Origin of the sequence: Bdellovibrio sp. KM01 (genome assembly GCF_013752535.1) — a bacterium.
Classification (GTDB): domain Bacteria; phylum Bdellovibrionota; class Bdellovibrionia; order Bdellovibrionales; family Bdellovibrionaceae; genus Bdellovibrio.
Genome location: NZ_CP058348.1, coordinates 340,215 through 1,259,296 on the forward strand (window position 1 = coordinate 340,215; position 919,082 = coordinate 1,259,296).

Annotated in this window: 871 protein-coding genes, 8 tRNA genes and 2 riboswitches (2 of these 881 cut by a window edge); of the genes, 539 read left to right on the forward strand and 340 right to left on the reverse strand. The window is 45.6% G+C overall.

Annotation, left to right across the window (positions count from 1 at the left end):
* Both speA and leuS read right to left on the reverse strand, forming a co-directional pair.
* Positions 1-1,710 carry the 5' portion of a biosynthetic arginine decarboxylase gene (gene speA / locus HW988_RS01810; RefSeq protein WP_181605974.1) on the reverse strand. It extends 195 nt beyond the left edge of the window, so 1,710 of the gene's 1,905 nt are visible here — the first part of the coding sequence; the start codon lies at positions 1,708-1,710; its stop codon lies beyond the left edge, outside the window.
* A gap of 73 nt (positions 1,711-1,783) precedes the next feature.
* Positions 1,784-4,189: a leucine--tRNA ligase gene (leuS, locus tag HW988_RS01815; protein WP_181605975.1), complete on the reverse strand. Its 2,406-nt coding sequence runs from the start codon at positions 4,187-4,189 to the stop codon at positions 1,784-1,786.
* A 474-nt stretch (positions 4,190-4,663) separates the two neighbouring features.
* Here leuS and HW988_RS01820 point away from each other — a divergent pair, with 474 nt between their 5' ends.
* The 3 genes from HW988_RS01820 to HW988_RS01830 all read left to right on the forward strand — a co-directional run bounded on the left by HW988_RS01820 (position 4,664) and on the right by HW988_RS01830 (position 6,834).
* Positions 4,664-4,972, forward strand: a complete 309-nt coding sequence (locus HW988_RS01820; protein WP_255490155.1) for a response regulator transcription factor — start codon at positions 4,664-4,666, stop codon at positions 4,970-4,972.
* A 143-nt stretch (positions 4,973-5,115) separates the two neighbouring features.
* Positions 5,116-6,117: a cation diffusion facilitator family transporter gene (locus HW988_RS01825; protein WP_181605976.1), complete on the forward strand. Its 1,002-nt coding sequence runs from the start codon at positions 5,116-5,118 to the stop codon at positions 6,115-6,117.
* Between the two features lie 6 nt (positions 6,118-6,123).
* Positions 6,124-6,834 (forward strand): tRNA (guanosine(46)-N(7))-methyltransferase TrmB, encoded by a 711-nt coding sequence (locus HW988_RS01830; protein WP_181605977.1) that lies wholly within the window; start codon positions 6,124-6,126, stop codon positions 6,832-6,834.
* Here the strand turns inward: HW988_RS01830 and HW988_RS01835 are convergent.
* Positions 6,825-7,112 (reverse strand): 2Fe-2S iron-sulfur cluster-binding protein, encoded by a 288-nt coding sequence (locus HW988_RS01835; RefSeq protein WP_181605978.1) that lies wholly within the window; start codon positions 7,110-7,112, stop codon positions 6,825-6,827. The genes HW988_RS01830 and HW988_RS01835 overlap by 10 nt on opposite strands.
* 96 nt (positions 7,113-7,208) lie before the next feature.
* On the opposite strand from HW988_RS01835, the gene trxB reads away from it, so the two are divergent.
* The 3 genes from trxB (at position 7,209) to HW988_RS01850 (ending at position 10,264) form a co-directional block, all read left to right on the forward strand.
* On the forward strand, positions 7,209-8,153 hold the full coding sequence (gene trxB, locus HW988_RS01840) for a thioredoxin-disulfide reductase (RefSeq protein ID WP_181605979.1): 945 nt from the start codon (positions 7,209-7,211) through the stop codon (positions 8,151-8,153).
* A 154-nt stretch (positions 8,154-8,307) separates the two neighbouring features.
* Positions 8,308-8,805: a response regulator transcription factor gene (locus HW988_RS01845; RefSeq protein ID WP_088616303.1), complete on the forward strand. Its 498-nt coding sequence runs from the start codon at positions 8,308-8,310 to the stop codon at positions 8,803-8,805.
* Positions 8,806-8,980: 175 nt separating this feature from the next.
* Positions 8,981-10,264, forward strand: coding sequence for a hypothetical protein (locus tag HW988_RS01850; protein WP_181605980.1), 1,284 nt, complete (start codon positions 8,981-8,983; stop codon positions 10,262-10,264).
* A gap of 50 nt (positions 10,265-10,314) precedes the next feature.
* On the opposite strand, the gene HW988_RS01855 is transcribed toward HW988_RS01850, so the two are convergent.
* Positions 10,315-13,380 (reverse strand): efflux RND transporter permease subunit, encoded by a 3,066-nt coding sequence (locus HW988_RS01855; RefSeq protein ID WP_181605981.1) that lies wholly within the window; start codon positions 13,378-13,380, stop codon positions 10,315-10,317.
* 308 nt (positions 13,381-13,688) lie between these two features.
* Here HW988_RS01855 and HW988_RS01860 point away from each other — a divergent pair, with 308 nt between their 5' ends.
* Complete coding sequence (locus HW988_RS01860) at positions 13,689-14,285, forward strand: hypothetical protein (RefSeq protein WP_181605982.1); 597 nt, start codon at positions 13,689-13,691, stop codon at positions 14,283-14,285.
* On the opposite strand, the gene HW988_RS01865 is transcribed toward HW988_RS01860, so the two are convergent.
* The 4 genes from HW988_RS01865 to HW988_RS01880 all read right to left on the reverse strand — a co-directional run bounded on the left by HW988_RS01865 (position 14,282) and on the right by HW988_RS01880 (position 17,664).
* Positions 14,282-15,370, reverse strand: a complete 1,089-nt coding sequence (locus HW988_RS01865) for a hypothetical protein (protein ID WP_181605983.1) — start codon at positions 15,368-15,370, stop codon at positions 14,282-14,284. The genes HW988_RS01860 and HW988_RS01865 overlap by 4 nt on opposite strands.
* A gap of 83 nt (positions 15,371-15,453) precedes the next feature.
* On the reverse strand, positions 15,454-16,314 hold the full coding sequence (locus HW988_RS01870; protein ID WP_181605984.1) for a PilZ domain-containing protein: 861 nt from the start codon (positions 16,312-16,314) through the stop codon (positions 15,454-15,456).
* Positions 16,315-16,439: 125 nt separating this feature from the next.
* A complete protein-coding gene (locus HW988_RS01875; protein ID WP_181605985.1) occupies positions 16,440-17,093 on the reverse strand; it encodes an HAD family hydrolase in 654 nt (217 codons plus the stop codon).
* Positions 17,094-17,118: 25 nt separating this feature from the next.
* Positions 17,119-17,664, reverse strand: a complete 546-nt coding sequence (locus tag HW988_RS01880; protein ID WP_220128786.1) for an OmpA family protein — start codon at positions 17,662-17,664, stop codon at positions 17,119-17,121.
* Positions 17,665-17,777: 113 nt separating this feature from the next.
* Here HW988_RS01880 and HW988_RS01885 point away from each other — a divergent pair, with 113 nt between their 5' ends.
* Positions 17,778-18,437, forward strand: coding sequence for an O-methyltransferase (locus HW988_RS01885; RefSeq protein WP_181605987.1), 660 nt, complete (start codon positions 17,778-17,780; stop codon positions 18,435-18,437).
* A 22-nt stretch (positions 18,438-18,459) separates the two neighbouring features.
* On the forward strand, positions 18,460-19,194 hold the full coding sequence (locus tag HW988_RS01890) for an ABC transporter substrate-binding protein (RefSeq protein WP_181605988.1): 735 nt from the start codon (positions 18,460-18,462) through the stop codon (positions 19,192-19,194).
* A 2-nt stretch (positions 19,195-19,196) separates the two neighbouring features.
* On the opposite strand, the gene HW988_RS01895 is transcribed toward HW988_RS01890, so the two are convergent.
* Genes HW988_RS01895 through HW988_RS01910 form a run of 4 tightly spaced genes read right to left on the reverse strand, consistent with a single transcriptional unit; the run spans position 19,197 to position 25,131 of the window.
* Positions 19,197-19,991 carry a hypothetical protein gene (locus HW988_RS01895; protein WP_181605989.1) on the reverse strand — a complete coding sequence of 265 codons (795 nt, stop codon included), beginning with the start codon at positions 19,989-19,991 and terminating at the stop codon, positions 19,197-19,199.
* A 21-nt stretch (positions 19,992-20,012) separates the two neighbouring features.
* A complete protein-coding gene (locus HW988_RS01900; RefSeq protein WP_181605990.1) occupies positions 20,013-23,201 on the reverse strand; it encodes a DNA polymerase III subunit alpha in 3,189 nt (1,062 codons plus the stop codon).
* A 3-nt stretch (positions 23,202-23,204) separates the two neighbouring features.
* The gene (locus HW988_RS01905; RefSeq protein WP_181605991.1) at positions 23,205-24,527 is read right to left on the reverse strand and encodes a hypothetical protein; all 1,323 of its coding nucleotides are present in this window, start codon (positions 24,525-24,527) and stop codon (positions 23,205-23,207) included.
* Positions 24,475-25,131 carry a recA protein gene (locus HW988_RS01910; protein ID WP_181605992.1) on the reverse strand — a complete coding sequence of 219 codons (657 nt, stop codon included), beginning with the start codon at positions 25,129-25,131 and terminating at the stop codon, positions 24,475-24,477. The genes HW988_RS01905 and HW988_RS01910 overlap by 53 nt, the downstream gene beginning before the upstream one ends.
* 255 nt (positions 25,132-25,386) lie before the next feature.
* Between HW988_RS01910 and HW988_RS01915 the strand changes: the two genes are divergently transcribed.
* Positions 25,387-26,526 (forward strand): hypothetical protein, encoded by a 1,140-nt coding sequence (locus tag HW988_RS01915; RefSeq protein ID WP_181605993.1) that lies wholly within the window; start codon positions 25,387-25,389, stop codon positions 26,524-26,526.
* On the opposite strand, the gene HW988_RS01920 is transcribed toward HW988_RS01915, so the two are convergent.
* From HW988_RS01920 to HW988_RS01965, 10 genes are all read right to left on the reverse strand, one after another.
* On the reverse strand, positions 26,527-27,852 hold the full coding sequence (locus tag HW988_RS01920; protein WP_181605994.1) for a hypothetical protein: 1,326 nt from the start codon (positions 27,850-27,852) through the stop codon (positions 26,527-26,529).
* Positions 27,852-29,828: a hypothetical protein gene (locus tag HW988_RS01925; RefSeq protein ID WP_181605995.1), complete on the reverse strand. Its 1,977-nt coding sequence runs from the start codon at positions 29,826-29,828 to the stop codon at positions 27,852-27,854. Before HW988_RS01925 ends, HW988_RS01920 begins: the two co-directional genes overlap by 1 nt.
* 198 nt (positions 29,829-30,026) lie before the next feature.
* The gene (locus tag HW988_RS01930; RefSeq protein ID WP_181605996.1) at positions 30,027-30,467 is read right to left on the reverse strand and encodes a hypothetical protein; all 441 of its coding nucleotides are present in this window, start codon (positions 30,465-30,467) and stop codon (positions 30,027-30,029) included.
* Positions 30,468-30,518: 51 nt separating this feature from the next.
* Complete coding sequence (locus HW988_RS01935; protein ID WP_181605997.1) at positions 30,519-31,499, reverse strand: hypothetical protein; 981 nt, start codon at positions 31,497-31,499, stop codon at positions 30,519-30,521.
* Positions 31,500-31,552: 53 nt separating this feature from the next.
* Entirely contained in the window at positions 31,553-32,332 is a 780-nt protein-coding gene (locus HW988_RS01940; protein ID WP_181605998.1) for an alpha/beta hydrolase, read from the reverse strand.
* A gap of 106 nt (positions 32,333-32,438) precedes the next feature.
* On the reverse strand, positions 32,439-35,276 hold the full coding sequence (locus tag HW988_RS01945) for a pyruvate dehydrogenase (protein WP_255490156.1): 2,838 nt from the start codon (positions 35,274-35,276) through the stop codon (positions 32,439-32,441).
* Between the two features lie 347 nt (positions 35,277-35,623).
* Positions 35,624-36,253, reverse strand: a complete 630-nt coding sequence (locus HW988_RS01950; protein WP_181605999.1) for a hypothetical protein — start codon at positions 36,251-36,253, stop codon at positions 35,624-35,626.
* Positions 36,254-36,271: 18 nt separating this feature from the next.
* On the reverse strand, positions 36,272-37,279 hold the full coding sequence (locus HW988_RS01955; protein ID WP_181606000.1) for a hypothetical protein: 1,008 nt from the start codon (positions 37,277-37,279) through the stop codon (positions 36,272-36,274).
* Positions 37,280-37,379: 100 nt separating this feature from the next.
* The gene (locus tag HW988_RS01960; RefSeq protein WP_181606001.1) at positions 37,380-38,276 is read right to left on the reverse strand and encodes a hypothetical protein; all 897 of its coding nucleotides are present in this window, start codon (positions 38,274-38,276) and stop codon (positions 37,380-37,382) included.
* 159 nt (positions 38,277-38,435) lie between these two features.
* The gene (locus HW988_RS01965) at positions 38,436-38,903 is read right to left on the reverse strand and encodes a hypothetical protein (RefSeq protein ID WP_181606002.1); all 468 of its coding nucleotides are present in this window, start codon (positions 38,901-38,903) and stop codon (positions 38,436-38,438) included.
* A gap of 169 nt (positions 38,904-39,072) precedes the next feature.
* Here HW988_RS01965 and HW988_RS01970 point away from each other — a divergent pair, with 169 nt between their 5' ends.
* A complete protein-coding gene (locus tag HW988_RS01970) occupies positions 39,073-39,594 on the forward strand; it encodes a hypothetical protein (RefSeq protein ID WP_181606003.1) in 522 nt (173 codons plus the stop codon).
* A gap of 53 nt (positions 39,595-39,647) precedes the next feature.
* Positions 39,648-40,496 (forward strand): TIGR02147 family protein, encoded by an 849-nt coding sequence (locus tag HW988_RS01975; protein WP_220128787.1) that lies wholly within the window; start codon positions 39,648-39,650, stop codon positions 40,494-40,496.
* Between the two features lie 34 nt (positions 40,497-40,530).
* Here the strand turns inward: HW988_RS01975 and HW988_RS01980 are convergent, their stop codons facing one another.
* Positions 40,531-41,526 (reverse strand): TonB family protein, encoded by a 996-nt coding sequence (locus HW988_RS01980; protein ID WP_181606005.1) that lies wholly within the window; start codon positions 41,524-41,526, stop codon positions 40,531-40,533.
* A gap of 132 nt (positions 41,527-41,658) precedes the next feature.
* Here HW988_RS01980 and HW988_RS01985 point away from each other — a divergent pair, with 132 nt between their 5' ends.
* From HW988_RS01985 to HW988_RS01995, 3 genes are all read left to right on the forward strand, one after another.
* Positions 41,659-42,384, forward strand: a complete 726-nt coding sequence (locus tag HW988_RS01985) for a Stp1/IreP family PP2C-type Ser/Thr phosphatase (RefSeq protein WP_142698765.1) — start codon at positions 41,659-41,661, stop codon at positions 42,382-42,384.
* A gap of 23 nt (positions 42,385-42,407) precedes the next feature.
* On the forward strand, positions 42,408-43,412 hold the full coding sequence (locus tag HW988_RS01990; RefSeq protein ID WP_181606006.1) for a M23 family metallopeptidase: 1,005 nt from the start codon (positions 42,408-42,410) through the stop codon (positions 43,410-43,412).
* Positions 43,413-43,646: 234 nt separating this feature from the next.
* Positions 43,647-44,240 carry a hypothetical protein gene (locus HW988_RS01995; RefSeq protein ID WP_181606007.1) on the forward strand — a complete coding sequence of 198 codons (594 nt, stop codon included), beginning with the start codon at positions 43,647-43,649 and terminating at the stop codon, positions 44,238-44,240.
* A 13-nt stretch (positions 44,241-44,253) separates the two neighbouring features.
* On the opposite strand, the gene HW988_RS02000 is transcribed toward HW988_RS01995, so the two are convergent.
* The gene (locus tag HW988_RS02000) at positions 44,254-46,539 is read right to left on the reverse strand and encodes a hypothetical protein (RefSeq protein ID WP_181606008.1); all 2,286 of its coding nucleotides are present in this window, start codon (positions 46,537-46,539) and stop codon (positions 44,254-44,256) included.
* 399 nt (positions 46,540-46,938) lie between these two features.
* On the opposite strand from HW988_RS02000, the gene HW988_RS02005 reads away from it, so the two are divergent.
* The 4 genes from HW988_RS02005 (at position 46,939) to HW988_RS02020 (ending at position 50,026) form a co-directional block, all read left to right on the forward strand.
* Positions 46,939-47,433, forward strand: a complete 495-nt coding sequence (locus tag HW988_RS02005; RefSeq protein ID WP_255490157.1) for a hypothetical protein — start codon at positions 46,939-46,941, stop codon at positions 47,431-47,433.
* 18 nt (positions 47,434-47,451) lie between these two features.
* On the forward strand, positions 47,452-48,633 hold the full coding sequence (locus HW988_RS02010) for an acetyl-CoA C-acetyltransferase (protein ID WP_181606010.1): 1,182 nt from the start codon (positions 47,452-47,454) through the stop codon (positions 48,631-48,633).
* 76 nt (positions 48,634-48,709) lie between these two features.
* Entirely contained in the window at positions 48,710-49,471 is a 762-nt protein-coding gene (locus tag HW988_RS02015; protein WP_255490158.1) for an SDR family oxidoreductase, read from the forward strand.
* A gap of 12 nt (positions 49,472-49,483) precedes the next feature.
* Complete coding sequence (locus tag HW988_RS02020) at positions 49,484-50,026, forward strand: acyl-CoA thioesterase (protein ID WP_181606012.1); 543 nt, start codon at positions 49,484-49,486, stop codon at positions 50,024-50,026.
* 14 nt (positions 50,027-50,040) lie between these two features.
* Here HW988_RS02020 and HW988_RS02025 read toward each other — a convergent pair whose 3' ends face one another.
* Both HW988_RS02025 and HW988_RS02030 read right to left on the reverse strand, forming a co-directional pair.
* Positions 50,041-50,622: a methyltransferase domain-containing protein gene (locus HW988_RS02025; RefSeq protein WP_181606013.1), complete on the reverse strand. Its 582-nt coding sequence runs from the start codon at positions 50,620-50,622 to the stop codon at positions 50,041-50,043.
* A 10-nt stretch (positions 50,623-50,632) separates the two neighbouring features.
* On the reverse strand, positions 50,633-51,949 hold the full coding sequence (locus HW988_RS02030; protein ID WP_181606014.1) for an HD domain-containing protein: 1,317 nt from the start codon (positions 51,947-51,949) through the stop codon (positions 50,633-50,635).
* Between the two features lie 189 nt (positions 51,950-52,138).
* On the opposite strand from HW988_RS02030, the gene HW988_RS02035 reads away from it, so the two are divergent.
* The 5 genes from HW988_RS02035 to HW988_RS02055 all read left to right on the forward strand — a co-directional run bounded on the left by HW988_RS02035 (position 52,139) and on the right by HW988_RS02055 (position 57,249).
* Complete coding sequence (locus HW988_RS02035; RefSeq protein ID WP_181606015.1) at positions 52,139-52,786, forward strand: transposase; 648 nt, start codon at positions 52,139-52,141, stop codon at positions 52,784-52,786.
* Positions 52,787-52,992: 206 nt separating this feature from the next.
* Complete coding sequence (locus HW988_RS02040) at positions 52,993-53,841, forward strand: flagellin (protein ID WP_088616335.1); 849 nt, start codon at positions 52,993-52,995, stop codon at positions 53,839-53,841.
* Positions 53,842-54,400: 559 nt separating this feature from the next.
* Complete coding sequence (locus HW988_RS02045) at positions 54,401-55,234, forward strand: flagellin (RefSeq protein WP_142698774.1); 834 nt, start codon at positions 54,401-54,403, stop codon at positions 55,232-55,234.
* Between the two features lie 126 nt (positions 55,235-55,360).
* Positions 55,361-56,536, forward strand: a complete 1,176-nt coding sequence (locus HW988_RS02050; RefSeq protein WP_255490159.1) for a hypothetical protein — start codon at positions 55,361-55,363, stop codon at positions 56,534-56,536.
* 155 nt (positions 56,537-56,691) lie between these two features.
* Entirely contained in the window at positions 56,692-57,249 is a 558-nt protein-coding gene (locus HW988_RS02055) for a hypothetical protein (protein WP_181606016.1), read from the forward strand.
* A gap of 51 nt (positions 57,250-57,300) precedes the next feature.
* Here the strand turns inward: HW988_RS02055 and HW988_RS02060 are convergent, their stop codons facing one another.
* The 4 genes from HW988_RS02060 to HW988_RS02075 all read right to left on the reverse strand — a co-directional run bounded on the left by HW988_RS02060 (position 57,301) and on the right by HW988_RS02075 (position 63,405).
* Positions 57,301-58,071 (reverse strand): LysR family transcriptional regulator, encoded by a 771-nt coding sequence (locus HW988_RS02060; RefSeq protein ID WP_181606017.1) that lies wholly within the window; start codon positions 58,069-58,071, stop codon positions 57,301-57,303.
* A gap of 8 nt (positions 58,072-58,079) precedes the next feature.
* A complete protein-coding gene (locus HW988_RS02065) occupies positions 58,080-59,678 on the reverse strand; it encodes an AarF/ABC1/UbiB kinase family protein (protein WP_255490160.1) in 1,599 nt (532 codons plus the stop codon).
* The gene (gene rnr / locus HW988_RS02070; protein WP_181606018.1) at positions 59,626-62,244 is read right to left on the reverse strand and encodes a ribonuclease R; all 2,619 of its coding nucleotides are present in this window, start codon (positions 62,242-62,244) and stop codon (positions 59,626-59,628) included. The genes HW988_RS02065 and rnr overlap by 53 nt, the downstream gene beginning before the upstream one ends.
* 87 nt (positions 62,245-62,331) lie before the next feature.
* Entirely contained in the window at positions 62,332-63,405 is a 1,074-nt protein-coding gene (locus HW988_RS02075) for an outer membrane beta-barrel protein (RefSeq protein ID WP_255490161.1), read from the reverse strand.
* A gap of 518 nt (positions 63,406-63,923) precedes the next feature.
* On the opposite strand from HW988_RS02075, the gene HW988_RS02080 reads away from it, so the two are divergent.
* Positions 63,924-65,018, forward strand: a complete 1,095-nt coding sequence (locus HW988_RS02080) for a hypothetical protein (RefSeq protein ID WP_142698778.1) — start codon at positions 63,924-63,926, stop codon at positions 65,016-65,018.
* Between the two features lie 77 nt (positions 65,019-65,095).
* Here the strand turns inward: HW988_RS02080 and HW988_RS02085 are convergent, their stop codons facing one another.
* From HW988_RS02085 to HW988_RS02115, 7 genes are all read right to left on the reverse strand, one after another.
* Positions 65,096-65,530: a hypothetical protein gene (locus HW988_RS02085; protein WP_181606019.1), complete on the reverse strand. Its 435-nt coding sequence runs from the start codon at positions 65,528-65,530 to the stop codon at positions 65,096-65,098.
* A gap of 156 nt (positions 65,531-65,686) precedes the next feature.
* The gene (locus tag HW988_RS02090) at positions 65,687-67,201 is read right to left on the reverse strand and encodes a methyl-accepting chemotaxis protein (protein ID WP_181606020.1); all 1,515 of its coding nucleotides are present in this window, start codon (positions 67,199-67,201) and stop codon (positions 65,687-65,689) included.
* A gap of 224 nt (positions 67,202-67,425) precedes the next feature.
* Complete coding sequence (locus HW988_RS02095) at positions 67,426-68,499, reverse strand: hypothetical protein (RefSeq protein ID WP_181606021.1); 1,074 nt, start codon at positions 68,497-68,499, stop codon at positions 67,426-67,428.
* Positions 68,500-68,513: 14 nt separating this feature from the next.
* Positions 68,514-69,389 carry an ABC transporter permease gene (locus HW988_RS02100; protein ID WP_181606022.1) on the reverse strand — a complete coding sequence of 292 codons (876 nt, stop codon included), beginning with the start codon at positions 69,387-69,389 and terminating at the stop codon, positions 68,514-68,516.
* The gene (locus HW988_RS02105; RefSeq protein WP_181606023.1) at positions 69,389-70,420 is read right to left on the reverse strand and encodes an ABC transporter permease; all 1,032 of its coding nucleotides are present in this window, start codon (positions 70,418-70,420) and stop codon (positions 69,389-69,391) included. The genes HW988_RS02100 and HW988_RS02105 overlap by 1 nt, the downstream gene beginning before the upstream one ends.
* A complete protein-coding gene (locus tag HW988_RS02110; protein ID WP_181606024.1) occupies positions 70,417-71,892 on the reverse strand; it encodes an ABC transporter ATP-binding protein in 1,476 nt (491 codons plus the stop codon). The genes HW988_RS02105 and HW988_RS02110 overlap by 4 nt, the downstream gene beginning before the upstream one ends.
* Before the next feature lie 5 nt (positions 71,893-71,897).
* On the reverse strand, positions 71,898-72,875 hold the full coding sequence (locus HW988_RS02115) for a BMP family protein (RefSeq protein WP_181606025.1): 978 nt from the start codon (positions 72,873-72,875) through the stop codon (positions 71,898-71,900).
* Positions 72,876-73,136: 261 nt separating this feature from the next.
* Between HW988_RS02115 and HW988_RS02120 the strand changes: the two genes are divergently transcribed.
* From HW988_RS02120 to HW988_RS02135, 4 genes are all read left to right on the forward strand, one after another.
* The gene (locus HW988_RS02120) at positions 73,137-73,853 is read left to right on the forward strand and encodes a Crp/Fnr family transcriptional regulator (protein WP_142698785.1); all 717 of its coding nucleotides are present in this window, start codon (positions 73,137-73,139) and stop codon (positions 73,851-73,853) included.
* Between the two features lie 93 nt (positions 73,854-73,946).
* Positions 73,947-74,657, forward strand: a complete 711-nt coding sequence (gene tsaA / locus HW988_RS02125) for a tRNA (N6-threonylcarbamoyladenosine(37)-N6)-methyltransferase TrmO (RefSeq protein ID WP_181606026.1) — start codon at positions 73,947-73,949, stop codon at positions 74,655-74,657.
* A 61-nt stretch (positions 74,658-74,718) separates the two neighbouring features.
* Positions 74,719-75,705: an isopenicillin N synthase family oxygenase gene (locus HW988_RS02130; protein WP_181606027.1), complete on the forward strand. Its 987-nt coding sequence runs from the start codon at positions 74,719-74,721 to the stop codon at positions 75,703-75,705.
* A 41-nt stretch (positions 75,706-75,746) separates the two neighbouring features.
* Positions 75,747-76,472 carry a hypothetical protein gene (locus HW988_RS02135; RefSeq protein ID WP_181606028.1) on the forward strand — a complete coding sequence of 242 codons (726 nt, stop codon included), beginning with the start codon at positions 75,747-75,749 and terminating at the stop codon, positions 76,470-76,472.
* 177 nt (positions 76,473-76,649) lie between these two features.
* Here HW988_RS02135 and HW988_RS02140 read toward each other — a convergent pair whose 3' ends face one another.
* From HW988_RS02140 to HW988_RS02155, 4 genes are all read right to left on the reverse strand, one after another.
* Positions 76,650-79,331, reverse strand: coding sequence for a valine--tRNA ligase (locus HW988_RS02140; protein ID WP_181606029.1), 2,682 nt, complete (start codon positions 79,329-79,331; stop codon positions 76,650-76,652).
* Positions 79,332-79,552: 221 nt separating this feature from the next.
* Complete coding sequence (locus tag HW988_RS02145; protein WP_181606030.1) at positions 79,553-80,656, reverse strand: porin; 1,104 nt, start codon at positions 80,654-80,656, stop codon at positions 79,553-79,555.
* 258 nt (positions 80,657-80,914) lie between these two features.
* Positions 80,915-81,241 (reverse strand): rhodanese-like domain-containing protein, encoded by a 327-nt coding sequence (locus HW988_RS02150; RefSeq protein WP_181606031.1) that lies wholly within the window; start codon positions 81,239-81,241, stop codon positions 80,915-80,917.
* A 4-nt stretch (positions 81,242-81,245) separates the two neighbouring features.
* A complete protein-coding gene (locus HW988_RS02155) occupies positions 81,246-82,463 on the reverse strand; it encodes an MFS transporter (RefSeq protein ID WP_181606032.1) in 1,218 nt (405 codons plus the stop codon).
* A 29-nt stretch (positions 82,464-82,492) separates the two neighbouring features.
* Here HW988_RS02155 and HW988_RS02160 point away from each other — a divergent pair, with 29 nt between their 5' ends.
* The gene (locus HW988_RS02160) at positions 82,493-83,641 is read left to right on the forward strand and encodes a hypothetical protein (RefSeq protein WP_255490162.1); all 1,149 of its coding nucleotides are present in this window, start codon (positions 82,493-82,495) and stop codon (positions 83,639-83,641) included.
* On the opposite strand, the gene HW988_RS02165 is transcribed toward HW988_RS02160, so the two are convergent.
* The 4 genes from HW988_RS02165 to HW988_RS02180 all read right to left on the reverse strand — a co-directional run bounded on the left by HW988_RS02165 (position 83,621) and on the right by HW988_RS02180 (position 86,094).
* Positions 83,621-83,908: a DUF167 family protein gene (locus tag HW988_RS02165; protein WP_181606034.1), complete on the reverse strand. Its 288-nt coding sequence runs from the start codon at positions 83,906-83,908 to the stop codon at positions 83,621-83,623. The genes HW988_RS02160 and HW988_RS02165 overlap by 21 nt on opposite strands.
* A 9-nt stretch (positions 83,909-83,917) precedes the next feature.
* Positions 83,918-84,475, reverse strand: a complete 558-nt coding sequence (locus HW988_RS02170) for a DivIVA domain-containing protein (protein WP_255490163.1) — start codon at positions 84,473-84,475, stop codon at positions 83,918-83,920.
* Between the two features lie 61 nt (positions 84,476-84,536).
* Positions 84,537-85,364 carry a pyrroline-5-carboxylate reductase gene (locus HW988_RS02175; protein ID WP_181606035.1) on the reverse strand — a complete coding sequence of 276 codons (828 nt, stop codon included), beginning with the start codon at positions 85,362-85,364 and terminating at the stop codon, positions 84,537-84,539.
* Positions 85,365-85,443: 79 nt separating this feature from the next.
* Entirely contained in the window at positions 85,444-86,094 is a 651-nt protein-coding gene (locus HW988_RS02180) for a YggS family pyridoxal phosphate-dependent enzyme (protein WP_181606036.1), read from the reverse strand.
* Between the two features lie 268 nt (positions 86,095-86,362).
* Here HW988_RS02180 and HW988_RS02185 point away from each other — a divergent pair, with 268 nt between their 5' ends.
* Positions 86,363-86,758 carry a transposase gene (locus tag HW988_RS02185; RefSeq protein WP_255490164.1) on the forward strand — a complete coding sequence of 132 codons (396 nt, stop codon included), beginning with the start codon at positions 86,363-86,365 and terminating at the stop codon, positions 86,756-86,758.
* Positions 86,759-86,796: 38 nt separating this feature from the next.
* Positions 86,797-87,483: a hypothetical protein gene (locus HW988_RS02190; protein ID WP_181606038.1), complete on the forward strand. Its 687-nt coding sequence runs from the start codon at positions 86,797-86,799 to the stop codon at positions 87,481-87,483.
* Here the strand turns inward: HW988_RS02190 and HW988_RS02195 are convergent.
* On the reverse strand, positions 87,480-88,055 hold the full coding sequence (locus tag HW988_RS02195; RefSeq protein WP_181606039.1) for a nucleoside triphosphate pyrophosphatase: 576 nt from the start codon (positions 88,053-88,055) through the stop codon (positions 87,480-87,482). The genes HW988_RS02190 and HW988_RS02195 overlap by 4 nt on opposite strands.
* 29 nt (positions 88,056-88,084) lie before the next feature.
* Between HW988_RS02195 and HW988_RS02200 the strand changes: the two genes are divergently transcribed.
* The 6 genes from HW988_RS02200 to HW988_RS02225 are packed head-to-tail and all read left to right on the forward strand — an operon-like array spanning position 88,085 to position 94,757.
* Positions 88,085-88,993, forward strand: a complete 909-nt coding sequence (locus HW988_RS02200) for a type II secretion system F family protein (RefSeq protein WP_246845808.1) — start codon at positions 88,085-88,087, stop codon at positions 88,991-88,993.
* Positions 88,993-89,343, forward strand: a complete 351-nt coding sequence (locus HW988_RS02205; protein ID WP_255490165.1) for a DUF192 domain-containing protein — start codon at positions 88,993-88,995, stop codon at positions 89,341-89,343. Before HW988_RS02200 ends, HW988_RS02205 begins: the two co-directional genes overlap by 1 nt.
* On the forward strand, positions 89,330-90,955 hold the full coding sequence (locus HW988_RS02210) for an FHA domain-containing protein (RefSeq protein ID WP_181606040.1): 1,626 nt from the start codon (positions 89,330-89,332) through the stop codon (positions 90,953-90,955). The genes HW988_RS02205 and HW988_RS02210 overlap by 14 nt, the downstream gene beginning before the upstream one ends.
* A complete protein-coding gene (locus HW988_RS02215) occupies positions 90,955-92,058 on the forward strand; it encodes an FHA domain-containing protein (protein ID WP_181606041.1) in 1,104 nt (367 codons plus the stop codon). Before HW988_RS02210 ends, HW988_RS02215 begins: the two co-directional genes overlap by 1 nt.
* Position 92,059: 1 nt before the next feature.
* Entirely contained in the window at positions 92,060-94,078 is a 2,019-nt protein-coding gene (locus HW988_RS02220) for an FHA domain-containing protein (protein ID WP_181606042.1), read from the forward strand.
* A gap of 1 nt (position 94,079) precedes the next feature.
* The gene (locus HW988_RS02225) at positions 94,080-94,757 is read left to right on the forward strand and encodes a protein phosphatase 2C domain-containing protein (RefSeq protein ID WP_181606043.1); all 678 of its coding nucleotides are present in this window, start codon (positions 94,080-94,082) and stop codon (positions 94,755-94,757) included.
* Here HW988_RS02225 and HW988_RS02230 read toward each other — a convergent pair whose 3' ends face one another.
* A complete protein-coding gene (locus HW988_RS02230; RefSeq protein ID WP_181607537.1) occupies positions 94,758-96,581 on the reverse strand; it encodes a sulfatase-like hydrolase/transferase in 1,824 nt (607 codons plus the stop codon).
* Between the two features lie 77 nt (positions 96,582-96,658).
* Between HW988_RS02230 and HW988_RS02235 the strand changes: the two genes are divergently transcribed.
* The 16 genes from HW988_RS02235 to HW988_RS02310 all read left to right on the forward strand — a co-directional run bounded on the left by HW988_RS02235 (position 96,659) and on the right by HW988_RS02310 (position 110,406).
* Entirely contained in the window at positions 96,659-97,288 is a 630-nt protein-coding gene (locus HW988_RS02235) for a MotA/TolQ/ExbB proton channel family protein (RefSeq protein WP_181606044.1), read from the forward strand.
* 3 nt (positions 97,289-97,291) lie between these two features.
* Positions 97,292-97,696, forward strand: a complete 405-nt coding sequence (locus HW988_RS02240) for a biopolymer transporter ExbD (RefSeq protein WP_181606045.1) — start codon at positions 97,292-97,294, stop codon at positions 97,694-97,696.
* Between the two features lie 280 nt (positions 97,697-97,976).
* The gene (locus HW988_RS02245; RefSeq protein ID WP_181606046.1) at positions 97,977-98,483 is read left to right on the forward strand and encodes a hypothetical protein; all 507 of its coding nucleotides are present in this window, start codon (positions 97,977-97,979) and stop codon (positions 98,481-98,483) included.
* A 64-nt stretch (positions 98,484-98,547) separates the two neighbouring features.
* Complete coding sequence (locus HW988_RS02250) at positions 98,548-100,671, forward strand: sorbosone dehydrogenase family protein (RefSeq protein WP_181606047.1); 2,124 nt, start codon at positions 98,548-98,550, stop codon at positions 100,669-100,671.
* 38 nt (positions 100,672-100,709) lie between these two features.
* On the forward strand, positions 100,710-101,930 hold the full coding sequence (locus tag HW988_RS02255) for an MFS transporter (protein ID WP_181606048.1): 1,221 nt from the start codon (positions 100,710-100,712) through the stop codon (positions 101,928-101,930).
* A gap of 133 nt (positions 101,931-102,063) precedes the next feature.
* On the forward strand, positions 102,064-102,720 hold the full coding sequence (locus HW988_RS02260; RefSeq protein WP_181606049.1) for a diacylglycerol/polyprenol kinase family protein: 657 nt from the start codon (positions 102,064-102,066) through the stop codon (positions 102,718-102,720).
* A gap of 18 nt (positions 102,721-102,738) precedes the next feature.
* Positions 102,739-103,602, forward strand: a complete 864-nt coding sequence (gene pssA / locus HW988_RS02265) for a CDP-diacylglycerol--serine O-phosphatidyltransferase (protein ID WP_181606050.1) — start codon at positions 102,739-102,741, stop codon at positions 103,600-103,602.
* Positions 103,586-104,593, forward strand: coding sequence for an aspartate-semialdehyde dehydrogenase (locus HW988_RS02270; RefSeq protein ID WP_181606051.1), 1,008 nt, complete (start codon positions 103,586-103,588; stop codon positions 104,591-104,593). The genes pssA and HW988_RS02270 overlap by 17 nt, the downstream gene beginning before the upstream one ends.
* A 97-nt stretch (positions 104,594-104,690) precedes the next feature.
* Complete coding sequence (locus tag HW988_RS02275; RefSeq protein ID WP_181606052.1) at positions 104,691-106,007, forward strand: CFI-box-CTERM domain-containing protein; 1,317 nt, start codon at positions 104,691-104,693, stop codon at positions 106,005-106,007.
* Positions 106,004-107,158 (forward strand): hypothetical protein, encoded by a 1,155-nt coding sequence (locus HW988_RS02280; protein ID WP_181606053.1) that lies wholly within the window; start codon positions 106,004-106,006, stop codon positions 107,156-107,158. The genes HW988_RS02275 and HW988_RS02280 overlap by 4 nt, the downstream gene beginning before the upstream one ends.
* A 395-nt stretch (positions 107,159-107,553) precedes the next feature.
* A complete protein-coding gene (locus HW988_RS19240; RefSeq protein ID WP_181607539.1) occupies positions 107,554-107,691 on the forward strand; it encodes a type II toxin-antitoxin system RelE/ParE family toxin in 138 nt (45 codons plus the stop codon).
* A gap of 15 nt (positions 107,692-107,706) precedes the next feature.
* Positions 107,707-107,967, forward strand: a complete 261-nt coding sequence (locus HW988_RS02290) for a HigA family addiction module antitoxin (RefSeq protein WP_181607540.1) — start codon at positions 107,707-107,709, stop codon at positions 107,965-107,967.
* Positions 107,968-108,049: 82 nt separating this feature from the next.
* A complete protein-coding gene (gene truA / locus HW988_RS02295; RefSeq protein ID WP_181606054.1) occupies positions 108,050-108,841 on the forward strand; it encodes a tRNA pseudouridine(38-40) synthase TruA in 792 nt (263 codons plus the stop codon).
* Positions 108,842-108,956: 115 nt separating this feature from the next.
* Positions 108,957-109,397, forward strand: a complete 441-nt coding sequence (gene rplM, locus HW988_RS02300; protein WP_142698818.1) for a 50S ribosomal protein L13 — start codon at positions 108,957-108,959, stop codon at positions 109,395-109,397.
* 16 nt (positions 109,398-109,413) lie between these two features.
* On the forward strand, positions 109,414-109,812 hold the full coding sequence (gene rpsI, locus HW988_RS02305) for a 30S ribosomal protein S9 (protein WP_142698819.1): 399 nt from the start codon (positions 109,414-109,416) through the stop codon (positions 109,810-109,812).
* A 135-nt stretch (positions 109,813-109,947) separates the two neighbouring features.
* Positions 109,948-110,406: a hypothetical protein gene (locus HW988_RS02310; protein ID WP_181606055.1), complete on the forward strand. Its 459-nt coding sequence runs from the start codon at positions 109,948-109,950 to the stop codon at positions 110,404-110,406.
* Between the two features lie 32 nt (positions 110,407-110,438).
* Here the strand turns inward: HW988_RS02310 and HW988_RS02315 are convergent, their stop codons facing one another.
* Both HW988_RS02315 and HW988_RS02320 read right to left on the reverse strand, forming a co-directional pair.
* Entirely contained in the window at positions 110,439-112,472 is a 2,034-nt protein-coding gene (locus HW988_RS02315) for a prolyl oligopeptidase family protein (RefSeq protein WP_255490166.1), read from the reverse strand.
* A 154-nt stretch (positions 112,473-112,626) separates the two neighbouring features.
* On the reverse strand, positions 112,627-114,066 hold the full coding sequence (locus HW988_RS02320) for a methyl-accepting chemotaxis protein (protein ID WP_255490167.1): 1,440 nt from the start codon (positions 114,064-114,066) through the stop codon (positions 112,627-112,629).
* 274 nt (positions 114,067-114,340) lie between these two features.
* On the opposite strand from HW988_RS02320, the gene HW988_RS02325 reads away from it, so the two are divergent.
* Together HW988_RS02325 and HW988_RS02330 are read left to right on the forward strand one after the other, a co-directional pair.
* Positions 114,341-114,592, forward strand: coding sequence for a hypothetical protein (locus tag HW988_RS02325; protein WP_181606057.1), 252 nt, complete (start codon positions 114,341-114,343; stop codon positions 114,590-114,592).
* A gap of 20 nt (positions 114,593-114,612) precedes the next feature.
* Positions 114,613-115,959, forward strand: coding sequence for a DUF3373 family protein (locus HW988_RS02330; RefSeq protein ID WP_181606058.1), 1,347 nt, complete (start codon positions 114,613-114,615; stop codon positions 115,957-115,959).
* Positions 115,960-116,088: 129 nt separating this feature from the next.
* Here HW988_RS02330 and HW988_RS02335 read toward each other — a convergent pair whose 3' ends face one another.
* The gene (locus tag HW988_RS02335; RefSeq protein ID WP_181606059.1) at positions 116,089-116,484 is read right to left on the reverse strand and encodes a hypothetical protein; all 396 of its coding nucleotides are present in this window, start codon (positions 116,482-116,484) and stop codon (positions 116,089-116,091) included.
* A 196-nt stretch (positions 116,485-116,680) separates the two neighbouring features.
* On the opposite strand from HW988_RS02335, the gene HW988_RS02340 reads away from it, so the two are divergent.
* Positions 116,681-117,214 carry a hypothetical protein gene (locus HW988_RS02340; RefSeq protein ID WP_181606060.1) on the forward strand — a complete coding sequence of 178 codons (534 nt, stop codon included), beginning with the start codon at positions 116,681-116,683 and terminating at the stop codon, positions 117,212-117,214.
* A gap of 102 nt (positions 117,215-117,316) precedes the next feature.
* Here the strand turns inward: HW988_RS02340 and alaS are convergent, their stop codons facing one another.
* From alaS to HW988_RS02355, 3 genes are read right to left on the reverse strand one after another with little or no spacing between them, the layout of a single operon-like run.
* On the reverse strand, positions 117,317-120,040 hold the full coding sequence (gene alaS / locus HW988_RS02345; RefSeq protein ID WP_181606061.1) for an alanine--tRNA ligase: 2,724 nt from the start codon (positions 120,038-120,040) through the stop codon (positions 117,317-117,319).
* On the reverse strand, positions 120,027-120,512 hold the full coding sequence (locus tag HW988_RS02350; protein WP_255490168.1) for a regulatory protein RecX: 486 nt from the start codon (positions 120,510-120,512) through the stop codon (positions 120,027-120,029). The genes alaS and HW988_RS02350 overlap by 14 nt, the downstream gene beginning before the upstream one ends.
* Before the next feature lie 37 nt (positions 120,513-120,549).
* Entirely contained in the window at positions 120,550-121,701 is a 1,152-nt protein-coding gene (locus tag HW988_RS02355) for a metallophosphoesterase (RefSeq protein WP_181606062.1), read from the reverse strand.
* 109 nt (positions 121,702-121,810) lie between these two features.
* Here HW988_RS02355 and HW988_RS02360 point away from each other — a divergent pair, with 109 nt between their 5' ends.
* From HW988_RS02360 to HW988_RS02385, 6 genes are all read left to right on the forward strand, one after another.
* On the forward strand, positions 121,811-123,520 hold the full coding sequence (locus tag HW988_RS02360; protein WP_181606063.1) for an AMP-binding protein: 1,710 nt from the start codon (positions 121,811-121,813) through the stop codon (positions 123,518-123,520).
* Between the two features lie 144 nt (positions 123,521-123,664).
* Positions 123,665-123,967, forward strand: a complete 303-nt coding sequence (locus tag HW988_RS02365) for a KH domain-containing protein (RefSeq protein WP_142698827.1) — start codon at positions 123,665-123,667, stop codon at positions 123,965-123,967.
* A gap of 340 nt (positions 123,968-124,307) precedes the next feature.
* Complete coding sequence (locus HW988_RS02370; RefSeq protein WP_181606064.1) at positions 124,308-124,787, forward strand: phosphatidylglycerophosphatase A; 480 nt, start codon at positions 124,308-124,310, stop codon at positions 124,785-124,787.
* Positions 124,788-125,276 carry a CinA family protein gene (locus HW988_RS02375; RefSeq protein WP_181606065.1) on the forward strand — a complete coding sequence of 163 codons (489 nt, stop codon included), beginning with the start codon at positions 124,788-124,790 and terminating at the stop codon, positions 125,274-125,276.
* 127 nt (positions 125,277-125,403) lie between these two features.
* A complete protein-coding gene (gene recA, locus HW988_RS02380) occupies positions 125,404-126,549 on the forward strand; it encodes a recombinase RecA (RefSeq protein WP_181606066.1) in 1,146 nt (381 codons plus the stop codon).
* Positions 126,550-126,672: 123 nt separating this feature from the next.
* On the forward strand, positions 126,673-127,416 hold the full coding sequence (locus HW988_RS02385) for an ABC transporter substrate-binding protein (protein WP_181606067.1): 744 nt from the start codon (positions 126,673-126,675) through the stop codon (positions 127,414-127,416).
* A 362-nt stretch (positions 127,417-127,778) separates the two neighbouring features.
* On the opposite strand, the gene HW988_RS02390 is transcribed toward HW988_RS02385, so the two are convergent.
* A complete protein-coding gene (locus HW988_RS02390; RefSeq protein ID WP_181606068.1) occupies positions 127,779-128,321 on the reverse strand; it encodes a hypothetical protein in 543 nt (180 codons plus the stop codon).
* Positions 128,322-128,476: 155 nt separating this feature from the next.
* On the opposite strand from HW988_RS02390, the gene HW988_RS02395 reads away from it, so the two are divergent.
* Complete coding sequence (locus HW988_RS02395; RefSeq protein ID WP_181606069.1) at positions 128,477-128,713, forward strand: hypothetical protein; 237 nt, start codon at positions 128,477-128,479, stop codon at positions 128,711-128,713.
* 53 nt (positions 128,714-128,766) lie between these two features.
* On the opposite strand, the gene HW988_RS02400 is transcribed toward HW988_RS02395, so the two are convergent.
* Entirely contained in the window at positions 128,767-129,447 is a 681-nt protein-coding gene (locus tag HW988_RS02400; protein WP_181606070.1) for a hypothetical protein, read from the reverse strand.
* Positions 129,448-129,777: 330 nt separating this feature from the next.
* Here HW988_RS02400 and HW988_RS02405 point away from each other — a divergent pair, with 330 nt between their 5' ends.
* Entirely contained in the window at positions 129,778-130,176 is a 399-nt protein-coding gene (locus tag HW988_RS02405; RefSeq protein WP_181606071.1) for a DUF2388 domain-containing protein, read from the forward strand.
* A 3-nt stretch (positions 130,177-130,179) separates the two neighbouring features.
* Here the strand turns inward: HW988_RS02405 and HW988_RS02410 are convergent, their stop codons facing one another.
* The 3 genes from HW988_RS02410 to HW988_RS02420 form a co-directional block, all read right to left on the reverse strand.
* Positions 130,180-130,590, reverse strand: coding sequence for a hypothetical protein (locus tag HW988_RS02410; RefSeq protein WP_181606072.1), 411 nt, complete (start codon positions 130,588-130,590; stop codon positions 130,180-130,182).
* Between the two features lie 159 nt (positions 130,591-130,749).
* On the reverse strand, positions 130,750-131,049 hold the full coding sequence (locus HW988_RS02415; RefSeq protein ID WP_181606073.1) for a hypothetical protein: 300 nt from the start codon (positions 131,047-131,049) through the stop codon (positions 130,750-130,752).
* Positions 131,050-131,229: 180 nt separating this feature from the next.
* Positions 131,230-131,715: a glutathione peroxidase gene (locus HW988_RS02420; protein ID WP_181606074.1), complete on the reverse strand. Its 486-nt coding sequence runs from the start codon at positions 131,713-131,715 to the stop codon at positions 131,230-131,232.
* 151 nt (positions 131,716-131,866) lie between these two features.
* On the opposite strand from HW988_RS02420, the gene HW988_RS02425 reads away from it, so the two are divergent.
* Both HW988_RS02425 and HW988_RS02430 read left to right on the forward strand, forming a co-directional pair.
* Positions 131,867-133,252 carry a hypothetical protein gene (locus HW988_RS02425; protein ID WP_255490169.1) on the forward strand — a complete coding sequence of 462 codons (1,386 nt, stop codon included), beginning with the start codon at positions 131,867-131,869 and terminating at the stop codon, positions 133,250-133,252.
* 377 nt (positions 133,253-133,629) lie between these two features.
* Positions 133,630-133,965 carry a hypothetical protein gene (locus HW988_RS02430; protein WP_181606075.1) on the forward strand — a complete coding sequence of 112 codons (336 nt, stop codon included), beginning with the start codon at positions 133,630-133,632 and terminating at the stop codon, positions 133,963-133,965.
* A 60-nt stretch (positions 133,966-134,025) separates the two neighbouring features.
* On the opposite strand, the gene HW988_RS02435 is transcribed toward HW988_RS02430, so the two are convergent.
* Positions 134,026-135,213 (reverse strand): aspartate kinase, encoded by a 1,188-nt coding sequence (locus HW988_RS02435; protein ID WP_181606076.1) that lies wholly within the window; start codon positions 135,211-135,213, stop codon positions 134,026-134,028.
* 24 nt (positions 135,214-135,237) lie between these two features.
* Positions 135,238-136,203, reverse strand: coding sequence for a lytic transglycosylase domain-containing protein (locus HW988_RS02440; RefSeq protein WP_181606077.1), 966 nt, complete (start codon positions 136,201-136,203; stop codon positions 135,238-135,240).
* 221 nt (positions 136,204-136,424) lie between these two features.
* Between HW988_RS02440 and flgF the strand changes: the two genes are divergently transcribed.
* The 13 genes from flgF to HW988_RS02505 all read left to right on the forward strand — a co-directional run bounded on the left by flgF (position 136,425) and on the right by HW988_RS02505 (position 148,237).
* On the forward strand, positions 136,425-137,246 hold the full coding sequence (gene flgF, locus HW988_RS02445) for a flagellar basal-body rod protein FlgF (RefSeq protein ID WP_142698841.1): 822 nt from the start codon (positions 136,425-136,427) through the stop codon (positions 137,244-137,246).
* 48 nt (positions 137,247-137,294) lie between these two features.
* A complete protein-coding gene (flgG, locus tag HW988_RS02450; RefSeq protein ID WP_181606078.1) occupies positions 137,295-138,077 on the forward strand; it encodes a flagellar basal-body rod protein FlgG in 783 nt (260 codons plus the stop codon).
* A 5-nt stretch (positions 138,078-138,082) separates the two neighbouring features.
* Positions 138,083-139,012 carry a flagellar basal body P-ring formation chaperone FlgA gene (flgA, locus tag HW988_RS02455; protein WP_181606079.1) on the forward strand — a complete coding sequence of 310 codons (930 nt, stop codon included), beginning with the start codon at positions 138,083-138,085 and terminating at the stop codon, positions 139,010-139,012.
* Complete coding sequence (locus HW988_RS02460) at positions 139,009-139,788, forward strand: flagellar basal body L-ring protein FlgH (protein ID WP_255490170.1); 780 nt, start codon at positions 139,009-139,011, stop codon at positions 139,786-139,788. Before flgA ends, HW988_RS02460 begins: the two co-directional genes overlap by 4 nt.
* Positions 139,781-140,791, forward strand: coding sequence for a flagellar basal body P-ring protein FlgI (locus HW988_RS02465; protein ID WP_142698845.1), 1,011 nt, complete (start codon positions 139,781-139,783; stop codon positions 140,789-140,791). Before HW988_RS02460 ends, HW988_RS02465 begins: the two co-directional genes overlap by 8 nt.
* A 376-nt stretch (positions 140,792-141,167) precedes the next feature.
* Positions 141,168-142,316, forward strand: coding sequence for a rod-binding protein (locus HW988_RS19090; protein WP_255490171.1), 1,149 nt, complete (start codon positions 141,168-141,170; stop codon positions 142,314-142,316).
* Between the two features lie 101 nt (positions 142,317-142,417).
* On the forward strand, positions 142,418-142,747 hold the full coding sequence (flgM, locus tag HW988_RS02475) for a flagellar biosynthesis anti-sigma factor FlgM (protein WP_142698846.1): 330 nt from the start codon (positions 142,418-142,420) through the stop codon (positions 142,745-142,747).
* A 121-nt stretch (positions 142,748-142,868) separates the two neighbouring features.
* Positions 142,869-143,393 carry a flagellar protein FlgN gene (locus HW988_RS02480; protein ID WP_255490172.1) on the forward strand — a complete coding sequence of 175 codons (525 nt, stop codon included), beginning with the start codon at positions 142,869-142,871 and terminating at the stop codon, positions 143,391-143,393.
* Between the two features lie 101 nt (positions 143,394-143,494).
* Positions 143,495-144,901, forward strand: coding sequence for a flagellar hook-associated protein FlgK (flgK, locus tag HW988_RS02485; RefSeq protein ID WP_181606081.1), 1,407 nt, complete (start codon positions 143,495-143,497; stop codon positions 144,899-144,901).
* Between the two features lie 48 nt (positions 144,902-144,949).
* The gene (gene flgL / locus HW988_RS02490; RefSeq protein ID WP_181606082.1) at positions 144,950-146,032 is read left to right on the forward strand and encodes a flagellar hook-associated protein FlgL; all 1,083 of its coding nucleotides are present in this window, start codon (positions 144,950-144,952) and stop codon (positions 146,030-146,032) included.
* A gap of 60 nt (positions 146,033-146,092) precedes the next feature.
* Positions 146,093-146,320, forward strand: coding sequence for a carbon storage regulator CsrA (csrA, locus tag HW988_RS02495; RefSeq protein ID WP_142698850.1), 228 nt, complete (start codon positions 146,093-146,095; stop codon positions 146,318-146,320).
* A gap of 293 nt (positions 146,321-146,613) precedes the next feature.
* The gene (fliW, locus tag HW988_RS02500) at positions 146,614-147,141 is read left to right on the forward strand and encodes a flagellar assembly protein FliW (RefSeq protein ID WP_181606083.1); all 528 of its coding nucleotides are present in this window, start codon (positions 146,614-146,616) and stop codon (positions 147,139-147,141) included.
* 127 nt (positions 147,142-147,268) lie between these two features.
* The gene (locus HW988_RS02505; protein ID WP_181606084.1) at positions 147,269-148,237 is read left to right on the forward strand and encodes a hypothetical protein; all 969 of its coding nucleotides are present in this window, start codon (positions 147,269-147,271) and stop codon (positions 148,235-148,237) included.
* A gap of 98 nt (positions 148,238-148,335) precedes the next feature.
* Here the strand turns inward: HW988_RS02505 and HW988_RS02510 are convergent, their stop codons facing one another.
* Both HW988_RS02510 and HW988_RS02515 read right to left on the reverse strand, forming a co-directional pair.
* Entirely contained in the window at positions 148,336-149,469 is a 1,134-nt protein-coding gene (locus HW988_RS02510) for a hypothetical protein (protein WP_181606085.1), read from the reverse strand.
* Between the two features lie 12 nt (positions 149,470-149,481).
* The gene (locus HW988_RS02515; RefSeq protein ID WP_255490173.1) at positions 149,482-150,705 is read right to left on the reverse strand and encodes a DNA recombination protein RmuC; all 1,224 of its coding nucleotides are present in this window, start codon (positions 150,703-150,705) and stop codon (positions 149,482-149,484) included.
* A gap of 83 nt (positions 150,706-150,788) precedes the next feature.
* Between HW988_RS02515 and menA the strand changes: the two genes are divergently transcribed.
* From menA to HW988_RS02535, 4 genes are read left to right on the forward strand one after another with little or no spacing between them, the layout of a single operon-like run.
* On the forward strand, positions 150,789-151,667 hold the full coding sequence (menA, locus tag HW988_RS02520; protein ID WP_181606087.1) for a 1,4-dihydroxy-2-naphthoate octaprenyltransferase: 879 nt from the start codon (positions 150,789-150,791) through the stop codon (positions 151,665-151,667).
* Positions 151,664-152,650 carry a hypothetical protein gene (locus HW988_RS02525; RefSeq protein WP_181606088.1) on the forward strand — a complete coding sequence of 329 codons (987 nt, stop codon included), beginning with the start codon at positions 151,664-151,666 and terminating at the stop codon, positions 152,648-152,650. The genes menA and HW988_RS02525 overlap by 4 nt, the downstream gene beginning before the upstream one ends.
* The gene (locus HW988_RS02530; protein WP_181606089.1) at positions 152,632-153,792 is read left to right on the forward strand and encodes an AMP-binding protein; all 1,161 of its coding nucleotides are present in this window, start codon (positions 152,632-152,634) and stop codon (positions 153,790-153,792) included. Before HW988_RS02525 ends, HW988_RS02530 begins: the two co-directional genes overlap by 19 nt.
* A gap of 9 nt (positions 153,793-153,801) precedes the next feature.
* Complete coding sequence (locus HW988_RS02535) at positions 153,802-154,107, forward strand: (2Fe-2S) ferredoxin domain-containing protein (RefSeq protein ID WP_255490174.1); 306 nt, start codon at positions 153,802-153,804, stop codon at positions 154,105-154,107.
* Here HW988_RS02535 and HW988_RS02540 read toward each other — a convergent pair.
* The 3 genes from HW988_RS02540 to HW988_RS02550 all read right to left on the reverse strand — a co-directional run bounded on the left by HW988_RS02540 (position 154,104) and on the right by HW988_RS02550 (position 157,009).
* Positions 154,104-156,032 carry a hypothetical protein gene (locus HW988_RS02540; protein WP_181606090.1) on the reverse strand — a complete coding sequence of 643 codons (1,929 nt, stop codon included), beginning with the start codon at positions 156,030-156,032 and terminating at the stop codon, positions 154,104-154,106. The genes HW988_RS02535 and HW988_RS02540 overlap by 4 nt on opposite strands.
* 105 nt (positions 156,033-156,137) lie before the next feature.
* Positions 156,138-156,593, reverse strand: coding sequence for a YkgJ family cysteine cluster protein (locus HW988_RS02545; RefSeq protein WP_142698859.1), 456 nt, complete (start codon positions 156,591-156,593; stop codon positions 156,138-156,140).
* Complete coding sequence (locus tag HW988_RS02550; protein ID WP_181606091.1) at positions 156,593-157,009, reverse strand: acyl-CoA thioesterase; 417 nt, start codon at positions 157,007-157,009, stop codon at positions 156,593-156,595. The genes HW988_RS02545 and HW988_RS02550 overlap by 1 nt, the downstream gene beginning before the upstream one ends.
* A gap of 211 nt (positions 157,010-157,220) precedes the next feature.
* Between HW988_RS02550 and HW988_RS02555 the strand changes: the two genes are divergently transcribed.
* The 4 genes from HW988_RS02555 to HW988_RS02570 are packed head-to-tail and all read left to right on the forward strand — an operon-like array spanning position 157,221 to position 161,125.
* Complete coding sequence (locus HW988_RS02555) at positions 157,221-158,180, forward strand: polyprenyl synthetase family protein (RefSeq protein ID WP_181606092.1); 960 nt, start codon at positions 157,221-157,223, stop codon at positions 158,178-158,180.
* Positions 158,177-159,247, forward strand: coding sequence for a prenyltransferase (locus HW988_RS02560; RefSeq protein ID WP_181606093.1), 1,071 nt, complete (start codon positions 158,177-158,179; stop codon positions 159,245-159,247). Before HW988_RS02555 ends, HW988_RS02560 begins: the two co-directional genes overlap by 4 nt.
* Entirely contained in the window at positions 159,220-159,975 is a 756-nt protein-coding gene (locus HW988_RS02565) for a class I SAM-dependent methyltransferase (RefSeq protein ID WP_181606094.1), read from the forward strand. The genes HW988_RS02560 and HW988_RS02565 overlap by 28 nt, the downstream gene beginning before the upstream one ends.
* Complete coding sequence (locus tag HW988_RS02570; RefSeq protein ID WP_255490175.1) at positions 159,953-161,125, forward strand: hypothetical protein; 1,173 nt, start codon at positions 159,953-159,955, stop codon at positions 161,123-161,125. Before HW988_RS02565 ends, HW988_RS02570 begins: the two co-directional genes overlap by 23 nt.
* Here HW988_RS02570 and HW988_RS02575 read toward each other — a convergent pair.
* The gene (locus tag HW988_RS02575; RefSeq protein ID WP_181606095.1) at positions 161,118-161,447 is read right to left on the reverse strand and encodes a hypothetical protein; all 330 of its coding nucleotides are present in this window, start codon (positions 161,445-161,447) and stop codon (positions 161,118-161,120) included. The genes HW988_RS02570 and HW988_RS02575 overlap by 8 nt on opposite strands.
* A 258-nt stretch (positions 161,448-161,705) precedes the next feature.
* On the opposite strand from HW988_RS02575, the gene HW988_RS02580 reads away from it, so the two are divergent.
* The 6 genes from HW988_RS02580 (at position 161,706) to HW988_RS02605 (ending at position 168,481) form a co-directional block, all read left to right on the forward strand.
* Complete coding sequence (locus tag HW988_RS02580) at positions 161,706-161,981, forward strand: DUF2388 domain-containing protein (RefSeq protein ID WP_142698865.1); 276 nt, start codon at positions 161,706-161,708, stop codon at positions 161,979-161,981.
* 189 nt (positions 161,982-162,170) lie between these two features.
* Positions 162,171-164,126 carry a DUF4105 domain-containing protein gene (locus tag HW988_RS02585; RefSeq protein WP_181606096.1) on the forward strand — a complete coding sequence of 652 codons (1,956 nt, stop codon included), beginning with the start codon at positions 162,171-162,173 and terminating at the stop codon, positions 164,124-164,126.
* Positions 164,127-164,140: 14 nt separating this feature from the next.
* Positions 164,141-164,533 carry a hypothetical protein gene (locus HW988_RS02590; protein WP_142698867.1) on the forward strand — a complete coding sequence of 131 codons (393 nt, stop codon included), beginning with the start codon at positions 164,141-164,143 and terminating at the stop codon, positions 164,531-164,533.
* 87 nt (positions 164,534-164,620) lie between these two features.
* Positions 164,621-165,514, forward strand: a complete 894-nt coding sequence (locus tag HW988_RS02595) for a PP2C family protein-serine/threonine phosphatase (RefSeq protein ID WP_181606097.1) — start codon at positions 164,621-164,623, stop codon at positions 165,512-165,514.
* A gap of 51 nt (positions 165,515-165,565) precedes the next feature.
* Positions 165,566-166,705 (forward strand): citrate synthase, encoded by a 1,140-nt coding sequence (locus HW988_RS02600; protein WP_181606098.1) that lies wholly within the window; start codon positions 165,566-165,568, stop codon positions 166,703-166,705.
* Positions 166,706-166,900: 195 nt separating this feature from the next.
* Entirely contained in the window at positions 166,901-168,481 is a 1,581-nt protein-coding gene (locus tag HW988_RS02605; RefSeq protein WP_181606099.1) for a L,D-transpeptidase family protein, read from the forward strand.
* Positions 168,482-168,502: 21 nt separating this feature from the next.
* Here the strand turns inward: HW988_RS02605 and HW988_RS02610 are convergent, their stop codons facing one another.
* Complete coding sequence (locus tag HW988_RS02610; protein WP_181606100.1) at positions 168,503-169,396, reverse strand: universal stress protein; 894 nt, start codon at positions 169,394-169,396, stop codon at positions 168,503-168,505.
* A 103-nt stretch (positions 169,397-169,499) separates the two neighbouring features.
* Between HW988_RS02610 and HW988_RS02615 the strand changes: the two genes are divergently transcribed.
* The gene (locus tag HW988_RS02615; protein ID WP_142698872.1) at positions 169,500-169,892 is read left to right on the forward strand and encodes an HIT family protein; all 393 of its coding nucleotides are present in this window, start codon (positions 169,500-169,502) and stop codon (positions 169,890-169,892) included.
* A gap of 2 nt (positions 169,893-169,894) precedes the next feature.
* On the forward strand, positions 169,895-170,128 hold the full coding sequence (locus tag HW988_RS02620; RefSeq protein ID WP_181606101.1) for a DUF1653 domain-containing protein: 234 nt from the start codon (positions 169,895-169,897) through the stop codon (positions 170,126-170,128).
* A gap of 92 nt (positions 170,129-170,220) precedes the next feature.
* Here HW988_RS02620 and HW988_RS02625 read toward each other — a convergent pair whose 3' ends face one another.
* Positions 170,221-170,559, reverse strand: a complete 339-nt coding sequence (locus HW988_RS02625) for a hypothetical protein (RefSeq protein ID WP_181606102.1) — start codon at positions 170,557-170,559, stop codon at positions 170,221-170,223.
* Positions 170,560-170,707: 148 nt separating this feature from the next.
* Here HW988_RS02625 and HW988_RS02630 point away from each other — a divergent pair, with 148 nt between their 5' ends.
* From HW988_RS02630 to HW988_RS02660, 7 genes are all read left to right on the forward strand, one after another.
* Entirely contained in the window at positions 170,708-172,126 is a 1,419-nt protein-coding gene (locus HW988_RS02630) for a hypothetical protein (protein WP_255490176.1), read from the forward strand.
* A gap of 52 nt (positions 172,127-172,178) precedes the next feature.
* On the forward strand, positions 172,179-173,267 hold the full coding sequence (locus HW988_RS02635) for an imelysin family protein (RefSeq protein ID WP_181606103.1): 1,089 nt from the start codon (positions 172,179-172,181) through the stop codon (positions 173,265-173,267).
* A 4-nt stretch (positions 173,268-173,271) separates the two neighbouring features.
* Positions 173,272-174,783, forward strand: a complete 1,512-nt coding sequence (locus tag HW988_RS02640; protein WP_181606104.1) for a di-heme oxidoredictase family protein — start codon at positions 173,272-173,274, stop codon at positions 174,781-174,783.
* Positions 174,784-175,087: 304 nt separating this feature from the next.
* Positions 175,088-176,818, forward strand: coding sequence for a chemotaxis protein CheA (locus tag HW988_RS02645; protein ID WP_181606105.1), 1,731 nt, complete (start codon positions 175,088-175,090; stop codon positions 176,816-176,818).
* Positions 176,815-177,579, forward strand: coding sequence for a chemotaxis protein CheW (locus HW988_RS02650; RefSeq protein WP_181606106.1), 765 nt, complete (start codon positions 176,815-176,817; stop codon positions 177,577-177,579). The genes HW988_RS02645 and HW988_RS02650 overlap by 4 nt, the downstream gene beginning before the upstream one ends.
* Positions 177,579-179,132 (forward strand): chemotaxis protein CheB, encoded by a 1,554-nt coding sequence (locus HW988_RS02655; RefSeq protein ID WP_181606107.1) that lies wholly within the window; start codon positions 177,579-177,581, stop codon positions 179,130-179,132. The genes HW988_RS02650 and HW988_RS02655 overlap by 1 nt, the downstream gene beginning before the upstream one ends.
* 56 nt (positions 179,133-179,188) lie before the next feature.
* Positions 179,189-180,571: an aldehyde dehydrogenase family protein gene (locus HW988_RS02660; protein WP_181606108.1), complete on the forward strand. Its 1,383-nt coding sequence runs from the start codon at positions 179,189-179,191 to the stop codon at positions 180,569-180,571.
* A 625-nt stretch (positions 180,572-181,196) separates the two neighbouring features.
* On the opposite strand, the gene HW988_RS02665 is transcribed toward HW988_RS02660, so the two are convergent.
* The 4 genes from HW988_RS02665 to HW988_RS02680 form a co-directional block, all read right to left on the reverse strand.
* Entirely contained in the window at positions 181,197-182,285 is a 1,089-nt protein-coding gene (locus HW988_RS02665; RefSeq protein WP_181606109.1) for a D-alanine--D-alanine ligase family protein, read from the reverse strand.
* 58 nt (positions 182,286-182,343) lie between these two features.
* On the reverse strand, positions 182,344-182,997 hold the full coding sequence (gene elbB, locus HW988_RS02670) for an isoprenoid biosynthesis glyoxalase ElbB (protein ID WP_181606110.1): 654 nt from the start codon (positions 182,995-182,997) through the stop codon (positions 182,344-182,346).
* Between the two features lie 62 nt (positions 182,998-183,059).
* On the reverse strand, positions 183,060-184,010 hold the full coding sequence (locus HW988_RS02675) for a hypothetical protein (RefSeq protein WP_181606111.1): 951 nt from the start codon (positions 184,008-184,010) through the stop codon (positions 183,060-183,062).
* The gene (locus HW988_RS02680) at positions 184,007-185,098 is read right to left on the reverse strand and encodes a GNAT family N-acetyltransferase (protein WP_181606112.1); all 1,092 of its coding nucleotides are present in this window, start codon (positions 185,096-185,098) and stop codon (positions 184,007-184,009) included. The genes HW988_RS02675 and HW988_RS02680 overlap by 4 nt, the downstream gene beginning before the upstream one ends.
* A gap of 158 nt (positions 185,099-185,256) precedes the next feature.
* On the opposite strand from HW988_RS02680, the gene HW988_RS02685 reads away from it, so the two are divergent.
* The 6 genes from HW988_RS02685 to HW988_RS02710 are packed head-to-tail and all read left to right on the forward strand — an operon-like array spanning position 185,257 to position 189,732.
* Positions 185,257-185,493, forward strand: a complete 237-nt coding sequence (locus HW988_RS02685) for a ferredoxin (RefSeq protein WP_142698886.1) — start codon at positions 185,257-185,259, stop codon at positions 185,491-185,493.
* On the forward strand, positions 185,471-186,121 hold the full coding sequence (gene nth, locus HW988_RS02690; RefSeq protein WP_181607556.1) for an endonuclease III: 651 nt from the start codon (positions 185,471-185,473) through the stop codon (positions 186,119-186,121). The genes HW988_RS02685 and nth overlap by 23 nt, the downstream gene beginning before the upstream one ends.
* Positions 186,122-186,134: 13 nt before the next feature.
* Complete coding sequence (locus HW988_RS02695; RefSeq protein WP_142698887.1) at positions 186,135-186,617, forward strand: DoxX family membrane protein; 483 nt, start codon at positions 186,135-186,137, stop codon at positions 186,615-186,617.
* Positions 186,618-186,621: 4 nt separating this feature from the next.
* Positions 186,622-187,662 carry a thiamine ABC transporter substrate-binding protein gene (locus tag HW988_RS02700; RefSeq protein ID WP_181606113.1) on the forward strand — a complete coding sequence of 347 codons (1,041 nt, stop codon included), beginning with the start codon at positions 186,622-186,624 and terminating at the stop codon, positions 187,660-187,662.
* Positions 187,659-189,119 carry an ABC transporter permease subunit gene (locus HW988_RS02705; protein WP_181606114.1) on the forward strand — a complete coding sequence of 487 codons (1,461 nt, stop codon included), beginning with the start codon at positions 187,659-187,661 and terminating at the stop codon, positions 189,117-189,119. The genes HW988_RS02700 and HW988_RS02705 overlap by 4 nt, the downstream gene beginning before the upstream one ends.
* Positions 189,091-189,732: an ATP-binding cassette domain-containing protein gene (locus HW988_RS02710; RefSeq protein ID WP_181606115.1), complete on the forward strand. Its 642-nt coding sequence runs from the start codon at positions 189,091-189,093 to the stop codon at positions 189,730-189,732. The genes HW988_RS02705 and HW988_RS02710 overlap by 29 nt, the downstream gene beginning before the upstream one ends.
* Here the strand turns inward: HW988_RS02710 and HW988_RS02715 are convergent, their stop codons facing one another.
* Positions 189,733-192,396 carry an ATP-binding protein gene (locus HW988_RS02715; RefSeq protein ID WP_255490307.1) on the reverse strand — a complete coding sequence of 888 codons (2,664 nt, stop codon included), beginning with the start codon at positions 192,394-192,396 and terminating at the stop codon, positions 189,733-189,735.
* 279 nt (positions 192,397-192,675) lie between these two features.
* On the opposite strand from HW988_RS02715, the gene HW988_RS02720 reads away from it, so the two are divergent.
* Complete coding sequence (locus HW988_RS02720) at positions 192,676-193,443, forward strand: 3D domain-containing protein (RefSeq protein ID WP_181607559.1); 768 nt, start codon at positions 192,676-192,678, stop codon at positions 193,441-193,443.
* A 477-nt stretch (positions 193,444-193,920) separates the two neighbouring features.
* On the forward strand, positions 193,921-194,748 hold the full coding sequence (locus HW988_RS02725; protein WP_181606116.1) for a flagellin: 828 nt from the start codon (positions 193,921-193,923) through the stop codon (positions 194,746-194,748).
* A gap of 408 nt (positions 194,749-195,156) precedes the next feature.
* Here HW988_RS02725 and HW988_RS02730 read toward each other — a convergent pair whose 3' ends face one another.
* Positions 195,157-195,729: a transposase gene (locus tag HW988_RS02730; protein WP_181606117.1), complete on the reverse strand. Its 573-nt coding sequence runs from the start codon at positions 195,727-195,729 to the stop codon at positions 195,157-195,159.
* Positions 195,730-196,526: 797 nt separating this feature from the next.
* On the opposite strand from HW988_RS02730, the gene HW988_RS02735 reads away from it, so the two are divergent.
* The 15 genes from HW988_RS02735 to HW988_RS02805 all read left to right on the forward strand — a co-directional run bounded on the left by HW988_RS02735 (position 196,527) and on the right by HW988_RS02805 (position 210,526).
* On the forward strand, positions 196,527-197,360 hold the full coding sequence (locus HW988_RS02735) for a flagellin (RefSeq protein ID WP_181606118.1): 834 nt from the start codon (positions 196,527-196,529) through the stop codon (positions 197,358-197,360).
* Between the two features lie 164 nt (positions 197,361-197,524).
* The gene (locus HW988_RS02740) at positions 197,525-197,899 is read left to right on the forward strand and encodes a hypothetical protein (protein ID WP_181606119.1); all 375 of its coding nucleotides are present in this window, start codon (positions 197,525-197,527) and stop codon (positions 197,897-197,899) included.
* A 209-nt stretch (positions 197,900-198,108) separates the two neighbouring features.
* The gene (fliD, locus tag HW988_RS02745; protein ID WP_181606120.1) at positions 198,109-199,479 is read left to right on the forward strand and encodes a flagellar filament capping protein FliD; all 1,371 of its coding nucleotides are present in this window, start codon (positions 198,109-198,111) and stop codon (positions 199,477-199,479) included.
* A 53-nt stretch (positions 199,480-199,532) separates the two neighbouring features.
* Complete coding sequence (gene fliS, locus HW988_RS02750; protein WP_142698901.1) at positions 199,533-199,937, forward strand: flagellar export chaperone FliS; 405 nt, start codon at positions 199,533-199,535, stop codon at positions 199,935-199,937.
* A 16-nt stretch (positions 199,938-199,953) separates the two neighbouring features.
* A complete protein-coding gene (locus HW988_RS02755) occupies positions 199,954-200,379 on the forward strand; it encodes a hypothetical protein (protein ID WP_181606121.1) in 426 nt (141 codons plus the stop codon).
* Between the two features lie 144 nt (positions 200,380-200,523).
* Positions 200,524-201,579, forward strand: a complete 1,056-nt coding sequence (locus tag HW988_RS02760; protein WP_255490178.1) for a tetratricopeptide repeat protein — start codon at positions 200,524-200,526, stop codon at positions 201,577-201,579.
* A 1-nt stretch (position 201,580) separates the two neighbouring features.
* A complete protein-coding gene (locus tag HW988_RS02765) occupies positions 201,581-202,192 on the forward strand; it encodes a hypothetical protein (protein WP_181606122.1) in 612 nt (203 codons plus the stop codon).
* A 1-nt stretch (position 202,193) separates the two neighbouring features.
* Positions 202,194-203,768 carry a glycosyltransferase family 9 protein gene (locus HW988_RS02770; RefSeq protein WP_181606123.1) on the forward strand — a complete coding sequence of 525 codons (1,575 nt, stop codon included), beginning with the start codon at positions 202,194-202,196 and terminating at the stop codon, positions 203,766-203,768.
* Between the two features lie 56 nt (positions 203,769-203,824).
* Entirely contained in the window at positions 203,825-205,285 is a 1,461-nt protein-coding gene (locus tag HW988_RS02775) for a glycosyltransferase family 9 protein (RefSeq protein WP_181606124.1), read from the forward strand.
* Entirely contained in the window at positions 205,272-205,955 is a 684-nt protein-coding gene (locus HW988_RS02780) for a hypothetical protein (protein WP_181606125.1), read from the forward strand. The genes HW988_RS02775 and HW988_RS02780 overlap by 14 nt, the downstream gene beginning before the upstream one ends.
* Positions 205,876-207,876 carry a hybrid sensor histidine kinase/response regulator gene (locus tag HW988_RS02785; protein ID WP_181606126.1) on the forward strand — a complete coding sequence of 667 codons (2,001 nt, stop codon included), beginning with the start codon at positions 205,876-205,878 and terminating at the stop codon, positions 207,874-207,876. Before HW988_RS02780 ends, HW988_RS02785 begins: the two co-directional genes overlap by 80 nt.
* Before the next feature lie 11 nt (positions 207,877-207,887).
* Positions 207,888-208,241, forward strand: a complete 354-nt coding sequence (locus HW988_RS02790; protein ID WP_181606127.1) for a response regulator — start codon at positions 207,888-207,890, stop codon at positions 208,239-208,241.
* Positions 208,238-208,837 carry a 16S rRNA (guanine(966)-N(2))-methyltransferase RsmD gene (gene rsmD / locus HW988_RS02795; protein ID WP_181606128.1) on the forward strand — a complete coding sequence of 200 codons (600 nt, stop codon included), beginning with the start codon at positions 208,238-208,240 and terminating at the stop codon, positions 208,835-208,837. Before HW988_RS02790 ends, rsmD begins: the two co-directional genes overlap by 4 nt.
* Positions 208,830-209,312 (forward strand): pantetheine-phosphate adenylyltransferase, encoded by a 483-nt coding sequence (gene coaD, locus HW988_RS02800; RefSeq protein WP_181606129.1) that lies wholly within the window; start codon positions 208,830-208,832, stop codon positions 209,310-209,312. The genes rsmD and coaD overlap by 8 nt, the downstream gene beginning before the upstream one ends.
* Positions 209,313-209,323: 11 nt before the next feature.
* A complete protein-coding gene (locus HW988_RS02805) occupies positions 209,324-210,526 on the forward strand; it encodes a pyridoxal phosphate-dependent aminotransferase (protein ID WP_181606130.1) in 1,203 nt (400 codons plus the stop codon).
* A 48-nt stretch (positions 210,527-210,574) separates the two neighbouring features.
* Here HW988_RS02805 and HW988_RS02810 read toward each other — a convergent pair whose 3' ends face one another.
* Both HW988_RS02810 and HW988_RS02815 read right to left on the reverse strand, forming a co-directional pair.
* Positions 210,575-210,979, reverse strand: coding sequence for a hypothetical protein (locus HW988_RS02810; RefSeq protein WP_181606131.1), 405 nt, complete (start codon positions 210,977-210,979; stop codon positions 210,575-210,577).
* A gap of 204 nt (positions 210,980-211,183) precedes the next feature.
* On the reverse strand, positions 211,184-212,158 hold the full coding sequence (locus tag HW988_RS02815; protein WP_181606132.1) for a hypothetical protein: 975 nt from the start codon (positions 212,156-212,158) through the stop codon (positions 211,184-211,186).
* Between the two features lie 184 nt (positions 212,159-212,342).
* Here HW988_RS02815 and HW988_RS02820 point away from each other — a divergent pair, with 184 nt between their 5' ends.
* Positions 212,343-212,714 (forward strand): hypothetical protein, encoded by a 372-nt coding sequence (locus HW988_RS02820; protein ID WP_181606133.1) that lies wholly within the window; start codon positions 212,343-212,345, stop codon positions 212,712-212,714.
* Between the two features lie 54 nt (positions 212,715-212,768).
* Here the strand turns inward: HW988_RS02820 and HW988_RS02825 are convergent, their stop codons facing one another.
* Complete coding sequence (locus tag HW988_RS02825) at positions 212,769-214,103, reverse strand: hypothetical protein (RefSeq protein ID WP_181606134.1); 1,335 nt, start codon at positions 214,101-214,103, stop codon at positions 212,769-212,771.
* Positions 214,104-214,269: 166 nt separating this feature from the next.
* Between HW988_RS02825 and HW988_RS02830 the strand changes: the two genes are divergently transcribed.
* From HW988_RS02830 to HW988_RS02850, 5 genes are all read left to right on the forward strand, one after another.
* The gene (locus HW988_RS02830) at positions 214,270-215,199 is read left to right on the forward strand and encodes a DUF2802 domain-containing protein (RefSeq protein WP_255490180.1); all 930 of its coding nucleotides are present in this window, start codon (positions 214,270-214,272) and stop codon (positions 215,197-215,199) included.
* A gap of 3 nt (positions 215,200-215,202) precedes the next feature.
* Entirely contained in the window at positions 215,203-215,445 is a 243-nt protein-coding gene (locus tag HW988_RS02835; RefSeq protein ID WP_181606135.1) for a hypothetical protein, read from the forward strand.
* Positions 215,446-215,533: 88 nt separating this feature from the next.
* Positions 215,534-216,352, forward strand: coding sequence for a serine protease (locus tag HW988_RS02840; protein ID WP_181606136.1), 819 nt, complete (start codon positions 215,534-215,536; stop codon positions 216,350-216,352).
* 130 nt (positions 216,353-216,482) lie between these two features.
* Positions 216,483-217,262 carry a serine protease gene (locus HW988_RS02845; protein ID WP_142698924.1) on the forward strand — a complete coding sequence of 260 codons (780 nt, stop codon included), beginning with the start codon at positions 216,483-216,485 and terminating at the stop codon, positions 217,260-217,262.
* A gap of 122 nt (positions 217,263-217,384) precedes the next feature.
* On the forward strand, positions 217,385-218,632 hold the full coding sequence (locus HW988_RS02850; protein ID WP_181606137.1) for an FAD-binding oxidoreductase: 1,248 nt from the start codon (positions 217,385-217,387) through the stop codon (positions 218,630-218,632).
* 38 nt (positions 218,633-218,670) lie between these two features.
* Here the strand turns inward: HW988_RS02850 and HW988_RS02855 are convergent, their stop codons facing one another.
* Entirely contained in the window at positions 218,671-219,471 is an 801-nt protein-coding gene (locus tag HW988_RS02855) for a DUF4476 domain-containing protein (protein WP_181606138.1), read from the reverse strand.
* 102 nt (positions 219,472-219,573) lie between these two features.
* Positions 219,574-219,858 (reverse strand): hypothetical protein, encoded by a 285-nt coding sequence (locus HW988_RS02860; protein ID WP_181606139.1) that lies wholly within the window; start codon positions 219,856-219,858, stop codon positions 219,574-219,576.
* A gap of 168 nt (positions 219,859-220,026) precedes the next feature.
* Here HW988_RS02860 and folD point away from each other — a divergent pair, with 168 nt between their 5' ends.
* From folD to HW988_RS02885, 5 genes are all read left to right on the forward strand, one after another.
* The gene (folD, locus tag HW988_RS02865) at positions 220,027-220,875 is read left to right on the forward strand and encodes a bifunctional methylenetetrahydrofolate dehydrogenase/methenyltetrahydrofolate cyclohydrolase FolD (protein ID WP_181606140.1); all 849 of its coding nucleotides are present in this window, start codon (positions 220,027-220,029) and stop codon (positions 220,873-220,875) included.
* Between the two features lie 26 nt (positions 220,876-220,901).
* Positions 220,902-221,942, forward strand: coding sequence for an aromatic ring-hydroxylating dioxygenase subunit alpha (locus HW988_RS02870; protein WP_181606141.1), 1,041 nt, complete (start codon positions 220,902-220,904; stop codon positions 221,940-221,942).
* Positions 221,943-221,944: 2 nt separating this feature from the next.
* Positions 221,945-223,054: an esterase-like activity of phytase family protein gene (locus HW988_RS02875; RefSeq protein ID WP_181606142.1), complete on the forward strand. Its 1,110-nt coding sequence runs from the start codon at positions 221,945-221,947 to the stop codon at positions 223,052-223,054.
* A 3-nt stretch (positions 223,055-223,057) separates the two neighbouring features.
* The gene (locus HW988_RS02880; RefSeq protein ID WP_255490181.1) at positions 223,058-224,365 is read left to right on the forward strand and encodes a class I SAM-dependent rRNA methyltransferase; all 1,308 of its coding nucleotides are present in this window, start codon (positions 223,058-223,060) and stop codon (positions 224,363-224,365) included.
* A gap of 119 nt (positions 224,366-224,484) precedes the next feature.
* The gene (locus HW988_RS02885; RefSeq protein ID WP_181606143.1) at positions 224,485-225,612 is read left to right on the forward strand and encodes a hypothetical protein; all 1,128 of its coding nucleotides are present in this window, start codon (positions 224,485-224,487) and stop codon (positions 225,610-225,612) included.
* Here HW988_RS02885 and HW988_RS02890 read toward each other — a convergent pair.
* Positions 225,605-228,118: an ATP-binding protein gene (locus HW988_RS02890; protein WP_181606144.1), complete on the reverse strand. Its 2,514-nt coding sequence runs from the start codon at positions 228,116-228,118 to the stop codon at positions 225,605-225,607. The two genes, HW988_RS02885 and HW988_RS02890, sit on opposite strands and share 8 nt — an antisense overlap.
* 122 nt (positions 228,119-228,240) lie before the next feature.
* Here HW988_RS02890 and HW988_RS02895 point away from each other — a divergent pair, with 122 nt between their 5' ends.
* Positions 228,241-228,648 (forward strand): Hpt domain-containing protein, encoded by a 408-nt coding sequence (locus HW988_RS02895; protein ID WP_181606145.1) that lies wholly within the window; start codon positions 228,241-228,243, stop codon positions 228,646-228,648.
* Here the strand turns inward: HW988_RS02895 and HW988_RS02900 are convergent.
* Positions 228,626-229,333: a response regulator transcription factor gene (locus HW988_RS02900; RefSeq protein ID WP_181606146.1), complete on the reverse strand. Its 708-nt coding sequence runs from the start codon at positions 229,331-229,333 to the stop codon at positions 228,626-228,628. The two genes, HW988_RS02895 and HW988_RS02900, sit on opposite strands and share 23 nt — an antisense overlap.
* A gap of 99 nt (positions 229,334-229,432) precedes the next feature.
* Here HW988_RS02900 and HW988_RS02905 point away from each other — a divergent pair, with 99 nt between their 5' ends.
* The 4 genes from HW988_RS02905 to HW988_RS02920 are packed head-to-tail and all read left to right on the forward strand — an operon-like array spanning position 229,433 to position 231,577.
* Positions 229,433-229,891, forward strand: a complete 459-nt coding sequence (locus HW988_RS02905; protein WP_181606147.1) for a hypothetical protein — start codon at positions 229,433-229,435, stop codon at positions 229,889-229,891.
* Positions 229,892-229,926: 35 nt separating this feature from the next.
* Positions 229,927-230,244, forward strand: coding sequence for a hypothetical protein (locus tag HW988_RS02910; protein WP_181606148.1), 318 nt, complete (start codon positions 229,927-229,929; stop codon positions 230,242-230,244).
* Positions 230,245-230,282: 38 nt separating this feature from the next.
* Positions 230,283-230,690 (forward strand): response regulator, encoded by a 408-nt coding sequence (locus tag HW988_RS02915; RefSeq protein ID WP_181606149.1) that lies wholly within the window; start codon positions 230,283-230,285, stop codon positions 230,688-230,690.
* An 8-nt stretch (positions 230,691-230,698) separates the two neighbouring features.
* A complete protein-coding gene (locus tag HW988_RS02920; RefSeq protein WP_181606150.1) occupies positions 230,699-231,577 on the forward strand; it encodes an SDR family oxidoreductase in 879 nt (292 codons plus the stop codon).
* Between the two features lie 59 nt (positions 231,578-231,636).
* Here the strand turns inward: HW988_RS02920 and HW988_RS02925 are convergent, their stop codons facing one another.
* The gene (locus tag HW988_RS02925; RefSeq protein ID WP_255490182.1) at positions 231,637-232,668 is read right to left on the reverse strand and encodes a hypothetical protein; all 1,032 of its coding nucleotides are present in this window, start codon (positions 232,666-232,668) and stop codon (positions 231,637-231,639) included.
* Between the two features lie 93 nt (positions 232,669-232,761).
* Here HW988_RS02925 and HW988_RS02930 point away from each other — a divergent pair, with 93 nt between their 5' ends.
* From HW988_RS02930 to HW988_RS02965, 8 genes are all read left to right on the forward strand, one after another.
* Positions 232,762-233,322 (forward strand): SLBB domain-containing protein, encoded by a 561-nt coding sequence (locus HW988_RS02930; RefSeq protein WP_181606151.1) that lies wholly within the window; start codon positions 232,762-232,764, stop codon positions 233,320-233,322.
* A 2-nt stretch (positions 233,323-233,324) separates the two neighbouring features.
* Complete coding sequence (locus tag HW988_RS02935) at positions 233,325-234,665, forward strand: O-antigen ligase (RefSeq protein ID WP_181606152.1); 1,341 nt, start codon at positions 233,325-233,327, stop codon at positions 234,663-234,665.
* A 100-nt stretch (positions 234,666-234,765) separates the two neighbouring features.
* On the forward strand, positions 234,766-235,905 hold the full coding sequence (locus tag HW988_RS02940; RefSeq protein ID WP_181606153.1) for a polysaccharide deacetylase family protein: 1,140 nt from the start codon (positions 234,766-234,768) through the stop codon (positions 235,903-235,905).
* Between the two features lie 94 nt (positions 235,906-235,999).
* Complete coding sequence (locus HW988_RS02945; RefSeq protein ID WP_181606154.1) at positions 236,000-237,358, forward strand: hypothetical protein; 1,359 nt, start codon at positions 236,000-236,002, stop codon at positions 237,356-237,358.
* Positions 237,355-238,488: a polysaccharide deacetylase family protein gene (locus tag HW988_RS02950; protein WP_181606155.1), complete on the forward strand. Its 1,134-nt coding sequence runs from the start codon at positions 237,355-237,357 to the stop codon at positions 238,486-238,488. Before HW988_RS02945 ends, HW988_RS02950 begins: the two co-directional genes overlap by 4 nt.
* A gap of 81 nt (positions 238,489-238,569) precedes the next feature.
* Complete coding sequence (locus HW988_RS02955; RefSeq protein ID WP_142702084.1) at positions 238,570-238,899, forward strand: YkgJ family cysteine cluster protein; 330 nt, start codon at positions 238,570-238,572, stop codon at positions 238,897-238,899.
* Between the two features lie 482 nt (positions 238,900-239,381).
* Entirely contained in the window at positions 239,382-240,437 is a 1,056-nt protein-coding gene (locus HW988_RS02960) for a hypothetical protein (protein WP_181606156.1), read from the forward strand.
* Between the two features lie 40 nt (positions 240,438-240,477).
* On the forward strand, positions 240,478-241,212 hold the full coding sequence (locus tag HW988_RS02965; RefSeq protein ID WP_181606157.1) for a hypothetical protein: 735 nt from the start codon (positions 240,478-240,480) through the stop codon (positions 241,210-241,212).
* Here the strand turns inward: HW988_RS02965 and rfaE2 are convergent.
* The 11 genes from rfaE2 to HW988_RS03020 all read right to left on the reverse strand — a co-directional run bounded on the left by rfaE2 (position 241,209) and on the right by HW988_RS03020 (position 256,120).
* On the reverse strand, positions 241,209-241,679 hold the full coding sequence (rfaE2, locus tag HW988_RS02970) for a D-glycero-beta-D-manno-heptose 1-phosphate adenylyltransferase (protein WP_181606158.1): 471 nt from the start codon (positions 241,677-241,679) through the stop codon (positions 241,209-241,211). The genes HW988_RS02965 and rfaE2 overlap by 4 nt on opposite strands.
* A gap of 7 nt (positions 241,680-241,686) precedes the next feature.
* Positions 241,687-242,496 carry a metalloendopeptidase gene (locus HW988_RS02975; RefSeq protein ID WP_181606159.1) on the reverse strand — a complete coding sequence of 270 codons (810 nt, stop codon included), beginning with the start codon at positions 242,494-242,496 and terminating at the stop codon, positions 241,687-241,689.
* 9 nt (positions 242,497-242,505) lie between these two features.
* Positions 242,506-243,267: a 16S rRNA (uracil(1498)-N(3))-methyltransferase gene (locus HW988_RS02980; protein ID WP_181606160.1), complete on the reverse strand. Its 762-nt coding sequence runs from the start codon at positions 243,265-243,267 to the stop codon at positions 242,506-242,508.
* An 11-nt stretch (positions 243,268-243,278) separates the two neighbouring features.
* Positions 243,279-244,223 (reverse strand): 50S ribosomal protein L11 methyltransferase, encoded by a 945-nt coding sequence (locus tag HW988_RS02985; protein WP_255490183.1) that lies wholly within the window; start codon positions 244,221-244,223, stop codon positions 243,279-243,281.
* Positions 244,180-244,863, reverse strand: coding sequence for a hypothetical protein (locus tag HW988_RS02990; RefSeq protein WP_246845828.1), 684 nt, complete (start codon positions 244,861-244,863; stop codon positions 244,180-244,182). Before HW988_RS02990 ends, HW988_RS02985 begins: the two co-directional genes overlap by 44 nt.
* A gap of 72 nt (positions 244,864-244,935) precedes the next feature.
* Positions 244,936-245,205 carry a hypothetical protein gene (locus HW988_RS02995; protein WP_168196536.1) on the reverse strand — a complete coding sequence of 90 codons (270 nt, stop codon included), beginning with the start codon at positions 245,203-245,205 and terminating at the stop codon, positions 244,936-244,938.
* A 114-nt stretch (positions 245,206-245,319) separates the two neighbouring features.
* Complete coding sequence (locus HW988_RS03000; RefSeq protein ID WP_142698949.1) at positions 245,320-249,336, reverse strand: tail fiber domain-containing protein; 4,017 nt, start codon at positions 249,334-249,336, stop codon at positions 245,320-245,322.
* A 21-nt stretch (positions 249,337-249,357) separates the two neighbouring features.
* Positions 249,358-253,191 carry a tail fiber domain-containing protein gene (locus HW988_RS03005; RefSeq protein WP_181606161.1) on the reverse strand — a complete coding sequence of 1,278 codons (3,834 nt, stop codon included), beginning with the start codon at positions 253,189-253,191 and terminating at the stop codon, positions 249,358-249,360.
* An 87-nt stretch (positions 253,192-253,278) separates the two neighbouring features.
* Entirely contained in the window at positions 253,279-254,175 is an 897-nt protein-coding gene (locus HW988_RS03010; RefSeq protein ID WP_181606162.1) for a DMT family transporter, read from the reverse strand.
* 2 nt (positions 254,176-254,177) lie between these two features.
* Positions 254,178-255,116, reverse strand: a complete 939-nt coding sequence (locus tag HW988_RS03015) for a pseudouridine synthase (protein WP_142698952.1) — start codon at positions 255,114-255,116, stop codon at positions 254,178-254,180.
* Positions 255,071-256,120 carry a hypothetical protein gene (locus HW988_RS03020; RefSeq protein WP_142698953.1) on the reverse strand — a complete coding sequence of 350 codons (1,050 nt, stop codon included), beginning with the start codon at positions 256,118-256,120 and terminating at the stop codon, positions 255,071-255,073. Before HW988_RS03020 ends, HW988_RS03015 begins: the two co-directional genes overlap by 46 nt.
* Before the next feature lie 91 nt (positions 256,121-256,211).
* Between HW988_RS03020 and HW988_RS03025 the strand changes: the two genes are divergently transcribed.
* The 5 genes from HW988_RS03025 to HW988_RS03045 all read left to right on the forward strand — a co-directional run bounded on the left by HW988_RS03025 (position 256,212) and on the right by HW988_RS03045 (position 263,119).
* A complete protein-coding gene (locus tag HW988_RS03025; protein WP_142698954.1) occupies positions 256,212-256,715 on the forward strand; it encodes a hypothetical protein in 504 nt (167 codons plus the stop codon).
* Between the two features lies 1 nt (position 256,716).
* Complete coding sequence (locus HW988_RS03030) at positions 256,717-257,298, forward strand: hypothetical protein (protein WP_181606163.1); 582 nt, start codon at positions 256,717-256,719, stop codon at positions 257,296-257,298.
* Positions 257,299-257,502: 204 nt separating this feature from the next.
* Positions 257,503-260,832: a Calx-beta domain-containing protein gene (locus tag HW988_RS03035; RefSeq protein ID WP_255490185.1), complete on the forward strand. Its 3,330-nt coding sequence runs from the start codon at positions 257,503-257,505 to the stop codon at positions 260,830-260,832.
* Positions 260,833-260,894: 62 nt separating this feature from the next.
* Positions 260,895-261,674: an ABC transporter substrate-binding protein gene (locus HW988_RS03040; protein WP_181606164.1), complete on the forward strand. Its 780-nt coding sequence runs from the start codon at positions 260,895-260,897 to the stop codon at positions 261,672-261,674.
* Positions 261,675-261,772: 98 nt separating this feature from the next.
* Complete coding sequence (locus HW988_RS03045) at positions 261,773-263,119, forward strand: alkaline phosphatase D family protein (protein WP_181606165.1); 1,347 nt, start codon at positions 261,773-261,775, stop codon at positions 263,117-263,119.
* Positions 263,120-263,188: 69 nt separating this feature from the next.
* On the opposite strand, the gene HW988_RS03050 is transcribed toward HW988_RS03045, so the two are convergent.
* Positions 263,189-264,997, reverse strand: coding sequence for a protein-disulfide reductase DsbD (locus tag HW988_RS03050; RefSeq protein WP_181606166.1), 1,809 nt, complete (start codon positions 264,995-264,997; stop codon positions 263,189-263,191).
* 103 nt (positions 264,998-265,100) lie between these two features.
* Here HW988_RS03050 and motA point away from each other — a divergent pair, with 103 nt between their 5' ends.
* Together motA and HW988_RS03060 are read left to right on the forward strand one after the other, a co-directional pair.
* Entirely contained in the window at positions 265,101-265,967 is an 867-nt protein-coding gene (gene motA, locus HW988_RS03055) for a flagellar motor stator protein MotA (protein WP_142698960.1), read from the forward strand.
* 53 nt (positions 265,968-266,020) lie between these two features.
* Positions 266,021-266,980: a flagellar motor protein MotB gene (locus HW988_RS03060; RefSeq protein WP_181606167.1), complete on the forward strand. Its 960-nt coding sequence runs from the start codon at positions 266,021-266,023 to the stop codon at positions 266,978-266,980.
* Here the strand turns inward: HW988_RS03060 and HW988_RS03065 are convergent.
* Positions 266,952-267,632, reverse strand: a complete 681-nt coding sequence (locus HW988_RS03065) for a TorF family putative porin (protein WP_181606168.1) — start codon at positions 267,630-267,632, stop codon at positions 266,952-266,954. The genes HW988_RS03060 and HW988_RS03065 overlap by 29 nt on opposite strands.
* Positions 267,633-267,729: 97 nt before the next feature.
* On the opposite strand from HW988_RS03065, the gene HW988_RS03070 reads away from it, so the two are divergent.
* Both HW988_RS03070 and lon read left to right on the forward strand, forming a co-directional pair.
* The gene (locus HW988_RS03070) at positions 267,730-268,557 is read left to right on the forward strand and encodes an exonuclease domain-containing protein (protein WP_181606169.1); all 828 of its coding nucleotides are present in this window, start codon (positions 267,730-267,732) and stop codon (positions 268,555-268,557) included.
* Between the two features lie 78 nt (positions 268,558-268,635).
* The gene (gene lon / locus HW988_RS03075) at positions 268,636-271,011 is read left to right on the forward strand and encodes an endopeptidase La (protein WP_181606170.1); all 2,376 of its coding nucleotides are present in this window, start codon (positions 268,636-268,638) and stop codon (positions 271,009-271,011) included.
* Positions 271,012-271,118: 107 nt separating this feature from the next.
* On the opposite strand, the gene HW988_RS03080 is transcribed toward lon, so the two are convergent.
* Positions 271,119-272,075, reverse strand: coding sequence for a signal peptidase II (locus tag HW988_RS03080; protein ID WP_181606171.1), 957 nt, complete (start codon positions 272,073-272,075; stop codon positions 271,119-271,121).
* Positions 272,076-272,266: 191 nt separating this feature from the next.
* Between HW988_RS03080 and dacB the strand changes: the two genes are divergently transcribed.
* Positions 272,267-273,694, forward strand: coding sequence for a D-alanyl-D-alanine carboxypeptidase/D-alanyl-D-alanine-endopeptidase (gene dacB, locus HW988_RS03085; protein WP_181606172.1), 1,428 nt, complete (start codon positions 272,267-272,269; stop codon positions 273,692-273,694).
* Positions 273,691-274,902: a lytic transglycosylase domain-containing protein gene (locus HW988_RS03090; RefSeq protein ID WP_181606173.1), complete on the forward strand. Its 1,212-nt coding sequence runs from the start codon at positions 273,691-273,693 to the stop codon at positions 274,900-274,902. The genes dacB and HW988_RS03090 overlap by 4 nt, the downstream gene beginning before the upstream one ends.
* Positions 274,903-274,962: 60 nt before the next feature.
* Here the strand turns inward: HW988_RS03090 and HW988_RS03095 are convergent, their stop codons facing one another.
* Both HW988_RS03095 and HW988_RS03100 read right to left on the reverse strand, forming a co-directional pair.
* Complete coding sequence (locus tag HW988_RS03095) at positions 274,963-275,607, reverse strand: TetR/AcrR family transcriptional regulator (protein ID WP_181606174.1); 645 nt, start codon at positions 275,605-275,607, stop codon at positions 274,963-274,965.
* 450 nt (positions 275,608-276,057) lie between these two features.
* Positions 276,058-276,528, reverse strand: a complete 471-nt coding sequence (locus HW988_RS03100; protein WP_181606175.1) for a hypothetical protein — start codon at positions 276,526-276,528, stop codon at positions 276,058-276,060.
* A gap of 253 nt (positions 276,529-276,781) precedes the next feature.
* Here HW988_RS03100 and HW988_RS03105 point away from each other — a divergent pair, with 253 nt between their 5' ends.
* Positions 276,782-277,408 (forward strand): tyrosine-protein phosphatase, encoded by a 627-nt coding sequence (locus tag HW988_RS03105; RefSeq protein WP_181606176.1) that lies wholly within the window; start codon positions 276,782-276,784, stop codon positions 277,406-277,408.
* Positions 277,409-277,428: 20 nt separating this feature from the next.
* On the opposite strand, the gene murB is transcribed toward HW988_RS03105, so the two are convergent.
* The 4 genes from murB to HW988_RS03125 form a co-directional block, all read right to left on the reverse strand.
* Positions 277,429-278,442, reverse strand: coding sequence for a UDP-N-acetylmuramate dehydrogenase (murB, locus tag HW988_RS03110; protein WP_181606177.1), 1,014 nt, complete (start codon positions 278,440-278,442; stop codon positions 277,429-277,431).
* Between the two features lie 14 nt (positions 278,443-278,456).
* The gene (locus tag HW988_RS03115; RefSeq protein ID WP_142698972.1) at positions 278,457-278,759 is read right to left on the reverse strand and encodes a PilZ domain-containing protein; all 303 of its coding nucleotides are present in this window, start codon (positions 278,757-278,759) and stop codon (positions 278,457-278,459) included.
* A 107-nt stretch (positions 278,760-278,866) separates the two neighbouring features.
* Entirely contained in the window at positions 278,867-279,382 is a 516-nt protein-coding gene (locus HW988_RS03120; protein ID WP_181606178.1) for a dihydrofolate reductase, read from the reverse strand.
* A complete protein-coding gene (locus HW988_RS03125) occupies positions 279,379-280,173 on the reverse strand; it encodes a thymidylate synthase (RefSeq protein WP_181606179.1) in 795 nt (264 codons plus the stop codon). The genes HW988_RS03120 and HW988_RS03125 overlap by 4 nt, the downstream gene beginning before the upstream one ends.
* 286 nt (positions 280,174-280,459) lie before the next feature.
* Between HW988_RS03125 and HW988_RS03130 the strand changes: the two genes are divergently transcribed.
* The 5 genes from HW988_RS03130 to HW988_RS03150 all read left to right on the forward strand — a co-directional run bounded on the left by HW988_RS03130 (position 280,460) and on the right by HW988_RS03150 (position 284,133).
* Positions 280,460-281,170 carry a hypothetical protein gene (locus HW988_RS03130; protein WP_181606180.1) on the forward strand — a complete coding sequence of 237 codons (711 nt, stop codon included), beginning with the start codon at positions 280,460-280,462 and terminating at the stop codon, positions 281,168-281,170.
* 354 nt (positions 281,171-281,524) lie between these two features.
* Positions 281,525-282,076: a TMEM165/GDT1 family protein gene (locus HW988_RS03135; RefSeq protein ID WP_181606181.1), complete on the forward strand. Its 552-nt coding sequence runs from the start codon at positions 281,525-281,527 to the stop codon at positions 282,074-282,076.
* A 249-nt stretch (positions 282,077-282,325) separates the two neighbouring features.
* Complete coding sequence (locus HW988_RS03140; RefSeq protein ID WP_181606182.1) at positions 282,326-282,658, forward strand: RNA-binding protein; 333 nt, start codon at positions 282,326-282,328, stop codon at positions 282,656-282,658.
* Between the two features lie 68 nt (positions 282,659-282,726).
* Positions 282,727-282,948, forward strand: coding sequence for a translation initiation factor IF-1 (gene infA / locus HW988_RS03145; RefSeq protein ID WP_181606183.1), 222 nt, complete (start codon positions 282,727-282,729; stop codon positions 282,946-282,948).
* 375 nt (positions 282,949-283,323) lie between these two features.
* Positions 283,324-284,133: an outer membrane beta-barrel protein gene (locus HW988_RS03150; RefSeq protein ID WP_181606184.1), complete on the forward strand. Its 810-nt coding sequence runs from the start codon at positions 283,324-283,326 to the stop codon at positions 284,131-284,133.
* Between the two features lie 142 nt (positions 284,134-284,275).
* Here the strand turns inward: HW988_RS03150 and hpt are convergent, their stop codons facing one another.
* The 3 genes from hpt to HW988_RS03165 are packed head-to-tail and all read right to left on the reverse strand — an operon-like array spanning position 284,276 to position 286,600.
* Positions 284,276-284,806 (reverse strand): hypoxanthine phosphoribosyltransferase, encoded by a 531-nt coding sequence (gene hpt / locus HW988_RS03155; RefSeq protein WP_142698980.1) that lies wholly within the window; start codon positions 284,804-284,806, stop codon positions 284,276-284,278.
* 9 nt (positions 284,807-284,815) lie between these two features.
* Entirely contained in the window at positions 284,816-285,607 is a 792-nt protein-coding gene (locus tag HW988_RS03160; RefSeq protein ID WP_181606185.1) for a uracil phosphoribosyltransferase, read from the reverse strand.
* 45 nt (positions 285,608-285,652) lie between these two features.
* Positions 285,653-286,600, reverse strand: a complete 948-nt coding sequence (locus HW988_RS03165) for a hypothetical protein (RefSeq protein ID WP_255490186.1) — start codon at positions 286,598-286,600, stop codon at positions 285,653-285,655.
* Between the two features lie 182 nt (positions 286,601-286,782).
* On the opposite strand from HW988_RS03165, the gene rsmH reads away from it, so the two are divergent.
* The 4 genes from rsmH to HW988_RS03185 all read left to right on the forward strand — a co-directional run bounded on the left by rsmH (position 286,783) and on the right by HW988_RS03185 (position 290,795).
* Positions 286,783-287,769, forward strand: a complete 987-nt coding sequence (rsmH, locus tag HW988_RS03170) for a 16S rRNA (cytosine(1402)-N(4))-methyltransferase RsmH (RefSeq protein WP_181606187.1) — start codon at positions 286,783-286,785, stop codon at positions 287,767-287,769.
* On the forward strand, positions 287,750-288,085 hold the full coding sequence (locus tag HW988_RS03175) for a histidine kinase (protein ID WP_246845831.1): 336 nt from the start codon (positions 287,750-287,752) through the stop codon (positions 288,083-288,085). The genes rsmH and HW988_RS03175 overlap by 20 nt, the downstream gene beginning before the upstream one ends.
* Complete coding sequence (locus HW988_RS03180) at positions 288,086-290,131, forward strand: penicillin-binding transpeptidase domain-containing protein (protein WP_181606188.1); 2,046 nt, start codon at positions 288,086-288,088, stop codon at positions 290,129-290,131.
* 160 nt (positions 290,132-290,291) lie between these two features.
* Complete coding sequence (locus HW988_RS03185; protein WP_181606189.1) at positions 290,292-290,795, forward strand: hypothetical protein; 504 nt, start codon at positions 290,292-290,294, stop codon at positions 290,793-290,795.
* 54 nt (positions 290,796-290,849) lie between these two features.
* Here HW988_RS03185 and HW988_RS03190 read toward each other — a convergent pair whose 3' ends face one another.
* The gene (locus HW988_RS03190; protein WP_181606190.1) at positions 290,850-291,278 is read right to left on the reverse strand and encodes a barstar family protein; all 429 of its coding nucleotides are present in this window, start codon (positions 291,276-291,278) and stop codon (positions 290,850-290,852) included.
* An 80-nt stretch (positions 291,279-291,358) separates the two neighbouring features.
* Entirely contained in the window at positions 291,359-292,063 is a 705-nt protein-coding gene (locus tag HW988_RS03195) for an alpha/beta hydrolase (RefSeq protein ID WP_255490187.1), read from the reverse strand.
* Between HW988_RS03195 and HW988_RS03200 the strand changes: the two genes are divergently transcribed.
* The 11 genes from HW988_RS03200 to murC all read left to right on the forward strand — a co-directional run bounded on the left by HW988_RS03200 (position 292,062) and on the right by murC (position 304,385).
* Positions 292,062-293,558 (forward strand): UDP-N-acetylmuramoyl-L-alanyl-D-glutamate--2,6-diaminopimelate ligase, encoded by a 1,497-nt coding sequence (locus HW988_RS03200; RefSeq protein ID WP_181606192.1) that lies wholly within the window; start codon positions 292,062-292,064, stop codon positions 293,556-293,558. The genes HW988_RS03195 and HW988_RS03200 overlap by 2 nt on opposite strands.
* Complete coding sequence (murF, locus tag HW988_RS03205; RefSeq protein ID WP_181606193.1) at positions 293,558-294,979, forward strand: UDP-N-acetylmuramoyl-tripeptide--D-alanyl-D-alanine ligase; 1,422 nt, start codon at positions 293,558-293,560, stop codon at positions 294,977-294,979. The genes HW988_RS03200 and murF overlap by 1 nt, the downstream gene beginning before the upstream one ends.
* Positions 294,980-295,050: 71 nt before the next feature.
* Positions 295,051-296,067: a hypothetical protein gene (locus HW988_RS03210; RefSeq protein ID WP_142698992.1), complete on the forward strand. Its 1,017-nt coding sequence runs from the start codon at positions 295,051-295,053 to the stop codon at positions 296,065-296,067.
* 5 nt (positions 296,068-296,072) lie between these two features.
* Entirely contained in the window at positions 296,073-296,555 is a 483-nt protein-coding gene (locus HW988_RS03215) for an SRPBCC domain-containing protein (protein ID WP_181606194.1), read from the forward strand.
* 392 nt (positions 296,556-296,947) lie between these two features.
* A complete protein-coding gene (locus HW988_RS03220; RefSeq protein ID WP_181606195.1) occupies positions 296,948-297,505 on the forward strand; it encodes a hypothetical protein in 558 nt (185 codons plus the stop codon).
* A gap of 240 nt (positions 297,506-297,745) precedes the next feature.
* The gene (gene mraY, locus HW988_RS03225) at positions 297,746-298,822 is read left to right on the forward strand and encodes a phospho-N-acetylmuramoyl-pentapeptide-transferase (RefSeq protein ID WP_181606196.1); all 1,077 of its coding nucleotides are present in this window, start codon (positions 297,746-297,748) and stop codon (positions 298,820-298,822) included.
* A 4-nt stretch (positions 298,823-298,826) separates the two neighbouring features.
* Complete coding sequence (gene murD, locus HW988_RS03230) at positions 298,827-300,215, forward strand: UDP-N-acetylmuramoyl-L-alanine--D-glutamate ligase (RefSeq protein ID WP_142698996.1); 1,389 nt, start codon at positions 298,827-298,829, stop codon at positions 300,213-300,215.
* Between the two features lie 80 nt (positions 300,216-300,295).
* On the forward strand, positions 300,296-300,682 hold the full coding sequence (locus HW988_RS03235; RefSeq protein WP_181606197.1) for a hypothetical protein: 387 nt from the start codon (positions 300,296-300,298) through the stop codon (positions 300,680-300,682).
* Between the two features lie 121 nt (positions 300,683-300,803).
* Positions 300,804-301,955, forward strand: coding sequence for a putative lipid II flippase FtsW (gene ftsW, locus HW988_RS03240; protein WP_181606198.1), 1,152 nt, complete (start codon positions 300,804-300,806; stop codon positions 301,953-301,955).
* Entirely contained in the window at positions 301,948-303,021 is a 1,074-nt protein-coding gene (murG, locus tag HW988_RS03245; RefSeq protein ID WP_181606199.1) for an undecaprenyldiphospho-muramoylpentapeptide beta-N-acetylglucosaminyltransferase, read from the forward strand. The genes ftsW and murG overlap by 8 nt, the downstream gene beginning before the upstream one ends.
* Positions 303,018-304,385 (forward strand): UDP-N-acetylmuramate--L-alanine ligase, encoded by a 1,368-nt coding sequence (gene murC, locus HW988_RS03250; RefSeq protein WP_181606200.1) that lies wholly within the window; start codon positions 303,018-303,020, stop codon positions 304,383-304,385. Before murG ends, murC begins: the two co-directional genes overlap by 4 nt.
* Before the next feature lie 42 nt (positions 304,386-304,427).
* Here murC and HW988_RS03255 read toward each other — a convergent pair whose 3' ends face one another.
* The gene (locus HW988_RS03255) at positions 304,428-304,973 is read right to left on the reverse strand and encodes a hypothetical protein (protein WP_181606201.1); all 546 of its coding nucleotides are present in this window, start codon (positions 304,971-304,973) and stop codon (positions 304,428-304,430) included.
* A gap of 428 nt (positions 304,974-305,401) precedes the next feature.
* Between HW988_RS03255 and HW988_RS03260 the strand changes: the two genes are divergently transcribed.
* Positions 305,402-306,046, forward strand: coding sequence for a hypothetical protein (locus HW988_RS03260; protein ID WP_181606202.1), 645 nt, complete (start codon positions 305,402-305,404; stop codon positions 306,044-306,046).
* Between the two features lie 74 nt (positions 306,047-306,120).
* Here HW988_RS03260 and HW988_RS03265 read toward each other — a convergent pair whose 3' ends face one another.
* On the reverse strand, positions 306,121-306,633 hold the full coding sequence (locus tag HW988_RS03265) for a hypothetical protein (RefSeq protein ID WP_181606203.1): 513 nt from the start codon (positions 306,631-306,633) through the stop codon (positions 306,121-306,123).
* Between the two features lie 224 nt (positions 306,634-306,857).
* On the opposite strand from HW988_RS03265, the gene HW988_RS03270 reads away from it, so the two are divergent.
* Entirely contained in the window at positions 306,858-308,006 is a 1,149-nt protein-coding gene (locus HW988_RS03270; protein WP_181606204.1) for a BamA/TamA family outer membrane protein, read from the forward strand.
* Here the strand turns inward: HW988_RS03270 and HW988_RS03275 are convergent, their stop codons facing one another.
* A complete protein-coding gene (locus HW988_RS03275; protein WP_181606205.1) occupies positions 308,007-309,524 on the reverse strand; it encodes a methyl-accepting chemotaxis protein in 1,518 nt (505 codons plus the stop codon).
* 255 nt (positions 309,525-309,779) lie between these two features.
* On the opposite strand from HW988_RS03275, the gene HW988_RS03280 reads away from it, so the two are divergent.
* The 13 genes from HW988_RS03280 (at position 309,780) to HW988_RS03340 (ending at position 322,540) form a co-directional block, all read left to right on the forward strand.
* Entirely contained in the window at positions 309,780-310,526 is a 747-nt protein-coding gene (locus HW988_RS03280; protein ID WP_181606206.1) for a cell division protein FtsQ/DivIB, read from the forward strand.
* 124 nt (positions 310,527-310,650) lie between these two features.
* Positions 310,651-311,910, forward strand: coding sequence for a cell division protein FtsA (gene ftsA, locus HW988_RS03285; RefSeq protein WP_181606207.1), 1,260 nt, complete (start codon positions 310,651-310,653; stop codon positions 311,908-311,910).
* A gap of 66 nt (positions 311,911-311,976) precedes the next feature.
* Positions 311,977-313,686 (forward strand): cell division protein FtsZ, encoded by a 1,710-nt coding sequence (gene ftsZ / locus HW988_RS03290; protein ID WP_181606208.1) that lies wholly within the window; start codon positions 311,977-311,979, stop codon positions 313,684-313,686.
* Complete coding sequence (locus tag HW988_RS03295; protein ID WP_181606209.1) at positions 313,686-314,432, forward strand: UDP-2,3-diacylglucosamine diphosphatase; 747 nt, start codon at positions 313,686-313,688, stop codon at positions 314,430-314,432. Before ftsZ ends, HW988_RS03295 begins: the two co-directional genes overlap by 1 nt.
* Before the next feature lie 62 nt (positions 314,433-314,494).
* Positions 314,495-315,055, forward strand: a complete 561-nt coding sequence (locus tag HW988_RS03300) for a hypothetical protein (RefSeq protein WP_181606210.1) — start codon at positions 314,495-314,497, stop codon at positions 315,053-315,055.
* Positions 315,056-315,057: 2 nt separating this feature from the next.
* Complete coding sequence (locus HW988_RS03305; protein WP_181606211.1) at positions 315,058-316,335, forward strand: metallophosphoesterase; 1,278 nt, start codon at positions 315,058-315,060, stop codon at positions 316,333-316,335.
* Positions 316,336-316,422: 87 nt separating this feature from the next.
* The gene (locus HW988_RS03310) at positions 316,423-316,971 is read left to right on the forward strand and encodes an NUDIX hydrolase (protein WP_181606212.1); all 549 of its coding nucleotides are present in this window, start codon (positions 316,423-316,425) and stop codon (positions 316,969-316,971) included.
* A 16-nt stretch (positions 316,972-316,987) separates the two neighbouring features.
* Complete coding sequence (gene acnA, locus HW988_RS03315; RefSeq protein ID WP_181606213.1) at positions 316,988-319,666, forward strand: aconitate hydratase AcnA; 2,679 nt, start codon at positions 316,988-316,990, stop codon at positions 319,664-319,666.
* 119 nt (positions 319,667-319,785) lie between these two features.
* Positions 319,786-320,259, forward strand: coding sequence for a hypothetical protein (locus tag HW988_RS03320; protein ID WP_181606214.1), 474 nt, complete (start codon positions 319,786-319,788; stop codon positions 320,257-320,259).
* A 55-nt stretch (positions 320,260-320,314) separates the two neighbouring features.
* Positions 320,315-320,563 carry a hypothetical protein gene (locus HW988_RS03325; RefSeq protein ID WP_181606215.1) on the forward strand — a complete coding sequence of 83 codons (249 nt, stop codon included), beginning with the start codon at positions 320,315-320,317 and terminating at the stop codon, positions 320,561-320,563.
* A 280-nt stretch (positions 320,564-320,843) separates the two neighbouring features.
* The gene (locus tag HW988_RS03330) at positions 320,844-321,143 is read left to right on the forward strand and encodes a hypothetical protein (protein WP_181606216.1); all 300 of its coding nucleotides are present in this window, start codon (positions 320,844-320,846) and stop codon (positions 321,141-321,143) included.
* 99 nt (positions 321,144-321,242) lie between these two features.
* Positions 321,243-321,617 carry a cupin domain-containing protein gene (locus tag HW988_RS03335; RefSeq protein WP_181606217.1) on the forward strand — a complete coding sequence of 125 codons (375 nt, stop codon included), beginning with the start codon at positions 321,243-321,245 and terminating at the stop codon, positions 321,615-321,617.
* 398 nt (positions 321,618-322,015) lie between these two features.
* Positions 322,016-322,540: a D-alanyl-D-alanine carboxypeptidase family protein gene (locus HW988_RS03340; RefSeq protein ID WP_181606218.1), complete on the forward strand. Its 525-nt coding sequence runs from the start codon at positions 322,016-322,018 to the stop codon at positions 322,538-322,540.
* Between the two features lie 55 nt (positions 322,541-322,595).
* Here the strand turns inward: HW988_RS03340 and HW988_RS03345 are convergent, their stop codons facing one another.
* From HW988_RS03345 to HW988_RS03385, 9 genes are all read right to left on the reverse strand, one after another.
* Positions 322,596-323,036, reverse strand: a complete 441-nt coding sequence (locus HW988_RS03345; protein ID WP_181606219.1) for a hypothetical protein — start codon at positions 323,034-323,036, stop codon at positions 322,596-322,598.
* On the reverse strand, positions 323,036-324,034 hold the full coding sequence (locus HW988_RS03350) for a hypothetical protein (RefSeq protein ID WP_181606220.1): 999 nt from the start codon (positions 324,032-324,034) through the stop codon (positions 323,036-323,038). Before HW988_RS03350 ends, HW988_RS03345 begins: the two co-directional genes overlap by 1 nt.
* 75 nt (positions 324,035-324,109) lie before the next feature.
* A complete protein-coding gene (locus HW988_RS03355) occupies positions 324,110-326,152 on the reverse strand; it encodes a S9 family peptidase (RefSeq protein ID WP_255490188.1) in 2,043 nt (680 codons plus the stop codon).
* Positions 326,153-326,204: 52 nt separating this feature from the next.
* Positions 326,205-327,719, reverse strand: a complete 1,515-nt coding sequence (locus HW988_RS03360; RefSeq protein ID WP_181606222.1) for a hypothetical protein — start codon at positions 327,717-327,719, stop codon at positions 326,205-326,207.
* A 104-nt stretch (positions 327,720-327,823) separates the two neighbouring features.
* Positions 327,824-328,762: an NmrA family NAD(P)-binding protein gene (locus HW988_RS03365; RefSeq protein WP_181606223.1), complete on the reverse strand. Its 939-nt coding sequence runs from the start codon at positions 328,760-328,762 to the stop codon at positions 327,824-327,826.
* 145 nt (positions 328,763-328,907) lie between these two features.
* The gene (recN, locus tag HW988_RS03370; protein WP_142699024.1) at positions 328,908-330,602 is read right to left on the reverse strand and encodes a DNA repair protein RecN; all 1,695 of its coding nucleotides are present in this window, start codon (positions 330,600-330,602) and stop codon (positions 328,908-328,910) included.
* A gap of 2 nt (positions 330,603-330,604) precedes the next feature.
* Complete coding sequence (locus HW988_RS03375; RefSeq protein WP_181606224.1) at positions 330,605-331,507, reverse strand: NAD(+)/NADH kinase; 903 nt, start codon at positions 331,505-331,507, stop codon at positions 330,605-330,607.
* Entirely contained in the window at positions 331,507-333,540 is a 2,034-nt protein-coding gene (locus tag HW988_RS03380; RefSeq protein ID WP_181606225.1) for a M3 family metallopeptidase, read from the reverse strand. Before HW988_RS03380 ends, HW988_RS03375 begins: the two co-directional genes overlap by 1 nt.
* Before the next feature lie 264 nt (positions 333,541-333,804).
* A complete protein-coding gene (locus HW988_RS03385; RefSeq protein WP_181606226.1) occupies positions 333,805-334,509 on the reverse strand; it encodes a hypothetical protein in 705 nt (234 codons plus the stop codon).
* Positions 334,510-334,732: 223 nt separating this feature from the next.
* Between HW988_RS03385 and HW988_RS03390 the strand changes: the two genes are divergently transcribed.
* The 4 genes from HW988_RS03390 to HW988_RS03405 all read left to right on the forward strand — a co-directional run bounded on the left by HW988_RS03390 (position 334,733) and on the right by HW988_RS03405 (position 338,936).
* Positions 334,733-335,236, forward strand: coding sequence for a hypothetical protein (locus HW988_RS03390; protein ID WP_181607567.1), 504 nt, complete (start codon positions 334,733-334,735; stop codon positions 335,234-335,236).
* A gap of 7 nt (positions 335,237-335,243) precedes the next feature.
* Positions 335,244-335,987: a hypothetical protein gene (locus tag HW988_RS03395; RefSeq protein ID WP_181606227.1), complete on the forward strand. Its 744-nt coding sequence runs from the start codon at positions 335,244-335,246 to the stop codon at positions 335,985-335,987.
* A gap of 92 nt (positions 335,988-336,079) precedes the next feature.
* Positions 336,080-337,288, forward strand: a complete 1,209-nt coding sequence (locus HW988_RS03400) for a hypothetical protein (RefSeq protein ID WP_181606228.1) — start codon at positions 336,080-336,082, stop codon at positions 337,286-337,288.
* A 277-nt stretch (positions 337,289-337,565) separates the two neighbouring features.
* On the forward strand, positions 337,566-338,936 hold the full coding sequence (locus HW988_RS03405; protein ID WP_181606229.1) for an acyl-CoA dehydrogenase family protein: 1,371 nt from the start codon (positions 337,566-337,568) through the stop codon (positions 338,934-338,936).
* Positions 338,937-338,980: 44 nt separating this feature from the next.
* Here the strand turns inward: HW988_RS03405 and HW988_RS03410 are convergent, their stop codons facing one another.
* Together HW988_RS03410 and HW988_RS03415 are read right to left on the reverse strand one after the other, a co-directional pair.
* On the reverse strand, positions 338,981-340,765 hold the full coding sequence (locus tag HW988_RS03410; protein ID WP_181606230.1) for a long-chain fatty acid--CoA ligase: 1,785 nt from the start codon (positions 340,763-340,765) through the stop codon (positions 338,981-338,983).
* A 41-nt stretch (positions 340,766-340,806) separates the two neighbouring features.
* Positions 340,807-342,717, reverse strand: coding sequence for a serine/threonine-protein kinase (locus HW988_RS03415; RefSeq protein WP_181606231.1), 1,911 nt, complete (start codon positions 342,715-342,717; stop codon positions 340,807-340,809).
* Between the two features lie 65 nt (positions 342,718-342,782).
* Between HW988_RS03415 and coaE the strand changes: the two genes are divergently transcribed.
* Entirely contained in the window at positions 342,783-343,376 is a 594-nt protein-coding gene (gene coaE, locus HW988_RS03420; protein WP_181606232.1) for a dephospho-CoA kinase, read from the forward strand.
* Positions 343,377-343,441: 65 nt separating this feature from the next.
* Here coaE and HW988_RS03425 read toward each other — a convergent pair whose 3' ends face one another.
* Positions 343,442-344,101 (reverse strand): hypothetical protein, encoded by a 660-nt coding sequence (locus HW988_RS03425; RefSeq protein WP_181606233.1) that lies wholly within the window; start codon positions 344,099-344,101, stop codon positions 343,442-343,444.
* Between the two features lie 84 nt (positions 344,102-344,185).
* Positions 344,186-344,602, reverse strand: coding sequence for a hypothetical protein (locus tag HW988_RS03430; RefSeq protein ID WP_220128790.1), 417 nt, complete (start codon positions 344,600-344,602; stop codon positions 344,186-344,188).
* Positions 344,603-344,802: 200 nt separating this feature from the next.
* On the opposite strand from HW988_RS03430, the gene HW988_RS03435 reads away from it, so the two are divergent.
* Positions 344,803-345,999 carry a conjugal transfer protein TraF gene (locus HW988_RS03435; protein WP_181606235.1) on the forward strand — a complete coding sequence of 399 codons (1,197 nt, stop codon included), beginning with the start codon at positions 344,803-344,805 and terminating at the stop codon, positions 345,997-345,999.
* A gap of 29 nt (positions 346,000-346,028) precedes the next feature.
* Here the strand turns inward: HW988_RS03435 and HW988_RS03440 are convergent, their stop codons facing one another.
* Positions 346,029-346,793, reverse strand: a complete 765-nt coding sequence (locus tag HW988_RS03440; RefSeq protein WP_181606236.1) for a hypothetical protein — start codon at positions 346,791-346,793, stop codon at positions 346,029-346,031.
* Positions 346,794-346,983: 190 nt separating this feature from the next.
* Between HW988_RS03440 and HW988_RS03445 the strand changes: the two genes are divergently transcribed.
* The 7 genes from HW988_RS03445 (at position 346,984) to HW988_RS03475 (ending at position 357,629) form a co-directional block, all read left to right on the forward strand.
* Entirely contained in the window at positions 346,984-348,078 is a 1,095-nt protein-coding gene (locus HW988_RS03445) for a hypothetical protein (RefSeq protein ID WP_255490189.1), read from the forward strand.
* An 8-nt stretch (positions 348,079-348,086) separates the two neighbouring features.
* Entirely contained in the window at positions 348,087-349,100 is a 1,014-nt protein-coding gene (locus HW988_RS03450) for a hypothetical protein (protein ID WP_181606237.1), read from the forward strand.
* Positions 349,101-350,222 carry a hypothetical protein gene (locus HW988_RS03455; protein WP_181606238.1) on the forward strand — a complete coding sequence of 374 codons (1,122 nt, stop codon included), beginning with the start codon at positions 349,101-349,103 and terminating at the stop codon, positions 350,220-350,222.
* Positions 350,223-350,228: 6 nt separating this feature from the next.
* Positions 350,229-352,958 carry a PD-(D/E)XK nuclease family protein gene (locus HW988_RS03460; RefSeq protein ID WP_181606239.1) on the forward strand — a complete coding sequence of 910 codons (2,730 nt, stop codon included), beginning with the start codon at positions 350,229-350,231 and terminating at the stop codon, positions 352,956-352,958.
* Complete coding sequence (locus HW988_RS03465) at positions 352,934-356,032, forward strand: exodeoxyribonuclease V subunit beta (protein ID WP_181606240.1); 3,099 nt, start codon at positions 352,934-352,936, stop codon at positions 356,030-356,032. The genes HW988_RS03460 and HW988_RS03465 overlap by 25 nt, the downstream gene beginning before the upstream one ends.
* 70 nt (positions 356,033-356,102) lie before the next feature.
* The gene (gene rnhA / locus HW988_RS03470; protein ID WP_181606241.1) at positions 356,103-356,852 is read left to right on the forward strand and encodes a ribonuclease HI; all 750 of its coding nucleotides are present in this window, start codon (positions 356,103-356,105) and stop codon (positions 356,850-356,852) included.
* Positions 356,853-356,855: 3 nt separating this feature from the next.
* Positions 356,856-357,629: an SDR family oxidoreductase gene (locus HW988_RS03475; RefSeq protein WP_181606242.1), complete on the forward strand. Its 774-nt coding sequence runs from the start codon at positions 356,856-356,858 to the stop codon at positions 357,627-357,629.
* A gap of 29 nt (positions 357,630-357,658) precedes the next feature.
* Here HW988_RS03475 and HW988_RS03480 read toward each other — a convergent pair whose 3' ends face one another.
* The 3 genes from HW988_RS03480 to nadB all read right to left on the reverse strand — a co-directional run bounded on the left by HW988_RS03480 (position 357,659) and on the right by nadB (position 360,782).
* Positions 357,659-358,246, reverse strand: coding sequence for a hypothetical protein (locus tag HW988_RS03480; RefSeq protein WP_181606243.1), 588 nt, complete (start codon positions 358,244-358,246; stop codon positions 357,659-357,661).
* Positions 358,246-359,097, reverse strand: a complete 852-nt coding sequence (locus HW988_RS03485; protein ID WP_181606244.1) for an alpha/beta hydrolase — start codon at positions 359,095-359,097, stop codon at positions 358,246-358,248. Before HW988_RS03485 ends, HW988_RS03480 begins: the two co-directional genes overlap by 1 nt.
* Before the next feature lie 71 nt (positions 359,098-359,168).
* Complete coding sequence (gene nadB, locus HW988_RS03490) at positions 359,169-360,782, reverse strand: L-aspartate oxidase (RefSeq protein WP_181606245.1); 1,614 nt, start codon at positions 360,780-360,782, stop codon at positions 359,169-359,171.
* Positions 360,783-360,930: 148 nt separating this feature from the next.
* On the opposite strand from nadB, the gene HW988_RS03495 reads away from it, so the two are divergent.
* From HW988_RS03495 to HW988_RS03545, 11 genes are all read left to right on the forward strand, one after another.
* On the forward strand, positions 360,931-363,087 hold the full coding sequence (locus tag HW988_RS03495; RefSeq protein WP_181606246.1) for a sensor histidine kinase: 2,157 nt from the start codon (positions 360,931-360,933) through the stop codon (positions 363,085-363,087).
* A 72-nt stretch (positions 363,088-363,159) separates the two neighbouring features.
* A complete protein-coding gene (locus HW988_RS03500) occupies positions 363,160-364,575 on the forward strand; it encodes a GGDEF domain-containing protein (RefSeq protein WP_255490190.1) in 1,416 nt (471 codons plus the stop codon).
* 14 nt (positions 364,576-364,589) lie between these two features.
* Positions 364,590-365,765, forward strand: a complete 1,176-nt coding sequence (gene alr, locus HW988_RS03505) for an alanine racemase (protein WP_181606248.1) — start codon at positions 364,590-364,592, stop codon at positions 365,763-365,765.
* Complete coding sequence (locus HW988_RS03510) at positions 365,762-366,598, forward strand: ABC transporter permease (RefSeq protein ID WP_181606249.1); 837 nt, start codon at positions 365,762-365,764, stop codon at positions 366,596-366,598. The genes alr and HW988_RS03510 overlap by 4 nt, the downstream gene beginning before the upstream one ends.
* Complete coding sequence (locus tag HW988_RS03515) at positions 366,598-367,365, forward strand: ABC transporter ATP-binding protein (protein ID WP_181606250.1); 768 nt, start codon at positions 366,598-366,600, stop codon at positions 367,363-367,365. The genes HW988_RS03510 and HW988_RS03515 overlap by 1 nt, the downstream gene beginning before the upstream one ends.
* Positions 367,362-368,729 (forward strand): MlaD family protein, encoded by a 1,368-nt coding sequence (locus HW988_RS03520; protein ID WP_181606251.1) that lies wholly within the window; start codon positions 367,362-367,364, stop codon positions 368,727-368,729. The genes HW988_RS03515 and HW988_RS03520 overlap by 4 nt, the downstream gene beginning before the upstream one ends.
* Positions 368,730-368,732: 3 nt before the next feature.
* Positions 368,733-370,481: a lipopolysaccharide assembly protein LapB gene (locus tag HW988_RS03525; RefSeq protein WP_181606252.1), complete on the forward strand. Its 1,749-nt coding sequence runs from the start codon at positions 368,733-368,735 to the stop codon at positions 370,479-370,481.
* Positions 370,481-371,197: a hypothetical protein gene (locus tag HW988_RS03530; protein WP_181606253.1), complete on the forward strand. Its 717-nt coding sequence runs from the start codon at positions 370,481-370,483 to the stop codon at positions 371,195-371,197. The genes HW988_RS03525 and HW988_RS03530 overlap by 1 nt, the downstream gene beginning before the upstream one ends.
* Positions 371,197-372,159: a 3'-5' exoribonuclease YhaM family protein gene (locus HW988_RS03535; RefSeq protein ID WP_181606254.1), complete on the forward strand. Its 963-nt coding sequence runs from the start codon at positions 371,197-371,199 to the stop codon at positions 372,157-372,159. The genes HW988_RS03530 and HW988_RS03535 overlap by 1 nt, the downstream gene beginning before the upstream one ends.
* Positions 372,159-372,674 (forward strand): serine O-acetyltransferase, encoded by a 516-nt coding sequence (gene cysE / locus HW988_RS03540; RefSeq protein ID WP_181606255.1) that lies wholly within the window; start codon positions 372,159-372,161, stop codon positions 372,672-372,674. Before HW988_RS03535 ends, cysE begins: the two co-directional genes overlap by 1 nt.
* Positions 372,675-372,718: 44 nt before the next feature.
* On the forward strand, positions 372,719-373,162 hold the full coding sequence (locus tag HW988_RS03545; protein WP_181606256.1) for a DUF962 domain-containing protein: 444 nt from the start codon (positions 372,719-372,721) through the stop codon (positions 373,160-373,162).
* An 854-nt stretch (positions 373,163-374,016) separates the two neighbouring features.
* Here HW988_RS03545 and HW988_RS03550 read toward each other — a convergent pair.
* Entirely contained in the window at positions 374,017-374,370 is a 354-nt protein-coding gene (locus HW988_RS03550) for a hypothetical protein (protein ID WP_181606257.1), read from the reverse strand.
* A gap of 248 nt (positions 374,371-374,618) precedes the next feature.
* On the opposite strand from HW988_RS03550, the gene rpsD (HW988_RS03555) reads away from it, so the two are divergent.
* Complete coding sequence (gene rpsD / locus HW988_RS03555; RefSeq protein ID WP_181606258.1) at positions 374,619-375,245, forward strand: 30S ribosomal protein S4; 627 nt, start codon at positions 374,619-374,621, stop codon at positions 375,243-375,245.
* 14 nt (positions 375,246-375,259) lie between these two features.
* The gene (locus tag HW988_RS03560) at positions 375,260-375,487 is read left to right on the forward strand and encodes a hypothetical protein (RefSeq protein ID WP_181606259.1); all 228 of its coding nucleotides are present in this window, start codon (positions 375,260-375,262) and stop codon (positions 375,485-375,487) included.
* A 48-nt stretch (positions 375,488-375,535) separates the two neighbouring features.
* Here the strand turns inward: HW988_RS03560 and HW988_RS03565 are convergent, their stop codons facing one another.
* The 4 genes from HW988_RS03565 to HW988_RS03580 all read right to left on the reverse strand — a co-directional run bounded on the left by HW988_RS03565 (position 375,536) and on the right by HW988_RS03580 (position 380,364).
* The gene (locus tag HW988_RS03565; protein ID WP_181606260.1) at positions 375,536-376,312 is read right to left on the reverse strand and encodes a hypothetical protein; all 777 of its coding nucleotides are present in this window, start codon (positions 376,310-376,312) and stop codon (positions 375,536-375,538) included.
* A 124-nt stretch (positions 376,313-376,436) separates the two neighbouring features.
* Positions 376,437-378,983: an ATP-dependent helicase HrpB gene (hrpB, locus tag HW988_RS03570; protein ID WP_181606261.1), complete on the reverse strand. Its 2,547-nt coding sequence runs from the start codon at positions 378,981-378,983 to the stop codon at positions 376,437-376,439.
* On the reverse strand, positions 378,980-379,636 hold the full coding sequence (locus HW988_RS03575) for an SAM-dependent methyltransferase (protein ID WP_181606262.1): 657 nt from the start codon (positions 379,634-379,636) through the stop codon (positions 378,980-378,982). The genes hrpB and HW988_RS03575 overlap by 4 nt, the downstream gene beginning before the upstream one ends.
* Positions 379,636-380,364: an HAD family hydrolase gene (locus tag HW988_RS03580; RefSeq protein ID WP_181606263.1), complete on the reverse strand. Its 729-nt coding sequence runs from the start codon at positions 380,362-380,364 to the stop codon at positions 379,636-379,638. The genes HW988_RS03575 and HW988_RS03580 overlap by 1 nt, the downstream gene beginning before the upstream one ends.
* 88 nt (positions 380,365-380,452) lie before the next feature.
* On the opposite strand from HW988_RS03580, the gene HW988_RS03585 reads away from it, so the two are divergent.
* The 4 genes from HW988_RS03585 to HW988_RS03600 are packed head-to-tail and all read left to right on the forward strand — an operon-like array spanning position 380,453 to position 383,529.
* The gene (locus HW988_RS03585; protein WP_181606264.1) at positions 380,453-381,346 is read left to right on the forward strand and encodes a phosphate/phosphite/phosphonate ABC transporter substrate-binding protein; all 894 of its coding nucleotides are present in this window, start codon (positions 380,453-380,455) and stop codon (positions 381,344-381,346) included.
* On the forward strand, positions 381,347-382,126 hold the full coding sequence (phnC, locus tag HW988_RS03590; protein WP_181606265.1) for a phosphonate ABC transporter ATP-binding protein: 780 nt from the start codon (positions 381,347-381,349) through the stop codon (positions 382,124-382,126).
* Entirely contained in the window at positions 382,104-383,111 is a 1,008-nt protein-coding gene (gene phnE, locus HW988_RS03595; RefSeq protein ID WP_181606266.1) for a phosphonate ABC transporter, permease protein PhnE, read from the forward strand. The genes phnC and phnE overlap by 23 nt, the downstream gene beginning before the upstream one ends.
* A 13-nt stretch (positions 383,112-383,124) precedes the next feature.
* Complete coding sequence (locus HW988_RS03600) at positions 383,125-383,529, forward strand: thioesterase family protein (RefSeq protein WP_181606267.1); 405 nt, start codon at positions 383,125-383,127, stop codon at positions 383,527-383,529.
* Here HW988_RS03600 and HW988_RS03605 read toward each other — a convergent pair.
* Positions 383,447-384,418, reverse strand: coding sequence for a carboxylesterase (locus HW988_RS03605; protein ID WP_220128791.1), 972 nt, complete (start codon positions 384,416-384,418; stop codon positions 383,447-383,449). The genes HW988_RS03600 and HW988_RS03605 overlap by 83 nt on opposite strands.
* A 323-nt stretch (positions 384,419-384,741) precedes the next feature.
* Here HW988_RS03605 and HW988_RS03610 point away from each other — a divergent pair, with 323 nt between their 5' ends.
* Positions 384,742-385,542 (forward strand): GYF domain-containing protein, encoded by an 801-nt coding sequence (locus HW988_RS03610; RefSeq protein WP_181606269.1) that lies wholly within the window; start codon positions 384,742-384,744, stop codon positions 385,540-385,542.
* A gap of 39 nt (positions 385,543-385,581) precedes the next feature.
* Here HW988_RS03610 and HW988_RS03615 read toward each other — a convergent pair whose 3' ends face one another.
* Complete coding sequence (locus HW988_RS03615; RefSeq protein ID WP_255490191.1) at positions 385,582-387,408, reverse strand: ABC transporter ATP-binding protein; 1,827 nt, start codon at positions 387,406-387,408, stop codon at positions 385,582-385,584.
* The gene (locus HW988_RS03620) at positions 387,401-389,155 is read right to left on the reverse strand and encodes an ABC transporter ATP-binding protein (protein ID WP_370468145.1); all 1,755 of its coding nucleotides are present in this window, start codon (positions 389,153-389,155) and stop codon (positions 387,401-387,403) included. The genes HW988_RS03615 and HW988_RS03620 overlap by 8 nt, the downstream gene beginning before the upstream one ends.
* An 88-nt stretch (positions 389,156-389,243) precedes the next feature.
* On the opposite strand from HW988_RS03620, the gene HW988_RS03625 reads away from it, so the two are divergent.
* Together HW988_RS03625 and HW988_RS03630 are read left to right on the forward strand one after the other, a co-directional pair.
* Complete coding sequence (locus HW988_RS03625) at positions 389,244-389,978, forward strand: helix-turn-helix transcriptional regulator (protein ID WP_181606271.1); 735 nt, start codon at positions 389,244-389,246, stop codon at positions 389,976-389,978.
* Positions 389,979-390,068: 90 nt separating this feature from the next.
* On the forward strand, positions 390,069-390,875 hold the full coding sequence (locus HW988_RS03630; RefSeq protein WP_255490192.1) for a murein L,D-transpeptidase catalytic domain family protein: 807 nt from the start codon (positions 390,069-390,071) through the stop codon (positions 390,873-390,875).
* Here the strand turns inward: HW988_RS03630 and HW988_RS03635 are convergent.
* A complete protein-coding gene (locus HW988_RS03635) occupies positions 390,858-391,529 on the reverse strand; it encodes a TetR/AcrR family transcriptional regulator (RefSeq protein WP_181606272.1) in 672 nt (223 codons plus the stop codon). The two genes, HW988_RS03630 and HW988_RS03635, sit on opposite strands and share 18 nt — an antisense overlap.
* 177 nt (positions 391,530-391,706) lie before the next feature.
* Here HW988_RS03635 and HW988_RS03640 point away from each other — a divergent pair, with 177 nt between their 5' ends.
* The 5 genes from HW988_RS03640 (at position 391,707) to HW988_RS03660 (ending at position 398,769) form a co-directional block, all read left to right on the forward strand.
* Complete coding sequence (locus HW988_RS03640) at positions 391,707-393,161, forward strand: TolC family protein (RefSeq protein ID WP_181606273.1); 1,455 nt, start codon at positions 391,707-391,709, stop codon at positions 393,159-393,161.
* A 2-nt stretch (positions 393,162-393,163) separates the two neighbouring features.
* On the forward strand, positions 393,164-396,391 hold the full coding sequence (locus HW988_RS03645; RefSeq protein WP_181606274.1) for an efflux RND transporter permease subunit: 3,228 nt from the start codon (positions 393,164-393,166) through the stop codon (positions 396,389-396,391).
* On the forward strand, positions 396,366-397,649 hold the full coding sequence (locus tag HW988_RS03650; RefSeq protein ID WP_181606275.1) for an NAD(P)/FAD-dependent oxidoreductase: 1,284 nt from the start codon (positions 396,366-396,368) through the stop codon (positions 397,647-397,649). Before HW988_RS03645 ends, HW988_RS03650 begins: the two co-directional genes overlap by 26 nt.
* Positions 397,650-397,721: 72 nt before the next feature.
* On the forward strand, positions 397,722-398,246 hold the full coding sequence (locus tag HW988_RS03655) for a MarR family winged helix-turn-helix transcriptional regulator (RefSeq protein ID WP_142699075.1): 525 nt from the start codon (positions 397,722-397,724) through the stop codon (positions 398,244-398,246).
* 124 nt (positions 398,247-398,370) lie between these two features.
* Entirely contained in the window at positions 398,371-398,769 is a 399-nt protein-coding gene (locus tag HW988_RS03660; protein ID WP_181606276.1) for a four-helix bundle copper-binding protein, read from the forward strand.
* On the opposite strand, the gene HW988_RS03665 is transcribed toward HW988_RS03660, so the two are convergent.
* The 4 genes from HW988_RS03665 to HW988_RS03680 form a co-directional block, all read right to left on the reverse strand.
* On the reverse strand, positions 398,764-399,531 hold the full coding sequence (locus HW988_RS03665) for a DNA-binding domain-containing protein (RefSeq protein WP_181606277.1): 768 nt from the start codon (positions 399,529-399,531) through the stop codon (positions 398,764-398,766). The two genes, HW988_RS03660 and HW988_RS03665, sit on opposite strands and share 6 nt — an antisense overlap.
* Positions 399,500-400,354 carry a DUF692 domain-containing protein gene (locus HW988_RS03670; protein ID WP_181606278.1) on the reverse strand — a complete coding sequence of 285 codons (855 nt, stop codon included), beginning with the start codon at positions 400,352-400,354 and terminating at the stop codon, positions 399,500-399,502. The genes HW988_RS03665 and HW988_RS03670 overlap by 32 nt, the downstream gene beginning before the upstream one ends.
* The gene (locus HW988_RS03675; protein ID WP_181606279.1) at positions 400,351-400,950 is read right to left on the reverse strand and encodes a YceI family protein; all 600 of its coding nucleotides are present in this window, start codon (positions 400,948-400,950) and stop codon (positions 400,351-400,353) included. The genes HW988_RS03670 and HW988_RS03675 overlap by 4 nt, the downstream gene beginning before the upstream one ends.
* A 443-nt stretch (positions 400,951-401,393) precedes the next feature.
* Entirely contained in the window at positions 401,394-402,815 is a 1,422-nt protein-coding gene (locus HW988_RS03680) for a S8 family peptidase (RefSeq protein WP_181606280.1), read from the reverse strand.
* 248 nt (positions 402,816-403,063) lie between these two features.
* Between HW988_RS03680 and HW988_RS03685 the strand changes: the two genes are divergently transcribed.
* From HW988_RS03685 to HW988_RS03715, 7 genes are all read left to right on the forward strand, one after another.
* Positions 403,064-403,612 carry an NADH-quinone oxidoreductase subunit B gene (locus HW988_RS03685; RefSeq protein WP_142699081.1) on the forward strand — a complete coding sequence of 183 codons (549 nt, stop codon included), beginning with the start codon at positions 403,064-403,066 and terminating at the stop codon, positions 403,610-403,612.
* Positions 403,599-405,281, forward strand: a complete 1,683-nt coding sequence (gene nuoD / locus HW988_RS03690) for an NADH dehydrogenase (quinone) subunit D (RefSeq protein ID WP_181606281.1) — start codon at positions 403,599-403,601, stop codon at positions 405,279-405,281. Before HW988_RS03685 ends, nuoD begins: the two co-directional genes overlap by 14 nt.
* Before the next feature lie 16 nt (positions 405,282-405,297).
* The gene (locus HW988_RS03695) at positions 405,298-405,771 is read left to right on the forward strand and encodes an NAD(P)H-dependent oxidoreductase subunit E (RefSeq protein WP_181606282.1); all 474 of its coding nucleotides are present in this window, start codon (positions 405,298-405,300) and stop codon (positions 405,769-405,771) included.
* On the forward strand, positions 405,771-407,063 hold the full coding sequence (gene nuoF / locus HW988_RS03700; RefSeq protein ID WP_181606283.1) for an NADH-quinone oxidoreductase subunit NuoF: 1,293 nt from the start codon (positions 405,771-405,773) through the stop codon (positions 407,061-407,063). Before HW988_RS03695 ends, nuoF begins: the two co-directional genes overlap by 1 nt.
* A complete protein-coding gene (locus HW988_RS03705) occupies positions 407,044-408,609 on the forward strand; it encodes a 2Fe-2S iron-sulfur cluster-binding protein (RefSeq protein WP_181606284.1) in 1,566 nt (521 codons plus the stop codon). Before nuoF ends, HW988_RS03705 begins: the two co-directional genes overlap by 20 nt.
* A complete protein-coding gene (locus HW988_RS03710; protein ID WP_142699086.1) occupies positions 408,606-409,130 on the forward strand; it encodes an NADH-quinone oxidoreductase subunit I in 525 nt (174 codons plus the stop codon). Before HW988_RS03705 ends, HW988_RS03710 begins: the two co-directional genes overlap by 4 nt.
* Positions 409,131-409,452: 322 nt before the next feature.
* Positions 409,453-409,839, forward strand: coding sequence for a hypothetical protein (locus HW988_RS03715; RefSeq protein ID WP_181606285.1), 387 nt, complete (start codon positions 409,453-409,455; stop codon positions 409,837-409,839).
* A gap of 22 nt (positions 409,840-409,861) precedes the next feature.
* Here HW988_RS03715 and thpR read toward each other — a convergent pair whose 3' ends face one another.
* On the reverse strand, positions 409,862-410,470 hold the full coding sequence (gene thpR / locus HW988_RS03720; protein WP_181606286.1) for an RNA 2',3'-cyclic phosphodiesterase: 609 nt from the start codon (positions 410,468-410,470) through the stop codon (positions 409,862-409,864).
* An 83-nt stretch (positions 410,471-410,553) separates the two neighbouring features.
* On the opposite strand from thpR, the gene HW988_RS03725 reads away from it, so the two are divergent.
* The gene (locus HW988_RS03725; protein WP_181606287.1) at positions 410,554-410,859 is read left to right on the forward strand and encodes a putative quinol monooxygenase; all 306 of its coding nucleotides are present in this window, start codon (positions 410,554-410,556) and stop codon (positions 410,857-410,859) included.
* Here HW988_RS03725 and HW988_RS03730 read toward each other — a convergent pair.
* Positions 410,856-411,839, reverse strand: a complete 984-nt coding sequence (locus HW988_RS03730) for a TerC family protein (RefSeq protein ID WP_181607574.1) — start codon at positions 411,837-411,839, stop codon at positions 410,856-410,858. The genes HW988_RS03725 and HW988_RS03730 overlap by 4 nt on opposite strands.
* A 104-nt stretch (positions 411,840-411,943) precedes the next feature.
* Between HW988_RS03730 and HW988_RS03735 the strand changes: the two genes are divergently transcribed.
* Positions 411,944-412,849 carry a LysR family transcriptional regulator gene (locus HW988_RS03735; RefSeq protein WP_181606288.1) on the forward strand — a complete coding sequence of 302 codons (906 nt, stop codon included), beginning with the start codon at positions 411,944-411,946 and terminating at the stop codon, positions 412,847-412,849.
* Here the strand turns inward: HW988_RS03735 and HW988_RS03740 are convergent, their stop codons facing one another.
* The 4 genes from HW988_RS03740 to HW988_RS03755 all read right to left on the reverse strand — a co-directional run bounded on the left by HW988_RS03740 (position 412,850) and on the right by HW988_RS03755 (position 417,682).
* A complete protein-coding gene (locus tag HW988_RS03740) occupies positions 412,850-413,311 on the reverse strand; it encodes a hypothetical protein (protein ID WP_181606289.1) in 462 nt (153 codons plus the stop codon).
* Complete coding sequence (locus HW988_RS03745) at positions 413,299-414,747, reverse strand: hypothetical protein (RefSeq protein ID WP_181606290.1); 1,449 nt, start codon at positions 414,745-414,747, stop codon at positions 413,299-413,301. Before HW988_RS03745 ends, HW988_RS03740 begins: the two co-directional genes overlap by 13 nt.
* A gap of 177 nt (positions 414,748-414,924) precedes the next feature.
* Positions 414,925-416,391, reverse strand: coding sequence for a class I SAM-dependent methyltransferase (locus tag HW988_RS03750; RefSeq protein WP_181606291.1), 1,467 nt, complete (start codon positions 416,389-416,391; stop codon positions 414,925-414,927).
* A 184-nt stretch (positions 416,392-416,575) separates the two neighbouring features.
* Entirely contained in the window at positions 416,576-417,682 is a 1,107-nt protein-coding gene (locus HW988_RS03755) for a fatty acid desaturase (RefSeq protein ID WP_181606292.1), read from the reverse strand.
* A gap of 241 nt (positions 417,683-417,923) precedes the next feature.
* Between HW988_RS03755 and HW988_RS03760 the strand changes: the two genes are divergently transcribed.
* Together HW988_RS03760 and recO are read left to right on the forward strand one after the other, a co-directional pair.
* The gene (locus HW988_RS03760; protein ID WP_181606293.1) at positions 417,924-418,913 is read left to right on the forward strand and encodes a hypothetical protein; all 990 of its coding nucleotides are present in this window, start codon (positions 417,924-417,926) and stop codon (positions 418,911-418,913) included.
* A 9-nt stretch (positions 418,914-418,922) separates the two neighbouring features.
* A complete protein-coding gene (recO, locus tag HW988_RS03765) occupies positions 418,923-419,522 on the forward strand; it encodes a DNA repair protein RecO (RefSeq protein WP_181606294.1) in 600 nt (199 codons plus the stop codon).
* Between the two features lie 4 nt (positions 419,523-419,526).
* On the opposite strand, the gene HW988_RS03770 is transcribed toward recO, so the two are convergent.
* Positions 419,527-420,417, reverse strand: coding sequence for a tyrosine-type recombinase/integrase (locus tag HW988_RS03770; RefSeq protein WP_181606295.1), 891 nt, complete (start codon positions 420,415-420,417; stop codon positions 419,527-419,529).
* Between the two features lie 186 nt (positions 420,418-420,603).
* On the opposite strand from HW988_RS03770, the gene HW988_RS03775 reads away from it, so the two are divergent.
* Both HW988_RS03775 and HW988_RS03780 read left to right on the forward strand, forming a co-directional pair.
* The gene (locus tag HW988_RS03775; RefSeq protein ID WP_142699100.1) at positions 420,604-421,659 is read left to right on the forward strand and encodes a sigma-54-dependent Fis family transcriptional regulator; all 1,056 of its coding nucleotides are present in this window, start codon (positions 420,604-420,606) and stop codon (positions 421,657-421,659) included.
* A 278-nt stretch (positions 421,660-421,937) separates the two neighbouring features.
* Entirely contained in the window at positions 421,938-422,573 is a 636-nt protein-coding gene (locus tag HW988_RS03780) for a hypothetical protein (protein ID WP_181606296.1), read from the forward strand.
* On the opposite strand, the gene HW988_RS03785 is transcribed toward HW988_RS03780, so the two are convergent.
* The 3 genes from HW988_RS03785 to HW988_RS03795 all read right to left on the reverse strand — a co-directional run bounded on the left by HW988_RS03785 (position 422,574) and on the right by HW988_RS03795 (position 425,521).
* Positions 422,574-423,722, reverse strand: coding sequence for an aminotransferase class V-fold PLP-dependent enzyme (locus tag HW988_RS03785; protein WP_181606297.1), 1,149 nt, complete (start codon positions 423,720-423,722; stop codon positions 422,574-422,576).
* Between the two features lie 67 nt (positions 423,723-423,789).
* Positions 423,790-424,359 carry a hypothetical protein gene (locus HW988_RS03790; protein WP_181606298.1) on the reverse strand — a complete coding sequence of 190 codons (570 nt, stop codon included), beginning with the start codon at positions 424,357-424,359 and terminating at the stop codon, positions 423,790-423,792.
* 328 nt (positions 424,360-424,687) lie between these two features.
* Positions 424,688-425,521, reverse strand: coding sequence for a flagellin (locus tag HW988_RS03795; protein ID WP_181606299.1), 834 nt, complete (start codon positions 425,519-425,521; stop codon positions 424,688-424,690).
* 577 nt (positions 425,522-426,098) lie between these two features.
* Here HW988_RS03795 and HW988_RS03800 point away from each other — a divergent pair.
* Positions 426,099-428,771, forward strand: a complete 2,673-nt coding sequence (locus HW988_RS03800; RefSeq protein ID WP_181606300.1) for an HAD-IC family P-type ATPase — start codon at positions 426,099-426,101, stop codon at positions 428,769-428,771.
* Here the strand turns inward: HW988_RS03800 and HW988_RS19100 are convergent.
* On the reverse strand, positions 428,768-428,932 hold the full coding sequence (locus tag HW988_RS19100) for a hypothetical protein (protein WP_255490193.1): 165 nt from the start codon (positions 428,930-428,932) through the stop codon (positions 428,768-428,770). The two genes, HW988_RS03800 and HW988_RS19100, sit on opposite strands and share 4 nt — an antisense overlap.
* 158 nt (positions 428,933-429,090) lie before the next feature.
* Here HW988_RS19100 and clpB point away from each other — a divergent pair, with 158 nt between their 5' ends.
* Positions 429,091-431,673, forward strand: a complete 2,583-nt coding sequence (gene clpB, locus HW988_RS03810; protein ID WP_255490194.1) for an ATP-dependent chaperone ClpB — start codon at positions 429,091-429,093, stop codon at positions 431,671-431,673.
* 415 nt (positions 431,674-432,088) lie between these two features.
* On the opposite strand, the gene HW988_RS03820 is transcribed toward clpB, so the two are convergent.
* Genes HW988_RS03820 through HW988_RS03830 form a run of 3 tightly spaced genes read right to left on the reverse strand, consistent with a single transcriptional unit; the run spans position 432,089 to position 433,809 of the window.
* Complete coding sequence (locus tag HW988_RS03820; protein WP_181606302.1) at positions 432,089-432,262, reverse strand: DUF1328 domain-containing protein; 174 nt, start codon at positions 432,260-432,262, stop codon at positions 432,089-432,091.
* 56 nt (positions 432,263-432,318) lie between these two features.
* Positions 432,319-433,290, reverse strand: a complete 972-nt coding sequence (locus HW988_RS03825) for a sigma-54-dependent Fis family transcriptional regulator (RefSeq protein ID WP_181606303.1) — start codon at positions 433,288-433,290, stop codon at positions 432,319-432,321.
* Positions 433,291-433,302: 12 nt separating this feature from the next.
* Complete coding sequence (locus tag HW988_RS03830; RefSeq protein ID WP_181606304.1) at positions 433,303-433,809, reverse strand: hypothetical protein; 507 nt, start codon at positions 433,807-433,809, stop codon at positions 433,303-433,305.
* Positions 433,810-433,951: 142 nt separating this feature from the next.
* Here HW988_RS03830 and HW988_RS03835 point away from each other — a divergent pair, with 142 nt between their 5' ends.
* From HW988_RS03835 to HW988_RS04105, 55 genes are all read left to right on the forward strand, one after another.
* Positions 433,952-434,551, forward strand: a complete 600-nt coding sequence (locus HW988_RS03835) for a riboflavin synthase (protein WP_181606305.1) — start codon at positions 433,952-433,954, stop codon at positions 434,549-434,551.
* A 4-nt stretch (positions 434,552-434,555) separates the two neighbouring features.
* On the forward strand, positions 434,556-435,686 hold the full coding sequence (gene ribB / locus HW988_RS03840; protein WP_181606306.1) for a 3,4-dihydroxy-2-butanone-4-phosphate synthase: 1,131 nt from the start codon (positions 434,556-434,558) through the stop codon (positions 435,684-435,686).
* Positions 435,686-436,255, forward strand: coding sequence for a 6,7-dimethyl-8-ribityllumazine synthase (gene ribH / locus HW988_RS03845; RefSeq protein WP_181606307.1), 570 nt, complete (start codon positions 435,686-435,688; stop codon positions 436,253-436,255). Before ribB ends, ribH begins: the two co-directional genes overlap by 1 nt.
* Before the next feature lie 32 nt (positions 436,256-436,287).
* Complete coding sequence (locus HW988_RS03850) at positions 436,288-438,483, forward strand: ATP-binding protein (RefSeq protein WP_181606308.1); 2,196 nt, start codon at positions 436,288-436,290, stop codon at positions 438,481-438,483.
* Between the two features lie 14 nt (positions 438,484-438,497).
* On the forward strand, positions 438,498-439,874 hold the full coding sequence (locus tag HW988_RS03855; RefSeq protein ID WP_142699114.1) for a sigma-54 dependent transcriptional regulator: 1,377 nt from the start codon (positions 438,498-438,500) through the stop codon (positions 439,872-439,874).
* Between the two features lie 10 nt (positions 439,875-439,884).
* Positions 439,885-441,384 (forward strand): proline--tRNA ligase, encoded by a 1,500-nt coding sequence (gene proS, locus HW988_RS03860; RefSeq protein WP_181606309.1) that lies wholly within the window; start codon positions 439,885-439,887, stop codon positions 441,382-441,384.
* 397 nt (positions 441,385-441,781) lie between these two features.
* Entirely contained in the window at positions 441,782-442,546 is a 765-nt protein-coding gene (locus HW988_RS03865) for a L,D-transpeptidase (protein WP_220128793.1), read from the forward strand.
* 44 nt (positions 442,547-442,590) lie between these two features.
* Entirely contained in the window at positions 442,591-443,298 is a 708-nt protein-coding gene (pyrF, locus tag HW988_RS03870) for an orotidine-5'-phosphate decarboxylase (RefSeq protein WP_181606310.1), read from the forward strand.
* 1 nt (position 443,299) lies between these two features.
* Positions 443,300-444,211 carry an RNA methyltransferase gene (locus HW988_RS03875; RefSeq protein WP_181606311.1) on the forward strand — a complete coding sequence of 304 codons (912 nt, stop codon included), beginning with the start codon at positions 443,300-443,302 and terminating at the stop codon, positions 444,209-444,211.
* Between the two features lie 57 nt (positions 444,212-444,268).
* Positions 444,269-444,344 (forward strand) — tRNA-Thr (locus HW988_RS03880).
* Between the two features lie 30 nt (positions 444,345-444,374).
* Positions 444,375-444,460, forward strand: a tRNA-Tyr gene (locus HW988_RS03885).
* A 45-nt stretch (positions 444,461-444,505) separates the two neighbouring features.
* Positions 444,506-444,582 (forward strand) — tRNA-Gly (locus tag HW988_RS03890).
* A 10-nt stretch (positions 444,583-444,592) separates the two neighbouring features.
* Positions 444,593-444,667, forward strand: a tRNA-Thr gene (locus tag HW988_RS03895).
* A gap of 74 nt (positions 444,668-444,741) precedes the next feature.
* Positions 444,742-445,932 carry an elongation factor Tu gene (tuf, locus tag HW988_RS03900; RefSeq protein WP_142699119.1) on the forward strand — a complete coding sequence of 397 codons (1,191 nt, stop codon included), beginning with the start codon at positions 444,742-444,744 and terminating at the stop codon, positions 445,930-445,932.
* A gap of 262 nt (positions 445,933-446,194) precedes the next feature.
* Positions 446,195-446,270, forward strand: a tRNA-Trp gene (locus HW988_RS03905).
* Between the two features lie 36 nt (positions 446,271-446,306).
* Positions 446,307-446,684 carry a preprotein translocase subunit SecE gene (gene secE, locus HW988_RS03910; RefSeq protein ID WP_142699120.1) on the forward strand — a complete coding sequence of 126 codons (378 nt, stop codon included), beginning with the start codon at positions 446,307-446,309 and terminating at the stop codon, positions 446,682-446,684.
* Between the two features lie 10 nt (positions 446,685-446,694).
* Positions 446,695-447,228, forward strand: a complete 534-nt coding sequence (nusG, locus tag HW988_RS03915) for a transcription termination/antitermination protein NusG (RefSeq protein WP_142699121.1) — start codon at positions 446,695-446,697, stop codon at positions 447,226-447,228.
* Positions 447,229-447,289: 61 nt separating this feature from the next.
* Entirely contained in the window at positions 447,290-447,712 is a 423-nt protein-coding gene (gene rplK, locus HW988_RS03920; RefSeq protein ID WP_088615317.1) for a 50S ribosomal protein L11, read from the forward strand.
* A gap of 9 nt (positions 447,713-447,721) precedes the next feature.
* Positions 447,722-448,429, forward strand: a complete 708-nt coding sequence (gene rplA / locus HW988_RS03925; protein WP_142699122.1) for a 50S ribosomal protein L1 — start codon at positions 447,722-447,724, stop codon at positions 448,427-448,429.
* A 195-nt stretch (positions 448,430-448,624) separates the two neighbouring features.
* Complete coding sequence (gene rplJ / locus HW988_RS03930) at positions 448,625-449,155, forward strand: 50S ribosomal protein L10 (RefSeq protein ID WP_255490195.1); 531 nt, start codon at positions 448,625-448,627, stop codon at positions 449,153-449,155.
* Positions 449,156-449,237: 82 nt separating this feature from the next.
* Complete coding sequence (gene rplL, locus HW988_RS03935) at positions 449,238-449,603, forward strand: 50S ribosomal protein L7/L12 (RefSeq protein ID WP_181606313.1); 366 nt, start codon at positions 449,238-449,240, stop codon at positions 449,601-449,603.
* 729 nt (positions 449,604-450,332) lie between these two features.
* Complete coding sequence (rpoB, locus tag HW988_RS03940) at positions 450,333-454,532, forward strand: DNA-directed RNA polymerase subunit beta (RefSeq protein WP_181606314.1); 4,200 nt, start codon at positions 450,333-450,335, stop codon at positions 454,530-454,532.
* Positions 454,533-454,559: 27 nt separating this feature from the next.
* Positions 454,560-458,693, forward strand: coding sequence for a DNA-directed RNA polymerase subunit beta' (gene rpoC, locus HW988_RS03945; protein WP_142699125.1), 4,134 nt, complete (start codon positions 454,560-454,562; stop codon positions 458,691-458,693).
* Between the two features lie 217 nt (positions 458,694-458,910).
* Positions 458,911-459,285: a 30S ribosomal protein S12 gene (rpsL, locus tag HW988_RS03950; RefSeq protein WP_041876514.1), complete on the forward strand. Its 375-nt coding sequence runs from the start codon at positions 458,911-458,913 to the stop codon at positions 459,283-459,285.
* A 14-nt stretch (positions 459,286-459,299) separates the two neighbouring features.
* Complete coding sequence (gene rpsG / locus HW988_RS03955; RefSeq protein ID WP_142699126.1) at positions 459,300-459,773, forward strand: 30S ribosomal protein S7; 474 nt, start codon at positions 459,300-459,302, stop codon at positions 459,771-459,773.
* Between the two features lie 9 nt (positions 459,774-459,782).
* A complete protein-coding gene (gene fusA, locus HW988_RS03960; RefSeq protein WP_181606315.1) occupies positions 459,783-461,888 on the forward strand; it encodes an elongation factor G in 2,106 nt (701 codons plus the stop codon).
* A 211-nt stretch (positions 461,889-462,099) separates the two neighbouring features.
* Complete coding sequence (rpsJ, locus tag HW988_RS03965; RefSeq protein WP_025308875.1) at positions 462,100-462,417, forward strand: 30S ribosomal protein S10; 318 nt, start codon at positions 462,100-462,102, stop codon at positions 462,415-462,417.
* A gap of 9 nt (positions 462,418-462,426) precedes the next feature.
* Positions 462,427-463,095 (forward strand): 50S ribosomal protein L3, encoded by a 669-nt coding sequence (rplC, locus tag HW988_RS03970; RefSeq protein ID WP_181606316.1) that lies wholly within the window; start codon positions 462,427-462,429, stop codon positions 463,093-463,095.
* A 1-nt stretch (position 463,096) separates the two neighbouring features.
* Positions 463,097-463,726: a 50S ribosomal protein L4 gene (rplD, locus tag HW988_RS03975; protein ID WP_181606317.1), complete on the forward strand. Its 630-nt coding sequence runs from the start codon at positions 463,097-463,099 to the stop codon at positions 463,724-463,726.
* A gap of 1 nt (position 463,727) precedes the next feature.
* Complete coding sequence (gene rplW / locus HW988_RS03980) at positions 463,728-464,006, forward strand: 50S ribosomal protein L23 (protein ID WP_181606318.1); 279 nt, start codon at positions 463,728-463,730, stop codon at positions 464,004-464,006.
* 2 nt (positions 464,007-464,008) lie between these two features.
* A complete protein-coding gene (rplB, locus tag HW988_RS03985) occupies positions 464,009-464,827 on the forward strand; it encodes a 50S ribosomal protein L2 (protein ID WP_181606319.1) in 819 nt (272 codons plus the stop codon).
* 9 nt (positions 464,828-464,836) lie between these two features.
* On the forward strand, positions 464,837-465,127 hold the full coding sequence (rpsS, locus tag HW988_RS03990; protein WP_142699132.1) for a 30S ribosomal protein S19: 291 nt from the start codon (positions 464,837-464,839) through the stop codon (positions 465,125-465,127).
* Positions 465,128-465,139: 12 nt separating this feature from the next.
* Positions 465,140-465,472, forward strand: a complete 333-nt coding sequence (gene rplV, locus HW988_RS03995; protein ID WP_142699133.1) for a 50S ribosomal protein L22 — start codon at positions 465,140-465,142, stop codon at positions 465,470-465,472.
* 2 nt (positions 465,473-465,474) lie between these two features.
* Positions 465,475-466,140: a 30S ribosomal protein S3 gene (gene rpsC / locus HW988_RS04000; protein WP_142699134.1), complete on the forward strand. Its 666-nt coding sequence runs from the start codon at positions 465,475-465,477 to the stop codon at positions 466,138-466,140.
* Positions 466,127-466,534: a 50S ribosomal protein L16 gene (gene rplP / locus HW988_RS04005; RefSeq protein WP_088615302.1), complete on the forward strand. Its 408-nt coding sequence runs from the start codon at positions 466,127-466,129 to the stop codon at positions 466,532-466,534. Before rpsC ends, rplP begins: the two co-directional genes overlap by 14 nt.
* Before the next feature lie 2 nt (positions 466,535-466,536).
* Entirely contained in the window at positions 466,537-466,728 is a 192-nt protein-coding gene (gene rpmC / locus HW988_RS04010; protein ID WP_088615301.1) for a 50S ribosomal protein L29, read from the forward strand.
* 3 nt (positions 466,729-466,731) lie between these two features.
* Entirely contained in the window at positions 466,732-467,004 is a 273-nt protein-coding gene (gene rpsQ / locus HW988_RS04015) for a 30S ribosomal protein S17 (protein WP_088615300.1), read from the forward strand.
* A gap of 10 nt (positions 467,005-467,014) precedes the next feature.
* The gene (rplN, locus tag HW988_RS04020; protein WP_088615299.1) at positions 467,015-467,383 is read left to right on the forward strand and encodes a 50S ribosomal protein L14; all 369 of its coding nucleotides are present in this window, start codon (positions 467,015-467,017) and stop codon (positions 467,381-467,383) included.
* Between the two features lie 10 nt (positions 467,384-467,393).
* Positions 467,394-467,933 (forward strand): 50S ribosomal protein L5, encoded by a 540-nt coding sequence (gene rplE / locus HW988_RS04025; RefSeq protein ID WP_142699135.1) that lies wholly within the window; start codon positions 467,394-467,396, stop codon positions 467,931-467,933.
* Between the two features lie 8 nt (positions 467,934-467,941).
* Positions 467,942-468,247, forward strand: a complete 306-nt coding sequence (gene rpsN / locus HW988_RS04030; RefSeq protein WP_142699136.1) for a 30S ribosomal protein S14 — start codon at positions 467,942-467,944, stop codon at positions 468,245-468,247.
* 10 nt (positions 468,248-468,257) lie between these two features.
* On the forward strand, positions 468,258-468,647 hold the full coding sequence (rpsH, locus tag HW988_RS04035; protein WP_142699137.1) for a 30S ribosomal protein S8: 390 nt from the start codon (positions 468,258-468,260) through the stop codon (positions 468,645-468,647).
* 7 nt (positions 468,648-468,654) lie between these two features.
* Positions 468,655-469,197 (forward strand): 50S ribosomal protein L6, encoded by a 543-nt coding sequence (gene rplF / locus HW988_RS04040; protein WP_181606320.1) that lies wholly within the window; start codon positions 468,655-468,657, stop codon positions 469,195-469,197.
* A 9-nt stretch (positions 469,198-469,206) separates the two neighbouring features.
* A complete protein-coding gene (rplR, locus tag HW988_RS04045; RefSeq protein ID WP_142699139.1) occupies positions 469,207-469,572 on the forward strand; it encodes a 50S ribosomal protein L18 in 366 nt (121 codons plus the stop codon).
* Positions 469,573-469,581: 9 nt separating this feature from the next.
* Positions 469,582-470,043 (forward strand): 30S ribosomal protein S5, encoded by a 462-nt coding sequence (rpsE, locus tag HW988_RS04050; protein WP_142699140.1) that lies wholly within the window; start codon positions 469,582-469,584, stop codon positions 470,041-470,043.
* A 12-nt stretch (positions 470,044-470,055) separates the two neighbouring features.
* Positions 470,056-470,241 carry a 50S ribosomal protein L30 gene (gene rpmD, locus HW988_RS04055; RefSeq protein WP_142699141.1) on the forward strand — a complete coding sequence of 62 codons (186 nt, stop codon included), beginning with the start codon at positions 470,056-470,058 and terminating at the stop codon, positions 470,239-470,241.
* A 3-nt stretch (positions 470,242-470,244) separates the two neighbouring features.
* A complete protein-coding gene (rplO, locus tag HW988_RS04060; protein ID WP_088615291.1) occupies positions 470,245-470,682 on the forward strand; it encodes a 50S ribosomal protein L15 in 438 nt (145 codons plus the stop codon).
* Entirely contained in the window at positions 470,682-472,010 is a 1,329-nt protein-coding gene (gene secY, locus HW988_RS04065) for a preprotein translocase subunit SecY (protein WP_142699142.1), read from the forward strand. The genes rplO and secY overlap by 1 nt, the downstream gene beginning before the upstream one ends.
* Positions 472,010-472,645 (forward strand): adenylate kinase, encoded by a 636-nt coding sequence (locus HW988_RS04070; RefSeq protein ID WP_142699143.1) that lies wholly within the window; start codon positions 472,010-472,012, stop codon positions 472,643-472,645. The genes secY and HW988_RS04070 overlap by 1 nt, the downstream gene beginning before the upstream one ends.
* 131 nt (positions 472,646-472,776) lie before the next feature.
* Positions 472,777-472,890 (forward strand): 50S ribosomal protein L36, encoded by a 114-nt coding sequence (rpmJ, locus tag HW988_RS04075; protein ID WP_011165332.1) that lies wholly within the window; start codon positions 472,777-472,779, stop codon positions 472,888-472,890.
* Positions 472,891-472,892: 2 nt separating this feature from the next.
* Positions 472,893-473,267: a 30S ribosomal protein S13 gene (gene rpsM / locus HW988_RS04080; protein WP_142699144.1), complete on the forward strand. Its 375-nt coding sequence runs from the start codon at positions 472,893-472,895 to the stop codon at positions 473,265-473,267.
* 16 nt (positions 473,268-473,283) lie between these two features.
* A complete protein-coding gene (gene rpsK, locus HW988_RS04085) occupies positions 473,284-473,682 on the forward strand; it encodes a 30S ribosomal protein S11 (protein ID WP_142699145.1) in 399 nt (132 codons plus the stop codon).
* Positions 473,683-473,693: 11 nt separating this feature from the next.
* Positions 473,694-474,320, forward strand: a complete 627-nt coding sequence (gene rpsD, locus HW988_RS04090) for a 30S ribosomal protein S4 (protein WP_181606321.1) — start codon at positions 473,694-473,696, stop codon at positions 474,318-474,320.
* A 20-nt stretch (positions 474,321-474,340) separates the two neighbouring features.
* Entirely contained in the window at positions 474,341-475,372 is a 1,032-nt protein-coding gene (locus tag HW988_RS04095; protein ID WP_142699147.1) for a DNA-directed RNA polymerase subunit alpha, read from the forward strand.
* A 138-nt stretch (positions 475,373-475,510) separates the two neighbouring features.
* Entirely contained in the window at positions 475,511-476,038 is a 528-nt protein-coding gene (gene rplQ, locus HW988_RS04100) for a 50S ribosomal protein L17 (RefSeq protein WP_181606322.1), read from the forward strand.
* 82 nt (positions 476,039-476,120) lie between these two features.
* Positions 476,121-476,687, forward strand: coding sequence for a TlpA disulfide reductase family protein (locus tag HW988_RS04105; protein WP_181606323.1), 567 nt, complete (start codon positions 476,121-476,123; stop codon positions 476,685-476,687).
* A gap of 101 nt (positions 476,688-476,788) precedes the next feature.
* On the opposite strand, the gene HW988_RS04110 is transcribed toward HW988_RS04105, so the two are convergent.
* Positions 476,789-477,850, reverse strand: coding sequence for a hypothetical protein (locus HW988_RS04110; protein ID WP_255490196.1), 1,062 nt, complete (start codon positions 477,848-477,850; stop codon positions 476,789-476,791).
* Positions 477,851-478,176: 326 nt separating this feature from the next.
* On the opposite strand from HW988_RS04110, the gene HW988_RS04115 reads away from it, so the two are divergent.
* A complete protein-coding gene (locus tag HW988_RS04115) occupies positions 478,177-480,300 on the forward strand; it encodes a hybrid sensor histidine kinase/response regulator (RefSeq protein WP_181606324.1) in 2,124 nt (707 codons plus the stop codon).
* Positions 480,301-480,310: 10 nt separating this feature from the next.
* Here the strand turns inward: HW988_RS04115 and HW988_RS04120 are convergent, their stop codons facing one another.
* Positions 480,311-482,281 carry a TIGR03545 family protein gene (locus HW988_RS04120; RefSeq protein ID WP_181606325.1) on the reverse strand — a complete coding sequence of 657 codons (1,971 nt, stop codon included), beginning with the start codon at positions 482,279-482,281 and terminating at the stop codon, positions 480,311-480,313.
* A gap of 11 nt (positions 482,282-482,292) precedes the next feature.
* Entirely contained in the window at positions 482,293-482,820 is a 528-nt protein-coding gene (locus tag HW988_RS04125) for a TIGR03546 family protein (protein WP_181606326.1), read from the reverse strand.
* A 117-nt stretch (positions 482,821-482,937) separates the two neighbouring features.
* On the opposite strand from HW988_RS04125, the gene HW988_RS04130 reads away from it, so the two are divergent.
* Positions 482,938-483,921 carry an HAD-IIIA family hydrolase gene (locus HW988_RS04130; protein ID WP_181606327.1) on the forward strand — a complete coding sequence of 328 codons (984 nt, stop codon included), beginning with the start codon at positions 482,938-482,940 and terminating at the stop codon, positions 483,919-483,921.
* Here HW988_RS04130 and HW988_RS04135 read toward each other — a convergent pair.
* Entirely contained in the window at positions 483,876-484,871 is a 996-nt protein-coding gene (locus HW988_RS04135; protein WP_181606328.1) for a lysylphosphatidylglycerol synthase transmembrane domain-containing protein, read from the reverse strand. The genes HW988_RS04130 and HW988_RS04135 overlap by 46 nt on opposite strands.
* 138 nt (positions 484,872-485,009) lie before the next feature.
* On the opposite strand from HW988_RS04135, the gene HW988_RS04140 reads away from it, so the two are divergent.
* The 5 genes from HW988_RS04140 to HW988_RS04160 all read left to right on the forward strand — a co-directional run bounded on the left by HW988_RS04140 (position 485,010) and on the right by HW988_RS04160 (position 491,805).
* Positions 485,010-486,386, forward strand: coding sequence for a mannose-1-phosphate guanylyltransferase/mannose-6-phosphate isomerase (locus tag HW988_RS04140; protein ID WP_181606329.1), 1,377 nt, complete (start codon positions 485,010-485,012; stop codon positions 486,384-486,386).
* Between the two features lie 50 nt (positions 486,387-486,436).
* Complete coding sequence (locus HW988_RS04145; RefSeq protein ID WP_181606330.1) at positions 486,437-486,691, forward strand: hypothetical protein; 255 nt, start codon at positions 486,437-486,439, stop codon at positions 486,689-486,691.
* 154 nt (positions 486,692-486,845) lie between these two features.
* The gene (locus HW988_RS04150; RefSeq protein ID WP_181606331.1) at positions 486,846-487,433 is read left to right on the forward strand and encodes a hypothetical protein; all 588 of its coding nucleotides are present in this window, start codon (positions 486,846-486,848) and stop codon (positions 487,431-487,433) included.
* Positions 487,411-488,352: an HTTM domain-containing protein gene (locus HW988_RS04155; protein ID WP_255490197.1), complete on the forward strand. Its 942-nt coding sequence runs from the start codon at positions 487,411-487,413 to the stop codon at positions 488,350-488,352. The genes HW988_RS04150 and HW988_RS04155 overlap by 23 nt, the downstream gene beginning before the upstream one ends.
* A 300-nt stretch (positions 488,353-488,652) precedes the next feature.
* A complete protein-coding gene (locus HW988_RS04160; protein ID WP_181606332.1) occupies positions 488,653-491,805 on the forward strand; it encodes a hypothetical protein in 3,153 nt (1,050 codons plus the stop codon).
* Positions 491,806-491,869: 64 nt separating this feature from the next.
* Here HW988_RS04160 and HW988_RS04165 read toward each other — a convergent pair whose 3' ends face one another.
* Positions 491,870-493,420 (reverse strand): acyl-CoA dehydrogenase family protein, encoded by a 1,551-nt coding sequence (locus HW988_RS04165; RefSeq protein ID WP_181606333.1) that lies wholly within the window; start codon positions 493,418-493,420, stop codon positions 491,870-491,872.
* A 129-nt stretch (positions 493,421-493,549) separates the two neighbouring features.
* On the opposite strand from HW988_RS04165, the gene HW988_RS04170 reads away from it, so the two are divergent.
* Together HW988_RS04170 and HW988_RS04175 are read left to right on the forward strand one after the other, a co-directional pair.
* Positions 493,550-494,437 carry a trypsin-like serine protease gene (locus HW988_RS04170; RefSeq protein ID WP_181606334.1) on the forward strand — a complete coding sequence of 296 codons (888 nt, stop codon included), beginning with the start codon at positions 493,550-493,552 and terminating at the stop codon, positions 494,435-494,437.
* Between the two features lie 163 nt (positions 494,438-494,600).
* The gene (locus HW988_RS04175; protein WP_181606335.1) at positions 494,601-494,903 is read left to right on the forward strand and encodes a hypothetical protein; all 303 of its coding nucleotides are present in this window, start codon (positions 494,601-494,603) and stop codon (positions 494,901-494,903) included.
* Between the two features lie 8 nt (positions 494,904-494,911).
* Here HW988_RS04175 and HW988_RS04180 read toward each other — a convergent pair whose 3' ends face one another.
* Positions 494,912-495,994, reverse strand: coding sequence for an outer membrane beta-barrel protein (locus HW988_RS04180; protein WP_181606336.1), 1,083 nt, complete (start codon positions 495,992-495,994; stop codon positions 494,912-494,914).
* Positions 495,995-496,145: 151 nt separating this feature from the next.
* Between HW988_RS04180 and HW988_RS04185 the strand changes: the two genes are divergently transcribed.
* Complete coding sequence (locus HW988_RS04185; protein WP_181606337.1) at positions 496,146-497,807, forward strand: methyl-accepting chemotaxis protein; 1,662 nt, start codon at positions 496,146-496,148, stop codon at positions 497,805-497,807.
* Positions 497,808-497,918: 111 nt separating this feature from the next.
* Entirely contained in the window at positions 497,919-498,887 is a 969-nt protein-coding gene (locus tag HW988_RS04190; protein WP_181606338.1) for an HD-GYP domain-containing protein, read from the forward strand.
* A 38-nt stretch (positions 498,888-498,925) separates the two neighbouring features.
* Here the strand turns inward: HW988_RS04190 and HW988_RS04195 are convergent, their stop codons facing one another.
* Entirely contained in the window at positions 498,926-499,498 is a 573-nt protein-coding gene (locus tag HW988_RS04195; RefSeq protein WP_181606339.1) for a hypothetical protein, read from the reverse strand.
* Positions 499,499-499,629: 131 nt separating this feature from the next.
* Here HW988_RS04195 and HW988_RS04200 point away from each other — a divergent pair, with 131 nt between their 5' ends.
* Both HW988_RS04200 and HW988_RS04205 read left to right on the forward strand, forming a co-directional pair.
* The gene (locus HW988_RS04200) at positions 499,630-500,307 is read left to right on the forward strand and encodes a murein L,D-transpeptidase catalytic domain-containing protein (protein ID WP_181606340.1); all 678 of its coding nucleotides are present in this window, start codon (positions 499,630-499,632) and stop codon (positions 500,305-500,307) included.
* 80 nt (positions 500,308-500,387) lie between these two features.
* Complete coding sequence (locus HW988_RS04205; RefSeq protein WP_181606341.1) at positions 500,388-502,067, forward strand: alpha-glucosidase; 1,680 nt, start codon at positions 500,388-500,390, stop codon at positions 502,065-502,067.
* On the opposite strand, the gene HW988_RS04210 is transcribed toward HW988_RS04205, so the two are convergent.
* The gene (locus HW988_RS04210) at positions 502,064-502,759 is read right to left on the reverse strand and encodes an alpha/beta fold hydrolase (protein ID WP_181606342.1); all 696 of its coding nucleotides are present in this window, start codon (positions 502,757-502,759) and stop codon (positions 502,064-502,066) included. The genes HW988_RS04205 and HW988_RS04210 overlap by 4 nt on opposite strands.
* A 128-nt stretch (positions 502,760-502,887) precedes the next feature.
* On the opposite strand from HW988_RS04210, the gene HW988_RS04215 reads away from it, so the two are divergent.
* Genes HW988_RS04215 through HW988_RS04230 form a run of 4 tightly spaced genes read left to right on the forward strand, consistent with a single transcriptional unit; the run spans position 502,888 to position 506,942 of the window.
* Positions 502,888-503,193: a GNAT family N-acetyltransferase gene (locus HW988_RS04215; protein WP_181606343.1), complete on the forward strand. Its 306-nt coding sequence runs from the start codon at positions 502,888-502,890 to the stop codon at positions 503,191-503,193.
* A 29-nt stretch (positions 503,194-503,222) separates the two neighbouring features.
* Positions 503,223-504,137: a MoxR family ATPase gene (locus HW988_RS04220; protein WP_181606344.1), complete on the forward strand. Its 915-nt coding sequence runs from the start codon at positions 503,223-503,225 to the stop codon at positions 504,135-504,137.
* Positions 504,073-505,014 (forward strand): DUF58 domain-containing protein, encoded by a 942-nt coding sequence (locus HW988_RS04225; RefSeq protein ID WP_181606345.1) that lies wholly within the window; start codon positions 504,073-504,075, stop codon positions 505,012-505,014. The genes HW988_RS04220 and HW988_RS04225 overlap by 65 nt, the downstream gene beginning before the upstream one ends.
* The gene (locus tag HW988_RS04230) at positions 505,011-506,942 is read left to right on the forward strand and encodes a DUF3488 and transglutaminase-like domain-containing protein (RefSeq protein WP_181606346.1); all 1,932 of its coding nucleotides are present in this window, start codon (positions 505,011-505,013) and stop codon (positions 506,940-506,942) included. The genes HW988_RS04225 and HW988_RS04230 overlap by 4 nt, the downstream gene beginning before the upstream one ends.
* Here HW988_RS04230 and HW988_RS04235 read toward each other — a convergent pair whose 3' ends face one another.
* Entirely contained in the window at positions 506,943-507,761 is an 819-nt protein-coding gene (locus HW988_RS04235) for a trypsin-like serine protease (RefSeq protein ID WP_181606347.1), read from the reverse strand.
* 455 nt (positions 507,762-508,216) lie between these two features.
* On the opposite strand from HW988_RS04235, the gene HW988_RS04240 reads away from it, so the two are divergent.
* A complete protein-coding gene (locus HW988_RS04240) occupies positions 508,217-509,062 on the forward strand; it encodes a Ku protein (RefSeq protein ID WP_181606348.1) in 846 nt (281 codons plus the stop codon).
* 15 nt (positions 509,063-509,077) lie between these two features.
* Here HW988_RS04240 and HW988_RS04245 read toward each other — a convergent pair whose 3' ends face one another.
* The 3 genes from HW988_RS04245 to HW988_RS04255 are packed head-to-tail and all read right to left on the reverse strand — an operon-like array spanning position 509,078 to position 512,265.
* Positions 509,078-509,674 carry a ribonuclease HII gene (locus HW988_RS04245; protein WP_181606349.1) on the reverse strand — a complete coding sequence of 199 codons (597 nt, stop codon included), beginning with the start codon at positions 509,672-509,674 and terminating at the stop codon, positions 509,078-509,080.
* Positions 509,671-512,076, reverse strand: coding sequence for a DNA ligase D (ligD, locus tag HW988_RS04250; protein ID WP_181606350.1), 2,406 nt, complete (start codon positions 512,074-512,076; stop codon positions 509,671-509,673). The genes HW988_RS04245 and ligD overlap by 4 nt, the downstream gene beginning before the upstream one ends.
* Positions 512,077-512,091: 15 nt before the next feature.
* A complete protein-coding gene (locus HW988_RS04255) occupies positions 512,092-512,265 on the reverse strand; it encodes a hypothetical protein (RefSeq protein ID WP_181606351.1) in 174 nt (57 codons plus the stop codon).
* 118 nt (positions 512,266-512,383) lie between these two features.
* Between HW988_RS04255 and HW988_RS04260 the strand changes: the two genes are divergently transcribed.
* Positions 512,384-514,267, forward strand: coding sequence for an acetyl-CoA hydrolase/transferase C-terminal domain-containing protein (locus HW988_RS04260; protein WP_255490198.1), 1,884 nt, complete (start codon positions 512,384-512,386; stop codon positions 514,265-514,267).
* Here the strand turns inward: HW988_RS04260 and HW988_RS04265 are convergent.
* The 7 genes from HW988_RS04265 to HW988_RS04295 form a co-directional block, all read right to left on the reverse strand.
* Positions 514,233-514,568, reverse strand: coding sequence for a hypothetical protein (locus HW988_RS04265; protein ID WP_181606352.1), 336 nt, complete (start codon positions 514,566-514,568; stop codon positions 514,233-514,235). The two genes, HW988_RS04260 and HW988_RS04265, sit on opposite strands and share 35 nt — an antisense overlap.
* 55 nt (positions 514,569-514,623) lie before the next feature.
* Positions 514,624-514,917: a YqjD family protein gene (locus HW988_RS04270; RefSeq protein WP_181606353.1), complete on the reverse strand. Its 294-nt coding sequence runs from the start codon at positions 514,915-514,917 to the stop codon at positions 514,624-514,626.
* A gap of 131 nt (positions 514,918-515,048) precedes the next feature.
* Positions 515,049-515,876 (reverse strand): MlaD family protein, encoded by an 828-nt coding sequence (locus HW988_RS04275; protein ID WP_181606354.1) that lies wholly within the window; start codon positions 515,874-515,876, stop codon positions 515,049-515,051.
* The gene (locus tag HW988_RS04280; protein ID WP_181606355.1) at positions 515,860-516,369 is read right to left on the reverse strand and encodes a paraquat-inducible protein A; all 510 of its coding nucleotides are present in this window, start codon (positions 516,367-516,369) and stop codon (positions 515,860-515,862) included. The genes HW988_RS04275 and HW988_RS04280 overlap by 17 nt, the downstream gene beginning before the upstream one ends.
* Before the next feature lie 112 nt (positions 516,370-516,481).
* On the reverse strand, positions 516,482-517,528 hold the full coding sequence (locus HW988_RS04285; RefSeq protein WP_181606356.1) for an SDR family oxidoreductase: 1,047 nt from the start codon (positions 517,526-517,528) through the stop codon (positions 516,482-516,484).
* A 137-nt stretch (positions 517,529-517,665) separates the two neighbouring features.
* Positions 517,666-518,628, reverse strand: a complete 963-nt coding sequence (locus HW988_RS04290; RefSeq protein WP_181606357.1) for a hypothetical protein — start codon at positions 518,626-518,628, stop codon at positions 517,666-517,668.
* A 331-nt stretch (positions 518,629-518,959) separates the two neighbouring features.
* Positions 518,960-519,340 carry a hypothetical protein gene (locus HW988_RS04295; RefSeq protein ID WP_181606358.1) on the reverse strand — a complete coding sequence of 127 codons (381 nt, stop codon included), beginning with the start codon at positions 519,338-519,340 and terminating at the stop codon, positions 518,960-518,962.
* A gap of 153 nt (positions 519,341-519,493) precedes the next feature.
* Here HW988_RS04295 and HW988_RS04300 point away from each other — a divergent pair, with 153 nt between their 5' ends.
* Positions 519,494-520,243 carry a TIGR02147 family protein gene (locus HW988_RS04300; protein ID WP_181606359.1) on the forward strand — a complete coding sequence of 250 codons (750 nt, stop codon included), beginning with the start codon at positions 519,494-519,496 and terminating at the stop codon, positions 520,241-520,243.
* Here HW988_RS04300 and HW988_RS04305 read toward each other — a convergent pair.
* Positions 520,240-520,698 carry a hypothetical protein gene (locus tag HW988_RS04305; protein WP_181606360.1) on the reverse strand — a complete coding sequence of 153 codons (459 nt, stop codon included), beginning with the start codon at positions 520,696-520,698 and terminating at the stop codon, positions 520,240-520,242. The genes HW988_RS04300 and HW988_RS04305 overlap by 4 nt on opposite strands.
* A gap of 199 nt (positions 520,699-520,897) precedes the next feature.
* On the opposite strand from HW988_RS04305, the gene HW988_RS04310 reads away from it, so the two are divergent.
* Complete coding sequence (locus tag HW988_RS04310; RefSeq protein WP_181606361.1) at positions 520,898-521,572, forward strand: hypothetical protein; 675 nt, start codon at positions 520,898-520,900, stop codon at positions 521,570-521,572.
* A gap of 54 nt (positions 521,573-521,626) precedes the next feature.
* On the opposite strand, the gene HW988_RS04315 is transcribed toward HW988_RS04310, so the two are convergent.
* Both HW988_RS04315 and HW988_RS04320 read right to left on the reverse strand, forming a co-directional pair.
* Positions 521,627-522,280, reverse strand: coding sequence for a thermonuclease family protein (locus tag HW988_RS04315; RefSeq protein ID WP_181606362.1), 654 nt, complete (start codon positions 522,278-522,280; stop codon positions 521,627-521,629).
* An 89-nt stretch (positions 522,281-522,369) separates the two neighbouring features.
* Positions 522,370-523,914 carry a hypothetical protein gene (locus HW988_RS04320; protein WP_181606363.1) on the reverse strand — a complete coding sequence of 515 codons (1,545 nt, stop codon included), beginning with the start codon at positions 523,912-523,914 and terminating at the stop codon, positions 522,370-522,372.
* Between the two features lie 197 nt (positions 523,915-524,111).
* Here HW988_RS04320 and HW988_RS04325 point away from each other — a divergent pair, with 197 nt between their 5' ends.
* Positions 524,112-524,597, forward strand: coding sequence for a hypothetical protein (locus tag HW988_RS04325; protein ID WP_181606364.1), 486 nt, complete (start codon positions 524,112-524,114; stop codon positions 524,595-524,597).
* Position 524,598: 1 nt separating this feature from the next.
* Here HW988_RS04325 and HW988_RS04330 read toward each other — a convergent pair whose 3' ends face one another.
* Positions 524,599-524,985 (reverse strand): septal ring lytic transglycosylase RlpA family protein, encoded by a 387-nt coding sequence (locus HW988_RS04330; protein ID WP_181606365.1) that lies wholly within the window; start codon positions 524,983-524,985, stop codon positions 524,599-524,601.
* A gap of 249 nt (positions 524,986-525,234) precedes the next feature.
* Between HW988_RS04330 and HW988_RS04335 the strand changes: the two genes are divergently transcribed.
* From HW988_RS04335 to HW988_RS04345, 3 genes are all read left to right on the forward strand, one after another.
* On the forward strand, positions 525,235-526,353 hold the full coding sequence (locus HW988_RS04335; RefSeq protein WP_142699191.1) for a DegT/DnrJ/EryC1/StrS aminotransferase family protein: 1,119 nt from the start codon (positions 525,235-525,237) through the stop codon (positions 526,351-526,353).
* Positions 526,354-526,515: 162 nt separating this feature from the next.
* A complete protein-coding gene (locus HW988_RS04340; RefSeq protein ID WP_181606366.1) occupies positions 526,516-526,935 on the forward strand; it encodes a hypothetical protein in 420 nt (139 codons plus the stop codon).
* 122 nt (positions 526,936-527,057) lie between these two features.
* Positions 527,058-527,900 carry a serine protease gene (locus tag HW988_RS04345; protein ID WP_181606367.1) on the forward strand — a complete coding sequence of 281 codons (843 nt, stop codon included), beginning with the start codon at positions 527,058-527,060 and terminating at the stop codon, positions 527,898-527,900.
* Here HW988_RS04345 and HW988_RS04350 read toward each other — a convergent pair.
* The gene (locus HW988_RS04350; RefSeq protein ID WP_181606368.1) at positions 527,897-528,100 is read right to left on the reverse strand and encodes a hypothetical protein; all 204 of its coding nucleotides are present in this window, start codon (positions 528,098-528,100) and stop codon (positions 527,897-527,899) included. The genes HW988_RS04345 and HW988_RS04350 overlap by 4 nt on opposite strands.
* A gap of 197 nt (positions 528,101-528,297) precedes the next feature.
* Here HW988_RS04350 and HW988_RS04355 point away from each other — a divergent pair, with 197 nt between their 5' ends.
* The gene (locus tag HW988_RS04355; RefSeq protein ID WP_181606369.1) at positions 528,298-529,410 is read left to right on the forward strand and encodes a glycosyltransferase family 4 protein; all 1,113 of its coding nucleotides are present in this window, start codon (positions 528,298-528,300) and stop codon (positions 529,408-529,410) included.
* Between the two features lie 45 nt (positions 529,411-529,455).
* Here HW988_RS04355 and HW988_RS04360 read toward each other — a convergent pair whose 3' ends face one another.
* Positions 529,456-531,261: a M3 family oligoendopeptidase gene (locus HW988_RS04360; protein WP_181606370.1), complete on the reverse strand. Its 1,806-nt coding sequence runs from the start codon at positions 531,259-531,261 to the stop codon at positions 529,456-529,458.
* Entirely contained in the window at positions 531,261-532,355 is a 1,095-nt protein-coding gene (locus HW988_RS04365; RefSeq protein WP_181606371.1) for a DUF2252 family protein, read from the reverse strand. The genes HW988_RS04360 and HW988_RS04365 overlap by 1 nt, the downstream gene beginning before the upstream one ends.
* A gap of 143 nt (positions 532,356-532,498) precedes the next feature.
* Here HW988_RS04365 and HW988_RS04370 point away from each other — a divergent pair, with 143 nt between their 5' ends.
* Complete coding sequence (locus HW988_RS04370) at positions 532,499-533,875, forward strand: hypothetical protein (protein WP_181606372.1); 1,377 nt, start codon at positions 532,499-532,501, stop codon at positions 533,873-533,875.
* A 31-nt stretch (positions 533,876-533,906) separates the two neighbouring features.
* On the opposite strand, the gene HW988_RS04375 is transcribed toward HW988_RS04370, so the two are convergent.
* The 3 genes from HW988_RS04375 to HW988_RS04385 form a co-directional block, all read right to left on the reverse strand.
* Positions 533,907-534,977, reverse strand: a complete 1,071-nt coding sequence (locus HW988_RS04375; RefSeq protein ID WP_181606373.1) for an alkene reductase — start codon at positions 534,975-534,977, stop codon at positions 533,907-533,909.
* 112 nt (positions 534,978-535,089) lie between these two features.
* Positions 535,090-535,476: a hypothetical protein gene (locus tag HW988_RS04380; RefSeq protein ID WP_181606374.1), complete on the reverse strand. Its 387-nt coding sequence runs from the start codon at positions 535,474-535,476 to the stop codon at positions 535,090-535,092.
* 75 nt (positions 535,477-535,551) lie between these two features.
* Positions 535,552-535,628 (reverse strand) — tRNA-Arg (locus tag HW988_RS04385).
* Positions 535,629-535,866: 238 nt separating this feature from the next.
* Between HW988_RS04385 and HW988_RS04390 the strand changes: the two genes are divergently transcribed.
* The gene (locus HW988_RS04390; RefSeq protein WP_181606375.1) at positions 535,867-537,228 is read left to right on the forward strand and encodes an alkaline phosphatase D family protein; all 1,362 of its coding nucleotides are present in this window, start codon (positions 535,867-535,869) and stop codon (positions 537,226-537,228) included.
* A gap of 3 nt (positions 537,229-537,231) precedes the next feature.
* Here the strand turns inward: HW988_RS04390 and HW988_RS04395 are convergent, their stop codons facing one another.
* From HW988_RS04395 to HW988_RS04420, 6 genes are all read right to left on the reverse strand, one after another.
* Complete coding sequence (locus HW988_RS04395; RefSeq protein ID WP_255490199.1) at positions 537,232-538,053, reverse strand: YihY/virulence factor BrkB family protein; 822 nt, start codon at positions 538,051-538,053, stop codon at positions 537,232-537,234.
* 99 nt (positions 538,054-538,152) lie between these two features.
* Positions 538,153-538,899: a hypothetical protein gene (locus HW988_RS04400; RefSeq protein ID WP_181606376.1), complete on the reverse strand. Its 747-nt coding sequence runs from the start codon at positions 538,897-538,899 to the stop codon at positions 538,153-538,155.
* Between the two features lie 140 nt (positions 538,900-539,039).
* On the reverse strand, positions 539,040-539,951 hold the full coding sequence (locus HW988_RS04405) for an MBL fold metallo-hydrolase (RefSeq protein ID WP_181606377.1): 912 nt from the start codon (positions 539,949-539,951) through the stop codon (positions 539,040-539,042).
* Entirely contained in the window at positions 539,932-540,714 is a 783-nt protein-coding gene (locus HW988_RS04410) for a lysophospholipid acyltransferase family protein (RefSeq protein ID WP_181606378.1), read from the reverse strand. The genes HW988_RS04405 and HW988_RS04410 overlap by 20 nt, the downstream gene beginning before the upstream one ends.
* Positions 540,711-541,646, reverse strand: a complete 936-nt coding sequence (locus tag HW988_RS04415) for a phosphatidate cytidylyltransferase (RefSeq protein WP_181606379.1) — start codon at positions 541,644-541,646, stop codon at positions 540,711-540,713. The genes HW988_RS04410 and HW988_RS04415 overlap by 4 nt, the downstream gene beginning before the upstream one ends.
* A 5-nt stretch (positions 541,647-541,651) precedes the next feature.
* Complete coding sequence (locus tag HW988_RS04420; protein WP_181606380.1) at positions 541,652-543,001, reverse strand: sigma-54 dependent transcriptional regulator; 1,350 nt, start codon at positions 542,999-543,001, stop codon at positions 541,652-541,654.
* A gap of 107 nt (positions 543,002-543,108) precedes the next feature.
* Between HW988_RS04420 and serA the strand changes: the two genes are divergently transcribed.
* The 5 genes from serA (at position 543,109) to HW988_RS04445 (ending at position 549,548) form a co-directional block, all read left to right on the forward strand.
* Entirely contained in the window at positions 543,109-544,314 is a 1,206-nt protein-coding gene (gene serA, locus HW988_RS04425) for a phosphoglycerate dehydrogenase (RefSeq protein ID WP_181606381.1), read from the forward strand.
* A gap of 95 nt (positions 544,315-544,409) precedes the next feature.
* The gene (locus HW988_RS04430) at positions 544,410-544,676 is read left to right on the forward strand and encodes a hypothetical protein (protein ID WP_181606382.1); all 267 of its coding nucleotides are present in this window, start codon (positions 544,410-544,412) and stop codon (positions 544,674-544,676) included.
* A 216-nt stretch (positions 544,677-544,892) separates the two neighbouring features.
* Positions 544,893-547,016, forward strand: coding sequence for a hypothetical protein (locus tag HW988_RS04435; protein ID WP_181606383.1), 2,124 nt, complete (start codon positions 544,893-544,895; stop codon positions 547,014-547,016).
* 60 nt (positions 547,017-547,076) lie between these two features.
* Complete coding sequence (locus HW988_RS04440) at positions 547,077-547,709, forward strand: hypothetical protein (protein ID WP_181606384.1); 633 nt, start codon at positions 547,077-547,079, stop codon at positions 547,707-547,709.
* Between the two features lie 93 nt (positions 547,710-547,802).
* Positions 547,803-549,548: a substrate-binding domain-containing protein gene (locus HW988_RS04445; protein WP_181606385.1), complete on the forward strand. Its 1,746-nt coding sequence runs from the start codon at positions 547,803-547,805 to the stop codon at positions 549,546-549,548.
* Here HW988_RS04445 and HW988_RS04450 read toward each other — a convergent pair.
* The 4 genes from HW988_RS04450 to HW988_RS04465 are packed head-to-tail and all read right to left on the reverse strand — an operon-like array spanning position 549,545 to position 551,744.
* A complete protein-coding gene (locus HW988_RS04450; RefSeq protein ID WP_181606386.1) occupies positions 549,545-550,927 on the reverse strand; it encodes an FAD-binding oxidoreductase in 1,383 nt (460 codons plus the stop codon). The genes HW988_RS04445 and HW988_RS04450 overlap by 4 nt on opposite strands.
* A 9-nt stretch (positions 550,928-550,936) precedes the next feature.
* A complete protein-coding gene (locus tag HW988_RS04455) occupies positions 550,937-551,146 on the reverse strand; it encodes a DUF2892 domain-containing protein (RefSeq protein ID WP_142699214.1) in 210 nt (69 codons plus the stop codon).
* A 39-nt stretch (positions 551,147-551,185) separates the two neighbouring features.
* A complete protein-coding gene (gene grxD / locus HW988_RS04460) occupies positions 551,186-551,491 on the reverse strand; it encodes a Grx4 family monothiol glutaredoxin (protein WP_142699215.1) in 306 nt (101 codons plus the stop codon).
* A gap of 25 nt (positions 551,492-551,516) precedes the next feature.
* Complete coding sequence (locus HW988_RS04465; RefSeq protein WP_142699216.1) at positions 551,517-551,744, reverse strand: BolA/IbaG family iron-sulfur metabolism protein; 228 nt, start codon at positions 551,742-551,744, stop codon at positions 551,517-551,519.
* Between the two features lie 250 nt (positions 551,745-551,994).
* On the opposite strand from HW988_RS04465, the gene HW988_RS04470 reads away from it, so the two are divergent.
* Positions 551,995-553,911 carry an LTA synthase family protein gene (locus tag HW988_RS04470; RefSeq protein ID WP_181606387.1) on the forward strand — a complete coding sequence of 639 codons (1,917 nt, stop codon included), beginning with the start codon at positions 551,995-551,997 and terminating at the stop codon, positions 553,909-553,911.
* Here HW988_RS04470 and HW988_RS04475 read toward each other — a convergent pair whose 3' ends face one another.
* The 3 genes from HW988_RS04475 to HW988_RS04485 form a co-directional block, all read right to left on the reverse strand.
* On the reverse strand, positions 553,912-554,592 hold the full coding sequence (locus HW988_RS04475) for a PilZ domain-containing protein (RefSeq protein ID WP_220128794.1): 681 nt from the start codon (positions 554,590-554,592) through the stop codon (positions 553,912-553,914).
* 2 nt (positions 554,593-554,594) lie between these two features.
* A complete protein-coding gene (locus HW988_RS04480) occupies positions 554,595-555,746 on the reverse strand; it encodes a cyclic nucleotide-binding domain-containing protein (protein ID WP_142699219.1) in 1,152 nt (383 codons plus the stop codon).
* A 90-nt stretch (positions 555,747-555,836) separates the two neighbouring features.
* Entirely contained in the window at positions 555,837-556,328 is a 492-nt protein-coding gene (locus tag HW988_RS04485; protein ID WP_181606389.1) for a hypothetical protein, read from the reverse strand.
* Positions 556,329-556,455: 127 nt separating this feature from the next.
* Between HW988_RS04485 and HW988_RS04490 the strand changes: the two genes are divergently transcribed.
* Positions 556,456-556,815, forward strand: a complete 360-nt coding sequence (locus HW988_RS04490) for an HNH endonuclease (RefSeq protein WP_181606390.1) — start codon at positions 556,456-556,458, stop codon at positions 556,813-556,815.
* Positions 556,816-556,817: 2 nt separating this feature from the next.
* Here the strand turns inward: HW988_RS04490 and HW988_RS04495 are convergent, their stop codons facing one another.
* Both HW988_RS04495 and HW988_RS04500 read right to left on the reverse strand, forming a co-directional pair.
* A complete protein-coding gene (locus HW988_RS04495; RefSeq protein WP_181606391.1) occupies positions 556,818-557,471 on the reverse strand; it encodes a hypothetical protein in 654 nt (217 codons plus the stop codon).
* Between the two features lie 7 nt (positions 557,472-557,478).
* Positions 557,479-558,216: a hypothetical protein gene (locus tag HW988_RS04500; protein WP_181606392.1), complete on the reverse strand. Its 738-nt coding sequence runs from the start codon at positions 558,214-558,216 to the stop codon at positions 557,479-557,481.
* A 158-nt stretch (positions 558,217-558,374) separates the two neighbouring features.
* On the opposite strand from HW988_RS04500, the gene HW988_RS04505 reads away from it, so the two are divergent.
* Genes HW988_RS04505 through HW988_RS04525 form a run of 5 tightly spaced genes read left to right on the forward strand, consistent with a single transcriptional unit; the run spans position 558,375 to position 562,904 of the window.
* On the forward strand, positions 558,375-560,156 hold the full coding sequence (locus HW988_RS04505) for a DNA topoisomerase VI subunit B (RefSeq protein WP_181606393.1): 1,782 nt from the start codon (positions 558,375-558,377) through the stop codon (positions 560,154-560,156).
* A complete protein-coding gene (locus HW988_RS04510) occupies positions 560,156-561,319 on the forward strand; it encodes a DNA topoisomerase VI (RefSeq protein WP_181606394.1) in 1,164 nt (387 codons plus the stop codon). Before HW988_RS04505 ends, HW988_RS04510 begins: the two co-directional genes overlap by 1 nt.
* Before the next feature lie 45 nt (positions 561,320-561,364).
* Positions 561,365-561,904, forward strand: coding sequence for an NADAR family protein (locus tag HW988_RS04515; RefSeq protein ID WP_181606395.1), 540 nt, complete (start codon positions 561,365-561,367; stop codon positions 561,902-561,904).
* Positions 561,905-561,964: 60 nt separating this feature from the next.
* On the forward strand, positions 561,965-562,405 hold the full coding sequence (locus tag HW988_RS04520) for a carboxypeptidase regulatory-like domain-containing protein (RefSeq protein ID WP_181606396.1): 441 nt from the start codon (positions 561,965-561,967) through the stop codon (positions 562,403-562,405).
* A 55-nt stretch (positions 562,406-562,460) separates the two neighbouring features.
* Entirely contained in the window at positions 562,461-562,904 is a 444-nt protein-coding gene (locus HW988_RS04525; protein ID WP_181606397.1) for a hypothetical protein, read from the forward strand.
* An 8-nt stretch (positions 562,905-562,912) separates the two neighbouring features.
* Here HW988_RS04525 and HW988_RS04530 read toward each other — a convergent pair whose 3' ends face one another.
* Positions 562,913-564,493: a glycosyltransferase family 39 protein gene (locus tag HW988_RS04530; RefSeq protein ID WP_255490200.1), complete on the reverse strand. Its 1,581-nt coding sequence runs from the start codon at positions 564,491-564,493 to the stop codon at positions 562,913-562,915.
* 120 nt (positions 564,494-564,613) lie between these two features.
* Between HW988_RS04530 and HW988_RS04535 the strand changes: the two genes are divergently transcribed.
* From HW988_RS04535 to HW988_RS04545, 3 genes are read left to right on the forward strand one after another with little or no spacing between them, the layout of a single operon-like run.
* The gene (locus tag HW988_RS04535) at positions 564,614-565,693 is read left to right on the forward strand and encodes an MBL fold metallo-hydrolase (RefSeq protein ID WP_181606398.1); all 1,080 of its coding nucleotides are present in this window, start codon (positions 564,614-564,616) and stop codon (positions 565,691-565,693) included.
* A complete protein-coding gene (gene aspA, locus HW988_RS04540; RefSeq protein WP_181606399.1) occupies positions 565,674-567,092 on the forward strand; it encodes an aspartate ammonia-lyase in 1,419 nt (472 codons plus the stop codon). Before HW988_RS04535 ends, aspA begins: the two co-directional genes overlap by 20 nt.
* Positions 567,092-567,262, forward strand: coding sequence for a hypothetical protein (locus HW988_RS04545; RefSeq protein WP_181606400.1), 171 nt, complete (start codon positions 567,092-567,094; stop codon positions 567,260-567,262). Before aspA ends, HW988_RS04545 begins: the two co-directional genes overlap by 1 nt.
* Positions 567,263-567,324: 62 nt before the next feature.
* Here the strand turns inward: HW988_RS04545 and HW988_RS04550 are convergent, their stop codons facing one another.
* Positions 567,325-567,876 (reverse strand): transposase, encoded by a 552-nt coding sequence (locus tag HW988_RS04550; RefSeq protein ID WP_181606401.1) that lies wholly within the window; start codon positions 567,874-567,876, stop codon positions 567,325-567,327.
* Between the two features lie 302 nt (positions 567,877-568,178).
* Here HW988_RS04550 and HW988_RS04555 point away from each other — a divergent pair, with 302 nt between their 5' ends.
* Positions 568,179-569,357 (forward strand): hypothetical protein, encoded by a 1,179-nt coding sequence (locus HW988_RS04555; protein WP_181606402.1) that lies wholly within the window; start codon positions 568,179-568,181, stop codon positions 569,355-569,357.
* A 78-nt stretch (positions 569,358-569,435) separates the two neighbouring features.
* Here HW988_RS04555 and HW988_RS04560 read toward each other — a convergent pair whose 3' ends face one another.
* Entirely contained in the window at positions 569,436-569,921 is a 486-nt protein-coding gene (locus HW988_RS04560; RefSeq protein WP_181606403.1) for a hypothetical protein, read from the reverse strand.
* On the reverse strand, positions 569,918-570,988 hold the full coding sequence (locus HW988_RS04565; RefSeq protein WP_181606404.1) for an NADH:flavin oxidoreductase/NADH oxidase: 1,071 nt from the start codon (positions 570,986-570,988) through the stop codon (positions 569,918-569,920). The genes HW988_RS04560 and HW988_RS04565 overlap by 4 nt, the downstream gene beginning before the upstream one ends.
* Positions 570,989-571,144: 156 nt before the next feature.
* Here HW988_RS04565 and HW988_RS04570 point away from each other — a divergent pair, with 156 nt between their 5' ends.
* The 11 genes from HW988_RS04570 (at position 571,145) to HW988_RS04620 (ending at position 583,053) form a co-directional block, all read left to right on the forward strand.
* Positions 571,145-571,417 carry a hypothetical protein gene (locus tag HW988_RS04570; RefSeq protein ID WP_142699237.1) on the forward strand — a complete coding sequence of 91 codons (273 nt, stop codon included), beginning with the start codon at positions 571,145-571,147 and terminating at the stop codon, positions 571,415-571,417.
* A 58-nt stretch (positions 571,418-571,475) separates the two neighbouring features.
* Positions 571,476-572,222: a monofunctional biosynthetic peptidoglycan transglycosylase gene (mtgA, locus tag HW988_RS04575; protein ID WP_220128795.1), complete on the forward strand. Its 747-nt coding sequence runs from the start codon at positions 571,476-571,478 to the stop codon at positions 572,220-572,222.
* A 301-nt stretch (positions 572,223-572,523) separates the two neighbouring features.
* Positions 572,524-573,063 carry a protease gene (locus HW988_RS04580; RefSeq protein ID WP_181606405.1) on the forward strand — a complete coding sequence of 180 codons (540 nt, stop codon included), beginning with the start codon at positions 572,524-572,526 and terminating at the stop codon, positions 573,061-573,063.
* A gap of 8 nt (positions 573,064-573,071) precedes the next feature.
* Positions 573,072-575,828, forward strand: coding sequence for a hypothetical protein (locus tag HW988_RS04585; RefSeq protein ID WP_181606406.1), 2,757 nt, complete (start codon positions 573,072-573,074; stop codon positions 575,826-575,828).
* Positions 575,828-576,421, forward strand: coding sequence for a hypothetical protein (locus HW988_RS04590; protein WP_181606407.1), 594 nt, complete (start codon positions 575,828-575,830; stop codon positions 576,419-576,421). The genes HW988_RS04585 and HW988_RS04590 overlap by 1 nt, the downstream gene beginning before the upstream one ends.
* A 50-nt stretch (positions 576,422-576,471) precedes the next feature.
* The gene (locus HW988_RS04595; protein WP_181606408.1) at positions 576,472-577,590 is read left to right on the forward strand and encodes a hypothetical protein; all 1,119 of its coding nucleotides are present in this window, start codon (positions 576,472-576,474) and stop codon (positions 577,588-577,590) included.
* A gap of 29 nt (positions 577,591-577,619) precedes the next feature.
* Positions 577,620-579,215: a hypothetical protein gene (locus tag HW988_RS04600; protein ID WP_181606409.1), complete on the forward strand. Its 1,596-nt coding sequence runs from the start codon at positions 577,620-577,622 to the stop codon at positions 579,213-579,215.
* Positions 579,216-579,218: 3 nt separating this feature from the next.
* Positions 579,219-580,100 carry a hypothetical protein gene (locus HW988_RS04605; protein WP_181606410.1) on the forward strand — a complete coding sequence of 294 codons (882 nt, stop codon included), beginning with the start codon at positions 579,219-579,221 and terminating at the stop codon, positions 580,098-580,100.
* A gap of 708 nt (positions 580,101-580,808) precedes the next feature.
* A complete protein-coding gene (locus HW988_RS04610; RefSeq protein ID WP_181606411.1) occupies positions 580,809-581,765 on the forward strand; it encodes a TIGR02147 family protein in 957 nt (318 codons plus the stop codon).
* Positions 581,766-581,792: 27 nt separating this feature from the next.
* Entirely contained in the window at positions 581,793-582,389 is a 597-nt protein-coding gene (locus HW988_RS04615; RefSeq protein ID WP_181606412.1) for a hypothetical protein, read from the forward strand.
* A gap of 70 nt (positions 582,390-582,459) precedes the next feature.
* Complete coding sequence (locus tag HW988_RS04620) at positions 582,460-583,053, forward strand: tetratricopeptide repeat protein (RefSeq protein ID WP_181606413.1); 594 nt, start codon at positions 582,460-582,462, stop codon at positions 583,051-583,053.
* A gap of 80 nt (positions 583,054-583,133) precedes the next feature.
* Here the strand turns inward: HW988_RS04620 and HW988_RS04625 are convergent, their stop codons facing one another.
* The 3 genes from HW988_RS04625 to HW988_RS04635 form a co-directional block, all read right to left on the reverse strand.
* Positions 583,134-583,901, reverse strand: a complete 768-nt coding sequence (locus HW988_RS04625) for a hypothetical protein (RefSeq protein ID WP_142699245.1) — start codon at positions 583,899-583,901, stop codon at positions 583,134-583,136.
* A gap of 194 nt (positions 583,902-584,095) precedes the next feature.
* Positions 584,096-584,509, reverse strand: coding sequence for a hypothetical protein (locus HW988_RS04630; RefSeq protein WP_181606414.1), 414 nt, complete (start codon positions 584,507-584,509; stop codon positions 584,096-584,098).
* Positions 584,510-584,593: 84 nt separating this feature from the next.
* Positions 584,594-584,860 (reverse strand): hypothetical protein, encoded by a 267-nt coding sequence (locus tag HW988_RS04635; RefSeq protein ID WP_181606415.1) that lies wholly within the window; start codon positions 584,858-584,860, stop codon positions 584,594-584,596.
* A gap of 186 nt (positions 584,861-585,046) precedes the next feature.
* On the opposite strand from HW988_RS04635, the gene HW988_RS04640 reads away from it, so the two are divergent.
* Positions 585,047-587,542 (forward strand): PAS domain-containing hybrid sensor histidine kinase/response regulator, encoded by a 2,496-nt coding sequence (locus HW988_RS04640; RefSeq protein ID WP_181606416.1) that lies wholly within the window; start codon positions 585,047-585,049, stop codon positions 587,540-587,542.
* Positions 587,543-587,553: 11 nt separating this feature from the next.
* Positions 587,554-588,246, forward strand: a complete 693-nt coding sequence (locus HW988_RS04645; protein WP_181606417.1) for a response regulator — start codon at positions 587,554-587,556, stop codon at positions 588,244-588,246.
* Positions 588,247-588,342: 96 nt separating this feature from the next.
* Here the strand turns inward: HW988_RS04645 and HW988_RS19105 are convergent, their stop codons facing one another.
* Positions 588,343-589,782 carry a murein L,D-transpeptidase catalytic domain family protein gene (locus tag HW988_RS19105; RefSeq protein ID WP_255490201.1) on the reverse strand — a complete coding sequence of 480 codons (1,440 nt, stop codon included), beginning with the start codon at positions 589,780-589,782 and terminating at the stop codon, positions 588,343-588,345.
* A 211-nt stretch (positions 589,783-589,993) separates the two neighbouring features.
* On the opposite strand from HW988_RS19105, the gene HW988_RS04655 reads away from it, so the two are divergent.
* The 8 genes from HW988_RS04655 to HW988_RS04690 all read left to right on the forward strand — a co-directional run bounded on the left by HW988_RS04655 (position 589,994) and on the right by HW988_RS04690 (position 597,313).
* Positions 589,994-590,845: a DUF6279 family lipoprotein gene (locus HW988_RS04655; protein WP_181606418.1), complete on the forward strand. Its 852-nt coding sequence runs from the start codon at positions 589,994-589,996 to the stop codon at positions 590,843-590,845.
* 77 nt (positions 590,846-590,922) lie between these two features.
* Positions 590,923-591,468, forward strand: a complete 546-nt coding sequence (locus tag HW988_RS04660) for a hypothetical protein (RefSeq protein ID WP_142699251.1) — start codon at positions 590,923-590,925, stop codon at positions 591,466-591,468.
* 178 nt (positions 591,469-591,646) lie between these two features.
* Positions 591,647-591,985 (forward strand): RNA-binding protein, encoded by a 339-nt coding sequence (locus HW988_RS04665; RefSeq protein WP_142699252.1) that lies wholly within the window; start codon positions 591,647-591,649, stop codon positions 591,983-591,985.
* 147 nt (positions 591,986-592,132) lie between these two features.
* Positions 592,133-592,360 carry a hypothetical protein gene (locus HW988_RS04670; protein ID WP_181606419.1) on the forward strand — a complete coding sequence of 76 codons (228 nt, stop codon included), beginning with the start codon at positions 592,133-592,135 and terminating at the stop codon, positions 592,358-592,360.
* Positions 592,361-592,407: 47 nt separating this feature from the next.
* Positions 592,408-593,646, forward strand: coding sequence for an MFS transporter (locus tag HW988_RS04675; RefSeq protein WP_181606420.1), 1,239 nt, complete (start codon positions 592,408-592,410; stop codon positions 593,644-593,646).
* 135 nt (positions 593,647-593,781) lie between these two features.
* Entirely contained in the window at positions 593,782-595,095 is a 1,314-nt protein-coding gene (locus HW988_RS04680) for a cytochrome ubiquinol oxidase subunit I (RefSeq protein WP_181606421.1), read from the forward strand.
* Entirely contained in the window at positions 595,088-596,128 is a 1,041-nt protein-coding gene (locus HW988_RS04685) for a cytochrome d ubiquinol oxidase subunit II (RefSeq protein WP_181606422.1), read from the forward strand. Before HW988_RS04680 ends, HW988_RS04685 begins: the two co-directional genes overlap by 8 nt.
* Positions 596,129-596,218: 90 nt before the next feature.
* The gene (locus HW988_RS04690; protein WP_181607588.1) at positions 596,219-597,313 is read left to right on the forward strand and encodes a 2-methylaconitate cis-trans isomerase PrpF family protein; all 1,095 of its coding nucleotides are present in this window, start codon (positions 596,219-596,221) and stop codon (positions 597,311-597,313) included.
* Here HW988_RS04690 and HW988_RS04695 read toward each other — a convergent pair.
* Positions 597,306-598,064 carry an alpha/beta fold hydrolase gene (locus tag HW988_RS04695; protein ID WP_181606423.1) on the reverse strand — a complete coding sequence of 253 codons (759 nt, stop codon included), beginning with the start codon at positions 598,062-598,064 and terminating at the stop codon, positions 597,306-597,308. The two genes, HW988_RS04690 and HW988_RS04695, sit on opposite strands and share 8 nt — an antisense overlap.
* A gap of 334 nt (positions 598,065-598,398) precedes the next feature.
* On the opposite strand from HW988_RS04695, the gene HW988_RS04700 reads away from it, so the two are divergent.
* The 11 genes from HW988_RS04700 (at position 598,399) to HW988_RS04750 (ending at position 611,267) form a co-directional block, all read left to right on the forward strand.
* Positions 598,399-599,850, forward strand: coding sequence for a lytic transglycosylase domain-containing protein (locus HW988_RS04700; RefSeq protein ID WP_181606424.1), 1,452 nt, complete (start codon positions 598,399-598,401; stop codon positions 599,848-599,850).
* Positions 599,851-600,246: 396 nt separating this feature from the next.
* Positions 600,247-601,959, forward strand: coding sequence for a methyl-accepting chemotaxis protein (locus HW988_RS04705; RefSeq protein WP_181606425.1), 1,713 nt, complete (start codon positions 600,247-600,249; stop codon positions 601,957-601,959).
* Between the two features lie 3 nt (positions 601,960-601,962).
* Positions 601,963-602,793, forward strand: a complete 831-nt coding sequence (locus HW988_RS04710; protein ID WP_181606426.1) for a protein-glutamate O-methyltransferase CheR — start codon at positions 601,963-601,965, stop codon at positions 602,791-602,793.
* Positions 602,793-604,295, forward strand: coding sequence for a chemotaxis protein CheW (locus HW988_RS04715; RefSeq protein WP_255490310.1), 1,503 nt, complete (start codon positions 602,793-602,795; stop codon positions 604,293-604,295). Before HW988_RS04710 ends, HW988_RS04715 begins: the two co-directional genes overlap by 1 nt.
* A gap of 131 nt (positions 604,296-604,426) precedes the next feature.
* On the forward strand, positions 604,427-605,350 hold the full coding sequence (locus HW988_RS04720; protein ID WP_181606427.1) for an HlyD family secretion protein: 924 nt from the start codon (positions 604,427-604,429) through the stop codon (positions 605,348-605,350).
* Entirely contained in the window at positions 605,350-606,924 is a 1,575-nt protein-coding gene (locus HW988_RS04725; RefSeq protein WP_181606428.1) for a DHA2 family efflux MFS transporter permease subunit, read from the forward strand. Before HW988_RS04720 ends, HW988_RS04725 begins: the two co-directional genes overlap by 1 nt.
* A gap of 81 nt (positions 606,925-607,005) precedes the next feature.
* Positions 607,006-607,578, forward strand: a complete 573-nt coding sequence (locus HW988_RS04730) for an NTP transferase domain-containing protein (protein WP_181606429.1) — start codon at positions 607,006-607,008, stop codon at positions 607,576-607,578.
* Positions 607,571-608,236 (forward strand): XdhC family protein, encoded by a 666-nt coding sequence (locus HW988_RS04735; RefSeq protein ID WP_181606430.1) that lies wholly within the window; start codon positions 607,571-607,573, stop codon positions 608,234-608,236. Before HW988_RS04730 ends, HW988_RS04735 begins: the two co-directional genes overlap by 8 nt.
* A gap of 122 nt (positions 608,237-608,358) precedes the next feature.
* Positions 608,359-609,093, forward strand: coding sequence for a TIGR02147 family protein (locus tag HW988_RS04740; RefSeq protein WP_181606431.1), 735 nt, complete (start codon positions 608,359-608,361; stop codon positions 609,091-609,093).
* A complete protein-coding gene (locus HW988_RS04745; RefSeq protein ID WP_181606432.1) occupies positions 609,090-610,355 on the forward strand; it encodes an ankyrin repeat domain-containing protein in 1,266 nt (421 codons plus the stop codon). The genes HW988_RS04740 and HW988_RS04745 overlap by 4 nt, the downstream gene beginning before the upstream one ends.
* A gap of 135 nt (positions 610,356-610,490) precedes the next feature.
* Positions 610,491-611,267, forward strand: coding sequence for a TIGR02147 family protein (locus tag HW988_RS04750; protein ID WP_220128796.1), 777 nt, complete (start codon positions 610,491-610,493; stop codon positions 611,265-611,267).
* Positions 611,268-611,304: 37 nt separating this feature from the next.
* Here HW988_RS04750 and HW988_RS04755 read toward each other — a convergent pair whose 3' ends face one another.
* The gene (locus tag HW988_RS04755) at positions 611,305-612,360 is read right to left on the reverse strand and encodes a hypothetical protein (RefSeq protein WP_181606434.1); all 1,056 of its coding nucleotides are present in this window, start codon (positions 612,358-612,360) and stop codon (positions 611,305-611,307) included.
* Between the two features lie 240 nt (positions 612,361-612,600).
* On the opposite strand from HW988_RS04755, the gene HW988_RS04760 reads away from it, so the two are divergent.
* Positions 612,601-613,203 carry a hypothetical protein gene (locus HW988_RS04760; protein WP_181606435.1) on the forward strand — a complete coding sequence of 201 codons (603 nt, stop codon included), beginning with the start codon at positions 612,601-612,603 and terminating at the stop codon, positions 613,201-613,203.
* A 75-nt stretch (positions 613,204-613,278) separates the two neighbouring features.
* Here the strand turns inward: HW988_RS04760 and HW988_RS04765 are convergent, their stop codons facing one another.
* Positions 613,279-614,295, reverse strand: a complete 1,017-nt coding sequence (locus HW988_RS04765) for a BON domain-containing protein (RefSeq protein ID WP_255490202.1) — start codon at positions 614,293-614,295, stop codon at positions 613,279-613,281.
* A 110-nt stretch (positions 614,296-614,405) separates the two neighbouring features.
* Positions 614,406-615,488 (reverse strand): hypothetical protein, encoded by a 1,083-nt coding sequence (locus HW988_RS04770; RefSeq protein ID WP_181606436.1) that lies wholly within the window; start codon positions 615,486-615,488, stop codon positions 614,406-614,408.
* 126 nt (positions 615,489-615,614) lie between these two features.
* Here HW988_RS04770 and HW988_RS04775 point away from each other — a divergent pair, with 126 nt between their 5' ends.
* Positions 615,615-616,946, forward strand: a complete 1,332-nt coding sequence (locus HW988_RS04775) for an amidohydrolase family protein (protein ID WP_181606437.1) — start codon at positions 615,615-615,617, stop codon at positions 616,944-616,946.
* Here HW988_RS04775 and gltS read toward each other — a convergent pair.
* The gene (gene gltS / locus HW988_RS04780; RefSeq protein WP_181606438.1) at positions 616,930-618,111 is read right to left on the reverse strand and encodes a sodium/glutamate symporter; all 1,182 of its coding nucleotides are present in this window, start codon (positions 618,109-618,111) and stop codon (positions 616,930-616,932) included. The genes HW988_RS04775 and gltS overlap by 17 nt on opposite strands.
* A gap of 90 nt (positions 618,112-618,201) precedes the next feature.
* Here gltS and HW988_RS04785 point away from each other — a divergent pair, with 90 nt between their 5' ends.
* From HW988_RS04785 to HW988_RS04800, 4 genes are all read left to right on the forward strand, one after another.
* Complete coding sequence (locus tag HW988_RS04785) at positions 618,202-618,558, forward strand: hypothetical protein (protein ID WP_181606439.1); 357 nt, start codon at positions 618,202-618,204, stop codon at positions 618,556-618,558.
* A gap of 93 nt (positions 618,559-618,651) precedes the next feature.
* Entirely contained in the window at positions 618,652-619,938 is a 1,287-nt protein-coding gene (locus HW988_RS04790) for a TolC family protein (RefSeq protein WP_181606440.1), read from the forward strand.
* Positions 619,938-620,381, forward strand: a complete 444-nt coding sequence (locus tag HW988_RS04795; RefSeq protein WP_181606441.1) for a hypothetical protein — start codon at positions 619,938-619,940, stop codon at positions 620,379-620,381. Before HW988_RS04790 ends, HW988_RS04795 begins: the two co-directional genes overlap by 1 nt.
* Positions 620,382-620,389: 8 nt before the next feature.
* Positions 620,390-623,536 carry an efflux RND transporter permease subunit gene (locus tag HW988_RS04800; RefSeq protein ID WP_181606442.1) on the forward strand — a complete coding sequence of 1,049 codons (3,147 nt, stop codon included), beginning with the start codon at positions 620,390-620,392 and terminating at the stop codon, positions 623,534-623,536.
* A 71-nt stretch (positions 623,537-623,607) separates the two neighbouring features.
* Here the strand turns inward: HW988_RS04800 and HW988_RS04805 are convergent, their stop codons facing one another.
* A complete protein-coding gene (locus HW988_RS04805; RefSeq protein WP_181606443.1) occupies positions 623,608-626,730 on the reverse strand; it encodes an efflux RND transporter permease subunit in 3,123 nt (1,040 codons plus the stop codon).
* Between the two features lie 126 nt (positions 626,731-626,856).
* A complete protein-coding gene (locus HW988_RS04810; protein WP_255490203.1) occupies positions 626,857-628,008 on the reverse strand; it encodes a hypothetical protein in 1,152 nt (383 codons plus the stop codon).
* A 170-nt stretch (positions 628,009-628,178) separates the two neighbouring features.
* Between HW988_RS04810 and HW988_RS04815 the strand changes: the two genes are divergently transcribed.
* Both HW988_RS04815 and HW988_RS04820 read left to right on the forward strand, forming a co-directional pair.
* Positions 628,179-628,973 (forward strand): hypothetical protein, encoded by a 795-nt coding sequence (locus tag HW988_RS04815; protein ID WP_181606444.1) that lies wholly within the window; start codon positions 628,179-628,181, stop codon positions 628,971-628,973.
* A gap of 3 nt (positions 628,974-628,976) precedes the next feature.
* Entirely contained in the window at positions 628,977-629,870 is an 894-nt protein-coding gene (locus HW988_RS04820; RefSeq protein WP_181606445.1) for a hypothetical protein, read from the forward strand.
* A gap of 190 nt (positions 629,871-630,060) precedes the next feature.
* Here the strand turns inward: HW988_RS04820 and HW988_RS04825 are convergent, their stop codons facing one another.
* The 6 genes from HW988_RS04825 to HW988_RS04850 form a co-directional block, all read right to left on the reverse strand.
* A complete protein-coding gene (locus HW988_RS04825; RefSeq protein WP_181606446.1) occupies positions 630,061-631,629 on the reverse strand; it encodes a response regulator in 1,569 nt (522 codons plus the stop codon).
* 125 nt (positions 631,630-631,754) lie between these two features.
* A complete protein-coding gene (locus HW988_RS04830) occupies positions 631,755-632,591 on the reverse strand; it encodes a protein-glutamate O-methyltransferase CheR (protein WP_181606447.1) in 837 nt (278 codons plus the stop codon).
* Positions 632,592-635,906, reverse strand: coding sequence for a response regulator (locus HW988_RS04835; protein ID WP_181606448.1), 3,315 nt, complete (start codon positions 635,904-635,906; stop codon positions 632,592-632,594). It abuts the gene before it with no gap.
* A gap of 261 nt (positions 635,907-636,167) precedes the next feature.
* Positions 636,168-636,596, reverse strand: coding sequence for a choice-of-anchor D domain-containing protein (locus HW988_RS04840; protein WP_181606449.1), 429 nt, complete (start codon positions 636,594-636,596; stop codon positions 636,168-636,170).
* Between the two features lie 227 nt (positions 636,597-636,823).
* Positions 636,824-637,342 carry a hypothetical protein gene (locus HW988_RS04845; protein WP_181606450.1) on the reverse strand — a complete coding sequence of 173 codons (519 nt, stop codon included), beginning with the start codon at positions 637,340-637,342 and terminating at the stop codon, positions 636,824-636,826.
* Positions 637,343-637,489: 147 nt separating this feature from the next.
* Positions 637,490-638,095, reverse strand: a complete 606-nt coding sequence (locus tag HW988_RS04850) for a hypothetical protein (protein ID WP_181606451.1) — start codon at positions 638,093-638,095, stop codon at positions 637,490-637,492.
* Positions 638,096-638,195: 100 nt separating this feature from the next.
* Here HW988_RS04850 and HW988_RS04855 point away from each other — a divergent pair, with 100 nt between their 5' ends.
* Positions 638,196-638,720, forward strand: coding sequence for a cysteine hydrolase family protein (locus tag HW988_RS04855; RefSeq protein ID WP_181606452.1), 525 nt, complete (start codon positions 638,196-638,198; stop codon positions 638,718-638,720).
* A gap of 8 nt (positions 638,721-638,728) precedes the next feature.
* Here the strand turns inward: HW988_RS04855 and HW988_RS04860 are convergent, their stop codons facing one another.
* The 3 genes from HW988_RS04860 to HW988_RS04870 all read right to left on the reverse strand — a co-directional run bounded on the left by HW988_RS04860 (position 638,729) and on the right by HW988_RS04870 (position 647,106).
* Positions 638,729-639,430 carry an RluA family pseudouridine synthase gene (locus tag HW988_RS04860; RefSeq protein WP_181606453.1) on the reverse strand — a complete coding sequence of 234 codons (702 nt, stop codon included), beginning with the start codon at positions 639,428-639,430 and terminating at the stop codon, positions 638,729-638,731.
* 89 nt (positions 639,431-639,519) lie between these two features.
* A complete protein-coding gene (locus HW988_RS04865) occupies positions 639,520-642,354 on the reverse strand; it encodes a hypothetical protein (RefSeq protein ID WP_181606454.1) in 2,835 nt (944 codons plus the stop codon).
* Positions 642,355-642,453: 99 nt separating this feature from the next.
* Positions 642,454-647,106 (reverse strand): hypothetical protein, encoded by a 4,653-nt coding sequence (locus HW988_RS04870; protein WP_220128797.1) that lies wholly within the window; start codon positions 647,104-647,106, stop codon positions 642,454-642,456.
* Positions 647,107-647,503: 397 nt separating this feature from the next.
* On the opposite strand from HW988_RS04870, the gene HW988_RS04875 reads away from it, so the two are divergent.
* Together HW988_RS04875 and HW988_RS04880 are read left to right on the forward strand one after the other, a co-directional pair.
* A complete protein-coding gene (locus tag HW988_RS04875; protein WP_168196553.1) occupies positions 647,504-647,668 on the forward strand; it encodes a hypothetical protein in 165 nt (54 codons plus the stop codon).
* Between the two features lie 73 nt (positions 647,669-647,741).
* Positions 647,742-647,939 (forward strand): hypothetical protein, encoded by a 198-nt coding sequence (locus tag HW988_RS04880; protein ID WP_181606456.1) that lies wholly within the window; start codon positions 647,742-647,744, stop codon positions 647,937-647,939.
* On the opposite strand, the gene HW988_RS04885 is transcribed toward HW988_RS04880, so the two are convergent.
* A complete protein-coding gene (locus HW988_RS04885) occupies positions 647,936-648,730 on the reverse strand; it encodes a siderophore-interacting protein (protein ID WP_181606457.1) in 795 nt (264 codons plus the stop codon). The genes HW988_RS04880 and HW988_RS04885 overlap by 4 nt on opposite strands.
* Before the next feature lie 493 nt (positions 648,731-649,223).
* On the opposite strand from HW988_RS04885, the gene HW988_RS04890 reads away from it, so the two are divergent.
* Positions 649,224-649,565, forward strand: coding sequence for a hypothetical protein (locus HW988_RS04890; protein WP_181606458.1), 342 nt, complete (start codon positions 649,224-649,226; stop codon positions 649,563-649,565).
* On the opposite strand, the gene HW988_RS04895 is transcribed toward HW988_RS04890, so the two are convergent.
* Positions 649,566-650,999: a methyl-accepting chemotaxis protein gene (locus HW988_RS04895; protein ID WP_181606459.1), complete on the reverse strand. Its 1,434-nt coding sequence runs from the start codon at positions 650,997-650,999 to the stop codon at positions 649,566-649,568.
* A 192-nt stretch (positions 651,000-651,191) separates the two neighbouring features.
* On the opposite strand from HW988_RS04895, the gene HW988_RS04900 reads away from it, so the two are divergent.
* The 3 genes from HW988_RS04900 to HW988_RS04910 all read left to right on the forward strand — a co-directional run bounded on the left by HW988_RS04900 (position 651,192) and on the right by HW988_RS04910 (position 653,723).
* Positions 651,192-652,637 (forward strand): DNA-3-methyladenine glycosylase 2 family protein, encoded by a 1,446-nt coding sequence (locus HW988_RS04900; protein ID WP_181606460.1) that lies wholly within the window; start codon positions 651,192-651,194, stop codon positions 652,635-652,637.
* Positions 652,634-653,113 carry a methylated-DNA--[protein]-cysteine S-methyltransferase gene (locus tag HW988_RS19190; protein ID WP_181606461.1) on the forward strand — a complete coding sequence of 160 codons (480 nt, stop codon included), beginning with the start codon at positions 652,634-652,636 and terminating at the stop codon, positions 653,111-653,113. The genes HW988_RS04900 and HW988_RS19190 overlap by 4 nt, the downstream gene beginning before the upstream one ends.
* Before the next feature lie 127 nt (positions 653,114-653,240).
* Positions 653,241-653,723 (forward strand): hypothetical protein, encoded by a 483-nt coding sequence (locus HW988_RS04910; protein WP_181606462.1) that lies wholly within the window; start codon positions 653,241-653,243, stop codon positions 653,721-653,723.
* On the opposite strand, the gene HW988_RS04915 is transcribed toward HW988_RS04910, so the two are convergent.
* The 3 genes from HW988_RS04915 to HW988_RS04925 all read right to left on the reverse strand — a co-directional run bounded on the left by HW988_RS04915 (position 653,720) and on the right by HW988_RS04925 (position 656,339).
* Entirely contained in the window at positions 653,720-654,988 is a 1,269-nt protein-coding gene (locus HW988_RS04915; protein WP_181606463.1) for a hypothetical protein, read from the reverse strand. The genes HW988_RS04910 and HW988_RS04915 overlap by 4 nt on opposite strands.
* A gap of 101 nt (positions 654,989-655,089) precedes the next feature.
* A complete protein-coding gene (locus tag HW988_RS04920; protein ID WP_255490204.1) occupies positions 655,090-655,968 on the reverse strand; it encodes a TIGR02285 family protein in 879 nt (292 codons plus the stop codon).
* A 17-nt stretch (positions 655,969-655,985) separates the two neighbouring features.
* Positions 655,986-656,339, reverse strand: a complete 354-nt coding sequence (locus HW988_RS04925) for a metallophosphoesterase (RefSeq protein WP_220128798.1) — start codon at positions 656,337-656,339, stop codon at positions 655,986-655,988.
* Between the two features lie 357 nt (positions 656,340-656,696).
* Here HW988_RS04925 and HW988_RS04935 point away from each other — a divergent pair, with 357 nt between their 5' ends.
* The 3 genes from HW988_RS04935 (at position 656,697) to HW988_RS04945 (ending at position 659,733) form a co-directional block, all read left to right on the forward strand.
* Positions 656,697-657,080, forward strand: a complete 384-nt coding sequence (locus HW988_RS04935) for a hypothetical protein (protein WP_181606466.1) — start codon at positions 656,697-656,699, stop codon at positions 657,078-657,080.
* A gap of 110 nt (positions 657,081-657,190) precedes the next feature.
* On the forward strand, positions 657,191-658,438 hold the full coding sequence (locus HW988_RS04940) for an alpha/beta fold hydrolase (RefSeq protein WP_181606467.1): 1,248 nt from the start codon (positions 657,191-657,193) through the stop codon (positions 658,436-658,438).
* Positions 658,439-658,644: 206 nt separating this feature from the next.
* A complete protein-coding gene (locus tag HW988_RS04945) occupies positions 658,645-659,733 on the forward strand; it encodes a VWA domain-containing protein (RefSeq protein ID WP_220128799.1) in 1,089 nt (362 codons plus the stop codon).
* Positions 659,734-659,811: 78 nt separating this feature from the next.
* On the opposite strand, the gene HW988_RS04950 is transcribed toward HW988_RS04945, so the two are convergent.
* Positions 659,812-660,282, reverse strand: a complete 471-nt coding sequence (locus HW988_RS04950) for a DUF3011 domain-containing protein (protein ID WP_181606469.1) — start codon at positions 660,280-660,282, stop codon at positions 659,812-659,814.
* Between the two features lie 144 nt (positions 660,283-660,426).
* Between HW988_RS04950 and HW988_RS04955 the strand changes: the two genes are divergently transcribed.
* Positions 660,427-660,939, forward strand: coding sequence for a hypothetical protein (locus HW988_RS04955; RefSeq protein ID WP_181606470.1), 513 nt, complete (start codon positions 660,427-660,429; stop codon positions 660,937-660,939).
* On the opposite strand, the gene HW988_RS04960 is transcribed toward HW988_RS04955, so the two are convergent.
* The gene (locus HW988_RS04960) at positions 660,929-661,825 is read right to left on the reverse strand and encodes a LysR family transcriptional regulator (RefSeq protein ID WP_181606471.1); all 897 of its coding nucleotides are present in this window, start codon (positions 661,823-661,825) and stop codon (positions 660,929-660,931) included. The two genes, HW988_RS04955 and HW988_RS04960, sit on opposite strands and share 11 nt — an antisense overlap.
* Positions 661,826-661,930: 105 nt before the next feature.
* On the opposite strand from HW988_RS04960, the gene HW988_RS04965 reads away from it, so the two are divergent.
* The 3 genes from HW988_RS04965 to HW988_RS04975 all read left to right on the forward strand — a co-directional run bounded on the left by HW988_RS04965 (position 661,931) and on the right by HW988_RS04975 (position 664,959).
* Positions 661,931-662,980 carry an NAD(P)-dependent alcohol dehydrogenase gene (locus tag HW988_RS04965; protein WP_181606472.1) on the forward strand — a complete coding sequence of 350 codons (1,050 nt, stop codon included), beginning with the start codon at positions 661,931-661,933 and terminating at the stop codon, positions 662,978-662,980.
* A gap of 16 nt (positions 662,981-662,996) precedes the next feature.
* On the forward strand, positions 662,997-663,977 hold the full coding sequence (locus tag HW988_RS04970; RefSeq protein WP_181606473.1) for an aldo/keto reductase: 981 nt from the start codon (positions 662,997-662,999) through the stop codon (positions 663,975-663,977).
* 226 nt (positions 663,978-664,203) lie between these two features.
* Positions 664,204-664,959, forward strand: coding sequence for a hypothetical protein (locus HW988_RS04975; protein ID WP_181606474.1), 756 nt, complete (start codon positions 664,204-664,206; stop codon positions 664,957-664,959).
* Here the strand turns inward: HW988_RS04975 and HW988_RS04980 are convergent.
* Complete coding sequence (locus HW988_RS04980; RefSeq protein WP_181606475.1) at positions 664,956-665,405, reverse strand: YaiI/YqxD family protein; 450 nt, start codon at positions 665,403-665,405, stop codon at positions 664,956-664,958. The two genes, HW988_RS04975 and HW988_RS04980, sit on opposite strands and share 4 nt — an antisense overlap.
* Before the next feature lie 29 nt (positions 665,406-665,434).
* Here HW988_RS04980 and HW988_RS04985 point away from each other — a divergent pair, with 29 nt between their 5' ends.
* Positions 665,435-666,649, forward strand: a complete 1,215-nt coding sequence (locus HW988_RS04985; RefSeq protein WP_181606476.1) for a cation:proton antiporter — start codon at positions 665,435-665,437, stop codon at positions 666,647-666,649.
* A 1-nt stretch (position 666,650) separates the two neighbouring features.
* Here the strand turns inward: HW988_RS04985 and HW988_RS04990 are convergent, their stop codons facing one another.
* The 3 genes from HW988_RS04990 to HW988_RS05000 form a co-directional block, all read right to left on the reverse strand.
* Positions 666,651-667,775 (reverse strand): enolase C-terminal domain-like protein, encoded by a 1,125-nt coding sequence (locus HW988_RS04990; protein WP_181606477.1) that lies wholly within the window; start codon positions 667,773-667,775, stop codon positions 666,651-666,653.
* Complete coding sequence (locus tag HW988_RS04995) at positions 667,768-670,329, reverse strand: GH3 auxin-responsive promoter family protein (RefSeq protein WP_181606478.1); 2,562 nt, start codon at positions 670,327-670,329, stop codon at positions 667,768-667,770. Before HW988_RS04995 ends, HW988_RS04990 begins: the two co-directional genes overlap by 8 nt.
* Before the next feature lie 126 nt (positions 670,330-670,455).
* Positions 670,456-670,683 (reverse strand): hypothetical protein, encoded by a 228-nt coding sequence (locus HW988_RS05000; RefSeq protein WP_181606479.1) that lies wholly within the window; start codon positions 670,681-670,683, stop codon positions 670,456-670,458.
* Between HW988_RS05000 and HW988_RS05005 the strand changes: the two genes are divergently transcribed.
* Positions 670,674-671,222, forward strand: a complete 549-nt coding sequence (locus tag HW988_RS05005) for a hypothetical protein (RefSeq protein ID WP_255490205.1) — start codon at positions 670,674-670,676, stop codon at positions 671,220-671,222. The two genes, HW988_RS05000 and HW988_RS05005, sit on opposite strands and share 10 nt — an antisense overlap.
* 477 nt (positions 671,223-671,699) lie before the next feature.
* Positions 671,700-675,014, forward strand: a complete 3,315-nt coding sequence (locus HW988_RS05010; protein ID WP_220128800.1) for a hemagglutinin — start codon at positions 671,700-671,702, stop codon at positions 675,012-675,014.
* A 2-nt stretch (positions 675,015-675,016) separates the two neighbouring features.
* Here HW988_RS05010 and HW988_RS05015 read toward each other — a convergent pair whose 3' ends face one another.
* From HW988_RS05015 to HW988_RS05030, 4 genes are all read right to left on the reverse strand, one after another.
* Entirely contained in the window at positions 675,017-675,610 is a 594-nt protein-coding gene (locus HW988_RS05015) for a DUF1989 domain-containing protein (RefSeq protein WP_181607597.1), read from the reverse strand.
* Positions 675,607-676,281 carry a guanitoxin biosynthesis heme-dependent pre-guanitoxin N-hydroxylase GntA gene (gene gntA / locus HW988_RS05020; protein WP_181606482.1) on the reverse strand — a complete coding sequence of 225 codons (675 nt, stop codon included), beginning with the start codon at positions 676,279-676,281 and terminating at the stop codon, positions 675,607-675,609. Before gntA ends, HW988_RS05015 begins: the two co-directional genes overlap by 4 nt.
* A 62-nt stretch (positions 676,282-676,343) precedes the next feature.
* Positions 676,344-677,258: an ACP S-malonyltransferase gene (locus HW988_RS05025; protein ID WP_181606483.1), complete on the reverse strand. Its 915-nt coding sequence runs from the start codon at positions 677,256-677,258 to the stop codon at positions 676,344-676,346.
* The gene (locus tag HW988_RS05030; RefSeq protein ID WP_181606484.1) at positions 677,258-678,607 is read right to left on the reverse strand and encodes a ferritin-like domain-containing protein; all 1,350 of its coding nucleotides are present in this window, start codon (positions 678,605-678,607) and stop codon (positions 677,258-677,260) included. Before HW988_RS05030 ends, HW988_RS05025 begins: the two co-directional genes overlap by 1 nt.
* Positions 678,608-678,832: 225 nt before the next feature.
* On the opposite strand from HW988_RS05030, the gene HW988_RS05035 reads away from it, so the two are divergent.
* Positions 678,833-679,582, forward strand: coding sequence for a ParA family protein (locus tag HW988_RS05035; protein ID WP_181606485.1), 750 nt, complete (start codon positions 678,833-678,835; stop codon positions 679,580-679,582).
* Positions 679,573-680,076, forward strand: coding sequence for a hypothetical protein (locus tag HW988_RS05040; RefSeq protein ID WP_181606486.1), 504 nt, complete (start codon positions 679,573-679,575; stop codon positions 680,074-680,076). Before HW988_RS05035 ends, HW988_RS05040 begins: the two co-directional genes overlap by 10 nt.
* Before the next feature lie 2 nt (positions 680,077-680,078).
* On the opposite strand, the gene HW988_RS05045 is transcribed toward HW988_RS05040, so the two are convergent.
* Positions 680,079-680,843 (reverse strand): hypothetical protein, encoded by a 765-nt coding sequence (locus HW988_RS05045; protein WP_220128801.1) that lies wholly within the window; start codon positions 680,841-680,843, stop codon positions 680,079-680,081.
* A gap of 54 nt (positions 680,844-680,897) precedes the next feature.
* On the opposite strand from HW988_RS05045, the gene HW988_RS05050 reads away from it, so the two are divergent.
* Together HW988_RS05050 and HW988_RS05055 are read left to right on the forward strand one after the other, a co-directional pair.
* Positions 680,898-681,749 (forward strand): universal stress protein, encoded by an 852-nt coding sequence (locus tag HW988_RS05050; RefSeq protein WP_181606488.1) that lies wholly within the window; start codon positions 680,898-680,900, stop codon positions 681,747-681,749.
* A 184-nt stretch (positions 681,750-681,933) separates the two neighbouring features.
* The gene (locus HW988_RS05055) at positions 681,934-682,887 is read left to right on the forward strand and encodes a hypothetical protein (RefSeq protein WP_255490206.1); all 954 of its coding nucleotides are present in this window, start codon (positions 681,934-681,936) and stop codon (positions 682,885-682,887) included.
* An 87-nt stretch (positions 682,888-682,974) separates the two neighbouring features.
* Here HW988_RS05055 and HW988_RS19245 read toward each other — a convergent pair whose 3' ends face one another.
* Positions 682,975-683,379 (reverse strand): potassium channel family protein, encoded by a 405-nt coding sequence (locus HW988_RS19245; RefSeq protein WP_181606489.1) that lies wholly within the window; start codon positions 683,377-683,379, stop codon positions 682,975-682,977.
* Between the two features lie 226 nt (positions 683,380-683,605).
* On the opposite strand from HW988_RS19245, the gene HW988_RS05065 reads away from it, so the two are divergent.
* Genes HW988_RS05065 through HW988_RS05080 form a run of 4 tightly spaced genes read left to right on the forward strand, consistent with a single transcriptional unit; the run spans position 683,606 to position 688,283 of the window.
* Positions 683,606-683,968 carry a rhodanese-like domain-containing protein gene (locus HW988_RS05065; protein WP_181606490.1) on the forward strand — a complete coding sequence of 121 codons (363 nt, stop codon included), beginning with the start codon at positions 683,606-683,608 and terminating at the stop codon, positions 683,966-683,968.
* Complete coding sequence (locus HW988_RS05070; RefSeq protein ID WP_181606491.1) at positions 683,919-684,533, forward strand: hypothetical protein; 615 nt, start codon at positions 683,919-683,921, stop codon at positions 684,531-684,533. Before HW988_RS05065 ends, HW988_RS05070 begins: the two co-directional genes overlap by 50 nt.
* Before the next feature lie 13 nt (positions 684,534-684,546).
* Entirely contained in the window at positions 684,547-685,812 is a 1,266-nt protein-coding gene (locus HW988_RS05075) for a GAF domain-containing sensor histidine kinase (RefSeq protein WP_181606492.1), read from the forward strand.
* Positions 685,809-688,283, forward strand: a complete 2,475-nt coding sequence (locus HW988_RS05080) for a cation-transporting P-type ATPase (RefSeq protein WP_181606493.1) — start codon at positions 685,809-685,811, stop codon at positions 688,281-688,283. The genes HW988_RS05075 and HW988_RS05080 overlap by 4 nt, the downstream gene beginning before the upstream one ends.
* On the opposite strand, the gene HW988_RS05085 is transcribed toward HW988_RS05080, so the two are convergent.
* The 5 genes from HW988_RS05085 to HW988_RS05105 all read right to left on the reverse strand — a co-directional run bounded on the left by HW988_RS05085 (position 688,271) and on the right by HW988_RS05105 (position 694,558).
* Positions 688,271-689,224 carry a sigma-54-dependent Fis family transcriptional regulator gene (locus HW988_RS05085; RefSeq protein WP_181606494.1) on the reverse strand — a complete coding sequence of 318 codons (954 nt, stop codon included), beginning with the start codon at positions 689,222-689,224 and terminating at the stop codon, positions 688,271-688,273. The two genes, HW988_RS05080 and HW988_RS05085, sit on opposite strands and share 13 nt — an antisense overlap.
* A 185-nt stretch (positions 689,225-689,409) precedes the next feature.
* A complete protein-coding gene (locus HW988_RS05090; protein WP_181606495.1) occupies positions 689,410-689,865 on the reverse strand; it encodes an Hsp20/alpha crystallin family protein in 456 nt (151 codons plus the stop codon).
* A 133-nt stretch (positions 689,866-689,998) separates the two neighbouring features.
* Positions 689,999-692,581: an erythromycin esterase family protein gene (locus HW988_RS05095; RefSeq protein ID WP_181606496.1), complete on the reverse strand. Its 2,583-nt coding sequence runs from the start codon at positions 692,579-692,581 to the stop codon at positions 689,999-690,001.
* 9 nt (positions 692,582-692,590) lie between these two features.
* Positions 692,591-693,064, reverse strand: coding sequence for a hypothetical protein (locus tag HW988_RS05100; protein WP_181606497.1), 474 nt, complete (start codon positions 693,062-693,064; stop codon positions 692,591-692,593).
* A gap of 75 nt (positions 693,065-693,139) precedes the next feature.
* The gene (locus HW988_RS05105) at positions 693,140-694,558 is read right to left on the reverse strand and encodes an MBL fold metallo-hydrolase RNA specificity domain-containing protein (protein WP_181607600.1); all 1,419 of its coding nucleotides are present in this window, start codon (positions 694,556-694,558) and stop codon (positions 693,140-693,142) included.
* A gap of 162 nt (positions 694,559-694,720) precedes the next feature.
* On the opposite strand from HW988_RS05105, the gene HW988_RS05110 reads away from it, so the two are divergent.
* The gene (locus HW988_RS05110; RefSeq protein ID WP_181606498.1) at positions 694,721-695,368 is read left to right on the forward strand and encodes an AAA family ATPase; all 648 of its coding nucleotides are present in this window, start codon (positions 694,721-694,723) and stop codon (positions 695,366-695,368) included.
* Between the two features lie 97 nt (positions 695,369-695,465).
* Here the strand turns inward: HW988_RS05110 and HW988_RS05115 are convergent, their stop codons facing one another.
* Complete coding sequence (locus tag HW988_RS05115; protein ID WP_181606499.1) at positions 695,466-695,786, reverse strand: pyridoxamine 5'-phosphate oxidase family protein; 321 nt, start codon at positions 695,784-695,786, stop codon at positions 695,466-695,468.
* A 189-nt stretch (positions 695,787-695,975) separates the two neighbouring features.
* Here HW988_RS05115 and HW988_RS05120 point away from each other — a divergent pair, with 189 nt between their 5' ends.
* The gene (locus HW988_RS05120) at positions 695,976-696,116 is read left to right on the forward strand and encodes a hypothetical protein (protein WP_168196560.1); all 141 of its coding nucleotides are present in this window, start codon (positions 695,976-695,978) and stop codon (positions 696,114-696,116) included.
* 21 nt (positions 696,117-696,137) lie between these two features.
* Here HW988_RS05120 and HW988_RS05125 read toward each other — a convergent pair whose 3' ends face one another.
* Positions 696,138-697,376 (reverse strand): NRAMP family divalent metal transporter, encoded by a 1,239-nt coding sequence (locus tag HW988_RS05125; protein WP_181606500.1) that lies wholly within the window; start codon positions 697,374-697,376, stop codon positions 696,138-696,140.
* Positions 697,377-697,494: 118 nt separating this feature from the next.
* On the opposite strand from HW988_RS05125, the gene HW988_RS05130 reads away from it, so the two are divergent.
* From HW988_RS05130 to HW988_RS05140, 3 genes are all read left to right on the forward strand, one after another.
* Entirely contained in the window at positions 697,495-698,430 is a 936-nt protein-coding gene (locus HW988_RS05130) for a 1-phosphofructokinase family hexose kinase (RefSeq protein ID WP_181606501.1), read from the forward strand.
* 152 nt (positions 698,431-698,582) lie between these two features.
* Complete coding sequence (locus tag HW988_RS05135; RefSeq protein ID WP_181606502.1) at positions 698,583-699,101, forward strand: lipocalin family protein; 519 nt, start codon at positions 698,583-698,585, stop codon at positions 699,099-699,101.
* A gap of 57 nt (positions 699,102-699,158) precedes the next feature.
* The gene (locus HW988_RS05140; protein WP_181606503.1) at positions 699,159-699,629 is read left to right on the forward strand and encodes a lipocalin family protein; all 471 of its coding nucleotides are present in this window, start codon (positions 699,159-699,161) and stop codon (positions 699,627-699,629) included.
* Positions 699,630-699,633: 4 nt separating this feature from the next.
* Here HW988_RS05140 and HW988_RS05145 read toward each other — a convergent pair whose 3' ends face one another.
* Complete coding sequence (locus HW988_RS05145) at positions 699,634-700,551, reverse strand: MerR family transcriptional regulator (protein WP_181606504.1); 918 nt, start codon at positions 700,549-700,551, stop codon at positions 699,634-699,636.
* A 92-nt stretch (positions 700,552-700,643) separates the two neighbouring features.
* Here HW988_RS05145 and HW988_RS05150 point away from each other — a divergent pair, with 92 nt between their 5' ends.
* From HW988_RS05150 to HW988_RS05185, 8 genes are all read left to right on the forward strand, one after another.
* A complete protein-coding gene (locus HW988_RS05150; RefSeq protein WP_181606505.1) occupies positions 700,644-701,900 on the forward strand; it encodes an NAD(P)/FAD-dependent oxidoreductase in 1,257 nt (418 codons plus the stop codon).
* Positions 701,897-702,643 (forward strand): DUF1365 domain-containing protein, encoded by a 747-nt coding sequence (locus HW988_RS05155; protein WP_181606506.1) that lies wholly within the window; start codon positions 701,897-701,899, stop codon positions 702,641-702,643. The genes HW988_RS05150 and HW988_RS05155 overlap by 4 nt, the downstream gene beginning before the upstream one ends.
* Positions 702,640-703,812: a cyclopropane-fatty-acyl-phospholipid synthase family protein gene (locus HW988_RS05160; protein ID WP_181606507.1), complete on the forward strand. Its 1,173-nt coding sequence runs from the start codon at positions 702,640-702,642 to the stop codon at positions 703,810-703,812. Before HW988_RS05155 ends, HW988_RS05160 begins: the two co-directional genes overlap by 4 nt.
* An 11-nt stretch (positions 703,813-703,823) precedes the next feature.
* Positions 703,824-704,879 carry a cyclopropane-fatty-acyl-phospholipid synthase family protein gene (locus HW988_RS05165; RefSeq protein ID WP_220128803.1) on the forward strand — a complete coding sequence of 352 codons (1,056 nt, stop codon included), beginning with the start codon at positions 703,824-703,826 and terminating at the stop codon, positions 704,877-704,879.
* 8 nt (positions 704,880-704,887) lie between these two features.
* Positions 704,888-705,682, forward strand: a complete 795-nt coding sequence (locus HW988_RS05170) for a DUF1295 domain-containing protein (RefSeq protein WP_181606508.1) — start codon at positions 704,888-704,890, stop codon at positions 705,680-705,682.
* Between the two features lie 2 nt (positions 705,683-705,684).
* The gene (locus HW988_RS05175; protein WP_181606509.1) at positions 705,685-706,152 is read left to right on the forward strand and encodes a DUF2062 domain-containing protein; all 468 of its coding nucleotides are present in this window, start codon (positions 705,685-705,687) and stop codon (positions 706,150-706,152) included.
* A 2-nt stretch (positions 706,153-706,154) separates the two neighbouring features.
* Positions 706,155-706,892, forward strand: coding sequence for a hypothetical protein (locus HW988_RS05180; protein ID WP_181606510.1), 738 nt, complete (start codon positions 706,155-706,157; stop codon positions 706,890-706,892).
* 106 nt (positions 706,893-706,998) lie between these two features.
* Positions 706,999-707,649, forward strand: coding sequence for a restriction endonuclease (locus HW988_RS05185; protein WP_181606511.1), 651 nt, complete (start codon positions 706,999-707,001; stop codon positions 707,647-707,649).
* Positions 707,650-707,704: 55 nt separating this feature from the next.
* On the opposite strand, the gene HW988_RS05190 is transcribed toward HW988_RS05185, so the two are convergent.
* Positions 707,705-708,154 (reverse strand): hypothetical protein, encoded by a 450-nt coding sequence (locus HW988_RS05190; protein WP_181606512.1) that lies wholly within the window; start codon positions 708,152-708,154, stop codon positions 707,705-707,707.
* A gap of 328 nt (positions 708,155-708,482) precedes the next feature.
* Between HW988_RS05190 and HW988_RS05195 the strand changes: the two genes are divergently transcribed.
* The gene (locus HW988_RS05195) at positions 708,483-708,974 is read left to right on the forward strand and encodes a hypothetical protein (RefSeq protein WP_220128804.1); all 492 of its coding nucleotides are present in this window, start codon (positions 708,483-708,485) and stop codon (positions 708,972-708,974) included.
* Positions 708,975-709,271: 297 nt separating this feature from the next.
* Here HW988_RS05195 and HW988_RS05200 read toward each other — a convergent pair whose 3' ends face one another.
* From HW988_RS05200 to HW988_RS05215, 4 genes are all read right to left on the reverse strand, one after another.
* Complete coding sequence (locus tag HW988_RS05200) at positions 709,272-710,876, reverse strand: response regulator (RefSeq protein ID WP_181606514.1); 1,605 nt, start codon at positions 710,874-710,876, stop codon at positions 709,272-709,274.
* Positions 710,877-712,352, reverse strand: coding sequence for an ATPase domain-containing protein (locus HW988_RS05205; protein ID WP_181606515.1), 1,476 nt, complete (start codon positions 712,350-712,352; stop codon positions 710,877-710,879).
* Between the two features lie 290 nt (positions 712,353-712,642).
* Positions 712,643-713,161 (reverse strand): nuclear transport factor 2 family protein, encoded by a 519-nt coding sequence (locus HW988_RS05210; protein ID WP_181606516.1) that lies wholly within the window; start codon positions 713,159-713,161, stop codon positions 712,643-712,645.
* Between the two features lie 32 nt (positions 713,162-713,193).
* The gene (locus HW988_RS05215; protein WP_181606517.1) at positions 713,194-713,949 is read right to left on the reverse strand and encodes an SDR family oxidoreductase; all 756 of its coding nucleotides are present in this window, start codon (positions 713,947-713,949) and stop codon (positions 713,194-713,196) included.
* A gap of 132 nt (positions 713,950-714,081) precedes the next feature.
* Here HW988_RS05215 and HW988_RS05220 point away from each other — a divergent pair, with 132 nt between their 5' ends.
* Positions 714,082-714,981 (forward strand): LysR family transcriptional regulator, encoded by a 900-nt coding sequence (locus HW988_RS05220; protein ID WP_181606518.1) that lies wholly within the window; start codon positions 714,082-714,084, stop codon positions 714,979-714,981.
* Between the two features lie 104 nt (positions 714,982-715,085).
* A complete protein-coding gene (locus tag HW988_RS05225; protein ID WP_181606519.1) occupies positions 715,086-715,406 on the forward strand; it encodes a hypothetical protein in 321 nt (106 codons plus the stop codon).
* 26 nt (positions 715,407-715,432) lie between these two features.
* On the opposite strand, the gene HW988_RS05230 is transcribed toward HW988_RS05225, so the two are convergent.
* Positions 715,433-716,152: a sterol desaturase family protein gene (locus HW988_RS05230; protein WP_181606520.1), complete on the reverse strand. Its 720-nt coding sequence runs from the start codon at positions 716,150-716,152 to the stop codon at positions 715,433-715,435.
* Positions 716,153-716,283: 131 nt separating this feature from the next.
* Here HW988_RS05230 and HW988_RS05235 point away from each other — a divergent pair, with 131 nt between their 5' ends.
* The 6 genes from HW988_RS05235 to HW988_RS05260 all read left to right on the forward strand — a co-directional run bounded on the left by HW988_RS05235 (position 716,284) and on the right by HW988_RS05260 (position 723,055).
* The gene (locus tag HW988_RS05235) at positions 716,284-716,868 is read left to right on the forward strand and encodes a TetR/AcrR family transcriptional regulator (RefSeq protein ID WP_181606521.1); all 585 of its coding nucleotides are present in this window, start codon (positions 716,284-716,286) and stop codon (positions 716,866-716,868) included.
* Entirely contained in the window at positions 716,861-717,865 is a 1,005-nt protein-coding gene (locus HW988_RS05240) for a M28 family peptidase (protein ID WP_181606522.1), read from the forward strand. The genes HW988_RS05235 and HW988_RS05240 overlap by 8 nt, the downstream gene beginning before the upstream one ends.
* Positions 717,865-718,503, forward strand: a complete 639-nt coding sequence (locus tag HW988_RS05245) for a YiiX/YebB-like N1pC/P60 family cysteine hydrolase (protein ID WP_181606523.1) — start codon at positions 717,865-717,867, stop codon at positions 718,501-718,503. The genes HW988_RS05240 and HW988_RS05245 overlap by 1 nt, the downstream gene beginning before the upstream one ends.
* A gap of 145 nt (positions 718,504-718,648) precedes the next feature.
* The gene (locus HW988_RS05250; RefSeq protein ID WP_220128805.1) at positions 718,649-719,179 is read left to right on the forward strand and encodes a hypothetical protein; all 531 of its coding nucleotides are present in this window, start codon (positions 718,649-718,651) and stop codon (positions 719,177-719,179) included.
* A gap of 91 nt (positions 719,180-719,270) precedes the next feature.
* Positions 719,271-721,130, forward strand: coding sequence for an ATP-dependent endonuclease (locus tag HW988_RS05255; protein ID WP_181606525.1), 1,860 nt, complete (start codon positions 719,271-719,273; stop codon positions 721,128-721,130).
* A gap of 5 nt (positions 721,131-721,135) precedes the next feature.
* On the forward strand, positions 721,136-723,055 hold the full coding sequence (locus tag HW988_RS05260; protein ID WP_220128806.1) for a UvrD-helicase domain-containing protein: 1,920 nt from the start codon (positions 721,136-721,138) through the stop codon (positions 723,053-723,055).
* Between the two features lie 445 nt (positions 723,056-723,500).
* On the opposite strand, the gene HW988_RS05265 is transcribed toward HW988_RS05260, so the two are convergent.
* The 3 genes from HW988_RS05265 to spoVG form a co-directional block, all read right to left on the reverse strand.
* Positions 723,501-724,076, reverse strand: coding sequence for a mobilome CxxCx(11)CxxC protein (locus HW988_RS05265; protein ID WP_181606527.1), 576 nt, complete (start codon positions 724,074-724,076; stop codon positions 723,501-723,503).
* A gap of 285 nt (positions 724,077-724,361) precedes the next feature.
* Positions 724,362-724,437 (reverse strand) — tRNA-Gln (locus HW988_RS05270).
* A 228-nt stretch (positions 724,438-724,665) separates the two neighbouring features.
* Positions 724,666-724,992, reverse strand: a complete 327-nt coding sequence (gene spoVG / locus HW988_RS05275; protein ID WP_142699440.1) for a septation regulator SpoVG — start codon at positions 724,990-724,992, stop codon at positions 724,666-724,668.
* A 356-nt stretch (positions 724,993-725,348) separates the two neighbouring features.
* Between spoVG and HW988_RS05280 the strand changes: the two genes are divergently transcribed.
* Complete coding sequence (locus tag HW988_RS05280) at positions 725,349-725,762, forward strand: hypothetical protein (protein ID WP_181606528.1); 414 nt, start codon at positions 725,349-725,351, stop codon at positions 725,760-725,762.
* Between the two features lie 85 nt (positions 725,763-725,847).
* Here HW988_RS05280 and HW988_RS05285 read toward each other — a convergent pair whose 3' ends face one another.
* Positions 725,848-727,344: a methyl-accepting chemotaxis protein gene (locus HW988_RS05285; RefSeq protein WP_255490207.1), complete on the reverse strand. Its 1,497-nt coding sequence runs from the start codon at positions 727,342-727,344 to the stop codon at positions 725,848-725,850.
* Positions 727,345-727,468: 124 nt separating this feature from the next.
* Between HW988_RS05285 and HW988_RS19120 the strand changes: the two genes are divergently transcribed.
* Together HW988_RS19120 and HW988_RS05295 are read left to right on the forward strand one after the other, a co-directional pair.
* Positions 727,469-727,714, forward strand: coding sequence for a helix-turn-helix domain-containing protein (locus HW988_RS19120; RefSeq protein WP_181606529.1), 246 nt, complete (start codon positions 727,469-727,471; stop codon positions 727,712-727,714).
* A gap of 29 nt (positions 727,715-727,743) precedes the next feature.
* The gene (locus HW988_RS05295) at positions 727,744-728,592 is read left to right on the forward strand and encodes a DUF4010 domain-containing protein (RefSeq protein ID WP_181606530.1); all 849 of its coding nucleotides are present in this window, start codon (positions 727,744-727,746) and stop codon (positions 728,590-728,592) included.
* 94 nt (positions 728,593-728,686) lie between these two features.
* On the opposite strand, the gene HW988_RS05300 is transcribed toward HW988_RS05295, so the two are convergent.
* The 3 genes from HW988_RS05300 to HW988_RS05310 form a co-directional block, all read right to left on the reverse strand.
* Positions 728,687-730,126 (reverse strand): trypsin-like peptidase domain-containing protein, encoded by a 1,440-nt coding sequence (locus HW988_RS05300; RefSeq protein ID WP_181606531.1) that lies wholly within the window; start codon positions 730,124-730,126, stop codon positions 728,687-728,689.
* Positions 730,127-730,232: 106 nt separating this feature from the next.
* A complete protein-coding gene (locus HW988_RS05305) occupies positions 730,233-730,481 on the reverse strand; it encodes a DUF1844 domain-containing protein (protein WP_181606532.1) in 249 nt (82 codons plus the stop codon).
* Positions 730,482-730,527: 46 nt separating this feature from the next.
* Entirely contained in the window at positions 730,528-731,340 is an 813-nt protein-coding gene (locus tag HW988_RS05310; protein WP_142699446.1) for a M48 family metalloprotease, read from the reverse strand.
* A 216-nt stretch (positions 731,341-731,556) separates the two neighbouring features.
* Between HW988_RS05310 and HW988_RS05315 the strand changes: the two genes are divergently transcribed.
* From HW988_RS05315 to HW988_RS05345, 7 genes are read left to right on the forward strand one after another with little or no spacing between them, the layout of a single operon-like run.
* Positions 731,557-732,549 (forward strand): MoxR family ATPase, encoded by a 993-nt coding sequence (locus HW988_RS05315; protein WP_142699447.1) that lies wholly within the window; start codon positions 731,557-731,559, stop codon positions 732,547-732,549.
* The gene (locus tag HW988_RS05320; RefSeq protein WP_181606533.1) at positions 732,549-733,418 is read left to right on the forward strand and encodes a DUF58 domain-containing protein; all 870 of its coding nucleotides are present in this window, start codon (positions 732,549-732,551) and stop codon (positions 733,416-733,418) included. The genes HW988_RS05315 and HW988_RS05320 overlap by 1 nt, the downstream gene beginning before the upstream one ends.
* Positions 733,418-734,320 carry a hypothetical protein gene (locus HW988_RS05325; protein ID WP_181606534.1) on the forward strand — a complete coding sequence of 301 codons (903 nt, stop codon included), beginning with the start codon at positions 733,418-733,420 and terminating at the stop codon, positions 734,318-734,320. The genes HW988_RS05320 and HW988_RS05325 overlap by 1 nt, the downstream gene beginning before the upstream one ends.
* Positions 734,317-735,327, forward strand: coding sequence for a VWA domain-containing protein (locus HW988_RS05330; RefSeq protein WP_181606535.1), 1,011 nt, complete (start codon positions 734,317-734,319; stop codon positions 735,325-735,327). The genes HW988_RS05325 and HW988_RS05330 overlap by 4 nt, the downstream gene beginning before the upstream one ends.
* Complete coding sequence (locus tag HW988_RS05335) at positions 735,327-736,391, forward strand: VWA domain-containing protein (protein ID WP_181606536.1); 1,065 nt, start codon at positions 735,327-735,329, stop codon at positions 736,389-736,391. Before HW988_RS05330 ends, HW988_RS05335 begins: the two co-directional genes overlap by 1 nt.
* Positions 736,388-737,152, forward strand: coding sequence for a tetratricopeptide repeat protein (locus HW988_RS05340; RefSeq protein WP_181606537.1), 765 nt, complete (start codon positions 736,388-736,390; stop codon positions 737,150-737,152). The genes HW988_RS05335 and HW988_RS05340 overlap by 4 nt, the downstream gene beginning before the upstream one ends.
* Positions 737,136-739,133 carry a BatD family protein gene (locus tag HW988_RS05345; protein ID WP_181606538.1) on the forward strand — a complete coding sequence of 666 codons (1,998 nt, stop codon included), beginning with the start codon at positions 737,136-737,138 and terminating at the stop codon, positions 739,131-739,133. The genes HW988_RS05340 and HW988_RS05345 overlap by 17 nt, the downstream gene beginning before the upstream one ends.
* Before the next feature lie 33 nt (positions 739,134-739,166).
* Here the strand turns inward: HW988_RS05345 and HW988_RS05350 are convergent, their stop codons facing one another.
* Both HW988_RS05350 and HW988_RS05355 read right to left on the reverse strand, forming a co-directional pair.
* Positions 739,167-745,364 carry a hypothetical protein gene (locus HW988_RS05350; RefSeq protein ID WP_181606539.1) on the reverse strand — a complete coding sequence of 2,066 codons (6,198 nt, stop codon included), beginning with the start codon at positions 745,362-745,364 and terminating at the stop codon, positions 739,167-739,169.
* Positions 745,365-745,493: 129 nt separating this feature from the next.
* Positions 745,494-746,027, reverse strand: a complete 534-nt coding sequence (locus HW988_RS05355; RefSeq protein ID WP_181606540.1) for a hypothetical protein — start codon at positions 746,025-746,027, stop codon at positions 745,494-745,496.
* 206 nt (positions 746,028-746,233) lie between these two features.
* Between HW988_RS05355 and HW988_RS05360 the strand changes: the two genes are divergently transcribed.
* Positions 746,234-746,557 (forward strand): hypothetical protein, encoded by a 324-nt coding sequence (locus tag HW988_RS05360; RefSeq protein WP_181606541.1) that lies wholly within the window; start codon positions 746,234-746,236, stop codon positions 746,555-746,557.
* Positions 746,558-746,696: 139 nt separating this feature from the next.
* Positions 746,697-747,260: a hypothetical protein gene (locus tag HW988_RS05365; protein WP_181606542.1), complete on the forward strand. Its 564-nt coding sequence runs from the start codon at positions 746,697-746,699 to the stop codon at positions 747,258-747,260.
* Here HW988_RS05365 and HW988_RS05370 read toward each other — a convergent pair.
* The 3 genes from HW988_RS05370 to cobB all read right to left on the reverse strand — a co-directional run bounded on the left by HW988_RS05370 (position 747,257) and on the right by cobB (position 748,628).
* Positions 747,257-747,565, reverse strand: a complete 309-nt coding sequence (locus tag HW988_RS05370) for a helix-turn-helix transcriptional regulator (protein ID WP_181606543.1) — start codon at positions 747,563-747,565, stop codon at positions 747,257-747,259. The two genes, HW988_RS05365 and HW988_RS05370, sit on opposite strands and share 4 nt — an antisense overlap.
* Complete coding sequence (locus HW988_RS05375) at positions 747,555-747,764, reverse strand: type II toxin-antitoxin system mRNA interferase toxin, RelE/StbE family (protein ID WP_255490311.1); 210 nt, start codon at positions 747,762-747,764, stop codon at positions 747,555-747,557. Before HW988_RS05375 ends, HW988_RS05370 begins: the two co-directional genes overlap by 11 nt.
* 153 nt (positions 747,765-747,917) lie before the next feature.
* Entirely contained in the window at positions 747,918-748,628 is a 711-nt protein-coding gene (gene cobB, locus HW988_RS05380; protein WP_181606544.1) for a Sir2 family NAD+-dependent deacetylase, read from the reverse strand.
* Between the two features lie 89 nt (positions 748,629-748,717).
* On the opposite strand from cobB, the gene HW988_RS05385 reads away from it, so the two are divergent.
* Complete coding sequence (locus HW988_RS05385) at positions 748,718-750,979, forward strand: aconitate hydratase (protein WP_181606545.1); 2,262 nt, start codon at positions 748,718-748,720, stop codon at positions 750,977-750,979.
* Between the two features lie 187 nt (positions 750,980-751,166).
* Here HW988_RS05385 and HW988_RS05390 read toward each other — a convergent pair whose 3' ends face one another.
* Together HW988_RS05390 and HW988_RS05395 are read right to left on the reverse strand one after the other, a co-directional pair.
* Positions 751,167-752,603: an adenylate/guanylate cyclase domain-containing protein gene (locus tag HW988_RS05390; RefSeq protein WP_255490209.1), complete on the reverse strand. Its 1,437-nt coding sequence runs from the start codon at positions 752,601-752,603 to the stop codon at positions 751,167-751,169.
* Between the two features lie 8 nt (positions 752,604-752,611).
* Positions 752,612-754,075, reverse strand: a complete 1,464-nt coding sequence (locus HW988_RS05395) for a class I SAM-dependent methyltransferase (protein ID WP_181606546.1) — start codon at positions 754,073-754,075, stop codon at positions 752,612-752,614.
* Positions 754,076-754,346: 271 nt separating this feature from the next.
* Between HW988_RS05395 and HW988_RS05400 the strand changes: the two genes are divergently transcribed.
* The 8 genes from HW988_RS05400 to HW988_RS05435 all read left to right on the forward strand — a co-directional run bounded on the left by HW988_RS05400 (position 754,347) and on the right by HW988_RS05435 (position 760,888).
* A complete protein-coding gene (locus tag HW988_RS05400; protein WP_181606547.1) occupies positions 754,347-755,534 on the forward strand; it encodes a hypothetical protein in 1,188 nt (395 codons plus the stop codon).
* 11 nt (positions 755,535-755,545) lie between these two features.
* Entirely contained in the window at positions 755,546-755,926 is a 381-nt protein-coding gene (locus HW988_RS05405) for a YbaN family protein (RefSeq protein WP_220128808.1), read from the forward strand.
* A gap of 8 nt (positions 755,927-755,934) precedes the next feature.
* Positions 755,935-756,240: a hypothetical protein gene (locus HW988_RS05410; RefSeq protein ID WP_255490210.1), complete on the forward strand. Its 306-nt coding sequence runs from the start codon at positions 755,935-755,937 to the stop codon at positions 756,238-756,240.
* 62 nt (positions 756,241-756,302) lie between these two features.
* Positions 756,303-757,373, forward strand: a complete 1,071-nt coding sequence (locus HW988_RS05415; RefSeq protein ID WP_181606548.1) for a substrate-binding domain-containing protein — start codon at positions 756,303-756,305, stop codon at positions 757,371-757,373.
* Positions 757,374-757,459: 86 nt separating this feature from the next.
* The gene (locus HW988_RS05420; RefSeq protein WP_181606549.1) at positions 757,460-758,497 is read left to right on the forward strand and encodes a CapA family protein; all 1,038 of its coding nucleotides are present in this window, start codon (positions 757,460-757,462) and stop codon (positions 758,495-758,497) included.
* A gap of 89 nt (positions 758,498-758,586) precedes the next feature.
* Positions 758,587-759,318 carry a hypothetical protein gene (locus HW988_RS05425; RefSeq protein WP_181606550.1) on the forward strand — a complete coding sequence of 244 codons (732 nt, stop codon included), beginning with the start codon at positions 758,587-758,589 and terminating at the stop codon, positions 759,316-759,318.
* Complete coding sequence (locus HW988_RS05430) at positions 759,309-760,322, forward strand: hypothetical protein (RefSeq protein ID WP_181606551.1); 1,014 nt, start codon at positions 759,309-759,311, stop codon at positions 760,320-760,322. Before HW988_RS05425 ends, HW988_RS05430 begins: the two co-directional genes overlap by 10 nt.
* On the forward strand, positions 760,319-760,888 hold the full coding sequence (locus tag HW988_RS05435; protein ID WP_181606552.1) for a hypothetical protein: 570 nt from the start codon (positions 760,319-760,321) through the stop codon (positions 760,886-760,888). The genes HW988_RS05430 and HW988_RS05435 overlap by 4 nt, the downstream gene beginning before the upstream one ends.
* On the opposite strand, the gene HW988_RS05440 is transcribed toward HW988_RS05435, so the two are convergent.
* A complete protein-coding gene (locus HW988_RS05440; RefSeq protein ID WP_181606553.1) occupies positions 760,885-761,829 on the reverse strand; it encodes a lipid A deacylase LpxR family protein in 945 nt (314 codons plus the stop codon). The two genes, HW988_RS05435 and HW988_RS05440, sit on opposite strands and share 4 nt — an antisense overlap.
* Before the next feature lie 182 nt (positions 761,830-762,011).
* Between HW988_RS05440 and HW988_RS05445 the strand changes: the two genes are divergently transcribed.
* Both HW988_RS05445 and HW988_RS05450 read left to right on the forward strand, forming a co-directional pair.
* The gene (locus tag HW988_RS05445) at positions 762,012-762,500 is read left to right on the forward strand and encodes a hypothetical protein (protein WP_142699469.1); all 489 of its coding nucleotides are present in this window, start codon (positions 762,012-762,014) and stop codon (positions 762,498-762,500) included.
* A 244-nt stretch (positions 762,501-762,744) separates the two neighbouring features.
* Positions 762,745-764,916 carry a zinc-dependent metalloprotease gene (locus HW988_RS05450; protein WP_181606554.1) on the forward strand — a complete coding sequence of 724 codons (2,172 nt, stop codon included), beginning with the start codon at positions 762,745-762,747 and terminating at the stop codon, positions 764,914-764,916.
* A 48-nt stretch (positions 764,917-764,964) separates the two neighbouring features.
* On the opposite strand, the gene HW988_RS05455 is transcribed toward HW988_RS05450, so the two are convergent.
* On the reverse strand, positions 764,965-766,638 hold the full coding sequence (locus HW988_RS05455; protein ID WP_181606555.1) for a peptide ABC transporter substrate-binding protein: 1,674 nt from the start codon (positions 766,636-766,638) through the stop codon (positions 764,965-764,967).
* Between the two features lie 482 nt (positions 766,639-767,120).
* Entirely contained in the window at positions 767,121-767,777 is a 657-nt protein-coding gene (locus HW988_RS05460) for an OmpA family protein (protein WP_181606556.1), read from the reverse strand.
* 143 nt (positions 767,778-767,920) lie between these two features.
* Here HW988_RS05460 and HW988_RS05465 point away from each other — a divergent pair, with 143 nt between their 5' ends.
* On the forward strand, positions 767,921-768,634 hold the full coding sequence (locus HW988_RS05465; protein WP_181606557.1) for an SIMPL domain-containing protein: 714 nt from the start codon (positions 767,921-767,923) through the stop codon (positions 768,632-768,634).
* On the opposite strand, the gene HW988_RS05470 is transcribed toward HW988_RS05465, so the two are convergent.
* Positions 768,631-769,032 carry a hypothetical protein gene (locus tag HW988_RS05470; protein ID WP_181606558.1) on the reverse strand — a complete coding sequence of 134 codons (402 nt, stop codon included), beginning with the start codon at positions 769,030-769,032 and terminating at the stop codon, positions 768,631-768,633. The genes HW988_RS05465 and HW988_RS05470 overlap by 4 nt on opposite strands.
* Positions 769,022-770,335: a C1 family peptidase gene (locus HW988_RS05475; protein WP_181606559.1), complete on the reverse strand. Its 1,314-nt coding sequence runs from the start codon at positions 770,333-770,335 to the stop codon at positions 769,022-769,024. Before HW988_RS05475 ends, HW988_RS05470 begins: the two co-directional genes overlap by 11 nt.
* 161 nt (positions 770,336-770,496) lie before the next feature.
* Here HW988_RS05475 and HW988_RS05480 point away from each other — a divergent pair, with 161 nt between their 5' ends.
* Entirely contained in the window at positions 770,497-771,252 is a 756-nt protein-coding gene (locus HW988_RS05480) for a TerC family protein (protein WP_181606560.1), read from the forward strand.
* A 56-nt stretch (positions 771,253-771,308) separates the two neighbouring features.
* Here HW988_RS05480 and HW988_RS05485 read toward each other — a convergent pair whose 3' ends face one another.
* Positions 771,309-771,668 carry a hypothetical protein gene (locus HW988_RS05485; protein ID WP_181606561.1) on the reverse strand — a complete coding sequence of 120 codons (360 nt, stop codon included), beginning with the start codon at positions 771,666-771,668 and terminating at the stop codon, positions 771,309-771,311.
* Positions 771,669-771,696: 28 nt separating this feature from the next.
* Positions 771,697-772,032, reverse strand: a complete 336-nt coding sequence (locus HW988_RS05490) for a TIGR02147 family protein (RefSeq protein ID WP_181606562.1) — start codon at positions 772,030-772,032, stop codon at positions 771,697-771,699.
* A 232-nt stretch (positions 772,033-772,264) separates the two neighbouring features.
* Between HW988_RS05490 and HW988_RS05495 the strand changes: the two genes are divergently transcribed.
* Both HW988_RS05495 and HW988_RS05500 read left to right on the forward strand, forming a co-directional pair.
* On the forward strand, positions 772,265-772,891 hold the full coding sequence (locus tag HW988_RS05495; RefSeq protein WP_181606563.1) for a TetR/AcrR family transcriptional regulator: 627 nt from the start codon (positions 772,265-772,267) through the stop codon (positions 772,889-772,891).
* A 45-nt stretch (positions 772,892-772,936) separates the two neighbouring features.
* Entirely contained in the window at positions 772,937-774,259 is a 1,323-nt protein-coding gene (locus HW988_RS05500) for a hypothetical protein (protein ID WP_181606564.1), read from the forward strand.
* On the opposite strand, the gene HW988_RS05505 is transcribed toward HW988_RS05500, so the two are convergent.
* A complete protein-coding gene (locus HW988_RS05505; RefSeq protein ID WP_181606565.1) occupies positions 774,256-774,897 on the reverse strand; it encodes a Crp/Fnr family transcriptional regulator in 642 nt (213 codons plus the stop codon). The two genes, HW988_RS05500 and HW988_RS05505, sit on opposite strands and share 4 nt — an antisense overlap.
* A gap of 148 nt (positions 774,898-775,045) precedes the next feature.
* On the opposite strand from HW988_RS05505, the gene HW988_RS05510 reads away from it, so the two are divergent.
* On the forward strand, positions 775,046-776,605 hold the full coding sequence (locus HW988_RS05510) for a methyl-accepting chemotaxis protein (RefSeq protein ID WP_181606566.1): 1,560 nt from the start codon (positions 775,046-775,048) through the stop codon (positions 776,603-776,605).
* Between the two features lie 32 nt (positions 776,606-776,637).
* On the opposite strand, the gene HW988_RS05515 is transcribed toward HW988_RS05510, so the two are convergent.
* From HW988_RS05515 to HW988_RS05535, 5 genes are read right to left on the reverse strand one after another with little or no spacing between them, the layout of a single operon-like run.
* Complete coding sequence (locus HW988_RS05515) at positions 776,638-777,180, reverse strand: GyrI-like domain-containing protein (RefSeq protein ID WP_142699482.1); 543 nt, start codon at positions 777,178-777,180, stop codon at positions 776,638-776,640.
* Positions 777,181-777,184: 4 nt separating this feature from the next.
* The gene (locus HW988_RS05520) at positions 777,185-777,733 is read right to left on the reverse strand and encodes a thioredoxin family protein (protein ID WP_181606567.1); all 549 of its coding nucleotides are present in this window, start codon (positions 777,731-777,733) and stop codon (positions 777,185-777,187) included.
* A gap of 35 nt (positions 777,734-777,768) precedes the next feature.
* The gene (locus HW988_RS05525) at positions 777,769-778,524 is read right to left on the reverse strand and encodes a biotin synthetase (protein WP_181606568.1); all 756 of its coding nucleotides are present in this window, start codon (positions 778,522-778,524) and stop codon (positions 777,769-777,771) included.
* Entirely contained in the window at positions 778,524-779,348 is an 825-nt protein-coding gene (gene nadC / locus HW988_RS05530) for a carboxylating nicotinate-nucleotide diphosphorylase (protein WP_181606569.1), read from the reverse strand. The genes HW988_RS05525 and nadC overlap by 1 nt, the downstream gene beginning before the upstream one ends.
* A 51-nt stretch (positions 779,349-779,399) precedes the next feature.
* Entirely contained in the window at positions 779,400-780,521 is a 1,122-nt protein-coding gene (locus HW988_RS05535; RefSeq protein WP_255490218.1) for a PleD family two-component system response regulator, read from the reverse strand.
* Between the two features lie 48 nt (positions 780,522-780,569).
* On the opposite strand from HW988_RS05535, the gene lptG reads away from it, so the two are divergent.
* The 5 genes from lptG (at position 780,570) to HW988_RS05560 (ending at position 786,358) form a co-directional block, all read left to right on the forward strand.
* On the forward strand, positions 780,570-781,649 hold the full coding sequence (gene lptG / locus HW988_RS05540) for an LPS export ABC transporter permease LptG (protein ID WP_181606571.1): 1,080 nt from the start codon (positions 780,570-780,572) through the stop codon (positions 781,647-781,649).
* Positions 781,650-781,676: 27 nt separating this feature from the next.
* Positions 781,677-782,291 carry a peptide deformylase gene (gene def / locus HW988_RS05545; protein WP_181606572.1) on the forward strand — a complete coding sequence of 205 codons (615 nt, stop codon included), beginning with the start codon at positions 781,677-781,679 and terminating at the stop codon, positions 782,289-782,291.
* Positions 782,284-783,228 (forward strand): methionyl-tRNA formyltransferase, encoded by a 945-nt coding sequence (gene fmt, locus HW988_RS05550; protein WP_181606573.1) that lies wholly within the window; start codon positions 782,284-782,286, stop codon positions 783,226-783,228. Before def ends, fmt begins: the two co-directional genes overlap by 8 nt.
* A gap of 1 nt (position 783,229) precedes the next feature.
* Positions 783,230-783,856: a ribulose-phosphate 3-epimerase gene (rpe, locus tag HW988_RS05555; RefSeq protein ID WP_181607612.1), complete on the forward strand. Its 627-nt coding sequence runs from the start codon at positions 783,230-783,232 to the stop codon at positions 783,854-783,856.
* 264 nt (positions 783,857-784,120) lie between these two features.
* Positions 784,121-786,358: a hypothetical protein gene (locus tag HW988_RS05560; protein ID WP_181606574.1), complete on the forward strand. Its 2,238-nt coding sequence runs from the start codon at positions 784,121-784,123 to the stop codon at positions 786,356-786,358.
* An 18-nt stretch (positions 786,359-786,376) separates the two neighbouring features.
* Here the strand turns inward: HW988_RS05560 and HW988_RS05565 are convergent, their stop codons facing one another.
* A complete protein-coding gene (locus HW988_RS05565) occupies positions 786,377-786,886 on the reverse strand; it encodes an NUDIX domain-containing protein (protein WP_181606575.1) in 510 nt (169 codons plus the stop codon).
* 85 nt (positions 786,887-786,971) lie between these two features.
* On the opposite strand from HW988_RS05565, the gene HW988_RS05570 reads away from it, so the two are divergent.
* The 5 genes from HW988_RS05570 to HW988_RS05590 all read left to right on the forward strand — a co-directional run bounded on the left by HW988_RS05570 (position 786,972) and on the right by HW988_RS05590 (position 793,218).
* The gene (locus HW988_RS05570; protein ID WP_181606576.1) at positions 786,972-787,520 is read left to right on the forward strand and encodes an outer membrane beta-barrel protein; all 549 of its coding nucleotides are present in this window, start codon (positions 786,972-786,974) and stop codon (positions 787,518-787,520) included.
* Positions 787,521-787,640: 120 nt separating this feature from the next.
* Entirely contained in the window at positions 787,641-789,182 is a 1,542-nt protein-coding gene (gene hutH, locus HW988_RS05575) for a histidine ammonia-lyase (protein WP_181606577.1), read from the forward strand.
* A gap of 224 nt (positions 789,183-789,406) precedes the next feature.
* On the forward strand, positions 789,407-790,480 hold the full coding sequence (locus HW988_RS05580) for a hypothetical protein (protein WP_181606578.1): 1,074 nt from the start codon (positions 789,407-789,409) through the stop codon (positions 790,478-790,480).
* A gap of 133 nt (positions 790,481-790,613) precedes the next feature.
* The gene (locus tag HW988_RS05585; protein WP_181606579.1) at positions 790,614-790,997 is read left to right on the forward strand and encodes a hypothetical protein; all 384 of its coding nucleotides are present in this window, start codon (positions 790,614-790,616) and stop codon (positions 790,995-790,997) included.
* A 388-nt stretch (positions 790,998-791,385) separates the two neighbouring features.
* Positions 791,386-793,218 carry an amylovoran biosynthesis protein AmsF gene (locus HW988_RS05590; protein WP_181606580.1) on the forward strand — a complete coding sequence of 611 codons (1,833 nt, stop codon included), beginning with the start codon at positions 791,386-791,388 and terminating at the stop codon, positions 793,216-793,218.
* Positions 793,219-793,245: 27 nt separating this feature from the next.
* On the opposite strand, the gene HW988_RS05595 is transcribed toward HW988_RS05590, so the two are convergent.
* The gene (locus HW988_RS05595; protein WP_181606581.1) at positions 793,246-793,860 is read right to left on the reverse strand and encodes a tRNA-uridine aminocarboxypropyltransferase; all 615 of its coding nucleotides are present in this window, start codon (positions 793,858-793,860) and stop codon (positions 793,246-793,248) included.
* Between the two features lie 135 nt (positions 793,861-793,995).
* Between HW988_RS05595 and hutU the strand changes: the two genes are divergently transcribed.
* The 4 genes from hutU (at position 793,996) to HW988_RS05615 (ending at position 798,569) form a co-directional block, all read left to right on the forward strand.
* On the forward strand, positions 793,996-795,642 hold the full coding sequence (hutU, locus tag HW988_RS05600; RefSeq protein WP_181606582.1) for a urocanate hydratase: 1,647 nt from the start codon (positions 793,996-793,998) through the stop codon (positions 795,640-795,642).
* Between the two features lie 286 nt (positions 795,643-795,928).
* A complete protein-coding gene (locus HW988_RS05605; protein WP_181606583.1) occupies positions 795,929-796,921 on the forward strand; it encodes an ABC transporter substrate-binding protein in 993 nt (330 codons plus the stop codon).
* Between the two features lie 8 nt (positions 796,922-796,929).
* Positions 796,930-797,757, forward strand: a complete 828-nt coding sequence (locus HW988_RS05610) for an ABC transporter permease (RefSeq protein ID WP_181606584.1) — start codon at positions 796,930-796,932, stop codon at positions 797,755-797,757.
* Positions 797,757-798,569 carry an ABC transporter ATP-binding protein gene (locus tag HW988_RS05615; RefSeq protein WP_181606585.1) on the forward strand — a complete coding sequence of 271 codons (813 nt, stop codon included), beginning with the start codon at positions 797,757-797,759 and terminating at the stop codon, positions 798,567-798,569. Before HW988_RS05610 ends, HW988_RS05615 begins: the two co-directional genes overlap by 1 nt.
* Here the strand turns inward: HW988_RS05615 and HW988_RS05620 are convergent.
* From HW988_RS05620 to HW988_RS05660, 9 genes are all read right to left on the reverse strand, one after another.
* Positions 798,566-799,135, reverse strand: coding sequence for a hypothetical protein (locus HW988_RS05620; protein WP_181606586.1), 570 nt, complete (start codon positions 799,133-799,135; stop codon positions 798,566-798,568). The two genes, HW988_RS05615 and HW988_RS05620, sit on opposite strands and share 4 nt — an antisense overlap.
* A gap of 9 nt (positions 799,136-799,144) precedes the next feature.
* Positions 799,145-800,386 (reverse strand): hypothetical protein, encoded by a 1,242-nt coding sequence (locus tag HW988_RS05625; protein ID WP_181606587.1) that lies wholly within the window; start codon positions 800,384-800,386, stop codon positions 799,145-799,147.
* Positions 800,383-800,766, reverse strand: coding sequence for a hypothetical protein (locus tag HW988_RS05630; RefSeq protein WP_181606588.1), 384 nt, complete (start codon positions 800,764-800,766; stop codon positions 800,383-800,385). Before HW988_RS05630 ends, HW988_RS05625 begins: the two co-directional genes overlap by 4 nt.
* A gap of 1 nt (position 800,767) precedes the next feature.
* On the reverse strand, positions 800,768-801,751 hold the full coding sequence (locus HW988_RS05635) for a hypothetical protein (protein WP_181606589.1): 984 nt from the start codon (positions 801,749-801,751) through the stop codon (positions 800,768-800,770).
* 12 nt (positions 801,752-801,763) lie between these two features.
* Positions 801,764-803,194: a hypothetical protein gene (locus HW988_RS05640; protein ID WP_181606590.1), complete on the reverse strand. Its 1,431-nt coding sequence runs from the start codon at positions 803,192-803,194 to the stop codon at positions 801,764-801,766.
* Between the two features lie 28 nt (positions 803,195-803,222).
* The gene (locus HW988_RS05645) at positions 803,223-803,753 is read right to left on the reverse strand and encodes a hypothetical protein (protein ID WP_181606591.1); all 531 of its coding nucleotides are present in this window, start codon (positions 803,751-803,753) and stop codon (positions 803,223-803,225) included.
* 210 nt (positions 803,754-803,963) lie between these two features.
* Positions 803,964-804,893, reverse strand: a complete 930-nt coding sequence (locus HW988_RS05650) for a hypothetical protein (RefSeq protein ID WP_220128810.1) — start codon at positions 804,891-804,893, stop codon at positions 803,964-803,966.
* A 136-nt stretch (positions 804,894-805,029) separates the two neighbouring features.
* Positions 805,030-805,728, reverse strand: coding sequence for a hypothetical protein (locus HW988_RS05655; RefSeq protein WP_181606593.1), 699 nt, complete (start codon positions 805,726-805,728; stop codon positions 805,030-805,032).
* 7 nt (positions 805,729-805,735) lie between these two features.
* Complete coding sequence (locus HW988_RS05660) at positions 805,736-807,043, reverse strand: hypothetical protein (protein ID WP_181606594.1); 1,308 nt, start codon at positions 807,041-807,043, stop codon at positions 805,736-805,738.
* A gap of 201 nt (positions 807,044-807,244) precedes the next feature.
* On the opposite strand from HW988_RS05660, the gene HW988_RS05665 reads away from it, so the two are divergent.
* The 3 genes from HW988_RS05665 to HW988_RS05675 all read left to right on the forward strand — a co-directional run bounded on the left by HW988_RS05665 (position 807,245) and on the right by HW988_RS05675 (position 809,172).
* Entirely contained in the window at positions 807,245-807,673 is a 429-nt protein-coding gene (locus HW988_RS05665; RefSeq protein ID WP_255490219.1) for a hypothetical protein, read from the forward strand.
* A gap of 74 nt (positions 807,674-807,747) precedes the next feature.
* A complete protein-coding gene (locus HW988_RS05670) occupies positions 807,748-808,194 on the forward strand; it encodes a hypothetical protein (RefSeq protein ID WP_181606595.1) in 447 nt (148 codons plus the stop codon).
* A gap of 135 nt (positions 808,195-808,329) precedes the next feature.
* Entirely contained in the window at positions 808,330-809,172 is an 843-nt protein-coding gene (locus HW988_RS05675) for a hypothetical protein (protein WP_181606596.1), read from the forward strand.
* A gap of 43 nt (positions 809,173-809,215) precedes the next feature.
* On the opposite strand, the gene HW988_RS05680 is transcribed toward HW988_RS05675, so the two are convergent.
* From HW988_RS05680 to lpdA, 6 genes are all read right to left on the reverse strand, one after another.
* The gene (locus HW988_RS05680) at positions 809,216-809,488 is read right to left on the reverse strand and encodes a hypothetical protein (protein ID WP_181606597.1); all 273 of its coding nucleotides are present in this window, start codon (positions 809,486-809,488) and stop codon (positions 809,216-809,218) included.
* Positions 809,489-809,593: 105 nt separating this feature from the next.
* Positions 809,594-810,106, reverse strand: coding sequence for a hypothetical protein (locus HW988_RS05685; RefSeq protein WP_181606598.1), 513 nt, complete (start codon positions 810,104-810,106; stop codon positions 809,594-809,596).
* 42 nt (positions 810,107-810,148) lie between these two features.
* Positions 810,149-810,595 (reverse strand): hypothetical protein, encoded by a 447-nt coding sequence (locus HW988_RS05690; RefSeq protein WP_181606599.1) that lies wholly within the window; start codon positions 810,593-810,595, stop codon positions 810,149-810,151.
* 30 nt (positions 810,596-810,625) lie between these two features.
* The gene (locus HW988_RS05695; protein WP_181606600.1) at positions 810,626-810,913 is read right to left on the reverse strand and encodes a helix-turn-helix domain-containing protein; all 288 of its coding nucleotides are present in this window, start codon (positions 810,911-810,913) and stop codon (positions 810,626-810,628) included.
* A 154-nt stretch (positions 810,914-811,067) separates the two neighbouring features.
* Positions 811,068-811,919 carry a radical SAM/SPASM domain-containing protein gene (locus tag HW988_RS05700; RefSeq protein ID WP_181606601.1) on the reverse strand — a complete coding sequence of 284 codons (852 nt, stop codon included), beginning with the start codon at positions 811,917-811,919 and terminating at the stop codon, positions 811,068-811,070.
* Between the two features lie 93 nt (positions 811,920-812,012).
* The gene (gene lpdA, locus HW988_RS05705) at positions 812,013-813,422 is read right to left on the reverse strand and encodes a dihydrolipoyl dehydrogenase (RefSeq protein ID WP_181606602.1); all 1,410 of its coding nucleotides are present in this window, start codon (positions 813,420-813,422) and stop codon (positions 812,013-812,015) included.
* Positions 813,423-813,737: 315 nt separating this feature from the next.
* Here lpdA and HW988_RS05710 point away from each other — a divergent pair, with 315 nt between their 5' ends.
* The 4 genes from HW988_RS05710 (at position 813,738) to HW988_RS05725 (ending at position 817,323) form a co-directional block, all read left to right on the forward strand.
* Complete coding sequence (locus tag HW988_RS05710) at positions 813,738-814,046, forward strand: PadR family transcriptional regulator (RefSeq protein ID WP_142699520.1); 309 nt, start codon at positions 813,738-813,740, stop codon at positions 814,044-814,046.
* Positions 814,047-814,607, forward strand: a complete 561-nt coding sequence (locus HW988_RS05715; protein WP_181606603.1) for a DUF1700 domain-containing protein — start codon at positions 814,047-814,049, stop codon at positions 814,605-814,607. It begins immediately after the preceding gene.
* A gap of 1 nt (position 814,608) precedes the next feature.
* Complete coding sequence (locus HW988_RS05720) at positions 814,609-815,454, forward strand: hypothetical protein (RefSeq protein WP_181606604.1); 846 nt, start codon at positions 814,609-814,611, stop codon at positions 815,452-815,454.
* A gap of 123 nt (positions 815,455-815,577) precedes the next feature.
* A complete protein-coding gene (locus HW988_RS05725) occupies positions 815,578-817,323 on the forward strand; it encodes a phosphatidylserine/phosphatidylglycerophosphate/cardiolipin synthase family protein (protein WP_181606605.1) in 1,746 nt (581 codons plus the stop codon).
* Positions 817,324-817,397: 74 nt separating this feature from the next.
* On the opposite strand, the gene HW988_RS05730 is transcribed toward HW988_RS05725, so the two are convergent.
* Together HW988_RS05730 and HW988_RS05735 are read right to left on the reverse strand one after the other, a co-directional pair.
* Positions 817,398-818,186 carry an SDR family NAD(P)-dependent oxidoreductase gene (locus HW988_RS05730; RefSeq protein WP_181606606.1) on the reverse strand — a complete coding sequence of 263 codons (789 nt, stop codon included), beginning with the start codon at positions 818,184-818,186 and terminating at the stop codon, positions 817,398-817,400.
* 7 nt (positions 818,187-818,193) lie between these two features.
* Complete coding sequence (locus HW988_RS05735) at positions 818,194-818,604, reverse strand: DoxX family membrane protein (protein ID WP_181606607.1); 411 nt, start codon at positions 818,602-818,604, stop codon at positions 818,194-818,196.
* Between the two features lie 107 nt (positions 818,605-818,711).
* On the opposite strand from HW988_RS05735, the gene HW988_RS05740 reads away from it, so the two are divergent.
* Positions 818,712-819,608 carry a LysR family transcriptional regulator gene (locus HW988_RS05740; RefSeq protein WP_181606608.1) on the forward strand — a complete coding sequence of 299 codons (897 nt, stop codon included), beginning with the start codon at positions 818,712-818,714 and terminating at the stop codon, positions 819,606-819,608.
* A gap of 1 nt (position 819,609) precedes the next feature.
* On the opposite strand, the gene HW988_RS05745 is transcribed toward HW988_RS05740, so the two are convergent.
* The 3 genes from HW988_RS05745 to HW988_RS05755 form a co-directional block, all read right to left on the reverse strand.
* Positions 819,610-820,413: a hypothetical protein gene (locus tag HW988_RS05745; protein WP_181606609.1), complete on the reverse strand. Its 804-nt coding sequence runs from the start codon at positions 820,411-820,413 to the stop codon at positions 819,610-819,612.
* A gap of 338 nt (positions 820,414-820,751) precedes the next feature.
* Positions 820,752-822,056, reverse strand: a complete 1,305-nt coding sequence (gene odhB, locus HW988_RS05750; protein ID WP_181606610.1) for a 2-oxoglutarate dehydrogenase complex dihydrolipoyllysine-residue succinyltransferase — start codon at positions 822,054-822,056, stop codon at positions 820,752-820,754.
* A 12-nt stretch (positions 822,057-822,068) separates the two neighbouring features.
* A complete protein-coding gene (locus HW988_RS05755; protein WP_181607615.1) occupies positions 822,069-824,771 on the reverse strand; it encodes a 2-oxoglutarate dehydrogenase E1 component in 2,703 nt (900 codons plus the stop codon).
* Positions 824,772-824,922: 151 nt separating this feature from the next.
* Here HW988_RS05755 and gpmA point away from each other — a divergent pair, with 151 nt between their 5' ends.
* From gpmA to HW988_RS05795, 8 genes are all read left to right on the forward strand, one after another.
* Entirely contained in the window at positions 824,923-825,669 is a 747-nt protein-coding gene (gpmA, locus tag HW988_RS05760; RefSeq protein ID WP_142699529.1) for a 2,3-diphosphoglycerate-dependent phosphoglycerate mutase, read from the forward strand.
* Between the two features lie 197 nt (positions 825,670-825,866).
* Positions 825,867-826,301, forward strand: coding sequence for an Hsp20/alpha crystallin family protein (locus HW988_RS05765; protein ID WP_255490220.1), 435 nt, complete (start codon positions 825,867-825,869; stop codon positions 826,299-826,301).
* A gap of 416 nt (positions 826,302-826,717) precedes the next feature.
* On the forward strand, positions 826,718-827,551 hold the full coding sequence (locus tag HW988_RS05770; RefSeq protein ID WP_181606611.1) for a DUF4382 domain-containing protein: 834 nt from the start codon (positions 826,718-826,720) through the stop codon (positions 827,549-827,551).
* 68 nt (positions 827,552-827,619) lie between these two features.
* Positions 827,620-828,516, forward strand: a complete 897-nt coding sequence (locus HW988_RS05775; protein ID WP_181606612.1) for a DUF6635 family protein — start codon at positions 827,620-827,622, stop codon at positions 828,514-828,516.
* A 117-nt stretch (positions 828,517-828,633) separates the two neighbouring features.
* Entirely contained in the window at positions 828,634-829,167 is a 534-nt protein-coding gene (locus HW988_RS19195; protein ID WP_181607617.1) for a sugar O-acetyltransferase, read from the forward strand.
* Positions 829,168-829,236: 69 nt separating this feature from the next.
* Positions 829,237-830,475 (forward strand): imidazolonepropionase, encoded by a 1,239-nt coding sequence (hutI, locus tag HW988_RS05785; protein WP_181606613.1) that lies wholly within the window; start codon positions 829,237-829,239, stop codon positions 830,473-830,475.
* A 106-nt stretch (positions 830,476-830,581) separates the two neighbouring features.
* Entirely contained in the window at positions 830,582-831,010 is a 429-nt protein-coding gene (locus HW988_RS05790; RefSeq protein ID WP_181606614.1) for a hypothetical protein, read from the forward strand.
* Positions 831,011-831,023: 13 nt separating this feature from the next.
* Positions 831,024-831,209 (forward strand): hypothetical protein, encoded by a 186-nt coding sequence (locus HW988_RS05795; RefSeq protein ID WP_142699534.1) that lies wholly within the window; start codon positions 831,024-831,026, stop codon positions 831,207-831,209.
* An 11-nt stretch (positions 831,210-831,220) separates the two neighbouring features.
* Here HW988_RS05795 and HW988_RS05800 read toward each other — a convergent pair whose 3' ends face one another.
* Positions 831,221-831,991, reverse strand: a complete 771-nt coding sequence (locus HW988_RS05800; protein ID WP_181606615.1) for a lysophospholipid acyltransferase family protein — start codon at positions 831,989-831,991, stop codon at positions 831,221-831,223.
* Between the two features lie 51 nt (positions 831,992-832,042).
* On the opposite strand from HW988_RS05800, the gene glpK reads away from it, so the two are divergent.
* From glpK to HW988_RS05815, 3 genes are read left to right on the forward strand one after another with little or no spacing between them, the layout of a single operon-like run.
* Positions 832,043-833,527: a glycerol kinase GlpK gene (glpK, locus tag HW988_RS05805; protein ID WP_255490221.1), complete on the forward strand. Its 1,485-nt coding sequence runs from the start codon at positions 832,043-832,045 to the stop codon at positions 833,525-833,527.
* A gap of 1 nt (position 833,528) precedes the next feature.
* Complete coding sequence (locus HW988_RS05810) at positions 833,529-834,215, forward strand: flagellar brake protein (RefSeq protein WP_142699536.1); 687 nt, start codon at positions 833,529-833,531, stop codon at positions 834,213-834,215.
* A gap of 48 nt (positions 834,216-834,263) precedes the next feature.
* Positions 834,264-835,514 (forward strand): Nramp family divalent metal transporter, encoded by a 1,251-nt coding sequence (locus HW988_RS05815; RefSeq protein WP_181606616.1) that lies wholly within the window; start codon positions 834,264-834,266, stop codon positions 835,512-835,514.
* A 34-nt stretch (positions 835,515-835,548) separates the two neighbouring features.
* On the opposite strand, the gene HW988_RS05820 is transcribed toward HW988_RS05815, so the two are convergent.
* Both HW988_RS05820 and radA read right to left on the reverse strand, forming a co-directional pair.
* Positions 835,549-835,923 carry a Crp/Fnr family transcriptional regulator gene (locus tag HW988_RS05820; protein WP_181606617.1) on the reverse strand — a complete coding sequence of 125 codons (375 nt, stop codon included), beginning with the start codon at positions 835,921-835,923 and terminating at the stop codon, positions 835,549-835,551.
* Between the two features lie 203 nt (positions 835,924-836,126).
* Positions 836,127-837,527 carry a DNA repair protein RadA gene (gene radA, locus HW988_RS05825; protein ID WP_142699540.1) on the reverse strand — a complete coding sequence of 467 codons (1,401 nt, stop codon included), beginning with the start codon at positions 837,525-837,527 and terminating at the stop codon, positions 836,127-836,129.
* Positions 837,528-837,702: 175 nt separating this feature from the next.
* Between radA and HW988_RS05830 the strand changes: the two genes are divergently transcribed.
* From HW988_RS05830 to HW988_RS05845, 4 genes are all read left to right on the forward strand, one after another.
* A complete protein-coding gene (locus HW988_RS05830) occupies positions 837,703-840,102 on the forward strand; it encodes a transglycosylase SLT domain-containing protein (protein ID WP_181606618.1) in 2,400 nt (799 codons plus the stop codon).
* Positions 840,092-841,027: an ABC transporter permease gene (locus HW988_RS05835; RefSeq protein WP_255490223.1), complete on the forward strand. Its 936-nt coding sequence runs from the start codon at positions 840,092-840,094 to the stop codon at positions 841,025-841,027. Before HW988_RS05830 ends, HW988_RS05835 begins: the two co-directional genes overlap by 11 nt.
* Positions 841,027-841,839 carry an ABC transporter permease gene (locus HW988_RS05840; protein ID WP_181606619.1) on the forward strand — a complete coding sequence of 271 codons (813 nt, stop codon included), beginning with the start codon at positions 841,027-841,029 and terminating at the stop codon, positions 841,837-841,839. The genes HW988_RS05835 and HW988_RS05840 overlap by 1 nt, the downstream gene beginning before the upstream one ends.
* Before the next feature lie 134 nt (positions 841,840-841,973).
* Complete coding sequence (locus tag HW988_RS05845; protein ID WP_181606620.1) at positions 841,974-842,798, forward strand: hypothetical protein; 825 nt, start codon at positions 841,974-841,976, stop codon at positions 842,796-842,798.
* A gap of 113 nt (positions 842,799-842,911) precedes the next feature.
* Here HW988_RS05845 and HW988_RS05850 read toward each other — a convergent pair whose 3' ends face one another.
* From HW988_RS05850 to HW988_RS05870, 5 genes are all read right to left on the reverse strand, one after another.
* Positions 842,912-843,760, reverse strand: coding sequence for an outer membrane protein OmpK (locus HW988_RS05850; RefSeq protein ID WP_181606621.1), 849 nt, complete (start codon positions 843,758-843,760; stop codon positions 842,912-842,914).
* Between the two features lie 171 nt (positions 843,761-843,931).
* Entirely contained in the window at positions 843,932-845,032 is a 1,101-nt protein-coding gene (gene ychF / locus HW988_RS05855; protein WP_142699544.1) for a redox-regulated ATPase YchF, read from the reverse strand.
* Positions 845,033-845,076: 44 nt separating this feature from the next.
* Positions 845,077-845,646: an aminoacyl-tRNA hydrolase gene (gene pth, locus HW988_RS05860; RefSeq protein ID WP_181606622.1), complete on the reverse strand. Its 570-nt coding sequence runs from the start codon at positions 845,644-845,646 to the stop codon at positions 845,077-845,079.
* 78 nt (positions 845,647-845,724) lie between these two features.
* Positions 845,725-846,387 carry a 50S ribosomal protein L25 gene (locus HW988_RS05865; RefSeq protein ID WP_181606623.1) on the reverse strand — a complete coding sequence of 221 codons (663 nt, stop codon included), beginning with the start codon at positions 846,385-846,387 and terminating at the stop codon, positions 845,725-845,727.
* Between the two features lie 66 nt (positions 846,388-846,453).
* On the reverse strand, positions 846,454-847,401 hold the full coding sequence (locus HW988_RS05870; protein ID WP_142699547.1) for a ribose-phosphate pyrophosphokinase: 948 nt from the start codon (positions 847,399-847,401) through the stop codon (positions 846,454-846,456).
* A 343-nt stretch (positions 847,402-847,744) separates the two neighbouring features.
* Between HW988_RS05870 and HW988_RS05875 the strand changes: the two genes are divergently transcribed.
* Positions 847,745-849,043 carry an SUMF1/EgtB/PvdO family nonheme iron enzyme gene (locus tag HW988_RS05875; protein ID WP_181606624.1) on the forward strand — a complete coding sequence of 433 codons (1,299 nt, stop codon included), beginning with the start codon at positions 847,745-847,747 and terminating at the stop codon, positions 849,041-849,043.
* A gap of 109 nt (positions 849,044-849,152) precedes the next feature.
* Here the strand turns inward: HW988_RS05875 and rdgB are convergent, their stop codons facing one another.
* From rdgB to HW988_RS05890, 3 genes are all read right to left on the reverse strand, one after another.
* Positions 849,153-849,755, reverse strand: coding sequence for an RdgB/HAM1 family non-canonical purine NTP pyrophosphatase (gene rdgB / locus HW988_RS05880; protein ID WP_181606625.1), 603 nt, complete (start codon positions 849,753-849,755; stop codon positions 849,153-849,155).
* Positions 849,756-849,771: 16 nt separating this feature from the next.
* Positions 849,772-850,503 carry a ribonuclease PH gene (gene rph / locus HW988_RS05885; RefSeq protein ID WP_181606626.1) on the reverse strand — a complete coding sequence of 244 codons (732 nt, stop codon included), beginning with the start codon at positions 850,501-850,503 and terminating at the stop codon, positions 849,772-849,774.
* Between the two features lie 159 nt (positions 850,504-850,662).
* Positions 850,663-851,454, reverse strand: a complete 792-nt coding sequence (locus HW988_RS05890) for an N-acetylmuramoyl-L-alanine amidase (protein WP_181606627.1) — start codon at positions 851,452-851,454, stop codon at positions 850,663-850,665.
* 310 nt (positions 851,455-851,764) lie between these two features.
* Between HW988_RS05890 and HW988_RS05895 the strand changes: the two genes are divergently transcribed.
* On the forward strand, positions 851,765-853,003 hold the full coding sequence (locus HW988_RS05895) for a hypothetical protein (protein ID WP_181606628.1): 1,239 nt from the start codon (positions 851,765-851,767) through the stop codon (positions 853,001-853,003).
* Between the two features lie 131 nt (positions 853,004-853,134).
* Here HW988_RS05895 and HW988_RS05900 read toward each other — a convergent pair whose 3' ends face one another.
* Positions 853,135-854,382 carry a serine protease gene (locus tag HW988_RS05900; RefSeq protein ID WP_181606629.1) on the reverse strand — a complete coding sequence of 416 codons (1,248 nt, stop codon included), beginning with the start codon at positions 854,380-854,382 and terminating at the stop codon, positions 853,135-853,137.
* A 217-nt stretch (positions 854,383-854,599) separates the two neighbouring features.
* On the opposite strand from HW988_RS05900, the gene HW988_RS05905 reads away from it, so the two are divergent.
* Entirely contained in the window at positions 854,600-855,274 is a 675-nt protein-coding gene (locus HW988_RS05905) for an ATP-dependent Clp protease proteolytic subunit (protein ID WP_304504538.1), read from the forward strand.
* 31 nt (positions 855,275-855,305) lie between these two features.
* On the opposite strand, the gene HW988_RS05910 is transcribed toward HW988_RS05905, so the two are convergent.
* Both HW988_RS05910 and HW988_RS05915 read right to left on the reverse strand, forming a co-directional pair.
* The gene (locus tag HW988_RS05910; protein WP_181606631.1) at positions 855,306-856,469 is read right to left on the reverse strand and encodes a mechanosensitive ion channel family protein; all 1,164 of its coding nucleotides are present in this window, start codon (positions 856,467-856,469) and stop codon (positions 855,306-855,308) included.
* 13 nt (positions 856,470-856,482) lie between these two features.
* Positions 856,483-857,274 (reverse strand): undecaprenyl-diphosphate phosphatase, encoded by a 792-nt coding sequence (locus HW988_RS05915; RefSeq protein ID WP_181606632.1) that lies wholly within the window; start codon positions 857,272-857,274, stop codon positions 856,483-856,485.
* 167 nt (positions 857,275-857,441) lie between these two features.
* On the opposite strand from HW988_RS05915, the gene HW988_RS05920 reads away from it, so the two are divergent.
* From HW988_RS05920 to chrA, 5 genes are all read left to right on the forward strand, one after another.
* Complete coding sequence (locus HW988_RS05920; protein WP_181606633.1) at positions 857,442-858,977, forward strand: S8 family serine peptidase; 1,536 nt, start codon at positions 857,442-857,444, stop codon at positions 858,975-858,977.
* Between the two features lie 105 nt (positions 858,978-859,082).
* Positions 859,083-859,862, forward strand: a complete 780-nt coding sequence (locus tag HW988_RS05925) for a PilZ domain-containing protein (RefSeq protein WP_142699557.1) — start codon at positions 859,083-859,085, stop codon at positions 859,860-859,862.
* A 12-nt stretch (positions 859,863-859,874) separates the two neighbouring features.
* Complete coding sequence (locus HW988_RS05930; RefSeq protein ID WP_181606634.1) at positions 859,875-860,687, forward strand: enoyl-CoA hydratase-related protein; 813 nt, start codon at positions 859,875-859,877, stop codon at positions 860,685-860,687.
* Positions 860,688-860,694: 7 nt separating this feature from the next.
* Complete coding sequence (locus tag HW988_RS05935) at positions 860,695-861,444, forward strand: tRNA-uridine aminocarboxypropyltransferase (protein WP_181606635.1); 750 nt, start codon at positions 860,695-860,697, stop codon at positions 861,442-861,444.
* The gene (gene chrA, locus HW988_RS05940) at positions 861,441-862,628 is read left to right on the forward strand and encodes a chromate efflux transporter (protein WP_181606636.1); all 1,188 of its coding nucleotides are present in this window, start codon (positions 861,441-861,443) and stop codon (positions 862,626-862,628) included. The genes HW988_RS05935 and chrA overlap by 4 nt, the downstream gene beginning before the upstream one ends.
* Here chrA and HW988_RS05945 read toward each other — a convergent pair.
* On the reverse strand, positions 862,622-863,254 hold the full coding sequence (locus tag HW988_RS05945; protein ID WP_255490224.1) for an inner membrane-spanning protein YciB: 633 nt from the start codon (positions 863,252-863,254) through the stop codon (positions 862,622-862,624). The two genes, chrA and HW988_RS05945, sit on opposite strands and share 7 nt — an antisense overlap.
* The gene (locus HW988_RS05950) at positions 863,254-864,594 is read right to left on the reverse strand and encodes a dihydroorotase (protein ID WP_181606637.1); all 1,341 of its coding nucleotides are present in this window, start codon (positions 864,592-864,594) and stop codon (positions 863,254-863,256) included. The genes HW988_RS05945 and HW988_RS05950 overlap by 1 nt, the downstream gene beginning before the upstream one ends.
* An 87-nt stretch (positions 864,595-864,681) precedes the next feature.
* Here HW988_RS05950 and HW988_RS05955 point away from each other — a divergent pair, with 87 nt between their 5' ends.
* The 3 genes from HW988_RS05955 (at position 864,682) to HW988_RS05965 (ending at position 867,221) form a co-directional block, all read left to right on the forward strand.
* Positions 864,682-865,686 (forward strand): hypothetical protein, encoded by a 1,005-nt coding sequence (locus HW988_RS05955; protein ID WP_181606638.1) that lies wholly within the window; start codon positions 864,682-864,684, stop codon positions 865,684-865,686.
* A gap of 6 nt (positions 865,687-865,692) precedes the next feature.
* Positions 865,693-866,418 (forward strand): HEAT repeat domain-containing protein, encoded by a 726-nt coding sequence (locus tag HW988_RS05960; protein ID WP_181606639.1) that lies wholly within the window; start codon positions 865,693-865,695, stop codon positions 866,416-866,418.
* A gap of 170 nt (positions 866,419-866,588) precedes the next feature.
* Positions 866,589-867,221: a general secretion pathway protein GspD gene (locus HW988_RS05965; RefSeq protein WP_181606640.1), complete on the forward strand. Its 633-nt coding sequence runs from the start codon at positions 866,589-866,591 to the stop codon at positions 867,219-867,221.
* Positions 867,222-867,256: 35 nt separating this feature from the next.
* Here the strand turns inward: HW988_RS05965 and HW988_RS05970 are convergent, their stop codons facing one another.
* Positions 867,257-867,679, reverse strand: a complete 423-nt coding sequence (locus HW988_RS05970) for a DoxX family protein (RefSeq protein WP_181606641.1) — start codon at positions 867,677-867,679, stop codon at positions 867,257-867,259.
* A 186-nt stretch (positions 867,680-867,865) separates the two neighbouring features.
* Positions 867,866-867,963, forward strand: a riboswitch (purine riboswitch).
* Positions 867,964-867,990: 27 nt separating this feature from the next.
* Between HW988_RS05970 and HW988_RS05975 the strand changes: the two genes are divergently transcribed.
* Together HW988_RS05975 and rsgA are read left to right on the forward strand one after the other, a co-directional pair.
* Positions 867,991-868,971 (forward strand): DMT family transporter, encoded by a 981-nt coding sequence (locus HW988_RS05975; protein WP_181606642.1) that lies wholly within the window; start codon positions 867,991-867,993, stop codon positions 868,969-868,971.
* A 202-nt stretch (positions 868,972-869,173) separates the two neighbouring features.
* The gene (gene rsgA / locus HW988_RS05980; protein ID WP_181606643.1) at positions 869,174-870,274 is read left to right on the forward strand and encodes a ribosome small subunit-dependent GTPase A; all 1,101 of its coding nucleotides are present in this window, start codon (positions 869,174-869,176) and stop codon (positions 870,272-870,274) included.
* 49 nt (positions 870,275-870,323) lie between these two features.
* On the opposite strand, the gene HW988_RS05985 is transcribed toward rsgA, so the two are convergent.
* Both HW988_RS05985 and HW988_RS05990 read right to left on the reverse strand, forming a co-directional pair.
* Positions 870,324-870,806, reverse strand: coding sequence for a hypothetical protein (locus HW988_RS05985; RefSeq protein ID WP_181606644.1), 483 nt, complete (start codon positions 870,804-870,806; stop codon positions 870,324-870,326).
* Positions 870,807-870,985: 179 nt separating this feature from the next.
* The gene (locus HW988_RS05990; protein WP_181606645.1) at positions 870,986-871,846 is read right to left on the reverse strand and encodes a M23 family metallopeptidase; all 861 of its coding nucleotides are present in this window, start codon (positions 871,844-871,846) and stop codon (positions 870,986-870,988) included.
* A gap of 124 nt (positions 871,847-871,970) precedes the next feature.
* Here HW988_RS05990 and HW988_RS05995 point away from each other — a divergent pair, with 124 nt between their 5' ends.
* On the forward strand, positions 871,971-873,482 hold the full coding sequence (locus HW988_RS05995; RefSeq protein ID WP_181606646.1) for a C1 family peptidase: 1,512 nt from the start codon (positions 871,971-871,973) through the stop codon (positions 873,480-873,482).
* 93 nt (positions 873,483-873,575) lie between these two features.
* Here HW988_RS05995 and HW988_RS06000 read toward each other — a convergent pair whose 3' ends face one another.
* From HW988_RS06000 to HW988_RS06020, 5 genes are all read right to left on the reverse strand, one after another.
* The gene (locus tag HW988_RS06000; protein ID WP_181606647.1) at positions 873,576-874,097 is read right to left on the reverse strand and encodes a GNAT family N-acetyltransferase; all 522 of its coding nucleotides are present in this window, start codon (positions 874,095-874,097) and stop codon (positions 873,576-873,578) included.
* 67 nt (positions 874,098-874,164) lie between these two features.
* The gene (locus HW988_RS06005) at positions 874,165-875,049 is read right to left on the reverse strand and encodes a hypothetical protein (RefSeq protein ID WP_181606648.1); all 885 of its coding nucleotides are present in this window, start codon (positions 875,047-875,049) and stop codon (positions 874,165-874,167) included.
* Between the two features lie 192 nt (positions 875,050-875,241).
* Positions 875,242-875,607: a DUF1428 domain-containing protein gene (locus HW988_RS06010; RefSeq protein WP_181606649.1), complete on the reverse strand. Its 366-nt coding sequence runs from the start codon at positions 875,605-875,607 to the stop codon at positions 875,242-875,244.
* Positions 875,608-875,824: 217 nt separating this feature from the next.
* Entirely contained in the window at positions 875,825-876,112 is a 288-nt protein-coding gene (locus HW988_RS06015; protein ID WP_181606650.1) for a hypothetical protein, read from the reverse strand.
* Between the two features lie 122 nt (positions 876,113-876,234).
* Positions 876,235-876,311, reverse strand: a tRNA-Met gene (locus HW988_RS06020).
* A gap of 188 nt (positions 876,312-876,499) precedes the next feature.
* On the opposite strand from HW988_RS06020, the gene HW988_RS06025 reads away from it, so the two are divergent.
* From HW988_RS06025 to HW988_RS06060, 8 genes are all read left to right on the forward strand, one after another.
* Positions 876,500-877,945, forward strand: coding sequence for a hypothetical protein (locus tag HW988_RS06025; RefSeq protein ID WP_181606651.1), 1,446 nt, complete (start codon positions 876,500-876,502; stop codon positions 877,943-877,945).
* Positions 877,917-878,432, forward strand: a complete 516-nt coding sequence (locus tag HW988_RS06030) for a hypothetical protein (protein WP_181606652.1) — start codon at positions 877,917-877,919, stop codon at positions 878,430-878,432. Before HW988_RS06025 ends, HW988_RS06030 begins: the two co-directional genes overlap by 29 nt.
* A gap of 112 nt (positions 878,433-878,544) precedes the next feature.
* A complete protein-coding gene (locus tag HW988_RS06035; protein WP_181606653.1) occupies positions 878,545-880,773 on the forward strand; it encodes a hypothetical protein in 2,229 nt (742 codons plus the stop codon).
* Positions 880,774-880,806: 33 nt separating this feature from the next.
* Complete coding sequence (locus HW988_RS06040) at positions 880,807-881,478, forward strand: hypothetical protein (protein ID WP_181606654.1); 672 nt, start codon at positions 880,807-880,809, stop codon at positions 881,476-881,478.
* 225 nt (positions 881,479-881,703) lie between these two features.
* Entirely contained in the window at positions 881,704-883,632 is a 1,929-nt protein-coding gene (locus HW988_RS06045; protein ID WP_181606655.1) for a hypothetical protein, read from the forward strand.
* 66 nt (positions 883,633-883,698) lie between these two features.
* Positions 883,699-884,190 carry a hypothetical protein gene (locus tag HW988_RS06050; protein WP_181606656.1) on the forward strand — a complete coding sequence of 164 codons (492 nt, stop codon included), beginning with the start codon at positions 883,699-883,701 and terminating at the stop codon, positions 884,188-884,190.
* A gap of 190 nt (positions 884,191-884,380) precedes the next feature.
* Positions 884,381-886,327 (forward strand): hypothetical protein, encoded by a 1,947-nt coding sequence (locus tag HW988_RS06055; RefSeq protein WP_181606657.1) that lies wholly within the window; start codon positions 884,381-884,383, stop codon positions 886,325-886,327.
* 94 nt (positions 886,328-886,421) lie between these two features.
* On the forward strand, positions 886,422-887,636 hold the full coding sequence (locus HW988_RS06060) for an MFS transporter (RefSeq protein ID WP_181606658.1): 1,215 nt from the start codon (positions 886,422-886,424) through the stop codon (positions 887,634-887,636).
* Between the two features lie 11 nt (positions 887,637-887,647).
* On the opposite strand, the gene HW988_RS06065 is transcribed toward HW988_RS06060, so the two are convergent.
* Positions 887,648-888,205, reverse strand: coding sequence for a dihydrofolate reductase family protein (locus HW988_RS06065; protein ID WP_181606659.1), 558 nt, complete (start codon positions 888,203-888,205; stop codon positions 887,648-887,650).
* A gap of 199 nt (positions 888,206-888,404) precedes the next feature.
* Here HW988_RS06065 and HW988_RS06070 point away from each other — a divergent pair, with 199 nt between their 5' ends.
* Positions 888,405-890,402, forward strand: a complete 1,998-nt coding sequence (locus HW988_RS06070) for a pitrilysin family protein (RefSeq protein WP_181606660.1) — start codon at positions 888,405-888,407, stop codon at positions 890,400-890,402.
* A 54-nt stretch (positions 890,403-890,456) separates the two neighbouring features.
* Here HW988_RS06070 and HW988_RS06075 read toward each other — a convergent pair whose 3' ends face one another.
* Both HW988_RS06075 and HW988_RS06080 read right to left on the reverse strand, forming a co-directional pair.
* Positions 890,457-891,326 carry an endonuclease I family protein gene (locus HW988_RS06075; RefSeq protein ID WP_181606661.1) on the reverse strand — a complete coding sequence of 290 codons (870 nt, stop codon included), beginning with the start codon at positions 891,324-891,326 and terminating at the stop codon, positions 890,457-890,459.
* A riboswitch (purine riboswitch) is annotated at positions 891,317-891,414 on the reverse strand. It overlaps the preceding gene by 10 nt.
* A gap of 152 nt (positions 891,415-891,566) precedes the next feature.
* The gene (locus HW988_RS06080; protein ID WP_181606662.1) at positions 891,567-892,346 is read right to left on the reverse strand and encodes a hypothetical protein; all 780 of its coding nucleotides are present in this window, start codon (positions 892,344-892,346) and stop codon (positions 891,567-891,569) included.
* Positions 892,347-892,694: 348 nt separating this feature from the next.
* On the opposite strand from HW988_RS06080, the gene HW988_RS06085 reads away from it, so the two are divergent.
* The 4 genes from HW988_RS06085 to HW988_RS06100 all read left to right on the forward strand — a co-directional run bounded on the left by HW988_RS06085 (position 892,695) and on the right by HW988_RS06100 (position 896,635).
* On the forward strand, positions 892,695-893,309 hold the full coding sequence (locus HW988_RS06085) for a DUF938 domain-containing protein (protein ID WP_181606663.1): 615 nt from the start codon (positions 892,695-892,697) through the stop codon (positions 893,307-893,309).
* Between the two features lie 123 nt (positions 893,310-893,432).
* Positions 893,433-894,407: a YjgN family protein gene (locus HW988_RS06090; protein WP_181606664.1), complete on the forward strand. Its 975-nt coding sequence runs from the start codon at positions 893,433-893,435 to the stop codon at positions 894,405-894,407.
* Positions 894,408-894,410: 3 nt separating this feature from the next.
* The gene (locus HW988_RS06095) at positions 894,411-895,472 is read left to right on the forward strand and encodes a M48 family metallopeptidase (RefSeq protein ID WP_181606665.1); all 1,062 of its coding nucleotides are present in this window, start codon (positions 894,411-894,413) and stop codon (positions 895,470-895,472) included.
* 17 nt (positions 895,473-895,489) lie between these two features.
* Positions 895,490-896,635, forward strand: a complete 1,146-nt coding sequence (locus HW988_RS06100; protein WP_181606666.1) for a winged helix-turn-helix domain-containing protein — start codon at positions 895,490-895,492, stop codon at positions 896,633-896,635.
* Positions 896,636-896,637: 2 nt separating this feature from the next.
* Here the strand turns inward: HW988_RS06100 and HW988_RS06105 are convergent, their stop codons facing one another.
* Positions 896,638-898,032 carry a hypothetical protein gene (locus HW988_RS06105; protein WP_181606667.1) on the reverse strand — a complete coding sequence of 465 codons (1,395 nt, stop codon included), beginning with the start codon at positions 898,030-898,032 and terminating at the stop codon, positions 896,638-896,640.
* The gene (locus HW988_RS06110) at positions 898,029-898,760 is read right to left on the reverse strand and encodes a hypothetical protein (protein WP_181606668.1); all 732 of its coding nucleotides are present in this window, start codon (positions 898,758-898,760) and stop codon (positions 898,029-898,031) included. Before HW988_RS06110 ends, HW988_RS06105 begins: the two co-directional genes overlap by 4 nt.
* A 313-nt stretch (positions 898,761-899,073) precedes the next feature.
* Between HW988_RS06110 and HW988_RS06115 the strand changes: the two genes are divergently transcribed.
* A complete protein-coding gene (locus tag HW988_RS06115; protein ID WP_181606669.1) occupies positions 899,074-900,468 on the forward strand; it encodes an outer membrane beta-barrel protein in 1,395 nt (464 codons plus the stop codon).
* A gap of 62 nt (positions 900,469-900,530) precedes the next feature.
* On the opposite strand, the gene HW988_RS06120 is transcribed toward HW988_RS06115, so the two are convergent.
* Entirely contained in the window at positions 900,531-902,339 is a 1,809-nt protein-coding gene (locus HW988_RS06120) for a hypothetical protein (protein WP_181606670.1), read from the reverse strand.
* A 63-nt stretch (positions 902,340-902,402) separates the two neighbouring features.
* Between HW988_RS06120 and HW988_RS06125 the strand changes: the two genes are divergently transcribed.
* On the forward strand, positions 902,403-903,110 hold the full coding sequence (locus HW988_RS06125; protein ID WP_181606671.1) for a hypothetical protein: 708 nt from the start codon (positions 902,403-902,405) through the stop codon (positions 903,108-903,110).
* A gap of 338 nt (positions 903,111-903,448) precedes the next feature.
* Positions 903,449-904,120: a glutathione S-transferase family protein gene (locus HW988_RS06130; RefSeq protein ID WP_181606672.1), complete on the forward strand. Its 672-nt coding sequence runs from the start codon at positions 903,449-903,451 to the stop codon at positions 904,118-904,120.
* Between the two features lie 65 nt (positions 904,121-904,185).
* On the opposite strand, the gene HW988_RS06135 is transcribed toward HW988_RS06130, so the two are convergent.
* The 3 genes from HW988_RS06135 to HW988_RS06145 all read right to left on the reverse strand — a co-directional run bounded on the left by HW988_RS06135 (position 904,186) and on the right by HW988_RS06145 (position 906,946).
* Positions 904,186-905,109 carry a LamG domain-containing protein gene (locus tag HW988_RS06135; RefSeq protein WP_181606673.1) on the reverse strand — a complete coding sequence of 308 codons (924 nt, stop codon included), beginning with the start codon at positions 905,107-905,109 and terminating at the stop codon, positions 904,186-904,188.
* On the reverse strand, positions 905,109-906,665 hold the full coding sequence (locus tag HW988_RS06140) for a hypothetical protein (protein ID WP_181606674.1): 1,557 nt from the start codon (positions 906,663-906,665) through the stop codon (positions 905,109-905,111). Before HW988_RS06140 ends, HW988_RS06135 begins: the two co-directional genes overlap by 1 nt.
* A gap of 86 nt (positions 906,666-906,751) precedes the next feature.
* Positions 906,752-906,946, reverse strand: a complete 195-nt coding sequence (locus tag HW988_RS06145) for a hypothetical protein (RefSeq protein WP_181606675.1) — start codon at positions 906,944-906,946, stop codon at positions 906,752-906,754.
* Between the two features lie 133 nt (positions 906,947-907,079).
* Here HW988_RS06145 and HW988_RS06150 point away from each other — a divergent pair, with 133 nt between their 5' ends.
* Positions 907,080-907,679 (forward strand): hypothetical protein, encoded by a 600-nt coding sequence (locus tag HW988_RS06150; protein WP_181606676.1) that lies wholly within the window; start codon positions 907,080-907,082, stop codon positions 907,677-907,679.
* Here HW988_RS06150 and HW988_RS06155 read toward each other — a convergent pair.
* A complete protein-coding gene (locus HW988_RS06155) occupies positions 907,676-908,503 on the reverse strand; it encodes a helix-turn-helix domain-containing protein (RefSeq protein WP_181606677.1) in 828 nt (275 codons plus the stop codon). The two genes, HW988_RS06150 and HW988_RS06155, sit on opposite strands and share 4 nt — an antisense overlap.
* Before the next feature lie 412 nt (positions 908,504-908,915).
* On the opposite strand from HW988_RS06155, the gene HW988_RS06160 reads away from it, so the two are divergent.
* The gene (locus HW988_RS06160) at positions 908,916-909,758 is read left to right on the forward strand and encodes a phospholipase A (RefSeq protein WP_181606678.1); all 843 of its coding nucleotides are present in this window, start codon (positions 908,916-908,918) and stop codon (positions 909,756-909,758) included.
* Between the two features lie 16 nt (positions 909,759-909,774).
* Here the strand turns inward: HW988_RS06160 and HW988_RS06165 are convergent, their stop codons facing one another.
* On the reverse strand, positions 909,775-911,271 hold the full coding sequence (locus HW988_RS06165; protein ID WP_181606679.1) for a DUF1552 domain-containing protein: 1,497 nt from the start codon (positions 911,269-911,271) through the stop codon (positions 909,775-909,777).
* Positions 911,272-911,280: 9 nt separating this feature from the next.
* A complete protein-coding gene (locus tag HW988_RS06170) occupies positions 911,281-913,479 on the reverse strand; it encodes a DUF1588 domain-containing protein (protein ID WP_181606680.1) in 2,199 nt (732 codons plus the stop codon).
* 517 nt (positions 913,480-913,996) lie between these two features.
* Between HW988_RS06170 and HW988_RS06175 the strand changes: the two genes are divergently transcribed.
* Together HW988_RS06175 and HW988_RS06180 are read left to right on the forward strand one after the other, a co-directional pair.
* The gene (locus HW988_RS06175) at positions 913,997-914,788 is read left to right on the forward strand and encodes a TIGR02147 family protein (RefSeq protein ID WP_255490226.1); all 792 of its coding nucleotides are present in this window, start codon (positions 913,997-913,999) and stop codon (positions 914,786-914,788) included.
* Positions 914,785-915,858 (forward strand): hypothetical protein, encoded by a 1,074-nt coding sequence (locus HW988_RS06180; RefSeq protein ID WP_181606682.1) that lies wholly within the window; start codon positions 914,785-914,787, stop codon positions 915,856-915,858. The genes HW988_RS06175 and HW988_RS06180 overlap by 4 nt, the downstream gene beginning before the upstream one ends.
* Before the next feature lie 3 nt (positions 915,859-915,861).
* Here HW988_RS06180 and HW988_RS06185 read toward each other — a convergent pair whose 3' ends face one another.
* Positions 915,862-916,899: an LLM class flavin-dependent oxidoreductase gene (locus HW988_RS06185; RefSeq protein ID WP_181606683.1), complete on the reverse strand. Its 1,038-nt coding sequence runs from the start codon at positions 916,897-916,899 to the stop codon at positions 915,862-915,864.
* A gap of 126 nt (positions 916,900-917,025) precedes the next feature.
* Here HW988_RS06185 and HW988_RS06190 point away from each other — a divergent pair, with 126 nt between their 5' ends.
* Both HW988_RS06190 and HW988_RS06195 read left to right on the forward strand, forming a co-directional pair.
* A complete protein-coding gene (locus HW988_RS06190) occupies positions 917,026-917,625 on the forward strand; it encodes a DNA-3-methyladenine glycosylase I (RefSeq protein WP_220128811.1) in 600 nt (199 codons plus the stop codon).
* Positions 917,626-917,627: 2 nt separating this feature from the next.
* Positions 917,628-917,987, forward strand: a complete 360-nt coding sequence (locus HW988_RS06195; protein WP_181606685.1) for a nucleotide pyrophosphohydrolase — start codon at positions 917,628-917,630, stop codon at positions 917,985-917,987.
* 2 nt (positions 917,988-917,989) lie between these two features.
* Here the strand turns inward: HW988_RS06195 and HW988_RS06200 are convergent, their stop codons facing one another.
* Positions 917,990-918,640: a YkgJ family cysteine cluster protein gene (locus tag HW988_RS06200; RefSeq protein WP_181606686.1), complete on the reverse strand. Its 651-nt coding sequence runs from the start codon at positions 918,638-918,640 to the stop codon at positions 917,990-917,992.
* A gap of 34 nt (positions 918,641-918,674) precedes the next feature.
* On the opposite strand from HW988_RS06200, the gene HW988_RS06205 reads away from it, so the two are divergent.
* On the forward strand, positions 918,675-919,061 hold the full coding sequence (locus tag HW988_RS06205; protein ID WP_255490227.1) for a hypothetical protein: 387 nt from the start codon (positions 918,675-918,677) through the stop codon (positions 919,059-919,061).
* On the forward strand, positions 919,058-919,082 hold the start of the coding sequence (locus HW988_RS06210) for a hypothetical protein (protein WP_181606687.1). It continues 365 nt past the right edge of the window; only the first 25 of its 390 coding nucleotides appear in the window; the start codon lies at positions 919,058-919,060; its stop codon lies beyond the right edge, outside the window. The genes HW988_RS06205 and HW988_RS06210 overlap by 4 nt, the downstream gene beginning before the upstream one ends.

Sequence of the window (919,082 nt, forward strand, 5' to 3'; positions counted from 1 at the left end):
GTGATCAATTGTATAACCAACGCCATTCAAAGAGATATGAACTGCATCTGTATCGCCAAATAGATTGTGTAAGTCGCCCAAGATCTCTTGGTAAGCTCCCGTCAAGAACACGCCCAAGTAGTATTGTTCGCCATCAGTATACTTGTGCAAACGGATGGTTTCTTTCGCTTCGCCAGAATCTGTATCGATGAATTTTTCGATCACACCGTCAGAGTCGCAAGTTAAATCCGCCAAAGTCGCTTCACGCGTAGGCTCTTCGCCCAGGCGGTGAATCGGCAATACCGGGAACAACTGACCAACCGCCCAAGAATCTGGAAGAGATTGGAACAAAGAGAAGTTCGAGTAGTAAGTGTCACACAACTCTTTAGAAAGAGCGGCGATGATGTCTTCAGTGTCTGGAACTGTCTTCGCCAATTTCACCATCTTAGTAGCGATAGTGAAGTACATGGATTCACACCATGCACGTTGTTCTAAGGAAAGAACGCCGTAAGTGAAAAGCTGCAAAGTTTCATTCTTGGATTGCTCAAGGTCATTGAAGCACTCATTGATGTTATCTTTGTTCACTTTTTCATAGATGTACTGCATGTCTTGCATGATCGAAGGATCAGACTTAGTCGCCGGACGAGGTGGTTCGTTACGGTGAAGGTCATTCATACCCAATACATTGAAAACAAGCACGGAGTGATGGGCCACCAGGAAGCGACCTGACTCAGTTACGATATTTGGATGAGGAATGTTTTTTTCATCACAAAGAGTTTGAACAGTTGAAACGATGTCGTTCGCGTATTCTTGCTCAGAGTAGTTTACAGAGCTGTCAGAGTGACCGGAACCGTCATAGTCGATACCAAGACCGCCGCCGACATCCAGATACTTAAGGCCCGCGCCCATTTTATGAAGCTCTACGTAGAAGCGAATGCCTTCTTTAAGAGAAGACTTGATAGATTGGATCGCCGGAACTTGGGAGCCGATGTGATAGTGCATCAGTTCCAAGCAATCAAGCATGCCTTCAGCTTTAAGGTACTCTACGCCATCAACGATTTCAGATGCCGTCAAACCGAATTTAGAGCGAGCACCAGAAGAATCAACCCATTTACCCGCACCTTGAGTGTTCAATTTTGCGCGGAAACCGATTTTTGGACGAGTGTTGAATTTCTTCGCCACGTCCACGATCATTTTCAATTCTTCTTTACGATCCACAACGATGATTGTGTTGCGACCTAGCTTTTGCGAAAGGATTGCTGTCTCAATGTACTCAGCATCTTTAAATCCGTTACAGATGATCAACGCATTTTCAGTGTTCATCAAAGCAAGAACCACAAGAAGTTCTGGCTTAGAACCGCACTCCAGACCCATGTTGAAGTCTTTGCCGTATTTTACAATTTCTTGAACCAAGTGACGTTGTTGATTCACTTTGATCGGGTAGACGCCGTTATAGTTACCTTTGTAACCATGGTCGGCGAATGCTTTTTTAAAGCAACCGTTCAAAAGCTCAACGCGAGATTTGATGATGTCAGGGAATCTGATCATGATTGGAACGCGGATACCACGGTCCAAAAGATCTTGAGTCAATTCGTGAAGGTCAACAGAGGGGCCGTTGGCACCCATTGGAGTAATCGAAACAGTACCCGTTGAATTAATTCTGAAATAACCGTTGCCCCAGTTGTTGATACCGTAAAGCGCCGCGCTTTTTTCAGGACTCCAATTTGACATCGTAGTTGCCCTCACTTGCTTGTAAGCACTCCGGCTTGGCCGGAGTAGTTACGCCAGGGCCAACTAATAGGCCCTATGCTTTGATTATAAGATTCAAAATCTTTCCAGCTTTGTAAATCACCTTATCAGGTTCTTTGCCAGAAAGTGCAGAATTAACACCGGGCACGGCTTTCGCCGCAGTCAGTGCTTCCTCTTCAGAAGCAGCAACTCCAATTTCGATCGTGCCGCGCATTTTTCCATTCACCTGCACGCCGATTGTCACAGTGTCATCAGCGCAAAGGTTACTATCATAATTCGGCCATGGAGCCAAAGAGCAAAGTCCCCGACCGCCCATTTTTTCCCACAATTCTTCAGCCAAATGCGGAGCAAAAGGCGCCAAGATTTGCGCGAGTGGTTTTAGAGCCAGTTCAGAGCGGCACTCAGCCTTGTAAAGGTCATTTACCAGGATCATCATCGCCGCAATCGCTGTGTTAAAGCTCATCGACTCGATGTCGTCAGTGACTTTTTTTATCGTTTTATGAAGTAATTTCTCAATAGCCGGTGGCAAAGCGTCCTTCGTGGCAACGTACTTGCCGTCGTCAGAAACAACCAGACGGCCTACGCGATCCAAGAAGCGCTTCACACCGTCGATTCCAGTTGGAGACCACGGTTTATCGGCGTTCAAAGGACCCATGAAGCTGATAAACATACGGATCGAGTCAGCCCCGTGAGTTTTTGCGATCTCCTCCGGAGAAATCACGTTTCCACGAGATTTTGACATCTTTTGGCCATCTGGGCCCAAGATCATCCCCTGGTGCGCCAGTTTTTGGAATGGTTCGTCGTGAGTCACAAGACCGCAATCGAAAAGAACCTTCATCCAGAAACGTGAATACAACAAGTGACCCACCGTGTGCTCCGGTCCGCCCACGTAAAGATCCACTGGCATCCAGTACTTTTCAGCCTTTGGATCAAATGGAGCTGCGTCATTGTTAGGATCGATGTAACGAAGGAAATACCAAGAAGAACCAGCGGCGCCTGGCATCGTGTCTGTCTCGCGACGACCGGCCTCGCCATTTTTCCCTTGGTAATTCACCCACTCGTGAATTTTCGCAAGAGGGGCTTCCCCAGTTTCAGATGGCTCATAGTCTGCCACTTCCGGCAACATCACAGGAAGTTCGTTGTAGGGAACTCCCATTTGTTTGCCACCAGCAAGGTTGACGATCGGGAACGGCTCGCCCCAATAACGTTGGCGAGAAAACAACCAGTCACGAAGTTTGTATTGAACTTCGCGAGTACCCAGTTTTCTGTCTTCCAGGTGTGCGATCATTTTGCTGATCGCTTCGTTTTTTGAAAGGCCATTTAGGAAATCAGAATTTACCAATTTTCCGTCGCCTTCGAATGGCAAAGTCTCGCCGCCTTCAAGTACGCGTTTAACTGGTAGATTGAATTTCGTCGCAAACTCGTGATCGCGAGCATCGTGCCCCGGAACCGCCATGATGGCACCTGTTCCATAGTCAGTCAGAACGTAATCAGCAATCCAGATCTCAATTTTTTCACCGCTAATTGGATTGATCGCATGTGCGCCTGTGAATACACCTGTTTTTTCAGTCGTCGCTTTACGCTCAACTTCAGATTTGCGAGAAGTCGCAAGCACATAGTCCTCAACCGCAGAGTGTTGAGGTTGAGTCGTGATTCTTTTAACCAACGGATGTTCCGGAGCCATCACCATGAAAGTCACGCCAAACAAGGTGTCAGGGCGGGTCGTGAAGACTTCAAAAGACAAGTCCGCTTCGTCTTTAACTTTGAAAGTAACGCGTGCGCCTTCGGATTTACCAATCCAATTGCGTTGGCCTTCCTTGGTGCGCTCTGGCCAATCCAATTTATCCAGGTCGTTCAAAAGACGTTCAGCATAATCTGTGATTTTAAGCATCCACTGTTTCATCGGAACACGAATAACCGGGTGACCACCGCGCTCTGACTTACCATCGATAACTTCGTCGTTTGCCAAAACTGTTTTAAGTTCTGGGCACCAGTTCACAGGAACTTCTTTTTGGTAAGCAAGTCCACGCTCGAACAGTTTCAAGAAAATGAATTGAGTCCACTTGTAATATTTAGGCTCGGCCGTGGAAATCTCGCGACTCCAGTCAAAGCTGAATCCGAATGATTGAAGAGTTTTACGGAAGCTCTCGATCGCTTTTTCAGTCGTGATCGCAGGATGAATTCCCGTTTGAATAGCATATTGCTCCGCTGGCAAACCAAATGCATCGTAACCCATCGGATGAAGAACGTTGAAGCCCTTCGCACGTTTGTAGCGAGAAACGATATCACCCGGTGTATAAGAAGCCATGTGCCCAATATGCAAACCCGATCCAGAAGGATAAGGAAACATATCCAACGCATAGTACTTTGGCTTAGAAGAAGTCGCCTCAGCCTTAAAAGCCTCAGCATCCGCCCACTTTTTCTGCCACTTCTTCTCAATCTCACTAAAATTCAAACTCATAAAAACACTCCAAAGAAGTCAATTTAGATCAACCATAACTATCGAAGAACCCTCAACAATTCAACGAGAAACCCGCAATGACCGATACCCCCAGGACTGCACCAATCCTCGAATAAACCTCAGGCATCTTCAACTGCATTTCTCTTAGGTATTTTTAGCCCGAACTGAATCCTATTGAGTCTAATAACTAGTAAATTCGCACCCTCCCCAAATTTCTTGTGGAGCCTGGCGGGTGGGATGGGGGAGCTAGTTGCAAGTTCCGCAGCGAGCCAAAAGTCAGAGTTCAAGAGCCCTTGATTAAATCGAGGGAGGACCTGTCCGAAGCAAATAACTCCCCCATCCCACCCGACAGGCGACCCCACGAAAGCCTAGGGAAAAGGGGGCAAATTTAACCCAGTACATAAGACTGAATTTTGGACTCAACTCGAGCCAGAACTAAACCGAAGAGAACGTCAAAGTTATACTGGTGTGTAGATGAGTGGTTTTGAAACTGGTAGCAATAAACATCCTAAAAGTCGCCGTATCCTTGTGATTGACGACGATCCAGACAGTTTAGAAATACTGTTGGAGCCTCTCCGTTGGGAGGGTTACGATGCGCGTGGTGTGACGACGGAAGGTGAAGCTCACAAGCTGATCGAGTCGTGGATTCCTCACGTCGTTATCTTGGATTGGATGGCACAATCGATGGCGGGCTTGCGTGTGTTACGCGCAATCCGTGAACGTTTGTCACATGTTTCCTGCGTTTTCGTATCTGAAAACTCTCGTCAGTTACTACAAACCTGATGAAGCCAAAGTGGTGGAAATCCTTCCGCCATCCCTTGCTCGTAAAAAGTCAGCCAGCTAGCTTGGCACCCTGTCAGCAGAGCTGATTCATAAGTAATTATTAATTCATTGACTGTTGAGGTGGGATTTATGAAAACCCTCTTATGGTCACTACTTCATCCTTTCAATCAGACAAGGTCCGCAATAAAGCCGCATTGATTTCTGCGATCGCAAGTTTTTTGATTTTTGTGATGAAGGTTGTCGCGTACCGTTTGACGGGATCGGCAGCGGTTCTTTCCGACGCCTTGGAAAGTATTGTGAATGTGGTGGCGTCTTTGGTTGCCCTTTATGTGATCTGGTTTTCTGCGCAGCCAGCCGACCGTGAACATCCTTACGGACACGGCAAAGCTGAATACTTCTCGGCGGCGTTCGAGGGTGGTCTGATATTTTCCGCCGCTATTTTGATTATCTATGAATCGGTTAAGGCGTTGCTTTTTCCTCACCCTCCGCAAAAGTTGGAAATTGGTATCGCTATTGTTTCCGGAGCAGCATTTTTAAATCTTTTATTGGGTTTGTATTTGAAGCGTGTCGGCAGAACTCATCATTCAGAAGCTTTGCAGGCAAGTGGCGCCCACGTTATTTCTGATGTTGTTACCACGGTTGGGGTTATCCTCGGTTTGGGGTTGGTATTGCTCACAGATATTCAGTGGCTTGACCCTGTGATTGCCATTTTAATCGGTTTGCAACTGGCTTACTCGGGATACAATATTGTTCGTGAATCCATGGGTGGTTTGTTGGATGAAATCAGTGAAACATCACTGACGGATTTGTGTGATGCTTTAGAAAAAAACCGTCGTCCTGGCATCATCAATATTCATCAGCTGCGTATCATGCGCAACGGCCGCTTTCACCACGTGGATGCCCATTTGGTGGTGCCGGAATACTGGGATGTTGCCAAAGTTCATAGTGAGTCTCAGGATTTTGAAAAAGCCGTCGTCGCGGATTATATCTTTGACGGGGAACTGGCTTTCCATTTGGACCCTTGTAAAAAATCCTACTGTTCTGAGTGTGATATGCCTGATTGCCCAATTCGTTTGCAGCCGTTCCAGGCACGTCGTCCTTTCACAGTGAAAAGCTTGACCGAAGGGCCCCCAGAGTCTAACTAGTGGGGCATGACAGACGCTCCTATTTCCACTAAACGCAGAATCAATGTAACCACGGATCTTCCTCACCAAACTGACTATACGTTGGCTTTGAACGGTGAGTATTCTCACATCGCATTTGATGAAACGCGCGTTCTTGCGAATAAAGGTAAATGGCGTTCTGACGTTTTCAAAACCGATGCGTCTGTTCCAATGGATTTGGAAGTTGGTACTGGCAACGGAACTCACTTCGCTCACTATGCTCAAAAAAATCCAAATCGTATGGTTGTGGGTTTGGAGCTAAAATATAAACCGTTGATCCAAACAATTCGCCGCGCTGATAAAGCGGGCTGCAGAAACGCTGCTGTGGCTCGTTTCCACGCATTCAATCTGACGGATATTTTTGTTCCTGGTGAAATTGATAATGTGTTCATTCATTTCCCGGATCCATGGACTTCCCCTAAGAAGCCTAAAAATCGTTTTGTACAAAAATTGAATTTGGATATCTTGTTCGATTTGCAAAAACCAGGATCGATCATTGAATTCAAAACAGATTCCTTGGTTTATTTTGACTGGGCGATGGATGAAATCCGTCAGAGCAAATACAATGTCTTGTATGAGACTCGTGACCTGCACAACTCTCCGATTAAGGCAGAAAACTTCGAAACGGCTTTTGAAAAAATCTTTTTACGCGAAGGCATCTTAATCAACTTCGTGCGTTTACAAAAGCCTCACCAATAAGACGCATCGACAGTGATGTCGCCCATGACCTGAGCCTGGCAGCTGATACGGCTGTCAGAGGCGACTTTTTTGGTTTCTCTCAGGAATTTTTCTGTCTCATTCTCGACCGTTAGATTCTCTGCACCCGAAACAATCTGAATACGACATTTTGCGCAAACGCCGTCTCCGGAACAGCTGGAAGCCACGGGGAGCCCGCCATTTAGCAGGGCTTCCATGAGGTTCGCTCCCGTTTCCACCGTCAGGGGAGTTCTATTTTTCTTAAAAGAAATCACAGGCATGTCTCATTGTAGCTGACGCACTCCAAAACAAGCAAAGAAGTAATGAAATGGGTCCTAATTGTGTTAGGCTTTAGGCGTCTATTCTAAGAGGTATTTATGTCTGAAGATCAAAAAGTAGAAAACGTCATCATTATTGGTTCAGGACCTGCGGGTCTAACTTCTGCGGTTTACACGGGTCGTGCAAACTTGGAACCTTTGATGATCGAAGGTGAAGAAGCTGGTGGTCAATTGATGATCACTACTGAAGTTGAAAATTACCCGGGCTTTGAGCACGGTGTAACAGGTCCAGACCTGATCGCCGTGATGAGAAAACAAGCAGAGCGTTTCGGCACTCGCTTTATCACTCGCAATGTAACGAAAGTTGATTTTTCTCAACGTCCATTCAAAGTTTGGATTGGCGAGAAACTTCACTTGGCTAAATCGATCATCATTTCTACAGGTGCAAGCGCTAAGTACTTGGGTTTGCCTTCTGAAAAAACTTATATGAACCGTGGTGTGTCTGCTTGTGCGACTTGCGACGGCGCTTTCTTCCGCAATCAAGAAATTATCGTTGTTGGCGGCGGTGACACAGCAATGGAAGAAGCTCAGTTCCTGACTCGCTTTGCTTCGAAAGTTTACGTGGTTCACAGACGTGACCATTTCCGAGCTTCGAAAATCATGGCTGACAGAACTATGAAGAATCCAAAAATCCAAGTGATCTGGGATTCTGAAGTGACTGAAGTTTTGGGTGACGGTAAATCTATGACAGGTGCCAAAGTTCACAATATCAAAACGGGTGAAACCCAAACTATGAACGTGACTGGTTTGTTCATCGCAATTGGACACAAACCAACGACGGATTTGTTCAAAGGTATCTTGGATATGAATGAAACAGGTTATTTGGTTACTCAACCGAACTCGACCTATACGAATATTCCTGGTGTCTTTGCTGCCGGAGACGTGCAAGATTCAGTATATCGCCAAGCGATCACAGCTGCGGGCACTGGATGTATGGCGGCGATCGACGCTGAACGCTGGTTAGAGTCGGAGTCTCATCACTGAAGTTGGTGAAAATGGCCCATCCGACTGCGTTGTCGGGCTGGGTCCTCTCTCCGACGTGCTTGGAGCACACCTGCGCTGTGGGTCCAACCCTCCGCCTTGCGACTGAACCATTTTGACCAACTTTTATTGCGCGGAGCTTTTTTAAAGGGAATTTATGAAAGACAAAAGAATTAATACCAAGGATTTGGTTAACAAGATTGAGAAGATCACGAAGGCTCGTATTGCGAGTCAGGATGTGGTTGATTTGGATCAATTCCGTGAGGCTAAGAAAAAGCTCGATCCAAAAGTTATCTTGGTTATTGAAGATGACGAAACTATGCGTTCTGCAATGAAAAGAATCCTTGAGAGCGAAGGTTATGTGACGAAGCTTGCAGCTGATGCCACAGAACTTTCTACGGTTTTGGATGATCACCCAGTTGATTTGATTCTTTTGGACGTGGGTCTTCCTTGGGTGAATGGCTTCGAGCTGGCTCAGCTGCTTAAAGAAAACAAAGACCTCAAGAAAATTCCTTTGGTGTTTGTTTCCGGAAAAGCTTCCGAAGAAGACATGAAGCAAGCTTTCGAAATCGGCGCAGACGATTACATTAAGAAACCGTTCGACGTTGATAAGCTTAAGAAGACTGTTGAAACGCTTCTTAAAATGAATCCGTAAACTACAATTCGAATAAAAGTTAGAAAAAGGCCTGCGGAATTCGCGGGCCTTTTTTCTTTGTAAACATGACGTAAACGCGGGCGAATTACACTCGGGAATCGTGGTCCAGATTTGATTCTGGCTCGCTACCGTTTGAATGCTGAACAACATAACCTAATGACTACAAGGAGACATTATGAAGTTAGTGTTCGGTAGTTTATTAGTGGCTGCTATGACGGCAGTTGGTTGTGCTCACACTGAAGTCACAACAATGGAAAACGTTCCCTCTAACAAGCCTGGTATCATTTATCTTAAAGCCGGCGATCGTGCGCCAGCAGGTGCGCCTCAATTGGTTTGGGGTCGTGGCACTGTTAATATCTCTGTGACGGGTGCAAGCCCATCTGGAAGCGCTACAAGTGAAGCAAAAGTAAACCAAGAGATGATCTGGACAGAAACAGAATACTTTACTGATTACCGTGCTGAGTATCAGGAAGTTGTTGTTCCAGGCACTTGTTCTGACTTTCAGTGTACTCAATCTGCAGGTAAGAGTGAATTGTGGGATGCATTCTATTCTGCGAGTGGCGACAGAAAAGCAGCAGCTTTGGATGCAGCTATCTCTGGTATCGGCGAAGTTTCTGCAAAGAATCTAGTGGCTAAAGGTTACTTCAAATCCAAACCAAGATCATGGGCAGAGTTTTCTCGCGAGATCAACATGGCGGCTGATCGCAATGTGATCAAGCGCAGTATTGCGACAATGGTTCTTGAAAACAATCGTTATGAAAATATCACGAAGCTTGGTTATGCAGGAAACACATGTCAGGAAGTAAAAAGATCCTGTGATCTGGTTATCTCTAAACTGGTTCAAGTTCCTTTCCAAAATTCCCGTGACATCCAAAAACGCAGAATTGTTGAGACAAGAACTTTCAATGTCACAGTAAATGTGACAGGCGCTTTGTTGATGCAATCTGAAAAAGATGTGATCACAGTTAAAGTTGATGAAATGGGTAAAGTTGTTGCCGTTGATGGTGAAGGATACAACACCTACGCGATGACGAATTCATCTGCAAACGGTCAGAATGTGGTAGTTGATGTTAAGGCAGTGAATCGTATCTTGCGTCCTTTGCCGAACAACCTGATCCGCCAGGAGTCGTTCGTTCTTGTGGGTGATAAGCCGACGTTCGTTTTAGATGTTGATCCTCAGTTTATCCCGGGAGGTGACGATCCAAATGCGCAACTGGTAATTGATTACACTGTGCAAGTTTGTGAATACGGCTGGACTGGAACTTGTGGCTTTTCATCTTGGAAGAATTTGAAAATGGCGAGCGCCGTAATTACGGGAGCGCGCACGACTCTTCAGATCGAAGTACCTCGTAAAAACAAGTCACAACTTTTGTATCGTGTAACTCGCAAAAACAGTATTTTCTTTGATAGCAAAGGATTGAGCGAAAGAGAATCTGACGAAGTAAAAGCTCCTAAATAAACCTTCCGAAAAGCAAAAAAAAGCCCGGTGATGAGCCGGGCTTTTTCTTTTTAAAGTTGTACTTCTTTGGTGCGTTCAAGAGGGGTCAGCATCAGGTACAGTGCTGGGACCACGAACAAAGTTAACAATGTAGATACGATCGTGCCGCCGATGATCGCAAGACCCATTGGCAGACGAGTCTCCGAACCTATACCTGTTCCGATAATCAACGGAGCCGCAGCTGCAATCGTTGCAACAGATGTCATTAGGATCGGTCTTAAACGCACAGGGCAGGCTTCCAGGATCGCCGAGGCAATGCTTTCTTTGTTGTGCCTGCGAACTTGATTGGTGAATTCCACCAGCAAAATCGAATTCTTTTTCGCAATACCCATTAGCACAATCAACCCGATAAAGCTGAACAGATTCAGGGACACATCAAAGGACCATAGCGCCATCAAAGCTCCGCTTACGCTGAAGGGAAGGGCCACAAGCACTGCGATCGGGTGGATGAATGAGTTGAACTGTACCGCCAGAATCAGATAGGCCACCAAGATACCGATCGCCAAGGCGGAGTAAAGACTTTGGAAGGATTGTGCGAATCCAGCAGAGGCTCCTTCAAGGGCATATGAATATCCTGGGGGAAGGATTTCCTTAGCGATGGTGGCGGTGCGGGCCAGGACCGCCGCCTGAGATTGGCCGGGAGCCAAATTTCCAAATACCGAAATCGCCCTTTGGCGATTCACGCGGCTGATGCTTTGAATAGCACCTTCTTCCTTGATATTTACCAGTTGGGACATTGGAATCAAATTGCCGAAGTTATTTCTGACATACAGTCGTTTGAAATCACTTGGTTTCTGAATTTGGTTTTCGTTAATTTTGAAACGTACATCGTAACGTCGTCCGTCAGCAGTGTAACGACCCTGACGAAGTCCCCCGATGCCTGCTTGTAAAAGCTGGCCCACAGTTTCAATAGAAACTCCGCGATCAGCCATGGCTTTACGATTTGGTGTCAGAATCAGTTCTGGAATCCCCGAGCGGAAATCAGAATCCAAATCCACAGCAAGATTTTCTTTCTCCAAGCGTTCCATTAATTCGATAGATTTATCCTGAAGGACTTTAAGATCAGCACCCCTTAAGTTGATGGCTAAGGGATTCTGACGGCCCGATGAAAGATTTCGAGCGGAAACATCACGCATGGAAATGCGCATGCCTTTGACGGATTTAAATTCTTTGCGCAGTTCATTCATAACCTGCACGTGATTCACTTTGCGGTCTGCTCGCCGAATAAGTGTTACGGGGATAAATGCCTGATTAACGTTGCTGGAACCACCGCCGCCACCAATCGAAGTGACAAAGCCCTGAACATTCGGATTTTTTCGCAAGATATCTTCCAGCAGTTTCGTCATATCGCTGGTTGTCTGTAAGGACGTGCCGGGAGCAGCTTGGGCGTTGATAACGATAAAGTTTTGGTCTTGGGCGGGCACGAACTCCTGACGAACTTTTGTAATCAGGAACATCGATATGGCAAAGAAAATGAAGGAAACAATGACGACTGTGTATTTCCAGTTCAGCGTGACTTTTAAAACCCTTTGATAAGCGTGAGAGAAGTTTTCAAAAACCACATCCAAATAGTGTTCAAGCTTAGAAACTTTCGGTTCGCTGCTTAGGAAGGCAGCAGCACGCATCGGAGTGATCGTGACGGCCTCCAAAAGCGACAGTAATACCGCGGCACTCATAGTGATACCAAATTGGAAAAAGAACTTTCCGATAATTCCATCCATGAACACAACAGGAAGGAAAACCGCCACGACGGCGAGAGTTGCAGCGATAGCGGCAGGTAGAACTTCTTTCGCCCCATCTGAAGCGGCTTTCGCTGAGCCCTTACCCATGCGGTAGTGGCGAATGATGTTTTCCAAAAGCATGATCGCATCGTCGACGACGATCGAAATTGAAAGCGTCAACGCGAGCAGGGTAAAAAGATTTAAGGTGAAGCCCGAGAAATATAGAATCGTAAAGGTTCCGACAATGGAGGTGGGAATAGAAAATAAGATATTGATCGCGGCTGGTATGCTTCCCAGGAATAAAAAGCAAATGACGATGGTGATCAGGGCTGCGACCCAAAGTTTTTCCAAGGTCAAATGCACAGTCGCTTCGGTCGAGCGAGTGTAGTCAACATTTACGCGATAGCTATAACCCTTTGGAAAGCTGTCTTTGATTTCCGCCAGTTTCTTTAAGACGGCGTCCGCCACTTGAACTTCATTGGTGCCCCGTTGCTTGCGGACCTGCATGGCTACTGCTTGGTGTCCTTCAAAGCGGGCAAGACGACGAACATCAGAAAGACCATCTTCCACCCGGGCGACGTCGCGGATAAAGATAGAGCGATCTTGGATGCGTTGACCGCCGCGATTAAGGATTTGAATATCACCAACTTCTTTCACGTTGCTGGCTTCACCCAGCCAGCGGACACGCAATTCGCGGTCTTTCTCGGTGAATTGACCGGCGGCACTTTCCAAGTGCTGACTTGCCAGAGCGGCAACGACGTCATTCACTGTCAAATAGTTCGCTTCAAGCTTGGTGACATCCAGCCAGATGCGCAGATTCCTTTCGCTGAAGCCGCCGATGCTGACTTCGCCGATACCGGGAAGGAAGCGCAATTGATCCAACAGGTAATTGTTGGTCCAGTTCAGCATTTCTTTTAAAGAAGCATCCCCGTAAACAGAGACAATCATGATTGGATCTTCTTCAGGATTTTGTTTTCTGACGACCGCAGGGTCCACACCTTGTGGCAAACGCAATTGGCTTAGGGCTGTTTGTACTTCTTGCAGGACCACATCGACATTGCGATTGATATCAAATTCTAAAGTTACGGTTCCAGCTCCCTGCCGAGCAGAAGAACGCATTTCTTTGATACCTTCGATTGCTAAAAGGCGTTCTTCGATCGGATCGACTAATTCAGCTTCGACAACTTCGGGTGCGGCACCTTCGTAAGTGACAGAGACGCTGACGATGGGAAAGTCTACGTCAGGCAGTTGGCTGATCCCCATGCGGTTTCCGCAGATGGCACCAAAAACAATCAGTGCAAACATGATGACCCAGGCAAAAACGGGACGGCGAATGGAAAGATCAATCAACCCCATGGAATCCTCCGTAAGGTCCTAGCTTCCCTAGGGATTCCCTATAGATCAATCACTTTTACCTTAAAAAAACTTAGGCAATCAAATTGCAACCATCATTCTTCAGAGGAGAATAGGGACCTGAAATGCAATTAAAGGAATTTTGGCTTTCAATTAGAATAGCACTAATTGTCGCTGTCGTTTTGTTAGACAGCGGGCACGCCTTTTCTCAATCCTCATCTTGGTCTTCACAAATGGAAACTGCTCTGCTTCAGGATCAGGGTTTTCAGTCGTGGAAATGGCTGGAGTCGGACTGTGACGACTGTCAAATTATGTTGGTACCAAACTCTGATGAGGTGCAAACTATCCAAGTGCGCCGTTTCATTCAGGCCCTTGCTGTGAATAAGATTGAACTTCAGAAAATGTATAAAGTGAGCGGTGACGAGTACACCTTACTGGCCCAGATGTCTGTGGGTATTTTAGGACGCGAAACTCGCTTTGGAGAAAGTGCGCGGTACAAAGTAAAAGAAACGATGCCTTGGGCCGTGAGCTTAGCGAAAGTTATGCGCTCGGTGACGACAGGTAAAGGGGTTGACCCAAACAGTCGCGGTCTGACGCAGATTAAGTTCTTACCAGCAGCGGTCGTCGAGAAATTTGGAATCACTTCTGAAAACTTGTATATCCCAGAGAATGCTGCGATTGCGACGATGGGTTATTTGATTGAAGCCCTAAAGCAAATGAAAACCAGAATTAAAACATACCATCTAGATCATATTACTCCAGATAAGTATGCTGACTATTTGCCTTATATCTATTTTGGAAGATCAAAAGCTTTAATCGATAAAACAGCTATTCCTGAGCAGAATAGCTATGTGCAAGCTCTAAAAAAATACATGTCGATGATCGATGTCTTTGAAAGACAGCCTTAGTTAGCGACAGTCATTCCCGTGATACATTTCGTGTAAAGACTTGTTCCTGCAAATGGAACTGTACCGTCACGGGTCAGTGTTTTTGAAGTTGCGTCGAAAGTGAAACGTTCAATCCCATTCGCCAAAGTTGTCGATCCATTGGCCACAAAAACTCCGCCACTATTTGAGTCGTAAGTCATCGCAGAGATACCGCGTAGAACGGATGCATTTTCATAGGCCTTCGTTGCGCCAGTAATCGCACCCGTCGTTTCATTCACATCATAAGCATAAATATAGTCTTGAGCGGCCGTACTACTGGAGTAAGAGACCAGCAAGTATCCCGTATTGGCGGTCGTCGTCGAGGGAATATAAACCATCGCTGTTGGGTATGTTGTCGTTGCGGGTGCGGCAACTGCGGTTGTGCAATCTGCGGCGGCCGACCAACCGTTCACATTATTAACGAAGACCACGCGATTGTTGGGTGTCGCGGCGGCATGGGCAAAGATATATTTTGAATTAGAAACGGCCACAACTGCTGTGATCAAGGAATTGTTAGTCGTGCCACAAGAACCACCTGTGGGTGCATTGATAAATGGATTGGCACCGACAGTGACACGTCCTTTGCTGGAACTGATTTTTTCTACGGCAACACTTTTTGAAATCAGCAGACCACCATCTGGTGTCCGAAACATATTGCGAACGATGTGCGCAGCTGTATTCGTCAGAGTCGTACTGTCACTAAAGTAAGTGGAGAATTGGCTGCTCCCTTTCTTTTTAACCAAATCAATCCTGCGAGCATTGCTGGTGGAGTTTTCAACCAAGACTAACAGGTTTGAATCATCTGAGTTTAGAACCGCTTGCGGTCTATCTGTGGAATTCACAGTGTTGTAGTCCATGACGATTTCATCAACCACACCCGTGGATAAATTCAATTTGCTAACAGTGCGTGAAGGTGTTTCTGCTGTAAGACCATTTCCCACATAACAGGTGCCCGAGGTGATATATAAATGAGTTCCTGAGCTTGCCGAGTCTTCAACCTTCGGTTCGCAGGCACTCAGACCAACAGACAGAATCACCATTGAGGAAATAGGAAATAGATTCTTCATGAAATCTCCTTAAACGCGCTTCACTTTGAGATCGGCGAGTTGTTAAGAAATCTTTAATTAAGAATCTTAAATATATTGGATTTTTAACCAGCGGCTTTTTTATTCGCAGCTTGTGCTTTAAGGTAGGACCTAAGTAGGGTGTCGAGTTTTGAAGTCATACCCTCATCTTGTTCGATGAACATTAGTCGCCGAGGATCGGTCATGTCACCAACGATTTTTGCTCTGAAAAGCAGACGACCGCGAGCTGTGTCCTTTTCATAAGGATTCACGATGATCAAATCAAACGGAACATTTAGGAACTCGCGAGGAATTTCTTTTTCCAGCTGCGTACCGCTGATCGAGATGTCTCGAGAGAATGTACGGAAGGATTTGGTTTTTGAAACCAGGATGATTTCAATTTTGAATTCATGACGAGTGTCTTTGCGGCGATCTGAATCTTCGTTGCGAGAATCAGTTTCTTCGTAAACTTTCACTTTCTCAGGAATACCGACTTTATTGATTTTAGAAATATCCAGATCATCACCATTAAAGTCATGGTGATAGTAACCATAGTCGACGGGATTGGAGTTCTTCATGGGCTTACCATCTCGGACTTTAGTAAATAGTCCCGACATTGTAATCATCGTTCCCGAATTGGTTTTTTCTGTTTCCTCTGCGGCAATGACCTGAGTGCTATCTTCACTGGAAGTGTAGTGCTTTTCGGTTTGCTCGCTTTGGTTTGCAGGTTGAGGTGGTTTGGTCATGACGAAATAGCTCTGACCTGACTTCAGGAAATCCTTTACGCAAGTCCAATCGGGCCATCCTGGTGTCCAGATGAAGTATTTAAGATGGTCGTTCTTTTTCAACGACAGCAAAAATACCTGTGCCTGAACCACAGACATTGGCTTGGATTGTTCCTTCTTTTCGGCTTCATAGAAAAGCCAAATTTTCCCCTGAGTCTTCATTACTAAAGTTATCGGTTATTGGGGAACACACTTAAGTAACCTGGACTCACTTTAGTGAACTCAGTGCTCACTCCAAATCCACGAATTTTCTTCGTCTCAGAGTGAGATTCTCAGTCGCACAAATATCAGAAAATTTGTTTCAAAATGTAGGATAAATCCGAATAATTTTTCAGAAATGCTTTTGGTTCGTACTTCATAAGTATGTCGGGAGGGGTGTAGCCAAACTCGATGGCCAGAGACGTTACGCCCGCACGCTGAGCGGAAACCATATCTGGTATACCATCGCCGATCATCACAGTGTTGTGCGGGTGATGGCCTGCAAGTTTCATCATTGTATTCAATGGCAGTGGACTTGGTTTTCTTTCGGTCAAAGTATCTGCTCCAAAGACATTCACCCACGGAAAACGATGCAAACCCAGATGCTGGATGATCAACTTTGCCGGGATTTCGTTTTTGTTGGTGATAATTGCGATCGGGCCTGCATAGCTACCCAGAAAGTTTTCCACTTCGGGATAGATCTGTGTTTTATTCAGCATTTCCTCTTCGTATATTTGCAAAAATTCGGCTTCGAGGTTGATGATCTGTGCCGGCGACAAATTGTCGTTAACGAAAAGATCTGCGAGGAGCTTTTTAAGGCCTTCCCCGATATGCGCGATGATTTCTTTATCACTTAGCGTCTGTTTGCCATGATTTTTCAAAGTGCGGTTGACTGCGACTATGATATCGGGAGCGGAGTCAATCAATGTGCCATCAAGATCAAAAACTAAAAGAGGATTCATGCACCTTATTTAGCCTGTATTTCAGTTATCGCACAATCTCAAAGTCAACGCGGCGGTCAGCGGCGGCTTTGATTTTAGTTCCCGGAATGATTGTATTACTTGCTCCCACGCCGATCGCTTCCACTTTGTTTGCTGGAACACCCTTGGAGATTAGATATCTTCGTACATTTTCGGCTCTTCTTTGCGACAGAAGCATGTTACGAGAATCATCCCCGGTCGCATCGGTAACACCAGTCAGTCGTATGACGTTAAAAGAATTAAGGGACCCGTTAATTTCCGTCGCAATGTGATCTAAGGCATTCTTACTCGCGGGTGTGAGTTCGGCGCTGGCATAGTCAAAACGAATATTTTTTGAAAGAGTTTCATATCGGACACTTTGCCTGAGGTCGTTGCCTGCGTTGCTTAATGCAGATTCGGGTGCTTTTTGTGGACTCGCTTTCACGGGGCGAAGGAGATATTCATCATCACGTTTTGATTTGGAGGAGCAGGAGGCCGTTGCTCCGGCTAAGGCTATGCTTATCAGAAACTGAATCGCCAATTGGGCTCTTTGTTGAGTGACGCCAGAAATCATATGATCCTCCGTGATCAAGTGAGTGCTGCCTGTTTTCAGGCTAAGCTGCAGGATAAGTCGGAGCAAATTAACTTCCTGTTAACTTCTGGATGAAGTCGTGAGAACATTCATCCATGCGTGAATCAGTGCTTTCCAACAAAGAAGAATATCTGGGTGCTCTTTTTAATAAAGAGAATGAGACGAAAAAACTTTCCCGCCAGGCAGCTGAAGAGCTAGGTCTAGCAAGAATTAGCATTTCTCCGGCGGAAGCACAGTTGGCTCACGTCCTGGTGAAAATGCATGGTTGCCGCAAGTTCATAGAGATTGGAACATTGACGGGACTGTCTGCCCAGTATTTTCATGAAGCTTTGCCGGAGGGCGGGGAGTTATGGACTTTAGAGAAAGACCCTGAGCATGCACGTCGTTCGGCGGAAGTGTTTTCTAAAATCGATCAATCGAACAAGAAAATTCATCTGGTGGTCGGTGATGCCCGCGAAGAGTTAGTTAAATTAGAATCGCAAGGTCCATTTGATGGAGTGTTTATCGATGGAAACAAAGCCGCTTATCTGGATTACCTGTTGTGGGCAGAAAAAAACTTACGCAAAGGTGGCTTGGTGCTGGCCGACAATATATTTTTAAGTGGTGCTGTTTGGGGAGAAGCCACAATTCAGAAATTCTCAGAGAAACAGATTCGTATTATGCGTGAATTCAATGAACGTTTGGCGAATCCAGATCTTTACGAGGCGGCTATTGCTCCCACATTTGAAGGATTGTTTGTTGCAATAAAAAAGTAGAACCTTATCTGAAGGAGTGATTTTGAAGTTCTGGCTGGGAATTTTAATTTTTTTATTTTCCTTCGGAGCTTTGGCAAAGATCATCGTCAGCTCGGATCCCTATCCTCCGTTAATTTATCTTAAAAAGGGTGTGCCTGCGGGCACCGTTACAGACATTTTACCGCTTATTTTGGATAAGCCCGCTTCCGAGCTGACCTATCGCTTTTCTCCCTGGAAAAGAGTTTTATTAGATGCTGAAAAGGGTTCGGTCGATATCGTCGGGCCTTTGTTGATTACTGCTGAAAGATCCAGATTCCTGGTATTCACGGAGCCGTTGATTCGCGCGAACATTTCTTTGTGGGTTCGTCGTGATAATCCCAAAGTCAAAGAGCTTATCAAGCGTAATCAACCGATTAAAGACTTCCGAGAGTTGGGCGATCTCACCTTTGGACAAATTCTGGGATATGCGTTCGGTGAAGACTTTGGCGCATTTTTTAATAGACCCGAGGTGCGCAAGGTTGAAGTGGTAGATATGGGCCAGGGCGTGCGGATGCTGACTTCCAAACGCATTGATGTCTTTTTGGCTTACAGTCCCGTGATCGAGTACTATATTGGCGAGCTCAAGCTTAATAAAGGCGATTTTTATGTGCTGGGTGAAGCAAATCGCGAAGTGATGTATGTGATGGGGGTTTCAAAAAAATCTTCTCTGGTTAAGGAGCTTCCGAAAATTAATCAGCGAATTATAGATCTTAAGATTTTGCAGAACTTCGGAAAATAATCCTAACCTTTATAGGCTTCGATTTTCATTTCAATGGAATAGTCTTTAGAGGCTTCTTTGAGGGGAGCGAGCATCCAGTTCCACTCACGCAGTTTTTTGTAACCCGCAAAGTTCACATCATAATGGCCGGTGTACATTAGCTCACCCTGTTTGTCGCGATAGATTACTTCTCGGTCGGAATAAATCAGCTTTGTTCCCGTGCAACCCTTAAGGTTTTTCAAGTGAGTTTCTGCGAACTGCGTGCAGATAGAGTCTTTCTCCGAAAGCTCCAGATTGCGTTTGATTTTCTTTTCGACGGCATCAAGAGGAAGCAAAGCTAATTGCGACATTAGATTTGCGGATACAATCAAATCAGCTTCAAAGTGAAAGATCTTTTCCCCCGCTAATTTTTTGGCCAGGGATTCAAGGTCATCGAGGGTGTTCAGGGATTGAAGCTGATCCAAGGCTTGGGTCAGGTCCATCGTGATAAGTTTTAGACGGGAATATCTTTTTGCCTGCAAGTGATGCTTAAGTGGATGAATGACATCAACCAAAGTCACTTGTTCGAAAGTGTCCATCAAAAGATGCAAGGGAATTTCGTGCAGGTGAGCACTTCCCAAAACCACGACGCTTTTTCTTTGCGGCAGTGATTGCGCGGTTTCCAGGAAAACTTCCTGGCAATTCTTCAGGTGAGGAATCCAGTTCTTTTTCTGACGATGATAACGGTGGCGAAGCGAGATGGACGAGTAAAGAAATCCATACTTGCGGGCCAAGGGGGTCGTCGGTGTTAAAAGAAATTCGAAAGATTCCAAAAGCATGGAATAAACCTACCTGAATTATTATCCTAAAGGAAGAATATTAATGGCGCGGACGTTCGTGATGCTTCCGACTTTTTCTACTTGTCCTTGGACTTCTAAAAGGGAGCGGCTATAAATCACCTCCCGGTCTTTTTGATAAACATCGGGGTGAATAACAATATTCATAAATCCGAATTCATCTTCCAAAGTGATAAAACACATTCCCTTTGCGGTCGGAGGACGTTGTGTGACGGAAACAAGGCCTGCCACGCGAACTTTCTTTTTATGGCTGATTCTTTCCAGATCCGAAGACGTGGCATAAGGAACATAGCGCTGAGCAATCAAAGCCGCATTCTTGGTTTTCAAATAAGAACGCAGAACTGACAGTGGATGCGAGTCGACTGAGAATCCTTTGGTGTCATACTCGCGGCGCATGCGATCCCAATTGGATTCAAACGGCAGGTTTTCCGAAGAAGATTCTTCCTCGTCGAAAGAACCTTGAGTCATAATTTCTTTTGGTTGTCCCCAAAGAAAACTATTTTGATCAAGGCTAAGCCCTTCAATCAACCAGATAAGTTCTCGCGCATTGGTTTGAAAGCATTCCATCGCCCCCGTTGCAGCAAGAGTAATTAAAACACTGCGCGGAAGCTGTGTGCGTTGAATGAAGTCTTTGATGTCTTGATAAGGACCATGCAGTTTGCGCTGGTCTTCAATTCTGCGCATCAGTTCTTCGGGAAGACCGTAAATCGAGCGCAAGCCCACTCGCATGGTGTGGGTGTTGTTTTCATTTTCTTCTTCTAAAGTATAATCATAGTCAGAATTTTGAATACATAACGGCGCGACTTTAACACCATTTCTTTGGGCTTCAGAAATAATCGTGCGGGGAGCATAAAATCCCATAGGCTGACTGTTTAAAAGCCCACAGGCAAAGACATCCGGGTGGCGGCATTTTAAATAGCAGCTGGCATATGTCAGAACGGCAAAGCTTGCCGCATGACTTTCGGGGAAACCATAATTCGCAAAGCCTTCGATCGTCGCATAAATTTGCTCGGCATATTCCTGGGAGATACCGTGATTTTTAAAGCCGGTCATGATGCGATCACGAATGGCGTCCATGGTGCTGCGTTTTCTCCAGGCCGAGGACATGATCCTGCGCAGCTCATCGGCTTCACCGGGGCTAAAGTTCGCAGCGACGATCACGATTTTCATCACTTGCTCTTGAAAGATCGGAACTCCATGAGTGCGTTTTAAAATCGGTTCTAAATCTTTGTGAGCATAGGTGACGGGTTCCAGTCCCTGTCTGCGACGTAAATAAGGATGAACCATGCCCCCTTGCAAAGGACCGGGACGTACCAATGCCACCTCAACAACCAAGTCGTAAAAATTTCGGGGCAGCATGCGGGGGAGTGTCTGCATCTGCGCGCGGGATTCAATTTGGAAAACCCCCACAGTGTCTGCTTTACAGATCATTTCATAAGTAGGTTTGTCATCTTGGGGAAGAGTCGCCAGATTAAAGCTGATGCCTTTGTGTTTTTTTAAAAGATCAAAACACTTTCTTAAACAAGTCAGCATGCCAAGACTTAGAACGTCGATCTTCATCAGTTTTAAAACGGCGACATCATCTTTGTTCCACTGAATAACATAGCGTCCGTTCATGGTGGCTTTTTCGACCGGTACCATTTCCGTGATGGGATCCTGAGTGATCAGAAAACCACCTGTATGAATACCCAAGTGGCGGGGGAAACCGTGCACCTGTCCTGCCATTTTCAAAAACAGCATCCAAACTTCAGGGCTTTCAACACCAAAGCGTTTGTGAATCGTGGGATCCTCAACCAACCTGCGCATGCCATCGCGGCCCATGAATTTCACCATGGCATTGATGTTTTCTAAAGAAATACCAAAAACTTTGGCGGTTTCACGAATCGCCATGCGCGAACGATAACGAACCACAGTGCAGACCATGGCAGCATGACGCTCGTTGTACTTTTCATAAATATACTGAATCACTTCTTCGCGGCGGCTGTGCTCAAAGTCGATATCGATATCTGGGGGTTCCCGACGCTCGCGGGAAATAAAACGTTCAAACAAAACATCGATGTCCTTGGGATTTACCGAGGTCAGCCCAATACAAAAGCAGACAATGGAGTTCGCGGCAGAGCCCCGGCCTTGATATAAAATCCCCTTACGATCGGCAAACTCACATATTTCACGTAATGTAAGAAAATAGTCTTCGTACTCCAACTCTTTGATCATTTCGAGTTCATGTTCGATGGTATCCAGAATTTTTTTCGTCGGTCCTTCGGGGAATCTCCACTTCAAACCTTCTTCAACTAAGAAGCGTAAATATTCTGTCGGAGTCTTACCTTGTGGCAAATTTGAACGAGGATAACGATAGCGAATCTCGTCCAATGTGAAAGTCACACGTGCGGCGATTTCCACAGTTTTTTCCACAAGATCGACTCGATCGGCCCATCTGGAGCAGATTTGCGGGAGTGAACTGAGTGAACGTTCAGCATTTTGAATCAATTTATCGCGCGCTTCTTCCAAAGTGGTGTGATGAAGAGTGCAAGTCAGGACATCAAATAAAGGTTTGCGATCCCGTGTATGCATGAACGGACGTTGCGTGACGAAAAGCTGAGCGCCACATTTTTGTTCAAGTTGTATTGCTTGTTTGTAAAATTCCTGGGATTCCCACGTGAGATCTCGCCATACGGGAATATATAGTCGATCGCCAAAAATCTTTTCTAAACTGTCATAGCGTTTCTCATCAATTGGAGGCAAAGCTAAGCACAAAAGATCCTGGTTGTACTTTTCGATCTGATCCAGACGTAAAGATGAAAATCCTTTGGCGGCCTGTCTTTTACCTAAAGTTAAAAGTTCGCACAGATGGGTGTAGCCATTTTTATTCATGGGAATCAGCGTGACCGTGCTTTCATCGGTCAACGTCAGTTCAGAACCCACCAAGTAATGAAAGCCCTCTTTGGCTTTGGAAGATTCCGTAAAAACCGAAGGCGTGTTGGCAGTTAAAAATCCGCGCGCAACACCGTAAAGACCGTTCAGGTCACACATCGCGATGCCATCATAATTATTATGGATGGCAGCTTCGACCATTTCTTCGGGGGAGGAAGCCCCGCGCAGAAAGGAAAAGTTACTGCGCCCCAAAAGTTCCACGAATCCTTTGGCCGTGGTAGCGATCGCCTGTGTTTTACGAATATCAAGGGACTTATTCATTTTTTAATCAAAGTATCCATGGAGGTAGTATTGTGAACTGACCTTATCTTGGAAAATCCAAATCAACTGTCCCTGTTGTGATAAAGCGAAAAAATAATCGCGGTGCTTTAGTTCTTGCGAAGACAGTTGCCACCACGAAGACTCAATTCTTTCGCTGGGCATGGAGGAAACAAAGCGCAGCCTTTGCACTTCCCCTGCGCTCAGAGCCTGGGGGTGCTCGAGCAGCAGGGAAGGGCGCGGACTTTCTTTTAAACCCTTGGCATAAACATTTTTAACCTGCAGGGCATTGTCCTGTCTTTCCACCAAGTCTTCGGACTTAAAATCTTCCGGCCACTCGGTGACCAGTTGAAAACTTTTTTCGGGAAAGTGACTGGCTTCGACCTGCAAAAATCCCATTTCACAATTCGACTGCTTGGCAAAACTGATCAGACGGCGCCAGCGGTCTTCGGAGTTGTCGCGAGGCTCGAAAAAATCCAGTTGTTGAATTTTTTCAGGCACATCGTAAACCGTCACTTCAAATTCGCGGATGGGATTGGTTAATTCCGTCTTCTCCATCTTTTTATAAAGAAGATCTTCGAAAAGTTCCTGATCACGACTGGCGCTGATCGGCTCAATCGGTAAAAGATAGCGTTTATCCGAGTATTCACAGTGCAGGATCACTTCCATTTTGTGCGCATAACGGGAGAGGCCATGGAGCCGCGCAAACAAAGTATCCAGAACTGGTTTTACCCGATTGAACAATAAAGGTACCGAACCTAAGGGATCATCCAGGTAGCCATACCCCACAAGAGGATCGCGAGGCACAAGAGGAGAAATGACCTGAGAGTCTTGAGAGTGCAAACGATTCCAAAGTAAAACACCGAAATCTCCCCACCGCTCGCGCAGTGAAACCAGACGGAAATTATAAACTTCTTCCAGAGTGCACACGCCCAGAGTGCGTGCGAATGAAATCACATGTTCAATCAGGCGCTTTTGAGACCAAGGGTGTAAACCCTCAATGTCTTTTAGCGCATCAAGGCCGAGACCTGAAAACTCACGATGTTCAGCAGCACGAGGAGCCACAGTGAAAGGCTTCCATTTCGCAAGCATCTGCGCGACAGGAGCGGTGTCTGCAATTGCGGCACTCGCATCAGCACTGAATTTACGACCAATCTCGACGGCTTTTTGTAGAACTCCATGTTCTCCTCCCAGGAGATGTGATGTGGAATCAATCTCGACGAAAATATAATGTGGAAAACGAAACTGAACGCGCGGGCTTAAAACAAGAAAGGCCTCAGCTGAGGAGCTTTCTTGCTGTGTTTTTAAATTGATGCACAAAGTTCGCATAAACCATACTCCCTGCGACAGTAAACGGTGTTGGACGGTGAAGAGCTCGTTGAATCGTGATGAAGTCTCTTTGGAACTGAATAATCAGACTGAAGAGCGGATTCACAAACTTACTCACCTTGTGACAGACAAAAATCAAAGCCACCTTATGAAAGCGACAAAGTTTTTTGAGTTTTTGCAGTTGGTGATTCTTGAAAAACATTTCTTTCAACTCACAACCAATCACTTCAAACAAAGAGCTCGTCACCAGCTCTTGTAAAACCCAGAAAAGTTGTTCCGCTTCTTTGGGTTCTTTCACGACCAACAATTTTTTTAAGTTGATCTTTCTGCTGGTCAGGTGCGCGGGCAGCAATTGCGTTCCGCCATTCACCCAGGCGACCCACTTGTTATCTTCGTGGGCTTTTTGGGTCATGCTCACCCACAAAGAGGTTGCGCCTGTCCCCGGGCTTCCTTGAAAGAGGCTTAAGTCTCCCTTAGGAATTCCCTTCCATAAAAGGAAGTCATCTAAGGTACTCACTCCCGTGGGAACCCCGGGAGGTGGTTGCAGTTGATCTGCGGAAACAAACTGAATGTCAGACAAAGCGGGAAGGGCGACGGCACTCATTGAAAGCCTCCATTTACATATTAGTTACTATGTAAATAATATGTAAGTCAAAGGTGTAAATCACGAACTAGACCAGGTACGGACACACTTTCTCCATGCGGCCCCGTGTCGGGCCGATGGAGAAAGTGTGTCCGTACCTTTTCTCGTAATTTCAATGCCTTGCGTGAAGTGGTGTTGCTCGAAAGTTTGGTTTTCACTTACATGTTAAATGTGAATTTCATTGAAATATGGCAAGCCAAATAAGATGTTTCGGGCATGAAACATTTTGCGTTCGTTTTGCTGACTCTTTCGTTCTCTTTGATCACTCATGCTGCCTGGGATCTGAATGACGTTTCTTACGTGATGCCGTTGCAAACTCAAGAAGACGGACATGTGAACACTCTTCCGATGAAGGGTTTGATTCCAGAAAAAATATTCGAGCGCATTTCTCCAATCGCCATGGATATGGATCCGCAAACCAATGCGCGCGCGATGCGTGTGGTAGCGATGCGTATTGATCCTTGTTTTCCGTACCCAACTCAGATCAGCTGCCAAAAACAACTTCGTCTGGTGTGGCAACCACTTTTGCAGTGGGAAGAAGACGGCTCTATCGACGCTGTCGATGCGGCTCTTCACTCGTTCTATCCACTGACTGATTCTGAATTCGATTCGTTGTTGCAAGAGCTGCAAACTTGGAAAGCCAGAACGGGAGTGGAAACTCGCGGTCTTCCCTTGGGACCTCACCCGGCTTGGAAATCAGGTCGTGGAGTGGCGGCTTTGAAAGATTTGAATCGCATCATTCTTAAATATGCGGGTGAAAGAAATCTTTCCCGTGTGACGGCGATGTTCCTGCGCGGAGGCGGAGCGATGTGGCTGTTTGGTGCGTTTGAATTTAAAAATGGTGAGCTGGTTACCATGACAATTCCGCGTTTGGGTAAAAACACCGCTCAGTCATTCGTAAACGTGGTGACTTCAGGAGACGTTTTCTCGGGTGGAGGTATCGCCGGTGCACGTGCTGCTGGGGATGATACGTTAAGCAACCTGGTCGCGGAATCGCAACGAGTTCGTACGGGTAATGAAGATGTGATTCGTAAAGAACTATCTGCCGCTTACAAAATTGAAAATCCAAAATCGTATAATCCAGAAAATATGGACTGCGTAAGCTGTCATGTGGCTCAAACGGCGCGCCTGTGGGTGGACCGCAAACGTAAAGACATGGCGACTCAGGATATTGCCACACAATTTGGTTATTTAAATCCCGCCTATAACTTGGCGAATGTGAGTGATGAACCTTGGCACACGCAACAATTGCGAGCTCTTGGATACCATAATAAAAAAGTATCAATCGCCCAACGCGCGATTAACGAATCCGCTGAAGTGGCAGACGCTATCAATCGTTATTTAAATTCCAAGTAATTATTGAAAGACCTTAGAGCAGGTGGGAGCAGTAGGATTTTGCGTAATATAGCGAAGTCCTTCGAGCACGCGGTCGTTGCGTGACATCTTCATGCCTAAAGCAGAAAAGTATTTTGCAAGTTCTGTATCGGGAGTTGTTGCTGCTTGAATGTATTGGCTGACCGACGTCATTTCAGATTGATTTAAAAATTTTTGATAGCCAGTACTAAATCCGACTTTTGCTTTTTCGATAATTTTCAAAGTTGCCGGAGAAAGCCTTTCCGTCTCTGGCATATAATAATCATCGACAGTATTGAAATAAGGTTTTCCCTTAGTGACTGCAAAGCTCATTGCATTTTTTCCTGCGACCCACACGGGAAGAGTCGCTTGCTCATAGAAGAAATTAAAAACTGCTTGTGGCACCGAACCCACAAAGACGAAATACACATTTCCTGGCTTCAGGGAGGTTTTCGAAAACTCTTGAGGAGTTAACAGGTGCATTTGTTTTTGATGTTTTAGTTCCGTTGCATTGCTGGATTCAAATCCGGACTTCTTGCCAAATACCTTGCTCATTACATCCATATCTTGAGGGTTGAACGGAGAAACAACCGGAATTACGATGGCTTTGGATTTATCCATTTTTGCGGCGGCACTTTTTACGGACTTGCCATAAAAATACATTCTTTGTGGAGCAAAGGTCTGAGTGCCGACGCCATAAACTGGAAAGCTAAAATTAATTTGCGCGGACTCAGCGAATCTTTGAACAAAATGCTTCAAATCTGCCGAGAGGTCATTCATCGCTGGAACAGACTTCAAAAATTCCTCTGTTGAATTCGAGGGTAAGTTTGCAAGCGGCATGTCTTTTAATGCTTTAAGTACAGTTAGTTTATCTGAATAAAGACCCACATCGCCCCAACCCAAAGGTTGCATGCGCAGATAATTTTCAGACCGAGAAATATTTTTGAATTTATCGCCGAAACCATCGTCTGCACCAGATACCGCTAGTTGAACTTTTGCGACCTGATTATCAGCAACAGAGTCAGCGTAAGTACCGATATCGATATAATGAACTTCACCCGCAATGCCTTGAGGAAAGCCTGGATAGATTTTTTGAATCTTGCCCGCAACCGCAGGCTGATAGATGACTTCGAATTCGCCGCTGAAACCTAGATCACGAAGTCTACGCATTACGGAAATGCCCGCCGACTGATGACCAAATCCAGGAGCGCTATCAACATAGACGCGAATCAATTTTTGCCGATGCAAAAACTCTTCAGGGCTAGCGGCAAAAACCACCAACCCAAACAGAAGAATCGCATTAAAAAGAACGGCGCGAATTACATTCACTAATTAAATACCTTTGAACAGCTTATAGGTTTGTTCGGATTTGCTCTGCTGAACAAATCTTGCATTCTGGATAAACCGCTTTGGAAGCTTTTTTGGCCTTCTTTAGCGTAAGTTTTACGGTCTTCCGGGAGATTAATTCCAGTTTTCTGATAAACGATGCTGCGAGCATTTTTGTAATACTCATCAGGAGTCATTCTGATGGAACTTCCCAGGAAGGGACCATTTTTCTGAGTAACCATTAGCTGAACACCTTTTTCCATATAAAGTACTTCATCGGGAAAAATCAGCATGGATGCCAGTACTTCCAACTCGCCATTGAATCCAGAAATAGTATTCACCAATGTTCGGCGTTTATCGATGCGAAGAGTGACAATACCACCGGATGCATTGGTATCCCTTAACGCCATCATTTTTTTATCAGTGCTTTCCGGAATTGTATCACCCTCGATGATGACTTTTCCTGTGCCAAACTGATGTGCCACCTGTACATCATAGCTGAGTGAAATAAATGGAGAACCAGCTGGATTGCCGGCATGGTTGCTCATCATTTTGCTTAGTGTGTGAGGTTGAATCAGAGGAGAAATGGGTTTACCGCTGGTATTCACACCATTGGTACCAAAAGTCTCAAAAGTTTTTTGCAGGCCTTTGAGTTTATAAAGATGCGAACCTGAGCCCGCCGTCAGACGTTTTGAGAAAAGACCCCCGCCGATGATTTTACCTTTGGAATCACGCACTTCTTGCAATTTTTCGTCTTCATCCATTCCGCGAAATAAAATCTGGGCCCCTTCATAGTTGGGATGGCGAATGGCATCAACGTAATCACGCCAGAAAGTTTTTTCGGTAGGTTCCATGATAGCCCAAGGAAAAATCTTTTCCATGGCATCGGCAACACCCGCGCGGTCATTTGCTTTGACCATCTCGCTTAATGATTTTGTTTGAACGACTTCTTCGCGTTGAGCTGCGGTCGCCTCAAGTTCTTTGTTTTGCTTTCTGACTTCCAGTTTAGCTGCAGAGTTAAGTGACTCCATTTGTCTTTTTTCACGCAAGTCAATTTGGTCCTGAACACTTGCTAATGCTTCAGCATAGGATTGCTTGGTATCGACAAAAACACCTTTAAGCTTTGCGTACTCTGCAAGAGCGGCCATTTTCTGATCATCTGTCAAATTTTTCAATGGAGTGAAAGAGTTTGTATTCATACGAACTACTTGAGTAAGTCCCATCGCACGCTCTGCCATCGCTCTTTTTGAAATGATGCTGCCGGCGTCTGCATTGGCTTTTAATTCAAGAAGTTCCATAGTTGAAGTGATGCCGTAGGATGAGTTTCCACCAGAGCTGATTGTCATTCCCAGTGTGTGTGTGAGTGATTGAAAGGTAGTAAGTAAGGCTTCGTAATTGTGATGATGAAGTGTCTTTCCATGAGCAATTGTTGTTTTCGTTCCAATAATGGAAGTAACATCAAAAATTTGATTTAAGCTAACGAGTGATTCAAGCAATACAAAGGGATTTGTTTTTGCGGATTCGTGCACAGTCACGATCGCTGTCGCTTGACCTTTGGAATTGTCTGTCATCGAGACGAAAGCCACCTCGCCTGCGGGCATATTTCTGCTGTACTTTACGTCTAATGTGTATTTAGGTTTACCGGATTCCTCTCCGGGAAGCATCATGTGTGCAAGACTCATGACACTGCTGTTGCCTACGTGAATAAGTACATCCAATGCACTTTGTGGATTGGCTAATACCTTGTATTCAACCTTTTTGTATTCATCATAAATTTTATTCTGTGCATCCATCATTTCTTTCGCTTGTTGGGCGGCGATGGCTTTGTAATTGGCATCATTCAAATAATTGTAGGAGCTATGATGGGAGTTCATATCCATGTCTGATTGATGATGTTGAGCAAAAACCGCCTGCGATAGCAGGGAGCTTGTGATTGCTGCCAATGTGATTTTTGCCAGGAATGAACTGCGAAGTCTCATAGATACACCTCTTCAGGGTTCTATAAAGCAAGACATGTTCCGCCTGATTTCACATATATGTCATTTGGAATGAAAAATATTAGACAAAGGACAATTTGGGCTCGACGTCTCATTGTGAGACGCAAAGAAACAGGTATATCCAAAAAAGGTACGGCCTTATCTCGGGAGATAAGGCCGTACCTTTTTTCTATTAAAAAATTAGGAAGGATGATGACCCGGTGGTGTAAGCTCCTCGTTATAAAGAGGATCAACGTAACGAATACCATGACCACCGTTTAAAACCATCAATTCAGCCACGGTGTATTTTTCTTCTTCGTTTTTAGTCGCAACGGAAAGAAGGAGGTGGCCTTGTTTCAATTCCTGGTCGGCTTCTTCAACCAGATCCCACTCTCCTGTGCCCAGGAACTTCTGCACCCAGCGTCCCCAGGCTTCTTTCAGAGTGTGTCGAGATCCATCGGCATCAACGGCATCCACACCGTAATCGCCTTCGTAGACATGAATATCGCCTTCCAACCAGCCTTCGCGAATGATTGCTTGGGCGGCATTCCTGGCCTGCTCCTGACTTGCGAAAAATCCCAGTGTTCTGTGCGTGGGATATTTCAAGTAATCCGGGTGGGGCAGTTGTTCGATCTCGACCATTTTGAACCTCCTTATTCAAAATTTAAAAACCATTAAAATTTAAACTAAAATCTATTCAAACATTCCATCCATCGTGATGTTGTCTGCATTTCTTTGAGTCATGCGCAGTTGTTTGTAGAACGATTTTTGGCATTGGCCACGAACCAAAGCATCCATTCCACCGATCATCGCCGTGTAAACTTCTTCGACCGTCAATACGTTCGTTGAAGTGATGACACCCGATTTTGGTGCAGTTGAACGAAGCTTGCTCATAAAGTGATCGCGAGAATCACAAGACATCATACCAATTACATCCGCCTGGCGGCTTGGGTTGCTTAAAGACTGAAGCATCTTGTTGAATCCCGGGCGGTACTTTTTATAGTAACCCGCATAGTTCACTTTGTTCGTTCCCGCGATAAATTTCGGTGGAGCAAAATCAGGTCCGCCCCCATTTCTGGAATGACCGAAATAGAAAGCTGCATCCGCATCCTGCAAAGCGCGATCATAATAATTTTGCATGTAAGCAGTACGTTGCTCTTGAGATGAAGAGTTCACGTTGTTGTCCAGGTACTCAGTCGCTGAAGCAAACTGAATTTCAACACGGGCGCGAACCGGTCGACCTTGGACAGTTACATTTTTAACGAACACGTACGGATTACCGGAAGTTTCTTGTCTAAAGCGACACAGTTGAAAGTTTCCGCGACAGCTGCCAGTGATTAAATCTACCAAAGCATAGTAAGCCCCGATGTCGATAGAAGGACTGTAACCATAGTTACGAGAACCACTGCGCACAACACTTCCCGTTGTCCAATCAAGGTAGCCCATGGCCACGCGAATATCGATCAAGCCATCGTTCAAAATGCGGCCATAACGTTGCTCACACTTCGCGCGTTGATCGGCAGGCAGATTTGAAATTCTATCGTTCGCAAGATTTGCGAGATTCTTTGCGTAGCCTTCACCATAAGCTTCGAACGAGTTTTGGTAGACGTATCCACGACGTGCTTCGGCCGTGAAAGGCAAGATTAACAAACAAATAATAATTACGTGCTTCATTGAGCGTCCCCTCTGCAAATAAAGTCTAAGAGGGGACTATCACAAAGCGCCAATTAAATGGATTTAATAATCGGTGTGGCCACGCGCTTCAGAAATGCGTCGACACTGGGCGCATACTCACCGCGAAAATCACGCAGTCCAGTAAGATGCTCAGCCTCTGGTAAATTGAGTTTGGACCAATTCAATTTGTGATGCGGCTCGAAAATTTCGTCTATGTGCGCTGGAGGAATCAATTTATCCTTCCATCCGCGAATTGACAGGATGGGAAAGTTCTCAGGAAATTTTTCGAGTTGTTCGTGAGTATCTTTGTGAAAATGCAAAGACCAAAACACTCCCAGTGCTGCCGTCGCAGGAAGTTTCAATCCGCCGAATGGAAATGGAAATCTGTAGTTTCGCAAGAGTTTCCACACCGAAGGAAGAAAGCGTGCAGTTGGACCGCTGTCGCAAATTAAGGCAACAGTATCAACGCAATGACGTTTCGCCATCGCTTCGATGGCCGAAGCTGAGGGATTCGAGAAAGCGTAAACTATTTTGTTACCGGGAATTGCATTTAGCAGTTTTTCAATTTGTGCGGCATAGACGTGCTTTACACCCATCGCACCATCTGCAGTTATCGGCAGACGTTTAAAAAGATCCTTGGCGGTGCCGTTCAGTTGGAATGCAAATGCATCAAAGCCAAATTCATTCACCATCTTGATATGACGGATCAGCTCGCGCTTGGAGCCTTCGTAAAAATGCACGAAGAATATCAATTCATTGTAGCGTTTGTTTTTAGAGAGAAAAAACTCTCCTTCAAACGGAAATTCTGATTTCGCGAGTTCTGTATAATCCATGGCTGCTCCAACCACGTTAGAGTGCCAGCGGCAGGCGTCATTGTGAAGATAAAAAAAGGGCTCCCTTGGGAGGAGCCCTTTTCAGAGTTTTTGATCTATTCAGTTCTTAGTGTTTGTGAACTGGATTTTTCGAAGGCCAAAGATCTGTCCAGTGAGCTGTACGACCTTCCGCTTGGTGGGTCGCACCCAACGCGCTTTCAGAAACGATTACTTTTTCAAGAGCCGTTTCTGCTAACACCTTACCGCATGCTTCCACCACAGCGTCAGCGTCGATGTGGTGATAAGCATAGATCTCTGAAGGGCGACCGCACTTAGAGTGCTTGATCACGCCCAATGCTTCCTGGCGAACACCGATCAATGATCCGATGTTATCAAGCATACCAATCTCACCATCCGCGACCGATACGACTGGAACACGTTTACCAGCGACAGTGATCAAATCACCAGTGGATACGTCTTCAGACTTTCTCAAGTAAAGGTTGGAGTTGATGCCCAGACCGTTTTTCAAGTAATCGTAATCGTTTTCGTGACCCAAAATACCGCAAAGTAGATCTTGTGAAGTCACCGCGATCACGTTTGCGTAGATACCGCGAGCAAGCAAGGCCTCAGAAGCTTTGATACCTTCAGTAACCATTGTGCCTAGTGCAAAGATATTCACAACGTTGTCACCTGGCTCGTAGCCAGCGTAACCACGGTAGTCGATCAAGTAATAAGCGCCTTGCAACACTTCTTCACGAAGAGTTTGCAAAATAGAAGCGTCATCCATAGCGGCCACTTCTTCTTCATTGATTCCACCCGCAACTGGGAACTCCGCACGAGACAATTGACCTTCCAGGCCTTGTTTGAAGCGAGCTTGAGTTTTCAGGTATTTCAAAAGATCTTTTTGCTCCACACCACGAGTTACCAGACGAAGCAAAGTACCTGTACGGCCGGCATTGTCGTTCATAACGTGACGTTTGATTGTGTCGCACATGATCCAATCAAGTTCGATACAAGAGAACGGCTCCCACGTGATTTGGTTCGGAATCTGGATGTCAGACTTCCAACCGTGCTGCGCACCTTCCGGAGAAAGAGAAACACCTGATGGAGTACCCACACAAATAAATGAGCTCTTCCAGTAGAGGTTGTAGAAGTATTGGTCCAAGGCACGTTTGATAAAGAAGTCGTAGACAGTCATCAAGGGGATGATAGGTACACCTACGATGTCGCGCATTTTACCGAATGCACCCACGCAAGACATAACGTTACCTTCGGCGATTTCGAAACGCAGGAAGCGGTCAGATTCTTCTTCGCCAGGAACCAAGTCAGGAAGTTTGTGGTCTTTAACGCCCAAGTCAGTTTCGTGGTCGACAACAACTGGAGCACCGAAAATTTTACCGTCCATCGCAGGATTCAAGTTCGTTGAAGTACCAACATCTGGAGCCATAGAGATGAACAACTCGCCCGGAAGTTTGAATGGTTTTTCATGGTCCGTTAGAGGTTTTTGTTTATCAGTCAATTTTGATTCATCAAGCGGAGTATTCGCAATACGAGTCAACTTTGCAGTCAACTGACCAAGCATCCACTGTGTATGAGGGTAGCTTGTCATTTTCGTATTGATGTCCAAAGCCTGAGGGATTTCGCCGAACTCAGTCAGCTTTTTCAAGAAGTACTCTTGGTTCTTAGCTTTCAAAGCGTATTGCGCTTTCATCTCGCCAAAGATTTTTTCAGAGCGAGCCGCCAAGAACTTTCCAGCTGCAGAGTTTGGATCAAGGCGTTGGTATAAAGTATCACCAGTGATGCCCTGAGCAGCTTTAAGTGCATTCACTTCGTCTTCTTGTGGAAGAGAGCTGTGATTGCCTGGTTGAGCTGCAGCTTTCAAGCCCCAGCCTTTAAGAGTATGCGCGATGATGATTGTTGGACGACGTGTAGAAAGCTTTGATTGCTCCATTGCTTGCGCAAGTTGAATCATATCGTGACCACCGAAATCGCGAAGACCTTCGTAAAGCTCTTCGTCAGTTACAGAGTCCAAGAATTTCTTCATGTCTGGGTGTTCTTTAGCGATGCCTTTTTTCAAAGCTTTCATGTCTTGAACAAGAAGCAATGATTGAAGTTCATAGTCTTCCAATTTCTTTTCTAGGAAGTTTTTGAAAGTTTCACCGTCTTTTTTAGCAAACAAAGCCAAACGTTTAGAACCGTGACGTACTTGGATAACTTCCCAGCCATTCGCAGCCATTGTGCGCTCGACACGGTCAGCATCTGTCCCGTTCATGATTTCTTTGTTCGTGATACGGTGACCATCAAGTGATTGACGGTTGTAATCCAGGATCCAAGTCAAAGATCCGATTTCGCGCTCAGCAAAGTCAGGAACTGCTTCATACATGGAACCTTCACGGAATTCAGAGTCACCGCAAACAGCCCAGAAGTGTGCATCTGGAACTTCATAACCATGTTCGCGAGCGTAACGGTATGCAAGTGCCATGTAACCAGCTTCAACAGGTGGAATACCTACTGTACCAGAGGGGAAGAAGTTGTGGTGATCTGGATCGTATGCAGAGTGGTAAGATTGGAATACGAATTCAGAACCATCAGTGAACTTACGAAGACCATTCATTGCCTGGTCTGCTTGTTCTTGTGTTAGTTTCGTAAGATCGTTTTTAAGCAAAAGATCCAAAAGGTAGTTGTAAGAGTGATCCACTGGAGACGCATGCGGTTTATTCGCGATGTGGTCGAAACCAGTTTTAGCCATCAAGTGCAAAGCACCCATGATATGCAGAGAGCTTGCGCAGGCTGCCGGGTGACCACCGATTTTTGGGTCGCCTTTTTCTTTGTCGGAACGATGATTGGCTTGCCAGATCATTTGAGTTGAAAGGTAAAGAGCACGGCGTGCGATAACGTCCAAAACTTCAGGGGTAGCACCCTTCAAAGTTTCTGGCTTCGCATTCTTGTTCTTAGAGTCAGCCACGATGGTTCTCCTTGAGTAATAACTCGGTAATTTAACGGAGCGAAACTAGCATTCTCGAGAGGGGGAGACAAGGTTTAAGGCCTTGAAAAAGGGGTCTTTTTCCATCGAGTGACGCAGTAAGAAATAGGCTCCGTCAGCCCCGAGTTTACACCCTGAAAACTGGTGGATCACGCGTCGGTCTCACAATGGTTCCGGTTTGGACCAAATACGAGGCTTTCATTCGAGTTTTCTGGATGTTTGGAGGGGTAGTTAAGGTCCCTTAGTGTAAATAGGGACCTTTTTCAGAGAGAAATGCGGTTTTTTAGTCACAGGGCTCGTGGAACCCCGGGCTATAAAGGGGGAAGCCACTAGAAACTTGCACCCACATAGAAACGAACGAACTGGAAGTAAGAGCTTTTTAGGTAAGTGTTTTGAGCATCATCCATGCTTTGTTGGGCATAAGTCGTATTGTCGTAGATTTGCTCGGACGTGATGTTCGTGGAAATCGGTTGAGAAAAAGAAATCCAATCTGCTCCCAAGGTGAAGTTTTTGATCTGCCACTGATTGCCTAAACCAAATGAAGCCGCGATGGAAGTTCCTTTGAACTTTTCGTCTTGAGGAATTTCATAGTTCGAGTAGTCAATTGAACGGCCGACGGCTCCCATTTTCATATAGAACGAGTTGCCCAGGAATTTTTTGTACATCACTGCGATACTTTGCGATTTAATTTTCACATCGCCATCTAGGTTGTGCCAGAATCCAGTTTCTTCTGCACCGTAGGCTTCCACCAAAAGCAAAGAATCGGGATTGAAATAAACACCAGCGATAACGCCTGATTCACTTCCCACTTTGCTGGTCATGCCGACAAGTTGACCTGCGATCATCCAGTTTTTTCCGACACGGTCTGTTTTAAAAACATCTGAAGTGCTCGTACCTTCGGCTGCGAATACTGAAGATGAACCAAGGATCATTGCGAAAGCTAATAAGATTTTTTTCATAATTACCTCAAGAAATTATCATAGGTTTATATTATTAAGGTTGGCAGCAGAAATGCGTTCTTCGGACCAATTAATTGTATTCAGGATGATTTCACGAACCTTTACCCAGTCGCTTAAATCTGCGGGAACAATCAAGCCGCGCAGATCGAAACTCATGAACTCATAGGATTTATATTCTGTGGTAAAGATCACGCGGATGGCGCCAGTTGAGGGGTCATACTTCGAGGAGTAAGGGATCGCTCCATGCATGATTCGAGCTTTGATCTTCGCAAGCATTTCCTGGGATTCCGCCGAGAAACGCTTCAGGTTCTGGACCTTATCTTTAACCACAACGTCGCGGTATTTCTTGATTGAATCAAGGGCCGAACTGGTTAGTCCTTGAGTGATAAGATCCAGATCGCGTTGTGCTACGATTCCCGGGTCAGTCAGTAAGTGGTAGTCGTTAAGATGTGTTTCAATTTCATCAACACGGAAATAGTTTCCGTAATTTACCGATCTGCGGCCTTCGGAGTTCATCAGCTCGATACGGCCCAGACTCATTTTGCCCAGACGAACTTTTTCGTGCTCCACCGAGTGAAGCTGTTCGTGCTGAAGGGTGGAGGTGATTCCCATCAAATTTAATCTGAACACATGGGGACCCACGAAGATTGTTTCGTTTTCGTAGTGGCCAAAGTACTTATAGTTATAAAGATACAGTGGATCCAGAATCACGGGGACTGAGGTTTCAGTCAGTGACTTTGAAATCGCATCACCTTGTCCGGACCCACGCAACTGGTAACGAGTGTAGGTGACGGATTGGCCTTTAACTATTAAGGAAGTGGGAAGCTTTTTAAATGTGATGTCCGCAACCTTGAAATAGCTCTCGTTTAAAGCCTCGATTTTTCTTAGCTGTTGAATAAGGTCTTTGCGCGCAGCTGGGCCTTTTCTTTTCAGTGTTTTTACGACAACATCGGTTTCCTCACTCAAGCGATCCAAAGCTGAATAGCTGGAGGCGCACAGAAACCTGCCGCAATTTTGGCTCGCCATTGCCGAGTTCTTTGACAATAGGATCGCGCTAATAAGGATTAAAGCCTTAAAGACCCAATTCATGATTTTTAGTGGAGCAAGGGGGATGCCAGAAGATGTCTCATAATGAGTCAATTTGCTCGCGCATCTCTTTGATCTCGGTATCCGTGGCTTTGCGTTGGTTCATTGATTCAAACAGGGCAAGGGTTTCCTCGAACATGGTTTGTTTCGGGTCTTGACTCGTCAGTTGATCGATTTGCCCGCCGACTTTGTCTAATGCCTGCATCGCCGCTGCAAAGGCTTCGTCACGTTTGCGGATTGTTTCAGGATCGTTCTCGCGCTCTTTTATTTTATGATTGATTTGATCTTCGATCTCTTTCTGAAGATCGGGGAACGTATTGTATAAAACCGCAATCATCACAACCATAGCGGCTTTCCCGTAGATGCGTGATACATCGTTGTAGATATCGACAGCGTGGTCCTGCCGCATGGACTTGCCATCCAGGGATTTATTGATTTTGGGAAGGTTCAAGGGAAGCCCCAAAATTCCTGATGAAGCGATTTTCTTGAGGTTGATGCGTGCCTTTTGTAAAGTGGTTGGATTTGTGAAGCCAAGCTCTTTAAGAATGCCAGCAAGGCCATCGTTCAACAGTCTTTGTTCTGCAGTTCTTTCTGCCCAACTCGAGATGGTCTCAATGCGACTGAGCTCGATAGATTTACCCAGTCCAATCCAAGGTGACTGACTTAGTAAGTAAAGTTGAGTTACGAATTGCCTGCGCAGAAATGGATCTTGGAGATCCGCGATTTTGGATCTGGATAATAGGCTGTTCAATTCGCGTAAGCGCATGACTTTCAAATTTAATAGGCGAGCCGTCCATCTTTCGCTGGAAGCGGGAAGTGTTTTATCAATAATGGCAAGTTTTGTTTCGAGTCGTTTCAAATCTTTGTTTGTAAGATTTAAATCCTTAGATGGTGTCGTTCTGACATGCCAGTAAAGTTCAGCGTCAAACTTGTTCACGACTCTTGGAGTAAGAAGAGTGCGGATAAATTCACTGGGTTTCGAAATCTCGGAGGTAAAGACGGAAGAGCACAATTCAGGACGCGCCAAGGACTGTAGACTGAATCCAAGTATCAAAATTGAAATTAGAATCTGTCTGACAGTCCTCATTGCAACCACCTATCTAACAGTTAAAGTCGCTTCAGCGGCTTCAATTCTTGCATTCAGGTCAGAAATTTTAGCTTCCAGTTCTACGACTTGGTCGTTCGTCAAAGCGACGCCAATTTGGGCTAGGCCAGCAGTCAAACCCGAAGCCGCAGCGATAAGACCATAAAGGAAAAAGTTTTTGTTGGTCTCAGTTTTATAATTAATAACAGTCATTACGCTTGCCACGCCAGCCGTGGCGATTGAAATATTGCGAGTCCATTTAGAAGCCTGATATCCGAATCTGCTTTGTTCCTTATCAAGCTCTGTGCGCATGTCAGCCAATTGAATTTTTAGGTTGTTCAATTGCTCGCGTACTTTTGCATTTTCAAGACGCTTTTGAGTAATAGCTTGTTGAATAGTCATGTTTTGAGCGGTTGCGAATTGGGGAGCTGCAGCTGCTAACATAACTACTGACATTGCGATTCTAATAGCCTTTTTCATATTTCTTCCTTTGTTTGGGTTGTGTTTCGAAAGTGGTTATAGCAAGCGCTGTGCCCGCTTTTGTGCTCACGTTGAGCTCAAAAGTGAATTTCAAAACCATTTTTGTTCAAAGTTCTTGAAAGGAATTCGAAAAGCACCTAAAGCTCACTGAGTGAATTTGGGAGGATGCGTGGGAAAAAACTTTTACTTAAAGTTAACAAGTCTGATTTTATTTGTGTGCACAGCTGTAGCCGGTAATGGCGATATTGGTTCTGTCGGCGATGCAGCTCCCTCCAACGTGACATCGACCAGTCAATTAATTAGACAGTACAGTCCGCAAAGTGATGCTCTGACGATTCAAGATCTTTGTTTGATGTTTGATTCTCCAAAAATCGTTTGGGGAAAATCAAGATTGAGATGTGTACAACGTGCAAATGGAATTTTGGAGATTCGCGGCTATACCGAGCGTGGCACATTGTCAGTGTTCGCGAATCCCAACGATATGACGGTGTATGAGGCTTTTGGTGCAGACGATATCCAGCAGTACTGCAACAACCTAGATCAAGGATTTCGAATTCATTTGGAATGGGTCTATACGGAGTCAAAGCGTGTTGGCGGAGTTCCTGTGCAGCAAGGCTATTTTAAAGTAGATGCTTACCTTACGAGCAAAGATCAGACTTTGCGCGTAGGGTATTACGACTATTTACAATAAGGTCCTGAGCTCACAAATGAGCACAGAATTGTCATTGATCAAGTGAGGTGGGCTTGCTGAAAATAATCAAAATGAAAGACACCCTGGTTAAGCCGAATATCTTTGATCACATTGATATAGGTACCTATCTGCAAGCTCACTATCAGTTTCGTAAGAAGAACACGAAAGGTTTTTCTTACGAATCTTGGGCCAATGATCTTGATATTAAAAGTAGGTCCTTGCTGCGAATGATGGTCACGGGTAAACGCTCGGTCACCAGAAATTTTGCGCAAATCATTGAAAAGTCTCTCGAGTTAAATTCCCAAGAAAGAAAGTACTATTTCCTGCTGGTCGAATATTGTCGCGCGGAAAGTGAAGAGCAAAGAAATTCGCTGTGGAAAAAAATGGTGGTCCTTATGGACAGTCATTTGCCAGCGGAACATATTTCTCATGCGGGATTCATTTCGTCTCATCTCTTGCCCAAGATTCAGACCCTTTTGACCTTTGAAGATCTGTTGAAGACCTCAGAGAATATCGCGGAAGTACTGGGAGCTCCGGTGCAACAGGTTGAAAACTGTCTGTTGCAGTTGCAGGAGCTTTCGTTGGTGAGCCGCTCGGAAAGTAATCCGTTGGAATGGGTCACGGATATCAAGCGATTTAAGGTCCCAGATTCAATTCAGCATGAATCGTTAAAGAATTACTATATTAAAGCGTTTCAGGATTCGATTGATGCCATACAATTGCCGCCTGAAACTCGCAAATTCAGAAGCTTGTTGATTCCGTTAAATAAAAAGGAATATGCAGAGGTTTTGGAGAAGTTAGAAGACGCCTTCCGAGAGATTTTGCATCAGTATAAATCGGAAACTTTGGAAGGTCGCAGAGTTTACCAGTTGAACACAAGTCTGTTTCCGCTCAGTAAATAAGGTTAAGAGAGCCAAGCCATGTGGCTCTCAGTCATTAGGATTCAAGAACGAAGTCCCAGCGGATCTTCACAGTGCCATCACCTTCGATGATGCCTTTCGGAGGATTCGGGAATGGTGCAGCCGCGCGGAAGGCCTCAATGGCAGCATCATCCAAATCGCGAACGCCGGAATCACTCATCACCTGGACATTTACCAGAGTGCCTCTGTCATTCAGTACGATCATAAGTTTTGTCACACGGTCTTGGCCAGTCGATGCCGGAGCTCGACCTTCTTTAAACATTTTCGAAAGTTTTTCGCGCACGCGGCCTTCCCAGTGTTGGGCCAATTGGCGGCGGATGCGGTTATAGTACGAGTAGTACTTAAACTCACGCGTGTTCAACATCGTCTCAAGACCCTGATCGACATCTTTCAAATAGTCATTGGAGCGGCTGGTGTCAGCGCCCTCTTTCGCGATGTCTTCGTTATTACCCCGACCAAGGCCCTGGCCTTGTTCCGTGTCTTGATCTTTTTTACGATCAGCTACTTTTTGGCGTTCTAAGGCCTCTGATGCATCAAAAGATTTAAACAAATCGCGGACGATTTTTTCTTTCTGCTCAGGTGTAGCTTTCGCTTCAGCCTTGGCAGTGGATTTAATTTTACCATCACCTTTTGGTCCAGTTTTTTGAGGCGCGGCTTTCTTGATATTCTGGAATTCGCCGTGCTCTTTTGCTACTGACTGCTTGGTAACGGTTTGGTTTTTCGCACTCAAAAAGCGTGAATCTACTGGCTCGGCCTCGTTAAGGGAGTTTTCGCTTTGCTCTACAATTTGATTTTTAGGAACCGTCGGTACTGGAACTTTCTTAATCTGACCAGCTTCCTGTGCCTCTACCAGCTTTTGCATTTCCTCGGGCGTAAGCAAATCAATGCTGACGCTTTCCTGTTTAGGAAACTTTTGCTGAAGAGCCTCTACCAAATAAAATGCGCCGAACACCAAAATGTGGACTGCGATGGAGAGCAACACATACTTTTTGAAAGACGGTGACTTCTTCATAGAACCTCGCCTCTCCTATCGGTATTATGACACCTGATAATGAGGAACAGGTGAGCCAGTATTTAATTATTCGACAGAGGTCTAGGGCCGGACTTTGACGTATGAAAGGCTTTAGGGGAGAATGTAACTTCTATGAAATTTGACTGCTGGTATTTAACAGATAAAGGCCTCAGACGTGAATCAAATCAAGACTCATGCCTCGTCAACAAGGAGCTTGGACTCTTTGTTGTCGCCGATGGAATGGGTGGACACTCTGGCGGCGAAGTCGCTTCCAGCATGGCTGTGGAGACGGTTGAAGAAATCATGCTTCAACCGGGATCAGCAAATCGCTCACCCCGCGAGATGATTCAGCATTCGTACGAAGAAGCTTCGCGTAGAATTTTTGATAAAGCGGCCAACGAAAGACCCGAGCTTTCCGGAATGGGAACGACGATGGTGATGGCTTATTTGCGTGGCAATCACCTGTACGTAGGAAATGTGGGGGATTCGCGCTGCTACATGTATAAAAAACCGCAGCTTTGGCAGATCACTGAAGACCATTCTTTGATCAACGAGCAATTGCGCGCTGGTGTGATGAGTGAAGAACAAGTTCGTCAGTTCGTAGGTCGAAATGTGATCACCCGCAGCGTGGGATACGAGAGAGAAACGTATCCCGATATTGTCGAAAGAGAAATTGCTCCCGGTGAAATGTTTTTGATGTGTTCCGATGGCCTTTCTGGTTTGGTTGAAGATCAAAAAATTTGCGACATCATCAATAAAAATAAACCTGACAAAGTAGTTAAAGCCTGTGTAGAACAAGCACTGGCAAATGGTGGTGACGACAATGTCACCGTTATGTTGATTCATTTTTACGAGTAAGCGGTTAGTGGATAGGGGAATTTTTGGATAAAAAGAAAGTCACGCTATTTATAGTGAGTAACCAAACGGGCAAAACCCGTAAATTGGTGCTCTCTGCAGCCTGGCTGAAAGCCGTGTCCTTTATTTCCGCGGTCGTAATCATTATCTTTGCAGCGGGTATGGTCGATTATTTTGGTTTGCTTTTGCAAGCCATGGAAAATAAACGACTGAAAGCCGAAAATGCTCAACTCTCAAAGCAATTCCAAGTGGTTGAAAGTAAAGTCAGCGCCTTGGAAAACTCTTTGGAGCGTGTAAAAACATTCACGACAAAATTGAAATTGATCACCAACGTCGATGCGGAAGACCGTATTACGAAGCTGACGATGGGACCAAAGCCGGCTCCAAATCAGCCGGTCGAGGAATACGAACCAATGGAATCCCGTGATGACGGCGAGGGATTGGCTCAGCAGGACGCGACGTTTGCTAATAAAAAACCTTTGAACGATCAGGCGGGTGAACTTGCGAACGAAACGGCAGACAAAGATTACGCATCTTTGGTTATCCGTATCGAAAAGGCAGTTAAAGAAACTCAGCTGAAAGAACAATCTGTCATCGACTTGTGGGAAAGTTTATCAGAGCGCCAAAGCTTGCTGAACGCTACTCCGAACATGAAGCCTGCCAAAGGTTGGATCACGTCTCGTTTTGGTTACAGAACTTCGCCGTTTACGGGAAAAACAACTTTGCATGCGGGTCTTGATATCGCCGCAGCGCCGGGTTCACCAATTTATGCACCAGCAGATGGTGTCGTCATCTTTGCAAGTTATGATGAAGGCTACGGTAAGTTAGTAAGTATCGACCACGGTTTCGGTGTAACAACTCGTTTCGGTCACATGTCACAGATCTATGTTCAAGTCGGTCAGCGTGTGAGCAAATGGGACGTTGTCGGCGCTGTAGGTAATACGGGTCGATCAACAGGACCTCACTGTCACTACGAGGTTCGCATCAACGGAACGCCAGTCGATCCAATCAATTACATCCTCGACGAATAAGTCGGGGCGGTTCGTGAAAAGCGGCCAATCGACTGCGTTGTCGGGTGCGGTCCTCGCTCCGACGTGCCTGGGGCACGCCTGCGCTGTGGTTCGCTCCCTCCGCCTTGCGCTTGACCACTTTTGACGAACCTTTGGTTTTGTTTTTTTTGGCTGGCCCTGTGGGCGCCGCTGCTTTGTTGTAAGGCACATGGATTTTATCTTTTTAGGCTCCTACAATTTTGATGTGGGGGTTTTATGATTCTCCGAATTTGCTCATCTTTGATATTGTTTTCTTCAGTATCTTTGGCGGCTTTGCCTCCGCAGTTTGCGGATTGCATGAGTACTGAAGTCAGCTCGGCTTCGGTTTATGATGTGAAAGAGATTGCGAAGGTCGCAAAGGTTAATTACTGCCAGAATCAGATGGGATTAACGAACAAGATTGATACGATTGATCTGCTTAAAACGGGCAATGCAAATATTGGGATTTCGGTCGCTAAGACAACTTACACACGTGAAGATCTAGCCGAGATTTCAAAGTCTGGTACTTACGTTTTGTATGTCGATAGCAATCGCATCGCGAAAGAATATTTAAATACTCTCGCTGGGCAGGGAGTGCAGATGGTGGTGATGAGTGCTACCGCAGGGTTAAGCCAAGCGGATTTGTTGGCTTTAGCCCGAGTCCGTCCCTTTGTTTACAACGTAAATTCAGCGGTCATTAAAGAAGACGTGATAGCTTTGGTTCAGGCGGGCGTGACTGTGGTTTTTCGCTCGAATACGTCGGGATTAAGCCGCGAACAGATCGTTGAGATCGCTAAGGTGAACCCGTCTCTGGTGACGCTTTCACCTTAGCATTAAATTTAGATTATAATGAAGTGCTGCAGTTCAAACGAGTCATGCGATCATTTAACAACATTGCCTGCTTATAGTAAGACTGCAATTGCTGTTGAGTGGTGCTGATTGTGGAAATAGTACCACTAAGCAACAAGTCCCCTGCGCAGTATTTAATGATTTTTTTATCCATAGAGTTATCAAGAACACCAGAAATCATATCACACATAACCTGCACAGTTCCCAAGTGATCCCAAGCTGCCGTGTACTGCACGTAAGTTTGTTTAAGCGTCTTACAAATAAGGGCGCGCTTTTCTTCGTTGATGTGCTTATTCTGCGGGATTAAGTTCGAAAGAGCTGCCGCTTGTGCTTTGTCCTCTTTAAACTGCTGGCCAATAACCAGCATTTGCGGGTCATTGATCTGTGATATGTGTTTACGAATGTCTGCCGCTGATTGCGTGATATTCATAGCAATAGTTTGCAGGTCTTTAATGCCTCTGTTGTAGGAAGCCATTGATTGGTCGTAGATACCAACTGTGTATTTCAACCATGACCATACTGGTGCGACACCGCTGCCCCCTCCGAACAATCCCACTTTAATGGAATCAGCACCCTGGATGATGTTCGAACGATTTACGATGGAGTTATCTTTCGCAAGTTCTTCCATTGCGTATTTCACGCGGTCAAATGTCTTGCCTTCGTCGCGAGCGCGCTCAGCATCGCTTTTTTTGCCGCCGTTGTTCGCCAGGTTTGAGCCGGCAGGTCCGTCAACGATGATATTTTCAATTTCCGTCAAAGTTTTCTTGATGCTTGTAATCCATTCTTTTGTATTGGACGCGCAGTTGCGAACTTCGTTTGGATTTCTTGTATTTGCTTTTGCGATTTCGCTTTCGTAGTATTTAATCGTGTTGATACGGCCTTCAACATTCACGCGCTTAATTTTTTTCGTTTGATCCAAATTAAGTGCATCTTTTAAATTCGCGAAAATAGACGCTGGAAAGTCGAAATCTGCTGATTTCATACGAGCTAAATCTTCCAAAGCTGAACGGCCAAAGAAACAAACGCTCATGTCACCGCCATCAGCTTCACCATTGTAAGCCGCTTCAAGATCCTTAAAATCTTTGATGTCTTTGATGTATTGAGCTTTCACTTGGTCAAATTTCGTGTTTGAAACAAGGTTTGTGAACGTTGAAAGCTTTTTGTTATTCAAGCTTGCTTTGTAAAGCGGAAATTCGGCTCTTAATGAATTTCTGAATTCATTAAAACGGTTTTCAGCAGTCAGCTGAAGATACGTTACCTTTTTAGAGATTTTGATGTACTGACATGTGTTTTGGAAAACAGCCATGCGTTGATCCTGCAAGGACATATCAATCGTTTTATTTTCCATGACCTTTGTAAGCGCTGTAATACCTTTTGTCGCGACCGCACCACCCAGAACGAATGGAAGAGCCGGTGCCAGGGCTGCATTCATAGAAACCGCGAACAATGCCATTGGAGCTAAACCATCCAACAGTTCGTTGAATGCCAAAAGTGCTTTACCACTCTTCATAGAGTCGGAACCACATTTACTATTTAGGAATGAGTTATCACCCAGAATATCACCGATAGTCGTGGTCGCATTCATGGTATTTGTCATCGCATCAGAAAGTTCATTGTAGTTTACTTCTGTGCCTGGGCTGGCATTCATAATCTTTTGCAAAACCTGAACGTTTTGCATCACGCTTTGGCTGTTTTTCTGCAATTGATCAGCAGATGTATTTCCAGAACAAGCGGACTTCGTCGTGATCTCGCGATTCATATCAGTAATTGCTTGCATCAAAGCCGCTTGCGAGCTGTTTTCAAATAAATTACATGCAAACTCATCTGCAACTTTCACAGCTTTCATCGTCGGGCGACTGCCGTTGTTGTTGACGGAAGAGTTATTGTTTGAACCATTCTGATTGGTATTTTGGTTCGGTCTGTTATTGCTATTATTATTGTTGTTGTTGTTTTGATTTTGGTTGTTTCCGCCAGTTTGTGGGCGAGGCAGTGGTCCAAGGCGGTTGCCACCTTGATTCTTATTTCCGTTAGATTGCTGGTTGCCACCGGCTTGTTGGTTTCCTTTGTTGCTACCATTATTAGGTAGTTGCGGGCCAACTTGTGAACCATCACTATTATTAGTTGATCCCGTCGCCGGAGTTTCAGCGATATCGAACAGATCGATAGGGAAATTACTTGGAGCGTTCTCCGCTGCAAATACTTTTGTAGGCATTTGCGGCGCCAAGAATCCAATTGAAAGAATGGCTGCAAGGGCACATCTTTTAACGTTCACTTTATTCATAGAGAACAACTCCATCTTCTGTCTAACAAATCAACGACTAACAATTTCTGCTGGTCAAATTCCGCTACTTTCCACCAAGTCTTCTGCTCTAAGCATTTGAAAAGACTTAGTTCCGATAGCGATTCTGAACGGCAAATTCATCAGCCGTAACAACAGTTGCAAAAGGTGTCCCAGGTTGAAACAGACCGGTTTCTTGGTGTCATTATGACGACAGCTGCAGCGATTAAAGGCACCTTTTGCACCTGGAATAGAGGAGCGCTTGGTTATTTGCTTTTGATCTCAAATATAAGGGGAGTTTAGGATCTAAGATTGGAACGCAATTTGTATAGGAATAGAGTCATGGGATACATTTGGTCCTTCCTATTTTTTGTTTCATCATTTTTATGCGCCGGAAAGTGCATGGCTGGTGTTGAGCTTTCAACGACCAAAAAACTGGTAATCCCAGTTGATAATGTGACTCCCAAGATTACTGCTCAAGACGTCAATAAAGTTATTCCTACCGATAATTTGGGTGCAGAAACAACTTCCACAATGATGGGCAGAATTGCGGATAGATCATTTAATCTATGGTTCAATTCTGACGTCGTTCAAGAAAGTATCCTGGGTCGAGTTGTTCAAGAGACTCAAGAAACATTAAAAACAGATGTTGTTGTTCCAGCAGCTTCCAAAACCGGAACCTCCCATAAATTTTCATTTAGAGTCGAGGCATTCCAGGCTCTCGCAAAGATGGAATATAAAGGTTGGTTGAATGCGGCCGTGAATTACAACGCGCGTGCAGCAGAAACAGACGTCCAAGTTAAAGAGCGTGTCTTCTCTGACAAAGATCTTATCGTCAGTCACAAGGGAACAAGCCGCGACAGTCTAGCTATGATAGGCCTTGCTTGGCAGTGGTAATGAGCATACGCTTATGCCATGGAAAAAATCGTATTTATCTCCGGAAAAAGAACTCCATTTGGCGCCTTCGGCGGATCTCTTAAAGATGTTTCAGGTACAGACCTGGGCGTAGCAGCAGCTAAAGCCACACTTGAAGCCGCAAAAGTATCTCCTGAAAAAATTGATCACGTGGTATTTGGCAATGTTGTCCAATCGGGCGCAGACGCCGCATATCTTCCTCGTCACATCGGTTTGAAATCAGGAGTTCCAATTAATGTTGGAGCACTGGGTGTGAATCGTCTGTGCGGCAGCGGTTTTCAATCTTGGGTAAATGCGGTTCAAATGATTCAAACGGGTGAAGCCACGGCAGTTCTTGCGGGTGGTGTTGAACAGATGTCGCAAATTCCTTACGTTGCCAGAAAAGTTCGTTTCGATGGAATGCGCATGGGGAACTTCGAACTTGAAGATATGATGACCTCTGCATTGACGGATGCCTACGCGGGAACACCGATGGCGATCACTGCAGAAAATCTGGCAGTGAAGTATTCTATCACTCGCGAAATGGTAGATAAATATTCAATACAATCTCAAACTCGCTACAAAGCCGCTTTTGATAAAGGTTACTTTGCAGAGGAGATCGCTCCGGTCACAGTGGAAACTCGCAAAGGTTCTGTTGTTATTGAAAAAGACGAACATCCAAAACCAGATTCTACATTGGAAAAAATCGCTGCGATGAAACCGATCTTTAAAAAAGACGGTGTCGTTACGGCAGCGGGTGCCTCCGGTATTGTCGACGGTGCTGCTTGTTCATTGTTGATGGGTGAAAGCAAAGCGAAAGAGTTGGGCTTGAAACCTTTGGCGCGTATTGTAAGTTATGCTTCCGTCGGTTGTGAGCCAAGCATTATGGGTATTGGTCCTGCAGGTGCGGCTCGCATGGCTTTGCAAAGAGCTGGCTTAACGTTAGAGCAAATGGATTTGGTTGAAGTGAATGAAGCTTTCGCAGCTCAGTACTTGGCTGTAGAAAAAGAATTGAAACTAGATCCGGCTAAAACAAATGTAAATGGTGGTGCAATCGCAGTAGGACATCCATTGGGTGCTTCCGGAACTCGCATCATGAATCACCTGGTTTATGAACTTCACCGCAGAAATGCAAAATATGCGTTGGGTTCTGCATGCATCGGTGGCGGCCAAGGTATCGCCATCATCATCGAAAAAATCTAAAAGGTACGCCGTACCTTTTGGGGGTGCGGCGTGTAAACTGTAGCAATTTTCTCTTAGGATCATCATGGACAATGGATTGAATTTACACCAAAGAGTGGCCTTGATCGCAGGGCCGATGACAACGACTGTTTCTAGCATTGTGATGACCCTGACCAGAATGGGTGCCGATTGTGTGATCTTAGATCCAGATAAAACGGTGGCTTCGCCTTTTATCAATCAAATCAACGACGCTCGCGAGATCAGTGATAAATACGGTCGCGCAATGGCGATTCAGACGGAATTGAAAACACCGGAGCAAATCAAAGATGCTGTTGGCAAAGCCGCGACTACCTTCGGTGGTTTGGATATTTATATTGATGCCAACATGATGCAAAAACCGTCGCCGATTCGTATGGACGGTGGCATTGATTTGGTGGACGAAATGTTAGATCGTCATTTGAAGCTGCCGTTGATGCTGACTCAAGCGGTGATTGGATATCTGAAAAGCCGCAAAAAAGGCCGTATCATTTATCTTTTGAATGATTCTCCAGTCGCAAAAATCAAAGAAGATGTGATGGGGCATGGTGTGCGCTCGGGGCTGATTGATTTCGCAGGAGCTTTGGCGAAACAAACTTCTGAATTCAACGTCACAGTGAATACTCTGACAGTGGCTTTAACGGAAGAATACATCTTGGCTCATGATCCAGAATCTAAATCCATCAAAGAAGCGATGGAAAAAATGAAGCTGATCGATCCGTCATTGAAAATCACAGAAGCAGATAAGATCTCTCAAACTGTGGCATTCTTGGTAAGTCCAATGGGTGCGACAATGAACGGTCAAAAGTTCTCCTTGTCGTAATAGGGCCTTGCGATGAATCTGATATTCCGTCTGATTTATACTCTCTTGTTCTCGCGCTTTCGTTCAAAAGTTGGCGCGTTGGACGAATGCTTAACTCCCTACCGTTGCTGGCCGACGGACTTGGATGTTCTTCGTCATATCAATAATGGTGTGTATTTCTCTCTGCAGGATTTGGCTCGTGTGGACTTTATGATCCGAATGGGAGCCATGCCTAAGATGAACGCGAACGGTTGGTACCCCGTTGTCGTGGCAGAACGCATGCGTTTTAAAAAATCTATCAAGCCTTTTCAAAAGTTCCACATCAGCACACGATTGGCTTATTGGGACGATAAGTACACTTATATCGAGCACAAGTTTATCGTTAAAGGGGAGCCGGTAGCCTTTGGTATGATCCGCGCACGGTTCTTAAAAAAATCAGGTGGGCTTGTGGCTACGGAAGAGTTAATCAACTTAGTGGGAGTGACGTCGGAGCGACCTGCTCTATCGGATCATTTAAAAGCCTGGATCGATGCCGAAGACCGTCATATCGAAGCGGTTGTTCCACCGAAAAAATAATAGCTAAAGATTTTTTAGCGTATCGCGATGACGTGATAGACGTGCCAGAACTTATCGGGGCCTGTGGCGGTTTTCCCCATTTCTTTGTCTTCGGCAAATTTGATTGTGGGAAATGATTTTAGCATTTCGCGAATTTGCTCTTTCGTATGTCCCGTGCACATACCATTTTTTACCCAGTCGTCTTCAGGGCCAAAAAAGTTTGTTGCGAACACACACTTTTCACCGAAAGATGAATCAATCACTTTCCAAAACTGAGGGAATGCGTCGGCCTTGCAGAACGGAAGACTAAGAGCTGAATATACCAGTGATGCTTTTGGCAGATTTATTAGATTTTCGAATTCTGATTCAACAATATCGAGCTTAGAGTTTTGCTCCGGGGAGAGTTGGGCCTTAAGCATCTGGATGCCTTGGGATTCTTTCTCAACAGCAGTCACAGACCAACCTTCATTTAGAAGGTGAAGTGTATCAATGCCCGGTCCTGATCCCAATTCAATGGCTGTCTTGGGCATGTCTTCTGAAACTTCCCTAAGAGCGTTTAAAAGCAATTTTCTGACCGGGCGATTCTTGATCTTTTCAAAATATTCGCTCCACGACATCGTAAGCTCGTTAGATTTTAATTGTGCGAAGGATTTTATCTGCGCGTTCGAACTCTTCAGGGGCGACGTACAGACGATCGATGATGCGCGTGCCTTCGTAGCGGCGGAAGATCTCCGTCGATTGATTGATTGGGGTCGGGTGGCTCCAAGGATCTAATTGGTCGACGACGAAAATTTGTGAAGCGCGCTCTTCCGGAGAAGCGGAGTGATACTTTGACAAGCGTGCGTGCGATGAAGCCCAGATCACTTCCAAGCCTTCTTTTTCCAAAGCTTTCTTCACCATTTCGGGACGATCAGACTCGGTCGTATTATGCTGCTCTAGCAAAACCTTGAAGGGACGACGTTGGGCAATTCTTTGTGCCCATGGGTTGCTCACCGAACGCAAATGCTCGTGTAAGCGATAGTCATTGTACAACGTGTATTCGTCGATATTACCGGGTAATTGGAATGTGCAGTCCGGAGACGTTAAATAGCGATTCAACATCTCTTCGTAGATAATTGATTTATGATGCCCGTAAACCATCAAATGCATGTGGTGACGAGAGATCAAGAAATCGTCGAAGGAGTACAAAGCTCGGCGATTCAAAGCTAGATATAATTTATCTTCCACACGGTGGAAGGTCATGTTTTGAATCAACCAGTGAGAGTCAATTTTACCGTAGTTTGTTCCACAGAAGTAAGAGTCACGCTCTAAGTAATCCATGCGATCCGCATCGATTTCACTTGAAACCAACTGCGAAAGAATCGGGCGGAAGTCCACGCCATTATCGATAAAGAAATCATCCGGGCAGTGCAAAGCCTTATCAATCAAGCAGGCGATATAAATCGGTGCGATATCAGAGAAGTTTTTTTCAATCGTCGTAGAGATATTGGAATCAGTGACATACTTGATTGTGTAGTCCTCATGATTCGCACGGCGATTTTTATACATCACCGTATGTGCGGCATCTCCGTACTTAAGCTCTTCATCATAAAGTTTGATTTTAAGCTCAGATAATTGTGGCATCACCGTTTCAGTCGTATGCGATAGAGGACCGTGACCCACATCGTGAAGCAACGCTGCCAAGCGAACAGTTTGGCGCAAGCGAGTTTTCACAGAAGGCTTTGAAAATGGATAGATGCGGAAGATAGAATCAAAAACTCTTCCCACCATATGCGCAACACCGACGGAGTGTAAGTACCGATTGTGTGTAGCACCAGGGAAACTCATCTCGGAGAAACCCAGTTGTTTGATCGCGCGAAGACGTTGGTATTCAGCGGTGTCTAAGATAGCTACTTCAGGCTCTGCATAATAGATCGAACCGTGAATGGGATCTCTGATTTCCACTAAAAACCTCCGCGATTCCCGAAGGTACGCCGTACCTTTTGGGGGTGCATTGCGCCATGGGCGGCGCATTTCAGCTATATATATGTAGGTTGGAGCGGTTGGTGTCAATTAAAGCGAAACGGCGATTTACGGACCGGCGACAAGGTTACTAGCGATAGTTGATAGTCCATAAGCAAGGCCCAGATATTGATGGCATGGCTCATTATGCCTAGAAAAAAATTCCAACCGAACTCTGAGTTTCCTTATCACGTACGGGCGCGTACAACGAATAAAGATTGGTTCGAGCTGCCATTGGACGTGGTTTGGTCCATCTTTGCAGACTACCTCCACTTTCTCTGGAGAGCGTATGATGTCCGAATACATTCATTTGTTTTAATGAATAACCACTTTCATATGATTGTTTCTACTCCGGATGCAAATTTGGATGAGGCAATGAATTATTTGATGAGAGAGGTGAGTAAAAGAATCGGTGAGAGAGTGGGACGCATAAATCAAATTTTCGGCGGCCCTTACAAGTGGTCGCTTATCAAGGATGATATCTATCTACACCATGCCTATAAATATATTTATAGAAACCCTGTCGATGCGGGAATGATTTCTAGAGTGGAAGAGTATCCATTTTCCACTTTAAGGGGGCTTTTGGGTTTAGATTACCTCCATATCCCCACTTATGATCCTTTAGATATAGGACGGGAGCTGAACTCCCAGCTTAATTGGTTGAACCAGGCCTATGCGCCGGACGAGCGTGAGACAATTAAGAAGGCTCTTTCAAAAAAAGAGTTCAGATTTACCCGCGACGATAAAACAAGAAAAATGCCAATAATTACAATTACTTAAGTAACTAATATTGACGCGACGAACCCCCAAAAGGTACGGCGTACCTCCGGGCTTTGGGCTAGTTTTGCACTTTTTTGAGACGTATCACTTTAGGAATTTTGAGACACACCGATCAGTAAGGGGAGAGATGAACTACCCAACGGCACCAGTAAGGTGCCTCGAGTTTCAAGGATCGAAACTCGGTAAATCTTCAAGGAGGAGGAATTATGGGTTTACGTATTAACACGAATACAGCTTCGTTGAATGCACAGAGAGTTCTGTGGGGCACGAAGATTGGTCTTGATAAGAGCATGGAAAAGCTTGCTTCAGGATTCCGTATCAACCGCGCTGGTGACGATGCAGCCGGCCTCGCGATTTCTGAGAACTTAAAAGCTCAGGTGCGCGGTCTAAAACAAGCATCACGAAATGCTCAAGACGGTATCTCCCTAGTCCAAGTGGCTGAGGGTTCGATGAATGAGATCTCTGGGATCTTGATTCGTTTAAGAGAATTGTCTGTACAAGCAGCTTCTGACACGGTCGGACCGACTGAACGTCAGTTCCTGAATGTGGAGTATGATCAATTGGTATCTGAGATCGATCGTATCGCAGAAGGTACAGAGTTCAACGGAACTCAACTTTTGGCGGGTGTCGGTTCTATCTTGGACTTCCAAGTAGGTACTAGAAATAATCCTGAAATCGACCGTATCTCTTTCGATGCTTCTAAAGCTGACGCAAACTCTGCGGCACTTGGTGTAAACTTGACGTCTGTAGCTGATAAAGCTTCTGCGCAAAATGCACTAGCAGCAATCGATACAGCAATCGTAAGCGTTTCCGCGATGAGAGCTGACTTCGGTGCGATCCAAAATCGTCTTCAATCAACTGTTTCGAATATCCAAGTTTCAGTTGAGAATATGTCAGCCGCTAACTCTCGTATCAGAGATGTGGATGTAGCTGAAGAGACATCTGAAATGACTAGAAATAATATCTTGTTGCAAGCAGGTACTAGCGTACTAGCACAAGCGAACCAACAAGCTAACGTAGCACTTGGACTCTTGAACAAATCTTTCCAAGGTTAATAGTCTGATGAACTTATCCTAACAAGGATGCTAGGGTAAGTTCCGACTCTGACCACGAAAGACCGGTTCCCGATCTTATCTTCAATGATCAAGATCACCCTCAAGAGAACTCTCATCTATGATGTAGAGTTCCGAGTGTAACAAGCCCGAAGCTCACTTTACGAGCTGACAATTGATCTCTGTTTCCTGCGACGTGCCCCCTACAGAAATGTGGGGGACCACATTTCCGAAAATGGAAAAGTCGACAATCGAAAATCGATTGGGACGGGGAGTTTCGATTTATACTTTCAACGAAGTCTTCGTTGAATTGCGACGTTCTTGTCGCTGATCTTTTCTGTGTGCCATGCACACTCGACATTGTTCTAAAAATTTCCCTTAGATAAAAATTAAAAAATTTGAATGAAACTGGACTCGAGTGACTTCATTTTTTTTCCGATGAGAATAGCGTCAGCTTTTCGCAAGCAGACAGATTATTAATTTAACAGACGCACGGATCGCGTCTTATGCCAATGGATGGCAACACTTCACGGAGGAAGAAACATGATACACGGAGGATAGAGTGGGATTAAGAATTGGTACAAACGTGTCAGCGTTGAATGCACAAAAAAACCTGTACATGACACGAATCAACGCAGATAGATCAATGGCAAGATTGGCTTCTGGACAAAGAATCAATCAGGCTGCAGACGATGCTGCGGGACTTGCGATCAGTGAGAATTTGAAGGGTCAAATTCGTGGTATGCGCCAAGCTAATAGAAATGCCAACGATGGTATCTCTTTGGTTCAGGTTGCAGAGGGTAGCTTGAATGAAGTTTCCAATATGCTTATCCGCTTGAGAGAGTTGGGTGTGCAGGCTTCATCTGACACTATTGGTAACACAGAAAGAAAGTTCCTGGATGTCGAGTATCAACAATTGAAGTCTGAGATTCAGCGTGTAACTGAATCTACGAAATTCAACGGATACGAGCTTCTGAACGGAACGGGCGGAATGATTGATATTCAAGTTGGTGTTAACAATGATCCATTCCAGGATCGTATTAGCTTCAACGCCGGTGCAGCGAATTCATCGCTGGACTCCTTGGGATTGACTGCGGAATCAGTTGGTACCAAAGAAGGCGCTCAAACGAGCTTGAGCTTAATCGATGGCGCTTTGACTTCGGTAAATGCGATTCGTGCGAACTTCGGTGCGCTACAAAATCGTCTGGTTTCAACATCCAATAACTTGTTGATCGCAGATGAAAACTTGTCAGCAGCGAACTCTCGAATCAGAGATACTGACGTGGCAGCAGAGACTTCTGAGATGACAAGAAATAACATCTTGTTGCAAGCAGGTGTGTCTGTATTGGGTCAGGCGAATCAGTCCCAACAATTGGCACTGAAGCTCTTGGGCTAATCGCTGTAAATAACGAAAGTTTCTATTAAACCCCCGGTGGTAAAAGCCTCCCGGGGGTTTGTTTTTTGTTTCAATTGATTTTCAAGACGCCAATTTTCGCAAAAAGTCAGAATAAACGGTTGCTTCATGGCTGCAAATTTGGAATTTAGAGCCATGAACAAAATCGCCGTAATTTTACTTAGCTGCCTGACTTCTTTTTCAGCATTTGGTTTCTGGGATTTGAACGACGTTTCTTACCTGATGCCTCTTCCCCGCAAAGTTGGCCAAGACCAACTTTTAAGCCTGAAATCAAACGGTGCGGGTGGGCCGATTCTGCCAGTTCGTTTTATGGATACGATTCCGCCACTTTCTCCGGTAATGACTCAAGATCAGACCAATGAAGCTTTGCGTGTGGTGGCAATGCGTATTGATCCTTGTTTCCCACTTCCCACTCCACAAAATTGTCAGCGCCAATTGCGTTTGGTGTGGCAACCTTTGGAAGATGGTCGTTTTAAATCTCAAACTGTCGATGCGGCTCTTCACTCTTTTTATGTTTTGACAGATGAAGAGTTCATTTCTTTGTTGAATGACCTGCAAAATTGGAAATTTAAGTACCAGATGAATACGACAGGATTGCCTTTGCAGGTTCATCCGGTATGGGCTCACGTTCAGGAAAATCACTCATCAATTGCGGATTTCAATAACATCGTTTTAAAGTATGCTGGATTGAAAAATCTTTCCCGCGTGACGGCGATGGTTCTGCGTGGTGCAGGTGACATGTGGGCGTTCGGTGGTTTTGACGTCAAGGGCGGTAAGCTTCAGATGTTCAAAATTCATCGCACAGATCGCGCGGCACAGGCCTTTATCAATCGCGCCGTGCCGGCAGACCACTTTGATCAGGGCATGATTTCTCCAGCGCCTGCGGGCGACGATACGATCAATAAGATCGTGGTAAATTCAGCGAATCTGCAAACAGGGAATGAAGACTTGATCCGTAAAGAAGTCTTTGCTGCCTATCGCATTGAAAATCCAAAAACCTTCCACGCAGAAAACATGGATTGTGTGAGTTGCCACGTGGCTCAGACGGCGCGCGAATGGGCTTTCAGAAAACGTGCTGACATCAATTATACAGATCTGTTTCAAGCGACAGCCTATCAAAATGCAAAATATAATATGCAGAACGTCACTCCAATTCTGGGTCATACACAGAACATTCGTGCGTTTGGATACTTCATCGAAAACGTAGCTATCAGCCAACGTGTGATTAATGAGTCTGCTGAAGTGGCAGATATCATAAATCAATTTGTCTCTTCCCAACGATAATTATCAGTCCAGTTTTAAGCTACATTGAAAGGCGACAGAAGTGTCGCCTTTTTCATGTCTTTCATCCACCGACTTGCGTCCCTCTCCTAGATAGTTCCGAATAAGAGCTACACAAAAAGTATATTTCCAATCAAGGAAGATAAAAGGAGAGATTCATGAAGAAGCTGCTCGTTGTATTAGCTGTAGGTTTAGCAGGAATGGTCGCGAAAGCGGAAACTGCAGATATGTCTATGATGACCGATGACGTATCGATGCAAGGTGGTCACACTTGGGTGTGTGGTATGCACTTTAAAGGTGTTTCGAAAGGTTTCAAAATCATCGCAGGTAAATTCAAAACAACTGCGTATGGTACTTTGAAATGTACTAGTTTCAACGGGACAAAATGGAGCCGTCCTGTGAAAATCACAATGGGCGCTCATTGTATTGGGCCTCAAGTGGGTCTTGGCTGGTTGAAATTCCACGGTATCGGTGGGGAGCTAAGTTTGTTCAACACCGATCCAGACGTAATCTTGGGCAAATACTTGGCAGTTAATGGTGACGCTGCTGTGATCATCGGTGCCGGTTCTTTCAGAGCAGTTAAAGTGGGTTGGCCACAACTTGCGATGAACATGTCTGTTAAATTGGATGCTGGTTTCGGTGCAACAGTTGGTCTTGACCACCTGTACATCTCTGAAAACGGTGGCGAAGTTATTGAACCACCAACTCCACACTAATCTTAGTAAGAGTAAAAATGAAAAGAGGATCTGTTTTGCAGATCCTCTTTTTTATTCGCTGATGGCTTCCGTGATATTTTCCCAAAGTACGGGATTTAAAAGCTCAGAACCAATCATCAGCACTGGTTCCGCGTCTTTCGCTTTACCGCGCTTAGCTTCTGTTGGTAGGTGGCCCGTTCCGCCGGTCTCGTTTAACCACGAACGACGTACTGACAAGGAATTCGAAACAAAGATATGTGGAAAGCGTTCCAATTCTTTTTTATTAGCGCGACCGTACTCAAAAGTACTCAAGACGGCATAGTTCTTGTTGCTTTCGATCAACTCCAGCTTTTGAAAGCCCAACTCCGTCAGGTATTTAAATTTTTGGCGCCCTGGAGATTTTGATGTGAAGATCAAATCCAAATTTCCCGAAAGAAAGTTGGCTTCAAGCTCATTCAAATCAAAAATATCCAGAGTAATCTTACTGACGCCGACTTCTTTAAAGCATTGACGGCAGGTGTTCATCGCAAAATCGGAAAGACCTTCCAACGTTCCAATGTGAAGTTCGCCTACCATTTGGTTATTGCTGATACCCTGAAGTTCCGTTTCCAGCCTGCGAATGGATTTTTCAAAAATTTCGGAAAGCTGAAAAGCGACTGCCGTCCAACCTGATTTTCTTTTCGCCGAGCGATCCAAAAGAACGATTTTAAGTTCGTCTTCGATTTTGGCAATAATTCTGGAAAGTTGTGGTTGGCTCAATCCCACATGAAGTGCGGCAGCGGAAAGATTCTTAAAGTTCACAGCTTTCGCTAAAATACTCATTTCATAATATAACTGCTGCATGTGAGTTCCTATGACTTCTTAATATAGTTAATGAAAGCAATAAATCCGATCCCCATCGCCAGGCCAAATCCAATAAAGCTCATGGTTGGAATGCCTGCGATATGGTTTTCTGTCGGATGAACGGAAATATAGGCGGAGCTTAAAATCAAAGAGCTGATAATCACGCCTAAGAATAAAAGATTAAAGGAAACCTCGATGGATTTCTTTAAGTCAGTGAGTTCCGCAACTTTTAAGCGGAAGGAGTGATCCGGACTATTAATTTTTCTAAAATAGAAATTCAACTGCCGCGGCAATGCGTTCAGGAAGCTGCGGGATTCGCGCGCAATTTGCGACATCTCATCCATCACTCTGGCTGGACCCAGTTGAGTTTTTGCCAGATCTCCAGCGAAAGCCAACGAGTACTGCAGGAAATCGAAATCTTTGTGAAGTTTTCGGCCAATACCTTCAATTGAAATAATAGATTTAAAGAACATCATAAGTTCCGTAGGAACTTTGATGTGATGTCTTGCTGCAATTCCTGATGATCTTAAAAGCAGTTTACCCAAATTAACGTTTTTAAGTGTCAATCCATAGTAAGGAGCGATTAGTTCGCGCAATTCCTTGGCGAATAGATCCACGTTCACCTGATCCGAGAAAGGAGCCAGGTCCACGTACTCAAACGCCAGGCGTTCGTAATCTTCAGTAGAAAGCGCCAAAAGCATATTGGCGATGGTCGCTTGAGTTCGTTTATTTAAACGACCCACGACACCGAAGTCGATCAGACCAATGTGATTGTCTGGCAGGATAAAGAAATTCCCGGCATGCAAATCACCATGGAAAAGCCCGTCTTCAAATACCATTTGCAGATAGGCTCCCAAAGCACGCTTGATCACCTCGTGGGAGTCGATACCTTCACGCATTGTGGGCTCTGCACTTAAGGGAACCCCAGGAAGAGCTTCCATAATTAGAACGCGCTCAGTGGAAAGATCTAAATGAACCCGTGGAATTTTAATCGTGGCATCGTCTTTAAAGTTTTCTTTGAAGCGGCGGATGTTATTTGCTTCCACGATAAAGTCCGTCTCAAGTTCCAGAGTTTTGAAATACTCTTGCACAATCGCTTGAGGATTAAAGGGACGACTTTCAGGAACGTAGGTTTCCAAAAGATCTGAAAGCAAATACAGTACATTCAAATCGTCATTAATCGTTTGAATAATGCCAGGGCGCTGAACTTTGATAACCACTTCTTCGCCAGTGGATAGGCGAGCTTTATGAACTTGAGCGATGCTGGCTGAACCCAGTGGTTCAGGGGCGATACTTGAAAAAGTCTTGTAAAGCATTTCACCGAATTCGTCTTTTAAGACACCCTCAATAACTGAAAAGGGCAACGGCTGGACACGGTCATGGAGTTTTTCGAATTCGTTGATATATGCTTCAGGAACCAAATCGGGACGAGTCGCTAAAAGTTGTCCCAGCTTTACGAAAGTGGGACCTAATTCTTCGAAGCTCATACGCATACGCTCTGGCATTGAATAGGTTTCAATGTCAGAGGATGCGTTCAGACGATCGATGATGAATCTACCGAGTTTTACCTTTTCCGCGACCTTGTGAAACCCGTGCTTTGCGAACACCCCGACTATCGTTCGAAGTCTGGCCGCGTTTTTTAGAGTCTTTCCGATTTGGCTTCCGGTCTTTAAGGCTGTCACTATTCTTCTCCGAGTTTTCGTCATTATCACGAAGTTTGCTTTGCTCGGCAAATAGCAATTTCTTACTTAACTTCGGTTTGTCCTGAGAATCTTCTCTGTTGGCTTTGCGTAACTCTGCCGGGCCCAGGATCATGCGGAGCAGACTCTCATCCGGTCCTTTTTTCTCTTGGCCCTCGTTAGCAGGACGGAATTGGAAAGCTTTCTGTTGCTTTTCTTCGCGTCCACCTTGCTCTTCACGTTTATCACCAAAGAAGCGTGATTTTTGATTTGGATTTCTATTTTCGGTCTGAGTCTTTTTAGGACCGCCACGTTCTTGATCGCGACGATTTTTTTGATCCTTATGACCTTTGCGATCTTCACGAACGCTGAAAGATTTTTCGTCCTTAGGTCCACGACGATCCGTCTGACGACGGTCATCACCACGACGGCGGTCTTCTCCGCCCCATTCGTTGTTTTGTTTTTCCTTCTTACGCAGACGATTTAGATACTTTTCTGCAGATTTAGCGGCAGGTGATTTACCTTCACCAGTTTCGTCGTCAAATTCTTCGGCCATTTCATCTTTAATTTCCATGCCGGCTTTAACAAAGTTAATTTGACCCAATTCAGGATCAGCTGCGGAAACTTGGATGCGGATGTTATCACCGATATTATAAGACATTCCTGAACGCTTCGCGATCAGGCGCAGGTTTTCTTCGTCGAACTCCCACTTGTCGTTGCCAAGATCATCGAGACGGACCAGTCCATCGATATCGTATTCACGTAGTAAGACAAAAATACCAAACTTGGCCACGGAACTGATCATGCCATCGAACTCTTGGCCCAGGAATTTTTCCATAAAACGGGCTTTTTTTATCGATTGAACCTGACGTTCTGCTTTTGTGGATCTTTGCTCGGCCGCTGATAAAATCGTTCCCGCTGACGCTAAATCATCTTCGCTCATCAAACGGTATTGATTGCTTTTCACCACTTGAGTTTTAAGCAGGCGATGGATGATCAAGTCAGGGTAACGACGGATCGGGGAGGTAAAGTGAGCATAGAATTCAAAGCCCAAACCAAAGTGGCCCACATTGTTCGGGCTGTATTTGGCTTGGCTCATCGATCTTAGTGTCAGAATATTTAGAATTTGGGCTTCGGGACGGTTTTCAAACTCTTCCAAAGCTTTCGTCAGACGTTTTTGCAATTTACCCTGACCCAGCTTCGTTTTACCACCGAAAGTTGCCATGTACTTTTCAAGAGTGCGAATGGCCATTTCATTTGGTGGTTCATGGATACGATAAAGAGCCGGAACGTTTTTCCCGTGAAGGAATTTTGCTACGCCAACGTTTGCAGCCAGCATCATCTCTTCAATCAGGCGATGGGCGAATAGACGTTCAGAACGTTGAATATCAATGGGTACACCCGCACCATCGATAACCAATTCGGTTTCAGGGATTTCAAGATCCAAAGAGCCTTCTTTAAATCTTTTCGCCATCAGAATCTTGGCAAGGTCGGCCAGGCGCAGAATATTGTCTTTTACATGGTTGAATTTTTCATCGCCATTGCCATCAATAACTTCTTGCGCTTGACCATAGGTCACGCGGGCTTTGCTTTCCATAACCGCTTCATAGAAATCGGATTTGGTCATTTCGCCGTTAAAATCGAATTGCATTTCCGCGACCATGCAAAGGCGGGGAACGTGCGGGTTCAATGAGCAAAGCCCGTTACTTAGGACTTCTGGAAGCATCGGTACCACAAAGTTCGGGAAGTAAACGGAAGTACCGCGCTCGTAAGCATCACGGTCAATGGCAGAGCCCGTTTGCACATAGTGACTGACATCGGCGATGGCTACGTAAAGAAGGAAGCCTTCGCTGTTCATTTCCACATAAACAGCGTCGTCGAAATCTTTTGCTGTTGCGCCGTCAATAGTAATCAAGTCAAGTCCGCGCAAATCTGTGCGGCCTTTATAATCTTTTTCTTCGGGAACTTCTTTAAAGCGTTTTGCTTCCTCTAAAGTATCTGCGGAAAATTCCTGAGGAATGTTAGAGGACAATATTACGCGTTTAATATCAGTTAAAGGATCTAAAGCGTCTCCAATGACAGAGGTCACTTTGCCGGTAAAGGACTTGCCGCTTTCAGGGTAAGTCAGAACTTCGGCTGCAACCAATTCCTTATCTTTTGCCTGCATGGAGTCTTCGATTTTGATCTTCAGATCCTGACCCCAGCCTTTGCCCTCATCGCGTAAGATTCCAATTTTATCGTTTAAGCGATAAAAGCGACCGACAAAAGTTTTTGTTCCTCTTTGAACGACACGAATGATTTCGCCACGGAAACGATCACTGTTTTTTTCAGGATAAACTTCGACGGTGACCTTATCGTTGGTCATCACGCCTTCCATAGAGTTGCGGGGAATATAAACGTCAGGGTGTTCCTTATCTTCTGGGATAAAGAAGCCGAAGCCATCTGGATGTCTTTTGATTGTGCCTGTAAGGATGGACTTTTTATGAGTGCTCAAGGTTGCTTCCTTTACTAAGAATTATGGTAGCACACTTGATGGGGATGTCGAAAAAAAAGGGACCCCGAGGGCCCCTTTTTGCGGGAATTAGAATTTTGCTAAAACACCCAGTGTTAACAGTTGGGCATTTTCGGTTGAATTGCCGTCGGTATCGGTGAAACATTTTTCATCGGCATGATCAGTACGGTATTCTACGTAAACGTTCAAGTTTGGATTCAACTCGATTTTGTCGTTCAAAGTCAGGGAATTAACTTTGTCAGCGTTTCCATATACAAGAGTATCAAATTCTCTTAAGTGCATCGCTCCACGCACCATTTCATAACGGGCCGAGAAGGAGTTATTCCAAAGTTTATAGTTTACAACAACGCCCAAGTCGTCAGACCAACCCGCAACATCATTGTCGGGCTTATAGGTTTTAGAGTCGTACATTGCTGCTATCATCCAAGAATCATTGATGCGGTAAGAAGCCCAAATGTTGCTGGAAGTGTTTTCAGCAGTGCCCGTTGTTGGAGAAAGGGCTGAGTCTTTACCGAAAAAGTATCCAGCAAACCATTGCAAGTTACCGAAAGCACCATTTGCAGAAAGCTCAGTAGTTTTTGTCGGTGTATAGTCGTCGCCGTATATATTGTATTTGGACTGGTTATAAGTGGAAACGGTCGCCGTCAACAGGTCACTCATCACGTATCTTGCACGCAAACCTTCGCCATATCCTGGTGTAATCCCCTGGAATGCAATGGAGTATCCGTAAAACAAGTTTTCAGATCTCAAAACAGATTCATAACCCATCGTCGTCAAGAACCGACCCGCGCCTATATATAGATTCGGAAGAGGTTTATAATACACCTCGACCTGGTCCACCATTCCAAGATTATTCGTGGACTTAACTTCTGAAGGCGTTGTCGCCGTCACATAAGTTGTTGGGGTGTAAACCAATCGAGCCAAAACATAAAACTGTTCTGTTTCTTTTTTTGCCAAGATTTGGCTGGTGTTAATTCTGTAAGTTTCATATGGAGCGGAGCCGGAAAATGGAACAGAAGTGGTGTCTGGTAAAAAGTTGTAATCGAATGCGATCTCACCATTCACTGTGATTCCACCAATATCAGCGGCATTCGCAAAGGAAGCAGCAAGAGTCATGAATGCCAGTATCTTGAAAATTCGCACCGGGTTCTCCTTTTTATGTTTTTTTTATTGGATTCGTTCACATCCGGTTTGTCATTTCTCTGCTGAGAGATAAGACCTAGGTCCAGTCAAATAACATATTCATGATGTGTTACTAGACCATCATCGAGGTTCTTAAGACTAGATTGGGATTTTGCGTCAATCAAAGTTGTTTTGGCCCTAAGTAAACATCAATTTCTATGTGGAAATCTTGAACATTGTTGAACGTGTGACTGAATCTTTCAGAACTATTTGTCTGCATAGAAATCGCTGCCAATGCGGATTTGCGTGGAGTGAGTTCGAAACTATTCTGAGGTCATTTTTTGAGAAACATAAAAATTTTGTTAATCGAAACTTTTTGATTTCGGCGAAGTAATTACTCCATTTTTTGTAGGATTCACGTGTTTCCCGGCATTTTTGTTGTTGATCTTGCCGAAGGTCCTATTTAGCATTTTTTTATAAACAAAGCTTTTAAACGATTTGAAAGTTCAAATTTGCAACGAAATTGAAAGGATGCATTTATGAAAAAACTTTTAGTATTAGCAGCGACTTTTGCAGCTAGCTCGGCTTTCGCAGGTGTTAAATTGGAAGTACGTTCTGACTACGTTAACACGGCAGACTACTCTGCAGCTAACGGAGCAAACGTAGCTGGTTCTTCTTTGTTCACTCCGAATGTAGCTCGTCTTTACTTGAACGGTAACGTTGGTGAAGCAGTTGTTGAATCTGCTTGGAACTTGCGTTCTTTCGAAGCGTTCGTAGATTCTACTGGCGACCTTCATAAAAACATGACTGTTGATAAATTCGTTGACCACCTTTGGGCTGGTAAAGGAATGGGCGCATGGATGTTCAAAGCTGGTAAGCTTGAAGTGAACACTGGTGGTTTCGAGCGTCAAAAAACTCTACACGGTGACACTTACCTTACTTCTATGGCGAACAGCGGCGTTGGTGCTAACTCAACTGCAACTTCTTCTGACGTAGCTCTTATCGCTAACCCAGAAAACTCTTCTGGTATCTCTGCTGGTTACACAATCACTGAGAACCATAAGTTGGAAGCTCAAGTAACTAACCAAACTAACACAACTACTGTTGATGGCGGCGTTCGTTCTACTGATAAACGTCACAACATGGGCTTGAACTACCTTGGTTCTTTCATCGACAAAATGTTGGTTCTTAACTTGAACTACACTTCTGGCGCTGGCGATGTAGTTGGTACTGGTCATGAGCAAAGCTTCACAGCTGCATCTCTTCGTGTAGCTCCAATGGCTGATTTGACTATCGACCTTGAGTACTTCGGTAACGTAGACAAAGCTACTACGACTGCAACTACTATCGAAAGAAAAACGAACTCAACTATCGTTGAAGCTCGTTACAACATCAACGGTTGGATCCCAGTTCTTAAGTACGAAATGTCTGAAAACAAATCAGACACTGCTTCTGAGCAATTCAAACGCGATGCTTTCGCAGTTGCTCTTGAGTACGTACCTAAAGCTGACGAAGCTTTCCGTTACCACGTAGCTTACACGTCTATCAAAGACAAAGATTTCTCAACTGCTGGTGATTCTACTAAAAACGTGATCACTGTTGGTTTCAAATACACTGGCGACATGGCTAAGTAATTTGATTCTCACAAGCTGAGATAAAAAAAGCCCAGGGCAACCTGGGCTTTTTTGCGTTTAGAATATGGAAAAACCGATTACTTGGATTTTGGCAAAGACTTGATGCTGGCATCCAAGATACTGGAAACATCTTTTGCATGCTTCATGTCAAACTTATTTTGAAGCGAAGTGTAGTCTGCTTCTGCAGCAAACAACGCCTGGCCACGGCTTACAGTTTGGTTGCCAACTTTTACTTCATCCAAGAATTTGGATTTTTCAGCCAGAACCATAATTTTTTCTCTGATTTCGCCAAGCTTTTCAGCTTTTGCCATTTCGGCTTCAGCAGTTTGTATTTTGCTGATTTGGTTCTCAATCATCGCATCGTTCGTAAGCATTTCATCGGAACTCATGATGGAATCTTCCTCAGAAGCTTCGGTTTTAGTACGTTGATTTTCGTCATAAGCTGATGCCATCGCTTTAACTGAACCCAGCACCATGATGATCGCCATCGCAAGCATTACTCTCTTTTTCATAGATCTCTCCCTTTAGTTAAAAGAATCCACCTTTATCTGTGCGAGGGCTGTGCCTGGGTCTTAAGGAATAGGGGAGATTTGAAGGCGAAAAAGTTAAACAGGAGCCGTTAAATGGCTCCTGTACTAAGCAGTACTGTCTCATAGTGAGATTAAGAATTACCCTGCTTTTTCAAACATTTCGGTGCGTTTCAAGGGAGCGGTTTTTCGCGAAAGTTGAGGCACAGATATTTCGTTTTGTTCGGTATGGCTTTGGCCACGAATCGCGTGGGCGAGTTCCTGAATGACACTACCTAAACTTTCCGCTTGAGCGGCTAGCTCTTCTGATGAGGCAGCGGCCTCTTCGGACGATGCCGCATTGATTTGAGTTGTTTGATCCAATTGATTTAGGGCTTTGCTGATTTGCTCAATACCATTTGATTGTTCCATACTTGCTGAAGAAATTTCCTGGTTTAGCGCAGATACCTTTGTCACAGAGTTCAAAATTTCGGCTAAGACCGCCGCACTTTTTTGTGCTTGTCCACTGCCCGTATCGATTCGTGTGACGCTGGAGCGGATTAATTCGCCAATGTCTTTGGCCGCTGCGGAACTTCGTTGCGAAAGCGCACGTACAGCCTCTGCAACGACCGCAAAGCCTTTGCCTTGCTCTCCCGCTCGGGCGGCTTCAACCGCCGCATTAAGGGCCAACAGGTTCGTTTGAAAGGCAATATCATCGATGACCGCGATGATGTCGTTAATCTTTTTAGAATCAGCAGCGATATCCGTCATCGATTGAGAAAGTGCGTTCATCTCGACTTCGCCACGTTTTGCTATTTCGCTGGTATCGCTGGATAGTTTTGCTGCCGCAGCTGCATTTTCGGAATTAATTTTAACCATCGATGATAGTTCTTCGATGGTGGCAACAGATTCCTCTAAAGAGGCGGCCTGTTCCGTAGTTGCTTCGGACAGTTCTGTCGCCGCTGTAGCAATTTGATCGGACGCAGAAGAAACCTCTCGGGAAGAAAGAGTGAGGTTGCTAATCACGCCATTGACCGACTTACTCAGTTTATATAAGACGATCCCCGCAATACCGCCGCCAATGATCATTGAAAGGGCGGTCGCCAAAAGCATCATAAGGCGAGCTTCATTGTACTGCTCAGACATATGAATAACTTCTTCCTGCATCTTTTTTTCATTGCGGTCTACTGTTGAATCAATAATAGCTTCTCCATTCAGACGAAGCTCCCTATTGGTGACCGTGCTGATCTTGGATGCCTGGTCCTTATTGCCGGCTTGCACATGCTTGCGCAGTTCGTGAGAGTTTTCCCACCAGGTACCATAGACGGCTTTGAATTTTGTAAGTTCTTCTTTTCCTACTTCAGTTGAAATCGCAATCAGATCGTCGATTTTTTTTAAAAGTTCGTCGTGACGTTTATTCATTCTCTCTTCAATAATTGTCACGTCATTTTTGTCGTCCACGAGAATATAATTTTTTTCATTGATCAACTGAATATAAAACAACCCGCGGATATCTTTGATTAAAGAGACGCGGGCACTTTTTTCGTGAACCAATTTGTGAATTGCGTCGTTCATGCTTCCCAATCTGGATAATCCGATCCCAGTGATAGAAAGTGAACCTGCAAGTAAGATTCCCATGACGAAAATCATTTTAAAATTAAGACTTCTGTTTTTCATTCTAAATTTCTCCATTGGAGTTCTCATCGGAAATGTTCAATTTAGAATAAATTAAATTTAGATTACAAAGTTCGGATATGACCTCTCAGGCAATCAAGTTTTCTTGATGTCAGAGAAAATCAACATTTGTTAAAGCTGTTCGTCGTGAAGATACTGCTAAGTTATCCACGCCCGTTGGAGAGAATGTGAAAAAAAAGGCCGCTTTTGGAGCGGCCTAAATCTATTTATTTTTTGTCAGTCTTAGAGTCTGGTGTGGCTGAGTAGTAGTCAGGCATTACGAAATCCACAGTGAATGGATATTTATAAGACTTGTAAGCACCAATCTTAGGGCTTCCAGCTTTCACATAAGCCTCATCCCAAAGAGCAGCGAGTAACAATGCTCCGCGAGCCATATCATTCACGATCACTGGTTTCATTTTTTTGAAAGCAACAGCTGCCGGTTTTCTTTCAGCTTTCGTTTTGATTTCCATGCCGTGTTCTTTCTTTAGTTCCGACGGCTTAGTAACTGGATCCATCTTAAGAATCTTTGGAATTTCTGTATTGGAGATCACAGAAAGAGACTTCATTTTTTCGATCACGGTCGCAGGCTTCAAGAACGGCGCATTTTTAATCGTGCGCGCTTGTTTTAATACTAACCAGTCAAGGTCGCCATCAAACTCTCCGACTACAGCGTCTTCGAAGTAGGCGTGGATGCCACCGTGACCTGCTGCCCAACCATCATAGTCAGCAGTCGTGTGGAATGGCTGAGAGATGTCGCCAACGAAGTGACCCATCAAACCCATGTCCACAGCCATTTGATAAGCCAGCTTGTTGAATGGCAGGTTTTCGTCCTGTTCTTCTTTAAAATTTGTTGGAGCTTTCGCCGCCGCGAATTCAGGTTTCAAAGCAGCGATGCGATTAACGAATTGATCCGCTCTCCACCAAGCAGAACCAAATTCAGTGGGAATGTCTTTGATGGTCGTTCCATCGTTTTTGAATTTGTTTTCTTTGCCCGTGAAGTCCGTCATGATTTTTTTATAATCAGTCGAGATGTCGGAAACTTTAAGACCGATAACTTCGATATCGATAAAGTGAGCAGGGTTACCGTGTTTAGCAGCGTCGCCACCCAGGCTTTTCCAATAGAAGTCCGGGATGTTACACAAATGGCCCATCATTTGAGGTTTGTTGCGCAAGTATTCTTTCAAACCTTCTTCTTTAACCAGGAAAACAGCAGCACGGCAGATTGCATCGTGACCACGGCCTCCCCAAGCAAAAGCTGAAGAAGATACCAACAGCAGGGGCAAAATAATTTTAAACATGATGAACTCCTTCTTTACAATTCGCGGCCTAAGGCTTTAGGAGGACGGCTGGCGCCGATGAATCCCGCCAAGGCAATGATCGTAACGATGTATGGTAAAATTTGAATAAATTGAACGGGGATAGTCACGCCGCCGATTTGCACACCCTGCAAGCGGATTTGAACCGCATCTGCAAAGGCAAACAACAAGCAGGCAAAGAATGCTGGCAACGGTTTCCATTTACCAAAAATCAAAGCAGCCAACGCCATAAAGCCGCGACCACCAGACATCATCGGAGAATAAGAAGAAGCCAGGAACAAGGAAAGACTTGCTCCACCCCAAGCTGCAAAAGCACCACTTAAAGAAACCGCAGCCCAGCGGACTTTGCGAACGCTGATGCCCGCAGCTAGCAAAGCCTCTGGATTTTCACCTGCAAACAACAGCCACAAACCCGAGCGGGATTTTTTAAGCCAGAAAGTCAGCAAGGCCACCAACACGAATGCGAAAATCAATGGTTCATAAGCAAAGCGGAATTCTGCTGGCAATGGAGGAGTGGAGCCTGTGGAGTTAAACAGAATCTTTGTAGCAAAAGGAATCACTCCCATCACCAAAAGATTAAATGCCATGCCGGTTACGATTTGATCGGCACCCAATTCAATAACAAACAATGCGTAAAGTGCCCCAATGATCAGACCTGCAACTAAAGCGGCACCCCAGCCAAGCCACGCCGACGAAGAATAAACTGCGACTACAGATCCCGCGAAAGCGCCCACCAGCATAAAGCTTTCAAGGGCCACATTCACGACACCCGAGCGTTCGCTCATCATACCGCCCATGGAGGCGAAAATTAACGGAGTCGCCAAACGCAAAGTCGCAAGAGCCAAAGCGAAGATTACGAAAAAGAATTCCATCAGTCTTTCTTCCTTTTGCGACGAACGCGATATTCCCAGTAAGCACTCGCAGCCACACCAAGAATGATAAACGCCTGAATGATACGAGAGAAGTCACGAGTGATAGTTGAGGTTTCCAAATCTAAATCCGAAGCACCTTTGTGAAGAGCGCCCATCAAGAAACCAGCAGCGATAATTCCCAAAGGATTGTTTGCCGCCAGTAATGCCACGGCGATACCGATGAAACCATAGTCGGGAGAGAAGCCCACGCGGTATTGACCCGCACTGCCGATGACTTCAGACAAAGCCACGCACCCCGCGCAAGCGCCAGCCAAAGCCATCGCAATAATTTGAATACGTTTGGCAGAAATACCAGAACGTTGAGCCGCTTCGGGATTCGAACCCACCGCCCGCAACTCGAAGCCCCATGTGGTTTTCCAAAGGAATATCCACATCAAAACCGCAAGAATAATCGCAAACACCAAGGAAGCATTCACAGGAGTGTCAGGGAAGAAGCGAGCAATCAAATCATAGTCTTTAAACATATAGTTCGCAGACACCATCGCCGTTTCAGGATTTTGTGAATTCGGATTTGGAATAACTTTAAGAGCAAACCAGCTGGCAAGGCCAGCTGCGATAAAGTTCATCATGATCGTGATGATAACTTCATGGCTTCCACGCAAAGCCTTCAACAAACCTACAATCCAACCCCAGAAAGCTCCGACAGCCAAGGCCCCCAAGAAAGCGACAAGGGGAGCCAAGGGGAAAGGAACATTCGGAAAGAACACACCAATGGCAGCGGCTGTGACGGCGGCCATCGTCAGCTGACCTTCAGCCCCGATATTAAACATGCCTGCATGAAAACCAATCGCCACGGATAAACCGCAAAAGATCATCGGAGTTGCGTAAGATAGAGTCATGCCTAGGTCATAAGTTGAACCAAAGGCGCTCCTTAAAAGAATCATAAAAATATTCAGCGGATTTTCACCCGCCAAGAATGTCAGTGAAAGGGCCGCGACCAAACCAATGGCGAAACCTAGCAAGCGTCTCAATGGCCACCTCCCATCGCCGCACCAATTTTGATCTCATCAAATTCCTGACGAGTGAATTCAGCGACAAAGTGACCTTTATAAAGAACTAAAATACGATCAGACAAAGCCATCAATTCATCCAACTCGGAAGAAATCAGTAAAACACCCGCACCCGCATCACGGGCAGCACGAATTTCATTGTGAATAAATTCAATCGCGCCAATATCCACGCCGCGAGTCGGTTGGGCAGCTATAACAGCTTGTGGTTGTTGTAACAAAGCCCTGGCCACAACCAGCTTTTGCTGGTTACCGCCCGAGAAACTTGCAAACGTCAGGTTTTCGTTGCGAGGGCGAACATCATATTGTTCCATTGCTTTGCGCGTGGCCTGGATGACGTCATTCATTTTCAGGAAAATACCGCGCGCAAACTTTGCTGAGCGATGTTGACCCAAAAGATAGTTTTCATAAGCCGGGCGAGTTGGCAAAACCCCAAAACGTAAACGGTCTTCGGGAAAGGACCCCACTTGCCCGTGAGTTACGATTTTCCCGGATAAGTGCTTTTTGGAGAAAGTGTGCTTGTCCAGCAAGGCACGAATCAAAATATCCTGGCCGTTGCCTTCCACTCCCGCGATACCCACGACTTCGCGTGTGTGCACAGTCAAATTCAGGTTTTCAATGGAATGATTTCCCAAAGTCGCAGAAAGATTCTGAATCTCAATCACAGGTTTTGGATCGATCGTCGTATTGCGCTCGTGAGGGTTTTGCAGGCGTCGACCGACCATCATCTCCGCGAGCTCGGGAATGGATGTTTCAGAAGTTTTACGGCAGCCAATAACCTTACCTGCACGAAACACAGTTACTTCATCGGTCAAGGCCATCACTTCTTTCAGCTTATGAGTGATGATAAGGATTGTTTTACCTTCGGCTTTTAACTGACGAAGATTTTTAAAGAAGTCTTGAACTTCTTGCGGAGTTAAAACCGCTGTCGGTTCATCCAAAATCAAGATTTCAGAATTTTGTGAAAGGATTTTTAGAATCTCGACACGTTGTTGAGCGCCGACAGAAAGATCTTCGACTTTTGCATGTAAATCCACTTCGAACCCATAGCGTTTCGCCACTTCGTTCAAATGTTTGATTTGTTCTGCACGGGGAAGAAGAGAAAACGGACCACCATCTTGCTGAAGAAGGATATTGTCCAAAGCCGTCAGTGGTTCAGCTAACATAAAGTGCTGGTGCACCATTCCGATTTTGGCTTTCATGGCATCGATCGAGGAAGTGAATTCTTGAGTGGTGCCATGAACCAGGAACTCTCCGCCAGATGGCGTGTAAAGTCCGAAAAGGATTTTCATGGCGGTGGATTTGCCGGCGCCGTTTTCGCCTACGATCCCGTGGATCGTGCCTGCTGTGACTTTGAAAGAGATATCTTCATTGGCGACGCAATCACCGAAAATTTTCGAGATACGTCGGAATTCAACAGCAGGGACTTGGTTCATCGTGCTTACTTCTTCTTATAGTAATCCGGAACTTGAATCTGGCCTGCGATGATTTTCTTTTTAATCTCGTCGACCTTTTTCTTCATTTCCGGGGTGATCAACTTTTCGTTATATTTATCCAGCGTGTAGTCCACACCGTTATTTTTCAATCCAAAGCGAGCAACCTCAGCTTTGAATTTACCATCTTTCGTTTCTTTGATGGTTTCGTATACAGCTACATCAACTGCCTTCAGCATGGAAGTTAGGATTGTGCCAGGTTTCATCCAGTTTTGATTCGAATCAACACCGATAGCGAATTTCTTTTTCTCCTCAGCAGCGTCAAACACACCAGAGTTCGAAGCACCAGCCGCAACGAAAATAACGTCCACACCTTTGCCGTACTGAGCAAGGGCCAATTCTTTGGATTTGGCTGGATTGTTCCAAGCCTCACCCGTGACGCCCACATAGTTTTCAGAAATCTTGATTTTTGGATCAACGTATTTTGCGCCAGCATCGTAACCCATTGCGAATCTGCGGATCAAAGGGATGTCCATGCCACCCACGAAACCAACGGAGTGAGTTTTGGAAGCCATCGCTGCTAAAGCACCAACCAGAAAAGAACCTTCGTGCTCTTCAAACATCAAAGAGCGAACGTTCGCTGCGGTCACTTCACCATCAACGATAGCGAACTTTACTTTTGGAAATTGAGCTGCAACTTTTTTAACGGCATCAGTTTGTGCAAAGCCAACACCGATAACCAAGTCATAGTTTTTACGAGCAAAATTACGATGCAAATTTTCAATCGCATTCGTGTCAGTTGCTTCAACGTATTTCAATTCGATTTGTAGGTCTTTTTCTGCTTTTGTCGCGCCAGCGTAGGCTGCAGAGTTGAAAGATTTGTCGTCCTTACCACCTTTATCAAGGACAAGACCGACTTTAATATTTGCGAAAGTTGTGGTGCTGATTGACAGAAGAAACAGTGTAACGAAAAACTTTTTTGTCATTTGATGATTCCTTCACACGCGCTAAATTTCTGCGTCTGCGCATTTAATAAGCGTTTGATTTCACAAATTTTTTAAGATTTTTTGTCGGGGTGAAATTACGAGGCTCTACTTTATGAGTCAAGGCAAATCATTTCAATCGCCTAATGGTCAACTCTTACAAGTCGGTTATGTCTTAATTTCAATTAGGCACTTGTTTTATACCAGATTAGGATGGCCTAAACGTTAACCAACAACTCAGATAACGCACGGAGGACTAAGAGCATGGAATCGCAAACGATACTCAACGGCGGAGTTAACTCCCTAGGTTTTATGGGCCAACAAAACATCAACATCCAAACAACTTCGAATGTGCCATACGAAGTTATTCACCTTAAAGAAGAAGAGATGATCTTCAAGGAAGGCGATACTCCAAAAGGATTGTATTATGTGCAATCAGGATGTGTGAAAGTTGTCGTAAATCGTTCTCACGCAAGAGGCCGTACGACGACAAATGAATATGTCACAAAGCTTGTATCTCCAGGGGAATACTTTGGCTACAAGGCATTGGTAAAAGGTGCCACAGCACAATGTCACGCTAAAGCAGTCAAATCGACTGTCTTGTGGTTGTACCCTCGCGAGTTGATCCAAGTTGCTATGGCACAGGCTTCACCGATGGTTAAATTACTTTTGAATCAGTCAGTAAATGATTTGGAAGCATTCGAAAACACAAGCCAATTGCATTATTTGGCTTCTGTTCAAGAGCGTATTGCTTACCAGTTGGTGATTTTGGCAGACCGCTTCGGTACGCAAACTCCAAATGGAATCTCTTTGAATCTAAAACTAACTCGTAATGAGTTCGCTCAGCTGGCAAGCACGATCAATGAATCGCTGTCTCGTCATCTGACTGAGTTCAAAAACGAAGGTTTGATCGACTTAAATGGGAAAGAAATCATCATCAAAAATCGTGACGGTTTGATGAGACGTTCCGGTAACTTCTAGAATCTCTCCCGAAAATTGAAATCCACTAAAGGCCGATCCAAAAGATCGGCTTTTTTCTTGACGCGTCGAACCCCCAAAAGGTACGCCGTACCTATGGAACCAATTGGATTTATTGAGAGTTGCTTTAAGGATAAATTTGGCACCCCGCGCCAGCCTGGGTTGGTGAAAAGCGCGTGGGCTAAATTGAAAATCCGCGCTGATCTTCAGCCTGAAGAAGCACTTCAGGGGCTGGAAGGCTTCAGTCACGTGTGGTTGGTGTGGGTCTTCCATCAAAACAAAGTCGCTCGTTATCACGCCAAGGTTCATCCTCCACGCATGGGGGGAAAGAGTATCGGATTGTTTGCGACTCGCACCCCTCATCGTCCCAATCCCATCGGTTTGTCATTAGTGGAGCTGATAAAAGTTGAAAAAGATGGCATCATCGTTTCCGGCGCCGATTTGGTGGATGGAACGCCGATTCTGGATATCAAACCTTATCTTCCTGAAATTGAATCTATCCCGAATGCCAAGACAGGGTGGACTTCCGAAGTTGTCAAAGATCCTATCCAGGTGGAGTTCACTGAACACGCGTCAAAAATTCTCGCTCAATGGCAGCAACGAAATCCTGACAAAAAACTGCAAGAAGTGATTGAGGATACATTGAAGTTGGATCCGCGCCCTGTCGTTTATCGTGGTTACGAGGGTGCTGGCGAAGCTCCCTATCGAAATAAACATGCTGTTCGACTGTTTGATGGTGATGTGCACTTTGAATTTGAGAGTGCAACTCTGGTCAGAGTTCTCGATATTCTTTTTACGCATAATTAGTTGCAGTTGCCTTTAGAATAAGCAACTTGGTATTGTCCATTCATCAAAAAAGGGGATAACCATGAGAACGATCGAAACTAGCTCTCACGCAGAGAACAGCACTCTTCGCAAAGTTCCAACTTTAAGCCTGGCAAGTTACACTAAAGGCTCTGGATCTGAAAAAGCCCGCTTCATCGATCAACTTTTCACTGGCCTTAAAGAATACGGTTTCATCATCCTGAAAGATCACGACGTTAAAGCTGCGGACCTTCACAAAGCATATGACCTTCTTGAGAAATTCTATGCTCTTCCCGAAGACGTAAAAAAATCCTATATCTCTCCTACTGCTGGTTTCCAACGTGGTTACACTCCATTCGGTAAGGAACACGCGAAAGACTCTCCAGTAATGGATTTGAAAGAGTTCTGGCACGTGGGCCGCGAACTTGTGGTCGCGAGTGAGTTGAAATCTATCTATCCAGACAACATCTGGCCAACGGATGTTATCCCTGAATTTAAAGATCATTTCTTGAAATTATTTTCGGCTCTTGAAGAAGCGGGCGACGTGATGCTTGAAGCTTTGACGATGCCATTGGAAGTCGACAAAGATTTCTTTGCGCGCATGACGAAAGATGGAAATTCAATTCTTCGTTTGTTGCATTATCCACCAATTCCAGAGGGTGTGGATCCTCGTTGTGTGCGAGCGGCCGCTCACGAAGATATTAATTTTATCACGATTCTTCCAGCAGCAACCGCTTCAGGTCTTCAATTGCAAGACCGCGATGGCACGTGGTTGGATATCGAATCTGAACCAGATACGTTGATCGTTGACGTGGGTGATATGTTGGCTCGTCTGACAAATGATGTTTTGCCTTCGACTACTCACCGTGTGATCAATCCTCAAGATGGAACGAACTCGCACCGCTATTCAATGCCGTTCTTTATGCATCCACATCCAACTGCAATGTTAAGCTGTTTGCCATCCTGCAAAGGAACTGGGGCAAAGTACGCGGATATCACAGGACAGGATTTCTTGATGCAACGTTTGCGTGAAATCGGTCTTATCAAATAGAGCACATTGACCGGGACCTTATATAAATCGATAGTTAGGGAATGATGAATTCAAAGCAAAAAATCATTATTCCCGTCGTTGTGGTCCTGGCATTGGCTGCCGTCAGTCTTTTTATTCTAAAGCAAAGAGCAGGGTACGTCGGGCATTTTCCTGAAGATATGCCTGATTTAAACTATACTGCCGAAGACAAATCCACATCTGGAAGTTCAGGCTTTCTACCGACTCAAATGGAAAATCCTGAATTGTTTCAAGCTTGGGCCAAGAATGCTCCAGTCATGGCAGAGTGTCTGGATGTTGAGGTCACAGCTCCCACAGCTCAGGAAGATCTTTCTTTAAATGCTTTAAGCAGAATCGTTCGTAACTCTTTTGGTGAAGTCTTGGGCGTGCAGAATAAATGGACGGTGGTGGATTATAAAACCAAATACGGCGAGATCCGCCGCGTGTATGTGGAATACTCAACTGATCGCACTGAATCTTTGGCGCGCAAAGTTCAGCACTTCACAATTCTGACCAGCGGAAAAGTTCGCGACATTCGCTTGGATAAAGAGCTAACCGACAACCCAACTGACGAAGAAATTCAAAAACTTTCCGAGGACGGCACCGTGCTTGCGACAGCAATGTCCAGTCGAATCAATTTCGCAAATGGTGATGAAATCAACTTCGTAGAGAAAAACGGCAAAGTTCATTCCTTCATCGCCAGCCATTTAGGAAAATACTTCCGCTGCAACGACACCGACTCCGAAAAAATGTCCTGCTCTTGCAACTGACCTCCAATGTGGCTACTTTCCTGAAAAGGTGCACTCTTACGAAAGGTAAGTAGCTGGCGAAATAACGCCATATCAATAAAAAAGGCTTCCAGTTACGGAAGCCTTTTTTTGTGGTGAAAGTTGTCGCTTTCATTTCCGCTGCGGTTTCGCACTGCATACGTAAATAGGACCTGGCACCTATTGGAAACGAGTTAGGGCGTCTTTCAAGGATTCCAATTGAACCTTTGATTGAGCCAGTAACGCGCGGTCTGCGGCGATCACGTCTTCGTCGGCGTTTGCGACGAATTTTTCATTCGACAATTTGCCAGTAAGGATCTGGATGTCTTTGTTGAATTTTTCAATCGCTTTGTTGATACGTTTGATCTCTTCATCGAAATCAACCAAACCTTCAAGCGGAATGATCACTTTAACATTGGCATCTTTAACTGCTACTGGAGCCACCGCACATTTCATCAGATTGCCTTCAGCACCGATTTCCATTTTTTCCAGGCGGCCCATAGTCATCAAAGCTGTGCGATTGTTTTCCAGGATTTGCTTCACTTGATCGTTGGCAACGCCCAGGCGTACGTTCAATTTGATTGCCGGGCTGATGCGGTTTTCCCCACGGATGTTACGCATTGCTGTGATCACTTCTTTCACGATATCGATTTCAAAAGCAGATTCATTGGAAGCCAACGCCAAGAACTCTTTATCGTTACTAGTTGTTGGGTATTGATCCACAATACAAGCTTCGCCTCTGATCGGAAGTTTTTGATAAATTTCCTCAGAGATAAATGGAGTGAATGGGTGAATCAGGCGCATGATACGGTTCAGAACCTGAGCGATCACCAATTGAGTGGCCGCTTTTTCTTCTGCGTTGTTGCCGTTCATGATTGGTTTCGTGAATTCGATATACCAGTCACAGAATTGATTCCAGATGAACTGATACAAAGCGATGGATGCATCAGAGAATCTCTCTTGATCCATGGCTTCTTCAACTTCTTTTGTCACTTCAGCAAGCTTTGTGATGATCCATTTATCGAAAACGCTGATGTGCGCTTTGTTAGGCAAAGCCTTCACGCCTTCGGCTGGAGCTTTGAAGTCAGAAAGATTTGAAAGTGCGAAACGAGCCGCATTCCAGATCTTATTCATAAAGTTGCGGTAGCCTTCCAAACGTTGCTCGCTGAACTTGAAGTCTTTACCCGAGAATAAATGAGCAGAGAAAGTAAAGCGCAGGGCATCTGCACCATGCTTATCAATCATCTCTACCGGATCGATCGAGTTCCCCAAAGACTTGGACATCTTGCGGCCCTGAGAGTCGCGAACCAAGCCGTGGATGTAAACTGTTCTAAACGGAACATCACGTTTAAATTCCAGACCCATCATGATCATACGTGCAACCCAGAAGAAAATAATATCGTGACCAGTTACCAGGTAACTGGTTGGGTAGAACGTTTTCAATGTTTCAGTCTCATTCGGCCAACCCATTGTAGAGAAAGGCCAAAGTGCAGACGAGAACCAAGTATCCAAAACGTCGTCGTCCTGGTGAAGATCGTGCTTACCGCACTTTTCACAAGCTGTGACGTCAGTTTCAGAAACTGTTTGATGGTTACAAGAGTTGCAATACCAAACTGGAATACGGTGCCCCCACCACAATTGGCGAGAGATACACCAGTCTTCGATATTGTTTAACCAGTGAAGGTAAACTTTTGTCCAAGACTCGGGTTCAAAGCGGATGGTGCCGCTTTCAACCACGCGTTTAGCAGGAGTCGCCAGCTGTTCCATCTTAACGAACCACTGTTCAGACAAGAACGGCTCAACGACTGCGCCGGAGCGAGAGCAGTGACCTACAGAGTGAACATGTGGTTCTTCTTTAACGAGCAAGTTTTGCTCTTTAAGGTCTTCCACAACTTTCTTACGAGCATCTGCCACTTTCATGCCGGCGTACGGACCCGCGTTTTCATTCATCTCTGCTTTTTTAGTCAAAAGGTTGATGAATTCAAGGTGGTGAGTTTTACCGATTTTATAGTCGTTGAAATCGTGAGCTGGAGTGATTTTAACAACGCCAGAACCAAACGCTTTATCAACATAAGTGTCAGCGATGATTTTGATCTTTCTATTGATCAACGGAACGATCACAGTTTTGCCGACCAATGCTTTATAACGTTCGTCTTCTGGATGAACGCACAAAGCCGTATCGCCCAGCATTGTTTCTGGACGAGTTGTCGCAACTGTTAGGAAGCCAGAGCCGTCTTCCAGAGGATAGTTGATGTGGTAAAGAGCGCCCTTAACTTGTTTGTGTTCAACTTCCAAGTCAGAGATCGCAGTTTCAAGTGGGCCTGACCAGTTCACCAGGCGTTGACCACGATAGATCAAACCCTTTTGGTGAAGAGTTACGAATACCTTGCGAACGGCTTTAGAAACGCCTTCATCCAACGTAAAGACAGCACGATCCCAATCGCAAGAATCACCCAAACGACGCATTTGAGAATAAATGCGATTACCATATTGATGTTTCCAGTCCCAAACCTTTTCAACGAAAGCTTCGCGGCCTAGCTCGTGGCGAGATTTGCCACCTTCTTTTTTTAGTTCACGCTCCACTACGGATTGAGTTGCGATGCCGGCGTGGTCAGTCCCGGGCAACCACATTGTGTTGTAACCGCTCATGCGTTTCCAACGGATAAGGATATCTTGGATCGTATGATCCAAAGCATGGCCCATGTGCAAGAAGCCGGTGACGTTTGGTGGAGGCAAGATGATGGAGAACGGTGGTTTCGTAGATTTGTCCTGTGCTTTAAAAAAGCCGGAATTTTCCCACCATTGATAAGTTCTATTTTCTACATCTGCGGGATTGTAGCGATCTGATAATTGTTCTGACATTGAGGCACCCCAATAGGTCTGCACTCCGACTTGGTCGGAGTAAGATTTTTAACCGTTTGAGTCTATCAGATTCAGGAACTTAAGGATAGATCCAGCTCGGAAAACGTACTCGCAAAAGGTGCCTGGCGGTTTTTGGTAGCAGCGGCGCGTCGAAGTTGGGGAAAAAAGAAGGGAGGCTTTGGGGCCTCCCTTGATAAAAGTCGGTTATGCGACTCTTTTGACTATTTCAAGAAGTCAGCGTTCATACGAGCGCCGATTGTGATTTGGTCAACTTTAGCATCAGCTAAATTCGTTGCTGGAGCAGTTCTGTCAGAGAACTTCTGAGTCGTGTTGCTGTATGCAACGTGGTAGCGGAAGTTCGTATCAGCCATCGGTTTGAATTCAAGAACCGCGCCGTAACCCATGAATTCATTTGTACCATTGTTCGCTGCCGTGCCGTTTGTTTCAACTTTTTCTGAAGAAGAAATTAGCTCTAGGCGTGGAGTCCATTGTTCCCAACCAGTGTAAGCAAGTTTACCGATTGCAGACCAAATAGAATCTTTCGCGCCAGTAGAATCTCTCTTGAAGTCAGAAGCTGTGTAATCAACTTCCAAGTTCCAAGCTGCTCCCATTGTCCAGTTGAAGCCAGCTGAATACAAGTTGTACATGTCTTTAGTTGGTGTGCCTGTACCGTAGTGGTAAGAAGCCATTACTTTAAAGTTTTTATCCATGAAAGCACCTTTATAGATAAGGCCTTCCATCATTGCATTTGAAGTTGCAGCTGGAGGAGGTGCAGTTGGTGTTGTTGAACCATCTGGAGTTTTGAAAGCTACCAAAGAAAGAGATTGGTCTGGAGTCATGTTCCAAGCCAATTTAGCACCCAACACGTATAGTAGGCTGGATGTATTCAACCAAAGACCTTGCAAGTTCCCGTTTGGACCAGTCTTTGTGTAGGCTTGAGAAGTAAGGTACAAGTCTGCGCCAGAAGTTTGAGACTCTAGAGTACCGTACTCAGAACCCAATTTACCGATTTGCAAAGACATGTCGCCCATTTTATGGGTCAAGTAAGCGAACTCAAGTGCTGTCTGAGAGTTGTCACCCGAACCCGATGTTTGTGTCGCATTCTTGTTGTATGCAGCACGTAGGCGCATAGAAAGTTCTTCGTTAACTTTTCCTTGGTAATCCAAGCGAATAGTTTTGAAGTAAAATTTGTTTGAATCCTGAAGAGCAGAGTCCGTGTACGTCGACGTATCATAGTCTGCGCGTGCATCAAAATTCAAAGTACCTGCTTTTGCAGCTGATACAGCTGTTGTCGTTGCCAAAGCGGCGATGAAAAACTTTTTCATTAAATGTCCTTCTATAAAAAGTTTTGGTTAAGTTGTTCGTTATGTCCGTTAACGATGTCATTATGCTATAGTCAATTCTTTGGGCCAACAACGGAATATCCATTTATGTCGCTTGTCGGTGCTTTGCGTGTAAATGACTTGTCGTGCTTGGGAAATGACAGAGAGAAGTAAAGATGTTGCTTCTAAGACACTAACAAAAAACTAACCAAGTTCTGATGAAAAAGAAAACGGGGATTTTGAAATCCCCGTTTATGCTTGTTAGTTTTCTTTTTGTAATCCGGTAAGGCCGTCTTTCACTGTGTAGACATTGTTGAAACCTTTTGCCTCCAGGGCTTGTACCAGCGGGGAGTAGGTGTTTCCGTTCTGATCGATGATCACGATCGGATAGTGAGCAGGAAGTTTTTTACTTTCCACCTGGCTGACGATTTCGTCCGTTGATCCCACGATTTGGCAATTGTCGATATGAAGGGCTTCAACCTGTCCATATAAAGACTTTAGATCCACGCCTAGATTAACCAAAATCATGGGGATGCGGCCCTTGATCAGATTGTTGAATTGGAAGTGTCCAAGTTGAGAAATATCCATGTTTTTAACCTACACGCGCATGATCAGGGATCAGTTTGAAATTAATGATGACGATAGCTAAAGCTGCAAAGGCCAAGGTTCCAGAAACCCAGAATGGCGCTGTCATCGCAACACTTCCGTAAAGGGCTCCACCAATAGCGGGTCCCAAGATGCGCCCCAAGGAGGCCATGCTTTGAGTAACGCCCATCGCAGCGCCTTGCTCTTTGGGATCGGTCAGCAAGCTGATGCTGCCAAGAACAGAAGGATTTGATAAGCCATTGCCCAATGAAAGCAAAGTCATCGCAATCGCCATTCCGAAAAGTGTATCAGAGATAGCAATTGTCGTAAGTCCGACGGCAAAGCAAACCAAGCCCACGCGCAAAACTTGGCGTTCGCCAAACTTAGGCAGCATACGGCGCACTAAAAAACCTTGCGTGAAAATAATAATCAAACCGATGTAAGCAAAACCAAAGCTGACTTGTTTGATTGTCCATTGGAACTTGTCACCCATGAACAGAATCAACGTCGCTTCCATTCCCGACATCGCCAGAGAGGAAAGTAAGAAAACTGACATCAAGGCACCCACTGTTTTTATGTTCAAATAGTGCCACATAACAGAGAAGCGTTTTTTCTTAGCTGCTGATTCGCTTTTCTCTGATAAAGATTCTTTCAGGAATTTGATGCCGAAAAGGAAGTTTGCAAAACATAAAGCAGCAACCCAGCAAAATGAAAAAGAAGTATCAAAGTGCGGAGCCTCGTTGATGTGGTGACCCCAGACTGCAAGCAGACCACCCAGTGCCGGGCCCACAACGAAACCCAGGCCGAAAGCGGCGCCAATCAAAGCCATGCCTTTGGAGCGTTCGTGTTTGGGAGTGATATCGGAAATGTAAGCTGAAGCTGTGGAAAGACTTGCGCCAAAGAATCCAGCCAGTAAGCGCGCAACAAACAACCACTCAAGGCTGCGGGCCCAAGCAAACAAGATATAAGAAAGTCCCTCGCCCAAAAGGCAGAACAATAAAATCGGGCGGCGACCCATACGATCACTGAGGCGGCCCCAAAACGGAGAAAACAGAAACTGCATCAAAGAATATACTGAGAGAAGCAAGCCAGTTTGCAGAGCCGTGGCTCCAAAGTTTTTGCTAAGGAGTGGGATGATTGGAATGACTACACCAAAGCCCACAAGATAAAGGAAAACAGTAAAAAATATGATAGCGAGCTGTGATTTGTTTGATGTCGTGGTCATGGGGTTGTTATTATTAGGAACTTATGAAAATGGCAAATAATCTTCAGTGTTTGAGCGCGTTCCTGTTGAGTTTATTGGTGGCAAGTTCCACCGCGATGGCCTTTGATAATTACAAAGAGTTTCGCAGGGATCGCTGGGATTTCGAATTGGGCACGAATTTCTTTTATTCGGAAGCCAATTACGAAAACTTTGGGGATGGATCAAGCAACCTAACCAGTGGAAACCATTACCAACTTTTGGATATCGATTTTGGCACCCGCTATATGCCTGCTAAAAATTGGTCCGTTTTCGCCTCTGGAACTTTGAGTTCGGCGGAAAGTAAGAACTCCGTCGCAACGCGCACCAACACAAGCTTTACGGATTTCATTGGGGGGCTAGATTTCATCGCCTATGACGGTTGGTTACAGCTGGTACCTGAGTTTGGCTTGTTGATTCCCTTTCAAGAGGTCAATGGAACTGGCGATGATGCTTTAAATTCCGAAGGTGTCTTTGAATTTTGGGGGCGCTTAACGGCGCAAAAAGATTTCGGTACGATTCGTATGTATGGCTGGTTGGGATATGACTATCGCGGTGATGGCAGATCTTCGTTGCTTCCTTGGGGTGGTGGTTTGCAGTTAAAAGCAAATGCGTTTCGCTTTGGTGGAGAGTTGATCGGCAGTCAATCTTTATCCAACGACAAAGACACGAACACAAAATACATTCGCAATGCGTATCTGCAAAATGTGAATGCGGGATCTTATAGGTTTTATTCTGTGAATCCGTCTTTGATCGACACTCTTTTTTATGCCACTTGGGTGATTGATTCTAAGTGGAGTTTGCAAGCAAATGGTGGCGCAACCGTGGCAGGTGAAAATACAGCTGCAGGTTATCACATCGGTGGTTTTATTCGTTATAGCTTTGATATGACGGAAGGTTATGCTGAAGAAACTTATACTCCGACGTACAATCCGACGCCAAGTTCTGCGCCTATGGGGCGTTCAGGTATGTATGATCGTTCCGATACTCAGATCAGCACTCCGAATACTCGCAAATTCAAAGAAGCGACCGATGATGGTGTCGATCAAAAGCAGTTCAAGCCTCGTCCGACAAAAAAGAAGAAAAAGAAATCTGACGTGAATCTGCAGCAGCAGCTGGATAAAACCGAATTTGAAGTGGAACTAAAGCGCGGCGGTCACTAAGGCTTTTGCATCGCTTAAGGAAATACCTTCGACATCGACAGTTTTCTGTCTGCCGGTGTCGCCTTTAATCAACGTGACATTACGCTTTGGAACTTTAAAAAATTTAGCAAGATATTCGATCAGTTCGGTATTCGCTTCGCCATCAACGGGTGGGGCGGAGATCTTAATTTTTAGCATGCCGTTGTGGGGACCCACGATTTGATTCTTGGAAGACTTGGGCTGAATAAAAAGGTGGAGCCGAACTCCACCTTTGATTTCTTCAATCACGGACTTTAATTACTCTGCGGATAGCGGAGAAATATTTGTCGATCGTGTATTGCCTGTCGCAGTGCCTGTGCTATTTGGGTTATTTACAAAGTTTTGATTTTGCAAATGCATTTGTGGCATATACTTTTCGCCTTGTTCAAGCAAAGAAAGGTGAGCTTGTGCTAATGCTTTCAAATTCGCTTCAAACTGCATGCGAGCACGTTTAAGTTCATTCACTTCTTGATACATGCGTTTCAAAGAATCGCGGGAATCCCGAGTGATGATCTCTGCTTTTTGGTTGGCATCGGCAGTGATCAGCTTAGCTTCGCGTTCCGCATCCTGGCGAAGGCGGTCTGCCATCTGAGTTGCAGTAGCGATTGTTTCTTTCAAAACTTGATCGCGCTCTTTATACTCCATCAAGGACAGTTCTTTTTCGCGAAGAGCTTCTTTAAGAGAGTTTCTATCTTGAATTAAAGCTTCCATTTGTGCGGCGACCTGTTGGAGGAAATCCATAACCTCATCAGTGTCGAGACCCATCATTCTTTTACCAAATGATTTGTGAGCTATATCAATGGGTGTGATTTTCATGTCTGTTCCTCCTTGAACACTATGAAATAAGGATAAAAGTCTATTCAGGCACCCGGCAAGGTTATTTGATTTCCCGGGCCATTTCTTTGTTTCTCATCGCGGCCTTTTCGAAGCTGATTCTAAGGGCGCGCTCGATTTCAAGCTCTCTCATGGACTGAAGTCCAGCTGCCGTGACGCCTTTTTTGGATGTAACGCGGGCTTGGAGGTCTTCGACGTTTTCGCGAGCTTGGGCGGCCAGCAAAGAGGCTCCTACAAATGTCTCAATGGTCATGACGCGGGCTTCTTCAATCGAAAATCCGTGTTCTTCGATCCAATCCTGCCAATACATCATCATTTCAAAGACAAATCCCGTTCCGCTGGAGCAAGAAATCATCAAAGCTTCGAATTGATCTTCATCTGTTACTTTGATCACTCGGCCCAGGGGTTCGAACAGATCTTCAACGGTGCTTTCTAAAGCGTCGTCATCGTCTTCATTTAATAGATAACCAATAACTCCGCGACCGATCACGGATGGAGTGTTCGGCATCACGCGGGCTATGCGAGCTCCGTTGAGGAAGCGCTCAAGCATTTGCATACGCACACCGGCGGCTACGCTGATAACAATTTTGTTTTCATCAAAGGCTCTTCCAACTGGTTCTAAAGCAGTTAAAAGATCCTGAGGCTTTACTGCCAAGATGATGATGTCACAAATATCGATCAGGTCTTCATTGTTCGGAAGAGAATTGATTTTATACTGTTCAACCAGTTTAACCAATTTTCCTTCTGATCTGTTGGTAGCGTAAATGTGATTAGCAGGAATACCGCCTTCGATAAGGCCTTTGATCATGGCTTGTGCCATGTTACCTGCACCCAGAAATCCGATTTTTTGAGCTTTGAGCAGTGGGTTCATAGATTCATCCTACCTTCAGCTTGGGAATTCGCCAAACGAAATCATCCACTATGTCAGACTCCGATGAATCTAATTTCGGTTAATTTCTTGCTCCAAATAGAATTGTGCCTAAGCGAACCAATGTGGCGCCCTCTTGGATGGCAACCCTAAAATCATTGCTGGTTCCCATGGATAGCGTTTTAAGCGGATGTCGCGTTAAATCCGTATTTTTAGCAAGCGACTGTTGAAGTTCACGCAGTTCCTGGAAGTAACGACGAACCTCTTCGCCAGTTTCCGTCAGGGGAGGCATGGTCATTAAACCGTCAATAGTTAAATGGGGGAGGCTTGCGACCTCTTGCCATTTTGCGATCAAGGAGTTTTTATCAAACCCACCCTTGCTTTCTTCGTGGGCAAGGTTCACCTGAAGCAATATCTTTTGACTGACCTTTTTACTGTCGCATTGGCGACTGAGGGTTTGTGCAAGTTCCAAAGAATCCACGGAATGAATGAGGGCAAATTGACCCACCACGAACTTTGCTTTGTTTTTTTGAAGGTGGCCGATCAGATGCCATTCGATATCGCTTAAATCTTTCAGTTGCTCTTGCTTCTCTAAGGCTTCTTGAACGTAGTTTTCGCCAAACTTGCGCTGACCTTGTTGGTAAAGATCGCGGATCTTTTCAATCGGTTGAAGTTTGGAAACGGCAAGAATTTTGTCAGCACCGATTTCGGCGCGAATTTCCTGAAAGCTCATGGGGCAAACCTAGCAATCTTTTTACTCTCCTGCCATCTTTGCTGCGTTGCGATCGCATTAATTCCTGGAAATTTCATTAAAAAATACCATCGCTACTTTTTTCTTGACGAAGGTTGGGGGTGCTCCTATAACATGGTTCATGTACCGCTCCTCCCGTCGAATAGCGATATACAAATCTCAGGACCCTCGGCTGCGAAAACAGTTCGGGGGTGCGCTTTTAAAAAACAGCAATGCCAAAAAAGCGCGACCTATCAGCACCAAACATGCAATGCATGTGGTGTTGTTCTCCCATCAAGCCAAGGGCACTTGGTCATTCCGAAACCATAAAAACTGGAAACGCATTTCCGAGATTCTGACGTTGCAGGCGCGACGCTACGGCGTGCAGTTGCGCGAAGTTGTGAATGGCGGGGATCATCTTCAGCTGGTTTTAAAGTTAAAAAACCGCGAACTTTTTAGTTCTTTTATTAGGGCCATCAGTGGAATCATTGCAATGGTGGTAACGGGTGCGGCAAAAACTCGCGCTTTAAAAGATAAGTTCTGGGATTTTCGACCGTGGAGCCGAGTTGTTGCTCTAATTCCTAAATATTCGGTGCGAGCGGATCAAGCTGTGCAGAAATACTTGGTCGAGGCCAAGATTTTCAATTTTAAAGAGGCGCCAGCTTGACGTAAACTAATGACGATTGATTCATCTGGGAGGACACAATGAAGAAGATCGTTTTGGCATTCGCGCTTTTGGCGTCAATCACCGCCGGAGCTCAAGAAAAATCTGCAGACGAAATCGCTGCGATGAAAGAGGACGACAGCAAATCCGCACCAAGCAGTGGACCGGGATCGCACTCTGGTCACTTCGTATTGGGAGCTTATCTTAATACTTTGAGTGACATGAAATTCAAGGACGCAAAATCAACGACAGGGTCAACAACGACTGCTGCGGAGTACGATTTGAAATCCTCTGCAAGTTTGGGTATCGATGCTCACTTTCTTTTCTGGGGCGAGCAGGCGTGGGGCTTTTCCGTTGGTGGATTTTTCGATCTGGGCCGTAAAGTTAAAAGCGAAAGCGTTGCGATTTTCGGAACAACCAAGGATGAATATCTTGGAATCATCGGTTTCGAAGGAAATGCGATTTACCGCTTTAAGCAGCTCTATATTCCATTCGGTATAAACACATCTTTTCCGGTAATTGGTTTGGAAGACAGCGAGATCACAGATCTGCAGCCGGGTGTGGGTGTCCAAGCGGGTGTCGGTTACATGATTTCTGAAAGCAACGCCTTGGAGGCGAAAGTGCGCACGACAGCTTTTGGTTATACGCAAACAGTTAACAACATAAAACTTGAAACAGGTCGCGGCACAGGTGTCGGCCTGGTTCTGGGTTGGAAATACGTATTCTAAATTTTCGCGAGCATTGATTTAACAAGTTCCACTGGAAGGCCCACGACGTTGTCGAATGGGCCTTCGTATTTTTCGACGAATTTCCCACCCAAGCCCTGAATTCCATAGGCACCGGCTTTATCCATCGGTTCTCCGGATTCAATATAGGTCCAGATTTCTTGGTCCGTCAGATTCTTGAAAAAAACTTTTGTCGTTTCAATTTGAGACAGCTCTTTCCCTGTCGCAGAGTCAATGATGCAGACTCCGGTCTGTACATCGTGAGTCTTTCCGGACAAACGTCTTAACATTTGAAAGGCGTCATCCTTGTCAGCGGGCTTTCCTTGCAGTTGGCCCTCGAAAATCACCTCAGTGTCGGCGGAAATGAGAGTAAACTCCTGTAATTTACTGGACTTTAGGTGAGTGAATGCCGCTCTGGCTTTACGTCTGGCGATATCTAAAATCTGCTCCGTTGCATTCAGGTTTTTGTCAGGAATTTCCGATACTTTTACTGATGCTACGTCGAATGAAAAACCTGCTTGTTGAAGCAATTGTTTACGGCGTGGAGACTCTGAAGCCAGGATCAATGTTTTCATGAGTCTGAATAGAACACGAAGAGGCCAAAATGGGAAGTGCAGAGTTAATGCTGATTTTGGGTCTGCTCCTAGCAGGAGTAGCGGTCTTCCTATTCGTAAACTCGATCTTTGCCAGCAACAACGATAAGCAACAATTGTCCTGGGCTAACAATGACGAGCCAGTTAAATCCAAAAATCCAATTATCAATTTCTCGCGTCCATTAGTGCATCAATTCACTTTGCAACATGCGCTTAGAATTCGCAGTGAATCTTACCGCAAAAAAGTGCGCAAGTTCATTATGACTTCGGGTCTGTCTCAGGAATTGAACGAGGATGAATTCATCGGCTTACAGCTCCTATGGGGCGTGATGTTCCCGATATTTTTGTTGATCATGAATTTTTCCCTGCAATTGGAACTGCCACTTGCAGGTTGTATTGGGGTGGGCTTGATAGGTTTCTATCTGCCGCAAATTCACGCCAAAGGTGAGAAAAAGAAACGTGAGCTTTCGGTTCGTGGTGATCTGCCATTCTTTATCGATCTGTTGGCTTTGTCAGTGGAAGCGGGTTTGGACTTTTTCTCGGCAATCCAAAAGATCGTGGATAAGGCGCAAGGAACTAAAAGTGTCCTGGCTGATGAGTTCAATATTGTTTTGAAAGATATAAAAATCGGCTCTTCCAAGTCGCAAGCCCTTAAAGAAATGGGCGAGCGCTTGGATATGAACGAGATTACCAGCTTCGTGGCTGTCCTGATTGATGCCGAGGCGACGGGGGCAAGCATTTCCCAGGTTTTGAAAGATCAATCAGTGCAAATGCGTTTGGAGCGTTTCGTGCGTGCTGAAAAAGCCGGTGCGCAAGCGTCTCAGGCAATTTTGATTCCGTTGATGTTATTTATTTTGCCAGCCGTGTTCATTATGGTTTTTGGACCGGTTGCGATTTCATTTATGTATGGACCTAAATAATGATGAAGAAGCTTGAGAACTCGACAACTAAAACCACTTTGATCCCGAATCTCGAGGTTGCAGATGATATCCGCACTCGTGGAGTGGGTCTTTTGGGTCGTAGTTCACTGGCAGAAGATCATGCTTTGTGGATCTTAAGATGTAATAGCATCCATACGTTTTTCATGAAGTTCGCAATTGATTGTGTATTTGTAGATAAGAATTTGAAAGTGAAAGCTGTCTATAAAGATGTGAAACCCTGGAGGCTCTTGCTTCCAGTATGGGGTGCCAGATCTGTATTTGAGATGGCTTCAGGTGTAAGCAGCAAGTTGAACATCAGAGTGGGAGATCAGCTGAATGTGGGCGCTTAGAATCTTGTCCGGCCCTCAAGCCGGCGGCATTTTAGAGCTAAAAATGGGGAGAAACCTAGTCGGTCGCTCTCCGCATTGTGATATTAAAATCACAAGCCCTGGCGTGTCCAAAGAACACAGCGAGATCGTTGTTTACAGTGATAAGATTGTCGTAACTGATTTGAAATCCAGCAACGGAACTTATTTAAACGGTGTGCGCATGCAGACTGGCTTGATGCGTTTAGGTGATAAGCTGGGCATTCACGATGTCTTGGTTGATATCATTCCAGCTCCCGAAAAAAGAGCGCAAGCTCCAGTGATGCAGCAGCCAGGTTACGGTATTCCGCAGGGAATGCCAGTGCCACAAGGAATGCCGCAACCGATGGGCATGCCTCAGCCAATGGGGGCGGGTCCTGCGGGTCCCGCTCCAGAAGCAGCGCCGGCTTACAGTCCCGGTGGTTTGAAAGCAGTTTGGGAAAGATTCCTGGAATATTTAGACCGCGTGGCTTTGCCGGGCGTTTATAAAATTCCGACTTATCTGGAATTCCGCATGGTTCTTTTGGGCTTTGTGGTGCTCTTTATTTTTGTCACGACATTGCTGGCGATGATTCCAATGGTGCAAATCACTCGAGCAAGTATCATCACTGAAAGTAAACGTCGTGCCGCTTCGATTGCCAGAACTTTGGCGACGATCAATCAATCTGCTCTTTTGCAAAATAGTTATTCTTCTTTGACAACAAATCAGGCGGAAGCAGAGGACGGTGTTAAGCAGGTTCTCATTGTGCAGCAGTCAGATGGTATGATCCTGGCTCCAGCCACTCGTGCAGGGACGACTCCTGATTTGCCATTCGTGCATCAGGCCCGTCGTGAAATGCGCCCGGAATCTGTCGAAGTAGACTCGAGCACGATTGGTGCAAGTTTCCCAATCGGTTTATTTGATCCAAATACCGGAGAACAATCGGTGAAGGCTCATGCGATTGTCCTTTATGATATTGGCAGCATGGCTTTTGATGATGGTCGCGCGATCAGTTTATTCATGCAGACGCTGGTGATTGCAACATTGGTGGGGTTAATCTTGTACTTCTTTATGTACAAACTGGTTGAGTATCCACTGGTGACATTGAATCAACAGCTCGATACCGCCATGAGAGAGAAAACAGATAATACCAGCGTGGACTTCATGTTCCCGCCACTTCAGGCATTGATTGGGAATATCAATAGTCTGCTGACACGTTATATTCACGGTGAGGGTGCCGGGGCTGAAGGTGGAATGGGTAGCTTCGTCAATAAAGATGGCGAAGCTGAAAATTTGGTTCAATTGATTGGTTTCCCATCTATTGCGATTTCTAAAGACGGTCGTATTATGGCGGGAAGCTCTTCCTTTGGACAAGTGGCCCGTACTGAAGTTGCGCAACTGATCGGACAGCAGTACCAAGCGATTCCGGATGTGGCTCTTCAGCAGAATATCGACAGTCTTATGCAAAAGACCCGCGACAATGCCCGCGTGATTCATACGGATCAGTTGGAGTTCAACGGTCACCCATGTATTTTAAGTTGTCAGGGAATGTCTTCACAGCCAAATGATATCGATTACTTTGTAATCACGATCTCTCCGGCAGAGGGAGGATCCTAATGGGAGCAGCCTCTAAGGTGAAAGACGCTTTGAAGTTTGATATTGAAGTGGTGAAAGGTCCGCACACGGGTCTTCGTCTTTCATTTGCAAGCGGCGCCGCCACTATGGGGCGTGGTCCAGAAAATGATATCGTTTTGGCGAATGATCCACGTATCAGTCGTCAGCACGCTGAAATCCGTCAGCGTGGAAATGAATTCCTGATCGTCAATTTAAGTCAGAAAAACTTTGTCATGCTCAATGGCGAAAGTATTCAGTCCGAGATTTTACATAAAGGCTCGGTGATTCAAATTGGTGATTCTGAAATTCGCTTCACTCCAGAAGCTGTTGCCATAGAACCCGTGATGCCGGTTATGCCAGCAGCTCCGCCAGTGCCAACTCCGTCAGCGTCGGTATTAAAACCAGTTGCGCCGACAGGTTTGCCTCAAATGCCAGCGGCAGGAATGCCAAGTATGCCTCCAGGTGCGGTAAGACCGCAAATGCCGATGGGCCACCCACAAGGAGTGGGCTATCAGCAACAAGCGCCTCGTCCAGCACCACGTCCGGCAAGCAGTGGTGGTCTGCTTTCAAATCCGAAGACGCGTTTTTATGCGATCATCGTGGTTTTAGGATTGATCGGTTGGTATCTGATGACGCCAGCTAAAAAAGGCAAAGACCAAAATGCCTTCCGTACGTCTGCGATCAGTATGCAGGACGTGGCCGAGGCGGAAAAGCGCACACAGGAATTGATGAATATTAAAAAGGAAAAGTACGACTCCGTTCAATACAAGCGAGCGCAGGAAAACTTTATCCGTGGATTCCGTGATTTCCAACAGGGCCAATACGCACGTGCGCGTGAGGCGTTCCAAGTGGTATTAAATCTGGATCCAGAAAATGAACTGGCAAAACGTTATTACCATCTTTCGAAAATCAAATTCGATGAGTTGGTAAAATTCAATTTGATCCAGGGCAGTCGTTATCGTGAAAAGAAAAACTGGCGCATGTGTCAGTCGAACTATTCTAATGTGATTACAATGTTGCAGAACCGCAGAGATGATCCAAGTTATAAAGAAGCGAAGCAATTTTACGAGGAATGTACTTTAAATCTGGAAGGAGGACGACTCTAATATGGCACATCTTATAGTTCGTCTTCGTGGAAAGACAGTATATAACATGCCTCTGGAAGAGGGGCGTTCGTATGTGGCAGGCCGTAAAGAGGACTGTGACATCGTTCTGCAACCTGAAAAAGGCATTTCCCGTGAGCACTTTAAAATAGTCTCTGACAATGGCCAGTGGACATTGCAAGTGATCTCTCGTTACGGCGAAGTGATGGTGAATGGCGAACCGACTCAGCAAGTGGCTTTGGACCACGGTTTTACTTTTACTATTGCGCCTTATGAATTTGATTTCCTGATGTCATCCGCAACTGCGCAACCTACGCCATCAATGGATGCTCCATCGCATCCCGAAGGCAGTTACTTGCCTGCAGTTCAAAGTGGCACGTCTGGTGGCGAGGAAAAAACTATTGTGGGTGCGGCTCCGACAGCGGCCTATATTAAAATTGTTGATTCTAACAGTGATGCTAAAGAACTGATCCGTTTGGATGAGGGGGATTCCTGGATTGCAGGACGAGATCCGTCTTGTCATATCCAGATTCGTGACCAACGCGTCAGCCGTCGCCAATTTGAACTTCGTCGCAATGGCAATCAATACCAAATTATTGATTTGGGCAGTGTGAATGGAACGTTGGTTAACGGTAACCCGATTTCATCCACAGATTTGACAAATATCCGTAGTGGCGATGCCATCACGGTTTTGGATAACTATTTATTCTTTGAATTGCACGATGCTCACTTCCAAAGTCGTTTGGACATGGTAAAGGTGGCTCCGCCAAATCCATTGGTGCAAATGTCGCACAATCCGGTGCCGGCAGAGTACGATCAGCAAGGCTACGGTATTGCGCCTTATCAGCAACAAGGTGGCGTGCCGATGCAGTATCAGGGCTACGGTCAAATGCCAGGTCCTGTGGCGCCAGCTCCAGAAGTAAAACCTAAATTCGATTTCCAAAAGCACCGTCCAAAATTAATGATCGGTGCGGTGGCGTTGTTGGTTGTCGTTTACCTGGTTAAGGGTGGCGACAAAGATACTGCACCCGTTGGTGCGCCGGGCACCGTGGCGGCTCCGGGGTCTCCGCAGGAAGTATTTAATAAATTGAAGCCTGAACAACAGTCATTGATCCGTCAGCGCTATAAAGATGCCAAAAATCTTTATATGCAAGGTAAGTATCAATTGGCTCAGGATGAAATCGTTAAGATTCATGAATTGGTTCCTGATTATGAAGACACCAAAGAGATTCAACGCCTGGCTAAGGAGGCGATCTATTTGGAGCAGGAAAAAATTCGTATTCAGCAAATCGAAGCTGCCAAAGCCGAGGCTGAGCAAAAAATCCTGGCTCAAACGGCCATCTGTCAGAAAAAGATCAATCCAAATATCACCATGGATGAGATGGAGAATTGCTTAACATCCGTTTTGCAATTCAATCCGGATCACCCGAAAATTTTGGAATTGAAATCTCAAGTGGAAGCTTTGACCACCGCTCGTGACGTTAAAAAAGCAGCCAATGCTGAATATGCGGCAAGAGTGGCGCGTCTAAAAGCAATCTATGACAAGGCACAAGCTCTCCATAAAGTAGGTAAAAAACCTTTGGACATCATTGATGCCTACACCAAAGTGACTAGCTCAAGTCTACCAGATCCAAATGGTTATAAAGGAATGGCCGGACGAAGTATTGCTTCGGTTCGTAACCAAATGAACCAAAAGATCAAAGGCAGTCTGGAAAAAGCTGATAAGTTCTACCAGAATGGAAATCTTAAAGATGCCATCGGTGCTTTAAGAGAAGCGAAAGCTATTGATCCAGAAAATCCAGAGGTACCACCAAGAATCGAAAAGATGGTGTTGGAACTTCGTAAGCAGATGATGGCTTTGTATCAAGAAGGTATTCTTGAAGAAAGCTTTGGTAACGTCGATGGTGGCGAATCCAAAGCTGGTGCCAAAGAGAAATGGAAGAAAATCCTGGAGCTCGATATTTCTGACGGCGAGTATTATAAGAAAGCCTATATCAAGCTTAAGAAATACGGAGCTATGTAAAATGAAACTTCAGGAACGCTCTTATAGCAGCAAGATCATGCGCCCTAAGCCTCAGATCCATGTGGAAGAGGACGGGTCATTGATCGTTGTTGTGACGGCTTGGGGGCAACCTGAGCACGGGGAGCGAGCATTAACTGAAGTTGTGAAATACGTCAGTGCCGCCAAGGCAGACGTCGAAGTGACTTCGCCATTTGAATTCCTAACTTGTATAAGTGATGAAGCGAACTATGTGCGCACAGCTTTGATGATCGCCAATGATGCCCTTTATAGAGGTGAAAATCGTAAAGAATACGCCTCTGGAGTGGAAGTCCTGGCATTGTTTAGACGAGGCACGCAAGTTGCCTGGGCCCAAGTGGGAGCTCCCAGCATTTTTGTACAAAGACAGAATCAACGGGTGCAGCCTTTAAGCGTCGCAAGTGATTTGGCATCGGAACTTCGCGATGGTCACAGCCTGCCGCCACTTCCAGCTCAGCTTTTAGGATTGGATCCAACGGTCAATATCCAGACGGGACACACTCACGTGAATGAGGGTGATAAGTTGATCTTGCTTGCCGGAACCTCTGTGGCGACTGCGTTGTGGGGTCTTCAATCCTATGAAACTGATTTGAATCTTATTACTCAGTCGATGGTTCAAGAAGAACCCGAATTGCCATTCTGGCTGGGGTTGATTGCTGTTTAACTATTCTTCCTGATCAATTGTTGCCAGGGATTTATAAACCTGGGTGCGGATTTTTGCATATTCCGGCAGGTGTAATGCCAGTTCTGCGCGCGATGGTGCATAGCTACTTTCGCGAGCTGTATCCCAGATCATTCCTAAAGCTATATTGCTGCGCTGGATCTCTTGATCAAGCATATAGTTTTTAAAAGAGCGTTCAAATTTTTTGCGCTGAGTTTCTTTGGAAAGCCCGCGAATATCTGAACGAAGCCAATCCACCAACTCAATAAAAAGATTGTCATTGCACTCTTTCAAGTGAGAGCTGTCGATTTCTTTGATGGATAAAAGCTCTATGCAAGAATCCGTATTTTTCAGATTCTTGGCATTTAGATTCTTATCGGCGATGTATTGCCATAACGGCACATTGTTTTTCTTACCCAAAGTACGCAAAGTTTCCCAATCTTTTTGGTTCAATGCGACCTGGGCTGTCCAATTAAGAATATTCAGGCTGTGATAGTTGCTATTGCTGCTGAGGCGTTTTAAATCGCGAAGCAACAAGGGCTCTTGATCTGCGCGAGTCCAACGATCATAAGGAATGCTTAGTCTTGCCATCCACTCTTCATTTGGAGGCGTGAATGAAGGGAATTGATTTTTCTTAAGCAATGCTTGGATGCGATTTGTGGTAGGCAACAAACTTTGTTGCAAAAGAGGCAAGGGATTTAATTCCATGCGATCCACCAAAGTGTTGAATAGCTTGGGATTCGCGTCGTTGATGTACAAGACATGGTGAGAAATCGCAGCCGTACGTAAAGGGCCCGCATTTCTCCACAAAGACCAACCAGATTCCAAAATAAAAGGCCGATCCTCTGCCCAGTCCGCCACAGGGGATTTCAAAACACCCGCCAAAGAGTGAGCCGGGAAATCACTGTTGTCGTTTTCCACGACGCTTTCCCCAAGAATTTCAAAAAGCGTTTTACCCAGGTCTGCGAGATTTACGTTTTGATCGACTTTCCAGTAAATCGGCTGTTCTGTTTTCTTTTTTTGAGCAGGCTTGATGAAAAGCGCCACTTGGGTGTTTTCAGAGTGTAAATTCAAAGTCGAAAGATCGCGGTGGTCGCCGTTTTCATGACCACTTAAGCCGACCAAAATCACCGTCGTGTTATCCCAGCGACGAGCTGTTTTCATCTGCGTAAATAACTCATGAAGGCTTTCGTCGAACTCATCGATTTGCGATTCGAAACTTAAATTTCGAGTCTCGCCCAGTTCTGTTGTGGTGATGGTATTGGTGAATTGCAAATCGGGTGCGTAAAGTACACTGAAGAACGGACCGTTGCCTACATCATGGCGAAGCCACTGCATGAAGCTGCTTGCGTTCTTTTTAAAGGGTCGAAATAGATTCGAAAATCCTGGAACCAGGGAGTCATCAAATAATTCGAAACCCTGATTTAATCCTGAGCGACGAAAGATCGGTGGCCCACCTGTGAAGAAGCTGGTGCGATATTCCTGATGAACGGCAATTTCTGATGCGAGTTCAAACTCGGGGGCCAAACCCGGTGCGCCATTGTGTCGCACATTATGTTCGTAAGGATAGAGACCCGTCAGAATAGAACTCAACGCGGGTGCGCTCAAAGTAGAAGTCGTAAATGCATGGGTAAAGCGAACTGACTCGTTGCAAAGCAATTGAAAACCAGACTTAGTACCGGAGATGGTGTCAGGAGAACAAGAGATATCCGACACTGCAAGATTGTCTGCAGCGATAATAAGAATTGAACTCTTGTCACTTGATTGGCAACCAATCTGGACCAGGCTCAATACGCATAGTGCGAAGGCTAAAATGATTCTCTGCATATCTTGACCACGTGTCATGGATCTAGAGATAATGGATCAATAATTTTTGCTAGTCAAAGTTTTGAAAGGACAGCTCGATGCTTGCAGAGAAAATTTTTGGTGTTGCTCATTTGGCCGATCAGGTTGTGTTGTGGTTATTGCTTGTTCTCAGCATTTTAAGTATCGGGATGATTCTTGAGAGATTTTTTGCTTTAAGAAAAGTTTCTAATGAATCACAACGTGTTAGAGCGAAAATCAAGCTAGCACTACAAAGCAACAGTGTTGAAGACATTGAAGATCTTGCGAAAGATCCAGACTCTTTGGAAGGTCGCGCAGCTGGTCAAGCGATGAAATACTTACGTGCGTCTGGTAGCAAAGGTTTGGAAGAAATTTTTAACACGATTGCTCTTTCCGAACGCCCTGACTTGGAAAGATATTTGAACTTTCTGGCAACATTGGGATCGAATGCACCGTATATCGGATTGTTCGGTACAGTTTTGGGTATCATGAAAGCCTTCAATGACTTAGCGACTGCTGCCGAAGCGGGTCAACAAACAGTGATGGCCGGGATTTCGATGGCCCTGGTCGCAACAGCAGCCGGTCTTTTCGTGGCGATTCCAGCAGTTATTGCTTACAACTACTACAGCAAACAAGTGCGCGGTATCTTCAACTCTTTGGAGAGTGTGAAAGAGTTGTGCCTTGCTTACGCTAAGAAAAAAGGTATCTAAACCATGGCAATGAAGAGTGGTGAAAACAACGAAGCCATATCGGACATTAACGTTGTCCCATTGGTCGATATCATCCTGGTGGTTCTGATCATCTTCATGGTGACAGCTCCTATGTTCATCAAGCCTTCGATTAATGTTAATTTGCCAAAAGCCGCTAGCGGTGATCAAACCGCGCCAAGCAAATTGAATATCTCGCTAACAGCGGATGGTCGTATTAATCTGAACGGAACATTCGTGAATGAAGAAGCTGTCCGCGCGAAAGCGACCGAGGAAGTGACTAAAAATACGGAAGTTCAGGCGATTATTTCCGCCGATAAAGATGTTCCACATGGCAAGGTCGTCGGGTTACTCGACATCGTGAAATCAGCCGGAGTCAAAAAATTCGCGATCAGCATCGATAAAAAATAAGTCTCAAAATGAAGGCCTTCTGCAAAGAAGGCCTTTTTCTTTCCCGCCACGGCTGTCGCTTTGCGGGACTTATTTTACTTTTCCAAAAAATTATTGTTAACCCTTGGTGGAGTTTTTCAGAGGAGATTTGCAGAAAATCTGCTTCGTTTTTAAACTTCGAGAACTCAAAAGCAAATTATCCCCCAGCCGCCCTTCAAGGCCCGACCATAGAGTGGGCTCTCGAGGGGAATCTCAAATTGATACGGCTAAAGTCCTGCTCGGGAACGCCGATCAAAGAATCATGTTCAAAAGAGCTGCATCAGAAATTCAATTTATCGCAATCACGTTCATCCTTGTTGTACTTTTGGGTGCACGTACGTTTGCAAGTTTGACTGAAGCAGATAGCGCTATGCCAGAAGAAACATCGATGGCCTCTGTCGTTAATTCAAATGCCCGTACTCCTGCATCTTTGCCACCGACGGCGGTTGCTCCCAAAAAAATCGAATCATCTTTGCACCAATCTGCTGATGTAGATTTGAATTGTGCTAAAAAAAACGGCCAGCTTGAGGTTCATGCGGGGTATGTTCAGTTCAAAGGCAAAAGCTGCACCAGCGGTGTGCGCATGGGTGAAATCCAAATCGTGAATAAAAGCAACGGTTACACAGCATCTGTGTTTGACCGGGGTTCTGACAAATATCAAACGGACCTCATCCAGCTTCAACCAGGCGAAAACGAAATCTCCATTCGTTATGAACGCTCTGGACGTCAAGTTGAAGAAATCATCCGTGTGAGCTCTACCAAAATTTAAAACTCATTTATTTTTTCTGTTTTCTTTCGCACAATAAAAGAACCACATCTAAAGAGGATCTTTTATGCGCGTTTTGTTGTTGGCATTCGTTATTTGTCTGGTTCAATGCACCTCTGTAAAAAACAAAGACGCTGATTCCGCACAAAGATCTGCAGCTTCTGCAAAAATGATTTTAGATAAAAGCGGTTACTTGTATGATCCGACCGATCGTTCCTGTGATGGTTATCCTCGTCTGATGGTGGAAACTATGCCGGGTACTTGTCTGGGAATGGTTTTGCCACGTGATCGTGCTATGGATCCGGCGACGAACAAAGGTTTTGTCAAACCGCGCACTATTTTGCAACTTCCAGGCACAGAACAGTTCTTGGTGGTCGACATGGGCGGCTGGGCTCCAAAAAATGGGCGTCTGTTTTTGTTAAAACCGGGTGCGGGTGGCAACTATGGACTGACTTTGATCAAAGCCGGTTTGGATAATCCCCATGGCTTAAGAATGGGACCGGATGGTTTCATTTACATCGGCGAGAAAAATCAGATTTCCAAATTCCATTTCGTGAATGGCAAGATCGCTGACTGGAGACTTGTCTTCGGTAACGTGCCTCGTAAAGAGGGCTATATGCATCCTCTTTCCCAATTCGCTTTTGATCCCAGAAATGGCGACATGTACATCAACTCCGGATCGCCGAGTGATCACTGCATCGTGCAGGGAACTGGTGAATACAAATACTGCTCAGAAGATCAAGCCCAAGGGAATGGTGCGATATATCGCATTCCCGCACATCTGCTGCAGAAACTTCCTCCTGAGGGAGTCGAGATATTTGAATATGCAGCAGCGGGTTTAAGAAACTCCATGGCAATGGTGGTATCCAATGCGGGATTCCTGGTGCAAGGTGAAAACAGCCGCGACTTTCCAGAACTTGAAGAACCGTATGAAGAAATGAATGTGATTGATTTGGAGAAGGGCAGAGTCGCGCATTACGGTTGGCCTTACTGCTATGATTTCCATGCGACTTCCCCGGAATGGGAATTTCCTGAAAATAAAAAACTTCCGATTCACAAACAATTCAGAAAGCCGGTTAACTGTGCGCAAGCCAGTGCCCAAGGGCCGGGCGAGTATCAACCTCCGTATATCTTAATGCCTCCGCATGTGGCGCCATTGCATATGGATTATTATCGCGGGAATATGTTCCGTGATTCTTTGGGTGGAAAGTTATTAGTGACGTGGCACGGTTATCAACCAAGTGGCCAGCGCCTGGTGGCCTATAATGTTGATGAAAAAGGTTTGCCAGTATTGGACGCCTCAACAGCGAAAGCTTCGTATCAGTTTAATCAACCGGGCGGTTGCCCGATTCCGAAACCATTCCAACCACGCGGGGGAATGGATCGTCATGCTTCCTATACAGAAGTAATTTCCAAATGGAATGAAGTGAAAGGCCAACGCCCCAAAGGTGCACCAGTTGCATTCACCGAAGCAAGTGATGGTTCTATCTGGATTGTGGAAGATCGTGAGAATCGCACGATCGTTCGTTTGGCTCGCACTCAGACGGCGAATTTCCGTGAAGCTTGTGATCGCTCTGTCATTACGTTTGATCCGCAAGTGCAAATGCTAGCCTGGAGATCCGCGGTTAAAGAAGATCCAAAATTGCTTGAAGGATATAAGGGCATTCAAAGTCAGCTGATTCAAAACTATTGCACGGGTTGCCACGGCAATCTGGAGGCCGATGATATTGCCAAAGATCGTTTCAGCAATCTTGATTTCCTGGTGAAGAATGGCTGGATCGCACCGCAGGATTTGGAACGCAGTAAAGCTTATGGTGCCATTGCACACCTAGAGGGATATACACCCATGCCTCCTGCTGATAAGCCGCAATTTTTCGGAACCGCAGAGGGGGACAAGTTAAACAAACTGGTTTCTCAATGGGTGAATGCTTTACCAAAAGACATTGATTCCAGTTATGCCAAATACACAGCAAAAGATAAGCGGAACATTCGTCTTCAGCCGTCGACTTCAGCAAAAGCTTGCGGTCAGTTAAATCCTGGAGATATCGTGTTCATCGATCCAAGATCCAGCCGAGGAATTTCACAAGATGGCTACAAATGGAGTCGAGTGTATTTGGTTCCGGCGCACAGCCGCCTGTTCAAGGACGCATGTCCTGCTCCTGAAGATGGCGTTTATTATATCGCGCAATAGCGCCTGCCCCTATTTAGCTCAGTAAGAAAGTATTTTCGATGATCAAGGCCCTAAAGCAACCGCAGTTACAACGTCTTTGGTTAGGGCAGGCATTTTCATCCATCGGTGACGAAATTTATCGTGTGGGTTTAACTTGGTTCGCCGTGAATCTGATGGGCTCCAATACGGGATACCTGGCTGCGGGGCAAACGGCATCGTTGATGTTGTTAAGTTTTATCGGCGGTAAATGGGCCGATCGTTGGAATCCTCAGCAGACGATGTATCGCGTGGATTTAGTCCGCATGGTCATTGTGCTGATTCCAGTGATGGTTTCATTTTTCACGGCTGTCCCACTTTCGCTTTTGATCGTGATGGCATTGATTCTTTCAGCACTCAGTGCATTTTTTGATCCGGCCACTCAAGCCACGATTCCTCTTCTCGCAAAAGACCTTGAGACTTTGCAGTCCACGAATGGTTTGATGGGCACGACGATTCGTGGTGCACGCATGGTGGGGCCTGCGGTTGTGGGATTGCTGGCAGCTGTCGTACCGATGATTCATTTCTTTACGATCGATGCGCTAACATTTTTTATTTCGGCTCTTTCCGTACGCTCGCTGAAAAAATACTTACCTGAACACGTACCTTCCCCCAAAGCGCGCACGGGCTTTGCGGAAGCAGTCATGAGTGGTTTTCGTTTAATTCAAGGTCAGTCGGGGATGTTGTATGTTTTTATTTCACGTGCGTTGACCGCCGGTGCATGGAATTTATCAATCATCGTGGGATTTGCTTTGTTGGTGCATCAGGTGTCGGGCGGTGATGCTCGCATGTTTGGTTTGGTGATGGCATCTTATGGCGTCGGCAATCTTACAGGTGCCTTGTATTTTGGAAATCGGTCCCGTGCGGGGCATCGTTTGTTGTTTTTAATGTATGGCGGTTACGTTCTGTGGGGATTGGGAATTGCTGCGGTTGGTTTTGCTCCAACAGTGGCCTGGATTGCCGTCGCCTCCATTTTCACTGGATTCATGGGGCCTTTAAATGATCTTGCTTTCATCGATTTGATGCAAAGAAAGTTTGCTGTCTCTGATCTCACCAAAGTGTTTCGACTGCGCATGGCTTTGGAGTCATTGGGTACATTGATTTTTACTTTGGCGTCTCCGTGGTTGATCCAAATGACTTCCATTCGCGCGGTGATGGTCGGGTGCGGACTTCTTTGGATAATCTGCGGGGGAGTGGGGTTGTTACTAAAACCTCTTCCTGCTTCGTCATCCACAAGTTCCTAAATCCTGAATTTTGACAAAGAAAAGTGCCTCTGTGATTTGCATAAGTTGAGGTAAATCATAAGGTTGATGCAAGCGGCTAGAGTAGTATCATTTAAATTGATCTTGCTCCGTTGAGCCTTTAAGTTGAGCTCGAATGATTACAGAAGGATTCTTTAACTTGGTCGATCTTAAGAAGCGCTCGGACATTCATTATGCTCGAAAAATTTGGCATATGACGGCAGTCTTTGCCATGTTCTTGGCGTACGTCTATCTTCCTAAGGAAGTATCGGGCACGTTGTTGGTTGTCGCTTGGCTTTTGTTCGTTCCCTTTGATTTTTTGCGCCACCGCTACGCAGTCTTAAATGACTTCGCAGTTCACGCCTTCAAACCCATCATGCGCCAAAGCGAAGTTAAAAAGCTCGCTGGAACAACGTTTTTGTTGTCAGGTGTTCTGATTGTTTACGCTATTTTTCCGCGTCCAATCGTTGCTTTAACATTGTTGTTCTTGGCTTTCGCGGATCCTATCGCCAGCTATTTCGGAATTCTATACGGTAAAGACAAAATTTTCGGTCATAAATCCATCCAAGGTTTCATGGCTGCATTCTTTGTTTGTGCCGCACTGACTTTGTCTTTCTTGTTATATCACAACTATCTAACGGATCGCGTGATCGTGGTAAGCTTGCTTGCCGGTCTTGTGGGCGCATTTGCAGAGTTGATTCCAATCGGAAAATTGGATGACAACCTGACGTTGCCGTTGATGAGTGCCGTTGGACTGTCTATCCTCTTTTATTTCTTTGGATTTTTCGCTTAAGTCGGCTAAAACCGATACATGGCAAACGATCATACAGCAAATTCGCATTTAGATACTGAAGAAGCACGCGCTCAGCGCTTGCACATGTACATTTATATCCTTCCAAATTTGATGACCACTGGAAATCTGTTCTCAGGTTTCTTTGCAGTTATTCAATCCATCAAAGGCAACTTTGAATGGGCAGCATACGCAATCGTCGTCGCAGCTGTGTTCGACCAATTAGATGGTCGTTTAGCACGTTTGACTCGCTCAACAAGTAAGTTCGGAGCGGAATATGATTCACTTTGTGATCTAGTCAGCTTCGGCATGGCACCAGGTGTGTTGTTGTTCTTGTGGGCATTGCAACCATTCGGTCGTTTAGGCTGGGTTGCATGTTTCCTTTTCGTGGCTTGTGGAGCTTTGCGCTTGGCTCGTTTTAACGTGCAAGCAAACGTGGTCGAGAAAAACTACTTCCAAGGTCTCCCAATTCCGATGGCTGCAGGTATCGTGGCTTCTTCTGTTTTGGCGATCAAAGACTTGGGCTTAGAACCATCTGGCAACTACGGTTTGTTGGTGATGGCGATTTTGCTGGCGTTGGTGATGGTTTCAAACTTCCGTTTCCGCAGCTTTAAAGATCTGGATTTGAAAGAGCGTCTGCCATTCCGCTATTTGATTTTGGGAGTCGGCGTTCTTGTTATCGTCGCACTTCGCCCTGAAGTGATGTTGTTTGTGCTGTTCATGGGTTACGCAGCTCTTGGTGCCGTTTTCGGTGTCTTCAGATTGGGTAAAAACATCCGTAAGATCAGACCATCAGTTTATGCACCGGCCGCGGTTCATGAAAGTGACTTAGTCGAAGAGCTTGAGGAAGAGGAAGAGATCAAGAAAGATGAAAAGAAAACTTAAAGTAGGCGTTGTTGGCGCGACCGGAATGGTCGGCCAGACGTTCATGACACTTCTTGCAGAGCGTGAGTTCCCGATTGCGGAACTTCGTCCTTTTGCTTCTGAAAACTCCCTGGGTAAAAAAATCGAATTGCAAGGTCAGCAGTGGCCTTGTCAGGTTTTAAAAGAAGGCTGTTTCGAGGGTCTTGATCTTGTTTTCTTTTCTTCTGGCGATGATATCTCTGCCGAGTGGGCACCGAAAGCTGTTAAAGCAGGTGCCTTTGCTGTAGATAACTCTGCTGCTTTCCGTATGGATCCAAACACTGTATTGATCGTTCCTGAAGTGAACGGTCATCTGTTGAACAAGGATTCAAAACCTCAAGTGATCGCAAATCCTAACTGCTCCACTATCCAATTGGTGGTTGCATTGAAACCTTTGTCAGAAAAATTCGGCTTGGATGAAGTGCGTGTCAGTACCTATCAAGCAGTAAGTGGCGCTGGCCAAGGTGGCTATGATGAGTTGATGGAGCAAACCTCCAAAGCAACTCAAGAAAAGCATGAACCAAAAACTTTCCCTCATACAATCTTGTTCAATTGCATCCCGCAAATTGGCTCCTTCAATGATGACGGTTTCTGCAGTGAAGAAGTCAAAATCATGAAAGAGACACGCAAGATTTTGGGACTGCCACAATTGAAAGTATCTGCTTTCACAGTTCGTATCCCCGCATTGAATGCCCACAGTGAATCAGTTTGGGTGACATTGAAAAAAGATACGACACGCGAAGCGATTACGGAGGCTTTGGCATCTCATGACGGCATCGTGGTTCAAGACGACCCGAAAAGAAGTGTTTACCCACTAGCCAGAGAAGTATCGGGTAAAGACCCTGTGTATGTTGGCCGTATCCACCGTGATCCTGAAGATTCCAAACTGTGGATGATGTGGGTGGTGTCTGACAATATCCGTAAGGGTGCCGCTTTAAACGGTATCCAAATAGCAGAACAATTGTTCTTCTAGTTCGCTCCGCTAAATCTAACGTATCCGATTGAACCGACGAAGGTCTGGATGGGCTGGTTACTTTGACTAACGGCTCGTCCAGTGGTTCGATAGAGATATGCGTCTGTTGAAGCTTTCCGCTTTATTTGCAACATCCTTGTTTGTGTCGTCGATGGCGATGGCGGCGTCGTTTACGTCAGTCACTATCGGTGGAGCTTCCTACTATGATTTGACGACAACCCCGTCCAAGCCTGTGATCTATGGTGGGTTTGCGGGGTCTTGTACTGGGGATGGAAATTCAACTTGCAACAGTTGTACGGGGTCTGGCTTGGCTCCTTGTAATCAAAACGCGGCTTATCCGAATTTGATTCTGACTCTGACCTTAACGGCGGATGTATCTCTTCCGACGAATGGAACGGTGACGGTAAAAATCGATGATAATTCTGTCAGTTTGAACACGGCTCCCTATATTTCCGGCAGTACGTTGACGGTAAAAATGTTGTGGTCGCAGATTTGTTTGAAATCTGCAAATGGCGTTCAAGACTGCTCTAATAATGTGGATTCGGATTTAGTGGTTACGATTACCGGCTCGGGAACCACGACGACGACGGTTTCAGCAACGATGCACATTATCACTTCTGCCGCGTCGACCGCAACTTATACGGATTGTCCTGTGGGTACAACGGGAGCAGCGAATACAGGTTTTTGCAATTTCACGGCGTTTCCGGGTGATTCGAAAATGTATACCGATCCTATCGTCTCTGAGGGGTATCCAACCAGTACGACAGGAATTGATTTCAGAGATTTGGTATTCTTTTACGAAGAACAAATTCCGGCGGATGGAAATGACCCGGCGACGACAGTGGGAAGAATTACGAATGCGTCCCCAACTTCCGTTATGCCAGTCTCGTCCACAACGTTTCCACCTGATGTCGATGATCGTTTAACGGGTCTAACAAATGGAAAAACTTATTGTGCTGTCATGGCGAATCGGGATCTTGCGGGAAATATTTATTACTTTACCCCAGTAGCCACGGTGGATCCCACGACTTTGTGTGCAACACCTGAACCAGTTGTGGGATTGCTTGATGATAAACATTGCTTCATCGCGACAGCGGCTTTTGGCAGTGACATGGCCCCTGAGGTTCAAAGTTTCCGCGAATTCAGAAATAAATATTTGATTCCATATTCCTGGGGTCAACAGTTCGTTAAGACGTACTATAAATACAGTCCAAAATACGCCGCAATGATTTCACAAAGTGAAACGGCTAAAATCGCCGTGCGCGGTATTTTGTGGCCGTTGTTATTCTTTGCTCGCTTAAGTGTCGCTTTGGGATTCTGGTTCGCGCTTGCAATCACAGTTTTCGGTTGCTTGACGATTTGGGGCTTGTACCGTCGCTTGATCTTGGGACAAAACGTACGAGGTGAACTATGAAATCGCTATGGTTGGTCTTAGTTGCCTTACTTGCTGTTTCGATTTTTCATACAGCAAACGCCCAAACAAAAGAGTCGGCCCCCAAAGAGCCACCTTTCGTTGAAGAAAGCGAATTCGATGCTCCACCAGCGGCTTCTGCAGATCCTTTGCAATCGGAAACCGACGATGCATTAAGCATTGAAAACGAAATCCTGCAAAGTGGTGGCGAGCCCCTTGCCACTCCTCCACCAGCTTCCAATACCGTTGATTTGAATAAAGATGTTCCTGAAGCGGGTTCCTCACTTCCAGATGATTTGATTTTGGAAGACGAAGCTCCAGCGATCGCAGCACCAAATAATGAAATTCCATCCAGTGAAGCGCCGATCGAAGAGCCCGTGAAGGTAAAGCCTGCCCCGGTCGTTTACAGTAATGAAGTGGTCCGTAAATCTCCGTCGGGCGGGGTTGAATACATTCATCATCCTCAAGCCGCAGTCGGTTTGATTCGCATCGAAAAGGACGGTACTTACATTTATAAAACGAAAGACAAAGGCGAAGTTAAATCGACGGGCTCTTTCCGTTTCGGGGCCATGGATGCTCCGATCATCAAAGCAGCGGACGGAGTTACAACGTTTGAAACCATGTATTCTGGTCCTTCAGTTCCTGTTTTGACTTTTGAATACGAATGGCAACCTTTGAAAATATCCCAGAACTTGAAAGTCCAAGCTGGTTTCAATCTGATGATGGCAAACGGTAATGGTCGCTTCGCTGAATCGAATCCGAACGGTGGAACGCCTCAAGCCGGGGACAAAGCTCGTGAGGAATATACTTTCGTAGCCATTCCGTTGAATCTGGGGCTTGCGTATCGTTTCCAATATATGGACCGCCAGGTCTTCGCACCTTACATCGCTGGCGGTGGATCTTACATTCCCGTAGTCGAGTATCGTGATGACGGTAAGAATACTAACATGGTTGGCACTCCTGCAGGTTTTGGCGGCGGTGGATTGCTTATCAATGTCGGAGCGATGGACCGCGAAACTGCATTTACTCTGAGATCTGAGTATGGTGTGACGAATTTGTGGGTCACATTAGACTATCGATATTTAAAATCTGTTAGTGAAGATGTCGATTTCTCTTCAAACGTGATCACCGCCGGCGTCTCCGTAGATTATTAAATCTTGGAGAAAATTCATGAGCAGGCTAAGCCACGTTGATCTTAATGTTTCTGATTACGCTAAAAGTATTCGTTTTTATGATTTGATTTTGCTGCCACTGGGGTGGAAGCGGGTTTCTTGTCGTACTGATTGTACGACTTACTCTGATGGAAATATGAAGATCTGCCTCGGTGAGACTGAGTCTAAATATAAGTCGGCCGGTTTCCATCGTAAAAAGACGGGGCTCCCGAGCATTAGACTAATACATTCGAAGATAACTTCGATCCTTACGCAAAATAAGTTCTAAGTTATATCCAATCTACGGTGGCACTTCGTTCGAAATTTGTCCTAACGGCCGTTTGTTGAACAGCGTGGATTAAAGTGCGGACGGCCGCACCTCCGCAGCGGAAGTAGAAATTGCATTGTTGTCATGGTTAGAGAATTTGCTCGTTAAGGGTTACTACAGCATTCGAATAAATGATCAGTGGCGGATTACATTTAAGTGGCAGCAAGACACTGCTTTGGAAGTTAGTATTGTCGACTATCACAAATAAGGAACGAGATGAAAAATAGAGTTTAAAAATCCATTTCATCCGGGTGAAGTTTTGTTGGAAGAGTTCCTGATTCCCATGGGAATTTCTCAGGCAGCCTTTGCGGATAAGCTTGGTTGGACGAAGGCGAAACTAAACGAGCTTATTAAGGGCAAGCGGGGAATCACAGCTGAGACGGCCTTGGATTTGGCCGATCAGCTCGGGACGAGTGCGAAGGTGTGGATGAATTGGCAATCCAGTTTTGATTTGGATAAGGCTCGCAAAGATCGCGCGGGATAATCCCTGAAAAAACTGCCCCGCACAGCGCCTCGAGTGAAGCAAAAGGTGCCTGGCACCTTTTTATGTGTTAAATCCTCGGCCGATGGAAAAGACCAAAGTTAAATTCACAGTCTCTTACGACGGCACAGGTTACTGTGGCTGGCAAAAACAGAAGCCCGAAGATCAGGTTTCTGTAGCGCAGGTGATTGAGAAAGCTTTGTCGCGCATCTTTAATGAACCGATTCATCTGTTCGCTTCGGGTCGCACAGATGCCGGGGTTCATGCCCTGAATCAGGTCTGCCACTTCACGACGACTCGAAAACTGGATCCTGCTAAGAAATGGGATCTGTGTTGGGCTCTTAATTCCCAGTTACCGCCGGGAATCGTGGTGAAAAAGGCTTGGATCGCTCCCGATGATTTTCACGCCACTCTTTCCGCAACTCATAAGACATATAGATATCTGATGCTAAATACCCCTCGCCCGAGCGCTCATATGAATCGCCATGCGGGGTGGGAGCGTCTGCCTATCAATATCGAGCATTTACAGGCTAGTTCTAAATTTCTTTTGGGAAATCAAGACTTTAAGAGCTTTCAATCGGTCGGAACTCCGGTCAAAGATACTATCCGCGAGATCTATCAGGCGGATTGGGAATGGCGTAAACCGGGGCTTTTGCAGTTCACGGTCACCGGCAGTGGCTTCTTGAAGCAGATGGTTCGCAACATCGTGGGTACCTCTTTGCTTTTAGAAAAGCAGGGGCTAAGTGCTGAGAATATGAAGGGAATTATCGATGCTAAGGATCGTGCTAAGGCCGGTCCTCCAGCTCCCGCTCAGGGCCTGTACCTCATGCGAGTTTATTATCCCAAGGACCTTGACAATAGGTGCCTAGAACTTTAAAACATCCCTTCCCGCAAACATAGTGTAAGAGCCCGTTGTTAAACTCAAACATCATATTTGCCGAATGGCCGGACGGTAAACCCGGGTATTCAAAAAGAAAACTGGAGACTCTCAAATGAAAACTTTCAATGCAAAAGCAGAAGAAGTTGAAAGAAAATGGTGGATCGTTGATGCCGCTGACCAAAAAGTTGGTCGTGTTGCAACTCGTATCGCTACTATTCTTCGTGGTAAAAACAAAGCTATCTACACTCCGAACGTAGACACTGGTGACTTCGTTATCGTGATCAACACGGACAAGATGGAACTTTCTGGAACTAAATGGGATGACAAAACGTACTACCGTCACAGCCGTTTCTTTGGTTCAATGAAAGAAATGACAGCAGCTCAAGCGAAAGTGAAAGATTCAACTTTCATCATTCACGAAGCTGTTCGCGGTATGCTTCCAACAAACAAGCTATCTCGTCATGTCATCATGAAAATGAAAACTTACACTGGCGCAGAGCACCCTCATGCAGCTCAAAAACCAGAACTTCTAACACTTCCAACTAAGAAGTAATTGGAGAGGATAGAATATGGCAGCAGCAGAAAAATTCTTTTATGCAACTGGAAGAAGAAAAACGTCATCAGCACGTGTTTTCTTGAAGCCTGGTAAAGGCACTATCACTATCAACGGTAAAAAATCTGAAGACTACCTTAGCCGTATGCAATCTCGCATGGTTATCGTACAGCCTTTGGATCTTTTGAACCAAATCGGTAAGTTCGACGCAAACATCACTGTAGCAGGTGGTGGTGAGTCTGGACAAGCTGGTGCGATCCGCTTGGGTATCACTCGTGCATTGATCGCTTTCAACCCAGAGTTCAAAGGAACTCTTAAGAAAGCTGGATTCATCACTCGTGACCCTCGTATGGTTGAGCGTAAAAAATACGGTAAAGCCGGCGCTCGTCGTAGATTCCAATACTCTAAACGTTAAAATTTGGAGTGTCCGAATCTGGACCAGAATCAAAAAGGGAGCCTTTGGCTCCCTTTTTTTATTTGTTTAATGATGACCCTGTAATTGGGGTGCTCTTTAAATTAATGGTAATTTCATTCTCGCAGCTGAGGACTTATGAAGTTATCAAAATATCTTTTCGCACTCATCGCCATTTCGATTTTCCACTCCATCGCTCAAGCCTCCCCCGTGAATGACACAGGAACAGGTATTGTTGCGCGAGCAGGAGACTGTGGAACTTTGAATGTTCAAGATGCTTACTTCACCTGGTTCGGTTTTCATGGATCTTTAGGGAAGGCCTTGATCATTAAGGCGCAAATTCGCAATGATGCTTTTGAAAAGATCGTGCGTATAACTCACAGTCGCGGCTCGGTTGAGGTGGCTGAAAATTCACCCTCAGCACGCCGTCTACGTATCGAGTATCAAGGTCAAATTGGGAATATGGATCAAGTTGAGTTGACCGATCGAACGATCGGTATGGAGCTGTCAGGACTTTATATAATGTCTGTGACGATGGCTGGAGTGACTTCGGAATGTGTCTTTCAAGTGGATCGTAAGATAGCAGAGCTCAGATAAAAAAAGGCGGAAGAATCCGCCTTTTTTGTTTTCTATTTTAGTTTTTCCCACAAGTAAGTGGTTTTCAAAGACTCCCACAAAATGCTTTGTTCGATGTTTGCATTTCCTGCGTGACCGCCTTCGGTATTTTCATAGTAATAAACTGGATGCTTTTGTTCTTTCATGCGGGCTACGAATTTACGAGCATGCCCTGGGTGAACACGATCGTCTTTTGTACTCGTCATTACGAAGACCTCTGGATACTTCGCTGTCGGACTTAATTTCTGATAGGGGGAGTATTTCAAAATCGCTTTGCGCATTTCTGGATCGTCGGGATTACCGTACTCATCCATCCAACTCGCTCCCGCCAGCAACTTGTGATAGCGAAGCATATCCAGTAACGGAACGCCGATCACGGCCGCTTTATAAAGATCAGGACGAAGAGTCACAGTCGCACCAACTAACAAACCACCATTAGATCCACCGGAAATTGCCAGATGTTCTGGCGACGTAAATCCACGCGCAATCAAATCTTCGGAAATAGCGACATTGTCTTCGTAAACTTTATAGCGGTTTTCTTTTAAGACAGCTTGATGCCATTTCGGACCGAACTCTCCGCCACCACGCAAGTTAGTCAGAACGTATACGCCCCCTTTTTCTGCCCACACTTTTCCGAAAGCACCTAGATAAGAAGGAGTCATTGATTGCTGAAACCCTCCGTACCCATACTGCAAAGTGGGATGGCTTCCATCCAGCTTCAGATTTTTTTTGTGAACCACAAAGTAAGGAATCTTAGTTCCATCTTTACTGGTGGCTTCAAAGCGAGATGTCGTCAGAGACGAAGAATCAAAACGCTTCGCTGCTTGTTTTAGCAAAGTGAACTTATTCTTCGGATCAGAAGCATTCGCCATATAGTACGAAGTTGGTGTTAAGAAATCCGTGTAGGTCGCCAGATAAATGTCGGAGTCGTCGTCACCGTCATAGCAGGAAGCCATACCATTGCTGCCCAGTGCGATGGGTTCTGATTTCCAAGTATTTGGAGGAGTGAATGTGACCTTTTCCATCTGCGTAAGAACGTTGTTGGAAACCACCATGATCATATGGTTTTTGATATTGCATCCTCCCTCGATGAATCGCTTGTCCGTCGGTGCGAAAACGACTTGCGCCTGGCTTATCGCTTTTTCACCCAAATCCAGATTACCCAGAGGAATCGCAAGCAACGTACCTGCTTTCATATCCTTATAGTCAGAGCGAAGTTCGATCAAAAGATTGCCTTTGAACAAGCTCCAGCTTTCAGCATCATCTGGTTTTGGAACCAGCACGGCTTTTCCAGATTTGTCGTGGTACCACAATTTAGTGGAGTAAAAGCCTTTGCGAATCTGATGGAAGTAAAATGGTTTGCCTTCGTCATACAAAGTGTAAGCATAAGCGGACATGTCAGTCGTGTTTGCTTCTGCCAGAGTCTCAGCAGATGTCAGGGGAGTTCCGCGTTTCCAAGTTTTCACGATGCGTGGATAACCTGAAGTCGTCATCGATCCTGGGCCCCAGTCAGTCCCGACAAACAGGGTGTCTTGATCTTTCCAGGAAGCATTTGTTTTTGATTCAGGAATAAAGAATCCGTCTTTCACAAATGATTTAGTCTTTAGATCGAATTCACGAACGACCACAGCATCTTTCCCGCCGCGGGAAAGGTGAAGCAAGACGCGATCATAACCCGGGCGACGGAAGCTTGCGCCTTTCCATACCCAGTTTTCATTTTCAGCTTTAGAAACTGCGTCCAGATCTAAAATTACATCCCATTTTGGATTTGCAGTTTGATAACTGGCTACGGATGTTTTTCTCCAAACACCGCGCAAGTTTTTTTCGTCCTGCCAGAAATTGTAAAGCTCACCATTGGTCAACGTGACGGCAGGAACACGGTCTTTGGCAAAAAAGATTTTGCGATAATCCGCTTCGATATTTTTAAAATCGGGGTTGGATTTGAAGTGCTTGATTGTCACATCATTTTCGGCTTTTGCGAAGTCAAGGGCCTTGGTGCCTTCAACTTCCTCTAACCAAAGATACGGATCTTGTTCTGATTGTGACATGGATTTTAACTCCTTTTGAAAAGAGGAGCTTTTGCAGCCAGCAAGCAGAAGGGTCGCCAGCAAGAGTTTCGATACCGGGAATGATTTCATATGAGCTCCGATGTTGACCTAGAAATTAAAGATCAAACCGGAGCGACTGACAAGGATTACAGGATTATGCTGCGGATTTTTCGTCTTCCCAGCTGGCTTTTTTGCGGCCTTGGAGCATTAGGTTGAGTTCATCAGTTGCTGCACTTAGAGATTCCGCTTCCCCGAGCAATATACTTGAGGATTGGGAGAGATCTTCAGCAACAGCCGCGTTTGTCTGAGTTGTTTTGTCGATTTCGCTCATTGCTTGGCTTAATTGTTTGATGCCGAGAGCTTGCTGTTGGCAGGCTTCGGAGATCTCGCCATTCAGTGCAGACACTTTTTCGATTGAGCTGATAATTTTTGTCAGGGCAGCACCAGAATTATCTGCTACTTTTGTTCCGCGTTCGGCTTGGCCGACGCTTTCTTTGATAAGACCGCTGATCTCTTTTGCAGAGTTTGCTGATCTTTGTGCTAAAGTTCTTACGGCGTCAGCAACGACCGCAAAACCTTTACCCTGTTCGCCAGCGCGCGCGGCTTCCACGGCGGCATTTAATGCCAATAAATTTGTTTGGAAAGCGATATCATCGATAACGGAAATGATCTCTTCGATTTTTTTGGAACCTGAATAGATTTCTTTCATATAAGTGATCAGGCGTTCAATTTCCTGGCCACCTTCCGTCGCAGCTTTCGTGCTTTGAGTGGAAAGTTCCGCAGCTGTCGCAGCACCTTCGGCATTTCGTTGGATCATGCTGGACATTTCTTCCAGTGAAGCCACAGTTTCTTCAATAGAGGCGGCTTGTGTCGTGGAAGATTGTGACAGTTTAACGTTGGATTCAGAAATGCTTTGTGATTTGGAAGTTGTTTCGACCACAGAGTGGTGAACACGTTCCACAACTGATTTAAGTGCGGTGACCAGACGTTTTTGGAACAAGAATCCCAGACCCACAACAGAAATAACCAGAGTGCAAATCATGCTCAGCAACAGTTTCTTTTTGTTCATGCTGTCTTTTTCTGCGTCAGCAAGAAGAGTGGCTGTGAGTTTGTCTGTTTCGGTCGCCGCTTTATCCAACTTATCGAAAATTTTCTCGGCAATTGGATTTAGGTTATTCAGAATTTTATTGGCAGAATTTGGCAAGTCGTTTTTCGCCAAAGAGCCCTGGATATCCTTCCAGGATGCTTCATATTTTGACAGATCTTCATCGATCGATTTGCAATTTTCTCCACATTTTTCACGAAGTGATTTCAATTCTTTGATAAAACCACCCACAAGTTCCACGCGGATATCCCGCGAGTCTTTATCAGTATCGGCTGCGAGTGGCAAGATGTTGGAGTGCACCAGGGCCATTGATTTAATGAGCTTGTTTTGTATAGACAAAGAGGAGATTCCGAATTCACTCGCTTTTCCTAAAGCATTCAAAGCCTGTTGGCTGGTATAGAAAAAAGCGCATCCTACTATAAGGACAAAAGATGCTGACGCGAAAACGTACAATAACAAAGATTTACCGATGCCAATTTTCTTGAACACTTCAGACTCCTTAGAGGCGTTTACTCATATATAAATCGGAGTCATAACTAAAATACTTGACCGAATATTTACCACATTTGCTATCTCCACCCCCCTCCTTTCATCACTTTCGTCCAGTAAACTTGATGATTTTATGGAAGAAGGTCCAGAGTGATTCATACCAAAGTCCTGCTTTTCTCCTTGACCTTCGTCAAACTCTGTCAAGTTCCGTTGACCGCATTGTGAGAGAGTTTCAGGCTGAACTTGTTGATTAGAACACCTAATTGGAGGATGTATGTCGAAATGGGTCGTGTCGACTCTCGCACTAGTATCATTCCTTTCTGGCCACCACGCGATGGCAGAAGGAAAAGTAGAACAAGTTCAAAACGCAGTAAAAAAAGCCTGCAGTAAAGACCTGGCAAATGATGAAGCTCTCAGACAAGTTAAGAATCTGTTCTTGTCCTGTGTTCCAGGTGACAAAGTGGACGTGGATGGTTGCAAAGTTCCGTGTCTGAAAGAAAACTCTGGCGCCGTTGTCGGTCAATAATCATCTCAAGGAAAAACATCATGAAAAACAATTTCAAAAAAATTTCGGCAGCATTCATTGCGGGTATGTTGATGGTTCCAACAGCTCAAGCGGCGACTCTTGAAGAGCGCGTAGCAGAGTTGGAAGCAAATCAATCCCTTAACATTTTCAGTTTCAGCGGTACTTTCAATACTCGTTTTGATGACATTCTTTCTGCAAAACAAACTCAGCCTGCAACTGTGTTGGGGCAGCCTGCTACATTTGACACTAAAGATTTGACGTATCTTCGTATGAAGTTCCAGTTCAATATCGACGCTAACGTTTCTAAGAACGTGAAATTCTATTCTCGTTTGACGACAAGTAAGCACTTCAATACTTTCTATCAACAATCTTATGCAGCTCCTGCGGTGGGTGCTGATCTGGGATCTTCAAATGACTACTCAAGCACTAATGTGGTTCTTGAGAAAGCCTATGTTGATATGACAATGCCAGATACAGGTTTGACATTCTTTATCGGCCGTCTTCCAACAGTAGATGGTCAGCCACAAAACTATAAAGACGGCCGTGCTCGCATGGGTACTTACCCGATGTTGTCTTACGATTCCGTCCTGGATGGTATGGGTCTTTCTTATAAATTGGATCAGTACATGCCTCAGGGACACCAATTGGCCTTGCGTGCATTGTACACTCCATTTGCTCAGTATTATGCAGGTACGTCAGGTGGATATTACACTCAACCTTCTAAACAAGCAGGTGGTAGCCTTCCAACATCTCAAGCTGGTTACGGTTTAATGGTTGATTACGGTTTGAATGATATGAGCTGGGCTGACAACATGGGCTTGGTTCTTTTGAACTTCCAGACTGCTGATTTGTATTATCCGGCGCCATCGTCTGCCGGTTCGTCGAGCAGTTTGACTCTAGCGGTTGGTGGTACAACTCTAGCTTGGGAATTGAATGGCATTGCAAAAACGGGTTGGGATCTTTCAGCTTCTTACCTTGCAAGCTCATTGAAATCTAACGGCAGATACATTTCTTCAACTCCAGGAACTGGTTTCGGTACAAGCAAAGATGAAGACACTTCAACGGGTGGAGTGATGTTGCTATCGACTCGTTATAGACTGGGTTCATGGATTATTGGTGGTGAGTGGGTGAATGGTTCTGAAAACTCATTCTACTATGCAACTGCGGCTGAAGATTTGACTCAGTTCTATAGTACGCATGGTAACGGTTACCATTTGTATTTCACTAAAAAGTTCGGTCAAAACATTGCGGCTCGTGTTGGTTATATGTTGCAAGACTACGATTACACACCGACAAGCGTTGGTGCGGTGGTTGAGTCTGATCGCAAAATCGAGACAGCATACGCAAATCTTCGTCTAGATTTCTAATCAAATCAGTTTCAATTTCCTGATTTGATGAAGGCTCCGGCTCAGGCTGGGGCCTTTTTATTTGTTGAAAACAGAAATAAAAAAAGGGAGCGCAGTGGCTCCCTTTTTCATTCTTAATTTCTTTACTAATTACTTAGTGCAAGAAACTGGATAGATGTTGCCGTTAGCAGCCATGAAACCAGAGAATGAAGCACCTTTGTTGTCAGAAGAAACGCCGAAGAAACCAGTGTTTCTGATAACGCCGTCTTCAGTTTGAGCAGACTTTTCAGTCAATGCCAACATTTGTAGGTAACCTTGTTTCAGTTGGTTAGCTACAGTGCCTTTATCCAATTGAGCAAAGAAAGTTGAAGAACCCGTTTTTTCCGAAACTTCCATAGTCAGGAAATCAACAGAAGTGTCGTCGCCCAAAGTTACGTTGATAGTTGCTGCTTTACCTTTAGAAGGTGCAGAGCATTTCAAAACAGTTGAGTCAGCGAAAGCAGTAGAACCAGCAAGTATAAGAGCTGCTGCGATAAGTTTTTTCATGGGATGTCTCCTTAGTTGTTAATTCGAATTTGTTGACCTGATCGAGGCTATTTCACGGCCCTTGGTCTAGCAATGCAAATGCATTGCGCAATATATGCGATTTGGAGTGCCCTATTGTGAGAACACAAGGAATTTCGCCGTACCAAGGTCAAGTTTCTTACAACGCTTACCGATGAGTCATGAACGGGGGATTGTGATGAATAGAGGCTGGTTGGTTATTCTTGCCGGGTGTCTCATATTGGGATTTCAAAACTGCAGTCAGACGAATCTTTCTGCGTCTGATTTTCCCAGCACCAGTTCGCACATCGTAACTCCGTCCGTTGGTAGCGGTTCTGATGCCGACGAATCACAAAAAATTTCTGCACTAGAAATTCCCGTTAGCGGCGGAGTGCTTTCTATCGATGCTTCGACAGGACGAATTTCACTCGTTGGTCAAAATCAACAAGTGCTCGAAGAATCCTGTCTGCCAGCCGCGGAAATCGCAGAGTTACAAAGTTATTTAAAATCCAGCAACATCTGCGGAAAATCCGTTGATGCTTCTTTGCAGTGCGCACAAGTTTACTCGCCAGGTTACGCAAGCTTGATCATCGGTGATCAAAAAATGAATTTAGGTGAGAGCTATGATTCCTGCGGCAGAGGCTTCAAAGACATCTGTGGCGATCAAGCGCAGTCTTTCCGTGGTCTCGTGGCCTACATCCAAAAAAACTTCCACGGCCTACTCTGCGAATAGGTACGGACACACTTTCTCCATATCTAAAAATAAAAAGGCCGGTGTAAATTACACCGGCCTTTTTATTTTTCTGAAACAAGATGGAGAAAGTGTGTCCGTACCTTATAGGCCTAGGGTGCTGCGTACTTTTGTGAATGCATCACCGATTTTAGAGCGGTCAGGAGCTGCACCTTGAGCAAAGTCAGGGCGGCCGCCACCTTTACCACCCATGATCGCAGCCACTTCTTTTAGAACATCGCCGGCCTTCAAATCGCCAGTCAGGTCTTTAGAAACGGAAACGATGATGGGGTTGGAGCCATCACCTTGGCCGACAACCACGACAATTCCAGATTGGATTTTGTTTTTAAGATCGTCAGTTACTTTTGCCAAAACTTCACGGTCATCCATCGGTACATCTGCCAAAACCAGTTTTGCAGAAACGCCAGATTTAGATTTGAATGCCATTGCCTTACCCGCAAGTTCATCCACGTTCACTTGGCCACCTTGAAGTTTCTTGATTTCTTTCTCAAGAGTTTTCACTTGTTCTTTGATCGACTCCACACGATTCGCCAAAGTCGCTTTTTCGCCAGTCACTTCCAGGTGCTTTAAGTAGTGAGCAGATTTTTGCAAACCAGCTGCTGCCAAAGCCTCATCCAAGTGGGCGATCGAGCTCATCGCGTATTTAACCGCAGAATCACCCGTGATTGCTTCCACGCGACGTACACCCGAGCTTACGCCAGATTCAGAAACGATTTTGAACAAGCGGATGTTCGCTGTATTTTTAACGTGAGTACCGCCGCAAAGCTCGCAAGAAAAATCACCCATTGTCAGTACGCGAACGTCGTTAGCGTACTTTTCGCCGAACAAAGCCATAGCGCCTTTTTCGATCGCTTGTTTGTGGGGCATCAATTCAGTTTTTACTTCAAGACCGCGAGCGATTTGTTCGTTCACCATGTCTTCGATCTTGCGGATTTCCTCGGTGCTTACGGGTTTATTGTGAGTGAAGTCGAAGCGAGTTTTATCAGCATCTACCAAAGAACCGGCTTGAGTAACATGAACGCCCAAAACTTTACGAAGAGCTGCATGCAACAAGTGAGTCGCTGAGTGATTACTTGCTGTGTTTCTTCTTTCGACGGGATCAACACCGCTGAGAACTTTTGCGCCAGTTTTAAAGGAGCCGTGTTCAACTTCAACGTGGTGAAGAATGATGTCGTCGATTTTCGTCGTGTTCGCTACGCGAGCGCGGTTGGTGTCTTGCATGATGTAACCAACGTCACCAGCTTGACCGCCGCCTTCACCATAGAACGCAGTTGCATCCAGGATGATAAGACCCGTGTCGCCCGTTTTAAGTTCGTTTACAACCGCTTGGCCATTAGAAAGAGCCATCACAGTGCCGTCACCGATGGTGCCATCGTAACCCAAAAACTTCACGGACTTGCCGGATTGAAGATAGTCTTTGGCAAATTTGATCATGTGAGCTTCGTCAGCCCCCATGGATTTGCCTTTCCACGAAGCTTTGGATTTCGCACGATTTGCTTCCATTTCTTTTTCGAAAGCATCTTCGTTTACTTCAATACCGTTTTCATTCGCGATCACGCGAGTCAAATCGGCAGGGAAACCGTAAGTGTCGTACATGCGGAAGACAACTTCGCCAGAAAGTTCTTTAACTCCTGCTGCTTTTGCTTTTGCAAGCTCGGCTGTCAGGATTTCAGTTCCTTTATCTAAAGTTGCCAAGAAGCGGTCTTCTTCGTCACGGATCGTGTTTAGGATGTGATCACGACGAGAGGAAAGTTCCGGATAAACTTTGCCCATATTTTCGATCAAGGCTTCCGCCATACCTGGCAAGAATGATTTGTCGGCAGAAAGTTTACGTCCGTAACGGATTGCACGTCTCATGATACGGCGAAGAACGTAACCACGGCCTTCGTTTGATGGCAAAGCACCGTCCGCGATCAAGAATGAAGTCGAGCGGCAGTGGTCAGCCAATACGCGAAGAGCAGAAGTTGTTTCTGCCGCCTTTGCATCAGTCGTCAATACTTTTTTGTCAGTGATGTATTTTACGCCACCGATTTTGCAAGCCAGTTCAATCATAGGCAGGAACAAATCTGTATCGTAGTTATTGAATTTACCCTGCATCGCTGCCGTCACACGCTCAAGACCTGCGCCAGTATCCACAGATGGTTTTGGAAGCGGAGTCAAAGTCCCTGGAGGATTTTCGAAGTACTGCATGAATACCAGGTTCCAAATTTCAACGAAACGGTCTTCACCAGCTTCGATACCTTTGAACGGATCAGAAATTTTACCTGCTTCAGGACCGTGATCGTAGAAGATCTCTGTACAAGGACCGCAAGGACCTGTGTCGCCCATTTTCCAGAAATTGTCTTTGTCGAAGCGGAAGATGCGATCGCGAGGGATGCCTTCTTGAGTGTGCCAGATGTCGGCCGCTTCATCGTCAGAGATATGAACCGTGACATAAAGCTTTTCTTTTGGAATAGCCAAAGTCTTAGTCAGGAATTCCCAAGCAAAATGAATCGCGTCTTTCTTGAAGTAATCGCCAAAAGAGAAGTTACCCAACATTTCAAAGAAAGTGTGGTGACGTGCTGTGAAGCCTACGTTTTCCAAGTCATTGTGTTTCCCGCCGGCGCGCACACATTTTTGCGAAGTCACGGCACGGGAGTAGTCGCGCTTTTCAAGACCCAAGAAAGTATTTTTAAATTGATTCATACCCGCATTTGCAAAAAGCAACGTCGGATCGTTTTCTGGAATCAAAGAAGAAGAAGCGACAGCTTTGTGTCCATTCTTTTCGAAGTATTGAATAAAAGCATTTCTGATCTCAGAGCTTTTCATAAATAACCTTTCTAACGGTCTCGGAATCAAATCCTCGAGAAGTCAGCAAGCGTCCCACGCGGGCTTTTTCCTCTCGAGAAAACTTATAATCTTCATTAAACTTGTTCGTTATAATCGCCATTGCCTTATCCAGCTCCAGCGCAGAATCGGACTCCACAGTGGGCAGGCCTTTTTCTTTCAGGTAGTTGTTGATGTAACAGATACCCTTGTTGCGGCGGTGAAGCGTGTCTGCCAGGCGAGCAGCATAGTCAGAAGGATCCCCCAACCAATTTTTTTCATTGGCGAAAGAGATGGCTTCCTCGATGGCTTCATCGCTGCCATCCTCGTCTGCGAATTTTCCACGCAACTTAGTTCTAAGCTCTTGCTCAGAATGATCACGTGCCGCCAACAAATCCATCACTTTGCGTTTAGCAGCAGCGATTCTGTCTTGTTGGCTTTCCGATTCATTTTGTGGGTCTTTTTCGTCAGACATAGGCAGTTAGAAATCTATCTGTTCCTGCCTGCGCATGTCATGCTTTTTTCAGAGTAATTTCGGTCAGTTCGCAGAACGTTCCTAGACGTAGACTGGGTCCCCAGTAACCTGTTCCTTGATTGACATACAGCCGCATGTTTTTGAGGCTGTAAAGGCCTTTAGGATAGCGTTGAAAGAATACGATCAGGAAGTTCCAAGGGAAAAATTGTCCACCATGAGTGTGGCCGGAAAGCTGTAAATCAAAGCCTTTGTCACAAGCCTTGTCCGCGATGGCGGGTTGATGGGCCAAAAAGATCTTAAACGCCTCTGGTTTTTGCTGGCTTACTAGTTTGTCCAGATCTGCGGGCTCTTTTCCGAACTGACGAGCAGCGGGATCTGCCACCCCGGAAACTTGCAAAGTCGCGCCGTTAACTTGAAGAGTTTCGGTATTGTTAACCAAAACGTGATAACCGATTGAACGAAAAGCCGCGAGAGCCGTGTCGATATTCCAATAGTACTCATGATTTCCGGCGACATAAAAAGTGCCAAGTTTGGATTGGACCGATTTCAGAATCTCAAACTCAGGAAGATGGCGGATCGCATGATCGTCCAGGATATCTCCCGTAAAGACCACCATGTCGGCTTTTAAGTTATTCGCTTTATCCACAAGCTTTTGAACAAACTGAACGGGCAAACCCGCTGCCAGATGTAAATCCGTGATGTGCAGGATGCGCAGACCATTCAAGCCATCTGGCATATTGGCAAAGGGAATCTCAACTTTGATAACTTTAACTCCCAGGCGAACTACCAAGGTTCCCAAAAGCAAAAGGACCAAGGGAATGACTAAAAGCAACCCGGTTGCTTCGGTGCCGTAAAGTTTGGTGCCGACGAATTCTGGATTTGTGTAGTTCAAAATGAATCCGGCAATGTCTCGCAGGATAATGAAGGTTAACAAAAAGCTGATATAGGCCATCGAAAAGTGGGCCGCGCTGAAATAAGCATCATGCCATGGTTTTGATTCGCCTCTTGCATCGCTGCGGGACCAAAAGAACAGCGGCATCGATATCACGATGGCAAACAACGCTCCCAGAAAAGCAATGATAAATAAAGTTTGGGCTCCAGATAAGTCGGCATATCTCACCATTTGGTGAGCGACGTACATGAATACCGCGAAAAATAGACCAACGATAATTGCGCGAAATGCAGCCATGATTATTTATAGCACGTGAGTCTGTGTTTGCACAGAAAGTTGCAAAAACACAAATCCTCGAAGAGCTGCGTCAGTGATAATCTTAAACAGGCATTGTAGGAGGTGTTCGGTGGCATTAAATAACGAATTCAAACAAGCTCGTGACTTCTTGATTTTACATCGTGCGGATTATGATTATGCCACTCGGGAATTCAAATGGCCGGAGTTAACGAACTTTAACTGGGCCCTGGATTATTTTGATCCCATGGCCGAGGGTAATAACAACCTTGCTCTATGGATCACGGGGGAAGACGGTCATGAAGAAAAATACAGTTTTGCCGATATCTCAGCGCGCTCTTCGCAAGTTGCGAACTATCTGCGACGACTGGGATTAAAAAGAGGCGACCACGTTTTGCTTTATATGGGAAATGAAACGGCCCTGTGGGAATTGATGCTCGCTTGTATGAAATTGGGAGCGGTCATGATTCCGACCAGTCCCTTGGTGGCTTTGGATGAATTGCAAGACCGTTTGGTTCGTGGTGATGTCAAACTGATAGCCACCACCCTGGCGGAATCAGTGAAATTCGATGTGCAATCGCCAACCGCAATCAAGTTAACCATCGATGGTAAAGCCCAAGGCTGGGAAGACTATTCTGAGGCCACCCGGGAAAGTGCGAACTTTCAGGCGGAGGGTGAAACCAAAGCCACAGATCCACTTTTGCTTTATTTTACGTCGGGTACAACTGCCAAGCCCAAGCTTGTTGAACACACTCATCAAAGCTATCCCGTCGGCCATTTGTCGACCATGTTTTGGATCGGACTAAGACCGGGAGATATTCACTTGAACGTCAGCTCGCCAGGGTGGGCAAAACATGCGTGGAGTAGTTTTTTTGCCCCATGGAATGCCGAGGCCACGGTTTTTATTCACAAACAGCAAAGATTCGATGTGCAGGTGATGTTGGAAACTTTGGAGAAAAAAGGAGTTACTTCTGTTTGTGCTCCGCCGACTGTTTGGCGGATGTTGGCTGTCGAAGACCTGGGTCGATATAAAATCCGTCTGCGTGAAGCTGTCAGTGCCGGCGAGCCTTTGGATGCAGAAATCATTCGCAAATTTCAAGAGGCGTGGGACCTGACCATCCGTGATGGTTATGGACAAACAGAAACCACCGCTCTCATCGGAAATTCACCGGGCCAGAAAGTTCATCCGGGCACTATGGGAAAACCACTGCCGGGTTATCGAATTACTTTGTTAGATCGTGATAACAACCCGGGGCCTGAAGGTGAAATCTGCATCGATCTTACCAATCATCCGCTGGGCGTGATGAACGGATATCGGGAAAGCGATGTCGCACAAACTCCTAACGCCAGTTATTATCGCACCGGTGACATGGCCGTTCGTGATGAACATGGTTGTTACACGTTTGTGGGGCGCGGAGATGATATTTTTAAATGCTCCGACTATCGAGTCAGTCCTTTTGAAGTTGAAAGTGTTTTGCTTGAACATCCCGCTGTGCGCGAAGTTGCGGTCATCCCAAGTCCTCATCCCTTGAGACAAAATGTCCCGAAAGCTATTATTTTTTTAGCTAAAGGTATGGAGCCAACGCGGGAGCTGGCATTGCAGATTTTGAATCACTCACGATCGCGTTTGACCCCATTTAAGCGTATTCGTCGTATAGAATTCTCGGATTTGCCAAAGACCACGTCAGGCAAAATTCGCCGTTTAGAACTGCGTGTTCGTGAACAAAAACGCGTAGCTGCGAATGAGAAATCGCAATACGAGTTTTGGGAGGAAGATTTCAAAGCAGTTCTGCCCGACACTTGGTCTCAGGATCTGCCTTAGGTACTGTGTCCTAAACGACGCTCGCATTTGAAAATTATTGGACGTTGTTCCAGCGCGGGTTCTTGCAATTCTGGTTAAATTTATATCACTGACGGCGAGTGGAGATCGCTGTTGGTATTTAAAAACAACTGGAGAGAGGGCCTTATGTCGGAACAAGAGAAAGTCGACGCAAGAGAAACTGGTAAAAGAATTTTGTGTTCTATCTTGAATGAAATGTTGGATCACGCAGAGCAAGTTGCTGTGAACTATTCTGTCGGAGATCGTACGACAATTTACAAAGTAAATTGTCATCCACAAAGCCTGGGGCAATTGATCGGTGCCAAAGGGAAAAACATTGGTGGTATTCGTGCCGTGATTTCTGCCATGATGGCGCGCAAAGGGATTCGTGCAATTATCGAAATTCCTTACGTGGCTCATAGTAACAACCGCATGGAATTCAGTGAATAGTTTCTTGACCTGTTAAATCTTCAACTGCGTGATGTATTTTAGAGCGTTGTGAGTTTGCCTGGAGCTGTTGAAGATATCGATGAGGAGCTTTGCAAGATTGGCGAAGCCCTCTCAAAGTGCAAGTCTTCCGTGGCACTTTGTAAGAGAGAGAGCCTCGCTTCAAAATAATATCAAAAGCGGACATTCAGATTCTGATAAATGCTTCGCAAAGTCGAATCGCTAATTTTAATACCATCCATAAAACTAACTCGCTATGTCATATCTACTCCGCTGAAGGCAGGGGTGCTCGGCTCACTGCATTTTAATTGCCTCCACATGGGGGTCGGCGTACCTCCTTGGTATGAGAAAATTCCTTCTAAAGTTGGCTACATTTTTTGGTGTTGGGTTAAGTCCCAAAGCGCCGGGAACTGTTGCGACTGTTGCTACCATTCCATTGGTTTTGCTTCTTAATTGGGCAGGTCCATTCATTTATATGGGTGCGACAATGGCTATTACGATCTTGGGAATTCTTGCTGCGCAAGCTTATGAAGACGACAAGGGCGGCCACGATCACAGCGAAATTGTGATCGACGAAGTTGCTGGTTTTCTGATTGCGATGATCTGGCTGCCGATGACATGGCAGGCCATTTTAATTGGTTTTGGGCTGTTCAGATTGCTGGACATTACCAAGCCTTTATTCATAGGATATTTAGATAAGAAGATCCAAGGAGGTCTTGGTGTGATGATTGATGACGTTGCCGCTGGTATTGTTGTCAGTCTGATCATGCAGTTTCTTTACAGCCACACCAATTGGTTGGGCTCGCAAGTTTTGGTCGGTTAAATGACTGAGATTCGCGCTAAGAGACTACAAGATTTCATTCGATCCCTTCGCGACCAAAAACTCACAGTGGGTTTTGCGGAAAGTTGTACTGGAGGTGCACTTTCGGCTTTTTTGACAGAGCAAGCAGGTATATCCGACATCTTTTTAGGCTCTGTGGTTTCTTACTCTAACGAGGCGAAGGTGGATCTTCTGGGGGTCCGTCGAGACACTCTCATGCAAGAGGGTGCGGTGAGCGAAAGCGTCGCTCGTCAAATGGCGCACGGAGTGCGTCGACAGCTGAAAACTGATTGGTCTGTGGCAGTTACAGGTATTGCTGGTCCGAGTGGTGGAACACCCGGAAAGCCAGTAGGCACTGTCTGCTTCGCCATTGCTGGACCGAACTTTGAAGATTCGCGAAAAGAATTCTTTTCGGGAAATCGCAAAGACATCCAGCAAGCGGCAGTGGACTATTCCGTGAATTGGCTGTGTGAAGTTCTCGACAGGAAATAGAAACAGGTAGCCCCCAGATGGAAGATGGAAAATCGAAAATCGAAAATCGAGGACCTTGGACCGTCAGCTGCTAAAAATAACAATAAGATTTGTGGTGAGTACCACATAAATAGAGAGGGATACGCAGATGGCAAACACAACTGTGGCAGATGCAAAAGCACAAAACGAAAAAAACAAAGCCTTGGAATTGGCAGTTTCATCTATTGAAAAGCAATTCGGTAAAGGTTCAATCATGCGTTTGGGCGCTAACGATTCTTTGGTTAAAGACGTTGAGGCGATCAGCACGGGCGCATTGAGCTTGGATTTGGCTCTTGGTATCGGCGGTCTTCCTAAAGGTCGTATCGTAGAAATCTACGGACCTGAATCTTCTGGTAAAACAACTCTTTGCTTGTCTGTTATCGCTCAAGCTCAGAAAAAAGGTGGCGTTGTTGCATTCGTGGATGCTGAGCATGCATTGGATATCAACTACGCTCGTAAATTGGGTGTGAACACTGAAGACATGTTGATCTCTCAACCAGACACTGGTGAGCAAGCTCTTGAGATCGTGGAAACTTTGGTTCGCTCTGGCGCGATCGACGTATTGGTTGTCGACTCCGTAGCAGCGTTGGTTCCTCGTGCAGAGATCGAAGGCGACATGGGGGATTCTCACGTAGGTCTTCAAGCTCGCTTGATGTCTCAAGCTCTTCGTAAATTGACTGCCGCTGTAAACCGTTCCAACACACTAGTTATCTTCATCAACCAACTTCGTATGAAAATCGGTGTGATGTTCGGTAACCCAGAAACAACTACTGGTGGTAACGCGTTGAAATTCTATTCTTCTGTTCGTTTGGATGTACGCCGTGTGGGCGCGATCAAAGACGGTGAAGACGTAACTGGTAACCGTACTGCAGTTAAAGTTGTGAAAAACAAAATGGCTCCTCCGTTCACTAAAGTTGAATTCGACTTGATGTACGGTGAAGGTATTTCTGAAGAAGGCGATTTGCTGGATCTAGCAGTGACTGCAAATATGGTTGAAAAATCTGGCGCATGGTTCTCCATCAATGGCGAGCGTATGGGTCAAGGCCGTGATGCTGCGAAAACATTCTTGAAGCAACATCCAGAGTACATGACACAATTGCGTACTAAGATCTTGGCAGCTAACGGTATCGGCAAACTTTTGGTTGATGCTGAAATGGCTAAAGACGGTGAAGACCATGAAGGTACTGAGCCAACTGAAATGCCAACAGAAGACGCAGCTCCGAAAAAAGAAAAAGTTAAAAAAGGTAAGCACTAGTCGCTGACCGCGTTTAGCTGAAACATCCTTGGAAACACCAAACCCGCTTCTAACCCAAGCGGGTTTTTTATTTGTAGCAGAGATTACATTACGACTCGGTGGGGAACGGCGTAGTTTAATTAAATGAAGCATTGGTTACTGGCAATTCTACTTATCATTCTGGGTATTTCTTTTGCTGAAGCCAGCACGGCCGCTCCTCGTAAAATAGTTTTGGTCGGTGCTTATGGTTTCGCGCCTTACTATGACCTGGAAAAGGGTCGGGGAATCATAACGGATGTTTTAGAACAGTTAAATTCTATGCAGCCTGATTTTCAATTCAAGGTGGTGGAAATTCCCAGTCGTCGTCGCTATCAAAGTTTTGTCGAACGCAAAGTGGACATGATTTTTTTTGAGGACCCTCGTTGGGATTGGAAGGACATTGCTCACTATGCTTTGCCAGTGGGTGTTCAAGATGCTGAGGTCTATATCGCTCTTAAGAAAAAGGCGAAGGATCAAAGCTACTTTAGTTCTTTAAAGAATAAACGAATTGCCGTTATTCTGGGGTACCACTATGGTTATGCAAAATTCAATGCTGATGAAGCCTATCTGCAATCCAATTTTAAAATCTCCCTGGTCAGTCATAACTTAGCCTCTGTGCGATTGGTTTTGCATGAGCGAGTGGAAGTGGCTGTTGTACCGCTGCCCTTTATCCGTCGCTACTTGCGTGAAAATCCCGATAAAAATGCCGAAGTATTAGTTTCAGAAAAAGTCGATCAACATTATGATTTGCGATTAATTGTGAATCCCAAAGCGGCCATTGCCCGCGACCGTTTAGAAAATCTGATGTCTAAACTGGTGAAAGAACCCGCTTACCAAGCACTCTTCTAAAATTTCCCGTGACTAAAACAGTGAACACTTATCAAGCAATGAAACATAAAAGTTGGAATTGTCGTTTTTTTGTTAGTTTTGGTTTTCAAAATCTAAAAAACTGCTGACCATCGAACAAATGAATGCTGGAGTATTATAGATACGTGATCACAAGAAGTGATTACATAAACTGACATAAAGGGATTTTATGTTGAAGACGTCACTGACGACGAAAAATGCATCTGCATATGCGGGTGATGGTGATAACCGTCCTGTACCGTGGCCGTGGTAATAAAAAACCCGCTCTTTCGAAGCGGGTTTTTTATTTTTGGGCTATGCCATTTTTTAGAACAAGAAATGGCTGCTCGAAATGCCTATTCCACTTAGCGAGTGAATGTTCCGTAGATGTAAACTGGGTCCTGCACATAGTGGCAGTCTTCATACGGTGGGCGGTGATTGTCGCCAGGGTACCAGCGGCATTCGCGGCGTTGGCGCATTTCACGAAGGATTTGCATCTGTAACTTAACGTTACCGTTCTTCTCTTTGAAATCGACATAGGCTTTGCGACCTTGAACCATCAAAGCACAACGACCACGGTCAAAATCAAATTCTACGGCGTCGACTTGCGGGTTCGATTTTTTGCCCGTGATATACACTGTTCTTAAATTCCCGAAAGAAGATTGGCAGTTGTTATTCAAGATATCAGTGCCCATTTCGTTGCGGTACTTCAGGATGGGCTTGTTACCTTCAAAGCTCAATATCAACTCGCCATATACGCCGTTGAATTGGCCAGAGTAAACACCTTCATACTTTTTGGCTTTTGAAAGATAAGCGTTTGGAACGCGGCCATCTTTGATTTCGACAGTTTTGCAGCCAACAGCCGCAAACAACATAAGACCTGCTATCAGAGCTTTAATAAAGTTCATAGATCCCCCTCAATAAGGTGAATAAATCATAGGCATTGCCAGAGAGCAAAAAGAAAACGAATATTGCCGTGCTCAAATACACGAGGGGTCTAGTTGCTTGCTTGAGGGGGCCAAGCGAAAATTGGGTGTCCATAAACACTGTAAAAGGAGACCCTATGAAAATGGCAATGGTAGCGCTGCTCCTGGTTGGCGGCACAGCAATGGCACAGATGCCCGATACCTCTAAAATGATGGATCAAGCCAAGGGCAAGGCCACAGACATCATGGCGGCTTGCAAAGAGGATAAGATCAAGTTCTGTGATAAGGTCACAGAGATGAACGCGATCAAAGAGTGCCTGAAGAAAAATAAAGACGGCCTGAGTGCCGGCTGCAAATCTACTCTGGGCTTATAATAAAAAAAACCCGCTCGATGGAGCGGGTTTTTAATTTCAGAGTTTTAAAGCTCTTACTTGTTGTAAGCGATTTTCTGTCTGCCCACCAAGCCACTTGATTTCTTAGGCAACGATGCACGCGTCACCTTAGACATCCCAGCTTGGTAGGGGCTTAAATTTGAAATCTGTCTTTTTTGAACTGGTTTAGATTTAGCAACTTTGAAACTCATTGATTCAAGAACCAAGGGCTTCGCTGTTGGAACTTGCACAACAGTGTCGACTTGCGGCTGTTGACGGGCCATTGCCATGGCTTTCACAGGAGCCGCTTTTACCGGAGCTTTAGTCATCGCTACAGAAGCTGGAGCACGGTTAGCTTTCATAACAGGTGCTTTCGCAACTGCCACAGGTTTTACTGCTTTAACGCTGGATTTAGCTGCAATTGCTTTTGGTTGAGCCACTTGCTTAGCAACCATAGGTTTGGGCATAGAAGCTGGCATACGTTTCTGAGTTGGATCTACATAAGTTTTAGTTAGCAATGCCTGATTATTCGTTGGGGAGTTGGCTGCCTTAGGCGCTTCATAAACTACACGGCGAGCTGGATAGATAGACCAAGTTTTCACAACGCGTTTTTGTTTTTTATAACCTGGTTCAGCTTTCAAAGTAACTTTGAGGTCTTCAGAAGATGATGTGTTCCCCTGCGCGATCGCGCACAGCGGGAAGAATGCTAGAAGTGTCAAAACGATGCGATGTCTCATTTGCGGAACCTCTACTTTTGAATCTATAAACCAATATGCAAGGGAAATGCCGTCTATAAACTAATCAGGTGTCAATGAAGCAGTATAGTTGGCGAAGGAATCGACACTGTCTAAAATAAGTTAGGCAGTCAAAATGAGTCGATCATATTGAGTCGACTTCACTGGTGTCGTTCGGTTCACGCCGCTCTGTTTCACATAAAAAATCGGAGACAAAATGTCTCTGAAATTTTCTGACATTTCTCTGAAAACGTATCTGTTGCAGAAGATACATTTGAGAGGTTGGCAGGCTCCTTGTATATAGGAACCGCACAGTATACACGGGGGTTAAAAATGAAAAGCGTATTGGTATCACTTGTAGTTATTGCATTCAGCGCATCAGCGTTTGCAGGTCGTGGTCATCACGGGGGCGGTTACGGTCCTGGTCCGGGACATGGTCACGGTGGTGGATATCATCATGGCGGTCGTGACGACAGCAACGAAGTGGCTTCGATTCTAAGTGCATACACTGGAGTTTTGATGCTGACATCTGCGACTGCATGCGGATCCGGTGATGGTTGTGCTTACAAGCAAGTGATTATGGATTCTAAGGACGACGCAGCTCTATACATTGCTACAGAAGGTGATGAGAAGGGTGTGAAATTCGTTCGTGCAGTGGAGCTTCTTCGCAAGATGGATCCAAAAACTCAAAGTTCAGACTTTGAATTGGCTGAAGACATCATCAACTGGTAGTTGTTAAGAAGCTATTTTCTTTTCAACATGTGACATGACTGCCTGGGTTCTTAAGTACTCGTTGTATCGAGGGTTGCCCAGGTGGTCTTCATAAACTTCCGTCCATGATTTCATCGGTGTATAAACCACCGTCGCGTAAAGCTCTTTGCTTCCAAAAGAAAACAAATGATCTTTTCCTGTTGAATCGACTCCGCAGAAAGTATCGTAGTCCGGAAACTTCGCAATGAAGTCCTGGGTGTGATCGTGATTCACGCCTTTAAGCATATCATCCACAACATATTCAAATGCTGAAATTTTAGTGAAGTGATAAATCGTAAATGTTCGCGGAGTGAAATCCTCGAATTGAATTTCCGATCTAACTTTTCCATAAAGTTCAAAGGCATCTTTGGCTTGAATGATTTTTCCTGTTTTCATGAATGACTTATCGGCCAGCTGGACCGGGGTCTAGAGAAAAATCTGAAAGATTTGAATAGTGTCTAATTTTTGGTCGAAGGACGCCTCAGATTTTGGGCATAAAAAAACCCGCTCGGGGGTGAGCGGGTTTAATAACTACAAAAACGAAACTACTAAATACTAGTGAGCAAGTTGTGCGCAAGTAGAGTAGTTGTAACCTTGAGCAACACACTCATTGATAGCTGCGTTTGAACCACCAGAAGCGCGTGGGCAAAGGCTAGCTGCGCGAGAGTAGTCGTAACCAGTTTTAGCCATGATAGCGCCTACGTTGCAAGTAGCTGTAGTGCTTTTAGTACAAAGAGCTTTAGCTTGATCCAAGAAATAACCTTGTTGAAGGTAGCTAGTGATACATGCGTTTGTAGAAGTTGCGAAAGCTGGAGCTGCTGCGAAAACTGAAAGAGCGATAACTAGTGATTTCATGTTAAATCCTTTTTTAAATTTGTTTTTCAAACGTTAATTTCGATGGACATGATTTCGTTTATTATCGCGAAAGAGTCAATACGGTGAAGGCACAAAGCCTTCACCGTGCGTGTGAAAGGGTCTTCACAAAGCTTGTGAAAACCTTATGAGAACAGGTGGTCAAAATGACGATTTTCCCTCTTAAGAAAGGGCTTTTTGGATGTCTTCGACCATGTCTTTGGGCTCGTCATTGGGAGCATATCGCTTTAAAACTTTTCCATTTTTACCAATCAAAAACTTGGTGAAGTTCCATTTGATAAGTTCGGTGCCCAGGAGGCCCGGCGCAGATTCTTTCATCCATTTGTATAATGGATCGGCTTTGCTGCCATTTACATCGACCTTGGCCATTACTGGAAATTGCACACCGTAATTCAGTGAACAGAACTGCTGAATCTCTTCGTTGTTGCCCGGTTCTTGCGCTCCGAATTGGTTGCAGGGGAAGCCCAATATAGTAAAGCCTTGGTCTTTGAATTTTTCGTAGAGCTCTTCCAAGCCTTTGTATTGGGGAGTGAATCCGCATTTGCTTGCTACGTTCACTACCAGGACCACTTGGCCTTGGTACTTTTCAAGTGGAATATCGCGACCTGCGGAGTCTTTAACAGTGAATGACTGAAGTGATTGTTCCATGGAGTTCTCCTAATTCTGTAATCTAGCCTAGTCCTAATCTCTATATTTGAATACAGATTTAGCGCTGTATCAAATTGAGATTTTCAGTCTGGGGACGACTGGGTATTTCATCAAGTTAAACCCTTGTGATGCCGATATGTTACCTATGGGAATGAATATCTTTTTTCGCACATTTCTGCTTTGCCTTTTTGCCTTTTCGTATTCGATCGTCGCAAAAGCGCAAAACTATACAGACAGTAGTTGCAATAACGCCTGTGGCAGTGGTTACAAGTGTGCTGTCGTCAGCAACAGTGGGAATACAAGAATTTTTAATTGTATAAAAAGCGGCACTACTTCGCGCACTTCAGGTGTGACGACGGGAGCAACTGTGTGTTCCATGCAGTTTCAAAAACTGATGGCGCAATGCTCGAATGAAATCGCATCTACGGATGGCAATTGTGATCAAAAAAATAATCAGGGTATGAACAGCGCTTCATCGATGGCGAGTCAAATGGCTTTGGCCTATGGTGCGAAAGCGGCTTCCAGCATTTCAGAGTCCTGCACTAGCATGGCGGCATTATCCGCGACGATCAATGCGGCAGTAGCAGCGTATCGTCTGACTTGTTCCAGTGCGATTAAAGACTGTAATTCGACGTGCTCTTCGGCTCAAAGATATTTAGCCACTACGGCTGCTTGTCAAACGGACCCTAATTTGACTGCGATGAAAGCCCAAGCGTCCGATTCAGTTTATCAATGTGCATCTTACACCGCAAAAATTGGTGAAGCCCAACAGGCTATGACGAACATCGCGCAAACTGCTGCGAATGCTTCTCAGTGTGCTTCGTTGACTTCGGCGGATGGTTCTTCCGATTTGGCTTCATTGTGTGCGGCAAATCCAAGTCTTGCGGGGTGTGAAAACGTCGTGATGGATTGTAACAACCCAACGATGGCTTCTAATAAGGTTTGTATCTGTTCTAAAAACCCAAGCGACCCTTCCTGCTTGGGCACTTCAAATGTTGTCGGTGATTCAGGTGGTGGATTGGCGACGATTGATAATTCATCCCGTACAGGTAGCTCCGCTAGCGCGAGTGATTTCACTGGCGATCTTCCAAATATTGGTATCGAACAAGCTGAGCTTAGCTCTAGCGGTAGCGATGCGGGTATTGATGGTAAGCAAGGTGGCGGCGTTTCTTTCGGGGGTTCCAGCGGTGCCAGTGGCTCCGGTGGTAAACAGGGTGGTGAAGGCACTGATCCTGCGAAAAGCACAGCTGTAAACGGGGGATTCCGTGGCGGTGGTGGCGGCGGAGGAATGTTTGGTGGTGGAGGCGGCTCTGATGGCGAAGGCCAAGGGGGCTTCTTTAATTCTGCTGCGAATGCTTTAGCAGCTAAAGGCGGACCTGATCTTCGTCAGTTCTTACCGGGTGGGGGGAAGTACAATCCCAATGCTCGTGGGGTTGCTGGAGCTACGGGGCCTGATGGAATTACGGGTCCTCACACGGACATTTGGAAGAAAGTTCAGAACCGTTATCAAGTGATGAGTCCTTCGTTACTTCCTTAATTTTTTAACTCTTTAAAATCTTCGATCGCGGGACCTGAATCGGCCCCGCTGTTCGCTGCCTGCAGCGCCGTCGACACGCCATCGTGGCTCACCGTCGCCCGCCTTTGGCGGGTGCGCGCATCCATGCGCCGACGGAGGTCGACTTTGTGCAGGCATCGACCATCGGGGCCGCTTCAGGCCCCTCGGTCTTCTATTTTTCGTGTTAAATAATTAAGGAAGTAACGAAGTCTTCGTGTGGGCCGAGATTTTTCTTTTGCTGAAGTGTTAACTTTATGTGTGGTGTTTTTTGGTGAAAATAATATCTGGGGGGTTTTGGGATCGGGGTTGGGTGGAGTAGGTTCTTTTTCGCGATATTATTTTTTAAACAGGAGATTTACGTGAAAAAGACTATTCTTGGTTTTGCTTTGGTTTCGGCTTTTGGTGTGAACGCTTTGGCTGGTGTTGTTGTTTGTGAGGGTGATAAGCATACTGTTGTTGCTGATTCAGATGCACAAACTGTATTGTTGGCGCCTGAGATGACGGTGGCTGTTGCTGGTTTGGTTGGTAATGGGCCAGAGGAGAATACTTTTGTTGCTACGGATTCATTGCCTGAATCTAATAAGATCGGTTCATTCTTTGTTTTTATGGGTGCTCGTAATGGTCAGATGAAGGCTAACTTGTTCATCGGGCAGAATGGTGAGCCTGAAGCTTTGACTTGTACTGGTAGCTTTTAATTTTGATGCTAAATTTTGAAATAAAAAAAAAGCCAGGTGTTGAACCTGGCTTTTCTATTTTTAGATCAGAGCGTGTAGGGATTCGATGGCTTGTTTTCTTGAAGTGGAATCTACTACTACGGTGACGCTCATGGCGCTCATTATTAGTTTGTGGGCTTGGAGTTGTGCGCTGTCCATTTTTTCTAGGACTTTTTGGGGGATTTCTGGGGAGGTGGCGCCTGTGCACGTTAGAGTTACTGTTGAGAAATCGGTTGGGTTGAGGGTGAAGCTTTTTTGAGCTTGTAGTTCGCGCTTTACTGCACCCATGGTTTCTTGGGGGCCTGTTAGCAGGATTTCTGCGTGGTCTTTGTTAATTTCACAGTGCAGAAGTTGCGGGAAGGCGATTTGTTTTTCTTCGAACAGAGCTTGCAACTGCTTTAGGGCTTTTGCTGTGTTTTTTTCCTGGGATTTGATTTCCAGAACTGTTTCGTGGGAGTTCAGTGACAAAGCTTTGCAGGACTCGAACATATTCAATCCTTTTTTTACGAGGGTGCCGTCAGAAGTTTTGTTGGATGCGGGGCCGATGTACAGTGTGACTTCGCGGACTTTCGCTAACTCCACTGAACGATAATGCAGAACTTTGGCGCCCCAGAAAGTCATTTCCATTAATTGATCGTAGTTCAGCTCTTGCAAGGGCTTTGCTGATTTAACGATATTTGGATCTGCGGTAAATACTGCGGGTACGTCTTTTAGGATTTCGCAGCGTTCAGCATTGAAGGCTGCTGCCATCGCAACGGCGGAAGTGTCGGAACCCCCGCGACCTAATGTTGTGATTTCTTTTGTGGTTGGAGAAACACCTTGGAATCCGGCCAGGATCACTACCTTTTCAGATTTAAGGGCTTCTTCCACGCGGAAGGCTTTGACGTCTTTGATGAATGCGTTAACGTGAGAGTCGTCAGTGAAGATTCCCGCTTGGCTTCCCGTGAAGCTGATCGCGGGACAACCCAAATCATTCAGTGCCATGGATACCAGCGACATACTGATGCGCTCGCCCACACTCATTAACATATCCATTTCGCGACGTTGTGGATGAGTGGAAACTTGGGCTGCCAAATCAATCAAAGAATTTGTGGTTTTACCCATCGCACTGACGACGACGATTAATGAATTGTCGTTAGCTTGGTTCGCCACGCGTGCGGAAACGGCTTTGATCTTTTCGGGATCAGCAAGTGTAGCTCCGCCGTATTTTTGCACGATCAGGGGTTTCATGAAATGGACCTCAATCAAAACGTACTAATTGCGATTTGCAAAACTTGACGCCATCAACGCTGCACCCTTTGGTACGCGGATCGCGTGTTTTCCAACCTGACGAGGAATGTACCCCAGGTACAGCTCGGCATTCAAATCTTTTAGTGATTTTCTTGTGACCCCTAAATGATCAGCAAGTGAATTCAGCTCGGTGCCGCCAGGAACATAAACTGTTTCGTACTCAAGCGGATCCATTTTTTCCAGGTCGCGAAAGCCATAAAGGTTCGGAGCTTTCGATATAAGCATCGCTGCAAGAATTTTCGGAACGTACTCTTGGGTTTCTACAGGAAGTGCGGAGAGTTTGATGAGTGTCCAGTAATCTTTGGTGCCATATTTTTTAATCTGACGACGAAGACCGTTTTCACCCATGTTATAGCTTGCTGCAACCAAGTACCAAGAGCCGAACTCTTCATAGAGGTCTTTCAAATATTTAATCGCGGCCGTTGTGCTTTTATGCAAATCACGGCGTTCATCAAGCCACCAATTTTTATTCAAACCGTAACGCACACCTGTCGGTTCAATGAATTGCCAAGGGCCTACAGCTGCTGCCGAGCTGACAGCATTCGGGGCAAAGCCACTTTCAATCATCACCATATAAGCAAGATCCGTTGGCAGGTTCGCTTTTCTTAATTCCGATTGAATGAAGGGCATATACTTGTACGAGCGCTGCAACCACTCTCTGAACCACTTGTTGCCTTTAACTTGATAATAAGAAACCCACTTGCTGACTTTGTTATTGTAAGTCACCGGCAAGTCGAAGATCAGATTGTCGGATTGAACATGGGTCGAACGTGCGGTCAGGGCTTTCAGTTTTTCTTTTAAAGTAAGAGCACTTTGTGGAGCCACGGGGCTTGGTGGAAGCATCGGTATTGCTGCCTTAGGATTGGCTTCTGCAAAGGCAGAAGCAGACATCTGAAATGTAAGCAAACCAGCGAGCAACGTTCTTTTCATAAGCCTTATTATGAAGTCGATTCTTTGACACTGTCGACAAAGAATTGCCGCCAACGAGACACCATGACGAAGGTCCTTGCTTCGGTCAAATCGCAGAAAACTTGAGTCCATAAATTTTCATCACGACAGAAGTCTAGTCGTGGAGTTCTTTTCCTAGACTAAGATCGGTCCTGTCAAATGCTGGCATACACCTTGCTGCTCAACAGGAAGAGGGAGATCTGATGAGTGTAAAAGGCGTCTATACTGCACTGAGCGGAGCGATGGCACAAAGTACGAAACTGGATACGATCGCCAATAATCTGGCGAACGTGAACACGCCTGCGTTTAAACGCGACCAGCAACTCTTTCAAGAGTATCTGACGGCCAACGAAAAACCTCCTGAAGTTATTCAAATCCCTCGTGATGTCGCTTCGATAGAAAGCTTCTATAACATGCAGGGTGGCGACAAAAGCTATGTCGACACTAAAGGGACATTCACGGATTTCTCTCAAGGTGGATTAAAACCCACGGGCAATACTTTAGACGTGGCGATTGATGGCAAAGGTTTCTTTGAAGTGGCAACTCCGGGTGGCGTGAAACTAACACGCGCCGGGAATTTTACATTGGATGGCAACGGTCAATTGGTAACTAAAGATGGTCATCCAGTTCTTAGAGCGGATGCTGCTGGTGGAGCAGATCCTGCTTCCCGCGTTTTCCGATTAGAGGCTGGCGGTGGTCCTATCACTATTGCAGATAATGGCGATGTGGTTCAGGGCACCAATAATTTGGGCAAACTTTCTTTGGTGAACGTGGCTAATCCCGATTCTTTGCAAAAGATGGGGAGTTCATTGTACGGATTTAAACCCAATATGAATGCGGAAGTGACTAATATTGCGAACCCAAGTGTTCGTCAGGGTTTTATTGAAACTTCCAACGTCAATGTCGTGCAAGAAATGACGGACATGATTCAAACCAACCGTGTTTTTGAAAGCACGCAAAAAGCCATCCACGCCTATGACCAAATGGCTGAGAAGATGGTTAACGTCGTTGGTAGCGTTAAGTAATAGATCTAAAAGTTTTTAGTTAGTGAAAAATTCCAGGAGGGAATTTAAATGCTTAAGAGTTTGAATACAGCGGCTACGGGCATGGCGGCACAACAGACAAATATGGATGTTATTGCCAATAATATTGCCAACTCCTCGACGTCAGGTTTCAAAAAGTCACGCGCTGAGTTCGAAGATCTGATGTATCAAACTCAAAAAGAGCCAGGAGCGGTGACCGGCATGAATTCGGTTTCTCCAAACGGTGTGCAAACAGGTTTGGGCGTTCGCACAGCAGCGATTCAAAAAGATTTTGAAAATGGTAATGCGCAAGTCACAAAAAATCCTTTCGACATTCAAGTTGAAGGTGCAGGATTTTTCCGCGTGATGACTGGCGATGGCGAAGTGGCTTATACGCGCGATGGTTCATTTAAAAAAGATCCAACAGGTCGTTTGATTGATAAAAATGGCAATACTTTGCAGCCTGAGATCACGATTCCCATGAACGTTTCCGGCGTCGAGATCACTCCAACCGGGGAAGTTCGTACTATTCAAGGTAACGAAGCTCCACAAGTCGTGGGCAATATCGATTTAACAACGTTCGTGAACCCGGCTGGGTTGAAAGCCATGGGTAAAAATCTGTTCACGCAAACTCCAGCCAGCGGTCAACCGGTGACTTCACGTCCTGGTTTGAACGGCACAGGCTATTTGGCACAAGGTCAGTTGGAATCCAGCAACGTGAATATCGTTGATGAGATGGTGAACATGATCACGGCTCAACGTGCTTACGAAACAAACTCTAAAGTGATTCAAGCTTCTGATCAGATGCTTCAATCCATCAACAATTTGAGATAATATTGATGAAAGTACTTTTGGCTCTGACTTTACTAATGAGTACTCAAGCCTTTGCAAGGCCTGAGATTTCCATTCCGGCAACGGTGGAGATTTCCCAACGTCCCTTGTTGCGTTTGGGCGATGTCGCTGTTGTTAAGGGTGCCAATGAGTCTTTGGTTGCGCAAATCGAGTCGATCGTTATTCGTGAAGATGCCCGTGAACTTTTGATCTCTCAAAAGCTGGAAGCTAAGGAAGTTTTGACCATTCTAAAAAATGAAATGGAAAACAACGAGGACTTCCGCAATTCCAAACCTGCGTTTCGTATTCCCAGTGTGGTGAAAGTGGAGTTTGCAAAATCTCCGGTTTCCCGCCAGGAAGTAGAGCGCAAAATTACTAATTACCTAACGGCGCGCTGTGCAGATTGTGAATACAAGATTACAATTCAATCCACGCCAAATCCGGCCAATCGTGCCTGGGACCTGGATATGTCGCAGCTAAGCACGAAAGGTGGTTTCCTGTTGCCGGTACGCGACGGAGACTCACGTCAAATTAAATGGATTTCGGGCACTATTCGCGTTTCGAAATTAACCCCGGTGACGACAAAACTGATCTCACAAGGGGAGCGTGTTAATTCCCAGGATCTTCAAATGCAAATGGTCGATGTGACCTTTGCGAAAGACAGTGGTCTGCGTATTGAAGATGCCAATGGGCAATTGGCCGCTCGCGCACTTCCCGTCGGAACTCCAGTATGGGCTTCCGATCTCAAACGTGAACCGGCAGCTAAGAGGGGACAGATTGTTAAAGCCATCATCGGCGATGACACGTTCGAAGTCTCTGTCAACGTCCAAGCAGAGGACACGGGCTACATCGGTGATTTGATTAAGGTTAAAAATCTGGAAACACAAAAAGTTCTTTCAGCGATTATCGCTGAAAAAGGCGTGGTGAAGTTACAATGATGAATTTTGGTAAAACCCCATTCGTTAAGTTTGCTGCCGTTATGGCAATTTTCACGGCGATGATCCTGGCAACAGGTTGCGCAACAGTGAATGATTTCGTCACGTCTCTTAAGGGCAAAGAAGAAAATCCTCCGTTGGAAAAAATCGATCAGGCGCCACGCTATTCGGATGCCGCGAACATGAAAGTACCAACGGATCGTCAGTATAAACGCATGACGAAAAACCGCATGGAAGAAGAATCCGAATTGCAGGCCAATGCAGGTTCCACTTGGGTGATGGAAGGACAAGGTTCTTACCTATTTGCTCAAAATAAAATGCGCCGTGAAGGTGACATGTTGAATGTGAAGCTGGATGGTTCAGCTCAAAAGCAGGTTGAAACCAAAGTCAGCGTTATCAAAAAACTGTTGAAGCAATTGGAAGAACAGGAAAAAGGTGCGCAAGCTCCGTTAAACAACGGCTTAGCTGCGACTGCAGAAGGTGGTCGTTCGCCAGCGGCTGCGGCTCCGGCTGCACCTGCGAAAGAAGAAGCTAAAGATGACAAAGAAGGATTGGCGGATGTGCAAAACATCCCATCTAAAATTGTCGAAAAGTTGGCAGATGGAAATTACCGTGTGAAAGGTCAACAACCTTTCATGATTGGCAAGCGTGAATACAAAGTGATTTTGACGGGTATGCTACGTCCCGAAGATTTCAATGACGAGGGCATCACTTCTCAAAAACTACTCGACCCTCAGTATGATGTTGTCAGCATCAGAAGGAACGCCACACATGAATAAGCTATTTAAAATTATCACTCTGGGGTTGGTGTTGTTGGCAGCTTCTGCGGAAGTGGCCCAGGCCGCGCGTTTGAAAGACATCGCGACAATTCGTGGTGTGCGTGAAAATCAATTGATCGGTTACGGTATCGTTGTGGGCCTTAAAGGCACGGGCGACGGTAAAAATGAGTTCATGAGCAAATCCATGGTGCGCATGTTTGATAAGCTGGGCGTGAAACTTGAGGGTCAAGATTTCTCAAGTAAAAACGTGGCAGCAGTTATCATCACAGCATCCATGCCGGCATTTGGTAAAGCGGGAAATCCAATCGATATCACAGTGAGTGCGATTGGTGACGCATCATCATTGGCCGGTGGTACTTTGCTGCAATCGCCTTTGCGCGCAGGGAATGACGAAGTCTATGCGGTCGCACAAGGTTCCATCATCATTGGTGGTGATCCAAAAGATGCTCATCTAACTTCCGGAAGAATCCCTAATGGTGCGACGATTGAAAGAGACATGACAGCGGACTTTGCGACTCGCAAAATGTATCGTCTGACATTGATCAATCCGGATTTCACGACAGCGGCTCGTTCTGTGTTGACCATCAACAAAGAGCTTGGCGGCCACTATGCCTCTGCTAAAGATGGCGGTACGATTGATATTATCACGCCATTTGCCTATGAAAATCGTGGTGTCGAGTTGCTGGCAACGATCGAATCTATCGACATCAATCCTGATATGAAAGCGCGTGTTGTTGTGAATGAAAAAACCGGCACGATCGTGATCGGTGATAAGGTGAAGATTTCAAAAGTTGCGATCTCTCATGGTTCACTCTCAGTGAAAGTGGGCGATGGCAAAAAAGGAACTGTTGAAGAAAAGGTCGCAGTTCTTGAACCGGGTGTCAGTGTCGGTGACCTTGTGCAGGCTCTTAACAAAATGGGAGTCACGCCAAAGGACCTGATAACTATACTTCAGTCCATCAAGGCAGCTGGAGCTTTGCACGGGGAACTCGAAGTATTATGAAATTTTTGTTTCATAATGACGCACCTTTTAATAAACTGAATTTATATGTCTTAGACACATGGAAGTGTTTAGGACGCGGGGAGGGTGAGGAAGAGATCGCGAACCATGGATGGTCAAGAGTACAAGTTTTCTCGCAGGAAACAGAAGCAAAAGATCAGCAAGGTCACGGAGTGACCAAATTGAGCGGACGCTACACTCTAAAGAGTCAAGCACAGGATGTGCATGATTCTCCGAATCTCACTCCCCATTTTTTTTCTTCATTTCGATTTGAAATTTCTAACGACGACGGATTGTCGAAGGGCTCCCAGCGGAGCTTTTCTCTTCGGACAGTCCTCGCTCTTGATGAGTCTAATTAATTTCTATGAATAGTGGTTCGATGTTTTCTTTTCTTTCTTCTATTCCCACAGGGCTGCGGAACTTGATAAAAGCTCCGCTGGGAGCCCTTCGTCAATCCTCTTCGGTAACTTCATCGAATGATGAAACTAAATTGGGGAGTGGGAATGGAGATCATGCACGCCTTTTGAGATCCAATGGTGATCTAGAGGTCCCTGTGGCGTCGGGGAATTATCTTCTTCCGTTTGTTCCGGTTAAGTATGTGGCTTCTGTTTCTTTGGTTGTGTTTGGCTTGCTTGCTTTGCAAGCTCGCGCGGAGATGATGGAGATTCCTTTGCGGCAGAATCCTGCTGTGCAGGCGCAGGTTGAGGCTCGTGAGAAGGCGGAGGCTGATGCTAAGGCGGCGGCTGCTTCGCAGGCTGCGGCGGCTAAGAGTGGGGTTGCTTTGGATCCTGCGGCGGCTTCTGTTGATCGGTCTAAGTTTAAGGCTATGCCTTCTCGGTTTATGGGTAGGCCGGTGCAAAAGTCGGCTGATGAGAAATTGAAAGATGTTTCTAAGATGTATGAGAAACATTTTTTGGGTGAGATGATGAAGGCTATGCGATCCACTGTTCATGAGAGTGGATTTATTCAGGTGAATCAGGCTGAAAAGATTTTTCGTGAGCAGCTTGATGGTGAATATGTTGATAAGTGGAGTGAGAAGGGTGGCATTGGGCTTTCTTCGATGATCTATGATCAATTGGTGCAACGTTATGGTGCGCAGTTGGGGATTGCCAAGAAAGAATTGAAACCGATGGGGCCGATTGCTTTGAATGAGAAAAGTAATTTTACGGCTCATCAATTTCGTCATCCCGGGCGTGCCAAAGATTCTATGTCGTATCGCATTTCTCGAACGGCTCCTCCGGTTGCGGGGGCAAAAGCTGTTGAAGCATCTGAAAATCAGGTGAAAGCCCCTTGGGGTGGGACTTTGCGGGCTGTGCGTAACTTGGTGGATAAGCAAACAATGGTGGAAATTGAGCACGACAATGGTCTAAAAAGTCAGGTCGTGTTTTTGGGCGAAGTGTCTCAAATTGAGACAGGTAAAAAGGTCCAAGCTGGCGAGACCCTTGGCATTTTGAGCTCAGAGGCAAAAAGCCTCTATTGGACGGTGGAACCAGACCATCCGACAGGACAAGAAACTGTCTCAGAATGATTTGGTAGAAATGTCTCGTTATGGTACTATGTTAAGAATAGAAAGAGTGTTTTGTAACACTCACGGACTCTGAAATTCAGAGTTAGAAAGAGGAGCTGTCGATGAAAATTACACACAACAAAGTAGGTCAAAATCTGAACCTTACTGATGCTGGTAAATCCGACAAAGCTGCGGGCGTAGCAGGTAAAGCTGCAAGCAAAATTGCCGACGTAAAAGCGGATGCAATTGCGCAAGCTCAAGATGAATCTTCAAAAGTTCAATTGTCTCCTCGCGCACAAGAAGCGAAACGCATCAAGGAATTGGCAATGTCAGCTCCGGATGTTGATGAAGCGAAAGTTGCGAAGTTCCGCGATATGATCGACAAAGGAACTTACAAAGTTGATGCGAAATCAATCGCAGACAAAATGGTTGATGAACATCTAGAGTTTTAATTTTCACTGTGGCATCGGTAAACACTGATGTCACAACAGCGACGGACGCTGGCTAATCTCTCCGAATAAATTGCGCACGATGCGCGTGAATAGACAAACCTACTTCACAAGGACGATGAAGATGGATGTAGCAGTAGCAGAAAGAGCGTTTCAGAAGCTCGAAGCCAACCTTGAAGAACTCACCAAAATTTACCGCACACTTCTTGATCTTGTTCGCAAAGAAAAAGAAATTCTGATCCGTGCGGATCGTGAAGCCTTGGATGAAAACAACTCCATCAAAGAAGAATTACTCTATAAACTAAGAGCTCAAGATTCTTTGCGTTCCCGTTATGCTATGGATCTTGCAGGCGTAGTGGGCGGTGACGTGGAAAATCCACGTTTGTTGGAATTGGCTCAGAAGATGGCTTTCAATCCCGCAGCAGCCGATCGCTTGCGCACTCAGCATGCGGCTTTGGATATGCTGATCAAACGCATTACTGAAATTAATAAATCCAATGAAGAGCACGCGCAAACGGCGCTACAAACTTTGAACGGTGCCTTGGATAATATTAAAGAAACTTTGTCTGGTAAGAAAACTTACGAGAAAAAGGGCGGCTACAAGTCAGGCCCTCAAGTTTCCGGTAACTTCGTCAGCAAGGAAGCCTAGGCTAGTTCCTAAACCTATACTGTTGAAGTACACTAGGTATTAGTAATAAGTAAACGAACCAACCCCACGGATTACCAGGATGGTGATCTCTAGGAGACAGAATGTCGAAGATTTCGGCAATGATGGACACCGGCAAACGCTCGCTGATGAATTCTCAGACAGCGTTGCAAACGGTCGGTCATAACATCGCCAATAAATCCACGGAAGGTTTCTCTCGTCAAAGAGTGGAACTTCTTTCGAACGTTCCTATTGGTGAGGGTGGTTTGCAAATCGGTATGGGTGCCCGTGCCGGTGTCGTAACGCGCGTTAATAATCCTTGGTTAGAAAAACAAATTCAAAAAGAAGGCATGACCATGGGATTCGAAGATTCCCGTGCGGATGGTCTTTCTCGTGTTGAACAAATCTATAACGAACAAAACAATAAGGGTCTGAACCAATACGTGACAGACTTTTTCAATGGTTTCCGTGAACTTTCCAACAATCCCGAGTCTTTGGCTTCCCGTACAATGGTGCGTGAGACAGCTGTGGGGATGGTAAAAGATTTCGGTCGCGTGACTTCTCAGTTGCGTGGTGTTCAGGAAGACCTTGATGCCCAAATCAAAACAACTATCGGCGAAGTGAATGAGATCACCAAAGAGATCGCCTCTCTGAATGAAAAAATTCAAACAGTTGAGGTGTCAAAAGTTCCGGCGAATGACGAACGTGACCGTCGTGATCTTTTGCTAAAAAAACTGGGTGATAAGATCGATATCACTTGGGCTGAAGGCAAAGACGGCATGGTCTCCGTAACTGCGGGTCGTACAGCGATCCTGGTTTCCGGAACCGGTGCGTCTGAATTGAAAGCTCGTCAAACGGATACTCGTGACCGTATGGAAATCTTCTATCAAGGCACAGGAACTCCAGCGAATGTGACTGAGCAGATTTCCGGTGGTCGCATTGGTGGTGCTTTGGATGTTCGTGACCATGTGATCGAAGATCTATTGGGTCATATCGACAACTTGGCTTACACTTTGGCGACAGAAGTAAATAAAGCCCACATCGAAGGTTTCGACCGTAATGGCAAGACAGGCGTTTTATTCTTTGAACAACCGGAATCTGTGAAAGGTGCCGCTGCGAATATTTCGATGAATAAAACTATATTCAATGACGTTTCCAGAATCGCAGCCGGCTCCCGTGCGGATGCCCCTGGTGACAATACAGTCGCCAATGTGATCTCGTCTTTGCAATATAAGCAAGTGATGGATGGCGGAACGGCAACAATGGACGACTATTACAACACGCAGGTGGGTCAGGTCGGTGCCATGGTTCAGCGTGCGGTAAAGTCTCAGGAGTCACAAAAAAACGTCATCAATCAATTGACGAATATCAGGGAATCTATCAGCGGTGTATCTTTGGATGAAGAGACAACGAAAATGATCGAGTTCCAAAAAACTTACGATGCTTCTGCACGTTTGATCAAAACTGCAGACGAGATGTTCGACACTGTTCTTAACTTGAAACGTCTATAAGCGGCCCTAGCCGAGCAGAGCTGTAGCTGAAGCAGCGAAGGATATGAAATGAGAATCGCGGATAAAATGGCTTTCAATCAGGTGAATCAGAACGTGGGCAAAAATCGCTCCGATATGTCTGATTTGCAGAATCAAGCCGCGACTCAAAAACGTATCAATAAGCCTTCGGATGATCCATTGTCTGCAGCGCGTGTCCTGGCGGCTCGTACTGAAGAGCATGGGAATTCTCAGTTCATTAAAAATATTAACAACGCAAAATCTTTCCTGGAGTTTTCGGATCAGTCCCTGGGTGAGTTGTCTGATGCCTTGGTGCGTGCGAAAGAACTTGCGATCTCCCAATCTAATGATGCCAGCGGTAACGCTGAGACACGTATGGTGACGGCTTCGGAGATTGGACAAATCTATAATCAAGCTGTGCAGATCGGTAACCGCAAATTGGGTGAGCGATATGTATTTGCCGGTTACAAAACTCAATCGGCTCCCTTTGATCACGCTGGAAACTATTTCGGTGACGATGGGGATATGAAGATCCAAACCAACAAAGACTCTTTCGTTGCCATGAATATTTCAGGCAATAAAGTGTTCACAGGGCGTGGTTTGGACGGGGATGGCGTGGTTCGTCCTCGCTACGAGACTCCAACGACCGTTCAAGAAGTTCAGGAGTTCAAACAGGAAGAAATCGACCGTCTTCAAAAAAATGAAGACGTGGAGCGCAATTTCCTAATGACTCGCGGTCCCGCAGGTGAGTTTGAAGGTAACGGCAAGCACAAGCAGGACCCGGTTACTGGTGCCCGAGGGGTGAACATTTTCTCGGTTCTTAAGGGCTTGGAAACCAGTCTGAAAGCGAATGACAAGGTCGGTGTCCAGGAGACGATGGATCTTTTGGATCAAGCGATTTCCCAAGTAGTTTTAGCTCGTTCCGAGGTTGGGTCCAGAGTTATGTCCGTAAATAACACCATGGATTCTCTCCAAAAAGCGATCGTGGACAACAAAACGACGGCTTCCCAATTGGAAGACGCTGATGCGTTCCAAGTTATCTCTGACATCAATAAGACGGACAGCACCCTTAAGGCGACTCTCGAAACGTCGGGTAAGCTAATTCAACCAAGCCTTCTTGACTTCCTAAGATAAAAATAATACCTACAGTTCCGCTAAATTTTACCGATAACGACTGCAGCAAAAGGAGTTGTCATGCTGGTTCTCACACGGAAGTTGGGTGAAAGCATCGCTATCGATGATCATATCAAGATCAGAGTAGTACAAATCAAAGGGAAACAGGTTCGTCTAGGAATCGAAGCCCCTAAAGACACTAAGATTCACCGCGAAGAAGTGTATGTCGCCATTCAAGAACAGAATGTGCAATCTGCTGATGTCTCCGCAGACAAATCTCGTTCAGTCGCTAAGCTTTTAAAGCCCTAAGGGGCTTCTAAGTGGGATGTGCCGCTAAGCAGGCACTTTCCGCGTTGGTCGTCGTCAGCGTACAGGAGTACGCTTTCCTCCTTCCGCCTTGAAATTGCCTACTTATCGACCCATCTGTTTTGCGCTTCTGGCTTCCGCTTCGCGGGGTCGCCCCCTTCGGGGATGCGTCATATTAATTAAATTTTATTGAGTCTCCCTGGATTTAGGTCCAGATTTATAAGGGTACTTACCCGAAGTTTATCCTGGCGTGTCTAAGATATGGGTAAGTCCGCTTTGTCCAGAGGGGGAATTGAATGATCATTTCAACATCGAGATTCGGCCAAGTTGAGCTGAAACAAGAAGATGTTCTGACTTTTCCGGAAGGTCTATTGGGCTTTGCGGATCTAAGAAAGTTCGTTCTTCTCGATGATCCAAGTGATGAGATCTTCGCTTGGTTGCAAAGCTGCGAAGCTGCGCAAATCGCATTTCCTGTTCTAGAGCCTGAATTGTTCGCTCCAGCTTACAAAGCCAACCTGACAAAAGGTGATATGGAGTCGATCAAGCTGACTGCAACAGACAAAGCACGCTTCTTCTCTATCGTGACTATCCCTGATGATCCAACACAAATGACTGCAAACTTGAAAGCTCCCGTAGTGATTAACGTTGCCGAAAAAATTGCTCGTCAGTGTGTTTTGCAAGATAACAATTTGGCGATCCGTGAACCTATCTTCACGAAGCTTCAGCAACGTGTTGTGCAAAATCCAGCTGTGGCGATCAAAAATCAATCCACGGGTATCGATGTAGCGACAAAGCTTCACATAGTAAGAGACGCAGAACTGTAGAAGTTAATACAACGAATGATATGGAACAGGCTTCGATTAAAACCGAAGCCTTTTTTATTACCCGCGAAAAGCCTTTTCTCCTCGAAGAACCATGTTATCCTTGTGTGACCTTTGGAGGCTCGATCTGATGAAGTTATGGGGATTCCTGACACTGCTTACAAGCAGTTTCATTCTAACAGCGACACTGCCAACGATGGCGGCGCCGGTGCCTCATATCTCCCTGTTTTGGGAAGTTCAGAATTGGGAATCTGTTTTCGGAGTGGTTACAGCGGCGACGGCGAATGATAAATTCGAAAAAGGCAGCCGCGAACTTTTTAAATCTCAAAAAATTGATCTGACTCAGCCCTTTGCCAAAATCGAATTCGACGGCAACAAGGTTCGCATGCAAGGTTTGAATGAGCCATTGATCATGGGTGCGACAGCTGCCGAGTTCTCCTATCAAAATGTGGCGTTCACTTACAAACCTAAAAAGAGCGTGAAGTCTAACTTCGAAGAAATGCGCAAAGTTTGGAAAGTGTTTCCGGAATTGAATTTTCCAACAAGTCTTTCGAACCGCAGTCTCGCAAGTTCTGAAGCTCCCGTGTATGCAACGCTCTTTACTATCGTCGGCGCAGCGGCAACATTGGGTGACACTGGTATTCCTGTGGGTGGTTACTTTGGTTTTAAATGGTACAAGAACTCAGCCGAACCAATTTTGCTGGAGTGTAGCCCCGGTAAAAGCGCTCAGGTGAAGGGCAAAGATCGTTTAGTGGTCGAGGCCTTGCCTGATGGTCAGCAAGTGTTTTACAGCGAATCTGGAGGCCAAAAGGGCATCCAGGGAGAGCTTGAAAAGATCACTCTGCGCGGGAAAGAAAGTTTCGCAATCACAAATGGCAATGAAGCTGTGAATGATTTGCGAATCGCCGATGCAGTTGAGTTGAATAAAAAATTAATGGCGATGAAAACTTTGTGTGCGAGTCCGGAAGAGGTCGAACACTTCAACAGCTCTTCCCGCCGAATCCAAGAAGCTATCAACGCAGGAAAAGTAAAACTTGCGTCTGAACACCGCGCTTCGAATTCAGTAAAAGACCCCGACGCCGTCTCCGGCATCCGCTAAAAAGGTGCCAGGTCCTGTTTCATGTTGCATGCAGTTACCGTTGCGGTAACCGTACGCGTTGTATTTTCGAGCGCATGTACAACGATCGAGTATTTTTATTAGTAGAAAACTTGCGAGGAGAACATCAATCCGATGACATCGATAGCGGACTGATTGTTAGCGCTTGGAAGGACTTTATAATAATAAGATCCAATAACGATTTCGTTGGCCCGTTGTTTGATGATTAATCCTGCACTGTAAAGCTGTGCTTCACTGTTTGCGAGTTTGGAGTAAGCGAGACCCGCAACTGGTTGCCATTTGTTTGCGGTGGGCATTTTCCAACCCAAACTGTAGACGAAATTTTCATCGGTCTTTTTATTGTCGCCGTTATAGTCTTTCGCATTACTGCCGCCGCTATATGAGACGTCGACATAGAGTTCTTGAGCTGAAATCTTAAACTTTTGCCCCAGTACCGCTCCCACGGATGAAGTTCTGGAAGGGGTGTATGATCTTGATTCCTCTTGGGGAGTTGTGGGAGTTGAAGAGTTTGTTGAGGAGGAGTAGTAAGCGCCTTCCGACAAAAGAGGTGAGCTTTGGAAGCTTATATTTATTCCTAGGTTGTAAAAATCTGTCGGTTTCCAGAGTGCTGCGGCGATTGCCAAGGGTTGGATTTCCTTTTGAAATGTCTGAGAGTACTGTGTTGCTAAGCTGGTAGGACCCGTCACCTGTGAGTACGTATATGTTTCTTGAGTGGTGTAGATGCCGCCTAAAGTAAATCCCCAAGCAAGTGTATCATCCCAAGGGCGTCCATAAGCGAAACCGCCCATCAGAATGTTACTCTTGAGTGCAAGGCGCAGCGCCAGATTGTAACCTGTGAGTGGTAACGAATGGCTTTGAGAAACATTAAAGGCCACGGGATTTGCGATAAATATCGAAGCGTGTCCTTTCGCCAAGGGAGACGTTGTGCTGGCCAAGGTCGGACGAATGATCACCGTGGAGCTGTTTCCCATGTTCGGGATTTCAAAACTTTGCTGTTCTAGGGCGTTACCGCTGAGGGTGATGCTGACGTTGTTGTCGTCCAGAAATCCCAAGCCCGCAGGATTATAAATTGCATTTCCTGGGGAGGCTGAAAGTGCAGCACCCGTGTTCGCCATCAAGGCTTCAGTATGACCCACCGGGAAAGTCATCTCTGAAAAACTGAGTTGAGAATAAAATAAAATTGAGCAGAAGATGGCGAATAAGCGGAAACTCATTCGCCAATTAGACTACGTGGTTTCCAACTGTGGCAAAGACTTTTCAGTTTTTGCACCCAAGCGTTTTAAATCTTCGACTTGGTCGATCAGATTGCCGCGACCGTCGGAAAGCTTTTTAGTGACTTCCTCATGGGCTTTTTGAGCAGCACCAAGTTTTTCCCCCAGGTTTTGGATGTCTTTCAAAAGATTTGCGAACTTTTCGTAAAGCAAGCCACCGCGCTTAGCGATTTCCAAGGCATTCTTTTCCTGACGGTCTTGTTTCCACAAAGCCGTTACTGTTCTTAGGGTTGCAAGCAGTGTTGTGGGACTGACGATTGCGATATTGCGCTCCCAAGCATATTGGAAGATGTCTGGTTTTAATTTAAATGCCAAGGCGAACGCTGGTTCCAATGGCATGAACAAAATCACGAAGTCTGGAGAAATTAATTTATCAGCCGCGTGATATTTTTTCTCGGACAAGCCATCGATGTGTTTTTTCAAGGAATCGATGTGGAATTTACCGAACCGTTCTTGTTCTTCCAAAGTTTCTGCTGACGAGTATTGTTCGTAGGCTACCAAAGTCATTTTAGAATCCACGATCAAGTGTTTGTTGTCGGGAAGGTTTACGATCACATCCGGACGAAGCATCTGACCGTCTTCACCACGCAGATCCATATCCACACCTTGAACGATATATTCTTCACCTTTGCGCAGGCCCGAACGTTCCAAAATGTTTTCCAAAATCAACTCGCCCCAGTTGCCCTGGGTTTTCGTTTCGCCTTTAAGGGCCTTCGTCAGATTCTGAGTTTCTGTGGACATGACTTTGTTCAGTTCCATCAACTTGGTCAGCTCACCACGCAAAACACCGCGCTCGGAACGTTCCGTGGAGTAAGACTCTTCGACTTTTTTTTCAAAGTCTTTGATACGTTCTTTAAGCGGTTCCAAAACAGAGGAAATATTTTTGTGGTTTTGATCTGTGAACTTTGCGGACTTTTCTTCAAAAATCTTTTGAGCCATGTTCTCAAACTGAGTATTCATGCGGATTGCGAGTTCTTCTTGCTGTTTGCGAGCTTCACTCATGAGAGATTTGGTTTCACTGAGGTTCTGCGTCAGAAGTTCGTTCTTCATTTGCAAAGACTGAACGTCGGCCAGGAGCTGGGACTTTTCAGCCATCGCCTGTGCTTTAGATTTGAAATAAACGACTACTCCGGCAATCAATGCGCCCGCAAAAAAAGCGATCAGGGTTACAAAGTTCACGCGGTTCCTCCTGTTGGGTTCACGAATCAGATTTGCCATTAGAAGTGCTTTTGGTCACACGAAAAACGGTGTATGATGCGCCCATGAGTCAAATTAAGAGTGTTCTTTTAGCTTTCCGCCCAAAAACTCTGACTGCAGCCCTGGTTCCGTGCCTGGCTGCCACAGCTCTGGTTAAAGCCATCGGTCTTTCCTGGGATGGGCATGTTTTATTTTTCGCCCTGGCTGCGTCTTTCCTTATCCAAATCGGCACAAATTTAGTGAACGATGCGGTGGATTTCAAAAAAGGTGCTGACACTGAAAAGCGTATTGGTCCACAGCGTATAACTCAGGCCGGAATTCTTTCCGCCAACCAAGTAATGGCTTTGGGTTCGTTATGTTTTGCTTTGGCGATCGCCTGCGGGATTCCGTTGGTAATGAAAGGTGGCATGGTTATCGTGGCGATTGGGATCGCTTCGGTGTTGATGGGCTATTCTTACACGGCGGGACCGTTCCCTTTGGCTTACTTGGGATTAGGTGATCTGTTTGTGATTTTGTTCTTTGGTTTGTTGGCAGTCATGGGCATGGTGTTTTTAAATACGGGTGACTGGATGATGGAGGCCTTTATTTTGGGGCTGCAAATCGGTTTTCATGCAACGACCTTGATTGCCATCAATAATCTTCGTGACCATACGGGCGACCGCCTGGTGAACAAGAAAACCTTGGCCGTTCGTTTCGGAGTTAAGTTTTCTCGCTATGAAATCGCAGCCATGGCGTTCTTGCCATTTGTATTGAATTTGTACTGGTGGTTTGAGGGTTATAAGATCGCAGCCATCGTCCCGATGTTTGCTTTGCCTTTGGCGGTCAAGTTAACAAAAAATGTTTTCAATACTGAGCCGGGACCTGTTTATAATAAGTTTCTGGGCCAGGCAGCAGGTCTGCATTTGGTCTTTGGACTTTTAATCACCCTAGGATTTGCATTTTGATCAAACTTAGCTACTACGAATATGTTCTGACGCCATTTACTACTTTGAACGCGGTCAGCGCGGGTCTTCCTCGCCGCGGAGCCTTGATCAAAGTGGAATGGCCTCAGGGATTCGTAGGCTATGGTGATTTGCACCCTTGGCCAGAACTTGGCGACACTCCTTTGGATGAACAGTTGGCAGCTTTGAAAAAAGGCCGTATCTCGGCGCAAATGGAGCAAACCATCTGGCTTGCTCGCAAAGATGCGAACCTTCGTAAAAAAGGTAAAACCATTCTGACAGCTGGGGAGAAAGTTCGTAACAACTTCCTGGTTTCCAATTCCGCAGAAATCGTTCCGGGTTTCCTGGACGAGTTGAAAAGACAATCGTACTCGACAATCAAATTGAAAGTCGGCCGTGACCTGGCTGCCGAAGCGACAGCGATCACTCGCATGGCGGCGGCGGGTTTTAAAATCCGTCTGGATTTTAACGGCACGGGCAGCTGGCAGATTTTTGAAAAATTCTTTTCCGGTCTGACGGCGCAGGAAAAAGTTTGGATCGAATACGTGGAAGATCCATTCCCTTATGACACCGACACTTGGGCTGATGCTAAAAAACTGGTGAAGGTCGCGTGCGATGCTCCTTATGAAAAAGTCGATTGGGAAAATTCCGCGAAAGTTCCCTTTGATATACTAGTAATCAAGCCAGCCAAGATGGATGTCGATAAAGCGATCGAGCGTTGCAAGAAGTTTAATTTGAAGGCGACAGTCACAAGTTACATGGATCACCCCGTGGGCTCAATGGGAGCATTGGCTGTGGCGATGGAGTGTAAAGAACTTTATCCCAACATTATGCTCGATGCAGGCTGCCTGACTTATCGCTCTTACCAAATGGATCAATTTGCAGCGAACATCAATACGACGGGACCTTTTCTATCCAACGTTAAAGGAACTGGCATTGGGTTTGATCTTTTGCTTAGAGATTTGCCGTGGCAGAAACTCAACTAAGCCTGGAGCTTTACTCTGACGATAATCTGATTTTACTGAATCCTCGTTGGCCCCAGAGTGATTATAATGATTTAAAAAAAATAGCAGAAACCGCGCAAGCAGAGCGTGGCCTAAAAGGCCACGTGTGGATTGCAACCTCTGGTTCCACCGCAGAATCTGCAAGTGCTACGAAGCTGGTGGCTCTTTCAAAAAAAGCCCTGATGGCATCTGCGAAATCCGTAAATCTGCATTTGCGCGCCACCAATCAAGATGTGTGGACTCAGGTTCTTCCACATTTTCATGTGGGGGGCTTTGGTATTGAAGTGCGAGCTCTGCTATCTGGTGCTCGCGTGGTGCCGGCATTGAAAGACGGACGATGGGACGTAGATTTCTTTTACGATGTTTTAGTGAAAGAAAAGTGCACACTGTCTGCCTTAGTGCCGACTCAAGTTTTTGATTTGGTGGAAAAGGGATATAAATCTCCGGCTTCGTTGCGAGCGATCGTCGTGGGCGGGGGAGCCTTGGAGGTTTCATTGTATGAAAAGGCGCGCGCCTTGGGGTGGCCGCTTTTACCAAGTTACGGAATGACCGAGACAGCTTCACAGATTGCAACAGCGTCTTTGGAATCGCTTAAGGAATCTGTCTATCCTGAAATTGAATTGTTATCCCATGCTCAAGCTAAAACCAATTCCGCAGGATTTTTAGAAGTCACTGCGGAATCCTTATTCACTTGTTATGCGCAAAATACTTCAGATGGTATCAAGCACTGGGATCCTAAAAATGGAATCTGGTTCACGACGGAAGATCGCGGTGAGGTTCAAGGAAATGCCCTCAAAATTTCCGGTCGCAGTAAGGATTATATCAAGATTGGTGGAGAGGGGACGAATGTCGCAAGACTTCGTGCTTTGTTAGAACAATCTGCCTTGGACTTTAATCCCCAATGGCCTATGCAAGTGACACTATTAGATATGCCGTCAGATCGTTTAGGTTCAGAAATTCACATGGTTAGCACATTGCCAGCGGAAGCAAACCTGAAGATTGCTGAATCGTATAGTGCAAAAGTTTTGCCGTTTGAAAAAATAAGACAGACCCATGTGGTGGCGGGAATTCCCCGTAGCGATCTGGGTAAGATTCTGTGGCAGCAGTTAAAGAAATTATTGTAGGAGTAAGCCATGATTCGCAAAGAAGAAAATCCCTGGAGCGATGCCCTTGTTATGATTTGCACGAAGTGTGGCAAGTCGATCTCTGGTATGAAAGAAGCGAATGTCGCAGATAATTTAAAAATGTTTTATAAGAAAAGCCTGAAGGACAGCGGCGACGGTAAAAAGATCCGTGTCGTGACTTCAAGCTGTTTGGATATTTGCATCGATGAATTTCAAGCGATCACAGTCGCAACGAAAGACAAGACGGAAAGCTTTATCATGCATCCTGAAAAAGACCGCGATGCTTTCTTAGAGCTTCTAAAAGAGAAGCTCTAAGGGCCTGTCACAGAGAAGTTTCCGTACATAATTGGCAAAGTTAACAAGCCTGTTCCATTGAATATCAATGACAGGCTTGAGCCAGAGTATGAGCTGGAAAGTTTGATATAGAATTTATACTGATTTGAGTTGTATGGAGCAATCGGAGCATACACATTCTCCGCAACAGCAGTCGATGAGCAACTTGGATCCGTATATAAAGTCACATCACCGGCAGCGGCACCCGAGCTATTCGAGAAGGCCAAATTAATTGGGTTTAAGGCCGGAATAATTCCCGCATAGTCATTTAAAGTCAGCATCACATAATTGCAGCTGCCTTTAACCAGTGTATAGCTTGTCGCTGTTTCAAATCCAAACCCCGTTGCAACGACACTGACGCTGACGTCACGAGAGACCGTGTTCATGCCCGTCGTAGTCATAGTGATGACGCTTGTGGAGTTTTGTCCTGCCGATGATTTCACGTAAACCTTCGACATCACGGCACCCTGAGTAACTACAAGACTTGAAAGTGCGTTCGTACAGTTTGAGTCGGAGTAAAATTCCAGACCTGCTACAGTAGAGCCCGAAGAGAAATTGAAAGTATAGTCTTTATCCGCGGGAACGGGTGTCCAATTTCCATTTGCGGTTACAACCGTATAAGGACTGCAATAGCTGCGACTGACAGTCGTGGGACCCCAGAAATCCACATTCGCAATTGTTGTTTTGCTAGATAGATCCACGCGCACCGGGAATGACGGGTTGTCATAGTTGGCATCGCTGACCGTGTAGTTCACTTCCACTTTGGTGAAATTCGTCGTCGAAGTGGTGTTGCCCGGTTCATATCTCACGTAAATTTTTGATTGGCTTACGTATGACGCGAAAAACACAGAGCTTGTTTTTGAACTCGAGTTACAATCATCAGCGGTATAGAAAAGCAATTTCGCATCGGACGGAGCCAGCGCCAGACTGATGGAATCAGTCATACTTCCTGATGTCTTGTTGTAATCCAAGCGCTGCAGCGTGATCGGATAGCAAACATTTTTATACAATGTGCCCGGAGCATCCGTCATCGAAATGAAACGATGAGACGACGCAGGATCGCGCAACGTTACAGGAGTCGCGGCCGTCGAAGCTGTTAGTCCGCCCGAAAGCGAAGTCACAGTAAAACCAAGAACCGTATCTATCGGAGTCGTCGGCATTTTGACGTAAATCTGCAACTGACTTTTATTCGCGGCGATCGTGAATGATGTTTGCGGGCTGTAACTTGAAGAGCAATCCGCGATTGATTTATAAGTCGAAATGCTTGTTCCTGCCGGAGGATTTACAGAGAAAGTGGCTGCTGTTCCCGTTGAAGTTTCATTTCCGTTGGCGTCAGTTACAAACACTGTGAACATTTCACACTGTCCAGCGCCACCAAAGTCTTTTGGGAAAATTTTGCGCAAAGCAAGTTTCGCAGCCGAGCCGACATTTTCTCCCGAACCTTTTTTAGGATCAGGTATTGTTAGGGTGCGAGTATCACCAAAGAAAGTGGAACCTTTAATATAAATGTTATCCACCGAAGAAGAATCACTATTCACCGTGATTCCCCAGATGCTGAGCAAATCTGCGGCTGTCACATAGATATCAAACTTACCATCCGAGCAATCGTTGTCATTGGTCACGCTGCCCAAAGTGGTATTAGAAGTGTCTGGAGACGTTGGAGCTGAGTGATAATTGATGTCATCGAAACTGATAACCACGGGGCCCACGCGAGGATCGCAAGTACCTGTGATCTCAACGTAGTTCTGCGTATCCATGTCTTGATCAAAGGGACTGGAGCTAGTCAAAACGGGTGCCGCCAGTTTTCTACCCAAAGTAGAAACTGAAACCGCCGGGTCTTCACAGCCCGCTAAAAAGGTCGTCGCAGCGATCAATAATAACAGTGGTTTGCAGGTTACGTTCACCATGCCTTACTCTTCGACGTCCAAACCTTTTGTCTTAAGACTTAGATTGAGAAACTTTCAGATTGTAAGGAAGTTGCAAGAACCGCGTTTCGAAATGAGACGGGGAAATTATTTTCCCCAGCCTTTTTCACTTTCGATTTGTTCGCGCAGTTGGCGCTCGATGCTTTCAGCGGGAACGACTTTTCCACGTCCCACACCGGGACAGAATGCTTTGACATCCTTTGCCCACGATTTTGCATTCATCACTTCAGGCCAGAACGGCCAAGTACGGCATTGAGTCGGGCGAGCTTCGTAAACGCCGCAGCCTTTGCCTTTAAGGAACATGCAGTCCGTATTTTTTGGATCTTCTTTCAAGTGCCAGATGCCGCCGGTTTTTTCGCAGTAGCGACGAGTGAAGGCCGAAGTGCTGATTTTCAAGTGCTTGGCAAAACGTTGGCGGTCCTCAAGGTTCAAATACACAAATCCGTACTCGCCATGGGAAGTACAGCATTTGCCTGAGCCAGTGCATTCGAAACGAACGCCTTCACGCCACCATTCTTTTCCTGTGAACTTGAACTCTTCCACTAATTTTTCTCCAGGTAAGGTTCCAAACGGGATTTCATCAATGCGGGAATTGCAGCTTTCTGTTTGGTTTTCAGATCCAAAACAGAATGAACCATCGTGACCACCGCGTGAGTTTTATCGCCTTGAGTGAAGACGTACTTCATTTTGAAAGAAGTTTCACCAAAACTTACGACCATCACCGAAATATCGTAGGTCTCGCCCGGAAAAAATGGAGCCATATAGTTGGCTTCAGAGTGGCGAAGTGGAATCGCATAGTTTTGATCCTGGAAATACTCTTTCCATGTATACCCGGCATCCACGATGAATTGTTCGAAAGCGTCGTGGGCAAACCCGTAAATATTCCCAAAAAACATGATTTTCGCGGGGTCTGCTTCCCTGAAAGTCAGGGTCTTTTTCGATCGGAAGACTTTATTCATAATGACTGGAACTTTAAGGCCCCTCTGCCCTTGACAGCAAGCAAGAATATCAGCATTTTGGGGCCCGCAGGCTGTTGAAAAAGGCTCATCCGACTGCGTTGTCGGGCCTTATCTTTCACTCCGACGTGCTTAAAAGTACGCCTCCGTTTCAGATAAGACCCTCCGCCTTGCGTCTGAACCTTTTTGAACAGCCTGCTAATAGGAGTCTTAATTGTCGCGCAATGTCATTGATCTGAAAGTCTATGATTCCAGGGATTTCCCTGCCTACTTACCAAAGCTGAATAAGCTTTATGATGACCTCTTTTCTGGAGGCAAAGGATTCCGCGCGAAATTGATCCGCATGATGTCTTCCAGTCTTTCCTTGGATGGAAAGTCTGAACATCTTTTGGCGCAAACGATCGAGTTCATCCACAATGCTTCGTTATTGCATGATGATTTGATCGACCGCTCTCATCTTCGTCGCGGTAAAACGACGGCGTGGCTTAAGTACACTCCCGAGTACGCAGTTCTTGCGGGTGACTATTTGCTTGCACGCGTGATGGTGAACCTTTCTGGTCACGGCAATATCAAACTTGTTCAATACACGGCTGAAATTATCTCGGACCTTTTGGAAGGGGAGTGGTTGCAGGACTCTGTGATTGGGGACTACTTTGTGACACTTGAGCAGTTGGACCGTATTCATAATTTGAAAACGGCATCCTTGTTCAAATGGTGTATCCGTGCTCCTTTCATCGCGCAAGAGCGCTATGATGCTGAACTTCATCAAATTCTGGAAGAGATGGGGACGTTGCTAGGTCAATTGTTCCAACGCTCTGATGATTTGCTTGATTACGACATCCGTAATGACGAAGGCAAAGCGATCTTGGGTGATTTGAAATCTGGCTACTTGAATTCTTTTGGCGCATACGTGACCGCAGGTCGCACTCGTCAGGAGATCGATCAAATCGTAAAATCGAAAAACTTAGATCAGTACTACGCAAGCATCGGTGGCAAAGAAGCTTTTGATAAAAAAGTGGAAGCCTTCGATGAAATTAACAAGGGTTTGATCGCAATGTACGACCATCACTTGGAGCGCTTGAAAAAGCACTTGAAACCGGGTGAGGAAAAGCTGATCAATCAACTTCGTCCTTTGACAGAGATTCTTTACTGGAGAAGGAAGCCTTCTTCGTGAGTGAGTTCGTTACCTTAAGCAAAAGCTCGCCTGAATTTGAATCCTACTTGCTTGGTACTTTTGCCAAAGACAAGCGTGCTTTGCCTGTGCAGACGTTGAATGTGAATTCCGCGTCTGAAACTGTGACGTTTAAAATTGTGCCGATGAGCGCTTTGGATTTTCCTCCGCGTATCGTGCGCATCATGAAAACTGTGAAGATCAGAAGCTTCCTGTTTATCTTGGTTCCGCTGTTTTTGATTCTGACAAAAAATATCGTTGATCAAACTTTGCGAGATCCTATCTCGACTTTGATTTCCACTTTTGGTGTGATTTGCGCGTTTATTTCCGTGAACCTTCGCAATGACTATACCGATCACGTTCGCGGTGTGGATCGTGTCCTTGAGCGCAGTGGCAGCCGTGCGATTCAAAACGGCTGGACGACGGCAGCTCATATCAAATCATTATCGACGGTCTTTTTGTGGATCTCGTTGATTTGTTCTTTGCCGGTGATGTTTGCCTACAACCAAGTGGCCATCGTTATCGTCGTGGCAGCTTTGATTGGTTTGTGGGCGCAATTTCAAAAACGCATTTCCTTTAAATATCAAATTGGTGGCGAGTTCGCGCTGTTCCTGATGTTCGGTCCCCTGTTGACTGTGGGCTATCAGTTGGCGATGGGGGCTCCCTTTGATAAAGAGTCCTTGTGGATCGGTGTCGTTTGGGGCTGGGCTGTTTTATTTGTGGTCCACCTTCGTAATTTTATAAATATTCTTCCCAGCAGCCAGGCCGGTTTTAGAAATACTGTGAACTGGTTGGGTTTTGATCGTTCACGTCGGCTGATTGCGATCTGGTGGGCGATTTTTTTAATCATCAATCTTTTCTATCACACAGTGTATGCCGGAAAGTATTGGGGAGTTTACGTCAGTGTGGCGCTGGTGTTCTTGTCTTGTACTTTCATTTCCAAGCTTAAAAGCCTTTCCAGCCCCGTGGGTGGTGATTTACGCCAGGTTTTCAAATACGGATTCACTTTGTTCTTATTCACCATTGGACTGTGGGTGTTTGAATGTCTTTGGTATCTTCTGGCGAGCTAAAACAAATATGTGTCATCGCCGATGATGCTGGAATGTCCAGGGGACAACAGTGGGCTCAATTTTTAAATTGCCCCTTGAATCCTGCTTCTCTGGATTCTTACTATTTCCGATTCAATGTTGAAGGCGAGCGCATTTACGTGCGCGATCAAGATAAGCGTCTGCTGGAAATCGACTTCGATAAAAATCATCTGGATTACGAGCGCAAAGGTCATCGGGGAAAACAGGAATTGATCGCCAAAGCTTTGGGTGCGGCCAAGGGTTGCAAGAAAGTTTTGGATCTTTCTGTGGGCATGGGAATCGACAGTGTCTTTTTGACTCAGCTGGGTTTTCAAGTCACAGGTGTGGAGCGCTCTCCGGTTTTGTATGCGCTTTTAAGTGAAGCCTTCGCGAAAACTCAAAAAGAGTATCTAAAATCCTATAAATTGCACTTTGCAAACAGCTTGGATTTCCTGCGCGAGCAAAACGGAAAAATCGAAATCGATTCTATCTATTTTGATCCCATGTATCCGCACAAGAAAAAGTCGTCGTTGCCTAAACAAGAGATGGTCGTATTCCGGGATCTGGTCGGTCACGATGATGATGCGGCGGAAGTTTTAAAAGAAGCTTTGAAATGGCCAGTGAAACGCGTGGTGGTTAAAAGACCGATCCACGCTGAAGAACTGTTGCCCGGTGTGATTCACTCTTTTGAAGGAAAGGTGGTTCGTTATGATTCTTATGTGGTTGGGTAGTTTTGTCCTGATGATGTTTGGTCTGACGAAATCCCAAAAAAGCGCGGCGCAAATGTTCCGCTCTTTTCAAAAGTCGTTTTTAGACAAGAACATCGATCAACCGCGAATGATCAAAATGTTTCAGTACTGCCTGGATGTAGTACTGTTGGAAGTATCTCCGCAAAAATCTTTATATGCCGGAATGGGCATGTACAATCTGCGCATCGCAAGCCTTCGTCCCAGTGCTTTGGTGATGTGTCTTTCCACGCTGGGTGCGTGGTGGGTCGCTTTATTGGGAATGTTATTCCTAAGTTTCAATGGCTCGTTCCTGCTGGGGCTTTGTGCCTTGGGACTTGTCTCGGTCATTATGACGCCAAAAATCCGTACGGTTCTAGAGTGGATTTTAGGCACAGGTATTTTTTTGATTGGTGGGGAGTTGGTGCTTAAAAACTCCAACGTTTTGATCATGGCCTTAGGTCAAAGTGATTTGGCATTTTTCCTGGCTGATGGAAGAATCGTATCCGTCGCTTCTATTTTGCTTGCGTCGGCATTGATCAGTCTGATTGTGCGTGTGGAATTTTGGTCCCTGGCTTTGGGGTTATCGCTTTTATTTGTAAATGTGATTTCCCTGAATGGTGCGATTGCCTTGCTTGCGGGTGAACGTGTGGGCCGTATGATTTTATTCTGGTGGCATACGCGCTCTTTAAATCAGGATTGCCGCCGCGTGGGTTTGCAGTTCTCGTTAGTTTCAATTGCAGGGGCTATTTTGGGGATGCTTTTGGCCGGGGAAGTCCGGGTCACCCTCAATATGGGATACACGTCCGAAATGAGTGCGTATCAGGATAAGAGCCTGCAGTACGTGATTCTGTTTTTGATCATTCTAAGTGTGCAGTTCTTGGCTCAAATGGTATGGGGCCACTTCGGTAGCACCAAGCAAGTGGACGAGATGCAGGATCCAAAATACATTTCTCAAGTTTGGTTGTCAGAGGATTTTGCATCCCCTGGGGTTTACCAATGGGCGAAATCTAAAATTCATAAACGCTTAAGCGAAGTGCGCTATCACTTGCAGGGGCTTAGCACTTTGCAAGAGGGCCAAGTCCCGGGTCCGATTCAAGCTCGTTTAAAAGAAGAGGAGCGGCAGCTCTCTCAGCTGGATGTGATGCTTAGTTAGGGAATTCTTCTTTAATGACTTTTCCTGTATCCAAATCAATCGAATTGCTAAAGCCTTCCCAGTCGAGGGCTTTGGCTTGTGATCCAAACTTAAAAATGGCGGTATAGAAGCGGGGTTTGCGGCCCTCAATCTGCCAGCGAATGCTCATGTCCTTATTCAGAAAGAGGACATTGTCATATAGCTTTCGTGTCGGAATCTTATCATTGAAGATATTCAATAAAACCAGAATTCCGTCCTCGAACTCCAGGGCGTTTTCTATCGTGTGAATCAGGAAAAGATTTTGTCCGGAGTACTGAATCTGGTGATTTTCAATTCTTAGCATGTTCCTTCGTTTCTTTCATTTTAGCCCGCGCAGGTCTCAGTAATGCAAAACCATTTCCCGGCTGAAATAGTGTTTAAGGGGCTCTCTGTCCGACAGATGTTCTAGTGCCGGACAAGGACTCATTATCTTTTTGTTTCCAAAATTGGGTTCGTGTCTACTTTTTGTTCATCTGAAATGAGGTTTAATCGGTTCTTTGCGTGGTCCGTGGGTTGCACTCAGGAATTCAGATTCAAAAACTAAAGATCTAAAGGAGCACCCATGAAAAGTGTTTTGTTTGTTTTAGTATCCGCAATGTCGATGAACGCGATGGCGTTGGAAATCTCAACATCCATCAAAATCACGCAGGCGAATCAGGAAAAAACTGCTTATGAGCAAATGCTTTTGGATGCGCAACCGGATGCTGCGATTTATATCGCATCAGGTGGTAAAGAGTTGAGACCTCAATTGGCTCGCACGTTCGAAGTTATCCGTTCGAAGAACGGCAACAAAGGTTCTAATATGGAACTTGCAGAATCCATCGCGAACGCAAAATAGTTCGAAAACCCTTACGTATGTTGCTTAAAAGGCCACCCTCCGGTGGCCTTTTATTTTGAGCTGAACGAACTAATTTGCCTGCCCAAAAGCGGCACCCTGTTCAAATCTCCAGCAATCTAAAGACGTTAAAAGCGATTGGTTTTATTTGGCAGGCCTTCTCTGTGGCAGGATCTTTGTAAGTAATCGAATATGCTTAAAATATCATTGTTCAGACAGCTGATCGCCTTATCCTTGCCGCTGGTAACCAGCGTGGTGGCGCATGGCTTTGAATATCGCCTCGTGACTTCGCTTCCTGCGAATCAGCGCACGGCAGTTCAAGATCTTTTGAAACAAGCTGAACAAAAACTTCCTGAAACATTAAAGGCGGCTTTAAGCACCGTCGATGTGCGCTTCAATCAGCTTCCTTCTTTCAGTGCTCTTTCCCCGAATATCGGTGTCGCAAGCTTTCAACGTCGTGATCTGACGATCAATACTTTGATGTTGGCTGAAATTGTTAAAGGACCTCAAGGTTCAACGCGCACGACTCGCACTCATGGCAACATGTACAATGAAGTTCTAGCGACGGTTCTGCATGAAACGACTCACTTGTATGATTTTGCCAATGTTCACAGTGATTCAGAAAATGAAATGATCAGACACTGTGATACCAAGTTTGCAAAATCCAAAGAGGAACGCATTCAGAATGGTCCTCGTCCGTATGCCTGCAAATACTATGAGAACATGACGACTTCTTTTTCTTCTAATCCATACTATTTGCAAGTCGCGGGTTGGACAGGTCAAAGCGAGAACGTCATGAATCAACGTTCTCCGGATATCTATGAGCTTAAAGACAAGCGCGAGCATTTCGCTGTGAACATGGAATACTTCCTGATGGATCCACAGTTTAAATGTCGTCGTCCATCAATATATAAAGTCCTGTCGGCGCAGTTCCAGCACGTGCCTTTTCAAAATGTGACGTGTGAAACCCAATTGGGCTACGTGATTCCGAATAGTGGTGCGATGTACAGCCAGATTTTGCAGATCAATCCAGATCGCATTTATCAAGTTCATTATCTGTTTGCAGAAAAGGGTAGCGATATTTCTTCAGGTTGGGGTCACTCGATGATTCGCTTGGTGATGTGCGCTCCAGAGCGTAAAACGGTGGGCCCTGATTGCCTTCGTGACGTTGAATATTCCGTGGTTTTAAGTTTCCGTGCGTGGGTTGAAGCGATTCAGCTCAGCATGTGGGCGGGACTGGTTGGGGACTATTCTTCTCGTCTGTTCATTTTGCCATTAAGTCAGGTTGTCGATGAATATCCGAAAGGTCAGTTCCGTTCTTTGCGCAGTATTCCTTTAAAGCTGACGCGTGAACAAATCCGTGACCTGGTTGTGCGCTCTGTTGAAACGCACTGGGGCTACGAGGGCAGATATAAATTTGTCACTGCAAACTGCGCGACGGAAACTTTGGATCTGTTGCAGTCCGTATTGCAATCACCGGCCATGATGAATGTGGATATTAAAACTCCCGCAGGATTGTATTCTGTTTTGCAAAAATTGAATCTTGCGGATGATTCTGTATTCAGAGATCCGAAAAGTGCCAAAGAATTGGGTTACTATTTTGAATCCTATGAAGAGCGCTATAACAATACGTTCAAATTGGTGAAAGACGCGGGTTTCACTCCGCTGAAAGACTTTAAAGAGTGGATCAACGCGGATGCGGCTTATCGCCAGAAAGTCATTCGTGCCATTCCGAAATCTCACCCCGAGTATAAGAAAATGATTGCTTCGCTGTTTGTCTTGGAGTTTGCGGCCCAAAGACAGATTCAAACTTATATTTTGCAGGATTTAACCGGCTTGATGGCTGAAGGCAAGTCGAGCGCAGAGGCTGATAAAGCTCAGCAGACCGCAAAAAACTATATGAAGATTTCTGAGTTGTTCGCAAAACCGTCATCGTTTTTGCCGAAGGGCAGAGGTTACGGTTTGCCGCTTCCAGGGGAAATGGCAGCGGCGAAAGAGCTGGTGGCTGTGAAAGCCAAGGAAGCAATTAAGATTTCTGAAGAAACAAAAAAAATGGCTGATCAACTGACCGACACAGTTCTGATGAGGCAGGTAGAGACCAGCAACGAAAATGTTAAATTATTACAGCAACTGCTTCGCACGAAGTAGTGAAAGGTGAACCTATGAAAAAGGCAATTGTTACCGCTATCATTATGCTTACAGGTGCTTCTGCGATGGCCCAGTATTATCCAGGTCCTGCGCCAGGTGGTTACTATCCTCCTCCTGGTGGCGGCGGTTATCACCACCAGCAACCAGATCCGAATGATCAAGCTTCGGCGATGAGTGCCGCGACAGGTGCCATGTTTCTTTCTTTGGCTACGATGTGTGGTGCTGGTCCAGGTTGCTATTACAAAAACTTAGTGGCCGCAACTCAAGAGGAAGCCGTTCTTTTTAAGGTGGATGGTTCCGTAGGTCCGTACTTGGCGAGAACTTTAGAAGTATCTAAAACTCGTGAAGGTCTTAAGGATCTTTCTTTGGAGCAGCAGATCGAGAACATCATCCAGTTCAAGCCTTAGTTCGTTTCTTCTAGTCGACCCGACTTAGGGCCGAGTCAGGAATCACTGCCTGACTCGGCTGTAAAACAAATCTAAAATAAGAGCGTTATGACGAATGATCCAAACGCTCTTAAAGAACGCATTTCTGATTTAGAACATGAACTGGCTGTGAAAGAAGCAGAGGTTCATCGTTACCGTTTGGAACTGGGTAAAGCCAATCAAGCTCTGGAAAAAATGATTCATCAAATGAATCAGGAGTTGAAACTTGCTCAGGCTTTGCAGAAAAAACTTTCCCCTACAGAATTGCCCAATGTTCAAGGTTTTGAGTTTTCCACCAAGTTTTTGCCTGGTACTCGTTCGGGCGGGGACTACTTTGATATTTTCGAACATGAAGATAAATTGAAGTTTGGAATTCTGATTTCCAGTGCGACTGGATACTCCCTGTCGTCGATGCTTCTTTCCGTTATCATTAAAATTTCATCTCAGATGGAAGCACGCCGCGGCCTTGAAGCTCACAAAGTTGTGGGTATATTGGCAAATGACGTTGTACCAAATATAACGAACGACGATCGCGCGAATATCTTTTATGGAATCGTTGATCGACGCAGTTATGAATTTCAGTATTGTTCAGTTGGCGACATCGATGGTTTTCACCAGATCTATGGCAAGGATGCTCTGTCGGAACTTATGGCGACGGGGCCCAGCTTAGGTAAGGATTTTAACACGGAGCCTCAAAGTCGCACCATTCAACTGAACCCCCGTGATAGACTGATTTTGGCGACCGAAGGCCTCAAAAACTCTCAGAACTCTTTGGGAGTTGGCTGGGGTGGGCATAATTTGATGGACGCCATATCAAAAGCGCCTCGTCAGGGTGTGCACGAGCTGCGTAACGAGATTCTTTATGCGAATCAAAAATATTCCGGCAAAGAGGATCCCGTCAGAGATCAGACTCTGATCGTCACTGAGGTGAAGGATCGAGTGATCAAGCTTGCCAAGAACTAGCTGTTTTTATATGACTTATTTTATTCTACTTCCACTGGAAAGGAACCCCACATGGCTGAAGTAAATATCTACGAAGGCGCTTTAGATAAAGGTCTTGAAGGCGTAGTTGCATGTACAACGAAAGTATCTTTCATCGTTGGCGATAATCTTAATTTCCGCGGTTACACAATCGACGATTTGGCTGCGAACTCTACATTCGAGGAAGTTACTTACCTTCTTTGGAATGACAAACTTCCAAACGCTTCCGAGTTGGAAAAGTTCTCTAAAGAACTTCACGGCGAAATGGCATTGTCTCCAGACTTCATCAAAGTTTTGAAAGGCATTCCAACTGACGTTCACCCGATGGGTTGGTTGCGCACGGCTGTATCTTTGATGGCTCACTATGATAAAGATGCTAACGATATGTCTGCTGAGGCAAACCTTCGCAAGTCTGTTCGTTTGACTGCTAAAATGGGAACTCTTCTTTGCGCATTCGATGCAATCCGCAAAGGCAAAGAGCCTGTGGCTCCAAAAACAGACAAGTCCATGGCTTGGAACATGATGTACATGCTTGCTGGTGGTAAAGAGCCAAACGCTGAACACGTAAAAGTAATGGACACTTGTTTGATTCTTCACGCTGACCATGAATTGAACTGTTCTGCATTCGCAACTCGTGTAACAGCTTCTTCTTTGTCTGATCTGCACTCTGCAATCGTTTCTGCAATTGGTGCATTGAAAGGCCCGTTGCACGGTGGTGCAAATGAACAAGTTATCCTTATGCTTCAAAAAATCGGCACAATGGATAAAGCTCAGCAATTCGTAAAAGACGCTCTTCAAGCGAAAGAAAAAGTGATGGGTATCGGTCACCGCGTTTACAAAAACGGCGACCCTCGTGCTCGCATCCTTCGCACTATGTCTGAAAAATTGACTAAAGCGGCTGGCATGGAAACTATGTATCAAATGTCGACTTTGATCGACGATACTATGTTCAATGAAAAAGGTTTGATGCCGAACGTGGATTTCTATTCTGCAACTGTGTACTTCTCAATGGGCATCCCAACTGATTTGTTCACTCCGATCTTCGCAGCTTCTCGTATTTCTGGCTGGTGCGCTCACGCGTTCGAGCAATACGCGAACAACCGTATCTACCGCCCTCGTGGTAAATGGGCTGGTAAAGAAGGTTTGACTTGGAAACCGGTAAGCCAACGATAGTTTGCCTCAATCCGACTCTGGTCTGATTGGAAAATATTTTGGTCTATAAAGGGGGTCGCAAGACTCCCTTTTTCTTTTTGCATCTTCACAAAACCCTCCATTTAGAATCTGAAATTTTCTAGGCTACAGCCTTGATGGCTCTAACATATTCGCTGGCTCAGGATGAGTATGGAATAGAGACGGCAAGGAGAAGCTATGAATATTTTCTGGAAAAGAATTCTCGTTCTCTTGGTGGCTTTTGGCTTTTATTCTGCTGATAAAAGTTATGCGCAGTTTGAAGCCCAGAACCCTTTCCTGGAAATGGAACGGCAGTTTACTCCTGGGGACTACACGCGCCTTTTTTCGAATATGAGTGTCGACGATATGCGAGCGACAATGTTGAAATCCTGGGTGCACGGTGTGAATCCCGTTTATTATTGGCGCCCTGATATGGAAAAAGCTTTTCAAGAGGGCGGAGCGACCTCTCCCGGATTGAAAGCGAAAGCCGACGAGAACTATCTAAAACTCTTGCAGGATATTTCCATCGGAAGTGCCAATCCCGTTATGATGGGCACAGATGTTAAGTTCGTGCAGAAAAAATTCCTGTCTCCAAAATATCTACAAATGCTGATCAGCTCCAGCGGCTCGCGCCCGGATCTGTTGGTGGATAATCTGGCGCCGCAAAATCCTCCTTATAATGCGCTTAAGGCCGCGATTGCAAAAGTCTATCCAGCTTGTGGCGATGGCACTTGGACACCTTTGAAACCATTTAAAAAACCTTTAAAGCTTGGGATGAAAAACCCTGGTGTGATTGATTTGAAAAAACGGTTAAGTCTTCTGGGCTATCCGATCGTGAATTTCGACGAAACGTTTGATCGGGAAGCACAACTCGCTGTGAATGATATCCAGTGGAATCTTCATTGGAAGCCTGATGGTATTCTTTCTCCGGGTGGTCGCACATGGAATTTTTTAAGTGTTTCTTGTAAGGACCGCACACGCCAGATTCAAGCAGACATGGAGAAAATGCGCTGGTTCCCGCAAACATTCCCAGAGAGATATATTTTTGTAAATACCGCGATGACCTACTTTGGGATGATCGACAAAACTCAACCTGAACGATTTACGATAGCGTTTAAAACCATCAATGGTCGTCCTGAAAGGAAAACACCGACAATGGCGGACAGCCTGGTGCGCGTGATTTTAAATCCTTTCTGGATTGTGCCGCCGACGATTTTCATTCAAGACAAAGTCGAAGATATCAAGAAACTGAATTATTGGGAGATCAATGCTTACTTTGACTCTCACAACTATGAAGTATGGAACAAAGAGTTCACGCGCCGCCTGGATCCTGCAAGTATTAACTGGTGGGCCTACGATAGCACACAAGACGCCGATATTTATATTCGCCAAAAACCCCACTTGGGTAATGCCCTGGGTATTGTGAAGTTCGAACTGACGAATTCTTTTGCGATATATCTGCACGACACAAACCAACGGGAACTTTTCGTGGAAGCGAACCGCCAACTCAGTTCCGGATGTGTGCGCTTGGAAAAACCATTGGATCTGGCAGAGTATCTATTGCGTGGAACGCCCTGGGATCGCCAAGCGATTGAAAATACGATCGCAAAACCCGGTCAGGTTATGACGAAGGATACTAAAATACCTTTGAAAGAGCCGGTCGCGGTATATATCGGCTTTATCACTTCGCAAATGTTCTCTGATAAGGTGATTCGTTTTACGACGGATTCCTATAATCAAAATGCGAAAGTTCTATCTTTGATGAGGGCTCCTTTTTAGGGGGCCCTCGGGGAAAATTCTTTATTTATTATGGGAACGAATGACGATCGTGGGCACGGTGCTGCTCATGATTGTTTCGCGAGCGGTGCTGCCTAAGAAAGCTTTAACGAAAGAACTTCGTCCATGGGTTCCCATCACCAAATACTGATAATTTCCTGACGCTGATTCGGTGGCAATCGCTGCCTGGGACGTCGGCTGAATAGAGTCCATCTTAAAGGAGCATTTCACGCCATCGGCTTTAAAGCCTTTTACTTTTTTAAGGAGTGCTTCTTTAGACTTTGCATTCAAAGTATCGATCGTCGATTGATCCATGAATGCCGTTCCTGAGGCTGCCGCATATTGATCAGCAATTCTTAATGATTCAAGTGCCGAATAGATGAACACGACTTCAAGGCCCAAAGCCTTAGCCAGTTTTTTTGCATAGGCTTCCGCACGACGGCTGTTACGAGTCAGATCTGTGGCGAGAAGAATTTTACCTTTTCCTGCCGGCACCTTGGTAACTTTTGGTCCAATAACCATGACCGGGACCACGGCATTGCGAACGACTTCTTCAGCGACACTGCCTAAGAAAAATCTTTCCAAACCTTTTTTGCCTTGGGTGCCCATGACGACTAATCCTGGTTGTGGGGCGCTGTTTTCCAGACGAAAAATTTCATCTACTGGATTTCCGAAAGCTTCAATAACTTGGATCTTCTTGCTGCTTTGGCGGATTTTTTCCAAAGTGGTTTGAATGCGTTCGCGTTCATTATTTTTCATGGTGATATCGATAGGATTTTGAACGTACAACAGTCTGACGGGGGCATTTAGTTTCTCGGCCAGATTCAGGCCGTACTGGCGAATCATTTCGGATCGAGCTTTTGCACCTGGAGATACATCGAAAACATCATCGGCAATTAACATATACTTAGACGCCATATACACCTCGCAGAATTAATTCTACTCCTTGTCACAAGCGAATGTCATTGCCTGACTTCAAATCGTAATTCTATACTTAGGGGCCAATATAAGAGGTGCATGAATGGCTTCCGTTTTTACTAAAATCATCAGTGGTGAGTTTCCTTGTTACAAAATTTATGAGGACGACAAAGTCCTGTCATTTTTAGCCTTGGATCAGGTCAATTTGGGACACACATTGGTAATCTGCAAAGAAGAAATCAATCATTGGACAGAAGTCCCTGCTGATACATATGCGCATCTACATAAAGTTTCGCAAAAAATCGGTAAAGCGATTTTGAAAGCGTCGGGTTCACCCCGGGTTGGACAAATGGTGGCGGGTTTTGAAGTGCCTCACTATCACTTGCACTTGATTCCGGCGTGGTCGATTCCGGATTTAGATTTTAAAAAGGCCACGCGTCGTTCCGATGATGAAATGAAAAAGATCCAGCAAGAGATCATTAAGAATTTGGCGTAATCATGGAATCGGAACAATTGCCTATCAGTGGCGCGATCTACAAACATTACAAAGGAAAGCTCTATCAGGTGATCGGGGTGGGCAAACATTCTGAGACCATGGAAGACGTAGTTCTTTACCAATGCCTTTATGAAAATTCATTGGGCCGCCTATGGACTCGCCCCTTAGCAATGTGGTCTGAAATGGTTGACGTGGACGGCAGAAAAGTCCCCCGCTTCGAATTCCAATTTAGATAAGCAAAAGGTACGGACACACTTTCTCCAAAACAAAAAACCCGCGGTTACGACGCGGGTTTTTTGTTTTTTTGGACAAAGTGTGTCCGTACCTTTTATTCTGGGATTTGGCAGCTTACTTCTAGCAGGACGTCTCTTCTCCAGATGGTGTTCACAACTGAATCGCCAGCTTTTACTAAAGTTGCGTCGGCGTAGTAGCGGCCTTCACCTGGGATATCAAAAATTTCTAGAGATACACGGCTGCCGTCGTTGTTGCGGATGCGGAAGCTGAAACCATCGATGTCACCAATTTTACCGTAGCCGTTCAGAGCAGGCTTGATGACCGTCTCCAATTGCTTGTCGTTGTTTTCAGTAACTGTGCAGGCTACTTTCAGATCCGCCGCGTGGGCGACAGTGCCTGTAAGAATCAATGCAGCCAAAGCTAGTGATTTCATGCGTTCCTCCTAGAACATCCTGACTCCATCTCCGTTGGAGCCTGTCTTTATTACACAGGGCTATCTTTTATTCTCAACTCATTCTCAGTTAGCGTTCAGCTCAATGGTTCTTAGGGCACCCAAATTGACGTTTGTGAAGGCCGAATATATGACTGCCGCCATCGGAGAACTAAAATTGATTATGCGTGTTATAGCCCTTTCCCTTCTTCTATCTTTGCAGGCCTTTGCCCAAGAGAAAACTGTTAATGAAGTGACTCCAGCCGTTCAGGTCGTTGCTCCAGCTCCTTCGCCTAGCGTATCTCCTTCACCCACTCCTGGTGGTACACCGGAACCAACAACCAACATGGAAGCGGAAAAATCTGCCCCTGTGTCGACCGTGATGGTGACGAAAGCTGAAGATCTTAAGGCATTCCCAAAATTCAGTTTTAAATCATACGGGTACTTTACGTTCTCTCAGGCAGAGACGTTTAAAGCCGTGAATGACCTGACAAAATACAACCGTCGTAAAATGGACCTGGCAGAAATTGCCTTCGAAGGTAATTACGAATTAACACCTACAAGCAAAATCGAATTCGAAGTTGAAATCGAACACGGTGGTGTTGGAACGGCGATGGAATTTGACCCGTTTGAAGAGTTCGGTGAGTTTGAAACCGAAGTTGAAAAGGGGGGGGAGGTTGCGCTCCCAGAGTTCGTTTATAAAAAATCTTTCCCTACTACGGATAGTGTTTTGAAAGTCGGGAAGTTCCCGTTGTTTATCTCAATTGGAACAATCCTTGAGAAACCTAGCCGTTTTTATGCTATCCAAGCTTCCGATGTGGAAGCCGCTATGATTCCTTACCACTGGAACGAGTTGGGTGTTCAGGCTGAACAGAAAATCTGGAAGTTCACTGGACGTTTGGGTCTGGTAAGCGGTTTGAATTCTGAGTTCTTCCGTTCTTACTCTTGGGTGGGCGGTGGTTACCAACGTCAATTCGAAAACGTGAACGCAGATGACTTGGCAACTGTGGCTTCTCTTGAATTCGGAAGTGTTGCGAAAGGCTCGGGCGTTGGTCTTGCTTACTACAATGGCAACTCTCAAAACAACCGCTACAAAAAAGACAAACTGACTGTCAGCGCCGAAGTTGAAATCTGGTCATTGCTTGTGAATTACCGTATCTGGAAGTTCCAGCTTACTGGCGAATCTTTGCGCGGTACTTTGGAAAACTCTGACAAAGTAGCTTTGGCGAACTCCACATTGGGTGGCTTGGCTAAACCGAAATCATTCGCGCCATTGGGACACAAAGCGGTTTTGGACAGCGTACAACTTGCCTACGATATTTTCGACGACAATACATTGGTTCCTTACGTTCGTTGGGAGCACGTGAACACGTTTGATGAAGTCCAAGGATCCATCACTAAATACCCTCGTTACGATTGGACTCGTTCATCGGCGGGTCTTATGTGGGCTTGGGATCAAGGTGCTTTCATGAAGTTCCAATACGCTGAAGACCGCACAGAGTTGATTGGTATGCCGGAAACGAAATGGTTCGGTCTGGCGTTTGGTTTTGATATCGCAAAATTTAATTAGTTTTTTTAATAAATCTCAGTCTTTGAAAATCAAAGTCTGAACAGGAGAATAAATGAAAGCTCTTAAGTTAATGACAGCAGCCCTAGCGCTAGTAATTGGCGGTCAGGCTTCAGCTGCATCGAACCAGGAAATCATCACTCACGTGTCTTACAACGTGATCACAGCAACCTATGTTGAGCTTGCACAAGCGACTGTTTCTTTGAAACAGGCTGTCGACATTTTCGTTCAAAACCCGAACGAAGCAACATTGGCTCAAGCGCAAAACGCATGGCGCGGAGCTCGTATGCCGTGGGAAGCTTCTGAAGCTTTCTTGTTCGGACCTGTGGATTCTTTGGGTATCGATCCAATGCTTGATACTTGGCCTTTGAACAGATTGGATCTGGATGCAGTTTTGGCTTCTGGCAGAACAATCACTCCTGAGATGATTCGTTCTTTGGGTACGAACCTTCAAGGTTTCCACACGATCGAATATCTATTGTTTGGTGACGGAGTTCACTCCAACACAAAACCTATTTCTGCTTTTACAGCAAAACAATTCGAATACCTTTCTTCGACGGCACAAGTTGAAATGGAGCATGCGGCAGCTTTGGCATACGCATGGACGAACCGTTGGAATCCAGAAGATGCGTCTTCTCCAGGCTATTCTGCAATTCTTGCGCAGCCAGGTTGGAACAATCAATTCTACACATCTGAAGCGGCTGTGTTGGAAGAGCTTGTAAAAGGCATGATGGCGATTGCTGATGAAGTGGCAAATGGTAAAATCGCGGATCCACTGGGTGGCGATATCAACTCTGCAAATATGGCATTGGTTGAATCACCATTCTCTTGGAACTCTTTGAACGATTTTACGTTCAATATCCGTTCTATCTACTCAGTTTACACGGGTACATACAGAACGTCTCAAGGTCCGGGAGTAAAAGCATTGGTTGAGCGTCACGATCCGCAATTGGCTCAACAGATTGAACAACACATCTTGGGTTGCATGCAATTGATCCAAGCGATTCGCCCTGCAGGTGGTGGTGATTTCGGTCAGGCGATCTTTACTCCAGATGGTCGTCAACGCGCTCAGCAGGCGATCCAAGCATTGAACCAACTTCACGCGGTTTTGGAACAACAAGTTCTTCCTTTGGTGGATAAATAGTCATATGAAAAAATCGACTCTACTTTTAGCGATTCAATTGTTTTTTAGCGGAGCTGCGATGGCGGCTCCAGCCATCGATATGGACTACGTTAATGCAGTTATGTCGGGCGGTGACACGACAGTGATTTTCAAAAGAGAGTCGATTCAGGCATTCCGCAATCCTGCGGCAAATTTGTCTGAAGAAGAAGTTCGCCGCCACATGGCCGGTGATGCTCTTTTTGAGAGAAATTTTTCCGATGATCCAGGTCGTTTTGACCATGGTTTGGGGCCTGTTTACAACAACACGAATTGCAACGCCTGCCACGCTAAAGATGGGCGCGGTGCTTTGCCAGTTTTGCCGATCGGTCAGGAAAAAGTTTTGCTTCGTCAAAACGAAGCGGTTTTCTTGCGTATCAGTATCGAAGATGGCCTCAAGAAAGTTAAATCTGCTGCAAACCACTGGGGTGCACCAGTTCCCGTTCCAGGTTTCTCGGATCAATTGTTCCACTTGGGTTCATATGGTTTGCGTGAAGATCTTGAGGGCGCGGGGCAAGCTCAAGTATGGATGAGTTTTGAAAAATCATCTTTCACTTATCCAGATGGCAGCACGGTCGAGCTTCGTAAACCCATCTTCACGGTGACGTCTCCTTATGATCAATATTTTGATTCTGTGACTGGCCAAATGCGCAGCCGTCTTTTTGAGAAAGACGTAAAAATGGGACCTCGCATGGGCACTCCGATGATCGGCTTGGGTTTGCTTGAGGCGATCAAGGAATCTGACATCCGTGCGTTAGCCGCGCGCGATCTTTCTGCTGAAGGTGTTCATGGTCAAGTGAACATGGTTTTTGATATTCAAAAATCTATGGCAGGTGATGCGTACCCAGTTTCTATGGGTCGCTTTGGTTTAAAAAACAATACGCCGACAGTTTTCCACCAATCCTTGGGCGCTTTGCGCGGTGATATCGGTGTTACGAACTATGCTTTTCCAGATGAAAGTATCGCGGGCACAGCATTGTACGATAAATTTATGGCGTCTCGTCCACCTCTTCCAGAGCCTCAGGCTGCTAAAGAAGTTGCAGATGACCTGGTATTCTATTCTCGCACATTGGCTGTTCCTTCACGTCGTAACGTTGAAAATCCTGTGGTTATCCGTGGCGCTAATTTGTTTCACCAAACCAGCTGCACAAGCTGTCATCACCCAAGTTTCGTAACAGGTCCTCACGAGATTTCTGCTTTTGCTAATCAAAAAATCTATCCATTCACAGATATGCTTTTGCATGACATGGGACCTGGATTGGCTGACGGCAGACAAGATTTCGATGCGACGGGGAATCAGTGGAAAACACGCCCTCTTTGGGGGATGGGACAAACTCAAACGATCAATCCACGTGCGGGATTCTTGCACGATGGCCGCGCGCGTACTTTGGAAGAGGCGATTTTGTGGCATGGCGGAGAGGCGGAGTACTCTAAAACTAAGTTCACTCAGCTTCCGAAAGATGATCGTATCGCTTTGATTCAATTTATCCGCTCTTTATAAAACAGGACTTCCAAACAGTGGAAAGTCATCCTCCGACTCAGGTACTATAGTGGAAAGCCTCTATTGGGGCTGGGAAGGGGGTGGTCTTATGGTTAAAACATGTGACATAACCAAGGCGGGGGTGGCGGCTTCTTAGCCGACTCGACCTTCGCCAGGGATTCGAAAGAATTCTGCACATTTAAAGGCGGCTCAAAAGGCCGCCTTTCCTATTTCTGGACGGCGCACCTTCGGTGCGAAATTTCTGGTCCTCGCATTTTGGTTCTAAGCCTCTCTTAAATATACGATATTCCGATAAATTCACAGCATGAGTGACGATCAAAACGGCGTGAATGATATACCAGATTTTTCTGGGCTGATAGACTTTGAGCAAATCGAAGAGGTTGCGCGCGTCTTTTTTGAAGAGTCGAAAGAAATTTTGGACGGCTTAGATTCGCTTATCATGCGTCTGGAAGAATCTCCAAACGACGTTGAACACATCAATGTTCTATTCCGCAAAGTTCATACAATCAAAGGCAGCGTGGGTTCTGTTCCAGGTGGACAGTTATTGGCCTCTTTATCGCATGAGTTCGAAGCTTTGCTAAATCGAATCAAGCGTGAATCCCAAACTGTCACGAAAGAGTGCATTGATCTATTCCTGCTTAGCTCGCGCTTGATGAAGCAATTGGCGGAAGCCCTTCGCGAAAAACGCGATATGTATCCAGAAGAGCTTAGCGAGGTGATTGAAACAATCACTCGGTATAATGGTTTTGAGTTTTCGGGTGTGGCGCCAAGAAAAACCAAAAGAGCCGCTGTTAAACCGAACATCGCTTCGGGTGATGAAGACGGTGTGTGGATGTCCAGCAAGCAGCTTAATGAAATGTTGCGCTTAAGTGGCGAGCTTTTGGTTTTAAAGAACTTTTTCTCGATGATGAATCAAACGGTGAATTTCCGCTCGCAACCCGAGTTGTTCGAGCGCCGTCAAAGCGACTTTTCACAAAATCTGACAAAGATCACGGATCAATTCCAGTCTCATTTGCAGGTTATCCGTAAAGAAAAGGCCGAGGATTCATTCCAAAGCATTCCAGTTCTGGTCAGGCAGACAGCCACGGAACTTAATAAAACAGTTCAGTTGCAGATGGTGGGCTTGGATTTCCTGATTGATAAATCTCTGGCCAAAGATATTTCTGAATCTTTGGTACATCTGGTGCGAAACTCTATCGATCACGGGATCGAAGACCAATTTGAGCGTGCCGTTGCCGGTAAAGATTCCATTGGCCAATTAACGATCGAAATGAGTGAAAAAAATGGCGCCGTCTATGTCGTAATGAAAGACGACGGTAAAGGCCTTGATCGCGAAAGAATTTTACAAAGAGCGATCACCAACGAACTGGTGAAACCTGAAGACGTGGCCACCATTTCGGATGAAGAGATTTATAAATGTATTTTCGAGCCGGGATTTTCCACCAAAGAGAAAATCACTACGGTATCGGGTCGTGGTGTCGGGATGGACGTTGTTTCCACCTTGGTGGAAAAGTACGGTGGTCACATTTCAATTTCCACGCAAATGGGTGCTGGCACAACATTTACCCTGGTCTATCCCGCGATCTCTCATATTTTGGTAGAGACGGCGATGGTGGCAAGCTGGAATAACTTCCAGGTGGCAGTGCCATTGACTTCGGTAGCTCATATTACTTCTTGCAGCAGCCTTCAATTAAATTACGTAGAACACTTCCGTTATTGTCAGTTCCATAACCAGACGGTTCCGTTGATGACTTATCAAGAAATCCGTCAGGGGCGAATGCTGTTGCCGGAATCTGATTTCGTAAATCACACCGCGATCTTTATCAGAATCAAAGATTCAATTATCGCTTTGCTGGTGGATCGCGTGGAAGCTCAAACAGATCTGGTTGTTAAAGGATTTGGTGCAATCATCAAGGCCCAAAAAGGCTTTAAAGGATTCTCCATCCTGGCTGACGAAAAAATCACTTACATCGTTGATCCCGAGCAAATCCTGGCTATGCTTAGCCAATCCGTAACTTTGGAGGCAGCAGCATGAGCGACTTCTTTGGTGACGATTTTACGGTCGAGCTGAAAAAGTATTTCCTGGATGCCACTTTGAAAGAAGTGGAATCTTTCATCGATTTGATTGATGAAAGTACATTGCAGAAAGTGACGATCGAGATTCGTGAGAAGGCAGAATCTTGGGTGGTGGATGCCAAATCCAACGAATTTACTTCATTAGAAGCTTGGTTAACTGATTTCAATGTAAAAACAGATTCTTTGGATTCTGCCGAGCAGATGATTAAGGCGTTGAGCCTTTTGCAAAAGTATCTCACTGCTTTGTTGGTTGATGGTAAGGACAGCACCGAACTTGCTTTGCAGTTTCCCTTGGTCGCTCAAAGCAGTCGCGAAGCTCTTTTCCTTCATTGTAAAACTGGGAGCCAGCAATTTGTGGTTCCTATTAATAATGTGATTGAAATCACTTCGTCGCTTCCTTTGTTTCCGTTGCCGGACCTACGTGAAGGTTTGGCCGGAGTGATCCCATTTAGGGGCGAAGCAGTTCCGGTGATTGACTTAAAATCATACGGATTTCATTCTGTAAACACGAATAAATTCTATTACGTCATCTGTGAGCATGTCGGTACACGTTTTTCATTACAAGTTACAGAGACTGATGAACTTTTAAGTCTTAAAGACAAAGATATGCAAAACTTAAGTGATTATCCCACGATGCTTACGGCACCTTTCATCAAGCAGTTTTTCGTTAAAGAGGAGCACAGTGTGATGGTACTCGATATTGAAAAATTGGTGGCTTAATGAATTCACATTATTTGTTTCCTGGTAAACACGCGGCTTTTAAAGAAGAAACTGTTATTTCTACTCTTTTGGGGTCTTGTGTTGCAGTCGCGATCTATGATCCGACAACACGTATCGGCGGCTTAAATCACTATCTATTACCTGATGCCCAGCCTAATGAGCGTGCGAACTCCCGTTATGGTAATCATGCCATCCAAATGTTGGTCGAAGACTGCGTCAAGCTGGGTGCTAATCGCTCGCAATTGAAGGCGAAGGTCTATGGTGGTGGAAATGTTATCAGTGTGTCTTCTTTGGGAGATGCCATCGGTAAACGTAACATTGAACTTGCCGAGAGCATGTTGCGTGAAATGGGCATTCCCATAACTGATCGCAATGTGGGTGGCGAATCTGCGCGCACTATTAAATTCAATACGGCTACTGCGGATGTTTTGCACAATCAAACTAAAGAAGGCGGGGCCGACAGCCCTGTCGACGTGTCTGGTTTTAAACCTTTGGCCGTGGCTAAGGGCGTGAAAGTATTGGTGGTGGATGATTCGGCCACAGTGCGCACTTTGTTCTCTAAAATCTTCACCAGCAGTGGTTTGGAAGTTGTGGGCGCAGCAGCTGATGCTTATCAGGCCCGCGATTTGATCGTTAATAAGAAACCTGACGTGATGACTTTGGATATCGAGATGCCAAAGATGTCTGGGGTTATGTTCCTGGAAAAAATCATGAAGCATCACCCGATTCCGGTGGTGATGGTTTCTTCTCTGGCGAACACCGGGGAGGCAGCACTTAAATCTTTGGATTTGGGTGCAGTGGAGTTTGTTCATAAGCCTTCTCAGTTTGATCCGCAAGTTTTAAAGGAACTCGCTGAAACGTTGGTTATGAAAGTGCGTGCAGCAGCTTCTGTGAATGTGATTAAGAAGTTAAAAGAAACGCCGGCTCCAGAAGCGCGTGTTTCTGTTCCTACGACAGCTGTTCGTCGTGCAGCTGAGCTTAAAGTTGTTGTGGTCGGCGGTAATGCTGGCAGCGCTGATGCTTTGGAGCAGTTTATTGCAAATCTTGCAGCGGATACTCCACCAGTGGTGGTGTCTTGCAGTACGGTTGCGAATTTCGTGACGGCATATATTTCTAAAGTAAAAGCGAAATCCAAAGTCACGCCGGTTGTGGGTAAGGATGGGGATTTCCTAAGAATGGGTCATGTGTACTTTATTCCGTCAGAACATCACGGAAAGATTGTTACGGGTCCCCAAGGTCCTGTCTTGAAACTTGAAAAAGGCGCACCTGTGGCGTCTCAGTTGCCTTCCAGTAACGTCCTATTCCAGTCTGCCGCGAACTCCTTTGGAAAAGGTGTCTTTGCGGTTCTATTGGGTGGGTTTGGTACTGATGGCGTTAGCGGCCTGACCGAAGTGCAAAAACTTGGTGGTGCAAGCGTCGTACAGCATCCGGAAGAAGCTCAGTTCCCTTACGGCCCGCAAAAAGCGATTGAGCTTGGCGTGGCAGATGAGGTATTAAAAGCTGAAGCTTTGGCTGCGTACTTGATGCAATACCGTAACCAAAACCTTTATTAACCGCACTAAAAGTATTTTCACTGCGGCTGATAGCTTATCGAAGTTGGGAGGTCGCGGTGGAGATTTTGAATTTTGTTGCGGGTGAGTTTAAGGCTTCCGGAAATTCGAAGACTTTCGATAAATACTCTCCATTTGATGGTTCGTCCTTGGCTTCGGTTTCTGATTCCGATGCGATGGATGTGATTCTTTCTTTGCAGAGTTCTAAAAAAGCTTTGGCGGCTTTTGAAACTTCCACTCCTGAATTCCGTGCAGAGCTTTTGAATAAGCTGGCGGCATATTTTGAACAGAACGCTGCCGTGATTGCTTATCAGGAAGCCCTTCATCAGGGACTTTCGCAAAAATTCGTTTTAAAAAATAGTGTTCAGGTTTCAATTTCGATCCTTCGCGAAACGGCGAGTGATTTGGTGAAACCTTTGCCTGCCGGTAAAGTCGTTAAAGCTTCAGGGTTGATTGGAATCATTACGCCATGGAGTTTATCTTTGCGTCTGGTGACCGAGCGCTTGGCGCCAGCATTGGCGGCGGGTAATGCTGTTATCATTAAAATATCTGAACAGTCACCCATCACTGCAAAAATTTTGGGTGAAGCGTTTAAAGCTATCGAACTTCCGGTCGGTTTGGTGCAAGTTTTAAATGGTGGAGCAGACGTTGCACAAATTATCGCTGGTCATCCTGGGATTCGTGCCATCACTGCTGCGGGCAAATCTTCGACGATGGAAGCGATCGCCAAGGCAGCTCTTCCACAGATGAAAAAGCTGCAGCTGAGTGGCGGTGCTAAAAACGCAGCGATTGTGCTGAGTGATTTTGACTTTAAGAATCGCATGGCCGAGATCATGACGCCGTTCCTGTTGGGACAAGGTCAGATGTGTTGGAATATGACTCGTTTGTTTGTTCTGGATTCTTTTGCCAAGGAATTCAATGAAGAGCTTAAAAATTTTTTGGCAGATTTGAAGCCTTTGACGTCCCCAGAAGGGGATTCCATCTGGACGCCATTGATTTCTAAAGATCGCGCCGAGATTTTGAATCAAAAAACTGACTTTGGCATTTCTGAGCACGGAAAAGTTTTTGCGCGACCTTCAGCGGATGAATCTGGGAATTTCGTTAAGCCCACATTTATGGCAGATCTTCCGAATTGTTCCGTCATGCAACAGGATGAATTATTTGCGCCTTTGTTCCTGGAAACTTCCGTTAAATACCAACATGAAGCAGTCAAGTGGGCGAACACGGCCTATCTGGGTCATTCTGCCATCGTATGGGGACCTGAAGAGAAGTTTGCCAAGGTCGCTGAAAAGTTGGATGTGGGCCTGGTGTCTTTGAATAAGTGGTTGGTGAGTGAGCCCGCCACGGTGTTCGGTGTTAAGCAATCAAGCTTTGGAATCACTGATATGTCTTGGGCGGGATCGTTTTATTCGGACGTAAAAAAGTTGACGATGGCGCCATAACGTCAATTTTGTGACGAAATGGCCCGTCGATTAATTGACGCGATTTAGTTCAAAATGTGCGTTCTTGCACGAGTTTTGACATCACAATGAGAGCAAAATGCTTCCTCAGTAATTTCGGAAACGTTGCGATCAGACACGTGTCTGAGTTCGAGTACGGTGCCGCAAAGTATGCAATTGTTTTGGGAAATTATAAACTCGCGGTGTTTAGGACTATCAGTTTTCTCGAAATAATTGATCTTCGTTTCTTCCATTTTTTATCTCATCCTTGAGCTTTGGTCCTGCATCCATGCAGGAAGCAATAGTGTGCCGCTGCAAGAAGCGTTCACAGGCTTGGGTCGAGTCTCCGCGCTTGGGGGCCGCTTCGGCTAGGGCTGCAACTCCGCGACACACCATCCGTGGTTCACCGTCGCCGGCTGCGCCGGTTCGCGCATCGTGCGCCGACGGAGGTCGCTGCGTTTCAGCCCTAGCCGAAGCGGCCCCCAAGCGCGGAGACTCTCCTTGTTGTTTTCTTTTTTATCGACAACTATTTCTTTTGAGAATTTGGGGAGAAGAATTTTGGAAATGAAAATGGCGCGAGGTCTTCGCGCCATTTTTATTTTTTTAGAGATTGAGAAGGGGGTGGGGATTATAGGTAGCTTGTTTTTAGTTTTGATTCTGATTCGTAGCGCTCGAAAGCCAACGTGATCAGTTTCGTTACTAGGTCTTTGTATGCCAGGCCTGTTGCTTCCCACATTTTTGGGTACATGGAGATTTTTGTGAAGCCTGGGATTGTGTTGATTTCGTTTATGTAGAGTTCACCCGTTGGTTTTAGGAAGAAATCCACACGGGTTAAACCGTCGCAGCCCATGGCTTGATAGGTTTTTTTGGCCATGTCTTGTAGGCGTTGTAGGGTTTCGCCTTGGATTTTTGCTGGAATTTCCAATAAGGCGCCGTTGTCGTCGATGTATTTAGCTTCGTAGGAATAGAATTCGTGTTGGGGGATGACTTCGCCTGGTAGGGAGGCTTCTGGGGCGTGGTTGTGGCCCATGACCGAGCATTCTACTTCGCGGCCTTGGATGAATTCTTCTGCCAGGACTTTAAAATCGAATTGGAAGGCGTCTTGTAGTTTTACTTTGAAGTCTTCTGCTGTTTTGATTTTGTGGACGCCTACGGATGAGCCGGCGTTTGCGGGTTTGATAAAGAATGGAGTGCCCAGGTTCTTTACGATTTCGTCGTAGTTATTGTTTTTGTATGGCGTTAGCAACATGTAGCGTGCGTTTGGAATTTTTGCGTCGGCCAAGATGTGTTTCATGACCGCTTTGTCCATGCCGGCTGCTGAAGACCAAACCCCGCAACCTACGAACGGGATGTTGACCATTTTAAAGATGCCTTGAATCGTTCCGTCTTCGCCCATTGTTCCGTGCATGATGGGGAAGGCGCAGTCTACGGAAGTTTTTGTGCCATTTTTCAATGAATAGAGAACCGGTTTACCCAGGTCGCAGATCATGGCTACAGGTTCGGCATTTGGTGGCAAGGCTTTGTCGTCGATTTTTGTTACTTGAGAAAAGACCGCCATGTCGGGGAAACGGTACCAAGTTCCATCAGAGCTGATACCAATCAAGATCGGACTGAATTTTTCTTTGTCCAAAGCGTCTGCTACGTTTTTAGCGGAGCGAAGGGAAACTTCGTGCTCTGCTGATTTACCACCGAAAATAAGTGCGATTGTCTTTTTCATTTTAAGTCCGTCCGTGAGTTAAAACATTCTAGAAAGGGAGCGAAGTCGGAGAGTGGGATTACGCCCACTCCACCAATTCATGTGCTAAACCGAAGATGCCTGCGAAGACTTCGTTTGGTTTTGCGTCACCGTACATATATGCAGGCGTTGTGACCACTTTTGTTTCGCGATCAGAGATATAGTCGTCCACCGGGCATTCTTCGTGTTGCGCGCCGGTTTTTTGAATCTCTGCGGCTGTGGCGGCATCGTCACCGATTGTCAGCGTGACTTTTTTCTTGCCCAAAACTTTCGCCAATAGCACCGGGGCGATACAACATGCGCCGATTGGTTTGCTGGCTTCAAAGAATTCCAGGATCACGCGTTTCACGTCTGGATTCACTTCGCAAGCGGCGCCTTTTTCAGCCCAGTTGCAAAGATTTTTTGCGGCACCGAAGCCGCCCGGAAATGCCAAACCATCAAAATCTTTTGCGTGAAGCTCGGCCAAGGATTTAACTTTGCTGCGAGCGATGCGCGCAGATTCGGTCAGAACATTGCGTTTGCCACCTGTTGGAGATTTTGAAATGTGATCGACTTCGACAAGATCGATGTCGGGAGCAAAACAAGTGATTTCAGCACCGGCTTGGTTCAAGGCGATGAACAAGCTGACTGTTTCAGTGATTTCTGAACCATCCAAATAACCGCTACCTGAAAGAACGACTGCGATTTTTTTCATAAAAAAACCTCCGGGAGATTTCACTCTACCGGAGGTCGTAAGTGTTGGCAATGAAGTGGTGACTAGTTCTGGCTGGTGTTACGTTGAAAATTCTTAAGACGGTTGCACACCGTGACTAAAACTTTTGTGGTTGAATTCGGAATCTGTACAAGACCTCGGGAACAATAATCCAAGACACGTGGCAGGAAGGGCAGATCCGGAGTCATAGAAATAGTGTAAGTCACCTTTTGCTTTTCTGTTGTCGTTCCAGTTTTCAAAAGAATCGACCAATCGAATGTCACTTTTTTAACGTTCAGCTGACAGTTTGGAAGTCCACCACAGTTTGATTGCTGTTTGATAAGGTCTGGAGCGGGACGAACTTCTGTTGTTTTAGTAAGATTCGCGCACTTGATTTCGCAAGAATCCACTTTCAACGTTTCCTTGCAATACTTTTGCAAGTCATCGGTCATGATACAGGAGTTTGCGAGCATCAAAACTCTTTCAAAACCCAAAGTCATTTCGTAATCGTCACCCAAGGTTTTTACATCACTCTTTTTCGCTAAAACGGATTTCGCTATTGCCAAAGCCGCGCTGTCAGTGGATTTCGATTTCTTTTTTGAGGCTGCTTGCACAGGGTTTGAATCTGTTGCGTTACTTTTCATAACGGAGCGGTGATCTTCACGTGTTGACTGTGAGGAATTCTCGCCCGAGATCACAGCCGTTTGATATAAAAACGTATAATCATATTGATCTGTGGTTTCCGTAATATTGGATATCGTGATGCCCTCTTGCAAAACCAGGCGAGGATCCATGGTATCGATTTGTTGTTCAGTTTCTTGAAATAAGAAATCACCTTTTAGCATTGTCAGGGGGCTGACGGAACCCCAGCCATCAACCAAAGAGCTGCTGACTTCCTGAGCCGTGGCGGGAACAGCTTTGTCTTCAAGATCTGGAGTTTTCATGCAGGACAACGAGCCTGCGACCACTGCCACAGTTAAGACTTTAGGCAGCAGTCTTTGCAAATTTTTATTCATATTGAATCCCAACCCCAAACCCACAGATTTAAAGGCATGATTTTTTCAAATTTAGCGACAGTTTCTTCTTTAAAGATGCCGATCGCGCGATAATCAACCGGGCCGAACAACAAGCGAACCATGTCGGTTTCATGTGTGATCGTATATAAATCCTGACCGATACCAAAAACAAAGTGATCGCCCTGTTTTTCCAAAACGAAATCAGCAACACCCTCAGCACGGAAAGCGCGTTTGATTTTCGCTGACAGTTGTTCAAAGTTTACGATTTTGATCATCCCTAAGAAGCCGCTGTTCTTGGTGACATTGTGTGTTTCTAGTTCGCGAATCAGATTTTGGGAATGCTTAGGGCAGATGATTGTAAACGGCGTTCCTTTTTTCGCACGGATAAAGCTTAACAAAGAAAGCAGTTTGCTGGTTGAGCCACCCCATTCATGGATGTATCCACCCAAATCGATCCCTTTGCCTTCAATTGCATAAGCAGCCAGCTGACCATTCGGTTCCCAAGCTGTATAGATTTGAGTTTGCGGGATGCTTAAGAATTTACGAGTTTCTTCGATCGAACGAACCGAGTTCACAGAGTGTTGTGAATACAGGCGGTAAATCGCATCCGGAGCGATCTTAGAGTCAGTTGAATACGTCAAATTACTGATTGGCATATTGAAATTGTCTTCAATAACGAAGCTGATCTCGCTTCCCGCCAATTCAAAGCCCATGCGGCGATAGAAATCGAAAAGATCGGTCCAAAGAATCGCGATATCACAGGATTGTTCCTGCGCAGATCTTAGGCAATCTTTGATAACCGTTGTGCTAAGACCCTGGCCACGATGCTGATCATCCGTTACCACCGACCCGATAGCTGCGACTTTATAGATCACATGGGGAGACTTAATAATAAGAGGTTTCAATACGGCGTGAGAAAGGACTCGTTCCTCATCCGCAATAATGCGCATATTGTGCAAGTTGTTAGGAGTAAACGCCGTTGGATACTCGGCAGCAATAGACCAAGGAGCTTCAGAACGTAGTTTTTTATTCAAAAAATCCAAAACCTGGGGAAGCTCGGTTTCCCTTGGTGAGCGTGGTCCTTCCATGAACCCTCCTTTTGACAATCTCCTTTAGAATACCGGGATTTGGGGCTGGACCCCAGTGATTCGACAAATAAGGGCCTGAAAATGCGACACAAGTCCGGAAGGTCAGTTTGACAGAAGGGGGTAAAGCCTTATATTTAAGGGCGTATTAGGGAGAAGTCATGGCTGATAAGGGTTCAAAATGGTCGGAAAATAAACCGGGTAAAGTATTCGTGGATCAATCTTGTATTGCCTGCGACGCCTGCGTTTTGACGGCTCCAAAGAACTTCTCCATGCACGAAGAAGACGGTCACGCCTTCGTCTCCAAGCAACCAGAAAGCCCCGAAGAAGCTGAATTGGTAAAAGAAGCCATCGAAGGCTGCCCAGTTGAAGCAATTGGCAACGACGGTGACGAGTAAAAAGAAAGCTCCTCTCGAGCAGACTATATCCCTTTTAAAGCGCTATTATCCTGACGCTCATTGCGCTCTAAACCATCGCAATCCTTTTGAATTACTAGTCGCCACGGTTTTATCCGCACAATGCACGGATGAACGCGTGAACATGGTGACCCCAGCACTTTTCGAGAAATATCCCACGCCACTGGCCATGTCGAAAGCTCCTTTGGGGAGTTTAGAAAGCCTGGTTCGTTCCACGGGATTTTTTAAAAACAAAGCCAAGAATTTGAAGTCTGCTGCCACTGATTTGGTGAAAAAATATGACGGCGAAATCCCCCAGGATCTTGAGGCTTTGGTCGGGCTTGCGGGGGTAGGCCGAAAAACCGCGAATGTGGTTTTGGGTAACGCATTTGATATCCCCAGTGGCATCGTGGTTGATACGCATGTCACACGCTTGTCGAATCGCCTGGGTTGGGTAAAAACCGAAAACGCTGTGCAGATCGAAAAGATTTTGTGCAAAGTGGTGCCAGAAGACGATTGGATTTTGTTATCGCATTTATTGATTTCACATGGTCGAGCTATCTGTAAGGCGAGAAAACCTGATTGCGCTCACTGCTTCCTTGAGACGACTTGCCCGAAGCGCGGAGTCTAGGCACAATGATCACATGTTTGTTTCATTCTTTGAGAGCGTTAAATACGTAGGACATCTTTTGCCCATTTCTTTTTTAAGAATATTTCTGGGCTATTACTATTTAGAGCAAGCATTGCAAAAGTATCGCGGCGATTTTTTAACTCGTCCACGCATTGCCGATCAAATTGCAGAGTGGTTGCCAACCAGCCATGCACCGAATTGGTTTAAAATTTTTGCGAGTGCGCAGATGATCCCTAATTGGCAAACAGTGGCCTTCATCATCGTGGGCTTGGAGTTTGCAATCGCGATTTCCTATATCATCGGTTATGTTGTTCGTCCTATCGCTTTGATCGGGATGCTTTTGTGCGTGACGATGCTTTTCATCTCGGGACCGGGACACGAAGACTTTTACAAAACTTTCCTGGCGATTCACCTGATCCTGGCGTGGGTGGGGGCAGGCCGTTGTCTGGGATTGGATTACTATTACTTCAAACGCCGCCGCGGTATCTGGTGGTAATTTCATGAAAAATTTTATCGTTTTTATTGCAGTGGTATTTTTAGGTTTGTTCCTGGCTCTTTTGAACCGCACGGAAACAAATACTTCCGCGGGGTCGATGCCGACGTTGCGTGTTTTTGGTTATTCTTCCTTTACGGGAAAATTTGGCCCGGGTCCGTCTTTGAAGACGGAGTTTGAAAAGTCCTGTAACTGCAAACTGGAATTTATCGAGGGCAGTGACTCTGGAATTTTACTTCAACGTTTGAAAATTGAAGGTGAAAGTTTGGGAGCTGACTTGGTGATCGGCCTTGATCAGTTCGATATTTCCAAAGCAACAGCGGAACACCAATGGCGAAAAATGAATTTGGGTGATTTGAACGTCTATGACGTGGTGAAACCCGCTTTAGCGAATAAATTCTTTGTCCCTTATGACTGGGGCGCTTTGACCTTTGTGATGCGCACAGGGGAGCTTAAGAAAACTCCAGCAAAAATTGATGATCTTTTGGACCCTGAACTGACCAAGAAAATTTCTTTGGAAGATCCTCGCACCAGCTCGCCAGGAATGCAGTTCCTGTATTGGTTGGTGAAATCAAAAGGCGAGGAAGAGGCTTTTCAATTTTTGCAAAAGTTGATGCCACAGGTTCACAGCTTTTCTCCGACCTGGTCCGCAGCGTATGGGCTTTTCACTAATAAGCAGACGAAACTTGCTTACTCTTATGTGACATCGCCGCTTTATCATGAAATCGAAGAGAAAAAGAAAGACTATCAAGCCATCGTCTTCGCTGAGCCCTTGCCTGTGCAGTTTGAATTCATGGGTATTCCTGAATTTTGCCGTCACTGCGAGCTTGCTGAAAAATTTGTGAATTTGATGCTTTCTCCGGCTGGCCAAAAAATCATTATGGAAAAGAACTATATGATGCCCGTGATGAAGGGCGTTCGCGATGGAACTCCTTTCGCGACGGTACCTGAATATAAATCCGTCCCTGGATTTGAAATCCTGCCGACGGCCGAAGTGGACCGCCTGTTAAAACGTTGGACTGAAGTTCGCCGAGGCAATCTCAATTGAGTTTGCGTAAACTTCTTCGCCTAGCTCTGGTTGTATTTCTGCTGTTTCCGTTTCTGTTTCTGCTAACGCAGTTCAGACCTCAGGAACTGCCGGATATGGCCGAGCTGTGGTGGGCTTTTAAAAATACTTTCATTCAAGCTTTGCTTTCTTCGGTATGCTCACTGTTTTTGGGAATCTGGGCTTCGTTTGGGATTTTGAATTTTCCGCCAGGCAAAAGCCGCCTGCGCCTGGTTTTGGAAGTGGCGTGCCTGGTTCCAAACTTTTTACCACCACTCTTTATTCTGCTTTCGGTTTTAAATATCGTGGACCCATTTCCGATGGGAGTTCTGGGAATAGCCTTGGTTCACACAGTGATGAACTTTGGCTTGGTTGCAGTTTTATTCACCAGCATTGTTGAAAGCAAAGTCGGTGGGGTGGCCGAGCTTTCCTATGTTGAGGGCGCGGGCCGTTGGCAGTTTATTTCCAAGGGACTGCTGCCGATGCTTAAGAAAGATCTTTGGCTTTTGGGTTTGTTTATCTTTGTCGTTTGCTTTGGCAGTTTTTCCGTTCCGTTAATTGTCGGTGGTGGCAAGGGCACGACGATTGAAGTTTTGATCTATGAAAAGATCCGCCTGTCCAGTGATTGGGGTGGCGCGGTTTTCCTGGCTGCTTTGCAGTCGTTGTTTATTTTTGGGCTCTCTTTGATCGTGGGTCGCGGCAAAGGCAGCACAGCCACGCGCTATGCAAATTTAAGTTTGCTTCGCACTCGGACTGGGATCGCAATCATTGTTGCCATTTCTTTGATGTATTTAACAGGCTATGTTCAGGGCCTTATCGCGGGCTTTGGAATGATGTCGACGCTGTATGAATACCAGTCAGCATTGGCCTGGAGTTTTGTGGGAAGTATTCTGATTGGGATGACTGTCGGAATTTTCTGTTATGCCGGTTTGATGCTAATCGCCTTTTGCTGGCCAAAACCCTGGTTCGACAAATTTTTGAATGGATATGTGGCGCCTAGCACGTCGTTGGCTTGTTTTTGCCTGCTGATTTTAAGTCCCAATGAAGGTATCTTTCCGTTTATTAAAATACCTGTCGCGCTGGTACTTCTTAGTTTGAACGGCTTGTTTCGCATGGGCTGGGACAGTGAGCTGCGCTCCTTGGATTCTCAATTGAATGTGGCGTATGCGATGGGGGCGTCCCCGGTGCTAATTTTTAAAGAGGTCATGTTTCCGCAGATTTCTGCCAAGGCAGGAGTGCTTGCGGGCATTGGTGCTGTATGGGCTTGTGGAGATTTTGCGGTTTCACGTATTCTGGCGCATCGTGATTTAAGTATTGCGATGATGACGGAAACTTTGATGTCGAGTTATCGCCTGAATCAGGCAACGGTTTTAAGTCTTTTGATTATCGTTGCCGGAATAATTTGTTTTGCTTTGTGTGTGGGGGGAAGTCGTGTCCTTCGTCGAAAATTTACGCCGTGATTATGGTGACTTCAAAATTGATATTCCTCGTTGGGAGATCCTGGATCAGGGAGTGACCGTATTGTCAGGTCCTTCCGGCTCTGGAAAAACCACCGCTTTTAGAATGCTTTTGGGATTGGAAGATTGCCCAGGAATGAAGTGGACCTTTGATGGTCAGGATTTGGCGAAACTGAAAACTCCAGATCGCCGATTGGGCGTTGTGTTTCAAACCTTGGATTTGTTTCCCCATATGACAGCCCGGGAGAATATCTTGTTTGCGGCCCGTGCGCGCGGAATTCCCGAAGAAAAAGTCAGAACTCGATTAAAAGACCTGACTCAAAGTTTGAAAATGGAGTCTTTTCTGGATCGTTCTGCTTCGATTATTTCCGGCGGCGAAAAACAGCGTGTCGCCATCGCCAGAGCATTGATGGGTGAGCCACGTCTGCTTCTATTGGATGAGCCATTTTCAGCCTTGGACCAGGAACTTCGTGAAGACAGTCGTCGCCTAGTTAAAGCGGTGATAGAGGCTGAAAAAATTCCGACCCTTTTGGTCACTCATGATCCAAAAGATATCGAAGTCCTTGCGAATAAGGTGTTCTATATCCGCAACGGATCGATTATTTCTGAAAGCTAATTAGATGGTGTAGCGCTGAACCATTTCAAGCAGTGCTGTTTTCTTAACGGGCTTGGTTAGGTGTTCTGTGCATCCAGCATCCAGAGATTTCTGAATATCTTCAGCCATGGCATTCGCACTCACTGCGATGATTGGGACCGGTTTGTGGTGATTGGTCTTTTCCCATTCGCGAATCTTGCGAGTAGCAACATAGCCATCCATCACCGGCATTTGAATGTCCATCAGGATAATATCAAAGTTTCCATGCGTGGCTTTTTCAACGGCGACGGCACCGTTTTCTGCCTGCACGATATCAAATGGGAATTTCTTTAAATACGTCAATAACAAGAAGCGGTTGTCTTCGGTGTCGTCGACAATCAGGATGCGACCGTTACGGCTGATATTCTGCGCGATTTGCGGAATTCCTTTTGATTCTTCAAATGGACGAGGTGCTTCCACCACGGAATCTGTCGGGATATAAGGAACTGTAAAGGCGAAAGTGCTTCCCTGGTTCTCGCGGCTTTCAAACCAGATTTTACCACCCATGAGCTCCACTAAGTTTTTCGAAATCGTCAGTCCTAAGCCGCTGCCCCCGAATTTACGAGTGATTGAGCTGTCGGCCTGAACGAAGTTTTGGAACAAAAGATGCTGCTTGTCCTTAGGGATACCTGTACCGGTATCGCGAATTTGGAATAGAACATTCTTTTTAGTCTCGTCTTCAAACTCTGCTGTGACAGCGATCTCTCCAGATTGAGTGAATTTGATCGCATTCCCGATCAAATTAAACAGGATCTGACGTAAACGTGTTGGATCCCCGATGATGTGCGATCGTTCGCCATCCAGATTCACGGTAAGATGGAAATCCAGATTTTTCTCGGCTGCTTTTTGTTTCAAGATGTCGCAAATATTTTTCGTCGTTGCAATCAAATCGAAGGCGATTTTCTCGATACGAACTTCGCGGGCTTCGATTTTTGAGATATCCAAAATATCATTGATCAAGGAAAGAAGATTTTCACCGGCGTTCGCGCAAACTTGAACCAATTGCGCCTGCTCCGGTTTTAAATCCGATTCTGAAAGAATATCTGTGATACCGATAATCGCATTCAGCGGGGTGCGGATTTCATGGGACATACGCGCCAAGAATTCCGACTTGGCCTGAGATGCTTTGACCGCTTGCTCACGGGCTTGAATCAGGGCTTGCTCGCTTTGGATACGATCTGTGATATCTGTTCCGACGAACACGAAAGTCAGATCTTTCGAAGTTCTGTTCGGCAAAGCCGCCCAGTTCATCAGAATAGGAATACGGTGTCCATCAACGTTCGTGATCTCGGCCTGGATACTGTGGCGGGTTTGTAAAAGCCAGGTGTAGTTTTTAAATTCTGGCTGGGCATGAATTAGATTTTTTAAATCCACCTGAGAAACTTGATTAGGGGAAAGTCCCAAAAGTTTCAAAGCATACTCATTGGCCTGAGAAATCATGTAAGACGACTGGCGCCAGTCATCATGGTGGATGACTTTTACGATGAAAAGGAAGGCTTTGATGGATTGAATAACGCTATCCAGGAATTCCTTGGATACGGTCGTGGTCTCGAGACGATCCGCCAACTGATTGTACTTGGTAACCAGCATCCCGATTTCATCACGGGACTGGTAATTGATTTTTTGAGTCAGGTTACTCGTACCAAGTTTTTCCAGGCGATCTGTCAAAAGCTGAATCGGTTCGACCACTTTTCCGGTCGCTGCGAACGTCGCAAAGAAGAACAGGATAAAGATCAGGACGGCAGCCGCACTCGATGCAATTGCGATACGGTCTAAAACCGCAAAGGCTTCGCTCTCGTCAATTTTGGTTTGAATGTACCAAAGCTCACCATTCGGAAGATAGATCTTACCGATAGAACGAATGACTTTTTGATTACGATAGTCCGTTCCCAGTTCCCGCACCTCGCTGAGGTTTTCAATTTTCTTGATGTCCTCGTCACCGCGGTTGCTGGCAGGCGTGTTTGTTGGTGGTTGTGGACCTTCGACATCTTCTGTACGGAAGCGACCGGTATTACGCAAGCTCCAGTCTTCGCCGTAAATCAGCGTTTCACCAGTTTGACCCATACCATGTGTCGCCCAGGCAAAGTTATCACTGGTAATACGATCGATTTCAGAGATGGAAATCTTGATAACCACGGCTCCCAGAAATTTTCCGCTGCGGATAATAGGCGAGGCGACATAGCCCGTCGTGAATTTGACACTGACCGGATCTTTTTCGAAATCCAGAAACAGCGTGGAGCCTTCTTGTGCTTTTTGGGCCCAGTTGAATAGATCTTTGAGTTTTGCTGTGCCCGGTGTTTCATCGAATACGGAAATACCATCATCGAAGTCTTTACGAGTGGTGTACAGAACTCGACCTTCGGGATCGATCAAAGCCATGTCGTAAATATTGAAATCCAAAACGTAGTTGTCCAATAAGCGGCGGAATTCTGGAAAAGATTCTGCGCTGGAAGATTGCAAAAGGTTATCGGTCAGCTCGTGGGACGAAATCAGGTTGATCGCCATCTGCAAATCGCGGAAGTAATTTTCAATGGCTGTGGTTTTTGCGATACGGATTTGTGTCAGACGTTCATAGGTGCTGTCGACGATTGTTGACTCCACGATTTTCAAACCGATCAAAGCAACGACAAAGGTGGCCAAAAACACCGACACGAGATTAAAAAGGAAAATTCTTAAACGTAAAGTCACCTTAGTATCAGTGATACAGAGTGAATCCAGATCAATCAACGAGTAGTTATTTGTCCCTCTGAAAACAGGTCGTTTTTCTATGGTTGTTAGATTTTTGTAACGGGGATGACGCACGCCAATTTTGCCACTGCAGACAAAACGTTCTCAGATAGTAATTTGTCTTTTGTCTACGGAAGTGAAATTTTGAGCAAGTATGGTTATTACTAAATAATCATTGGGCGAGGAGGCACCGTGAAAATGAAAACCGCAGGCAAATTACTAAGCACTATGGTGTTTATTCTTCACTTCTCAGCGTGTGCCCAAACGAAGGTCATGGAAGGTGATGCGGAATTGTTGTCGCCGACGATTTATTTTAAGCCCACGGTGCATTTTGATGCCGCCAAATGCACTCAAGAGCAGCTTAAAGATATGCTAACACCCGATGGAAAAATTTTGACCACGATTTGCTCCAAGGATTTTGACCGATGTTTGATAGAGGGTTCTTGCTTTGTTGATAAAGCGGGCTCCGTGAGATCGTTTAACTATCACTCACGGGTAAAAGACATCCCTCGATTTGTGGAAGTGGACCTGCGCAAATGTCCATTCGGTTACGGAGTGAACTCCACTTGTTTAGATCCCTATTATACTATCGCTGCGGACCTTTCGATTTACAAAGTTGGAGATGTGGTTTTTGTACCACGCCTAGTAGGTGCGCCGATGCCTGATGGCAGTACTCATGATGGCTACGTCGTGATTCGTGATCGTGGCGCACGGATCTTGGGACAGGGAAGATTTGATTTCTTTACCGGTTTTTATAATCATGCGGACAAAGACAACATCATTGCTCGTTTAGGCTTTGGTGATCCCTATGCGCGCTTTGATTATCGACTGGCGACTCCTGAAGAAGCAGCGGCCACTCGAGAACGTCGGGGGTACCCTGGTTTAAAAAACGTCGTCGTCATTCGGGCTCTCGAGACAATCTCTACTCTCTCCCGCACAAAGACCTCAGATTCTGAACATGAATAACTAAAACTTCTTTGGCTTTGTGTAACATAAGCATTTGAGTTTTATAGACATTTACCTACCTAGGTCCAGGTGTTCCTAGACCTTTGTCGAAAAAAAATTCTTAACCAATTGCCAATAAAATCAGGCACTTTCGGTGGTCCCTAAAAAATTCCTAGACCTAGGTCTAAAGTTTCCTAGACCTTCGTCGATAAGTTATTCGTAACACGTTAGGGCTTCCGCGGACCTCTCCTCAAAAAAGATCTCCCGGACAAAGTCTCCTGCAAACATGGTCAGTCACCCATGCTGCGGGAGACCTGCTCCAACTTAAAAATATTTGTATTTAAAAATTTAAAGTTTTTTGAACGAAACAAACAATCGATCATAGTACGTTGTCGGGTTCAAAGGTGTTCTGCAGGTAAGTGGTGCGACCACAGTGCAATCTTTATCCCTCAAAAAAACAGCGTCTTATGATCCAAACATATCCCGAGGAGGAATGTAATGGGCTTAAGAATTGCGACAAATACAGCGTCTATCGCTGCTCAGCGTGTATTGTCCACGCAACAAAAAAGAACTGAGCACTCTGCTCAAGCTCTTGCTTCAGGTTCCCGTATCGTAAATGCTGCTGACGACGCCGCAGGTTTGGCGATCTCAGAAAACTTCAAAGGACAATTAAAAGGTATTGCTGCCGCGAGAAATAACGCGAACAACGCGATTTCCTTTGCGCAAGTAGGTGAGGGTGGTCTGAATGAGATCTCCAATATCCTGATTCGTTTGCGTGAGCTAGGAGTTCAATCCGCTTCCGATACTATCGGTGAAACAGAGCGTGGATTCCTAAATAAAGAGACCCAACAACTTCTCCAAGAGGCCGATCGTATTGCCAAGACCACAGTGTTTGGTAATCGTAAACTTCTCGATGGATCTGGCGGTGAGCTGGAGTTCCAAGTCGGCGCCAATGCCGGAGATGATAATATGATTAAAGTAACCTTCGATGCCGATGCTTCTGCAAGTAATCTTGGTATCGACGGAATCGATATGGACTCGAAAAGTGGAGCCCGCTCTTCATTAGAAGATATCGATAAAGCTCTGGTGAAAGTCAGTGAGATGCGCGCCGGCTTCGGTGCGACCCAATCACGACTGGAATCCACAGTAAGTAACTTAGATATTTCCTACGAGAATTTGTCTGCTGCGAACTCTCGTATCCGTGACACAGATATCGCAAAAGAAACGTCAGAAATGGCCTCTGCCAACATTCTGCAAAACACAGCGGTATCGGTTCTGGCTCAAGCCAATCAGCTACCAAACGTAGCTATGAAACTAGTTGGCTAATAGAAAGTAGAACCTCGTTTATATAAAATAAAGTTCCTTCAAGTTGCGAGGGGGACTCCGGGATAAATCTCCCTCTGGAGTAGTCGCCCACAAAAACTACTTCATTTCAGCCCACCCACGGGGCCCTCTAGAGGGTCTCGTGGGATTTTGCGTTTTGGGGTTCGGGCCGGTCATTGCCCTGCACGGCGGGCGAATGAAAAAGGCTCGATTGCTGCGTTGTCGGCGTCGAACTTGCTCTCCGGCGTACTTGGAGTACGCCTACGTGGCAGCTCGTCACCTCCGCCTTGCACTCGAACCTTTTTGATTCGCCTTTGCTAGATTCGAACTTCTTTTGGCTTGCGCCTTCGTCGCTCGCTTCCTTCCTTCCTTCCTTCCTTCCTTCCTTCCTTCCTTCCTTCCTTCCTTCAATCAGTTGTTCCAGAGTTCTATTAGTTGTTCTTGGGTTAGGCCTCTTAGGCGGGTTTTTGAGTAGGGGCGGCCGTTGGCTTCGCATTCGTTTAGTTGGATGTAGTTTCGTACTATTTGATAGGGTTTGAAGCCCTTTACGATCCGGGTGAATGGACGATATTTCCAGATCTTTTCTCTTCTGTCTTTTTTACCTTCGTTCGTGGTTTCGGGGGTATCGGTCATGTTCTGAGCGAATTGTCCTGGCAGCACCCGGAGGAAGCTTTGGAGTTTGGAGCGGCGGCTTCCACGGATTAATAGATGAACATGGTCGTTTTGAATCGAAAACTGCTCGATCTTAATAAAGAACTTCAGGGAATATCTTTTAATTAGAGCTGTCATCAGTTTGAAAGCATATCGATTGCGGAGGCCGCCACGGACTGTCGATTTGTTGATCTTTAGTACTAAATGAATCGGATCCTTTGTGGATAGGGGGCGCGATCCTCTTCCTTTTGATGTCTTTCGTAAGGTGCCCCCGTGACAGTAGCGATGTTGCCAAGGAACTGTGAGTGATAGAAAAGATGGTTGTTTCATCATGACCGATACCCCCAGGGATGAAAGGGTAGGATGCAATTCTTGGGAGAGGATCAAATGCACTGTCTTTTATAGAAATCATTGCGTGGTCCGAGTGACGGAAAGTTCCACGAACAGCATATTATGACGACATTATTGCTTTCAGATCTAAATTCTCGTTCATTCTGACAAAGTTTCGTCATGACCGGTACCCTCCCTCAGTAGCCCTCGAATCATTTGCACGACACCTCAATATATTCGTTCAAAGTCAGGCGGCGACTTCGTGCATTCGCGCTAAGCTCCTCCATGAGTTCCTGTATTCCCAATAATTTTGTAGTTCAATCGAGAAACGTTTCCTCTTCATTCACAGAATAATGTCTTTTCATTCTGCAGTTCTTACGTCTTGAAGTTGCTTCACTCGAGAATCGCTCCATGTGAAGTACTTCACTTCTTCTTATCTAAATGTCTTGGGATCACTTTGCTTTCCAAAGGTCTGTTAGACGTTTGTGGCGTCGGGGATTTTCCTGGACCTTGGTATTGAAAAAAACGCGAGGAAGGGCTGGTTTTCAATACGAAGGTCTAGTTGAAGCTAGATGATGGTCTAGTTTTACAGGACGCGACTAAAGCCTTTCCAGACCTCGCCGAAAGGTATGTCAGAAGCAACGACGATACCGAAGTCGAAAGTACTTGAGAGCTTCGAAGGGTGTGACTGCCTGACGAAAACTCGATTGCAGGGTACCGAGACCAACGTAGAGTCCCGACGTGTTAAACCGGTCAGCCTAAGTAGGTATAAGGCGGCCAAATATTTATGGGGGTCCCAAATGGGAATGAGAATTTCAACTAATATCGCAGCGGTAAATGCACAAAGAACTCTACAAGGTTCTCAACGTGTTATCGGTAAATCCATGGAGCAATTGTCTTCTGGATCGCGCATCAACAAAGCTGCAGATGATGCTGCCGGCTTGGCAATCTCTGAAGGTATGAAGTCGCAAATCAGATCTTACAGCCAAGCACAACGAAATGCGAATGATGGTATCTCAATGGTGCAAACTGCTGAGGGTGGTTTGTCTGAAGTTTCCAACATCTTAACTCGTATGCGTGAGTTGGGAGTACAAGCTTCTTCTGATACTATCGGTGATACAGAGCGTGGCTTCCTTGATAAAGAGGTTCAACAATTGAAAGCTGAGTCTCAACGTATCACTCAATCTACTAAATTTGGTACTACTAAACTACTTGATGGTTCTGGCGACAAGTATGACTTCCAAGTAGGTATCGGTAATGATGACTTTGCGGACCGTATCTCCTTCAACGCAGGTGAGACAGACGCAACAACAGCTTCTCTAGGTATTGACGGTTTCGATTTCAGCTCTAAAGCGGGTGCTCAAGAAGCTCTTGAGAAAATCGACAGCGCTCAAACTAAAGTGAACGGTTATCGCGCAAATCTTGGTGCCCTTCAAAATCGTCTGACATCAACTGTCGACAACTTGGGTGTGCAACATGAGAACATTTCTGCCGCGAACTCTCGTATCCGTGATACAGACATCGCAGCAGCTTCAGCTGACCAAGCAAAAAACCAAGTGTTGCTACAAGCTAACACGAGTGTTCTTGCTCAGGCGAACCAAATGCCGGGCGCAGCATTGAAACTAATTGGCTAATTAATAAAAGTTTGACCTGGGAGAGCGCCTCCGTGCTCTTCCGGTACCAACCTACCCAGGGAAAGTTTTATGATAGTTTTCCCTGGGGTACTTAGAGAGGGGACTTGGGAATAGCCTAAAGTCCAGCTGTTTAAGTTTAGTCAAAAAATGCCGATAAGATCCTCATGAATATCAAAGGATTGATTCCCACCATACAGCCAAGCGATGTGAAGTCGATAGACCGAACGGGCCGGGCGATTCAATCCGACAGTGCCCACGATCGAGACGCCAACGGGCAAGAATCCTATCAACAGCAACAACAAGAACAGAAACCGCCGATGTCAGAGGAGCAACTTGAAGCTTCGATGGAACATCTGCGTAAACTTCCTGCTTTCAAGGAGCACCGATGGACGGTGGAACTTGAAGATATTGGCGGGGAGAATTTCGTTATGGTCAGAGACAATCTTGGTACTTTGATTCGTCGTATTCCCGAAGCAGAATTGTGGACTTTACCAAGTGATGATTCTCCTCGTGGCCAACTCCTAAAACGTTCCGCTTAACTGGACATCAAAGCCGGCGGCTTTGCGATCTCTTCATAATTTTAAATCCGAATAGCATTTGATTCCCAGCTTCTGGTCCAGCTCCAGAGGGGGATGTCAAAATTTATCCTGCTTATATTGCAGCAGACACTTAAATCCGCAGCCACTGGGCCTTTCGACGGACATTTAATTGACTCACGTTCACTGTATGAATTTGAGACGATTGTTTCATGGCAGGAATACGAATTACAGGCATGGCCTCTGGGCTACCACCAAATATCGTCGAGCAGCTGATGGAAGCTGAGCGTATTCCTGTGAAGCAGATGGAAACTAAGAAGACCGAGAAGGATGAAAAGCTTAAGCTTGTAAAAGATCTCGAGAGCAAGGTTTTGGATATTAATAAAAACCTTTCCGATCTGACGAATGTGCGCGGTTTTGCGGATAAGAAATTTACTTCAAGTGATACGTCCGTTGTGGACGGTCAACTTGATCCGAATAACGCGGTACCAGGTGAGTACTCGGTTGAAGTAGTTTCGCTTGCGGAAAAGCCGGCAGCTATTTCCAACGGCTTTCCTGATAAAAATGAAACGCAAATTGGTACGGGATATATAAAGTTTGAAACGCCCGAAGGCACTAAGGAAGTTTACATCACAGGGAAGAATTCGACTCTGGAGGGTGCCGCGAATCAGATTAATAACGCTGACGTGGGTTTGAAAGCTCAGGTTCTTGAGGATCGTAAAGATAAAGAGAACCCGTTTAAACTTTTGGTTTCAGGGATGGCGACTGGTGATGACCACCAGGTGACATTCCCAAAAATCTATCTCTTGGATGGCGATCAGGACATGTACTTTGATCAGTCCCGCGCTTCTAAGAATGCGAAAGTGAAAGTTGACGGCTTTGAAATCGAGCTTCCGGAGAATAAAGCCAAAGATTTGATTCCAGGCGTGGTGCTGGATTTGAAATCTGCAGCTCCAGGTAAAACGATTCACATGACGGTGAAGGAAAACCTGGAAGCCATTGGTGGCAAAGTAAAAGGTTTCGTTGATGCCTATAATGCGGCTTTGGGTTTTATCCAAAAGCAGCATCAGCTCCAGGGCGGTGAAAAAGGCGGAAATCCTAAGCTGGGGCCTCTGGGTGGTGATGGACTATTAAGGACGATTGAAAGTTCGTTGCGTAGTGCGATTTTGAATCCGGTGCAAGGGGTGGAATCACCTATTCGTCAGATCAATGAGATGGGCATCACGTTTAATCGAAACGGGATGCTGGAGTTGAACCAGGATAAGTTCAACAAAGTACTGAATTCAAATCCGGTGGGCGTTGCTGCATTTTTCCGCGGCGACGGCTTTAAAACGGGTTTTGCCAATGTGATTAAGCAGACCGTTCAAAGTTTAACGAACGGTGAGTACGGTGGCTTGGCCAACCGTAAAAGAGGACTCGAGTCGCAGATCAAACAAATTGATCAGCGTATCGATAACAAAGAACGACAGTTAGAGAAAAAGGAAGATGGGCTTCGTCAGAAGTTTGCCAACCTGGAAACTAAGATGTCGGAAATGCAGGCTCAGCAGGCGAAGTTCGCAGCGATGGCCCGCCAGGGTGGATAGTTAGTTTAATAAGCTAAGTGAACGTTGAACGGTCAGGAACCAAAGAGGAAACGATGAACAAGAACGCGTATCAGAAATACAAACAGACTTCAGTGCAAAGTGCCAGCAAGGAAAAGATCCTTTTGATGCTTTATGAGGGTGCTATCAAGTTTACCAAACTTGCCGTCAAAGCTATTGAAGAGAAAAAGATCGCGGATCGTGGGCAGAATATCGGCAGAGCCTTCGATATCATCATGGAATTAAACAATACTCTTGATCATAAAGTCGGCGGCGACGTGGCAAACCAGCTGGAACAACTTTATATGTTCATGATGGAACAATATACCAAAGCGAACATCAGCGGAGACGCAGCACCACTTCATGCGAATTTGAAGTTGCTAAATACTTTGTATGATGGCTGGGTGCAAGCCGTAGAAAAACTCAAAAAAGAATCAGACGACGGAAAGAAAGCGGGTTAATACCATGGAGGGTAACGTGACCAGAATCATCAGCCTGTTGAACGAAAAAAATCATTACCTCGAAAAGTTCTATTCATTGAACGAGGTGGAACTTGCGAACTTCGCGCAAGGTTTGTTCGACAATTTGCAGAGCTTTTATCAGACGCGTGAGAAAATTCTGGATGTTCTTAAGTATGTAGACTCGCAAATCGACAGAGCTCAGAACGAAATGAGCGCTGATACTGTTATGGTGCAGAGCGATCGCCAGCAGATCAAAGAAGCTTTAACGATTAAGGACGAATACGTCTCTCGCATTATCGAGCAAGATATCCAAGTGTTGGCTTGCATCGAGATGGCAAAAAATTCCATCATCCGCGAGTTGCAGGATGTTCGTCGCAACCGTAAAGCAATTGGTGGCTATAAATCCAAGATCTTCACCCAGCGTTTGGACGAAGAAGCCTAGACTAGGCAATTTTTTCCCGACAAAAAGCTGACGGCAAGGACGGTCTGGGAGTCAAACTCCTGAGCTGAACTTGCCTCAACTTGAAATAATCGCATCTTTAGACTTGGCATCTGTGTTGCTCTTCTGTTTCTTCGGAGGAGATCCATGCAGATGTTGGAAAATCAGTTCGTTCAAAAGTCCAGTGAAAATACCGAAGTGAATACTTCAGTTGAGAACTTTCAGGAAAGCTCTGGAAGAGTCTATTTCGATTCTGTGCAAGCACTCGCTGACTTTGAATCAGAAACCACAAATAACAAAACACAAATGAATACCGACCCCCGTGTTTCCAAGTATCTGCAAAATGCAGATGTGCTTAGCAAACATGGTGAGTACAACCTTGCCCTGAATCTGTTGCGCCAAGCATGTAACATCGATTCAAAAAATTCTGCGACACTGAGTATGTTGTCTCGTTGTCTTGAAAAAATCGGAAAGCATGATGAAGCCCTGGTCGCATTGAATGCCTGGAATAAGGTGGACTATGGCTTTGAAAGCCTGGCTTGGTTGGCTCACGCTCTGTATAGAATGGGCCGTGATGAACAAGCTTTGGAAAAATACTTTGAAGCATTGTCAGTGTTGACTGAGGAAGATGATCAGCTTTTCGAAGTATATAAAAACATGGGTAATATCTATGTTCGTCAGGGCGACTTCGACGGCGCCGAGGAATACTACAACAAAGCTTATACTATTAATACAACATCCGATGTGTTGTTGGTGAATTTCGGAACATTGGAAGTGCAACGCGGGGACTTTGATAAATCTTTGTACTGCTTCCGCAAAGCTGTTGAAATCAATCCTCAGAATGACAAAGCGTGGGTAGGCTTAGCGATGGTTCATCACCAATTCGGTGACTCAGAACTGGCTTGGGCAAATATCGACGCCGCTCTGGATATCAATAAGAAAAATCGTACAGCGGTTCACTTGGCTGCCAACTGGGGTCTGCGCGATCGCCAATTGCAAAAGGCCATCGAAGCTTTGGAAGAATATTTGGCTCAAGTAGAGCAAGATGAAGATATGTCTTTGGTTTTAATTAATTTGTTCTGCACGGCAAGCCAAATGGATCAAGCATTGCTCGAGATCGAACGTGTTCTTTTGTGGAACCCCGATCACCGCGAAGTTAGAGATCTTAAAAAGAAAATCACACCCTCAGTAAAGGCAGCATAAAATGTCTATGATCACTTTCTCAGAAAACCATGAGTCGTCCCTTATTTCTTTCGAGGCGGGTACGCCGCTTGCGAATATCACTCAACCTCGTGAGGAAGCTTTGAAGTGGGCTTACTCTTTGGGGCCTATTCCTTCTTCTCATGTTGTGGTGATCGGTTTGGGTTCAGGCTTTCATATTGAAGCCTTGGCGGACTTGGATCAGGACGTGCAAATCACAGTGGTTGATTCCCGTGCCTCATTGATTCCAGTTTTCAGATCTCAATTTCCTGAATTAGCAGAGCGCGTGCAAATCGTGATCGCTGATAATGTTCAGGAATTGATGAAAAATGATATTTATGCAGACGTGGTTGCGACACGCGCTTACGTGGTTTCTTTCAGAGAATCTTGGGGCGAGCAGATGGATCTGTTCTCCGAGTTCTTTGGTCACTTGACGGGGCGTACGGTTGAAGCCGTGAAATACCACCTTCAAGATCTGCAAATGAACATGAAGTCTTTGTACTTCCAAAACACAACTCTTCTTTCGATCAAGGATATCTTGCCGGTAGTTGAGGGGTCCCAGGTAGCAGAAGAAAAAAAGCAAATCTTCCGTATGCTGGGAGAATTGGTAAAATAGAATGAAGATACTGGTCGTCTCGCTTTTACGTCTGGGAGATATTATTCAGCAGCAACCTCTTTTAAAGGCGTTGCGTGAAAAGAATCCTCAGGCGCAAATCCATTTGTTAATCAATCGTCAGTTCTCTCACGTAGAGGGATTGCTGACTGGTTTAGTTGATAAGTATCACTTTTTTGATCGAGACTTGTTACAACGTGGCCTGGGCGAGGCGTCTTTCAATATCTTGTGGTCTCATCACCAGTTGGATCAATTGGTGCAGACTTTAAATGCCGAAAACTATCAGCAGGTTTTAAACTTCACGCATAATAAGCTCAGTGCTTATTTGTTGGGGGCCTTGCAAGTACCGATGAAAAAAGGCCTTCACCATTCTGAAGGTAAATTCCAAGGATTGGAAAATCCTTGGCTTCGCTATTTCAATGATCGTTTTTCGGGAGTGCAGCCGTCCTTGTTCCATTATGTGGAGCTTTTAGGAAAGTCCTTTGACTTGCCTGTGCAAAAAACCGCGGCCATGCCAGCAGCAAAATCCAAACAGGTTCTGTTTCAATGTCTGACAAGTGATACGAAAAAGAACTGGGGATTGAACAACTTCAAGAAGCTTAAAGAGACCATCGAATCTTCCCTGGTAGACTATAAAGTGAAGGTTCTTTGCGCTCCCTTTGAAAAAGAATCTCTTAAGGCATATTTTGCAGACTCTGATTTGATCGCTTGCGATTTGATGGGAGCCCGGGAAGTGCTTAAGCAGTCTTGCCTTTTGGTGACTGGTGATACCAGCATCAAGCATTTGGCATCCCAATGGGGCGTGCCAACCGTTGAGATCGTTTTGGGAAGCAGTGACTGGACAAAAACCGCTGCTTATTCTGTGGCGACAGAAATATTGAGTGCGCAGGTACCGTGTGCACCATGTTCGCATTCTCAGGCTTGTTCGCAAAAATCCCAAACTTGTGCGGAACAGATCACTGTGGATCAGGTTTTTGCGGCAGTTTGGGATAAACTAAGCAAAAAGACTTCGGTATCTACGGTTTCGATTCGCGATATTGAAAAAATATCGTGGTCCCTGCAGCTTGATGGCGGCTCACAGTCTCAAGTTTTGAGCTATGCCAGAACTGCTTTGCAATTCTCTGAAACATTCTCCAAAGCAAATTTGAGCCAGGTATTGGTGGAGGCGCGCCGGTTGCAAACTCAATACGACACTTGGTTGCAGGCTTTGGAATCGTCTTTCCCATCCCGTAAGGAAATTGCGGCAAAGACTGTATTGAAAAGCCAGGATATCGGCGAATTTATCCTGACGGCTCAAGATATTGTTAAATCAAAAAAAGATGTGGCTGGGTATTTCCAGTCGGTCGTCGAAAATCTGATGACTCGCTTTTCCAGCACGTTGCAATTTCATGAGAAAATGCAGACAGCTCTTGCGGAAGTTCGCGAACTTCTGCAGTCGCGAGGTCAGTTCATTCACTCTTTAGAAATAGTTCTCAAGGAAGGGGCCTATTATGCAGCAGGAATTGGACAATTATCTATCGATGGCTTTGAAGAGGCTGGAAGAAGCTTACAAAGAGATCGTGAAGACGCAGCCATATAACCAAGAAGCTGAAACAATTAAACTCGTTGCAGAACTAGCGAAGGAACAGATTAAAGATGAAAATTCTCATTCAGCAACTCGCTAGATTAGGTGATATCTATATGTCTTGGCCGGCGGTTCGCGCGGTTCGCCGCATGTATCCTGATGCCGAGATTCATTTTTTGACTCGTCCACGTTTTGAAGGTGCAGTTGAGGGCTTGACGGCTATCGATAAGCATCTGACTTTGCCAAGCGGGCATATTCTGATGCCGCTGGTAAATGAAAATGTAAACTTGGAAGAATCTCTGAATCGCATGGAAGAGTTTGTCGAACAAGTTCGTGCGGAAAACTATGATCAGATTATCAATCTGACGTTTTCACCATTTTCGAGCTATTTGACTCATGCTTTAACGATGCCACACACGACGGTGCTGGGCTATACGCGCTTCAGGGACGGTTTTTTCTGTGCGGCAGATGAGGTCAGTGCATATTTCTATGCGCAAGTGGGAATCAATAAACCGAATCGCGTGCACATCGCTGATATCTTTGCGTCGATGATCGGTACAGAATACACCGAGCAAGACTGGGAAGCGCCTGAAATGCCAGAATTGAATTTTGATTTGCCTCAGCTGTATTTAACGGTGCACGTGGGTGCGAGTGAGAAACACAAAGCCCTGACTCCGGATGCTTGGGGCCGAGCTATTGACTACTTCAATCGTCGTTATCAGGGGATGCCTATCGTTTTGATCGGTGCTCCAAATGAAGTTGAAATCGCGAATGAAATTATTGCGGCCGCTCCAAATGCAGCGATCACCAACTTGGTTGGCAAAACGCGCATGAATGAACTGTTCACAGTTCTTAAGCGCTCTGAATTGCTGATCGGGTGCGACAGTGCTCCGATTCACATGGCTTCTCTAACGGATACTCCGACATTGAATATCAGTATCGGAAATGTGAATTTCTGGGAAACAGGTCCTAAAGCGACTTTGGGTTTAATTTACCGAGTTGAGGAAGGTCAGGATGTCGCTCCAGAGCGCATCGGTGAAATCATCGCTCAGCTGTTGGAAGGAAATGCAGATCCAGAACTGATCATGCGCACGGGCGGCCTTGCAAGTTATACCAAGGTTGAGTCGGCTGAAAAAGAGTTTGCCTGGAATTTAGTTCAAGCCCTGTATTTGGGCGGTCAATTCCCTGTGGCGGAACGTATTGAAATCATTGAAGGTGCCATGAAATTGGATGAAATCAATGACTTCATGATGAGCCAGTTTGCTTTGATTCATGAAAAAGGTGTGGAAGCCGTCGCTCCCTTTATTGACGGCGGCGAAGATGTTATTAAGTCAATTAGCCGGATCGTACCGGAGTTGCGTCCTATGATTGACTGGTATCATGCGGAGAAAATCCGTGTGGCACCAGGCACGCAAGAGGAGATCGTAGCAGCAACTTTGAGTGTTCATGAGCGTTTTAAACGCCATCTTCGTGTTTATGTTCCTCGTGATGAAAAAGTCACGACAGTGGAGGCCAAAGATGGAACGCTATAAAGTATCCGGCGAAGATCTTCGCAATTTTTATCAAGGTGACACGAATCTTTCCAAAGTTTTTGCCGACATCGAAAACGATCTTCGTGATACGAACGCTGTCGTTTGCAGATTTATCGTAAATGGCATGGAAATTAAGGAATCCGACGAAGCACGCTTTGGTTCGGTTTCCCTAAATGATGTGGAAACACTTGAGTACATGACGGAAAACAGCAATGACCTGGTGCTGGATGTTTTGCGGGCATGGATTGATTCTCTGCCAGAGCTTATGGGAAAAACTGAAAACTTATCCAAGCGTATGCGCGCTCAAGGTTTGAGTGGTTTACTAAAACCAATTCATGATCTGGTATCAAATTGTGAATATTTGATCGATAGCGTGATGTCTTTGAAAGTTTTGGTGGGCGACCGTTACCTTGTGGCAAGTCCAGTTAATTGGGCTATCGCAGAAGAGCAAAGTAAAAAGACCGTTACCGAAGCACTTGGTGCAATGGAAAATAAGGATTTTGTTCTTTTAGCGGATGTCCTGGAGTATGATTTAAACAATGTTCTGCAAATGTGGAAAGAACACTTGCAGTACTTGGAGAAGGCGCTCAATGGGGACATCAACGGATCAAACTTCAAATCCGAACAAGATAGATCCAATCCTGTGGGTTGGAAACGTATCGCCAATTAGGCTGCCGCAATTCTTTCCGTTTCAAAAACGGGAAGTCGAGATCGTCTTACGGGCTTCTTTTCAGGAAGCCCGTTCGCTTTTACAAAATCAAAAATTTTCCTCGATCTTAGTCCAGGACGAAGGTGGTTCCGAGGCTTTTGATCTTTTGGTTCAAGCTCGTCATCTGCAACCGATGGCACCGCGCTTTTATATTTCCAATGAATTGAATGAAGAAAAGGTTCGTCAGGGAATCAATCAAGCCCAAGTCTATCGCTTTATCCGCTGGCCGCTGGCTGAAAGAGAAATCTGGCAGCAGCTTGAAGACGCCCTGGAAAAACACTCCACTTATCTTTCGCGATCTCTTTTGTTAAGAGAATCCTCATCACAGAATAAAGAGCTTGAAGCCTTGACGCATTCCTTGGAAGGCTTGGTTGATGAACGCACTCAATTTATCGAGATGTCCCATAAAGAGGAAACCGATAAACTGAACCGGGAACGAAATCTGGTGCGGCTCATTAAAGATCTGGCGAATCAAAACTCCTTTGAAGATGTTTTGGGAATCATTCGTAAGGAGCTGCGTAAGTTTCATAAGATCGGGGACCCTATTCTGGTGTATCGCACCGACAATGCAAAGACTCACTTTATCAGTTTTCAATTGGGCACGATGACTCAGTCAGAGTCCTCCACTCATTTTGAGTTCCCCAAAAATGCACAAGTGCCGTCAGCAGATTTGATTCGTCACCTGGCCAATCATTTTGGTCGTCCCTTTGCAAAAACCTATGTCGTTCCGTTGGAGCTGCGTTTGACGAACCATCTGATGGGTGGAAACGGTGAAGCGATCCTTTGTGTTGAAAACTCCCTGAATGATAAAGAAATGCCGCCTTTTGTAGAATTTATGACCGATCGCATGCGCCCCTTAGGGATGACGTTGGATCGTGTTCTTTTGGACAGTCAGCTTTCAGCGTTTTCGTATCGCTGGGAAAAAACTTTCGACGGCATGAGAGATCCCATCGCTATCATGGACATGGATCACAGTGTGATTCGCGCCAATAAGAAATTCTCGGATAGATTTCCAGACAAGCGCCAGGCGATTGAAGGTTCTCCGGCATCTCAGGCTTTGGCAGATGGGCAGCCGCACGTAGGACAAATTCAAGTGGACAATCGTATTTACCAGGTTCACAGCTATCCCGTTGTTTTGGATAACGGTGGTAAGGCCACAAATGTTGTAAATCAATACGTAGATATCACTCAGTCCCGCGAGCTATATTTGCGCATGTTACAGAACGAGAAAATGGGTGCCATCGGGATGCTGGCCGGGAATATTGCTCATGAGTTGAATAATCCCCTGACAGGTCTGCGTTCATTGACGCAAGTTTTGTTGCAGGAAGCAGACCAGAAAACCAATCTCTATTCAGATTTGGTTGAAATCGAAAAGGCTGCTGCTCGTTCGCAACGTATTATTAAAAACCTACTGGATTTTTCAAAAGGCGAAGATCAACCCGCAGAGGATATTTCTATCGACGAAATAGTCGAAAGAACTCTCCCGATGTTGAAATCCGCTCTGCGCACCCATCGCTTGGAAGTGACACTGCAAACTGTGGATAAAACTGTGCACGTTGAGCCACACTTGATTCAACAAGTGGTGTTCAATCTGGTTAATAATGCGTGTCAGGCGATGAAGGATCCCGGCCGTCTTAAAATCAACTCCTGTCATTCGGGAAATCAGGTGGTTTTGGAAATTGAGGACACGGGGCCAGGGGTGGCAGAGGATATTCAAAAGCGTATTTTTGAGCCCTTCTTCACGACAAAAAAAGAAGGACATGGAACCGGTCTTGGGTTAAGTATGTCTAAGTCGGTCATCGAGAAATTTGGGGGCAGCATCACGTTAAATTCGGTGCAACCTAACGGGGCCCGATTCGTGATTACATTGCCGTGTAAGTAAGGATTTTGTTTGTGAAGGTACTGATTGTTGATGATGAAGCTTTGGTCCGCCGTTCTTTGTCCCGCGCTTTCCGTGCGAAAGGACATGATGTCGTTGAAGCTGAAAACGGAAACGAGGGCCTTGAGCAGTGGAAGAAGTCCACTCCGGATCTGGTATTTCTGGATGTTTTGATGCCAGGCTTGACCGGCCCAGAAGTTTTAAAGGAAATCGGCTCAGACCGTTCCGGTAAGGTGATATTAATGTCGGCTTTTGCTGGAGAACATAACATGGAAACAGCTTTGCAAATGGGAGCTGAGATGTTTGTTCCAAAACCTTTCGAAGATATTTTTGCTGTTGTAAAAATGGCCGAGGATTTGTTGTCATGAGAATTATTGCGGGAAGATATCGTGGTCACCAGTTGGTGGCATTCTCGGCGGATCATATCCGTCCCACCACCGATCGCGTGAAAGAAACTCTGTTCAATAAACTGCAGTTTCAGCTTGAGGGCGCGAACGTGGCCGATTTGTTTTGCGGCACAGGAAATTTGGGCATTGAAGCTTTATCCCGAGATGCACGCTTTTGCACTTTTGTGGAAAAGAACCCCAAGTCCCTGGCGATCACGCGCCAGAATTTTGAAAAACTGAAAGTTCCAGCCAGCAGTTACAAAGTTATCAACATGGACGTGTTGGCGTTTTTCAAATCGTATACGGGTGAACCTTTTGATATCATTTTTGCAGATCCTCCATTCACTGAAAAGATGGCTCATTTCGTAGTGGAGGCTGCAAGCAGCAGTGCCGCCTTTGGCAATCACACTATTATGGCCATTGAATCCCAACGTAAAGAGCGTATGGAAGATCGTTACGGTTCTCTGGTAAGATATAGCAAGAAAGAGTTCGGCGACAAAATTCTAAGCATGTTCTGCCATGAAAGTGCGATGGAACAAGAACAAGTCCCACAGCAAGAGGAATCCGACAATGAGTAGAATTGCAGTCTATCCCGGAAGCTTTGATCCCATCACCATGGGACACGTGGATATTATCAATCGTCTGGCTCCGCTGTATTCTGAAGTGGTGATTTTGGTTGCACAGTCGGCTCAGAAGCAAGCAATGTTCACGGCCGATGAACGGAAGTCTTTGATTGAACAATCTTTGGCGAATTTAAAAAATGTCCGAGTCGATTTTTTCGAAGGCCTGACTGTGGATTATATGAAAAAACACAAAGCGCAAATTATTATTCGTGGTTTGCGTGCCATTGTGGATTTTGAATATGAACTGACCATGGCGCAGATTAATAAAAAAATCGCTCCCGAGATCGAGACCCTTTTGATGTTCGCGAGCCCCGAATGCTATTACATATCTTCCAGAGGTGTGAAAGAGCTGGCAGTGAATGGTGGCGATCTGACGGGATTTGTTCCTGACGTAGTTAAAGAGGCGATCACAAAAAAACTTAAAAAGTAGGACGTTGTTGTATGTTGCAACTTTCAAAGCGCTCCCAAAACCTGAAGACCTCTCCCACGTTGTTCCTGGTGGCCAAAGCCAAGGAGCTAGCGGCACAGGGGCACGATGTGATTTCCCTGACAGTAGGCGAGCCGGATTGGCCAACTTTTGAAGTTCCCAGCAAAGCGGGCATCGAGGCGATTGAAAAAAACATAACCAAGTACACCGCTGCCAATGGCACCATCGAATTGCGCCAGACAATCGCAAAAAAATATAAATTTGAGATTGATCAAGCCTACTCCACCAAAGAAATCACGGTGGCTTCAGGTGCAAAGTTTATTATTTTTGCCGCTCTTCAGATGCTGTGCTCTCCTGGCGATGAGGTGATCATCGGCGCCCCTTACTGGGTCAGTTACCCGATGATGGTGGAGCTCGCAGATGGCGTTCCCCGCATTATCGAGTGCGGCGAGCAAGAAAATTACAAAATCACTCCAGCTCAATTGGAAAACGCGATCAATGCGAAAACCAAAGCTTTGCTGTTTTGCTCTCCAAGCAATCCCACAAGTTTGCTATATACCGCAGATGAATTGAAAGCCTTGGCGGAAGTTCTTAGAAAACATCCCCAGGTCGCAATCATTTCGGATGATATGTATAACCGCTTGGTTTTCGATGGCGGCAAAGTGGCGCCCCATATTCTGCAAGTGGCTCCGGATCTGAAAGATCGCACGTTAGCGGTGAATGGGGGCTCTAAGGCCTATTCCATGACCGGGTGGAGAATCGGGTGGGCCGCAGGTCCCGAGAAGCTGATCACAGCCATGGCGGACTATCAAAGTCAGGCAACGGGTTCCCCATCAAGTATCTCTCAGCACGCGGCCATGAAGGCCATTGAACACTGTGAGGCCGATATTGAAAAAGTGGTCACGAAGCTGACGGCACGTAAAAATGCGGGGCTGGCAGAGTTGCGTTCTGTTCCTGGATTCAAAGTTTCAGAACCCGATGGTGCTTTCTATTTCTGGGTGGATATCAAATCTGTTTTGGGCAAAACCTATGAAGGTCAGCTGATCCGTACATCAAAAGATTTCTGCGATATTTTGCTGGATAAATTCTTTGTCGCGACAGTCCCAGGAGTGGAATGCGGCATGGATGGCTATATGCGATTAAGCTTTGCCGTTTCCGAAGAGACGATGAAGCGCGCTGTGATTCGTATGAAAGAATTTGTTTCTAAGTTGGTTTAAATTAGGGGACTACCGTGTCTGATCTACGGGGCTCATTCCAGGTTTTGGTTACAATGATTCAAGTTTCTTGCGCCGTAGGCCAAATGAATTTCGGTAGACTCTTGTTTCCAGGAAAATCAGGCCGGCAATGATCGCAACCTCTCCAAAGAAGTAGGCTTTCCCCAAGGTCGACAACTCAGAAGACAGTAACGCAATCGATAGCACGAGCACGCAGTAAAGAAAGTTGGCAAAAACAATCGTAAGCAACATGGAGGGCTTAGGGTTTTTCACCAACGAAAAACATGTCAGAGAATAAACAGCAAAGACAAACCCTATGAGACCTAGAAGGCGAAGGGTCATAGCAGAAAGTCCTATCCACTCGAAAAACTGTGGAAGAATGAGCCCGGTGCTCGTGGAGCTGAAAACGGCCCCTATTCCATCAAGCAAGAAAATATTTTTCTGATTCAATTTCATGGCTCGATCGTATCTTTGCAAAGAGCGGCTGTCCAAAGCCAAATGAATTAAGCTACGTCATGTTTAAAAAAGCGCAGGCTTCTTTAGCAAAGGTAGAAAGTCTTTGCGTGAAATAGGAAATCCTGCATTAGCTCGTTACATGACGATATGCGGAACCGCTGCGGTTCCGCATAGCAGCGATGGTGATAGTGCTGCCTATTTCGATTAATCGATCCAAACCAATTTTTTAGCCATGTTCTTCATGGTGTTTTCATGAACCAGATAAGAACCCTGGTCTTTCAAACAAATGATTCCTTTGCGGTAGTCGCAAGAAGTGCCCCAAGAGTTGCGAACCATATAGTAGCAAGCGTTGCCGATTTTCTTACGTCCCACGATCGTCGATGCGTGACCCGCACCAAAGATTCCGCCCACATCTGTGATTTCAGCAGCGTCGTATTCCAAAGAAATCAGTTTGCGACGATTCAGCAACCAATCGATTTGATCATTGATGGATTCAAACGGATGAGTTTTCTTGCCCCAACTTTTGTAATCCAAATCATTGCGAAGAGCGATGGATTTAGAACGGCAAGAGCTGTCCAGGAAGTAAAAAACCACGTCTTCAAGGCTGACATTGCGATTATTCAAAAGATATTTTTTGATTGTTGCTGGAGGAGTCGCTGGGAAGAAACCCTCCACCAATTGTTCAAAGGATTTTTGGCAAAGATCGTTGCAAGTGCCTTTGCGCACGTCTTTCATACGGTTCATCAAATAGGCCATGCCGTTATGAACCGTCGTTCTGGAAGTGATGTGAACTTCTTTGGTGCCTTGAGAGGGAATGTCGCTTTCTCTGCAAACGTGTCCCAATTCATTCATTTTTTTAACGGCGATGCTGACCATGCCGCCTTCAGGAGTTGTGGTTTTGTTCACAACGCCACGACCGATTTTTCCAAGCAAAGTCACCTGGCTGGAATAGTACGCTGATAAATGAAGAGCAGAAATCGGAGTGCCCACAGCCTGGCTCACGATATCAGCGGCTGTGTAACCGTAGCACCAACCGATATCACCTTGATCAGAAGGAGTCGTCATGAAGGTCTTAACATCCGCAGGAAGGCTTTCGCGAACATCAACGGTTGAACAATCATCAGCTGCATGAACCTGTAGTGCACAGATCGCAATTACTAAGAAGCCCCAAATTCTCATGTAAATATTCCCCTGCTTTAAAGTTCGTGACGTATCCCAAAGGATTAGAGCTTTGTCTATGGCGGAATCGGTTAAACTGAGAATTAATCTAAACTTAATGTACCGTGAAATTTCTACATTGCTGGCTGTTCACTTGATGATAAAACCCAACGACGCTAACTTCGGATTTTTAAAGGAGAATTCGATGAAAACGTTGGCACTTGGTTTAGTTCTTTTGGCTTCAACAGCAGCATCCGCAGCGACAAAGTGTGTCGCAGTAACGGAGCGCATGAACCTTAAAATCGTTCAAAAAGACGACTCTGTCGGCGTTCTTTATTCAATGAATCCTCGTGATCTAAGTAAGTACGGCAAGCAGTTTCCAGGTCTGACGATCTCTTTTCAAGAGGGTGAAGCTTACGACATCAAAGGTACAACAGTTGATGGCTTGGTTAACAACAAAGATGTTCTGACCAAACTTGTGGTGAATGCAATCTACAGCACAGCTTTCTTTGGCGGTGAAGAAGACATGGCTTATGTTGAGGCCGGAGATCTTATCAAAGCACTTAAATGCGAATAAAATAAAAAAACCCCGCTGATGAGGCGGGGTTTTTAGTTTTAAGCTTTAAATATCTTAGAACAAGTTCTTGAAGAAGTTTTTCACTTTATCAAAGAAACTCATCTCGGCTTTCGGAGTATCGATAGAGCTTGGCGCGCGAGTCGCATCACACTTATACGAGATGTCGATTTTGCTGCCAGCTGGAACTGGCGTATCAAACACGATGCTCATACCCACCACACGGTAGCTCAATGACGCCATCGCCGGAGTGATCTTAACAACCGGCGTACCTACTGGAGTACATTCCAAATTCACAGAACCCAAGGAATCAACGATTTTATCCACGAACAAGTTCATGTTCGTTCCGAAATCAGCTTCACAGATGCTACCGATACCACCACCTGTCAGACCTGAAAGGGCAGCGTATTGAACACCATAGTGGCTCTTAGAACCTGCAGCGTCTTGAGATTTCATACAAGCTGCATCGCCTGGTTTAACGATGATTGAGTTCACCGTGAAACGTTTTTTAGCACCGAACGTCGACTTTACGTAATCTACAAACACCTGTGGTTTGTCTTCGTTTTCCAGCGCGAAGTATTCGTCTTTATAGTATTGCTGAGAAGCATCGCCACCGATACTGCGTTCGTCTTCGTCAGAAATAATGATATAAGCAATCGCAGCGTCTGCACGGTAGCAACCGCTTACGCCAGAGTAGTGATAGTCACCATTGTAAACGTGGTGGTAAGCGGCTTTGATCGCGCGCTCGTCATTCGAGTTAACATATCCCGCGCCCACATAGTTAATGGTTTGCGCAAAGATCGTTGCAAGGTTCGCTGTGCCACGTTTAAGAACCAAGCCCAGGCTGGTATTTGGAGAAGCGCTGTTAGTTTGCCAGTAAACCGAAGCACCCCAAGCTGTTGTGCTAGCACCTGTTGGAAGAGCACGAGTCACTGTCACACACATTTGCCAATCAAGATTTTTAGTCGATTGCAATGTCGATACAAAGCTTGAAAGTTTTGCTGCCAGTTTTTGATTGTCTGCAAGCATGGAGTTGGAATCATCCAGCACCAATACGATGTCCAATTTATTATTCGAAGCTTCTACCGTACTACTGTAAGTCACGTCACGAGTTGGTGTCGGCGTCGTGGTTGGAGTTGTCGTTGGCGACGTCGTAGGACTTGTCGTTGGAGACGTCGTCGGGGAAGTCGTAGGACTTGTAGTCGGACTTGTCGTTGGTGACGTTGTCGGAGAAGTTGTAGGCGACGTCGTTGGTGTCGTCGTCGGAGTTGGCGACTCTCCAGGTGTGCTAGAAGTTTTCACAGAAGGTGATTCGAATTGCACCGGGCTGCAAGCCGCAAGGCCCAACATCACTATTGGCAACAAGGCCTTTTTATGTAGAGACAAAAACATACTTCCATTTCCCCTTTGGCCCAGAATAGCATAGGAAGCGACTTCGTCTCAAAATTTACCAAGTCCAGTCTGGGTTTGAGACAATCCAGACCTTCGTCTCATTGTGGGAACCGTCCAGGGAATACTAGAATCAATAGATGTTGCCGGGATCGCTTTATCAGGAGGCATGGTGAGCTTTTGGTTTTTAACTCAATTGTTGGTGAACGTTATTCTTTTGGCTGGCGTAGTTGGCGTATGGGTACGAATGAATCGCCCGGCTAAAGATGACCCCCGCTTGAGCAAAGGCTTACAACTTCTTCAAAGCAAAATCGCCGTATTGGAAGATCTGTCGGATCGTACGGAGACTCAAGTAAATCAGCTAACGGCTTTGCTGGAGCAAAAAGTAAAAGACATTCAATCCAAAATTCAAGCCTCTGAAAAACAGATCGCGAAAATCGATCAAAGCATGCAAAAAAGTATGGAAGTGGCAAAGATCTTCCAAGACCGTATCCCGCATGAAGAAATTGTGGAACGCCAGAACACTATTAAATATGTCAAAGCTGCTCGTTTGGCGCATCAAGGTTTGAGTGCTGACGAGATCGCTTCGCAAGTGGATCTTTCCCGCGGCGAAATTGAATTCATTGCAAAAGTAAATAAAGACCAACTGATGTTCTGTGAAGATAGCTTGCCGGAGTGGGCGAACGAAGAAGCTGACGAAACGGCTGCATCTTCTTCTCAGGATTTCAGTGATGTCGACAACATGAGTTTCTTGCAGCCATTACAAAGAGCGGGTTCTGATATCAGCACGGCGTTTGAGGTTCCAAAAACTGAAAACGATGCGATGAAAAAACTGGGCGAGGCTTTCAAAGCGGCCTGCCAAGAAGTGGAAGAAGAAGAAGCGGCTGCGGAAAAAGCGCCCAGCATTTTTGATGTCACACATAATATTGCGCAAAATTTCTTGGGTGAAAAACCGATGGCTGCAACCCCAACTGCGGTTGTTACCGAGAAAAAGCCAGCGGCTGCGACCAAGCCAGCTGCGACCAAACAAGCAGCGACCGGTCCTAATATCCGTCCTGTTGAATTTCGCCGCATCGATCTTGTGAAAGATCTGGAATAATCAGTGGCCAATTCCGCGTTCTTGAAATCCCTGACCAAAGGGCAGATCCTTCACTCGATTGTTGAGGAAAAACAATCGGGCGCAGACGTCCTTTGTAATTTTAATGGGAATCTTTTAAGAATTGCCAATCGTTCCGGCCAACCGATGGAAAAAGGCCAAGTCGTACGCGTACAAGTTAAGTGCGCCGATCCTCTTGAATTTCAAATTTTTGATCCCAACACAATAAAGTTTGAACGTGTAATTTGAAATCCAAGACCCTGACTTATTTGCGAGTTTCAGGGCTCAGCGGAAGACTGTAATTACCGTTCAATATCACCACAGCTAGGGGAAAGATATGCGAGCGTTCCAGGGTCTTCTATTTTCCGTTCTATTGGTAGCAAGCCAAGCGGCTTTGTCGGCAGCACCTTCTCAACCAAGAATAAACCATGACATCGTGGGTGGCGTGCAAGCGGAGCGCGGTGAATTCCCGTGGATTGTTTCTTTGCAGGATAAAGAAGGTTGGGCGTACTGCGGTGGCAGTCTTATTGATAAAAAATGGGTGCTGACAGCGGCTCACTGTGTGAAAAAGGTTCCAGACTTAGTGATCGTGGGACTTTATCAGATGACCAACGAAACTGGTGCCGAAGTTCATGCTCCAGGTCGCATCATCGTTCATCCGGGGAAAAAGTATTTCTCGAACGATTATGATTTCGCGCTGATCGAGCTGAAAGAACCGTCGAATATCACTCCGGTTGAAATGAACTCCCAGGAAATCCAGATACCGACAGATCCTAAAGCACCTAAAATCATGTCGACGGTTGCAGGTTGGGGCACTTTAAGATCAAACGGTGAAACGCCTGACTTTTTGAACAAGGTGGACGTGCCGTTATCGCCCGCCGAACCGTGCAACAAAGTTTACTCACCCTTTGGATATGATGTAACGGATCGCATGCTGTGTGCGGGTCTGGAGGCTGGCGGGAAAGATTCTTGTCAGGGCGATAGCGGTGGCCCGTTGGTGGTTAAATCAGAAGAGAAAGTTTTATTGGCAGGAATCGTAAGCTGGGGCATGGGTTGTGGCGAACCGAATTACCCCGGTGTCTATGCGAAAGTAAACTCTGTGACCGAATGGATTAAGCAAACTATGGCAGGAGAGGAGCCTGCTCCTAAACCTTAGTCCAGTTGCGCTGGACCTAAAGACAGAAAATACCCAAATTGGAACTAGCCTTTGAGCCCCCTGGAAAAACAATGAACAATGTCTAAGCACATTTATTTTTGAAGGATTCAAAAAGAGAGAGGACACGGACATGAAAGTTTTGAACTACCTATTAGTAGCAGGTCTAGTATTTACAGGTGCAGTTTCCACGGCAGCGCAAAAAGTTGGCGCGAAAATCGTTGGCGGCGAGGAAGCAGCTGCAGGCGAATTCCCATATATCGTTTCTCTTCAGGGTTCATACGGTGGCCATTTTTGTGGTGGTTCTTTGATCAAGCCTAACTGGGTTTTGACAGCTGCTCACTGTGTGAAAGGTTCTACAATCAAAGCGATCAAAATCGGTCTTTTGAGCCAAAAAGACACGACAAACGTTGAAACATTCAAACCAGTTAAAATCGTTGCGAACCCTGGTTACCCAGGTCCTGGCACTGATTGGGACTTCGCTTTGATCCAATTGGAAGGCAACTCTGCTTACACTCCAGTTGACTTGAACACTGCTGAAATCGCGATCCCAGAAGACGGTACTCAAGTTATGTCTACAACTGCTGGTTGGGGCGCAACTAAAGAAGGTAGCTACGGTCTTCCAGACAAATTGCAAAAAGTGGACGTGCCATTGGTTACTCAAGCTGAGTGCAACAAAGCATACGCTGGTAAAATCACGGATCGTATGATCTGCGCTGGTTATACTTCTGGTGGTAAAGATTCTTGCCAAGGTGACTCTGGTGGTCCATTGGTTTCTAAAGCTGACGACGGTCACACATACCTTATTGGCGTAGTAAGCTGGGGTAAAGGTTGTGCACGCGCGGGTTACCCAGGCGTTTATTCCAAAGTCAATGCAGCAATTGAGTGGATTAACACGACAATCGCTGAATAAATCTGAGCTTTAAACTCAATTTAAACGAAGCCCGTGGTAAAAAAGCCACGGGTTTTTTTATGCCAAATAGCGCCGTTTCGCGGGACTTGCTTTTTCCCTAAAAAAGGCACATTTCTTATCCTATGCAAAACAAAGAATTCGATATTTTAATAGTCGGTGCCGGCATTATCGGTACTTCCGTGGGTGCTGAACTTTCTCGTCGTGGTCACAAAGTTTGTGTGATTGATAAAGGAACTGTAGGTCGCGGTTGCTCTTACGGAAATGCAGGTTGGATGACTCCTTGCTTTTCAATGCCATTGCCAATGCCTGGTATGTTTCTAAAATCTATGAAGTGGCTGGCAAATCCTAACAGCCCATTGCATATCAAACCGTCCCTATCTTTGGATTTGGCTGCATGGTTATTCCATTTCATGAAAGCGATGAACGAAACTCAAGCGCGTCGCGCGGTTGAAGGCCTGGTGGTTCTTTCGCAAAAATCCTTGGTTGAATACAAAAAACTGGGCGACAAATATCCAAAAACTCGTTTCGAACAAAAAGGTCTTTTGATGGTTTCACGCACTAAAGAAGGTGTGGCAGCAGCTGTTGAAGAACTTGAATACGTTAAAGGCGTTGGCGTTACCGGTAAACAAATGACCGGTGAAGAATTGATGGCTTTCGAACCTGCATTCCGTCCACCAATGTTGGGTGGTGTGTACTTTGATCAGGAAGCTATGGCAGAGCCGTTCCAAGTGGTTCAGGCAATGGCTGAAGAGATTCGTAAAAACGGTGGTGAAATCATCGAAAACTGCGAATTGATCGATCTTGAAATCTCTGGTGGCAAAGTTACCAAAGCGCTTACTTCTCAAGGTGAATTCAAATTCAAAGAAATCGTTGTGGCGACGGGTAGCTGGTCAAAAGATTTGGCGAAACTTTTGCGTTTAAGAATTCCTATCTTGGGCGGTAAAGGTTACGCGATGATCGTGCCTAAACTTGAAAAACAACCTAAGTATCCAATCATGTTCATCGAAAACAAAATTGCGATCACTCCGCGTGAAAACAGTTTGCGTATCGCAGGGACTTTGGAACTTGTGGATCAGGATTTCTCTGTGACTGAACGTCGTGTGAACAACATCAAACGTGGTGCAGCTGAGTTGTTGTATCTTCCAGAGCAATTGGAAGTTCAAGAATTGTGGGCGGGGCTTCGTCCATGTACACCAGACGGTGTGCCTTTGATCGGTTACCACGATAAGATCCCTAACTTAATGTTGGCCGTAGGCCATCAGATGTTGGGCCTTCAATCAGGCGCGGGTACGGGCTTGCTGGTTGCCGATTTGATCGAAAAGAAAACTCCATTCGTCGATCTGGAAATCTTCGCTCCAAACCGCTTCTAAAAAAGCAAAAGCCCGGTCTCCCGGGCTTTTTTTTATTCTTAATTTGGTAGTCCCACAATCGTGCGAGCTTTCGGGCGATCGTAATAACTGAAGACATCATCAATCATGGCACTTAAGTTTTCACGATCAGTGACTGCGAAATGCAGTTTGCGTAAAGCGGTGTACTTAGCTTCCGTTCTCATGAAGTCCTTCACCACTCCACCCAATTGTTGGCAAGTCATCGAAGGTTTTTTACCTGTTTGTACGTAAGAGTTTAAGAAGTCTTCGATCAATGGGAATTTGTCACTGTCAAAGCTGGCTTTATCAATCGCTGTCAGGAAATCAGAAAGTGACATGGGTTGAAAGCGTTTCGATATTAATGTGCCAACATTGTAAACTTCAATCTCTGCACCTTTTGGCAAGTAAACTTGCATGCGCACATAGCAGCCACCATCAAGCGAAGTAATTGCGCCATCTTTGATTCTGATATTGCAAGCATATGAACCATAACTGTTTAAGTTCAAAGTGTTTCCCGAATTGCGATGATCGATGCGACCAAAAGACCCGCCATTTTTAGAAACTGTGAAAAGGCGAAGATAGCCTTCTCCTTCTGGAATATCTGCGGAGTAGGCAACTTCAACATCAGCGATGAAACCAAAAATGTTCATCTTAATTGCTTCAAGGTTTTGCGTGTTCAAAGAAACATCTTCAACGCGGGGATTGAATTCTGAAGGAATGGAAGTCCATTTAAGTCTGTTCTTAGGAGCGAAGCCGTTACCGTGCTCATCGGTCGCGCCACCACAGCTAACAACGACTGAAGCCAAAATCAGAGCGATAGAAATTTTCAAAAGTTGAAACATGTAACCTCCGCAAAATCCAAGGATGGCATGGGAGTAACCTGCGATTCAAATAAAAAAGGCTGATCCATGATCAGCCTTTTCGATGCAATCTGTGGGAACAGATTATTTCTTTTTGCCTTTTGCTTCGATTTTTTTAGCAGCGGCTTTTTCTTCTTTGGCAGCAGCGGCAGCTTCTTTTTTCGCGCCAGCCTTTTTTGCCTTACGCTGTTGGATGATACGATCCAAGATGTCGTAAGATTCTTTTTGAAGATCGTTTTCGAAAACGAAACGGTAGAAACCTTCGATCTCAGGGCTTTGACGGAACTTCTTTAGTGATGTGGGCAAGCTTTCAGACTGTACGAAATCAATGGAGCTACCGTCTTTTGAGAGCTTAACTTTATCTGCCATCTTTAAATCCCCTAGTGTTTTTAAGAACTTGTACATTAAATCAAAGCTTCGAATCAAGCATTAAATGCCCCGCAGCGGTCTGTTTTATTTCCGTTTAGATTAACTAAACCATTGAATTTCTTTGATAAATGCAGGAAATTGGGGGCTCATTACCGGGGAGGGTTTTCAGTGCTCATTTTAGATGGCAAAGAAGTATCAAATCACGTTCGCACCTCCCTGATTCCCCGTATTGCAGCCTTTAAAAACAAAACTGGCCGCGCCCCCCATTTAGCGGTGGTCATTTGTGGGGAAGACCCAGCCAGCCAGGTATACGTCAGAAACAAGAAAGCGGCTTGCGAGAAAGTCGGAATGACTTCGACGATTCACGCTTTGCGCGAAGACATCACTCAACCCGAGCTGACAGAGATGATCGAAACGCTGAATGCCGATGAAGGCGTAGACGGCATTTTGGTGCAATTTCCTTTGCCAAAACATTTAAGTACTCATGAAGTTTTGCAGACGGTTTCGCCTTTGAAAGACGCAGACGGTTTGACGTACAAATCTCTGGGTTATTTCTTTGCAGGACAACCTCTTGTCAGTCCGTGTACTCCTAAGGGAGTGATGACCATCCTTAAGCATTATAACATCAATGTTGAAGGCATGAATGCAGTGGTGGTTGGTCGCAGCAATATCGTTGGGAAGCCAATGGCGATGCTTTTGACTGAGGCGAACGCGACGGTGACGTTGTGTCACTCAAAAACCAAAAATCTGGCACAGTTTACGAAAAATGCAGACTTGGTGGTGGTGGCTGCCGGTAAAGCCCAGCTTCTGGGTAAAGATGATTTCAAGAAAGACGCTATCGTGGTGGATGTCGGTATGCACGGCTCCGGCCAGGGTGGAAAATTGTGTGGTGACGTCAGATTTTCAGAGCTGGAAGGGTGGGCAAAGGCTGCAACCCCGGTTCCTGGCGGAGTTGGACCCATGACTATTACAACGCTCCTTGAAAACACTTGTCTCTTGGCTGAAAAAAGAGTCTGACTAGTTCCTATATTTCGAGGTTCACAATGTTCACAGGATTTTTGAAAAACGTATGGTACGTGGGTTTGCCTAGTTCCGAACTCGCAATCAATAAAGCAACTGCGCGCAAAATTTTAAATGAGCCGGTGGTGTTTTATCGTGATTCAAAAGGCAAAGTGTCTGCAATGCGCGACATCTGCCCTCATCGTGGGATTCCGTTAAGCTATGGACGTGTGGTTAATGATACGCTTGAGTGTCCTTACCATGGCTGGAAATTCGACGGCACGGGTATGTGCACTGAGATTCCTTCTTTGTGCCCGGATCAGGATTTGAATCCTAACAAAATCAAAGTGCGCAGCTATCCCGTACATGAAGCCCAGGGTTTGATCTGGATTTTCATGGGCGATAAAGATTTTGATTTGTCCAAAGTTCCGCAACCACCTGTCATGCAGGGATTTCCTGAAGGTAAGAAACCAAATCTGACTTACGTGGTGAATTTCCCATGTCACGTCGATCACGCAGTGATTGGCTTGATGGACCCAGCTCACGGGCCTTATGTTCACAAAAGCTGGTTCTGGCGTTCTGAAAAATCCATGCTCGAAAAGAAAAAACTTTTTGGGCCCGTGGACTTTGGCTTTCAGATGATTCGTCATAAACCATCTTCAAATTCCAAGGCCTATAAATTATTGGGTGGAGTGCCAACGACGGAAATTACTTTCACTTTGCCATGTGTTCGTGTGGAACATATTCAGGTCGGGGAGCGTAAGTTCTATTCTTATACGGCATTGACTCCGGTGGATGAAAAGAACACGCGTGTCACTCAATTGGCAGTCTGGGATATTCCCTGGTTGTCTTTGTTCAAACCCGCAGTCGATAAATTCGGCAAAGTCTTCCTGGGACAGGACATGGATGCTGTTACCAAGCAACAAGAGGGGTTGAAATACGACCCAAGTCTCATGCTCATCAAGGACGCTGACACACAGGCAAAGTGGTATTACTCTTTAAAGACCGAATATCACAACGCCTTGGAAGAAAAGCGTCCTTTCGTGAATCCGGTCAAACAAACGGAACTTCGCTGGAGAAGCTAAGAATGCATAAAATTTTTTGGAGTTTGGTTCTGGCAACGGGTCTTACTTGTCAGGCCCAAGCCCTGAGTTTGAAATACGTGGGCGAGACCTCCATCGTCACCGGAGCCAAATTTGATGAAACCACTATTGGTGGTCTTTCGGGAATTACTTATGCTGAAGGGGTTTTAAGTGCCGTCAGTGATGACAAAGGTCGTTGGGGTGAACCCCGTTTTTATCAGTTCGATCTTAAGATCGACGGCAAAGCTGTCACCCTTATTCCTAAATCAGTAAAGTTCGTAAATGGTTTGAAAAAAGAGGGCTCTCGCAAAGCCTTTTTGGACTTGGAAGGTTTGGTTGCCATGCCTGACGGGGATTTCCTGATTTCCTCTGAAGGTAATAACGATTTAAAACCTCGATCTATGCCTCGTGTGTTCCGAGTTGCTGCCGATGGCAAATGGAAATACGACATCACTATTCCGGATAAATATCTTCCAGAGCGCACGGGTCAGCAATCCAAGGGCATTCAAAACAATGGCGCCTTTGAGGGGCTAGCAGTCACTCGCGATGGCAAGTTCGTTTTTACTTCATTGGAAGCCCCGCTGACTCAAGATATCGATATGGAAACCGAGGCAAATGGTCCCATCATTCGTATTTTGAAGTTTGAGGATCGCGGAGCTCAACGTGGCTATTTTACGCCGGCAGCAGAGTTCGCCTACAAAATCGATGCTTTCCATGACAATCAAATCGGTCGCGAGATTTTCCGAGGCGTCTCCGAGATTCTGGCCTTATCAGAATCCAAAATAATCGTCCTGGAGCGCGGAGCGCGCATATACGGCAAGGGCTGGAAATCCACGGTGGGCTTGTATGTGGCAGACGTAAGCAAGGCCACGGATACGCTGGCTATGGTAAAGCTTGCAGACCACAAATACACACTTGCTGAAAAAGTGAAGCTGGTGGATTTTGAAACCGATTTGACGAAAGAACGTGGCAAAAAAGACGTACAAAACTTTGAAGCCCTGGCATTCGGACCGAATTTGCCAGATGGACGTCGTACGTTGCTGGTGATGTCGGATAATAATTTTTCCAAGAACGAAGTGACTGAGCTTCTGGTTTTTGCAATTGAAGGTGAATAAGAAATGACGATGACAGTTTGGAGACTTCGTACTGGTGCTGATAAACGCATTCGCAGTGGGCATCCCTGGGTGTTCTCTAATGAATTATCAGTCAGCCCTAAAGGTTTACCTCCGGGCACACCTGTGGAGCTTCAAGATGCCAAAGGTCAGTTCCTGGCGCGCGGCTACGGTAATCCTCATTCTTTGATTGCGTTTCGTGCTTTGACTTTCAATTCGCAGGATAAAGAACCGACTGGTTTCAACTTCCTCCACGATAAAGTTTTAAATTCCTGGAAAGTGCGTAAGGCAGCGGGATTCCGTGGCAGCTTCCGGTTGGCTTTCGGTGAATCAGATTACATTCCCGGTTTGGTTTTGGATTACTATGTGATCGAACAGGGCGGGAAACGTGCCCAAGTATTCGTCGCCCAATTGGTGACGGCGGGCATGGATCAGGCTTTGCAAAATACTGAAGCGTTCTTCCATGGCCTAACTGAAAAAGCCAAGGAGCAAGGTCTTTCTGAATTCGATTGGTCACAAACGGCCGTGGTCATTCGTAACGACGTGAGCGTGCGTAAGCTGGAAGGCTTGACGGGTAACGAAGCGAAAGTGATCAAGGATCTTCCTGATTTCAAATTGGACCATGTCGAAATTCTTTTAAATGCGGCAGCAGATGCTGGCGTTATCAAAATGAGTTGTGATCTTCGTGAAGGTCAAAAAACAGGTTTCTTCCTGGATCAAACGCACAATATTTATTTGGCGATTAATTTATTTAAAAACTGGGCAAAACAGCAAAACACCAAATCCATCCGCATTTTGGATTTGTGCTGTTATGTAGGTCACTGGTCGACACAAATCACTCGCGCTTTAAAAGCCGAAGGATTTGATGTGGAAGTTTCTTTGGTGGACGTTTCTAAAACAGCTTTGGCTTTTGCTAAAGAAAATGCCGAACGTGAAGGGGCGAAAGTCATCGTTCACGAAATGGATGTTTTGGAAGGTCTGACAAATCTGCCGACTCAACAATACGATATCGTGATCGCGGACCCACCTGCATTTATTAAAGCGAAAAAAGATATCCATGTTGGTAAAGCGGCTTACATCAAAATGAACACGCATGCTTTCCGTCTGGCCAAAAAGAACGGTTTTGTGGCGTCTTGTTCTTGTTCTGGTTTACTGGAAGAAGAAGAATTCCGCGATGCTATTCGTAAAGCTTCTTTAAGAAACTACTCGGAAGTGCGCAGTGTTTTGCGTGGTGGCCATGCGGCAGACCATCCAACTTTGATGCAATTTCCTGAGGGTTTCTATCTAAAAATGTACGTTCATTACATCGTATAATCGTTCTTAAAAGCTTCGCTGGACCAAGGGCTGCTTGTGCCCTTGTTGTTTGTCTCGCGAAGCTCAATTTCCCCAATATTTCCTAAGGCTTGTACCTTGAATCCCCGATAAGTTCAGGGATGAAACAGTCGATTCGTAATCATATTATTTTTAGCATGTTGTTTGGTGTTACAGTGGTGGGGCATGCCCAATCGGTCACACCATTGCCTGCGACCCAAGTAATTCCGACGACGGCGGCATCGCCGGTTGTAACTGCGACATCGGCAACGACGACGACAACAACAACGACATCCACGCAAACAGTGTTTGATGCGTTTTATGCGCAAATGGCGGCAGAGCAAGAGGCTTTGGCTAAGCAAGCTGCTGCTGAAGAAGAGGCAAAGTCCAATGCCACAAAGTTGGCGGCAGGCATGCAGCTGGCTTTTAAGTATTGTCCGTTTCTTCAAGAATCCAATGCGCAAAAAGCCCGTAAGGGAATTTCGGATATCAATAAGAAGATCGCCGAGCAAGCAGACGATCCAAATTCCAAAGATCCTTCCATCAGCAAAAACGGCAAGCAAGAGGTTGCACAAGATAAACAGGGTGCTGATTTCAATAAGACCTGCGACATTTTTATTAAAGATGATGGCAATCCTGGTTCCGTCGGTACCGTCATACTTGCTGATATCCGAGAGAACAAATCTTCCTTTGCGGGAAATACTCCTAAAGACATCGGTAAGCTTTGCCCGAATTATACTAAAATGAATGAAGAGCAAAAAAACCTATTCTGGGTTTGGACATTAATGTCGATGGCATCGGTTGAATCATCTTGTGATCCGGGTGCGGAAAATAAAGATGCTCCTCATGGGACTGCCTATGGCTTGTTCCAATTGGGAAAAGATCAATGCAATGGCGCTGATCTTAAAGACAAAGTGGAAAATTCAAAATGCGCAGTTCGAATGCTAGCTTCTGAATTAGCCGATCGCAAAACACTGATTGCGAAAACAGCTACCGGAAAAAATGGCAACACCAATTGGGCGGCGATCTGCGAAGGCAATGCCAAAGAATGCGGAAGAAACGGCGACTCTGTTCAAAAAACCAAAGCCAAGATCAGTCAATATTCTAAGTGTGGTGGCAGTGTGAGCTCTAACGATGATAAGCCAGCTGATGCGGAAGCAAAACCCAAAAAGGGCAAGCGCACTCCATCAGGCAAGTCACAGAAACCTCAAAAGCCTCAGAAAAAAGCCATAGAGCCTCAGGTTACTTAATGGTCTGAGTGATCGCATCCATCAAAGTTTTTTTGCGAATAGGCTTCGTCAGGAAGCTCGTATTAGGAATTTGTTGCGCACGTCTCATGGTTTCTTCCAAAGCATCGGCGGTGACCAATAGAATCGGACGTTGCGGAAGTCCCTGATCTTTTTCAAAGGCCCGCATTTTTTCAGCAGCTTCAAAACCATCCATCAATGGCATGCGCACATCTAAAACGACAACGTCGCTTGGGTTTGCGATATAAGCTTCCAGAGCTTCTTTGCCGTTTTGCGTGTATTTGATATTCCAAGGCTTGCCATCAAAATATGCCATGTAAAGTTCTTGATTTCCAACGTCGTCATCAGCCACCAATAAGTTTAAACCATCTGGAATACTTTTGCGTGCGGCTTCCACTTTGGGTTTGCTGAGATCGCGGGTTTCAGTGCGGCGGGTGTTCTTGCCATAAAATCCAGTCGTCAGGAAAATATCCGTTAAAGATAACGGCGAAGAATCCAAAACAGGATCTGTTAGCCCAGGATATTTAACCAGGATCTCGTCTTTTTTGCCCAATAAGATAACGCGTCCGTGCTGGTGTAGTAATTCCATATCGCTTGCAGCGATATTTCCGGCAGTCGCATCCAGCAGGATCCATTTATTCATCGGCAAAGACGATGGTTTCGAATTACGAATCTCGCTAATATAATCCAGCTTGGAATAAATGATCGCCGGATGCATGGCGAGGGGTTCAGCTGCCAGTTGCATAATACGATCTTCGGAAATCAAAACAAATTCTTTGACCTGATCATCAGGGGAGCGGAACGTTTCCACCCAGTTAGTACCATCCAAAACTTCCATATCCAAATCCACGCGGAACAAAGTTCCTTTTTTAGGTGCGGATTCAACATGCAATCGGCCATTTAATTTGTTAACCAACTCTTTCACGATGGCTAGGCCCAGGCCCACTCCGCCCTCCGAGAAGGCGTAAGAGTTTTCAACTTGAAAGAAGGCATCAAAAACTTTGTGAATCTTATCGTCTTGAATACCCACTCCAGTATCCTCGACCTCAAACCGCAGGGTCATCGCATGGCCTGGCAGCTGCTGAAGTTTACTCACGCGCAGAATGATGTGGCCTTCGTTCGTGTATTTGCAGGCATTGCGCAAAAGATTTAATAGAATCTGGCGAAGGCGGCTTGGATCGAAATTCACCGAGGACGGTAAATCAAATGCAAACTGAGAATAAAGTTGCAGATTCTTTTTCGCACAATCTCTACCGGAAATTTTCGCAATATCCGTCAGGAAGTTAATCAGATGCATGCGCTTCGGTTGAACTTGCAATTCGTTCGTGTCAGCTTTGGCTAGATCTAGTAAATCCTCGATCATAGACAGCAGATGATTACCAGAGGAGCGCATGCTGACAAGATAGTCGTGAATCTTTTTGTCGGTATCTTTTTCCTCACAGAGATCCACCATCCCCAGAATCAAATTCAAAGGTGTACGGATTTCGTGTGAGATATTTCCCAGGAAGCGGCTTTTGGCAACCAGGGCTTCTTGCAATTCTTGGTGGGCGCGTTCCAGGTCGTGTGTCTTTTCGATAACCAGGCGACCCACGCGACGGTTTTGCTGAACCAAGACCCAGAACAAATAGGAAATGATCAAAGTGATCAAGATACTCATGATCCCCGTGATGGTTGAGGCATTCAGACCCTGAGATTTTTGAAAGTTAAAATGGAAATGAACTTTCAACGTTGTTTGTTGGGGCTCTCCCAAGCGCAATGTTTGCAACAGGCTGTCGTCACGGCCAATTTGACGGGATATGTTACCTGCCCGTATTGACTTGGAATTGTTATCCGATGTGATGATCCAGGAATTCTGATTTTTAATGTCTTCAATTTCCAGGGATTCGCTGGTGCGCAGATCGATCTTTTCAAATAATGAAACCAGCGGAGCCGTAAAGATGAAATAAATGTTTTCACGGCTTCTGGATTGCAGAACATAAGTAATCAGAGGAACACCGTTTCGTTCGTGCAAAACGGCCCGGCTGTATTCTTTGTTTTTGATGATTTCTTCAATGCCCTTAATGACCGCAGGGGAGGTCATAGTCTTGCTCTTAATCTCAGGCACTCCCGAGTTCGGGGTGTTAATGCGTGAAATCAGCTTTAGCTTAGGCGGGGAGGCGTTGCGTTTGCCCGAAATCTGATAAATCGAAAAGCGCTGAAACACAGTATATCGCAATGATTGGCCCAGAAAGGCCATGTCACGGTAATAGTCAGCAGGACGGCTGCCAATATACTCTTCATAGGACTGAATTCTTAGAATACTATTTGATAAGAGGAGATCTAAAGATTGAATGATCTCGCGAGAGCGTTTGATGGACTCGGCACGCTGATCGGCTTGTTCCCGATCTAACATGCGTTTATGGATATAGAACGAAAGAGAGAGGCCGGAAATCAGCGCCAGAACGGGGATCCACAGAAAGAATTTTCTGGCTTTTTTTAGAATGATTTTAAGGCCACCGTTACGTTTCATCAAACCCACTCTCACAAACCGGAATGTGAACAATGTTAATTGGATTTGAAGGTTTCTTCAAACCAATTTAAATTCAGCATATAATCCTCTTGGTAGATTATTACAAATGAAGGAGCAGCAAGGTGGAAATAGATAGTGACTTGGTGGGAGTCAGCAAGCAGCTTAGAACGCTGTCCGGTTTTGATTCACATGCATTTAATCATTTATTAGAGGATACAACGGCCAATACTGTGTTGCGCATTTTGGCGCGGTTTTGCGTGTCGTTGAACGAATGTATTCCGGCTTTGGAGCGCGGTAGCATTTCTGGTGAGTCTGAAGTGGTTTGGAAGGCTGCGCATAAACTAGCCGGGTCCGCAGAAATGCTTGGTTTTAAGGAATTTGGTAAAAGATCCAAAGATCTTAGCTGGCTGCTAAAGCAGTCGGAACATATCGGGGAAAATTCTGAAGATGTAATTCTTTATGTGGCTCAGGCGCGTCAGTTAGCTGTGCACCTGGAGGCGGTATTTCCTAATCAGAAGCGCTATCTTTAATAGTCGCTTTGTAACCCGCGCTCAATACGGTTTCCACTTTGACTGAGCTATCGCTGATTTTCTTGCGCAAGTGGCTGACGTGAGCGTCTACGGTTCTTTCGGTGACGTATTTACCGACACCCCAAACCTGATCGATCAACTGTTCACGGCTGAACACTTGCCCTGGTCGACTGCAAAGGATCTTTAAAATTTTAAATTCAAATGGTGTGAGCTCAACTTGTGCCGAGCCTTTTTGATTGCGAATTTCCACGCACATACGATTTGAATCAATAAACAAATCACCCAACTGAACTTGCTGTGTATTTTGCTGATAAGATTTTACAGCGCGTAAACGTGCATCCACGCGAGCACGCAGTTCACTTGAATTTGGTGGTTTGGAAATATAGTCATCCGCACCAATACCAAATGCCGCAACTTTACTGATGATGTCATCGTCAGTGCTCAAAATGATAATAGGAACAGGTTTTGCTTTAAAGGAATCTTTAAGATCCGGAAGTATCTTCATCCCATTTCCGTCTGGAAGTGAGATATCAAGCAGTACCATATCGAAACTATCGCGACCTGTTTGCACGATATTAAATGCCTCAGCAATTGATTCGGCTTGGGTAAGACTGTGATCTTTCAGTACCGAAGTCAGATAGATAAAGAACTCAGAGCTGTCTTCGACGCAGAGAATTTTTGCCATACAAAATGAATTTAAGCAGTGTTTTGCGAAATCATCAAATCATTTTAGCACGAAACCCAAGTGCAGCACCGATGATTAACAAAGTTGTAGGAGGTAGCCATGGATACATCACTGGCGCTCGAGAATCAGATTACCAGCGCGGTTCTTTCTAATATGATGTTAGATACTGAGCCGTATCGTTTTTTAATAGTTGAAGATGACATGGGCCAATGGCCTCTGTGGGAAACTATAATTCGATCTTCTTTTCCAAATGCCCATATTGATTGGGAGACCTCAGAAGCTGGTGCTGAAGCACTCTTGAGGCATTCCTTTCATACAGAGAAACCTTACGATTTAGTTATCTCAGACGTATTTCTTGACGGCGAGGACACGGGTATTGATTTATGGTCTAGATACGGTGAAGTGTCTGATCACTTCGTCTTCGTCAGCAGTATGAGTCTTTCGAACTTTGATGCATTGGTGCATTCCGCACGCAATACAACAGACAATCTGCCATTTTATCTGCAGAAACCACTGCAGGTGCATAAATGTAAGGAAGTAATTCAAGCGCTTTTATAAGAAAGATAAAACGATTAACCACAGGAGAAAACAGCATGAATAATGTAGAACTAAGAACAGAAAATATCGCCCTTCCCGAAAGAGAACAATTGCTTATCTCATGTGGCCGCGTTTTAGAAAGACTTGCTGCCAATGCACCGTCTGACAGTCGATTGAAAATGGCTGTTGATCATGACGGGGACGACTTCGTTGTCGATGTCGAATTGATATCTGGAGAGATGCAGTTCTCCGTCGTCGCAGACGCAAAAAGTCCTTTTATGGCTCTTGAAAAAGCCAATAAAGAAGTATCTGACCGAATCAAGAAATGGTCCGCAACTCGCTTAGTAGAGACGATGCCAGCATCGTCTCAGTAAGCACCTGTCGCGAACCAGATCATGAACAAGGAAGCGTCATGAAAAATAGAATTTTGGTTGTTGAAGATGATTTAGCCCTTAAGCCGATTTGGGAGCATATTTTGCGCCGGCAGTTCACAGACTATCACCTGGATTGGGCCGTGAGCTGCGAAGAGGCGCAAAAACTTGTCAGCGCCTCGATCGTTCATGAATCACCGTATTCTCTTATTGTGACGGACTTATTCCTTTCAGGAGCGGGCACAGGCTTAGACCTGGTCCGCTTCCTGGCACGAGCTGTAAAATCCAGTCCTATCATTTTGGTATCTATTGTCGACGAAATCGCTTTGCGCACAAAGTACGGAGAGCTTTTGCATAATATGCAGGTTCTTACCAAGCCCATCAGTGTTCCGCAGTGCGATCGGGCTTTAGAGAAAATCTTTGGAGTTGATATTGCTCCCTCAAGATAGGAGGCAAAATGCAAACCCTATCCGTCTTCCGTAAAGTTATATTAATCACTGGCTGCAGCTCTGGCTTGGGTAAAGCAATTGCAGAAAAGATGATTCGTTCAGATCGCTATCGTGTGGTGGTCACCGCGCGAGCGCCTTCTTTTGAAAAGCTGGCATCGATCTTTCCTGAAAATGACAACACAATGCTTCTGCCCTTGGATGTAACGCAAGACGGGGAAATTTCTGCCGTAGTGAATGAGATCTGCCGCCGCTGGGAGCGAATTGATGTTTTGATCAATAATGCCGGTGTCTGCTTTCGCTCCGTAGTCGAGCATATGGATGTTAGTGCCGAAGACTTGCAGATGCGCACCAATTTTTTTGGACCGGTGAATTTAATGAAATCTGTTTTGCCCATTATGCGTGAACAGCGCAAAGGGCACATCGTCAATGTCTCCTCTGTCAGTGGAATGGTGTCGATGCCCACCATGGCGTCATATAGTGCATCCAAACATGCACTGGAAGGCGTAAGTGAGGCTTTGTGGTATGAATGCAGGCCGTATGGAATCCATGTCAGCATCGTGCAGCCGGGCTTTATTAATTCGGCTTCATTCAAGAATGTCATTTTATCACCCAAGGCTCGTTTAAGTTACGAACTGCGCGGTCCGCATTCTGAATACTATGATTCGATGGCTCCCTTTATTGAAAAATTAATGGGGTATTCGTTCAGTCGTCCCGAAGCTGTGGCGAACCGAATTATCAGGCTGATCGAAAAGAGCAATCCGCCTTTGCGGACCAAGGTGACCTTAGACGCGATTATCTTTGGAGTTTTAAGAAGGATGATTCCCGGGTCCTGGTTTCATAAGTTGATGTTTTATTTCCTGCCGGAATCGAAGCGCTGGGGGAAATAAAAAATGGGCTCAGAAGGAGGGAACCTCTGAGCCCACGGAGGAAACTGGTATTTTAAATCCTAAGCTTGAACAGTCGGAGCTGCGACCGGTTGTGGTTGAGCTATCTGTTGTCCCTGTTGAGCGGCGTGAATCTGCTGAAGCTGCTGCTGGTTCACCACGTTTTGTGCATGTTGCGCTTGCTGGTGATAGTAGTTCAGTTTCGCTACGTACTCTTTCAAAGACATGTTTTCTTGTTTCAAGATCACAGATTGGCTGAGTGCCTGTTGCAGGTGACTGAAATAGTCTTGTGCTTCCAGGGATTTTTTATCCAAAGCCATTTTCATTTCAACGATCTTAGTCTCTGCCACCGAAGTCAGATTTTTCAAGACTTCGTTTTGCTGATGTGCCGAAGCTTCAACCTCGCTGAAAGAAGTGCTGATTTTTTCAATCTCTTCATTCAATGATTTGATGGTGTTGTCGCGCTCTTCAATCGTGGCCATTAAATCTGCGTTGGCTTGTTCAAGATCTGCTTGGTCTTGTTTGAATTTTTGGATCTCGGCCTGCATTTTTTCGTACTGTTGTTCCCACAAGTCTTGCTCGCGGGCCCAAGCGCTTTTTGCTTTGGCGAATTCCATTGCGGTTTCGTCTTTCAAAGCACGAGTCAGATCCAGATCGCGTTGAAGAATTTTATTTCTTTCAAACATCGACTGAGAGTATTTTTTCTCTTCGCTTTGAATTTGGAGGGCGCGTGCTTTCAAACCTTGAATTTCAAGTTGCAGCTGCAAACTCAATTCTAACGATTTTGCAAGGTCCGAGGACATCTTAGCATTCGTTGCGCGTTCTGCGCTGAGTTGATCAGCCAACAATTTTGTTTGAGCATCCAACGTTTCAGATCCGTAAGAAACGCTCTCGAGAGATTTAATTTTCTCGCGCAATTCCTCTTGCGAACCTTTCAAGTCAGAATTGAATTTCTTCATCTGCTCTTGCATTTGCTCGTACTTTGGCTGAGTTGGATGATTTTCATCCGTGTCAGCCGTCGTGCTAAGCTCATTCAATTTATTACAAATTTCATCGAATAGTTTTTCATGCTCGGGAACGGAAGGATTTGTCATAGACTTTATTCTGGTCTATGGACCGAAGTCCGTCATTGAAAATTATTGACAAGACTTATGGCTCTCGATTTAGGTCCAGTGTGGAGGTTGTAGATGTTTGTTTCTAAGTGTTCCCGATATGTCATTGCTCTGGTTTTCACTCTAAATTCCGTTGCATTTGCGCAATCACCGGATTCGTTGGGCAACGATATCAAACAACCTCAGCAAGCATCTGAATATATTTTCCGCTCTTCACCTAAAGAGTCGTTGATTAGTGTGCAGCTTTTGGGGGCCGTCACTAGACCAGGAATTTACTATGTTCCTCCATCCACTGATTTATTGAAGCTGATCACTTTGGCAGGCGGCGCTGGTAGCACTGGAGATATGTCTGAAATTACGGTGAGAAAACTCGAACCAAAATCTTGGGCGGAAATTAAATCTAAAGCCGTCAGTGAGTATCAAGGTGCTTACGAAGTCGATGCTGAAAAGGTAATCAAATATGGGGGAGCGAAACAGTTAAAGCTTGCTCAGGATGATTTCATTTATGTTCCTTCCAAGTCATATATGGTGAGCAGTGATGCGACTCGCACGATCACAGTGGTTTCCCTGGTTTTGGGGATCGCTTTGACGGCGCTGTTGATTGACAAAAATTCAGGGCACAACGGAGCTCACTAAACATGATTCACGTAAAGGACGCGCGTATTTTATTTTTGATAAAATGCCTGGTGGCCTTGACGTTTCTTTGCAAAGTTTCGTTAGGCGGAATCTTACCTATCCCACGGGAAGTTCCGTATTTGATTTTTCAGCAGGGGATGCATCCTTATATCAATGTCCTTTTGACGTTTTTGTTCGGAGGACCGTTGGTTCTTTTATGGCTGCGAGTTCGCGCTCGCCAGCACCTCAGTGGCTTCTATAAGTTATTTGTTTTCTTTTTAATGATTGTTTTGGCGGTGCAGACTTTACTGCAAGTTTATTACGTCAATCCCGATGAATCAGCGATCATGCAGATCGGTGCGATGCTGGTGTCGCTTTTCATGGTGGGCATCTATGGCTTGATCATCCCGAGTTTATGGAATGTTCAGGATTTTCTAAGGTTTGTGCAGCGCTGGACGGGGGCTTTAGTTTTACTCTCACTGGTGGTTTTGGTTCTGCATCCGGGTTCTACATTTAAAGGTGGCCGCTTTATTGGCGTCTTTAAACACATCCCTCACATGGTGACCTGTGCGACCACCGCTTTCGTATTTTCATTAGGTACTTTCCTCCTTGAGTACAAACTGAAACATAAGATTTGGAATTCGCTGATTTTATTTGTGAGTTTCATCGCGATCATTTTAACGGGAACGCGTTCCTCGGCGGCGGCGGCGATGTTTGCGTTTTTGCTGACTTTGATTCTGCATGAAACCAGGACGACAAAGGGGCGCATGTTTAAATTCGGTGTGGTTTCATTTCTCACAACCTTTACGCTGTTCTTTGGTATGCAAAGTTACGAGCTCGCCCATGACATCGCAACGGGGCATTCTTCGTTGGGTGGTCGACAAGCACAGGATGGAATTGCCTCGCGCCTGGAAGAAGTTGAGCGTGGCAGCGAGATCTTTAAACAAGAACCGTGGTTAGGCCATGGTTTGATGTCTAAGTTTGCTTCCGGAAATGATGTTGATGTTTCTAATTACAATTCATTTAAAGATCCGCACAACATTTTTGTCTCGGCAGGTGTTGTGGGAGGATGGCCCTTGTTGGTACTTGCCGCGATAGCCCTGGGTTTCATGACAATCGGCTCATTGAAAGCTTTGAAAACATTTAGTATCGCAAAACGGCAAGTCTCAATTTATCTGCTTGCTCATATACCGATTTTAGTGATCTATCATATTCACTTATCTATTGGGGGTATGGCGGATCGTCTTTACTGGATGGTCTTTGGCTTCGTTGCTGCGGCCGTTTTTGAAGAGGTGCGAATTCGCTCTGCAAGTTCTACAAAGGAAACCATAAGTGCCCAACTGGGGCTACTGTCTAAGTCTTAGACGCCCATTCCGCGTGATTCCGCCTTGACTTGCACCTGAGGTCGGTACAAAAACTGCTCCACTCTCGAGCGATGAAGTCCCTTTCTAAAAAGGATGCGAAATGAAATCAGGAATCGTATTAGTTTTGACTGCGGGTATGCTGTCTTTGACTGCTTGTAATAGCGGTTTTGATGTTGCTAAACAGGATCTACAATTGTCTTTGAATGATAACCAGGCTGCAGTTTCAATGGCAGCATGGGAAGGTTCTGAAAATCATCCCGATCGTGTTTTTGAAAAATGGCAATCTGAAATCAAAGCTAAATCACTAAAGGCGGAAGAAGTCTGTCAGGCTTTGCTTGAGGCCGATGGCCAAACTCTTTCACTGATGGCACCGGAAATTGAGCGCGCGGAAAATGCGGAAATGCTTAAAGGCTGTAAAGCTGATCTTTTGGCAAAAGTTCAAAAGTTTTATGAAGATGATCGCGATAATTTGACTATGAACCTGGAAAATTTCTTTGGTGATCAGACGACACCCAGAGACTATCGCCCCGTAACTCCTCGAAAATTCCCAGACAATGTTCAAATTCGTGATATGTCGAATGGTTACTACGCTGTGAATGCAGATGTGGCTCCGGGCGAGGTTATTTTGACGTTTGACGACGGTCCATCTGAAAAATACACGCAGATTATTTTGAAAACTTTGAAGCAAATGAACGCTAAAGCTATTTTCTTCCACTTGGGTAAGAACGTGAATGCAAATCCAAGCATCGTGAAAATGGTTGCAGCCGATGGCCACTCCATTGGCGGTCACTCGATGACTCACAGATGTCTTGCGAACAAAACGATCTGCGCAAAAAACAATGGTGGTAAAGCGTTATCGTTTAAGCAGGCCACAGAGGAGATCGCAGGCAGCATGAATGCGATTAAAAACACTCTGGGTTGGGTGGACCCATTCTTTAGATTTCCATATGGTGAATACGATAAATCTTTGACGGCTTATTTGAACAACAGAGGAATCGGTAACTTCTATTGGAGAATCGATTCCAATGACTGGAAGTCACAGACTCCATCGAATTTGATTAAAAATACGATGAACCAAGTGAAAGCTGCAGGCAAAGGCATTATCCTTTTCCACGATATTCATCAAAGAACGGCAGAAGCACTTCCAGAAATTTTGAATCAGCTTTACAACGGCGGTTACAAGATTGTTCTTTTGAAGCCTAAGAAAGCAATGACAGTCCCAGTCAATCCTGCACCGTAAGGAAATTTCAGGATCTTAATCCTCATTACATAATAGACACAGGCCATCCTTGTGAAAGGGTGGCAAAACTATTAGGTCGGGGGATTTTGGGGTTATGAACGATCCACATTTAGAGCCAGAACTCAGCGTTGGCGAAATCTTGAAATTATATTTGTCACACTGGCGGATGTTCGCGGTTTTCACTGCGGTTTTATTCACGGTCAGTGTGATCATTTACGCTGTTAAAATTCCCTATGTAGCGACTACGTCGATTATCTTTAATGACTCGCAAAATTCTGCAGTCCAGGCGTTTTCCACGCAGTTCTTTGGTTTGAACAAATCTCTGCAGGAATCTAAAAAAGGCAGCAGTCTGCTTTCTAAACACATCGAATATTTGAAAACCCGAGAATTTTTTGAAGCTGTTCTGGCGAAAATTCCTGAGCGTGGTGAATCGGGACAAATATCTCTGGAAGAGCGCAAGGGTTTTGAAACCTTCCGCGACAAATATTTAAAAGATATTGATAAATCTCCTGAGAACAAAATCGCGGTTTTGCAAAAGCTGGATCGTTGGACCAAAGCGCAATTGGATTCAGACTTTGAAATCAAAATCGTTGCTGCCACTCCAGATCGCGCGATGTCGTTGTTCCTGGTGAACACAGTTGTGCAAACAGCCGACGGACTTTTAAGAAAGCGTGAGCTGGATGAAATCGGTCGTGTCGAAGCATTCATGGCCGAGCAGAAAAAAGATGCCGATGAAAAATTAGTGACGATTGGTAAGGAACTCGCGGAATTGCAGAATCGCGATAAGAGCATGCTGCCTTTGGGCTCCAAAGACAAAATCGGGGATTATGTCAGTGAGCTTTTGGTTCGCTCGAACGAGTTGAAACTTAAAATCAGTCAGAATTCAAAAATGATCTCTTACTTAAATAAGGACCGCACAGCGGGTGCCGATAATTCCATGTATGGAGTGGGCGGGCAGATCGAGAATTTGAAAAATCAAAACGATATCTTGAAAGATCAGCTTTCTCAGGTTCAAGCTTCTATTGAAAACTTAAAAGCGGAATCACGAGAACTTCCATTCCAGGCCCAAATGGCCGAGGATCTGAAAAAGAAATCGGAACTTGAGTTCAATCGCTATAAAGAAGTCAGCTCTGCTTTGGCGAAATTAGAGTCATTGAAACTTTCCATCGGACGTCGTTTTGATATCCTTGAATCGGCTCGTTGGGAAACGACAGTTCCACAAATCGGTCTGATGGCACTGGCTTTACTGAGTGTGCTGATCAGTCAATTTGTTGGTTCGTTGATTATTTACTTCAGATACCTTTGGAACCCAAATGTGATCACGGCGGAGGCGACTCGCAATTTAGTGGTATGGGATGGCCATTCCCTGGATCCGCGAGTGATCATTGAAAATTCAAAAATTAAATTGAATCTTAAACAGCCCGACAAGGACGAGACGGTGAATGTGATATGAGTTCAGTGAAAAAATCTTTAACTTATGTGGCAGCCACTTTGCTTTTATCCTCCTGTGGAAATGGCGTTGGTCAACAGATTCAAAATACAATTCAGGTAAATAAAAACGCCACTTCGTTGGCGGAATGGTCGGCATCACCTTCTAATCCTGAAAACTTGTTTGTTCAGTGGCGTCAAGAACCGAAAAATCTGGATGAGCAGGAAAAGCTAAGTTCACAAATTTGCAGTAAGCTAAAAGACCTTGATGGTTTGTCGCTAACGATCTTTGAGAATGAAATTCGCAACGAATCCAACAAGCAGTTGGTAATGCCCTGTCGTAAAGATTTACTGGCTCAGCTAGAAAGACATTATGCCGCCGAACGCGCGACTTTGAAAATCCGCGTGAACGCCTTGAGCCAACAGCCTTCTGGAAATACCTTTCAATTTCCAGACAACGTTCAATATCGTGATGTTTCCAAAGGATATTATGCGAGAGCGGGGGATGTGGGTCCCAAAGAGATCGTAATCACGTTTGACGATGGCCCGAGTGCGATTTACACGCCTTCGGTTTTAAGGTCATTGAAAGAGGTCAACGCCAAGGCGCACTTCTTCCAACTAGGAAAAAGCATCCGTCAGAACTTCGATGTCACAAAAGCCGTAGCGACTGATGGTCACGCTGTTGGCACTCACTCCATGACTCATTCCTGCCTGGCAAATACGCCAACCTGCGAACGCTTGATGTACAAGGCCTTGTCCTTTACCGAAGCCGTCGCTGAGATCAAGGGTGGGCACCAGGCCGCATTCGATACGTTGGGCTTCGTCGAGCCGTTCTTCCGCTTCCCTTACGGAGAGGTCGACCCAGATCTACGTAACTTTCTAAATCAGAACTCTGTAGCAGAATTCAACTGGAACATCGACAGCGAAGACTGGAAAGCCCAAACCAACGAAGAACTTCTGAGACATACTCTAGAAACCATCGATAAAAAAGGTAAAGGCATTCTCCTCATGCACGACATCCATAGAAGAACTGCAGAGGTCCTGCCACAGTTGCTTGCCGAGCTTTACAATCGAGGCTTCAGTGTAGTACTACTCCAACCCGCGGACGCAACGGCACGCTATAACAGCAAGCTGGTGAAAAAACCCGTCCCCTAGAAGTTGTTTTGGTTTTTGGGTTGGTAAGAGTTGAAAACTGATAAAGACAGGCCGTCTACTTGGCTTAAATATCGTGATGGGATGTGCAATGGATGCCATGGGCATTGTTGCACGATGCCCGTTGAAATCAAACTTTCAGACCTCATTCGCCTTGGTGTAACCGACGAAGACGAAGCCGCGGCGGGCGTAAAAAAACTCTCCAAGCGCCTCATCAAAGAAAAAATAATAATCTCCTACAGAAGCGGCACCGAATTCTTCATGCTAAGCTCCCGCCCCAACGGGGACTGCCTCTACCTACACCCAATAACCCGCCTCTGCACAGTCTACGAAAAACGCCCAGACACCTGCCGAGAATTCCCCAAAATAGGCCCCCGCCCAGGCTACTGCCCCGTAGGCCCAAAATCCAAATAACCAACCCCCGGAATTCACATTGAATCCCAATTCTCCAACTGGAAAAAGAGAAGCAAAGACCCAATAGGGTCGCCTGCATTCATTCAGAAATCGACAATTTCAGAACGAGACAACTAAATACGAGCTGACAAAACTCCAAACTTTTTCCTCTGAAACATCTAGTTCATAGATGGGGGCTACGGGCACGACTGGGGCCTGCCCTCACGCCGTCGACCTCCGTCGGCGCACGATGCGCGAACCCGCCAAAGGCGGGCGACGGTGAGCCCGGATGGCGTGTCGACAGAGTGAGGGCGGGACACAGGCGAGACCGTAGCCCCCAGCTATGCCCCGAGGGCCCCGTTCAGAGGGAAAACGTAAAAAGTTTAGACAGCGGGAAGCCTAAGGCCGGCACCGTCTCAAATTGACCAACTTTTAAACGAATATAGGGGTACCCCAAGTGGCATAAGGCCTGCTCTTAGAACAGTAAGACAGGAGGGCTTTTTATGAGCCTTAAAGACAATAAACTAGAAATTGCAATCATAGCGGTAGCGATCGTTTTGATCGGTGGCGTAGGCAATCTGTTTAAAGCTCCTGTTCAAAGAGCTCTCCAGACTTCTGAATTAAGCTTCGAGATGATTCGTCCAAAATCAATCTTGGCAGCCCTCTTCGATTTGGGGGGCCGCGAGGTTTCTCGCAGCTATGTGAATCCATTTGGTAACAAGAAACCGACTGAAGCAGCTAAAACGACTCCAAACACGGAAGACAAAACTAAATCCGCCGCTGCAACAACTAAAACCGCTCAAAAAAAAGCTGAAGATAAAAAAGACCAAGATAAGAAACCAGAAGTTTCAGTTCGTGTTGTCGATGGCAACCCCACATTCAAAGCGGGTGCAGATGATATATCGACAGGTAACGGCGCTGGTGGATCTGTAGCAACTGGTGCTGGTGCTGCAGCAAATGATGGTAAAAAAGCCGGAACAGATAAAGACTCGATGACGGCGGCTCAATGGCGTAATCTGGTATTGGGTCAACCGACTAAAGAAAACGTGAATAAAATGGTTGTGGCTTACATGGATAAAGAACTTAACGATGCTGAATTCTACGGTATCGTGAAAGAGCTTTTGCAAAACAGCAACTCGGAAACTCAAGCTTTGGGTTTGTCAGCAGCGAGTTCATTCTATAGCTCAACAGCATTTAACACGGTGGCATCTGGTTACAAATCATATTCGACTGAAAACCAAACGAAGGCGATGGCTTACTTGTTGGGTTTCGCAAATGCAGGTCGCCTAAGCGCTTTGGCTTCTTCATTGAGAAGCTCAGACGAAGAAGTGGTTTCTTTGGCAGCAGAAGTTGTGGTTAAGGGCTATAATTCAGCAAAAGAAGGAACAGTTTCCAGCCAAGGGAACCGTTCACGCGGCGATGCGTTTGAAAATTCACTGAAAAACTACACTCAATTCGTGACGATCTTTAAAGAACTTCAAAGCAGCACTAATTCAGAGATCGCTTCTTTGGCGGGAACTGCTTTGAGTCAAATTCAATCCGGTGTTGCAACTCTATAAGAGCTGGACAGCCTAAGGCATTTGCGATGACAATAGTTCCATGAAACTGGGTCATCGCTTTTTAATTTTCTTATTCACACTTATCTGTGCGCAGGCTCATGCGATGACCGATCTTCCGCGCAATCTTTCCACGTCAGATCAAATCCGTATGTTAGAAATTTTAGGCTATGGTTCAGCTGCCAAAATTCTGGGCGATCCGTATCCATTGGGCGGGTATTCTGGGGTGGAAATCGGTCTTGCGACTCAATTTATTCCCGTGGGCGATTTGGCCAGCATGGGTTCGGGGACAGTAGACAAAGGGGAGCTATCCTATTCCACTTTGAGTTTGGGAAAAGGTCTTTTCTATAACATTGATACCTTCGTATATTTCTCTCCCTCTATTCAGAATGAAGAAATGCAAAACTTCGGCGGCCAATTCCGGTGGGGATTTTATGAAGCGCCATTTTTTCCTATTTCTTTTTCAGCACTTTTATATGCGGGTGGAGCCAATATTCAAAATCTGGTGAATATCTCAACAATTGGGTGGGATTTGGTCGGGACTGTGAACATGGAAAACGTCGCTTTGTATTTCGGCTGGGGACGGATTCGTGCGCAAGGCACCTTCATTGGCGGTTCCGGTGGTATCACCGCTTCGGGGGATACCGAGTCTCAGAATATCTCTGAAGATCACACGTTCTTTGGCGTAAATGTGGAAATATCCAAAGCCTTTATTGCTTTAGAGGTCGATCGTTATACAGATTCAGTTTACAGCGGAAAATTAGGCTACAGATTCTAATTCTGTTGGGCTTTTTCGATCAATTTCGTCGTGGATTTGCCGTCGATGAATTGCAAAGACATCACCTGACCACCGTAACCCGCAACGAATGTTCCACCCACGATTTGGTCGATTTTCCAGTCGCCACCTTTAACCAAGATGTCGGGTTTAACTTTTTTGATCAAATTTTCTGGAGTGTCTTCAGTAAAGATCACAGAAAACCCGACGCAACCCAGAGCTGCCAGGATTTCCGCACGATCGTTTTCAATTTGTACAGGACGAGTCGGGCCTTTCAGGCGTTTTACGCTGGCGTCGGAATTCACTCCCACAACCAATACGTCACCCAACGAGCGAGCTTCCTGCAGGTAGCGAACATGTCCTACATGCAGAAGATCGAAGCAGCCATTTGTGAATACGATTTTTTTACCTTCGGAACGAAGCGGAGCCAAGGCTTCAGCGATATCATCGAACTTGCGAACTTGGCCCATGGGGAACCTATACTTTCTTAAGCAGACGAGCGCCAGTGATTTGACCGGCATAGTCTTTATTCATCAGAGCGGACAAAATCGGGAATACAATGAAACCCGTAGCGATCACCAAAGCGCTGCGAGCAGCAACTTTAAGGCAGAACATACCAGATACAAGATCAGCTGGCGTACCTACACGTTGATCGAAAGCCCATTCGCCCGGAGTTGCACCCATAAAGATGCGATTCAAAGAAAGATAAACGAAAGACACACAAGCAAAGATGGATACGATCGCCAGGTAAACGAAGTAGTTCTCATCCGGTTGAGTCAAGTTTGCCACAAGATCAATTCTTGCGATAGACACCAACAGAATCAGGCACAGAAGGCTGGCTGCCATAACAAGCATTCCATCCAATAGACCTGCAGAGAAACTGAAAACCGTCGATTTGTATTCTTCTTTAGTTTGCGCAGTGATCTTGGTTTTTGATTTCTCATCAAATTCCAAACGGCGATTTTTTTGAAGAGTTTTAAGAATCTCATCAACCGCTGCTGTCGAGCTTGCAGGATTTGCTTCGCCGCCCACTTCTGTCAGGTAACCTGGAGCAGAAGGAACAGGTGAAGTCGCCGGGCTGGACTTTTTGCGAGGAAGTGGTGGACGAAGTGGATCAACCGAATTTTCTTCGATCAATTCCAAACCCTGGTTTTTCAAAAGAGCAGGTGACGGAGAAGCCGAAAAAGAATCAGCTTCCGTTTCAAATTTAGCGGTCGCAGCTTTCTTTTTGTGGAAACCTAGACCATCCGTCAGGGGCTTAAATTCAAACTCTTCGAAAGGATCCATTCCTTCTCCTTAAACCATCAGATCAAAGTCATACTTTAGGACTGATACCAGAGCCATGCAAGCCGTTTCGACTCGCAAAACCTGGGGTCCCAAGGTGACTGGATGAAGGCCTAGGTCCTGGAATTTTTGAACTTCGGAGTGGGAAAAGCCGCCTTCGCTGCCCACGATAATCCAAATGTTCGTGATGCCGGCAGGGTGAGACGCTTTTACTTTGCTGACGTATTCTTTAATGCTTAGCGTTGATGGGCCTTCATATGCAAATAGACCCACGGAAGAGTCATTTTGGTTAATGAGGCCCGCAAGCTTATCAAAGTTCACGGCGGCTGGAACTTTCATCAGATCGCCACGACCGGATTGTTGGGTTGCTGACTTCACGATTTTATCCCAGCGCTCTGTTTTATTATCAGAGATTTTTTCGCCGGAGCGGACAAAGCTGAATTCAGAGAAAAAAGGCTGGATGCTTTTTACACCCATTTCCACAGCTTTTTCCATCACCGCATCCATCACAGGGAAGCGAGAAATCGAAAGAGCCAAATGGACATGGGGAGTTTTCAAAGGCGGGATGTCCCGTTCTTCGATCACTTGAGCGGTCGCGGATTTTTTGGAAACTTGAGTGACCTCGACAAAGTATGCTTTGCTGTCTTCAGTTAGAACTTCGAATTTGGAACCCACGGCCTGACGGCAAACATCGAAGATGTGATGAAACACATCTCCAGAGAAATTAACTTGATCACCGAACAGATCTTTTTTTTCGATCCAATAGCGTCTCATCGAAGGCAACCTTATGCGTTTTCTGTAGAATTAGCCCAGTAACCAACCCATTCGTCTTTTTCAAGACGACGAACAACCTCAAGGTTTGTTCCTTCAAAGAATTTTTCAAAGAAGTGGTTGTCACGCTCTTCCAAAATACCCGTCAGCAAAATGTGACCGCCAGGTTTTAGAACGCGCAAAAGATCTTTTTTGATATTGATCAAGACGCCGTCGATGATGTTTGCGACAACAACATCGTAAGGTCCGCGGATTTCATCCAATTGTGTTTCCGGGATATCGATTTGTGGCAGCTTATTCAATTTCACATTGTCACGAGCTACGCGACGAGCTTCGGGATCGATTTCGATACCTGTTACCAAGCCCATGCCGCTCATTTGTGCAAGCATCGCCAGGATCGCAGTACCCGTGCCGACATCAAGCAATGCCCAGTCAGCCAGATTCGCTTTGTGTTTTTCTGCCAATTTGTTGATGAAGAAAGCCATCATCTGGGTTGTCGCGTGAGTACCAGTACCGAACGCCATTCCTGGATCGATATAGATCGCATGTTTACATTCAGGTGGGGGAGTCAACCAAGACGGCACAACCCAGAAATCACCGATCAAGCGGAAAGGTACGAATCCTTTTTTCCACTCTTCTAACCAGTCTTTGTTTTCTTCTTCAAAGATTTGCCATTTGATCATGGCGCTGAATTCAGTCAGGCCTTTGAAGAAATCTTGATCAGGATTCTGTGGGAAGAATACGTCCAACTCGTGAGTCGGAACGTTTACCAGGGTCGGATCGTAAGTAAGATCGGGTTGGGTGAAGACCAAAGCTTCGGTGACGCCCGAGGCGCCACAACTGAAACTGTGTGTAGTAATAACGTCTTCAAGATCTGCAGGAACCTGGCTTAGGCGAACACGGAAATATTTATTGTCACTCATGCCCTGAGTTGTTACCAGAATCCGCCACTTTTTCAAGCTTTTCCCCTGTATTAACCGGAGCTTGAGCAAGGGCCTTTTCTGGTGCAGTCAATGCCATAGGAGCCTGTAATTCCTTCGCAGCTGGAGCTGCTGGGGCAGTCGCTAGGCCGACAGGCGCGGCAGCAGGAGCGGTTACCGCTACGGCCACCGTCGTCATTGTAGCTGATTGAACGGGAGGGACTTCAGCTACTTTTTTTCTTTTAGGTTTCGAATTGTCAATAAAGGAACCACGGGTTTCAATACGATCCCCGGTCATAATTCCCACTTGCTCAAGCATCGGAAGGTCATCTCTGGAAAGCAAAGTGAATTCACGAGCCACAGCAACTTTGTCGTAAATAGCGATGATTTTTAGCTGGCCCACAGGCACCAGGATTTCGCCAACAGCATTTGCCCCTGAGGCATCGCGCACATTGATTTTGCGAACAGCGGTGACGACCATGTTTTTCTTAAGGCCCGAGCTTGCATCGGCGGCTATGTAAAAATCTTTGTAAGGCTCTTCATCATTGGCCAAGGTGATATTGCGACGAACATCAACGATTGTCAGTGAAGCACTGGCTGCGCGAGCAGGTGCTGTGTGAAGCAGGCTAGAGAGTAGTAAAGCTAGCAACATAATTGAACCCTTCCATGGTTTCTTCATGGCTTATCGGGCGTCTTATTTTGAAACTTAAATGAGCTTGCGAGAGCTGGACTAACTGCCAGCAAAGCGAAGCTATTGAGAAACGATGGCACCTTGAATGGACGAGTATACTTTGTATTTACCCGTATCAGTTGTCTGCTCGATTTCAGAAAGATAGTTACCCACGGAGCTTTGCACTTTATAACCGGAAGCCGTTGAACCGTCCTGAGTAGAACCAGAGACCAGACCCGTAGCTTTAGATGGGGCCTTTGCCGAAATGACAGCATTCAAGTCTTCAAGAGAAGCTTCCAATGAACAACCAGAAGCCATCACCATCACGGCAAGCAACACCAGCTTTTTCATTTCAAACCTCCTTAAAAAACGAACTGTCTTAAATACTTATCGGAGTTTTCCAGCGGATCATTAAGCAATCTCATTCTGAGACAAATCAAGTCTAACTAATGATGTTTCCTAGAGTTATTTCGCGGCTGCTTTTTCCAAAGCATTCAAGCGCTGTTCGAGCGCGCGCAGTCGAGACTCTTGGGATTGCTCGTTGTTTTTCAATCGAGAATTCTCTTCTTTCAAAGATGCGATTTCGCGATTCTGTTTTTCTAATTCAGAGTGAATTCCTTGTGAATCCGCAGCCCATTTTGCATGAAGCTCTTTTACGGCCTCAATGAGGGGGCCTATTAACATCGAGTATGCCACCGATTTAATTCCAGTGTTGTGATCTTCGCTGACGGCCTCTGGGAAAATCTTTTCGACTTCTTGGGCGATGACTCCCAACTCCCGACGGTCGCTCAAGTTAATTTCCGGATGAACACTGTGATTCCATTGATAGCTGACGCCACGCAAGTTTTCGATTTTCTCTAGGGCATCGGGTATAGTGTAGACCTCTTTTTTTAGGCGGCTATCAGATAAGTTGTTATAGGCTGAAGTGCCGGCCACTGAGCCATTGACGTGTAAAGTGTAAGAGGGAAGAACCACGCCAATACCGATTCGTCCATTGTCGTTCATGTACATCACATCACGATAAAGAGAACCTTGAGTAGCATCATGAACGCGGAACCAATAGCCACCTCCATAGGTTTTCCCGGCGGTGTTGTCGGCAACTATCGTATCATTCAATTCTTGACCTAATCGCAGATGTGAAAAATTCGATCCGCTATTTACTATAATGTTGCCGCGAACTTCCAGTACTTCATTCGGAGTGGTAGTGCCGATACCCACGAAGCCTTCAGAAGTGATGCGCATTCTTTCTGCTTCAGTTTGACTTAACTTTGGAACTGTTACGAAGGTTAAGTGTCCTCCACCAGCGGTGTTTGTGAAGTTTTCGGCAGCATAAGCGCGAATACCAGCTGAATTGGCGTTGGTGTAGGCCCCTGTTTGGTCGGTGCCATTGAAATTAATTTGGCCGAGTGGATTGTTGATCAGTGTTTGCGATGAAGCCACGCCCATCGCTCCGTTTGAAGTACTCATGGTAATTCCGGCGCCCAGTCCAGTGGTGCCATCCGTACGATGCAATTTGATGCTAGAGTTCGCCCAAACATTTCCTGAGATAGTTAACGGATACGTTGGACTGGAAGTTCCGATCCCAACGTAACCGTTAAAGTAATTCTTGGCGGCCGCATCCATTTGGTAAATACCATATCTGTTCGTGACTGTCGCGCCGGTGCCACGACTGCCTAAGTAGATATCGTACATGTCGGTGATCGTACCTGTCGCTGTGTACGGATTAACTAACAGCCCAATTGCGGTATTGGTTACGGGAGTGTTTGCTGGTATGGCGTTTTCGTGTCCGTATGTAATGGTGATGCCTCTCATAGAGTTCACCGTTCCGTTGTCGGTACTGCCTGTATAACGATTGCGGGCGGCATTGACCCACAAAGCATCAGAGCTTGAATTGACTGTTACACCCGCTGGCACATTGAATGAAAGGCCTGCGGATACTGCTTGAGAAGCCAGCGTAGAGTTTGCTGCAGGTGTAACCCGCATCCAGCTGCCGAAAGAACCAAAAGTGCCTGAAGTGGCAGTGTTGTTATAAAGTGAATTGCTATAAGTATTGGTTTCAATTGAATTGAAATCAGTGGGGAAAGTTGATTTATCTCCGAACAATGCGCCACCGAAAACAGTGAGTGGAGATGTTGGCGAAGTTGTGCCTATGCCAACTTTACCGGGTTCAGTTATATGAAAATTTGGTGTGTACCCTTTGTGACCCAGGCTTAAACGGCGTTGAGTAGAATCAGATGAGTTATAATTGTATTCGATGATACCAGCTTGATAATTTGAATAAGCTTTTCCAACGATGATGTTTGTTTTGCTATAGGTATCTCCGATATTTGGAGAGGTCGCCGCAAAAGTGGTCAGTCCTGAAATTGAGGCGTTGGTATTTTCTAACAAGACCAGTGGTGCTGCACCATTTGGGAGCAAATTGCTTACGTGCAGAATTGAAGTGGGAGAACTCGTACCCAAGCCCACGTTACTAGATGAAGTATAAAGCGGCGAATTTGCCAGTGTTGAGGCCGCATTATAATAAGGAAGGTAGCCGGCTGTTCCAGGTCCCGAAATAGTTCCGCTGGGTAAATCCGTCGAAGCGAGAGCGCGGAAAGTAGGCGCTGCTGTACCGGAAGTCGGACCGGCAAAGATCAATCCTGCGGCTTGATTTGAAAAGTTTGCTCCGCTGACTAAGATATCCGCGCAGACAAAGGTATCGGTCAAGGTTTGCCATACCAGCGTTTGTGAGTTCGTACAGTTATTTGGAATTTGCGTTAAACCCGCGACCGATTTCAAATCCGTAAAGTTAAAATAGGATGCTGACCAGTTTGTAGTATTCCAACGAAGCACCTGAGCATTTCCAGACCCTGATGAAATGGAAATTGCGGGAGTTGTTCCACCCGTTGCCACCGACAGGGGAGCCGTCGCCGTCACATTTGTCACAGTACCCGCATTGGGTGTGATCCATTTAAGGCCCGCTGTTTGTGAGCTATCCGAAGAAAGAACTTGTCCATCAGTTCCCGCTGGCAACCGAACATTGTTCGAGCTATCACGAGTTAGCAAATCACCTTTTGAGCTGAGAGGGCTTAAAGCGTTGAATCCCGCAGTTGCTGAAGACTGCCCGGTGCCACCTTTGGCGATGGGTACCACTGCTGAAAGTCCTGCAGGATTTAGATTTGTCAGTGCAGAACCATCAACTGCTGGCAGTTTTGAAGTCCCATCTAACTGCACAATTTGACCGGGGCCTGTTCCAACATCTGCACTTATTGTGACGGTGCCAGAGCTGCCACCACCCGTAAGACCCGTTCCTGCGGAGACGCCTGATAAAGTACCACCGCCTCCACCAGAGGCGCCCAATAGATCCCATGTCGTACCGTTATCGCGATAGATTTCTTTGGTATCAGTCGAGATATATAAATTGCCAGCAGTACCCGCTGATTTGGAAGCATTCAATCCGGATTTTATTCCGGGAGTGCCACCTTGATTGCGAACTGCATCCGTAATCCCGTAACCACTTAATGTGTTTGGTACACCAGTCGTGATTTTTGAATAATCCAACGAGGGAATATCTGCGGGAGAAAGAGTGGCGACACCGCTTGTAACTCGGCCCTGAATATCAGTCGTTACTTTATAGTAAGTTCCGGCAGTTCCCACATTGTCCAAGGTAAGCACCGGAGTCGTAGTTCCATTTGAAACAGTGATTTGACCTGCAGTTCCGGTGACAGATGTAACTGTGCCACTTCCGCCAGCAGAGATTGTTGCGGGAGCCCATTTACTGCCGTCGAACTTTAGCACTTGTCCAGTTGTCGGTGCCGTCGTGTCGATCGCGACGCCTTTAATTTTGTCTACCGACGTTGCTGTAGAGGATCCATTCACATCACCAACTAATGTCAGAGAGGAAATGCTGGTGCATGCGAGCACCGAACCATTCCAAGAAAGAAAGCTATTGGCACCACAAGTAGGAATGCTGGCTTTCAAAATGAAATCACTGACAGATTTACCATTCAAAGATTGGGCTGTATCGGCACCGGAAGCATATGCCGCATAAGGAACGGAACGGATTTCCGTATCAGGGGTGATTAACTGCCAACCGGTACCATCATGAAACTGCACTCGAAGCAGCCGCGAATGATTTATTGAGGGTGTATATGAACTCGCTACGTTATTGCTCGCATCTCCACAATCCAAATCTTGGGAGTTATCAAAAATGCTTAAAAGAGTTTTCGTCGGGGAGGCTGGGAATAGTTTGCTGCCAGTTCCAATCGGAACATCAAAGATACCATTGGAGTTTGTCATATTCACGCCGGATTTTTGTTCGCGATAGATAACGCAATTTCCGGAGGGATTGGTGATTTCAAAAAGAAAGCTGACGTTGGCCGCTTCAAATGCGGTGCCATCAGGTCGAACGATTCGTCCTTGATACGAAAGCGAATTCGGCACAGCCATGGCCAAGTCCGCAAGCAATAGTAATGACAGAAGATACGTTCCATGTTTCATCATCTTTTAATCTCATCGGCAGAATTAATGGCACATCGTATGATCCGGATCATGTTTGCAGATCCAGTTTTTTATGTCTTGGTGCTCTTTTTGTAGCTTCTTGTTTTCTTCTTTTAAGATCTGATTTTCACTCTCGATAGAGGCGATTTTTCTGTCTTGTTCAGAGATCTTTTCATGAATGATTTGTGAGTCATCAAACCATCTGTGATAAAGATCTTTAACTGCATTCACGACGGCCCAGTGAATCGGATCGACGTTCAATTCCAAATACCCATCAGAACGTTTTGTCACAGCATCGGGAATTACTTTTTGAACTTCTTGTGCGATGAAACCAGTTTTCTGATAATCAGAAGGTAGTTTCAAAGGATTGTCTTTTTTGTAAGAATAGCGAACCGTATGAAGTTGCAAAACTTCGTTCAGACCGTATTCGTAGTCTCCGTGGATATCTTTAAGTCGAGCATCGGAGGCATTTGTCCAAGCTGTCCCTGTCGACAGGCCTGCCGTGCCGATGACATGCAATTTATAGGATGGCGTGACCGTTCCGATCCCAACATTTCCATCGTTTTGAATCGTCATTTTCGTAGAAGTGGGGCTGCCGACAGAAAAATACAGAATACCTGCTGACCCTGTCCCGGCGTTGATACGAGCTTTCTCTGAGTTATCACTATTAAACCAGACTATATCTCCGGAATCATAGACGCTGGCTGTAGATGCTTTCATCGCGATGTTGGCTCCGGCATTTGCAATAATAGAACCATTAACGTCCAAAGTTGAAGTCGGGGTCGTTGTACCTATGCCCACATAGCCATTAGCAGCGATGCGCATTCTTTCCGCTATGGAGGCACCACTATTAGTTAAAAAACGCATGTTAGTGGGTGTATCACCCGAAGCCCAATTGTCTTCGGCCACAGCCTGAATGCTAGCGCCCGAACCCACAGTTGTGGAAGTAGACCAACCACGGAAGTTATAGCTGCCTAACAAATCATTTACCAGAAGAGGAGTGGGCGACGCTTCGGTGCCACGCCCGCGGGTTAATATAATTCCGGGCGTGTACGTGGCATGGTAAGTATGAATGTTCAGGTCGTCATAGGTATCAGCACTTTTGTTGTCAGCCACGATATTCAAAGCCGACACTGGAGTCGAAGTATTGATGCCGACAAAACCTGTACCCTTTACAGTTAATAGTGGATTCGCACGTCTGGCAGTGCCGACGTTATAAGCTCCCGACGAAGCTTGGAAAACTGTACCTGTAGTTGTATCAGTCGCAACGACCAACCCTTGCTCTCCCGCCGAGGCAAATGATCCCGCCCATCCAGTCGCATCAGGTTGGTACCAATTTAGAGAGTTGTAAGTCATTCCAACGGCAAGGTCGCCATAATTGGTCGGAGTTGTACTTAAGCGGCCGGTAACTGAAGTTTGTCCGATAGCGATTTGATTCGTCGAAGTCACACGCAGGGCGGGCGTCGTCGCACCATTTGCCGCGAGATCAATCGGTGATGTCGTATTTGTAGCTAACAGCAGTCCATTCGATGCAGTCGAATTTGCTGCGACGATAAATCTGTCTTGATAAGCAGCTACGGAATAATCACCAGGATAGGCAGCGAGCATACCGCTGACATCATTTCCCACTACCTGAAATCTTGCGCCGGCGCTGGTGTTGCCTGAAGCGATCAAGTTTTCAATGCGACCTTCAGTGATCGAGTTTTGATTTTTCTGAATATGGAAATTGTAAGTGGGAGTGATCCCAATACCAAATAGTCCTGCCGGTGTTATGGTTGCTGCAGAACTGCCACCAGCTTTCAGTGAAAAATTGTTCGCATCATTCGTACCTATAGTGGCCCCGGTGCCGAAGCTGTTACCGCCATTCAAGAAAACACCCGTTGCTCCCGTTGCCGGAAGATCTGATGAAGCCAATGAGCGGAATGTCGGTGCGGCACTTCCCGAAGTTGGACCAGCAAAAACCAAATTTGCAGATTGCGATCCAAAATTAGTTCCCGTCACGGCAATGGTTACGCAAGCGAAAGTGTCAGAACCTGACTGCCATACTAAGGTTTGCGTCGAAGTACAGTTGTTCGGAATCTGTTGCGTTCCTGCTGCTGATTTTAAATCAGCAAAATTAAAGTAAGAGGCAGCCCACGCACTCGTGTTCCAACGCAGAACTTGCGCGGAGCCGGTTCCTGCAGAAATGGAGATCGCAGGAGTCGTTGTTCCGGTTGAAACAGCGAGTGGTGAGCTTGCAGTGACACTTGTTACGGTGCCCGCATTTGGAGTGATCCATTTAAGTCCGCTGGCCTGGGCGCTGTCTGCAGAAAGAACTTGCCCATCAGTTCCCACCGCCAAGCGGATATTATTTGTACTGTCACGAGTATGAATGTCGCCTTTAGCAGTCAGCGGGCTTAGGGCATTGAAGCTTGCCAATGCCGTCGTTTGACCGGTGCCACCTTTAGTAAGGGGAACCACAGCTGAAAGCGCCGAAGGATTTAAGTTCGTTAAAGCCGATCCATCCACTGCCGGAAGTTTCGACGATGTATCTAATTGTACAATCTGACTGGCGCCCGTGCCCACATTCACATTCAAAGTCACAGCACCTGTGGTGCCGCCACCGGTAAGACCCGTTCCTGCCGTCACACCTGTAATCGTTCCGCCAGTTCCTGTTGCGGAACCAATTAAATCCCAGGTCGTGCCATTATCGCGATAGATCTCTTTGGTATCTGTGGAGATATAGATGTTACCCGCAGTTCCGGCAGCACCTTTAGTGGCGTTCGTTCCAGATTTAAAACCCAGTGTGCCACCATTGTTTTTCACAGCATCTGTAATTCCATAACCCAACAATGTTGTCGGAAGACTAGCCAGTTTGGAAAATGGAATTGTCCCAGAAATCTGGGAAGCCGTGATCGAAATGTCATAGCAATCAAATTTGTTAGCCGGGGAAACAAACACCAACGATTGTCCCGCGGTACAACTTGTCGGAAACATCGTCGCATTGATTTTATTTGCAAGCTGTGTGGAAAGACCCGAGATATCAGAAATCGCCAGTGTCGCTGGAACCCAGGAGCTTGTGCCATCATATCTTAAGACTTGGGCAAGCGTCGGTGCCGTTGCATCAACGGCAGTGCCTTGAATTTTAATGGCGTTTCCAAAACGAGTGTCGTTACCGGCAGCCACAGTTCCTGCCGTCGTTCCAACATTGATGCCAATTGTTGGAATTGCAGGCGAACCACCTTTGGTAAGAGGCGACGAAACATTCACGTCACTAACAGTTCCGGTACCACCAGAATCGTTCTGGCAGGCAAAGTTAGTTCCATCGAAAGTCAGATACTGACCGACGGCACAAGTGGCGATGGAGGATTTTAAAACAAAATCTCCGGCAACATTACTACCCAGGCGACCTGCAGAATAAGAGAAAGTAGAAAATGGGACCGAACGAATCGTGCTATATGGTGTAATTGCATTCCAGCCAACTCCATCATGAAATTGTACTTTCAAAAGTCGAACTTCAGTTTCAGACGGCGTATAGTTGCCTCCACCTTCACAAGGCAGCGAAACTGAATTTTTAAACGCATCGCGAATATCAGCAGTAGGACCCGTTGGGAAAAGGCGAGTACCAGAGCCAATTGGCACGTCAAACATGCCGCCCGAGCCTTGCATATCGACGTTGTCTTTTTGCTCACGGTACAACACACAGTTGCCAGCAGCATTGGTGAAGGCGAAAGCGAAGCTGACATTATTATACTCGAGTGCCGTACCGTCAGGTTTGACGATTCGCCCCTGATAGACAAAAGAGTCAGGGGATGCCTGGGCGACGGACGCACCAATGGCTGCGATGAGTATGAGAAACAAAGACGACCAAAATCTCATGTGAGCCTATTCGGATTACTTACGGAATCCCGATAGGCTTTGAGACACTAAAACGAGTGATTATATCAATATGTTAACAATTATGGACTAGGCTGAAACACTATCAAAAGATTTTAATCGCGTATTAACAACGAGTGCGAATGCAATTATAAGTGCACCTGCAATCTGCAACCCCGTGAGTGATTCTTTAAATACCAATACTCCAAGAAGAGCCGCCGTGATGGGTTCTATCATCATCAGCAATGCAACTTCAGAACTTTTTAACTTTTGTAAAGCAGCCAGCTCCATGGTCAAAGGTATGATCGTACTTATGATCGCTATACCAAAAATGCAAGACGCCTGGGTCGCTGAAAGGTGTGGGATGTTTTCAAAGTGCGGATGATGGAAAAGTGCCAAGGCCAAAGCACCAAAAGTAATAACATAAAGACTGGAAGTGATCGGTCGTACATTTTTTTGCACTCGACCTGAAACGATAACATAAATCGCGTAACTGATTCCCGAAAGCAAACCTGCCAGGACCGCCCAAGCGTTACGAACTTCGATATGCCCCCACAACAGCATCACCAGTCCTGTTGAAGCGCAGACCAGGCAAAAAGCTTCATTGCGCGAGATCTTGTCGTGAGTAAAAAAGTGCGAGAACACATTCACCCAGAATGGATATGTATAAAGCAGCAGCGCTGCGAGCGTAATGCTAAGTCCATCAATGGCCGTGAAATAAAGAGTCGAGAACAGGCCGTAACCAAAAATCCCCAACAAAGCGGCGATGACTACTTGTTTTTTAGAAAGGCGAATCCATTGAGGACGGAAGAGAAGCAGAAAGATCCAGATAAGCATCGCTGCCAAAGTGAATCTGTAAGTCAGGAATTCTCCAACCAAGAGGCCGGAGTTAAAAGCGATTTTACCAAAGATCCCTAAAAAACCAAAACCCACGCTGCCAATGGAAATCTCAATAGTTCCGCGGACTCGTGGGCTTAGTTTTTTCATAACTATTTTCTTTTCGGACCTTTAGGAGCGATTAACTTACCGCCCGCGTATTTTTTCTTACCAGCACTCATTTTTTTCTCTCTAGCTTTTTCTTTTTCAGCAGCTGATTTTTTAGAGTCAGCAGCAGCTTTTTGAGCAGGAGCGCGGCCTTTGTAAGAATTCTTTTTAACTTTTAAGTCTTCTGGATCATCCGCCAAGAATACACGGTTTGCAGCGACGTCATTGATAAACATCAACTCGCCGGCTTTCATCGCACCCATACGCAAGCGACCAATCGCCACACGTTGAAGTCTCATAACGTCGAAACCGATTTTAGCGAACATCTGACGGATCTGACGGTTTTTACCCTCTGTGATCACGATTTTGTACCATTCGTACTTTTCAGATTTGTTATCGCCCGATTTTTTGATCTTTTCGATGTGGCGAGCAGAAACTTTACCACCAACGATGGATACGCCATCTTTCAATTTTTGCAGGTGGCGAGGTTCTGGTTTGCCATCCAATTTAACCAAGTACGTTTTCGTAACTTCTTCTTTTGGATGGGCAACTTTGTTGGCGTAATCACCATCATTCGTCAAAAGGATCATACCTTCAGAGTCCCAGTCCAGACGACCCACAGGGAATACACGTGAAGGAACATCGCCAAGGTATTCAGCGATCGTTGGGCGACCTTCTGGATCGTCCATCGTCGTCAAAACGCCCGCTGGCTTATTGAAGATCAAATAAAGTTTTTGAGAAAGTGGTTTGCGAAGAACTTTGCCTTCAACCAGGATTTTATCGTGCTGAGGGTCTACTTTCACGCCAAGCTCGTATACGCGCTTGCCATTAACAGTGACCATGCCTTCTTCGATCATTTTGTCGGCGTGGCGGCGGGAAGCCAAACCACTGTCGGCAATTAGTTTATTAAGTCTAACTCTTTGAGAGGTGCTATCTTCAGACATTCTTCATCGGCCTCAGGTAATTGTTGAGTGATCAATATATCACTGCTGAGCGCGGATGAGGAGTTATTCTTGCGATTGGCCTCCATTAGGGCGTGACGGAGGTCTCGAGCCAACAAAGTGAGTAATTTATCCCCTAAAAACACGTTTTCCAGGGCTGTATCGGCTTTCCCGAGGACGATGGAAGACCATTTTGTGGCTTCTGCATCACCTTGTTGAACCAAATTACATGTTCTTTCCAGCTGGCTGATTAGATCCTGATAGTAGGGGTCTGTTCTGCGATCAATGAAGAATTGTTCCAAACGTTTGATAGGGAAAAGGATGCGGGTTTGATCCTGCAAAGCCTCGTTCTTAACATCTAAAAGCTTTTGGAAAACATATCCACGCATCAAAACGCCGGAAACTTTGTCTTTAATCACACGGAATTGGGCCGTGATGTAAGGAGCCACCTCGATTTTGTGATCGTGATGAGAGCTCAATTCCAATTCAGGGTTGTAGTAAAGAACCAGGTCTTTGCGTAAAGGTTCCAAGGCGCCATTGCGGATCGTGAATTTACGATCGAAAGTACGAACCTCTAAAGATTTGTCGGCGCGAAGGACGATAGCCACCACTCGTTTGTTTTGATCTGGGAGGATGCGGAACTTGTCGCCTTCCTCGCATTGCGACTTAACATATGAACTCACCGCGTCAATTAGGTCGGAGAAGTGTTCAATCTCAATGATCTGCATGTTTTGTGGGAAACGGATCGGGGAAAGGTCGAATTTTTGCTGATAAAAGCTGTTGAAGTTCTCGAGCAAAAACTGAACTTCGTGGCCTAATTGCTGCTTATTGGAGGCCCAGTGTGGATAATCCATGCAGTAATTGAAGAACATTTCGATCAACTCAGGCGTCAACGAGTCATCCGCATGAGGAAACCCTCTAAGGAAATTATAGAATGACAGGCGCGTGGGCGTATTTTGAGGATTTAGATCTGAAACGAACTTCAGCAACTGACCGACTTTTAACATGGCCCTAACGTATGAACATTTGAATTTTCTGTCCAGAAAAAATATGATGTTTCTAAGAGCGTCACATCAGTACCCAAGGGAGGGTCGGAGCATGCACAAAGAATTAAATCCTGAACTATTCGGTGAAAAGAAGATCAGCAAGAGCTCCGGCCTGGAAACTGCGTCCTCCATGGGTTCCACAAGTTCCAATTATCTGAATACCGACCGCCAGATTTTCGAGCTTAAGGCTCAAAACCAAGCCTTGGCCGATCAAATGAACAAGATTGTGGGAACGGTGAATGAGCTGATCAAAAGCTCCAATATCAAGTTCGATCGCAACCAGCAGCTTTTGACTCGTCTGGAGCAAAGCCACAATGGTTTAGCAACTGAGGCTGGTCAGAAAATCACTCAACTTTCTCAACGCGTGAACGAGCGCAAAAGCCTGGATTTGAAAGTTCAGGAAATGGTGGATCGCCACAACAACATCATCAAAAGTTTTGAAGTGCGTATGAACCACCTGCAAAAACTTTTGGCTGAAAAAGAAGCGCAAATGATTTCCTGCCAAACGGCTTTGAACGAAGCGAAGATGGAAATCTCGCGCTTGAAACGCCTGTAACATGGAACAAGGACTCAATCGCCACATTCCATGGTGGACTTGGGTTGTTGCAATTCTCATTCAAACTGTGGCTCGGTTCACCGGGCCATTTGTTTTTATTCAGCCTGGATTTTATCTCGTTTATCTTCCCTATCTTATTGGTTCGGTTCTGATTCTGTGGTGGGGACCACGAGTGATTCTTGCGGTGGCTATCGCGAGCCTTTTGGGTTCTCTTGCTGGTACACATCTTTCTCCCCTGGGAATTTTCTTTTTCGCCGCAAGTGAGGGCCTAAAAGTTTGCTTGGGTTGGCTGTTTTGGAAGTACTTAAAAATATATAAGATGAATTTGAAACATGCCGGAAAGCTTTTTTATTTTTGGATAATGGCTTTTGTAATTCCAAATTTTATTGGCAGTTACATTTTGATGGCTGTACTCACCTTGGATGGAATTTTCTTTCAAGAGGACTTTTTGCGAGATTACTTACAGATGGCTATGGCAGATACCTTTATGTCTTTGGTAGTCAGTTTGCCGATTTTCATTTTTCTAAGTCACAAGATGACCCAAAATGGTTGGACCCAGTGGCGCAAGTCACCTTTTGAATAAAAATTGTTACTTTAACCAGACCATATCCCGCTGTAAAAGTTCGAACAAACTTTGGAGTGCAACTCGAGCCTTGCCTCTTTTTTTCGTATCAAACCAAAACAAGTATAGTTGAAAAGTTCAAATATCCACTTTTCACATCTGTAGTCATGCGTTTCCTAAGCCGATTAATATTCTAGAAGGTTTCACGTCTTTTTGGAGTACAGAGTGTTTAGATCGTTTTTGGTCACTCTTATGTTAATTTCTATTTTCACCACTGGTTGCGGGCAGTTGGATGCACGTATCTTGGGTGGTTCCCTAGATCTTGGTCTTCCATCTGTTGCCGCATATCCGAAGATTCTTTTAGTAGATGCTGATGTCACAAGTGCTAGTGGAGTCGGCGTGTTTTCATTACCTCGATTTACCACGGCCCAAGTGGTTCCAATCTCGGTTCACTTCAGTGGTCCTGTGGATGTCACCGGAACTCCTACTTTGGAATTAGAAACAGGAACGGTAAAGCGCAAAGCCAATTATGCTTCTGGATCAGGTACCAGCACTTTAGTGTTTGAGTATGCGGTTGTCGCCGGGGACTCAACGGCCACTTTGGACTATACAGGAGTGGGAGCGCTTGATTTAAATGGTGGTACAATCGAGCCAGCAAATGGCGCAACAGGTACAGCTGCTGAGGTGGCAAATCTTTTGATATTGCCTGCTCCAGGCGCCGATAATTCTTTGGCGGATACGACACCGATATTGGTCAAAACTATTCCTGAAGTGAAGGAGCTAAAGACTCCCGATACGGATGTCTATTTGGATGGTACCGGTTTAGAGGTGGTTGTAAAATACGACCAGCCTGTAACAGTCACAGGTTCGCCAACAATTACAGTTAGAGTTGGATCCAATAACCGCGTGGCAAACTACATCGCCCAGGTATCGGCTTCAGAACTTTTATTCCGTTATGAAATTATTTTGGGAGACGACGACACGGATGGTGTCGAGATGCCGGCTGCCATTACTATGACGGGCGCAACAATCGTGAATCCCGCGAATGAAGCGGCCGTCACCAGTCTGCCGACAAAAAATACGACGGGTGTCTTAACTTACACCTCCGCTTTAACCGCAGAATTTTTAAGTAGCTCGCAAGTCGTAACGGAATCTGCAGGCGATATTTATATTCCTGTTCAGTTGAGTGCTCCGGCGCCGATTCCATTTAAAGTTTCCATTCAAGCATCAGGAGAGGCGACGAGTACTGATTTCGAGTTGGTAACACCTGAATTGCAGTTCGCCATTGGCGAACAATCAAAAACCATTCACGTGAAGATCTTGAATGACACGATTGCAGAGCCGGAAAAACGCTTGCGTCTGGTATTGACGAAGAACTCGTTAGGTTCCGGTGGCGTGCGCTCGTTCTATGAAATTCATATCAAGGACGACGATGGGGCGGCAGTTCCTAAAGTCGTGGACTTCCAAGCCGGTTACAATGTTTGGTGTGCTTTGTTTGATGATAAGAATTTAAAATGCTGGGGTAAAAATGATCGTGGTCAGTTAGGTGATGGCACGACGAATGACACCTTTGCTCCACCCGCTACTCCGACATTCACGAATGTGGAAAGTTTTAGTTTGGCTGGAGGTTACGCCGTTTGCGCGATCAATACCGCGAAAGAAATGTGGTGTTGGGGTTATGATAATGATGGATTTATCAATGGCTCCAGCGGAGCTTATATTCTGACCCCGAAAAAAGTAGTTGCTTCCGGTGCTGTAAAAGTCAAAGTCACTGCGACTGCAATCTTTTATATCAGCGATATTGGGGAGCTTTGGGCCTGGGGGCGAGATTTTTCAGGATCCTTTGCGACAGGTGTTACAAATGTAACTAAAACCTATGCCGAACGTGTGAAAATCGCGACGGACATTTCAGACATCTTTATCAGAACCACGGGAAGTTTGATTATCTGTGCGACAAAGACAAACAAGGATTTTTATTGTTGGGGTCAGTTGAATGCCGTAGGAAAACCAATGGGCAACGTGACTCAGCAACTAACATTCCCGGCAACACCTGTGGAAACCGGTGTTATCGGAGCGTCAGTGAGTTATTTTTCGGGGCGCGCATGCGTATTGAAGGATAATGCAGGTACTACTGAAACATACTGCTGGGGTGACAATTACTATGGTCAGTTGGATCAAGCGAATATGTCGACCTTATTGAGTTCTTCAACTCTGGTTTCTAGCCTTTATAAAGATATCTCGGTTCATGATGACTACACTTGTGGATTAAAAACATCCGATAGCAGTGTTTGGTGCTGGGGTAATAAAAATAGTTTGCCTGCGACAGAAGGTGCGGGCCATGGGCGTGGCATAGCGATGTATATCCCGGGTGGTGTCGCAAAACTTTTGCCGATGGATTATCAATCAAGTGCAGCTTGTGCATTGATGACTGCAGGAGATGTGCAGTGCTGGGGTGTAGCGACGGAATCTCAGTCGCAAGTTACGCCTCTATTTGTTCAAGACGGGGTAGCACAAGTTTCCTTGGCTTTGAATTCACTGGATCAACATGCTTGTTTGGTGACGAAGGCGGGGGCCACGCAGTGTTGGGGTAAAAATATTAAAGGACAGATTGGGGATCGCACGAACATCAGTCGTGTTGTTCCGACCGAAGCTCTTTCCCGAAACCAGGCGACAGTCGTTGCTGATCGTCACGCCACATGTTCTCTTTCAACTTACGGAGAGGTGCGCTGTTGGGGGTCGGATTTGTATGGCGCCATTGGTATGAGTAGCGGCGCAAATTTTAACTCTCCTAAAGTACTTTTTGCCAAGGATGTTACGAAAATAAGCTTGGATGAAAGTAATGGCTGTGCGGTTAAAGCCAATGGATCGTTATGGTGTTGGGGGCTGAATAGTTATAAACAGATATATCCAGGTGGAAGCAGTCAGGCCGTGCCCGTGCAAGTTAAATCCAGTGGAGTTCGTGATGTTGTCACGCAGTCAGGTACGACTTGTTATATTTCCACATCGGATGAACTTTTCTGTTGGGGTTTGAATCAAATGGGAAGTCTTGGATTGGGTGATACGACAAATCGTCTGACTATTCCGACGACCCCGATTATGACAAACATTAGCGCCGTTGATATCGGTCAAGATGGTGGTTCTGCATCTCGTGTCTGCGCGATTAACAAAGACAAAGACATGTTCTGCTGGGGTAATACAGGTGCCAATATGGGCACCAGCTCGTTAACTCCGCCAGTGACACCGACGATGACTGATATTGAAAAAGTCAGTATCGGAAGCGTTCATATGTGTGTGATCCAAGGAGCCGCAAGACAACTATTCTGTTGGGGATCCAACGTGAACGGGCGCCTGGGCGATGGAACTCTGACAGATCGTTCTTTTGCAAATAAGATCAGTCCCATTGCCTCAGATGTGCAAGACGTCTCTGCTGGCGCTTTAAATACTTGTGCTATCGCAAACGACAAACTGTATTGCTGGGGAAATCGCACAGATCGCATGTTGGGGGTTGCGAATTCGGTCATTTTGCCACGGACAGTTTACGGTCTCGCGAATTAATCTGATGATTACCGACAAGGTCCATTGTTAAGTCCATCTTTGGTGCTTAACATTTCCAAACGATGAAAACATTGGTTTGGACATTTCTCCTCAGCTCAACTGTGGTGATCTTTGCATTCTTATCTGTTGTCTATGCTTCGGATGAAGCGATCACTTTGCAACTGCGATATCACCCACGTCCTCCCTTTTTGAAATTGGAGGGCGGCAATTTAACCGGTTTTTGTGGTGCTCCTGCGGTGCGTGCGCTCGAGCGTGCTGGCATTTCCTATTCATTGGTGGAAACCCCTCCGTTTCGTCAATTGGCGCTCATTCAGTCATCAGAAGGGTACGACTGTGCTGTTGGCTGGTTAAAAATTCCGGAACGGGAAAAAATTTATAAGTATTCAGATCCTGTTTGTGATGACGGAACTTGGTTTGTGGTCGGTCACAAAGGCAGTTTTGATAAATCGATAGATAAGATTGATGACCTTTTAAAGAACCGTCGTCTGAAGCTAATCAACCGTCGACATTATTCTTTCGGTCCGCAGGTCGACACTTTGGCAAAACGTTATAATACAAATATCACTTATATCGAAAATGCTGAAATCACTCCGCAGATGTTTGAGATGATTCGTGCCGGAAGAGTGGATTACACCTTTATTTCAGGTTTAGAGCTTGATTATATATTGAAGAGATTTAAATGGGCCGCGAGTGATTTTATCGTCTTTCAGCCTGTTGACGTTGCTCATTCGAGTCCTCGTCACTTCATTTGTAGTAAAAAAGTTCCCGATGAAGTGATTCGAAGAATTAACGAGGCCATTCAAAAAACGACGGCCCACGCGGCAAAAACGGAATCCAAATAGGTTCCTGACATATTCATGACGAATGAAATCTTGTCTTTAAGTCAGACCCCTGTTGAAATTTAAGTACAAAAAGATCTGTCATATGTCATGGAGGCTATATGGGGTTTCTTCGTCGCGACTTTTTAAAGTTGGGGCTGACGCAAGCTATTGTTTCTGCAGTGGGTGTACCCGCGTTTGCAGCTACGGAACAGGATGGACGTAGTGCTGATGGTTTGCCGTTTCAAACGGCGCAAAGACTTTCGCCGTCGATTTTGCAGGGCGCGACGGATGCGACTCGCACGCAATTTTCGATTCTTCATCTGAGCAAACAGAAGTTTAATACAATCGTTCGTAATTCTGCTGGACAAATCTGGCAACCCGAGAAAATTGAAATCCTTCAGCAACCATTCAGTGAATTTCAGATCACTAAAGTTTATTTCGCCGGATTGAATCTGGGCGAGGTGTTTTTCCTGGATCTTTTGGGGGCGAAAGACGAAGTTATCGAGCGCCGTGAGTTCGGTATGCTGGATTTAAGTAAGTCGACTTTGCGTTATGCGCTTTGCTCTTGCATGGATGAAGGTCGCCACGAACCTAAAATCTGGCAAAATCTTGTTGGCCAAAATCCCGACGTGATTTTCTTTATCGGGGATTCCACATATTGCGATAAAGGCGAGTGTGAATTTCCAGACGGGGACACGCGCCGTTTGTGGACTCGTTATGTGCAAGCCCGCAGAACTTTGGAAATCTACTATTCGAAACGTTTGGTTCCGATTTTTGCCACATGGGACGACCATGATTTCGGATCTGACGACGTGAACACGACAAACTGGCATCATGTGGCGGAATCTCAAGCGAACTTCCGCGCCTTCTTTGCTCAGGCGGATAATTATACCGAAGGTTATTTCCATGGACCTGGTATCAGTTCCGTTTTGCGAGCAGGGCAGCATCAATTCTTGCTGATGGACGATCGTAGTTGGCGTTTGGAAAAAACATCCAGCGCACGTTACGCTCACTGGGGTCAGGAACAGGAAGAATGGGCCCTAGAGATGATCGCGGGCTTTGAGGGCACAACATGGATCATGAATGGCAGCCAGATTTTCCCAGAGATGGTTTATAAAGAATCAATGTCCAAGCATAAGGGACAATTCAATGGCTTCATGGGTGCTTTAAAGCGAATTCCCCGCAAAGTGATCTTTGCCTCCGGGGACGTGCATTTCAGCGAGATCTCTAAAATTGAATCGGCGATGCTGGGCTACCAGACTTATGAAGTTACTTCGAGTGCGGTTCACAGCAAATGCTTCCCAGGTTTAGACAAAATTTCCAAGCATCCGCGCCGAATGATGTCGACGACGATGCCAAATTATATCTTGGTGGATTCCATTCATCAGGCAGGTAAATTCACGGCAAATGTGTACAGCTGCTCTGCTCGTAACGTGGTGAACTTCTCCTGCCAACTTAGCGTATAGGACTGTTTTAGGAATAAAAAAGGCGCAAGCAGGATCTGCTTTGCGCCTTTTGTCTTTTAAAGCTCGCTTTTATTTGCTGGCTTTTTCCATTCTTTGCAGGAACTTTTCTGCATTTTCAAACTGGGTCAATGTCAGACCATCGATCCACACACCTTTGGCGTTATAGAAAATCACCGTCGGTAAGCCCTGGATATTGTATTTCTTTTTTAGAACCTTCAGTGCAGGGGATTCTTTCGTGGCGTCGTATTTTAACAGCACGAAATTACTGCCCATAGCGCGAACCCGTGGGTCAGTGAATGTGTTTTCCGCAAGTTCGTGACAAGCAGCACACCATTCAGCCCAGAAATCGATGATTACAGGGCGGCCTTCCTTCACGGCTTGCGCTAAAGCTTCATCCGTATACGGTTGCCAATTCAAAGTTTGAATTTGGTTGATGGAATTATCAGCCATCACACGACCACGAATATAAGGGCGCAAATCAAAAACAGACAATGCAATATAACCGATACCCACGATCAAAACGGCCTGCATGATACCTTTTTGAATGTGTTTACGGGGGCCGCTGCCTCCACCCTTCGTCGGCAAGAACGCTCCGTAAACGCTGGCCAGGATCACTAAGCCTAAACCCAGGGATCCATCAAACCAGCGCAGTGGAAGTAATAGTTCCAAGTAATAATAGAATGCCGAAAGCATCAACGTCCCAAGAATAAATTTGAACCAAACCATCCACGGACCTGAGCGGGGAAGCTTTTTAACCAACTGATTGGAAAGACCCAAAGCGATAAAGATCAAACCTAAACCCAGTGCATAGACAAACAGAAATAAGAAGCCAAAGAGCATGTTTTTAGTCGAGGCAACGTACGTCAGAATCGCAACCAAGACAGGTCCCACACAAGGACTTGCCACGATACCTGCAAATAAACCCGTCAGATAAATTCCCAAAATACTCTGCTTGTGCTTTTTTGCACCCAAACCGTTTCTTAAGAAAGCTGGAACTTGCAAGTCATACAAGCCGTACATCGATAGTGCCATCGCCAGGAAAATCACACAAACTACGGAAAGTACGTAAGGGTTTCCTAAAGAGGCCCCGAACACGTTGCCGCTCGTGGCGGCAGCCAGTCCCAGCAGGGAGTATGTCGTTGCAATACCCAACACATATACGCAGGAAGTAAAAAAGTTTTGTAAGCGTGAGCGCTGTTCGGCGTGGTTGCCCAAAACCGCCAAAGTAATTGGGATCATCGGAAAGATACACGGAGTAAAGCTTGTGAAAATTCCCGCAAAGAAAACAAAGATCAATCCCGCCACCATACTTGAACCCAAGTATTTGGCAAAATTGTTGCTATCGAAAAATCCGTTAGCCTTTTCTTGCACCGTCGGCATATTTTGGATCTGAGCTGCACCCTCAACCATGGGTGTGATGATTGGGACTTCTAAAGTTTTGGTCGTCGGGAACAGACAGAACTGATCGGAGCACGCTTGATAAGTCAGTTCCAGTTTCATCTTTTCATATTTTTTTAAGAAGCGAGTCGGTGCTTCAATATGAGCGGTCAGAGTTCCTTCACCCACCAAACCGGTGCGTTCGCGTTTTGAGAATTTGTCATACCACTTCGTTACGGGCTCCAATTTAAACGGCGCCACTTTGAATCCATCTGGTTCATAGATAACGACTTTGAATTGATCCTCGTAAGCGTGGAAATTCTCAGGAAGTTTTAATTTGAAAGTGAGGGAACCTCCCTGACCGGGACTCCACTCATAGGGAAGGACCTGGGTCTCGACCAAAAGAGGGTCGGTCTCAGAGGCAGTTGTCTGCGCCCAGGACGTAAGGCCCGGAAGCAGGAAAGAAACGATAAGGAAAAGGTTCTGCATTGTTGCTTTCATATATTTGTCTTAGTCCCTCTCCCGACTATGGGCAAGATTATTTGCCGATGACTCAATTCTAACATGTATCAAACCGATAGAGAAACTGAAGAGGTCATATTCTATGGGTTTTGTAGGTATATTGATAGTTTTCGCGACAGTTTTCGGGGGCTATATTGCCGGTCACGGTAAGATGGGCGTCATCATCGAAGCTGCGGGTCTTGAGATGGTTATCATCGGGGGAGCTGCCTTCGGTGCATACGTTATTGCCAACCCAATGAAGATCGTAAAGATGGGGATTAAACTTTCCATCAAAGCGATGACTTCGAAGGGTCCACAAAAGTCAGACTATGTTGAACTTTTGCAAATGCTTTTCCAACTTTTCCAAGTCTTCAGAAAAGAAGGTCCTCAAGGTATCGAGAAACATATCGAGGAACCGGAAAAGTCTGACATCTTTAAAGCTTACCCAAGCTTTATGCACAATCATCATGCCGTAGATTTTCTTTGCGACACGATGAAGGTGACTTTGTCTTCTGAACTTTCTCCTTATGACGTAGATGATCTTTTGGATGCCGATATCAAAGGTATCCATGCCGAAGAACATCTAGCACAACATGCCGTCGCCGCCGTAGCCGGTGGTTTCCCGGGTCTGGGGATCGTTGCCGCCGTACTTGGTATCGTTAAGACCATGGGTGTCTTGACCGCAGGTACTGAGGTGATCGGTGAGTACGTTGCCCATGCCCTCGTGGGAACGATGTTAGGGGTTTTCTGTGCTTACGGTTTGATCGAGCCGACTGCAACTAAAATGGCAGCGGATATCGAAGCAGAAGGTCGTTACCTGGGTTGTATTAAAGCTGCGTTGGTAGCTTTGCAACGTGGTGCTCCTCCGATCGTGTGTGTGGAGTACGCTCGTCGTTCGATCATGCCGGAAGAAAGACCGACATTTAACGAAGTCGACAAAGCTACAAAAGAAATCAAGAAAGCTGCGTAATGCTAACAGATCGGGAGCCAGGATTACGGCTCTCTCTGGATTAAGGAAGAACAATGGCAGAGAAGAAACAGACAATCGTCATCAAAAAGATCATCGTCCAAGGCGGTGGTGGACACGGGGGCTCCTGGAAGGTTGCCCTTGCTGACTTTATGACGGCCTTGATGGCCTTCTTCCTGGTTATGTGGATCGTGGGTCAATCTGATCAAACTAAAAAAGCGGTTTCAGATTATTTCTCCACACCTTCAGTTATTGAATACAATTTCCAAAACTTCGGGGTTGAGCTGACTCTTGAAAAACTTTTCCTGGATCTTTTGAATGAGCCGTTAAAGGCGTTCCAAAGTTTCATGGAACCAATGGATAAAACTCCAAATCTATTGGATATGGGTTCTGCAAAAGTAGTGGCTGCGTATATGGCTGACCAGATGAATGATGTCGCTAAAAACGTAGTGGTCACTCCCGAGGGTTTTGATTTCGATATTCCTGATTACATGTTGTTTGAACGTGGATCTTCTCAGCCGAATGCTAATTTTGTCCAAGTAATGGATAAAATCAAAGGTGTAACGGCGGGATTGAAAGATGCCGAGATCAAACTTACATCAGGATTGTTTGTGCAATCGGTTCCAGATGGTGCTTTGATGACGGCGAATCGCGTGGCTTCTCAGCGTCTGGATATTGTTCGTAATAAAATTGCGGCTTCCTTGGAAAGCAGTACTGTGAATGTAAACGGTGCCATCAGCGTGAAAGAAAAACGCGGTGAAGTGGATCCTAAGAAGCTGGTGGGTTTTATCAAAGTTAAGATCGCCCAAAAAGAACTGACATCAGACGGTCGTAAGCAACGTAAGTTGGAATCGATGTTTGGTTCCAAGAACGTAGACATGTCGGTATATGATAATTTTGTTCAGCAGGTGTCCACTCGTCGCAAAGAAGAAGCGCAACAGAAAAAGCCTCTTCGCGAGCAAGTGAACGATGAATTAAACGAAGCGGCTAAAAGCCCGTCTTCGCTGACAGAATAAAGTAAATTTCTCCGGTGCCATCCAGGTCACCGGCTGCAGAGGTGCCGGTCACGGCACCTTCAAAGAATATCGCTTTCCACTGAAATCCCAAAGCCGTTCGAAGATCAAAATAGCTGCTGATGGAATCCACATCAGGTGTATTGTATCCGGCTTCGTTATCCCATTTCCAATCTGTGAATACGGTTGTGACTTTGCCGAACCCAATTCTCATCGAACGTTGTTTTGTTCCTTCCCAGTTACTTAAGTTGTCTAAAGTAACGCGGTAAGTTCCAAAGTTTAAATGAAGTCCCAAAATGTTCCCGTTGCGAGCACCTTCTTTATAGTAAGTGCTATAGGAATACATAATCACCGCATTCGATTCCTGGCTGAAATCGATTTTGATATCCGCATTGGCTCGAAGGTTGAAATGATCATCGCTGTTTTTAAAGTTCGTGTTCGAACCCCAAAGTCCCATGCGGAATTGAGGTCCAAAGTTAAACCAGAAAGAACCTTGCAAGGCGGGCGAGCCGTCTGATTGGTTCAATCCGTATTCAACGTATTGAGACAGCAGTGACACGTCACCGGTCATTTTAAAGGTTGGAGTGTTTTCCGCAGCTAAAGCCGCTGAATTCAGACCCAAGAGTATAATGATAAAACTGATGTATCTTCGCATAGATAGTGGGTTTCATTGTGAACGAAGAAAGTACAAAATAAAAGAAAAGCCGTCGTGGAGCTGGACCAAAAGCCTAGGAACGGGGTATGAAAGCCCCATGAATTTAGAACTTCCTTTAGATGAGTACACGTATATTGCTTTCGACACGGAAACCAGCGGAGCCTACCCAGTTGGCTACGACATCGTCGAGTTCGGAGCAGTGAAGTACTTTAAAGGGCAGGAAGTGGATCGTCTGCAGTTTCTTTTGAAACCCCGCGAACTGATGAGCGACTATATCATCGGGATCCACGGCATCACGAATATGATGGTGGCTGATGCGCCTGTCATGGAAGATAAAATTCATCAAATCCACGAGTTTTTTAAGGGCTCTGTGGTCATGGCTCACCATGCTCCCTTTGATCTGGGATTTCTTTCTATTGATTTTGAAAAAGCCGGATTGTCGTTACCGACAGAACCCGCTCTTTGCACCAGCCTTCTTTCGCGTAAATGGATTCATGGTGTTGAAAATCACAAACTGCAAACATTGATCAAGCATTTGAACATTGATGGTGGTCAGGCACATCGGGCCTATGATGATGCGAAAGCTTGTCTTTATGTCGGCTTGGAATGTTTCAAGAAAATGGGTGATGGTGCCACTCTTGAGCAAGCTATCAAAAGTCAGGGTAAAAAATTATGGTGGAAAGATTATGCTATGCACACCGTAAATGACACCAACCTAAAGACGATGATTGAATCCATTCACACCAAAAAAGATTTGGACCTCGTATATGATGGCGGCTCAGCTAAGGGCGAAACGCGCCGTGTGAGCCCCATTGGAATCGTACGTAATCCAGATGGCGACTATCTTATGGCCCTTTGTCAGAGAGAAAATACCAATAAACGATATTATCTGTCTCGCATCAAAGATGTGGGCATTGTTTATTAACCCTCACCTTGACGCTTTCTAAATCGGATACATGATTAACTTATGACCCTGCACTCACAGCAGGGGAAAGGTGAGACCATGTCATTCGTATCTGGCTACCTTCCAGTTATTCCGCTAAGAAATGCCGTTCTGTTTCCCGGTGTCAGCATGCCTTTGCGGGTTGGAAGAGACCGCAGTATCCAAGCTTTGCAAAAAGCCTTAACCAACCAAAAGTGGATCGTTTTACTGACTCAGAAAAATCCTGACGGCACTGTGGAAAAGCCCGAGGATATGCATACTGTCGGTACTCTATGTAAAATTGAATCCCATAAAAAAGAAGACGATGGAAGCTTTACTATTTTCGTCAATGCTCATCAGCGCATTCGTGCGCGTGAAATGAGATTTGAAAACGGAATCTATGAGACTTTGACGGAAGGAATTGAAGATATTCTGGTTGCTGATCAGAAGACCGAGGAAGCCTTGCTTGAAAGCCTCAAACAGATCGCTTACGACACCGTTGATTTGCTGGGCAAACACATGCGCCGGGTAAAAGAATGGATCGCAGAGATCGAAGAGTTATCACTCCTGACCAATGTTTGTGCAGCTCATGCAGACTTCACCCTTGGTGAAAAGCAGGGGATTCTGGAAACTTCAGATGTCCGTGAACGCGCATTGAAAATTCTGGATCTGATGAAGGAACAAAAAGAACGTCTGAAAATTCAGATCGATATCCGTCAGAAACTAAGTGAAAACATCAATCAAAGCCAGAAAGAAAGCATATTGCGCGAGCAAATGCGGGTCATTCGCGAACAATTGGGCGATGAAGACAACAATGATGTCGCCGATAACTTCCGTAAAAAAATTCTTGCGGCGGGAATGCCCGACGAGGCGTTGGCGTTGGCGAATTCTCAGTTGAAGCGATTGGAAAATATAAACTCGGCATCGCCCGAATATCAAATCATCCGTACGCATCTGGATTTGATGACAGATTTGCCGTGGAGTAAATCTTCGCCGGATCAAGAAATTGATCTGGAGAAAGCCGAAAAGATTTTGAACGAGGATCACTTCGGCATGGATAAAATTAAAAAAAGAATCCTGCAGCATTTGGCGGTGATGAAGTTGCGTAAATCGCATCAGGGTTCGATTCTGTTATTCGTAGGACCTCCGGGAGTAGGTAAAACTTCACTCGGTAAAAGTATTGCGCGCGCGCTGAATAAAAAATATGTGCGTGTTGCCTTAGGGGGTGTTCGTGATGATGCGGAAATCCGCGGTCACCGTCGCACCTATATCGGCGCAATGCCGGGTCGAATTATTTCTGGAATTAAGAAAGCCGGTGAAAACGATCCTGTATTTGTACTGGATGAGATCGATAAATTATCGCGCAGCTTTAATGGCGACCCTGCAAGTGCCCTTTTGGAGACTTTGGACCCTGAGCAGAATAATACTTTCCAAGATCACTACCTGGATACGGCTTACGATCTTTCAAAGGTGCTATTTATCGCCACGGCTAATGCGCTCGATACAATTCCGGGTCCTCTGTTGGATCGTATGGAAGTGATTGAACTTACGGGCTATACAATTGATGAAAAGAAAAATATCGCGAAACGCCACTTATGGCCGAAGCAGCTCAAAGAGCACGGTATTGAGGAGTCTCAGTTGGAGATCACTGAAGGTGCTTTGACGAAAATGATTACCGATTACACTCGTGAAGCGGGTGTGCGTGAACTGCAACGTAAAATCGCGACGATTTGTAAATTTATGAGCTTGAAGATCTTAAAATCCGAAGGTGCAAAACTGATTGTTGATATCAATGATCTGGATGACATCTTTGGTGCGGAAAGATTCTCGGCGGATCTAACGGAAACAGCGTTGCCTCCAGGTGTAGTAACGGGGCTTGCATGGACTCCGGTGGGCGGTGATATCCTGTTCATAGAAACGGAAGAAATGCCGGGCACAGGCCAGTTGTTGCTTACCGGGCAACTGGGTGAGGTGATGCAGGAATCCGCTAAGATCGCGATGAGTTTATTGAAGGCGCGGTTGCCTTTAATGGATCCGTCGGTGGATTTCACAAAAAAAGAAGTTCATGTCCATGTTCCTGCAGGCGCCATCCCTAAAGATGGTCCCTCTGCTGGGGTGACGATGTTGACGTCGATTGCTTCAAAAATGTTGAAAAAACCGGTGAATCCAAAATTGGCGATGACAGGTGAAATCTCCCTTCGCGGAAGTGTTTTACCCGTCGGCGGAATCAAAGAAAAAATCATTGCTGCTCATCGGGCGGGGGTGACTGAAGTAATCTTGTGTAAGAAAAACGAAAAAGACTTACGCGAGGTTCCTCAAGAGATCAAATCAACGATGCAATTCCACTTCGTCGATAACGTAAATGATCTTTTGAAGATCGCTTTGGAAATCGATTTCCCGGCCTACAAAATGAGTGCGAACAACACAACGCCTCTATTTCCCAGAGCCCTTAACTAAAAGGTACGAACTAAAAGGTACGGACACACTTTCTCCAAACCCAAAAGCCACAGATTAATCTCTGTGGCTTTTGGGTTTGGAGAAAGTGTGTCCGTACCTATTGTCGCCTATTGTCTTGGTTTGTCGTCGGGATTGATGCCGTCATTGAATTCTACGACATTCACGGTGCGCTCGGCTTTGATGACGTTCAGGCGCTTGGTGATTTCTTCTGCCAGGGCTTCCAGTTCTTTGAATTCGTCACCTTTACGAACTTTCAGCAAAGGTATGTTTTCACCTCTCATAATACCATACAGGTACCTTTCAAAGGCATAGATCGGTCCTGCGATACGGTGAGAAAGAACTTTACCGACGGCGAAAGTGATGGCACAGAACGCCACACAGATGATAATGAACGTGATCACATAAGGAACCAGGAACTTATTCAATAGGAACTGGTTATTCCCCACTAGCTCCTGAATCGTCACACGCAGATAAGTGTAAGAGAACACCAGGCTGATCAGCGTAAGGCTTAAACCCACCGCCATCATCAGGATGCAATATTTTAACTGGAACGAAAGATTCACCCAGAACTTTTTGCGCGAATTGTTTTCCGGCCACAGCAATTCACCTTCACGAATGATCGCAAACACGATCAGGGCATAACCGACCCATTGCAAAGCATCTGCAATATTGAATGCCGGACTGGAAAGAGTGGGTGTGCCTACAACGATAAAGTCGACAACATATCCCCACACGATACGATCCGCGACGTTCCCTAAAATCCCGCCGATCAAGATCGAAAGACCACAACGCAGAGTCAGGGACTTAATTGGTAACATGTACTGGATAAGAGCATAGGTACACAAAAGAAACGCGCCACCCGTCGAAAGGGAAACGATACGCAAAACTGAAGGCAAATCTGAAAACAGGCCTAGCATTGCGCCGTGATTGTGGTGCAATACAAAATGTAGTGGGCCATGGGATTTCACAGAGGTGATATCCGTTGCCCACAATTTAGTTACGCGGTCGACCAACCAGGTCGCAACAAGTGGAAGTATAACAATGAGCCATTCGCGCTTTTTCATTCACCACAGTCTAACAAGAGAGACTGAATTTGTTGCGAACTGATTTGCCGATCGCTACTATCGTCTAGGAAGCTTGATCGTGAATTTTTCCGGCGTTGCTCGTCGTCGGCGTACAGGGAGTACGCCTTCCTCCTCGCGCCTTGGCAAAATCCACGCTTAAGCTTCCTGAAATAGTTCACGGAGGAATTAGGATGCGACATTTGATTTTTGCTGCGGCTGTTTTGTTTAATTTTTCGGCACATGCGTCTTTGGATGCTAAGGGTGCTGCTGAAGAGATGCAAAGTTTGGCCAAGAAGCACAAGGTCCAGCTGTCGGATTTGGGCATTTATGCGTCTGTTGGTGAGGGTGAGAATTTAAAGGTTCTGCTCGACAACAATGGTTCCAAAATGATGATTCCGGCGTCGATCACGAAAGTGGCGACGGCTTCTGCGGTTTTGGCGAATTTCCCTCCGGGCCACAAATTTAAAACTCAGATTTGGACAACTGGTGATGTGGATAAAAAAGGCATCCTTAAAGGCAATGTCTATTTGAAAGGTGGCGGAGATCCTTCTTTCGTTTCCGAGAACATGTGGTTCTTGGTGAATGCGTTTCTGCGTAATGATATTAAACGAGTTGAGGGTGACATCATCGTTGATGATTCGCTTTTTGATAAAATGCGCTACGATATCAGCCGCCAAAAAGAACGTGTTGATCGCGCCTATGATGCTCCGGTGGGGGCTATGTCTTTCAATTGGAATTCTGTAAATATTTTCGTTCGTCCCGGAGATAAATCTGGCGACGACGCGCGCGTTTATATCGATCCAGAAAATGAATACATCCGCTTGGTCACGAAAGCGAAAACGACTTCCGGTTCTGATAACAAATTGCTCGCCGATCGCAAGGAAGATCCCAAATTTGATGGCGATCTTTTGCACGTGGGTGGCAGCATCGGTAAGAATAATAAAGAAATCACGGTGTTTAAGAACATAACCCAGCCAGACCTTTGGTCAGGTTATAATTTGAAGTCTTTCTTGGCTCAAAGAAACGTCACGGTCACAGGTGCAGTGAAATCTGGCGCCACTCCGACAACGGCGACGCTTGCTGCAGAATCCGAAAGCAAAGCAATTGAAGGCATCGTTGCAGATATGAATAAATTTTCGAATAACTATGTGGCCGAGATGTTGACGAAAAACATGGGCACAATGAAAAAAGACAAAGGTGTGACGTTAGCTGACGGCATGGTGGCCATTCAAGAACACATGCAAGCTTTGCAAATCCCTAAGGATCAATACCACTTAGAGAGTCCGTCGGGGCTGACGCGTGAAAATAGAATGTCGTCTTTTGCGATGTGGAAAGTGCTTCAGCATTTGCGCAACGACTTCCGCGTGCAACCTGAGTTTCTTCAAAGTCTTCCCATTGCTGGAATAGATGGAACCCTCAAAAAAAGAATGAAGGGAACAAATGCGGAGCGCTGGGTACGTGCTAAAACGGGATACATAAATAATGTTGTTTCTCTTGCGGGTTACGCAGGTTTAGAGGACGGAACAGTTATTACGTTCTCCTTTATATACAATGGCGCAACGGATGAAGCGATGGTTCGACAATATTTTGATAATCTTCTGAAAAGTTTGATAAAATGATTAAGAAGAGAACACCAGAGGGGATCATTCTCGTGAAGAACTTTGTCGTTTCATTATTAGCCACTGCTTTAATGGCACCTGCTGCTTACGCGCAGGATGTGGGCGACATCATTCCAAACATGGTTCCCCAAGTTTTGCCAGAGAGTCGCAATTGGCGCCCACCGGTTTATAAGAATCAGGATAATACCCTCGGTTACAGTTCCAAAGCTTTCGCCACTCCGAAAGGAATGGAAAAACAGGTGCAGTTCTGGGTCGACGTTTATTCTAAATATACTTCCGAGCAGGGAATTCTGCATGATTCCGAAAATGTCGAAAAAATCTATCAAATTGTTGATTTGAAAGGTTTGAAAACAGATCGCGAAAGACAAAAGAAAATCGACATCGTTAAAAAAGAAATCAGCGAGAAATTGAACCTTAATAAAGAACAACGCAGTAATCTGCGCTTTCAGTTAGGTCAAAAAGATCGCATGCAAACGGCGATTTTCTATTCTGGTCGTTATATTGAGGACATGGAAAAGATCTTCCGCGAAAACAAACTGCCAGTGGAACTGGTGCGCCTGGTCTTTGTTGAAAGCTCTTTCAACATCAATGCAAGATCCAAAGTCGGTGCAAGTGGAATGTGGCAAATCATGCCTTACACCGCTCGCCCGTACCGAATGATTTCTTCGTCAGTGGACAAAAGAAATCATCCGATGGAAGCCACTAAGTTCGCGGCAAGACTTTTACGTTCAAATTACAACATGCTGGAGTCCTGGCCGCTTGCTGTGACTGGTTACAATCACGGTCCAACGGGTGTGGCTAAGATGACTAAGAAGTACAAATCCCGGGATTTATCTTACTTGGTGGATAACGTTTCCTCCCGTCAAAGCTTTGGTTTCGCTTCTCGAAATTTCTATGCCTGCTTCCTGGCGGCTTTAGAGGTTGAAAGAAATGCGAATACGTATTTCGGTGGAGTGTTGTGGTCAAAGCAATTGGAATCGCAAGACTTGAAACTTCCCAAAGCCATCAAATATAAAGACTTAGTGAAGTGGTTTGATGGTGATCATCAGAAAGCTCAAGTATTCAATCCGCATTTAACTTATCAAGTAATCAAAAAGGGGATGGCGATTCCGACGAAGACAGTCGTCGCTCTTCCGAAAGATAAATACAATATTGCTTTGATTTCTCTTGCCCACAAGGGTCGTACGATTGCTTCCGATAAAAACTAAAATGTCTTTTTAATGAAGAAAATAAAAAAACCCGGTATCGCTACCGGGTTTTTTATTTTCTTAGCCTTGGTTTTCGACGGGAAGATCCAAGTATTTCATGAACAACTTTGTCATTTCACTCAGGATGGACGGGTCGTTGATGTAATTTGGATTATCGATCGCCATTGTGTTTGCCAAACCGATGAAGGCATTCACGATGATGTAGGAGATTTTCTCCATGTCTTTTCCAGGAACTTGCGGAAGATTGTATTTGATAGTTTCTTGGAAGAAGCGGATCGATTCAGAAATATAAGCAGCATCTGCTACGTAATATTGAATCGTTGTTAGCTTCGCACGCAATTCGTATTGGCGGCGGTATGTTTCAAACGCTAGCTCCAACATGGCACGAACTCTTTGTTCAGGTGGCAGAGGGAAAATAGAGCGCATTTTTTCGCTCAAGATTCTTTTATCTTCTTCCATCAAGTTTTTAACTACTGCTTGAACGACAGACTCTTTGTTGCCAAAGAATTGGTACAAGGAACCGATACTGACACCGGCTTCTTTCGCAATTTTGTCAGTTGTAATTGAGTAGAATCCTTCAGAAACCAACAAGCGAGAACATGCGTCCAGAATAGTTGATACTGTCTGACGGGAACGTTCTTGAGTGGGCGCCTTCACTATGATCTTAGTTTTCTTCGCTTTTTCTTTTTCCATAGACTGAATCATTTGAATGATTCTCCCTTTCCTTGTGGACGAGAGTCCTCTGAGGACAGAATAGGTCGAGCTGGACGCGGGAGGCAAGTCTGGTTTTTTACAAACCTGTAATGAATGGGTAATGTTCGGGACTTTGGTCTAGTTTCCTGGAACCCGCTAAGCCGGGAGGGGTAGACTTTTGCAAACGCGACACGGCGTCGTGCCTCGCCATCGCCGGCTTCGCCGGTTCGCGCTTCCAGCGCCGATGGAGGTCGCTTTTTGCAAAAGTCTACCCCTCCCGGCTTAGCTGGTAGCCAGTGTCTTTACCTAGTTTCGAACATTTCTCTTATTTGGAGTAGACCAGTTCTGGCTTGTTCGCCTTTGGCGAACTCGCTGGGTTTTCTGGCTGGAGCCTCCCTTCGGGGGCTCGCCGCTTTTTGGGGGAGCGTAGCTCCCTTTGGGGAAAGCCTGCTTTGCGGCTTTCTATTGTAATTCGTTTTCGCAGTATTGTAGGCCGCGGTCGGTGTTGGCTGGGTAGCTCATGGATTTGGCTAAGCTTATGCATTGTTTTTTGCTGATGGTTTTATTGAATTCACGGATGCAGTGCCATTTGGTTTCGTCGCCGCTGTCGGCGTATTCCATGTTTTTGGCTATTTGGGCGCACTCTTTTAGACTGATTTTTTGGAGGTCATAAAGGCAAACCATGCGGGCGTCTTCAGCATTGTTGGAATATTCCATAGATTTTGCCAGTGTTAGGCATTGGCCTACGGATAGATGATTTTTCTTTTTCTTTAGGCATTTTAGGCGGTAGTCGTCTCTTTGATCCATGGCTAAGCCTGAACCCTTTGAGGGTTCGCATGACGTGCTTGAGCCCACGGCGGCGCCGGCATCAATTGCGTAGATAGACATGACTGTTAGGACTGAGAAAACTATTTTCAACCAACGTGAATCCATGGCGAGGTCCTTTTGCAAATTAAAAGCCTCGTTAAACTAGCTTATATTTCAGATGAGCTGCAAACCCTTGTCTAAGAATGTGACAAGCAACATTCAGCGCCACCCAAAAGGTGCCTGCCGGTTTTTGGTAGCTCATGTGCGTCTAGAAAAAAGCGGCAGGCACCTTTTTGGGGGATTAAAGGTGGGTCACTTTTTCTAAATTGGGGGAAACTTCTGGTTAATGCGGTGCAGGTGTTGGTAAGTCCAACGCCTTATGAAAAATGCATTTATCTTCTTGTTCTCTTTGATGGTTTTCGCGCCGGCTTTTGCCTCTGATATTCTGGGTCCTAATTTCCATGAGGTGGATAAAGGGAACCTATATCGTTCGGCTCAGCTGGATCCTTTGGAATTCAAACACTACATTAAAAAGTACAAGATCCAATCCATCATCAATTTGCGGGGGGCAGAGCCTCTTTCATTGTGGTGGCAGCAAGAACTGGCAGTCAGCAAAGAGTTCGGGGTTATTCACTATGATATCCCGATGACAGCCGAAGAAATTCCTCACCGTAAGAATCTTTTGAAGCTTTTGGATTTGTTGAACATGGCTCCTCGTCCGATCTTGATTCATTGCCAAGGAGGCGCAGATCGTTCGGGTGAGGCGAGTGCGCTTTATCAGATGATTTATCAAGGTAAGAGCAAGGAAGAAGCTTTGAAGCAGCTTACTTTCAAATACCACCACGTTGAAAAGTTCAAACCCGCAAAGCGCTATTTCATTGAGAAAGTATGGCAGGGCGAGGAGTGGGCATTTGCTAATTACGACCCATGCAATGCCAAGTACAAGTACTACAATAAAAAGAACGTCTACTGCCGCGATTATTCTGCTGACGATTTAGAGTGGTAATCTTTTAAAAGGAACCTGAACTACCAACGGATAGGTTCAGGTTCTAGTTCGACGCCGAAGCGGGCTTTTACGTCCGCGCAGACTTGAGTGGCTGTGGTCCAAACATCATCGGCATTCGCTCCACCGTGATTGACCAATACCAGTGCCTGCTTTTCAAACATGCCAACCGGGCCAATTTGTTTGCCCTTCCAGCCAGCTTGATCAATCAACCAACCTGCGGCTAATTTCACCTTGCCCTCAGCATAGGGGAAGCTTACCAGTGTCGGATATTTCTGTATCAATTGATCACGAACGGCTACGGGAACGATGGGATTTTTAAAAAAGCTTCCTGCGTTTCCGATGACTTCTGGATCAGGAAGTTTGCTGGATCTGATTTCACATACAACTTTAGAAATGTTGCGAGGATTTGCTTCCAAGCCCTGGCGTTCTAATTCTTTGCGAACATCGCCGTATTCCAAATTTAACTTGTTTTGTTTTGGCAGACGGAATGTCACTTCCCAAATTAAATATTTCCCAGCGCCCTCTTGTTTAAAGAAACTGTCGCGGTAAGAAAAACGGCACTCTGAATTGCTGAATGATTTAAGCTCGCCCGTTGCCAGTTCCACGCAAGTGACTTCGAAAATGGAGTCTTTTACTTCCACTCCGTAAGCGCCGATGTTTTGAATTGGGGAGGCGCCCACGGTGCCCGGAATTAAAGACAGATTTTCCAAGCCCCAAAAACCCATGTCCAGGGTCCAACGAACAAAGTCATTCCAGATTTCTCCGGCTTGAGCTTTTACGAACCAGGCGCTTTCGTCTTCGTGAACTAATTCACGGCCCTTGTTGGCCAAGCGAATGGTCAGACCACCGACTTTGGCTGGCAGAACTAAATTCGATCCGCCACCCAGAATGCGCCAGGTGATTTTTTTTAAAGGTTCGTCTTTCAGGAGTGCGTGGACATCGATAATAGAATGCAACTCTGTATAGAGCTCCGCCGTGGATTTTAAACCCAGGGTGTTTAACGTACTGAGATCATGTTGTGCGTGAAGTTGCATTGACGGAAACTATATTAAAAAACGCCAGCCTTGGCCATCATTCTTTCAAGGATGTCGTCTTTGTGAATGAAACATATGCCAAGTCCCAAACCTTTGCTCCACACAACTTCTGCAGCCACATTATAAACGCGTTTTAATGATTCTAACTCTACAGTAAGGTTTAGCAGATCGCCTTTTTGCGGCACATAATCGCCAGTTTTCACTTCAAGATAAGCTCCCGTAGCGGACAGGTTTCGCATTTGCGCACCGGATTTACCGATGTGGCCGTAAACCTCAAGCTTGGCTTGTTCTTTCGTTTGAAAGCGTTTGGAGCTCATTCATCCACCTCAAGAAGTCTAGAGTGCATACTACTATTCTCGGATGCTTTGAAGATTTCTCTAAGGGAAAAAGCTTGCAATCTCATTATGAGATTACAAACTGGTCCCTACTTTTTCAGGTACGTAAGAAACGAAAAAGGAATAGGCAATTCCACGTCTCGACGTTCAGTGAGATTGAAAAGATTTTGGTCAATTTCTGGATAATAGGTGTCACCTGGAAACTCGCGGTGGATCAGGGTTAGGTAGACTTTATCTGTGAGATTTTTCGCAAATGCCTGTTTGTAGATTTCACCACCACCGATGATGAAAACCTCATCGCCCCATTGTGCGGTCAGAGGGCGCGCATGAGCGACGGCCTCTTCCAGGCTTGATACAAAAACCACCGGACTTTTGTCGGTGGACTGAAATGACTGTTTGGATGGATCGCGAGTCACCACAATGTGGTAGCGGTTCGGTAAGGCTTTGCCATTGAAGGAGTCAAAGGTCTTGCGGCCCATGATCATGATGTGACCCTTCGTAGTGTCCCTGAAAAACTTCATATCCTCTGGCAGATCCCATGGGAGTCCACCTTGAGTTCCAATCACGCGATTTTCTGAGCAAGCTACGATATGGGTTAAAATCATACTGCCACCGGAGCTTTGATCGCAGGGTGCGGATCGTAACCCACGATTTCGATATCTTCGTATTTGAAATCGAAAAGGTTTTTCACATCAGGATTTAATTTCAATTGTGGCAAAGGTCTTTCTTCGCGGGACAGTTGCAATTGAACTTGTTCTAAATGGTTGGAATAAATATGTGCATCACCAAGCGTGTGAACAAAGTCGCCCACTTGCAAATTGCAAACCTGTGCGATCATATGCACCAGCAAAGCATAGCTTGCGATATTGAATGGCACTCCCAGGAAAATGTCAGCACTTCGTTGGTAAAGCTGGCAGGAAAGTTTTCCGTTCGCCACGTAAAATTGGAAGAACGCATGACATGGAGGCAATGCCATTTTTTCAACATCGCCAGGATTAAATGCGATCACCAACAGGCGGCGAGAGTCAGGATTCTTTTTGATTTGCTCAACCACGTTCGTGATTTGATCGATCGTACGACCGTCAGCAGTTTCCCAAGATCTCCATTGCTTGCCATACACCGGGCCCAAGTTGCCGTTTTCATCAGCCCACTCGTCCCAGATCGTCACTTTGTTGTCTTTCAAATACTGGATATTTGTTTCACCTTTTAGGAACCACAAAAGCTCATGAAAGATCGAACGCGTATGAAGCTTTTTTGTCGTCAAAAGAGGAAAGCCTTTTTGCAAATCAAAGCGCATTTGATAACCGAATGTGGAAATCGTACCCGTACCGGTGCGGTCTTCTTTCTTAGTTCCGTTGTCTAAAACGAATTTCATAAGATCGTGATATTGTTGCATAAGAACCTCTGTGACGTGCGCGAAAAGCGCGGTGATGTCTCTAGTGTATTGTGTGGGTTCGAGTTGTCTAGCGGAGCACATCGCAGCAAGTGAGATTCTTGGGTGATGACTAGAGGCATAACATGAGGGGGATGACCTTTTGTTTCATGGAGCGAAACCACTGGAACAGCCGCAGAGGGGCCATTGCCTATGTTTTTTACAGGTGGACAGTTCCCAGCGCGAAGGATTTGCAGTTCAGCGGGGGCACAGGAGTTGTAAGGGAAAGCGCAGGTGAAGGAGAATCCCGATGTCTCGCTATCATGAACCCCTGGTATATACGATAACGATTGCCTTTGTGGCAGGCATTATCTGGATTGCTGAAAAGACCAAAGGCCCTGCGGTGGGTCCCGTCGCAGTTGCTGCGAAAGTGGAAGCTATTCACTTCTCTCAATCTAAAACTTCATCTCTTTTAAAACCACAGGCGACTAAAAAAGGAGTTGTGGGATTTGATCCCGCATTGGTTCTTTTGGATCAAGAAGTTGCAGGTCTTTTAAAAGGTCGTCGTGACTGGAAGCAACGCGAGCCCATTGTGCGTGCACAACTGGAAAACCTTTCGATGACGGAACTAACGACTTTGGCGGCGAAAGCTGTCGATACTTCCGCAAACATGAGCGAGCGCCAAATGAGTGTTTACCTTTTAAGTCTTGCGGGGCTTCGTGCTCACAATGCTTTATTTGATATCGTTAAGACGCCATATTCCGCTCCTAAGACAGTGGCAAAATTGAAATTCTCTCAAGATGAAATGTCTTTACGAGTAAGGGCTCTTCAAGCTTTGGATCAATTGGCATTTCTAAATCCGGCACAGCTTCAAAAAACCATGAAGATCGTGATGAAATCGCCGGCAAGTCCTCAACTTAAAAACTACGCGCAAATCAGCTTGAACGGAATTACTCATGGTCAACCTGGAAAACTCTCACACTGGCTGAACCAAACAGTCGCATCTGCTGGAGATCAATAATGAAAGTGAAAATTGCTTATACTCTTTTTGTTTTGATGTGTTTAGGAATGGGATATTTTCACGGAAAATCCTCTGCCATTGTTGACAACCAATTGAGAGACCAAGTACAACATACGGTATCTGTTAGGGAGTAGTTGGTTTGTTTTAGTTATAAACTAAGGCAAAGGCTTAAGCCGACATACTGAGATCTGATCCTGAATTAAGGCAGACTCCGGTTTAAGCGCAAAGATCATCCGATCTAAGTTAACGAGACTGACACGAGTGCTACTGCATTCCGAAATTTATCGGAGCAGCAACACCGTGTGGTCTCGTTTTTTCGTTTAACGAGCCACCGGTTTAAAACTGGAGGGCTTCGTGGAAGCAATCATCAATTCATTCTTGTTAGTGGCCGCAACCGAGATGGGTGACAAAACCCAGTTGCTCGCATTAGTCCTGGCTATGCGCTTTAAAAAGCCCTGGACGATCATGGCGGGGATTTTGGTGGCGACGATAGCCAACCACCTGTTCGCAGCGTGGGCAGGGGAGGCGATCGCTTCTTTTGTTTCTCCTGAAATTTTAAAATTGATTCTTGCGATAACATTCTTTGGTTTTGCAATCTGGATTCTAATTCCTGACAAGGACGACAGCGACGAAAATAAAATGCGCGCGAATCCTTTTCTGACAACATTGATTCTATTTTTTGTGGCCGAGGTCGGCGACAAAACGCAATTGTCGACGGTGGCTCTGGCCGCAAAATATCAAAACATCTGGTTGGTCACTTTCGGGACAACTTTGGGGATGTTGTTCTCTGACGGTTTGGCGGTGTTTTTCGGAGAGAAATTACTTCGTAAAATATCGATGAAATGGGTGCACATCGTGTCTGCATTAATCTACGTCGCATTTGGTATCGGTATTCTTATCAGTTAACTATGTCTGAGTTTTAATCTCCTTGTTTACAACGCCTAAGGGCTAGGAAATAAGGAGATTATTACATCTCACATCGGTGGTGTTCGATTTGGCCAAATAGATGGATCGATTCTGTTTATTACAGAGTCGGCTATATCTAGTTCGTTCTATGTGTGGTCTACTGAATTCACTATTTCGTCGTTCTCTTAGTTCATTAGATTCCCTTTTGTCCTTTTTGTGAATGGCCCCTAGCTTTATAAGGAGGCAAAAATGGGAAAAAAAATATACGTAGGCAATCTTAGCTTTAATGTGGACTCTGACCAATTGACGAGCACATTCTCTGAGTTCGGCACTGTTGAGTCTGCTAACATCATTACCGACCGTGATACTGGTCGCAGCAAAGGCTTCGCCTTTGTTGAAATGTCTTCTGATTCAGAAGCAACTGCTGCAATCGATAAATTGAATGGTATGGATCTTGGCGGTCGCGCTATGAACATTTCTGAAGCGAAACCTCAAGCTCCGCGCACTGGCGGCGGCGGCGGTGGTGGATTCCGTGGTAACTCTCGCGGTGGTTTCGGCTCTGGCTCTCGTCGTTCTTACTAATCGTTAGTAGTTGTTGTTGTGACGGACTTGCTGTTGAGGTGGGTCCGTTTTTTTTTATTGGAGTAATAATGGCAAAAGATGATTTGTTGATGATTGAAGGTAAGGTTTCCGATCTAAAGGGTGGTGGTGTCTATTTCATCACTTTGGAAAATGGTATCGATGTCAAAGCCAAACTGTGTGGCAAAATGAAGAGATTCAATATTAAGGTTGTTGTGGGTGACCGAGTGACGGTCAGTGTTTCTCCTTACGATCCGACGCATGGTTTGATCACTCACAGATTTAGAGTTTAAGTGAGTGAAGTAAAAAAACATTGCCGAAATATGAACCACGGCAAATCAAATCCTCCCGTCAGTTATTGTCCTAATTGTGGTGAAAAGTTTAAATCTGGTATGGTTCGCTCCTGCGATCGCAGTAAGCATCTTGAGCGTCGCAAGCAGGGTGGTCTTTTTTGTTGTGATTGTGGCAAGGACTTTAAGACTCTATAGAGTGTTTTGCCCTTTGACAGTTTCGACCAAGAAACGGCACCCCTATTCAAGGTCCCGAATGATGTGTGTCTCAATTCGGGAATTCAAAGTTAAGAACAAATAAGTTCAACTCCCAAGCGATTTGCTTTGCTTCCCTGGTGGTACTCCCTTTGCATTTTAATATGGCATTGAGGAGATTTTATGAATAAGGTTTCTTATTATTTCGCAGCACTTATTTTGGGTTTCACGATGTCGGCTCAGGCGCAATCTGGAGCTCGCACGAAATTCACTCCTTCTTACGCACAGGACGAAGTCCAAGCTGCAAATGAAATGTCGTCCGAAACGACAATGTCTCAACGTATGGAGGTTTTAGCGCCACGTACGATTCCAAATCCTTGGGTTACTCTTGAACCAACAGTTGGTTATATCAGTTCCACATTTAATGGTATCGAAGGTATCGGTGGCGCTTCTGTTGATTTTGCGGAGCGTATGCAAACGGGTGTTGGAGTTTTAATTGGTCGCGGTATGTGGCAATTTGAAACGGGTTTGTTGTATTCCACTCGTGGTGGAAAATTGACAAACCTGACGGAAACAACTTCTTACGGTACTAGAACAGCAAACTGGGATGTTAAAGTTAACTATTTCGATATTCCGTTAGTAGCGCGTTTGTCTTTAATGCATTCTTCCAGATCCCACTTCTTTTTCCGCGGCGGACTTGTTGTTGGTATTTTGGATAAGGCCTGGGCAAGTGGTGAGCAGACTTCGGTGTCCGCCTATGGAGTTTCAAGCCAATCTCTTTATCAGGACGGCGATGACTTTTTTAACTCTACAGATATTCGTGGCGTTTTGGGTGCGGGTTACGACTGGAAGTTTTCTCGTCGTGTAGGTTTGGTGGCCCAAGCTGAAGTTCAACAAAGCGTATCGAAAGTAAATACAGATAATTTTTTGTCTGGCAAAGACGTCTACAACATGGGCGCCGGCGTAAGCCTGGGATTAACTTTCAAACTCTAAGGTACGGACACACTTTCTCCATCCTTTGCCCTGAAAATAAAAAAACCACAGCTTTTTAGGCTGTGGTTTTTTTGTTTTCCACTCATTGAATGGAGAAAGTGTGTCCGTACCTTCGGCGTCGGCGCGTACCTTCGGCGCGACCTTATTGGAAGTTTTGAACTTGCGCGATGTAGGGAAGATTGCGGTAGTAACCTTGGTAGTCCAAACCATAACCAACAACGAAGTCGTTCGGGATCTTGAAACCAACGTGGTCAACGTCACATTTAACTTTCAAAGCGTCTGGTTTTTCAAGCAATGCGATAGTCGTCAAAGATTTAGGTTTGCGAGACATGATAGAGTTTTTCAAGTAGTTCATTGTAAGACCCGTATCAACGATGTCTTCCACCAGGATCACGTGTTGGTTTTCGATGGGGCTGGCCAAATCCAAAGTCACTTTCACTTCGCCAGAAGAAGAAGTGCCACCGTGGTAAGAAGCCACACCAAAGAATTCGCAAGTGATGTCAGCATTGATAGATCTGATCAGGTCAGAGTAGAACATGAACGAACCCTTCAAGACGCAGATCGCGATGACCTTTTCGTTTTTGAATTGTTTCGTCAAGATTTCGCCCAGCTCTTTAACTTTGAGTTGGATTTTTTCTTCAGAGATATAAGGCTTCAAAGTTAAATTCGTCATGGGGAACTCCTAAACAAATGAATTATTCATGATCTCGCCGAAACCACCGCCGCCAGGAACGATGTATTGATGATCGTTCAGGCCGCGCTCCTGATCCCAGAATTGGCCCGGTTTTGCATCTAAAACTGCCTGAGGGGATAGGCCACGGTCAAGTCTTAAGGCATAGATTACGACCTCTGGATGAGATCCTAACAAATTCTTCAAGTACTCAGGGGTTATGATCAGGTTTAAGGCGATAAATTTTTTAGCCGGGCCTTCAATGTGCTGCTTATAGTGATTAATGGCATGGATCATCGTATTGCCCGTGGCGCCCATTGGATCTGGCAGAATCACGCAGGCATCCTTCACGTCGCCACCGATCTTCATGCCGCCAAATTCAGCTCCCGTCACGGTGTGTTTGCTGTCTGTCATGCGGGCTGAAAAGATGTGGTCTTGGCGAACATTTTTAGCCGGTAGGGCGAAATGCAGAAAGTTATAACAGATATGGCTTGGGTAAGTTCCTGCGCGGGCCAGGTTCACACTGACAGCCTTTTGGGGTTGAGCAATTCGGTGTCCGTGCAACAGCTTATCGGGATGAGCTTCTGTCATACGTGTGGGCTGAGTGAATGCTTCGCGATCAAATTCGTTATTTACCGTGATTGAAATCAAATGAGTGTAAAGGACTTCCACGATGCGATTGATTTCAGGTTGAAAGCAATCCGGGGAGCAGGCTTTAGCCAACAAGCCACTTAAAAACGGGCTGTCGATCAAGTGAACGCGGGGACCGTAATGGTGTTCTAATTCTTGTTGAAATTGAGCCATGATGCCTTTCACGCGAACTCGGGTGAGAGGTCTTCAGGTCGAGGACTATTTGTTGTCGTATTCGACGAAGATCACGAATTCGCTTTCGCCTGCTCTGAATTGAGGAGAACGCAGAATTTTGTATACATCAATGGCAGCCAACTCGTCATCATTTTCAAGATTTGACTGAGGAGGCATGACGCCAGCCATGAAAAAGCCAGTTTCCGGGCTGATCTCAAATATAGCGGGGAAGGACTTTCTTTGAATTTCGAAGCCACCGGTTGGACCGGCTTCTTTCCAGGTTCTTTGGATTTCTAAATTACCACGCAAGCTTGCGCCATCTGTGTCCGCAATTTCAATGAATGTCGTGTGACCGAACTCAACCGAAGGGTTGGTGCGATCTTTTAGACCATATGACCATTGCAAAGTTTTGCTGGTGTCTAAATTGCGTTCTTCTTTGTGCAGGATTTTAATCCCTGGAGTTTGCAGTCGTTTATTAAGACCAGGGATGATTCCGGCAGAGTAGTCTGCAAAGTTCATGAATTGGCCGGTGCCGCGACTCGCATCCATCAAGCGACCCAAAGCCGGGCGCGCAACTTCCGCGTAAATAACCGTCAAGTGAGGTCCCGAACCTTTGGTTGCGACAGCACGATTTTCTTTTTCTACAGCTCTTGCCGCAGTCAAGGCCTTGCTAACCTCATCGTTCGCATCAGTGCTTGAAGCAGTAGTTGTAACAGTAGTTGCACCATTTGCTGATGTTTCCGTAACACTGCTTGCGACCATCGCCACTTGTGGTTCTGGAGCTGCCGGTGGTGGAGGAGGAAGGTTCTTAGAAGAATTCACCTGAACCATAGGGCGCGCTTTGCTGGCAACGTTCATCGTGTTGGATTGATTGTTTTGATAAAGGTAAAAACCACCAACGCCAACAAGTGCTGCTAGTAAAGCGACGTGAACAACAGGATTTTTAATGAATGTTTGATACCAAGGTGCTGCTTGTGGTTTAAAGCTTTCCATATCGACGCCACATTGAGCGCAATATTTATCTTGAGGTTGTTGAAAGCCACAGCGAGGACACGTTACCAGCATCGAAAATTTTTTCCTTTTGTTAATTAGAAAAAGCCTTATAAATAGGCTAATTCAAAGCTTCTTGACGGTCCACCGAATTGTTCATACCTTGAAATTCTAGGAAGATAACGATGAAAAAATATAAGCCCGGCACCGGTGAAAAAATCGAACGTACAGAGGAAATCATCCCGCCAAAGGTCGAGCTTCCTGTCGAGTTTTCCCCTGAACATTACCCGGTAATGTTGCAAGAAGTGCTTGCGGCTTTCTATCCGTACAGAGGGAAAAAAGACGTTTCTTATTTTGATGGAACTTTCGGTCGCGGCGGTCACTACATGGCCGTGAAATATACCGTTCCCGCGATGAAGGCCACAGTCATGGACCAAGATCTAGCTGCCGTGAAATACGGAAATGAACGATTCAAGACTGAAGTCGAGAACGGTGCACTTCGCATAATCCATGGAAATTTCTCGCAATTTTCAGATCACAATCTGAAAAACTTTGATATGATGCTCTTAGATCTAGGTGTGAGCTCACCGCAGTTAGACCAGGCCGAACGAGGCTTTAGTTTTTACCACGATGGTCCACTAGATATGCGAATGAATCAGCAGCAAGGTTTGACGGCTGAGGTGCTTGTGAATACGGCAACAGAGGAAGATCTCATTCGAATCTTTAAAGAGTACGGCGAAGTTTATCGCCCCTCTCGCGTTGTCCGTGCGATCGTGAATGATCGCAAAACAAAAGCATTTCAAACAACCGCACAACTTGCAGGTTTGATCGAACGTGTGGATGGTTGGCAGGTAAAAGGCCATCATCCAGCGACGAAGTACTTTATGGCTTTGCGTTTAGCAGTGAATTCAGAGCTGGAAGTTGTCGGCGAAACGATTCCTCAAATGATCCAGGCATTGAAGCCCGGTGGTCGTTTGGCGGTGATCACGTTCCATTCGTTAGAAGATAGAATTGTTAAAAACATCTTCCGTGATTCTGAAGAATTCGGCAGATCTGTTTATAAAAAAGTAGTCGTTCCATCTCAGGAAGAGCTGGATTTGAACTCTCGATCGCGTTCGGCGAAGTTGAGAGTTTTCGAGAGGAGTGCTCAGGATGAGCAAGGAAAACTTTAGACAACTGAAACCATTTTTTAGCATCCTTTTAGTCATCTTTACTTTGTTTTCTATCGTCTTCCTGCAAATGGAAGAACGTCGCATGGGCTATGTGGTTTTGAAGCTCACTCGCCAGCACAAAAAAGTTTTGGAAGAAAAGCGCACCAAAGAAATTTCTTTGGCGAAGATCACGCGTCCACAACTGTTGGATCACGTGGCTCAGCAAAAATTCACGCTTAAAAAAGTTCAGGCGAATCAAATCATCCATTTGACGGATGTGGCAGATATTCCTGTAGCCAAAGCGATTGATAAGAAAATTGCGAAAAAGGATCTGTAGTTGAAATCACGTATTGTTTTTATCTTTATCGGTATTATCGGTTTGTGGTCGTTGCTGATGATGAGAGCGGCGTACTTGCAGTTCTTGCCGAATGATCGTTTGAATTCCCTGCAAAATCGTCAGTTCCAAACCAAAGTAACCTTGCAAGCCCGCCGTGGTGCGATCGTGGATCGCAATGGCCGTGATCTTGCGATGTCAGCAACAGCTTACTCTTTGTATGCCGATCCTAAAATTATCGATAACCGTAAAGCGGCTGCGAAAAAGCTTTCTAAAGTTTTGGGTCAGTCTTATGAATCCGTTTACGCGAAAATCAAAGATGGCAACAAACGCTTCGTCTGGATTCAACGCATGCTTGAACAAGACAAAGCCGATGAAATCAAAAAGTTTGATATCCGTGGTCTTTCTTTCGTTGAAGAATGGCGCCGTGTTTATCCAAACGAAACTTTGCTAGCACAAACTTTGGGCTTCCTGGGCATTGAAGGTCAGGGGCTTGAAGGTTTGGAACTGGGTTACGATCAGTCTCTTCGTGGCAATCAAAAGAAAGTCATGGTTAAAAGAGACGCTCGTGGCCGTCCGTTGATTAATGACGGTTTGATGTTCATCGAAAACCCAGACGGTAACGAACTTCGTCTGACTGTGGATTCTGAACTGCAGTACGCTTTGGAATCTGAATTGGCGAATGCGGTGCAAACTTTCGATGCAGATCACGCGGTCGGTGTGGTTCTGGATGCGAAAACCTCTGCCGTGGTTGCTTTAGCATCTGCTCCAACTTTCGATTTGAATAAAGCGCAAAAGGCTTCTGCAGATTTCCGTCGTAATAAAACAGTGACGGATGCTTTCGAGCCTGGTTCCACTTTGAAAACCCTGGTGATTGCATCAGCACTTCGCGAAGGAGCTTTGCAACCAAATACAAAGTTCTTCTGTGAAAATGGTGCTTTCCGGGTTGGCGACAAAGTGATCAAGGAAGCGGAAGCTCACGAGAAGTTCGGCGATATCACAGCGGCTGAGATCTTAGCGGTGTCTTCAAATATCGGAACAACTAAGATCGCTTTCAAATTGGGTCAGGATAAACTTCGTCAGGGTCTTTTGGATTTCGGTTTGGGGCAAAAATTGGGAGTAGACCTTCCAGGTGAGGCCCGCGGTATCGTCCAAAGTCTTCCATGGAAACCTATTTCTTTAAGTAATATCTCTTTCGGTCACGGTATTGCGACGACACCGATTCAAATGGCAAATGCGTATGCCGCCATTGCAAACGGTGGGGTTCTAAATACTCCATATATCGTTCAATCCGTTCGCGATTCTGAAACGGGCGAATTGACGGAAACGAAAGTAAAACCCATCCGTCGAGTTCTAACTCCCGAGCAAGCAGCGCAAATGCGTGCGATGCTTCTGGGTGTCACGACTTTAAAAATCGGTTCCGGTGCCAATGCCCGAGTTGATGGTTTCCTGGTTGCGGGTAAAACAGGAACGGCGCAAAAAGTAAATCCGAACGGACGTGGTTATCTTAAAGGTGCTTACGTTTCTAGTTTCGCAGGTTTCATCCCGGCGAACGATCCCAAATTTGTGATTTATGTGGCAGTTGATTCTCCTCGTAAGTCTTATTACGGAGCGAAAGTGGCAGCTCCGGTGTTCTCAAGAATTGCCTCCTATGCTGTTCGTAAAGAAGGGATCGCGCCACTTCCAGGAACTTTGGCAGAAACAAACAGCAAGAATTTGAATTCCATCAAAACAGCGATGGGTCAAAAAGCGGCTTTGGAAAAATTGGCGCGTGAAATTGCTACTGAATCTAAAGAGCCGGCAAAACCAGAGGCGAAAGCAGAACCTGCAATCGTGACGGCACAGGAGCTGGATAAAGCTGCGGAAGTAAAAACCGGAGAAACGGTTCCGAACTTGATGAAGTTAACGACTCGCGAAGTTCTTCGCCAAGTAAGTGGACAGAATCTGAAAGTCAAATTTGTCGGATCGGGAAGTTTGGTAAGCGAAATGATTCCAGCAGCTGGATCGACCTTGCCGGAAGATAAAAATATCACTGTCATACTTAAATAGTAAAAGGCACCCACGAGGTGCCTTTTTTATTTCAAAAACTGAATCCAAAACCTCCGACCTTGGTCAAAAAATCTAAATTTTATTTTGTTTGGAAAAATCCCGTGAGTAAGAATATCCCTTTGGGGCGTGCTTTCAGGGCTTACTTTTTTTGGAGAGATCGGTGCAAAGTAAGATCGTTTTTTCGAACGAAAAAGAATACAACGGACTTTTGAAGCTAATGTATGTCGCGGGCTTCGCGATGCTGATTCCATTGTTCACGTGGTGGCAAAACAACGTAAATCCCAATTTCGATTTGTGGCTGCTGGCGATCCTTGCCGGAATCTGCGTTTTGCTATTCAGTATTCGCAGAGCCAAAATAATGAATGTCGTTCTTTTGGAAAATTGCATCGAATTGGAATATCCCCTGCGCGATCACGTACAAGCTATTCCGTACTCTGAACTTCTTTGCGCCGAGTACGTCGAATCCAGTTTCAGTTTAAGCTTAGTATTAAAAGACAGTCGCACGATTTCACTGCCGGCAAAAATTGAAAAAGTCGAAGGCCACTTTCCACCGTACCAGGAAATGATCGAAGCCCGGGGTGAAGCCGGCGACCGCTACCGCTTAAAACACGAAATCGACAGCCGCATTAAGGGTAAAGACTCGATAGCTCCGTTGAAGTTTTAGAATAAAAAAAGGCACCCATTGGGTGCCTTTTTAGTTTCGACTGAAATTTTAAAACTACATCCAGTACATAAATGTATTTACTGGGTTTTCTTTTTGAGCGTCGTTCAAGGTGTCGACGATCGCCTGGACTTTTACTTCACCTAGGTTTTCAATCAAATCTTTTGCGCCGATGATCGTGATGTCCCAGTTTTTAGAGATCACAGATGGATCTGTCAAAACGTCATAAAGTGCATCAAGGTTTGCACCGTATGTTTTTGGAAGTCTTAAACCGTCAGCGATGACAGCGTGGAGTTGCTTCAAGGACTTAATGTCGCGACCTTGGATTAAAACCGCAATCTTATAGTTTGATTCAAACACAGTGGCCCCAAGAAGACCTTCGCGTTCAACTGTTTTATCAACAGGAACATTGTAAATACCTGCGTTTGCCTGAGTCGCGACCAGATTCAAAAGAAGAGCGGAAGCTAGAACCATCAACTTTTTCATGGGTACCCCTTTAATAAAGTTGCGGGACTATAACACAAGAACCAGGCGTTACCGCATGTCAGGATTCTGTACAGTAAGAACTATAAGGAATTGATGTATTGGCCAATACCTTGAAGGACTTGGCCTGGAATCTCGTGGCCACCCCGGAAACCAAGCAAGGAGCCCTTCATGCCGTTTTGAGTAAGCAGGGTCTCAAGTTTTTGTGCCTGCTTAAAGCCCAAAACCTGATCCATTTGACCATGGCTTTGGAAGAACTTCTGGCCAGAGCGATTTGCGACCAGTGGTTTCCACTCATCTTGGGCAACCAAAGTGCCCGACATGATAACCAGGCCACGGGGAGTTTCAGAAGCGCGCAGGTACAAATCAGTCGCTAGCATCGCTCCCTGGCTGAAGCCGCCCAAAATGATTTGATTCCAAGGGACGCGGAGTTGGCGGATCATCTCCATGGCCATGTCGCGGGCTTTCTCGAAACCTTTCGGTATTTCACCGCTGAAATCTCGGGGGACACCAGTTTCCTGAGCGCGTTGAATTTCCATCATATCAATCGGCCACCAAGCGCGACCTGTCCATGCGGGGCCAATAGGTACTTCCAGAATTCCATTCGGAAAAAGCCAATTGTACGTTTGTTTCGTTGGAATCATCTGTCCTAAAGAGAACAAGTCATTGGCATCTGCGCCATAACCATGGAAGAAGATGATCCAGGGTGCGTTATCGTCTTGATTAATTTCTTGGCAATGTATTTTTCCGAGTTGTCTCATAGCTTGAGCATAATATACTGATCCCATGAAACTACAGCATCTTTTTTCAACAATTCCAGGAATCGCCGGCCATGTTTTGCCAGACATCGAAGTCTCTGGGATTTTCAATGATGCGCGTAAGGTGATTGCTGACGGACTTTTCGTTGCCATTCGTGGTGTCAAAGTCGACGGCCACAGTTTCATTCCTGACGCTATCAACAACGGTGCTTCTGTTTTGGTGGTCGAAGATCCCAATCAAGTTCCCAATAACTTTAAAGGTTTCGTTTTGCGCGTGGAAAACACTCGCGAAGCCCTTGATGTTTTAGCCAGCCACTATCACGGTGACCCTGCAGAGGAAATGTTCTGCGTGGGTGTGACGGGTACGAACGGTAAAACTTCAGTGACCTATATGGTTGAGGCGATTTTTAATCACTCGCAAAACCCAACCGGTGTTATCGGAACTGTGAACCATCACTTGCTGGATAAAGTTTGGCCGTCAGATATGACAACGCCAGATCCAATCAATCTGCAAAAACGTCTGCGTGAATTCAAAGACGCTGGTGCCAAGGCTGTGGCCATGGAAGTTTCCTCGCATGCGTTGGATCAGCACCGCGTGGACAGTGTCCCGTTCAATACAGTGATCTTTACGAATCTGACCCGTGATCATTTGGATTATCACGAAACGATGGAAAAATATTTCGAGTCAAAACAGCGTCTGTTCACAGACCTGTTGTGGAAGACTGAAAAGCTGCCATGTTTTGCGATCATCAATATCGATGATAAATACGGCCGTCGCATGCACGTGGCAGACCCTGCAGTTCTTTGGACATACGGTGCTGATAAGTCCGCGGACCTTAGTTTCAAAATCAAAACTATGGATTTTGCATTGACGGTGTTTGATTTAAAAACTCCCGTGGGAGTTACTGAGGTGGAGTTACCAATGTCAGGTACTCACAATGTGATGAATGCTGTGGCAGCGATTGGTGCCGGTCTATCGGCAGGAATCCCATTGGATGTTTGTAAAGCCGCGATTGCGAGCTTTACAGGGGTCCCCGGAAGATTGCAGGCGGTACCAAATAATAAAAACCTTTCTGTCTTTGTGGACTATGCCCACTCGCCAGACGCTTTGGAAAACGTTCTGACGGCATTGACGAAGGTGCGTGAAAGTCTCAAGTCCAATGCCAAGATCTGGACGATCTTTGGTTGTGGTGGAGACCGCGATAAAGGCAAGCGTCCCTTGATGGCGGAGATGGCTTTGAAGTTCTCTGATGCCGTGGTGGTCACTTCCGACAATCCACGCACCGAGGAGCCGCAATCTATTATCGAAGATATTTTAAAGGGCGTGAATGCCCAGGATAAGAACCGTGTGATCGTTTTGGCGGACCGCAAGGAAGCCATTCATGCGACGATCCGCAGAGCCCAAGAGGGCGATGTGATTTTGATCGCAGGTAAAGGTCACGAAGACTATCAGATTATTGGAAGCACGAAGTTTCCATTCAGTGATGTGCAGGTCGCCGAACAGGCGCTGCAGGGGAGAGTGTAATGAGAGCCATGGATGTGCAAACCGTCATCAAAGCTACTAATGCGCAAGTGATCAGCCAGCACAGTGACGCGTTCACAGGAATAGGTACCGATACCCGCGCAGATCTTAAGGGGCAAATGTTTATCGCTCTTAAAGGGGAAGCGTTTGATGCCCACGAGTTCCTGGATAAAGCTGTTACCCAAGGTGCCACTGTCCTGTTGGTTCATGAAGTTAACGAGCAAGTGAATGATTTGAAAAATAAAGTCACTGTTTTAAAAGTTCCTGACACTTTGAAGGCCCTGCAACAGCTGGGTAACTGGGCTCGTCATCAATCTCAAGGCACTATCGTTGCCATCACGGGCTCCAATGGTAAAACCACGACCAAAGAATTTACGGCCGCGTTGATTGGCACAGCCAAAAATGTTCACTACAACAAAGGCAGCTTTAACAATCACTGGGGAGTGCCATTCACTCTGCTGCAATTGGATCCTAAAAAAGAAGTGGCTGTGATTGAAATGGGTATGAATCACGCCGGTGAAATCACCGAACTCGTTCAAATCGCAGAACCTGATGTTGTGGTTTGTACAATGGTGGGACGCGCGCACATGGAATTCTTTGGCACGATCGAAAAAGTCGCTGAAGCTAAAGAGGAAATCTATAACGCTGCTAAGAAAAATGCGATCCGGATCTACAATTTGGACAATGAACAAACACATAATATGTTTGTCCGTGGCCACGACAAATTCCCGCAGGATAAAGTCATCACTTTCTCTAGCGAAGATCCCCATGCTGACGTGCATTTGATGATTGCTTCCATGAACATGAGCCAATTGGTTCTAAAAGGCAGCATCAAAGGTGTTCAAGGGACTGCGACTGTGCAGGTCTTTGGCGCACAAAATTTGACGAATTTGATGGCGGCAGCAGCCCTGGGGCTTTCTGTAGGTATGACTCCGGAGCAGATCTGGATGGGGCTGCCAGCTTGTAAGACAAACTGGGGTCGTAACCAGCTGGTTCACCTTAAATCCGGTGCTCAAATGATCTTTGATGCCTATAATGCCAACCCCGATAGTATGAAAGCTTTACTGGAAAATGTGCAATTGTTAACAGTAAGCGGACGGAAAGTTGGGGTCTTTGGGCAGATGAGAGAAATGGGTTCGGCCTCCGCACAATTGCATGAGGAATTGGGCGAGCGCGTGGGCAAAGCCGGCTTTGAAAAAGTTTACTTCGTTGGCGAAGATTTCGACGCGTTTACTAAGGGTCTGCAAAAGGCTCAATTTTCTAAGGAAAGTCTGATCCAAAAAGATTTTACAGAAAACGCTGGCAAAGATTTAGCCACTTTCCTTCACAGTGGCGACATTGCCGTCGTAAAGGCCTCTCGTGGCACGAAGCTTGAGCGCTTCGTTTACCCGTGCGAGCCCCTGGATTTTTCAGAAAAATCGTAGTGTTGACTAAAATTCAGGCTGGAGTAATCCGGCCTGATGTCCTATAACAGTCCTCATTATTAGGAGGACTAATGAAACAAAATCTTTCTCTACTTATCGCAGCTCTTACTTTCTCTGCGATGCAAGCCGGAGCTCAATCAAGTTCTGCAAAGATTGGTGCCGCATCTTCAACAAACACTTCGACATCAAAAATCGAAGACCTTAAAAAGCCGACTGAAAAGCTTAAAGACGTTGACGATGAAATTACAGACGCTCGTTTGCGTGCAACATTGGGTTCTAAATCCAAATGGTCGTTTAAATCTTCTCTAGGTTATTCCGGTGGTTCGGTGCGTGAGCCTCTTTCTTCGGTGCGCCCGGCTTATCGTACTTCCTCTACTGATGAAGTTATGGCTTATCTTTCTGGTGATATCGGTATCAACCTTCGCGCCACAGATCGTGATAACGTCTCCTTCTCTACAGGTATGACTATTAACGATCCTTTGCATGGTGACATCACAAAGCCAGCCACTGATGAAACTGCAATGGGTGGTGGTGAAGTAATGCCTCGCTACGAATTCTCGACTCCGTCAATTTCTTGGAGCCGTGGTTATAAAGCTATGGGGACACAGATGGTTTCTAGCGTCACCTATGGTCACTATACGGACTCTGTTTCTGGAAGAAAAAATCTTTTGGGTGGCGTTAGCTTCAGTCAAACGATCCTTGCGAATTTCGGTACTTCCAAATGGAATGGCGGCGTGAGCATTAGCGGTGGTAAGACTCTTTATAAGGGTGACCTTGAAGACGCTAAATACAAGAAAGCGCAAGACAAAGGCACTTTCATGCGTACCGATCTTAATGCGGGATTGTTTCCGTTCCTTCAATACTCGTTCAATGACACGTACTCATTCAGAACGGTTTTTGGATACTTCCAGTTCTATAAATACGAGCTTAATGATCGTTGGGTTCAAATCGAGCCTTACCAATCAGTTGGTTTCGGTATCTCTGTAACTCGTGACATCTACTTGTACCCGAACATTCAGTTCACTCCGAAAGACATCCGCGACGACAGAACGAACGTGGCTCTTTCTACGAACATCAACTTGTTCTAATAAATATGTCTGGATCGAAATTCATTCCTCCTCGCAAAAGCGGGGAGGAGTCTGACTCTCAGGAAATCAATATCACTATTACGGTGAAGGCCACGGCAGCAGAAATCTGGCGCGCGCTGACTGATACTGACGATCTGGAAAATTGGTGGGGTGACGATGTCACCCTTGAGCCAAAAGTCGGCGGAAAATTCCGCGAAGCCTGGGAAGACGACGAGGGCAATGAGCAACTCGCTTCCGGCAAAGTCCTTTCTCTTGTTCCCAACAAATCCATTACATTTACGTGGCGTGAAAAAACCTGGGATGCGAAAGCCTCCACAGAATGCTGTTATGTGATCGAAGATAAAGGTAAGACCCGCACCCTGACCGTTACTCATAAGGGCTGGGAAGTGTTTCCCGATAAGTTAAGTGCGAAACTTCAAAAAGACTTTCAACTGGGTTGGAAGTATCACATGCAGGAATTAAAAGCTTATCTTGATGATGAGGGCTAAAAGGTACGGCCTTACTTTCTCCAATTAGATTTACAATGTTTTCGCCGTTGGTGAAGTTCGCAGTTGTCGAAGCACTGGCCGTTTCATTTAAAACACCTCGTGCGAACTGTCTCGCATTGTGATGTTTCTTCGACCCGTTTGCTGGTGGAATTTTCCTCTCACATTTTATTCAGGGGCATTTTCATAGAAGTGTCTCGCTCAGAGTCGCATTTTACGAGCCGCTAACAAGTTCCCTTGAAAAGCGTGTTAGGGAATCCTCACACACTTTGACCAAAACTTTTGCATCGTCAGTTTTCAAACACCCGCTGATCCTTTTAATTCCATCTGATCCGTGAAAAGCCCTGCGCATGCGTTTTGCTCTACTCCTTTGTGAAAACAATTTTGGAGGAACCATGAAATCTGCATCGATGTTAGTTTTGTTGGCGACAGCACCTTTATTTATGACGGCTTGTTCGCAATTAGGAACTGAAGTTCAGTTCGGCAGCTTTAGAAGTGCAGAGGCTATTATTCCCGTTGTAGATGGTGAAGAGCCCCAAGGAACTACTGATAGTGGTGCTCCAGATACCGGTTCTCCTGAAATAATAGATGAAGTCCCACTGAATCCTGGCGAAGTGATTGATGATGACGGCAGTATCGTTGACGGCGACGGTGAGGTGGTTGTTCCAGCTTGTGATGCGAAAACTCAAGCTGAAGCCAACTTGATTCTGAAACAAGAAGGCAGCACGAACATCGCAGGCGTTTCGCAAACAGGCGCTAACAACTCAGCTTTGATTTATCAAAAAGGCGACAGCAACACAGCGTGCGTGGTGCAAGTTGGTGATAATAATAAAGCAGATGTACAGCAAACAGGATCTTCAAACAGTGCTTCAGTGTCGCAAACAGGTAACGGCAGCTCGGCAACTATCATTCAATCAGGCGGCAGCAACTCAGCAGTGGTAGTTCAACACTAAGAATTCGATTTCCCCACAGACCCACACAGTAAGTCCGTACCCCATAAAGGTACGGACTTACCTTTTGAGCTTACAGACTTTCCATGTTGAATGATTCCGGCAAAATCCCGTTAAATTGCAAAATATCCAGCGATATCATATAGTTATAAATTTCCCATTGCATTTCAAAGTGCCGATGTGCTAAACCCTTAAAGTTCCAAGCAAAAATCAATTTCCAAGGATATAGGGGAATCGCACATCATGCTTTACCAGTGGCTCTATTCAATGTCGGAATACTTCTCTCCATTGAATGTCTTTCGTTACATCACGGTTCGTACATTCATCGCGTTTTTTACATCTTTCCTACTGTGCTGGATGTGGGGCCCTTATTTCATTAAACGCCTGCAGCTAAAGCATTTTGGTCAATCGATTCGTGATGACGGCCCTCAGTCTCATAAAAAGAAGGCCGGCACTCCGACCATGGGTGGCGGATTGATTCTTCTTTCCACTTTGATCCCATGTTTGTTGTGGGTGGATATGACAAACCCCTTGGTTTGGTCGGTTCTGCTTATCACTTGGGGCTTCGGTATGATCGGTTACATGGATGACTGGTTGAAAGTAAGCAAAAAGAACTCCAAAGGTCTTTCTGGAAAAATCCGTTTACTGGGTGAGTTTTTGATCGCTGGCTTGGTTGTAGCTTATCTGGTTCACTTCCATGATTTGGGCACAACAGTTTACATTCCCTTCGTAAAATCATTCGGTTTCGATCTGGGCTACGCTTACATCGTGTTTGCGGCTTTGGTAGTCGTGGGAACTGCGAATGCAGTAAATCTGACAGATGGTTTGGACGGCTTGGCGATTGTGCCAGTGATGATCTCGGCAGCGACATTGGGTTTGTTTGCCTATGTAACAGGTCACTACTCTATCGCGAATTACCTGCAAATCCCTCACGTGGTCGGAGCAGGTGAGTTAACTCCGGTAGCGGCGACGATTGTTGCTGCGGGAATGGGTTTCTTGTGGTTTAACGCGTATCCCGCACAGGTCTTCATGGGCGACGTGGGTTCTTTGTCCTTGGGCGGCTTCTTGGGTTCGATGGCCGTTATCACTCAAAATGAGTTGTTGATGGTAATCCTGGGCGGTGTCTTCGTGGTGGAAGCATTGTCGGTAATCACTCAAGTGATTTCTTTCAAACTGACGGGTAAACGTATTTTCAAAATGGCGCCGATTCATCACCACTTTGAATTGGGCGGTTTGACCGAAACGAAGATCATTGTTCGTTTCTGGATTATTTCGATTTTATTGGCTGTTTTAAGTCTAGCGACTCTCAAATTGAGGTAGAAGAATGTATAAAGAGTTTAGTGAATTAAAAGACAAAAGAATCCTGGTGGTCGGTCTTGGTAAAACGGGTGTGTCTTTGGCGCATTTCCTAACCAAGCACGGCGCTCAGGTGACGGTAACGGATCACAAATCCAAACCGGAACTTTCTGTGCAACTTGAGCAATTGGGCGATCTTCCAATCAAGTATGAATTGGGTGGTCACAGTCCAAAAACTTTCATCGCTCAAGATTTGGTTATCCTGTCTCCAGGCGTGCCTTCTACTTTGAAAATCTTCGATTACGCAAGATCACAAGGTATCAAGATCACAGGTGAGTTCGAGTTCTCTGCTGGTTTCATCAAAGAACCAATCATCGGCATTACTGGTACGAACGGTAAAACAACCGTAGCGCGTATCACTGAAGCGATCTTGACTCAATCAGGTGTTAAAACTTGGGTGGGTGGCGCGAATGAAAAGCCGTTGGTGGATTACCTTCGCCTTGATGACAAAGCTCAGGTGGTGATCGCAGAAGTTTCCAGCTTCATGCTTGAACACTGTGACACTTTCAATCCAGGTAACGTCGTATTTACGAACTTGGCTGAAAATCACTTGGATCGTTATCGCTCTATGGAAGAGTACGTAAACGCGAAACGCCGTGTTTTCAAAAACACAAATCAAGCGACCACAAGCATCTTGAATGCAGACGACAACGCCGTTGTTGAATTGGCGCGTGATCCAGCGGTTCAACGTGGACGTATTTTCTACTTCTCTCGTAAACCAGCTTTGGAACCACAAATCATGAATATCGGTGGTGCAGTGAATATCGGCGACGAAATTCGCGTGCGCACAGGTCCTGAGATTGAAACTTTCAATATCAAAAACATGAAAATGCGCGGTAAGCACTCAATCGAAAACGTGATGGCAGCTATCCTGGCATCTCGTGAACACGGTGCTACTCGTGAAGCGGTTCAAAAAGTGATCGAGACATTCAACGGTCTTCCTCACCGTATTGAGTACGTTCGTAAAGTGGGCGGCGTCTTGTTCTACAACGATTCTAAAGCGACTAACGTTCACGCAGTTCTTCGCGCTTTGGACACTTTCGATGAAAACGTGATTTTGATCGCGGGTGGTAAAGACACGAATTTGAACTATGAACCTCTTCGTACGTCGGTAAAACGCAAAGTGAAGACTCTGATTTTGGTCGGGGAAGCGAAAGAACGTATTAATCGCGACCTTGGTGACTTCTCTGAGACCTTCCTGATCGGTACGTTTGAGGAGGCGGTTTTGATCGCTTACCAAAAGTCCAGAATCGGGGACATTGTTCTGCTTTCTCCAGGCTGCTCAAGTTTTGACATGTTTGACAGTTTTGAAGAGCGTGGTGAATACTTTAAAGAGATCGTGAGAAAATTTCACTGAGTTGTTTGTCTACAGAATGACAAAACACAAAGGCTCTCATTGGATGAGGGCCTTTTCTTTGATAAAGCTAGGAGGGCTTTGTGATTCGTCTTCTCGTTGTTTCTTTGTCTTCACTCTTCTTGTTGTCTGCCTGCGCATCTGGGACATTTAAGGCACGCCAGGAACAACGTGATAAATTGGCTGCGAACACAGGTATGTACTGTAATTTCGTTAGCGGCGAAGTCTTTCCTGACGTTGAGGTTGAACTCAGCATGGAAATGGCAAAACGCTGTGATTCCTCACGCGCCTTCTCTATCACTAACTACAAAACAGCTTCGAACGAAAACGGCATTGTGTACTGCTGCTCTATGTCGGGCCGCGCACAAACGATCGTGAACAAGCGTTCTTCAACGACGACAACTAGCACTGACGTGAAAACAGAGAAGAAAAATGACTCTGGTGCAGAAGTGATCGAAGCACCGATGTAATTGCCGATGGGCCCTGCTTTGACAGGGTCCAGTCTTGGCACCAATCCTAGACGTACAAATGGACTTCTGATTAAAATAAAGGCGGGAAGTGAGTCTTCCTTTGCGCCTTTGGGAGTCCATCATGTTTAGATATTTATCAAGCAGCTTGTTTCTGGCAATCATCACACTTTTAGGCATTGGCCTGGTGCAAGTTTACTCTTCCAGTTTTATCTTCGCGATCGAATCTTATGGAGACGGTCTTTTCTTTTTCAAACGCCAATTACTTTTTGCACTTATCGCGGCCTGCGTTTTAGTCGGCACGGTTCATATCCCTTTCAGAATTATTGAAAAGCACGGATGGATGTTGTGGTTCGCCGCTGCCATCGGAGTCCTTGCGACATTCGTTCCTGGTTTGGGTGTGCGTGTGGGCGGAGCCATTCGTTGGATTCAATTGCCATTCGGTATCCGCTTTGAACCAGCAGAGCTTTTAAAAATCGCTTTTTCAGTTTGGTTCGCAAGTCTGCTGTGTCGCCGCGATAATATTTTGGGCCATGTGAAGTGGTGGTGGTTGGCGCTGGCTTTGATCGTTCCTTTGTTCCTTTTGCTTCGTCAGCCTGACTTCGGAAGCTTTGCGATTATCCTGATGGTTGCGGTGAGTTTGCTTTTTGCTTTTGGTTTGCAGTGGAAATACATCGTGGCATCCATGGCCGTGATGTTGCCGGCATTTTACTTTCTGGTGATGTTGGTTCCTTACCGTCGTGCCCGTGTGTTGGCGTTCTTGGATCCTTGGTCTGATCCTGCACAAAAGGGCTTTCAAGTGATTCAAAGTATGTTGAGCTTCCATTCGGGTGGTTTGACGGGTGCCGGTTTGGGGCAAGGTCAAGGGAAGTTGTTCTTCTTGCCGGAAGCTCACACCGACTTCACTTTGGCAGTACTGGGCGAGGAAATGGGCTTTGTTGGTTTCGTTGCCATCATGGCTCTTTATGGTTTTGTGGTTTTCCGCGGAATTCAAATTGCGATCAAAGCTGAAGAGCCTTTCAAAAGAGCATTGGCTTTGGGGCTTTCAATGACTTTTGGTTTAAGTGTTTTCATCAACGCCGGTGTGGTGATGGGACTTTTGCCAACGAAAGGTTTGACGCTGCCTTTCTTAAGCTACGGTGGCAGTTCCCTTGTCGCTTTGTGTTTTATGTTCGGATTGATTTTGAACATTGAAAATTCCTTCGAAGAGGATAAATTCTCTAAACGTTTCGGCACATCTCGTTGGAACGCATCGAAAGTGAAAGCACATGACTAAAAGAACTGTTGTGATCGCTGGGGGTGGCACAGGTGGCCACATCTATCCCGGGATCGCTATTGCGCGCGCTATTCAGAAGTTGGATCCTTCCGTGGATGTTCACTTCGTTGGAACTGCGCGCGGTATGGAATCAAAAATTATTCCCCGTGAAGGTTTTCCTTTGCACTTGATCGAATCTGGTCAGTTGAATGTGAAAAGTCCCATTAAAAAGTTGAAGACGGTTCTGCGCATGCCTTTAGGCTTGTGGCAGTCTTTCCGTTTGTTGATGCAGCTAAAGCCTCTCTATGTGATCGGCGTGGGCGGTTATGCTTCAGGGCCTTTCGTGCTTGCGGCGAGTATCGTCGGCTTTAATACAGCGGTGTGGGAGCCCAACGTGATGCCAGGAATGGCGAATCGTTTCTTGTCTCGCTTTGTTGATAAATGTTTCGTGGTGTTTGAAGAGTCCCGAAAATTTTTGAAAAACAAAGAGGTGATTCAGGCGGGAATGCCGGTTCGAGAAGAAATCGAAAAAGCCATTCATACCGCACACAAAGATGAGAAGTTTCATCTTTTGGCATTCGGCGGCAGCCAGGGGTCTCGAGTTATCAATACCTGCTTAAGTGACGCGATCATTGGCGGGGGAGATTGGACGAAGGATTTATCTGTCGTTCATCAATTGGGTAGTGCGGATTTCCCTTTGGTTTCTGTCAAATATCAAAATTCTGGCGCCAATGTGGATTATCATGAGTATATCTTCGATATGCCAAAATATTATCAGTGGGCAGATATTATTGTTAGCCGTGGTGGGGCCAGTTCCATTGCGGAGGCGGCAGCATTTGGTATAATTCCTATTATTGTGCCATTACCAGGAGCTGCGGATGATCATCAGCAAAAAAATGCAGAGAGCCTTGTCGCCCGAAATGCGGGTCGCATGATTTTGCAGAAAGATTTAACGCCTGAAAGATTGATTTCAGAAGTACAATCTCTTCGCCAAGATAAAGCTTTGCGCGAGCAAATGGTTAGGAATATAAAAGATCTTTATGTTCCCCAGGCAGCAACAACCATCGCAAAGGAAATCTTGCAATGAAATTACAACACGCCAAATTCCACTTCGTAGGTGTCGGCGGCATCGGTATGTGTGGGCTCGCGGAACTTTTGCACAACATGGGAGCGAAGGTTTCAGGTTCTGACATTGCAGATAATGCGAATACAGAACGTCTGCGCGAAATGGGTGTGAAAGTTTATAAAGGCCATGCAGCTTCCAACATCGGTAATGCTGACGTTGTGGTTTACTCTTCCGCTATTCAATACGGCAATCCAGAAATTTATGAAGCTCGTGCTCGTCAGATCCCTTTGATCCCACGTGCAGAAGCCTTGGCAGAGATCATGCGTTTGAAACGCGGTATCGCTGTCGCGGGCACACACGGGAAAACAACGACGACTTCGATGACGTCGGCGATCTTCCTTGAAGGCAATATGAAACCAACAATCGTGGTGGGTGGTCGTTTTGAAATGATCAAATCCACCGCCCTTCTGGGTGAAGGTGAATGGTTGGTGGCAGAGGCCGATGAATCAGACGGCAGCTTTAACAAGCTGACGCCTGAAATCGCCATTATCACGAATATCGATTCTGATCATTTGGATCACTATAAAACTTTCGAGAACCTGCAAAAGAATTTCTATGACTTCGCCCTGAAAGTTCCGTTCTATGGAAAAATTATCGCCTGCGGTGATGATCCCATCGTTCGTCAAATTTTCGAAAACTTCCCTAAACGTATTTTGTTCTATGGCTTTGATGAAAAGAACGATTTGGTTTTGGTGGGCGAGCAAGGAAACTATTCTTTGTATCGCAGCGATCGTCTGCTGGGCACTCGCCACTTGGTGGGTAAGTTTAAACTCAATGTTCCAGGTCGTCACAATGCTTTGAATGCAGTGGCAGCGATCTGTGCAGGCTTGGCAGCGGGTATTCCATTTGAAACGTGCGCAGCGGGTCTGCAACGTTTTGATGGAGTTGATCGTCGCTTCCACTTCAAAGGCGAAAAAAGCGGCATTAAAGTTTACGATGACTATGGCCACCATCCGACAGAGGTGCGTGCCGTTCTTCAGGCTTTCCGTGAAAAGTATCCGAACAACCGCTTGGTGGTGTACTTCCAGCCGCATCGTTTCTCTCGGACTCAGCACTGCTGGCACGATTTTACGACTGCGTTTATGGAAGCCGATCAGATTCTGCTAACCGATATTTATCCTGCTGGTGAAGCTCCAATTCCAGGTATCAGCTCTGAAAAGCTTGCCCAGGAAATGAAGCACGAACACGCGCAGTATTTCTTGCGTGATGAAAAGTCGTCACAAAAAATCGTATCGATGTTAAAAGATGGGGACGTCTTTATTACCCTGGGAGCTGGCGATGGCTGGAAACTGGGATTGGATGTTCTGGATAAAATCCAAAACTAAAAAAAAGCCGGGGATGATCCCGGCTTTTTTTATTTTTCAGAACTATTTTCTTAGTTCTTTTACTTGTTCCTGAAGTTCATTGATACGTTTGAACAAATCAACAACTTGGTCCAACGCTTTGTCGGTTCTGCCGCTGCGAAGGCTTTCATAGATATTGGATGTTCTGGTTTCAAGACCTTGCAGAGCTTGAAGAGAAACGGTCTCCTGGATTTTTACCACAACAGTTTCTTTACATGCTGGAGCTGGTTTTGGAAGTCTTGGAGCATTGCCAGCAGCCATTTTCAAGCATGTCACACGGTCATATTCGTCAGCTTTGTTACTGCAATAGTTCAGTACTGCGTCTGAATAATCAGAACCAGCACCCGCTTTGTAGCAATCAGCCACATAAGAACCAAAGCTCAATTGGCTACAGATTTTTGTTACGCCCAGGGAGATGGATTCACCATCAATCGCTTTGTTGCACTCTACGCTTGCAGTAGAGTTGGAAAGACTGTCGCAAACACGTTTTGCATTGGCATCTTTGTAAGCCGCTTGCGCGAAAGATGCAGTCACCAAAGACATCGTTAACATTAAGATCATTTTTTTCATCGTTTTCTCCTGATAAGTTGTTAGTCAAACTTGCCAAATTGCGATCACTTTAAAGCCTCGATGGCCATGGAATTTCGAGGCTGCTAAATTAACCGCAATCTAGTTTATTCAAAGAGCTTGCGTTGCCAGAGATGTGCCAGAGGAGTTTCCATTGCAGAAACTGAATGTGCACGTGCAACAAGAAGATAATGATCGCTCTCTAACTGAGACGAAATTGATGCATGTTTCATCGTCACCAAGGCATGATGTTCCCCCGTATATTGGCGATGAAATTGTTTTTTACTCGAGAGAATTTAGAAAGCATCTCTTTCAGATCGAAATGAGACACGAGAATTAACCTCCGGAAATATTAGGATGTTGAACTTTTCATCATGAAGGCCTTTTAAACAGTTCTTTGCAAATACATTTCAGATGGAGCATGGATTTACATGAGTATGGGACTTGCATTTGAAAACTTCTATAAATCACTGGGAGTTAGAATGAATTTGCGCTTGAGACAGATCTTTATAATGGTTGGTGTTCCGACGCTTTTATTGGGATATCAAAACTGTGCAAAAGTGGCTTTAAGTTCTGTGCAAGATGGGGCCTTGCAGGCCCAAGCACAGCCGCTGAATTCTCCGTCCGATCCAGCAAGTAGTGCAGATCCAGAAATGGAAGTTATAGACGGTGATGATCCGGTGGATATTACTGATGTAGAGATCGCGAATGCTGTGAAAGCCTGCGAAAGCAAAGAAGCCTTTTCAGCTCCGGCCACGAACCTGGTCGTGAAGTACAATCATGAAGTCATTCGATTGGATGCCTATTCAGTCAGATCTCTTTCGGGAAATCATGGCGATATTATTCTGCGTGCTGCTGATCAAAGTGGAACTATTGAATCGGTTAGTAATACCAATCATTCGACGATTATATTATGCGGATTTAAAACGATCGACACGATTAAGGCCATTCAGGATCGCGTGATCGTGGTCGGAGGAGAGATCGGAAGTCTTCGCGCTGTTCACAGCCGTATAGCGCTGGTGAAAGCCTCTGCGAAAGCGGTCAAAGAAACGAAATCGATTATTAACAAATACTAAAAGTCTGTTCCCCCAGGTCAGGCTTAGAACTAAAAAAAAGAGGATGATTTTATCATCCTCTTTTACTTTTCAATTTAGTTCTTCATCTTTTTCTTAAGATCTTCGATGCGGTTGTAAAGATCTTCAAGTTGCTCCAGGGCTTTGGCTTTATTGTCGGCATTGACACTGTCATAGATATTTTCAGTTCTTTCCTGAAGTCCTTCCAGGGATTGGGTTGTTACAACCTGAACGCAAGCAGGGATGGGTTTGGGAAGTTTGCGGGCATTGCCAGCCGCTGTTTTCAAGCAAGTGATGCGATCGTATTCTTCGGCTTTGGCAGAGCAGTAATTTAAAACTGCATCGGTATAGTCATTCCCGGCGCCCACTTTAAAGCATTCGGCGACATAAGTTCCGAAACTCAACTGGCTGCAAAGTTTAACGACTCCCAATGAGATCGCTTCGCCTTCGATATTTCTGTTGCATTCAACGCTGGCGATGTTGCTGGAAAGATCGTCACAAATGCGTTTGGCATTGGAGTCTTTGTAGGCGGCGTGTGAAAAAGATGCGAAGACAAGTGAGATTGCGAAGATCAAAATGGCTTTCGTCATGATTCATTTCCTCTGCTTTGAAAGACATGCCTATATTGAAGTTACTTGAAAATGTCTAGCGACAGTTTTGCAATGGAAAAATAGCCATCCAGTGTGGCGCGATGGTAATGTACGTTATGTCAACGTTTACTAAAATTGCGACAGCAACCTTGCATGAATCTTAACTGTTAAGAAGCATCGTCAGAATGCGTTTGTGCAAATTGAATTCAATCTAAACTGCGGTAATGAAAAACCTGTTTATAGCACTTGGTATTTTCATGGGATTGAATATTGCTAATGCCATGGAATCGACTTCGTCGTTATTTTTTGATCCTGGAGACCATTACCTTGATGCCAGTGAGTGGCTGTTGAAACATCGCGGCTTCTTACCAGTCCCCATTATCATCACGGAACCTGCAGTGGGGACCGGGGGCGGCGTGGCGCTGCTATTCATGAGCGACAGTGAAGGGGCCCGCGAGGCTCGCGCTTCAGAAACTCATAAACGATTTATTCCTCCTACGGTGACGGGTGTCTTAGCCGCAGGAACTGATAATGGAACAAGAGTTGGTGGAGCATTCTATGTCACCAACTGGAATCATGATCGTTGGCGGTACCTGGGATTTGTGATGGCGGCCTCCGCCAATTTGGATTTCTATGGTCTGGGGGGCTTCAACAATGCCGATGATATTCATATTCAATACAACTTAAAGGGCGGTGGAATTTACAACGATCTTCGGGCGCGCATCGACGACAGTAATTTCTTTGTCGGCGGACGCTATATTTATACAGATATCAGCGTCGATTTTAAAACCGGTGCATTGCCGCCAGTTCTGCAAGGCGAAGGCATCGAAAATCGCAATGGCGGAATTTCGCTCTTAGTAAGCTATGACAGCCGCAACAATACCATGTCGCCGCAACAGGGACTTTTGGCAGAGTATCGGTATTATATTTTCAGTGAAAACTTAGGCGGGGATTTGGATTATCATGTCCAAGCGTTGGATCTGCAGGGTTTTATCCGAGCCAGCGATCAGTGGGGATTCGCAGGAAGATGGATTTCAAGATGGATCGACGGAGACGCACCCTTTTATGCGAAACCATTTATCAACCTGCGCGGAATTCCAAAGCTGCGATATCAAGGCGACGTCGCTTCATCTATGGAGGGAGAGATAAGATATAATCCTCATCCCCGTTGGGAATTGTCTGTGTTTGGTGGGGCGGGAAGGGCCACTGATTCCGTTAGTAACATGGAGAGTGCTGACACCGCCTCAGCCTATGGTGCAGGATTCCGCTATATGATGGCGCGACTTTTAGGATTTCAAATGGGCGCAGACATAGCCCGCGGCCCAGAAGAAACAGTGTTCTATATCCAAGCCGGCGGTGCCTGGGGTTTTTAACTACCCAGCCATCAATTTCGTTAAATCATCGACAACGTTTTTCATGACTTCGGCTTGAGTGTTGAGCTCTTGTGAGGCATTCGAACATTCTTGCGCCGAACTGCTGTTGGAAAGCGTGATCTTTTCCATGTCGGTCAAGGCTTGGTTGATCTGAGCGATGCCCAACTCTTGCTCGGCACTCGCAGTTGAGATCTCAACGTTCAAGCTAGACAGCTTTTCAATCGAGCTTACGATTTCTTTCAAAGAAGATTCGCTGGCGCGAACGACCGCATGGCCGTGCTCAACTTTTTTGGCACTTTCGTTGATCAAAGTTGAAATCTCTTTTGCGGATGTGGCACTTCTTTGCGCAAGACTGCGAACCGCATCTGCGACTACTGCGAAACCTTTGCCGTGTTCGCCGGCGCGAGCGGCCTCAACGGAAGCATTCAGTGCGAGTAGGTTTGTTTGGAAGGCGATGTCGTCGATCACGGTGATAATCTCTTCGATCTTTTTCGAACTGGCTGAGATGTCTTCCATGGATGAAGTCAGCTTACGTACTTCTTGCTCGCCGGTGTGAGCTTTTTGAGAAGCTTGGAAAGCTAGATTCTTGGCTTCGCTGGCGTGTTCGCTATTGCGCTTCACCATGCTGGAGATCTCTTCTGTGGATGCAGATGTTTCCTCGATCGAAGCAGCTGCTTTCACCGATGACTGTGTTACTGTTTGGCTGGAAGCCAGAATCTCGTTGCTGGAAGTGGAGACCTGCGCGCCAGCTTCATTGAGTTTTGAAATAGACTCAACCAGGCGGCTTAAAGGTTTTCGAATCAATAGATATGACACAACTAAGATCAATGCCGAAATTAATGATGTCCACCACAAGATAGAGATCGATGCGTTGTTAGCGGCAGCGGCGACCTGGTCTGTTGATGACTTCACGGCAAAGATGCCATGAAGTTTCCCGTCTTTCCAGTCTTCCATCGGGAAACCCAGAATGTCCTTGCCATTGCCCCAAGGAGACGTTGACGGATGACCGTGACAAAGTAGGCAGCCTTGTTGTTCGGACAAGCGCACGGGGCGATAGACTGTGATCGCGCCATCTTTGTTTTCTACGTATTCTTTCAGCTCGCTATTGGATTCAAAGCGTTTCAGGATTTCTATTTCGGAAGCAGTCGGCGTGTTTTCTTTGCGACGTGGATTTTCTGCGAACACGCGGAAAGTATAGAAATCTTTGTCAGCGTTTTCGAATCCAACTTTGATGGAAGCAAAGATTGGCACTTTGTGTAGAATGCGTTGTTGCACTTCTTCTGGAAGTTTTCCATCTGGATGAGTTACGACTGCATGTTTGATGTCTTCGTCTAGTCCGCCTTGGGTGGCGACATAGCCGCGGATGGCTTCCAGGCGTGATAGAATCGCGCGGGATTTTTCCACGAGCTGATCTTGGCCTTGGTTGTGAATTTTAGAAGATGAAATAGCTACGGCTGCGAGTGAGCAAACCAAGCTAGATGCGGCGATATTGATAATGATCTTTGATCCGAATTTCATGTTTGTAATATCGGCGATGGAGTCATTCACTATATGGAGAGAAGTTCGCTTAATTATTAACAAAATTTAAAAGCAAAACCTTGGTCGAGTTTGTGAGGCTTTCTCTCCCCTTCGGTTGGATTTTGAAGTTTTTCGGGGCGAATTTGAGGACCTCTTCTTTGGTCGTGTTTATATTTGTGGGTCCTTAGAGTGGTAACAAGGTCGAGTGAAAGTTGTTAATCTGATTTCAGAAAGCCATTCGTTTGGAGAGTTCTCGTGAAGAAGTTGGTACTGAAATTATTTTTGGGATTCATTGTTATACCAGCGGCTTTGGTGGGAACGTTCTACTATTTGAATGAGCATGGCTTTTTCAATATTGAAAAAGTGGAAGTCGTTTTGGAGAATCCTCCGCAAGGGCAAGAGCAGTTTTTAAAACCTAATGTTGATGCGTTGGAAGAGTTGCTTGCGAAATACAAAGGCGAATCTCTTTGGAATATCAAGTTAAAAACCGTCTCCACTGAATTGAAAAAACAAGAGTGGATTGAAAACACACAAATTTCCCGTTCTTGGCCAGCAACGCTTTCTTTGCGCGTTCGTCCTTATGAAGTGAAGCTCCTGTATATGGCAAAAGGTGGTAAGCTTGTGCCGATCATCAAGAACGGTGAGTTCTTGGATGCCATCGAAGCCAAACAAGCTCCCGATGTTGCGATTTTGGATGGCGATGCTTTCGCCAAGAAAAAGGAACTTCGAAAAAAAGCAGTTGATGTGATCGAGCAAATTCCTGCTCAAGGATCGTTCAGCAGAAGAACAATTTCTGAAGTTCGTTATGATAATAAAGAAGGTTTTTGGATGACCTTGATCAAATCCGGCACGCAAGTGAAAATCGGTGAAGAGCAAGTGGCACTAAAGGCAGCGCGCGTTTCTCGCGTCGTAGATTACCTCGAAACCAAGCAGTTTGACGCTCGCGTCATAGACGCGGATCTGTCGAAGAAAGTCCTTGTCAGGTTGCGTAAGGATCCCTAAGCTTAAGTCTGGAAGACCATCTAAAGTCGAGCTCAGGTTCGGCTCAAATCGAATAAAATGATTTTATTCGTCGGTCTCTCAAACAAAGACGCCCAAATAGGGTGTCATATACGAGGACTTAGGGATGAGTACATCAAAACCGAAAGCTCCGGTATTGGCTGGTTTGGATATTGGTTCGACCAAAGTATGTTTCGTTATCGGAACCGTCAATCCCGAAGGGAAAATCGAAGTCGCGGGAGTAGGCACTGCTCCTAATACAGGCATCCGCCAGGGTGTTGTCGTTAATATTGAGGCGACAACTGATTCAATTAAAAAAGCTAAAGAAGAAGCAGAGTTGATGTCTGGTTACAGCGTCGGCGAAGTTTGGGTTGGCGTTTCCGGCACTCATATCTCTTCATTTGATTCCAAAGGTATGGTCGCAATCAAAAATCGTGAAGTAACACCTTCAGAAATTGATCGCGTGATCGAAGCGGCGAAAGCCGTAGCTGTTCCAACAGACCGTACTGTTTTGCACATCCTTCCAAGAGAATTTAAAGTCGACGGCCAAGACGGCATCACTGATCCAGTGGGCATGTCAGGTATCCGTTTGGAAGCGAATGTTCACATCGTAACAGGCAGCCAATCCGCAATTCAAAACACTGTTAAATGTGTTGAGAAAGCAGGATTGAAAATCGCTGGTTTGGTTTTGAGTCAACTGGCTTCTGCAACAGCGGTTATTTCTAATGACGAAAAAAATCTGGGCGTAGTTGTTGTCGATATGGGCGGCGGTACTTGTAATAACTTGTACTTCGTTAACGGCAGCGTAGCGCACTCTTCTATCATTCCAGTGGGTGGTTCACACTTCACTCATGACGTCGCTGTAGGACTTAGAACTCCTCAGTTCGCGGCGGAAGTTTTGAAGAAAAAATACGGCTGCGCTATGGCATCCATGGTGAACGACAACGAAACGATTGAAGTAGAAGGCGTTGGAGGTCGTAAATCTCGCGTGATCCCTCGTAAGGATCTTGCGGATGTGATCGAAGCCCGTGCAGAAGAAACATTGAATCTGATCGCTAACGATATTCGTATGAGCGGTGTGATGCCAATGTTGGGGTCCGGTATCGTTCTGACTGGCGGTGCCAGTCAGTTGGATGGCCTGATTGAAATGGGTGAGTTTATTTTTGATATTCCGGTTCGCAGAGGGGCACCTTTGGAAATCGGAGGTCTGACTGATGTTGTGAAGTCTGGTGAATTCTCGGCAGCAGTTGGATTGTTACAGTATGGTTTGTCACAACGTAAAGATTTGTTGATGAGCCAGCATACGCAGGAACTTGAGATCAATATCGGAGAGTCGATCAACGGCTTGACGAAGCGTCTTAAGGAAATGTTTGAAAAAGTATTTTAGTTTTTAAATTTACTCGGTGGAGGCTGGAGGCCTCTGGATCTTTTAAGCATCGTCGGGAGGGACAACATGTTTGAATTAGAAGAAAATATCAATATCGGTGCGAATATCAAAGTTGTAGGTGTCGGCGGTGGCGGTAGCAACGCTGTTTCTACAATGATCGCGTCTGAAATGGGCGGCGTTGAATTCATCGTGGCAAACACAGATATCCAAGCTTTGAACTCACACAAAGCATCTAACAAAATTCAATTGGGTATCGATTTGACAAAAGGTTTGGGCGCTGGCGCAAATCCAGATGTTGGTCGTCGTGCTGCGATCGAATCTTACAATGAAATCGTAGAAAAATTGGAAGGTTCTGACATGGTATTCGTAACTGCTGGTATGGGTGGTGGTACGGGTACGGGTGGTGCTCCTATCGTAGCGAAAATCGCTCGCGAATTGGGTGCTCTAACTATCGGTGTTGTGACTAAGCCATTCTTGTTCGAAGGTAAAAAACGCGGTAAGCACGCAGACTCTGGTCTTCAGGAACTAAAAGACAATGTTGATACATTGATCGTTATCCCGAACCAAAAACTTTTGACTATCGCAGCTGAAAAAACTCCTCTTTTGGATACTTTCAAAAAAGCTGACGAAGTGCTTTTGCAAGCGGTTAAAGGTATCTCTGATTTGATCAACATCCGTGGTTTGATCAACTTGGACTTCGCCGATATCCGCACCGTTATGTCTTCTAAAGGTATCGCGATCATGGGTACTGGTTCTGCTAAAGGTGAAAACCGCGCAGTAGAAGCCGCAACTGCAGCGATCTCTTCTCCACTTCTTGAAAATGTTAAAATTGATGGCGCAACTGGCATCATCGTTAACATCACTGGTGGTTCTGAACTTTCATTGTACGAAGTGAACGAAGCGACGACTTTGATCACTGAAGCAGCTCATGAAGACGCAGAAATCATCTTCGGTGCAGTTATCGATGAAACAATGGGTGAAGAAGTACGTGTGACTGTGATCGCAACTGGTTTCGATTCTCACGAAGTGAAACTTGTGAACGACATGGCTCAAGTAAACCAAATGCAAAACTTCTTGAACCAACAAACGGCACAATTTGGTATGAACAACATGGGCATGGGTATGCAAATGCCACAAATGCCTAACATGCCGCAAATGCCTCAGTTCCAGATGCCACAAATGCCTAACATGAATCAAATGCCTGTTATGCCGACAATGCCAACTATGCCGGTGATGCCTCAACAAGCTACACCAGTTGAACTTCCGCCTATCGCGGCAGTGCAGTCCCAAGTGATGAACTACACTTACCAGCAGCAAGTGGAAGTTCCGGTCACTCCGGGGTTACCCCAGCAACCGGTAACTGAAACTGTAACAGTTCCACCGGTAGCTCAAGTAACTCCGCAAGTTGCACAACAAGCAGCGCAGTCAGTGGCAGCACAAGTGCCTCCACAAGCTCAGCCGCAAGTTATGCAGCAAGCTCCGGTTCAGGCACAACCTGCTCCAGAGATGGCAACACCAATTCAACCACAAGTTGAAGGTGTTTCTCCTCGTGATTTGTTGTTGGCTAAGGCTCGCGCTTTCAAAGAAAGCCAAGACCTTAAAAACCGTCATGCAAATCCAGAACAGTTGTCTATGAACGTAGACCATGAACAACAATCATTGGAAGAAGCTCGTCGCATGGCACGTGAAGTGTTGAGCTCTCCATTCTCTTCTCAAAACCTGGAAGTACCTGCATTTATCCGCAAGAAACAAGGTTTTGATTTGAAACAAGACTAGTGGAAGCCTGGTTTATATCCGACATTCACTTGAAATCCGCAGAAGAGCGCAACGGGCAAATCCTGTTGCGCTTTTTGCGTTCTTTGCGACAGGGTGATCCTGCGAAAGTTCATCTTTTCATGTTGGGGGATATTTTCGATCTTTGGATCGGTGGCTCTGAGTTCTTTGGGCGCAAGTTCCAACCTTTGATGGATGCGCTGAAAGAATTGAGAGAGGCTGGTGCACGCATCACCTATATTGAAGGTAATCACGATGTTCACGTCGAAGGATACTTTCAGAAAAAATTGGGCGTCGAAGTTTTTGTCGAAGCTCAATACTACGAAATTGATGGTCTAAATGTGCGAGTTGAGCACGGAGATCTAATCAATCTAAATGACATCAAATACTTGAAATATCGCGCCATCATTCGCAATCCGTGGGTTAAGCCATTGAAAGACGTTTTCCCTGGACGTTTCTGGGATTACATCGGCAACCGTGCGAGTAAAAGAAGCCGTGAACGCAGTGGTCATTATCGCCACCGTAATGAAGAGCAACTGGTGACGATGATCCGTAATCATACTCACCGTGCTTACGACGAGGGACCTTTTGATGTCATTATCTCGGGCCATATGCATGTGTTTGATGACTCTATGGTCGAGACTCATGGCCGAAATGTCCGCTCTGTGAATTTAGGTTCGTGGTTCGAAGAACACATCAAAGTGTTCCGTATTAAAGATGGCATTTGCGACTGGGTCACGATTTCCTAGGTCCCGTGATTGACCCGAGTTCGGTTCGCTTTTAAAGTTTCCTTCTGATGGAGGAAAATCCTATGCGCTACCTAATGATCGCAGTTCTATCTTTGTCTTTCGCGGCTTGTTCTACCAATCGTAATAAAGCTGAAAAAATCGATACGAAACTTGAAAACCCTGCTCCCGTGGGCAGCGGAAATATCGGTATTAAAGATGGCGATATGGTTTATCAACGTAAAGTCGCAATGAATGAACAACTGCGCACTTTGGAAAATGAAGTTTACGATCTTGAAGCTCGCGTATTTGGCGGCTCTCGTTACCTGGACAACCGTGGCTTATATGGTGTGCTTCGTGATTGCCGCTTGCAGTTGGGTGATACAGATAACGCTGGTGACGGAAAAATGCGTTGGACAGAAACTCGCACTTATGTGACCTCTGAAGAAGACTTTTCTAAAATCGGTGTAGAAAATAAAAAAGACATCGTGGGTGTGACCGAAGAAGGATTGCGTGATCGTATCGATCGTTTTAAGGGCTACAAAGAAGTTTTGCTAAAACGTCAGGACGAATACGAAACAAAAGTAAAAATGTGTGAGCTTGAGTTGAAACAACAAAAAGCGAAAAGCAAAGTTGAAGGGACTTAAGAATGCGCTTGAGTAAATCTTCTGCTTTAGTCTTGTTGGTATTTCTTGCGGCTTGTGCACATAAGCCCTCTGACAAAGCGGAAAACCTGACCTACGTGGGCTTAGCTGATTCCAAAAATTCATTTGTAAGAACGGTTGCGCCGAAAGACGGTAAATGTCCAACGGTGCAGTTTGCAAAAGCTCCTGGCGAAGTTGACGTCTTGCCTATGCAGGAGGCGAAATTCGACTCAACAACCGTGTGTGAAGCGAATCTTCCTGAAGGAACAAAAACAGTTATCGTGGGTGAACGTCAGATTTCAATTCCTGAATCGCCAAAACGTATCATCATCTTTGGTGATACAGGTTGTCGACTGAAAGGAAACTATTTCCAGGATTGCAACAACCCGAACGAATGGCCCTTTGCTCGTATCGTGAAAGCGATCGACAAAGAAAATGCAGATCTGATCGTTCACGTGGGTGACTATCACTACCGTGAAACCTGCAATGATCCTGTAAAGTGTGCTCCCTTCAAGGATACTTTGGGTTACGGATATCGCGCATGGGAGGCTGATTTCATCGCTCCAGCGACATCTTTGTTGCAAGCAAAACCTTTTGTCTTTATTCGCGGAAATCACGAAGATTGTCAGCGTGCTCACGAAGGTTTCAGTAAACTGTTAACTCCGCTGGGTGAAAATTCCTGTCCTCAATTCCAAGAAACTCGTTACACAAGTTTCGGGAATATGTTGATGGTGAATTTTGATAACGCCACTTTGTCAGATCAGAAATTGGATCCGAAAAGTCCTGAGATGGCAGTATGGCGTGCGCACTATCGTAAGATGGTGAACACGATCAATTCTCGTCCTGAAACTGAAGTGTGGTTGATGGTGCATCGTCCGATCTGGGGCTTGGCTCCGAATTGGAATGGACCTGCAGCTGTTTTACCGGTGAATTTGAACATGCAAACTCTGACAAAAGAAATGCCTTTACCTAAAAAGGTGAAATTTGTTTTTGCGGGTCACATTCATAACACGCAGATTTCAACAGGAAATCATCCTGTTCATGTTGTCATGGGAGAGGGCGGAACAGCTCTTGATTATTACGATGCTGCGACTCGCAGGCTTATTCCTGCGGGCTTCACGGTGCTTCCTTCCAATCATGGATACATGGTTTTGGACAAAGATGCGCAAGGGAAATGGATCGGCACGGTCAAGGGATACGAAGGACAAACGAATTTCGTTTGTTCGCTAGAGGATCCTAAAATGCCGTGTGATGCTCCAGTAAAGAGCGAAGTGAAAAAATAGTTTCCAGCAAAGGCCTCCACCACGGAGGCCTTTTTATTTTCGATAAAGCCCGTGACTGACTAAAGTCGGGCGTGAGATCCTTAAGCCATGAAGCATCTCGAAGAAAAAACTCTCTCATCGAAACGTATATTCCAGGGCCGATTTTTAAAAGTTGAGCAGGACCAAGTGCAGGCTCCCGATGGGAAGATTTATCATCGCGAGTACATTATTCATCCCGGCGCGGCCATGATGATTCCAATGTTGCCGAATGGGAACGTGATTATGGTTCATCAATATCGCCATGCTGTGAAGCAGGTGATGTTGGAGTTCCCTGCGGGCAAACGCGATAAGGGCGAGGACAGTTTAGTCACTGCCAAGCGCGAACTTATCGAAGAAACTGGATATTCTGCAAACGAGTGGAAATTTTTAACACCGATTCATCCAGTCATTGGGTATTCTAACGAGCAGATCGATCTGTATTTGGCAAAGGACCTTAGCAAGACTGAGCAACGTCTGGATCATGGTGAATTTTTGGAAGTGGTGGAAGTTGCTCCCAAGGATCTGATGTTGCTTATTCAGCAGGGTAAATTAACCGATGTGAAAACCCAGATAGGCGCCTTTTGGCTTGATAAAATTCTGCGCGAGGAGTGGAATTGAGAGGGAGGATCCCCTCATGTTGGTACAGTCAAAAGACAGCTTCAAAACTAAAGACAAACTTAAAGTCGGTGCGAAAGAATACACGATCTTCAATCTGAAAAAGATTTCGCACCCGAATCTAAAACGCCTGCCGAACTCGCTGCGAGTTCTTTTGGAAAATCTTCTGCGTCACGAAGACGGTGTGCATGTCACGAAAGAAGATATCGATTCACTTCTTAGCCTTAACAAAGAATCTTTGTCGCGAGAAATTTCATTTTTCCCGGCGCGTGTATTAATGCAAGACTTCACTGGTGTTCCTGCCGTGGTGGACTTGGCAGCGATGCGTGATGCGATGAAATCTTTGGGTGGTGATCCGACGAAAATCAATCCCCTGGTTCCAGTGGATCTGGTGATTGACCACTCAGTGATGGTCGATTCCTTTGGGACGCCTTCGAGCTTTCAAGAAAACGTGAACATGGAATTTCAGCGCAATCACGAACGCTATGTGTTCTTGAAGTGGGGTCAGCGTGCTTTCCAAAACTTCCGTGTGGTTCCTCCAGGGACAGGTATTTGCCATCAGGTGAATCTGGAATACTTGGGTAAGACGATCTGGAATGCAAAAGGCCAACATGGCGAATACGCTTTCCCCGATACGCTGGTGGGAACTGATTCCCATACGACGATGGTAAATGGTTTGGCAGCTCTGGGTTGGGGTGTTGGTGGTATCGAGGCCGAAGCCGTGATGCTGGGGCAGCCTTTAAGTATGTTGATTCCTGAAGTGATTGGTTTCCGTTTGGAAGGAAAACTAAAAGAGGGCACGACCGCAACGGACCTGGTTCTAACGGTCACTCAAATGCTTCGTAAAAAAGGCGTTGTCGGTAAGTTTGTTGAATTCTATGGCCCAGGCTTGGAAGGTCTGTCATTGGCAGACCGTGCGACGATCGCGAATATGGCGCCCGAATATGGTGCGACTTGTGGTTTCTTCCCCATCGACGAAGAGACGATGAAGTACTTGCGAATTTCGGGTCGTGACGATGAAACGATCGCTTTGGTGGAAGCTTATGCCAAAGAAACAGGAATGTGGCGTACAAGTGACGACGAGCATTTCTTCTTCCACGATACTTTGAAGTTAAATATGTCCGAAGTGGTGCCTTCGTTGGCGGGGCCTAAGCGTCCTCAAGATCGCGTGTTGCTGGATAAAGCGGCCAGTGATTTCAGTGCACAGCTGACTTCCGGTTTCAGTGTCGCAGCTGATAAATCCTCGAAAGACAAATTCGCGGCCGACGTTGAAGGCCAGAATTATAAATTAGGTCACGGGGACGTGGTTATTGCTGCAATCACCAGCTGTACGAATACTTCCAATCCATCTGTTATGATGGGGGCGGGCCTGGTTGCGAAGAAAGCTGCCGAAAAAGGCTTGAAAGTTAAACCTTGGGTGAAAACTTCTTTGGCTCCAGGTTCCCAAGTCGTGACTGACTATCTTGAGAATTCTGGATTGCAAAAGTATCTGGATCATTTGGGCTTTAACCTTGTTGGCTATGGTTGCACGACTTGTATCGGTAACTCAGGTCCACTTCCAGAACACATCGCGCATGCGGTGGAAAAAGGTAATCTGGTTGTGGCTTCGGTGCTTTCAGGGAATCGTAATTTCGAGGGTCGTATCAATCCTCATGTGAAAGCAAACTATCTGGCATCTCCGATGCTGGTCGTGGCGTATGCTTTGGCGGGAACGATGCAATTGGATGTTATGAAAGATCCAATTGGTGAAGACACTCAAGGGAAGCCGGTGTTCTTGAAAGATATCTGGCCAACCAATAAAGAAGTCTACGATATCGTCAATCAAACGGTTGAAACGAAAATGTTTAAAAACCGTTACGGCAATGTGTTCGCGGGAACTGAAGACTGGCAAAAAATCCAGACAGTGCCATCGCAAACATATGCGTGGGATGAAAGTACTTATATCAAAAACCCTCCGTACTTTGCCGGCATGAAGAAAACGCCAGAGAAATTATCTGACGTTAAGGGCGCAAGAGTTCTGGCGATCCTTGGGGATTCCATCACAACAGATCATATCTCTCCAGCAGGAAGCTTTAAAAAAGATTCTCCGGCCGGAAAGTATCTGATCAGCAAAGGTGTGCAACCGGTGGATTTCAATTCCTATGGTTCGCGTCGTGGAAATGATGAAGTGATGGTGCGCGGAACATTTGCCAACATCCGCATCAAAAATGAAATGCTTCAGGGTGTGGAAGGCGGAATGACCAAATACGTTCCGTCAGGCGAGCAGATGTCGATCTTTGATGCTGCCGTAAAATATCAAGCTGACAAAACTCCATTGGTGGTTGTGGCTGGTAAAGAGTACGGAACAGGATCTTCGCGTGACTGGGCAGCCAAAGGAACGACGCTTTTGGGTATTCGCGTGGTGATTGCTGAAAGTTTCGAACGTATCCACAGATCCAACTTGGTGGGCATGGGTGTCTTGCCTTTACAATTCCATCCGGGAATGGATCGAAAAACATTGCAACTGGATGGCTCTGAAGTTTTGGATATTGTGGGTATTGAAACCATGAAACCTCAACAGGATATTACGGTGCGAATCACTCGCTCAAACGGTAAAACTGAAGAGGTGAAAGTGAAGTCCCGTGTCGATACAGCTGTGGAATTGGAATACTTGAAAAACGGCGGTATCTTGCACTACGTTCTTAGAAAGCTAATGTAGTTTTCGGTTTTTTGTACAAGTTCTGGACAGGCATTTATATTTTTTAAATTCCTGTCCAGTTTTTATTTTGTGAGCCCTGGGGTTATCAGAGACAATAAAGTTGTAAACGGAGTTACAGCTTGAAAGCATTTTTGATCTTCATAAATACATTCGTTCTATCTCAAACAGCTCTAGCTAAAATGCCTTTGAATGAACTGGACAGCCTTAAGCAAATTGTTATCGCTGCTCGAGTGGCTATAAACGATTCTGGCAATCCCGCGATAAAAAAATGCAACATAAAAACTGAAGGCTTGGAAGAGAAGCTGCAGCACGCGAAAGACAACGCGAAAAAAAGCTGGAGCAAACAAACCGTCGGAAAATCTGATATCGCCTTGTTAAGTAAAGCGATTCACAACTGTTCGAATCGAGTAACCTGCGAAGTGTATGATAGCTTTATCACATCTGTTAAGGTTGCTCCGGAAATCGAGAAACAGGTGGAGCCACTTAAAATAGTTTTAGATAAGAATCTAATGGATCTAAAACCAGAAGCTTACAAAGCTGCATTAAAAACTGTTAAGAATCCATGCGCTCTTTTGAAAGCGATCAGTAAATAGTTCTCATAAACTATTTGGTGTTTTAGAAGAATCGATTCCGCGGTATACTTAAGAAATGTATATCGTACCACCTCCTCATCCACTTCTTCCTGCCAGTGCCAAACAAAACCGTCGCAAGCGACTTTTGGTTCGTATTTTTTCTTTGCTATCATTTATTTTTTTGGGACTTTTTGTTTATCAGTCCGCGACTGATTCAAGTCTTATCTCTGCAATCTATGTGGCGGGATTTATTCTTTCCCTGGTGCTCGCAGATATTTTTCGTCTGCCATCTGTTTCTCCCAATCAAAGTGAAAATGGAATCTAGGGAATGGGATGTAAGTCCTGCGTAAACAGTTTGATGTTTTAAAGTATACTAAATTTGATATATCCTCAGAATATGCCAGCACGTAACCGACCGGGGAGTTTTGAGATTTGGATCATGTCGTCAGCTTTTTTTGCGAGCTGTTATTGCGGATTCATGTTCTTTTGGAGTGTGATTGATGCCTTTGATTCGACCGCGACTATGTACGGGATTGGAGTCATGATTTCCTCTTATATCGGAGTTAAAGTTGCTGGTCCGAAACGTCCTAGAGTAGACTGATTCCATGCAAACAGAACGTCAGATTTTAGTGCGTGAGCTTATTTGGACATTTGTTCTTGTTATTTTTAATCCCTTTAATTTGATTGCCTTATACAGTCACTACACCGGAAAAAGATTCTTAGGCGTGGAGCACGCCCAAAGCGGCGATGTGATGAAAGCCTACGTTCTGCCGACACTGATTTACGCCATCGTCTGGTTGATCCTGAAAAAATGGAAGCGCTGGAGCTACTGGAATCTGTACTTCTTTTCTTTCTTGGGTGCGATAGCGATCTATTTCGTTCTGTTCACCTATTTCCTGAAATAGGCCCTGATGGCTGCACCTCTTTCTCATCGGCAGTGGGCGGGCGGGAGAGGCCTCTGTCCGATATTGACCCGGTAGTGGTATCGGTCATAGGCTTTCGTTATGAAGCTTCAGAGAAGATCCCAGCAACAACACCAGCAATTGAAATCTCAAAAAACCGGCGAAGACTATTCTTTATCGAACGTGATTTCGGATGCTTTGCACTCGGATGACATCTTTCTGTCCCACGAAATCATCCGTCCCAATTCGCGCTCCTCGGCGCCACATTATCATACCGACACCAACGAAATTATTTATGTTCTTAACGGCACCTTGAAAGCGGTCGAAGGGAATGAAGAGATCTTGGTAGAACAGGGCGATTCCATCATGTTCGAGCGCCAATCAGGCCTTCACCACTTCTTAAGAAACGATTCGACATGGGAAGCACATGTTCTAGTCATTCGCAGGAAAATGACAGCTTCCGACGTCGTATTTTAGCCGCACACTAACATATGAACGTGATCCGTCTGCACTGAAAACTGTTCCACCTTCACATAGAATTTTACTGAATATCGTTTTAATAGAAGATTCATCAGTGAAAAACTCCGCGAACTGCGCAGTCCACCTTTCACAGCGGTTTTATTGACCTTGAAAACCAAATGCATGGGATCTTTGTGTGAAATCGGTCTGGCCCCGCGGCCCCCGGAAGAACGACGAAGAATTCCGCCGTGAATTGACCCATACCCCTTTTCCAATAGAAGAGTGCAAAAGGGGGACTTGGTTAGGCGGAAGTAAAACTGAAACAGATTCTTTAGCAGTCAGGAAAGCGAATCGAGTTCCTGTATTGATTAGGACTAGGACTAGGACGGAACGGAAAATAGCAGTATGCTTTTTAGATGGATCAGATTTTAAAAGTAATTCACGATGCGCTTGGAATTAATGAAACGCATCTGCTCACAAATAAGCTTCGTATGCATTTGCAACCGCCATTGGAAAAGCTCCAAGTTGTCGATGTTGATTGTGGGGGAAGGCCCTTTATTCTAATTCATTCGGCAGCCAAGGCTTGGCTTGAGATGAAAAATGCAGCGGCGCTTGAAGGCATCGAGCTTTTGCCATTCTCTGGATTTCGTTCTTATGTTTATCAAAAAAATTTAATTGAGCAGCGTTTAAAAGAGGGCAGAGAACTGGAAAACATTCTGACCCACGTGGCAATTCCAGGATTCAGTGAGCATCATTCCGGCAGAGCGATTGATATTCACGAGCCAGGCAAACCTTCGCTGGAAGAAGCGTTTGAACTAAGTGAATCCTTTAAATGGCTTCAGAAAAATGCTTCTAGATTCAATTTTCGAATGAGCTATCCTAAAGATAATCCTCACGGAATCATCTATGAACCCTGGCATTGGTTTTATACAGGTTCTTAAGCAAGAGCCGCAGCGTCAGTAGACGGCAAAAATCAACGAACGCAGAGGTGTCGAGCTATTGTAGCGTCGCCAGAGCATTCGCAAGTTGGGTCATGCGGGCGGCTGTTTGGTTTTTTAGACCAATGCAGGTGCCCTGGACATAGCGATTTCCTTGATACAGCTGAATATTCGCGCGGGGGCAGGTTTGCACGTTTGAGCCCTTTAAAGAGGCGATCTCGCGAGTCTGTGTGCTGAGGAATGAAAAATTCATATCAGTCATGGTGCCGATGGTGGGTGAACCACCTTTGGTCACCGCATAGAATTTTCCGCGTTGATCTTGCCATACCGTAAAATGAGATTTCTGCTGACCAAAGACAACCACCACTCGGAAGCCGTTAAAGGACGCCGCTTTTTTGGGTGAAGCTTTCGGGGGCGCAGTTCTGCGCTGAACAGCCTTTTGGGGAGCAGACCAAGCCAATGCCGGAATCAAAACCAAAAGAGAGATAAGGTATTTCATTATTTAATCCCTTCTAGGCTTTTTGACGGAGTGGACGGAGAGCTGCTAGGGGAACCTGCTTTCGGAGCGCCAATCGCCTTCGCCATAGCATCGGGACTGTGAGCATCGCAATACAGATATTTCGACATGTCATAGCAACCAAGTTTTTTTCTTAAAGAAGGATTCGCAGTTACGATACCATCGATGCGCAATTTAAACTCCGGTTCTTCCGTAAAGCCGTCATCAGGTCGGCCGAAAGAACATTCGTCACGATAAGCGTTCGCAATACCCTGGCGCCATTGTGATCTCGAAAGATCCGCATACTTTTGGGAAATGTAATCTGTCACAACTTCGCTCGTCATCCAGTCAGTGAATGAACGGGTGATTTGGTCGCCGGTGCAGAATCCTGATTCTTTAAAGGGAATGCTGTTGTTACGCTGAGCTCCCGCTGATTTATCAGATCGAAGGCAGGAGATGATCCCTTTGATTGGATAGTCTTTTTCACTTTGCTCCTGCGATTGAACTTTTTCCTTAGGGCGCTGGAGGATGCTGTTAATTCCACAAGGATTGATCATTTCGGAAAGTTCAGAAGCGATCATCTTTGAGACAACGAATTCAGACATTCCGGGAGTTGCCTTGCAAAGATAGAAAGTGTTGTCTGAGTGGGTATAAAAAGAATTCGGCCACAGGGACTCGTCCAAACTTGCACCCAGCTGTTCGCACTCTGTTGAGAACTTCATGCCAGAGAATTTTGCTAGCAAAGCCGTGCGTGCTTTTTCATCCAAAGGCAAAGAAGCGATTTTTTTAACGAAAGCTTTTTGGACGGCAGGGAAAGTGTCGGATTTTAGTTTGTCAGCAAATTCTGTTTTGCTGGCTTTCGCACTGCCGACAGAAGTTCCATCCGCGGCACCGATACTTGAACAAGTATAAGCAGCAAATTCAGAACAGGTCGTGTCTTTTTGAGCGTAGGCCTGAAGGCCAACAAGAAGGAGACTTAGAGTTAAAAACGTCTTATTCATAACTTTAAGTCTAAAATTTTTGGGAAATTTCGTCTATCGAAGCGGCCTGGAATTGGTGAATTCCAGACCAGGAAATTACTTCCTGTCGTCCATCTGTAAAATGAACGCAAATTCGATGGAAGTGTCTTTTAAAGCGTCAAAACGGCCAGATGCTCCACCATGTCCTGCTTCCATATCAGTTTTAAGCAGGATCACGGAGTCACTTTTGTTATGGTCGCGTAGTTTTGACACCCATTTTGCTGGTTCCCAATACTGGACCTGGGAATCATGCAAACCTGTGGTGACCAAAACATTCGGATACTTTTGATCCTTTACATTGTCATACGGAGAGTAGGTGCGGATGTAATCATACGCCTCTTGCTCATTGGGGTTTCCCCACTCGTCGTATTCACCCGTCGTCAATGGAATGGATTCATCGAGCATTGTTGTGATCACATCGACAAAGGGAACTTGTGCTACAACGCCGTTGTAAAGATCAGGGCGCAGATTCATCACTGTTCCCATTAATAAGCCGCCAGCACTGCCACCCATCGCATAAACGTGGCCTTTTTTAGCGTACTGCTGTTTTAAAAGTCCTTCCGTCACGTCGATGAAATCATAGAACGTGTTCATTTTCTTTTTTGTGCGACCGTTATCATACCATTCGCGACCCATCTCAGAGCCACCACGAATGTGGGCTTTTGCAAACACGAATCCACGATCCACTAAGCTAAAGAATGAAGAACTAAACCACGGATCCATGTTCGCGCCATAAGAGCCATAACCGTAAACAAGCATGGGAGCTGTGGCATCGGCACGGAAATCTTTTTTCATCAGCAAGGAAACGGGAACTTTCACTCCATCGCGAGCCGTGATGAAGACACGTTCTGTACGGTACTTATTAGGATCAAAATTTGGGACCTCGCGAGTTTTACGCAAAATCTGTTCATGGGATTTCAAATTGAAATCGTAAACACTTGGAGGCAAGCGCATGGATTCGTATTCATAGCGAAGCCATTCCGTATCGAATTCACGGTTGTCGCCGACACCCGCCATAAAGCTTTGATCCGAGAACGGAATGACAAAAGGATTATTGCCATGGATATCGCGAATTTCAATTTCAGTCAGACCATTGCGACGAATATCCAAAACCAGGTGATTCTTAAACACCGTGATGTCAGAAATATAAGTGTCCTGGCGGTGAGCGATCAATTCTTTCCACTCTGCCACGGCTGTGTGACCAGGTTTTGCGGTCATCACGCGATAGTTTTTAGCGTCCTTATTCGTCGTTATATAAAACTGCTGACCATCATCATTTACGGCATATTCAAGCTCGCGGTGACGGGGAGCAAAGACTTTAAACGCGTCTTGTGGCTTGTTCGCAGGCAGGTAATGCACTTCACTGGTAAGTGTTGCCTGTGAAGTGATGTAGATGTATTTGCGGCTTAGTGATTTCAAAACGTAGCAGCTGAATGTTTCGTCTTTCTCGTGATAGACGAGTTCTTTTTTCTGCGTTTTCAAATTATAGCGATAGATTTTTTCAGAGCGCAAAGTTTCAGGATTTTGTTGGGCAAAGAAAACCGTTTCGTTGTCATCAGCCCACACCAGATTGCCGGTGGCTTTTTCGATCACATTCGGAAGTTTTTTGCCCGTTTTCAAATCGACAAAGTGAATATCATAGAACCGGCGACCAACAGTGTCTTCACCATACGCCATCATCATATCGTTCGGACTGATGCGTGGGCCGGTAGTATCGTAGTAGGTATGACCTTTTGAAAGCTCAGGCTCGTTCAACAGAATTTCTTCTGTACCGCCAGCGATTTTAGTGCGCACGAACAAAGGGTACTGTGCACCTTTTTCAAAGCGGGTGGAGTACATGTAAGGTCCCATTTTCGCAGGGTAGCTGGAGTCGTCCTCTTTGATACGACTTTTCATCTCTTGAAAGATCCGCTCTTGCAGTTCTTTGACAGGAGCCATGACTTTTTCAGTGTAGGCATTTTCTTGTTTCAGATAATCAATAACCTGGGGATTTTCGCGATCACGCAACCAGAAATAATTATCGGTGCGACGATCTCCGAATTTCTCCATGATGTGGGGATTTTTTGCGGCTTTAGGGAAGTCTTGCGGATATTTGTGCATACAGGAAACTCCAAACAATACCAATAGAGGACAAAGATACTTCTTCATCCTATTATGGTAAGTTTTGAAGAATCCCTGAATCAAGTCGTCCTGCGTTTTGACGAACAGTTTGGCAGACACGAGTGAAGAACTCTGTCACTTGTTCGTAGCGACGATTTTTATAGAAGTATTGGCGGTCGCTAGATAGCACTTCAGCCACCATAGGACCGGAAGTAAAGAACATTTGCGCAGCACTCGCCCAAGCTGAACATGAACCACGATTCACAGCCTCGCGGAAGTCGGAGCTAAAGCTTTTACTAACGTCCGCTGCAAACTTAGTGCGAACACGGCGGCTGAAGTCAGACTCCGTATCACCTTTAAAGGCGATGGCATTTAATTGGGCTTCACTTAATAAAGCGCCCACCAGCTTTTTGCCTTTGCCGTATTTTTCCAATTGCAGACGTTGCAGAGCGCGGCTTGTGCAATTCTGAGCGCTGCCCAGTTCATTGATCATGACTTTAACCAAAGCAGACTGACAAATGCTTTGGGCTTTCCCGACGAAAGAGCTATCCAAATTGTCAGCATTTCTTTTTGCTTTTTCCACGGCAGCAGCGAAAGCTTTATTGTTAGCTTCTTTTTTAACTTCAGTTTGAGATTTGGAAGTCACGCAGGCTTGCGGATTCAAATACTCTTTACCGTCAAAAACGCGGGCTTTTAGGAATTCGTATTTCCCGGATTGGTTTTGCTTTAGTTTTGCTCCACCGAAGCGGTAAGCAACAACGCTTTCAGCAAAGTCTTCGTGGGGATTGGTTTTGCCGTACAATGAAACAGCTTTGCTGGGATCAACCAGGCGGGCTGTGCGACCGCTGACTTGCCAGCCCGCAGTTTTAAACCACTCTGCTGAGTCATCCACGTCATCTTTGCGGGCGACCACGTGACCAAGTTCATGCAAAAGACTTTGTTGGCGCTCGGCCTGAGTCAGATCATTCCACATGTCGTAAATTTCCATCGTGGAATTTGCGACACTTTCACCCACGGGCAATTTCATGCGATTGCCGCGCTTAACGTGAACAAGTTTGCGATTGTAATCCAAAGGATAAAGTTCGTTCGGATAGTCGGAGAGGGCCGTCAAAATATCTTCCAGCTCATCTGCGCGCCACAATGAAGCATTGGAAGTGCGCAGGTGAGAACCGTTAAATCCAAAACGTTTTAGCATGTACAGAATTTGAATTCCCACGCGAGCGCCATAGATGGCTTGAACTGAACAAAGGACTTTATTGCACGGAGATTTCAAAACCAGCGGTTTAGCACCAGCCATGCTGATATCGTAAAAATGAAGATCGCGGAAAAGTTGTAAAAGTTCCGGGTCTTCGTCTTTAAAGCTCACGCCATAAATTGTTTCAGATTTTTTGGTAAGGCTTGAGGGTTGCAAAGTCTGCAACATTTCGGCGTCGGAGGGAGCTCTGTGATTCTTGCAAGGAGCCTCGGCAACTTGTTCTGGAGAAACAGACCACCAATCCTGAGGTTCGCGGGCGAAGCTCAAAGATGCAAAAATCAAAATGACGATCAAACAGGGCAACGCCTTCATCCAGTTCCTTGTCCAAAACTTATATTGGAGTAAGGTTCTGAATGAAAGGAAACTGAAAGGCAAGACAGAAATCCCCGTTTCAAGCCAAGAAACGGGGATTTTTGTTAAGGATGCGCCTCAAATGAGCTGGAGCTGGAGCGACGCGAATTTTGGGCCGTTAACGCCTGGTTATAGGCGTCTAAAAAGGTCGTTCGGGCAAACTTTTCGATCGAGGTTACGGTAGAATTTTCTTTATCCCGGGCATAGCTCGCTGCCAACAGGCCATTGCTGGCAGCATGATCTAGCTCCAGGAGGGCGTCAGCCATGCTTTCTGACATGCCGGCGCCGATCATATAGTTCTTTAATTCGACGTCAGGGACTTCAGCATACTCCAAAGTAGGCTTGCTGATGGTTTGTCCCAGAACACGGGCGATTTCGCGGTACGTAAGTGTGCGTTCACCCAAAAGATATTCCACGTTATGGGAACGGAAGGTTGGATTAGTGAGTAAAAACACCGCGCGGGCCGCGATGTCTTTTGTCGCTACCATATCCATCGGAGCGTCTTCTGGAATGATTCCAAATATTTTATCCATTGCGATGATTGTCGGAATTTCCATGATTAAATTTTCCATGTAAAAGGCGGGGCGCAGATGGACGATATTAAGTCCTGCAATATCGTTTAAACGTGCCTCTTGATCGTGTAATCCCAGAACCGGGCCCGTGCCGCTTTCCAAATCGGCGCCAGCACTACTCAGGTTCACGACGTGTTTGATGCCAACTTCTTCGATGGCTTCAGCGATCACTTCGCCGATTTTGTTGGCATAAAAACGGTGCTCGGGGGTTTTTGCATTTGGGGGAATCATCACGAAGGCGGCAGAGCATCCCTTCAAGGCGTGTATCATGGTGTCGACACTGTTAGCGTCACCTTCGACAATATCTGCCCCATAGAATTTTTCGGAATCAGGAATATGGCGAGCCAGAACACGAACATCATGTCCTTGTGACAGTAATTCCGTGGCAATTTTAGAACCCACATGCCCAGTAGCACCCATTACGAGAATCATCGCAGCCCCCTTTTTTAGAATACTTAAATTCTAAGAGTGTCTTGCAAGAATGGGGAGCTTTAGGGGGTGTGTATATTTACACAGGTACGGACACACTTTCTCCATGCGACAGGATGTCAGCATGGAGAAAGTGTGTCCGTACCTTTTACTTAGCCTCGACCAAAAGTTGTTCGGCGTGGGCCAGAGAAGTTTTAGAGATCTTTTCGCCGCTGATCAGACGAGCAATTTCTTGCACGCGATCTTTTTGTTTCAACTCAGAAACTAGCATGGCCACTGAATCTTTCTGCGGAGATTTTTGGATAAAGAAGTGTGCATCGCCAAACGCCGCGACCTGTGGCAAGTGAGTGACACAGATAACTTGCTGGCCTTTAGCGATAGTTTTAAGTTTGCGACCCACTTTTTCAGCCGTTTCGCCCGACACACCTGTGTCGACTTCGTCGAACAGATAAGTGCGCGGTTGGTTGCTGGAACCCACAACTCGCTTCAAAGAAAGCAAGATACGGGAAAGCTCACCACCCGAGGCAAATTTTGCCAAAGGACGTTTCACATCTTTTGAAGATGTTTGGCTTAGGAATTCCACATCGCTTAGCCCCGTTGCACTGAGGTCTGTCAGTTTTTCGATTTGAACGTGGAAAGTGACACCTTTCATATTCAAATCCAAAAGTTCAGCATTCACACTGTCAGCCAAAAGGTCAGAGCCCTTCAGACGACGTTTGTGAAGGTCCTGTCCCAAAGTATCAAGTTCTTTGAATAAAACAGCGGCTTCTTTGCGAAGGGATTCAATTTTCACATCCGAGTTTTGCAAGTTAGAGATTTCGATTTCCATCTCCATCAAAGCTTTCAGGATATCGTTAACAGATGATCCGTATTTCTTTTGGAGCTTGCGTAGATCGCTGAGGCGGCCCTCGACCTCTTCCAAACGTTGAGGGTCGGCATCGATCTTGTTCGCGTAATTACGAAGCTCGTAAACGCTTTCATCGATCAATGCTTGGGCTTGCTCCAAGAGTTCCAGTTTCGCTGCGATTTGCGGGTCCACTCCGGAAACTTCCAAGCCTTTCTTCATCACAGCTTTCAAACGACTGATCGCCGAATCGTCGTCCGTGTAAAGAACAGATTCCGCCTGATCCACGAAGGAACCAATACGGCTGGAGTTTTTAAGTTTTTTAACTTCTGTCTCAAGTTCGATGTCTTCACCTGGTGAAAGATCCAAATTTGCGATCTCATCACGCTGGTAAATCAAGAAATCCAGACGTTGCGCTTTTTGTTTGGCATCGCTTTCCAGTTTTTTGATCTCTTCAAAAATGCTGTGGTAGCGATTGTACTTTTCAGTGAAAAGCAGACGCTTATCCCAAGTGCCAGCATACTGATCCAGTAAATCCAGATGGTAAGCCTTGGACATCAAGTTGCGGTTCTCGTGCTGACCTGTCATTTCGATCAGGGGAGCAGAATGTCCCGCAAGTTCCACTAGGGGAGCCACGATGTCACGCAAGCTGTTCAGGGTGCTAAGGCTGCCATTCAGATACACCTTTGATTTATCACCCGTGCTTAGCACGCGGCGAACGATCAGGATGTCTTCGTCGGCATCGATGCCCATTTCTTTTAAGTTATTTAAAATATCATGGCGTTTGCTGATATCAAATGAACCCTCGATCGTCGCTTGAGTGGAGCCCGTGCGAATAGTGTCGCTGGAGCCCTTGCCACCCATCAACAAAGACAAGCTTTTCAAAAGAACAGATTTACCCGCGCCCGTTTCACCGGAAAGGATATTCAATCCATCTTTGAATACGATATGCAGATTTTCGATGATCGCAAAATTTGAAACTTTAAGCTCAAGAAGCATAACTAAGTCCGGTCTCCAAATTTAAGTTTTTCACGAAGCAAGTGGAAGTAATTGTGATCAGGATGTCTGACCATCCAGTGATCGTATTGCGAGCGAGTCAGGATCACTTCGTCATCAGCCGTGATCTCGGTCATCTTTTGTCCATCGACGATGAAATGCGCTTTTTGCGTTTTTCCATCAAGTTTAAAGGACAATTGATTTTTATCCGGCACGATCAAAGGACGAGATGTCAAACTGTGCGGAGCCACCGGTGTCACGACCAAGACTTGCGCCTCGGGATGCAGAATCGGTCCACCCGCTGCCAAGTTGTAAGCCGTAGAACCTGAAGGGGAGGAGACGATGAAACCATCGGCTTTCACTTCACTCACCAGGTGTTTGTCAGAATAAATTGCGGTGTTGATCAATTGGCTTAATGAGCCTCTTTCAATCACCATGTCGTTCAGCGCGTGGAATTCAGCGCGGGATTTTCCTTTACGCAGGATTTTCGCGTAAATCATCGAGCGTGGACGAAGTTCCATCTCACCCATCAAAGTATCTTCGATAACTTCAATGGCCGAGTCTGCGTTGTGTGCCGTTAAGAAACCCAGGGAGCCCATGTTGAAGCCCAAGATAGGAACATCACGGCCCTCAAGGGTGCGCACGGCGCGAAGGTAAGTTCCATCGCCACCCAAAACGATAACCAGCGACAAGGAATCCAGTTGTTTCTTAGTTGATGCAAGTTTGGTCCCCGCCACCAGTTTTTGACCTGGAGCTGTGAAGACCTGGTGGCCTTGCTTCTTTAGAAACTCGGCCACGCGTTTTGCAAGAGCCACTGCGCGTGCAGTTTCCAGGCGATAAACCAAAGCGATATTGCTTTTGCCTGGAATAACCAACTGACTGTTCGATCTCATCGCTGTTTTCTTCATTAAATCAATCCATCACGTCTTAGCAATGCATTTGGATCTGGCTCGCGACCACGGAACTTTTTGTAAAGTTCCATTGGATGCTCAGTTCCACCTTTGCTCAAAATAAACTCTTTAAACTTACGAGCGACTTCAGGCGAGAACAAACCTTCTTCTTTGAAGTATTCAAATGCATCCGCATCCAAAACTTCTGCCCATTTGTAAGAGTAGTATCCTGCAGAGTAACCACCTGCAAAGATGTGGCTGAAGCTGCAAGAGTTATTAGTGCCAGGGACTTTAGGGAACAAACGAGTTTCGGCCGTCGCCTGTTCTTCGAATGCGTCCACGTCTTTGATCAATGACGGATCCGCTGTATGCCAAGCCATATCCATCATGCCGAATTGCAATTGGCGGCAAGAAGCGTAACCCGCCTGGAATTTTTGCGAAGCTTTAAGCTTGTTGATCAATTCTAAAGGCATAGGTTCGTTGGTCTCATAGTGACGGGCAAACAAATCCAAACCTTCTTTTTCACCAGCCCAGTTTTCCATGATCTGTGAAGGAAGCTCCACGAAATCCCAGTAAACATTCGGACCGCTCAAAGATTGGTAAGTCACATCAGAAAGCATTCCGTGCAAAGCATGACCGAACTCATGGAACAAAGTGCGAACTTCGTCGTAAGTCAGCAATGAAGGTTTTGTCGGAGTTGGTTTCGTGAAGTTGCACACGATAGAAACGTGTGGACGAACCAATTTACCACCCATCAGACCTTGACCACGGAACTGAGTCATCCACGCGCCACCTTTTTTAGTCTCGCGCGGGAAGAAGTCCGTGTAGAACAAGCCCATGTAGGTATTTTTATCATCATAGATTTCGTAAACTTTTACTTCTGGATGATAAACCGGGATGTCTTTGTTTTCTTTGAAAGACAAACCGTAAAGTTGTTTCGCGTGAGCGAAAACACCTTCAACCACGTTTTCAAGTTTGAAGTAAGGACGTAGGTCTTCTTCGTTGAAAGCGTATTTTTCTTCTTTCAACTTTTCAGAGTAGTAACCAAAGTCCCAAGGTTTCAATTCAGGGATTGCATCCAATTGGCCTGCGAATGCCGCGACCTCGGAAACGTCACGCTGACCAGCAGCTTTAGACGCATCCAAAAGTTTGTGTAAGAAAGTGCCAACAGTTTTTGGATCTTTCGCCATACGCTCTGCCAACACGAATTCTGCGTGAGTTTTGAAGCCCAGCAGGTTTGCGCGTTTTGCACGAAGAGTAACGATCTTTTTAACGATCTCTTGGTTGTCGAATTCACCACCGAAGGCACGTGAAGCATACGCTTTCGACATTTTTTCACGTAAATCACGGTTGTTCGCATAAGTCATGAATGGAAGGTAAGAAGGAATTTGCAAGTTGAACAACCAGCCTTTTTTTCCTTTTGCCTCTGCCGCCGCCGCAGCTCCCTCAAGGATGCCTTCAGGAATACCGGCAACATCTTTGTGGTTTTCCAAAACCATTTCAAATGCGTTTGTCGCTTTCAAAACGTTCTCGGAATATTTTGGACCCAGGACAGACATCTCTTGGTCGATCTGACGAAGAGTTTCTTTGTCTTTATCAGACAACAAGGCACCGTTACGAGCGAAGGATAAATACGTTTTTTCAAGCAAGCGGTTTTGCTCACCAGTAAGTTTCATGTTGGCACGGTTGTCATAGACTGCTTTTACTTTTTTGAAGATCACTTCATCCAAAGCGATATCAGAACTCAATGCTGTTAATTTCGGATAGATCTCTTTTGCCAAAGCCTGGAAAGCTTCGTCAGAGTGAGCAGATTCCAAGTTGCCGTAAATGCCAGCGATGCGATCAGCCAATTCAGAAGCTGTTTCCAAAGCCACGATCGTGTTTTCGAAATCAGGTGTTGCTGAATTGTTTTTGATTTTTTCAATATTTGCTTTTGTGGATTTCACAGCCTCATCCAAAGCTGGCAGGTAATGCTCAACTTTGATTTGGTCAAAAGGCACAGCCTGATCTTTGGCAGTGAAGGGCGCTAAAAGAGGATTGTTCGAACTCATAATTACTCCAGTTTAAGAGCTAATAAAACGAATCTGGTTATCCCTTGAGAATAGCGCAAAATAAAGCAAAAAAGCCCGTGTTAACGTCTGTGTTTTTTAATTAAAATTTGGTGCTTTGGGATGATACTTAAGGACGCAAATGCCGCGCCCCAATAAGAAAGGGCTCTTAGAGGTAGTTCCGCTAAGAGCCCATGAATGTTGCGGCATATAAACCGGTTAGAACCGGTGAGGAGCGCCGCACTCCTCTTATTTACTTAATCAAGATTAGTAACCGTAACCGCCGCCTACGCCGAAACCGATACCAATACCAACTCCGAAGCCAACACCGACACCGCCGCCACCGTAAGGGTAGCCGTATGGGTAACCGGAATAACCGTAACCTGTGTTGTATCCGTAACCATAACCAGGATTGTAACCGTTAGCGTAACCATTCACACAGATGCCCAAGTTAGATGTGCCGATAGATTGGCAAGTCGCACCTGAACCGCAAGAGTTCGCTTGATCGATCAAGCAGCTAGTTGCTACTCGGCCTGTGCAGTTCGCGCCGTTGCCGTTACGAGCTCCTGAAACTTGTTGGAAGTTGTAACCAGATTGAGGAGCGCCATAGTTTACTGTGTTGTATGTAAATGAGTAAATCACATTCCAGTTGAAGCCCGTTTGAATACGGTAACAACCCATACCCATCACAGAGTTATATGCCGGAGCAAAACCCAGTGGGCATCCACAAACACCATATGATTGGAAGTAAGTTTGATAGTTGTAGTTCGTACCACCGTAGGGGAACGAATAAGGCATCCAACCGTTATAAGATGTGTAAACACCGTTATTGCACAAAGTGCTGGAAGTGATACAGCGAGCATCGCCCTGAACTGGAGTGGTCGCAACGGTACCGCCGCCGCCTCCACCGCCGCCAGAATCGCCGCAGGCTACTACCAATAAAGTCATCAATGTAACGAAGAGCCTTTTCATAGGTACTCCTTAAAAATTAAAAGCATCAACATCGCCTTGTATTTCAAGAGGTGTGCCCTGGGTGTCTCATCTTGAAACCCTCTTAAAATCGATCTGACTGGCAGAAATTGCAGGGGAGATGCCGCTTTTGGGCACCTTGCGCCGCAAAAGAGTAGGCAGAGGCGGTTTTGAATGGCAGCATTAAAGAGTCATTAATATCGAAAGGAGTCGATAAGTGAAATACATGGGATGTTTACTGTCTCTTCTGTTAGCCCTTCCTGCGGGCGCTGCAATTCCAGCAAAAAAATCAAATCCAACAGGCCCCAAAATTCTTTCGGGAAAAGGCGAGCTTTATGGTGGCTTATCAGGGACGGCTTTTACTTTATTAGACGTAAGAAGAACGGCTGATAAAGGAAAAAAAGTAGAGCGCCTGGTGTTCGACGTGGGTGATGCAAACGGTGGAAAAATGAAGGGCTGGCCTGGTTACTTCCATGCAGAGCTTAAAGACAAACCACAACGCCTGGTTTTGTCATTCTCGCAAATGCCGGTGTCTTTGGTGAACACGATCGCTCTGAATCACCGTATGAAAGATTCCTATGCAATCAAAGCGACGGCGATGAGTTTGGATCCAGTCGACAGTTCCTTGAACCTGACGATGGATTTGAAACAAAATACGAAAGTGCGCGTTTACCAGGTCGCGGGGAAAAAATCGACATCGAAAGTTGTCGTCGATCTGCTGGCGGAGTAATTTCGTCATGAAGCTGGTTTCGTTTCTCGCAATTCTGTTTTTCATTTCTGCTGCTGAAGCCCGTGTCTTTGATATCAACAGAGACACGGTGGCGCCTTATTTCAGTTTAACAGGTGGTCCCTCAGCGATCGGAAAATCGGGATATGAAAACGAAGCCACGGGAGTGGATGTTTCTGGAGATTCCAAATACACTTACGGTGGTGAGTTTGGTTTTTTGGTTTCAACCAAACCCATGAATCTCGCATTTGGAATTGAATTTTTAAAACCCAGTGTCGTGGATAATATTTCCGGTACGAACAGTGGTGGTACGCAACTTTACACCGCAACCAGCGAAGTTTTGGGATATGCTCCTAAAGTGACTTTGGAATTTAATCTTCACGGCGACAATGTATCTCGTTCATTCGTTTCGGTGGGGTTGGGATATGCCACTGTCACTTTAAAAAATTCCTATACGCTGACGGCGGCGGGAACTTCTGCTTATCCTGGAGTGGATACAACTATTGAGTCCAAAGGAAACGCAACCGAGCTTTCTGCGGGATTGGGATATGAAGGAATTCTATCTGATACTGTGACCTACGCTTTTCAATTCGGATATCGTCAGTTGAAAGTCGATAATTTAAAATACTCTAAAGACTCCAATACCTTTAACGGCGCGGTTTCCAGCGGCGGCTCCGTGCAAAATGGCGCATCGAATCGTGTGTTAGATCTGTCGGGTGGCTTTCTATCTCTGGGCTTCCGCTTCTACATGTAGTCTAGATTGCAAAGGTATAAGGTCGTTCATCTTTGGCATCGCCAAAACCCCATGCTATAGCAAAACTCCTTTTTAGAAATGGAGCCACAGCTATGTTTAAGAAATGGATGTTCTCTTTATTGTCTTTGGGGCTTGTTTTCACTGCGCAGTCTGCTTCTGCTTATTTGGTGGCGACAGAGCCCGCTCGTTTAAACCCCAACGTTGCCACGGATATTTTCATCGCCGGTTTCGGTGGTGATCAGGGCAATCAATTTACTCACTCAGCTGTACTGGGAGCAAAAATCTCCCGTGATCGTTTTCCGCAAAGACAGCGCGTGATTATCGCAGCCGTCAACGACGGTGCGGGATACGAAGGCAGCCTGCTTGAAAAAGGTGGATTAAGTCTTCGTCGCGCCGACAAAGACGGTCTGACCGGGGAGCGCTTGGTCGCCACTCTGAACAGCTTAGGCGTTCGTGCAAGCTCCATGCAGTTCTATGGTCATGCGAACACTTACAATGGTTTCCGTTTGCAAACGAAATATAAACGCTTGGATCATGACGATGAGTCCTTCGCAGCTTTGGGGCGCTTTATCAGAACTGACGGTTTTGCGGTGATTCACTCATGCAACTCGGCTTGGTTCTTGGCGCCGACAGCGGCACGCCTGTGGAATCGTCCGGTGTTTGGTTCCTTCGCAGGTTCTAACTTCCAAAATTTGAAAAGTGACGGGCACTGGTACTATAACGATCCAGGATTTTATCCAGGCAACATGTCGTGGAAGGATAGCACGTCTCAATTAACTAAAAATACGATTAGCTGTGCGGATGGTCGTTGTGTACGCTTGAAACCAGTGAATGTGACCTATCATGATTCATTCGGTAACTTCAGCCGTGGTCTGGGCTTCTATAAGGTGTTCGCGCCGGACTCTTCGATGATTCCAAGAGCGATGGTTCACTTGACGATGCTTTATCCAACCAGCACTCCGGCAACACCCACTTCTTCTCGTGAAGAGTTCGTCAAAGCTTTGGCTGATTGGATGTGTCCCTCTGATAAATCCTTGGCGAAATACAACGCATGTAAAGCTGCGATCGCAAGTGAGGAATTCCGTTCTAAACCTTACATGAGCTTCTTTGAGGGAACTTCCATTGCTTGCGGCAACTCTAGCTGCAACACCAAAGTGAAATGCAAAGCCTTCAAGGTTGTGTTCTCAGTTCCGTGCAAAACATACGATGTGGCAGAGGGACGCTCGACAGTGTTCAGTGATCAATTGAAACAAGCCTTCACCGGTTGGGATCAATTGCAAAGCGGAGAAATCAAATTCTAGGGCTGTCGAGATGTCAGCGGATGCGGTGACACACGCAGCAACCGCTCCGGCAGTGGAAATTGCATTGCTGAAATGAACTAACGCATTCGGTTACCGATGCGGAGGTAAAAAAAAGGCGCAGTAAGAATTGCGCCTTTTCTTACCTCCGCATTTCATTCTTTGCTGATTTACATAGGAGTCCATTATATGGACTCCGCAATTTGAATTTGGTCTCGGTCACCGAACCTTGCTTGCGTAACAATTTTAATTCTATCAGCATATTCTCACAGGAGAACTTATGTCTGATTTATGGGACGATTTTACCAGCAAGTTAAAAAATGCTTACGAGGAAGCAGAAAAGAAAAGAAAAGCAGATTTTGCCACTATTAAAAATCTTCCGGGCGTTCTGGCTTATCTTAAAGATCTTGAAGGCGAAGAATTACTCCTCCTTTTAGATCAGGCTCGTAAAATCAAAAAAAGAAAGAATCCAAAGTTTCCGGAAATCAATGGAGACTTTTATAAAACGTTTGATCTCTTGAACAATGAAGAGAAAGCAATCATTGGAAATGTCAGAAACTTCATGCAGTCCGAAATTGCACCCATTGTCGATGAGTATTGGATGAAGGGTGAGTTTCCTCATCACATCATCGAAACATTTAAAGCCTTAAATATTTGCGGTCTTACTTATGACAAATCTATCGGCGGTCAGGAAAGATCCTTTCTGCTTGAGGGTATGATAGGACAAGAAATTGCACGAGTCGATGTATCAACGTGCACGTTCTTTGGTGTTCACAGCGGACTTGCGATGAATTCCATTTATATGTGTGGTTCAGAAGAGCAGAAAAAACAATTCCTGCCCTCGATGATCAAAATGGATAAGATTGGAGCCTTCGCACTGACAGAGCCCGAGGTGGGTTCTGCAGCTTCCATGGGGCTTAAAACAACCTGCAAGCGAAGTGGAGATCACTGGACTATTCGAGGCGAGAAAAAATGGATCGGCAATGCCACCTTTGCTGACTATATTATCGTTTGGGCCAAAGACGTCGATGATAATCAGGTCAAGGGATTCATTGTCGATAGAACAACCGCAGGTCTGGAAACAGAAAAAATCGAAGATAAGATGGCTTTAAGAATCGTGCAAAATGCGATTATTCGCTTGAAAGATATCAAAGTTCCCGAAGATCGCCGTTTGCAGAATGCGAATACATTCAAAGATACTGCGAAAGTTTTAAAAGCTACCCGCGCGGGAGTGGCTTGGCAAGCTGTGGGATGTGCACGGGGCGCTTATGAATCCACTTTGAAATACACTATGGACAGACGCCAGTTTGGCCGTCCTATCTCGGGTTTCCAAATGACTCAGGACCTGCTCGCGCAAATGCTTTCTCAGTTAACCGCAATGCAAACCATGGTGGCGCGTTTAAGCCAGTTGCAAGATGAAAATCAACTCTTGGATGAACAAGCGTCCCTTGCAAAAGTCTTTTGCACAGTGGGCTGTCGTACAATCACAAGCATGTCGCGTGAACTGATGGGTGCAAATGGTATATTGATCTCAAACAAAGTGGCGCGGTTTCTGGGGGATGCTGAGGCGTTGTACTCTTACGAGGGAACGAAGCAAATTAACAGTCTGGTTGTCGGCAGAGCCATCACTGGGCAAAGCGCTTTTACGTAAAGCGGAGATGAAAATAAAAAACCCAGATCGCTCCGGGTTTTTTGTTAGGCATACATTTTTTCGATTTCGGCTGTGAACTTTTGATCCAGCTTTTTGCGTTTCAGTTTCAACGAAGGAGTGAGCTCTCCGTTTTCCACTGAGAGCTCATTATGCATGATAATGTGCTTTTTAATGCTCTCATAGCTTGCCAGCTGCGCGTTTGTTTCTGCGACGGCATTGCGGATCAATTCTTCAACGAATGGACTCGTTACCAAGTCATTCCAGTCATTGAATTTGATGCCTTTTTCCTGCGCAAGCATTTTTACCGCTGCCTGATCTGGGAAGATTAAAGCCACGATGTACTTTTTCTGATCGCCATGGATTAATGCATGAGAAATGTAAGGGGAGAGTACCAACAAAGTCTCCAAACGTTGTGGGGCCACGTATTTGCCACCCGCCGTTTTGATAAGATCTTTCTTGCGATCTGTGATGCGCAAGTCACCACTCTTAGTGATTTCACCGATATCGCCTGTGTGGAACCAACCATCCGTGAAGGCTTCTTTCGTCGCTTCAGGATTTTGATAGTATTCCTTCATCACTTTTGCAGATTTCACCAGAATTTCGCCATCGGCGGCGACTTTCAATTCGACGTCACCAATCGGGCGGCCCACGCTGCCAAAGCGATAGTTAAACGGAGTATTCACAGTGATTGCCGCCGTGGTTTCTGTTAGGCCATAGCCTTCCAAAATCAAAATACCGGCAGAGTGAAAGAACATCGCAATCTCTTTAGAAATCGGAGCGCCACCGCTGATCGCAAAACGCAGGCGACCACCAAAGGCTTCAGTGATTTTTCCAAGAACCAATTTTTTCGCCAGTTCATATTTAGCCAGCAAGCTAAGTGGCAGGATTTCACCAGAAAGTTTGTATTCGCCGACTTCGCGACCCACTTCCACAGCCCAATTGAAAAGTTTTAGTTTCAAAGGCTGAGTTTGGATTTGTGCCAAGATCGCACTGTGAATTTTTTCAAAGATACGAGGAACAGAAACCAGAATCGTCGGACGAATATCTGCAAGATTGTTACGGACTTTCTCCAGGGATTCTGCATAAGCCATCGTGAAACCAATGTACAAGTGGCCCCAGTGCTCAATACGACCCAGGATGTGAGCGTAAGGAAGGAATGTCAAAGATGTGTCACCAGGAACGGCGCCAGCGAACGGGAAGGCTTCACTGACTTCATTGAATGCTTGCAGGTGAGTTAGAACCACACCTTTAGGCAATCCTGTTGTGCCTGAAGTATAAAGAATCGTCGCCATGTCATCAGGTTTCAAAGTCGAGCAAAGATCTTTATAGCAAGTTGGATTTTTCGCCAGGTAGTCCTGACCGAATTTCATCAATTGAGTCCACGAGATATTTGAACTCTCTGACGTAGCCGTATCCATCAACAGGATTTTTTCCACATGCGGGCATTTCGCACGGATCGATTCAAACGTTTTCAAAGGACCACGGCTTTCGCAAATGAGGAAGCGGGCTTTGGAGTTATTCAAAATATACTCAACATCTTCAGCGATGTTGTTTTGATAGATAGGAACAGTGATCGCCTTGATACCAAAGATTGCGTAATCGCTGACAGACCACTCGTAACGAGTGTTGGCCATGATCGCGACGCGGTCTCCAGCCTTAATACCTAAAGAGAGCAGGGCTGCACCCAGTGTTTCGATGTCTTGGTAATATTCTTTCCAGGTTTTTTCGATCCACTTGTTGCCGGCTTTAAATTTCACGGCCGCTTGTTGTGGATCGCGTGACGTCATTGTCAAAATAGAATGACCCAAGGTCAGAGAATTCGTCTTCATGATGAAATGCTCCTAAGTTGCTTTATCTCTGGTTGAGAACTTTATTTCAGGTAAAGCTCAACCGTCTGCTTTTGATTGTTCGGAATAGTTACAGTTTTTTCAGCAGAAAGACCTGTGACTTTGTTATAAGCCTGGATCTTAACGCCGACTTCCGCTTGAATTGTGTAACCTTCGCTTGAAGGGCGAATAGCTACTGGAACTCCCGCAATTCTTAGTTCTGAGTTAGCTCCACCATTCACGATGTTGATGAAAACTGACGCCACTCTTGGAAGAACTTGTAAAGTCCCAGTAAAGGAATACGCCTCGTAAGTCGGAGTTACCGTCGTTACTAAATCTGTATAGCCCTCTTTTACCAAGCGCAGACTGAAAGGTGTATTACCTTTTTTACGCATGCTGTGCGGAGTGAATTCACCCGTGTCTTCGCCGTCGATCACAATGCGCGCCTTGGGCGGATTACTGTAGATCGAAACAGTGTAGTCTGGAATCGTAGACGCAGGTTCAGACACATGAACGCCATTCGTCGTTGGTGGCATAACTGGAGGAGTTGGTGGAGTCTGAATAGGGCGCATGCCCGATTGCTCTGACACTGGATTTTTAGTCGAGAAATTCTGCAAACCAAAATAACCGATGACCAGAAGAGCAATACCAATCGCACCACGCAAAGCCCACGCAGTTACGTTCGTAGATTTACGATACGGAATATTTGAATTCGTACCGGCGCGACCTGCAGCCGTTGCAGAGCTTGGTCCACGATTCAAAGTGCCCGTGTGAGTTGTTGTTTTAGTGTGACCACTGTGAGTGTTGGGCTTTGGCGGAGTTTTAAGTTCGCTTAAAGAAACACGGATGTCAGTGGACGTATCGATATCCAGATTGCCGTCCTCGTCCTTTGCCGCTCCTGTTGGGGGAGTCGGAACATTCTGAGGTGGGATGCGTGTATCCGTTTGCGTAACCACTGTTTTGTCTTCAGTAGGTTGCGCTTGGATTTTAGCAAATTCAACTTGCTTACGACGTTGTTCAAGGAACGCAGCCGAGAAAGCATTTTTCATGAAAACAGAGAAATCCTGAGGAGAAAACTCAGGATACTGTGTGTTTAGGAATCTGTTCAAATCACGGTGCAAAGATGCAGCTGTTTGATAACGAAGGCTGCGGTCCTTGGCCAAAGCTTTATTAACAATTCTTTCCAATTCCGGAGGAACGGAAGGATTGATTTTGCGGATGCTTGGGATTTGACACTCGCGGATTTTACGCAAGATTGCTGCTTCACTGTTCGAAGTGAACAAGCGGTCATTCGCCAATAGCTCCCACAAGACGATACCCATCGAGAAAATATCTGTGCGCGGGTCGATATTTTGACCGTCCGCTTGCTCAGGGCTCATGTAGCCGTATTTTCCTTTAAGAGTACCTGCTTTAGTTGCTTCAAGTTGGGTTTCAGCTTTAGCGATACCGAAGTCGATGATTTTAACTTCGCCTTCAAAGCTGACCATGATGTTTTGTGGACTCATATCGCGGTGAACGATATTCAAAGGGCGACCCGTTGTACCGTCAATGCAACGGTGAGCGTGGTCAAGACCTGCAGCCACTTCTTTCATCATGTAGACGATCTGTTCGATCGTGAATGATGTCGTTGTTTTCTTAAGTTCATTTAGAATTTGGCGAAGGTTGCGACCTTCAACGAATTCCATTACGAGGAAGAATTGGTTTCTCTCGACACCGAAGTCATAAATTGAGACAACGTTACCATGGTTCAGGTTGACGGCGATTTTCGCCTCTTCCTTAAACATCTCAATGAATTCTTGGTGATCAGAGTACTGGGGGAGGATTCGTTTGATAGCAACAAACTTATTCACTCCTACAGCGCCTGTAGACTTAGAAAGGTACACCTCGGCCATACCGCCGGCGGCAACTCTCTCTAACAGAATGTATTTACCGAATTGTTCTACAGCTTGAGACATGAAATCATGTTCCCCTTTGCATGGAGTATCGGTAAAATAAATAGTCAGCTAAAGGAGTTTTGGCTATGAAATGGATAGGACTGACCGGAGGTATAGGTTGTGGCAAGAGCACAGTCAGTCGCATGCTCCGAGATCGCGGTTATAACGTAATAGACGCCGATGAGGTTGCTCGCGAAGTAGTTCGCGGCGGCACTTCTGGACTTAAGGCTATAGTCCAGGAATTTGGTGACGTGCTGTTGCCGGACGGTGACCTGGACCGCAGAAAGCTGGGACAGATCGTTTTTGGAAATCCCGATCGCTTGCAAGCTTTGGAAGCCATCACTCATCCCTTGATCCGCAAAGAAATCGCTCGCCGTCGCCAGACTTTGGAAGACATGAATACGCCGCTTGCACTTTACGACATCCCACTTTTATTTGAAACTCATGCGCAGGCAAATTTCGATAAAATCGTGGTGGTATCATGCACCCGCAATCAGCAGAAGGAACGTTTGCTGCGCCGAAATCAACTTTCTGAATCAGAGATCGACATGCGCATCGCCTCGCAAATTCCGATTGCGAGCAAAGAGACAGAGGCAGATTTCGTTTTGCAGAACAATCGCGACGAGCAACACCTGCTGAAAGAAGTGGAACGCTTGGATCAGTGGCTAAAATCACTTTAGGTACGCCGTACCTTTTGGGGGTGCTGCGCATAAAAAAAGGGAGATCGAAGTCTCCCTTTTTTTATTTATTTCAGAATCACGTTGATATCTGTCGTTGATCCCAGTTTGGTTTTATAAGAAGTTCCTGGGCAACCACCACGGCCACTTTTGCTGCCCCAGGCAAGTTGGTCTTCGCTTGTGGCACGTTGAACTTTCCAAGTGCGGTCTTCAAGTTGTTTGATTTTGTAAGTCACAACCTTGTTCAGCTCCACGTTGTTTTTGCGAACAATAGGAACGCAGCGATTTGGATTTCTTGGATCAGGGAAGTTGCCACCGTTGCCAGGAGCTCCCGGCTCTGGAGGAAAACCGCCACCGAATTGGTATTCAGTCATTGTGCCTTTAATAAGGCGTGATGATTTTTCTGTGACCTGGAAAGTGCCATCAGTAAGGACCTGGCCTTTCACTTTACCTTTTTCATCAACCAGCTTGTCGCCTTTGATGATGTAAGTGCCAAAGAAGTCATTCGTCGCCAAACAATCGATCACCGCGAAGTCCATCGTCAAAGATGTCGCTGAACGTTTTAGGTTCATCGCCATTTTGCAGTTCTCGTATTTACGAACAGTTTTTTTACCATTGAATTGATCGTAGGAAGCCGTCAGTGTGCCTAAGCCGCGAAGCTCGCCCAAACCTGAAGCCATAGCGGAAAAGCCGACCATCATAGAGAGCGCAAAAACGATGTGTTTCATATCAAATCCTTTGCTGTAAATGCAGCTCAGGATCTATCAACGGACAGGGCGGGAGGCAACAAATCCTGCCTATGAAGCAAGCAGTCAGAAGTTAAAATTATAGCCTAGTAACGCATAAAGGTCGGGGCCGACGACCGCGATACCTGCGCCAAATTCAAAAAAGAACGGATCGCCAAAACCAACTCCTCCACGAAGGCGGAAACGTTTGATTTCAACCAGGTTTGCAAGCTCTGCATCGGGATCCAAATAAGTCCCCAAAGCTACACGTGCATAAGGATTAAAGCGGTCATTTTCGATATGCCAGCGGCGGGCACCAAAGACGCCGATGATATTATCTTTTTCTAACGATATATGAAGATCCCAAACCGCGCGTTCGTGTTCAATATTTGCAAAGCGCAAACCAAAATTGGGTCCTTGGGGCCATTCATCGCTCTCTAAAAAGTTACCACCAGCAAATCCCGCCAGAATTCCCAGCTTCCAAGTTGGAGCCGGTGTACGCAAAGGGGCTGCCTTACTTGAAAGGTAAGCATCATCTTCACCAGAAAGTGGGGCTGAGTCTAACGTGGTAGTAGCCGTTGGGGCCGCGTGGCTCACATTACATAACAAGACTAAGGTCAAAAAAAGGATAGGGATATAAACCTTCATAAGCAAAAGTATAATTTACGTCTACAATCTTTGTAAAAGTAAATTGGAGACAAAATATGTTTAAAAGAGGATCTGTTCTCCTCTCGGCCACACTCTGCACATTTCTTTTCATGAACTCAGCTCGTGCGGATGAAAGTATCAGCACCACTATTCACCATCAGTACCAATCACCACGTGCTTTGGGGATGGGGGACGCCTTCGTTGCGGTTGCTGACGATTATACAGCTATATTCTATAACCCTGCAGGACTGGCTCGTCGTGAAAATGGACAAGTGAACTTATCAATGAGCTTCGCGGGAACTCCGGGCGCCAAAGACTTTTATGATGAATACAAGGCGATCGAAGATAATGCTGCTTTGAGTGATTCGGCTAAACAACAAGCTTACATCGATTTGATTACAGCCCATTTCGGAGACGTGTATTCAATTCGTACAACACCAATGGAAGGTGTTTGGGTTCGACCTAAATGGGGTGTTGCGCTGATTCCAATGGATCTTACAGTTGAATTGCAAATGCATCGTAGTGTACCTGCTGCCATTGATACCAAAGTGTATGCAGATACAACATTAGCACTTTCTTATGGTGATGATTTTAACTGGTTTTCCAATGGTCGTTTTTCAATGGGTGTTACGGCTAAATTCATTAATCGTGGGTTTTTAAGTAAAAAACTTCAGGCGATTGATCTAGCAAATAGTGATCAAATCGTTAGAAAAGAAGACCTGGCTGAAGGCTACACGATTGATGGTGATATCGGCATGTTATGGACTCCCGAAATTCCAGGTACTGGATTCTGGAGTTGGATGCAGCTGGTTCGTCCAACATTTGGAGCTGTCGTAAGAAACGTTGCAGAGACCGGATTCAACAATTCTTTGAAATTGGTGAACAAGGACCAAACAACCGAAAACCTGCATCCTGAAAAGAACTACCGCGTTTATGATTTGGGGACTCGTTGGGAGTATCCGCGCGCTTGGATCTTCGGTGGTCGCGGCGTTTTAGATATTCGCGATTTGGGTCATCCTGACTTTAACTGGCGTCGGGGAGTACATGCCGGCCTTGAATTCGACTGGTTCGTTTATAACTGGTGGAAGGGGCATTACCGCGTGGGCATGAGCCAGGGATACTGGACGGCGGGTCTTTCAGCAGAGCTTGGGATCTTTAACTTGGATGTCGTGAGCTACGCAGACGATGTCGGATCAAGAAACACGGCTGTCGAAAGCCGTGTGTACGCGACAAGATTGAATCTTGATTTCTAAACTAAAAACTCCTCTTTCGAGGAGTTTTTTTATTGTTGCCATTGTGCCAGTAGCTGCGTTCCCAGATCTTTAATCTGTGCAGAAGTCAATCCCGCCAGATCCGCTGGTGTTAGGTTCGCACTTGCAAGTGCATCGTCAATCGGTCCGCACAGATCCTTATTTGCGCTTGCCGTGGCACACGATACCGCGTAAACCGCTTGTACTGATTCCACGACAGATGTCACAGTTTCGATAGCAGTATCATATGTTGCTTGGCCGGGAGAACCCGACTGCAATGCACTTTCCATATCAGCTAATAATTGATCCATTTGCGCTTGGTCGCACGTAATCGTTCCGCCTGTATTTGAGCAGGAAGGAAAGTCATTCACAGCGGAAGCCAGGGCTGTAGCGCTTTTTGCCATCGCACCCAATAGAGCCAAACCTGTTGAACCAGATTGAGCACATTGGTCCGCCGTCCAGTTTGCCAGAGAAGTTGAGCCATCAAAATTTAAGATGGAAAGCATCGTCGCCGCACCACCATTGTTCTGAATCGCAGTGATTGCCTCAGCCATGTTTTGGGATGAAGTAACACCAGATTTTAGGAAACCAGCTGAACAACGAATCGAATATGCATTTGTGGAAGTGAGTGAGCTGATGCCTCCTAGGCATGAATCGACGCTTGAGGCATCGGCTTTGTCGAGGCAGTATTGTGCTTCCATAATTTTATCTTTATCAGATTGAGCACCCTCACAACCTGTAAGTGTGGCAACAAGACCAAGACCAGCAACGAGCGCTGTAAACTTTGAATGAACCATTGCAAAAACTCCTCGGACGTAGACCTGATTATTTGCTTTATAAATACTTATCGGACTTTCAGCGGGGGGGCTTAACACTGGACTTTGCTCCGTATTTAAGTGAGACGTCTCAATGTGAGGCTGAACCCGACCGATAAGAACTTTGACGAAAAATATTAATTTTTCGCGAGTTTAACGAGTGGATGGAACTATGAAACGGATTTTGTGGATCGCCCTCATTCAAATATTCTTGATGATCGCCTTCGCCTTTGATGTGAATGCGGCAGAACGCCGTAGTTTCTATTCAGGAACTCGCTGCCAAGCGATGGGTGGTGCGTGTCTGGCAGTGGTGAATGACGAAACAGCCTTGATTGTGAATCCGGCAGCCCTTGGAAAACTGCGTGATACTTATGGAACTATTTTCGATCCCGAGTTGGAACTAAATTCAAATGCGATGGCCATGTATTCTGATAGCGCTTATTCAAATCCCTTTAGTCTTTCTGACGTAAAAGACGCCTTGAATGCAAACCGCGACAAATACTATCACGCCAAGGGACAGGTTTTTCCGTCTTTAGTGATGAGAAACTTCGGTATCGGGCTTTATAACAACTATCTCTTGGATGCGCAAATGAGTACGGATGGTAGCACCATCGATACTTACTATCGCAGTGACTTGGCCCTGGTGCTGGGTTTTAACTTCCGCTTTTTCGATGGTCGCGTGAAGTTGGGTTTTAATACAAAACTGATCGATCGTATCGAAGTTGATAACAGAACACTGAGTTCTGCAGGCTCGATGACTTATTCAGATATTGCAAATTCCGGAGTGGGTTTATCGACCGATGTGGGGCTGATGTTGTCCGCTCCGTGGAAGTATATTCCTACAGTGACAGCGGTTTTACACGATGTGGGTGGTACGAGTTTCAATCAAACAGATTCATTCCGCCAGTCGACGTCAGCCACTTCTGAACGTCCCAAATTGGTAGAGCAGGATCTAGACATTGCAGCGGCGTTATTTCCGATACACACAAATTACTTACGTTCATCATGGACGGTTGAGTACCGTGGCTTATTAACATCAGGTCAGGAAGACGATAAGTCCAAATTGATCCATGCCGGGTTCGAATTAAACTTCGGCGATGTGTTCTTTGCCCGTGCAGGTTATAATCAAAGGTATTGGACCGCAGGCTTTGAAGTCGCATCAGAACGTTGGCAATGGCAGTTCACCAGCTACGGCGAAGAAATCGGCACAGCAAGTTCACCTAAAGAAGACCGCAGATATAACACGAAGTTCTCATTCAGGTTCTAAGGAAGGGCATGAGTATTTTTACGCGCATCTTTATTCTAATAACTACGTTAGCGATCACAAGTTCTTGTGGTACGCCGAACGTATTATCTGAAGTTTCCAATAAGGAAACTGATGAAGCGTATTTGATCGATGCTAAAAGCGACCTTGATGATATGGAGTGGGATTCCACCATCAGTATCGTAACCGGAAAAATGTCTTCCGGTTATCAATCTCGTCGCGATGTAAAAATGATTCTGGCCTCCGCATATGCTGGAAAATGCGGATTGCTGTTCTTTGACCTTATTCAAGGTATGACCAATAACGCCGCGACAGAAATGTTTAAATATTTTATGGGAATCTGGGGCGGGAAAACTGTTGATCCAGATTCTTGCGAGTTGGCGATCGGAGTGTTGCAGGGGATCGGTACTGCCGCGGAAAGAACGACGAATGAAAATCTATTCTTGGCATTGTTGGGCGTAGCCCGCATCGGAACCAATCTTTCAGCGCAATTGGATTCCGGCGATCACAATGGGGCAATGGATGCCGATGCGACAGTCTGCCATGAAGATGGCACTGGCACTTTGACTCAATGGAAAGATGCTCCGGATCCGATTCCAGGGGCAAATTATTATCGCGCGACTTTTGGATTGCCACCTGCCGGAAAAACTAAATATATGAGCACCGCAAATATTAAACGCGTGGCTTCGGGCCTAGGGTTGATTCTGGAAAACATGGCCTCTTTGACGGATGCCTTGGGTGGCGGTACGACGATCGGTGCGCTTGGTGATTTAAGTGATGCCTGTGATGATGCGATGTCAGCAATCACGGGGGTTGCTACAAGTTGTGCGACCATGACCACTCCGGCAGCGGTCAGTTCTGAGATGGTGTACGCGATGCGATTCATGATGGATTCGGCAGAGTTTGGTTTTGGAACTTGCAGTATTGCGAATTCAGTTACGTTTATCAGCAACTTTGCGACATTCACTCCACCAGTTCCGGCTGATCTGTGCTGTCCTACGACTTCGATCCCAGGAGCACCTTAGATGTTGCGCTCCTTAATTTTGATTTTCACCTTTATGATTTCAACTGTCTCCTTCGCGCAGTCATTGACGGAATTTGCCCGCAATGCTCGATCTCTGGGGATGGGGGGAGTTTACGTTCCTTTCGTGAATGGAGCCGACGCTGTGTTTTACAACCCAGCAGCGCTGGGTAAGGTGCAGGGTCTTGATATCAAGGCCGCCGAGATTGGTGTGAGCCTGAACTCTTTGTCCCAAGAAGACATCGAGTCACTGCAAAACTTCGATCCAAATGATTCCAGCACCTACAACTCTTTATTCGGTAAGCGAGTCTGGGTTCAGGCGACGGGGAAATCAGCGATTGCGGTTGGAAATTTTGCGATTGGATATTTGAACGATATCGAAACTTCGTTAGAACTTCACAATCCGTCATACCCGCAATTTGAAACTTATTTCAGACAGGACGTTGGATATTATCTGGGTTACGCGATCAATATCGCGCCTGGAACTTATCTGGGAACCTCTGTGAAAAGAGTTGATCGTTGGGGCGGAGTAAAACAAGAATTAAGTATGACCGATGTTTCTAACGCCAGCGGATTTGATGACATCGGAGCCTTCTTCGATGACAAGGGGCAGGCGTACGGTATCGATATGGCTTTGGCGACGACGATTGACTTGCCATTGCTAAAACCAACACTAGCGTTGGTGTGGCAAGATATGGGTAACACCGCGTTTAGAAAAACCGCGGGAAGTGAAGCTCCCCCTCACATTACACAAAATTTGATTTTGGGTGGCGGCGTCACTCTGGATTTACCTGGTTTGGATATTTCTGCCGGTGGTGAAGTGCGCCATTTGCTGGAGCCAGACATTGAAGCTGGTAAAAAGCTCCACCTTGGAGCTGAGATTTCTTTACCTGTTTTTGATCTGCGCGCAGGTTACAGTCAGGGCTATTTAAGCTATGGCGTAGGTATAAATTTATTTATTCTTCACATTGATGCTGTAAGTTACACCGAGGAACTGGGGGCCTATCCGGGCCAAGCAGCAGATAATCGTTATATGATCAGCGTTGGCATCGATTTAGGCTTTGATGCAGACTTTAAATTCACAGATAATCAGGGTAAAAGACGGAAACTAAAACAACGCCGGTAAACCTTGATGCTACAAATTGTCCCAATCGAAAATCGCTCGCAGATCAACGAGCTATTTGCCAAATACAATCCACGAGAACAGTCTTGGCTGGTTTCGGATTTGCGCACCAAATTCGAATTGCAGCAAAAGATCTTAGCTCGTGACGGCCAATATGTGGACGAATCGGTTCTGCGTGCCAGCGATTTGTGGAAGTTATTGTTAAAACGTCTGGAACCCCGTTTGCGTTTGGTGAGTAATCCCTTCGCGCGTTCCATTTTGCGCACAGTCTTGGATGAAAACGCCGAAGCCTTGGGAGTGAATTCTTCCGCAGAAGACACGGTCTTTTCTTATATTGATCAATTAGCTGCGATCATTTTCCATCCCGAGGGAACGCAAAAACTCAACGATTGGTTCGAGGAACATCCCGAAGCCAAAAATCGTTGGGGAGCTTGGTATCTGCGTGCCCGTTTCTGCGCGATTCAGCTTTTAGAAAAATACAACATCATCACGGCGGGCTGGATCACGTCTTACCTTCAAAACTTCAATGACCTTGAAAGAGTTTGGGATATTCCATTGATCGTGGATTTAAGCGGCGAGATCTCCCGCGTCGAGGCGGAAATTTTAAGAACTCTGTCGCGTACGATCGACGTTGTCGTGCTGGAGCCATCGCCCACGTGGCGTGAAGAATTTAAATACCTGTTGCGACCCTATGAAGATTTACGTGGGCAAAGTTCGTCCATTAAAAAGCTTCAGCCTGCAGCTCCCGTAACTAAGATCAAAGAAGTTCTGCGCTTTTCTGGGATGCTTGCAGAAATTAAAAACTCTGTCGGTCAGGTTCGTAAATGGTTAGAGGCGGGGATACCTGCTGACAACATTGCAGTGATTGCTCCCGATATCGAGCAATACTGGCCTGTCTTGCAAGCCTTCCTAAAAGAGGAAGGCATCCCTGTTCAAAAAGATATTACACACAAAATCCAAAGTTTGCCTTCGGCTACACGTTGGTTGGCAACTTTGCGTGCAAAGAGTGGGCGCCTGTCTTCATCAGATTTGGAAATCTCGTTTTTCGAAAAACATGAATCTCAAGCGCTTCGTTATGAAGACTTTAAAGCATTGTTTAAAAGCCTTTACGTGAATGAAGATCTGGCCCGCAATGAATTGATACATAAAATTTATTTCGAGCAGATTGATTTAAGCGGCCCCGTGGTACGCGATGAATTTGTTGGGAAGGCCTTAAGCTTTTGGAGTTCCTCTGATACGGACGTCGTGCAAATCGTGTTGCGCGAACTTTTGCAGAATGCGACGGCCAATACCAAATTGATCTGGAAAGAATGGCTAAGCTATCTTGAAAGTATCGTCGCCGCCAAAGAATACAACCTGGAAAAAGGCGAGAGTTCCGGCGTTCTGGTCACTAAGCTTATGTCTGCGTACAGCGAAAAAGCTCGTTATCGAATTTTCGTAGGACTGACGGATGAGTCTTTAAAGTCTCGCAATAAAACCCAGCTGTCGGGCTCTGATTATTTTGATCTTGCCAAAGACATCGGTTTTTATCTGGATAATCCGGATCAAAGCGATCTGGCTTTTGAGTTAAAACTTTTAGCGGAAGCGGATTCGGTTCACGACATCTATTGTTTCGGTGGCACAGATCTTTCCGGTACACTTTGTTCGCCATCTACTTTCTGGATGAGCTTAAATGAAGGCCACGCCCACGAAACATTGACAGTGCCGCTGGAAACTCGTTGGGATGAAATTCAGTATTCAAAGCAGGGTGCGAACAGAACTTGGGTCGATAATCGTAAAGCCGAAATCGAGCACAAAATTCAATTGGATCTTGGAAAAGCAGATTTGCCTTTGGTGGAACTTAAGAAGCTCCCAAGCATTTCTGCCTCTGCGATTGAAAGTTATTTGGAGTGTCCGTTTATTTTCGCGGCCCAAAGATACTTTAAACTCAAAGACCTGCCCGAGGTGGATCTGGATGTGGATCACCGTACTCGCGGGCAGTTAGCCCATGCCTTGTTTGAAAAACTCACTCAAGAGCCGATGCGTTTTGATTGGCAATCTGCTGAGATCGAAGAAATTCTGGAATCAGTTCGTAAAGACAAAAACATGTTGTTCGCGGATGAGCGCCTGTGGCTGCCTTTGCGTAAAAAGCATGTGCAGTTGGCCCAAAGATTCCTGGATTTCGAAAAAACCTGGCGCCAGGAATACAACCGGACAAAAACTCTGGCGCGTGAAAAGCGTTTTGAATTTTACCTGGATCCAAAAAGTGAAACCCTTAGTAAGGAGGCCAGCGATGGCGCTTTCCGAATCTCGGGTTCTATAGACCGTGTGGATACTGATCAAGACGGCCACTTGGTGCTGTTGGATTATAAAAGCTCCGCTGGCGGTATCTCAGCCCACGGTTCATGGCTTAAAAACCATGAACTGCAACTTTTGTTTTACATGTGGGTGATTGAAAAATCCCTGATGGAAGAAATGAAGGGCGAAGTCATTGGCTTGTTTTATTATATTTTCCGTACCTTTGATCGCAAAGGTTTCCGCGTTAACGATAAAGCGGGCCGTTTGTATCCCGCAACTCGCACCAAAGATAAAAATGCCACTTTGGAAGCGAAAGAACTTTATTTAACAGAGTTTTCAAAAATTTTGATGGCAACCTTGGAACGTATCCGTCTGGGCGAGATTCGTCCCGCACCGGTAGATACGCAAATTTGTACCTCGTGTGAATGGAGAAGACAGTGTCGAGCACCGCACCTCAATTAAAAAACACGATTCTTCGCGCAGGTGCCGGAGCAGGTAAGACCACTCGTTTGACCGAGTTGTTTCTGGATTATGCCGCTTACTTTAAAACTGTGCATGGCAAGTTGCCACGTATCGTGGTGACGACGTTCACTCGAAAAGCGACTCAAGAATTAAAAGAACGTCTATCCGCAGAAGCTTTAAAGCGTAAAAGCGATGAGCTTTTCCACTATGCAAATTCGCGTTCACAAGTTCAAATTTCCACGATCCACGGAGTTTTAAGTCTGTTTTTATCCCGCTATGGCTCTGCCATCGGATTGACTCCGGATTATAAAATCATGAGCGACAGTGAAATTCGTCGTGGCGCGCGAAAAATCATGCGTAAGCATATCCTGGAAAATCCAAACCTTCAGGAGCTTTTGGAAGAGTACGAATTCAGCGTGATTGAAAGTGCCTTGTTGCAATATTTCTCGGAAAGAATTGTTTTCCCGCAATCGCGTTTTATTTCCGCTGAAGAACAGGAAATTGAAACTCGCAAAGTCATCAAAGACATCGGTGGTCGTTTAAAACGCGTCTGTCTGGAGATCGATCAGGAAACTGATAACGAGAAATGGAAGGAATACTGCGCAAATCTATGGTCCTTTAATTGGGATGCACAGGATTTGGGACAGTTCTTTGGAATGCTGCAGGGGATGTGGGATGGGATTACCAAACCCCAGTACCGCAAGGCGTCTCCGCCATTCAGTGGCAGTTTGAACGACGAGCTTGAAGAACTGCGTGATCGTATCGATAAATTGTTGGAAGCTTCACGCTATCGTCCAGATTACTGGATGAAGCATCAAAAGAACTGCGAGCAGTTTGAAACCCTGGCACAACTTTTCTGTCAGGATTTGATGCAACAAAAATTGGAAAGCGGTTTGCTTTCCATGTCTGATTTGGAAACCTTAAGTTATAAGATCATCAAAGAATCTCCTGAATCTGCAGAAAACTTTTCGCAAGAGTGGGATTTCTGGATGGTCGACGAGTATCAAGACACCAGCCCGATTCAAGTGGAAATCTTGCGCGGCCTGATTGGCAGCAAACTTCATTTCGTCGTGGGTGACCCTCAACAAAGTATTTACTTGTTCCGTGGTGCCCGCTCTGAAGTTTTCCAAGAAAAGGTGAATGAAATTTCCCTGCAAGAGGGCGATGTTCAAGAAAAGCTGGTAAACTATCGTTCCACGCCGGAAGTATTGGAGTTTTTCAATCACTACTTCACGCGATTGGATCGTAAGCAATTTGCTTCCATGACTCCGCATCCTGAAAAAGAGAAAAAGGGACCTGCCGATCCCGTGGTTCAAGTCCTTGTAACTGAAACCACTGCCGAAGACGAAGTTTCTAAGGAATACTTGGGAACGGTGTCGCGTATTCAAGAACTATTGAATGAGGGAGTGTCGCCAGAGCAGATCTGTGTTCTGTCCAGAACGCACAAAGTTTTGTCTGATATTGCCAAGGTCGCACAAGATTACGGTGTGCCTTTGCAACTTCACAGCGGCAGCGGTTTTTATGAACGCCGTGAAGTCTTGGATGCATTATCGATTCTGAAATTCTTAGTGAATCCCCATGACAACGCCAATTTCGTGGCGTTGTTGCGCTCGCCCTGGCTTGCCATGACGGACACGGAAATTATGGATCTTTGCCATAGCTTTAAACACTCCTTCTGGAGAGAAGCTCTTAAAACTCTTGAGAGCAGATCTGCACAGCATCCGATTTCGATTTTAAAAACGTTGCTGGAAACCAGTGAAGAAAAAGGCCTGTCATTCACTCTGAAAAGTGCTTTGATTGATTTAGGTTTGTTTGATTATTCCGCGCGTATTGATTCCACGGGCCGTCGCGAGGCGAATTTGTGGAAAGTGGTTTCTTTGCTTAGCGAAGAAGAACGTCGTCCTGGATTTAACTTCCTAGATTTCCTGGATAGCAGCCTGGATTCTTTGTCGACAGATGAAGGGGGCGAAGATTCAGATGCAACACCGGTGATTGAACCAAAGCGTGTGAACTTCATGACCGTGCATGCCTCGAAAGGTTTGCAATTTGAACACGTGATTTTGCCTGGAATGGGTAAAGATCCGCGCGCAAGCTTTGCTCCAGTAATTTCTTTCCATGAAAAAACAGGTCAATGGACATTGAAAGTTCGTGATGAAGAAACGCAGATGCTGGCCGGCAGTATTCTGGCCGATCAAATCATGGAAGAGCTTCGTCGTCGTGAAGGTGACGAGTTCCATCGCGTGCTTTATGTGGCCTTAACGCGTGCAAAATCCGGTGTGACTTTGCAATGGGACGAGAAAAAGATCGGGAAAAAATCCTGGGCGGCATTGTGTCCTTTGAATATCGAAGAAGGATTCCACGAAGAAGCTGACTTCTCCTATGTTGTGCGCCGTGAAAATCCACATCCTGTAAAAATGGCGGATCAAGAGCTTGAACACAAAGAGTTGCGTGCTCCTTGGTCGGTAAACCATAAAGAAGAAAAGCGTAAGTATATTTCCGTAACGGAATTAGTTGCGCCTGAAGCGGTCTCTGGATCCGAGTACGTTCAGACTGTGGCTCAATTAGCGCCCGGACTGGCACGTGCTCAGCAGGGAACGATGGCTCATCGCCTGTTTGAATCCTTGAAGTTCACATCTTATGAAGAACTTTTAAAGATCTCTGATGAAGATTTGAAAGCACCATTGACGTTTCTGGCGGAAACGGAACAACTGCCACTTTTGAAAATCATTGAAAATGGTTTTGTGGAGTGGGGTTTTGCGTTGATGGAGCAAAATGCTTTAATGCAGGGGCAGATCGACTTGTGGGGCATCGTTGATGACACGGTTTGGTTGGTGGATTACAAAACAGGCTCGCAACGTTATTCAGAAACTGCGTTTAAACAATTGGAAGCCTATGCTTGGGCTTTATATCGCATGAAGTATCTGGATCGCGTGAGGACTGTGAAATTGGCGGTGGTTTATCCGATGGACGAAATCGTTAAGATCAAGGAAATTCCGCAGCTGACAGAGCTGAACACGCGTATGAAGTCACAGATTGCCGATTATATTAAGCAGCCTGATAATAAGCGGCCTTAAGGGCCGCGCGACGATATGAAGCGGCCGTCCAGCAGTTGACTCTGCGAAGGCTCGTGGTCACGATCAGGGTGTGAAAAACAATCGCGGTTATATTCAAATTTTTTCTGATGGTGCTTGTTCTGGAAATCCCGGTCCTGGTGGCTGGGCGTCGGTCGTTTTGTTACCCGATGACACCGTCACGGAATTAGGCGCAGGTGATCGCGCAACGACGAACAATCGTATGGAAATGAAGGCCACAATCGAGGCCTTAAAGTTCGTCGCGGAAGTTCCAGGTCCCGTGCATTTCTACACTGACTCAACATATGTTATTCGCGGAATTACCCAATGGGTTTTCGGTTGGAAAAAACGCGGTTGGAAAACGGCCGAAGGTGGCGAAGTTTCCAATCGTGATTTGTGGGAAGAGTTAAGCCAAGTCGTGCAAGCCCGTGGGCCCAGCAATAAAGTCGATTGGCGCTACAGCCGTGGTCACGTCGGTATTCCGGGAAATGAGCGCTGCGATCAGATTGCCGTCGCCTTTTCTAAAAACGATTACATCGATTTGTATTCCGGAAGTCTTAAAAATTACCCTATCAATATTTTGGAAGTCCCTGCGGATCATTCTTTGCCCGAGATGAAATCTCCGACCGAGAAAAAAGCAGCTTTCAGTTATTTAAGCAGTATCGGTGGACTGGTGTATCGTCATCGTGATTGGCCATCTTGCCAAAAACGTGTGAGTGGAAAGTCCGGTGCAAAATTTAAAAAATCCACTTCGGCACAGGATGAATTAGAAATTCTAAAATCCTGGGGTCTTCCGGTCAGCACACCTATTAAAGAAGGATAGTCTATGGAAATTACAGGACGACATATTCTGATCACAGGAGCAAACCGAGGTATCGGTCGTGCTTTCGCAAAAATGTGTGCGGAAGATAAAGCCAACGTTCACTTGGTGATTCGTAAAGAAGATGCCGAGCTGGTGGAAGAGCTGAATGCTGCTGGAGCCAAGTCCGTCACAGTTTGGATTGCGAATCTCTCCGACCGCGCTGCCGTTTCGGAGTTAATTAAGAAACTTCAAGATGTGCAGATCGATATTTTATTCAATAATGCCGGTCAATTGACAGGTGGGTTGTTGGAAACTCAATCCATGGATGAAATCTATGAGATGTTGCAAGTGAATGTGAACAGCTTGATTCAACTGACTCACGGCTTGTTGCCTGGAATGCTTGCTCGCAAACGCGGTAAGATCATCAACAACTCAAGCGTTGCGGCTTACATGTATTTCCCTTCAAACTCCACGTATGCGGCTTCCAAGTCAGCTGTCGTGGCCTTTACTCAATGCTTGCATGCGGAGTTAAAGGACACGGGTGTTTCGACTTTGCTTTTGATCACGCCGGGAATTAAGACTCGCATGTTTGATAAGGTTGTGGATGTTTTCAGTAAAAACATGGAAGTTCCGAGTGAAACCATTTCGCCCGCTCAATACGTTAAGATGATCCGTGAAGCGATCTTGCATGATATCGATGTCTTGGAGCCATCGGGCTTAACAGGCTGGGCGCTGAAGGCCGCTAAGTTTGCAAAGCCGCTGTTTGATTTTGAAGTGGGTCGTCGCTTCCGCCGCTAATAAAAAAGGGGACTTATGGTCCCCTGTGATTATTTCGTTTTATTGAAGAGGAGAGTCCCCGATCCGATCGGGCCGGTGACGGTCACCTTCATCTCTTTGCCTTCGATGTTTTTAATAGGAACCGGGAAGATCAAATTGTAAGCAGTAAAGAAACGATTGTGAGTCGGGTAAAGGCTTACCAGCTCCGCCAACGCCGCCTTGTTGCGAGTAACTTTGCCTTCATAACGTTTGCCGTCGACATCCAGGAATGTTCTCCACAAAGTCGTGTCTTTCTGAAGATCGTCATTCTTTCTTTCCGGAGTATAGAAGCTTAAAAAGAACTCAGTTTCAGTGCTAAGTTTGGTTTCGCGTTTCGCTTTTTCAGCTGCGAACTTGGAGTCTTCCCAAAGGTAAAAACGCGTCAATTGATCCAGCTGAGCTTCCGTCACTTCGGAGTTCAGCAAAGTCGCCTGCATTTCCAAAACATTGTAAAGTCCGGAGTACTTTGTCGTGCGGTCCGAGAATTTCTCTACCGTTTCAAAGTACTGATTCTCGGTGCGCAGGGCGCGACCCGTTTGGGTCACTTCATAAGAAGCGCAACCTGCGATTAACAATGTTAAAACCAAAATATATTTCATTAACGAGACTCCAAAATACTATCCAGAAATCTTTTAATATCAGCAAAAGCTGTTTCGCGCATCACATCGTTGATGATCTCATGCTTAGCATTAGGGTACACCTTGATTTCTTTGCGCTTGCTGCCCAGGCGGTCGTAAAACTTCAAAGCTTCTGGTGTGCTGCAAACAGGATCCTTTTCAGGAAGCAAAAACAAAGCAGGCTTTTTGATTTCATTGGCACGAGGTCTGACGTACTCCCAATTTTCCAACATACCGACAAAAACTCCAGGAGACATTTTTGTGTGGCGAAGGGGATCGTTTTCGTACTCGCGAATGACGTCAGGGTCACTGGTTAGTGATTTGTTGGATAATTCATTCCCCAAAGTCAGTTTCGGTAAAATCTTATTCAGCAAAAAGGCTGCTGAAGATTTCACCAAAGGAACTTCCATCGATAATCCCAAAAGGGGAGCACTGATCACCAAAGCGTCGTGTCTGATGTCGGGATTTTGCAAAAGAGTTTTTAACTCCACCAAAGAACCCATCGAGTGACTGTACAGTACAACCGGGCCTTTTTTTACTTTTTCGATGGCAAGAACTTTGTCCAAAAAGATTTTATGATCTTTGCAGTAATCATCGAAATGGACGCCGTATCCACGACGACCTTCCGAGCGGCCATGCCCTCGAAGATCCCAGGCATAGAATGACCATTGGTCGTCTTTGAAAGCTTCAAAGAGGCGATGATAACACTCGGAGTGTTCGCCATGTCCATGCGTCAGAATTATCGTGCCCTTCGAGTTGGGATTGTCCCAAACTTGAAAGAACAGATTAGTGTTGTCGAAACCTTTAAAAAAGCCTTCTTCTCTTTTGAGCATATAAATTTAGATTGCCGCTTGCCCCGAATGAAAACAAGGTTTCTTTTCAGCTTCGAGGCCCGGTTTTAGGTCTAGATCAAACCTCTCACCACAATAGTGTCGTGTGGAGGGTCTTGTTGCTCTGGGAAATCGATATTGTAGTGAATGCCACGGCTTTCCTCGCGGCGAAGGGCGCACTCCACTGACAGATTGGCAACAATCGCAATGTTACGAAGTTCCAGGATGTCAGAGTGAATTTTCATATTGGAATAATAACCTTTAAGCTCCGAAAGAATATTTTCCAGACGGTGTTGGGCGCGTTCCAAGCGTTTGTTGGAGCGGACAATCCCCATATAATTCCACATCAGGCGACGGATCTCTTCCCACATGTGAGTGATGACGATCATTTCATCGTCATTGGATTCTTCAGGATGGGTCCAGGCTTTGGGTGAAGTTGGGAAAAATTTAACGGAATCACCCTGTGCTTTAAGTTCTTCAGAACAGTTGTGAGCTGTCGTCAAACATTCAAGAAGTGAATTCGAGGCCAAACGATTTGCGCCATGCAACCCTGTGCAAGCTGTTTCACCAATCGCCCACAAACCTGGGATATCCGTGCGACCATTTTCATCCGTCAATACACCACCGCAAAGATAATGGGCGGCAGGAACAACGGGAATGGGTTGCTTCGTCATATCGATTCCCAGCTCCATGCATTTTGCATAGATCGTGGGGAATCGTTGTTTCAAAAATTCAGCATCCAACTTTGTCATATCCAGATAAACGCATTCGGCACCCGTGCGTTTCATTTCTTTATCGATGGAACGAGCCACCACGTCACGCGGAGCAAGCGAAGCTAGCTTGTGATATTTGTGCATGAAGGGTTCACCCTTCGCATCGATCAGAACTCCGCCTTCACCACGCAAAGCTTCCGATATCAAAAAGTTGCGAGAGCTTGGGTGAAACAGACACGTCGGGTGGAATTGCATGAATTCCAAATTCGCGATTCGCGCGCCCACACGGTAAGCCATGGCGATACCGTCACCGGTCGCGCCACTCCAATTGGAAGTGTAAAGGTAGACTTTTCCGGCGCCGCCGGTTGCAAGGGCTGTGTTTTTTGCTACAAAAGTGTGCACTTCCCCTGTGTTTTTATCCAACGCATAGGCGCCGATGCAAGTTACCGGAGTCATGTCCGTTGGATCGACTTCTTTGTTCACGATCAAATCAATGGCGTTAAAGCGCTCCAGCAGAGTGATGTTTTCGTGTTCGCGAACTCGCGCCAAAAGTGTGCGGTGGATTTCCAAACCCGTTTGGTCTTCGAAGTGCAAAATGCGGCGAAAGCTGTGTCCGCCCTCTCGCGTCAAATCGATTTGATCCGTTTCTTCTCCGCCTTTTTTGCGAAGATCGAAATGAACACCCCAGTTTATTAAATCCTCAATACGATCAGGGGCTTGATGGACATAGTTATAGACGACGGTTTCCTTGCAAAGACCCGCTCCTGCGACCAAAGTGTCCTGGATGTGGGCCTCAAAACTGTCTTCTTCCGACATCACGGCGGCGATTCCACCTTGAGCCATCGAGGAGTTGGTATCGGTCATTTTTTCTTTAGCAAGCACGATAACTTTACCATGCGAAGCCATTTTCAGAGCTAAGGCAAGGCCGGCGGAACCAGAACCAATAATCAAAACGTCACTGCGATGGGTACTCATAATGCTGCCTTTCTAGTTCCTTTTAGTGCCTTTGGCAAAGGAGTCTTGCTTGATTCTTGCCAATTAATAAATCTACAATGAAATCAAAGACTCACATGTGAAATAGCTACGCGGTGAGTTTAGGTTGTGACAGGAAGGAACAGCTCTGATGAAAGTGAAACTCCTAGCAGTGTTGATCGCGGTGGCGGCGCTATTTATTGGCGCAGTCTTGTGGCGAACAGATAGCTTCGTTTACGGCGATCGCATGAATTGGGTTGAGGCACAGACACGCACACAGATTAGTTCTATCTCCCGTTCTTTGGGGGGCGAACTGAAGTCCTTGCAAAGACTGACAGCGACTTTCAATGCAGATAACTTTCAAAAAAACAGAATCAACTGGTCAACGATTGCGCCTTACTATGCCGTAGCTTCAGTCGCGGTAAATGGTTCAGATATCGAGCCGCAAGTTTTACTGACCAAAGACAATTCTAAAGCAGCGAACTGGAACAATGCTTTCGTCAAAGCGGCCTTGGGAAAAATTGATAACCGCACCAACGATCTAAAATTCTTTGTCAAACCTTTCCAGGACACGAACCGTGGACGTTACGTGGCGGTGGTGTTGATCGAAGGAAATCGTGGTTACGCACTTTTCAGTTCGGGTGAAATTTTCCAGTCGCAAATTGATTCTGAACGTGGAAGTTTAAGTTCTTTTTCTATCGTCACAACCAATGGTCTGACAGTGGGGCATACGATTCCTGAATATCTGGGAACGGTGATGCGTGACGATCCCATGTTCCGCGAGATTGCAAAAAGTGGCGCCACTCACGGTGGCGGTGTCGTGGATGTAAATGCAAAGCAAAAACTTTACGGCATGTTCGAACAAGTTCCGCAAAGTAACCTTTGGGTTCTAAGTTCTGCACCGATGACTGAAGCCTTGAAAGGTCGTACCGGTCTGTGGTGGCAGTTTGCGCTGATGGGCTTGGGCTTGGTGTTGGTGGGGATTGCCGCTGTATTGTGGGTGGTGGCGCCTGCAGAAAATAAAATTGAAAAATTAGAAACGGATTTGATTGCCGCTCAAAAGAAAGCCGCGGCTGCACCTCCGGTTGAAAAAACAGTGATCGCTGATCCCGAGACGGCGCAAAATGAAAAAGTGCAAACTTCCATGCGCGTGGCTTCCGCTTTGGCGCATGAAATGCGTGGGCCGCTAAGTTCAATCCTGGGTTACTCGCAAATGATTTTGGCAAAGCATCCAGAGGGCGAGATCGTCGATAACACCGATTCGATCTTGCGCGAAACTCGTGCTGCCCGCGAAATCATCAATAAACTTTTGGGATACGCTGGCGAAGAGATCAAAGAAAAAAATTCCATGAAAGTGGAAGGTCCTTTGGCCCGTGCCTTGAAAAACCTGGAAGGGGAGTTGCAGAACAATGGCGTGAAATTGGTTCGCAATATCCAGGAAACTGCAGCAGTGGATCTGCATGCAGATGCTTTGACCAAGGCATTTGAAAACATTCTGACAAATTCCATCGAGGCGATGGAGCGCATGCCGAAAAAAGAAATCAAGATTGAACTTTTCGAAGATGCTTCGGGAATTAATCTTTCCTTCGAAGATTCTGGCGAGGGAATCGATTCTGCAAATCTATCCAAGATATTCGATCCGTTCTTTACTACGCGCTCTTTCAAAAATCACATGGGATTGGGATTGGGATTGTCTGCGGCCTTTGGTGTTTTGAAAGAACACAATGCAGAAGTCAAAGTTACTTCCCAACGTGGCTTTGGTGCCAAGGTGATGATCACGTTTAAAAAGCAGCAATCAGTCAGCGTGATGAAAGCGCCGGCGACGAAGGCTGATGAAGTGACGCCGCTCCCGGTGGCTCCTGTCGCGCCCGTGGTTGAGAAAATCCAAATTCAAGGCGAAGTGCTGCAATTGAAAGAAGAGTCTCCTCACCGCGAAGAAGCGGAGACTGAATTCCTGGAGGCTAAAATGCAATCTTCTGTGGGTGCTCATTCTCCATTGGATGTGAATCTCGATAAGCTTTTTGAAATGCCTGATGAGCCATCAGTGGTCGCTGGTTCCACGGAACAGACCGATGAAACGGAAGCGGTAAAACCTTCGGAAGAAAATGCTTCTAAGCCACAAGCGCCGGATTTGGATTTTGTCGACAACTCTTCTGAAGAACGCACGGTTATCGCATCGTCTGCTCCGGTTGACGATGAGTTTACTCCGGTAAGCCTGGTGAACGCACCAAGCACGCCAGCGCCGACAAAAAAATCTAAAGCAGATGGTTATCAGGTCGAAATTCGCAGACCTGGAAAGAGGACGTAATTGGAAATACGCGATCATAGTTCTCAATTTACCGTTTATGTATTCACATCAGATGTGGATCAGGGCGCGGCTATGAAGGTTCATCTTTCACAGGCCGGCTATGATGCGTACTTCATTCATGATCCAGAACAGCTTGAGCAACGTTTAAACGATACGCCTCCGCATCTTTTGGTTTTCTCGACGGCGACGTTGGCGGGAGCACTGAGTGACTTTGTGGTTCACGTACAAAAGATCAACGACGAGATCCGCTTTATCGCTATTTCTTCTTTAAGCCAGTTTGAAATTTTGAAGCAGTATGAAAGCTTCGGCTTCATGGATGTGATTTCAGACGAGGCAGCGGCAATTGAATCCCGCGTATTGTGGGCCGTGGATCGCGCCTGCGAAAAATTGTACCTGTCATTCCAAAATGAACAACTTTTTGAAGACTTGGAATCGACCAAGAAACAAATGGAAGATGTTCATGCGGCAGCCCTAAAAACCATGCAGCACCAAGAAGAGGAAGCCGCACGTCCTGCTTTCCCGATGCGAATTGCTGAGTATCGTTCTGCGCAAAGCAAAGAAGACATGATCCAAAGATTTTTGAACGGGATATCTGGTTCCCGTTGCTTGTTCTTTAAATTTCTTCCGTCGGTTCGCAGTTTCGTCGCTACTCACGCAAATGGCATTGATGCCGCACAAATTCAGGGTGTGGGCTCACAATTGACGACAGATGAAATGAAGGACCTGGGTTCATTGCTGGCGATGGGATTGTTGCCTGCAAAATTCTCGGCGATGCTGGTTGAAGCCTTTCATTTGAATCCTCCGAAAGCGATTCCTCTTTACGGGAATAGCCAGCTTGAAGGGCTTTTCGTTTATTCTGGTGGCATGGACAGCAAGGCTGTGGCCCAGTTGACGGATGAATACACACTTTTTAATCTTTGCTATTCCAACTTTGTTTTGGAAAAGAAAGTCGACGCGCTAGAAGTCCAAGATTTCGTCACAGAGCTTTATAATCGCAATCACTACGTTAAGATCATGGAAGAAGAAGTAGCCCGTGCGCGTCGTTTGAAGCAGCCATTGGCTATTGTAAAGATCTCCATGGATGATTTTTATGAGATTGAATCATCTTTGGGTGAAGCGGTGAGAGATGAGTTGCTTAAATCTCTCGCAACGGTCATAGCCAAATCCAGCCGTACGAACGATACGAATTATAGAACTGCAGCGAATGAGTTGACCATGGTGTTGCCTCACTGTTCTAAAAAAGGTGCAGCATTAAGAGCGGAGCGTGTTCGTCGTGTTGTAGAGGGCAGTTCGTTCCTGGACAAAGGAATGAAAATCTCTATCAGCCTGGGTGTCAGTGAATATCCTTCCTTGTGCGACTCTGCCAAGACATTGGATGAAACTGCAGCGAAAGCTCTGGCGCATATTGCAGATAAGGGCGGAAACAAAATCTGTTTGTATAAAGCCCCTGAAAGTCACAAGCCTGAATTCGAAGTTCCGGCTGAATAGGATTAGTGTTTTTAATGGAAATGTTTCGAAAAACTTTTGCGGAAATTAATTTAGATAACCTGACACACAACATTCGTGTCTTGCAGAAAGCGTTTCCGCAAAGATTTCTTTGTCCCATGGTAAAGGCCAATGCCTATGGCCATGGTGACGTAAAGTTAGCCCTGCATCTGGAAAAGCTCGGAATTCAAAATCTGGGAGTGTGTCTGATCGAAGAGGGTCTTTTGCTTCGTCAGTCCGGAGTGAAAACAAATATTCTCGTGTTCCGCGGGTTCGATAAAAAAGGTGCCAAAGCCCTTCTGGATAACAACATGACTCCGGTTGTGAGTACATGGGATCAGATCGAGGCCTTGGAGCAAGTGGCTGATAAAAAAGTCAGTGTTCATGTGAAATTTGATACGGGCATGAATCGCCTGGGATTCCGCACAGAAGAAGCTGAAAAAGTTTTTGCGCGTCTTAATGGTCATGCGAAAATTGAAGTGAAGGCATTGTGCACGCATCTTTACATTGGCGAAAATGCTGACGAGCGGGATCAAACCAGTGCTCATCAATTGCAGAAGCTTAACAAGGTTTCTGAAATCTTTAAATCCATGAACGTGTTTTGCCATGCTTTGAACAGTTCGGGAATTTTGAATCTGATGCAGCTGATGAAAGACGGAGTGATTGATTCCAAGCATCCGCTGTTGATGCAAAACTGGGGGATTCGCCCAGGTTTGATGATCTATGGGTACAGTTCATTGGGGCGCCCGGATGTGGGGGACTTAAAGCCGGTCATGACTTTAAAGTCGGTGGTGAATAACTTCCGTCAGGTCAAGAAAGGCGAAACTGTTTCTTATGGTGCAAGATGGACGGCGACACGTGATTCGGTGATCGCGGTGATCTCGATTGGTTATGGAGATGGTTACCATCGCCTGCTGACGAATCAGACGTATGTTTTGTTTAACGGACAAAAAGCTCCGATCACGGGCACTGTTTGCATGGACTATTTGATGGTTGATGTAACAGATATCGTGCAGGGTAAAGATCTAAATACTTTGATGGATCAGGAAGTGATTTTGTTTGGCTTTGATCTGCAAGGTCATTTGTTGTCGGCCGATGAAGTTGCTAAAAAGGCCCATACCATTTCTTACGAAATGCTGACCAGCGTGGGCGAGCGTGTGCCTCGCGTTTATGTCGGTAAGGAGATCGGATGAGTTCACAAACTCTGGTGCAAAAAACTGCCTTTGCGATTTCCTGGGTCGGTGCCTCGGTGATCGAATTTTTCCGCGGCTTCATCGAGGCCACGGGCAAGATGATGATCTTTTTCAACGAAAGCGTGCGTTTGATTTTCGCCAAGCCTTCGCGTTTTCCAGAAATCATCAAACACATGGAGTTCATCGGAAATCAGTCCATTTGGATCATCTGTTTGACTGGTGGATTCACGGGGCTGGCGTTGTCGTTTCAAATTTACTTGGGCTTTAAAATGTTTAATGCCGTGAACATGGTGGGCCCGGTTGTGGCTCTGGGGATCACTCGTGAGTTGGGTCCGGTGTTGACGGGATTAATTGTTGCTGCTCGTGCGGGTGGAGCCATGGCGGCGCGCCTGGGTACCATGCGTGTAAATGAACAGATTGATGCGCTTGAAGTGATGGGTGTGAATACCAAGCAGTACCTGATCTCTCCACGAATGGTGGCAGCTTTCATTTGTATGCCTCTTTTGACAGCGGTTTTCGATTTCGTGGCGATGATGGGCAGCTGGTTTTTATGTGTACGCCTGGTGCAACTGGATGAGGCGATCTTCTGGCAAAAAATCCGCGACATGATCGAAGTTAAGCATATCAATGAAGGTCTTTTCAAAGGCGCTGTCTTTGGAATCTTCTTTGCCTTGATTTGTACCTACCGTGGATTCAACACCACCGGCGGGGCCAAAGGTGTTGGTGAAGCCACGAATCAGGGTGTGGTTCAAAGCATGGTTATGATCATTATTCTGGATTATTTCCTGACGAATTTAATTCGCGTGTATTACAGTCTGTCGGGGATTTCTTAATGTTTAAACAACAGTCGGCAGTTCAAATTCGTGATCTGAAAAAAACTTTTGATGGGATTGACTTCATTCTTAAGGGAATTGATTTGGAAATTCCCCGCGGAAGTTTGACGGCGATCATCGGTTTCTCGGGTACGGGAAAATCAGTGATGTTAAAACATTTGCTGGGCTTATATAAACCGACTTCGGGAAGCATCGAAGTTTTGGGGCAGGATCTGAGTCAAATGAATGAAGACGAGCTGACAAAGTTTCGCCAAAAGTTCGGCGTTCTTTTTCAGTCCGCAGCACTGTTTGATGATATGTCAGTTTTGGAAAACGTGTGTTTTCCATTATTTGAGCATCGCCGAGATCTTAAGGAGTCCCAAGTCCTTCGTATAGCCGAAGACAAACTTCACCAGGTCGGCCTGGACCCTAAGCACTTCAAAAAACTTCCAAGTCAGATTTCGGGTGGTATGCAGAAAAGAACGGGTCTGGCACGAGCTCTCGCCCTAGATCCAGAAATCCTGATCTATGATGAGCCGACCACGGGTTTAGATCCCATTCTGACTGAAATGGTAGATAATTTAATTCTGGAGACTCATAAGAGCAGAAATGGGCAACTGACCTCGATCATGGTTTCGCACGATTTGTCCGCCGCGTTTAGGATTGCCGATCATATCGCGATGTTAGATAGTGGCAAGGTTTTGCTATTCGGGACTCCAGAGGACTTCTTCAACACCGATATTGAATTGGTTAAGAAGTTCGTGAATAAAGGGATGAAACACCAATGAATTGGCTTCGCGCTGCAGAGTTTAAAGTAGGTCTATTAGTGATCGTAGTTGGATCATTGATTGCCGTTATGTCCATGCAGGTGAGCGAAGATCCTTCCTACCTCGGCCGTTCCAAAAAAGCCTGGTTCTTAATACCAAATGCTGGTGGCTTGGTTAAAAATTCAGCAATCCGTTCTGCTGGGATTCCTGTCGGCGTGATCAAGGACATTCGCCTGCAAGATGGTCAGGCGCGCGTGGATATCACGGTGAAGTCTGACGTGCCGATGACGACGTCTGCGGCCATCGAGATCAAAGCTCAAGGTATCCTGGGTGATGCTCATATCGAAGTTTATCCTGGTTCTCCGACAGATCCTCCACTGCCTGACAACGCACAAATTCTTACGGTGAAAGCCGGTGGATCTTTGGAAAACCTGATGGCGCAAGTGGGGGAAGTCACGGCTTCTTTGAAAGTTGTCGCAAAAAACCTGGAAGAGGCGACATCGCAAGACGGCACTCGTAATCACGTTTTGGGTCGCATCATCAAGAATGTTGAAACGATCACGAAAGACCTGGCTCAAGTTACTACTGAAAACAAAGACAAAATTGGCGACATCGTGGATGAAGTTCACGACATCACATCAAGTCTTCGTGAAGTGATGAATGACAACAGTGATACAGGTATTAAGAAAACTTGGGCTCGCTTGTCTCAAACGATGAAAAATCTGGATGAGATCACGGGTAAAATCAACCGTGGTGAAGGTACTATCGGTAAACTTATCAGCGACGAAGCGACGGCTGAAAAAGTAGATAGCGCGATTGATGGTTTGAGCGACATGGTCGGATCTGCCAGCAAAATTGAAACTGCGTTCGATTTCAAAACGGATTACCTGGGCGAAGTTGGAAACTGGAAAACGACAGTCGGTGTGAAAATTCAGCCGGGCTTGGATCGTTACTACTACCTGGCGATCATCGACGATCCGGTGGGTGTGGTTGAAACAACTCGTTACCAATACTCTGGTACACCTCCACAAGGTTCGGCCGAGTACTCGGAAAAGAAAACTTACGAAAACAAACTGAAATTCACTTTGCTATTCGCCAAAAATTTCTGGGACGTCACTCTTAAAGGGGGCGTGATCGAAAATGGCGGTGGTTTCGGTGTGGATTACTACTTCTTCCGTCGCAAAATGCGCGCGACAGTTGAGGCCTTCGATTTCACACGCACGAACCTTCGCGGTTCTTTGAGTTATTTCTTCTATCGTGGTCTTTATATCAACGCCGGCTGGAATGATGCTTTCAACAAGAACGATGCAAGCTCCAGCTTCATCGGAGGCGGTCTGTATCTGACCAACGACGATTTAAAGCTCCTCTTAACGAAGGGGCTTTAATATATGGCGGTTGAGGTTTCAAATACAGATAAAGTATGGCTGATTAAATCCTCAACCAGGATCCTGGGGCCATTCTCTGTTGATGAAGTCGCAACGCTGCTGAAATCCCGTCAAGTATCGATCATCGATGAAATTCGTCTGCCTTCAGGTCGTTGGAGTTATATCCGCGAGAATCAACGGTTCATGGATATCGTGCGCAGCATTCGTGAAGAGCAGGATAATGCCCCTGAAAACACGATGACTCAGTCCATTCCGCACAACACGACGTTCACTAAAACTGAACCGACAGTTGATCCGGATGAACAAACACTGACTCCGGTTCCAAATCATTCTCCACAAATGAAAGATGTTTCATTTGCTTCTGAACGAGCCGTGAATAAATCCGCGATACCTGCATCAGGTGTCAGTTATGGAACTTCCAACGATGCTCGAGTTCAGAATAAAATCCGCCAGCAGAGCAACGTTCTTCGCTGGGCCGTGATGGGTGTGGCCGCGATTGCGGTTCTGGCAATCTATGTGACTTTGGGTCATCGCGATTCCACTCACAATGTAAATTACGATGAACTGATTTCCCGTGCGATTCGCTATAAGAGCGTGGGTCTTTACGATAAATCTTTGCAAGCCTATAAAGCCGCAAGCTCTATTAAAGAACCGGATTTAGATACCCAGATTCAAATGGCTCCGGTTCTTATTTCTGAAGACCGTCAAACTTTGCAGGGCCGTCGTATTTTGGAAAAAGCCATCGTCCAGGAAAACCGTCAGCGTTCAGAGCTGGTGGATGCTTATCTGGGAATTGCTGTTTCTTATATGATGGATGGTGATTTGAAAGAGGCCGAAAACACGTTACAAAAAGCCATCGGTCACGAGCCCTTTAATATTTCGGCTCGGTTGAACTTGGCCATCGTGGAAATGAAAAAAGGGAACTACAAAGAAGCCATGCACAAGTTTGAGCATGTACTTTCCAAAGATCCCACGAACGTGATGGCGTTATATGGTCGCTCCATGGCGGCCATGGAAGTCGCAAAAACTTCATCTGATTTAAGCTTCTTAAAACCATTGGTAAGTGATCTGCAAACTGTACTTAAGAAAACAAACTTGCTTCGTCAGGAGTTGAGTCTGTTCTTGATCTACTCTTACAACTTGCTGGGTGACGTGGATGCCATGAACCAGGCGATTGTGAAGTTCTTAAATGAAACTCCGGGGGTTTCTAATTTGTACACTCACTCTTTAAGCGTCGATTGGCGTTTTACTCAGTGGGACTACCTGGAAAAGTATTGCTCTGAAGTTTACAACAAAAGCGTACCTTCGGCAGAACTTAAAGCAGTTCGTGCGTTGTGTTTGATGGAAGTGAATCGCGATACGGATGCCGATAAACTTTTGCGTGAAGCGGTCTCCGAAGGACCTAAAGATCCTTATGTTCTTGCTGCTCAGGCCGCTTATTTGAAAAAAACGGGTCGTGCACCTGAGGCTTTGGCTGTTTTAAAAATGCCTGAAGTGATGAGCTTGCCAGTTCGTGATCGTCTTGTGGGTGATATCTGTATGTCCACTCATGACGTGAACTGTGCTCAAGCGGCCTTCACGAAAATGTACGAAAGAAATAACACCAGTGCGGCGGCTTTATACGGCTTGGCCTGGGTCGTGATTAAACGTAAAGACCGGAACTCTGCTTACAATTACGTGCGGGCCGGGTTGCAATCTGAACCAACGTTCATACCTCTGTTAGAGATGAGGGATCAACTGGAGGCTGATTAATGAATCAGCCTTTTGTGCTTTTCATACTTAGTGCTTTGGTAATCGTCAGTGGTTGCACGAAGACTCCGGGCTATCACCGCGAAGAATATAAAACGATTAAATTTGAAGACGTTCCGCCAGATTTGAAAATTCCCACTAAAGCTTGGGACATGCTTTCTTTTAAAGCTGTCGAAAGTGCGCACGGGGAACATGCGGCAGCAGGTGGTGAAGGTGGCCATGGTGGCGGCGAAGGCGAAGGAAAAAAAGAATCCGGAAGCAAAGAGATCGTATTTGCCGATGTTTCAGTTTTCTTAGTGGATAAAAATCCTGGAATTCTTAAAGACGAAGCTTTGAAGTTTGAATTGCCTCGCGGCGGTGGTGAAATTGATTTGTCTCAGTATTTAAACAACCGCCAAGGCTCTTTTTATGTGGGCTTTGAATTTCCCTCGTTCACCGAAGCTAAGCAAAGCAAGGTTTTATTCGTCAGCCATGCTCGTAAGCGCAAATTAGGTGATTCAGTTTATGGTGCCGGTTGTAATCAAATTTTGGATATTACGACAAAGTTTAATCTGGCGATGCAAGGTGAGGGCCTTAAGGTCAACACCACTCGCGAAAGACATATCAGCGTTCTCGGTGGAACTTTCTTGTTCTCTGCTGAAAAAGGCGACACGATCTATGTGGCACAGGTTTCCTTTGTGGATCCTGAGCATGCAAATCTTTTCTGCGAGGCACCCTGATGGAAAAAAAGACAGTTCAAAGTCTACAAGACAAAGACGCAGTTGATTCTTTATTCCTGGTTAAGGAAAAAAACGTCGGCGTTGGTAAAAACGGTCGTGCTTTTATGGGCCTACAATTGGGCGATGCCACAGGGACTATCGATGCGCGCCTTTGGGATCGTGTTGAAGAGTTATCCCGTTTGTTTGAAACAGGGGATGTTCTTAAAGTTAAGGGGCAGGTTCAATTATTCCAAAATCGTAAACAGCTGGTTATCCATAAGCTTGAGCGCGTTGAAAATTCCGAAGTGAACTTTGAAGACTTTATTCCAAAGTCTTCGAAAAATTCTGAAGACATGATGGCCGAGCTGATTCAGCTTGTACGCAGTATGCGCAACGATCACTTAAGACAATTGGTTTTGGACACCTTAGAAGATCCTGAGATCCGTCCTCGCGTTTTGCGTGCGCCCGCAGCTAAATCCATCCACCATGCCTGGGTGGGCGGCTTGCTGGAGCACATCCTTTCGATTTGTAAGATCATGGACTTTATGGGTTCCCACTATCCGTTCTTGAATCGTGATTTGCTTCTTTTCGGAGCAATCTTTCACGATATCGGAAAAATTTGGGAGCTTTCCTACGATAATGGCGTTTCCTATACCGATCGCGGACGTCTATTAGGACACATGCAAATTGCTTGTGAACTTATAGATAAAAAAGCGGCTCGCATCTTGGGCTTTAGCGAAGAGCTCCGCGATATTTGTAAACATATAATCTTGAGTCATCATGGTAAACTGGAGTACGGTTCTCCCAAGCGTCCAAAATTTATGGAAGCGATGTTGATTGCGATGGTTGATGATCTTGATAGCAAGGTCGCAACATTGAAAACAATCGTGGATGGAGAACGCGGTTCAGGCGAGAAATGGTCTCGTTATAATGAACTGTTTGACCGTTACTTCCTCCTTGATGATTTGAATGAGAAATATTGATGTTTGGTTTGTGGAAGCGTTTTAAGACGCTGTTAAATACGTACAAAGCTTATGATCCTGCAGCGAAATCTCTTTGGGAGATTGCTTTGCTGTATCCAGGTCCCAAAGCGTTGATCATGCATCGTATCGCGCACATCTTTTATCAGGCTCATTTGTATTTTATTGCTCGCTTGGTGGCGGAAGTTTCTCGTTGGTTGACGGGCATTGAAATTCATCCCGGAGCAACCTTGGGTCATCGTTTGGTTATCGATCACGGCTTTGGCGTGGTGATTGGTGAAACCGCGATTGTCGGTGACGATTGCATTATCTTTCACGGAGTGACATTAGGCGGAATCAAATTTGATCCGGTAAAACGCCATCCCACTGTAGGTAACAGAGTGATGATCGGAACCGGTGCGAAAGTTTTAGGCCCGATCACCATCGGTGACGGCGCCTTGATCGGTGCCAACGCCGTCGTCGTAAAAGACGTCCCCGCCGGCGCAACAATGATCGGCCCCATCTCCCAGCAAAAATAGGTGCCAGGTCCTGTTTACGGGCGCACCGCATTCAAGGAGTGCAAATGAGAACGTTAGAATCTTGGTTTGCGGAATACAGTGAAGGTCATCAAAATCCACAAAACAGAATCATCCATAAAATCTGCGTGCCCGTGATCTTCTTTACCGTTGTGGGTTTGCTGCTGCAGATTCCGGTGCAAATGGGTCCGATCCGCCTGGGTGAGTTGTTGATTGCTTGTGCTTTGGGTTGGTATGCCACTCTGGGAGCAAAACCTTTTGTAATTATGCTTGGCCAATTGGCGATCAGTTATGTGCTTTTGTATTTCCTGGGACACTTTCTTCAGCCGTTGTGGTTGTTGTTGGTGATCCTTTTTGTGATTGCTTGGATTGGTCAGTTCTATGGGCATAAGCTCGAGGGAAAAAGACCGTCTTTCTTTAAGGATCTTCAATTCCTATTTATCGGGCCTCTCTGGGTTCTAAAAGACATTTTCTTTAGGACTCAGCAGTAACCCGGCTTAATTTTACGCACGCAGTCACGCCCCTATTGCGTCCCTCTCACATCTATTCGCATTACGGTTTCATGACGGGAAACTAATTTTAAAACTGTCGCTTGACGCTATGCGACTCTGAGATAATGGGGGAGTACCTAAACCACAAGGACCAATTCGGTCTGAGTGATTGAAACTAGCACGAAAGGAGTTCGGCTATGAAACAGGTAGAACTAGAAACGGCTCCTACGACCAATACACAACTTGAAAGTACAAGTACTGCTACTCCGGTCCGTAAGAAAAACCGTCGCCGCCGCCTTGCCGCTTGGTAGGGTAGCATCCGGGGCCCTCCTATCTTGGAGGGCTTCCACTCAACTTTCCTCTTTCCTTTTAAAATTTAGAGTTCGGTGCAGCTGTCGGGCAGATTCTAAATCCCTGTCCTGTACGCTTTTCTTGGGCACGCCATCCATGGCTCACCGTCGCCCGCCTTTGGCGGGTTCGCGCATCCTGCGCCGACGGAGGCCCGGCGAAAAGCGTACATGCCAGTGCTTTAGAATCTACCCGCCAGCTGACGCTATTCTTGTTTCAAAAGGAAAGAGGAAAGTTGATCGCTCGCTCTCAAAATTCAACTCAGGCTCGATCACTGTCGTGATCGTCGCGTAAGTGGTGCGAGGTATTTTGAGAGAAGGGGAAAATGCCCGAATAAGACCTGTATCCCGCGTCACCATTGGGTCTCCACAGAGAAACGACGCTAGTTTTCCGAAGGCGGGCGACGGTGAGCCCGGATGGCGTGTCGACGAAGCTGCAGGCAGGACCGACACTGCAGGCAAGTCAGACAGGGTTCATGGAGCAACTGCCGTCTTTAATCCGAGAGTTTATTTCACGCAGTTTGCGTCGTTGAAGATTCTGTATTCGCCTTTGTTTTCGGCGACTGACCATTTGCCTTCTTTTTTTACTAGGACTCTTTGTGTGCCGTTGATGGGCGACATGGGGATCCAGCCTTCTGTTAGGGAGGTGTCCATTGCGTAGAGTTCTTTTTTGCTGCCATCCTTATGGTCTTCGATCAGCTCTAGGAGGCCTTCTTGTTTGATTGCCGTGTTTTCTTGGATGGTTATGGTTTTTAGGTCGGGTTGGGAGATGTCTTTGCAGTAAAGAAGCGTCTTTGTCTTTGCCTGGGTTATGGCAGGGAGAGTGAGAATTGAAATCAGTGTCAGGTTGATGCGCTTCATGTGGTGTGGAATAGCAAACAGAGTTCGAATTGTTGAGTGAAAATCGTGACATATGGAAATAAGAACAGGGTTTGGGGAGCTAAATTAATTTGAAAATCGTCCTCAAGGGGTTGTCAGCTTGTTTTCATTCTCAAGATGCTATCACCTTGCTTTCAGTCGACTTTCAGTTGTGGGTTTAAAAAAGGAATAGCTGTTCAAGACGCGGGCAAGCCTTTATCACGGTAGTTCGCTTATAAAGGACTTATGATATGAAAAGAAAAGGTAAAACACCTCGTTTTAAAAAACAAAGACGTCTACTAACTGAGCTTCCAGGCTTGGGCAAAGCTGGTGCTTTGGAAAGAAGACCGTATCCTCCAGGTCAACACGGTCAACGCCGTCGTAAATACTCTGAATTTGGTCTTCAACTTGAAGAAAAACAAAAAATCCGCATTCACTACGGAATCCGTGAAGAACAATTCCGTCGTATCATCGGCATGGCTCAAAAATCATCCAACACAAACTGGGTTGAATCTTTGGTAAACCTTCTTGAAAAGCGTTTGGATAACGTTGTATTCCGTCTTGGATTCGCAACTTCTATCCCAGCAGCAAAACAATTGGTTTCTCACGGTAAAGTTTTGTTGAACGGTAAAAAAGTAAACATTCCATCGCAAATCATCAAAGTTGGCGACATTGTTTCTTTGAAACCTGAAGCCTACGAAAACCAAGTTTACTTGGCGGCGAAACAAGCTCCTCGCCTTCCACTTCCTTCTTTCATGACTAAAGAGGAAAAAGGTGGCGCAGAATCTGGTCGCTTGATCGATGAACCAAACATTGAAGCAGTACCTTTCTCATTCGACCCAGGTCTTGTGATCAGTTACTACTCTTTGCGTGGGTAATTAAAGAGGGCGCAATGAAAAACGCTAAATTCCTCGAAGCTGAGGAAATTTCTCTTGATGAAGTTAACGGCGAATTCGTCACGGTCAAATTGGCAGGCGAAAAGTTCGTGATCGACGTGGATACTTTGTACGACATGTCTTTCCGATTTGCTGAAATGCTTGCAAAAATCGAAAGTCGCGAAGAAGAAGCGGCTAACGAGGGCGAGCTGGCTTGTGCCGAGTGCTGCGGTAACCTTCACTAATCCAATTAAAGAGAATCACTAAAAAGGGAGCTTTCGAGCTCCCTTTTTTTATTGCTGAATCTCTGATGTTTTTTGGGAGTCGTCATCAAAGACGCCCAGGAAGTAAAGCAAAGAACCCGTGATCGCCGTCAAGCCAGTACCGATCACGCCATATTTAGTGATCACGTCTTTTCTAATTCTGTTACTGGATTCGCGAACGCGAGTCATGGTGTTCGGAAGATCAAACTTCCCGATATAGTAAACTTCAAAGGGAACTGGATTCCCTGCTCCGTCACGAATGCCTTCTTTAAAGATCGCTTGGATCATTTCGTAAGGGGAGTAGAACTTGGACCGGTTCGCTCCAACATAAATATCCGCGGCTTTTTCCATCGCTTCGCAGGCGGTTTTTCCGCAGCTCAAGCCATGAGTGCCGTCAAATTTTTGCAGGCGGGATTTATCGACGTCTGATTTTTTAATTTTGATGATGATCCCAGTTTCAAGTTCGGCCATGTGATCATAGACCGTTGTTTTCTTACCTAAAATATTTCCGTCCAGGCGAACACTGCCACTGACTAAATAGGCGTGACCAAAGGGAGCGATTCCTAAAAGCAAGTCGTCGGTTTTTCCTAAGACTTCTTTTACGGTGAACTCTCTTTTAGGGTGGTGCACGCGGCGGTATTCCACGTTCAGTCCGGCACTGACCTCGGCGTACTTTATTTCAAATTCGGGAACTTCATTAAAGACATTTTCGCATGTGCTGATGGCATGGGCTTGAGAGCTGAGAATGGAAATCAGGCCCGAAAGGGTCAGGGTCCATGAAATGATGTTCTTTCTCAGTAAGCCCACAATAGCTCCGTTTTGCGGGACTGCTGTCCACGCGTTAGACAGCAAAACCGCCTCAAATCGAAGGGTTTGCCGTCTAAAAACTCAAGAATTTCTATGGTTTTATAAGAGCAATCCGTAAGCCAATTTAGAAGCGGCGGCGGCCCTTGGCTTCCGGAGTTCCATCGGCGGGGTCTTCGGGCCATTGGTGTTTTGGGTACTTTATTCGAAGCTCTTTGCGAACCTCGGAATAGCCGTTCTTCCAGAAGCTTTCCAGGTTCGAGGTCACCTGAACCGGGCGGAAATTAGGTCCCAATAAATGAAAGGTCAAAGGCACTTTGCCCGAAAGAACTTTGGGAGTTTCCATCATGCCGAAAACTTCCTGGATGCGAACTTCCAGATAAGGAGCTTTGTCGGATGGATAGGTTACTTTGATATGACTGCCACTGGGGACAGTGATTCTTGCTGGCAATTCTTTATTGAAAGTTCGAATGAAATCCGTCGGAAAAACGTTTTCAAAAAAGAACACCAGGTCCTTTTCAAAAACGCTCTGCAGTTTCTTTTCACCCATGCTGGCTTGAGAGAAGGCTTGAAGCTTTAAATTTTCTAGTTCTTCATCGCTGAATGAAAAATCGGTGTCCAGAGTACCGTTTTCAATGTGGCGGCGCCAGAATTCCAGGCGTTCCCACCACTCAGAAAGCTTTTCATTATTTTTTAAAACCAAGGACCACTTTTCTGCCAGGACCTGTGGCAACTTGGCTTCCACTTCTTCGGGAGACGCGGGCAGCAGTGACGGCTCTTCGAGCGGCAGACCGAACAAAGATCTATATTCGCGAATAAAAAACTGACCTTTTTCTTCAATAAATGTCAGATCACGAATCTTTTGAATCTCGTCTTTAAAGTGCGAAAGGATGAAATCTTTCGTAAAGCCACAAGCTAGACTGACAATGGTTTCGGCATCACTGCTTCCCTCGACACCACTTAAGGCGACAAAGAAATCAGAGGTCTTAACCAAGGAGTCTTGCTGCAGTTTTACGCCGCGGCCCCCAACCATCAAAGCTCGCTCGGATTGACCACGACGACGGCACAGGCGATCCGGAAACGCGCGAAGTAAAAGAGTGCGCATTTCTAAATCTTGCGATTCGGCCTGGATATTTTTAACCCCGCCCAATTTTTTGGCCAGTGCCAGAATCTGATTTGCAGATTGAGAGACAGTCTGCAAAGCCAGGAAGCCCGTTTCGCGGGGAGCTTTGCCGGATTTTTTAAATTGCTGCAAAAGATCCAATCGTACCGTGAGATCGCATTCCGTTTTATCACCTAAAAAAGAACTGACGGATTCACGACGTAAGAAATCACGCTCTTGCAGAATTGCTGCAAGTTCGGAGCCTAACTCCAAAGAATTTCTGTCGCCAGCCACCAACATCAATTTTGCCAAGCGGACTGGCAACGGGAAGTGCAAGATCTTACGGCCCAGTTCAGTGATTTTATTTGTGCTATCTATGGCGCCAGCCAGCTTCAAATACTGGGTCGCTTTATCAATGGCAACGTTTGCCGGTTTTTCAAACCACGAAAATTTGTGGAAATCACTAACACCTTGGGCGGCAAGGAACAGAAGGCTTTCGGTCAAATCGATACGCTGAATTTCTGCGATCTCGCTTTTTGAAAACGAATGCTCATCCTGCTTATTCCACATTTTATAGGCAAAGCCGGGGAATTGACGGGCGGCACGACCCGCACGTTGAATCGCGCTGGACAGACTGATGCGACCCAATTCCAGTCGGGAAAATCCTGTGCGATAATCCTGCTTCATGTTTTTCGCAAGACCCGAATCGATAACGGTGTTCACACCATCCAGCGTGACAGAGGATTCCGCAATGTTCGTGGAAAGAATAATTCTTTGACGCGTACCTTTTTGTAAGGCCCGTCTTTGATCTTCCAAATTCAAAGACCCGTGCAGGGGAACAATATCGATCCCTTTGCCATTTGCCCAATCTTCCAGGCTATTTTTGGCGCGTTCGATCTCTCCCACGCCAGGCAGGAATACCAAAATGTCTTTCGCAGTTTTTCCTGCAGCTTCACGCACAAGTTGCGCGAGATTTTCAAAGAATGACGGAAAGGTTTGAACGATCTGGGAATTTTTTTGATAAATAACTTCCAGCTCAAACAATTTACCCGGGACGCTGACGATGGGAGCATTCCCCAAGTAGTTTGAGATCTTTTCCGCTTCAAGAGTTGCTGACATCACCAAAAGTTTGATATCTCGCCCAAGCTCCTGAAGTTCGCGGATAAGGCCCAGTGCCAAGTCGACATGTAAAGAGCGTTCATGGAATTCATCCAGGATAACCAGGTCGATGTCAGACAACTCGGAATCATCCAGCATCTGGCGAGCCAACAAAGCCTCGGTCATAAAAATAAGACGGGTTTTCGCAGATGTTTTATTGGCAAAGCGCACTTGGTAGCCGACTTCTTCACCAAGGGTCCAACCATTTTCTTCGGCGATACGATGAGCGGCAGCGATCGCAGCCATTCTTCGGGGTTCCAGAACGATGATTTTATTTTTTACCACATCCAACAGGGCCGGCGGCAAGCGAGTGGTTTTACCCGCGCCGGGTGCTGCTGTCAGAACCAGATTCTGACCTTGCAGCATCTGTTCTTTGATGGTGGGTGTGAAATCATCGACTGGAAGATGAATCATGCAGGATAAAGAAGCAGCATGAACTCTGCTTTTTCAAAAGGAACTTTCTTGGCGATTTGATCAATCGTGCCTTCCAGATTCAGCTCGTCTTCTTGAGAAAGGTTTAAAGACAAAAGCATGCGACGATTTGGAAAGTGATCTTTCATATCGCCCAACATTTTTTTCAGGCGATAAGGTGTATCCATCAAAATGATGGCGCGCTTTTCTTTGGTAAGGTCCCGTAAAGCCTTCGCACGGGCTTCGGTTTCAGCCGGAACAAATCCACGGAATAGAAATTCATCAATACGCTGACCACTTAAGGAAAGCAGTCCCATCAAGGCGGAAGCACCCAAAACAGACTTTACCTGAATATTTTTTTGACGGCACAAGCGAACCAAATCAGCACCTGGATCGCAGAACCCAGGAGTTCCGCAATCAGTTACCAATGCCACCATTTTCTTTTCACACAAAGGAACCAATGCGGCTTTATCTTCCGCAGTGGAATGCTCATCCAGGATTTCATAGGATTTTCCAGAGATTCCATGAACGCGCAATAATTTAGAGGCTTCTTTCGTGCTTTCACAGATCACGACTTCGCAATCTTTCAGAATTTGCAAAGCACGTAACGAAATCTCGCTGGTATCACCGATTGGAGTTGCCACAAGGTACAACATTAAGAGTTCCTTTGATTCAGGACAAAATTCATAATTCGTGGAAGGTCAGGAGGTGGTTCTGCCTTGCCCGAGTGGGTGCTGTCAAAAAAAATACTCTCGACAGCAGGGCACTTCGCCCCCATAAGGTTTAAAATCACAGGTTCATTGTCAAAAAAGTAAACTTTGTCATATCCCTGACGATCCTTGGCCAGAAACCAGTCCGTTTTGTATTCTGCATCGTCCATGGATTTGTCAGGTTTTACGAAAAGCACGGCTTTATCGTTTAACGGCAAATTCCATTGCTGTAATTGGCGTGTCGTACCAGGCTCCATGCGATGCACGTCACGACCCGTTAGATAAGCGACTTCAGCACCCGCCCTCAGCACTTCATGAACGTATTCCAAGGCCCCCTCGTTGGGAGTGTCGTATTTCAAATATTCGTTCGAGAAAAAATGCTTACGCCAGTACAAGGCCACGGCTTCTTGAAATTCAGGATGGTGACCATCTAGACCTGCTCGTTGCAAAGCATTGGTAAAGCCCCAATCCGTGTGGGCTGTTTTGATTTTTGAAAAGCAGGGGACTTGTTCGGGAAAGCGTTTGATATTCTCCGGGTCCAAAGCAAAATCCATAAGGATTTTTTCGATACGGGGACTGACATTAAAGAGTGTCGAATCCAAGTCGAAAACCACGAGGCATTTTTTTCCCTCGGAAACCAAGGTGTGAATATTGACAAGGATTTGATCGATCATGGGGCCATCGTAGCGTTTAGGGTCCAGTTAAGGCAAAGACTTTGTTAACAGGGGCTCCGTCCTTTTATAGAATGTTCGTGGGGGTTTCATGAAGCTTCTTTTGAACTGCGCTTTGCTTTTGTGCGTCTTCAGTATTTCCAGCTGCAATTTTAAGAAAGCCGCATTGGGTACTGCAGAGAATCCAATTAAATTTCATCTGGTGCCCTCCGTGGATGCCAAAGTTCTTGCGGATAACTCCAAGCTATTGAAAGAGTATCTGGAAAAGTCGACACCGTATAAGTTTCAGATCACAATTCCCCAATCCTTTGTGGCGGTCGTGGAATCATTTGGTACGAACAGAGCTGATGTCGCAGCAATCAATACCTATGGTTATTATATGGCGAATAAGTCTTACGGTGTGCAAGCGCGCTTAACGGTGATTCGCTATGGATTGGGAACTTATCAGTCACAGTTTCTGGCCCGCAGTTCTAGCGGCATCAAATCATTGAAAGACTTTAACGGCAAAAAGATGGCTTTTGTGGATCCAGCGTCCATGTCGGGATACTTACTTCCTTTAAAAACCATGAAGGATAAAAAAATTGAGCCCAAGGAAACTGTCTTTGCTATGAATCACGATGCCGTGGTGTCGATGATTTATCAGGGGCAGGTGGACGGGGGGGCGACCTACTACAGTCCACCGCAGAATGGTCAGATCGAAGATGCCCGTCGTCTGGTGAAGCTGCAATATCCTGATGTCGAGCAAAAGGTAAAAATCATCGAGCTATCGGAACCTATTCCCAATGATCCCATTGTCTTTCGTAAAGACATGCCTGAGGAAATGAAAGAAAAAATCTGCGAGGTCCTTTTGGAGTGGGTGGCGACTCCTGAAGGAAAAAAATCTTTGGATCTGATGTTGGGGGCGACTAACTTGAAAAGATCAACGGATGCCGATTATGAAAGCGTTCGCGAAATGTTAAAACAAATGCTTCCGGCAGGAAAATAAATGAGCACGCCATTTTTGTCCGTGAAAAACCTAAACAAGACTTTTCCCAACGGTGTGCAAGCTTTGCGCGATGTGAGCTTTGATGTGCAAAAGGGCGAGTTCTTGGTTGTGATCGGGCTCAGTGGTTCTGGAAAGTCCACCCTGATGCGTTGTCTGAACCGCCTGCAAACTCCCAGCAGTGGAGAAATTATTTTTGAAGGCTTGGATATCGGTAGACTTCAGCGTCCCGATCAAGTGCGCTCCCTTCGTCGTAAGATGGGAATGATTTTTCAGCACTTCAATCTGATTCCCCGCCAAAGCGTGATCAAAAATGTTTTGATGGGCACCTTGGGAATTAAAAAAACTTTGCCAAGTCTTTGCGGCATGTTTTCGGTTCAGGAAAAGAACGAAGCTTTAAGGAATTTGAAACTCGTAGGAATCTCTGAAAAGGCCCATTTGCGAGCCGATCAACTATCGGGAGGTCAAAAGCAACGGGTGGCGATTGCACGAGCGCTGATGCAAAATCCCACACTGTTGTTGGCAGATGAGCCAGTGGCTTCGTTGGATCCCGCCACTTGTCATGTGGTGATGGACTATCTGAAAAAGATCAATCAAGAACTCGGCATCACTGTTGTCGCGAATCTGCATTTCCTGTCTTTGGTGCGAAAGTATGCGACCCGAGTCGTGGCTCTGAAAGAGGGACAGATTGTTTTCACGGGAAAGCCTGAAGAGATCACTCAGGAATGGTTTCAAAAAATTTACGGAGAAGGGACTCAGGATGTTGCGCCGGATATTTTTTGACGCCTTGAGTGTCGCATTCTTATTAAGTTGTTCGGCTGTTGCATTGTTTGTGACCAGCGAAGAGCAGCTGTTGGATTTAACCAGGGACGTATTATTTGTCGCTGTCTTTATGTTAATTGGGGTCGTCGTCGCATGGGGCTTGCGACATCTGAAAGTGCGCACCTTGGGGGGAGCTCTATTTGATCTGCATCCTGCAACTGAGCCCGTTCCGTGGTATCGCGCTTTCTGGGGCTGGCAGTTTGTCACCTTGTTGGTGGTTTCTTTTGTCGTGGCCTTACTTAAGACTGATTTTTCCTTTATTGAACTGCTCGATCAAAATGGTTTTGCGGGAGCCGTTCGTCTGTTTAAAGGCCTTTTTGATCCGAATTGGGAAGTCCTGCCTCGAGCAGTTTTAAATATTATCGAGACGATCTTCATGGCCTTTCTTGCGACCAGTATTGCTATTCCATTTGCATTCGCCTTAAGTTTTTTCTGTGCCAAAAATATTATGCGTGGCCCGGTGGCCTATCCCGTTTATCTGGCGTTGCGAACGTGTTTGAACGTGACTCGTTCTATTGAGGCATTGATCTGGGCTATTATTTTCTCGGTGTGGGTGGGGATTGGGCCTTTTGCGGGGATGCTCGCACTCATGATTCATTCTGTGGCCTCCTTAGCAAAACAGTATTCTGAAATGGTAGAGGCAGTTGAGGATGGTCCGATTGAAGCCATCGAATCAACGGGAGCCAACAAGTTGCAAACCATCTGGTATGCGATTGTCCCTCAAGTGGTTCTGCCATATATTTCATTTACGGTCTATCGCTGGGACATCAACGTAAGAATGGCAACGGTGATTGGCTTGGTTGGCGGGGGTGGTATTGGGACCATGCTGATTCAATATCAGGGGCAGGCCATGTGGCGTGAAGTGGGATGTATCATCGTTGTGATCGCCGTTGTTGTGTGGGCTTTGGATCTTGCCTCAGCGCATATCCGCGAAGCCTTGAAATAGAAAGAGGAGCACCATGAGTGAATTTGGAAATTATAAAATTTTGATTCGTGAAACCCATATCGATTCTTATGGTCACGTGAATAACGCTACTTATTTATCGTTGTACGAAGAAGCACGTTGGGAAGCCATCACCCCCCGAGGCTTTGGCTTTAGCGACATTCATCGCCTGCAGCAAGGGCCAGTAATTTTGGAAGTGAGTATTAAATTTCTAAAAGAAATCAAGCTTCGGGAAAGTATCACTATTGTTTCGAGCATCATGGACTACGAGGGTAAAATCGGTCACATGAAACAACAAATGATCAAACACGATGGCACTGTTGCCAGTGAAGCTGTGTTTACCTTTGGATTATTTGATCTGAAAGCTCGTAAAATGATTCTTCCCACTCCGGAGTGGAAGAAAGCCTGTGGTCTTGAATAAGATTCTTTCCTTCCAGATGATCGATCATGGCATTTTTCATTTCGTACCATCTTCTTTGTCCAACAGAGGCTGCATCAATCAATAAATGATGAAAGATCGATTGCCAACTAAAGGGACGTTTGTGAACAACAAACGTCTTCCACTTATCTAAGCGATAATTTGCAATAAAAGACCTGATTCCAGAAGGGCTGACTAATTCATCTAATGGATCGATAAATAAAAGTGTTGGTACGTTGATCGCTTGGCGGTTGGGATGTCGATTCGCGAAGTTTGCCAGTTCAAATGTCGCGCGGTAGGCCGAGACCGGTGTCCCCGTGGAGTTTGCAAAATAGTTTTCTCGATTGAATAGATTGGGAATGATGGTAAACGGATTCATAGTGCTTAAAATTCGCATAATAAATGCGGTTCTGCGAATCGCTACGGCGGGAGCAAACAGAACCATCTTGTCGAAGTGAACTTGCTTGTACTTACTCGATAGAGTGACCCCGATAACCCCACCTAAAGAATATCCGACATAGTATATGGGCATCCCATATCTGTCGGCTCGTTCATTGGCTTGGCAATACGCGCGAAGTGCATCACGCTCCCACATCTCTGCGGTGACATGCTTAAAAATATTCAAATTATTGTTGTGTCCCGAGAGCGACAGTCGCAGCACGTCGATCCTGTTTTCGCGCAATACATTTTCAATCGACATCATTCGCGCAGGATTGTTATTCAGTCCGTGTACCACCAAGGCAACGCCTCTGGCCGGCTGATATGGAGACATCCGCCATAGGGTTCGCGAGTCGCTTCCTTTCATCAATGTGGGACAGGAGCCAGCGAATGAATCGAAAGAAAATAGAAGTATAAGTAAAGAAGAGAGGCCGAGAAAAAACGCGTTTCTCATTTCAACATCCCCCACGAATGCCCGAACAGGTCGGTTGTAACTTTATTTCTTTTATCCTAGGGAATCGTTTTTGAGAGTAAACGAACGAGTGTATGTATTTACCGCGGTCGAGGGGGCTAAGACACAGGACTGGCCTTAAGGGCCGGTCTGGGTGTTTCATTCGGAGAACATGAATCTCTGTTTAGACTTAATTGCATCTCAGTGGAAATCGCTTAAAAGTTTGACGAAAAATCGTGGAACATTTTAGCTTAAAATGTCTAATATCCGACAGTTAAGTCGACTGGATTTTGCTCCGATAGTTATTCCCAAGGAGCACTGAACAAATGGGAAAACAATATTATCTTTCAAATAATGGGACTCATATTGGACCTTACACTTTTGAAGCTGTCCTACAAAAAGTTGAATCCCATGAACACCAATGGACAGATTATGTCTATGATGAAGCAATCGGTGACTGGGTTATGTTGATGGAACATCCTGAGTTTTCAGCGAAGGTCACATCAAAACCTGCAGCTCGTCCAGAGGCTGCTCCCGGAAAAAAAGAAGAAGTTGCAGAAACAATGAAAGACAAAGAGTGGTTCATCCTTAAAGAAGGAAATAACTACGGCCCTTTCTCGCCTGTGGAAGTTGTGCAAATGCTTCAGGAAAAAACTCTTTTTGAATACGATTATATTTGGCATGCACGCATGGCAAATTGGAGTCGTGTAGCTGAAGTTGAAGAATTCGCACCAGACAAAATCCGCGCGATGAAGCAATCTTCTGATACCGGTTTGGCAGAGATCTTCTTCCGCCGTCGTCATGCACGCGCCGCTTATGGTGCAAGCCTGATTGTTCATAATAACAAAACAGTTTTCCGTGGTCAGGCGCTTGAGATCAGTGCTGGTGGTGCGGGTGTCTTGATTGACAATCCGAATTTGCAACCGGGTCAATCCTTGTTCCTTCACTTTCAACCAGGTGATGGCGTGCCGCCATTTAATGCTGTTTGCCAGATCGTTAGCAAGCAGTTCATCAAAGAGATGGCACCAAGAGGAACAGACGCTGTGAGATACGGTGTGAAGTTCACGACAGTGAGCCAATCGGTTCGTGAAAGCATTAAAAACTTCACGACACCAAAAGCGGCTTAGATTTTACCGTAAAAATAGTTTTAAAGAGTGGCAGAAGGTCTAAGACTTTTCTGCCACTTCCATTTTAGGGGCCTCGGAATCTTCGATCAAAGGTGACTTGGCTCCCGCCGAAGCAAATTGATAGTACATACCTTGAGCCGCCATCAATTCCTGATGAGAGCCCACTTCCATGACTTCGCCTTGGTTCAAGACAACGATTCGATCACATTGTTCAATCGTCGACAGACGGTGAGCAATGATAATGCTGGTACGACCTTTGGTTATCTCGCGAGTCGCTTCCTGGATGATGTGTTCGCTTTCAGAATCGATATTCGCTGTCGCCTCATCCAAAATCAAAATGTCGGGATTGAAAGCCAAGATGCGCGCAAAAGCGATGAGCTGGCGTTCGCCGACAGAAAGATTGGCGCCACGTTCATCCACCGGGCTGTTTAAATCGCGTCCTGTGCGAGTCAATAGACCCATATAGCCGGTTTTCTCGCAGGCTTTTTGGATTTGCTCGTCTGACACCTTTGGATCGCCCAGGCCGATATTACCGCGAATCGTTCCCCGGAAAATAAAGTTATCCTGTTGCACGACGCCCACATGATGGCGAATTTCTTCGCGCGCGATTCTTTCAATTGGCAAGCTATCGATAAAAATCGATTTTTCGGGGGCATCATAGAAACGCTGAAGCAGGGAAATAAACGTGGATTTGCCACTCCCGGTGCGACCCACCAAAGCAATGGATTCGCCAGGTTGGAAGTGCAGGTTCACGTTCTTAAGTACCAACGGCAGGTTTTCTTCATAGCGGAAATTCAAATTGCGAATTTCAATGTCACCACGAACCAGGTCTGTTTTCTGCAAAGAATCCAATTCGTATTCTTTGTGCTCATCCATCAGCGTGAAGATACGTTCTGCGCTGGTTAGTGAGTTTTGGAATTGTTGATACTTCTCCAGGATTTCGCGCAAAGGTGGGATGAAGTCTTGAATGTTCATCAAGAACGCCACCAAGGAACCAATCGCGATGGAATTTTCCGCACTCATCAAGCCGCCGAAATAAAGGGCCGATGTGATCGTTACTGCATTGAACAGATTCATAATCGGCTGCATCATCGCATAGGCATAGATCGAACGCATATTCGTATCGCGATAATCTGTGGAAAGATTCGAGAAGCGATCACGGTTGCGACGGATGCGGTTGTATAATTGTACAACTTTGATCCCATTTAAGTTCTCTGCCAAGAAAGCGTTAATCACCGACAGTTTCTTTTTCTGTTCGTGCAAGATAGCGCGGATTTTATTGCTTAAGTAAAACGAAGCCCCAATAAAGACCGGAGCCAAGAACAAGGAAATTAAAGTCAGCTTCCAGGAAATCAGTGCCAACGCCACAACGACTGAACAAATCACTACGAACTGAGTAAAGACCGTGATCACGCCTTCCGTGAAAAGCTCACCTAAGGAGGCGACATCATTCGTAAGACGAGTGACGATGCGTCCCGTGGGAGTTTTATTAAAGAATTGCAGAGGCAATCTTTGTACGTGGTTCATTAAGTCTTCGCGCAAATGAAACAGCATGCGATTACCAAACAATTGGAAAAGCATATTGTTAGAAAAGGAAAAACACGTGCGCAGGATTTCAAGTCCCAAATAGGCAAAAGCCACCTGAGTGAAAAGCTCATAGTTCTTGCCCTTCACACCATGATCGATCGCATATCCGATCAAAGCTGGCACCAGACGGGCCACCAAAGCTCCGCCAAAGACTGCAAAGATCGCAGCGAATAACAAAACCTTTTCACGACGGGCATAGGGCCACAGTCTTTTAAACAGAACCGGATAAGTGACTTTGGTTTTAACCAAGTCTTCATTCATGAAGTTATCATTATTCATGATTCACCTCCTGACCTTGAATGCTGACGGTTTTTTGGAATGTCGGGCTGACCTTTAGAACTTCTTGGTAAGTTCCCAGAGCTTCCACTTCGCCATCTCGAAGGATCAACAGACGGTCGACGGTTTTAAGCGAAGACAGGCGGTGAGCTACGATGATTCGGCTCATTGAACCTTTGTCTTTGCCCAGTTCATTTTCGATCGCTTTTTCGGTGCGGGTATCCACGGCACTTAACGAGTCATCCAAAATCAAAACCGGGGTTTTCATAATCAAGCCTCGGGCGATGGTCAGACGCTGTTTTTGGCCACCGGATAAATTTACACCACGCTCGCCCAACTGGGATTCAAACTGATGGGGGAGTGACTGAATCTCGCGAGTTAAATCCACGGTTTCGGTCATGCGCAGGATATCCTGGTCTGATGCGCGCTCGGATAAACCGAAGCTTACGTTTTCAGAAATGCTTTCGCTGAACAGGAAGGCCTCCTGAGGAACCAACAAAAAGGTTTTGCGCAAAGACTCCTGTGTGATGTCTTCAATCGCGTGACCGTTCACGAAAATTTCACCCTCAGTTAATGGGTAAAGACGCGTCAGCAGGTGCAACAAAGTTGTTTTACCTGCCCCTACCGGACCCATGATGCCCAGGCTTTCGCCGGCTTTAAGGGTGAAGGATACATTTTTCAAAGCATATACAGTGCTGCTTTGATGTTTGTAGGAAACATTTCTGAATTCCAATTTCTCAAAACGTGTGATTTCAATTTTTCCGTTATCAGGGATGTCAGTATCCGTTTTCAAAACATCTTTGATACGGTCAAAAGAGGCATAGCCTTTTTGCATCATCGAAAAGCCCATACCCAGTGCCGTCATCGGCCAGACCATTTTTTGAATATAGCGATGAAAGGCAAAGAACGTCCCGATTGTGACTGTCCCGGCATACAGGTCGTCTTTCGCGACAAAGAGCAGGATGACGCTTCCCGAGGTCACACCGAACTCCATCACCGGAACGAACAGGGAGTCCACTTTGGCCACTTTGTTGCAGGCTTTTTCAAAAGCAGCACTGACGCCGTTAAATAATTGAGTGCGGTTGTGTTCCTGGGAAAAACTTTTGATCACACGGATGCCGCCGACAGTTTCCTGGGCAACACCAGTAAGTTCGGAGAAGCGATCTTGTTGAATTTTGTAATTCGTGTGAATCAGTTTCATCACTTTCCAGATCATCAAGGGAACCAGTGGTAGGAAGATCAAAACCTTCCAAGTCCAAGACCAGTTCATCATCACCATGATTGGGAATACGATCGCGATGATAATCACACCGTCTGCCAGAATCAAAAGGCCCGGTCCGATCGCCTGACGGAAAGACTGCACGTCATTCGTCAAAAGACTCATCAATTCGCCCACCTGATTTTTATGGAAAAAATTGGGACCTAATGAAGTCAGGTGATTGAAAATACGACGGCGAATATCTTCTGCCGCATAAGTGTGGAACTTACCAAAGAACGCACGCCATCCCAATCGAGTGGCTGCCAGGCTTGCCATGACCAAAGCAAAGATCATACATGTCTTGGTGATTTCACTCATCGGTGCGCGGGCTTCAATGCTGTCGATGATTTGTTTCATCACTAAGGGATAAATCCCGTCCAGTGCATTCGTGAAAAGCAAAAACAGCATCCCTAAGCTAAAAGCGCGGGGATTGTTTTTTATGTAAAATAAAAGAGGGCGTTTAAAAAGAAGAGCGTTTTCTGAGGGCTGCATCGTGGACAACTCTAATGAATATAGGGAAATCCGACAAGGGAATTGCGTCAGGTACTAATATACAGTACTCTGCTGAGTGGAGGCTGGTATGTCGCAAATAGATCAGTTTTTGGCGTCGTTGAAACGCGCTTTGAAAGCAAAGAACGTACTCTACAGGGATTTGGCTAAAGCGTTAGACCTTAGCGAATCCAGCGTGAAACGCATTCTTTCCAGTAAAAGCCTGAGCTTAGAACGTTTGGAAGAAATCTGTCGTGTGGCGGATCTTAGTTTTTCAGAAGTGGTGAAGTCCGCCAATCTTGAAGATGGAACACAGATTTATCTTCTGACGGACGAGCAAGAGCGCGCCCTGGCGGAAAACACGCGTTTACTGCATTACTATATGTTGCTTCATGACGAGCGCACTCCGCAAAAGATCGAAAAAGAATACCAAATTCCCAAAGCAGAAGCCCAAAAATATCTTTTCCAGCTGGATCGCTTGAATTTGATCGAACTTCATCCGCGCGACAAAGTAAAATTCAAACGTCATGGATTTTTGCGTTTCCGCAGAGATGGGCCCATCGGTAAAGCCCTTTTTGAACAAATGAAGGCGACTTATTTGATGTACGATTTCAAGCCCGAGGATTTCGTGCGCTTTACGTTAATCAAAATCAGTCCGTCGACTTTGGCGAAGTACAAAGGGAAAATGGAAAAGCTGGCGATGGAGATGCAGGAAGATTCGCGCTTCGATGCTGAGCACAACACCGCCACTGTGGATGCTGGTGTGTTGATGGCTTACCGACCTTGGACATATTCCTACATGGGCGCAATCAAGAAAAAAGAATAGATCTCCGGAAAATTTGTTTTATCTCAGGAGCGGTGGTGTGTCGCAGTTCCCTAGTTGCAGTGCCACCACTCCTTTGCGAATCTTGATGTCATGAGAATCACGCTTTTGTCATGCCTAAGCGGCATCGCTATCCTGTTGTCTTCAGTTTTATCCTTGGCGGTGAACGCGCCGAACTCTATGTTCAATCGCAAAACAACGACGGGGCAAAATCTTTATCAAGCGGTTTTATCTCAAGGAGTCGCGGAAGAACCCGTGAATCTTTTGTTTCGCATGTTCGATTATAATGCGGGTCGAATTGCGAATACGAAAACCGCCGTGATCGTGGATTACACTTTGATCTCCATTGAAAAGCGCCTGTATTTCCTGCATCTGGATACCGGTGTGGTGGAAAGATTCTATGTGTCTCATGGAATTAATTCCGGCATTTTAGAAACGCGCAGCTTTTCAAATCTTATGGATTCCTGGAAAAGCTCCATCGGATTTTACTATGCAAAAGGCACTTATAACAGCGCCAAGAATGGCCCCTCCTTAAAGCTTGAGGGGATTGATCGCTCCAATGACAATGCCAAGGATCGCTTGATCGTTTTGCACGGAGCAAAGTATGTCAGCGATGATTTTATTCAACGCAATGGTCGTTTGGGTTGGAGCCAGGGCTGTTTTGCCGTCGCACTCGAAGCTTTGCCGGTGCTGTTAAACTCATTGCAAAATGGAAGTTTGCTTTTGTCCTATCATAAGGACCTTTGGAAATATGCGCGCCAGTATCCTACTGAGCAAGAGGTGATGGGTAATGAGGTGGTGCCACCTGGAGTGAACGCTAGAATCACTCCGGAAGAGCAGGTGGATCCTATTCCTCCGACTGACAGCTCGGAATATCTGGAATTACTTACCGGTACTTAGAGACTCTGCCAAACCTGTGATAAAGATTTTCAATTTTGCTTGGATGCTTTCCACATCTGTGCCAAGCAAGATGCGATCAAAAAACATAGAGCCATGAAAATATGTATCAAAAATTTCCATCGCTTGTCGAAGATCGACGTCTTTTTTAACTTTACCTTCAGTGCGAAGTACTTCGAGGCGCTCAATAACTTGGTTAATATAAAGACTGATGGGAGCGATTTCGCGAATGCGTTTCAAAAACTTCGCATCCACAAGACATTGGCCCAGCACGATTTTAAAAAACTCCTCGTCCTTTTTGCAATGATGTTCGAACATAGAGTCCACCAATGAAGTTAACTCTTCGTGCACTGTTGCTTGCGCTGGGTACATAAGCGCATCTTGCTGAACTTTATCTTTGATATGTGTTTCACACACCGCAAGCAATAGCCCCATTTTGCCGTCGAAATAGCGGCCTATAAGTGATTCGTTGACCTTGGCTTTGTCGGCGATCATGCGGGTAGTAGCGCCATTAAAGCCGTGTTTTGCAAAGATATCCTCAGCGGCCTGAAGCAGGCGTTCTTCGGATGCGGATCTATCTCTTTTTTTAGTCTTAGATCGAGAAGCGGTCTCTTTTTGATCCGTATTTTTCGATAAAGGTTGAGAGGTGTCTCCCATATTGAACTCCTGGGTTATCTTTTTTAAAGCACATAAGCACTTGAAAGTACTTATTAATAGTAAATGTATCATAAAATAAGAATGTCCACAAGTAAGTAATTGCTTGAGTACTTCGTAAAAATGCCGTAAAAGTATGTAAGTAAGTGATTACTTATTAGTGAATCAGGAGATGGACCCATGATGAACCAGGGTGGAGCTAAAAACGACAGATGTTTTGTACTGCGAGCTGCTATGGCTTTTCTATTAATAGGAATAGCTGCAACGAAAGCTCAGGGTGTCACGTTGACTCAATATCTCGAGCAAGTGCAGACCGACAGTAACAGTTATAAAGGAACTACTACGCAGGCAGAAGGTAACAACCTTGAGGCCCGCGAAGCAGATTTGATCTTCACCCCGAAACTTTTTGCCGAATTTAATACGGGTCATGATGGTAAGCCAAGTCAGCCGAAAATGTATGATCGTGTGAATACCGAGACATACACTTTGGGAGTTCAGCAACAATTCGATTTCGGTTTGCAAAGTAAGCTGTACTATACGATGCAAAAGACAACTTTCGACAACGCTGGATCTGCATTCACAATGTCTAAATATTGGGATGCAACTCCTAAGATCGAATTGACGATGCCTGTGTGGGGCGGTGGCTTCGGTAGCACGGCTCGCGCGAACGAAGATTTGCTTCGTCAAAGTAACTATGCGGAGCAATATCAAGCTTCCTACCAGTCAACAGCTTATTTGGCGCAAGCTGAAGCTGCTTACTGGAAACTTTCTGCATGGTCTGACGTTGTTAAAATTCAAGAAGCCGCATCTAAATCAGCGAACGATATCATGAGCTACGTAAGTCGCAAACGCAGTATGAACCTAGGGGAGCAAGCCGACGTGGTTCAAGCTCGTGCCTTGGTTGAAGCTCGTGCTTTGGAATTGCAAGTGGCGCGCAATGAACAACGTGAGGCTCTTCGTACCTTCAATAAATTTTTAAATAGACCAGCGACAGCTCCGGTGGACAGTCTTGAAACAGTTCCTTATGCAGAGCTGGAAAAAATCACTGTACCGACAACTCGCCCTGGTGAACGTTATGATGTGAAAGCGACTCAGGCCCAATTGCGAACAGCGAAAGCGAATGCAGTTGTGGTGAAAGAGCGCAACCGTCCAACTTTGGATATTTATACGACTTACGCATTAAATGGCCGTGATGATGACTATAACCAAGCGATGAAAAATGCCGGTTATACTGACACGGATACTGGTTACATCGGTATGCGCTTTAACATGCCTTTGAATATCGGCGCAGCTGGCGATACTAAATCCGGTGCCGATAAAAATGTCAGAGCAGCAGAGTACAACCGTGAGTACGCGCTGTATGCGCAAGAACAAGACTGGATCAATTTAACTCAAAATATTACTGATGCGCGCGACAACTTGGTTTTGTTGGGTAAAATTGAACAGGCACAGAAAACTAAATTGGACGTGGAAAGAACACGTCTTCGTCAGGGTCGTACAACAACGTACCAAGTATTGTTGTTCGAACAAGATTACTCAGCTTCCGCTTTGAACCGCGTGAAGTCTGCAGCGAACATCCTGGCACTTCAAACGCAAATCAAACTTTACCAAGCCTCTCCTGAGGAAGGGAAATAGTCATGAGCTTACCTAAGATTTCCATCAGCAGACCGATTTTTATTACCTGCGTAACCATTGCGATCGTTGTTGTCGGTTGGGCCGGATACAAATCCATGCCGGTCGACTTATTTCCCGACGTTTCCGTTCCGGTTGTAACTGTACAGACAACTTATAAAGGTGCAGGTCCTTCCGAAATTGAAACACTGGTATCTCGCCCTATCGAAGACGAAGTCAGTACAATTTCCGGTATCAAACGTATGACTTCCAAAAATATGGAAGGTGTTTCGCAAGTTATCGTCGAGTTCGTTTCTTCAGTGGACTCGAAATATGCGGAACAACAAGTACGTGATAAAGTAAATATCGCTAAACCGAAACTTCCAGATGAAGTTGATGACCCAGTTATCAAAAAATTCGACCCGTCAGATACTCCTATCCTGATGGTCGCGTTGTCTTCTAAAGGAACAATTGGGGACGCGGCTCTTTACGATATCGCCGATCAAATGATCAAACCTCGCTTAGAACAAGTGAACAACGTGGGTGCGATCGATATCCTGGGTGGTCGTAAAAGAGAAATTCATGTCCTTTTAGATCGTAACAAACTTAAAAACCGCGAGATCTCCGTTACGCAAGTAGCCGGTCAAGTGGGCGCCATGGGGCAGAACATTCCATCGGGTAAAGTCAACCAAGGTGGTAAAGAGCTGGTATTCCGTGGTTTGGGAGAGTTCAGAAATACGGCCGATGTTGCAGATACTCTGGTAAATCTTTACGGAAATGAAGTTCCAACACGTGTTTCTGACTTGGGTGTTGTTAAAGACACATTAGAAGACGAAGCTTCCCGCGCCTACGTAAACGGCGAAAAGGCGATTTTCTTGCAAGTCTATCGTCAATCCGGTTCCAACACTGTGAAAGTGGCCGATGACGTTATTAAGCAAATGGAAAAAATTCGTCCGGAGCTTGAAAAAATGGAAGGCGCGCCACAAATCAAACTTGTGACGAATGCTTCTCAAAAAATTAAAGACAATCTTTATGACGTGAACGAGACGATCATCATCGCGATTCTTTTGACAGTTATCACGGTGTTCTTCTTCTTGGGTAGTTTGCGCACGACGTTGATCACGGCGGTTTCATTACCAGTATCCTTGATCGGTGCCTTCATGTTGATGAAGCTTGCGGGTTTCTCTTTGAATATCGTATCGATGTTGGCCTTGACCCTTGCCGTCGGTCTTCTGGTCGACGACGCGATTGTTGTCGTGGAGAATATCTATCGTCGTATGCAATTGGGTGAAAATTCCCTGGTAGCTGCGGAAAAAGGTACGACAGAGATTCAAATGGCCGTTATGGCGATCTCTCTGGTTGTTATCGCCGTATTCGTTCCCGTGGGTACGATGTCCGGTACAATCGGTCAGTTCTTAAAGCAGTTCGGTTTCACAATCGTGTTCTCAATGATCATTTCTTGGTTCGTTGCGATGACGATCATTCCGATGCTGACTGCCTACTTTGCGGGTGAGGGGCACGGTGGCCACGGAGGTTCACACGAGGACTTTAAACCGACAAGTATCTATGACAAAACTTTGGGCCGCCTGGTGCGTGGTTTCGACCGATTCCAATCGATGCTTGAAAGATATTACGAAAAACTTCTGCGTGTAACTTTGCGCCATCCAATTATGACGATTGTGGCGACATTGATGATCTTCTTCTTGTCGATCTATACGGTGACGAAAGTTCCGGGAACATTTATTCCGGATGACGACTCGGGCGAGATCACAGTTACCCTTGAGATGACTCCAGGTACAAGCTTGGATGGTATGCAGGAGGTCGCTGACAAAGTTGACAAGATCCTTCATGCAGACCCAGCTGTGGATTACACGACGATGATCGTTGGTAACATCTATGGTGAGTCGAATAAAGCCAGCTTCTATGTAAGAATGAAAGACATTAAAGGCAGAATGAAAACGGAAGCTTTCCGTGATCATTTGCGCCAACAGTTCGCTGATTTTGCTTTCGCGAATCCAGTTGTGAAAAAATACGACTCTACAGGTGGTATGGCGCAACAACCATTCGTGATGAACATTATCTCTCCAGATCCTAAAGATCTTGAGTCGTCAGCTTCAAAATTAATCGATACGTTGAAAAAAGATCCGCGCTTTAAAGACGTGGACTCGAACTTCCGTCCAGGTAAACCAGAGATGCAAGTTGAGTTGAAACCAGGCGCTGCAAAAGCCTACGGTATCAATACGTCGACAATGGGTGCAGAGCTTCGTGCACAGGTTGAAGGTATGACTCCGGCCAAGTTCCGTGAAAAAGGACGCGAGTACGAAGTGCGCGTGCGTTTGGTTGAAAACCAACGTGACTTGAAGCAAACGTTCAACGATGTCTATGTTCCAAACGTGAATCGTAAATTGGTTCGTTTGAAAGACGTGGCTAACGGCGATCTTTCATCGGGTCCCGCTTCGATCGATCGTATGGACCGTGGACGCTACATCCAAATCACTGCCGGCTTGGCTCAAGGTGTGGGTGTAAGTACAGTGATCGCTGACGTTGCAAAATGGACTTCTGAGGGTGAAAATAAATTCCCAGCAAGTGTTCGTTATAACTTCGGTGGTGATGCCGAGAACCAACAAGAACTTGCGGGTTCAACAGTCATGGCTCTCGGGTTCGCGGTGATGTTCATCTACTTGATCCTGGCCTCACTTTACGAATCTTTCATTACTCCGATCACGATCATGGTGGCCTTGCCACTGGCGTTGTGTGGAGCTTTCTTGGGTCTGTATCTTGCGGATCAGATGCTTTCAATGTTCGCGATCTTCGGCTTCTTTATGTTGATCGGGGTGGCGGGTAAGAATGGTATCTTGTTGGTGGATACAACGAACCAATTAATGGCCGAAGGTAAAACACGTGCCGATGCCTTGGTGCAAGCGGGTAAAACGCGTCTTCGTCCCATCTTGATGACTTCATTCGCCTTGATCGCTGGTACATTGCCAGTGGCAATCGGCATGAATGCGGCATCTAAAACTCGTACATCTATGGGGGTGGCGATTATCGGTGGTATGATTTCATCGACAATTCTAACCCTGATTGTGGTGCCTGCCGTATTCACGTATGTCGATCGTTTCAGAGTTTGGGCTAATAAGCTTGGCAGTAAAATGACTTCTGCTACCAAAGAAGAAACGTCTCACGAGGAAGCCACGGCTGGCGCACCACGCGAAAGTGGAGTCAGTGACTATGCCGTTACAGCACCCGAAAAGTAGAGAGAAAAAGTTAGTCGTTATTATCGGTGGAGGTTTCGCGGGATTAAATGCCGCGAAATCTCTGGCCAACAAAGACCAAGTCCACGTTGTTTTAATTGACCAGCGCAATCATCATCTGTTCCAGCCGCTTTTGTATCAAGTTGCAACGGCCGGATTAAATCCTTCTGATATCGCCGTTCCCATTCGCGCTCAATTTTCGAAAGTTGAAAATGTAGAAATTCACATGGGTCGCGTCGACAGTGTGAACCTGGAAAAAAAGTTTATCGTCACCGACGGTGTTGAACTTTCTTATGACTATCTTATTGTCGCAGCCGGTGCTCAGCACAGCTATTTTGGAAATCCCGAATGGGAAGAGCATGCCCCGGGTTTAAAAACTGTCGAGCAAGCCACGGAAATTCGTCGTCGCATTCTTTCTGCGTTTGAGGCTGCGGAAAACGAAATGGATCCAGAAAAACAAAAGGCCCTGCTGAATTTTGTAGTGGTTGGGGCGGGGCCTACGGGTGTCGAGCTTGCAGGTGCCATTGCTGACATCGCTCGTACAGTGTTGGTAAAAGATTTCAATCATATTAATCCTGCGAATGCTCGCGTGCTGCTGGTGGAAGCCGGGCCCAAAATTTTAGCGGCCTTTCACGAAAAACTCTCGGAACACGCGCTGCAGGATTTGAAAGAAATCGGTGTGGAAGTCCGTGTCTCCTCTCGCGTCGAAAAGATAGATGAAAATGGAGTGATAATTGCCGGGGAGTTTATACCCTCTCGTTCCGTGTTTTGGGCGGCAGGTGTGCAGGCTTCTCGAATGAAATTCACTCCAGATGTGGCTAAGGATCGCGCGGGTAGAGTTATTGTTCAAGATGACTTCTCAATTGAGAATTTCAGAGACACTTTTGTTATTGGTGACATGGCCCATTTCGAAATCGAAAAAAATAAATCTTTGCCCGGATTAGCTCCTGCGGCAATGCAAGCTGGTAAATTTGTAAGCAATGTGGTACTACAAAGTATCAATGGGAAAGCGCGAAGCTCCTTTAAGTATCTTGATAAAGGCCAGATGGCTACTATCGGAAAACGAAAAGCGATTGCTCAGTATAACTCACTGAGAATGACTGGAGTCATCGCTTGGCTAGCTTGGTTATTCGTTCACGTTTTATACCTGATCGGATTCAAGAACAGAATCTCTGTCATGGCAGAGTGGACGTGGAGTTACATCTTCTCCAAACGCGGAGCACGTCTAATTACTTCAAGAGATTGGAAGCTGAAGAATTAAAAATTTAACAAATACTGAACAGAATCTTAATTGTAACAATAATAGAAGCAAATAACTACCCAGGAGACAAAAATGGCGAAATTATTTATTCAGGACTTGCCGACGGAACAAGAGTTAAAAGCTTCTTGCGGAGATCTGCACACGGAAGAGGTGGATGCAGGAATTCTTCACTCGAACCTTCTTTTCATGAAGGTGGCAAATGAGTTGGACAATCACCTTGAAGGTGTTCTTTCCAAATACAGTCTTTCCAGCGGACGATTCACACTTCTTTACATGCTAAGAAACGCACCAGAGGGATTAAGCCCTTCTGCGCTCGCTTCTAAGGCAGGTGTTACGCAAGCAACGATATCGGGCTTGTTGAACAATATGGAGAAGAATGAATTGATCGTGCGTGAAACACATGTAAAGGATGGTCGTTCTTTTGTGATCAAATTGACACCAAAAGGCGACAGCACTTTGAAAGAGATTTTCCCACAGTGGTATCCACGGTTGAAAGAGTTTTGGGCGCAACAGTTCTCCCAAGAACAATTAGTTGCTTTCAAAGCGACGCTCGAAGAAATGATCAAAAAAACCGAAGTCCTCGGGACTGAAGGTTAGTCCTAGCTAACAAGGCCCTGATAGGAAACACGGGGCCTTGTTGCAATCTAACAAAATCCCAATAGCCTGACGCTTTTCCCATAGAATAAAGGTGAGACTTTTAATCTTGATCGGGAGGTTTGTTATGGCGTCGATTCCAATGCAAGACAGCGACATGTCGAAATGTATTAAAGCCTGCATGAATTGTACAAAGGCTTGTATGGAAGCTCTTCACTATCTGCTGCAGCAAGGTGTGTCTGGCAAGCAAATGGCGATGTTGCAAATGTGCGCAGAGGCCTGTCAGCTATCTTCAAAAATGATGTTGTCGGATTTAGAGTTTCATCACCAAGCATGTGAACTTTCTTTTGAGCTTTCCACAGCGTGTGCGGCGATCTGCGCCTCCTATGATGACGAAATCATGGCTCGATGTGCGGAAACTTGCCGTCACTGTTCCGAAACTTGCCGAGGTATGGCGGGAATGACGGTGCAAATGAAAGGAACCGCGAAAGATCTTCGCAGCTCGCTTCCTTCGACTCGTTTATAGTTCCTCAATGTCGTCGATAATGCCTGCTCTCATCAATGTGCTGAATAATTTGTTGTTGTCGGCAGGCGAGATGACTTCTGAAAAGCCCGAAAGCGCTTCTGAAATATTTTTGCCTTCTTGCAAGTCCAAAATAACTTCAGCGTGAGTGGGGTCTATAGATTCCACCAAAAGCTGTCCTTCTCTCTTGTAAATCAAAGCACTCTCTGGCTGATTCCAATTGATCTCTTCATAAGTGTAACGTGGCTCTTTGCGGTGATTCCACAATTCAGTGATCGAATACATGCTTTGAAAAACTCGCATCGCAGCGATAAAACTGATCCGAAAGTTATTCGAATGCTCAAAGCGTTTGATGTCCTCTTGAGGCACAGGATTTGGAGTGGCAGCGTTTTGGACTTCCTTAAGAAGCCATTCGAATTGAGCCAAGTCGTGCAAAAATGGAATGCCGCGAGTCTTGGTGGTCAGTGACAAGTATTCACTGAAGTTGGCGCCGTACTCGGACAGTCGATAAGGAACTGTCGGTTGAGAGTCGATGTAACGGGCTGTGATATCATGAAACAAATCGGGGCCTAAAACCCACGCCACAGTTTCATAGGTTTTCGCCAGCGCACCCGCAAGTTTAGAATAGTATATGTCGTGATATATTTCGAAACCTAGATCCAGGGGGAGATTCCCCGCTGGTCGTAATTGAGCCAGGGAAGGGTCATCCACTTCTCCGTTCAGAACATTTTTTTTAAACAGATGCTGTGCTTCGCTCAAGCTCATTGTTGTTCTCCAGTATAAAAGAAGCTTTGATAACTTCCATTTCCAGTTCGCTGAATTCGGGAATATTGCGATGTCTTTCGATTGCGATCGGTAAATGACGAATATGTGGTGTCAGGTACTTAAATAAATCCCAGATGGGGCGGGTGATTTCAGAGGCCTTTCTGTCCAGCCAATAGGATTCAGTTTCTGTGGGGCCAGACAGGTGAACTTGCACGACTTTATTCAGCGGAAGATTTTGCAGATATTTGTGGGGATTAAATCCATGATTTTGGGAGTTCACGAAAAGAGCGCCCAAATCCAAAACCAAACCACAACCGGTTCTTTTTGCAACTTCGCCTAAAAATTCAGCTTCGCTTTTTTCGTTGTTCTTGAAATCAACATAGGTCGCGATGTTTTCCAAAGCGATCGACGTCTTAAGCTGGCTTTGTACGGAATCGATATTATTGCAAACAACCTGCAGACTTTCCTGATCGAGTGGAAGGGGGAACAGTCCATGCAGGTTTTCGCGACTTCCTCCGGTCCAAGCCAAATGATCTGAAACCAAAAAGGGTTCCACGCGTTCGATCAGGTCTCGAAGTTCCCGTAAGTAACTTGAGTCCACGCCTTCCGGGTTGCCGATATTTAAATGCGAACCATGAAGGGCAATGGGATAGTCGTGGCGCAAGTTTTCCAGGACTTCCATCGAACGACCCAGGGGATTCATGTAATCCTCGCTGGCGGCTTCAAACCACGCGACGTCGGTCAGCGGGTGCTGTTCTAAATATGAAAAGTGGGAAGGGTGTAAGCCCATCCCCACTTTAAAGTTTGGAGTTTGATATCTCATTTTGTTTTACCCGGGAGAATCGCTTCGCCTTCAATTTCCACTTCGATGTTATCACCAACGACAACTCCGCCAGTTTCCAAAGCTTTATTCCAGATCAACCCGAAATCTTTACGGTTCAGTTTTGTTTCGATTTCAAAACCTATCCGACGAACTCCCATCGGGTCTGTGACGGCGCCTTTGTATTCAACTTCCAAGGTCGCATCTTTCGTTATTCCATGGATCGTAAGTTTGCCTTGAACCTCTTTCGGTTTGGCAGAGTCATAGATCACTTTGGTGCCTTTAAAATCAATCGTTGGGAATTTCGCTACATCCAGAAAGTCGGGGCTCTTTAAATGCTTATCGCGATCGGCTTGATTGGTGTTGATGGAATCAGCCTGAATTTTTACGGAAACTGTGTCGAGTTTTTGAGATTTTTCGTCGAACTCGAAACTGCCTTCGAATTTTTCAAAGCGTCCCTTTACTTTCGAGATCACCATGTGGGGGACTTTGAAAGTGATGCTGGTGTGGGCTGGGTCGATTTGGAATTTGGCTGCTTGAGCAGAAGTTGCGAAAAATGCAGTTAGTAACAGGGAAGTGGCTATTCTCTGTGGACGCATGAGGTACCTCGCTTTTCTTTTGGTTTTTTTTGCTGGTATTGATGGTTTTTCGGGGAGGGGGTATAGGCAAATTACGGTTCTGAAAACGCTTCCTGGAATGCTGAATTACACAGTCATTGCTTCACCAATCCCGGCAGCCGTGAATCAGTCTGTCGTGCACCCGCAGCTTCGTCGGCACGCCATCCGTGGCTCACCGTCGCCGCCTTTGGCGGTTCGCGCATCCTGCGCCGACGGAGGCCGACTGCGTGCGAGTACCCGCCAGCCTGCTTCACGGCTGCCGGGATTGGTGACGATGACTTTAATTCACAATCCGTCGCTCGAGAATTTTTCGGAGTGAGAGAATAAAAAAGGAAGGCATTGAGCCTTCCTTTTTTAGTTGGGAGATTTGGAATAAAAAAAGGGAGCCTTGGTGAGCTCCCTTTTTTTTGCTGGGTCTTTTGAAATTAGAATTTCAGAAGGGCGCCTACATCTAGTTTGCCATTCGATGTTACTTTTCCGTTCAAAGCTGGGATTGGTTTTGCTGAGCCTAGTACTGCAGCTTTTACGTCCTGCCATGATTTTTCTGGGTGAGCTGACCAGTAAAGAGCAGCGGCACCTGCAACGTGTGGAGTGGCCATTGAAGTTCCGTCCCATGTTGCTTTGAAGCCGTATTTGTCGATCACGATGTCAGAGTAGTTGTTGAATACTGTTGTTGAGAAAACAACTACGCCTGGTGCGCCGATATCTACTGAGCGGTTACCCCAGTTTGAGAATGAACCCAATTGGTCTTTTGCGTCGATGGCCGCCACAGAGATGATGATGTCGTGTGGGTAGCTTGATGGGTAAGCAGGGGCCGCGTCGTTGTCATTATCGTAGCCTACGCCTTTGTGGCCGTTACCTGCGGCTGCGATGAAAAGAACGCCTTTGTCTTGGGCGAATTGAACTGCATCACGCAAAGCTTTGTTTTCTGCGCCTGCATTTGGGTCTTCGCCTTCAGAGCCCCAAGAGTTGCTCATGATTTTTGCGCCGTTGTTAACTGCATAGTTGATCGCTTTGATGGCGTCAGCAGTTGTACCTTGACCTTTTTCAGAGATGAAACGCAAAGACATGATTTTTACATTTGGTGCAACGCCTGCGATACCTTTGCTGTTGTTGTTGCGAGCGGCAACATTACCAGCGCAGTGAGTACCGTGACCTGGGTTACCACCTTTGAAAAGGATGTCCAGAGGTTCCATTGACAGGTCGTATGGTTTATTGTCGTTAGAAACAAAGTCCCAACCGATTGTGTCGTCGATATAGCCGTTGCCATCATCGTCGATACCGTTGTTGGCGATCTCTTTTGGATTTCTCCAAAGGTTCGGCAAAAGATCTTCGTGAGTATAGTCCACACCCGTGTCGATCACGGCTACAACCATATCAGGTGAACCTTGAGTGACTTTCCAAGCTTCAACGACGCCGATATTGTTCATGCCCCATTGTTTATCGAACATTGGGTCCGCGCCCGGAGTTGATTGCGGAGCGTTAGGAATTTCTGGGTTGTCTTTGATCGCCAGAACTTGTGGTTCTGGATTGCGACGCAACATTTTTGCCAAAGCAGCTCTGCGCAATGGATCTTGAATGCGGTAGTCTTCCATCAAATGGATTGGGTAGTTCGGTTGAACGTACTCCACCGCTGGATTTTTCACCAAAGTGTTTAAACTCATGGATTTTGGAGCTTGAACACGAACTAGACTTTCCGTGATTTTCTCTGTTTTTGCCCCTTGGATTTCTACATCTTCGTAGCCAGGTGCTAGTTTAATAAGCAAATCTTGCGTTTTATGCTGAGCTTGAGCGCCCAAAGCGAAAGCAAGAACGGCAGCAGATGCGAACACAGCCATCTTAGTCATGAAAACTCCTTTCAAAACAATCCTTGTTATGTGGTTACACAGTTCGATTTCTAAACTGATGTTTGAGTCGAAATTTAAGTCTGTGTTCAATCGAGAGGAGAATCAATTTCATTTGCGACGACCATGGGTTTTGCTAAGGTGCGTTGAAGTTGCGTGCAGAGAGGTTTACGATGAGTATCTAGTTGTCAGGACTACGGTTTTTCGTTAGTTACTTAATGATAGCTAATTGAAATTGCAGAGGTGTATTTATGCACAAAGATGAAGTGCAAGGTTCCGCGCTCGGGACTCAAGCAGCAGACGATCAGTCGCGCGATGTTGCGTTCACGACAAAGCTTGATCATATCGTTGCTTGGGGACGCAAAAACTCATTGTGGCCAATGCCGTACGGTACTGCTTGTTGCGGTATTGAATTCATGTCGGTGATGGGACCGAAATATGACCTAGCTCGTTTCGGAGCTGAGGTTGCACGTTTCTCTCCTCGTCAAGCAGACTTACTTGTGGTTGCAGGTACGATCACTGAAAAGATGGCGCCAGTCATCGTTCGTATCTACCAACAAATGCTTGAGCCAAAATACGTAATCTCCATGGGCGCATGTGCAAGCTCTGGTGGTTTCTATCGTGCGTACCACGTTCTTCAAGGCGTTGATAAAGTCATCCCTGTCGACGTGTACATCCCAGGTTGCCCTCCAACACCAGAAGCGGTGATGGACGGTATTATGGCTTTGCAAAAAATGATCGCAGATCACACTCCACGCCCGTGGAAAGACAACTGGAAGAGCCCATATGAGCAAGCTTGATACACTAAAACAAAACCTAGCGGGCCGCTTTAACACAGCGAACTTCAAATTCATCAGCGCTGTTGGCGATGATGTTATCGAAGCTCCAAAAGAAGACGTGCCAAAACTTTTGATGTACTTGAGAGAATCAGGTTCATTCGATTTCTTGATGGACGTTTGCGGAGTGGACTACCCAACTCGCGAAAAACGTTTCGACGTTGTCTACAACTTGTTCTCTTCCAAAGACAACTCTCGTTTGCGTATTAAAGCGCAAGTGGGCGAGGGCGAGTCTATCGGTACAGCAATTCCAGCTTACCGTGGGGCTGACTGGTTCGAGCGCGAAGCGTACGACATGTTCGGTATCAAATTCGAAGGTCACCAAAACCTGCGCAGAATTTTGACTCACCACCAATTCGTGGGCCATCCGCTTCGTAAAGACTACGATGCTGATCACCAACAACAATGTACGGCTTCTTTGCCAATTCATTTCAACAACGAACCGGGTTCTCCTGGTGACGTATTGAATGATAAATATGTTCCTTTGAATATCGGTCCTGCCCATACAGCAATGCACGGAACACTTCGTGTGATGGCTGAGATGGACGGGGAGACGATCGTTCGCTGTAACAACGAAATCGGTTACCTTCACCGTTGCTTCGAAAAAATGGCCGAGACTCACCCGTACAATCAGGTGATTCCATACACGGACCGTTTGAACTACTGCTCGGCTCCAATGAACAATATTGGTTACTGTAAAGCGGTTGAGCGTTTGTTGGGCGTTGAAATCCCACCAAAAGCACAGGCAATGCGTATCATCCTTGCAGAGCTTTCCCGTGTTATCGACCATACGATTGCAATCGGAACTGGCGCGATGGACTTGGGTGCTTTGACTTCATTCTTTTATATGTTCGGTTTGCGTGAACAAGTTTATACATTGTTCGAAAAACTGTGCGGTGCTCGTCTTACGGTTTCTATGACTCGCGTAGGTGGTATGGCTCAGGACGCTCCGGAAGGTTGGTTCGACGAAGTTTTGGCTCTTTGTAAAGAGCTTCGCCGTGGAACTGATGAAATGGCGGGAATGGTTGTCGACAATAAAATCTTCATCCAACGTACTCGCAATGTTTGCGCAGTTTCTGCAGCAGACGCGATTCAATGGGGTTACACAGGTCCTTTGCTTCGTGCTTCTGGCGTGAATCTGGATTTGCGTAAAGCCACTCCATATTATGGATATGACCAATTGGATTTTGATATTCCAGTGGGCACAACGGGCGATATTTACGACCGTTACTTGGTTCGTTTCGAAGAAATGCGCCAATCTATCCGTATCATCGAGCAAGTTTGTAAAAACGTACCAGCGGGTGATTACACGATCCGCGATAAAGGTATCGTTCTTCCAGAGAAAAAAGACGTTTACGGAAACATCGAAGGCTTGATGAACCACTTTATGTTGGTGATCAAAGGTCTTCGTCCGCCGGTTGGCGAAGTTTACGATGCAACTGAAGCTGCTAACGGTGAGTTGGGCTTCTACCTTGTATCTGACGGCTCTGCGAATCCGTACCGTTTGAAAGTTCGTCCACCATGTTTCGCTATTTACCAGTCTTTCCCGACTGTGGTTAAAGGCGCGATGTTGGCGGATGCGATTGCGACAGTCGCTTCGATGAATCTTATCGCCGGCGAACTAGATCGCTAATTTAGAGGGAATAACGATGTTTAAACTTTCTGAACAAGGCTTGGCTAACGTAAAAAAAGAACTTGCTCGCTATGAAGCGAAAGAGTCTGCGATTATTCCAAGTCTTTATATTGCACAAAAAGAAAATAATGGCTTCATCACGCCAGATATTATCCGTCACTTGTCTCAAGTGATGGAAATTCCTGAAGCGCGTATCAATGAAGTATTCAAATTCTATACAATGTTCAACCAGGAACCTGTTGGTAAATACCACGTTCAAGTTTGCACGAATATTTCTTGTGCTCTTGAGGGTGGTCGTGAAATGGCCAGCCACATCTGCAAAGAGTTGGGTGTTAAGCTTAACGAAGTGACAGCGGATGGCCGCTTTACAGTATCCAAAGTTGAGTGCTTGGGTTCATGCGGAACAGCTCCAATGATGCAAGTGAATGACACATATCATGAAAAGCTAACTCCTGAATCAGCGATGAACTTGTTGAGAGGTATGAGATAATGGCTGAAACTAAAGTTCTTACGGAATTCTATCATTTGCCAGAGTATCAAACTCTTGCAGGTTACAAAGCTAAAGGCGGTTACGAAACTTTGCCGAAAGCTTTGAAAATGCAACCGCAAGCAATCATCGACGAAGTGAAGGCTTCTGGTCTTCGCGGTCGTGGTGGTGCGGGTTTCCCGACAGGTATGAAATGGGGCTTCTTGCCGAAAAATGGCGAACCTCGTTACCTACTTTGCAACGCCGATGAAGGTGAACCAGGTACATTTAAAGACCGTATGATGATGGAGCGTGCTCCTCATCAATTGATCGAAGGCATGATTATCTCTGCTTTCGCGGTTGGTTCACACAAAGGTTACATCTACGTTCGTGGTGAATACGTATTCCCAATCGAATGTCTGAATAAAGCGATCAAAGAAGCATACGATGCGGGTCTTCTTGGTAAAAACATCCTGGGTTCTGGTTTCGACTTTGACCTGGATGTGTACCGTGGTGCCGGCGCGTATATCTGTGGTGAAGAAACAGGTATGATTTCTTCTTTGGAAGGTTTGAAAGGCCAACCAAAATTGAAACCTCCATTCCCAGCAGTTCAAGGTTATTTGCGCAAACCAACTATCGTGAACAACGTAGAAACTTTGGCAGCAGTAACTTACATCGTAAAAGATGGCGCTCAAACTTACCGCAAACACGGAACTGAGAAATCTGCAGGAACTAAATTGTTCTCTGTATCTGGTAACGTGGCTAAGCCTGGTAACTATGAAGTTCCATTGGGTTACCCTTTGTTGGATCTAATCAACAAAGAGTGCGGTGGTATGAAACCAGGTCGTAAATTGAAAGCCATTATCCCAGGCGGTTCTTCTGCCCCGGTTTTGACAGCTGAAGAGTGCGCGAAAGCAAATCTTGATTACGAATCACTTGCAGGTCTGGGCACAATGCTTGGTTCTGGTGCGGTGATCGTGATGGATGACTCTCAATGTATGGTGGATATGTTGGGTGTTTTGACTCACTTCTACGCTCATGAATCATGTGGTCAATGTACTCCATGCCGTGAAGGTACGGGTTGGTTGAACAAGATTCTTCACTCGATTTTGGAAGGCCGTGGCCGTCTTCAAGATATCGATTTGTTGGTGAAAGTTGCTGACAACATGAAAGGTAAAACAATCTGCGCTCTTTCAGACGCTGCTGCTTTACCGGTTCTTAGCTTTGTAACTAAATTTAGAGATGAATTTGAATTCTACGTTCGTGAAGGACGTTCGAAAGTAAAAGGAACGACATATGCCGAAATGCACCATTAATGGCAAAGAAGTCGAAGTAAAAGAAGGCTCGTCGATCATCGAAGCCATGCAAGTATCGGGCGATCGCATCGCTCACTATTGCTGGCATCCAGGATTGAGCGTAGCGGGTGTTTGTCGTCTGTGTGTTGTGGAGATCGAAGGAAATCCACGCGTTCAGATCGCATGTAACACCATGGTTACTGAAGGAATGAAGATCAATAACACGTCTGAAAAAGTTAAAGACACTGTTAAGTGGGGTCTAGACTTCCACTTGATCAACCATCCTTTGGATTGCCCGATCTGTGACCAAGCTGGTGAGTGCGGTTTGCAAGATCAATACATGGAGTACGGTAAGTACGATCCAGAAATGGCCGAGGCGAAAGTTAAGAAACACAAAGTTGTGGATTTGGGTCCTACAGTGGTTCTGGATTCTGAACGTTGTATCTTGTGCTCTCGTTGCGTTCGTTTCACTGAAGAAGTTTCTAAAACCAACGAGTTGGGTCTGTTCAACCGTGGTGACCGTACTGAAATCGGCACTCACGATGGCATGCCTTTGGATAACAAATACTCTTTGAACACAGTCGACATCTGCCCAGTGGGTGCGTTGACTTCCAAAGACTTCCGTTTCCGTCAGCGCGTTTGGTATCTAAAAGATGGCGACAGCGTTTGTAACGGTTGCTCTACTGGTTGTAACATCAAAGTATACTACAACAAGGAAGGCCTTTTCCGTATCAAGCCAGTTTACAATGAACAAGTAAATGGTCACTGGATGTGCGACAGCGGTCGTAACGCCTATAAATTCGTGAACCGCGATGCTCGCCTTCTTAAAGGTGTGGCTCGTGGCGTGGAAATGGCTCCAGGTGCGGCAGCTAAGAATGCTAACGAAGTTTTGAAAAACACGGCGGGCGATGCTATCGCTTTGGTTTTGACAGCTCAGTACACTCTTGAAGAGTACGAGGCGATCATCAAAACGTTCGTTGAAGAATTCAAAACTAAAAAAGTATTCTTCTGGATCAACAACAAAGAAACTTTCGATAGCTTTGACGGTTTGTTGTCTCGCGGAGACAAAAATCCAAACACGAAAGGCTTGCTGAAAGTGATGGAAAAACACGGCATCACTGCGACTTGGAATGATTTGTCTGCAGGTCTTGCTAACGGTTCTATCAAAACTGTTGTGGTAGCGGGTCCAGAGAACCAAGTAGTATTCCCTGAATATAACGAAAGATTGAAAGAGCTTTCTAAAGCTCAAAACTTGATCTGGATGCAATCAGGTAAGAATGAAGCTTTGTCTGCTTTGACGGGTAATGTTTGGATCATTCCAATGAAAACATTCGTTGAAAAAGACGGTACATTCATCAACTACTCGGGTCTTGAACAAAAGATCAAAAAAGTAACAACTGTTGTTTCTGAAGCTCTGACTTTGACAGAGGCGGCTTTGTTGTTGGCAGGTAAAAATTTGGCAATGCCGATGACGGCGCCATTCATGCCGACAAATCAACGTCCTGACCAAGTTGAGTTGGAACACCGTAAGAAGAATGAGTTTGTATTCAGAAGAGGTAGCCTATGAGCGTAATGCAAAACAACTCGGAAAAGTCCAAGTGGTACTTGCCGGGCGTATTAGGTGGCTTGTCCGTAACTATGAAACACATGGTTACGAATCTTTTGAACCGCAAAAAGATGATGACCTTGAACTACCCAGAGGAGAAGTACGATTACTCTCCACGTTTCAAAGGTAATCACGTTTTGACAGTTAAAAAAGACGGATCTCTTCGTTGCACAGCTTGTATGTTGTGCGCGACGAACTGTCCTGCTGAATGTATCAAAATCGTTGCAGCAGAACATAACGATCCAGCTGTTGAAAAATTCCCGATCGCTTATGAAATTGATATCCTTCGTTGCGTATTCTGCGGTTTCTGTGAAGAAGCTTGCCCAGTAGACGCGATCCGTTTGGGGCCTGAATGGCAAACTCCAGCGGTGAATGGTGGTCAGTTCATTTACGACATCAACCACTTGGCATACCGTCCGAATCTTAAGGGTGGTATTCAAACGCATGTGGACGACGAAGAACGCCACAAGCAAGGTATCTAAACGACGGTCGATGAAAAGCAGCCGGCTGACTTCGTTGTCGGGCTGCTCCCATCGCTGCGACGTACCTGCAGTACGCCTCCGCGCTGGAATCAACCCTCCGCCTTGCATCCGACTACTTTTGATCAACCTTGGTTTTCGGTTTTGCAGATGGGAAATAAAATAGATTTTTGAAAGGACCTGGGAGTACCCGGTCCTTTTTTTATCCGGAGGGACAATCCGGATCAACGCATGCGGTTACCGAAGCGGAGACAACCTCCTCCGAAACCTCCATTTTCGATTTTCTATTTTCGTTTCAAGCGGTACGCTTGAAATAGGGGGTTCTATGAAAAACATTTTTGTTGGTCTCTTGCTAAGTCTTCTTCCTTTAGCTTCGTTGGCCCAGGCGAACGCCGAATTTGAAATGATCGAACCTGCGGGCGATCAATACTATAACTATAATTTCGGTTCGACTTTCGTGAACTCTCGCAAGTATGTCGACTTCACTGTGACTTCAGTGGGCGATGAGCCTTTGCAGCTGCAAAAGCTATTGATCGCAGGTGGTTTTGTTTTTGATGCGCAAACAAACTGTCCAGACTCTTTGCCTGTGGGGCAGAAGTGCACAGTTCGCACGTTCTTCTGGCCTCGCGAAAAGAAATTATATTCGGGCCGTTTGTATATGGTGTTTGCACATGGTCGTTCCATCGTAAATCTTGGCGGCCGCGGAATCTAGTCTACGGGCTTCATTCGCGAAACTACTCTTCCGCAGTGACCAAGTTTTCGTCTTGGTCTTTTCCGTTTAAGGTCGCACGAAAGATCGGCTTGTAAACGGGAAAAGCTCCAGCCAATTTTGATTCATATAAAACGATTTCGCTGACATGGATTTTGCCAAAGCTTTTGCGCTTGAACGGTGAAATCATATCTTTCACGCTTTTTGGATTGCGTAGGCGCGCGATCGTCAGGTGGGGAGTGAAATCGCGCTTATCAATAAAGGTCAGCAGATTTCTGTCTTTCAAAATTTCATCCAGGCGATCTTTGAACTCACCCAGTGCTTTTTTATTCTGAACACCCAGCCACAATGTTCGCGCATCGTGTTCCGAGGAAAATGCACTGATGTCGTCGATTTTTAAATCGAAGGGTTTTGTTAGTTCACAAGCATCCTGCAGAGCTTGGCTTAAGGCCGGGATGCTGTCTTCAGGTGTTTCCCCCAGGAAGCTGACGGTCACGTGAAAGTTTTCAGGTGGGACCCATTTGATCACCAGCTCTTTTTGATCCGCATTGATTCTCAATTTTTTGTAAGTCGGCAAGAAAGTTGTCGAAAGAGGATCCGTCGCGTTCAAGGCAAAGAACAGGCGTTTATTCATGTTTTCATTTTAGCAGATATTTCGGGTTCACCAAGGCGTATTATTCAAACTCCTGATAAACTAACAAAACGGGGAGATAAGCCATGATTGTGATGACTTCCAAGATACAAGTGAAAGCTGAACGAGAAAGAGAGTTCGTTGGCCTGGCTGCGATCGTAGTCAATCCTGCGCGAGCTGACAAGGGCTGTATGAGCTATGAGTTCTTTGAAGATCCGCTCGAGCCCGGTGTATTTTTGATCATTGAAACCTGGAAAAGCTGGGAGGATCTAAATGCCCACCTGGAAAAAGACTATACCAAGGAGTTCTTTGCCAAGCTTCCCAAGTTCGCCGTCATTCCACCCACCATCACGACCTATGAATCGCGTGGTGGGCAGCCGATGACTCTTTAAGAGGGGTTTGTATCGTTCTTCTTTTTTGCAGGGAACATAAGTGAAAGCACCATAGATCCTCCGATAAAGAACGCGATAAGACCTAGGGAAATTCCGATCGGGAAGTGGCCGTTAAACATTTTGTTCAACCAAGTCATTTTCAAGCCCACGAAAATTAAAGTCAGTGCCAGACCATACTTTAACAAGTGGAACTTATCAACCACACCCGCTAACAGGAAGTAAAGTGAACGCAGACCCAGGATTGCAAAAATATTCGAAGTGAAAACGATCAATGGTTCTTTGGTGACCGCAAAAATCGCTGGCACGCTATCCACAGCAAAGATCACGTCTGTGAACTCCATAAAAACCAAAGCTACGAACAATGGTGTGGCGAAGCGCACACCATTTTCTTTTACGAAGAAATGGTCTCCATGCATTTTATCAGTCACACGGATATGCTTACGCATAAACTTAATCAACCAGTTGTGGGAGGGATCGATGGAATGTTCGCTTTGGAACATCATCTTGAAACCAGTGATGATTAAGAACACACCAAAGATCAGAACCACAGCTTGGTACTGCATCAATACGGAGCCTAAAGCGATAAAAATCGCGCGGAAGATCAAAGCGCCAATGATACCAAAGAATAAAACCCGATGTTGATATTGAGCGGGGATTGCAAAGAAACCAAAAACCACGACAAAGACAAAGATATTATCCACCGAGAGTGATTTTTCGATCACATACCCGGTTAGAAACTCGAGTCCCACCTGATTGGCGATAGCTTGGTCGCCGAATTTGTATAAAGTGTAGCCGTAAAGTATCCCATTAAAGATCATCGCAAGCGAGATCCAGGCAATCGACCACAGAGTCGCCTCTTTAAAGCCCACAGTATGGGATTTTTTATGAAAGACCCCTAAATCCAGGGCCAGCATTCCAATGACAAACCCCAAAAATGCGAGGTAAAACCACCAATAGTCCGCAAAGGGGAATAATAACATTTGATCCAAAAAGCCTCCAATAAATGTTACGCTACAACACTTTCATTATTCTGAAAAATCGATAAACTATAATAAGTTATTCGCTTTAAACGAAGAGGTCCCAAATGGCGGTCAAAACCACTCAGAACTTTCAATGGCTTAACTATCATCACCTGCATTATTTCTTCACGATTGCGCAGGAGGGAAGTATCGCCAAGGCCGCAGAGAAACTTAACATCGGGCAGCCCACTCTTAGTACTCAATTGAAACAGTTGGAAGAGTCTTTAGGGAAGCCTCTTTTTGAAAGAAGTAAACAGCGCCTGCATTTGACAGAAGCCGGGCGCATCGCGTTCGAATACGCTCAGCAAGTTTTCAATTTGGGATCAGAAATGGTCGAAGTACTGCAAGATCGACTGCAAAACAATCGCATGCATGTTCAGATCGGCGCCCTTGACAGCGTGCCAAAGGACATTACTCATAAAGTGATCATGCAGGCGTATAAAGCTGGCAACTGCAATATCTCAGTCGTAGAAGGATCTGGGGATCAGCTTTTGCGTGAGCTTGAAAATCATCACGTGGATTTGCTGCTTTCAAACTACGCTCCATCTGTGGACTTCCAATCTATTTATGCAAAATCCATCGCTAAACTTCCAGTGGTGGTTTGTGCTTCTGAAAAATTTAAACACTTGAAGAAAAATTTCCCCCAAAGTCTTGAGGGGCAGCCCTTCGTTATTCCCACGGTTCACAGTAAGCTTCGTCGCGAGATCGATCACTATTTTCAAGTGAATGGCATCAAGGTGGATCAAGTCGCTGAAATTCAAGATACCAGCTTACAAACATTGTTGGGTTCAGAAGGTGTGGGGTTAATTCCCGTCGCAGACGCCGTCGCTAAAAAGCTTACCAAAGAAGGCAAGCTGATCGTTTTAGGAACTATGAAAGGTGTCTATGAGGAAATCTGGCTGATGGCTGCCAATCGGAAAATTGAGAATCCAATTGCAGCCCAGGTCATGAAGGAATTTTCTTTCAGCTAACTATTCGCAGATAGCTTTTAAAATTCTGAATGCTGTGTATTCGTGAGTTGATACTTTGCTTTGCAGAGTGAATTTCAATTGATTCCAAGATTGGGATTCAACTTCCTCCACGTTTTCAATGCCCGCATCTTCAAGCAAGCCGTTCAAAGCCTTTTTGCATTCCGCTGGCGAGGACTTTTTAATTGTTGCACGGTCTAAGGCCACAACCAGATCCACCAGATCTGTGGATTCTGCATCATAAGATTTGTTGGTCTCGGACATCGCTCCGATCTGGTCGGCTCGTTGCAGAACCAGAGATTTAAATTCCGCAGCTAAAGCCATTTGTTGGCGTTTATCAGTGGAGTTTTCAATCGAAGCCATGGACTTCTCAATCAGATTCAAAGAATACGAATCCTGCAAAGCCCAAGAGAATGACGGCAAAAGTAATAGATATGTCAGAACAGTCGTGATTAATTTAAGCATGAGCCCCCCGCAGCACCTTCCTCAACGAGGTCGATTTTGTGTTGGATTTTAGCGTAGTAGTTAGCAGTTTCTTTGATACGCGCTTTTGAGCCGGCATTTCCCTTATTTGGATACGAAGCTGCATATTGTTTCAGTTCGGTCAGGAAAGTTTCTGCGTTCGTAACTTTCTTTTTCGCATATTTAGTCGTTAGCAATTTCGTCAATGGTGTTTTTAGCCCCGCGAAACCTGTATTGTGGGACCAAATCATAGTCGCCCGTTTCACTTTCGCAAGATCATTCGATGACAGGGCGAACTTCGCTTTAATCTTTGCATCATTAAATACGTTGTCGTCGAAATAGTCTTTCGCTTCTTTCAAAGCTGCATATGTATAAATCATGTTTGTAACCGGGTTGCCTTCTTTAATAGAAACGCGGTCGCATGTCGCATTTGTCTTCATCAGGTTTTTCTCACCCAAGAATTCAGCCGCAAGCTTTTGGCAGCGAACGTCGGAGTGATTGGCCAAGTAAGACTCTGTTTCAGAAATCACTTTGTTAACTGCATTGATTGCGGGAGACGTAAACTGGCCGATACCGCCAGCACCTGTTTTACTGGTGATGTTGATATGGAACCCAGATTCAACTGTGATCATGCCGAATACTTCACGGATGTTTTGTTTTTGAGCGACTGCAGATTCACCTTCGCCAATGTAGGTTTTCATACATTGGGACACAACTTCAAAGCTGTTGTTAACCAAAGTGAAGTATCTTTCGCTCACACAAGGGCGGGCAGGGGCATTTTTCGCAACACCTGATTCACATGTTTTATAGTTCACAACCGGACCGGACTGAGAGCTTTGCAAGAACATCGCGGTTTCAATGCAAACCGGACGGATCATTGGTTTTTTACTCATATCACTGCGGATCAGAGTACCGATATAGGATTTGCTTTTCTCTTTGGCTTCCAAATCCTTTTCCAAATAGTTATCTTTAGCAGAACACTCGTTATATTTCAGTTCGGCGACTTGGCCAGCAAGGGAGCAGTTCGTGCAGTTTGCATTTGAGTTGTTATCGCCGCTACCGACAGCAAGTAACTCGCCAATCTTCTTCATTTTATCCACTTTTTTAACGGCATTTTCAGAAATGGATTTTTCAGCATCTTTCGATACTGTTGCTTTTTGAGTAGGAAGCGTCGATTTTACAGTGGCTTTTGGAGTCGTAGATTTACTGCGCACAACGATTGGCAATGGATGAATTTTCTCAACGTATTCATCTGATTTAGCTGCAGATTTGGCTGCTGCTTTTGTCGTCGGCTTTGCGGCCGTTTTAACAGCTGTCTTTTTCGGCGTCGAAGAAGCTAAATCGAGCATTTCAAATATAGCTGCATCCGAGGTCGTCATCATCATGGCACCGCACGTGGCGATCAAGCTGAATTTCAATAGATTGGCTGACCAGTTCATAGGCATGATTCTCCTCACCTTTTTGGAGGAGCAAGATGGTTGCCAGAACCTAGTGTGTATTTTCAGTAACTTATGCTCTAAAGAAATGTCTCATTTTGAGACTCAAACGACAGGTGACGTAAAGTGTTCAGTCATCGACAGATTCAGAACACCTTACGCTCACAACGCGATTATTTTTTACTTTTGAATGATGATGAAAAGATTCACACCAAGAGGTTCTTTTTCAACCCACATTTTGCTACCCAGTCCATCAAACACGCGCATCAAATCTGCCTCGGTACGATAGATCAAATGCCAATCCAAGAACAGCTCCAGGAACGGACCGTATTTATAGTTATCAGCACAGAAATTTCCGATGATAATCTTGCCACCTGGTTTTACGGCATCCAACATTCTTTCAGCTGTACGACGTGCGATAGGCTCGGTGAAATAGTCAAACAGACCTGCAGTATAGATCATGTCATAGTCTTTTTCTGGAAAGCCCTGGGCGATAATATTTCGAATTGCCAAATTGCTAAATCTGAAATTAAAGCCAGATTGAATTTTGCGATCAATCGTGTGTAGTTGACGGTGAGCATGTTTCAACGATTCTTCGTCCTGATCCACGCACATGAACTCTGCATTTCGTCCTGCAAATGGTCCCGCGTTTTGCAAAAAGATTTGCTGTTCTTTCGCAGGCCCACTGGCAATAGACATCAATTTCAAATGTTGATCAGGCTTCGTCGATTGGAATAGTTCCTTAATTTTTTTCGCCAGATACTGACCGCGATTGCGAACCGCTGTCCCTGAAGCGTCTTCGACAAAGTATTTATGAATACATTGATCGTAAAGTGTTTTACCCACCACCTCATCGCGATAAAGCTGATTCATCATCTCATAGTCACCAGCATAGCCGCGAGGCTTGTGATATGCACGGTGAGCAAATGGAGCACCCCATAGAAAAGGTCCCATTTGCTCGCGAGCAAAGGTCATCGCCCATTTTAGTTCAAACTGATTCATACCCGTTAAAAGAGTCGGGATAAGCGGGTAGGACGGGCTCAGTGCCGCATTCATATATTTCGCGAATGATTCAGCCACGGCCTTGCGGAATTCCAGTTCTTTGTGGAAGTCGTTCAGTGGCTTTTGTTCTTCGATGCGATCGATCTTGGGTTTTAATGTCGCCAAGAAATCGCGAAGCTCATAGACAAAGACTTTGAAAGCCACCGGCAATTGCGCGACTCCACGGGCATAGGCGCTTTGCTCTTCCATAGCGATATGAGCGGCCTCGTGGGCTTTTATCAGCTCGATATTTAGTGGTTCGTTCATGATGTCCAGGCCGATGATGATCTCGCCATTTTGGCCGTCTGCCAGACGCTCCGATTGGGCCCAGCGAACATGCATTTTTTGCAGTGGAATTTCTTTAAACAGAACATCACATTCAGTGGTGATGTTGGCTTTGAAGTATTGTTGAACCTGAGGCAGCTCTTCTGGCTTCACCATCACCGAACAGCCAAAGATACTGACGTCGTGAACAGGGGCTTTGTAGCCGCCAAAAGACAAGAAACAGGATTGAGGAGTTACAGCGCTGCGATCCTGTCTGATCGAACGCATCTGCGCCTTTTTCTCTACGCTAAAACCTTCTTGTTTTAATGCTTTTTCGCCCATGAATGTTCCTCCTCGAAATAACAATATTTTCTTATCGGGAGGATTTTTCGGATGTTAAATAAAAATCCGATTAGTTCGACTCCAGCTTGTACAGTCTGGACATAAATCTATGCATGTTTTGTAGGGGGGATAAAAAAAAGCCCGCTCTAGAGCGGGCTTTTTGAAGATTTGTAATCAAAATTTCTTAAACAGATCTAAGGTGCAGCTTCCACAACTTCATTCCCATTTGGAATTCCAGGTGAGCTACTTCCAATTCGCGTTTCAATTCCGCGAGCTTGTGGTCGTAAGCCTCTTTCAATTCTTCACGTTTACGAACTGCATCTGCTTTAAATTGTTCATAGTCTTCACGAAGTTTTTTGATTTTTGCCTGAGCTTCGATGATTTTTTCTTTCATCGCAACCAATTGCTCATCAGCGAAACCAACCTTTTTAAGTTCAGTCGACTCTGCCTGCAAGCGGGCTTTCAAAATCTCAACATTTGAAATTTGGCGAAGTTTGTAAGCTAGGCCCATATAGTTCAAAGTGTTGATGACCCATTTTGTCGGATCCCAGTGATACCATTTGATACCGTTGCGGTAATCGATTTGGAATTTATGGTGGAAGTTATGGTAACCTTCGCCATGAGTCAGAACCGCTACGAACCAAGAATCACGCGCCGAGATTTCTTTGGAATAAGTTTGTTTGCCCAATGTATGGCACAAAGAATTCACAAAGAAAGTTGATTGCTGAGTAAGGAAAATTCTTAGGCCACCGGCGATAACCAAGCCGCCCAACCAAGAACCCATTGCAGCACCAATCAAAGTTGGGACCACAAAGCCAGTAGCGATCGCTACATAGCCATAGTATTTATGCTGAAAGTTGATCATCCAGTCTTTTTCAAGATCTGGAGCTTGGATTTTTTGGTCTACAGAGTCCTTAAAGAACATCCAGCCCATATGTGCGTACCAGAAACCTTCATTGATGTTGTAAGGATCCTTTTCGCCATCGATATGCGTATGGTGACGACGGTGATCAGAAGACCATTTCAATGCAGAGCCTTGGAATGCAGAAGCACCAATTAGCAAAAAGATCGCCTTAGCCACTGGATGTGCATCATAGCTTTTGTGTGAAAATAAACGGTGATAACCTGCAGTGATGCTTAAATTTGTAGCAGCTGCGAAAACAAGCGCAAAAAGTGCGATTCCCAACTCAAAGCCGTGCATATAGAAGTAAATCGGCATGAGGATGAACGTGATCAGCGGGTTTAGCGTCAGAAAAAGCGCCACTGGCCATTCAATTCTTTTCTTTGTCATTTGTACCTCTCACTAAAAATCTAACAGACGGGCAATCTTTTCGATACATAATTCACCCCTGCGCCAATAAGTGTCGCGTCCTGAAGCACCATTTAGGACGGGGTTGGAGCGGCTTGTTAAACTTGTACTCCGCTACGTTCGATGTCAGGGGAGATGAAAGATAATTATTTTTCGTAAACAACGTGGGAAAACAGACCTTTGTCCCAAAGTCATTTGGCAAAATAGATGTTAGCGTCATGATATGTACATCGATGTTGTTCGACCGGAAACCTGGGATGAGCTCAATGACTCTTTAAAAACGCAAATGGGATTGCCAGATCCTTTGCGGGCTCGTGCCTATAAAGGCTTGGCCCATGCCGTGTTCGAGATCACTCAAGGCAGTGCTCAATTTCTTGCGCATAAAAAAGCGATCGGATTTATCAAAGGTCAAACACCTGCCTTTGAAAACCTGCTGCCGTACTATTACAAAGAAACTTACGAAGTAAATATTCTGTCGCACCTGCAATTGCAGGATGTGAAAACGTGGGCTGACGGATTAAAAAAAGAAACCAACTTCGTGGTTTTTGCAGAGGATCATCCTGTCACGGGGGAAACATATCCCTTCGTGGATGAACTCGATAGAATTCTGAACGAAAAACGCATCTATTCTTTCCGTATCTCTCATTTCAAACATTTTCACGAAAAGACAGAGGCCTTGCGCCCCTATTCGGTTCGTCTTTGTTCCTACACTGGAAATCTATCACTCGCGATTTTGGGTGAAAGATTCCGCTGTCCTCCGATGATGGTGCAAAACATGGACTGGAACCACGCGGATGTTTTGCAAGAAGCGCTTCTGGCAAGTGAAGGACGAAAATTGAATCCGAATTTGATTGGCTCTTTTGAAGGTTCTTTTCAGGATATCGCCAAGCCTTACTTTAATTCTGAACAGACACGTCTGTATGATCGTGCGGTCCTTATCTTTAAAAACACCAGTGCCGAAGCATTGGCGGAAAAGGTCTTTGCAAAACTGGGAATCTCAGTTGAAGAAGGCTGGTTGCAATTGGACAGCACCAATATGTGTCACTGGTCGGGTGTAAAAATGTTCTCGCATTGGTGGGAGCCATCTCCGTCCAATGAAACGCTGCGAGGTTTGCTGATCGTGAGCCCGATAATTCTGGAGAATCCTCAATTTGCGACCTTCCTTCGCGAAAGTTATCAAGAACTGCTTGAAGAGCAGACTTGGACCGTCTAAACATGGGGAATGTCCCAAGCTAAAGATAAATTTATAATTTTGCGCAAAATGAAGTACGGCGAGTCCGACTTGATTTTGCACGCAATTTCTCCTCAGGGAGAGAAGTTATCTTTCATTGCTCGCGGCGCTTTAAAAAGTAAAAAGCGTTTCGGCGGCGGGATTCTGGAACCCACGCACTTTGTCTCCTTCACTTACAAAGAGAGTTCGGACGAGGGGAAGCTGCACACGTTGCAGGAAGCTTCCTTAATCAATGATTTCCCCGGTATTCGCCAAGACTACGATCATCTGGAATTTGCTCTGCATGTTTTAGATTGCGTGGGCAAGGTTTCGCAAGAAGGGGATAAGCATTCCGATTTTCTGTTCAATCTTTTAGGTCACACCTTAAAGTCGATTGAAATCGCGCAAGACGTTTTAGTGTTAAAGATGCATTTCTATCTGCGCTTCTTGCTTCAACAAGGTGTGATTCAACCAGAACCGTGGATGGGCCCGTTCCTAAAAACAAATCTTGCAGAAACCAATACGCTGGTGATCCATCGCCAAGTCGTCGACGAAGAATTAAATAACGTCGAAAATATGGTAAGACATTATATTGCTCACGCAGTAATCTAAAAGGTTATTTGCCTTTGCCTAATGGGTGAAGTGCTTCCATTGTTCGCGCTAGTTGATCGATTCCAAGGTGAGTGTACTTTTCTGTCGCCTGCAAGCTTTCGTGGCCGAGCATTTCCTGCAGCGTGCGCAAGTTTGCTCCGCTGGATAACAGATGAGTGGCGAAACTGTGTCTTAAGGCATGGGGATGCAGTGGCTTTAGAAGTCCTGCGCGTTGGCCGCTTTGGCGAACCATCTCATAGGCAGTTCTTTGCACCAGAGGTGCATCACCGAAAACATAGTCGCTGAAACCTGATTCCTTTTTCCATTTCTGCAGGGCTTGAACGGTCAGGTTTGGTAAAGCGACAACTCGTTCTTTGTTTCCCTTACCCATCACGCGCAAAGTTTTCTGCTGAAGCTGAACAGAATCCCAACGTAAAGTGCACGCTTCACTGATCCGCAAACCTCCGCCATAAAGCAGAAGGAACAGGACCTTTTCTCGTAAGGGAACCTGGTGTTTTCCATCGAAGGCATGCAGGACCGCCAAGGCTTCATCGACGCTGATGAAGTGGGGCAGTTTCCGCGGCACCTTAGGGCAAGTGACCTGCAGGGACAGATCTCTCTCTAAAAGGCTCTCAATCACATAGGCCCAATGGAAGAAGCTTTTCAAAGTAGCAGCTTTTCGGTTCCTGGAAGCCAGAGAAAGGGGAGCCCAGCGGTTGAAAGCAGCCCTCACCGCAGCCATCAATTCAGCCTCAGTATATGAGTTTTTATTCGATTGTGAGGATTTGTCTAATTCGAAAGCCTGCTGCAAATCCAGGGTGTAGTGCTTGATTGTAAGGGGTGAGGCTGACTTAATAAAAGTCATGTATTTCAGATATTTATCTATGTTTTGAGAGAGCTGAAAAGCCTTGCTCATAAGCACCCTAAAGTATCGGCTCCGGGCATGGTTAATAAAAAAATTCTAACGCCATGCATTTTTTTTATTGAAAAAGGTACAGGACTAAGGTTATAACTCAATGCGTCGGAAGCGTCTCACACTGAGTCATTCAAAGTGAGACAGCATCCAAAACTCTTATGAAGAACGTTACCGAAAGGTGGAGCCATGAACGATAACAATTCTACGATCCTGCCCTCTTCTCAGAATGCTAACCAAGTTATGTGGAATACAAACACAACTTCCAAAGTGATGGAAAACAAGACCATTGTCTACACTTCCGAAGTTATGGGCAACCTGATGAAAATGATTGATCGCGTAGCTCCATCAGGCGCAAACATCCTGGTTCTTGGTGAGTCAGGGACAGGTAAAGAGTTGATCGCTCGCTCTATCCACGATCGTTCAAGCCGCAAAAACAAACCGTTTGTTGCAATCAACTGCGGTGCTCTTCGTGAGACCTTGCTTGAGTCTGAACTATTCGGTCACGAAAAAGGTTCTTTCACTGGCGCTTACAACCGTAAAATCGGTTTGGCTGAAGCGGCTAACGGCGGGACATTGTTCCTGGACGAAATCGGTGAATTGGATCCAGCTATCCAAGCTAAGCTTTTGCGCTTCATTCAAGAAGGCGAAATGTTCCGCGTAGGTGGCAAAGACCCTATCAAAGTAGATATCCGTTTGATCTGTGCTACGAACCGTGAGTTGGACCAAGAAGTTGTTCGCGGTAACTTCCGTGAAGACTTGTTCTATCGTATCAACACGATCGTAGTAAGTGCTCCACCACTTCGTCGTCGTAAGGAAGATATCCCTTCATTGGTAAATCACTTCCTTAACAACTCTCAACACGCATACTTGAACCGTGGTCGTACGGTTTCTGACGATGCGATGAAAATTTTGATGAAGTACGAGTGGCCAGGTAACATCCGTGAACTTCAAAACGTATGTGAGCGTCTTCAGATTTTGTCTGATGGTCACATGATCATGTTGAACGATCTTCCAGAGAACATCAGAAACCCTGAGACTCAAAAAGACGTGATCGAATACGATCCAAACATGACTTTGCACGATCTTGAAAAACGTTACATCTTGAAGGCTCTTCAGCACTTCGGTGGTAACAAAACTCAAGCTGCTAATAACTTGGGTATCACGATCAAGACTCTTTATAACAAACTTCACGAGTACGGCGAGTTCGAAAAATTCGCAGTTCACACGAAGCCAGCTAAGTAGTCGACCTATGCTCCGGCACTGTCGGAGCGGCTCTTCGAAAATTGACTAACGTTCTAAGGCCCTGTGGGGGTTCCTCTCTCTTCCCCTCACAGGGCTTTTTTATTTCCTGGAACCTCATGATTCAACTGCGCTTCTTGGAGCGGCGGGGATTGTCTCTGTTTAATACGTTTACACCTGAGCCTGTGTTTATTTCAATTTGAGGGTGGTCTGGATCGTGCTTTGTTAGTTGGTGTTGAAAAACTAACTTTTGCCCATCATTGGGCGTACGAGGCGGAATTATGAAATCATTTAAAGTTTTTATCGCAACAGCAGTAGTCACTTTGAGTGCTTCAGTAGGCTTAGCGACTATGTCTCAAAGACCTGATCAAGTTAATGTGTGTGTTCAGTCTCTGATGAACTTCCGTTTAAATCAGGTGGATCAATCACAAGCGTATATTTCTTGTAACTCTGGAACACGTGAAGACGGTGCTGCTTTCGCAACTTGTATGGCGAACATGAACTATGTCGGTTTGCCAATGGGTATCGCTCAAGCGCAAAGTCCTAAATCAATCACCGCTACTGAGGTTTGTGCTAGCAGCAGATCTTCTCAACAAGAATCAGATTTCTTGAACTGCGTGTACGATGCGAAAAAATCGATGTCGGCTGAAGAATCAGCTCGTCGTTGTGCTTTGGTGGTGCCGGGTATCTATAAACAACAAAGCCAGTTAACTAATGGCGATATCTTCGTTCCAATGAGTGAAGAGGCGGCTCGCCAACAAGCGATCCAAGAACTTACGGCTCGCGAAAATGGCACTTACACTAGCGGTCGTCAGGAATACCGCCGTCAAGCGCCAGCTCCGGTTCACCAATACCAACCTTCTGCACAAACAGAAGATACTACTGGTTCAATGTCTGACCTTCCAGAAGTTGAATAGTTAGATTTTCGCGACCGCCGCGATAATGTCGGCGGCATCGTGATAAAGCCCAAAACCAAATCTTAAACGTGAGCCCCGGGAGTCCGTATAAAGACCCCGGGTTTTCATTTTTTTAACCAGCTCGGAAGTCGCTTCTGTCGACGGTAGGTCGAAAGTTAAAAAGTGACCATGGTTTTTTAATTCAGAAACCAGCAAGCTTCCGCGATTCACCAAAGGATGTTTTACCTTTTCCAGTTCTTCTAAAAATAACTGCTGATTTTGTTGAACGATCTGATGAATCTTTGTAACCGTCAGGCCTTCGTCTTTGAATTTCTCAAGTGTGGCGATCAAGCGGTACATGGCCGTAAAGTCCATAGTGCTTCCCGCATATTGAAGGGCATCCACCGGATAACCAACCTCATCGCCAATGGCTGAAAGTTTTGAAAGCTCCGCAAACCAGCCGGTGTACATTGGGCGGTGACGAGTCGCCGGCGGAACATACAAGAAGCAACACCCTTCGCCACCCTGAGCATATTTATAAGATCCACCCAGATAGAAAACTTTGTCCTGAATCGGTTTTATATTTAACGGGACCGCCATAAAGGAATGGTAGCCATCAATTATGAACGGGCAGTCAGACGGAGCATCTTTCGCCAGGCGCTCCACATCACAAACCAATCCTGAATTAAAGAACACATGACTTAAAAAAATCAAGTTCCAGTCAGCAGCTTCCATAGCCTGCTCAAAGCGCTCGTGAAAAGTATCAAAGGGTTGTGTCGGTACTTTTACCACTTCAAATTGGGGCAACTCGGATAGGCGGTTGATTTGACGATCAAAAGAATAAAACTCCGAATCTGTCGTTAGCACGCGAATTTTATTTCCCCAATCCAAGGAACTCAACAGGCGAAAAACAAACTCATGAGTGTTCGGGGCAAAGACGATTTGTTCAGGGTGGGAAAGATTCAGAACTTCCGAAATCAGTTTTTGCGCTTGAGGCACCTTCACTGAAAAGATGTGCTCCCATTTTCCATCGACATATTTGGTCGTATCGTCCCAGTATTGCAGTTGGGCTTCGCGGGTGACATCCGGCCAGTAGTGATGACTATGGCAGGCAAAGTGAAGTTGGGCAGGGTTCGCTTTCAGGAATCTTTGATACAGATGTTTGTACATCAGGCGATGATAATAAAAAAGGGAGTCGTTGACTCCCTTTTTTTAATCGCACTATGCAATTTTAAGATTAGAAGTAACCTTCGTCGTCGCCTTCTTCATCTTCTTCGTCTTCGTCGTCGTCATCATTAGACTTTTCTTGCATGTCGTCTTCAGATTCTTCGTCTTCCATGTCTTCGAAAGAGTCGTCAGAAGCTTCAGCTTCTTCTTCGTCGTTCCATTCGTCATCAGAAGATACAGATTCTTCTTCGATATCAACGATTGCATCCATTTCAGTTTCGTCGTCGAAATCAGAAGCGATTTCCACTGGCGCTACTGCTGCTTTTACTTCTTTTTCAGCTTTAGGTGCTTTTGGAGCCTTAGGCGCAGCGGCTTTTTTTGGAGCTGCTTTTTTCGCTGCAGGTTTTTTAGCGGCTTTTTTAGGAGCGGCTTTCTTTGCAGCAGCTTTTTTAGGAGCAGCCTTTTTAGGAGCAGCCTTTTTAGCTGGCTTAGCGGCTTTCTTAGTTACTTTTTTAGCGGCTTTTTTAGGAGCTGCTTTTTTCGCAGGTTTTGCAGCTTTTTTAACTGCTTTTTTTGCTGGCTTTGCAGCCTTTTTAGTTACTTTTTTTGCAGGTTTTGCTTTTGCTTTTTTCTTTGCCATGGCGTTGCTCCCTCGAGGTAGTCGTATGTAAAAATCCAATGCCCTCATAGACTAACGAGGTTTGGCAGGTGAGGCAATTCAAAATAGAATTTCAACATTTAGTCTGGTTCAGAGGGGAAACGCCTTTCATTACCGAAATAAAAGGGCGAACAAAAGTTTTTACTCAAGGGACTCACTTCATTGAAGTCAAGAGCGATTGAGCCGGGTGAGAGCAAGATGCTAAGGGTGTCTAAGTATTTGATTTTAATGCGCAAAATAAAAAACCCGGCAAGTTTCCTTACCGGGTTCAAGTTCTTTAAGTAACTTCGTTCAGTCCGTTGAGCCGAAATTAACCGATTAGTTTCAAAGCCAATTGGTTAGTTTGGTTCGCTTGAGCCAAAGTTGAAGTACCAGCTTGCAACAAGATGTTGTTACGAGTCATCTCTGAAGAAGCTTGAGCAACGTCTGTGTCACGGATACGTGAGTTAGCTGCAGACATGTTCTCAACTGTTACACCCAAGTTGTCTACTGTTGAAGTCAAACGATTTTGAAGGGCACCCAAGTTAGCGCGTGTACCATTCACTGAAGTTTGAGCGTCATCAAGTTTGTTCAAAGACTCTTGAGCACCTTCTTTAGAAGAGAAGTCGATACCAGCAAGACCCAAAGAATCCAAAGTAGCTACGTTTTCTTGCGCTTTGAAGGAGATACGATCTTCTTCTGCGTTGTTATGGATACCTACTTGGAAATCGAAGCTTGGTGAAGAACCATCCAACAATTTCGTAGTACCCCAAGTTGTAACGTTAGCGATACGTTGCATTTCGTCTTTAAGCTGAACAACCTCTTTATTCAACATGCCACGCTCTTTGTCACCGATAGTGTCAGAAGAAGCCTGGATACCTAGCTCACGTAGACGTACGATGATGTTACCGATTTCATTCAAGCCACCCTCAGCAGTTTGAACCATAGAGATACCATCGTTCGCATTGCGTTGTGCTTGATTAGCAGAGCGGATCTGAGCTTTGAAGCTTTCAGAAATCGCCAAACCTGCAGCATCGTCAGCAGCTTTATTGATACGTGAACCAGAAGCCAATTTCGCCATTGAATCGTTGATAGTTCTTTGTGAACCAACCAAGTTTCTTTGAGCGTTAATAGCAGCCATGTTTGTTGTTACTCTCATTCCCATTTTAAATTCCTCCGTTAATATTTGTTTTTCATATTCATAACCTTCCTTGATTGTTGTTTTGGGATTGCAGAACCTACTCTGCTTTCCCGGCACTGACATCCGAGTCTGTGCTTTAGCCTTTTAGCCTTTGGGACCATGCTGTGCTTTATGTTCATTCAGGTTTCTCAACCTCTTGTTCCAGCGCACAGCTTTGAACAATCTGTTGTTCATTATTATTTCATCCTTGAAGGCCCTCCTTTCGGTATTAGCAAGAGAGTGACCTTCTCTCTTGACTCCTTCTGAGTGAATCTTTGATGTGATTAAGATCGGGATTTGTAGGGTTGTCTTGACAGGACGAGAGGCGGGTTTTGTCTTTTTTAAACAATACTAGTCGAAGGCCGGATCCTGGATTCCCGACGTAGGATTGTCCTGAATCACTAAGATACAATACTTTCAGAGGGAAAACGGGCGTTTTCCTCGACTAAGATAATGTCAAAGTTTCCATTGCGACGATGGTTGGAAGTGGCTGTGATAATAAACATCGCCGAGTGTTAACAATCCTACTGTCACGTGAACGAAAACATCCAACAATTTATAAATGCAAATTGAAAAAAGTCGCGAGCCCTATCGAAGTTCAATCGTGGAAATTGCTAAAACGGAGCCCTCACCCGAACAAGGACTGTCGTCATCAGAGGCAAGTTTGCGACTGCAGAAGTATGGACTCAATGTGTTTCCGACAAAGAAACCCAAGCCTCTTTGGCAGATATTCTTAGGACAGTTTTTGAGTCCTCTTATTTACATTCTTCTGGTAGCGGGAATCATTGCCATTCTTATTGGTGATGCCAGAGATGCTATTTTTATCGCCGTTATTTTACTAATAAACTCAATTATTGGGACGACTCAGGAGAAGAGTGCACAGAACAGTGCTTTAGCCTTACGTCGCATGGCTGAAACTAAATCATTGGTATTAAGAGATGGGGAGAAGCGAGAAATTCCGTCACTGGAAATTGTGGTTGGAGACGTTGTGCTATTGGAATCTGGAAATAAGGTGCCTGCAGATTTGCGACTTCTGGCGACTCACGCCTTGGAAGTCGATGAGTCCTTGCTTACGGGAGAGTCTCTGACGGTTTTTAAATATGCGGAATCAATTTCTGAGGAACATGCTTCCTTAGGTGATCGAAAAAATATGGCTTTTACGGGCTCTTTGGTAGTTCGAGGTCGGGGGAAGGGCTTGGTGACGGCTGTCAGTATTCAGACGGAGTTGGGAAAAATTGCCAATTCCCTGAATATAGAAGAGTCCGCGGGAACACCGCTTTTGATTCGTATGGAAAAACTCACTCAGAATATCGCTATTTCATTGCTGGTGGTGACGGCTGTCATGGCGGGGCTTCTTTTTTGGAGGGGACACAATTACTATGATGTATTGGTATTCAGTGTAGCATTGGCTGTTTCAGCGATTCCCGAAGGTCTTCCCGTCGCTTTGACAGTGGCTTTAGCTGTCGCCAGTCGTCGCATGGCCAAGAAAAATGTAATCGTCAGAAAACTTCCTGCGGTTGAAGCGCTGGGCTCGTGTAACTATATTGCGACCGACAAAACTGGAACTCTGACGGTGAATCAGCTGACAGTACAAAAGATTGTAACGCCCGACGGGAAAGAGCACGTCATTGAGGGGAGCGGTCTAGATCCCGGCAACGTACACGTCGTTGACAGCCAGTTGGCCTCGCTCATTCGGTGCGGAGTTTTGTGCAATGAGGCTCAGCTTTTTCAACAGGAAGGCGTTTGGATGGGCCACGGAGATTCTGTCGATCTGGCCTTCTTAGTTCTGGGGCGAAAGGGGCAGATCAGTGCGGTCTCTGATGATTTACTGATCGATGATATTCCGTTCGAGCCAGAGCACCAATACGCGGCGACGTTGCATGCCGGAGTCGAACAAAATCCGCTAATATCTGCGAAGGGTGCCGTTGAAAAATTGCTTCCGATGTGTGATCGAATGTACGTGAACGGCCATAAACACCATCTTTCTTCCGAGCAGATTTTAAAGCAGGCTGATCGGATGGCCGAGGCGGGATATCGAGTTTTAGCCTTGGCAGGAAAGTCTGTCTCCGGGGCGGTAAAAGAAATTCAAAAGCCGCTCACAGGACTGACTTTTTATGGGCTTGTCGGAATGATCGATCCCTTGCGCCCAGACGCTGCTCAGGCGGTTCGTCACTGTCAACGTGTGGGTATTCGTGTTGCTATGGTGACAGGAGATCATCCCAAGACCTCACTTGCGATTGCTAGACAGTTGGACCTAGCTCACTCGATCGACGATGTGGTAACGGGCCCTGCATTGAAAAAATGCAAAGGCGGAGTTGAACTCATTAAGTTGATTTCCTTGGCGAAAGTGTTTGCGCGTGTTGAACCACAACAGAAGTTACAGATCGTTCAAAGTTTAATTGCGCAAGGCTATTTTGTTGCCGTCACCGGTGATGGTGCTAACGATGCGCCAGCGTTGAAAGCGGCGAATGTGGGGGTGGCGATGGGTCTTAGCGGAACCGATGTTGCCAAGGAAGCAGCCGACCTGATTGTGACCGATGACAAGTTTTCATCCATAGTCGCAGGAGTCGAGCAGGGACGCATTGTTTATAATAATCTTCGCAAGGTCGTTTATCTTTTAATTTCCACAGCTGCCGCCGAAATGCTGATCTTTGTGTTAAGTATTATATTCGATACCCCAATGCCCCTGACAGCAGCGCAAATTTTGTGGCTAAATCTTGTAACTAATGGAATTCAAGACATTGGATTGTCCTTTGAGCCCGGTGAGGGGGATGAGCTGGACCATCGTCCACGCAGGCCCAATGAGCCGATATTTGATCGCTTGATGTTAGAACGAGTGATTTTATCGGCCGTCGTCATTGGGGGGATGGGTTATTGGTATTTCCACCAGCTTTTGCAGAGTGGAATTGGCATCGACATGGCTCGCAATGATCTATTGCTCTTCTTAGTGTTGTTCGAAAATTTGATGCTGGGAAATTGCCGTTCAGAAGAAAAATCGATTTTTAAACTCAACCCTCTTCGTAATCCATTTTTATTGGGCGGAGCGGTTCTCGCGCAAGGCATTCATATTGCTGCGATGTACACTCCAGGTTTAAGTGACCTGCTTGGGGTGGGAGCGGTTCCAGTTCAGGAATGGGTTCGAATGCTGATGATGGCTATATCTGTTTTGGCGGTCATTGAGATTCATAAGCTCATAAAAATTCGGGGCCTGAAGGCTCGACTGGCCACCGGCTAAACGATTTCGATAAAACGGCAGAAAGCCATGTTTCCTGCCAATTCATACTGGTGATTTTGAACGGCTTTAAGGTGATGGCGGGTGTCGTACCCAATGGTACAAGTTTTTTCGCCATCAAAATGGGTGCAGTCTTCGCATGAAAAGCGAGTGTCATACTTCATAAAGTCGCTAGGATTGACTCTGTCCTTATGCATCGAGGGACGGATGCGGGGCTGAGATTTTCCCTTTCCTTTAGGATTAACAATACCAGGCATTTTATCGATTCCTTAGAGTTGACAATGGCGAAATAGACCTCATCCTTTAAGCAGATGGAGGTGATATGAGCAATGATATTGAAAAAATGACGCGAAAAAGCCAAGAGGCAATGCAGGCCGCTGCAAAGCTGGCTGAACGCAAGTCAAACCCATCTGTTGAGCCTGAACATCTCTTGTTAGAGCTGGTACAGCAAAGTGAGGGGATCATCCCTCGTCTTCTAGACAAACTAAACGTCGCTCAAGCGGACTTCTTGAGTGAACTTCGTAAAAAAGTCGATCGCTTTCCGACTGTCACGGGTGGCGGGCAAAAACAGTTTGCCAGTCCACGCCTGGAGAAAATTTTCCGCGGGGCGGAGGTTGAGGCAGACGAGTGGGGCGATGCCTATATTTCAACAGAACACTTCTTTTTAGCGATGCTAAAAGGAACTGATGGAGAGTTGAATGCATTCTTTAAAAAGTTCAACCTGACCTCAGATAAAGTTAAAAACTCTTTAAGAGAAATGCGTGGCAATCAAAAAGTCACTGATGACGATCCAGAAAACAAGTACGAGGTTTTGACCAAGTACGCCCGTGATCTGACGGCTTTAGCCGCCGAAGGGAAACTAGACCCTGTGGTTGGTCGTGACGAAGAGATTCGTCGCGTGGTGCAGGTGTTGTCCCGTCGTACAAAAAACAATCCTGTTTTGATCGGGGAGCCGGGTGTGGGTAAGACAGCAATTGCCGAAGGTTTGGCGATTCGGATCTTGAAGCACGATGTGCCGGATAATTTGATTGGTAAAAAATTGATGTCCTTGGATATGGGAGCGTTGATCGCAGGTGCAAAATACCGCGGTGAATTTGAGGATCGTTTGAAAGCGGTCATCAAAGAAGTCACGTCCAGCGAAGGTCAGATTATTCTATTCATCGACGAACTTCATACACTTGTTGGTGCTGGTAAGACGGATGGGGCAATGGATGCTGGTCAATTGTTAAAACCAGCTTTGGCCCGTGGCGAACTTCGCTGTATCGGTGCCACTACGCTGGATGAGTATCGCAAGTACATCGAAAAGGATGCGGCCCTTGAGCGTCGTTTCCAAACGGTCATGGTCGAAGAACCCAGCGAGGAAGATGCGATCACGATTCTTCGTGGCTTGAAAGAAAAGTACGAAGTGCATCATGGGATTCGAATCACTGACTCGGCGTTGGTGTCGGCGGTGAAACTTTCTCGTCGTTACATCACCAATCGTTTCTTGCCGGACAAGGCGATCGACTTGATCGACGAAGCGGCAAGTAAGTTGGGTATCGAGACTCGCTCTGTCCCTGAAGAAGTGGATAAAATCGAGCGTGAGTTGATGCAGCTGCGAATTGAAAAAGAAGCTTTGAAAAAAGAAAAAGAAGAAGGTGCGAAGGAACGCATCACCGTGATCGATAAAGAGATCGCAGGTCTGAGCGCCAAGAACCAGCTTTTGCGCGAGCAATGGGAATTTGAAAAGGGTGGTATCACTCAGATCAAAAAACTCAAAGCGGACATTGAAGACCTTAAGGTCGCAATTTCCAAAGCCGAGCGTGAAGGCGATTTAGGCAAAGCCGCCGAGCTAAAATACGGAAAACTTCCAGAGACCGAGAACAAACTCAAAGCCATGGAAGAACGTAGCAAAGAGCAAAATGGCAACGAAAGCCGCATGCTAAAAGAAGAAGTGGGTCCTGAAGACGTGGCAGAAGTTGTCGCGAAATGGACGGGTGTTCCGGTTAGCAAAATGCTTGAAAGTGAAAGCCAAAAACTTTTGCACATGGAAAACGAGCTTAAAAAACGCGTTGTTGGTCAGGATCATGCATTGACGGTGGTGGCAGATGCCATTCGCAGAGCCCGTGCCGAGATCTCCGATCCGAATCGTCCCATTGGAACCTTCATGTTCCTGGGGCCAACGGGTGTCGGTAAAACTGAAACCGTTAAGGCCTTGGCTGAATTCATGTTCGATGATGAGCAAGCAGTTGTTCGTATCGACATGAGTGAATACATGGAAAAACACGCCGTGTCTCGTTTGGTGGGAGCACCTCCGGGATATGTGGGCTACGAAGAGGGTGGTCAATTGACTGAAGCCGTTCGTCGCAGACCTTACAGCGTCGTTTTGTTGGACGAGGTCGAGAAGGCTCATCCGGATGTATTCAATATACTGTTGCAGGTTTTGGACGACGGTCGATTGACAGATGGTCAAGGTCGCACGGTGGATTTTAAAAACACTGTTTTGATCATGACTTCGAATGTGGGTTCGCAATCGATTTTAGATCCAAAAATGAACGACGATGCAAAACAAAAAGCGGTGACAGAAGCCTTGCGTGAACATTTCCGCCCAGAGTTTTTGAATCGTATCGATGAAGTTGTGATCTATCACTCTTTGGGGCAGGAGCAAATTGCGGGCATTGTGCAGGTGCAGTTGGATCTGGTTGCTCAAAGATTGAAAGGCAAAAAGATCGGTATCTCTTTCAGCAAAGAAGCTGTGGAGTTCCTGGCTCGGAAAGGCTACGACCCGATTTATGGGGCTCGTCCTTTAAAGCGTGTGATCCAAACAGAGTTGTTAAATCCACTCTCAAAACAGATCATCAGTGGCGGTGTAAAAGCAGGTGACACAGTCGAAGTGAAAGCGGATTCCAATCATTTGACATTCTAAATGTTGGCACGACTTTGGCTAACTCCTCGGATAGGCAGGCAATGATGCTTGCCTATCTTATAGGAGTCCTACAATGGGAACTGACAAATTCAACAAGCAAAATTCTTCTTCCTCTTCAACAGACAGATCTGGCAACAGAGCTGAAGACCAAAGAAGAGAATCTTCTAACAGCTCTAACCGCAATGAGAATCTGAACAAGTCTTCTCAAAAACCTTCCCAAAACTCTACGGACAGAAATTCTTCTGGAAGAAGATAGTCTGGAAAAATAGTGACCTAAATATGTAAGGTTGAGATGGGGCTTCTAGAATGGAAGCCCTTCTTTTTTTGCAGAAGCGCAGATTTTAAGTGATAAGGGAGTCAAAGTGCCCCGGGGAAACTTTCCCTATATTCGGGGCAATTTGACCCTCGGGATTTCTTACCTTGGTCCTCTTCGGCCAATCATATTGACGAAGAAGCTGATTACAGCCAGTACCAAGAACACAATCAACAGCAGTCTTCCGACCTCCATTGATAATCCCGCCACGCCATTGGCGCCTAAAACGAACGCTACGATGGCTAAAATGAAAAATGCGATTGCAGCCCGTAACATGCAGACCTCCTCAGTGGTGTTACTAGCATTTGCTTAAGCAAAGCAGATGCCAACTATCACAAAGTGTGGTGTCGTTTCCCAAGTTTGCGATAAAGAGTCTTGCGGTCGATGCCTAAATCGCGGGCGGTCTTTTCTTTCGCACCGTTGTTAAGCGACAAAGCGTATTCGATATAGAGTCGATTCATGTCGTCGATGGATAGAATTTTGGAAGGACATTCGTTTACTTTATCTCTTAAAAAACCGATCGTGTTTCGTTTTTGTTGAGTCAGCGACATGGCTTGTGGATGCAGATCTTCAACGTCGATATGAGAATTCAGAGCCAGGACCACCGCACGTTCAATTCGGTTTTCCAGTTCACGCACATTTCCCTGCCACGACTCTTTCAGTAAATAGTCATTCGCCGCCGGTGTCAGGCCGAATATTGTCTTCGCGTTGATGGTCGAAAACTTTCTAATGAAATGTGTGGCAAGGGGCAGAATATCTTCGCGACGTTCACGCAGCGAAGGCACATTGATGCTGATGACGTTTAAACGAAAGAAAAGATCTTCGCGAAATTTTTTAGTGTGTACGGCCCGGTTTAAATTTTCATGGGTGGCGGCAATCACACGAATGTTGATAGGGCGAAGGTTGTTTTCTCCCAGACGTTTGATTTTTCGTTCCTGCAAAACTCGCAACAACTTTGCTTGCAAACTGATATCCAAATCAGCGATCTCGTCTAAAAACAGAGTGCCGCCTTCGGCTTCTTCCAGCAATCCCGTCTTGCTGTTGTGCGCGCCCGTGAAAGCTCCGCGAGCATAACCGAAAAGTTCTGATTCTAATAAATTGTCAGGGATGGCTGCGCAATTCAGCGCGACGAAGCTTCGCGAATTTCGCGGGCTTTGGGAGTGAATAAATTTGGCAATGACTTCTTTGCCGGTGCCGCTTTCCCCTGTAATCAGAACATTGGAGCAGCTTTCAGCAACTTTGCGAGCTAACGACAGGGCAGAAATAAAAGCGGGACTTTCTGCTATGATGTCTCCGCTTTCCATTTTGGTCTCCCCCTATAAAGCGCCCCCGCCAGAAAGAACAATAAAGTACTGAACTTCCTCGTCTGGCATTTTGAATCCATATTTGTCTCGGCGGGTATCATAGTACTTCGTCACTTGGGCGCCGCCACCAATTCGTATTGGACCCATGGCAAAAATCAAACCGGCTTTTCCGAAATAACCACTGGCATCTTCGTTGGCAAATCGCAAACCGGGACCGGCAAAGACCTCAACACCGAACTTTGGAGAGGAGTAAAAACCCGTCCCAAAAATTGCCGCCGTGTCTAAACCGTAAGTTGTGTTAATGCTGGAGCCGAATTGAGTGAAAATGGAATTGCGCCAATTCAGCCAGTCTTTCAAATACCAATTTAGCCCCAGATCGATTTCCGTATAGCTGTTTCCATTATAGGTTCCGATCCCGCCACTGAGGTCATAGGACAGGTTTTGACTAGAGCTTTGTGCCCGGGCTGAGTTCGAATAAAGGCCGCCAAGAATCAATAAAACACCAATTAGTTTTTTCATAAATTCATCTTCTGAATCCGACTCAGCCAGGTCAATGAATTTACGGGCAGTTCGGGCTTTCAACACAATGAAAATAGGGTGGCTTTCCTTGCCAATCTCCCTGTGAAAGTGTAGTTTCCAGCCCATTCAAGCAGAGGCCCTTATGTTTTCTGGAATCGTCGAATCCGTTATGCCAATTGAAAGCTCGGAAGAGCTTCAAAATGCCTATCGCATTAAAATTAAAAAACCTTCTGAATTCAATGATTTAAAGCTCGGCGATAGCATCGCTTGCGATGGTGTTTGCCTGACGGTGGAAGCCTTTGACGAGAATCAAATGACTTTCGCTCTGGCAGCGGAAACCATCAAGGTTCTTGATTGGAACCCAAACAGCTGGATCGGCAAAAAGGTCAATTTAGAGAGATCTTTGCGATTTGGTGACCGAATTCATGGTCATTTGGTGACGGGCCACGTTGATAGTTTGGGCTCCGTGACAAGATCCGAGCTTATCGGCGAATCCTTCTTTTTGGACGTAAAGGTTCAGGACACAATCCTGCCTTACGTTTGGAAAAAGGGGAGCATCACGCTGAATGGCGTAAGTCTCACGGTTAACGAGCTTGATAAAAATACGGTCTCTGTCTGTCTGATTCCGGAAACCCTCAAACGCACAAATTTGGGCGATATGAAGGTTGGTAGCAAAATCAATGTGGAGCCGGATTATATGGCGCGCGCGATTCAACGTTCTTTGGAAGTAAAAAAGGATTAACTCGATGGCATTCAATACAATCCCAGAAATTCTTGATGATGTAAGAGCGGGTAAAGTCGTTATTCTGGTGGACGACGAGGACCGTGAAAACGAAGGTGATCTTATTCTTGCGACAGATCACGTGAATGCCCAAGCGATCAACTTTATGATCTCTGAAGCACGTGGTTTGGTTTGCCTGTGCATGACTCCTCAACAAATGGATCGTCTGCAACTGCCATTGATGGTTCGTGACGAGTACAACTATGCTCCGAACAAAACAGCCTTCACAGTTTCCATCGAAGCCGCTGAAGGAATCTCTACAGGTATTTCCGCTGCGGATCGTGCTCACACTTGCAAAGTGGCAGCTAATCCTCACGCAAAACCTTCTGACGTTCATATGCCCGGTCATATCTTCCCCATCCGTGCCCAACACGGTGGTGTACTAAAACGTGCAGGACATACAGAGGCTTCTGTGGATCTGGCTCGTTTGGCAGGATTGAATCCAGCAGCGGTCATTTGCGAAGTGATGAATCCAGATGGATCCATGGCGCGCGTTCCAGATTTGAAAGAATTCGCGAAAAAACACGGCATCAAAATTGGTACGATCGTGGATCTGATCGCTTACCGCTTGGCGAATGAAACTTTGGTTGAAGAATTGGCGAACATTCCTTTGCCAGCTTCTTTCGGCGAGGGCTACAAAGCCCGCGTGTTCCGTTCCACAGTGGATGGACTTGAACACTTGGTTATTCAAAAAGGTGAAATCAAAAAAGACGAAGCTGCATTGATCCGTGTTCACGTGGACAACTTCACTCGTGATTTCATGGCCGTTGTGCAAAGAGGCGCATCGTCAGTTGTCGAAAGTCTAAAAATGATTGAAGATGCTGGTCATGGTGCTTTCGTTCTTCTGCGTGGGAACAACCGGACTCAAGGTTTGACTCAAGAACTTCAGGCTTTGATGGGTATGGAAGATCTGCGTCCATCCACTCCGTTGATGGATGAGCGTGACTACGGTATCGGCGCGCAAATTTTGCGCGAGATCGGTGCGAACAAAATTCGTCTGATCACTAACAAACCGGAAAAGAAAGTCGGTTTGAAAGCATTTGATTTGGAAATCGTTGAAATTGTGGCAATTGAAAATTTAAAAGGGGCTCACTAATGGCAAGCATCAAAGTTGGCGTTGTAACTGCACGCTGGAATTCTGAAATCACTCAAAAACTTGAAGAGGGAGCAATCTCTTACCTTGAGTCTTGTGAGGGAGTTGAAATTTACGCGGCCTTGGTTCCGGGCGCAGTTGAAGTACCTCTAGCTTGCCAGGCTTTTTTGGATGCGGGTTGCGACGGTGTGGTTGCATTGGGGGCTGTTATCCGTGGGGAAACTTCTCACTATGATTATGTCTGCAACTCAGTAACTGACGGTATCACTCGCTTGATGCTGGATTATAAAAAACCAATCGGTTTCGGTATTTTGACAACTGAAAACGAAGAGCAAGCCATTGCTCGCACAGGCAGCACTGAGCACATGAACAAGGGTGAAGAAGCTGCTCAAGTTGTCATGGAAATGATCGGTTTGGTGGGTGAAATCCCAGCGACGATGAAAACTGCTAAAATGTTGGCAGCTCAACCAGCTCCAAAAGCTGCAGCAAAGGCAAAAGCTCCAAAGGCAGCGAAAGCAGCAAAGAAAGCTCCGGCTAAAGCAAAAAAAGCCGCGAAAAAAGCTAAAAAGTAATTTAGCATTATAAGCCTAACGAAGGGTGCTGGGTGTCTGACCGAGATGAGTTTCTACCACATGGTCCGCAGGAGTTAAAAAAGAGAAGACGAGAGATCTTAATCGTTCTGGTCGTCTCTTTGATGTTCGTTCTGTTGACCTGGTTTGAAATCAGATTGTTCGCGACCAGCCAGCAACTTCCATTCGTTCACAGTATCTTCTTCTTTGGTCTCGTAAACTTTAACATCGTTCTGTTGTTGTTATTGTTGTTCATGATCTTCCGAAACATCGTGAAGGTCTTCGTCGAGCGCCAAGGTAAAATCTTCGGTAGCAGTCTTAAAGCAAAACTTGTCGCCGCGTTCGTCGCGTTCAGCTTTATCCCGACTGTTCTGATGTTTATCATCTCCGTATTTTATATTAACTCGAGCTTTGATAAGTGGTTTAGCGCCAAAATGGCGGGAGTTCTAAAAAGCTCCATCGAAGTCACTAATGCCTACTATTTCAATGCTAAGAAAAAGAACTACCACTTTGCTCATCAGATTGCAGATTCCGTCCGGCCGTTAAGTAATTCGAACGACATCAAACGCAAAGTCGAGCAACTTCGCAAAGAATTCAGTTTGGATGCGGTGGAATATTATCCGTCACTTTTCGGTAAGCGAGTTGTCGTTTCTGCTGAAGATGACACCGTTCCTACGGTGCCTGCGGTCTCCCTAGAATTCCTGCAAAAAGGTATTAAGGTCCAAGCCGAAGCCTCCATCATCCATCAATTCGGGGATGGAAATCTGGTGCGCGTGATTGTCCCGGTCAAAGAGGGCGCTGACAAAGGTGCCATCGTTGTTTCCAGCTTTTTACCGCTGTCACTCGTCAGTAAAATGGATGATATCTCGACGGCCTATGATGAGTTCCGGGATATCAATCCGCTCGAATATCCGTTGAAATCTATTTACCTGATCATCCTGGTGTTGATGACCTTTGTGATCTTGCTGGCGGCGACCTGGTTTGGGTTCTATTTGGCCCGACAGCTCTCGATTCCGATTGTGCAATTGGGGCGTGCGACTCGCAGGATTGCGGGAGGAGATTACACTCCACTGGAAATCAAATCCGGTTCCGAGGAAATCACCGACCTGATTTCAAGTTTCAACCAAATGACGGTGACTTTGGAAAACACTCTGGAAGAGCTCGATCAGCATGCGCGCTATACGGATACGGTTCTTCGTAATGTGAATACGGGCGTGATCTCTGTCGATCAGGCCGGGCGCGTTTCCACCATCAATCGTCACGCCGCTCAACTTTTGAAAATCGATCCGGAACGCTACATCGGTAAATCTGTGCGTGAGCTTTTAACATTAGAGTATTTCCGTACTTTCGCAGACCTGCTGAAAACAATGCAGGATCATAAAATCGAAAGTATCCAAAAAGAATTCCGCTTGAACGTTCAGGGGGAGGCTGTGCCTCTGTTAATGAGTCTTTCCATCCTTAAAGATGAAAAAGGCGAAGCCGTGGGTAAGGTCCTGGTGTTCGACGACATGACTCCGATCGTGAATGCGCAACGTTCTGCCGCTTGGACAGAAGTGGCCCGTCGTATTGCCCATGAGATTAAAAATCCTCTGACACCCATTAAGCTTTCCGCGGAACGCCTGCAAAGAAAGTTTGGTGCTTCGATTACGGATCCGGCATTCAGTGAATGTACGACCATGATCGTAAAACAAGTGGATGGTTTAAAAAATCTGGTGAACGAGTTCAGTAACTTTGCTCGTCTTCCGCAGGCTCGTCCCGTGGTTGCGAATTTCAACAGCGTAGTTGAGGAATCCCTGGGGCTTTATCGCCAGGCTCATCCAAATGTCAGTTTTGATTTTAAACCTGATACAGAGTTGCCGGAATTCAAATTCGACCCCGATCAATTCCGCCGTGTCCTGGTGAATCTTGTGGATAACGCTGTGGCTGCTGTGGCTAAAGAACCACAACCCGCCGTCCAAATAGCCACACTTTATTCAAAAGACATCAAAACCATGCGAATGACAGTGGCTGACAATGGAGACGGGGTGTCAGCAGAGCAAAGAAACCGCATTTTTGAACCGTACTACTCTACAAAAGAGGGCGGAACTGGTTTAGGCTTACCTATCGTAAAAAGAATCATCGAAGACCATAATGGATTCATTCGTGCGACAGCCAATGATCCAAAAGGTTTAAAACTGGTGATCGAGATCCCTGTAAACGAAGTGGGCGCTTGGAAGCCCTCTGAAGAATAGAAAGAAGGTCCGTGATGACGGCTCTATCGACTAAAATTCTGATTATTGACGACGAAGCGCCAATTCGTGATGTGCTTTCAGCCTCTTTAAAGGATGAAGGCTATCAAGTATTTCTCGCACACGACGGGGAGTCGGGTCTGCAAGCGATCAAAGACGTTCAGCCAGACGTTGTCTTCCAAGACATCTGGATGCCGGGTAAATTCGATGGTATCGAGGTGTTGACTCGTGCTCGCAAAGAATTCCCGAATGTTGAGTTCGTGATGATCTCTGGTCACGGAACAATCGAAACAGCGGTTAAGGCAACTAAGCTGGGCGCATGGGATTTCATCGAAAAGCCGCTTTCAATGGATAAAATCCTTATCGTGATTTCAAACATCCTAAGCTTCCAGCAAGCAAAAGAAGAGAAATCACTTCTATTGAACAAGCTTCGTAAATCCATCGCTCTTGTGGGCGAAGCACCTTCGATCGTAGCAACCAAGCAAGTGATTGCCCGCGTGGCTCCGACGAACTCCTGGGTTTTGATCCAAGGGGAAGCGGGCACAGGTAAAGAGCTTGTCGCACAAAACATCCACTACCTTAGCGCTCGCGCGAGCCGTCCGTTTGTTGAAATCAACTGCGGTGGTATTCCTGAAGATCTTTTGGAATCAGAAATCTTCGGTATTGAAAAAGGCGCAATGCCAGGGGTGGATCGCGCGAAAAAAGGTAAATTGGACCTCGCTCAAGGTGGAACTTTGTACATCGCTGAAATCAGCGAAATGAATAAAGACGCCCAAGCGAAACTTTTGACTTATCTTGATGACAAAAAATACCGCCGTGTCGGTGGGTCGGAAACTATTGAAAATGATGTGCGCGTGATCGCGGCGTCTTCTAAAGACCTGGATAAAGAAGTTAAAGAAGGCCGCTTCCGCGAAGATCTTTACTATCGTCTGAACGTGATTCCCTTCCGTGTACCGGCTCTTCGCGAGCATCCGGAAGACATCCCGGTTCTGGTTTCTTTCTTCTCTGATAACGTCGCTCGCGAAAGCGGTTTCCCTAAAAAAGCCATCAGTGAACAAGCTATGAACAAGATGCTTTCTCACCAATGGACGGGGAACGTACGCGAACTTAAAAACTTTATCGAACGCGTATACATCCTGACTCCCGGGGAATTCGTCGACGTTCATGACTTGCGTTTTGCAGGTTTGATCGACAAAGACGATGAAAAAGGTTTTGAGATGCAAGACCTGTCTACGTTCCGCGATGCCCGCGCGCAGTTCGAAAAGGAATACCTTCTTCGCAAGATCAACGAAAACGGCGGCAATATTTCGAAAACCGCTGAAGTGATCGGCCTTGAAAGAAGTTACTTGCACAGAAAAATTAAAGCCTACGGAATTGATACAAAAGACATTTAAGGAATAGCACATGTCAGATACAGCAATTAAACCAACACGTTCTGAAAACTACCCAGAGTGGTACCAACAAGTCATCACGGCAGCTGATATGGCTGAAAATTCTCCGGTTCGTGGTTGCATGGTTATCAAACCTTGGGGCTACGCTGTATGGGAAAACATGCAAGCCGTTCTAGATCGCATGTTCAAAGATACGGGCCACGTGAACGCCTACTTCCCATTGCTAATTCCATTAAGCTTTTTGGAAAAAGAAGCAGAACACGTGGAAGGCTTTGCTAAAGAGTGCGCCGTCGTGACTCATCACCGTTTGAAAGGTGATGGCAATGGCAAGCTGGTTCCAGATGGTGAACTTGAAGAGCCACTAATCATTCGTCCAACGTCTGAAACGATCATCGGCCATCAATTCGCAAAATGGGTTAAGTCTTACCGTGACCTTCCTGTTTTGATTAACCAATGGTGCAACGTGATGAGATGGGAAATGCGTACGCGTATGTTCCTAAGAACAGCTGAGTTCTTGTGGCAAGAAGGCCATACGGTTCACGCGACGGCAAAGGAAGCTCAAGACGAAACTTTGCAAATGTTGGGCGTCTATGCTGACTTCGCTGAAAATTATATGGCGATGCCAGTGATCAAAGGGATGAAAACTTCTGACGAGCGTTTCCCAGGTGCGGTTGATACGTATACTATCGAAGCTCTTATGCAGGATAAAAAAGCTCTTCAGGCAGGCACGTCTCATTTCTTGGGTCAAAACTTTGCCAAAGCTTCTGGTATCAAATACCTAAGTGCTGAGGGTAAAGAAGAAACAGCCTGGACAACGTCCTGGGGCGTTTCAACTCGCCTTATCGGTGGATTGATCATGACTCACTCTGATGACAACGGTTTTGTGGTTCCACCAAGAATCGCTCCGCTGCACGTGGTGATCGTACCTATCTATCGTAACGACGCTGAAAAAGCACAGGTTCTTGAATACGTAAACAGCTTGGCTAAAGAAGTGAAATCTCAAAGCTTCAACGGTGGCTCTGTGCGTGTGAAAGTCGACGACCGCGATATCCGTGGTGGCGATAAAGCATGGCAATACATCAAACAAGGTGTTCCAGTGCGTGTAGAAGTAGGTCCTCGTGACATGGCGAAAGGCGAAGTATTCGTCGGCCGTCGTGACAAAGGCCCGAAAGAAAAAGCCGGCCAGGCCCGCGATGCCTTCGTTCAAGGCATCAGTGCTTTGTTGCAAGAAATCCAGGACGGCTTGTTCGAAAGAGCCAAAGCTTTCCGTGACAGCAACATCAAAAAAATCACAGACCTGAAAGAATTCGAAGCGCACTTCAAGGGTGAAGAAAACTCCGCCCCAGGATTCGCGTTGGTTCCATGGTGTGAAGAAGGTATCGGCCACGAATTGCTAGCTCAATTAAAAGTAACTCCGCGTTGCGCCCCCTTGAAGCAAGAGCCAATCAGCGGAAACTGTATCTTCTCGGGTAAGCCAGCAACCAAGTGGGTCTTGTTCGCAAAGTCTTATTAGGGAACGTCGGCAAATCGGATTTCTCCGCGTTGCCGGGGTTGAGGGCTCCTGCCCTCAACCCTACGGGCTGACGACAAAAATAGCATCCTGCTATTTTTGTCGTCGCTGTACAGGTAGTACAGCTTCCTCCTGGCGCCTTGATAAATCCAATTTTCCAACGTTCGGTTTTGCGACGTTGGGATGGGCTCGGGGAGTGGATTCGAGGTTGGTTGGGTGGAATATTGAATTCCCTCGGAAACGTAAAGCCCTAGGTCCGAAAAAGTTGATTTCAAATTATTTATGAATTTGGCGAACGGAGGGAATTTCTCTCCGTTTTTTTATTGTCTTTGACCGACCGGAAGTCAGCGCAGATTCTTAATTCTAGGGATCTATGAGTGTCAATAACAGGAGGGTTTGTATGAAAGCCTTAATCATTACCTTGTTGTTGCTCGTTTCAGTATTTTCCTTAACTTCCTTCGCCGATAAAGAATTTTCTCTCACGACATCGCCGGCAACCGACACGCTGAATGCACCACCTGATAACGAAGTTCTGCCGACAAATGAATCTTTAGATGACTTGATGACAACGGATGAGCTCGCTAATGAAGTTGGCGCCCCTCGCACTGAAATGCGTGCCGCTGTGATTAATCCTGAAATCATCGCCGCTCAAGACGGTATCGACGTCTATCGTGAATACGCCATTGTCCTAAGAATTAACAAAGCTCCAATCGGTCCCACTGCGCAGCAAATGCAGGTGATGGAAAATGGAATGCCGACAGCAACTTATCTGGTTTCTACCGGCCGTGAACAATACGAAAAAGCCAAAAGCGGTCGCTGGTATTGGACCACAACTCCCGTCGGCACTTTTTCGCCCTATAAATTAGTGCGCGACCACTATTCCTATACCTGGAAAGCCCATATGGAATACGCGATGTTCTTTAATGGGGGAGTCGCAGTCCATGCCACCACTCCCGATCACTACAAAGAACTGGGCAGGCGTGCTTCCGGAGGATGTGTTCGTGTCCACAAAGACAACGCCATTATCCTGTGGAATAAAGTTTCGGCGCAGCCGCAAAAGCTTGTGCCTTTATTCAATGAGAATGGCCGGGTGGCTCGTGACGTGAATGGCAATCCTATTCGTGTCATGGGGTGGAACACGCTCATTATCGTCGAAAACAAATGACCTGATTGCCAGTTTATGAGAGGGTGGAGCGCAGGAGTTATTCCATGAATAAAAACCTGCGCGCTCACCCCATGAGAAATCCCCTAATCCTCGCTCTTGATGTCGATACCAGAGATCAAGCATTGAAAATCGCCGATCAAATCGGGGATGTTGTCGGGGGCATCAAGCTCGGCCCACGTCTTTGTCTTCGTTACGGCATGGAGTTTGTGCAGGAGATGTCGCAAAGAGCTCCTATCTTTCTCGATAATAAACACTTCGATATTCCCTCCACGATGGAAGCCGCCGTGCGCGCAAGCTTCGATGCTGGTGCCTCGCTAGTCACAGTTCACGCCCTTAGTGGAGCAGAAGCCCTGCAAAGAATGGCCAAGGTAGAGGCGGAGCTAAGTAAAATCCGTCCGTTTCGCATTCTCGCTGTGACCATTTTAACTTCCTGGGATCAAAACTCATTGCCGCCGGTAATGAATCCTCAGCCGATCGCTCAGCATGTGACTGAATTGGCGAGTTTAGTTCAAAAATCAGGACTCTCCGGGGTCGTTTGCTCGCCCCACGAGCTAGACCTTTTACAAAATCAGGGTCTCTATCTTGTCACGCCGGGAATTCGCTTTAGTATGAACGACTCTGGCGACCAAAAGCGAATCATGGGCCCCAAGGAAGCACTTGAAAAGGGCGCTTCCGCATTGGTGGTAGGGCGTCCAATATTAGAAGCAAAAGATATTAAAGAAGCTGCAAATCAGTTTGTGATGGCGATGTAGTATGAAGAAAAATAATTTCCGTTCCGGTTCTAAAAACAACTCTCAAAGATCCTCTCAGGGTTCATCTCGCCCGCCAGGATCTCGTCCTCAACAAAGCGGTGGTCGCTCTCAAGGTGGTCGTCCTCAGCAGGGATCTCGCTCTGAAAATTCCATTCCTAGAGAGTGGAGAATCGTTGTCGGTAATCACGCGATCAAAGAAGCTCTCTATATGCGCCCTAAAAAAGTTAAAGGCATGTGGTTGAAAAATGGCTGGGAATCTTCTGCAGATTTGCGTGATCTGGAAGAAATGGCTCGTAAGCACCACATCACTCCAGAAATTCGCCAAGAAGCTGTCATCGATAAATTTGGATCCTCTCACCAGGGTGCGGCACTTTTTGTTGAAGGTGCGCCGGGTATGGACCTAGACCATCTGGGGAATCTTGAAACATCTATCGTTTTGATGTTGGACGGTATCGAAGACCCCCATAATTTGGGTGCGATTCTACGAACTTCCTGGTTAACCAATGTAAAAGGTGTATTAATTCCAGAGGATCGCGCGGTGGGTCTAACTCCGACCGTTCATAAAGTAGCTTGCGGTGGCGTTGAACACGTTGCCGTTGAATCCACGACGAACTTTAGTAAGTACGCGGAAACACTAAAAGAAAAAGGCTATTGGATTTATGGCCTAAGTCCTCGCGGAAAAAAATCTATATTTGAGCTCGATTTGCCAGAAAAAGTAATTTGGGCAATTGGGGCGGAAGATAAAGGTTTGAGAGTGACAACAGAACGTCTATGTGATGAATTGGTTTTCATTCCGCAAACGAGTGCATCAGCCTCTTATAATGCGTCTGTCGCGACAGCAATGGCTCTGACAGAAACACTAAGGCAGCACGCGCAGCGCGGAAAGTCTAAAAAATCGCAGTCTGACAGATAATTATCTTTGACGAATGTAGATTTTTTCCACTATAACTCTTTCGGTTATCTCAGTGATGCTGGTTTAGCTCAATTGGTAGAGCAGCTGATTTGTAATCAGCAGGTTGCGGGTTCGAGTCCCATAACCAGCTCCAAATTTCTCTGAGTAAGTATTTAAAAAAAATGGGTAGGTGCCCGAGTGGCTAAAGGGGACGGACTGTAAATCCGTTAGCTTGCGCTTACGAAGGTTCGAATCCTTCCCTGCCCACCATTTTTTTAAATATTTTCTCGGTGAAATTAGGGTTTCTGTTAATGGGCGGGAATAGCTCAATTGGCTAGAGTATCTGCCTTCCAAGCAGAGGGTTGCGGGTTCGAGACCCGTTTCCCGCTCCAAATTTCAGACGCCCATGTAGCTCAGTGGTAGAGCACACCCTTGGTAAGGGTGAGGTCGTCGGTTCGGCTCCGATCATGGGCTCCACTTAGTTTTACACTTGAATTTAAAAAATTTGGCTTTAAGTTAGATAAAAATAAAAAATCTCTGCAGGAGGACTAATGTCTAAAGAGAAATTCACCCGTACGAAACCGCATGTTAACATCGGTACAATCGGTCACGTCGACCATGGTAAAACAACTTTGACTGCTGCTATCACTACTACTCTTGCAGCGGCTGGTAAAGCTCAAGCGATGTCTTACGATCAAATCGATAAGTCTCCAGAAGAGCGCGAGCGTGGTATCACTATCTCCACTACTCACGTTGAGTACGAAACTGAAAACCGCCACTACGCGCACGTTGACTGCCCAGGACATGCTGACTACGTAAAAAACATGATCACTGGTGCTGCTCAAATGGACGGCGCGATCCTAGTAGTTTCTTCTGCTGACGGTCCTATGCCACAAACTCGTGAACACATCCTTTTGGGTCGCCAAGTTGGTATCCCAGCAATGGTTGTTTTCATGAACAAAGTTGACATGGTTGACGATAAAGAGCTTCTTGAGCTTGTTGAGCTTGAAATCCGCGAACTTCTTTCTAAGTACGAATACCCAGGCGATGATATCCCTGTAGTAAAAGGTTCTGCTTTGAAAGCTTTGGAAGGTGACCAATCTGAAATCGGTCGTCCATCTATCATGAAATTGATGGAAGCTTGCGATGCTTACATTCCACAACCAGCTCGTGCTACTGACAAAACTTTCTTGATGCCAGTAGAGGACGTGTTCTCTATCTCTGGTCGTGGTACAGTTGTTACTGGCCGTGTTGAGCGTGGTATCGTTAAAGTTGGTGACGAGATCGAAATCATCGGTATCCGTCCAACTCAAAAAACTACAGTTACTGGTATCGAAATGTTCCGTAAACTTCTTGATGAAGGTCAAGCAGGGGACAACTGTGGTGTTCTTCTTCGTGGTACTAAAAAAGAAGACGTTGAACGTGGTCAAGTTTTGGCTAAACCAGGTTCAGTTAAACCTCACAAAAAATTCAAAGCAGAAGCGTACATCCTTACTAAAGAAGAAGGCGGACGTCATACTCCATTCTTCAACGGTTACCGTCCACAGTTCTACTTCCGTACAACTGACGTAACTGGTGTTTGTACTTTGAAAGCTGGCACTGAAATGGTTATGCCAGGTGACCGCGTTGAATTGTCTGTTGAATTGATCGCTCCGATCGCAATGGAAAAAGAATTGCGTTTCGCGATCCGCGAAGGTGGCCGTACAGTTGGCGCCGGCGTTGTTATCGACATCCTTGAGTAGGATTAACGCAGCATAGGCTGAAATAAAAATCACCCGGGGGACTCCTTGACAAAAGGGTCCCCCTCGGTGTTTTGTAGCACTCCAGCTCCACTGGAGTAGTTTTGGCAAAAAAGTCTCATCGAAGTCTCCTTACGATGTAAAACAAGGGAGATTATTAATGAGAATTGATTGAATACGAGGCGCAAGGAGGAGGCCCTACTGATCAGTAGGTCGACGACGAAGCAACGAAGTAGGCAATCGATTATCATTAATAAGATCGTGCAGGGGTGTAGCTCCAGCGGTAGAGCGAACGACTCCAAATCGTTAGGTCGTGGGTTCGAATCCCTCCGCCCCTGCCAATTTCTACACAAATATTTCAACAGGAATGAGGTATCGTGGAAAAAACTAATTCTAAGATCATGACTCTTAGTTTTGCAATTGCGGGTGCTTTGGTTGGATTGACCGTGCACTTCCTTATCAAAGCATTCTCGGGTGCTTTCGGTGTCGTTGCAAAATTGGCTGACAACGACTTGTTCAAACACGGTCTTCCGGTTGCAACAGGTATCGTTTTGTTTGCAGCACTTCAGTTCAACCCACGCGTACTGGCTTGGGGCGAAGAAGTAGTTTCTGAAATCCGTAAGGTTGTATGGCCTTCTCGCAAAGATACGACAGCAATGACTATCGTTTGCGTAGTAATGGTTCTTATCTCAAGCGTGATCATCAGCTCATTCGATTTGATTTCAGGCTTCTTTATCAACTTCCTAATGAAGTAAGGATCGGACCATGGACAAAAAGTGGTACATCGTAAACGTTCAGACAAGTTGTGAAAATACGGCTAAAAAAGCCATCGAGGAAAAGATCAAAACCTCCAAGATGGAAGAGATGTTTGGCGAAATCCTGATCCCAGCTGAAAACGTTGTGGAGCTTGTAAAAGGCCAAAAACAAACGAAATCGCGTAAATTTTTCCCGGGTTATATCTTCGTTCAAATGTTTTTGAATGATGAGACTTGGCATTTGGTGAGAAATGCGTCAAAAGTAACAGGCTTTGTGGGTGGCACTAAAACTCGTCCCCCAGAAGTACCTGAAGCAGAGGTTTTCCGCGTAACTCAGCAAATGGCTGGCGTTGCAGAAAAACCTAAAATGAAGGTTAAGTTCTCTGTAGGTGAAAATGTGACTGTTGTTGACGGTCCGTTTGCTAACTTCCAAGGAACAGTAGAAGAGATCAACGAGGACAAAGCGAAGCTTAAAGTTCTTGTGAGCATCTTCGGTAGACCAACTCCAGTTGAGTTGGACTACATTCAAGTAGATAAAGCTTAAATCTGAGGCCCGCATGGGGCGGACTTCGGACTTTTAAATACACCTCTTGCAGGAGTGGGTCATGGCAAAAAAAGTTACAGGAATGATCAAGCTGCAAATACCGGCAGGGAAAGCTAATCCAGCTCCTCCCGTTGGACCGGCACTTGGACAGCACGGGGTAAACATCATGGAATTCTGTAAGCAGTTCAACGCGCGTACGCAAGCGTTGGGTGATAGCATCATCCCTATCATCATCACTGTTTATCAGGACAGATCGTTTACTTTCATCACAAAAACACCACCGGTGTCTTCTTTGATTAAAAAGGCGTTGAAATTGGAATCTGGTTCCAAAATGCCTCAAAAAGACAAAGTTGGTAAAATCAATAACGATCAAATCAAGCAAATCGCTACAACGAAATTGCCTGACTTGAACTGCTTGAAAGTTGAATCAGCAATGGCACAAGTCGCTGGTACAGCTAAGAGCATGGGCATCGACATCGCGTAGGAGTGAACAATGGCAGGTAAAAAGTTCGCAGCAGCCTCTAAGAAGGTTGATTCTGCAAAAAAATACACTGTTGATGAAGCATTCAAACTAGTTGTTGAGTCCGCTCCAGCTAAATTTGATGAATCTATCGACGTAGCATTGCGTTTGGGTATCGACCCTAAGCAATCTGATCAACAAGTTCGTGGCGCAATCGCATTGCCTCACGGTTTGGGTAAAGAAGTAAAAGTAGTTGTTTTCGCAAAAGGTCCTAAAGAGACTGAAGCGAAAAACGCTGGCGCAGACTTTGTCGGCGCTGACGACCTTGTGGCTAAAATCCAAGGTGGCTGGTTGGACTTCGATAAATGTATCGCGACTCCAGACATGATGGCGACTGTTTCTAAAGTTGCTAAAATTCTAGGGCCTCGTGGTTTGATGCCGAATCCAAAAATCGGTACTGTAACTATGAACGTTGGCGAAGCCGTAACTGCCGAGAAAAAAGGTAAGTTGGATTTCCGCGTTGATAAAGCAGGTATCGTACATGCTGGTATCGGTAAGAAATCTATGGGCGATGCTAAACTTCGTGATAACTTCATGGTCCTTTTGGCCGCTCTAGTTAAAGCGAAACCAGCATCTTCTAAAGGTATCTACCTTCGCTCTATCTCCGTAGCATCTACTATGGGTCCAGGCGTGAAGATCGAGCCAAATGCGGCAGCAGCTGCAACTGGCGCTCTAGCGTAGTTAATGAACTCCGGTTTCGGCCGGAGTTTTTTGCGTTTTAGAGAATTTGTTTTTTAAATTTTAAAGCGATCAGAGACAGTAGGTTTTCGTTTGTGAATGTAATCCCATGAATGTGTGGGGCCTACCGAGATAAGACCCTGATTCGCACACACCCCTTCGCAAGAAGGGAAAAGTCTAATGAAAGGAGGCTCACTTATGATCACTCGCGCAGATAAAGAGCAAGAGATTAAGGTTATTACTGATAAATTCGGTAAAGCTAAAGGAGCTTTCATCGTCGACTTCAAAGGCATCAAGGTTGAGCAAGTAACTAACTTGCGTAAAAAATTGAATGCTGCTGATTCAGAGATGAAAGTTGTCCGTAATACTCTAGCAAAAAGAGCGTTCAAAGATCACCCAGCTATTGAAAAAGCATTTACTAGTTCAATGAAGGGTACTAACGCCATCGTATTCTCATACGGTGAAGTGAACGCAACTGCTAAAACATTGGCTGATTTCGCTAAGGACGTAGAAGTTCTTCAAATCAAGTCTGGTGTAATGGATGGCGAAGCTTTGGACGACGCAAAGATTAAATTCTTGGCGACTCTTCCAGGTAAAGACCAACTCCGCGCTATGTTCCTTGGTACGCTATTGGCTTCAGGCTCTGCACTTGCACGTTGCTTGAACGCTTACGCCGAGAAACTTGGTGGTGGTGCTACTGCTGGTACTGAAGAAGCTCCACAAGCGTAATGCTTGCGCACCGATGATTCGGTGTTAATGGTGCAGAATATTTGAATTTTTAAATAATTTTTTTAAATCCCTGGAGGATTAAATGTCTCTAACTAACGATCAACTTGTTGACGCATTGTCTGCGAAAACAGTTCTTGAAATCGCTGAACTTGTAAAAATGCTTGAAGAAAAATGGGGCGTTTCTGCTGCTGCTCCTGTAGCTGCTGCAGGTCCTGCTGCTGCTGCTGTTGAAGAAAAAACTGCATTCGACGTAATCTTGGTTGATGCTGGCGCGAACAAAATCAACGTAATCAAAGAAGTACGTGGTTTGACTGGTTTGGGTCTTGCTGAAGCTAAAGCACTAGTTGAAGCTGGTGGCAAAGCAGTTAAAGAAGGCGCGACTAAAGAAGACGCTGAAAAAATCAAAAAAGCTCTTGAAGCTGCAGGCGCGAAAGTTACTGTTAAGTAGTCTTTCAAACCTTTTGGTTTTGAAAATGCCGAAAGCCTCGTGGAAACACGGGGCTTTTTGCTTTTTAGGACCTTGTTTTTCTCGACGACCGCCATGCCTTTCGAAAATCCGTGATCTGCCTCGACTATTTTCGACCCGCGCTTCCTGCGCTTGCCCGGCTTGGGTACCGCATCCTGCGGGCCGGGAGGTCGAAAATATCCGAGGCAGCTCCCGAATTTTCGAAAGTCATGACTGACGCGCTAAATCATGATGTCTAAAAACAACAAACCCCGCGTTTCTAAGATCTCCAAATCGGAGAATCACGTTCAATAAAATAAAAATCGAAGGAAAAACTACTTCGCGTATCCGAGAAAAATCGGTTCTGTGGTGGTTTCGGTTATTTAATTTCTTACAAAACTTCTTTTTTGACCTCGAAACAGCGTTTTGGGGAGGGGGAAGGGTTGCATATTTTGAGGCCTCCGCCCCCGCACGACGCGGTACCAAGGGGCGGTGAGGGCCGGAAGCCCGTGCCCAAAATATGCAACCCTTCCCCCTCCCCAAAATGCGGCCTTCCGCAGCCCAAATCACACGGAGTTTTGTAAGAAGGTAAAGAACCGAAAGTACTTATAATTCCTTGCTTTTCCGAAAACCCGGAAGTAGTTTGGTTCCTTGCGTTTTGATTTTATTTAATGTGGTTCTTGATTCTTCCGCCCGAAGTGAAGTTTCGATTTTCTTATCACGGAGAGTACATTGGAAAAAACTCCAGTTACGGCTTCTAACATTCGAGTTAGAAAGTCTTTCGCGAAAAATAAGCAAGTCATTGATATTCCCAACTTGATTGAATTGCAGAAGTCTTCTTACGAAGCTTTCATTCAAAAAGATATGGATCCAGATCGCCGTGGCGAAGCTGGTCTCAATGGCGTTTTCAAATCTGTTTTCCCAATCACAGATTTCAACAACACTGCAAGCCTAGAGTTCGTATCTTACACTCTTGAGCCAGCAAAATACGACGTAGATGAGTGTCGTCAGCGCGGAATGACTTTCGCTGCTCCGATCAAAGTTACTCTTCGTCTCATCGTGTTTGATGTTGATGAAGAAACAGAAGCACGTTCTATCCGTGACGTAAAAGAACAAGAAGTTTATTTGGGCGAAATCCCATTGATGACTGCAAACGGTTCTTTCATCATCAATGGTACTGAGCGCGTTGTTGTATCTCAGTTGCATCGTTCTCCGGGCGTGTTCTTCGATCACGACGGTGGTAAAAACAATGCTTCTGGTAAATTGATCTACTCTGCACGCGTGATCCCATACCGTGGTTCTTGGTTGGATGCTGAATTTGACCAAAAAGATTTGATCCACGTTCGTATCGATCGTCGTCGTAAATTCCCAGTTACAATCTTGTTGAAAGCATTGGGTTACAACGCTGAACAACTTCTTGAATACTTCTACGACCTTGACGAAGTTTACGTTAAAGGTGGCAAGTTGTTCCGTAAGTTGGATATCGAAAGAATGTCAGGCCAAAGAGCATTGACTGATATCCTTGATCCAAAAGGTGGCGAGGCACTAGTTAAAGCTGGTCGTCGTATCACTCGTGCGATCGTTAAGAAAATCAAAGATCTTAATATCACTGAACTTGAAGTTGAGCCAAAAGACCTTGATGGTAAAGTTTTGGCGAAACCTCTTATCGATGAATCCACTGGTGAGATCATCGCGGATGCGAACGCGGAATTAAATTCTGCCATCATCAAACGCGCTATCGAATCTGGCATCGAAAGCTTCTACATGATCTTCTTCGACGGTTTGACTGTTGGACCTTACCTTCGCAACACATTGTTGGTTGATAAAGTTTCTAACAAAGACGAATCATTGGTTGAGATCTACAAACGCCTTCGTCCTGGTGAGCCTCCAACTTTGGAAGCTGCTACGACATTCTTCGGTCGTTTGTTCTTTGATCCAGAGACTTATGATCTTTCTGAAGTTGGTCGTATCAAGATCAACCACAGATTCGGTATCTCTATGGAAGAGTGCCCACCGTCTCACAGAACACTGACTCACAAAGATATCTTGAGCACTATCAAAACGCTTATCGATCTGAAAAATGGTCGCGGTGTTATCGACGATATCGATCACTTGGGTAACCGTCGTGTTCGTTCCGTAGGTGAGTTGCTTGAAAACCAATACCGTATCGGTTTGGTTCGTATGGAGCGCGCTATCCGTGAACGTATGTCTCTACAAGACGTAGAAACAATGATGCCTCACGATCTAGTGAACGCTAAACCAGTAAACGCAGTTGTTAAAGAATTCTTCGGTTCTTCTCAATTGTCACAATTCATGGACCAAACAAATCCATTGTCCGAGATCACGCACAAACGTCGTTTGTCAGCTCTTGGACCTGGTGGTTTGACTCGTGACCGTGCCGGTTTCGAAGTACGTGACGTACATCCAACGCATTACGGTCGTATCTGTCCAATCGAAACTCCAGAGGGTCCAAACATCGGTTTGATCGCCTCTTTGGCAACTTACGCTCGTATCAACAACTACGGTTTCATCGAGACTCCGTACCGTAAAGTTGAACAAGGCGCAGTTTCTAAAGACATCAACTACTTGTCTGCATTGGAAGAAGCGGGTCACTACATCGCTCCTGCAGCTCGTGATGAAGCTGGTAACAAATCAATCCAAACTGCTACGACAATTACTCGTCGTGACGGTGAGTACGAAATCGTTGATAAAGATAAAGTTGCCTTGATGGACGTTTCTCCATCTCAGCTGGTATCTATCGCGGCTTCTTTGATTCCGTTCCTAGAGCATGACGATGCCAACCGTGCCCTGATGGGTTCGAACATGCAACGTCAAGCGGTTCCATTGTTGCGTTCTCGCGCACCACTAGTTGGTACAGGCGTTGAACGTTTGGTTGCTCGTGACTCTGGTACATCTGTCGTTGTTCAAAATGATGGTATCGTTGAAGAAGTAGATGCTTCTCGTATCGTTATCCGTCGTTTTGCTAAAGGCGGAGAACTTGGTGCGAACGTAGATATCTACAATCTAACTAAGTACCAACGTACAAATCAAAATACATGCTTCAATCAAAAACCAATCGTAACTGTTGGTGACAAGGTTTCTAAAGGCGACATCGTTGCCGATGGTCCTTCCACTGAGCTTGGCGAGTTGGCTCTAGGTCAAAACATCCTAGTAGCGTTCACTCCTTGGCAAGGTTACAACTTCGAGGACTCCATCCTTATTTCTGAACGCTTGTTGAAAGACGACGTTTACACATCTATCCACATCGAAGAGTTCGAGTGCGTAGCGCGTGACACGAAATTGGGTAAGGAAGAGATCACTCGCGATATCGCAAACGTTGGTGAAGAAGCACTTAAAGACCTAGACAGCTCTGGTATCATCCGCATCGGTGCGGAAGTTCGCCCTGGTTTCATCTTGGTTGGTAAAGTTACTCCTAAAGGTGAAACTCAACTTTCTCCTGAAGAAAAACTTTTGAGAGCGATCTTCGGTGAAAAAGCTGGTGATGTACGTGATACATCCCTTCGCGCACCATCTGGCGTTTACGGTACTGTTATCGACGCACAAGTTTACTCTCGTGAAGGCGCAGACCGCGATGAGCGTTTGTCTTCAATCATCGAAGAGAAAAAACGCAAGCTTGAAAAAGACTTGGCTGTTGAACAGAACGTTATCAAAAATAACTCCATCACGAAACTTCGCGATATCTTGGTAGGCAAAATCACTACTGGCGTATTGTTGAATGAAGATGGTTCACAAAAACTTTTGAACAAAGGTCAATCGATCACGATCGCGGATATCGAAACAATTCCATTCGAATTGTTGAACTATATCCCTCTTGAGCAAGATCTTGAGTTCCAAGTTAACAAAATCATCGACAACGCTCGTAACCAACTTGACGCAGTTAAATTGGTATTCAACGAGAAGATCGATCGCCTTCGTAAAGGTGACGAGCTTCCTCCAGGCGTTATCAAAATGGTTAAAGTTTACGTTGCGATTAAACGTAAAATGCAAGTCGGCGATAAATTTGCCGGCCGTCACGGAAATAAAGGTGTCGTTTCTAAAGTGTTGCCTGTTGAAGACATGCCATACCTTGCAGACGGTTCTCCGGTTGACATGGTTCTGAATCCACTGGGCGTACCTTCACGTATGAACATTGGTCAGGTCCTTGAGGTTCACTTGGGTTGGGCAGCGCACAACTTGGGTAAACAAATCGGTGCCCACCTTGATAAGTGGAATGCAGAAAACGCACGTAAAGAAATGAAAGATATCTTCAATGATTCTGATATCAGCACAAAACTTGATGGTGCTGACGAAGCTTCTTTGAAATCAATGGTAACTCGTATGAAGAACGGTATCCACGTTGGAACACCGGTATTCGACGGTGCTCGTGAGTCAGACGTTAAGAACTTGCTTGCGAAAGCAGAAGTTCCACTTTCTGGTAAGTCCATCCTATTCGATGGTCGTACTGGTGAGCCGTTCACGAACCCAGTTACTGTGGGTATCATGTACATGCTTAAACTTCACCATCTGGTTGAAGAGAAGATCCATGCTCGTTCTATCGGACCTTATTCTCTCGTTTCGCAACAACCTTTGGGCGGTAAAGCTCAATTCGGTGGTCAGCGTCTAGGGGAGATGGAAGTTTGGGCGATCGAAGCATACGGTGCCGCTTACTCTCTACAAGAGTTCCTAACTGTTAAGTCAGATGACGTAGCAGGTAGAACACGTATGTACGAAAGTATCGTTAAGGGTGAAAACATCCTTGAGCCGGGTCTTCCTGAATCGTTCAACGTTCTAGTGAAAGAGCTTCAGTCTCTTGCATTGAATGTTGAGTTGATGGAGTCCGACATCCTTCGTGATCAAGATGAAGATCTTGATGGCGGTGGCGATGTTATTGAAGCAACTGTTGTGGCTCCTACTGAGCCAGAGCAGCACTAATTAATACTTTAACAACAGGGGTGTTCTTTGAGAGACTTGTTGAATTTTTTCGATAAACCAAAAGATCCACTTTCGTTTGACGCCGTACGAGTATCGTTGGCGTCACCTGAAATGATTCGTGATTGGTCATTTGGTGAAGTTAAGAAGCCGGAAACAATTAACTATCGTACATTCAAGCCTGAACGTGATGGCTTGTTCTGTGCGAAAATCTTCGGTCCTATTAAGGATTACGAGTGCTTGTGCGGTAAGTATAAACGTATGAAGTACCGTGGCGTCGTCTGTGAAAAGTGCGGCGTTGAAGTTACACAAACTAAAGTTCGCCGTGAACGTCTAGGTCACATTGAGCTTGCGACTCCAGTTGCACACATCTGGTTCTTGCGCTCTCTACCTTCTCGTATCGGTAACTTGCTTAACCTTTCTTTGAAAGATGTTGAGAAAGTTTTGTATTGTGAAGCCCACGTGGTTATCGATCCAATGGAAACAACATTGGAAGAAGGCCAAGTATTGACTGAAGAAGCTTTGAACGCAGCTTTGAACGAATTCGGTCCTTCATTCAAATACGGCATGGGCGGCGAAGCTGTTCGTGACCTTTTGAGAAAAATCGATCCTGAATACTTGTCTCGCAAGCTTCGTATGGAAGCTAAAGACGTTAAGTCTGAAGCGGGCATGAAAAAGATCACTAAACGTCTTAAGGTTGTTGAAGCTTTCAAAGGCTCTATCAACAAACCTGAATGGATGATGTTGGAAGCACTTCCAGTGTTGCCCCCAGATCTACGTCCTCTAGTTCCACTAGATGGCGGTCGTTTCGCGACTTCAGATCTAAATGATCTTTACCGTCGTGTGATCAACCGTAATAACCGTTTGAAACGTCTTCAAGAGCTTAACGCTCCAGACATCATCATCCGCAATGAAAAACGTATGCTTCAAGAAGCTGTCGATGCATTGTTGGATAACGGTCGTCGCGGTAAGACATTCACTGGTCCAAATAAACGTCCTCTTCGCTCCCTTTCTGATATGTTGAAAGGTAAGCAAGGTCGTTTCCGTCAAAATCTACTTGGTAAACGTGTGGACTACTCTGGTCGTTCCGTTATCGTTGTAGGTCCGACGTTGAAATTGCACCAATGCGGTCTTCCTAAGAAAATGGCTTTGGAGCTATTCAAACCATTCGTTTACAACAAACTTGAAGAAAAAGGCCTAGCAGCAACTATCAAGCAAGCTAAGAAATTGGTTGAGCAAGAGACAGTTGAAGTGTGGGACATCCTGGCTGACGTTGTTAAAGAACATCCAGTTCTTTTGAATCGTGCGCCAACTCTTCACAGACTTGGTATCCAAGCCTTCGAACCAGTACTTCACGAAGGTAAAGCGATCCAATTGCATCCACTAGTGTGCGGTGCCTTCAATGCCGACTTCGACGGTGACCAAATGGCGGTTCACGTTCCACTTTCTGTGGAATCTCAAGTTGAAGCTCGTGTTTTGATGATGTCTACAAACAACGTTCTTTCTCCAGCTTCTGGTAAGCCAATCATCAATCCATCACAAGATATCGTGTTGGGCTTGTACTGGTTGACTCGTAACCGTTTGGGCGCAAAAGGAACTGGCAAAATCTTCTCGACTGTTCAAGAGGCGCAATACGCTTACGAAACAGGCTTGGTAGACTTGCAAGCGACTTGTAAAGTTCGTATCAACGGTAAGTTGCAAGAAACAACTGTAGGTCGCGCGATTCTTTCTGATAGCGTTCCTAAAGAAGTTCCTTTCAACGACGTGAACGTAATCATGACTAAGAAACAAATCGCAGCTTTGATCGACAAGACTTTCCGTCTTGCTGGTGCAAAAGCGACTTGTATCCTGGCTGATAAAATCATGGAACTTGGTTTCAAATATTCAACGTCTGCAGGTATGTCTATCGGTATCGATGACATGGTTATCCCAGCTGCCAAAGCTCCGATGATCGCTGACGCTGAAAAACAAGTTACTGAAATCCAAACTCAGTACGATGAAGGTTTGATCACAGATGGTGAGCGCTACAATAAGGTAGTGGATATCTGGGCACAAACTGCGGATAAGATCGCTAAAGAAGGTATGAACGCGATCGAAAAACAAACATTCGTAATTGATGGCAAAGAAGTAGTAGGACCTTCATTCAATCCTATCTACATCATGGCTGAATCCGGAGCCCGTGGTTCCGCGACTCAGATCCGTCAGTTGGGTGGTATGCGTGGTTTGATGGCGAAACCTTCTGGTGAGATCATCGAAACTCCGATCACTGCGAACTTCCGTGAAGGTTTGACAGTTATTCAGTACTTCATCTCTACGCATGGTGCTCGTAAAGGTTTGGCCGATACAGCATTGAAAACAGCGAACTCTGGTTACTTGACTCGTCGTTTGGTTGACGTTGCTCAAGACGTAGTAGTTTCTGAGTTGGATTGCGGAATTGACGACGGTTTGGAAATCACTCCAGTTTACGAAGCTGGTGAGATCATCCAAAACATCGGTGATCGTATCCTTGGTCGTACGACATTGAGAGATGTTGTTGATCCTCAAACTAACAACGTAGTTGTTAGAGCGAACCAAGAGATCACAGAGACTGACGTTAAAACTATCGAAGGCTTGGGTATCGACAAAGTCGACATCCGTTCGGCCCTAGTGTGCCAATCTAAACGTGGCGTGTGTGTGAAATGTTACGGCCGCGACTTGTCTCGTGGTGCGACTGTGAACCTTGGTGAAACAGTTGGTATCATCGCAGCACAATCTATCGGTGAGCCGGGTACTCAGTTGACGATGCGTACGTTCCACTTGGGTGGTGCCGCTTCTCGTTCAGTTGAGCAATCAGTTCATACATCTCGTTATGATGGTGTTCTTAAACTTCAAAACGTACATGCAGTTACTAACCGTAACGGCAAGTTGACAGTTATGAATCGTAACGGATCTGCACTTGTTATCGACGAGGCAGGCCGCGAACGTGAAAACTTCAAGCTTGTTTACGGTGCTGTATTGAACTTTAAAGAAGGTGACAAAGTTGCCAAAGGGCAAACAGTTGTTGAGTGGGATCCATACTCGAATCCAATCATCGCAGAGGTTTCTGCGAAGATCCAATATCAGGATATCGAAGAAGGTTCTACAATGCAGGAGCAAGTGGATGCGGTAACTGGTTTCGCGACTAAAGTTATCATGGAATCTAAATCTTCTGACATCAAACCAACTGTGTTCCTAGTTGATGGCAATGGTAAGACATTGAATCTTCCTGGTCGTGACATCCCTGCGAGATATTTGATCCCAGTGGGTGCTCAGCTTCTAGCAGCTGACGGTCAAGAAATTCATGCCGGTGACGTAATTGCGAAAATGCATCGTGAGACTTCGAAAACGAAGGATATCACGGGCGGTCTTCCGCGCGTTGCTGAATTGTTTGAAGCTCGTAAACCGAAAGAAGCAGCAATCATCTCTGAAATTGATGGTTATGTGACATTCGGTAAAGACGTTAAAGGTAAACAACGTGTAATCGTAACTCCTGAAGTGGGTGAGCAAAAAGAATATCTTATCCCTAAAGGTAAACACGTTGCTGTAAGAGAAGGTGAGTACGTAAGAGCCGGTGAGGCGTTGATGGACGGTCCAACAAATCCTCATGACATTCTGGCGGTTCTAGGTGCTAAAGCCCTATCTGCATACCTTGTTGATGAAATCCAAGAAGTTTACCGACTTCAAGGTGTTGCTATCAATGATAAGCATATCGAAGTGATCGTTCGCCAAATGCTACGTAAAGTAGAAATCAAGGACGCTGGAGACAGCCGCTTCTTGGCTGGTGAACAAGCTGAAAGATACGCTTTTGACGAAGAAAATGCTCGTTTGAGCCGTGAAGGTGGACAACTTGCTACATGCAATCCACTTCTTCTTGGTATCACGAAAGTTTCTTTGAGCACTGATAGCTGGATCTCAGCAGCGTCATTCCAAGAAACAACAAAAGTACTTACAGAAGCGGCGATTAATTCTCGCACAGACCATTTGCGTGGTTTGAAAGAGAATATCATCATGGGTCGTTTGATCCCTGCAGGTACTGGCTTAACTTCTTACAAACGCTGGAAAGTGTCTGTAGCGGAAGACGACGATGTAAACTACGTGGCATCTTTGCCAGGTATGTCGCCTTCAACTCAGCCGCACCAAGGTTAGTAGAGTCGCAGCGCTTCATGAATCCTCAAAGCCGCTTCACTGGCGGTTTTGAGGGCCTAAAGCCTCGGATCTCGTAAGAAAAATGTAAAAACTCCAAAAGCGGAACTCACGCCGGATTTTGGAAACTAAAATTAATAACAATGTCTTGACCCGGACGCTTGCGACAATGTAAGTTCCAGCGTCTTGAATTCGAATAAATTGTTTAAGGGGTTTATAAGTGCCTACAATTAACCAGCTCATCAAAAGTGAGCGTAAAGTTCAAAAAAACCAAACTAAATCACCTGCTTTGGTGTCATGCCCTCAGCGTCGTGGTGTTTGTACTCGTGTTTATACAACAACTCCTAAGAAACCGAACTCCGCTCTTCGTAAAGTAGCGAAAGTACGTCTTTCTAATGGTTTTGAAGTTATCTCTTACATTCCTGGTATCGGTCACAATCTTCAAGAGCATAGCGTTGTCTTGATCCGTGGTGGTCGTGTGAAGGACTTGCCGGGCGTTCGTTACCATATCGTTCGCGGTGTATTGGATCTTCAAGGTGTTAACGGTCGCCTACGCAGCCGTTCTAAATACGGTACTAAGAGACCTAAGAAATAATAAGGAATTGACACATGTCACGTCGTAAAAAGACCTTTAAAAGAGAAGTAATTCCAGATCCAGTTTTTAAAGATCTAGTTATTGCTAAATTCGTTAATAAAATGATGATCCAAGGTAAAAAAGCTACTGCACAGAAGCTTTTCTACGGAGCATTGAAAGAGCTTGAAGGTAAAGTTGCTGGCGAAGAGCCAATGGCTGTATTCAAAAAAGCCCTTGAAAACTGCAAACCTTCTATCGAAGTTCGTTCTCGCCGTGTAGGTGGAGCGACATACCAAGTTCCAGTTGATGTTCGTCCAACTCGTCGTTTGGCTTTGGCTATGCGTTGGTTGGTAGAATACTCTCGTGAACGTGGCGAAAAAGACTACGCTAAGCGTTTGGCTGGCGAATTCATCGATGCTTACAACAATAGAGGTAACTCTATTAAGAAGAAAGATGAAGTTCACCGTATGGCTGAAGCTAATAAGGCTTTCTCTCACTACAATTGGTAATCTGTTTACATGTCAGCTAAAGATCCAAAAGTTGTAGCTGATCTCAAGTATACTCGTAATATCGGCATCATGGCACACATTGATGCCGGTAAAACGACGACCACCGAGCGCATCCTTTACTACACTGGAAAAAGTCATAAAATTGGTGAAGTTCACGACGGCCAGGCCACTATGGACTGGATGGTTCAAGAACAAGAGCGCGGTATTACAATTACCTCCGCTGCCACTATGGCGTTCTGGAAAGACCACCGCATTAACATTATCGATACTCCGGGGCACGTTGACTTCACTATTGAAGTTGAACGTTCTTTGCGCGTTCTTGATGGTGCGGTAGCAGTGTTCGATGGCGTTAACGGTGTCGAGCCTCAGTCTGAAACTGTCTGGAAGCAAGCTGACAAGTACAAAGTACCAAGAATCTGTTTTATCAATAAAATGGACCGTGTGGGCGCTGATTTTGTGATGTCTTATGGGACAATCAAAGAGCGTCTTCAGGCGAATCCAATCCCAGTTCAAGTTCCAATCGGCATGGAAGATACATTCCGTGGCGTTGTCGATTTGCTAGAAAATCGCGCATACATTTGGACGACATCCGGTATGGGTGACAACTTCGAAATTACCGATGTTCCTAACGACATGAAGGAAGAGATCAATCGCTTCCGCACAGAAGTCGTTGAGAAGATCGTTGAGTTTGACGATGTTCTTCTTGAGAAATATCTCAATGGAGAAGAAGTGACTGTGGCAGAGTTGAAAGCAGCTCTTCGCAAAGGCACTCTTGAATTGAAAGCGTTCCCAGTATTCTGTGGAGCTGCCTTTAAAAACAAAGGTATTCAACCTTTGCTTGATGGTGTGATTGATTACCTTCCATCACCTATCGAAGTTCCGGATATCGTGGGTCACGATCCAGAGCGCCCTGAAAAAGAAATCCTATGCAAAACTGATTTCGACGCCCATGTGGCGGCACTGGCATTCAAAATTGCCAATGATCCGTTCGCAGGTTCTTTGACTTACATCCGTGTTTATTCCGGTGAAGTTAAAATGGGTGATCAACTTTTGAATCCTCGTACTCAGAAAAAAGAGCGTATTCAAAAGCTGGTAAAAATGCATGCGAACTCCCGTGAGGAAGTTGCGAGCTTGAAGGCTGGCGATATCGGTGCGGTGGTTGGTCTTAAGTTCACAGGTACTGGTGATACTCTTTGTGAAACTTCCCATGCAGTTGTTCTTGAATCTATTACTTTCCCAGAGCCAGTTATTGCTGTGGCAATCGAAGCGAAATCTTCTGCTGATCAAGAGAAGATGTTGGCTGGCCTCGAGAAACTTCAAAAAGAAGATCCATCTTGTAAGTTGAGAAATGACCCTGAAACCGGGCAGATCCTTCTTTCGGGAATGGGTGAGCTTCATTTGGATATCCTGGTGGACCGCCTTCTTCGCGAGCACAAAGTGCAGGCGAACGTTGGTAAGCCTCAAGTATCTTACCGCGAAACCATTACGACGGCGGCTTCCGATACTCATGTTTATGAGCGTGAAATTGCCGGCGATATGAACTTCGCATCAGTGAGCTTAACGATTGAGCCGATCTCTCAAGCAGATCACATTCAGTTCGTTAGCAAAGTCTCATTGTCTAAAGAGTTTACAGCTCCGTTCTTAAAGGCGATCGAAAGCGGCTTCCGTGAAGCAGCTGAGGTGGGTCCTTTAGCGAGCTATTCTATGCTAGGTATTAAGGGCACTTTAACAGCTGTTGAAGTTCGTCCAGAAACGTCCACTGAGATGGCTTTCAAGGCCGCGACCTCGTTGGCGTTCAGAGATGCCGTTAAAAAAGCCCAAGTAGAGCTGATGGAGCCGATCTTTAAGCTTGAAGTGACTTGCCCTGATGATTTTGTGGGCAATATCGTGGGCGACTTGAACTCGCGTCGTGGAAAAATTCTCACGATGAATGTGAAGCCAGGGGGCGGGCAGGTTATCTTTGCCGAGGCTCCATTGGCCTCTCTATTCGGTTATGCGACGGACGTGCGCAGTTTAAGCCAGGGTAGAGCAAGTTTCAGCATGGAATTTTTAGAGTACGCCGTGGTCCCTGCAAAGGTGAAAACGGAAATTCTACATAAAATGGGAAGATATTAATTATTTAATTTTTTCCCTTTGACAAAGATTTTTAAAATGCGCATACTCGCGCACTCGTGACATCTATATTTACAAAAAACCCCCCGCGTTTGGTGGACTTATCTAGGCCGCAAGGGCTAATTCGGGGCAAGTTTTCGATGGGATTTGATGTTCAGTTATTAACATTTTTGCTAGTAATTACGCTACCTTACAAAAGAAGAGAAGTGTCCTTATGCAAAGTCAGAAGATTAGAATCAGATTGAAGGCATTCGATCATAAATTGCTTGATCAGTCGACGAAAGAAATCGTTGAGACTGCTCGTCGCACAGGCGCAAAAGTTGCGGGTCCAATTCCCTTGCCTACTCGCATCAATCGCTACACAGTACTTCGTTCTCCACACGTAGATAAAAAATCTCGTGAACAATTCGAAGTAAGAACTCACAAGCGTATGCTTGATATCCTTGAACCTACGCAACAAACAGTAGACCAACTAATGAAGTTGGACCTATCTGCTGGTGTTGACGTTGAAATCAAATTGTCGGCGATCTAGGAGTAAGACGTGAGCGAAACTACAGAAAACACACAAACGTCTGCACAAGGCCTAAAGCTCAATGGCTTGTTTGCATTCAAAGAAGGTATGGCTACCATCTACAATGAACAAGGTGAAGCTATCCCAGTTACAGTTCTTCGTTATGAGCCATGGTTTGTTTCTCAAATCAAAACTAACGAAGCAGATGGTTACGAAGCTATTCAAGTAGCTTGCGAACCTAAAAAAGCTAAAAATTCAAACAAAGCTGAACAAGGTCACCTTAAAGGTGCTGGCTTCGAAAATGGCGCGAGATTCGTAAAAGAACTTCGTCAAGCTATTCCAGAAGGTCTTACAGTAGGCGCGCAAGTATCTATCGACTCTTTGTCTAAAGGTGACACTGTTAAAATGACAGCGAAATCTAAAGGTAAAGGTTTTGCGGGCGTTATGAAGCGTTGGAACTTCGCCGGTGGACCTGGTTCACACGGTTCTAAATTCCACCGTCGTCCGGGTTCTTCTGGTAACAGAACATGGCCAGGCCGTGTAATGCCAGGTAAGAAATTCCCAGGTCATCTTGGTAACGAAACAGTAACTGTTAAGAACGTTGAAATCGTTGAGATCAATCACGCTGAAAACGTAGTTATGGTTAAGGGTCCAGTTCCAGGTGCGAAAAACACTTTGGTGAAATTGGTGAGAGTGTAATATGGCAACAGTAAATGTACTTAACTGGAAAAAAGAAAAAGTTGGATCTATCGATCTTGCTTCTGATGTTTTCGAAACTCCTATTAAAAAAGAAGTTTTGCACACAGTAGTTCAATGGCAATTGGCTAGCCGTCGCCAAGGTACTCACATGACTAAAACAAAAGGTCTAGTGAGTGGTGGTGGTAAAAAGCCTTTCAAACAAAAAGGTACTGGTGGAGCTCGTCAAGGTTCTAGCCGTTCTATCTTGATGCCTGGTGGTGGTACTGCTTTCGGTCCTCAGCCTCGCAGCTACGCGTTCGTACTTCCTAAAAAAGTTCGTCGCTTAGGTTTGAGCATGGCACTTTCTCACCTTCAAAAAGAAGGCAAGTTGTTCGTAGTAGACAGCATGCAATCTGAAGGTAAAACAGCTGAGTTGAGCAAACGTCTTAAAGCGTTCGGCTTGAAAAAAGCAGTTTTGATCGATGCAAATGTTAACGACAAGTTCAATCAAGCTTCAAAAAATCTTCCAACATTCAAATACTTCCCAGTTGAAGGTTTGAACGTGTTTGATCTTTTGAAATACGATGCAGCAGTAATCACTAAAGATTCTGTAGCGAAAATCGTAGATCGCTGCTCAATGGAGAAAGCGTAAGATGAAACAAGTAATTAAAACTCCACTAATCACGGAGAAAAACACATACCACAACGCAGCTGGTGTTTACGTGTTCGAAGTAGATATGAAATCTACAAAAACAGACGTAAAAGCAGCAGTAGAAAAGAACTTCAAAGTTAAAGTGGACAGCGTGAGAACTAGCGTTTGCCGCGGTCACTCTAAAAATTCGAAGTTTGGTGCAACTAAGGTCCCTTACTGGAAAAAAGCTTACGTTAAGCTTGTTGAAGGTGAGAAGATCGCTCTTTTTGAGGGAGTATAGAGATGGGTATCAAGACGTTCGCCCCGCGCTCTCATGGTCGTAGAGGAATGACTGGTTTCGATTTCAAAGAAATCACAAAGACAACTCCAGAGAAGTCTTTGCTTGCTCCTCTTAAGAAACAAGCAGCTCGTAACAATCACGGTCAAATTACTATTCGTCACCAAGGTGGCGGTCATAAACGTAAGTACCGTTTGATTGATTTCAAACGTATTAAACTAGAAGTGCCAGCGAAAGTTGCTGCGATCGAGTACGATCCAAACAGAACTTGCCGTATCGCTCTTCTTAACTATGTAGACGGTCAGAAAGCATACATCATCGCGCCAGTTGGCTTGAATGTAGGCGACACTGTACTTTCTTCAGACAAAGCCGACATCAAACCAGGTAACTCTTTGTCTTTGTCAGCTATCCCTGTTGGTACAGTAATTCACAATATCGAATTGCGCCCAGGTAAAGGTGGTCAAATTTGCAGAGGTGCAGGTGCGAGCGCGACTTTGGCTGGTAAAGGTGATATGTACTGCCAAGTACGTATGCCATCTGGTGAGTTGAAGCAGGTTCTTTCAGTATGCCGCGCTTCTATCGGTCAAGTTGGAAATACTGACAATGAAAATATCAATCTTGGTAAAGCAGGTCGCTCTCGTTGGAGAGGTATCCGTCCTTCAGTTCGTGGTATGCACATGAATCCAGTAGACCATCCATTGGGTGGTGGTGAAGGTGTGGGTAAAGGTCATCATCCTGTAACTCCATGGGGTCAACCATGTAAAGGTTACAAGACAAGACATAATAAGAGAACTGACTCTTCAATCATCAAGAGACGTAAGTAGGAGTAGACTGTGGCACGCTCAATTAAAAAAGGTCCATTTGTTGATTTGTCTGTACAAAAGAAAATCGACAATGCGATCGCAAAAAACGACAAAAAAGTTATTAAAACTTGGTCTCGTCGCTCAACAATTCTTCCAGAAACTATCGGACTTACGTTCGCAGTTCACAACGGTAGAAAGTTCGTTCCAGTTTACATCACTGAGAACATGATTGGTCACAAACTCGGTGAGTTTGCTCCAACTAGAACTTTCCAAGGCCACGCTGAGAAGAAAGCCGCAGCTCCAGCTGCTGCTAAGAAGTAGTAGAGGTTTATAATGGAAGTTAAAGCTAGCCTAAAATACGCAAGAGTAGGTGCCCAAAAGGCAAGACTTGTTGCAGACCTAGTTCGCGGCAAAGACGTGAACGAAGCTGTTAAAACTCTTACTTTCTTGAACAAAAAAACTGCAGGTATGGTAAAGAAACTTATCGAATCTGCTGTTGCTAACGCTGAATACAAAAAAGTTATGGACGTAGATAACTTGGTTGTTAAAGCCATCTGGGTTGATCAAGGTCCGGTTCTTAAGAGATTCCGTCCACGCGCTCAAGGCCGTGCATTCGGTGTTCGTAAGAAAACAAGCCACATCAACGTAGTACTTGAGGAGAAATAATCGTGGGACAAAAGGTTCATCCAATTGGTTTACGCGTTGGTGTTATTAGAACTTGGGACTCTCGCTGGTATGCGAAGGGTAACCAATATTTCGAAAATCTACATGAAGACATCCGCCTAAGAAAATACCTAAAAGGTAAACTTAAGCATGCTGGTGTAGCTAAAATCGAAATGGAACGTGCAGCGAAGAAGATTAAAATCATCATCTCGACTGCTCGCCCAGGTGTTGTTATTGGTAAAAAAGGTACTGGTATTGACGCTCTTAAAGCGGAAGTTCAAAAACTTACACCCAACGAAGTTTTCTTGAGCATCCAAGAAGTGCGCAAGCCAGACCTCGATGCTCAGCTCGTCGCTGAGAGCATTGCTCAACAACTTGAGAAACGTATCTCTTGGAGAAGAGCTCTTAAAAAATCTATTGCAGCTGCGATCAAAGGCGGCGTGAGAGGTATCAAGATCCGTGTTTCCGGTCGTCTTGATGGTGCAGAGATTGCTCGTTCAGAGTGGTACAATGAGAAGAGCGTTCCTCTTCATACATTGCGTGCAGATATCGACTACGGTACTGCTGAAGCTCTAACTGCATACGGTATCATCGGATTGAAAGTATGGATCTATAAAGGCGATATCTTATCTGCTCGCGAAGTTGAGGAGGCAGGTCGTGTTAAGTCCTAAAAGAGTAAAATGGCGTAAACAATTTGTAGGCCGCGCAACTGGTTTTGCGTACAGAGGTTCTAACCTTGATTTTGGAGATTTCGGTCTTCAAGCAGTTGAGGAAGGACGTCTTACAGCACGTCAGTTGGAAGCAGGTCGTATTGCTATCTCCCGTTCAGTTAAGCGTGGTGGTAAAATCTGGTGCCGTGTATTCCCAAATACACCGGTAACTAAAAAACCAGCTGAAACTCGTATGGGTAGCGGTAAAGGTAACCCGGAGCTATGGGTAGCCCGTGTTCTTCCTGGAAAAGTTCTTTTCGAAATGAACGGTGTGACTCGTGAACAAGCTAAAGAAGCTTTCGAACGCGCAGCTCACAAACTTCCTTTCAAAACTCGTTTCTTGGTTAGGGAGTAGTTATGAAGTTCGTAGAGATTAAAGATCTTTCTGTAACTGAATTGAAAAAGAAAAGAGCAGCTCTTTCTGAAGAGTTGTTCCAAGCTCGTATCAAGAACTCAATTGGTCAACTTTCTAACCCAATTGAAATTCGTGATCTTCGTCGTTCTATCGCGAAAATCAATACAGCAATCGTAAAGAAAGTAGCGAGGTAGTAAATGACAACTGAAACAAATACTCGTGGTCGTAAAATCGAAGTAGTTGGTGAGGTTATCAGTGACAAGATGGATAAAACTATCTCTGTCCTAATCTACCGCATGGTTAAACACGCTAAATACGGTAAGTATGTTAAGAAGACTTCTGTGTTCAAAGCTCATGACGAAAAAAACCAAGCTAAAATTGGTGATATCGTTAAGATCCGTGAAACACGTCCTCTTTCCAAAACTAAACGTTGGGCTTTGTCTGAAGTCGTAGAGACGGCGAAAGCATAGGGGTGTTGTCATGATTCAAATGCAAACTAGACTAAATGTAGCTGACAACTCTGGCGCAAAAGAAGTTATGTGCGTAAAGGTCCTTGGTGGTTCTAAACGTCGTGTAGCATCTATCGGTGATGTTATCGTTGTTTCTATCAAAGAAGCTTTGCCAAACGCTAAAGTTAAAAAAGGTGACGTTGCTAAAGCAGTAGTAGTTAGAACTGTTCAAAAACTTCGTCGTCCAGACGGTTCTTACATCCGTTTTGATGATAACTCTGCTGTTTTGATCAACGCCAATAAAGAACCAATTGGAACTCGTATCTTTGGCCCAGTTGCCAGAGAGTTGAGAGCGAAGTCGTTCGTTAAGATCGTATCTTTGGCTCCGGAAGTTCTGTAAGGGGTATGAGATGAATCGCTTAAAAGCTAAATACAATAAAGAGATCGCTCCTGCTCTTCAAAAACAATTGGGAGTTAAAAACGTAATGCAAGTTCCTCGCTTGGAGAAAATCACTCTTAGCGTGTGCTTGAGCGAAGCAGTTCAAAATCCAAAAATTTTGAACACTGTTGTTGACGAGATCACAGCGATCTCTGGTCAAAAAGCAGTTATCACTAAAGCTAAAAAAGCTATCTCTAACTTCAAATTGCGTGCTGGCATCCCATTGGGTGTTCGCGTGACTTTGAGAAAAGAGAGAATGTGGTCATTCCTTGATCGTCTAAACACTTTGGCACTACCTCGCGTACGTGACTTCCGTGGTTTGCCGAATAAAGGTTTCGACGGCCGTGGTAACTACAACATGGGTCTTAAGGAACAAATCGTGTTCCCTGAGATCAACTTCGATAAAGTTGATAAAACTCGTGGTATGAACATCACAATCTGTACAACAGCTAAAAACGATACTGAAGGCAGAGCGCTTCTTGAAGCACTTGGCATGCCTTTCAGAAAGTAGGATGAACGATGGCACGTAAATCAAGTATTGTTAAAAACAATAAAAGAAAAGCAATTGCTAAGCGCTACACTGAATACAGAACAGAGCTTAGAAATAAAGCCGTTGACATGAAACTTTCTGATGACGAAAGAGCAGAAGCTCGTAAAAAGCTTCAAGCTCTTCCTCAAAAGACAAACATCAACCGTGTTATCACACGTTGTGAACTTTCTGGTCGCCCTCGTGGTAACTACAGAAAATTCGGTTTGTCTCGTATCGCCTTCAGACAACTTGCGCTTGACGGTAAACTACCTGGCGTAACGAAAGCTAGCTGGTAAGAGGAAAACTATGGATACAATTTCTCAGTTCCTTACAATTATTAGAAATGCGGGAGCAGCAAAACACGAAAAAGTGGATTTGCCTGCTTCTAAAGTTCGCGCTGGTATCGCAACGATCCTTGTTAACGAAGGTCTTATCCGCAGCTTCAAAGTTGCTAAAGATTCTAAGCAAGGCATCATGCGTGTTTACTTGAAGTACGATGAAGCTGGTGGCCACGCTATCAACTCTATCGACCGTGTAAGCCGCCCGGGCCGTCGCGTTTATGTTAAATCAGATAAAATTCCTCAAGTTCGTTCTGGTATGGGTATGTCCATCATCAGCACAAGCAAAGGGATCATGAGCGGTAAGCAAGCAGCTGAGCAAAATCTCGGCGGCGAATTGCTTGCGACACTTTGGTAGGTGATTTATGTCTCGTATTGGTAAAGCACCCGTTATTTTTGATAACACAGTAAAAGTAGATGTTACACCTGCTAACGAAGTTGTGATTAAAGGCGCTAAATCTTCTTTGAAGATTGCTATGCAGCCTCAAGTTACAGCTAAAGTTGATGGCAACAAAGTAGTGTTGACTCGTAAAGACGACTCTAAAGATGCTCGTGCATTGCACGGCCTTTACAGAGCTTTGGTTCAAAACGCAGTAACTGGCGTTACTAAAGGTTTCACTAAAGGTCTTGAGCTTCAAGGTGTAGGTTATCGTGCAAACGTTGCAGGTAAAAAGTTGGAGCTTTCTTTGGGCTTCTCTCACCCTGTAGTTTTCGATATCCCTGAAGGCATCGAAATTAAAGTTGAAAAACAAACAGCACTTTCAATCACTGGCGCTAGCAGAGAACTTGTTGGTCAAGTAGCTGCTAAAATCCGTTCATTCCGTCCACCAGAGCCATACTTGGGCAAAGGTGTTCGTTACGCTGGTGAGCACATCCGTCGTAAAGCCGGTAAGTCTGCTGGTAAATAGAGGTAATGTATGAAATTAAAAATGAGCAAACATACAAGCGATAGAAAAGTTAATCGCCTCAAAAAGAAAATCAGAATCCGCAAAACTGTTAGCGGTACTGATGAAAGACCTCGTCTTTGCGTTTACAGAAGCGGTAAGCATATGTACGCAAGCGTTATCAACGACGTTACTGGTCACACTCTTGTGTCCGTTTCTTCTCTTGGTAAAGAGGACAAATCTGGTGTTGAGATGGCTAAGCTTGTTGGCGTAGAAGTAGCGAAAGCTGCAACTGCAAAGAACATTAAGAGCGTGGTTTTTGACCGTAATGGTTACTTGTACCACGGGCGTGTTAAATCTCTAGCTGATGGCGCTCGTGAGGGCGGCCTCAATTTCTAAGGAGTGAATGTGGAGAAAGTTCAAGCTCAAGCAGCTGAATTAGAAGAGCGCGTAGTAGCGATCAACCGTGTAACAAAAGTTGTTAAGGGTGGTCGTCGCTTCTCTTTCGCAGCTCTAGTAGTTGTTGGTAATAAGGCTGGAGATGTTGGTTTTGGTTCCGGTAAAGCAGGCGAAGTTCCTGAAGCTATCGGTAAAGCTAGCAGATCTGCTAAAAAATCAGCTAAATCTGTGACTCTTAAAGAAGGTCGCACAATCCCTCACGAAGTTATCGGTAAATTCGGTGCTGCTAAGGTTATCATGAAACCAGCAGCTCCAGGTACTGGTGTGATCGCGGGTGGTGCAGTTCGTGCCGTTCTTGAGTCAGTTGGCGTAAAAGACATTCTTACTAAATGTGTTGGTACTCGTAACCCGCACAATGCAGTAAGAGCAACAATCGATGGTTTGAATCAACTTAAAGAGTTGAGCAAATAATCGGAGGCGATCATGGCTAAAACATTTATCGTAAAATTGAAAAAATCGACTATCGGCTGCACTCAAGAACAAAAAGATGCAGTTCGTTGCCTTGGTTTGAAGAAAGTTAATTCTACTGCACAAGTGAATGACACTCCTGCAAACCGTGGCCAAATCATGAAAGTTCAGCATCTAGTAAATGTTGAAGTTAAGGGGTAATCCATGAGCTTGCTTAATCAACTAGCTCCTAAAGCTGGATCAAAACACGCTCCAAAAAGAATCGGTCGCGGTATCGGTTCTGGTATGGGTGGTACATCTACTAAAGGTCACAAGGGTCAATTGGCTCGTACTGGCGGTACTGTGCGTCGTGGTTTCGAGGGTGGTCAAACACCTATGCACCGTCGTTTGCCTAAATTTGGTTTTAGCAACGTCGCGTTCGCTAACAACTTTGAGATTGTTAATATCGGACAACTTGCTAAATTTTCTGGAGAAGTAACTCCCGAAACTCTTTTCACTGCTGGACTTGTTAACAAGGGCGCGGTTAAGATTTTGGGGAATGGCGAGCTAAAAACAGCTTTGACTGTAAAAGCTCACAAATTTTCAGAAAGCGCTAAGAAAGCTATTGAAGCTGCTGGCGGCAAAGTCGAGGTAATTAAGTAGTGTCTGCAATTGAAAGCATCGCAAAGAATTCGGATCTTCGTAAGCGTATATTCTTCACGTTGGCCTTATTGGCCGTCTACAGAATCGGAGTTCACGTTCCAACGCCTGGCGTGGATGGGACTGCGGTGCTTTCATTTTTCCAAGCGCAAGCGCATGGAATTTTCGGCCTATTTAATACCTTCACGGGTGGCGCACTTTCCCAGTTCAGCGTGTTTGCACTGGGAATCATGCCTTACATCTCTGCTTCGATCATTTTCCAACTTCTGACTTCAGCGGTTCCAATGTTGGAATCTTTGAAAAAAGAAGGTGAAGCTGGTCGTCGCAAAATCAACCAATACACTCGCTATGCGACTGTAGCTTTGGCTATCGTACAAGGTTACGGTATCTCAACTTGGTTGATGAACTCTACAAGCCCAGATGGTCGTTCTCTTGTGATCGCGCCGACTGTGGCATTCCTTCCTTTCCAATTGATGACAATCATCACGTTGACAGCAGGTACTTGCTTCATCATGTGGTTGGGTGAACAAATCACTGAAAGAGGTATCGGTAACGGTTCTTCTTTGATCATCTTTACTGGTATCGCAGCTGCTATTCCACAAGGCGGTCAACGTCTTTGGGAACTTGTTGCTTCTGGCGAAATGAAATTCGCTGTAGTGTTGCTTCTATTGGTTCTAATGGTTGCAATCATCGCTGCGGTTATCTACATGGAAGTCGCTCAACGTAGAATTACAGTTCAGTATTCTCAACGTGCGGGTGGCGGCGGTATGCAGTCTATGCAGACTCCTACAAGCCATCTTCCAATTAAAATCAACTTCTCTGGGGTTATCCCACCGATCTTCGCGAGCTCTTTGCTAATGTTCCCTGCGACAATGGCTCAGTTCGTACACACTCCATGGTTGAAAGCGCTTCAAGATTCTTTGAATCCTTCGGGCACAATTTTCAACATCATGTTTGTGGCTTTGATCGTATTCTTCTCTTTCTTCTATACTGAAATCGTGTTCAACCCGAATGAAGTAGCTGATAACTTGAAAAAGTACGGCGGTTTCATTCCTGGGGTTCGTGCTGGTAAGAGCACAGCTGATTACATCCAAAAAGTTCTAGAGCGCGTGAACGTATTGGGTTGTATCTATCTTTCTGCGATCTGCGTGATGCCAGGTATCTTGGCTTCTCAAATGAGTCTTCCGTTCTACTTCGGTGGTACGTCACTTTTGATCTTGGTCGGTGTTGCTTTGGATACTGCTCAGCAAATCCAATCTCACATGATCACTCAAAAATATGAGGGTTTCATGAAGGGTGCTAAAATCCGCAGCAGAAGGGTTCAATTTTAATGAACCTGATTCTGTTTGGAGCCCCGGGGGCTGGTAAAGGTACGCAATCTGAGTTGTTAATCAAACGCTTAGGTATGACTCAGATCAGCACTGGGGATTTATTCAGAGCGGCAATCAAGGGCCAAACGGACCTTGGTAAAAAAGCCCAAGAGTACATGGATAAAGGTCAATTGGTACCAGATAGCATCGTTATCGGTATGGTTGAGGAAGTACTTCAAAAAGGCGTAAAAAACTTTATCCTAGACGGTTTTCCAAGAACTGTGGCGCAAGCCGAAGCTTTGGACAGCCTTTTGAATAAGATGACACTTTCTATTGGGAAAGCCATTTTTTTGGAAGTTCCAATGGAAATTTTGATGGATCGTTTAACTGGTAGACGCGTATGTAAAAATTGCGGGGCAGTCTACCACATCGTCAGCAAGCCTACCAAGACGGAAGGTAAATGTGACAACTGTGGCGGCGAAGTCGTTCAACGTAACGATGACAAAGCTGAGGTTATTGGGACTCGTCTCAAGGCCTACCAGGAGTTCACAAGCCCACTAAAAGAATTTTATAAAAAATCAGGAAAGTACATCCAGGTCGACGGTAATAGGGACACTGAGCTTGTCTATAATGAGATCGAAAAAATAATAAGCTAACCACTATTGTTATTTTATCTCTAGACTTTAAAGAAGCTCGGTGATAGCGTCCGACTCCTCGTTTGTATTTTTGCTGTTATTTTTGGCCCATTTTGGGGCTAAAAAACACTAGCAAGTATGGGAAGACATTTATGAAAGTAAGACCATCAGTAAAAGCAATCTGTAACAAGTGCAAAGTTATTAAAAGAAAAGGCGTTATTCGCGTTATTTGCGAAAACCCTAAACATAAGCAAAGGCAGGGTTAATCATGGCACGTATTCTTGGTGTCGACTTACCTAGAAATAAGCGCGTTGAAATCGCGTTGACATACATCTATGGCATTGGACGTCCTCGTGCAGCTATGATTTGCAAGCAAGTAGGCATTCCTTCAACTCTAAGAACTGAAGGTTTGACTGACGAGCACATCGCTAAAATCCGTGGCATCATCGAACAAAATTTCAAAGTAGAGGGTGATCTTCGTCGTGAAGTGGGCCAATCTATTAAACGTTTGATGGATCTTAACTGTTACCGTGGCATTCGCCATCGCAAAGGCTTACCAGTTCGTGGTCAGAACACTCGTTCTAATGCACGTACTCGTAAAGGTCCTAAGAAGACGGTAGCTAACAAGAAAAAAGCCGTGTAGTTAAAGGATCTTAACGATGAATACTGAAAATAAAAACAAAACAGTTGCTAAGAAAAAAGTAAAAAGAAACGTTCCACAAGGGAACTGCTACATCCAAGCTAATTTTGGTAATGTTATCGTAACGATGACAGATCCAAACGGTGCTACTGTGTCCTGGTCCTCAGCAGGTCACCTCGGCTTCAAAGGAAGCCGTAAAGGTACTCCATTTGCAGCTCAAGTCGCGGCAGAAGACGCTGCAAAAAAAGCTATGGAAGCAGGCATGAAATCTGTGGACGTTTATCTAAAAGGCCCAGGCGCTGGTCGTGAACCTGCAATTCGTGCGTTGGCGGCAACAGGTATGAGAATCTTGACTCTTAAAGATATCACTCCTGTTCCACATAACGGTTGCCGTCCACCTAAGCGTAGAAGAATCTAAGGAGATATATCGTGAGCTGCATTAACGAAAGCGTATGTAGACTTTGCCGTCGCGAAAACGTAAAACTTTTCTTGAAGGGTGACCGTTGTTATACTGATAAGTGTTCTTTCGAAAGAAGACCTTACCCACCAGGACAACATGGTCAGTCTCGTTTGAAGTTCTCTGAATTCGCACTTCAATTGCGTGAAAAACAAAAAGCTAAGAGATACTACGGTGTTTCTGAGAAACAATTCGTACAATACGTACATGAAGCTAGCCGTTCAAAAGGATTGACTGGTACTGAGCTTCTTAAGTCTCTTGAGATGAGATTTGATAACGTTGTCTACGCGTTGGGTTTCGCTAACTCTCGCCGCGAAGCAAGACAGCTTGTTAAGCACAACCATTTCTTGTTGAATGGTAAGAGAGCTAACATCCCAAGCATCCTTGTTAACAAGGGCGATGTTATCACAGTAGCTGAAACAAGCCGCGAAATGGCTAAAGTTCAAGCTGCTATTCAATCCGTTGCTAGACGTTCTGTTCCAGCATGGCTTGAAGCCGATCATGGTGCCTTCAAAGGTACTGTTAAAGATCTTCCTAACCGTGAAGACGTAACAGTTGCAGTTGAAGAAAACATGATCGTTGAATACTACTCAAGATAATTTAACCTCTCGGGGGATCCATGCAAGAGCATTATTATAAGTTTTGGAGAGAGATGATCAAACCGAAGGGATTCGAAGTTGATCGTGATACTCTTCGTGATGACTACGCAAAATTCATTATCCGTCCCCTCGAAAGAGGTTTCGGGGTTACTCTTGGTAACTCCCTAAGAAGAATTCTTCTTAGTTCAATGATGGGTTCTGCAATCACTGCGGTTAAATTCGAAGGCGTATTGCACGAGTTCACTACGATCCCAGACGTTCTTGAAGATGTTACTGACATCATCTTGAACCTTAAAGAAGTACGTTTCAAACAGTACACTTCAGACTCTTTGACATTGAAGATCTCTAAAAAAGGTCCAGGCAAAGTGACTGCAGCGGATATCCAAGTTTCTGATAAGATCGAGGTTCTAAACCCAGATCACCATATCGCTACTTTGGGTGCGAATGCTAACTTCAGCGCGGAAATCGTTGTAAGTTTCGGTCGCGGTTACGTACCAGTTGAAAACAGAGAAACTGATCTTCCAGTTGGCTTTATCGGTGTTGACGCTCTTTACAGCCCAATCCGTAAAGTTAACTACAATGTTTCAAATGCACGCGTTGGTCAAAGAACTGACTACGATGCTTTGACTTTGGAAGTTTGGACTGATGGTTCATTGAAACCGGACGAAGCTGTTGCTCTTTCATCTAAAATCATGAAAGAACAACTTCAAATCTTCCTTACTTTCGATGAAAGCATGGAGCCAGTTGAAGAATCTCGTGAGCTTGGTTCACCTTCATTGAACGAGAATTTGTTCCGTTCAGTTGATGACCTTGAGCTTTCTGTTCGCTCTGCGAACTGCTTGAAAAACGCTAACATCCGTTACATCGGTGAGTTGGTTGTTCGTTCTGAAGCAGAGATGCTTAAAACTAAAAACTTTGGACGCAAGTCTTTGAACGAGATCAAAGAGATCTTGGGCGAGATGGGTCTTGGCCTCGGTATGAAAATCGAAGGCTGGCCGCCTCCAGGTTGGGATCCTTCTCAACCACCAGTAAAAAGAGAAACACAACAGTAATCACAAGTAAGTGATGGCACCAGCTTCCTCAGGGGAGTTGGTGAGGGCTGGAGCCCGAAAAAGTAACACTGAGCAATTACGCTAAGTGTTCTTCGTGAGGATACCTGATACGGTCCCCACGTTTTACCGGAGAACAAAATGAGTTCACACAGAAGAAGAGTTAAGCATTTCGATCGTAAATCTGGCCCAAGAAAAGCGTTGTTGCGTGGTTTGGTTGAGTCTCTAGTTGAGCACGGCCGTATCACTACAACTGTTGACCGTGCGAAAGAAACTCGCCGTCACGTTGAGCGCGCTATCACTCTTGGTAAAAAAGGTGACTTGAACACAACTCGTTTGTTGTTGTCTCGCTACCCAAATAAAAACGTTGTAAGCATCATCATGAAGGACTTGTCTCCTCGTTTTGCTTCTCGTCCAGGTGGTTACACTCGTATCATCAAAATCGGTCGTCGCCCTGGTGACACTGCTGAGATGGCTTTCCTTGAGTTCGTAGACTACGATTTCGAAGCAAAAGCTGCAGCTAAAGAAGAGAAATCTGCTAAAGCTACAGAAAAACCAGCTAAGAAAACTGCTGCGAAAGCAAAAAAAGCGACTACTAAAACTGTAGCTGCTAAAAAGAAAACTGTTAAAAAGACTCAAAAGAAAGCTCGTGCGAAATCTCGCGCTTAATTTCGAGGATCAAAATTGATTTTCAAAAAACCCAGGGCAACCTGGGTTTTTTTTTGGTATTTTCACATCTGGAGGCGCATCGATGAAACAACATCTGAAAGCTTTAGTTCTGGTTCTTGTGGTAGGTAGTCTGGCGGTCTGGGCGTTTAATCACTTTTTTATGAGTAAAGTGGCGCAGTCGCCATCGAACATCTCTTCTATTGAGAAAATGGAAACCGAAGGTGTTCCTAATTTCACTTCTAAAGCCCTGGATGGCCAATCCTTTGATCTAAATCAAATGAAGGGTAAAGTAGTCATCCTGAACTTTTGGGCTTCCTGGTGCGGTCCCTGTGTTGAAGAAGTGCCTTCATTGATCAAGCTTATCAAAGAATACAAAGGCGACATTCAATTGATCGCTGTTTCTGGCGATAGCAATGAAGCCGATATCCATGTCTTCCTTAAGTCCTTTCCAGAGCTCAAGGGCGAGAATATCAAGATCGTCTATGATCAAGACCGCAGCTTGATGAAGATGTTCGAAGTGGCGCGTTTACCCGAGTCTTTGATTCTGAATAAGGATCAGAAGCTGGTGAAAAAGCTGGTCGGTTCTATCGATTGGCATACCAAAGACTCTTTGGAGTATATGGATTCTCTTTTAGGGAAGTCAAAATAGCTGCCAGTCGTCGCTGGCAGGTTTGTCGAATGTTGGCGAAAAGAAAATGCTAGAGACATTTCCTATGTCTCTAGCAAGCTCACGAGGTTAGTTTTTAGAAATTACGGGCAGTCGAATGCCAGGTCTATTTTAGTTCCTTCGATCAATGGTGAATTGAATTTCAGGATGTTACCTTCAACTTTAAATTGAGTGAAATTTGCACCGTTGATACCGATTTTCACAGAGTTCGCCACTGGAGTACATTGTAGGGTCATGTGAGTCATCGAGTTCACGATCTTATCACGGAAAGTATTTAAATTGTTGACGAAGCTTGAGTCACAAATGCTACCCACTCCACCGTCTGTCATCATAGAAAGATTGTCGTAAACAACACCTTCATGGCTTGGAGAAGCGGACGCGGCGTCTTGCATAGCTTCGCAAGACTTATCGCCTGGTTTTACGATGATGCTGTTGAATGTGAAGCGTACGTCGCTACCGAATTTTTGTTTGGCCATCGCGACCACGTTAGCTGGCATGTCTTCAGCTTCCAGAGGCAAAAGGCTTCCGGCAGCGTCATTTGATTTCATTTTAGAAGCGTCACCGCCCACAGAGCGTTCGTCTTCATTGGATACGATGATGACCGATACCGCTGCTCCTGCACGGTAACAACCATTTGATCCAGCTAAAGCGAAGTGATTGTAAGTCGCCTTTAAGCCGCGTTCGTCGGCCGAGCCAGATCCACCAATAGTCATGGCGTTTACTGTGTTTTCAAAAATAGTAGTTAAGTTCGGTGTTCCTTTTTTTAAAAGATACGCAGGAGTTCCGCCAGCAGGGGAGTAACCTACGAAGTCGGCTGAAAAGCCCCATACATTGTTCATGGCTCGTGTCGTGGTCATACACATTTGCCAGTCAATACCAGAAGTCTCAAGGCCACCTACGAAGTCACCAAGACTTGCTGCAAGCTTTTTAAGATCGGGAAGCATCGAGTTCGAGTCGTCAAATACGATCAAGAAGTCGACCTGTTTATTTCCGTATCCGACCACTTGTGAGAAACTTACTGAATTAGTAGGTGCGGATGAAGCCAATTCTGTTTGTACTGGTGCGAATTCCATTTTTGAGCACGCTGCAGTCATGCTTGTCATCACACTTAGGATCAGCAGATTTTTTAGTTTCATCGTTTTCATATATTTACTACCTCACTTAAAAGCCTAGCACTCACGATGACATCAAAAAAAGAGAAAACTACAAATGCGAGCCAAAATAGCTAATGATTCTAGTAATTTACAAGATTGTGGCGAACTCCTTTACAGGTCCTGCAAACAACGTCGACGAAACTTTCTGAAATAAAAACAAAGGTGCTTAAGATAAAAACAAATTACGGCACTTTCAAAATATCGGGAATGAACTCATATCAACTCAAATGAAGTTTGGAGTTGCCCGAGCAATCTCTTCATTACAATTACGTGACCCCATTGAAAATCCAGAAGTGAGTTGATACATCATCGCTGCCATGGCGAAGCTATCTTCATTCACACTCCTCTCTAGAAAAACCAATATCGAGAGCCTTGATTTCAAAATCAGAAAACTGGATTTGATTTATCAAGAGCATCTTAAAGGCGCTTTTGCAATCTTGGGTAACGGTTTGGCGTTTGTATGGGTGGCATGGGATCTGGTTCCACATCTGGTTTTGGAGATATGGATGAGTGCGATGGTAACTACTGTGACCATTCGTATGATCTCGTTGTGGCAGTGGAATAAAAAGAAACATGCTGTAACGAATAGACGAGCCCTGCGCTTCTGGGAGTACTTGCTGTATTCTCAACTTTTGATTTCGGGCTTAGGCTGGGGAGCTGTGGGAGTTATGGCAGCTTCCACCATGGATATCTCTTTGCAGATCCTGGCGTCTTTAATTATCGCCTCTATGACCGCTGGTCCTTTAATCTATTACGTGTCCTCTAAAAAAGCGATGGCCTGTCTGACGGCGCCGGCTTTGATAGGATGGAGCTTTGGTTATCTGCTGTTGTCAGAGGTTCCCCATCATCATCTTTTGGGTATTTTGATTTTATTCTATTTGGTTTTGCTGTCCTTTATCGGTCGCAATTTGAATCGCGCGATCTTGCGCATGATCTCTTTGGATTATCAGCTTAAAAAGAACGAAGAGCATCTGCGTATGGCGATGGCTTCCAGTAATGCCCTGTCTTGGGACTGGTATGTGGAATCCAATCATTTGGAGTACAATGGCAATATTGATTTATTTCCAGAAGGTCTGGAGCAGCTGCAGGATATTTTGAAAAAGCATTTCGTTACGCCAGGAGATCTGGATGCAGAAATTGAATGCCTGGATCAAAACCTACAACCTCGACATATCGCTATTAAAGGTAAAATTTCTAAAGACCCCAAAACGACCTATCGTATGACGGGAATCGCCTGGGATATCACGACGAAAAAGAACGAAGATCTGCTCCGCCGGGAAAGAGACGTTCATGAAGCTGCCAATCGTGGAAAATCGGTTTTGTTGGCAAATGCCAGCCACGAGATTCGCACGCCGATTGCTTCGATATTAGGTTATTCTGAAACGTTACTGGGGAGTCCGGCTTTGGATAAACAGAGCCGCCAGGACGTGGAGGCGATCCATCGTCAGGGTAAGTTCATGGTGACCTTGGTGAACGATCTTTTGGATCTTTCTAAAATTGAATCCAAGGGTTTGTATTTTCAATCTTGCTCAATGAATCCAGCCTTGGAGTTGGAAGATTCCGTGGCGATGATCCGTTCGACATTGGATAGTTCAAAACATACATTAGAATTAAATTTTGAAACTCATTTCCCTGCGGTTATTTCTTCTGATCCGGTGCGCTTTCGTCAGGTTGTGATCAACCTCCTTTCAAATGCGGTCAAGTACACTTTGCAAGGGGATGTTAAGGTTCAAGCGCGTTTCTATGCAAATGTCGAAGGCGAGGGCTTCATCAGTCTGATGGTTTCCGATAACGGAATGGGTATGGACTATCACGTCCAAAGACATCTGTTTGAGCCTTTCATGCGTGGAGAAAATCCCGAGGTTCAGCGGGTGCCTGGTTCGGGACTGGGCTTGGCTCTGAGTCGCCAGCTGGCTCGTGGTATGGGCGGGGATTTGCGCCTGGTTCGCTCGATGCTGGGAGATGGTAGTACTTTCGAATTCGTACTTCCTGTTGGCAAGGCAGCGGAGTTAAAAATGGTCTCGGCCCACGAAGCCCGTTATGGAACTCGAGAGCAAATTTTGGTACCGCAAGAAACGAATCATTTGCAGGATCGCGAAATCCTGGTGGTGGATGACTCGGATGATTTGCGTGCCTTGATGGCGCGATATCTGATGCGTGAAGGTGCCATTGTTGAAACCAGTGAAAATGGTCAGGCCGGTGTGGACCGGGCTTTGGCTAAAAACTTTGATGTGATCTTAATGGATATCAAAATGCCCGTGATGGATGGTTATCAGGCGGCCGCTTTGCTGCGTGAAAAAGGATATGTCGGTTTGATTGTGGCCGTGACGGCTCAGGCGACGGCTGAGGGCAGAATGGATTCTCGAAGCAACGGGTTTGATGCGTATTTAAGCAAACCCGTTGATATCAATCTATTGAAGGATATTTTGATCCAAGCCTAAGGCGGATGCGCTAAAATCCAAATTTCTTTTTCAAATCTTCGACAGCTTTTTGACCTTCTTTTTCAAGTTGCTTGCGCCCCTGGTTTTCAGCGTCTTTTTTGGCTGTTTCGACTTTCGCTTCAACTTGCTTTTTTTGCGCGTCTAACTGTTCTTGGGCTTTTTTGACTTCTTTGTCGAATTGGCCTTTCAGTTGGTTGATTTGTGCTTCCACTTGCGCTTTTTGTTTACCGATTTCCTGATCTACGTAAGCTTGAATTTTTTTACGAGCTTCTTCGACTTTGGCTTGAATCTGCTTTTCAAAGCCTTTGGAAAGTTCCGGCCCCAAGTTCGAGTTGATCGAAAGGGGTATGTTCGGCAAATCACCTTGACCTTTCGCAGTCAAAGTCACCACTGGAATTCCTGCAAAAACGGCTTTCAGAATTTCATCAGCAATTTGATTTGTCGATGAAACCGCGTAATCGATTTTTGTGAATTTATTGTCGAAGTCCACCGCCAGGTTTTTCAAGCCCACCAGCGAGCCTTGAATACCCATGGCTCCATGTGCTTTGCTGAAGGCGATCTTAACTTCTGGACTGTTCACCAGGTCTTTGCCTTCGATTGCGTATTGATCGACTTTGAATTGATAGTCGATCACGGAATCGTCTTTACGGTTATCGATAGAAAGCTTTAACAAAAATCCCAGAATATCCATCGCTGGGAAATCACCCGCCAATGTGGCGATCGTTGGACGACCGACCAGTCGTTGGTTGGAAGTGATATCCATGATTTCACCTTTGACGTTGCCAGAGTTCGGAGTCAGTCCTGCTTGAGAACTGACAGCCGTTCTTTTCACCCAGAACATCGGGTAGGAATTAGGACGACCAAATTCGTACGTAATACCTTTTTCACGAGGATGCGGTTGAATGGCAACTTCTTCCTCTTCAGATTTGGCTTGGCCTTTTTTCAGATATTTTGGCGGAATATATTTTTCGGCCAAGGCCTTATAACGGAAGAACTTTGCTTTGTAAGGCTCCAGATAGCGATTGAAGACAGCCATCGTCAGTGCTTTCGCATCCACTTGAGGAATGCGGAAGTGTTGCTCCAGGGACTTGATGTCGATTTTGACCTGCTTTTCAATTTCCCCGTACTGAGTTTGCAACGCTTTCAGATCGTTATTCAAATCATTGCTGACGGTTTGAATCTGTTTGTATTTGCCATCTGCATCTTTGTAAACGGCGTCTAATTGCTGCAAAGCCGTTTGCAGCTCCTGAGGATTTTTAAAGTCTTTGTATTGGATCTTATTCAGGCGATCACCCAAGGATTGAATATCTTTTCCTTGTGGCAAAGATTTTAAGCGCTCGTCCCAGACTTTTTGTTTTGTATTTAAGTCTTGTTGGAACTTTTCGATCATCGCTTTGCTTGGCAGTGATGACTGCAGCTTTTGCAATTGGGCGTTCGGATCTGCTCCACCGAGCATATTAATCACATCACCCAAAACATTTTCGCCATAGCGATCTTGCAATTCTTTTTCGGCTTGGGATTTTAGTTTACCACCTTCAGATGCTAACATGCCTGGTTCGTTTGAAACCGGAGGCGGAGGAGCGACTTTACCTGGGTAAGCTCTTTTCACGCCGAATTCGATTTGTTCAACGACGGCTTCGTTTATAACGAACTTCACGCGAAGAAGAGCATCCCACAACATGCCAAAACGGATTTCACCGATTTTGATTGAATCGTGAGTCGGTTTTTCTGCGTCAGTAAGCTCGATGCCCTTGATGCTGATATTGGCGTCAAAAAAGCTGGACTTTAAATCAGCAATATTAACTTCAGCGCCCAGGGCTTTGTAGCCGCCCCATTCTATAGCTCGGCGCAAGTGTCCATCAAAGAAGAAGTGGAAATAAAGTCCGATTAACAAACAGAAAACAACGAAAGGAATCAGGGCGCCCCAGCGAATGATGCCTTTTTTCTTTTTTACTTCAGGATTTTTTTGAGTGTTTGCCATGTTTCTAATTCCTATCGGCCGTAAAGATCGTTGTATTTGCTATACCAGTCGTAAAACTTTGTGGCTTTCAGAGCCTTCCAGATTTTGGTGTCTCTGATGCGTGCAACGATTGTTGCACGGTATGCCAGGATCAAAGATTTAAAGCCGTAATAGGCGAATGGAAATAAAAGCACTGATACAATCATCGAGCCCATGATGATGCTGTTGTTAAAACGAGTCATCGGAACAAAGGGCATATTGTACATGCTGACAAACAAAGGGCGCAGGCTTTCCATTTCCAAAACCGCTTTGCCCAAGTGATGAGCCGGGGTATCGAAAAGAAAGGCTACGAATTTAAAAAAGAAAGCGGAAAGAAAAGCGGCTCCCAATTGCACTCTGAAAACAAATACAATCAACAAAACGATCGCCGTTTGAATTGAGAAGAAAGGTGCGAATCCCAGGAGCAGTCCCAATGCCAGACCGAATGCCAAAGGCATGGTGTCGGTGTCGGAATTCAGCAGTTTAATGAAATTGTAGAGCTGTTTTAGTAGCAACGTCATAGATGTCCTCACGATGGAAGGTCGAATTCGAAACTCTTTAAAGTTTATGACAAAAATGCGTGGCGGCAAGTGAAAAGCGAGGACAGTACGGGGGGATTGTCGTATGTTTTTAGGTATATGAAATCATGGGCTCAGTTAGTTGCAGATACAGTTCGAATGGGTGGGGTTTTGGTGTTTATCAAGGACCAGGCGCCGCAGGATTTCCAACAATGGTTAGAGCCCTTGTCGCAATCTTTTGCTATGAAAATTCCGTTCACTGTCCGTAACAAAAGTGATTTTGCGAACGGTCGCTATCAAACTGGCGTCCATGATCTGATTTTCTTTTTTGAAGGGCAGGAGGCGGTGCTTGCGGAGCTTGATGCCCTTGTGCAAGGACAACGTGTCTGGATTGCTCCCGGAAATACTTCTCCGGCAACAGTGGATTATCTGTGGACGACTGAAGACGTTTCAGCGTGGGTGGCATTTTGGAGCAGCCTCGTGCCACAATTTGATTCGCTGATTGAAAATTGGAGCAGTCCCGAGATGGATCATGCTCCGTGTTTGTTTTTGGATCGCGACGATGTGGTCGTTAAAAACGTTCCCTATAACAAAGATCCTCATCAAGTTGAATTAATTCCCGAAGTGGTGGAGCTGATTCATAGGGCTCACGCTGAAGGTTATTGGGTGGCTTTGGTCACCAATCAATCGGGAATTGGTCGCGGCAGAATTTCGTGGCAGGAGTATAAGCAAGTACATCAGCGTATGTTGAAGCTGCTGGCGAATGAAGGCGCCTGGATCGATGAATGTGTTTGGTCTTCGTATATCGAAAACGAATCCGTGCCCGAAGGACGCTTGCTTGCTGGCTTAAGAAAGCCTCGTGCGGGTATGTTTCAGATGGTGAAGGATAAGTTGAAAATCGATATGAAGAATTCCATCATGGTCGGTGACAGTGCAACGGATTTAATGGCTGCTTATTCTGCGGGAATTGGTTCTTGCTATTTATTTCGATCAGAGAAATTGGACAAGGAACGCGAAACTCTAGAAAAGTTCCGCGCGGAAAATTCTAAATTTTCCTATCAAGCCATATCAGCAGCAGCAGACATATCGTTCGGGCGTTTATAGCGCATGTAAAAGAACGCTCCAGAAAGACTTACCACGAACGAACACACCTGAAAGGCTGTGATTGTGGTGGGACCGACTTCGCTGGAGTGACCTGTGTAGATGTTAAATAGAAAATAGAATGCTGCTTGACCCACTCCCACGCCTGCAGGGGAGATGGGGATCGCTGTGGCCATGAAGCCCAGTGGTGCGACCAAGAAATATGTTTTTGCCGGAATGTCAGTGTATCCAGAGACGACGCCTACCATGTACAAAAACAGAATCGCTGTGGATTGGGCAATTAGACTGATGCCGATGACTTGGGCGATGCGTAGAATGCTGTTGCCGTAAAGGTGCAGACTTTCATAGATCTTCATGAATTTTTCAGCCAGCGGAAGTTTATTGATCACGCGTTTTAAAATCTGCGTTTTGTAAACTTTCGAAGAGAAAATCAAACTCAACGCCACGGTGAAAACGATGAATAGGGCGATGATAAAATAAAACAAAGTCATCAGGGTTGCCACATGGCTTACGTGACTGAAATCGTAAATCATTACGGCCAATGCCAAAAAGATCATGGCGTAAAGGCCCAAGACTCGGTCCATAAGAACGCTGGTGGCCGCGACAACTTTAGTGCCTGGGAATTCGCGGGTAAAGTAGTATGCTTTGATGACATCGCCACCCACTCCGCCGGGCATCGCGAAGTTAAAGAATTGGCCGATCAATGTCAGTTTGAATGAAGACCAAACTTTTGCGGGAATTCCTTGGGATTTGACCAGGACGCGCCAGCGTTCGCTTGCCAAAAAGAAATTTAGAACCGTGATGGTAACGGCTAACAAAAGGGTTCCGGGAGTAAGAAGATTGCGAAGGGCAGAAAAGTTCAGTTTTCCTGATTGAACCAACCAGTAGATAATTCCCACCGCAAAGATGATCTTAAGCAATTGAACCGCGATCTTTTTCGTCTTTTTAACCATGAGTCATTCTTACTTTAAAACCCGCTCAAACTCTACCTGGAGATAGAAGAAGTTTTGACCTGCCGGGCCAAATATGTGCTTGAAAATACCCAGTTTAGGGAGGCGGTGCTAGGATAACTCCCTGACCTGGAGGATAGTGTGATTCCTGTAGTTTTATCTGGTGGTAGCGGCACAAGATTGTGGCCGGTTTCGCGCCAACACATGCCAAAGCAATTCTGTACAATTTTTGAAAAGCCATTGCAGACAATGACTTTAGAGCGATGCCATAAAATGGGCACTCCATGGATTGTGACCTCCAAGGCTTTGCAATCTTTGACAGAAATTAATCTCAAAGACAGTCAGATGAATGACGTCCAGGCGATTTATGAACCGTATGGTAAAAACACAGCTCCCGCGATTGCGGTGCTTTGCAAACTTTTAGACCTTAAAGGTTTGGCGAAGGAGATCGTCGGTATTTTTCCTTCAGATCATTTGATCTCCAAAGAACAGGCGTTCTTGAATGTTGTTAAGTTTGCAACGTCAGTTGCGGAGACGAACAAAGTTGTCACTTTGGGAATCACGCCTTCGTATCCTGAAACTGGTTATGGCTATATTCAAACGAAAGCCGTGAGCCTGTCTGAGTCCAATGGTTTCAAGGCTTATTCAGTGGTAAAATTTCACGAAAAACCAGCTCTTGAAAAAGCTAAGGAGTTTTTGGCGCAAGGAAGCTTTAGCTGGAATGCCGGGATCTTTGTTTTCAAAGTTTCTCACATGATTTCTTTATTCGAGAAACATCAACCTGAGTTGTGGGCTTTGGTGTCGGCGTTGAAAGCGGATGCTTCTAACTTGGATGACATTTATTCCAAAGTTCAAAGCATTTCTATCGACTATGCGATCATGGAAAAATTGGGCAGTGAAGAGCTTGCTTGTATTCCGTCGGAGTTTGGTTGGAGCGATGTGGGTTCATGGGATGCTGTGGCCACACTGCAAAAGGGTCAGCAAGTTTTGAATGTCAAAGGACAGGACAACTTTGTATTCGGTGATTCTAGTAAGCATTACTCCACCGTGGGCATTGATGACGTGATCATCGTGGACACAAAAGATGCCTTGATGCTGGTAAAAAAAGGCCATTCTCAAGATGTTCGCTATGTGGTTGAGGATTTGGCACAACAAAAATCTTCTCTGGTGAAAGATCACGTCTATGAATATCGCCCGTGGGGATATTTTGAAATTCTAAAAGACACAGACGCCTTCAAATCCAAAGTGATTCGCGTAAATCCGCACTCACAACTTTCTTATCAAAGTCACGCCAAGCGCGAAGAGCATTGGACGATCACTCGCGGAAGCGGTGAAGTAGTTTTGAACGATGAAGTGATTCCGGTAAAAGCGGGATCTCATGTCCACATTCCGTTGGGTGCCAAGCATCGCATGCGTAATACTTCGAATGAGATGTTGGAATTCGTGGAAGTTCAGCTTGGATCGTATTTCGGCGAAGACGACATTGTTCGCTATCAGGATGATTATCAAAGAAAGTGACATTGAAAAACGAATCTGTTGAGATTTCGTTTATAAGAAAAGGAGTTTTTATGAAAATGATTCTAGCGTCTTTGGTTTTGTTGGGTGCTTCTTACAGTTTCGCTGCGAAAACTTATCAGGTGACTGGTCCGGTATTGGAAGTCACTGATTCCAAAATCGTTGTCGAAAAAGGCAAAGACAAATGGGAAATTGAAAGAACAGCATCGACGAAAGTTACTGGCGAATTGAAAGTGGGCGAGAAAGTGACTATCGAGTACACAATGTCCGCAGCAAATGTTGACGTGAAAGCTCCGAAAAAGAAATAGTTCTTATACATATAGATATAAATGAAGGATCGCGGTCAAAGGCGATCCTTTTTTATTTTCCGATGGCTTAAATGTAATTGAGCTTTCATGATTGCCATTTGATCGATTGGATCTGTCCCATTAAGTTCCACATGCTAAAACACAAGGGGAGCCTATGGTGCGGACTTATGAGCGTGCAAAGTTATTTGCGATTTCTGTCTTTATCGCCTTTCACTTAATGTTAATTTTAACAGCTTCCTTTCCGGATCGCAGTGAGCTCGGACGTCTGATTCTGCGGACCTTCGGCGATTATTTTGATTTTGTGGGATTGGAGCAGCCTTGGAGTATGTTCGCTCCGAATCCCATGTCCTTAAACTCTTACGTCGAAGCGGAAATTCATTTTACTGACGGCAGTAAAGAGAAATGGTCTTTGCCTCGTCCTACACAAATGAATGGCGCGGATAAAGTGATTGGCGGCGACCGCTATCGCAAATTCACCCAAGAGTATTTGATGCCTGAGAAAAACGAAGAGATCTGGTTTGATGTCGCTCGCTATGTGACTCGTCATGTGAACAAGATCGAGGCGACGGGGCGTAAGCGAGAGATCGAGAAGCTGCAATTCTTCCGCTATTACAACTATGTTGAAGACCCACGAAAATTCTTTGTTCGTCACGGTGACAAAGCCGGCGAATACAAAAAAGAAAGCGTGTTCTATTTCTATCCAGCAAAAAAGGGAAAGTATGAAGTCAGCAACAATAATTAAAAGTATTTGGGATTTCTTTTTTAAGCCTCAGCCGGTGGATAACTTAGGTTTGATGCGTGTGTTGTTCGGGCTGCTTCTGCTGTTCAATTGGTACATGGTCTGGAGCTATCTGGATGTTTTCTGGGGAGTGGAGGGCTTGATCAGTTTGAAAACCTCAATGGAGTACGGTTCATCTATTCGTTTCAGTCTGTTTGATTTCATGCCCAATGATCCCCGCGTGCCGGCATTACTTGCTTTGGTGAATCTGGTCGCAGCAGTGGGAGTGACCTTGGGGCTCTTTACTCGCACTTCCATGGTGTTGGCATTTATGACGTTGTTGTCTTTCCAGAATAGAAACGACTTTATTCTGAACAGTGGCGACATCGTTCTTCGCAATATTTTATTTTTCATGATGTTTTCAGCGGCAGGGAAAGCTTACTCTTTGGATCGCTGGTTTTATAATCTGCGCTTTGGTAAGTCGCAGGAACCGCTTATGGAACGACCTTGGGCATTACGTATGATTCAGATCCAATTTTGTGTGATCTATATCGCCACGGTCTTATTTAAAATCAAAGGCACGCATTGGGTGGATGGCACAGCCGTGTATATTGCCACGCGTTTAGAGGAGTTTGTTCGTGTTCCATTTCCTTTGTTGAACAATCTTGCCGTGATTAAATTCATGACCTGGTCGACGTTGCTTGTTGAACTCGCGATGGGAACGTTGGTGTGGTTTAAAGATTTGCGTTATTGGGTTTTGCTGGCCGGCATCGGTTTGCATATTGGCATTGAACTTGTGATGAGTATCCCAATGTTCGAGTGGGTGATGGTGGTAACGATGCTTTCATTAGTAGATCCATGGGATGTAATAAAGGTCGAAAGCAAATTGCGAATATGGTTTTCAAGAATTCGATATCGTTTCGGTAAGTTAGAAACTGTCTAGAGAAAAATACTCATTAAATACAGAGACCAAGCAGAAATGTTTGGTCTTTTTTTTTGCCATGAAACCCACGACTGAAACCGTTCCTGAAAGTTCCGCAATTAATTAAATCACGGAAAATTACAGATAAGTTTCTATCCAACGATACGGCCTCCAAATAAGACTTTTCAGGAAATTTGCAGAATCTTGTGGGACACGCCGAATATTCACGGAAACTATGTGAATCATTTGGTACAGAGCTGGCGCGATTTTGTGAGTGAAAAAGAGAGAGAAAAGAGAACAAAGAACTTAAATGGAGGATGGATGAGATCGCGTAAGAAGTTAGTTCTTGCCGCGGGAATTTCCCTTTTGGCGAATCCTACTTGGGCACAAATGGCGCAGTTACAAACTCCGCCGATCACGGCTCAAAAAATAAAACAGGATGTGCTGAAAGAGAGCAAAGTTTCCAAAGACAAGACGGGATCGGAAAAAGTTGTCGGAGTAACTCCTGATGGAAAAATTCGCATCGGTGTTCAAGAAGAAGAGTTTAGCGGAAATTCGAGTGGCGGCTCGAAGGGCGGCTTCGACAATAAAGGAAGTTCAGGATCGAAGGGATCATTCGGTGGTGGAAGTGAACACGGAGGATTCGGTTCTTACGGAGATAAAGGTTCTTCGGGAGAACACGGTGGTTTCGATAGCAAAGGTTCAAAAGGCTCCTTTGGTGACAAGGGAGACTACGGAAATCATGGAACCGGTGGTTCCAAGGGTGATTTAGGTAATCGCGGTAACAGCGGTTCTAAAGGCGACTACGGTGATCGTGGTAACAGCGGCAGCAAAGGTGACTTAGGTAATCGCGGTAACAGCGGTTCTAAAGGCGACTACGGCGATCGCGGTAACAGCGGCAGCAAGGGTGATTACGGCAATCGCGGCAATAGCACTTCAAAAGGTGACTACGGCGATCGTGGTAACAGCGGCAGCAAGGGTGATTACGGCAATCGCGGCAATAGCACTTCAAAGGGTGACTACGGCGATCGTGGTAACAGTGGCAGCAAAGGCGATTACGGCAATCGCGGCAATAGCACTTCCAAAGGCGACTATGGTGATCATGGTTCCAAAGGCGACAAAGGCGATTATGGCAATCGCGGCAACAGTTCTTCTAAAGGTGATTACGGCGATCGTGGTTCCAAAGGAGACAAAGGTGATCGTGGAGAGCATGGCGGCTTTGATAGCAAAGGCTCAAAAGGCGATCATGGTGATCGTGGCGAAAAAGGCAACTACGGCGACAAAGGCGATCGTGGTGAACGCGGCGAACGTGGGGAAAAAGGCGACAAAGGCGATCACGGTGAAAAAGGTGAGTGTGGCCATCGTTGCGGATCTTCTTCGTACGGTAGTTCAACTTCGTATGGAAGCTCGACGTCCTATGGAAGCTATGGTAGTTCAACTTCCTACGGTGAATCGAATAGCTATGGAACGTCATCCACTTATGGCGACACAAGTACTTCGACTGTAACAACTTCAACTGGAAATCCTGATACTTCCACAGGTCCTCGTGATACGAGCACTTCGACAAGTTCAAGCTCTTCCAGTTCGAGCTCATCGTCTTCATCTTCGTCATCATCATCGACTGAAAGCACGTCCACTTCTACAAGTGAAAGCAGCTCCAGCTCTACTGGTGGTAAGAAAGAAGAGAAAAAGAATAGATTCAGAGCAAAATTGGAACCATTGTTCCACTTGGCTTTCGACTTCGGTTCTTACATCGTGAATTTGACTCCGCATGATGTTCCGCAACCAGCGGCTGTGGGTGTATCTTACGATCCACCATCTCAACAGACGTTGAAAACGGGCGATTATCGTGACGGCTTCCAAAAAACTGTCTATGGCAGTATCGAAGTGGGTATCGGGGCGCAAGTTCGTTTCTGGTTCGACAATGCGACAGGCTTGCTGGATTACTTCTGGGGCTTCGTGGGTGTTTTGCCCGTTGTAGGTAAAGAAACAGCTTCGACACGTTACGCGAGCACTTTGGATAAAGCGCGCGCTATGGGTGGTCGTTGGTCAGTTCCAAAAGATGCAACCGATCTTGATAAATGGGATGCTGGCGACAGTATAACTTACGTCAGTTACGGTGGCGTGATCTTCTTGGCAAATGCTGGATTTGGTCCGGTAGGTATCGGTACTGCGAAATTAGCTCGCGGTTCCTGGGAAACTTACGTGGAAAAAGTCGGCGATCATATGGCCTACGTGAAAATGACAAGTGGTAAACTTGAAAACTTGTCGATCTTCACAAGTGTCTCGATTATGTCGATCGGAAAAAACTGGTTCAACTCTGCGGATGATGGTTTCTCTTATCTGTTTGATTTGAGCACAGATACAGGTCGTAAAGCTTACGAAGACATGATTCGTGGTAACTCGTACGCATCTGAACAGCTTGCGACGAAAAAACCTATGAATTTGGTAGAGCTTGCGCCGGTGACGAAAGTTATGACTTTCAGAACTGTTTCGACAGGTCAAACTGTCAGCAAAGCGTTCGCGATTCCAATTATCTGGGACCGTGTGTTTAGTAAAGGTCGTGTACAGTCATTTACAACATCTGATTTGCACATCGAAAGAAACACAGCACGTGTACACTATGGTGTCTTTAATGAATCTGACGATTCTCGTTTCTGGTTTAAACACAGAGAAGAGGATTTCATGTTCACAGGCGCGAAATACTCGCTTGAAAATTGGGACAACAAAGAGCGCATAACAGGTATGTTCGGTACCTACAGCTTCGCGTTCCGACATGAAGCAAGTAATGACGACAGACTAAGAAAAGGTTTGAAGGAACTAGTTCGTAAAACCGGTTTGAAACGTTTGATGATCAATATCCCGGATAACTCTGCATTGGGTTATACAGGTGTTGAGTTCAACGCGAAAATGGGTGAAGAGAACACCATGCGTCTGATGACACTTGCACAAAGAATGTCTGAAGACCAGTTCACGGCACGCGGTTTGGCATTGCATGAAATCTATTTCAACAAGGGTGGTGATCCTTGGGATATCTGCAAACTGCCAGGTTGTGAAATGAAGCAGCGTAAAGCGACAATTTCGGGTATGTCGAAAATGTGGCGCGCACTTCAAGTCATGAGCAAAACGATGACTGGTGATCCACGTGCATTCGCAACAGCCTACGGGCAGTTTGGTGAGGGAATGTCTACAAATCCATTCACTTTCCAATCAGCAGTTGCGATGGCAGGACCTGGGGTTCTTATCGACTTCCTAGTGGAAGGAACACGAATTTCCATGTTCTACAAACAGTGGGTGACGGATGCAGATGGTATGTGGGTTCCTGCGGAGAAAATGCCGGATTCAGATTTGATTCCGAAGTTTGATCCAAGAACTCGCCACTCGAAAATCCGTGGTATCATTATTGGCAACAATCCGGGAGATATCATGCCTCATGATACGATTCCGTTGATGCAGCCAGTAGCGTTCCAATAGGCATCAGAAAAAGAAAAAGGCCGTTGAGAAATCAACGGCCTTTTTTATTTGGTAAAATCTGTTTTTAAAGTTCGTGCTCGATCAGCAAGGCATCACTGATCAGATCTCCAGTCAAAAGCGCCAGGTATCGGGCATTGCGCTCCCACTCTTCCGGAGCAGACTTTTGCAATTTGCCAATCAGGTGCTCAAACTCGTTCCATTTTCTCATAAATGCCGGTGCATTGTTTTTATATGCCGTTGTTGATTTGAAGTATTCGATCACAACAGGCAACGATTGTTCTTTTTCAAAAGCACGCAACATGTCCAAAGAAAGAACGTTGGTCGTGCCTTCCCAGATCGAGAATACTTGGGCATCCCGAATCAAACGTGGTAAGCCCGTGTCTTCGACGTAACCTGCGCCACCGAACATCTCGACGACTTCACTGGAAATCGCAATGGCTTTTTTCGCTGTATAAAGTTTAAGAACCGGCGTCAACGTACGAAGCAAAGTACGTTCCTTCGCGCTGATTTCACCAACTTCTTCTTTGCCAAGTAGGTGAGCGATGTGAAAACAGAATACGAATGAGCGACGGAAGTCTTCTTCCAGCCAGCGCAAAGTTTCTTGATGAAGGGGGTGATCGATCAAAAGTTTACCGAAGGCTTTGCGTTTGTGGGAATAGTTTTGTGCCAAGTCCAAAGCACGACGGGCGTGTCCGACCGCACACATCGAATTGTAAATGCGTGTGATGTTTAGAACGCTTGCGATCTTTTTAATGCCATCACCTTCGCCGCCGACCAAGCGAGCCGGTGTTCCTTGCAGACTCAGCTCGGCAGTCGGCAAAGCTTTTGTTCCCAGTTTGTCTTTTAAGCGATGTATCTGAATATGGTTTAACTGATTATCGGCGTTACGAAGTTCCAGATAGAACAGACTTAAACCTTTGGATCCTGCAGGCGCGCCATCTGGACGAGCCAAAGTCAGAGCCATTTGAGAAGTGGTCGCAGAGGTGAACCACTTTGTTCCGTGCAAAGAGTGAGTCGCGCCAAAAGTACTGTCACCTGTGAATGCGTGTGCATCTGTAGAAGTGCCGCTGACATCCGAACCGCCGGTTCGCTCAGTCATCCATTGTCCCGCTGTCCAGAATGTTTTTGGGTCACGGCTGGTCAAATGAGGGAGTGCGCGGTTTTTTAAATCAGGTGTTCCGTAAAGCTCAAGAGCTCGGGCCGCACCATCCGTCATCGCCAAGGGGCATGAAAAAATTGCCGAGCTTGGGGAATACAAGTAAAGCAGAGCCATTTGATAAACACGTGAGAATGCTCCGTATTTTCTTTCGTAGGCCGTGGCAACAATGCCTTCTTCGGCTGCCATTTTTTCAAGATTTTTCCAGCCAGAAGAAACGCGAATATCGTCTATACGGCGTCCCCACGGATCAAAGGGTACGTGTACTGGAGGGTGGGTTTCAGCCTCCAGCGCCCACTCAAGCATATCTGAAGCAGCTCTTTGACCCAAGTGATCCAAATGAGGCAATGCTTGTTTCTGACATTCAGGTGGCAGAATTTTTTTCAAGAGTTTCTGAAGTGAAGCATCTGACTGAAACGTGTTCGTGAGGCTTGGCCCGTCTTGATAAAAGTTTTTCATGGTTTAAGTGTAGGCTTCTCTGGCCAGAGGCACAACCTACAGTCGTTATGGGGTCTGTTTTTTTCAGAAAATAATTGCCGTTTGTCCCTGTAGTACATATACAGGGCCCACACTAATTCTGGAGGGGCCGTGTCACGTAAACTACTATTGGGCTTATCACTTTTGGCGATCGCCGCTTGCACACCTAAAGCAAGCAACAACACTGCAGCCACTTCCGGCTCACGCATTATCAATGGGACTGAAGTCCAGGAATCTGACAGCATTTTTAAGCACTTGGTTTCGGTTTATGCAGAAAACGAAGATGGCTCGGTGGGAATCTGTACGGGCACATTGATCGGACCCAACACGGTTTTGACTGCGGCTCATTGTATCTCTACTAAAACATCAAATCTTCGCGTGGTGTTTGGCTTGAACATCGACGAAATTCTTTACGCTCGTGAGCCAGACATCAAAGATCTTTATTTGCACACGGTAAGCGATGTGAAGGTCCACCCACAGTGGAACTTCGAAAAAAACCAAGACAAAGCATCAGACTGGCATGACCTGGCTGTTTTGAAATTCCGCGGAACTTATCCAGAAGAATTCACTCCAGCAGAGTTCCTTCAGGAAAAAGACTTGGGAATTTTGAAGCCGGGTGTTATGGCTTACGTTGCAGGTTATGGTGTAAACCAAGCTAGCTCTCGTGAAGTTGCTAAAGATGAGCAAGTGGGCTTTGATGAAGAAACTCTTTGTGATGACAAGGGTTGCATCGCTTTGAAATTCTCGGGTGATGGAACTTTACGTTGGACGATGGCGCCAATTTCTACTGTTGAAAACACGGAACTTCGCTTGGACGAAAAACTTTCCGGTACTTGCGGCGGCGATTCGGGTGGACCCGCGTTCGTAGTTGTAGATGGAAAATTCTTGTTCTTTGGTGTGACTAGCAGAGGCAGTCTTTTCTGTAATGAAGTGGGCGTTTACACGATAGCTTTGAAATTGAAAGACTGGTTGGGACCTGCGATTCAAAGTCTGAAATAGGTCAAAAAACAGAGTCTCGTTCTGAGACGTGACTGGTAAATTATGGCAACTGTCGAGAAGTTGGCAGGGGTAAGGGGCTTAGTGGCCCCTTTATTCATTCTAGGGTGGGCAAGCTCCTTGCAACCGTAAATACTGAATTGCAGACTTAATTTGTGAGGATTTTATGAAATTAGTGACACTTTCAATCGCAGTTTGTTTGATGAGCGCAACAGCTATGGCCGGCGTTCAAGGTCGTATCACCACTAAGATCGATTCGCAAAAAGCAGAGATCGAACTTCACGGTGTGAAGGCCGGAGATAAAGTCACTTTGCTGGAAGAAGTCTGTGAAGGACCGAAAGTGAAATTGTGCCGCACTGAAAAAGTCGGCGTGGCCACTGTATCCAAGGTTATTGACTCTGAGACTTCCGAAATCAAAGTCGAAGGTCAACAACCCTTGAAAGACGGTCTTTTGATCGAAAAGCAATAGTCTCTACTTTAGAAATGAGCGATGGCGCCTAACGTGATCAAATGTAAATGATCCGTGGAGGTGCCGTCACTGTTCGTCAGAACTTCCTGATCCGCGTTGTCCTGGCGGAATTCCAAATAAAGCTTCAAATGCTCAGACAGGTTGTACTTGTCACCCACTGTCCAAACTTCCACTTTATCAGCACCTGAATAATAAGCTCCTACTGTGCCGTTTATTCCGTCGAGTTCACCAGCACCCAGAATATTTTCGTAACGTACTCCCAGGGTGTGTTTGCCCAAAGTGTATCCCATTTGTGTCGATAGGGATTGTGCAAAGGTCAGAGTGCCACCGTCAGGTGTTTGCGTGCGGTTGTCATAGTAAATCGACCAGGAGAAGTCATCGCTGAACTTATAGGTCGTCCAGATATTTGTCGTTGATTTTTCAACGGCAGAACCTGTGACCGTGGTAGAGGCATCTTTACCTGCGTAGTATCCTGCAAACCACAAAAAACGTCCCGAAATGCCCGTTGCAGAAAGTTCTGTCGTTTTCGTAGAAACCAAGTCGTCACCGAATTGATTGTAGGCGCTGCGGTTGTAGCTGCTCAATGTAACTGCCAGCCACTCGCCCGGATTGAATTTCAAACGGGCACCTTCGTTGTATCCAGGAACGATGCCTTGATAGGCGACGGTGTTTCCGTAAAGAATGTTTTCAACCTTCATCGCGGATTCAAATCCCAAAGTAGAACACAGGCGACCAAAACCAACGGACCAGGCAGGATCTATTTTATAATAAATTTCCAATTGATCCAAAGTGCCGAAATTGCTTTTCGTTGTACCTGTCGGAGTCGTCAGCTCAATCGGCATGTACATTAGACGTGCAAAGAACGATAAGTCCTGCGTTTCTTTTTTCAAGATCACTTGAGCACTATTGAATCGATACTGTTCATCGAGCGCTCCGGAAGAAGCCGGGTAGGCGTTTTTTCCCGAGGATAGAAAGTTGTACTCAAAATCAGCTTCACCTTGAGCAGTAATCCCGGAAAGTACTTCTTCAGCTTTCGCAGCGAAAGGCATGATTAAACAAAATGTGGTTAAGATAGCCGTTGTGATTTTCATTGAGACTTTTATCGGGGGATTCCGAGCTCACATTAAGGGGGAGAAAATATTTTAATACTTCCGATGATGGTCTAGTTTGTCTCAGAACTGCTCAACCAGCGTGTCAAGAAACCGATAATGATCAAGAGTCCTATATTTTTCGAGGTTAATTATGAAGAGTAAAAAAAGCTCATGGTTTAAGGGAATTAAAGGTCGCATGTTGATGGTGGCGGTGTTTCCGTTTATCGCGTTTGCAACCATATTTGGTTTTACCTATAAAGGCCTGGATCACCTGAGCAATCTCTTAAATAGTGCGCATAACGAGATCATTCCAAATTTGAATGACCTTGGTGATATGCGTATCGCGCAAAACCGATTTGGTTATCGCGTATGGGAAGGCATCATCAATCCGGAAGACCGTGCTGAAGTCGTTAAACAGGCTGAAGAAACTTTGACGAAGTTTGAAAAGGCTTACAAGGAATATACCGAAAACCCTTTTCATGGCGAAGAATTGAAAATCTATGAGAACTACAAACAATTCTTTCCTCAATATAAAACTCTCGCGCGTTCTATTCTGACAAATCTGGAAAAAGGCAGTGATGAGTCTGTGGCTCAAGCTCGTAAAGATCTGGATGAGACTCTGCATATTTATTCTGGAAAAATCGAAGAGTTTTGCGCGAAGGTAAACGACCTTTATACCGAGCGTGCCGTTGCAGAAAATAAAGAATTTGCAGTTTCTCGTGCGCAGATTGTGAATATCATTATTCTAGTCACCTTATGTGCCGGTTTGATTATTTTGGCGTTACAATTAATGCAAGCTGCGAAAATCTCCAATGTGACTGGCAGCGTTGCGGATAAACTGGGTGAGTCAAACTCTAAGGTCGTTCATTCCGTCGAGCAATTGGCAGCGGCGGGGAATGCATTGTCGCAAAACTCCACTGAGGCCGCTGCGTCGTTGGAGGAAACTGTGGCAGCCTTGGAAGAGTTAACATCCATGGTGCAGATGAATTCAGACAATGCCAAGCAGGCGGCTTCTTTGGCAGTAAGTTCTCGTGATGCTGCTGAACATGGCGAGCAAGAGATCAGTGCCCTTATTAAGTCCATGGGAGAGATTTCGTCTTCTTCAAAAAAAATCGAAGAGATTATTTCTGTGATCGATGATATCGCTTTCCAAACAAATCTATTGGCCTTGAATGCGGCGGTGGAAGCCGCCCGTGCGGGTGAGCAAGGTAAAGGCTTCGCCGTGGTTGCTGAAGCGGTTCGCGCGTTGGCGCAAAGAAGTGCTTCGTCTGCCAAAGACATTGAAAGCCTGATCAAAGTCTCCGTTCATCAAGTTGATAACGGTAGCAAAGTGGCGAACTCCAGCGGAGTGGTCCTTGCAAACATCGTGGCTTCCATTAAAAAAGTATCTGATCTTAACAATGAAATTGCAGCGGCAAGTACGGAGCAGACGACCGGCATTCAGCAGATCAGTCGTGCGATGAATCAATTGGATCAATCGGCACAGTCGAACGCAGCTTCTGCAGAAGAAATCGCAGCGACGACGACGGAATTGAATAGGCTTGCACAGACCTCCCAGGATCTGACTGACGAATTGAATACGGTTGTGACCGGCAGTGCTGTTCGCTATGAGTTAGAGACAGCGGTTGGTTCCCAATCAGTGGCGCCGCGGCCAGCCTCTTCGAAAAGTACGACGAAGGCAAAATTCGCCGTTGAACCTTCGGCGAAAGTCATCCCGATGAAAAAGTCAGTCAAAACGGCAAGTGTCGCAGAAGAAACAATTCCCTTTGACGATGAGCCTAGGGCGAAAATAGGGAACCGAGACGGATTCTAAAAAATACGGGCCGACGACCGGCCCGTTTCATTTTAAGAATTTACATGTCTTTGGTCGGGTCAAATATTCTCACATGTGTTCATTCCCTAGCGACCAGGCTACAATTGTCTTATGACAGATCCACAACCCAAGATGATCATGGTTGGTGTGGAACTCTTTACGGAGAACTTCCCACTTCCTGCAGACGTTTATACTCGATTGCCTTCGGGCCAATACCTTTTGGTGGGTAAAAAAGGCGAAAAAAGTAATTTTCAAAGTCTGCATATGACAGCCCAGAAAAAAGCAGAGCTTTATGTGCGTGGAACTGATTACGATGCCGTGATTCAGTTCAATCTGGCTTTGGCTAAAACAGCTGTCAGTAAGACTGAGATTCCTACAAACCTAAAATTAAATCTGATTACGGGGCTGGCGGATTCAGCCATCAATGATCTGGTGGACCGAAAAATCATGGCGGGTTCTTACGAACGCGTGAAGCAGCTTTCGGGCTTTATCAAAGACACAGTCGCGCAAGTTTCAGATGTTGATAAACTTTTGGATCTGTTAAGCAAGCTTCCGAAAGACAGTGCCTCCCATGGCATGGCAACAGCAGCGATTTCTTTGTTGATTTGTGAGCAGATGGAAATTCAGTCGAAGCCGACCCTGGAAAAGGTGGCCTTGGGTGCACTTCTGCACGACATTGGTCTTAAAGAAATTCCAGATGCTGTTTTAAAGAAACCTCGTGCCGATCGGACCGTCGAAGAAACAACTCACTATGAATCTCATACGATGAGAGGCGTAGAGATGTTGCAGGAACTTCGCGAAATTCCGTCGGATGTTTTGGCCATTATTTTGGAGCATCATGAAAATTCAATCGGCATGGGATATCCGCGCCGTATACGTGATGTGAAAATGAATCCATTGGCGCGAATCGTGGCTGTGGCAAATTACTTTATGGAACTTCTGCATGATCCAACCGGCGAGATGCAGGCTAAAACGCCAGACGAGGCGATCTATTATATGGAGACGACTTTGGGGCAACCCTTCAACAAGCAAGTTTTTGCTGCGTTGAAAGAAGTCGTCTTTGCCCACCGTCGGGTTTAAAGCAAAAAAAGCGCACTGAAGAGTGCGCTTTTTTCATTTTACGGTTTTGCGCATTCACCCTGTTTTTGGCAGCGAAGCATATCACCGGTGTGTTGGTGAAGCTCATTCAAAGTATAACCAAGTTCTTGATCGTAACCGTTGGCAACAGCGCCGGCCTGACCGATAGATATGAAGTCATTGATACCTTCAAACCACGCTTGATCGTACATTTGGCCCGTAGAAGTGTTTTTAAAAAACACCTGGCCGTTGGAGCGAATTGTTTTTAGGAAGCGGCCACGCTGGTCACGGGCTTTATTCAAACCGCCGCTGAAGCTTTTCCAGCATTTTACTTCGCCAATGCGAACGACTCTTTGCATGTTCAAATCAAAAACGATGATATCAAGTTCACCAATAGTTCTGTGGCCATCGCCGTAAGCGATGCCCACTTCAACGTGGTATTGAGGAGCTGGGAATTGTTTTCTAACGTCTAAACGGGCGACTTCTTCGCAGATTGCGCCGGAGTCTTCATAGCTGCGTGGAACGCTTTTAAGAGCTTCAAAATCTTCAGCCCAATTAGCGGCAAAAAGATTAAGCGAGAACAACAAAGCACTGACAAAAACTGATAGTTTCATAACCCCTCCAAGAGGTCCCAGTGATCGCCGACACCCTCTGTTAGTTCAAGAAATTAGTCCGCAATATTAAAAGTGCGCCGCGGCATTCGAGTTCTCTTGTATTAATTACCTGCGCTCAGTAAGAGATCCGCATGTCAAAAAAAGTGATTTCTTTTCTACTTCTTTGGAGTTGTGGGGCGCCGGCTGTGGCTTTCGCGGGATTCTTTTCTAAAAAGGATGATCGTTGGAATGCCTATGTTGAAAGAGTTGAGCAAGTCGCTTCCCGCGAGCGCGCAATTCCTAAGGCTGCTATCGAAAGAACTGTCCAGTTTTTGAATTCAAATCGTTCACGTCTGGAAAGCCGGATTAACAACAAAAGTGTTGTCATCATTAATGACTTCACGGAAGAGAGCACGCGGGATCGCATGTTCGTGATCTATGTCTATCTGGGTAAGGTAGAGCGTTATAAGGTTGCCCACGGAATCGGCAGCGGCGAAGGTCCTCACGTTTATAAGTGTTCAAACACCGAGGGGTCCAAAGCGACTCCGCCGGGTTTTCTGCTGGTTCAAAACGAAAACCGCAACTCTTCCTTTGGCTCAGCTCTTTATATGGAGAGCCTGGAGTCACGAAACAGCAATTCTCGTGAGCGCGCGGTGGTCTTTCATCCCAATAAATCCGCCGCGGAACGTGCTCGTATTCTGCGTGAATATGGGTTTATCGACCTCAGCGAAGGCTGCACTCAGTTGACCAAGGAAGATTACTATAAGCTGAAACCCCGCGTGCAAGGCGGCAGTCTGCTTTATAACTTCTGCCCGGAAGACGCAGACTAATTCACCGCATTCGTTTGGACATCGTCGCAAAATAAAATTATAACTAGTCCTTGTAACTTACATAAAACAAGGACCTGTCGATGACATCTGCTGTACAGCCTAAAAAAATCTGGTGGAAAGAATCCGTCGTATATCAAGTTTACCCACGCTCATTCAAAGATTCCAATGGCGATGGAATGGGGGATTTGCAGGGACTCATTTCCAAACTCGATTATTTAAAACACCTGGGCATCGATGTGATCTGGATTTGTCCTATGTACAAATCACCGATGGACGACAACGGTTATGACATCAGTGACTACCAGGCGATCCACGACGAATTCGGGACAATGGAAGACTTCGATCAATTGATGAAAGAGTGTAAAGCTCGTGGTATCCGTTTGGTGATCGATCTGGTGATCAACCATACCAGCGATGAACATCCTTGGTTCATTGAGTCTGCCTCTTCAAAAGACAACGCAAAACGCGACTGGTACATCTGGCGCGATCCTAAAAATGGCAAAGAACCGAACAACTGGGAAAGCATCTTTGGGGGTTCTGCTTGGAAGTTTGACGAAAAAACGGGTCAGTACTTCATGCACCTTTTCTCTGCAAAACAGCCCGATCTGAATTGGGAAAATCTGGACATGAGAAAATCAGTCTATGAGATGATCCGCTGGTGGTTGGATCGTGGCATCGATGGCTTCCGTATCGATGCGTTTTCTCACGCCCGTAAAGAGCCGGGTTTGCTAGACATGCCAAATCCTAAAAACCTGGAGTGGGTGCCGTCTTATGACAAACACATGAACGTTCCTGGGATTCTGAATTACGTGGAAGACCTTTGTAAGAACACGTTTGTTCACTACGACATTATGACTGTGTGTGAAGCGAATGGTGTGAACGCCGAACACGCAGACGAGTGGGTGGGTGAAGACAAAAAACGTTTCAACATGGTGATTCAGTTTGAACACGTTGGTTTGTGGGATACGAACCCAGATCAGCGCTTTAACATGAAAGCCCTTAAAAACGTTTTCACTCGTTGGCAAAAAGGTTTGGATGGCAAAGGCTGGAATGCATTGTTCGTGGAAAATCACGACGTGCCTCGTATTAACTCCAAGTGGGGTGATACGGCTGAATTTTGGCGCGAAAGCAGCACTTCAATTGCCACAATGTATTTCCTGATGCAGGGAACTCCGTATATTTATCAAGGTCAGGAAATTGGAATGACGAATTCCAAATTTGATGGCCCTCAAGACTTCAACGACGTTTCTGCGAAAAATTATTTCGTCAATAAACGCAAAGAAGGCTTCACAGATGCGCAAATCACGGCGGAGTTAAATCACACCTCGCGTGACAATGCTCGCACGCCAATGCAGTGGGATGCTTCTGCCAATGCAGGATTCGGAACGGGAACTCCGTGGTTGAAGGTGAATCCGAACTACAAACAGATCAATGTGGCGGCGCAAATGGAAGACCCGGAATCCATCCTGAACTACTATCGCCGTATGATTCGTTTGCGTAAGCAGCATCCGGGCTTTATCTATGGCAGCTTTGATTTGATCGCTCCTGATCATCAGGAAGTTTTTGGTTACACTCGCACCCATGGTGCTGAAAAATATGCTGTGATTGCAAACCTGACTAAAAAAGCAGTGACTGTGGATTTGGGTTCTGTGCAGGTTCGTCCAGAAGGTCTTTTGATGGCGAATATGGATGTTGCAGACAAGGCTGCAGCGAACTCATTGAATCTTCGTCCGTTTGAGGCGCGAGTGTATAAAGTTTAATTCATTTGAAATGTGGTCTTTAAGATCGCATTCAGTTCGTTGGGTTTTTCCAGTGGAATAAAATGCCCCGCTCCCTCGATCATATGTAAGCGTGAGTGGGGGATGGCGCGGCTGAAAGCTTCCATCTTTTCTTTCGGAGCAATTTGGTCATCTACTCCGCCGATCAAAGTGATTGGAATTTTCAAAGAATTTAAGTTCATTTTCAAATCGCGGCGATCCAGAGTCGCGTTCATTTGATTCAGATACATTTCTGTATTATTGCTTGCCGCCATATCCAGGATCAGTTGCCGGATTTCATTATTTTCCAAAGCATCGGGGTGAAGATAATGTTTCAACTGGGAGCTGGCGATTCCGCCAAAGGCGACCTTCTTTAACAGAGTTCTGGTTTGAATACGGATTTTAATTTCCACATCCGTTAGGGGAGACCCCGTGGTGCCGATCAAAATAAGTTCGGCCACGCGGTGAGGAAACTGAGTCGCAAAGACCTGGGCGACATAGGCACCCATTGAAAATCCCAGCAAGGTCATGGGACTTGGAAAACTATTATTGATGGTCTCTAGCATCTGATTTAAATTGGAAGCCTTTCGCAGGTCCGCGAAAGAGCAATCGACTCCGGCCAAAAGATCTTTTTGGTAAGTCCACAATCGTTCGTCACATAGAAAGCCCGGGAGGCAAACAACTGCCTTTGACATATGTTAAGAATAGCAGGGTTTACATCCGAGAAACAATCCACCTTCGGGATATTTGACAAGGACTCCAAAAGAAATTTGCTAAGCAAAGTCTGGGTTTAGCAATATGAAAGTTCTGAAGGAGTATTGAAATGAACATTCGTCATGATAAGGGCGGGCAACGCTTTGTAACCAATGTGAAAGGTGGAGACGCGCACATTCTCTATCGTCGAGGTCCGAACAATGCATATGACCTCTATGCGACTTATGTTCCTACGGAGTCACGGGATCAGAAAATTGCGGATCAACTGGTTCGCGAAGCCATTCGAGTGGCAAAGGAAGACAAGGTCCAGATCATTGACTCGTGCCCCTATGTGGCGGGTTGGTTTAGAAAGCATCCCGAAGATACCAAAATCCTTTCGAAAGAATCCGGTGATTCTATCATTCAGGTGTTTTAACAAAGATATCTTTGATGTACCCTTGATTCATGAGCAAAAGATTTCATGAGTTGATCGCGGAAGCATCCAAAGTTGTTTTGGATAAAGATACAGAAGTGCGCCTGGCGATCACCTGCTTGCTGGCGGGTGGTCACCTCTTGATTGAAGATATGCCGGGCGTGGGTAAGACGACGCTGGTGCAGACTCTGGGGAAACTGACGGGGCTGAAAACTCAGCGTATTCAGTTCACGATTGATTTGTTGCCTGCAGATGTTTTGGGAAGTCAGATCTTTAATCCTCAAGAACATAAATTTTCATTTCATTCGGGACCGATCTTTGCTCAGTTGGTGATGGCTGATGAACTCAATCGTGCAAGTCCGCGCACGCAAAGTGCGTTACTGCAAGCGATGGAAGAAGGAGAAGTTTCCGTCGATGGAATGACGTGGGAATTACCTCGTCCGTTCTATGTTATCGCTACACAGAATCCGCATCAGCAAACAGGAACTTTTCCATTGCCTGAAAGTCAGCTCGATCGTTTTTTAATGAGTCTTGAGTTGAATTACGCATCTAAAGGTACGGAAGTGCGTATTCTGCAAGGGGAAGACCCTCGCGCCGTGGTCAAACGCATGTCTTCGCTTTTTGCAGAAGGTGAGTTTGAAGCGGCCGTTAAAAATATTGAAAAAGTAAAATTGTCGGAAACAGTTGCCACCTATATTGCCAATGTTTTGGAAGGTTCCCGTCGGGAAGGATTTGAGGGGGCACCTTTATCCACACGTTGTGGAATTTCTTTGGCCCGAGCGGCAAAGGCGTGGGCGTTCTTGGATGACCGTGACTATGTTCGTCCCGAAGATGTGCAGCACGTTTTAATTCCCGTATTAGGTCATCGCCTGGGGGGCAATCATGGCATCAAACGTGGTCGAGAGTGGGCTGCAGTTCTTAAAAAAGCGACGCCAGTCCCAGTCTAAAAAATCGCGGACCTATATTTTACCGACGGGATTTGGATTGGCCTTTGGCCTGATGAATCTTGTTTTGTTCTTTATGGCTGTGGGTTATGCGAATAACCTTATCTATATTTTCTTTTTCTTTCTGACGTCTGTTGCGTTCACGGGAATGATCACGACCAATCGTAATGTGCAGGCGGTGCGTTTTGCGCGACTGTTATCTGCTGATGCCTTTGCCGGTGAGCCCGGAAAATTCCGTGTCCAGCTGACCAACCACACCGTGAATCCGAGCCATGAGATCGAAGTGGTTCTAGATCGTAAAACCAAAGACGCTCCTAAATACAAAGTGATGCCCGAAGAAGAAAACATTGCACTGGTGACGTGGACGCCATTAAAACGCGGCCTGCAACCCTTTCCCAGCTTAAGAATTCAAGGGGCTTATCCCTTTGGACTTTTGCAGGCCTGGAAAGTCATCAAAGAACCAGGCACGGTCATAATTTATCCGGCTCGAATCGGCGATTCTGAATTTCCGATGGGCTCTGGTGCCGATTCCGTCGCAGAATCGATGGGTCTGTTTTTAAATCACAAAGTATATCAGTCAGGGGATCCGGTTCGCAGAATCGATTGGAAGGCGAGTGCTCGTCGCAGTGAAATCTTAATTAAAAAATTTGAAGAGCCCGAAAAACCCGCATTGAATTTTTCCTGGGAACAAACGGAGTCTTTACGAGATCCAGAATTGCGCCTGTCGCAATTGGCGTTGTGGATTGATTTGGCTGAGACTCAGAACTATGTGTATTCAATGCGCTTGGGAGCGGTTCAAACGCCTTCTGCTAAGGGGCGAGAACATTGGCGCCGCTGTTTGGAAATTCTGGCACTAGCTAAAATTTCGGAGCTGTCGTGAGAAAAGAATTTTTTGCGCAGACCTATTTCAGTCTTTCTGTGGTGACCGCCATGATCATGGTGGCCGTTGAAGTCACGCCCTGGGTGGCCTTTCTGGGGATGGGGCTGCTGGTTTGGAAATGGGGTACCGAAAAATACCATTGGCAGGGAATGTCTCGCCGATTCACGGGATTTCTGAGCGTTCTGCTTTTAGGTCAGGTTCTTTTTCAATATCGCACCATTGTTGGTCAGGATCCCTCATACACTTTGCTATTGGGACTATCGGCGTTGCGGGTGATGGACTATTCAACTGAGCGAGATCACAAGTTCGTGGCTCTGTTGGGGTTTGTCCTGATTTCTGTTAAAGCCCTTTTCAGCATTGATATCTATTGGGTCTTGCCTTCCGCCTTTGCGTTTTGGGGAATCTGGTATTCGCTTCTTCCTGCGCAAACGCCCTCTAAAGGCAAAACCTTGTGGAAGATCTTTTTGCTTTCAGTGCCCATGGCTGTGATTCTATTTTTTGCGTTCCCACGTGTCGTCATTCCCTGGGCGATGTCGCGTGGTAGCACCTATGGTCAGATTGGATTTACCGAAGATATGAATCCCGGCCGAGTCGCCGAGATCGCTGGTAGTTCGCAGTTGGCATTTCGTGCCAAGATCGACCGTCTGCCAGTGAAGCAATCAAAGGATCTCTATTGGAGAGGTTCCGTTCTGTCATTTTCTCGAGGACTGGTGTGGCGGGTCGTTCCTTCGATGCCGAATCCTGCCGAAAACATTCGCGGGCGAGAATTAAATCCTTATGAAGTCGCCATCGAGCCGACCTCACAAAACTTCTTGTTCGCTTTGGAAGGCACGCAGATGCTAAGTCTGGAAGCCGGGCGAGTGACGACTCTTAACCATTCAGTCTATCGAACGAGCCGTCCCATTGTTGCGACAACAGTTTATCAGGGGTGGTGGTCGCCTTACTTTAAAGACATGACACTGCCCTTGGCGAATGATCTTAAGACGCCAGAGTTTAAAGGTCGAGTTTTAGAATGGGTCACGGCGACTAATAAAGCGGCAGCGACTCCCCAGGCGCGACTGGAACTTTTAAGAAAGTTTTTTACTGAAAATAAATTCGCTTACACTTTGAATCCCGGAATTTACGGCGCAAATGACCTGGAAGAATTCCTGTTCGAGCGCCGTAAAGGTTTCTGTGAACATTTCGCGGGGGCTTATGCAACCTTGGCGCGGGGTTTAGGAATTCCCGCTCGTGTGGTCGTCGGATATCAAGGTGGCAGATTTAATCCCATCGGGGATTTTTGGAGAATCTCGCAAAGGGATGCCCATGCATGGACTGAAGTATTTATCGATAAAACCTGGAAAAGGGTGGACCCCACAGCGTGGATTGCCCCGTTAAGGTTTGAAATTGGTGGCGAAGATTTCTTTGCACTATCCGAGTCAGATCAGCAGGCCTTTGCGCAACAGATAGACTGGCGTCCACCACAAAGAAATACGTCGTTGCTTTGGGATCGCGCGACTTTCCTGTTGGAAGATCTGAATTATCGTTGGAGCTATTTCTTGATGGAGTTTGATCGAAGCTCTCAGGATTCGTTCTTTGCTTTGTTAGGGCAGTATAAACTTTTAAGTATCGTCGGAATCAGTTTTGCTTTGATTATCTTTTTTGTCCTGGTACAAAACCTGTTTAAGACTCGTGTCGTGATCAACGAGGAGCAGGAATTGTTAAAGACAGTACAGGATTGGGGAACTCAGCATCACCTGGTTCGTCCTTCGAGTGAGCCGCCTCTGCAGTATTTCAGTCGCGTGGCCCGTCAGTTTCCGCAGTTGCGGGAGGTGCTGGCGCGGATGAGTGCTTACTATGATCAAAAGGTGTATGCCGGAAATAAAACAGCGGACTCCCTGAAAGATCTTAAAAAAGATTGGAAGTCCGCTATTCAAAAGAAGTCCTAGTTAGTTGAAATTCAAGCCTGTCACTTCGCCCAACCATTTTAGGTGAGGTGGCATGAAGGTCGCGCCACCGAAATTGTGGCAGGTTTTGCTTGGGTCATCAGGATTCGATACGAATGAGTTTACGCCCATAACTTGCAACTCATAATTTACCTCGATAAATACCGGGCCACCAGAGTCGCCGTTGCAAATACCAGTCGTTTGTTGATCGATCAACAGGATGTCACTACCAGGTTCGTTAACAAGACCTACTTCCTGCCTCAAGGTTTTAGTCGTTTTGCGTAGTTGCGGAAGGCCTTGGTCTTCTTCAGATGTACGACCGAAACCTACCAACGTTAATGTGTTAGATGTGATTTCAGACTCACCGTTAAAAATTTTACTAACCTGGTAATCCGCTGGAATCGAGCGGCTTAGTTTAACGACGGCAACGTCGTTAGCACCAACACCTTTGTAATCATCGTGACTTTTCCAATCTGAAGCGATGATGAATTCCTCGTTTTTAAGTTGATCATTTTCGCAGAGTGCAGTTTTGAAGATCGCGCTGACGACTACGGCATCTTTCACACAGTGTGCAGCGGTTAGGATCGTATCCTCAGAAATAGGTGTGCCCGTGCAAGTTGAATAGTTTTTGTTTTTGTCTGCCATCATTAACAGAACGACTTTTTTTGCAAGTGGGTCTGCTTTTTTAACGGACTTACCATTGATAATACCGGAAGAACAGGCGCTGTCGATTTCGACATTTGCGGAAGCGGCTTTTTTTGAAGGAGAGCAGGCTGCAAGGCCCAAAAGAGATGTCACAAGAAGCAGGGAGAGTTTGTTCATTTTATTTTCCTTAAAGTGGTTTTAATTGTACTGACCGGACATAAAGCAACGGGCTTGCCAACGGATTTCGAACCTCAGATCGATTTTAAGGGGAATACATGGGTTTTTGACCGGGATTATTCTTAGATTCTGGAATTGGTTGTCTAAAATGGAAGAGGGTCAGACTAAGCTGACCCTACTTCTTACGATATCAATGTTTAGCAGGTTTTTTGCCAGATTCAGATTTCTCCTTTTCAAGATTCCTCTTAGGCTGCGCATATCCTGTGATATCGTTTCATCTTCTATTATACCTATCTAGATGCGAGTAAATTGCCGAACTGTGTAACTGCATATTGTCTGCGAAATTTCTGGTCGATCATCCCGAGTTTTAAAAGCAATTTGGCAACAGATCCGAGTCTGGTCTTCAAAAAAACACTCCCATGGTTTTAGCTGGAAGGGATGCGCGGGAGGTTTTCATGGCTAGCATTTGGAAAGGCTCCATTAGCTTTGGATTATTAAATATTCCAGTGACTTTGCAAGGGGCTCAATCGGAGAAAGAAATTTCTTTCTCCATGCTCGACAAAAAAGATCTGTCGCGAATTCAATATAAAAAGATCAACGCAAAAACCGGGAAAGAAGTCCCCTACGAAAATATCGTAAAGGGTTATGAATATACGTCGGGTCGTTACGTCTTGGTGACGGAAGATGAAATCAGAAAATCGAATGTTAAGGCTTCGCAGACGATCGACATCGAAGACATTGTATCTTTGGAAGAAATTGATCCGATGTATTTCGAGCGTCCTTACTATCTGGTTCCGCAAAAAGGTGCCGAGAAGGGATATTACCTGCTTCGTGATGCCTTGGCCAAATCTGGTCGCGTGGCCGTTTCTAAGATAGTAATTCGGATCAAACAGCATTTGGCGATGATTATGCCTAAGGGCGAATATCTGATGCTGGAGCTTTTGCGTTTTGGGCATGAAGTTAAAACTGAAAAACAAGTTCACTATATGAAAGATGTCACCAAAACCGCGAACTACAATCCTCGGGAATTGAAAATGGCCGAAGATCTGATCGAAGGAATGACCAGTAAATGGAAACCCGAACAGTACAAGGACACCTACTATCAAGAGGTCATGAAAGTCATCGATCGAAAAATCAAAGGTGGTAAGGGTCACAAAGTCGCGCCCATTAAAGAAGAGGACGTGGAAACAACAGACAATGTCGTCGATCTTATGCCGCTTTTGCAAAAAAGTTTGGCGGCCCGCAAGACCGCCAAAAAGAAAGCTCCCTCGAAATCCAGAGCTCGCAGTAAGCCTGCTTAGTCACTGTTAGTGTTCTTATAAAATAAAGGGAAGACTGACTTGTGAAAATGATTTGCGATGTAGACGACAGGGGCCGTGTTCTCGCAGGGCTTTGATGTGTGCAGCGGTCGCGTAGCCTGCGTTGTGTTCCCACCCATAGTGGGGAAATTCTTTTCCCAGCTCGGCCATCAGTTCGTCGCGTGCGACCTTGGCAATGATCGAGGCTGCAGAGACGGGGGCGAATAAAAGGTCTCCTTTCACCACGGGAGTTTGTTGAAATTCCTTGGGCAATACAGGAATGCGTAAACGCCCATCCACGAGCACGTGCCCCTTTTTAAGTCGAAGGCCCGTGATGGCTCTTTTCATTGCTAGCATCGAAGCGTAGACGATATTGAGCATTGCTATTTCCTCGACGGTGGCGATCCCAATCGCGACTTGGTGTTCATGACAGATTTCTCGAAACACATCTATGCGTTGTTTGCGCGACAGAAGTTTTGAATCTTTTAGAAATTTCGGTAAACGCTCATGTTTCAGAACCACGGCCGCCGCAAAGACAGGACCGGCAAGGCTGCCACGTCCCACTTCATCCACACCGATTACGGGTTTTGGGCGGTACTGTGTCCATGCTTTCATAAATGCGCTTGAGTCCGAGTGGAGCTTTTTTTGGTGGTCGCTTTATCCAAGAGTTCAATTCGTTGCTGCAACTTTAAGTAACCTTGCCAAGGATCACTGCGCCGACGTTGAAGGTGGGCCAGGGCCTTTTTCAAATCATAGTAATCTCCGCCGGGAATCTTTTTTAGATCGCTCCAGGTGACAGGCATGGCGACGGCACTGATCGCACGAGCGCGAAGTGAATAAGGTGCAACCGCCGTGGCTCCTTGAGAGTTTCTAAGGTAGTCGACAAAAATGCGACCTTCGCGAATCTTTTTAGACATCTTTGAAACGAAAAGATCCGGATCTTGTTGTTCCATCTGTAAAGCCAAGGCGTGGGTAAAGCTGTTGATTTGATCAAACGTATAAATCGGGACGATAGGGACGTGGACGTGAACTCCTTTTCCGCCGCTCAGTTTGACGAAGCTTTTTAGGCCCAGTCCTTCCAAGAGCTTTTTAAGAGTGAAAGCCGAGTCCACGACGGTTTTCCAGTCGACACGTGGCCCGGGATCGAAATCTATAACGAATTGATCGGGCACGGCGGTTTCAGGGTGGCGGGAATTTGAACAATGAATTTCAAAAGCATTCATTTGTACCAATGCCGCAAGCCCTGCATCGTCGTGAACACTCATGTAGGTGCCATAACCTCCGTGCTCTTTCATTTTCACCGGGGTCATGGATTCTGGGATCTTGGCTTGGTGTTTTTGAAAGAAGCACTGTTTGCCGGTGCCATTCGGGCAACGCACCAATGACAACGGACGGTCCGTGATGAGAGGCAAAATGTGTTCTGCTACTTTGGCATAAAAATTTGCAACCTGACGTTTAGTGATTTTTTCTTTCGCGAACAGAATTTTGTCGGGACTGGAGATGGGCCATTCTTCACTGGATTTAAGTGCCATTGGCGTCTCCTTATTAATTTGTTTCGTAGGTTTGTCTTCACGCAGTCCATTAAAAACAGGGACGCGCAGGATTTCTTCATGGGTCCAATTGGAAAAAGTGATCTCGGCACTGTATTTGGGTTTTAACCAGTGGTAGTCGCGACCCTTAGGGGATTTGATATCAAAAGGAGATTGTTTGGTTTCCAGGGGCTTCAAAGTATTAAAGACGTCTCGCAAGGATTGTTGTGTAAATCCCGTGCCGACTTTACCCACGTATTGCAGTTTATCTTTCTTGTAAACTCCCAGAAGGAGCGCACCAAAGTGATCGCGGCTGCCTTTTCCTAAAGTGTAGCCGCCGATAACGAACTCCTGTTGTTCGCTGCATTTTATTTTAAGCCAATTGGAATTTCGTTCGGATCGATAAGTGCTGTTTCTTTTTTTGGAGATAATTCCTTCTAAGCCGTGCTTTTTGGCCTGAGCCAAAAGACTTTTCCCGGTGCCTTGGTATTCTTCGCTGTAGCGAATGCGGCCGGCAGATTTTTTAAATATTTTTATCAGTTCATCGCGACGTTGTTCCAAAGGTCGGGTGCGCAGATCCTTTCCATTGATAGCTAACAGATCAAAGGCATAAAGATACATATTCTGGGCCCGGTTGCTTTTTAGGGCATTCTGTAAGAGTTGGAAATCGCTGCGACCGGAACTGTCAAGGATCACAATTTCCCCGTCAATGACGGCACCTTCGACATCCAGCTTTTGCAGATCTCTTTCAATCACCGGAAATTTCGCCGTCCAGTCTTGTCCCGAGCGAGTGAAGAGTTTGACTTCGTCACCGTTTACGTGCGCTTGGATGCGATAGCCGTCGAATTTTAATTCGTGCAACCACTCTTTACCTTCAGGAGGCTCGTCGACTAGAAGAGCTAGTTCCGGAGTTACGAAGGGAAGCTTTGCGACCTTTCCCGATTTTCGGAAGGCTTTTTTTTTAACCGTTTTTTTGGCAGCTACGGGTTTGATATCCGGAACGGCTTCTGCAAAAGCGTCATCCTTTTTCATTAAGAGCCATTGGCTGCTGCGACCTGGAGTGCGGGTTCGCACTAAGTGAAAAACGCCTTTCAGTTTTTTTCCTTTCAGGGAAAATACGAGATGGCCTTTCTTAAACCCCTTGGCGGCGTCTTCTTCTGGCACCCAAGTACCTTTGTCCCAAATATAAACTTCACCACCACCGTATTGATCTTCTGGAATAGTTCCCTGAAATGAACCATAGGAGAGAGGATGGTCTTCGGTTTCAACAGCCAGCCGTTTTGTGTGAGGGTCCATGCTGGGACCCTTAGGAACAGCCCAACTTTTTAGGACGCCCTCCCATTCCAAGCGAAAGTCCCAATGAAGATGGCTAGCGTGATGTTCCTGAACAACGAACGATAGAGCTCCCTTGCCGGACTTCTTGATCTTGCCAGGAGGCTCCTTGGTGATCTTAAAATCGCGCTTTCGATTGTATTTCGCTAAACTCATCTTCACTTCCTGTTTTCAATACATGGACGGAGTGCTGCGGCTGCGAGGAGATTCTACTGAATCATCATAGGGAATATCCGCTGACGTTTCTTGATCCCAATGGCGTTGGGGTCGCTTCACAGTGTCCTTGGAATTTTTCGAAGAGGACTTCTGGGAAGTTTTTGATGGTTTTTTATTTTTATGAGCCATGGCTCCTCCTTGAATTTATATTTTCCGCCTGATTTCCTAGCTCGTAAACGTCCTATGTCATTGATCAATAAGCAGCTCGTCTTGACTTGCGCGAGCTCTGGCCGCGATGATGACTTTTATGAAACCTTTCGCAAGTATTAAGCAGGCTGAAGAATACATCCTCGCTAAAGCAGACAAAGAATTGCGATTTGCCATTCCCTTGGGCTTAGGCAAACCGAATCAGTTGGTAAATGCTCTTTATAAGCGCGCAAAACAGCAAAAAGATTTGAGGCTGACATTTTTTACCGCGTTGTCTTTGGATATTCCCCAAGCGAAAACAGAGTTGGAATCACGCTTTACCGGTCCCTTTTTTTCCCGACACTTTGGTGACGATTATCCTCGCTTGGAGTATTTGCAGGATCTCCACAAAAATCAGGTGCCCGAAAACATCTCTTTGCATGAATTTTACTTTCAAGCGGGCACGACTTTGGAAAATCTCCATGCACAAAGCAATTACATCAGTCTGAACTACACCCACGTCGCGCAAAGAATTTTGGAAATGAATTTAGATGGCGTGATCCAGTTAATCGCAAAGTCAAAGGATGGACGTTACAGCTTAAGTTGCAATCCGGATCTGACCTTGGATGTCGTGGATCTTTATAGTGCCAAAGGTAAACCCTTCATGGTGATCGGGGTGGTTCATCCTGATCTTCCATTTTTGGGTGGCGATGCCGAGGTGCCAGCAGATTTTTTTGAAGGTATTGTCGAATCCCCAGAGGTTCGCCATCAATTGTTTGCTCCGCCAAAAAATGCCATTGATGATATCGAGCACATGATTGCGCTTCATGCCAGTCGCTTGATTAAAGATGATGGGACACTTCAAATCGGAATTGGTTCTCTGTCGGATGCTTTGACGACCTCGGCTTTGCTGCGTCATCAAAATAACTCCCTCTACCAAGAAGTCCTGAGAGAGCTGGATCGGAAATTTACTCCCCCATCTTCTGCGGATATTCATGATGGAGTATTTACCAAAGGTCTTTACGGAACCAGTGAAATGATTATGGATGGCTTCATGCATCTGCGCAAGGCGGGGATTCTGAATCGCTCGGTTCAGGATCACGAGGAAAAGGCTCTTCGTTACTTGCATGGCGCATTCTTTTTAGGATCTAAGTCTTTTTATCGTTGGTTAAGGGAACTTTCGGATAAAGACTTTGACGGGCTTTCCATGACCCGAGTTTCCAAGGTGAATGATTTATATGATCCGCATGAATTGGCTTTGCGTAAGCAGCGCAAAAACGCCCGTTTCTTCAATACTTGTATGCAAATGAGCCTTTTAGGTGGAGCTGCTTCCGAAACGTTGGATAACGGCAATGTCGTTAGCGGGGTCGGTGGTCAATACAATTTCGTGGCGATGTCTCACGAGTTGCCGGATTCGTATTCAGTTTTGATGATGAAAAGTGTCAGGGAAAAGAAGGGGCGACGGGTGTCCAACATCATTTGGAATCCACCGCAATTGACGATTTCTCGGCATTTGCGCGACGTCGTCATTACCGAATACGGGATCGCATTCCTGAAGGGGCAGAGTGATTCTGAATGCATTAAACGTCTGATTATGATTGCCGATGCTCAATTTCAAGACGAGCTTTTGACGGCAGCTCAGAAGAATAAGAAAATAGATCCGCATTGGAAAGTTCCACCAGGTGCGAGAAACAATACGCCGGAAAATCTGCAGGAGTTCGCAAGCTTTGCCAAAGCCAAGGGGCTATTTAACGTGTTTCCGTTTGGTAGCGATTTTACTCAGGTCGAAGAAAAGCTGCAGGGTGCGCTATTAAACTTAAAAGAAAAGACCAAGCTCGAGTTGATTAAGTCGTTGCTGACAGGATTTAGTGTGCCCAAAGAAGGATATGCACAAGAACTGGAGCGAATGAATTTATTCAAACCCCAGTCCGTGCAGGAACTTCTGTTTCAAAAAGTATTATTGGGCTCATTTAAGGAGCTTGTTCGTCGCTATCCTCTTCAATAGTTCCGGAATCTTGAGTACCGGCTTTTTGAGATGGGTCTGACGAAGGCGAGCGTTTCCACGAAGTACCAGCGTCCATGGTTGTTTCGGTGCCACATCGGGCAATAATGTCATCCAGGCGCTGTTCTGTTTCTTCATGAGTCAGACCTGTTTTCAATGAAACTAAATCAGTCAACGAATCGAAGTCGTGATCGATGCGATTCAGATCAGATTCGTTAAGCGCAGCCCATTTTTTACGGACTTCCTTGGTGACCTGATTCCAGTTTTGTTCGGTTAGTTGGTGATCTGTATGTGGTTGTGCCATACCATCCTCCTCTGATGTAAAAACAAAAAAGGGCGGAGTGCATCCGCCCAGTTTCTTAGTGACGACGACGTGCGATCAAGCCCGCCACAAATCCCACAGCGCAAGCGCCTAGGACTGTTGCGAGTGGATGATCCTTCACCCAGTCTTCGGAAGTTTCCAAAGCGTCTTGAGCTTTGGTTTTGATAGTTTCATAGCGATCGCCCCACTCACTTCTTAACTCAGATTTCGCTTCGTTGATCTGGGATTTCACTTCGGATTTTGCATCTCCGTAAATGCTTTTACCTGTTTCAACTGCTTGTCTGCCAGTGGATTTGATATCATTCATAAGGTCTCTTGATGTTTCAGCCATTGCACCCTCCTTGGTAAACGATTAGGCCTTGTTGCTATGATTATCACTTTTCTAAGTAAGAGCTAGTAAACCTTGAGTGAATTGTTAGGGTTCATAAACTGGACTCATTCATAGCCCAGTGTTGATTAACGTCACTCTAAAACAGGATTCCATTTGTCGGCTTCTTTGGGGGCTTCACCCACCAAAGCGAAAGTAGTTCCTGGCTTGGCTTTCGGGCCCGCATTCGTTGGTGTCGCCAGTTCAATCCCACCACGCAAAAGTGCATCTACGGAATTCATTTTTACAAAAGAATTGAATAGTCCTAACTTTGCCTGGAATCCAGCCTTGCGCCAAAATACTGTGTTGGTCCGCACCAGACGCGCATACTCCCACGGAACACGAAAGTGAACGCTGATAGTTTGCCCGGTTTTCGAAAGAGCCACTTTCGTGACGGAGCCCACATTCATGCCGCGATAGAAAATCGTATCGCCGTCACTGACGGAATCCAGATTTCGCGTTTCCAGTTTAAACAATGCAGTCTCTTCCAGAGGATTTTTTAATTCCGTCCCAGATCTGCCGACGAATTTTTTAGTTCTGCTGCCAGTACCTGGAACTGCGGAAATATAACTTCCCTCCACCAGGGTATCCAGGCCGCGAATTTCTTCGAAGCTGATGCGGGGACTTTCCAGCCAATATTTGGTTCCTTCATTCGCAAAATCAGACGCAAATTTTTCCAGACGGGCATGGACCTCAACACTTTTCTGATCATCAGAAATGCGTACGCTTGTGACCACTCCGACGCGCACACCACGAAAGCGGATCTCGGTTTTGTCGGGACGAATGCGCGTGCCTTCTTCAAAGGTGATGGTCACTTCGGGACCGCGATGCTGATAGAATTCCAACAGTAAGTATCCAGACAGGATGACAGCAAAAAGCGGAAATAACCAAACGAACCAAGTAGCTTTAAGATTTTTCATCATACGAATCGTTCCATATTGTTGAAGGATCAAAGTAGGCGGAAGAAATCATTGTAAAGATCACCACAAGTGCAAACATCCAAGAGCCGAGGCCAGGTTCAGCATGAGCCCAGGGCCCCATTTTCATGATCGCTACCAGCACGGCTAAAAGATAAATATCCAGCATTGACCAGCGTCCAATGGCTTCCACCGTATTATACAAACGCGTTCGGAACTTTCGGTGAGCAGAGCTTTTTGCAGTCAATCCCAGATAAAATAAAATCAAAAGTTTCGCGAGTGGAATAACCATGCTGGCCAGGAATATGATGGCGGCAATGCCCCAGGAACCAGTGTCACTCATCGTGACAATTCCTTCCCAGATCGTTGCTGTATTTTTGTTTCCATAGACCTCTAAGGTCATGAACGGAAATATATTGGCGGGAATATAAAGAATTAATGCAGATAAAGCGAATGCCAGACTTACTTCTGGAGAAGAAAATATAGCAAGACGATTCATGGTCCCGCATTGTTCGCAAATGACGAAGTGCTCTTTCCCAGAAGTGGGAAGAGGCTCACCACAAATTTTACAACGTTCTTCTCTATTGGAGGTAGACATCAGTCACCTCTCTTCAATGCAACTGATCTGTTTGTGGTGGTATTTCGTTGTTTTGTTCAGCCGCCCGGTCTCCCATGGAGGTCAGGAAGGATGGTGATATGAAGGACTCAGCATCCTTTCCGTCTTTAGTCGTTCTGATATCTTCCGTAGGATTGGGAAGCAGGAGATTCGCTAAAGATCCCAGGTCTGCATAAAAGCCAGGGAAGTGGGCGTTCACTAGAGATCCCAATTTGGAAGTCAGAGTGACGCTGATTTCAGCTTGTCCTGTTTTGGTCGCGGCTACGATTCGTTTTGCGGCTTTTTCGGCACTGATAGTGATGAGTGGGGCCGAGGCCATTAGGGAGAACCACGCGTGTTCTTTCTTAAATTGCCCCTTCACTCGTGCATTCCGGGCAGAACCCGTACGCATCAGGCCTGGGCAAACGGTCGTTACATAGATTCCCTTTTTCATTAACTCCAGTCTTAGACTTTGCGAATATCCGCGCAGAGCAAATTTCCCTGTGCAATAGGCCGCATGATGGGGCACAGGAAGCAATCCGCCCACTGAAGAAATATTCACGATGCGAGCACCGACTTTAAGATGAGGCAGGCAAGCCCGGTTCATATAGAACGGAGCCCAGAAATGGGTGTCCAGAGAATCTTCGAAATCTTTTTTTGTGGTATTTTCAAACGGAGCGGTCGAGATGACTCCGGCATTGTTAACGACCACGTCAATCTGTCCAAATGTTTTCATGACTTCACTGATTGCGTTGTCCACTTGATTTGGCTTTGTGCAATCGCACTCCAGGATCAAAACACTGGCACCCGGCACCGCGAGCTCGACAATTTTCTGACCGCGCTCCAGTTCTGCCTTGTCGCGGGCGAGGAGAGCCAGTGAGGCTCCCTGGCGGGCAAACTCTTTAGCCATCACCAATCCTAATCCCCGTGAGCCGCCGGAGATCACCACCACTGAGTTTTTAAGAGAGCGATAGCGCAATTGATCGCGAATCACCGAGTAACCATATCCAGCTAAGAGTCCCAAGCCGATGTTTCTGAAGAGTGTTCGTGTAAATGAGCTCATGGATTACCTCTCTTCCCTGTTCTTTATAATGTCATTTTAGAGGAAGGGTGAAGGTCTCCGCAGAGCCAGTGTCATAAAGCAAAAAAGCCCCCGCATCCTAAGACACGGGGGCTGTGTTGTTTGTCAGATTTTATGATTTAGATTTTTGACAAGAAGGATCCCAACAAAGAACTTACGATAGAAGTGACTACAGAGGCTGTTGGTGAGGTTGCTCCAGCGATTTTGATACCCCCCATAAGTGCCGTCAAAAGTGTTTTCGCCAAAGTTGATGAGCCTGAACCGCTGCCCACGATCGCGCCCAAGCCAGAATTAGATCCAGAAGTAAAAGCGGCAATCAAGTTTTGCAGAGTCGTCGATGCATTGTTTGAAGAGCCCAATTGGGTGATCAATTGATTCAATCCTGGCAATGAACCAGAACCCAAGCTGCTAAGGATGGTTTGCAACACAGTTGAAGAGTTGCCCAATTTACCTAAACCTAATACCGAACCCTTTGCAAGGCTCTCGATAACAGTAGCAAGGCTGCTGACATCAAAATCTTTACCGCTCAGTTTACCAATAAGCGCTTGGATGATGGTGTTAGCTGCGGTTGCCTGGCTACCCGAAGAAACTCCAGCCAGCTTAAGATTAGCAAACAAAGCCGAAGTCACCGTTTGAATAAGGTTAGTGGAAACTTCGTCTTGGGAAAGATTCACAAGAGAGTTCAAAGTGCTGTCGCCGATCAAAGCCAAAAGATTCGACTTTTTAACGAGGTCCGCAATATTCAAAGTACCAACACCTGTTGTTGCTCCTTGAATGATAACGGGGATGATGGCCGCAAGGTCGTTGCTTTTACCCAGGTTAGCAGATTCCAACGCCATTTGTGCGCTGGCCACGATCGCATTGATTTGCGATGCAGAGAGCTTGCTTGTCGTTTGGATTGCCAGTTGTTCATTTAGATCACTTAGCATGGCCTGAGAAGCCATTTTAGGTTCAGACACAGTCGGTGCGCTTAGCGAAGATGAGTCATCGGTAGAGGAACGTTCAGCAGTTTGAAAGTTACTGCCACAACCTATCAAGCTTGTTGTTAGGGTGAGTGCTAGTAACGAAGTAAGTAGTTTCATTTTTCCTCCGGTTATTCGGTCCTGAAACAGAATAGTGGGGATCGCCGAAAATAAAAATGGGGGGCAGGCCGGAAAAATGGTCCTGTAAAATCTGGCGACAAAAACAGATTTTGTTTTTGTCTAATCTGTTCACAGTAATATCAAGAAATGAAAAAGATGTTTTTTCTTTTTTCAGTTTGTTTCTACATTCAATCATTTTCGAAAATAAATCTGAGGAATCGCAGCGAAAATAAATTCCCGGATCGATACATCCTGGACTGCAAGGCAGAATAAAAAAAAGGCACGGGTATAAAGCCAGTGCCTTTTTTTATAGAATAATTTCGGATTTAGATTACTTAATACAAGCTTCGATTCGTTTTACACGAACATTCGGACGCTCTTTACGGTAGTCAGAGGCATCGTACAAATACTGAGTATAGCTATCACCCAATTGAACTTCTTTGTTAGCTTTTTTAGTGCAGACAGGATGAGCGGAATCTGAGCGATTCCATTCAACACACACCTCACGAGTCGCAGTCAAAGAAGCTTTAACTGGGGCCTGACCCGGTAAAGAAGCCTCAACGGTATTGTTGTCTTCATCAATACAAACCTGATCGCGGGTAACATAGCCGCGTTCGGGAACATAGGGGTTAGCTGAGCGGTTATAAATGATTTCAGTCGCAGCTGACGCGAAAAAAGGCGCCATAAGCAATATAGACAGCAACAGCTTCATTGTAAGCCCCCTTTAAGGTGGTGAGAGTGGGATAGTTTTGACACAAAAGAGGTGACCAAACAAGAGACGGTTCAGGAAAAGCTTTCACAAGGTTTGTGAAAGCCCAGCAAAATGAGGGAAGGTATCGATTTTTAAGGTATATATAAGGCCCATATGACAAAGGCTGAAATCCTTAAATACAAAGACTACAGGCAGTTTCTTGCAGACTACAATGCCTGGAAGAGTCAGAATAAAGTAGGGTGGAGTTTGACGGTATGGACTCGTCAACTGGGGCTTTCCCATCCCTCGGCATTGTCTATGATCCTAAATCGCAAGCGCCATATCGGCGATAAGCTTGCGGATTCCATTTCAGACTATTTTGAATTTAACGAAAACGAAAAAACGCACTTTTCAAATCTGGTGAAGTATGAAAAGTCCATCGATAGCAATCATTTGCGTATCATGGTTTTAAACGAGCTTCAGGGTGAAAAGAATAATGCCATCGCACGCTTCGTCTTGAACGAAGGTAATAAGCTGCAAAAGTTCGAAAATCGCGCGCAGCTGGTGGCGGCCTTGTCTCCCATCCTGGGTATGAGCCCTGAGGATTTGATTGCCTTGGAGGCTCGCACGCCAGAGGCACCGGATGCGAAGGCTATGCATCTGGAGGTCGTAAAGATTCTGGAACGCTCTTATGATGTTGTGCCAAAGGCAAAACGTCAGTATGCGGCAACCTTTATGCGTATGAAGGCTGAGCGCATGGAAGAAGCGATTGCAAAGTTACGTGCTTTTCAAAAAGAGTTTATCGCAGAGTTTGATTGTGAAGACGCTGATCAATTGGTATGTTTTCAGAACTCGCTATTTTCTATGATCAATGAAGAGGGGACCGAGAGTGGTCCCCAATTACCACACCATAAAAAGAACTAACCGCACTCATCGCCCCAGGCGGCCTTCATCGAGCAAGTCGGATTGACTGCCGTGCCGCCGGTACCATTTTTATTAATCGTACATTTAATGTCTTTGGCCACCTCGGTCACGTGGCCTGTGGTTCCGTCGGGCATGACTCCCATTTCAGATAAAGCATCGAATAAGGCCTTTGCGGTAATAGGACCTACGCTAGCGGGGGGAGTGCATTTATAGGCGGGCATCGTATCAGGCAGGATGCCACGATTGGTCTGCACACACTGAAGATCCGTGATGGTCCAAGTGGTATCGTCACCGTTATACGTTTTGGTCGCAATGTTTGAGTTCTTTAGAATGTAACCGAGCGTGACGGCTTCGTCTCCTTTAAACTCTCTTTTGGAAAGGTCTCCGCAAGCAGCAGAGGCATAGTGTGCGAAATAGAGGATGCCGATTCCAGCCAGGACTGATTTTTTCAACATAGTTGCTCTCCTTTGAATACAGAATTATTAGCATCGAAAGCCAATGGCGTTCAGTCCAGGGCCCAGAAAACATAGTCATGCGACCCTGTTAGGAAGCAGAGGTCATTAGGTATAGTAAAAATCAAGGTAACTTGATCAAGTAGAAGGAGTCTGCGACACTAGGAGTTCATAAAAAGTATCAACACCATGGAGTCGACTGATGAGAATTCTATTGTCTAGTATGTTTGTTCTATTGATAGGTCTACAGGCGAAAGCAACTGCGGTGATTCAAGCCGCCTCAAACATTCACGAAGGAAAAGTGGTCGTCGTTGTCGAAGACACGGATCCTGACAAGCGCGTGTTCATGCAAGTTGATTCCCGCACCGGCAAAAAAGAAGCCTTGGGTTTTCCGAATGACCTGGTCTCGGAAGAGATCTCCGCGGTCTTGTCCTTGCCGGAATATGTGGTGGTTGTTTCTAAATCCTCTGGCGAAGACAGAAAGCCGCGAGTTCATGAGTATGTCAGAAGTTCTAAAATCTGGATGGCGGCGGGCGAGTTGAATTGTCTGTCCTTTAAACAGATTGAAATTGAAAAGTCTGATCTGCGTGTGGACTGTTCCGATGAGTCTAAAGACGGTCGCATTGTCGGTACGGTGAAGATGGTTTTGGACTTCACTTCTAAAGCTCAGGTCAAGGCGACATTGCCTTTACAGCAGGATCGACAGGGGAATATCAGTTTCAACCTGTTGGGCGGATCTCCGGGTAAATGGGAGACTTTGGAGCTATACAGTCCTAAAAACAAAAAGGTCCTGACGGCGAAAGACCTTTCGTTGTCATCAGACGCCAAGATAAAAAAGACCATCAAAGTAAAAGAAACGATTGGCCCTAAGGAGTAAACTCCAGAGAGGTGCCAAAACGAAAAAAGCCATCCCTGCGGATGGCTTTTTTATTTAGAAGAACTTGTAACCATTGTTGTAAGCTAGGTTCTTATCCGAGAAAAAGGCTCTGCGCCAAACCGGAATCTTGTAACTGTCTTCCGGATAGTAAAGCATTTTAGTTTCGATATCTCCGACAAAATTAGTGCCGGTCAGGTTGCGTGATTTCATACGGAAATCATAGGGCGCAAGGACATTCGAGTAGCGCGCAGAAAACAAACCTCTTTGGTTATCCACGGCGAACTTGGAAGCTTGGCTGTAAGCCGTGATCAAACCCTTTTCAAAAGGGTAGATGAAGTACATGTAGCCCCAGCCCTCTTTCAGGATTTCCAGATTCACTTCAACATCGTTATAAATCACTCGGCCCAGGATACGGTTGTGTTTGTCGTGGCCGTTCTCGTCATAAATGACCGTGATATTGCTTCCCACTGGTACCAGACCTGCAACGAAATCACGGGCCACGTCAGCCGGCTCACCTTGGGTGTTGCCGAAGTAGTCGACTTCCGGCGTATCAACGCCCAGGAAGCGCACCTTGAAGCGATCATTGCCAGACTGAACTGTCAGTGTATCACCGTCATGAACGTTCACCACGGTGCCGTGCAGGGTGTAGGCTAATACAAGGGTCGGAAAGAAAATGAGAAGAGATAAAAGGCAGCGAAGTGATTTCATAACGGTCTTTGTATCAAGACCTGAAGGAGGAGCCTATGTGAACTCCTCCTTTGGAAAAGAATGCGTGAACGTCAGGATTTTAGACAGTCCTAATCGACGATATCCAGGTACACGGACTTATCCAGGAAAGGGAAGACCGGTACGGTGTTGAAGACTTCGTCATATGAGAACTTAAACATATTTAAGCTCATGATCGAGATTTCAGCGATCACGGTTCCTGATACGTTGCCTTCGTATCGGCTGTGAATCAGTGGTGCATTCAATAGGATTCTTTCAAAGGACACGTTGCGACCTTCCGTGCGGCAAACCGCATCATACAGAGGACCGTTTTTAGCTTCGATCAAAGCGGCCTCAGCCACCACTGCATCGCCTGTTGCTTTCGGGCTTGTCGAGTTTCTGACGAAGTTTCCAGGGACTGTCCAGAATGTTGAATAACGATTCACCAAAGATGAAGTACCATAGCTTGCCGTGTTGGTTGCATAGCGATCAGAAGGGTCGCAGAAGCTGCCATTCTTTTTAACTGTGCCCAGGCCCATGCTGATGGATTTGCTGCTGGTAATTTGCAAGTTGCGAGTCGTGTCGTTGTTTGAATAGTTGATAGCGCCGTACATAAAGACGGAGCCCACTACATACAGGCGGCAACCTGTGCGGGATTTAATCGTCACGTTATCCAAAAGCAATGGACCGCGAATCGCCACGTCACCTTCACACGCAAGTTCACCACTGTTTTGGAAGAAGGTGCCTTGGTCTTTTAAACCTGACAAAGCAACAGAGTCTGCAGCGTCTTTGAAATACTTGATGCGCTCAGAAGCCGCCATTTGGAAAGCGGTCGTGATGTTGGCGTCTGTCGGCGCCCCGATATAGACGCTTTTCTTAGTCAGAACTTGCGCGCCTTTGGTTGTTGCATAAGCGGAACTCGCCAGCTGAGCTTTGATGTAAGCAGTTAACGTCGTCGCATTAGCTGCTGTCGCGATGGCTGCAGGCAAATTGGCCTGTGGCACGATCACGTTTTTATCAGCTGGCATAGAGATCGTGTTAAAGCTGTTGCCGTGGTCTCCGTAAACGGAACCACTTGTCCAAGTGATACCGCTTGGAGAGCCTTGACCCATAAAGTAGCTGGAGCCGTAACCAAAATCAGTAATGATATTAGACGCGACTTGCGCGTGACATTGGATGCAACCCATCCCGCGGATTGCTAAAGCCGGTTGGAATGTTGTGAAGCTGTTGCCGACGCTGACTTTCACAGTAAACTGGATTGTCACGCCATCTTTATCTGTGACAGACACGATGATATTGTCGTTACCGCGAAAGCCATAGTTTGGAGTGTATTTAAATTTATAAGTGCTTTTGTCAGTCACTTCGATTTTACCGTTCAAAGCGGCACCTTGGTTGGCAGCGATGAACGAGATTTTATCAGCGATCGGGGCACGAGTTTGATCGGCTTGAAAATCGATTGCGGTATTCATTTTAGTTTCTAAAAGCATGTCAGGAATGACTTTGGCTTCGGCGTTGCCACCGCCACCGCTTAAGCTTGCATTCACAGCGCTTGAGAAGTGAGCATTCGGTGCACAGTTCTGGAATGTAACGATGAGTGCTGCACTCGTGATGGCTAAACCAAGAAGTCTCATTTTCATACAGTTTTCCCCCGCAACGTCTGAATTCCGCTGATTCAATACATTGTCATTTGCAATATTGTTACCAGCTTAAAACGAACTTGGTGTTCACGGCGTTTAGTTTATTCGACAGTGTCTGTCAGGTAGTCAATTTCTAGACCAGGGGCTGGGGGAAAACTCCCCTGGAAAGGGACAGTATGGAGTCAAAGGAGTCCCCTATGGAAAAAGCAATGCTCTCTGCCATTTGTGTATTCTTGGTTTCAGTGGCTTCTCATGCAGCCACCACCTCGTCCACTCAAACCCCTATCACGCCAGCTCTTAGCTGCACGAATAAAGTTATCAACGACGTTTATATTCCAAAACTTCGTGAAATTGTTGATTGGCCGGATGATCAAATTCGTCCTTATGCGATTCAGATGTGTCAGCTGGAAAAACAACGTGGTCAGTTGCAAGTTTCGATCCGAGATCGGGCGGTGCAAATGCGCAACACCAATTGGAGAATCTGCAAAGAGGTCATCCCGGGAAATCCAAACCCTACGCCTGCAGAGTGCAAAATTGCTCATGGGCAAATTATCAATGACCTCATCGATCATTGCATCGAGGTCGTAAATATCGGGCACAATCCTCACAACGTTCAATTGTTCCTGGATCCTTTGATGGTGGAGGTGGCTTGTTTAAAAGGTGTGGATACGGCTTTGAAATAAGTTATTGGCCAGGGATGGAGACAACTTCCATCTTGATGTGGTCCGTGCCTTTTTGAATAAAGCCAAGCTTTTGAGCTGCGGCCTGGGAGACGTCAAGGATGCGACCTTTAGTGAAAGGGCCGCGGTCATTGATGCGAACGGTGACGGATTTGCCAGTGCTAAGACTGGTGACTTTCACCATCGAGCCCATTGGCAATGTACGATGGGCCGCAGTCAGCTGATTCAGGTCAAATTTCTCGCCGCTGGCGGTGCGGTTGCCCTGATGGCTTTCGCCATACCAGGAAGCCCTGCCTTTGACAGTGCTGCCTGTGTGCAGAGCGCTAGCGCAACTCGGGAGGCCAAACCCCAGAGTCAAAAGCAGAATGTAAAGGCGCGTGAATCTTTGCATACCTTCTCGTCGGCATCCGCGGCGTTCTACTTGATTCTTCGTCTGCCGCCGCCTGGACCATTGCCTAAGGGAGTGCTCCTCGCAATTGGTTCTAAAATCCCTCTCTGTGTTGTCTATAAGCACCACTCGTGTGGAGAAAGCTACAGTGCTTCAGCCACGCGACGCACAGCCCTTGATTGCACAAATTAAAATCTTAGCGGAAAATATCTGCATACGACTTATTTTTTAACCTTGGATGAGAGAGTACTTATGAGCATTCAACAAGTTCCATTTATTACTTTGAACCGTTTTGAACCTGGTTTCCGCGATGAGTTTTTGGCAGGTGTTGCTAATCTTTTTGATAAAACTCAATTCGTAGGCGGTCCAATTGTTGGCGAGATGGAAGCAAATCTTGCGACTTACACCAAATCAAAACACGCTATCGGTTGCGCTAACGGAACAGATGCGATTCAAATCGCCCTTCGCGCAGTGGGGGTTGAAAAGAACGATAAAGTTCTGGTTCCAGACATGACTTTCTGGGCAACATTCGAAGCGGTTGTGAACGTGGGTGCCAACCCTGTGACTGTGGATGTGAATAAAGAATTCTGCCACTGGGATCTGGCGACTTTCAAAAAAGCAGTTGAGCAATTTAAACCAAAAGCTGCCATCATGGTTCACCTTTATGGTTGGGTTACTCCAGAAACTTTGGAAATCAGAAAATTCGCAAAAGACAACGGCGTTGTTTTGATCGAAGACGGTGCTCAATGTTTTGGCACAGAAATTTCTGGCCAATCTGTTTTGGGAACTGCCGAAATTTCCACGACGAGCTTTTACCCAGCAAAAGTTTTGGGTGCTTCAGGTGATGCGGGCGCGATCTTCACCGCAAACGACACTTACGCTAAAAACTGCCGCACTTTGATCAACCACGGTCGTACGGATCACTACTCTCATGGTATGATCGGTTGGAATTCCCGTATCGGTGCTTACGAATCATTGTTTTTGAACATGTCTTTGAAACACATCGACGCTCGTATCAAATCTCGTATGAACGCTGTTAAATTCTATGAAGAGTCGTTGAAAGGCTTGCCACTAAAACCAGTTCGCGCGGCTTCCACTGTGACTGAGAACGGTTACTGTGCAGTGGCGATGATCGATCCAAAACTTCGTCCGGCTTTGATCGAGAACTTGAAAAAAGCCAACGTAGGCTACGGAACTATTTACCCAGGCGCGATGAGCATGCAATCTGGCGCTCAAAACCATTTGGCAGGTAAAATTGACAATGGCAACGCTCACTACATCTCTCAAGCTGTATTGAACCTTCCATGTTTTGCGTATATCACTCCAGAAGAACTTCAATACGTTGTCGACGTGGTTAAGAAAAGCTTCTAGTTTGCTTTATTCAACTTAAAGAGTCTTAAGCCCCGGTATCGCAAGGTACACGGGGCTTTTTTTATCCTTCAAAAATTCGCAAATCATCCTTCCAATCGTTCTATTTTACGAAGGGCGGCGCTTTGCTATAAACGACCCATAACGAACCTTATGGGAGAATTTATGAAAACGATGATGATGTCAATCGCGATGGTTTTGGGTCTTACGGTAAGCGCTCACGCGGCAAATTTCGCAGAAAGAATTGTTTCTGGAAGCACCAATTATGAACAAGCTCTTAAAGATCTTTATGCTGCAGAAATGCAGAACGCAGGCTCACCACTTTATAAATATGTGAGTGCGATTAAAAACGAAAATCCGGATTACTTCATCGCCGACAAAATTGAAATGGAAGATATTTTCGTTGTTGAATCAGGTCAAAGCGGTGGTGTGTTTGGAGTCAATTACTTGATCGTGATTCGCGCGGGTTTCAAGAGCAACACTTTTCCGATGGGCTACTTAAAGGCGTATATCACGGCATCGATGGACGATGGGGCTCCTTACCAGGTCATTATTTCTGAGCCAGCAAAAGTGACGATTGAATAAAAGAAAAGCCGGGATAGGTCCCGGCAAATTCCTGCCAAAATTGCAGTATATGCGCCGCGTTTTTGATGTTTCCGTTGTGACTTCGAGGCCTTATCGATAGGCTTTTGAACCGGGGGGAACATATGAAACTTATTATTTCTTTACTAGCTGTAATGACAGTAGCGGCAACTGCCCACGCATTGCCACTTCCGGGCGCACACCAATTGGTGTCTTTGCCGGAAAATTTCACAGCCCAATACAACTTCGAGGGGATTGTTGGATTGGATAACTGTTCTGGATCTTTGATTCGTTTGGAAAACTCACGCGACACAGATAACGCTTTGGTTTTGACGAATGGTCACTGCTTGGAAACTGGATTTCCAAAACCAGGAACTTACGTTTACGGTAAACCAAGCCGTCGTACTTTCAGACTGTTCAACGCAGGTATGGAAGTTGTAGGTCGTTTGAATGCGACGACGATCGTGTACTCTTCAATGACTAAAACAGATATGACGATTTACAAATTGGCAGAAACGTATGCTGAAATTAAATCCAAATACTCTGTGAATCCATTGTTGCTGGCTTCTCAACGTCCAGTTGAAAAAACGCAAATTGAAGTGATCTCTGGATACTGGAAACGTGGTTACTCTTGTGAAATCGAAGCATTCATTCCTTACTTGGAAGAAGCAGGCTTCACTTGGCAGGATTCTATCCGCTATTCACGCCCTGGTTGCCAGGTGATCGGTGGAACTTCAGGTTCTCCAATCGTACAAAAAGACACTCGCACAGTCATCGGAGTTAACAACACGGGGAGCGATTCTGGCGAAATGTGTACAATGAATAACCCATGTGAGATCGACCAGAACGGTCATAAAAAGGCTTACCGTGGTTATTCTTATGGCGAGCAAACTTTCTGGGTTTACTCGTGCTTGAATCAGTACAATGAACTAGATGTGAACGTAGCTGGTTGCCAGCTTCATCACTAAGAGGCTTCTTCGGACTTCTTCTGCGGTCGAAGATCTTCGACGCTGACATGATTCTTACGCGGAGCACGTTTGTGCTCCGTTTTTTTTGGTCTATCGAACTCATCTTCACCACGCAAACGACTGATCATCATTTCGTCCATTTCCTTGATAAATTCATAATATTTCAGAACGGTTTCTTTAATTGTCGTCAGAAACTGCATGGATGTGCCTTCTCCCAAGAGTGAGGTGAGTTTTCATTGTAGAATGGCGGTACATTTCTTTGGGAATTTTAATGAACTACTGGTCTTTCAGAGGGTAGTATGTGGAAAGAACTCAGATCTTGCCCCGCGAAAACAGAGTTCATGTATCTCTTCGTAAAACCGAAAAAATAGTTTAGGCTGTATCTTTCGGGAGTGAGATGTCTGCAGGGATCTTGCAAGTCTGTTTGTCAGCTTCATGGGGTGGTCAGGAAATGGTCGCCTTTGAGACAGCGGAATTGCTTAAAAATAAAAATCTAGAATGTGTAACGTTGGCTACTGTGGGCAGCCCGTTGGCGCTGCGCCTGAAAAAAATCGGCTGTGAAGTTTTAGAATGCTCACCGGGCATTTCAGAAAGCCTCCGAAATCTAACAACGTTAAGACGTTTTCTAAAAGCCCACGCTGTTTCAACGGTGTTGGTACAACAACTTAGAGACTTGTTTGCTGTTCGCATTGCGCTTCTGGGTTTTACTAAGATCAAAGTCGTCGGTGTTTCCCACACATTTGTGGGGATTTCCAAAAAAGATTGCTATCACCGCTGGGTGTACAATCGTATTCAACACATGATCGCACTGACACCAGTTCATCGCCAGAACCTTATCGAGCACCTTCCGATCGCGCCGGAAAAGATTGTGGTGATTCCAAATTCAGTGGATACCAACTGGTTTAATCCGGTTCGCCGCGATTCATTGCTTCGTAAGCAATGGGGCAATGACGATCAGACTTTGCTGATTGGTTTGATCGGGCGCCTGGATAAGGCCAAGGGGCAGAGTGTTCTATTAAAAGCAGCGGCTGATCTTAAGAAAAATATTTCTAATTTTAAAATCATTCTGGTCGGCGAAGAAACGTTGAACGAACCCGGTGCGCTGAATGATCTAAAATCTCAATGTCATGATCTGGGATTAGAAGAGCATGTTATCTTTACGGGCTTTCGCAGTGATATTCCGCAAATTGCAGCGTCCTTGGATATTTTAGTCATGAGCTCGGATGCGGAAACCTTTGGTCGAGTGATTATCGAGGGCATGGCCTCAGAGGTGGCGGTGATCGCTTCCAAAGCAGGCGGAGTTGTCGATATCGTTGATGAGGGTAAAACGGGCTTTATGTTTAAGCCAGGTAATCATGTGGAGTTGGCGGAAAAGATTTTAACTCTTTATAAGGACCGGGATCTGCGTGCCAGGATCGCTCATAGCGGGCGGGAAAAGGCCCTGAGTGAATACGACTTTTCCAAAGTCAGTCAGCGGCTGTTGGAGACTCTTCAGGCGGATCAAAAATAGCAAAAGAAAAAGGCGCAGGTTTTATCCGGCGCCTTTTTTAATTTCTTAATTTGAAATCAAAGTTTCGAAATGATTGATTTTTGCTTTCACGACATCAATCGATTTTTGCCAGAAAGCCGGCTGAGTGATGTCCTCGCCCAGATGTTTTTGAATCAAATCTTCCGCTGACATTCTGCCAGTATCCCGTAAGATCGCTTTATATTTCGGCATGAAATCCGCGCCCAATTCTTTGCGGCGGGCATAAATACTTAAAGAGAACAAATAGCCAAATGTGTAAGGGAAGTTATAGAAACTTAAACCCGCGATATGGAAATGAAGTTTGTGTGCCCAGAAAAGCTCGTCAGCGTTTTCTGTGCTGTCACCGTACCATTCTTTCCACACGCTGCCCATAAGGCTGCGAAGCTCGTCGGCACTTAATGTGCGTTCTTGACGGGCTTCATAGAATTTACGTTCAAATTCATAACGAACCGGAATGTTGATCAAAAACGCCATTGCGCTTTCAAGATCACCCCAGGCATTTTCAATTTTTTGTTCACGGGAGCCAGAGGTGCTCATCAAAGCGTCGCCCAAAACGGTCTCTGCGAAAACGCTAGCCGTTTCCGCCAAAGTCATTGGGTAATCCATTTCTCCCAAAGACATATCGCGCATCACCCACGAGTGAAAACCATGTCCCAATTCATGAGCCAGTGTCCCGATGTCGCTGTTCGAACCCATGTATGTCATATAAACGCGAGGTTCGCGTTTTGCCAGGAAGCCTGTGCAGTAAGCACCCGTACGCTTATTCGGCAACACACGTCCTTCGATCCAGTTGTTATCAACCATCATTTGCACAAAGTCCGCCATTTCAGGGGAGACGTTAGCAAAGGAGTCTTTCACGATTTTAGCGCCTTGCTCAAAGGGAACGGCATCTGCAGAAGCAGCGATCGGACTTGGGGCCATAAGATCCCACAGTTCCAATTTATTTTTCTTCATTACTTTCGCCATTAACAAACCAGCTTTTTGAATGTCTTTGGCGTTAGCGCGGCAAGCGCTGATCATCGCGTCCAATGTTTTTTGCGTGATGCGGTTGTCATTCAAAGGGTTATCCATGAAAGACATGGCCTTGGTATGTGAGCGCTTTTGCGCGTCCTCGATGCGCCAGCCGGCCAGGGCATTCACGATGGCAGCAGCACTGTGCTGGTGCTCAGCCCAAGCTTCTTGAATGCCGATCCAGGCCGCTTTACGGTCCGCTTCGTTTGCGGTTTTCGTCAAGGCGCTGGCTTTGGCAAGACCCACCGTTTCCGTGCGATCGGCATACTTCAAGTGCACGCGCATATTGCCGCTGAGTTCGTCGTATAGGTTGCCCCAAGCGGTATGACCGGAAACCTCAAGGCTGGTCATCAAAAGCTCTTCAGGTTCTGATAAAGCATGAGCCACCTTTTTGCGCTTTTCCTCATAGCTAAAGCGGTAGGACTTGATGTGGTCGTGATCCAGGATTTTATTGAAAGTGCTTTCATCACATTTTTGAATCATCAAATTCAAGGGGATGATCGCTTGGGATAATTTAGAAAAGAAAATCTGAATTTCAGATTCCTTTGTTTTCGCCTCTGTATTCGTGGAGTTTACAGATAGAAGGCAGTTCACGTATGTCGACATTGTCGCCGCTGTGATCACGCATTTTTCATAAGCCAACAGAATATTTTGAATGTGCGTGATGGTTTTATCAGTTGGTTTTTGCAAGTCCGCTTTGATCTCGGCAATATTTTTTTGCAAAGATTCAAGCTCTTCGGTCACGCGATCCCAGTCTTTTTGGAATTCAGGAGAAGTGAGGGTCGGATAAACTGATTCAATGTTCCAAGTAGGGCCGTTCATTAGTTATTCTCTTTCGTCATAAGGTTGACGTAGCTGTTCACGAAGATCTTGAATTCATCAAAATTTAAAACATTTACGAGTGTAGCGGCACTGGCTTGCTGTCCGTGCCAGCGTCCCAGGCGGTTTGCGATGTACAAAGACATTTTTTCACCGTCCTGAATGCTGTGCCCATCGTCGGCTTCCTCCGGATCGAAATCCAAGTAAGCGTCAAAGCGAGCGCGCATTAAGAACTGTCCACCAGGAGTCGTCACGATTTTATAGGGACCATAGACCGCACGAGTGGGGCGATAAACTTGTGCGACATAAGGAAAACGCTGTTCAGGTTCGCCCTGATTGGAATAATAAGACGTGGCCGCTTGAGCTTCAAATTTGAATTCGATAATGTAGCGCTCTTGATTTCTTTGGATCAGATACCAAAAACGTGGCAGTCCCTGGCTTCCACCGCTGAACTTTGTTTTATAACCGGTATCCAAAATTTGATAGCCATTCATCGCGGATTCAAAGACTGCTTGGGAGTTTTGAAATAACTTTTGAACCGAAGCGGGCGCTTGATCCACAGGAGTCAATTTCGCTTTGGAAGAAAATCGATTCTGCTCTGTCATTTTATTCAGATATTTAGTCTGACGTTTAAAATAGTCCGCATCTGTATGGGCGAGGGAGTCTTGTAGTACTTCCGGCTCTTCTAACATCTGTCCTTGCAGTCCGCTGATGTAAGCATCAAAGATTTGGGACAGGGGAATTTTAAACGGAGAGACTTGGTTTCCCGCTGCATAGCGAATCAAATCTCCAGCGAACGGAGCGTTGCCTCCACCATCATCAATGTCGATCAAAGTAAATTCACGGCCGCCGCCAGCCAGTTGCACGTCACCAAAATTTTGGATGTGGGGATCTCCGACCACGACACCTTGAATTGCCAACATTGCTGAACTTTGCTGTTTCAACCAATTCCAGTAATGAGGCGCGTTCGCGCGGAAAGCATTAAATAGACCTGATTCATGGTGCCACTCAGCTCCCATGACTGTTGCGTAGTTTTCCGAATGAGCTGGAACTCCAGAGACCATTAAGAGTGCGAATATCAGAAGTGTTGCTTTCATTGCGGTCAAATTAACAAAGCCGTTATCCGAAGGCAAGGTGACCTTTGGTTAAGACTTTGTTGGCATTTAGCACGTTACAAGATGGTCAATTGAGACCGAGCCGATCTCGCAATAAACCTGGCTTACTTTCAAAGGAGAACCCCATGAAGCGGCAGATTTTTACCGTGGCCTTGGCTTTATATTCTTGCGTGGCAGGCGCCTCGGCGAGCGATTTAAACGCTTTAAGCACCAAAGATTTCTTTAAAACGACTCTTCCAACCGGCTGTCAACCCAAAGGCGCCAAGGTCGCTCCCGATGGGCGTTACCTTTATCTGGCGGAAATGTGTGGAAAGATCGATCCCAAAACTAAGAAAAGAGTTCCTACTGCTTCGATCTATGACCTTGAAAAAATGACTCTGTCTAAAACTTTGATCACGCCAGTTGGTATGCGCAAAGGTATTTTGGCGAACACCGAGGTGGACTTTTCCTATGACGGCAAATGGGCATTGATTGCCCGGGCGGAGGGCGATTCTGGGTCGGAAATCTATAAAGACCAGGGCTTGGTGACGGTCGTAAACGCACAGACTCAAAAGATCGCAAAGTATATTCCCGTATTCGGGCAAGGCGCAAAAATTATTGCGACTCGTCCGGTGCTTTCCCGCATCAGAAATCCTCAGCAGATTATCTATGTTGCCAATTATTTTTCTGACGACATCAGTGTTTTGGATATCACCAATCTGAAAGATGATGGTGTGTTAAAAGGGGATTCATACTTTGTTAAAAAGATCGATTTGAATTCACACTTTAAGCCACCTGTGAATCATGGTTATAAAATTGCTCCAAGGGGAGTGGCCTTTTCTCCTGACGGTAAGTACGCGTTGGTTCTGGCAACAGAAACGGGAAGTCTGTTCATCGTGGATTCCATTGAACACAAGCAGGTTGCAGAATTGGCTCCGATCAGTAAAGACACCGTCGGCAGAGATTTAAATCTTCGCCATATCGTGATCTCCCGTGACGGCAATTTTGCTTATCTAAGTCATATGCGTGGCAATGCCATTTCGCGAATTGATTTGCGTAAGCTTATGTCTGTGGTGGAGGCGTTGCCAGAAAAAGGACCGAACGTCGTTTTGCCAGCGACATTGTGGCAGGAGCTTTTCGTTCCGTTCCAAACAGCGACGGGTCCCAAAAACATTCTGGTTCTTGAGGACTACCCTAAAGATCATCCGAACTTCCCGAGTAAAAAATGGCCTTTGGCACACCCGAACACGATTGTTTTAGATCCGGTTCAGAATCGCTATCTGTATGTGTCGGCAAGAACGACATCTACGGAAGGAGATACATCGGTGAATGCAGGAATCATGGGGAAAGTGGACGTTATCGACACTCAAAATGGCTCTGTGGTTTTCACCCTGGTTGGGGGAGCTCAGCCGACGGCTTTGGATATCACGCCGGATGGTAAGACGCTGATTTCTGGAGCATTGATTGGTTCAAAGTTATTTATTTATGATGTCGGTAAGTTGACCCGACTTTACGAAAAGTAGAAAAGAAAAAGGTCCCTTGCGGGACCTTTTTTTATTTGTAGTCGTTGTAACCTTTTTCGCCGGGAGTGTAGAAGGTCGTGTGATCATAGGGAGTCAGAGGTTTTCCCTCTTTCAATTTCGCAACAAGATCGGGATTAGAGATAAACGGACGCCCGATGGCGACCAGGTCACCTTTTTTATCCAACAGATCTTGCTCAGCTCTTTTTTCGTCATAGCCGCCGGATGTAATGTAAAGGCCTTTGAAATTTTGCTGAAGCAGTTTTTTGATTTCGGGATTTACGGGAGGAGCACCCATCGCACTGTGATCAACAACGTGAATATAAACCAATCCTAAGTCGGACAGTTTTTGGGCAAGTGTAGAATAGAATTTCTCGATACCTTCAAAAGGACCTGTATCATTGAAAACGCCGTAGGGAGAAACGCGAATGCCTAAACGGTCACCGCCGATTTTTTCCACTGTACCTTTGGCGATTTCCAAAACAAAACGCATGCGATTTTCATCGGAACCACCATACATATCTGTGCGCTTGTTGGATTTAGGATTTAAGAATTGCTCAATCAAGTAGCCATTCGCACCGTGAAGTTCCACGCCGTCAAAACCTGCTTGAATCGCAAGCTCCGCACTTTTAACGTACTCTTGAATCGTGGCTTTTACTTCCTCCGTCGTCATTTCATTCGGAGTGGTGTATGGCTGCTCTTGCTTGGTATCAGTCCAAATTTTTCCAGACAGGGCAATCGCTGATGGGGCCACTATTTTGGCTCCTGGAGGCAAATTATCAGGATGAGAGGCCCGGCCCGTGTGCATTAGTTGTGCAAAGATATGTCCACCTTTGGCGTGAACAGCATCTGTGACTTTTTTCCAGCTGGCAGCTTGTTCTTGATTGAACAGTCCCGGGATACGGGCATAGCCCAAACCATTTGGTGACGGAGAAATACCTTCAGAAATAATCAACCCAGCTGTAGCGCGGTCGGCATAATATTTAGCGATCATATCGTTCGCAAGATTTCCAATCGCACGAGAGCGAGTCATTGGTGCCATCGCCAGACGATTTTGTAATTTAATACGGCCCAGTTGAATGGGTTCAAAAAGAGGACGGCTCATAACGGATCCTTTCAAAGTGTGAATACAATCAGTAACAATAATGAGCACACTTTAAAAAAAGACAAGCTGATATTTAACTAGGTCCCAGAACTAATTTACAACAAGGAAATGTTTATTTCGTAGCTGTATTTTTCTCGATGCATTCAACATTTTCAGTAGGTGCTGAAGGCTTCAAATGTTCGATACGAACCGACTGAATTCCACCCGCAGCCGAGAATTGCTTACTGACGAGCACGCGGTAAGCCCAGTCTTTAAACTCCAAATTTTCCGAAGTAGCAGTCACATAAGCCCGAGTGGGCTTTTTCGAAAGAATCAAATTATCAACCATCACCAACCAGGTCGTAGCCTGAAAAGACCTACCATCTGTCAGCGTACAAACCACAAAATTCCCATCAGCATCCTGAGAAAGTGAATCAGGATCAACATCCGTCTCCCCCGGGGCAGCAAAAGAAAATGAAGAGGCAAAAGTCAGAAGAAGAGCTGTGATAAATAGTTTCATAGCAACAATATACCCCTATTAAGGGATTACTTCCATGGATGGCAGTAACACTGACCGAAGCGGCAGAGAGGAAAATGGTGATTCCGGTACGACTCGAACGTACGACCCTCTCCTTAGAAGGGAGATGCTCTATCCAGCTGAGCTACGGAACCACTTGGCGTTAATATCGCCGAAGGGGCACAAACTAGCAAATTGATTCCCAAATTCCAAGCCCATGACCGCACTTTTTCATCCATAATGCGTTGCAACGTATAGAAAGTACCCCGTAAACCGTGACTCCCAAATAGCTGATGACCGCAGTTGGAATGTAAACCGGTGGTTTCCAAGGTTGAGCATTCGTAAAGCTAAATCAGTTGCCAGCCCCTGGATTCATTGGTCAAGTCGACGCCTATGAAATTCATCAAAGCAAATCTTCCTCGTCGTAAGTTTCTTCAATACTTGGCAGCCTTGGCTCCCGCTGCGTGGGTTGCCAAAGCCCAAGCCCAAGCCCTGACTGCCAATGAGTCTGGAGACGTGGCGGAGGCGGCGCTTGATCTTGAACGGCAGCTAGCTGCCGGCAGAAGAATACCAATGTTGCAGACATGGGCTGACGAAACGAGCGCCTTGGTTGTTGTGATGGGACCGAAGAGTCTTACTTTTGATTCACAAAACAACACGGGCCTCTCGGTGCAACTTTTGCGCGCTGATGATCTGGGCAGTCAGTTCACTTTGTATCGCCTGCAGGTCACGGGTCTTTCGCCAACGGCTTACAGTCAGATTGGCGTTTACAATCAAAGCCGTTTGGTGGACGTGCGTTCGTTGAAAGGCCTTGATATGAATCAAGCCTCTCCGAATCTGGCTGTCGCTTCCTGCGCGAACTTCCGTAAAACCGAAGGACAGGAATACATCTATCCTCGTTTTCACGAAGCGAAAACCGATGCGATTTTCTTTATCGGTGACATCGTTTACAGCAACTCGCGCGTGGGTTCTGTATTCAAAACTCCCGAGGAACCCAGTTCCGCTCTGGCTCGCTATGTGGAAACGTGGAGAACCGTGGATCTTTATCAGATGGAACCTTTGGTTCCAACTTTGGCTATGTGGGATGATCACGATTATGGGCAGAATAACGGTGATGCGACCAATCCTTATCGCGATCAGATGAAAGCGATCTTTAGGTCTTTTTATCCAATGCCAGAGACTCATGAACGTCTTAGCTATGGGCCGGGTGTTGCATTTCGCTTAAGAGCTTTCGGAATTGATTTCCACTTTCTGGATGATCGCAGCTTCCTGGTAAATCAAGTCACTCAGTGGGGCGAGCAACAGGAAGACTGGTTCTTTAAAGACTATCTCGCAAGTTCAAATCCCGCGTGGATCATGAACGGCGTTCAGTTCGTGCAATATGCTCCTGTTGGCGAAAGTGTTCAAAGGGGAGGACTTCCATCTTTGCAACGCCTTAGAAACGTCATCAAAGCAAACATGAAGCCAGTCGTTTTTGTGACGGGCGATGTTCATTACTCCCAGATTCAATATCTTTCCAAAGATTTTTTCGGATTGAACACGTACGAACTGACTTCGAGCGCGATTCACAGTTCATCTGTCGGTGAATGGTTGCGTCGATCTCAAGAAGTCGGGCAGTTGTTTTATTATGGTGAATCGAACTTTTTTATCGTGAAGCCACAGGTCGCAGCAAAAGCGATGGAGTTGGATGTGTCGTGCGCGACGGCGACCGGAATCTATCCAACTGTTTCCGCTCCGTTAAGAATCGAAACTTAAGTGCTAGGTGATGTGGCGTTTTTGCAGGCTCGCGCAAAGGGCGACGCCGCCTAAGATCACGTACCACAGTGAAAGGATCCACAGGGTCAGGATGGGGATTGCAGCAAAGGAGCCATAAATTTTATTGTAGTTGAAAACTCCTAATGTCAGATAGGAGAAGCCTTTGTGCACTCCGAACATCCCAGCAGCCCCCAACAGGGAGCTTACAAAGGCCGAGCGCCAGTGAACAGGAAGGTCGGGGACTAATTTGTAAATCAGGAACAGGCTTCCCACCAAGACCATTCCATTCATGAATCCTGTCGGCAAAAGCTTACGAACCACTTGGAATTGATCCAAAGTATTGAAGCCCACATAGATCGCCAGGAAAACGGGGATCAAAAGAATAAGGACCCATTGATAGATCAGGCGTTTGTAAAAGGGACGGGTGTTTTTCTGGTTCCATACGCGGTGAATGCCGACTTCCATATCGTGCAACAGGCGCAAAGAAGTGATGAATAAAAACACCGCACCCGTTGTTCCGACTTTTCCGGCGTTGATATTTTTTAGAAAGATGCGCAGATATTTTGTTAAATCACTGCCGGCCGCTTCACGCAGGTTCATTAGCAAAAAGAATTCAACTTTGGGATAAAGAGCTTCAAAGCCACCGATGGATTGAAAGGTTGCCGTCACGACTGCAAGAAAAGGCACCATTCCCAGGATCGTAGAAAACGAAAGGGAGCTTGCCACCAATGCCAGTTCACCATCCCGCATTTGTTGGACAGTGTCTTTGATGACGCCCCAGAAGTTTTTAAAATTCGTTGTAATCTTGCCGACCATTGCTGCCATTCCTTCCTTCACCATAACGGCTATTTTGGAAAAAGGGCATAAAAAAAAGGGATGCCGGTCTGGCATCCCTTTATGAAACTTATTTGTTAACTGTCGTGATTAGTTTTTGCTAGCCACGCGGCTCTTTGTGCCCTTTTTCTTTTTCTCAGCCTTACAGAAAGCGACATCTGGTTTTTTTGCTTTTTTGCCAAGCTTAGCAACTTTTTTGCAGTCTACTTTTGGTTTCTTAGCATTCGCTTTTGCTAGAGCTTTTTTCTCGGCTTTACAGAAAGCGACGTCGTTCTTTTTAGCCTTCTTGCCTGCCTTCGCTACCTTTTTGCAATCCACTTTAGGTTTTTTAGCGACCTCTTTTTTGCTCTTAGTTGCGGCCATTTTTTTAGCTGGCAGCTTAGAGCTCTTGCGAGGCGAATCAAATGATGAAGAGCCATAAACTTGTGGTTCTTCTGGTGCAACGTTGGCGATAGCCGGTGTTGGTTCACCTTGCCAGCTTGGAGCTGCTCGTTCCATTTCTTCGTTCACAGTTTTTTGTGGCAAGTTTTGAGAGTCGCCAGCTGAGTTGTCAGCAGGGCCTTGAGTTTTAGCAGCGATATCGCTGGCAGCTTCTGTAACATACGGATCGGAGTGATTAGAAAGCTCGGCACCTTCTTGAGCAGGTTCCGCAGCGGCTTGTTCGCCACCCGCAGCAGGAGTTTCTCTGGCGGCATCTGGATCAGACAGATCCAATGGGTCTGTTGGTTTTGGCTGTTCTTGTGTCGCAGGAGCTTCGCTAGATCCCATCCAGGATTTCATCGTCGCACAGGAAATCATAAATGAACTGAGTGTTGCTAGAACTAGTAAATTTCTCATGGTGTCCCTCTCGTAAATGTTATCAGCATAACAACACTATCGGCGGGAACTTTGATAAACAAAACAGTGTTCTCAAAATAGAGCGTTCCCATTTGGGGCGCTTATGAACACTGTTGGAAAAGAGGTAAAAAGTTCGTCAGTTACAACCAGAATCGTTTTTGGACCGCAAAATCATGTCCATTTCGTTCGATCAAAGCAGCGTCACAGTAGGGATCATGCTCAAAAAAGAGATACCACTTTTTATCCGCGGCTTCGCCCAGATATTGGTTTTTTTCTTCCATCAAAACCAGGGGCTGCAAATCATAACCCATCAACCACGGAATTTTCACGTGAGTGCTCGTGGGTACCATATCAGCGCAATACATCAGGCCGATTTGGCCATCCGTAACCTGGATAATTTGTTGGGACTGAGTATGACCATTTGAAATAATACAGGAGATTCCAGGAATGAAATTCTGAGTTGGACCATCCAAAAGTTTTAAGACACCCGCATCGATTAGCGGTTGAAAATTCGCAGCATAGTAGCTGGCTTTTTCACGCAGGTTCGGGTGGCTGGCAACTTCCAGGTTTCCTTTTTGCGCCCAATAAGTGGCTTTGGGAAACGTAGGAACAAGCTTGCCATCTTTTTCCGTCACTCCACCACCGGCATGGTCAAAGTGGAAGTGCGTGATAATCACATGATGGATGTCTTCAGGATTTAAACCATGGGCCTTAAGGGACTTCATCAGGGTGGGACCGCTTTGGTCCATGCCATACATTTCCGCAAACTTGTTGCCCAGCTTATCACCGTACTTGGCAACGAAGTCGGCTCCATTGCCAGTGTCGATCAGAACGTTGCAGCCAGGGGATTTTAAAAGCAAACCGCGAGCTTCCATTTGAATGCGGTTCTTGTCGTCAGTGGGATTGGTTTTTTCCCACAAAACTTTGGGAACTGTTCCAAACATCGCTCCACCGTCCAAGCCAAAGATACCCGTGGGCACCGGGCACACTTCATAGGGGCCGATTTTCAAATGTGCTTTTTCAACTTCAAATTTATTCTGCTGAACTGTCATCGGAAGTCTCCTTGATCTCAGGGGGGCTGGCTGGTGTTTCGGTAGGGAAGGCTTCTGGCAGGAAGCTCATCACCCAGCTCTTATAAGCAGCATACACCTCTTGAATCGGGCCGGGAGGATGAACGGGACCAACGTGCAAAACCAAGCGACCGGGCTTTGCAAAGAACTGACCTTTTGGCCATAGATCCGCGTTTCCTTCAAGGTATGTGAACAAAATCGGTGTCTGAGTTTTTTCAGAAAAAATAGAAACACCACGTTTAAATTCCTGAACTTTCCCCGTTTGCGAGCGAGTGCCCTCTGGGAAAATGATCAGCCACATGCGTGGAAGTTCCGTCAAAAGTTTCAGGATCAAATTGACGGCTTCACCCTTGCGATCTTTACGATCGATAGGAATAGCTCCCAGGCAGTGCTGAGAGAAAAACATGAACAGGGGATTTGAGAAAAAATAATCCTTCGCTGCTGCGATATAAACACTCAACCAGTAACGGCGTGGGATGGAGGCAGCGATAGAAACCGCATCCAAGTGACTTGCGTGATTGCTGATGATGATAAGCTTGGGATGTTTTTCATAAACAGTTTTAAATGGCACGCCTGTGACTTTCAGGCGGATGTAAAACTTAAAGATGATGTTCTTAAGAATCAAGGACCACAAAAAACGCATACACACGCTGAACAAATCAATGTGGCGGGTAAAAAGCGGCAAATGTTTTAAATAAGTCGGCAGCTTCGTCCACTGCTCGTTTTCGTAGTCCCAATCCTTCATAATAAAACCGTCATCACGTAGTAATAAATCGGAGCGACAAAAATCAAACGATCCACACGGTGAAGGAAATCACCTCGGCCGATGATAAAAGGACCCACGGTTTTCATACCAGCATCGCGGCGAACCACAGTCATGACCAGGTCACCCAGGAAACCGCCCAAAGAAGCGATCAAGCCCGAAGCCAGCCAGTACTTATCAGAACCATCCGGAAGCAAAAAGCGCATGCTGCCTGCCAGGAACAGCGTCAGGAGGATGGAGACAGCAGTACTGCCCACGGTACGGCGGGGATTGATAGATGGGAAAAGTCTCCAGCCACCGATGTAACGTCCGACGGCCAAGTTCGTGTTGTCACAGAACTCTGTCAAAATGATCAAATACATCAATTGGTAAATTCCGTTCGGGAACTTCATGATCAAACCCAAGTGCATGAATGACCATCCCAAAAAGATGAACGCCAATAACGTCAAAGACATGTACTGGATCATGCGCTTGTAAGAGTTACGGATCAGCGGCACCAAACATGCGACACCCAACACAATCATGGGCATCACATTATAGATATCTTCGCGATCAAAATAAATACAAGCCGCCAAACCGATGATGCCCGCATAGCAAATCAAAACGAAATTGCTTCGCTGGAACATACCCATGATTTGGAAAAAGATCTTTGCACCCAGGATTGCTAAGCACGTTAAGCAAATCAATGGCCACGGTGTTGGCAACCCCATAACGATGAACATGATGGGAGCCGCCACAAGCCAGCTTTTGATGCTGGCCCAGGATTGCACAAAGTAATAGTTCTTGTTACGAAAGAAAAAGACAATAGCGCCGGAGCCGAAGATGATCGAAAGAACGATCATCACGGTCTGACGGTATATGTGCGACTCCCATGCAGCCGGAATATTCAATGTGATGGGAAGTTGAAAATCCATGAATCTTAGTCCTCTTGGATGTTGTAATCGCTGATCTTTTTATAAAGATTCGATCTAGATACCTGCAAAAGCTGTGAAGCTTCTTCGATACTCTTCGTTTGTTTCATCGCCGTGCGTATCACATGCGCCTCGAACTCATCAACTAAAGTATTTAGCCCTTTTGCGAAATCAATGACAGTGTAAGAGGGAGCTTTAGCTGGCGTCGCGGCGGGTGTTAACCACTGGTTGACATCTTCTGCGCGAATAAATGGCAAGGGCGATGTCAGACTGAGTTGCTCACACATGCGTTTTAGTTCGCGGACGTTGCCCGGCCAGTTGTATGTTTTAAGAGCGGCCAAGCCATCTTCCGTAAACTGCTTGTTACGACGAGGTCGCTCCATCGCCAAAAAGTGCTGAGCTAATTCATCAATGTCGGCCAAGCGGTCACGCAAGGGTGGCAGTTGAACTCGTTGAGAGGCAAGACGGTATAAAAGGTCTTCGCGGAACTCGCCCGCCGCCACCATTTTATCAAGTGGCTTATTGGAAGCGACAATCACACGGGCTTTCACCGTGATGGATTCTTTCGCGCCGACTTTGCGAACTTCACCGCTTTCTAAAAAGCGCAAAAGCTTCGCTTGCTGAGTCAGGGGCAGCGCTTCGATTTCGTCTAAGAATAAATCTCCACCGTTGGCAGCTTCTGTCAGACCGATTTTATTTTGATCTGCTCCGGTGAACGCACCTTTCACATGACCAAACATTTCGGATTCAAATAAATTATCAGGGATGCTGGCGATGTTAACGGCAATGAAAGGTCTTTCACCCTCTTGTTCGTGCAAAAGTTTTGCGACGACTTCTTTACCACAACCTGTTTCGCCTTCGATCAAGACCGGCTTGCTTTCGCCGCGCAAATCAGCCAGACGCTTTTTGATCATTTGAGACTCTTTGCTTTGTCCCACCCAACGTGTGGAGTTACGGTCGGAATGTGGATCGACCGTGCGCAGATCCCAAAGGGCCTCGATTTTTTCGAGCACCATGGCGATCTCTTCAGGCATCAATGGTTTTGCTAGGAAACGCTGCGCCCCAGCCTTAAGGCAAGACTCCATTAATTCACGGCTTAAATCACCCGACATCGCGACGACTTCCAGCTGTGGATTGTGTTTCATAAGTTTTTCGATCACGTGGGGGCCGACTGCTGGTTTATTAGGCTCCAAGTGCATGTCTACGAAAGCCGCATGGTAAAAACGTTCAAACTGAACAGCTTCCAGCTTTTGCGCTGAAAACACCTTCCAGTAAGAGGGCAGGCTCATCTTGAGCGATTGGTGAATGAGTGGATCATCATCAACGATAAGTAGGGAAAATACTCGAGTTTTTGCCATAGGATATAGGATGGCCCGTCGAAGGTCCTTTGACCACCCTTAATGCCCATGGTCAGTAGTGACGGCCGTCAGGTTTTGGCTCTAAAATGACCTGTAATGGAGGCTGCATGAGCGAGCTTAAGATTCTTCTGACTGAAAACATCCACGCCGTTGCGAAAGAAAGACTTTCCGAAGAAGGTTTCAAAGTGGATTTGATCTCGCACTCTCCCTCTGAAGAAGAATTGTTAAAAATTCTCCCTGATTATCAAGTGCTGGGCATCCGTTCAAAAACTGAAATCACGAAAAAAGTTTTGGAAGCCAACAAACACCTTCTTACGATTGGTTGTTTTTGTATCGGTACCAACCAAGTAGATTTGCCTACTGCCAGAAAATGGGGCGTCCCTGTTTTCAATGCGCCTCACTCCAACACGCGTTCTGTGGCCGAATTGGTTATTGCTGAAATGATTTCTTTGGCTCGTCAATTGGGTGATCGCAACACGCAAGCTCACTTGGGTGGCTGGGTGAAGTCAGCAGAAGGTGCCCATGAAGTTCGTGGAAAAACTTTGGGTATTGTCGGCTACGGTCATATCGGCAGTCAGGTGAGTGTCTTGGCGGAGTCGATGGGACTTCGTGTGATTTTCTATGACATCGTTAAAAAACTTCCTTTGGGTAATGCCGTTGGCAAAGCGACGTTGGGGGAATTGCTGGCAGAGTCTGACTTTGTTACATTGCATGTTCCTGAAACTGCAGAAACTAAAGACATGATCACGAAAGTGGAACTTGCTTGGATGAAAAAGGGAGCTCACTTGATCAATGCCAGCCGCGGAACTGTGGTGGTGATTGAAGATCTGGTCGCGGCCCTTAAAGAAAAACACATCGCGGGTTGCGCTATCGACGTGTTTCCGGAAGAGCCTGCGTCCAACAAGGTGAAGTTTACTTCGCCACTTCAAGGAATTCCGAATGTGATTTTGACTCCACATATCGGGGGGAGTACGGAGGAGGCTCAATACGCGATCGGTTTAGAGGTTGCAGAAAGTTTCCGCCGCTATTTGCGCATCGGTTCCACATCGGGTGCGGTGAACTTTCCAAACGTGGATTTGCCCGTCAAACAGGGGACTTCACGCCTGTTGAATGTGCACAGAAATGAACCCGGGGTTTTGGGTGAAATCAATGGTATCATCTCGAAAGCAGGGGCAAATATCGAAGGGCAATATCTTTCCACAGACCCTGAAATCGGGTACCTGGTGATGGATGTCCACGCCACGCAGGTTCAGTCTCTGGCCGAGCAAATTGGTAAATTGGAGCGCTCAATCCGCACCCGCGTCGTTTACTAAAGTTAAGCGTTACATCCATAACATTTTTGCAAGCCGGGTTGTCCAAGCTCGGTGCCCGTGATACATCCGGGACCTCGAAAAAATTGGGGGTCCTTTTGAAATCACTATTGATTGCTCTTTCTATCCTTGTCGCTGCACCAGCATTTGCATTCCAAGTTATGCCTTACGAAGGCAATGGTGATGAGTCTCAATCTGGTCCTACAGAATTCATCTCTTGGTGTGATAAAAAAAATAACTCTGTATTGATGGTTCGTGGCGGTCAAATCGTGACTGTTGATGACTGCAACAGCAAAGAACTTACTTGCATCACAACGACTGTGACGGATGGTTTCCGTTCTCGTGTAACGGCTCTTTGTCGTTAGTCTGTTCCCTAAGCTGAATTTAGCTTTAAAAGGCTCCGTAGATCGGGGCCTTTTTTATTTTGTGTGACTTATTTGCTCCAGAGACAAAATTTGAAAAATGAGCGTATTTTTGTTTTTGTAAAAATTCGATAAAAAAAGCCGTTTCATTTTAAGAATAACGATATAGAGAGCCTCATAAAAAGCCGATTAGTACCTCATACTTTTGGGGTCGTACTTGTGATACTTTTTATCCGATGTTTGGTCATTGCGATTGTATTTGTCGTGGGGCTTTCTGCCTGCACGATGGATTTGTCATTGACCCAACTTGAGGGTGGCAGCTCCCTTGCTCCAGAGAGCATATCTGTCGATGGAACTTTGACCGTTTCCAGTTTGCAGTTCACTGATGATGCCACTCCGAGTTTAACTTTCTCTGTTTCTTCGATCATTCCCACGGAAATGAAAATCACCAACAATGCAACCTGCAGTGGTGGCGCGTGGGTCGCCTATTCTGGAACGGTCACCGGGTACGCACTGACGGCTTCTGATGGGGCTAAAGATATTTCGGTGCAGTTTAAAAATGCAGCGGGAACGGTGACTTCCTGTGCGAGTACTCACATTGTTTTGGATACATCGACGCCGACCAGTCCCACATTGGCGGTGGTCGCGGATTATACCGATGGCAGTTCCGTGAACTTTGTAAACAGTGCTTCGCCGACTTTCAATCTAAGTGCGGTGGATGCGACACTTTACCAAATGCAGCTTTCTAATTCGGCGACGTGTGCGTCGGGAACTTACGAAGATTATGCCGCGAGCAAGGCTTGGCCATTGACGGCAAGTGACGGCCTTAAAAGTATTTCGGTCAAATACCAGGATCGCTTTTCACACGAATCAGGTTGTGTGACGGTGGATGTGGTTCTGGACTCCACGGCCAGCGTGGCTCCGACTATCGCCCAAGTTGAGGGCTCCGAAGGTGTCGGATCAATTTCTGTTTCGCCAAAAGTATTTGTGAAAAATGTCGCGGCCAATGAAGTGGCCGATGCAACTCATAGTGGCTTTCTGGATTATCAGGCTCGCATAGTGCGGGTCAGTGATTCGGTGGAGGCACAGACGTGGACATCGGTGGGTGCAGGTCCCCTGTTACAACTAACAGGTTTAACTTTGGCGGACGCAACGGTTTATCGTCTGGATATTCGCTCGCGTGACAAAGCAGGGAATGTATCTTCAGTATCGTCAGTGACTTGGACAAGTTCTCTCGTTCCGTTCTATGTAAAGTCCTTGCAAAATGTGACAGCATCAACTGAGTTTGAAAGTGATTCTTTTACCCTGACGGGGGGAGCTGGCAGTGTGAATGTCAGCGTTACTAGTGGTGCAAAAGTTTGTATCAGTCCTTGCGCGAATTGGGCTGCTGCGGGCGGGAATGTGACAGCGACCGTAGGTGATACTCTTTCATTGAAAGCCTTCTCTCCTGCATCTGGAACTTTGACCTCTACGATTACTGCAGGTTCTTACACGACGACTTGGAAAATTTCGACGACTGATTTGTGTCCAACCAATTACATTCTGGTTCCCGGTGAAAATGGAACTCGTCAGGGCGAGTTCTGTCTTGCGAAGTACGAAATGAAAATTGCGGGCGATGCAGATGGCTATCAAGCTTACAATGTCAGTTTTGTGGCTGATTCACGTGCGAGCGGAACTCCGTGGCGGCTTTTAAATGTGGATCAAATGATCACGAGCTGTCAGGCTTTGGGTGCCGGCTATGACCTGATTAGCAATACGCAGTGGAATACCGTGGCTCGAAATATCTCGGCTCAAGCAAGCAACTGGAGTTCAGGAATTGTCGGCACAGGGCAATTGAACCAAGGCAATCGTTCCAACTCTTCTCAAGAGGAGGCCTCGACAAATGATGCCGAGGCTTGTGTGAACTTATCAGGATTCACTTATCCAGCGGCCTCTGCGACATGTTCAGATACGGTTTGGCATAATTTCCGTCGCACTCATAAATTAAGTAACGGTTCCGTGCTGTGGGATCTATCCGGAGGATCCTGGGAGGGTGTGAAAGACACTTACCCAGATACATACGCATCGGCCGATGCTTTCTTATCCGCGATGACTGATGGAACTTTCTTTAAAATGCTTTTGGGGGCGCAGGGTAAAACTTGTGCAGATCCCTCGAATGCCACTGAGCGCTGCGGTTTTGGATATGCATATCTTTCTAATGCTCGCCCGGCGAGTGCGATTTTCAGAGGCGGCAGTGCCAGCAATGGTCGCGAAGCCGGTGTGTTTGCGATCGATTATGACTACAGTCGAACATTCACCGACGGCGCGCACAGTTTCCGTTGTGTAGCTCCGCTAACTAATTAGTGAAAAGATTTCTATGCACCTGAGTTCCGATGAGTCGTGTCACAGGAACAGGGGGTTTGAATGAAAACCGCGAAATGGATTTCGCTGTTCCTGTTGTTTGTATGTTCTCATGGATGGGCTGTTCAATATCAATCTTCAACTTATTCTGAAAAATTGGCAGTGAAGAAAAATCCATTGAAAGGGCTGAGCTTGGTGGTTCCAGGATTCGTGGTTCACGGAGTGAAACCATCGGAAGCGGCCTCCGCCAATATGCCACGCAAAATCGATGGCAATGGTAGCACTGTGATGACACCTGGATTTGGCTTGGAATATGTCTACCAGGATGGGTTGATGTTGTTGGGTGCCGTGGTGAAAGATTGCTATGACAATCTTGCCGGCACATTGCAGATCGGTGAAATGTTTCAGGTTTCCGACAGAACCCAGTGGGGACTCACATTTGGAGTTTATGCGCGCCAAACACCAACTCGTTGTTCAGTGAATTCGAACGGACGACAAAGCACGACGGAATGCTATGACATTGATGGCTACCGTATGAAATTTTTGACCTCAGTGAATGGTCATTCTGTGGACATTATTCCGACACCGTTTTTTCACTTTTCTACAGCTATTTTTAAGTCCCGCGACTTCCGAATTGATTTTAAGGTGATGAGCAATGTTGTTCTAAATGAATTCGGGTTTGCATTTCCATTTTGAACCAGCGACTCCATGTAATGAGTCAATGTGTCGTTTCGCATTGGAAATACGCAATAAGAAGAGATTCGTTCAATGTTTTGTTAAGATAGAGGAGTGAAATTTCATAGCACGATCTCCTTCTTGTTATTGTCCTTAGCGAGTCTTACGGCTGTTGCCAAGGATTTAGACGTCCATGTTTTTTATTGGAGTACGCGTATTGAAGCTCAAGTTTCGATGCGCCGTGGCCTCGAGGAAGAAATTAAAAAGTACAATCAAACTGCCGCCCGAAGCATCAACCTGATCCCGCACGTGGCGGGCGAAGGGCGTTTGGGAGTTTCCAATCAAATTCATCAATTGGAAAGTGCCATTGAAGCCAATCCGGATGCATTGATCGTTCAGCCCACAGATATATCCACCGTCAGTCGCGCAGTTCAAGATGCGGGACTCAAGAAAATACCGGTCTTCACTTTCGATCAGTTTATTTTAAACGCAAAAGTTCAATCCTATGTATCAAGCGATAATTATCAAGCGGGATGGAACAACGGAATTTATATCGAAAGTCTTTTCCCCAGAGGACAAGAAATAAAAATCGTGCTGTTTGAATACACGCGCGTTTCTGCCGGGATCAATCGCATCGATGGATTTTTTGATGCTCTTCGCAGCCGTAACCGAAAATTCGTGGTGCTAAAGCGCTATGAGTCCGTGGATCCTGTAAGTGCCTCCGACGCCGTCACCTCTATGCTGAAAGAGTTTCCTAAAAAACGCAGCATTGATTTGGTTTTCACGGTGAATGATGGCGCTGGCAATACGGTCGTCGAAAAACTTTGGAACAAAGGCAGAAAAGAAATTCTCCACGCGACCATCGACGGAGACCCTGTGGCTGTGGGTAATATCAAAGACCATCGTTTGACGGTGATCGACTCGGCTCAATTTTGTGGAGAAATGGGGCGCGAAATTGCCAGACAGGTAATTGCGTATTTTTCTGCAAAACCTGTGGTGCCGAAGTTATTAATTCCGACTTTTCCAGTGACTCGGGAAACTCTCGCTCAATTTAAAGGATGGTTGTCAGTACCGCTTGCACCGCCAAAAAGTTTTTCTGATCCGCGTTCTATTGAACCCATGGCTTCGTTAGCCAAGGACATGGGCAATGTGACGATTCGTATTGGGATGGCGGCTCACTGTCCTTATCTTTGTGATAAGGGTGGAGATCAATGGACAGGGTATGTGTATGATATTCTGAAAGACCTCGCCGCTAAGAATAAGTTTCAACTTAAAATCGTGAATCTGCGCAACAAGGACCTTACAACCGCTTTGAAAGACAAGAAGGTGGATTTCGCGGTTTTACCCAGTTATCTGGTTCGCTATCAGCCGGGATTTGAAATTGCTCTGACCAAATTGGGTGTCAGCTATACTGGTGCTCTTTTTACTCCGGGAGTAAAATTGCGATTGGTGGATAAAAACTCTTTGGAAAATATGCGTGTGGCCTTTGCCACTCTGGGACAGGAATCAGATTTCAGTCTGGATCCAGAAGAGTATAAAAAGTCGATCAAACTTGAAGGCGTGGAAGTCGCTGATAAAGTCATCAAAGTGATCGGTGAGCGTCGCGTGGATGTGGCTTTGGGAGATTACAACGTGATTCGCTACACTCTGCTACGCCGACAACTTTTGAATCTGGAGCTGCAGGCGACGTCGCTGACGGGATTTAACACTTTGAGTTTAGTTTCCAATGCCGGCGATACAGCGCACGCGGATTTGCCGATCAGACTACAGAAGTGGTTTGCCGACGCACGAAGCTCCGACAAGCTCCATAAGATCTTAATCAGATATAATCTCAATGATTGGTCAGAATTCGAATACTAGATTACTTTGCCGGGATTCATGATGTTATCAGGATCAAATACTTTTTTGATCCCTTTCATCAATTCAATCTCGGCATTAGAGCGTGTATAGTTTAAGAATGACTTCTTAGTCAGACCTACACCGTGCTCGGCACTGATCGAGCCCTGATACTTTTTAACCGCATCAAAAACCATCACGTCGACCTTGCGACATTCTTTGACGAAGTCTTCTTTGCTCATGCCATCAGGGCGCAAGATATTGATATGCAAATTGCCATCACCAATATGACCGAACCATACAACTTCCCAAGTAGGGTAAGCTCCAGCTAAAACTTTATCCAAATCCACCATGAACGGCGGAACTTTGGAGATAGCGACAGAGATATCGTTTTTATAAGGAGAATATTTAGCTAACGACTCAGAGATATCTTCACGGTATCTCCAGAACGTCGAAGCCTGCGTGTCGGATTGAGAAATCACGCCGTCAATAACCCAGCCGTCTTCAGCGCATTGGCCGAAAACTTCCAACGCCTTTTCTTCGTCGTTTTCAGAGCGGATTTCCACTTCTGCCAAGACATAGAATGAAGCAGAGGTCTCAAGCGGAGCTGGCAAGCCTGTGTTCGCAAGAACTTTTGCCAATGCTTTGTCTGAAAACATCTCAAACGCCACAAGTGATGTCTGAGTTTTAAATTTGCCAAAAATTTTCATTACCGCTTCAAGGCCGCTGACTGCCATCACCAAAACTTTCATTGGTGGTGGGGCAGGGGCCAGGCGAATTGTCGCCTCGGTGATAAAGCCAAGAGTTCCTTCAGCACCGATGAACAAATGGCGAAGGTCATAACCCGTCGCATTTTTCACCAGGCCATTATTCAGATCCAAGATTTCGCCCGTGCCAGTCACAACTTTAAGACCCGCCACCCAGTCACGAGTCAAACCGTAACGAACAACTTTGATACCGCCCGCATTGGTAGAAATGTTTCCACCCATTTGCGAAGAACCTGTTGCAGCGAAATCCACCGGATAGAAAAGATTTTTAGAATGAGCGAACTCTTGCAGAGTTTCCGTCACCACACCCGCTTGGATGACCACTGTCTGATCAACAGCACTGAAGTCCATGATCTTGTTCATTTGATCAAAGGAAACAACTACCTCACCTTGAGTTGCCACCGCAGCACCGGATAAACCTGTGCGACCTCCTGAGGGAACCAAGGCGATTTTATTTTTGCGTGCCCATTTTACCAGGGATGCCACATCTTCAGTTGTGTGAGGAAATACGATGGCTGTAGCCTTGATGTCGAAATAAGTCGTCCAGTCTTTGCCCCAGTATTTTAAACTTTCCTCGTCAGTTTTGATTTGGTCTTTTTTTAGAAAGCTATCAAGTTCGAGGAGAGCTGGTGACATGCTGTAATCCTATTCCTGGTCGTGAACGGGTCGGTAAAAATCTTTCAGTGTTCTTATTCTAAAGAATGCGTAGATAGGACACAAGCCCCAAGCCGCAGTGAACAGACCGTAAATACCGATGTAAGTCCAGAAAGGACCACCGGCGAAAGCGTAGGCGGTCAAGCCTACGCCAATTAGAAACCTAAGGACTCGATCCCAGACAGCGACATTACATCTCATGTTGAGTCTCCTTTGCCTTAGGCTTCGGCGGGACAGGGACTACTTAAGTAGATCCTGCAATTCGCCAGATTGGTACATTTCCATCATAATGTCAGAACCGCCAACAAGTTGGTGGTTAATGTACAATTGAGGGATAGTCGGCCAGTTGCCGTACTCTTTGATACCAGAACGAATTTCTTCGTCTTCAAGTACGTTCACATCGTGAAACTGTACGCCGATATCCTGAAGAATCGCGCAAGCACGTGCAGAAAAACCGCACATTGGAAATTGTTGAGTGCCTTTCATGAAAAGCACAACTTTGTTACCCTTAACGATGCCGTCAATTTTTTGTAGAGTTGGAGACATAAAAACCTCTTATTGAATAATTATCTTAAACGATTTTTGTTTTGATGGAGAGTGCGTGCACTTCACCAGTTTTCAATTCTGGTCCAAAGCAAGCCATCACTTGTTGGTGTTGCTGGATTCTTGTTAAGCCCGCGAATTTTGAGCTTTCCACATAAACTTCCCAATGATCTTGAGTTCCAGTCAGATCGAAAATCTCGATCTTACAATTAGGGTAAGTCTCTTCGAGGCGTTTTTGCATTTGTTCTTGAGTCATAGAGCAGGAACCTACCAGAGGCTTCCTTCCAAGTCCAGTGGCGCTTCGCCAGATCGGTTGGCTCTTCGTTGCTTCTCGTCGGCGTACGAGGAGTACGCCTTCCTCGGCGCGCCTCGATCCAACCGATCTTGCTGTGCGCATGTGGTTTTTGGGTATGGGGAAAGGGGATGGGGACCCGAGGGGAGTGGTTTTTTGGGGTGTGGCGGTGGGGCTTGTTTGACTTGATGCGGCGGTGTAGGATGGGAGGCCTATGTTTGGACATTCTCAGAGGCTTATTAAGATCTTTTCTTTGATTCTGCTTACGATGCTTTTTTATGCGGTGGCGCGGGCGGAGTTTATGGTTTGGAATTGGAATTTATTTCATTCTAAGTCGGTGGGGGATATTTTTTGGGCGTTCTTTGTGGGGATGCGTTTTGATTTGTCGGCGGCGTTTTGTGGTGTTGCGCCGGTTTTGCTTTTAAGTTTCTTTCCTTGGCCCGTTCGCTGGAATCCTTTGTGGGAGAAGGTAACTTGGGGGCTTTTCTGTTTAATCAATGTTCCGTTTTTGATTCTGAATTTGGTGGATACAGAGTTTATTAACTTTGTTGGCCGCCGCTTTACCTATGACACGATTTTTATTTTGAATGAAGCTCAAGGCAAGATGCTGAACTTTGTCGGCAGCTATTGGCTTTTGTTTTTGATCAATACGTTCATTGTCGCGGCCTTTATGCTTCTGGCATGGAAACTTGTCCATCGTTCGGGGAAAGTACACTGGCAAAATCATTGGCAAGCCTGGAGTGCCCATAGCGCGATGGTATTTATTGCGCTGGCTTTTGCTGTGGTGGGTATCCGCGGGGGATTTCAGCGTAAGCCGATCAACTTTGTGAATGCCAATGTGTTCACCGCACCTTTGTTGAACAATCTGGTTTTGAATTCCACTTTCACGTTTATCAAAAGCTATGGGGCTAAAGAAATAAAGCATGAAAAGTATTTTGCTGATCGTGAAGACATGCTGAAGCTTTTGAATGGTTCCCGGGTCGGTTCCAGTCTGGATAGACAGGGCAGACCCGCACCTCCGCAAAATATCGTCATCATCATGCTGGAAAGTTTTGGTTCGGAGTATCTGGGACCGGTGGATGGAGAAACTCGTACACCGTTTCTGGATTCTTTGATGAAAAAGTCCCTGGTATTCGAGCATGCCTACGCCAATGGACGCCGCTCGATCGAAGGTGTGGCGGCAGTCATGGCGGGCATTCCTGCTTTGATGAGCGAACCCTTTATTTCTTCTCATTTTACTTCGAATTATTTTCTGGGCTTGGGAACTTTGCTTGCGGATAAGAAATACTCCACCAGCTTTTTCCACGGTGGCCACAACGGAACGATGTACTTTGATTCTTTCATGCAAAGTGCCGGTGTTGAAAAATACTATGGTTCAACCGAATACGGAAACGCTGCCGACGATGATGGAGTGTGGGGTATCTGGGATGAGCCGTTCCTGCAGTGGATGCTGACGAAAGTAAATGGTTTTAAACAACCATTTATGACTTCTGTGTTCACGTTGAGTTCGCATCAACCGTTTAAAGTTCCAGCGAAATATGTGGATACCTTTAAAGAAGGTCGCATTCCAATTTTGAAAACCATTTCCTATACGGATATGGCGTTGGAAAAGTTTTTTACGGAAGCTGCAAAGCAGCCATGGTTCAAAAACACTTTGTTTGTGATCACAGCGGATCACACATCTTTGCATTACCTTCCGGAATACACGAATGAAGTCGGGGATTACAAAGTTCCGTTGTTCTTTTATCATCCAACATACAAATTCCCAAAAGTCGACACCAACATGGTCGTGCAGCAGATTGATATTTTACCGACGCTTTTGGATTTCTTAAAAATCCCCCAAAAAGAAACGAACTACATGGGAAGCTCTATCTTTGTTAGTGGCGACAAGGTCGCGGTGACGTTCAACGACGGCGTTTATCAGCTTTTAGCGAACGATTACCGCTTGCGCTGGGTTCTGGGTAGCAGTGAGCCCGAGATGTTTAGCATCAACGACAGAAACGGCGATAAGGCCCTGACAGAGCCCGCTGCCCGTAAGGCCGAACTGATTCAAAAACTAAAAGCTAATATTCAGTATTTCAACGAAGGCATGTGGGACAATAAATTGTATTATCCCACTCCCGCACGATAACTAAGCGGATTTTTTTTGAAAGGCCGAGCGTTGCATCTCGACGATGGCGCTCATGATGGCGAATTCGCTGGCGTTGGCGATGTGATTGAATTCCAAACCAATGACCATGTCGTCGCCTTGCACGCGCAAGTTTTTGACGAAGCCTTGCACGGGAATGGGATCGCGTTCGCCAATAAAGATAACTGCTTCCACACGGTCATCCAGACGCAAAGTCGGCATATCGGCTGTCAGCAGTACAGCACAACCCTCTGTGGAAACATCCAGCAGACGGCATGTTGTGTTTGATTGCTGTTGATTCAAAGTCGCGATCATGCAATCCGCTTGGAAACCCGTCGGTAGGGTGTAGCGGAAGTTTTTTCTTCTTTGCAAATGAAACAAGTCTTTAATCGTTAGGTTCACGCCGCCCTCGAAAGGAATCGCCGTGGCTTCGAACATGTATTTTTCGTTGTTCACGCGGAAATAGCACGTCAGCACTTTGTTGAACGAGAATTTGAAACTCCCGCCATCCGTTAAAATGCATTGGATCTGGCCTAAGTCATTCATGGAAATGGCATGCACATGCTCAGACTCGTCTTCGTTGCCTTTCAAAAGGATATCCCCTTCGATAGCAGTCAGTTGCTCGAAAAGATATTTTCGCTGCTCCTGATTATTGACGGCTTTAAAAACAACCACAGGTCCCATGATTATGCCGCGCTGACCAGTTTATGGCCGCACTCTCCACAGAATTTAGCTCCGGCTACCACTTCAGATTTACACTGAGGGCACTCGGGGCCATTAGATTTCTTTTTAGGTTTCTCTTCTTTTTCATTCAGATCAACGTAACCACGCTCGTTCCATTTATCGATCTCGCGAAGCATTTTCCAGCTTTGCAACATGGAACGGAATTCTTTGATTTCGAATTGCAAAAGAACGCCTGCGCCCACCGTACGGCGCTTCATAAAGATCCCTTTGCCTTCCAGGCGAGTGAAGTGATCGTTATTCAAAGCAAAGCCCAATTCGTTAGTACAGTATTCAGAAAATTTAGCGAATTCCACACTGGTCACACCAAAACGGTCGACTTCAGGGGAATCACCAGTCACTTTCAAAAGACCATCCAGCAAGTTCAAACACACTTCGTCTACACGAAGAAGTTCAGACTTACCCGCACCTTTGAAATAGTAATATTGGAAGAATTCAAAGAAAGCTTCAACCAGCCCCAAATCCAAAAAGTGAACTTTTTGGATTTCGTCTGCACCCTCTGGATTGTCAGCAGGTTTGCCCATTTCATACAAAGCCAGTTTTTGCTTTACCAAAATGTTGATCACTTGCTCGACACGTTTTGGACTCTCGGCAAATACGCGTTGAGCGTATTGCTTCATCATCATCCATTCCACAACCACACGGCCAGGAAGAACGTTTTTGTCGCCTTTATGATTTGCTGTATGGAAAACCGCACCGAAGGCTTTTGCCACTTGGTCTTCAGGACACGGCGAAGAGTCTTTTTCAAGCTTTGAAGAACGCACTTCATTCACGCCCATGCGCAAACGCTCTGCCAGTGATTTGATGATCACTTTCAACATTTGCGGAGCACCTTCATAAAGTTGCTTTAAAGTATCAACCGGGATTTCTAAAACTTTCGTTTCAGCAGTAGCAATGGCTGCGGTTGGATGAGTTTGCGCACCCAAAATGACCTGGTCGCCAAGGAAATGAGAAGGACCCAGTTGGAAGAACTCCACGTTCTTTTTCCCACGGATCAAGCATTGCGAAGCACCGCCTGATTGGATCAGGTAAACCGATGTGATTTTGTCGCCATCCTTAAAGATGACTTCGCCTTTTTTAAAGCTTTTTACGGACATAGCTCACTCCTCAAAAAGTTTTCTCAAAAAAGTTATCGGCTTAAAAAGCCCATAAATTGAGGCAACTAAGGAGTGGCTTTGGTCCAGTTTCTAGCGCAATGATCGCGCGCAAGGATTGGTCATCAGTTCGTTCCCTAACTGAAGCATCACGATTTGTCCTCGACCATCATGGACGAAGCGAATCCAGTGACTCAATCGATCTGAAAGTTGAATTTTGATGTCTTCACCTATCCCAGACCACTCATTTTCGACCTTTTTTAGGCCATATTTCGCACCCATTGGGATCTTAAAATGGGTGGTTTTGCCGCCCAATTTCGAAGAATCATAGTCGACTTCGATAAATTCGACCCATTCTGAACCGCTGGAGAACTTGCGAACTTCTCTGCCAGGGTGGACTTTCAGGGTGCAGGAAAGATGGTTGGCCAGTCGATTTCCCAGTGTTTTAGAGACGAAATCGAACATTTCGCGATCCAGGATTTTATCGGTAGAGGGGTCATCATTTATCATGGGAATGATTTCTTCAGAGTGGGCCGAGAGGGAAAATAGCAGACAAAGCAGGGCTAAAAGAGTGGTTAGCTTCATTAAGGTCCTCCACCGCAGAATATAAGAAGGCCTCTGGTGTCTGTCGAGATCAGAAAATTTATAGGATCTATAAGGAAATGACCCTGTTGGGTTGCTGTCAGACACGGTTTCCGCTATAAATGCCCCCATGGAATACTTCTTTAGCGCGGCCCCCGAGGTCCACCAAAAAAAGGAAAAAGCGAAAGCTCGCGAGCTTCGTCAAAGCCAATGGTGGCGTCAGGAATTGGGCAAAGGCCTTTGCTATCACTGCGGAGAGAAATTCAAGGCTGCAGAGCTGACGATGGATCACTTGATTCCTATCGCTCGCGGGGGGAAATCCACTAAGAATAACTGTGTTCCTTCCTGTAAGGACTGCAACAGTAAAAAGGGTTATAAAACCCGCGCTGAAATGGCTATGGAAGAGTTGAAAGCGTCTTCTCAGTCAGCCGATGTTTCTACAGAGGAAGTCGTCGCAGGGACGACTGAAGCCTCTGAATCAGAAGACTAAATCTATCTTTTTACCATCTCGGGATTTTTGTTTCGAATTAAAGTCATCGCACCTGAAAAAACACCCTTTTTCCATAGCGGAATCAGCCATTCCATTTCGGCGATACAAAGCAGTTTTTCCAACGTCGCTTTTTCTTTAATAACATTCGTTCCCAGGCCCGGCGCCATGCGAACAGGCATCTTTTGCCCATAGAATTCCATCACTTTTTCGACCATTTTTTCGTGCTCCCCAGGGGCTCTTTCGTACAGGTGATACCATTTGCGGCAGCACAGGTCCTCGAATGTATAGGTGGTGGTCTCTAAGAGATTAAAAGTACGGAACAATTGCACGTGATTTAACGAGTACATTTCAATCATTAAATCAGGGGCATTATCAATCAAGGCAAGGTCTTCGGGAGTGATAGTCATTCCCAGCACGTCCAGCGCCGTCATTACCATCAGACGATTGTCATTTAAAGAACCATTTAGCTCACGCACGCGAGAGCAGATCTCCGCATACAAACGCAGATTTTCAACCACGGCCATTTGCTCTTCGTTAGACAGCTGCGTGAAGTGGGGGAGTTGAGGATCGGTATACGCACGAAAGAGAATTCCTTCATCTTCAATCAACTCCGAGATGATCTGGGAATAATAGCGAAATGGCGCGGTAGAGCTCATGGAAATATTATGGCTTTACAAACTGAGGAATGGAATCAGGATTCCAATTAATTACGACAGTTAAAACCGCGTCCAGAGATTGGTTTTTAAAGACCGGAATTAGCCACTTTGTTTCCGTCAGATAAATAAGATGCTCCAAGGTGTCTTTTTCGACAATTCTCATCGGGCCGGCATCTGCTGGTTTACGAACGGGTTCTGTTTGCATAAAGAACTCTGTCGCTGCCTGAATGATTTTATTTTGGTCTTCAGTCGGTCGTTCATAAAGATGGTACCACTGACGACAGCACAGATCTTCGAACGTATAACTGCTGGATTCAAAGATGTTTAAAGAGCGGAACAAGTGCATTCCGTTTTTATTATAAATCTCGATAAAGTGTTTATCTTCAATCAGGTTTAAATCCTGAGGATGTGCAGTCATCCCCGAAACGTGTAAAAAAGTTTCTACCATCAGGCGATTGTCAGTGAGAGTGCGGTGATGCTCTTTAACGTTCACGCAGGCCAGGACATAAAGCTTTACGCGGGCGATAACGTCCCATTGTTCGTCGGGAGTCAGGCGGCTGAAGTGAATAAGATTGGGATTTGCATAAGGTCGGATAAAAATCCCCTCATCCTCAATCAATTCAGAAAATGATTCGGCTAGCCGTTTAAAGACGGCAAGCGGAGAGTCGCTGCTTGTCATAGTCGCCTGCATTCCAAAAACGTACCCGAGTTGCGCAAGTAAACGAATGTTAATAGAGGCGGTCATGTATTCAATCAAGGCATATTACATATGTTCGCCTCGCATTTAAAACTACGTCGCGCAGTGTTGAGCCTTTGGTCTTGATTTGTCCACCCGCGTTGAGACTAAGCTATCAAAGTCATTGCATTAAAATTCGTTAACATCGTTATAAGGACTAAGCGACTGTGAGCAAAATTACCAAAAGTAGTACAGCTGAATATTTTGCTAAAAACCTCCAGCAAGTCGGGTTCTCGTCTCCTTTAAAAGCCGTTTTGACGACTTTGAAAGAAGCCGTAGACAACTCGTTGGATGCTTGTGAATCTTCCGGCATTTTACCTGATTTGTTAGTAGAGATTTCTAAAGTTGGATCTGGTTCAACTAAAAATACTGATTTAATTCGCATCGTTGTCGAAGACAACGGTCCCGGAATCGAAGCCGAAGATTTGGCGAAGGTTTACGGGGAATATCTTGCCTCTTCAAAGTTCGGTCGCGGTCAATGTTCACGTGGACAACAAGGTATCGGTATCTCTGCAGCCACAACATGGGCTCAGATGACCAATGCACGTGGTGTGAGCGTTACTTCTAAGACTAAAAAAATGCGTAAAGCCGTGTCTGCTCAGGTGGACGTGGACATCAAATCCAACACGGGCCTTGTGAAAAACAAGGAAACGACGGATTGGGATCGCGATCATGGAACTCGTGTTGAATTCATCCTGGATGGACGTATTCAATTGAACGGTGACGGTGGTATTTTGACTTACATTGAGGGTACTATTTTGGTGAATCCTCATATGACAATCACGTACAAATTGAACGAAGGCGACTTTGTTACTGTCACTCGTGTAAGTACCGAAGTTCCTAAAGTTCCCGAGGCTTCCTTGCCTCATCCGCACACGTTTAAATTGGGTGAATTTATCACTCATTCTACACTATTCGGTAAAACGACTTTGTCTAAGTTCTTGAAGACTGGTTTCTCTCGTATTTCAGATCAATCTATCTCTGATTTCGTGAAAAAAGGTCTTCCAAAAAACCTTCTTGAAAAGCCTTTGACGGCATTGTCTGAAGAAGACTTCAAAAAGGTCTTCCAAGCGGTTCAAAATACAGATTTGATGGCCCCTTCAACGAAGTCAGTTTTGACTGTTGGTGAAGAAGCCCTTTCTAAATCTATCACTCGTTTGGGTGAGATCGACTTCTTTGCTGTTGTGACTCGCAAACCGACTATTTGTGACTTTAAACCAGTGGTTGTCGAAGTAGCGCTAGCGCGTTTCAAAGACCGCAATCAGCAAAACGATTCTCCGGTAACACTTCTTCGTTTCGCCAACCGTGTACCACTTCAGTTCGATAAATCTGGATGTGCGATCACGTGGGCGATCGAATCTGTGAACTGGAAAACGTATGGTTTGGCTCAACCTAAAGACTCTTTGCCACTAGGTCCTTATATTTTCGCGATTTCTATCGTTTCTCCGTTCATCAAGTTTAAGAATGCCTCGAAAGAAACTATCGATGCATCTGAAGAGTTGGTGGCAGAGATTCGCTTGGCACTGATCCAGGCAGGTCAAAAACTTTCTCGTCACATCAAAAAAGAAGTGAAAGAAGCAGACCTTGAAAGAAAATTGGCTCATATCGAACAATTCGGTCCGATCCTTGTAGAAGGTTTGGCGAGAATTATCAATGCACCAGAGTCTCGTAAGAAAAAAGCTGAAGAAGGTTTGAAAAAACTTTTGGGCCGTGATTCTGAAGAGGCAATTGCAGACCTGGAAGCAGCAGAATCCAAGCTTTTGGCACAAAAACAGCGCGAAAAGAAAAAAGGGATTGATCATGGCGATGAAGAGGAAATCGATGTGATTTCAGCTGACGACATCCATGAAGAGGCAGCTCAAGGAACTAAAAAAACTACGACTAAAAAGGCCGTTGGCACTCAAAAAGCCGTAGCTACGACTAAGAAAACGACTGGGAAAAAAGCGTAATGGCAAAATTACTTAGCGTTCGCGAACTGAAAATTGATATTCCTAAAGAAGCCCGCATCTTGGCAGACAAGATGTTGAAGGATCTTGAGTCTTCAAAACGTCCAGTTTTGGAAGCTGTTAAGACTTCATTGGACAACTCTTTGTATAATTCCAAAGTGGGTTACTTAACTCCGGGTGATAAAGTTGTTCGTACGGAACTGAACGTTTCGTCGGTACAAAAACTGGCTCGTGTGGTCTTCGTTTTGGAAATTCTATTGGGCAACTTGGAAATTGGCTCTGTAAATACAAAGCGTGAGCTTTATTACATGTGCAAAGGCTTGATCAAAGGGAACTCTCGTTTGAAACCGTTGGATTTCGATGATCAATCTGAATCAGATTCTATCATCGACTTTATCGGTGACATGCTTGAAGTGTACCGTGAGGAATTGAATTGTTTCGCCAATGATCGCGGTGGACAAACTTATTCTCAACAATTGGTTGTGACTGAAACTTTGAATGATGGGGATAAAGCCGTTGTCGATCTTTCGACTTTGGGTACGTCTCCATTCCAACCGAAAAATAAACCACAAGCTTTGAAGTTGAAGGCGAAAAAGAAAATCGACTTCTGCCTGATCGTTGAATCTGAAGGTACGGCGAATACGCTGGTTTCAATGGGTTTCACGAAACGTAATAACTGTATCGTGATGGGTGCTCAAGGGGTTCCATCGAATGGTGTACGTGGTTGGTCAAAATTGATTCAAGACGAACTTGATGTTCCGATGTACTTCTTCGGAGATCTCGATGCGTACACAATGCAAAACATCTTCCGTACATTGAAAGCGGGTTCTGCGGCATCTTTGATCCGTAACTCTCACTTCTCTGCACCGAATGTTAAATTCCTGGGTGTACTGCCAGAAGACGTTAAGAAGTATGATCTTCCTCACTACAAAGTGAAAGAATCCGATCCTGCTGAAGCCCGCGCTTTGAAAAAAGCGAAAGACGCTTTGGAAAACGATCCTTTCTTCCTGGATAAAAAGAACAAAAACTTGGCAGATATCCTGCGCTGGTTGATCAAAGAAAAGATTCGTTGCGAGCAACAATCATTCTTCTCGGTGGATCCAAAAGATCCAATCAAGACAGAAAAACTGATCTTGGAAAAAATTAAACGCGGTTCTTACGTTTAATATCAAAGGCAACCTCCGGGTTGCCTTTTTTTTAGGAGAAGAAAGATGTTTCGTGTTTTTGTTGCTTCTGTGTTGCTCAGTTCGCAGATTGCGTGTGCTCACCAGTCTCAAGATTTTGCCAAGACTCCACCGGTCCCTTATGAGGGCGAAATTTTAGATTTTTATTCAACCAAGGATCCTTACGGAGAGTTTTCTAATTTTGCGGCGTATCCGGTTTTTGTGGATGGGGAGTGGTGGAAGACTTCCGAGCATTACTATCAGGCACACAAGTATGACCAACCGGAATTGATCAAGTGGGTGCAAGAGGCTGATACTCCCATGGAGGCTGCTAAACGTGGTCGCGATGGAACTATTCCTAAGAGGGCCGATTGGGACCTGCGCAAAGACGGGTTTATGGAAAAAGCGGTTCTGGATAAATTCACTCGTCATGAAGAATTGAAAGTTCTTTTGCTTTCCACTGGGAAGGCTCGTCTTTTTGAGCACACCAAGAATGATTGTTATTGGGGAGACTGTGGCGATCGTACAGGTAAGAACAAACTGGGTCTTTTACTCGAGCGCATTCGTCAGGATTTAAAAATTCAGTAGAGTGATGCAGCATCACTACCCAAAGTGTTCCCTTGGCCTAAAATGTTAGACGGAGGGAAAATGAAACTTAAAATTTACTTTTTGCTGGGATTGTCTTTGATATTGAGCGCCTGTGCTTCGAACCAGGAAAAGCAGGAATTGAAAAATCCACTGGAGGTTTTGAACGGCCAAACCTACAACGCCCGCGAAGACTCACAATTGGGTGGCATTCCCGTCACTGGAACTAAAAACAAAGTGACGCGCATCCACGGTGTGATCCTTCAAGGCGAAGGTGTCACAGCGACTCCCGTTAAATTTATTTCTGTAAGATTGCTGGATGATGACGGTGTGACGATTGCCAATGCGACGTCAGACATCAAAGGTGCGTTTGTTCTTTCGGGTATTTTCTTTAACGGTCACTACATTGTTGAAATCACTTCCAAGAAATTCAAAGGTGCCACTCGCGTGTATGTGAATCGGTACGAACAAGAGATCACGATTCAAGCAACGCCCGTTAAATAACTAACTGTGACGCGCTATTGCTACCAAAAGCGCGTCCGTACCCTAAGATAGACCTATGAAGAACTGCGTTTATTTATTTGTAAGCCTCACAGTTGCGATGATCTTGGGATCTTGTGCTCACGAAGACGAGCAAAAGCCTCAGGACCTTGCGACCGATCATTTTGAAGTTTCCCAACAAGGTGGAGACGATAAACTGGTGCGTTCTTCTGGCGTCAACGGCATCACGGAGCAGGTTGTTCTCAATGGAGTTCTGCGCGTGCGTGGCGTGAGTCAAAAATACATGAATGGTGTTGTTGTTCACCTGATTGATCGCGACGCCACGATTTATGCCCGCGGGCGTGCGGCCTCCGACGGTTCTTTTCAGCTTTCGGGAAATATTCCTAAAGGTTTCTATCTGATCAAAGTCATTGATCGCAGATTCAAAGGCGAGTTGCCAGTTCATTTGAACGGGATCGAGCTTAAAAACCTCACGGTTCCCGTTCAAACTGTAATTCGTTAAAACCGGCCTTAGCGGCGCGCTGAGGGCGGAAGTTCTCCGGGCCCATAGATGATGCCCTGGAAGTTTTTGCACAAGTAGACATAGAATGTGCGCGCGTGAATGCCATGACGGAAGGTCATCAGCTTATCGCGGTTACAGCTGTCGAATTTTGCATACTCCAACGGATCACGGTCGTATTTTTCAGTAGTGACGACAATCGCGTCTTGGCCTTCCATGTTTTTCATTTCTTCCACAGGCTGCATCACGGTGTAATTGCTGACTGTGGAATTCAACATGTAGATCTTTTCCTTCGAGCCCCAAGTTGTCTGCGCAGTCGTCTCGTAACGGAGTGCCGCTAGGAATGGACGATGTCCTGACTCTGCATGAATCTCGCGTTGACGACGTTTTATGAAGCGACCCAGATCTTCCCAACCAGTAAACTCATTTGAGAAATCATAAGTGGTTTGCCATTCCGCTTTTGGGGCAAAGAAATGAAATGCTTTCGGAACCCACGGATACGCAAACGGCGTGTAAGCGATCAGAGCCAGTGGAATAAAGAACGCCAAGATTCCGTATGTGAATACTTTGCTGCGAGTCTTTATGATCTGTTTCTGCCCCCACATAAGGCCTTGTGACCAGATAAAACCAGCGCCCATCAAAAGTAAAGTGTAAGCGGCCCCTGGCCAGTGCGGTTTGTAGTCAGCAAAGAACGGTTGTGGATAAAACACTGCGATCGACGGCACTGTCATGCAGAATAGGAATCTCCAGCGAGCTTCCGCGCGTTTTATGATGGAATTGATAAAGGCCATCACGATCAGCACATACAAGAATGGCGTGCAGAACAAAAGTTGGGCTGCAAACCAGCCACCCCAGCGACTGACTTTGAATGTGTCTCCGCTGTGACGATCGTGGAATTGATAACGGAAACCCGGCCAGTCATGAAGATGGTTCCACCAGAAAATCGGTGTGCACAGAACAGTCGCAATTAAAAAGCCCACCCACGGCCATGGAGAAAGCAGGTCTTTGCGGCGATTTGGTGTCATCAGCAAATACAAACCAAAACCTGGAGCAATCAAAGCGATGATGAATTTGGAATTTAATCCCAAGCCCATGATCACACCCAGCCACAGCCAAGTTTTTTTCGTGGACCAACGTTGATCATCCTCGCGCACGCCTTGCCAGAATACATAAGCGGCAGCAACGAACGCTAAAGCGAAGGGAGGTTCCGGAGAAGCCACATATCCACCAAAGCCCCAGAACGGGGACCATAGCATCACAAAGCCGACAAAGATCGCAGCCCAGTCATCGAAAAGATCGCGAGTGAGTTTGTACAAAAGAACAATGGTCGCAGTAAAGCACAAGAAGCCTGGCAATCGCACGCCCAGTTGATTATCGCCAAACAACGAAGTCGTGATCGCCTCTAGCCACGCAATCATTCCAGGATGATCGAAATAGGATAGCTGCAAATCTTTAGCCCAAGACCAGTGGTAAGCCTCATCATCAATCAAGCCAATGCTTAGACTAAAGAAGGCCCTGAAAAACAGAGTCAGAATGAAAAGGATAAGAACTTTTTGTTGAGTGGATCTTTGCTTCCAATATTCAGCAATCACAGAGTTATTCTCCAGGTTTTACGGAAGTCATTTTGTTAAACATCTGTCGTAGCCCTTCGGCGTGGGTCATGGCAATAATTCCCCTCGATGAAGCTGCGTGTAAAGTGCTATCTTCATGGCATGAGAATCAGAACGTTTTTATGGCTTCTTAACCTGGGGTTCCTTGTGGGCTGCGCAGGAACTTTTAAGTACTACGATCCAAATCTTCCCCACCATGGGAAGACGGGATTTTTAAATAATTATGACAACTCGCCGAAGCCAAGCGTGATGAAGTGGTATTGGCAGCGATTGACCACGGACTTCCCAGAGGAAGACCCCGCCGGAGCCCCGATGGTACCGGTCCATCTTGAGGCTTTGAAAAATCCTCGGGGATTGACACTCACATGGTTGGGGCATTCTTCGGTGCTCATACAAATGGATGGCATGAATGTCCTGACGGATCCGGTTTTTTCGGAGAGAGCTTCTCCGGTGTCTTTTGCCGGTCCGAAGCGCTATGGGAGTTTGCCCTTGTCCGTCAATGAGCTCCCGGCGATCGATGTTGTCGTTGTTTCCCACGGTCATTACGATCATCTGGATTTAAATTCTCTAAAAGCGATTTTCGATTTGAACGGGGGGCGCACGCGTTTCCTGGTTCCCCTGGGAGATAAAGCTTTGCTGGAAAGCGAAGGCATTCGTAATGTACAGGAGATGGATTGGTGGGAGAGTTTCCAGGTGGGGAAACTGAAGGTGACCTTCACTCCGGCGCAGCATTGGTCTGCACGCTCGCTTTTTGAGCGTAACGAGACCCTGTGGGGAGGATGGATGATCACGGGGCCCTCGCGTCAGGTCCTCTATACCGGAGATACGGGCTATTCTAAAGATTTTCAGGACATCTATCAGCGCCTAGGTGCGGTGGATGTTGCTCTTATTCCAATTGGTGCCTATTCTCCTCGCTGGTTCATGAAGCAGCTGCACGTCGACACCGATGAAGCGGTACAGATTCATCGGGATTTACATGCTAAGGTGTCGCTGCCGGTTCACTGGGGTACTTTTAAACTCAGTGACGAGTTGATGACTGAACCTCCGGAAAAATTGCGGGAATCTTTGCAGAAAGCAAAACTTCCTTTTTCAGTTTTTCCGGTGATGAAACGTGGCGAAACCTTCCACTTTGAAGACGCCGTTGTAAACAGGGGATTTAAAAATGAGTCAGTACAGAATTGAACATGATCTTTTGGGCGAAAAGCAAGTTCCTGCGAATGCATACTATGGCATTCATACTTTGCGCGCGATGGAAAATTTTGAAATCTCTGGATTGAAAATTGGTCAGGATGAACTTTTCGTGCGCGCTTTGGCTTTGGTTAAAAAAGCAACGGCGATGGCGAACGGAGAGCTTGGCACTATTCCCAAAGACGTTTCAAAAACTATTGTTGAAGCTTGTGATGTTATTTTGAAAGACCCGGTTAAATGGGGCCCGCAATTTCCTTCGGATGTTTTCCAGGGTGGAGCGGGGACTTCCGTGAACATGAATGCTAATGAAGTGATCGCCAATGTGGCGCTGGAACTTCGTGGTTTGCCTAAGGGTGATTACAAAACAATTCACCCGAATGATCACGTGAACAAATGCCAATCGACGAATGACGCTTATCCAACGGCGTTCCGCGTGGCTTTGTACGAGCACATCAGTGTCGCTGTGAAAGCGGTCGATGTCTTGGCAGAGGCCTTTGATAAAAAAGGCAAAGAGTTCTCAAAAGTTTTGAAAATGGGTCGTACTCAATTGCAAGACGCGGTTCCCATGTCTTTGGGACAAGAGTTCAATGCCTTTGCGACTTTGCTTAAGGAAGACAGCCGTTTGCTTAAGACAGTTCAGAAATTTATCCTGGAAGTAAACTTGGGTGCCACGGCTATCGGTACTGGTGTCAATGCTCCTGAAGGTTACTCGGCATTGGCAGTCAAAAAGTTGGCAGAGGTGACGGGTTATCCGTTCATTATTTCTGAAGACTTGATTGAAGCGACCAGTGATTGCGGTGCTTACGTTATCATTTCGGCAGCGTTGAAGCGCACAGCTGTGAAACTTTCTAAAATCTGTAATGACTTGCGTTTGCTAAGCTCGGGTCCGCGTGCGGGCTTGAAAGAAATCAATTTGCCAGAGTTACAAGCGGGATCCTCGATCATGCCGGCAAAGGTAAATCCAGTGATTCCTGAAGTTGTGAACCAAGTGGCGTTCAAAGTGATCGGCAATGATTTGACCGTGACCTTGGCAGCCGAGGCGGGACAATTGCAATTAAACGTAATGGAGCCAGTGATCGCTTCCAGCATGTTTGAGTCGATCCAGTTGCTGACGCAAGCTTGTTACACTTTGAAAAACAAATGTGTCGACGGCATCACTGCGAATGCAGATCGCTGCCGAGAAAACGTGATGAACTCCATCGGTATCGTAACATACTTGGATCCAATCATCGGTCACGCCGAAGGTGACCTGATCGGGAAAATCTGCGCGCAAACCGGTAAAAACGTGGCCGAGGTTGCACTTGAGCGCGGTGTTGTCACGCAAGCCCAATTGGACGAAATCTTCTCGACCGAGAATTTGCTAAATCCGAAGTACATGGGCAAAAAGCATTAATGGTTAATTTCGAAATTCGCCGCGCGGCTCACGGTGATGAGCCGCACATCGCGAAAGTTCACAAACCCGAAACGCTGGGCTTGTGTGGTCGTGGTGTAGAGGCTCCATCGTCGGCTTTATCCTGTTCGTTTTTCCACGCGACGACGATCGTGACTCTTACATCGAATTAGGTGCGATCTACGTGCTGAGGCCCCACCAATGTGGGGTTATCGGTCACGCGCGAGATTTTAAATCACGCCCATAACTCAACCAATTGCTCCTGGCTAAGTCCGCGCAATCGAGTTTTCGAATAAGGTCTGCCATTCGCCTCGCACTCATTCAGCTGAATATAATCCCGTACGATCCGGTAAGGCTTGTACCCCTTCACCACGCGACTAAAAGGCCGATACTTCCAAACCTTCGGCCCTTCGTTCTTCGTATCGAAGGTATCGGTCAACCTTTGCGCAAATTGCCCGGCCAATACCCGTAAAAAACTCTGCAGCTGTGACCGCTGTCCGCCGCGCACAAGCACATGAATGTGGTCATGCTGCACTGAAAATTGCTCAACCTTCACGTAAAATTTGAACGCATATTTTTTCAACACCCGTGTAAGCAGTGAAAAATTCCTCGGATGTCGAAGCCCCTTTTTTACGGCGGATTTATTTACTTTGAACACCAGGTGTATTGGATCCTTTGTCGACAAGGGACGAGCACAGCGACCCTTGGACGATTTTCGAAGGGTACCACCGTGACAATGGCGATGTTTCCAATGAGTTTTGAGAGGGAGAAATGTTTGTTGCTTCATACATACTGCTTTCGAACTTGAAGTGGAGTGACCGGTACCCCCAAATGGGGAGTGGAGCACGTACACAGCAAAACACGTTCGCAGCTTACACCGGTTTTGGGCGAATCGCAGGGTGAGTTCTGCCGGGCCTCGGATTGGAGGCAGAGGTCACGCGGATGTTTTAGCGTGACCGATACCCAGAGAGAGTGACTTCAAACATTTGTTCATTGGCGTCGTGGTTCGTTTGATTTTCTGTCGGAATATCGGAGCAGAAAAGAATTTTTGAAATTGTCAGAATTGCAATAAAAACATAATATAGTTTAATGACTTTTCTGCTGCGGATCTCGTTGGTTGTTTTTATTATTTCACTTGGTGCGAATTCTTTTTCTGGGGATATTGATGCCCGTGCCAAAAAAGTTAAAACATACAATGGTGGTTTGGGATTTTCCTTTGATTATTCCGACGAGCAATTCGGGGACCTTTCCTGTGTCGATTGCGATGACGTTGAAAAAGATGGCAGTCCTATTTTAAATCTCAATGCAAAAGTAAATCCACCGGGAGTCGTGGAAATTGTCTATGGCGGTTCGCTATCCACCAGCTCTACCAAAGAATATCTCGATGATCGAAAAAAGTATGATTACGAGATTTTTCACCTGGAGCGACTGCAGGGGCATTTGGTTTTTGACGTATTTTTGCAGGCTCTGCCGGATGCTCATCCTAATTTTGAGACCAATGGTTCCAATTTTACCTGGAAGGCGCGCGGTTTTTGCAACGGGCATATGTTGACTGTCACTTTTGATTACTACCCAAAACCGGATAAAACCAAGCGGGCCGACATCAAGTCTTCTGGTGTGCCACCCCAGCATTACTATGATTTTCTGCGTTCCGTTCGTTGTGCAAGTTGGAGCGACGTGCCTTCCGAGAAAACTTTTAAGTCACCATCAGGTGCCGTCGAAGTTGTCGTAAAGGCCGAAAAGAAAATCACCAGCGGAAATGAGTTTCATATTCTGTACACGTATTCGTTCAAACGTGAGGGCCACACTGCAAGTCTGCAGTCACCTGACACCGTTGCTGGTATTCCTCATTTCGAGCGCGCTTTTAGTAGATTAAAATGGTCCCCTGATGAAAAGACCGTGCAACTGTATAATCAGGTGCGTTCATTGGCTCCGGGTTCAAAATGGGCAAACGCCACCACCAGTCGCGGAGAGCTTTCATGGTTGGATAATAGATACGCGCTTCAGAATCAGGAAGAGGACTGTGGTCGAGGCTTTCTGTTGTTCGATGCGGAAAAGGGTAAAGAGCTCGCGCTTGAGCCGAAAACTCCCAATGTTTCGTTTTCTTTCATCGGTAAACCCGAGCGTAAAAAAGTTCAGGTGCTGTCCACGACAGGAATCTGTTCCGCTGCTCGAGTGGTGGAAAATTGTTTTGAATTGGATTTCAAAAAACCGGTGCTGAAGAAAATCAGCTGTCCGAATGGGGCAAAAAATAAAGGCCCATCCTAGGCCCTTGAACTTCAGGTTAACGTGATCTGAGGTACGAGGGCACTTGTCTTTTAGCTGTCACTGAAAGAGGTTAGGGAACTAGTTCCGCTTCTTACGAGCCTGAGAACGATGCTCTTCGTGCCACGTTTTTCTTTGTGTGTGGTGATGCTCTTTTGCTTTTTCTGATTTTGGCAGATTCTGCAAAGAGGCTTTCAATTGTGAATGCAGTGGCATCAAGCTTACGCCAGACAACAAAAGATTGCGGTACTGTTTCGTGAAACTGTCTGGTTCTGGATTTTCTTCAAACAACAGGCGTTCAATTTCAGCGCGCGCAGTTTCGCCGTGCTCTTCAGAAATCATCTCGAGCTCTGTCATGATGTCGATGTCAGCCATCAAGGATGTCAATTCGCGCAACCATTTATAACGTTCAGCCGTTAGCAGAACATTGAACCATTCATTGGGTTGCGCCTCATAACCCACTTCGCTGTCGAATTGCTCTTTCAACGAATTCAAAACTTCTTTTTGCAAAGCCCAAAGAGCTTGGCGAACTAACATGGCATGGGAGTGATGTGATGATTTGGTCATGCGTTCACTCTACCGTATTGCACGGGCCATGTCACATCGACGCCCAGCTTTTTGGCAGCGTGTAACGGCCAATAAGGGTCACGGAGCATCTCCCGGGCCATTAAAATTAAGTCAGCCTTCCCGGATTGCAGAATTTCTTCGGCATTGTGAGGATCTGTAATCATTCCCACGGCCCCTGTGGCGATGTTGGCTCCATTGCGGACGCCCTCTGCAAAGGGAACCTGGTAACCGGGACCCACAGGAATTTGGGCTTTCGGAACACTGCCACCGGTCGAGCAGTCGATCAGATCCACGCCCTGTTTTTTAAGTTCCTTCGCAAAGGCAATGCTTTGTTCAAGATCCCAACCATTTTCCACCCAGTCTGTGGCAGAAATTCTGACAAATAAAGGAAGTTCTGCCGGCCATAATTTACGAACCGCTGCCGCGACTTCCAAAGGAAAGCGCATGCGATTTTCCAAACTGCCACCGTAATCGTCAGTGCGGTGATTGGATAGGGGAGATAAAAACTCGTGCATCAAATAACCATGGGCCATGTGCAGTTCGATTAATTGAAATCCGGCCTGCAAAGCCAAGTCTGCCGAGTGCACGAAGTCTTGAATCAATTGCTTAATTTCTGGGATGGTCAAGGCATGGGGAGTGTGCCAACCTTCGGCGAACGGGAGGGCGCTGGGGCCCATGGTGGTCCATGCCCCTTGTTCTGGAGTCAGAGGTTTGCCGCCTTTCCAGGCAAGATCGGTGGAAGATTTACGACCGGCGTGGGCTAGTTGTATTCCCGCCACAGTGCCTTGGTTTTTCATAAACTGAGCAATGGGTTTAAACTTTTCCAGCTGCTCCTCGTTCCAAAGGCCTAGACAGCCTGGAGAAATGCGACCGTCTGGACGAACCCCCGTTGCTTCTACGATAACCAGACCCGCTCCACCGACGGCACGAGAACCCAGGTGAACCATATGCCAGTCATTGGGCACGCCGTTTACGGCTGAATACATGCACATGGGAGAAACCGCGATGCGATTTTTAAGTTCAATTGAACGAAGTTTAAGCGGGCTAAAGAGTCGAGACTGATTCATTTCTTACCTCGGTTTGCAGCATCCCTTTTTTTCCAAAATCAGACAATAGACTTGGCAAAACGAAACGTGTCACCTAAACGCTATTGGACTTGGCGACAGTCTTTTTTCAGTGCTAACATTAACAATTGTTACCCCACAATGGGCTCTGGAGGAAGAATGAAATTAGGGAAGAATGTATTTACAGTTTTAGCTGCTGCTTTGATGGTTTTAACACTTTCAATGCCATTCGCTGCTGAAGCGAAAAAGAAAAGCGGCAAAAAAGCTAAAACAAGCCACTCACAAGTTTCTAAAAAGAAAAAAGGTGGCAAACACGCTAAGAAGGCAAAGAAGAAAAAGTCTGAATCTGCTGATATGTCAGCTCAGGCTCCTTCAGCACCGGCACCAGCAGCAGGCGATGCAGTGGGTGTAGTTGAACCGCCACCACTTTAGTATTTACTAACTCAAAGTCCTCCGCCGGGAGGGCTTTGAACTTTGAAGAGTGAACGTTTTGAAAGCAGTCTTGTTTAAACTTAGAAAAGTTCTTTTTAAAGCTGCTCTGCTTTTCGCTGTAACCAGTATTGGTTTGGTTCTTTTGTATCGTTTCGTTCCTGTTTATGTGACACCTTTGATGGTGATCCGTTCCGTTCAATCCGTATTTTCAGATAAATTCGTCGGCATCAATCATGACTGGGTCCCTTTGGAGCAAATTTCACCAGCCATGCAAAAAGCTGTGTTGAAAGCCGAAGACTATCGCTTCTTTGATCACAATGGTTTTGATTTTGATGCGATCGAAAAAGCCATGAAATATAACAAGACCCACAAACGCAGTCGCGGTGCGAGCACAATCTCACAGCAAACGGCAAAAAATGTTTTTCTGTGGCCGACCCGTGATTGGTTTCGTAAAGGACTGGAAGCTTACTTCACGGTGCTCATCGAGTTCACCTGGCCCAAAGAGCGCATCATGGAAGTTTATCTTAATGTGATCGAGATGGGTCCCGGCGTTTATGGTGTTGAAGCAGCTTCGCAAAAGTACTTTAAAAGAAGTGCCAAAAATATTTCTGCAACTCAGGCAAGTTTGATCGCTGCTGTTTTGCCGAATCCACGTCGTTTTCGCATTGATCGTCCCTCCAATTATGTTGTTCGTCGTCAGCAACGCATTCTGTATCGCGTGAGTCCACCTTTTCCTCGCGAAGAGCGCGCGTCCTTTTTGGATTTTCTGGATTTAAAGTTTGAATCCGACGAAGCTCAAGACTAACACTTCGGTAATTCACCCGTTGCGTAAATTCATTTCTGATACTTAATCTCTGCGATTTTTTCTTCACATATATTTTTGTTTACTCCGATTTTTCCGAATGAAAATGCTAAAAATCTGTTCTCATGATTGACCTCAGGGAGCAAACGGAACGTGTTCGGCGAGTGTTCATTACAAAAATATTCATATCCAATTCCATCAGCTCAGGGATACGAATTTATTCCAACACACAACTGCATTCTTGGGCTTACTCGAACGTTGGCACTTACGCCTGAGGGTGCGCAGACTATTTGGAGAAGAGAATATGAATACTAAACGCGTACTAATCGTGTTGGCATCGCTATTTCTAAGCTACGCCTCTCATGCAAATGAGTTCGATGAAGGATCGGGGGAGTTCGATGCTCCGGCAAGACCGGGATACAGTGAAGCGGATATTCAGAAGAAGATCGAGAACGAGATGGCCATCGCTTGTTCTGGGAATTTGTGCAAGGTCGTAGGCCAGGATAATCAAGGATCTGGTTGGACGGTTCAGTTTCAAGTCGGATACGGTAACAACAATAACAACGGTAACGGCGATACGATTTATATCGGCGGAAACAATAACAACGGCAATAACGATGCCTATGCCAGTGTGACCGTGACTTACAGAAATTTCAAATGTCATTCCAACTTGTTGGTGACACCCGCAGTTTATCGCTTTGTGAATACTTACCTTTACAACATGGTCAATTCAGACGGTTCTGTGAAGAGAAACTTCTCTCCTGCTGATCAAACGGTGATTTTGTTTTACACGACAATGTTGAACAAGGTCAGCGCGTGCGGCATGGGTGGCGTGGTTAATTAGGAGCTTTTATGAGCATCAGCGGATCTATTCGTGCATTGGTTGTATTGATGTCTGTCCTGAGCACCTATGGTGTTCAGGCGCAAGCGGCGGCTGCGACGACATCGGTGCCGAATCTTCAGTTAAATAATCTAAGAATCGCGAACAGAGCCCAATGCGCGGTGGATTCCGAGTTTCCGACCGATACGGCATTCATCGTGGTCGACGGCTATAATGCCGGGAAGCTTTCCTACTCCCTGGCCAAGAATATCGGAGGCGATGTCGCTCAAATGAGCACTGAAGGGATGCAGGATTTCCGTGTTGCCGTATCTTTGCTAACAAAGACAATTGCAAACAAACTTTTCACGGGTGCTTTACCCATGCTTCCGCTGAATCTGAAAACTTCCAAGCTAGCCAAATACAATGCGCTGGCAGCCAAGTGCGAAAAGAAAACGTACTGTCCTGAGTTGAATACTTACCTTGCAAAAATTTGGGATAATTCCGAGGGAGCAGGAGTTCCTTGGGCAAGTATTGATAACTTTAGTGCCTCGCAGTTTTTGAAAGCTAAGAAAGCCGACAGAATTGGTTGCTACTATATTAAAAAATTCTCTGGGCTTCAGGGGAATCTGCACACCACGGAATTGGATGCAGCCTCTTTGCAGGATATGGCTCAATCCTATTTAAAATCGGATAAAAACATCACGGCTTGCGAAGACCGGGATGCGACTCTGGATTCGCGCAATGCCATGATTCAGTTGAATCTAAAATTGGATGGCGCGGGCGACTTTAATTCCTATGGTTTTGATTTTTGGAACAGTTTGAAAATCTATCTTTCCTTTGCCTGGAGATATTCAAATCTTCCAGCGCAAGTCAGCCCACATATGGGCGAGCTTTTTAAATCTATCGCGCTCGAAGAGTCCATTATGTTGGTTCCAAACGGGTGTAAGAGCATTGAAAAGCCTGCTTGTGATGCGGAAACTTTGTCGTTGAACTCTATTCGGGAACTGGCGAAGCCAGGACAAAATCCCACCGATTCATTTAAAGAAAATCCAGACGGTCCGGATAAGGGGACCGTTAACAACGGAGCCCGATCTGTGAACGATGATTTTCTGGGAACTCGCGGTTACGAGGAAGCGTCGGACTGGGTGGAAAACTTCCGTAAAAATTTCGTGCAAAATCGTGGCTCGATGAAAAATCGTCTGCAAAGTGCCATACAATTCCTGAATGTTATTTCCGGAGCGATGACGGCAGAGGAATTAAATGAATTCGTAAAACCAATGGCCTTTGCTGGGAACTATACAGCGGCTCATCGTGATGAACTTTATTATATGTGTACCGAAGCTCGCTTGGCGGGTGATAAACGTCTGGATTTCATGCGCACGGGAATCGACCGCGTTAAGCAATTGTCCGTCATGCAGAAAGCTTTTGAAGGTTCGGCGAAATCCTTGGATCAGATGGCTCAGTATTTCGATGCGTCGGCAATCGGTTTGATTAGCTTCTGTGACACTCTGGAAAAGCAAAATATCTGGAATGTTGACGGCTATACCGTGAATAAGGCGGGATTTAACCGTTGGGCTAAAGAGATACTGAATATTCCCCGCGATAAAGACACTGTGACGACTGAGTTTCAACCTATGTCTTTTGGTGCTCCTTTATTAGTATGGGATAAAACCAAGCCTCTGAATTCTTCAAATGTGATTTGTCAGACGGGAATGGACTGTGCCCGCAAATTGACAAAAGCAATGGTGGACCTTTACGCGGTTTCAAAATATGCGGATGCGTTTTTACCGGTATCGTCGACTGTGGCTTCTCCCGATATCTTTAATCCCTATGCGGATCTGAAGGCTTGTAAAATCTATGATCCTTGGTTCCAAACTCGTCGAGCGAACAAACGTCTTTTTGCAGATTTAACTAGCACGGTGTTGTTTGGTTGGAATGCTTTACCTCTCTATATTGACGTGGACTTCACAGCTCCTAAAGTGACCAGCCTGCAGCAGTTGATTGAAAATGGGACCGTTAAATTTGACCCCGCGATTCAGAAATCCAAAATGCAGTATTCCGTATTGGCAGATTTCGGTCCGCTGGTGGGGGCGCCGTGTGCGGTTTCTATTGCTCCGAACAGTGCCAAGGCCTTTAACTTTTACGCTTTCAATGGAATCACATTGAATTATTGTAAATCACGGGCTGACGGAACGGCGATTGGTGGCGATAACGGTTCTGTTGATAATAAGGTGCCTAAGGCGCGATCTTACTGCGGTGGCTGCTCGATTAACTTTGTCGGTGTGACGTCGGGTGCTGCGATGGCGACGGCGAATGCCTTGCCGATCAATCCGATTAAATTGGGAATCTATTTTTTCCGCTCTATCCAGCGCTTTGTGGATGCTAAAAAAGACAAAGTGAATATTCCAATGTCTTCGGATGTGAATCTGCAAAAGGTTGCAGAGACTTATCAAAAGTATGGCGGATATATCCCTGAACACTGCGTGGAGCAGTTGGGTGCAGGGGTGGGTTGTTACCAAAATATCTGTATGGCTAAGGCAGTTGACGCCTTTGAGAAATACACTGGCAAAAAGGTGATTGACGTGAATACGTCAAACTCCGGGCCAACAAGTTCCTCCATCACTAAAACTATCTCTATTAAATCGGCACTTTGTGATGGCGAAGTTCTGATGAAGTTTAATTGCACAGACGACGGCAAAAAGTTTTCAACATATGAGCGCTTTGGTGGGTTGTATGGCCGCACCAAAGAGTGTCGTGATGCCATTGGGCAGAATTTTTGGGGGCACTAATGAAAGCAATCGTATTGGGACTTTTGTTGGTGGTGAGTTCGGTCAATGCCTGGGCTTTGAAAATCGAGTCAGAATATATTCAAACTATCACTGGGCAATATGTAAAGACCACGAAAGTGAGCTGTGACGAGTCTTCGGCAAATCACTGCACGCAAATCTGTAACAATCCCATTTTGTGTCAGCGCCGAGAGCCTTATTGCCGTAACTGTGCCGGAACATCGTCGCCACTTTTACGCCAGCTCTTTACGGAGTTGTCGCATTTGTACACGGTAAAGTCTCAGCTGACGGAGCTTTCGCCTTTGGTGAAATTTTTGGCTGAAGAAGACTATGTCCTTTTGGATTTAAACAGCGTGTTTAATTATTACACGCCGGTGGGCGGGGAGCCCTTTTTAAATGAACTGCGTAACTTCTGTGGGGATCGTGCGGATTCCGCGTTGTTGGCAGTTCGTTTAGATGAAGTTCATCAACCTGCTTCTTTGGATTTTATTTTATGTCCTGATGGTTCGGGGCAGACCTCTGCTTTTGAAGTGGCACCGAGAACTCCAGGAATTCAGCAGCAATTGAAAACAGAAATATTTTTTAATTTAAACTGAGTATTTCAGTTTATTACAACAACTCCCTTACAGGGGAAAAGGAGAACAACATGAAGCGTTTTGTAAAAGGTTTGGCTACAGCAGCCGTGACCTTCATGGCGATGCAAGCGAACGCCGTGCAAGTTACTTATACATTCAGAGTGAACAGCTCTGGTCCAAGCATTTATCCGTGTAACGCGGGTCTATTGACTGAGAATCCATACGAAGGTGACAAAGCAATTTGTTATACGGCGGATACTCATGAAGTCTGTAGCCCTGATTGCGTGGGTGTAGACTGTCAAGGTAAAGACAACGGCAAACCAGGTCCTGAATTGCCAGGTCCAAACCCACATCCACACTCTGCGGCGATGGAGTTGTTTGGAGGCGATCACCACCAACCACCAAGTCATCAACCACCGAGAAAAAATGCCTGCGAATGTACAACAGCGTACGGTCGTAAAAATGGTAACTATCTTCACGCGACTTACACTCCATGGGGTGAAAACAACGATCCACACAAAGACGTAATCTCTGGTCAGGGCAATCAGTTTGCTAAACTATTCAATGACGAAGTAACACCATACAAAAATGTATTGCAAACTTTGGCATTCAACCTTGGCAGCGAATTGTATACTGCTAAGTATTTCGTGGATATCTGCTACCGTGGTTCACAAATTGACTACGGCACGATCAACACGTCTTGGAATATCTTGGCTGAGACGGCAGTAACTGATTTTGGTTTCGCACCAGGTGGCCAAGGTTACAGCAAACTTTCAGATCTGGAAATGAAAGCTTACGTGATCTGTACAACCCAAAATAAGACTTGTGAACATGGCAATTGCAACGACTACGATACAGCTATCGATGGTGCGCAAGTGGCTCAGTTCAACAACTCTTTCTTGGACTACTTGGGTCAAGGTAAATTCAATTACTCTGACAAATCTAACTGGGTACCGGCAAAAGGTTCCTTCACACAGTTGATCGACAACAAGTATGAAGACCTTGGCAACCATGCAGCAGCTAAATTCTGTAAAATCCGCTACGTTTACTCCGAAACAAACGGTTTGGATAAAGACAAAGCTAAACACAGAAAGTGGCAAAAACATGGCGCAAATATTTGCACTCACACGAAAGTGGAAATGGCATCTATGGGCGAATGCACAAACTGTGGTGGCGGCCACAAGCACTAATTCGATAAATTAATAGGAGAGGAGACTCTATGTCTAAAGTTAATTTGAATGCAAATTCCGTTCTTAGAGGCGGCAGGCTCTGGTCTCTTCTTCTTGGTTCATTGTTGACCGCAAATGCATCATTAGTATCCGCAGCTTGTGTGGTTGATAACGACGAAAGAATCGAACTAAATATTTCCCCCGAGACTCAGTCTTGGGGGGATTATAACGGAAACCGCCTGATCACGGCTTCCCGAGTATATAAATGTGAACAGGATGTGGGCCGTTATTTAATGCTCTCCCTGGGCGCAACACAGTGGAGCGAATCCACGGATGTTAAAGACACCTATATGTTTGATACATACGAGCCCCCAAACTGTTCAATCAATAATTCAAAATCTTTTGCCGCTTACACACCAGAGCGTACAAAAGCCAATTTCAGTCGCCAGTACAAATTTATCAGAAGCTGTTTCGATCTGCGTGTGGTCGATGTGGGGGGAGCCCAAATCATCGCTAAAGAAGATCAGGACTTCTGTAAAGTTGAAAGAACCTCTGATGGCGCTGTTATCCTTCGCGGTGATATGTGTTTCTTAAAAATTCGCGCTCAAAGTAACTTCGCGGTCCAACCAATCCTTAAGGACAAATGTGCTGATCCAGAATATTTGCGTTCGATCGGTGTTCAGGCTCAAGACATTTATGCAAACTTGAATATTCTGACCACCGGAGATGATTCGGGTTACAGTGAAGATGTTGATAACATCGGCAGCCGTGCCATGCATATCAGCATTACACCTAATTCTAAGCTTTTAAATTTATCTGAAAACTATGGTTCCAGTGTTCCAAGATTTACGACCAGCTATAATATCAATGCGGACTGGGGAGATCTTAAAATCCACACCGACTTTGAAAATAAAACCGAAATCGGTCTTTCGTTCTTTGTTGCCAACATGACGAATGAAAAGTGTCTGGGCGGAGAATGCTCAAGCTCTTCAAACTTCACTCAACCTTTCGTGGGTCAGGTGGAGCTATTCAAACTTTCAAACGGTCGTCCGCCTAAGTTAGTTGAAGAATGGTGGGACGGTGGCTTGGTGCCACCGAATTGGCAGGGCTTCGTTAAAGGAATTCAGTACCGTGTTCCAGATAAAGTGGTTGAGGCAGGGGGACGTTACCGTATGGTCGCGACATTCCAGGATCCTACCGATGATTATGCGATCTTCTTGAACGGTCTTCGCCAGATGTTGTTGCGCATGTACGATGTCGATGGCGCTACGGTGGGAATTGATACTTTGCCTGCTATATCAACGTTATCTACCCTGGGAGCTATTCCCGGATTTAATGGCACTCGAGTTTTAAATCAAAACAATCAAAGTGTGGATTTGTCTGAGACCCTTAAAGGTTTAGAGGAAATCATCGCTTCAACGGTATGGCCGCCATATTACGAATCTATTTGTGATAATGAAAAATGCACGAAATTCGCGAAACGCAAGTTTCATCAGCGCTTGGTTTTGGAATTCACGGTCGAAAAACCTGAAATTGGTGACGATGAAGTGAAAATCAAAGACGTGCGTATGCAAAAAATTTCTCCGGTATTTGATAGCTATCCGATGCAGAAGTCGGAATTTATCAAATTGCAGTGTGGAGGCTAATAAATGAAACAAGCACTGCTGCTTTTGGTTTTCATTCTGGGAAGCGTTGCTGCGCACGCAGACGTTGCGATTCAAACCGCGGTCGACAATACTACGGCAGAGGAGCTATATCTTTGCAACGCCAGCCTTCGTCATCCGACTTTTCAGGCGGAGCAGGAGTGTTTGAATCTTTCAACAGGAGAGGTTTGTTCTCCTTTGGATAGCGATCCCAAAAAAGGTGCTTGTGTCTGTCGCGCTAAAACCAATTACGGAGATCAGATCATTGGTTGGAATAAAGACGAAGATTATGCCGTCGTGATTGGATCAAACGATTGGATGAGTTTATTTTCTACACAAGATTCTTTCGCTAATAAATTGGCGCGGTTGGATATTTCTTTAGGAAGTGAAAACCTGGGGGCCGAGTACTCGGTACGTTTTTGTTATTTGGGTCCCCAAGAGGTTTTGCAAAGACAGGGGACTACCACCACAGATTTGACAGAAGGAAAGTATTTCGTCGACGTTTCTTTGGCAGGTTCGAACTACAATCAAGCCCTCGACACTGTGGGCTTTTCATACCAGTGTGATTATCGCTATCGCGGGAATCAAACGGGCCCTCGTAAGAAAAACGACCAGGGACCCTCCAAGGGAGTGGTCGAGAACGACGATAGTGCTAGCTATACGATCTTTGGTAATTCACCAGGTTCTCGCCCTGGATCCGTCAATTTCTTGCAGCGCGCGCTGTCACTGAATTCCTCAGCCTCACAGGTTCCGCGCTTTTGCGTGTTTGAATTTAAATTTAAAGAACTGTCAGGAAAAAGCCTAGGCCGCAATACCAACGCCAGCCAAGTCAACTTTTCCGGGAAGCTTCGCATTTGCAAGCAAGGTACGTGTCCGTCCGGCTTCTAAAGTAGCTTGTGTACCAGCGTGGCAATTTTTACTTCCGCTGCGGTTCCGCAATACGTCGAAATTTTCCGGGCTGACCTATCACAAGTGTGCCAACGTCTGAAGACTTACAGGTTATTGTCGATGGGTCCGCCGAGAGCTTAATCTTGGGATTGTTCGAGGGACTTGTTGGTAAAATTCCATCCATTGACTTCTTCTGATTCGAATCGTTGAGTCCGAGACGTTTGCGCATTTGTGGAAGGAACTTACCGGACGATTCGGATTTTGTATTCCAATGGACTAAGGCTTTCGCAGAAGAATGTCTTCCCGGTGACAAGCGTACCGACGAGCAGTGGATGGAATTCGTCACGACGGTCATTCGCCGACAGGGCGCGCACCTTTGGATGGATAACGCCAAACCCGTTTCAATGGCCTTTGCCAGTCGTCCGACAAAAAATGTTGGATCAGGGCAAACAATTCTGTGTGCTTTACACTGACATCACCAACCCAACTTCGAATAAGATTTATCAGCAAGTGGGATATCGTGAAGTTGCTGATTCACGGCATTTCAACTTCGTCTAAAACTGTTCAGTATTTAATTCAAAATTAAGAACAATGATCGGGGAATAGGGCCCAAAGGGGGTGTTCCCCGAAAGTTGGGATCACTTATTTACAAACCCTCTGTGTTTTTACGCAAAGTATGCGCACAATAAAACACGGGGGATGTGAAGAGTGTCCAGGTTTAATGAAAAATCCAAAGAAGAGCTCATACAACATATCGAAACGCTCGAAAAAGAGCTTGAAGAACTGAAAGCTAAAAAGTCCTTTAGCTACGCTCCTCTGACGTTTGAGTCAGCGAGTATTCTTAAAGAGCGATACGAAGAATTACGCCTAAAGAATCCCAGTTTCTCACTCCGCTCATTAGCCCAAAAAGTAAAAATTTCCCCTGGGAAAATCTCGGACATATTCAATGGTCGCTACCAGTTATCACCAGAGTTGGCGAAAAGAATCACCGATAATTTGGAAATGCCTCCTAATAAGAGGAAGGAATTTTTGGATGCAGTCGCCAATGAAACCAATCGGGTTGAGGCCTATCGTGACTATGTGAAGTCAAGTATGGATCGAGCGAATTTCAATTTCAAAAGGACCGAGCTCACTGATCATGAAGGGATTGAGGTGATCGACCATTGGCTTTATATCGGCCTATTAGCTGCTATGAAAATTGAGGGTTTCGACAACACCATCACGTGGTTGGCCAGACAGCTAAAGATGGCTGAATCCCAAATTCAACCGCAAATGGATAAGTTAGAAAGATTGGGTTTAGTGGAAAGAAATGAAAACAAGTATTTCCCCATCCCGCAGTCTACAGGCTTTAGCAGTTCAAAATCCAATGACATTGAGAAAAGAAAAGGCGCCAAGAAAGCGTCAATTTCAGCTCTTCGCTATTTAGCAGATGACCTCGAGAACAGAACTGAACTGGATGATGTGGAAGCTTTGAAGCGAAAAAAGAAAAACCGTGATCTGTGCTGGGTGGCTGCCGTTGACAGCACCAAGCTTGAAGAAGTCCCAGATTTCTTAGGGCAGACAGTTCTAAACTCAGGGCAGCAGATCAAAGGCAATCCCGATCAACTTTATATGATCATGTTGAGTTGCCGAGAGATCGGGCGAAGACCGGATGAAAATTTTTAAACTAAATATGTTGAACAAGGGGATGTCATGATGATTCGTGTACTTTTAGGATTGCTTGTTTTGGGGATGTCTTTTGTGGCACATGCCGAGGACTATTGTGATAAGTATTTTCAAGAGACGGGGCTGGTTCAGAAGGGACAAAATCTCCTGAATTTGGTGAAAACAAGCAGAGTGATTTCAGAAGAACCAAACGTTCCCCCGGGGATGTGGGGCATTCAATATATTATGAGTGAAGACGATATCGGAAAAACAGTTCTGACCGAGAAAGACAGTTCGGGTAAGTGTATTCCGACCAGAGTCTATGTGGGGAAAGACCCGAAAAATGTCTCGTTGGATTTAGTGACATGCAAAAGGCTCGACAACTTTTTTAGAGATCATGGCAAAGATGTTAAAAAATGCGGAGCGATGGCAACGGAGTTAGCGCAACTCTTTGAAGGAAGCCCCTGGAAGGCAGAAAATCCTGATTTCACAGCTGGGGAAGTGTGGGGTGCTTGCCAAGGGAACAATACATTTATGAAAATGGTAAAGGATCCTAAAGTGGGAGCATTTTTGGCCCAAAAAGTTAAAAACGAAAAAGCCTCCTCTCAAAAAGCCAAAACCGTAAAGGGCGTAGGGACGCGATAGGGCGAAATAACTTAGACGTTGTTCCCATCTAAAGCTTGACCCACTCCTGTGTGGGTACAATGATTTGGTCATGAAGATGACTGAAGATATCTATGAGATGCTGGTGGCGTCGCCTGAAGAGGCGAATAAGATGGCATTGCTCTTGTTGCAGTCGGTTCATTCTCAAGAGGAAAAGGATTCCATCAATTGGGCCAGAGCCTTTGCACTGGTTGAAATGAAAGAGTTTCCAGAAGCCCTTGAAATCTGGCAGGAGATCTTTGATCGAACACATGATCATAAAGCCTTGCACCAAATTGGATATGTTCACAGATCCGCCGGCAACTTACCAATGGCGGTTAACGTTTTTAATCAAGAGTACGCCCTGATCGCACAAACAGATAAGCAATCACTGGCGGTAAATCTTTATGAGCAGACATACTGTCACATTCTTTTGGGATACCACCGCAAAGCCGTTGAGATGTTCAGTCTTTATGAGAATTTGAAAATGGGCGAGTTTGACTTGATCGAGCGAGGCTGCTTTTTCAGATTGAAAGGCGATCTTTTTAAATCCACTGATAAGAACGTCGCGAAAGAAGCCTATGAACAAAGTATACAGTTCTTCACCCAAGCTAAAGACGAGACGGCCGTTTTAGAAGTTCAGCAAAAGCTTTCTTCTGTCGGCTAATGGTTCGGCTCTTTTAAGCCTCAAAAAAAATCCCGCCTTATGAGCGGGATTTTTCTAAAATCTAACTTTAAATTTTAAAACTACTTACCTTGAGCTTTTGCGGCCATGTCGATCATGATTTTATCGCAGGCTTCCAAGTCAGCTTCAGTGATTTCGTAAACTTCTTTGCCTTCAAGATACTTTAGTAGCGCTTCCATAACGTTTTTTGGAAGGAATGAAAGTACGTTGCCAGATTGGTATTCACGCTCTTTTTCGTCGTAAAGACCCAAGAACGTTTCGTCACGGAACCAGCTTTGTTTGTTAGCTTTTTGGATTGTTGCCAATTCGTCGTCAGACGGATCACGTTGCAAGAATTCAAAGAAGAAGCCTGATGGTTTAGCGCCTGGCAAGTACCACTCACCAGAGAAAACCTGAATCAAGTTTTCGTGATCGTCTTTCAAGATCGGAGTCACGAACTGAACACCACGCTCAACCATGTGTTTATGGAAAGCGATCAAATCTGGAGTACGCAAAGCCACGTGCTGAAGATGTGCCGTGTTTTCGTGGCCATCCAACATTTGGCGAACGTGTGATGGTTGATCTTTGGGTTCAGAAGGTTGAACCAATGCAAAGATAGTTGGCAACGGATCATTGGCTTTTGATTCCCATGTACCCACGCGAGTTGCGTAAGTCATAGAAACGTCTTTAGCGCCGTCTTTACCTTTGCGTTTTTTTTCATACAAAAGGTCGTCAGGAGTTGTTCCGAAAATATTGCGGAAAACGACATAAGAAAGTTTGTAAAGATTTGGATGGAACAACATTGTCATGTGGTCCACAGCAAAGTTCATAAATGCTGGTTTTTGCTTCATAGTTTCTCCTGAATTTATGCCCCGATACTAGGAACCCTTACTACGCGGGTCAAGTGCTGAAATACACTTTCTGATGAAAAAAGAGGCAAATCGGTGAGCGAATCCACCGTAGCTGGAGAAGATTGAAAGGTGCCAGGTCCTATTTACGGAAGCACCGCTTCCGTAAATAGGACCTGGCACCTTCTTGGAATGCGTTAATGAGAGCGGCGATTTTTTTTCTTCAAGCCGTGGGAAGCCAAATACTCGTCTGTCTTAGCTTCCACTTCTTCGAGTCCTCCGGGAGTATTTTTAAACGAAGAGCCCAATTCTCCGCGAGGACTGTCTTCAGAACTGCGATCGGGAATTCCGCGCAACGATGAATCCAAAGCATCAGCTGCCAGATTCATTTGTTCCAGCACATCAATTTCACCGCGCATAAAATCGGATGGAAGATCTTCAAGAGTGTCGAAAGAACGGTCTGTATTTTTCATGGCTTTTTTAAGATCTTTTACTTCCACTTTGGAAGTTTGATCTTTGTCGACCAGGATTTCGTTTTCATCGGCGTGATTATTTGTCGCTTCACCACGGTGAAGACCAGAAAATGAGGGGTTCGCATTGGGAGTAGCCATGATAGACCTCCTGAAGTATTGCTACGCCCTCATTATATAACAACGAGTGATGTTCTTTATTTGTTTAACGGCAAGGCGAAGGAACTAAACGTCCCTTGCCATGTGAGTGGCTTCAAGATTTGCATCCCAGTCCACAGTAAGCCCGATTAAAGGCCGTTCTTGCATAACCGTACTCCCTTTAAGGACATCGGAGAAATAAACGGCTTCTTCCTGAATGATTGTAATCAGCTGGCTGTAATAAAGCGGAGCCAGCTCGTGTCCACACTCCGTGCAGACGAACAATCCTTGGTCATGTTTGCTGTGAACAGTGTCGCAGTGGTGGCAGCGGCGAAAGTGTCTATTGTTTTCCATATACGTCCCTCATTAGTAGTAGGTCTAGGATAGGTCCCATTAACTAGACCCACAAGACGTCGTCTCAATAAAACCGTAAATCTTTTAAACAAGTGTTCCAGTTATGAGAATCCAAACACTTAGCTTGGGGTCTAGATCACCAGTGAGACACTTCACTTCTCGAATTGAAACACCGATTAGAAATGCATGAAATCTGTGTCTTTATTTAAAACCCTCGTCTCCCGTTTTGGGGTGGAGCTCTGCCTGCTGGTGCTGGTAGTGGTGGGTTATTCAATGTTCCAAGAGCATCATTCGTTGCAGAAAGCTTTGCTGCCAACGGAGTCGGTGAATTCCTTGCAGAACATATCCGGAATTTTAAATGACGTAGATCGCGCCAAGAAGGAATATTTCCAAGACAGCACTCCGGAAAAATTGGCGGCCTTCAACTTTCAAGTTAATAAAATCAATGACGAATTGGGTAAACTTTATAAATCCGTAAATGGTCGCTATGAACTGCAGATGCAGGTCTATCAGCTGAATCAAAATCTGCACAAGCAGTTTGAAACGGCGACGATGGAAATCAAGCAAAACCACACGGCTCGTAAACCGTCGAACACCGAAGACTTCAATCAACAAAAAGTTTTAGAGATGTTGCAGTCTCATCGTAAGGCCCAACAGGACTTCGTGCAGATTGGTGAATACAGTTTCCTCAGAAGTGAATTGCTTTTGGCGATTATGGGCATGTTTGGTTTGGTGATTATGCTAAGCCGTTACTGGCAGTACAATGATTTACGTGAACAGCGCGAGATCGCGACGGGTCTGCAAACACGTTCACTGCTTTTGGATACGATCCTGGGGAGTATGAGCGAGGGCATGATCGTGGTGAACAGCCATGGTCATTTTACTCAGTACAACGCTGCTGCACAACGAATCGTCGGAACCAAAGTCAAAGAGGTCGGAACTGAAACCGGTGCTCGTGAATTGGGTTTCCACGATGAAAACCAAAAACTCCTTTCAGCCAAAGATCTGCCATTTCATCGGGCGCTGTATGGTGTGGAAGTAGATGAGCTTGAGATCTTTGTGCAAAATGCCACTCACCCTGACGGCACGTTTATCCTATTAAGCAGTCGTTCGATCAAAGATATCGATGGCGGTATTTCTGGTGCGCTGGTGGTCTTCCGCGATATCAGTCGCAGAAAACAAGTCGAGTTGGAATATGCCAAAGCCCGGGAACTGGCTGTTGAAGCCTCGCTTAAGAAATCAGATTTCCTGGCAGCCATGAGCCACGAAATTCGCACGCCCATGAATGGTGTGATCGGGATGAGTACGCTGCTGGCGGACACGCCGCTGCAACCGGAACAAAAGGAATACGTCGGCACGATCAAGCGTTCTGCGGAATCCTTGTTGATGCTTATCAATGATATTCTGGATTATTCAAAAATCGAAGCTGGTAAAATCAGCTTGGATCCTCAACCATTTGATTTAGGTTTCCTGACTCGCGACGTGGTCGAAATGTTTCGCCCAACAGTAAGCGAGAAAAATCTGGAGATGGATTTCAATATCTCGCAACGTGCGCATATGTATTTCCGGGGAGATCAGGGTCGCATTCGCCAAATTCTGGTGAACCTGATGGGTAATGCCGTGAAATTCACCAGCCAGGGCACGGTGGGATTGGATGTTTCGGTGCTGGATTCGGCGACAGGTCCTTCGCTTTTAAAATTCCAAATTCGCGATACAGGATTGGGTCTGCGGGAAGATGAGCGCAAAGCTTTATTCCAAAAATACTTCCAGGCAACTGCCGGCAAAAAATTCGGTGGTACAGGTTTGGGTCTATCGATCTGTAAACAGCTTGTGGATCTTATGGGGGGCCAAATGGGTGTGGAAAGCACTTTTGGTCTGGGCTCGACATTCTGGTTCACGTTGCAGCTTCCGGTGTGCAGTGCGGATGAAGTTCCAAAGGCTACGACGGATAATAACTTTACGGCGCTGTTCAGTGGACGCATCCTGGTGGCTGAAGACCAAGTGGTCAATCAGCGTGTAGCGCAGAGCTATCTGCAAAAGATGGGTCTGCAAGTGGACATCGCACCCAACGGTCGCGTCGCAGTCGAGATGGCGCGCACAGGGAAATACGATTTGATCTTTATGGACTGTCAAATGCCGGTGCTGAATGGATTTGATGCAACAAAACGCATTCGCGAGGAAGAGCGTCGGACAGGCACAAGCCGCCATATTCCGATCGTCGCTTTGACAGCAGAAGGCACCATTGCTGATAAGGCCCCATATATGAATGCGGGTATGGATGACTATTTATCCAAGCCCATCGAGCTTCCGCGCTTGGTGGAAACTTTGCAGAAGTACGTTAAAGTCGGGGAGGCCGCAGTGATTGACATGGCAGCTCTTCAAAAACTGCAGAAATATGCCACAAAGGATAATGATTTAGTTGCAGCTTTAATTGAAGAATTCGAAAAGTCTGCTCCGGAATTAATTTTGGCAATGAGAACACCTGACTTCAGCGAAGCAGCCCATGCGTTGAAGTCCACAGCCGCCACTCTTGGAGCAAAAATTTTGGCAGAATTGTGCCAAAAACTTGAAGCAGAAACAAATCCGGAGCACATTAACAAGTGGGTCGCGCTAATTGAAACTGAATATATTCGCAGTTTGCAGGATCTGAAAAACTACATCGGCGACAAAGGGGCTGCCTAAGGAAGGTAATTATGGCCAATATACTTATCGTAGATGATCAAAAAAGTATTCTGATGACTCTCGAAGCTTTACTAAGCTCCGATGGACACTCTGTCGTACAGGCAACCAATGCCATCGATGCCGTTCATCATCTGACACAAGAAAAATTCGATCTGGTTATCACGGATGCTATCATGCCAGGTGGCAGCGATGGATATGCTCTGACACGCACGATCCGTAAGCAACCTCAACTGGTTAAGTTACCGGTGATTTTGCTAACAGGTAAGCGTGAAAAAAGCGACGTGGAAAAAGGGTTGGAAGCAGGCGTAAACGATTACATCATCAAGCCAATTGATCCTGACATGTTGTTGGCAAAAGTGCGCACGATTGTTTCCGCGGACGCGAATCAAGGTGCGGCATTCAGTGACGCCGCTGTTTCAATAAAAGCCGAGTGGGAAATCAAAAATGAAATCGTCGCGGTTTCTGAGCTGGGTTTCACTCTGCATTCATCAGTGCCGATGCCAATTGGTAAGATCCTAAGAATTAAGAGTACGATCTTTAACGAAATTGGTATTGATCCAGTGGCCATTCGCATTGATTCCTGCGAAGACTTAAATCCCATTGAAAACGCCTGGAAAATCCACGGCCACTTCGTCGGTATCGCTGAAAAAGAACTAACTCCACTGCGCCTGTTCATTCGCGCCAAACAAAGCAAAGCCAGCTAACAGCTGGCCTCCAAAAACTAGTGCGGGGCTGTCGACCTCATATGTCGTCGACAACCCCGGCTTTAATGTCTTTTATTTTCTAATTTTCAATTTCCATTACTGACAGAACGGAAGAGACTTCACCATGGATTTGATTGAAGTCAGCTGATTGTATTTGCCACCTGGTTTAAGAGTCGACCAGTAAACTCCTGAAGTAATCGCGATCGTATTTTTGTTTTTGATCTGTTTCGCCATGATACCTACACCACAATGAAGGTTGATGTATGGATCAAGGATCGTTTTCTTAGGGCTTGTAGAGCTTAAGTTTTTATCTTTGCTCCAGTCAAACTTACACCATTTGTCCCATTGGATATCCTGGTAGGACAACTGTAACAAACCTTCAGAGTAAACTGGCTTTTTAGTAACAGCATCCGTACCCATTGTTGTTTCGTGCATACGAGAAAGTGGGTTGTAAGCACTTTCATAGCGAGCAACTGCCACGAACAATTGTGCCCAAGCATTTGCTTTTTGGTTGTCGTTTAAGCTTGAGTACTTAGGACAGAAGTTTTTCATGTCGCTAGCACCTTTAAGAAGGCTGCTCCATTCGCCCAATACAAGTGTTTGCAAGTATTGAGACCATTGTTTGCGTTCTGGGTGCGCGGATGATTCCCAGGCAAGGGGAGCCATCGTGTAACCCGGAGCAGGCGTCGGAGACGGAGCTGGTGTTTCAATCGGTGTTGGTGATGGGGTCGGAGTCGGTTCCGGGTTCGTCGGAGCCGGAAGACCTGTACCACCTTTATCAAGAACCGCGTAGATCAAAGATCCACCTTTAAGTGCGTTGATAACTTGAGTGCGGATGCTCATGTCGACAGCTGGGCAACCCCAAGAACGACCTTGAATCACTGATTTTTCCTGAACATAAGAAGCACCGTGGATCACGATAGCGCGTGAACGGGCATTCGAGTTTGTTGAAGAAAGACCATCTAGACGAAGGGAAAGACCATGGCTGCCTGAATATGTTTCAGCAGTACGATAGAATCCCAACGAGGACTTATTGGAACCAGAAGTGTTCGAGAACGAAGTCGCGAAACCATCGTGGTTTGGATCAGAGTTTTTCCCGTGGGCTACGTGAATTGGCCAAACTCCACCGGAGTTCAAGTCAATGATATAGAAGCGCGGTGTTTTGGAACTTTGCGAGAAATTGATGATAGAGATGTAGTTTTGATTTTTGAAAGATGATTTATTTTTTTCAAAGTAAATCAAAGCATCAATCAACGCTTGAGTCGGAACGATGTTTTTAGGGTCCACATGATCGTACTTCATCAAGATTGTTTCTTTATCGTAGGCAGAGATCGAAAGATCTGGGGCAGCCATGGTTCTTAGCATTGGTTCAACGACTGCTGGTGTGGTAACTACTTGCTCTTCTGCAGGATCATCTGGAAGAGTCGGTTCAGTTTGGGCTTTTGCATTTGCTGCGATACCCAGGGTTAATAAAGTTGCGGCGAAAAACAGCGTGGCTCTAGAACGTACAGAAGAATTTTGCTTTTTAACAAGCATCGTTTCCTCCTGTGCGGAATTACACATTCATGTGCGTCAACAAAGACTAGCCGAGAAAATTACGGCGCGGAAAAATACATTACGGGAGACGTAAAAATAGGACGAACATCCCTCGTTTATATAGAGAGCACTCATATATTCCTGAACGGAGGGCTTGTGTATTTATGACTGTTGTCTGGGAATCGTTGATGAAAATCTCTAACCTGATTTCATGAAAACAAAAAAATGGAAGCTATTTGCGATATCGATTTCATTGATTTGCAGTGGGTGTGGCAGCTCAAATCCCTTTATGGATGCGTTTTTGGGCGGAATGTCCGTCACCAAGGTCGAGAGCTATTTCGATTTAGATCAAAAGCAGGAAAAGGAATTTGAGAAAAATCTGCAGCAGGATCTGGCGCGATTAAAGCAGGAGCAGATGCAAAAGTTCGCCAACTCCATGCGCGAAATTGATCATCGTATTCCCACAGAGAAAGTGAATTCCGAAATTCTCAGTGAAACCTTCGACGTGCTGGAGAAAGAATATGACCGCTCTGCCAGCTATTTTAAAAATTCAGCATGGAAGATGGTCTCTTCTTTAAGAGAAGAACAATTTCTTTATTTTGAAAAGAGAGTCAGGAAAGAAATCGTCATCGCCCGAGAGCAGGTGGTGGAGAGCAAGAACGAAGAGCTGCTGCAAAGGTTTCGTAAGCAGATTGCATACTGGGTAGGGCCCACGAGCATCCATCAGAATCAGGCGATTCAACATTTCATAGCAAATGAACCCTTTCCCTGGAAAGAGCGTATCGACAATCGCGAAAGTATTTTGAATAACTTTATGGCGCAACGTAAAGATCCCGTAAAGCTTCGTGCGATGACGGAAAAGTTTTTGGAAGACTATGATTCCTTGCGCACTCCCGAATATGCTCAGGCCATGCAAAACTATGAAGGAAAGCTTAAGGGATTTTTAAACAAGTTTTGGAGCACGTTAAGTTATGATCAAAAGCAGGCGATGCAAGCTAGCCTTAATAAACAGGCACTAGAGCTGGATCGCATGGCCTCAACTCAATCAGATGTATTTAAATAAATGCTAGACTGGGCCTTCGGGCTCCAGAGTTGCATGTATTCTTGCATGATCTCTATAATGGGGATTCGGAGGAATGCATGAATTTACTTTTACTGGCCGCTTTGTTGGCACTGACCGCTTGTACGACCTCGCCAACAAAACCGACACCTTCAAAAACTCCTCCAATGGCGACTGAGGTGGGACAAGAAAGCAGTCCTGTCGATCCTGTCGCAATTCAAAGAGCCCTTCATCTTGATCGCAATGTTGAACAACTCGGAGTTGAAGAGAAAAGTTTCAACTCCTGTGAAATGGGTTACGGATATTCTCGCAATAAAGATTGTCGAACGATGTACATGACCGTGCTTAATGTGCGACTTTTGTGTCGCGATACCGAAGGAACTATTTCGACAGTGCTGACTGAATCAGATGTCACGCCGATTGCAGGACAAACGATCCGCTGGAGTCTAAAAAATGTTCAGGGAGAGTACCAAACTGACGGTTTAGGGTATGGCCAAATCGTCGCTTTATCGCCTCGATCCCAAAAGCGGGAAAGGGTCCGTATATCCTACAAAAATGAGTTCTTATACATGCGGGCAAATGAAATCACGAAAGTCATCACCCCGAGACCCTGGTGTTCCATGTGATGCAGGGTGTCAATATGCATAAAAAAGCACATTTTGAACTTTTTTTTGGTTTAGTGCTTCGGTTTTCATGAATTATAGTTTAGCTATTAACAGAATAACAGGTCTCTCTTTGAGTTCGAGGCAATTATGCCATCTCCTCAACAGTGGGCTACCAAATGCCATTTTAGGAGGTATTAAAATGGGTAAAAAAATCTACGTAGGAAATCTTTCTTACCAACTAGACGAACAAACTCTTGCAGACGCTTTTGCTGAATTCGGTAACGTTGAATCTGCACGTATCGTAACTGATCGTGAAACAGGCCGTAGCAAAGGTTTCGCATTCGTAGAAATGTCTACTGATGATGAAGCTGCTACAGCAATCGCTAAATTGAACGGCGCTGAACTTTCTGGCCGTGCAATGAACGTTTCTGAAGCAAAACCAATGGCTCCTCGTGAGAACCGTGGTGGCGGCTTCGGTGGCGGCCGTGGCGGCGGCGGACGTGGTGGTTTCGGCGGTGGTAACCGCGGTCCTCGCTAGTTCCTAGCTGACTTAATTAAGTCTTCAAACCCTTGGTCTTGTACCAAGGGTTTTTTTTGCCCAAAATCAGTAACCTCCTCCTTGAGTTCAATTCCCGAAAGTTTCAACCTGATAGAGACGGATTTTGTTCTGTCGAGTGAGGTGGTTATGATGGATATCGAACCGGAAATTCGCAAAGAGCAAAGAAGAATTCGCGAGCAAAGATTTGCGGATGATGACGATGAGGGTCCCGAAGAAGTCGAGGGGATGACTGAGCGACCTCACAGAACTCATGAGTTGGAATCAAGTCCCTTAAAAGTGTTCTCGGGAGTCGTAGGAGTCTGTTTGGCTTCGGGATTGTTAATCGGAGCTATTATCTGGATCTTCTTTGTTTGAGAAAGCGAATTGCGCAAGAGAGGCAGTGGGCGTATGTATAGTCACCTATGCAACCGTCCTCGGCTCTTTCTGATTTTAAAAAGCTTATCTCTGCAAGATTTCTCTTCACCTTAGCTGTGCAAATGCAAGCTGTGGTTGTTGGGTGGAGAATTTACGAACTCACTCAAGACCCTTTGTCTTTGGGGCTCATGGGACTTGCGGAAGCCATTCCCGCCTTGGGCCTGGCTTTGTATGCAGGCTATATCGTCGATCGTTCTCGTCCTATCAAAGTTTATCGTTGGGTGCTTGAAGGCAGTTTGATTTCTGCAGGAATTCTACTGATTGCGGGATTCTATGGAGCTCGCTTATCAGATCACTGGCAGATCGTGGCCCTTTATCTGTCGTCGATTTTTTCTGGAGCGGCTCGCGCTTTTTCGCAGCCCTCGATGTATGCCATTCTTCCTAAAATGACCAAGCGAGAAGGTTTATCCAAAGCCTTGGCTTGGATGAGCACAGCGATGCAGACAGCCCGCGTGTCGGGGCCGGCATTGGGTGGTTTGATTTTTGGTTTCTTGGGATTGGAAGTTGCGTATTCGGTGATTTTTGTCCTGTTGATTGGTGCTTTGTTTGCGACTTATAAAATTCAAATGCAGATCGAAGCTCCCGCTGGTGCTGGAGAATCCCATGCGATGGTGGAAGAATTGAAATCAGGCGTGCGCTTTGTTTTTGGCCATCCGATTTTGTTGCCAGCACTTTCCCTGGATATGATTTCCGTATTGTTCGGCGGAGTAACAGCGTTGATGCCCATCTATGCGAAAGAAATTTTAGCAGTGGGGCCCCGCGGTTTAGGAATTTTACGAGCTGCACCGGCCGTTGGTGCCATGGTGATGGGCTTTATTCTTACTCGGATCGCTATTCGTAAAAATGCGGGTAAGTATTTGCTGACTGCCGTTTTTGGGTTTGGTCTGAGCATTTTAGTTTTTGCCGTCAGCAAGAATTTTTATCTGTCCATATTTGCGCTGGGCTTTAGCGGAATCTTTGATAGCGTCAGCGTGGTGATCCGAAGTACTGCGGTGCAATTGGCTTCTCCTGATCATATGCGTGGAAGAATATCATCTGTTAACTCGATGTTCATCGGCTCGTCCAATGAAGTGGGTGAATTTGAATCCGGGGTGGCGGCAAAGTTTCTTGGTACGGTCCCCGCAGCGTGTTTCGGTGCAGTGATGTGTTTGGTGACCGTGAGTGTGATCGCCTGGAAGTCTCCGACACTAAGAAATATGGATATGGATAAGGTCACACCGTATTAAGTGATGGCAACATAGGGTTGCACTTTTAACATTCGCATTTTCAATCTTTGTATCTAGGTCCATACTCACCCCGAACCCATCCTGAATCGCTCTGACTTCGTCAGAGTAGTTAAAGGTGGAGTGAGGATTTCAAGTATGGACGATTTACTTGCCGCACGCTCAACGATGGCTTTCTCGTTGGGCTTTCATATTATTTTCGCCTCGATCGGCATGGTCATGCCGTTTTTTATGGCGGTGGCGCATTTTCTTTATCTTAAAAAAAATCGTACGGAAGATTTAGAGCTTACCAAGCTATGGATGAAAGGTGTCGCGATCCTTTTTGCGGTGGGTGCGGTTTCTGGGACCGTCCTGTCTTTCGAATTGGGTTTGTTGTGGCCTGGATTTATGAAGCATGCCGGAGCGATTATCGGGATGCCTTTTTCTTGGGAAGGCACTGCATTTTTTTTGGAAGCAATTGCCATCGGACTTTATCTTTACGGTTGGAATCGCATGAATCGTTGGGTGCATTGGACAGCGGGCTTGATCGTGGGAATTTCCGGCTTTGCATCCGGAGTGTTCGTGGTCGCAGCAAATAGCTGGATGAATTCACCCGCCGGTTTTGAATGGGTGAACGGACAAGCCATCAATATTGATCCGGTGGCGGCTATGTTTAACCGCTCCTGGCTTCATCAAACTCTTCACATGCAGGTCGCAGCGATACAGGCCGTCGGCTTTGCAGTTGCCGGTATGCACGCATTCCTTTTGCTAAAAAGGAAAAACTCGACATTGCATATGAGGGCTCTTAAGATCGCGATGGCTTTCGCCACGGTGGCTTCTCTCATTCAACCCCTTGTCGGTCACTTCGCAGCCCAGAAAGTTGCTGAGTATCAACCTGCAAAATTAGCAGCGATGGAGGCTCACTTCCATACCGAGCCGCGCGCGTCTTTGATAATAGGTGGTATTCCTGACGTCAATACAGGCGAAGTACACGGGGCGATTAAACTTCCGGGCATGCTAAGCTTTTTAGCCTTTAATGATTTCAATGCCACTGTCAAAGGCCTTTATGATTTTCCCAGAGAGGACTGGCCACCGGTCATGGTCACTCACTTTGCCTTTCAAATCATGGTGGGCTTGGGGTCGTTGATGATCGGGTTGGGGCTTTTGTATGTATTCCTGATTCGGAAAAATATTTTGCCGAACTGGTTTTTAAAAATTTTAATAGGTGCGGCACCTCTGGGGTTTGTTGCTATTGAGGCAGGTTGGGTTGTCACAGAGGTCGGACGCCAGCCCTGGATAATTTATGGAGTTATGAAAACCAGGGACGCCGTAACACCCATGCCTGGTATTCAGTTTCACTTCTATCTGTTTCTTGTTCTGTATCTCTTTTTGTCTTTTGTGACAGCTTGGTTGTTCCGTCGCCAACTTCAGGTGGCCGAGGGTAATATGACAAAGGAGGCTCAAGGTGATTGAGATTCTTTTATTCTTTATCGCGGCATCGATTTTGTTATATGTCGTTTTGGGTGGCGCCGATTATGGTGCGGGGATTTTGGAACTCCTGCCGCTTTCTCAACGGCAAGCCAAACAGCGCTCGGTGGTGAACGACGCGATGGGCCCGGTCTGGGAAGCCAACCATATGTGGCTCATTCTGATTGTCGTCATTTTATTCATGGGATTTCCTCCAATTTTTACGATGGTGATGGTTCACCTGCATATTCCCGTGGTTGCTTTGTTGGTGGGTATTGTAGCGCGGGGAACGGCTTTTACATTTCGCCATTACGATGCCGTTCACGATGTGAAATCACAACGGGTTTACTCGTTGATATTTAGCCTCTCCAGTTTGTGGACCACATTCTGGTTGGGAGTTTTGGCAGGCAGTTTATGGCAGGGACGTATAGATCCGGAAGCACAGGATTTTATCGGGGCGTACGTCGCGCCGTGGTCGGGACTGGTGCCAGTTGCAATGGGATGCTTTACCATTTGCATCTGCGCGTTTTTAGCTGCGGTCTATCTGGTGGGGGAGACCAAAGATCCGGAGCTGAAAAAATATTTTTGGAAACGGGGATTTGTATTTAATGTCGCTTTGATTTGCTCGGGGGGGTTGGTTTTTGCTGCAGCTTACTGGGAACAAAGTGCCTTTTTAACGGCATTTCTGCAGCATCCGTTATCTATTGCCTGCGTCGTTTTTGCTACGTTGCTATTTTTTCTTTTGTGGCAGCTATTAAGACGAAATCAACCTTTACTGGTTCGTTTGACTGCGGCAGCGCAGGTATCTTTGATAATTATGGGCTGGTTTTTTGCAATCGCTCCGGCTGCATTGATGACACCTCAAGGTCCGGTGACTTTTTATCAAGCTGCAGCGCCTGAAGCCACATTGCGCCAGTTAACCTATGCTTTGTGCATCGGCAGTGCTTTGATATTTCCCAGCCTTTTTTACCTTATGAAAGTGTTTAAGCTTTCAGGCAAAAGTTTGCAGGGCGACTCCACAAAGAACGATGGCAAATAATACGACGAGCTTCATAAATGCCTCCTTCTAACTGCCCCCAGACTACGCCGTTGGTTTTTTAAGACAAATAGGTTTATGATGTTTGATAACATGACTTCATATCGCGCACTCTACATGAGAGGTGGCACCAGCCGTGCCTTGATCTTCAATGAAACCGATTTGCCTGCGGATCGTAAATCCTGGGACGCATTGTTTTTGCGGGCTCTGGGAAGCCCCGACAGTTACGGACGACAGTTAGACGGAATGGGTGGGGGTATCTCCTCACTAAGCAAAGTCGCTATCGTGCGAACCTCAAAGCACCCTGGGGCGGATGTGGATTATACATTTGCGCAAGTATCTGTCACTGAAGCCAAGGTTGATTACAAAGGAAACTGCGGCAATATCAGCTCTGCAATCGGGCCTTTTGCAGTTATGCAGGGACTGTGCAAAGTCACGGGGGATGAAGCTTGTGTGCGCATCTTCAATACCAATACCCAAAAGATAATTCATTCATATTTCCCTCTGAAAAATACTCAACCTGAGTTCTCGGGGAAATTTGAAATTCCTGGAGTTTCAGGTACGGGGGCTCCGATTCGTCTGGAATTTCAAGAACCAGGCGGCGCCTCTACAGGAAAGCTTTTGCCGACCGGAAAAATCTGCGAGACTTTGCAGGTTCAAGGTGTCGGTCCGATTGAAGTCTCTATGGTGGATGCTGCCAATGCCTGTGTTTTTGTACGAGCGCAGGACGTGGGCATGACCGGCAAAGAAATGCCGATTGAACTTGAACAAGCCAAAGATTTGTTAAAAAGATTGGATTTGATTCGTCGTCACGCTTCGGTTGCGATGGGGATTTCCAAAGATGTTGAAGACGCAAAAAATTATATCGCGATTCCTTATATTGGCATCATCAGTGCTGCCGCAAACAAGGACATGGATTTTGAAATGCGCGTGATCGCAAGCGGTCAGCCCCACAAGGCTTTGCCATTGACGGTCTCTTTGTGTGCTGCGGTGACTGCGAAACTTCCGGGAAGTGTGATTCACGAAGCCGTCCAGGGTCGCAGTCTTAAGCAGGTTCGTATCGGAATGCCTTCTGGGATTTTGCAGTTGGATGCAGACGTTGAAAATAGAAACGGCCACTGGAGTGTTCGCAGTGGCAGTTTCTTTAGGACAGCTCGTCCTTTATTTCAGGGCGAAGTCTTTATTTAATATTTTTCGCTGGCATTAATTCCGCGGCGGCTAAAATAGCGGCTGCGACTTCGGCAGGTTTTGAAATCATCGGTACGTGGCTGGAGGGCAGACTCAATGTTGTGGCTTTCATGCGTTTCGCAAAATCACGTTGAGCATCGGGCTGAATCATAAAATCATTTTCTGCGACGATATAAGCCGTGGGTTGTGTTTTCCAAGCCGCCGTCGTCAGTTTCGTCATAAAGATCCCGGCATAAGTCGGACCTTGAGTTGAAAGCATAATACCTTGCTGTTCTTCGCCGACGTCCTGGGCGAAATATTCTTTCATGCCCTTGTCTGACAATGTGGCAAAGCCAAATTTATCAATCACCAGTTCGCCGAATCCTGGCGGGATCGGATAGTTTGCCACTGATTCTTGGACCGATTGATTTTCATCCGGTGCAAAAGCGGCCACGTAAACCAGGCCCCCGACGTTCGCATGAGTTCCCACCTGAGTGATCACCGCTCCGCCATAGGAGTGCCCGACCAAAAGGGCTTTTTCGCTTAAGTTATCCAGTGCCCGTGTGGTTGCAGCAATATCATCGGCCATGGAAGTCAGAGGGTTTTGCACGGCAATCACTTTATGGCCAGCAGATCTTAATGCGGGAATGATTTTTTCCCAGGAAGATCCGTCGGCGAAAGCGCCATGAACCAGGACGATGGTTTTTGCAGACGCGGGCAGTGACAGTCCCAGCAATACAAAACTTGTCGTAATCAGTTTCACTAGTTTCATAAATTTCTCCTTTGAAACATCAGTCCATCAGTTCGCGGGAGGTAAATGAACAGGTGCGGAAAAGATACATAGTCACGGAATGATAATCCAGAAACTTGGACCTTGTTTGACAGGGGATCATCGTATAGTCGCCAAACCGCTTTTCTTCGATATCGTTCCGTTTCTTGCAATCATCTTCGATATTTATTGAAGTCCAGTTGTTTCAAAACGAGAAAAGTCGAGCTGGCCCAGAATGATTCCTGGATCTACAATTTCCAGAACATTATCGCTATATTTTTTTTAAATATACTCAAACTGGGCCACGGAAAATCGGGCAAAAATCCGATAAGTTTATATGCGCAAACTAGTTCTTATTTCATTCGTATTTTTAGCAGCCTGTGCCTCTAAATCCCGTCAACCGACGGCGGTAGCAGATGTGGTGCAAACACCACCACCAGCAGGTGCATTAACTTTGGATCAAGCTTTGGCTCAAGGCCAGGATGCAACGATCGAATATTTAAAATCTCAACTGAAGGCACAACCTTATGGCAGCTTGGATGCCAGAGATCCAGCCGCTGATATGGCAACTTCGGTTCGGGCTGAGCGCATTAAAAACGACAACCCGGATAAAAAGCAGCAATCCGCTTTCCTTAAAAAGTTTCGCGGTTGGAGTTCTAAGAAACGTGTCACACATGGTGAAGAGTTGGTCGCAGACTTTAATTGTGATAAAGCGCTGGAAAGCCAGGCTCTGGGATACTCCCTGGAATTGGATTTCCCGGACCAGGGAGCTCGCGATACTTCCAAGCAACTGCATGAAAAAGTTTTGGCGTGCGATAATATCTCTAAAACGGAAAGCGTGTTCCGTTTGGCTGTTTTCGCGATTCAACAAAATGAATGTGCTCGCGCGGTCGAGTATCTGGATAAATACCCAGCTCCTATGGAGCGTGGCATGCGCGATCGTCAGGCATACCTAAAAAGCTTTTGCGCTGTCACTGCTGAAAGCAAACAGGCAAATCCATTGGGTGGATATGGCATTTTGGTAAGTACTTTTCAATCTCCAGCGGCTCCCTCGCAATGGTATCTGGGCGTGGAGAGTGGTGATCCGGAATGGGATCGCTTGCTGGCTTCCATGGTTCAGCTAACTCAAGACGAGCGCCCCGAGACGGTTCAATACTTAGCTGGTAAAATGAACTTGGAAAAATTCCGCTCATTGCCTCAGCCATTCCAGACTTCCATGTTGGTATTGATGAGTGCTAATGGTGCTGACTTGTCAGTGTTCCAGGCTCTTCATAAGTATTTGGCAGATCATCCAGAATCCTTAACGACATCTGTCGCAAATCTTCTTTTCCCAATTCGTTATTGGAAAGAAATCGTTGAAAACAGTAAGAGTGCAGATCCTATCCTGGTGAAAGCTCTGATTCGTCAAGAAAGCGCCTTTAACAAGGCGGCTCGCAGCCGCGCTCGCGCATCAGGTCTTATGCAGTTGATTTATCCGACGGCTAAGCACTTTGGCGTTAAAAAGCCTGTGCAGCTTTTAAATCCTGAAACGAATATCCACGCTGGTTCTGAGTTTCTGGCGCAACTGATCGCTGATTTCGGATCTGTAGAGCTGGCATTGGCTGCCTATAATGCGGGACCTGCCATGGTTCGTCAGTGGCAAAAACGTTATCCTACTGAGAATATCGATTTGTTCGTGGAAATGATTCCATATACGGAGACTCGCGAATATGTTCGACTGGTAAAAAGAAACTATAAGATCTATCAGTCGATTCTGGTGAAGCCGCAAATTTTGGGTGCGAATCAATAAGTTGCCTTATCATAATAATTGTCAGTCACTTTAAGTGATCAAGAAAAGCAGACGTCTTCCGTCTGCTTTTTTCATTTTCGATACACCAGCATTACAGATTCCAGTTTCAAAACGTTTTTACGAGAATCTATTTTCGAGAAAATTATAAACTTAATTCGGTATATAAAAGCAAATGTCGTATAGTTTAGTTATTCACGATTGCGGTGCGTAGATGTGAGTAAACTCTAAACAAATATGAATTGGTTATTATTTTGATTGCTTGAGAGTTATCAAGAAACTTTATTCGGATCGGACTGAAGCAGGAAAATTAAGTTTCCGATAACGTCATACAAAAGTTCATACCTCATATTTTTTTTGCCGAAATAGGGAATATCGATATTTATAAGGAGAAAATGAATGTCAACTGCACGTCTTATTGAAACATCAGGGACAGAATCAGATGAAGTGAGCCAGTTAAGGCAAACCCTTGAGGCTCTTCACAAAGTACAAGCCATCATCGAGTTTAATCTTGATGGAACGATTGTGACAGCGAATGAAAATTTCTTAAAGACGTTGGGATATTCCTTGGATGAAATCCAAGCGCAGCATCACTCAATGTTCTGTGATGCAGAGTATTCTCGCAGTATCGATTATAAGAAATTCTGGCAGGCTTTGGCCAGAGGAGAATTTGCTTCCGGTGAGTTCAAGCGCATCAGCAAAGATGGTCGTGTGGTGTGGATCAATGCTTCCTACAATCCGGTCTTAAATAGTGAAGGCAAACCTTATAAAGTTGTAAAATTCGCTACCGACGTCACTGCGGCTAAGATGAAAAGCGCTGAAGACGAGGGTAAAATTTCTGCGATCGGCAAGGCTCAAGCTGTCATCGAGTTTAATCTTGATGGCACGATCATCAATGCCAATGAAAACTTTCTTAAAACGTTAGGCTATAGTCTTTCGGAAATCCAGGGCAAACATCACAGCATGTTTTGTGATTCTGACCATGTTCGCTCTTCAGATTATGAAAGTTTTTGGAAAAAATTGAATCGTGGAGAATTTGATTCCGGACGCTATATGCGCAAGGGTTCAGGCAATCGCACGATTTGGATTCAAGCGACTTATAATCCCATTATGGATGCAAGTGGCAAGCCCTATAAGGTTGTGAAATTCGCATCAGATATCACTGAACAATATGAACTTGAGCAATCTATCAAACGCAAAGCGGAAGACGACCAAAAGAAAGTCGATCAACTTTTGACGGTGGTGAACCGCGCCGCTGCTGGCGATTTAAGTACAGAGATTACTGTGGAAGGTACAGATGCGTTGGGACAGTTGGCGGCAGGTATCTCGACGATGATGCGCGACCTTCGCGGCGTTATCGGTAAAGTGGTCGAATCAGCGAGTGGTTTCGGGACTTCTTCCAAATCCATTGCCGATCAATCAAATAACGTAGCCGGCGGTGCCCACAGTCTGGGTGCAACGGTTGAAGAGATGAATGCCTCTATCGAGGAGTTCACAGCGTCGATTGCTTCCATTGCTGACAATACAAAAAAAGCCAACGAGCTTGCCAAAGTCACTCATAAGGAAGCGGAAACAGGCAGCCAATCCATTTCGAAATCAATTGAAGCGATGGAGCTGATAAATAAATCATCCGAAGACATCAGCGAGATCATCAAAGTGATCAGCGAGATCGCCAGCCAAACGAATTTGTTAGCCTTCAATGCGGCAATCGAAGCGGCGCGTGCGGGTGAGCATGGCTTAGGATTCTCGGTTGTGGCGGATGAAGTTCGCAAATTGGCAGAGCGTTCATCTCAGGCGACTAAAGAGATTTCTAAACTGATCAACGAATCCGTAAAACGTGTTGAGCAGGGCAGTGCCATTTCCAAACAAGCAGGAGAGGCTTTCAATAAGATCGTCTCTGGTATTGAGAAAACGACTCAGTCCATTGCTGAAGTTAACGTGGCCGCCGAGGAGCAATCCGAATCCGCAAAAGGCATCAGCCAGGCGATTCAGTACATTGCCAACGAAGCGACAAGATCAGCTCAAGCGTCAGAGAACATTGCCAGTGCAACGAAATCTCTGGTGAGTGGAGCGGAAGACCTGAACAAAACTGTTTCTAGATTCGTGGTTTAATATATGTCAACTGAAGCTGAACGTACTTTGAGTGGGCCGGCATTGCGCCGGCTGATCAGTCTGGTAAAACAGCATACGGGTATCACTATGGAAGAGCGAAAGCGGGAACTCTTGTTCTCCCGTATTCGTCCTCGTATGAAAGAACTGAACCTTGCGACAGCTGAAGCCTATATTGACTATTTGGAATCCCACAAAGAAGAGATTCAAAAGTTCGTAAATACAATTACTACGAATGAAACTATTTTCTTTCGAACACCAGTGATTTGGGACTACTTTGGAAACGAGTTCCTGAAAAACTGGAGCAAAAATAATCCGGGCGAAATTCTGCGCATCTGGTCAGCGGCTTCCTCGACGGGGGAAGAATCCGCCAGTATTGGAATGATGTGCGAGGAACATAAGCGCTCCACACCCGGTTTTCAGTATAAGATTTATGCCTCTGATATTGATACCGATGTTTTGGATAACGCCCGCAAAGGGGTTTATAAAACACGCAGTATTGACGACATTCGCTCCCGAATGCCGCAATTGTTTCATCGCTATTTTATCAATAGCACCAAAGGTGATCCACACCTGTGCGAAACCATTCTGGGTAATATTGAATACTTCGTGCACAATCTGCATTCTCGCGGCACGCGCACGGTTTTTTTCGATATCGTATTCTTACGAAATGTTTTGATTTACTTTAATGAGCCGGATCAGGAATTGGTTCTACGCAATATGTATGCAAGCTTGAAACCTCAAGGTGTGCTGATTATTGGGGAAGCTGAATCCCTGGCCCGGTTGAAAACGTCTTTTGAATACTCCAAGCCCCTAATTTACAAGAGAGCTGCGTGATGAGTGCTATGAGTGGCAAGAAAGTTTTAAATAAGCTGCAAATGTTTGCCTCGTTTAAACTGGGCACGACCGAGCTTGCGATTTCCGTCGTGTCTTTGCAGGAGGTCGTCAATGTACCAGATGCCATCAGTCCGGTACCGTTGGCTCCTTCCTATTTAAAAGGAATTTTTAATTTGCGTGGAACTGTCATCCCTGTGGTTGATGTGGGAATACTGCTCGATTTAAACCACTCTGAGGGAGCTACGGGCAAAATTGCTGTCGTGGTGGCTGAAGGTGTGAAGATAGGTTTGTATTTTGATTCAACGTCGGAAATTTTGAATGTTCCGATGGATTCAGTTTGCCATTTTAACGATAATCCCGAAGGTGTTCGCTCCGTTGTGAAATCAGTTTTAAAATTGAATAACGGTGAGCGCTTGGTGGAAGTGATTGAGCCAGCGTCGCTTTTAAAAATTGAAAATATCGCAAGTCTTATGACGAGTTCTCAAGATAGCGGCGACGAGGCTAAGAAAAAGAAATTCACTCGTCGTCAGTGCATAACGTTTAAATCCGGCAATCGCGATTTTGGAATGAATTTATCAGCTATCCGCGAGATCATCCGTGTACCTGAAATTAAAAGAAGTTCGATGCAGGTCAATTACTCTCTGGGAGTTGTAAGCTTGCGCGGAGTCGTGATTCCCGTCCTCGACTTTAAAAAATTTCTACAGGTCGAAGAGGTCAGTCGGACGCTGGATGCTGAAGCACAACGAATTATCATTCTTAAGATTCAAGAATTCTATATCGGCTTCTTGGTTGACTCCGTCGACAGTATCAAAACCTATTTTGAGGAAGATCTATTGCCGATTCCGATGTTCAAGCAGGAAAAGGTGAACATGATGCGAGGGATGCTAGCGGTTTCAGAAACCTGTAATGTTCTGCTCCTTGCAGAAGATCAGCTTTTCAGCGAAGGCGAGATTCACGAATTTACCCGCGGTCACAGTGCGCTTTATTCCAAAGAAAACGCCAAAGCGCTGGAGAAAGAAACCGCAGGCGAGCGCCATCCGTATATCTCGTTCAAACTTGAATACATGCTTTCCACTCGCTTAAGCAGCGTGGATGAGATCGCGAATCTGACTGAAGACATGGTGAAGCCTCCAGGTTATCCCGATTATGTTGTCGGTGTTCAACACATGCGCGGCGAAGTGGTGACTTTGGTGGATTTAAGAATGTATTACGGGATGACGTATACTGGCGACTACTCGAACTCGCGCATTCTGATCGTGCGCGGAGCTCAGGGTAAAATTGGTTTGCTGGTAGATTCCGTAGAGTCGATTGATACTGTTGATGAAGCTAAAAAGATTAAGATCCCCAGTTTGTTTGCCAAAGATGCCATCACCGCACTTCGCGGTGACATCCAAGAGGTCATCGAGATGCCGGATCTGTCAGGGAATAAGAAAATCTTCATGGTGCTCGACATGCCTGAAGTTCTGAGTAAGCTTCTGAATCCGAATGGAAATGCAGCGTAGAGTTTCTCGAGAGAACTTCTGGGCCCTAACCTCACGATACTATTGGGGGCTCGGTAAATAAATCGAGAAGCTTAGTTGCCTTAGTAAATGACATTTGTTAAACCAAGAGCATTCCAGATGGAGTGTTCTCTATGTCTTCAGTAGCAACGCCGCAATGGGCGCAAACGTTTCGTTCATTTTCCGACAAACTTATTTCTCCGGCCCTTAAAGAAAAAATCAAGCAGAGTCCTCTGGGCAAAATCAATTTGAATCCCAAGCAGAAAAAGATCGTCAAGTGGGGTGGTATTGGCGCTTTGATTCTGATTTCCACAGCAAGCTACAATATCTTTTTCTTTGAAAGCACAGATGATGCTTTCGTAAAAGCGCACTTACATACCGTGAGCCCGCGCATTGTCGGAACTGTGCTGGAAGTGATGGTGCAGGACAATCAGCACGTTAAAAAAGGTGATGTCTTAGTTCGTCTGGATAAACGTGATTATGAAGTTCAAGTCAAAGCCGCCCAAGCCCGCTATGGAAAATCGCACCGTGACTTGGGACGCTTTAATGGATTTGAAAATCTGGGTCCTTCCGAACGCCCGGTATTTGATCAATATCAATCGGATGCTTTAGTCACAGAGGCCGAGCTTCAAAAAGCTCAACTGCAATTGGAATACACGACAATCGTGGCTCCTGAAGATGGAAAAATCGGTAAAAGAAATGTCGAAACCGGGGAGCTGGTGCAACCAGGCCAACCATTGATGGCTTTGATCGAGGAAGACCCTTGGATTGAAGCAAACTTTAAAGAAAATCAGATTCGCCATTTTAAACCAGGACAAAAGGTTGAAATCAAAGTTGATGCAATTCCGGGTAAATCATTCTTGGGTCGCTTAGACAGCGTGTCTCCGGGATCGGGTTCTACGTTCTCGTTGTTGCCTCCCGATAACGCTACTGGAAACTTCACCAAGATCGTGCAACGTATTCCTGTTAAAATAGTTTTCGATAAAGAAGATATGAAAGGCTACGAAGATAAGCTGATCTCTGGCATGTCCACCGAAGTCTCCGTCAGAATTCACTAATGTCTACAGCGGTAGCTCATGGTTCAAGCGCTGAACCTAAAATGGATTTCAAAGCCTGGCTCGCGGTTTTCGGTGCGGTGCTGGGTGCCTTTATGGCGATCCTCGATATTCAAATCACCAACGCTTCTATTCGTGACATCACGGGGGGATTAGGTGCCACCCTTGAAGAAGGCTCATGGATTTCCACTTCCTATCTGGTGGCGGAAATAGTGATCATTCCGATCAGCGGTTGGTTGACCCGAGTTTTTTCCCTACGCACTTATCTGACTTGGACATCTATTCTGTTTTTAATTTTCTCGGTGGCTTGTGGTCTTGCGTGGAATTTGGAATCGATGATTGTCTTTCGTGCCTTGCAAGGGGCCACAGGCGGAGCCTTAATTCCTTTGGCATTTCAGGTGATCTTAAGAATGCCACCTTCCAAACGTAATGTGGGGATGGCGATGTTTGCCATCACTGCGACCTTTGCGCCAGCGATTGGTCCTACGGTTGGTGGCTATTTGACTCAGATGTTTCACTGGTCGGTCGTATTCTATATGAACTTGATCCCGGGCATATTTTTGATGGCAGCGATTTATTTCGGAATTGAAAAGGCTCCCAAACAACTGGAACTTTTAAAGCAAATCGATCGCTGGGGTATTATTACTATGGCGGTGGGGCTTTCTTCTCTGACGATTTTTCTGGAAGAGGGCGAGCGCAAAGACTGGTTTAACTCGACGACGATCGTGTGGTTGGCGATTTTATCCGTGGTCTTCTTAATCGCCTTTTTGGTGATTGAGTTGCGAATTAAAAATCCCTTTATCAATTTGCGTCTGTTAATGCAGAAAAACTTTGGATTCGGATGTCTGGTGAACTTTGTGGTGGGACTAGCGATGTATGGTGCGCTTTACTTGCTCCCACTCTACCTTGCCACCATTCAAGGATATAACTCGATAGATATCGGGCGTACCATGATGTGGGCGGGGATTCCTCAGCTTTTGATCCTACCTTTTGTACCTAAGATTCTGGCCCGCGTGGATGCGCGTTGGCTCGCGTTTGTGGGAATTAATATTTTCGGTATCAGTTGTTTAATGAACAGTCATCTAACTGCTGACGTGGGATATGATCAACTGATGTGGTCCCAGATTGTCAGAGCTATGGGGCAACCTTTGCTGATGATTCCACTTTCAACGATTACCACGGGCTTGGTCGCTCCTCAGGATGTAGGTTCTGCTTCGGGGCTGTTTAATATGCTGCGAAATTTGGGCGGCTCTGTGGGTATTGCCCTATTGGGGACCATGATGAGTCACCGCGAGAAATTCCACTCGGCGATGCTTACTGAAGGGGTCAGTCTATTTCATAAAAATACTCAGCACCGTATTTCTGATCTGCAGAATTTCTTTATGAGCAGTGGTGTTGATGTGACGACGGCTCATCACAAAGCCATTGCGACAGTTGATATGTTGGTTCGCAAGCAGGCAAACTTACTGAGTTTCAATGATTGCTTTAAGACAGTCGCTATCGCCTTGATTGCCAGCTCTGTTTTAATTTTATTGTGCGATAAAGTAAAAGGTGGAGGCGGCGGAGAAGCACACTAGGACTTTTAACAGTCCCCGCAGGTCTTCTTAGATATTCTCTGACCGCGAACGTATCCTAGGTTCTAAAAAAAGGAACTGGATATGAGCCGAATTTCATGCGTACTGATAGCAGCAGGAAGTTTTTCGCCGGTCGTGGGGAAATCCCTGATTCGTGAAAACATTTTGGATATTTTGAATATTCCATTCGAAGAAGTTATAACCGTCACGGATCAGGATACGGAGGCTTATTATCAGGCTCTTCGCGATCTTCCGTTGAAGGTCACTTACAATTCTGACTTCGCCTTGGGACAACACAGTTCCATTCGCAACGGTCTGACTCATTTACGCAAATACTATGACGGGGTTCTGGTCTTGCGTGCTGATGACATTAATCAAGACTTGAATGTTCTGCAGGACATGGTTCGCCTTTTCAGAGAGCAATTGGGCAAAAGCATCGTGCATCCTTCGGGCCGATCTTTAAACCTTCAACCGATGCTAATACCACGCGAATTTGTTCCCGACATTTTGCAATACGAAGATGGGGATCATGATTGCTCCTATCTTTTAAAACGGTACCCGTTACGTGTTGCACCTTTGGCGGTTGCTAAAAATTATTCGGCGGACATCGAGCCCTCTGATGACTTCTCTATAACCCTGGTATCACAACATGGGTGAAGATTTCTTTGGCCTTGGCATTGAAAGAGCTCCTGTTGGTGAAACTATTCAAGTGGACATTCCCTTAAAGTTTGCTGGCGCAGCAAGTGGACTGGCAGCGACCTATGGATGGCGACTGCAGATTAACGACACCTCGGAAATGGAAGGAATCGAGTTCGCTGATGTTTTGATTCAGATGGCTGCAGAAATTGCCCGGGCCAGAGGAACTAACATGCGCAGTCTGCGCGAAGTCCTGGTTCCCGGAACTCCATGGATCGAGCAGCCGCCTTTGAGATCTAAGAAGTGTGTTTTATATGGCCGCTCTCGAGTGACGGAAAGTCTTGAACGGCATTTAATGCTTTTAGACTTTCAACCACGTATTGAAACGGATTTAAGCAGCTTGGTCTTTCGCGCCGACGAGATCGTCATTGTCGGCACCCAAACCCCGAGGGATCTGGATCTGGTGGCCTGTGCCGTGATCGCTCGTTCGTCGCATGTGGCAATCGTGGGGGATGATAAGCGCGCACAAAGCATCGTTAGACACTTAAACAGATCAGAGGAGAAGATGGCTAAAGAGCCTGTGTATCTTCCGGCTGGTGTGGATATCGGGGCTCGCAATCCCGATGAAACGGCCTTGAGTATTGTGGTGGAGATTCTGCTCAGAGGAAGAATGAATTGAAACGAATTCAGTGTTTTTGGGCTCATAAACAAAGTGATCCCGAAAATGGGAACACTATGTTTCAAAACCATTGATTCCGGCTCTGTCTCCGGCTATGTCCCTTCCCTAAAGCGGGAACGGATATGGTTGAAATCATTAAAACTGAACTATTACGTCGCAAGCGAGACAATAAAAGTTACTCGCTGCGCGCTTTTGCGGACTTCCTGGAAATCTCTCCGGGCCGCCTGTCAGAGCTTCTTTCCGGGAAACGTCCTCTCAGTAAAAAGATGAAAGTTAAAATTGCCGACCGCCTGGGCCTTTCAGAGATGAATCAATTGCTCGAGGCACCGGCTAAGAATCTGACTTTCTCGGATCGCTCTGATTATCATTTCCTGTCCAATGATGCTTTTGCGGTACTCGCTGATTGGTATCACTTTGCTATTTTGTCCTTGGCAGACACTTGTGATTTTCAAGCAGATCCCAAGTGGATCGCCAAACGCCTGGGTATTTCTGTTCTTGAAGCGATGGAAGCTTTGTCTCGTCTTCGCAAAGTTGGCGCCATCAAATTAAACGGCAGAAAATTGATCAAGACAAATAAGAGTGTGCGGGCGGGGAATGGACTGGACTCTCAGGCTTTGCGTATATCTCACCGCCAAAGCATCGAACAGGCGATGATTTCGCTTAATGAAACGCCCTTGGACCTGCGAGATATAACCAGCATCACTATGGCCATCGATCTTAAAAAATTACCGATGGCAAAGAAGATCATTCAGGAGTTCCGCCACAAAATGGCTGATGTGATGGAAACTGGAAATCAAACCGAAGTTTATAATTTGAATATTCAATTGGTACCCGTTTCCACAAGAAGGACTGTATGAAATCTGTCTTGGTACTTGCCTTAAGTTTCTTGTCTTCATTTGCATACGGACAATTCATTGATGGTCAAGATCGCGGTAATGGCGGCGATCAGTGTGAGATGCGAATCGGCGAAATTCGCAATGAATTCGAAAGATGGATTATCAAAGGGGATTCGGCCACTTTGCAATTACCTATGGGAATCACCCACGAAGAGTATTACAGAACCATGCTTGAGCAAATGGCGAATGCGACTGTCAGTTGCACTGAAACCGTTCTGACGGTGGGAGCTGCAGAGAAAACGTGTCTGAATTTCCGCGATGATAAGGGCGTGCCTCGTATCCTTTGCAATGTCGAGCGCTTCATGAAGGCGAAGGAATCGGATCAATATGTCTTGATTCATCACGAGTATGCGGGATTGGGACACTTTGAAGTTAATGACGGGGAAAGATCTGATTATCGTATCTCAATGCAAATCGGCGACTACTACCGAGCCGACGGAGTAAACGCTCTGGACAGTACGCCGACTCCGAAATGTTCTTTGGATCCATTAAGATCTGTTTCAGAAAGAATGGCAACCGCGATTTATGAAAACAAACTGGATTGTGTTCGCATGTTGGCTCCGCAGTTGGGATATACCGAGCAAGTTCTGATTTACCGATATGATCCTTTGATTAAAGAGATTCCCAATGAAAAATGGTTTATTTTGCCACCGGTTTCCTTTGCTGCGATCTTGGGACGTATCGATGCGTTGAATATTCTTCTGGATGCGGGATTCAATGTCAACGCCGTTCAGGGAGTGTATTATCCTCTTTCAATTGCAGCTAAGGCCGGCAACATAGAGTCTATTAAGACGCTCGTACAAAGAGGAGCGGATTTGTATCAGCTGAATGGAAATGTATTTGGTCCCTTAGATGCCGCTTTGACCAATTTGGAAGAGAAATACTATCCCGTCACTCGTGTATATCGCACTGTCGAAACATTGTTGGATCTGGGAGCAGACCCTAACAAGATCAGCTTTGGGCAGACCACACTATCAAGAGCGGTAGAGAATTCTGAATTGGTGGACTTGCTTATTAAGCACGGTGCTTCGCCTTTTAAGACTGATAATGACGGTCGCACGATGCTTTATTTTTGCAAATCCAAAGCCTGCGTCGATAAGTTCGTTACGTTGGGTGTTGATGTAAATACTGTAGATAGCTTGGGTCTGCGCGCGATTGATGTCGTTACGACGACAGCTGCGAAGGACGCACTTCTAAGTCATGGCTCACTTGGAAACAGGTAACGTTCCCAAAAAAAGGAACGGTAATCAGTAGACCGCAAGTGAAGATATCAGAATTTTATTGCTGCGCTAAAATCTTTCCTCTGAAATCGTATGTATGAAATCAGAAACTTCAGGATTCAATCGCGGTAATAGCTAATGCCAAGAATCACCTCTTATCAAATTCTTTTGGCAGAGTATGAGTCTCGTCAGGGTAAGAATAAGCGGTTCTCGCGCCGTGCTTTTGCGGCCTTGCTTGGTATTTCCAGTGGTCGCCTTCATGAGATCATGAATGGACGTCATCCCATCACTGTGAAAATGGCGAAGAAATTAATTGCGAAGTTAAACTTAGAGGAAAGCAAAGCCGGATATTTTTTACGGCTGGTCGAAAGCGAAGCTTATCTTCGGGTCGATGGTCGAAAAAGAGTCCGCCCCAAAAGCACCCGCCTTTTATCTGAAGAGGAGTTTTCAATCGTCAGTGATTGGGAATACTTTGCTTTGATGGCTCTCGCGGAAACAGCTACTTTTCGCTCAGAGATTCCTTGGCTTGCAAGGAAGTTGTCCATCTCCGAGTCGCGCGTTACAGAGGTGGTTGAGCATTTGCTAAAGCAAGGACTGTTGAACGTCAGTGAGAAGGGTGAGTTTAAGAATACTTATACATCGATGACCACCTTAATAGACATACCTTCACAGGTCGTGCGGAAAGCCAATATAGAGTGTATTCGTCAGGCCATTCAAAATTTGGACAAAATCGATGTGATGAAAAGAGATGTGTCATCCTTAACTCTTCCGGTGGATATGGAGAAAATTCCCGAAGTGAAAGCTCTGATCCGGGAATTTAAAAGCAAAGTCAGCGCATTGATGACCAAAGAACAAACTACGGAAGTTTATAATTTAAATATTCAATTCATTCCGGTTTCGGAGCTAGGAATATAAAAAAAAGGCCCGCGTTTCCGCGGGCCCTCTCTGCACATTATTCCAATGGTGGGGGATATTTTTCGATCATTTCCTTCATTGATGAACCATATCTGCCATTGGGAACTATCATTGTCGCTTTTCTCCAAGAAGTCGTTGCCAGAATAAAGCGGCCTTGGCCCACTCCCGGAGCATAACCCCAGGTCTTATTCACGGCGGCCGCGTTCGGCCAGTAATCGGCGCCCACATTGACCAGGTATTTCGCCACAGATCGATCGTCTGTTCCGTTGGGATTGTTCAGTACCAGAGTTGTTTCCATACTGACGAACACGGCGCGCACATCTTCAGGCACTATCGTGTTCTGAGTTCCATAGCCATGCCCAAATTGCGGGTATTTGGGCAGAAATGAGAAACCTCCACTTGCTTCCACGCGGGTGCCATTGTCTGCTGCAAAGACGAATGGATACTTCCAAGTATCAGTGTAAGGAGCTTTATCAGTGACTAAAAGTTTCCATGTACGAGTTGCTTCTGAAAGAACATAGATTTTCAAATTTCTATATTGCACTCGGGTATTGGTGGCCTTATTTCCCTCAGCTTCAAAAACTTGCATCCAGGAATTTAGTGTATAGCACCAAGTGGGCTTGCTGTATTCAAACCAGCTTGGAATATCCTCACCCGATGGCGATTGCATGATGATGACAGGATATTTTTGCCATTCATAACGGATGTCTGGAATTTTAGCTTCGTGTGAAGTCGCTAACTGACCATTTACGATATCAACGATCGCTTGTGAAGGAGAAGCCGAGGCCGTTGGAGATGGGGAGGGGGAAGCTGAAGGCGACGGAGTTGGCGATGGTGTAGGTGTCACTGATGGCGCAGGCGAAGGTTTTGGTGTTGCCGAAGGGGTAGGAGAAGCCGATGGAGATGGCGTCGCTGAGGGCGACGGCGTTGGTGTGGGTCTGCGAAACCAACTTCTTGATCTTGACGCTTCCAAAGAAACTGTTGCCGAGTCCTCTTGTGTCGATCCTGGTTCAGCAGGGCTGCAGCCACTTAGGAATGCGATAAGTAAGGTCGGTATTCCAAGTCGTTTGTAAAGCCAATGTCTCTGTTCCATTCGAAAACCTCCTATATAAATATCGGTTGTTTAACGACAGGACTCCTGCAAAGTCGCGAACGAATATGTCGGAAGTGTTCTCAAACTGAATTTGCAATTTGGGAAATATGTCGAGATCTGAACAGAAGATCGACGTTCCCTGTTTTTAGGCAACCCTATGGAACCTTAGAGGATTTTGATTAGTAATCAAAATAAGATAGTGTAGTCAATTTTTAGGACAAACAATCAAAGGAGATTGAAATGAAGGTTTTCAAACTGGCTCTCAGTGTTCTTGCGTCTGTTGCGATTTCGCAGGTGGTTCATGCCGCTGCTGATTACTCTGATTCCGCATCGAATGAACTCCAAAAAACAGGACCAAATACTCTTGAGAGAATGGGCTCTATAGAGGCGCGCGCGCAGGTGGTTAAGATCGATAAAAAAACCCGCGAGATTACTTTCAAACCAGAGGATGGTGAAAACGTAACCGTTGTTGCCGGACCTGAAATCAGAAATTTTGATCAAATTAAAAAAGGTGACACTCTGAAAGTGAACTACATGGAATCTTTGGTGCTAGAGCTTAAGAAAAAAGAAAAAACAGACAATGGCGTTGTTGCTTCAACTGACATCGTTCGATCTGCTCCTGGTGAAAAACCAGGTGGTCACGTCGTGCAGCAGCTGACTGCAACAGGCACAGTGACGAAAATTGATAAAAAGAAACAGGAAGTAACGGTTAAAGGTCCACGTCGCACTATTAGTTTCCACGTTAAAGATCAAAGCGTGCTTAATGAATTGAAAAAGGGCGATCAAATCGAGGCAAAATACACAGAAGCTTTGGCTGTTTCAGTTGAAACGATCAAACGCTAGATTATAAGATGCTACCAAAAGAAAACCCCGGTTTGTGCCGGGGTTTTTTATTTTAACGACCTGCAAGATTTGAACTTAGTGATTTGGATTTTGGTTTGTGCCCGTGCTAGAGCCTGCGCGCTTTCCCGCAGAAGACCCCTTTGTTGAAGATGAAGTGCCATCAATGCTGGATTCACTTTGTGAGGACGAAGACCAGTCGTGAGTGGATTCTTTTTGCACGCGGATATTGTTGGTCACGTCTTTTACTGAAGAAACGCGTTCCGCCAAATCCTCTGCCATGTGTTTCATGCGACGCTCGTTCACAGTGCCAGACAAAGTGACTTCGCCATTTTTTACTTCGACTTCGATGTCATTGGCGTCGATTTCTGAGTGACGTGTCAGCATGTCGCAAACATCTTCTTTAATGCGGTCGTCAGAACGAGTGTAGGACTTTGGACCGCGCCCTTCGAAGCTGCGACGAGATTCATCGCGTCCTTGGCCACTGTGAGAACCGTAGTTGTCTTCGCGCAGACGATTTCCACGTCCAGAGTATGATTGTGATCCCGTATAGTCACGGTCAGAATAGTTTTGTGAGCTATAGTCTCTGCTGTAGCCACCATAGCTTGGAGAAGAGTCAGATTCTCTGTCTTCCTGACTGTTAAAGCGAGTGCTTTCATAATTTCGACTGTATGGCATACCTTGATTGTTGCGATCCATGCTGTTGCGATCCCAGCCGCGGTCACTGCGATAGTCGCCACGACCTGAATTCATGCGGTTGCGGCTGGAGTTCGTGTCATAGTCACTTGTAGCTTGCCAGTTGTTGGAATAACGGTCGTCGTTTGAGTTATAGCGGTCAGTGCCGTAACGGATATCGCCGCCGTTGCTGCTGCCTCGGCCATAAGCCCCGCGGGTGCCACCTTCAAAGTCCCAGTCACGACGGCTACTGGAGCCTTCCATGTTATAGTCACGGGCACTTTCATCTTCATTGTAGCTTGAGAAGTTGCCACGTTGGGAATCTCTGTCGCCACTCCAACGGGATTCATTTCTGGAAGAATAGGATCCTTGTGAAGAGTAAGGGCGGCGGCTTTCATTTCTGTTTGATTTATTGTGCATAAATACTCCTTTTTTGTTGGAGTATCTAAGATCTACTTCAAGATTCTATCTGCCAATTCCGGTTGTTCAAATACAGCGATTCCCTTGGAGATTTGAAGAAATCGCAAATGTTAGATGGCAATGATACTGCGAATCCAGGGTTGACGTAATTTTCCGCGACCAATTTCGATCCGAACCTTACTGCCCAGTTGCAACTGATCATACAGTCCTGAAGAAATCATAATATCCAGGGGAAGTGTAAATTCTTGTGGAGGATTTGTCGGAGAGATTTGAATGTGGTAGGTGATGTAATGTCTGCCGCGACGGCGACGATGCATCTGCGTATAGTGTCCTTCGACCGAAGCTTCAATAGTTGTGCTGGCCGAACGATCCATATGAATATTGATGTCAGAGAACAGGGCAATACCACCGATGGGAATGCTGAATGCTAAAATCAACACGCCTTCAATAATAATTCTATGTCCACGTGAAGACCCCTTAAAAACTGAAAGAATCAAAAAGATCAGGCTAAGAGATAAAAATCCTGTGAATAGCAAAGCCACCTTTGCCATCGCATTGGAATTTAAATAAACGTCTTCATGAACCGTTGTCCATTGCAATAGACTAGATAAGCTGTATCCGGCGAAACCCCAGATCAAGGCTTCTGCCATAAGGGCTTTAATAAAAAACGGGTCAAATTCTTTAGACTGTTTTTGAATTTCTTCAAGCTGTTTAGAAAGCGCAGCCAGGAGATTCGCCGAGTTCACATCCACGCGGTGGTCGCCTCGGAAGTGGACTCGCAAAAGATTTCCATCTCCAAAAATATATTCACAACCATTGTTAAATAGCTCCAGGATCAGACGACGTGCTTCACGGTCTTGCTGAATCTTGCGCATAAAGGAAGAACTATCGGAGGCGATGTAAACCAAGTCATCGAAAGTCAAATCCTGCGTCTGGATTTCGTCAGCCAGCCCCCAGTTTTTAAAGAAGCGGTCCATCTTGGATTCACGAGTCAGCTTAAAAATGACTTTGCTTGGAAAAACGCGATTCCAGGATGTGGCTTGAACTGTTCCACTTTTATTCGTCATCACATTAGTGAAGAGCTCTATGCCATCATGCATAGATTTATTATCTGCCACGATTTTGATTCTGCGATTGCTAAAGCGGATCGCAAACGTCACAGCGCTAAAAAGAAGTTTAAGTAGGAGCCACATGGGTCAAGTGTATTCTGTTTTGTGTGAAGTACGAAGCAAAACTTGTCTTTTAAAACTTTCAACAGCAGGGGTACAGGTCTTTTCACTCTTCTTTTATAATTAACTTTTGTATGAAAGGGGACTCCCATGTGCTTAAAGGTCACGGTTCTATGTTTGGCAATATTTTTTGCAGCCTGCTCCCATAAGTCTGAACCCACACAGTTTTTTGGAGAGAACTTAACCATTCTTAAAGGCGCAAGGCTGATTGATGGTATGGGGACTCCCGCTCGCTATAATGTGAATATAATCCTAAAAGGCGACCGAATTAAAGCGATCTTGGATGCGAAAGAACCACTCCCCACAAGAACCAAAGTGTTTGAGTTAGAGGGTAAAACGATCATGCCGACCCTGATGTCTTCCCATGTTCATTTAGGAATGACCAACGGAGTGCAGTCGGGTTCGCGCCAAATCAACGAGGTGAATGATCTTCGCCAACTTTATAAGTTTGCGAAATACGGAGTGGGGACCGTTCTTTCCATGGGGACAGACTTGGATGTTATTTATAATATCCGGGCGAACAGTCAAAAAACCGACAGCACACTACCTTTGGTTTTAACGGCGGGACGTGGTTTTGGAGTTCCCGCAGGGGCGCCTCCAGCAGCGATGGGTATCGATCAGGTATATCGACCTAAAAGTGTCGCTGAGGCACGCAAACAAGTGAAAGAGCTTGCTCTTAAAAAGCCCAACGTCATCAAAATCTGGGTGGATGACTTTGATCATTCCATGAAAAAGAAAATGGATCCGCAAATCTATCAGGCCATTATTCAAGAAGCGCACGCTGCTAAAATTCCAGTCGTTGCTCACGTGTATTATCTGGAAGATGCGAAACTGTTGGCTCAAGCCGGAGTCGATATCTTCGGACACAGTATTCGGGACCAACCCGTGGATATGGAGCTGATGTCTTTGATGAAGTTGCATAATATTGCTTATATTCCCACACTCGCACTGGATGAGGCGGGATATGTATTCGCCGAAAAGCCAGCCTGGATGAAAGATGAATTTTTCCGCGCGGCCTTAGATCCTGGCGTGGAGGACTGGATAGCGAAAAGCTATAAATCCAAAGCCTCGTCCCGGGAAGATTTAAAAATGGCGATGAAAAATGTGATGACTTTATTTAAATCAGGCATCGTTGTCGGTCTTGGAACCGATTCCGGCGCGAACTTGCAACGCATTCAAGGATTCTCTGAGCATCGGGAATTGCAATTGCTGGTAGAGGCGGGGATGACTCCGGTTGAAGCCATTCGTGTCGCCACTGTGAATAATGCCAATATTTTAGGGATAGCCAAAGAGTATGCGGGAATCGCCGAAGGCATGAAGGCGAATCTTTTGATATTGGATGCCGATCCTTCGGAAGACATCGCTAACACACAAAAGATCCACTCGGTCTTTATCAACGGTAAACTTATCGAAAGACGTTAAGGCAGAAAGTGATGGCCCCAGCATTAATGAAGTCAATAAAACAGGATCCCACCAAAGGCACGATCAGGAAGGCTTTGGGTGCAGGCCCGTACTTCTGAGTAAGGGATTGCATATTGGCCATCGCATTTGCCGTCGTGCCCATCATAAATCCAGTATAGCCAGCTGCTATGACCGCAGATTCATAATTGTTTCCCGCAATCCACATAACGGGACCCAAGGCAGTTAATACCACCAACAAAGTTTGTACGAGTAAGAATATCAGAATGGGTCCCGCCGCATTTTGCAACTCTTCCAGTCTTAAGCTCATGATGGCCATCGCGATAAACAGAGTCAGAGAAACAGAGCCGATCTCTTCGATCCATTCTGATTTGATTTTGAAAAATGAAGTCGCATCCTCAATATTTCTAAAAACAGCAGCGATCACCATTGACCCGATATAGATGGGTAAAGTGACACCCCAAGAACTGATCCAAGAGCTAAGAGTTGTACCTAAACCCAGAATCAAACAAAGACCCAATGCATGAAATAAAAGGTCGCGACCCGGAACAAACTTTAAAAGTTTGGATTCATCGACATTAACTTCTTCGGCTGATTTGTTGCTTTTTAAATTTCTTTTGTTGATCAGGTAAGTCGCAAGGGGCGCCCCGACAAGTCCACCCAAGACTATGCCCCCCATAGCTGTGGTCAGTCCAATTACCGATGCGTTTTCAATTCCAATCGCTGCAAATGAAGGTGCAAATGCCAAGGCTGTTCCTGGACCACCGGTTAATGCCACGGGGCCTGTCAAAACTCCCAACAGGGGATTTAAGCCCATGATTTTTGCGGCACTCATTCCGGCAATGATTTGTAAGGCCAATCCACCCACCGCTAATAACAGAAAATACAGAACGCCGCGGCCACCTTGTTTTAGTAATTTAAAAGAAGCGGCATATCCGACAGAGGCAAAGAAGGCGATCATCAGTGTCGTTTCAAAAGTTTTATCAAATTCGATGGAAAATAAATTCTGTGATTTTAGAAATGAGATGACCAATGCCACCAGCAAACCGCCAATCACCGGAGACGGCAGATTGTATTTATCTATAAAGTTGAACTTGGATTTTAAATAGCGCCCAAAATAGACCACAAGGGCTGCAATAGCGACTGTTTGAATGGCTGTAAAACTCATATACTAAGGCTAGTCTCTGTCTGAGTCGCTGTCCAGGGCGCATTGCGGTAATGGGTTTACAACACCTAAGAAACGACATAGATTCAATTCATGATTCGCGCAGTTGCCATCCATTTGATGATCTTAATCAGCCTCTTCAGTTTTTGGAGTGTGGGCTACGCGTCTCAAATTGATGACTGTTGCATCGAGCGACTGTCACAGTCCACGGAAACTCATGTTTCTGAAACTAAAAGCAAGGCAGTTGCAACTATCGCTGGTCATCCCGATGATTGTGCTGCTCGTTGCGATGACTGTGTTATCTGCCAGAGCCAGTGTAATCAGCACGGGGTCGTTACTTTTGTGACGCCAGAGTTCGGATTCGATCTGGCCCAGGCCCATGATTTTACGTTTGTTCATTCATACTCTGATATTGATCCAACAGTTCTGAAAGAACCTCCTCGAGCTTAGGCTTACTCACGGCTTTTTCAGCCGTTTTATTTCCTCACAATTTAAACAGTATTCAGTCTGCGTTTTATAAACGTCAGATTCCGGAGTTATATAATGATATTCCTTGTTAAAAGGCCTGTCGTGGTGGCCTTATTCGTAGGCCTTGTTTTGACGGGTGTTCGTGCCCATTCTGCGAATGAGCAGAAAGAAGCTGGACATCATCAGCATGGCACTCATCCTGAATGTCCTATTCCTCAATCTGCGATGGATATCCTAAAGTGTGCCAGCGAAAATCACCCCAAGATTCGCGCGGCCCAACTGGATGAACAGGTTCAAAGCGGAGTTGAAATAAGAGAAGGTCAAATTCCCAATCCCAGCTTAAACCTGGAATCTGTGTCGGGAGATATGGGAAATGTTTCCCGCAAAGAAACCAAAATATCCCTGATGCAGCCGTTGGAAATCGGTGGCGCGCGCGGAGCGCGAATCGATCTTGCCAAGGCAAACACTTTTTTGAGTCGTGCTGAATTCGAAGAGATCCGTGCCAATGTTATGATTGAAACGGTGATAAATCTTTATCGACTAGCGCAGTTGAAAATTCAGGCTGAAAGCAGTGATCGCACAATACAGGCTTATCAAGGCAGTATCTCGTCGTTAAAGCGTCGTGCGGCTCTCTCGCCAGAGCAAAAAGTTTCTCTTTCTGTTTTTCAAATGGCCCTATCGGAGACAAAGCTGCGCAGGCTATCGATCACGGAAGAACAGCGATCCTTGTCTCACTATTTCCATATGGCGACAGGAAATTCCTACGACGAAATCAAGGGAGTATTGCCAAGCCAGTATAAGTGGCCCACTTTGGCAGAATTTGCAGAAATTAAATCTCCCACAAAAGCCAAAGCCCTCGCAGGGCAAATGGCGGCCGAAGCTCAGTTAAGCCAAGAACAGGCCAATTCCTGGCCCGTGTTGGCGATTGGGCCGATGGTGCAAATGGAGGAAGAGGGCAGTGAAAAGGCCAATCTCTATGGTCTGCAGCTAAGCTTTCCCTTGCCCCTGTTCAATGTGAATGGTGGCGGTCGCAAAGCGGCGCAGTTGAGTGTACAGCGTTCCCAGGAACTTTTAAAAATCACAGAACGTGTTGAGTCTCACGAACGTGAAGAGATTTTGCACAACTATGAAGACAGTTTAAAAGCGCTGAAGGAAAGCCCCCAGTTTACAGAGATTGATGAGGAAAATCGAAAAAATCAAAAGCTTGCCGGCAGTGGATTGATTCCAGCCAGCCTTGCTATCGAAGCCCAGCGCTCCAATGCGGAGTTGCTTAAGACTTTGCAGGAAAGAGAACTAAGGACCCTGCAAGCACTTTGGACCATCTATAAGTTGGATGGGCGAATTATGACGGAGAGTTTATAATGAAATCATTTACACTTTTATTCCTAGCTATTTTATTTTTCTCTGCGAATTATGCCTGGTCACATAATAACAATAAGAGCGCCGAAAAAGAACATGAAGAGCATCACGATGAACATGGTCACGAGGAAAAAGAAAAGCCTTTGAAAATTTCTGACAAGGCGAAATCCCATTTAAAGGTTGAGTTCACGAATGTGGGTGGCCATAGTCCATGGACGCTGCCACGTACGGCCTTGGTTCAAGTGAAAGATCGCTCTGGTATTTATAAAAAACACGATGACACTTTGGAGTTCGTGGAAATTCAATTGGTTAAAACCGACAAAGAAAAAATCACCTTTACCACCAAGGATCTTCATAGTGGGGATGCGGTGGTTGTTGAGGGAACGCAATTTATTCGTATCATCGAGTCGGAGCTTAATTCTGAACCCGCAGGTCACGGGCACTAGGGGGCAGAATGATTTCAAAATTGATTCGTTTGTCGATTTCCTATCGCTGGCTGGTGATCTTAATGACAGTCATCGTGGGCATTTTTGGATGGTATTCCTTTACCAAGCTTCCGATTGATGCGGTTCCAGATATCACCAACACTCAGGTGCAGGTCAATACCCAAGTCGAAGCCCTGGGGCCGGAAGAAATAGAACGTGTTGTTACTCGTCCCGTAGAAACGGCGTTGAACGGAATTCCCGGTGTGACGGAAGTTCGTTCTTTAACTCGTTTCGGACTTTCTCAAGTGACGGTGGTGTTTGAGGATCGTACGGATATCTATCGGGCTCGTCAGTGGGTCTCTGAGCGATTGCAAAGTGTGACGGATAAACTTCCCAAGGGTTCCAAAGTTGAAATGGGACCTGTAACTTCGGGTCTTGGAGAAATCTATCACTATGTGATTGAGGCTGAGAAAGTCGAGACTGGCGAGCGTCGGATCAAACAATTGATGGAGCTTCGGGCTTTACAGGATTGGTATATCAAGCCGCGACTTTTAAATGTTAAAGGTGTTGCCGAAGTAAATTCCATCGGCGGTTATGAAAAGCAGTTCGTGATTTCTCCGAATCCGCAAAAGATGGCGGCGTACGGTCTGCACTTTGACGATTTTAAAGAGGCTTTTGCCAACATTAATCAAAACGTCGGTGGCGGATATGTTGAGCAAACGGGTGATCAATTCTTGATTCAAGGCATTGGTGTTTTTAAGTCTTTGGCTGACATTGAGGATGTTACGGTTAAGACTCTTGAAAATGGCCGCGTTATCACTGTTCATGATGTGGCATCTGTCGGAATTGGCAAAGAGCTTCGCACGGGGGCTTCACTGCATAACGGTCGCGAAGTTGTTGTGGGCACAGTATTGATGCTGTTGGGAGAGAACAGCCGCACGGTGGCTTTGCGTGTTACTGAGCAAATGGAACAAGTGAAAAAGTCTTTGCCCGAAGGTTATAAAATTGAAGTCGTTTACAACCGCTCGGAGTTGGTGAATGCGACCTTAAGCACCGTGGAACATAATCTTTTGATGGGTGCTTTTTTAGTGATCCTGGTGCTCTTCATTTTGGTGGGAAATTTCCGCGCAGCTCTCATTACCGCGATCGTCATTCCTCTGTCTTTGCTTTTCACATTTATCCTGATGCGGCGATTTGGAATCTCGGGAAATCTGGTATCACTCGGGGCTTTGGATTTTGGGATTATTGTGGATGGAGCGGTTATTGTTTTGGATAACTGTGTTCGCCATGTTCACGACAAAACTCAATCATTGAAGCGAAGCCTGACTCAATCTGAGTTGGATGACACCATTCACGAGGCGACAACAGAAATTCGCACCAGTGCGGGCTTTGGTGAGTTGATTGTAGTTGTGGTCTTTTTACCGGTCTTTGCGTTTGTGGGCATCGAAGGTAAGATGTTCATTCCAATGGCATCGACATTTATCTTTGCGATCTTAGGTGCTCTGATCATGTCCTTCACGTTCGTTCCCGCTCTGGCAACTTTGCTATTAAAGGGCAAAGTTGAAGACAAAGAACCCTGGATTATGCGCAAGCTTTACACCTGGTATGAACCTGCCTTGTCCTGGAGTTTGAAAACACAAAGGGCGATCGTCGCTGGAGCCGTTATTGCGGTGGTTTTGGGTGGCGTGCTGTTTTCCAGATTGGGGGGGGAATTTCTTCCTCAGTTAAATGAAGGATCATTGGCGGTACAATTGATTCGCCCTGTTTCGGTGGGGCTTTCTCATTCCGTGGCGATGGAAGAAAAATCCCATGAGATCATTCAGGCTTTCCCCGAGGTCAAAGACGTGTTTGCGCGTATCGGGACAGCGGAAATCTCCATGGATCCCATGGGACCTAACATCTCCGATACCTTTGTGATGTTAAAGCCGGTCAAGGAGTGGCCACGTATCGATGGTAAAAAGCGCACAAAAGATGAATTAGTCGCAGCCATTCAAAAAGAATTGCAGGAAAAAGTTCCTGGCCAAACTTTCTTGATGAGCCAACCGATTCAACTGCGATTCAACGAATTGATGGAGGGAACTCGCGCGGATGTTTCTTTGAAAATCTTTGGTGAAGACCAGGAAATTCTTCAGCAAAAAGCGCAGGAGATCGTCGAGATTCTGGAAAAGATCGAAGGTTCCGGCGATGTCGAACTTGAAGGCAAAGGAATGGTCAACGTTCTTGAAATTACTCCAGATCGTCAGGCATTACGTAAGCTTGGACTCTCATCTGCGGAAGTCATGCAGACGGTCAGTCTGGCCATGGGCGGTGAACAGTTGGGAGTTTTCTATGAAGGGGCCCGTCAGGTTCCATTGGTGCTTCGATTGGATGAAGATCATCGTCAAGATTTAAATGCGATCAAATCTTTGCCGGTGGGGGTAGGAACGAACTTAACCAAACCACTTCATACGGTTGCCAACATTGGATTTAAAGAGTCCCACAGTTCTTACAGTCGTGAGCAGACTCAGCGTCGTCTGGCGATTTTAATTAATCCCCGAGGACGCGACACCGAGGGCTTCGTCAAGGAAGCGCAGATTAAAGTTGCCGAGGCAGTTAAACTTCCAACAGGTTACTATGTGCAATGGGGTGGAAATTTTAAAAACCTGCAAGAAGCAAAAACTCGCTTGATGCTGCTGGGGCCTTTGGCGTTGTTGTTGGTCGTTTTGATGATCTTTGCGGCTTTCAAAAACTGGATTGAAACAGCGCTCATCTTCCTGTGTATTCCGCTCGCATTAATTGGGGGAGTGCTTGGGTTACTGATCTCAGGCCTGCCATTTAGTATTTCCGCAGGAGTTGGATTTATTGCCCTCTCTGGAATCGCTGTATTGAACGGTGTGGTTTTGGTCAGCTACTTTAATGAACTTCGCAAGAAAGGTGAAAGCGGAGAGAGCCTGGTCAAAAAAGGTGCTTCTTTGCGCCTGCGACCGGTCTTGATGACGGCCCTGGTGGATATCTTTGGATTCTTGCCGATGGCGGTTTCGTCCAGCATGGGAGCGGAAGTTCAAAAGCCTCTGGCATCTGTCATCATTGGTGGAATTATCAGTTCCACACTTTTAACATTGATTGTTTTGCCAGTGCTTTATCGAGCGGCTGATAAAAAGAATTGGCTTAAACACTCAGAGGCTGGTTTGAGATAAGTCCGTTCTTTTATCTGGGATAGAATAAAAAAAGGGAGCTCGAAGTGGCTCCCTTTTTTTTAATTTCGGATTTAAACTTCAGTCGCGTCGTGGCCAAAGATTTTGTGATACTTCGCCATGAACCAAACCGAGAATCTGTGAACGTACAAGTGCAGAGCTGGAATCACGTATAGAGTCAGCAAAGTGGAACTGATCGTACCACCGATAACAACGATACCTAAGCTTGTGCGGGATTTAGAAGCCTCATTCAGACCAATCGCAACCGGGATCATACCCGCAATCAAAGCTAAAGAAGTCATGATGATCGGACGAAGACGGGTAAAGCCCGCATGTACCAACGCATCCTTCGGTGTTTTGCCTTCTTTTTGCTGCTCCATCGTCGAGTCGATCAACAAGATCGAGTTCTTAGTCGCCAGACCCATCAACATCACGCAACCAATCATCGAAAACAAGTCAAAGCTTGAACGCGTGATAAATAGACTTAGGAAGGCTCCGCAGGCTGCCAATGGAATAACTGCCATGATGGTAAATGGAGTGATGAATGATCCATACAAGCTCGCCAGAACCAGATAGATAAACATCACACCCAAGCCCATAGAGACCAGGATGTTTTGCATAAGCTCCGCAAAACGCTCTGCCTCACCCACGAAGCTGAATGTCACGCCAGCAGGCGGTTTTAATTCCCCCTTCGTCAATGCAGTCAGTTCAGTCATTACACCACCGATACCTTTACCACCCGGAGTGATGTCAGCAGAAAGCTGGATGTAACGATTGCGGTTTTCACGCAAAATTTGTGAAGGACCTTGGGAAGCTTTCACTTCCGCCACGTTTGCCAATGGAACCAAGCGATTATTCAAGTTCGGAACTTTCAAATTTCCGTACTCTTTACGCAAGTCCCGTTGATCTGGTTGCAAACGAACACGCACGTCATAGCTGACGCCGTTTTCACGATAGATCGCAGGTGTCAGACCTTCGATCAAAGTACGAAGCTCGTTCCCGATACTTGTTAAAGTCACACCAGACATTCTGGCGATATCGGGCTTCATTTTAATTTGGAACTCTGGTTTACCCACGCGGAATGAAGTATCCGGTTGGGACAAACTTGGATTTTCTTTAAGCTTCGCCAATACTTTGTTCGAGTATTCGATCAAAGCATTCATGTCCTGACCGACGATGTTCACGTTGAACTGACGGCTGTTTTGCTGACCCGGATTGTCTGTCACGATGATGTTGTACTTCGCAAGCAAGTCTTTGTATTCGTCACGTAGGACTTCCTTCATTTGCGTCGTGTTTTTCTTACGTTGCTTTGAAGGCACCAGGCGAATGTACAAGTTCCCTTTGTGGGCTTCACCATTAGAAGAACCAATTTGGGCAAGGACATCTTCGATCTCCTTGTGTTTTTTCAAGCGGTCTTCAAGTGTTCTGGCAACCTCATCCGTACCATCAAGGCTGGCGCCAGGAGGAAGCTCGAACATCACGAAGAACTCACCGTTATCCTGCGGTGGCAAGAACGTGAACGGAACAAAGCGTGCGATAAAGATCGAGAAGATAAAGATTCCGACAGCCCCCAAGATAGTTTTCATGGGGTGAGCCAAGGACCATTTAAGTGATTTTACGTACTTTTCCTCCAAGCGAGATTGGAAGCGGTCAAAAGCTTTCAAAGCTTTTTTGTTCCAAATACCGAATTTAGAAGTTGGCTCTGCATGAGAGTGTGAACCCGCAACGTAAGCAGACAAAGCAGGGGCCACAAATAAACCGTCAAACAGCGATACGATCATCGCAAAACAGATCGTCAAACCGAACTGTTTAAAGAATTGACCAACGATACCTTCCAGGTTTCCAATGGGGCCGAACACCGCAAGGATCGTTAAAGTTGTCGCGATAACCGCCAAGGTCACCTCTTGAGTACCTACCACGGCAGCCTTTTTAGGGGACATACCGGCTTCCAGTTTACGGAAAATGTTTTCCCGCACGACGATGGCATCATCCACCAGAAGACCTACCACCAACGACATCGCAAGCAAACTCATGATGTTGATCGAGAACCCAAAGATACCCATCACGATACACGCGCCCAAAAGGGAGTTCGGCAAAGCGAATCCGGTGATCAGCGTGGACTTCATTGAACCCAAAAAGAAATAAACCACGATGATCGTCAGGATAATACCGAATAAAATCGATTCGTAAACGTCATAAACGTTATCACGGATTTTCTTACTCGTGTCCTGAGTGATTTTCATCGAAGCTGCGATGTTTTGATCCGTCAGCTGTTGATTGATTTTTGTTACTTTCGCACGAATATCATCGGCAACTTTTACGGAGTTCGCTCCCGATTGACGATAGATCGCAAAGTTCACAGATTTTTTACCGTTCAAGCGTGTGCGAGTGGACTCGTCCTGAAGAGTGTCAGTGATTTTGCCTAAAGTGCTAATTGAAACCGGGTGGTATACGTCGGCCAAACGCAGAACTGTATTTCCGATTTCTGCGATAGACTGATATTGAGCAATCGTACGGAAAGAGTACTGCGTGTTGCCTTCGTCAATTTTACCGGCAGGCACGTTACGACCACCGGATTGCAAAGCTCCATTGATGCTGGTTGCAGAAACGTCGGCTGCGTTCAATTTGTTATAATCAAGACTCACATGGATTTCACGCTTACGACCCCCCAGGATCTCAACTTGACCCACTTGTGGGACCTGCTCGAACTGCGGGGAGATGACCTCTTTAGCTAAGTCATAAAGTTTCCCGTCTTCCATATCCGAAAGCAGGGTGATGTACATGATCGGAGCATCAGAAGGGGAGACCTTACGGATAACCGGTTGGTCGATATCATCGGGAAGTTCGCGCATAACGTTTTGAACTTTCGCGCGGACTTCTTGTTCCGCAAAGTTCAAATTTGTTTTCAAAGAAAACTCAACCATGACCACAGAAACTGAGTCCATGTTTTGCGAAGAAACTTTTTGCACGCCAGAGATCGTGGCAAGCTCATCTTCCAAAACTTTGGTGACTTCGGTTTCGATTTCCTGAGGACCCGCACCACCATAAGTCGTTTGTACAACAACTGTAGGGAACGTGACGTCGGGAAACAAATCGATAGGAAGACCTTTTAGTGAGATCATACCTAGCGTAAGCATCAGAATGACAATTGATAAGATAAAAACGGGTTGGCGAACGGAAAGTAATGCTGGTGACATAGTGGAGCGGAAACTATCAGGTCGCCGGAAAAAGACAACAGAATCTAAATTCAGGATCCAAAGCAAAATCGAAATCAGCAAGCCGATGTACTTGGCATTTACTTATTGGGCGTATGTAAATGCAAGCTATCGTCGGTTGCGGCAAAGTCCTTCTCGAACTTTAGAGGGAGTGAAGTTATAGATCATGACTCCGCCATCTTTAAGTAGGCCTGATTTTAATTGATCTAAATAAAGAGGGCGCCCACCCATTTCATCAGCATAGCCAAGTTTACGTGATTCGAAAGTTCCCTGAACACCTAAGCACCCAGCGGTGAATGTGTAGGGATTCCATCCATGGAGCAGAACGCCACGGCCATGTATGTCTTTATTACCTGCTTCAAGGCCATCCAGCTCGATTCCGTCCTTGATATTTGCGGTCCGAGGAGGGGCATATCTGCGGGTAACGATAGCTCCGTTGGGTGTTTTTTGGGAGCTTGTGCCTGCTCCGAAACCGCCGGCCCCGCGAGAGACGGGAATTGGATTTTTATCGAGGACTTGTGCCACTTGGCCTTGGGAGTTAAAGAAGTACATTTTTCCGGTCATTTCACCGTCGGCGAAGTCATTGAAAATGAAAGTGTCGGACGTAACTTTTCCGGAAGCTTTGTTTTTCTTGTGAGCCTCTAAGGCCATATCAAGACCGCATTTGAATGTGGGATCATTTTTGACTGAATCCGGAAGATCGGCACACACATTGTCCTGACCAGACAGGGCGCGGTTGGTATTTGTGACCAAGGCAGTTGACGCTGCTGCGGCAGAAGATTTTGGATCCGTGATATCTGTTGGCGTAACTAACGATTTAGGTTTATCACCCATGCCGAACAGATTAAGGAACCAATCGAAAAAGTTAAACTTGCTGGATTGATACACCGGTGCATCGTAAGTCAAAGTACAAGTACCCTTAGTGACACAGCTTTGATCCGCCGAGTTCAGTGAGGATTTGTTCAGTACTAGATCGCCGCTATTTGCCAGTGACTTTAAAGTCGTGGAGTCGGGAGATGTATCATTGTTTTTAATGGATTTAACTTCATACAGCGAATCGTTGGAAACTGTTTTAAAGCCCGATTCCGTTGTGGAGTCGGTCTGGTTGGGATTAAAGAAAGTATTTTTATTTCCAACAGACTTAACAGAGATTTGCGAGCCTTTTGAAATGGCACCCAGAGGTTGAATGGCGCGGTAAGTGGTTTGCGCAAAAGCCTGTGCGCTCAACAAGATAAGGAATGTACTGAGGATGAATTTCATAGCTTTAGTTCCTTTATTTTCTTAATCACCAATCGGTTTATTCAGAGTGTTCCTTTAGTAAACGGCGGACATCCTGGACCAACGAATGAATCCAAAGCAGGACCTGGACTATGGCCTGAATTCATCAAAGTTTGATCAAGCAAGAACCTCACAATTCCGAAGAGAAAGTCATGATTGCTCTTTGGTGTGTGATAGGTCTGATTCTTTCTGCCATATCGGTTTCGATGTTGGGCGCGGCATTTTCAATTGTCGGTCTTGCAGCGTTGTTTTCCGGTGCAGCAACAGCCGTCATGTTAATGGCGGGATCGCTAGAGCTTTCTAAATTCGTTCTCGCAGCGTACTTGCATCAGCGCTGGAATCATCTGAATGCCTTTCTTAAAACCTACCTTGTCAGCTCCGTTGTGATCTTAAGTGCGATCACCTCCCTGGGTATTTTTGGTTTCCTTTCTGATGCTTATCAGTCGGCAAGTACCGCATTAACCGCAGAAGCAATCAAAGTGAGTTCTTTGAAAACTCAGCAGGCGAGTGCTCGCGCTGAAATCGATCGTCTAAATAAAGCCGTTGATGAAATTCCTGTTACGCGTGTGACGAAAAGAATCGAAACCCGCAAAGAAATCGAACCCGGTATCGCAGCCCTTACGAAGCAAATCGAAAACCTGCAAGTGCAGATCACGCAAAGTGATTTGCATGTGATCGAGTTAAATAAAAAAGTCGGTCCGTTGGTATTTATCGCCAAAGCCTTCAATCTTGAAATTGATACGGTCGTAAAATACCTGATCATGCTTTTTGTCTCGGTATTTGACCCGTTGGCGATCTGCCTGGTCATCGCGACCAGTGGTGCTTTGCAATCACGCCGTGAAGAAAAAAATCAGCCTGCTCAAACTGACTCTGAACCGATTCCCTCAGGCGATAACGCTGAAGTGGTGGAAATGCGCTTTGTCGACGACAAAGAGGCCGCGGGGTAGACAATGTTTCTAACCCGAGTCCTGGAAAAAAAAGCCGTCATCCAAACTTTCGGCGCAGCCCTTGTCTTGGCACCTTTCGGCAACACTCTAGCAAAAATGTCGACCCTCGACGGAGTCTATGGTCAGTGGACCTTCGACATGTTCAAAAGAATCATAGCCGCCGGCTCGGTATTTAATCAGATTCTATATGTTGCGACTATTTCGATAGGCTTCTTGATGTTAAGAGGCTCAAGATCCGTTTGGAAATTCGCACTAGCACTCTTAGGCGGCTACATAGCCCTGCAAGTATCAGACTTCAAACACGTAAAATCCAGCGGCCTCACATGGACATTTTTCCTGACGAACATCGCTGTCTTCATGTTCATCGCCGATCAATTGGTGTTTAAAGTAGAAAACACAAAGCCCGTTCAAAAGCCCAAAGAGACTCCAAAGACTCAGCCAGTAACCTCAACAGCCGTCATGACGGCAACAGTGCAACCAACACAAAAACAATCGATGGATAAAAAAGACGTAGTAAGAAAACTACAACCCACAGAACTACCAACAACCCCAGGCAAAGTAGTCGTCCTGCAACCAAAAGTTCAAGCAAAACCAAGACACAGAAAAATCCCGCAAGTGAGAAGAAAAGTCCTATTCCAATTCGCCGGCCAAAACCCCTGGGGCCAACTAGTATCAATTTCCAACAAGGGCATCCAAATCAAAGGCCTAAAAGCCCCACCAATTGAAATAACAGACAAAGAAGTAGATCTAATCCTAACCAAAAATCTCAAGGTCAGAACCAAACTTAAACTGAAAAACGAAGATACTTATTTCTTCGACTACGCCGACCTCAACGAAGCAAAAACAAAAGAACTCAACCACTGGCTAAGTTCCCTGCAAGATTCTAAAGCCGCATAGGCTTCGACAAAATTTAAACGAATGAAATTAAGATCGCGTCTGACTGGCACCTGCCCTAGGGGACTGCTGTGCAGTCGACCTCTGTCGGCGCTGGATGCGCGCACCCGCCAAAGGCGGGCGACAGTGAGCCATGGATGGCGTGGCGACGGAACAGCAGTCCCCTAGGGCAGGGGCCAGGCAGATCCGTGAACTAAGTCACAAGAACGTCCTGAATCTTACTCAGAAGCTCCTTGCGGCGTGCCGGCTTAGTAAGAACTCCATCACACCCGGCGTCCATACATTTTTGGCCTTCTTCTTTCATCGCGTGGGCAGTTAAAGCAATGATAGGCTTAGTGTAACCAGCAGCACGGATGCGGCGAACTGTTTCGTACCCATCCATGATGGGCATTTGAATATCCATCAAGATCAAGTCAGGATTGTGTCCTTCCATGATTTCAATTGCCTCAAGACCATTTGCAGCTTGCAGGATTTCCGAGTGCGTGTTGCGCATATAGCGATCAATCAGCAGGCGATTGTCACTGACGTCGTCCACCACCAGGATTTTTGCACCCTGCAAATCAATGTCTTTGTTTAATGATTCCACCTTTTGCTCGATCGTTTGGTTGGTGCCCTGGGATTTTTCTAAAAGCATCGAAACTTCAAAGAACGAACCGACATTTGGTGCCGATGAAATCAGTTTCAAATCTCCACCCATGGATTTGGCAAGTTCGCGGGAAATAACTAATCCCAAACCTGTGCCCCCATACTGTTTGCGAGTCGAAATATCCGCCTGGCTGAAGGGTTGGAAAAGTTTTTTAGATTCTTCTTCGGAAATTCCAATACCTGTGTCACGGATTTCAAAAATCACGCGGTCGTGATGATTGCGATCGGGTTGGATATAGCAAAGAATTTTAACCGAGCCCTGGGCCGTGAATTTAATCGCGTTACCAGTGACGTTTAAAAGAATTTGTTTAATACGTTCAAGGTCAGATTTATAGAAAAGCCCCGGTGGATTTTTGGCTTCCACTTCAAGGGCGATGCCTTTATCAGAAGCCTTAAGTCCCAAAGTAGTTGCGATATCTTTTAGCAAATCGTCAAAGTTAAAAGACGCCTTCATAAAATGAAGCTGGTTCGCTTCAATTTTTGAAAGATCCAAAATATCATCAATCAACCGCAGCAATAATTCACCGTTACGGCGGATCGCTGCCAGGGAATCCTGTTTTTCAGCCTCGCCTAAGTCTTCTTGAACCAAAACATCCGAAAAACCCAAAACCGAAGCCAGGGGAGTGCGGATTTCATGGGACATGTTTGCCAGGAATTGAGACTTGGAAAGGTTTGCTTGTTCCGCACGTTTGCGCAGGAATTCCACCTCTTCCATTTTAGCCTTCAAAAGTTTGTTCTGACGATCCAAAGAAATAAAAGTTTGAACTTTGGAGCGCACGATATAGGGGTCCAACGGTTTAAACATCAAATCGACGGCGCCACTTTCATAGCCCTTAAAGATAATGTTTTGATCCTGCTGTTGGGCCGTCACAAAAATAATCGGCAAGTGACGAGTCTTTTGAATGCCACGAATAAACTGGGCAAGTTCAAAACCACTCATGTCAGGCATCTGTACATCCAGTAATGCCAGTGCAAAGTCGTGATCTAAAAGTAACGACAACGCCTGTTCGGGCTTGTTCGCCGTAATAAGCTCCAAATCATCAGCCTTGATCAATTCGCTCAGCGCAAAGATATTCTCGGGGTTGTCATCCACAATAAGAATCTTCGTTTTGTCCACGTTTCCCCTTCATCCTGAATTCTGCCCTCACGACACTTACTTTCAGAATTTTCATGTTGAATAATTAACGACCAACTTCCGTTTGTTTTCTAGCATTTTATCGTTACTAAAATGCAATCTAAACATCATTTATAAAAGGTGAGTGGTGTGCGCGCCTTCTGATAAATTTTGTCATCCTTATTAAGCTCATCAAATCCTTCCGCACAGGCGGAGAATCGAATGCTCTCTTTGCTTCCCAATCCCAGGAAAGCGCGGGACGCGAGTGACTCGTAAAAAAGTTTGAACACTCTCTCTTGAAGTTCGCGGTTAAAGTAAATCAACACGTTCCGACATAATATCAAATGGGCTTCAACGAAGCCTTCGCCCGTGGCCATGTTGTGTTCTGAAAACACAACTCGTTCACGAAGCTCTGGATTCATTCGAGCGCGGTTATAATGAACTGTGTAATAGTCAGAAGGGGATTTGGTTCCACCTGACTCCACATAGTTCTTAGTGAATACGCGAATGCCTTCCAGGTCATAGACACCATCCTGAGCCTTTTTTAGCGCCAAGGGATTGATGTCTGTTGCATAGATGGTGCTTCTTTCCAGAAGTCCCTCTTCGTGCAACAAAATCTGCAAACTATAGACTTCCTCGCCCGTGCTGCATCCTGCGATCCAAATGTTTAAATTTGGATAGGTGCGGAGCACAGGGATGACCTGAGTTCGCAGTGCTCTAAAGAAACTGGGATCACGAAACATCTCACTGGTATTAACCGTGAAAAGCGGCATGATTTTTCTAAAAAACCCCTCATCGGTCAGTAAGCGCGCCAAAAGGTCTGCCTCTGTGGGGATATCGTGTTTTCCCAGAATAACGTCAATACGTCGGGTCACAGACGCTTCGGTGTATTTTCTGAAGTCGAATCCGTATTTCAGAAAAATCCCCTCCAGCAATAAGTGACGTTGGACGTTTTCAACTGTCATCTAAAACACGTCCCTTTCATGCAACCACACCCGCAATACCGATACTAAATTTCCAATGTTGATCGGTTTAGAAAGATAGTCATTGGCACCGGACGCGAGAGCTTTTTCGTGGTCGCCCTTCATCGCTTTGGCAGTCAAGGCGATGATCGGAGTGTCTTTATGGTCAAGCAGCCCACGGATACGCTCCATAGACTCAAAACCATCCATACGTGGCATCATTAAATCCATCAAGATTGCATCATAGGATCCATCTTTACCCGCCATATCCAAAGCTTCCTGGCCGTCACGAGCCGCATCGACTTTAAAGCCTTTGCTTTCCAAAACGTGAGTCAGTGCAAAGATATTTCTCATGTCGTCATCGACGATCAAAAGTTTACGGCCATCGAAATTCTCTTCACCTTGCAAATCCGACAAAATCTGCTGTTGCTGCAATGGCAGAGTGTCTGATACGCGGTGAAGGAAAAGACTGACTTCATCCAAAAGTCTTTCCGGCGAACGTGCGCCCTTTAGAATGATGCTTTCGGAGTATTTACGCAGGTATTCTTCCTCGCGCTTGCTAACCTGTTTCGCCGTATAGACGATGACTGGAGGAAGCGGGTGATCCAATTCATTCAGTTTTTCCAGAAAGTCGTTGCCGGTCATATCTGGCAATGACAAATCCAGAACCAGGCAGTCAAAATGCCGAGCTAAAACTTCTTTCAACGCTTCTTCGCCAGTAGCGACAGAAGTCAATTCAATATCTGGAGCCTGCAGTAAGGCCACGATGGCTTCCCGTTGAATTTGATTGTCTTCAACGATCAAGAGCTTTCTGGTGGATTCAGCAGCAACAGTTTTAAGCTGCGCCACTGCGCCGTGGATTTGATCCATGGTCACCGGTTTACCCAGGTATCCCATCGCTCCCATGCGCAAAGTCTGCTGAGGATAATCCAAAGCGGAAATCATATGCACGGGTACATGACGAAGTTGAGGAATCTTTTTTAAAGACTCCAAAACCCCAAATCCACTAACGCCCGGAAGTTTAATATCCAGCATAATGGCGGTCGGAGTAAATTTATCCAAAAGTTGCAGAGCCAGCTCACCTGAATTCACCTGAACCGGTGTGAACTCATGGTCTTTCGCAGCTTCCGCTACTAAGGCGCTAAACTTTTCATCGTCTTCAATAATAAGAAGAGTTCTTTTTTCGCCATGGACAGCTTTCAAAATTCTGTCAACTTCTTCGGAAGAAGCTGAGCGCAGCTCTTGATCAAAGCTGATGCCCTTAGAGATATTGATATCCAATTGAGTCTTGGATGGAGTTGTCAGTTCACCCGGTAAGACGATTGGCAGACGGATGGTGAACTCACTGCCTTTGCCTTCTTCGGATTGCACCACGATCTGACCTCCCAGGAGTTCAGATAGTTCTTTAGAAATTGTCAGGCCCAGGCCCGTGCCACCGTATTTACGGCTGATCTGGTTATTACCTTGTTCAAAGGCTTCAAAAATTGTCAGACGCTGTTCAGGTTTGATGCCGATGCCTGTGTCTTTGACGGTGATATCAACGAAACCATTTTTAAAGTTGTGTCCTTTGATTTCAACCGAACCCATATCCGTGAACTTGACGGCGTTTGACATGAAATTGCGCAGGATTTGGCCCAGGCGCTGAGCATCGGTTTCCATGACCAGATCTTCGACCGTGGAATCCAAGATCACGCGAATCGCCAGACCTTTTTTCTCGGCCTGCGGTTTAAATGTCGAAAGCAATTGGTCCGTCATGCTTTTTAAAGAGAATCGTTCAGAGCGGATGACCAGTTTTCGTGCTTCGATTTTGGACAGGTCCAAAATATCGTTGATCAGATTCAGCAAGTCATTGCCGGCATCATAGATCGTACCGGCAAAGTTTTTCTGCTGCTCTGACAAGTTACCTTCTTTGTTTTCACGAAGCAGGGTGGACAGAATCAAAAGACTGTTCAATGGCGTGCGCAGTTCGTGCGACATTTTCGCCAGGAAATCTGATTTGTATTGATTGATTTTTTCAAGCTCCGTGTTACGCGTGTTCACAACATCTTGTTGGCGTTCCAACATGCGGGCTTGTTCTTCCAAATCCTCATTGGCCGAACGCAATTCTTCTTGTTGAGTTTGCAGTTCTTGGGCTTGAAGTTGAGTTGTATCCAAAAGATTTTCTAAATATCCACGGCTTTCCGCTGAAGCCAGGCCCGTAGCAATTAAATCTGAAGATTGTACCAAGAAGTCGCGCTGACGCTCGCTCATAGGCTGGAAGAATGCAAGCTCCATGATGCCGACTGGTTTATTAAGGGCGAATAGTGGAACTAACACCAAAGATGTCGGTTGAGCCTTGCCTAAACCTGATCCCACCCAGAAGTAATTTGCCGGAATATTGTTGATTTCGACGATTTCGTTTTTGCGGTATGCCTCACCCACCAAACCTACGTTCAAGGGAACCTGTTGCAAAGGGGCCGCTGCAGAGTTGTCCGTCACGCGCGCAAAGTGCGCTGTGCTTTCTAAATGATCTCCACGATGTGCATACATGCTGCCGGCAGGGATGCGAAGTTCATCTGCTATGAAAGCTAAAACTTTTTTCGAAACTGTCTCGGAGTCATAGTCCATTGCCAAGATCTGGGAAATCTCTGCCAAGCGAGTTTTCAACGCCAATTCACGCTCGCGTGCCTGGGCCTCGATGGATTGCAGGATTTGACGACGACGGATAATATAGTAAGCCGTGGCAGCCAGAATGATGTTTAATAAGCAGGAACCGATCAAAGAAATAATGACGTAAATTTGCGATCTGCTTGCTTCCTCAAGTCTGACATCCAGAAGTCTTTTTTCTTCGGCGTGCATCTTTGTCACAAAGCCGCGGGCTTGGTCCATCAGGATTTTACCTTCATTCAAAGTCGTTTTGCGACTGAGTGGACCTGGTTTTTGAATCTGCTGAACGTTTTCTTCAAGAACTTCGAAGCGAGATTTTAAAACACTCTCAAGACTTTTTAGTAAAGCCACCTGGTTAGGATTATCGGTAATCAAACCGGAGAGGCGGGCAATGGCGGCCTCAGAATTTGCGATACCTGCATAGTAGGGCTCAAGATACTCTTTATTGCCCGTCAGCAAAAAGCCACGCATGCCGGTTTCCGCATCCTTGGCGAATGAGATGACACTTTCAATTTCAATCACGACTTGGTTAGAGTGCAAAACTCGTTGTTCGTCCTTTTTTACGGTTTGAAAGGCCGAGTATAAGAAAACGGAATTCAAAACCATGATCGCGACGATGAACAGGAATGCTGAATTTAACCCAGTTACGCTTCGATTCGTGAATTGTTTCATAGCGCCCTTGTAACTAACAGAGCGCCAATCGCCAAGGCCGACTCGTGGGTTTTTGTGAATTTTGTCCTCTACGACTCGGCGTGCAAATGAACTTGTAAAAATGTTTTAACAATTGCTATACAACGGAGAAAAATGTTTGAAGAAATCGCCAAATGGAGTCGCTGATGTAGTTGTTTTTGTTTTGTGGTCCAATACAAAGTCGAAAGTCAGATATGGCGGCGAAGTCCGGATTTTTGCCGCCGAAATTTTCAAATTTTCCAGCTAATAGTTGTAACCCCACCCACGCAGGAAAACCCAAATATCTGATCGTCCTATCAAATCAAAATGCAAACTTCCGCTGAACTGCCCAACTTGTTTCGGAGCGAATTTCACAGTGGCTCTGCAAGATTGGCCCGGCCATAAAACACCGCCACAGTTTTCTTTATGACTGAATGCTTTTCCCGAAGTGTCTATATCGTTTATGTAAAACGGATAGTTGCCGTTGTTGCGAACACGAAAGCGCGCACTTTCGCTTTTGCCTTTTTTGACGAAACCAAAGTTATAGTTATAGGACTCTTGAACGGTGACGGAATCTTCATTGACGGTGATGGTGTGCTCTTCGTGATCGGTCAAAGTTTCTTCATAGGATTCTTGGGCAAAAACGGGAACAGATATCATAAATGCCGCCGTTAAAAATAATAGCGTTTTCACTGGGACCCCCTTTTTCCTTCATCATCGACATCACAAAGTGCCCAGGCAAAATGTTATTTTCCTCCCAGACTTGGTGAATTCAGATGATGCCGTCGCCAGCCATGAGTCCTGATGGGACTTGGGATCCGACAGAATTCTTTGAGGACGATCGTCGACAATTTGTTAAAGCAAAAAAAGCCGCTGACCTTTCAGTCAGCGGCTTTTTCTAAAGAATGAATCTTTAAAAATTACGGTTGGATTTTACCAGTAACTTGGAAGTGCAAACCTACAGTTGATGCACCAGCGCCGCATTGAGCAGCGGCATCTGAAACTGGAACGTAGATCGCAGCGCGACCGTGAAGGTATTTGTAGTTGTTCAATTTCAAAGCTGCATCAAGGAAAGCTTTACCCGCTGTGCAGGCAGAAGTGCCTTCGATAGCGTAAGCGCGAGAATCAACAAGTTGAGCCGTTTTTGCGGCATTGTCAGCGAATACCAGAGCAGAGTATTTACAAACACAACCTTCTTCAGAGAATGTACCTTTGATTAAAAGATTGTCCAAAGAGTAGTCTGTAGTAGCCGTTGCCAACTGAACGTTGAAAGCTGCGAAGTCAGCAGGGATTGTTTGTGTTTGAGTGTTGCCATCGTCACAAACGTAAGCTGTGAATTTAGACATCCAACGCTCACCTGGAAGAGTCAAATCTTCGTTTGGTGCAGCGAAAGCTGAAGAAAGAGACAAAGTAGCTAGCAAAACTAGAACTGATTTCATGTGATATCCTCCATCGGATTTTTATTAATCGTGGAGTTGTTCTACGAACGTTTCAGTAAAAGGGTCAAGCAGACGACGAAAATATACCTTTTGGTTTTCAATGGCTTTTCATCTTGGTTGCGTTTTGCTGTTTGACGTTTACAAAAGTTAATTAAGGACACGAATTGACGTCACATGCATCAATTCACAAGCGCCAGCGCCGGTGTCATCGCGACTGAGGGAGCTTCTCCATTCGCCACCTTCTTTGGTACTCACCATAACTAAACTTCCGGTAAGTTCGATCAAATTACCTTCGCGAAGACCCACGACAACGTCACGGATAATTTTGTTTGCGGGGATAATGTGTACGTTCGCACTATGGCGCATGATTTCTTGTTCTGAGATCGGCGGGTTTTTCCAGCGCACGTGATAGTAACGAAGTGACTGACCGATACTTAACTCATTTAAAACTTTTGAATCCGACATCGGTCCCCAACCCAGGGCAAGATCAATCGGAGAGATGCCCGAACCCGGATCAAAGTAATATCGATTTGTTGAAAGCACGCGGGCGCGAATTTTATATCGCGCTAAAGGTTCGGCAACACCGACATCAATTCGGATCGGCTTTTTATCGCTGTTATTTAATTCTTCTTGAATGGGGTCTTCAGGAATCAGCACACCGTCGGCCACAGTCACGGGACGAGATCTCCAATACAGGATAGCTGCCAGGATCAGGGCGCCGATAGTAAATGTCTTGCGATTGAATTCAAACATTCTCCTTTATTCTAGATGAATCGTGGGGCTAAGCAAGTCTTTGTGCCGGATGCGAGGAGAGAGGTGGTCTATTGGGCCAGGATGAGATATTCTAGCTCCCATGAACTTGAACACTGCTTTAATGTTAGTCGATGTCCAGGCAAATATGTTTGCTCCCTTTAATCCCGTTTATGAAGCTGATGCGCTGATTGAAAACGTCCAAAAACTTTTGGAATTGGCTCGTGCTTCAGGCACTCAGGTGATCTTTGTGCAAAACAACGGACAGCCAGGGGATCCCGATGAAACTCGTACCGAGGGTTGGATGCTGCATTCCGATCTCGTCATTGAAAATGGCGATTTAATAGTACAGAAGCATCATCCCGATCCCTTTACGGATTCAGAACTTCATTCGACCCTTAAGAAAAAAGGTATTCACAAACTTATTATTGCAGGTCTTCAATCCGAGTACTGTATTGATGCCACTTGCAGAAAAGCCTGTGAGTTGGGTTATGGCGTGACGCTGGTAAGTGATACTCACAGCACTTATCCTTCGCACGAAGGCACGGCTGAGCAAATCATTAGACGCGTGAATGCGGGCCTTGGTGATCTGATCAGTCTGTGGGCTGTTTCTGAAATTCAGGCCTAAATTTAAAATTAATATTCGAAATCGATCAGTGTTTTAAAGTACGCGGGAACGCGTGCTTTAAACTGCATACGCTTTTTGTTGTGCGGATGATTGATTTCAAGCGCTGCCGAGTGCAGGAACAAATTCTTAAACGGCGAGTTCGGCTTTCCGTATTTGGTATCACCCACGATAGGGTGTCCCTCACCTGACAGATGTACGCGGATCTGATTTTTCTTACCCGTTAACAGATTGATTTTCAAAAGGCTGAATTTATCGGTCTCTTTTAAAACCGTGTATTCAGTGATCGCAAGCTTACCTTTTTCTGAATCCTGGCTGGAGTGAACCACATAATCTTCGTCTTCGCTTAAATAGCTTTGGATAATGCCAGTTTTTTTCTCAAGCTTCCCATGAACAATCGCATAATAGGTTTTGCTAAAGGATTTCCAATTGTCTTTCAGGTAATTCATGACCTCTTCGGTTTTGGCAAAAACCAAAACGCCCGAAGTGGCCTGATCCAGACGGTGAACCACATGGACTACTTTGGTGGAACGGGGATTGCCCTTACGAACCCATTGATTCAAAAGACCGTGAACCGTGTTTTCGCGTTCCCATTTGGCTGCGACAGTTAAGATCCCCGGGGATTTGTTACCCACGATGATATCCAAATCCTCGTGCAGGATTTCGAAACCTTTGGGTTGATATTTTTTAGGGATCTTTTTAGGAGCTGGCATGACTCCTTGGTAGCAGGTCTTGCACCAAGGAGCACGTAATTTATGAGGGATGCCGTAAATTCGGCAAATATTTTCCTGATTTCCGAGAATTAGAACAATGTCAGCTGAGTGCCTACATAAAGTTCCACGTCGTCCTGGTCAGGATCTGCTTTATGGATGTAACGAACACCCCAGCTCAGTGGCAGGACGCGGAAGAATTTCGATTGCAAGATCAACTCTGCACCTGAGCTCTTCAGGTTGTACTCGATACCTTCGGCTGTGTATTTTGTGTTATCCAGGAATAAATTTGCGTAAATGCGGTTTACGTAAATCCACAGGCCCGCATTCCAATCCGGATAAGCGATCGGAAACATGTAATTGAAACTTGCCTTCGCAAATTTATCAGATGTTTTGTAATCGAAACCACGAGAGTAAACGTAGCCCACGGGATTGATAACCGGAGGCGCGAACAAATAATGGCCCGTGCCTTCTTCGCCTTGTTGGCCGCTGAAGGCTAAAAGGATGCTGTTATTTCGGAAAATCCCCGGAGTGGTAACTGCCAAGTTTCCGTAAGTACGATAAGACCCTGGTACAGACTCTTCGTTCATTGTCGAAGCATCTTCGTATTCAGCAAGCAAAGTAATGCTCCACGGAGAAAGAATCGCACGTGTCTGAGCTTCTTTTGCGTAAGAGAATTGGAAGTTCACAGTTTGATCAACATATTGCGAAGACCCGGTGCCCGCAACGCCGACATCATCAACACGGTAGCTTTCCGTGCGCAGGATTTTTGCGGAGTAGCCCAAGCCCATAAATCCAGAATACATGTGATGTTTGAATTGATATGGAAGCAACATGCCCACGCCGTAAGAACCCTCACGCCATGTTAGGTCTTGTTCGGGGTCCGAGTTCATCACATTCGTCTTACGATTGCGAATATCACCCAAAAGACTTAATACGGGCCAGTAGCGTTTGAAATCCACTTTCAAGGACGTGTACGGAACGTTTTCTTCGCCATCGCTACCCAAAGAAACAGTGGCTCCGAAATCTCTTAGGTAGTTGTCAGTCATAACTGTCAGGCCGAATCCACGAGAAGCAAAGAAGCTCCAGCTGTGCGGAGTAAAGGCACGGGCGTCAAAGCCGCTGTAATCTTCCTCATGATACTTAGAAGCGTTTTTAGTATCGTAGTTCAATTGATCTGCGATTTTAACTTCAGGAAACTTGTTGTAGGCATCACTTGGGTTATCGCCAAGATATTTGGAATCAATCAGTTCTGTTTTAGCAATCGGCTTACAATCGTTCAAAGAACCTTTTTGAATACGGTTTCCGTAGGGGAACTGCTCTGAATAGTAAAATTCAGAACCCGCAAATGTCGGGGAGTAAGAAGCAATCTTGCTTTGTGTACACTGCGAGAAAGCCTGTGAAGTTGAATTAAACTTTAGAATTTCGATGGCGCCTTTGTATTGGGCCTCGAATAACACATCGCCATTGCCGTTGCTGTGCAAAGAGAACATGTTGTTGCGAGAACCTGGCAAAATCGTTGTGAACTTGTCAGAGCCAAAGCTTGCTTGAATCATCGAGCGGTAGCCGGCTTTATCCAAAGCAAAGACTATGACTTTGTCTTTATCCAAGGCAACGGCTTCAACCAGATTCAAATTCGCAAGTTTCAACGAACGAAGTCGTTTTCCAGAAAGATCAAACTCAACGATCTGCCAAGTTTGGTCTTGTAGGTACTCAGTCGCTAAAACAGTTTTGCCATCATGACCGAAGTGCGGGTTGTAAACGCGCAAATCTGAAGTCATGTATTTATGAGAGCCAGATTTTAGATCCACCAACACCAGATCTGAATAGCCCTGAAAGCCATAACGTGGATGTGGCAAGAACTCGCTGTAGACGGCGTGGTCTGCAGAATAGTCCAGACGACCCAAGTCATCCATGTAAGGAATCTCGACAACTTTTTCAGTTTCATTAGCAGTCTTTTTGTAAAGTGCCGGAAGCTTGTTTAAGTCATACTGAACAAAGTAAATCGCTCCATCCTGGAATTTAGGATCTGTCGCAACGGAGAACTCAGTTTTCTCAAGTCCCGGGAAAGAATCCTTAGCCCATTGTTTGCGAAGCTCGTCAAAGGATTCGTAATAAAATTTTCTGAATGAAGTCCCGGAAATATCTTTGAAGGCATTTTCAAATCTCCAAGGATGAGGACCACGACTGTTTTTTTCGTTAATTTTTTCCCAGAAATCATCGCCGTACTTTTGATAAGCACGAGAAATCAGAATGTATCCATAGACGTATTGGTTAACCAGGCTGTCTTGGTAGGTACCACTGATGAATTGATCGTAAGTCGGTGTCGCACGGCCCAAAAGAAGTGCTTTGAGGCGGGCTAAGAAACGCGGCGAGCGACCACGGCCTGCATCCGTGAATTTCGTTTCCGCATAAACGGCGTCGCCTTCCTTCATCCAGGATTTGTTAACTAAAGAGTCAGCAAGGGCGATACCCAAGTCACCAAACACCCAGTTGAAATAATCAACTGTGTTGTGGCTAAAAGCATCGAACTGTTGAACGTGGCGGTATTCATGGATGGAAAGTGTTTGATACCATTCTGTCGAACCCACGATCGGGGAGAATGTCGTTGAGCCGTACCACTCCGTGCGGCGAGGCATCAGAGTTACGAAGCCGTTGGGCTCTGCCATCTGGTCACGAATGATCAATGTGACTTTTTTTGGAGTTTTAATTCCGAAGGAAAGACCCACGACTTGAGAATAATGCTCAATCAGGTTGGCGACGTAAATCGCACGGCTTTTGAAAGTTTCTGGATAGATCACTTTCACAAAATCATTTTCAATTGTCTTCCACTGAGTGGAGGACGGACTTTGATCAATGATAGAGACTTGGGCATTTGCTGTCAGGGAGCTCAGCAAGAACGCAAAAACAACGAAGAAGAACCGCATTATGACCTCTGGATTGGGTTTATAAATTACGGTGTTAACTATATTTCGTTGAGTGTAAACAGCAATGAAAAATCCGGAAGCCGCAAAGTGTAATTGCGATTATGGAAGCAGCGGTGTGACGAGAATGCGACGTTTATACGAGTCTTGCATCACCAGGCCCAGCGGTGTGATCTTTAGAACAAAAGCTTTACCTCTGCTGCCTGGTAAAGTACCCGGTAGATTCAACCCAGAGACAGAAATCGTTTGGAAGCCTACGCCAGGGCGGAAGCTAAAGACTTCGGTGATTCCGGTTGCGATGTTATTGGCCACCATATAGAAATCGTCGTTGTCGTTATTGTAAACGGCATCAATCCAGATTCTTCCGGTGGGATAGTTTGTTTGAGCAGTCAGGTCCATCACGTCAACGATCGTAGCTGGGCTGCCCGGAACAATTTTACGAATTTTATCGGCGTCGAATACCAAAAGATTGCCATCTTTATCTGGCTGCATTCCATAGATACGTTTCAAGGGAACTGTCGTCGCATTCGTTGCACTTGAAACGGTTGAGGTCCCGATCGTGCCATTGCCAGCAGCAACAGTTCCTGAACCGCCACCATTGGCTTTGAATATTTTCAAATTCGCCGACAAATTTGTATCGGAATACGCAGTGAAGTAAAAACTATTGTCTGGAAGGTATGTTCCTGTCCAGCCCCAGTCATACATCGTCCCTGTATAGATAGTGCTTGAAGTACCATAGTTGGCATTTCCGGTCACACTCCAGGCACTCATATCGTGAGTCGCCCAAGTGTATCTGCTGCTGCCATCTAAGCCATTGTACGCCAGGCTGCGGTCTGGAGCGACGTGGATCGTACCAAAGGTATTCAAGGTCCCGTTCAGAGAAGAACTGTAGGCAGTATCAACACGCGTGACGGCGACATCGGTGCCACCAGATGGTACACTCAGTTTTATGCGTCGTAGATGGCGAATACCGCGAGTATAAAGGTATCCCACTTTGGTGCCGCTGTCGTACTCATAGCCAAGTCCCGCAATAGATGTAAATGCCACCTGTGATGGGTCTGTACCGTTTCCGAATGTTAGGAAAGAGTTACCTCCGATTTTTGTCGAAGACAGGGTTGTATTGAATTTTACTTCAAAAAGTTCATTCGTTTCTCTAGACACAACGTAAACAGCCTTGTCTGAAGAGCCGACGGAAACCTGGATCGTATCAATAGTGTCGGTCGCAAGTGTTGTCTTTACCCCCGCAGTAGTGGCAGTCGAGGTGTTCATGTACGTCACATCACGACCACTACGTGCATTTTGCATACAGAATATTTTTGAAGTGTCGCTGCCCATGAATACACCGCGAGAACAATAGCTCGCATCGCCATCCGAAGCGGATCCCGTCACAGCGGAAATATTATAACGTTGAGTCGCAGAGTCTTGGGTTAAAGTAAGTTTGCTTGCCTGATTGGCAGCGGTTCTCCACCACACAAAGATTTTACTTCTGTCAGGCATAACCGTGATATACGCACCACGCGAAGTGGGGGACGTTACAAACTTACATGGTAAAGAAAGATCGTCTGTGAATACGGATGCGCTGACTGTCGGAGTATAGTCCGTACACATGGCAGTATTGCCGATGATCAGTTTTGGCGTACTTGAAGTATTGTTCAAATCAAGTTCATAGAAACCGTTTGCAGAGATATTGTCTGAATAAAGAGACGGGAAGTAATAGTAACCAGATTTCAAATACTGGTCGAAACTTGGACCTGAATTTGCCAAGCGATCATCACCGGTCAACAGTGGCACTGTTCTGTTCCAGATGATGCTCTTGTCGGAAATTTTAATCCGGGTGATGGTATGACAAGGCGTTGACACGATGGTCATCGTATCACCAGTAATGTCGATGATTCTTGGCGTGGTAAATTTCGCCACAGAATTTGTCGGGCAGCCTTCAACGAACATATCGCCGAGCCATTCCGTGATCAAACCCGTTTGACGGTCAATTTTCGTGATGGCATGGCGCAGACGAGAGCCGGAGTATAGGTTGTTTTGCGCATCTCCAAAGACACCACTGGAATTTGAAATATCCGCGGCACTGATATGCACTCCAGTTTCCAAATTCCCCGGGTCACCCACCAGAATTTGCCACGCTGAGTTTTGAATTGCAGAAAGGGACGTCGTGATCACACCGCCCGCCGTTTTACATGCCACCAGAACACGAATCGGAGTGGATGCAGAAATTGTAGCACCCGCCGGTGTTGTTGCCGGAATCGTCCAATTATATGTTCCTGAGGCTGGCAGATTCGAAGTCGTATCATCAACGATGGTAAAATAACTTAAACCGTCATCGATGGTGTATTGGATACTGGAGATCGGTTTTGTCGCTAGACCGATATCGGCACTGTTACTTGTACATTGCCAGGTGATTGGCATTACGTTACCAGGCAAATAAGTGCCGGAGCCCGAAGGTGACGTAACTTTGATGCTTGGTGGGTTGCCAGTATCCAGTTTTAAAGTCACGGACTTAGTCAGGGACATGATCCCCGCATTGTTTTTAATTTGCGCATAAACCGTGTGCGTGCCTGGTGTGTTTGCCATCGAGAAACTGAATATATCACTCGAAAACGGCATCCAACCGACATCATTGTCCGTATTCACATCAAAGTCAGTTTCAGAAATACGCATATAAGAAGTCGCTGAAGTCGAAGGCGTGACAGCCAATTGCGCATTTACTGAGGCCAGCCCGACAACCGCGGCACCATCTGCAATTGTCAGTGTGTTGATCACCGGGCGTTCTGATTCCACAATAAGGTCTTTAATATAGACCGTTTGGTTTGCGGCCGCATCCGTTACAGTGACTTTCAGTTTTACTGTTTTCAAAGTAGCAGCAGTATTCCAAGTCGCATTGTAAGTTTGGTTTGTAGCGCTTCCTGCTGGTAAGGCCTGCGTTGAAATTACGGAATAGTTCGCACCCGCGTTCTCGCTATATTCAAGAACGGTATTTTGCGAGGTAGACGTATGAATATCAGTCACGCGCCATGTAACTGTGGCAGCGACACTTGTTTTTTGGTCCGTCGTCGGAGCCACCCAAGTAATAACCGGGGGAGTCGTGTCTAGTACGATAGATTTACTATCAGATGTTGCAGAGATATTTCCCGCGACATCTTTTGCCCAAATATAAAGAGTGTGCGCGCCTTCACCCACAACCGTATAGTTATGAACGACCGGAGTCGCTGCACAGGCAGCCCAAGCAGGATTGCTCGCAGATGGAGCCCCAGCAGTTTCAGTTATTAGCAATGTCGCGGTATCGGTACAGTCTGCAACCGTCAACGCAACAACAGGATTATTAGTTAAGGTGGCAGTCGTTAAAGTGGCTACCGGGGCATTGGGTGGGGTGTTGTCAAATACGAAAGCCGCTGGAGTTGTCGTTGTTGAATTTCCCGCAGCATCTTCACCATAAAGGCGCAGATATCCGGAAGCCGCTGGAGTATAGCCCGTGTAAGGCGAGGTCGCGGCCGTCAAAGTCGCAACATCTGAATACGTTGTGTTATCTAGTGAGTACTGCAGTTTCAAAACGGCGACACTGGAAGTTACATCTGATGCAGTAAAAGCCAGACTCATAGCAGAGGAGGCTTGAGTTGCCGTCGGAACGGTCAAAGATAAAACCGGAGGAGTCGTATCATATGTGACGCTAATCGAAGTCGCAGTTGTTGAAATATTTCCGGCGGCATCCTTTGCCCACAGGTAAACGGTTTTAATTCCATCGCCCATGGATAAAGTGTAGCTTTCAGGTTGAGCCGCGGCCGTGGTGCAGCTGCGTGTAAAATCAGAAAGTGCAACTCCGCTTGAAGTTGCACTTTCAGAAAGTGCAAAAGTTGAAAAGGTGTCGCAGTTGGCGAGAAGGGCCCCGGTTGCAATACTCATGGTGGCGGCTGTCGAGTTGGTGACGGCCGCAGAAGTTAAACTTAAAGTTGGCGCAATCGCCGGGAACGTATTTAAAATATTCACTGAATATTCTTGATCGAACACAGCATAGTTCGAGTCAATCAAACCACCACCGTCATCCGTACCGATTTTCAAACGAAGGATATTCATCCCTTGTGAATTTTTTGTCGGAGTAAAAGCGTATGTCGCAGAATTGCCATCAGAGTTTCCATTAAGGATCCATTCATAAGCTGCAGAGTAACTGCCGTACCAGTGAGCTGCTGTTACGGTATGACTTGCAGAACTCATCTCGTTGTAAGCCGTTGGTGCTGTCAGGGTGTCGATGTAAGGTGGCACCATGGATACTAAATCGGTGATCGCGTTTAAACCGAAAGTCGAGACAACCTGAGCACTTTGTGTAGCACCACTGCCCGCAGTCAAACTGTCGTAAACTTCACTCATGGATTCAGAAGTCGCAACGTTCGGAGTGTTGGCGATTGAGGATATCACAGTTTCAAGTTCAGCACTGCTAAGATCCTGAAGTTTTTTAACGCCGCTCACTTGGACATACGGGATTAAGCCGACCAAACTTGTCGTGTAATTGACGATTTGATTTTCCATACCTGTCACGGGACGGCTTAATTTTTTTCCACACGCATCGACTTTAACAAAATATTTAGCAGTGGGAGCAATCGTAAACAGGTTTGTAAATTGGAAACCGTAATCGGAATCTAGATCTACGGATGCCAGTGGCGTTTCATCGACAGAGCCATCGCTGTTAAGCTGATGAAGGTAGGCCTTCTTGTCACCCGCTGCGCATGCGGCAGACGAAGTGATTCCTGTCATTTGCACTTTGCCAGTCAAGGTGTTGCCGTGTTCAGACCAGATGTTTAAGTCCAGACTGCAGGCGGAAAGAAACAATAGGGCGCAAATTCCCAGAAATTTAGCTATCTGAGACAGTCCAGTTTTGAGACTAAATTCGCGGGTTCCCCATACGTGCATATGTAATTAATCGGTAAATAGGAAGGATCGCTGAACATATACCGAGGAGAAATCGTCAATAAATTTTGATCAGTGACTCCAGTTCATATTTTGGAATGTGTTTTGTGAGACGAATTCTGCTTAGGAGTTTGAACTACTCGCATTTTTCAATCACAAAAAACACCACTGATTTTAAACACCAGTCCTATTACTCACGGAAAATTCCCTTATAGTCACACTCAAGAGTAAAAGGAGGTGCCATATGGCTACCAATAAAAACAGTCGTAAAAGTTCAAGTACGAAAGCAAGTTCGCAGGGCCGTTCAAGCTCTGGTAAATCATCATCAAGCTCTTCGCGCGGCAGCAGCTCGGGCGGCAGTTCGCGTTCATCCAGAAATCAATCGTCAATGATGGAAGATGATGAATAGTTTTTTTAAAAATAGAAAGGAGCCGTCGTAACCTGGGCTCCTTCTTTTTTGACCTCCAAAACAGGAGTTCACGATGCAAACAAGAAATGTGATTTTAACAGCGGTCGGTGCCGTGGCCTTGGGATACCTGATTAATAAATTGATTCAAACCCAGCGGGACGTTTCGGTTGTCAGGAGAAAGACTTCTCGCGAGGAAGATGTCGACATGACTATCGACGATTCATTCCCCGCAAGTGATCCGCCTTCCTGGAGCTCTGGAAACATTCATTAGTGCTCGTGAGTGGCACTCCAGTATCCTCCGGCCTTAATCCATTCTTCGCGGGCTCCGCGAATCGTGATCAACAGATCTTTGATCTGCATGGCACAGGCTTTCTCTAAAGCTATCCAAGCAAAATAGTCGCCCTCGAAGATAGGCAGACTTGCGATTTTTAATTTCAATTCCTCAACCTGTCCTGCAGGTCGACCGTTGCGGTAAAGCCAGTGAATTTCGGCTTTTCCATTGTGAGGTAGGTCGATTTTTTGCGATGGATCTTCTGTTTCAATCACCACCACGGCAAACGAATCTTGCGGAAGTTCCTGCAAGCGCCGTGCAAAGGACGGAAGGGCCGACTCGTCACCAATCATCAGATACCAATCGAAATTATAGGGCACCACTCGTGAACCGCGCGGGCCGCCAATCGTCAGTGTCTGACCGACAGAAACATTCTGTGCCCACTGAGAACCAGGGCCATCGCCATGCAGAACGAACTCGATGTCCAGTTCACGTGCGGCAGTGTCGATGCGCTTAGGTGTATAGTCGCGCATAATGGGTTTACGGCCATCAGCTGAGGGCTCTAAGCCATTAGGCCCCATCACTGGTAAGACCGGCTCTGATTCCCCAGGATAGGGGAAGAAGGCTTTAATATGGTCGTCAGGTGAAAGCGAAATGAAATCGTGCAAGTCTTCGCCGGTAAAAGTAATTCGTTTGATTCGCGAAGTAACCAGCTCCACTCTTTTGACTGTGAGTGTTCTTCTTTTTACTGCGTGCATAACAGTTTTTATATCTCTGTTTTTTTGTTCCATAGGTATCTCCGTCCTCAATTTAAGGAAGAGAATCCTGTTTCACAAGTCTGACGTGAAAAAGTCAGTCAACAGAAACCGAATTGAAAAATATTGGCGGGGCTAATTTTTTTTCCGCGAGCAAAGATATTCCGCATTTGGTTCATCTTTGCGGCAAGTATTCTCAACTTCATCCCAACAACCACGTCTTTCCTGACAACGGTCTCTGGAAATGAAATCCTTCATAAAGAAGATAAAGCCAACAGCGCACAACAATATTATGACGACTATGATGTCGTTAGATCGTCTCTTTTTGATACATCACTCCTGGAAAAAACGTACAGTTAGAGCTATGCTCCTGTCTTATCGGCTAGGTGTTAGAAAAGTTTATGTTCCCTATCGAGATAATAACAATATTTTGTTCCCGTCTTTGTGAGAACTCTTTATAGCAGGAGTATTTGTTAAGAAGTTGACAAACTTTTCCCCCTCGATAGGCTTTATGTTCGAGGAGAAAAATATGAATCTACTCAAGACTTGGGTTGTAGTCATTCTGTTCGCAAAATCTGCCATGGCTGAATCAACCAAATGCTTTGAAAAAATCAACCAACAAGAGCGCAGAGACATGATCGCCGCCTTTATGGATAAGAAATACAAGGACTTTGATGTAAAGTTCAATCAACTGTGCTTGAAGTATAAATCAGAGCTTCTGTGCGATGTTAAAACCGTGAAGTCCTCTGAAGCCGCGGAAAAGATGTCAGCTGTCTCTCGACAAAGTAACTGTGCTGAAGTGATGAGAGTGGAGGAAGGCAAGACAGTTAAGATCTATGCCTTTGACGATAAATCCGCTTCAAAAAAATAGTTACACCAGACTGTTTTGATCTTCGGCTTTGCCTGTAAGTTTTGAAAGAGTCTGCAAGATACCACCCACATTGTGCGATGCCTGTGATATTCTTTCCGACATTTCAGAGACCACCTGGGCGACCTTGGCATTTTCTTGAGAGGTCTGATCAATCTTTCCAAAGGCCAGGCTAATCTGCTGAATCGATGAAGACTGCTGATGTGACGACTGGGAAATCTCGGCATTGATGCTGGAAACCTTTTTAACGGACTCAAGCACTTCTGACATGAACTGCTCACTTTCCTTCGCAATTCGGGCACCTTCAATAATCTGCAGACGATTGCTTTCAATCATCTGCGAGATATCTTTAGCAGATCCCGCACTTCGTTGGGAAAGACTGCGCACGGCTTCAGCGACAACAGCAAAGCCTTTACCCAACTCTCCGGCCCGGGCAGCTTCAACCGAGGCATTTAATGCCAGCAAGTTTGTTTGAAAGGCGATATCGTCAATTGCCTGAATGATATCAACCATCTTTGTGGCCGAGGACTCAAGGCTTTGCATGGACTGAATCAATTGCTGAGTAGCTTCAGTACTTTTTAAGGATGCCTGTAGCGTTTTACCTGAAACCTCAGCAGCGGAAATTGCCGAGTTCGAAGTGATCTTAAAGGCATTCGTGATATCTTCCAGCGAGGCTGCGGTTTCCTCCAGGGAGGCCGCAGATTGTGTTGCGCCAGAAGCAAGCATTGTCGAGGTTTCAGTTAAAGCGCGACTGGATTCATCCAGTTCGCCGCCAGTTTGCTGGACACCTCGAGCGATCTCTCCAATTCTTTGATTGAGCTTGTGAATGATCACTGCACCGAACAGCACACATAGAAGTGCGCCGACAATCGCCGTCGTCAAATTAATAGTGCGCAGACTTGCGCCCGAATTATGCACGGCACTGGCATCTTTTTCAATCAGTTCGCCAAGTTTTTCCATTTCTTCTTCCAGGACTTTAAACGACTTTTCAAAATCCGGAAGTTTCAGGATCGCCACATCAAAACCTTGGTTGGCAGCAAGGCCGACGAGAGTTTCAGATTGTACAATATAGGAATTCATCGCTGGCAGGACGCTGGAGAGGGCAGCTTTGGTTTCTGCCTGTAACTCGAGAGAGTTGAGTTTCTCAATATAGGTTTTGAAATTCCCGGCCATCTCTTTAACTTCGGTCTGCGCTTCGTCCATTCCCTGTTTGTCATTGATCTTGGCAGAGAGCAATGCACCTCTTGCGACCGCACGAAGTCCATCATGCATCATATCTGCTAAGGTCATATAGCGAACGGCGGGGAGTTGAGTTTGCGCGACATTGTCGAAGTTGCGCATCAAAGTGGAGGAGTTTACAAATGACAGAATTCCGACGGACATCAATATTACCGTAAATCCCAAAACCAAAAGCCACATCTGCTTTTTCAGTGTCATTAAACCTCCAGGAAGTTCAATTATGCTGAAGTTCGGGGAGGAACTAAAGTTTGTAATACATTACAAGTGACTGGCCCTGACAAAAATCAGAGCCAGCTGTAATAATCTATACTTTAGCGTTGTGGAATCATATTGCCGATAATGTCCGAAAACGGCCACTCATTCTTAGTTAACTGTGCTATGGTTGTCTGTATGAAACAGGATGATATCTATTACCAAGCAATGCTGGCGCACGACCCACGGTTTGATGGGAAGTTTTTTGTGGGAGTAAAAACCACAGGGATTTACTGTCGTCCCATTTGCCCGGCAAAGCCTAAGCGGGAGAATACGGAGTTCTTTGCAAATTCACATCTCGCCGAAGCTGCGGGGTATCGTCCCTGTTTGCGCTGTCGCCCGGAAAGTGCTCCGCATTCACCAGCCTGGATCGGGAAATCTGCCACTGTGCAAAGAGCACTGAAGGTTTTGAACTCTTCAGAAGTTCTTGATTTCAACGAAGACGCCTTTGCCGATAAGTTCGGGGTCTCCGCTCGTCACTTACGCCGTCTCTTTGTTGATGAGATTGGCAAGACGCCGAAGCAGCTTGCTTTTGAAAATCGCCTCAATCTTTCCCGCAAGTTGATCGTTGAAACCAGCTTGCCCATTACTGAAGTCGCGTTTGCTGCGGGCTTTAGTTCAGTTCGCCGCTTTAATGACGCCTTTAAAGAACGCTTTAAAAAAGCTCCGCGAGAAATTCGCCGCAATCGTACTTCCGAAAAAAACGGTCTGCAGATTTCTTTGCCATATCGTCCACCCTTTGATTATGAAGGATTGTTAAATACCTATCGCAATCATCGTATCGGGAATTTGGAATGGTTTGATGGCGACAAGATGACTCGCGTGGTTTCATTCGGAAAGCAAGTCGGTCAGATCAGTATTTCTAATAGTCCTGAAAAATCATCTCTATTGGTCGAGATTGATTTTCCCGACACCAGCGCGATTCACACTATTCTGCATCGTGTTCGCAGCATGTTTGATCTAGATTCCGATCCCGTGATGATTGCCAATGTTCTTGAGCGGGATGGCAAAATAAAAAAGATGCTAAATAGCTATCCGGGAATTCGAATGTTCTCGGGTTGGGATCCCTTTGAGATTTCAATCGGTGCAATATTAGGCCAGTTGGTCAGTGTCGATTTCGGTCGTGCCTTGGTGCATGACCTGATAGAGATTGCCGGCAGTGATTCGGGTCTTCAGCGCGAAGGCAAAACAATTAAGCTTTTCCCCACACCCGCTCAAATATTAAAGGCCGATCTGTCAGGTCTTAAAACCACAGGGATTCGCAAACAGACACTCAAAGAATTTTCCAAAGCTGTTATAGAGGGGCGACTATCCCTGGACTCTACCCAGGAAGTTGGGCAATTCCAAAAATCAGTCCTGGCAATTCGCGGCATTGGGCCCTGGACGGCACACTATATTGCTCTTAAAGCGTTGCGCAGTACGGACACCTTTCCGGCAAGTGATCTGATTTTAAGCCGGGCTTTGCAACATCACCCTCAAGAAGTTCTTTCGCAAATGAGTCCTTGGCGCGGTTATGTCGCGGCACTTTTTTGGAGGACATACTCAGAAAATCTCAGTAAGAAAAAGAAAAGGAAGTCCCCATGACACTGATTCAAAAAAAACTTGAAACCAAGATCGGTCCCATGTTTTTGGTCGTATCAGAGAATGGCCTGAGGGGGTTGCTATGGAAAAAGCAAAACGTGCCCATGGTTCCGGGAACAGCAAAAATGGAAGCCTTGCTTTTAAGGGTCGAGCAAGAAATTATCGAGTATCTTTCAGGCAGTCGAAAGACATTTTCGATTCCTTTGGATGTGGAGGGTACTGAATTTCAAAAACGAGTTTGGAATGAGCTCGCAAAGATCCCTTACGGCCAGACCAAATCCTATAAACAGATTGCCACAGCCCTTAAAGATGCCAATGCCTGTCGCGCGGTTGGAACAGCGAATGGCAGAAATCCAGTCAGTATCATTGTTCCTTGTCACCGGGTGATCGCGGCTAGCGGAAAACTTGCCGGGTATGCAGGTGGGATAGAGGTTAAGAAAGCTCTGCTGGAAATCGAAGGGCTTAGTCTAAGGGACTAACATTTGCCTTAGTTTACACCTTTAAAAAACAGATTTGAATTTACTATACTCCAGTTTTGACTCCAAAAAGGTATTGTCGACAGTCAAAGCCCTTGCCTAGCACTGCGTATTCTTTCAAAATGATCTCATGATTCAAAAAGCCAACGGTGATGCCATTGAAGTTATTCTCGAGGGACCGATCAGCGAGAAAACAGAAATCTTTGATATTAAGATTCAAAATTTCAAAGATATTAAATTGAACATGGCCAAGGTGACCTTCATCAATTCCATTGGTGTAAAAAACTGGATCTCGTGGGCCACGCGCATGGCGACGGGGGCGAAACTGACTTTGGAAGAATGCCCTTACGTTATCGTGAATCAGGTGAACATCGTTCATGGGTTCGTTCCTAAAAACTCCGTCATCACGTCTTTCTTTGCTCCCTTTTTATGTGATGCCTGTTCTCATGAACAGGTCTTAAAATTGGAAAATGGCGTGCATTATAAATACGCACAAAATCAACTGCCTCACGAAGTGAACTTGCCTGAAGTTATTTGCGCTAAATGTGGCGCTGTGATGGAGCCGGATTTCATGGTCGATAAAACTTTTGGATTTCTAAAAGAAAAAACCTAGTTCAGATATTTCTTCAAAACATCGTGCATGGATTTTTTGTGCAGGGGAGTAAAGCCCTTGTCATTTTCGGTGGTGTTTTCATCCACTAAAACTTGCCACATTCCAAAGCCGCTCATCCAAGGCCATTGCGGCTCCCAGAAGGCTTTCAAAAAAGATTCCCAAGCTGCAGACTGGTGGGCGAGATTCAATTTTCCTTTGCTGCTTTCGTAGGCGGCGGGCTCCAGAAAACAATTTTCCACACTCGCGTAACCGACCTCTTGAATGTAGGCTGGCTTTTCCGCACCCAAGGTCAGTGCGATTTCTGTAAGGACTGTATCTAATTGTGAAGCATGAGATTGGGGGCGCGCTTCCAGTTGACGAAGCAAAGTGGAATAGTCGGTCGAGAACTTTTCATGGGAACTGGCTAAAGCACGGTAGTAATCAAAACCGACCACATCCAGGGAGTTCCATAACTCTTGCAGATCTTTTTGGTGTTTTTGATTTGCTGGCTTTTCAAAAGTTTCTGTCAGATAAAACTTCCACTGTTCAATTTCGCCACCAACGATTTTTTGACCGCCAACTTGAACATACTGATCCGTATAGTTGATACCATAGGTGATTTTAGTTTCTGCGCCCAAAATTTCACGGGCCTTACGAATCATCTCGACCCATTTTGCCGGGTAACCTAACCGCCACGTGGGCTCCCGATCTCCCAAGCCTGATGTCATTGAGTTCATCTCGGCACCGATCGAATACATGTCAGCGCCAGCCTTCGCAGCCAGTTTCAGATAACGTTCGTGATATTTATAGTAACTCGCAAACCATGCATCGGGATTTTTGGGTTGGATATTTCCGTGCCACCAGTAAATGTTTTTCTTTTCGATGTAAGGGAATTCTCCCTTAGGACCGACCACCAATAAAATAGGACGGAAAGAAACGCTTAAGCCCAATGACTTTGCGTAATCGACGGTTTGTAAAACTAATTTTTCTTCTATCGCTTGTTCTTTGACGGGAACCACGGGACGGATATCTGAACTTACACCGGTGATCATATGTGCGCGAAAATTTAAAATAACGGATTTAAATCCCAGCTCTTTGGCGGAATTTAAAATGGAACGAACGCGCTCACCTTGGGCCGAGGAATCCACCGTGAAACCCCAGGACTGATAAGTCATCAGGTGAAGACCAGCAACTGGCTTCGTTTGTGCGAAAGCCAATGCAGACAACAAAACCACAGAAATCGTGATTAAGAATGTACGCAAAATTGCTTGGCAGATTAACTTCATTGCCTTGAAGTAATAAACCCCAGAGGGTTGGTCAACTTAAGGGGTATTGCTCACTGCAGAAGTATGATCTTCTGCGGTCCGTCACGGAAAAGTGGCCGATTTTAATTATTCTCGCGCATTTCTTTACGCGGTTTTTCTAAGCGTTTTTGGTCTTCGCTGGTCAACCAACGGTCCACTCCTTTGCGGATCTCATCCAGGATTTCGGGATCGTTTTTCAGAATTTTATTAACTTGGTCGATTACCGACTTACCCCATTCATTGCGGGGGCAGGCCACCACAACACCAACAATGGGTTTGTTATCCGAAAGGGGCAAGTGAACGACCCGATCCTTGGATTTTAAATATTCATTATAATAAAAAGCCTCAAACGGATATCCCAAGGTGTATTGGATGCGATCACTTTGTAACATCTGATGCACTTTCAAACTGGTGCTAATGGTGATGATCTTTGGATTTTTCTGATACTGATTTTTTACCAAGACTTCGTCAATACCGACGCCATATAACCGGCCCACACCTAATTTCCAGTGAGGCTTTTTATCCAGGAATTTTTGCAAGGAGTACGGTTCCAAAGATTGAGTTTCTTTGATCTTACTTTTCTTTAGTAAAATGCCATTTGATGGAATAACGAAAACCGGTTTGGAAAAATAAAATAATTTGTGCCACTCCGGGGTATCCAACCAGCCGGCGTTGCAAGCATAGGTTCCTTTTTCGGCTTCAACCAAAACGCGTTGAACGGTACTGATTAAGGAGTCGTGGGAATACTGAGAGAGTTTTTTCGTGATGATTTTTTCTGTGATGTCCAAAAGGCCTTGTCCTTGATAAGGCCCTTCAAGAATGAATATCGGAGGATCATCCCATCTCATCCAAGTGATAACATGGGGATCTTTGGTTTGGGCCTGGGTATAGAGCGCCATAAGGGTCGCCATAAGGAAAATGCCTGATTTCATTTGACCAATTTTACCGAGACGAATGCTCATGTCCACTTACAACCAGGTTAGTTGGCTTTAAAGCTTAATTCCACCATGACGATTTCCGGCGGTACTCTAAAACGCACAGGCAAAATACTGTTTCCTGTGCCACTCGTCACAAGAATGTGATGTTCTTTTTCGCTGATGAGTCCATAGCGATACCGATCACCGTAACGAGAAGGCGTGATCGGTGCACCGACGATAGGAAAGTTCACCTGACCACCGTGAGTATGTCCCGCCAGCATCAAGGAAATATCTTTTTTAGTTTCAGGAAAGACATCGGGATTGTGAGTAAGGCCAATTGTTGGCAGATCTGATTTTTTATAACTCGCGATAAAATCTAAAAGCTCTTTGTCTTCCCAAAAATCACCGAAGCCCACCAAATGAAAGGGATGATCTTTCGTTCAAGTCGGGCTTCATCGCCAAAATATCTTCCCAAATGAACATCCGAAACCACACCGATACGCAAAGCCGGCAGTGACTTTTCATGAGAGAACTGCAGCGCATAGTTTTGCACTGTCAATGATCTAGGTTCCAACCAAAAAGCCCAGGCCGCCAGAACCCCCGCCGAAAAAATCAGAACACCCGTTAGTAGCTTAAACGCGAACTTTTTTCCTAAATTGATCATTGTTTGAAGGGTAACACTGGCTCTTAGCCTCAGCAAGGGCGGCGAGGGTGAAGCAGACTTTGACTCCATAGAAAACTAAGGGAGAATAAGTGCACCGGGGGATTCTTCAGTGAAGTTCATTCTAGCTATTTTCGCAGTTCTCACTTTGATGGTGGGTTGCAGTTCAAAACCACCCAGCTCACGTTATATTATCAACTCCATCAATACCGCAGACCTGGATGACTCTAAGTCCATATCCCGCAACGAATTTAAAATGTATTTCCAAGGCCGTTACAGTCAAATTGACGCTGGGGATACCGGCCGAGTGCCCGCTAAAAAGCTTTGTCCAGGGATCTTGGCTCCCAAGTTCTGTGAGGGTGCTGATACCAATAAAGACGGCATTATTACTCTGGATGAGCTTTTTAATCGTCTAGACCGCGAGTTTGATCGTGTGAACGTCGATAAAAAACCTGATTTGTCCTACAAAGAGTTCCACCAAGCACTGTTGCCTTAAGGACTCAGTTGCTCTGTTTAAGGGGCCCTAATTAGTAACTTCTTGCCTATTTCACCAAACTTTCTTAAAAAGTGCGCCGGCCCTAGGCGCCGTTAAGAAAGTTTTTTGATATGTCGTTCGTTTCTTTCGTTTTAGTTTCTATTTTTGCTCTGAATGTCTTTGCCGCTGAAATTCCTGATTTTCTAAAAAATCCGTTTGCTGCGACGATCACTTCCACACTGATTCTTCCTGAAAGCAATAAATCCATCATTCGCGGATCAGTAACGGTTATGCCGTCTCGTAAAACTGTTCCTTTGATGGAGCGAGTTTCTGATTTCAATTACAACTATCGCCTGCGTGCTGATAGCACGGCTCCGCTGGTGTTCATCATTCCAGGAACGGGTGGGACTGCTGAATCTGCAGCTGCTTTGGTGCTGGCTGAGCAAATGTTTAAAATCGGTTATCACGTTGTGACGGTGGATAATCCTTTCTCTTGGAAATTTACAGTAGCTGGCAGCAAAAGCGGATTGCCTGGATTTACTCCGCGCGATTCCGCGGATCTTTACACCGCTCTTTTGAAAACGACGAAAGCCCTTAAAAACGACCACGGTATCAAACCACGCAGCTTTAATCTGATTGGTTATTCCATTGGTGGCTTGCAGGCGTTTTTCATGAAAAAGCACGATGACCAGGCGGGGAATTTCAAATTCGCGAAAGTTCTTACTATCAATCCTCCGGCTGATTTGTTGTTCGCAATTCAAAAACTGGATCGCCTGGCAGAGCTAGAACAAAAGCTGACGAAAACCGAAAAACAAAATATTGGTTTCAAAGTTCAACGGGTGACTGATTTGGTGATGGGCAATAAGATTGACCTTAAAAACCCTCGCCAAATTGATCAGGTTTTTAAACAAGAAGCCTTCACTGACGTTGAAATGGCTTACCTGATCGGTAAAGAGTTCCGCGACAGCCTGGGGGACTTGGTCTTCGCTTCTCAGCAGGTTCATGATCTGGGCATTTTGAAAAGCCCGGTGAGCAAATACAAACGCAACGCCCGCAATGCCGAAGCTCGAGCCGTGCCTTTCGTGCGCTATATGAATCAGTTCCTTCTTCCCAATTTGAAACGCACTCAAGGTGCTGACTATTCGGTTGAGCAATTGAATCACGACGCCAGCATTTATCAATTCGCTGATTATATCCGCGAGAACCAAAATCTGTACTTCATCGACAGTGCTGATGATTTGGTTTCTAAGTCCGAAGACATCGCCTGGATGAAGGCTCAATTCGGGGATCGTGCTTTTGTTTTGCCATTCGGTGGCCACTGTGGATTCTTTCAAGTTCCTGCGTTTCAAGGACGCTTACAGAACATTTTCAAATACTAAGTTGGAGTCATTTTTGGAGCATGTTCATATCCGGTACATGCTCAAAAGTTATCAATATCGCTTCAAGTACCCGGAATCGGGTGCTTTTTTTCTTTAAATAATCATTCTCACAAAATTTAAACGACACCTGATCCCTGCCGATAGTGAATTGAATAGATCTGTCGGGAACGCATCTTGCTTTAATCATCAAGTACGTGGGGGGCCATGTGAGAAAATTAGTACTTATTGTTTCAGCTTTACTGACAATAGTGAGTTTTCAAAATTGCGCTGAACAAAGCTATAATTTTGCTGAGACTGACACCAACGCCGGTGCTGGAGTAGTGCCAGCGACAGAATCTAAAAGCCAAAGCTTTGCTTCGCAATCCACAGCTAAATCTATTGATATGGTTTGGGTGATCGACAATTCCGTATCAATGGTGCAAAACGTGAATCGCGTGAAAGCGAACTTCAAAGCCTTTGTTGAAAATCTTGATAGCAAGATCGATATCCGTGTGGCTTTGATTTCTCGTTCTGAGGCGTCTAGCATCAACACGCAAATCGCGCTGGCTGACTATACATCTAATGGTAAGCAAGTTCATTTCATGGTGCATAGTTATAACCCGATGCTGGTGGCGGCACTATCAACGTGCCCAGCTTCACCTGATAAAAGCGATGTGCTTTGCTCGACTCTAAAAGGTAACAGCCGCTATGCAGGGGCTTATGGCTCCTTAAACTCATTCTTTAGAAGTGGTTCACAGAAAGTCTTTGTCTTTGTATCGGACGACGACTCAAGCAATGTCTCGGCGAATACCAGCATTCAGTATGACTCTGTTTCTGATCCAAAAAGCTATGATAATATCAAAGTGTCTTCATTGACAGAAAACGTGGATTACATCACGCCAGCCACTTTCCAAGCGCGTATGACGAAAGCCTTCGGTAGTGCCACCGCAGTTAAGAGTTTTGGTTTTCTGGCTTACGATAAAGCCAGCAGTCCTTGCTTGGCGCGTACAAGTGTAAACTATCAGTCTTTGATTAAAAGCTCTGGTGGTGCGCACTTTAATATCTGTAACTCGGACTGGAGTTCTGCATTTAGCACGCTGACAACTCGTGTGGTGGATTTTGCTAAAAACACTTACGCAGTGGCGGATGATTCATTCTTGGGAATTGATTATGTCGAGCTTAACGGTTCAAAACTTCTGGCAGACAAAGATTTCACGGTGAGTGGTAACACGGTGACGTTGAATTCTTCGCTGTTATCGCAAGTGGGAAATTACTCGATTGTGGTGCACTATGTGCGCGGAGTGGTTGAAAAGTAGTTCATTGTTACAATCTTTAAAAAGAAAAACCGGAAGCCTGATAAGCTTCCGGTTTTTCTTTTTCCGTAGGCAAGCTGATTAGTAGCGCTCGATAGCGAAAACGGCGCGGCAACCTTTATCGACCCAGATATAATTTCCAGTCAGACCAAAGTTTCTGTTTTGCTCGCAACGAGTGTTAGAGCGTTGTTTTGCCAAATAGAAATTGCGGATGCCATAAGGATCAACGTAGCAAGTGTTGTAACGGTTGCCCTGAGATTCACAAGTCACGTATTCAATGCGTGGTTGGCTTGGGGGACGAGGTGGATTGTGCGGACCACCATGGCCTGGATTGCCAGGGTAGCCTGGATTTGGACGAGGACCACGATCATCACGACCGCCTCCGCGACGGTCATCGCGATCATCACCGCGTCGGTCGTCACCACGACGATCATCAAATCCTGGGCGGCGAGGTGCCGCAATCTCTTCACTGTCAGCATAATCAAAATCATAGGCATGTGCAGTGTGAGCCAGTGCGCAAAGTGCAATCATCGATAGAATCATTCTTTTCATATCATCTTCCTTTGTAAGTGGTGTCTTTCTGACGATAACGTCGTTTCGAGAACCCTTACTGCGAGGACCATGCCTGTTCTTTCTGGGGTCATAAAGAACCATTTAGTTTGCCTCGCGAAACAATAGTTTCTTATACTAAGGGGCATGAAGATTTCTAAAATTCTCTCGATCATCCTCAGCATTTTCATTCTTGGATTCGCGTGGTTTTTTAGTGTGAATCAGCCCCTTGAATCATCCACGCTAAAAAAGGAAAACGTCGTGTTGTCACCGCGCTCTCGAGAGGAAATGCTGCTATCTTTAAGGTGTGTGGGCTTTACAGGAAGCTGTGAAATCCCGGAAGTAGGATTGAAACTTGTGATGTCTTTCGAGGGCTCGCAATTCGCAAAACCCATCCCAAAATTTTTGAATATCAGCGGCTTCGGAGACAACAAAGGCTGGGGGACTCAAACACATTACTTTGGCCACCGCGTGTTGACGATCTCAAACCCACAAGGAATTGAAGTGGCAAAACTCCACCAGCAATTGTGGAATACTGGTGCATACGCCGACTTCAGCCAAATCCTGGCATTTGATTTAGCCGCCAAAAAACTTTTCATCTCCGCCGGCCAATGGGGTTTCAATAACGCGCAAGACTTTGCCTACGTCGTTACTTTTTAATATAAGCTTTCACATGGTCAATGAACGCGCGAAGCTTGGGTAGAATTTGTGAGCGACTTGGATAGTATAAGTAAAATCCTTCGCTCTCTGCTGCATAGCTTGCCAAAGCGACCTCAAGTTTTCCGGATTTCACCTTTTCTTTGATGTTTTCTTCAGCAGCATAAACTAAACCGTGACCCGCGATAGCGGCATCTAGCATCAAGTTTGAATCACTAAAGATTAAATTGCCTTTGACGTGCACTTGAAAGTCTTTGCCGCGCTCTTGGAATTCCCAACGATCATACAAGCCTCCGCCCAAGCGAATCAGAATGCAGTTGTGGGATAAAAGATCGCGCGGTTTTTTAGGGCGGCCATGTTTGTCAAAATATTTTGGAGATCCTGCAACTACAAAGCGAACCGGGCCATAAAGTTTCGTGGCGATCACATCTTTTGCCAAGATATCGGACAGTCTGACGCCAGCATCAAAGCCGCTCTCAAAAATGTCGCTCGCATAGTCTTCCAAATAGAGCTCTACAGTGACCTCGGGGTACTTTTTAATAAAGCTGGAAACTATTGGCTCCATAAAGGAATGATAAAGCGAGCGTGGCATGTTGAGGCGTAACAATCCCGACGGCTTTGTGCCTAAAGTTCCCACGCTGTCCATGGCATTTAGAATTTGATCAAGGGCGGGCCCAGCTTCAGACAGAAAACGCTGACCTGCTTCTGTTAATGAAGTTGTGCGCGTCGTTCGAGTCAATAGAGTCACTCCCAGTCGTGTCTCAAGTTGGCGAATCATCTGACTGATGGCAGAGGGGGAGACGTCGAGCTCTGAGGCTGCCGCGGTGAAGTTACGCTTCTCTGCGACCAGTTTCAAAGCCAGCAGGCCATCTAATCTGTTTTTATCCATTATGAAGCACTCCTTAACAGCACGTGAAGTAAACCCCTATTTTTCTTAATGAACATCAGGGCTATTCTTTTGGCAAAGGTTATCTCATAAATCAGGGAGAAATAGATGATTCAAGCAAAAGGCATGGCAGCCATGGCTGCTAAAGAAGCGTTAGTTCCATACTCATTCGAAAGACGCGAGCCTAAAGAGCACGACGTTGTTATCGACATCAGGTACTGTGGCATTTGCCATTCCGATATTCATATGACCCGAGAAGAATGGGGAGCAGGCTCTCCCTTTCCCATGGTGCCAGGGCACGAGATCGCAGGGATCGTTAGTGCGGTCGGCAGCAAAGTAACAAAGCACAAAGTCGGTGATCATGTCGGTGTCGGTTGCTTGGTCGACTCTTGTGCTGAGTGTGCGCATTGCAAGCAAGACCTTGAACAATACTGCATTGAGGGACAAACGGGAACATATGGCGCGATGGAGCGTGACGGCTCTGCAGTCACTCAAGGCGGATACTCGAATGTGATCGTCGTTAAAGACGACTTCGTTTTACAAATTCCAAAATCGCTTCCGCTGGATAAAGCAGCTCCACTTCTGTGTGCGGGTATTACTGTTTACTCTCCACTCAATCATTGGAATGCGGGCCCAGGCAAAAAGGTCGCCATTATGGGACTTGGTGGTTTGGGCCATATGGGAGTGAAAATCGCACGAGCGATGGGAGCTGAAGTCACAGTACTAAGTCATTCAGAAAAAAAACGCGAAGACGCGCTGAAGCTGGGTGCCCATCACTTCCTGGTTGCAAAAACACAGGACGTCTTTCAGCAAAATGCCGCAAAATTTGATTTGATCATCAACACGGTCTCTTCGGCAGATATCGATATGACTAGCTATTTCAATTTATTGAAATTAGATGGAACTATGGTCTCTGTAGGGGCGCCGGAAAAACCTTTGTCCGTTAATGTCTTTCCCTTGATCATGATGCGCAGATCTTATGCGGGTTCGGCAATCGGTGGGATCAAAGAGACGCAAGAGATGCTGGATTTCTGTGCGAAACACAACATCACACCAGAGATCGAAGTCATCAATCCATCTCAGGTGAATGAAGCCTACGAGCGAGTCCTAAAAAGTGATGTGCGCTATCGCTTCGTTCTGGATATGGGAAAAATCTAAATAAGGGGAGTTTGAAATGAAAAAACGTCAATTAGGAAAAAGCGGATTAGAAGTATCAGCCATTGGTTTTGGCTGTATGGGTTTAAGTTTTGGCTATGCAAATAAGCTAAGCCACAGCGACGCCGTGAAAGTTGTGCAAGCAACAGCAGAGCAAGGCGTTACATTCTTTGATACAGCGGAAGTGTATGGCCCTTATACAAACGAAGAAGTCGTGGGCGAGGCCTTAAAGCCGATTCGCGATAAAGTCGTGATCGCTACTAAGTTCGGTTTTAAAACGGGTGCCTGGACTGAGCTAGATAGTCGTCCCGAACACATTCGGGAAGTCTGTGAAGCATCACTGAAGCGCCTAAAAACCGATTACATCGATTTATTTTATCAGCACAGAGTTGATCCCAGTGTACCTATAGAAGATGTCGCAGGCACCGTTAAAGACCTGATCAAAGAGGGTAAAGTTAAGCACTTTGGCTTGTCTGAAGCTGGCGTCGCGAATATTCGTAAAGCCCACGCAGTTCAACCCGTGACAGCTTTGCAAAGTGAATATTCTTTGTGGTGGAGAGAACCTGAAGATCAAATCATTCCGACTCTTGAAGAGCTGGGAATTGGCTTCGTTCCTTTCAGTCCTTTGGGCAAAGGTTTTCTAACAGGTAAGATTAATGCCGATACAAAATTCGGCGAAGGGGACTTTAGAAATATTGTGCCTCGTTTCAGCGAAGAGAATCTAAAAGCCAATCAAGCATTTGTAGATCTTTTAACTTCGATCGCTAAAGAAAAGAATGCGACCTCAGGTCAGATTGCTTTAGCGTGGATCTTAGAGCAAAAACCTTGGATTGTTCCTATTCCTGGCACAACCAAAGTTGAACGCATGAAAGAAAACTCTGCCGCCGCAGATATCCAACTTTCAGCAAAAGAACTACAAAGTATTCAACAGGGAGCTTCGCACTTAAAGGCTCAAGGCGCGCGGTATCCCGAGCATTTGCAAAAACGTATCGACCGCTAGTTTCTGCTTTTAAAAATAAAGTGAGGCGCATCTACATACAGGTGCGCCTTTTTATTTTTAAGAGATCTCTTCTCCAATTACCTCTACCTTCGTCGCCAATTCTTACGCGTGTTTATAAAACCAACCTCTAGATCTAGCAGTCAAACGGCATAATTTCCCCACAATGACATTTTCGCAAGGCACCCTGCTGTAGTTGCACAAATCAACCGCAACAATGTGAGGGTCAATGACGAAAAATTTCCTATTAACACTGATGATGATCTCCACCGTTGGTCTTGCTACTGTTTCTTGTTCTAAAGCCGAAGGTGATCCAGCATACACAGAGCAATCATTAAGCTCTGAGGGCGAATCCCAAAACACATCTGAAAATTCTGAAACTGCTCAATCTGATTCCGAAGATATCGTTGAACATATCCACGAAGAATACGGAACCATCAATACTGACATTCAAGCACTTGGTTGCTTGAAAGCGACGAAGACACAAGAGAGCTTCGTCGAAACGGGTTTGACGAAAAAAGATCAATTTCTTGCTCAATGTGCCGCTAAAACAGGAAACTCTGCATGGTGTAACCAATTGGTTCGTCCAAATCCAAGCAGCTACAACACGTTCTCTTGCACTTACGGCTCTGAACAAGAACATATCTTGGTCCATCCAGATGAGTGGACTTGGCAGTTTCCAATTGCTGCCGTGAACATTATTAAAGATCTTGAAGCTAAAGGCATTACCGTGGCGATGATCTATAACTGGTGGAGACCAGAGCCCTACAATAAAAACGTAGGAGGTGCAGCTGGCAGACATCCTTATGGAACGTCCGTGGACGTGCGCTTCACAAGCAATGCGATGGCAAACGTAGCTTTTAAAGAACTCTGCAAAATGCGTAAAGTCGGTCGTCTTCGTGCGATCGGACACTATGGAAGTGCTTCACTTCATATCGGTGTCGGTGACAAAACGGCCAACACTTGGGGCAAATACTGTAACTAAGAACGTTTCAACTGTTGGATCACTTGATCCAAGGTGCTCAAAAACTTCGAGCGGTCCTTTTTATCCATTGGTGCGGGGCCGCCACGAACTTCACCCATATGTCTTAGGTTCTGCATAAGCTCGCGAGTGGCAACGGCAGATCCGATGCTATCTTCTGTAAACTCAATACCTTTTGAACCGATCGCTCGCACTTGTTTTTTTACGCAGCGTTCGGCAAGCAGAATGTCGGCAGTGATCACGATATCGCCTTTTTGGGCGTGGTCCACAATCCAGTCGTCAGCGGCATCAAAATCAGTGGAGGCCACGATCATCTGCACGCGTGAGCCCTGCGGAACATTCAGATATTTATTCGCAACAACGAATACTTTCAGTTGATAGCGCTCGGCCACTTTATAAGTTTCATCTTTTACAGGGCAACCGTCAGCGTCGATATAGATGTCTAGCATTTCTAAACACTACCATGTACTATTCAGCCATGCCACATTTAGTACCAAGCTTTTTGACTCTGGTGATTGTTATTTCTGTTGCGCGTTTCTTTGGAATGCTCTTCCGCAAAATGGGTCAACCCTCTGTGATGGGCGAGGTTCTGGGTGGAATTATTCTGGGCCCTTCCGTGGTCGGTTACTTTTTTCCAGGATTTACCGCGTCGGTTTTTCATCCGGAGGCCATGGTTTTCTTAAAGAATATCGCTGAAGTCGGCATCACGCTTTATTTGTTCGTGATGGGACTTGAATTGGATTTACCGCGTTTGCGCCAATCTGCCAAATCAGCAGTACTCATTTCACAAATGAGCATCCTTCTGCCCTTTGTTCTTGGGCTGGGGCTCGCCTATCAGATCTATTCTGGATATGCGCCAGTGGGTATCGGTCCGTTGGAGTTTTCACTTTTTATCGGTGTCTCGTTGTCGATCACGGCGTTTCCGGTTTTGGCGCGTATACTCGCTGATTCACACTTGCATAAAACTCGTTTGGGAGATCTGGCCCTTACGTGTGCCGCGATTGATGATATCACGGCATGGTGTTTGGTGGCGGTGGTTACAGGTCTTTTGGGGGCTTCCATGGGCGGAGCCGGCATCACTATTATTTTAACGATCTTATATGTTTTGATGATGATTTTTATAGTTCGCCCTTGGGTCGAAAAATTTTTACCTCGTCTGGAAAAGTCCTCAGAAAGATTGCCTCAGGCATTACTTGCAGTCGCCGTGCTCGGGGCAATGGGTTCAGCGACGTTGACGGATCTTATCGGCATTCACGCCTTCTTTGGTGCGTTCATGTTTGGTGCGATCATTCCGTATGACAGTTTGATTGCGAAAGACATCACAGCTCGTCTGCAAGACTTTGTTGCGATTTTGTTTTTGCCCGCGTTCTTTGCCCTAACGGGTTTAAAAACTCAGCTTGGCCTTATTTCAGGAACAGAGCACTGGTTTTTATGCTTTACAATCATAGCGCTTGCCATTCTTGGAAAATTTGGTGGAGCTTTTACTGCAGCAAAAGTCTCTGGAAACTCCACCAAAGAATCAGCGGTGTTGGGACTGTTGATGAATACCCGGGGCTTGGTCGAGCTGATCGTTTTGAATATTGGTCTTTCCATCGGAGTTTTGACACCGACACTGTTCACGATGCTTGTGATTATGGCGCTCGTCACAACTTTTATGACGGGCCCTTTGTTGAAATTGGTAGATCGCCGCTAAGCTACTCAAAAATTTTTTTAAAATGATCTTTAAGTGGGGTCAGGTTTAATCCTGGCCCTTTTAACTTGGCTTCACCAGAAATTTTGCCCCACGGTCCCAATTTAATTTTAGGAGTGAAAGGATCGTAACTTAAAAGATGATCTGAGAAGGCTCCTTCCCAGAAGAGGGAACGATGGGGGTTCTTATGCAGGATTAAGAGGCCTGCGCGGGCAAGGAGTGACGTTTCGCCGACCTGACAGCCCAAGCCCCACAGAATATTGTTCTTTTGTGCAAAGGCCAAAGCCTCCTGAGTTCTAAGCAGCCCACCCAATTTTGAGATGCGAACATTTAAGCAAATACGGGAGAAGTGTTTTTGATATTTTTCAAGTCCGGCGACCGTGATGAAAGATTCATCTAAGATCAAAAGGCTTTTAGAATTTTCTAAGAAATCTGCCTGAGCCTGGTGATTGTCGACCGCAAAGGGTTCTTCAATCGCCCAAATGGAAAAAGGTATTTGATTTAAGACTGCTTGCAGATCGTTAAACGAAGCAAATGAGTTGTTCGCATCCAAGCGGATTCGGGGCTTCATAAACTTTGTTGCTGCTACTGCGGGATGATTCAGAAACTGAATCAGTTCCTTGGCAGAGTCCGGGGAGACTTTGATTTTAAAATCCCGAAAGCCTAAAAACAAGCCGCGTAAATATGTTTTAAGCATTTTCTTAGGCGTGCCTAAGCCAATGACCATCGTGTTAGAGGGCCGTTGTCGGTGAAGCGTCCCAGGAAAAATACTTTCAATAGATTGATTCTTGATTTTGCCGTAAAGATCCCACCACGCAAGCTCCAGGGCACAAAATGCGCTGGGATTCTGATCAAGCCACGTGCGCTCCGCCGAAATCATTCGACTTAATTCTTCTGGGGAGTTGGCATCAGCAAATTTTTGTACGCGAGGATCGTTAAAGAACTTCGCAACGCTGTCATTGGTTTCACCCGTGACATAAGGGCGGGGACAAGATTCTCCCAGGCCTTCAAAGGTGTTTGATTTCAATGTCACCCACAAGGTGCTCGAAGCTTCGCGCTCAAATGTGGCGTGAGTGAATTTGATTTTAAATGGAATCTCGTCCATCGCATATTTTAATTCTCTAGTCATGGCGCTGCCACTCTTGCCAGTTCGGCAGGATCTTGATGAAGTTTGTAAAGGTGTTTAAGGCCTTTAATTTCCACTGCGCTTCGCGGATGTTCTTCAAAGTGATTTCTTGGTGACCGAATTCCTGAAAAAAGCCTTTTTTCATTGGGTGAATTTGGCAAGGGCCCAATCGCAACGATTCTCTTTTCGCCCGATATTCCATATTCTGGGTGCACAACGCCTCATCTAAATCCTTTTCGACGGCCTGCAAGCGCTCGCGGCTAAGATCGGATTCGCAGAATACGATATAGTGGGCTTTTTCCTCATGGGCGATCATCATCATTTCTAAATGCAGATGATACTTTTTATTGATCAAGGAGACCGCTTCTAAAAACTGATTCTCGTAAAGTTTTTCACCGGTAATACTCGTAACCCCTGAACCTTTGCGCTTAAATTTGATCAAAGGAATTTTTTCATGCAGGGCCGTGACGGCAATGATGTCATTCATATGATAACGATATAGGCCTGCCGGTGTGGTGATGATAATCAGATATTCTTTTCCGACCTGCAGTTGATCCAGAGTTAAGATTTCGGACTTCGCATCGCCATCGGAGTCGACCTCTTGAAACTCGAAGAAATATTCAAAGAGTGAAGGCAGTTCGCCGTCATCATGGGGCATCGGCACAGCCATGCGGCCCTCGGAGGCGACATATCCCACATCTTTGTACTGTACGGATTCAGCAAAACTCTTTTTTAGTTTTTCATAAGCTAATCTGCAGCTACCACCTTGCCAGCATCCGACCAAGCGAGTGTTGGGCAAAAGATGCTTCAGCAGAATTTTTCCTTCGCGGGCTTTGATCTCACGAAGCTCGGCAGCGCGTTCGGTATCCGCCGTGCAGCGTTCAGCTATTTCTGCTCGTTCTGTGGCAGGGAGATTATGTAACTGCGAGAAGCCACCTTTTTCCAAGTCAGTGATCAATGATTCAAAGTGAGTGTTTACCAACTCTTCAAGCTTTAAAAGAGTGGAAGGGTTTGCCGCAACAACAAAAGTGATATCTCGCTGGCTTAAAACCAAGCGTAAGATGCTTAGATATTTTAAAGTCGGATCTTCCAATCCATAAATCATATAAGGCACGACATACATATTCGTAAGCCAGCCGGGAAGGCTTGCATAGATATGCGCGGTCGTAGCACCAACTTCTAATCCGGAGGGCTGAATCTTTTCTACCTTTTGTCCCGAGAACACCAGGAACTTACCTTCGGTAAATCGCGGCTCCATCAGATGAGCATGGTACAGCCACAGGGCCTGCGTTTTACGATAACTTTCCAGAGTGGAACTAAGAATCGGAATGAGTTTTGGTTCGCTCGTGGAGCCACTGGTCTGCGTATAAAACAGGGGCTTGGGAGTGATCAATCCCCACTGACTGTGTTGATCTTGTTTTTCAAAGTAAGGACGGAAGGCCTCGTACTCAGCTAACGGAAAGGCTTTCTGAAAATCCTCAATCGATTGGATCGCTCCAGCGTTTTTCTGAGATAGAAATTCCGTCGTTCCGTTATCGGCAAGAATCTTTAAAAGAACCTTCTCTTGAGTTTGGCGCAGGTTTTTTCCTGCAGCGAAATATGTATTTTGCAGTTTACTGCCGCGACGGTGAACTGAAAATCTAATCAACGCTTGAAAGAATCTCTGCAAGACTTCCGGACGTCGAATGAATCCTTTTTTATCCAAGCCTTTGATAAAGGGCGCGCGCATTTGATCGATAAAATTTTGCGGGTAGTTCGGGTTTTGCAACCCATAGCGCGCCGGTCCCATTAGATCTGGTAAATAGTAAGTTCCAAAGAGTTGATCATAAATACTGGTTTTATTGCCATAGTTATTGTTTGACTCATGGATTTCGTAAGAATGATGAAAGCGATGAAGCTCTGGTCCCGAAATCAGGCGATTTAGCCAGCCAAGCTTGATATCGATGTTACAGTGCTGGAAGAATCCATTCACCGAATAAAAAATGAAGTAAACCGACATGGCAAGGGGACTGACGCCTAAAAACAGGAACAAGATCGATTCAAAACAAAGCTGCGAGACTTTTTCAATCGGATGAAAACGACCGACATTCCACCAATAAAGTTTAAGTGGGCTGTGATGGACCGCATGAATACTCCACATAAAGGGAATTTCATGACAGGCCCGGTGCAACCAATAGCGGAAAAACTCGCTTAGGAAGATCAGGCAAATCACTTGTGGGATCAAGGGCCACTCATTCGGCCAAAAAGCAGCTGAGGGAAATACACCTTGCTGTTGAAGGTAAATTATAAAGGCTAATGCACTCGCTTCAACCAAGCGGCCCAGAAATGCGTGCACACCAAATAGGTACATGCCATCAAGCTTTGCCTGCTTATCGAAACCCACCCATTCTTTTTTAAAAGGCACCCAGTATTCGGCAATCCAAATAAGTGATGAACCAAATGCGACACTCAGTAAAGTTCTGACGGGAAGAGAAGGAATAAAGGAGGATGACAGCGCAAAAAAGGCAAAGGATAGCGCGATAGTGAGTGGATAAAATGCATATTTTAGAAAACTCATGAAGCTCCTCAAATGCTGCATTTATCTCATCGGCGTTCCCAGACAAAAGACGATGTTTTTGGTTGGTAATATTTAAAAACCAAACGTATGCGTCTCAATTAGATACACACGAAGGCGTCGATTCTTCTAATTGGAATCTAAAGCCTTGTCTGCTGCCTCAAGTTGCTTTTGGCGTTCTTGAGAGGCCTTGTCCAAATCCTTTTTTACTTCTTTGGTTTTATTCGCATAGTTCTTCATAGTTTGTTCGTAAGTCGCTGAGGGCTTCGCATTGATTTTTTGCTGAGGGGTCTCTTCCGCAAATGATTTGATGCCAGTTAGGGTGATCAAAAGTGCAAAGATCCAGAATGATTTCATTGCAGTATTTTTTAAGCTTTTGTATTAAAATGATGATGATGTTCGAAGATAGCCCGCTCAATAATTTACTGTGGATCGAGGAGCTTTTACCTCCGGGATACGATGCCGCTCCCAAGCATGGGGGAATGGCATATTACCTGGATATGAAACTGGTCTTGATACTGGTGGAGCGCAAAGGGCTTTATGAACATAAAGGTGTCAGCTATCCTTTTGAACTTTATAATGGCGCGATTTTTCCAGTTGAGAAAAAGGCGCAGAATGCGTTTTTCCTAAAGTACCTGTTCTTGGAAAATCATCCGGCGAACAAAGACTGGTTATATATCCCGGCCGAGAATGAAGACTTTGAAGACCAAGTAAAGCAGTTGATGCGTGAAATCGCGAAACACAATCCTCTTCTGGGGCTGACCGTTAAATTCGATGGGCCGAAAGTTAAAAGCGACACTCCGAAAGCAAAATCAAAATCTGGCAAAAAAGTTAGAGCCACCAAGAAAAGCGAAAACGCCTACTTCCTGTCGATTGCCAAGAAGCCAATCAAATAGGCCTGATGCGAAAGCTGAGTTTGCATTGTTTTAAATGAAGTGAAGGAAGAATTTAATCGTCTCAGTTAGTACTTCATCTCACATACCTGTTTGGCATTGAGTCGCAATCATAAAGTTCACCGAAGAACACCGAACAAAGAAATCAAGAATCCTCAATATCTGTCAAGAAATACCGATCAATAGCACATGTTTCATTTAACCTATTTGTACGTATTTGAAACGCTAAGACGGTATCTTGCCTATCTGGGGCTTACGCTGTTTTTTTTGCTGTCTTCGTGTACGCTGGAATTGACGTTGGTTGACGTCGCCTCCCAGGCTTTTTTCACCCTGAAGCCCTCGAGCTATTCCGCAAACACGACGGCTGTTTTTGAATTTGATTCTTCGTTGTCATCGCAGGCTGTTTATAAATGCTCCTTAGACGGTTCGGATTGGTATTCATGTGGTAGCCCTGTGTCTCTGTCGAGTTTGAGTTCAGGTTTGCATACGTTCAAAGTGATGGTCACTGATTCAGCAGGGAAGTCCCATAAAGAATCTTCGGTTGCCTGGACAGTGGACACGGATCTTCCCGTTTTAACTGTGTCACTAACTCCAACGGCAGTTAATAATTTAGCAAGCGCATCTTTTAACTTTGAGGCTACTGACGCCACATCCACAATCGTAGGTTATGAGTGTGAGCACACGACTCTTACTAATTCAACGAGTTCGTTTGCAGCTTGTGCTCCGCTGGTCCCTTTGGTGGGTCTTACGCAAGACACTCATACTTATAAAATTCGCGCGGTGGATGCCGCGGGAAATCGTTCTGCCGTCTTTACTTATTCTTGGACTGTTGATTTAACAGCACCTTCAATTCAACTGACGGCAAAGCCCGCGGCTGCTACGATCAGCACTTCAGCGACGTTTAATTTTACAAATACCGAAACCGGCGGAGGCGCCTTTGTTGGTTACGAGTGTAAGATTGATTCTGATCCCTATGTCCCTTGCATAAGTGGCATTTCTTTTAATTCCCTTTCACAAGGTACTCACAGTTTTTCCATAAAAGCTTCTGATACTGTCGGTAACATCAGCACTTTGACATACAGCTGGATCGTGGACTCCGGGGTGGTGACGCTCTCGTCTTTTTCTATTGCCAATGGCGCGACCACCATCGGTTTCGCCTATACAACAACCCAATTAACGGCCACATCTTCATTTGCCGCAATCACAGGTGTCAGATTTTCGGAGCTCGCAGATTTTTCGGATGCGACCTGGGTACCCTTTTCGGCGAATGGCACGGTCACTTTGAAAAATCCCGGCGGCCTTAAGACTCTTTATGCTCAAGTACGAAATGCCGCGGGTACTGTCAGTAATTCCTTGTCGGATTCTATTACTCTGGATTTGGGAAATCCTCCGATCATCACGATTTCTTCTCCAGTCGGCGGGCAAAATTATTCCCCGGGCAATAGCACAATTCCCATTCAATGGTCGTGCAGCCCTGGTGCTGGTCCCATTCCGTTGGCGGCAAATCCTATTCGCTCGATTAAATATACTGTTGATGATGGCATCAGTTTTCACATCATCGCGGAAAACCTTCCCAATAATCTAAGTGCGACGACTGGTTCCTACGCCTGGAATTTGCCAACTGTGACTCCCACGGGCCAAAATATCTTAGCGTCCATGCCTTTAAAAATTTTGGTTAGTTGTGCCTCCGAAGCCGGCGTGGTCACCAGCGCAATTTCAAATGCAGTGAATTCCAAGTGGACCGTCCTGGTGGGGGAGCCTGGAAATTTAAATGATGGCGTTCATATTAATGCTGCGGATTTAACAGCTAACGTTTCGCTAGGAGCTTTCGGGTATTTTGCAGATTCGCAAAATAAAATGTATTTTACTAAGTTCAATAGTATTTCGACGGTGAATTCCGAGACAGGTCTGGTAACCTCGTGGATGGGAGAACCATACACCGCTTCTTGCGATGTCGTCGGTGGAAAGTTCACGGCTCCCGTAATTCTGGATATTAATGAATCAGACCAAATGCTTGTATTTAGTTTTGCTTGTTCGCTCGTTGCCCGTATTCGTATTTCTGATAGGACCGTTCTGTGGAGTAAGCAGCTACCGACGATCATTTCAAACAGCGCCGTTTTAAATAAAGAACAAGCCTCTGCTTTACGGTATGTAAAGACAGGACATTTGTTTTATTTTTCGAACGAAGCCTTTTATATGGTTGATCTGAATTCTACGAATAAGGATCCGGTACTGGTGTTAGGAAATCCAGGCGCATGCGGAACTCTGGGGGCTGTGGGTACGATGGCGGATGCTTCACCCATCCCGTGTCCTACTTCGGATCTTTATTTGACTCTGGTAAGACCTGATTTGCAAAAAATTTGGATTCAGGTCAACGGCAGTACTTTCGAGCTGCAACAGCAGGGCGCTTACGGCAAATATAAAATTGCGCAGGTGGGTATGACCACAAATACTTGGGGCACATTTTTTAATCGTTGCACCCAGGTGGCATCTCAACCGAATAAGATTTATTGCATCAGGGCCCAGTATGAGGGAAATAAAATTGCTTACTTTGATCTCACGACTGAAACCTGGTCTGCTACTTTTAATTTGGACAAGCATTATAAAAACATGTCGACGATCTATTTTCTGGGCGCGGCTAAAGATTTTATTTATGCCTTTTCAACAACGACCAATGAACTTTATAAAGTGGTGGATGATGAAGGTGTCTTTACCAATTCCGCCATTGCGGGTACACCATTCTTTACTTACGGAAATGGTACTGACGTCAATAAAACGGCCTTCACGCAAATATCCAGTATAGCTTACGAAGCGACAGGTAATAATCTTTACGTGCGTGGACCAAGACATTTGCGACGCTTGCATGTCAATACGTCGACACCGGGATCTGAATACATTGACACTATCTCGACGGGGTTTCACGGATCTGCCGGTAATAGTTCTGCGTATGCTTCATTAACCGTGTCCTCCGCGGGTATTGCAGCGTTTTCTCAGATTGCAGGAACTCCGGCCAACTTGTGGAGTTCATACAATCTCTCTGGGTGGGGAGCAGCCACGGTCGAGCAGACTCTGGCGATCGGGCCTTATTACTATCAGGCGACTTCGGCCGCATCAGCCTATCCAGCATATGGAGCAGGTCTATTTAATGCGACGGGCACCAGTTATAATTTGATGGCAGCAAGAAAACTTGGCACTTTCCTTCCGAATGGAAAACTTTATTTCTATGGCTCATCCGGTTTGAACGATCAAACGGACTTGTGGATCTTTGAATCAGACAGCACTACCGGAAAAATTCAGCCCATCGCTGGTGGAGCCGGCGCTGCAAGCTATGTGGCGACTGATCACGGGCAGTTGGCTTTGGGATCGTATTTAAGTGATATCTATGGAATGCAGCCGGATGCCAACGGAGACCTTTTAATTTTCGATGGAAACAGACTGCGCAAAATCACCGTCGCCACCGAATCAGCGAACCCCAGAATTTATGATGTGATAAACTTTGGCACTCTTCCAGGAGCTCCGACAGTTTCTTATTGGACACATGCAGTCTATGACGTCAGCACCGGATGGAGTTACTTTGCAGCGGCTGAATCCTCAACTCTTAATCAAGTAGCGCAAGTTTGGGCAGCACATTCCACGCAAGGCTTTCAGCAAATCTCTACGGCCGGATGGGTTTTACCGTCGCAGCTGGCGACCTATCGGTCGATCAATCTTTCGATAACGCCATTGGGGCTTTTATTGTTAGATACCAGTAAAAAGCGTATTCTAAAAACAGGGCTGCTTCCAACGCCGCCCTAGTTCTATGAAAAAATATCGGTGACCTGATAATGAATGGGTTTGAACGAGCCGTTGTTTGAACCCTCATGCGAACATGCCGTTAAGCCAACGATTAAATCCGTTAAAGCTTTAAACACAATATAGTCGCCAGGTTTCGATTTCGGAGGCAGTATTTCTAAAGCTCCCTCTGGGCTAACTGTCACATTCATAAAGATATTGAACGTCGTTGAGATATGATCGGGTTGAATCGCATATTTAGAAAATGCGTTACATAAGTTTTCATGGCAGCTCGGGTGGTAGTCATCATTACCCGCGACAATTTGAAACATACGCAGACTACAAGGAGTCATCAGGAAATCATGACGACCACAGGTGTCTTCAATAATTTCCAGCAGGGGATTGCTTCTTTGTGAATAAAGCTTGTGTCCCTTAGTTAGAAAAATTCGATCATTATAATCAATCGATCTTCCGGACGACAGACTTTCGGAAGGGTCAGAGGCATTAAAGCAAAACAAGTCCGCGACCTGTTCGCCGAATGGATCCGTCACCTTCAAGTGCTGATCCTTTTTCAACAGAAATGAAGCTCCCGATTGAGGAGGAATTATATTTAGATTTATTTTCCCGCTCCCTTATGAAAAGGACAGACCCAGTCTGCGCTGTTGTTCCGACCGGAAAACTGAATGGCTTCCCAATGATCATTATACTTTTCACTCATGGGATTCACATCGCCTTGAAATAGAATATCTCTTTTGCGATTGGCTTGAATCATCGGTTGATAACGATTTCGGCGGTCCAATTCCTTAAACTGTTCATAGACATTAAATACCAATGTCGGATATCGAATCCGACGCGACAGGCGAGAGCTTTGCTGATGCATGCCCACCACAAAGAAAGCGGTGCCCCCTAAACTAAAACAGAAGTTTTTGTCTTCAGGATTATCGCTAAAGGCGGTGTCCCAAGATTGATCAATATGGGGAACCTCTGTCAGATGCGAAAGCTCCTTCCACAGACGTCTTTCGAAATCTTCCTCATCCATGTCGATTAAATCAGGAAAAACAGCAAAGTAACTAAGCTCTAATGAACCGGTCTTTTTTTGTTCATCTCGAAGAGCTAAAAGATCTGCCGCTAAACGCGCGCTCTGATCTCCGGCTCCCAAGACGCCAAACATTCCCATGCGGCATTGTCCCGTGGAGAGCGTTTTAAGGGCTGCGATACAAGGGTAGTTTTCTTTAAAAACAAGATCGGAGATTTCTTTCTCAAATTCCGTGAGAGTCGTTTCATCAGTCATGCGGACAACGCTATCGATATGGTTTGCACATATCAATAGGGGGTGTCGAATAACAAGCGCGTTTAGATTAGCAATTCGTAAGCTTCTTTAGTTTCTACGCTCACCGGAATATCTCGCATTAGTCCCGAAAGCGAGCGACACGGGCCGATGTTGATGAATGTGGTGATACCCTTTTCATTCACCAGCTTTTGCACTGCTTGTGACCAATGAATGGTGCGCGTAATAGAAAGCAGAAATTCTTCCTTGATGATTGTTGGATCTTCCAAAGGTTGGGCACTTAAGCTTGAGAAAACAGGAATCTGCGGGCGGTATGTTTGCACCTCGGCAAAGTCACTTTCCACCGCGCGCACATAAGGCAGGATATAGCGAGAGTGAGCTGGATAATCGAGGATGTTCATCGTGTTCCAGCCTTTTTCTTTTGCACGCTCTTCCACTTTGCCTAAATCAGCGTATCTGCCGCCGACATTCAAAAAGCGCGGAGTTAAGCAAGACACGTCGACTGCGACTTCATCAAACCACCGATAGTCTTCTTCGCTAAAAATTTCGCCCTTAGGCGCCAGGACTCCGATGTTGCGACCAATTTGATCTATACCATCGATTTTTTGAGTGAAATGAATATGATTATAAATGGCGTCTTCAAAGGTGTAAGCCCCGGCAAACACGGCCCGAGCTAAATCTCCCAAGGAGCATCCCATCACCCAGTCGGGGCTTCCATGCTGGTCGCGCATGCGTTCCGCAACACCGGCTTGAATTGCACAGATAGCGACCGCCGCAAGGCTGATGTTATGGATGGAATAAATTTCTTCTGTGGGAAGTTCCAAGAATTCTTTAAAAGAAAATTTCTTACCAAAACGATTTGCAATAATGTCTTCCGCTTTTGTGAAATAAGATTGAACTTCTGGCAGGTGAGTAAACCGATTGCGATCTGATTTACGAATCAAGGCATTCAGGCCCGGGAAAATATATGCCGTAGCCATTATTGGAGCTCCATCATCGGTTCAGCTTCTGTAATCGGCACTTTCACATTCTTAGCCAGCGTCGTGGAATAAGCATGTCTGTATGGAGGAGCAAAGTTCGCCTTTTGATCAAACTCCAGCAAAAGCGCAATGGCGTTTTCAGCGACTTTTTCAAAGATTTCTTCTTCGGTTTGACGGACAAATTTCAAAAGTTCCGGATTTAGCAGACGCTGTTCATTTAACGCCGTATTCACCATTTGCGTGTGCTCGGCTTCGTCTTCAAGGATAGAGGTGATCGTGTGAGCCACTCCCACGTTGTCAGTCCATTTGATGATGTCGCTATAGTGTTTAAATACGCGCATCTCAAGACCCCAGGCTCCGTACAGATAAAGCATATCGGCATCTTTGATTTCACGAACCAAAGCGCTGAAATAACGAGTCAGATATCTTTGTAACTGACGATTTAAACGGTGATCGAGTTCTTTATACCCCTCAACCATCATCAAACGACGACGATCCATCAGGACAGATCGGTGAAGCATACGTGCGTGGCGCATTTCATCTTCCACGTGCTCGGGCATTTGCGCAGGCAAATTTAGACCGCGAGAAGTGAATTCCTGTTGCATGTGTTCTGCAGCGGCAGATTCACTGTGCCCTAAGGCTTGCACCCAGGCGATAGTGGCAGCCGGGCGCTCTCCCAGAAGCCAAGCTAAACGGACGCTCGCTTTGGCAGAGACACTGGGGCCTCGCGCGCGGGACTGAAATTCACGAATTAAATCTGTCATGCGCTCGGCCATCAGCAGACACATTTCTTTTTCAATACTTTGCAGCTCTTGCAGGGACAGACGGTCTTGTTCAGTTAAAGAGTTGCGAAATTTTCTGCCCAGCTGTATGTGGGCGGTTTCGTCGTCTAAAACTGATTGCATGGCTTCGCGAATATGTGCAAAGCCGGTGCTTGGGATGTAGGCTGAATAAATTTGAAATGGAAACTGCTCAATCGTGATCGCGCCATGAACGTAAGCCGCGAACCGATTGTTCGCTTTTACTAATTCTGGATTACCAAAGTAACCCATGATGAATGTTTCAATGATATCGCAAAAACGTGTGCGCAGATCTTGATAAGCTTGATTCAAAGGTTCAGCAAAAGGACGGATCGCCAAGATCACATCACGATGACGGTGCTCATCGCCAGCATGGGCCTTGATCTCTTCCAAAAATTCAGGGGGAGTGGAGTTTGAAATATTCCCTAAGATGGTTTCCGCAGCAAGATGCTCCATGTGCGCCATTGAAGTCAGCCACGCGGATTCGATATGCGCGTCTTTGGTGACTTCGTTCATGAGTGTCTGAATCGTTTCGCTGAAGCTTTTCATTTCTCAATTCCTAACACGACTCACGTTAGGGGAGCCAATTAACTTTGGGGTGCTTTACATTAATTTCTTAGACCTCAATGTTAACGATTTGATGGTTGTGCTGCGCGGCAATTGCTTCTGTTTGAACTAACTAGACCTTTGGCTTGAATTCACACCCTCAAATCGCTTGTCCTTCAATCTGGTTTAAAGCTGGCCTAAAGTACTGCGTATTAAGAGGTGATTTTTATGGGATCAATCGTAGCATTCATCAATCAAAAAGGCGGCGTCGCTAAAACTACGACAGCAATTAATGTTGCTGCACAATGGGCTCACAACGGCAAAAAAGTTTTGCTGGTTGATTTGGATCCGCAGTCGTCTGCGACTCGCTCGATCTTTGGCGACATGGATTTTGAAAATACTATCTATGATGTTTTGACGGGCGAGCTGGCTGCCCAAGACGCCGTGGTGCCTTCGGAAACTTTTGGCTTTGATGTGATTCCGTCTGAAATCATGTTAAGCGGTATCGAAATCATCCTGGCTTCTAAATTCGGTCGCGAGAGTATTTTGAAACGTGGCTTGGCAGAGATCAAAGATCAATACGACATCATCGTGATCGACTGTTCGCCGTCTTTGGGGCTTTTGACAGTGAATGCCTTGATTGCTTCCAAAGATATCGTGATTCCAATTTGTCCCGAGTACTTTTCTTTAAAAGGTATCGAGCTGATCCTTGAGACGTTGAAAAACATCCACCAAGGTTTGGGTCATAAAATTGACGTTCGTGGCATCATTATTTCTAAATACCGCAATCGTAAGATTGTGGAAAAAGTAATCAATGATCTGCGCACGAACTACACGATCCCGGTATTTAATAACTACATTCCGGATTCCATCGTGGTTGAAGAAGCGCATCACAATCACAAACCAATGCTTCAGTACTCGCCAAGAAATCCTGCAGGTCAGGCTTTAGCTAATCTTGCTGTGGAAATGTGGGCGTAGGCAGTCTTAATCCTTTATTCGTAGATTCAACAAAACCCATTGGTGATAAAGTCGTCACCAATGTGGAATTGTTATCCATCGTGCTTCACGATGGGGATTCCGTATTTTTTGAAGTCAGTGACGAATATGGTTTTCAACAACGCTTTGCTTTAAAGTCTGTGGAAACCAAAAAGTCTGTCAAATACACAGCCGAAGTTTGGCTTAAATACCAACATGAAATTCAATATCGCTTTGTGATGGTGAATGGCGGAGAAGAAGTTTTCGTCTCGGCCACACAGAAAGCTCGTGCGGGTCATATCATTTCTGACAAATGGGCGCCGACATTTAAACCAGATGCTTTGCGCGAGAAAAAATCAAAACGTCCACAACAACGTGGAGAAGCTGCTGCCGCGGCCGTGAAAGAAGCCAAAGCCCAACGCGAAGCCCGAAGTAAACCTTTGGGGCAACCTAATATGCTGTCGCAAATTAAGTCTTTAATTGACGACTTGCTATAGCATTAGAGAGCGTCCGTGACTAAATACTTTTTCATCAGTGGTTCCAGTTCACGCGCGATCTTTTCGTGTCGATCATTTAAATAGATATATAGATTGGCAGTTACGTAAGGCTTGCTCGAGCGCGCAAGGCTTTCGTTATATTCTTTTAGAGTCGGATCTTGCACCTCAATTGTGGGACCTAAGAAAACATCGACTCTGCCATTGGCCAGCATTTTTAAGCATTGAAAGGTATTTGCCGCTTCAATGACTTCCAAGTGGAGTTCTTTAGCCACCTGTGATCGCAATCTGTTGCCTAGAGTTAGGCAGGTTTTCCGCCCACTTAAGGAACTTGGCTGTTCGAGATCCAGTGGGGCTCCTCTTTTTTTGTATAAATAGTATTTCAGGCGCGCCATAGGTGTCTGAACCCGGATGAGGTGCGGGAGATCACTTCCCAATCCATCAATCCGAAATGTGTCCCCATCGAGTTCGCCTTTGGAGACCATTAATAGGGAGCGCGACAAAGGAATTTTTTTAAATACAATCTCACAACCAATGTCTTTGAACGGTTGCCGAAATCCCTCGATCAACTTATGAATTGCTGGCGGCCAACTTTCTGCCATTGAAATTTTCAAAGGTTGAGGACATGTTGCCGCTTGCGCCGTTAAGGATAATAGGAAGGTTGTTAACAGAACAAGACGGGTCGATGGCGATTTCATTTGTGCAAGATATCGCAGAATAGTGAAAATGCAAAATACTACCCTGTTCTTGTGAAAATGCACTTCAAACATCCTTATGAAATCTCAGTCCAGCTTGTATTCTGTTGAAAAATACGAGGAGGGGCTATGCCCACTAAGACGATACTTCTGTGTGATGATGTTTTTGCAAAAAAAGAAGAAGCGAAAGAACGATCTCGTGTTTTGCGAAAGTTTACTAATGATTTAGCTCAGAGACTAAAAAATAAGGTAAGAACAATTGCCGTCCTGGATATTCCCAAAGAAGTCATTACGGCTGTCGACAAAAAATCGGATATTGAAATTATTAAGGGACGTCCGGTTGAGACGATACTCAAGGAAGTCAAAGATCCCAATGTCGAAATGCTTGTTATGGGTACCCGGGCACGATCGGGAGTAAAGAGAACTTTTCTTGGAAGTGTGGCCGAAGAAATTGTGCGCAATGCTGAATTGCCAGTGGTGATTCTTGGATCCCATGCCGTCGAAGCAGACTACAGTATCGAGAAGAAAAGCTTAAAAATTTTGGTGATCTCGGATCTGTCTGGTTCCTCGGGGGGCGCGGAAAGGTTCGCTGCGAAATTTGCAAAGCGATTAAACGCGGAGATTGTGCTGTTCCATTCGGTCGGTGATCAAATCAAACACATGAAAGATATGCTGTACTCTCAAAGAGTGAAAAGTGCTGGAGTCGAAGTACTGTTTGATGAAATGAAAGAGTTTGCAGAAACTTCAATGGCACGAAAAATCAAAGCTTATAACAATCAGGGCCTTAAGGTTACAGGGCACATAGCTTATGAAGAAGTCGAAGTGTCTAAGTTCCTAAAAAAGAATGACTGGCAGAACGCGGATTTTATTGTCATGGGAACTCATTCTCGCGGACGATTCTTAAAAGCATTTCTAGGCAGTACTACTCGTCGAGTGATGTTGTCTGCACGTGTACCGGTAATTGTTGTAAGAACAAAATAAACACTCAGAAATTCAGATCGACACTGTCCCAAAATCGAATGTTTCACATCAGTCCGGTTTTGTTTCGCACTGGCCGTGTTGACTTTTAAAACTAAGTCACTCATTCCGCTGGCAGCACGAAGATTCCTTAATTAGATTTTTTCATTAGGAGAACAAATCACCCCGAGCGATCAAGGAGGATTGTATGGGAATGGCGTTTCTACGTGCGCTGATAGTTTCTTTACTGATGACCTGGTGTATTTCGACCTGGGCCTTTTTTATGCCCGAGGCTCCGCAGGGAGCTCCGCTTGAAGGGCCGGATATTCAGAATGATGACCCTCGCCCGCCCGGATGGTCTGCGTGGGATACGATCGGAGGCACGGGAACATCTGATCCGGCTTCTTGCTCAAGGAATAACTTCCGTACCGAGGTTTTCGTACGTGGAACTGACAATGCTTTATGGCATCGTCGTTGGAACGGTAATTCATGGGAAGCCTGGGAGTCACTGGGGGGAACTTTAACTTCTTCTCCTTCGGCTGCATGCTGGGGAGCGAATCGTGTCGACGTTTTCGTGCGTGGAACTGACAATGCCTTATGGGTTCGTAGCTGGCGTTCAGGTCATTGGTTACCATGGTACTCATTGGGTGGTTATTTAACAACGGGACCTGGTTCTGCTAGCAGATCAGGAAATCGCTTGGACGTTTTTGTTGCAGGTGCTGATAGTTCGCTTTATCAACGGTCATTTTCAGGAACATCTTGGGGACCGTGGGTGAGTTTAGGTGGTACGTTAACATCTGACCCATCGGCAGTTTCTTGGAGTTCCACTCGTTTGGATGTTTTCGTCCGTGGAACTGACAATGCCCTCTGGCATAAATGGTTTTCCAGCGGAACATGGTCTGCTTGGGAATCTTTAGGGGGAGTGCTGACGTCTGCGCCGGGTTCGTCATCGTGGGCAGTGGGGCAATTGGATGTCTATGTCAGGGGCACGGATAACTCCCTTTACTATCGTCGTTACTTAAGTGGTTCCTGGAGTGCGTGGAGCAGTTTAGGAGGAACTTTGACTTCAGGTCCTTCCGCAACTTCATCCGGTAACAAGCGATCCCTGGTGTTTGTCAAAGGTACTGACAATGCGATTTGGTATCGCACGTATAAAGAATAAAATTTTTAGAGAGAGGAGCGAATCCGCATCCTCTCTCTATCAAGTAAAATGTCCCATAGGATTTATCAGATAAAATCCGCAAACTATTTACCGTTGTTTTGTTCGAATTTCTGAAAGTTCCCTTTCTACATCTTCAACATCTTTTTCAATAGTGGAAAGGGCTGGAGATATAAGTGTCGTTACCAGAAATGCCATATATGACCAAACGAAGAATGTACCAAAAAACATAAGGGCTATTGCTGTAACTTTTCCCACCTGAGTCTCTGGAACCCACGGAATGAACCCAATTGTTGTCACTATACTGGTACTCCACATTAGACAATCTATAAAATTTGGGTGGTTTAAGCCGAATGACTCTGAATAGTAGATCAGAGCCGCTCCAAGTATTATCATAATATTTCCGGCCAAAGTTAAGATCCAGAACAGTGGGTGGCTTATCATTGCCGTAAAGCGCGTGATATATATCTTTTTCCTGCGTTTGTGCATAAGCATCTCACCAGTTATCAGTCGTCTTGGTATTCTTATAGCAAACACAATTCCTTTCGTATTGAATTCAGAAGAGATTCATGTAAACCGCTGCGCCATTTTGTCTCGCTCTGAGAGACGGAATGTCTTACCTGTTTTAAATGTTGGAGGCCACTTTAAAAATAAGTAAGACCACTTCGCAGGGCTAGAGAACTACAATTGGTTTAAGTGACAGTGAAGTGAGGTTTAAAAAATGTCAGGTAAAAATATCTTTGTTGGAAAATTTGTTCCAGGAGTTGCTGTGTCCATCATTTTAGCTTCCCATCTTGCTTTTGCAAAAGATGTGTTCCTGGATGTCAGAACTGCGGAAGAATTTTCTCAAGGACATATACCCAATGCCATAAACATTGATGTTCTGAAGACGGACTTTAGCAGCAAAGTATCAGAATTGAATCGAAATGATGTGTATAAAGTCTATTGCAAAAGGGGAAGCCGTGCAAAAAAGGCTGTCACGATAATGCACGACTTAAACTTTAAAAATTTAGATAATTTGGGAAGTTATGAAGATGCGCAAGTATACTTCAAAAAGTCGCAAGATGCTGCCGATACGCCATAGTATTACCTTGGGACTGATTGCAATTTCTCTTGCGGCCTGCAGTCACAGGGGCCTCAGTTTAGGCATGTACAAGCGGGAGGAAATTGTTCGAAGTAACTATCTCATCGATAATACATCAACTTACGAACTAGGCTTTGCCTCGGATGAATTTTCTGGGTTGCTTGCTGGCACCGTTCCCATTTATTTGAAATCCGGCATTTCGCTATTGCAAAGGAATTTTTCGTACCATGATCAAGAATATAATACAGGAAGTGGAAATGTTTCTGCCCAGTTGATTAAAGGCACGGTCGGTATGGATTTAATGTTTTCACGGCGATTCTTCTTTTCCGCGTTAGTGGCCGGCGAAGCACTGATTCATCAAAGTGATAACAATATGCTTGGTTACGACCAGTCTGAACTTCTTTTGGGAAGTGAGGTGGGAGTGAAACTGCAGGAATCAACATACTTGTCTTTTTACGTTGGGTCTAACTGGGAGGATCTATTCTCTCAGACACGAGTCCCAATTGAGGTGGGTTTGTTATTCAAGTATTTCTTTGTCGACGTCGAGCATAGAAATAAACTTTAAGGAGTGCTGATCTATGGAGCCGCTTGCGGTGGATGGTATGAATGGTGCGAATATATTGTTGGGCAAGATAGTTCAAGAAATAAATACTAAGATGGGATCGGGGTGTGCATTTGATCAAATACTTGAATCTATCTTTGATGCACTCATCATATTAATTCCATTTGATAGAATTGGTATAGCATTGGTGGATGCTGATACGAAATCGATTCGATTAGAATGGGTAAAGTCTCGAGTGGATGTCAACGCTGTCAAACGGGGCTACTCGGCTAATCTCGAGGGAAGCAGTTTAAAAAGGATTATAGAAACAGGGGAGCCGCGGATCATAAATGATTTACGCGAGTATGCTGCCGTTCATACTCAATCTGTCTCGACGAAATTGATATTAAAGGACGGGATGCTTTCCAATTTAACCTGTCCTTTAAGATCCGATAATAAAGCAATTGGAGTGGTTTTTTTTTCAAGTCGCGATCCTAACACCTATCGGGATGCCCATATTCAAGTGTTTAAGTCTATTGCTGATGAATTGTCAGTTGTCGTGGAACAGGCAAAGCTAAAGAACTATTTCACTGAAATTAGAAAACGTGACTTGGCCTTGTCCAAAATTATTCACGATATAAGGTCTCCCGTCAGCGTTATTGAGGGATATCTAGAATTGGCGTCTGAAGAGGGATGGTACGATTCTTTACCGACAAAATTTAAAGATATTTGCTCAATTTTAAAACGAAATACCAATTCTATACTCAGTTTGTTGGATGAATTAAGAGATTATTCATTAGTATCCATCCCTAAAGGTCCTCTGACGCCATTGAATTTAACGGAAGTTGCTGTGAATGATTTTTGTATTGATATTTCAGCTGTCGGCAAAATACTCTCTGCCACGAAGGATATTTCGTTTGAGACCGATTTGTCCGAAGGTTTACCCCTCGTTATCACGATTGATCGGAATCGAATGCAGCGCGTGCTAGAAAATCTGATTACAAACTCAATCAAATTTTCCAAAAGAGACACCAAAATCACTTTTTCAGTTTGGTCCCATGATGACCGGATTTACTTTTCAGTAGCCGACCAAGGTTTGGGAATACGCACCGATGAACTACCGAAACTTTTCACTGATTTTGGCAAGACGAGCACCCTGCCCAGCGAAGGCGAGAAAAGTTCTGGCTTAGGCTTGGCGATTGTTAAAAACATTATCGAGCAACATCGTGGCCAGATATCCGTCGAAAGTACTGTGGGACGTGGATCTACATTTACATTTTGGTTGCCTCTGGGAGGGCCGTGAGAACGGTAATTTCTGTAAGTGCATTAAAAGGAATGCCATTAACCAACGAAGGACTTCGAAGCGATCAGGTGATTGTACAACAGAACCGCTTTGGAAGGAACGAATTCACGAATAGTTCAAAGGCTCGTTGGTGGCAAATTCTCTGGGGATCACTTAAGGATCCGATGATACTACTATTGTTTGTAACCGGAACAATCTTTCTTTCGGTTGGTAATCGTCACGAGGCATTAACTCTTTATGTGGCGATTTTGCCGCTTTTATTGATGGATCTTTATTTACATCGCCGTACTGAAATATCAACTGAAGATTTAAAAAATAAAATCAGTAAGATTGCTTCGGTAATCAGAGACAACAAAGCTAGCGAAATTAACTGCGATGAATTAGTGCCGGGAGATCTTATTTTATTAAAGACCGGTGACGTTTTGCCGGCTGACGGCTACCTGGAATCATCCGAAAGTATACTGCTCAATGAATCGATTCTGACGGGAGAGTCTTTACCAGTTAGTAAAGTGTCGTTGGGTGCGTTGCCGACAATTTTGAACGATGATCAGCTGTCCATTGATTCTGCCTGCCTTGTGTATGCCGGGACCCGGGTGATGCGCGGAAAAGGCATCCTGAGGTTATATAGAACTGGTTCTCATACTGAGTATGGAATGATCATCCAATCTTTATCGAGCGTGCCAAAAGAACGAACGGCATTACAAAAAAGTATATCTGATTTGGTCAAGCTGCTCACGATAGCGGGTTTATGTGGCTGTGTCGTTCTTGGTTTGATTCGGTTGTTTCAAGGTGACAGTTTAGCCAATGCTCTATTAAGCGCCGCAATTTTTGCAGTGGCCGCGATGCCAGAGGAATTTCCGATCGTGTTTTCTTTTTTTTTAGGTGTCGGGGTGTATCGGCTTGCTAAGAAGAAAGCCTTGGTTAAGAGAGCTGTCACCGTTGAAAGCATTGGCAGAGTTCAATGCATATGTACTGACAAAACCGGAACAATGACTTCCGGTGAGCTGACACTTAGCGAGGTTTTGCCCTCACAGAGTTTTTCGAGACAGCAACTTTTAGAAGCTGCGGCGAGTGCGTCGGAGGAACACCCGGTGGATCCCGTTGATGTCGTAATTTCAATAGCGTTCGGAAAAGATCACTTAAAAAAGATTAAAGTCTTTCCATTTACAGAAATGCGGAAAAAGGAAACTGCAATCTGTAAAACCCCTGAGGATCAAGTCATGGGCTTCAGCAAAGGCGCTCCAGAGGTCATCTTTAAACAGTGCGAACTAACGGAAGCTGATCTACTGTACTGGCGGAGTCTCGTTTCCAAATATTCTAATATGGGTATGAAAGTTATAGCGTGCGCTCGCCAGGCGAAAGTTTCAGATCGAGAGATTGAGACGGAGCCCGTGAATGGGTTTTCGTTGTTGGGTATTTTAGGGTTTTCTGATCCTTTGCGTCCGGGTGTTAAAAATGCGATCGAATTCTGCCAAAAAAACCGAATCAAGGTACTCATGCTTACTGGCGATCACCCCGGTACCGCTTTGGCAATCGCGTCCCAGGCGGGGATGGGAAACGAACACCCCAAAGTACTGACTTTCGAGGATCGTCCCGAGTTGTGGAGTGAGCAAGGGATACTGGACAAGGCCTCCGAGCTTTTAGAATACGATGTCATAGCAAGGTGTAATCCACTTCATAAATTGTGGATCGTTCGTTCTCTCAGGACGCATTTTTCGGTCGTCGCGGTGACGGGTGATGGCGTAAACGATGTTCCTGCAATTCAACAAGCAGATATTGGAATAGCAATGGGCAAACGGGGCGTACAATCTGCCAGAGACGTGGCCTCTATAGTTTTAGCTGATGACAACTTCGTGACCATCATTAATGCGATACAAGAGGGAAAACAACTATTAAAAAACCTGAATTCCAGTTTTGAATATTTATTGTTGATGCAGGTCCCACTCGTGCTCGGCGCTTTGATAATTCCTATGATGGGGCAACCGCTGCTTTTTTTACCAGTTCATTTAGTTTGGTTAGAGCTCATCCTTCACCCAACGTCCTTGTTGGGTTTTCAGATGGATGTATCTAAATCAAAAAAATTCCAAGAAAACGACTTTTTCAATAAAGAACGAATATTAGCTATTTCCCTTAAAGGATTACTAGTGTGTGCTTTTATGTCTTCAAACTTCTTTCTTGCGCTATGGGAGAACAAAGGGGTCGCGCATGCACGAGCCAACGCCTTACTGGTGCTAATATTGGCGGGCATTTCTTATCATCTATTTAAGACGAGGCTTTCGACGAGGGCGAGCTTTAGTATTTTTTTGTTAAACAGTGTTGTGACTGTTGCGATTTTTCAGGTTTCTTATTTCGCTACTTTTCTATCGGTAGATGTCCTTAGTCTTTCTGACTGGGTAAGGGCATCTCTTATGGTTGTTTTATCGATCTCATTATCTGAATTAGTGATAAAAACGTGGAACTATAAATCATGAGTCTTTTGATTTAGAAGCCGGGAAATCGTTCTGCGACTGATCCCCAATATTTCTGCCGCTCTACCCTGGTGCAGATTCACCGAAGCTAATACATAGCGAATATAATTTTCCTCTAGATCGGATAAGGTCGGAAAATTTCTAAAATAATTAAATTGTTGAAAATCTTCCCTTTCTTCAAAGCTTGGAAGATCGACTTTTTCTATTTTTGTTTTATTCAGATTGAACACGATCGTGCGTTCGATAAAGTTTTCAAGCTCGCGAATGTTTCCGGGCCAAGAATGCGATTTTAATTCGCTCACTGCGTTTTCGCTTAAACTTAGATCCTCCGTAAGGGCATATTTTTTGCTAAACTTTTTAATAAACCCTTCAATCAAATCCGGAATATCATCATGGCGTTGACGCAGCGGGGGGAGGGACATGGGAATAACATTGAGCCGATAATACAGGTCTTCCCTAAACTTGGAATTCTTGATTTCGCTCTTTAGATTCTTATGGGTTGCAGCGATAATGGTGAAGTCCACTTTGTGTTCAAATGGGGAGCCAATGGGCCGTACACTTCGCTCCTGAATAACTCGTAAGAGTTTAGACTGAAGATGAAAAGGCATGTCACCTATTTCATCCAAAAAAACCGTGCCTCCGCGTACCGACTCAAAGATTCCCTTATGATCACAAACTGCGCCCGTAAAAGCTCCTTTACGATGGCCAAAAAATTCTGATTCTAGAAGAGCTTCGGGGATTGCGGAACAATTAATGGCAAGTAAGGGTTTAGATGCTCTTGGACTTAACCGATGAATATATCTGGCTAGCATTTCTTTACCAGTGCCACTTTCACCTTGGATAAGTATATTTGCATCGGTGGAAGCTATTCTGGGCAATGATCTTAATAGGTCTCGAATCAAGGGATGATGAGATCTAAAATCTGACGATGACAGTTGGTTCACACAGCCTCCGATCTCATGAAGTTACAACTTATATTTTAAAGAATAGTAAGGCAGGAACTTCTTCTTTGGGAGTTACATTTGGGATGTGGACTTGTCTGCGGATCGTCGTTTGTCCTAAGCGAGTCTTTTGACACGTACTTCTTTGGTGAAACACAAGCCCGCTTATGGGTACAGCGGGCTACATTTTAATGCACGGGAATTTGCTTGAGCTTGGATGATTCGGTTTTTGGTACGATTAATGTCAGAACACCGTTCTCAAATTTTGCATCGATTTTTTTTTCATCTATAGTACCAGGGATTGTGAAACTACGCTGATAGGAACCATAATGAATTTCTGAAAGATGGGTTCTTTTTGTGTCCTTTTTCTTTTCTTCTTTGCGCTCGGCAGACACAGTGATTTGATTGTTATCTACTTCCACTTTGACCTGGTCTTTGTTCACACCGGGCAGATCGAAAGTCGCGATATACTGATTTTCTTCTTCTGCTAGATCGCAAGAAGGGGAAAACTCGAAAGATCCAAGACCGCCATTGCGTTTCATATTCATCAATTCATTCATTAATCTGTCAAAAGGATCCTCCATGTTCGACAAACCACGAAAGGGACTTCTGTTCTCAAACCATTTTTGTAAATTGCTGGCCATTTTTTTCCTCCTGATTTGGGCATTTAATCTGAACTTACAGCAAGATTGATGCCATGAAATTTCCTCAGGCAAATTTCTCGATGAGACAAACTTTCTCTCTAAGCGGTGACGAAATGTCTTCATCCAGGGGAGGTCATACCCCTCCAGGCCAAGTCTCGGGAAGGTCCAGCGCGCTAGTTCTAGTTTTAAGCGGATGCACGGCCGTGGTTTCGTCGACAAATACGAAAGCGTCATATCGTTGTGCCGGAATCGTAGGGACATAGTTCATTCGACGATTTTCATTATGAGAATCGTAGACGACGCCGACAGCTCGATGGCCATACTGTCTTTTTCCCAGGTGGCCCTCACGCTCTTTGGCTTCAAAAACGATACTGAAACCAGAGCTCTTTAGATCTCTGCAGGTTTTGTGGCAGTAGTCTTCAAAAGTTGACGCGGGAGCAGAAGGGAGATTCATTTCAGTTTCTTTTCCTTCCCAGGAATGTGAGGCTAAAACCTTTCCCTGATATGTTCCGAAGCCGACCAAAGAGACTTCCTGAATACCAAATTGTTCCCTGGCGATACCTCCCAGATTGACATATCCTTGGCCTGCCATTTCAGTAGCATGGTAATCACCGATATGACTGTTGTGTGCCCAGACTATACACTTGCTTTCAGGCCCGTGGTTTTTCAAAAGGGTTGCGAGGGTTTCAGCCATGTGAAGATCGCGAACATTCCAGGAATCGGCGCCACCCAGCAACATCTTTCGATAATAGTCTTCTGCGTGGGCGACGATGCGAGCATTTTGTTGTGCATCTGACAATTCAGATTTCGAATTGTGGATTTCATCGATTCGAAGACGTAAAAGTTTTCGAAGGATGGAAAGGACTTCCTTACGACATCCCTCGGGAAACTGTGTTAGGTGACGTGCGTAATCTTTTTCATTCTGATGAAAAGCATCAAAGCACGAGTAAGCGATTTCGACCGTCAAGCCTAAATCCAGATCCTTTTCTTGGGCGTAACTTTTAACGGCATCGATAGATTCAAAAAGAGAATAGACATCAAGACCGTATATGGGTATTTGCTCCTCCTTCAGGAATTCCAATAGTTTGGTCACTTCGGAATTAGCCCACATCCATGTGGGCCAACGAGAAAATTTCTTAAGCTCTGAATCCGCGCCTGACGATGTACTTCCGTTTATAAATTTATTGAGTCGTTGAAAATCGGGCCAATCTCCCTCGACAGCAATAAAATTGAATCCGTGATCTTGAATCAGCCGTTCGGAGATCATACGGCGTAAAACATAAAATTCATGGGTGCCATGGGTGGCTTCCCCTAACATCACAATTCTGGATTTGGATACTTTCTCTATCACTTCATCAAGACTGCCTATTCCATGAAATGGGACGGCTTTGTTCTTGAGTTCCGTCACAATCATTTCTTCTGGAGTGATCCTTGAAGTAGATGTTAAATGTTTTTGAAACCAGGAAGACGCTTCCTCGACGACCTCGGTCAATGCGCCGTCTTCCTCGAAAAGATGAGTAGCGCCAGGCACGATTACCAATTCCGCATTTTGCAGCGAAGAGAGTGCTTTTTTATTCAATGACAAGGTTGGTTCATCATTTCCACCCACGATAAGAAGGCAGGGAGCTTTTACAACCTTCAGCATGTCCTCCGCAAGATCCGGGCGTCCCCCTCTGCTAACAACTGCAAATAATTTGTCTGGGATCTCGGCAGCAGCATGAAGGGCGGCACCAGCACCTGTACTGGCACCAAAGAATCCTATGGAGAGTTTTTTTGTTTCTGGCAGTGCATTCATAGTCCGCACGGCTAAAAGCAAGCGCTGGGCCAAGAGAGGAATATTAAATACATTGGCTCGATTTTTTGACTCTTCTTCAGACAGAAGATCAAACAAGAGCGTGCTAAAGCCGACTTTGTTCAACTCCGTAGCAACATATTGATTTCTGGGACTGTTGCGGCTGCTCCCACTTCCGTGGGCAAAGATAATGAGACCTTTTCCGTTGGGTACAAGATTCAAATTTCCTGGTAAGGATACATTGTCGCCGTCAATGGAAAGTTCTAATTCTCGGATAAATTCAGTATTGCTCCTGGATTCCTGGAGTTTCGCAATAACTTCCTCGTCCGAGACTTGGTCGAATTCTTCATACCATATTCCCACGGACGTAAAATTCTTGGGAGTCATTAAACAGATGACTTCATCGGCCAGTTCTTTAATCTGAGCCACACTGTCAGGGGGGGCCACCGGAAGTGCCACGAAAATCTTTCGCGGATTTTGCTTTCGGAGCATGCGTAGGGCGACAGTCATGGTTGCACCAGTGGCCAGCCCATCGTCAACCACAATAATGTCACGGCCATTCATTGATTGACGGTTCGTATTTCCACGAAATCTTCTTAGCTGTTCTTTAAGATCCTTGGATTTTAGAGCCGCCGTTTTTTTAATATAGGAACCATCAACATTAAGCGTGCGTACGGTATTATGATTTAAAATTACCGTTCCATCTTCACCAACGGCTCCGATCGCAAACTCAGGATTTTGAGGCGCTCCAATTTTTTTTATTAATAAAACATCCAAAGGACATTGCAGAACGCTGGATATTTCTGCCGCAACCGGCACGCCACCTCTTGGCAATGCCAGAACAATGGGATTGTACAATTCGAAATTCAAAAATTTCTCTGCTAAAAATTTTCCGGCCTGAACTCTGTTCTCAAGTCTCTCCATCGGATACTCCTAACGACGTGCATTGCCTGGGTAGTCATAGTCTCTAAGGCGATCGTAAATATCTTTTTTGTCTTCGCCATAACCGATGATGTTTTGCATTTCTTGGAAAGCGGCGAACATCAGATTAAGTCGTTTTTGGTCTGCTTCCACGATCCTGCGAGTAAGTTCAACCATGTCTTTTGAGTTGAACCTTTTATAGGCAGCTTCTTTAAAGAGAAGGGATTTCATCTGGCCTATGTCTTTCCTGATGTCTCTGGATTCGGCATAGGTTTTTAAATAGAGCGTATGAAGTCTTTTTCTTTGATCATCAGTTAGACCTGGAGCAGATGCAAACACTTCAGCCGCACGTTTGGCGATTTCGTCTGGGCTATTGGCTTGGGGTTCAGCATGAATCCTTTGTTCAAGAGTGGAATGCTGAGGTGGTGTCGTTGCACAACTTACCGAGGCCATGATGAGGCATAACAGAAGAGAAATTTTTAGCATGAGAAACTCCTTGGTCAGATACAAAGCAACTCGCATGCCTCGCTAGGGATAATAAGCGTGCGCTAGAATGATAAATTAGGACATTTCGTCGCTCGTATGAGACAAGTTGTCCTTTGGATTTTGCCGACCTGTTGTAACCTCAATGTTATAACTGGAGTTGAGCAGGGGAACGATCGTTTCAATTTTCAAATCTCGTTCAATCAATTTTCGCAGTTCATCAGATGCTGAAGGTTCGCCATGCACCAAAAAGACTTTCTTTGGCTTGTGACTTGCTTGTGATAGCCAGAACAAAAGTTCAGGTTTGTCAGCGTGGGCAGAAAAACAATCTGTTTGAATAATTTGTGCATTCACGTTTACAAAATTGCCGTGGACCTTTACCTGTTTTGCACCGGAAGCAATGGACCAGCCGCGAGTTCCTACGACCTGAAAACCGGCAAGTAGTATCGTATTATTCGAATTTTCTGCAAATGCTTTTAGGTGATGTAAAACTCTTCCGCCCGTCAGCATACCGCTTGCCGCGATGATGACCATAGGGCCTTGTTTTTCATTTAATTGCCGAGATTCCTCAGCACTTCTTATAAATTTTATCCTGGAAATATCGGATGCAAATTTTGCGGCATTGATTCTTAAGTAGTCAGGGTACTTGCAATAAATTTCGCATATTTGGCTTCCCATGGGAGTGTTGAAATAAATCGGCAGCTCTTCAGCCACAAGTCCAAGATTTTTTAGTTGGAGTATTTCGTAAATTAAATTTTGCGCTCGACCTAATGCGAATGCGGGAATTAAAAGAACGCTTTTCCTGCGCCAGCAGTCGTTAAGTAGTTTTTTAAGCTGTTCAAATGAGGTTACGCCGTCGTGGACTCTATCGCCGTAGGTTGATTCCATAATTATGCAGTCAGCTTCACCCGGTGGTAGGGGCGCTGGCATGAGAGGATCTTGATATCTTCCGATATCTCCAGAAAATAGCAGGCGTTGAGTTTCGTTCGATATATATACCGAAGCCGCCCCCAGAATATGGGCGCTTGATTGAAATTGAATTTCCAGGGAACCCACTGAAAATTTAGAATAGAAATCTATTGCTTTCAGTAAGGGCAGTGTTCTTTTCACATCTTCCAGGTCATAAAGGGGTTTGGCTGGGGTGTGCTTACTAAAATGCTTTTTATTGGCAAAATCGGCTTCTTCAATTTGAATTCTTGCTGAGTCCTCGAGAATGACTTTAGTAATGTCCAATGTCGGTGGTGTGCAATATATAGGACCAGTGAAACCTTGTGCAACCAGCAAAGGGAGGTATCCGCAGTGGTCAAGATGTGCGTGGGTTAAGATTACGGCTTTTAATTTTTTGACATCAATATTCAACTTTTCCCAGTTCAGAAGACGAAGTTGTTTCAATCCCTGAAAGAGACCACAATCCACAAGTATTTGATCATCACCGCTCGTCACAAGATATTTTGATCCAGTGACAGTGCCGGCTCCACCTAAAAAAGTAATATTCATTTTATTTCCTTGGATATTTTCAGTTTTGGCCAAATTTTTTATTGTGCAAAGTTAAATTTAACGGTGTGTATTGCAACAACAGAATTCAAGGAATTTTGATTTTATCTCTGCCTTTTGTTTTGCTCTTCATTTGTTCGTATAATTTTTTAAATGGGAGGCAGCGTGAGTCGAAATGATTTTCGTGTAGTTTTGACCGGAGGACCTGGTGGGGGAAAAACGACGGCTGCCGAGTTGTTTCGTCGAGAAATAAACCGCCACATTGTGATAGTGCCGGAATCTGCCACTCTGTTATATTCGGGAGGGTTCCCTCGATCTGTGCGCAGCGATGTGCGAAAAATAGCCCAGAAAGCAATATATAACGTGCAATTATGCCTTGAGGAAGCTCAGGCTGCTGAATACGGGAGTCCGGTCTTACTTTGTGATCGGGGTACCGTTGATGGCGGTGCATTTTGGCCGGGAAATTCGTCAGAATACTTTGAAAGTTTGGGCACTACTTTAAAACAGGAATTGGCTCGCTATGACGCTGTCATTTTTTTCGAGACAGCAGCCGTCAGTGGCCTCCCGTTCTTAAGTGGCAATCCACTGCGGATAGAAACTGAAAAGGAAGCGGTCGAGTTGGATATCAAGCTTCGCGAACTTTGGTCTCAGCATGAGAACTTTATCTTTATTCCTCACGATGTCTCGTTTGTTCGGAAAGTACAAGCGGGCCTCCTTGCAATGCAAACTGTAATCGAAAAAGAATTAGGAAAATCGCCTAAAGATTTACGGAGTTTGCATTTGAGCTCTCGAAACGACCGGTCACCTTCTTAATTTTGATTCTGTAAATGATCGCCGATTCTAACTGAGCAGCCATATCTAATCCCAAAGATGATAGTCGGGCAGCCCCGGTCTCTTCGCTTATTTTTTTTTAAAGCAGGCGCATGGCCTCATTAGCTTCGTACCCGTGTAACTCTTCGAAATCTCCCCAAGCAATGACGCTTTTCCAATGAGAATAGTCTTCTATTTTTTCCACCTGGACACAGACGTGGGGATTTTTCCGCATAATATCGATTTTTCTTCCGGATTCTGAATGGCTATATATAAATCCGTCAGTACAAATATAGGAAATTGGTACTAAATAAATATCATCTCTGTTGTGGCATGCAAGGTGCGCGAAGCGATTCTCTTCCATAAGCTTCAAAGCTTCGGTTTCATTCATTGCGCCAATTTGTCCGTGATGGGGTTTCATATTAACCTCGCATGCTCCAAGAATATGTCGCTTCAAATGCTGTGTCAGGATTTTGCCGGTAGGGGTGTCTTATTGCAGGCAAAAGTGCGCGGCAGCCATATTTGACATGTATGGAAAGCAAATTTCTCATGTGTAAGTTGCGGTAACAAACTTCGTAGTTGAGCCTTAAAACAGTTATGGGAGATTCAAATGAAAAATCAGAGATTGTATAAAACTGTGGAAACCAAAAAGGCATCTAAGCTTGGAAAAGAAAGTCAGCGCAAGCCCAAAAAAGCGACGACAAAGTTAGGTGCGCATCATGTGTTCGAAGAAGACGCTGATGAAAAGTAGCTTGTTAAGGTCTTAGTTCTTTCAAAATAGGAACATTCCAACGGCGGAGCAAAGCATTACTAGTGCGGTAAGAGAGGCCAACAGGGCCGTTGGTTTTCCGAGGGGGCGGTTTTTCATAATGTTTGAATCGCGGGAAACCAGTAGACATAATACAATCAATACCGGTGATAGAAGTCCGTTTACGATGGCTGAATAGAACAAAGCCTTGATTGGATTAAATTGAAAGAGATTCAAAATTATCGCGATACACATTCCCAGGCACAGGGTGGAATAAAACGCTTGTGCCTCATTCCATTTTTTATTTAGTCCGCTTTGCCACCGGAAAAGATCCGCAACAGCAAGAGACGACGATCCAACTAACGTGGGGATCGCGAGCATTCCCACACCTAGTATTCCGATGGTGTAAACGACCAGGGAGGCGTGTCCCAGGAGTGGTTCGAGCGCCCGGGCTGCTTGAGCCGAGTTTTCAACGTTGAATATCCCGTTTGCATGCAGGCTTCCGGCCGCGGTCCAAATGATGAAATACATTATAAGATTAGAGATAAATGTCCCCAAAAGTATGTCCCACTTTCGGAATCTTTTCACGTTGGCGTAGTCGAAATTTTTGTTTGTTCTAAGCTCTTCCAGTTCTTGGGAGCTCTGCCAAAAAAATAAGTAAGGACTTATGGTCGTGCCTAACAGTGCGACGATCATTGACCACTCTGCGGAACTTTCAGGGGGTCTAAAGTAAAAGGAACCCTTAATTAATTGCTCCCAATTTGTCTCTACTTTCATCGCTGTGAAAACGTAGGCGAGTAAAAAGAATGTTAGCCAGGTCAACGTTCTGGCTATCGTTCTGTAAGTAAAAAAAATCATTGAAGCGGTAACTATAATACCCGTAAGTATCAGGTAGAGCAGACTGGGGTGTCCTGTAAGGATGGCAAGAGCATCTGCCATAGCGGATAAGTCTGCAGCGACATTCAGAGTGTTTGCCGTGAATAGAGCGAATATTACGGGTGCGGCTAAACTTCTGGAATATTTTTGGATGAGGGTTTCGGTAAGACTTTTTTCCGATGCGAGCGCGATATCTGCACACATCATTTGAACACATGCCATCAAAGGCCAGGTTAGCCACGACGTCCAAAGAAACTTATAGCCATACAGCGCGCCAGCGATAGTGTAGGTCGCAACTCCGGAGGGATCGTCGTCAGCAGCCCCCGTCACCATGCCAGGTCCAAAATTTTTTATTGTCCTGAGAAATTTGGCTTTTTTTTCTTTCATACATTATTAGTTTTATTCTTCTCAAACAATTTGCTGGCAACATGTTTGATCACATTTCCATCTAATCCTTAAAGACCCTGAACATAAGAGAGTGAGATTTTATAGATGTGGAGTGCAAATGAAGCATAAAATTTTAACAATCACCCCAAACCCTGCCTTGGATATTAGCGGCACAGTTGAACTTGTTAAGTTGGACGAGAAGACCTACGTGCATGATGAAACACGTACGGCTGGTGGAAACGGAATAAATGCAGCTCGTATTTTACATCGTTTAGATGTCCCTGTTATCGCTTCGGGTTTTTTAGGTGGAAGTATTGGTAGGGAAGTGAGTCATTTGCTTGATGCCGAGGGTTTAAAACATCGGTTCGTCAGGGTAGATGAGTCGACTCGAGTCAATATGACAATAACTAGCTTGAGAAGCCATCGTCAGACTCGTCTGAGTTTTGCGGGCCCTCGTATTCAGGAGCGAGAAATTGATGATTTGGCAAAGCTACTGAAGATGATCAAAGGTTGTAAAATGCTGGTGATTGGAGGATCGTTGCCTCCTCGTTTTGGAATTACTAATTTGATGCGAATTATTCACTCTGCTCAGGATCTGAGTATACCCGTGGTTGTGGACTGTCCTGGAGAGATTCTAAAGCATCTGATGTCCACGAAGATACTTTTGATCAAGCCAAACTTAGAAGAGTTTCATTTGCTAACAGGCAGTCGCGTCCAGTCGATATTGGAAGTTAAAAAGAGAGCCGTAAAGTTGTTAAAAAATATTTCTTTTGTCTGTGTCTCATCGGTACAGGGTGGGGCATTATTGGTTACCCCAAATGGGTGCTACTATGGTCAAAGTCCTAAGATAAAAGTTAAGTCAACAGTGGGGGCGGGAGATTCAATGGTCGCAGCGATGTGTGCACAGATCGCTAAGGGAAATCACTCCGGCTCTGAAATTTTAAGGTGGGGATTGGCGGCAGCCGCAGCCACGTTAAGTGAAAAGAGTGGATGTTTGGGGCGCGCATCTGTAATCGCGATGCTTTACAAAAAGACTGTTGTTAAAGTCGTTTAATGTTCTCAGCTTTGCTATAACGCATACAGCGCCTCTGCCTATGTGTGCGGAACCATTGAACTTCCCGAGCCTAATTAACGCTTGGAATTTTCTGTTTAATTGTATAGAATAATCTATACAAAAGAAGAACTTGTAAAAGTTAAGGAAACTCTATGAGAAAAATTCTTTCACTGTTTGTCCTTTTAAGTCTTTGTGGGTTCAGTTGGGGACCCTCTCATGATTCTTCGGATCCTGAAGTCGTCTCATCTGTAGATTTAAGTAGGTATGTTGGATTCTGGTACGAGGTGGCTCATTCTCCCAATTTTTTTCAACGCGGATGTGTACGCTCGACAGCTGAATATGCGGTGCTGACCCCACTGTCTGTTTCGGTGAAAAACACGTGTTATAAAGAGAATGGCTCAACGACGGATATTCATGGCCAGGCAAACGTGGTCGATCCTTCGGTTCCGGCGAAACTAAAAGTTAAGTTTAATATCTTTGCCAAAGGAGACTATTGGATAGTTGATTTAGATCCTAACTATCAATGGGCAGTGGTTAGTGGCCCGAAAAAGAAGTCGTTATTTATTCTTTCACGGCAGGCTCCCATGGAACCGCTGGTGTTAAAGCAGCTGATCACAAATCTAAAAAATCGCGGTTTTGATACAGACAACCTTATTTACGATAAGTATTAATTTATGAAACTATTTTTTGTAATTGGAGCCTTGTTGTTATTGGGAGGGTGCGGGACGATGTCTCAGGACAAACTTGCAACTGTATCTTATGTGGATATTTCAAGATTCATGGGCGACTGGTATGTGATCGCCAATATTCCGACCTTTGTTGAAAAGGGAGCGAACAACGCCATCGAGTCTTACTCTTGGAATTCCAAAGAAGAGCGTATCGACGTGGACTTTCGATACAATGCGGATAGTCCGACCGGGCCTGTAAAAAAGTATCCTCAAAAAGCCTGGATCTATGACAAAAAAACCAATGCCGAATGGCGGGTGCAGCCTTGGTGGCCGCTTAAGTTCGCTTATTTGGTGATCGATCTCGCTGACGATTACTCTTATACCGTAATTGGCGTTCCCAGTCGCAATTATGTTTGGATCATGTCGCGAAAGCCGACCATGCCATCAGATGTTTATGAAGCTCTAGTCGCAAAACTTAAAGCATCTGGTTATGATATCTCGAAGATTCAGAAGGTTCCCCAAGTTTGGTAGTTTCTTACGAAAGATCTTTTAGATAGGCGTGATACTCACTCATGGAGCGAAACGTGACAAGCGGACGTTTCAGATTTAAGTCCGTTTGCATGGTGTTGCGTCCTGCTAAAAGAAAAACGACATTTCCTGGCAAGTTTCGATCTAAAAAGTTGATATAGCTAAAAAGACTTTCTTTGGCACCTTCTTCTTCAGAGACGGTGCTGGAAATCAGTAGGTGAGTCGCATTGTACCGAAGACAGGTTTCGCTGAGATCTATTTTTGGCGTGCTAGGCCCCAAGAAAAGTGTTTGAATTTTTTCAAGCCTGCTAAGGCTTGAAGCAAAAGCAATTCCCATATCATGAAGGTCACCATCGGGAGTTGTCATGATCAGACGAGCTTTAGATTTAGCGTTTTTTTTGGCACTTTGAATAAGAATAAGTTGTTCTTTGATAAACGCCGACAGAATATGTTCTTGTCCCACTGATAACTGTCCTGCGCCAACAAGATAGCCCATTTGCCCGGCAAGAGGAGTTAAAATATCAGTGACGAAAGCAACAGGTTTCATTTTGCTGCGCGTTTTGTGAAGATTTTCAGATAGCACATCCCATTTGAAAAGATGGGCCAGATCCATGGCCTCATTCACAAAATTTAAATTTTCTGGGGACGGGGTCAGTGTTGAACTTACTGCCTCCTGTTGCGGCAAAATTTTTTCAAGATCTGTAAGGCTTAGTTTGGCTATATTACCGATCTTGTATCCTTTGTCTAAAAGAGTCTGCAGGAGGCGCGCTTTTTGAATATCTTGGCGAGAATAGATCCTTCGTCCGGTGGCGCTTCTTTTTGGCTTAAATGCTTTATAGCGGGTTTCCCAACCCCGCAGAGTGAACTCGGAGATCCCGGTCAGCTCTATTACCTGTCTTATCGAAAATACCTCAATCTTAGCCATTGGAATAATTTTAACCCCGACCCCTTTCAATTGTATAGAAAAAACTATACAATAAATTAAAAGTAAGACATACCGCAGGTTCGAGGTTTCATATGAAGACAGCAGTTATCGGAGCGGGCATCAGTGGATTGGGCACAGCGTGGATTTTGAGTCAAACAGATGAAGTTCATCTTTTTGAGTCTGAAGGCCGTTTGGGAGGACATGCACACACTGTGCAAGTTCACGATGGCGCCTCTGATATCGCCGTGGACACAGGCTTTCTGGTGTACAATGAATTAACCTATCCGCACCTTAAAAGCTTTTTTAAGACTCTTGCCGTAGAAACGGTCGCCTCTGACATGTCTTTAGCTATTAAAGCGCCTCACAAGAATTTGGAGTGGGCGGGTACCAACTTGGACACGGTTTTTTCTCAACGTCTAAATGTCCTGCGTCCGGGTTTTTTAAGAATGCTTTACGATATCACTCGATTTCAACGGGAGGCTGAAGAAAATCGCGAGGCAGCACAAAGAAATGAATGGAGTCTTGGGCAACTTATTCATGCACGCGGGTACAGTGATGAGTTCAAGCGTGATTATCTTTTGCCGATCGGAGCGGCCATTTGGTCAACTCCCGAGCGCGGCATGGAAGCCTTTCCCGCAGAGACCTTTTTGACCTTTTTTATCAATCATCGTCTGCTACAAATAAGCAATCGTCCGGTGTGGAGAACGGTAAAGGGTGGTTCGATTGAGTATGTTAAAAAGGTTGCGGCACAGATCCCTTTCATTCATCTCAGTACACCTGTCGACGCTGTCGAGCGCAATAATGGCAAAGTCCTGGTGCAGGCAAAAGGCGAAACATTAGAGTTTGACCGAGTTGTTTTTGCCACTCACGCCCCGCTAACGGCTCGTATGTTGAAGAACCCTTCGGACCTTGAACAACAGGTGCTGAGTTCGTTCCGTACCTCTAGTAATAAAACAATTCTTCATACAGATGCGACGCTGATGCCCACCAGAAGAAAGTGTTGGTCTTCTTGGAATGTTCTTGGTTCCCCGGATAAGAGCAATCACGAAAACGTATCATTAACTTACTATATTAATAAGCTGCAGCCGTTGAAAACGCAGAAAGATTTTTTTGTGACGTTAAACCCTCGGCAGCCCATTCAGTCGGTGGCTCAAGAGTTTCAATATGATCATCCGCAATTTGATCGTTTGGCTATTAACGCACAAAAGATGCTGTCAAAGATTCAAGGAAACGGTGGCGTCTATTTTGCCGGCGCATGGACTCGCTATGGATTTCATGAGGATGGATTGTTGAGCGCTGTGCGTGTCGGAGAAGCTCTGGGGATGCGTCCACCTTGGGAGGTTTCATGACATCCCTTCAGATTTTAAAAGGACATATTTATCACAGCAGAAATCATCAGGTCCGTCATAGTTTTCGTTATCCGACGTTTGCTTTGCTATTTTCCCTGCAATCAGAAAGCGATCAGCTAAATGTCTTAAAAAGAATATCCAAGGGCAGTTTTTCTTTAAAATCTGAAGACTATCTGCAGGGGCGTAAAAATTCTTTCTATGAGGCGATCGTTGGTTTTTTGAAGAAAGAATGCAACTACCAGCCGGAAGAAGTTATTTTACAGACTTTTCCTCGGATGTTTGGATTCGCTTTTAATCCGGTAAGCTTTTGGTATTGCCGACGTAATGGTGTGTTAGAGGCGGTTTTGTGCGAAGTAAATAACACGTTTGGGGAGCGGCACTTTTATTGGATTTGTCCTGTCGGAGGAATTCAAGCGTCTGAATTTTATCGATCAGACAAAGTTTTTCACGTCAGTCCATTTTTTCCCGTGGATGGTTTTTATAAATTTAGATTTCAGCTCGAAGACGCTAACTCTCGCGTTGATATTTTTTATTATGATGTTAACGAAAATTTGCGATTCTCGTCATGGATTGAGGGAGCAGTTTCAAGTTTTGAAAAAGAATCATTTTGGAAACTGCTAGTGACGTATGGTTGGATGACACCGCTCGTGGTGATACGGATTCATTGGCAGGCCTTCAAGTTGTGGAGCAAGCGAGTGAGTTTTTACAGAAAGCCGGAGCCCCCTCAAAAGGAGATCACATGAACAATATGACATTTAAATCAAAACTTTTGATGAAGCTTTTGCAGAACTCTAAGGGAGCCACTATACAAGTGACTTTTCCTGACGGAGCTCAAGACTCCTTTGGGGCTGGGGAGCCGATCATATCCGTGCGAGCACGCAATTGGCGCGTCTTTGACGAGCTAATCGATAAGGGCGATCTAGGCATGGCCGAGGCGATCATTCGCGGAGATCTTGAAGTTGACGATATTGCAGCGCTTGTGCAGTGGGCTTGCGTCAACGAAGATGCAGTGAACCGTCTGCTGCACGGAACTTGGTATGGGACTTTGTTCGCCCGGCTCCGACATTTTATGAATCCCAATACAAAAAATGGGGCTAAGAAAAATATCATGGCCCATTATGATCTGGGTAATCAGTTTTATAGTCTTTGGCTTGATCCCAGTATGACTTATTCTGCAGGGCTTTTCGATAGTGCCGCAGAGGATCTGCAGCAGGCCCAGATGAAAAAGTATGATCGAATTATCGATGCACTGGATATTAGCGCCGACGACCATGTTCTCGAAATAGGCTGTGGTTGGGGTGGATTCTTTTCCCGTGCAGTAGAGCGGACCGGTTGTCGAGTGACGGCGGTTATGAACTCTCCTTCTCAAGCCCAGTACAATCGTGAATTGATTGCTCGATCCGGATTTGCAAATCAAGTCGAACTGCGCCAGCAGGACTATCGTGAGATTGAGGGGCGATACGATAAAATCGTATCGATCGAAATGATCGAAGCCGTGGGTGAAAAATACTGGCCAGAATTCTTTAACAAAGTCAGCAGTTCCTTGAAAGATAAGGGGTCTGCTTTGATCCAATCCATCACGATACAGGATCAGTACTTTGAACAGTACCGTCGCAAAACGGACTTTATCCAACGCTATGTTTTTCCTGGCGGTATGCTTTTGTCGAACCAAGTTTTTGATAAATATGCCAGTCGTTATGATTTGAAAAACGACAGGCCTTTTGAATTTGGCGTTTCTTATGCAGATACGCTTCTGAAGTGGAAAGAAAACTTCCATTCGGTTGAAGCGGACATTCGCCAGATGGGTTTCGACGACAAGTTTATGCGGTTGTGGGATCTGTATTTAAGTTACTGTGAAGGCGCTTTCAGAGCGGAACGTATCAACGTCGGTCATTATCTTTTGCAGAAATAAGGAGTTGCATCATGGCTTTAGAAGTATTGATTGATTGGATGGAAAAAGGTTGGATTCCAGAAAAACTGGTCCGCGTTGGAATTCGTCAGTTGTGTCGTGATCGGCTTAAAAGCTTAGACATCGCCGACAGAGAATTAGAGCAGGAAAGAAACTCTGCCTATGTGAATGATCTCAAAAAGTCCGCCATTGCGTTTGCGACAGAAAAAGCAAACCAGCAACACTATGAATTACCGGCAAGTTTCTATCAGCTGGTTCTTGGAAAGAATAAAAAATACAGTTCTGGTTATTGGCCTCAAGGTTGTACCAGTCTTGATCAGTCAGAAGACGCTGCGTTGCAGTTGACTATTGAACGCGCGCAAGTCGCAGACGGAATGCGAATTCTTGATTTGGGTTGTGGCTGGGGATCGGTTTCTTTGAAACTCGCAGAGAAGTTTCCGAACTCACAAATTGTGGGAATCTCGAATTCCAAATCTCAACGGGAATATATCTTAGAACAGGCCTCAAAACGCGGTCTTTCAAATGTCAATATAGTGACAGGTGACATCGGTGACTTTAAGGCACCTGAAGATTGGGTTAATGGTTTTGACCGAGTCATCAGTGTTGAGATGTTAGAGCACGTTCGCAATTACGAGATCCTGTTTGAACGCCTCAGCACTTGGCTTAAGCCCCAGGGCAAACTATTCGTTCATATCTTTACTCACAGCAAGTATTCATATCCTTTCGAAACTGAAGGAGCTGATAATTGGATGGGGCGATATTTTTTTACGGGCGGACAGATGCCAAGTCACCAATTGCTAACATATTTCCAGAAAGATCTTTTATTGGAACAGCAGTGGAGTTGGAACGGTGTCCACTATCAGAAGACGTCAGAGGCATGGCTTCAGAACATGGATCGAAATCGCGATGAAATCTTAAAGATTTTTGCCAAAGTCTATGGGAACTCCGAGAGTGAAGTCTGGTTTGAGCGTTGGCGTGTTTTCTTTATGTCTTGTGCTGAACTTTTTGGTTTCGATAAGGGCCGTGAGTGGGGTGTCTCTCACTACCTCTTTAAGAATCGACCGCGCTAGGAGATGTTATGGAAAGCTTTTGGATGCAGCTTTGTGGCGGACTTTTGTTGATGGCATTAGTAATGTCGGCCACATGGTGGTTGGGCAAACGTTGGAACAATTTTAGTATAGTTGATAGTGTTTGGGCTTTATCCTTCTCCTTGGTTTCCGGGTTTTATGTTTTGTTTGCAGAAGGCTGGTGGTTGCGAAAAGTTGTGATCTTTGCCGTGGTATCTATCTGGAGTTTGCGGCTGACTTATTTTTTAAGCCGTCGAATTTACTCCCATCACCCTGCAGAAGATTCAAGATATCGCACCTTGCGCGAAGAGTATGGCGCTAATTTGGGCTGGCGCTTTTATCTTTTCTTTCAGTATCAGGGTGTTAGTGTCGTTCTATTAAGTTTGTTGTTCCTAGAGCCTCTTAACAATTCCACTCCGCATCTTACGGTGCTTGAATGGTGTGGTATTGCGGTAAGTCTTGTTTCACTCGTTGGTGAAAGCATAGCCGATGCTCAGGCTCAGAAGTTTAAGTCCAATCCAGAAAATCAACGCAAAGTGTGTGATGTGGGGTTGTGGAAGTATTCTCGGCACCCCAATTATTTCTTCGAAAGTATGATCTGGTGGGGATTTTATATCGCGGCCCTGGGAACTCCGGGAGCTGCATATACGATTTTTGCCCCGCTGTTTATTCTCTTTATCTTGGTGAAGGTCACTGGAATTCCTCCATCGGAAGCTCAGGCTTTACAAAAACGAGGTGACGCTTATCGTGCTTATCAAGCCAGGACATCCGCATTTATTCCGTGGTTTCCCAGAAAGGGAGATTAGTCATGTGGCTTCGCAAAGCATTTGATCGCAGTCGGCAGTTTCTTATCCAGCAGCTTAAGCAAGGGGCTTCAGCAGAAGGATTGGCACTTACTTGCGCTGTCGGTTTTGCTTTGGCCTTGTTTCCTGCGTTGGGAACGACGACGGTGCTTTGTCTTTTAGTAGGCTTGGTTTTGAAGCTGAACCAGCCGACTTTGCAGGCGGTGAACTATCTTTTAGCGCCGGTTCAGCTCCTGCTTATTCCTGTATTTCTTAATATGGGAGCATGGATCTTTTCTGTTCCTGCCGTTTCGTTTAATCCAAAGACGATCATTGCGGAATTTTTCGCAGCTCCCGGCATTTTTTTCGTGAACTATGGACTGGCGGGTTTAAGGGGAATGGTTGCTTGGTTGCTCGTCATGCCTGTGATTGCCGCTGTTGCTTATCTTGTTTTAAAAGTTGTTTTTCAGAATCTTCAAAAAGTACGGAGATAGTTATGAGAACGCTCGTCGTTTTACTTTTTATTTTCCCTGCGCTAGTTTGGGCTAAGAGCCAAACGCGAATTTCAAAGATTTATGAACTCGGAAAAATGAACCAGGATCCTTTGTTCATACAGACGACGGAAATTCAGCAGCAAGATTCAGAAAGCTTCACCTCTAAGGCCAAGATCGAAGATACCAAGGGTCAGGTTGTCATGACTGAAACTGTTGTTGTCAGAAATGGTGCTTTAGTTTCTCAGTCAGTTCAGCAACTGCAGTCCAAAGAAGCTTGGGATCTTAATGTACAAGGGAATAAAGCTTCGTTTGATACCTACAAGATTGCTGACGGCGGTGGCAAACTAAAAGTAGGGTCCGGAAAGACTCAGGAAGTGGATACGTTTATCAATGGTCCTTTGATTGAGCATTTTATTTCCCGTAATTGGGAAAAATTGATGGCTGCAGAAATTGTGCATACTGCATTCAGCGTTTTAGAACTTGAAAGAACCGTCGACTTTCAGTTTGAAAAGATTAAAGAGAGCGAGCGTGATAAGAAAAAAGTTCTGGTATTAAAGATGAAGCCACGGAATTTTTTTATTTCGGTGTTGGTGGACCCCATGATATTGGAGTTTGATGTTTCCACCAAACAGCTGGTTTATTTTAAAGGGCGCACGCCTTTAAAAGTTCTAAAGTCAGGAGTTTTAAAACCTTTCGACGCGGAGATTTCCTATGAAACGCGCGACAACCAAACTGATTAAAATCACATATGACGAAGGTTCTATGGGTGTAGAAAATGTTCCAGAATGGAACACGCCACAAGGGAAATGTCCTTTTGTTTAACAAAGAAAATTCCGATGAAGAAGTATGCAATACCATCTCGTCGCCTTCATCATTTTGCTTGTTGCGCTCGTCGCAATTATTGCATTCCGAAGTGTCACTCGCGACTCTCAGGTTCAAGACGACTTGGATCATTTTTTAAGCGAGCCAATGTCGCCACGCCAGGCCGCTCGCTTCTATGAACGCTATATAGGCCACATTTATGAAAACCAAGGTCATGATGTTGCTTACCTGCCAGGAATTAAAGGCTATGCAGATCATGGGCGAGATATTATCGTTAAAACTCCCAGTGAAATTCTGATCATCCAAACCAGAGCGTGGGGAAAACGACGTGTGGTTCATGATAATGACATTTATCAGTTGTTTGGTAAGATGACTCATTTAAAGGTCACGTCAGAAGATACCAACCGTAATACCAGAGCGATCTTTTACTCGACATCCAACTTTTCAAGCTTAGCAAAACAAGCGGCAAGTGCCTTGGGCGTCGAGATCAGAACAGAAAAACTCAATCGTTCGTATCCGATGATAAAATGCAGTGTTTCGCCAACCGGGGAGAAGAACTACTATCTTCCCTTTGATCCTGTTTACGACAGAGTGAAAGTCGATCGTCGACGTGACGAGCATTTCGTTCGAACTGTTGATCAAGCCGTTAAAAAGGGCTTTAAGCGCGCGGGATAAGTAGCTATCAGATGTCTGTTAAAAAAAAGGGTCCCTTGTGGAACCCTTTTTTTAATTACTGTGCTTCGAATTGTTGAACTGGGTAAAGACCCAAGAAGTTTGCTTCTTCAATCGACATATCGAATTGCGGGTACAAACCTTTAGTCATTGTACAAACCACGTCCACGTCAGCATTGCCTTCAGAAGTGTTGGCATACAAAGTTCCAGAATATGATCTGGAAGAAGCATCAAATTTAGTTTCCAAACGACCGGCAGCACCTTCGCCAGTAGCTGTTGCGCGGATATAACGGCCCTCTTGAACGTCACTTGAATTTACTTGCATCGCGATTCTTTTGCTAGATCCACCACTCACCGTGACGATAATGTCGCCCACGATTTGGTTACCAGACGTCATTGCATCAGCTTGGAATTTGTACCAGTAGTAAGAACCTTCACAGTGAATTTGCGCCGCTTGCGCCAAACCACCAGCCAACAAAATCGCACCCGTCAAAAATAGACTTTTCATTGAACCCCTCCGTACGTGTTCGTTAAGCGTGACTTGACTAGAGTAAAAGGTCAAAGAAACGTGATGACTCTGTGTTTAAATCGCTAACTAGCGCCGCGAATCAGACACGAGCACGGATTTTTCGTTGTCTACAAGTTAAACGCGTTAAAAATTATAGTATCAGATCAAATACGCTGCTGTTGATATTTTAAACGGAGTCATGTTTGTTGAGTTTTGGAGTAACTTCGTTGCCAATTCCAATAAGGACAATTTTGAAGTTTCGCAAAGCACGGTAGTATCATTTGTAAATGGTATAAAAAAAGGATTCGGGCAAAAGTAGGGAAAAGTGATGTTTCGTCATGTGAAAATTATTATTTTAATTTTATTGGCCGGTAGTCACGTAGAGGCTTCCTGCCCCGCAGATCCCAAGAACTATGTTTCTGGGGATTTCACTGTAATTTCAATCGAGAAAGCAACGCGAACCTGTTCCTACAATGAAAAAGGTTCGTCGATCAAGCCCATTGAAATTGAACAAGATGGTTGTGTAATTAAAATGCGTACTGTCGGAGAGCTTAGAGAAGATAAAGGGCATGATGATAAACCTAAGGATGGCGTGTTTGTGGTAGGTGCCACAGGCTCAGCATGCGATAGCAAGGTGGGCACTAAAGTTACATATTCTCTCAGCTATAATCGTTATAGATGTTGTCAGATTGCTGGTTTGCGTGGATTAGAGGATCGAGCTTGTAAAATAAAGCCAAAATCGGATTTCATTAAAGTTCAAAAAGAGGAATTCAACATATGTCATTGGCATGATGTTGAATGGGTTATTCAAAAACAATGACTCTTTGGCCCGGCTTTATAGCGCCATTCCACTCTTCAATTTTTCTTATGCACGGTGAAGCGGACGGAGATGATTGGCTATTACTCGGAGTCTTTGTCGTCTCAGAAGTTTCCGATGGAATTGCTTTATGGGTTTTATCCTTGGACGGGAATTTTATTGATTTGATGCCAGAAACCAGGACTGAAGCGCCAAGATTCATTTGGATCGCGAGTCACTTCTAACTCACCATTTGAGGTAGTTCTTCCAGGAATCCTGAGGATCCAGGATTGGTTCTCGCTATAGGGCGAAAGAATAATTTTAAACATTACGAATAACCTTCTCCAGCGAATCAAAAAGTTCGGTGCGCTGAATCGGCTTAGTTATGTAGTCATCAAATCCAGATGCCAGTGCTTTTTCCTTGTCTCCTTTCAGCGCGTTGGCAGTTAAAGCGATAATCGGTTTGCTGTAGCCACTTTGTCTTAAATAGGAAGTTGCTTTGTTTCCGTCCATTTTTGGCATTTGGATGTCCATTAAGATAATGTCGTACTGATTGTTTGAAGCTTTGGTAATAGCTTCAAGTCCGTTGTTGGCTAAATCGACTGTCATTCCTTCCTGCTTTAGAAGTCTTGAAAGCAAGAACTGATTGTCAGGTGAGTCCTCAGCCACAAGTATTCCCAAGCCTTTAAAGGTCGCTTGGGGTTTGGTTACATTTTCTGCCGTGCTGTTTTGTACTTCCATTGCCTGTTTTGCCATGACGGTGATTTTAAATGTGGAACCAACGTTCTGTTGGCTTTCGACAAGTTCTAAACTGCCACCCAGTGCATTTGCCAGATTCCTGGAAAGGACCAAGCCCAAACCTGTTCCACCGTATTCTCGCGTCGTTGAGCCATCGGCCTGAGTGAAGGGTTTGAACAGTTTCAGTCGTTGTTCGTCAGTGATGCCCAATCCCGTATCGGTCACGAGCAAGTTCACTTCAATATGGTTACTGTTTGTTATCTTGAAGGACAGCTCTGCTGTGACACTGCCATACTTAGTGAATTTAACAGCGTTCCCAATAACATTCAAAAATATTTGGCGAACGCGAGTGGGATCTGTTTTAAGGTTGGCCGGAAAGTTATCGGGAATCTTCGTAATCAGTTGAATGTTTTTTTCCGCAGCCTTCGGTTTTAAACCCAACACGATATCATTCAAAATATCCGTGATAGAAGTGTCAACTTCCTCGATCGCCATGTGACCGGCCTCGACTTTTGCAAGGTCCAAAATATCGTTCACTAAATCTAGTAAAAGATTTCCGTTACGTTGAATGGTGTTGAGATAGGTTTGTCGTTCTTCTGCCGATGCATTTTCGTCTTCGGCAAGACTTGAAAAGCCGATGATAATTCCCAAAGGAGTTCTGATTTCATGACTCATATTTGCCAGGAATTCTGATTTCGCTTTGTTGGCTTGATCTGACTCAGCCTTAGCGGTTTCCGCTTCTTGGCGCGCGACCACGAGTAAGCGTACAAGATCGCGGACTTCATACTGCCGCCTTCTATTGGCAATACTCGATTCCAGAACATTAACCAAGGTCGCGACACGAATAGGTCTTTCTAAAACCGTGGCATTTCGTAATGACTTTAAGACTTCCAGGGTTTCTTTCTTTCCTTGGGTCAGGTCGCCAGCGCTTGCTAAAATAATAATAGGTAAATCCGACCAAGATGGCTGAATGCTGAGTGAACTCTTTATGCGTTCCTGGTTCTGCGGAATTAAAACTTCTTTTGCCAATAGCAGGGCGCCCGCGCCTTCATTGATTTTCTCCAGCAAGTCATCAAAATCACGGCAAATACATGGGCAAAGATTCGCTTCAGTCAAAATCTTGTGAGTTGATTCGGAATCTCTTGCCGTGCTGGCTAATATTAAAATTCTTTCTTCTAGCGCTGCCATCTAAAACCGACTTTCCGGGGGTTCGTTTCTAACAAAATCTGGAACACCGGTTAAAATTCCACGGAAGTGTTTCAAAGGCTCTCCAACCTGAATTCCTTTGTTTGAGAATGTAATTTCGCGAATAGATTTTTCATGAACACCACTGCGTCTTTTCAGAGTCGAGATGGCTTTGTGAACTTCTCCCGCGGACTCAAAAAAACGCATAAGCAAGACTGTATCGGCAAGATAGCTTACGTCGACAGGGGAGTTCATGTTGGAGCCAATCAGGCCGTGCTGAGCCACGATCATAAATGTAGCGACTCCACGTTGATTCAAGTAGCTTAGCAGTTCATGCATTTGAATAATAAGGAAGCGCTCTTCGGGCATGGCATTGATGTATCCATTTAAACTATCGATAATAACGACTCGCGCGTTTTGTTTTTCGACGGCATCGCAAACCAGGCTTACAAATTCTCCCGGAGAAAGTTCTGCCGGATCAATTTGTTGCAGTGTGATCGTACCTTTTTCGATATAGCTAGCAACATCAATTCCCATACTTTGTGCTCGCTTAAGAAGTGATCTTTTTCCTTCATCGAAGGAAAAGATGGCAGCTTTTTCGCCATTTTTTGCGGCGGCAGAGGCGTACTGTAAAGCGACCGTCGATTTGCCTGCTCCGGCCGGCCCCATAAGTAACGTGCTTGATCCGCGGTCTATACCGCCACCAAGTAGTTGATCAAGTTGGGAGACCCCACTTTTAAGCAAACTAGTCTCGGTTGTCGTTTCATGATCGCTCGCGACAAGGCGTGGGAAGATAAGAATTCCACCGCGCTTAAGAACAAAATCATGATAGCCCCCGCGGAACGATACGCCTCTCAGCTTAAGAATCCGCATGCGGCGTCGGTTGGCTCCATACTCTGGTGCAAGTTGTTCCAGACGAATCACACCATGAACTAAACTGTGCAGATCAAGATCACCAACATCTGAAGTTCGATCGTCAAGTAAAAGAACCGTCGTATTTTTTCCTACGAAATACTGTTTGAGTGCAAGGATTTGACGACGATAGCGTAGTGATTCTCGTGCCAACAAGCGAAGTTCTGAAAGTGAGTCGAAAACAACGCGGCTTGGATTTATTTTTTTAACGACATCTAAAATCGCCTTGGTCGTTTCGCCTAATTCAATTTCTGATGGATGAAAGAAAGTATTTTGATTGTCGACTTCCAGCTCAGTTGCGGACCGTAATTCAAAGATAGCGATTTTTGAAATATCCCAACCATGGGAATGTGCTACAGCTTCCACTTCTTTTTTTGTTTCAGAAAGTGTGACGTACAGAACCTTCTCATCATTGGCGACTCCCGCCATAAGAAACTGAAGACCTAATGTGGTTTTTCCAGCGCCCGGATCCCCATCGACAAGATAGAGACGATCTGATGGCAGACCGCCATTTAAAATTTCATCTAAACCATTTACGCCTGTTTGTACTAACTTCTGTGTACTCATAATCTACACCCTCACGATCGAGTTCAATTCCTAGGTTAATGTCATGCAAAAATGGGGCGTAATGGGGGGGGGATTTCTCAAAAAATGAAGAGGCAGGACGTAGATAAAAAGTTACGTTATTTCGGCGGTTTACGAGAGGGACAATGCGGGAATTACAAGACAGTATGCTCTAGGTTTTGATCGAGAGAAAATACGAGGCAAAAATCCCCACGTGCTCGGATGTTTTGGGGATATTTGTCTTAATGCATATTTGCACTTTGAGGGGATTGCTGTGAATCCCCTTATTGAATTTAGCGGGCAACTAAAGAGCCACTAAGATTCCCCAGAACTCCTAATTGTCCCAAAAGTTGCGTCGCGGCTGTGTAACAGTGGAATGAAACAACTTTTCCATCTTTGATTCTGAAAACATCAAAGCACGGTGTGCTCATTTTTTTATTCGTTGCAGGCAGATCACCTATTGGAAATCCCAAAGCGCCACTTTGTGTTCCATTCAGTGAGAGTTCCACAAACACCATGTCTCCGACGGTCCACATGCTGTAAAGCTCGCGGTGCATGTCGGGGAATGCTTTGGCATAGATGTCGACAACTTTGCCAGTGTCTTGGCCGTAATAGTTCATGCCAGCAGAGACATCCCAGAAGTGACCGTCTTCGGTGAAAAGATTTGCAAAGGCTTTTGCGTCTTGTTTTTCAGCGATGGCATAAAGCCCGCGAATGATCTCTTCATTTTTTGAATTGCCACCGACGACTTTTTGACGGTTTGCAAGGGCAGGGGAAGCGAACGGATTTACGGATTCGATTTGGTTGTACATTTTAATTCTCCTTTTTTAATAAATCTAAGTTTCTAAACTTGAGTCATGCCGCCATCGACGACAAGCTCGATGCCTGTTACATAGCTGCTGTCATCAGAAGCTAAGAATAAAACGGCTTTCGCGATTTCATCTGTAGAGCCGGGTCTGCCCAATGGAATTTGCATGGAGGCTTGAGCTGCAAACTGATCGATTTGCTCTGGGGTAAGCCCTAACTCTGTTTGATATCCTTCAGTGGGAATAAGGCCAGGCATAATGGTATTCACGCGGATTTTGCGATCTTTCAAATCGTTAGACCAACCGCGAGCCAATGAACGAATGGCTGCTTTTGTCGCTGCATAAACGCTGAATGCTGGCATACCTTGAAGAGCTGCTGTGGAACCAGCCAAGATGATGGAGGCTCCGTCTTTTAAGACAGGTAACGCTTTTTGTACCGTAAAGACTGTGCCTTTGACGTTGATACCGAATTCCTTATCGAACTGTGCTTCGGAAATCGCACCTAGCGGAGCAAAACTTCCGCCGCCTGCATTGGCGAAAAGGATATCGAGTTTTTTGCCGGAGGATTGGATTTGCGCCATAACGCGATCAAGGTCTTTAAGATTTGAAATGTCCCCTTGGATGGCTGTTACTTGAGAGCCTAGCTCCTTAGCTGTTTTATCCAGCTCAGATTGTCTGCGTCCGACGATAAAGACGTGGGCTCCTTCGCGAACGAATCTTTTAACTGTTTGTAAGCCGATACCGCTTGTGCCGCCAGTTACTAGTGCTGTTTTACCTGATAGTTTTTGTTCCATTGTATTGTCCTTTGTTTGTGACGTCCCTTATGTGGTGACTGTCTATGAAACCAATATATCGGCCATTGCACTGTTTGATTAGATAGATTAAAGTGAAATCATTGTTTCCTATATCGAACAATGGAGAATGATATGCTGGATTTAAATGCGGTGATGATCTTTACCAGAGTCGTGAAGGCTTCAAGCTTTTCCAAAGCGGCCTCTGAGCTCGGGGTGACTAAATCAACAATCTCAAAAAAGATCTCTGAACTTGAAACGCATTTAGGAACGACACTTCTTAAACGAACCACTCGCAGTTTGATTCTGACGGATATGGGCCGCCAATTCTTTGATCAGGCCTCTAAAGGGTTGTCTGAAATTAAAGAGGCCTCTGAGTTAGCCCAAGCTTCTAGTCTTGAGCCTCAGGGTAATTTACGTATTACAGCGCCTGGCGATTTCGCGCCCAGTATTGTGGCTCCATTACTTGCAGGGTTTTTAGATAAGTTTCCAAAGGTTTCTGTTGAGATGGTTTTAACGGATCGTATTTTAGATTTAGTCAGTGATAATATCGACGTCGCGATCCGTGTGGGTAAATTAAGTGACTCGTCTTTAAGAGCCCGTAAAATCGGGCGCGATGTTTTTAAGTTTTTAGTGTCGCCAAGCTATGCAAAGAAAATGAAAGACTTAAAACACCCTTCGGATCTTGAAAGATACAAATGCCTTTTGTTCGCTCCCAAAGCAGAGCTTAAGAAATTTCACATCCGCGCGGGGAACAATCGCCATGTGTATGAGGCCAAACCTGCATTTGTCGCCAATAACGTATTGTCGGTAAAGTCATTGGTGATCGAAGGTGGGGGAGTGGCTTTGTTGCCAGTCTCAACATGTCGCGAGGAGCTTCAGAATAAATCGTTGCAGGTGGTGTTACCTGATTGGACATTGGATGATGCTCCTGTGCACTTGGTTTATCAGAAGCACTTGTTCACGCCGCCCAAGGTGCAGGCTTTTGTTTCTTATATGGAGCCTGCGCTTAAACCATTCTTTGAGCCGATTTAATTACCACGCGCTTACTTAGGCCAGGAATAAACCCAAATTAATTTAATACTTGGTGATGCCTTGGAAGCAAGATAACATTTGTGGATATTTGAAAGGAAACTTATATGGTAAATTTCTTTTTGGTGTTCATAACGATGGCTTTCGCTATTCCTCAAGGACCTCCGAAAAAAACCATTAAGTATGCAGTAATTTTCGAAGTCTTGATTGAGCAAGATAAAGTAATGAAAAAGTGCGAGATTTCCAAGGTCATCGATCCCACTAAGGGAACGGATGCGATCAAGTTCGATGTTCCGCAAAAGTATAAAGAGAGCGCGTGTAAGATCATATCAACTAAAGGACCTAAAATGGTGGATGGTAAAGCCACGCCATTTTATACCTACTATTTCCTTGATCCCAACAAGCCAGAAGAAGTGATCACAAAGTAATGTGATCTGCTAACAAAGGACCTCCGTCATCCTTTATGAACATCCCGAAGTAGAAGCATATCTTTTAGACGTTGCTCCTTCTCATCATCAAAACCACAACTGCCATTCCACTCTTTAGGATTTTCATAAGTTCCAAACATCATGTCCCAAAAGACAAAGTCGCCGTAATTGTTCTTATGCTTATTATATTCATGATGAATTCGATGCATTTCTGGGCGTTGGAAGATGTATCCCATCCACTGTGGTGTTCTGATATTGGTGTGATAGAAGAACTCGCCCAAGGCTGTGAAAAGGGTATAGACCGCACCTGCTTCAACACTTAAGCCTAAGAACGTAAATACGATCAGACTTCCCAAGATGGAATTCACCAACATCTCTTGGGGATGCTTATAAAATGAAGTGATGACTTCCAGGCGTTGCGGGCTGTGGTGGATTTGGTGAAAGTATCTCCATAGGAAATCTGATTCGTGCCTTGCACGGTGCCACCAGTAAAATATAAATGTCGCAAAGAAGTAGGCGACGAAGCCTCCCATCCAGGGACCCACGTGATCGGATAAATTAAACACTGAAACGGCAGCAAGCCATTTTTCCCAGGTGTATCCCGCAAGTGTGACGATACCTAGTTGCAGGATGTTGATCGCAAGGACTCGGATGTGCCAGGTTTTTACGTCCGGTAACTTCCAGCCCGTAAAGATTCGTTCAAGAATAAAGCAGAATACGAATATTGATAAAGTGATCGTGAGCATGTTGCCTCCGTCTCTATGGTTCTAATTTATCAATAGGTATCGGTCATGGGAATGAATGGTCCCGACAGAACTGGTGGTTTTTTGTCGGTCTGATACTTGTAAACACGGTCCTATTTTGAGACGATTGATCCATGGCGAATAAGGCTGATTCTAAAGAGCAAAAGCAGGTGGCAGTGTCACTCGCTATTCTAGAGGTTATTGAGCGCGATGGCTTAAATGGGGTGACTCATTCAAAGGTATCTCGTAAATCAGGTGTTTCCCGTGCCTGGATCTATGAATATATCGGGAAAGAGAAGTCGGACCTGATCGAGTACGCGGGGGAGATTTTTACTTCATTCTTTGCGCGTACTAAAAAGGCGGATCGTCCTAAGACTCGTGCTGAGTTAGTACAGCGTTTGGAAGAGGGCACTGAGTTCGTGCTTCAAGCGGTGCAGGCGAATCCGGTTATTATTAAGCTTCACTATCGTTTTCGTGGGACTGATACGGCGATTGGGAAAGTGATTGCTAAGTATGAGAAGTATTGGATTGGGAATACTTCTAAGAGCCTTATGGAGATTATGGGAATGAGTTCGGCAGAGGCGAGTGCTTTTGCGGAGATGGTGATGGTGCTCCGGCTTGGGTTTGCTTTTCGGGTGGTGACTTCGAAGGATTCTTCGCGGGTTTTGCGGGAGGCGAAGTTGGCGATGAATTTCATTGATGGCCTTCGTAATGAATAAGTACGTATCGAAATCCTTTCTTATTACTTTCGTTGGTGGTCTGTTCGTTATGTGGCTCGGGGTGTTCATTTACTTGCGAAATCCTGTATTGCCTAGCTTTGGTTCGGCGGATCGAGTTGCTGTTAGTAAAGAGAACCTTGAACGCCATGTGCGCTTCCTTTCTGAAATGTCTCCGCCACGTTCTTACAGAAATCCATTCTCCATGCGAGCTGCGGAAAATTATATCCGTAAGGAACTGGAGAGTTATGGATACGAAGTTATGCTTCAAGAAGTTAATTCCTATAAAGAGACTTATCACAATGTCATTGCTCGTTACGGCGATAAGGATGCGAAAGAACTGATTGTCGTTGGTGCGCACTATGATGTTGTTGACGATAAAGTCAGTCCCGGTGCTGATGATAATGCAAGTGGGGTGGCAGGGCTTTTGGAAGTGGCTCGTCTTTTAAAAGCGCAGAAGCGTGAGTTACCTAGTGCGATTGAGTTGGTGGCTTATACCTTAGAGGAACCTCCGTTCTTTGGTGATCACAGCATGGGGAGTGCTTATCATGCGGATCAGTTAAAGCTTGATGGCTTTACTGTGAAGTTGATGATCGCGATTGAGATGATTGGTTATTACTCTGATTCTTGGTTTTCTCAGAAGTTTCCGATCGGGTTGCTTTATGGATTTTATCCTTGGACGGGGAATTTTATTTCTATTGTCGCAAGTCCCATGGAGCGTGAGGTTGTGCGTGAGTTTAAATCTGCGATGAGCGCGGGGGCTTCTGTTCCGGTTTACTCTATTAACGCACCATCAATGGTTGAAGGGGTGGATTTTTCCGATCATCGCAGTTACTGGGCGCATGATTGGCCGGCATTGATGATTACGGATACTTCGTTTTATCGGAATACGGAGTATCACAAGTCTGGGGATACTGCGGATCGGTTGGACTATCTGAAGATGGCGGATGTTGTGGGTGGGGTTTTGGGGGCGATTAAGAAATCTGCGGAGTTGAAGTGATGAAATATGTTTTTTTCTTGGTATGGTTTTTTGCTTCGATTGTTAATGCCGGTGATATTGCGTATCAGTCTGGCGATTTGATTTTCCAATCTTCAAGTTCCAAACAGTCCTACGCAATCATGTGGGCGAGTAAGAGTCTTTATAGCCATGTGGGTATTATCGAAGTGGATGGGGATAAGATTTATGTGCTTGAGGCGATCTCTCGAGTCAGTCGTACTCCGTTAAATGAGTGGATTGCGCGTGGGCGCTTTGGACGTTATTCGGTCTTTCGCTATAAGAATTTGGATTCAGATAAACGAGTCGAGATTGTGAACAACGCAAAAGATCTTTTGGGTCGTCGGTATGATTTATACTTCACTTCTAAGAATAAAGAAATTTACTGTAGTGAGCTTGTTGATATAGCTTTTGGTAAAGCTGGAGTGAGTGTCGGTAAGAAGCAGAAGGTGAAAGAGTTGGATATTAATAATCTGGTAGTTCGGAAGCTGGTAGAGAGGCGTTGGCGTCGTCATCCGGTTTGTAAAGATGTGGTAAAGACTTTTGAGGAGTGCTGGAGACTGATGCTAGAAGATGAATTGATTACGCCGGAGAGTTTGGCGGAGGATGTTCATTTGGAGAAGGTTTGGTCGAATTATCCTTAAGCGTTTACATAAGATCAATATTAGAATGCTGTACCTTTGGTGCAATGCTAAATCTGGAATTACTTTTCGTATTATTTACGAAAATCAACTAGGGGAATAGGATAGGTACATGGTGTCTGAGGTCAGTGGCTCGATGAAGGATCGGATGAGTAGCCCAATCTGGGGTACATACACTACATATTTAGTAATTCTACATTGGAAAGTTTTCGTGGTTCTATTTTCTCCTGGTACTGCAGGTGAAAGAATTGAGGGAGTGGAAGAAATTCTCAATAAGATATTTTGGTTGAATGTCTGTGGAGCATTAGGGCTCACACTGGTAACTCTGTTGCTGTTACCGTTCTTAAAAAATAGTTATGACAAGTTTTTAAGCGATAGGGAAGCAAACACAACCAGGCATGTGAACCGAAATAATCGCAATGTAGAGCGGGAAAACTCTGAAGCGGAAAATTCCATCAAACAAATTGTGATGAGAAAAACTGAGTTAACGGAAGTTCAAAATATCTGCGATTCACTAAAGTCTACTCTTGACTTATATGAACGTGTCATTGGAATACGGGGGGGCCATCAAGCCGAGCTGAAGTCTATACTAGAAAACCATATTTCGCAGATTATTAGTCGCATTGTAATGACTAAGTCTTCCGTCGATCTGTTGGCTAAGGATGCGAAGAGTCTCTAATAGGTTTCTCAACTTTGGTCTATGGAATTGGTCATTTTGCTGACGGCTATCGCACGTCCCTGTAAACTAATGTTGTTTATAGAGGAAATTTATGCATTTGTCAGAAGTTGAGATTTGTAATTTTAGATTGTTTTCCCATCTTAAGTTGATCCTTAACCAAGGAATAAATATTTTCGTCGGCGAAAATGATGCTGGTAAAACGGCTTTCGTGGATGCAATTAGGTTAACACTTGGCACAAGCACTTCAGACCGATATTTTATACAGCCTTCTGATTTTAACGAAGAGTCGAGCGAATTTTCGATTAAATTGAAATTTGAGGATTTGGACAGGTTTGGCCATATTCTTTTAGAACATCTGACTTATGAAAGCGCAGTAGGCGAAATGAACACTGCGGTCTTGTACGTTACCCTGACTGCAACTCTCACTGGGGCAGAGAAACGTGGGGTACCCATTGTTAAAACTGAATTGCGTTCTGGAGCAGACGGCGGAGGGCCGCAGATTGATGCTGAAATCCGATCTTTTCTGGCGACGACATACTTGAAACCATTGAGAGATGCCGAATCGGAACTTTCATCAGGACGAGGATCTCGGTTGTCTCAAATATTAGGATCCTCTAATGCGTTAAAGGATCAATCAAAAGCGGATTTGATTTTAAAGACAATTGCAGATGCAAATTCGACTTTGGTTAAAGATGGGTCTCCTATTTCGGATACTTCCATTATTATAAGAGACAAGTATCTACATAAATTAATTTTCGAAACAGATAAATCTTCTTTACAAGCAATCATTGATATTGCTGGCGTCAAAAATATTGAAGGACTTTCAGAAGGTGAAAAAAGGCGGTATCTCAAAACAGTTTTGGAAAGCTTGAGGCTGAGTCTTTCGCATGTTCACCGGACTCACGGTTTGGGGTATCATAACATTCTATTTATGGCGGCAGAGCTATTGTTGCTAGAGCAGGAGCTTGAATCTGAATCACCACTTTTATTGATAGAGGAGCCGGAAGCACATCTTCATCCTCAGCTACAGCTAAAATTACTGAACTTTTTGGTTGAAAAAGCTAAATCAAAAGAAAATCAAACTGGTTTACAGGTGATACTTACAACGCACAGTCCAACTTTAACTTCAAATGCAAATCCTCATAATCTCATAGTTATGAGCAAAGGAGTGGGATATTCATTGCGAGCAAGTGAAACATTATTGGACGTGGATGACTATTCTTTTATTCAAAAATTTCTTGAGGCGACGAAGGCCAATTTATTCTTCTCAAGAGGAGTCCTTCTTGTCGAAGGAGACTCTGAGAATATTCTCCTACCAACGCTTGCGCGCCTTTTGAACGCACCGTTGGAAAACTATGGTGTTACAGTTGTAAATGTCGGAAATACCAGTTGGAAAAGATATGCAAAAATATTTTTGCGGAAGAATTCTTCCGAAGTTATGCCTATAAAGGTCGCTGTGATGCGAGATTTGGATTTATGGCCAGATTGTGCCGAACTTGTCATTGAAAATAAATATGGGTTTAAAATCAGAAAAGACAACAATGCATTCTATTGGGCAAGTAATGCTAATGACGACGAACGACGATCCGAGTTGAAGTGTGGTTTGGAGATGCAGAATGTGAAGATATTTATTTCAGATAAATGGACTTTTGAATTTTGCTTGGCATATTACGGCCTATTTGAAGAATGTGTTAATTCGATCCATGGATTCAAATCGAATGGCGACGAGACTTTAAAAATTCCTGTTGTCGATCATTGCACCATCGAGGGTGATCTTGAAAACAAAGCCACATATGTTTTGCGCGAAATCGAAAGCTCAAAGACAGATTTTGCGGTTCAAATGGCGAAAATTCTTGAGGAGAAGTATCGAGACAAGCCGACGGAATTAAAATCTCTTCTGCCACCTTATATTGTGAATGCAATTTCTTTTGCAACAGGCGTAGAAGTGTAAAGTATATGAATCTCACAGACATGATTGAAATTACGGACAAAGATATCAACAATCTGGAATCTACAGAAAATTTGCAGTTCGATGTCACCCGGCGAGATATTTTGCGGTCTCTTGAGTCACTTGATATTCAAGCTTGTCCTGGAAGTGGTAAAACGACTCTAATCGCTGCCAAGCTTATTTTGCTTGCCGAAAGGTGGCATTTTAAGCATTCAGGTGTATGTGTTTTATCTCATACGAATGTCGCTAAAGACGAAATCATTGCGAGGATAGAAAAATCCGCCTCAATAAATGCTCGTAAATTGTTGGGGTATCCACATTTCATCGGAACTATTCAGGAGTTTGTAAACAGGTTTATTGGACTTCCTGAAATTCGCTCGAGTGGAATTGACGTCAGATACGTCGATGATGACGCCTGTATTGAGTTTATGAACTCAAAGTTATCAAGAGGAACAAAGATTTTTGTTGAGAGTAGATTTATAAATTTTAAAAAATTTGGGCTTACATATACTGAGGGAAGAATCGGATTTGACTTCAGAATCAATGCCGGTCCCGAAACACCTAGCTATAAAGAGCTCTGGAATGCTCGATCTGAACTGAATAACCAAGGACTTTTTTTTTATAGGGACATGTTTATTTACGCTGAGAAGTTGATAACAGAGAGTGCGCAAGTTTCCAAATTTTTGAGAAGACGATTTCCGTATGTTCTTGTAGATGAAATGCAAGACACTTTACTTCATCAGGATGAATTGATAAGCAAAATATTTGTAAACGACGAGACCCCTTCTGTGCTTCAAAGATTTGGGGATCCCGACCAGGAGATATATGGTATTAGTGGGGTAGATCGGCCAAATGTATCGTACAACTCAAAGACAATTGACCAGATGTATGGAGCGTGCGCGGTGGTTGATAGTAATCGATTTTCAAAATCGATAGCGGACAAAATTTCTGGATTGAGTAAAAATAAAGTTCCATTGAGATCAGCATTTTCGCCGTCAAAAATTCTAATCGCCAGTGAGCTTCAAAAGGGGAATTCAGATTTCGGGCATACTATTATTCTGTACGACGATCACTCTATATTGAAGGTACTACCTTCATTTGTTGAAATTATATTAAATAATTTCAAAGTGACGGAAAATTTGATTCTTAAGGCGGTTGGTGGGAATGGCAGTGAAAACAGTGCGTTCACTATTCGAAATTACTTTCCGACCTACGATTCAATTTCGCAGAATAGTGCTACTCATGATTATTTGATCGATGCCATTAGGCAATTTGTATTTTTTGGTTCCTCATCTGACGTCGCTGATGCCATTTTGAAGTTGTTGAGAATTTCAAAAATTAAAGATGCGAACGATAAGAATTTCACGCTAAAAACGTTAGAAGACTTTTTAAATGCTAATAATGACCTTGAGACATATAGAAAGTTAATGTTCGAAGCGTGCCGTAAAGTTGCCAATAATATTAGCAAAGATGAATGGGATAGCTTCGCAAGCTCCCTCATGAGAATACTTAAAATTACCTCTAAGCCTAACTTTCTTTTATTCCGTCATTCACGGACTGGTGAGTCACCTACTCAACGAGCGAATTTGTATTGCGAAAACGACGTCGAGGTTACTATTGGAACTATACACTCAGTTAAGGGCGAAACGCATGATGCGACACTTATTCTCGAGACTAAAAATGGACAATTTGATGTGTCTTCTTTGTTGCCGTGGTTGGTTAATTCGGCAAGGCCGGTCCCAGCGCAGGCAAAAAAATTAAAATTTATGAAGGAGTTGTATGTAGCCATGAGTCGTCCAAAGCATTTGCTCTGCATTGCAATTAATAAATCAAATATCTCAGATGGTAAACTAATGGAGACGTTGCGGTGTGATCCGTATAATTGGAAGATTTTGGACTTAACGCTGAATCCTGAGGAAAAAAGGTAGCGCTTTAATTTCGGCTAAAAGGGGCGTCCGCAAAATTGGCAGGAAGCCTCTGTTGGCATGATCGGTGCGGGACCAGCGAAGAGGCCTTTTAGTAATGGTTGCAGTTCAGCTTCGGAAACTTCGTTTTCTTCTGCTCGTTTCACCAATTCCAAAATTTGAATTAATGTTCTTTTCTGTTCGGAGTTAAGGCCTTTAAATATTTTAATCAGATTATAGAGATACATGACTAGTCCTTATTTGCCACATGTGGGACATACTTTTCCGGTTATCGGTGCAGGACCAGCGAATAGTCCTCTGTGCTGCATACCGAATGAAGGAAGCTTCTGCAGGAGGTTTATTATGGTAGTTCGTGATTGAGAGTTCAAAAGTAGGGTCGTAAGAAACTTTTCTTTTTCATGTGGTGGTAAGTTTTCAAAAATTTTTTGCAAGTCATTTTGCATCGTTATTAACCATTGCCGCCACAGAGTTGGCAGCTACCTTTCTTAAAACTCCAAACCGATTTTTTACAGTTTGCACAGATTGCGTAGCTAATTTGGGCTGGCGAGAATTCTTTTAAGGCCATTCGATAAGCGTATTGTTGAACCTTTTCCGGAATTCCTTCAAATAGGCTCATTTCTTCAATGGTTGAATCTGATTGTCCACGGAGGTATTCCAATGCCTCTTCTTCGGTTGCATTTTGATCAGTTAAAATTTCTAAAGCGCGTGAGGCGGAACGATGGTTCTTTGCCATATATGTGCGATGGCCAACTAGATTGTCATCCCAACGGAATATGTGTCTGACAATTGAAACGATCAGAAGAAGAACAGCTAAGACTGCTCCAACACGTTGTCCACCTAAATATGATGTTACGATTTCGGATGGAAGAAAGTATACGATCGGAATTGCAATACAGAGAATCTCACTGAATTTTGTAATGAAAAGTGGTTTTTTTAGAAGTTTTGAGTGAGCATGTTTGCCCGACAACTCATTCATTCGAGCTTGTTGTACAAGGGTGCGAGTATTGGTCGTCATTGGATTCATAGGTATAATTTATTATAAAACTATTTTGTTTACTATTTTTTTAATAAATACTCGACCGTTGCAAGGCTCGGCTCCTCCCACGATCGCGCATCCGGCGCGATCGTCCCGAAGCCGGGGCCGTTCGCTCGTCACGCTATCGTGGCGTGCCGCTTTTCGACGAACGCTCCCCCGGAGCATTCGCCGCAAAGACGCTCTCTCTTCTTCGAGTCCTGCTGCCCCGCAGACGCACAAATGCCTTGCGGAGATTTAGCTGGCTTAGATTTTTTTTGATTTTTTAAGGAAAAATGGATGGGGTAGCAGGACTCGAACCTGCGAATGACAGAATCAAAATCTGTTGTCTTACCAACTTGACGATACCCCAACAAGCTGAATGGCTGAACCGCTAAACTACGGATATTACGTTCCGAAAGCAAGATATGACGCAGGGCGATCTCGAAGGAAACCCAAATAAAAAGCCCGCTCATACAGGGTTTGCTGCAAGAGCGGGCAAAACTGTCCTTGGGTTTTGAAGCCGCCTCCGGTTTCAAGCCTCCACAAATGGCTTAAAACTTGGCGTGTGAGCAGGAATCTTCAACCTCTGGTAGTCGCGTTAGTAGTCGTCGCTACCGTAGTCCGAGCCTGGCGCCTTCTGGCGTTTCAGGTTAACCAAGGTTTCTCCCATGGACTTTAATTCGTTTTCGTAAGCTTCAAAAACCATATCCTCGATCATCGCACGCGTCTCTTGGTTCAGAGGGTGGGCGATATCGCGGAATTGGCCGTCTTTTCTTTTTTTAGAGGGCATCGCGACGAACAAGCCGCTGGTGCCTTGAATGACTTTCAGATCGCGGACTACGAAACAGCCATCAAGGGTGATGGAGACGTAGGCCTTGAGGCGATCCTCATTGACCGGGAATACTTTCACTTCGGTGACTTTCATAGAGTCCCTTTCTAGGTGCTGATCTTGTTGCTACCAATGGAGCCATACTATGGTCCGATCTCTATTTCGGACGTCGCTGAAAAAATCTAAAGACCTAGGTCGAGGAAAGTTCAAAATTCTGAGCTCTTAACCAATTTTGTATCAATCTGAAACGCTTCACCACTTACAAGATTTTGAACCAAGGGCATCTTCGTCTGGATGCAGGGAATTGGGGGAGTTTGTGGTGAGGTCAAATCAGCGGACAGTTTGGGCAACCGGCAAGAAATTCAGATGACTTGCAGTAACGTGACATGGGTCGGGAGCCATGGGAAACACTCCGTCCTTATTTAATTAAATATTTGTTTGAAGAGGATTCTATGAAAACACTTTTGGGTTTTATGTTCGTTTTGGTTTCTGCCCTGACTTCTGTGTCACACGCCGCTGGATCTGAGGAGTGGATATTCGCAGCTAGCTGCATGCAAACGACAACAAACGACGGTTCTTTGCCAAACAACGTTTCTATCTACACAAACGCCCAAGGCATCAGCCAATTGCTTCTTAAATTCTATATCGGAAACGACCCCCGCGAAGTGATCGCAACGCAAACCGGTCGTGAATCAGCGGGTACAGTTCAATTCGACGATGTTCGCTTGTTTGAAGATGGCGCCGTAAAGGGTGGTCGCATGGGCATCAAGTTCAACATGGATCTGGGAGTCTTCCAAAACGGTGGCAACATGACTTGGAAATACTTTGACGGGTCTGCTGCTTCTTACGTTTGCGCTCCTTTTTAGTTTTACGATCCAATCGATTTTAAAAGAAAAATCCCCTGTGATGAGCAGGGGATTTTTTTTGCTTAACCCAGATAAACTTATTTCCCTAGGCGACTTCGCGAAGTTGCGGGGATGCGTGGGGCTCTTTTTTAGTCGCAGCCTTATTCGCCCCGTGGACTAATACTCTTAGTTCTCCGACTAGTGAACTTAAAGTGTTCGCTTGCGCTGACATTTCCTCGGAGGAAGCGGCCACTTCTTCAGATGAAGCCGCATTTCCTTGAGTCGCTTGGTCCAATTGATTCATCGCCTTGGTTATTTGCTCTAAACCAGTGGACTGCTCGTGGCTGCCGGCAGAGATCTCGCCATTTAAGTCGGCAACCTTTTTAACGGACGTCAGAATTTGCTTAAGGACGGCGCCACTGTTGCCAGCGATAACGGCACCTCTTTCGCTTTTTTCCACGTTGTCTTTAATAAGAGAGTTGATACCTTTTGCGGACTCGGCGCTTTTCTGTGCCAGTGCGCGCACCGCTTCTGCCACGACGGCAAAGCCTTTGCCCTGTTCTCCGGCCCGGGCAGCCTCGACTGCGGCGTTCAGTGCCAACAAGTTTGTTTGAAAGGCGATATCGTCGATCACATGAATAATTTCTTCGATCTTTTTTGAACCTTCCGCGATCGCATTCATCGCCGTGATCAGCTGTTCAATTTCATGAGCGCCTTTTTCCGCTGAGTCTCGGGATGACTGCGACAATTGATTCGCTTCCTGGGCATGGGAGGTGTTGAGCTTCACCATACTGGAAAGCTCTTCAATAGAGGCGACTGTTTCTTCCAGTGAAGCCGCAGCCTCCGTTGCGCCCGTTGACAATTGCACACTGGCAGAAGCAAGTTGAGTGCCTCCTGAAGCCGTCTGCGCTGCCGCCCCATAGATATCGTCGCTGATGCGATTCAAAGTCGTGGCCAGTGCACTCGAGAAAAGAAAGCCAAAAATCGAACCAAATAATGTTCCCCCGATAACGATCACCATAATCAGAGTGTTCGAAGAATCACGGATTGAAATTGCTGATTGAACCTTTTTGTCCGAGGCCACTCTGTGGAAGTCGGCAAGGGTGTTCACGGCAACGGTATAGATCTCGGCTTTTTTAGGGGCCTCCTCAAACAGCAACGTCATCATCTTGGCATGATCTGCTGGAGTTCCCGTTTTATAAAGCTTTAAAAGCTCTTCGCTTAGATCTTTAAACTCGAGCCATGACGACTGCAGCTTTTCGTAGTGATCTTTTTGTCCCACAATAAATTCCAAGTCAGTGTAGGCCTTATTTGACTTTTCATAGTCCTGAATTCCCGAGACCACGGCATTTACACTTTGCTCTGCTTGTTCCTTTGGCAAGCCATCAAGACCCAAAACAGTGAGGTTGATTCTAATTTTACGGTAGTTCAGAAACATCTGATCCAATTGTTCCATTTTAGGCATGGTACGTGTGGCTATCCAATTGTACTCAGTACTCACTCGCGCGAGAGATATATAACTGGTGACTCCCACTGCGATACTGACTCCAATCAAAGCGGTCGTGAGTAATAATAATTTCGTCTTCAGGCTCAACTGTTGCATTTTTTTCTCCGGTTTTGAAATCCAAGTCAGGGGAGGTATCGGTTGATTATTATATTTCGTTAAGGATATATCCGTACTGATTCAAACTTATGGATCAAGCTGGATAAAAGTATATAACCAATATATGGGACGTGTTGTTAAAGGGATTAAAGACAAAGAGTTGGGCAAGCTGGTGAGGAATTTGTCGAAAAATCTGCACAGGGAGCGGACTAGGCTAGGGTTCACTATGCAAGGTCTGGCCTCGATGGCTCAGATGGCGACCTCCACAGTATTTGAAATTGAAAATGGAAAAGTCGAAGATGTGCGCATGAGTACAATCACGGCACTCGCGCGCCAGTTGGATATAGATCCGTTGGATTTATTAAAATAAAAAATAGTACTAAGTTGAGTTCAGGCGAAATGAAAAAGTGGTTGCCCTATATGATAGTGATTGCGGTGCTCTTGGCAGCATCTTTTGTGGTACCTCACCGCACGGTGGATCCTTGGGGTCTATTTAATCCCTACAGTCTTATCCGAATTTTATTAGCACTGACGGCGCTTCAAGTTTTTAGTTCTTTACTGATGAGTTTTTTACGCGGGCACCATGCCGGCCTGTTGTTGGGTTTTTTAGGTGGATTAATTTCCAGCACCGCCTTGGCAGTTTCCCTTTCTAATCAAAGCCAGGACTGTTCGGAGGATGAAGCGCGGCTGCTGAGTCTGACTTACTTAAGTGCTCTTTTGGGAACGGTTGTACTAGCCGCTGTTTTATCTATGATTGGCTCGGATCAGCTCAATTGGAGATTGCAAGGCGTCTTTCTTGGGCCAATTGTAGTGAGCCTGTGGCTGGTCGTGTGGCGAGCTCGTTCTATTCAAAAGATTCAATTTAAACCTGATTCCATTCCGACTTTAAGTGTGAAATCTGTACTTTCTCTGGGTCTTATAATCATGTTGTTTCTTGTTTTTTCAAAAGTGCTGCAGACCTATTTGGGAGAAGTGGGGCAGTACTATTTAACATTCTTGACCTGCTTGTTTGAGCTTCACGGTTCCATTATTGGTAATACACAGCTTTTACAAAATGGCACTGTTAATGCCGCGACAGCGGGGAATTTATTCGCCTTGGGAATTTTGGCTTCTTATATCGCAAAAATGGCTATCGTGATTGTGATGGGAAGTCGGTCCTTTAAGAAACGTATTATCAAATACACGGGTTGGCTGAGTTTATCTTTAATCGTCGCCTGGGTGTTTGCTTCGGCAGCGCTTGCATTTTGAGAAGTGCAAAAAAAATCCCGGCTCCTCGCCGGGGATTTTTATTCAACAGCTGATATCCTGACAGATTCGTCAGGATATCACGAAGGACTCTGGATTAAGGCGTATCGATGTTGATGATTTGAATTCTGGAATTGCGAGCAATACGTAAAGTGTTGCTGCCTTTTTTCAAATTCTTCAAAACGTCTTTGGAATTTGAAACCGCTTGCTTGTTCACGTCCAAGATCACGTCTCCCACGGCCAGGCCCGCTTTGCTTGCCGCCGAGTTGCGAGTGGTCTCAATGACAATGGGTTGTTTCATGTCATCAGGTAAGCCCCATTCACTGCGGATGGCAGGGGTAGGGTCGATGATTGTAAAGCCCACGTTGAATGGAGCTTTTTGACCGTCGTATTTTTTTACATCTGTTTTTCTGAATTTTACGTTGTCTTCAGGACGCTCGGCAACGACCACACTGACAGTCATCGGCTTTCTGTCGCGAATAATTTTCGCCTGAGTCGGTTTGCCAATCGAAGAGTCGCTGACAGCATCCACCAGGCTTAATGAACTATCGATCGTGCGACCATTAAACTCGGTCACGATATCGTAAATTCTAAGACCGGCACGAGTTGCGGGACCGCGAGGATCAAGCTGAGTGATCACAGCACCACTTTGCTCGCCCATTCCCAGGTACTCGGCGGCTTCCGGATCAAGATCTCCCAAGGCTGCACCAATCCAGCCGCGCGCGATGCGACCTTTGGATTCAAGTTGCGGGATCAAAGCTTTCACTTCGTCGATTGGAATTGCAAAACCGATACCTTGAGCGCGTGCATCGATTGCCGAGTTCACACCAACCACCATGCCTTTGGTATTCACCAAAGGACCACCCGAGTTACCCGGATTGATGGAAGCATCTGTTTGAATCAAAGGGATCTTGTTGATCTCGGCAATGCCGCGACCTTTCGAGGATACAATCCCTTTAGACATCGAGTGGCCATGGCCAAATGGATTACCGAAGGCTGCAACCCATTCACCGACTTCAAGGTCTTTCGAAGAACCCAAAACCGCCACAGTTAGTTTTGTTTTTGGTTTGATTTTGATAAGTGCGATGTCCGTGCGCTCGTCGCTCCCGATCAATGTTGCTTCGTAAAGGTCTTTGGAATCTTCACTTAATTGAACTTTGATTTGGTCAGCCCCTGCGATCACGTGATTGTTCGTAACAATCAAACCGTCTTCACGAATGATAAAACCCGTTCCCAGGCCCATCATCTGGGGTTTTTGCTGTTGCTGAGGTTGCTGCATGCGCAGGCCATACAGCTGCTCTAACATATCCAGCATTGGATCACGTCCGCCGCGTGGCATGTTCTTGGGAATCGCCGTCGTTGAAATATTCACGACCGCAGGATTGATTGCTTTCGCCAATTCCACAAAAAGATTTGCAGGAAGTGGAGCCGTCAGATTCATTTTCGGGGGATCTTTGGGAAGGCTTGAGGATTGAGCCTGAGATTGGGGACCTGCCACCAGGGAGGTCGCGACTAGAAGGAATAAAAACTTCTTCATAACACTTTTCTCCTAACAGTTTCGGAACAACTATCACTCTAACTGAAATGCCCAACGTCAGCCAGTCTAAGTCGCTGGTCAATTCTGAGCGTTAGGCATTTATTTTTTAAACTGAAACAAACTTCATTTGCAGATCGTTAATTAGGTTATCTAAAAATTGCGCCTCGTCAGAACTTAGGTTGCCTTTGGTTTTTTGCTGCAGCACCACCAAAAGATCGATGTTAAATCGAGCCATATTTTTATCTTTAGAAGTCTGGCCTGTTTGTGGATCCGGGGCCAAACCCATTGCCATTACGGCAGAAGAGGCTAGGGACATAATAAGAACTGATAATGAAGCTTCCATTTTTTCTTGCATAAAACACCCTTAAGTGAACATGAGTTCACATAATTTAATGTCAAGGTTAGATCGGATAGTAACCCATTAGCTTTTGCAGGCGGGTTTCAATCGACGGATGGGATTTTAAAAACAAATTCTTTTGCTTAAAACCCTCGGGATTCACAATAAACAAATGGCTGGTGCAAGCCGGGATCTCTAAAGGTTGAGTTTGCGCAAGGCCCTCAAGTCTCCACAAAACTTCGCCCAAAGGATGGCGATTATTTAATAATTCAGACGCCATGAGGTCATTTTCAAAAAAAGACTTTTCACCCACAACCGCTTTGATAATCAACCAACCAATCGGCGACAACAGCGGCATAAAGAATTGCAAACGATAGGGTAGGAATGAATCTAAAAATTGTCCCAAGCCTACAACTGAGTTCGCAAGCGTCGAGCTGACGCTGAAGGCAAAAGTATCCAAGCGACGAATGTGACAAAGTTGATGGGCAACGACCGCTTCAAGTTCTTTGGCGCTTAACTTTTGCAAAAGACCCAGTGTGAAACCCAAAGAACCATTTTTCCAGGAATGCCCCACGCAAAATGCATTCACGGAAGAGTGCGGAGTCATAAATACTGCTGGTGCCGGCATGCCCAGTTGGTGGGACATGCGCTCCACCATATCCAGAACGCCCCAGGCATCTTGGCCTTTCACGCGTTGGGCGCGAAGTTTGAACAGTACGCGGTTTTCGCCATAAAAGAACACGATGAAATTTAAAAGCAGGGCTAATAAAAATCCAATAATTAATCCCAAACGTTCGCCGAACTGGTAGCCCAAAATAAGCAGCGCTAAGGATGTGGATAGAATGAAAACCCAAACTTTCGTGTTCGTATTCGTCATATTGATTTTGTCCCATTGAACCGGGTTTTTTTCAACGCGTACAAGTGGTGTAACGCCATGCCCGTCCAAACTAAAGGCTAGGACTGTGACATAACAATTGCAAGTTTTCCTGTGCCCGACGCCCCGAGAAATTTAGGTCTGGAGCGCCTCGGTTAGGGCTTGCCGCAGGAAAGCTAACAGAGTGAAATAGTAAGGATATTTCCCGAGGAGGAATGGGTGAGCGAAGTTGATATCATGGCGTTAAACGCCGCGATCAAACAAGAAAGTCAATTCATCGACAAGATGATGACAGAGATCAACAAAGTTGTAGTCGGTCAAAAGGAAATGGTCGAAGGGATCATGATGGGTCTTTTGACGGGCGGTCACATCTTGCTTGAAGGTGTTCCCGGTCTTGCAAAGACACTGACAATTTCCACAGTTTGTAAATCCATTTCATTGGATTTCCAACGCATTCAATTTACTCCGGATCTGTTACCGACGGATTTGATCGGTACCATGATCTTTAATCCCAAATCAGGAGAGTTTGCCCCTCGTAAAGGTCCTATCTTTACGAATATCGTTTTGGCCGACGAGATCAATCGTGCTCCGGCAAAAGTGCAATCGGCGTTGCTTGAGGCGATGGCGGAAAAGCAAGTCACGATCGGTGATGAATCGTACAAACTCGCAAATCCATTCTTGGTTCTGGCAACCCAAAATCCATTGGAGCAGGAAGGTACTTATCCACTTCCAGAAGCCCAAATGGACCGTTTCATGTTTAAGATCAACGTGGTTTACCCACATAAAGGCGAAGAGCTTGAGATCCTAAACCGTATGGGTACGAATGAAAAACCCGTGGTGAATCCGGTGATTTCTAAAGAAGACCTGTTGCGTGCTTCTGAACGTGCTGACCAAATTTACGTAGATAACAAAATCAAAAACTATATCGTGGAAATTGTGATGGCTTCCAGAAAGCCAGCGGAATACGGTCTTAGCCGTATCGCAAATCTTATCAACGTCGGTGGTTCACCGCGTGCGACGATTTGCTTGTTCCGTGCAGCGAAAGCCCATGCGTTCCTTCGTGGTCGCGGTTACGTGACAGCAGAGGACGTAAAAGCCATTGCTTACCACGTGATGAGACATCGCTTGATTCTGACTTACGAAGCTGAGGCAGAAAACATCAAGTCTGATGACGTGATCAAAGAAATCCTAAGCCAGGTAGAGGTTCCATAGTGGGATTGCCTCCAGAGGTCTTAAAGAAAGTTAAACTGCTGGAGTTGAACACAAGAAAACTTGTGAACAACCTCTTTGCAGGCGAGTACCATACGGCTTTTAAAGGTCAGGGTATGACTTTCGCGGACTTCCGTGAGTATGTTCCTGGTGACGATGTTCGTTCGATCTCCTGGCCGCTGACTGCGCGCACAGGAAAAACCTTTATCAAAACTTTCGAAGAAGAACGTGAGCTGACTTTGATCATTGCGGTCGATGTCAGTGGTTCCAGTGATTTCGGAACGGGTCCTTATTTCAAGGGCGAAGTGATGACTCATATGGCAGCCTTGCTTGCGTTTTCGGCTGTTAAGAATAATGACCAAATTGGTTTATTGCTTTTCAGTGATCAGGTGGAGCATTTCGTTCCGCCGAAAAAAGGCCGTGGCCACGTTCAACGTTTGCTGCGTGACCTTTATTACTACAAGCCCAAAAGTCACAACACCAAACTTTCCAATGGCTTTAGCTTCCTTCAAGGGGCTTTGAAAAAGCGGGCAACTATTTTCGTATTTAGCGACTTCCAGGACGAGGGCTTTGATCAAAGTTTGCGCTTGCTGGGAAGAAAGCACGATGTGGTGGCGTGTGTTGTGAATGATGCTGCCGAATACTCTTTGCCAAGCATGGGCGTGATTGAAGTTCAGGATGCCGAAACGGGAGAAGTATTAACCGTCGATACATCGTCTGCAAGTTTTAGAAAAGAATACGAGCAAGCTGTTCAGGCCCGAAAAGAAACTCGGGATAAGTTATTGCGTAAGGCCCAAGTGGATCGCGTGGATGTAAAATCCAGCGAAGATTTTATTGATCCTTTGGTTGCGTTTTTTAAGAAGAGAAAATAATGGCTGCGATTCAGTGTAAAGTTGAAATTCCAAAAGTCGATGGACTCAAAGACGGGGAGCTGACGGTTGGCCGTGAATTCTTGCTTGTCTGCGAGGGGGAGTTTCCTAAAACTTTGCAGCGAGATAAACTTCAATTGGTTCTGCAGCCGGAACAAAAATATACCATTGCTTTACGTGGTTTTGAATTCCGATCGCCGACAGAAGCTGATATTAAAATCACTTCGTACACTGCGGGTGGCGTAAAGTTTGATAATCTGCAAATCACAGATGGAACAACGACTTTAGATTTGGGACCGGTGCAATATCAGCTAGTCAGTGTGTTGCCTCCACCAAAGCCACCAAGTCAACCCGGTGAACAAGCTCCAAAACAAGAACCCTTTGGTCCTATTGGCCCGATGAGCATTCAAGTGCCAATGATGTATTGGGGAATTCTTGCTGCTTTTATCGGGATTATCGCGTTATTTGTCGTGACAAAGATTTTCCGTTCTTTGCAGCGTCGTAAAATTATCGAGCGTTTAAAAGAACATGATTCAGCTCTTTCACCTTTGGCAGAGTTTCATCAAAAATTCCGTCGCATGCAGCGTGAAAACACGGTCTTTTTTGGTGGCACTCCAAAATCCGAAGATATTCCGTTGGCACTTGATGAAACACGGCACATGTTAAAGCTGTATATCACTCGCCGCTACAGAATCCCGGCGTTGGAGTGGGGGCCGCGTTTAATTTTAAAAGATCTTAAAAAGTATCATCCGAAAGTTTACCAAGAAACAGGCAGCGAGCTTGAAAAACTGGTGAAAGAGTTTTTGCATGCGGTTGAAGATCGCAGCAAATTAAGTGGCTCGGATGTTTTGAATCTTTCTAAGCGCACGCGTTTGCTGGTTGAGGAAATGGAGAGATTGTCATGACAATACACTCTCCCTTGGCTTTCTGGCTTTTACTACCCCTGATTGCTGTCGTCGTTTGGGTTTTATGGAGAAAGAAAACTAAAACTCCCACTTTGCAGTTTGGATCGGTTCAAGTTCTAAAATCCGTGACCCCAAGCATTCGTACGCGACTGTTAAATATTCCTTTGATTTTGAAAGCCCTGGGAATAGCCTTTGCGATCTTTGCATTGGCAAGACCCCAGGAAATGAATACGAAAATCAAAAAAAATGTGGAAGGCATCGATATCGTGATCGCTCTGGATATTTCAGACTCCATGCTGATCGAAGATATGAAGCCTCTGAATCGTTTGGAAGCTGCCAAAGAAACAATCAAGCAATTTATTAGTGGGCGTAGCTCTGACAGAATTGGTCTTGTGATCTTTGCCGGGGAATCGTTCACGTTGGTGCCGCCGACTTTGGATTACCAATTGATTCTTTCCCGCGTAGATGAAATCACGACGGCAGCCAGTGCCCGTATCAAAGACGGAACGGCTTTGGGTGTGGCTTTGGCCAATGCCGCTGGTCGCTTAAAAGATTCCCAAGCAAAAAGCCGCGTCGTGATCTTTATGACCGACGGGGAGAATAACTCGGGCACGATCGATCCGGAAACGGGTCTTGAGATCGCGAAGGGTTATGGGATCAAAATCTATTCAATCGGTATCGGTAAAGACGGTCCGACTCGTATTCCAATTTATACCCGTGATATCTTTGGTCAAAAAATTAAAACCTATCAGCCCTTTGACTCCACCGTGAATGAAGACCTTTTGGGTCGTATGGCAAGTCAGACGGGCGGTAAATACTACCGTGCTTCCAAGGAAGACTCTTTGAAAGGTGTCTTTAAAGACATCGACTCATTGGAAAAAACGAAAATCGATGTGAATAAGTTCACGAACTACACCGAGAAATATCCGCCCTATCTTGTGGCCGGTATCATTCTGTATTTGGTGGGCTTGCTCTTGGGTCGTACATGGTTAAGGAGGGTGCCGTAATGTTTAGATTTGAAAACATGGCAGCTTTTAATTATCTGTGGTTGATTCCAGCGATCATCATCATTGGTTATTTCTTTGATCGCAGGGCAAAAAAGGCGATGGAAAAGGCCATTGGTTCCCGCCTGTACCCATTCCTGTCCAGCTCCGTTTCGCAAAAGAAACGTACCATTAAGACTGTGTTTCAGGTGCTTGCGGTTTTCTTCTTTGTTCTGGCATTGGCTCGCCCACAGTTTGGACAAAGCAAACAGGAAGTGAAAAGTGAAGGTGTTGAAATCATCTTTGCTGTCGACGTTTCTGAAAGTATGATGTCTGAGGACGTAAAACCCAACCGTCTGACTCAGGCGAAAACGGAACTCAGCCGTTTGGTTGATCTGATGCCGGGAAATAAAATCGGTGTGATGGCTTTCGCGGGTTCTGCGGCGCTTTTGTCGCCTCTGACAAATGACCCAGGTGCCGTGAAAATGTACATCGATGCCTTGGATACGAATTCAGTTTCCAGCCAAGGGACAAGTTTCCAGGAAGCTCTCTCTAACGCCAAAGATGCCTTCGAGCGTGGCGGTGTTTCAACGGATGATACAGTCAAAGTCACACGCGTGATCATTATCGCCTCTGACGGTGAGGACCACGAGCCGGGGGCTTTGGAAGCTGCAAAAAAATTAGCTGAAGATGGGACACGTATTTTCACAGTCGCTTATGGAACTGAAAAAGGTGGCGCGATTCCTGTGCGAGATGGCATGGGCTTTTTAAAAGGCTATAAAAAAGATCGCAGCGGCCAAACGGTGATCACGACCGTTAAGGGTGATGCTTTACGTGCCTTGGCTGAAGCCGGTAAAGGCAGCTTCTATACAGCAACAGTTGGTGGCGATCAAGTTAAGCACTTGGTTGAAGACATCAACAATTTAGAGAAAACGCAGTTCGATACGACGATGGCCACTCAGTACGAGGAGCGCTTTCAAATTCTGCTGATAATTGGAATTTTGCTTGCGATGTTTGAGCTCTATATCGGTGAAAGACGTAAAGGCTTCCGTTTCTGGAAGGGTCGCTTTGAGGTGCCTGCCGAATGAGAAAGCTGATTCTTTGTTCTATTTTACTGTCTATGACTGGGTGTGGAGATCAACTGGATCTTAGAACCTTGAAAGTGAACCGCGAGGGGAATGCCCTTTTGGAAAAACAGAACTATCAAGGTGCGAATGAAAAATACATCGAGGCTTTAAGATTCAATCCTTATCTGTCTCGCGTGCATAGCAATTTGGGTCTTTCCTTTGAAGGTTTGCAACAGGCGGAAAAAGCTCAGCAATCCTATGCTGAAGCGGGCCGCTTGGCTGAAGCGAGTAAAGATGCGAATATGCTTTTTGTCGCCCGTTTTAATGAAGCACAACTTTTAGGAAAAGCAAAAAAAGTTGATGAAGCCTTAGAGCTTTATCAAAAAGCGTTGGAAATCGTCCCTTCCAGCAAAGAAGTGAAAACCAATATCGAGTTATTAATCCAGACGCAGCAAGGTGGCGGTGGCCAGGGTGATAACAAAGATAAAAAAGATCAGCAGCAGGGTAAAGACCAACAACAGCAGCAGCAGCAGGATCAAAAGGGCGATAAAGATCAAAACAAAGACCAAAAAGACCAGGACGGAAAAGACGGCAAGGACCAAAAAGAAAAGCAGCAGTATCAAAACTCTGCCAAGTACAAGCCTCGTCCCTTTGCCGGAAAAGAACTTTCCGAAGGCGATGTAAAGAAAATCCTGGGAGAGATTAAGCAGCAGGAAGGAAAAATCCGTGCTGACTATAATCGTAAAGAAACGAAGGAGCAGCCTCGTGACAAAGATTGGTAGATTTCTAATCTTTCTGACTTTTATTTTAAATGCAGTCATGGCTATGGCTGCAGGGACGACGGTTAATGCTACTGTTGATCGCAATGAAATGCGTTTGGGTGATACTTTTACGGTCACGGTTTCCGCAGTTTCCAGTGAAGACGTGGATATGCAGGAACCCCGCGTTCCAGAGCTTGATGGTTTTGAACTATTAAATACCTGGAGTTCAACAGCTGTTGCGCAAAAACTTGTTCCCGGTCCGGGCGGCATGCAGTTTGAAACCCAGCGCCGCAAAGAATACAGCTATAGCCTGGCTCCAAAGCGTCAGGGGACTTTAAGTATTTCTTCATTTGAAGTTGTGGTGGGTGGAAAAGTATTTAGAACTCAACCGATCGTTATTAAAGTCGGTACAGGTGGTGGTGCTGCGAACCCACGTCAAATGCCTCAACGTCCTCAAGCCCCGCAATTCCCCGGTATGAATGAAGATCCGTTTGAAGCGATGGACCGCGCCGAAGAAGAAATGTTTAATCAGCTTTTGCAACAGCGTCAGCGCCTGCAGCAGCAGATCAGACAACAACAAGGTGCAGGAATGCCTGACGAACAGTTCGGCATGGGCGCATCCAGCGCGATTGATAATCCTGCTTTCCGCAGCCTTCCGACAAATCCTAACGACGCCTTTTTCATTGGTGTCGAAGTTGATAAAACGGAAGTGTACGAGGGTGAACAAGTCACGGTGAATTGGTACATTTATACTCGTGGTCAGATGGAAACTTTGGATCGCTTGAAGTTTCCAGATCTTCGTGGTTTTTGGAAAGAGATCATCGAGGAAGTTCCATCCATTCAGTTCTATGAACAAAATGTCGGCGGTATTCCTTGGAAAAAGGCTTTGCTTGCTTCTCACGCTTTGTTCCCAATCAAAGCGGGGACAGCAACAATTGATTCTTATAAAATCAAATCCCGTGTTCGTACTTTGAGTCAATTGGGGATGATGAGTAAGCCCTATGAATACACAAAAAGCTCAGCCAGCATTCCCATCAAAGTAAAACCTTTGCCGGTGGAAGGACGCCCTTCTGATTTCTCGGGAGCTGTTGGTCAGTTTGACGTGCATGCGACGATTGAAGGTCAAAGTTTCCCGGTGAATCAACCCTTAAGCCTTAAAGTTCGTTTTGAAGGAGCAGGGAATGCGAAGCTAATCGATTTGCCAGCCATGACTTTGCCGACAGGACTTGAACAGTACGACACAAAATCTGATTCCAAGTTCTTTAAAAACGGTCGCAGTTACAAAGAATTTGAGATGCTTTTAATCCCGCGTCAAGAAGGCGACATGGTATTCCCGGGATTAAGTGTCAGCATGTTTGATCCTAAATCAGGCAAGTACTACACCAAAAAAACAGAACCGATCACTTTGAAAATCGTAAATAACCCAAATGCTCCGGTGGGTTCATCGCAAAGAATTTCTGGGGCTCAACAACCAGCCGCCGCCAAGGTTGTGGAAAATAAACTTCCTGACGTGATCATGGCGTGGCAACCATCGGCGCAAGCATCAGTGATGGCTCGTCCGTGGTTATGGATTGTGATTTACGCGGGCATTATCACAGCGTTATTGGTTAAGAGCCAACGTGAATTCGGCTGGGGCCGCAGACGTAGAACTTTGAAAGAGCAAGTGGCGAAACGTTATAAAGTCGTCGATCAAGCTTTTGCTAAAGATGACTATCGCACCGTGGGCGCGGAAATGACGAACATCTTTTACATGGTGATGGGTCAAGTGGCAGGGGAGTCAGGAGCTTCGCAAAAAATCGAAGACTTGATGACGCAAATCCCTCCAAGTCTTCGCCGGGATCACGGGGATGAGATCACGAAAACTTTTGAGGTCTTCCAAACGCTGTCCTTTGCGCCGGAGGAAATGTTGGGTGGCCTCAAGGAAAAAGCGACGGTGAAACAAAATATTGAGCAAGCTAAAAGAGTAATCAGTGAATTGATTTCTTCGAAGGAAGAGAAATAGCAAAAAAGGCGTCTGTAGGACGCCTTTTTTGTTTTAGTAGTTTAACATTTTTTGGAGATAGACAGGAGCATTCGTCGGTGAAGCTGTTGTAACTGCGGCCGCACTCGGCCCCGCATCGACCACCGCTAAGCTTTTACCCACTGATTTACCAGAGCATTTCAAGACGCCACCGGTTGTGGTACCGCAAATCAAATTTGCTCCCACTTGGACACTTGAATATGTAACTCCGGTGTCAGCTGTAAATGGAGTTCCAAAAATCGTTGAGCCATTTGTTTCCGTTGGTGAAGTTGTACCCCATACCGCAGGATCACCCCAGCATCGGAGCGTGCCATCCATTTTAACACCACAAGCATTGCCGGTCCCGAGACTGATATCTTTATAAGTCGCTCCGCCGTCGATGACCAATGGAGATAATACGTCAGTTCCGCTATTGTTACCTACAAGGCGACTAAAGTTATTCCCCCAACATTTTAAGACGTCAGCCGATGTAATACCGCAAGTCGTACCATTGAGGGTGATCTTTTTGTATGTGGTTCCTGAATCCACTAGCACGGGAGTTGAAGAGCTTGTCGTTGTCCCATTGCCGATGGAGCCACTTAAGTTATGCCCCCAGCATTTAATATTATCTGTAGAGGTGATACCACAAGTTGTATAAGCGGATTTTTCGACGTACTTATAAGTCGTTCCAGTATCGATGTCCGTGAAACTTGCAATCTCAGTTGTCGTCCCGTCACCCAAATTTCCCCAGCCATTGTATCCCACGCAGCGTAATCCGCCTGTAGTGGTTACTCCGCAAATGGAATTGCCGTTCAAACTTACTTCGGAATACTGCACTCCAGGATCGATACTTGTGGGCACATAGAGATATGCACCGTTGGCAACTGCTGATCCAAAGACGTGGTTAAGATTTTGCCCCCAGCATTTCAGATCGCCAGCTGTCGTGATGGCACAGTTCGCATTGGAGTCGTGGCGGTTGGCAACTTTACTATAGTTTGTAGTTGGATCCAGCAGCACTGCACCTGCACGACGTTGAGCGGTCGTCGTCTTATCACCGAATACTGTTTGAGAGCCCCAGCAATAAAGTTTGTTGGCTTGAATTCCGCAAGTTTGGTTTCCGTTCTCTGAGGTAGAGTTTCCCCAACCTAACGAACTAAATGTCCAACCTTTAAGCTGTTCGGTGAAACTTGTATAAGTCGCATAAACAGGCCCTAATCCCGCACCATACAATACCATATTGCGAGTCGAGTCGTAATTTAAGTTACCCCAGCACTTCAAAGCACCCGTTGTTGTGACACCACATGCGCGCACGCCCGCAGTGTAAGCTTTTGAATAACTAGTGCCGCTGTCTGCTGTCACCGGAGCATTGCGATTTGTCGCTGTTCCGTCCGCTAATTGATAAACCGAGTTATTACCCCAACACTGAAGAACATTTGTCGAAGTCACAGCGCAGGTAACACCGCGACCGGAGGTACCAGTTGTTTCGTCATTCACCGCAACGGAAAGATAAGTTGTACCGGAGTTGACATCAACCGGAGTCGTGCGTGCCGTATTTGAACCATCACCTACTTGACCAAAAGTATTGTCTCCCCAACAGCGCAAGCCTCCTGAAGTCAGGATACCGCAAGTGTGGTGTGAGCCGACGGAGACAACCGAATAGTCAGCAGTCGCATCGATGGAAATCGGAGTTGATGAATTCGTCGTCGTGCCTTCACCTAAATTATTATAAGTATTGCGGCCCCAACAGCGAAGCTTGTTTGCAGTCGTGATCGCGCATGTTGTTTTAGAGCCCGCTGCAACAAATTGATAGTCAGTGGTTCCGTCGATTTCTAAAGGAACTGCCTGAGTTGCCGTTGTTCCTTGACCGATCTGTCCCATGTCACCAAGGCCCCAGCAACGAAGTTTATTAGTGCTGGTGATACCGCAAGAGTGAGATTCGCCAGCGCTGACCATCGAATACGCCACGCCTGAATCAATTAAGACAGGAGAAGTTCTTTGTGTGACAGTATTGTCACCAATTTGGCTGTTGGTGTTACGACCCCAGCAGTAAAGGTCTCCGCCTGTCGTGACGGCACAACTGTGATCAAGACCTACCGCAACGCTTTTAAATGAAGTGCCGCTTGAGACAGTGACGGCGGTATCTTTAAATTTGGTCGTGCCATCACCAATGCCGCCATAGGTATTGTGTCCCCAACAACGAACGGAGTTATCACTCATCAAAGCACAGCTGTGTGTGCGTCCCAATGCGACTTGATTCGTCGTTAGATTCTTTTCGTCATCTGCGATATAGAACTGTGCTTGGTAGGCTGTCCCCAGGTAAGCAAGATCGCGATCCGTTTTTGTCAGATGGACGTTAAGCACACGTTCGCCATCTGCGGTTGCGTTGTTCATAAAATTCAACGGTACATCGACGGACGTAGAACCAGTTGGGATCGTGACCGATCCGTTTACTAAGTCATGGTTGACGCCCTGAACGGCGTCTCCGCTAACCATATAATTAACCACAACATCGTAAGGTTTCGTGGAGGCCATACCAATTGTAAATTTTTGGCTTAAAGTGCCTTCGTTGACACGGTTCATATTCGTGGAAGTAATATTCACGGCTAACAGTCCATCTTGGAACCAAGTGTAACTTGTTGCAGCCGTGGCGCTTTGGAAGGTACCGCTGGAATCACCACCCAGCACACAAAGTGTGACGAAGGAGTTGCTGTAAGAAGCAACGTAATTAGTTATTGCCGTTGCGATCGCAGAGGCACTTCCGTAGCTCGCCGTATCGCAAGTTCCAGAAGTGATGATGGCTTTTTTATACTGAGTTACACCAGTTCCGCTGACTGTCACATTAAGGTAGTTTCCTGAAGATGGATTCGCAGGCGTACCCGCCAAAACTGCAACTGGCAATGGTGCACTGATCACGATATCTTTTTGGCCTGAAAGAGAATTGGCAGAACCCGCCGCCGGTAAGGTCAGCGTCGCAGCATTGGTTAAAGAATCTCTCATTGTTCCGCCGTTAAGAACGATCGTCGCTGCCGCCGTATAATCCAGATCTGATGCGGAGTCGCCGGTCACCACGGTGTAATTGAAATTAATATTTGCAGTGCCACTTCCACTTGCATAGGTCGCATTGCGAGTCGTAGAACCCGTGGCCAATGTGATGTAAGGTGATCCAGTCACGGTTACGTTTTCATTGAACGTCACACGCACATTCACTACTGTCCCAACTCCGTAAGTACCGTCTGCGGTTGTTGAGGTCACAAGTTGTGGGATTGGGCCTGTGGCATCACGAGTCCAAGTTGCCTGAGTTGTCGTCGTTGAATAGTTGCCAGATGCTTCAAGACCGATGACACAGACTTTATAGGCGCCATCTCCTGTTGCGGTGAGCGAATCTGTAATTTTAGTGGCAACGGCGATGTCAGAACCTGTATAGGCCGCGGTGTTCGTACAGACTTCAGTTCCACCTGGAGGAACGATGAAGTATCTATATTGAACGATTCCCGTACCTGCGACGGTGATATTTAAGGTCGATGTGGCATTGGTTCCCGTCGGTGCACCTGAAATCGTCGCAGCTCCTGGATTCACAGTGTCCTTATAGAAGTTGCGAGTAGGTGAGCTTGTATTCCCATTCAAAGCCGTCAGTCGTGCGAAGACTGAGTAAGGAGTGCCGGCCTGATCAGCAAGACCAGACATGTCCATCGTAATACTCCAAGTATTTGATGTACAAGTAGCTGTACCTGTCGGAGCTTGTGGAGTCGCTCCCCAATATACGTAAGCGTCAACGGTGCGACCATTTAAATTACAGGTACCGGTGATGGTGAAGGAAGTTTTGTTGTTATTGTTAATATACGACAAGTTTGTCGGAGTCGACCAAGTCAAGGTCGGTACCGAGCCATCATGAGTGATTGAATCCGATACGCAGTTTGATTCGTTGCCAGCAACGTCGCGAGTTTTGAAATAAACCGTATTTACATCGTCTGCAGTCGTCAGAGTCCAAACTTTCGAAGTAGCATAAGTTTCCCATGTACCACCTGTCAAACAAAGGGCGTTGTTGGTCACGTACATATCCGCTGCACCCGTTGAAGCGATCGTCAGGTTGTTCGACAGATTTCCAGTGTAAGCGTCGTCATTTTTAATCACGAATGTCGAAACGGTCGGAGCCACAGTGTCTTTAGTGTAGCTTTGTGATGCCGCAGTCGCAGCGATTCCGCCGGAGCTACTGTGATTCGCAGTGAATGAAATCGAAGCATCGGCCAATGTCGATACGTCAATTGTTTTGCTCCAGGCACCTGCGGAACAATTTGGCGAAGTCACGGTTAAGCCTGTGACCGTGATGTTTACAGGTTGTCCGTTTTCAGAACAGGCACCAGAGATCGTGAACGCAGTTGAATTCGCAATATTAATATAAGAACCCGGAGCTGGGGAGGCGATAGTCACAGTTGGAATAGTTGACGTGTGAACGATCGTATCCGAATAGCAACTGGATTCATTGCCAGCTGCATCTTTGAACTTGGAATAAACCGTATTTGTCGCATCTGCAGTTGCTAAACTCCAGGATTTAGAAGTCGCAAAGGCTTCCCAAGCGCCGCCGCTCGCGCAACCAGCAGTATTTGTAACATACATCTCGCCACCGCTGTCCGATGAAGTCAGAGTCAATGTTGTGGACAAGCTGGTGGTCGTCGAAGCGCCGCCATTAATTACCACTGAACCCGTCGGCACAACAGTATCTTTAGTATATGAAGGCGAAGTCGCAGAGCCCGTGTTTCCGGCAGCATCGTTCATCGATGCGCCCAATTGGAAGCTTCCTTGAGCTAAAGTAGATAAATCAAGGATGGCACTGAAAGTTGTACCCGAACAAGTTGTTGTCGAAGTGAAACTGCTTGGTCCGGTGATGGTGATTGAACGACCATTTTCAGAACAAGAACCGCTGATTGTGAATGCCGTAACATTCGAACCATTCACGTAAGTACTAGCCACAGGAGAAGTAATTGAAAGAGTCGGGTTCGTACTGTCGTGCACGATATCATCACTTACGCAGGCCGTTTCGTTATCGTGGCTTTCTTTAAATTTCACATAAACAGTGTTGGTCGTATTTGCCGAAGGCAAAGTCCAAGCTTTTGACGCAGAATAGGCTTCCCAGACTCCGCCAGAGGTACATCCCGCTGTGTTGGTGATGTACATTTGTGTCGCGCCGGTTACATTCATGTTCAAAGTTGCAGAAAGCGAATTCGTAATCGCCGCGCCAGCATTCAACGCTACCGATGTGATCGTCGGCACACTCACATAGCGAGTTGTGATCACGAATTTAGAGCGTGTATTGTCGTAAGTATCTTTATGGGTTGCTGAAATGGAAACTGTGTTTCCCGTAAGGCTAGAGACATCCAATGTTTTAGTGAATGAGCCAGTTGCACAAGTCGCTGTCGTATTGATAGTACCGATCGCGATATTCACGGTTTCCCCGTTTTCAGAACAAGTACCCGAAACTGTATAAGCCCCTTGGTTTGCAGCGTTGATGGCAGCAATCGAGGGGATATCAATTGATGGAGGCACAGAATCTTTATCAACCGTGACTGTATAAGATTTCGGAGTGCCGCCACCTTGAGGTGTCACCGTAAATGTAATATCTCCGGCATAAACTCCAGCCATAGCGCTTAAATCAATCGCGCGTGACCAGTTTCCAGATGAAGAACAAGTGAATGTCGTGATGTTTGCTGCCGATGGTGCAGAAACCTGAACCGATGCGCCTTGAGCACAACGACCATAAAAAGGAGCCGTCGCGACATTCGCTTCATTGATTTTTCCACCAACTGCGGAAGTCGCAACCGCAAAAGAATCTTGATAAGTCACTGGAGCAGAACAGTCAGAAGATTTGACCTTACCTGTTACGTCCATCGAGAAAACGCGAAACGTGTATTGTTCGCCTTCGTCTTTCGGAAATGAAGCGGTGTTATCAGCGGCATCTGCGCCCAGCTGAATAGTTGGCAGAATAGGGTCTTCGCAGTTCGCACCTTTATAATAGAGGAGTTCTTGTTGGACGATTTTTTCGTTGGTAGGAGCTTCCCATTTAGCCTGAAGGTCCCCAGACTTTTGTAGGGCATTTTGATCCCACGCCAGGGAGGTTCCCACGCTGCTGGAAAGTTCTTCCAAAGACATTTCGATAGAGCACCCCACCAACAGAAGTGGCAGGATGCTGTATCTTATAGCCTGAAACAATGACTTCAAAGACGTCCAAAAGTGTTCCATGAAGTACTTATCGGAGTTTCCCAAATACCTTTAATGAATTCACGAGGTAAGTTATTGAAACTACGATCGTGTTTCACAAAAGTAATTTATGAGGTCGATGGGACTGATTCAGATTGAGACGTTGTAAACTTATCTTGTTTGAACGAACGGAAAGCGTTCAGTCATTTGATAACGGGTCTGCGGAGTCTTTCCGTCCAGTTCACTGCTGGCGGTCCCCATAAAGATTTGTAGCGGATTCTGTGCTTTCACCTGATAAGTCGTATACAGAATATCGCCCTCGCCAGGCACTTTGTATTCATCACATACTTTGCCAGTCACAACTCGCGCTTCGTTTGTTTTCCAATCAGAAAAACCACACCAGTTGATCATGTTTAAAGCTTCGGTGACCTTGTCAGAAAGACTTGCATAGGTCGCCTCCACCGTCGTCATATCAATCTCACGGTCAACGGACTTTACTTTGTAAGTTTCTTCATAGACTAAGTAGGCTTTCGTGCATTTATCATCTTCATATGCCACATGAGAAAAATTCCAGCGCGGACCTTGAATCGTCAGATGAGTGATCAAAGAATCATCCTCCATCAAGTGACAAGCCTTCGTATAATTGCCATCAATGTTTTGAACCGCAGGCGCCGCAAATACCAATTGTGAAAAAAGCAAAATCATTTTGATCATCCTTCAATCGTAAATCTCTAAACCCCTAATTCAATGCGCACCGCTCCCGTAAAAGGTGCCAGGTCCTGTTTGCGGAAGCGGCGCGGCCACGGGCCGAGGTTCTCAGTGAGCTTTCGTTTTCAGGGAAATTACGTGATGTCGTTGTTTCCACTGGGATGGCCTTGTAGGTTCCGCCGCATATCAAAAAGGAGTTTCTTATGCGTATATTGGCAATGGCTTTAACGATGGTTCTTTCTTCAGCAGCTTTCGCCGGCACAAACATGTGCACAACATTCAAATCGGATCGTATGTTGAAGGCACTTCACACGGTGGCTGCTCGTGAAAAAGTGACTTTCGAGGAAATTTGCAACCTACCTAAAGTTTTGGGTGTGGAAGCAATGCCGTCTCAAATCGTGAATATCAATGGTGATGTGATTCCATACACTCGCGTGCAATTGCATATGTCTGAATCAAGCTGCCTGTACATGGTTCGTGACGCTGACCAAGCAATCACGGAAGCTCGTTGCTATTCAGCTTGGTAATAATTAAGTAAGCCGGGCTAAAATCCGGCTTTTTAGTTCATTTTTTCGTTTTCTTCCATAGTCCTTCAACGCTGTTTTCATATTCTTGTCCCAAGAGATCACAACTGATTGTGAGCTTAAGCCTGTGAGGATTAGAACTATGGAAAGAATATTGAATGCCGTATTGTTTTCGCTTATCTCAATGGCCACTGCCGCTGCGATTGGCGCCCAGGAACAACCACCGCAACGAGGCCCTGCTGGTGCCGGCGGAGAGGGGAATGAAGTTCTACGCTGTATTTACACTCCCGCAGCCGATTCCCAAAGCTCGTCACTTCCATCATCTAAACTCGGCATAAAGTTTTTGCTGCAAAGAAATAACAGCAATCATATTGCCGCAGACACTTACACTTTAAATGATTCCAATCAACCGATCAAACAAGTTGGCCATGCGGAACTTACGGGCTCTGTCTCTGAAATTACAGCGACAACTAAAGCTGCTGAGATTATTTCGGGATTAGCGTTGGCAGAGGATTCGCCCTTTGATTTCCAAATCACATTGGATTCAACCGCCGCCGATGGCAATGGCCGTTTAGGCGCCATCGTGGAATCAATGACAACTTTTACGGGAGAGATTTACACGCAAGTTCCAGTCAGTTGCAAAATCCCACCTGCGCCTCAGCAAAAACCGCCAGCTGCGCAAAGGGAGAAATCCAAATTGAATTAAACGCTATCAAGCTTAACGTTGTATTTAAGCCCATCAGCATACAGCGAGTCGCGAATGGCCAAGGAAACCAGAGCCTGCTCGGGATAACCAATTTTCTTAGCAATTTTCGCGGCTCTACCTGGAGAAGGAATTCGGCGACCTTTTTCAAGATCACAAAGGCTCTGCACAGAGATCCCCAGAAATTTAGCATACTCCGTCTGGCTCATCTCATCGCTCAGGCGCCATGCTCTAAGAAATCGAGCGACAGTCAGTCGACCATATTTTTTTTCAAAAAAATCGACAGCATCTCTTCTCTTAGTAGTCATGTTTATTTACCTCCAATAATTCTATCTGAACTTCATCCCTGACAATTTTGTAGATCAGTCGATAGGACTTGTTTAATCGAATCGACCGTTGTCCCCATCGTTTGCCTTGTAAAGGCTCATCGTGAAGTCCTGGCGTGAGTTGAGTTTTGCGCAATCCCTTTGATTTAAGAGACCAAAGCCAGGAGTAAACTTTGTCCACAATATGGGACGGAACTCTTTTGAGCTGTTTTTCAAAGGTTCTGGAAAGTGTTATTTGAATCAAGCTCAACTCCGTTATACGTCAAATTGACGTAAAAATCAATGTGTGAGCTAGATCTGTGCAAAAAAGAAACTAAAGTAGAGCTGGGTTGGTTTAAATCCCAAGAATTTGCGCGACGAGCTTCGGAACTTCGACAGAAGCCGGGCCCACCAAATGTTCCTCAAAGGCGCGGGAGATTTCCGTGTCTTTCACGTTGATTTCAATCTTGCGCGCTTTCCACGCAAGCTGAACAAAGCCGGCGGCAGGATAAACATTGCCGCTGGTGCCGATGGAAATAAAGATGTCGGCGTTTTCCAAAGCGAAATAAATTTCGTCCATATGGTGGGGCATTTCCCCAAACCACACGATGTCGGGGCGAAGTGCGCCCTTGATGCCGCATTGAGGGCAACTCTCATTTACTTCTAAGTCGTCTTCCCAAAGCATCACTTCTTCACAAGACAGGCAGCGGATTTGATCCAAACGACCATGCATGTGCAGAAGGTTTTGGGAGCCTGCTTTTCGATGCAGATTGTCGACATTTTGTGTGACCAGCAGGAATTCACCCTCCCAGGCCTTTTCCAACTCTGCCAGAGCGAAATGAGCGGCATTTGGCTGTACTTTTGGATCCTTCAGTTGAGATCGTCTCGCATTGTAAAAGCGTTGAACCAAAGCGGGGTCCCGATGAAAAGCCTCGGGAGTGGCAACATCTTCGATGCGATGTTCTTCCCAAAGGCCGTCTTGATCGCGAAACGTGCGAATGCCTGACTCGGCGGAAATGCCGGCCCCAGTAAGAATCACGATATTTTTGAAGAGATGTGAGTTCAAAATTATGCCTCGTGACAAGATGTCCAACTCGTTGAGCTTTCAACTGATTTTCATTAGGATGTGGCGTTCTTTACAGAAAGGCAATTACAATGGCTTCTAAAATCGAAACTACACCGGAAATGGTGCAGAACGTTTACAAGAAGACTGCTGAACGTATCGCAGTTGTTGGTAAGCGTTTGAACCGTCCTTTGACTCTTGGAGAAAAAATCCTTTTCGGTCACTTGGACGACCCACAAAATCAAGAACTAGTTCGTGGCGAAAGCTTCCTCCTTTTAAGACCTGACCGCGTGGCGATGCAAGATGCGACAGCGCAAATGGCTTTGTTGCAATTCATGCTTGCTGGAAAAGATGAAGCAGCGGTTCCTTCTACAGTTCACTGTGACCACTTGATCCAAGCTTACAAAGGTTCAAGCGTTGACATGACTGTCGCTAACACTTCCAACAAAGAAGTTTATGACTTCTTGGCGACAGCTTCTTCGCGTTACAACATCGGCTTCTGGAAACCAGGCGCTGGGATCATCCATCAAGTCATCCTTGAGAACTACGCTTTCCCAGGTGGCTTGATGATCGGTACAGACTCTCACACTCCGAATGCGGGTGGCTTGGGTATGTGTGCAGTAGGTGTCGGTGGATCTGACGCTTCTGACGTCATGGTTGGTCTTCCATGGGAAGTTAAAAATCCAAAATTGATCGGTGTTCACCTTAAAGGAAAACTTGGCGGCTGGGCTTCTGCAAAAGACGTGATCTTGAAACTTTGCGGAATGCTGACTGTTAAAGGTGGTACGGATAAAGTTGTTGAGTACTTCGGTGAAGGGACTTCTTCAATTTCTTGTACTGGTAAAGCAACGATCACAAACATGGGTGCTGAGTTGGGCGCAACTTGCTCGGTATTCCCATATGATGATCGTATGGCAGCGTATTTGAAATCTACAGGCCGTCATGAGTTGGCTGCAGTCGCAGATGCTCACAAAGATCTTTTGTCTGCGGATGCGGACGTTGTGGCAAATCCAGGCAAATACTTCGACGAAGTTTACGAAATCGATTTGTCTGCTTTGGAACCACACTTGGTGGGTCCTCACACTCCAGACTTGGCTCGTCCTATCTCTGCACTTAAAAAAGAAGTGGCGGAGAAAGGTTACACCGTTAAGATTTCTTCTGCGTTGATCGGTTCTTGCACGAACTCTTCATACGAAGATATTGGTCGCGCGGCATTCGTAGCTAAACAAGCTATGGAAGTTGGTGTGAAAATGGAATCACCATTCTTGGTTTCTCCAGGTTCTACACAAATCCAAAACACTATTGAGCGCGACGGTCAAATGGCGACGTTCAATGAAGTGGGCGCTACTGTCCTGGCGAACGCTTGCGGTCCTTGCATCGGTCAATGGAGACGTGACGACGTCAAATCTGGCGAGAAGAATACAATCGTAACTTCTTTCAACCGTAACTTCCGCGCACGTAACGATGCGAACCCAGAAACTTTGGCGTTCATCGCAAGTCCTGAAATCGTAATGGCGTTGGGTCTTGCGGGTCGTTTGGATTTCAATCCACAAACTGACGAATTGGTTGGACCCAAAGGTTCTATCAAATTGCAAGCACCGGTGGCTCCAGAGTTGCCTGCTAAAGGCTTCATCGCTGACACTGAAGGTTACCAAAAACCAGCGGGTGCAACTGCTCAAGTGGCTGTGAATCCTTCTTCAGACCGTTTGCAACTTCTTTCTCCATTCACGAAATGGGATGGTAACGACTTCGTTGATAATTTGGTTCTTGCGAAAGCAAAAGGCAAATGTACAACGGATCATATCTCTCCGGGTGGTAAATGGTTGAACTATCGTGGTCACTTGGACAACATTTCTAACAACATGTTGTTGGGTGCAGACAATGCATTCACTGGTGAAATCGGTAAAGGTAAGAACCAATTGACTGGCGAAACTGGCGTGGAGTTCGCTCAAATCGCACGTCAATACCAAAAAGCTAACAAAGGCTGGATCATCGTTGGTGATGAAAACTATGGTGAGGGTTCTTCTCGTGAGCACGCAGCGATGTGCCCAAGACATCTTGGCGCAACAGCAGTCATCACGAAATCATTCGCACGTATTCATGAAACAAACTTGAAAAAACAAGGTGTTTTGGCTCTGACTTTCGTAAATCCAAAAGACTACGACAAAGTTCAAGAGGCAGACAAAGTTTCCCTGGTAGATCTTAAAGATCTAGCTCCAGGTAAGAACGTGAAAATGATCTTGAAGCATGCTGATGGATCAACTGAAACGATCGAAGCGAAGCACACATACAACGCTGAACAGCTTAAGTGGTTCCGTGCAGGTTCAGCTCTGAACCTTATCCGCGGCCTTTAAGCCGTAGAAGCGATGAAAACGGCCCATCCGACTTCGTTGTCGGACCGGGCCTTGCTCTTCGGCGTACTTTGAGTACGCCTACGTGGCAGTCCCGATCCTCCGCCTCGCGTCTGAACCGTTTTGATCGCTTCCCATTCTAGTTTTTTTTTGAAACCCACCGCCTTTGGCGTGTGGGTTTTTTTATTGTCTAGACGGATTCTAATTCGGATTTTTCGTAATTGCACTGAAAGCAGGTCAGGACGTAGTGACCGTATTGGTTGGTGGCGACATTCAGGTGTGAATTTTCGCAGTGAGGGCACGGGATTTTGTCGGAGTTCAGCCATGTGCTCGCTGGCGCTTGCAACAGCTCATACAAGTTTTGCTCTGCGGGCTCGAAGCCTTTTAAGGAGATTCTGCCGATAGCGTGCATTTCGAATCCGTCAATGGCCAAAGTCTTTGCGACATTGGCATCGATGACAATTTGATCTGGGGAGGCAACCCCTGCAAAACGCGATGACAACGGCAACGGTGCGCCGATCGCCGTGTAAGAGCGGAAGTATTTTGTATTTCCATAAAAGCCGACATTCGCGTCGCCGGCAGAGATACCAATTCGTATCTGCATTTTCTTTTGCCAGTTAAATAGATAAAACTCCTGATCTTTCGTCAAAGCCTCACGAACATCCAAGGCCGCCAGACAAGTCTTTTGAATAAAGTCACTAGTATGATCCGTATCGTTGGCAAAGGCCATGATGCCATCACCTTGAAATTTATCGATCGTCAGATCATATTTCAAAAAAATTGAAACCACGGTGTCCATAAAGCGCGCAAGAACGGTGTCGACCTTGCGGTAATCCAGTCGCACGACTTGTTGGCTGGAATCCACGATGTCGATAAAGATCGCGCAAATTTTCAACTGACGAATGCTTTTTTCCAGATCCATGCGCCCGTCATAAATAGCTTGGGCAATCCTGGGACTAAATTGAGTCTTAAGAGTGTTCAGGCGAATCGCTTCCGCCGTTTTGCGTTTAACAATATTATCGCGATTGGCGAGCTCTGTTTTTAAAGCGATGCGGGAATTAATTTCTCGCAGTCGCAGGCGTTCGTGAAAGAAGCGAATTAAATAACAAATAACCACTGAGCCAAAAATAAAGAATGAGTTGATTAAAAGACCTGACCAGTCCTTTGTCGAATGTGCACCATAAATTACGATCGCAAAGTAGGGCGCAAAAATCAGGGCCGTGGTCAGGCAGAAAAATCCCAGGGTAAAGGGAATAAAAGAAAGGCCACCCAACGCCACAAGATTCAGTCCGGCATAATAGACGGTCGTGACTTCCGGTAAAAGTCCAATCATTACATTGATCGGAAGAGCCACCATGCCGACATACGCTGCCGCGATCCACTGGGCCGACTCGGCGGAGCGTTCGTGCTCCATCATTTTTTTGCCAAATAAACAGACGGGGATGATTGTTAGACGAAGAGCTAAAAATTCCCACTTAAGATTTGGAGCATAGGCCCAGTCAGCAATCCAGAATACCAAATAGAGCGGGATGGCCATCCAGTTGGAGATCACCTTTAAGATCGCTCTAATTTCTGCATTCACTTCGAATTCGCGCATTTGCGACGAAGTGATCACTGTTTCAAACACGCCTGTTCCTATTTTTTAATGACTACAAATAAGTTCACTCCAAGGGGTTCTTTTTCGATCCAGATTTTCGATCCGAGTCCGTTAAAGATACGTAAAAGATCTTCTTCAGATCTATAAATTAAGTGCCAATCCAGTATCAGCTCCATAAAGGGAACACAAGGATTTGTTTTGCTGAAGTTGCCAATGATAATGTGTCCGCCGTCTTTCACTGAGTTCAACATTTGCTTTGCAGCCATGTGTGCAACGTGTTCCGTGAAGTAGTCAAACAAGCCAGCAGAGTAAATCATGTCATAATCCTGCTCGGGACAACCCATCGCGATCACATTCTTAATGGCCATATTATTAAATCGATAATTGAATCCTGACTTTACAGAACGCTCTAACGTCAGTAAGCGGCGCTGAGCATGTTTCAGGGATTCTTCGTCTTGATCAAGGCAGGTGAATTCGAGCGTTCGGCCGTAAAATTCTTTTTTGTTTTTTAAAAAGAGCTGCTGCTCCATCGCAGGGCCGCTGGCAATTGATAAAAATTTGAGGGGCTTATCAGTTGGAGATGCTTGCACCAACGCAGATATTTTTTCGAATAAGTAGGTTCCGCGATTTTTAACCGCAGCACCAGCCGGTTCATCAATAAAGTATTTATGCATGCATTGATCGAACAGAGTTTTACCGACCAATTCATTCCGATAAAGGTGATTCATCATTTCATAATCACCCGCATAGCCACGCGGCTTATAGTAGGCACGACTTGCAAAAGGTGCCCCATAAATCAAGTGACCCACTTGCTCTCGAGCAAATTCAGTAGCCCATTTTAACTGCTCTGGTGAAAGATCTTTAATCAGTTCTGGAATCTTGGCGTAAGAACCGGGAATCACATGACCCAAATACTGTGATAGTTGAGTTGCGATGGTGGCTTTATATTCCTGGCACTCTTCAATACTGTCCTTAGGAGCGTTCGCCTCTAAGGTGTCGACCTGGGCTTTTAACTTCTCTAACCAGTCTTTCATTTCATAGACATAGTTTTTAAATTCAGCCGGAAGTTGAGACAAAGCCACGGCGTATTCAGTTTGTTTTTCGATAACAGTTGTCGTCGCTTGCAAAGCTTGAATGCGTTCGATCTGTAGTGGCTCTTCCATAACTTCAAAAGCGACCAGCATTTGCGAAAACGGCGATAGGGCATAGGGTTCGTTGCGCACCCAACGCAGTTTTATGTTTTGAGTTTTGATGTCTTTATAAGTCAGAGCCGCTTCAGGATGATTGTGTATACCAAAGGCTGCCCTGAAAGCCGCATAGTCTGTTTCCGCAACAAGTATCGCGCAACCAAAGGTGCTTAGATTTAAAACGTCGCAGCGAAACCCATTGACCGTGATGTGGCAAAGACCGGGCTCAAAAGGGGTGCGATCCTGACGAACCACGTTTTTGCGTTTATCTGCGACCACACTGAAGAATTCTTGCTTCATCGCTTGTTTGCTCATTGATCCCTCGTTGTAAGGAAGCTTACTTTTGTCTTATCGCCATTATTGAAAGTGTTATGAGCCCAAAATTGCGTTTAATCCCAATAATTGTGTCCCTGTTTACCCATTGGCATTACAAGGGTCGAATGATTCCTACATAAGAGGGATGGGGCTTTGCGGACAAATGCCTTTAATTGTCACCTTAGACACTCTTCACAAATGAAAAACATATAGTTTCCATGGCTTAGCGGGAGATTTGCGAGGTCTAAGCTTTGCACTAAACCGCCGAGTTATGAAAAATACCCTTCAATTAATGCTGTTCGTTTTGTTGATAATGATGCCTTCCCGCTATGTCCTGGCGGTGGAGGAGGGCCCACGTGAGACCGTGGATACGGTTTTGGTGGAGGAGGCTCTTGATCCGGCTAAGGTTGCACAAACCGCGGATAAAGAACACACCGTCATTGAGGTTAAAGGAAAGACATTCACTCTGGAAGCCTATCCAGATGTTGAGGCTATGAAGGAAGCTTTGGGGCTGACTATTCCCGATAAAGTGCGCGCTGAAATTTTAGCTCGTGGCGGGAAGATCGAAGATGTCAATCCACTGGAAGCATACGAAAAGTTACCAGCCGACAGACAAGAGCAATTCCGTAAAACCCGTGAGCAATTCCTGGCAAACGCCGCAAGAATTCTTATGACGACCAAGTTCGCCTTGGGGGCGGGTAGTGTTGTCGGCGATGGCATGAGCTTTATCAAAGTGAAAGTTAAAAAAGTTTTCGGTAAGGACACTCCTTCCCAAGAAAAACACAAGCTAACTTTCGGAGAAAAAAGTGATCGCGCCGTTTTAAACATGCTTAAAGGCATGGACTATAAATTGTGGTCTCAGGCGCCGCTTCTTATTGACTCAAACGAATTTGGTCTTAGCGTCTCTGTGGGTATTGTCGCAGAAACAGGTGTCATGAAAAAGGGTGCCGGCGGAGCAGAGGAATTGGGCTTTAGCTTGGCGATGAACAAAGCCAAGAAAGCTTTCGTTTTTGAACTTTTCCATAACTCGGAAAGATTTGATAACACCAAAGCTGCGATTTCCGTCATTGGTGTTGTGGGAAAGGTCGGTATGACCATGGGGCACCGTGAAGGCGCTGAAACTCTGAAAGGAAGCTCTTTCTATCCACCCGCAATTCCTGGCTTCAGCATGAACTCGCCAGAATACTTTGCGGCAGGATTCAGCAGCAGTATTGGGTTGCCACCTCCGCCGTTGGCTGACCTTTTAACCTTCACCAATAAGTTTGAACGCCACTCGTTGATTCGCGTGACGGTGTCTCCGCTGGTTAAAGGATTTGTGCGTATCGAAGTGGGTGATTTAAAAGGTACGTTTAAAGCTGTCACTTATCGCTTCGTGGATATCTTTAAGGCAATTGCTTATAAGACTCACTTGATGAGACGGCCCACTTTGTGTTCTGCTGTTTTTGCAACAGCAGGATAAGGAAATCACTCATGCCCGGCATCGTAAAAAACCCAGTGCTACGAAGCGCCCTTGTGGTGCTGGGATCGGTGTCTTTAATTCTTGGAATCATTGGCGCGTTTCTTCCCGTTCTTCCTACGACGCCTTTTGTTTTGCTCTCGGCCTGGTGCTTTCTACGCAGTTCAGAAAAGGCCCATGCATGGCTTTATCGTCAGCCCTTATTTGGTAAAGCTCTGACCGATTGGGACCGCAATAAGGCCATTTCTAGAAAAAATAAAGTCATTGCGATCACCATGATCCTGTTTTCACTGTGCTTTATGTGGTGGAGCGTTCCCAATACCTACTTAGTGGCATCTCTCACGGTTGTACTTTTGGCAGTGTCTATATTCATAGCCACTCGAAATGAAGTGTAAGCGGGAGATTGACGAACTCACTGCTGATGCAGTTGAATGGTCCCATGAGCCTAGAGCAATTCTTTTCAGAACTTATCCAAAAAGCCGAAGATTCGGAAGAGATTACGAACGCGGGCAAAGACGATGAAGGATTTTATAAACCCACGCGTACGATCCTGCTTCGTCATTTGCAGTTACTGAAAGACTTGCACAAAAAGCCTTTGGCAAAGCCCATGCTGAAACAGTCCTGGGCCTATGTTGTCGAACACGTTCCTGCTGAGTGGCTGGTTCCGGGCTCCAAAGAAGATCAAGCGGAACTTAAAAAGATGCTTTGATCTGTTACATTCACTTCTGATTGATTTTGATTCGTACTATGCAAAATTGGAAAATTTAAAATATGAAAAAGGTATTTGGACATGTAAATCTACACATTAGATTTCTTGAGATCATTTTCAAGGTCGGAATGATCTTTTGTTCATTTACCGCTAAGGCCTACGCTCTTCCTGATAACGGGCCCACAGCTCAGGCAAATAAAAAAATTCTATTTGTCGCTTCCAATTTAAGAAATGGGGGAGTGAGGGCTGTTAGTGATTCATTTCAGCGAGCCGCCCATGAGCTTAAGTGGCAAGTGTTGCTGGTTGACTGCGCGGGTAAGAAAAGCTGCGTTCAAGCATCACTCAAAAGCACCCTATCAAAAGCCACTGACGGAATAGTCTTGGGTGGTTTTGACGGAGCTGATTTTCGGGAGATCTTAAAAAAAGCTCAAAAACGAGGAATGAAAGTCGTCGGCTGGCATGCTTCCGCAAAAGCGGGAGTGACCGAGGATATGTTCGTCAATATTTCGACAGACCCGGTGGATGTTGCGAAGACCGCTGCACATCAGCTGGAAAAATTCGGAAGAAAACCTGGAGGCGTCATCATCCTGACAGACAGGGACTATTCGATTGCGACCTTAAAAACTCTTTCGATGAAAAAAGCTGTCGAAGCTATGCCGGATTTTAAATTGCTCGCCGTGGAAGACGTGGCAATTTCCAATTCAGACAAAGAAATCTATCATCTGGTGAAATCCTGGAATCAGCGCTTTGGAAAAGCTTGGACTCATACCTTGGCGATCAATGATCTCTATTTTGATTATATGGCCGATGCATTAAAGGGGATTCAGCGCAATGATGTGGTGGGCATCGGTGCCGGGGATGGCTCTATAGAAGCGATCAATCGCGTGGGGTCTTCGAAAACCGCGCAGATGGTGACGGTGGCAGAGCCTTTACAAACTCAGGGCTGGCAAATCGCTGATGAACTTAATCGCGCCTTTGCCGGGGAGCCCCCCAGCGGCTATGCGACCGAGCCCCTGGTTATTACCAAGAAATTGACCGACGAAGTTAAAGACGGGGATATCGAGGAACGTATTCCTTATCAAAGCACATATAAGGCCATCTGGTATCCCCATCGCGCCAAACCAAAGGATTGAACAACCTTTTGACACTCCTGAAAAGAATGCCGACGGCCGATCCCACCGGAGCTAACACCCGTAGGATAAAGTATAATCTGGCAGCCATGAATAAGCTGTTTTTCCTCTTCCTTCTCACTGTGTTTTCAGTCAAAGCATTCGCCGCAGACGAATCCTTTGTGACGATTTCAGCCGTGGGCGACGTGATGCTGGGAACCGACTATCCCACTGATAAACTTCCCAATGATCAGGGGCGAAAGCTCTTCAGGTATTCCGAAAGCTATATCAAAACCGGGGACATTCGATTCGCAAATTTCGAAGGAACATTGTTTGATGGAGTCAAAGGCGCAGGAGCGAAAAGTGAAGGCTCCAATCGGCACTTGTTCCGCACTCCGACAGAGTTTGCGCGCACCTTTGCTGATGCGGGTTTTAATGTTGTGAGCTTAGCCAATAATCATGCGATGGATTTTGGTTCGGAAGGTCTTTACTCGACTCAACAAACTTTACGTTCGTATCAGATTCAGTACTCCACGAAAAAGGGCATGGAAGTTGCGCAATTCCTGGTGCGCGGTATTCGTGTGGCCCTGATCGCCACTGATTTTTATCCAGGTTCTCGCAGTATTTCCGCTCCCGAGAAAACTTATCAGGAAATTCGCGAACTCAAAAAACGTTTCGATATCGTGATCGTGTCTTCTCACGCTGGCAGCGAAGGCTCTGACGCCATCAGAACTCCGAATACGACGGAATACTATATGGGCGAGAATCGCGGAAACTCTGTGGCCTTCGCCCGTGGCGCTATCGATGCGGGGGCAAGCTTGATCCTGATGCATGGTCCGCATGTGCCTCGGGGCTTAGAAGTTTATAAAGGTCGTCTTGTCGTTTATAGCTTGGGAAATTTCGCAACCGAAAGAGGCATCAATGTCCTAGGCACAGCGGGCTTGGCTCCACTGTTGTTGGTGAAATTAGACCCTCAAGGAAAGTTCCTCAAAGGCTCTATTACTTCGTTTATCCAAAACCGCGAGCAGGGTGTAATCTACGATAAAAACCTGGGAGCTTTTAAGCTGATGCAAAGCCTGTCCTATCAGGACTTCCCTGGCTCGACCCCGCTGTTTGACTCCACCACAAGTATGATTCGTCCACGCTAGTTGCGCCTCTGTAACCTAGTATGAAATAACTATATTTCTGTTTTGCTTTATTTAAATTTTGGACGCGAAAGATTACAATCTGCGTCATTATGCGTTGGATTCCTCTCCTCCTTTTGATTGCTGTTTTGGCTTCGTGCTCCTCTGAAAAACCAGAGACGCGCGAGCAAAAAATGAATCGTGGTTTTGAATACCTCGATCAGCAAAACTACGATCAAGCAATTGCGTACTTTCAAAAGCTTTTGAAGGAAGACGGGCACCCGCAAGTTCGCATGGCCTTGGCCTCGGCCTACGCCGCTCGCGCCGGCATCCGCATTGAAAACATCTATAACTTCGTGGTGGTGAAACACCGCCCGGTGATGCGCATTCAAATTGAAAATCTCAACTTCTCTGAACAAACCAACGAAGTGATTCACAACTTGGAAAAATTCCTGGCCCAGTGGGAGCAAGTTCCTGACGTGAATTCCCAAGGGCGCACTGATTTGGAAAAAGCCGTGGGTATTTTGGCTGAAACCGACAATGGGGGAGCAAGACTTTACAGCGCCATCCTGCGTGTTGTGGTTTTGAAAGCCAATGTGGGCGAGGGGATCGTCTCCTGGAATCTGCAGACACAAAGCACAGGTCAAAAACTTTGCGTGCAAGACATTCGCCCGTGGTGGAGCTGGTGCGAGAAAGTCATCAACTCCCTGGATAGCCTGGGCAATGATTTAGAAAAAGCCTTCCCTAAGAAAGGCGAAGAGCTAAAGCAATACCGTGCGCAGCTTTCTCAAGCCAAAGTACAAATGAAAAACGTCACGATCCCAGTGGGTGAGCAATGCTTCTAAGAGTGTTGTTGATCTTGCTTACTTTGACTTCCATCGCGCAGGCTGGCCCTTTGCCAGGGTATCTGCGTGATGGCGGCACGCGCTTTTTATTCAGAACATTCGGCACCACTTGTTATTCCATGGACAGTATCGAGCGCGGTCTTCCGTGTAATCCTGCCTTTATTGCTAAGAACGATAAAAAGCGATTCGACAGTGATTTGTTCTTAGGGACAAATATGGATTACCTCAGTGACGTGGATGACATGGTAAACGGCAACGCCACTCCAGAACAGGTGAATAGAATTTTCTCCCGCAGAGATGCTTCTCAGGCGGAGGCTTCCCTGGAGGCTTCGTTTCAAGCCAGAACTTGGGGCTTGTCAGTCGAACCGTATCGCTTGGTTTTTTACACCGACATTCATAACTCTTCTTTACCAGCGGTGAATTTTATTGGTGCTGAAGAGAAAAGTCTTAAACTGCAATTCTCTTCTTATGTAAGCCATAACTTTTATGCAGGTATTCAGCTTCGCTATACGCATGTTAAATTCGTCGGGAACTACATCATGCTGACGGAAGCTTTGGCAGATGATTCCGAAGAGATTTTCAGAGCGCGCACGCAGGATCTTTTTTATATCGAGCCAGGTTTCGTTTACTCTTGGGATGACGAAGTGTGGAAGCCACAAGTCTCTGCGATGTTTTCGCAGTGGGGCTTTACTAATGAAAAATCTGAACAGTACCCCGTAAAACCCCAAGGCATGTTGGGCGCATCGATTAAGCCTCCAGTAGGCTTAGGTGTTTTTGAAGTGGGTACGCAAGTGGCCGTGGGTGCGGATACGCAGCACTGGCAAGAGGCCGTGCGCGCAGCGATGGCTTATAAAATCGGAATTCTGCAGCTGGCAGTAAGCGGTGGTCAGCGTGATCACTCTGCCGGGTTTTTGCTGGGCTATAAGAACATCACCAGTGGCCTTTCATATTGGGGCGAGGACCGCGATAGCGGCGTCTATATTTCCTTCGGGGTGACGCTGTGAGATCGCTTATCTTAACACTCTTGATTCTTACTACGTGCTTTACGATGCAGGCGAACGCTTACATGAGTGACGATAATCATTATCAAGGTTTGCCTGAGTGGTCAGAGTTCCGTCAGTTCATCAAAGAACAACAAGAGGAAGACGAGCGCCTGGGCTTAAGCTATATGATTTCAGGTGGTATCGCAGCTGTGGGCGGGGTGATCGGATATGATCTTAGTAACGACCCATTAAGTCGCAGCGTATATGCTTTGACGTCTACAGTGGGGATTGCCGCTATCGGTTTGGGTGCGAGTCACTATTGGACAGGGAATGAATACGATAGTTTCTTTTATGCTTTGGAAAACTCCCACATTTCTGTTCAGGAAAAAAACCGCATTCTGCAAAAGTACTTGGAAAAAGAGCACGATAAACGCGAGGCCCGCCGCTGGATCCGCGTGGTGACACACTCCTTGATTGCTGTGGCGAACTTTTACAGTGCTTCCCGAGAGACCAACGGCGATGTGAAGCCGATCTTTGTCTTCTTAGGTACTGTGAACACGGTTTTAGCGATCAGCTATTCTTTTTAAAAGCCCCGTTGATAACTTAAAGACACATTGCCTCGGTCATCGGCCGAGGTCTGCGTTTTAAAACGCTTGGTGCTCATCTCATAGCTATATCCCAGCTCCACATCGACAACACGAATAACAAAGCCCATGCTGCCTGCTGTGACCAAAGGACGCTTCTCGACATAGGGGCTGTTGCCATCGGAGTTACCATCTAAGAAGATATCGCGAGCCACTAGCTTTTCATAAATACGAAATACCGAGAATAAAGAGAAGTTCCCATCATAAGCATTAATTGCTCTGTAGCCCATATCATCCGGAATATTGTAACCCCAGCGTAAGATAGCTCCCACCTCAAGGTGTGTATCCACGTTCCCAAGCGACCCACCATAGAAGTATATAAAGTCAGAGCTGTCTTCGTAGCGATAAGGCATCACAGCTTGTTTGATCTTTAAATTAATACCCAACTCATTATGAAGTTGCTGATCCCAGCCTTTGGCTTCAGCGACATTAATAAGGCGATGATAAAAGTTCTGAGTTTCTTCGGCGAGCGACGCGGGTCCCACCACACCAATATCGACGCTGTAAGTATTCAGAAGATTATTTTCACGCACACCTAATGATGTCGTTAGAAATAACCAACCCGCATAAGGCTGATCTGCAGGATCGGGAATCGTGCGCTTCGTATCTTCAGGTGTATAGATAAATTGAGAGAGTGCTACAGAGGAATAAAGTTTTTGCGACTCAGAGAATTGATCAGACAAACCACTCGTAAATCCAAAGAGTCCGCTTTGAATAACACCGAGAGAAATGTTGTTTGTGAGATGGCGATCGGTGTGTTCGGGGCCCGTGAAATAGTCATTGCCAATATCTAAAATAATCTGTCTTCCGCCATCCTCAGCTCGTGCTGAAAATATAGGCAGAAAGATGTAAATAAGAATGACCAAAAATCTTTTTGAAGTCACAAGTCCTCGTGATTATTACGACTTTTATATCATCAGTGTAATTAACACGCATCGCCAAGTGCAAAGATTTCATAAATAAGGTGAAATTTACGCGGCGGCTAAAATCGAATTGTCTTTGTGCGTAATCGGGTGCATTTATCGGCCCACAACAAAAACGTAATCCATTAAACAGGAGAATCTAAATGAAAAACATGATCCTTGCTATCGCCGCTCTTATCGTTGGTCAAACTGCTAACGCAGCTATCTCTGCTAACTCTTCTTGGGAAGAAATCTTCGCAGCTAAAGGTCCATATCAAATCGTAGCTCCAGCTGTATACATGGGCCGCGCTATTGATTACACTTTCGTTTGCCGTGACGGTGACACTCTTCGCACTCAAAAACCAGTAGACATCGTTGAAGTTGTTCAACCAACTAACCAAAACGGTCGCACTGAATTCAAAGTTGTTGGTTCTGAAGTTCTTTCTACTTCTATCAACTACACTCACAAAGAATCTTTCTGTGACCAAACTAAAGGTGACAAAACAGTTTGCAAAGACGTAGTTTACACTGGCACATACCCAATGACTGTTAACGTAAAAGTTTACACTCAAGTTGGTAACGAAGCTCCAGCTCGTTTGGCTTTCGTTAAATCATACACAGTTCCAACTTGCGACAACGCATCTGTTAACTAATTAATTAGTTAAATTGGAAATGCTAAAAAGCCCGCTTTATCAGCGGGCTTTTTTTTTGCTTTTTTAGGTAACACGTCTTTTTGTATCCTGTATCCGGATCGTCTGCTTCGGTCATCTTTTTGCAACCTTATTACTTCTGAAAATTTAAACACGCTTAATTGGATCTGGCCCCCGATAGGGCTCCCAATTTGGTCTCGCTGTCTCATTCTTAGACAGTTGGCCGTGGCGTATTTTTGGAGTGACCATGCAGTTCTTTAACCGTACGTCTGTGGCTGTGCTCTTGTGTTCGTCTTTATTGATGGCTTGTACTAAAGAGACCGTCAGAGTCGAAGAAAAGCTTTTGCCTCCCGCTAAAATCGAAGCGACGGCGACCATTCAAAAGAACACCATCAGCTTTGCCAAGTCCTCCCTGGGCAAGTTGTTCATGTTAATGCCGATCCAAACCAAAGCTTCACGCGCGGCGGCTCCCGAATATCTGCGCTCCTTGCTCGTTTCTTTTGAAAGAAACGGAAGTCGTATCGCCGTTTACAACCGCTCCACAGATAATTCGCAGTCCGATATCGTGGTAGATGCTTTGATTCAGACCTTTGAAGTCGTTTCCGAAACAGAGGACAACGTTACTTTCGATATCGGTCAGGGATTTATGAGTCTGAATATGCAGCCCGGTTTGGATGTTGTTATATTGGAGACTTATCCAATACAAAGCCAAGTGATCGAAACAAAGTCTGAGAACGTCTTGAAGCTAAAAGACTCTTTCGTAAAATCACTGGCTTTGAAAAACAATGCGATCCAGCTGGTGCAAGACGTGCGTGTCACTCGCCCATTCAAACCCTATGTTGAGATTGATCCCAAAATTCAAAAGGATCTCGAGGAAATCGGAGGGATCCCCACAGAGGTAGAGCAGGGTGCGACCCTCGCTATCGAGATCAAACCTTATGTAAGTAACGAAAATTTTGTCGTTCGCAAATACGATTCTGAACAGCGCTTTGGATTCTTTATTAATAAAGTCGGAAAAGGCAGTACTGAAACGAAAGAACCGTTGGGGCAAATCGCCCGCTGGGACATTGCCGAGTCGCGTGGACCGATTCGTATGTTGGTGGCTCCCAATTTTCCAGCGCATTTGCGTGAAGGCGTGACTCATTCGGCTAACTATTGGAATAAGATATTTGGTCGTGAGGTTTTGAAAGTCGAGTTTGATTCTATCATTGATGCAATTCAACCAGACAGAACGATCGTGGTTCGTTGGATTCAATGGGATGAGGGTAACGGCGCTTACGCAAATATTCAAACAGATCCTTTAACAGGGGAGTCTTTGCGCGCGATGGTTTATATCACCTCTGCTTTCACTGCAGATAAGAACTATGTCGAAGGTCGTCCGAAATCGGGCGAGGTGATGGGAAGCTCCTTGCGTGGACTTTGTGATTTGGAGATCGATGGATCCTCGATTCACAAAGTTAATATCGTAGGCGAAGTGATGACTCATGAAGTGGGACATGTCTTGGGCCTTCGTCATAATTTTGCAGGTACTGCGAACGCGCCAGTGTCAGATCAGGAAATCAAAGAGGCCGTGGATAAAATAATAGCAGATGGCACAGTTCAGCCGGTGGCCGCAAGTTCCACGGTTATGGACTATCCTCCGACAGAGGTTTATTCGATTTTGGGTGCTTATACAAAATCCAATTCACTTCCCTATGACAAAGCTGCGATTGAATGGGGATACTACGGAAAAGAAACTCCTCGCATTGCGAATATGTACTGCTCTGACGAGCACATCATGTCCGTGGGCCTTGCTGAACGTAGGTTCCTGGGGTGTGAACGTCGTGATTTGTATGCGAACGTCTTTTTCGCCGAGAGAGAAAAAGTGCTCTCTGCGGCTAAGAATATTGTCGCGAACACGGTCAGTGCTTTGAAGTATAGTTTTGCGAGCTTAAAGGTCGATGACTTTAAGGCGGCTCAATATTACTTTAGCTTTAGTCCGTCGTTAAGAATCGTGAGCGATCTCTATGAAGCAACACCTCAGAAGACTCAACCTCTGGTGATTGTCGATGATGTGGTGCCGGACTATTTGTCGAACTTGAGTCCGTATGCGACCAGAAAAGTTGGATTCTACAACTCCTACGATGCACCTGGTGATAAAAAAATCACTTCGGATTTGGCGGTATTCGGTGGCATGAAGGCCTATTTGGAAACTTTGAACCCTATTAAGGTGTTTGGAGAGGGTTTCTTTCAAAACCAAGTCAAGGACCCTAAAACGGTAAAGCTTTTGATTGCGGCAGGATTAACTGAAGAGCAAGCGCTGCGTGTGCAAGCGGGTTGGATGATCCGTGCAAAAAGCCTGGATGAAAAAGAAGCTGCAGAAGTGGTCAGCAAGTTGGTGGATTTAAATAAACTTCGCCGCCCAGAATGGCAGAAATAGAACCCTGAATATGCAAAAAGCCCGCTGATGAAGCGGGCTTTTTTTATTTTAGAAGTGCCAGTTTTCGATTTGTAGGTATTCGCTGTTATTGTGTCCGGTCATTTCGTAGCCTTTCAGGCCTTTGGGAATGATCGAAGTGTTTGAACGATAGTAGCTTGGAAGCTGTGGCAGCTCGTCTGTGTAAGCTTTCAAGATCTTGCGCATAATATCGGTGCGTTTCTTGGAATCAAATTCTTGAGTCGCTTGTTCTAAAAGTTTATCGACTTCTTTATTTCTCCAGCCGGAACGGTTGTGTCCTGACCAGCCATTTTCTTGGGAAGGAACCATCGTTGAACTCATGGTGCCCAATGGAACCATGTTCGGGGATTCAACCCACGTTAAAGCCGCCATCTCGAATTTTCTTTGGCGCAGGATTTCTCCAAAGAACACGCGGCCAGGGAAGCTTTTTAGTGTTACTTCCAGCCCCAGTTGTTTCCATTGGTTTTGCAGATAGACCGCAATCATCTCGTTCATTTTATTGTCGGCAACATTGGTCATTGTCAGCGTCATTTTTCCGCCGTCTTTATAACGGTAGCCATCAGCTCCCATTTTCCAACCGGCCTCATCAAGCAAGCGTTGAGCTTTGATGCGGCTATAGGGATACAATGTCACGAGTTTTGGATCGGCTGTATACCACTCATCAAAGGGAGTAGCGAAGTGAATCGCCGGAGGTTGCTTGCCATCAAAAAAAGATTTCGCCATTTCAGCCCGGTTAAAGGCATAGTTCAGAGCCTGGCGAACTTTAAGATCCTTAAGGATCGGATTATCGAGATTCAGTTCAATGTGCGCGTACATCGAGCCCGCGACATACCTCACTTCATAGGGAAGATTCTGCGACTTTACTTTCTTTTCAAACGCCAAAGTCTGGTCGAAGCTCATTCCTGAAGAAGACGTCATATCGACGTTTCCACTCATCAGATTTGCTTCCATCGATGTGGAGTTCAAAATAAATTTAAAGATTACCTTTTTAAAGTACGGTTTTTTTCCATAAAACTTTTCGTTGGGAACTAAAACCACGTGGCTGCCTTGTTTTAGTTCGCTTACGCGATAAGGCCCATTGTAAAGGCCGGGTTCGGTGATTTTCGTGGAGTACAGAGAGTTTCGTTCGTAAGTTAGAACTTTGCCTTTGTATTTTTCAAAGACGGGCATTTCCAGATGCGCTGGCATCAGGCGAGGAAAGGAAACATAAAAATTATAAGCCGGTTTATCAAAAATGATCGTACACTTTTTAGGATTAGCCTTATCAATAACCAGGTCTTTGACGTTTGCGTAGTCGTCGCGGTTTGGTGTTGCAACCAATTCGTTGCTACCAATTTTCCAACCGGCTTCCAAGTCTTTGCATGTGACGGGTTTGCCGTCGCCCCATTGAGCATCGATAAATTCCAAATCGGCTTTCAGGTGAGTCCCGGTTTTATCCGTGAATAACTGTGCCTTTTTGTTTTCAATAGTCGGGATCTCTTTGATCAAGACCGCTTTCGGTTTTCCGTCGGGCATGATCATAACCAAAGGACGCATGATCGCATCTTGAATCAATCCACCGGCAGCCATCGTATTTACGATCGGGTGGATGGTGTCGAATTCTGCATTCACCGCGATTTTAAGTTCTTCTTTCGGTGCACTCACAGCCACGGAAGAAAAAGTTGAAGACAGAGTCAGAGAAAATAAAACTGCGTTGCGAATCATCCGCGGGCTCCTTCGTCGATAGAAAAACTATATCTGGACGCTAAATATAATGGCAACTTTAAACAAAAATCTCCCACCGTTGATGCGGTGGGAGCGGGAGAATTTATTCGGGTTACACATTCATTTGCAGATGTACGTGATAACTTTGTTATGAATAGAATCCACCCATCATTTCTGAAAAAAGGCCCTCCACAGTGGAGATTCTATAGAGGGCCAGAGACACTGCCGAGATGGAGAGAGAGAGGAACATCCATGTTCTCCAGCCGCTTCTCTTGCGAAACGTGCTTTCAAATACGTGCAGGAAAAAACGTTCCTGAAGTTTGCTACAGGGATATCGTACCAAGGAAGTTTGAAATATGAGATGATTCTCATCGCGTCGGGCGACGTCACACCAGTCTTGTTTATGATTTGGATCATGGGAATAAAAAAACCACCAGGAGTTAGTCTGGTGGTTTCCGAGTGATCTTTTAGAATTTAGCTCACTAGTGATTAGACGCTTGTTTAGGTACTTTAGATTCATCGACAGTGATTTCGATTTCTACACGGCGATTTTTCGCACGAGCTTCAGCCGTCTTAGCTGGGTCTACTGGATTCGTAGCGCCCATACCTACAGATGTGATGGTGTCAGCAGGTACGCCACCCAGGATCAATTGAGCACGAACTGATTCTGCGCGATCTTTGGAAAGTGGATTGTTCTTCATTGCTGTACCTGTATCGTCTGTGTAACCACGGATCGTCAAAACGTTCTCAGGGTACTTTTTCATAATTTGCGCAAGTTCAGCGATGCTGGATTGAGCAGTTGGTTTCAGGTTAGATTTACCAGAGTCGAACAAAATGTCTGATTTAAGTTTCGTGATCAAACCTTGCTCAGTTCTTTTTGTTTCAGCGATTTTTGCAAGCTCTTTAGCTTGTTTATCCATGCGGTGACCTACGCCACCACCGATACCAGCACCCAACGCAGCACCGATCAAAGCGCCTTCGTTACGTTTACCAGTTTGGTGACCAATAACAGCACCGGCAACCGCACCAATAGCGGCACCAATACCAGCTCCTTTAGCTGCATTTGGATTTTCGTTCGCAGTTGCGCATCCAGTAGCGATCATTGCTACCGCTGTTCCGATAAGAACCAGTTTTTTCATAAATAGAACTCCTTCATTTATTCTTTTGTGAATAGACAAAGTTTGCCAAGCTGCGCGAAATTCGTCAATCCCCCTGGAGCTCATATCTGTTTTGTTTTATTCTGAGAAGCGTCGTTACTTGAACTGAACGAAGGAGCGTTTTTATGAGAACAGCGATTAAAGCTTTGATAATGGTTGTCACACTTTGGGCTGGGATGGCACAGGCGGCGGACCGTATGATTATTGTGAGTGGTACATCTGAAAAAGGCTTGGATCCAAACTTGGTCAGCATGACTGTGGAAGTTTGGAGCAAAGCTCAAACGGCGAAAGTGGCGCAACAAACTGCAGCCAACCAATTCAAGCAAGTTAAAAAAGTCTTTGACGATTTTAAAATCAAAAAAGAAGACATTCAAACAGATAACTACAGCCTAAATCCTGAATACGTTTACGATCAGAAGACGCAAACCAATAAAATGGTGGGCTTCCGCGTGGTGCAATCTTTGGTTGTCACTTTGCGCAAAGTGGATGAAGCGGGACCGTTCTTGGATGCTTTGGTCACAGATAAGCAAACAAAAGATTCTGGTGTGAACGTAAACTCTATCAATTGGGATTCAGATAAACGTTCGTCTGCTGAAACATCAGCTTTGGGTGACGCAGTTCGTGCAACAAAAGTGAAGGCCGAAGAAATCGCCAAAGCTGCTGGTGTAAAAATCAAAGGTGTTACAAGAATCAGCCATGGAGCGCAAACGACTCAGCCACCGGTTCCCTTGATGCGTAACTTTGCGATGAAAGCGATGGCAGATTCTGCTCCAACCGAGTTGAGTGCAGGGCAAATCAAAGTTCGCGTTGAAGTGACTGCAGAGTACGAAATTAATTAGTCTCGTTGGGGATTCAGATAGAAGCCCACAAGTTCACTGGTACTGACGAAGTTGCCGTCCTTAAAGGTGCAACGATCCAGTCGGTGCCAGTCTTGTCCCACCTTAAACTCCACAATCTGTGGTGTGCCTTTTAATTCACGACAAATATTAAATCCAGGGTTGCTGGTGGTATTCGTTGCCTTGGTTTTGTCGATGAACTTAGCCTTAAACGCGGTCTTGCAATCAAGCTTTTGGCAGCCTTTAGAAGTTAAGATCGTTTTATCTTCATTAAAACAATACGTCGCTTTGATTTCGGTGGTTTTTCCATCAGTTGCTTCGCGCAGCAAACCCTTTTCGCAAGTCAGGGGATTTTGCGCAAAAGACAGTGTGAGCGCCAGAGCCAGAAGACTATTTAACATAAGTCACATCCCATGTTCGGCGAAGAACATCGCCCTTAGGCATCCAAAACTGACCTTCTTTGCACTCGTAACCTTTGTCATATTGAGAGCAGCCCTTGCCCCAGGAGTTTCTGATTTTGTATTCGCACTGGCCAGTTTTTTCGTTGAAACGACGAGCTGTAATCGTAACGGCATGAGCTCCCACGGACTTGGGAGTCGAAGCGGGTGCGCGACGATCATAAAATCCATAGGCGTCAATACCAACTCCAACAGGATTTTTGTTGCTGAGCTGTTCATCGATGATGTCGGCATATTTTTCATCACTGACCGCGCGGCTGATGAGGTCGTTATAACCATTATAAAAACCTTTTCGTTGAACTGAAACCACCTCTGGCTTTGCTTGGATACGGTTTTTACAGCTTTTCTTACGCAGTCCCAGGATAAAGTCTTCTTCGACAGTTTTATTTACCACATCTTGTACGTCCGCGAGACTTATCTTCGGAAACATTTTTTTCGCTTCTGAGTAGAGATCATTGCAAGCGAGGTTTTGGGCAAGGATTTGATTTCGTCCCTGGAAATCCAGTTGTCGCATATTTTCGGCAAAGTTTCCGCCTTGGTTGTCCTCGCTGGGCACGTCGCTTTCCAGGCAGAAGCCTTCCTTGGCAGACTTACTGATAGCGTTGTCGATGAAGCCACCACCGATATCGGAAGCCGCAGTTCCTAAGATTCCGCGATCCATTCCGGAAAGCCAGTCATCTTGATAGGATAATGCGATGTCAGCCGCAGAAATATTCTTTTTTAATTTATAAGACATAAGATCCGCTGCTGTAAAGGCATAGCACCAGCCGACAGAGTCTTGATTTCTTGTCGCTGGCATTTCTTTACTCATGTCAACTGCAGTACAAGAATTGCGCACTTTGGCTTCGGCGTCTAACCCTTGTTGCTTTTTATCGGCCAGATAATTCTTGTAATCATCAAAACCAAATTCCTTAGAATAGTCTGCAAATTCTTTTTCGAATTGTTTTGTGTTTCCGTACTTCGCCGCATTGTCTAGGTCATCTTTGACGCGTAGGAATTCGCGCTTACGCGATTCCTTGGCCATGCTATCCAGAAACTTGTCGTCGACTCCCAAGAGTTGCTGTGTGGTTTGGCCGCAAGCTTTTATAGATGTCTTTAGCATCTGCACAGTTCTAGTTACGATTGTCTTGTCGTAGGAATCTTTGATCCCTTCATAGAGCTCTTTGGCGTCAGAGCAAGTAGTCGACTCGGCAAGGGAGATACTTGGAAATAGAAAAGGCAGGCACAACAGCGGTAAGTACTTCATTATTAGATTATCGGATGGAAGAAAGACGATGGGGAGCAATTTAATAGGAGAAGTCTTAACATTTTTGAATAGAAATGAAGCATTGAGTGATGGAATTTCTGTGGCCAAAGGATATGGGCTCCTTTAAGTTGAAAATACACGACTAAAGGAGTGCTTTTCACATGATCGAAATGCTTTCGAATCCGCAAATCTGGATCGCGTTTTTCACATTGTTTGCCCTGGAGCTGGTTCTTGGTATCGACAACGTTATTTTCATTTCTATCCTGGCTGGCAAGCTTCCCAAAGAGCAGCAAGACAAAGCCCGGATGATGGGTTTAAGCCTTGCGGTCATCACTCGCGTGATTTTACTTTTCTCTTTAAGTTGGATCATTGGTCTGACGGCTCCGTTGTTCACGGTCTTGGGACAAGAGATATCCGGTCGCGACTTGATCTTGTTACTAGGTGGTCTGTTCTTGATCGTGAAAAGTACGATGGAGATCCATCATAAGCTTGAAGGTGTGGAAGGCAGTCAATCCAATCACGTGGCCCATTCTTTTAACGCCGTGATTTTCCAAATCTTGCTTTTGGACGTGGTGTTTTCTTTGGATTCGGTAATCACTGCCGTTGGGATGGTCAATGAAATCGCGGTGATGATCGCAGCGGTGGTTATTTCTGCAGGTGTGATGATCGTATCGGCGAAAACCATCAGTGATTTCGTGGATTCTCATCCGTCACTTAAGATTTTGGCTTTGAGTTTCTTGTTGATGATCGGTTTCACTTTGATCGTGGAATCTTTGGAAGTGCACATCCCGAAAGGTTATGTTTACTTTGCGATGGCGTTCTCTGTCGGCGTCGAGATGCTGAATATTCGTATGCGTAAATCCAAGAAAACCGAACCGGTCAAACTCCGCGAGCGTATCGCCGAAGAGCCTAAATAGGTAAAAAAAAGCGTGGCCTTAAACCACGCTTTTTTTATCTCAAATGGCGAAGAAGACTATTGGCGGTGCATTTCTTCACAGCTTGATCTTTGAATAACCAAGTTGCTGAACTTTGCATCCATTGAACCATCACTGTTAATCCAGATTTTTAGATTGGCACCACCAAGTCCACCTTCATTCAAAGTGATTGGGCTTTGTCCTTGTTTCACGGCATTTTTGAAATCTTCAGTCAGACGGAAGCCATATCCACCATGACCGTCGTTAGTCACATAACGGTATGAAACAATGTTATTGTTTGTATCAAGAGTTACAGAGCATTCGTTGCCTTTGGAATCATTGCCTACGTAAGCTGCTTGGCCTTGGGCATGTGCTTGAAGACCAATTACTGTCAAAATTACTGCTACGGTTGCTTTCATAAATCCTCCTAAGGATTGTTATAGATAGTTAAACGGACTCTTTTTGTTTAATTAAACTTACCAATTTTTTTCCTAACTCATCCCGTTGACTCTTACTATCAGCGGTTGAGTATTCAATCAATGCCCTGAAGTATTGGAGCTCTAAATCCGTGAACCTGATGTTGGACTCGAGTTTCTCGCTCATCTCAGAGTTAACACTTCGTGTGCCAGTTACGATTTGACGAAGATAAGAACGATCTTTAATGCCCATCTCGTCAGCCCAACGCTGATACGAAAAACCACTTTCGATGGACTTACGGTAAACGTAAATCTGCTCCAGAAAGTGGTGCACATTTAGAAATTCAAAAATATCAGGTGTCTTCATGGCATTTTCCTATTTCAAAAGCTGATCCCATCTCATAATCAGTAGGTTTGATCTTTACTGTCTGGACAGATTTCACCGCCAGCAATTGGCGGTCTTTCTTTTCAGCTGTGAGCAGTGATTTCGTACTCAGTGTGTGAGGGGAGAATACAGATGTCTGATCAGACCCGCCATAGGCATTGCCAAAGTGTCAATACTTTAGATTTTATCTAATTATTCCGATATATTAAGAATCATGAAGAGTTTGCAGTTTGACCTTAAGAAAGCATTATTCAATAAGCGCCTGGGTGTTTCTGAGCACCGGCAGTTTCAAATTTTGGAAACGGCGCTTGAGCTTATTCAGAAAGAGGGCTTTGAGCAGTTGCAGTTCGGAGATCTCGCTAAGAAGTGCAAGGTTTCCCGCAGTCTTGTTCATCACTATTTCAAAGACAAGATGGAGTTGGCAAACAGACTTTTGGATTTAAGTACTCTGCATTTGCAGCATGAAGTGCAAAGTGCACTTTCTCGAGAGAAAAAGACCGAAAGACATTTCGAAGTCTACTGTAAGGCTACTTTGGATTGGGCAGCGGAGCATTCTTTGGAGGCGACGGGGCTTTTGCTCTTTATTAATTTGTCTTCCCATAACATAGAGATGCGCCAAAGAAATGACGAACTGAGCGCGCTCGGGCGGCAACGAATCAAGCTTTTGCTGACTCAAGCGGGGATGGCGGGACCAAGCCTGGATTCAAATGCACAAGTTATCCAGGTGCTGCTGACGGGATGTTATCTGGTTCTGCTTTCAGAGAATCACAATGCCAAAGAGTCGCTGCAGCTTCGAAAAGATTGCTTGAAAACCTGTCTTTCAATTGGTGTCTCAAAATGAGATTTCCCTTGCGGGAGTGGATCGCGTTTTGCTTTCTAGTTCAATATGAAGTTGGCCCTTATCTTAGCAACGATTATAGCGCTTTGGACGCCCCCATCTGCCTTTGCCCAAGTCAGATGTGAATCCATTTTTGTCACTGCGGAAACGCTAGGTGACTATGGCGTTAATGCAGAGTCGATGGCCCCGTACTATATCGCCATGTTTCGCACGACCCAATTGGTCCGTGGTCTGAATACTCGTTCAGGTATTATCACTCAAGATATTCTTAATTCTGCTTCGTCGGAATACGGCACGATTATCACGAAATTCAGACCCCGGGGGAACCTGGCGAGTCAAGACGGTCAATTTCGCGATCAAGTGACTGAGAATATTGAATTTGTTTTGCAAACTTATTCTGAACGCCGTGACTGGTCTCCGGATTTGCGTGTGCATTTGAAAAAAGAGGCTGAGCACTACGCTGAACAAAGTACCTACATCGAAGTTAGAAAACTAAATCAAGATACCTATCTTCCTGAAGGATTGATTGGCACTATGAAGATCGTCAAAGTCGGGATAGAGACGCCACTTAAAAAATTGCCGTTGGAAGTAGACTTTTCAGTTACTATGCCCAGCAATAACGGCAAAAAATTTGAACCCGCAAATTTCGTGGTGGATAAAGATCAGAACAAACTTGGAACCTCTGAGATTTTTGCGCAGTTGATTTTGCATGCCCGGGAACAGGTTAAGGACCCAGGTCATGAGCCGGGTAAAATGATGTATTACACTCCCGGGGATCGCCTGGGCGTAAAAATGTATGGGAAGCTGGGATTCACCGCAGTCCCTGGGTTTGAAGCCCCTATTAAAGAAGGCGACAAAGACTGGTGGATGATTGGTAGCTCCGCTGAAAATCTGGCAACCTTGCCACAGCGATTGGCACAAAATAAAGCTCAATGGAGTCCTGAAGACGTGGAATGGATGTCTGAGCTGGTAAAAAAATTTGAAGGACTGCGCGGAACCCGAACTGAAATTGAAGGCAGTCGTACCCGAGATATCATCAATGCCGAAGGTGCTCGTCAGGTTCAGGAGATGGGTGTCTTCATTACCGAGCCATTTACTTATAATGATAAAAACTATCGCCGATTAGATGTTCATTCGATCGGCGGCGGCGATGTCGATATTCAAGTAAGAATTCCCGAAGAACAATTCCCGTTGCAAAATGGCTGGCGCTTTAATGAGCAGGGTATCTATATGCTGTATCAGGATGGCATATTTAAAGTCCAAGATCCGTTAATGAATATATCTTTAACTATGAAGGTCGACGGTGCTTTTAAAAAGCCCGAATATTTAAAAGTAAAAGAACGCCGTTATAATCTAAGAGCTCGATTTTAAGTCGGCGTTATCTGAACACCTTGGGAGCATTTACGCACGCGATTCTTTTTTTCTAAAGAAGTCAGCGTGCGGATCACCGTTTCCACAGTCAAATTCGTCCACAAGGAAATTTCTTTGCGAGTCAGGCGGCAGAAGCCGTCCTCGTCCTTAAAATGTTCCAAGGTTCTTAAAACCTTTTCTACAGCACTTTTCGATTGCAAGATCACGACACGCTCATAGGTATCGAGGCCACGCTGGCAGGCACTTTGTAAAAGCAGCAAAGCAAGGTTTGAATCTGTCGAAACAAGTTCCCGCACAGTTTTAAGCGGGAAGCTGCACAGGCGAGATTTTCCCTCGGCTACGTATTCAAGCCTCGTCGGCTCATCTGAGACGGTGCTGGTCAGTGGAAACAGGTGGTTGGCGGTGAAGCTGGAAACTAAATGTTCCCGGCCTTCGAGATCTCTTTCGATCGTGTTAATTTTCCCTTCGGCGACGCAAAACATACTCATCGGCAAACAGCCTTGACTGATCACGCAGCTTGCAGAATTAACCTGATGAATGGATTTGGCTCTAAGCAGGGCAGTTGCAGTTGTGTCTTTAAGCTTTAGCTTACGATTTAAAAGAAAACAGTTTTGGCATTGCTTCGAAGAGTGCTTCATAAACACGAGCCCCTATCATAAGGAATTTTCACGCCGTATGATTTGCATCATATCCGTCAAAGATACAAATCATTCTTTGGCCCCCGGTGCTTCCCATCATAATTATTTCAATGAAGCAGCTTTTGTTTGGTTCGGTGGAGGTAAGAGAGTGAAGTGGTTTAGTGGGCGCGGATTGAAATTCAAATTCATTTGCTCGGTGATTGTGTCTTGTATGATTTGCGCGATGTGCGCTCTGGCTACAGGATTGTATTTCAATGGTGTTCAGTTTCGTTCCAGTCTCGTGGATAAAGCGCGAACTATCCACTCCCGGTTGAATGCGGCTTCCAGGTACGTTGCCAACCAGGGCGGCTTACAGCCGATGATTGAGCGCTATACCAAACTCTATACAGATTCTTCGCAACTGACTGAGGAGGATCGTAAGATCATTTTGCAGCAAGTTCCGATATACGCGGGAATGGCCATAGGTGCTTCCGAATCAGAAAAAGAACACTATCGCTTCCGCGTGTTCTCTGATGAGCCGCGCGATAAGAAAAATACTGCAACCCCGGTGGAGATGGAAATCTTTAAAAAATTCGAGCAGGATAAAAACCTCCAAGAATTTATTATCAACACCGAAAATGAAGTCAGCGTGTATCGTCCTGTACGATTAAAAGAGTCTTTTGGCTGTCTGACTTGTCACGGTCACCCCTCCACCAGTCCCTGGAAAAATGGCAAAGATATTTTGGGCTATCCGATGGAAGACTGGAAGGACGGCAAGCTTCATGGCGTGTTTGCAGTTCATAGTAACGTGAAAGAAGCCAAAGCGGCGGAAATCAGTAAAGGTGATAGTTCCCCAACGACATTTATGGCGATATTCGTGTTCTTGGGAAGTTTGGTGTCTTTGGTGATCGCGGCGTTCTTTGTAAAGGGAGCGCTGGGGCAGTTGCAGGATGTTTCAAAAGTTTTAAAAGAATCAGGTGAACATGTAGAGAAAGCTGCGCAACAGATAGCTGAATCTTCGAGCTCCCTTTCCAAGGCCTCCACGGTGCAAGCTTCCTCATTAGAGGAAACAGTGGCGACTATGGAAGAGATGTCTTCGATGGTAAAACATAACTCTGAAAGTGCGAAAGAAGCTGCGGCGTTGGCATTGTCGGCAACGAAGGTGGCAAGCCTTGGGGGCAAGCAGATTCAAGAACTCGTTCATTCTATGACCCAGATTTCGGCAGACTCTAAAAAAGTTGTCGAGATCACCGCAGTGATTGATGACATCGCTTTTCAAACAAATCTCTTGGCTTTGAATGCGGCGGTAGAGGCCGCGCGCGCGGGTGAGCAGGGGAAAGGCTTTGCCGTGGTGGCTGATGCTGTTCGCGGCCTTGCTCAGCGCAGTGGCGAAGCGGCTAAAGGTATCGCTGCTTTGATCAATGAAAGTGCGGCACGCATTGAAACCGGTGAAGCCCAAGCCCAAAAAGGTGGCGCTGTGTTTGAGGAAATTTTAGAGGCTGTCAATCGCATGGCAGAGCTGAATGGAAATATCTCTGAATCAAGTGAAGAGCAAAGTCGAGGCATTACCCAAATTGGGCAGGCGATGAATCAATTGGATCAAACCACTCAACAAAACGCCGCAGTCTCTGAAGAAACAGCTGCTTCGGCCGAGGAACTCTCCTCGCAGTCCACCAAGCTGAAATCGTCGGTGGATATCTTAGAAGGCGTGGTGTTCGGGGTAAAATAGAAAAAAGCCGCTCTTTTGAAGCGGCTTTTTCGTTATTTGGCTTTTACTGGGAACAAGTATGTCGTCGTCATGGCGGCTTTTTCTGAGATCGAGTGGATCTCGTAAATTTCCACCGCAGCGCCTGTTTGTTCCAGTTTCTTATCTAAAAGATAAGCTTCAACACGCGGATATACTTTCAAAGGTCCGATACCTGGTGAGCCAGTAAAGACCGCTTGTACATAGGCATGAGCCGGGATCTCGCCCTCTTTCATTTCTTCTGGCGCTCCTGCGGGCATCGCTTCGATAATGCAACCTACTTTAGAACGCAGACGGGCTTCTTCAACTTGGCGAGGATCATCAAGGTATTCACCAAAAGTGCGTTGGCAAGTTACGCCCTTTTCCTTCATGAATTTTTCAACGCGTTCGATAACCTTGTTCACTTTGTGGTAAGGGCCTACGTGTTCAATGTAAATCGTTTTAAACGGGCCTTGTTGTACTTCGGAAATTTGCACGCCTTTGAATGCGCCCAAATAAGTCGCTAGATAAACACCGAAAGAAATAACCGTCACCACGACGAAAACTAAAATATATCTCATTGCTTTACTTCCATTTAATAGAGCAGCCCATAGAGGCTGTTTGTTCTTCAGTAACTTTTTGATTTTTTAACAGTGTTTGGACAGCATCATACAACTCGCGCTGAGTGACTTTGCTGGCATCCTTCCAAGAATTATCCAGGCGACCGCGGTACGCAAGTTTCAGGCCACCGTCATAGACAAAGAAATCAGGCGTACAAACGGCGCCGAAAGCCTTCGCCACGTCCTGTGATTCATCTACCAGATATGTGAACGAGTAGTTCTTCTCTTTCCAGCGTTTTGCCAACGCATCGAAAGAATCTTCAGGGTGATCTTTAGGATCATTCGAGCAAATTCCTACGACATTCACGCCGTCTTTTTTAAGATCAGTCCCAAGCGCAATTAGGCGTTCTTCAACAGCTTGAACATACGGGCAGTGAGCACAAATAAACATCACTACCAATGGTTTGCCATTGGAAAAATCTTTCAATGAATAAGTTTTGCCATCAACAGCCGGAAGCTTAAACTCCGGCACAGCATTCCCCAAATCAGGAAACGGAGTAAACGTAGTAGCCATAATTTAGACAACCTCCATTTTCGATTCTCGATTTTCTAAAGATCAGCCCAGCTGATCTTTTTCTTGCCTTGGTAAAGGCTGCCATCGGCTTCCATCGCTGTGTACTTTTCCTTTAGCAAAGGATGCAGGTTCAAAGCGGTTAACAAAGACAACTGCTCCGTAGGGCTTAAAGGTTGGTCACAGTGTGAAGCTGCATCTGTTAATTCAAACATCAAGCGATCTAAGAACGCTGTGTAGTCTTCACCCAGCAAAGGTGCACCTTCGGGCAAAGATTCCAAAATGCTTGTCGAAGTTTCGACAGACTTGGGAGATGACGTGATATTGACACCCAAACCGATGATGAAGCGAACTTCATCAGCTTGTGCGACATTTTCTAAAAGAATGCCCGCCACTTTTTTGTCACCGATGTAAATGTCATTCGGTGCTTTTAGATTCCATTTTAAAAACGGCCAAGTTGCGGAGCAGGCACGATACACGGCTAAGCCGACCAAGCAGGAAGCTGTCGGTTGCGGCATCATCGGCAAAAGGTAAGACCAAGAACTTAAAAGGGAAGAGCCCTCGGTGGAATCAGTCCACGTGTTTTTACCACGACCGCGGCCCGCTGTCTGGTGATCCGTCACGAACAGACAAAGCTGTTGTTCCAATAAGTCTTCTTCGAATGCCAATTCTTTGGCAGTCAGGTTCGTGCTTTCTTGCTGATGTTTGTATTCAACATGCAGGTGGTTGTTGCGAGCCCACTTGGCGGTCACATCACCGATGCGAATTTCACTCATGGGATTTTCGTTTGTCATTATTCCTCCCAGGCAAAGATCAATGAAACGTCAGCCACGGGAGCTGAATGTGTCAATGCGCCGACAGAGATAAAGCTTACGCCGAGCTCTGCTACGGAACGAACGCGCGCCAAATTCATGTTGCCGCTGGCTTCCGTGTAAACGCCCTCTGGAACCAATGCCAAAGCTTGCTTCAGCATGTCGTTATCCATGTTGTCCAAAAGCAAGTGCTTCACATTCAAACCCACGGCTTCTTTCACTTCTGCCAATGTGCGAGTTTCCACTTCCATCGGCAGATTGCTGTGCTCACGTGTGCGGTTCACGGCAGCCGTGATTCCACCCATAACAGAGATATGATTGTCTTTGATAAGAATCGCGGTGCTTAAGTTCATGCGGTGATTGACGCCACCACCATGAAGCACGGCTTTTTTCTCAAGCTCGCGGTAACCAGGAGTGGTTTTGCGAGTGTCCAGGATTTTAGTTTTTGTATGCTGAACCTGTTTTACAAAGCGGCGAGTGACCGTCGCGATACCTGACAAGTGGCCCAAGAAATTCAAAGCCACACGCTCGGCTTTCAAGATTTGAACGAGGTCGCCTTCGATTGTGCAGATGATTTGACCGTTTAGGATTTCATCGCCTTCTTCGAAATGCCATTTCACGCGGCAGTTAGGCTCAAGAGTTTGCATCGTTTGCTCGAAAGGAGCCGCGCCAGAAAGCACCAGGTCTTCTTTCGCTTTCAAACGAGCTCGGCCTATTTTTGGAGTGAGTGCGAGTGATTCTGTTGTGACATCGCCATTGGGCATGTCTTCTTTGATAGCGGCGCGGATTAATTCAACCAATGTCATAGAACCTCACATGTAGGCGTACCTTGATGTGAGGTGAACAGAAAGAAGGTACTAGATAGATTTCTCGGTTTCGCGCATGAGCTTATTCAACTCTTCGCGAACGATACGTTCTGCGATCTCGGGAAGGAGTTTCCAGCAAACGGATTCAATCACTTCGCGAGCTTCCTCACGAACAATCTTTTCCATCATTTCGCTGGACAAGTCCACCTTGGATTGGGTTTTACCCTGAGCATTAGTCGGTGATGTTTTTGCCCCTGCAGCAGCCGGTTGCGCTTTATTGGCAGAAGGACCTTTGTTTAAGGTCTCCATCATTTGATCTTTTACAGATTTTTCGACTTTTCCTAAGAAAGAATCCTCGGGTAAAGCTTGTGGGGGAGCCTTCGCTGCCACAGTTGTCGGTTTGCCCGTCAAATCGGGACCGTTTTCATCAAAACTGATCTCTTCAAAGTTTCCAGAAACTTCGATGTGCGCGTTTGAAAGATCCTCGTCCTGAGGAATTACAAATTTAGATGCAAAATCGTCTGATTCGGCTTGAGGGATGTTCAGTTTAAATTTTGTTAAATCCTGATGAGCCCAGCCGTTCTCGTCCAATTCTTCTTCGCTCTTAGGCGTGGTCAAAGGTACGGCAGCGAATTCTTCATCAGGGATATCCAAGCTCAAAGCTTCGTCTTCGCTGATCTCTGGAATCGCATCTAAACTTAACTCAGATTTTTCGGCAGGCATCTGCATTCCGCTTTCTGCCGGCATTTCTTCAAATTCAGGCATTTCTGGGAATGTCAGGTATTGGCTAACGGGATTTTCAGATGTTTTTTTAACGAGTTTGTTCACCAAGCCGCGCAGGTGCTCTGCATCGAATGGCTTTTCCAAGCGGTCATCAGCTTTGGATTCAGAGACTTTACCTTCATCGATTTCCATGAAGCCACTCCACATCAATACGACAGGAATGTTTGCTGTTTCAGGATCGTTTTTAAGTTCCTGGCTGACTTCGTAGCCGTTTCTTTTTGTCAAAAGTACGTCTGCAAAAATAATATCTGGTTTAAAGCTTTTCGTGACAGGTAAAACGTCAAGACCCACAGGGACTGCTTTTACTTCGACCGCGAAGTCGGACAATGCCAGTTGCATTACCTTTTTGATTGTGGAACTCTCATCTGCAAGTAAGACGCGTAAAGCCATAAGCAAAGTTAAATAGGATTTTGGACCTGAGTCAAGGAAACTCTAAGAATGAACAGAATTGATCGATACACATCTTGGCTTTTCTTCGGCTACTTCATGGGTGGCCTTTTGATTTTCCTGACGTTGTTCACTGCTGTCGATGCGATGTCGACGATTTCTGAATACAAAGGTGTCAGCACTACGACGATTTTCACTTACTATCTTTACTCATTTCCTGACATTATTTCGAAACTTCTTCCGGTCGCTTGTTTATTGGGCACAATCCTGACTCTGACGAACTTAAACAAGAATAATGAACTCGTTGCGTTATTTTCATCAGGGATGAGTCTTCTGCGTATCGCGACTCCGGTTTTGTTCTGGGTGACCCTGATATCTTTGGGCGGTTATTTTATGACCGATCGCCTGGTTCCTCGTGCGAACACTCAAAAGAACTACATCTTATACTATGAACTTAAAAAAGAGCCGCATCGCTTTTCGACGGTGAAAACCAATAAGATTTGGTACCGCACGAAAGACGCGATTTTCAATATCAAAACGTTGAGTGCCAAGGGTGATCGCGCTCAAGGTTTGACGATGTATTTCTTTAGCGATGCGTGGGATTTGATTCAAATGATCACCGCTCACGATGTTGAAATTAAAGGCAGTCAGTGGCTCTTAAATACCGGAACGGTGACCTTGTTTACCAAGGATTCCAGCTTCCCTTTGACCACGGATTTTAAAACAAAAAGTATCGTGATGGCCGAAGATTCCAAGGATCTGCAAAGTGCGGGTCAAACTGCGGAAATGATGTCCCAAGGCGAGCTTAAGCACTTCATCATGAAGAATAAAGATGCCGGTTTGGATACTATTGCCTACGAGGTGGGTTATCAGTCTAAATTCAGTTTCGCCTTTGCGGGGCTTGTCATGAGTCTTTTAGGACTGCCATTTAGTGTGGGGAGAGGCCGTTCGGGCGGGACTATGATCAATCTGGGTATCTGTCTGGGGCTGGTTTTCGCCTATTATGTGATGTATTCGTCAGGAATCACTCTGGGGCAGCACGGGTCAATACCTCCGGTGGCAGCCGCTTGGGCCCCGAATATCTTAATGACCGGATTGGCCTTGGTCCTTCTCAAAAGGCTGAAACGCTGATATAATGGGGGCCTCGTTGGAGGCCCTATGATCATGAAAATCCTCACTTTCCCTGACCCAAGATTGCGCGAGGTCGCAGACCCTGTATCGCTATCTGAGTTCGGCACACCTGAGCTTAAAAAGCTTCAAGAGGACATGATCGAAACTATGTACGATGCTCACGGTATCGGACTGGCTGCCCCACAAGTGGGCGAGCTTCGCCGCATGATCGTCATCGACACTCGCCCTAAAGACGAAAAGGGCCGCCGTTATAAAGATCAAGAAATGACTGATTTGGAAAAACAAGTTGAGCAACCTTTGGTGTTGATCAACCCAACTATCGTCAAAGGCGAAGGTAAAACGACCTTTGACGAAGGTTGCCTGTCTGTTCCAGGTTATTATGAAACCGTTGAACGTTACGATTACATCGAAATGAAAGCTTTCGACGTGAACGGCAAAGAGTTCATTGTAAAAACTGACGGTTTGCTGGCGATCTGCATGCAACATGAATTGGATCACCTTGAAGGCACATTGTTCATCGATCACTTGAGCTTTGTAAAATCCAACAAGATCAAAAAACAAATTCAAAAGCACGGCTATCCAACTAAAGAAGAATTGGAAAGAGCTCGTTCAAAACAAGTTGAAGGCGAAGAGCGTGAGTAAGGTCCGCATCTGCTTCCTGGGGACACCAGAATTTGCTGTCACATCATTGAAGGCCTTGCTTGCAGATGAACATTTTGAAGTTGTCGGAGTCGTGACTCAGCCGGATCGTCCTGCGGGTCGCAAAATGCAACTTACTCCAAGCCCGGTGAAAGTTTTGGCGACAGAACACGGTCTTAAAGTTCTAACCCCTGAATCCCTTAAAAAAGATCCTGAAGCCGTCGCAGAAATTCGCTCTTGGGGAGCGGAAGTCGGCGTTGTCGTGGCTTTTGGTCAAATCCTGACTCAAGACTTTATGGATTCATTCCGCTTTGGCTGCGTGAATGTGCATGGTTCGATTTTGCCACGTTGGCGAGGAGCTGCTCCAATTCAACGTGCGATTGAAGCGGGTGATGAAGAATCCGGCGTGGCTTTGCAGAAAATGGTTAAGAAATTAGACGCGGGCGATATCATTGGTATCCGTCGCGTAAAGATCACCCCCGAGATGCATGCTTTGCAGTTGCACGATGTGCTGGCTGATTTGGGTGCGGATTTATTGCGAGTCGAGTTGATGGATTATGTGCGCGGGAATCTCGCGCCGGTTCCTCAAGATGAATCTTTGGTGACGATTGCTCCTAAGATCGACAAGGCCGAGTCTTTGGTTGATTGGAGTAAGTCAGCGAAGTCCATCGACGGAAAAGTTCGTGGCTTTGTTTACGGGCCGGGGACTTATACTTTGCTGGATGGTAAAAAATTGAAACTGCATGTTGTGCGTCCTTTGCCTTATACGGGGAGTGCGGCGGCAGGGACAGTGATCGCGGTTGACGCGGATTCGTTCACTGTCGCAACGGGTGATGGAGCTTTGAAAATGCTTGAAGTTCAGCCTGAATCCCGCAATCGTATGAAGGTGTCTGATTTTTTAAAAGGACACTCGTTAAAACCAGGAGATCACATTGGCTAAAATGGTTGCCCCTTCAATTTTGTCAGCGGACTTTGCAAACCTTGAAAAAGAGGTGAAAGCAATCGCCGCTGCCGGAGCTGACTGGGCCCATGTTGATGTGATGGACGGGCACTTCGTTCCGAATCTAACAATCGGTATCCCGGTTGTGAAAGCGCTTAAAAAAGTTTCGCCAATTCCTTTAGACGTTCACTTGATGATCACTGAGCCCGAAAAATATGTGGCTGATTTTATCAAAGCGGGCGCTGATTATTTGACGATCCACGTGGAAGCAACCAAAGATCCAGCATCAGTTCTTCGTCAAATCACAGCATTGGGTGCAAAGGCGGGGATCACTCTGCGTCCGGGAACTTCGATTGATACAGTTATTCCTTTATTGAACCTGTGTGATTTGGTTTTGGTGATGACGGTGGAGCCTGGATTCGGTGGACAGTCATTCATGCACGAACAGATCGCTAAGATCTCTCGCCTGCGCCAAGAAATTTCCAAACAAAACTTGAACTGCCTGATCGAAGTCGACGGCGGTATCAACGCTGAAACAGCAAAACTTTGCCATGAAGCGGATGTGTTTGTTGCTGGCAGCTATGTCTTCAGTAAAGACTACGCGCAAGCCATCGCCTCCCTCAGGTAACAGTTCGCTTTTCGGAATCCAGCGCAGAACCGCAGCGGTTCCGCGCTTTGTCACGCCATGATCCCAGCTGATCAGAAGAAACCCAAATTTTCCCAACGCGAATTAATGCCCCTTTAAAGCCTGCATTTGTACTGTATGACCCGGTTACGACTCCAGTAGTGTTTCCCTGTCAAACTTACTCTGTTTTGAACTTCTCTGGAACAGCCCTATTAATGGTTCGCATAGTTAATAAACGAAATAACCATTATTTGCCGGGAGAAGATCATGTCGAACGCGAAACTTGCACTTGCAGTTTTAACGGTCCTTGGAATGTCTTTGAGTTTACAGGAAGAAGCTCACGCTGGTGGTGTAAAAGGCCACAAACACCATATCAAATGCGGTCACAAACCACCGAAGCCACCTAAACCGCCAAAGCCGCCGACGCCTCCAAAACCAACGACACCAACGCCGACTCCTTCTCCGACGCCTGTAACACCGGTGCCGACACCAACACCAAGTGTTCCAGCAAATCCGCAGCCAACACATCAGCCGTCGCCACAACCATCGGCAACGCCTGCGCCAACGGCAACTCCAAAATCGCAGCAACCTCCGGCAAAACCAGAGGAAAAACCAGCTGTGAAACCCGCGGAGCCGACAAAGGAGCCAGCTGAAGAGCCTGCAAAGGAACCAGCAAAAGAACAGCCAGCGCAAGCGGATAATCAGAACGATGAGCAAGAGCCAAATGAAGCGGCTCCAGCTCCAGAACGTCGTGATAACAAGCCGAAAAGAAAATTGAAGGCAAAATTGTTGCCAGCGTTTTTCTTGAACTTCGATTGGGGTACTCAGGTTGTCAATAAAACGGCATACAATCCACGTTTGGCAAAAGCCCTGACTTCCGCTGTTAAAGAAGATTTCAATGCAGCAAACGACACTTTGCTTTCTGGTGACTATTCCGGGGGCTTTCAAGTGACGAAATATAAAAGTGTTGCTGCGGGTGTGGGCGTGAATTTGATGTTCTATTTTGAAAACGCCACGGGCCTGGCTCAATCTTTCTGGGGAAGCATTGGTTTGATTCCATTTGAAGGCCGCGACATGGTTTCCACGCGCAATGTAAGAACGCAATCAGAAGCCCGTAACTTTCCAGCATTGTCATTGCCGATGAAGGCGTCTGACTTTAATGCATGGGCAGCGGGTGACAACGTCACTTATGCTTCCAATGGTGGAATTATCTTCTCGTCATCGATAGGCTTTGCTTCTGTCGGAGCAGGTCCAACTTACGTCGCACAAGGTACTTTCCAAACTTACGTTGAAAAGGTGGATAGCAAGAATGTTTACGTGCGCATCGATGATGTGAAGATCGATACTTTGCAAGCTCAGATGTCGGTTTCATTAGCGACGGTGAGCACATCGAAATTCAAAAGTGTCTCTGAAGGCATTTCTTATATGATCAATGTCCAAGATCCTGTGGGTGCTAAAGCCTATAATGACCTGATCAAAGGAAACGTAGCTGGCGTACAAAAGTATGCGATGAACAATCCCCAAGGCCCGGTTGTGAAGTGGGAAAAAATCAACCAACGTCAAGTTGGTAAGCTGAACAACTTTTTCTTTGGTATTCCAATTTTGGCTTACAAAACTTGGTCTGCAGGAAAAATCTTTGATATTTCCTCGACTCAAGCTTTCTATGATCAGACGAATTCCGACATTCAATACGGCATTTACTTGAAAGAAAAACGCAGCAAGCTGGGTGACACTCATACGTCTATGACAGAAGCATTCTACGGAGCTGTCGTTAAAGTGAAAGACTTGAAAGAGCGCAGTGTGGAAAAAGCACTTTTTGGTCAATACACTTGGACGGCTGATGATGAATCTTCCAGTCACAAAGACGTTCGCACTGCGATCAAAGAGCTGGTTAAAAAGACGGGTATGGCAAATGTCCTGATGGTGAATCTGCCGACGTTAACTGATTTGCAGTATGCGAAAGTGAACTTCACAGCGACTTTGGATGAAGCGCAGACTTTAAAAGTGATGCATAAGATATCTGGTATGTCTGAATACCAATTCAAAGCTTTGGTGAATAAAAAAGCGGAAGAATACACACGCAACGCAGATGTTTGGGAGCTTTGCCGTAAGGACGAAGGCATGAGCAGCTGTGATATGCGTCTTAAGTGGAGTGCCAATGATGCCGCTGAAAAAATGTACTCTGCAGTAGGCGATATGGAAATGTATGTAAACCGTAATGACAGAGCTTTTGCAAACTCTTACGCGAATTTCGGTAAAGAGATGCTAAGAAGCCCGTTTCTATTTCAAACAATCTTAGACATTGCTGGTGCCGGTGTGGAAATGAACTATGCGATCAACAACACATTCATGTCTTCATATAACGTGAAGTATACGACAACAAATGTGCCTGGTCGCTACTATAAAGAGTTTGTGAAGCCAGTGATTTCTGAAGTGCCTGGTATCACTAAAGATGCAGTGAAAAATGGTTTGGCAACGCTGCCACCTCTAAAACCAGCTCTGTAATACAATAGGACCTGGCACCTAAAGGGGTAAATCTCGGGGCGGAATTTTTCCGTCCTCCAGATACACCATCATGTAATTTTCAGAAACGGCCTTCAGGGCACTAGCAACCCGGCGAGAAATCGCCGGGACTAACATGGAATAAGCCACGTTGATATCGACGAACTTGAAATTCTTAATATCCATCATCGAGACAACGACATTTTGTGCCTGTTTTTCGCTTAAATCGATCGTTCCAAATAGAAAGCTTAGGTATTCGCCTTTGACGTCTTTGTTCGAGATGTAGTCGATCGCCAGGACATGGGTCGGGGTGATGTTAATTCCCAGATTTTCACGAACCTCTCGCATTAGTCCATCCATTGGGGATTCCTCGGCCTCAACCGTGCCACCAGGCAAGATCCATCCTGCAGAATAGCTTGGCTGAACTAAAAGCAGCTGGTTTTTATAAAATATCAGGGCACAGGTGCTAACGCGTTTGCCGGGGAGTGATTCATAATATTCTTTGTCGTCTCTAAAGGCGGGTCTAGCCATAGTGGTCTCCTTGACCTCGAGCTCAGGTGCTTCCAGAATTGTAGAGCAAGTAGTTTTATTTTTGTTGTTACAAAAGGAGAAGATGATGAAAAAAATGTGGCTCGTTCTGGCTTTGTTCTTGGGACTATCGGGCACAGCGCACGCTGGCGTTATGATTGAACCATATTTGGGCTTTGAGATGGGAAAATTCACCGACAACAATCCAGATGCAAAAACAGAGTTGGTAAACATGGGAGCACGTCTTGCTTGGACTACTCCAGTGATGTTGTGGCTTGGTTTGGATTACAACTTGGGTGTTAGTGGTAACTACAAACCGGATTCAGGTTCCAACGAAACAATGAAGCGTAATACTTTGTTCGCAGTGGCGGGGATCGACCTTCCGATTTTGTTAAGAGGTTGGGTTGGTTACGGTGTAACGAGTGAATTGAAAATGGATGGCGGCTCTAACGCGAAATACACGGGCAACCCGATCAAAATTGGTGTCGGTTTCACAGCTCTTCCGTTCATTTCTTTGAACCTTGAATATATCAACGAAAATATCAACAAAGTTGAAACTGATAGTGGCACAGACAACAGCCCAGACAACAAAGCAAGCTCTTATATGTTGTCAGTTTCTTTGCCTCTTAACTTCTAATTTTGATCTCACAATTTGAGAGAAAAAAAGCCGGTTCATAGCCGGCTTTTTTATTTGATTGGGCGGAGCGTTATCGGTAAAGTCGGGCCTCGTTTTAAGAATGAACCCGAAAGGCCCTCCATGCAACTTACCGGTGAAAACATCACTATTGAAAACCTCTATAAAGCCGCGCACACACCCTCCATGAAAGTGGAGTTGGCGGACTCAGCCCGTGCTGCGATGAAAAAGTCCCGTGACTACATTGAAGGCCGCATTTCGGGTGGCGAAGTGATGTATGGCGTGAACACAGGTTTTGGTGCCTTTTCTTCGGTTCGTATTTCTGATTCTGAAATCGAACAACTGCAAAGAAACTTGATCCGTTCTCACTCCATGGGGATCGGTGCCCCTTTCACAAAAACTGAAACACGCGCGATGATGATCTTGCGTGCGAATGCTTTGGCTAAAGGTCACAGCGGTATTCGTCCGACGGTGGTCGATAAAATTTTGGAATTTTTGAATAACGACATCATCCCGGTTGTGCCTTCTCAAGGTTCTGTGGGTGCATCAGGTGACTTAGCACCACTTTCTCACTTGGCACTGACGATCATCGGTGAAGGTGAGGCTTGGGGAGCTGACGGCAAACCAGTTCACGTTAAAGAACTTTTGGAAAAGAAAAAAATCACAGCTCTTGAATTGAAAGCCAAAGAAGGTCTTTCGATGATCAATGGTTGTCAGGTGATGACGTCCATCGGTTTGCTTTCTTTGTGGGAAGCCCGTCGCTTGTTGTGGATCGCAGATCTTGCCGGAGCCATGACTCTTGAAGGTATGAGAGGTTCCAGAAAACCTTTCGATCCGTTGATTCAAGCCAGCCGTCCTCACGCCGGCGAAGGTAAAACAGGTCGCAATCTTATCAAACTTATGGGTGAGTCGAGCGAAATCGGCGACAGCCATTTGCATGAACACCAAGATCACCGCGTTCAGGATGCTTACTCTCTTCGTTGCATGCCTGCGGTTCACGGTGCTGCGAAAGATGGTATCCGTCACGCTGTTAAAGTTTTGGAAATCGAAGCGAACTCTTCCACTGACAATCCGTTGGTATTCGCTGATGCGAACAAAGTTCTTTCTTGCGGTAACTTTCACGGGATGCCAGTGGCACACGCGATGGATTTCGCGGGTATCGTGATTTCTTCTCAAGCCAGCATTTCTGAGTGCCGAATTTCTAAATTGATTTCGACACAAATGAGCGACCTTCCTCCATTCTTGACACCAAACGGTGGTTTGAACTCAGGTCACATGATCGTACAAGTGGCAGCAGCTTCTTTGGTGAGCGAAAACAAAGTTTTGGCACATCCGGCGTCTGTGGATTCCATTCCGACTTCTGCAGAAAAAGAAGACCACGTTTCCATGGGAACCATTGCAGCAAGAAAATTTGCACAAATCCTAAGAAACGCAGAACATGTGGTAGCAATGGAATTGCTTTCCGGTGCGCAAGCGATTGATTTGATTGCGCCATTGAAACCATCCGCAGCGGTTAAAGCTGTGCATGATCACATCAGAAAAACAGTTCCGTTCGCCAAAGAAGACCGTATCTTCCACAAAGACGTCGAAGCCATCAAAGCAATGATGATCTCTGGGGAGTTGATGAACGTTGTCGAAAAAACAGTGGGTGAACTGGAGTGGTAATCTGACCGCGCCAAGCTCGATGAATTAGGAAAAGCCTGTCGATGAATTTGACAGGCTTTTTTTATTTTCCCTCTCTCAAGATTCCTTCCGTGTCTCCGTCTGATACAGCTCCAAAGTATCTCGGTAATCTGGGCATTGAATCATCATTTAGTCTCTGGGGAACAGATCTATTTTGCCTGCAGAGATACCGATATCAGTTACAATAGATATTCGGGGGATAAAAGATGAAGGCACAATCAAAAATCGGGGTTGGATTAACAACTCTGCTCCTTTTATCTACGGGTTGCGCACCTTCAGGAAATTCCTGGCAAGCAGACTATGCATCCACTTCAGAAGAGTCTGGACAAGAGGTAAAACCAACGCCGACACCTTCGCCATCTCCATCTCCATCTCCATCTCCTTCTCCTTCTCCTTCTCCTTCTCCTTCTCCTTCAGTGACACCTAAACCTACAGTAACGCCATCTCCATCTCCGACCGTAACACCGTCTCCGTCTCCAACAGTTACGCCGTCACCTACGGTAAGTCCATCGCCATCTCCGACTGTCACTCCATCACCGACGGCGCCAGCGCAAACTATTACGGATATAGTGAATAGTCAGATGGCGACCTCTCACGAAGCCAAAATTCCTGATATTCGTTACGAATGGCAAAAGAAACCGGAAATTATCATGCAGTCGCCTGCGGCTGCAGATATTCCAAGTTGGTTTCCTTACACGAAGCCCGCATGGTGTACACTGCTCAATTCCTGGATGCAGGTTTATGAAGCCGAAGGCAATACTGCGACCAACACTCGTGTGCAATACCGCAATATGAAGATCTATATTCTTTCGGAAGCGACTCGCAAATGGAGCCTTTTGGTGACGGATGCAGCTCCCGATACCGACACGTGGAAATATCCATTTGATTTTGCTTCGTCGGGCGGAACGCGAGCTGAAACAACTGGCGGAGTTTCGTTTAAACCGAAGTATCCGCAATTTGCACACGGCTATGGATCGCAAAACACGATCCAGCCTCAAGACGTGCGTGCGGTCTTTGTTACCATGGATACGCGTTTGGTTTTGGATAAGGCGACAGGCACAGATGATCGCGCTTCTGCACGCTACTTGGTGAACGTGGGGGCTGATTATTGGCCCAATGCTCAGGCCGTGAATACATCCTGGTCTTATGCGCCAGGCGTGGGGCAGGGTCGATTTATTCTAGCGACTCCCGAATGGAGAAAGGCAACTATGATCGTGCCTAACGGCCGATATGGTTCATCCATGCAGGAGATGATCTCCAATCCACCGCCACTGGATTAATAATTTAAATCCCCAAATAAGAAGCGCTGCAGAACCTGATCAGGGTTTTGCTGTGCTTTTGCAGAAAATCGATAGCTTCTTTTGATTCCCTCACAAAGATGGTGCTAGATTGGCGGCATCTAGAGGAGTTGATATGAAAGCATTGACGGTGTTGATTCTTACAAGTTTCTTGGTGGTTCCAGCGTTTGCGAAAAAAACGATTTGGGTGACGGGAACTGGTAGTGCTTCTGGTTCTTGCAAAGGTGGAGATTCTTTCTGCCCGCGCAACCTTCAATCGCGCGCAGAAACTACTGCGAAAAACAATGCGAGTTCAACTTGCACGATCAAAGGTGGAGTAACGATGGGTATTCCATCTTGTTCCGCTCATTGCTCACCGGGATATATTTCCCCAGGCAACAGCGCATGGGTTAGCTGCAATGCCAGCTGCCGTGTAAGCTGCCGAGTGGACGACAACGTTCCAGGCTTCGGTTTGCAACCAAATGGTTTCTTCGAAGGCTCCGACGACGAGATTTACTAAATTTAGATTTCCGATCGCTCGGGGAATGCTAATTCTATACATGCACTTGTTTCTATCCAAAGCCTGTCCCTAAAAAGACGGGCTTTGTCGCGTTTATAGGCAGTCCTGCGGCGATAATCCACGTACGAAATTGAATCATGCCAGACCTGGAAAATGAAATAGTGTCCTCTGAAATTAGCGGCGGAAAAATTTGGATTCGGTCGTGAGGAGCTGTTTAAATCGCCGTCATTTAGTTTTACAAAATAATTGAGTTTCTGCTCTCGTTTGCTCCAGGAGATTACGACGACCCGCTATTGACGCTTTGGAGGCCACAGCCGGATCCTAATAACATCTTGAACAGAAAATCTGGGGCTGATCTCTGCAGCTTCAATTAACATAAGGATGATTCATGCAAAGAAGACAAGTCTTGCAATCCGTGGGTAGCTCTTTGGTCACTGCTCTGTCACTCGCTACTATTTCCAGAACTGCCGAAGCAGCTGTTTTGCCAGCAAGTTTGGCTCAGGGAGAACTCGGGTCTGTAGCAGAGCTGCGTACGACACGCCCTTCAGCTAATGGCGCAAAGATGATAGTAAGAAGCTACCATTCTGGGCTTAATGTTGGTGGTGGCGACTTTGTCGGTTACTTGTCAAGTGGAACAGATGATGGCGGGACTGTCTTTGCTGGCAGTGGTTTTTATTGGCGTCGCGTGATCAATGATCCCAACAATCTGACGGTGTTTGATTTTGGTGCAAAGGCCGACGGTAAAACTGATGCATTATCAGCGGTCAGAGCGATGTTTGATTGGTCAAAAGCTAACTATCCGACACTTGGCATTCAGTTTCCTGCGGGCACGTTTTTTATGTCTGGTTTTAATTTTGGAGCAGCAGAAATACCATTCTTCCGTATGGCGGGAGCGAACGTAAATTTCGGTTATTTCGCGGGGACAACGTTGCTCTCGGATGGAGCTACGAGTTCTTTGATTAAAGTAAATGCGCGCAGGGTAGAGCTTTCAAATCTGGTCTTCAAGGGACAGGCTGATACAAAACCAAATTACCAAGGCTTCTTTGATAATATTTGTACTGGCGGGCAGTTTTTCCGAGGGTCTTGTTTGCGCTTTGATAAAGTTGGGGGCGCTTCTATAAGTCTTATGGATACACTAGATTGCAAAATTGACCAATTTTACGCAAGTGCCTGTCAAAATGATGTGATCAGAGCCCGTTGGTCAGGGCGAGCAGCCGGAAATTGGGATCACAGCACTGCGATTGAACTTTCCAATTTCAATTTGCAAAATTGTAAAAGCGGAAAGGTTTTAAACTTACCACGCTGTACTCAGTCGCTTATTTATAATGGATGGATCGAGCACTGTACTAATCCAGGAGATATCTCCAACGGACAATGGATTCTTGATGCATTCAGTATTGAAGACTGTGAGAATCCGTTGAACGCGCGTTGGTCGCGCTTGAATTCGCGTCAGATTAATTTGCAATCTGGAAGCAGTATTGACAATACGATGCAGGGCACTGACCCTAGCCGCTGGTTGAGTGCTTGGGAGATGGGTTCCTCGAGAGTGGAGTCCTTTGGTGCCGCTTTCGACGGCAGTCTGAAATACAACTTCCTTACTTCACGTTTTAGATTGAGCAACGATACCGGTCAGGCGACTTGGTTTGAGTTAGGGAATTTCTTTACGCCTAACATGGGAGATAGTTGGGAAATTGAACTATTTGGTCAAACACAGTACGGCAACGGTAGTGATACTCAGGCACTCATGAATCCGGTGAATGGAAAAACCACCGGCGGGCGCGCTATCATTCATATGCAACACAAAACGGATAAGTTGGCGGAGGCCAGTTGGTCAGCGGAAGGAAACTCGCCCGTGCTGGAAGTGCGAATTTTGCCCCGCTCCGCCACAGATGCCAAAGTATACGTGAAGATTGCTAACTGGACGCCGGTAGTTATGGTGGTAATGAAAACCAACGGTAAGGATCGCTTTATGGCGGGGCAATGCGTACGCTTTGACGCCACCATGACAGCTACAACTCCTCCGAGTGGCAATATAGTAGCTCCTCAGCGTTTTAGTTTGCACAATGGAAAAGCCGGAATCGGTGGTAATGAGAACGGAGATTTGTTGATGGCGTCGCGGGTTCTAACTGCTTCGCAGGTCGACACTAGCAAAGCCAAAGGCTACTTGTCGGTGGTGATCAATGGTGAACAAGTTGCCATTCCTTATTTTGATGTAAAGTAAAATTCTTGTTTCCAATCCAAAGCCTGATCAGAAATGATCAGGCTTTATGCCGCGACCTTGAAGCGTGCCTTCAAGTTTTGCTCGATACAATTTCATCAAAGGTTCTTTTGCGGCATCACCTTCAATAATTCCGATAGCTTCCGCGATGGCTTGCAAGGTCGCCATTCCCTCTGGAGTGTTTTCTGCGCGCATGTGGACTGGTGACTGATTCGGAGTTTTGATCATCACTCGCGGGACATCTTTTAATTCATGATGGCGATAGTGAACTTTGCTGGCTTGGCGCCAATTTCCATCCGGAACAATCAATTGAATCGGGCGGGGATCTTCGGCGACAAACTCTGCCGTCAATTCCCTGGCATCATCTGCAGGATAAAACATGACGGTGCGATACTGAGGTGTCAGTAAATCACTTAAGTCCAAAGCATTTTGATCAGCTCCGCGGATGCGCATTTCGCTATTCACCAGTGCTTCAATCGCCAAGCGCCCGGTATTGGTAGTACGTTTTAGTTCCTTGGCGTGAACCACCAGGCACAGGCGGGTTTTCAGTGTAAGTTTCGGAATGAACGCACAGACACAGCGGCTTTTGTTTAAAAAGCACACGGGACAAGGGTCTTTGGTCTTTCTTTTGCGTTCTAGAGTCATCGACGTATGTCTATCGTGCCGGTTTGGACAGTCAATTTATCCTTCCTTGCTGCGCCGCACCCCCGAAAGGTACGGCGTACCTTTCGGGGGTATTTTTTGTTAGGTTCTAGCTCTTCAGATTTCAAAGGAGAGCACATGTCTCGCGTCGTTAAGGCCCCAACGGGTAATAAGATGGTTTGTAAAGGCTGGCTGCAAGAGGCCGCTTACCGCATGATCCAAAACAATTTGGATCCTTCTATCGCAGAACATCCAGAAAATCTTGTCGTGTACGGTGGTATTGGTAAAGCTGCTCGTAACTGGGAATGCTTCGATAAAATCTTGGAAGCGCTTAAAAATCTGGAAAATGACGAAACTCTTTTGGTTCAATCTGGAAAACCCATCGGTATCTTGAAAACTCACGAAGACGCTCCTCGCGTTCTACTTGCGAACTCGAACCTTGTTCCCAAATGGGCCACTTGGGAAGTCTTCAATGAGTTGGATAAAAAAGGTTTGATGATGTACGGCCAGATGACGGCGGGTTCTTGGATCTATATCGGAACTCAAGGGATCATCCAAGGAACTTACGAATCGTTCGTTGAGGCCGGTCGCCAGTACTTCAATGGTGATTTGAAAGGCCGCGTGATTTTGACTGCGGGCTTAGGCGGTATGGGTGGAGCACAACCTCTGGCAGGTGTATTCGCTGGGGCTTGCGTGCTTGCGGTTGAAATCGATCCAACTCGTATTCAAAAACGTCTTGAAACAAAATACATCGACGAAGTGGCAACAGACATCGACGATGCGATTGCTCGTATTAAAAAATACACAGCAGCTGGTGAAGCAAAATCCGTGGCCCTTCTTGGTAACATGGCGACAGTCATTCACCAATTGATCGACAAAGGTTTCACTCCGGATCTTTTGACAGACCAAACATCTGCGCATGATCCATTGGTGGGTTATATCCCTGAAGGTTACACAGTTGAGACTGCGAAAACTTTCCGTGAAAAAGATCAAACGGCTTACTTGAAAGCTGCATACGATTCTATGGCGAAACATGTTCGCGGTATGCTTGCGATGAAAGACAAGGGAGCCGTGACTTTCGATTACGGCAATAACTTGCGTGCACGTGCTCAAGAAGCGGGTGTTGAAAATGCATTTGATTACCCAGGATTCGTTCCTGCGTTCATCCGTCCCTTGTTCTGTAAAGGCTCTGGTCCATTCCGTTGGGTTGCACTTTCTGGTGATCCGGCTGATATCAAAGTGACTGACGATGCGATGAGAAAACTATTCCCTCACAAAAAAGATCTTTTGCGTTGGTTGGATATGGCTGAAGAGCGTATCGCGTTCCAAGGTCTTCCGGCGCGTATCTGCTGGCTTGAATACGGCGAGCGTGCGAAAGCCGGCGCAATGCTGAATCAACTTGTGGCAGAGGGCAAAGTGAAAGCTCCAATCGTTATCGGTCGTGACCATTTGGATTGCGGTTCTGTGGCGTCACCAAATCGTGAAACAGAAGCGATGAAGGACGGTTCCGATGCAGTCAGTGACTGGGCATTGCTAAACGCCATGGTGAACACGGCGTGCGGAGCTACGTGGGTGAGCTTGCATCACGGTGGTGGTGTGGGTATGGGTTACAGCCAACACGCAGGACAAGTGATCGTGGCAGACGGCACTGAAAAAGCGGCTCGCAGGCTTGAGCGCGTATTAACTGCGGATCCAGCAATGGGCATCTTTAGACATTTGGACGCTGGTTATGATCTTGCAAAACAAACTGCAAAAGAACGCGGCGTGAACAGCTGCTGGTTGTAAAAATCAAAAAGTGTGCAGGCACATGAATTTATTCAAGGCGCAAGGAGGAAGCTGTACAAGTGTACTGCGACGACGAAGCAAGGCCGAAGAAATTTATGTGCCTGCGCACTTACTTAACTGGCCGAAGCGGTCTCACTCTTCGGCCTTTTTTCTCACATTAGTGCTGTCTCCGCTTGATAATTTCACTCTCAGGCAAGAGCTGCTTTTTCTCAGCTAAATCATGTTTGCATTCTTGTGCCATCAGTCAGACCATTAAGTGATGGTTTAAAAACTGGAGGTCTTCATGATGTCTCACAAGATTATTCTCAGTACGATTCTCGCATCCCTGTCATTAGCTCCCTTAAGTTTCGCAAATGCTCAAGCCAAAGGCACACCCGATGTTGTGCGCGTGGGAAATTTGAAATTCGCGCACTACGGAGCGATCAGCTACATGTCTGAATATTGCGGTAAGTATAATTTAAAAGTTCAAGAGCGCGTGTTCGCCAAAGGCATCGATATCATGCCAGCGATTATCGCGGGAGAAATCGACGTTGCTGCAAGTGCAGCTGATGCCGCTATCGCAGGTCGTGCCAGCAAAGTTCCTATTTACGCGATCGCAGGTTTCGCCGAAGGTGGCGCCCGAATCGTCGCAGGTAAAGATTCAAAAATCACTTCCGTCAAAGATTTCAAAGGCAAAAAAGTCGGTGTGGCCCGCGGGGGAGCACAGGAGCTATTGCTTCTGGCAGAGCTTGCGAAGAACAATCTAACCTGGTCTGATAAACCGGGCAAAGACGTGACGATTGTGTACATGGCCTTTGCAGATTTGAATCAAGCCTTGGCCGCGAAACAAATCGACGCCATGGCACAGAGTGAACCGCAATCATCCCAGGCCATCAATAAAGGCTGGGGTACGGAGTTGATGAAACCCTATGACACGGAGATGGGTAAACCAATTCGTACGCTGGTTATGACGGAAAAAATGTATAATGAGAAAAAACCTATCGCTGAAAGATTCGTAAAATGCTTCGTCGAAGTGACTCAGCTTTTCATGGATAAACCAGAAATCGCTGAAAAATTCGTGGTCGAAAAAATGTTTAAAGGTCAGATCACAAATCAAGACTTCAAAGATGCTATCGGCAACTCTCCTTATGTGTATCACTTGACTGCAGAACATATTCAAATCACCACGGATTTTATGCAAAAGTTCGGTGTGGGCCGCATGCAAAATCCCCCGAAAGCGACAGATTGGGTGAAACTTGATTTGCTGGAAGATGCGAAAAAATCTTTGGGTGTGAAATAGGGGACTTGATGGCTAAGGCTAAAATAGATTTCCTATCGCGTATCAAAGGGATTTGGGTGCCAATACTTGCCATCGCCATCTGGGAGCTGGTGGTCCGTATTGGTTGGGTGAATCCGCAAGTTTTGCCAGCCCCCTCAGCGGTGATCGTTCGTTGGTATCAATATTTAATGCCGCAAGAAGCCTATGACCCGGCATCAGGAATCTCTAAAGTATCCTGGATGTTTTCCGGCGAGCTTGTTCACGATTTATGGGCCAGCTTTTACCGCGTGATCCTGGGATGCGTGATTGGCGGAGTCTTGGCATTGCCACTCGGTCTTTTGATGGGTGCAAGCCAAAAGGTTTATGACTATTTCAATCCTTTGGTTCAAGTTCTGCGTCCCATTCCACCGATTGCCTATATTCCGTTGGCTATTTTGTGGTTTGGGTTAGGAAATCCTCCGGCGGTTTTTCTGATCGCACTGGGAGCATTCTTTCCAATCCTGATGAACACCATCGTAGGTGTGCGCGCCGTGGATTCTATCTATATCCGTGCAGCTCGTAACTTAGGCGCAGGATCTTTTTTAATGTTTAGAAAAGTGATCGTGCCTGCAGCAATGCCGTACATTTTAAGCGGCATTCGTATTGGGATCGGGACAGGTTTTATCTGTATGATCGTTGCAGAAATGATCGCGGTGAATTCGGGCCTTGGTTACCGCATCCTGGAAGCTCGTGAATATTTCTGGTCTGATAAAATTATCGCCGGGATGTTTTCCATCGGTCTTTTGGGACTTGCGATCGATACCGTGGTGGATAAATTGAACAATTACTTGCTCCGTTGGCACCGAGGTCTTGAATAATGACAAACACAGAAACTCAAATCAAAGTTCAAGGTGTCGATAAAATCTTCGTCGGTGGTGAAGAGGGTAAAGAGGTCATTGCTCTTAAAGACATCAATCTGGAGATTCCTCGCGGGCAGTTTCTGTGCCTGCTGGGGCCGTCAGGTTGTGGTAAGAGCACGCTGTTAAATGCGATTGCGGGATTTTCCCTGCCGACGAATGGACAAGTTTTGGTCGAGAGTAAAGTCGTCCAGGAGCCGGGGCCAGATCGTGGCATGGTTTTCCAAGAGTACGCGTTGTTTCCGTGGATGTCGGTCGAAGACAACATCACATTTGGTTTGCGCATTAAAAAGAATGTGCCTGAAGATAAAATTCAAAAGACTTTGGAATCATTGTTAGAGAAATTGAAACTAACGGAATTCCGTAAGCGCTTCCCGAAAGATCTGTCAGGTGGTATGCGCCAACGTGTGGCGATCGCGCGCGTCTTGGCCCTGGATCCACCGATTATGCTTATGGATGAGCCCTTTGGAGCGTTAGATGCCTTGACCCGCAGAAGTCTGCAAGACGAGCTGATTAAGCTGTGGCAAGAGACTAAAAAGACTGTGGTCTTCGTCACTCATAGTATGGAAGAAGCGATTTATCTCGCGGACCGTATCGTGGTCATGACCTACCGACCAGGAACCGTGAAGAAAGATCTGATCGTCGATCTTCCTCGCCCAAGAAGCCCAGCCGCCAATGATTTCAATGCCCTTAAGCGTGAAATCAGCGACTTGGTCATGGCCGAGCAAAACCGCTTCCAAAACGCCCAAATCCGCGGATCTACTGGCGACTAAATCAAATTCCTATTCAATAGTGCACTCAATTCGATCGAGTTCTCGGCATCAGCCGAGAGCTTGATACGAACTTTCACTGGTGCTAAGCATGCTTCAGCGTAAGTCATCCTATAAGTTACCCTGACATTCAGCTTATCTTCGCTGATCGCCACATTAAAATGATTGGGAAAATAGTTTTGATTCGTTTCGAACTGTAAATAGGTCGAATCAATCTGCACAAGCAAGGGTTGGCTGAGGAAACCTATGGCTTTCGACCCATCAAAGTCTAACGTCCAAAGTATGTTTTCATTTTGCACTTCGGCGGGAACATCACCACGCTGAATAATGTCTAGAACGCGGTTGATGTGTTCTTGAGTCAGATTTCCCTTGCTCATCGCCGCGGCGACCGCCGCTTCATTTGAGCGTTGCAGAAAGGAATCCATCCTTTTGCGGTACAGTCGGCAGCTCGTCTGTTCCTGGGTCTCATTCAGCACCTGGGCTGTTTGAATTTTGATTTCGCCGACCAAGTGATCGGCGAAGACGGACGGTGAACTGATTAAGATAAGACTCAAAAGAAACCATTTCATAAATCTTCCTTAGTCTTTTGAAAAGCCAACAGATCCGCTAAACATGACAGGCGTTGTGATTTCGACTGTCTCTTCTGCCTTGGAGTTATTCGCTGAAATATAAGAGTCTGTTTTGGAAGTTCCTCCCAATGTTGAGTTGGCGATATCCAAGACAATCGCACCAGCCTGGCAATAGGGATGAGCACATTTTCTTAGCCCTTCAGCGGCAGCAGAAGCGCCATTTTTACCCGGCGTTCCTGATTCCACAGGTGGCAGAGGCACCCCAAGTCTTGCCATAGAAATGTCATCTAAAACTTCCTGCATCAATCTTTGCTTTATATCCCAAGCTGTTTGTGCTTTGACTTCCGCGCAAACGCGAGAGTCGTTACAACTCATCGTCAGTGAAAACCAGCCAGAGGTTTCTGCAGTTTCGATCAGTGACGAGGCCGTGCTAGTTTTAAAGAATCCACCCTTGGATGAAGACTCGCGAATTTTTTTAGCCAGTAGACCCTTATTGTAAGTGGCGGTGTAACCAAACGTCGCACCCACTTCGTATTTATAGAAGGCAGTTGGCGTGATCAGGCCTGCTAAAACCTGGGAATCGATTTGCTCAGGAATTTCGCGTGTGAAGGGATCACGAAGTTTACAAGCTCCAAACAAGCTGAGATCCAAGCGGGCAGAGTAACTTCCGGCGCCAACATTGCTGTCCTTGGGAAGCGGCAAGTCTTCGTTAAAAGCGATACGCATATCAGGATCTTGGTTTTTTGCCTGATTCCAGGCAAGCGTCACTTCTTTCAACGGCACCGCCATGAAGGCCACAGGAACAGCGGTATTGTATTGACGAAAGCGTTGAACATTTTTTTCGATGTTCATATCAAAGATCATTTCCACGGAGGCACCTAATGCCGCGGCCAGATCGCCATAGTCGGATTTGATATTCTCGCGTGTTTCGCGAATTTTGGTCAAAGCTTCCTCGTTGACCTTTCCTTTGATAGCTTCTGTCGTCTGTCTGTTAAGTTCTGTCATCATTTTATTTAATGAATTGATTTCTGCACAGCGCCCCAGGTTGCCGCTGGTGATCCCTGTAACCTTGCGTGTTGCTTGCGCCGGAGGCAGTACATAAGCTGTCTTGCAATCCGCTGTCAGAAAATAGCCGCCACTGTTAGGTGGCGTGCGGATACTTTTCGCTATATCACAGGATGTCGAAATTCTTGGACCTACAGCAAAAGCCGAACTTGAAATCACCGATAAAAAGAGGATCCATATTTTCATAAATTTTCCTTTTTCAAAAATTCCTTGGCCAGATTCACCATTTCGTACGAATCACTTCTTGGGTCCGATATTATAGGGAAGACTTCCAGAAGCAGTTGAATGCTTTCCGATTTGGGTTGGTTTTCCAATTGCAATATCACTGAACCTAAGACATATGCCTGAGCGATCGGCAAAGACTTCGGATCAGGTTGTTGCCACTGAATTTTGCCCATTTGCGAGCTCCAAGATTTGTACAATCTACTTAAAATCGTCGCTTGCATCTGAGCCTGCGAAGATACACCCGGCGTATCCTGTCCATTATTTTCAGGTCTCGGAGTTCCGGAGTTTTCACAAGATGTAAGCAGTGAAACAATGCAAATGAGACCGAGCAGGTTTTTCATCTTAGTCTCCGATATTTACATCCAACGTTTCCCCAATAACGTAATTTAACGTGTATTGGGGATTCTCAGGTTTTACGTAGTCAATGTTCATTCCCCAATTATTATAAAGCTCAGAGTCTTTCGCAGTCGCTTTCTGGGCGGTATTTAGAGTCACATAATCGGCTTTCACCGAATTCAAGAAGGTTTGAATTCTTTCGGCAGAATGAAGCATTTCTGATGTGGCCACGACAGAACGAGCGGCAACACCCAATGCGAAGGCTTCCGCCAGTTCATTTTGCTTCGTAGTGTTCTTGTTGCTGACCACGTTCGGTTGGAATTTCCAGAACTGCTGGTAAATGGATGTATAAGCGCTTTGCTTGATCCACATGGTTTTGTCTGGAAGGGCTTTTTCATAAGTGATATCTCTTACGACCGAGAACTGAACAGTTTGCTCCATAAGATCACAGGCCAAAGCATTCTTATCCGAAAGATCAATTTGAATCTCCTGACCATCGGACTCACGAACTTTTGCAGCGAGCAAAGAAATTTCTTTCTCTAAAGTTCCCTTTTGTTCGCGGTACTCCGTATCGTTAGAGATCCAGTAACCATAGTTTTTAGTCAGGTTGATTTTTGGTTCACCCACCACCACTGAGTTTTCAAATGTCGAAAACTTGGCAAGGGCCGCAGCCGAAATCCCATCCCCGGGGATAATTAGTTTCGCCTTAAATCGCTTTCCAAGAAAGATCGACATTTTGCATAGATCACCAGCTGTCGAATTTCTTTTTGCATTAACAATCACCTTTAAAGGCGTGTTTTTAACAAACAAACGGTGAAAGCGAGAAGCTCCCGTAGGCAATTTATAAACTTCCGCGCGCAGTCCCGTATCAGAATCCAAGTAAATGCTCTCGCTTTTAAGGGTGGGAGCCCACTTTCCAAGGGAGCCCCAGTCTGTCGCTTGAGCATTCGCAGTCGTCGCGATTAATAAAATGAATGTTGCGAGTTTCATAAAAGTCTCCGATTAATTGAAGCCAGACGTGTGGTCCACAGTCGTTGTTTGATTTGCTTCTAAAGTGATACGCTCAGTGATCCAAGAATCGTCTTTAATGTCTTTAGTAAGTTCGCTCACGCCATTGCGATCTACTCTTGTGTAGATGGTTTGAGTGCTGCAGCTTCTAGATGCGCCAATACCGAAGAATCCTGAATTGCTGGAGCAGACTTGTCTTGTACCTGTGGCAACATCTTCGGTTCCTGGCAGAATTTCTGGAGCTCCCGCAATAGGTTCCTCACTGAAGATACCTAGTTGCTTTAGTTTGTTTTCTGCACGGGTGAAGTACTGTTGAATACTTTTGTTGATGATCCGAGCGAACGGTGACAGCTCCTCACCATCAGCAACGCCTTTCATATAGTCGTCAAAGCTGTAGGGACGGCCTTTGTCGTCGATCGTAATGCTAAGGGAGTTATCAAGTCCGCCGGCGATTACACCTTGGGTAAAATCACGACGGGTGTACTTTCCTCTCTCGATATAGCTTTCGATATTGTTTAAGAAATCCGTCGTCTTGATAGTTGCATTCACGTCCAGCTTGATACCTGTTTGCACATTGACCTTGTAAGCCAGATTCAGTGCGACAGTTTCGCTGATCAGTCTTTCCAGATCTTCTCGATTGTCTTTGCTGTTGCAGTAAGCCGACGTCGAGATATCAACCAGACCCGTCAGTCCGCCGTTCATCGCAACATATGTTGCCTCGGGATCCAGGGTGACCCCTGCAACAGCCGGAACACGATAGCTTGGGAAATCGACATTCAAGATCGTTTTACCCACCGTTGTCTTTGCCGACTTTCTTGAAATAACCAGAGTAGAGGAGGTGATTAATGCGGGTGTGAATTTCGTTGGACCGTTCGAGCCATCCGGCAATTCATTGGCCACACGGTAAGCTTCCACGTTTTGCATGATACGGTCTTCAAGAGTGTATTTGACTCGCAATGCAGGCATGAGGTCGTAAATACCAAAGATATCGTTCTTTCTTTTTGTATAATAGGCAATTTGCTTTCTGAGCTCTTTAATTTGCAACTTGTAGAGGTCTTTCTTTTCGGGAGGAGCCTCTGTGATTTTCAAGATCACCTGGTCAAGTTCGGCACTCAAGCTTGCGATCTTTGCGTCGTAGTCAAATGACTGGGATTTTTTATTAAGGATTTCCTTACAAAAACGGTCTGCTGCACCTGGAAGTTTCGCCCAGGATTTGACGGCCTTGATGTTTTTCTGAGGCAATACATAAGCAGTGTTGCAGTCTTTGCTAAAATAGATCGGAGCCTGGTTTTCCACCGACGGAGCTTTGACCTGACAGGACTTTTCTGGCTTTAGAACCGCGAACTGACTTTCTTCAGGCACGGCGTGAGCGGGCTGGGCCATGCTCAAAGACAGGACGGTTCCTACGAGCAATTTATTTTTCATGGTGATCTCCTTTGTGTAGGTTCGGAAATTATTGAACTTCTTTTTCTCGTTGAGTGCCGCAGACGATCCATTTCTTGGATATTTTTTTGGCGCGTTGGCTTTGGCTGCTGTATCCGACTTCGATGTATTCCAGTTTCTTCAAATCAGGCGTTTTTACGAACTCGACGGCCCAGCGTTCGTCACGGCCTGTGACATCGTCATAGTTTCTGTCGCGAAATCGATAGTGTAGCATTCGCGAATTCTGAATTTCTAATTGATGGGTTTTTGAGTATTCGAACTCAGGAATGTAAAAGGGGACATAGCGCTCAAAGCCAGTTTTATCGACGACGAGCATATCGGCAATGATGGTGCCATGAATTTCATGGGAGGATTTTGCGACTCTGCAGACCTGAATTTCAATGTGGCAGCTACCGAGTTCATAGCGGCCTTCCATTTCTCTAAGAAATTCGATCATGCGCAGATCTTTAGGGTCGCTTGCCGCATGTGTAGGGCACGCACCCAATTTAGCCCCGCTTTGCTGGGCCAAGAGTAACAGTGCGATGATGAAGAAAGTCTTCATAGAGCCCCCTCGTCAGATTGACGAGAGGCTTACGAGCAAAGGGGATACCAGTGATTTTAGAGCTTGAATTCGATTTTAGATGAGCTGAGTGAGTTTGGTCCGGTGCCCGAGATTTGAATTTCGGACATCGGCCGGATAAATCCCGAACCTTCACCAACACCGTGGACACCTAGAAAAAAAAGGGAGCTATAAGCTCCCGTTCATGTTTTGTTATTCTAATACTTCAGTTAGTTCGATCGGAAAGCGTTCACCGCTATTATAACGGGCCCAAGCTTTCCTCAGAAGCTTGATGCTCACATAGTCGGAAAAAATTTCTTTCGTAGACTGTGAACTTCCACAATAAACCTCCGCTGTAATGGATACGAAGCCGAGCATGCTGCTATTAAAAATTGCATATCTCGCGTCTGATTTTTTTACTCCGAACGGTGGTCGTGCGTCTTGATCAGGTGGAAAATTAATTTCGGCGATCGGCGAGGAAGCATCGAATTGTTTCTTACTAGAAATTTCTAAAACAGAATGAGGAACTTCTAAAAGCATAATTTCCAAATCTGGATTGGAATCCTTCCATGCTTGGAGGTTCGATGAATTTCCAGTCGTAAAGATATAATTAGCCAAAAGAGCAGGTCGTTGTAAATCTGGCGGCTTGCTGTCTTTAACCGCTTCATCATGGACTTCTTGAAGTAATTTTAACTTTTGAAGCAATGTGCTTTTCTTTGCTTCATCAGGGGTATTGGTCAACGTAGCTTGGAGGTCTTGAATACGGGCTTCAATTTCTTCTGCACGTTTTTTAGATTCCAAGGCGTATTTCGTATCTTCAGAAAGATCTGCGCAGAATGTGCTTGGTGTGGAAGATAAAACATTAACAGTATAAGTGCTTTCAACTTCAGTCAAAGGCGACAGGAACGCTGTCTTGCAGTCTTCACTGAAGTAGATTTCTGGAACTCGAACACTGTTAGGGAAATTGATATGGCAGGATGTTTCTGATCTTGGCAAAGGTGCCGTTTTTTTCGTCTCTGCTTTTACTTGAGGGGGAGCTACAGGCTTGTCGATAAACCCGTCTTTGTAAGACTTATTTTCCGATGATTGAGAACAAGCAGCTAGAAGGGTTGTTAACGAAATAAGCGCTAATAGTTTAGTCATGTTTGCCTCGAGGTTAATTCGTAGTGCAAACATTGCAAGGGCTGAGCCAACATTCGGGAGGGCTCAGGTCTATTATAATTGGTTTATAAGGCTATTAAGTATGACACTCAGGAAAGGTGTCTTGGAATTAGGCGGGCTAGTGCCCGCATTGGCAGTCGGTACCCAGGCAAGAAAGAACTTTGCCATGATTGTTGAACTGGAATTGAAATACTTTGTTGTCGTGCATTTCCAAGCTCACGGAGGAATTATCCTTAAGCTTCAAATCCATCTTTTTCTCAACGCGGGTGATTTTTCCTGTCGCTAAAAGCTTTTCGACGGTGTCGTCAGATTTCAAGGGAATTTCTTCCGGAAGATCTTGGGCATCCAATTTATAGAACTTTACGATCTTTTTGGATTTCGCATTTGTGTTGTCAGCGCCGATCACATGCACGCGACGTTTTGTTCCGTCGGGTTGATCGAGGTGATAGTTTTCCAAAGTCGTTTCTTCGGACTTAGTTCCCAGGCTTTTGCGCAGGTATTCCATCAAAGCTTCAGGTGTTGCCACAGCTTGAGCGGCAATTTCCGGAGCACAGGCTTTCAAAGAGTCGTTGAAAGTATCTTTGTCAGAAGCAGCGACAGGTGATTGTGCCGCCGTAGCATTTCCGGCCTCAGAACCCGTCACAACAGTATTCGGTGCAGAAGCGCTTTCTCCGGCTGAGATCACGGCCGTGTTGGCACCGCTATTAACTGGTTTTTCGTGAAAAAGAATATGCAGGAAATAATAATCCGCAGCCACTCCCAAAATGAAAAGTACTGCAGCCCAAATAAACCAATGCCTAAACTTAATTTCTTTCATAATTCCTTTAATCCTGTTTCAGATTCGGAACCCAAACATCCCATGACTTACAGCTTCTTGCACGCTGCGAAGGTCCACGGAGCTGACCCCAGCGGTACTGAACTTCGTCCATGGGATTGTTCGAAATGAGTCCCGCAAATAATCTGCGTTTGAACTCAGCTAAGTCAATGTACTGACCGGAAGAATATTCAGTAGTACAAACAGAAATTCCGTCCACTCCCACGGGAGCCATTTTGCGAGTTTCGCTAGCCATGCTTTCTTCGATGAAAGGATAAATTTTGTTCAGACGTACACGCATGTCCAAGCTTAAATCAGATGCGTTGTTGGCAAGAACCAACTCGCGGTAAACTTTGCGCAAAGTTACGTAGTCGTCAAACACGCGTTGGTCACGGCTTGGTGTAGAGTAAGTGTCATAGTCTTCATACGCCATGCAACCACGAGTGGAGCGCAAAGCATTCAAGCCATCATTCACCGCACTCACACGGCCGACCAAACCTTGGCAAGTCACTTTCATCAGGCGCGCCATCATTTGCTCATCCGTTTCGCGACGAAGTTGCAAGCGACCTTGCGCATATTTCACCCAGCGTTTTAAAGGAACTTTGTATTGTTCTTCGCTATAGCCTGGAACTTTCCAAACGGGTTGGTTCAAATACTCAACCGGTCTCCAGTAACGGAAGCCAGCGCCCCCTGCAGGAGTTTGGTCACCTTCGAAAACCCATTCTGGATTTGGCCAGGACTGGCGTTCTTGCAAAGTTGAACCCGAAGTACGACCCACCGTGGAGTTGTAAACCAAGTGAGGCACACCAATCGGAAGCATTTCTTTGATCGTCCAAGAATGGTGATTCACCGCAGTTGTCAGAATCAAAGAACCCGCACGAACAGTGTTGCGTGAAATCGCAACAGGGTAGGTATCATTGGCAACGGATTTGGTGCTGACCATGTCATAGATATACAGCAGGAAGTTTTTTACGCGTTGTTCTTCGCGTTGCTTATCGAAACGCTTCATCTGATTTGAAATCGTACGACCATAAGCCGTTGGATCTTGAATCACGAAGGGAAGTTTATTTTCGTAAGCGAAAATCAAACGCATGGAGTACACAGTATCGGCACAGTCCGTGCGCAGACCGTAATAAGGATTGCTTTGACCATTCGGAAGTTTTTTGCGGGCAAAGAAATCAATTTGCCAATTGTTCTCAACCCATTCAGAGAAGCGGTCTTCCCACGTCGGAGACCAAGAGTTAACTTCTGTCCACACGGCCGCGTGGGCAAAATTACAAGAAACCAAAACCACAAGAAGCAAAATCAAACGTTGCATGATGACTCCACAGATTACGCGAGGAAAACGGTACATTGCCGGTTTTTAAGATTCAAACAAAATGCCCTGCGGCCAAAGCCCATTTTTACTGGCGGTGACGTGTCATAAAACTCGGGTGAGTGCGTATTGAAATTCATTTGGCGAGTCATAGAATAAAAGGGTCGGCCGCGTTGCTTTTGCGGTCAGCAATCTGGAGGAGATATGAAAAACTTGAAGTGGATCCTGGGTCTTGTGTTCCTTGTGGGGACGGCAAACGCGGCCATTCGAGAGATTCCCGTCACGAGCGGCCGCGCGTTGCGAGCTCAGGTCGACAGTTATGTCGAGCTTCTGCAGAAGGAAATGGGGCTGGCTAAGAACAATAAAGAGCGTTTTCGCGCCATTCGCCGGGTCACTGACGAAATTAAAGTCGTGCGTGAAAATAATATGCCGCAGACAGCAGCGGACGAAGCCTATATGGATTTAATGTTGGCAGTTTTTGATTCCGTACCAACCGAGAAAAATTTCAAAAAAAGTGACTGCACCCGCTATGAAAACGATATTTTAAGTCAATACGAGCCCACGGCGGATATAGAGCCAATGGAGCCTGCGGTTAAGCCTGCCTGGTTTGCCTTGAACATACTGTGTAGATAATGCTCTTGTGATTTGAGCCTAAATCCGTTAATTCTTCGGGGGATTTAATTTTAATCCCTACGAGGAGTTTTAGAGTGAAAAAGCTTATTTTGATGATCGCAATGACGGTGTCTTCTTCAGCCTTTGCAGCACCCAGCACGCCAGAATTCATCGATACTTTGGTAGATACAATTAACGCGAGACTTGTTGTGATCAATAACGAGCGCGCACAAGATGGTGCCAAGCTTTATTGCAAGCAACTGAATGCAGACCAAGTAAATCTCATCGCCGCATATTTCCGTAACAAAAAAGCGAATACCTGGAAAAATTTGGGTTCCGTCAACGCCAGCAGCTTCGTGAGCTCTGTGGGCTTCAACCTTTCATGCTTCCCTAAGCCGTGCAAAAACTATGATGATTTGGTTCACGGTATTTGCAATGCAAAATCCTACAAAATGGATCGCGCACTTTTGACAAATTCTTTAGAAGCCATCAAAGGTGGAAAAGTCTACGTCAACACAACAATGGATGAAGTAGCTCGCTAACAGCCATTATCATTGTGAAGTTGAAACTTTAAAAGGGACCTAATGGGTCCCTTTTTTTGTCCTGAAGAATCACATCTTGAACAGGCTTACAGTTTAGGTGGAAATATTTAAAACAAATATTTCCAAGGAAATCCCATGTCTGGTCGATCGTTTAAGATCTTGCTCGTTTTTGTGGCTTTGGCATTTCAAATTCCTTTCCAAGCAGCCCATGCTGAACCAGAACCGGGAGAGGAGATGTTTATCTTTCACCTGGGATACTTTCTTCCATCCTTTGATACAACTTTGCGCGTAGATAATAAGGCTCTGGGGCGCGGGGATGAAGTAAACCTGGAAAACGACCTGGGTCTTGATGTCGAAGAAACGACTCTTCGTGCGGATGCCATGTGGCGTATGTCAGAGCATAATCGCTTAACACTTGGAATATTTAATTTTAATCGATCGGGCAGTCGGGTTATCAATCGGCAAATTCAGATTGGCGATCAGATTTATCCGGTCGGTGCGACCGTGAGTACTAATTTTAATTTCACGGTGATTCCCATCGCTTGGTCCTATGCATTTATCAAGAATTCAACTTGGGAAGTTGCTGCAGGAGCCGGTCTGCAGTGGTCGCAAATCAGTTTTAAAGCTGAAGGCAGTGCCTCTCTGAGTGGGATGAGCGGCAGTCGCGAAGCCACAGCATCTGCAAATGCGCCGCTCCCCCTATTAGGAATCGATGCGAAATACTATATATTTCCCACCTGGAGCGTGGGCTCGAATCTGGGAGTATTTGCTTATAAAGTTTCAGCGTCGAATATGGACATGCAGGGTAATATCGTGAATGCCACTATTTCTACGGATTGGTGGTTCACTAAGTATGTCGGCGCTGGTGCTGCACTGAACTGGTATTATGTGGGTGTTGATGTTCAAGGCAGTAAGTGGACGGGTGAGTTTAACTATCAATACTTGGGACCCCAACTCTTTTTGTCAGGGCGTTTCTGATATTTCAAAGTGAACTACCTAGAGCAGGCCTGGAAGATGGTCATTAGTAGCCAAGGATATCTACGTAAGTAATGCCTTTAGCAACGCTGGAAGAAACTTTCGCGCGTTGGCCTTTGATTTGGATTTTGCCATCCAAGAACAACTGTTTGAAAGTTGTGCGAGTGATGTTGAACAGATTCAAATTTTCTTTTTGATTGCGAAGGGCATTGAGCAAAACGACATCCAAACGCTTAGCCGATTTATGAAGTTCGATCGTTACGCGAAATGATTTAGGTGGACGTGGGGGAACGTGATTTACGCCTTGATATTCTTCCATGGGGTCTCCAGATTGCGATAAGGCGCGAGAATGCCACGGCTGAGGACAATTTGTCCAATGATCTTGCCAAAAGGTCCCCCTGAAGCGAAGGACCCTGGAAAAATATTACAAGATAGAGATCCCTGAAGTCTTGGAGACTTGGCGAACTCCAACGTCTTTGATTAAGCAGTTATAGAACGAACGGGGGCCACCTAGAACCTCCGTACAGCTGATGTTACCAGCGGATTTAACTGAAGCCCCAGAGAACTCCTCGGGTGCCACTTGTAAAAGGGAGTAAAGGTAATGAGCTGCCGGTCCATGAAGGTGCACCGTTGGGGAACCTGATTGGGGACCATAGATTTCCATGCTCTTGCCGTCGTCGGTGATTTGGATGTTGGTGCCCGTTTTGCTGACACGAATGAAGATGTTGTAGTCTTGGTTCACGAACTGAAGAATACCTTGAGTCGTTCCACCCAGCGCCGCATACACGGCTTCGATGTTTTCGCTGGAAGCATTTTCTGGCCACGGCATCAAGCCTTCGATTTTGCTCGCCGTAAGAGTGGTGATGATTTCGTGTTTCGCAGCCTGAGCTGTTAACGTGCTAAAAAGAACCGTAGTGATAAGTAGAATTTTTGTCATAGTGATAATTCCTTTAAAAAGTTTTGAATCTATTTTGAATATTTAGTGACAGTCATTGCCAGTGGGAGCCTGAACTGTGGTTACGCAAGCAAAGCGCAGAATTTGGCCGACCTTGATGCCTTTTGATTTTGGCAGATAGGCAGAGACTTTCGTGACCTTCGCCAAGCGAACCGAATCCCATGTATGCCCTTGGAGACAGCCATCGTCGATAACGTCGCGGGCGACGACAGTTTCTTTGATAATGTTTAAAACGAGTGCTGCGTATTTCGGAACATTGTTGCCATAGGAAATGCCATCAAAATTGACCCATTTGCTTTGCTCTTCTGCAGAATCTGATTCGATTGAGCGAGCATCGCCAGGCAGAAGATAAAGAGCGATAGTTTGGCCAGAAGGTGTTTGAGCGATACATTCTTCAGTCACTGTTTCTTCAGTCGCCAAGGCTGTCGAAGCTGAAATTACAAGGGCCAGAATCGCGATTAGGTTTTTCATAATATCCTCTGTATAAGTTCCGGAGAAAAATTAAGTTAACAAGTTGCCAAGTTGAGAGCGGAGTTCAGACAAAGTCTTTTCAACTTCTTCAAGCTTCAGGAAAAGATCTGCGTTCTTTGGCTTACGGCCCGTCATCAGTTCAAACAGGGAAACGTCTAACGCTTTTGAGAGCTTTTCATAGGGTTCACCCAGGATTTGACGGCCATTTTCCCACTCACGGTAGGTGGTCACGGGGATGCCTGCCTGGTCAGCGATTTGTTGTGCTGACATTTCTTTTTGGGTGCGCATTCTTTTTAAGCGGGTTGCTAACGTTTCCATACTTGTCTCCGATGACGGGAGATATAGAACGACTGAAGCTTTGCGTAAAATAGAACGTTTCGATAACAACATTCCAGAATTTCGAAGGTAGTTTCATAGAAAGGTGCCAGGTCCTATTTCAGTATGCGGTGCTCCCGTAAATAGGACCTGGCACCTATTGGAAGCGGGTGATGTATTGGCAGCGTTGGCAGAGGTTTTCGACGAGTTTATTGTCTTTAAAGCCTTTAAGGATTTTTACGGAACGCTCGGAGCCCAGGATTGATTCGATGCTGGCTTCTTTAACATTGCCTAAAGGGATCTTGCCTTCTTTGTCCAGGCAGCAGGGGACGACGGTGCCATCGGCAAGCACGCCAAAGTGGCTGGAGAGGCCATAGCAGGTGCCACGGGCGCCCAGGATCGGTAAATCTATGGAAGGCCACGTGAACTCGGTATCAAAATGTAAATGCAGGCGATTTTGGATGCGCACGCTTTTATTTCGGCGCACGTCGATGTCTTGGTTGAAGGCAAAGCCAAATTCTGTGCAAACACGATCCAGCATCGAGCGATTTTGCTGGCCAGTACCCATTGGGTCGTCCAAATTCCACAGGCGGTAGTTGATATAAAGCTCCGGGCGCTCTTCCATCGCGCGGCGAGTGTATTTAAAGATCTTTCCAAGATAAATAGTTGGGTCTTTATCGCCATAGTTATCGTGAAAGCTATGCAGAGAGAAATTCACCTGGCGCAGGATCGGGCGCAGCAGGAGCTCTTCTTTGACGGCATTCATCAGAACACCGTTGGTCACCAGGAATACGGGAACCTTGTGGGCTTCGCATATATCCAGAAACTCCGCCAACTTCGGGTGAACCAAAGGATCGCCCATCAAATGCAAAGTCACCTGATCGGTCAGGGGGGCGACTTGCGTGATGACGGATTCAAAGACCTCCACGCTCATCATTTTCTTTTCGCGCTCCACAGGCGGACAGAAGCTACACTGCAGATTGCAGATGTTGCTGATCTCGATATTCACCTTATGAAAGCGTTTCGTGGATTTGATAACCTCAGGCCCTTAAAATAAAAAAGGCCCCTGGGAAATCCCAGAGGCCTTGGATTTGGAATTCTCTTACATCTGACGGGCGCGTTTTTCAACCGCAAGGGCGGCTTCGCGCACAACTTCTGACAAAGTAGGGTGGGCGTGGAAGGATCTTGCAAGATCTTCACTGCTGCCACCGAACTCCATGCACACGATCACTTCGTGGATCAGCTCAGAAACGCCAGGACCCACCATGTGAGCGCCCAAAAGCTTATCTGTGGCCTTATCCGCGATGATTTTTACGAAACCTTCAGTGAAGCCTTTCGCGCGGGCACGGCCGTTTGCCAGGAATGGGAATTTACCCACGTTGATTTCGATACCTTTTTCTTTAGCTTGCTCTTCGTTGATACCTACAGTCGCCACTTCTGGGTGAGTGTAAATCACGCCTGGAACTGTGTTGTAGTTCACGTGACCTGCGCCTCCAGCCAGCATTTCTGCAACGGCGACACCTTCTTCTTCCGCTTTGTGCGCAAGCATGGGGCCGGCGATAACGTCACCGATCGCGTATACCCCAGCAACTGACGTTTGGTAATGAGCATCGACGATGATGCGACCTTGCGGATCTTTTTGGATGCCAGTTTCTTCAAGGCCCAAGCCCGTTGTGAATGGTTTGCGACCTGTCGCTACCAGTACAACTTCGGCTTTCGCAGTTGTTGCTTTACCATCAGTCAAAGATTCGTAAGTCACTTCAACGCCGTCAGCAACGACGTTAGAGCCAGTTACTTTCGTCGAAAGAAGGAACTTCATGCCTTCTTTTTCCAAGTTACGTTTAAGAACGTTCATGCAGTCTTGATCTGTAGCGCCGCCCAGGCGGTTTGTGTACTCGATCACTGTCACTTCAGCCCCCAGGCGCTGCCATACAGAGCCCAACTCAAGACCGATCACACCGCCACCTACAACGATCATCGTTTTAGGAACTTGTGGCAGGATCAAGGCACCTGTGTTGGAAACGATTCTTTTTTCGTCGTACTTTAGGAATGGCAATTCAACTGGAACGGAACCCGAAGCAATCAAGATGGCTTTCGTCGTTAACACTTGTGTGTTGCCGTCGTCTGTTTTCACTTCTACTTTGCCAGCTCCCAGGATTTTCCCGAAGCCATTGATTCCAGTGATTTTATTTTTCTTAAATAGGAAGTTAATGCCATCAGTGTTGGCTTTAACGACTTTGTCTTTACGAGCGATCATTGTACCCAAGTCCAATTCAACTTTAGGAACTTTGATACCGTGAGCAGCGAAATCATGTTGAGCCGCTACGTAGTGTTCAGAACTTTCCAAAAGAGCTTTAGAAGGGATGCAACCCACGTTTAAGCAAGTGCCGCCGTAAGTTTTGTCTTTTTCAATAACTGCGGTTTTCAATCCCAATTGAGCTGCGCGAATTGCGCCAACATAACCACCGGGACCGGAACCAATAACAATAAGATCAAATTGATTGTCTGACATAAATGTAAATTCCTTTTAGGTACGGACACACTTTTGGTAGCAAACACGCGTCAGAATGATGCGAGGTTGCTACCAAAAGTGTGTCCGTACCTTTTTATACCCAGTTTAACATTGGCGGTCACTAAGTAAGGTTCGTTTTAGGCTCGGCGAACGGCTGAATTTGATTAGATGTTGGCTTGCGGCGCACTTTGAGGCGCGAGATATCCTCAATATATTTAGCTATTTATGATCCCGATCATAGATAGCTAGGAAATATTACCTAGTACCTTGCAATCCGAGGTACCATGGATTACTTTGTAGCTGTAAGGGGCACTCATGAATGTTCAATTTAAAAAAGGCGTGATCGAGCTTTTGGTTTTGTCGCTGCTGAATCGCAAAGACCGCTACGGGTATGAGTTGGTCGAAGCGATTTCGGAAAGCATCGAGATTGCCGAGGGGACGATCTATCCCTTGTTAAAAAGAATGACCGATGAAGGTTATTTCAAAACCTATCTGCAGGAATCGGCAGAGGGGCCTCCGCGCAAATACTATCAAATGACGACGAAGGGTCGAACGTATTTCGACGAGCTTCGCAAGGAATGGCGCGAGTTTTCAAAAAGTGTTGAAAAGATTTTGGGAGAATAAATGACGAAGGCAGAGTTTTTCGAACAACTAAATGAAGGTTTGAAGAAAGTAAGAAAAGACGAACGCGCTGATATTTTGGCGGAGTACGAAGAACATTTTCATCATGCTTTGGCGAAAGGTAAAACGGAAGACCAAATCTGCAAGGATTTGGGATCTGTTGATCAAATCATCAAAGACTACCGCATTGAAAAAGTTTTGGCTGATCAAGTGACGGGCGAAACGGGTCACGCGAAATCCATTATGCGTGCGGCGCTTATTTTGATGGCATTGGCTCCGTTGAACTTCCTGGTTTTCATTGGACCTTTCCTGGTGACAATGTGTTTATTGGTGGCCTTTTGGTCTGTTGGTGGCTCGCTGTTTTTAGTGGGCGCGGCGATGTTCTTTACTCTTTTGGTGAAGATTTTCTCAAGCTTGCTGGTGCCCGTTTTGATGATTGGTTGTGTGGGAATCGCATCTTTGGGGATTTTCTTTATGTTGCTGCTTTTGCCGATCACACAATTGGCGGGTGCGATGACTTTCAGATATTTGAAATGGAATCTTGATTTTGCGAGAGGTCACTAAGATGAAAAAGTACTATATCGTTTCTTTGATTGCGAGTTTCTTTGTTGCGGCTATCTGCTTGGGAGCCACGGCATCATTTGTATCCACTTGGAGTAAAAAAGAACGTGATGAAATTGAGAAAATCGCTTTTTCTAAAACTTCTTGGGCTTATAAACTGAGACCTGAAGCCGAAGAAATAGGTCATGCCTCTAACGCCAATCCGTTGGAAATTTCTTTGGCGGGAATTACTGAAGTTGAAGTGGCGGTTCCGGATGGCGATGTTAAAATTTCCGCTGGTAAGGACGCCGCAGGAACATTCACGGCGCAAGAATTGGCAGATGGCTGCCAGTTGCGAGTGACTCGCCGTAAGGATGAATTGACCATTCGCTTTTCAAAAATTGATAAGAAAAGCGAAGGGTGTTCAGGAAGTTTGATCGCAGAGATTCCTTCGTCGGTGGACTTGCATATCACTGGTGGGCAAGGGGATGTGACAGTCGAGAAAATGAAGGCTGAAATTAAGGCTCATATCGGTTCTGGTAAACTTACGATCGCGGAAAGCAAAGGGGTCGTTCGCGGCGAAGTGGGCGTAGGCGACGTTTTAATTTCCGGAGTGTCTCCAGAAATCAAAGTAGACCTTGGAGTGGGCAAACTTGATGTAAAGCTCATGGAAAAATTGAACGAGGGGGAGTGGTCTTTTAAAGTGGGCATGGGAAGTATCAGCGTCGAAGTGCCGAACGGTCAGATCGTTAACGAGAAATATACGACCGGTATGGGAAGCAAAACCCTACTGAATAAAGAGAAAGCACCATCGGAGTTTAAAATCAGCGCGACCTCCGGGGTCGGAGACATCGCCACTACGGTTAAGTAAAAAGAGGGTTCTTCGGAACCCTTTTTTCGTTCACTTTAAGAGTCTTTTTGCCCTCTCTGGCATGTCTTCTGAAATACGTCTTTGCATAGATTATTAAGTAATTCCTATTGCAAGGAGACCCTTATGGGCATGTCCAAGGTGAATAAGTTTTTGACAGTGAGTGGCCTGTTATTGTCCTCGGCGCTGGCGCCTTCCGTGGTGATGGCGGCTGAGCAGTGTTCGGCTATTTTCACGGCGCAAACCCAGGCACCAGCTCCAGCAGTAAATCCTGCGATTTTAATGGGTCTTTTAAAGCAGCAGCTTCAGGCTCAAGTGGGTCAGTACGCCTTTCAAATTGTAAAAGGCGATCCCACTGAAGTTCTTAAAACGAAATCCATTTCTCCTTTGAATGTGCGCGACCTGGCAGAGTTGGGCACAGTTAAGCAAGAAGCGATTCTTTTAAATCAACTGGCGGTTTTATCAAACTCCGGAAAACTGACATCTTCATTGGTTTCACTTTTGGCGCAATTGAAGGCTCTTCCTGAGTTGGGTGGAAAACCAAATCCATTAATCGGACTTTCTAAAGAAAAAGAAGCCTATCTGATTGAAACAGCCGTCAGCAACATCGAAGGTGTTTTGGCTTTGCGTGGTTTAACGAATACGACTGTTAAATATGTAGAGTGGTCGGCACTTTCTAAAACGATGACAGAACGTTTGGATAATTCTCCAGCGGGTCTGGATAATATTTTGCATTTTGCAAAGTCTGAATTTCATAAAACCTCTAAAGTTCAAATTCTGATCGACGGAGAGCAGTCATTTGCATTGCGTGACAGTTTGATGAGTAAGGCTAAGAAATCCATCGACGTGATGACGTGGGCGGTTTACTCCGATAAGACAGGTTTTGAAGCGGCAGATCTTTTAATTTCCAAACACAAAAGCGGCGTGAAAGTTCGCCTGATCGTGGATGGTCAAGTGGCGAAAAAGCCGGGATATACCGAGGCTGTTCAAAAAATGGAACAAGCCGGAATTGAAGTGATTCGCTGGACGAATCCATCCCACGTGTTCGAAGGTCAACATCGTAAAATGCTAATCATCGATGGTGAGCATGTGATTTCTGGCGGTTTGAATTTTGGCGATGTGTACAGCCATAAGAACCCAGATATGAATATTCCGCGCTGGAGAGATACAGATGTCTATGTTCAAGGTGAGTCGGTGAACGAAAGCCGCCGCCTGTTCGCAGATGTTTGGAACCAGCAAGTAAAAGAAAAGAAACTGGCTTATAAAACAATTCAAGTTCGGGCTTCCAAACAGGTGGCTCCTGAAACAGGTGATGTGGTTGCGGTATTGAATCATGACCCCGTAAAAAATCAAAACGGCAGCACAATCATGATGACGCTGCTGAAAGGTATTCGCGAAGCGAAAAGCACGGTGGATATTGAAAATGCCTACGTCGTGATGTTCCCGGCTTTGAAAAATGAAATCCAGGCGGCAGTGGCACGTGGAGTTCGGGTGCGTGTGCTTACGAATTCTCATACGTCTGTAGATGAGCCGATCGTAAGTCTGCCGATCTTAAGAAGTGCCCATGATCTGGCGGCAGTTGGTGCGCAAGTGTACTTGAAAAAAGGTGCAACACTCCATTCTAAGCTTGCGGTGATCGACGGCGAGTACTCGATGGTGATGTCTTATAACTTGCATCCACGCTCTGAAAAAGTGGAAGGCGAGATGGCAGTGGTTGTGAAAGGCAAACGCTTTGCTGATACCGTGACTCAGGCCTTTACGAATGACATCAGTTCAGATCGCGCGACGGCAATTCCTTCAGCCGATTTGATTCAATTGCCAAGCAGTCCCGAGGTGGTTCCAGTTCTGCGTATCTTCTTTGATATGCTTTAATCAGGTAACAGTTCCCTTTTCGTATTGCGATGCGGAACCGAGTGGTTCCGCACGTACAATAAAGGTCTATAAATCTATACCATTGTTTTAAGCAAGCCGCCTTCAACTCTCATAGCAGAGCCCGTGATGGCAGACGCTTCATCCGTCGCCAGGAATGCTACGACATTGCCGATTTCTTCAGGGCGGATAAAGCGCTGAATGATCGAAGTGGGACGAGCTGTTTTAAAGAATCCCTCTTCAACCTGTTGTTCAGAGATATGATCTTTCTCGGCCAATTGTTTTAGGAATGTTCCAACGCCTTCTGATTTTGTTGGTCCTACCAAAACAGAATTCACGGTTACGTTCGTGCGTGCTGCAGTTTCCGCAAGGCCACGGGCTAAAGCTACCTGCGCCGTTTTAGAAACGCCATAATGGATCATTTCCGTCGGAATTTGCAGGGCCGATTCACTGGAAATGAAGATCACGCGACCCGCGTTTTTTTTCATCATGCGGGGGAAATAATAACGGGAGAGTCGGGCGCCCGACATGAAGTTTCCATTCCACATTTTTTCCCAATCCTCATCACTGATATCGGCGAACTCTTTTGGTTCAAAGATACCAAAGTTATTTACCAAAACGTCCACTTCCGGAAAAAGTTCAGTCACTTTGAAAATCCCTGCTGTGGTTGTAAGGTCAGCGGCAACTCCGTGCAGGGAAGCTTTGTTTGCCCCAGATTTGATAAGTTCATTGATCGCGCTATTCACACGTTCTTCGGTGCGACCATTGATGATCACATCGAAACCTTTTTTGGTCAGACTTTGTGCGATGGCGAATCCAATACCAGCGGTGGAACCTGTGACTAATGCCAATTTATTCTTTTTCATAAAGCACCTATTTTTTTCTCACTAGCACGTCAAAGGAGTAGTGATTGTAGTTAAGGAAAAATAAAACAACTGTGTAAAGCAGGATGTAAATCATCTGGATGCCGACGATCTCCCAGTTTTGGATCAGGCAGCTTCCGGCCATCAGCATAATCATCAAAGCCAGTCCTGCAATTGTCGTTGGCATCAAGAAAACACCCAGGATCAAAAGTAAGCCGATGATCGCTTCCAGGGGAGGAATGGAATAGGCAAATGCCTGAACCGACCACGCGGGAAGAGGAGCGTCCTTAAATGTTTCTGTGATCCAAGCGATAAACTTGGAATAGTTCGGTCCAAAGCGCACAATCCCGTGAAGGAAAATGTTAATCCCCAAAGCGATACGCAAAATCGAGACGGCTAAATCCTGGTGGTTGAGTTTCATAAGGGCTCCTGTTTCTTGTGAAAAGTCCTGATGAACTCAGATTAGACCTTTTCTGATGCGATGATAAGCCCTTGTTTTTGAGAAACATTGTTTCTAAAATAGAAACAATGAAAATTCAGAATATTGAAGACATTGTGGCCTTTTTATCAGTTGCTGATGCGCAGGGATTTACCCAAGCCTCGCGCAAGGTGGGCATCCCGGTTTCGATTCTTAGTAAGCGTGTCGCGCGTTTAGAAGACGATCTGGGGGTGAGGCTGTTTCAACGTTCGACTCGCGCCGTGGCTTTGACGGATGAGGGTAAAACGCTGATGCCCCAGGTTCGTCGTCTGCTGGGTGACATCAAAGAGATGGAAGAACAGTTTTCGGATAGTGATGAACTTAAAGGTCCTATTCATTTAACTATGCCTTGGGGGTTATCACAGGGGCCGGTCGCGAAGATTCTGACAGAGTTTCGTAAGCAGCATCCCCAGGTCGAAGTCGATGTACATTTCAGTGATACTTATGAACGCCTGGTGGAGGCAGGATTTGATCTGGCGATTCGCTTTTCGAATTTGGAAGACTCGACCATGATTGCCAGAAGGTTGGGGCCGAACTATTTAAAGATGGTGGCAAGTGCCGCCTATTTGAAAGAGAATGGGATGCCTAAGACGGTCAAAGACCTGAAGGAGCATCCCCTTTTGATGATTGGCATTCATCGCCACAGAAAGTTTATGAAAAGCGGGCTGTCGCTGAATGAAATCGCCAGCTCCTCGTCGATCATTTCTAATAACGGATTATTCTTAACTGAAGTTGCAAAGTCGGGCGGTGGTATCGCCATTCGTTCACATTGGGATGTGGCGGAATCACTTCGTCGTAAGGAATTGGTGGAAGTGGTCGTAAATGATCGCCTGGAATCAGGTCATGATGCTTATATTGTGACACCGTCGAATCGGTATATGTCAAAACGAGTGCGTGCCCTGATGGACACGCTCGTTAAAGAATTTCCTAAATTTTTAAAGGAATAGACTAGTACGATGACATCAATCCTTCATAGCTAGTATAGCTTTGAACTGGTTTGAAATCGAACTCACCCTTTTTAGTCAGATCGCTTGCGATGTAAGCGATGGATCCTGGTGATTGGGGATTTACTTTTGCCAAGTGATAGCCCACGTATTTAGGAGATGTGATCGACATTGTGTAGTTGTCGACGATTTCCCATTTTACATCCACTTCGAAATCCATAATTTCTTTGATCTTGTCGGTATTGATCGCGATCAAACCACCCTTGGAGTTTTTAAATTGGAAAAGCATTTTATCCACACGCAAAGCTTGGCGAATGAAACTGCCACCATTTTGTAGATAAGCGCGGCAGGCTTCTGACATACCACTATAGACCCACATGCCGAAGGCGATTTCATCCAGGTATTCAATGGAAGCACCATCAATGTGCACATCCAATGTTTTTAGCTGAGTGTAGCTAGTTTTAAGCCTGAACAAAGGCGTGCCACTTGCTGCCAAGAAGTTTGCATCCATACCGGCACTGATAGACATCTTTTTAGAGATCTCTGGTAATTGAGCATCCACTGATTGATAAAGCTGCGTATCGGCTCCGTTATAGGCAGTTGGGAAGCATGTTTTAGAAGGCGAAATGATACGCAGTTGATCCGGAGAACCCGCCAGCAAGGCACCCACACCCACTTGAGACAGTGGCTGTTGAAAAGGAATGTAACCTTGATCAGAAATAAAGTTCTCGTAAGTAGTTTTAGGGCTGCATGCCACAAGTCCGCCCATAACCAATCCCATCAATAGAATTCTTGAATCTAAAAACATGTATCCTCCCAGACGAGGGAAGTTATCGGCCGATTGTTTCGCGGCTTTAGTCTAGGGGATTGTGTCGAAAGTTTTTACGGCGGCAAATTTTCACAGGAAAAAACGTGTTGATGTGAAGCAGATCTGTAAACGAAGAAGACAAAATCGCCACTTGGAATCCAAAGTAATCAACGCTTCCAAGCGCTGCTCATAAAAAAACCCGCGATTGTTAACCGCGGGTTTCGAAAATTTCTAACTGTGACATCGAGAGATTCGAAAGAACTTTCGCCAGCCTTCAAAATAGCGAAGAACTTTTCGTCAGAAAGGAAAACCCCGCTCGGAGCGGGGTTTTAAGTGTTTTAGATTTCTAGAAGAAGTCTTTCAGGATCTTCCACAAGCTCTTTGATCTTCACCAGGAAGGAAACAGCTTCTTTGCCGTCAACGATTCTGTGGTCGTAAGTCAAAGCCACGTACATCATAGGACGGATTTCAACCTTACCGTTTACGGCCATCGGGCGGTCTTGGATTTTATGCAGACCCAAGATAGCTGATTGAGGCGCGTTTACGATCGGAGTTGAAAGAAGGGAACCGAACACACCACCGTTTGTGATGGAGAATGTACCGCCACCCAAATCGTTTGGAGAGATCTTGCCATCGCGACCTTTTGCAGCCAGATCACGAACAGCGACTTCAACACCTGCCAAAGACAATGTGTCTGCGTCTTTGATGTTCGGAACCATCAAGCCTTTTTCCGTCGATACCGCGATGCCGATGTTATAGTAGTTGTGGTATTCGATGTCAGTCCCAACGATCCATGCATTCACTGCAGGATAAGCTTTTAATGCTTCCACAGAGGCTTTCACAAAGAATCCGTTGAAACCAAGGTTTAGACCGAATTTCTCTTTGAATTTATCTTTGTACTTCGCACGAAGCTCCATCACTTTCGTCATGTCGATTTCGTTGAAAGTAGTAAGCAAAGCAGCTGTGTTTTGCGCCTCTTTCAATTTTTCAGCAATACGCTTGCGGATTGTCGTCATCGGAACAAGTTTTTTATCGCCTTGTTTCGAAGGACCTGTTGCTACTGGAACAACAGTCGGCGCCGCGGCTTTTGGAGCTGGTGCTGCAGAAGGAGCAGCTGCGGGAGCGGCCGCTTTACTTGCTGTACCTGGAGTCGCTGCCAAAACATCGCCTTTAGTCAAACGACCATCTTTACCAGTGCCTGCAACTTGAGAAGGATCGATTTGGTTTTCAGTCACAATTCTTTGCACCGCTGGTGAAAGATTTGGATTTGAACCACCAGCTGCTGCCGGAGCAGCAGTCATTTGTGCCGGAGAAGCAGAAGTTTGAGCTGCCGGTTGTACTGGTGGAGGAGGTGGAACGGCACCTGCCGCTGCGGGAGCCGGAGCTCCTGCACCTGCTTTAGCATCCGTATCCAGGGTCGCAACTGTCGCACCAATCAAAACTGTGGCGCCAGCTTCGCTGCCTGGAAGGATCGTCAACACGCCGTCATTTTCAGCGACAACTTCAACGCTGGCTTTATCTGTTTCAAGAAGCATCAAAACTTCATTACGCTTAACGAAGTCGCCGGATTTTTTAGTCCAGCTGCCGATCGTCGCCTCGGTGATGGATTCGCCCACTGCGGGAACTTTAATCTCTTGTTTCATGTTGCTTATCCTTTAGCTAAAGATGCTTTTAATAATGTCAGCTTGTTCCGTTTTGTGTCTGTGGATAGAACCCACCGCTGGAGAAGCCTTTTCAGGGCGACCCGCGTATTCAAAACGAAGTTGCAATCCGGCTTTTTGAACCACTTCAATAAATTTGAAGTAAACATGTTGGAATGCGCCCATGTTTTTCGGTTCTTCCTGAGCCCAGATAAGTGTCTTAGCCTTTGGATAGCCTTTCAACACTTCCGCCACTTGGCGAGCCGGGAATGGATAGATCTGCTCAAGACGTACCAGAGCGATGTTATCCTTTTTAGATTTTTCTCTTTCTTCCAAAAGCTCGTAATAGAACTTACCGGAAACAAATACCACTGTATCCACTTTGGATTTATCAGTCGTGTCTCCAAGAACCGGTTGGAAAGAACCATTTGCCAGGTCTTCAATTGGGGAAACAGCTTTTGGATGTCTTAACAATGATTTTGGCGTCATGATCACCAGTGGTTTTCTGAAATCACGAACCATTTGGCGACGAAGAGCATGGAAAATCTGTGCTGGCGTTGTTAGGTTGCATACTTGCATGTTGTACATCGCACAGCTTTGCAAGAAGCGCTCAAGACGGGCAGAGCTATGCTCAGGCCCCTGGCCTTCGTAACCGTGCGGAAGTAACAACGTCAAACCAGACATTTGCTGCCATTTGGATTCTGCAGCTGCGATGTATTGGTCAATCACGATTTGCGCACCATTGACGAAGTCGCCGAACTGAGCTTCCCACATCACCAAAGTGTTAGGATCGTAAGTCGTGTAACCGTATTCGTAACCCATCACGCCGTACTCTGACAGAATAGACTCTGCCACCAAAAATTTTGCTTTCGGATTTGTATCAGCCAAAGGGAAGAAGGCTTTATTTGTTTTTACATCGTACATGCCGGCGTGACGGTGAGTGAAGGTACCGCGAACGCAGTCTTCACCTGTCAGACGAACCGACTTACCTTCAGCAAGAAGGGAGCCGTATGCCAGAAGCTCGCCCATACCCCAGTCCACTGGATCTTTTCCAGAAGCCATGTTTTTACGGCTTTCCAAAAGCTTCAAAAGTTTTGGATGTGGAGTGAAGTCTGCAGGATAAGAAGCGGCTTTTTCACCGATCTGTTTTAGTTTTGCCAAATCGAATGAAGTATTCACGGGCTTGTCTGCATCGGCTTCAACACCTTTGCGCAGACCTGACCAGTTACCCTCAAACTTAAAGTTTTTAAGTTTCGGTGGAGCTTTCTTAGTGTCTTCGAAGATTTTTTGCAGACGATCCATCGCTTGCTGGTAAAGCTCATCAGCCGTTTTTTGATCAACGCTGTTTTCACCCGCCAATTTTTGCGCGTAAATTTCACGTACGGTTGCGTGGGCTTTGATCAGATCGTACATCAAAGGTTGAGTGAATGCAGGTTCGTCACCCTCATTGTGACCGTACTTACGGTAACAGATCAGGTTGATCACAACGTCTTTGCCGAATTGTTGACGGTAGCGGATAGCGATATCCATGCCGCGCACACAAGATTCAACATCGTCACCGTTCACATGAAGTACCGGTGTGAATGTCATTTTTGCTGGATCAGAAGCATAACGGGTGGAGCGTGCATCTTTTGCGCTTGTCGTGAAGCCCACTTGGTTATCGATGATAACGTGGATTGTTCCGCCTGTTGTATGGGACTGAACTGCAGCCAACTGCAAAGTTTCCTGGATAATGCCTTGGCCTGCGAAAGCCGCGTCACCGTGAATCAATACGCAGACAGCAGATTTTCTGTCACCCGCATTCAAGTCTTGGGCTGCACGAGTGATACCCAAAGCAACTGCGTTCACAGTTTCCAAGTGAGAAGGGTTGTAAGCCAAAGTCGCTTTAACGGAAGATCCGTTATTCGCTTTCTTTTCGGTTTTATAACCCAAGTGATATTTTACGTCGCCATCAAAGTCTTCGATTGCTTTTTCAAGTTCCAATGGACCGTTGAAATCGCCGAAGACGTATTCTTCGCCTTTACCGAAGAAGTTCACCAGCATGTTCACGCGTCCGCGGTGAGCCATACCCATGTGAAGTTCTTTGATACCTGCTTGTGAACCACGGTTCACAATTGTATCCATCATCGGAAGGATAGAGTCAGCGCCCTCAACAGAGAAACGCTTTGTTCCCACATAGCGAGTGTGAACGAACTTTTCCAAAGTTTCAGCTTTCGTCAAAGAAGCCAAAACAGTTTTCTTTTCTTCAGGAGTAAGTTTGAAAGAAGATCCTTCGAACTCTTGTTGCAACCATTTGTATTCAGCAGCAGAAGCGTCCGCCGCTTGGAGTGCGATTTTTCCGCAATAAGCTTTTTGCAAGTGAGCGATGATCTCAGACAATGAGGCATTTTGTTTTCCAACGATCGCGCCGATCTGGAATTTCGCATTCAAGTCTTTATCGCTTAAACCGAAGGCTTTAAGATTCAAGGCTTCGTTAGCAGTTGGTTTGTAAAGTGGGTTCAAATCCGCTTCAAGATGTCCTTGAGCGCGGTAAGCTTGTATCAACTGGAAAACTGAAAGCTCCTTGTCAGACATTCCGAATTTGCCAGATTGGGCAAATTCAACGCCTTCAAAAAAACTTCTCCATTCGGGAGCAAGTGTTTCAGGCTTTGCTTTGAAGTCACCATAGAGTGCTTCAATGTATTCAAGATTTGAGCTGTTGATACCATTGTTGTTCACGACGAAATTCCTCACTTTAGGCAGACCTTGTTTTTTCCAAAAACTCGCGCGTTTGTAACGTGTTAATGCATAGCAAAAAGCGAGAGTTTTCATATTCAAGGATGCACGGTCATGTTAGCTCTTATTTTATTGAAAATGAAGGAGTTTAAGCGTGTATAAGTTAGTGCTGATTAGACACGGTGAAAGTGTTTGGAATCAAGAGAACCGCTTCACAGGTTGGCAAGACGTTGATCTTTCCGAAAAAGGTCGTGCCGAAGCTGCAAAAGGAGGCAAATCTCTCAATGACAAAGGCTTCAAATTTGATGTTGCTTACACAAGCGTTCTAAAAAGAGCTATCAAAACCCTCAATTTCGTTTTGGACGAGATCGATCAAGTGTGGCTTCCTGTCCACAAAGACTGGCGCTTGAATGAACGCCACTATGGCGCTCTTCAAGGTCTTAACAAGTCTGAGACTGCGGCCCGTCATGGCGAAGACCAAGTTAAGATCTGGCGTCGTAGCTATGATGTTATGCCACCGGCTATGGAAAACAATGATCCACGTCATCCTTCGCACGATCCGCGTTACAAAAATGTGCCCGCAAGCCTTTTGCCTAGCACGGAATCCCTAAAAGAGACAGTGGCTCGCTTCCTTCCGCTTTGGAACGAAACTATTGCTCCAAAAATCAAATCTGGCCAAAAAGTGCTTATCGTTGCCCATGGAAACAGTTTGCGAGCTTTGATCCAGCATTTGGAAAATATGACGCCGGATGAAATCATGGGCGTGAACATGCCGACGGGTATTCCGTTGGTCTATGAACTTGATAAAGATCTTAAGGTGATTGGCAAAGAGTTTGTCGGTGATCCTGAAGAAGTGAAGGCAGCGATGGAAGCTGTCGCGAATCAAGGTAAAGCGAAGTAGTCCAAATTACATATGTTTTCAAAAGGGAGATTTATAGAATCTCCCTTTTTTTTGACCTCGCCTTGACACTTTTTAAATCAATTCCATAGTTAATTATGAGAAGTGATCCGGAAGCTTCCTCGAACTGTAAGCACTCCAGCTTTGCTGGAGTAAATTCTCTGCACAGCAGAGTTTAAACGTTTATATAGGAGGATTTTATGTCAATGCGTTCATTATCACCATGGTCAGCTCGTCGTCCAGCCAACGATCTATTCAGTCAATTCGAAGAATTTTTCGGCGACTTGGATCGCGGGTACACTCCTGCAGCTCGCGCGACGATGGACTTTTCTCCCTCTGTAGATATCGAGGAAAAAGAAAATGCCTATATCGTAACGACGGATTTGCCGGGCTTCAAAAAAGAAGACATTAAAATTGAAATGGCAGACAACGTTCTGACTATTTCAGGCGAAAGAATCAAAGATGCCGGAGATAAAAAATACTCCGAGCGTTCTTGGGGCAAATTCCAACGTACGTTCAGTCTTCCGATACATGTTGCGGGAGACAAAATCGAAGCGTCTTATAAGGACGGAGTGCTTGAAGTGACTCTGCCAAAAGCAGAAAACGCAAAAAGCCGTTCGATCAAAGTACAATAATCCACCTTCGTCTTGCAGGATACGGCGTGACAGGTCCCCGAGGCCTTGGCACGCCGAAGCTGCAGCGAAGGAATGCTTAGCTAAAGTTTGGGGTTGGTAAGACAGATGCTTGAGCTTCCCTCCAGGGGCCGCCTTGCTTATTATGTCTTTTCTCCCGAACAACCTCGACACACATTCTTTTCTCTCTTCCCTTCGAACCTTGTATTTATAGGCCTCGAAGCTTTCCGAGAATCTGCCTTATCAACCCCCAAATTTTAGCTAAGCATTTCAACCTCTCAGAGGGAAAAATGTTTTTGAAAGTGACTAGGTTTTAGTCACACTCTCGAAATGAATGACTCAAGAAGAGCATTTATGGCGACTCCAAATTGCCTGGGGTACAGTGTTTCCTGTGCTTATGACAATTGCCAGGAGGGCGCATGAATACGTCGTTCAATAAACTTGTGATCGCAACCGGAATGGTTTTTATCGCTTCTTGCAGTCCGCAATCTGCAACGAATTTAAACTCGGAAGTTGCCTCGTCCCTTTCGATCGATTCATCCAGACAAGCTTTGGTAAACTTCAAATTGGTCGATGCTCCAAACAAAGAAATTAAGTCTGTTGTTGTCGATATCGACCATCTTGAGGTCGTGGTTGCGGGGGCCAGCAAGGTCGGTCGTTTGATCTTGGCAAAAGGTATGGGCTCAGTTGATCTTTTAAAATTGCAAAATGGGATCAGCCTCCCATTGCAAGAAATCGTGGCTCCAGATGGTTTGCAAATTCAGCAGATTCGTCTGATTTTAAAGGACTCCGGGCACTATATTATCAAAGGTGATGACTCGATTTGTGAGCTAAAAACTCCGAGCGCGCAAAAAACCGGTGTTAAAATCATCCTGACTAATAAAGTTCAGTTTGAAGCCGGCCATCAATACAATGTGACATTGGATTTTGATGCGATGAAATCTGTGGTCTTGCAAGGCAACGGCGGTTGTTTGTTAAAACCAGTTTTGAAACTGATTTCCGTAACAAAACAACAATTGCCTGAAGTCGTGGATCCACAGCCAACAGTGACGCCGTCTCCTTCTGTGGAACCGTCACCTACAGTTGAGCCATCTCCAACAGTGTCGCCTTCGCCAACTGCAACTCCAGAGCCGCCAGTGGAAATCATCACGACTCCGGATGAAAACGATGGTTCCGGTGACGGTTGGGACTACACGCCGGTAGTTGATGGAGCCGAGCCGATCGTTGATGAAAGTCAGTTGTCGGATTTGTAAGAGTTCTCTCTATTATTTTAAAAATGATGGAGCCAGTTTAAGACTGGCTCCGCTCTTTTGAGGAAGCAATGAAGAACGCAGAAAAAAACATCATCTTGGGTACCATCGATGAAATTCTGGAAGAACATTTCGAGCAGAAAAAGAATGAGGTGGCAGGCTTTGTAAACCGCCATTTCAGTTTAAATGAAGCAGTTAAAATCCAGCGGCAGTCTGTTTTGTTGGATCTGGTTTTTTATCCCTTGAACGCCCTGTGGGCTATTCCATTTTTGACGGCTAAAAAAGGGATTGAAATCGCTGATAAATTGGGCTGGTCTCAAGGAAATTCGCTCATTAAAAAAGTTCCCTCGGGCTTCAAAACACGCTATCAGAAAGTTTCTGAAAGAATATTACTGGATGAATTTCTGGCGTCCTCCCAAGATGAGGTATTTCAGAAAATCCAAAAAGAACTTCAGCTGGATTCGCATTTCTCTGAAGGTGAACTCGCGCAAATAAAAAGAAAAATGTCAGATCTTTATAAAGAAGAGGTCGATAGGTTTTCGTCTGCCCAGGTGTTGGTGACGGATTTAATCACCACTGTACTTACATTGTGCGTAGGTAAAATGTTTTTCAATGACGGAGGTTTGGGAGTGACGGGGATGGGATCAAAAATTGCCCGTAACGTCGCAAACAAAGATGCGGCAGAACATTTCTTTTTTGGTAAGAATTTAGGTGCTGCTTTTTACAGTGCTTTTCCGGTGGCTCCGACGCAAACTCAGGTTGTGGCGGCCACTTTGGGAGTTGGATTGCTACTTACTGTTTGTAGCATTGCGGTCGCGGTTTTTAGTGATCCTTTGCGTAAGGTATTGGGTATTCAAGGATACAAATTGACCACACTCGTTCAGTCGCTTGAGCAAAACCTTTATGTGCTTCTTAAGAACGAAATCAAAAATAAAATGAAGCAAAATAAGGGCTCCATAGCGGCTTAATTTTCCGAAAATCTGCGTTGCCACAGACGGGCTTTATAATTCGTGCGACCTCGCTAAGTGTGCGGTATCACCTATTGTGAGGTGGTTGTGGAGAAAGCAAAAACTGAAAAAGAAAAAATGCTCGCTGGCGAATTGTATATCGCGGATGCGGCTTTGCAAGCTGAGCAGATCTTGGTGCAACAGCGAGTTTTGGAATACAACCAATCAAATCCAGCCGACACAGAAAAACGCACAGCGCTCTTACAAGATATCTTTGACGACGTGGGCGAGAGAGTGACTGTGCGCCCACCGTTTCACGTGGATTACGGCAGTAATACTTCCATCGGGGCGCGCACATTTATCAATTTCAATGCAGTATTTTTGGACTGCAATAAAATCACCATCGGCGAGGACTGTCAGATTGCGCCGGGGGTGCAATTCTATACAGCCACTCATCCCTTGGATTCAAAGACTCGAAAAAGTGGGTTGGAATCAGCGCATCCCATTACTATTGGTAACAACGTGTGGTTGGGTGGCAATGTCATCATTTGTCCCGGTGTCACTATAGGAGATAATACGGTGGTGGGGGCTGGGGCGGTTGTGACCAAAAGCCTTCCGGCGAACGTATTAGCTGTGGGAAATCCTGCAAGAGTCATCAGAGAGATTAGTTAAGGTTTCGACTGCGGCGCATTCCGAAAAGGGAACTGTTACCTTTTAAGGTTTCGTGTTTTACTAAAGTCTATGATTTTAATTCGCGATATTTCGACATTATTGACGATGGCAGGGGCGGCTTCCAAAGATGGCCGTCGTGTGACTGAAGCTGATTTGGGAATCTCTCAAAAACAGGCGATCTTAATAGATAAAGGCGTGATCCAATGGATCGGGCCTTCAGGCAAAGTGCCAAAACAATTTGCGAAATCTAAAATCAAAGAAGTCAGCGCCAAAGGTTTGACCGTGTTGCCGGGCTTTATCGAGTGCCACACGCATTTGATTTATGCTGGTAATCGTGCGGCTGAATTTGAACTGCGCAACAATGGAGTTTCCTATCAAGAAATCGCTGCCAAGGGTGGCGGTATTTTGTCGACCATGAAAAACACTCGTCAATCTTCCGTCGGGGAACTTGCACGCACGGGACAAGAGCGCCTGGATCACTTTGTTTCTCAAGGTGTGACGACAGTGGAAATCAAATCCGGTTATGCGCTTAATCTAAAAGACGAGATGAAGGTTTTGCAGAGTGTACAAAAGCTTGAGGGCGCTCGTACGGTCGCGACTTTCTTAGGAGCCCATGCTCTTCCTCCAGAATTTAAAACTTACGAAAGTTATCTGCAGCATCTGGGCGACGTGGTTTTGCCACAAGTTAAGAAAAAGAAACTCGCTTCGCGTGTGGATGTCTTTATCGAAAAGGGGTTTTTCCCTTTGGCAGAGTCTGAAAAATACCTGCGCCGGGCTCAAGAGCTGGGGTTTGATGTTTTGATTCATGCGGATCAAATGACTTTGTCGGGTGGGGCGGATCTTGCTGTTAAGCTGGGGGCTTTATCGGGTGATCATCTTTTGCAAATCACAGATAAAGAAATCAAGAATCTTGCAAACTCCAATGTCACTTGCGTGATGCTGCCGACGGCGGATCTTTATACCAGAACGAATTATCCCAAAGCCAAAGAATTGATCGAAGCAGGGGCCCGCGTGGCACTTGCGACAGATTTCAATCCCGGCACTTCTCCAACTCAAGAATTGAACTTGGTGGGGTTGCTAGCGCGCCTGGAAATGAAGATGACTCTGCCACAAGTCCTATCCGCTTATACCGTAGGTGCGGCCCACGCTTTAAATTTACATAAAGAGATCGGATCTTTGGAAGTTGGCAAGTCTGCTGATATTTTGTGCATTGATCAGAGCTGGGATTGCCTGTTCTACTCGGTAGGTGAACGTCCGAAGAAGCTGGTTTTCTCTCGAGGAAAGAAGATTTTCGACAGCCTTAAATAATTCAATGCGTCGCAAATTTAAGAATCTTACATAGATTATAAATTTTTGTTTGAACTAGGAGCTCTTTTCTTTCTAGTCTTGTGGTGTATCCGGGGGGAGCAACAAGATGAGATCATCGTACACGACATTAATGCAGTCGAAGTATTTCAATCCTGCGTTTAACAGCGCCATCTTTGATGGGCCCGTTCGAATCTACTTTGCTCAGTTTCATGAAGCTTTGGCTTTGAAAATCTACTTTATGATTCAACAGCAGTTGTCTGCCGAGACTGCAAAAGCCAAAGAAGCCGCAAAAGCTTCCGGCGCTAACATCCTGGTGATGGTTTACCCAACTTCTGACAGTTTCCAACTTTCCTTCGAAAATGCTAAAACCGAGAATCCTCTGGAATGCGAAAAATGGGGTGAAGACGTAGTCATCGGATTACGTGGACCGCTCGAAGATGAGAATTTGGATCTATTAATCGATACTTTGCGTATGACTATGAACAACTGGCAGCCAGCTAGTCTAGTTCGTCCTAGCGCAATCCAAGAACTCTGATATCATAAACGATATGAATAAACGCGGTCAGATCGTGGTGGAGTATGTGCTCCTCCTGGTTATTGCAACAGGCGTGGCAGCTTTGCTCGTCAGTCAACTTGTCAGTCGTAACACTGATAAGCCCGGCGTTTTAACGGCTCAGTGGCAACTGATTCTAAACGCCGTCGGCGCCGACATCCCCGATTCCAATAAAAAATAGGTAACAGTTCCCTACAAGAATGGATTTCCGCGTTTTTGGATTTCTTCTTCGATCGCTGCCTGCATTTTTTCTTGAATGTCCTGGGCGATTTCGTGCACCAATTCGGCGTCTTCAACCGCTTCTGGTTTGTAAGGCAGGTGAATGGGTTCCAGGAAACGAATGCGCCATTTTGCTGGCAACGGGATGATATTCAAAGGAAGTGGAATCACCGAACCTTTTAGGAATTTGGTGAATTTAAGCTTTTTTAGATTGATATGGGTTTCTTCTGCTCCCAAAATCACCACCGGAACAATGGGGCTTTGAGTTTCTAAAGCCATACGCACAAAACCGCGTTTGAATTCCTGCAATTGATAGCGTTTTGAAGTCGGTTTAAAGTTTCCGGCTTCGCCCTCGGGGAAAAGTACGATGGCATTTCCTTTTTTAAGTGAGTTCACGCCGTTTTCATAGGTCGCTTCCGTAAAACCCATTTTGTGAGCGGGGATAGCGGTCGTTTCTGTTAAAAACCAAAAATGGTGAGTTAAAACCCTTGGAACTCGTTTGCCTTCTTGTTGGACGATGTGCCCAAGCAAAAAAGCATCGAATCCCGAGTATCCCGAGTGGTTGGGAGCGATCACACAGGCGCCACGGCGGGGAATATTTTCGGCCCCTAAAATTTCCATACGGAAGTATTTGCGAAGGATCTCAAGCAGAAAACGGGGAAGCACTCGAAAGATCAAGGTGTCCTTGTCGAGGTTCTTCAATCCGAAGATTTTTTCGTTGGGTTTCTGCAAGAAATTCATCATGATAATTCTCAGGCCCCATGTTGCTTCATCGATAGTTTTTGAGGTGAATTTATGTCTTCTAGTTTTATCATGGCGATTGATCAAGGAACAACCAGCTCGAGGGTTTGCATAATCAATCAAGCCGGAGGTCTCGTTTCTGAGGCTCGTGAAACCTTCAAACAAATTTTCCCTCAACCAGGTTGGGTGGAACACGATCCTGAGGACATTTGGTTTACGACACAAAGATCGATGCGTCTGGCGATTGAAAAAGCGAAAATCAATGCTTCAGCGATCAAAGCCATTGGAATCACCAATCAACGTGAAACAGTGATGGTGTGGGATAAGAAAACTGGCAAATCTGTTTACAACGCCATCGTATGGCAATGCCGCCGCACTCAAGCACAGTGTGAAAAATTAAAGAAAAACAAAAAAGAGAAAATGATCACGGCGAAAACCGGTTTGGTGTTGGATCCGTATTTTTCGGCGACGAAAATTCAATGGATTCTTACCAATGTTAAAGGCGCAAAAGAACGTGCTCGCAATGGTGAATTGTTGGCCGGCACTGTGGATACATATTTGCTGTCGCGTTTGACCCAGGGTGAATCCCATAAAACAGATGTTACTAATGCTTCTCGTACGATGCTGATGAACATTCACACAGGCTGGTGGGATGAGGAGCTGACAAAACTTTTTGGCGTGCCAGAAAGTATGCTCCCTGAAATCTGTCCTTCGAATGCTGATTTCGGCACAACCCGCGGTTTGGGTTTTATGCCCGATGGAATTCCTATTTGCGGAATCCTGGGTGATCAGCAGTCAGCTCTTTTTGGTCAGGCTTGTTACGATGTCGGAGAGTCGAAATGTACTTTTGGCACAGGAAGTTTTCTTTTGCTGAACACGGGTAAAAAAGCTGTGAAGTCGAAAAACAGATTGCTCACGACGATTGCCTGGAAACTTAAAGACGGTGACATGACTTATGCACTTGAAGGCGGTGCCTTTGTTTGCGGAGCTGCGGTTCAGTGGCTTCGAGATGGCTTGGGCTTATTCCAACAGTCATCGGAAATTGAAGCGCTGGCAAAAACTGTTGAAACGACGGATGGCGTGGAGTTCGTTCCGGCTTTGACGGGATTGGGAGCTCCTCACTGGCAACCCGAGGCACGTGGCGTGATTTGTGGTTTGACCCGCGGAACGACCAAGGCCCACATTGCGCGTGCGACTTTGGAAGCTATGGCATTGCAAAATGTGGATATCCTGGTCACGATGGAAAAGGACTTGGGTAAAAAAGTGCGCTCTGTGCGAGTTGACGGTGGCGCCGCTGCCAATGATCTGTTGATGCAAATGCAGGCGGACTATACCGGTGTGAATGTGATTCGCCCGAAAAATCTGGAAACGACAGCCTTGGGGGCTGCTTTTATGGCGGGGCTGGGTTGTGGTTTCTGGAAAGACATTAAAGAAATTAAAAAAATCTGGGCAACTGACAAGGAATTTAAAGTTAAAATGTCTACCAAGGAACGTAATGCTCGCAAGGTTCGTTGGGAAAAGGCGTTGAGCAGAGTTTAGAATGCAACTAGGTCAAAATATTTTTAAGAAAGTTCCGGTTTCGGAAAAAAAATTTCTTTTCCGAGAACTGGCTCATGACAAGATTCAAGTCTCCGTCAAGGGTGATGACGATTCGTTTTTTAATCTGATCGCCGTGCAAACGGAAAGAGATGAAGATCTTCTTTGCCATCACACTTCTAATTCTAAAATGTTCACGAAAAACCAATCGGTTGTAGTGAACTTTATGTTTAAAAATGAACGTTATTTCTTCCGCACAGATCTGGTGTTTTCCACGGGCTGGGCGCATTTAAGAATAGACGGGGATTTGTTCCAGCTGCAAAGACGGGCCAATGCTCGCATTGATCTTCCGCAAAAGTACGATGGCGTATTCAATCTCATGCAGCATAATGCCCAAAAGTTTTTCATCGATTGCAAGATCCTGGATATCAGTGCTGGTGGCGTGCGTGTCGCCATGGCGAATGACATTCCTGCATTTAAAGAAGGCGATAATATTCGCGGCACTGTGCGCCTGGGAATTCGTCGTCCCATCGAATTTGAATTGGAAGTGCGTTTTTCTTCCAGTAAAGATGGAATTCAAACCGCCGGAATGCAATTTAAAAACGTAGACACTCGCATGGAAAGTCGCCTGCTAAGTCTGATGGTGGATTTACAGCGCGAGATTTTCATTAAGTATCCGTCACAGAAATAAATCCAAAAAGCTCTACCCAAGATTCGTGACTGCACCGAGAATGGAGTCATGAACGTTGAGCTTCCGAAAAGAAAATTCACTCAGTTTATCGGTCCCGGTGTTTTAGTGGCCGTTGGCTATATGGACCCGGGTAATTGGGCCACCGATCTTGAAGCGGGTTCCCGTTTCGGTTTCAATCTTCTTTGTGTCATTTTGTTTTCCTCTGTCGCAGCGATGTTATTGCAATCGATCTGCGTACGCGTGGGCGTGGTGACTGGAAAAGATCTGGCAGAACTTTGCCGGGATCAATATCGTCCCTGGGTGAAAAATATCCTATGGGTCTTGGCCGAGATCGCCATCATCGCAACAGATATCGCCGAAGTCTTAGGAACAGCCTTAGCCTTTAATATGATTCTGGGAGTTTGGGTTGAAAATGGGATCTTACTGACGGCATTTAACATGGTCTTTATCTTTATATTGCAAGGTAAAGGCATGCGCAGGATTGAAGCAATCGTGCTCGCGTTTGTCTTAATGATCTTGCTGTGTTTTGTGGTGCAGGTTTTCCTAAGCTCGCCGCCGTGGTGGGAGGTTCTAAATGGTTATATTCCTAAACCCAGCTCCTTCAATACGGCGCACGCGTGGTACGTGGCGATCGGTATTATGGGAGCAACGGTGATGCCGCATAATTTGTACCTGCATACGGCGGTGGTGCAAAGTCGGGTGATCAAGGACACTCCCGCGGAACTGAAATATTCGATTCGCATGATTACGTGGGAAGTGATCTTAAGTTTGGCAATCGCGTTCTTTATTAATTCGGCGATCCTGATCGTGTCGGCATCAGTCTTTCACTTAAATCACTATTATGAAATCACAGAGATTCAGGATGCTTACAAATTGCTAAGTCCTTTATTGGGAGCAAGTGCTGCGAGTTTCTTGTTCGCGTTGGCATTGTTTGCGGCGGGACAAAGTTCAACAATTACAGGAGCCATTGCGGGACAGGTGATCCTGGAAGGATTTATGCATTTCCATATGCCAGTCTGGATTCGCCGCGCGATTGCGCGAGTCCTGGCGATCATCCCAGCATGGATTGGTGTGCATTATATGGGCGAGCACGCTGTCGGAAGACTGCTGGTGGGAACACAAGTGATCTTAAGTCTGCAGTTGCCGTTTGCGGTGGTTCCGCTGTTGATGTTTGCTTGTTCTAAAACTCTGATGAAAGACTGGGCTTTGTCTGCAAAGTTTAAAGCGGCGGGGTGGAGTATTTGTGCCATCATCATCGCAGCCAACGTTTATATGTTGATGCGTTTGATTCAGGAATAAAAAAAAAGCCCACTCGAAGTGGGCTTTTTAATTTTTAAACTTGTTGGTCTTTTTGTTCGTCCATTATTTTTTTCAGACGGCCCACAAATGATTTCAGCATGCAGTTGGCCCAGACAGGGAGATCGTTTAAAAGTTCTTGAAATCCGTCTTCAGAAACTCGAACCACCACCACGTCTGTCACGCACTTTGCAGAAGCGGAGCGGGGAGCATTGTCTAACAGAGCGAACTCGCCAAAGGATTCACCATCGGCAATGCGGTTGATTTCCACTTCTTTGCCCGCGCGATCCAGGGTGCAGATTTTAACTGTGCCGGTTTCGATGATGTAGAAATGCTTTTCTACGTCGCCTTGAAAGAAAATAAATTCGCCGGCTTTATATTCCTGTTTGTGTAACTGCTCGAGTGCTGACATCCGTATCGCCTCTGGTTTTTTGATTTTATACAAGAATTGTACACAGAATTGCGGACTGCAAGCAAGAGGGTTGAATTTGTCGAAAATGCGGTCTTATCGTGGACTCATGAAGATGAAATACGTTTTACCCCGGTTATGGTCAGTTTGGCGAAGACAGGATAGGGACGACGTCAGAACCGGGCGCCGTCCGCTGGGTTTTCCGATTAAATCAGACGGCTCAAATCTTTGACGTTTTTGATGTAAGAAATCTTTTTATCACCAGAAATTTTCAAATCCGCCAGGTGGCGTTTGTTTGAGTACGGAATGACAAAATGTTGGAAGCCGAGCTTATCAGCCTCTTTGATACGGCTTTCAACGAATGAAACCCCGCGAACTTCGCCCGTCAAACCGATTTCTCCAAAGAAAACAGTCTTTGCGTCAAGATCACGACGACCTTCCGTTGATAAAATGGCAGCCGCCACTGCTAAATCCGCTGCCGGCTCCACCAATTTCAAACCACCGACGACATTTACGAAGATATCATTGCTGGAAAGGCGCACATCCAAGTGACGATCCAAAACCGCCGTCAATAAATGCAGACGGTTGACATCAATACCCAAAGAAGTACGACGAGGCATCGCCATATTCGTGGAAAGAGTCAGCGCCTGCACTTCACATAAAAGTGGGCGAGTTCCTTCCATTGAAGCGAAGACAGCGGAACCGATCAGTTGATCCCCACGCTCTTCCAGAAAAAGTTCCGAAGGATTTAAAACTTCCTCCAAACCTTTGGAGTTCATTTGGAACACGCCCAATTCATGAGCGGCACCGAAACGATTTTTCAAAGTTCTTAGCAAGCGGAAATCATAAGACGTGTCACCATCAAAGGAAAGCACGCAGTCCACCATATGTTCCAGCACTTTGGGACCAGCAATTGTTCCGTCTTTGGTGACGTGACCGATCAGGATCACGGCAATGCCGTCTTGTTTTGCAAGACCCATCAAATGCCCGGCGCACTCACGCACCTGAGAAACTGAACCCGGAGCTGCCTGCAAATCAGACAAATACATTGTTTGAATCGAGTCGACGACCAAGACATCTGGTTTTTTATGACGAGCCAGTTCCATTACGTTATGAAGGTTGGATTCAGCACCCACTTCAATCAGCGGGGAACGTATCCCTAAGCGATGAGCACGTGATCCTGTTTGGGAGACACTTTCCTCGCCAGAGATATAGAGAATTTTGCGCTTGTCCGAAGCTAAGCCGCCAGCCATTTGTAAAAGCAAAGTTGACTTACCAATACCAGGTGATCCACCTAATAACACGAAGCTTCCACGCGCAAGACCGCCGCCCAGCACGCGATTCAGCTCTTGGAATCCCGTATCAAAGCGATCCAATTTAATCGCTTCGAGGCTTTGGTCTAGAGAAACGGGTTTACCTGCTCCAGGTGCAGTGCTCGTTTTTTCGACACTTCCTGTCGACCATCCTCTGGTTTTAGGCTCCTCCAGCTGCAATTCCTCGACGAAAGAATTCCAGGCGCCGCAGTCCGAGCACTTACCTTCCCAACGAGGTCGCTGGGCTCCACAATTTTGACAGGTATAGACAGTTTTATTTTTCGATTTTGCCATAGATATTCGGTATCATTGTTAAATGATGGTGACAAGGATGATGCCATCATTGCTAGTGCGCTGTCCGATTGATTTATTCAAGGCGGACCGGAGGAAGCCGTACAACTTGTACTGCGACGACGGGCCAACGCAGAAGAAACCAATCGGACAGCGCACTTCTCGAGGGAGTGACGGGATGCGGACCACAATTGCAAAGTCTGTTTTGCTATCTATTTTGCTTTCAGTGCCAATGGCGATGGCTCAGTCTAATAAAGACGAGCTGGATTCTTTTAAGAAAGCTTTAGATCAATTTAAATCTGGGAAATACGAGCAAGCCATCCCTACGTTTCAAACGATTGCTCAAAATAAATCTGAAATGGAAGAGTATGCGCGTTATTACTTGTCGCAATCTTTCCTAAAAACTTCCAAATTGGATGAAGCTTATAAAGAGCTGGAGCAAATCCAAAAACTTTCTCCGAATGTGAAAATGACGATCGACGTGCAAACGTTGATGGGCCAAATCGCGCTTGAAAAAAAGAATTACAAGCAAGCGGCGGATATTTTCACAAAGCTTGAAAAACGCACTCGCAATACCGAATCTTATCCGGAAGTTATTTACAACCTGGCAGCGGCAGAGCAGGGCTTGGGTAAGCGCGCCTTGATGTGTAAGTGGTTGGTAAAACTTTATGAAAAACATCCGGGCTATTCTAAAGTGGCGCATTGGGAAGTGGATCTGGCTTCGTCAAAATTCGAAGGCAAAGAGACGGCTTGTGCCACCAGCACCGAAGACTTCCGTACTCGCGTAAGATACTTGCTTTTCGCAGGTCTTGATTCCCGCGCGCAGACGGAAATCAATGTGATGAAAACCAACCTTGCTAAAGTCGACAAGTATCTTGCAGATAAATTGCAAGTTCAGTTCTATATGCAAGAAGGCGAGCTGGGGAAAGCGGTTGATCTTTTAAAACCCTATTATGAAGAGAAAAAACGCGACTTCGATTACCTGATCCTGTTTGCTTCCGCATCGGCTCGTGCCGGTGAGGTGCAATTGGCGGTGGGTTCTTATTATTCCGCTTACAAGTTATCTCCGCGCTCGAAAACGGGTCGTCAGGCGTTGTATCAATCAGCCTTCCTAAGCTATCAGTTTCAGGACTATGATGGGGCGGCGCGCAGATTCCAAGAGTTCATGAAGCTTTATCCAACATCGGGTCTTTCTAAAGATGCGAAATGGCACTTGGCCTGGTTGAAATATCTTAAAGGTGATTATACGGGCGCTTATAAAGCTTTCGCAGAAATGCAGAGCGAGAAACGCCGTAACAATCGCGCGTGGAAGACTTTCCCGAATGACCGTGTGAATTATTGGATGGCGATGAGTTTGTTCCGCCAAGGAAAAATGGTTGAAGCCCGTAACAAGATGACGACGTTGTCTAAAGATCCTCTTTTGGGTTACTACGCTATCGCCGCTCAGGCTCGTTTGAAAAAGATGGAAGTGATTCCCTTGCAAAAATTGGCGACGACGAATCTGCCAACAACTCCACGCATGATCGCGCGCTTTTCAGCGAGTGAGTTCCTGATGCCAAATGTGGATGATGTCAGCTTCCGCGGTGATGATTCTGAATCGGAAGAGAACTTGATGATCACTCAATACTCTGCTGATGACGAAAAAGAAAGCGACGAAGAAGCCGACGTGGAAGCAAACCCAGACAATAAGTCTGTGGAGGTCGCACAAGGTGAAGATGGTGCTCCAGCCGAAGGTGACGAAGCTGCTGAAGGTGGCGATAAGGCTGTGGCCTTTTCTTCTCCGATTTTGATGAAGCGCTTTGAACGTGCTCGTGATTTGATGATCATCGGTGAAAACGAGTGGGCACGTTGGGACCTTTATGATATCGAAAAGAAAACGCGCAACCGCGATTACCTGAAAACTTTGATGTCTGAGTACTCCACTGCGGGTCACTTTAATCGTTCTTCTTATATTGCGCAGGTGACGTTCGGTACCACGCGTGCTTCTCAAGGTGTTGAGGGCGGCCGTGCGATGTGGGAACTGGCTTATCCGCGCGCGTATTCTGATTCTGTTGATAAATACACAAAGCAGTTCACAGTTCCGACAGAACTTGTTTGGGGCATCATGAGAGCGGAGAGTTCTTACCGTCGCGATGCGATTTCCCCAGTGGGTGCTTTAGGCTTGATGCAAGTGATGCCGTTCACAGGTTATAAAGTAGCAACTTTGGTGGGCGATAAAGATTTTAAACCGCCGCAATTGCTTGAACCAGATGTTGCGGTAAAAATCGGTTCTCGTTACTTGAAGCGTCTGATGGACCGCTTTGATAACACGATTCCATTGGTTGCTGCTGGTTACAATGCGGGACCTCACCGTGTGAAAAACTGGTTGGTGTCTTTCGGTACTTTGGAAACGGATGAGTTCATTGAACACATTCCATTCCTTGAGACTCGTAACTATGTAAAACGTGTTGTGTCCAACGCTTATGTTTACGCAAAATTGTACGGCAACAAAAAGGATCTTTTCCCATACCTATCAGAAGCGGTGCCGGTGAAGGTTAACGCAGAGTTGGTCGGCAAAGAAAATTGGGATGACATTTAGTTTCTGGGTGCGTTTTTTACTTAATAAGGCGATCGAGATTATTGCGTCACTGGCGGTGCTAGTGGCGCTTAGTTTTTTGTTGCTGAAGGCGTTGCCTGGTGGACCTTTTGATAATGAGGCGGCTCTTCATCCGACGGTTCGTGCGGCCTTAACCGAGCAGTGGGGGCTTCAGGGTTCCACTGTGTCTCAGATTGCCAAATATTTTGGTTCGTTGGTTCGAGGTGATTTGGGTGTGTCGATGGCTCATCCGGATCTGCGAATTTCCACAATGATCGCAAATGGCTTTAGTAATACTTTAAGCTTAAATCTGATTTCACTGGTGTTGGTGCTCGTGGGTGCCTTCGCTTTGTCTCTGCTGTCTCAGCGGTACAATGGCGGCTTGTTTGAAAAGAGCGTCGATCAGTTGATGATCACGTTTATTTCTTTACCCAGTCTTTTCTGGGGGCCTTTACTGATTTATCTGTTTGGATTTTATTTTAATCTTCTGCCGACGGCGTTCTTAACTTCTCCGGTGAATTATATTTTGCCAGTTTTGACTTTAAGTCTGCGGCCGATGGCTTCATTAGTTCGCTTGCTTAAGACGTCCTTGAAAGAAAACTACCGCCTGGATTACGTGCGCACGGCCAAAGCCAAAGGCGTGGAAGAGGGCGATGTCCTGCTTCATCACGTGCTTCGTAATTCCATGATTCCGTTTTTAAGCTATTTGGGGCCGTTGCTTGTGGGCTTGCTATCTGGTTCCTTCCTGGTAGAAATGCTTTTTGCTATTCCAGGTTTGGGTGGGCAGTTCATCATGGCTTTAGGCGATCGCGATTACACCTTGATCGTGGGTCTGACTTTGTTTTATGGAACTTTACTAATCATTGTAAATTCCCTGATTGATATTCTGATGCGCGCCGTGGATCCAAGAATTCAGGAGGAGATGTGATGAAACGTCCTTCGGTGATTCTGGCCATTTCTTTTTTAAGTATTTTGATTTTAGCGGTCTTGATCAGTCCTTTTGTATTCACTCAAGGCTTTGAACAAAACGTAGATCAGATTTTGCTCGCACCTTCTTGGGCGCACTGGTTTGGTACGGACTCGTTGGGGCGTGATTTATTTGCCCGGGTTTTATTGGGAGCTCGCGTATCGTTAACAGTGGGAATTGTCTGTGCCATTTTGACTTTCCTGATTGGCTTTACTTACGGTTCCATCGCCGGATGGTTTGAGGGAGTCCTTGATCGTATGATGATGCGCTTTTGTGACATTATCATGGCGATTCCAAATTTCATCCTGGTCGCCGTGTTGTGCTTAAGCGTGCAAGTGATTCTGCCTATTGCGGACCCGCAGTGGGCTGCCTTGGTGGGATTGTGTGTGGGGATTTCATTCACTCACTGGATCAACATGGCTCGTGTGACTCGCGGGATGGTTATTGAAACTAAACGCAAACCGTTTGTTGAAGCCGCGATCGCCGTCGGTGGTAATCGCCCGCATATTTTGCTTCGTCATATCCTGCCTAATATCGCAAGTACGCTTTTGGTATTGGTGGCGATGCAAATTCCCACAAACATCTTGTATGAAAGCTTTATGAGCTTTATCGGGATCGGTGTTCATCCTCCCTATACAAGTTGGGGGATTTTGGTAAGCGAAGGGTGGAAGACTCTATCAAGCTTTCCACATTTGATTTTATTCCCAAGCTTGGTTTTGTTCCTGACCGTGTGGAGTTTCCACATCCTGATCGATAACCGCAAGCAATCCTGATCCTTATCAACAAAGGTTCGATAAACTATTTGTAACCATTCTTTGAATGACCAAAGGCTTGATTCCAATCCAGAGCTCTGTCGTCGAGTTGTGAACACCAATAATCCTCATATACTGATTGAACAGGAGAACACATGATCAAGATAGTATTCGCGAGCCTGGCGTTCGCAGTGAGTGTCGCACATGCAGCGCCTTTGGCAGCCATCGACAACTCTTTTAATTGCGATGGCACGATCAACAACCTTATCGGTGGCGCAAACATGACAGCAACGGGTGGTTTTGATCCGATCCTGACTGTTGAAAATGGTCGCGCGAAAATCAATAAAGATTCAAAGCGTATCAAAAGCTTTAAGACGGATGCCAAGTTCGTCATCGTGACCTTCAAAAAAGATATTATCGTGAATGGCAAATCCGAGACTGTTGAAGAAACTGTAAAATACGAAGTCAATGACCAGGGCTATGTCATCAATTATGAAAATGATAAGGCTGCGGTTAAAAAGTATGATCCGATGAGAAGATTCGGAACCAAAGCGAAGCTATCTAAATTGAGCGACGGCAACTGCGCGATCGATCAATTCAGTAACGTCGTGGGGACACCAGATGGTTCAACTGCAGAAGTTGTTATACAGGATAAAAAGTTTTGTGATTCTGTGAAGGACGTTATTTCCCAGATGAATCAAAAAACTTTCAGCCAATGTAACTCGTTGTTGGATAAAGCGGCGACTGCCTATGAAACTCGCGCGCAAGAGTTGGGTAAAGAAAGCAAAAAGCTAGCAATCTTGGGTGAAGCCCCAACAAGTACAATTGCTCTGACGCTGCAAGCACTGAACATGTGCGCACCTGACGAGTGGTACGATAAAGCCATGACTCCAATGGGCATGATGAGAACTTTGAAAGCCGTTCCGGCGGAGGCTGCAAAAGCTACTGCTGGCTCTAAGAAAAAAGGCGTAAATAACTAAACTGCAACATCCACCTCGGCAGCGGAGGTGGGAATTGCAAAACATTAAGACTGATAAATAAAAAAGGCCTCTGAACAGAGGCCTTTTCTTTGTTGGAAGCTGAAAAGTCTAATTTAGAATTTATATGTCAGATCCAAGTAGTGACCAAAGCCCGAAGTTTCTCCAGCAATACCACCACTTTTGAACAAAGCCATGTTCTGGTAGTACTTCAAACCGTAACCAGCAGCATACTGCTTAGAGTGCCAGTAAATACCATTAAACCATTCTAGCGACCAACTTGTACGATCTACGTCATCAGCAATTTTATTTGCGCCGAATTTATAATCCAGGTAACCCTGCCAAGTGATGAAGGATTGGTTTTCAAAGTTTACGAAGGGCTTAAACCAGTTCGTTGTCAGGATATAACCGTTCCATTCGCCTTCGTCGGACGCGCCGTAATTTTCACGCACGTGACGAGCCATCAAGTTTGCACCCAATTTCCCCAGCCATGGGATTTGAATGTCAGAACCAAAACCAATGTATTCTTCAAACAAGGCGCGATCACCCACGTTGAACAAAGTGGCAACGTACCACTCTTGCACCGGACCCAAAGTCAGATCATGACCAGTCATGTAGTCCAAAGAAAAGCGCGGAGCGAATTTGAAAAAGAAGTTGTCGTCTTGAGTGGCGGACTGAGAAGTATCACCGTGACGATCGCTGTTAGGGGAATTGAAAATATCAAAGATATCCAAGTACCCATAAAGGTCCACGATTCCAGAGCGTCCACCAAACTCCATTTCAAAGTAAGTGTCCTGCTGATTTTCGAAAGGGATTTTGTTGTCGATAGATTGCATCAGGTTGAACTGCAACCAACGATAATCACCTTTATGAATATCACCATCTGTGATTTTTGCAGCAAAGGCAGATTGAAGGGGGGAGAAAGCCAAAAGAATCAACAACGTGCTAAAAAATTTCTGAAACATTATTCCTCACTGGTTTTTGAGTTAGGTAAGTAAAGTAGGTACTCGCCTTGAGGTCAACATTGCCAGATTCATTTCCGCTGCGGTTCCGCACTGCATCCCCAAAAGGTACGGCGTACCTTTTCTGCCTTTTCTGAAAAAACAAAAGGTCCCTTGCGGGACCTTTTAAAAGCTCTAAACATTGAAACGGAAGAATAAAACGTCGCCGTCTTTCACGACGTACTCTTTACCTTCGACACGGTATTTACCCGCATCTTTTACTGCTTGCTCGGACTTGTAAGTGAACAAGTCTTCACAGTGATAAGTTTCCGCACGGATGAAACCTTTTTCGAAATCCGTATGGATCACGCCCGCTGCTTGTGGAGCTTTCGTGTTTGCACGGATCGTCCAAGCACGGACTTCTTTTTCACCGGCCGTGAAGTAAGTTTGTAAGCCCAAAAGCGTATAAGCCTCGCGGATCAAACGATTCAGACCTGGCTCTTCCGCACCCAAGGCTGCCAAGAAGTCGGCGCGATCTTCCGGTGGCAACAATGCAATCTCTGCTTCCATCGCAGAACAGATCATGATCGTTTTATTGTTTTCTTCGGCAGCGCGAGCGATAACGGATTTAGTCCAGTCATTGCCACCAGCTGCAAAGTCAGAATCAGAAACGTTCATAGCGTAAAGAACTGGTTTAGCAGTCAACAAATGCATTTCTTTAAGCAGGGGAGCTTCGAAATCGTCCAAAGTTACGGAACGAGCTGGAAGACCTTTGCCCAAAGCTTCTAGAACTTTTTTCGCGACTTCAACTTCCGCTTTCAATTTCTTGTCAGTGGAGTTCTTAGCTTGTTTTTCGATACGTTGAAGACGTTTTTCAACAGAATCCAAATCAGCTAGCAAAAGCTCAGTGTTAATGATTTCGATATCACGGATAGGATCCACAGAACCTGCAACGTGCACGATATTTGGGTCGTCAAAGCAACGAACCACGTGAACGATAGCGTCTGTTTGACGGATGTGTGAAAGGAATTGGTTTCCCAAACCTTCACCCTGGGAAGCACCTTTAACAATCCCTGCGATATCCACGAATTCCATTGTAGTAGGAATTACTTTTTGTGGTTTGATAAAGGAAGTGATTTTATCCATACGAGGATCTGGAACTGTTACAACGCCCACGTTGGGATCGATAGTACAGAAAGGGTAGTTGGCTGCCTCAGCCTTAGCTGAAGTCAACGCATTGAAAAGCGTACTTTTACCAACATTCGGAAGACCGACGATACCGACTTGTAAAGCCATTAGTAACTCCTTAAAAACCTGATTTTAACACGGGGAAATGTAACTTACCCGTTGAATTTTGTCGAAGCTTTTTGAATGCCATCTAGAATGATGCTCTCAATTGCGTCGATACCTTTGTTGAGGAAGTCCGGCATTTTATCGAACTCTTCCTTCGTAAATTTCCCCAGAACGTAATCCGCTACCGGATAGTTCGGGTTTTCGGGACGGCCCACACCCAGTTTAAGTCGGGCATAGTCCTGAGTTCCCATTAATTGCGAAATACTTTTGATTCCGTTGTGACCGCCGTGCCCACGGTTTTTATGAATCTTCATTTGATTGAACGGCTGGTCGATATCGTCGTGGATGACGATCAGGTGATCCAGAGGGATTTTATAGTAACCCATCAACGGTTGCACCGACTCGCCAGAAAGATTCATGTATGTTTGTGGTTTGCAGAAGTAAAGCGTGTGACCTTGCCACGTTGCCTGTGCCACTTCGGCTTTGAATTGATTTTTAATAGACGGATTGCCCAGGCCTTGCATGAAATAGTCGACAGCCATGAAGCCAATATTGTGACGAGTGAGCTTGTATTCGCCACCGGGATTTCCCAGTCCAACGATCAACCATGAAGACATAAATACCTCGTTAAGCCGTAATCAAAAAAAAAGGCAGCTCGATAAGAGCCGCCTTTTTGGAACTGCAATAGTCCGAAACTATTTTTTAGCAGCTGGTTTAGCAGCAGCTGGAGCAGCTTTTGCGCCTGCAGCTGGAGCAGCGGCAGCAGCCGGTGCAGCAGCAACTGGAGCAGCAACAACTTCTTCTTCTTGAGCAGATACAACCGCGATAGTTGTGTCAGCAGAAGAGATCAATTTAGCAGAGCCAGTGATTTTCACGTCAGATGCGTGAAGAGCGTCGCCTACTGCCAAGTTAGAGATGTCAGCTGTGAAGAATTCTGGGATCTCAGTTGGAAGAACTTCGATCTCGATTTGACGGTTAACTACGTTCAACATACCGCCTTCAGACAAACCAACTGGTTTACCTTCAAGACGAACTTCAACGTTAACGCGTACTGCTTTTTTAAGATCCAAAGCGTAGAAATCAACGTGTTGTGGGCGGCGAGAAACCGGGTGAACGTCTACTTTTTTAACAAGTACTACGATACCGTTTGCTTCTTTAACTGGAGATTTCAAGTTGAAAAGAGCATTTTCGTAAGCACGAGTGTTGTACTTAACGATTTCTTTTTCGCCAACAGAGATGCTAACTGGAGAGATAGCTCCGTAGATAACTGCAGGAACTTGGCGGTTAACGCGCAATTCGCGGCTGTTACCTTTACCAGTTTGACGAGCTTCTACGTTTAGTTCGATTCTATTTTTCATAATGTCTTCCTTCTAGTCCGATAGAGGATTGGTTGTTTCAATTCGGCGTTTGCCGAAAACTTTTAATTAATCAAACAAGCTGCTGACGGAATCATTGCCGTGGATACGCTTGATTGCTTCAGCCAAAACTGGAGCTACGGATACCACTTCGATTTTCCCGCAGTTTTTCGCTGCTTCCGATAACGGAATCGTGTCGGTCACCCACACTTTTTCGATGGGGCTATCCTTCAGACGGGCGATGGCAGGGCCTGATAAAACAGGGTGCGTTGCAACAGCGAACACACGTTTTGCCCCATTCTTGTAGAGACTGTCAACTGCTTGTGTAAGTGTTCCAGCCGTATCGATCATATCGTCCACGATCACGGCAGTTTTTCCAGTCACATCACCGATCAAGTGAAGCGCTTTTGCCTCATTAGGGCCGGAACGGCGTTTATCGATGATGGCCATGGAGGATTCGATGCGTTTTGCGAAGGCGCGGGTTCTTTCCACTCCCCCAGCATCGGGACTCACTGCAACAAAGTCAGAGCCAATACCGTGGGATTCGCGCCAGGCACGAGCCAGGGTAGGGATGGCGAACAAATGGTCCACGGGAACGTTAAAAAAACCTTGGATTTGAGCCGCATGCAAATCCACGGAAACCACGCGGTCCGCGCCTGCCGTGGTGATCAAATCTGCCATTAATTTCGCAGAGATAGGGGCGCGTGGAGCGACCTTTCTGTCTTGGCGGGCGTACCCGAAGTACGGGATCACAGCCGTAATGGAAGCTGCCGAAGCTCTGCGAAGAGCATCAAGCATCACGAAAAGCTCCATATAGCTTTGGTTCACAGGTGGGCATGTACTTTGGATTACAAAGACATCCTGACCACGAACACTTTCATGAATTTCTACTTGGATTTCGCCGTCGGCGAAAGTGCTGACCTCGGAGTAACCGAGTTCGATACCGGCAGCCGCAGCCACCTTCTTAGCCAGCTCAGGGTTAGAATTAGCGGTAAATAGTTTAAGGCCCTTCATCATCACTCAAGTCTCCAGAGTTGACCCGACATTGTCGGAATAGGGTTTATGTTTGGAGGACACTAACAAACCGTTATTACAGAGTAAAGTTAGGAACGTTTTTTATTCTAAAAAGCGGAAGAAATAAGCAGTTTTAGGCGGTTTTGGCCGCGCTGGGTAAAGAAGGATTCGTACTTGTGGATGGCTCACATTCTTTGTCGGGGAGACGGAATCACTAGCCCAATCTCCGAGGGCCTTAGTCTACATTTTTGTGGGAACGCAAAACTTTCTCTGAAAAATGTTAAGAAGCGGTAAAAATAAGAAGTAACAGCATAAGAAATCTTGAATCGTGTAAAGGAACTTTGAAATGAAGAGTTTGATAGTAAGTCTTGTCTACGTCTCTCTGACAAGTTTTCTGATTTCTTGTTCCTCGGGAGGAGACTCGAGCAGCGATGCTGTCGCCGCTCCGCCAGATGAATCGTCTCAGTCACCGGCTCCAGCACCGTCGCCGTCGCCCACACCAACGGTAACGCCATCTCCGACTGTGACACCTTCTCCAACTGTTTCCCCAGAACCTACTGCGAGTCCCGTACCAACAGTTGCGCCGACAGCGACGCCGTCTCCTTCGCCGGAGCCGACTGTTTCGCCTGCACCGACTGCTTCACCAGCTCCGACTGTAACACCTTCTCCAACGGCAAGTCCATCACCGGAGCCGACGGTTACTCCGTCACCAACAGTAACACCTTCTCCAACTGTTTCTCCAAGTCCTTCTCCAAGTCCTTCTCCAGAGCCAACGGTCACGCCATCACCGACGGCGAGCCCTTCACCATCTCCGTCACCAAGTCCGTCGCCCTCGCCATCACCAACACCAGTGATGAAATGCCCGACGAATTTTGAATTGGTGAGTGCGAATGCTTCACTTGGAACTTCGGCATTTTGTATCGCAAAATTTGAAATGAAACAAAGCTCCGGCTCGGCGGTATCGACGCCGACTGGTAAGCCGTGGATTGCGACGAAGGCAACGGCAGCAGCTGCGTGTACGGCACTTGGTATCACGTATCGTTTGCCGACGAATGCCGAGTGGAATGCGACAGCTTTGGAAATTTATAATCGCGGAGAAAACTGGTCGGGTGGAGCAAAACTTTCAGGAAATCTTTATACCGGTTATTACTCCGGTTGGAGCGAACCGATTGCCGTCAGCAACACCGCAAACCCATACGATGGGACGGGAAAAAGCAAAGACGAAGAACGCCGGACTTTTGTTCTTGCAAGTGGGGCCGTGATTTGGGACTTCGGAGGTAATGCCTGGGAGTGGGTCAGCGACACGATTTATGGAAACTCCTACTCTCCAGATTTATCGTCACCGTATGGCCGTAATTATCATAACAATAACTGGGACGTGAAGCCTGGCTCGAAAGCGCTGTTGGATTTCACGGGCATGACCGATACCCCTAAAAAGGACGTCTTTATGGGGAATTTATTCGGCGGCAGCTCGGGCAAGGTTATTCGCGGTGGAGCAAACTGTGTGAACAATCGAGGCACCGTTGGAATCTTCACAGCGAACATCGGTGATATCACGGCAAATGAAGTGCAGGCTCCCGCATCGTGGGGAATCAGCATTCAGAACGTGGGTTTCCGTTGTGTCGCCACTCCAGGACAGTATTAATTTTTTAGTTAATTGCACGTGCCGGATTCAGCGCGTTTCAGTTTGAGCGTATCGAAAATTTTTAGCGCGTTTAGCAAAAAAGCCGATCTTGCGATCGGCTTTTTTTTTATCAGATATTTCCAGTTTCTTTAAGTTTCGCCAGGAATTGTTTTGTCGCTTGAGCGCGGTGAGAGTGCTGGGCTTTAAATCCGCTCGCAAGTTCCGCCAAAGTTTGCGTTTGTCCCTCTGGAATGAACACAGGATCGTAACCAAAACCGTGCAGACCTGCAGGCTTGCTGGCTATCGTGCCTTTCATTTCCCCGGTGAAAACCCATTCTTCACCTGTTGGCGTGTACACGACTGTCGTGCAAACGAACTTCGCATTCTTATTTGCCATCGGTTTCAGAGTGATCATTTTCAAAAGCTTCGAAACGTTTTCGCTATCGGAAGCTTTAGGACCCGCATAGCGAGCAGAGTGAATTCCTGGAAGATTGTTAAGTCCTTCCACTTCAAGCCCGGCGTCTTCACCTAAAACCCAAACATTGTTTTTAACGGCGCGCAAAGTTTTCGCTTTGATACGAGCGTTGTCCAAAAATGTTTTGCCGTCCTCTGGTCGGGGAGTGAAGGACGAGATCTCACCTTGATGATGAAGATTCAAGTCCGCCACTTCATTTAAAAGAATACGGTATTCAGTAAGTTTGCCTTTATTGCCAGTTGCAATCCAAAGTTCCATGTACAAACTCCTTTATTTAAACGCCAGCCAAACGATAAGCTTCGCCAACGATCGCTGCCTGGTGAATGAATAATTCACGGCAACCTTTTTCAGCCACATCCATCATCTTGTTCAATTGTTGACGAGTGAATGGCATGTGTTCCGCTGTTCCTTGGACTTCAATGAAAGTTCCTTTGTCCGTCATAACAAAATTCATATCCGTGCCGATCGCGCTGTCTTCGTCGTAATTTAAATCTAATAAAATATTATCATTGTGAAGACCCACGCTGATCGCGGAAACGTAATTGATCAATGGCATGGACTTAATTTCGCTTACCGCTGCAAGCTTTTTAAGAGCCAACGCCAAAGCAACATAACCGCCCGTTACCGAAGCCGTGCGTGTACCGCCATCAGCATTCAAAACGTCACAGTCGATGATGATTTGTTTTTCACCCAATTGTTTCAAATCAACCGCAGCGCGAAGGCTACGCCCGATCAGACGAGAGATTTCTTGAGTGCGACCCGAGTTCAAAGATTTTTCGCGTTTATTACGAGTATGAGTGGCACGAGGAAGCATGCCGTACTCTGCCGTCACCCAGCCCGCGCCAGTGCCTGCGAGCCATTGCGGAGCTTTCGCTTCATAGCTTGCGGTGCAAAGAACTTTTGTTTTACCAAATTCAACTAAAGCAGAGCCTTCAGCATATTCAGCAACATTTGGTGTGATTTTGATATTTCTAAGTTGGTCAAAAAGACGGCCGTCGCTGCGCATAGGTACTCCTTGAAGCGGCTGATGAAAAACATCCATCTGCTGCGTTGTCGGGTGCGGTCCTCGCTCCGACGTACCGGGAGTACGCCTGCGCTGCGGTTCGCTCCCTCCGCCTTGCATCTGAATGTTTTTGATCAGCCTCTATAGAATGGTTAGAGGCCCCTAATTTAAGTTCTTGGCCGAGGAGTTGTCCATCTTTTCTTTATATGAGACGAGGGCGTTATAGATTTTTTCGGCGAGATCTTTTTGATAATCCTTCTGTTGGAGGCGTTTTGCCTCGCGCGGATTCGAAATAAAGCCAATCTCAATTAAGACTGCAGGCATAGACGTCTTTGAGATCACATAAAAAGGCGCTTGTTTTATGGTGGCCCGCATGGCGTTTTCGTCGTTTTCCCAGATCGTCGTCAGAGCTTTCGTTAAGCGTAAGCTCGAGAACATACGATTTTGGCGACGCAGATCTTCAACAATCGCTGCAATGTCACCTTTTTTTGAAAGTTCATCACCACCAGAAATGGTGTGCAGGTCGCGGGCATTCATGATGGCCTGATTTTCCTGATTCGCTAAAAACAGACTGTCTTCATCGCTAGGCATGTTGTTTTGAAAGAAAAATTCCACACCCCGCGCCCGCTGATCTAAAGCTGCATTGGCATGAAGGCTCACATACAAATCGGCATTGGCTTTTTCAGCGGTTTTCACGCGCTCGGGCAGGGAGATGGCGCGATCTTTTTCGCGAGTCATGGTGACCGTAAAATTTGGATCTTTGCTTAATAGGGTTTGCAGTTTTTGAGCGACTGTTAAAACGAGTTCAGCTTCACGAATAGAATTGTAAACCGCTCCCTTATCGACACCTCCGTGACCGGGGTCAACGACGATATGAAATGAGGCGAGAGCAGGAGTTGCCCACATACTCAGCAGCAGAGCGCAGAAAGACTGTTTCGTTTTGAGAGAGATCATCTCCTATAAGTAGAAATTCTGGCGCTGGTTCTGTCGAGTCCAGTCAGCCCGAGAATTTTTTGATCCAGTAGGAAGGCTAGGAGTTGGGCCGACAAAGGGCGCTCTTCGTCTAAAACCTCGACACTGGTAGTGAATCGAGCGCTGTTTAATTGGATCTGAACATAATCTTTGGTTGGCACCTCCATTGCTCTAGTACTAAAGCAACCCCCCCTTGCGGCCAGGACCCTCCCCCCCCATCCTGGTCGCTTTTTTTTTGCCCAAAATGCATATATCCTAAGTTCCTGTTAGATAACATCTATAGGAGACAGACATGCATTCTAAATCACTGGGGATTCTTCTTGTTGCAGCACTGATCACATCGACGGCGACTACAAAAGCAATGGCACAAGCCGACAGCAAACAAATTGAAGCCGAAGAGGCGATTGCGGATTCTGAAGGCGCAAAGGCTGAAGCTGCTGAAGCGAAACGCCGTGCCGAAGAAGAACGTAAAGCCCGTGATAAGGCACGCTCTGAAGCGCAAAGTGCAATTGCTAAAGCCCGTAACGCGGAAGCAGAAGCTAAAAGAGATCAAGCCAATGCTGAGCGCGATGTTGCTAAGCTAAAAGCAGAAATTGCGGGTCACGACCGCGATCAGAAAAAAGCTGAAAAAGAACAAGCGGAAGCTATCGCCCGCAGCAAAGCCGCTCAGGAAAAAACTGAAAAGCAAAAAAAGGTTCTTGAAGAAGCTGTAGCCCATAAACAAGCTGAAGAAAAGAAAGCGTCTGAAATGAACTCTCAAGCAAAAGATCTTGAGAAACAGGCTGCTAACGCAACTGAAGCGGGTATGAAAGCGACTAGAGAAGCTGATGCTGCTAAACTTGAATCCGCAAAAGCGACTCAAAACCTTGCTAAAACTAAATTGTTGGTAGAAAAAGCGGTTGCTGAAAGCAAAGCACGCGATGCTAAAGCGAAACAAGACATCGCTCGCGCTGAGGCTGAGAAATCAAAAGCTGAAGCAGAGATGGCTCGTTTGAAAGCTCAACAAGAGCAATCAAAAGCCATGGTCGAGAAAACTGAAGGCGAGTTGAAAGCAGCTACTGAAGAAGCTAAGAAATTGAGTTCTCAGGCTGAAGACGAACGCAAAAAGTTGAACGACATCAAAAAAGACGAAGAAAAAGTTAAGCAAGCTGCGGCTAAAGCAAAACAAAATCTTGAAGATAACCGCATGAAGTACCGCGCAGAAGAAGCTAAAGCTTCCCAAGAGTTGGCTCGTGCAAGAAAGTCTATCGAAGATAACGAGGCGGCAGCGAAACAAGCTGACGCAGAACTTGCTAAATACAAAGCAAATGCTGAAAAAGCAAAAGCTGAACTAGAACAAATTTCTTCTCGTATGGAAGATGCAAAAAACAAAGCCGAAGACGCAAAGATCCGCGCTGAAACAGTAAAAGCGGAATCTGAAGCAGCTGAAGCGCAAGTTGAAGCCGCTAAAATCAGAGCCAGCACAGCAGGTGTCGATTTAAATGCAGCTCCAGCAGCAGTGAAAAAAGAATCTAAGAAAAAGAAAAAGTAATTAGATCGCAAGATTGAAATAAAAAACCCCGGTGATGAGCCGGGGTTTTTTGTTTTTAAGTACGCATTGTTTTCCGCGATCGCCTTTTCCGCGCTATCCGGAAAAGCTGCGTTAATCAGATTGTGTGGGCTCTATTTTTTGTCTTTAACATCTTCACAGAAGGGCAGCGTATAAGACTGGCTGCCGTGCTTAAATGCCACCGGTTGGCCGGTTGTTAAGTGAGCTGGGGAGAAGACAAGGTTTGATTGTGTTTTCTTTGGAACAAGATCAGCGCGGGGTCGCCCGCTGTTATCCAGATGGATTTCTAAGCCCCATTCCAAGTATTCCAAATTATAGGTTACAAGACCGTGTTGGAGGCCTTGCTTCGCGCGCAGCTTGTCTTTTTTAAAGTTGATGCAAGAAGGTTTAAAGGTCACATCGCTAACACGGGTTTGAATGCCGTCGAATGCCTTGTTTTTTTGATCTACGTCCCACAACACCACGTACTTACTTTGCGCGTGTAGCTTATTCAGTTCCGCGTTCACATCGGCATTGAATGATTTCATCAAAGGATCTGTGAAGCGACTGATCAGGCTGGCCGTGGCGCCGCGAATGCTTTCGGAAACTATCGTCTTATTGCAATCAGGATGTGGAGAGCTTGCTGTCGCCAGGCCCGGAATATTTAAACAAGCAAAGTTAGATCCAAAGCTTACGTGATAAAAGGGTGCCTTTTTTAGATTCACGTCGGCTGCGGTTCCCATGGAGTTCAAAAGTCCTTTTACTTCCATGGAAGCCGTCATCAAAGGCGAGCCGGAATTACCCTTCATCGTTTCACACGGAACCATCGCGATGATGGGGCTTTTTACACCTGTAAAGAACGGATTCGCCAAAGAGTTTTGAATCGCAGGACAAGTGACTTTGCGTAAGATGCCGGTGCCTTTATCCGTTGGATCGATTTTAAACATCGTCACCATCTCGCCATCAGAAAAACCATTGGTGTTGATCGGGGCATGCATGCGGGGAGCTTTTTTAGCTAATTTGAAAATCGCCCAGTCCGGCGTTAGTGGTGTATCTTTGAGCGGGGAAGAAATAAATTTGATCTGGTCACAATCTTCATGCTGTTCTTCGCGACTGCGGGAAGCGGGGAAGGTGACTACGATGCGGCCCTTACAAGAAGCATCGTTTTGGCGAATGTCTTCGGGGATACAGTGCAGATTTGTCGCGATTGTGTCTTCGGCAACCAAAACTCCGGTGCAGACTGATTTTCCATCCTGGATAAGTCCCACCACGGGTTCGGGGCAGGCATCCAAATTCTCGCAGGTCACCGGATACGGTGCTGGTTTAGCACTCGCTAGGCTCTGTATCAAAATGAGAATGGAAAAAATCACGAAGGTTTTCACACTGTGCTTATCGGAGAAAATCACAGTGTGCAAAAGCCAGTTGCCACAGTTTAAAAGAGCCCAAGAGCGGCTCTGTCGCTGCCCTAAAAAGTCTGACCTCCCACATTCCACCAGCGGCCTTTGCAACGCCTCTTTCGCTTTGTTTGGAGCTAACAAAATCAGTGAATCATCTTGATTCACTTTTCGCTCACGTGTCTCTGCGCACACGGATTGCAACATAATCCTTCAGGCAAACGAAGTCTTCCTACTCACGTCCACTCAAAGGAGAGAAACCATGGCCACCATTCCCTATGTTATTGAAAGCACCGCAAGCGGCGAACGTTCTTACGACGTTTACTCACGCCTTTTAAAAGATCGCATCTTAATTTTAGGCAGTGTCGTGACTGACGAGGTCGCTAACGCCCTGATCGCGCAGATGTTATTTCTGGAATCAGACAACCCAGAAAAAGACATTCATCTATATATCAACTCGCCCGGCGGTTCGGTGTCGGCGGGACTCGCGATCTATGATGTCATGAACTATATCAAGTGTGATGTGGCGACTTATTGTATTGGTGTTGCTGCGAGCATGGGTTCGTTCCTATTGTCAGCTGGTGCACCCGGAAAAAGATTTTCCATGCCCAATAGCCGCATCCTAATCCATCAGCCACACTTGGGTGACGGCGGAATCGGCGGGCAGGTGAGTGACATCGAAATCCACGCCCGAGAACTTGTCCGCTCAAAAAAGAAGTTGATCGATCTTTACGCTGAACACACTGGTCAAAGCGCCAAACATCTGACGAAGCTGATGGAGCGCGATCACAACATGACCGCCCTCGAGGCGAAAGAGCTCGGTTTAATTGACGGAGTCATTGAATCACGAAAGAAAAGAATCTTAAAAAATGCTGGATAAAAAAAGGGACCTTGATAGGTCCCTTTTTCTTTTACATAGGCTGAACAGATGGTTGTTGCAGCTGTTGTTGGTCGGTTTCTCCGCCGCCGCGGTAGTAAACTGTTTGCGTTGGGTAGGCGAAATCTACTTTGAGCTCCGCTCCGATTTTTAAGATCTCAATAAATATGGCTTGCTGACGTTCCAGTTCTTCGGGGCCCGTGAACACTTGAAGATGGAATTGTACTAAAACGTTCAGCTGAGAATCTGCAAAACCGTTAAAGTTCACCGTCACAGTGTCTGGAACTACCACGGATTCCTGGCGAATTGCATAGCGAACACGGTCGCAGAATTCTTTAATTCTGTCAGGGGGAGTTTCGTAGGCGATTCCGATGATCTGACGAACGCGGCGGAAGGGTCTGACTCCCATGTTGTCGATGGTTTCTTTTGCCATCATCGCATTTGGAATCGTGATCACAGAGTTATAGAAAGTTCTTACGCGAGTGGATCTGAAGCCGATCTCCTCAACTGTTCCTTCCATGTCTTTTACTTTCACCCAGTCACCCAATTGGAAAGGGTTGTCGATCAGGATTGTCACTGAACCAAAAAGATTGGCAGCTGTGTCTTGAGCGGCAAGGGCTAAGGCCAAACCACCCAGTCCCAGGCCGGCCATCAAAGACATCACGTTTAAACCGAAGCTTTGCAGGATCAACAAGAAACCCAGGATTACCACCAAGGCTTTCATGGTTTTCGTAGCAAATGGAACCAAGTTGTCATCCATTTTGCTTTCAGTTTTTGCCGCCACGTCTGCGAAGACAAAACCCAAAGCATCCACGCAGTAATAAACCAAGCGGATGACATGGAAACCCAGCATACCTTTAAGGATGTACTCGTAATAGGTTTCAAACTTACCACTGACTTCGATGGCATCATCAATTGCGAACCACAAAAGGATGATAAAAATCCACGCCAAAGGGCGTTCAATTTCAAATCTAAAGAAATACGCTGTAAAGCTCTTAACGAATTTCTTAGCGATCGGGTTGTGGATCTTTAATTGTTTAAAGCACCACTGAACGATCGGGCGAAGGGCAAAGCCGGCAACGATGCCACCGATCAGAATAATCCACTTCCAATTAGGCATTACCAGATAGGAGTGTTTTAAAAAAGATGTGAACTCGGCCGAAAACCACTGTGTACCTTCAAACAAGAACTTTTCCATGCATGCACCTCAACTAGTTCATTTGCAGGTCATGACCCGTATAGATCAAAACCAGGATCACAATACCCAATACGATACGATAGTAACCAAACCCGCGGAAACCGTAACGGCTGACAACGCCGATAAAAAACTTAATCGCGACCATGGCCACGATAAATGAAACCACCAAACCGACCAGCAAAATATTGATCTGCTGCGGTTCGATTGTTTTATAGATTTTCAAAAGCTTGTACAAAGTGGCAGCGGCCATCGTCGGAACTGCTAAAAAGAAAGAAAACTCTGCCGCTTCCTTTTTATTCATTCCCAGCGTCAAACCACCCATAATCGTAGCGCCGGAACGAGAAACACCGGGAATCATCGCGATCGCTTGAAATAAACCCAGTTTCACCGAGTCTTTATAAGTCAGATCATTCGTGGTGCGACCCACCGCTGTCAGATGAGCAAACGCCTTGTCGGACCACACGAGGACCAATCCTCCCAGAATCAAAGACCAAGCCACAACTTGGACGTTACCCAAAAGGTGCTCAACCGCATCCTTCGCCAAAAAACCAATGATGGCAGTCGGCAGGAAGGCCACGAACAATTTTTTATAGAAACCCCAGTTCGGTAAAAAGCGTTTCCAGTACAAAACCAGAACTGACAAAATCGCGCCGAACTGGATGATGACCTCAAAAGCTTTGGTGAAAGTATTTTCTTCGATGCCCATCATCGAGCTTGCAATGATCATGTGACCAGTGGAGGAGATGGGGAGGAACTCGGTGATTCCCTCAACGATACCTAAAATAATAGAATGCAAATAACTCACGGATGCCTCGAGTTTCAATGTTGATCATCAGCCCGCAATATTCTTGTAAGCTTCATTGCTGTGTTCAACTTTCGATCACGCGTGTCATTAAAATAAGCTGTAGTTTAAAAAAAATCTGTTTTTCGTAAGAAATCCGAATATGATTTTCGATAACCACGGAGGGAATAATGAAACGTGCATTACTAATGGGTGCAATGTTGGTTGGATCTCAAGCATTCGCAGGGGAATACTTGGTTAAGTACAACAACACAAGCGCTCTAAATATGATGAACTCGATGTCTTTGGTATCGGCTTCTGCTTTGAACGTGATGGATCACAATCAAAACGCAAGCTTGGTTAAAGTAGACATCATGAAAAAACAAGAAGCTCAAGTTTTGGCAACTTTGTTGTCTCAACCGGGCATCGAATACGTAGTACCGAATGCTAGAATGAAAGCATTCACTCACTCAGTTGACACGGCTGCATTACGTGAGCAATGGGCGATGGGCAAAGTTAACGCTGAAAAAGCATGGCAACGTGCTGGTAACAAAGGTAACAAAGGCATCATCGTAGCGGTTATCGATACTGGTGTTGACTACACTCACGAAGCTTTGTCTCCAAATATGGTAGCAGGCTACAACTTTAAAGATAAAAACAACGACCCAATGGACAAAACGTCTTACCAAAACCCAGGTCACGGTACTCACTGTGCTGGTGTTATCGGTGCGACTGGTTTGGTTGATGGTGGTATCGTTGGTATCGCTCCAAACATCTCTATCATGCCTCTTCGCTTCTTGGGCGAAAACGGTTCTGGTGATTTGAATGACGCTATCAAAGCGATCGACTACGCTGTTGAAAAAGGCGCTCAAGTGATTTCTGCTTCTTGGGGTGCAACTATTCCAAGAAACCAGGCTGAACCACTTGTTGAAGCTATCAAACGCGCTGACGACAAAGGTGTTATCTTCGTTTCTGCCGCTGCAAATGATGGTAAAAACAACGATACAACTGAAGTTTACCCAGCAAACAATGGTTTCCCGAACTCAATCACGGTTGCAGCTTCTGGTCCTAGCGATGCTAAACCATCTTGGTCAAACTACGGTACAGCAACTGTTCACGTAGCCTCTCCAGGTGAAGACATCATGTCGACTTTGCCGAAAAATAAATACGGCAATTTGTCTGGTACTTCTATGGCGACTCCGCTTGTTTCTGGTATCGTGGCTCTTATGAAATCTCAGGACCCTTCTTTGACGGGTGCTCAGATCCGCGCGATCTTGCAAACAACTGGTGCTAAAGTTTCTATCCAAACTGCTTGTAACTGCCGTGTTGATGCATTCAACGCAGTTGACGCTGTTTTGGCTAAGAAAATGGTAGTGGTTCCAGCGGCAGCGACTTTGGCTGCTAATGAAACAGTGAACCTGGCTGTATTGAACGGTAAAGCACCATTCAAATTCACAAGCAGCAACTCTGGCGTTGCATCTGTTAACGACAGCGGTGTTATCACTGCGGCTTCTAACGGTACAACTGCGATCACTGTGACTGATGCTGATGGTAAAACAGCTTCTACATTGGATATCAATGTAGGTAAAAAAGCGTCTCAAAACCCAGGCAATCCTGATCCAGGCAACCCGGGTAACCCAGGCGATGGTTCTTGTCCAATTGGCGATCAGTCAATGTGCGACATCATCTGCCAAATCAAACCAGATCTTCCATTCTGTAAACAATAGTTTGGCGAGAAACATAAGAGTTTGATTCTCAAGAAAGGGCTCCATTTAGGAGCCCTTTTCTTTTTTGTTGTGTGAATGCGATTATTTCTTAATAATTAATGTCATATGAAAAGAAAACCTTGGGCCATCATCGTACTCGCACTTCTTCACATCATCGCGCCTCTTGGAAGCTTTATCTTTAATGCGGTCCGAGCGGGACGCACCTTCGAAGCACAGTGGTATTTTTGGACAAAAGTGCTTCCACCCATGTTCATGGTCATTTATGTCCTTTTGCCAATCTTGGCGGGGATCTTTATCTACCTTTGTAAACGCTGGTCCTATTGGGCTTACCTGGGCTGCTTGTTGATTATCTTTATCACTAACGTGATGGCCTTCATCAACAGCATGAGCTGGTTGAACTTCTTCTATCTATTAGGTGTTTTGGTGGTGGATCTTTTGGCGGTGGCCTATTTTGTGGTACCGGCGGTTCGCCAGGTTTACTTCGATCCAAGAATGCGTTGGTGGGAAGCAGCACCTCGTTTTGTTTTTAAAAATCCAGTGATGGTGAACGGTTCTGAGGGCGAAATCAGCAATATCTCTAAAGGTGGTATGTTCGTTCGCACTTCATTGAATCTTTTTGAAGATCAAAGCGTGAACCTTGAATGGCAATTTGAGGGTGTCACTTACAAGGGCCTAGGCACGGTGGTTTTCAAAAAAGCGACAGGCGATGGTTACGGCATCCAGTATAAAGAGTTGGATTCTCCTTCTGAAGTGAAGGCACTTTGTAGTAAGTTAAGTTCTCGTGGCCAAATGGTTCCTGAGCGCTTGCCGGGACCTGACGACAGCTTCGGCGTTTGGCTTAAAAAGGTCTTCAAAAATCGAGAAGGCTTGTTCCCTAAAAAATAGGATTCTAGTCAAATGTCTTTTTATTCGCAAAGTTTCCCGCATTTGAAGGTGTCTTTTAAGAAACATCAACTGTGGGTGACTTTGGATAATCCTGAACAAAGCAATGCGATCACTTACGAGATGATCGATTCTTTGACCAAAGTTCTTCGCCATGCCGATTTTGATTCTGAAGTTCGTGTGATCGTCCTAAGCGGTGAGGGTGCAAACTTTTGCGCCGGTGGTGACGTCAAAGCCATGGAAAATAAAACCGGAATGTTTGCGGGGGAGCCCAACGAACTTCGCATGCGTTATATCCACGGTATTCAGCAAATTCCAAAATGCATCGAAGAACTTTCCACGCCACTGGTAGCCATGGTGAATGGTGCGGCGATCGGGGCGGGCTGTGATCTAGCGATGATGTGTGATCTGCGCGTGGGATCTGATAAATCCAAATTCGGCGAAACTTTTGTAAAATTGGGTTTGGTGCCGGGTGATGGTGGCAGTTTCTTTTTGCAAAGAGTGATTGGTTATTCGCGTGCGATGCAAATGTCATTAACCGCAGATTTGATTGTGGGGGAGGAAGCCTTTAAATGGGGACTTCTGAACTACTACGCTTCCGGTGACTTGGTTTCGGAAACCGAAAAAGTGGCAGATAAAATTGCTGCCAATGCGCCGGTTGCCGTACAAATGACCAAGAAATTGATGAAGGCCGCCTACCTGCAAGATTCCAATAATGTTTTAGAGCAAGCCGCCGCTTATCAAGGGATCACGCAAAGAACCCAAGATCATTTTATCGCTCTGCAGGCAATCAAAGAAAAGAAATCCCCTGAATTCAGTGGGAAGTAATCTTTTAATGGATCTGCAGACTTATTTATCCAATAAAGAAAAAATGAAAACCACAGGGCCCGTTTACCGGGAGCTGTGTGATGCCTGTGTGCAGCCTTCTTTTAGCTGTTACTGCGAGCATGTGAAATCATTTGATCCGGGAATGGATGTGGTGATTTTAATTCATCCGATCGAGATGAAACGCAGAATTGCCACGGGTCGCATGTCGTACCTGGTTTTGGATAATTCCTTTTTGATTCGTGGCCAGGATTATACGAACGATGCGGAAGTGAACGAGCTTTTGCAGGATCCCAGTCGCCACTGTGTGATGCTTTATCCTGGGAAAAACTCTGCGAATTTAAGTGAAATGTCGGAAAGTCAAAAATCCGAACTGATTCCTGAAGGCAAAAGGTTGACGTTATTCGTAATCGACGGGACGTGGGCAACGGCCGTAAAGACCATTCGTCAAAGCATGAATCTGCAGGCGATCCCCAGAATTTGTTTTTCTCCCGATAAGCCCTCTAATTTCCGGGTGCGCAAGCAGCCTAAGTCATTTTGCTATTCCACGATTGAAGCGATTCATCAAACCATCGAACTTGTTGGTGGCGTGTTAGGATTTGATATTCATTCCCGTCGCCATGATGACTTGCTTTATGTTTTTGATAAAATGGTCGAACGCCAAATCGAGTGTGCTAAAAGTGGCGAAGCTAAACCAAGACATCTTAGATACAGCCGCGATCTTAAAAAACAACTGGGTTTGACTGGAAAAGTCTTTTGAGAATCGGAGTTCATCTGGGACCAATATTAGAAGTGTTCTGGATTTTCTTGCGCCTGGGGCTTACATCATTCGGTGGGCCGATCGCCCATCTGGGGTATTTCCGTGACGAATTTGTCGAAAAAAGAAAATGGTTTGATGATCATTCTTATGCCGATATCGTAGCGATTTGTCAGTTTTTGCCGGGACCTGCAAGCAGCCAAGTGGGAATTTCTATCGGGCTTTCGCGAGCGGGAATTCCCGGGGCTATCGCTGCGTGGCTGGGATTTACTTTGCCGTCAGCAATTGTGTTGGTGGCATTTGCTTTTGGTGTTGCCGCTTACGGGGGAAGTTTAGATAGTGGTTGGCTTCATGGTTTGAAAGTTGTCGCAGTCGCGGTTGTAGCACAAGCCATCTGGGGCATGGCTAAAAGTCTCACTCCTGATTTTAAGCGCGCCGTAATTGCCGTGATCGCTGCCGCCTTAGCGATTTTATTTTCTTCAGCGTTAGCACAAATCGGTGTGATTGTATTAGGTGCGATCTTGGGATTGATCTTGGTTAGAAATTTTTCAAATCTCCCGAACACATCGATTCGAGTTCCTTTAAGTCATCGTGCTGGCTTGATCTCTTTGATCCTGTTTGCTGGATTGCTTTTTGTTCTACCAATTCTTGGTTCCTTGAACGAGTCAGCAAAAGTCATCGATAGTTTTTATCGCACGGGCTCTTTGGTATTCGGTGGTGGTCATGTTGTTCTGCCGCTCTTAAAAGCGGAAGTCGTGAATACGGGATGGGTAAGTAGTGATGCCTTCATGGCGGGATACGGAGCCGCACAAGCAGTGCCGGGGCCTTTATTTACTTTCGCGGCCTATCTCGGTGCCCTTTTAACAAAGAACTTAACGGGAGTCATCGGCGCCGCCGCATGTTTGATCGCGGTCTTCTTGCCATCCTTTTTGATGGTGTTCGGAGTGCTGCCATTCTGGGAAAAGCTTCGCCACGTCAAACAAATGCGCTTCGCAGTTGCTGGAATCAATGCCTCCGTCGTCGGACTCTTGATAGCCGCTTTTTACAATCCTGTTTGGACCAGTGCCATCTTCACAGTGAAAGATTTTGTTTTAGCCTTATTCTGCTTCGTTCTTTTGCTGTTCGCAAAAGCACCATCATGGGCCGTCGTTATCCTAGGCGCTATGGCGGGTGCTGTCCTTTATTGATTCAGCTGTTCTTCTTGAATTTTTTTGATTTGCTCGGCGATTTGTTCAGGCGTGAGTGCCTTCATCGCGGATCTGCGGATGTATAAAACTTCCAGCAACATATAGACAATTAAGCTGACGGTAAGTCCCACACCTTTAAGCAATGCCCAAGCATTCGAGGTCCAGTGAAGGGCGGCCCAAGTCGCAAGAACTGCGTGTGCGGCAAAGAAGATCCCCATTCTGAAAGTCATTCCACTCATGCGAGTTTTCATGAATTCCGGAAGTTTCTGTCCCTGTTGTTCGGCTAACACCACGATTAAAGGCTTTTTGATATACCACGAAACCCACAAAGCAATCGCAAAGGCGGCTTCCATGATTGCGGGTTGCATTTTAAACCAGATGCCTTCGTCGGAAATTAAAGAGACTCCACCCAAGACCAATAACAGACCGTTACCAATCCAAGTGATCTTTTGAACTTTTTTATGCTTATAAAGTTCAAAGCAGATTTCGCCCACACCAAATACCATCCCGGCGATCAGACCTGCGATGGTGCCGTATTGATCCTCAATAACTGTAAAGGCAATAACTGGCAAAAGCCCGGCGAAAAAGACCGCCATGGCTTTTGATTTGGCAGAATTCTGCTGCATTAAAGCGTGCCCTCGAAATTCACGGGAGTTCCAGAGTGCGCTTCCACGATTTCACCGTGAGCATGCGCCAGTTTTCCAGATACTACTGTGTGAGTCACCCAACCAGTGACTTGCATCCCGTGGAACGGAGTCCATCCGCAGCGGCTCGCAATCCAGGAATTATCAATCGTCATTTGTTTTTTCAAATCCACGATCGTGACGTCGGCATCATAACCTTCGCGCAGGCGTCCTTTGTTTTTTACACCGAACACGCGGCAAGGATTTTCAGTGACTAGCTCTACGAACTTTTGCAAAGACAAGCGGCCTTCATGCACATGGTTTAACATGATCGGAACCAAGGTTTGCACACCCGGCACGCCTGATGGACTTGCGGGATAAGGACGGTCTTTTTCTTCACGAGTGTGAGGAGCGTGATCGGAACCGATCACATCGACCGTTCCATCCTGCAAAGCTTTCCACAGGCGATCCAAGTGACGTTTTTCACGGATCGGCGGGTTTTGTTGAGCGTATGTTCCCAAACGGTCGTAACAATCCGGAGCATACAAAGTTAAATGCTGAGGCAGAACTTCGACAGTGGAAATGTCTTTTGCGTTTTGCAAGATATCCATTTCCTCAGCGGTTGAAACGTGCAGAACGTGGATCTTGCGACCCGTTTTGCGAGCTAAGCGCAACAGGCGTTGAGTGGAATTCACCGCCGTTTCAACATCTCTCCATACCGGATGGTAGTGAACATCGGCCATTTCAACAGCGATATGACGGCGTTCGCGTAGGCGCATCTCGTCTTCACTGTGAACGATGACTCGACGATGGCCCTGATTTAAAATATTTTCCAGTGTCTCGTCGTCCTCGACAAGCAGACTTCCGGTAGAGCTGCCCATGAAGATTTTGATTCCCGAGCAATGCGGGAGGATTTCCAGGTTTTGCAAAATACCCACGTTATCGTGAGAAGCTCCGGCAAAGAACGCATAGTTCGCATGCGCACGGTTTTTTGCCATATCCAATTTATCTTGGAAGTGAGCGACAGTGGTGGTGGGAGGGTTGGTGTTGGGCATTTCAAAAATGCTTGTCACTCCACCCAAAACGGCTGCTCTGGTGCCAGTTTCCAGGTCTTCCTTGTGGGTTAGACCAGGTTCGCGGAAATGCACCTGGCTATCGATCACGCCAGGCAAGACATGGAGTCCAGTTGCATCGATCATGCACGGGGCAGAGTCGAAGATTTTTTCGCGAATTTTAGTGATGCGGCCGTTGCTGATTCCGATGTCGGCCTGCTGTTCAATCAAACCGATGTTGGAGGGGTGGGGAAGTAAACAGGTTCCGCCTCTGATTATTATGTCGTACATAGACACCTCAATGAGGGGACTGTACCACCAGACTGGATCAAAGGTCTAGCATTGACGACAAACGGCTGATAGACGAGAATTTGGATTGTGACAATCGACCAAATTCTTCATTTTTTCAGTCAGCACAATGTAGCCATCATTGAAGGCTTAGTAGCAGCGATTATTCTGCTAGGTCTTTTCGTGGGATATCGCGGATTTTTCGGTAAAAAAGATGCTGATTCCGGCCTGGGTGGCGGATTAGATTCAGCTCAGTTGGAAAAGACTCTGCAAAAGATTTTGGATAGCCAAGGTCATGCACCAAAAACGGGCGATGAGGCTTTGGCGGCTGCATTTAAAGACGGCGCGGCCGGTCACGGTGAATCCCCTGAAGAGGTTCAGCAACTTAAAGTTAGCCTTAGTGAAAACATCAAAGAACTTGAAGTGATCCGTGCAGAACTGCAGATCGCCGAGAAAAAAGTTGCTGAATTGCAGGCAAATCCGCCGGCGGGCGGGGGCGATGCGGCTCCAGCTGCGGCAGTTGATACTTCTGCGCTTGATAATAAAATCAAAGATCTTGAAGCTCGTTTGGCTGAATACGAAATTATCAGCGAGGACATCGCCGATCTTTCTCGTTATAAAGAAGAAAACGAACAGCTTAAATCTGAAATCACTGGCTTAAAGCAAGCACCACCGGCAGCAGCAGCTCCGGCGGCCCCAGCACCAGCGCCGACTCCGGCTGCTCCAGTTGCTGAAGCTGCTCCACTTGCGCCCACTCCGGAACCGGCACCAACTCCAGCTCCTGAAGTGGCCGCAGAACCAGGGATCACGGAAGCCGATGTTGACGCAGCGATTGCTGCAGCGGAAGCAGAAGCGACTCCGGCGGCAGCGGAACCTGCTCCCGAAGTTGCGGCAACGGAAGCAGCATCGGCCGAATCTGAATCTATTATCGATGATGAATTGATGAAAGAGTTTGCAGCAGCGGTAGAGAACCAAAAAAAGGACCTTGATTCCGTTGCTGAAAAAGCCGGTAAAGGTGAAGCCGCTGCGGGAAAATCCACTGAAGACAGCCAGTTGATGGATGAGTTTGAAAACTTCGTTAACAAGAAAAGTTAGGTCATCATGAACACGAAAATCCTGTTGTCCGTTTTGTTTATCGGTTTTTCTTCAAGCGCTTTCGCAGCTAAAAACATTCCTTCACCTGATACTTTAAGTTCCGCGATGGAAGTCCTGAATTTGCCAGGTGAAAACCGCCGTATGGCAATCGATGGCAACCCTAAATTTTATGACAGCTTTATTTCTTTAGCCTTCAGTGAAAAGCAACCAATGAATATTCGTTGGAAGGCTTTGATGGGAGCTGCGGAAGCAAAACGCCTGGAAGCTACTGCGGATCTTTTGAAGGCCGGCTCCCATGATCAGTGGTATATGAGAAATGCTGCTTTAATTGCTTTGTCGGAAGTAAACCCAACTCAAGCAGATAAATTGGCGCAAAAGCTGGTGAAGGATAAGGCCCTGGTGGTTCGTTCCGCTGCGGTTGAGGTTCTGGGCAAAAATATGTCTGATGAGACTCGTGGCCTTTTGTGGGAAGAGTTGAATAAAGATTATAACTTTAAAAACAAACAAAGCCTTTGGATCCGTCATCAAATTGTCGAGCAGTTGGCGAAAAAACCAATGGATAGCGAAATGAAGACGTTCGCGGGTCTTTTAACCGACAATGACCAAAGAGTTCAGTTACCAGCAGTTCGCGGTCTGCAAAAACTAACCGGGGTGAAACTCGGGGAAACAAAGCTTAAGCAAAGCGAACTAGTCAGTCTGTGGAAAGACTACGTTAAAAAAGAAAAGCTATAAAACAAAAGGCAGCGCCCCAGCTGCCTTTTTTATTTCCTGGAACACTGAATACAATAAGTCTTCATGAAGTGGTCCCGTCCTTCCATGTCAGGACTTCAATCTCTGAAAACTCGGATATATGATGCTTCTTACATATTAGGAGCATTTTCAATGCTACAAGGAGCGTTTCTATGAAATGGATGATCTTAGCCCTTTTGTCTTTGTCGGTTGTGACTGCGAGTGCCTCAGATAAAATCAAATTTAACTTCTTAGACACTGAAGTTAGCAAAATGATCGAAGCTTATTCGAAATCGACAGGACAGAAGTTCGTCGTGGATCCTTCTGTTCGTGGTAAGGCGTCTATTTTTGTCCAAGAGCCCATTACGACTGAAGAAGCCTTCAATCAATTGTCTTCAGCTTTGGCCGTGAATGGTTTTGCGATTAGTAAGCAAGGCGACACTATGATCGTGAAATCTGCTCGCAACATTCAACGTGATTTGATTGAAGTTAGCACCGAAGTTCCGGCATTAAAGCCTGAAAGAATGGCGACTTGGATTTATACTTTTAAGAATATCGCGGCTGCTGAAGTCAATCGCGGTGTCCGAATCATGCCTTCTAGAGATGGCGAAATGAACACATTTGATAAAAACAATCAGATCATCTTTACAGATTGGACTTCGAATCTGAACCGTATGGCGGCAATTTTGAAAGAACTTGATAAACCAGCAGATCCGGCGGCAGCCAAATTAGCGGCAGAGGATAAAAAAGGTTCCATGAAAAGGGAAGCCTCTAAGAAAAAAGAAGAAACTAAATCTTCAAACTAAAAAAAAGGCAGCTGATGAAGCTGCCTTTTTCTTTCTTAGACTTTGCTGCCCATTTTGTTATCGAGTGAAAATCTACCGCCACCATAACAAGCAAAGAAAATACAGACGAACATGTAAAGAAACGCCAACTCTTTCACGTTAAAGGGATCGGCTGCATGCACGAAAGTTCCCGCAACGAACATTGTGAAAGCCATAAAAATCGCCGCCGGGCGAGTCAATAAACCCAACGCCAATAAAACTCCGCCGACCAGTTCACTGAGTGCCGCTGCATGGGCGAACATCACTGGCATCGGAAAACCGATCGAAGCAACACCTTGAATCAGTTGTTCGGAAATGGGGAACTTGCCCAGTCCGTGAACGAATGCCATAACTAAGCCGACAAAAATCCGGAAGATGGCCAAGCCGACTTGTCCCGTGGTTCCTGTATTCGTCGCGAAAAGGAAATTCTTAATGTTCATGATGTGCCCCTTTTGTGAGTTTGTTCGGTTAAAGAATTTCTTGTTCGCGTCCGAATGGCAACCAAATACAGCGGCTGAAATGGGGGTATTTAACACTTCTAAGTACTGGCGCTTACTATCAGGCAGTTTTTGAGGAAATATCGCTATCGACAAAGTGCATTGCCAATCCATAACTCGGCTGTTACTTTCACCGCCGTTAATACGTCCTTTATAAATTCAAGATCTGGTTGAATGTCTCTACCAACTTCCTCAAAAAGTTGACTATTGGAATGATTATTAACTGACACATAAATTCTTAGTCAGTGGTAGTTATGATAAATCAATCCGGTTCCCTTGAAATTCACGATAGCTCTCGTTTCAACAATCTTTTATCTGGTGTTTTATTTGTCGCTTTGGGCTCTTCCAGTTACGGCATGCTTTCCACTTTCGTAAAACTCGCATACAGGCAAAACTTCACAACGGCCGAGGTCACAGTTTCTCAAGTGATCTGGGGTGCTTTAATTTTGACGATCATGAACGGTCTTTTTAATAAGACCGCTGAAAAATTGACGACGACAGAAGTTCGTCAATTGATGATCGCAGGTATTCCGGTGGGATTGACCAGTGTTCTTTATTATCTTTCGGTGAAATATATCGATGCATCTGTGGCTGTGGTTTTACTGATGCAATCAGTATGGATGGGAATCGTGGTTGAAACGATTCGCAGCAAGCGTGCTCCTGGCGTCGACAAAGTTTTGGCAGTGGCGATGATTTTATTTGGCACTTTGATGGCGACAAATGTTTTCGGTGCCTCCCATAACTTGGATTTGCGGGGAGTGGTGTTGGCAGTGTTGGCTGCGATGTCTTTCAGTTGGGCACTTGCTTCGACTCAAAGTGTGGCGTCTCATTTACATCCCATCAAGCGCAGCCAGATCATGATGTATGGGGCTTGCATTGTTGTGGGGTTGTTTGGATTTCTGACTCAGCTAGGACCTTATTATCTTAATGTGAATTTGATCGGTGAAGAATTCATTCGCAATCAGCCCTTTAATTTTTCAATCTTTATGTCTTATGGTTTGATCATCGCGATCTTCGGAACGGTGATTCCGCCAATCATGTTGAACAAAGGTTTCCCCATCGTGGGAGTGGGCTTAGGGAGCATTATCTCGGCCGTTGAGCTTCCTTTTGCGATGACGATTTCATTCTTGGTATTGAACGAATCCGTCGTCAGCACTCAGTGGTTGGGAGCGATGGTCATCATCATGGCGATCGTGCTTCTAAACTACAAATTGATCTTAAGAAGTGACTGTTAAAAAACGCACTTGATCAAATCCGCCAATTCATTTAACGTTTAAAAAGTGGCATCCAGTCACATATCACTCAAGGGAGGTCCTTATGCACATTCTATCTGTAAACCAGGGCCTTCATTCGCACCTGAACTAAGCAATACAATTTAGGTTTTAGAAAAGGCCCTTTAGTCATTTTCAATTTTTGAAATTAACTTTAGGAGTTTTAATGTTTATTTCCGATAAGGAATTTTTGTTTCTTTTTGGTTGGGGCGACTTTTTTGAAAGTCAGCTTCCCAGCGACTCGTCATCTTTATTATTTCCTGCGCGCGTGGTGTGCGAAGAAAGAAATCTCTATCGCCTGCAATCGGGATTTGATCAGGTATTCTGGGCCTCGGTGACTGGCAAAATGCAGTTTAATGCGACCTCAAGAGTTCAGTATCCAGCAGTGGGGGATTGGGTCTTAGTGGAGTTGCCACCCCAGTCTGACCGCGGGGTCATCCACCGAGTGCTCGACAGAAAATCGACCATTCACCGAAAGCAGGTGGGAGCAAGTTCGGACATGCAGATTCTTTCCACGAACGTGGATTATGCATTCATCACCTCATCTGTGAATGCGGATCTAAATTACCGTCGTATCGAAAGATATCTTGCGGTGGCTTATGATGCGGGGGTGGTACCGGTCATCCTTTTAACCAAGGCCGATACAGTCGAGGGAAGTATCGAGGAAGTTTTGGCCGAGGTTCAAAATGAATTTCCGGGGGTGAAAGTACATACTCTTTCCAGGGATGAGTTTCAGCAGGCCGATTTCCTGCCGGAATACCTTAAAAAGGGTACGACCTCGGTGATTATTGGTTCTTCAGGGGTAGGTAAGTCGACATTGGTGAATTTCCTGATTGGGGAGGATGTGATAAAGACCCAAGAAATCAGGGCGGACGATGATAAAGGTCGCCATACCACTACGTCTCGGCATCTTTATATAAGTCGATATGGTGGATTGATAATCGATACTCCGGGCATGCGCGAGCTGCAGTTATCCGATCACTCGGAAGGTTTAAGCAATCAATTCGCAGAAGTGGAAGAGTTGATTGGCCGTTGTCGTTTCAGCGATTGCCAGCATCTCACCGAGCCTGGTTGTGCCGTCAAAGCCGCATTGGATGGCGGGACTTTATCCGAAGGCAAGTGGCGAAGTTATCTTAAGCTTCAGGCCGAAGTGCGCGCAGGTTTAAGAAAACAAGACCGTGTACTGGCGGCTGAAGATCGCAAGATGTGGAAGAAATTAACCAACGATGCCAAAGAGAGGGCACGCTTTAAAAAAAGGATTCGGTAAAAATAAAAAACCCAAAAACGAAAAAACCCACCATGAGGTGGGTTTTTCTTTATTCTGGATCGGCTCCGTTAGGGGCGTCTTCAGTTTGGCTATTTCCTTGGCCGTTGTCTTGGCCATTATCACTGTCATCTTCGGAGTCGGCAGAATCATCTGGTGGAAGTTCTTTTTTCTCGTTTTGCAGGCTTGCATCCAGTTTCGAAGGTGTTTTTGCAAGCATCGCATTGCAAGAAGGTTTTGCTCTGTAGAAATGCTTCCACATTTCTTCGCCGGGCTTTCCTTTGATCTCGGGAGATTGAAGTTCAGACCCCATGTACGAGCTCATCTTGGCCCATTCTTTTAGGTGTTTCAACTTGCGTGGAATTTTGCGTTCCCCATCGCACTCGCCCTGGGAGGCTTTGCCGCCTTCAACGATAAAGCTGTACGCTTTGGGTGGGCCTTTCTTTTTCGCCAATGCGAAGGAGCCCGGCATAAGAATTGGTTGAAGAAAAAGTACGCTTGCAAGAACTGCTAATTTTTTAAATCTGATGCTCATATCTGAAAATGCTATCAGCAAACACGTCCGGAAGAAAAGACCGAAGTAGGTGTGTTAGCCTTTTTTTATCCAGGCAATTACGAGTGCCGCCAAAACCAAACATACTATTAAGACGACTTCGTGTGGATTGGTTGAAAGGACTTCAAGCACTTGCTACCTCATTATCCGTGTCAGGGTCACTAGGGCTTAAAATAACTTTTACTTTCATCGACCAAATTGAATCCATCCACCAGATTTCCTTGGATATTTACGCCCCAGTGCAAGTGTGGGCCGGAGACTCGCCCGGTTTTTCCGGCAAGACCGATGATTTGACCTTTTTCTACCATATCACCGACTGCGACCAAGCGTTTGGACAGATGGTTGTAAACCGTAAAGATGCCAATGCCGTGATCGACGATCACAATATTGCCTGACATATAGAACTCTTGGGATAAGACGACCTTGCCGCGATTGGCGACTGGAATTTTTTTGCCGACGCCTGCGCGGAAATCGATCCCTAAATGTTCGCCGATCTTTTTGCCGTGGTTGTAGTTTCTTTTAATTCCAAAGGGGCTAGTGATCTTGGTTTTAAGAGGCAAAATAAAGGGCTCGGTGATTTGTAGGGTATCTAATGAAGAAGCATAAACTTGTTTTGCTAAAGCCATTTCCGCTTCAACTCGTTTTTTGATCTCGTCAGGGACAACCACGCGGGTCGAGTCGACGTGCAGGTTTTCGTGCGCGAACTCTTTTGGTTCGACGGTAAAGTTGATTTTCGTTAAGACTTTTTCATCGTCCTTTAAAACACACTGAAAGGGCTCAAGTTTTGAAAAGTAACTTTCTGAAACCACTGCCGTATAACGTTCCTTGTTGTCTTGAAGGGGAAGTCTGACATCGCGGCAGGAAAAGTTCGGATGAGCAGCTCCGCCGGGAAATTTAAGGAATTTCACCTCGCCCGGTCTGATTTTTTCCTGCAGGACTGTTTCTGCAGCCCTCGCAATATGGGAAAGAACAGTCAGTGAAAATGTCACGGCAAGGATGTGGGCTGTGCTTTTTAGTTTCATTTAATTATTTGAACACACAAATACGTTTCGAGAGAAATGCCCAAGTAATTGACATAGCGCTTTATCGATACATGTTGTTTATTACCAAATGTTAACTCCATAATATTTGTTGGAGGGACCACGGATGAGATCATTACTTATTTTAGCTCTATGCTTATTTGTCCAGGCAGGACATGCAGAGCTTATCAATGTTCAGCAGTTAAATCAGAAAATTCAAAGAAACGGTGGCGAGTGGCAAGCGCAAAGCAACCACATGACCAAGCTTTCGAAATCAGAAGCGAAACACCGAATGGGTCTTCGTTTGGATCAGGCTCCTGATGTTGAGTTTGTGATGCCAGAGTCTCCGAATCGTATGGAGTTGCCTGCGGTATTGGACTGGAGAAATAAAGACGGTCAAAACTGGGTGTCTCCAATTTTGGATCAAGCCAACTGCGGCAGCTGTGTGGCTTTTGCGGCTGTGGGAGTTTTCGAAACGCAGTACAAAATTAATTCCTTACTGCCAAACTTCAACGCTAAATTTTCACCACAAAACTTGTTTTCGTGCGGTGGTGGTAAATGTAATTGGGGATGGCGTCCAGAAGGGGCAGCGAAATGGCTGACAACGTACGGAGTTCCTGATGAAGCATGTATGCCCTATGCATCTGGTGCAACCGGTGAAGACGTGGCTTGTCGTGCAAGCTGTCCAGATACTGTGCAAAGAAGTGTGAAGCTTGCGGGTTATTCCACGCCCACACGCGGTTCGCAAGATCTGAACGCCGTAAAAATGGCGCTGCAAAAAGGACCCTTGGTCACAACTTTGACGGTGTATGCCGACTTTATGGCCTACGCTGGCGGCGTTTACAAACACGTTGATGGCAACTATCTGGGTGGTCACGCGATTTCTATCGTTGGTTATGACGACACAAAACAAGCTTTCATCATTCGCAACAGCTGGGGCGAAGAGTGGGGTGAAAAAGGTTTTGGTTATGTCGCGTATTCTGATCAATCCGGTGTGGGTGACGATACGTGGTTATATAAAATGCAACCTCTTGCGGGTGGCGTTTCTGTGGAATCTCCGGCTGATTACTCTTACTTTACGAAAACAGTTCCGGTGAAAGCGACTTCGACATACTCTTCCACTGATTCTTTGGCGGTGGCTATTTACAACAGTCAAAACCAAGTGGTTGCGAATTTGAATTGCCTGACGGCGGACTGTGCTCAAGACCTAGATGTCAGTTCTTTGGCAGATGGTCGCTATGAAGTTCAAGTTTTCGCCATGGGAACTCGCGGTGAAAAAGTGGGTTCTTCTGAAAGACATTTCTTTTATGTTGTGAACCAAGCTCCTTCAGTAAATATCACTTTCAAAGGTTACGATGGCACCGACCTATCCAAAGCTTTGAACGGCCGTATCCAAGTTGAAGTGTCATCAACGACAAGCTCCGTTCCACTCAGTTCAATCGAATTCCACCACGTGGGCCCAGATGGTAAAGACCAGGTTCGCTCGGCTTCGATTGTTCCGGCAAGAATGACTATGGGTTGGAGAACGAATCTTGTTCCAGATGGTCAGTATGAGATTTGGTTCACGGGTCATGTGAAATCAAACGGCATGGATGTTGTGGTTGAAAGCCCTCGCCAAAAAGTGAAAGTGGCAAACTAAAAAGAAATTGATCACAAAATAAAAAACCCGCTGTTAAAGGCGGGTTTTTTATTTGCGGGCCGAGTGAAATCCCGCATGGCGATGATTCCCTAGTCAGCGGAAATCCGTCGCCTGCATTTCGAAAACAAGGAACTCCTGACCATCTTCGGTGACGCGATTGACTTCTTTCATTCCGAGTCGCTGGGCAAGGGCAATCGACGCCGTGTTGGCAGGCATTATTTGAGCGATGATTTTTTTAAATTTCAAAGTATTAAAGCCATAATCCAAGCAAGCTTGCGCTGCTTCACTGGCGTAACCTTTTCCCCAGGAAGACTTCATGAAGCGATAACCCAAATCTATTTGCTGAATGTCTTCCAGCCACTTGAGTCCACACCAGCCAAGTTTTTTGCGGGAATGTTTTTCGATCACAACAAAGCGACCAATTCTGCGGTCCAGGAATTGAGAGCGAATGCTAGCGATAAGATTACTGGCTTGAGCTGCGTCGATTGGGCCGTCGGGAACATAGCGAGTGATTTCGGGATCAGAATTCAACTCGACCATAAAATCAACGTCATCCGGGCGATGTGGCCTTAACTCTAATCGAGCAGTGAGTATTTTGAAATTATCTATAGTCATCCATTAAAGATAACAGGCTTACGTATGTCTTTGAAGACGGAAATGGCAGACGGGTATCGCTTTTAATTTAAAGCGGATAATTAGCCGATTTTCCGGTTTGAAGGTCGGAGGGGCGTGTGCCTATTTGAGCAGGTTCAAAAACTTGAACTGTGATTTTTTCGGCAGTAATCACAAAAACCACAGGATTGATCTTTCCGTAGAATCCGGCAGGCTCTCCGTGCATTTCTAAGGTCATATTCGATTCAGGGTTCTTTTCTTTTAACAGAGCGTTGAACTTCTGTTCCCATGCGTCTTTCATTTTCATTAGAGCCGGTTGGTTCACAGAAATATCTAGGTCAGAAGTTTTTAACTGCGCTTTACCGTTGATAAAGCTTCCACCTAAAATAATCGTTAAAGCAGGGCCACTGTGAGTGGTCTGCAAAGCAGGCAATTGGCTTTGCAGGTATTCGGCGTAAAGAATCACATCTTGAGCATCATACCGCGTACCGAAAAGCTGCTTTTGTTCCAGCAGGAAATTCTGGTAAAGCTCTTTACCAGATTTACCTGCAGCGTGGCCTTCTGCAAATTTAAGATCATGGCGTTGCACCAAAGCCAACGTATAGTCTAAAAGGCGACGTCCCCCAATGTGCCAAGCTGCAAGGGGATTGGGATCTTTCTTCGGAACTTGGCGATATGCCTGCCCGATAATTTTTAGCTCTTCAAGTTGCTGTTCAGTCGTTTCGCTTTGAATTTTCTTTGCTAAATGGCGCGCCAGGAAAAAGTCTTTGGAGCCTTTGGAAAACTCACTGATCAGTTGATCTTCGCGGTGGTTGGCGAATACATGCGCACAAACTGGAGTCGCAGTGACACTTTGAGTGAACAGCAGGAAGAATATCGACAGCACAATCGCAGGTCTGCGACAGAGGCAATTTAAAAGTCGATATAGAGGGAAACCACGGTTCTGCAATTCCATACAGAACATTATCCAAAGAGGATGCCAGGGGAGTGTCTCAGAATGAGATTCTGTAAAGTCGATATCATGCTCGATGTCCACGGGATTGAGAGATTTCTACGACGCATGCAGCAACCGGAGCGGCAGTGGATATTGTTTTCCCGAAATGTTGAAATCAAAGCTCGGTAGAATAGCCGAGCTTTGTAGCTGATATTACTTCTTATTGCTCACCAGAACTTTAAAACCACCGACCGAGAATCGCTTCATCGAAAAGATCTCTTCCATTTGCTTCTTGTCCATTTGTTCAAATTCCCTGTGAACTTTTTTATTCACTTGCTGGCTGTGAGCTTTGGACTTGTAAACGATGAAAGCAAAAATCACGGTTTCGTCTTTCTTTAATTTACAAAGTTTTGGGAAGGGCAATCCATAAGGAACGTCGAGCTTATCGCCAATGCACTCATAATATTCAAGCGCGCCATGCTTCATCCAGGTCTTCATGCCTAGAGTAGCCATTTTTTTATATTTCTTTACATTTTTCTTAGCGATTGGAATCACATAACCGTCAACGTAACGACTCATAAAAACCTCCATGGTTGATGCAATTATTGGAACATGCTTTGGAGGTTCGGTCCAAGGGAACAAAGACCAGTTTAGATTCAAATTTGAGAATGGAGTAAGTAACTTTTAGTATTACAGCGACGCACACAGCTACCGCAGCGGAGGTGGAAATTGCGAATTGTTAATTCTGAAATTTCGGCGCTCGCGAGAAAGCAGCGCCTTTGTGTGAAACAGGAAACTACATTTCCTCAAGCGCGATGTTGAAGTCGTGTTCGGAGATCGCTTCGATGCCTTCTTCTTCCAAAATATCTTGCGCTACAACTTGAGCGTCTAAAAGCTTATCGACGTTGTCGCTGACGAAACCCGTTTTAAAGATCACTTTCTTTTTAGAACCTTCAACACCGATCACCGCAACAGAACCGTCAACGCCCGTGATGAAGACGCCACCCAGGATGTCAGAAGATGCGTTGATTTCTTTCAGGTGAGTTTTGATAAGCTTTGTAAGTTCAGTTTTGATCTCTTGCATGGGAGGCTCTTTTCTAAGATTGAATTGGGCAAAAAAAAACCCGCGTTTCCGCAGGTTTGATATTTCTCTCAGAGGCTCATTTCCGGAGAAACTTCCTTGGATACGCGATCCAAGAACAAAATTGGTAGTGAGAGGCGGACTTGAACCGCCGACCTACGGATTATGATTCCGTTGCTCTAACCAGCTGAGCTACCCCACCAACCGAACGCTTTCGCGTGAGCCGCAAGTTTTATTAGTTCTGCGTCCTTCTGTCAATCCTTGCGTTTGCGTTAACTTAAGATTTTCAAAAATCCTAAGGTCCCCGGTCTTTGGTCTTGACCATGCTGTCATATCACAATGGAATAATTACTCGGACATAATGGTCATTCTCAAGGAGGGGATAATTATATGAAAAGACTCATGATGGCAGCTCTGTTGCCGGTAATTGTGGCAGGTTGTACGAACTCCCAAAACAACCCGCTAAGCCCTGCGGTTGGCGGCTCTAACCGCGATATCAAGGTGTCGGCAAACCAACTTACGATCACTGCGATTGACGGGACACCCCTGTCGGACGCGCAAGTTTTAATCGGGGATGCGCTTAATTCTCCGTTCGAGGGAAACCTTCTAACTGCTGACGCAAATGGTCAAATCGAAATCCCAGCGGGTTGGACTGACACTCAGCCAGTCACGATCCACGCTAAGGGTTACGTTCGCCAAACTTACATGGCGGTTTCGCCTGGCGCGGTTTCTTTTAAGCTTCGTCCTTTAAATACAGTGAACCAGTTTGAAGTGAAGGGGACGGCTCAAGGTCTTCCGATCAAAAATGGTGATGGCAACATCGACTTCGGCTTGGTGATGCAGGGCTTTAGCAAAATGCAACTCTTCGCCTTTAACATGGATTCCGTGCTAAGTGCGCAGAACGATAAGATCTCTGCCTTGGGACAAGAGATGGATATCCCAGCGAATCTGTCTTTGCCAAAACAAAGCGAGAAGTATGCTTTGTTCACGGTGACTTTGGATAAGCCGGCTTACCGTATTTATTTCGGTCAGCCAGGAGTGACTCGTGTGTTTGTTGCGCGTGGGACGTTCCCGTTTAAACAAGTCGTGGACGGCGTGCGTGGCGGAGCAAAACTTTATGAAATGCTCAACGTGTTTAACCTAACTGGTGGCGCGATCCGTGATGTGAACCTGTCTAAAGGAAGCACTTCTTTGGATTTGCCAACGGACGAGATTAAGTTCTCGGTTAAAAACACGGTTGTGGCTCCTCAGTTCCGCGCGGACGAGACATTTATGGCGGCAGGGTTGTCTGCTCAAGGTGGCTTGCTGCTTCCAACAGATGTTAAAAAGCTTAACGCTGGTCAAAAAATCAGCTTAAACACAGCTCCGAACATGGAAGCGAATGTTTTGGCAGTTTTGACTAAGACCGAAGATCTTCGTAACAACATCGACCGCGTATCGACTGCGATTATCCCGATGGCGGGGCAAACGACTCCACAAGTATTGCCTTTGATCAATAACCCAACAGTTGGAGCGGGTGGTCTTGAGATCGCAATGCCGCAAGTTCAAGGTGTGGCGGGAGTAAATCCTTTGGCAACTTACGCTGTGTTCTCGAACGAGATCCAGGTGCAGCAAGGTGCTGACAAAGTAAAGCTGATGAATCAAACATGGGAAGTCTACGCTGACAAATGGGTGAGCAACCTTAAAGTCCCGGCTTTCCCAGGTGACACGCTTTTGAATGGCAACAAGCGTTGGGAAGTGAACTTTTTAGGCTCACAAACGGCTTCACAAGCACCAATGGGTGCTGCTATGATCGAAGCTGCAACACATGTCACACACAGCTCGATTAACTTCTAGAACTATTTTCGCATCTCTTGTGATCATCACAGGCTGCACCGTTATGGGTTGCAGCCTTTTTGATAAAAGACCTTCCGCCAACCAACAAATGGCGAAATTCAACAAACAACGAGTGTTCTTCGCGCCCTATGACAATGTGTGGAGAGCAGCCCACGCTGTTATCAAATTCCCCATCGCCCAAGAAAACCAAGACACCGGTGTGATCGAAACCGAATACATCAAAGGTGTCGACGGCTGGCTTCCCCCTGACGTCGCAAAACCACCATCCAGTGGTATCCGTTACAAGTTGATGTTCACGTTCGCGAAAGGAACTGCCGACGGCAGAGAATCCACGCGCGTGACCATCGATAAAAAAATGGAAATCCTGCGCGACTTTTTCTCGCAACCCGAACCGATGGAATCGGACGGGTTGGAAGAGAAGATTCTTTTTTACCGCATCGAGCGCGAGCTTGTGGTTATGGATGCTTTGAAGCGGGCTGGGAATTAAGTTTTGTATTTCTGCCGCTGCTTTTTTATTCAAAGCTAAGGTCGCAATTTTTTCCTATGTAAAATATCTTGTTTGATTTTTAATGATGGTTTCTTTTCTGGAGCCTATCTCGTTGAAAGATAGAAATCGCGTATGGCAATCTAGACTATCAAAATTCTTCAATCAAACTAATAATGGTTTAATTGAGAGGATGCCGGATATGACAATACCTTCTTCGTTGGAAGATTTATTTAATTTATATGGATCAAATGACTTAAAGAATCGCTTAAAGGCGGATAGGGTTGGCACCAGGACATTATCTAGGTCTGAGGTGCAATACATAGAGAATAAATTTCGCACGCATCTCTCTAAAGGAAGAGTTGGTTCTGCAGCGGATTTGCTAATTTTATTTCTTTGGAGCTCTCCGAATCAATTTGAACTTCCTCGTGATTTTAACCAAGTCATGTTTTTTGAGTCCCATGTGGATGGTTCCACCTCTAAGGTATTAGATATTGCTTTAAATTGGGAAGAACAACCGCAGTGGCGTGAGAGACTTCAGTCTTTAAAACACTTGAGCGACTTAGTTCAAATGAAGGAAGGAGTTGAGCACAGTCTTTGGCAATATCTCAATACCGACAAGTATCTCGCACCAAACCTTTTGGCATATATAGAGGATCTAATTTGGAATAGGCCGTCGGTTCCTGACTTTGTTGGTCGTTCGCCTTCCATCGAAGCAAAGCTAACGGCTTTGGGATATGTTATCGGAAACTATTTCAGAGAAAAGTCGGCTAGTGGTTTTCCGGAGAACTTGGGGCCGCATAGGAATGACCGTAACGAAACTTTGGAACAGATTCTTGAATTAGGATTAACGCTAAGGCAGCTTCATGAGCTTAAGTCAAAAATTGTACAACTGGGATATAATCTAACTAAGGCCGCCGACGAGAGTTATCGAGTAAGTCATCCGATTGATGGCGTTGAAGAATTTTATCAGGCTGGTTGGACTACAAATTTATTTCAAACAATGATTAGTGCGGCGATGAGTCGTTATAGAGATACGGCTACAGTTGCGGCCGTAGAACGGCTGGTAGATGCTCATGGCGAACTGATAACTCCGCTTGTTGGCGAGCGTGACACACTAAGATTGAGAATGCAGTTTCCGGAAGACACAATACAGAAAGTTGGAAAAATTCTACTCGAAGATGCCATATTTCCGGATGAACGAGAATTGTTAGAGCATATCTCTTATGAGTTGCTTTGGCCAATAGACAAAATTCTTAACTTTGAATTGTCTGAAAATTTATCAATTTTAGATTTAGTTAAGTTTTTAAGGGTGATGAATTTTTTCTGCCGTATTAAAGATTCAGCGTTGAAAAAAATATGGATGCGAGGCGTATCTGCCCCAGAGTATTGGAACTCGCTGTTGGGCTTTAAAAAAGAAAGAGACTTTGTTGAGTTGATCGCAACCTTTGGGTTTTCTAAGAATAAAATAGATTCAATCTTCCAATTGTTATCTTACGATGCGGGTTCGAAAGATTCCTATTTTGATCCTTTCTATTTTCCTTTAGTGAAAGTTAAAGAGAAGTACTTTATTTTATTATTCACTTTGCAAATGACTAATTTAATACGTAATGCGTTTTTTACATCTAAGGCTAGAATAGATTCTGGGGGAAAGGCAGATCCGCTAGGAGATTTTTTGGCTCCGACCATTAAAGCGCGGACAGAGCTAATTGCTAGAGAAGTTAAGTATAAATTTGAAGGTTTTGAAGGAGATTTCGACATTATTTTCAAAATTGAAGATGATGTTTATATTCTAGAATTGAAAAATTCGTTATTACCCACTGATCCTTATGAGGTGCGCAGCCTCTGGGATGCTATGAAAAAAGCATCTGATCAGCTTTCTAAAGCCGTTACGCTAATGAAAAAGCCCGATTTTATTTCGTATATTAATGCAAAGCTTCCCTTTGCCCTTTCTGGCGGTGAGAAAGTCCATACTGGAATTGTACTTGGGCAAAGACTGTATTCAGGCCTTAGTTTGTTCGGACATCCTGTCAGATCGGGTAGAGAATTGAATCGCTATCTAACTGATGGTTTGGTCGGAATTGGAGATTTAAGTGGCAAGAATAAAAGAGATATTAAACTCTGGAGTGGCGATAATTTTGAGTCAAAAGACCTAGTATCATATCTCTCTGAGAGCAGTATTCTTCATGCTAATATTAGAAAGAGTTTAGTCAATGAAACTGTAACAAATATGATAGGTGAAACTCGAGTTGAAGAAAAGAAATATATATTTGATATGCGGCTATTTGCAAAGGCATTCGGATATAGGCTAGATCTAGCTACCGGAGCTATCGAGAAGATATAAACTTCATATTCAAAATAAGGGAGTCTTATCCAGATGAACAGCACGATCTTAATTCTAGTATTTTTGCTTACCTCGGGGAACGCGAGCCAAGGCAAAATGACATCTGGCGCTTGCAATACTCACAAAGATTGCGTTGTTCCCTCCTGGAACTTCAATTGCGAGCAGCCAGATCTGGTTGATGAAGTTGATTTCGAAACACTGCTATCTCTGGCGAAGCGTCCATTCAAAATGTGCGACAGGACTGTAACCGCGCAGAATCCCATCTACACCAACGAAGATTACACAGGTATCTGCATAAACAACTCTTGCCGAGCGCGATTGATTTCCCCTTTGCCAGTTCCTAGAAAGGAAATTCCATCGGAACTTATTAAAGTATCCAGCGATAGAAACGGTCGTTTAGCTGACTATCGCGAAGATTGGTACGCGGGCAAAGGACAGGAACTTCCAAATCTGCCTCGCGCGGCTTTGCAGCTGGCATGCAAATATCCCGATGGGAACTATTTCGTTTCGAGCATGAGCTATGCAGAGGGAGTAATGACTAACACATCTATTTGGACGAGAAAACCAGGGGGGAGTCGAATTCCCACTGGCGTATCCTTTGAATATAATAAACTATTTAGTAAATGCCCCGATCACCCGGCGATTTCGAAAGAGAAGATGATCGAAATGGTCAGAAAGAATTCCACCAATAAACAGGCCAAGTAGTCGCTAAAGGCTACTCAAGATAACTTGTAGAGTCTTTCCATTTTGATCGACATAACCAATTCTCGCTCGGGAAATCATGATGCCGATTTTACCGAAGCGGGGATTCGCATCTTAACGAAATTTTCTCGTACTCCTACGTAAATAAGTCTAGTTTGCCGTGTGGCTAGTGTATCAAGGTGAGAAGTGGTATTAACCCTGTGTTTCCAAACTCCGATAAGTATTCATATGAAAACAAATCATTTGTACGTATTGGCATTTGTGACTTCATGGCTGTTAACTGGATGCTCTCTGGATGTAAATCTATTGGGAGCCAAATCTTCACAAGCTAGCATTGGTGTTAACGATGGTCCCACGACAACTTTGCCGATGGGAAATTTCACCTTAGCTTTAAATAAATCTATCGGTAAAAATAAGTGGGTTGAGCTGACTTCCAATCTTTACGACGCTAAAGGCGGAATGATTGATAATGCCCAAAACTCAACGTTCATGACTTCTGGTGCGTTGGTTACTTATGACGTCAATGGGAATCAAATCAGAAAAGTCAGCTTGGATACCTCGGTCTATATGAACTGGAGTAACACCAGACCTCCAATGACTCGAGACTCTGCAGGGAATATTTATCTTGTTAGCAGGTTGAACGGAAATGCAGCTTATGATCAAGGTTTGCTTGTAATTTCACCGTCCGGAACAGTTACGAAAGTAGACTTGGCACCAGAAGTCCCAAATGGTGCGGTTGACGCTGCGGTTGTGACGGTCAATGGTGTGGAGGAACTTCATGTGACTCCTTGGGTGAACGGAAGTCCTTCCTCTGTTAAAGTGTTTGATTTAAATGGAGTCTATAAGGCGGGTCGCGACTATACTGTTGCCGGCTTGCAGGTGTATTCCATCGCCCAACATCCGACGACATTTAAGATCTACGTTACCACAAATCAACCAGGAAAAGTTTCAGTCTTTTTACAAGATGGAACTCCTGACACTCCGGCGGAAATAGATTTCTCCGCGGATTTGCCTGGAATTGGTGAATTGAATTTCGATGCGAGTGGCAGGCTGTATCTTACTAGTTACGAAGACTCTTGGTATGCGTGGTTTTTGAATTACGGTGTCAATGTTTACGACATTTCGGCAGCGACTCCGACCCTGGTTCGCACACTCAGAACTTACGCGGATAATACCAATATTTCTCAGGTGGCAGTTTCACCGGATGGTAGTTCCATTATGGCCATCAACTACGACGATCCGAATGATACATATGATGTTTTGTATACGCTTTCCGGCAGCACTTATGTCTTTTCAAAACTGCTGTCTTCTCGGGGGAGTGGCTCTGCTGATTTCAATGCGAAGGGAAATTTCGGCACCTTTGCTCTGGATAAGGAAGAAAATCTTTATGTCACTGATGCCGGTAATAAGCGGGTGAAAGTTTATTCCATGACCGGTACTCTTAAATCCAGCTTTTCTGTCGACAAAGCGGGTATCACAAACTGGACAGAATTCTTTGTCGCCATGAGCAGTGACCAGAAGTTGGTGACGGGTGGTTATGATTGGCAGACGTGGGCTTCGTCCTCGGCGAAAATTTATATCCAAATTCGCGACCAAACCGGAGCTGAATTAAGCTCTGCGATGATTGATCTTCCGTCCGTGTCGTGGATGCCAAAATATATTGGTATCGATTCGGATGATCATTTGTGGTTTGATGATGGTCAAACATATTTCATCGCTGATCTGACTGGAGCAGTCACATCCATTCCATATTCCGCATCTCCTCCGGCGGGGCCGGCGGCGATTCTTTTCGGTCAAGTTTCCGGCAATACTCTGTATTTCCTGAACAATGACTACACCTTGTGGGGAATGGACACTGTCACTCATACGGCAACGCAGCTGATGGGGTCGGCACAGTTTACGGCGGGAGGTATATTTACCGTACTGCCTGCTGCAAGTATGCAAGCCATTTCAGGTGGTAAACTGGTGTTTGTCGCCCTGGATTCTGGTATGACCGAACGATTGTTTGTTGTGGTCGATCCAGCCAGCCACTACTCAGTAGTATCCAAGTTAACTTCAGCGGATCAAAGTGCATTCACAAACAGCATGATCTGGACGTCCGCGGGCTTATGGTCAAAAGGCACATTCGACCGATATTTCCTGTGGGATCTTCATTAACAGAGATTGATATAAATCACCCACGGGAGTATGTTGGGGATCTGACTGAAAACAGTAAGGATCCCCATGAAACTTGCCGACATCACTAAAGCTATCTCTCAAGAACTTGGAACTTCTGATCTTAAAGAGATCAATGCACTTCTTAAAAAAGAGCCTGCAGTTAAGTTCCGTATTACCGGCAAAGCATTGGGGCATTTCGGTTTCACAGGACAAATCAAAAGCGTTTCTGAAGAGGGTGTTAAAGCGTATATGGCGAACAAAGTATCGCTGATTCGTTTGGCTGACATCGAGACTTTTGAAAAAGCCAAACCTCGTGAGGAACGCCCGGTCAGGAATATCAAGACGGAAAAGGCAACTCCAGTTCCAGCAAAAGCAGCAGCGGCGAAGCCCGTAAAGACGGCGACAAAACCAAAACATCAAGATCTTGAAGACGACACAGACTTTGACGACGAAGACGATTTCGACGGTGAAGATCTGCGCCCTAAGAAACAAAAGAAGGGCAATCCCAAAGCCGCTGGTAAAAGTGGCAGCAGATTTATTCCCACCGCAAAAAAGTAAGTTCAAGAAATTTTGATCTCTAAGCGAATCACAAATATAAATAGAAGTTCGCATGTTTGTGGTTCTACTTGTTAAGAACTCGTGGATTTACAGATAGGTCACCGGGATTTTACAATCCAAAACGCATAAGCGTTTCAACTTGAGACGTTTCCAGTCTAGTGGATTCCTGAAGTTGCCGATAAGTATTCGTATGAAGGCAAATTTCTTGTACGTTTTTACGATGCTGGTGACCTCTTTCATCATTTCAGGGTGTACCCTGGATCTGAATTTGGTAGGCACTAAGTTAGAGATTCCAAGCTCTGGCAACACCAATGTTGTTGGCCCAACAACAGTTCTGCCGATGGGGCATCATACTCTTGCATACAATAAGGCTGTTGGTAAAAATCGCTATGTCGGTTTGGATAGTTCGTATCAGGGCAGTAACGGTGGCTTGATCGACAACGCCGGGAATACGACTTACGTGGGCGATAATGGTATTTACACTTTCGATTCCAGCGGTATCGAGATTTTCAAAGCGTCGATATCGTCCACCACTTATCCTACTTGGGTTACTGAACGCAGTCCGATGGTCACAGATTCCAACGGTTATATTTATGTCGTCAGTAAAGTCAGCTATAGTGGGGGAGCACAGGGTATTCTTAAAATTGCCCCAGACGGAACTTTTACGACGCTCCCGATAGTGGGGGCGGGTGGACAATTTGCCAATGGTGCTTGGGATATTGCTTTGATTAAACGCACTAACGGCACGGAAGAGCTGCATTTGACACCCTATTTAAATTCTAACCCTAATCCGGTTGAAGTCTATGGACTTGATGGCACTTATTTGCGCTCTTACGGGGCTGCGGCGAATACAAGTCTGTATTTCTTGGGGCAAAATCCCCTGACTAAAAAAATCTATGTGTCGTCAAATAATTGGATCACGCGAATTTATGTTTACCAGGAAGACGGTACAGCTGATGGCTTCCTTGATTTAAGTGCAACCCTTAAACATATTGTGGACGTTAAGTTTGATACCAACGGTTATATGTATGTTGCGAATTTTGGTGATCCAGTTGATCAGAACAACGATCCCGATCGCGGTTTAAATGTGTATGACATTTCTTCGGGCACACCGGTGTTGATCCGTACTTTACGTACCAGTGTTGCCCATCCGATTTCTATGTACCGTTTCGGCGTTTCACCGGATGGCACTAAAATCATCGCCACCAATTCCTTGACCCCGGCCACCGCAATTGATGAGTTGTGGCAGTTATCTGGATCATCCTACCAATATGTGAAAGACCTTACCAGTAAAGGTAGTACGGCGCCGGATTTTAATAATTCAAATACCACAGCGGGCTTTGCCGTGGACCGAGACGAAAATATCTATATAGACGATAATGGCAATAAGCGTGTCAATGTGTACTCTAAAACAGGAACTTACTTACGCGAATTTTCAGTCGATAACCCTGGAGTCACTTGGTGGGCCGATCACTTTGTAGCAATAACCAGTACTGAAAAAGTTTTGACTGGAGGCTATGAATTTTCCGTGGGTGTTCATACGGCCAAAGTGTTTTATCAGGTCCGTTCAAAAACGGGCGTGGAAGAAAGCGCGGGCTTCGTTTATTTCTCGAACAACCTGGCAGCTCCAAGATTTATCGGGATCGATTCTGAAGATCAAATGTGGTTCGATGATGGTGGATCCATCTATCGCGCAAATCTATCGGGTACGATCACGTATTCATTTGATTACGCTGCTAATCCTGCGGGATTGGGGGTAGCGGGAGCGCTGGGCGCCCAGGCCATAGGAGATAAAGTTTATTTCTTGGATTCAGGCGACTTTACACTGCATGCAATTGATCTTCAGGGGAATCCTTCCCGGGTGATGGGAGCCTCAGAGTATGCTCCGGCTAACCTTTTTGCGGTATTACCTTCGGGTGGTATTCAAGCTCTGGCTGGTGGCAAATTTGGTTGCTTAGCCTATGATCAGTCCTTTAATCCGCTCTATGTGGTGATTGATCCGGCTAATAACTATGAGATTGTTTCAACTATCACCTCTGCAGATTCAAATGCGTTTTCCACAATGATGATTTGGACTTCTGCAGGGCTGGTCACCAAAGGTACCTACAATCGTATTTTCTTCTGGGATGTTCAGTAACTAAGTCGGTACGGTTGCCTTAATATTTAAGACTTGTGCGCTTCTTTATCGAGGCGCATATTCTTAATTATCACTTCTTCCGTAAGGCACAGTCATGATTCAGTCTTCCTCTTCACCCTCCGCTCTTACTCCGGCAATCCCCGGGGCTACGTCAAAAAGTTTTCTTGCGTTAGCGATGGGTGGTTTCGGCATCGGGATGACCGAGTTTGTGATTATGGGCTTACTTCCAAACGTGGCTCATCATCTGAACATCACCATCCCTGAAGCGGGGCATGTGATTTCTTCTTATGCTTTGGGTGTTGTCGTTGGGGCGCCGCTGTTGACCGTACTTGGTGCCAAGTATTCGGCCAAGAACTTATTGTTATTTTTGATGGCGCTCTTCACCCTGTTTAACGGCGTGTCGGCGTTGGCGACGGACTATTACTCGTTGATGCTTTTCCGTTTTATGGCGGGGCTGCCTCACGGAGCCTATTTTGGAGTGGGAGCAGTTGTTGCCAGTCGCTTAGCTAAACCGGGTAAAGAGGCTTCTGCAGTTGCGAGCATGCTTACGGGCTTAACAATCGCGAACGTGGTCGGCGTTCCCTTGGGAACTTATGTCGGTGTTCGCTTTGGTTGGCAGTGGGCTTTTGTGATGGTGGCTGTCGTGGGGCTTGCCACAACAATGGCCTTAAAATCGTGGATTCCGGCAATTCCGAAAAATCCCACGGCGAGTTTTAAGAGCGAATTTAAAATCTTTAGAAATTTTAATCTGTGGATCTGTATCGTGATCACCGCCATTGGCTTTGGTGGGTTTTTTGCTTGGATCAGTTACATTGCGCCTCTGCTGACAGATGTGACTAAGGTGTCTCCTGAAATGATTCCGTTGTGGATGGTTCTGGCTGGCGTGGGGATGACTGCGGGAATTATATTTGGTGGGAAACTTGCGGATCGTTTTTCCGCATTGAAAGCGGCCATCGCTTTGATGACGGCAATGATGTTGATGTTAATTTTAAGCAGCTTGTTAGCTGAATACCAGGTCGCAACATTCGTGATGGTTTTCTTAACGGGAATGTTCGCAATGGCGCAATGTCCGCCGGTGCAAATGTTGTTAATTCAAAACTCTCAAGGTGGGGAGATGTTGGGTTCTTCGCTGGGACAGGCGTGTTTTAATGTCGGAAATTCTTTGGGAGCATTCCTGGGAGGATTGCCGTTGGTCATAGGATATAGTTATGCAGCCCCTACATTGGTTGGCGCCATGATGTCTTTGGTGGGGATCGTCTTTGCGTTTATTTTGATGAAGCGTGTTTCAGGCTGGTTCTGGGTGCGATAGACCAAAGATACTTATTTGGAATAATTCACCTGATAATGTAATTCCACGAAAAGTTCCGCAATAGGGGTTGCCGATAACAACTTCATCGGTGGTTGCATCTTTCTGGGAAACAGGGGGGCACCACCTGACAATGTTAACGGTGCGACTTGAATAATCATCTCATCCAACAAGCCAGCATCATAAAACTTGGCCGTTAGTTCGCCTCCGCCAACAATCCAGATGTTTTTATCGCCAGCGGACTTTTTCATTTCTTGATGCACGGGGAGTACATCACCTTGCACAAATCTGACATCCACGCCGGGAATAATGGGAAGTTTGCGCGTGGTGAAAACCCACGAAGGCATTTTGTAAGGCCACGCCTTCGTTTTATCTGTTGCTTTCGCTATTTGATGTTCATAAAGCCACTCATAGGTGTGTGACCCCATGGCGATAGCGCCAACTTCGGCAATGAACTTTTCATAAGTGGGTGGAACTTCGCCAGAGCTAAATTGAAATAACCAATCCAGGGAATTGTTTTCGTCAGCCAAGTAGCCATTCAAGCTTGTCGCGCCGTAAAACAGTGTTTTCATCAAATAACGATAGTTTATTTTCTGGCATATGAAAATCTGAAATTGAGAGCCAACGGATCTGGCCTTTTGTCCACCGAATAAAAATAGGTCTGTCATCCTTTCGAAGGGCAGAGATCGTCGAAGGTCTAGGGGGGACCCTGTTAACATAAAAATGTTTATTTGGTGTCAAACTTCGTCTTCAGATGCCGATAGGTAGAGCATGAAAAAACTAATCATCTCAATGTTTGTTTTCGCTCTGGCTCAACATTCTTTTGCTGCTGAAATCGGCGAAGATCCTTACAAGAAAATTGAGCACGTCACTTTGAAAAACGGTATGCAGATTTTCTTGGCCCCTAGTGAAGAAGCCACCACGACAGAGCTTCGTTTAGAAGTCGGTGTCGGTTGGGAAGTCGAACGCCAAGGTGAGTATGGGATGTCTCACTTGCTTGAGCACGTTTTGTTCAGAGATAAGCAATTGAAAGACGAAATGACTTATCTGCAGTTGATTAAGGAAGCGGGTGGCAGTGCCAATGGGACGACAATGCCTCGGCAAACTGCTTATTTTGGATCAATTCCTGCGAAAAAGGGAACTTGGTTGCTGGAAAGCTTCGGTAAGATGATTCTTGAGCCCAGCATTATTCCTGAATACGTTGAAAAAGAAAAAGGTACGGTCGAACTTGAGATCGGCCGCCCAGGTCCTATCTCTGAAACATTGGGTTTTAATCCGATGGACTACATCTATCCGGCATATTTTAAAGGTCCAAGCTTTATGAAGAGTGAGTTTGGAATTTCGGAGGACGATGATAAGTTCACTCGCACAGAGGAACAGCTTTCCAATCGCCGTCTGCAAGTGGATCAGCTGAAAACGCACTATGCGGATTGGTATTATCCAGCAAACATGAAACTTTTCGTGGCAGGTAAATACGACCGCGCTCAAATCATGGCAGAGATCAATAAGCGCTGGGCAAGTCTTCCGGCAAGAGAAGGCAAAAAACTAAAAGCTCCGCCAACTCCAAAGCCTGCAGATCGTCCTTACGTCCGTCGTATTCTGTGGGAGGATACTCCCTATGTTTATATCGGTGGTAAATCTTGGAATCGAACTTTCAAGGACATCGTGATTGCAGCCTCCTATATGGAGTTCTTGTCACATCGTTTGATGAAGGAAATCCGTAACGTCAAAGGCCAGACTTATTCTGCGAGAAGCTTTGATTACTACTCGTATGGTTATGGCTATGGAGCTTTGCAATTCCAAACTCCCAAGGAGCATCTGCAAGAGAACATCGATATCGCAAAATCGTACTTGCAAAACGAGGCTCGCGACGGAAAGTTCACCGAAGCACAAATGAAAGAAGCGATCACGCTTTACCTTTCTGAATATCAGCTGATGGGTCGTGATGCTGAAAAGATGATGCATCTGGCAGGTAACTATGAAAACCAACTGGTGGAGTACGGTTCATTCCAGTCGCCATTCGAGATTCTTCAAAATGTGACGTTAGAAGACTATAATAAGAGCCTGCAGGCAACGTTTGACGAAAAGCACGCTTATGATGTGGTTTATACACCAGCGATGTTTTTCTCTTTTGATGTGTATTTGATGTACTTCCTGGTCGCAGTGGGTTCGTTCATTGGTCTGCGCAGACTCTTTACGAAACCGTTTGCTCACGATCGCCTGCAATGGATTCGTAAAGTTAAGTACCCTCCGGTTAAAGCCTTGGAAGCATTGGGTGTGATCGTCATGTATTACGGGGTTATTCACACGCAATTATTCTTAAGCTCTCTGTTTACGAGCTCCCAGTTCGTGCAATCGCATTTATTCTTGTCACAATATGTGTATGGGGCCGTTTGGATGTTTGCGACAATTCTGGTGGCGCAAGGCGTGTTCTCGTTAATGCCAAGAAAGCTTATGGTGGTCGATGGAAAATTGATGATCAAAAGTCTGACTTACTATTCGAAAGTTATTCCTTTGGATCAGATCGCAAAGGTTGAGTCCTTTAATTACTTTAAGAAGGCCTTTGATATTAAACTTTGGATCAAGCAGGTGAACTTCAGATATTTCTTTGTGAATCCAATGTTCTGGCAAAAAGGTCTGATGGTTGAATTGAAGAATGGAAAGGCCTATTACTTTGGTGTGAATGACGCCGAAAAGTCCTGCAAAGAGTTGGTAGGACTCCTCCCAGGAAAAGAAAAAACAGACGGCGAGATTTCCAAAGCCGCTTAAAACGAAAAAAGCCAGAGTCTCCTCTGGCTTTTCTTTTTTTCGCGGTTTTAGCGATTAGAACTTGTTAATTTTATCAACCAATTCAGGGTAATCGATGAATGGGTTTCTATTGCCTTGAACAGTTAGGATCGCGTTGTTGCGAGCCATTTCTTCTTCGTCCACGGGATCTTCTTTGTCCCATTTACGCAAGAAAGCTTCTTGGCGTGGGCTGATTGGCAAGCTGTAGTGTACGGAGAAATAGAACAATGCACGAGCTACGTTCCCTTTGTGAGCTTGTGGTGGTTCGAAAACATCTGGTCCGCCACCGCCAACAGCCTTACCGAAACGAGCCACTGGGCATTTCAATGTTTTGTTATCTTTTTCAACTTCACCGAACTCGTAGTTACCACGAGTAGAGTTCATTTCGTTGTCTGTTGGATATAAGTGATGCAAATCAGATTTTTGCATTGCTACATTGAACTGACCAGAGAAACGGCTTTGTGGCCAAGTGTGCTCGGTGTTCAAAATGTTACCATCTGGGTATTTGCCTGGAGCTGGGCCGCGACCAGAAGCAAATTCAGATTCAGTTCTGTAAACTTGGCAATAAACGTCTGGAAGAGCGTATTGGCCGTCAACTTTAGTCAAATAGTAGGTACCCATCAACCAAGCGCGTGCACCATCATATCCCAAAGAGATGTGTTGGTAGCAACCTTCGCCAGAGCAGTTTTCAGAAATTTTGTCGTAACCGTTAGCAACTTGTTTGTGCTGGTTGCGAAGGATGTAAGCGATTCTGCTTTTCAAAGCTTCGTTAGAAGCGCCGTTAGCAAGATCTTGGTAGAATTCTTCACCGTAATATGAAATTCCGTGAGAAAGGGGAGCGGCGTTGATCGAGATCGCGAAGAACATCGAGCAGACAACTAGAACTAAAGAAAGCATTGCTTTCATGGGACCTCCATAGACAGGCATTAACGGTGCCCGGTAGATACGCGATTCCATATTAATCGCTTATATGCGGTTTATCTTGCCCAATGGTTTGTCCCATCATCCAAAAAGAGGCAACTATCATTTCAAAATTGTTAAGGCCACGGGCGTCAATTGTGTAACAGATGAGCTGAACTAACGTTAAAACACAAATGAGCGCTGAAAATCTTAACAAAACGCTGACTTAATCAACAGCACTGCGATCTACTCGTAGAATTCGACTTTCTTTTCCTCAATGTCTGTCTGCTCAAGTAGCACTCTTAAAAACTTTGTCGTCGATTTTCGGCCGTAGTTCGTAATCTTCCAAGTGAAGCCATCTTTGAATTTGATAACATATAAAGGATTCGTCGAAACCGACTTGTTAGGAGCGATCTGTTTAGCGGCGACGATGATCTGATCAACCTGATCATATGTATAAGTATGAGTTTTAAACGAAAAGAAGCTATTTAAGATGATCTTATCTTCGCGTAGATACGAGATGTCCCTCAGAACATTTATATAGAAAGCAAGACAGATGATCGCTCCCCATTTCAAAGCGTACGGGTAGAGCTTCTCTTCATCAAAGCCCTGTCTTTTCGCGTAAAGAAAGCGCAGGATTCTGTAATCGCGCTCACCATACTTTTTGCGTAAGATAATTGCCACCAATGTCGGCATGCTAAGGAGCGCGTAAAAGAACGCCGGAATTGCTATCGCTGATTCTCCCAGATCCTCGATGGCCAAAAACTTTGGCTGAAAACCCAGATAGACGTATCTAAGATTACCGAGCACGTAAAGCAGGCCGACTCCAGTAATAGCGGTAAGAATGAAATAGAGGAAAAGAGAAAGTAACATGATCTCCGAAAGTTGATTCTGATGTTCAGGAGTTATCTGCGATTCATCAACTTGCGTCGGCCCCAGTGTTTTAGCGTTTTGCATGAGCCAATAAAAGCCAAAGGTCAAACAACCCGACATCAAGGCAAGACTGATATCAAAAACCAAATTCATATTTGCTCCCATTAATATTGTAGGCATACAATATTCATATAAACAACATGCTGTTAATTGTGAGGTTTGTATGAATGCTAAACCCGTCGCGATAAAAGTTTTTCTGGGAGTTGCCGCTGTATTGGCTGTGCGCTGAATTGAAAAGTAAATTGTCCGAGGAAATGTTACCCTTCATAAACGAAACTTCCTATCGCCTGGTCGCCACTCGGCCTCCTTGGGTTGCAGTAAAAAATAGAGGTAAGGAAACTGTCGTAGTTCGAGTGGGGAAAGATCGCAGTCCCTTTTGCAATCCACAATAGAGCCATATAATAGCTGGTGAACGAGGGAGATTGGTGATACGTTGCCTTCATGGAAAAACCTTTCTCTCCCTCTGCTGATCGTAACAAAGAACCTATTTTAGAAGTGCTTAAGAAAGTGCTTCGACCTGAGGACCAAGTTTTGTTGGAAGTGGGATCGGGGACTGGTCAACACGCGATTTATTTTGCGCCGTTTTTTCCGAAGACGACTTGGCAGCCTACCGAGGTGAGTGAAAACCTCCCGATGCTAAAGGAAGCCATCAAAGAGGCGGGGATTCGCAATATCAGAACTCCGTACCGTCTAAAAATTGGCGAAGATGATTTTCCGATTCGTACCTATGACGTGATTTTGACGGTGAATACTTTCCACATCATGCACTGGAAAGAATGTAAGTCCTTTATCAAACTTATCAGTGGTCGCCTGGAAGAGGGCGGCAAAGTTTTGATTTATGGTCCGTTTAACTATAACGGCAAATTCACAACACCAAGCAATGAGGAATTTGATAAGACATTAAAAGAGCAGGATCCGCAAAGTGGGATTCGTTCTTTTGAGGATGTGCTGGCAGCGATGTTTAAGAATGGCTTTGAGTTGATTAAAGACTATGAAATGCCGTCCAATAACCGCCTGCTTTATTTCCGTCGCTTGAAATTCGTCAGCAAACGTTAATATCAGTCCAATCAAGACCAAAGTATCGCATCACTATGAGACCTGATTCGGTCTCATAAAGTTTTTAATGTTTACACGCTTGAATGCCGAAGAGTTAGGACCACTAACAAGGAGCGTTCCCGTTTGGAAACAGCATCTTCGACCACTTCATCTTCCCAATCGGGCCGCTTTAGCCTTGAATTCACAGGCAAGGGTTCTGAACTTGCCCTGATCATGCTAAAAAATCTTTTTCTGACGATCATCACGTTGGGGATCTATCGTCCTTGGGCCAAAACTAATTTCCGTCGTTACTTGTGGGAAAACGTGCAGTTCATGGGTGACCGTGCCGCTTACGTAGGGACTGGGGAAGAACTGTTTTATGGTTGGTTAAAGCTTTTTGCGATCATCGCGGCTCTTTTCGGGGTGAGCAATATCGTAAAAGTAGTGGCGCCATTTTTGTCGGTGCCATTGAGTATCGCGGGTATGTTTTTGTGGGCTTTCGTATTTGCGATAGCGACTTATTCCGGTCTTCGTTACCGTCTGTCGCGTACAACTTGGAGACAGGTGCGCTTTGGTGTGGATAAAGACAAAGAGCAAACGAAAGCTTTCCTTAGGCTTTATGCCAAAGGGGTTTTGTATTCGATCCTGACGTTGGGCTTTTACTATTCATACTTTCAAAATCAAAAAAGAGCTTTCTTGGTGAATCGTATGCGTTTTGGTACGGTTCATTTCTCTTACGATGGCACAGACAAAGACTATTTCGTTCTAAATGCTAAAGGGCTTCTTTTATCGATCATCACTTTGGGTTTCTATGGCCCCTGGTACATGGCTAGCGTTATGAAATTTAAAATGGAGCACACCCATTTTCAGGGGGCTCGCATGGAATTTACGATGTCTGGTAAAGACATCTTCTTTTGTACTTTGATAGCTTACTTGGGCGCGATCTTTTCTTTCGGATTGGCTGTGCCCTGGATATTTGCGTGGGGTCTTGGTAAAATCGTTGAAAACATCCATGTTGTTGGTGATGTTGATTTTGCCCAAGTCCACAGTATGAAAAGCGATGGCAGTGCCTTGGCCGATGATATCGTTGCCGAATACGATTTGGATCTGGGTTTCTAGTCAATGAGATCTTATCGCGCTAAGTACTTTGACGGCGAAACTCCCTCATCGCAGGAAGTTTTGGTTAAAATAAACGAAGCCGTTCTGGAAATATCCAAGGACGGACGTTTGCTTGATACGTGGCCGTTAAAATTGCTTCATCGCGATCCGGTCTATATTTCAGTTATTGTCGTCTTGTGCCAAGGGGAGCCCGATGCTCGTCTCGAAATTCTGGAAAAAGACTTTCTGCAAGAACCTTTATTAAAAGTAAAATTTCAAAAAGAGCAACCGCTGCAGTTCAAGAAAAGTCAGATTGCCTTATGGCTATCAGCTTTAGTTGTTGCCGTGGGTGTGGTGTTTTTAGCGGTGAAACCCGTCACTAAGATGATTGCGCGAAATATCAGTCATGCCCGTGAAAAGCAGATGCTGGGCGCGATCATGCAGTTGCGACCGCCCACGATGTGTCAGCTTTCGGTTTCTCAGGGGATTGCATTTGAAAAGCTGCTTTCCAAAGTTTATCCAATTCAAGAAGGGGATAAAGAGCTGGGAATTGAGTTTCATGTCATTAAGAATGCCCAAGTGAATGCCTTTGCACTTCCTGGAGCACAGATTTGGATTTTAAGCGGACTGCTGGAAAAAGCGCAAAGTCCGGAAGAGATCGTCGGAGTTCTGGCCCACGAGATCGAACACGTTAAACAGCGTCATATTCTGGAGTCCATCGTGCGCAGTACGCTTTTAACTTCGTTGATGGCGATTTCAGTGGGTGATGCATCTGCTGTGTTGGTTGTGGACCCGCACACAGCTTCGCAATTCTTTACGTTGAGTTTTGATCGCGAGATGGAAGCTAGCGCTGACAAAGGTGCTTTGAATCGCATGCGTCAGTCTAAAGTTTCCACCCAAGGGATCATTGATTTATTTAAGCGTCTTGATGAAACGGGTCCTGCTTCCAAGATCCCAGAATTTATTTCTACTCACCCCGCCGGTAAAGCCCGCATTGAAATGTTTGAGCCTTATTCGATCGCGGCAGATAATCAGCCGATTTTAACTAAAGAAGAATGGCGAGACTTGAAGCGTGCCTGTCAGTAAGGTATCTTTAAAGTGCGATGTCAAAAGTTATATTTTCACCAGCACAAGTGCGCGCGCTTTGGTTGCAGTCTCAAGGATTGCACGAAGCCCGTCCTTTTGGTAGCGGCCCCAAAGCTGTCGTCAAAGCCATCAAGCACTTGGGATATGTGCAGATTGATACTATCCATGTGATCGAACGTTCGCATCATCATATTTTGTATTCGCGAATTCCTGATTACAAAAGGTCCTACCTACATCTGGCACAAACCAAAGATAAAACCGTTTTTGAGTATTGGACTCATGCCTTAGCTTATATTGCGACGGATGATTTTAAATACTTCATCCGAGACATGAAGCGGAGAAAAGAAAATCCTTCAAGCTGGTATAAGGATGTGACAGCCGCTGATGTCAAAAAAGTATTAGGCACGGTTAAAAAGCAGGGTGCGATTTCAATTCGTGATGTAAATGATGAAGAACTTGTGGAAAAAGATCATCCGTGGGCCAGCAAAAAACCATCCAAGCGGCATTTGCAGTGCGCCTTTAACGGTGGAGATTTAGTTATCGCCGAACGTATCGGCATGCTTAAAAAGTATGAACTGACGGATCGCCATTTTGGTTGGGCGAAACGACCGAAGGCGGCCACCCAGGCTGAAGTGTTTGATTATCATATTGATCGAGCGTTGCAGTCGCAAGGGGTGGTCAGCTTAGAGTCCATCGCATATATGCAAAAGGCAGCATTTAAAAAGGAAATTTCTAAGCGAATCGAAGCTCGAGTTCGTAAGAGATTGTTATCGCCTTTGGAAATTACCGGGGCTGAGAAAGTTCAGTTTTGGATTGATCCCGAGCATTTGGATTCAGAAATTCCGGAAGCGAATGATCTGACACATATTTTATCGCCTTTTGATCCATTGGTGATTCAGCGTAAGCGCTTTAATATGTTCTTTGGTTACGATCATAGATTTGAGGCATATTTGCCAAAGGCAAAGCGCAAATACGGATATTTCACTTTGCCAGTGATTATTGGCGATCAGGCTGTTGCGGTGTTAGATCTAAAAACAGATCGTCAAAATCAGGAACTATTGATCCAGCAGTGGAGCTGGCTGGGGAAGCATAAATCAAAAACGAATAAAGAATTGATCGAAGGCGAGCTGAACCGTTTTGAAAAGTTTCAGCTCGCAAAATAGATTTAAAGATCTTCCAGGCGTTTTGACCAGTAATATGGAACAATCTTTTTCATCTTAAAGTCACCGAACTCTTTGGCGCGGACCCAGGGAGTGTCTTTAGATTTTTTTACCATCATAAAGCCTTTGTTCGAAATACCCATGATGTAGCCATTTTCCATTTCCGCAAAGGATGTGATATTTGGATAGGTCTTTGCTTTGACGTCAACTTTAAGATCTGCATCGCGAGTTGCCGCGAAATCTTTCGGTTTCGGCATCGAGTAGACTTTTCCATCGCTCATTAACAGTAATAAGGAATTGTTCCAAGTTTGATAGCGATCAGCGAAAGCCACCGGTTTAAGTTCGTTAAAACGATATGTTAAGAACCCGTCGCCATCCATACATTTTAAGTCATTTTTAAATAAAAAACAGTTGTCGACATTTGCATAAATATCTTCGATTTCTGCTCTTTCGGACGGGGACATGCCGCTAAAGGCCTTGATTAAAGTTCCTTCGCGAAGGATCCACTCGCGGGTAAAATCATACTTTGTAACAGTGCCATTTTCGAAAAAGACGGTTGGCAATCCCGCGTGCAAAGTGAGGCCGATGGTTTTGTCGGTAAATTCTGCAAGTCGGTATTCTTGATTTCCCTGATAGAAGGCAAGAATATTGTCGTCATCCAGAAAAATGCCACCTTTTTGCAGTCCCAGGGGAGCTTTATTGAAGTTGTTCAAGGCGCCCAGCACGATGTTCGAACGGGATTCTTGTTTGACGGCTTCATTTTTTGTCGTCATGTAGACTTGAAATTGAAAGCCCAGGGAAATGCCATAGGAACCCTGTTCTTGATAAGTATTGTCACAAGCACCTTCAGTAGATTCTAAAATTCCGTGGGTGCAGTCCACATGGACGAAGCCATCAATGTGGCGAGCCTCGTGAACTAAAAAACCAGCGGCTTGATTCGGCGTACTTTTTTTCATTGAAGGGCAAAGATGCATGATGCCTTGGTCTGCTTCGGAAAAAAACACTCTGGCGGCAGTACTTTCTTCGCAGTCGGAGTCGTCAGCTGTCTCGATTTGAATTTTTTTAATACGTTTCTTAAGGAAATTGATCCCGCCTTCTTTACTAATTAAAGTTTGAAAGTTCGACGGGATTTTGCCATTGGGCATTTTGCGTAGATAGTCGATGCCTTGCAAGGCCACTTTAAAGATACCCTGATCGCAGACATCCATTTCAGAGTAAGTCTTAGTGACTTCGCCAAAGCCGTTGATGTCTTCAAATTGGTATTGGGACAAAGCGTATCTTAATAACTCTGGATTGATACATTCTTTGCCGGTGTCTTCTGCCTGAGCCGCTCCTGTACAGAAAAAAATCAAGCCTGAAGCGAGAATTCCAAGAATAGTTTTAGGTTTAAAAATTCTCATTGTCCGTTATCCTTACTAGCCAATTTTTCTTGGATCATCATGTTGATGGCGCGAGTGAGCTTTCCAGGTTTCCCGTGGCGAATTCCTCCGGCACTGATCGAAGCCAGAAATGTCAGGGTCTTATTCTGTTGCACATCGATGGTTTTTTCTAAGATTGGTAAAACCTCTTTGGAATTGTCCGTCAAGCGATCCAATGATTCCAGGGCTGTGACACGAAGGGGAGTTTCAGTTTCTTGTGCACTCGCTTTAAAATTCGTCATCACAATAGTGCCAAGTGCCGGGATCGCTTTGGCGCCGGCTTTAGACAACAGATAAATACTTGCACGGCGAACCGAGTGATTTTGATTCATGTCGATCACGGCAGAGCCTAATTGTTGAATTTCTTCAGAAGTTAAATGATCCGCCTTAGAAGCTTCTGGTGGCAGAGCCACATCCGGGCGCGAAAGCATCATCGCCACATAATTCACCTGACGCTCCAGGCGCGGGGAGAATTGAGTGCGAGGCAGAGTCACTGGTTGAGCAGAGGGGCTTAAAGCTACAGTGCCTGAAGGACTTTGAGTCATAGATGGTGTGTGAGACTTCCTAGCTGAGTTCTGCGAATTCAGGACCGTATCTGCCGCCACGGAATCATTCGAAATAACAGCAGGCTTATGAGAGTGATTAAACCAGTAAACACCAGCAATCAAAGTAACCGCTCCCAGCAAATGAAATTTCCCAAATTGAGACACTCGCTACCTCCACGAATATCGATGGTAAAAGCGAGATTCATACCACGGTCAAGTCACTATTAGTTCACCGTGGTATCAGAAACGATGTCTAGGGTTCTTGGCGGAGACAAGAAACGGCGCCAAGAGTGGCGTTTCAGAATGAGAACGTACGTTTTGTCAGGATGTTTGTGCTTTAAAAAATGCACCTAAAATGCCCGGTGTTAAAAATAAAAAATAGATAAAATTTATTTCGAAGAAGCTTTCTTGGCCTCAGTTTTATCAATTTTTTTATGCGAGGGCATTTAGACTCCCTTCCTAAACAAAGGAGTTTAAAATGATCACTCGATCATCGCGGTTTTTGCGTTGGGCATTAGCCGCTAACATAGTTACTTTTTCAGCAATCTCATATGCAGAAGAACAATCCGAAGCAAAAGCAGCTGAGCCTTTTGCTTTCGCTGATTTTACTTGGATGAATGGGAACAATCGTCAAAAGTCAGCTCTGCTCGATTCAAAATACTTCACCGGTACTTTCATGGCAGATACGAATGTCGTATTGGATTTCAACACGCCTAAAGATCACACCTTAGTTGGGTCGACATCTTCCGGGCGTACCAATGAAATTCAAGTGACACAGTTAGGAATTGGTGGAGATTTCCACCATGAAAACGTGCGCGGTCGTATTATGACCCAGTTCGGGATGTACTCGTCGATGACTCCGAGAAACGATGCTTCGACGGCTCGAGGACAATGGGATGCGAACACAGCGTACCGATACGTCTCGGAAGCCTATGGTGGTTATCACTGGGACACGTTGAACGGAATTAATCTGGATGCCGGGATATTTATGTCCTACATCGGTCTTTTCAGTTACTACAATTTTGAGAATTGGGCTTATCAAGCTTCGTATACTTCTGCAAATACACCGTGGTTTTTTAATGGTCTTCGCCTGCAAGTCTTTCCTACGGAGCGTTTGAAAACGGAAGTGTGGCTGATTAACGGTTGGCAGTCCTATGGAATGTTTAACGAAGCGCCAGGTGTTGGATATCAAGTGAATTATCGACCTACGGGAGATTTGTCTTGGGTATTTAATGGGTATGTGGGATCGGATACCCTCGGAACTCCGGGGCGCACACGTTTCCATAGTGATAACTCGGTTCAATACAAGTATCTTGATACACCATCAAAATTTCTTAGCAAGGCAGCTTTCTCTGTGACAGCCGATATTGGTTGCGAAAGTGGCGGAGGAGTTCAATGTAGCAATGGTGATAGCACCACTCCTAGTCAGTATTTTATTGGCGTCATGGCTTACAATCGCTTATGGTTCGCAAGTAACAAGTATGCCCTGACATTGGGAGCTGGAATGATCAATAATCCAGGACGTTACTTGGTATTAATTCCACCTATTCAAACCTCGCAAACAGGTGCCAGCGGTGGTGCGAGTGCAACGAACCCTGCCTTGGATAGCAATGGCAATCCGTATTTCTCGCAGAATCCTGGGGATGATTTCAGAGCCTGGGACGCTTCAGCGACCTTCGATTATATGCCGAACGAGTACATTACCTTCCGCTCTGAATTTATTCATCGCGAAGCCAGTGTAAACTATTTTTCAGGACCTGGCGGTGTGACATCACCAGATGGACTGAATACATCAACACAACCTTCTGGCTGGAAACCTGATCTGGTGAATACCGAAGATCGAATTAATCTTGCCATGATGGTTAGATTTTAGCATCTGACCTAAAGGCCCAGAAAGTCTCTGGGCCTTTGAGAGTATTTCATAAATACTAAAAATTAATTGAGAATCGTTGCGAACTCCGCTTTATTTTGTTCAATCAAAGTCAGAGCGGAAGTGATCCCATTGTCAATGCGCGATTTTTCTGCAAAGTACGGAGCGAGCGCTTTGTTTAGCTCAGACTCACGACCTTGAGTGGCTTGAATTTTCGCCAGCACATCTTGAATTTTCTTATCCGTTGCAGAAAGACCGGCTACGGATTGCGAACGAGCTGTTTGGTAGCCCGTCTGTGTCTGCTCCAAAGCTTTCAACTCATTTTGCAATCTAACTACGACATTTGCTTTGGCAGTCATGTCAGCTTTTTTAGCTGAGTAACCAACGCTTTGATCATAGGACTGTACTGCCGCAGTTCTGTTCGTCACTTCATCACGAGCGCGGGAAACAGCGGCTTCGGCACTGAGGCGTTGATTGCGCAAATCAGAGATTTGGTTTTGCAAGTTTGGGATCACACTTTGCTGATAGTTATTAATTTGATTCGCAACGTTTGTGTACGCGTTCATCTTTTGATCCAAATCGCTACGAGTCACGTTGGCATTTTGAGTCAGGCGATTTTGTACATTCGCCGTTTCGCTATCAGCATAGTTTTGAACTTTGTACATCAAGCGGTCACAACGTTCGCTACCACCACGACGGCAATATTCAGTAATCGGGTGCCATTGAATTCGGTCATAGCGCTCGCGGTTGTAATCAAAGCTTCTCCAGATAGAATCCGTGGCATTCGCGTATTGACGTGCAGTTTGGATTTCAACATCCAGCTGCGACAATTGACGGCTGAGACCTGACACCTGATTTTGAGCTTCGTTCAAAGCCGATTGTTTGCTTTGAATGCTTTGTTCGATGCTGGAAAGCTGACTTTGATAGCGAGCCAGATCGTTTTTCGAGTTTTGCACAAGAGTGCTCAAACGTTTGTATTCTGCCTCGTAAGGAGCCAAAACTTTCCACGCGTCATCGTAAACTGCATTTGCACCGGCAACTTCAACTTCTTTAGCGTCGATGGAAGCTTGCTGAGTTATGATTTGTTGATCCAAGTTTTGAATCTTTTGTTCCAACGAGGATTTTTGATTGCGCAAGTTCACGAGCTCTTTCGTTGTCAATTGATCCAAGGATCCAGTGACAGAGCCAAGCTCTTGAATTTGTTTTGCGTATTGCGTGTTCAGTGCAGTCAATTGTCTTTGGAAAGCTGCTTTTTGAGAGTTTGCGGCAACGGAGCCCTGATACAAAGAGCGAAGGCGAGCGGCTTGTTCTTGATCAAACTTCAAAGGATCCATCGTAGCCGTTTGCGCTGGGACGAAAGATTTTTCAAAGTCTGAGGAAAGCAATGATTTGCCACCCGCACATTGTGCAATCAATGCATCAACGACGTCACTTGAACCACGCAAAGAAAAGTCTACAGCTTTGCTAGGTTCATTCGGTGCAAGAACTTGAACCATTAAACGTGTTTGGCGTTTGATGTAAGAGATCAAAGCATTCGAGTCTGTTGGTACATGCCAGAAAGACAAGTTCCCTGAAGCATCTTGCATGGGGATAAATACAAAGCTTTGAATCGGTGCAACCTCAGTGGAAAGACGGAAGGCTTTTGCAGCACCCGAGCTGTCACGAAGCCAAGCCTCGACTGGAAATGCGCCAGATTTATCGAAGCTTAATTCAAAGCGATAAGTTGCCCCCGCAATTGTGCGGGAGGTGGAAGCGATGCAAGTCGCGTTGGCATCATTCAGTGACCAGTCTTTCACCGTCACTGGTTTTGCAAATGCGATCGCAGAAACTAAAACACTGGAAGAAATTACCGTGAGTGAGCGTATTGCATTCATTTTTAGTTCCCTTCAACTTGAATCAATTCAGAAGTTTCTAAATTCATATGACGAGGACCACCTTTGCCCGGTCCGCCGGGCCCGTTGCCAGGTTTGCCCGGCGCCGGTCTTCCAGGGCCGGGACCAGGTTTCGGCGCAGGCGGTTTAGGCGCTGGAGCTGGTGGCTTCGGAGCTGGAGCCGGTGGCTTTGGAGCCGGAGCTGGTGGCTTTGGAGCCGGAGCTGGTGGCTTTGGTGCCGGAGCCGGTGGCTTTGGTGCCGGAGCTGGTGGCTTTGGCGCTGGAGCTGGTGGCTTTGGCGCTGGAGCTGGTGGCTTTGGTGCCGGAGCTGGTGGCTTTGGAGCCGGAGCTGGTGGCTTTGGTGCCGGAGCCGGTGGCTTTGGTGCCGGAGCTGGTGGCTTTGGCGCTGGAGCTGGTGGCTTTGGCGCTGGAGCCGGTGGCTTTGGTGCCGGAGCTGGTGGCTTCGGAGCCGGAGCTGGTGGCTTAGGAGCCGGAGCTGGTGGCTTCGGAGCCGGAGCTGGTGGCTTAGGAGCCGGAGCCGGTGGCTTAGGAGCCGGAGCTGGTGGCTTTGGTGCTGGCGCAGGCGGTTTAGGTGCAGGCGCTGGTGGTTCTGGACGTTTTGGGCACCAACGAGATGAAACTTCTTCTGATTCTGTTGTGCAGTTTACGACTGTGCAGTTTGCGAAATTGCGTTGGCAAAGATTCACCGCAACTTGTTCAGCATTCCAGCGATCTTCTCCAGAACCTTTTACTGTGATTCGATTTCCAAGATAGTCTGTCCCAACGGCGTCACAAGTTGCATACTCAAGGTTGCAAGTTTCAACGCAGTCGCCATGTTTTGCTTGGCAAGAGCCGCAGCTATCGTGGCCACCCCAATGTTCTTCCCAACCTTTATCACGAGCACTGCATGTAACGCGTGACGCAAAGGCGGGGGCTGTTCCGAATGACAGCATAAAACTTAAAAACAGACTTAGTGGTTTCATTTTGGACTCCTCCGTGCCGAATTACTCACGAATGCAACTCATATACCAATTAAATTGGTGTACTTTTGCACCAAGGCGTAAGAGAAAGTGTTAACAATACGAATGCGTTGACCAGTGGAGGAAACATTCATGGCGTACCATGTTCACAGCGATAAACCTTATTTTGACTTAGTGATTGGCGACAAAACTTATTCATCATGGTCCATGCGTACCTGGTTGGTCGCGGTTCAATCCGGTCTTCCATTCAAAGAAATCAACATCAAGCTCGATGAAAAAAACACGGCAGCACAAATTGCAAAACACACAGACTCTGGGAAAATTCCGGTGCTGAAACAAGGCAAGCGCGTTATCTGGGATTCACTTGCCATCGCTGAATATTTGAACGAACTTTCGCCAGAAGCAAAATTGTGGCCCGAAGATGCCGGCACTCGTGCTTTGGCCAGAAGTTATGCTGCAGAAATGCATTCAGGTTTTCAAAGCTTGCGCTCAGAACTGAGCATGGATTTGAAACGCACTCAGCCGATTCGTCACATGACCGAAGCAACAGCGCGTGACATCGAACGCCTTTTAAAAATGTGGAAGGATGCCTTGAAGGTGAGTGAAGGGCCCTTCCTATTCGGTGACTTCTGTATCGCTGATGCTTTTTTCGCGCCGGTTGTTATGCGCCTTCATCACTATGGAATTAAAATCAATGACCGCATGGTGAAACAATACATGAAAAACATCCAAGACCATCATGGCGTGCAATTTTGGGTCGAGGACGCAAAGACCGAAAAATCAAAACCAATTCAATTTAAATAATTAAAAAAAGGGGCCTCGCGGTCCCTTTTTTTATCTAGATCACTCGTCAAGATCACAAGAAATAGTTAGTTACATTTTTGATTGCGATAAAGCATGAAGACTTCAGTGGAAGTCAGTTCCTTATTCCAGACAGCGAACTCATCCATACTGCCCGAGAATGCAATTGATGTCGGCGTCGTATTCGTGCCTGAAGGGGCGCCCACAAGATAGAATGGATAAGCGGCGTCACTTGTGAATCCGCCGACGCCTGCAGTTTGATAGGTGTAACCACCATACGTGCCGGCATTTGGACAAGTACCCGGAGAGGAAAGATAAACGCTTCCCGAACCCGTCGTAATTAGCTCGAAACCATTCATGTAGATTTTTACGCCGTTCGCATTAGAAGTTCCATCCCAGGTGACTGTAATCATCCGCCAAGTATTATTGAACGACGTCGCAATCGGACATGTCTGTACGACCATATTTGTGACTGAGTGAACCTTTCTGAAATCAAAAGATCCACTGGGGTTGAGTGTAAGATAGTATCCCGCTGAAGAATTGTTGTCACTTTTGTAAAACAAGCGGATCGCCGTGCTTGAGGGAATACTCATGTTCACCCAAAAGTTCCAGGTCGCGGCAGGCAAATTGGCAAGTGAGGTCGCTGATGTCGAGATAGAATCATTTGCATTTCCAGAGGCGGTCAAATAGTTCCGAAGAAACGCGATTCCATTCGGTGCGCCGGGATGATCAGCGAATGCCAGCGTTGCAGAAGAATTAGTCGCTGTTGCATTGGCGAGTGCGATTTCAGAGGCAACGACGGAACCATTTGTAATCGTACCTGTGCCATTCAAATGATAAATCGCCTTAAGACTATTAGCTTGAGGCACCCACGAAGAAAGCGTCGTCGGTTGGCAGCGAAGAGTGGGATACCCCCTCATCGCAAATGACATGTTCATTTGTGCGAAAGATTTTGCGCTAATAACCAAAAGAATTAACGCCAGCCATTTCATTACTGGAATCCTGTTGACCAAGTGATGTAACAATCAAAGTTCCCGGCGTTATTCACAGCCAGGATCGAGAACACCGTATGAGTTGCAGAAATCGTCGCTTGAATTGGGGGAGAATAACGGGATGTCGTGCAACCCGAGAATGAATAAGTGCGAGACGTCGTGTCTTGAACAACGATGGTGTAGTTGCCCCCATGAACCAAGCCATTTAACGTGATAACAGATCCGCCCACAGCCGTTAAAAGCTGCGTATTCCCCAAAGCCAGATTCACAATCGATCCCGTCACTGCCGCAGGAGGAACACTGACGATAGGGCCTTTAACCTGCAAGCTGCCGGTGCCAGCCGCTAAACCAACCATGACATTTCCGTTGGTGTCGATATCCAGGCGATTTGTGCCAGCAGTTTTTAAAGAGAACGTATTCGCGTCGTTTGTTCCAACCGTAGTTGCAGCTCCATACGAGTTTCCGCCGTTATATAAAATTCCCGTCGGAAGATCTGTCGAAGCAATCGCTCTGAAGCTTGGAGCGCCAGCAGCTCCACTGGGGGCTGCCATAAAAGTCGCAGAGGCTTGAGTGCCAAAGTTCGTTCCACTGACACTGATATTTTGACAGGTCAGATTATCCATCGCTGAATTGTAGGTCAGTGTCTGACTAGCAGTACAAGATGTTGGTAAGCTTACAGTACCTGTTACAATCGAACGTAAATCCGTCATCGTGACAAAGCCCGGTGACCAAAGCGCACCATCGTAGCGAAGTACTTGTCCAGTAAGAGTCGGCGTTACTGCCGCAATATTTGTCCCACGCAAAGCCACCACTGTCGGATTTGGATAGCTATTCGTTAAGTCGCCACCTGCAGTCGCACCGGCTTGCATCGCATTTACGATACGTGAGTCGTTACCAGCGGCAACAGTTCCTGCAGTCGTTCCCGCATTGAGGGTCAGAGTGGGTGTGGTCGTGCCGTTATTGACTGTGATATATGAGTTTGCCGAAGAAACACTAGTCACGCCAGTTGATGCCGCAGTCGCGCAGGATAAAGATGTTCCGTTATAAGTTAGGTACTGGCCGGCGGCACACGTCGGCAAGCCTGCTTTTAGAAGGAAATCAGAGACATCTTTATCAGCGAGTTTCATCGCATTGATAGAAACAGGAATATTTCCAATCACCACATCGGGACTCATCGACACACCATTCACTTTGATATGCAACGAGCGAACCGTAAAGCCCGAGATCGTGGTGCTGGCAGCTCCCTCACAATTCACACTGCCACTGGAAGCAAAAATACGATCTGCTGTATTGCCAGTGCTATCTGTACGGGTTCCGATTCCAACGATGGCGCTGAATTCCCCAACACTTCCGGGAGAGATCGTTTGAGTTTCTTCAAACAAAATGCAGGCGCCAGTGATGATTTGAAATGTGACGGTCGAAGAAGTGGTGATCGGGGTGCCCCCGGAATCTGTCAGGACACCTTCATAGGTTAATAAACTGCCGGGTGCAGCGGAGGCAGCCCACGTCAGTTGACCCATTAAGAAAATAAAAATGCCGAACAGTGATTTCTTCAAGTTTCCCTCGAAGTACTGATCGGCATTAAACTAAAGTTCGCTGAGTCTAGCTACCTAAAATTACTAACCTTTTAGACTCAAAGATATTAACCCAGGCGGCAGCTTTCTTTCGATGCCATTCGTGGGGCTTTATCCAGAAGGCGCGACATACAAGCACCTTCCGTTTTGAAAGCTGACTTTTGGCCAACTTCAAACTTTAATTCCGTGGATTCCACGGAAGCAAACGACATCAAAGACCCAATCAGACCAAAACACGCAATTGCTAAAGCGATTGATTTCATTTTCGTTCCTTATCCCATTACTAACAGCTAGAGAATTTATCGGAATAATATGGCCTGGACCTAAGGCTTATTTGCGAAAAACTTAGACGAAATTCTCAGAATTCCGTCTCAGAATGAGACTTCGGGGGAATCTATGAAATACGTATTGGCCACGCTTGTAACACTGATCGCTGTCAGCGCAAATGCCATGATCTGGTTTGAGCCCATGGTCAGTTACGAAGCCTCCGGAACCACAGCGGTGGACTTTACGACAGCAGGGAAAGCTCTTAAAGGAGTGGCCTCCGATAACGGCACCAGCTTGGGCGCGGTCAACTATGGAGCCCGCTTGGGATGGCTTGGTAAAAACCAAGTGTGGTTCGCAGGCGAGTACATGGCCGCTTCCGGTGGGAAAATCAAATACAACACCCGCGAAGATGAATTTGAACGTGAATCGATCGGGGCCGATTTGGGAGTGTGGCTGGATCGTTGGAATTTGTGGGTGGGGTATAACTTCACTGATAAATTGAAAGTCACGCCACTGAATGCGACTCAGCAAGATGAAATCACGGGGACTGCAATTCGTGTGGGTATTGGCTATATTTTGGCGCGCCACCTGGCGTTCAATGTCGAAGGGGCTTACCGTACTTACAACGAAGGGAAATCAGTTAACGACACAACATTAAATGATTTCCCCACGTATATTGATAAGTTTACGCAAACGACAGTCAGCGCGGGATTTTCATTCCCGTTCTAAATGTTTTCGATCTTTCCGGCCAGCTCGTCGATGGCTTTCAAGAATTTAGATTCTTGAGGCAAGGACGTGTGGGCATTGATGATGACCGCCGTAAATAACTTGTCGGAATCGTAAGCTTTCTCTTCGATTTTGCCGATCGCCTCCAGTTGTCGGATGGCGGCATCGTGTTCGAGAGCCCACTTTTTATAACTTTCCTTGGTCAATTTAATATTTGCGACAGAATATGTCGCTTCAGTTTGTTGTAGGCGAGCTTTAGGGTCAGCAGATTTTTCGCTTAGAAGGGCATTGGTAATAACGTCGGAAAAAAATCCGGCTGTGCCATCAATCCAGCGCTTGTAATATGTTTTCGCAAGAATGCCATCACCGAAATCCACATGGGGGCCATAGGTGGATTTTACCCGCAGATTTCCGGTAACTTTGATCAGTCCCAGGTTTTCCAGTTTGACCAGATATTTATCCAGAGAAAGTTTCGTTAGTTTATATTGCTCGGCAATTTCTTGAGGCGTTTTACCGTCGTGGATTTTTAAGAAAAATGCCAGATAGTTCATGTTTTTCGCTAAAAACTTTTGTTGCTCTTCCGTCAGGGAGCCTTCGTCTTTGGATGATTTGGCATTGGCGGTGAGCGCGTGCAAATCAGAAAGATTCAAGTCTAAAATTTCACAAATTCTGAAAAGATCATTCAAACCTAAGTCATGATCACCCATCCAACGTTTAATCGTCGGAACTGACACGTCAAGATCTTGAGCCAAGTCTTCGTAAGTCATCTTACGTTTTTTAAGTTGTTCTTTTAGAACCGTTTTAATTTTATGAATTTGAATATCCATGTCTTAGTTGCTCCAATTTCTGTAGCCAGCGCCGAATTCTTTTTCCAAAAGTGCCATATCGATTTCAGATACGCCCGTTGCAAATAACCAGTTAAAAAATGCTTTCATAGGGTCCTCCGTTTTAGGGTTTGAGGTTCTGAAAACATATTTGCCCCGGTTTTGAGGGGCTCGCAACTGACGTTTCCAAGGTATCAGTTCCTGATCCTAAAAGCCAATTTAAGGCTCAAAATTCGCAAAAAGTATCCAAAATAGATCCGTGCCAGGTGGGGCATATTTCTACGTTGAGCGAGGAGGAATGGTCCAATCACAGGCGTGCGGTGTCTCTAAATCAATTAAATTGTTTTAAAGCACTTCATCTCTTTGCACGTCCTTTGCTTCATAAAAAATCATCATAATGGAAGGGGGGAGCAAAATGTGGAACCATCGAATTATCGCAATCACCGCCATGGCTCTTATTATCGTATTTGGGGTCACCGTTTTGGCGCAAACCTCGACTGAAAGCACCGAAAAAGAGGAATCATTAGGGCAGGATGTTTTAATTAATAAATCAAAAAAATTGTCGGCCCTGGAAAAACAAGAGCAACTGCGCATCTTGTATTACAAGCCGATTTATTTTGCCTATGGGGAGCCGACCAGCAAACTGCAATACAGTTTCCGCGTGCCACTCTTCGAAAAATTCCCTTTAAATTTTGCCTATACCCAAATCATCTTTTGGGAACTGCAAGAGGAGTCAAAACCTTTCTTAGATGCGACTTACAATCCTGAGATGTTCTATCGCATCGATTACGATAAAAAGACAATTCGCTCTTTGGATTTGGGTATCTTTGAGCATAACTCAAACGGTAAAGCGGGTGATCAATCTCGCTCCTATAACCAAAGTTATCTGCGTGCGAATTGGGCCTTTGAATCTAAAAGTTGGGTTGTTCAATTCTCTGCAAAGGTCAAGGCGATTTACGGAGTCGATGAAACCAATCGCGACATCTATGATTATGTGGGACCTTTAGAGGGGGAGATTAAATTTATCCAGCTCTTTGATTCGATGTTTGACCAATTGGAAGCCGTGATTAACATCAATCCCGGGGGGAAGTGGTCAACGGAGTTTGATAAAGGTGGTTATCAACTCAGTTTAAATTTTCATGTGGGTGGTTTGAAAGTCGTACCGGCATTCTATGTGCAGTACTATCACGGCTATGCTGAAACTTTGGTGAATTATGATCAGTCGGTAGATGAATTTAGAGCGGGCTTAATGTTCTAAGCCCGCTGTTAAGAAATTAACCTTTAATCAGTGGCAGGATTTCACGTCGGTGATTCACACCCAAATACGTGTAGCTTGATTCCAGTGTCCCATACACACCGTAACCTTGTGTTGTCCCTACCTCGTAGTCGGCTGGTTGCATACCCATGGCTTGCATGATCGTGATCAGCAATTGATTGTAAGGACGACCGCGTTTGTAATCCCCTTCGTCGCCACCAATGGGACGGCGCAAGTTTCCATATGAAGGACCATAGTCAATGTGACGGCCTGGTTTTAAAAAGCCACCGGCACTGCCTGCAAGCAAAACTGGATTATTCACGGAGTTGTGGGCATTGGTATTTTTCGTCGTACCTTGGTCATTACCCCACATAATCAGGGAATTATCCAGGTACGTCGTACCCGTCGTTGTATCCTCAACCACGTCCATTCGAGTTAAGAAGCGTGAAACACGATTGGCAAAGAAAGTCATCATTGCAAGTTTCATTGCGCGAAGCTCGTCTGTACCAGCGTGATTGATATCTTCATGGAAGCGGTTTGAACCGGTGATCCCAGGAACAAAGTTTACCGAACCACTGAAATAGTCGTAAACATGCATCATCAAAGTCGCCACTTGGATTTTTCCGCACTTAACGCCCACTTCAATCACATCAAACATCTGATCAATGACCACTTGGTAGTCGGCAGGATTGGATGACTTCGTCGGTGATGAAGTCGGACCCGTCGGTGAGGTACATGTCATCGGTGGGGGAGTTGTGACATTGGCGTTTAGTTTCTTTTGCAGATCACTGATCAAAGCCATATGTTGCTCAACGCGGGCCAAGTCATCTTTAGAAAGACGCTTGTTCGAGCGCAAGTTCACGTACTCTGCATAAACTTTATCAACGACTAGAATATCACGACGCGTGAGCTTATCCGCCGCACTTGGCGTCGTTGTCGTCGTACCGGTACCAAACATGCTTGAGAACACCGCAGAAGGGTTGAATTGACCAGGCACATAGGCCTTGTTCAAAACACTCACGTGGGAAGCACCCGTATAGTTCCCGTCATCCACCGATTTAACGTAAAGATTCAGGGGAGAACCACCATAGAGATATTTTGCAATCACTTGGTCAATACTGCTGGTCGCTTCGGAAAGCACGCCACCAGTCAACATGCACTCGGCATTGTGATTCGGAGTTTTTGAAAGTGGATCCAGACGGGAAAGAATTAACAGTTTCGAGCGAAGGGAGTCAAACTGACTGCCCAGCACCGGAGACATGTTGTTTGGAATCGCTGACAACGCGACTTCACGGGCGTAAGTTTGCTTTTCACTCCAAGTGAATTTTGCCGGATCGGGAAGCCAATGCTCTACAGCCTGACAGTGACCATTATGGATGGCGATAAAACGTTTTTTAATGGTCGGCCCGGTCTGCGCCTCGGCTTGTGGAAGCATGGAAGGCAGAAAAGGCAAAGCGAGTGCAAGACCACCGGTGCCTCTTAAAAACTGACGACGTGATAACTTATTCCAATGCATACGAACCTCTTACAGCGCCCCACGTTTACGCAAACGGAAATTTGCATCAAACGCTGGCGATTTAATCATATTTAAAATTGTTCCGGGTTGATCACCGCTTGAGCTCGCCTTGGCTGGATCAACCAATTGCGAGAAGCTCGTGTTCATTGAGCAGTTATCCGCCGCCGTGATTGCACGGCCCAGCGTATATGTACCCCATTGTTTCACCATACAAGCCGGCCCACGGGAAGAGTTGGCGATAGCGGAAGACATCTCAGCCAAGCCATTGACCTCGGGATCGCTGCCTGAATCGATATTTGGTTTTACTTTGGCATTCACCGGGTGATTTGCCAGGATGTTGCCATTCGCATCGAAAATACTTTCAACCGTGCGGTACTTACCGAAGGCATTGTAATTTTCCATTACAAAACCCATTGGGTTGATCAGGGAGTGACAAGCCTGACAGCGCACTGGAGAAGTACGAGTTTCGATTTGCTGACGTTGAGACTGTTTTGGATCTGGAACTGGCGGAGCAAAAAGATCCTTTTCATCCGGGGCAATTGTTGGAAGTGGAATAGAGTCGCAAAGAATATTTCTGCGAATCACCAGACCACGATGCACAAGGCTGGTGTTGTCAGTCGGGCTGAACATAAAGCCCACACGGCTCATCAGACCTGGGCGCTCGGCAGGAGGAAGGGCTGCACCTTTTGCGGCTCCATAAATCAGAGTCAATGCCTGACCTTGAGTGAAGCTCATCGGTGAAGTCATCATATCGCGGTAAGTGCCGGCAACAGAGTAAGTGAAGTAATTCGTGAAGTCTTTCATCTCCTGCATGCCTTCAGGTTGAATCGAAGCACGCGGGACATTTCCTAAGAACCAAGCCGAGTGATTTGAAGAAGGCATACGGTTGATACCCAGCCATTGATTATAGAACTCTGCCACGTGCTCTTTGGATTCGGCCGTTGCAAAGACACGGTTGACGGCCGTTTTATAACCCTCGACCGTTGACAGGTTTCCGCTAACAGCATCATTCATCAAAGCCGTATCAGGGCCGCGACCTGTTGCCAGGAAGGCGATACGGGAAGCCAGTTCATAGTCTGTGATTTTCACCAAGTCTTCACGACCATTAACGGGCGTTCCGTTTAACTCCATTTTATAAATGAAGTTTGGGGATTGAAGCATGGCCATGATCGCAACCGTTAAGCCATCGTTGAGATTGCCACCATATTCTGAGTTGTAAAGATCTTTGTAAACTTGTTGCTCTGCTGTGGTCATGGGACGGCGGAAAGCCAAGCGACCAAAGCCGTTAAAGAACGAAGTCCAGCAAGTCTCTGTCATACCGCTGCTGGTATTACAGTTGTTCATTGCTGCCGCTCTCCAAGTAGAGCTTGTCGCGAACAGGGCCGCAACTTTTTTAGCCAACGTCAGGTAAGCCTCAACGTGAGCTGCGGAAACAGTCATATCAGTCGAGTCAAAAACACCCGTTACAACGTCAGCAGGCAAGTTATCGATGTCCGTTTGCAGAGAATCGATATTCGCTCGGCCATAGGAAAGAACTTTTAATGAAAGCAGATATTCACGGCGAGACAGGCGGCGGAAGTCTCTGACCCCTGGGTCTTCACCCGGTTGGCAAGAGAAGGTATTAGCTGGCACCACGGGCGCCGTCGGAGAAGGTGAGACTGTTGGCGACGGAGAAACCGTCGGCGATACTGTTGGAGACGGGGACACCGTTGCTGTCGCGGTTGGTGACGGAGAAGGCGATACGGTAGGAGAAACTGTTGGAGAAGGAGACGCTGTCGCAGTGGCCGTCGGAGACGGAGATGCAGAAGGAGATGGCGTCGGCGTCACCGTACCCGGCGAACCAGGATTCAATGCGAGTGCGATCAGTTGTAATTGCGTTTCAGATAATGAAGAGAACGCAAACATCTGCGGCACATTGGTGATGGCAGTTTTAATATCAATCAATGATTTGCCGGATTTCGTGGAGTTTTCAAAAACTCCGTGGCAGCCCGCACAGTTTTGGTTATAGAGGTCGCGACCTTGCGCAAACTCCGTGGATTCATTGATGTACTCTGGTTCATTAGTACCAGCGACACTTTGCAGATTGCTAATGACGGTAAAACCCTCACCACAGTTTTGAAACGATAGAATCGTTACTGTGGAAGCGGCTAGAAGCAGATAAGGCTTTACCCCAATTCGCAGTGCTTTTGCGAAGATTGCCTTTTTCAAATCATCCCCCAATAAACATAATTCAAGTGACTCCAGTTTACTGAAGTAAACAGGAACAATAACGAATTCTTTGTCATTCGACTCAATTCAAGCCGAACTCTAGACGAAGGGTTCCGGTGTTTCCTGGAATTCACTTCGAAACGCTCGTGGAATTTACAGGAAATTAAAGAATCATTTCTCCTCGGAAATATGAAACGCTCAAAATTTTTCACGAGTTAAAAAAGAATTAACAAATGTTCATTTGGGATAAGTGGGAAAATGGAGCTCTGGCCGACGTGTTTGCAATGAACTCTGTTGCGCCGTTACATGAGTGTTGAGTGCTCCAGGAGATAACGTATGCTTTTAACTCAGGCGTTTCTAGCTAGTTTCTCCTCTGAAAATGAGCCAAATTCGCAGTAAAGCGGCGGTTGTTTTTGAGTGATGCGTTATTTTTCACCGAAGTTCCCCAAACGCTGAATGGTTCTTGGTGTTACAAAGTTGTAAAATCGTAGCTCCAATGGGATACAACTGAGTCACTATGACAGGCACGTACCGAAGTATCCTCATTGAAGAAATGCGCAAGCGACAAAGAAAAAATCCCGCGTATTCCATGCGAGCATTCGCACGCGACATTGGTGTTTCAGCATCGCGCTTAAGTGAGTTGTTGAATTCCAAAGTAGGACTTTCAGATTCCAGGGCAACTATCGTAGCAGACCGTCTGCAACTGAAGGGTAAAGAAAAAGCATTCTTTATCGATTTGGTTCAAGCGGAACACGCTCGCAGCAAGCTTGCTAAAAAAGCAGCGAGCGAACGCGTGAAGGCTTACCTTCTGGATGCCAAGAAAATTTCTGACGAAGATTTCCATTTAATTTCTGATTGGCAAAATCTTGCGGTGTTGGAACTGGTTGATATTCCCGGCACACCTCACAGCTTTTCCGCGATCGCGAAAAAATTGGGAATCAGTGTCGCTGAGGCCGAGGCAACGGTGGCTCGCTTGATCAAAGTCGGTTTGCTGAAAGAAGTAGGAGGCCGCTGGGTGGTTTCCGATTCTGATTCTACGACGACAGCCGACGTACCATCGACTGCCATTCAAAATTATCACCGTCAGATGTTAGAACGTGCGAGTCGTTCACTGAGAGTAGATCCCGTGGAAACTCGGGACCTTTCATCGGTGGTGTTCAGTCTTGATTCTACGCAGTTGGCATATGCCAAAGAACGCATTCGTGAGTTTCGTCGCGTGCTATCGCAAGAACTTGCAGGTATGCCAAGCAAGGATAAGGTTTACAGTTTGGCGATTCAATTGTTCGAGCTTAAAGGGGATGAAGCATGAAGCACATTGTTAGCATTTTAGTTTTACTTCTGGGTGTGAATGCTTTCGCGGTTCGCGAAGTGCAAAACGGCGGAGGTGGTGTAAATTCCAATGGTCAAATTGAAACTTTTTTTTCTGCCAATTTTCGCTTGGAAGACAACCCGGAAGAGCCACAGAAAATTCCTGGTTTGGCGCGTTTGATTGCCGAGATCGATGGACTGCCAATCAAAGCCTATGCAAAGGGTGTTCTTTTAGAGACTATTTTTCCCACAGCGGATCGTAACTACTATCGTGTGAAAGGTGGCGAGTTAAATCCTCTTGATCGCCAAAGAATTGCTGCCGAGTACGCAAGAATTTTGAGTGTTCCAGTCAATAAAGTTGTTTTCTTTGCGGCGAGTTCCCCGTTAAAAAAGACAACTGTCTTGATGAACGAGTTTTACAAGCTGAAAGAAGTGGAGCAAGCGGTAATTTTATTGCATGAAGGTCTGTGGATCTTTAATGCAAATCTTGCATACGAAGACGTGGTTTCGATTGAAATTGATGCTCAGGCATACTTTCAAGATCACTCCAATACCAAGGCACTTTTAAGCTTCATCACAAAACTAAGTGATGTTCTTTCTGACCGCTCCCTGCCTTTAGGTGCCAGCATGGCGTTGGACTATCAGGCGGGAGTGTTTCAAACAGGTTCTGCAATTCCAAGCACAGTCCGGTTAGTTGATTTGGTGGGCCCTGGTTATTTGGATTGCATGTTTTTGCATGACTTTTCAAATCACAAAAGTCGTATGGCAGAAATTGATTACGTTCGTAATTGCAACCAGGTTATCCAGTATTTTAGTGTTATGCAGGCAAGCAGATATCCTAAATCGAAATACTATCCTGCACTTTCGCTCTACCTAAGTCGTTTCGGGACTATTGATATTTTGGACAGCATCAATGACGCCGTCCATTTGAATGGCAGTGTTGCAAAGGTGAATTATGAAACCTTCCGCGACAGTATTTATATCGACATCAGACAACCTATCGGTGGCACGAAATTGGACCTAAAAATTTATAACATCCAAGGTGAACAGGTCGGTCGACTTCGTTTCTAGTGTCTATTTCTGGGCCAGCTTTTCGCGCACCAAGGGAACCACTTTGGTGCCGTAAAGTTCAATACACTTCATCAGGTCTTCGTGGGGAAGTGTTCCTAAGCTATACTTCAAATCAAATCTTAAAACTCCCAGGTGCTTCACAGTCGTTGCGATTTTTTCAGCCACAGTTTCCGGTGAACCCACGTACAACGAGCCTTCGGAACCTAACTGTTGAATAAATTGTTCTTTTGAAATTGGCGGCCAGCCACGGTCACGGCCGATTCTGTTCATCATCGTTTGATAGTGGGGCCAGATGGTTTCTTTGGCTTCCTGGTCGGTCTTGGCGACAAATCCAGGGGAGTGAACCCCAATAGGCTGAGTGCGCTGATTAAACTGCGATAACGACTTATAATAAAGATCCACGAACGGTTTAAAACCTTTGGGATCGCCACCGATGATTGCAAGCATAAGCGGAAAGCCATAGTGAGCGGCTCTTAGAACCGATTTTGGTGTACCACCGACGCCAATCCACGTACGAAGTTTTCCTTCGGTCTGTGGATAAACGCTTTGCTCTGCAACGGGAACACGAGTGTTGCCCGACCAATTAACGGGATTGCCTTTAAGGATTTGCGCAAACAAATCCAGTTTTTCTTCAAAGAGTTCTTCGTACTGTTCCAGATCGAAACCGAACAAAGGAAAGGATTCAATGAATGAACCACGCCCCATGATCACTTCCGCGCGACCATTTGAAATTGCATCGATGGTGGAAAATCTTTGAAAGACGCGAATAGGATCGTCAGAACTTAAAACTGTTACCGCTGAACCCAGGCGAATTTTTTTCGTTTGTGCCGCGACGGCTGCTAAAACGACTTCGGGCGCTGAAACTGCAAAGTCATCGCGGTGATGTTCGCCCACTCCGAAAAAATCCAAACCCAATTGATCTGCCAAAACTCCTTCTCCGACAACGTTGCGAATGACTTGAGCCTGAGGAAGTCTTTTTCCGTTTAAATCAAATGTGACATCACCAAACGTATCCAAGCCCATTTCAAGTTGCACTGCCATAAGAACTCCTGCTGCCTTAAGTGTAGCGGGTGTTCCGGGCTTTTAGCATTGTAAAAGTTTATAAAAAAACGGTAGGATGACAAATATCCGAGGTTCTAGATGTCCTATTGTTCTGCTCTGAAGCATATGTCTGATGAAAAAAAGGCGATTCACAAACCCTATCATGACAAGGCCTATGGTTTTCCAATTCATTCGGACGACGAATTGTTTTGCCGTTTGATTTTGGAAATCAACCAAGCGGGACTCAGCTGGGAAACAATTCTAAAAAAGCAAGACACGTTCCGCAAGGCGTATCATAACTTTGATATCAAGAAAGTTGCCGGCTATAAAGCTGCCGACCGCAAGCGCCTGATGAACGATCCCGGTATCATTCGCAATCGTTTAAAGATCAATGCAGCCATCGAAAATGCTAAGACGATCTTAGAGCTGCAGAAAGAATTCGGCTCCTTTAAAAAGTGGATCGAACATCACCATCCTTTAAGCAAAGAAGAATGGGTAAAACTCTTTAAAAAAACTTTTAAGTTCACAGGTGGTGAAATCGTGAATGAATTTCTGCAAAGTGCTGGCTACTTGGCGGGAGCTCACGACCCAACCTGCGAGATTTATAGCAAAGTTCTGAAGTCCAAGCCGATGTGGAATCGTGAAATCAAAGTGAACGGCAAGGTCGCAAAAAAACCTGCTGGCACGAAATCGCCAATTAAAGCCAAACCTAAAAAGAAGAAGTAAATATGGCTCAGCAAGACTCCATTTCAGAATTGATTAAAGTGATTCAAAAGTTTTGTGAAGAGCGCGACTGGGATCAATTTCATGCTCCCAAAGATCTGGCGATTGGGATGTCTACGGAAGCCAACGAGTTGTTGGATCTTTTCCGCTTTAAAACGGAAGCGCAGATTCAGGAAAAAATGCGTGCGCCAGAATTCAAAGAAAAAGTGTCTGACGAACTGGCGGACGTGTTTTTCTTTGTCCTGCGTTTTGCACAGATGAATCAAATCGAATTGGGCGGAGCTTTAAATAAAAAGCTCGCTAAGAACGCAGCGAAATATCCAGTGGAAACGGCTAAAGGCTCTAACAAAAAATATAACGAATAGTTTTAGGCCAGTTCCAGGGAAAGCATTTTAGACATCGGTCCGATGGTCATGGTGCTGTCTTCATTGGCGGCGCTGATATACAAATCCACTTTGGGAAAATAGCGAACTGTAATATTCGCATCCAACGTCTCGCAATTTTTTGCAGGCGTGGTCACTGAATGTCTGCGGCACATCACCGGACGATGTTCATAGATGCTGCAAGAACCTTCGCCATTTAAAAATACACAAGGGTTATCAAGATTGCGTTTGCCTTGTTTCCACTGTGGATCTTGAAGTGCCCGCTGGCTTTGCTTTTTTAAGCGTTCACGATCAATCGCATGGCCCTCTTTGACCAGATTCCCCAAGATGCGGGCTTCGTGGCTGGTTACTTCGACTTCCATGTGGCAACAAGCCGAACAACCTTTGCGACAGCTGATTTGGATATCTTTTTCTGAATCGATTTCTGCTTCGACCAAGGCGTGTAGGGCGCGGGCGCGCAGGCTTCCGGTTGGCACTTCCATCAAGTCATCTCTGATGCGGGAAATCTCATTGTGCAAAGATAAGAGGAAAGCTTTAAAAGTTTCAGCATCCAATTGAGTCTGGTAACCCTGAACGAACTCTTTAAAAGACCGGGTCAGGCGGGGATGCTGCTTTAAAAAATCAGGAAGTGTCATTGATAGAGTTTAGCTTTGTTTGCTAGGATATGCCATGACTTTGCCACTTCAGTACTTTCAGCTTTGGTTGCTGAAATTCTTCACATTTCTTTTGGGATGTATGTCCTGCTTTTACTTTCAAGCACAACTGGGAATGACACCAGTGATGGGGGCCGCTTTGACGGGGCTTCTGGGGACGTTTGTTCCTGAAACCAAGCGCATTGAAAAAACGCACGTGCACGCCAATATCTACATGGGTGCATTTGTGGCGATGGGTTCTAAAATTACGGATCAAGGTTTCTGGCAGATCCTATTTGTCTCGGCCCTGGGCAGTTTGATTTACTTTGTGATGAGTCGTTACTTCAAGGGCATGGGCGGCCGCTTGGGATTGATTGCCTTTATCTCTTCGCTTTTGGGGCTTGCGCTGAAGGTGATGGTATGACCCTTTTTGGTGTGATGCCCG

What these genes read in the sequence shown, in the direction of transcription:
- HW988_RS02740 (WP_181606119.1), top strand. Translation starts at nt 197,525, where the DNA reads ATGAATATCAAAGGATTGATTCCCACCATACAGCCAAGCGATGTGAAG.
- HW988_RS02190 (WP_181606038.1), top strand. Translation starts at nt 86,797, where the DNA reads ATGAAGAAGATCGTTTTGGCATTCGCGCTTTTGGCGTCAATCACCGCC.
- HW988_RS02245 (WP_181606046.1), top strand. Translation starts at nt 97,977, where the DNA reads ATGTTCAAAAGAGCTGCATCAGAAATTCAATTTATCGCAATCACGTTC.
- HW988_RS02850 (WP_181606137.1), top strand. Translation starts at nt 217,385, where the DNA reads ATGCAAAACAAAGAATTCGATATTTTAATAGTCGGTGCCGGCATTATC.
- HW988_RS03705 (WP_181606284.1), top strand. Translation starts at nt 407,044, where the DNA reads ATGCCGAAATGCACCATTAATGGCAAAGAAGTCGAAGTAAAAGAAGGC.
- HW988_RS03825 (WP_181606303.1), bottom strand. Translation starts at nt 433,290, where the DNA reads ATGGAAAGCGGAGACATCATAGCAGAAAGTCCCGCTTTTATTTCTGCC.
- rpsM (WP_142699144.1), top strand. Translation starts at nt 472,893, where the DNA reads ATGGCACGTATTCTTGGTGTCGACTTACCTAGAAATAAGCGCGTTGAA.
- HW988_RS04765 (WP_255490202.1), bottom strand. Translation starts at nt 614,295, where the DNA reads ATGCACAATAAATCAAACAGAAATGAAAGCCGCCGCCCTTACTCTTCA.
- rph (WP_181606626.1), bottom strand. Translation starts at nt 850,503, where the DNA reads ATGCGCAGCGACGGCCGTCTTTTTGACCAACTTAGAAATATCAAAATC.
- HW988_RS02665 (WP_181606109.1), bottom strand. Translation starts at nt 182,285, where the DNA reads ATGAAAAAGACAATCGCACTTATTTTCGGTGGTAAATCAGCAGAGCAC.
- HW988_RS02090 (WP_181606020.1), bottom strand. Translation starts at nt 67,201, where the DNA reads ATGAAAAACAGAAGTCTTAATTTTAAAATGATTTTCGTCATGGGAATC.
- HW988_RS05430 (WP_181606551.1), top strand. Translation starts at nt 759,309, where the DNA reads ATGCTTCTAAGAGTGTTGTTGATCTTGCTTACTTTGACTTCCATCGCG.
- recO (WP_181606294.1), top strand. Translation starts at nt 418,923, where the DNA reads ATGTCCCAAGCTAAAGATAAATTTATAATTTTGCGCAAAATGAAGTAC.
- HW988_RS02200 (WP_246845808.1), top strand. Translation starts at nt 88,085, where the DNA reads ATGGGAAGTGCAGAGTTAATGCTGATTTTGGGTCTGCTCCTAGCAGGA.
- HW988_RS02095 (WP_181606021.1), bottom strand. Translation starts at nt 68,499, where the DNA reads ATGTTTAAAATTATTTTGCCCCTGCTGTTGGTATCTTCTTCAGCTTTT.
- rpsG (WP_142699126.1), top strand. Translation starts at nt 459,300, where the DNA reads ATGTCACGTCGTAAAAAGACCTTTAAAAGAGAAGTAATTCCAGATCCA.
- HW988_RS05070 (WP_181606491.1), top strand. Translation starts at nt 683,919, where the DNA reads ATGCGCAAGTATACTTCAAAAAGTCGCAAGATGCTGCCGATACGCCAT.
- HW988_RS05350 (WP_181606539.1), bottom strand. Translation starts at nt 745,364, where the DNA reads ATGGAACACTTTTGGACGTCTTTGAAGTCATTGTTTCAGGCTATAAGA.
- HW988_RS04735 (WP_181606430.1), top strand. Translation starts at nt 607,571, where the DNA reads ATGGGTGAAGATTTCTTTGGCCTTGGCATTGAAAGAGCTCCTGTTGGT.
- HW988_RS03560 (WP_181606259.1), top strand. Translation starts at nt 375,260, where the DNA reads ATGAAAAACGCTAAATTCCTCGAAGCTGAGGAAATTTCTCTTGATGAA.
- rsmH (WP_181606187.1), top strand. Translation starts at nt 286,783, where the DNA reads ATGAAAAAATATAAGCCCGGCACCGGTGAAAAAATCGAACGTACAGAG.
- HW988_RS04550 (WP_181606401.1), bottom strand. Translation starts at nt 567,876, where the DNA reads ATGAAGCAACAAACATTTCTCCCTCTCAAAACTCATTGGAAACATCGC.
- HW988_RS06145 (WP_181606675.1), bottom strand. Translation starts at nt 906,946, where the DNA reads ATGAAATCAATCGCTTTAGCAATTGCGTGTTTTGGTCTGATTGGGTCT.
- HW988_RS05875 (WP_181606624.1), top strand. Translation starts at nt 847,745, where the DNA reads ATGAAGAGTTTGATAGTAAGTCTTGTCTACGTCTCTCTGACAAGTTTT.
- HW988_RS04105 (WP_181606323.1), top strand. Translation starts at nt 476,121, where the DNA reads ATGAAACAACATCTGAAAGCTTTAGTTCTGGTTCTTGTGGTAGGTAGT.
- HW988_RS02010 (WP_181606010.1), top strand. Translation starts at nt 47,452, where the DNA reads ATGGAAAAAATCGTATTTATCTCCGGAAAAAGAACTCCATTTGGCGCC.
- HW988_RS05335 (WP_181606536.1), top strand. Translation starts at nt 735,327, where the DNA reads ATGTTTAGATTTGAAAACATGGCAGCTTTTAATTATCTGTGGTTGATT.
- HW988_RS04720 (WP_181606427.1), top strand. Translation starts at nt 604,427, where the DNA reads ATGTCTTCAGTAGCAACGCCGCAATGGGCGCAAACGTTTCGTTCATTT.
- HW988_RS05605 (WP_181606583.1), top strand. Translation starts at nt 795,929, where the DNA reads ATGTCTCACAAGATTATTCTCAGTACGATTCTCGCATCCCTGTCATTA.
- HW988_RS03530 (WP_181606253.1), top strand. Translation starts at nt 370,481, where the DNA reads ATGAATCAGCCTTTTGTGCTTTTCATACTTAGTGCTTTGGTAATCGTC.
- HW988_RS02465 (WP_142698845.1), top strand. Translation starts at nt 139,781, where the DNA reads ATGAATAAGCTATTTAAAATTATCACTCTGGGGTTGGTGTTGTTGGCA.
- rplV (WP_142699133.1), top strand. Translation starts at nt 465,140, where the DNA reads ATGGAAGTTAAAGCTAGCCTAAAATACGCAAGAGTAGGTGCCCAAAAG.
- infA (WP_181606183.1), top strand. Translation starts at nt 282,727, where the DNA reads ATGGCAAAAGATGATTTGTTGATGATTGAAGGTAAGGTTTCCGATCTA.
- HW988_RS02385 (WP_181606067.1), top strand. Translation starts at nt 126,673, where the DNA reads ATGAAGCATTGGTTACTGGCAATTCTACTTATCATTCTGGGTATTTCT.
- HW988_RS05580 (WP_181606578.1), top strand. Translation starts at nt 789,407, where the DNA reads ATGAAGGCACAATCAAAAATCGGGGTTGGATTAACAACTCTGCTCCTT.
- HW988_RS03615 (WP_255490191.1), bottom strand. Translation starts at nt 387,408, where the DNA reads ATGAATAATGATAACTTCATGAATGAAGACTTGGTTAAAACCAAAGTC.
- HW988_RS05910 (WP_181606631.1), bottom strand. Translation starts at nt 856,469, where the DNA reads ATGGAAAAGTTCTTGTTTGAAGGTACACAGTGGTTTTCGGCCGAGTTC.
- HW988_RS01925 (WP_181605995.1), bottom strand. Translation starts at nt 29,828, where the DNA reads ATGAGACTTCGCAGTTCATTCCTGGCAAAAATCACATTGGCAGCAATC.
- HW988_RS03395 (WP_181606227.1), top strand. Translation starts at nt 335,244, where the DNA reads ATGAAGCTGGTTTCGTTTCTCGCAATTCTGTTTTTCATTTCTGCTGCT.
- HW988_RS03380 (WP_181606225.1), bottom strand. Translation starts at nt 333,540, where the DNA reads ATGAGTTCGAACAATCCTCTTTTAGCGCCCTTCACTGCCAAAGATCAG.
- HW988_RS02845 (WP_142698924.1), top strand. Translation starts at nt 216,483, where the DNA reads ATGAAAGTTTTGAACTACCTATTAGTAGCAGGTCTAGTATTTACAGGT.
- HW988_RS02830 (WP_255490180.1), top strand. Translation starts at nt 214,270, where the DNA reads ATGGTGAGCTTTTGGTTTTTAACTCAATTGTTGGTGAACGTTATTCTT.
- HW988_RS05595 (WP_181606581.1), bottom strand. Translation starts at nt 793,860, where the DNA reads ATGACTCTAGAACGCAAAAGAAAGACCAAAGACCCTTGTCCCGTGTGC.
- rplJ (WP_255490195.1), top strand. Translation starts at nt 448,625, where the DNA reads ATGATCACTCGCGCAGATAAAGAGCAAGAGATTAAGGTTATTACTGAT.
- HW988_RS04910 (WP_181606462.1), top strand. Translation starts at nt 653,241, where the DNA reads ATGATTCAAAAAGCCAACGGTGATGCCATTGAAGTTATTCTCGAGGGA.
- HW988_RS03200 (WP_181606192.1), top strand. Translation starts at nt 292,062, where the DNA reads ATGAAACTACAGCATCTTTTTTCAACAATTCCAGGAATCGCCGGCCAT.
- HW988_RS05240 (WP_181606522.1), top strand. Translation starts at nt 716,861, where the DNA reads ATGAATAAGTACGTATCGAAATCCTTTCTTATTACTTTCGTTGGTGGT.
- HW988_RS04955 (WP_181606470.1), top strand. Translation starts at nt 660,427, where the DNA reads ATGAAGATTTCTAAAATTCTCTCGATCATCCTCAGCATTTTCATTCTT.
- HW988_RS05660 (WP_181606594.1), bottom strand. Translation starts at nt 807,043, where the DNA reads ATGCAACGTTTGATTTTGCTTCTTGTGGTTTTGGTTTCTTGTAATTTT.
- HW988_RS04450 (WP_181606386.1), bottom strand. Translation starts at nt 550,927, where the DNA reads ATGTCACCAGCTCTCCTCGAACTTGATAGCTTTCTAAAAAAAGACCAA.
- HW988_RS05590 (WP_181606580.1), top strand. Translation starts at nt 791,386, where the DNA reads ATGCAAAGAAGACAAGTCTTGCAATCCGTGGGTAGCTCTTTGGTCACT.
- HW988_RS05480 (WP_181606560.1), top strand. Translation starts at nt 770,497, where the DNA reads ATGATCGAAATGCTTTCGAATCCGCAAATCTGGATCGCGTTTTTCACA.
- HW988_RS05045 (WP_220128801.1), bottom strand. Translation starts at nt 680,843, where the DNA reads ATGTTTGAAGTGCATTTTCACAAGAACAGGGTAGTATTTTGCATTTTC.
- lon (WP_181606170.1), top strand. Translation starts at nt 268,636, where the DNA reads ATGTCATTCGTATCTGGCTACCTTCCAGTTATTCCGCTAAGAAATGCC.
- HW988_RS03460 (WP_181606239.1), top strand. Translation starts at nt 350,229, where the DNA reads ATGCTACAAATTGTCCCAATCGAAAATCGCTCGCAGATCAACGAGCTA.
- HW988_RS03060 (WP_181606167.1), top strand. Translation starts at nt 266,021, where the DNA reads ATGGCAGAGAAGAAACAGACAATCGTCATCAAAAAGATCATCGTCCAA.
- HW988_RS04165 (WP_181606333.1), bottom strand. Translation starts at nt 493,420, where the DNA reads ATGAAAAACTTTTATCAAGACGGGCCAAGCCTCACGAACACGTTTCAG.
- HW988_RS02655 (WP_181606107.1), top strand. Translation starts at nt 177,579, where the DNA reads ATGAATTCACATTATTTGTTTCCTGGTAAACACGCGGCTTTTAAAGAA.
- HW988_RS03260 (WP_181606202.1), top strand. Translation starts at nt 305,402, where the DNA reads ATGAGTATGGGACTTGCATTTGAAAACTTCTATAAATCACTGGGAGTT.
- HW988_RS04900 (WP_181606460.1), top strand. Translation starts at nt 651,192, where the DNA reads ATGAAACAGGATGATATCTATTACCAAGCAATGCTGGCGCACGACCCA.
- HW988_RS02880 (WP_255490181.1), top strand. Translation starts at nt 223,058, where the DNA reads ATGACGATGACAGTTTGGAGACTTCGTACTGGTGCTGATAAACGCATT.
- HW988_RS02405 (WP_181606071.1), top strand. Translation starts at nt 129,778, where the DNA reads ATGAAAAGCGTATTGGTATCACTTGTAGTTATTGCATTCAGCGCATCA.
- HW988_RS05220 (WP_181606518.1), top strand. Translation starts at nt 714,082, where the DNA reads ATGCTGGATTTAAATGCGGTGATGATCTTTACCAGAGTCGTGAAGGCT.
- hutU (WP_181606582.1), top strand. Translation starts at nt 793,996, where the DNA reads ATGTCTCGCGTCGTTAAGGCCCCAACGGGTAATAAGATGGTTTGTAAA.
- HW988_RS03105 (WP_181606176.1), top strand. Translation starts at nt 276,782, where the DNA reads ATGAAAAATGCATTTATCTTCTTGTTCTCTTTGATGGTTTTCGCGCCG.
- HW988_RS05645 (WP_181606591.1), bottom strand. Translation starts at nt 803,753, where the DNA reads ATGAAGACTTTCTTCATCATCGCACTGTTACTCTTGGCCCAGCAAAGC.
- recN (WP_142699024.1), bottom strand. Translation starts at nt 330,602, where the DNA reads ATGCTTCTTGAGCTTAAAGTTTCAAATTTTGCGATCATCGAAAATCTG.
- HW988_RS02775 (WP_181606124.1), top strand. Translation starts at nt 203,825, where the DNA reads ATGAAAATTCTCATTCAGCAACTCGCTAGATTAGGTGATATCTATATG.
- HW988_RS05890 (WP_181606627.1), bottom strand. Translation starts at nt 851,454, where the DNA reads ATGATCTCTCTCAAAACGAAACAGTCTTTCTGCGCTCTGCTGCTGAGT.
- HW988_RS04205 (WP_181606341.1), top strand. Translation starts at nt 500,388, where the DNA reads ATGACATCTGCTGTACAGCCTAAAAAAATCTGGTGGAAAGAATCCGTC.
- HW988_RS05790 (WP_181606614.1), top strand. Translation starts at nt 830,582, where the DNA reads ATGAGATCATCGTACACGACATTAATGCAGTCGAAGTATTTCAATCCT.
- HW988_RS03000 (WP_142698949.1), bottom strand. Translation starts at nt 249,336, where the DNA reads ATGATGAAACATGGAACGTATCTTCTGTCATTACTATTGCTTGCGGAC.
- HW988_RS05960 (WP_181606639.1), top strand. Translation starts at nt 865,693, where the DNA reads ATGAACACGAAAATCCTGTTGTCCGTTTTGTTTATCGGTTTTTCTTCA.
- HW988_RS06040 (WP_181606654.1), top strand. Translation starts at nt 880,807, where the DNA reads ATGAACAGCACGATCTTAATTCTAGTATTTTTGCTTACCTCGGGGAAC.
- HW988_RS06165 (WP_181606679.1), bottom strand. Translation starts at nt 911,271, where the DNA reads ATGCATTGGAATAAGTTATCACGTCGTCAGTTTTTAAGAGGCACCGGT.
- HW988_RS05210 (WP_181606516.1), bottom strand. Translation starts at nt 713,161, where the DNA reads ATGTACAACCAAATCGAATCCGTAAATCCGTTCGCTTCCCCTGCCCTT.
- ribB (WP_181606306.1), top strand. Translation starts at nt 434,556, where the DNA reads ATGGCATTCAATACAATCCCAGAAATTCTTGATGATGTAAGAGCGGGT.
- HW988_RS03500 (WP_255490190.1), top strand. Translation starts at nt 363,160, where the DNA reads ATGAAGGTTCATCTTTCACAGGCCGGCTATGATGCGTACTTCATTCAT.
- HW988_RS04145 (WP_181606330.1), top strand. Translation starts at nt 486,437, where the DNA reads ATGAAAATGATTCTAGCGTCTTTGGTTTTGTTGGGTGCTTCTTACAGT.
- HW988_RS02395 (WP_181606069.1), top strand. Translation starts at nt 128,477, where the DNA reads ATGAAAATGGCAATGGTAGCGCTGCTCCTGGTTGGCGGCACAGCAATG.
- HW988_RS06175 (WP_255490226.1), top strand. Translation starts at nt 913,997, where the DNA reads ATGACAGGCACGTACCGAAGTATCCTCATTGAAGAAATGCGCAAGCGA.
- recA (WP_181606066.1), top strand. Translation starts at nt 125,404, where the DNA reads ATGGCAAACACAACTGTGGCAGATGCAAAAGCACAAAACGAAAAAAAC.
- HW988_RS05160 (WP_181606507.1), top strand. Translation starts at nt 702,640, where the DNA reads ATGAACAATATGACATTTAAATCAAAACTTTTGATGAAGCTTTTGCAG.
- HW988_RS03385 (WP_181606226.1), bottom strand. Translation starts at nt 334,509, where the DNA reads ATGAAAAGGCTCTTCGTTACATTGATGACTTTATTGGTAGTAGCCTGC.
- HW988_RS02570 (WP_255490175.1), top strand. Translation starts at nt 159,953, where the DNA reads ATGATTCTTATGTGGTTGGGTAGTTTTGTCCTGATGATGTTTGGTCTG.
- HW988_RS03435 (WP_181606235.1), top strand. Translation starts at nt 344,803, where the DNA reads ATGTTTAAAAGAGGATCTGTTCTCCTCTCGGCCACACTCTGCACATTT.
- HW988_RS19190 (WP_181606461.1), top strand. Translation starts at nt 652,634, where the DNA reads ATGACACTGATTCAAAAAAAACTTGAAACCAAGATCGGTCCCATGTTT.
- cysE (WP_181606255.1), top strand. Translation starts at nt 372,159, where the DNA reads ATGTTTGGTTTGTGGAAGCGTTTTAAGACGCTGTTAAATACGTACAAA.
- HW988_RS05745 (WP_181606609.1), bottom strand. Translation starts at nt 820,413, where the DNA reads ATGTTTTTAGATTCAAGAATTCTATTGATGGGATTGGTTATGGGCGGA.
- HW988_RS03140 (WP_181606182.1), top strand. Translation starts at nt 282,326, where the DNA reads ATGGGAAAAAAAATATACGTAGGCAATCTTAGCTTTAATGTGGACTCT.
- HW988_RS04690 (WP_181607588.1), top strand. Translation starts at nt 596,219, where the DNA reads ATGACTTCATATCGCGCACTCTACATGAGAGGTGGCACCAGCCGTGCC.
- HW988_RS05520 (WP_181606567.1), bottom strand. Translation starts at nt 777,733, where the DNA reads ATGGCTACTACGTTTACTCCGTTTCCTGATTTGGGGAATGCTGTGCCG.
- HW988_RS02890 (WP_181606144.1), bottom strand. Translation starts at nt 228,118, where the DNA reads ATGAAACGTAACGGTGGCCTTAAAATCATTCTAAAAAAAGCCAGAAAA.
- HW988_RS03090 (WP_181606173.1), top strand. Translation starts at nt 273,691, where the DNA reads ATGATTAAGAAGAGAACACCAGAGGGGATCATTCTCGTGAAGAACTTT.
- HW988_RS04500 (WP_181606392.1), bottom strand. Translation starts at nt 558,216, where the DNA reads ATGACCGCCTCTATTAACATTCGTTTACTTGCGCAACTCGGGTACGTT.
- HW988_RS04940 (WP_181606467.1), top strand. Translation starts at nt 657,191, where the DNA reads ATGTCGTTCGTTTCTTTCGTTTTAGTTTCTATTTTTGCTCTGAATGTC.
- HW988_RS02275 (WP_181606052.1), top strand. Translation starts at nt 104,691, where the DNA reads ATGCGTCTGTTGAAGCTTTCCGCTTTATTTGCAACATCCTTGTTTGTG.
- HW988_RS05800 (WP_181606615.1), bottom strand. Translation starts at nt 831,991, where the DNA reads ATGATGAATTTCTTGCAGAAACCCAACGAAAAAATCTTCGGATTGAAG.
- HW988_RS06030 (WP_181606652.1), top strand. Translation starts at nt 877,917, where the DNA reads ATGTCACACACAGCTCGATTAACTTCTAGAACTATTTTCGCATCTCTT.
- HW988_RS04645 (WP_181606417.1), top strand. Translation starts at nt 587,554, where the DNA reads ATGGCCAATATACTTATCGTAGATGATCAAAAAAGTATTCTGATGACT.
- ftsA (WP_181606207.1), top strand. Translation starts at nt 310,651, where the DNA reads ATGAGTACATCAAAACCGAAAGCTCCGGTATTGGCTGGTTTGGATATT.
- HW988_RS04700 (WP_181606424.1), top strand. Translation starts at nt 598,399, where the DNA reads ATGCGCAAACTAGTTCTTATTTCATTCGTATTTTTAGCAGCCTGTGCC.
- HW988_RS05165 (WP_220128803.1), top strand. Translation starts at nt 703,824, where the DNA reads ATGGCTTTAGAAGTATTGATTGATTGGATGGAAAAAGGTTGGATTCCA.
- HW988_RS04590 (WP_181606407.1), top strand. Translation starts at nt 575,828, where the DNA reads ATGAAAGCAATCGTATTGGGACTTTTGTTGGTGGTGAGTTCGGTCAAT.
- HW988_RS03115 (WP_142698972.1), bottom strand. Translation starts at nt 278,759, where the DNA reads ATGAGCTCCAAACGCTTTCAAACGAAAGAACAAGCCAAGCTTGAGGTT.
- HW988_RS02025 (WP_181606013.1), bottom strand. Translation starts at nt 50,622, where the DNA reads ATGTCGTGGAGCGAATATTTTGAAAAGATCAAGAATCGCCCGGTCAGA.
- odhB (WP_181606610.1), bottom strand. Translation starts at nt 822,056, where the DNA reads ATGAAACAAGAGATTAAAGTTCCCGCAGTGGGCGAATCCATCACCGAG.
- HW988_RS03310 (WP_181606212.1), top strand. Translation starts at nt 316,423, where the DNA reads ATGAAGCATCTCGAAGAAAAAACTCTCTCATCGAAACGTATATTCCAG.
- HW988_RS05455 (WP_181606555.1), bottom strand. Translation starts at nt 766,638, where the DNA reads ATGATTCGCAACGCAGTTTTATTTTCTCTGACTCTGTCTTCAACTTTT.
- HW988_RS04390 (WP_181606375.1), top strand. Translation starts at nt 535,867, where the DNA reads ATGAAATTCATCAAAGCAAATCTTCCTCGTCGTAAGTTTCTTCAATAC.
- HW988_RS02100 (WP_181606022.1), bottom strand. Translation starts at nt 69,389, where the DNA reads ATGGAATTCTTTTTCGTAATCTTCGCTTTGGCTCTTGCGACTTTGCGT.
- HW988_RS05695 (WP_181606600.1), bottom strand. Translation starts at nt 810,913, where the DNA reads ATGGAAACGTTAGCAACCCGCTTAAAAAGAATGCGCACCCAAAAAGAA.
- HW988_RS03455 (WP_181606238.1), top strand. Translation starts at nt 349,101, where the DNA reads ATGTTGCGCTCCTTAATTTTGATTTTCACCTTTATGATTTCAACTGTC.
- HW988_RS05135 (WP_181606502.1), top strand. Translation starts at nt 698,583, where the DNA reads ATGAGAAAAATTCTTTCACTGTTTGTCCTTTTAAGTCTTTGTGGGTTC.
- ligD (WP_181606350.1), bottom strand. Translation starts at nt 512,076, where the DNA reads ATGAGTTTAGCGAAATACAATCGAAAGCGCGATTTTAAGATCACCAAG.
- HW988_RS04715 (WP_255490310.1), top strand. Translation starts at nt 602,793, where the DNA reads ATGAGTGCTATGAGTGGCAAGAAAGTTTTAAATAAGCTGCAAATGTTT.
- HW988_RS06055 (WP_181606657.1), top strand. Translation starts at nt 884,381, where the DNA reads ATGAAGGCAAATTTCTTGTACGTTTTTACGATGCTGGTGACCTCTTTC.
- HW988_RS05145 (WP_181606504.1), bottom strand. Translation starts at nt 700,551, where the DNA reads ATGGCTAAGATTGAGGTATTTTCGATAAGACAGGTAATAGAGCTGACC.
- HW988_RS04405 (WP_181606377.1), bottom strand. Translation starts at nt 539,951, where the DNA reads ATGACAGTTCAGCAGAATAAATTTGAAGTTGAAAAAGCACATTTGAAA.
- HW988_RS04160 (WP_181606332.1), top strand. Translation starts at nt 488,653, where the DNA reads ATGAGATCGCGTAAGAAGTTAGTTCTTGCCGCGGGAATTTCCCTTTTG.
- flgG (WP_181606078.1), top strand. Translation starts at nt 137,295, where the DNA reads ATGCTTAAGAGTTTGAATACAGCGGCTACGGGCATGGCGGCACAACAG.
- HW988_RS04200 (WP_181606340.1), top strand. Translation starts at nt 499,630, where the DNA reads ATGTCAAAAAAAGTGATTTCTTTTCTACTTCTTTGGAGTTGTGGGGCG.
- HW988_RS05720 (WP_181606604.1), top strand. Translation starts at nt 814,609, where the DNA reads ATGAAAAAGTACTATATCGTTTCTTTGATTGCGAGTTTCTTTGTTGCG.
- HW988_RS02005 (WP_255490157.1), top strand. Translation starts at nt 46,939, where the DNA reads ATGGCTGGTGTTGAGCTTTCAACGACCAAAAAACTGGTAATCCCAGTT.
- HW988_RS02975 (WP_181606159.1), bottom strand. Translation starts at nt 242,496, where the DNA reads ATGGATCCTTTCGAAGAGTTTGAATTTAAGCCCCTGACGGATGGTCTA.
- HW988_RS04960 (WP_181606471.1), bottom strand. Translation starts at nt 661,825, where the DNA reads ATGGATAAAAACAGATTAGATGGCCTGCTGGCTTTGAAACTGGTCGCA.
- HW988_RS04775 (WP_181606437.1), top strand. Translation starts at nt 615,615, where the DNA reads ATGTGCTTAAAGGTCACGGTTCTATGTTTGGCAATATTTTTTGCAGCC.
- HW988_RS05445 (WP_142699469.1), top strand. Translation starts at nt 762,012, where the DNA reads ATGAAAAACATGATCCTTGCTATCGCCGCTCTTATCGTTGGTCAAACT.
- HW988_RS02900 (WP_181606146.1), bottom strand. Translation starts at nt 229,333, where the DNA reads ATGGCAAAAATTCTCTGCGTCGAAGACAGCTCTGAGTTCTTTATCTAT.
- rpmC (WP_088615301.1), top strand. Translation starts at nt 466,537, where the DNA reads ATGAAGTTCGTAGAGATTAAAGATCTTTCTGTAACTGAATTGAAAAAG.
- HW988_RS04895 (WP_181606459.1), bottom strand. Translation starts at nt 650,999, where the DNA reads ATGACACTGAAAAAGCAGATGTGGCTTTTGGTTTTGGGATTTACGGTA.
- HW988_RS05310 (WP_142699446.1), bottom strand. Translation starts at nt 731,340, where the DNA reads ATGACGAATACGAACACGAAAGTTTGGGTTTTCATTCTATCCACATCC.
- HW988_RS04950 (WP_181606469.1), bottom strand. Translation starts at nt 660,282, where the DNA reads ATGAAAAGAATGATTCTATCGATGATTGCACTTTGCGCACTGGCTCAC.
- HW988_RS05385 (WP_181606545.1), top strand. Translation starts at nt 748,718, where the DNA reads ATGGCTTCTAAAATCGAAACTACACCGGAAATGGTGCAGAACGTTTAC.
- HW988_RS03270 (WP_181606204.1), top strand. Translation starts at nt 306,858, where the DNA reads ATGAAAAACCTGTTTATAGCACTTGGTATTTTCATGGGATTGAATATT.
- HW988_RS05470 (WP_181606558.1), bottom strand. Translation starts at nt 769,032, where the DNA reads ATGTTAAATAGTCTTCTGGCTCTGGCGCTCACACTGTCTTTTGCGCAA.
- HW988_RS02815 (WP_181606132.1), bottom strand. Translation starts at nt 212,158, where the DNA reads ATGAGAATTTGGGGCTTCTTAGTAATTGCGATCTGTGCACTACAGGTT.
- HW988_RS04375 (WP_181606373.1), bottom strand. Translation starts at nt 534,977, where the DNA reads ATGAGCCGTCCTCTTTTTGAACCCATTCAACTGGGCCGTATTAAATTA.
- HW988_RS04195 (WP_181606339.1), bottom strand. Translation starts at nt 499,498, where the DNA reads ATGAAACTATCAGTTTTTGTCAGTGCTTTGTTGTTCTCGCTTAATCTT.
- HW988_RS03580 (WP_181606263.1), bottom strand. Translation starts at nt 380,364, where the DNA reads ATGATCGATCAAATCCTTGTCAATATTCACACCTTGGTTTCCGAGGGA.
- HW988_RS03275 (WP_181606205.1), bottom strand. Translation starts at nt 309,524, where the DNA reads ATGAAATTCGGATCAAAGATCATTATCAATATCGCCGCATCTAGCTTG.
- HW988_RS05965 (WP_181606640.1), top strand. Translation starts at nt 866,589, where the DNA reads ATGAAATGGATGATCTTAGCCCTTTTGTCTTTGTCGGTTGTGACTGCG.
- tsaA (WP_181606026.1), top strand. Translation starts at nt 73,947, where the DNA reads ATGGAACCAATTGGATTTATTGAGAGTTGCTTTAAGGATAAATTTGGC.
- HW988_RS02440 (WP_181606077.1), bottom strand. Translation starts at nt 136,203, where the DNA reads ATGAAAAGAACGTTGCTCGCTGGTTTGCTTACATTTCAGATGTCTGCT.
- HW988_RS02735 (WP_181606118.1), top strand. Translation starts at nt 196,527, where the DNA reads ATGGGAATGAGAATTTCAACTAATATCGCAGCGGTAAATGCACAAAGA.
- HW988_RS03535 (WP_181606254.1), top strand. Translation starts at nt 371,197, where the DNA reads ATGGAAAAAAAGACAGTTCAAAGTCTACAAGACAAAGACGCAGTTGAT.
- HW988_RS03100 (WP_181606175.1), bottom strand. Translation starts at nt 276,528, where the DNA reads ATGGATTCACGTTGGTTGAAAATAGTTTTCTCAGTCCTAACAGTCATG.
- HW988_RS04245 (WP_181606349.1), bottom strand. Translation starts at nt 509,674, where the DNA reads ATGAAAGCATGGACACAGTACCGCCCAAAACCCGTAATCGGTGTGGAT.
- HW988_RS01830 (WP_181605977.1), top strand. Translation starts at nt 6,124, where the DNA reads ATGACAGACGCTCCTATTTCCACTAAACGCAGAATCAATGTAACCACG.
- HW988_RS04755 (WP_181606434.1), bottom strand. Translation starts at nt 612,360, where the DNA reads ATGGAACAGAGACATTGGCTTTACAAACGACTTGGAATACCGACCTTA.
- HW988_RS03735 (WP_181606288.1), top strand. Translation starts at nt 411,944, where the DNA reads ATGGCGGTCAAAACCACTCAGAACTTTCAATGGCTTAACTATCATCAC.
- HW988_RS01855 (WP_181605981.1), bottom strand. Translation starts at nt 13,380, where the DNA reads ATGGGGTTGATTGATCTTTCCATTCGCCGTCCCGTTTTTGCCTGGGTC.
- HW988_RS04120 (WP_181606325.1), bottom strand. Translation starts at nt 482,281, where the DNA reads ATGGCAAACACTCAAAAAAATCCTGAAGTAAAAAAGAAAAAAGGCATC.
- HW988_RS03080 (WP_181606171.1), bottom strand. Translation starts at nt 272,075, where the DNA reads ATGAAAAAGCGCGAATGGCTCATTGTTATACTTCCACTTGTTGCGACC.
- HW988_RS05230 (WP_181606520.1), bottom strand. Translation starts at nt 716,152, where the DNA reads ATGCTCACGATCACTTTATCAATATTCGTATTCTGCTTTATTCTTGAA.
- HW988_RS04870 (WP_220128797.1), bottom strand. Translation starts at nt 647,106, where the DNA reads ATGACAGGAATCACTTCGTCTGCCGCATGCGCAGCGGGTGACAAGAAG.
- HW988_RS02725 (WP_181606116.1), top strand. Translation starts at nt 193,921, where the DNA reads ATGGGCTTAAGAATTGCGACAAATACAGCGTCTATCGCTGCTCAGCGT.
- HW988_RS01845 (WP_088616303.1), top strand. Translation starts at nt 8,308, where the DNA reads ATGAAAGACAAAAGAATTAATACCAAGGATTTGGTTAACAAGATTGAG.
- HW988_RS04595 (WP_181606408.1), top strand. Translation starts at nt 576,472, where the DNA reads ATGAAGCGTTTTGTAAAAGGTTTGGCTACAGCAGCCGTGACCTTCATG.
- HW988_RS04835 (WP_181606448.1), bottom strand. Translation starts at nt 635,906, where the DNA reads ATGAAACAATTCACGAATCGAAGCGTAACTGGGTTAAATTCAGCATTC.
- HW988_RS05795 (WP_142699534.1), top strand. Translation starts at nt 831,024, where the DNA reads ATGAATAAACGCGGTCAGATCGTGGTGGAGTATGTGCTCCTCCTGGTT.
- HW988_RS03625 (WP_181606271.1), top strand. Translation starts at nt 389,244, where the DNA reads ATGTCGCAAATAGATCAGTTTTTGGCGTCGTTGAAACGCGCTTTGAAA.
- HW988_RS04805 (WP_181606443.1), bottom strand. Translation starts at nt 626,730, where the DNA reads ATGTCACCAGCATTACTTTCCGTTCGCCAACCCGTTTTTATCTTATCA.
- HW988_RS03335 (WP_181606217.1), top strand. Translation starts at nt 321,243, where the DNA reads ATGAAGCTTCAGAGAAGATCCCAGCAACAACACCAGCAATTGAAATCT.
- HW988_RS04890 (WP_181606458.1), top strand. Translation starts at nt 649,224, where the DNA reads ATGAATCTACTCAAGACTTGGGTTGTAGTCATTCTGTTCGCAAAATCT.
- HW988_RS03215 (WP_181606194.1), top strand. Translation starts at nt 296,073, where the DNA reads ATGTCTGGATCGAAATTCATTCCTCCTCGCAAAAGCGGGGAGGAGTCT.
- HW988_RS06065 (WP_181606659.1), bottom strand. Translation starts at nt 888,205, where the DNA reads ATGAAAACACTGTTTTACGGCGCGACAAGCTTGAATGGCTACTTGGCT.
- HW988_RS05730 (WP_181606606.1), bottom strand. Translation starts at nt 818,186, where the DNA reads ATGAAAAAGAATAAATTGGCATTAGTCACAGGTTCCACCGCTGGTATT.
- HW988_RS04340 (WP_181606366.1), top strand. Translation starts at nt 526,516, where the DNA reads ATGAAAACGATGATGATGTCAATCGCGATGGTTTTGGGTCTTACGGTA.
- fusA (WP_181606315.1), top strand. Translation starts at nt 459,783, where the DNA reads ATGTCAGCTAAAGATCCAAAAGTTGTAGCTGATCTCAAGTATACTCGT.
- HW988_RS05675 (WP_181606596.1), top strand. Translation starts at nt 808,330, where the DNA reads ATGTCTGGTCGATCGTTTAAGATCTTGCTCGTTTTTGTGGCTTTGGCA.
- HW988_RS03005 (WP_181606161.1), bottom strand. Translation starts at nt 253,191, where the DNA reads ATGAGATTTTGGTCGTCTTTGTTTCTCATACTCATCGCAGCCATTGGT.
- HW988_RS02630 (WP_255490176.1), top strand. Translation starts at nt 170,708, where the DNA reads ATGACTGCCGCCATCGGAGAACTAAAATTGATTATGCGTGTTATAGCC.
- HW988_RS04640 (WP_181606416.1), top strand. Translation starts at nt 585,047, where the DNA reads ATGAAATCTGTGTCTTTATTTAAAACCCTCGTCTCCCGTTTTGGGGTG.
- HW988_RS05140 (WP_181606503.1), top strand. Translation starts at nt 699,159, where the DNA reads ATGTCTCAGGACAAACTTGCAACTGTATCTTATGTGGATATTTCAAGA.
- HW988_RS02355 (WP_181606062.1), bottom strand. Translation starts at nt 121,701, where the DNA reads ATGGCTGCATTTCGCGCAATTATCGTTGGTCTATTTTTCGCGGTATTC.
- HW988_RS04995 (WP_181606478.1), bottom strand. Translation starts at nt 670,329, where the DNA reads ATGAGTTTTCTAAAATATGCATTTTATCCACTCACTATCGCGCTATCC.
- HW988_RS03265 (WP_181606203.1), bottom strand. Translation starts at nt 306,633, where the DNA reads ATGACGAAAGCCATTTTGATCTTCGCAATCTCACTTGTCTTCGCATCT.
- HW988_RS01950 (WP_181605999.1), bottom strand. Translation starts at nt 36,253, where the DNA reads ATGAAAAAAATCTTATTAGCTTTCGCAATGATCCTTGGTTCATCTTCA.
- HW988_RS02870 (WP_181606141.1), top strand. Translation starts at nt 220,902, where the DNA reads ATGTTCACAGGATTTTTGAAAAACGTATGGTACGTGGGTTTGCCTAGT.
- HW988_RS05665 (WP_255490219.1), top strand. Translation starts at nt 807,245, where the DNA reads ATGAAAAACTTGAAGTGGATCCTGGGTCTTGTGTTCCTTGTGGGGACG.
- HW988_RS02650 (WP_181606106.1), top strand. Translation starts at nt 176,815, where the DNA reads ATGAGCGACTTCTTTGGTGACGATTTTACGGTCGAGCTGAAAAAGTAT.
- HW988_RS02995 (WP_168196536.1), bottom strand. Translation starts at nt 245,205, where the DNA reads ATGAAAAAGCTGGTGTTGCTTGCCGTGATGGTGATGGCTTCTGGTTGT.
- HW988_RS03790 (WP_181606298.1), bottom strand. Translation starts at nt 424,359, where the DNA reads ATGGCAAAGAAAAAAGCAAAAGCAAAACCTGCAAAAAAAGTAACTAAA.
- HW988_RS05035 (WP_181606485.1), top strand. Translation starts at nt 678,833, where the DNA reads ATGGGATCAATCGTAGCATTCATCAATCAAAAAGGCGGCGTCGCTAAA.
- HW988_RS05655 (WP_181606593.1), bottom strand. Translation starts at nt 805,728, where the DNA reads ATGAAAGAAATTAAGTTTAGGCATTGGTTTATTTGGGCTGCAGTACTT.
- HW988_RS03195 (WP_255490187.1), bottom strand. Translation starts at nt 292,063, where the DNA reads ATGGGATCAGTATATTATGCTCAAGCTATGAGACAACTCGGAAAAATA.
- HW988_RS04630 (WP_181606414.1), bottom strand. Translation starts at nt 584,509, where the DNA reads ATGGCTACTCCCAATGCGAACCCCTCATTTTCTGGTCTTCACCGTGGT.
- HW988_RS02540 (WP_181606090.1), bottom strand. Translation starts at nt 156,032, where the DNA reads ATGGTGAACGTAACCTGCAAACCACTGTTATTATTGATCGCTGCGACG.
- HW988_RS04990 (WP_181606477.1), bottom strand. Translation starts at nt 667,775, where the DNA reads ATGACTAGAGAATTAAAATATGCGATGGACGAGATTCCATTTAAAATC.
- HW988_RS05810 (WP_142699536.1), top strand. Translation starts at nt 833,529, where the DNA reads ATGCAACTAGGTCAAAATATTTTTAAGAAAGTTCCGGTTTCGGAAAAA.
- HW988_RS02565 (WP_181606094.1), top strand. Translation starts at nt 159,220, where the DNA reads ATGTCTTTGGTATCTTCTGGCGAGCTAAAACAAATATGTGTCATCGCC.
- rplO (WP_088615291.1), top strand. Translation starts at nt 470,245, where the DNA reads ATGAGCTTGCTTAATCAACTAGCTCCTAAAGCTGGATCAAAACACGCT.
- rplE (WP_142699135.1), top strand. Translation starts at nt 467,394, where the DNA reads ATGAATCGCTTAAAAGCTAAATACAATAAAGAGATCGCTCCTGCTCTT.
- HW988_RS03510 (WP_181606249.1), top strand. Translation starts at nt 365,762, where the DNA reads ATGAGTTCACAAACTCTGGTGCAAAAAACTGCCTTTGCGATTTCCTGG.
- HW988_RS04570 (WP_142699237.1), top strand. Translation starts at nt 571,145, where the DNA reads ATGAAATTAGGGAAGAATGTATTTACAGTTTTAGCTGCTGCTTTGATG.
- HW988_RS06105 (WP_181606667.1), bottom strand. Translation starts at nt 898,032, where the DNA reads ATGAGAATTTTTAAACCTAAAACTATTCTTGGAATTCTCGCTTCAGGC.
- HW988_RS06200 (WP_181606686.1), bottom strand. Translation starts at nt 918,640, where the DNA reads ATGACACTTCCTGATTTTTTAAAGCAGCATCCCCGCCTGACCCGGTCT.
- HW988_RS02145 (WP_181606030.1), bottom strand. Translation starts at nt 80,656, where the DNA reads ATGAAAAAGTTTTTCATCGCCGCTTTGGCAACGACAACAGCTGTATCA.
- HW988_RS04155 (WP_255490197.1), top strand. Translation starts at nt 487,411, where the DNA reads ATGAAGTCAGCAACAATAATTAAAAGTATTTGGGATTTCTTTTTTAAG.
- HW988_RS05985 (WP_181606644.1), bottom strand. Translation starts at nt 870,806, where the DNA reads ATGAGCATCAGATTTAAAAAATTAGCAGTTCTTGCAAGCGTACTTTTT.
- gntA (WP_181606482.1), bottom strand. Translation starts at nt 676,281, where the DNA reads ATGACTGATGAAACGACTCTCACGGAATTTGAGAAAGAAATCTCCGAT.
- HW988_RS02425 (WP_255490169.1), top strand. Translation starts at nt 131,867, where the DNA reads ATGAATATCTTTTTTCGCACATTTCTGCTTTGCCTTTTTGCCTTTTCG.
- rplQ (WP_181606322.1), top strand. Translation starts at nt 475,511, where the DNA reads ATGAGTTCACACAGAAGAAGAGTTAAGCATTTCGATCGTAAATCTGGC.
- HW988_RS02610 (WP_181606100.1), bottom strand. Translation starts at nt 169,396, where the DNA reads ATGGCGTCTAAGTATATGTTAATTGCCGATGATGTTTTCGATGTATCT.
- rsgA (WP_181606643.1), top strand. Translation starts at nt 869,174, where the DNA reads ATGTTTATTTCCGATAAGGAATTTTTGTTTCTTTTTGGTTGGGGCGAC.
- murG (WP_181606199.1), top strand. Translation starts at nt 301,948, where the DNA reads ATGACTAAAAGAACTGTTGTGATCGCTGGGGGTGGCACAGGTGGCCAC.
- HW988_RS05895 (WP_181606628.1), top strand. Translation starts at nt 851,765, where the DNA reads ATGCATTCTAAATCACTGGGGATTCTTCTTGTTGCAGCACTGATCACA.
- HW988_RS04985 (WP_181606476.1), top strand. Translation starts at nt 665,435, where the DNA reads ATGCCACATTTAGTACCAAGCTTTTTGACTCTGGTGATTGTTATTTCT.
- HW988_RS03575 (WP_181606262.1), bottom strand. Translation starts at nt 379,636, where the DNA reads ATGTTGTACCTTGTGGCAACTCCAATCGGTGATACCAGCGAGATTTCG.
- HW988_RS06180 (WP_181606682.1), top strand. Translation starts at nt 914,785, where the DNA reads ATGAAGCACATTGTTAGCATTTTAGTTTTACTTCTGGGTGTGAATGCT.
- HW988_RS02955 (WP_142702084.1), top strand. Translation starts at nt 238,570, where the DNA reads ATGTGCAATGGATGCCATGGGCATTGTTGCACGATGCCCGTTGAAATC.
- HW988_RS04495 (WP_181606391.1), bottom strand. Translation starts at nt 557,471, where the DNA reads ATGAGCTCTACCGCGCCATTTCGCTATTATTCCCAGATCATCTCGGAG.
- HW988_RS03865 (WP_220128793.1), top strand. Translation starts at nt 441,782, where the DNA reads ATGAAAGCCTTAATCATTACCTTGTTGTTGCTCGTTTCAGTATTTTCC.
- HW988_RS02945 (WP_181606154.1), top strand. Translation starts at nt 236,000, where the DNA reads ATGAACGATCCACATTTAGAGCCAGAACTCAGCGTTGGCGAAATCTTG.
- HW988_RS03390 (WP_181607567.1), top strand. Translation starts at nt 334,733, where the DNA reads ATGGGATGTTTACTGTCTCTTCTGTTAGCCCTTCCTGCGGGCGCTGCA.
- HW988_RS03855 (WP_142699114.1), top strand. Translation starts at nt 438,498, where the DNA reads ATGACGGCTCTATCGACTAAAATTCTGATTATTGACGACGAAGCGCCA.
- HW988_RS03835 (WP_181606305.1), top strand. Translation starts at nt 433,952, where the DNA reads ATGTTTTCTGGAATCGTCGAATCCGTTATGCCAATTGAAAGCTCGGAA.
- HW988_RS05585 (WP_181606579.1), top strand. Translation starts at nt 790,614, where the DNA reads ATGAAAGCATTGACGGTGTTGATTCTTACAAGTTTCTTGGTGGTTCCA.
- HW988_RS05370 (WP_181606543.1), bottom strand. Translation starts at nt 747,565, where the DNA reads ATGACTACTAAGAGAAGAGATGCTGTCGATTTTTTTGAAAAAAAATAT.
- ribH (WP_181606307.1), top strand. Translation starts at nt 435,686, where the DNA reads ATGGCAAGCATCAAAGTTGGCGTTGTAACTGCACGCTGGAATTCTGAA.
- HW988_RS03360 (WP_181606222.1), bottom strand. Translation starts at nt 327,719, where the DNA reads ATGAAGGCGTTGCCCTGTTTGATCGTCATTTTGATTTTTGCATCTTTG.
- HW988_RS02000 (WP_181606008.1), bottom strand. Translation starts at nt 46,539, where the DNA reads ATGAATAAAGTGAACGTTAAAAGATGTGCCCTTGCAGCCATTCTTTCA.
- coaE (WP_181606232.1), top strand. Translation starts at nt 342,783, where the DNA reads ATGAAATGGATAGGACTGACCGGAGGTATAGGTTGTGGCAAGAGCACA.
- HW988_RS03190 (WP_181606190.1), bottom strand. Translation starts at nt 291,278, where the DNA reads ATGAAAAAGTTGATGGTTCTAGCTTCCGCTCTTCTTTTGAATCTGGTC.
- HW988_RS06010 (WP_181606649.1), bottom strand. Translation starts at nt 875,607, where the DNA reads ATGAGTCGTTACGTTGACGGTTATGTGATTCCAATCGCTAAGAAAAAT.
- HW988_RS03770 (WP_181606295.1), bottom strand. Translation starts at nt 420,417, where the DNA reads ATGAGCAAGGCTTTTCAGCTCTCTCAAAACATAGATAAATATCTGAAA.
- HW988_RS05485 (WP_181606561.1), bottom strand. Translation starts at nt 771,668, where the DNA reads ATGAAAGCAACCGTAGCAGTAATTTTGACAGTAATTGGTCTTCAAGCA.
- HW988_RS05615 (WP_181606585.1), top strand. Translation starts at nt 797,757, where the DNA reads ATGACAAACACAGAAACTCAAATCAAAGTTCAAGGTGTCGATAAAATC.
- HW988_RS04485 (WP_181606389.1), bottom strand. Translation starts at nt 556,328, where the DNA reads ATGAAGCTAACCACTCTTTTAGCCCTGCTTTGTCTGCTATTTTCCCTC.
- HW988_RS04760 (WP_181606435.1), top strand. Translation starts at nt 612,601, where the DNA reads ATGAAGGTTTTCAAACTGGCTCTCAGTGTTCTTGCGTCTGTTGCGATT.
- truA (WP_181606054.1), top strand. Translation starts at nt 108,050, where the DNA reads ATGGAAAAGACCAAAGTTAAATTCACAGTCTCTTACGACGGCACAGGT.
- HW988_RS05990 (WP_181606645.1), bottom strand. Translation starts at nt 871,846, where the DNA reads ATGAAACTAAAAAGCACAGCCCACATCCTTGCCGTGACATTTTCACTG.
- HW988_RS05930 (WP_181606634.1), top strand. Translation starts at nt 859,875, where the DNA reads ATGTCTTTTTATTCGCAAAGTTTCCCGCATTTGAAGGTGTCTTTTAAG.
- HW988_RS06120 (WP_181606670.1), bottom strand. Translation starts at nt 902,339, where the DNA reads ATGAATGCAATACGCTCACTCACGGTAATTTCTTCCAGTGTTTTAGTT.
- HW988_RS03520 (WP_181606251.1), top strand. Translation starts at nt 367,362, where the DNA reads ATGAATTGGCTTCGCGCTGCAGAGTTTAAAGTAGGTCTATTAGTGATC.
- HW988_RS03400 (WP_181606228.1), top strand. Translation starts at nt 336,080, where the DNA reads ATGTTTAAGAAATGGATGTTCTCTTTATTGTCTTTGGGGCTTGTTTTC.
- HW988_RS02195 (WP_181606039.1), bottom strand. Translation starts at nt 88,055, where the DNA reads ATGAAAACATTGATCCTGGCTTCAGAGTCTCCACGCCGTAAACAATTG.
- HW988_RS05265 (WP_181606527.1), bottom strand. Translation starts at nt 724,076, where the DNA reads ATGAATCCAATGACGACCAATACTCGCACCCTTGTACAACAAGCTCGA.
- HW988_RS02080 (WP_142698778.1), top strand. Translation starts at nt 63,924, where the DNA reads ATGAAAAAACTTTTAGTATTAGCAGCGACTTTTGCAGCTAGCTCGGCT.
- HW988_RS01910 (WP_181605992.1), bottom strand. Translation starts at nt 25,131, where the DNA reads ATGAGTGCCGTCGCCCTTCCCGCTTTGTCTGACATTCAGTTTGTTTCC.
- HW988_RS03830 (WP_181606304.1), bottom strand. Translation starts at nt 433,809, where the DNA reads ATGAAAAAACTAATTGGTGTTTTATTGATTCTTGGCGGCCTTTATTCG.
- HW988_RS01865 (WP_181605983.1), bottom strand. Translation starts at nt 15,370, where the DNA reads ATGAAGAATCTATTTCCTATTTCCTCAATGGTGATTCTGTCTGTTGGT.
- HW988_RS04790 (WP_181606440.1), top strand. Translation starts at nt 618,652, where the DNA reads ATGATATTCCTTGTTAAAAGGCCTGTCGTGGTGGCCTTATTCGTAGGC.
- HW988_RS03040 (WP_181606164.1), top strand. Translation starts at nt 260,895, where the DNA reads ATGAAAACATTGGTTTGGACATTTCTCCTCAGCTCAACTGTGGTGATC.
- HW988_RS02050 (WP_255490159.1), top strand. Translation starts at nt 55,361, where the DNA reads ATGGCTGCAAATTTGGAATTTAGAGCCATGAACAAAATCGCCGTAATT.
- fliD (WP_181606120.1), top strand. Translation starts at nt 198,109, where the DNA reads ATGGCAGGAATACGAATTACAGGCATGGCCTCTGGGCTACCACCAAAT.
- HW988_RS02770 (WP_181606123.1), top strand. Translation starts at nt 202,194, where the DNA reads ATGAAGATACTGGTCGTCTCGCTTTTACGTCTGGGAGATATTATTCAG.
- HW988_RS02085 (WP_181606019.1), bottom strand. Translation starts at nt 65,530, where the DNA reads ATGAAAAAGAGAGTAATGCTTGCGATGGCGATCATCATGGTGCTGGGT.
- HW988_RS06135 (WP_181606673.1), bottom strand. Translation starts at nt 905,109, where the DNA reads ATGAAATGGCTGGCGTTAATTCTTTTGGTTATTAGCGCAAAATCTTTC.
- HW988_RS01885 (WP_181605987.1), top strand. Translation starts at nt 17,778, where the DNA reads ATGCGTGAATCAGTGCTTTCCAACAAAGAAGAATATCTGGGTGCTCTT.
- HW988_RS05260 (WP_220128806.1), top strand. Translation starts at nt 721,136, where the DNA reads ATGAATCTCACAGACATGATTGAAATTACGGACAAAGATATCAACAAT.
- HW988_RS06115 (WP_181606669.1), top strand. Translation starts at nt 899,074, where the DNA reads ATGATCACTCGATCATCGCGGTTTTTGCGTTGGGCATTAGCCGCTAAC.
- HW988_RS02860 (WP_181606139.1), bottom strand. Translation starts at nt 219,858, where the DNA reads ATGGCAGATAAAGTTAAGCTCTCAAAAGACGGTAGCTCCATTGATTTC.
- HW988_RS04095 (WP_142699147.1), top strand. Translation starts at nt 474,341, where the DNA reads ATGCAAGAGCATTATTATAAGTTTTGGAGAGAGATGATCAAACCGAAG.
- HW988_RS03375 (WP_181606224.1), bottom strand. Translation starts at nt 331,507, where the DNA reads ATGAAGAAAACAGCGATGAGATCGAACAGTCAGTTGGTTATTCCAGGC.
- HW988_RS02325 (WP_181606057.1), top strand. Translation starts at nt 114,341, where the DNA reads ATGTCGAAATGGGTCGTGTCGACTCTCGCACTAGTATCATTCCTTTCT.
- HW988_RS05515 (WP_142699482.1), bottom strand. Translation starts at nt 777,180, where the DNA reads ATGAGATATATTTTAGTTTTCGTCGTGGTGACGGTTATTTCTTTCGGT.
- HW988_RS03045 (WP_181606165.1), top strand. Translation starts at nt 261,773, where the DNA reads ATGGGGTTTCTTCGTCGCGACTTTTTAAAGTTGGGGCTGACGCAAGCT.
- HW988_RS02810 (WP_181606131.1), bottom strand. Translation starts at nt 210,979, where the DNA reads ATGAAATTGAATCAGAAAAATATTTTCTTGCTTGATGGAATAGGGGCC.
- HW988_RS02365 (WP_142698827.1), top strand. Translation starts at nt 123,665, where the DNA reads ATGTCGGAACAAGAGAAAGTCGACGCAAGAGAAACTGGTAAAAGAATT.
- HW988_RS03130 (WP_181606180.1), top strand. Translation starts at nt 280,460, where the DNA reads ATGTCTCGCTATCATGAACCCCTGGTATATACGATAACGATTGCCTTT.
- HW988_RS04220 (WP_181606344.1), top strand. Translation starts at nt 503,223, where the DNA reads ATGAGCAAAAGATTTCATGAGTTGATCGCGGAAGCATCCAAAGTTGTT.
- flgL (WP_181606082.1), top strand. Translation starts at nt 144,950, where the DNA reads ATGAGAATCGCGGATAAAATGGCTTTCAATCAGGTGAATCAGAACGTG.
- HW988_RS03605 (WP_220128791.1), bottom strand. Translation starts at nt 384,418, where the DNA reads ATGAGAAACGCGTTTTTTCTCGGCCTCTCTTCTTTACTTATACTTCTA.
- HW988_RS03550 (WP_181606257.1), bottom strand. Translation starts at nt 374,370, where the DNA reads ATGAAGCGCATCAACCTGACACTGATTTCAATTCTCACTCTCCCTGCC.
- HW988_RS03780 (WP_181606296.1), top strand. Translation starts at nt 421,938, where the DNA reads ATGAAATCATTTAAAGTTTTTATCGCAACAGCAGTAGTCACTTTGAGT.
- HW988_RS03415 (WP_181606231.1), bottom strand. Translation starts at nt 342,717, where the DNA reads ATGTCTCAAGCTGTAGAACAATTCGGTAAATACATTCTGTTAGAGAGA.
- HW988_RS02685 (WP_142698886.1), top strand. Translation starts at nt 185,257, where the DNA reads ATGGCTGATAAGGGTTCAAAATGGTCGGAAAATAAACCGGGTAAAGTA.
- HW988_RS04965 (WP_181606472.1), top strand. Translation starts at nt 661,931, where the DNA reads ATGATTCAAGCAAAAGGCATGGCAGCCATGGCTGCTAAAGAAGCGTTA.
- HW988_RS01860 (WP_181605982.1), top strand. Translation starts at nt 13,689, where the DNA reads ATGTTGGTACCAAACTCTGATGAGGTGCAAACTATCCAAGTGCGCCGT.
- HW988_RS02965 (WP_181606157.1), top strand. Translation starts at nt 240,478, where the DNA reads ATGAAACTGGGTCATCGCTTTTTAATTTTCTTATTCACACTTATCTGT.
- HW988_RS05840 (WP_181606619.1), top strand. Translation starts at nt 841,027, where the DNA reads ATGAAACGTCCTTCGGTGATTCTGGCCATTTCTTTTTTAAGTATTTTG.
- HW988_RS04785 (WP_181606439.1), top strand. Translation starts at nt 618,202, where the DNA reads ATGATTCGCGCAGTTGCCATCCATTTGATGATCTTAATCAGCCTCTTC.
- HW988_RS02585 (WP_181606096.1), top strand. Translation starts at nt 162,171, where the DNA reads ATGCTTAAAATATCATTGTTCAGACAGCTGATCGCCTTATCCTTGCCG.
- HW988_RS06130 (WP_181606672.1), top strand. Translation starts at nt 903,449, where the DNA reads ATGGCGTACCATGTTCACAGCGATAAACCTTATTTTGACTTAGTGATT.
- HW988_RS02235 (WP_181606044.1), top strand. Translation starts at nt 96,659, where the DNA reads ATGCTTGCAGAGAAAATTTTTGGTGTTGCTCATTTGGCCGATCAGGTT.
- HW988_RS05360 (WP_181606541.1), top strand. Translation starts at nt 746,234, where the DNA reads ATGCGTATATTGGCAATGGCTTTAACGATGGTTCTTTCTTCAGCAGCT.
- HW988_RS05850 (WP_181606621.1), bottom strand. Translation starts at nt 843,760, where the DNA reads ATGTTTCAGAAATTTTTTAGCACGTTGTTGATTCTTTTGGCTTTCTCC.
- HW988_RS05680 (WP_181606597.1), bottom strand. Translation starts at nt 809,488, where the DNA reads ATGGAAGAATATCAAGGCGTAAATCACGTTCCCCCACGTCCACCTAAA.
- HW988_RS05950 (WP_181606637.1), bottom strand. Translation starts at nt 864,594, where the DNA reads ATGTACGACATAATAATCAGAGGCGGAACCTGTTTACTTCCCCACCCC.
- HW988_RS04670 (WP_181606419.1), top strand. Translation starts at nt 592,133, where the DNA reads ATGATGGATATCGAACCGGAAATTCGCAAAGAGCAAAGAAGAATTCGC.
- HW988_RS05025 (WP_181606483.1), bottom strand. Translation starts at nt 677,258, where the DNA reads ATGGCTACGGCATATATTTTCCCGGGCCTGAATGCCTTGATTCGTAAA.
- HW988_RS03775 (WP_142699100.1), top strand. Translation starts at nt 420,604, where the DNA reads ATGAACGATAACAATTCTACGATCCTGCCCTCTTCTCAGAATGCTAAC.
- HW988_RS04225 (WP_181606345.1), top strand. Translation starts at nt 504,073, where the DNA reads ATGGCATCAAACGTGGTCGAGAGTGGGCTGCAGTTCTTAAAAAAGCGA.
- HW988_RS05640 (WP_181606590.1), bottom strand. Translation starts at nt 803,194, where the DNA reads ATGAAAAATAAATTGCTCGTAGGAACCGTCCTGTCTTTGAGCATGGCC.
- rplK (WP_088615317.1), top strand. Translation starts at nt 447,290, where the DNA reads ATGGCAAAAAAAGTTACAGGAATGATCAAGCTGCAAATACCGGCAGGG.
- HW988_RS02155 (WP_181606032.1), bottom strand. Translation starts at nt 82,463, where the DNA reads ATGACCACGACATCAAACAAATCACAGCTCGCTATCATATTTTTTACT.
- HW988_RS04875 (WP_168196553.1), top strand. Translation starts at nt 647,504, where the DNA reads ATGGCTACCAATAAAAACAGTCGTAAAAGTTCAAGTACGAAAGCAAGT.
- HW988_RS05735 (WP_181606607.1), bottom strand. Translation starts at nt 818,604, where the DNA reads ATGAAACTCAACCACCAGGATTTAGCCGTCTCGATTTTGCGTATCGCT.
- HW988_RS04175 (WP_181606335.1), top strand. Translation starts at nt 494,601, where the DNA reads ATGAAATTAGTGACACTTTCAATCGCAGTTTGTTTGATGAGCGCAACA.
- HW988_RS05450 (WP_181606554.1), top strand. Translation starts at nt 762,745, where the DNA reads ATGCAGTTCTTTAACCGTACGTCTGTGGCTGTGCTCTTGTGTTCGTCT.
- HW988_RS05870 (WP_142699547.1), bottom strand. Translation starts at nt 847,401, where the DNA reads ATGATGAAGGGCCTTAAACTATTTACCGCTAATTCTAACCCTGAGCTG.
- HW988_RS02150 (WP_181606031.1), bottom strand. Translation starts at nt 81,241, where the DNA reads ATGGATATTTCTCAACTTGGACACTTCCAATTCAACAATCTGATCAAG.
- HW988_RS06195 (WP_181606685.1), top strand. Translation starts at nt 917,628, where the DNA reads ATGGCTCAGCAAGACTCCATTTCAGAATTGATTAAAGTGATTCAAAAG.
- nuoF (WP_181606283.1), top strand. Translation starts at nt 405,771, where the DNA reads ATGGCTGAAACTAAAGTTCTTACGGAATTCTATCATTTGCCAGAGTAT.
- HW988_RS05100 (WP_181606497.1), bottom strand. Translation starts at nt 693,064, where the DNA reads ATGCTAAAAATTTCTCTTCTGTTATGCCTCATCATGGCCTCGGTAAGT.
- HW988_RS04730 (WP_181606429.1), top strand. Translation starts at nt 607,006, where the DNA reads ATGAGCCGAATTTCATGCGTACTGATAGCAGCAGGAAGTTTTTCGCCG.
- HW988_RS03715 (WP_181606285.1), top strand. Translation starts at nt 409,453, where the DNA reads ATGAAAAACATTTTTGTTGGTCTCTTGCTAAGTCTTCTTCCTTTAGCT.
- HW988_RS03660 (WP_181606276.1), top strand. Translation starts at nt 398,371, where the DNA reads ATGGCGTCGATTCCAATGCAAGACAGCGACATGTCGAAATGTATTAAA.
- HW988_RS04845 (WP_181606450.1), bottom strand. Translation starts at nt 637,342, where the DNA reads ATGAAATCAGTTCTAGTTTTGCTAGCTACTTTGTCTCTTTCTTCAGCT.
- HW988_RS02215 (WP_181606041.1), top strand. Translation starts at nt 90,955, where the DNA reads ATGGGAGCAGCCTCTAAGGTGAAAGACGCTTTGAAGTTTGATATTGAA.
- HW988_RS03685 (WP_142699081.1), top strand. Translation starts at nt 403,064, where the DNA reads ATGCACAAAGATGAAGTGCAAGGTTCCGCGCTCGGGACTCAAGCAGCA.
- HW988_RS03020 (WP_142698953.1), bottom strand. Translation starts at nt 256,120, where the DNA reads ATGTTAAAAGTCGGTCAGTTGCTGAAGTTCGTTTCAGATCTAAATCCT.
- lpdA (WP_181606602.1), bottom strand. Translation starts at nt 813,422, where the DNA reads ATGTCAGACAATCAATTTGATCTTATTGTTATTGGTTCCGGTCCCGGT.
- HW988_RS04185 (WP_181606337.1), top strand. Translation starts at nt 496,146, where the DNA reads ATGAAGAGTAAAAAAAGCTCATGGTTTAAGGGAATTAAAGGTCGCATG.
- HW988_RS03710 (WP_142699086.1), top strand. Translation starts at nt 408,606, where the DNA reads ATGAGCGTAATGCAAAACAACTCGGAAAAGTCCAAGTGGTACTTGCCG.
- csrA (WP_142698850.1), top strand. Translation starts at nt 146,093, where the DNA reads ATGCTGGTTCTCACACGGAAGTTGGGTGAAAGCATCGCTATCGATGAT.
- HW988_RS02935 (WP_181606152.1), top strand. Translation starts at nt 233,325, where the DNA reads ATGATTCACGTAAAGGACGCGCGTATTTTATTTTTGATAAAATGCCTG.
- HW988_RS04520 (WP_181606396.1), top strand. Translation starts at nt 561,965, where the DNA reads ATGAAACTTAAAATTTACTTTTTGCTGGGATTGTCTTTGATATTGAGC.
- HW988_RS03340 (WP_181606218.1), top strand. Translation starts at nt 322,016, where the DNA reads ATGGATCAGATTTTAAAAGTAATTCACGATGCGCTTGGAATTAATGAA.
- HW988_RS02600 (WP_181606098.1), top strand. Translation starts at nt 165,566, where the DNA reads ATGGCTGAAGTAAATATCTACGAAGGCGCTTTAGATAAAGGTCTTGAA.
- HW988_RS05820 (WP_181606617.1), bottom strand. Translation starts at nt 835,923, where the DNA reads ATGTCAGCACTCGAGCAGTTACACAAACAGGAATATAAAGCCGGCGAA.
- HW988_RS05285 (WP_255490207.1), bottom strand. Translation starts at nt 727,344, where the DNA reads ATGCAACAGTTGAGCCTGAAGACGAAATTATTATTACTCACGACCGCT.
- HW988_RS02820 (WP_181606133.1), top strand. Translation starts at nt 212,343, where the DNA reads ATGAAAACGTTGGCACTTGGTTTAGTTCTTTTGGCTTCAACAGCAGCA.
- HW988_RS02960 (WP_181606156.1), top strand. Translation starts at nt 239,382, where the DNA reads ATGAGCCTTAAAGACAATAAACTAGAAATTGCAATCATAGCGGTAGCG.
- HW988_RS04285 (WP_181606356.1), bottom strand. Translation starts at nt 517,528, where the DNA reads ATGAGCTCATTTACACGAACACTCTTCAGAAACATCGGCTTGGGACTC.
- HW988_RS05535 (WP_255490218.1), bottom strand. Translation starts at nt 780,521, where the DNA reads ATGGCTTTACGCGTCTTACTTGCAGATGAGAGTTCCACAATCAAAAAG.
- HW988_RS06015 (WP_181606650.1), bottom strand. Translation starts at nt 876,112, where the DNA reads ATGCAAGAGATCAAAACTGAACTTACAAAGCTTATCAAAACTCACCTG.
- HW988_RS03755 (WP_181606292.1), bottom strand. Translation starts at nt 417,682, where the DNA reads ATGACAAAGAAAAGAATTGAATGGCCAGTGGCGCTTTTTCTGACGCTA.
- HW988_RS05250 (WP_220128805.1), top strand. Translation starts at nt 718,649, where the DNA reads ATGAGTAGCCCAATCTGGGGTACATACACTACATATTTAGTAATTCTA.
- HW988_RS04855 (WP_181606452.1), top strand. Translation starts at nt 638,196, where the DNA reads ATGAACTTGAACACTGCTTTAATGTTAGTCGATGTCCAGGCAAATATG.
- HW988_RS04305 (WP_181606360.1), bottom strand. Translation starts at nt 520,698, where the DNA reads ATGTTGAAAAAATCAGTCCTGGCTGGAATCGGCATCCTCTATTTCGCA.
- HW988_RS06005 (WP_181606648.1), bottom strand. Translation starts at nt 875,049, where the DNA reads ATGGAATTGCAGAACCGTGGTTTCCCTCTATATCGACTTTTAAATTGC.
- thpR (WP_181606286.1), bottom strand. Translation starts at nt 410,470, where the DNA reads ATGAATAAACGCCTGTTCTTTGCCTTGAACGCGACGGATCCTCTTTCG.
- HW988_RS05255 (WP_181606525.1), top strand. Translation starts at nt 719,271, where the DNA reads ATGCATTTGTCAGAAGTTGAGATTTGTAATTTTAGATTGTTTTCCCAT.
- HW988_RS03630 (WP_255490192.1), top strand. Translation starts at nt 390,069, where the DNA reads ATGAGAATCACGCTTTTGTCATGCCTAAGCGGCATCGCTATCCTGTTG.
- HW988_RS05300 (WP_181606531.1), bottom strand. Translation starts at nt 730,126, where the DNA reads ATGAAGAAGTTTTTATTCCTTCTAGTCGCGACCTCCCTGGTGGCAGGT.
- HW988_RS02310 (WP_181606055.1), top strand. Translation starts at nt 109,948, where the DNA reads ATGAAGTTATCAAAATATCTTTTCGCACTCATCGCCATTTCGATTTTC.
- HW988_RS05420 (WP_181606549.1), top strand. Translation starts at nt 757,460, where the DNA reads ATGAATAAGCTGTTTTTCCTCTTCCTTCTCACTGTGTTTTCAGTCAAA.
- HW988_RS03800 (WP_181606300.1), top strand. Translation starts at nt 426,099, where the DNA reads ATGCAAATTGAAAAAAGTCGCGAGCCCTATCGAAGTTCAATCGTGGAA.
- rpsN (WP_142699136.1), top strand. Translation starts at nt 467,942, where the DNA reads ATGGCACGTAAATCAAGTATTGTTAAAAACAATAAAAGAAAAGCAATT.
- tuf (WP_142699119.1), top strand. Translation starts at nt 444,742, where the DNA reads ATGTCTAAAGAGAAATTCACCCGTACGAAACCGCATGTTAACATCGGT.
- HW988_RS04470 (WP_181606387.1), top strand. Translation starts at nt 551,995, where the DNA reads ATGTTTGGACATTCTCAGAGGCTTATTAAGATCTTTTCTTTGATTCTG.
- HW988_RS02375 (WP_181606065.1), top strand. Translation starts at nt 124,788, where the DNA reads ATGACTGAGATTCGCGCTAAGAGACTACAAGATTTCATTCGATCCCTT.
- rpe (WP_181607612.1), top strand. Translation starts at nt 783,230, where the DNA reads ATGGTTGCCCCTTCAATTTTGTCAGCGGACTTTGCAAACCTTGAAAAA.
- HW988_RS06050 (WP_181606656.1), top strand. Translation starts at nt 883,699, where the DNA reads ATGAAACTTGCCGACATCACTAAAGCTATCTCTCAAGAACTTGGAACT.
- HW988_RS05690 (WP_181606599.1), bottom strand. Translation starts at nt 810,595, where the DNA reads ATGAAAAACCTAATCGCGATTCTGGCCCTTGTAATTTCAGCTTCGACA.
- HW988_RS06000 (WP_181606647.1), bottom strand. Translation starts at nt 874,097, where the DNA reads ATGACTATAGATAATTTCAAAATACTCACTGCTCGATTAGAGTTAAGG.
- HW988_RS02330 (WP_181606058.1), top strand. Translation starts at nt 114,613, where the DNA reads ATGAAAAACAATTTCAAAAAAATTTCGGCAGCATTCATTGCGGGTATG.
- HW988_RS02220 (WP_181606042.1), top strand. Translation starts at nt 92,060, where the DNA reads ATGGCACATCTTATAGTTCGTCTTCGTGGAAAGACAGTATATAACATG.
- HW988_RS06025 (WP_181606651.1), top strand. Translation starts at nt 876,500, where the DNA reads ATGAAAAGACTCATGATGGCAGCTCTGTTGCCGGTAATTGTGGCAGGT.
- HW988_RS06155 (WP_181606677.1), bottom strand. Translation starts at nt 908,503, where the DNA reads ATGGATATTCAAATTCATAAAATTAAAACGGTTCTAAAAGAACAACTT.
- HW988_RS05355 (WP_181606540.1), bottom strand. Translation starts at nt 746,027, where the DNA reads ATGATTTTGCTTTTTTCACAATTGGTATTTGCGGCGCCTGCGGTTCAA.
- HW988_RS06045 (WP_181606655.1), top strand. Translation starts at nt 881,704, where the DNA reads ATGAAAACAAATCATTTGTACGTATTGGCATTTGTGACTTCATGGCTG.
- HW988_RS04475 (WP_220128794.1), bottom strand. Translation starts at nt 554,592, where the DNA reads ATGGGACCTGTGGTTGTTTTTAAAGCCGTCAATAATCAGGAGCAGCGA.
- HW988_RS05740 (WP_181606608.1), top strand. Translation starts at nt 818,712, where the DNA reads ATGAAAATTCAGAATATTGAAGACATTGTGGCCTTTTTATCAGTTGCT.
- HW988_RS01825 (WP_181605976.1), top strand. Translation starts at nt 5,116, where the DNA reads ATGGTCACTACTTCATCCTTTCAATCAGACAAGGTCCGCAATAAAGCC.
- HW988_RS05490 (WP_181606562.1), bottom strand. Translation starts at nt 772,032, where the DNA reads ATGAAGACACCTGATATTTTTGAATTTCTAAATGTGCACCACTTTCTG.
- HW988_RS04740 (WP_181606431.1), top strand. Translation starts at nt 608,359, where the DNA reads ATGGTTGAAATCATTAAAACTGAACTATTACGTCGCAAGCGAGACAAT.
- HW988_RS01905 (WP_181605991.1), bottom strand. Translation starts at nt 24,527, where the DNA reads ATGCGAACTTTGTGCATCAATTTAAAAACACAGCAAGAAAGCTCCTCA.
- HW988_RS03305 (WP_181606211.1), top strand. Translation starts at nt 315,058, where the DNA reads ATGCGCTTGAGTAAATCTTCTGCTTTAGTCTTGTTGGTATTTCTTGCG.
- HW988_RS05625 (WP_181606587.1), bottom strand. Translation starts at nt 800,386, where the DNA reads ATGAAAATATGGATCCTCTTTTTATCGGTGATTTCAAGTTCGGCTTTT.
- HW988_RS06080 (WP_181606662.1), bottom strand. Translation starts at nt 892,346, where the DNA reads ATGAATTTGGTTTTTGATATCAGTCTTGCCTTGATGTCGGGTTGTTTG.
- HW988_RS01980 (WP_181606005.1), bottom strand. Translation starts at nt 41,526, where the DNA reads ATGAAGAAGTCACCGTCTTTCAAAAAGTATGTGTTGCTCTCCATCGCA.
- fliW (WP_181606083.1), top strand. Translation starts at nt 146,614, where the DNA reads ATGATCATTTCAACATCGAGATTCGGCCAAGTTGAGCTGAAACAAGAA.
- HW988_RS05190 (WP_181606512.1), bottom strand. Translation starts at nt 708,154, where the DNA reads ATGAAAAGTCTATTTTTGACGGGTGCGATTTTGTTGGCTGGTGGTTTG.
- HW988_RS02840 (WP_181606136.1), top strand. Translation starts at nt 215,534, where the DNA reads ATGCGAGCGTTCCAGGGTCTTCTATTTTCCGTTCTATTGGTAGCAAGC.
- HW988_RS01965 (WP_181606002.1), bottom strand. Translation starts at nt 38,903, where the DNA reads ATGAAAAAGGCTATTAGAATCGCAATGTCAGTAGTTATGTTAGCAGCT.
- HW988_RS03025 (WP_142698954.1), top strand. Translation starts at nt 256,212, where the DNA reads ATGCACAAAGAATTAAATCCTGAACTATTCGGTGAAAAGAAGATCAGC.
- rplM (WP_142698818.1), top strand. Translation starts at nt 108,957, where the DNA reads ATGAAAACTTTCAATGCAAAAGCAGAAGAAGTTGAAAGAAAATGGTGG.
- HW988_RS02040 (WP_088616335.1), top strand. Translation starts at nt 52,993, where the DNA reads ATGGGTTTACGTATTAACACGAATACAGCTTCGTTGAATGCACAGAGA.
- rplN (WP_088615299.1), top strand. Translation starts at nt 467,015, where the DNA reads ATGATTCAAATGCAAACTAGACTAAATGTAGCTGACAACTCTGGCGCA.
- HW988_RS03165 (WP_255490186.1), bottom strand. Translation starts at nt 286,600, where the DNA reads ATGGAAAGCTTTAAACCACAAGCAGCACCTTGGTATCAAACATTCATT.
- HW988_RS05120 (WP_168196560.1), top strand. Translation starts at nt 695,976, where the DNA reads ATGAAAAATCAGAGATTGTATAAAACTGTGGAAACCAAAAAGGCATCT.
- rfaE2 (WP_181606158.1), bottom strand. Translation starts at nt 241,679, where the DNA reads ATGGGCCAAGTTCGCAAGTTCGATGATATCGCTGAAGCCTTGGCTCCG.
- radA (WP_142699540.1), bottom strand. Translation starts at nt 837,527, where the DNA reads ATGGCAAAATCGAAAAATAAAACTGTCTATACCTGTCAAAATTGTGGA.
- HW988_RS04795 (WP_181606441.1), top strand. Translation starts at nt 619,938, where the DNA reads ATGAAATCATTTACACTTTTATTCCTAGCTATTTTATTTTTCTCTGCG.
- dacB (WP_181606172.1), top strand. Translation starts at nt 272,267, where the DNA reads ATGCGACATTTGATTTTTGCTGCGGCTGTTTTGTTTAATTTTTCGGCA.
- hutH (WP_181606577.1), top strand. Translation starts at nt 787,641, where the DNA reads ATGCAACTTACCGGTGAAAACATCACTATTGAAAACCTCTATAAAGCC.
- HW988_RS02905 (WP_181606147.1), top strand. Translation starts at nt 229,433, where the DNA reads ATGGATACATCACTGGCGCTCGAGAATCAGATTACCAGCGCGGTTCTT.
- HW988_RS04440 (WP_181606384.1), top strand. Translation starts at nt 547,077, where the DNA reads ATGAAAACCGCGAAATGGATTTCGCTGTTCCTGTTGTTTGTATGTTCT.
- HW988_RS03450 (WP_181606237.1), top strand. Translation starts at nt 348,087, where the DNA reads ATGAGTATTTTTACGCGCATCTTTATTCTAATAACTACGTTAGCGATC.
- HW988_RS01915 (WP_181605993.1), top strand. Translation starts at nt 25,387, where the DNA reads ATGAAACATTTTGCGTTCGTTTTGCTGACTCTTTCGTTCTCTTTGATC.
- HW988_RS02435 (WP_181606076.1), bottom strand. Translation starts at nt 135,213, where the DNA reads ATGAAACCCCTGATCGTGCAAAAATACGGCGGAGCTACACTTGCTGAT.
- HW988_RS02170 (WP_255490163.1), bottom strand. Translation starts at nt 84,475, where the DNA reads ATGAAAATCACACCCATTGATATAGCTCACAAATCATTTGGTAAAAGA.
- HW988_RS05180 (WP_181606510.1), top strand. Translation starts at nt 706,155, where the DNA reads ATGAGAACGCTCGTCGTTTTACTTTTTATTTTCCCTGCGCTAGTTTGG.
- HW988_RS04705 (WP_181606425.1), top strand. Translation starts at nt 600,247, where the DNA reads ATGTCAACTGCACGTCTTATTGAAACATCAGGGACAGAATCAGATGAA.
- HW988_RS04635 (WP_181606415.1), bottom strand. Translation starts at nt 584,860, where the DNA reads ATGGAAAACAATAGACACTTTCGCCGCTGCCACCACTGCGACACTGTT.
- phnE (WP_181606266.1), top strand. Translation starts at nt 382,104, where the DNA reads ATGTTGCGCCGGATATTTTTTGACGCCTTGAGTGTCGCATTCTTATTA.
- HW988_RS02175 (WP_181606035.1), bottom strand. Translation starts at nt 85,364, where the DNA reads ATGAACCCACTGCTCAAAGCTCAAAAAATCGGATTTCTGGGTGCAGGT.
- HW988_RS03425 (WP_181606233.1), bottom strand. Translation starts at nt 344,101, where the DNA reads ATGAAACACATCGTTTTTGCGCTCTCTATGATGGTCGGCTTTTCCGCT.
- HW988_RS04580 (WP_181606405.1), top strand. Translation starts at nt 572,524, where the DNA reads ATGAATACTAAACGCGTACTAATCGTGTTGGCATCGCTATTTCTAAGC.
- rpsD (WP_181606258.1), top strand. Translation starts at nt 374,619, where the DNA reads ATGAAAAGAAAAGGTAAAACACCTCGTTTTAAAAAACAAAGACGTCTA.
- HW988_RS03785 (WP_181606297.1), bottom strand. Translation starts at nt 423,722, where the DNA reads ATGTACAAACATCTGTATCAAAGATTCCTGAAAGCGAACCCTGCCCAA.
- HW988_RS02420 (WP_181606074.1), bottom strand. Translation starts at nt 131,715, where the DNA reads ATGGAACAATCACTTCAGTCATTCACTGTTAAAGACTCCGCAGGTCGC.
- HW988_RS04625 (WP_142699245.1), bottom strand. Translation starts at nt 583,901, where the DNA reads ATGAAGCAAAAACCAGCATTTATGAACTTTGCTGTGGACCACATGACA.
- HW988_RS02160 (WP_255490162.1), top strand. Translation starts at nt 82,493, where the DNA reads ATGGCAAATAATCTTCAGTGTTTGAGCGCGTTCCTGTTGAGTTTATTG.
- HW988_RS19100 (WP_255490193.1), bottom strand. Translation starts at nt 428,932, where the DNA reads ATGAAGTATGACACTCGCTTTTCATGCGAAGACTGCACCCATTTTGAT.
- HW988_RS03065 (WP_181606168.1), bottom strand. Translation starts at nt 267,632, where the DNA reads ATGCGAAGATACATCAGTTTTATCATTATACTCTTGGGTCTGAATTCA.
- HW988_RS02930 (WP_181606151.1), top strand. Translation starts at nt 232,762, where the DNA reads ATGTTTGTTTCTAAGTGTTCCCGATATGTCATTGCTCTGGTTTTCACT.
- HW988_RS02480 (WP_255490172.1), top strand. Translation starts at nt 142,869, where the DNA reads ATGGATGTAGCAGTAGCAGAAAGAGCGTTTCAGAAGCTCGAAGCCAAC.
- HW988_RS03645 (WP_181606274.1), top strand. Translation starts at nt 393,164, where the DNA reads ATGAGCTTACCTAAGATTTCCATCAGCAGACCGATTTTTATTACCTGC.
- HW988_RS03175 (WP_246845831.1), top strand. Translation starts at nt 287,750, where the DNA reads ATGAGCAAGGAAAACTTTAGACAACTGAAACCATTTTTTAGCATCCTT.
- ychF (WP_142699544.1), bottom strand. Translation starts at nt 845,032, where the DNA reads ATGGCTTTACAAGTCGGTATCGTCGGTCTTCCGAATGTTGGTAAAAGT.
- HW988_RS02720 (WP_181607559.1), top strand. Translation starts at nt 192,676, where the DNA reads ATGAAAACCGCAGGCAAATTACTAAGCACTATGGTGTTTATTCTTCAC.
- HW988_RS05155 (WP_181606506.1), top strand. Translation starts at nt 701,897, where the DNA reads ATGACATCCCTTCAGATTTTAAAAGGACATATTTATCACAGCAGAAAT.
- HW988_RS02635 (WP_181606103.1), top strand. Translation starts at nt 172,179, where the DNA reads ATGAAAGCTCTTAAGTTAATGACAGCAGCCCTAGCGCTAGTAATTGGC.
- flgK (WP_181606081.1), top strand. Translation starts at nt 143,495, where the DNA reads ATGTCGAAGATTTCGGCAATGATGGACACCGGCAAACGCTCGCTGATG.
- HW988_RS02410 (WP_181606072.1), bottom strand. Translation starts at nt 130,590, where the DNA reads ATGAAAACAGGAAAAATCATTCAAGCCAAAGATGCCTTTGAACTTTAT.
- murD (WP_142698996.1), top strand. Translation starts at nt 298,827, where the DNA reads ATGTATAAAGAGTTTAGTGAATTAAAAGACAAAAGAATCCTGGTGGTC.
- ftsW (WP_181606198.1), top strand. Translation starts at nt 300,804, where the DNA reads ATGTTTAGATATTTATCAAGCAGCTTGTTTCTGGCAATCATCACACTT.
- HW988_RS04615 (WP_181606412.1), top strand. Translation starts at nt 581,793, where the DNA reads ATGATGATTCGTGTACTTTTAGGATTGCTTGTTTTGGGGATGTCTTTT.
- HW988_RS03480 (WP_181606243.1), bottom strand. Translation starts at nt 358,246, where the DNA reads ATGAAATATATTTTGGTTTTAACATTGTTAATCGCAGGTTGCGCTTCT.
- HW988_RS03740 (WP_181606289.1), bottom strand. Translation starts at nt 413,311, where the DNA reads ATGCTTAAATTAATCACGACTGTTCTGACATATCTATTACTTTTGCCG.
- HW988_RS04180 (WP_181606336.1), bottom strand. Translation starts at nt 495,994, where the DNA reads ATGAAAATCACAACGGCTATCTTAACCACATTTTGTTTAATCATGCCT.
- HW988_RS03325 (WP_181606215.1), top strand. Translation starts at nt 320,315, where the DNA reads ATGTATATCGTACCACCTCCTCATCCACTTCTTCCTGCCAGTGCCAAA.
- HW988_RS04810 (WP_255490203.1), bottom strand. Translation starts at nt 628,008, where the DNA reads ATGAAATTCATCCTCAGTACATTCCTTATCTTGTTGAGCGCACAGGCT.
- HW988_RS04310 (WP_181606361.1), top strand. Translation starts at nt 520,898, where the DNA reads ATGAGAATTCTATTGTCTAGTATGTTTGTTCTATTGATAGGTCTACAG.
- murF (WP_181606193.1), top strand. Translation starts at nt 293,558, where the DNA reads ATGAGAGCCATGGATGTGCAAACCGTCATCAAAGCTACTAATGCGCAA.
- rpmD (WP_142699141.1), top strand. Translation starts at nt 470,056, where the DNA reads ATGGCTAAAACATTTATCGTAAAATTGAAAAAATCGACTATCGGCTGC.
- HW988_RS05620 (WP_181606586.1), bottom strand. Translation starts at nt 799,135, where the DNA reads ATGAAATGGTTTCTTTTGAGTCTTATCTTAATCAGTTCACCGTCCGTC.
- HW988_RS04260 (WP_255490198.1), top strand. Translation starts at nt 512,384, where the DNA reads ATGAAACCTTTCGCAAGTATTAAGCAGGCTGAAGAATACATCCTCGCT.
- HW988_RS04255 (WP_181606351.1), bottom strand. Translation starts at nt 512,265, where the DNA reads ATGGCTCATAAAAATAAAAAACCATCAAAAACTTCCCAGAAGTCCTCT.
- HW988_RS04380 (WP_181606374.1), bottom strand. Translation starts at nt 535,476, where the DNA reads ATGAAACTATTTATCACAGCTCTTCTTCTGACTTTTGCCTCTTCATTT.
- HW988_RS03795 (WP_181606299.1), bottom strand. Translation starts at nt 425,521, where the DNA reads ATGGGAATGAGAGTAACAACAAACATGGCTGCTATTAACGCTCAAAGA.
- HW988_RS04515 (WP_181606395.1), top strand. Translation starts at nt 561,365, where the DNA reads ATGTTTCGTGTTTTTGTTGCTTCTGTGTTGCTCAGTTCGCAGATTGCG.
- HW988_RS04770 (WP_181606436.1), bottom strand. Translation starts at nt 615,488, where the DNA reads ATGTGGCTCCTACTTAAACTTCTTTTTAGCGCTGTGACGTTTGCGATC.
- glpK (WP_255490221.1), top strand. Translation starts at nt 832,043, where the DNA reads ATGTCTTCTAGTTTTATCATGGCGATTGATCAAGGAACAACCAGCTCG.
- HW988_RS04290 (WP_181606357.1), bottom strand. Translation starts at nt 518,628, where the DNA reads ATGAAACTACTTACTTCGTTACTAGCACTCACCCTAACAACAAGCTTG.
- HW988_RS02225 (WP_181606043.1), top strand. Translation starts at nt 94,080, where the DNA reads ATGAAACTTCAGGAACGCTCTTATAGCAGCAAGATCATGCGCCCTAAG.
- HW988_RS01995 (WP_181606007.1), top strand. Translation starts at nt 43,647, where the DNA reads ATGATTCTCCGAATTTGCTCATCTTTGATATTGTTTTCTTCAGTATCT.
- HW988_RS01985 (WP_142698765.1), top strand. Translation starts at nt 41,659, where the DNA reads ATGAAATTTGACTGCTGGTATTTAACAGATAAAGGCCTCAGACGTGAA.
- HW988_RS04410 (WP_181606378.1), bottom strand. Translation starts at nt 540,714, where the DNA reads ATGAAGGATTGGGACTACGAAAACGAGCAGTGGACGAAGCTGCCGACT.
- aspA (WP_181606399.1), top strand. Translation starts at nt 565,674, where the DNA reads ATGAGTCAGTACAGAATTGAACATGATCTTTTGGGCGAAAAGCAAGTT.
- HW988_RS02205 (WP_255490165.1), top strand. Translation starts at nt 88,993, where the DNA reads ATGATGAAGAAGCTTGAGAACTCGACAACTAAAACCACTTTGATCCCG.
- HW988_RS01850 (WP_181605980.1), top strand. Translation starts at nt 8,981, where the DNA reads ATGAAGTTAGTGTTCGGTAGTTTATTAGTGGCTGCTATGACGGCAGTT.
- HW988_RS03365 (WP_181606223.1), bottom strand. Translation starts at nt 328,762, where the DNA reads ATGATTCTCGTAATGGGTGCTACTGGGCATGTGGGTTCTAAAATTGCC.
- HW988_RS04135 (WP_181606328.1), bottom strand. Translation starts at nt 484,871, where the DNA reads ATGGTTAAAAAGACGAAAAAGATCGCGGTTCAATTGCTTAAGATCATC.
- HW988_RS05365 (WP_181606542.1), top strand. Translation starts at nt 746,697, where the DNA reads ATGGAAAGAATATTGAATGCCGTATTGTTTTCGCTTATCTCAATGGCC.
- HW988_RS04320 (WP_181606363.1), bottom strand. Translation starts at nt 523,914, where the DNA reads ATGAAAATGAGACTTCTTGGTTTAGCCATCACGAGTGCAGCACTCATC.
- HW988_RS02920 (WP_181606150.1), top strand. Translation starts at nt 230,699, where the DNA reads ATGCAAACCCTATCCGTCTTCCGTAAAGTTATATTAATCACTGGCTGC.
- HW988_RS02110 (WP_181606024.1), bottom strand. Translation starts at nt 71,892, where the DNA reads ATGAACCAAGTCCCTGCTGTTGAATTCCGACGTATCTCGAAAATTTTC.
- HW988_RS03350 (WP_181606220.1), bottom strand. Translation starts at nt 324,034, where the DNA reads ATGAATAAGACGTTTTTAACTCTAAGTCTCCTTCTTGTTGGCCTTCAG.
- HW988_RS04280 (WP_181606355.1), bottom strand. Translation starts at nt 516,369, where the DNA reads ATGAATCGTCTTGCTATATTTTCTTCTCCAGAAGTAAGTCTGGCATTC.
- HW988_RS05005 (WP_255490205.1), top strand. Translation starts at nt 670,674, where the DNA reads ATGATTTCATTGCAGTATTTTTTAAGCTTTTGTATTAAAATGATGATG.
- HW988_RS03345 (WP_181606219.1), bottom strand. Translation starts at nt 323,036, where the DNA reads ATGAAATACCTTATCTCTCTTTTGGTTTTGATTCCGGCATTGGCTTGG.
- rpsQ (WP_088615300.1), top strand. Translation starts at nt 466,732, where the DNA reads ATGACAACTGAAACAAATACTCGTGGTCGTAAAATCGAAGTAGTTGGT.
- HW988_RS02230 (WP_181607537.1), bottom strand. Translation starts at nt 96,581, where the DNA reads ATGCAGAGAATCATTTTAGCCTTCGCACTATGCGTATTGAGCCTGGTC.
- HW988_RS05475 (WP_181606559.1), bottom strand. Translation starts at nt 770,335, where the DNA reads ATGAAGTACTTACCGCTGTTGTGCCTGCCTTTTCTATTTCCAAGTATC.
- HW988_RS04680 (WP_181606421.1), top strand. Translation starts at nt 593,782, where the DNA reads ATGGACGATTTACTTGCCGCACGCTCAACGATGGCTTTCTCGTTGGGC.
- HW988_RS02130 (WP_181606027.1), top strand. Translation starts at nt 74,719, where the DNA reads ATGAGAACGATCGAAACTAGCTCTCACGCAGAGAACAGCACTCTTCGC.
- HW988_RS02550 (WP_181606091.1), bottom strand. Translation starts at nt 157,009, where the DNA reads ATGAATAAAGTCTTCCGATCGAAAAAGACCCTGACTTTCAGGGAAGCA.
- HW988_RS01900 (WP_181605990.1), bottom strand. Translation starts at nt 23,201, where the DNA reads ATGAATAAGTCCCTTGATATTCGTAAAACACAGGCGATCGCTACCACG.
- HW988_RS04975 (WP_181606474.1), top strand. Translation starts at nt 664,204, where the DNA reads ATGACGAAAAATTTCCTATTAACACTGATGATGATCTCCACCGTTGGT.
- HW988_RS03640 (WP_181606273.1), top strand. Translation starts at nt 391,707, where the DNA reads ATGATGAACCAGGGTGGAGCTAAAAACGACAGATGTTTTGTACTGCGA.
- HW988_RS04710 (WP_181606426.1), top strand. Translation starts at nt 601,963, where the DNA reads ATGTCAACTGAAGCTGAACGTACTTTGAGTGGGCCGGCATTGCGCCGG.
- HW988_RS01935 (WP_181605997.1), bottom strand. Translation starts at nt 31,499, where the DNA reads ATGAAGCACGTAATTATTATTTGTTTGTTAATCTTGCCTTTCACGGCC.
- HW988_RS05505 (WP_181606565.1), bottom strand. Translation starts at nt 774,897, where the DNA reads ATGAAGCACTCTTCGAAGCAATGCCAAAACTGTTTTCTTTTAAATCGT.
- HW988_RS05975 (WP_181606642.1), top strand. Translation starts at nt 867,991, where the DNA reads ATGATAAATCAATCCGGTTCCCTTGAAATTCACGATAGCTCTCGTTTC.
- HW988_RS19105 (WP_255490201.1), bottom strand. Translation starts at nt 589,782, where the DNA reads ATGCTTGTTAAAAAGCAAAATTCTTCTGTACGTTCTAGAGCCACGCTG.
- HW988_RS05865 (WP_181606623.1), bottom strand. Translation starts at nt 846,387, where the DNA reads ATGAAAAATAGAATCGAACTAAACGTAGAAGCTCGTCAAACTGGTAAA.
- HW988_RS04880 (WP_181606456.1), top strand. Translation starts at nt 647,742, where the DNA reads ATGCAAACAAGAAATGTGATTTTAACAGCGGTCGGTGCCGTGGCCTTG.
- HW988_RS05400 (WP_181606547.1), top strand. Translation starts at nt 754,347, where the DNA reads ATGAAAAATACCCTTCAATTAATGCTGTTCGTTTTGTTGATAATGATG.
- HW988_RS04350 (WP_181606368.1), bottom strand. Translation starts at nt 528,100, where the DNA reads ATGCAGTTTCTGACGACAATTAAAGAAACCGTTCTGAAATATTATGAA.
- HW988_RS02980 (WP_181606160.1), bottom strand. Translation starts at nt 243,267, where the DNA reads ATGAGACGCTATTGGATCGAAAAAAAAGATCTGTTCGGTGATCAAGTT.
- HW988_RS03475 (WP_181606242.1), top strand. Translation starts at nt 356,856, where the DNA reads ATGGAAATTACAGGACGACATATTCTGATCACAGGAGCAAACCGAGGT.
- HW988_RS03585 (WP_181606264.1), top strand. Translation starts at nt 380,453, where the DNA reads ATGAAGCTTCTTTTGAACTGCGCTTTGCTTTTGTGCGTCTTCAGTATT.
- HW988_RS02620 (WP_181606101.1), top strand. Translation starts at nt 169,895, where the DNA reads ATGGAATCGGAACAATTGCCTATCAGTGGCGCGATCTACAAACATTAC.
- HW988_RS06085 (WP_181606663.1), top strand. Translation starts at nt 892,695, where the DNA reads ATGGAAAAACCTTTCTCTCCCTCTGCTGATCGTAACAAAGAACCTATT.
- HW988_RS05330 (WP_181606535.1), top strand. Translation starts at nt 734,317, where the DNA reads ATGACAATACACTCTCCCTTGGCTTTCTGGCTTTTACTACCCCTGATT.
- HW988_RS02950 (WP_181606155.1), top strand. Translation starts at nt 237,355, where the DNA reads ATGAGTTCAGTGAAAAAATCTTTAACTTATGTGGCAGCCACTTTGCTT.
- HW988_RS02675 (WP_181606111.1), bottom strand. Translation starts at nt 184,010, where the DNA reads ATGAATAAAAATTTGCAAAGACTGCTGCCTAAAGTCTTAACTGTGGCA.
- HW988_RS03875 (WP_181606311.1), top strand. Translation starts at nt 443,300, where the DNA reads ATGAAGAAAAATAATTTCCGTTCCGGTTCTAAAAACAACTCTCAAAGA.
- HW988_RS02390 (WP_181606068.1), bottom strand. Translation starts at nt 128,321, where the DNA reads ATGAACTTTATTAAAGCTCTGATAGCAGGTCTTATGTTGTTTGCGGCT.
- HW988_RS02020 (WP_181606012.1), top strand. Translation starts at nt 49,484, where the DNA reads ATGAATCTGATATTCCGTCTGATTTATACTCTCTTGTTCTCGCGCTTT.
- lptG (WP_181606571.1), top strand. Translation starts at nt 780,570, where the DNA reads ATGAACAGAATTGATCGATACACATCTTGGCTTTTCTTCGGCTACTTC.
- HW988_RS04395 (WP_255490199.1), bottom strand. Translation starts at nt 538,053, where the DNA reads ATGGCAGCAATGGTCGGCAAGATTACAACGAATTTTAAAAACTTCTGG.
- HW988_RS03030 (WP_181606163.1), top strand. Translation starts at nt 256,717, where the DNA reads ATGGAACAAGGACTCAATCGCCACATTCCATGGTGGACTTGGGTTGTT.
- HW988_RS04800 (WP_181606442.1), top strand. Translation starts at nt 620,390, where the DNA reads ATGATTTCAAAATTGATTCGTTTGTCGATTTCCTATCGCTGGCTGGTG.
- HW988_RS02210 (WP_181606040.1), top strand. Translation starts at nt 89,330, where the DNA reads ATGTGGGCGCTTAGAATCTTGTCCGGCCCTCAAGCCGGCGGCATTTTA.
- HW988_RS06060 (WP_181606658.1), top strand. Translation starts at nt 886,422, where the DNA reads ATGATTCAGTCTTCCTCTTCACCCTCCGCTCTTACTCCGGCAATCCCC.
- HW988_RS03220 (WP_181606195.1), top strand. Translation starts at nt 296,948, where the DNA reads ATGAAATCTGCATCGATGTTAGTTTTGTTGGCGACAGCACCTTTATTT.
- flgM (WP_142698846.1), top strand. Translation starts at nt 142,418, where the DNA reads ATGAAAATTACACACAACAAAGTAGGTCAAAATCTGAACCTTACTGAT.
- HW988_RS06190 (WP_220128811.1), top strand. Translation starts at nt 917,026, where the DNA reads ATGTCTGATGAAAAAAAGGCGATTCACAAACCCTATCATGACAAGGCC.
- HW988_RS05570 (WP_181606576.1), top strand. Translation starts at nt 786,972, where the DNA reads ATGAAAAAAATGTGGCTCGTTCTGGCTTTGTTCTTGGGACTATCGGGC.
- murC (WP_181606200.1), top strand. Translation starts at nt 303,018, where the DNA reads ATGAAATTACAACACGCCAAATTCCACTTCGTAGGTGTCGGCGGCATC.
- HW988_RS05635 (WP_181606589.1), bottom strand. Translation starts at nt 801,751, where the DNA reads ATGAAACTCGCAACATTCATTTTATTAATCGCGACGACTGCGAATGCT.
- HW988_RS02990 (WP_246845828.1), bottom strand. Translation starts at nt 244,863, where the DNA reads ATGAAGAAACCATGGAAGGGTTCAATTATGTTGCTAGCTTTACTACTC.
- HW988_RS02115 (WP_181606025.1), bottom strand. Translation starts at nt 72,875, where the DNA reads ATGACAAAAAAGTTTTTCGTTACACTGTTTCTTCTGTCAATCAGCACC.
- HW988_RS03665 (WP_181606277.1), bottom strand. Translation starts at nt 399,531, where the DNA reads ATGAGCTTGAGCGAAGCACAGCATCTGTTTAAAAAAAATGTTCTGAAC.
- HW988_RS05920 (WP_181606633.1), top strand. Translation starts at nt 857,442, where the DNA reads ATGAAACGTGCATTACTAATGGGTGCAATGTTGGTTGGATCTCAAGCA.
- HW988_RS03445 (WP_255490189.1), top strand. Translation starts at nt 346,984, where the DNA reads ATGAAACGGATTTTGTGGATCGCCCTCATTCAAATATTCTTGATGATC.
- HW988_RS04400 (WP_181606376.1), bottom strand. Translation starts at nt 538,899, where the DNA reads ATGAGAAATTTACTAGTTCTAGCAACACTCAGTTCATTTATGATTTCC.
- hpt (WP_142698980.1), bottom strand. Translation starts at nt 284,806, where the DNA reads ATGACGAATTTAACTTTGAAGCCTTATATCTCTGAAGAAAAAATCCAA.
- HW988_RS03545 (WP_181606256.1), top strand. Translation starts at nt 372,719, where the DNA reads ATGAGAACGTTAGAATCTTGGTTTGCGGAATACAGTGAAGGTCATCAA.
- HW988_RS03255 (WP_181606201.1), bottom strand. Translation starts at nt 304,973, where the DNA reads ATGAAAAAAATGATCTTAATGTTAACGATGTCTTTGGTGACTGCATCT.
- HW988_RS04270 (WP_181606353.1), bottom strand. Translation starts at nt 514,917, where the DNA reads ATGGCTGAAACATCAAGAGACCTTATGAATGATATCAAATCCACTGGC.
- HW988_RS05425 (WP_181606550.1), top strand. Translation starts at nt 758,587, where the DNA reads ATGCGTTGGATTCCTCTCCTCCTTTTGATTGCTGTTTTGGCTTCGTGC.
- HW988_RS02370 (WP_181606064.1), top strand. Translation starts at nt 124,308, where the DNA reads ATGAGAAAATTCCTTCTAAAGTTGGCTACATTTTTTGGTGTTGGGTTA.
- HW988_RS04490 (WP_181606390.1), top strand. Translation starts at nt 556,456, where the DNA reads ATGGAATACTTCTTTAGCGCGGCCCCCGAGGTCCACCAAAAAAAGGAA.
- HW988_RS03820 (WP_181606302.1), bottom strand. Translation starts at nt 432,262, where the DNA reads ATGTTACGGGCTGCAATCGCATTTTTCATTTTAGCCATCGTAGCGTTC.
- HW988_RS02780 (WP_181606125.1), top strand. Translation starts at nt 205,272, where the DNA reads ATGGAACGCTATAAAGTATCCGGCGAAGATCTTCGCAATTTTTATCAA.
- HW988_RS06185 (WP_181606683.1), bottom strand. Translation starts at nt 916,899, where the DNA reads ATGGCAGTGCAACTTGAAATGGGCTTGGATACGTTTGGTGATGTCACA.
- HW988_RS04915 (WP_181606463.1), bottom strand. Translation starts at nt 654,988, where the DNA reads ATGAAGTTAATCTGCCAAGCAATTTTGCGTACATTCTTAATCACGATT.
- rdgB (WP_181606625.1), bottom strand. Translation starts at nt 849,755, where the DNA reads ATGGAACTTTGGATTGCAACTGGCAATAAAGGCAAACTTACTGAATAC.
- HW988_RS03050 (WP_181606166.1), bottom strand. Translation starts at nt 264,997, where the DNA reads ATGAAAGCAACAATGCAGAACCTTTTCCTTATCGTTTCTTTCCTGCTT.
- HW988_RS05775 (WP_181606612.1), top strand. Translation starts at nt 827,620, where the DNA reads ATGAAGAACGCAGAAAAAAACATCATCTTGGGTACCATCGATGAAATT.
- HW988_RS04330 (WP_181606365.1), bottom strand. Translation starts at nt 524,985, where the DNA reads ATGCAAAGATTCACGCGCCTTTACATTCTGCTTTTGACTCTGGGGTTT.
- HW988_RS05630 (WP_181606588.1), bottom strand. Translation starts at nt 800,766, where the DNA reads ATGAAAAACCTGCTCGGTCTCATTTGCATTGTTTCACTGCTTACATCT.
- hrpB (WP_181606261.1), bottom strand. Translation starts at nt 378,983, where the DNA reads ATGATTCATCTTCCAGTCGATGATTTCACACCCACCATCAAAGAACAG.
- HW988_RS03610 (WP_181606269.1), top strand. Translation starts at nt 384,742, where the DNA reads ATGGGAAAACAATATTATCTTTCAAATAATGGGACTCATATTGGACCT.
- HW988_RS05560 (WP_181606574.1), top strand. Translation starts at nt 784,121, where the DNA reads ATGTCGAACGCGAAACTTGCACTTGCAGTTTTAACGGTCCTTGGAATG.
- HW988_RS02590 (WP_142698867.1), top strand. Translation starts at nt 164,141, where the DNA reads ATGAAAAAGGCAATTGTTACCGCTATCATTATGCTTACAGGTGCTTCT.
- HW988_RS02875 (WP_181606142.1), top strand. Translation starts at nt 221,945, where the DNA reads ATGCATAAAATTTTTTGGAGTTTGGTTCTGGCAACGGGTCTTACTTGT.
- HW988_RS02035 (WP_181606015.1), top strand. Translation starts at nt 52,139, where the DNA reads ATGGCATGGCTCATTATGCCTAGAAAAAAATTCCAACCGAACTCTGAG.
- HW988_RS02580 (WP_142698865.1), top strand. Translation starts at nt 161,706, where the DNA reads ATGAAAAGTGTTTTGTTTGTTTTAGTATCCGCAATGTCGATGAACGCG.
- HW988_RS05215 (WP_181606517.1), bottom strand. Translation starts at nt 713,949, where the DNA reads ATGGAACAAAAACTATCAGGTAAAACAGCACTAGTAACTGGCGGCACA.
- HW988_RS05925 (WP_142699557.1), top strand. Translation starts at nt 859,083, where the DNA reads ATGAAAAGAAAACCTTGGGCCATCATCGTACTCGCACTTCTTCACATC.
- HW988_RS04325 (WP_181606364.1), top strand. Translation starts at nt 524,112, where the DNA reads ATGGAAAAAGCAATGCTCTCTGCCATTTGTGTATTCTTGGTTTCAGTG.
- HW988_RS04725 (WP_181606428.1), top strand. Translation starts at nt 605,350, where the DNA reads ATGTCTACAGCGGTAGCTCATGGTTCAAGCGCTGAACCTAAAATGGAT.
- ftsZ (WP_181606208.1), top strand. Translation starts at nt 311,977, where the DNA reads ATGTTTGAATTAGAAGAAAATATCAATATCGGTGCGAATATCAAAGTT.
- HW988_RS03095 (WP_181606174.1), bottom strand. Translation starts at nt 275,607, where the DNA reads ATGATTCAGTCTATGGAAAAAGAAAAAGCGAAGAAAACTAAGATCATA.
- HW988_RS02510 (WP_181606085.1), bottom strand. Translation starts at nt 149,469, where the DNA reads ATGAGTTTCCGCTTATTCGCCATCTTCTGCTCAATTTTATTTTATTCT.
- HW988_RS02415 (WP_181606073.1), bottom strand. Translation starts at nt 131,049, where the DNA reads ATGAAATCACTAGTTATCGCTCTTTCAGTTTTCGCAGCAGCTCCAGCT.
- HW988_RS04585 (WP_181606406.1), top strand. Translation starts at nt 573,072, where the DNA reads ATGAGCATCAGCGGATCTATTCGTGCATTGGTTGTATTGATGTCTGTC.
- HW988_RS04125 (WP_181606326.1), bottom strand. Translation starts at nt 482,820, where the DNA reads ATGACGTTGCTACTAAAACAGCTCTACAATTTCATTAAACTGCTGAAT.
- rplW (WP_181606318.1), top strand. Translation starts at nt 463,728, where the DNA reads ATGAAACAAGTAATTAAAACTCCACTAATCACGGAGAAAAACACATAC.
- HW988_RS05715 (WP_181606603.1), top strand. Translation starts at nt 814,047, where the DNA reads ATGACGAAGGCAGAGTTTTTCGAACAACTAAATGAAGGTTTGAAGAAA.
- HW988_RS02695 (WP_142698887.1), top strand. Translation starts at nt 186,135, where the DNA reads ATGTTTGTTTCATTCTTTGAGAGCGTTAAATACGTAGGACATCTTTTG.
- HW988_RS03210 (WP_142698992.1), top strand. Translation starts at nt 295,051, where the DNA reads ATGAAACAAAATCTTTCTCTACTTATCGCAGCTCTTACTTTCTCTGCG.
- HW988_RS04115 (WP_181606324.1), top strand. Translation starts at nt 478,177, where the DNA reads ATGGCGAAGCTATCTTCATTCACACTCCTCTCTAGAAAAACCAATATC.
- HW988_RS02730 (WP_181606117.1), bottom strand. Translation starts at nt 195,729, where the DNA reads ATGATGAAACAACCATCTTTTCTATCACTCACAGTTCCTTGGCAACAT.
- HW988_RS02315 (WP_255490166.1), bottom strand. Translation starts at nt 112,472, where the DNA reads ATGTCACAATCAGAACAAGATCCGTATCTTTGGTTAGAGGAAGTTGAA.
- HW988_RS05205 (WP_181606515.1), bottom strand. Translation starts at nt 712,352, where the DNA reads ATGAGTACACAGAAGTTAGTACAAACAGGCGTAAATGGTTTAGATGAA.
- HW988_RS03485 (WP_181606244.1), bottom strand. Translation starts at nt 359,097, where the DNA reads ATGCTCAAAAGAGAAGAAGGCTTTTTTAAAGGTTTCGACAACACTAAT.
- HW988_RS03730 (WP_181607574.1), bottom strand. Translation starts at nt 411,839, where the DNA reads ATGTTATTATTCCCCTTTGCGGACTATTGGTGGTTTTACCTCGCATTT.
- alaS (WP_181606061.1), bottom strand. Translation starts at nt 120,040, where the DNA reads ATGAAAAGCTCTGAGATCAGAAATGCTTTTATTCAATACTTCGAAAAG.
- HW988_RS03600 (WP_181606267.1), top strand. Translation starts at nt 383,125, where the DNA reads ATGAGTGAATTTGGAAATTATAAAATTTTGATTCGTGAAACCCATATC.
- HW988_RS04275 (WP_181606354.1), bottom strand. Translation starts at nt 515,876, where the DNA reads ATGATGAAAAATCTTAAAGCTACTTGGTTCGTTTGGTTATTTCCGCTT.
- HW988_RS04980 (WP_181606475.1), bottom strand. Translation starts at nt 665,405, where the DNA reads ATGCTAGACATCTATATCGACGCTGACGGTTGCCCTGTAAAAGATGAA.
- HW988_RS04850 (WP_181606451.1), bottom strand. Translation starts at nt 638,095, where the DNA reads ATGTTTGAATTCAATCGCAAGACATTTACTATCGGCGCCCTGATCCTG.
- HW988_RS04240 (WP_181606348.1), top strand. Translation starts at nt 508,217, where the DNA reads ATGGCTAGCATTTGGAAAGGCTCCATTAGCTTTGGATTATTAAATATT.
- HW988_RS04970 (WP_181606473.1), top strand. Translation starts at nt 662,997, where the DNA reads ATGAAAAAACGTCAATTAGGAAAAAGCGGATTAGAAGTATCAGCCATT.
- HW988_RS02645 (WP_181606105.1), top strand. Translation starts at nt 175,088, where the DNA reads ATGAGTGACGATCAAAACGGCGTGAATGATATACCAGATTTTTCTGGG.
- HW988_RS04555 (WP_181606402.1), top strand. Translation starts at nt 568,179, where the DNA reads ATGACTTTTCTGCTGCGGATCTCGTTGGTTGTTTTTATTATTTCACTT.
- HW988_RS04600 (WP_181606409.1), top strand. Translation starts at nt 577,620, where the DNA reads ATGTCTAAAGTTAATTTGAATGCAAATTCCGTTCTTAGAGGCGGCAGG.
- HW988_RS02910 (WP_181606148.1), top strand. Translation starts at nt 229,927, where the DNA reads ATGAATAATGTAGAACTAAGAACAGAAAATATCGCCCTTCCCGAAAGA.
- elbB (WP_181606110.1), bottom strand. Translation starts at nt 182,997, where the DNA reads ATGAAAAAAATCGCAGTCGTTCTTTCAGGTAGCGGTTATTTGGATGGT.
- HW988_RS05150 (WP_181606505.1), top strand. Translation starts at nt 700,644, where the DNA reads ATGAAGACAGCAGTTATCGGAGCGGGCATCAGTGGATTGGGCACAGCG.
- HW988_RS04300 (WP_181606359.1), top strand. Translation starts at nt 519,494, where the DNA reads ATGACAAAGGCTGAAATCCTTAAATACAAAGACTACAGGCAGTTTCTT.
- HW988_RS06150 (WP_181606676.1), top strand. Translation starts at nt 907,080, where the DNA reads ATGAAATACGTATTGGCCACGCTTGTAACACTGATCGCTGTCAGCGCA.
- rsmD (WP_181606128.1), top strand. Translation starts at nt 208,238, where the DNA reads ATGAGAATTATTGCGGGAAGATATCGTGGTCACCAGTTGGTGGCATTC.
- HW988_RS05235 (WP_181606521.1), top strand. Translation starts at nt 716,284, where the DNA reads ATGGCGAATAAGGCTGATTCTAAAGAGCAAAAGCAGGTGGCAGTGTCA.
- HW988_RS02605 (WP_181606099.1), top strand. Translation starts at nt 166,901, where the DNA reads ATGAATATTTTCTGGAAAAGAATTCTCGTTCTCTTGGTGGCTTTTGGC.
- HW988_RS04295 (WP_181606358.1), bottom strand. Translation starts at nt 519,340, where the DNA reads ATGAAGCTGTTGCTGTCTATATTGCTTATGGCGCCTTTTTTCGCGTCA.
- HW988_RS05075 (WP_181606492.1), top strand. Translation starts at nt 684,547, where the DNA reads ATGGAGCCGCTTGCGGTGGATGGTATGAATGGTGCGAATATATTGTTG.
- rpsH (WP_142699137.1), top strand. Translation starts at nt 468,258, where the DNA reads ATGGATACAATTTCTCAGTTCCTTACAATTATTAGAAATGCGGGAGCA.
- HW988_RS03675 (WP_181606279.1), bottom strand. Translation starts at nt 400,950, where the DNA reads ATGCGTCCACAGAGAATAGCCACTTCCCTGTTACTAACTGCATTTTTC.
- HW988_RS05495 (WP_181606563.1), top strand. Translation starts at nt 772,265, where the DNA reads ATGAAGAGTTTGCAGTTTGACCTTAAGAAAGCATTATTCAATAAGCGC.
- HW988_RS02270 (WP_181606051.1), top strand. Translation starts at nt 103,586, where the DNA reads ATGAAAAGAAAACTTAAAGTAGGCGTTGTTGGCGCGACCGGAATGGTC.
- pssA (WP_181606050.1), top strand. Translation starts at nt 102,739, where the DNA reads ATGGCAAACGATCATACAGCAAATTCGCATTTAGATACTGAAGAAGCA.
- HW988_RS02680 (WP_181606112.1), bottom strand. Translation starts at nt 185,098, where the DNA reads ATGGAAGGACCACGCTCACCAAGGGAAACCGAGCTTCCCCAGGTTTTG.
- HW988_RS03160 (WP_181606185.1), bottom strand. Translation starts at nt 285,607, where the DNA reads ATGGCTCAATTTCAACAAGAATTAGAACACCATTACGGTCCCCGCGTT.
- HW988_RS05340 (WP_181606537.1), top strand. Translation starts at nt 736,388, where the DNA reads ATGAGAAAGCTGATTCTTTGTTCTATTTTACTGTCTATGACTGGGTGT.
- HW988_RS05845 (WP_181606620.1), top strand. Translation starts at nt 841,974, where the DNA reads ATGATCAAGATAGTATTCGCGAGCCTGGCGTTCGCAGTGAGTGTCGCA.
- HW988_RS05295 (WP_181606530.1), top strand. Translation starts at nt 727,744, where the DNA reads ATGAAAAAGTGGTTGCCCTATATGATAGTGATTGCGGTGCTCTTGGCA.
- fliS (WP_142698901.1), top strand. Translation starts at nt 199,533, where the DNA reads ATGAACAAGAACGCGTATCAGAAATACAAACAGACTTCAGTGCAAAGT.
- HW988_RS04365 (WP_181606371.1), bottom strand. Translation starts at nt 532,355, where the DNA reads ATGAAAGCAACACTTCTGATATTCGCACTCTTAATGGTCTCTGGAGTT.
- clpB (WP_255490194.1), top strand. Translation starts at nt 429,091, where the DNA reads ATGAGCAATGATATTGAAAAAATGACGCGAAAAAGCCAAGAGGCAATG.
- HW988_RS03440 (WP_181606236.1), bottom strand. Translation starts at nt 346,793, where the DNA reads ATGGTTCATTCAAAGTTTACAGCGCTCGTTGCTGGTCTTGGTCTTGTT.
- HW988_RS05765 (WP_255490220.1), top strand. Translation starts at nt 825,867, where the DNA reads ATGTCAATGCGTTCATTATCACCATGGTCAGCTCGTCGTCCAGCCAAC.
- HW988_RS01820 (WP_255490155.1), top strand. Translation starts at nt 4,664, where the DNA reads ATGAGTGGTTTTGAAACTGGTAGCAATAAACATCCTAAAAGTCGCCGT.
- HW988_RS05305 (WP_181606532.1), bottom strand. Translation starts at nt 730,481, where the DNA reads ATGCAAGAAAAAATGGAAGCTTCATTATCAGTTCTTATTATGTCCCTA.
- HW988_RS05815 (WP_181606616.1), top strand. Translation starts at nt 834,264, where the DNA reads ATGAACGTTGAGCTTCCGAAAAGAAAATTCACTCAGTTTATCGGTCCC.
- HW988_RS02615 (WP_142698872.1), top strand. Translation starts at nt 169,500, where the DNA reads ATGGCTTCCGTTTTTACTAAAATCATCAGTGGTGAGTTTCCTTGTTAC.
- def (WP_181606572.1), top strand. Translation starts at nt 781,677, where the DNA reads ATGATCATGAAAATCCTCACTTTCCCTGACCCAAGATTGCGCGAGGTC.
- HW988_RS02640 (WP_181606104.1), top strand. Translation starts at nt 173,272, where the DNA reads ATGAAAAAATCGACTCTACTTTTAGCGATTCAATTGTTTTTTAGCGGA.
- HW988_RS02760 (WP_255490178.1), top strand. Translation starts at nt 200,524, where the DNA reads ATGCAGATGTTGGAAAATCAGTTCGTTCAAAAGTCCAGTGAAAATACC.
- HW988_RS05170 (WP_181606508.1), top strand. Translation starts at nt 704,888, where the DNA reads ATGGAAAGCTTTTGGATGCAGCTTTGTGGCGGACTTTTGTTGATGGCA.
- HW988_RS03125 (WP_181606179.1), bottom strand. Translation starts at nt 280,173, where the DNA reads ATGCAACAATATCACGATCTTATGAAATTCGTTTTAGACAACGGAACT.
- flgF (WP_142698841.1), top strand. Translation starts at nt 136,425, where the DNA reads ATGAGTGTAAAAGGCGTCTATACTGCACTGAGCGGAGCGATGGCACAA.
- HW988_RS03670 (WP_181606278.1), bottom strand. Translation starts at nt 400,354, where the DNA reads ATGAGATATCAAACTCCAAACTTTAAAGTGGGGATGGGCTTACACCCT.
- HW988_RS04545 (WP_181606400.1), top strand. Translation starts at nt 567,092, where the DNA reads ATGGTTAATTTCGAAATTCGCCGCGCGGCTCACGGTGATGAGCCGCAC.
- HW988_RS02250 (WP_181606047.1), top strand. Translation starts at nt 98,548, where the DNA reads ATGCGCGTTTTGTTGTTGGCATTCGTTATTTGTCTGGTTCAATGCACC.
- HW988_RS05105 (WP_181607600.1), bottom strand. Translation starts at nt 694,558, where the DNA reads ATGAATATTACTTTTTTAGGTGGAGCCGGCACTGTCACTGGATCAAAA.
- HW988_RS03330 (WP_181606216.1), top strand. Translation starts at nt 320,844, where the DNA reads ATGCAAACAGAACGTCAGATTTTAGTGCGTGAGCTTATTTGGACATTT.
- HW988_RS03760 (WP_181606293.1), top strand. Translation starts at nt 417,924, where the DNA reads ATGTACATCGATGTTGTTCGACCGGAAACCTGGGATGAGCTCAATGAC.
- HW988_RS01955 (WP_181606000.1), bottom strand. Translation starts at nt 37,279, where the DNA reads ATGGCGAGCCAAAATTGCGGCAGGTTTCTGTGCGCCTCCAGCTATTCA.
- HW988_RS03410 (WP_181606230.1), bottom strand. Translation starts at nt 340,765, where the DNA reads ATGAAGACGAATTCTCTGACCTTGGGTCATTCTATTTTGACAATGACG.
- HW988_RS04360 (WP_181606370.1), bottom strand. Translation starts at nt 531,261, where the DNA reads ATGAACGGCCCTACTTGGAACATTGAATCAGTTTATCCGACCCTCACT.
- HW988_RS05405 (WP_220128808.1), top strand. Translation starts at nt 755,546, where the DNA reads ATGCCCGGCATCGTAAAAAACCCAGTGCTACGAAGCGCCCTTGTGGTG.
- rplR (WP_142699139.1), top strand. Translation starts at nt 469,207, where the DNA reads ATGAAATTAAAAATGAGCAAACATACAAGCGATAGAAAAGTTAATCGC.
- rpsI (WP_142698819.1), top strand. Translation starts at nt 109,414, where the DNA reads ATGGCAGCAGCAGAAAAATTCTTTTATGCAACTGGAAGAAGAAAAACG.
- murB (WP_181606177.1), bottom strand. Translation starts at nt 278,442, where the DNA reads ATGCAACTTCACGCACAACATGATCTCAGTACGTTAAACACCCTGGGT.
- HW988_RS03620 (WP_370468145.1), bottom strand. Translation starts at nt 389,155, where the DNA reads ATGCAGCCCTCAGAAAACGCTCTTCTTTTTAAACGCCCTCTTTTATTT.
- HW988_RS03525 (WP_181606252.1), top strand. Translation starts at nt 368,733, where the DNA reads ATGGCGGTTGAGGTTTCAAATACAGATAAAGTATGGCTGATTAAATCC.
- HW988_RS05095 (WP_181606496.1), bottom strand. Translation starts at nt 692,581, where the DNA reads ATGGAGAGACTTGAGAACAGAGTTCAGGCCGGAAAATTTTTAGCAGAG.
- HW988_RS05725 (WP_181606605.1), top strand. Translation starts at nt 815,578, where the DNA reads ATGGGCATGTCCAAGGTGAATAAGTTTTTGACAGTGAGTGGCCTGTTA.
- HW988_RS02855 (WP_181606138.1), bottom strand. Translation starts at nt 219,471, where the DNA reads ATGTTTCAACTTTTGAAAATTTCTATCGCTCTGATTTTGGCTTCAGTC.
- HW988_RS06075 (WP_181606661.1), bottom strand. Translation starts at nt 891,326, where the DNA reads ATGAAAGCAATGCTTTCTTTAGTTCTAGTTGTCTGCTCGATGTTCTTC.
- HW988_RS04210 (WP_181606342.1), bottom strand. Translation starts at nt 502,759, where the DNA reads ATGTCAAAGGCAGTTGTTTGCCTCCCGGGCTTTCTATGTGACGAACGA.
- HW988_RS03725 (WP_181606287.1), top strand. Translation starts at nt 410,554, where the DNA reads ATGATTGTGATGACTTCCAAGATACAAGTGAAAGCTGAACGAGAAAGA.
- HW988_RS02805 (WP_181606130.1), top strand. Translation starts at nt 209,324, where the DNA reads ATGTTGCAACTTTCAAAGCGCTCCCAAAACCTGAAGACCTCTCCCACG.
- HW988_RS04655 (WP_181606418.1), top strand. Translation starts at nt 589,994, where the DNA reads ATGAAAACAAAAAAATGGAAGCTATTTGCGATATCGATTTCATTGATT.
- HW988_RS02185 (WP_255490164.1), top strand. Translation starts at nt 86,363, where the DNA reads ATGCATGTGGTGTTGTTCTCCCATCAAGCCAAGGGCACTTGGTCATTC.
- pth (WP_181606622.1), bottom strand. Translation starts at nt 845,646, where the DNA reads ATGTCTTCATGGTTGATCGTTGGACTGGGAAATCCCGGTGGCGAATAC.
- HW988_RS04130 (WP_181606327.1), top strand. Translation starts at nt 482,938, where the DNA reads ATGAAATCATGGGCTCAGTTAGTTGCAGATACAGTTCGAATGGGTGGG.
- HW988_RS04565 (WP_181606404.1), bottom strand. Translation starts at nt 570,988, where the DNA reads ATGAATCAGTCTCGACTCTTTAGCCCGCTTAAACTTCGTTCAATTGAA.
- HW988_RS02700 (WP_181606113.1), top strand. Translation starts at nt 186,622, where the DNA reads ATGAAAAATTTTATCGTTTTTATTGCAGTGGTATTTTTAGGTTTGTTC.
- HW988_RS02280 (WP_181606053.1), top strand. Translation starts at nt 106,004, where the DNA reads ATGAAATCGCTATGGTTGGTCTTAGTTGCCTTACTTGCTGTTTCGATT.
- coaD (WP_181606129.1), top strand. Translation starts at nt 208,830, where the DNA reads ATGAGTAGAATTGCAGTCTATCCCGGAAGCTTTGATCCCATCACCATG.
- HW988_RS04355 (WP_181606369.1), top strand. Translation starts at nt 528,298, where the DNA reads ATGTCTGCAGGGATCTTGCAAGTCTGTTTGTCAGCTTCATGGGGTGGT.
- alr (WP_181606248.1), top strand. Translation starts at nt 364,590, where the DNA reads ATGGAAATGTTTCGAAAAACTTTTGCGGAAATTAATTTAGATAACCTG.
- HW988_RS04560 (WP_181606403.1), bottom strand. Translation starts at nt 569,921, where the DNA reads ATGACCAAATCATCACATCACTCCCATGCCATGTTAGTTCGCCAAGCT.
- HW988_RS03635 (WP_181606272.1), bottom strand. Translation starts at nt 391,529, where the DNA reads ATGGGAGACACCTCTCAACCTTTATCGAAAAATACGGATCAAAAAGAG.
- HW988_RS04070 (WP_142699143.1), top strand. Translation starts at nt 472,010, where the DNA reads ATGAACCTGATTCTGTTTGGAGCCCCGGGGGCTGGTAAAGGTACGCAA.
- HW988_RS03300 (WP_181606210.1), top strand. Translation starts at nt 314,495, where the DNA reads ATGCGCTACCTAATGATCGCAGTTCTATCTTTGTCTTTCGCGGCTTGT.
- HW988_RS02925 (WP_255490182.1), bottom strand. Translation starts at nt 232,668, where the DNA reads ATGACAAATCCTTCCGTTCCCGAGCATGAAAAACTATTCGATGAAATT.
- HW988_RS19245 (WP_181606489.1), bottom strand. Translation starts at nt 683,379, where the DNA reads ATGCTTATGCACAAACGCAGGAAAAAGATATATATCACGCGCTTTACG.
- HW988_RS03695 (WP_181606282.1), top strand. Translation starts at nt 405,298, where the DNA reads ATGTTTAAACTTTCTGAACAAGGCTTGGCTAACGTAAAAAAAGAACTT.
- nadB (WP_181606245.1), bottom strand. Translation starts at nt 360,782, where the DNA reads ATGAGTACCCATCGCAGTGACGTTTTGATTATTGGTTCTGGTTCCGCC.
- HW988_RS05325 (WP_181606534.1), top strand. Translation starts at nt 733,418, where the DNA reads ATGGCTGCGATTCAGTGTAAAGTTGAAATTCCAAAAGTCGATGGACTC.
- HW988_RS19120 (WP_181606529.1), top strand. Translation starts at nt 727,469, where the DNA reads ATGGGACGTGTTGTTAAAGGGATTAAAGACAAAGAGTTGGGCAAGCTG.
- HW988_RS01870 (WP_181605984.1), bottom strand. Translation starts at nt 16,314, where the DNA reads ATGAAGACTCAGGGGAAAATTTGGCTTTTCTATGAAGCCGAAAAGAAG.
- nadC (WP_181606569.1), bottom strand. Translation starts at nt 779,348, where the DNA reads ATGACATTGGTTGAATTAATCCGCGCCGCTATCAAAGAAGACATGCCC.
- grxD (WP_142699215.1), bottom strand. Translation starts at nt 551,491, where the DNA reads ATGTCTCCAACTCTACAAAAAATTGACGGCATCGTTAAGGGTAACAAA.
- serA (WP_181606381.1), top strand. Translation starts at nt 543,109, where the DNA reads ATGAGCGAGCTTAAGATTCTTCTGACTGAAAACATCCACGCCGTTGCG.
- HW988_RS04420 (WP_181606380.1), bottom strand. Translation starts at nt 543,001, where the DNA reads ATGGCAAAAACTCGAGTATTTTCCCTACTTATCGTTGATGATGATCCA.
- HW988_RS03355 (WP_255490188.1), bottom strand. Translation starts at nt 326,152, where the DNA reads ATGCACAAATATCCGCAAGACTTCCCTAAAGCCGCAAAAAATCCCCAC.
- nuoD (WP_181606281.1), top strand. Translation starts at nt 403,599, where the DNA reads ATGAGCAAGCTTGATACACTAAAACAAAACCTAGCGGGCCGCTTTAAC.
- HW988_RS04455 (WP_142699214.1), bottom strand. Translation starts at nt 551,146, where the DNA reads ATGAGATGTAATGTCGCTGTCTGGGATCGAGTCCTTAGGTTTCTAATT.
- HW988_RS02765 (WP_181606122.1), top strand. Translation starts at nt 201,581, where the DNA reads ATGTCTATGATCACTTTCTCAGAAAACCATGAGTCGTCCCTTATTTCT.
- HW988_RS05030 (WP_181606484.1), bottom strand. Translation starts at nt 678,607, where the DNA reads ATGAAAAGCTTCAGCGAAACGATTCAGACACTCATGAACGAAGTCACC.
- HW988_RS04335 (WP_142699191.1), top strand. Translation starts at nt 525,235, where the DNA reads ATGAGCATTCAACAAGTTCCATTTATTACTTTGAACCGTTTTGAACCT.
- HW988_RS02055 (WP_181606016.1), top strand. Translation starts at nt 56,692, where the DNA reads ATGAAGAAGCTGCTCGTTGTATTAGCTGTAGGTTTAGCAGGAATGGTC.
- rplA (WP_142699122.1), top strand. Translation starts at nt 447,722, where the DNA reads ATGGCAGGTAAAAAGTTCGCAGCAGCCTCTAAGAAGGTTGATTCTGCA.
- leuS (WP_181605975.1), bottom strand. Translation starts at nt 4,189, where the DNA reads ATGAGTTTGAATTTTAGTGAGATTGAGAAGAAGTGGCAGAAAAAGTGG.
- rplB (WP_181606319.1), top strand. Translation starts at nt 464,009, where the DNA reads ATGGGTATCAAGACGTTCGCCCCGCGCTCTCATGGTCGTAGAGGAATG.
- HW988_RS05280 (WP_181606528.1), top strand. Translation starts at nt 725,349, where the DNA reads ATGAAAACACTTTTGGGTTTTATGTTCGTTTTGGTTTCTGCCCTGACT.
- rplD (WP_181606317.1), top strand. Translation starts at nt 463,097, where the DNA reads ATGGCAACAGTAAATGTACTTAACTGGAAAAAAGAAAAAGTTGGATCT.
- HW988_RS04370 (WP_181606372.1), top strand. Translation starts at nt 532,499, where the DNA reads ATGAAGCGGCAGATTTTTACCGTGGCCTTGGCTTTATATTCTTGCGTG.
- HW988_RS04660 (WP_142699251.1), top strand. Translation starts at nt 590,923, where the DNA reads ATGAATTTACTTTTACTGGCCGCTTTGTTGGCACTGACCGCTTGTACG.
- HW988_RS04415 (WP_181606379.1), bottom strand. Translation starts at nt 541,646, where the DNA reads ATGGATTTTCAACTTCCCATCACATTGAATATTCCGGCTGCATGGGAG.
- HW988_RS02825 (WP_181606134.1), bottom strand. Translation starts at nt 214,103, where the DNA reads ATGTTTTTGTCTCTACATAAAAAGGCCTTGTTGCCAATAGTGATGTTG.
- HW988_RS05090 (WP_181606495.1), bottom strand. Translation starts at nt 689,865, where the DNA reads ATGGCCAGCAATTTACAAAAATGGTTTGAGAACAGAAGTCCCTTTCGT.
- HW988_RS02400 (WP_181606070.1), bottom strand. Translation starts at nt 129,447, where the DNA reads ATGAGACATCGCATCGTTTTGACACTTCTAGCATTCTTCCCGCTGTGC.
- HW988_RS02060 (WP_181606017.1), bottom strand. Translation starts at nt 58,071, where the DNA reads ATGCAGCAGTTATATTATGAAATGAGTATTTTAGCGAAAGCTGTGAAC.
- HW988_RS05125 (WP_181606500.1), bottom strand. Translation starts at nt 697,376, where the DNA reads ATGAAAGAAAAAAAAGCCAAATTTCTCAGGACAATAAAAAATTTTGGA.
- HW988_RS05115 (WP_181606499.1), bottom strand. Translation starts at nt 695,786, where the DNA reads ATGAAACCCCATCACGGACAAATTGGCGCAATGAATGAAACCGAAGCT.
- HW988_RS03010 (WP_181606162.1), bottom strand. Translation starts at nt 254,175, where the DNA reads ATGAAAAAACTAAGCCCACGAGTCCGCGGAACTATTGAGATTTCCATT.
- HW988_RS04815 (WP_181606444.1), top strand. Translation starts at nt 628,179, where the DNA reads ATGATTGCTCTTTGGTGTGTGATAGGTCTGATTCTTTCTGCCATATCG.
- trxB (WP_181605979.1), top strand. Translation starts at nt 7,209, where the DNA reads ATGTCTGAAGATCAAAAAGTAGAAAACGTCATCATTATTGGTTCAGGA.
- HW988_RS01940 (WP_181605998.1), bottom strand. Translation starts at nt 32,332, where the DNA reads ATGGATTATACAGAACTCGCGAAATCAGAATTTCCGTTTGAAGGAGAG.
- HW988_RS04865 (WP_181606454.1), bottom strand. Translation starts at nt 642,354, where the DNA reads ATGCGGTTCTTCTTCGTTGTTTTTGCGTTCTTGCTGAGCTCCCTGACA.
- HW988_RS01875 (WP_181605985.1), bottom strand. Translation starts at nt 17,093, where the DNA reads ATGAATCCTCTTTTAGTTTTTGATCTTGATGGCACATTGATTGACTCC.
- HW988_RS04535 (WP_181606398.1), top strand. Translation starts at nt 564,614, where the DNA reads ATGAGAATCAGAACGTTTTTATGGCTTCTTAACCTGGGGTTCCTTGTG.
- HW988_RS03495 (WP_181606246.1), top strand. Translation starts at nt 360,931, where the DNA reads ATGAAAGTGAAACTCCTAGCAGTGTTGATCGCGGTGGCGGCGCTATTT.
- HW988_RS02335 (WP_181606059.1), bottom strand. Translation starts at nt 116,484, where the DNA reads ATGAAAAAACTTATCGCAGCAGCTCTTATACTTGCTGGTTCTACTGCT.
- HW988_RS05650 (WP_220128810.1), bottom strand. Translation starts at nt 804,893, where the DNA reads ATGACTAAACTATTAGCGCTTATTTCGTTAACAACCCTTCTAGCTGCT.
- HW988_RS04465 (WP_142699216.1), bottom strand. Translation starts at nt 551,744, where the DNA reads ATGACTCAAGAACAAATGCAAAAACGCCTCGAAGAGACTTACCCTAAT.
- HW988_RS04665 (WP_142699252.1), top strand. Translation starts at nt 591,647, where the DNA reads ATGGGTAAAAAAATCTACGTAGGAAATCTTTCTTACCAACTAGACGAA.
- HW988_RS04265 (WP_181606352.1), bottom strand. Translation starts at nt 514,568, where the DNA reads ATGGCACAACCACATACAGATCACCAACTAACCGAACAAAACTGGAAT.
- HW988_RS05415 (WP_181606548.1), top strand. Translation starts at nt 756,303, where the DNA reads ATGAAAAAGGTATTTGGACATGTAAATCTACACATTAGATTTCTTGAG.
- HW988_RS05685 (WP_181606598.1), bottom strand. Translation starts at nt 810,106, where the DNA reads ATGACAAAAATTCTACTTATCACTACGGTTCTTTTTAGCACGTTAACA.
- HW988_RS03015 (WP_142698952.1), bottom strand. Translation starts at nt 255,116, where the DNA reads ATGTCTGAAGATAGCACCTCTCAAAGAGTTAGACTTAATAAACTAATT.
- HW988_RS05460 (WP_181606556.1), bottom strand. Translation starts at nt 767,777, where the DNA reads ATGAAAAAACTGGTTCTTATCGGAACAGCGGTAGCAATGATCGCTACT.
- HW988_RS05500 (WP_181606564.1), top strand. Translation starts at nt 772,937, where the DNA reads ATGAAGTTGGCCCTTATCTTAGCAACGATTATAGCGCTTTGGACGCCC.
- HW988_RS05395 (WP_181606546.1), bottom strand. Translation starts at nt 754,075, where the DNA reads ATGAGCAAACAAGCGATGAAGCAAGAATTCTTCAGTGTGGTCGCAGAT.
- HW988_RS05050 (WP_181606488.1), top strand. Translation starts at nt 680,898, where the DNA reads ATGCCCACTAAGACGATACTTCTGTGTGATGATGTTTTTGCAAAAAAA.
- HW988_RS03070 (WP_181606169.1), top strand. Translation starts at nt 267,730, where the DNA reads ATGAATTTAGAACTTCCTTTAGATGAGTACACGTATATTGCTTTCGAC.
- HW988_RS03650 (WP_181606275.1), top strand. Translation starts at nt 396,366, where the DNA reads ATGCCGTTACAGCACCCGAAAAGTAGAGAGAAAAAGTTAGTCGTTATT.
- HW988_RS04750 (WP_220128796.1), top strand. Translation starts at nt 610,491, where the DNA reads ATGCCAAGAATCACCTCTTATCAAATTCTTTTGGCAGAGTATGAGTCT.
- HW988_RS05225 (WP_181606519.1), top strand. Translation starts at nt 715,086, where the DNA reads ATGGTAAATTTCTTTTTGGTGTTCATAACGATGGCTTTCGCTATTCCT.
- HW988_RS05565 (WP_181606575.1), bottom strand. Translation starts at nt 786,886, where the DNA reads ATGGCTAGACCCGCCTTTAGAGACGACAAAGAATATTATGAATCACTC.
- HW988_RS04510 (WP_181606394.1), top strand. Translation starts at nt 560,156, where the DNA reads ATGGCAAAATTACTTAGCGTTCGCGAACTGAAAATTGATATTCCTAAA.
- HW988_RS04620 (WP_181606413.1), top strand. Translation starts at nt 582,460, where the DNA reads ATGAAGATGACTGAAGATATCTATGAGATGCTGGTGGCGTCGCCTGAA.
- HW988_RS02505 (WP_181606084.1), top strand. Translation starts at nt 147,269, where the DNA reads ATGAAGTTATGGGGATTCCTGACACTGCTTACAAGCAGTTTCATTCTA.
- HW988_RS05195 (WP_220128804.1), top strand. Translation starts at nt 708,483, where the DNA reads ATGTTTCGTCATGTGAAAATTATTATTTTAATTTTATTGGCCGGTAGT.
- gltS (WP_181606438.1), bottom strand. Translation starts at nt 618,111, where the DNA reads ATGAGTTTTACAGCCATTCAAACAGTCGCTATTGCAGCCCTTGTGGTC.
- HW988_RS05200 (WP_181606514.1), bottom strand. Translation starts at nt 710,876, where the DNA reads ATGGCAGCGCTAGAAGAAAGAATTTTAATATTAGCCAGCACGGCAAGA.
- rplF (WP_181606320.1), top strand. Translation starts at nt 468,655, where the DNA reads ATGTCTCGTATTGGTAAAGCACCCGTTATTTTTGATAACACAGTAAAA.
- HW988_RS02120 (WP_142698785.1), top strand. Translation starts at nt 73,137, where the DNA reads ATGGAATCGCAAACGATACTCAACGGCGGAGTTAACTCCCTAGGTTTT.
- HW988_RS02535 (WP_255490174.1), top strand. Translation starts at nt 153,802, where the DNA reads ATGATTCGCAAAGAAGAAAATCCCTGGAGCGATGCCCTTGTTATGATT.
- HW988_RS04675 (WP_181606420.1), top strand. Translation starts at nt 592,408, where the DNA reads ATGCAACCGTCCTCGGCTCTTTCTGATTTTAAAAAGCTTATCTCTGCA.
- HW988_RS03120 (WP_181606178.1), bottom strand. Translation starts at nt 279,382, where the DNA reads ATGATTTTAACCCATATCGTAGCTTGCTCAGAAAATCGCGTGATTGGA.
- HW988_RS05970 (WP_181606641.1), bottom strand. Translation starts at nt 867,679, where the DNA reads ATGAACATTAAGAATTTCCTTTTCGCGACGAATACAGGAACCACGGGA.
- HW988_RS05185 (WP_181606511.1), top strand. Translation starts at nt 706,999, where the DNA reads ATGCAATACCATCTCGTCGCCTTCATCATTTTGCTTGTTGCGCTCGTC.
- HW988_RS02255 (WP_181606048.1), top strand. Translation starts at nt 100,710, where the DNA reads ATGATCAAGGCCCTAAAGCAACCGCAGTTACAACGTCTTTGGTTAGGG.
- HW988_RS01880 (WP_220128786.1), bottom strand. Translation starts at nt 17,664, where the DNA reads ATGATTTCTGGCGTCACTCAACAAAGAGCCCAATTGGCGATTCAGTTT.
- HW988_RS04110 (WP_255490196.1), bottom strand. Translation starts at nt 477,850, where the DNA reads ATGAAAACGATGAAACTAAAAAATCTGCTGATCCTAAGTGTGATGACA.
- HW988_RS02260 (WP_181606049.1), top strand. Translation starts at nt 102,064, where the DNA reads ATGATTACAGAAGGATTCTTTAACTTGGTCGATCTTAAGAAGCGCTCG.
- mraY (WP_181606196.1), top strand. Translation starts at nt 297,746, where the DNA reads ATGCTTTACCAGTGGCTCTATTCAATGTCGGAATACTTCTCTCCATTG.
- HW988_RS02135 (WP_181606028.1), top strand. Translation starts at nt 75,747, where the DNA reads ATGATGAATTCAAAGCAAAAAATCATTATTCCCGTCGTTGTGGTCCTG.
- HW988_RS19090 (WP_255490171.1), top strand. Translation starts at nt 141,168, where the DNA reads ATGTTTTCTTTTCTTTCTTCTATTCCCACAGGGCTGCGGAACTTGATA.
- motA (WP_142698960.1), top strand. Translation starts at nt 265,101, where the DNA reads ATGGGTTTTGTAGGTATATTGATAGTTTTCGCGACAGTTTTCGGGGGC.
- rpsJ (WP_025308875.1), top strand. Translation starts at nt 462,100, where the DNA reads ATGCAAAGTCAGAAGATTAGAATCAGATTGAAGGCATTCGATCATAAA.
- HW988_RS03150 (WP_181606184.1), top strand. Translation starts at nt 283,324, where the DNA reads ATGAATAAGGTTTCTTATTATTTCGCAGCACTTATTTTGGGTTTCACG.
- HW988_RS04885 (WP_181606457.1), bottom strand. Translation starts at nt 648,730, where the DNA reads ATGGAACAAAAAAACAGAGATATAAAAACTGTTATGCACGCAGTAAAA.
- HW988_RS05835 (WP_255490223.1), top strand. Translation starts at nt 840,092, where the DNA reads ATGACATTTAGTTTCTGGGTGCGTTTTTTACTTAATAAGGCGATCGAG.
- HW988_RS02350 (WP_255490168.1), bottom strand. Translation starts at nt 120,512, where the DNA reads ATGTCTGACGAAAAAGACCCACAAAATGAATCGGAAAGCCAACAAGAC.
- HW988_RS04345 (WP_181606367.1), top strand. Translation starts at nt 527,058, where the DNA reads ATGAAACTTATTATTTCTTTACTAGCTGTAATGACAGTAGCGGCAACT.
- HW988_RS03750 (WP_181606291.1), bottom strand. Translation starts at nt 416,391, where the DNA reads ATGGGCGAAAAAGCATTAAAACAAGAAGGTTTTAGCGTAGAGAAAAAG.
- HW988_RS02940 (WP_181606153.1), top strand. Translation starts at nt 234,766, where the DNA reads ATGAAATCAGGAATCGTATTAGTTTTGACTGCGGGTATGCTGTCTTTG.
- HW988_RS02460 (WP_255490170.1), top strand. Translation starts at nt 139,009, where the DNA reads ATGATGAATTTTGGTAAAACCCCATTCGTTAAGTTTGCTGCCGTTATG.
- HW988_RS01895 (WP_181605989.1), bottom strand. Translation starts at nt 19,991, where the DNA reads ATGCTTTTGGAATCTTTCGAATTTCTTTTAACACCGACGACCCCCTTG.
- HW988_RS03655 (WP_142699075.1), top strand. Translation starts at nt 397,722, where the DNA reads ATGGCGAAATTATTTATTCAGGACTTGCCGACGGAACAAGAGTTAAAA.
- HW988_RS02915 (WP_181606149.1), top strand. Translation starts at nt 230,283, where the DNA reads ATGAAAAATAGAATTTTGGTTGTTGAAGATGATTTAGCCCTTAAGCCG.
- HW988_RS05525 (WP_181606568.1), bottom strand. Translation starts at nt 778,524, where the DNA reads ATGACAAACGAAAATCCCATGAGTGAAATTCGCATCGGTGATGTGACC.
- HW988_RS05945 (WP_255490224.1), bottom strand. Translation starts at nt 863,254, where the DNA reads ATGCAGCAGAATTCTGCCAAATCAAAAGCCATGGCGGTCTTTTTCGCC.
- HW988_RS05465 (WP_181606557.1), top strand. Translation starts at nt 767,921, where the DNA reads ATGAGAACAGCGATTAAAGCTTTGATAATGGTTGTCACACTTTGGGCT.
- HW988_RS02140 (WP_181606029.1), bottom strand. Translation starts at nt 79,331, where the DNA reads ATGTCAGAACAATTATCAGATCGCTACAATCCCGCAGATGTAGAAAAT.
- HW988_RS05245 (WP_181606523.1), top strand. Translation starts at nt 717,865, where the DNA reads ATGAAATATGTTTTTTTCTTGGTATGGTTTTTTGCTTCGATTGTTAAT.
- HW988_RS05710 (WP_142699520.1), top strand. Translation starts at nt 813,738, where the DNA reads ATGAATGTTCAATTTAAAAAAGGCGTGATCGAGCTTTTGGTTTTGTCG.
- HW988_RS06205 (WP_255490227.1), top strand. Translation starts at nt 918,675, where the DNA reads ATGACTTTGCCACTTCAGTACTTTCAGCTTTGGTTGCTGAAATTCTTC.
- HW988_RS04920 (WP_255490204.1), bottom strand. Translation starts at nt 655,968, where the DNA reads ATGAGCATTCGTCTCGGTAAAATTGGTCAAATGAAATCAGGCATTTTC.
- HW988_RS04830 (WP_181606447.1), bottom strand. Translation starts at nt 632,591, where the DNA reads ATGACAGTTGAAAACGTCCAACGTCACTTATTGCTGGAGGGGATTTTT.
- HW988_RS05610 (WP_181606584.1), top strand. Translation starts at nt 796,930, where the DNA reads ATGGCTAAGGCTAAAATAGATTTCCTATCGCGTATCAAAGGGATTTGG.
- HW988_RS04315 (WP_181606362.1), bottom strand. Translation starts at nt 522,280, where the DNA reads ATGAAATCACTTCGCTGCCTTTTATCTCTTCTCATTTTCTTTCCGACC.
- phnC (WP_181606265.1), top strand. Translation starts at nt 381,347, where the DNA reads ATGAGCACGCCATTTTTGTCCGTGAAAAACCTAAACAAGACTTTTCCC.
- HW988_RS01930 (WP_181605996.1), bottom strand. Translation starts at nt 30,467, where the DNA reads ATGGTCGAGATCGAACAACTGCCCCACCCGGATTACTTGAAATATCCC.
- rplL (WP_181606313.1), top strand. Translation starts at nt 449,238, where the DNA reads ATGTCTCTAACTAACGATCAACTTGTTGACGCATTGTCTGCGAAAACA.
- HW988_RS05065 (WP_181606490.1), top strand. Translation starts at nt 683,606, where the DNA reads ATGTCAGGTAAAAATATCTTTGTTGGAAAATTTGTTCCAGGAGTTGCT.
- HW988_RS04235 (WP_181606347.1), bottom strand. Translation starts at nt 507,761, where the DNA reads ATGAACAAACTCTCCCTGCTTCTTGTGACATCTCTTTTGGGCCTTGCA.
- HW988_RS04605 (WP_181606410.1), top strand. Translation starts at nt 579,219, where the DNA reads ATGAAACAAGCACTGCTGCTTTTGGTTTTCATTCTGGGAAGCGTTGCT.
- HW988_RS06100 (WP_181606666.1), top strand. Translation starts at nt 895,490, where the DNA reads ATGTCAAAAGTTATATTTTCACCAGCACAAGTGCGCGCGCTTTGGTTG.
- HW988_RS02625 (WP_181606102.1), bottom strand. Translation starts at nt 170,559, where the DNA reads ATGAAATCACTAGCTTTGGCTGCATTGATTCTTACAGGCACTGTCGCC.
- proS (WP_181606309.1), top strand. Translation starts at nt 439,885, where the DNA reads ATGTCAGATACAGCAATTAAACCAACACGTTCTGAAAACTACCCAGAG.
- HW988_RS05175 (WP_181606509.1), top strand. Translation starts at nt 705,685, where the DNA reads ATGTGGCTTCGCAAAGCATTTGATCGCAGTCGGCAGTTTCTTATCCAG.
- HW988_RS04480 (WP_142699219.1), bottom strand. Translation starts at nt 555,746, where the DNA reads ATGTCCGTAAAAAGCTTTAAAAAAGGCGAAGTCATCTTTAAGGATGGC.
- nusG (WP_142699121.1), top strand. Translation starts at nt 446,695, where the DNA reads ATGGACAAAAAGTGGTACATCGTAAACGTTCAGACAAGTTGTGAAAAT.
- rpsK (WP_142699145.1), top strand. Translation starts at nt 473,284, where the DNA reads ATGAATACTGAAAATAAAAACAAAACAGTTGCTAAGAAAAAAGTAAAA.
- HW988_RS02240 (WP_181606045.1), top strand. Translation starts at nt 97,292, where the DNA reads ATGGCAATGAAGAGTGGTGAAAACAACGAAGCCATATCGGACATTAAC.
- HW988_RS06095 (WP_181606665.1), top strand. Translation starts at nt 894,411, where the DNA reads ATGAGATCTTATCGCGCTAAGTACTTTGACGGCGAAACTCCCTCATCG.
- HW988_RS03405 (WP_181606229.1), top strand. Translation starts at nt 337,566, where the DNA reads ATGTCTGATTTATGGGACGATTTTACCAGCAAGTTAAAAAATGCTTAC.
- HW988_RS04745 (WP_181606432.1), top strand. Translation starts at nt 609,090, where the DNA reads ATGAAATCTGTCTTGGTACTTGCCTTAAGTTTCTTGTCTTCATTTGCA.
- HW988_RS04190 (WP_181606338.1), top strand. Translation starts at nt 497,919, where the DNA reads ATGACAGATCCACAACCCAAGATGATCATGGTTGGTGTGGAACTCTTT.
- HW988_RS05995 (WP_181606646.1), top strand. Translation starts at nt 871,971, where the DNA reads ATGAGATCATTACTTATTTTAGCTCTATGCTTATTTGTCCAGGCAGGA.
- HW988_RS01835 (WP_181605978.1), bottom strand. Translation starts at nt 7,112, where the DNA reads ATGCCTGTGATTTCTTTTAAGAAAAATAGAACTCCCCTGACGGTGGAA.
- HW988_RS04820 (WP_181606445.1), top strand. Translation starts at nt 628,977, where the DNA reads ATGTTTCTAACCCGAGTCCTGGAAAAAAAAGCCGTCATCCAAACTTTC.
- HW988_RS03515 (WP_181606250.1), top strand. Translation starts at nt 366,598, where the DNA reads ATGTTTAAACAACAGTCGGCAGTTCAAATTCGTGATCTGAAAAAAACT.
- HW988_RS02340 (WP_181606060.1), top strand. Translation starts at nt 116,681, where the DNA reads ATGAATAGAGGCTGGTTGGTTATTCTTGCCGGGTGTCTCATATTGGGA.
- HW988_RS03745 (WP_181606290.1), bottom strand. Translation starts at nt 414,747, where the DNA reads ATGAACTGGTCAGCCAATCTATTGAAATTCAGCTTGATCGCCACGTGC.
- HW988_RS05935 (WP_181606635.1), top strand. Translation starts at nt 860,695, where the DNA reads ATGGATCTGCAGACTTATTTATCCAATAAAGAAAAAATGAAAACCACA.
- HW988_RS04695 (WP_181606423.1), bottom strand. Translation starts at nt 598,064, where the DNA reads ATGAAACTAGTGAAACTGATTACGACAAGTTTTGTATTGCTGGGACTG.
- rpmJ (WP_011165332.1), top strand. Translation starts at nt 472,777, where the DNA reads ATGAAAGTAAGACCATCAGTAAAAGCAATCTGTAACAAGTGCAAAGTT.
- HW988_RS05830 (WP_181606618.1), top strand. Translation starts at nt 837,703, where the DNA reads ATGCGGACCACAATTGCAAAGTCTGTTTTGCTATCTATTTTGCTTTCA.
- HW988_RS02595 (WP_181606097.1), top strand. Translation starts at nt 164,621, where the DNA reads ATGACGAATGATCCAAACGCTCTTAAAGAACGCATTTCTGATTTAGAA.
- HW988_RS02180 (WP_181606036.1), bottom strand. Translation starts at nt 86,094, where the DNA reads ATGAGCTTTCAGGAAATTCGCGCCGAAATCGGTGCTGACAAAATTCTT.
- pyrF (WP_181606310.1), top strand. Translation starts at nt 442,591, where the DNA reads ATGAATAAAAACCTGCGCGCTCACCCCATGAGAAATCCCCTAATCCTC.
- HW988_RS06160 (WP_181606678.1), top strand. Translation starts at nt 908,916, where the DNA reads ATGTGGAACCATCGAATTATCGCAATCACCGCCATGGCTCTTATTATC.
- HW988_RS06070 (WP_181606660.1), top strand. Translation starts at nt 888,405, where the DNA reads ATGAAAAAACTAATCATCTCAATGTTTGTTTTCGCTCTGGCTCAACAT.
- HW988_RS05130 (WP_181606501.1), top strand. Translation starts at nt 697,495, where the DNA reads ATGAAGCATAAAATTTTAACAATCACCCCAAACCCTGCCTTGGATATT.
- HW988_RS04525 (WP_181606397.1), top strand. Translation starts at nt 562,461, where the DNA reads ATGAAGAACTGCGTTTATTTATTTGTAAGCCTCACAGTTGCGATGATC.
- HW988_RS05770 (WP_181606611.1), top strand. Translation starts at nt 826,718, where the DNA reads ATGAATACGTCGTTCAATAAACTTGTGATCGCAACCGGAATGGTTTTT.
- HW988_RS05055 (WP_255490206.1), top strand. Translation starts at nt 681,934, where the DNA reads ATGGGAATGGCGTTTCTACGTGCGCTGATAGTTTCTTTACTGATGACC.
- HW988_RS04215 (WP_181606343.1), top strand. Translation starts at nt 502,888, where the DNA reads ATGAACATTCGTCATGATAAGGGCGGGCAACGCTTTGTAACCAATGTG.
- HW988_RS02575 (WP_181606095.1), bottom strand. Translation starts at nt 161,447, where the DNA reads ATGCTAAGAATTGAAAATCACCAGATTCAGTACTCCGGACAAAATCTT.
- HW988_RS04860 (WP_181606453.1), bottom strand. Translation starts at nt 639,430, where the DNA reads ATGCCAGCTCCTAAAAAGATCCCTAAAAAATATCAACCCAAAGGTTTC.
- HW988_RS19195 (WP_181607617.1), top strand. Translation starts at nt 828,634, where the DNA reads ATGCTCGCTGGCGAATTGTATATCGCGGATGCGGCTTTGCAAGCTGAG.
- HW988_RS03680 (WP_181606280.1), bottom strand. Translation starts at nt 402,815, where the DNA reads ATGACTAAGATGGCTGTGTTCGCATCTGCTGCCGTTCTTGCTTTCGCT.
- spoVG (WP_142699440.1), bottom strand. Translation starts at nt 724,992, where the DNA reads ATGAAAGTCACCGAAGTGAAAGTATTCCCGGTCAATGAGGATCGCCTC.
- menA (WP_181606087.1), top strand. Translation starts at nt 150,789, where the DNA reads ATGAGTCAAATTAAGAGTGTTCTTTTAGCTTTCCGCCCAAAAACTCTG.
- HW988_RS04150 (WP_181606331.1), top strand. Translation starts at nt 486,846, where the DNA reads ATGGTGCGGACTTATGAGCGTGCAAAGTTATTTGCGATTTCTGTCTTT.
- acnA (WP_181606213.1), top strand. Translation starts at nt 316,988, where the DNA reads ATGTTGGTACAGTCAAAAGACAGCTTCAAAACTAAAGACAAACTTAAA.
- HW988_RS05000 (WP_181606479.1), bottom strand. Translation starts at nt 670,683, where the DNA reads ATGAAATCATTCTGGATCTTTGCACTTTTGATCACCCTAACTGGCATC.
- hutI (WP_181606613.1), top strand. Translation starts at nt 829,237, where the DNA reads ATGATTTTAATTCGCGATATTTCGACATTATTGACGATGGCAGGGGCG.
- HW988_RS02785 (WP_181606126.1), top strand. Translation starts at nt 205,876, where the DNA reads ATGGGGACATCAACGGATCAAACTTCAAATCCGAACAAGATAGATCCA.
- flgA (WP_181606079.1), top strand. Translation starts at nt 138,083, where the DNA reads ATGAAAGTACTTTTGGCTCTGACTTTACTAATGAGTACTCAAGCCTTT.
- HW988_RS02885 (WP_181606143.1), top strand. Translation starts at nt 224,485, where the DNA reads ATGAAACAGTCGATTCGTAATCATATTATTTTTAGCATGTTGTTTGGT.